At 55.2% G+C, this 922,746-nt stretch carries 863 protein-coding genes, 19 tRNA genes, 3 rRNA genes, 1 other RNA gene, 7 pseudogenes, 2 riboswitches and 1 other annotated feature (2 of these 896 running past the window's edge); of the genes and pseudogenes, 372 read left to right on the top strand and 521 right to left on the bottom strand.

Annotated features, from left to right (window positions below):
* Positions 1-848 carry the 3' portion of a ribonuclease E gene (gene rne, locus ACYAC5_RS07830; RefSeq protein WP_192413666.1) on the top strand. It extends 2,416 nt beyond the left edge of the window, so 848 of the gene's 3,264 nt are visible here — the last part of the coding sequence; its start codon lies beyond the left edge, outside the window; its stop codon occupies positions 846-848.
* Between the two features lie 170 nt (positions 849-1,018).
* On the opposite strand, the gene flgL is transcribed toward rne, so the two are convergent.
* From flgL to flgB, 11 genes are all read right to left on the bottom strand, one after another.
* Positions 1,019-1,987, bottom strand: coding sequence for a flagellar hook-associated protein FlgL (gene flgL, locus ACYAC5_RS07825; RefSeq protein ID WP_137385556.1), 969 nt, complete (start codon positions 1,985-1,987; stop codon positions 1,019-1,021).
* Positions 1,988-2,005: 18 nt separating this feature from the next.
* Entirely contained in the window at positions 2,006-3,649 is a 1,644-nt protein-coding gene (gene flgK / locus ACYAC5_RS07820) for a flagellar hook-associated protein FlgK (protein ID WP_110865920.1), read from the bottom strand.
* 118 nt (positions 3,650-3,767) lie between these two features.
* Positions 3,768-4,709, bottom strand: coding sequence for a flagellar assembly peptidoglycan hydrolase FlgJ (flgJ, locus tag ACYAC5_RS07815; RefSeq protein WP_192413667.1), 942 nt, complete (start codon positions 4,707-4,709; stop codon positions 3,768-3,770).
* The gene (locus ACYAC5_RS07810) at positions 4,709-5,815 is read right to left on the bottom strand and encodes a flagellar basal body P-ring protein FlgI (RefSeq protein WP_101760846.1); all 1,107 of its coding nucleotides are present in this window, start codon (positions 5,813-5,815) and stop codon (positions 4,709-4,711) included. Before ACYAC5_RS07810 ends, flgJ begins: the two co-directional genes overlap by 1 nt.
* 12 nt (positions 5,816-5,827) lie before the next feature.
* Entirely contained in the window at positions 5,828-6,538 is a 711-nt protein-coding gene (locus ACYAC5_RS07805; RefSeq protein WP_097094260.1) for a flagellar basal body L-ring protein FlgH, read from the bottom strand.
* 60 nt (positions 6,539-6,598) lie between these two features.
* Positions 6,599-7,381, bottom strand: a complete 783-nt coding sequence (gene flgG / locus ACYAC5_RS07800) for a flagellar basal-body rod protein FlgG (protein ID WP_007885801.1) — start codon at positions 7,379-7,381, stop codon at positions 6,599-6,601.
* Between the two features lie 17 nt (positions 7,382-7,398).
* Complete coding sequence (locus ACYAC5_RS07795) at positions 7,399-8,157, bottom strand: flagellar basal body rod protein FlgF (protein WP_101760847.1); 759 nt, start codon at positions 8,155-8,157, stop codon at positions 7,399-7,401.
* 20 nt (positions 8,158-8,177) lie between these two features.
* On the bottom strand, positions 8,178-9,467 hold the full coding sequence (gene flgE, locus ACYAC5_RS07790; RefSeq protein ID WP_217546982.1) for a flagellar hook protein FlgE: 1,290 nt from the start codon (positions 9,465-9,467) through the stop codon (positions 8,178-8,180).
* Between the two features lie 25 nt (positions 9,468-9,492).
* A complete protein-coding gene (gene flgD / locus ACYAC5_RS07785; protein ID WP_110865917.1) occupies positions 9,493-10,164 on the bottom strand; it encodes a flagellar hook assembly protein FlgD in 672 nt (223 codons plus the stop codon).
* 12 nt (positions 10,165-10,176) lie between these two features.
* A complete protein-coding gene (gene flgC / locus ACYAC5_RS07780) occupies positions 10,177-10,581 on the bottom strand; it encodes a flagellar basal body rod protein FlgC (RefSeq protein ID WP_064740862.1) in 405 nt (134 codons plus the stop codon).
* A gap of 2 nt (positions 10,582-10,583) precedes the next feature.
* The gene (gene flgB / locus ACYAC5_RS07775) at positions 10,584-10,997 is read right to left on the bottom strand and encodes a flagellar basal body rod protein FlgB (protein WP_008103091.1); all 414 of its coding nucleotides are present in this window, start codon (positions 10,995-10,997) and stop codon (positions 10,584-10,586) included.
* Positions 10,998-11,150: 153 nt separating this feature from the next.
* On the opposite strand from flgB, the gene flgA reads away from it, so the two are divergent.
* The 3 genes from flgA to flgN all read left to right on the top strand — a co-directional run bounded on the left by flgA (position 11,151) and on the right by flgN (position 12,658).
* Positions 11,151-11,810, top strand: a complete 660-nt coding sequence (flgA, locus tag ACYAC5_RS07770; RefSeq protein ID WP_101760850.1) for a flagellar basal body P-ring formation chaperone FlgA — start codon at positions 11,151-11,153, stop codon at positions 11,808-11,810.
* 105 nt (positions 11,811-11,915) lie between these two features.
* The gene (flgM, locus tag ACYAC5_RS07765; RefSeq protein WP_101760851.1) at positions 11,916-12,221 is read left to right on the top strand and encodes a flagellar biosynthesis anti-sigma factor FlgM; all 306 of its coding nucleotides are present in this window, start codon (positions 11,916-11,918) and stop codon (positions 12,219-12,221) included.
* Positions 12,222-12,226: 5 nt separating this feature from the next.
* Positions 12,227-12,658: a flagellar export chaperone FlgN gene (gene flgN, locus ACYAC5_RS07760; protein ID WP_101760852.1), complete on the top strand. Its 432-nt coding sequence runs from the start codon at positions 12,227-12,229 to the stop codon at positions 12,656-12,658.
* Positions 12,659-12,942: 284 nt separating this feature from the next.
* Here flgN and murJ read toward each other — a convergent pair whose 3' ends face one another.
* The 4 genes from murJ to rimJ form a co-directional block, all read right to left on the bottom strand.
* Positions 12,943-14,481 (bottom strand): murein biosynthesis integral membrane protein MurJ, encoded by a 1,539-nt coding sequence (murJ, locus tag ACYAC5_RS07755; RefSeq protein WP_101760853.1) that lies wholly within the window; start codon positions 14,479-14,481, stop codon positions 12,943-12,945.
* Positions 14,482-14,602: 121 nt separating this feature from the next.
* Entirely contained in the window at positions 14,603-15,523 is a 921-nt protein-coding gene (locus tag ACYAC5_RS07750) for a Gfo/Idh/MocA family protein (protein ID WP_192413669.1), read from the bottom strand.
* Position 15,524: 1 nt separating this feature from the next.
* The gene (locus tag ACYAC5_RS07745) at positions 15,525-16,166 is read right to left on the bottom strand and encodes a DUF480 domain-containing protein (RefSeq protein WP_101760855.1); all 642 of its coding nucleotides are present in this window, start codon (positions 16,164-16,166) and stop codon (positions 15,525-15,527) included.
* A 15-nt stretch (positions 16,167-16,181) separates the two neighbouring features.
* Positions 16,182-16,775: a ribosomal protein S5-alanine N-acetyltransferase gene (rimJ, locus tag ACYAC5_RS07740; RefSeq protein ID WP_101760856.1), complete on the bottom strand. Its 594-nt coding sequence runs from the start codon at positions 16,773-16,775 to the stop codon at positions 16,182-16,184.
* 245 nt (positions 16,776-17,020) lie between these two features.
* On the opposite strand from rimJ, the gene mdtH reads away from it, so the two are divergent.
* From mdtH to ACYAC5_RS07690, 10 genes are all read left to right on the top strand, one after another.
* A complete protein-coding gene (gene mdtH, locus ACYAC5_RS07735; RefSeq protein ID WP_192234313.1) occupies positions 17,021-18,223 on the top strand; it encodes a multidrug efflux MFS transporter MdtH in 1,203 nt (400 codons plus the stop codon).
* Positions 18,224-18,312: 89 nt separating this feature from the next.
* Complete coding sequence (grxB, locus tag ACYAC5_RS07730) at positions 18,313-18,960, top strand: glutaredoxin 2 (RefSeq protein WP_101760858.1); 648 nt, start codon at positions 18,313-18,315, stop codon at positions 18,958-18,960.
* Between the two features lie 111 nt (positions 18,961-19,071).
* Positions 19,072-19,635, top strand: a complete 564-nt coding sequence (locus tag ACYAC5_RS07725) for a lipoprotein (protein ID WP_101760859.1) — start codon at positions 19,072-19,074, stop codon at positions 19,633-19,635.
* 135 nt (positions 19,636-19,770) lie between these two features.
* Positions 19,771-20,817 carry a dihydroorotase gene (pyrC, locus tag ACYAC5_RS07720; protein ID WP_462062757.1) on the top strand — a complete coding sequence of 349 codons (1,047 nt, stop codon included), beginning with the start codon at positions 19,771-19,773 and terminating at the stop codon, positions 20,815-20,817.
* Positions 20,818-20,885: 68 nt separating this feature from the next.
* The gene (gene dinI / locus ACYAC5_RS07715; protein ID WP_101760861.1) at positions 20,886-21,131 is read left to right on the top strand and encodes a DNA damage-inducible protein I; all 246 of its coding nucleotides are present in this window, start codon (positions 20,886-20,888) and stop codon (positions 21,129-21,131) included.
* 143 nt (positions 21,132-21,274) lie between these two features.
* Complete coding sequence (locus ACYAC5_RS07710; protein ID WP_101760862.1) at positions 21,275-21,544, top strand: hypothetical protein; 270 nt, start codon at positions 21,275-21,277, stop codon at positions 21,542-21,544.
* Positions 21,545-21,822: 278 nt separating this feature from the next.
* The gene (gene bssS, locus ACYAC5_RS07705) at positions 21,823-22,077 is read left to right on the top strand and encodes a biofilm formation regulator BssS (RefSeq protein WP_008103119.1); all 255 of its coding nucleotides are present in this window, start codon (positions 21,823-21,825) and stop codon (positions 22,075-22,077) included.
* A 106-nt stretch (positions 22,078-22,183) separates the two neighbouring features.
* Positions 22,184-23,299 carry an N-methyl-L-tryptophan oxidase gene (gene solA / locus ACYAC5_RS07700; RefSeq protein WP_222210593.1) on the top strand — a complete coding sequence of 372 codons (1,116 nt, stop codon included), beginning with the start codon at positions 22,184-22,186 and terminating at the stop codon, positions 23,297-23,299.
* Between the two features lie 292 nt (positions 23,300-23,591).
* Positions 23,592-24,164 (top strand): cytochrome b, encoded by a 573-nt coding sequence (locus ACYAC5_RS07695; protein ID WP_110865908.1) that lies wholly within the window; start codon positions 23,592-23,594, stop codon positions 24,162-24,164.
* 1 nt (position 24,165) lies between these two features.
* Positions 24,166-24,741 (top strand): YceI family protein, encoded by a 576-nt coding sequence (locus tag ACYAC5_RS07690; protein WP_101760864.1) that lies wholly within the window; start codon positions 24,166-24,168, stop codon positions 24,739-24,741.
* A gap of 44 nt (positions 24,742-24,785) precedes the next feature.
* On the opposite strand, the gene trhO is transcribed toward ACYAC5_RS07690, so the two are convergent.
* Positions 24,786-25,841 (bottom strand): oxygen-dependent tRNA uridine(34) hydroxylase TrhO, encoded by a 1,056-nt coding sequence (trhO, locus tag ACYAC5_RS07685; protein WP_101760865.1) that lies wholly within the window; start codon positions 25,839-25,841, stop codon positions 24,786-24,788.
* 267 nt (positions 25,842-26,108) lie between these two features.
* On the opposite strand from trhO, the gene ACYAC5_RS07680 reads away from it, so the two are divergent.
* The 3 genes from ACYAC5_RS07680 (at position 26,109) to ACYAC5_RS07670 (ending at position 28,372) form a co-directional block, all read left to right on the top strand.
* Positions 26,109-27,032, top strand: coding sequence for a Kdo(2)-lipid IV(A) acyltransferase (locus tag ACYAC5_RS07680; RefSeq protein ID WP_210080535.1), 924 nt, complete (start codon positions 26,109-26,111; stop codon positions 27,030-27,032).
* A gap of 558 nt (positions 27,033-27,590) precedes the next feature.
* A complete protein-coding gene (locus ACYAC5_RS07675) occupies positions 27,591-27,857 on the top strand; it encodes a hypothetical protein (protein ID WP_008103132.1) in 267 nt (88 codons plus the stop codon).
* Positions 27,858-27,976: 119 nt separating this feature from the next.
* Complete coding sequence (locus ACYAC5_RS07670) at positions 27,977-28,372, top strand: MysB family protein (RefSeq protein WP_101760867.1); 396 nt, start codon at positions 27,977-27,979, stop codon at positions 28,370-28,372.
* 6 nt (positions 28,373-28,378) lie between these two features.
* Here ACYAC5_RS07670 and ACYAC5_RS07665 read toward each other — a convergent pair whose 3' ends face one another.
* From ACYAC5_RS07665 to ACYAC5_RS07655, 3 genes are all read right to left on the bottom strand, one after another.
* The gene (locus ACYAC5_RS07665; RefSeq protein ID WP_462062754.1) at positions 28,379-28,618 is read right to left on the bottom strand and encodes a YceK/YidQ family lipoprotein; all 240 of its coding nucleotides are present in this window, start codon (positions 28,616-28,618) and stop codon (positions 28,379-28,381) included.
* Positions 28,619-28,753: 135 nt separating this feature from the next.
* Positions 28,754-31,303 carry a glucans biosynthesis glucosyltransferase MdoH gene (mdoH, locus tag ACYAC5_RS07660; RefSeq protein ID WP_101760869.1) on the bottom strand — a complete coding sequence of 850 codons (2,550 nt, stop codon included), beginning with the start codon at positions 31,301-31,303 and terminating at the stop codon, positions 28,754-28,756.
* Positions 31,296-32,831: a glucan biosynthesis protein G gene (locus ACYAC5_RS07655; protein ID WP_192234533.1), complete on the bottom strand. Its 1,536-nt coding sequence runs from the start codon at positions 32,829-32,831 to the stop codon at positions 31,296-31,298. The genes mdoH and ACYAC5_RS07655 overlap by 8 nt, the downstream gene beginning before the upstream one ends.
* Before the next feature lie 278 nt (positions 32,832-33,109).
* Between ACYAC5_RS07655 and mdoC the strand changes: the two genes are divergently transcribed.
* Positions 33,110-34,234 carry a glucans biosynthesis protein MdoC gene (mdoC, locus tag ACYAC5_RS07650; RefSeq protein WP_101760871.1) on the top strand — a complete coding sequence of 375 codons (1,125 nt, stop codon included), beginning with the start codon at positions 33,110-33,112 and terminating at the stop codon, positions 34,232-34,234.
* A 31-nt stretch (positions 34,235-34,265) separates the two neighbouring features.
* On the opposite strand, the gene ACYAC5_RS07645 is transcribed toward mdoC, so the two are convergent.
* A complete protein-coding gene (locus ACYAC5_RS07645) occupies positions 34,266-35,729 on the bottom strand; it encodes a phospholipase D-like domain-containing protein (RefSeq protein ID WP_101760872.1) in 1,464 nt (487 codons plus the stop codon).
* A gap of 160 nt (positions 35,730-35,889) precedes the next feature.
* Between ACYAC5_RS07645 and ACYAC5_RS07640 the strand changes: the two genes are divergently transcribed.
* The gene (locus ACYAC5_RS07640) at positions 35,890-37,038 is read left to right on the top strand and encodes a glycoside hydrolase family 1 protein (RefSeq protein ID WP_462062751.1); all 1,149 of its coding nucleotides are present in this window, start codon (positions 35,890-35,892) and stop codon (positions 37,036-37,038) included.
* On the opposite strand, the gene ACYAC5_RS07635 is transcribed toward ACYAC5_RS07640, so the two are convergent.
* The 23 genes from ACYAC5_RS07635 to ACYAC5_RS07525 all read right to left on the bottom strand — a co-directional run bounded on the left by ACYAC5_RS07635 (position 37,035) and on the right by ACYAC5_RS07525 (position 59,027).
* Positions 37,035-37,208 (bottom strand): hypothetical protein, encoded by a 174-nt coding sequence (locus tag ACYAC5_RS07635; RefSeq protein WP_167391168.1) that lies wholly within the window; start codon positions 37,206-37,208, stop codon positions 37,035-37,037. The genes ACYAC5_RS07640 and ACYAC5_RS07635 overlap by 4 nt on opposite strands.
* 314 nt (positions 37,209-37,522) lie before the next feature.
* The gene (locus ACYAC5_RS07630) at positions 37,523-39,724 is read right to left on the bottom strand and encodes a TonB-dependent receptor (protein ID WP_192413683.1); all 2,202 of its coding nucleotides are present in this window, start codon (positions 39,722-39,724) and stop codon (positions 37,523-37,525) included.
* 522 nt (positions 39,725-40,246) lie between these two features.
* Complete coding sequence (locus ACYAC5_RS07625; protein ID WP_271459940.1) at positions 40,247-41,482, bottom strand: beta-ketoacyl-ACP synthase; 1,236 nt, start codon at positions 41,480-41,482, stop codon at positions 40,247-40,249.
* Complete coding sequence (locus ACYAC5_RS07620; protein ID WP_176970799.1) at positions 41,479-42,210, bottom strand: 3-ketoacyl-ACP reductase FabG2; 732 nt, start codon at positions 42,208-42,210, stop codon at positions 41,479-41,481. Before ACYAC5_RS07620 ends, ACYAC5_RS07625 begins: the two co-directional genes overlap by 4 nt.
* The gene (locus ACYAC5_RS07615; protein WP_462062749.1) at positions 42,207-42,680 is read right to left on the bottom strand and encodes an ApeP family dehydratase; all 474 of its coding nucleotides are present in this window, start codon (positions 42,678-42,680) and stop codon (positions 42,207-42,209) included. Before ACYAC5_RS07615 ends, ACYAC5_RS07620 begins: the two co-directional genes overlap by 4 nt.
* Entirely contained in the window at positions 42,673-43,830 is a 1,158-nt protein-coding gene (locus ACYAC5_RS07610; RefSeq protein ID WP_462062747.1) for a beta-ketoacyl-[acyl-carrier-protein] synthase family protein, read from the bottom strand. The genes ACYAC5_RS07615 and ACYAC5_RS07610 overlap by 8 nt, the downstream gene beginning before the upstream one ends.
* Positions 43,827-44,399, bottom strand: coding sequence for a DUF3261 domain-containing protein (locus ACYAC5_RS07605; RefSeq protein WP_101760878.1), 573 nt, complete (start codon positions 44,397-44,399; stop codon positions 43,827-43,829). Before ACYAC5_RS07605 ends, ACYAC5_RS07610 begins: the two co-directional genes overlap by 4 nt.
* Positions 44,396-46,717, bottom strand: a complete 2,322-nt coding sequence (locus ACYAC5_RS07600; protein WP_462062745.1) for an MMPL family transporter — start codon at positions 46,715-46,717, stop codon at positions 44,396-44,398. Before ACYAC5_RS07600 ends, ACYAC5_RS07605 begins: the two co-directional genes overlap by 4 nt.
* Positions 46,683-47,294: an outer membrane lipoprotein carrier protein LolA gene (locus ACYAC5_RS07595; RefSeq protein WP_277974728.1), complete on the bottom strand. Its 612-nt coding sequence runs from the start codon at positions 47,292-47,294 to the stop codon at positions 46,683-46,685. The genes ACYAC5_RS07600 and ACYAC5_RS07595 overlap by 35 nt, the downstream gene beginning before the upstream one ends.
* Positions 47,291-47,707 carry an acyl-CoA thioesterase gene (locus tag ACYAC5_RS07590; RefSeq protein ID WP_101760881.1) on the bottom strand — a complete coding sequence of 139 codons (417 nt, stop codon included), beginning with the start codon at positions 47,705-47,707 and terminating at the stop codon, positions 47,291-47,293. The genes ACYAC5_RS07595 and ACYAC5_RS07590 overlap by 4 nt, the downstream gene beginning before the upstream one ends.
* The gene (locus tag ACYAC5_RS07585) at positions 47,700-49,394 is read right to left on the bottom strand and encodes a glycosyltransferase family 2 protein (protein ID WP_462062743.1); all 1,695 of its coding nucleotides are present in this window, start codon (positions 49,392-49,394) and stop codon (positions 47,700-47,702) included. The genes ACYAC5_RS07590 and ACYAC5_RS07585 overlap by 8 nt, the downstream gene beginning before the upstream one ends.
* Entirely contained in the window at positions 49,388-49,735 is a 348-nt protein-coding gene (locus ACYAC5_RS07580; protein WP_110865895.1) for an ApeI family dehydratase, read from the bottom strand. Before ACYAC5_RS07580 ends, ACYAC5_RS07585 begins: the two co-directional genes overlap by 7 nt.
* Positions 49,722-51,050 (bottom strand): AMP-binding protein, encoded by a 1,329-nt coding sequence (locus ACYAC5_RS07575; RefSeq protein WP_462062742.1) that lies wholly within the window; start codon positions 51,048-51,050, stop codon positions 49,722-49,724. Before ACYAC5_RS07575 ends, ACYAC5_RS07580 begins: the two co-directional genes overlap by 14 nt.
* Positions 51,047-51,601 (bottom strand): COG4648 family protein, encoded by a 555-nt coding sequence (locus ACYAC5_RS07570; RefSeq protein ID WP_110865893.1) that lies wholly within the window; start codon positions 51,599-51,601, stop codon positions 51,047-51,049. Before ACYAC5_RS07570 ends, ACYAC5_RS07575 begins: the two co-directional genes overlap by 4 nt.
* Before the next feature lie 4 nt (positions 51,602-51,605).
* Entirely contained in the window at positions 51,606-51,860 is a 255-nt protein-coding gene (locus tag ACYAC5_RS07565; RefSeq protein WP_462062741.1) for an acyl carrier protein, read from the bottom strand.
* An 11-nt stretch (positions 51,861-51,871) separates the two neighbouring features.
* A complete protein-coding gene (locus ACYAC5_RS07560; RefSeq protein ID WP_007887282.1) occupies positions 51,872-52,129 on the bottom strand; it encodes a phosphopantetheine-binding protein in 258 nt (85 codons plus the stop codon).
* Positions 52,130-52,132: 3 nt separating this feature from the next.
* Positions 52,133-52,930 carry a lysophospholipid acyltransferase family protein gene (locus ACYAC5_RS07555; RefSeq protein WP_110865892.1) on the bottom strand — a complete coding sequence of 266 codons (798 nt, stop codon included), beginning with the start codon at positions 52,928-52,930 and terminating at the stop codon, positions 52,133-52,135.
* Positions 52,920-53,657, bottom strand: coding sequence for a beta-ketoacyl synthase chain length factor (locus tag ACYAC5_RS07550; RefSeq protein ID WP_137385538.1), 738 nt, complete (start codon positions 53,655-53,657; stop codon positions 52,920-52,922). Before ACYAC5_RS07550 ends, ACYAC5_RS07555 begins: the two co-directional genes overlap by 11 nt.
* A 189-nt stretch (positions 53,658-53,846) precedes the next feature.
* Positions 53,847-54,236, bottom strand: a complete 390-nt coding sequence (locus ACYAC5_RS07545; protein ID WP_167391170.1) for a hypothetical protein — start codon at positions 54,234-54,236, stop codon at positions 53,847-53,849.
* Positions 54,237-54,470: 234 nt separating this feature from the next.
* Positions 54,471-55,841 carry an efflux transporter outer membrane subunit gene (locus ACYAC5_RS07540; RefSeq protein ID WP_192413706.1) on the bottom strand — a complete coding sequence of 457 codons (1,371 nt, stop codon included), beginning with the start codon at positions 55,839-55,841 and terminating at the stop codon, positions 54,471-54,473.
* The gene (locus ACYAC5_RS07535; protein WP_110865890.1) at positions 55,838-56,929 is read right to left on the bottom strand and encodes an HlyD family secretion protein; all 1,092 of its coding nucleotides are present in this window, start codon (positions 56,927-56,929) and stop codon (positions 55,838-55,840) included. The genes ACYAC5_RS07540 and ACYAC5_RS07535 overlap by 4 nt, the downstream gene beginning before the upstream one ends.
* Positions 56,926-58,593 carry an MFS transporter gene (locus tag ACYAC5_RS07530; protein WP_101760892.1) on the bottom strand — a complete coding sequence of 556 codons (1,668 nt, stop codon included), beginning with the start codon at positions 58,591-58,593 and terminating at the stop codon, positions 56,926-56,928. Before ACYAC5_RS07530 ends, ACYAC5_RS07535 begins: the two co-directional genes overlap by 4 nt.
* Before the next feature lie 2 nt (positions 58,594-58,595).
* Positions 58,596-59,027: a MarR family winged helix-turn-helix transcriptional regulator gene (locus ACYAC5_RS07525; protein ID WP_101760893.1), complete on the bottom strand. Its 432-nt coding sequence runs from the start codon at positions 59,025-59,027 to the stop codon at positions 58,596-58,598.
* A gap of 485 nt (positions 59,028-59,512) precedes the next feature.
* Here ACYAC5_RS07525 and ACYAC5_RS07520 point away from each other — a divergent pair, with 485 nt between their 5' ends.
* The 3 genes from ACYAC5_RS07520 to ACYAC5_RS07510 all read left to right on the top strand — a co-directional run bounded on the left by ACYAC5_RS07520 (position 59,513) and on the right by ACYAC5_RS07510 (position 61,758).
* Positions 59,513-59,770 (top strand): biofilm/acid-resistance regulator YmgB/AriR, encoded by a 258-nt coding sequence (locus ACYAC5_RS07520; protein WP_008102310.1) that lies wholly within the window; start codon positions 59,513-59,515, stop codon positions 59,768-59,770.
* 152 nt (positions 59,771-59,922) lie between these two features.
* Positions 59,923-61,422, top strand: a complete 1,500-nt coding sequence (locus tag ACYAC5_RS07515; RefSeq protein WP_271459953.1) for a SulP family inorganic anion transporter — start codon at positions 59,923-59,925, stop codon at positions 61,420-61,422.
* Positions 61,423-61,587: 165 nt separating this feature from the next.
* Positions 61,588-61,758 carry a hypothetical protein gene (locus tag ACYAC5_RS07510; RefSeq protein WP_167391169.1) on the top strand — a complete coding sequence of 57 codons (171 nt, stop codon included), beginning with the start codon at positions 61,588-61,590 and terminating at the stop codon, positions 61,756-61,758.
* A 1,080-nt stretch (positions 61,759-62,838) separates the two neighbouring features.
* Here the strand turns inward: ACYAC5_RS07510 and ACYAC5_RS07505 are convergent.
* The 24 genes from ACYAC5_RS07505 to ACYAC5_RS07390 form a co-directional block, all read right to left on the bottom strand.
* On the bottom strand, positions 62,839-64,518 hold the full coding sequence (locus ACYAC5_RS07505) for a hypothetical protein (RefSeq protein ID WP_462062740.1): 1,680 nt from the start codon (positions 64,516-64,518) through the stop codon (positions 62,839-62,841).
* Positions 64,519-64,526: 8 nt separating this feature from the next.
* Complete coding sequence (locus ACYAC5_RS07500) at positions 64,527-65,060, bottom strand: baseplate complex protein (RefSeq protein ID WP_462062738.1); 534 nt, start codon at positions 65,058-65,060, stop codon at positions 64,527-64,529.
* Positions 65,053-65,787, bottom strand: coding sequence for a hypothetical protein (locus ACYAC5_RS07495; protein WP_462062736.1), 735 nt, complete (start codon positions 65,785-65,787; stop codon positions 65,053-65,055). The genes ACYAC5_RS07500 and ACYAC5_RS07495 overlap by 8 nt, the downstream gene beginning before the upstream one ends.
* Positions 65,747-66,334: a tail fiber assembly protein gene (locus ACYAC5_RS07490; protein WP_462062734.1), complete on the bottom strand. Its 588-nt coding sequence runs from the start codon at positions 66,332-66,334 to the stop codon at positions 65,747-65,749. The genes ACYAC5_RS07495 and ACYAC5_RS07490 overlap by 41 nt, the downstream gene beginning before the upstream one ends.
* Position 66,335: 1 nt before the next feature.
* Positions 66,336-67,991, bottom strand: a complete 1,656-nt coding sequence (locus tag ACYAC5_RS07485; protein ID WP_462062733.1) for a phage tail-collar fiber domain-containing protein — start codon at positions 67,989-67,991, stop codon at positions 66,336-66,338.
* Positions 67,992-67,995: 4 nt separating this feature from the next.
* Positions 67,996-68,592 (bottom strand): phage tail protein, encoded by a 597-nt coding sequence (locus ACYAC5_RS07480; protein ID WP_462062732.1) that lies wholly within the window; start codon positions 68,590-68,592, stop codon positions 67,996-67,998.
* Entirely contained in the window at positions 68,585-69,769 is a 1,185-nt protein-coding gene (locus ACYAC5_RS07475) for a baseplate J/gp47 family protein (RefSeq protein WP_462062730.1), read from the bottom strand. The genes ACYAC5_RS07480 and ACYAC5_RS07475 overlap by 8 nt, the downstream gene beginning before the upstream one ends.
* Positions 69,762-70,097 carry a DUF2590 family protein gene (locus tag ACYAC5_RS07470; RefSeq protein WP_462062728.1) on the bottom strand — a complete coding sequence of 112 codons (336 nt, stop codon included), beginning with the start codon at positions 70,095-70,097 and terminating at the stop codon, positions 69,762-69,764. The genes ACYAC5_RS07475 and ACYAC5_RS07470 overlap by 8 nt, the downstream gene beginning before the upstream one ends.
* Positions 70,094-72,166: a phage tail tape measure protein gene (locus ACYAC5_RS07465; RefSeq protein WP_462062727.1), complete on the bottom strand. Its 2,073-nt coding sequence runs from the start codon at positions 72,164-72,166 to the stop codon at positions 70,094-70,096. Before ACYAC5_RS07465 ends, ACYAC5_RS07470 begins: the two co-directional genes overlap by 4 nt.
* A 1-nt stretch (position 72,167) precedes the next feature.
* On the bottom strand, positions 72,168-72,308 hold the full coding sequence (locus ACYAC5_RS07460) for a DUF6890 family protein (RefSeq protein WP_462062726.1): 141 nt from the start codon (positions 72,306-72,308) through the stop codon (positions 72,168-72,170).
* Positions 72,309-72,355: 47 nt separating this feature from the next.
* Positions 72,356-72,631: a putative phage tail assembly chaperone gene (locus ACYAC5_RS07455; protein WP_462062725.1), complete on the bottom strand. Its 276-nt coding sequence runs from the start codon at positions 72,629-72,631 to the stop codon at positions 72,356-72,358.
* 15 nt (positions 72,632-72,646) lie between these two features.
* Positions 72,647-72,883 carry a hypothetical protein gene (locus ACYAC5_RS07450; RefSeq protein WP_462062724.1) on the bottom strand — a complete coding sequence of 79 codons (237 nt, stop codon included), beginning with the start codon at positions 72,881-72,883 and terminating at the stop codon, positions 72,647-72,649.
* Positions 72,880-73,776 (bottom strand): hypothetical protein, encoded by an 897-nt coding sequence (locus tag ACYAC5_RS07445; RefSeq protein WP_462062722.1) that lies wholly within the window; start codon positions 73,774-73,776, stop codon positions 72,880-72,882. The genes ACYAC5_RS07450 and ACYAC5_RS07445 overlap by 4 nt, the downstream gene beginning before the upstream one ends.
* A 108-nt stretch (positions 73,777-73,884) precedes the next feature.
* Positions 73,885-74,274 carry a hypothetical protein gene (locus ACYAC5_RS07440; RefSeq protein ID WP_462062720.1) on the bottom strand — a complete coding sequence of 130 codons (390 nt, stop codon included), beginning with the start codon at positions 74,272-74,274 and terminating at the stop codon, positions 73,885-73,887.
* A gap of 2 nt (positions 74,275-74,276) precedes the next feature.
* Positions 74,277-74,618 (bottom strand): M15 family metallopeptidase, encoded by a 342-nt coding sequence (locus tag ACYAC5_RS07435; protein ID WP_462062719.1) that lies wholly within the window; start codon positions 74,616-74,618, stop codon positions 74,277-74,279.
* Positions 74,605-74,901 (bottom strand): phage holin family protein, encoded by a 297-nt coding sequence (locus ACYAC5_RS07430; RefSeq protein WP_462062718.1) that lies wholly within the window; start codon positions 74,899-74,901, stop codon positions 74,605-74,607. The genes ACYAC5_RS07435 and ACYAC5_RS07430 overlap by 14 nt, the downstream gene beginning before the upstream one ends.
* Before the next feature lie 2 nt (positions 74,902-74,903).
* Positions 74,904-75,359, bottom strand: coding sequence for a phage protein (locus tag ACYAC5_RS07425; RefSeq protein WP_462062717.1), 456 nt, complete (start codon positions 75,357-75,359; stop codon positions 74,904-74,906).
* Complete coding sequence (locus ACYAC5_RS07420) at positions 75,356-76,507, bottom strand: DUF2586 domain-containing protein (RefSeq protein WP_462062716.1); 1,152 nt, start codon at positions 76,505-76,507, stop codon at positions 75,356-75,358. Before ACYAC5_RS07420 ends, ACYAC5_RS07425 begins: the two co-directional genes overlap by 4 nt.
* Before the next feature lie 25 nt (positions 76,508-76,532).
* Positions 76,533-77,204 (bottom strand): hypothetical protein, encoded by a 672-nt coding sequence (locus ACYAC5_RS07415; protein WP_462062715.1) that lies wholly within the window; start codon positions 77,202-77,204, stop codon positions 76,533-76,535.
* Positions 77,201-77,677, bottom strand: coding sequence for a phage tail protein (locus ACYAC5_RS07410; protein ID WP_462062714.1), 477 nt, complete (start codon positions 77,675-77,677; stop codon positions 77,201-77,203). The genes ACYAC5_RS07415 and ACYAC5_RS07410 overlap by 4 nt, the downstream gene beginning before the upstream one ends.
* Positions 77,674-78,147, bottom strand: coding sequence for a head completion/stabilization protein (locus ACYAC5_RS07405; RefSeq protein WP_462062713.1), 474 nt, complete (start codon positions 78,145-78,147; stop codon positions 77,674-77,676). Before ACYAC5_RS07405 ends, ACYAC5_RS07410 begins: the two co-directional genes overlap by 4 nt.
* A 101-nt stretch (positions 78,148-78,248) precedes the next feature.
* Positions 78,249-78,953 (bottom strand): phage terminase small subunit, encoded by a 705-nt coding sequence (gene gpM, locus ACYAC5_RS07400; RefSeq protein WP_462062712.1) that lies wholly within the window; start codon positions 78,951-78,953, stop codon positions 78,249-78,251.
* A gap of 2 nt (positions 78,954-78,955) precedes the next feature.
* On the bottom strand, positions 78,956-79,975 hold the full coding sequence (locus ACYAC5_RS07395; protein ID WP_462062710.1) for a phage major capsid protein, P2 family: 1,020 nt from the start codon (positions 79,973-79,975) through the stop codon (positions 78,956-78,958).
* Positions 79,976-80,017: 42 nt separating this feature from the next.
* A complete protein-coding gene (locus tag ACYAC5_RS07390) occupies positions 80,018-81,079 on the bottom strand; it encodes a GPO family capsid scaffolding protein (RefSeq protein ID WP_462062709.1) in 1,062 nt (353 codons plus the stop codon).
* Between the two features lie 177 nt (positions 81,080-81,256).
* Between ACYAC5_RS07390 and ACYAC5_RS07385 the strand changes: the two genes are divergently transcribed.
* The 3 genes from ACYAC5_RS07385 to ACYAC5_RS07375 are packed head-to-tail and all read left to right on the top strand — an operon-like array spanning position 81,257 to position 84,431.
* Positions 81,257-83,068: a terminase large subunit domain-containing protein gene (locus tag ACYAC5_RS07385; RefSeq protein ID WP_462062707.1), complete on the top strand. Its 1,812-nt coding sequence runs from the start codon at positions 81,257-81,259 to the stop codon at positions 83,066-83,068.
* Positions 83,065-84,117 (top strand): phage portal protein, encoded by a 1,053-nt coding sequence (locus tag ACYAC5_RS07380; RefSeq protein ID WP_462062706.1) that lies wholly within the window; start codon positions 83,065-83,067, stop codon positions 84,115-84,117. The genes ACYAC5_RS07385 and ACYAC5_RS07380 overlap by 4 nt, the downstream gene beginning before the upstream one ends.
* Positions 84,114-84,431: an Ogr/Delta-like zinc finger protein gene (locus ACYAC5_RS07375; protein WP_462062705.1), complete on the top strand. Its 318-nt coding sequence runs from the start codon at positions 84,114-84,116 to the stop codon at positions 84,429-84,431. The genes ACYAC5_RS07380 and ACYAC5_RS07375 overlap by 4 nt, the downstream gene beginning before the upstream one ends.
* An 87-nt stretch (positions 84,432-84,518) precedes the next feature.
* Here ACYAC5_RS07375 and ACYAC5_RS07370 read toward each other — a convergent pair whose 3' ends face one another.
* From ACYAC5_RS07370 to ACYAC5_RS07320, 11 genes are all read right to left on the bottom strand, one after another.
* Positions 84,519-85,229 (bottom strand): hypothetical protein, encoded by a 711-nt coding sequence (locus ACYAC5_RS07370; RefSeq protein ID WP_462062704.1) that lies wholly within the window; start codon positions 85,227-85,229, stop codon positions 84,519-84,521.
* Between the two features lie 314 nt (positions 85,230-85,543).
* Positions 85,544-87,778, bottom strand: coding sequence for a replication endonuclease (locus ACYAC5_RS07365; RefSeq protein ID WP_462062703.1), 2,235 nt, complete (start codon positions 87,776-87,778; stop codon positions 85,544-85,546).
* Positions 87,778-88,032, bottom strand: a complete 255-nt coding sequence (locus ACYAC5_RS07360) for a hypothetical protein (protein WP_462062702.1) — start codon at positions 88,030-88,032, stop codon at positions 87,778-87,780. The genes ACYAC5_RS07365 and ACYAC5_RS07360 overlap by 1 nt, the downstream gene beginning before the upstream one ends.
* On the bottom strand, positions 88,029-88,268 hold the full coding sequence (locus ACYAC5_RS07355) for a hypothetical protein (RefSeq protein WP_462062701.1): 240 nt from the start codon (positions 88,266-88,268) through the stop codon (positions 88,029-88,031). The genes ACYAC5_RS07360 and ACYAC5_RS07355 overlap by 4 nt, the downstream gene beginning before the upstream one ends.
* Complete coding sequence (locus ACYAC5_RS07350) at positions 88,258-89,196, bottom strand: DNA adenine methylase (RefSeq protein WP_462062700.1); 939 nt, start codon at positions 89,194-89,196, stop codon at positions 88,258-88,260. The genes ACYAC5_RS07355 and ACYAC5_RS07350 overlap by 11 nt, the downstream gene beginning before the upstream one ends.
* Positions 89,189-89,572, bottom strand: coding sequence for a hypothetical protein (locus tag ACYAC5_RS07345; RefSeq protein WP_462062699.1), 384 nt, complete (start codon positions 89,570-89,572; stop codon positions 89,189-89,191). The genes ACYAC5_RS07350 and ACYAC5_RS07345 overlap by 8 nt, the downstream gene beginning before the upstream one ends.
* A gap of 77 nt (positions 89,573-89,649) precedes the next feature.
* Complete coding sequence (locus ACYAC5_RS07340) at positions 89,650-89,958, bottom strand: hypothetical protein (protein ID WP_462062697.1); 309 nt, start codon at positions 89,956-89,958, stop codon at positions 89,650-89,652.
* A gap of 18 nt (positions 89,959-89,976) precedes the next feature.
* The gene (locus ACYAC5_RS07335) at positions 89,977-90,195 is read right to left on the bottom strand and encodes a phage filamentation protein Fil family protein (protein ID WP_462062696.1); all 219 of its coding nucleotides are present in this window, start codon (positions 90,193-90,195) and stop codon (positions 89,977-89,979) included.
* Positions 90,192-90,449, bottom strand: a complete 258-nt coding sequence (locus tag ACYAC5_RS07330) for a hypothetical protein (protein ID WP_462062694.1) — start codon at positions 90,447-90,449, stop codon at positions 90,192-90,194. Before ACYAC5_RS07330 ends, ACYAC5_RS07335 begins: the two co-directional genes overlap by 4 nt.
* Entirely contained in the window at positions 90,442-90,648 is a 207-nt protein-coding gene (locus tag ACYAC5_RS07325; RefSeq protein WP_462062693.1) for a hypothetical protein, read from the bottom strand. The genes ACYAC5_RS07330 and ACYAC5_RS07325 overlap by 8 nt, the downstream gene beginning before the upstream one ends.
* 9 nt (positions 90,649-90,657) lie before the next feature.
* The gene (locus ACYAC5_RS07320) at positions 90,658-90,861 is read right to left on the bottom strand and encodes a DNA-binding protein (protein ID WP_462062691.1); all 204 of its coding nucleotides are present in this window, start codon (positions 90,859-90,861) and stop codon (positions 90,658-90,660) included.
* A 341-nt stretch (positions 90,862-91,202) separates the two neighbouring features.
* Here ACYAC5_RS07320 and ACYAC5_RS07315 point away from each other — a divergent pair, with 341 nt between their 5' ends.
* From ACYAC5_RS07315 to ACYAC5_RS07300, 4 genes are all read left to right on the top strand, one after another.
* A complete protein-coding gene (locus ACYAC5_RS07315) occupies positions 91,203-91,586 on the top strand; it encodes a helix-turn-helix domain-containing protein (RefSeq protein WP_462062689.1) in 384 nt (127 codons plus the stop codon).
* Positions 91,587-91,595: 9 nt separating this feature from the next.
* Positions 91,596-92,225 (top strand): hypothetical protein, encoded by a 630-nt coding sequence (locus ACYAC5_RS07310; RefSeq protein WP_462062687.1) that lies wholly within the window; start codon positions 91,596-91,598, stop codon positions 92,223-92,225.
* A gap of 63 nt (positions 92,226-92,288) precedes the next feature.
* Entirely contained in the window at positions 92,289-92,849 is a 561-nt protein-coding gene (locus tag ACYAC5_RS07305; RefSeq protein ID WP_462062685.1) for a BRCT domain-containing protein, read from the top strand.
* On the top strand, positions 92,839-93,858 hold the full coding sequence (locus ACYAC5_RS07300; protein ID WP_462062956.1) for a phage integrase: 1,020 nt from the start codon (positions 92,839-92,841) through the stop codon (positions 93,856-93,858). The genes ACYAC5_RS07305 and ACYAC5_RS07300 overlap by 11 nt, the downstream gene beginning before the upstream one ends.
* A 123-nt stretch (positions 93,859-93,981) precedes the next feature.
* On the opposite strand, the gene ACYAC5_RS07295 is transcribed toward ACYAC5_RS07300, so the two are convergent.
* The 6 genes from ACYAC5_RS07295 to uvrY form a co-directional block, all read right to left on the bottom strand.
* A tRNA-Leu gene (locus tag ACYAC5_RS07295) sits at positions 93,982-94,067 on the bottom strand.
* Between the two features lie 10 nt (positions 94,068-94,077).
* Positions 94,078-94,151, bottom strand: a tRNA-Cys gene (locus tag ACYAC5_RS07290).
* Between the two features lie 42 nt (positions 94,152-94,193).
* Positions 94,194-94,269, bottom strand: a tRNA-Gly gene (locus ACYAC5_RS07285).
* A gap of 270 nt (positions 94,270-94,539) precedes the next feature.
* Positions 94,540-95,088: a CDP-diacylglycerol--glycerol-3-phosphate 3-phosphatidyltransferase gene (gene pgsA, locus ACYAC5_RS07280; protein WP_008102316.1), complete on the bottom strand. Its 549-nt coding sequence runs from the start codon at positions 95,086-95,088 to the stop codon at positions 94,540-94,542.
* 68 nt (positions 95,089-95,156) lie between these two features.
* Positions 95,157-96,989 carry an excinuclease ABC subunit UvrC gene (gene uvrC, locus ACYAC5_RS07275; RefSeq protein WP_462062682.1) on the bottom strand — a complete coding sequence of 611 codons (1,833 nt, stop codon included), beginning with the start codon at positions 96,987-96,989 and terminating at the stop codon, positions 95,157-95,159.
* The gene (uvrY, locus tag ACYAC5_RS07270; RefSeq protein WP_008102320.1) at positions 96,982-97,641 is read right to left on the bottom strand and encodes a UvrY/SirA/GacA family response regulator transcription factor; all 660 of its coding nucleotides are present in this window, start codon (positions 97,639-97,641) and stop codon (positions 96,982-96,984) included. The genes uvrC and uvrY overlap by 8 nt, the downstream gene beginning before the upstream one ends.
* A gap of 429 nt (positions 97,642-98,070) precedes the next feature.
* On the opposite strand from uvrY, the gene ACYAC5_RS07265 reads away from it, so the two are divergent.
* Positions 98,071-98,298 carry a DUF2594 family protein gene (locus ACYAC5_RS07265; RefSeq protein WP_007887303.1) on the top strand — a complete coding sequence of 76 codons (228 nt, stop codon included), beginning with the start codon at positions 98,071-98,073 and terminating at the stop codon, positions 98,296-98,298.
* Between the two features lie 32 nt (positions 98,299-98,330).
* Here ACYAC5_RS07265 and ACYAC5_RS07260 read toward each other — a convergent pair whose 3' ends face one another.
* Together ACYAC5_RS07260 and sdiA are read right to left on the bottom strand one after the other, a co-directional pair.
* The gene (locus ACYAC5_RS07260; RefSeq protein WP_192413974.1) at positions 98,331-98,942 is read right to left on the bottom strand and encodes an acyl-homoserine-lactone synthase; all 612 of its coding nucleotides are present in this window, start codon (positions 98,940-98,942) and stop codon (positions 98,331-98,333) included.
* A gap of 121 nt (positions 98,943-99,063) precedes the next feature.
* Positions 99,064-99,786 carry a transcriptional regulator SdiA gene (sdiA, locus tag ACYAC5_RS07255; RefSeq protein WP_101760898.1) on the bottom strand — a complete coding sequence of 241 codons (723 nt, stop codon included), beginning with the start codon at positions 99,784-99,786 and terminating at the stop codon, positions 99,064-99,066.
* Positions 99,787-100,339: 553 nt separating this feature from the next.
* Here sdiA and ACYAC5_RS07250 point away from each other — a divergent pair.
* Positions 100,340-101,014 (top strand): DUF4396 domain-containing protein, encoded by a 675-nt coding sequence (locus ACYAC5_RS07250; RefSeq protein ID WP_222233230.1) that lies wholly within the window; start codon positions 100,340-100,342, stop codon positions 101,012-101,014.
* Here ACYAC5_RS07250 and ACYAC5_RS07245 read toward each other — a convergent pair whose 3' ends face one another.
* Positions 101,015-101,713 carry an extensin-like domain-containing protein gene (locus ACYAC5_RS07245; protein WP_101760900.1) on the bottom strand — a complete coding sequence of 233 codons (699 nt, stop codon included), beginning with the start codon at positions 101,711-101,713 and terminating at the stop codon, positions 101,015-101,017.
* A 408-nt stretch (positions 101,714-102,121) separates the two neighbouring features.
* Here ACYAC5_RS07245 and cycA point away from each other — a divergent pair, with 408 nt between their 5' ends.
* Complete coding sequence (gene cycA / locus ACYAC5_RS07240) at positions 102,122-103,513, top strand: D-serine/D-alanine/glycine transporter (RefSeq protein WP_101760901.1); 1,392 nt, start codon at positions 102,122-102,124, stop codon at positions 103,511-103,513.
* Between the two features lie 101 nt (positions 103,514-103,614).
* Here cycA and ACYAC5_RS07235 read toward each other — a convergent pair whose 3' ends face one another.
* Together ACYAC5_RS07235 and rutR are read right to left on the bottom strand one after the other, a co-directional pair.
* On the bottom strand, positions 103,615-104,589 hold the full coding sequence (locus ACYAC5_RS07235) for a metal-dependent hydrolase (RefSeq protein WP_462062677.1): 975 nt from the start codon (positions 104,587-104,589) through the stop codon (positions 103,615-103,617).
* A gap of 23 nt (positions 104,590-104,612) precedes the next feature.
* A complete protein-coding gene (rutR, locus tag ACYAC5_RS07230) occupies positions 104,613-105,248 on the bottom strand; it encodes an HTH-type transcriptional regulator RutR (RefSeq protein WP_110865882.1) in 636 nt (211 codons plus the stop codon).
* 307 nt (positions 105,249-105,555) lie between these two features.
* Between rutR and rutA the strand changes: the two genes are divergently transcribed.
* From rutA to rutG, 6 genes and pseudogenes are all read left to right on the top strand, one after another.
* Positions 105,556-106,647 (top strand): pyrimidine utilization protein A, encoded by a 1,092-nt coding sequence (gene rutA / locus ACYAC5_RS07225; protein WP_462062675.1) that lies wholly within the window; start codon positions 105,556-105,558, stop codon positions 106,645-106,647.
* Positions 106,647-107,357 carry a pyrimidine utilization protein B gene (rutB, locus tag ACYAC5_RS07220; RefSeq protein ID WP_110865881.1) on the top strand — a complete coding sequence of 237 codons (711 nt, stop codon included), beginning with the start codon at positions 106,647-106,649 and terminating at the stop codon, positions 107,355-107,357. Before rutA ends, rutB begins: the two co-directional genes overlap by 1 nt.
* Positions 107,358-107,399: 42 nt before the next feature.
* On the top strand, positions 107,400-107,795 hold the full coding sequence (gene rutC / locus ACYAC5_RS07215) for a pyrimidine utilization protein C (protein WP_110865880.1): 396 nt from the start codon (positions 107,400-107,402) through the stop codon (positions 107,793-107,795).
* On the top strand, positions 107,795-108,598 hold the full coding sequence (gene rutD / locus ACYAC5_RS07210) for a pyrimidine utilization protein D (RefSeq protein WP_462062674.1): 804 nt from the start codon (positions 107,795-107,797) through the stop codon (positions 108,596-108,598). Before rutC ends, rutD begins: the two co-directional genes overlap by 1 nt.
* A gap of 15 nt (positions 108,599-108,613) precedes the next feature.
* Positions 108,614-109,135 carry an NADH-dependent FMN reductase RutF gene (rutF, locus tag ACYAC5_RS07205; protein WP_110865878.1) on the top strand — a complete coding sequence of 174 codons (522 nt, stop codon included), beginning with the start codon at positions 108,614-108,616 and terminating at the stop codon, positions 109,133-109,135.
* 45 nt (positions 109,136-109,180) lie between these two features.
* A pseudogene (rutG, locus tag ACYAC5_RS07200) lies at positions 109,181-110,505 on the top strand (pyrimidine utilization transport protein G).
* Here rutG and ACYAC5_RS07195 read toward each other — a convergent pair.
* Entirely contained in the window at positions 110,502-111,416 is a 915-nt protein-coding gene (locus ACYAC5_RS07195; protein WP_217547026.1) for a DMT family transporter, read from the bottom strand. The pseudogene rutG and the gene ACYAC5_RS07195 sit on opposite strands and share 4 nt — an antisense overlap.
* Positions 111,417-111,525: 109 nt before the next feature.
* Entirely contained in the window at positions 111,526-111,690 is a 165-nt protein-coding gene (locus ACYAC5_RS07190) for a con-10 family general stress protein (RefSeq protein WP_061717065.1), read from the bottom strand.
* 297 nt (positions 111,691-111,987) lie between these two features.
* Here ACYAC5_RS07190 and wrbA point away from each other — a divergent pair, with 297 nt between their 5' ends.
* The 3 genes from wrbA to ACYAC5_RS07175 are packed head-to-tail and all read left to right on the top strand — an operon-like array spanning position 111,988 to position 114,269.
* Complete coding sequence (wrbA, locus tag ACYAC5_RS07185; protein WP_101760909.1) at positions 111,988-112,587, top strand: NAD(P)H:quinone oxidoreductase; 600 nt, start codon at positions 111,988-111,990, stop codon at positions 112,585-112,587.
* Positions 112,588-112,608: 21 nt separating this feature from the next.
* Entirely contained in the window at positions 112,609-112,839 is a 231-nt protein-coding gene (locus ACYAC5_RS07180; RefSeq protein ID WP_007887329.1) for a YccJ family protein, read from the top strand.
* 56 nt (positions 112,840-112,895) lie between these two features.
* On the top strand, positions 112,896-114,269 hold the full coding sequence (locus ACYAC5_RS07175) for an NAD-dependent succinate-semialdehyde dehydrogenase (protein WP_462062671.1): 1,374 nt from the start codon (positions 112,896-112,898) through the stop codon (positions 114,267-114,269).
* Between the two features lie 48 nt (positions 114,270-114,317).
* On the opposite strand, the gene agp is transcribed toward ACYAC5_RS07175, so the two are convergent.
* The 3 genes from agp to ACYAC5_RS07160 form a co-directional block, all read right to left on the bottom strand.
* A complete protein-coding gene (gene agp, locus ACYAC5_RS07170) occupies positions 114,318-115,934 on the bottom strand; it encodes a bifunctional glucose-1-phosphatase/inositol phosphatase (protein ID WP_462062670.1) in 1,617 nt (538 codons plus the stop codon).
* 257 nt (positions 115,935-116,191) lie between these two features.
* Positions 116,192-116,279 (bottom strand) — tRNA-Ser (locus ACYAC5_RS07165).
* Positions 116,280-116,315: 36 nt separating this feature from the next.
* Positions 116,316-116,403 (bottom strand) — tRNA-Ser (locus tag ACYAC5_RS07160).
* Positions 116,404-116,625: 222 nt separating this feature from the next.
* Here ACYAC5_RS07160 and yccA point away from each other — a divergent pair.
* Both yccA and tusE read left to right on the top strand, forming a co-directional pair.
* Positions 116,626-117,279 carry an FtsH protease modulator YccA gene (gene yccA / locus ACYAC5_RS07155; RefSeq protein WP_007887332.1) on the top strand — a complete coding sequence of 218 codons (654 nt, stop codon included), beginning with the start codon at positions 116,626-116,628 and terminating at the stop codon, positions 117,277-117,279.
* A 98-nt stretch (positions 117,280-117,377) separates the two neighbouring features.
* Positions 117,378-117,704 carry a sulfurtransferase TusE gene (tusE, locus tag ACYAC5_RS07150; protein ID WP_101761038.1) on the top strand — a complete coding sequence of 109 codons (327 nt, stop codon included), beginning with the start codon at positions 117,378-117,380 and terminating at the stop codon, positions 117,702-117,704.
* Here tusE and yccX read toward each other — a convergent pair whose 3' ends face one another.
* Positions 117,705-117,983, bottom strand: coding sequence for an acylphosphatase (yccX, locus tag ACYAC5_RS07145; protein ID WP_192413821.1), 279 nt, complete (start codon positions 117,981-117,983; stop codon positions 117,705-117,707).
* An 85-nt stretch (positions 117,984-118,068) separates the two neighbouring features.
* Here yccX and rlmI point away from each other — a divergent pair, with 85 nt between their 5' ends.
* Together rlmI and hspQ are read left to right on the top strand one after the other, a co-directional pair.
* Complete coding sequence (gene rlmI, locus ACYAC5_RS07140) at positions 118,069-119,259, top strand: 23S rRNA (cytosine(1962)-C(5))-methyltransferase RlmI (protein ID WP_192413823.1); 1,191 nt, start codon at positions 118,069-118,071, stop codon at positions 119,257-119,259.
* Positions 119,260-119,318: 59 nt separating this feature from the next.
* Entirely contained in the window at positions 119,319-119,636 is a 318-nt protein-coding gene (gene hspQ / locus ACYAC5_RS07135; RefSeq protein WP_008101422.1) for a heat shock protein HspQ, read from the top strand.
* Positions 119,637-119,667: 31 nt separating this feature from the next.
* Here the strand turns inward: hspQ and ACYAC5_RS07130 are convergent, their stop codons facing one another.
* Positions 119,668-120,081 (bottom strand): CoA-binding protein, encoded by a 414-nt coding sequence (locus tag ACYAC5_RS07130; RefSeq protein ID WP_101760915.1) that lies wholly within the window; start codon positions 120,079-120,081, stop codon positions 119,668-119,670.
* A gap of 177 nt (positions 120,082-120,258) precedes the next feature.
* Between ACYAC5_RS07130 and ACYAC5_RS07125 the strand changes: the two genes are divergently transcribed.
* Both ACYAC5_RS07125 and ACYAC5_RS07120 read left to right on the top strand, forming a co-directional pair.
* On the top strand, positions 120,259-120,885 hold the full coding sequence (locus ACYAC5_RS07125; RefSeq protein WP_192234368.1) for a YccT family protein: 627 nt from the start codon (positions 120,259-120,261) through the stop codon (positions 120,883-120,885).
* A gap of 68 nt (positions 120,886-120,953) precedes the next feature.
* Positions 120,954-121,415, top strand: coding sequence for a methylglyoxal synthase (locus ACYAC5_RS07120; RefSeq protein ID WP_101760917.1), 462 nt, complete (start codon positions 120,954-120,956; stop codon positions 121,413-121,415).
* Positions 121,416-121,418: 3 nt separating this feature from the next.
* Here the strand turns inward: ACYAC5_RS07120 and helD are convergent, their stop codons facing one another.
* A complete protein-coding gene (helD, locus tag ACYAC5_RS07115; RefSeq protein WP_462062666.1) occupies positions 121,419-123,473 on the bottom strand; it encodes a DNA helicase IV in 2,055 nt (684 codons plus the stop codon).
* A gap of 123 nt (positions 123,474-123,596) precedes the next feature.
* Between helD and ACYAC5_RS07110 the strand changes: the two genes are divergently transcribed.
* Positions 123,597-124,040, top strand: coding sequence for a YccF domain-containing protein (locus ACYAC5_RS07110; RefSeq protein ID WP_008101434.1), 444 nt, complete (start codon positions 123,597-123,599; stop codon positions 124,038-124,040).
* 9 nt (positions 124,041-124,049) lie between these two features.
* Positions 124,050-126,188: a YccS family putative transporter gene (gene yccS / locus ACYAC5_RS07105; RefSeq protein WP_462062665.1), complete on the top strand. Its 2,139-nt coding sequence runs from the start codon at positions 124,050-124,052 to the stop codon at positions 126,186-126,188.
* Here the strand turns inward: yccS and ACYAC5_RS07100 are convergent.
* Positions 126,185-126,814: a TfoX/Sxy family DNA transformation protein gene (locus ACYAC5_RS07100; protein ID WP_101760920.1), complete on the bottom strand. Its 630-nt coding sequence runs from the start codon at positions 126,812-126,814 to the stop codon at positions 126,185-126,187. The two genes, yccS and ACYAC5_RS07100, sit on opposite strands and share 4 nt — an antisense overlap.
* Positions 126,815-127,036: 222 nt before the next feature.
* Between ACYAC5_RS07100 and sulA the strand changes: the two genes are divergently transcribed.
* A complete protein-coding gene (gene sulA, locus ACYAC5_RS07095) occupies positions 127,037-127,528 on the top strand; it encodes an SOS-induced cell division inhibitor SulA (RefSeq protein WP_350261767.1) in 492 nt (163 codons plus the stop codon).
* 349 nt (positions 127,529-127,877) lie between these two features.
* Positions 127,878-128,948: a porin OmpA gene (ompA, locus tag ACYAC5_RS07090; protein ID WP_101760922.1), complete on the top strand. Its 1,071-nt coding sequence runs from the start codon at positions 127,878-127,880 to the stop codon at positions 128,946-128,948.
* Positions 128,949-129,021: 73 nt separating this feature from the next.
* Here the strand turns inward: ompA and matP are convergent, their stop codons facing one another.
* Positions 129,022-129,489 carry a macrodomain Ter protein MatP gene (gene matP, locus ACYAC5_RS07085; protein WP_008101445.1) on the bottom strand — a complete coding sequence of 156 codons (468 nt, stop codon included), beginning with the start codon at positions 129,487-129,489 and terminating at the stop codon, positions 129,022-129,024.
* 53 nt (positions 129,490-129,542) lie between these two features.
* On the opposite strand from matP, the gene ACYAC5_RS07080 reads away from it, so the two are divergent.
* Complete coding sequence (locus ACYAC5_RS07080) at positions 129,543-131,408, top strand: AAA family ATPase (protein WP_462062664.1); 1,866 nt, start codon at positions 129,543-129,545, stop codon at positions 131,406-131,408.
* A 64-nt stretch (positions 131,409-131,472) separates the two neighbouring features.
* Positions 131,473-131,991, top strand: a complete 519-nt coding sequence (fabA, locus tag ACYAC5_RS07075) for a bifunctional 3-hydroxydecanoyl-ACP dehydratase/trans-2-decenoyl-ACP isomerase (RefSeq protein WP_101760924.1) — start codon at positions 131,473-131,475, stop codon at positions 131,989-131,991.
* A 66-nt stretch (positions 131,992-132,057) separates the two neighbouring features.
* Here fabA and rmf read toward each other — a convergent pair whose 3' ends face one another.
* The 6 genes from rmf to rlmKL all read right to left on the bottom strand — a co-directional run bounded on the left by rmf (position 132,058) and on the right by rlmKL (position 140,005).
* Positions 132,058-132,225 carry a ribosome modulation factor gene (rmf, locus tag ACYAC5_RS07070; protein WP_071531634.1) on the bottom strand — a complete coding sequence of 56 codons (168 nt, stop codon included), beginning with the start codon at positions 132,223-132,225 and terminating at the stop codon, positions 132,058-132,060.
* A gap of 269 nt (positions 132,226-132,494) precedes the next feature.
* Positions 132,495-133,061 carry a membrane integrity-associated transporter subunit PqiC gene (pqiC, locus tag ACYAC5_RS07065; RefSeq protein ID WP_101760925.1) on the bottom strand — a complete coding sequence of 189 codons (567 nt, stop codon included), beginning with the start codon at positions 133,059-133,061 and terminating at the stop codon, positions 132,495-132,497.
* A complete protein-coding gene (gene pqiB / locus ACYAC5_RS07060) occupies positions 133,058-134,701 on the bottom strand; it encodes an intermembrane transport protein PqiB (protein WP_101760926.1) in 1,644 nt (547 codons plus the stop codon). Before pqiB ends, pqiC begins: the two co-directional genes overlap by 4 nt.
* Positions 134,673-135,956: a membrane integrity-associated transporter subunit PqiA gene (pqiA, locus tag ACYAC5_RS07055; protein ID WP_192413834.1), complete on the bottom strand. Its 1,284-nt coding sequence runs from the start codon at positions 135,954-135,956 to the stop codon at positions 134,673-134,675. The genes pqiB and pqiA overlap by 29 nt, the downstream gene beginning before the upstream one ends.
* A gap of 15 nt (positions 135,957-135,971) precedes the next feature.
* Positions 135,972-137,882, bottom strand: coding sequence for an ABC transporter ATP-binding protein (locus tag ACYAC5_RS07050; RefSeq protein WP_137385513.1), 1,911 nt, complete (start codon positions 137,880-137,882; stop codon positions 135,972-135,974).
* Positions 137,883-137,887: 5 nt separating this feature from the next.
* Entirely contained in the window at positions 137,888-140,005 is a 2,118-nt protein-coding gene (gene rlmKL / locus ACYAC5_RS07045; protein WP_192234381.1) for a bifunctional 23S rRNA (guanine(2069)-N(7))-methyltransferase RlmK/23S rRNA (guanine(2445)-N(2))-methyltransferase RlmL, read from the bottom strand.
* A 107-nt stretch (positions 140,006-140,112) separates the two neighbouring features.
* Here rlmKL and ACYAC5_RS07040 point away from each other — a divergent pair, with 107 nt between their 5' ends.
* Positions 140,113-141,222: a YcbX family protein gene (locus tag ACYAC5_RS07040; protein WP_192413836.1), complete on the top strand. Its 1,110-nt coding sequence runs from the start codon at positions 140,113-140,115 to the stop codon at positions 141,220-141,222.
* A gap of 5 nt (positions 141,223-141,227) precedes the next feature.
* Here ACYAC5_RS07040 and ACYAC5_RS07035 read toward each other — a convergent pair whose 3' ends face one another.
* The 5 genes from ACYAC5_RS07035 to ACYAC5_RS07015 form a co-directional block, all read right to left on the bottom strand.
* A complete protein-coding gene (locus tag ACYAC5_RS07035; RefSeq protein WP_101760931.1) occupies positions 141,228-141,770 on the bottom strand; it encodes a cell division protein ZapC in 543 nt (180 codons plus the stop codon).
* Between the two features lie 148 nt (positions 141,771-141,918).
* Positions 141,919-142,929 (bottom strand): quinone-dependent dihydroorotate dehydrogenase, encoded by a 1,011-nt coding sequence (pyrD, locus tag ACYAC5_RS07030; RefSeq protein WP_192413838.1) that lies wholly within the window; start codon positions 142,927-142,929, stop codon positions 141,919-141,921.
* Positions 142,930-143,048: 119 nt separating this feature from the next.
* The gene (locus ACYAC5_RS07025; protein WP_225614528.1) at positions 143,049-144,050 is read right to left on the bottom strand and encodes a glycosyltransferase family 2 protein; all 1,002 of its coding nucleotides are present in this window, start codon (positions 144,048-144,050) and stop codon (positions 143,049-143,051) included.
* 2 nt (positions 144,051-144,052) lie between these two features.
* Positions 144,053-145,570, bottom strand: a complete 1,518-nt coding sequence (locus ACYAC5_RS07020; RefSeq protein ID WP_462062662.1) for a lipopolysaccharide biosynthesis protein — start codon at positions 145,568-145,570, stop codon at positions 144,053-144,055.
* 97 nt (positions 145,571-145,667) lie between these two features.
* Positions 145,668-146,495 carry a hypothetical protein gene (locus ACYAC5_RS07015; RefSeq protein WP_192413842.1) on the bottom strand — a complete coding sequence of 276 codons (828 nt, stop codon included), beginning with the start codon at positions 146,493-146,495 and terminating at the stop codon, positions 145,668-145,670.
* 755 nt (positions 146,496-147,250) lie between these two features.
* Here ACYAC5_RS07015 and ssuE point away from each other — a divergent pair.
* Genes ssuE through ssuB form a run of 5 tightly spaced genes read left to right on the top strand, consistent with a single transcriptional unit; the run spans position 147,251 to position 151,517 of the window.
* Entirely contained in the window at positions 147,251-147,802 is a 552-nt protein-coding gene (gene ssuE, locus ACYAC5_RS07010; protein WP_101760936.1) for an NADPH-dependent FMN reductase, read from the top strand.
* Between the two features lie 10 nt (positions 147,803-147,812).
* Positions 147,813-148,781: a sulfonate ABC transporter substrate-binding protein gene (locus tag ACYAC5_RS07005; RefSeq protein WP_137385505.1), complete on the top strand. Its 969-nt coding sequence runs from the start codon at positions 147,813-147,815 to the stop codon at positions 148,779-148,781.
* A gap of 2 nt (positions 148,782-148,783) precedes the next feature.
* The gene (gene ssuD / locus ACYAC5_RS07000) at positions 148,784-149,929 is read left to right on the top strand and encodes an FMNH2-dependent alkanesulfonate monooxygenase (RefSeq protein ID WP_192413844.1); all 1,146 of its coding nucleotides are present in this window, start codon (positions 148,784-148,786) and stop codon (positions 149,927-149,929) included.
* An 11-nt stretch (positions 149,930-149,940) separates the two neighbouring features.
* Complete coding sequence (ssuC, locus tag ACYAC5_RS06995) at positions 149,941-150,729, top strand: aliphatic sulfonate ABC transporter permease SsuC (protein ID WP_101760938.1); 789 nt, start codon at positions 149,941-149,943, stop codon at positions 150,727-150,729.
* The gene (ssuB, locus tag ACYAC5_RS06990) at positions 150,726-151,517 is read left to right on the top strand and encodes an aliphatic sulfonates ABC transporter ATP-binding protein (protein ID WP_462062660.1); all 792 of its coding nucleotides are present in this window, start codon (positions 150,726-150,728) and stop codon (positions 151,515-151,517) included. The genes ssuC and ssuB overlap by 4 nt, the downstream gene beginning before the upstream one ends.
* 79 nt (positions 151,518-151,596) lie before the next feature.
* Here ssuB and pepN read toward each other — a convergent pair whose 3' ends face one another.
* The gene (pepN, locus tag ACYAC5_RS06985; RefSeq protein WP_462062658.1) at positions 151,597-154,212 is read right to left on the bottom strand and encodes an aminopeptidase N; all 2,616 of its coding nucleotides are present in this window, start codon (positions 154,210-154,212) and stop codon (positions 151,597-151,599) included.
* Positions 154,213-154,450: 238 nt separating this feature from the next.
* Here pepN and pncB point away from each other — a divergent pair, with 238 nt between their 5' ends.
* From pncB to ACYAC5_RS06965, 4 genes are all read left to right on the top strand, one after another.
* On the top strand, positions 154,451-155,671 hold the full coding sequence (gene pncB / locus ACYAC5_RS06980; protein ID WP_254633439.1) for a nicotinate phosphoribosyltransferase: 1,221 nt from the start codon (positions 154,451-154,453) through the stop codon (positions 155,669-155,671).
* A 152-nt stretch (positions 155,672-155,823) separates the two neighbouring features.
* On the top strand, positions 155,824-157,224 hold the full coding sequence (gene asnS / locus ACYAC5_RS06975) for an asparagine--tRNA ligase (protein WP_462062656.1): 1,401 nt from the start codon (positions 155,824-155,826) through the stop codon (positions 157,222-157,224).
* Positions 157,225-157,523: 299 nt separating this feature from the next.
* Positions 157,524-158,630: a porin OmpC gene (ompC, locus tag ACYAC5_RS06970; protein WP_110865853.1), complete on the top strand. Its 1,107-nt coding sequence runs from the start codon at positions 157,524-157,526 to the stop codon at positions 158,628-158,630.
* 199 nt (positions 158,631-158,829) lie between these two features.
* A complete protein-coding gene (locus tag ACYAC5_RS06965; protein WP_192413848.1) occupies positions 158,830-160,020 on the top strand; it encodes an amino acid aminotransferase in 1,191 nt (396 codons plus the stop codon).
* A gap of 45 nt (positions 160,021-160,065) precedes the next feature.
* Here ACYAC5_RS06965 and ACYAC5_RS06960 read toward each other — a convergent pair whose 3' ends face one another.
* From ACYAC5_RS06960 to cmoM, 7 genes are all read right to left on the bottom strand, one after another.
* Positions 160,066-160,698, bottom strand: a complete 633-nt coding sequence (locus tag ACYAC5_RS06960) for an MBL fold metallo-hydrolase (protein ID WP_192413850.1) — start codon at positions 160,696-160,698, stop codon at positions 160,066-160,068.
* A gap of 36 nt (positions 160,699-160,734) precedes the next feature.
* Entirely contained in the window at positions 160,735-161,286 is a 552-nt protein-coding gene (locus ACYAC5_RS06955) for a YcbK family protein (RefSeq protein WP_101760946.1), read from the bottom strand.
* A gap of 187 nt (positions 161,287-161,473) precedes the next feature.
* Complete coding sequence (gene ldtD, locus ACYAC5_RS06950; RefSeq protein WP_101760947.1) at positions 161,474-163,303, bottom strand: L,D-transpeptidase; 1,830 nt, start codon at positions 163,301-163,303, stop codon at positions 161,474-161,476.
* A gap of 156 nt (positions 163,304-163,459) precedes the next feature.
* Positions 163,460-167,926 carry a chromosome partition protein MukB gene (gene mukB / locus ACYAC5_RS06945; RefSeq protein ID WP_462062653.1) on the bottom strand — a complete coding sequence of 1,489 codons (4,467 nt, stop codon included), beginning with the start codon at positions 167,924-167,926 and terminating at the stop codon, positions 163,460-163,462.
* Positions 167,923-168,657, bottom strand: a complete 735-nt coding sequence (mukE, locus tag ACYAC5_RS06940) for a chromosome partition protein MukE (protein WP_101760949.1) — start codon at positions 168,655-168,657, stop codon at positions 167,923-167,925. Before mukE ends, mukB begins: the two co-directional genes overlap by 4 nt.
* Positions 168,638-169,960, bottom strand: coding sequence for a chromosome partition protein MukF (mukF, locus tag ACYAC5_RS06935; RefSeq protein ID WP_192413854.1), 1,323 nt, complete (start codon positions 169,958-169,960; stop codon positions 168,638-168,640). Before mukF ends, mukE begins: the two co-directional genes overlap by 20 nt.
* On the bottom strand, positions 169,957-170,742 hold the full coding sequence (gene cmoM, locus ACYAC5_RS06930; RefSeq protein ID WP_277974706.1) for a tRNA uridine 5-oxyacetic acid(34) methyltransferase CmoM: 786 nt from the start codon (positions 170,740-170,742) through the stop codon (positions 169,957-169,959). The genes mukF and cmoM overlap by 4 nt, the downstream gene beginning before the upstream one ends.
* A gap of 124 nt (positions 170,743-170,866) precedes the next feature.
* Here cmoM and elyC point away from each other — a divergent pair, with 124 nt between their 5' ends.
* Positions 170,867-171,652 (top strand): envelope biogenesis factor ElyC, encoded by a 786-nt coding sequence (gene elyC, locus ACYAC5_RS06925; RefSeq protein WP_462062651.1) that lies wholly within the window; start codon positions 170,867-170,869, stop codon positions 171,650-171,652.
* On the opposite strand, the gene ACYAC5_RS06920 is transcribed toward elyC, so the two are convergent.
* The 12 genes from ACYAC5_RS06920 to serC all read right to left on the bottom strand — a co-directional run bounded on the left by ACYAC5_RS06920 (position 171,632) and on the right by serC (position 185,641).
* The gene (locus ACYAC5_RS06920; protein WP_101760952.1) at positions 171,632-172,525 is read right to left on the bottom strand and encodes a YcbJ family phosphotransferase; all 894 of its coding nucleotides are present in this window, start codon (positions 172,523-172,525) and stop codon (positions 171,632-171,634) included. The two genes, elyC and ACYAC5_RS06920, sit on opposite strands and share 21 nt — an antisense overlap.
* 110 nt (positions 172,526-172,635) lie before the next feature.
* Positions 172,636-173,385 carry a 3-deoxy-manno-octulosonate cytidylyltransferase gene (gene kdsB / locus ACYAC5_RS06915; RefSeq protein WP_049851021.1) on the bottom strand — a complete coding sequence of 250 codons (750 nt, stop codon included), beginning with the start codon at positions 173,383-173,385 and terminating at the stop codon, positions 172,636-172,638.
* The gene (locus ACYAC5_RS06910) at positions 173,382-173,564 is read right to left on the bottom strand and encodes a Trm112 family protein (RefSeq protein WP_007887424.1); all 183 of its coding nucleotides are present in this window, start codon (positions 173,562-173,564) and stop codon (positions 173,382-173,384) included. The genes kdsB and ACYAC5_RS06910 overlap by 4 nt, the downstream gene beginning before the upstream one ends.
* A 90-nt stretch (positions 173,565-173,654) precedes the next feature.
* Positions 173,655-174,872 (bottom strand): winged helix-turn-helix domain-containing protein, encoded by a 1,218-nt coding sequence (locus tag ACYAC5_RS06905; protein ID WP_192234409.1) that lies wholly within the window; start codon positions 174,870-174,872, stop codon positions 173,655-173,657.
* Between the two features lie 22 nt (positions 174,873-174,894).
* Positions 174,895-175,896 (bottom strand): tetraacyldisaccharide 4'-kinase, encoded by a 1,002-nt coding sequence (gene lpxK, locus ACYAC5_RS06900; RefSeq protein WP_101760955.1) that lies wholly within the window; start codon positions 175,894-175,896, stop codon positions 174,895-174,897.
* Positions 175,893-177,641: a lipid A ABC transporter ATP-binding protein/permease MsbA gene (gene msbA, locus ACYAC5_RS06895; protein ID WP_101760956.1), complete on the bottom strand. Its 1,749-nt coding sequence runs from the start codon at positions 177,639-177,641 to the stop codon at positions 175,893-175,895. The genes lpxK and msbA overlap by 4 nt, the downstream gene beginning before the upstream one ends.
* 34 nt (positions 177,642-177,675) lie before the next feature.
* Complete coding sequence (locus ACYAC5_RS06890; protein ID WP_462062955.1) at positions 177,676-179,934, bottom strand: DNA internalization-related competence protein ComEC/Rec2; 2,259 nt, start codon at positions 179,932-179,934, stop codon at positions 177,676-177,678.
* A gap of 206 nt (positions 179,935-180,140) precedes the next feature.
* Positions 180,141-180,425, bottom strand: coding sequence for an integration host factor subunit beta (gene ihfB / locus ACYAC5_RS06885; protein WP_003849360.1), 285 nt, complete (start codon positions 180,423-180,425; stop codon positions 180,141-180,143).
* Positions 180,426-180,511: 86 nt separating this feature from the next.
* The gene (gene rpsA, locus ACYAC5_RS06880; protein ID WP_052025984.1) at positions 180,512-182,188 is read right to left on the bottom strand and encodes a 30S ribosomal protein S1; all 1,677 of its coding nucleotides are present in this window, start codon (positions 182,186-182,188) and stop codon (positions 180,512-180,514) included.
* A gap of 121 nt (positions 182,189-182,309) precedes the next feature.
* Positions 182,310-182,990, bottom strand: a complete 681-nt coding sequence (gene cmk / locus ACYAC5_RS06875; protein WP_222210655.1) for a (d)CMP kinase — start codon at positions 182,988-182,990, stop codon at positions 182,310-182,312.
* A gap of 198 nt (positions 182,991-183,188) precedes the next feature.
* Positions 183,189-184,475 (bottom strand): 3-phosphoshikimate 1-carboxyvinyltransferase, encoded by a 1,287-nt coding sequence (aroA, locus tag ACYAC5_RS06870; protein WP_277974704.1) that lies wholly within the window; start codon positions 184,473-184,475, stop codon positions 183,189-183,191.
* Positions 184,476-184,555: 80 nt separating this feature from the next.
* Positions 184,556-185,641 (bottom strand): 3-phosphoserine/phosphohydroxythreonine transaminase, encoded by a 1,086-nt coding sequence (gene serC / locus ACYAC5_RS06865; protein WP_101760959.1) that lies wholly within the window; start codon positions 185,639-185,641, stop codon positions 184,556-184,558.
* A 310-nt stretch (positions 185,642-185,951) separates the two neighbouring features.
* On the opposite strand from serC, the gene ycaO reads away from it, so the two are divergent.
* The 4 genes from ycaO (at position 185,952) to pflA (ending at position 192,189) form a co-directional block, all read left to right on the top strand.
* A complete protein-coding gene (ycaO, locus tag ACYAC5_RS06860) occupies positions 185,952-187,715 on the top strand; it encodes a 30S ribosomal protein S12 methylthiotransferase accessory factor YcaO (RefSeq protein WP_462062649.1) in 1,764 nt (587 codons plus the stop codon).
* Between the two features lie 356 nt (positions 187,716-188,071).
* On the top strand, positions 188,072-188,932 hold the full coding sequence (gene focA / locus ACYAC5_RS06855) for a formate transporter FocA (RefSeq protein WP_101760961.1): 861 nt from the start codon (positions 188,072-188,074) through the stop codon (positions 188,930-188,932).
* Positions 188,933-189,001: 69 nt separating this feature from the next.
* Positions 189,002-191,284: a formate C-acetyltransferase gene (gene pflB / locus ACYAC5_RS06850; protein WP_101760962.1), complete on the top strand. Its 2,283-nt coding sequence runs from the start codon at positions 189,002-189,004 to the stop codon at positions 191,282-191,284.
* Between the two features lie 164 nt (positions 191,285-191,448).
* Positions 191,449-192,189 (top strand): pyruvate formate lyase 1-activating protein, encoded by a 741-nt coding sequence (gene pflA / locus ACYAC5_RS06845; RefSeq protein ID WP_101760963.1) that lies wholly within the window; start codon positions 191,449-191,451, stop codon positions 192,187-192,189.
* Positions 192,190-192,244: 55 nt separating this feature from the next.
* Here the strand turns inward: pflA and ACYAC5_RS06840 are convergent, their stop codons facing one another.
* The 6 genes from ACYAC5_RS06840 to lrp all read right to left on the bottom strand — a co-directional run bounded on the left by ACYAC5_RS06840 (position 192,245) and on the right by lrp (position 201,279).
* Positions 192,245-193,396 (bottom strand): MFS transporter, encoded by a 1,152-nt coding sequence (locus ACYAC5_RS06840; protein ID WP_110865841.1) that lies wholly within the window; start codon positions 193,394-193,396, stop codon positions 192,245-192,247.
* A gap of 313 nt (positions 193,397-193,709) precedes the next feature.
* A complete protein-coding gene (gene serS / locus ACYAC5_RS06835; RefSeq protein ID WP_101760965.1) occupies positions 193,710-195,002 on the bottom strand; it encodes a serine--tRNA ligase in 1,293 nt (430 codons plus the stop codon).
* Positions 195,003-195,101: 99 nt separating this feature from the next.
* A complete protein-coding gene (locus tag ACYAC5_RS06830; protein ID WP_110865839.1) occupies positions 195,102-196,448 on the bottom strand; it encodes a replication-associated recombination protein A in 1,347 nt (448 codons plus the stop codon).
* A gap of 7 nt (positions 196,449-196,455) precedes the next feature.
* Positions 196,456-197,067, bottom strand: coding sequence for an outer membrane lipoprotein periplasmic chaperone LolA (gene lolA, locus ACYAC5_RS06825; protein ID WP_008102417.1), 612 nt, complete (start codon positions 197,065-197,067; stop codon positions 196,456-196,458).
* 175 nt (positions 197,068-197,242) lie between these two features.
* Positions 197,243-200,665: a DNA translocase FtsK 4TM domain-containing protein gene (locus ACYAC5_RS06820; RefSeq protein WP_277974703.1), complete on the bottom strand. Its 3,423-nt coding sequence runs from the start codon at positions 200,663-200,665 to the stop codon at positions 197,243-197,245.
* 119 nt (positions 200,666-200,784) lie between these two features.
* Positions 200,785-201,279, bottom strand: a complete 495-nt coding sequence (gene lrp, locus ACYAC5_RS06815; protein ID WP_006118610.1) for a leucine-responsive transcriptional regulator Lrp — start codon at positions 201,277-201,279, stop codon at positions 200,785-200,787.
* Positions 201,280-201,800: 521 nt separating this feature from the next.
* On the opposite strand from lrp, the gene trxB reads away from it, so the two are divergent.
* The 5 genes from trxB to infA all read left to right on the top strand — a co-directional run bounded on the left by trxB (position 201,801) and on the right by infA (position 207,702).
* Positions 201,801-202,766, top strand: coding sequence for a thioredoxin-disulfide reductase (gene trxB / locus ACYAC5_RS06810; RefSeq protein WP_061717155.1), 966 nt, complete (start codon positions 201,801-201,803; stop codon positions 202,764-202,766).
* A 145-nt stretch (positions 202,767-202,911) separates the two neighbouring features.
* Positions 202,912-204,681, top strand: a complete 1,770-nt coding sequence (gene cydD / locus ACYAC5_RS06805; RefSeq protein ID WP_462062646.1) for a heme ABC transporter permease/ATP-binding protein CydD — start codon at positions 202,912-202,914, stop codon at positions 204,679-204,681.
* The gene (gene cydC, locus ACYAC5_RS06800; RefSeq protein ID WP_277974701.1) at positions 204,681-206,411 is read left to right on the top strand and encodes a heme ABC transporter ATP-binding protein/permease CydC; all 1,731 of its coding nucleotides are present in this window, start codon (positions 204,681-204,683) and stop codon (positions 206,409-206,411) included. Before cydD ends, cydC begins: the two co-directional genes overlap by 1 nt.
* 33 nt (positions 206,412-206,444) lie before the next feature.
* Positions 206,445-207,137 carry a leucyl/phenylalanyl-tRNA--protein transferase gene (aat, locus tag ACYAC5_RS06795; protein WP_101760971.1) on the top strand — a complete coding sequence of 231 codons (693 nt, stop codon included), beginning with the start codon at positions 206,445-206,447 and terminating at the stop codon, positions 207,135-207,137.
* 346 nt (positions 207,138-207,483) lie between these two features.
* Positions 207,484-207,702, top strand: a complete 219-nt coding sequence (gene infA / locus ACYAC5_RS06790; RefSeq protein WP_002211347.1) for a translation initiation factor IF-1 — start codon at positions 207,484-207,486, stop codon at positions 207,700-207,702.
* A 90-nt stretch (positions 207,703-207,792) separates the two neighbouring features.
* Here the strand turns inward: infA and clpA are convergent, their stop codons facing one another.
* Both clpA and clpS read right to left on the bottom strand, forming a co-directional pair.
* On the bottom strand, positions 207,793-210,072 hold the full coding sequence (clpA, locus tag ACYAC5_RS06785) for an ATP-dependent Clp protease ATP-binding subunit ClpA (protein ID WP_064740732.1): 2,280 nt from the start codon (positions 210,070-210,072) through the stop codon (positions 207,793-207,795).
* Between the two features lie 55 nt (positions 210,073-210,127).
* Positions 210,128-210,448, bottom strand: coding sequence for an ATP-dependent Clp protease adapter ClpS (clpS, locus tag ACYAC5_RS06780; RefSeq protein WP_462062641.1), 321 nt, complete (start codon positions 210,446-210,448; stop codon positions 210,128-210,130).
* Positions 210,449-210,771: 323 nt separating this feature from the next.
* On the opposite strand from clpS, the gene cspD reads away from it, so the two are divergent.
* Positions 210,772-210,999: a cold shock-like protein CspD gene (cspD, locus tag ACYAC5_RS06775; protein WP_007887624.1), complete on the top strand. Its 228-nt coding sequence runs from the start codon at positions 210,772-210,774 to the stop codon at positions 210,997-210,999.
* A 92-nt stretch (positions 211,000-211,091) separates the two neighbouring features.
* Here cspD and ACYAC5_RS06770 read toward each other — a convergent pair whose 3' ends face one another.
* Positions 211,092-212,732 carry an ATP-dependent nuclease gene (locus ACYAC5_RS06770; protein WP_277974912.1) on the bottom strand — a complete coding sequence of 547 codons (1,641 nt, stop codon included), beginning with the start codon at positions 212,730-212,732 and terminating at the stop codon, positions 211,092-211,094.
* A 137-nt stretch (positions 212,733-212,869) separates the two neighbouring features.
* Here ACYAC5_RS06770 and ACYAC5_RS06765 point away from each other — a divergent pair, with 137 nt between their 5' ends.
* The 3 genes from ACYAC5_RS06765 (at position 212,870) to ltaE (ending at position 216,660) form a co-directional block, all read left to right on the top strand.
* Positions 212,870-213,766: a LysO family transporter gene (locus tag ACYAC5_RS06765; protein ID WP_101760973.1), complete on the top strand. Its 897-nt coding sequence runs from the start codon at positions 212,870-212,872 to the stop codon at positions 213,764-213,766.
* A gap of 103 nt (positions 213,767-213,869) precedes the next feature.
* Positions 213,870-215,591 carry a ubiquinone-dependent pyruvate dehydrogenase gene (poxB, locus tag ACYAC5_RS06760; protein WP_462062639.1) on the top strand — a complete coding sequence of 574 codons (1,722 nt, stop codon included), beginning with the start codon at positions 213,870-213,872 and terminating at the stop codon, positions 215,589-215,591.
* Between the two features lie 67 nt (positions 215,592-215,658).
* A complete protein-coding gene (gene ltaE / locus ACYAC5_RS06755) occupies positions 215,659-216,660 on the top strand; it encodes a low-specificity L-threonine aldolase (RefSeq protein ID WP_137385478.1) in 1,002 nt (333 codons plus the stop codon).
* 37 nt (positions 216,661-216,697) lie between these two features.
* Here ltaE and ACYAC5_RS06750 read toward each other — a convergent pair whose 3' ends face one another.
* Both ACYAC5_RS06750 and ACYAC5_RS06745 read right to left on the bottom strand, forming a co-directional pair.
* Complete coding sequence (locus ACYAC5_RS06750) at positions 216,698-217,522, bottom strand: N-acetylmuramoyl-L-alanine amidase (RefSeq protein WP_462062637.1); 825 nt, start codon at positions 217,520-217,522, stop codon at positions 216,698-216,700.
* On the bottom strand, positions 217,522-217,842 hold the full coding sequence (locus tag ACYAC5_RS06745) for a heavy metal-binding domain-containing protein (protein ID WP_007887640.1): 321 nt from the start codon (positions 217,840-217,842) through the stop codon (positions 217,522-217,524). Before ACYAC5_RS06745 ends, ACYAC5_RS06750 begins: the two co-directional genes overlap by 1 nt.
* A 98-nt stretch (positions 217,843-217,940) precedes the next feature.
* On the opposite strand from ACYAC5_RS06745, the gene ACYAC5_RS06740 reads away from it, so the two are divergent.
* The 6 genes from ACYAC5_RS06740 to artJ (ACYAC5_RS06715) all read left to right on the top strand — a co-directional run bounded on the left by ACYAC5_RS06740 (position 217,941) and on the right by artJ (ACYAC5_RS06715) (position 222,452).
* Positions 217,941-218,480: a lipoprotein gene (locus ACYAC5_RS06740; protein WP_217547102.1), complete on the top strand. Its 540-nt coding sequence runs from the start codon at positions 217,941-217,943 to the stop codon at positions 218,478-218,480.
* Between the two features lie 239 nt (positions 218,481-218,719).
* Positions 218,720-219,448 (top strand): arginine ABC transporter ATP-binding protein ArtP, encoded by a 729-nt coding sequence (gene artP, locus ACYAC5_RS06735; protein ID WP_101760978.1) that lies wholly within the window; start codon positions 218,720-218,722, stop codon positions 219,446-219,448.
* 15 nt (positions 219,449-219,463) lie between these two features.
* Positions 219,464-220,195: an arginine ABC transporter substrate-binding protein gene (artJ, locus tag ACYAC5_RS06730; protein WP_008102446.1), complete on the top strand. Its 732-nt coding sequence runs from the start codon at positions 219,464-219,466 to the stop codon at positions 220,193-220,195.
* A gap of 6 nt (positions 220,196-220,201) precedes the next feature.
* On the top strand, positions 220,202-220,915 hold the full coding sequence (artQ, locus tag ACYAC5_RS06725) for an arginine ABC transporter permease ArtQ (protein ID WP_462062635.1): 714 nt from the start codon (positions 220,202-220,204) through the stop codon (positions 220,913-220,915).
* A 2-nt stretch (positions 220,916-220,917) separates the two neighbouring features.
* Positions 220,918-221,586, top strand: a complete 669-nt coding sequence (gene artM / locus ACYAC5_RS06720; RefSeq protein WP_008102451.1) for an arginine ABC transporter permease ArtM — start codon at positions 220,918-220,920, stop codon at positions 221,584-221,586.
* A 134-nt stretch (positions 221,587-221,720) separates the two neighbouring features.
* Complete coding sequence (gene artJ, locus ACYAC5_RS06715; RefSeq protein ID WP_097094391.1) at positions 221,721-222,452, top strand: arginine ABC transporter substrate-binding protein; 732 nt, start codon at positions 221,721-221,723, stop codon at positions 222,450-222,452.
* A 63-nt stretch (positions 222,453-222,515) separates the two neighbouring features.
* Here the strand turns inward: artJ (ACYAC5_RS06715) and rlmC are convergent, their stop codons facing one another.
* The 10 genes from rlmC to ACYAC5_RS06665 all read right to left on the bottom strand — a co-directional run bounded on the left by rlmC (position 222,516) and on the right by ACYAC5_RS06665 (position 231,258).
* On the bottom strand, positions 222,516-223,652 hold the full coding sequence (rlmC, locus tag ACYAC5_RS06710) for a 23S rRNA (uracil(747)-C(5))-methyltransferase RlmC (protein ID WP_110865828.1): 1,137 nt from the start codon (positions 223,650-223,652) through the stop codon (positions 222,516-222,518).
* A gap of 48 nt (positions 223,653-223,700) precedes the next feature.
* Positions 223,701-224,168: a YbjO family protein gene (locus ACYAC5_RS06705; RefSeq protein WP_101760982.1), complete on the bottom strand. Its 468-nt coding sequence runs from the start codon at positions 224,166-224,168 to the stop codon at positions 223,701-223,703.
* 74 nt (positions 224,169-224,242) lie between these two features.
* On the bottom strand, positions 224,243-225,088 hold the full coding sequence (gene potI, locus ACYAC5_RS06700; RefSeq protein ID WP_101760983.1) for a putrescine ABC transporter permease PotI: 846 nt from the start codon (positions 225,086-225,088) through the stop codon (positions 224,243-224,245).
* Positions 225,085-226,041 carry a putrescine ABC transporter permease PotH gene (gene potH / locus ACYAC5_RS06695; RefSeq protein ID WP_192413896.1) on the bottom strand — a complete coding sequence of 319 codons (957 nt, stop codon included), beginning with the start codon at positions 226,039-226,041 and terminating at the stop codon, positions 225,085-225,087. The genes potI and potH overlap by 4 nt, the downstream gene beginning before the upstream one ends.
* A gap of 9 nt (positions 226,042-226,050) precedes the next feature.
* On the bottom strand, positions 226,051-227,184 hold the full coding sequence (gene potG / locus ACYAC5_RS06690) for a putrescine ABC transporter ATP-binding subunit PotG (RefSeq protein WP_158238594.1): 1,134 nt from the start codon (positions 227,182-227,184) through the stop codon (positions 226,051-226,053).
* 114 nt (positions 227,185-227,298) lie between these two features.
* The gene (potF, locus tag ACYAC5_RS06685) at positions 227,299-228,408 is read right to left on the bottom strand and encodes a spermidine/putrescine ABC transporter substrate-binding protein PotF (RefSeq protein ID WP_101760986.1); all 1,110 of its coding nucleotides are present in this window, start codon (positions 228,406-228,408) and stop codon (positions 227,299-227,301) included.
* Between the two features lie 372 nt (positions 228,409-228,780).
* Complete coding sequence (locus tag ACYAC5_RS06680; protein WP_008102469.1) at positions 228,781-229,260, bottom strand: type III secretion system chaperone family protein; 480 nt, start codon at positions 229,258-229,260, stop codon at positions 228,781-228,783.
* 87 nt (positions 229,261-229,347) lie between these two features.
* Entirely contained in the window at positions 229,348-230,250 is a 903-nt protein-coding gene (gene rimK, locus ACYAC5_RS06675) for a 30S ribosomal protein S6--L-glutamate ligase (RefSeq protein ID WP_192413900.1), read from the bottom strand.
* Positions 230,251-230,267: 17 nt separating this feature from the next.
* A complete protein-coding gene (gene nfsA / locus ACYAC5_RS06670; protein WP_101760988.1) occupies positions 230,268-230,990 on the bottom strand; it encodes an oxygen-insensitive NADPH nitroreductase in 723 nt (240 codons plus the stop codon).
* Positions 230,991-231,006: 16 nt separating this feature from the next.
* On the bottom strand, positions 231,007-231,258 hold the full coding sequence (locus ACYAC5_RS06665; RefSeq protein WP_101760989.1) for a DUF1418 family protein: 252 nt from the start codon (positions 231,256-231,258) through the stop codon (positions 231,007-231,009).
* A gap of 181 nt (positions 231,259-231,439) precedes the next feature.
* Between ACYAC5_RS06665 and ACYAC5_RS06660 the strand changes: the two genes are divergently transcribed.
* Positions 231,440-231,703, top strand: a complete 264-nt coding sequence (locus ACYAC5_RS06660) for a GrxA family glutaredoxin (RefSeq protein WP_007887673.1) — start codon at positions 231,440-231,442, stop codon at positions 231,701-231,703.
* 33 nt (positions 231,704-231,736) lie between these two features.
* Here the strand turns inward: ACYAC5_RS06660 and ybjM are convergent, their stop codons facing one another.
* On the bottom strand, positions 231,737-232,108 hold the full coding sequence (gene ybjM, locus ACYAC5_RS06655; RefSeq protein ID WP_192413902.1) for an inner membrane protein YbjM: 372 nt from the start codon (positions 232,106-232,108) through the stop codon (positions 231,737-231,739).
* 254 nt (positions 232,109-232,362) lie between these two features.
* Here ybjM and ACYAC5_RS06650 point away from each other — a divergent pair, with 254 nt between their 5' ends.
* Both ACYAC5_RS06650 and ybjG read left to right on the top strand, forming a co-directional pair.
* Positions 232,363-234,051, top strand: a complete 1,689-nt coding sequence (locus ACYAC5_RS06650; protein WP_462062632.1) for an aspartate:alanine antiporter — start codon at positions 232,363-232,365, stop codon at positions 234,049-234,051.
* Between the two features lie 361 nt (positions 234,052-234,412).
* On the top strand, positions 234,413-235,018 hold the full coding sequence (ybjG, locus tag ACYAC5_RS06645) for an undecaprenyl-diphosphate phosphatase (RefSeq protein ID WP_101760992.1): 606 nt from the start codon (positions 234,413-234,415) through the stop codon (positions 235,016-235,018).
* A 66-nt stretch (positions 235,019-235,084) separates the two neighbouring features.
* On the opposite strand, the gene ACYAC5_RS06640 is transcribed toward ybjG, so the two are convergent.
* Positions 235,085-236,290, bottom strand: a complete 1,206-nt coding sequence (locus ACYAC5_RS06640) for a serine hydrolase (RefSeq protein ID WP_101760993.1) — start codon at positions 236,288-236,290, stop codon at positions 235,085-235,087.
* A 275-nt stretch (positions 236,291-236,565) separates the two neighbouring features.
* On the opposite strand from ACYAC5_RS06640, the gene ACYAC5_RS06635 reads away from it, so the two are divergent.
* Positions 236,566-237,222 carry an HAD family hydrolase gene (locus tag ACYAC5_RS06635; RefSeq protein WP_101760994.1) on the top strand — a complete coding sequence of 219 codons (657 nt, stop codon included), beginning with the start codon at positions 236,566-236,568 and terminating at the stop codon, positions 237,220-237,222.
* Between the two features lies 1 nt (position 237,223).
* On the opposite strand, the gene ACYAC5_RS06630 is transcribed toward ACYAC5_RS06635, so the two are convergent.
* The 3 genes from ACYAC5_RS06630 to ACYAC5_RS06620 form a co-directional block, all read right to left on the bottom strand.
* Positions 237,224-238,357, bottom strand: a complete 1,134-nt coding sequence (locus ACYAC5_RS06630; protein WP_462062630.1) for a PQQ-dependent sugar dehydrogenase — start codon at positions 238,355-238,357, stop codon at positions 237,224-237,226.
* 104 nt (positions 238,358-238,461) lie between these two features.
* On the bottom strand, positions 238,462-239,118 hold the full coding sequence (locus ACYAC5_RS06625; RefSeq protein WP_462062629.1) for a DUF3313 domain-containing protein: 657 nt from the start codon (positions 239,116-239,118) through the stop codon (positions 238,462-238,464).
* 117 nt (positions 239,119-239,235) lie between these two features.
* On the bottom strand, positions 239,236-239,871 hold the full coding sequence (locus tag ACYAC5_RS06620; RefSeq protein ID WP_101760997.1) for a carbonic anhydrase: 636 nt from the start codon (positions 239,869-239,871) through the stop codon (positions 239,236-239,238).
* A gap of 315 nt (positions 239,872-240,186) precedes the next feature.
* Here ACYAC5_RS06620 and rimO point away from each other — a divergent pair, with 315 nt between their 5' ends.
* Positions 240,187-241,512 (top strand): 30S ribosomal protein S12 methylthiotransferase RimO, encoded by a 1,326-nt coding sequence (gene rimO / locus ACYAC5_RS06615; RefSeq protein WP_110865820.1) that lies wholly within the window; start codon positions 240,187-240,189, stop codon positions 241,510-241,512.
* Here the strand turns inward: rimO and ACYAC5_RS06610 are convergent.
* Positions 241,509-241,958, bottom strand: a complete 450-nt coding sequence (locus ACYAC5_RS06610; RefSeq protein WP_101760999.1) for a DUF4385 domain-containing protein — start codon at positions 241,956-241,958, stop codon at positions 241,509-241,511. The genes rimO and ACYAC5_RS06610 overlap by 4 nt on opposite strands.
* Before the next feature lie 114 nt (positions 241,959-242,072).
* Here ACYAC5_RS06610 and ACYAC5_RS06605 point away from each other — a divergent pair, with 114 nt between their 5' ends.
* Entirely contained in the window at positions 242,073-243,734 is a 1,662-nt protein-coding gene (locus ACYAC5_RS06605; RefSeq protein WP_462062628.1) for a methyl-accepting chemotaxis protein, read from the top strand.
* 56 nt (positions 243,735-243,790) lie between these two features.
* Here the strand turns inward: ACYAC5_RS06605 and gsiD are convergent, their stop codons facing one another.
* The 5 genes from gsiD to ACYAC5_RS06580 form a co-directional block, all read right to left on the bottom strand.
* Positions 243,791-244,696: a glutathione ABC transporter permease GsiD gene (gsiD, locus tag ACYAC5_RS06600; RefSeq protein WP_192236551.1), complete on the bottom strand. Its 906-nt coding sequence runs from the start codon at positions 244,694-244,696 to the stop codon at positions 243,791-243,793.
* Positions 244,697-244,706: 10 nt separating this feature from the next.
* Positions 244,707-245,627 (bottom strand): glutathione ABC transporter permease GsiC, encoded by a 921-nt coding sequence (gene gsiC / locus ACYAC5_RS06595; protein ID WP_217547126.1) that lies wholly within the window; start codon positions 245,625-245,627, stop codon positions 244,707-244,709.
* Between the two features lie 49 nt (positions 245,628-245,676).
* On the bottom strand, positions 245,677-247,212 hold the full coding sequence (gene gsiB / locus ACYAC5_RS06590; protein WP_192413917.1) for a glutathione ABC transporter substrate-binding protein GsiB: 1,536 nt from the start codon (positions 247,210-247,212) through the stop codon (positions 245,677-245,679).
* Positions 247,213-247,275: 63 nt separating this feature from the next.
* Positions 247,276-249,132 carry a glutathione ABC transporter ATP-binding protein GsiA gene (gene gsiA, locus ACYAC5_RS06585; RefSeq protein WP_217547131.1) on the bottom strand — a complete coding sequence of 619 codons (1,857 nt, stop codon included), beginning with the start codon at positions 249,130-249,132 and terminating at the stop codon, positions 247,276-247,278.
* 9 nt (positions 249,133-249,141) lie between these two features.
* The gene (locus ACYAC5_RS06580) at positions 249,142-250,107 is read right to left on the bottom strand and encodes an isoaspartyl peptidase/L-asparaginase family protein (protein ID WP_101761004.1); all 966 of its coding nucleotides are present in this window, start codon (positions 250,105-250,107) and stop codon (positions 249,142-249,144) included.
* A gap of 359 nt (positions 250,108-250,466) precedes the next feature.
* Between ACYAC5_RS06580 and moeA the strand changes: the two genes are divergently transcribed.
* Both moeA and moeB read left to right on the top strand, forming a co-directional pair.
* Positions 250,467-251,702, top strand: coding sequence for a molybdopterin molybdotransferase MoeA (moeA, locus tag ACYAC5_RS06575; protein WP_462062627.1), 1,236 nt, complete (start codon positions 250,467-250,469; stop codon positions 251,700-251,702).
* Positions 251,702-252,469: a molybdopterin-synthase adenylyltransferase MoeB gene (gene moeB / locus ACYAC5_RS06570; RefSeq protein ID WP_462062625.1), complete on the top strand. Its 768-nt coding sequence runs from the start codon at positions 251,702-251,704 to the stop codon at positions 252,467-252,469. The genes moeA and moeB overlap by 1 nt, the downstream gene beginning before the upstream one ends.
* Positions 252,470-252,645: 176 nt before the next feature.
* Here moeB and ACYAC5_RS06565 read toward each other — a convergent pair whose 3' ends face one another.
* The 7 genes from ACYAC5_RS06565 to mntR all read right to left on the bottom strand — a co-directional run bounded on the left by ACYAC5_RS06565 (position 252,646) and on the right by mntR (position 261,177).
* A complete protein-coding gene (locus ACYAC5_RS06565; RefSeq protein ID WP_064741202.1) occupies positions 252,646-254,238 on the bottom strand; it encodes an ABC-F family ATPase in 1,593 nt (530 codons plus the stop codon).
* Between the two features lie 192 nt (positions 254,239-254,430).
* The gene (locus ACYAC5_RS06560; RefSeq protein ID WP_101761007.1) at positions 254,431-254,832 is read right to left on the bottom strand and encodes an H-NS family histone-like protein; all 402 of its coding nucleotides are present in this window, start codon (positions 254,830-254,832) and stop codon (positions 254,431-254,433) included.
* Between the two features lie 417 nt (positions 254,833-255,249).
* Complete coding sequence (locus ACYAC5_RS06555; RefSeq protein WP_101761008.1) at positions 255,250-256,779, bottom strand: efflux transporter outer membrane subunit; 1,530 nt, start codon at positions 256,777-256,779, stop codon at positions 255,250-255,252.
* A gap of 1 nt (position 256,780) precedes the next feature.
* A complete protein-coding gene (locus tag ACYAC5_RS06550) occupies positions 256,781-258,349 on the bottom strand; it encodes a DHA2 family efflux MFS transporter permease subunit (RefSeq protein WP_101761009.1) in 1,569 nt (522 codons plus the stop codon).
* Positions 258,346-259,473: an HlyD family secretion protein gene (locus tag ACYAC5_RS06545; protein ID WP_176970930.1), complete on the bottom strand. Its 1,128-nt coding sequence runs from the start codon at positions 259,471-259,473 to the stop codon at positions 258,346-258,348. Before ACYAC5_RS06545 ends, ACYAC5_RS06550 begins: the two co-directional genes overlap by 4 nt.
* A gap of 115 nt (positions 259,474-259,588) precedes the next feature.
* On the bottom strand, positions 259,589-260,698 hold the full coding sequence (locus ACYAC5_RS06540; RefSeq protein ID WP_137385455.1) for an SLC13 family permease: 1,110 nt from the start codon (positions 260,696-260,698) through the stop codon (positions 259,589-259,591).
* 20 nt (positions 260,699-260,718) lie between these two features.
* On the bottom strand, positions 260,719-261,177 hold the full coding sequence (mntR, locus tag ACYAC5_RS06535; protein ID WP_101761012.1) for a manganese-binding transcriptional regulator MntR: 459 nt from the start codon (positions 261,175-261,177) through the stop codon (positions 260,719-260,721).
* Between the two features lie 201 nt (positions 261,178-261,378).
* Between mntR and ACYAC5_RS06530 the strand changes: the two genes are divergently transcribed.
* On the top strand, positions 261,379-261,573 hold the full coding sequence (locus ACYAC5_RS06530; protein ID WP_462062623.1) for a hypothetical protein: 195 nt from the start codon (positions 261,379-261,381) through the stop codon (positions 261,571-261,573).
* 141 nt (positions 261,574-261,714) lie between these two features.
* Here the strand turns inward: ACYAC5_RS06530 and ompX are convergent, their stop codons facing one another.
* A complete protein-coding gene (gene ompX, locus ACYAC5_RS06525; RefSeq protein WP_101761014.1) occupies positions 261,715-262,227 on the bottom strand; it encodes an outer membrane protein OmpX in 513 nt (170 codons plus the stop codon).
* Between the two features lie 379 nt (positions 262,228-262,606).
* Here ompX and rhtA point away from each other — a divergent pair, with 379 nt between their 5' ends.
* The 6 genes from rhtA to ybiO all read left to right on the top strand — a co-directional run bounded on the left by rhtA (position 262,607) and on the right by ybiO (position 269,311).
* Positions 262,607-263,515 carry a threonine/homoserine exporter RhtA gene (rhtA, locus tag ACYAC5_RS06520; RefSeq protein WP_462062620.1) on the top strand — a complete coding sequence of 303 codons (909 nt, stop codon included), beginning with the start codon at positions 262,607-262,609 and terminating at the stop codon, positions 263,513-263,515.
* A 297-nt stretch (positions 263,516-263,812) separates the two neighbouring features.
* On the top strand, positions 263,813-264,316 hold the full coding sequence (gene dps / locus ACYAC5_RS06515; RefSeq protein ID WP_036620516.1) for a DNA starvation/stationary phase protection protein Dps: 504 nt from the start codon (positions 263,813-263,815) through the stop codon (positions 264,314-264,316).
* Positions 264,317-264,638: 322 nt separating this feature from the next.
* On the top strand, positions 264,639-265,385 hold the full coding sequence (gene glnH, locus ACYAC5_RS06510; RefSeq protein WP_036647919.1) for a glutamine ABC transporter substrate-binding protein GlnH: 747 nt from the start codon (positions 264,639-264,641) through the stop codon (positions 265,383-265,385).
* Between the two features lie 85 nt (positions 265,386-265,470).
* Positions 265,471-266,130 carry a glutamine ABC transporter permease GlnP gene (gene glnP / locus ACYAC5_RS06505; RefSeq protein ID WP_007887744.1) on the top strand — a complete coding sequence of 220 codons (660 nt, stop codon included), beginning with the start codon at positions 265,471-265,473 and terminating at the stop codon, positions 266,128-266,130.
* Positions 266,127-266,849 carry a glutamine ABC transporter ATP-binding protein GlnQ gene (gene glnQ, locus ACYAC5_RS06500; protein ID WP_110865810.1) on the top strand — a complete coding sequence of 241 codons (723 nt, stop codon included), beginning with the start codon at positions 266,127-266,129 and terminating at the stop codon, positions 266,847-266,849. Before glnP ends, glnQ begins: the two co-directional genes overlap by 4 nt.
* A 185-nt stretch (positions 266,850-267,034) precedes the next feature.
* Positions 267,035-269,311, top strand: coding sequence for a mechanosensitive channel protein (gene ybiO / locus ACYAC5_RS06495; RefSeq protein ID WP_462062618.1), 2,277 nt, complete (start codon positions 267,035-267,037; stop codon positions 269,309-269,311).
* 2 nt (positions 269,312-269,313) lie between these two features.
* On the opposite strand, the gene rlmF is transcribed toward ybiO, so the two are convergent.
* On the bottom strand, positions 269,314-270,240 hold the full coding sequence (gene rlmF, locus ACYAC5_RS06490) for a 23S rRNA (adenine(1618)-N(6))-methyltransferase RlmF (protein WP_137385453.1): 927 nt from the start codon (positions 270,238-270,240) through the stop codon (positions 269,314-269,316).
* 127 nt (positions 270,241-270,367) lie between these two features.
* Between rlmF and ACYAC5_RS06485 the strand changes: the two genes are divergently transcribed.
* Positions 270,368-270,997 (top strand): flavin reductase family protein, encoded by a 630-nt coding sequence (locus tag ACYAC5_RS06485; protein WP_137385452.1) that lies wholly within the window; start codon positions 270,368-270,370, stop codon positions 270,995-270,997.
* Between the two features lie 33 nt (positions 270,998-271,030).
* Here ACYAC5_RS06485 and ACYAC5_RS06480 read toward each other — a convergent pair whose 3' ends face one another.
* From ACYAC5_RS06480 to hutI, 7 genes are all read right to left on the bottom strand, one after another.
* Positions 271,031-272,512: an HAL/PAL/TAL family ammonia-lyase gene (locus tag ACYAC5_RS06480; protein ID WP_110865806.1), complete on the bottom strand. Its 1,482-nt coding sequence runs from the start codon at positions 272,510-272,512 to the stop codon at positions 271,031-271,033.
* The gene (locus tag ACYAC5_RS06475; RefSeq protein WP_192236563.1) at positions 272,509-273,303 is read right to left on the bottom strand and encodes an ABC transporter ATP-binding protein; all 795 of its coding nucleotides are present in this window, start codon (positions 273,301-273,303) and stop codon (positions 272,509-272,511) included. The genes ACYAC5_RS06480 and ACYAC5_RS06475 overlap by 4 nt, the downstream gene beginning before the upstream one ends.
* A gap of 1 nt (position 273,304) precedes the next feature.
* Complete coding sequence (locus tag ACYAC5_RS06470; RefSeq protein ID WP_280172622.1) at positions 273,305-274,033, bottom strand: ABC transporter permease; 729 nt, start codon at positions 274,031-274,033, stop codon at positions 273,305-273,307.
* An 11-nt stretch (positions 274,034-274,044) separates the two neighbouring features.
* Positions 274,045-274,764, bottom strand: coding sequence for an ABC transporter permease (locus ACYAC5_RS06465; RefSeq protein ID WP_101761023.1), 720 nt, complete (start codon positions 274,762-274,764; stop codon positions 274,045-274,047).
* A 12-nt stretch (positions 274,765-274,776) separates the two neighbouring features.
* Positions 274,777-275,628: a transporter substrate-binding domain-containing protein gene (locus tag ACYAC5_RS06460; RefSeq protein WP_192236565.1), complete on the bottom strand. Its 852-nt coding sequence runs from the start codon at positions 275,626-275,628 to the stop codon at positions 274,777-274,779.
* A 392-nt stretch (positions 275,629-276,020) separates the two neighbouring features.
* Positions 276,021-276,812 carry an N-formylglutamate deformylase gene (gene hutG, locus ACYAC5_RS06455; protein WP_462062613.1) on the bottom strand — a complete coding sequence of 264 codons (792 nt, stop codon included), beginning with the start codon at positions 276,810-276,812 and terminating at the stop codon, positions 276,021-276,023.
* Positions 276,809-278,026 carry an imidazolonepropionase gene (hutI, locus tag ACYAC5_RS06450; protein WP_192413938.1) on the bottom strand — a complete coding sequence of 406 codons (1,218 nt, stop codon included), beginning with the start codon at positions 278,024-278,026 and terminating at the stop codon, positions 276,809-276,811. The genes hutG and hutI overlap by 4 nt, the downstream gene beginning before the upstream one ends.
* A gap of 85 nt (positions 278,027-278,111) precedes the next feature.
* On the opposite strand from hutI, the gene ACYAC5_RS06445 reads away from it, so the two are divergent.
* Positions 278,112-279,467, top strand: a complete 1,356-nt coding sequence (locus tag ACYAC5_RS06445) for a formimidoylglutamate deiminase (protein ID WP_192413939.1) — start codon at positions 278,112-278,114, stop codon at positions 279,465-279,467.
* Positions 279,464-280,003 (top strand): HutD/Ves family protein, encoded by a 540-nt coding sequence (locus ACYAC5_RS06440; protein ID WP_192413940.1) that lies wholly within the window; start codon positions 279,464-279,466, stop codon positions 280,001-280,003. Before ACYAC5_RS06445 ends, ACYAC5_RS06440 begins: the two co-directional genes overlap by 4 nt.
* A 105-nt stretch (positions 280,004-280,108) precedes the next feature.
* Here the strand turns inward: ACYAC5_RS06440 and hutC are convergent, their stop codons facing one another.
* Positions 280,109-280,864, bottom strand: coding sequence for a histidine utilization repressor (gene hutC / locus ACYAC5_RS06435; RefSeq protein ID WP_008102577.1), 756 nt, complete (start codon positions 280,862-280,864; stop codon positions 280,109-280,111).
* 319 nt (positions 280,865-281,183) lie between these two features.
* On the opposite strand from hutC, the gene hutH reads away from it, so the two are divergent.
* The 3 genes from hutH to ACYAC5_RS06420 all read left to right on the top strand — a co-directional run bounded on the left by hutH (position 281,184) and on the right by ACYAC5_RS06420 (position 285,866).
* Positions 281,184-282,737: a histidine ammonia-lyase gene (gene hutH / locus ACYAC5_RS06430; protein WP_462062610.1), complete on the top strand. Its 1,554-nt coding sequence runs from the start codon at positions 281,184-281,186 to the stop codon at positions 282,735-282,737.
* Positions 282,738-282,747: 10 nt separating this feature from the next.
* The gene (hutU, locus tag ACYAC5_RS06425; RefSeq protein WP_192413984.1) at positions 282,748-284,433 is read left to right on the top strand and encodes a urocanate hydratase; all 1,686 of its coding nucleotides are present in this window, start codon (positions 282,748-282,750) and stop codon (positions 284,431-284,433) included.
* Between the two features lie 275 nt (positions 284,434-284,708).
* Positions 284,709-285,866: a M20 aminoacylase family protein gene (locus tag ACYAC5_RS06420; protein ID WP_309835394.1), complete on the top strand. Its 1,158-nt coding sequence runs from the start codon at positions 284,709-284,711 to the stop codon at positions 285,864-285,866.
* 163 nt (positions 285,867-286,029) lie between these two features.
* Here ACYAC5_RS06420 and ybiB read toward each other — a convergent pair whose 3' ends face one another.
* From ybiB to ACYAC5_RS06405, 3 genes are read right to left on the bottom strand one after another with little or no spacing between them, the layout of a single operon-like run.
* Positions 286,030-286,998 carry a DNA-binding protein YbiB gene (gene ybiB, locus ACYAC5_RS06415; protein ID WP_309835397.1) on the bottom strand — a complete coding sequence of 323 codons (969 nt, stop codon included), beginning with the start codon at positions 286,996-286,998 and terminating at the stop codon, positions 286,030-286,032.
* 52 nt (positions 286,999-287,050) lie between these two features.
* On the bottom strand, positions 287,051-289,195 hold the full coding sequence (gene dinG, locus ACYAC5_RS06410) for an ATP-dependent DNA helicase DinG (protein ID WP_101763133.1): 2,145 nt from the start codon (positions 289,193-289,195) through the stop codon (positions 287,051-287,053).
* A 54-nt stretch (positions 289,196-289,249) separates the two neighbouring features.
* Positions 289,250-290,146: a LysR family transcriptional regulator gene (locus tag ACYAC5_RS06405; protein ID WP_101763134.1), complete on the bottom strand. Its 897-nt coding sequence runs from the start codon at positions 290,144-290,146 to the stop codon at positions 289,250-289,252.
* Between the two features lie 124 nt (positions 290,147-290,270).
* Here ACYAC5_RS06405 and speB point away from each other — a divergent pair, with 124 nt between their 5' ends.
* Positions 290,271-291,227: an agmatinase gene (gene speB / locus ACYAC5_RS06400; RefSeq protein ID WP_462062607.1), complete on the top strand. Its 957-nt coding sequence runs from the start codon at positions 290,271-290,273 to the stop codon at positions 291,225-291,227.
* The gene (locus ACYAC5_RS06395) at positions 291,227-292,312 is read left to right on the top strand and encodes an iron-containing alcohol dehydrogenase family protein (RefSeq protein WP_277974677.1); all 1,086 of its coding nucleotides are present in this window, start codon (positions 291,227-291,229) and stop codon (positions 292,310-292,312) included. Before speB ends, ACYAC5_RS06395 begins: the two co-directional genes overlap by 1 nt.
* A 239-nt stretch (positions 292,313-292,551) precedes the next feature.
* Here the strand turns inward: ACYAC5_RS06395 and ACYAC5_RS06390 are convergent, their stop codons facing one another.
* From ACYAC5_RS06390 to argH, 7 genes are read right to left on the bottom strand one after another with little or no spacing between them, the layout of a single operon-like run.
* Positions 292,552-293,913 (bottom strand): MmgE/PrpD family protein, encoded by a 1,362-nt coding sequence (locus ACYAC5_RS06390; protein ID WP_192413946.1) that lies wholly within the window; start codon positions 293,911-293,913, stop codon positions 292,552-292,554.
* The gene (locus ACYAC5_RS06385) at positions 293,897-294,784 is read right to left on the bottom strand and encodes a polysaccharide deacetylase family protein (RefSeq protein ID WP_277974676.1); all 888 of its coding nucleotides are present in this window, start codon (positions 294,782-294,784) and stop codon (positions 293,897-293,899) included. Before ACYAC5_RS06385 ends, ACYAC5_RS06390 begins: the two co-directional genes overlap by 17 nt.
* On the bottom strand, positions 294,777-295,622 hold the full coding sequence (locus ACYAC5_RS06380; RefSeq protein WP_101763139.1) for a polysaccharide deacetylase family protein: 846 nt from the start codon (positions 295,620-295,622) through the stop codon (positions 294,777-294,779). Before ACYAC5_RS06380 ends, ACYAC5_RS06385 begins: the two co-directional genes overlap by 8 nt.
* A gap of 11 nt (positions 295,623-295,633) precedes the next feature.
* Positions 295,634-296,455, bottom strand: coding sequence for an ABC transporter substrate-binding protein (locus ACYAC5_RS06375; RefSeq protein WP_137385435.1), 822 nt, complete (start codon positions 296,453-296,455; stop codon positions 295,634-295,636).
* A 17-nt stretch (positions 296,456-296,472) separates the two neighbouring features.
* Entirely contained in the window at positions 296,473-297,237 is a 765-nt protein-coding gene (locus ACYAC5_RS06370) for an amino acid ABC transporter ATP-binding protein (RefSeq protein WP_008102604.1), read from the bottom strand.
* 13 nt (positions 297,238-297,250) lie between these two features.
* Positions 297,251-298,129: an amino acid ABC transporter permease gene (locus ACYAC5_RS06365; protein WP_101763141.1), complete on the bottom strand. Its 879-nt coding sequence runs from the start codon at positions 298,127-298,129 to the stop codon at positions 297,251-297,253.
* Between the two features lie 9 nt (positions 298,130-298,138).
* Positions 298,139-299,566 (bottom strand): argininosuccinate lyase, encoded by a 1,428-nt coding sequence (gene argH, locus ACYAC5_RS06360; protein WP_192413951.1) that lies wholly within the window; start codon positions 299,564-299,566, stop codon positions 298,139-298,141.
* 157 nt (positions 299,567-299,723) lie between these two features.
* On the opposite strand from argH, the gene ACYAC5_RS06355 reads away from it, so the two are divergent.
* Positions 299,724-300,695 (top strand): LysR family transcriptional regulator, encoded by a 972-nt coding sequence (locus ACYAC5_RS06355; RefSeq protein ID WP_192236582.1) that lies wholly within the window; start codon positions 299,724-299,726, stop codon positions 300,693-300,695.
* A 218-nt stretch (positions 300,696-300,913) separates the two neighbouring features.
* Here the strand turns inward: ACYAC5_RS06355 and ACYAC5_RS06350 are convergent, their stop codons facing one another.
* Both ACYAC5_RS06350 and ACYAC5_RS06345 read right to left on the bottom strand, forming a co-directional pair.
* Positions 300,914-301,432 (bottom strand): GNAT family N-acetyltransferase, encoded by a 519-nt coding sequence (locus ACYAC5_RS06350; protein ID WP_277974674.1) that lies wholly within the window; start codon positions 301,430-301,432, stop codon positions 300,914-300,916.
* Positions 301,429-301,992, bottom strand: a complete 564-nt coding sequence (locus tag ACYAC5_RS06345; protein WP_277974673.1) for a helix-turn-helix domain-containing protein — start codon at positions 301,990-301,992, stop codon at positions 301,429-301,431. Before ACYAC5_RS06345 ends, ACYAC5_RS06350 begins: the two co-directional genes overlap by 4 nt.
* A 151-nt stretch (positions 301,993-302,143) precedes the next feature.
* Here ACYAC5_RS06345 and ACYAC5_RS06340 point away from each other — a divergent pair, with 151 nt between their 5' ends.
* Complete coding sequence (locus tag ACYAC5_RS06340) at positions 302,144-302,878, top strand: MerR family transcriptional regulator (RefSeq protein WP_101763312.1); 735 nt, start codon at positions 302,144-302,146, stop codon at positions 302,876-302,878.
* 169 nt (positions 302,879-303,047) lie between these two features.
* Here ACYAC5_RS06340 and ACYAC5_RS06335 read toward each other — a convergent pair whose 3' ends face one another.
* The 4 genes from ACYAC5_RS06335 to osmF are packed head-to-tail and all read right to left on the bottom strand — an operon-like array spanning position 303,048 to position 306,785.
* Positions 303,048-303,779 (bottom strand): ABC transporter permease, encoded by a 732-nt coding sequence (locus tag ACYAC5_RS06335; protein ID WP_462062603.1) that lies wholly within the window; start codon positions 303,777-303,779, stop codon positions 303,048-303,050.
* The gene (locus ACYAC5_RS06330; RefSeq protein ID WP_277974671.1) at positions 303,779-304,714 is read right to left on the bottom strand and encodes an ABC transporter ATP-binding protein; all 936 of its coding nucleotides are present in this window, start codon (positions 304,712-304,714) and stop codon (positions 303,779-303,781) included. Before ACYAC5_RS06330 ends, ACYAC5_RS06335 begins: the two co-directional genes overlap by 1 nt.
* Positions 304,707-305,873, bottom strand: a complete 1,167-nt coding sequence (locus ACYAC5_RS06325; RefSeq protein WP_101763147.1) for an ABC transporter permease — start codon at positions 305,871-305,873, stop codon at positions 304,707-304,709. Before ACYAC5_RS06325 ends, ACYAC5_RS06330 begins: the two co-directional genes overlap by 8 nt.
* Positions 305,874-305,876: 3 nt before the next feature.
* On the bottom strand, positions 305,877-306,785 hold the full coding sequence (osmF, locus tag ACYAC5_RS06320) for a glycine betaine ABC transporter substrate-binding protein OsmF (RefSeq protein ID WP_101763148.1): 909 nt from the start codon (positions 306,783-306,785) through the stop codon (positions 305,877-305,879).
* Positions 306,786-307,000: 215 nt separating this feature from the next.
* Between osmF and ACYAC5_RS06315 the strand changes: the two genes are divergently transcribed.
* On the top strand, positions 307,001-308,467 hold the full coding sequence (locus ACYAC5_RS06315; protein ID WP_271460017.1) for an MFS transporter: 1,467 nt from the start codon (positions 307,001-307,003) through the stop codon (positions 308,465-308,467).
* 39 nt (positions 308,468-308,506) lie between these two features.
* Here the strand turns inward: ACYAC5_RS06315 and idi are convergent, their stop codons facing one another.
* The 3 genes from idi to ACYAC5_RS06300 form a co-directional block, all read right to left on the bottom strand.
* Positions 308,507-309,040 (bottom strand): isopentenyl-diphosphate Delta-isomerase, encoded by a 534-nt coding sequence (idi, locus tag ACYAC5_RS06310; protein WP_101763150.1) that lies wholly within the window; start codon positions 309,038-309,040, stop codon positions 308,507-308,509.
* A gap of 211 nt (positions 309,041-309,251) precedes the next feature.
* The gene (locus ACYAC5_RS06305; protein ID WP_192236589.1) at positions 309,252-311,147 is read right to left on the bottom strand and encodes a methyl-accepting chemotaxis protein; all 1,896 of its coding nucleotides are present in this window, start codon (positions 311,145-311,147) and stop codon (positions 309,252-309,254) included.
* A gap of 152 nt (positions 311,148-311,299) precedes the next feature.
* Positions 311,300-312,412 carry a suppressor of fused domain protein gene (locus ACYAC5_RS06300; RefSeq protein WP_008102641.1) on the bottom strand — a complete coding sequence of 371 codons (1,113 nt, stop codon included), beginning with the start codon at positions 312,410-312,412 and terminating at the stop codon, positions 311,300-311,302.
* A gap of 225 nt (positions 312,413-312,637) precedes the next feature.
* On the opposite strand from ACYAC5_RS06300, the gene ACYAC5_RS06295 reads away from it, so the two are divergent.
* Positions 312,638-312,931: a hypothetical protein gene (locus ACYAC5_RS06295; protein ID WP_192414237.1), complete on the top strand. Its 294-nt coding sequence runs from the start codon at positions 312,638-312,640 to the stop codon at positions 312,929-312,931.
* Between the two features lie 3 nt (positions 312,932-312,934).
* Here the strand turns inward: ACYAC5_RS06295 and ACYAC5_RS06290 are convergent, their stop codons facing one another.
* Together ACYAC5_RS06290 and bglX are read right to left on the bottom strand one after the other, a co-directional pair.
* Positions 312,935-313,798, bottom strand: coding sequence for an oxygenase MpaB family protein (locus tag ACYAC5_RS06290; RefSeq protein WP_192414235.1), 864 nt, complete (start codon positions 313,796-313,798; stop codon positions 312,935-312,937).
* 145 nt (positions 313,799-313,943) lie between these two features.
* Complete coding sequence (gene bglX, locus ACYAC5_RS06285) at positions 313,944-316,241, bottom strand: beta-glucosidase BglX (RefSeq protein ID WP_462062599.1); 2,298 nt, start codon at positions 316,239-316,241, stop codon at positions 313,944-313,946.
* A gap of 154 nt (positions 316,242-316,395) precedes the next feature.
* Here bglX and dld point away from each other — a divergent pair, with 154 nt between their 5' ends.
* Complete coding sequence (dld, locus tag ACYAC5_RS06280) at positions 316,396-318,105, top strand: D-lactate dehydrogenase (RefSeq protein WP_192414231.1); 1,710 nt, start codon at positions 316,396-316,398, stop codon at positions 318,103-318,105.
* Positions 318,106-318,418: 313 nt separating this feature from the next.
* On the opposite strand, the gene ACYAC5_RS06275 is transcribed toward dld, so the two are convergent.
* The 3 genes from ACYAC5_RS06275 to ACYAC5_RS06265 all read right to left on the bottom strand — a co-directional run bounded on the left by ACYAC5_RS06275 (position 318,419) and on the right by ACYAC5_RS06265 (position 322,854).
* Positions 318,419-320,860, bottom strand: a complete 2,442-nt coding sequence (locus tag ACYAC5_RS06275; RefSeq protein ID WP_101763157.1) for a DUF3772 domain-containing protein — start codon at positions 320,858-320,860, stop codon at positions 318,419-318,421.
* 254 nt (positions 320,861-321,114) lie between these two features.
* Positions 321,115-322,044, bottom strand: coding sequence for a D-alanyl-D-alanine endopeptidase (gene pbpG / locus ACYAC5_RS06270; RefSeq protein WP_137385419.1), 930 nt, complete (start codon positions 322,042-322,044; stop codon positions 321,115-321,117).
* 222 nt (positions 322,045-322,266) lie between these two features.
* Positions 322,267-322,854, bottom strand: a complete 588-nt coding sequence (locus tag ACYAC5_RS06265) for a Yip1 family protein (protein WP_101763159.1) — start codon at positions 322,852-322,854, stop codon at positions 322,267-322,269.
* Between the two features lie 166 nt (positions 322,855-323,020).
* Between ACYAC5_RS06265 and ACYAC5_RS06260 the strand changes: the two genes are divergently transcribed.
* The gene (locus ACYAC5_RS06260) at positions 323,021-323,596 is read left to right on the top strand and encodes a DedA family protein (RefSeq protein ID WP_110865775.1); all 576 of its coding nucleotides are present in this window, start codon (positions 323,021-323,023) and stop codon (positions 323,594-323,596) included.
* On the opposite strand, the gene ACYAC5_RS06255 is transcribed toward ACYAC5_RS06260, so the two are convergent.
* The gene (locus tag ACYAC5_RS06255; RefSeq protein WP_462062597.1) at positions 323,597-324,373 is read right to left on the bottom strand and encodes an SDR family oxidoreductase; all 777 of its coding nucleotides are present in this window, start codon (positions 324,371-324,373) and stop codon (positions 323,597-323,599) included.
* 117 nt (positions 324,374-324,490) lie between these two features.
* On the opposite strand from ACYAC5_RS06255, the gene ACYAC5_RS06250 reads away from it, so the two are divergent.
* Both ACYAC5_RS06250 and ACYAC5_RS06245 read left to right on the top strand, forming a co-directional pair.
* Complete coding sequence (locus tag ACYAC5_RS06250) at positions 324,491-326,305, top strand: glycoside hydrolase family 15 protein (RefSeq protein ID WP_137385417.1); 1,815 nt, start codon at positions 324,491-324,493, stop codon at positions 326,303-326,305.
* A gap of 196 nt (positions 326,306-326,501) precedes the next feature.
* Positions 326,502-327,554 (top strand): L,D-transpeptidase family protein, encoded by a 1,053-nt coding sequence (locus ACYAC5_RS06245; RefSeq protein WP_101763163.1) that lies wholly within the window; start codon positions 326,502-326,504, stop codon positions 327,552-327,554.
* Positions 327,555-327,637: 83 nt separating this feature from the next.
* On the opposite strand, the gene ACYAC5_RS06240 is transcribed toward ACYAC5_RS06245, so the two are convergent.
* On the bottom strand, positions 327,638-328,663 hold the full coding sequence (locus tag ACYAC5_RS06240) for a transporter (protein ID WP_280172606.1): 1,026 nt from the start codon (positions 328,661-328,663) through the stop codon (positions 327,638-327,640).
* Between the two features lie 162 nt (positions 328,664-328,825).
* Between ACYAC5_RS06240 and ACYAC5_RS06235 the strand changes: the two genes are divergently transcribed.
* Positions 328,826-330,436: an inorganic phosphate transporter gene (locus tag ACYAC5_RS06235; protein ID WP_462062595.1), complete on the top strand. Its 1,611-nt coding sequence runs from the start codon at positions 328,826-328,828 to the stop codon at positions 330,434-330,436.
* 44 nt (positions 330,437-330,480) lie between these two features.
* Here ACYAC5_RS06235 and ACYAC5_RS06230 read toward each other — a convergent pair whose 3' ends face one another.
* The 4 genes from ACYAC5_RS06230 to ACYAC5_RS06215 all read right to left on the bottom strand — a co-directional run bounded on the left by ACYAC5_RS06230 (position 330,481) and on the right by ACYAC5_RS06215 (position 334,818).
* Positions 330,481-331,689 (bottom strand): MFS transporter, encoded by a 1,209-nt coding sequence (locus ACYAC5_RS06230; protein ID WP_101763166.1) that lies wholly within the window; start codon positions 331,687-331,689, stop codon positions 330,481-330,483.
* 177 nt (positions 331,690-331,866) lie between these two features.
* Complete coding sequence (gene dusC, locus ACYAC5_RS06225; RefSeq protein WP_309835435.1) at positions 331,867-332,817, bottom strand: tRNA dihydrouridine(16) synthase DusC; 951 nt, start codon at positions 332,815-332,817, stop codon at positions 331,867-331,869.
* 4 nt (positions 332,818-332,821) lie between these two features.
* Positions 332,822-334,210: an ATP-dependent RNA helicase RhlE gene (gene rhlE / locus ACYAC5_RS06220; RefSeq protein ID WP_008102680.1), complete on the bottom strand. Its 1,389-nt coding sequence runs from the start codon at positions 334,208-334,210 to the stop codon at positions 332,822-332,824.
* Between the two features lie 215 nt (positions 334,211-334,425).
* Entirely contained in the window at positions 334,426-334,818 is a 393-nt protein-coding gene (locus ACYAC5_RS06215; RefSeq protein WP_101763168.1) for a YbhQ family protein, read from the bottom strand.
* A 177-nt stretch (positions 334,819-334,995) separates the two neighbouring features.
* Here ACYAC5_RS06215 and ACYAC5_RS06210 point away from each other — a divergent pair, with 177 nt between their 5' ends.
* Genes ACYAC5_RS06210 through ACYAC5_RS06200 form a run of 3 tightly spaced genes read left to right on the top strand, consistent with a single transcriptional unit; the run spans position 334,996 to position 337,972 of the window.
* Entirely contained in the window at positions 334,996-335,757 is a 762-nt protein-coding gene (locus ACYAC5_RS06210; protein WP_101763169.1) for an endonuclease/exonuclease/phosphatase family protein, read from the top strand.
* On the top strand, positions 335,754-336,998 hold the full coding sequence (gene clsB / locus ACYAC5_RS06205) for a cardiolipin synthase ClsB (RefSeq protein ID WP_137385413.1): 1,245 nt from the start codon (positions 335,754-335,756) through the stop codon (positions 336,996-336,998). Before ACYAC5_RS06210 ends, clsB begins: the two co-directional genes overlap by 4 nt.
* Complete coding sequence (locus tag ACYAC5_RS06200; RefSeq protein WP_101763171.1) at positions 336,998-337,972, top strand: lysylphosphatidylglycerol synthase domain-containing protein; 975 nt, start codon at positions 336,998-337,000, stop codon at positions 337,970-337,972. The genes clsB and ACYAC5_RS06200 overlap by 1 nt, the downstream gene beginning before the upstream one ends.
* Before the next feature lie 57 nt (positions 337,973-338,029).
* On the opposite strand, the gene ACYAC5_RS06195 is transcribed toward ACYAC5_RS06200, so the two are convergent.
* The 7 genes from ACYAC5_RS06195 to moaA all read right to left on the bottom strand — a co-directional run bounded on the left by ACYAC5_RS06195 (position 338,030) and on the right by moaA (position 342,677).
* Positions 338,030-338,737, bottom strand: a complete 708-nt coding sequence (locus ACYAC5_RS06195) for a Bax inhibitor-1/YccA family protein (RefSeq protein WP_101763172.1) — start codon at positions 338,735-338,737, stop codon at positions 338,030-338,032.
* 63 nt (positions 338,738-338,800) lie between these two features.
* Positions 338,801-339,895, bottom strand: coding sequence for a DUF1615 domain-containing protein (locus ACYAC5_RS06190; protein ID WP_101763173.1), 1,095 nt, complete (start codon positions 339,893-339,895; stop codon positions 338,801-338,803).
* Positions 339,896-339,976: 81 nt separating this feature from the next.
* Positions 339,977-340,429, bottom strand: coding sequence for a molybdopterin synthase catalytic subunit MoaE (gene moaE / locus ACYAC5_RS06185; RefSeq protein ID WP_192414258.1), 453 nt, complete (start codon positions 340,427-340,429; stop codon positions 339,977-339,979).
* Between the two features lie 2 nt (positions 340,430-340,431).
* Positions 340,432-340,677 (bottom strand): molybdopterin synthase sulfur carrier subunit, encoded by a 246-nt coding sequence (moaD, locus tag ACYAC5_RS06180; protein WP_101763175.1) that lies wholly within the window; start codon positions 340,675-340,677, stop codon positions 340,432-340,434.
* Positions 340,670-341,155, bottom strand: coding sequence for a cyclic pyranopterin monophosphate synthase MoaC (gene moaC / locus ACYAC5_RS06175; protein WP_192414225.1), 486 nt, complete (start codon positions 341,153-341,155; stop codon positions 340,670-340,672). The genes moaD and moaC overlap by 8 nt, the downstream gene beginning before the upstream one ends.
* Before the next feature lie 2 nt (positions 341,156-341,157).
* Positions 341,158-341,673, bottom strand: a complete 516-nt coding sequence (gene moaB / locus ACYAC5_RS06170; RefSeq protein ID WP_101763177.1) for a molybdenum cofactor biosynthesis protein B — start codon at positions 341,671-341,673, stop codon at positions 341,158-341,160.
* Between the two features lie 17 nt (positions 341,674-341,690).
* Positions 341,691-342,677 carry a GTP 3',8-cyclase MoaA gene (gene moaA / locus ACYAC5_RS06165; RefSeq protein ID WP_110865767.1) on the bottom strand — a complete coding sequence of 329 codons (987 nt, stop codon included), beginning with the start codon at positions 342,675-342,677 and terminating at the stop codon, positions 341,691-341,693.
* Positions 342,666-342,802, bottom strand: a riboswitch (molybdenum cofactor riboswitch). (Overlaps the previous gene by 12 nt.)
* Before the next feature lie 195 nt (positions 342,803-342,997).
* Here moaA and ACYAC5_RS06160 point away from each other — a divergent pair.
* The gene (locus ACYAC5_RS06160) at positions 342,998-343,900 is read left to right on the top strand and encodes a gluconeogenesis factor YvcK family protein (RefSeq protein WP_110865766.1); all 903 of its coding nucleotides are present in this window, start codon (positions 342,998-343,000) and stop codon (positions 343,898-343,900) included.
* 86 nt (positions 343,901-343,986) lie between these two features.
* Here the strand turns inward: ACYAC5_RS06160 and uvrB are convergent, their stop codons facing one another.
* Entirely contained in the window at positions 343,987-346,008 is a 2,022-nt protein-coding gene (gene uvrB / locus ACYAC5_RS06155; protein ID WP_192236602.1) for an excinuclease ABC subunit UvrB, read from the bottom strand.
* A gap of 901 nt (positions 346,009-346,909) precedes the next feature.
* Between uvrB and ACYAC5_RS06150 the strand changes: the two genes are divergently transcribed.
* A complete protein-coding gene (locus ACYAC5_RS06150) occupies positions 346,910-347,626 on the top strand; it encodes an ABC transporter ATP-binding protein (protein WP_110865765.1) in 717 nt (238 codons plus the stop codon).
* Positions 347,627-347,664: 38 nt separating this feature from the next.
* Here ACYAC5_RS06150 and bioD read toward each other — a convergent pair whose 3' ends face one another.
* The 4 genes from bioD to bioB are packed head-to-tail and all read right to left on the bottom strand — an operon-like array spanning position 347,665 to position 351,255.
* The gene (bioD, locus tag ACYAC5_RS06145) at positions 347,665-348,336 is read right to left on the bottom strand and encodes a dethiobiotin synthase (protein WP_462062591.1); all 672 of its coding nucleotides are present in this window, start codon (positions 348,334-348,336) and stop codon (positions 347,665-347,667) included.
* Complete coding sequence (gene bioC / locus ACYAC5_RS06140; RefSeq protein WP_462062590.1) at positions 348,333-349,088, bottom strand: malonyl-ACP O-methyltransferase BioC; 756 nt, start codon at positions 349,086-349,088, stop codon at positions 348,333-348,335. Before bioC ends, bioD begins: the two co-directional genes overlap by 4 nt.
* Positions 349,072-350,223, bottom strand: coding sequence for an 8-amino-7-oxononanoate synthase (bioF, locus tag ACYAC5_RS06135; RefSeq protein ID WP_462062589.1), 1,152 nt, complete (start codon positions 350,221-350,223; stop codon positions 349,072-349,074). Before bioF ends, bioC begins: the two co-directional genes overlap by 17 nt.
* Positions 350,224-351,255, bottom strand: coding sequence for a biotin synthase BioB (gene bioB, locus ACYAC5_RS06130; protein WP_192236606.1), 1,032 nt, complete (start codon positions 351,253-351,255; stop codon positions 350,224-350,226).
* An 88-nt stretch (positions 351,256-351,343) separates the two neighbouring features.
* On the opposite strand from bioB, the gene bioA reads away from it, so the two are divergent.
* Together bioA and ACYAC5_RS06120 are read left to right on the top strand one after the other, a co-directional pair.
* Positions 351,344-352,639: an adenosylmethionine--8-amino-7-oxononanoate transaminase gene (gene bioA, locus ACYAC5_RS06125; RefSeq protein WP_462062588.1), complete on the top strand. Its 1,296-nt coding sequence runs from the start codon at positions 351,344-351,346 to the stop codon at positions 352,637-352,639.
* A gap of 30 nt (positions 352,640-352,669) precedes the next feature.
* Complete coding sequence (locus ACYAC5_RS06120) at positions 352,670-353,146, top strand: kinase inhibitor (protein ID WP_280172596.1); 477 nt, start codon at positions 352,670-352,672, stop codon at positions 353,144-353,146.
* A gap of 60 nt (positions 353,147-353,206) precedes the next feature.
* On the opposite strand, the gene pgl is transcribed toward ACYAC5_RS06120, so the two are convergent.
* A complete protein-coding gene (gene pgl / locus ACYAC5_RS06115) occupies positions 353,207-354,202 on the bottom strand; it encodes a 6-phosphogluconolactonase (RefSeq protein ID WP_137385402.1) in 996 nt (331 codons plus the stop codon).
* A 148-nt stretch (positions 354,203-354,350) separates the two neighbouring features.
* On the opposite strand from pgl, the gene ACYAC5_RS06110 reads away from it, so the two are divergent.
* Positions 354,351-355,169 (top strand): pyridoxal phosphatase, encoded by an 819-nt coding sequence (locus ACYAC5_RS06110; RefSeq protein WP_222181662.1) that lies wholly within the window; start codon positions 354,351-354,353, stop codon positions 355,167-355,169.
* A gap of 62 nt (positions 355,170-355,231) precedes the next feature.
* On the opposite strand, the gene modC is transcribed toward ACYAC5_RS06110, so the two are convergent.
* The 4 genes from modC to ACYAC5_RS06090 form a co-directional block, all read right to left on the bottom strand.
* Entirely contained in the window at positions 355,232-356,290 is a 1,059-nt protein-coding gene (modC, locus tag ACYAC5_RS06105) for a molybdenum ABC transporter ATP-binding protein ModC (protein ID WP_280172594.1), read from the bottom strand.
* Positions 356,290-356,982, bottom strand: a complete 693-nt coding sequence (gene modB / locus ACYAC5_RS06100; RefSeq protein ID WP_192236612.1) for a molybdate ABC transporter permease subunit — start codon at positions 356,980-356,982, stop codon at positions 356,290-356,292. Before modB ends, modC begins: the two co-directional genes overlap by 1 nt.
* On the bottom strand, positions 356,979-357,752 hold the full coding sequence (gene modA, locus ACYAC5_RS06095) for a molybdate ABC transporter substrate-binding protein (protein ID WP_312464877.1): 774 nt from the start codon (positions 357,750-357,752) through the stop codon (positions 356,979-356,981). The genes modB and modA overlap by 4 nt, the downstream gene beginning before the upstream one ends.
* 128 nt (positions 357,753-357,880) lie before the next feature.
* Positions 357,881-358,039 (bottom strand): AcrZ family multidrug efflux pump-associated protein, encoded by a 159-nt coding sequence (locus ACYAC5_RS06090; protein ID WP_007890616.1) that lies wholly within the window; start codon positions 358,037-358,039, stop codon positions 357,881-357,883.
* Between the two features lie 118 nt (positions 358,040-358,157).
* Here ACYAC5_RS06090 and modE point away from each other — a divergent pair, with 118 nt between their 5' ends.
* Positions 358,158-358,940, top strand: a complete 783-nt coding sequence (gene modE, locus ACYAC5_RS06085; RefSeq protein WP_462062586.1) for a molybdenum-dependent transcriptional regulator — start codon at positions 358,158-358,160, stop codon at positions 358,938-358,940.
* Between the two features lie 76 nt (positions 358,941-359,016).
* A complete protein-coding gene (modF, locus tag ACYAC5_RS06080; RefSeq protein WP_312464875.1) occupies positions 359,017-360,489 on the top strand; it encodes a molybdate ABC transporter ATP-binding protein ModF in 1,473 nt (490 codons plus the stop codon).
* On the opposite strand, the gene ACYAC5_RS06075 is transcribed toward modF, so the two are convergent.
* A complete protein-coding gene (locus ACYAC5_RS06075; RefSeq protein ID WP_309835468.1) occupies positions 360,490-360,690 on the bottom strand; it encodes a hypothetical protein in 201 nt (66 codons plus the stop codon).
* 90 nt (positions 360,691-360,780) lie between these two features.
* Between ACYAC5_RS06075 and galT the strand changes: the two genes are divergently transcribed.
* The 4 genes from galT (at position 360,781) to gpmA (ending at position 364,904) form a co-directional block, all read left to right on the top strand.
* On the top strand, positions 360,781-361,824 hold the full coding sequence (gene galT / locus ACYAC5_RS06070) for a galactose-1-phosphate uridylyltransferase (protein WP_222233149.1): 1,044 nt from the start codon (positions 360,781-360,783) through the stop codon (positions 361,822-361,824).
* Positions 361,825-362,973, top strand: coding sequence for a galactokinase (galK, locus tag ACYAC5_RS06065; RefSeq protein ID WP_462062584.1), 1,149 nt, complete (start codon positions 361,825-361,827; stop codon positions 362,971-362,973).
* A complete protein-coding gene (gene galM / locus ACYAC5_RS06060) occupies positions 362,967-364,001 on the top strand; it encodes a galactose-1-epimerase (protein WP_462062583.1) in 1,035 nt (344 codons plus the stop codon). Before galK ends, galM begins: the two co-directional genes overlap by 7 nt.
* Positions 364,002-364,151: 150 nt before the next feature.
* A complete protein-coding gene (gpmA, locus tag ACYAC5_RS06055; protein ID WP_008109047.1) occupies positions 364,152-364,904 on the top strand; it encodes a 2,3-diphosphoglycerate-dependent phosphoglycerate mutase in 753 nt (250 codons plus the stop codon).
* Positions 364,905-364,964: 60 nt separating this feature from the next.
* Here gpmA and aroG read toward each other — a convergent pair whose 3' ends face one another.
* Positions 364,965-366,017, bottom strand: a complete 1,053-nt coding sequence (gene aroG / locus ACYAC5_RS06050) for a 3-deoxy-7-phosphoheptulonate synthase AroG (RefSeq protein ID WP_110865751.1) — start codon at positions 366,015-366,017, stop codon at positions 364,965-364,967.
* A 299-nt stretch (positions 366,018-366,316) separates the two neighbouring features.
* Here aroG and ACYAC5_RS06045 point away from each other — a divergent pair, with 299 nt between their 5' ends.
* The 4 genes from ACYAC5_RS06045 (at position 366,317) to zitB (ending at position 371,363) form a co-directional block, all read left to right on the top strand.
* The gene (locus ACYAC5_RS06045) at positions 366,317-366,673 is read left to right on the top strand and encodes a YbgS-like family protein (protein ID WP_192236776.1); all 357 of its coding nucleotides are present in this window, start codon (positions 366,317-366,319) and stop codon (positions 366,671-366,673) included.
* A gap of 103 nt (positions 366,674-366,776) precedes the next feature.
* The gene (locus ACYAC5_RS06040; protein WP_110865750.1) at positions 366,777-367,361 is read left to right on the top strand and encodes a response regulator transcription factor; all 585 of its coding nucleotides are present in this window, start codon (positions 366,777-366,779) and stop codon (positions 367,359-367,361) included.
* Complete coding sequence (locus tag ACYAC5_RS06035; protein WP_462062581.1) at positions 367,343-370,429, top strand: ATP-binding protein; 3,087 nt, start codon at positions 367,343-367,345, stop codon at positions 370,427-370,429. Before ACYAC5_RS06040 ends, ACYAC5_RS06035 begins: the two co-directional genes overlap by 19 nt.
* Complete coding sequence (gene zitB, locus ACYAC5_RS06030) at positions 370,398-371,363, top strand: CDF family zinc transporter ZitB (RefSeq protein ID WP_462062580.1); 966 nt, start codon at positions 370,398-370,400, stop codon at positions 371,361-371,363. The genes ACYAC5_RS06035 and zitB overlap by 32 nt, the downstream gene beginning before the upstream one ends.
* Here the strand turns inward: zitB and pnuC are convergent.
* The 3 genes from pnuC to ACYAC5_RS06015 all read right to left on the bottom strand — a co-directional run bounded on the left by pnuC (position 371,357) and on the right by ACYAC5_RS06015 (position 373,810).
* Entirely contained in the window at positions 371,357-372,079 is a 723-nt protein-coding gene (gene pnuC / locus ACYAC5_RS06025) for a nicotinamide riboside transporter PnuC (RefSeq protein ID WP_277974655.1), read from the bottom strand. The two genes, zitB and pnuC, sit on opposite strands and share 7 nt — an antisense overlap.
* Before the next feature lie 27 nt (positions 372,080-372,106).
* Positions 372,107-373,168: a quinolinate synthase NadA gene (gene nadA, locus ACYAC5_RS06020; RefSeq protein WP_101763203.1), complete on the bottom strand. Its 1,062-nt coding sequence runs from the start codon at positions 373,166-373,168 to the stop codon at positions 372,107-372,109.
* A 135-nt stretch (positions 373,169-373,303) separates the two neighbouring features.
* The gene (locus tag ACYAC5_RS06015; protein WP_110865747.1) at positions 373,304-373,810 is read right to left on the bottom strand and encodes a methylated-DNA--[protein]-cysteine S-methyltransferase; all 507 of its coding nucleotides are present in this window, start codon (positions 373,808-373,810) and stop codon (positions 373,304-373,306) included.
* Between the two features lie 158 nt (positions 373,811-373,968).
* Here ACYAC5_RS06015 and ACYAC5_RS06010 point away from each other — a divergent pair, with 158 nt between their 5' ends.
* Positions 373,969-375,435, top strand: a complete 1,467-nt coding sequence (locus ACYAC5_RS06010; RefSeq protein ID WP_312464859.1) for an AlkA N-terminal domain-containing protein — start codon at positions 373,969-373,971, stop codon at positions 375,433-375,435.
* A gap of 440 nt (positions 375,436-375,875) precedes the next feature.
* Here the strand turns inward: ACYAC5_RS06010 and ACYAC5_RS06005 are convergent.
* The 22 genes from ACYAC5_RS06005 to sdhC form a co-directional block, all read right to left on the bottom strand.
* Positions 375,876-375,951, bottom strand: a tRNA-Lys gene (locus ACYAC5_RS06005).
* Positions 375,952-375,978: 27 nt separating this feature from the next.
* Positions 375,979-376,054 (bottom strand) — tRNA-Lys (locus tag ACYAC5_RS06000).
* Positions 376,055-376,107: 53 nt separating this feature from the next.
* Positions 376,108-376,183 (bottom strand) — tRNA-Lys (locus tag ACYAC5_RS05995).
* A gap of 166 nt (positions 376,184-376,349) precedes the next feature.
* Entirely contained in the window at positions 376,350-377,144 is a 795-nt protein-coding gene (gene cpoB, locus ACYAC5_RS05990; RefSeq protein WP_110865745.1) for a cell division protein CpoB, read from the bottom strand.
* A gap of 9 nt (positions 377,145-377,153) precedes the next feature.
* On the bottom strand, positions 377,154-377,672 hold the full coding sequence (gene pal / locus ACYAC5_RS05985) for a peptidoglycan-associated lipoprotein Pal (RefSeq protein ID WP_101763207.1): 519 nt from the start codon (positions 377,670-377,672) through the stop codon (positions 377,154-377,156).
* Between the two features lie 64 nt (positions 377,673-377,736).
* Positions 377,737-379,032 carry a Tol-Pal system beta propeller repeat protein TolB gene (gene tolB, locus ACYAC5_RS05980; protein ID WP_101763208.1) on the bottom strand — a complete coding sequence of 432 codons (1,296 nt, stop codon included), beginning with the start codon at positions 379,030-379,032 and terminating at the stop codon, positions 377,737-377,739.
* Positions 379,033-379,148: 116 nt separating this feature from the next.
* Positions 379,149-380,426 (bottom strand): cell envelope integrity protein TolA, encoded by a 1,278-nt coding sequence (tolA, locus tag ACYAC5_RS05975; RefSeq protein ID WP_462062579.1) that lies wholly within the window; start codon positions 380,424-380,426, stop codon positions 379,149-379,151.
* 26 nt (positions 380,427-380,452) lie between these two features.
* Positions 380,453-380,881: a colicin uptake protein TolR gene (gene tolR / locus ACYAC5_RS05970; protein ID WP_008107389.1), complete on the bottom strand. Its 429-nt coding sequence runs from the start codon at positions 380,879-380,881 to the stop codon at positions 380,453-380,455.
* Positions 380,882-380,894: 13 nt separating this feature from the next.
* Entirely contained in the window at positions 380,895-381,581 is a 687-nt protein-coding gene (gene tolQ, locus ACYAC5_RS05965; protein WP_101763210.1) for a Tol-Pal system protein TolQ, read from the bottom strand.
* Positions 381,578-381,982: a tol-pal system-associated acyl-CoA thioesterase gene (gene ybgC, locus ACYAC5_RS05960; RefSeq protein WP_008107385.1), complete on the bottom strand. Its 405-nt coding sequence runs from the start codon at positions 381,980-381,982 to the stop codon at positions 381,578-381,580. The genes tolQ and ybgC overlap by 4 nt, the downstream gene beginning before the upstream one ends.
* A 199-nt stretch (positions 381,983-382,181) precedes the next feature.
* Complete coding sequence (ybgE, locus tag ACYAC5_RS05955; RefSeq protein ID WP_192414186.1) at positions 382,182-382,475, bottom strand: cyd operon protein YbgE; 294 nt, start codon at positions 382,473-382,475, stop codon at positions 382,182-382,184.
* Entirely contained in the window at positions 382,475-382,588 is a 114-nt protein-coding gene (cydX, locus tag ACYAC5_RS05950) for a cytochrome bd-I oxidase subunit CydX (protein ID WP_007890642.1), read from the bottom strand. Before cydX ends, ybgE begins: the two co-directional genes overlap by 1 nt.
* A 15-nt stretch (positions 382,589-382,603) precedes the next feature.
* Complete coding sequence (cydB, locus tag ACYAC5_RS05945; RefSeq protein WP_192236625.1) at positions 382,604-383,743, bottom strand: cytochrome d ubiquinol oxidase subunit II; 1,140 nt, start codon at positions 383,741-383,743, stop codon at positions 382,604-382,606.
* 11 nt (positions 383,744-383,754) lie between these two features.
* Complete coding sequence (gene cydA, locus ACYAC5_RS05940; RefSeq protein WP_101763213.1) at positions 383,755-385,326, bottom strand: cytochrome ubiquinol oxidase subunit I; 1,572 nt, start codon at positions 385,324-385,326, stop codon at positions 383,755-383,757.
* A gap of 662 nt (positions 385,327-385,988) precedes the next feature.
* On the bottom strand, positions 385,989-386,864 hold the full coding sequence (gene sucD / locus ACYAC5_RS05935; protein ID WP_110865742.1) for a succinate--CoA ligase subunit alpha: 876 nt from the start codon (positions 386,862-386,864) through the stop codon (positions 385,989-385,991).
* Positions 386,864-388,030 carry an ADP-forming succinate--CoA ligase subunit beta gene (gene sucC, locus ACYAC5_RS05930; RefSeq protein WP_007890646.1) on the bottom strand — a complete coding sequence of 389 codons (1,167 nt, stop codon included), beginning with the start codon at positions 388,028-388,030 and terminating at the stop codon, positions 386,864-386,866. Before sucC ends, sucD begins: the two co-directional genes overlap by 1 nt.
* Positions 388,031-388,090: 60 nt before the next feature.
* The gene (gene odhB / locus ACYAC5_RS05925; protein ID WP_101763215.1) at positions 388,091-389,317 is read right to left on the bottom strand and encodes a 2-oxoglutarate dehydrogenase complex dihydrolipoyllysine-residue succinyltransferase; all 1,227 of its coding nucleotides are present in this window, start codon (positions 389,315-389,317) and stop codon (positions 388,091-388,093) included.
* A 15-nt stretch (positions 389,318-389,332) separates the two neighbouring features.
* Positions 389,333-392,140, bottom strand: coding sequence for a 2-oxoglutarate dehydrogenase E1 component (sucA, locus tag ACYAC5_RS05920; RefSeq protein ID WP_110865741.1), 2,808 nt, complete (start codon positions 392,138-392,140; stop codon positions 389,333-389,335).
* Positions 392,141-392,347: 207 nt separating this feature from the next.
* Positions 392,348-393,064 (bottom strand): succinate dehydrogenase iron-sulfur subunit, encoded by a 717-nt coding sequence (locus ACYAC5_RS05915; protein ID WP_007890649.1) that lies wholly within the window; start codon positions 393,062-393,064, stop codon positions 392,348-392,350.
* A gap of 14 nt (positions 393,065-393,078) precedes the next feature.
* Positions 393,079-394,845 carry a succinate dehydrogenase flavoprotein subunit gene (sdhA, locus tag ACYAC5_RS05910; RefSeq protein ID WP_101763217.1) on the bottom strand — a complete coding sequence of 589 codons (1,767 nt, stop codon included), beginning with the start codon at positions 394,843-394,845 and terminating at the stop codon, positions 393,079-393,081.
* Positions 394,846-395,193, bottom strand: a complete 348-nt coding sequence (gene sdhD, locus ACYAC5_RS05905) for a succinate dehydrogenase membrane anchor subunit (protein ID WP_049850912.1) — start codon at positions 395,191-395,193, stop codon at positions 394,846-394,848.
* The gene (gene sdhC, locus ACYAC5_RS05900; RefSeq protein ID WP_168197448.1) at positions 395,187-395,618 is read right to left on the bottom strand and encodes a succinate dehydrogenase cytochrome b556 subunit; all 432 of its coding nucleotides are present in this window, start codon (positions 395,616-395,618) and stop codon (positions 395,187-395,189) included. Before sdhC ends, sdhD begins: the two co-directional genes overlap by 7 nt.
* 594 nt (positions 395,619-396,212) lie before the next feature.
* Between sdhC and ACYAC5_RS05895 the strand changes: the two genes are divergently transcribed.
* Positions 396,213-397,496 carry a citrate synthase gene (locus ACYAC5_RS05895; protein WP_008107361.1) on the top strand — a complete coding sequence of 428 codons (1,284 nt, stop codon included), beginning with the start codon at positions 396,213-396,215 and terminating at the stop codon, positions 397,494-397,496.
* Positions 397,497-397,532: 36 nt separating this feature from the next.
* On the opposite strand, the gene nei is transcribed toward ACYAC5_RS05895, so the two are convergent.
* The 11 genes from nei to ACYAC5_RS05840 form a co-directional block, all read right to left on the bottom strand.
* Positions 397,533-398,321: an endonuclease VIII gene (gene nei / locus ACYAC5_RS05890; RefSeq protein ID WP_101763219.1), complete on the bottom strand. Its 789-nt coding sequence runs from the start codon at positions 398,319-398,321 to the stop codon at positions 397,533-397,535.
* Positions 398,322-398,332: 11 nt separating this feature from the next.
* Positions 398,333-398,980, bottom strand: a complete 648-nt coding sequence (gene pcp, locus ACYAC5_RS05885) for a pyroglutamyl-peptidase I (RefSeq protein WP_101763220.1) — start codon at positions 398,978-398,980, stop codon at positions 398,333-398,335.
* Between the two features lie 7 nt (positions 398,981-398,987).
* The gene (locus tag ACYAC5_RS05880) at positions 398,988-400,004 is read right to left on the bottom strand and encodes a DUF979 domain-containing protein (RefSeq protein ID WP_101763221.1); all 1,017 of its coding nucleotides are present in this window, start codon (positions 400,002-400,004) and stop codon (positions 398,988-398,990) included.
* Positions 400,004-400,732, bottom strand: a complete 729-nt coding sequence (locus tag ACYAC5_RS05875) for a DUF969 domain-containing protein (protein WP_137385379.1) — start codon at positions 400,730-400,732, stop codon at positions 400,004-400,006. The genes ACYAC5_RS05880 and ACYAC5_RS05875 overlap by 1 nt, the downstream gene beginning before the upstream one ends.
* 59 nt (positions 400,733-400,791) lie before the next feature.
* A complete protein-coding gene (gene pxpA / locus ACYAC5_RS05870) occupies positions 400,792-401,529 on the bottom strand; it encodes a 5-oxoprolinase subunit PxpA (protein ID WP_277974652.1) in 738 nt (245 codons plus the stop codon).
* Entirely contained in the window at positions 401,519-402,451 is a 933-nt protein-coding gene (pxpC, locus tag ACYAC5_RS05865) for a 5-oxoprolinase subunit PxpC (RefSeq protein WP_101763224.1), read from the bottom strand. Before pxpC ends, pxpA begins: the two co-directional genes overlap by 11 nt.
* Positions 402,445-403,101: a 5-oxoprolinase subunit PxpB gene (pxpB, locus tag ACYAC5_RS05860; protein ID WP_222233139.1), complete on the bottom strand. Its 657-nt coding sequence runs from the start codon at positions 403,099-403,101 to the stop codon at positions 402,445-402,447. Before pxpB ends, pxpC begins: the two co-directional genes overlap by 7 nt.
* Before the next feature lie 174 nt (positions 403,102-403,275).
* The gene (locus tag ACYAC5_RS05855; RefSeq protein ID WP_110865734.1) at positions 403,276-404,019 is read right to left on the bottom strand and encodes a type 2 GTP cyclohydrolase I; all 744 of its coding nucleotides are present in this window, start codon (positions 404,017-404,019) and stop codon (positions 403,276-403,278) included.
* Positions 404,020-404,037: 18 nt separating this feature from the next.
* Positions 404,038-405,465 (bottom strand): deoxyribodipyrimidine photo-lyase, encoded by a 1,428-nt coding sequence (gene phrB, locus ACYAC5_RS05850; RefSeq protein WP_462062574.1) that lies wholly within the window; start codon positions 405,463-405,465, stop codon positions 404,038-404,040.
* A 12-nt stretch (positions 405,466-405,477) separates the two neighbouring features.
* The gene (locus ACYAC5_RS05845) at positions 405,478-406,434 is read right to left on the bottom strand and encodes a YbgA family protein (RefSeq protein ID WP_101763228.1); all 957 of its coding nucleotides are present in this window, start codon (positions 406,432-406,434) and stop codon (positions 405,478-405,480) included.
* Positions 406,435-406,586: 152 nt separating this feature from the next.
* Positions 406,587-406,787: a YbfA family protein gene (locus ACYAC5_RS05840; protein ID WP_008107019.1), complete on the bottom strand. Its 201-nt coding sequence runs from the start codon at positions 406,785-406,787 to the stop codon at positions 406,587-406,589.
* 246 nt (positions 406,788-407,033) lie between these two features.
* Between ACYAC5_RS05840 and kdpE the strand changes: the two genes are divergently transcribed.
* A complete protein-coding gene (gene kdpE / locus ACYAC5_RS05835; protein ID WP_101763229.1) occupies positions 407,034-407,708 on the top strand; it encodes a two-component system response regulator KdpE in 675 nt (224 codons plus the stop codon).
* Positions 407,709-407,747: 39 nt separating this feature from the next.
* Here kdpE and pgm read toward each other — a convergent pair whose 3' ends face one another.
* Both pgm and seqA read right to left on the bottom strand, forming a co-directional pair.
* Positions 407,748-409,388: a phosphoglucomutase (alpha-D-glucose-1,6-bisphosphate-dependent) gene (gene pgm / locus ACYAC5_RS05830; protein WP_101763230.1), complete on the bottom strand. Its 1,641-nt coding sequence runs from the start codon at positions 409,386-409,388 to the stop codon at positions 407,748-407,750.
* A gap of 24 nt (positions 409,389-409,412) precedes the next feature.
* The gene (seqA, locus tag ACYAC5_RS05825; protein WP_101763231.1) at positions 409,413-409,952 is read right to left on the bottom strand and encodes a replication initiation negative regulator SeqA; all 540 of its coding nucleotides are present in this window, start codon (positions 409,950-409,952) and stop codon (positions 409,413-409,415) included.
* 248 nt (positions 409,953-410,200) lie between these two features.
* On the opposite strand from seqA, the gene ybfF reads away from it, so the two are divergent.
* The 4 genes from ybfF to fur all read left to right on the top strand — a co-directional run bounded on the left by ybfF (position 410,201) and on the right by fur (position 412,880).
* A complete protein-coding gene (gene ybfF / locus ACYAC5_RS05820) occupies positions 410,201-410,965 on the top strand; it encodes an esterase (RefSeq protein ID WP_192414178.1) in 765 nt (254 codons plus the stop codon).
* Positions 410,966-411,132: 167 nt separating this feature from the next.
* Complete coding sequence (ybfE, locus tag ACYAC5_RS05815) at positions 411,133-411,408, top strand: LexA regulated protein (RefSeq protein ID WP_007890670.1); 276 nt, start codon at positions 411,133-411,135, stop codon at positions 411,406-411,408.
* A gap of 137 nt (positions 411,409-411,545) precedes the next feature.
* Entirely contained in the window at positions 411,546-412,076 is a 531-nt protein-coding gene (gene fldA / locus ACYAC5_RS05810; RefSeq protein WP_110865727.1) for a flavodoxin FldA, read from the top strand.
* Positions 412,077-412,430: 354 nt separating this feature from the next.
* Positions 412,431-412,880, top strand: coding sequence for a ferric iron uptake transcriptional regulator (gene fur / locus ACYAC5_RS05805; protein WP_007890672.1), 450 nt, complete (start codon positions 412,431-412,433; stop codon positions 412,878-412,880).
* A 61-nt stretch (positions 412,881-412,941) separates the two neighbouring features.
* Here the strand turns inward: fur and ACYAC5_RS05800 are convergent, their stop codons facing one another.
* The 3 genes from ACYAC5_RS05800 to nagE form a co-directional block, all read right to left on the bottom strand.
* The gene (locus ACYAC5_RS05800; RefSeq protein ID WP_101763235.1) at positions 412,942-413,337 is read right to left on the bottom strand and encodes a hypothetical protein; all 396 of its coding nucleotides are present in this window, start codon (positions 413,335-413,337) and stop codon (positions 412,942-412,944) included.
* A gap of 235 nt (positions 413,338-413,572) precedes the next feature.
* On the bottom strand, positions 413,573-415,240 hold the full coding sequence (gene glnS / locus ACYAC5_RS05795) for a glutamine--tRNA ligase (protein WP_192414176.1): 1,668 nt from the start codon (positions 415,238-415,240) through the stop codon (positions 413,573-413,575).
* A gap of 152 nt (positions 415,241-415,392) precedes the next feature.
* A complete protein-coding gene (gene nagE, locus ACYAC5_RS05790; RefSeq protein ID WP_462062952.1) occupies positions 415,393-417,420 on the bottom strand; it encodes an N-acetylglucosamine-specific PTS transporter subunit IIBC in 2,028 nt (675 codons plus the stop codon).
* Positions 417,421-417,762: 342 nt separating this feature from the next.
* Between nagE and nagB the strand changes: the two genes are divergently transcribed.
* The 12 genes from nagB to ACYAC5_RS05730 all read left to right on the top strand — a co-directional run bounded on the left by nagB (position 417,763) and on the right by ACYAC5_RS05730 (position 424,656).
* Positions 417,763-418,563, top strand: a complete 801-nt coding sequence (gene nagB / locus ACYAC5_RS05785) for a glucosamine-6-phosphate deaminase (protein WP_110865725.1) — start codon at positions 417,763-417,765, stop codon at positions 418,561-418,563.
* A 61-nt stretch (positions 418,564-418,624) separates the two neighbouring features.
* Positions 418,625-419,773 carry an N-acetylglucosamine-6-phosphate deacetylase gene (gene nagA, locus ACYAC5_RS05780; RefSeq protein ID WP_137385371.1) on the top strand — a complete coding sequence of 383 codons (1,149 nt, stop codon included), beginning with the start codon at positions 418,625-418,627 and terminating at the stop codon, positions 419,771-419,773.
* 7 nt (positions 419,774-419,780) lie between these two features.
* Positions 419,781-421,001: a DNA-binding transcriptional regulator NagC gene (gene nagC / locus ACYAC5_RS05775; RefSeq protein WP_137385370.1), complete on the top strand. Its 1,221-nt coding sequence runs from the start codon at positions 419,781-419,783 to the stop codon at positions 420,999-421,001.
* A 41-nt stretch (positions 421,002-421,042) separates the two neighbouring features.
* Positions 421,043-421,795, top strand: a complete 753-nt coding sequence (locus ACYAC5_RS05770; RefSeq protein ID WP_036649098.1) for an HAD-IIA family hydrolase — start codon at positions 421,043-421,045, stop codon at positions 421,793-421,795.
* 317 nt (positions 421,796-422,112) lie between these two features.
* Positions 422,113-423,780 carry an asparagine synthase B gene (gene asnB / locus ACYAC5_RS05765; protein WP_277974647.1) on the top strand — a complete coding sequence of 556 codons (1,668 nt, stop codon included), beginning with the start codon at positions 422,113-422,115 and terminating at the stop codon, positions 423,778-423,780.
* Positions 423,781-423,995: 215 nt separating this feature from the next.
* Positions 423,996-424,072 (top strand) — tRNA-Met (locus tag ACYAC5_RS05760).
* A gap of 7 nt (positions 424,073-424,079) precedes the next feature.
* Positions 424,080-424,164, top strand: a tRNA-Leu gene (locus ACYAC5_RS05755).
* 21 nt (positions 424,165-424,185) lie between these two features.
* Positions 424,186-424,260 (top strand) — tRNA-Gln (locus ACYAC5_RS05750).
* A gap of 34 nt (positions 424,261-424,294) precedes the next feature.
* Positions 424,295-424,369, top strand: a tRNA-Gln gene (locus ACYAC5_RS05745).
* Positions 424,370-424,395: 26 nt separating this feature from the next.
* Positions 424,396-424,472: transfer RNA gene (locus tag ACYAC5_RS05740), tRNA-Met, on the top strand.
* 6 nt (positions 424,473-424,478) lie between these two features.
* Positions 424,479-424,553: transfer RNA gene (locus ACYAC5_RS05735), tRNA-Gln, on the top strand.
* Positions 424,554-424,581: 28 nt separating this feature from the next.
* Positions 424,582-424,656, top strand: a tRNA-Gln gene (locus ACYAC5_RS05730).
* A gap of 103 nt (positions 424,657-424,759) precedes the next feature.
* Here the strand turns inward: ACYAC5_RS05730 and ubiF are convergent.
* Complete coding sequence (gene ubiF, locus ACYAC5_RS05725) at positions 424,760-425,932, bottom strand: 3-demethoxyubiquinol 3-hydroxylase (protein ID WP_192414172.1); 1,173 nt, start codon at positions 425,930-425,932, stop codon at positions 424,760-424,762.
* A gap of 169 nt (positions 425,933-426,101) precedes the next feature.
* Here ubiF and miaB point away from each other — a divergent pair, with 169 nt between their 5' ends.
* The 9 genes from miaB (at position 426,102) to ACYAC5_RS05680 (ending at position 435,408) form a co-directional block, all read left to right on the top strand.
* Entirely contained in the window at positions 426,102-427,526 is a 1,425-nt protein-coding gene (miaB, locus tag ACYAC5_RS05720; protein WP_101763242.1) for a tRNA (N6-isopentenyl adenosine(37)-C2)-methylthiotransferase MiaB, read from the top strand.
* 207 nt (positions 427,527-427,733) lie between these two features.
* Entirely contained in the window at positions 427,734-428,807 is a 1,074-nt protein-coding gene (locus tag ACYAC5_RS05715) for a PhoH family protein (RefSeq protein WP_101763243.1), read from the top strand.
* Positions 428,804-429,277: an rRNA maturation RNase YbeY gene (ybeY, locus tag ACYAC5_RS05710; protein ID WP_008103651.1), complete on the top strand. Its 474-nt coding sequence runs from the start codon at positions 428,804-428,806 to the stop codon at positions 429,275-429,277. The genes ACYAC5_RS05715 and ybeY overlap by 4 nt, the downstream gene beginning before the upstream one ends.
* A gap of 82 nt (positions 429,278-429,359) precedes the next feature.
* Positions 429,360-430,241 carry a CNNM family magnesium/cobalt transport protein CorC gene (corC, locus tag ACYAC5_RS05705; RefSeq protein WP_101763244.1) on the top strand — a complete coding sequence of 294 codons (882 nt, stop codon included), beginning with the start codon at positions 429,360-429,362 and terminating at the stop codon, positions 430,239-430,241.
* Between the two features lie 4 nt (positions 430,242-430,245).
* A complete protein-coding gene (gene lnt / locus ACYAC5_RS05700; RefSeq protein WP_309835518.1) occupies positions 430,246-431,772 on the top strand; it encodes an apolipoprotein N-acyltransferase in 1,527 nt (508 codons plus the stop codon).
* A gap of 437 nt (positions 431,773-432,209) precedes the next feature.
* Complete coding sequence (locus tag ACYAC5_RS05695; RefSeq protein WP_101763246.1) at positions 432,210-433,103, top strand: glutamate/aspartate ABC transporter substrate-binding protein; 894 nt, start codon at positions 432,210-432,212, stop codon at positions 433,101-433,103.
* A 161-nt stretch (positions 433,104-433,264) separates the two neighbouring features.
* Positions 433,265-434,005: an amino acid ABC transporter permease gene (locus ACYAC5_RS05690; RefSeq protein ID WP_061717388.1), complete on the top strand. Its 741-nt coding sequence runs from the start codon at positions 433,265-433,267 to the stop codon at positions 434,003-434,005.
* Positions 434,005-434,682: a glutamate/aspartate ABC transporter permease GltK gene (gene gltK, locus ACYAC5_RS05685; RefSeq protein ID WP_101763247.1), complete on the top strand. Its 678-nt coding sequence runs from the start codon at positions 434,005-434,007 to the stop codon at positions 434,680-434,682. The genes ACYAC5_RS05690 and gltK overlap by 1 nt, the downstream gene beginning before the upstream one ends.
* Positions 434,683-435,408, top strand: coding sequence for an amino acid ABC transporter ATP-binding protein (locus ACYAC5_RS05680; RefSeq protein ID WP_008103661.1), 726 nt, complete (start codon positions 434,683-434,685; stop codon positions 435,406-435,408).
* Positions 435,409-435,492: 84 nt separating this feature from the next.
* Here the strand turns inward: ACYAC5_RS05680 and ACYAC5_RS05675 are convergent, their stop codons facing one another.
* A complete protein-coding gene (locus tag ACYAC5_RS05675) occupies positions 435,493-435,975 on the bottom strand; it encodes a zinc ribbon-containing protein (RefSeq protein WP_007890691.1) in 483 nt (160 codons plus the stop codon).
* Positions 435,976-436,197: 222 nt separating this feature from the next.
* On the opposite strand from ACYAC5_RS05675, the gene leuS reads away from it, so the two are divergent.
* The 14 genes from leuS (at position 436,198) to ACYAC5_RS05605 (ending at position 450,832) form a co-directional block, all read left to right on the top strand.
* On the top strand, positions 436,198-438,780 hold the full coding sequence (leuS, locus tag ACYAC5_RS05670; protein ID WP_137385363.1) for a leucine--tRNA ligase: 2,583 nt from the start codon (positions 436,198-436,200) through the stop codon (positions 438,778-438,780).
* A 14-nt stretch (positions 438,781-438,794) separates the two neighbouring features.
* Positions 438,795-439,394 (top strand): LPS assembly lipoprotein LptE, encoded by a 600-nt coding sequence (gene lptE / locus ACYAC5_RS05665; protein ID WP_110865718.1) that lies wholly within the window; start codon positions 438,795-438,797, stop codon positions 439,392-439,394.
* Positions 439,391-440,422, top strand: coding sequence for a DNA polymerase III subunit delta (holA, locus tag ACYAC5_RS05660; protein ID WP_110865717.1), 1,032 nt, complete (start codon positions 439,391-439,393; stop codon positions 440,420-440,422). Before lptE ends, holA begins: the two co-directional genes overlap by 4 nt.
* Complete coding sequence (nadD, locus tag ACYAC5_RS05655) at positions 440,415-441,059, top strand: nicotinate-nucleotide adenylyltransferase (protein ID WP_277974643.1); 645 nt, start codon at positions 440,415-440,417, stop codon at positions 441,057-441,059. Before holA ends, nadD begins: the two co-directional genes overlap by 8 nt.
* 91 nt (positions 441,060-441,150) lie before the next feature.
* Positions 441,151-441,468, top strand: a complete 318-nt coding sequence (rsfS, locus tag ACYAC5_RS05650; protein ID WP_008103673.1) for a ribosome silencing factor — start codon at positions 441,151-441,153, stop codon at positions 441,466-441,468.
* Positions 441,469-441,471: 3 nt separating this feature from the next.
* Positions 441,472-441,942 (top strand): 23S rRNA (pseudouridine(1915)-N(3))-methyltransferase RlmH, encoded by a 471-nt coding sequence (gene rlmH / locus ACYAC5_RS05645; RefSeq protein ID WP_008103678.1) that lies wholly within the window; start codon positions 441,472-441,474, stop codon positions 441,940-441,942.
* A 33-nt stretch (positions 441,943-441,975) separates the two neighbouring features.
* Positions 441,976-443,880 (top strand): peptidoglycan DD-transpeptidase MrdA, encoded by a 1,905-nt coding sequence (gene mrdA, locus ACYAC5_RS05640; protein ID WP_101763251.1) that lies wholly within the window; start codon positions 441,976-441,978, stop codon positions 443,878-443,880.
* Positions 443,881-443,888: 8 nt separating this feature from the next.
* Positions 443,889-445,001 carry a peptidoglycan glycosyltransferase MrdB gene (gene mrdB / locus ACYAC5_RS05635; protein ID WP_101763316.1) on the top strand — a complete coding sequence of 371 codons (1,113 nt, stop codon included), beginning with the start codon at positions 443,889-443,891 and terminating at the stop codon, positions 444,999-445,001.
* A gap of 10 nt (positions 445,002-445,011) precedes the next feature.
* A complete protein-coding gene (rlpA, locus tag ACYAC5_RS05630) occupies positions 445,012-446,106 on the top strand; it encodes an endolytic peptidoglycan transglycosylase RlpA (protein ID WP_309835532.1) in 1,095 nt (364 codons plus the stop codon).
* A gap of 117 nt (positions 446,107-446,223) precedes the next feature.
* Positions 446,224-447,435, top strand: a complete 1,212-nt coding sequence (gene dacA, locus ACYAC5_RS05625) for a D-alanyl-D-alanine carboxypeptidase DacA (RefSeq protein WP_101763253.1) — start codon at positions 446,224-446,226, stop codon at positions 447,433-447,435.
* A 96-nt stretch (positions 447,436-447,531) separates the two neighbouring features.
* Positions 447,532-447,795 (top strand): DUF493 family protein YbeD, encoded by a 264-nt coding sequence (ybeD, locus tag ACYAC5_RS05620; RefSeq protein WP_008103691.1) that lies wholly within the window; start codon positions 447,532-447,534, stop codon positions 447,793-447,795.
* Between the two features lie 69 nt (positions 447,796-447,864).
* The gene (gene lipB / locus ACYAC5_RS05615) at positions 447,865-448,515 is read left to right on the top strand and encodes a lipoyl(octanoyl) transferase LipB (RefSeq protein WP_309835535.1); all 651 of its coding nucleotides are present in this window, start codon (positions 447,865-447,867) and stop codon (positions 448,513-448,515) included.
* A 176-nt stretch (positions 448,516-448,691) separates the two neighbouring features.
* A complete protein-coding gene (lipA, locus tag ACYAC5_RS05610; RefSeq protein WP_462062568.1) occupies positions 448,692-449,657 on the top strand; it encodes a lipoyl synthase in 966 nt (321 codons plus the stop codon).
* A gap of 146 nt (positions 449,658-449,803) precedes the next feature.
* Positions 449,804-450,832, top strand: a complete 1,029-nt coding sequence (locus tag ACYAC5_RS05605) for a hypothetical protein (RefSeq protein ID WP_462062567.1) — start codon at positions 449,804-449,806, stop codon at positions 450,830-450,832.
* Positions 450,833-450,920: 88 nt separating this feature from the next.
* Here ACYAC5_RS05605 and tatE read toward each other — a convergent pair whose 3' ends face one another.
* The 6 genes from tatE to ACYAC5_RS05575 form a co-directional block, all read right to left on the bottom strand.
* The gene (gene tatE, locus ACYAC5_RS05600) at positions 450,921-451,124 is read right to left on the bottom strand and encodes a twin-arginine translocase subunit TatE (protein ID WP_064740541.1); all 204 of its coding nucleotides are present in this window, start codon (positions 451,122-451,124) and stop codon (positions 450,921-450,923) included.
* Positions 451,125-451,222: 98 nt separating this feature from the next.
* Complete coding sequence (locus tag ACYAC5_RS05595; RefSeq protein ID WP_101763257.1) at positions 451,223-451,993, bottom strand: amino acid ABC transporter ATP-binding protein; 771 nt, start codon at positions 451,991-451,993, stop codon at positions 451,223-451,225.
* Positions 451,990-452,949 (bottom strand): amino acid ABC transporter permease, encoded by a 960-nt coding sequence (locus tag ACYAC5_RS05590; protein ID WP_462062566.1) that lies wholly within the window; start codon positions 452,947-452,949, stop codon positions 451,990-451,992. Before ACYAC5_RS05590 ends, ACYAC5_RS05595 begins: the two co-directional genes overlap by 4 nt.
* Positions 452,946-453,833, bottom strand: a complete 888-nt coding sequence (locus tag ACYAC5_RS05585) for an ABC transporter substrate-binding protein (protein ID WP_462062564.1) — start codon at positions 453,831-453,833, stop codon at positions 452,946-452,948. Before ACYAC5_RS05585 ends, ACYAC5_RS05590 begins: the two co-directional genes overlap by 4 nt.
* 19 nt (positions 453,834-453,852) lie before the next feature.
* Positions 453,853-454,647: a deaminated glutathione amidase gene (locus tag ACYAC5_RS05580; RefSeq protein WP_462062562.1), complete on the bottom strand. Its 795-nt coding sequence runs from the start codon at positions 454,645-454,647 to the stop codon at positions 453,853-453,855.
* A gap of 2 nt (positions 454,648-454,649) precedes the next feature.
* Positions 454,650-455,609 carry an ABC transporter substrate-binding protein gene (locus ACYAC5_RS05575; protein ID WP_101763261.1) on the bottom strand — a complete coding sequence of 320 codons (960 nt, stop codon included), beginning with the start codon at positions 455,607-455,609 and terminating at the stop codon, positions 454,650-454,652.
* 137 nt (positions 455,610-455,746) lie between these two features.
* Here ACYAC5_RS05575 and ACYAC5_RS05570 point away from each other — a divergent pair, with 137 nt between their 5' ends.
* Positions 455,747-457,102 carry an aminotransferase-like domain-containing protein gene (locus tag ACYAC5_RS05570; protein WP_462062561.1) on the top strand — a complete coding sequence of 452 codons (1,356 nt, stop codon included), beginning with the start codon at positions 455,747-455,749 and terminating at the stop codon, positions 457,100-457,102.
* Here the strand turns inward: ACYAC5_RS05570 and ACYAC5_RS05565 are convergent.
* The 4 genes from ACYAC5_RS05565 to ACYAC5_RS05550 form a co-directional block, all read right to left on the bottom strand.
* Complete coding sequence (locus tag ACYAC5_RS05565) at positions 457,086-457,511, bottom strand: GNAT family N-acetyltransferase (protein WP_462062559.1); 426 nt, start codon at positions 457,509-457,511, stop codon at positions 457,086-457,088. The genes ACYAC5_RS05570 and ACYAC5_RS05565 overlap by 17 nt on opposite strands.
* A gap of 356 nt (positions 457,512-457,867) precedes the next feature.
* Complete coding sequence (gene cspE / locus ACYAC5_RS05560; protein ID WP_007890714.1) at positions 457,868-458,077, bottom strand: transcription antiterminator/RNA stability regulator CspE; 210 nt, start codon at positions 458,075-458,077, stop codon at positions 457,868-457,870.
* Between the two features lie 150 nt (positions 458,078-458,227).
* The gene (pagP, locus tag ACYAC5_RS05555) at positions 458,228-458,800 is read right to left on the bottom strand and encodes a lipid IV(A) palmitoyltransferase PagP (RefSeq protein ID WP_101763264.1); all 573 of its coding nucleotides are present in this window, start codon (positions 458,798-458,800) and stop codon (positions 458,228-458,230) included.
* A 604-nt stretch (positions 458,801-459,404) separates the two neighbouring features.
* Positions 459,405-459,488, bottom strand: a complete 84-nt coding sequence (locus ACYAC5_RS05550) for a small membrane protein YohP (protein ID WP_085982494.1) — start codon at positions 459,486-459,488, stop codon at positions 459,405-459,407.
* Between the two features lie 259 nt (positions 459,489-459,747).
* Between ACYAC5_RS05550 and ACYAC5_RS05545 the strand changes: the two genes are divergently transcribed.
* Together ACYAC5_RS05545 and ACYAC5_RS05540 are read left to right on the top strand one after the other, a co-directional pair.
* Positions 459,748-459,993, top strand: a complete 246-nt coding sequence (locus tag ACYAC5_RS05545; RefSeq protein ID WP_101763266.1) for a hypothetical protein — start codon at positions 459,748-459,750, stop codon at positions 459,991-459,993.
* 106 nt (positions 459,994-460,099) lie between these two features.
* Positions 460,100-461,182, top strand: a complete 1,083-nt coding sequence (locus ACYAC5_RS05540) for a malate/lactate/ureidoglycolate dehydrogenase (protein WP_462062558.1) — start codon at positions 460,100-460,102, stop codon at positions 461,180-461,182.
* 39 nt (positions 461,183-461,221) lie between these two features.
* Here the strand turns inward: ACYAC5_RS05540 and gntT are convergent, their stop codons facing one another.
* A complete protein-coding gene (gntT, locus tag ACYAC5_RS05535) occupies positions 461,222-462,538 on the bottom strand; it encodes a gluconate transporter (RefSeq protein ID WP_101763267.1) in 1,317 nt (438 codons plus the stop codon).
* Between the two features lie 283 nt (positions 462,539-462,821).
* Here gntT and ACYAC5_RS05530 point away from each other — a divergent pair, with 283 nt between their 5' ends.
* Positions 462,822-463,973, top strand: a complete 1,152-nt coding sequence (locus ACYAC5_RS05530; protein WP_370581462.1) for an iron-containing alcohol dehydrogenase — start codon at positions 462,822-462,824, stop codon at positions 463,971-463,973.
* A 31-nt stretch (positions 463,974-464,004) separates the two neighbouring features.
* On the opposite strand, the gene ACYAC5_RS05525 is transcribed toward ACYAC5_RS05530, so the two are convergent.
* The 4 genes from ACYAC5_RS05525 to ACYAC5_RS05510 form a co-directional block, all read right to left on the bottom strand.
* Positions 464,005-465,933 (bottom strand): methyl-accepting chemotaxis protein, encoded by a 1,929-nt coding sequence (locus ACYAC5_RS05525; RefSeq protein ID WP_192414139.1) that lies wholly within the window; start codon positions 465,931-465,933, stop codon positions 464,005-464,007.
* 125 nt (positions 465,934-466,058) lie between these two features.
* Positions 466,059-466,886 (bottom strand): Cof-type HAD-IIB family hydrolase, encoded by an 828-nt coding sequence (locus ACYAC5_RS05520; protein ID WP_192414245.1) that lies wholly within the window; start codon positions 466,884-466,886, stop codon positions 466,059-466,061.
* A gap of 108 nt (positions 466,887-466,994) precedes the next feature.
* Positions 466,995-467,480: an RcnB family protein gene (locus ACYAC5_RS05515; protein WP_192414138.1), complete on the bottom strand. Its 486-nt coding sequence runs from the start codon at positions 467,478-467,480 to the stop codon at positions 466,995-466,997.
* 798 nt (positions 467,481-468,278) lie between these two features.
* Complete coding sequence (locus ACYAC5_RS05510; protein ID WP_192414137.1) at positions 468,279-468,509, bottom strand: DUF1272 domain-containing protein; 231 nt, start codon at positions 468,507-468,509, stop codon at positions 468,279-468,281.
* A 204-nt stretch (positions 468,510-468,713) separates the two neighbouring features.
* On the opposite strand from ACYAC5_RS05510, the gene ACYAC5_RS05505 reads away from it, so the two are divergent.
* Positions 468,714-469,838, top strand: a complete 1,125-nt coding sequence (locus ACYAC5_RS05505) for an AI-2E family transporter (protein WP_101763272.1) — start codon at positions 468,714-468,716, stop codon at positions 469,836-469,838.
* A gap of 111 nt (positions 469,839-469,949) precedes the next feature.
* Positions 469,950-470,630 carry an HAD family hydrolase gene (locus tag ACYAC5_RS05500; RefSeq protein WP_101763273.1) on the top strand — a complete coding sequence of 227 codons (681 nt, stop codon included), beginning with the start codon at positions 469,950-469,952 and terminating at the stop codon, positions 470,628-470,630.
* A gap of 125 nt (positions 470,631-470,755) precedes the next feature.
* On the opposite strand, the gene ACYAC5_RS05495 is transcribed toward ACYAC5_RS05500, so the two are convergent.
* Genes ACYAC5_RS05495 through ACYAC5_RS05470 form a run of 6 tightly spaced genes read right to left on the bottom strand, consistent with a single transcriptional unit; the run spans position 470,756 to position 475,321 of the window.
* Positions 470,756-471,331 (bottom strand): TerD family protein, encoded by a 576-nt coding sequence (locus tag ACYAC5_RS05495; RefSeq protein ID WP_101763275.1) that lies wholly within the window; start codon positions 471,329-471,331, stop codon positions 470,756-470,758.
* A gap of 57 nt (positions 471,332-471,388) precedes the next feature.
* Positions 471,389-471,967: a TerD family protein gene (locus tag ACYAC5_RS05490; RefSeq protein ID WP_008103744.1), complete on the bottom strand. Its 579-nt coding sequence runs from the start codon at positions 471,965-471,967 to the stop codon at positions 471,389-471,391.
* 50 nt (positions 471,968-472,017) lie between these two features.
* Positions 472,018-473,055: a TerC/Alx family metal homeostasis membrane protein gene (locus ACYAC5_RS05485; RefSeq protein WP_008103746.1), complete on the bottom strand. Its 1,038-nt coding sequence runs from the start codon at positions 473,053-473,055 to the stop codon at positions 472,018-472,020.
* 24 nt (positions 473,056-473,079) lie between these two features.
* Positions 473,080-473,535, bottom strand: a complete 456-nt coding sequence (locus ACYAC5_RS05480; RefSeq protein ID WP_462062557.1) for a tellurite resistance TerB family protein — start codon at positions 473,533-473,535, stop codon at positions 473,080-473,082.
* A 20-nt stretch (positions 473,536-473,555) separates the two neighbouring features.
* A complete protein-coding gene (locus ACYAC5_RS05475; RefSeq protein WP_350261658.1) occupies positions 473,556-474,737 on the bottom strand; it encodes a TerD family protein in 1,182 nt (393 codons plus the stop codon).
* Positions 474,737-475,321, bottom strand: coding sequence for a TerD family protein (locus ACYAC5_RS05470; protein ID WP_101763278.1), 585 nt, complete (start codon positions 475,319-475,321; stop codon positions 474,737-474,739). Before ACYAC5_RS05470 ends, ACYAC5_RS05475 begins: the two co-directional genes overlap by 1 nt.
* Before the next feature lie 320 nt (positions 475,322-475,641).
* Between ACYAC5_RS05470 and ACYAC5_RS05465 the strand changes: the two genes are divergently transcribed.
* The 24 genes from ACYAC5_RS05465 to tssG all read left to right on the top strand — a co-directional run bounded on the left by ACYAC5_RS05465 (position 475,642) and on the right by tssG (position 502,968).
* The gene (locus tag ACYAC5_RS05465) at positions 475,642-476,700 is read left to right on the top strand and encodes an ATP-grasp domain-containing protein (protein WP_462062556.1); all 1,059 of its coding nucleotides are present in this window, start codon (positions 475,642-475,644) and stop codon (positions 476,698-476,700) included.
* A 10-nt stretch (positions 476,701-476,710) separates the two neighbouring features.
* Positions 476,711-477,838, top strand: coding sequence for a phosphoribosyltransferase domain-containing protein (locus ACYAC5_RS05460; protein ID WP_462062555.1), 1,128 nt, complete (start codon positions 476,711-476,713; stop codon positions 477,836-477,838).
* Positions 477,831-478,616 (top strand): HAD family hydrolase, encoded by a 786-nt coding sequence (locus ACYAC5_RS05455; RefSeq protein WP_462062554.1) that lies wholly within the window; start codon positions 477,831-477,833, stop codon positions 478,614-478,616. The genes ACYAC5_RS05460 and ACYAC5_RS05455 overlap by 8 nt, the downstream gene beginning before the upstream one ends.
* The gene (locus ACYAC5_RS05450; RefSeq protein ID WP_271460071.1) at positions 478,606-479,685 is read left to right on the top strand and encodes a cysteine protease StiP family protein; all 1,080 of its coding nucleotides are present in this window, start codon (positions 478,606-478,608) and stop codon (positions 479,683-479,685) included. Before ACYAC5_RS05455 ends, ACYAC5_RS05450 begins: the two co-directional genes overlap by 11 nt.
* A complete protein-coding gene (locus ACYAC5_RS05445) occupies positions 479,685-480,629 on the top strand; it encodes an HpcH/HpaI aldolase/citrate lyase family protein (RefSeq protein ID WP_280172561.1) in 945 nt (314 codons plus the stop codon). The genes ACYAC5_RS05450 and ACYAC5_RS05445 overlap by 1 nt, the downstream gene beginning before the upstream one ends.
* A gap of 175 nt (positions 480,630-480,804) precedes the next feature.
* A complete protein-coding gene (locus ACYAC5_RS05440) occupies positions 480,805-481,287 on the top strand; it encodes a tellurium resistance protein TerW (RefSeq protein ID WP_192236659.1) in 483 nt (160 codons plus the stop codon).
* Between the two features lie 556 nt (positions 481,288-481,843).
* A complete protein-coding gene (gene tssL / locus ACYAC5_RS05435) occupies positions 481,844-482,500 on the top strand; it encodes a type VI secretion system protein TssL, short form (protein WP_101763284.1) in 657 nt (218 codons plus the stop codon).
* A 36-nt stretch (positions 482,501-482,536) separates the two neighbouring features.
* The gene (locus ACYAC5_RS05430; RefSeq protein ID WP_462062552.1) at positions 482,537-484,921 is read left to right on the top strand and encodes a type VI secretion system Vgr family protein; all 2,385 of its coding nucleotides are present in this window, start codon (positions 482,537-482,539) and stop codon (positions 484,919-484,921) included.
* Between the two features lie 2 nt (positions 484,922-484,923).
* Positions 484,924-485,661 carry a DUF4123 domain-containing protein gene (locus ACYAC5_RS05425; RefSeq protein ID WP_336767296.1) on the top strand — a complete coding sequence of 246 codons (738 nt, stop codon included), beginning with the start codon at positions 484,924-484,926 and terminating at the stop codon, positions 485,659-485,661.
* A 5-nt stretch (positions 485,662-485,666) separates the two neighbouring features.
* On the top strand, positions 485,667-486,452 hold the full coding sequence (locus tag ACYAC5_RS05420) for a YceK/YidQ family lipoprotein (RefSeq protein WP_462062549.1): 786 nt from the start codon (positions 485,667-485,669) through the stop codon (positions 486,450-486,452).
* Positions 486,449-486,976 (top strand): DUF3304 domain-containing protein, encoded by a 528-nt coding sequence (locus ACYAC5_RS05415; protein WP_312462489.1) that lies wholly within the window; start codon positions 486,449-486,451, stop codon positions 486,974-486,976. The genes ACYAC5_RS05420 and ACYAC5_RS05415 overlap by 4 nt, the downstream gene beginning before the upstream one ends.
* Complete coding sequence (locus tag ACYAC5_RS05410; protein ID WP_462062547.1) at positions 486,961-489,270, top strand: T6SS phospholipase effector Tle1-like catalytic domain-containing protein; 2,310 nt, start codon at positions 486,961-486,963, stop codon at positions 489,268-489,270. The genes ACYAC5_RS05415 and ACYAC5_RS05410 overlap by 16 nt, the downstream gene beginning before the upstream one ends.
* Positions 489,267-489,530, top strand: a complete 264-nt coding sequence (locus ACYAC5_RS05405; protein WP_462062546.1) for a PAAR domain-containing protein — start codon at positions 489,267-489,269, stop codon at positions 489,528-489,530. Before ACYAC5_RS05410 ends, ACYAC5_RS05405 begins: the two co-directional genes overlap by 4 nt.
* Entirely contained in the window at positions 489,527-490,663 is a 1,137-nt protein-coding gene (locus tag ACYAC5_RS05400; RefSeq protein ID WP_462062544.1) for a hypothetical protein, read from the top strand. Before ACYAC5_RS05405 ends, ACYAC5_RS05400 begins: the two co-directional genes overlap by 4 nt.
* Positions 490,644-493,979, top strand: coding sequence for an ImcF-related family protein (locus ACYAC5_RS05395; RefSeq protein WP_462062543.1), 3,336 nt, complete (start codon positions 490,644-490,646; stop codon positions 493,977-493,979). The genes ACYAC5_RS05400 and ACYAC5_RS05395 overlap by 20 nt, the downstream gene beginning before the upstream one ends.
* Positions 493,976-494,497: a type VI secretion system lipoprotein TssJ gene (gene tssJ / locus ACYAC5_RS05390; protein ID WP_192414107.1), complete on the top strand. Its 522-nt coding sequence runs from the start codon at positions 493,976-493,978 to the stop codon at positions 494,495-494,497. The genes ACYAC5_RS05395 and tssJ overlap by 4 nt, the downstream gene beginning before the upstream one ends.
* 29 nt (positions 494,498-494,526) lie before the next feature.
* On the top strand, positions 494,527-495,129 hold the full coding sequence (locus tag ACYAC5_RS05385) for a CDP-alcohol phosphatidyltransferase family protein (RefSeq protein WP_192414105.1): 603 nt from the start codon (positions 494,527-494,529) through the stop codon (positions 495,127-495,129).
* On the top strand, positions 495,122-496,051 hold the full coding sequence (locus tag ACYAC5_RS05380) for a phosphatidate cytidylyltransferase (RefSeq protein WP_192236670.1): 930 nt from the start codon (positions 495,122-495,124) through the stop codon (positions 496,049-496,051). Before ACYAC5_RS05385 ends, ACYAC5_RS05380 begins: the two co-directional genes overlap by 8 nt.
* A gap of 9 nt (positions 496,052-496,060) precedes the next feature.
* Positions 496,061-496,693, top strand: a complete 633-nt coding sequence (locus ACYAC5_RS05375) for a lysophospholipid acyltransferase family protein (RefSeq protein WP_192414103.1) — start codon at positions 496,061-496,063, stop codon at positions 496,691-496,693.
* Positions 496,690-498,444, top strand: a complete 1,755-nt coding sequence (locus tag ACYAC5_RS05370) for a bifunctional alpha/beta hydrolase/class I SAM-dependent methyltransferase (protein WP_192414101.1) — start codon at positions 496,690-496,692, stop codon at positions 498,442-498,444. Before ACYAC5_RS05375 ends, ACYAC5_RS05370 begins: the two co-directional genes overlap by 4 nt.
* 1 nt (position 498,445) lies before the next feature.
* Positions 498,446-499,765, top strand: coding sequence for a phosphatase PAP2/dual specificity phosphatase family protein (locus ACYAC5_RS05365; RefSeq protein WP_192414099.1), 1,320 nt, complete (start codon positions 498,446-498,448; stop codon positions 499,763-499,765).
* Positions 499,750-500,151, top strand: a complete 402-nt coding sequence (locus ACYAC5_RS05360; protein WP_462062539.1) for a hypothetical protein — start codon at positions 499,750-499,752, stop codon at positions 500,149-500,151. The genes ACYAC5_RS05365 and ACYAC5_RS05360 overlap by 16 nt, the downstream gene beginning before the upstream one ends.
* Positions 500,152-500,158: 7 nt before the next feature.
* A complete protein-coding gene (gene tssF, locus ACYAC5_RS05355) occupies positions 500,159-501,943 on the top strand; it encodes a type VI secretion system baseplate subunit TssF (RefSeq protein WP_462062538.1) in 1,785 nt (594 codons plus the stop codon).
* Entirely contained in the window at positions 501,940-502,968 is a 1,029-nt protein-coding gene (gene tssG / locus ACYAC5_RS05350) for a type VI secretion system baseplate subunit TssG (RefSeq protein WP_192414093.1), read from the top strand. Before tssF ends, tssG begins: the two co-directional genes overlap by 4 nt.
* A 744-nt stretch (positions 502,969-503,712) precedes the next feature.
* Here tssG and ACYAC5_RS05345 read toward each other — a convergent pair.
* The 5 genes from ACYAC5_RS05345 to hxsD are packed head-to-tail and all read right to left on the bottom strand — an operon-like array spanning position 503,713 to position 508,746.
* Complete coding sequence (locus ACYAC5_RS05345; RefSeq protein ID WP_192414085.1) at positions 503,713-505,323, bottom strand: TIGR04141 family sporadically distributed protein; 1,611 nt, start codon at positions 505,321-505,323, stop codon at positions 503,713-503,715.
* A gap of 19 nt (positions 505,324-505,342) precedes the next feature.
* Positions 505,343-505,978: a His-Xaa-Ser repeat protein HxsA gene (gene hxsA / locus ACYAC5_RS05340; RefSeq protein WP_192414084.1), complete on the bottom strand. Its 636-nt coding sequence runs from the start codon at positions 505,976-505,978 to the stop codon at positions 505,343-505,345.
* On the bottom strand, positions 505,975-507,087 hold the full coding sequence (hxsC, locus tag ACYAC5_RS05335) for a His-Xaa-Ser system radical SAM maturase HxsC (protein ID WP_192414083.1): 1,113 nt from the start codon (positions 507,085-507,087) through the stop codon (positions 505,975-505,977). The genes hxsA and hxsC overlap by 4 nt, the downstream gene beginning before the upstream one ends.
* Positions 507,080-508,474, bottom strand: a complete 1,395-nt coding sequence (gene hxsB, locus ACYAC5_RS05330; RefSeq protein ID WP_192414082.1) for a His-Xaa-Ser system radical SAM maturase HxsB — start codon at positions 508,472-508,474, stop codon at positions 507,080-507,082. Before hxsB ends, hxsC begins: the two co-directional genes overlap by 8 nt.
* Entirely contained in the window at positions 508,471-508,746 is a 276-nt protein-coding gene (hxsD, locus tag ACYAC5_RS05325; RefSeq protein ID WP_280172545.1) for a His-Xaa-Ser system protein HxsD, read from the bottom strand. The genes hxsB and hxsD overlap by 4 nt, the downstream gene beginning before the upstream one ends.
* Before the next feature lie 1,337 nt (positions 508,747-510,083).
* On the opposite strand from hxsD, the gene ACYAC5_RS05320 reads away from it, so the two are divergent.
* Positions 510,084-510,320 (top strand): hypothetical protein, encoded by a 237-nt coding sequence (locus ACYAC5_RS05320; protein WP_192414080.1) that lies wholly within the window; start codon positions 510,084-510,086, stop codon positions 510,318-510,320.
* A 430-nt stretch (positions 510,321-510,750) separates the two neighbouring features.
* Here the strand turns inward: ACYAC5_RS05320 and ACYAC5_RS05315 are convergent.
* Positions 510,751-510,827, bottom strand: a tRNA-Arg gene (locus tag ACYAC5_RS05315).
* Positions 510,828-510,922: 95 nt separating this feature from the next.
* Positions 510,923-511,426 carry a DUF1198 family protein gene (locus ACYAC5_RS05310; RefSeq protein WP_192414078.1) on the bottom strand — a complete coding sequence of 168 codons (504 nt, stop codon included), beginning with the start codon at positions 511,424-511,426 and terminating at the stop codon, positions 510,923-510,925.
* 175 nt (positions 511,427-511,601) lie between these two features.
* On the opposite strand from ACYAC5_RS05310, the gene folD reads away from it, so the two are divergent.
* Together folD and ybcJ are read left to right on the top strand one after the other, a co-directional pair.
* Complete coding sequence (gene folD, locus ACYAC5_RS05305; protein ID WP_036648219.1) at positions 511,602-512,468, top strand: bifunctional methylenetetrahydrofolate dehydrogenase/methenyltetrahydrofolate cyclohydrolase FolD; 867 nt, start codon at positions 511,602-511,604, stop codon at positions 512,466-512,468.
* The gene (ybcJ, locus tag ACYAC5_RS05300) at positions 512,468-512,680 is read left to right on the top strand and encodes a ribosome-associated protein YbcJ (RefSeq protein ID WP_007890771.1); all 213 of its coding nucleotides are present in this window, start codon (positions 512,468-512,470) and stop codon (positions 512,678-512,680) included. The genes folD and ybcJ overlap by 1 nt, the downstream gene beginning before the upstream one ends.
* 25 nt (positions 512,681-512,705) lie before the next feature.
* Here the strand turns inward: ybcJ and ACYAC5_RS05295 are convergent, their stop codons facing one another.
* Complete coding sequence (locus tag ACYAC5_RS05295) at positions 512,706-513,812, bottom strand: AAA family ATPase (RefSeq protein WP_462062534.1); 1,107 nt, start codon at positions 513,810-513,812, stop codon at positions 512,706-512,708.
* Between the two features lie 33 nt (positions 513,813-513,845).
* Positions 513,846-515,231, bottom strand: a complete 1,386-nt coding sequence (cysS, locus tag ACYAC5_RS05290; protein WP_462062532.1) for a cysteine--tRNA ligase — start codon at positions 515,229-515,231, stop codon at positions 513,846-513,848.
* Positions 515,232-515,449: 218 nt separating this feature from the next.
* Between cysS and ppiB the strand changes: the two genes are divergently transcribed.
* From ppiB to purK, 4 genes are all read left to right on the top strand, one after another.
* On the top strand, positions 515,450-515,944 hold the full coding sequence (ppiB, locus tag ACYAC5_RS05285) for a peptidylprolyl isomerase B (RefSeq protein WP_008103818.1): 495 nt from the start codon (positions 515,450-515,452) through the stop codon (positions 515,942-515,944).
* Positions 515,944-516,660, top strand: coding sequence for a UDP-2,3-diacylglucosamine diphosphatase (locus ACYAC5_RS05280; protein WP_462062531.1), 717 nt, complete (start codon positions 515,944-515,946; stop codon positions 516,658-516,660). Before ppiB ends, ACYAC5_RS05280 begins: the two co-directional genes overlap by 1 nt.
* A 131-nt stretch (positions 516,661-516,791) precedes the next feature.
* Positions 516,792-517,301 carry a 5-(carboxyamino)imidazole ribonucleotide mutase gene (gene purE / locus ACYAC5_RS05275; protein ID WP_192236684.1) on the top strand — a complete coding sequence of 170 codons (510 nt, stop codon included), beginning with the start codon at positions 516,792-516,794 and terminating at the stop codon, positions 517,299-517,301.
* Positions 517,298-518,362, top strand: a complete 1,065-nt coding sequence (purK, locus tag ACYAC5_RS05270; protein WP_462062530.1) for a 5-(carboxyamino)imidazole ribonucleotide synthase — start codon at positions 517,298-517,300, stop codon at positions 518,360-518,362. Before purE ends, purK begins: the two co-directional genes overlap by 4 nt.
* 116 nt (positions 518,363-518,478) lie before the next feature.
* On the opposite strand, the pseudogene ACYAC5_RS05265 reads toward purK, so the two are convergent.
* The 3 genes and pseudogenes from ACYAC5_RS05265 to ybbA all read right to left on the bottom strand — a co-directional run.
* A pseudogene (locus ACYAC5_RS05265) lies at positions 518,479-518,673 on the bottom strand (methyltransferase domain-containing protein); the annotation flags it as partial.
* A 109-nt stretch (positions 518,674-518,782) separates the two neighbouring features.
* Complete coding sequence (ybbP, locus tag ACYAC5_RS05260) at positions 518,783-521,200, bottom strand: putative ABC transporter permease subunit YbbP (RefSeq protein ID WP_462062529.1); 2,418 nt, start codon at positions 521,198-521,200, stop codon at positions 518,783-518,785.
* Positions 521,197-521,883, bottom strand: coding sequence for a putative ABC transporter ATP-binding protein YbbA (ybbA, locus tag ACYAC5_RS05255; RefSeq protein WP_101762379.1), 687 nt, complete (start codon positions 521,881-521,883; stop codon positions 521,197-521,199). Before ybbA ends, ybbP begins: the two co-directional genes overlap by 4 nt.
* Between ybbA and tesA the strand changes: the two genes are divergently transcribed.
* The 5 genes from tesA (at position 521,851) to ACYAC5_RS05230 (ending at position 525,652) form a co-directional block, all read left to right on the top strand.
* Positions 521,851-522,477, top strand: a complete 627-nt coding sequence (gene tesA, locus ACYAC5_RS05250; protein ID WP_176971305.1) for a multifunctional acyl-CoA thioesterase I/protease I/lysophospholipase L1 — start codon at positions 521,851-521,853, stop codon at positions 522,475-522,477. The genes ybbA and tesA overlap by 33 nt on opposite strands.
* A gap of 31 nt (positions 522,478-522,508) precedes the next feature.
* Positions 522,509-523,282: an SDR family oxidoreductase gene (locus tag ACYAC5_RS05245; RefSeq protein WP_137385302.1), complete on the top strand. Its 774-nt coding sequence runs from the start codon at positions 522,509-522,511 to the stop codon at positions 523,280-523,282.
* A 79-nt stretch (positions 523,283-523,361) separates the two neighbouring features.
* Positions 523,362-524,216, top strand: coding sequence for a co-chaperone YbbN (locus tag ACYAC5_RS05240; protein ID WP_101762382.1), 855 nt, complete (start codon positions 523,362-523,364; stop codon positions 524,214-524,216).
* A 63-nt stretch (positions 524,217-524,279) separates the two neighbouring features.
* Positions 524,280-525,194, top strand: a complete 915-nt coding sequence (locus ACYAC5_RS05235; RefSeq protein WP_101762383.1) for an SPFH domain-containing protein — start codon at positions 524,280-524,282, stop codon at positions 525,192-525,194.
* Positions 525,191-525,652 (top strand): NfeD family protein, encoded by a 462-nt coding sequence (locus tag ACYAC5_RS05230; RefSeq protein WP_462062527.1) that lies wholly within the window; start codon positions 525,191-525,193, stop codon positions 525,650-525,652. Before ACYAC5_RS05235 ends, ACYAC5_RS05230 begins: the two co-directional genes overlap by 4 nt.
* Here ACYAC5_RS05230 and cueR read toward each other — a convergent pair.
* A complete protein-coding gene (cueR, locus tag ACYAC5_RS05225) occupies positions 525,628-526,044 on the bottom strand; it encodes a Cu(I)-responsive transcriptional regulator (RefSeq protein ID WP_101762384.1) in 417 nt (138 codons plus the stop codon). The two genes, ACYAC5_RS05230 and cueR, sit on opposite strands and share 25 nt — an antisense overlap.
* Before the next feature lie 96 nt (positions 526,045-526,140).
* Between cueR and copA the strand changes: the two genes are divergently transcribed.
* The 3 genes from copA (at position 526,141) to ybaK (ending at position 530,270) form a co-directional block, all read left to right on the top strand.
* Positions 526,141-528,660, top strand: a complete 2,520-nt coding sequence (gene copA, locus ACYAC5_RS05220; RefSeq protein ID WP_462062526.1) for a copper-exporting P-type ATPase CopA — start codon at positions 526,141-526,143, stop codon at positions 528,658-528,660.
* A 68-nt stretch (positions 528,661-528,728) separates the two neighbouring features.
* A complete protein-coding gene (locus ACYAC5_RS05215) occupies positions 528,729-529,529 on the top strand; it encodes a TraB/GumN family protein (RefSeq protein WP_192414064.1) in 801 nt (266 codons plus the stop codon).
* Between the two features lie 261 nt (positions 529,530-529,790).
* On the top strand, positions 529,791-530,270 hold the full coding sequence (gene ybaK / locus ACYAC5_RS05210) for a Cys-tRNA(Pro)/Cys-tRNA(Cys) deacylase YbaK (protein WP_137385298.1): 480 nt from the start codon (positions 529,791-529,793) through the stop codon (positions 530,268-530,270).
* Here the strand turns inward: ybaK and ACYAC5_RS05205 are convergent.
* A complete protein-coding gene (locus tag ACYAC5_RS05205; RefSeq protein ID WP_462062525.1) occupies positions 530,267-531,136 on the bottom strand; it encodes a LysR family transcriptional regulator in 870 nt (289 codons plus the stop codon). The two genes, ybaK and ACYAC5_RS05205, sit on opposite strands and share 4 nt — an antisense overlap.
* A gap of 90 nt (positions 531,137-531,226) precedes the next feature.
* On the opposite strand from ACYAC5_RS05205, the gene ACYAC5_RS05200 reads away from it, so the two are divergent.
* Entirely contained in the window at positions 531,227-531,658 is a 432-nt protein-coding gene (locus ACYAC5_RS05200; protein WP_110865657.1) for a multidrug/biocide efflux PACE transporter, read from the top strand.
* Between the two features lie 50 nt (positions 531,659-531,708).
* Here ACYAC5_RS05200 and ushA read toward each other — a convergent pair whose 3' ends face one another.
* Positions 531,709-533,460 carry a bifunctional UDP-sugar hydrolase/5'-nucleotidase UshA gene (gene ushA / locus ACYAC5_RS05195; protein ID WP_192414062.1) on the bottom strand — a complete coding sequence of 584 codons (1,752 nt, stop codon included), beginning with the start codon at positions 533,458-533,460 and terminating at the stop codon, positions 531,709-531,711.
* Positions 533,461-533,919: 459 nt separating this feature from the next.
* Between ushA and ybaL the strand changes: the two genes are divergently transcribed.
* Positions 533,920-535,608, top strand: coding sequence for a YbaL family putative K(+) efflux transporter (gene ybaL / locus ACYAC5_RS05190; RefSeq protein WP_101762391.1), 1,689 nt, complete (start codon positions 533,920-533,922; stop codon positions 535,606-535,608).
* 47 nt (positions 535,609-535,655) lie between these two features.
* Here ybaL and ACYAC5_RS05185 read toward each other — a convergent pair whose 3' ends face one another.
* The 4 genes from ACYAC5_RS05185 to ACYAC5_RS05170 form a co-directional block, all read right to left on the bottom strand.
* The gene (locus ACYAC5_RS05185; protein WP_101762392.1) at positions 535,656-536,957 is read right to left on the bottom strand and encodes an inosine/guanosine kinase; all 1,302 of its coding nucleotides are present in this window, start codon (positions 536,955-536,957) and stop codon (positions 535,656-535,658) included.
* Positions 536,958-537,015: 58 nt separating this feature from the next.
* Positions 537,016-537,975 (bottom strand): ferrochelatase, encoded by a 960-nt coding sequence (gene hemH / locus ACYAC5_RS05180; protein WP_137385293.1) that lies wholly within the window; start codon positions 537,973-537,975, stop codon positions 537,016-537,018.
* Positions 537,976-538,096: 121 nt separating this feature from the next.
* Positions 538,097-538,741 carry an adenylate kinase gene (adk, locus tag ACYAC5_RS05175; protein ID WP_008103865.1) on the bottom strand — a complete coding sequence of 215 codons (645 nt, stop codon included), beginning with the start codon at positions 538,739-538,741 and terminating at the stop codon, positions 538,097-538,099.
* A 151-nt stretch (positions 538,742-538,892) separates the two neighbouring features.
* On the bottom strand, positions 538,893-539,723 hold the full coding sequence (locus tag ACYAC5_RS05170; RefSeq protein ID WP_462062523.1) for a DUF6024 family protein: 831 nt from the start codon (positions 539,721-539,723) through the stop codon (positions 538,893-538,895).
* Between the two features lie 188 nt (positions 539,724-539,911).
* Between ACYAC5_RS05170 and ACYAC5_RS05165 the strand changes: the two genes are divergently transcribed.
* On the top strand, positions 539,912-540,781 hold the full coding sequence (locus tag ACYAC5_RS05165) for a LysR substrate-binding domain-containing protein (RefSeq protein ID WP_222181566.1): 870 nt from the start codon (positions 539,912-539,914) through the stop codon (positions 540,779-540,781).
* Positions 540,782-540,834: 53 nt separating this feature from the next.
* Here ACYAC5_RS05165 and htpG read toward each other — a convergent pair whose 3' ends face one another.
* From htpG to ACYAC5_RS05135, 6 genes are all read right to left on the bottom strand, one after another.
* A complete protein-coding gene (gene htpG, locus ACYAC5_RS05160; protein ID WP_462062520.1) occupies positions 540,835-542,709 on the bottom strand; it encodes a molecular chaperone HtpG in 1,875 nt (624 codons plus the stop codon).
* Between the two features lie 99 nt (positions 542,710-542,808).
* Positions 542,809-543,414: a recombination mediator RecR gene (gene recR, locus ACYAC5_RS05155; RefSeq protein WP_008103873.1), complete on the bottom strand. Its 606-nt coding sequence runs from the start codon at positions 543,412-543,414 to the stop codon at positions 542,809-542,811.
* Positions 543,414-543,743, bottom strand: a complete 330-nt coding sequence (locus ACYAC5_RS05150; protein WP_008103874.1) for a YbaB/EbfC family nucleoid-associated protein — start codon at positions 543,741-543,743, stop codon at positions 543,414-543,416. Before ACYAC5_RS05150 ends, recR begins: the two co-directional genes overlap by 1 nt.
* Positions 543,744-543,793: 50 nt before the next feature.
* Complete coding sequence (gene dnaX / locus ACYAC5_RS05145) at positions 543,794-545,773, bottom strand: DNA polymerase III subunit gamma/tau (RefSeq protein WP_462062518.1); 1,980 nt, start codon at positions 545,771-545,773, stop codon at positions 543,794-543,796.
* Positions 544,391-544,452 (bottom strand) — a sequence feature (DnaX frameshifting element). Its footprint overlaps the gene before it by 62 nt.
* A 151-nt stretch (positions 545,774-545,924) precedes the next feature.
* Complete coding sequence (gene apt / locus ACYAC5_RS05140; RefSeq protein WP_101762398.1) at positions 545,925-546,476, bottom strand: adenine phosphoribosyltransferase; 552 nt, start codon at positions 546,474-546,476, stop codon at positions 545,925-545,927.
* Positions 546,477-546,625: 149 nt separating this feature from the next.
* Complete coding sequence (locus ACYAC5_RS05135; protein ID WP_101762399.1) at positions 546,626-547,009, bottom strand: DUF454 family protein; 384 nt, start codon at positions 547,007-547,009, stop codon at positions 546,626-546,628.
* A gap of 58 nt (positions 547,010-547,067) precedes the next feature.
* On the opposite strand from ACYAC5_RS05135, the gene priC reads away from it, so the two are divergent.
* The 3 genes from priC to rsmS are packed head-to-tail and all read left to right on the top strand — an operon-like array spanning position 547,068 to position 548,045.
* On the top strand, positions 547,068-547,580 hold the full coding sequence (gene priC / locus ACYAC5_RS05130) for a primosomal replication protein PriC (RefSeq protein WP_101762400.1): 513 nt from the start codon (positions 547,068-547,070) through the stop codon (positions 547,578-547,580).
* 52 nt (positions 547,581-547,632) lie between these two features.
* Positions 547,633-547,878, top strand: a complete 246-nt coding sequence (locus ACYAC5_RS05125) for a GlsB/YeaQ/YmgE family stress response membrane protein (RefSeq protein ID WP_137385287.1) — start codon at positions 547,633-547,635, stop codon at positions 547,876-547,878.
* Positions 547,879-547,886: 8 nt separating this feature from the next.
* Entirely contained in the window at positions 547,887-548,045 is a 159-nt protein-coding gene (rsmS, locus tag ACYAC5_RS05120; protein ID WP_192414050.1) for a pleiotropic regulatory protein RsmS, read from the top strand.
* Here rsmS and acrR read toward each other — a convergent pair.
* Complete coding sequence (gene acrR / locus ACYAC5_RS05115) at positions 548,032-548,670, bottom strand: multidrug efflux transporter transcriptional repressor AcrR (RefSeq protein WP_101762403.1); 639 nt, start codon at positions 548,668-548,670, stop codon at positions 548,032-548,034. The two genes, rsmS and acrR, sit on opposite strands and share 14 nt — an antisense overlap.
* 142 nt (positions 548,671-548,812) lie before the next feature.
* Here acrR and ACYAC5_RS05110 point away from each other — a divergent pair, with 142 nt between their 5' ends.
* The 4 genes from ACYAC5_RS05110 to ykgO all read left to right on the top strand — a co-directional run bounded on the left by ACYAC5_RS05110 (position 548,813) and on the right by ykgO (position 553,732).
* Complete coding sequence (locus tag ACYAC5_RS05110) at positions 548,813-550,003, top strand: efflux RND transporter periplasmic adaptor subunit (RefSeq protein ID WP_101762404.1); 1,191 nt, start codon at positions 548,813-548,815, stop codon at positions 550,001-550,003.
* Between the two features lie 16 nt (positions 550,004-550,019).
* Positions 550,020-553,169, top strand: coding sequence for a multidrug efflux RND transporter permease subunit AcrB (locus tag ACYAC5_RS05105; RefSeq protein ID WP_101762405.1), 3,150 nt, complete (start codon positions 550,020-550,022; stop codon positions 553,167-553,169).
* A gap of 149 nt (positions 553,170-553,318) precedes the next feature.
* Entirely contained in the window at positions 553,319-553,576 is a 258-nt protein-coding gene (locus ACYAC5_RS05100; RefSeq protein ID WP_101762406.1) for a type B 50S ribosomal protein L31, read from the top strand.
* A 15-nt stretch (positions 553,577-553,591) separates the two neighbouring features.
* On the top strand, positions 553,592-553,732 hold the full coding sequence (gene ykgO / locus ACYAC5_RS05095; RefSeq protein ID WP_192414044.1) for a type B 50S ribosomal protein L36: 141 nt from the start codon (positions 553,592-553,594) through the stop codon (positions 553,730-553,732).
* A gap of 44 nt (positions 553,733-553,776) precedes the next feature.
* Here ykgO and ACYAC5_RS05090 read toward each other — a convergent pair whose 3' ends face one another.
* Genes ACYAC5_RS05090 through ACYAC5_RS05080 form a run of 3 tightly spaced genes read right to left on the bottom strand, consistent with a single transcriptional unit; the run spans position 553,777 to position 556,170 of the window.
* Positions 553,777-554,655 carry a metal ABC transporter substrate-binding protein gene (locus ACYAC5_RS05090; protein ID WP_110867733.1) on the bottom strand — a complete coding sequence of 293 codons (879 nt, stop codon included), beginning with the start codon at positions 554,653-554,655 and terminating at the stop codon, positions 553,777-553,779.
* A 22-nt stretch (positions 554,656-554,677) separates the two neighbouring features.
* The gene (locus tag ACYAC5_RS05085) at positions 554,678-555,517 is read right to left on the bottom strand and encodes a metal ABC transporter permease (protein WP_101762408.1); all 840 of its coding nucleotides are present in this window, start codon (positions 555,515-555,517) and stop codon (positions 554,678-554,680) included.
* Positions 555,514-556,170, bottom strand: a complete 657-nt coding sequence (locus ACYAC5_RS05080; protein ID WP_192414043.1) for a metal ABC transporter ATP-binding protein — start codon at positions 556,168-556,170, stop codon at positions 555,514-555,516. Before ACYAC5_RS05080 ends, ACYAC5_RS05085 begins: the two co-directional genes overlap by 4 nt.
* Before the next feature lie 340 nt (positions 556,171-556,510).
* On the opposite strand from ACYAC5_RS05080, the gene ACYAC5_RS05075 reads away from it, so the two are divergent.
* From ACYAC5_RS05075 to ACYAC5_RS05065, 3 genes are all read left to right on the top strand, one after another.
* Positions 556,511-556,864, top strand: a complete 354-nt coding sequence (locus ACYAC5_RS05075; protein WP_101762410.1) for a hypothetical protein — start codon at positions 556,511-556,513, stop codon at positions 556,862-556,864.
* Positions 556,865-557,011: 147 nt separating this feature from the next.
* The gene (gene tomB, locus ACYAC5_RS05070) at positions 557,012-557,389 is read left to right on the top strand and encodes an Hha toxicity modulator TomB (RefSeq protein WP_007886936.1); all 378 of its coding nucleotides are present in this window, start codon (positions 557,012-557,014) and stop codon (positions 557,387-557,389) included.
* Positions 557,390-557,413: 24 nt separating this feature from the next.
* Positions 557,414-557,632 carry an HHA domain-containing protein gene (locus tag ACYAC5_RS05065; protein WP_007886938.1) on the top strand — a complete coding sequence of 73 codons (219 nt, stop codon included), beginning with the start codon at positions 557,414-557,416 and terminating at the stop codon, positions 557,630-557,632.
* Positions 557,633-557,761: 129 nt separating this feature from the next.
* On the opposite strand, the gene ffs is transcribed toward ACYAC5_RS05065, so the two are convergent.
* An RNA gene (ffs, locus tag ACYAC5_RS05060) (signal recognition particle sRNA small type) lies at positions 557,762-557,858 on the bottom strand.
* Positions 557,859-558,035: 177 nt separating this feature from the next.
* On the opposite strand from ffs, the gene ACYAC5_RS05055 reads away from it, so the two are divergent.
* Positions 558,036-558,347 carry an MGMT family protein gene (locus tag ACYAC5_RS05055; RefSeq protein WP_008103902.1) on the top strand — a complete coding sequence of 104 codons (312 nt, stop codon included), beginning with the start codon at positions 558,036-558,038 and terminating at the stop codon, positions 558,345-558,347.
* 173 nt (positions 558,348-558,520) lie between these two features.
* On the opposite strand, the gene ACYAC5_RS05050 is transcribed toward ACYAC5_RS05055, so the two are convergent.
* Positions 558,521-559,078 (bottom strand): YbaY family lipoprotein, encoded by a 558-nt coding sequence (locus ACYAC5_RS05050; RefSeq protein ID WP_110867736.1) that lies wholly within the window; start codon positions 559,076-559,078, stop codon positions 558,521-558,523.
* Between the two features lie 205 nt (positions 559,079-559,283).
* On the opposite strand from ACYAC5_RS05050, the gene tesB reads away from it, so the two are divergent.
* Positions 559,284-560,147, top strand: coding sequence for an acyl-CoA thioesterase II (gene tesB, locus ACYAC5_RS05045; RefSeq protein ID WP_309835682.1), 864 nt, complete (start codon positions 559,284-559,286; stop codon positions 560,145-560,147).
* A 71-nt stretch (positions 560,148-560,218) separates the two neighbouring features.
* Here tesB and amtB read toward each other — a convergent pair whose 3' ends face one another.
* The 5 genes from amtB to ACYAC5_RS05020 all read right to left on the bottom strand — a co-directional run bounded on the left by amtB (position 560,219) and on the right by ACYAC5_RS05020 (position 566,162).
* Entirely contained in the window at positions 560,219-561,508 is a 1,290-nt protein-coding gene (gene amtB, locus ACYAC5_RS05040) for an ammonium transporter AmtB (protein ID WP_064740463.1), read from the bottom strand.
* A 33-nt stretch (positions 561,509-561,541) separates the two neighbouring features.
* Entirely contained in the window at positions 561,542-561,880 is a 339-nt protein-coding gene (gene glnK, locus ACYAC5_RS05035) for a P-II family nitrogen regulator (protein WP_007886947.1), read from the bottom strand.
* Between the two features lie 259 nt (positions 561,881-562,139).
* The gene (locus tag ACYAC5_RS05030) at positions 562,140-563,915 is read right to left on the bottom strand and encodes a SmdB family multidrug efflux ABC transporter permease/ATP-binding protein (protein WP_309835684.1); all 1,776 of its coding nucleotides are present in this window, start codon (positions 563,913-563,915) and stop codon (positions 562,140-562,142) included.
* The gene (locus ACYAC5_RS05025) at positions 563,908-565,677 is read right to left on the bottom strand and encodes a SmdA family multidrug ABC transporter permease/ATP-binding protein (RefSeq protein ID WP_277974597.1); all 1,770 of its coding nucleotides are present in this window, start codon (positions 565,675-565,677) and stop codon (positions 563,908-563,910) included. The genes ACYAC5_RS05030 and ACYAC5_RS05025 overlap by 8 nt, the downstream gene beginning before the upstream one ends.
* Positions 565,678-565,700: 23 nt before the next feature.
* The gene (locus tag ACYAC5_RS05020; protein WP_137385279.1) at positions 565,701-566,162 is read right to left on the bottom strand and encodes an Lrp/AsnC family transcriptional regulator; all 462 of its coding nucleotides are present in this window, start codon (positions 566,160-566,162) and stop codon (positions 565,701-565,703) included.
* 115 nt (positions 566,163-566,277) lie between these two features.
* Here ACYAC5_RS05020 and ACYAC5_RS05015 point away from each other — a divergent pair, with 115 nt between their 5' ends.
* Entirely contained in the window at positions 566,278-567,312 is a 1,035-nt protein-coding gene (locus ACYAC5_RS05015; RefSeq protein WP_217547376.1) for a PLP-dependent cysteine synthase family protein, read from the top strand.
* 34 nt (positions 567,313-567,346) lie between these two features.
* Here ACYAC5_RS05015 and cof read toward each other — a convergent pair whose 3' ends face one another.
* Positions 567,347-568,168: an HMP-PP phosphatase gene (gene cof / locus ACYAC5_RS05010; RefSeq protein WP_462062506.1), complete on the bottom strand. Its 822-nt coding sequence runs from the start codon at positions 568,166-568,168 to the stop codon at positions 567,347-567,349.
* A gap of 93 nt (positions 568,169-568,261) precedes the next feature.
* On the opposite strand from cof, the gene ACYAC5_RS05005 reads away from it, so the two are divergent.
* Positions 568,262-569,977: an SgrR family transcriptional regulator gene (locus tag ACYAC5_RS05005; protein ID WP_192236705.1), complete on the top strand. Its 1,716-nt coding sequence runs from the start codon at positions 568,262-568,264 to the stop codon at positions 569,975-569,977.
* A gap of 26 nt (positions 569,978-570,003) precedes the next feature.
* Entirely contained in the window at positions 570,004-570,699 is a 696-nt protein-coding gene (gene queC / locus ACYAC5_RS05000; protein WP_101762419.1) for a 7-cyano-7-deazaguanine synthase QueC, read from the top strand.
* 37 nt (positions 570,700-570,736) lie between these two features.
* Here queC and ACYAC5_RS04995 read toward each other — a convergent pair whose 3' ends face one another.
* The 9 genes from ACYAC5_RS04995 to bolA form a co-directional block, all read right to left on the bottom strand.
* Positions 570,737-571,144, bottom strand: a complete 408-nt coding sequence (locus tag ACYAC5_RS04995; protein WP_101762420.1) for an acyl-CoA thioesterase — start codon at positions 571,142-571,144, stop codon at positions 570,737-570,739.
* 102 nt (positions 571,145-571,246) lie between these two features.
* A complete protein-coding gene (locus ACYAC5_RS04990) occupies positions 571,247-571,570 on the bottom strand; it encodes a ComEA family DNA-binding protein (protein WP_101762421.1) in 324 nt (107 codons plus the stop codon).
* A gap of 140 nt (positions 571,571-571,710) precedes the next feature.
* Positions 571,711-573,579, bottom strand: coding sequence for a peptidylprolyl isomerase (gene ppiD / locus ACYAC5_RS04985; RefSeq protein ID WP_110867834.1), 1,869 nt, complete (start codon positions 573,577-573,579; stop codon positions 571,711-571,713).
* A gap of 237 nt (positions 573,580-573,816) precedes the next feature.
* Positions 573,817-574,089 (bottom strand): nucleoid-associated protein HU-beta, encoded by a 273-nt coding sequence (gene hupB, locus ACYAC5_RS04980; protein ID WP_036648244.1) that lies wholly within the window; start codon positions 574,087-574,089, stop codon positions 573,817-573,819.
* Positions 574,090-574,302: 213 nt separating this feature from the next.
* Positions 574,303-576,657: an endopeptidase La gene (gene lon, locus ACYAC5_RS04975; protein ID WP_462062503.1), complete on the bottom strand. Its 2,355-nt coding sequence runs from the start codon at positions 576,655-576,657 to the stop codon at positions 574,303-574,305.
* 188 nt (positions 576,658-576,845) lie between these two features.
* Positions 576,846-578,117, bottom strand: coding sequence for an ATP-dependent protease ATP-binding subunit ClpX (gene clpX / locus ACYAC5_RS04970; protein ID WP_008103932.1), 1,272 nt, complete (start codon positions 578,115-578,117; stop codon positions 576,846-576,848).
* Between the two features lie 129 nt (positions 578,118-578,246).
* Positions 578,247-578,870 carry an ATP-dependent Clp endopeptidase proteolytic subunit ClpP gene (gene clpP / locus ACYAC5_RS04965; RefSeq protein ID WP_007886971.1) on the bottom strand — a complete coding sequence of 208 codons (624 nt, stop codon included), beginning with the start codon at positions 578,868-578,870 and terminating at the stop codon, positions 578,247-578,249.
* 335 nt (positions 578,871-579,205) lie between these two features.
* Positions 579,206-580,510 (bottom strand): trigger factor, encoded by a 1,305-nt coding sequence (gene tig / locus ACYAC5_RS04960; RefSeq protein WP_008103935.1) that lies wholly within the window; start codon positions 580,508-580,510, stop codon positions 579,206-579,208.
* Positions 580,511-580,812: 302 nt separating this feature from the next.
* A complete protein-coding gene (gene bolA / locus ACYAC5_RS04955; RefSeq protein WP_008103937.1) occupies positions 580,813-581,127 on the bottom strand; it encodes a transcriptional regulator BolA in 315 nt (104 codons plus the stop codon).
* Positions 581,128-581,394: 267 nt separating this feature from the next.
* Here bolA and ACYAC5_RS04950 point away from each other — a divergent pair, with 267 nt between their 5' ends.
* The 8 genes from ACYAC5_RS04950 to ACYAC5_RS04915 all read left to right on the top strand — a co-directional run bounded on the left by ACYAC5_RS04950 (position 581,395) and on the right by ACYAC5_RS04915 (position 590,199).
* Entirely contained in the window at positions 581,395-581,973 is a 579-nt protein-coding gene (locus tag ACYAC5_RS04950; protein ID WP_007886975.1) for a lipoprotein, read from the top strand.
* Positions 581,974-582,027: 54 nt separating this feature from the next.
* Positions 582,028-583,515: a muropeptide MFS transporter AmpG gene (gene ampG / locus ACYAC5_RS04945; protein WP_280172524.1), complete on the top strand. Its 1,488-nt coding sequence runs from the start codon at positions 582,028-582,030 to the stop codon at positions 583,513-583,515.
* A gap of 433 nt (positions 583,516-583,948) precedes the next feature.
* Positions 583,949-584,875 carry a cytochrome o ubiquinol oxidase subunit II gene (gene cyoA / locus ACYAC5_RS04940; protein WP_101762426.1) on the top strand — a complete coding sequence of 309 codons (927 nt, stop codon included), beginning with the start codon at positions 583,949-583,951 and terminating at the stop codon, positions 584,873-584,875.
* A gap of 4 nt (positions 584,876-584,879) precedes the next feature.
* A complete protein-coding gene (gene cyoB, locus ACYAC5_RS04935; RefSeq protein WP_101762427.1) occupies positions 584,880-586,862 on the top strand; it encodes a cytochrome o ubiquinol oxidase subunit I in 1,983 nt (660 codons plus the stop codon).
* Complete coding sequence (locus ACYAC5_RS04930; RefSeq protein ID WP_007886985.1) at positions 586,862-587,476, top strand: cytochrome o ubiquinol oxidase subunit III; 615 nt, start codon at positions 586,862-586,864, stop codon at positions 587,474-587,476. The genes cyoB and ACYAC5_RS04930 overlap by 1 nt, the downstream gene beginning before the upstream one ends.
* The gene (locus ACYAC5_RS04925) at positions 587,476-587,805 is read left to right on the top strand and encodes a cytochrome o ubiquinol oxidase subunit IV (protein ID WP_007886986.1); all 330 of its coding nucleotides are present in this window, start codon (positions 587,476-587,478) and stop codon (positions 587,803-587,805) included. The genes ACYAC5_RS04930 and ACYAC5_RS04925 overlap by 1 nt, the downstream gene beginning before the upstream one ends.
* An 11-nt stretch (positions 587,806-587,816) precedes the next feature.
* Positions 587,817-588,704: a heme o synthase gene (gene cyoE / locus ACYAC5_RS04920; protein WP_008103945.1), complete on the top strand. Its 888-nt coding sequence runs from the start codon at positions 587,817-587,819 to the stop codon at positions 588,702-588,704.
* Positions 588,705-588,834: 130 nt separating this feature from the next.
* Positions 588,835-590,199, top strand: coding sequence for an MFS transporter (locus tag ACYAC5_RS04915; RefSeq protein WP_192236709.1), 1,365 nt, complete (start codon positions 588,835-588,837; stop codon positions 590,197-590,199).
* Positions 590,200-590,232: 33 nt separating this feature from the next.
* On the opposite strand, the gene adhP is transcribed toward ACYAC5_RS04915, so the two are convergent.
* Complete coding sequence (adhP, locus tag ACYAC5_RS04910; RefSeq protein ID WP_137385269.1) at positions 590,233-591,273, bottom strand: alcohol dehydrogenase AdhP; 1,041 nt, start codon at positions 591,271-591,273, stop codon at positions 590,233-590,235.
* A gap of 30 nt (positions 591,274-591,303) precedes the next feature.
* A complete protein-coding gene (exaC, locus tag ACYAC5_RS04905; RefSeq protein ID WP_110867746.1) occupies positions 591,304-592,824 on the bottom strand; it encodes an acetaldehyde dehydrogenase ExaC in 1,521 nt (506 codons plus the stop codon).
* Positions 592,825-593,098: 274 nt separating this feature from the next.
* Here exaC and ACYAC5_RS04900 point away from each other — a divergent pair, with 274 nt between their 5' ends.
* The gene (locus ACYAC5_RS04900) at positions 593,099-594,871 is read left to right on the top strand and encodes a sigma-54-dependent Fis family transcriptional regulator (protein WP_462062496.1); all 1,773 of its coding nucleotides are present in this window, start codon (positions 593,099-593,101) and stop codon (positions 594,869-594,871) included.
* Here the strand turns inward: ACYAC5_RS04900 and ACYAC5_RS04895 are convergent.
* Entirely contained in the window at positions 594,868-595,359 is a 492-nt protein-coding gene (locus tag ACYAC5_RS04895) for a YajQ family cyclic di-GMP-binding protein (protein ID WP_101762432.1), read from the bottom strand. The two genes, ACYAC5_RS04900 and ACYAC5_RS04895, sit on opposite strands and share 4 nt — an antisense overlap.
* Positions 595,360-595,484: 125 nt before the next feature.
* Here ACYAC5_RS04895 and panE point away from each other — a divergent pair, with 125 nt between their 5' ends.
* A complete protein-coding gene (gene panE / locus ACYAC5_RS04890; protein WP_222210813.1) occupies positions 595,485-596,405 on the top strand; it encodes a 2-dehydropantoate 2-reductase in 921 nt (306 codons plus the stop codon).
* Positions 596,359-596,967, top strand: coding sequence for a protein deglycase YajL (gene yajL / locus ACYAC5_RS04885; RefSeq protein WP_137385266.1), 609 nt, complete (start codon positions 596,359-596,361; stop codon positions 596,965-596,967). The genes panE and yajL overlap by 47 nt, the downstream gene beginning before the upstream one ends.
* Positions 596,968-597,081: 114 nt before the next feature.
* Here yajL and thiI read toward each other — a convergent pair whose 3' ends face one another.
* Positions 597,082-598,530, bottom strand: coding sequence for a tRNA uracil 4-sulfurtransferase ThiI (gene thiI / locus ACYAC5_RS04880; RefSeq protein ID WP_110867750.1), 1,449 nt, complete (start codon positions 598,528-598,530; stop codon positions 597,082-597,084).
* Positions 598,531-598,767: 237 nt separating this feature from the next.
* Between thiI and xseB the strand changes: the two genes are divergently transcribed.
* The 4 genes from xseB (at position 598,768) to ACYAC5_RS04860 (ending at position 602,860) form a co-directional block, all read left to right on the top strand.
* Positions 598,768-599,010, top strand: coding sequence for an exodeoxyribonuclease VII small subunit (xseB, locus tag ACYAC5_RS04875; protein ID WP_101762436.1), 243 nt, complete (start codon positions 598,768-598,770; stop codon positions 599,008-599,010).
* Positions 599,010-599,909: a (2E,6E)-farnesyl diphosphate synthase gene (gene ispA, locus ACYAC5_RS04870; protein WP_192414019.1), complete on the top strand. Its 900-nt coding sequence runs from the start codon at positions 599,010-599,012 to the stop codon at positions 599,907-599,909. Before xseB ends, ispA begins: the two co-directional genes overlap by 1 nt.
* A gap of 19 nt (positions 599,910-599,928) precedes the next feature.
* Positions 599,929-601,794: a 1-deoxy-D-xylulose-5-phosphate synthase gene (gene dxs, locus ACYAC5_RS04865; protein WP_101762438.1), complete on the top strand. Its 1,866-nt coding sequence runs from the start codon at positions 599,929-599,931 to the stop codon at positions 601,792-601,794.
* Between the two features lie 91 nt (positions 601,795-601,885).
* Positions 601,886-602,860: an aldo/keto reductase gene (locus ACYAC5_RS04860; protein WP_192414018.1), complete on the top strand. Its 975-nt coding sequence runs from the start codon at positions 601,886-601,888 to the stop codon at positions 602,858-602,860.
* Between the two features lie 166 nt (positions 602,861-603,026).
* Here the strand turns inward: ACYAC5_RS04860 and thiL are convergent, their stop codons facing one another.
* From thiL to nrdR, 5 genes are all read right to left on the bottom strand, one after another.
* Complete coding sequence (gene thiL, locus ACYAC5_RS04855) at positions 603,027-604,004, bottom strand: thiamine-phosphate kinase (protein WP_101762440.1); 978 nt, start codon at positions 604,002-604,004, stop codon at positions 603,027-603,029.
* Positions 604,005-604,050: 46 nt separating this feature from the next.
* Positions 604,051-604,470, bottom strand: a complete 420-nt coding sequence (gene nusB, locus ACYAC5_RS04850; RefSeq protein ID WP_007887007.1) for a transcription antitermination factor NusB — start codon at positions 604,468-604,470, stop codon at positions 604,051-604,053.
* A gap of 19 nt (positions 604,471-604,489) precedes the next feature.
* Positions 604,490-604,960: a 6,7-dimethyl-8-ribityllumazine synthase gene (ribH, locus tag ACYAC5_RS04845; RefSeq protein WP_007887008.1), complete on the bottom strand. Its 471-nt coding sequence runs from the start codon at positions 604,958-604,960 to the stop codon at positions 604,490-604,492.
* A 90-nt stretch (positions 604,961-605,050) separates the two neighbouring features.
* On the bottom strand, positions 605,051-606,154 hold the full coding sequence (gene ribD / locus ACYAC5_RS04840) for a bifunctional diaminohydroxyphosphoribosylaminopyrimidine deaminase/5-amino-6-(5-phosphoribosylamino)uracil reductase RibD (RefSeq protein WP_192414017.1): 1,104 nt from the start codon (positions 606,152-606,154) through the stop codon (positions 605,051-605,053).
* A 3-nt stretch (positions 606,155-606,157) separates the two neighbouring features.
* Positions 606,158-606,607, bottom strand: a complete 450-nt coding sequence (gene nrdR / locus ACYAC5_RS04835; RefSeq protein ID WP_008103978.1) for a transcriptional regulator NrdR — start codon at positions 606,605-606,607, stop codon at positions 606,158-606,160.
* A 205-nt stretch (positions 606,608-606,812) separates the two neighbouring features.
* Here nrdR and lysM point away from each other — a divergent pair, with 205 nt between their 5' ends.
* Positions 606,813-607,253, top strand: a complete 441-nt coding sequence (lysM, locus tag ACYAC5_RS04830) for a peptidoglycan-binding protein LysM (RefSeq protein WP_101762442.1) — start codon at positions 606,813-606,815, stop codon at positions 607,251-607,253.
* A 14-nt stretch (positions 607,254-607,267) separates the two neighbouring features.
* Complete coding sequence (locus ACYAC5_RS04825; RefSeq protein WP_462062491.1) at positions 607,268-607,828, top strand: SadB/YajI family lipoprotein; 561 nt, start codon at positions 607,268-607,270, stop codon at positions 607,826-607,828.
* Positions 607,829-607,886: 58 nt separating this feature from the next.
* Here ACYAC5_RS04825 and secF read toward each other — a convergent pair whose 3' ends face one another.
* From secF to queA, 5 genes are read right to left on the bottom strand one after another with little or no spacing between them, the layout of a single operon-like run.
* Positions 607,887-608,855, bottom strand: a complete 969-nt coding sequence (gene secF / locus ACYAC5_RS04820) for a protein translocase subunit SecF (protein ID WP_101762444.1) — start codon at positions 608,853-608,855, stop codon at positions 607,887-607,889.
* Positions 608,856-608,865: 10 nt separating this feature from the next.
* Entirely contained in the window at positions 608,866-610,713 is a 1,848-nt protein-coding gene (secD, locus tag ACYAC5_RS04815; RefSeq protein WP_101762445.1) for a protein translocase subunit SecD, read from the bottom strand.
* 25 nt (positions 610,714-610,738) lie between these two features.
* The gene (gene yajC / locus ACYAC5_RS04810; protein WP_008103990.1) at positions 610,739-611,071 is read right to left on the bottom strand and encodes a preprotein translocase subunit YajC; all 333 of its coding nucleotides are present in this window, start codon (positions 611,069-611,071) and stop codon (positions 610,739-610,741) included.
* A 24-nt stretch (positions 611,072-611,095) separates the two neighbouring features.
* The gene (tgt, locus tag ACYAC5_RS04805) at positions 611,096-612,220 is read right to left on the bottom strand and encodes a tRNA guanosine(34) transglycosylase Tgt (protein WP_061717469.1); all 1,125 of its coding nucleotides are present in this window, start codon (positions 612,218-612,220) and stop codon (positions 611,096-611,098) included.
* Between the two features lie 34 nt (positions 612,221-612,254).
* Positions 612,255-613,325, bottom strand: a complete 1,071-nt coding sequence (gene queA / locus ACYAC5_RS04800; RefSeq protein WP_192414012.1) for a tRNA preQ1(34) S-adenosylmethionine ribosyltransferase-isomerase QueA — start codon at positions 613,323-613,325, stop codon at positions 612,255-612,257.
* A 183-nt stretch (positions 613,326-613,508) separates the two neighbouring features.
* Between queA and ACYAC5_RS04795 the strand changes: the two genes are divergently transcribed.
* From ACYAC5_RS04795 to ACYAC5_RS04785, 3 genes are all read left to right on the top strand, one after another.
* Positions 613,509-614,090 (top strand): ACP phosphodiesterase, encoded by a 582-nt coding sequence (locus ACYAC5_RS04795; protein WP_192414010.1) that lies wholly within the window; start codon positions 613,509-613,511, stop codon positions 614,088-614,090.
* Between the two features lie 92 nt (positions 614,091-614,182).
* Positions 614,183-615,433 carry a mechanosensitive ion channel family protein gene (locus tag ACYAC5_RS04790; protein WP_192236718.1) on the top strand — a complete coding sequence of 417 codons (1,251 nt, stop codon included), beginning with the start codon at positions 614,183-614,185 and terminating at the stop codon, positions 615,431-615,433.
* 190 nt (positions 615,434-615,623) lie between these two features.
* A complete protein-coding gene (locus ACYAC5_RS04785) occupies positions 615,624-616,433 on the top strand; it encodes an inositol monophosphatase family protein (protein ID WP_277974589.1) in 810 nt (269 codons plus the stop codon).
* Between the two features lie 334 nt (positions 616,434-616,767).
* On the opposite strand, the gene proY is transcribed toward ACYAC5_RS04785, so the two are convergent.
* The 6 genes from proY to phoB all read right to left on the bottom strand — a co-directional run bounded on the left by proY (position 616,768) and on the right by phoB (position 624,787).
* The gene (proY, locus tag ACYAC5_RS04780; RefSeq protein WP_101762450.1) at positions 616,768-618,123 is read right to left on the bottom strand and encodes a proline-specific permease ProY; all 1,356 of its coding nucleotides are present in this window, start codon (positions 618,121-618,123) and stop codon (positions 616,768-616,770) included.
* Positions 618,124-618,190: 67 nt separating this feature from the next.
* Positions 618,191-619,510, bottom strand: coding sequence for a branched-chain amino acid transporter carrier protein BrnQ (brnQ, locus tag ACYAC5_RS04775; protein WP_101762451.1), 1,320 nt, complete (start codon positions 619,508-619,510; stop codon positions 618,191-618,193).
* A gap of 402 nt (positions 619,511-619,912) precedes the next feature.
* Complete coding sequence (locus ACYAC5_RS04770) at positions 619,913-621,016, bottom strand: cobalamin-independent methionine synthase II family protein (RefSeq protein WP_192414007.1); 1,104 nt, start codon at positions 621,014-621,016, stop codon at positions 619,913-619,915.
* Positions 621,017-621,182: 166 nt separating this feature from the next.
* Positions 621,183-622,109, bottom strand: coding sequence for a PstS family phosphate ABC transporter substrate-binding protein (locus ACYAC5_RS04765; RefSeq protein ID WP_462062485.1), 927 nt, complete (start codon positions 622,107-622,109; stop codon positions 621,183-621,185).
* Positions 622,110-622,766: 657 nt separating this feature from the next.
* A complete protein-coding gene (gene phoR / locus ACYAC5_RS04760; protein ID WP_137385254.1) occupies positions 622,767-624,077 on the bottom strand; it encodes a phosphate regulon sensor histidine kinase PhoR in 1,311 nt (436 codons plus the stop codon).
* Between the two features lie 20 nt (positions 624,078-624,097).
* Positions 624,098-624,787 (bottom strand): phosphate response regulator transcription factor PhoB, encoded by a 690-nt coding sequence (phoB, locus tag ACYAC5_RS04755; protein ID WP_007887040.1) that lies wholly within the window; start codon positions 624,785-624,787, stop codon positions 624,098-624,100.
* Between the two features lie 197 nt (positions 624,788-624,984).
* On the opposite strand from phoB, the gene sbcD reads away from it, so the two are divergent.
* Complete coding sequence (gene sbcD / locus ACYAC5_RS04750) at positions 624,985-626,202, top strand: exonuclease subunit SbcD (protein ID WP_462062482.1); 1,218 nt, start codon at positions 624,985-624,987, stop codon at positions 626,200-626,202.
* Positions 626,199-629,882: an AAA family ATPase gene (locus ACYAC5_RS04745; protein WP_462062481.1), complete on the top strand. Its 3,684-nt coding sequence runs from the start codon at positions 626,199-626,201 to the stop codon at positions 629,880-629,882. The genes sbcD and ACYAC5_RS04745 overlap by 4 nt, the downstream gene beginning before the upstream one ends.
* A gap of 57 nt (positions 629,883-629,939) precedes the next feature.
* Here the strand turns inward: ACYAC5_RS04745 and ACYAC5_RS04740 are convergent, their stop codons facing one another.
* The 3 genes from ACYAC5_RS04740 to ACYAC5_RS04730 are packed head-to-tail and all read right to left on the bottom strand — an operon-like array spanning position 629,940 to position 631,638.
* Positions 629,940-630,593, bottom strand: coding sequence for a DUF799 domain-containing protein (locus ACYAC5_RS04740; RefSeq protein ID WP_101762457.1), 654 nt, complete (start codon positions 630,591-630,593; stop codon positions 629,940-629,942).
* Positions 630,590-630,949, bottom strand: a complete 360-nt coding sequence (locus ACYAC5_RS04735; protein ID WP_277974584.1) for a DUF4810 domain-containing protein — start codon at positions 630,947-630,949, stop codon at positions 630,590-630,592. Before ACYAC5_RS04735 ends, ACYAC5_RS04740 begins: the two co-directional genes overlap by 4 nt.
* 11 nt (positions 630,950-630,960) lie before the next feature.
* On the bottom strand, positions 630,961-631,638 hold the full coding sequence (locus ACYAC5_RS04730; protein WP_222233075.1) for a CsgG/HfaB family protein: 678 nt from the start codon (positions 631,636-631,638) through the stop codon (positions 630,961-630,963).
* A 154-nt stretch (positions 631,639-631,792) separates the two neighbouring features.
* Here ACYAC5_RS04730 and ACYAC5_RS04725 point away from each other — a divergent pair, with 154 nt between their 5' ends.
* Positions 631,793-632,212: a cell envelope integrity TolA C-terminal domain-containing protein gene (locus ACYAC5_RS04725; RefSeq protein ID WP_192414000.1), complete on the top strand. Its 420-nt coding sequence runs from the start codon at positions 631,793-631,795 to the stop codon at positions 632,210-632,212.
* On the opposite strand, the gene qhpR is transcribed toward ACYAC5_RS04725, so the two are convergent.
* Together qhpR and ACYAC5_RS04715 are read right to left on the bottom strand one after the other, a co-directional pair.
* A complete protein-coding gene (gene qhpR / locus ACYAC5_RS04720; RefSeq protein ID WP_210081256.1) occupies positions 632,142-633,233 on the bottom strand; it encodes an AraC-like transcriptional regulator QhpR in 1,092 nt (363 codons plus the stop codon). The two genes, ACYAC5_RS04725 and qhpR, sit on opposite strands and share 71 nt — an antisense overlap.
* Positions 633,234-633,384: 151 nt before the next feature.
* On the bottom strand, positions 633,385-634,389 hold the full coding sequence (locus tag ACYAC5_RS04715) for a phosphotransferase enzyme family protein (protein ID WP_192236726.1): 1,005 nt from the start codon (positions 634,387-634,389) through the stop codon (positions 633,385-633,387).
* Positions 634,390-634,648: 259 nt separating this feature from the next.
* Between ACYAC5_RS04715 and eat the strand changes: the two genes are divergently transcribed.
* Positions 634,649-636,013 carry an ethanolamine permease gene (eat, locus tag ACYAC5_RS04710; RefSeq protein WP_061717487.1) on the top strand — a complete coding sequence of 455 codons (1,365 nt, stop codon included), beginning with the start codon at positions 634,649-634,651 and terminating at the stop codon, positions 636,011-636,013.
* 246 nt (positions 636,014-636,259) lie between these two features.
* On the opposite strand, the gene mak is transcribed toward eat, so the two are convergent.
* Positions 636,260-637,171, bottom strand: a complete 912-nt coding sequence (gene mak, locus ACYAC5_RS04705) for a fructokinase (RefSeq protein ID WP_110867766.1) — start codon at positions 637,169-637,171, stop codon at positions 636,260-636,262.
* Positions 637,172-637,316: 145 nt separating this feature from the next.
* Between mak and rdgC the strand changes: the two genes are divergently transcribed.
* On the top strand, positions 637,317-638,228 hold the full coding sequence (gene rdgC, locus ACYAC5_RS04700) for a recombination-associated protein RdgC (RefSeq protein WP_008106069.1): 912 nt from the start codon (positions 637,317-637,319) through the stop codon (positions 638,226-638,228).
* Between the two features lie 127 nt (positions 638,229-638,355).
* Here the strand turns inward: rdgC and ppnP are convergent, their stop codons facing one another.
* The 7 genes from ppnP to aroL all read right to left on the bottom strand — a co-directional run bounded on the left by ppnP (position 638,356) and on the right by aroL (position 644,056).
* Positions 638,356-638,640 (bottom strand): pyrimidine/purine nucleoside phosphorylase, encoded by a 285-nt coding sequence (ppnP, locus tag ACYAC5_RS04695; protein WP_101762466.1) that lies wholly within the window; start codon positions 638,638-638,640, stop codon positions 638,356-638,358.
* Between the two features lie 104 nt (positions 638,641-638,744).
* Positions 638,745-639,422, bottom strand: coding sequence for an AroM family protein (locus ACYAC5_RS04690; protein WP_101762467.1), 678 nt, complete (start codon positions 639,420-639,422; stop codon positions 638,745-638,747).
* 2 nt (positions 639,423-639,424) lie between these two features.
* Positions 639,425-640,357 (bottom strand): DUF1177 domain-containing protein, encoded by a 933-nt coding sequence (locus tag ACYAC5_RS04685; protein WP_462062951.1) that lies wholly within the window; start codon positions 640,355-640,357, stop codon positions 639,425-639,427.
* A 15-nt stretch (positions 640,358-640,372) separates the two neighbouring features.
* Entirely contained in the window at positions 640,373-641,932 is a 1,560-nt protein-coding gene (locus ACYAC5_RS04680) for an OPT/YSL family transporter (protein WP_110867769.1), read from the bottom strand.
* A gap of 189 nt (positions 641,933-642,121) precedes the next feature.
* Positions 642,122-642,874 (bottom strand): IclR family transcriptional regulator, encoded by a 753-nt coding sequence (locus ACYAC5_RS04675; protein ID WP_192413994.1) that lies wholly within the window; start codon positions 642,872-642,874, stop codon positions 642,122-642,124.
* Between the two features lie 357 nt (positions 642,875-643,231).
* Positions 643,232-643,423, bottom strand: a complete 192-nt coding sequence (locus ACYAC5_RS04670; RefSeq protein ID WP_101762471.1) for a YaiA family protein — start codon at positions 643,421-643,423, stop codon at positions 643,232-643,234.
* A 108-nt stretch (positions 643,424-643,531) separates the two neighbouring features.
* Entirely contained in the window at positions 643,532-644,056 is a 525-nt protein-coding gene (gene aroL / locus ACYAC5_RS04665) for a shikimate kinase AroL (RefSeq protein WP_110867770.1), read from the bottom strand.
* Positions 644,057-644,339: 283 nt separating this feature from the next.
* On the opposite strand from aroL, the gene ACYAC5_RS04660 reads away from it, so the two are divergent.
* Positions 644,340-645,032 carry a DUF2076 domain-containing protein gene (locus tag ACYAC5_RS04660; RefSeq protein ID WP_217547419.1) on the top strand — a complete coding sequence of 231 codons (693 nt, stop codon included), beginning with the start codon at positions 644,340-644,342 and terminating at the stop codon, positions 645,030-645,032.
* Here ACYAC5_RS04660 and ACYAC5_RS04655 read toward each other — a convergent pair whose 3' ends face one another.
* Positions 645,033-645,476 (bottom strand): YaiI/YqxD family protein, encoded by a 444-nt coding sequence (locus ACYAC5_RS04655; RefSeq protein WP_008106050.1) that lies wholly within the window; start codon positions 645,474-645,476, stop codon positions 645,033-645,035. It abuts the gene before it with no gap.
* 147 nt (positions 645,477-645,623) lie between these two features.
* On the opposite strand from ACYAC5_RS04655, the gene proC reads away from it, so the two are divergent.
* Entirely contained in the window at positions 645,624-646,436 is an 813-nt protein-coding gene (gene proC, locus ACYAC5_RS04650) for a pyrroline-5-carboxylate reductase (protein ID WP_110867772.1), read from the top strand.
* A 141-nt stretch (positions 646,437-646,577) separates the two neighbouring features.
* On the opposite strand, the gene ACYAC5_RS04645 is transcribed toward proC, so the two are convergent.
* From ACYAC5_RS04645 to ACYAC5_RS04615, 7 genes are all read right to left on the bottom strand, one after another.
* Positions 646,578-648,107, bottom strand: a complete 1,530-nt coding sequence (locus ACYAC5_RS04645; protein WP_462062479.1) for an FAD-dependent oxidoreductase — start codon at positions 648,105-648,107, stop codon at positions 646,578-646,580.
* A gap of 125 nt (positions 648,108-648,232) precedes the next feature.
* Positions 648,233-649,402, bottom strand: coding sequence for an N-acetylglucosamine-6-phosphate deacetylase (locus ACYAC5_RS04640; RefSeq protein WP_277974580.1), 1,170 nt, complete (start codon positions 649,400-649,402; stop codon positions 648,233-648,235).
* Positions 649,395-650,168 (bottom strand): 6-phosphogluconolactonase, encoded by a 774-nt coding sequence (locus ACYAC5_RS04635; protein ID WP_277974579.1) that lies wholly within the window; start codon positions 650,166-650,168, stop codon positions 649,395-649,397. Before ACYAC5_RS04635 ends, ACYAC5_RS04640 begins: the two co-directional genes overlap by 8 nt.
* A 1-nt stretch (position 650,169) precedes the next feature.
* A complete protein-coding gene (locus ACYAC5_RS04630; RefSeq protein WP_101762478.1) occupies positions 650,170-651,693 on the bottom strand; it encodes a sodium:solute symporter family protein in 1,524 nt (507 codons plus the stop codon).
* 286 nt (positions 651,694-651,979) lie between these two features.
* Positions 651,980-652,282: a PsiF family protein gene (locus tag ACYAC5_RS04625; protein ID WP_101762479.1), complete on the bottom strand. Its 303-nt coding sequence runs from the start codon at positions 652,280-652,282 to the stop codon at positions 651,980-651,982.
* Between the two features lie 102 nt (positions 652,283-652,384).
* Entirely contained in the window at positions 652,385-652,639 is a 255-nt protein-coding gene (gene iraP, locus ACYAC5_RS04620; RefSeq protein ID WP_277974578.1) for an anti-adapter protein IraP, read from the bottom strand.
* A 313-nt stretch (positions 652,640-652,952) separates the two neighbouring features.
* Entirely contained in the window at positions 652,953-653,093 is a 141-nt protein-coding gene (locus tag ACYAC5_RS04615; RefSeq protein WP_167391187.1) for a hypothetical protein, read from the bottom strand.
* Positions 653,094-653,346: 253 nt separating this feature from the next.
* On the opposite strand from ACYAC5_RS04615, the gene ACYAC5_RS04610 reads away from it, so the two are divergent.
* The gene (locus tag ACYAC5_RS04610; RefSeq protein WP_277974577.1) at positions 653,347-656,427 is read left to right on the top strand and encodes a beta-galactosidase; all 3,081 of its coding nucleotides are present in this window, start codon (positions 653,347-653,349) and stop codon (positions 656,425-656,427) included.
* Here the strand turns inward: ACYAC5_RS04610 and ACYAC5_RS04605 are convergent.
* The gene (locus ACYAC5_RS04605) at positions 656,366-657,670 is read right to left on the bottom strand and encodes a multidrug efflux MFS transporter (RefSeq protein ID WP_277974576.1); all 1,305 of its coding nucleotides are present in this window, start codon (positions 657,668-657,670) and stop codon (positions 656,366-656,368) included. The genes ACYAC5_RS04610 and ACYAC5_RS04605 overlap by 62 nt on opposite strands.
* A 392-nt stretch (positions 657,671-658,062) precedes the next feature.
* On the opposite strand from ACYAC5_RS04605, the gene ACYAC5_RS04600 reads away from it, so the two are divergent.
* Positions 658,063-658,314 (top strand): biofilm development regulator YmgB/AriR family protein, encoded by a 252-nt coding sequence (locus ACYAC5_RS04600; protein ID WP_101762483.1) that lies wholly within the window; start codon positions 658,063-658,065, stop codon positions 658,312-658,314.
* A gap of 12 nt (positions 658,315-658,326) precedes the next feature.
* On the opposite strand, the gene ACYAC5_RS04595 is transcribed toward ACYAC5_RS04600, so the two are convergent.
* The 3 genes from ACYAC5_RS04595 to ACYAC5_RS04585 all read right to left on the bottom strand — a co-directional run bounded on the left by ACYAC5_RS04595 (position 658,327) and on the right by ACYAC5_RS04585 (position 662,051).
* Complete coding sequence (locus tag ACYAC5_RS04595; protein ID WP_462062950.1) at positions 658,327-658,644, bottom strand: hypothetical protein; 318 nt, start codon at positions 658,642-658,644, stop codon at positions 658,327-658,329.
* 171 nt (positions 658,645-658,815) lie between these two features.
* Positions 658,816-659,115: an I78 family peptidase inhibitor gene (locus ACYAC5_RS04590; RefSeq protein WP_101762485.1), complete on the bottom strand. Its 300-nt coding sequence runs from the start codon at positions 659,113-659,115 to the stop codon at positions 658,816-658,818.
* Between the two features lie 347 nt (positions 659,116-659,462).
* Positions 659,463-662,051: a bifunctional diguanylate cyclase/phosphodiesterase gene (locus tag ACYAC5_RS04585; protein WP_462062477.1), complete on the bottom strand. Its 2,589-nt coding sequence runs from the start codon at positions 662,049-662,051 to the stop codon at positions 659,463-659,465.
* Between the two features lie 218 nt (positions 662,052-662,269).
* Here ACYAC5_RS04585 and ACYAC5_RS04580 point away from each other — a divergent pair, with 218 nt between their 5' ends.
* Positions 662,270-662,917, top strand: coding sequence for a CPBP family intramembrane glutamic endopeptidase (locus tag ACYAC5_RS04580; protein WP_110867779.1), 648 nt, complete (start codon positions 662,270-662,272; stop codon positions 662,915-662,917).
* 41 nt (positions 662,918-662,958) lie between these two features.
* On the opposite strand, the gene ACYAC5_RS04575 is transcribed toward ACYAC5_RS04580, so the two are convergent.
* On the bottom strand, positions 662,959-663,690 hold the full coding sequence (locus ACYAC5_RS04575; RefSeq protein WP_137385239.1) for an SDR family NAD(P)-dependent oxidoreductase: 732 nt from the start codon (positions 663,688-663,690) through the stop codon (positions 662,959-662,961).
* Positions 663,691-663,789: 99 nt separating this feature from the next.
* Between ACYAC5_RS04575 and ACYAC5_RS04570 the strand changes: the two genes are divergently transcribed.
* A complete protein-coding gene (locus ACYAC5_RS04570) occupies positions 663,790-664,170 on the top strand; it encodes a winged helix-turn-helix transcriptional regulator (protein WP_192415363.1) in 381 nt (126 codons plus the stop codon).
* A gap of 37 nt (positions 664,171-664,207) precedes the next feature.
* Here ACYAC5_RS04570 and ACYAC5_RS04565 read toward each other — a convergent pair whose 3' ends face one another.
* Positions 664,208-664,375, bottom strand: a complete 168-nt coding sequence (locus tag ACYAC5_RS04565) for a hypothetical protein (protein WP_168197444.1) — start codon at positions 664,373-664,375, stop codon at positions 664,208-664,210.
* A gap of 212 nt (positions 664,376-664,587) precedes the next feature.
* Here ACYAC5_RS04565 and ACYAC5_RS04560 point away from each other — a divergent pair, with 212 nt between their 5' ends.
* Both ACYAC5_RS04560 and ACYAC5_RS04555 read left to right on the top strand, forming a co-directional pair.
* Entirely contained in the window at positions 664,588-664,758 is a 171-nt protein-coding gene (locus ACYAC5_RS04560; RefSeq protein WP_007887091.1) for a hypothetical protein, read from the top strand.
* A 111-nt stretch (positions 664,759-664,869) separates the two neighbouring features.
* Complete coding sequence (locus tag ACYAC5_RS04555) at positions 664,870-665,103, top strand: hypothetical protein (protein WP_110867781.1); 234 nt, start codon at positions 664,870-664,872, stop codon at positions 665,101-665,103.
* A 114-nt stretch (positions 665,104-665,217) separates the two neighbouring features.
* Here ACYAC5_RS04555 and yniD read toward each other — a convergent pair whose 3' ends face one another.
* From yniD to ACYAC5_RS04530, 5 genes are all read right to left on the bottom strand, one after another.
* Positions 665,218-665,325, bottom strand: a complete 108-nt coding sequence (gene yniD / locus ACYAC5_RS04550) for a small membrane protein YniD (protein ID WP_021507251.1) — start codon at positions 665,323-665,325, stop codon at positions 665,218-665,220.
* 79 nt (positions 665,326-665,404) lie between these two features.
* The gene (locus ACYAC5_RS04545; protein WP_101762490.1) at positions 665,405-665,833 is read right to left on the bottom strand and encodes an OsmC family protein; all 429 of its coding nucleotides are present in this window, start codon (positions 665,831-665,833) and stop codon (positions 665,405-665,407) included.
* A gap of 62 nt (positions 665,834-665,895) precedes the next feature.
* Positions 665,896-667,086, bottom strand: a complete 1,191-nt coding sequence (gene lldD, locus ACYAC5_RS04540; protein WP_192415365.1) for an FMN-dependent L-lactate dehydrogenase LldD — start codon at positions 667,084-667,086, stop codon at positions 665,896-665,898.
* Positions 667,083-667,850: a transcriptional regulator LldR gene (gene lldR, locus ACYAC5_RS04535; RefSeq protein WP_101762492.1), complete on the bottom strand. Its 768-nt coding sequence runs from the start codon at positions 667,848-667,850 to the stop codon at positions 667,083-667,085. Before lldR ends, lldD begins: the two co-directional genes overlap by 4 nt.
* Before the next feature lie 176 nt (positions 667,851-668,026).
* Entirely contained in the window at positions 668,027-669,199 is a 1,173-nt protein-coding gene (locus ACYAC5_RS04530; protein WP_462062475.1) for a cyanate transporter, read from the bottom strand.
* Positions 669,200-669,286: 87 nt separating this feature from the next.
* Here ACYAC5_RS04530 and ACYAC5_RS04525 point away from each other — a divergent pair, with 87 nt between their 5' ends.
* A complete protein-coding gene (locus ACYAC5_RS04525) occupies positions 669,287-670,147 on the top strand; it encodes a LysR family transcriptional regulator (RefSeq protein WP_462062473.1) in 861 nt (286 codons plus the stop codon).
* 88 nt (positions 670,148-670,235) lie between these two features.
* Complete coding sequence (locus tag ACYAC5_RS04520; protein ID WP_462062471.1) at positions 670,236-671,597, top strand: amidohydrolase family protein; 1,362 nt, start codon at positions 670,236-670,238, stop codon at positions 671,595-671,597.
* Positions 671,598-671,804: 207 nt separating this feature from the next.
* Here the strand turns inward: ACYAC5_RS04520 and ACYAC5_RS04515 are convergent, their stop codons facing one another.
* Positions 671,805-672,002, bottom strand: coding sequence for a hypothetical protein (locus tag ACYAC5_RS04515; RefSeq protein WP_039333073.1), 198 nt, complete (start codon positions 672,000-672,002; stop codon positions 671,805-671,807).
* Positions 672,003-672,404: 402 nt separating this feature from the next.
* On the opposite strand from ACYAC5_RS04515, the gene dbpA reads away from it, so the two are divergent.
* The 3 genes from dbpA (at position 672,405) to ACYAC5_RS04500 (ending at position 676,886) form a co-directional block, all read left to right on the top strand.
* On the top strand, positions 672,405-673,784 hold the full coding sequence (gene dbpA, locus ACYAC5_RS04510) for an ATP-dependent RNA helicase DbpA (RefSeq protein WP_101762496.1): 1,380 nt from the start codon (positions 672,405-672,407) through the stop codon (positions 673,782-673,784).
* 141 nt (positions 673,785-673,925) lie between these two features.
* Entirely contained in the window at positions 673,926-674,888 is a 963-nt protein-coding gene (locus ACYAC5_RS04505; RefSeq protein ID WP_008105989.1) for a chemotaxis protein, read from the top strand.
* Positions 674,889-675,329: 441 nt separating this feature from the next.
* A complete protein-coding gene (locus tag ACYAC5_RS04500; RefSeq protein WP_110867787.1) occupies positions 675,330-676,886 on the top strand; it encodes a methyl-accepting chemotaxis protein in 1,557 nt (518 codons plus the stop codon).
* Between the two features lie 45 nt (positions 676,887-676,931).
* Here the strand turns inward: ACYAC5_RS04500 and ACYAC5_RS04495 are convergent, their stop codons facing one another.
* From ACYAC5_RS04495 to ACYAC5_RS04480, 4 genes are all read right to left on the bottom strand, one after another.
* Positions 676,932-678,221 carry an HAAAP family serine/threonine permease gene (locus ACYAC5_RS04495; RefSeq protein ID WP_280172506.1) on the bottom strand — a complete coding sequence of 430 codons (1,290 nt, stop codon included), beginning with the start codon at positions 678,219-678,221 and terminating at the stop codon, positions 676,932-676,934.
* Between the two features lie 380 nt (positions 678,222-678,601).
* Positions 678,602-679,597, bottom strand: a complete 996-nt coding sequence (locus tag ACYAC5_RS04490) for a glycosyltransferase family 2 protein (RefSeq protein WP_101762499.1) — start codon at positions 679,595-679,597, stop codon at positions 678,602-678,604.
* Positions 679,594-680,901 carry an oligosaccharide flippase family protein gene (locus tag ACYAC5_RS04485; RefSeq protein WP_192415371.1) on the bottom strand — a complete coding sequence of 436 codons (1,308 nt, stop codon included), beginning with the start codon at positions 680,899-680,901 and terminating at the stop codon, positions 679,594-679,596. Before ACYAC5_RS04485 ends, ACYAC5_RS04490 begins: the two co-directional genes overlap by 4 nt.
* A gap of 16 nt (positions 680,902-680,917) precedes the next feature.
* On the bottom strand, positions 680,918-681,895 hold the full coding sequence (locus ACYAC5_RS04480) for a glycosyltransferase family 2 protein (RefSeq protein WP_222233056.1): 978 nt from the start codon (positions 681,893-681,895) through the stop codon (positions 680,918-680,920).
* Positions 681,896-682,919: 1,024 nt separating this feature from the next.
* Between ACYAC5_RS04480 and ACYAC5_RS04475 the strand changes: the two genes are divergently transcribed.
* The 6 genes from ACYAC5_RS04475 (at position 682,920) to ACYAC5_RS04450 (ending at position 693,099) form a co-directional block, all read left to right on the top strand.
* Complete coding sequence (locus tag ACYAC5_RS04475; RefSeq protein ID WP_462062466.1) at positions 682,920-684,560, top strand: ATP-binding protein; 1,641 nt, start codon at positions 682,920-682,922, stop codon at positions 684,558-684,560.
* On the top strand, positions 684,553-685,245 hold the full coding sequence (locus tag ACYAC5_RS04470; RefSeq protein ID WP_110867792.1) for a response regulator: 693 nt from the start codon (positions 684,553-684,555) through the stop codon (positions 685,243-685,245). Before ACYAC5_RS04475 ends, ACYAC5_RS04470 begins: the two co-directional genes overlap by 8 nt.
* Positions 685,246-685,415: 170 nt before the next feature.
* Positions 685,416-686,504, top strand: a complete 1,089-nt coding sequence (locus ACYAC5_RS04465; RefSeq protein ID WP_137385230.1) for an ABC transporter substrate-binding protein — start codon at positions 685,416-685,418, stop codon at positions 686,502-686,504.
* Between the two features lie 73 nt (positions 686,505-686,577).
* Positions 686,578-688,347 (top strand): ABC transporter permease, encoded by a 1,770-nt coding sequence (locus ACYAC5_RS04460; protein WP_101762505.1) that lies wholly within the window; start codon positions 686,578-686,580, stop codon positions 688,345-688,347.
* Positions 688,340-689,410: an ABC transporter ATP-binding protein gene (locus ACYAC5_RS04455; RefSeq protein ID WP_217547452.1), complete on the top strand. Its 1,071-nt coding sequence runs from the start codon at positions 688,340-688,342 to the stop codon at positions 689,408-689,410. The genes ACYAC5_RS04460 and ACYAC5_RS04455 overlap by 8 nt, the downstream gene beginning before the upstream one ends.
* A 287-nt stretch (positions 689,411-689,697) precedes the next feature.
* Positions 689,698-693,099: an autotransporter outer membrane beta-barrel domain-containing protein gene (locus ACYAC5_RS04450; protein ID WP_462062463.1), complete on the top strand. Its 3,402-nt coding sequence runs from the start codon at positions 689,698-689,700 to the stop codon at positions 693,097-693,099.
* On the opposite strand, the gene ACYAC5_RS04445 is transcribed toward ACYAC5_RS04450, so the two are convergent.
* Complete coding sequence (locus tag ACYAC5_RS04445; RefSeq protein WP_309836765.1) at positions 693,003-693,311, bottom strand: hypothetical protein; 309 nt, start codon at positions 693,309-693,311, stop codon at positions 693,003-693,005. The two genes, ACYAC5_RS04450 and ACYAC5_RS04445, sit on opposite strands and share 97 nt — an antisense overlap.
* Before the next feature lie 219 nt (positions 693,312-693,530).
* Here ACYAC5_RS04445 and ACYAC5_RS04440 point away from each other — a divergent pair.
* A pseudogene (locus ACYAC5_RS04440) lies at positions 693,531-693,782 on the top strand (ESPR domain-containing protein); the annotation flags it as partial.
* Positions 693,783-694,972: 1,190 nt separating this feature from the next.
* Here ACYAC5_RS04440 and ACYAC5_RS04435 read toward each other — a convergent pair.
* Complete coding sequence (locus ACYAC5_RS04435) at positions 694,973-695,197, bottom strand: hypothetical protein (protein WP_225614606.1); 225 nt, start codon at positions 695,195-695,197, stop codon at positions 694,973-694,975.
* Positions 695,198-695,291: 94 nt separating this feature from the next.
* Here ACYAC5_RS04435 and ACYAC5_RS04430 point away from each other — a divergent pair, with 94 nt between their 5' ends.
* On the top strand, positions 695,292-697,064 hold the full coding sequence (locus ACYAC5_RS04430; RefSeq protein WP_462062949.1) for an autotransporter outer membrane beta-barrel domain-containing protein: 1,773 nt from the start codon (positions 695,292-695,294) through the stop codon (positions 697,062-697,064).
* 125 nt (positions 697,065-697,189) lie between these two features.
* Here ACYAC5_RS04430 and ACYAC5_RS04425 read toward each other — a convergent pair whose 3' ends face one another.
* Positions 697,190-698,935 carry a glycosyl hydrolase family 28-related protein gene (locus ACYAC5_RS04425; protein ID WP_192236783.1) on the bottom strand — a complete coding sequence of 582 codons (1,746 nt, stop codon included), beginning with the start codon at positions 698,933-698,935 and terminating at the stop codon, positions 697,190-697,192.
* A 39-nt stretch (positions 698,936-698,974) separates the two neighbouring features.
* Between ACYAC5_RS04425 and ACYAC5_RS04420 the strand changes: the two genes are divergently transcribed.
* Positions 698,975-699,118, top strand: coding sequence for a hypothetical protein (locus ACYAC5_RS04420; protein ID WP_158527638.1), 144 nt, complete (start codon positions 698,975-698,977; stop codon positions 699,116-699,118).
* Positions 699,119-699,137: 19 nt separating this feature from the next.
* Here ACYAC5_RS04420 and ACYAC5_RS04415 read toward each other — a convergent pair whose 3' ends face one another.
* From ACYAC5_RS04415 to proB, 7 genes are all read right to left on the bottom strand, one after another.
* Positions 699,138-699,431, bottom strand: a complete 294-nt coding sequence (locus ACYAC5_RS04415; protein ID WP_101762509.1) for a hypothetical protein — start codon at positions 699,429-699,431, stop codon at positions 699,138-699,140.
* Positions 699,428-699,778, bottom strand: coding sequence for a DUF7940 domain-containing protein (locus ACYAC5_RS04410; RefSeq protein WP_462062462.1), 351 nt, complete (start codon positions 699,776-699,778; stop codon positions 699,428-699,430). Before ACYAC5_RS04410 ends, ACYAC5_RS04415 begins: the two co-directional genes overlap by 4 nt.
* Positions 699,775-700,242 carry a hypothetical protein gene (locus ACYAC5_RS04405; RefSeq protein WP_462062460.1) on the bottom strand — a complete coding sequence of 156 codons (468 nt, stop codon included), beginning with the start codon at positions 700,240-700,242 and terminating at the stop codon, positions 699,775-699,777. The genes ACYAC5_RS04410 and ACYAC5_RS04405 overlap by 4 nt, the downstream gene beginning before the upstream one ends.
* Before the next feature lie 183 nt (positions 700,243-700,425).
* Entirely contained in the window at positions 700,426-700,701 is a 276-nt protein-coding gene (locus ACYAC5_RS04400; protein WP_110867800.1) for a transcriptional antitermination N peptide, read from the bottom strand.
* 415 nt (positions 700,702-701,116) lie between these two features.
* Positions 701,117-701,848 carry a S24 family peptidase gene (locus tag ACYAC5_RS04395; protein WP_309835797.1) on the bottom strand — a complete coding sequence of 244 codons (732 nt, stop codon included), beginning with the start codon at positions 701,846-701,848 and terminating at the stop codon, positions 701,117-701,119.
* A gap of 353 nt (positions 701,849-702,201) precedes the next feature.
* The gene (proA, locus tag ACYAC5_RS04390; protein ID WP_101762514.1) at positions 702,202-703,455 is read right to left on the bottom strand and encodes a glutamate-5-semialdehyde dehydrogenase; all 1,254 of its coding nucleotides are present in this window, start codon (positions 703,453-703,455) and stop codon (positions 702,202-702,204) included.
* 10 nt (positions 703,456-703,465) lie between these two features.
* Positions 703,466-704,569, bottom strand: a complete 1,104-nt coding sequence (gene proB / locus ACYAC5_RS04385) for a glutamate 5-kinase (RefSeq protein WP_101762515.1) — start codon at positions 704,567-704,569, stop codon at positions 703,466-703,468.
* Positions 704,570-704,814: 245 nt separating this feature from the next.
* Here proB and ompC (ACYAC5_RS04380) point away from each other — a divergent pair, with 245 nt between their 5' ends.
* Positions 704,815-705,906 carry a porin OmpC gene (gene ompC / locus ACYAC5_RS04380; RefSeq protein ID WP_101762516.1) on the top strand — a complete coding sequence of 364 codons (1,092 nt, stop codon included), beginning with the start codon at positions 704,815-704,817 and terminating at the stop codon, positions 705,904-705,906.
* Positions 705,907-705,987: 81 nt separating this feature from the next.
* On the opposite strand, the gene crl is transcribed toward ompC (ACYAC5_RS04380), so the two are convergent.
* The 3 genes from crl to gpt form a co-directional block, all read right to left on the bottom strand.
* Positions 705,988-706,389 (bottom strand): sigma factor-binding protein Crl, encoded by a 402-nt coding sequence (gene crl / locus ACYAC5_RS04375; protein WP_008108946.1) that lies wholly within the window; start codon positions 706,387-706,389, stop codon positions 705,988-705,990.
* A gap of 102 nt (positions 706,390-706,491) precedes the next feature.
* Complete coding sequence (frsA, locus tag ACYAC5_RS04370; protein ID WP_192236751.1) at positions 706,492-707,739, bottom strand: esterase FrsA; 1,248 nt, start codon at positions 707,737-707,739, stop codon at positions 706,492-706,494.
* A 121-nt stretch (positions 707,740-707,860) separates the two neighbouring features.
* The gene (gene gpt / locus ACYAC5_RS04365; protein ID WP_007887137.1) at positions 707,861-708,319 is read right to left on the bottom strand and encodes a xanthine phosphoribosyltransferase; all 459 of its coding nucleotides are present in this window, start codon (positions 708,317-708,319) and stop codon (positions 707,861-707,863) included.
* Positions 708,320-708,574: 255 nt separating this feature from the next.
* Between gpt and pepD the strand changes: the two genes are divergently transcribed.
* The 4 genes from pepD (at position 708,575) to ACYAC5_RS04345 (ending at position 713,987) form a co-directional block, all read left to right on the top strand.
* A complete protein-coding gene (gene pepD / locus ACYAC5_RS04360) occupies positions 708,575-710,035 on the top strand; it encodes a beta-Ala-His dipeptidase (protein WP_280172872.1) in 1,461 nt (486 codons plus the stop codon).
* A gap of 359 nt (positions 710,036-710,394) precedes the next feature.
* The gene (locus ACYAC5_RS04355; RefSeq protein ID WP_192415393.1) at positions 710,395-711,900 is read left to right on the top strand and encodes a sugar ABC transporter ATP-binding protein; all 1,506 of its coding nucleotides are present in this window, start codon (positions 710,395-710,397) and stop codon (positions 711,898-711,900) included.
* The gene (locus ACYAC5_RS04350) at positions 711,897-712,895 is read left to right on the top strand and encodes an ABC transporter permease (RefSeq protein WP_101762520.1); all 999 of its coding nucleotides are present in this window, start codon (positions 711,897-711,899) and stop codon (positions 712,893-712,895) included. The genes ACYAC5_RS04355 and ACYAC5_RS04350 overlap by 4 nt, the downstream gene beginning before the upstream one ends.
* Before the next feature lie 27 nt (positions 712,896-712,922).
* Positions 712,923-713,987 carry a sugar ABC transporter substrate-binding protein gene (locus tag ACYAC5_RS04345; RefSeq protein ID WP_192415395.1) on the top strand — a complete coding sequence of 355 codons (1,065 nt, stop codon included), beginning with the start codon at positions 712,923-712,925 and terminating at the stop codon, positions 713,985-713,987.
* A 161-nt stretch (positions 713,988-714,148) separates the two neighbouring features.
* Here the strand turns inward: ACYAC5_RS04345 and dinB are convergent, their stop codons facing one another.
* A complete protein-coding gene (dinB, locus tag ACYAC5_RS04340) occupies positions 714,149-715,204 on the bottom strand; it encodes a DNA polymerase IV (RefSeq protein WP_192236754.1) in 1,056 nt (351 codons plus the stop codon).
* A gap of 244 nt (positions 715,205-715,448) precedes the next feature.
* On the opposite strand from dinB, the gene dpaA reads away from it, so the two are divergent.
* Positions 715,449-716,192, top strand: coding sequence for a peptidoglycan meso-diaminopimelic acid protein amidase (dpaA, locus tag ACYAC5_RS04335; protein ID WP_101762523.1), 744 nt, complete (start codon positions 715,449-715,451; stop codon positions 716,190-716,192).
* On the opposite strand, the gene ACYAC5_RS04330 is transcribed toward dpaA, so the two are convergent.
* Positions 716,163-716,930, bottom strand: a complete 768-nt coding sequence (locus ACYAC5_RS04330; protein ID WP_008108933.1) for a class II glutamine amidotransferase — start codon at positions 716,928-716,930, stop codon at positions 716,163-716,165. The genes dpaA and ACYAC5_RS04330 overlap by 30 nt on opposite strands.
* 48 nt (positions 716,931-716,978) lie before the next feature.
* Positions 716,979-717,560, bottom strand: coding sequence for a D-sedoheptulose 7-phosphate isomerase (lpcA, locus tag ACYAC5_RS04325; RefSeq protein WP_064740353.1), 582 nt, complete (start codon positions 717,558-717,560; stop codon positions 716,979-716,981).
* A gap of 243 nt (positions 717,561-717,803) precedes the next feature.
* Here lpcA and fadE point away from each other — a divergent pair, with 243 nt between their 5' ends.
* Complete coding sequence (fadE, locus tag ACYAC5_RS04320) at positions 717,804-720,248, top strand: acyl-CoA dehydrogenase FadE (RefSeq protein WP_271460144.1); 2,445 nt, start codon at positions 717,804-717,806, stop codon at positions 720,246-720,248.
* A gap of 35 nt (positions 720,249-720,283) precedes the next feature.
* Here fadE and ACYAC5_RS04315 read toward each other — a convergent pair.
* Positions 720,284-720,457: pseudogene (locus ACYAC5_RS04315) on the bottom strand (hypothetical protein); the annotation flags it as partial.
* Complete coding sequence (locus ACYAC5_RS04310; RefSeq protein ID WP_192415402.1) at positions 720,409-720,549, bottom strand: hypothetical protein; 141 nt, start codon at positions 720,547-720,549, stop codon at positions 720,409-720,411. The pseudogene ACYAC5_RS04315 and the gene ACYAC5_RS04310, both read right to left, overlap by 49 nt.
* A 213-nt stretch (positions 720,550-720,762) precedes the next feature.
* Here ACYAC5_RS04310 and ACYAC5_RS04305 point away from each other — a divergent pair, with 213 nt between their 5' ends.
* The 3 genes from ACYAC5_RS04305 to ACYAC5_RS04295 are packed head-to-tail and all read left to right on the top strand — an operon-like array spanning position 720,763 to position 722,023.
* Positions 720,763-721,284 carry a DUF2778 domain-containing protein gene (locus ACYAC5_RS04305; RefSeq protein ID WP_192415404.1) on the top strand — a complete coding sequence of 174 codons (522 nt, stop codon included), beginning with the start codon at positions 720,763-720,765 and terminating at the stop codon, positions 721,282-721,284.
* On the top strand, positions 721,259-721,531 hold the full coding sequence (locus ACYAC5_RS04300) for a hypothetical protein (protein ID WP_277974563.1): 273 nt from the start codon (positions 721,259-721,261) through the stop codon (positions 721,529-721,531). The genes ACYAC5_RS04305 and ACYAC5_RS04300 overlap by 26 nt, the downstream gene beginning before the upstream one ends.
* Positions 721,532-722,023, top strand: a complete 492-nt coding sequence (locus ACYAC5_RS04295) for an Hcp family type VI secretion system effector (protein ID WP_101762526.1) — start codon at positions 721,532-721,534, stop codon at positions 722,021-722,023.
* 315 nt (positions 722,024-722,338) lie between these two features.
* Here ACYAC5_RS04295 and ACYAC5_RS04290 read toward each other — a convergent pair.
* Both ACYAC5_RS04290 and mtnK read right to left on the bottom strand, forming a co-directional pair.
* Positions 722,339-722,425: pseudogene (locus ACYAC5_RS04290) on the bottom strand (hypothetical protein); the annotation flags it as partial.
* Positions 722,426-722,508: 83 nt separating this feature from the next.
* Positions 722,509-723,708 (bottom strand): S-methyl-5-thioribose kinase, encoded by a 1,200-nt coding sequence (gene mtnK, locus ACYAC5_RS04285; RefSeq protein WP_192415406.1) that lies wholly within the window; start codon positions 723,706-723,708, stop codon positions 722,509-722,511.
* A gap of 105 nt (positions 723,709-723,813) precedes the next feature.
* On the opposite strand from mtnK, the gene mtnA reads away from it, so the two are divergent.
* The gene (gene mtnA / locus ACYAC5_RS04280) at positions 723,814-724,833 is read left to right on the top strand and encodes an S-methyl-5-thioribose-1-phosphate isomerase (protein WP_192415408.1); all 1,020 of its coding nucleotides are present in this window, start codon (positions 723,814-723,816) and stop codon (positions 724,831-724,833) included.
* 128 nt (positions 724,834-724,961) lie between these two features.
* On the opposite strand, the gene ACYAC5_RS04275 is transcribed toward mtnA, so the two are convergent.
* From ACYAC5_RS04275 to ACYAC5_RS04265, 3 genes are read right to left on the bottom strand one after another with little or no spacing between them, the layout of a single operon-like run.
* Entirely contained in the window at positions 724,962-725,504 is a 543-nt protein-coding gene (locus ACYAC5_RS04275) for a 1,2-dihydroxy-3-keto-5-methylthiopentene dioxygenase (RefSeq protein ID WP_101762530.1), read from the bottom strand.
* 1 nt (position 725,505) lies between these two features.
* Positions 725,506-726,189, bottom strand: a complete 684-nt coding sequence (mtnC, locus tag ACYAC5_RS04270) for an acireductone synthase (protein ID WP_192415410.1) — start codon at positions 726,187-726,189, stop codon at positions 725,506-725,508.
* Positions 726,186-726,800, bottom strand: a complete 615-nt coding sequence (locus ACYAC5_RS04265) for a methylthioribulose 1-phosphate dehydratase (RefSeq protein WP_101762532.1) — start codon at positions 726,798-726,800, stop codon at positions 726,186-726,188. The genes mtnC and ACYAC5_RS04265 overlap by 4 nt, the downstream gene beginning before the upstream one ends.
* A 131-nt stretch (positions 726,801-726,931) precedes the next feature.
* On the opposite strand from ACYAC5_RS04265, the gene ACYAC5_RS04260 reads away from it, so the two are divergent.
* The 4 genes from ACYAC5_RS04260 (at position 726,932) to ACYAC5_RS04245 (ending at position 729,707) form a co-directional block, all read left to right on the top strand.
* Positions 726,932-728,092, top strand: a complete 1,161-nt coding sequence (locus ACYAC5_RS04260; protein WP_462062455.1) for a pyridoxal phosphate-dependent aminotransferase — start codon at positions 726,932-726,934, stop codon at positions 728,090-728,092.
* On the top strand, positions 728,080-728,850 hold the full coding sequence (locus ACYAC5_RS04255; RefSeq protein WP_110867813.1) for an amidohydrolase: 771 nt from the start codon (positions 728,080-728,082) through the stop codon (positions 728,848-728,850). Before ACYAC5_RS04260 ends, ACYAC5_RS04255 begins: the two co-directional genes overlap by 13 nt.
* A gap of 132 nt (positions 728,851-728,982) precedes the next feature.
* The gene (locus ACYAC5_RS04250; protein WP_312464612.1) at positions 728,983-729,294 is read left to right on the top strand and encodes a type II toxin-antitoxin system HigB family toxin; all 312 of its coding nucleotides are present in this window, start codon (positions 728,983-728,985) and stop codon (positions 729,292-729,294) included.
* Positions 729,291-729,707, top strand: coding sequence for a helix-turn-helix domain-containing protein (locus ACYAC5_RS04245; RefSeq protein ID WP_137386846.1), 417 nt, complete (start codon positions 729,291-729,293; stop codon positions 729,705-729,707). The genes ACYAC5_RS04250 and ACYAC5_RS04245 overlap by 4 nt, the downstream gene beginning before the upstream one ends.
* 43 nt (positions 729,708-729,750) lie before the next feature.
* Here the strand turns inward: ACYAC5_RS04245 and katG are convergent, their stop codons facing one another.
* The 10 genes from katG to hpxU form a co-directional block, all read right to left on the bottom strand.
* Positions 729,751-731,949 carry a catalase/peroxidase HPI gene (gene katG, locus ACYAC5_RS04240; RefSeq protein WP_110867814.1) on the bottom strand — a complete coding sequence of 733 codons (2,199 nt, stop codon included), beginning with the start codon at positions 731,947-731,949 and terminating at the stop codon, positions 729,751-729,753.
* 142 nt (positions 731,950-732,091) lie between these two features.
* A complete protein-coding gene (uraH, locus tag ACYAC5_RS04235) occupies positions 732,092-732,427 on the bottom strand; it encodes a hydroxyisourate hydrolase (RefSeq protein ID WP_101762537.1) in 336 nt (111 codons plus the stop codon).
* Positions 732,424-732,918, bottom strand: coding sequence for a 2-oxo-4-hydroxy-4-carboxy-5-ureidoimidazoline decarboxylase (uraD, locus tag ACYAC5_RS04230; RefSeq protein WP_462062453.1), 495 nt, complete (start codon positions 732,916-732,918; stop codon positions 732,424-732,426). The genes uraH and uraD overlap by 4 nt, the downstream gene beginning before the upstream one ends.
* 2 nt (positions 732,919-732,920) lie before the next feature.
* Positions 732,921-734,186 carry an allantoate amidohydrolase gene (gene hpxK / locus ACYAC5_RS04225; RefSeq protein ID WP_462062452.1) on the bottom strand — a complete coding sequence of 422 codons (1,266 nt, stop codon included), beginning with the start codon at positions 734,184-734,186 and terminating at the stop codon, positions 732,921-732,923.
* On the bottom strand, positions 734,183-735,418 hold the full coding sequence (locus ACYAC5_RS04220) for a pyridoxal-phosphate-dependent aminotransferase family protein (RefSeq protein ID WP_462062451.1): 1,236 nt from the start codon (positions 735,416-735,418) through the stop codon (positions 734,183-734,185). Before ACYAC5_RS04220 ends, hpxK begins: the two co-directional genes overlap by 4 nt.
* A 21-nt stretch (positions 735,419-735,439) precedes the next feature.
* Positions 735,440-736,171, bottom strand: coding sequence for an amino acid ABC transporter ATP-binding protein (locus ACYAC5_RS04215; RefSeq protein ID WP_101762541.1), 732 nt, complete (start codon positions 736,169-736,171; stop codon positions 735,440-735,442).
* Complete coding sequence (locus tag ACYAC5_RS04210; protein WP_097097590.1) at positions 736,152-736,808, bottom strand: amino acid ABC transporter permease; 657 nt, start codon at positions 736,806-736,808, stop codon at positions 736,152-736,154. The genes ACYAC5_RS04215 and ACYAC5_RS04210 overlap by 20 nt, the downstream gene beginning before the upstream one ends.
* The gene (locus ACYAC5_RS04205; protein WP_061717544.1) at positions 736,808-737,473 is read right to left on the bottom strand and encodes an amino acid ABC transporter permease; all 666 of its coding nucleotides are present in this window, start codon (positions 737,471-737,473) and stop codon (positions 736,808-736,810) included. The genes ACYAC5_RS04210 and ACYAC5_RS04205 overlap by 1 nt, the downstream gene beginning before the upstream one ends.
* A gap of 3 nt (positions 737,474-737,476) precedes the next feature.
* Complete coding sequence (locus ACYAC5_RS04200; protein ID WP_097094836.1) at positions 737,477-738,262, bottom strand: transporter substrate-binding domain-containing protein; 786 nt, start codon at positions 738,260-738,262, stop codon at positions 737,477-737,479.
* Positions 738,263-738,454: 192 nt separating this feature from the next.
* The gene (gene hpxU, locus ACYAC5_RS04195) at positions 738,455-739,294 is read right to left on the bottom strand and encodes a MurR/RpiR family transcriptional regulator HpxU (RefSeq protein ID WP_462062948.1); all 840 of its coding nucleotides are present in this window, start codon (positions 739,292-739,294) and stop codon (positions 738,455-738,457) included.
* Between the two features lie 121 nt (positions 739,295-739,415).
* On the opposite strand from hpxU, the gene ACYAC5_RS04190 reads away from it, so the two are divergent.
* Genes ACYAC5_RS04190 through hpxZ form a run of 4 tightly spaced genes read left to right on the top strand, consistent with a single transcriptional unit; the run spans position 739,416 to position 742,977 of the window.
* Positions 739,416-741,002 carry a gamma-glutamyltransferase family protein gene (locus ACYAC5_RS04190; protein ID WP_462062449.1) on the top strand — a complete coding sequence of 529 codons (1,587 nt, stop codon included), beginning with the start codon at positions 739,416-739,418 and terminating at the stop codon, positions 741,000-741,002.
* A 12-nt stretch (positions 741,003-741,014) separates the two neighbouring features.
* Positions 741,015-741,200: an oxalurate catabolism protein HpxX gene (gene hpxX, locus ACYAC5_RS04185; protein ID WP_061723592.1), complete on the top strand. Its 186-nt coding sequence runs from the start codon at positions 741,015-741,017 to the stop codon at positions 741,198-741,200.
* The gene (locus tag ACYAC5_RS04180; protein ID WP_271460154.1) at positions 741,197-742,591 is read left to right on the top strand and encodes an AtzE family amidohydrolase; all 1,395 of its coding nucleotides are present in this window, start codon (positions 741,197-741,199) and stop codon (positions 742,589-742,591) included. The genes hpxX and ACYAC5_RS04180 overlap by 4 nt, the downstream gene beginning before the upstream one ends.
* Positions 742,592-742,593: 2 nt before the next feature.
* Entirely contained in the window at positions 742,594-742,977 is a 384-nt protein-coding gene (hpxZ, locus tag ACYAC5_RS04175; protein WP_137385210.1) for an oxalurate catabolism protein HpxZ, read from the top strand.
* A 161-nt stretch (positions 742,978-743,138) separates the two neighbouring features.
* Here the strand turns inward: hpxZ and puuE are convergent, their stop codons facing one another.
* From puuE to ACYAC5_RS04160, 3 genes are read right to left on the bottom strand one after another with little or no spacing between them, the layout of a single operon-like run.
* Complete coding sequence (gene puuE / locus ACYAC5_RS04170; RefSeq protein ID WP_271460156.1) at positions 743,139-744,098, bottom strand: allantoinase PuuE; 960 nt, start codon at positions 744,096-744,098, stop codon at positions 743,139-743,141.
* Positions 744,099-744,127: 29 nt separating this feature from the next.
* On the bottom strand, positions 744,128-744,859 hold the full coding sequence (hpxA, locus tag ACYAC5_RS04165) for an allantoin racemase (RefSeq protein ID WP_110867823.1): 732 nt from the start codon (positions 744,857-744,859) through the stop codon (positions 744,128-744,130).
* Positions 744,856-745,578 carry a GntR family transcriptional regulator gene (locus tag ACYAC5_RS04160; RefSeq protein ID WP_101762549.1) on the bottom strand — a complete coding sequence of 241 codons (723 nt, stop codon included), beginning with the start codon at positions 745,576-745,578 and terminating at the stop codon, positions 744,856-744,858. The genes hpxA and ACYAC5_RS04160 overlap by 4 nt, the downstream gene beginning before the upstream one ends.
* A gap of 145 nt (positions 745,579-745,723) precedes the next feature.
* On the opposite strand from ACYAC5_RS04160, the gene ACYAC5_RS04155 reads away from it, so the two are divergent.
* The gene (locus tag ACYAC5_RS04155; protein WP_192236769.1) at positions 745,724-747,217 is read left to right on the top strand and encodes an NCS1 family nucleobase:cation symporter-1; all 1,494 of its coding nucleotides are present in this window, start codon (positions 745,724-745,726) and stop codon (positions 747,215-747,217) included.
* 194 nt (positions 747,218-747,411) lie between these two features.
* Here ACYAC5_RS04155 and ACYAC5_RS04150 read toward each other — a convergent pair.
* Positions 747,412-747,488 (bottom strand) — tRNA-Asp (locus tag ACYAC5_RS04150).
* A 134-nt stretch (positions 747,489-747,622) separates the two neighbouring features.
* Positions 747,623-748,354, bottom strand: a complete 732-nt coding sequence (dnaQ, locus tag ACYAC5_RS04145; RefSeq protein ID WP_110867826.1) for a DNA polymerase III subunit epsilon — start codon at positions 748,352-748,354, stop codon at positions 747,623-747,625.
* Between dnaQ and rnhA the strand changes: the two are divergent.
* A pseudogene (gene rnhA, locus ACYAC5_RS04140) lies at positions 748,308-748,875 on the top strand (ribonuclease HI). The gene dnaQ and the pseudogene rnhA sit on opposite strands and share 47 nt — an antisense overlap.
* On the opposite strand, the gene ACYAC5_RS04135 reads toward rnhA, so the two are convergent.
* Complete coding sequence (locus ACYAC5_RS04135) at positions 748,860-749,594, bottom strand: class I SAM-dependent methyltransferase (protein WP_061723590.1); 735 nt, start codon at positions 749,592-749,594, stop codon at positions 748,860-748,862. The pseudogene rnhA and the gene ACYAC5_RS04135 sit on opposite strands and share 16 nt — an antisense overlap.
* A gap of 40 nt (positions 749,595-749,634) precedes the next feature.
* Here ACYAC5_RS04135 and gloB point away from each other — a divergent pair, with 40 nt between their 5' ends.
* Entirely contained in the window at positions 749,635-750,390 is a 756-nt protein-coding gene (gloB, locus tag ACYAC5_RS04130) for a hydroxyacylglutathione hydrolase (protein WP_277974557.1), read from the top strand.
* 71 nt (positions 750,391-750,461) lie between these two features.
* On the top strand, positions 750,462-751,835 hold the full coding sequence (gene mltD / locus ACYAC5_RS04125; protein ID WP_192415429.1) for a murein transglycosylase D: 1,374 nt from the start codon (positions 750,462-750,464) through the stop codon (positions 751,833-751,835).
* A 150-nt stretch (positions 751,836-751,985) separates the two neighbouring features.
* On the opposite strand, the gene ACYAC5_RS04120 is transcribed toward mltD, so the two are convergent.
* Both ACYAC5_RS04120 and ACYAC5_RS04115 read right to left on the bottom strand, forming a co-directional pair.
* Positions 751,986-752,789 carry an endonuclease/exonuclease/phosphatase family protein gene (locus tag ACYAC5_RS04120; protein WP_008105211.1) on the bottom strand — a complete coding sequence of 268 codons (804 nt, stop codon included), beginning with the start codon at positions 752,787-752,789 and terminating at the stop codon, positions 751,986-751,988.
* 290 nt (positions 752,790-753,079) lie between these two features.
* Positions 753,080-753,199, bottom strand: a pseudogene (locus ACYAC5_RS04115) (MFS transporter); the annotation flags it as partial.
* Positions 753,200-753,299: 100 nt separating this feature from the next.
* Here ACYAC5_RS04115 and yafC point away from each other — a divergent pair.
* Positions 753,300-754,208, top strand: coding sequence for a DNA-binding transcriptional regulator YafC (gene yafC / locus ACYAC5_RS04110; RefSeq protein WP_277974556.1), 909 nt, complete (start codon positions 753,300-753,302; stop codon positions 754,206-754,208).
* Positions 754,209-754,223: 15 nt separating this feature from the next.
* On the opposite strand, the gene dkgB is transcribed toward yafC, so the two are convergent.
* The 7 genes from dkgB to gmhB all read right to left on the bottom strand — a co-directional run bounded on the left by dkgB (position 754,224) and on the right by gmhB (position 761,491).
* The gene (gene dkgB / locus ACYAC5_RS04105; protein ID WP_277974555.1) at positions 754,224-755,027 is read right to left on the bottom strand and encodes a 2,5-didehydrogluconate reductase DkgB; all 804 of its coding nucleotides are present in this window, start codon (positions 755,025-755,027) and stop codon (positions 754,224-754,226) included.
* A 169-nt stretch (positions 755,028-755,196) separates the two neighbouring features.
* Positions 755,197-755,273, bottom strand: a tRNA-Asp gene (locus ACYAC5_RS04100).
* Between the two features lie 102 nt (positions 755,274-755,375).
* Positions 755,376-755,491 (bottom strand): 5S ribosomal RNA (rrf, locus tag ACYAC5_RS04095).
* Positions 755,492-755,698: 207 nt separating this feature from the next.
* Positions 755,699-758,603, bottom strand: a 23S ribosomal RNA gene (locus ACYAC5_RS04090).
* Between the two features lie 215 nt (positions 758,604-758,818).
* Positions 758,819-758,893 (bottom strand) — tRNA-Glu (locus ACYAC5_RS04085).
* A gap of 88 nt (positions 758,894-758,981) precedes the next feature.
* Positions 758,982-760,521: ribosomal RNA gene (locus ACYAC5_RS04080) — 16S ribosomal RNA — on the bottom strand.
* The 16S, 23S and 5S rRNA genes sit together here with 2 tRNA genes alongside, the layout of an rRNA operon.
* Positions 760,522-760,930: 409 nt before the next feature.
* Positions 760,931-761,491 carry a D-glycero-beta-D-manno-heptose 1,7-bisphosphate 7-phosphatase gene (gene gmhB / locus ACYAC5_RS04075; protein ID WP_192412323.1) on the bottom strand — a complete coding sequence of 187 codons (561 nt, stop codon included), beginning with the start codon at positions 761,489-761,491 and terminating at the stop codon, positions 760,931-760,933.
* A 187-nt stretch (positions 761,492-761,678) separates the two neighbouring features.
* Between gmhB and metN the strand changes: the two genes are divergently transcribed.
* From metN to proS, 6 genes are all read left to right on the top strand, one after another.
* Complete coding sequence (metN, locus tag ACYAC5_RS04070) at positions 761,679-762,710, top strand: methionine ABC transporter ATP-binding protein MetN (RefSeq protein WP_101762027.1); 1,032 nt, start codon at positions 761,679-761,681, stop codon at positions 762,708-762,710.
* Positions 762,703-763,356, top strand: coding sequence for a methionine ABC transporter permease MetI (locus tag ACYAC5_RS04065; RefSeq protein ID WP_101762028.1), 654 nt, complete (start codon positions 762,703-762,705; stop codon positions 763,354-763,356). The genes metN and ACYAC5_RS04065 overlap by 8 nt, the downstream gene beginning before the upstream one ends.
* Before the next feature lie 37 nt (positions 763,357-763,393).
* Positions 763,394-764,209: a MetQ/NlpA family lipoprotein gene (locus ACYAC5_RS04060; protein WP_277974554.1), complete on the top strand. Its 816-nt coding sequence runs from the start codon at positions 763,394-763,396 to the stop codon at positions 764,207-764,209.
* A 129-nt stretch (positions 764,210-764,338) separates the two neighbouring features.
* Positions 764,339-764,740 (top strand): Rcs stress response system protein RcsF, encoded by a 402-nt coding sequence (gene rcsF, locus ACYAC5_RS04055; protein WP_101762030.1) that lies wholly within the window; start codon positions 764,339-764,341, stop codon positions 764,738-764,740.
* The gene (tsaA, locus tag ACYAC5_RS04050; protein ID WP_277974553.1) at positions 764,737-765,444 is read left to right on the top strand and encodes a tRNA (N6-threonylcarbamoyladenosine(37)-N6)-methyltransferase TrmO; all 708 of its coding nucleotides are present in this window, start codon (positions 764,737-764,739) and stop codon (positions 765,442-765,444) included. Before rcsF ends, tsaA begins: the two co-directional genes overlap by 4 nt.
* Positions 765,445-765,533: 89 nt before the next feature.
* Positions 765,534-767,252 carry a proline--tRNA ligase gene (gene proS, locus ACYAC5_RS04045; protein ID WP_277974552.1) on the top strand — a complete coding sequence of 573 codons (1,719 nt, stop codon included), beginning with the start codon at positions 765,534-765,536 and terminating at the stop codon, positions 767,250-767,252.
* A 30-nt stretch (positions 767,253-767,282) separates the two neighbouring features.
* Here the strand turns inward: proS and arfB are convergent, their stop codons facing one another.
* Positions 767,283-767,693, bottom strand: coding sequence for an alternative ribosome rescue aminoacyl-tRNA hydrolase ArfB (arfB, locus tag ACYAC5_RS04040; protein WP_101762033.1), 411 nt, complete (start codon positions 767,691-767,693; stop codon positions 767,283-767,285).
* 214 nt (positions 767,694-767,907) lie between these two features.
* Between arfB and ACYAC5_RS04035 the strand changes: the two genes are divergently transcribed.
* Both ACYAC5_RS04035 and rof read left to right on the top strand, forming a co-directional pair.
* The gene (locus ACYAC5_RS04035; protein ID WP_036622231.1) at positions 767,908-768,108 is read left to right on the top strand and encodes a YaeP family protein; all 201 of its coding nucleotides are present in this window, start codon (positions 767,908-767,910) and stop codon (positions 768,106-768,108) included.
* Positions 768,095-768,358 carry a Rho-binding antiterminator gene (rof, locus tag ACYAC5_RS04030; protein ID WP_101762034.1) on the top strand — a complete coding sequence of 88 codons (264 nt, stop codon included), beginning with the start codon at positions 768,095-768,097 and terminating at the stop codon, positions 768,356-768,358. The genes ACYAC5_RS04035 and rof overlap by 14 nt, the downstream gene beginning before the upstream one ends.
* Before the next feature lie 39 nt (positions 768,359-768,397).
* Here rof and ACYAC5_RS04025 read toward each other — a convergent pair whose 3' ends face one another.
* From ACYAC5_RS04025 to rpsB, 21 genes are all read right to left on the bottom strand, one after another.
* Positions 768,398-768,706, bottom strand: a complete 309-nt coding sequence (locus ACYAC5_RS04025; RefSeq protein WP_309836736.1) for a c-type cytochrome — start codon at positions 768,704-768,706, stop codon at positions 768,398-768,400.
* Positions 768,707-768,720: 14 nt separating this feature from the next.
* A complete protein-coding gene (gene tilS / locus ACYAC5_RS04020) occupies positions 768,721-770,022 on the bottom strand; it encodes a tRNA lysidine(34) synthetase TilS (protein WP_309835844.1) in 1,302 nt (433 codons plus the stop codon).
* A gap of 54 nt (positions 770,023-770,076) precedes the next feature.
* Entirely contained in the window at positions 770,077-770,466 is a 390-nt protein-coding gene (locus tag ACYAC5_RS04015; protein WP_462062444.1) for a VOC family protein, read from the bottom strand.
* Between the two features lie 75 nt (positions 770,467-770,541).
* On the bottom strand, positions 770,542-772,692 hold the full coding sequence (locus ACYAC5_RS04010; protein WP_462062443.1) for a lysine decarboxylase LdcC: 2,151 nt from the start codon (positions 772,690-772,692) through the stop codon (positions 770,542-770,544).
* 375 nt (positions 772,693-773,067) lie between these two features.
* Positions 773,068-774,027 carry an acetyl-CoA carboxylase carboxyl transferase subunit alpha gene (accA, locus tag ACYAC5_RS04005; protein WP_280172481.1) on the bottom strand — a complete coding sequence of 320 codons (960 nt, stop codon included), beginning with the start codon at positions 774,025-774,027 and terminating at the stop codon, positions 773,068-773,070.
* Between the two features lie 12 nt (positions 774,028-774,039).
* Positions 774,040-777,522 carry a DNA polymerase III subunit alpha gene (gene dnaE, locus ACYAC5_RS04000; RefSeq protein ID WP_101762039.1) on the bottom strand — a complete coding sequence of 1,161 codons (3,483 nt, stop codon included), beginning with the start codon at positions 777,520-777,522 and terminating at the stop codon, positions 774,040-774,042.
* A 31-nt stretch (positions 777,523-777,553) separates the two neighbouring features.
* On the bottom strand, positions 777,554-778,180 hold the full coding sequence (gene rnhB / locus ACYAC5_RS03995; RefSeq protein ID WP_309835852.1) for a ribonuclease HII: 627 nt from the start codon (positions 778,178-778,180) through the stop codon (positions 777,554-777,556).
* On the bottom strand, positions 778,173-779,321 hold the full coding sequence (gene lpxB, locus ACYAC5_RS03990; RefSeq protein ID WP_101762041.1) for a lipid-A-disaccharide synthase: 1,149 nt from the start codon (positions 779,319-779,321) through the stop codon (positions 778,173-778,175). Before lpxB ends, rnhB begins: the two co-directional genes overlap by 8 nt.
* Before the next feature lie 3 nt (positions 779,322-779,324).
* On the bottom strand, positions 779,325-780,113 hold the full coding sequence (gene lpxA, locus ACYAC5_RS03985) for an acyl-ACP--UDP-N-acetylglucosamine O-acyltransferase (RefSeq protein WP_101762042.1): 789 nt from the start codon (positions 780,111-780,113) through the stop codon (positions 779,325-779,327).
* Between the two features lie 3 nt (positions 780,114-780,116).
* Entirely contained in the window at positions 780,117-780,572 is a 456-nt protein-coding gene (fabZ, locus tag ACYAC5_RS03980; RefSeq protein ID WP_007893924.1) for a 3-hydroxyacyl-ACP dehydratase FabZ, read from the bottom strand.
* 189 nt (positions 780,573-780,761) lie between these two features.
* Complete coding sequence (gene lpxD, locus ACYAC5_RS03975; protein ID WP_137385193.1) at positions 780,762-781,787, bottom strand: UDP-3-O-(3-hydroxymyristoyl)glucosamine N-acyltransferase; 1,026 nt, start codon at positions 781,785-781,787, stop codon at positions 780,762-780,764.
* A 3-nt stretch (positions 781,788-781,790) separates the two neighbouring features.
* A complete protein-coding gene (locus ACYAC5_RS03970) occupies positions 781,791-782,291 on the bottom strand; it encodes an OmpH family outer membrane protein (protein ID WP_007893920.1) in 501 nt (166 codons plus the stop codon).
* 95 nt (positions 782,292-782,386) lie between these two features.
* Entirely contained in the window at positions 782,387-784,798 is a 2,412-nt protein-coding gene (gene bamA, locus ACYAC5_RS03965) for an outer membrane protein assembly factor BamA (RefSeq protein ID WP_137386845.1), read from the bottom strand.
* A gap of 51 nt (positions 784,799-784,849) precedes the next feature.
* Positions 784,850-786,199 (bottom strand): sigma E protease regulator RseP, encoded by a 1,350-nt coding sequence (gene rseP, locus ACYAC5_RS03960; protein ID WP_462062441.1) that lies wholly within the window; start codon positions 786,197-786,199, stop codon positions 784,850-784,852.
* A 12-nt stretch (positions 786,200-786,211) separates the two neighbouring features.
* Positions 786,212-787,069 carry a phosphatidate cytidylyltransferase gene (gene cdsA, locus ACYAC5_RS03955; RefSeq protein WP_101762046.1) on the bottom strand — a complete coding sequence of 286 codons (858 nt, stop codon included), beginning with the start codon at positions 787,067-787,069 and terminating at the stop codon, positions 786,212-786,214.
* Positions 787,070-787,087: 18 nt separating this feature from the next.
* Positions 787,088-787,840 carry a (2E,6E)-farnesyl-diphosphate-specific ditrans,polycis-undecaprenyl-diphosphate synthase gene (gene ispU / locus ACYAC5_RS03950; RefSeq protein WP_007893909.1) on the bottom strand — a complete coding sequence of 251 codons (753 nt, stop codon included), beginning with the start codon at positions 787,838-787,840 and terminating at the stop codon, positions 787,088-787,090.
* 165 nt (positions 787,841-788,005) lie between these two features.
* Positions 788,006-789,208 carry a 1-deoxy-D-xylulose-5-phosphate reductoisomerase gene (gene ispC, locus ACYAC5_RS03945; protein WP_192412747.1) on the bottom strand — a complete coding sequence of 401 codons (1,203 nt, stop codon included), beginning with the start codon at positions 789,206-789,208 and terminating at the stop codon, positions 788,006-788,008.
* Positions 789,209-789,322: 114 nt separating this feature from the next.
* Positions 789,323-789,880, bottom strand: a complete 558-nt coding sequence (gene frr, locus ACYAC5_RS03940) for a ribosome recycling factor (protein WP_036649587.1) — start codon at positions 789,878-789,880, stop codon at positions 789,323-789,325.
* Between the two features lie 142 nt (positions 789,881-790,022).
* The gene (pyrH, locus tag ACYAC5_RS03935) at positions 790,023-790,748 is read right to left on the bottom strand and encodes a UMP kinase (protein WP_007893903.1); all 726 of its coding nucleotides are present in this window, start codon (positions 790,746-790,748) and stop codon (positions 790,023-790,025) included.
* Positions 790,749-790,902: 154 nt separating this feature from the next.
* Positions 790,903-791,754, bottom strand: coding sequence for a translation elongation factor Ts (gene tsf, locus ACYAC5_RS03930; protein WP_309835868.1), 852 nt, complete (start codon positions 791,752-791,754; stop codon positions 790,903-790,905).
* A gap of 182 nt (positions 791,755-791,936) precedes the next feature.
* Positions 791,937-792,656 carry a 30S ribosomal protein S2 gene (rpsB, locus tag ACYAC5_RS03925; protein WP_007893898.1) on the bottom strand — a complete coding sequence of 240 codons (720 nt, stop codon included), beginning with the start codon at positions 792,654-792,656 and terminating at the stop codon, positions 791,937-791,939.
* Between the two features lie 318 nt (positions 792,657-792,974).
* Here rpsB and map point away from each other — a divergent pair, with 318 nt between their 5' ends.
* The 4 genes from map (at position 792,975) to ACYAC5_RS03905 (ending at position 798,081) form a co-directional block, all read left to right on the top strand.
* Complete coding sequence (gene map / locus ACYAC5_RS03920) at positions 792,975-793,769, top strand: type I methionyl aminopeptidase (protein ID WP_008108487.1); 795 nt, start codon at positions 792,975-792,977, stop codon at positions 793,767-793,769.
* Positions 793,770-793,839: 70 nt separating this feature from the next.
* On the top strand, positions 793,840-796,494 hold the full coding sequence (gene glnD / locus ACYAC5_RS03915; RefSeq protein WP_110867586.1) for a bifunctional uridylyltransferase/uridylyl-removing protein GlnD: 2,655 nt from the start codon (positions 793,840-793,842) through the stop codon (positions 796,492-796,494).
* A gap of 76 nt (positions 796,495-796,570) precedes the next feature.
* Complete coding sequence (gene dapD / locus ACYAC5_RS03910) at positions 796,571-797,395, top strand: 2,3,4,5-tetrahydropyridine-2,6-dicarboxylate N-succinyltransferase (RefSeq protein ID WP_008108489.1); 825 nt, start codon at positions 796,571-796,573, stop codon at positions 797,393-797,395.
* A 293-nt stretch (positions 797,396-797,688) separates the two neighbouring features.
* Entirely contained in the window at positions 797,689-798,081 is a 393-nt protein-coding gene (locus ACYAC5_RS03905; RefSeq protein WP_007893894.1) for a DUF3461 family protein, read from the top strand.
* A gap of 42 nt (positions 798,082-798,123) precedes the next feature.
* Here ACYAC5_RS03905 and ACYAC5_RS03900 read toward each other — a convergent pair whose 3' ends face one another.
* The 4 genes from ACYAC5_RS03900 to dgt all read right to left on the bottom strand — a co-directional run bounded on the left by ACYAC5_RS03900 (position 798,124) and on the right by dgt (position 803,764).
* Complete coding sequence (locus ACYAC5_RS03900) at positions 798,124-799,350, bottom strand: alginate lyase family protein (protein ID WP_277974546.1); 1,227 nt, start codon at positions 799,348-799,350, stop codon at positions 798,124-798,126.
* Entirely contained in the window at positions 799,350-800,507 is a 1,158-nt protein-coding gene (locus tag ACYAC5_RS03895; protein ID WP_110867567.1) for a CdaR family transcriptional regulator, read from the bottom strand. The genes ACYAC5_RS03900 and ACYAC5_RS03895 overlap by 1 nt, the downstream gene beginning before the upstream one ends.
* A 184-nt stretch (positions 800,508-800,691) precedes the next feature.
* The gene (gene degP, locus ACYAC5_RS03890) at positions 800,692-802,134 is read right to left on the bottom strand and encodes a serine endoprotease DegP (RefSeq protein ID WP_192235655.1); all 1,443 of its coding nucleotides are present in this window, start codon (positions 802,132-802,134) and stop codon (positions 800,692-800,694) included.
* Positions 802,135-802,270: 136 nt separating this feature from the next.
* Positions 802,271-803,764 carry a dGTPase gene (dgt, locus tag ACYAC5_RS03885; protein WP_101762053.1) on the bottom strand — a complete coding sequence of 498 codons (1,494 nt, stop codon included), beginning with the start codon at positions 803,762-803,764 and terminating at the stop codon, positions 802,271-802,273.
* A 97-nt stretch (positions 803,765-803,861) separates the two neighbouring features.
* Between dgt and mtnN the strand changes: the two genes are divergently transcribed.
* From mtnN to ACYAC5_RS03870, 3 genes are all read left to right on the top strand, one after another.
* Positions 803,862-804,560, top strand: a complete 699-nt coding sequence (gene mtnN, locus ACYAC5_RS03880) for a 5'-methylthioadenosine/S-adenosylhomocysteine nucleosidase (RefSeq protein WP_280172476.1) — start codon at positions 803,862-803,864, stop codon at positions 804,558-804,560.
* On the top strand, positions 804,553-805,362 hold the full coding sequence (btuF, locus tag ACYAC5_RS03875; RefSeq protein ID WP_280172475.1) for a vitamin B12 ABC transporter substrate-binding protein BtuF: 810 nt from the start codon (positions 804,553-804,555) through the stop codon (positions 805,360-805,362). Before mtnN ends, btuF begins: the two co-directional genes overlap by 8 nt.
* A gap of 108 nt (positions 805,363-805,470) precedes the next feature.
* Positions 805,471-805,722 carry a hypothetical protein gene (locus ACYAC5_RS03870; protein ID WP_101762055.1) on the top strand — a complete coding sequence of 84 codons (252 nt, stop codon included), beginning with the start codon at positions 805,471-805,473 and terminating at the stop codon, positions 805,720-805,722.
* A 35-nt stretch (positions 805,723-805,757) separates the two neighbouring features.
* On the opposite strand, the gene erpA is transcribed toward ACYAC5_RS03870, so the two are convergent.
* On the bottom strand, positions 805,758-806,105 hold the full coding sequence (gene erpA, locus ACYAC5_RS03865) for an iron-sulfur cluster insertion protein ErpA (protein WP_280172474.1): 348 nt from the start codon (positions 806,103-806,105) through the stop codon (positions 805,758-805,760).
* A 200-nt stretch (positions 806,106-806,305) separates the two neighbouring features.
* Between erpA and hemL the strand changes: the two genes are divergently transcribed.
* On the top strand, positions 806,306-807,586 hold the full coding sequence (hemL, locus tag ACYAC5_RS03860) for a glutamate-1-semialdehyde 2,1-aminomutase (RefSeq protein ID WP_192412339.1): 1,281 nt from the start codon (positions 806,306-806,308) through the stop codon (positions 807,584-807,586).
* A 59-nt stretch (positions 807,587-807,645) separates the two neighbouring features.
* Here hemL and fhuB read toward each other — a convergent pair whose 3' ends face one another.
* The 4 genes from fhuB to fhuA are packed head-to-tail and all read right to left on the bottom strand — an operon-like array spanning position 807,646 to position 813,557.
* On the bottom strand, positions 807,646-809,622 hold the full coding sequence (fhuB, locus tag ACYAC5_RS03855; RefSeq protein WP_280172473.1) for a Fe(3+)-hydroxamate ABC transporter permease FhuB: 1,977 nt from the start codon (positions 809,620-809,622) through the stop codon (positions 807,646-807,648).
* Positions 809,622-810,500 (bottom strand): Fe(3+)-hydroxamate ABC transporter substrate-binding protein FhuD, encoded by an 879-nt coding sequence (gene fhuD / locus ACYAC5_RS03850; RefSeq protein WP_222234368.1) that lies wholly within the window; start codon positions 810,498-810,500, stop codon positions 809,622-809,624. The genes fhuB and fhuD overlap by 1 nt, the downstream gene beginning before the upstream one ends.
* 9 nt (positions 810,501-810,509) lie before the next feature.
* Complete coding sequence (gene fhuC, locus ACYAC5_RS03845; RefSeq protein WP_007888799.1) at positions 810,510-811,304, bottom strand: Fe3+-hydroxamate ABC transporter ATP-binding protein FhuC; 795 nt, start codon at positions 811,302-811,304, stop codon at positions 810,510-810,512.
* 54 nt (positions 811,305-811,358) lie between these two features.
* Complete coding sequence (gene fhuA / locus ACYAC5_RS03840) at positions 811,359-813,557, bottom strand: ferrichrome porin FhuA (RefSeq protein WP_462062433.1); 2,199 nt, start codon at positions 813,555-813,557, stop codon at positions 811,359-811,361.
* Positions 813,558-813,892: 335 nt separating this feature from the next.
* Here fhuA and ACYAC5_RS03835 point away from each other — a divergent pair, with 335 nt between their 5' ends.
* Positions 813,893-815,719: a glycosyltransferase family 25 protein gene (locus tag ACYAC5_RS03835; RefSeq protein WP_462062431.1), complete on the top strand. Its 1,827-nt coding sequence runs from the start codon at positions 813,893-813,895 to the stop codon at positions 815,717-815,719.
* Positions 815,720-815,762: 43 nt separating this feature from the next.
* On the opposite strand, the gene mrcB is transcribed toward ACYAC5_RS03835, so the two are convergent.
* Both mrcB and hrpB read right to left on the bottom strand, forming a co-directional pair.
* Positions 815,763-818,306, bottom strand: coding sequence for a bifunctional glycosyl transferase/transpeptidase (gene mrcB, locus ACYAC5_RS03830; protein ID WP_309835888.1), 2,544 nt, complete (start codon positions 818,304-818,306; stop codon positions 815,763-815,765).
* Positions 818,307-818,415: 109 nt separating this feature from the next.
* The gene (gene hrpB, locus ACYAC5_RS03825; RefSeq protein ID WP_462062429.1) at positions 818,416-820,890 is read right to left on the bottom strand and encodes an ATP-dependent helicase HrpB; all 2,475 of its coding nucleotides are present in this window, start codon (positions 820,888-820,890) and stop codon (positions 818,416-818,418) included.
* Positions 820,891-820,926: 36 nt separating this feature from the next.
* On the opposite strand from hrpB, the gene thpR reads away from it, so the two are divergent.
* The 9 genes from thpR to panD all read left to right on the top strand — a co-directional run bounded on the left by thpR (position 820,927) and on the right by panD (position 827,936).
* Positions 820,927-821,466 (top strand): RNA 2',3'-cyclic phosphodiesterase, encoded by a 540-nt coding sequence (gene thpR, locus ACYAC5_RS03820; protein WP_312465159.1) that lies wholly within the window; start codon positions 820,927-820,929, stop codon positions 821,464-821,466.
* On the top strand, positions 821,467-822,171 hold the full coding sequence (sfsA, locus tag ACYAC5_RS03815; RefSeq protein ID WP_277974537.1) for a DNA/RNA nuclease SfsA: 705 nt from the start codon (positions 821,467-821,469) through the stop codon (positions 822,169-822,171). It abuts the gene before it with no gap.
* Between the two features lie 247 nt (positions 822,172-822,418).
* A complete protein-coding gene (gene dksA, locus ACYAC5_RS03810; protein WP_007888770.1) occupies positions 822,419-822,874 on the top strand; it encodes an RNA polymerase-binding protein DksA in 456 nt (151 codons plus the stop codon).
* Positions 822,875-822,944: 70 nt separating this feature from the next.
* On the top strand, positions 822,945-823,874 hold the full coding sequence (gene gluQRS, locus ACYAC5_RS03805; RefSeq protein ID WP_101762066.1) for a tRNA glutamyl-Q(34) synthetase GluQRS: 930 nt from the start codon (positions 822,945-822,947) through the stop codon (positions 823,872-823,874).
* Positions 823,875-823,912: 38 nt separating this feature from the next.
* On the top strand, positions 823,913-825,325 hold the full coding sequence (gene pcnB / locus ACYAC5_RS03800) for a polynucleotide adenylyltransferase PcnB (protein WP_206098210.1): 1,413 nt from the start codon (positions 823,913-823,915) through the stop codon (positions 825,323-825,325).
* Positions 825,322-825,807, top strand: a complete 486-nt coding sequence (folK, locus tag ACYAC5_RS03795) for a 2-amino-4-hydroxy-6-hydroxymethyldihydropteridine diphosphokinase (RefSeq protein ID WP_192235679.1) — start codon at positions 825,322-825,324, stop codon at positions 825,805-825,807. The genes pcnB and folK overlap by 4 nt, the downstream gene beginning before the upstream one ends.
* A 42-nt stretch (positions 825,808-825,849) precedes the next feature.
* On the top strand, positions 825,850-826,644 hold the full coding sequence (panB, locus tag ACYAC5_RS03790) for a 3-methyl-2-oxobutanoate hydroxymethyltransferase (RefSeq protein WP_462062425.1): 795 nt from the start codon (positions 825,850-825,852) through the stop codon (positions 826,642-826,644).
* Between the two features lie 15 nt (positions 826,645-826,659).
* Positions 826,660-827,514, top strand: a complete 855-nt coding sequence (panC, locus tag ACYAC5_RS03785) for a pantoate--beta-alanine ligase (protein ID WP_192412372.1) — start codon at positions 826,660-826,662, stop codon at positions 827,512-827,514.
* A gap of 41 nt (positions 827,515-827,555) precedes the next feature.
* A complete protein-coding gene (panD, locus tag ACYAC5_RS03780) occupies positions 827,556-827,936 on the top strand; it encodes an aspartate 1-decarboxylase (RefSeq protein WP_007888760.1) in 381 nt (126 codons plus the stop codon).
* An 82-nt stretch (positions 827,937-828,018) separates the two neighbouring features.
* Here panD and ACYAC5_RS03775 read toward each other — a convergent pair whose 3' ends face one another.
* From ACYAC5_RS03775 to hpt, 3 genes are all read right to left on the bottom strand, one after another.
* Positions 828,019-828,789, bottom strand: coding sequence for an ABC transporter permease (locus ACYAC5_RS03775; protein ID WP_101762076.1), 771 nt, complete (start codon positions 828,787-828,789; stop codon positions 828,019-828,021).
* Complete coding sequence (locus ACYAC5_RS03770; RefSeq protein WP_101762077.1) at positions 828,786-829,712, bottom strand: ABC transporter ATP-binding protein; 927 nt, start codon at positions 829,710-829,712, stop codon at positions 828,786-828,788. Before ACYAC5_RS03770 ends, ACYAC5_RS03775 begins: the two co-directional genes overlap by 4 nt.
* A gap of 192 nt (positions 829,713-829,904) precedes the next feature.
* A complete protein-coding gene (hpt, locus tag ACYAC5_RS03765) occupies positions 829,905-830,441 on the bottom strand; it encodes a hypoxanthine phosphoribosyltransferase (protein ID WP_192235688.1) in 537 nt (178 codons plus the stop codon).
* 165 nt (positions 830,442-830,606) lie between these two features.
* On the opposite strand from hpt, the gene ACYAC5_RS03760 reads away from it, so the two are divergent.
* Positions 830,607-831,896: a cystathionine gamma-synthase family protein gene (locus tag ACYAC5_RS03760; RefSeq protein WP_176970672.1), complete on the top strand. Its 1,290-nt coding sequence runs from the start codon at positions 830,607-830,609 to the stop codon at positions 831,894-831,896.
* On the opposite strand, the gene cueO is transcribed toward ACYAC5_RS03760, so the two are convergent.
* Positions 831,889-833,478, bottom strand: coding sequence for a multicopper oxidase CueO (gene cueO, locus ACYAC5_RS03755; protein WP_462062421.1), 1,590 nt, complete (start codon positions 833,476-833,478; stop codon positions 831,889-831,891). The genes ACYAC5_RS03760 and cueO overlap by 8 nt on opposite strands.
* Positions 833,479-833,655: 177 nt before the next feature.
* Here cueO and ACYAC5_RS03750 point away from each other — a divergent pair, with 177 nt between their 5' ends.
* A complete protein-coding gene (locus ACYAC5_RS03750; protein WP_007888732.1) occupies positions 833,656-834,003 on the top strand; it encodes a YacC family pilotin-like protein in 348 nt (115 codons plus the stop codon).
* Between the two features lie 275 nt (positions 834,004-834,278).
* On the opposite strand, the gene ACYAC5_RS03745 is transcribed toward ACYAC5_RS03750, so the two are convergent.
* The 3 genes from ACYAC5_RS03745 to dtnK are packed head-to-tail and all read right to left on the bottom strand — an operon-like array spanning position 834,279 to position 837,291.
* On the bottom strand, positions 834,279-835,040 hold the full coding sequence (locus ACYAC5_RS03745) for a DeoR/GlpR family DNA-binding transcription regulator (RefSeq protein ID WP_101762081.1): 762 nt from the start codon (positions 835,038-835,040) through the stop codon (positions 834,279-834,281).
* Positions 835,041-835,046: 6 nt separating this feature from the next.
* Positions 835,047-836,027: a D-threonate 4-phosphate dehydrogenase gene (locus ACYAC5_RS03740; RefSeq protein ID WP_101762082.1), complete on the bottom strand. Its 981-nt coding sequence runs from the start codon at positions 836,025-836,027 to the stop codon at positions 835,047-835,049.
* A complete protein-coding gene (gene dtnK / locus ACYAC5_RS03735; RefSeq protein ID WP_192412376.1) occupies positions 836,020-837,291 on the bottom strand; it encodes a D-threonate kinase in 1,272 nt (423 codons plus the stop codon). The genes ACYAC5_RS03740 and dtnK overlap by 8 nt, the downstream gene beginning before the upstream one ends.
* Before the next feature lie 181 nt (positions 837,292-837,472).
* Here dtnK and ACYAC5_RS03730 point away from each other — a divergent pair, with 181 nt between their 5' ends.
* From ACYAC5_RS03730 to ACYAC5_RS03715, 4 genes are all read left to right on the top strand, one after another.
* Positions 837,473-838,621 (top strand): iron-containing alcohol dehydrogenase, encoded by a 1,149-nt coding sequence (locus ACYAC5_RS03730; protein WP_192235696.1) that lies wholly within the window; start codon positions 837,473-837,475, stop codon positions 838,619-838,621.
* Between the two features lie 17 nt (positions 838,622-838,638).
* On the top strand, positions 838,639-839,523 hold the full coding sequence (locus ACYAC5_RS03725; RefSeq protein WP_192235698.1) for a dihydrodipicolinate synthase family protein: 885 nt from the start codon (positions 838,639-838,641) through the stop codon (positions 839,521-839,523).
* Positions 839,524-839,666: 143 nt separating this feature from the next.
* The gene (locus ACYAC5_RS03720) at positions 839,667-840,620 is read left to right on the top strand and encodes a phosphoglycerate dehydrogenase (RefSeq protein ID WP_192412378.1); all 954 of its coding nucleotides are present in this window, start codon (positions 839,667-839,669) and stop codon (positions 840,618-840,620) included.
* A gap of 43 nt (positions 840,621-840,663) precedes the next feature.
* The gene (locus ACYAC5_RS03715; protein WP_101762087.1) at positions 840,664-841,989 is read left to right on the top strand and encodes an MFS transporter; all 1,326 of its coding nucleotides are present in this window, start codon (positions 840,664-840,666) and stop codon (positions 841,987-841,989) included.
* A gap of 38 nt (positions 841,990-842,027) precedes the next feature.
* Here the strand turns inward: ACYAC5_RS03715 and yacL are convergent, their stop codons facing one another.
* From yacL to ACYAC5_RS03700, 3 genes are all read right to left on the bottom strand, one after another.
* Positions 842,028-842,390, bottom strand: a complete 363-nt coding sequence (yacL, locus tag ACYAC5_RS03710; protein WP_101762088.1) for a protein YacL — start codon at positions 842,388-842,390, stop codon at positions 842,028-842,030.
* A 170-nt stretch (positions 842,391-842,560) separates the two neighbouring features.
* Positions 842,561-845,158: a bifunctional aconitate hydratase 2/2-methylisocitrate dehydratase gene (gene acnB, locus ACYAC5_RS03705; protein WP_101762089.1), complete on the bottom strand. Its 2,598-nt coding sequence runs from the start codon at positions 845,156-845,158 to the stop codon at positions 842,561-842,563.
* A gap of 238 nt (positions 845,159-845,396) precedes the next feature.
* Entirely contained in the window at positions 845,397-845,654 is a 258-nt protein-coding gene (locus ACYAC5_RS03700; RefSeq protein WP_312464137.1) for an aldo/keto reductase, read from the bottom strand.
* 12 nt (positions 845,655-845,666) lie between these two features.
* On the opposite strand from ACYAC5_RS03700, the gene ACYAC5_RS03695 reads away from it, so the two are divergent.
* Positions 845,667-845,909, top strand: a complete 243-nt coding sequence (locus ACYAC5_RS03695; protein WP_225614462.1) for a LysR substrate-binding domain-containing protein — start codon at positions 845,667-845,669, stop codon at positions 845,907-845,909.
* A 280-nt stretch (positions 845,910-846,189) separates the two neighbouring features.
* Positions 846,190-846,336 carry a Hok/Gef family protein gene (locus ACYAC5_RS03690; RefSeq protein ID WP_137385164.1) on the top strand — a complete coding sequence of 49 codons (147 nt, stop codon included), beginning with the start codon at positions 846,190-846,192 and terminating at the stop codon, positions 846,334-846,336.
* A gap of 144 nt (positions 846,337-846,480) precedes the next feature.
* Here ACYAC5_RS03690 and lpdA read toward each other — a convergent pair whose 3' ends face one another.
* The 4 genes from lpdA to pdhR form a co-directional block, all read right to left on the bottom strand.
* Complete coding sequence (lpdA, locus tag ACYAC5_RS03685) at positions 846,481-847,905, bottom strand: dihydrolipoyl dehydrogenase (RefSeq protein ID WP_008108560.1); 1,425 nt, start codon at positions 847,903-847,905, stop codon at positions 846,481-846,483.
* Between the two features lie 173 nt (positions 847,906-848,078).
* Positions 848,079-849,965 (bottom strand): pyruvate dehydrogenase complex dihydrolipoyllysine-residue acetyltransferase, encoded by a 1,887-nt coding sequence (aceF, locus tag ACYAC5_RS03680; protein WP_462062420.1) that lies wholly within the window; start codon positions 849,963-849,965, stop codon positions 848,079-848,081.
* Positions 849,966-849,979: 14 nt separating this feature from the next.
* Complete coding sequence (aceE, locus tag ACYAC5_RS03675) at positions 849,980-852,646, bottom strand: pyruvate dehydrogenase (acetyl-transferring), homodimeric type (protein WP_101762093.1); 2,667 nt, start codon at positions 852,644-852,646, stop codon at positions 849,980-849,982.
* 127 nt (positions 852,647-852,773) lie between these two features.
* Positions 852,774-853,538 carry a pyruvate dehydrogenase complex transcriptional repressor PdhR gene (gene pdhR / locus ACYAC5_RS03670; protein ID WP_008108566.1) on the bottom strand — a complete coding sequence of 255 codons (765 nt, stop codon included), beginning with the start codon at positions 853,536-853,538 and terminating at the stop codon, positions 852,774-852,776.
* A gap of 513 nt (positions 853,539-854,051) precedes the next feature.
* On the opposite strand from pdhR, the gene aroP reads away from it, so the two are divergent.
* The 3 genes from aroP to ACYAC5_RS03655 all read left to right on the top strand — a co-directional run bounded on the left by aroP (position 854,052) and on the right by ACYAC5_RS03655 (position 857,926).
* Positions 854,052-855,407 carry an aromatic amino acid transporter AroP gene (gene aroP, locus ACYAC5_RS03665; RefSeq protein ID WP_110867537.1) on the top strand — a complete coding sequence of 452 codons (1,356 nt, stop codon included), beginning with the start codon at positions 854,052-854,054 and terminating at the stop codon, positions 855,405-855,407.
* Between the two features lie 162 nt (positions 855,408-855,569).
* Positions 855,570-856,976 carry a glycoside-pentoside-hexuronide (GPH):cation symporter gene (locus ACYAC5_RS03660; RefSeq protein WP_192412382.1) on the top strand — a complete coding sequence of 469 codons (1,407 nt, stop codon included), beginning with the start codon at positions 855,570-855,572 and terminating at the stop codon, positions 856,974-856,976.
* On the top strand, positions 856,973-857,926 hold the full coding sequence (locus ACYAC5_RS03655) for a glycoside hydrolase family 43 protein (RefSeq protein ID WP_101762097.1): 954 nt from the start codon (positions 856,973-856,975) through the stop codon (positions 857,924-857,926). Before ACYAC5_RS03660 ends, ACYAC5_RS03655 begins: the two co-directional genes overlap by 4 nt.
* Here ACYAC5_RS03655 and ampE read toward each other — a convergent pair.
* Together ampE and ampD are read right to left on the bottom strand one after the other, a co-directional pair.
* Positions 857,908-858,762 (bottom strand): beta-lactamase regulator AmpE, encoded by an 855-nt coding sequence (gene ampE, locus ACYAC5_RS03650; RefSeq protein ID WP_192235712.1) that lies wholly within the window; start codon positions 858,760-858,762, stop codon positions 857,908-857,910. The two genes, ACYAC5_RS03655 and ampE, sit on opposite strands and share 19 nt — an antisense overlap.
* Positions 858,763-858,778: 16 nt before the next feature.
* Complete coding sequence (gene ampD, locus ACYAC5_RS03645; RefSeq protein ID WP_192412383.1) at positions 858,779-859,330, bottom strand: 1,6-anhydro-N-acetylmuramyl-L-alanine amidase AmpD; 552 nt, start codon at positions 859,328-859,330, stop codon at positions 858,779-858,781.
* A 181-nt stretch (positions 859,331-859,511) separates the two neighbouring features.
* Here ampD and nadC point away from each other — a divergent pair, with 181 nt between their 5' ends.
* From nadC to hofC, 4 genes are all read left to right on the top strand, one after another.
* Positions 859,512-860,408 (top strand): carboxylating nicotinate-nucleotide diphosphorylase, encoded by an 897-nt coding sequence (nadC, locus tag ACYAC5_RS03640; protein ID WP_192412385.1) that lies wholly within the window; start codon positions 859,512-859,514, stop codon positions 860,406-860,408.
* A 177-nt stretch (positions 860,409-860,585) separates the two neighbouring features.
* Entirely contained in the window at positions 860,586-861,029 is a 444-nt protein-coding gene (ppdD, locus tag ACYAC5_RS03635; RefSeq protein ID WP_101762101.1) for a prepilin peptidase-dependent pilin, read from the top strand.
* On the top strand, positions 861,029-862,417 hold the full coding sequence (gene gspE / locus ACYAC5_RS03630; RefSeq protein ID WP_192412387.1) for a type II secretion system protein GspE: 1,389 nt from the start codon (positions 861,029-861,031) through the stop codon (positions 862,415-862,417). Before ppdD ends, gspE begins: the two co-directional genes overlap by 1 nt.
* Complete coding sequence (gene hofC / locus ACYAC5_RS03625) at positions 862,410-863,609, top strand: protein transport protein HofC (RefSeq protein WP_277974523.1); 1,200 nt, start codon at positions 862,410-862,412, stop codon at positions 863,607-863,609. Before gspE ends, hofC begins: the two co-directional genes overlap by 8 nt.
* A gap of 33 nt (positions 863,610-863,642) precedes the next feature.
* On the opposite strand, the gene ACYAC5_RS03620 is transcribed toward hofC, so the two are convergent.
* Positions 863,643-864,683: a GMP reductase gene (locus ACYAC5_RS03620; RefSeq protein WP_110867529.1), complete on the bottom strand. Its 1,041-nt coding sequence runs from the start codon at positions 864,681-864,683 to the stop codon at positions 863,643-863,645.
* Positions 864,684-864,901: 218 nt separating this feature from the next.
* On the opposite strand from ACYAC5_RS03620, the gene coaE reads away from it, so the two are divergent.
* From coaE to yacG, 3 genes are read left to right on the top strand one after another with little or no spacing between them, the layout of a single operon-like run.
* Positions 864,902-865,510, top strand: coding sequence for a dephospho-CoA kinase (gene coaE / locus ACYAC5_RS03615; RefSeq protein WP_101762105.1), 609 nt, complete (start codon positions 864,902-864,904; stop codon positions 865,508-865,510).
* Positions 865,511-865,514: 4 nt separating this feature from the next.
* Positions 865,515-866,258 (top strand): cell division protein ZapD, encoded by a 744-nt coding sequence (zapD, locus tag ACYAC5_RS03610; RefSeq protein ID WP_101762106.1) that lies wholly within the window; start codon positions 865,515-865,517, stop codon positions 866,256-866,258.
* A gap of 8 nt (positions 866,259-866,266) precedes the next feature.
* Entirely contained in the window at positions 866,267-866,464 is a 198-nt protein-coding gene (gene yacG, locus ACYAC5_RS03605; protein ID WP_061718119.1) for a DNA gyrase inhibitor YacG, read from the top strand.
* A 27-nt stretch (positions 866,465-866,491) separates the two neighbouring features.
* Here yacG and mutT read toward each other — a convergent pair whose 3' ends face one another.
* A complete protein-coding gene (mutT, locus tag ACYAC5_RS03600; RefSeq protein WP_101762107.1) occupies positions 866,492-866,887 on the bottom strand; it encodes an 8-oxo-dGTP diphosphatase MutT in 396 nt (131 codons plus the stop codon).
* Between the two features lie 188 nt (positions 866,888-867,075).
* On the opposite strand from mutT, the gene ACYAC5_RS03595 reads away from it, so the two are divergent.
* Positions 867,076-867,462 carry a winged helix-turn-helix domain-containing protein gene (locus ACYAC5_RS03595; RefSeq protein ID WP_110867527.1) on the top strand — a complete coding sequence of 129 codons (387 nt, stop codon included), beginning with the start codon at positions 867,076-867,078 and terminating at the stop codon, positions 867,460-867,462.
* A 41-nt stretch (positions 867,463-867,503) separates the two neighbouring features.
* On the opposite strand, the gene secA is transcribed toward ACYAC5_RS03595, so the two are convergent.
* From secA to ilvI, 21 genes are all read right to left on the bottom strand, one after another.
* Complete coding sequence (secA, locus tag ACYAC5_RS03590) at positions 867,504-870,209, bottom strand: preprotein translocase subunit SecA (protein WP_101762109.1); 2,706 nt, start codon at positions 870,207-870,209, stop codon at positions 867,504-867,506.
* A gap of 76 nt (positions 870,210-870,285) precedes the next feature.
* Positions 870,286-870,786 carry a secA translation cis-regulator SecM gene (gene secM / locus ACYAC5_RS03585; protein ID WP_338064763.1) on the bottom strand — a complete coding sequence of 167 codons (501 nt, stop codon included), beginning with the start codon at positions 870,784-870,786 and terminating at the stop codon, positions 870,286-870,288.
* A gap of 274 nt (positions 870,787-871,060) precedes the next feature.
* A complete protein-coding gene (gene lpxC, locus ACYAC5_RS03580; RefSeq protein ID WP_312464515.1) occupies positions 871,061-871,978 on the bottom strand; it encodes a UDP-3-O-acyl-N-acetylglucosamine deacetylase in 918 nt (305 codons plus the stop codon).
* Between the two features lie 101 nt (positions 871,979-872,079).
* Positions 872,080-873,234, bottom strand: coding sequence for a cell division protein FtsZ (ftsZ, locus tag ACYAC5_RS03575; RefSeq protein WP_008108602.1), 1,155 nt, complete (start codon positions 873,232-873,234; stop codon positions 872,080-872,082).
* Between the two features lie 71 nt (positions 873,235-873,305).
* Positions 873,306-874,562 (bottom strand): cell division protein FtsA, encoded by a 1,257-nt coding sequence (gene ftsA / locus ACYAC5_RS03570; protein WP_007888634.1) that lies wholly within the window; start codon positions 874,560-874,562, stop codon positions 873,306-873,308.
* The gene (gene ftsQ / locus ACYAC5_RS03565; protein WP_101762111.1) at positions 874,559-875,398 is read right to left on the bottom strand and encodes a cell division protein FtsQ; all 840 of its coding nucleotides are present in this window, start codon (positions 875,396-875,398) and stop codon (positions 874,559-874,561) included. The genes ftsA and ftsQ overlap by 4 nt, the downstream gene beginning before the upstream one ends.
* Before the next feature lies 1 nt (position 875,399).
* Entirely contained in the window at positions 875,400-876,320 is a 921-nt protein-coding gene (locus ACYAC5_RS03560) for a D-alanine--D-alanine ligase (protein ID WP_137385156.1), read from the bottom strand.
* Positions 876,313-877,788 (bottom strand): UDP-N-acetylmuramate--L-alanine ligase, encoded by a 1,476-nt coding sequence (gene murC, locus ACYAC5_RS03555; protein ID WP_462062416.1) that lies wholly within the window; start codon positions 877,786-877,788, stop codon positions 876,313-876,315. Before murC ends, ACYAC5_RS03560 begins: the two co-directional genes overlap by 8 nt.
* Positions 877,789-877,858: 70 nt before the next feature.
* Positions 877,859-878,917 (bottom strand): undecaprenyldiphospho-muramoylpentapeptide beta-N-acetylglucosaminyltransferase, encoded by a 1,059-nt coding sequence (murG, locus tag ACYAC5_RS03550; RefSeq protein ID WP_137385155.1) that lies wholly within the window; start codon positions 878,915-878,917, stop codon positions 877,859-877,861.
* Positions 878,914-880,128, bottom strand: a complete 1,215-nt coding sequence (ftsW, locus tag ACYAC5_RS03545; RefSeq protein ID WP_462062415.1) for a cell division protein FtsW — start codon at positions 880,126-880,128, stop codon at positions 878,914-878,916. The genes murG and ftsW overlap by 4 nt, the downstream gene beginning before the upstream one ends.
* Complete coding sequence (gene murD / locus ACYAC5_RS03540) at positions 880,128-881,444, bottom strand: UDP-N-acetylmuramoyl-L-alanine--D-glutamate ligase (RefSeq protein WP_462062413.1); 1,317 nt, start codon at positions 881,442-881,444, stop codon at positions 880,128-880,130. Before murD ends, ftsW begins: the two co-directional genes overlap by 1 nt.
* A gap of 2 nt (positions 881,445-881,446) precedes the next feature.
* On the bottom strand, positions 881,447-882,529 hold the full coding sequence (gene mraY, locus ACYAC5_RS03535) for a phospho-N-acetylmuramoyl-pentapeptide-transferase (protein ID WP_007888613.1): 1,083 nt from the start codon (positions 882,527-882,529) through the stop codon (positions 881,447-881,449).
* Complete coding sequence (gene murF / locus ACYAC5_RS03530) at positions 882,523-883,884, bottom strand: UDP-N-acetylmuramoyl-tripeptide--D-alanyl-D-alanine ligase (protein ID WP_462062411.1); 1,362 nt, start codon at positions 883,882-883,884, stop codon at positions 882,523-882,525. Before murF ends, mraY begins: the two co-directional genes overlap by 7 nt.
* Positions 883,881-885,368: a UDP-N-acetylmuramoyl-L-alanyl-D-glutamate--2,6-diaminopimelate ligase gene (murE, locus tag ACYAC5_RS03525; protein WP_137385152.1), complete on the bottom strand. Its 1,488-nt coding sequence runs from the start codon at positions 885,366-885,368 to the stop codon at positions 883,881-883,883. Before murE ends, murF begins: the two co-directional genes overlap by 4 nt.
* Positions 885,355-887,121, bottom strand: coding sequence for a peptidoglycan glycosyltransferase FtsI (locus ACYAC5_RS03520; protein WP_008108616.1), 1,767 nt, complete (start codon positions 887,119-887,121; stop codon positions 885,355-885,357). Before ACYAC5_RS03520 ends, murE begins: the two co-directional genes overlap by 14 nt.
* Positions 887,122-887,137: 16 nt before the next feature.
* Entirely contained in the window at positions 887,138-887,458 is a 321-nt protein-coding gene (gene ftsL, locus ACYAC5_RS03515) for a cell division protein FtsL (protein WP_101762119.1), read from the bottom strand.
* Positions 887,455-888,396, bottom strand: a complete 942-nt coding sequence (rsmH, locus tag ACYAC5_RS03510; RefSeq protein ID WP_101762120.1) for a 16S rRNA (cytosine(1402)-N(4))-methyltransferase RsmH — start codon at positions 888,394-888,396, stop codon at positions 887,455-887,457. Before rsmH ends, ftsL begins: the two co-directional genes overlap by 4 nt.
* Positions 888,397-888,398: 2 nt before the next feature.
* A complete protein-coding gene (gene mraZ / locus ACYAC5_RS03505) occupies positions 888,399-888,857 on the bottom strand; it encodes a division/cell wall cluster transcriptional repressor MraZ (RefSeq protein ID WP_007885013.1) in 459 nt (152 codons plus the stop codon).
* Between the two features lie 489 nt (positions 888,858-889,346).
* Complete coding sequence (cra, locus tag ACYAC5_RS03500; RefSeq protein WP_101762121.1) at positions 889,347-890,357, bottom strand: catabolite repressor/activator; 1,011 nt, start codon at positions 890,355-890,357, stop codon at positions 889,347-889,349.
* Between the two features lie 197 nt (positions 890,358-890,554).
* Positions 890,555-891,046 carry an acetolactate synthase small subunit gene (gene ilvN, locus ACYAC5_RS03495; RefSeq protein ID WP_007885011.1) on the bottom strand — a complete coding sequence of 164 codons (492 nt, stop codon included), beginning with the start codon at positions 891,044-891,046 and terminating at the stop codon, positions 890,555-890,557.
* A gap of 2 nt (positions 891,047-891,048) precedes the next feature.
* Positions 891,049-892,773, bottom strand: a complete 1,725-nt coding sequence (gene ilvI, locus ACYAC5_RS03490; protein ID WP_137385150.1) for an acetolactate synthase 3 large subunit — start codon at positions 892,771-892,773, stop codon at positions 891,049-891,051.
* Positions 892,774-893,505: 732 nt separating this feature from the next.
* On the opposite strand from ilvI, the gene leuL reads away from it, so the two are divergent.
* The 5 genes from leuL to leuD all read left to right on the top strand — a co-directional run bounded on the left by leuL (position 893,506) and on the right by leuD (position 898,359).
* Entirely contained in the window at positions 893,506-893,589 is an 84-nt protein-coding gene (leuL, locus tag ACYAC5_RS03485) for a leu operon leader peptide (RefSeq protein ID WP_099686952.1), read from the top strand.
* Positions 893,590-893,682: 93 nt separating this feature from the next.
* Positions 893,683-895,245 (top strand): 2-isopropylmalate synthase, encoded by a 1,563-nt coding sequence (gene leuA, locus ACYAC5_RS03480; RefSeq protein ID WP_462062409.1) that lies wholly within the window; start codon positions 893,683-893,685, stop codon positions 895,243-895,245.
* Positions 895,246-895,247: 2 nt separating this feature from the next.
* Complete coding sequence (gene leuB, locus ACYAC5_RS03475; RefSeq protein WP_101762124.1) at positions 895,248-896,339, top strand: 3-isopropylmalate dehydrogenase; 1,092 nt, start codon at positions 895,248-895,250, stop codon at positions 896,337-896,339.
* Between the two features lie 4 nt (positions 896,340-896,343).
* Positions 896,344-897,750 carry a 3-isopropylmalate dehydratase large subunit gene (gene leuC, locus ACYAC5_RS03470; protein ID WP_101762125.1) on the top strand — a complete coding sequence of 469 codons (1,407 nt, stop codon included), beginning with the start codon at positions 896,344-896,346 and terminating at the stop codon, positions 897,748-897,750.
* Positions 897,751-897,753: 3 nt separating this feature from the next.
* Entirely contained in the window at positions 897,754-898,359 is a 606-nt protein-coding gene (leuD, locus tag ACYAC5_RS03465) for a 3-isopropylmalate dehydratase small subunit (protein WP_101762126.1), read from the top strand.
* A 36-nt stretch (positions 898,360-898,395) separates the two neighbouring features.
* Here the strand turns inward: leuD and ACYAC5_RS03460 are convergent, their stop codons facing one another.
* Positions 898,396-899,583 carry an MFS transporter gene (locus ACYAC5_RS03460; RefSeq protein ID WP_312463741.1) on the bottom strand — a complete coding sequence of 396 codons (1,188 nt, stop codon included), beginning with the start codon at positions 899,581-899,583 and terminating at the stop codon, positions 898,396-898,398.
* Between the two features lie 254 nt (positions 899,584-899,837).
* On the opposite strand from ACYAC5_RS03460, the gene sgrR reads away from it, so the two are divergent.
* From sgrR to thiQ, 4 genes are all read left to right on the top strand, one after another.
* On the top strand, positions 899,838-901,499 hold the full coding sequence (gene sgrR / locus ACYAC5_RS03455; protein ID WP_137385147.1) for an HTH-type transcriptional regulator SgrR: 1,662 nt from the start codon (positions 899,838-899,840) through the stop codon (positions 901,497-901,499).
* A 35-nt stretch (positions 901,500-901,534) separates the two neighbouring features.
* Positions 901,535-901,630, top strand: a riboswitch (TPP riboswitch).
* Positions 901,631-901,676: 46 nt separating this feature from the next.
* Entirely contained in the window at positions 901,677-902,663 is a 987-nt protein-coding gene (gene thiB / locus ACYAC5_RS03450) for a thiamine ABC transporter substrate binding subunit (RefSeq protein ID WP_192235735.1), read from the top strand.
* The gene (thiP, locus tag ACYAC5_RS03445) at positions 902,663-904,249 is read left to right on the top strand and encodes a thiamine/thiamine pyrophosphate ABC transporter permease ThiP (protein ID WP_192412404.1); all 1,587 of its coding nucleotides are present in this window, start codon (positions 902,663-902,665) and stop codon (positions 904,247-904,249) included. The genes thiB and thiP overlap by 1 nt, the downstream gene beginning before the upstream one ends.
* Positions 904,233-904,934 carry a thiamine ABC transporter ATP-binding protein ThiQ gene (gene thiQ / locus ACYAC5_RS03440; protein ID WP_101762131.1) on the top strand — a complete coding sequence of 234 codons (702 nt, stop codon included), beginning with the start codon at positions 904,233-904,235 and terminating at the stop codon, positions 904,932-904,934. The genes thiP and thiQ overlap by 17 nt, the downstream gene beginning before the upstream one ends.
* On the opposite strand, the gene ACYAC5_RS03435 is transcribed toward thiQ, so the two are convergent.
* Entirely contained in the window at positions 904,931-905,695 is a 765-nt protein-coding gene (locus tag ACYAC5_RS03435) for a DedA family protein (RefSeq protein WP_277974511.1), read from the bottom strand. The genes thiQ and ACYAC5_RS03435 overlap by 4 nt on opposite strands.
* 164 nt (positions 905,696-905,859) lie before the next feature.
* Between ACYAC5_RS03435 and polB the strand changes: the two genes are divergently transcribed.
* The 3 genes from polB to rluA all read left to right on the top strand — a co-directional run bounded on the left by polB (position 905,860) and on the right by rluA (position 911,958).
* Entirely contained in the window at positions 905,860-908,220 is a 2,361-nt protein-coding gene (gene polB, locus ACYAC5_RS03430) for a DNA polymerase II (protein WP_192412408.1), read from the top strand.
* Between the two features lie 152 nt (positions 908,221-908,372).
* Positions 908,373-911,279 carry an RNA polymerase-associated protein RapA gene (rapA, locus tag ACYAC5_RS03425; protein WP_101762134.1) on the top strand — a complete coding sequence of 969 codons (2,907 nt, stop codon included), beginning with the start codon at positions 908,373-908,375 and terminating at the stop codon, positions 911,277-911,279.
* A 19-nt stretch (positions 911,280-911,298) separates the two neighbouring features.
* Positions 911,299-911,958, top strand: coding sequence for a bifunctional tRNA pseudouridine(32) synthase/23S rRNA pseudouridine(746) synthase RluA (rluA, locus tag ACYAC5_RS03420; protein ID WP_137385141.1), 660 nt, complete (start codon positions 911,299-911,301; stop codon positions 911,956-911,958).
* A 220-nt stretch (positions 911,959-912,178) separates the two neighbouring features.
* Here rluA and djlA read toward each other — a convergent pair whose 3' ends face one another.
* Positions 912,179-912,991 carry a co-chaperone DjlA gene (djlA, locus tag ACYAC5_RS03415; protein WP_462062407.1) on the bottom strand — a complete coding sequence of 271 codons (813 nt, stop codon included), beginning with the start codon at positions 912,989-912,991 and terminating at the stop codon, positions 912,179-912,181.
* Between the two features lie 182 nt (positions 912,992-913,173).
* Here djlA and lptD point away from each other — a divergent pair, with 182 nt between their 5' ends.
* Genes lptD through apaH form a run of 6 tightly spaced genes read left to right on the top strand, consistent with a single transcriptional unit; the run spans position 913,174 to position 919,993 of the window.
* Entirely contained in the window at positions 913,174-915,543 is a 2,370-nt protein-coding gene (lptD, locus tag ACYAC5_RS03410) for an LPS assembly protein LptD (RefSeq protein WP_225614463.1), read from the top strand.
* A gap of 54 nt (positions 915,544-915,597) precedes the next feature.
* Positions 915,598-916,893 carry a peptidylprolyl isomerase SurA gene (gene surA, locus ACYAC5_RS03405; protein ID WP_101762137.1) on the top strand — a complete coding sequence of 432 codons (1,296 nt, stop codon included), beginning with the start codon at positions 915,598-915,600 and terminating at the stop codon, positions 916,891-916,893.
* The gene (pdxA, locus tag ACYAC5_RS03400) at positions 916,883-917,875 is read left to right on the top strand and encodes a 4-hydroxythreonine-4-phosphate dehydrogenase PdxA (protein WP_462062404.1); all 993 of its coding nucleotides are present in this window, start codon (positions 916,883-916,885) and stop codon (positions 917,873-917,875) included. Before surA ends, pdxA begins: the two co-directional genes overlap by 11 nt.
* Positions 917,868-918,692, top strand: a complete 825-nt coding sequence (rsmA, locus tag ACYAC5_RS03395; RefSeq protein ID WP_008108647.1) for a 16S rRNA (adenine(1518)-N(6)/adenine(1519)-N(6))-dimethyltransferase RsmA — start codon at positions 917,868-917,870, stop codon at positions 918,690-918,692. Before pdxA ends, rsmA begins: the two co-directional genes overlap by 8 nt.
* A 4-nt stretch (positions 918,693-918,696) precedes the next feature.
* A complete protein-coding gene (gene apaG / locus ACYAC5_RS03390; protein WP_101762139.1) occupies positions 918,697-919,074 on the top strand; it encodes a Co2+/Mg2+ efflux protein ApaG in 378 nt (125 codons plus the stop codon).
* A 49-nt stretch (positions 919,075-919,123) separates the two neighbouring features.
* A complete protein-coding gene (gene apaH / locus ACYAC5_RS03385) occupies positions 919,124-919,993 on the top strand; it encodes a bis(5'-nucleosyl)-tetraphosphatase (symmetrical) ApaH (RefSeq protein WP_110867508.1) in 870 nt (289 codons plus the stop codon).
* A gap of 53 nt (positions 919,994-920,046) precedes the next feature.
* Here apaH and folA read toward each other — a convergent pair whose 3' ends face one another.
* From folA to carB, 3 genes are all read right to left on the bottom strand, one after another.
* Positions 920,047-920,529 carry a type 3 dihydrofolate reductase gene (folA, locus tag ACYAC5_RS03380; protein ID WP_101762141.1) on the bottom strand — a complete coding sequence of 161 codons (483 nt, stop codon included), beginning with the start codon at positions 920,527-920,529 and terminating at the stop codon, positions 920,047-920,049.
* A 285-nt stretch (positions 920,530-920,814) separates the two neighbouring features.
* Positions 920,815-921,957: a porin gene (locus tag ACYAC5_RS03375; protein ID WP_101762142.1), complete on the bottom strand. Its 1,143-nt coding sequence runs from the start codon at positions 921,955-921,957 to the stop codon at positions 920,815-920,817.
* Between the two features lie 237 nt (positions 921,958-922,194).
* Positions 922,195-922,746 carry the 3' end of a carbamoyl-phosphate synthase large subunit gene (gene carB / locus ACYAC5_RS03370; protein ID WP_101762143.1) on the bottom strand. 2,673 nt of this gene lie beyond the right edge of the window, so the window shows 552 of its 3,225 coding nt (coding positions 2,674-3,225); its start codon lies off the right edge, out of view; it ends in the stop codon at positions 922,195-922,197.

Below are 922,746 nucleotides of genomic sequence, written 5' to 3'. Positions count from 1 at the left end.
TGCCGCGCCGTTCACGTCGTTCACCGCGTCATCTGCGCGTAAGCGGTCAGCGTCGTCGTCGCTATCGTGACGAGCGTTACCCAACGCAGTCTGCAATGCCGCTGGAATCTGCTGCTGCTTCACCAGAAATGGCGTCAGGCAAAGTGTGGATCTCTTACCCGGTTGCGCAAGCGCAGGAAGAGTACAGCACGCAAGATGCGATGCATGAAGTGTCGGATTACGGTTACCAGCAAACACCGGATGCCGAGACTCAACCCGCTGACGCTGTTGAACCGGCCGTTGAGCAGGTTGCCGCTGAAGAAGCCGTACATCAGGTTGAACCGCAGGCGCACACCGATGTGCCCGTGGTGAATACGGATGACGTCACGCCGATTGCCGTACCCGTTAACGAAGAGCCATCAGTGATCTCTGCTGCTGACGAACAGGTTGCCCAGGAAACCGCGGCTGAAGCGGAACCGGCTGCCGTGGCTGAAGAAGCGAAGCCTGAAGTAAGCGAAGTGGCTGCAGTTGTTGAACAGGCGCCGATCGATGTATCGCCAGCCGTTGAAGCTCAGGTTGAAGACGTGCTGGCTGCGCCAGTCGCCGCTGAAGCCGAAGTCACGCCAGTCACTGAACCTCATGCGCCGGTTGCGGCACGTGATACCGCAGTAACCACGGTTGAGACGCGCTTCAAGCATCACGCTACCGCACCGATGACCAAAGCACCGGCACCGGCGTGGGAACCTGAACCGGTTCGCAACAGCGACTGGGTACGTCCAGCCTTTGGCTTCGAGGGCCGCGGCTCAGCCGGTGGTCACAGCGCGACGCATCAGGCAACCGCACCGGCAACCCGTCCGGAAAGCGCGTAACCTCTAGCAAGTCAGTCAACATCAAACCCCGGCCAGTCCGGGGTTTTTTATTGCCTGCAGGCGGCATTTATGGCGACCTGAATAACAGGCAAAAAAAATCCCACAGCCCCGAAAGGCGGTGGGAGAAACTAAGCGCACCCGGTTAAAGTACGCTCAAAGGTTCAGGTCAATTACGAATTAAGCTGGAACAGTGACAGCTTCGACATATCGGTGAAGGTCTTATACGAAGCTTGCAAGGCGGTTTGTTGCATGGTGTAGCTTGAAATGGCTTGGGTGTAATCAACCTGCACCAGATCCGTCATTTGCGATGCCATAATGGTGTCACGGTCATCACCCTGAGCGTCCAGCGTATCGAGTTCAGCCAGCTGTGAACCCACGGCTGAACGCACTGCCAGCACGTTGTTCAATGAGTTGCTTAAGCCACGGTTGGTTTTATCCATTGCATCCTGGAAAACCTGCTTGGTTGCGTCATCAGCATCATCCTGCGGCGTTTTTAACGCTGCAATTGCGCTATCGAGCATGTTAAACAGATTGGTCTCGCTGGCACTGCCGTCCGGCTCGGCTTTCGCGTTGCTGGTTATCGACATAAACACTGACGATCCTGTGCTACTCACCGCCATCGTGCGACCATCATCGACTTTCTGCGTAATGGCATCCGCGCCACCTACATAAGTGACACCGGCCGGCGCACCGGCATCGCTGAAAGGTGCGACATCGGTTTGATAGCCCGCAAAAATGTATCGTCCGTTACCATCACGGCTATTGGCCTGGTTAAGTAATTGCGAGCGAATGCCTTCTAATTTGGTGGCAATGGAAGCACGGTCATCGTCGCTCAGCGTACCGGTAGAACCATACACAATCATGGTTTGCGCATCCTGGATGCTGCTGGTTACGCTGGAGAGTGCGTTCTCTTCCATCGACAAGCTCTGATCGGCAAAGCTGCGTGCCGTGGCATATTGGGTACTTTTCGCCTGCGATTGCGAAAGCACGACGGCACGTGAGGCGGCGATAGGATCATCTGAAGGATTGCTGACGCGCAGTCCGCTAGAGAGTTGCTCACCCACTTTTAACCAGGAGGCTTGCGAATCGGTGATCCCGCGCACCTGCTGGTTGAAAATCATATTGGTACTAAGACGCATGGTTTTTATCCTCTATGCTTAGCCGCGGATGCCCATCAGCGCATTAAAAATGGTACTCGCTGTTTGCAGCACTTGCGCGTTCGCCATATAGAACTGCTGATACTTAGTCAGATTCGAATACTCTTCATCAAGGTTGACCCCGGATACTGACTGCTGGCGATCGCTGAGCTGTGTCACCACGTTCTCCTGGGTGGTGCTGGCGGTTTTTAATGTACTGGTTTTATTACCGACGGTGCTGACAATGCTGGCGTAAGCCTGGGCGATGGTCGCATTACCATTCACCAGCTTGCTATCCTGCAGATCCAACAATTTCTGCGCGTTACGGTTATCGCTTTCACCGCTGGTTGCGCTGGATGCCGCAGCAATTTGCGACTCATCGGTGATCGCGACCGACATGCCCGCAATGACGTTCTGGACCGGTTTGACCAGGAAACTGTCTTTCGCGTTAGGCGCGGGTGAGGTGCTCACCGTCAGTTTCAGGCCATCAAAGTTGAGGGTGCCGTCGGTCGCATCTGGCGTAACGCTAAACTTCACGTTGTCAGACATGCGGGTCACCGACCAGTTGCTGCCATCATAACTTACGGTGTAGTTAGAGGCTTTCATCGCGCTGGTGTCTGACCAGGCCGCCGTAACGGTAGCCGCTGAAGTATTTTTGCTGTTACCCACCACGGTTGGCGAACCGATATTAAAGAAGTTGCCACCCTGGTCGCCGTTGCTGTCATAACCTTCGCTGTGCACGGTATTAAAGCTGGTGGTGAACGCTGCCGCTAACTGGCCGAGCTGATTTTGCGCGGTATCCAGATCCTGGGTGCGGAACGCCAGCAAACCGCCGAGTGAACCGGTGGTTAGCGTCTTCTCAGGGATCTCAACGTTACCCGCCTGCTTATCGACATAACCGACAGTGGTACGTGTTGAATCGCTGCTGGACGGCATCGCCACTAAGCTGGTGGAGTTTTTACCATTCACCAACGTCACACTGCCCATCGAGACAATATAGCTGCCGTCCTGCTGGGATACGTTCACGCCCACCACATTGTTCAGGCTATTCACCAACTGATCGCGCTGATCCAGCAAATTGTTCGGCGCCGCGCCACCGCCGGTGGTCAGCTTGGCGATCTGGCTGTTCAGGTCGGCAATCTGGCTGGTGAAGGTGTTGATCTGATCGACGTTCGAGGCAATATCCGTGTTAACGCTATTCTGCATATTGTTGAGATACTGCGCGGTGGTCTGGAATTGGTTCACTAGGCCTTGGGCGTAGCTCAGCATTGACTGACGCGCCGACGGGTCGTTGGCGTTACTCACCACGTTCTGCACGTTGGTGAAGAAGCTTTGGATTGAGGTCGACAAGCTGGTGGTCGACGTCGACAGCAGATCGTCAATGTTGGAAATTTGGTTGTATTGCGTGTTCACTGCGCTGTAGTTGGCGCTGGAGCCACGCAATTGCGCAGTAATGAACTCATCGTATTCACGCTGTACGCCTGAAAGCGTCACACCGTTGCCGTAATAGCTGTTGCCCTGCAAGGTGCTGTTCGACTGCGACAAAATCGCCGTCTGACGCGAATAGCCCGCTACCGTGTAATTACTGATGTTGTTACTGGTGGTGCTTAATGCAGCCTGTGCGGCGCTCAGCCCACTCATCGCTGAGTTAATTATGCTGGACATCTCGGTTCCTTAATTTCCCGTTAACCGGGCTGGCAGTCATCAGTGCGATTGCGCGGACGAGGACGCCCGCGGCATGTGATTGTTATCGGCGTGCTTAAGTGAAACTTGAGAGCAAAAATCAGAACAAATCGGTGATGTCGTTGCTGTACGCCTTCACCACTTTTTCGCCCATGTTTTTGAATTGCTGGATCATTCCCACCAGTTTCTGCGCATACTTTGGATCGGTAGCGTAACCGGCGGCCTGCAAGGCACGCGCGCCCTGCTCGGCACTCGGTGCGTTGGCAACGGCGGCATAACGAGGATTATTGGACAGCAGTTTGACGTAATCGCTGAGCGCTTCCATATAGGAACCATACACACGGAAACTGGCGCGCACTTTCTTCGCTGCCCCGCCTTCGTATTCGGTGGTCATGATATCGGTGGTTTCGCCCTTCCAGTCGCCGCTCGCCTTAATGCCAAACACGTTGTAACTCGGCTTGCCGTCGCGCGTCAGAATCTGTCGCTGGCCCCAGCCGGATTCCAGTGCGGCCTGCGCCAGAATCAGGTGATGCGGAATACCGCTCTGCTGGCTGGCGACCTGCGCCGGCTGCGCCAGCTGCGCGATAAAGTCGTTGCTGTCGCTCGGCAAACTGCTGGGCGAGACCGGCAAACGCGGCACCGCCTTACGCACCATCTGCTCCAGCTGATTCGACGGCAGGTTGCTATAGATGAAGCTGTTATCCAGCTTCATCGGCACCGTACCGGCGGTTTCGTCCGGCTCCTGAGCGGGCTGCATCTGCTTAACGATGATATCGGCCATGCCGAGACCACGTTTGCCTATGTCCTGTGCAATCTGCTGATCGTACATCGAGGTGAAAAGCCGCGTCTGATCGTTGCTCAGCAGGCCATCCTGCGGCAGCGCTGCACGCATGCTTTTCATCATCATCTGCACGAACATCCCTTCCACCTGTTTGGCCACCTGCATCGCCTTCCCTTTCGGGTCGGCGGCGGCTTCGCGTTTCAGGTCGTTCAGCGAGCGGCTGTCGTACGCCGCATTCACCAGCGATTGCGTATCGTTCATCAGATAATTTCCAGTTTGGCGCGCAAGCAGCCTGCGCTTTCCATCGATTGCAAAATCGACATCAGCTCAATCGGTGACGCACCCAGCGCATTCAGCGCACGCACCACGTTATTGAGGTTGGCGCTGGCGTTAACCCGTTGCAGCGCGCCGCCACTCTGACGCAGATCGATCTGGGTATTGTTGGTGGTCACAGTCTGCCCACCCGCCAACGGCGTATCCGGCTGACTGACGTTCTGCTGCTGATTGACGGTAACCGACAGATTGCCCTGCGCCACCGCACAGGTGTTCAGCGTCACTTCGCGGTTCATCACCACCGAACCGGTACGTGAGTTGATAATCACCTTGGCATCTTCGAGCGGCACCGCAACATCAAGGTTCTGAATTTCGGCCAGCAGACGCACCTGAGAACTGTTATTAGGCGAGACGCGAATCTGCACGGTACGGGCATCCAGCGGCTGCGCCGAACCAATCCCACGGCTGTTGATGGCGTCGGCAATGCGCTGCGCCATGCTGAAGTCTTCGTTATTCAGCTGCAGGTTAATGGTGTTCTGGCTACCAAAGTTGCTCTGCAGTTCACGCTCTACCGTGGCACCGCCGGTAATGCGGCCACCGTTCAGCTGGTTAACCTGCACGCTGCTGCCACCGGCAGAAGCGCCGGCACCGCCGACCAGAATGTTACCCTGCGCCAGCGCATAAACCTGGTTATCGACGCCTTTCATCGGCGTCATCAGCAGCGTACCGCCGCGCAAACTCTTGGCGTTACCCAGCGAAGAAACCACCACATCAACGGTTTGCCCCTGACGCGCAAAGGTTGGCAGCTTAGCGGTCACCATCACGGCCGCCACGTTTTTCAGCTGCATATTGGTGCCAGCCGGCACAGTAATGCCGAGCTGGGAGAGCATATTGCTCACGGTTTGGGTGGTGAACGGCGTTTGCGTGGTCTGGTCACCGGTACCATCAAGGCCCACCACCAAACCGTAACCGATCAGCTGGTTGTCGCGCACGCCCTGCACGGAGGTTAGATCGCGGATGCGGTCAGCATGCGCCAGTAAGCTGAAACCGAGCAGCATGCCAAGGCTCAGGCGGAGCAGAGTCGTCATATTCATTGTTACTACCTCTTACATCGGCGAGACGTTCAGGAAGAAACGCTGGAACCAGCCCATCGTCTGCGCTTCATTGATATAACCATTTCCGACGTACTCAATACGTGCATCGGCCACCTGCGTTGACAGCACCGCGTTGCTGGCGCTGATGGTGCGTGGGTTAACCACGCCCGAGAACCGGATAAATTCGGTGCCCTGGTTAATTTCGATCTGTTTCTCACCCACCACGCGCAGGTTGCCGTTCGACAACACCTGATTGACGGTGACGGTGATGGTGCCCGTAAAGGTGTTGTTGGCTGTCGCGCCACCTTTACCAGCGAAGTCATTTTTGCCATTGGCATCCAGCGTGGCTTTTTCGCCACCGGCACCCACCAGACCGCTCAGGCCGGTTGGTACACCCGTCACACCAAAACTGTTGCTGCCATCGCGGCTGGCATTGGCCGAAGAACTTTTGCTGGCGCTGACGTTTTCCTGCAAGGTGATCGTCAATGTATCGCCAATGTTGCGTGGACGACGATCCTCAAACAGCGGCTGATAGCCGTAGTTCAGCGGTGCGACGCCCTGAAAAATGGAACCGTTCACCACCGGCGGTGCGGATGGCGTCGGCTCTGCCGTAGTCGATCCCTGTACCAGTGGTGTGCGCGGAACCAGCGCACAACCGTTAAGCGTGAGTAGCAGCGTGGCTACCAACCAATGACCAGGCTTGAGAATCACTTGCTTCGCCACTTTTTGACCTTCTTCATGTTGCTTAATCAGGCCAGCAGAGCTGGCCCAACGACACCAGCATTACAGCTGGGTTAACTTCGCCAGCATCTGATCGGAGGTGCTGATCGCTTTACTGTTGATCTCGTAGGCACGCTGCGTCTGAATCATGGTGACCAGCTCTTCCGCCACGTTGACGTTCGAGGTTTCGACATAACCCTGATACAGCAGACCCGCGCCGTTCTGGCCTGGCGTACTCTGCGTCGCCGCACCGGATGCCTGTGTCTCCTGATAGAGGTTTTCACCCTGGCTGTTCAGACCCGCATCGTTCATAAAGGTGCTCAGCGTCAGCTGACCGACCTGCGCCGGGTTGGTCTGGCCCTGCTGCGTTACGCTCACCACGCCATCGCGCGAGATCGTGATGCTGGTGGCGTTGGCCGGAATAGTGATGCCTGGCTGTACCGGATAGCCGGCGTTAGTCACCAGCTGACCGTTCTGGTCAACCTGGAATGAACCATCACGGGTATACGCCGAGGTGCCGTCCGGCATCTGCACTTCGAAATAACCCTGGCCGTTAATCGCCACGTCTTTCGAGTTGCTGGTCTGCGACAGGTTACCCTGCTGATGCAGACGTTCAGTGGTGACAGGACGCACACCGGTACCGATCTGCAAACCAGACGGCAGCGTGGTTTGCTCTGACGACTGGGTGCCCGGCTGACGCAGGGTTTGGTACATCAAATCTTCGAATACCGCGCGCGAACGTTTAAAGCCGTTGGTACTTACGTTCGCGAGGTTGTTGGAGATGACGTCCATGTTGGTTTGCTGAGCGTCAAGACCGGTTTTGGCGATCCATAAAGAACGAATCATGGTGTTTTCCTTACGCCTTAGCTGCTCATGTTGAGCAAGCTGTTAGCTTTTTGTTCGTTTTCATCGACGTTGGAGATCACTTTCATCTGCATCTCAAAACGTCGGGCGTTGGCGATCATATCGACCATGGTTTCCACCGGCTTGACGTTACTGCCCTCCAGCACGCCGGGCATCACCGTCATGGTGGCATCATTTGCCAGCGCAGCGCCGCGCGTCGCCTGGGTTTGCTGATTAGGACGGAACATGCCGTCATCACCGCGCTGCATCTCTTTACCGGTGGCGCGCACCAGCTTCAGACGACCAATCTGCACCGTGGCATTGGGTGCATCACCGGCGTTACGCGAGGTGATGGTCCCGTCTGCCGCGATGGTCAATTCAGCGCCTTGCGGGATGGCGATCGGACCCCCATCGCCCATTACGGGATTGCCCTGAATAGTCAAAATACCGGTCGCGCTGATCTGCATGTTGCCGTTGCGGGTATAAGCTTCGGTACCGTCAGCGGCACGCACCGCCAACCAGCCGTCCTGCGCAACGCCCACATCCAGCGTGCGGCCGGTGTTGTCCATCGAGCCCGGTGACATATCGGCGCCCGGCGTGGAAGCGGCAACCAGCGTACGCGTCGGCAGCGACCAGCCGCTGACCGGCACCGCGCGCAACGCGTTGAGCTGAGCACGAAAGCCCGGCGTTGAGGCGTTGGCGAGGTTGCTGGCCGTTACCGACTGCTGATCCAACGTCTGACTGGCCGCGCCCATGGCGGTATATATTGCGTGATCCATAAAGCAATCCCGTTAGCGAATTAACGTAAGTTAACCAGGGTGTTAAGAATCTGGTCCTGAGTTTTAATGGTCTGGCTGTTGGCCTGATAGTTACGCTGCGCAACGATCATGTTTACCAGCTCTTTGCTCATATCGACGTTGGACGCTTCCAGCGCACCTGAAGTCAGGTTGCCGTAAGTACCGGTGCCTGCCAGACCAGTGGCGGCCTGACCTGATGAGCTGGTGGCAGACCAGACGTTGTCACCTTCAGACTTCAGACCTTCCGGATTAGAGAAACTCGACAAGACAATTTGTCCCAGAAGTTGGGTTTTCTGGTTGGAGTAAGTGCCGGTAATGGTGCCGTCATCATTGATGGTGTAGCTGGTCAGATCGCCAGGCTGATAACCGTCTTGCGTTGGGTTACCAAAAGTGGTCGCACCGGTATTTTGCTGCAGGCTACCCAACATGCTCAGGCTGATGTTCATGCCATTCGCCCCGTTGGTGCCGTCCACAACCAGGTTTGCCAGGGAAGCGCTGGTGGTCGTGGTATCCGGAATCGCAGTGCCTGGATTGGCCGGATCGTCAATCATTTTTGATACGCCGGTCAGTTTACCGTTGGCATCAAACTTCATCTGGTAGCCCAGGTTGTCACCGCCCGCAGTATTACCAACTTCATTACCGGTGGTGGAGTCAACCATATGCACGGTCCAGGTGTTATCCGCCGTTTTGATGTAGTACATGTCTAACTGGTGATCGTTACCCTGCGTGTCGTACACCGTCATGGTGGTTTTCGCGTTGTAGCTATCAACGTTGGACTTATCAAACGGGGTGACGGTCGGGGTGGTGCTGGTGGAGTTCAGGTTGGCAACCTGGGTAGCAGTTGTTGTTGCACGTGCCCCCATCTGCGTGGTTGGAATACTCAGCGCCACTGGGTTGGCACCGGTCTGAATGGTTGGCGGTGTGCCGCTGGCCGGATAGCCGGTGACGTTCAGACCCTGGGTGTTCACCAGGTTACGGTTGGCATCCAGCGTGAACTGGCCGTTACGGGAATAGAACACGCCGCCGCTGGCGTCGGTCATGCGGAAGAAACCGTTGCCGCTCAGTGCCACATCCAGTCCACGACTGGTTGACGTTGTACTTCCATCACCAAAGTCCTGAATGACGGCGGCAACTTTGGTACCCAAACCCACGTTAGAGCCGGCAAACATATCGGCAAAAGCAATGGTGCTGGATTTAAAACCGGCTGTGGCGGAGTTGGCGATGTTGTTACCAATCACATCCAGATTGCTGGAGGCAGCATTGAGGCCGCTCACCGCTTGTGAAAAAGACATGTAATCTCTCCTGCTAAAAGGTTAATCAGAGAATCTGACGAATTTCATCGAGGGTTGCGGAGCCCATGGTGCCGAGATCCAGTTTTGTGGTGCCATCAGTGGTGCTGACGCCATTGACGTAGGCATAGTTCAGCGGCTGCGCCACCAGTTGCGTGCTGCCATTGCTGGCGGCCAGCGAAACAGAATATTTGCCATCCGCTGCGGTAGAACCGTCATCCAGCTTGCCGTCCCACGAGAAGGTGTGGACGCCAGAGCTCAGTTTGCCGAGGTCAATGGTGCGGACCGTGGCGCCGTTACTGTCTTTAATCGTGACACTGGTGGCCGTGGACGCTGTCGCCAGCTCAATGCCAAACGGCGTAGTCGTACCGCTGCCCACCAATACCTGCGAACCATTGACCATCACACCGTGACCAATCAGCGTTGAACTCTGCAGCGACTGGCTGGTAGTGATCTGGCCGGAGATAGATCCCAGCGTGGTATTCAGCTTTTCAATACCGCTCAGGGTGTTGATCTGTGCCAACTGCGTGGTGAGCTGGCTGTTATCCATAGGATTAGTGGGATCCTGGTTTTTCAGCTGCGCCACCAGCATGTTCAGGAACTGATTCTGCAGGTCGGCGGAAGAGTTACCGCTCGAAGCGCTACTGGAGGTCAGGACCGTTGGGTCCAGACTGTCTTTAATTCCTACTGCTACGCTCATATTCGTTCTCCGTTACTGACCGATAGTGAGAGTTTTCATCATCATTGACTTCACCGTGTTCAGCACTTCAACGTTGGCCTGGTAGCTGCGCGACGCGGACATGGTGTTGACGGTTTCGGACACCACATCAACGTTTGGCATCTTGACGTAGCCCTTCTGATCCGCCAGCGGATTGCCCGGGTCGTACACCAATTTTGCCGGGGTAGGATCGTTCACCACGCCAGCGACCTTCACGCCGCCGGTGGCTGCACCTTGTGCGGCGTCGGTCTGGAAAATCACCTGCTTCGCCACGTAAGGCTGGCCATCTGGGCCGGTCACGCTGTCGGCGTTGGCCAGGTTACTGGCACTGACGTTGAGGCGCTGTGATTGCGCTGTCATCGCAGAACCGGCGATATCAAAGATATTCAGCAATGCCATGCTTATTGCCCCTGCAGAACGCTCATCATGCCTTTGATCTGGCTACTGATGAGGGTGAGATCGGTTTGGTATTTCAGGCTGTTATCAGCAAACTGCGTACGTTCGCGATCCATATCCACGGTGTTGCCATCCGCGGCGGGTTGATCGGGAATGCGGTACAGCAGATCCAGTGACGGCTGAGAGTTGGTTTGCGCTTCAATGTGGCGTGAGGACGTCACATTCAGCGCCAGACTGCTGCCTTCGGCGCGACCGTTTTGCATCACCTTGCTCAGCTGGCTGGCAAAGTCGATATCCCGCGCCTGGTAGCCCGGGGTATCGGCGTTGGCAATGTTTGACGCCAGGATTTCCTGACGCTGAGCACGTAGGTTTAACGCTTCAGTACCAAATCGCAGCGCGGCATCGAGTTTGTCGAGCATGCTTCCTCCGCGAATGAGAATTTCGAGCTGACAGCTTAAGTGGACAAATGCAAGGGTGATCGTCTGAATAGCAGCAAAAATGACGGCTATTTTTGACATTGATTTTTTTGCGCGAGGCGTAGACTCAGTGCCATCTTCTCGTCAGGAGGCGTTATGCGGAGATATTCCACGTTGCTAGCCACACTTTTGCTGGCACTGGCGCTACCCAGTTCTGCTGCGGACCTTACCGCGCAGTTGACCCAATTTTTTAAAGCGCGCGACCCACAACATGCCGCCGGCATGACGGTGGTGGTGCGTACGCCACAGGCGCAGTGGCCAAACTGCGAAACCCCTGAACTGCAGCTGCCGGGCAATAGCCGTCAGTGGGGCAACATCAGCATCGCTGCTAACTGCGATCAAAATCGTCGTTTCCTGCAGGTTCAGGTGCAGGTCACCGGGCAATATCTGGTGGCGAGCCGTCAGGTGGCGCGCGGCAGTAATCTCAGCCCGACGGACGTGCGTCTGGCAACCGGACGCCTCGATGAACTGCCAGCACGCGCATTGATGGATAGCAGCGGCGTCATCGATGCGATCGCGCTACGCGATATCCCGCCAGGACAGCCGGTCACCGCCACCATGGTACGTCAGCCGTGGCGCGTAAAAGCCGGTCAAAATGTGATGGTAGTCGCCAGTGGAAACGGGTTTAATGCCAGCAGCGAAGGACGTGCGCTGAACAACGCCAGCGCGGCACAAATGGTGCGCGTAAGGATGGGAAATGGTCAGGTTGTCAGTGGTCGCGTCGACGCGGATGGGAATATTCTGATATCGCTATAAAGCGTTAAAGAACCCTGTTGTTCTGCCGATAGAGATATCAACAAAGACATTACCCTATGCTGACTCAGTTGGCTGACCCCCAACTGACCTTACAGGAGCCTTACCATGAGCATCGACAGAACGCAGCCTACGAATCCGGTTAGCACTGTTCAAACACGCGACAATAACGATAACAGCAGCAAAGTGCGTCAGAGCGCGACGCCAGCAGCCAGCACCACCAGCGAAAGCGGTGCGGAAGTGAAGTTGAGTACCGCGCAGGCGCAACTGATGCAGCCTGGCAGCAAAGATATTAATACAGCGCGCGTTGAGCAGCTGAAGACGGCCATTCGTAATGGCGAATTGAAAATGGATACCGGTAAGATCGCCGACGCGCTGATCGCCGATACCAAGGCGTATTTAGAGGGTAACTAATCCCAATGGACCATCTGCTGATCACCTTAGACAAAATGCAGGACGTGCTGACATCCCTTGCGGTGGTAATGGATGAAGAACAACAGCAACTTTCTGCCGGCCAGATCAATGGCAACCTGCTGCAGCGTATTTCTGAAGATAAAAGCGCGCTGCTGACGACGTTGAATTATCTGGACGAGATGCGCCGCACCACCGAGAAAACGCTCGGCACGCAGGCGCCCTATGGTGATCACAGCGATCGCGAAAGCCGCTGGATGCGTATTCAGCAGCACACGCGCCGCTTGCGCGATGCCAATACGCATAACGGGATTTTGTTGCAGCATCAAATTGGCTACACCAATGAAGCATTGGCCGTGTTGCGACCCCACCAAACCCAGGCGTTTTATGGCCCGGATGGTTTGGGTAAAGGTCAGGCGACGCTGAGTCGTAAAGGGTAGAAAAAAGTGGGTTTGAAGAGGCTGCTATCTTTTGGGATGGCGGCCTTTTTGTTGTGTGCGGGACCTACAGCATCTGCCGCTGCCGGGCGGTCCTCGCGCCGCTTACGCGGTACCTTCAGCTTCAACGTTGTGCCGACGGACCGTTCGGGATCGGGCTTCCTGCCCGGCCCGAACTGAGCCCCGCATCCATGCGGGTCTCTCCTGGCCCACCGTTTACGCTTCAGCGCTGCGGATTGCCCTTACGCAGCGGCAGACGCTGCATGTCCATTAAGAGAGTGCGGCCTTTAAACCAGCGTGCGGCGCGCGAAGTCGCGCGGGCGGAAGCCGAGCAGACCAAGCATCACAAAGTATGCGCCGCCGCCAATGGCGCAGACCGCCGCCAGACGAATCAAGCGCCACCACATCTGCCCCTCTTCCCATGCCGGCATCACCTGCAGAATGCCAAATAGCGCTGCGGCCATTACCACTACGGCAATCAGCAAACGGGTCAGGAAACTGAACCAGCCGGGCTGCGGCTGGAAGATATCCTGCTTACGCAGTTGCCAGTACAGCAGCGCCGCATTCAGGCAAGCGGCCAGACCGATCGACAGCGACAAACCGGCATGTTTGAGCGGGCCGATAAACGCCAGGTTCATCAGCTGCGTCACAATCAGCGTCACGATGGCAATTTTCACCGGAGTTTTGATGTCCTGACGAGAATAGAAGCCGGGTGCGAGCACTTTCACCACGATCAGCCCCATCAAACCCACTGAATAGGCAATCAGTGCGCGCTGCGTCATCAGGGCATCAAACGCGGTGAACTTGCCGTACTGGAACAGCGCGACCGTCAGCGGCCCGGACAAAATGCCCAACGCCACCGCGCTCGGCAGCGCCAGCAGGAAGCAGAGGCGCAGGCCCCAATCCATCAACCGTGAATACTCTTCCTGATTACCGCTGGCAAAACTCTTCGCCAGCGAGGGCAGCAAAATGGTGCCCAGCGCCACGCCCAGCACGCCGGAAGGAAACTCCATCAGGCGATCGGCGTAGTACATCCACGAAACCGAACCTGAGACCAGAAAGGAGGCGAATATGGTGTTGATGATCAGTGAAATCTGGCTCACCGAAACGCCGAGGATCGCCGGCCCCATTTGACGCATTACGCGCCATACGCCCGCATCGCGCAGATTCAGGCGCGGCAAAACCAGCATGCCAATCTTTTTCAGGTGCGGCAGCTGATAAAACAGCTGCAACACGCCGCCGACCACCACGGCCCACGCCAGCGCCATCACCGGCGGATTAAAATGCGGCGCAGCGAAGACAGCAAAACCAATCATGCTGATGTTCAGCAGCGTCGGCGCAAACGCCGGCACGGAAAAACGGTTCCAGGTATTGAGGATCGCGCCCGCCAGCGAGGCCAGCGAGATCAGCAGAATATAGGGAAAGGTGACGCGCAGCAGTGCGCTGGTTAAGGCAAATTTATCGGCGGTATCGGCAAAGCCTGGCGCCGTCACCACAATCACCCAGGGCGCAGCGATCATCCCTAACACGGTTACCACCGCCAGCACTAGCGTCAGTAATCCGGAGACGTAAGCGACAAACACGCGCGTGGCATCTTCGCCCTGCTTGCTTTTATATTCCGCCAGAATCGGCACAAACGCCTGAGAAAACGCGCCTTCAGCGAAGATACGGCGCAGCAGGTTCGGCAGTTTGAAGGCAACAAAGAAGGCATCGGTTGCCATTCCGGCGCCGAAAACGCGCGCCACAATGGCATCGCGGGCAAAGCCCAGTACGCGGGAAAACAAGGTCATCGAACTGACCGCAGCCAGCGATTTCAACAAATTCATATTGAGTGGCGCATCCTGAAAAGTGTCGGAGAAATGAGCGACTTAGCGCGGACATCCCGTGATGTCCGGCGATAGTCTACTGCCACGGCGGGAAATGACCAGCATTGAGTGTTACAAGTAATTATTCACGTTCGGCATCGCGCCACAATTTTTCCACCAGACGCTGCGCCGCCAGCGCCTGTTCGCCACTGGTTTCAGGCATCGTCTGATTTTCAACGCACTGTATGAAATGGTGCGCTGCGCCGCTGAAACCGCGCTGAGTAAGGTGGCTTTGCCACGCGGGCGGCACATCACGCACCATGCCGCCGCGGTTTTCCTGCTGCCAGTCGCGCATCTCGTTAATTTCGATGTAATCACCGTCGCAGGTGGCGCTGACGACTTCGCGTTGCGTCCCGGCGCGACGATGCATGCTGGTGGTGATTTGCAGCGATCCGGCGGAGAAATGGTGTTCGGCGTACAGCATCGCGCCATCATCATTGGTCTCGATATGCCCTAACTCGCGCGTCAGGCTGCCGCCCGCCAGCCACAGCGCGGTGTCCACCACGTGCAGATAATCGTCCAGCAGGGTAAAACGCAAATCCTGTGGACCCACGCTATCCGCGCGGTGCTTTTCAATGCGCAGCGAGGCGGCGCGTGGCATGTCACTTTTCAACTGCTGATAACGCGGCGCAAAGCGGCGGTTAAATGCCACCATCAGCTTGCGCTTCTGCTTGTCCGCCAGCGCCACCAGCGCTTCGGCCTGTTGCAGCGTTTCGGCTAACGGTTTATCGACGCACACATCTTTGCCCGCCAGCAACAGCGCTTTAACCACTTCGTAATGGCTGGCGGTGCTGCTGTGAACAAACACCGCATCACTGGCGGCAGCCAGCGCATCCAGTTGACCAAAATAAGGTATGCGATAGCTATCGCAGATCGGTTGCGCCTTTGCCTGATTGGGCGAAAACGCACCCGCTAATTGCCAGCCGCTGGCTTGCGATAACACCGGCAGCCACGCTTTCTGCGCGATACCGCCCAATCCTACAATGCCAATACGCAGCGTCATATTAGTGCTCCTTTTGCAGCAGCTGTTGCAGTTGCGACTGCAACTCAGCAACCGTTTCTTCAAGTTGCGCGACACGCGCGGTTAAATCGCCGTTGTCACTGACGCTTTCTGCGCTGGCCGCGTCTTCCTCTACTTCGCCACCAAAAAGATGCATATAGCGGCTTTCACGTTTGCCCGGTTCGCGCGCCAGTCGCACCACCATTGGGCCATCCTCGCGCGTGCTTAAACCGATAAGCGTCTGCTCGACTTCATTCATATCGCTGAATTCATGCAGACGACCGCTGCGGGTGCGCAGTTCGCCCGGCGTCTGTGCACCGCGCAGGAACAGCAGCGTCAGCACGGCGACTTCAGCGCTATTCAACTGCAGATTGCCGAAAGCGGAATTGCAGAAGCGCTGTTCATACTTGCTGACGCGTTGACCGAAGCCGTTATTGGCGGTCACCAGATGCTTTTTCACCAGCTCATCAAGCTGCGCTTGCACCTCCATCTCACTGAGATTGAGCACCGGTTCGCGGTTAGATTTCTGATTACAGGCGGTGACAACGCCATTAAGGGAGAGCGGATATTGATCCGGCGTGGTGACCTGCTTCTCCAGCAGGCATCCAATCACGCGCAATGCCTGCGCGGATAAGGCCATTTTCATTGAGGTGATCCTTTATTATTGTCCACGACGATCCGGGGTCCACTCCCGGCAGGTCAACGCGGTGAGTACATGATCCTGCCAGCGCCCATCGATCAACAAGTAATCTTTGGCGTAACCCTCTTTTTCAAATCCAAGACGCGCCAGCAGATCGCCACTGCGCTGATTGTGCGGCATATAATTAGCCATAATGCGGTGAATACGTTGCTGGCGTTGCATATAGCGAAGGGTGGTAGTGAGCGCTTCAAACATCAGTCCCTGACCTTGCCACTTCTCGCCCAGTGAATAGCCGAGATAGCAGGCGTGAAACGATCCGCGCAGCACGTTGCTGTAATTCGCCACACCACGCACTTCGGTCTCTTCCGGGTCCATCAGCACAAAATAGTAGGCTGAGCCCTGTTTATGCATGTCGGCGATCAGTCCGAGGCGCGCTTGCCAGCCCGAAGGATAACAATGGCTCTCGTCGCGCACCGGTTCCCACGGCTTGAGAAACGCACGATTTTCAGCGTAATAATCCGCTAATCGCCAGGCATCGCGTTCGTGTACTAAACGCACCACTAAGCGATCGGTAGTGAGGCGCACGCGTGGGCCAGCAGAACGATAGCCAAACATCATGACTCCTGAAATCCATAACTTAAGAAAGATGTACGCCAGCGGCGATACTTCTCACTATAACCGTCACCCCGCTTGCGGTAAAACCCTTGAACGCGTTCCTCAGGATTCATCCTGATTTAGGATTAATATTTCTGTGGAATCGATGAAAAAATATCATCCTGAGAAAGCTGTTTTTCGCCGCTGAGCAGGCGGAAGATAGACCAATTGGTCTCTTATCTCCTCTCATTTGCTCAGGAATTGGCATGTCTCGGGTTGCGCAGGCACGACGCCTCGGTAAAACATTTCTTTTAGTGGATAACATGCTGGTTGTGATGGGCTTTTTCGTGGTGTTTCCCCTCATTTCCATCCATTTTGTCGAACAGCTGGGCTGGGCCGCGTTGATGGTCGGTATTGCGCTTGGCTTGCGCCAGTTCGTCCAGCAGGGATTCGGCATCTTCGGCGGTGCGATTGCCGACCGTTTTGGTGCGCGTCCGCTGATCGTCACTGGTATGCTGATGCGCGCGGCGGGTTTTGCCTGCATGGCGCTGGCTCATGAACCCTGGCTGCTGTGGTTTGCCTGTTTGCTTTCCGGCCTTGGCGGCACGCTGTTTGACCCGCCACGCAGCGCGCTGGTGATGAAACTGGTGCGCGCACGCGATCGCGGCCGCTTCTTCTCCCTGCTGATGATGCAGGACAGCGCTGGTGCGGTGCTGGGCGCGCTGATTGGTAGCTGGCTGCTGGCGTGGGATTTCCGTCTGGTGTGCTGGGTTGGCGCGGCGGTGTTTGTCACTGCTGCGCTGTTTAACGCCGTTTGGTTACCGGCGTGGCGCATCTCGACCGAACGCATTGCGATGCGTGAAGGGATGCAACGCGTCTGGCAGGACAAGCGTTTTCGCCTGTACGTGCTGACATTGACCGGCTACTACATTCTCGCCGTGCAGGTGATGTTAATGCTGCCGGTGATGGTGAATCAGGTAGCCGGGGCGCCTGCTGCGGTGAAGTGGATGTACGCGATTGAAGCGCTGCTGTCATTAAGCCTGCTCTATCCGCTGGCGCGCTGGAGCGAAAAACGCTTCCGCCTCGAAACGCGTTTGATGGCCGGCTTGTTCCTGATGACGTTCAGCCTGCTGCCGGTTGGCATGACCGATTCGCTGCCGTCGCTGTTTATGCTGATCGCCCTCTTTTATCTGGGCTCAATCATCGCGGAACCGGCGCGAGAAACGCTCAGCGCTTCGCTGGCCAGTTCACGTGCGCGCGGCAGCTATATGGGCTTCAGCCGACTCGGCCTCGCGATTGGCGGCTTGATCGGCTACTCCGGCGGCGGCTGGATGTTCGATATGGGCCAGCAATGGGCGCTGCCGGAACTGCCGTGGATGCTGCTGAGCAGCGTTGGCATGATCACCCTTTTGGCGCTTTGGTGGCAGTTCCAGCCGCGTTCGGTGGCACCAGCGATTTTCAGCAGCTAATTTGCCCCCGCCAAAGATCTCTTCCATACTTCCCGCACGTCCGGAAAAAGGGTGACCTCTGTCACCCTTAGAACCACAGGAGAAACGGGATGAAACTCTACATCTACGATCACTGCCCTTTCTGCGTCAAAGCACGCATGATTTTCGGCTTAAAAAATCTGCCATTAGAACTCATCGTTATGCTGAATGACGACGAGCAAACGCCGAAAAAATTGATCGGCCAGAAAATGGCGCCGATTCTGCAACAGGCCGACGGCAGCGCTGTACCGGAAAGTATGGATATTGTGCGCCTGGTAGATAAATACGATCACCAACCGCTGCTCAATGGCAAAAGCAATCCTGCGATCAGCGACTGGCTGCGCCACGTGAATGGCTACGTCAATAAGCTGCTGCTGCCGCGCATCGCCGATGCCTCCTTCGCCGAATTCGCTACGCCGGAAGCGCGTAGCTACTTCAGCGAGAAGAAGCAGGCCAGCGTGGGCGATTTCAGCGAGTTGCGTAAACACGCGCCGGGCTTAATCAAAAACATCAGCGACGATTTGCGTCAGCTCGACAAGCTGATCGTCAAACCCAATGCGGTAAATGGCGAACTGTCGGAAGATGATATTCATCTGTTCCCGCTGCTGCGCTCCTTAACGCTGGTCAACGGCATTGAATGGCCAAGCCGCGTTGCCGATTATCGCGACAACATGGCGAAACAAACCCAGGTTAATCTGCTCTCCTCCATCGCCGCATAATCTTCATCCCTGAGAGGCGCTGCGGCGCTTCTCATCTCTCTCCTGGTGACACATGCCGCTGATTCAGGCAGGCTATGGCTGTTTTGCCGTTTCGATCAGGATGAGGACAATATGAAAAAGGCGCTTACCGGGCTTTTCGCTCTGCTTTTTGCCGTGCTACTCAGCGGCTGTAACCAATTGACGCAATACACCATCAGCGAACAGGAAGTGAATCAGGCGCTGCAAAAGCGCAATAACTTCGAAAAAGATATCGGCGTTTCCGGGCTGGTGAATGCGCACATTGTGCTGAGCGATCTCAACAGCCAGATTGGCCGTGAAGAACCCGGCAAAATAACGCTCTCGGGTAAAGCCAATATCAATGTCAGCTCGCTGTTTGGTCCGCAGCAGGCCGAAATGCTGCTGAAAATGAAGGCGCAGCCGGTTTACAACGCACAGGAAGGCGCGATTTATCTGCATGACATGGAGATTGTCGATGCGCAGGTGCAGCCGGAGAAAATGGCATCGATCATGAAAACCCTCACGCCATATCTCAATGAGTCGCTGAAGCGCTACTTTAACGAGAGACCTGCTTATGTGCTGAGTGCCGATCGCAGCAAAGGCGAAGCGTTGGCGAAGAAACTTGCTAAAGGAATTGAAGTGAAACCGGGCCAATTGGTGATTCCGTTTACAGATTAATCCGCGCAACCGCACCTTCCGGTGCGGTTTTTGTTTGTCACAATAAAATCCCGTGCAAACGGTTGCCCACATCCTTATGATTACTCCCCGGCCTAAACGTGCCTCTCGTTTTCTTCTCAGCCGGAGTCTTTTTGAATGACAGCCCAACCTCAGCACATTACCATCCGCCGCCCTGACGACTGGCACATCCATCTGCGCGATGGCGCGATGCTTAACGCCGTACTGCCTTATACCAGCGCAGTAAATGGTCGTGCGATTGTCATGCCAAACCTGGTTCCACCGATTATCAGCGTGGCCGCTGCCGTGGCGTATCGCGAGCGCATCATGGCTGCGTTACCTGCTGAGCACGCTTTTACTCCGCTGATGACCTGCTATCTCACCGATTCACTTGATCCCGATGAGATCGAGCGCGGCTTCCGTGACGGCACTTTTACCGCCGCCAAACTCTATCCTGCGCACGCCACCACCAACTCCAGCCACGGCGTGACCAACATCGCCGCCATCGCTAAGGTGCTGGATCGCATGCAGCAGATCGGCATGCCAATGCTGGTGCACGGCGAAGTGACCGATTCTCACATCGATATTTTTGATCGCGAAGCGCGCTTTATTGAAACCGTGTTGGAACCGCTGCGTAAACAGTTCCCGGCGCTGAAAGTGGTGATGGAGCACATCACCACGAAAGAAGCGGCGGAGTATCTGGCAGCCGGTAATGATCTGCTGGGCGCCACCATTACGCCACAGCACCTGATGTTCAACCGTAACCACATGCTGGTGGGCGGCGTGCGTCCGCATCTTTACTGCCTGCCGATTCTGAAGCGCAATATCCATCAGGAAGCGCTGCGCAAGCTGGTTGCCAGCGGGAATCGTCGCGTATTCCTCGGTACCGATACCGCGCCACATCTGCGTCACCTCAAGGAAGCCAGCTGTGGCTGCGCCGGCGTGTTTAATGCGCCGACCTCATTGCCGGCGTACGCCACCGTGTTTGAGGAGCTGAATGCGCTGGAACATTTCGAAGCCTTCTGCTCGGAGAACGGCGCGAACTTCTACGGTCTGCCGCTGAATGAAGGCACGCTGACGCTGGTGCGAGAATCCTGGCAGGTTGAAGAGAGCATTGCGCTGGCAGATGACACGCTGGTGCCTTTCCTTGCTGGTGAAACGCTGAACTGGCGCATCAAAGAATAATGATCTGCTGCTTGCCTTCGGGAAATTTATACTGTACAAATAAACAGTATATTATTCCGGAGGCTTCTATGCGTGTTGAAATTACCGTAGCAAAAACTTCGCCCCTTCCCGCGGGTGCACTGGATGCACTCAGCGTCGAACTGGTTCGTCGCATTACGCAGGATTTCCCCGACGATGATCATCACGTCAAAGTGCGTTATGCCGGCGGCAACCAACTCAGCGTGTTTGGTGGCTGTAAAGAGTCACGCGAACGCATCAGCGAACTGTTACAAGAAACCTGGGAAAGCGCTGACGACTGGTTCAATAACGATTAACTGCCACTGTGCCGTTTTTGCCGGGTATCGCTATCCGGCTTTTTTGTTTTTATTTCCCTCTCGCCAGAAAAACTTCCTGCATCTAGACTCATGTTAAACGATCCCCTATTCTTGCCTCGTCATGCTTACAGGAGGTGTTTTACATGACTACTGAAAAACCAGAAGAGGCGATGACCTTCGGAGAATTGCTGGCATTTATTGCTGAGCAACAGCGCCGCTTAACCGTATTAGAAAATGCGTTTGCCACCTTGACCTTCTGTCTCGACGATCGCGCCAATCAGTTGCTGGTCCACAATCTGACGCTGGAAGCGCAAAACCAGAACCATGACGAGCAGTTACAGCAGCATTTTACCCGGCTGGCGGAAGAGATTCAGAAACGTCACGGCCTGCTGCCGGTCGAGCCACACTCATAAACGTGCCCCCTTTTTCGGCCTAAAGTTTTCCCTTATAAAAGCCGATAACTTCGTCAGTGTTGCCAGTAATAATTCCAATAAAATGCCTGACGCTGCGGGCATTTTATTATTCGATTAAACGGCAATGTTAACCGCGTTTATTTTTACTCTGTTTAGGTTCGTCATACCTTTTAACTATTGTACCCGCTATTTCATGTTATAATTGTTTCGCTAGTGCACGATACAGCCGCATTGAACCTCAAGAAGCACTTCGTTTAACGAGTAATACGGAGGTTATAATGGACAGAAATAAAGACGTCATCCAGACTCATCCGTTGGTAGGATGGGACATCAGCACCGTAGACAGTTATGACGCCATGATGATTCGCCTGCACTCGCTCTCCTCGCAGGGGCAGAAAGAAGAAGAAGCTGACGTGGGTCCGACCTACTGGCTGACTACCGACGTAGCCAGACAGTTCATCTCTCTACTCGAAGCTGGCATTGCAAAAATAGAGTCTACCGAGCAGTACCTACGCGACAATCAAAAGCATTAATTTCTACTATCGCGTGAAAGGGCACCCAACAGGGTGCCTTTTTCATGGGCGCTCTCTTTTGATATGCTGTTGAAAAATTTCGCTGTTTTGCTGGAGTGATGTCGTTATGGTTTATGATCTGATTGTGGTGGGAAGCGGTTCGGTCGGCGCAGCAGCAGGGTTTTACGCCACGCAGGCTGGCTTATCGGTGCTGATGATTGATAGCGCCCATCCGCCGCACAGCCAGGGCACACATCATGGGGAAACCCGCCTGATTCGCCATGCGTATGGTGAAGGTGAACGCTACGTGCCGCTGGTGCTACGCGCACAGACACTCTGGGATGAGCTGGAACGCCAGAGCGGCGAGCGCATCATGCATCGCAGCGGCATCCTCAACTTAGCGCCCATCACCTCCTCCTTTATTCAAAATGTTATCGATAGCGCGAAAGCGTGGCAGCTGGATGTGAAAATCCTGCAAGCCGATGAAGTGCGCGCGCGCTGGCCGCAGTTCACAGTGCCGGATGGCTACATCGGCGTGTACGAACCCAACTCCGGCTTCCTCAAATGTGAGCAAGCGGTGCGCAGCTGGGTGCAGCTGGCGGAACAGGCCGGTTGCGCGCAGCTGTTTAACTGTCCGGTGACAGAGATAGGTCGTGACGGCGATCTGCAGCAAGTCACCACCAGCGATGGCATTTTCCGCGCGCGTAAACTGTTGGTCAGCGCCGGTACCTGGGTGAGCCAGTTGGTCGCCGATCTGCCGGTTGCGCCCGTGCGCAAAGTTTTCGCCTGGTATCAGGCAGATGGTCGCTACAGCGAGAACAATAAATTCCCCGGCTTTACCGTGGAGATGAGCGATGGCAGCCACTTTTACGGCTTCCCGGCGGATAACAACGCGCTGAAAGTGGGACGTCACGATGGCGGACAGCTGATGCAAACGCCGGCCGATCGCAAACCTTTTGGCAGCATCGCGGTAGACGGCAACGAATCTTTTAACTTCCTGCGTAAATTCCTGCCGGGCGTGGGCGTCTGTTTGCATGGTGAAGCCTGCAGCTACGACAATACGCCGGACGAAGATTTCATTATCGATACGCTGCCGGGCGAGCCTAATCGTCTGATCATCACCGGCTTAAGCGGACACGGTTTCAAATTCGCCAGCGTGCTGGGTGAACTTGCCAGTGAATTTGCGCAGAACAAACCGTTCTCTTTCGATATTGCGCCTTTCTCCCTCGCGCGATTTAACTAAACCATACTTGCCGGTACTAATCCTGTGCCGGCGAAATTGACACAAACTGACAGTTAATTACCTATATCAACATTCAGCGCAGCGCTATGCCGCATTTGGTGTAGTGAATATGCAATACTTCGCAATAAGCCCCGCCTTTTAAGCTATCCCTTCAATTATTCTGACTGAGTTTTAATTAAATCCTCATTTATTCCGAAGATGATTTTCAACTTTATAGAAAAGTAAGGTTAATTGATCTTTCATTGCAAAATGTAGATGCTCATTACCACTTATTTCATTCCAGGTGATTTTAATGTGGCGTAATTCCACACAGCATTTCGGCGCTGTCTCGATTTTATTGCATTGGCTTATGGCGCTGGTTATTTACGGCATGTTCGCGCTGGGTTTGTGGATGGTCGGATTGGGTTATTACGATGGCTGGTATCACGATGCGCCCGAAATTCATAAAGGCATCGGCATTCTGCTGTTCGCTGCGCTGCTGCTGCGCCTCGGCTGGCGTTTTATTTCACCGCCGCCCAAACCGTTGGCGAGTTATTCGCCCGCCGTACGACGCAGCGCTACCGCCGCGCACTGGCTGTTATACGGCTTACTGTTGGTGCTGCTGTTCACCGGTTATCTCATCTCCACCGCCGATGGCAAACCGATCTCCGTATTTGGCTGGTTCGCGGTTCCCGCCCTGTTCAGCGGTGCCGCGCAACAAGCGGATCTGGCGGGTGACATTCATCTTTGGCTGGCGTGGGGTTTGGTGCTGATCTCAGCACTGCACGCGCTGGCAGCCCTGAAACACCATTTTATCGACCGTGATGTGACACTGAAAAGGATGTTGGGTTACCGCATCCCGTTAATCTCTGAAAAGGAAAAGTAACATGCTAAAGAAGACATTATTGGCAGTAGCAGCGGCCGGATTATTGAGCGCCAGCCTGACGGCCAGCGCGGCTGATTACAAATTTGATAAGGAAGGCCAGCACGCGTTTGTGCAGTTCCGCATTCAGCACCTGGGCTACAGCTGGTTGTACGGCACCTTTAAAGACTTTGATGGCAGCTTCACGTTTGATGAAGCCAATCCTGCGGCAGATAAAGTCAACGTGACCATCAACACCAACAGCCTCGATACCAACCATGCTGAGCGTGATAAACACCTGCGCAGCGCGGATTTCCTCAACACCGGTAAGTTCCCGCAGGCAACCTTTGCTTCTACCGCCGTGAAGAAAGAGGGTAAAGATTACAAGATCACCGGTGACCTGACGCTGAATGGCGTGACCAAGCCCGTCACGCTGGATGCTAAATTGATCGGTGAAGGCAAAGATCCATGGGGCGGCTACCGTGCAGGATTTGAAGCCAGCGGTGAGATCGTGCTGAAAGAGTTCAACATCAGCAAAGATCTTGGCCCGGCATCGCAGAAAGCTGAACTGATTATTTCAGTGGAAGGCGTGCGTAAGTAAACGAAATACAGCCTGAAGTCCGCTGACCTCAGGCTGTTTGACGCTTATTTTTTATCTGGCGCCGGAATCGCCATCGTCATGTTCAGCAAACCACGTGATTTGTTGAACACTTTGTTGCCATTTTCACGGCCCGCACGGCGTGCGCGCTGCTCCTCGGGCGACAACGTTGACTCTTCCATGCAGATTGGGCTGCAGCAGTTGTTGTACTTTTCAGCGCAGCTTGGGCACTGAATAAACAGCAAATGACAGCCATCATTGATGCAGTTGGTGTGGCTATCGCAAGGCGTGCCGCACTGATGACAGCTGGAAAGAATATCGTCGGAAATACGCTCGCCCATGCGCTCGTCAAAGACAAAGTTTTTGCCCTTGAAACGCACCGGTAAGCCCTGTTCACGCGCCCGACGGGTGTATTCAATAATCCCGCCTTCGATGTGATAAACATCTTTGAAGCCGTTGTGTTTCATCCAGGCGCTGGCCTTTTCACAACGAATGCCACCGGTACAGTACATAACAATCTTTTTGTCTTTCTGATCCTGCAGCATATCAACGGCCATCGGCAGTTGATCGCGGAAGGTATCGGCCGGCACTTCCATGGCGTTATCGAAGCGCCCCACTTCATATTCGTAGTGGTTACGCATATCCACAAACAGCGCATCCGGATCGTCGAGCATTGCATTAACGTCCGCGGCTTTCAGGTAAGCACCCACATCGCTGGCATCAAAGCTATTGTCTTCAATCCCATCCGCTACAATGCGTTCACGCACTTTCAGGCGCAGCACCCAAAAAGATTTACCGTCATCATCCAGCGCAATGTTCATGCGCAAGTTATTTAGCGCCGCATCAAAGGCATACAAAGCGGCCTTCATCTTTTCGTAGCGGCTGGCGGGCACACTGATTTGTGCGTTGATGCCTTCGTGCGCAACATAGACGCGACCAAACACCTTGAGTTTGGTTAACTCAACGTAGAGGGCATCACGGAAGGCTTTAGGATCGGCAATCTGGAAGTATTTATAAAAAGAGACTGTGGTACGTGGTTCGGTTTCCGCCAACATACGTTCCTTCAGCTCTTTATTGGAAACAAGGTTATGTAACACTGGCATGGTGTTCGTCCTGTTAGCAATCAGAGAAATTTAGCGCGCGTATGATACCCGAATTCTGCCTGATACAAAAATTTTGGTTTGATAAGCCTGCCGGCTGAAATTACACACGCATTTGTGCGCCACAATTGCGTTTTCGTGCGCATCCCTGCTGTAGGAAAGCCGTCCTCGGTCTATGCTTGATTTCAGCCAGAATGAAAAAATGGCATAATGACAAAAAATTACAGAAACCGGACTCTCTGGCATAAGACGCAGGATACTGACATTTCCATGACTCAACTTCCCCAACTCACCCGTGAACTCTTCTATCCACGCTATTGGCTGACCTGGCTCGGCATTGGCTTTCTTTATCTGCTGGTGCTGTTGCCCTATCCGGTACTGCATGCAATTGGCTGCGGATTGGGTCGCGTTGCCATGCGCTTTATGAAGCGGCGCGTTGAAGTGGCGCAGCGTAATCTTGAAGTGTGCTTCCCCACTATGCCGACCAATGAACGTGACGCGATGGTAAAGCACAACTTCGAATCGGTTGGCATGGGGCTGATTGAAACCGGGATGGCGTGGTTCTGGCCGGACTGGCGTATTCGTAAATGGGTCACCACCAGCGGGCTGGAGCACGTGACTAACGCGCTGGCAGAGAAGCGCGGCATATTATTAATTGGTATGCACTTTCTGACTCTGGAGTTGGGAGCGCGGGTATTTGGTATGCACAACCCAGGCATTGGCGTGTATCGTCCCAACGACAACAAGTTGATCGACTGGCTACAAACCTGGGGCCGGATGCGCTCCAATAAAAGCATGCTGGACCGCAAAGATCTGAAAGGCATGATTCGCGCCATGAAGAACAACGACATTATCTGGTATGCACCGGATCATGATTATGGCCCGCGCAGCAGCGTGTTTGCGCCATTCTTCGCGGTTCAGGACGCGGCGACAACCACCGGCACCCATATGCTGATTCGTCTGGCAAACCCAAGCGTGGTGCCGTTCCTGGCGCGACGTCTGCCGAACGCGCGCGGCTATGAGCTGAAAATGATGCCAGATATCCGCGACAAATTTTCGTTGGAATCTGAACTTGATACCGCTGTGGTGATGAACAAAGTGGTGGAAGAGACGGTGCTGCTGGCTCCAGAGCAATACATGTGGCTGCATCGCCGCTTTAAAACGCGTCCGCAAGGCGAACCATCGGTTTATTAATATCGGACGGGGCACCCTGTGTGCTCCACGGTTTATATGCACTAATTTGCCTTTTGGCGCGATCATATGCGGTAATTTATTAGTGAGCCGTGCCAGCCTGAACTTAGGCTGATAGTTGGCTTAGCGCCGCATTTAATCAGACATCACTTTTCTTCAGCACGCAATGTTGACGTAAAATTAACCTTTCCTTGCGCCATAGCAGCCAAATTCTGCGTTGATGCAGGATTACCGGAATTGTCACTCATTAATATTTATTCACCAAAGTTTAGCGTTTCGGACCTGATTTCTACAACTTCCAGGGCTATTCCTATTTAATATTGCTAAATCCTTCGGCATCACTTATCAATGTAGTAAAATTAACTTACTAAACAAGGTATTGTCTGATTAAAAAACCCCATATTCCTTTTCGTTAAAATAATCGCTTCGCTTATAACTTTATGGAATTGGTTCGTAAAATCGAATCCAGTTAATTTCGATTGCAGCACTTAGCTTCACCCGTTCACTTTTAAAAAATATAAAAAGATTACACACAGCAAATATATCTCAGGACAATATAATATGAATAAAGGTATCTACTACTACGTGACGATCAGTACCGATCAGGAAGGTTATCATCTTCTGCATCGGAAAGAGTGCAAACGCTTACCTGTAAAGGAGGATATGGTATTTATTGGCACTCTATATAATTTAAATCAGGCATTATCAACCGCGCGTATTAATTTTAAAAAGGTTAAGCCCTGTATTAAATGTTGTATTCGTTACTCTGCTCCAATTATTCACGAATCAGTACGCCCGGTATTGCATTTCCCGCAGAAAATAGCCTGACCGGTTGGGCGGTTGAATTTCACGCAACCGCCCAACTGATATTTCCTCTCCGCCCTGCACGTCACGATTTTTCGTCTATCCTTCTGTGAAATCCCTTTTTTACAGACATGGAGTTGATGATGAGCCTGTTTACCACCCTTGAAGAAGCCATTGAAGCCGCTCGTGAAGAGTTCCTCGCCAGCCAACCAGAGATCGCTGAAGAAGATGCCAGCGTGAGCCAGTTCGCCCTGCAGAAGTACGTGATGCAGGATGGCGACATTATGTGGCAGGCCGAATTTTTCGCTGAAGAGGATGGTCAGGGTGAATGCCTGCCGATCTCCAGTGGAGACGCCGCACAAGCCATCTTTGATGGCGATTTTGATGAAGTCGAACTGCGTCAGGAGTGGCAGGCGGAAAATACGCTGCACGAATGGGATGACGGCGAGTTCCAGCTGGAACCACCGCGTGACCTTGAAGAGGGCGAAGCGGCGGCACAAGAGTGGGAAGACGACAACAGCCCTTCTGACAATCTGTAATAACGTTTATTCGTACGGACCGTGACTGGCATCGACGGGCAGTAACAGCGTGTCCATCACCAGCGACAGCGGCAAATCGATAATGGTTAGCACACGCCACGGTCCGTCACGAACGTCCCACTGCACGCCGGGATAATATTGGTTGCCGTGACCTTGTCCGGGAAAGGTGCGGCTGATGATACTGCCACAACCGGTGAGCAGAAGAATGGCGGCGCCAAGCGCGGTTATTTTCAGGAAATAATTCACAACATTTACTCACAATGAACTGGCGTTAGTTTAACCATCTCGCAGGGACGATGACCACTCCTTAACACGTAAAGATTGCGTCATATTTCTGGCGAAAAAAAAGCGGCATCTCTGCCGCTTTTTACTTTCTCATCCTCAGCGCTGTGGCAGCGCCTCTGGATTGAGCTTCAGCTTCTGATAGCTTTCCACCCACTGATGATATTTGTCCGCGCTTTCCCACAGGCGTGAGTGTACACGAGCCAGCACCACCGGATCGCTAATCAGCTGCAAACGCTGCTCGCGATTCAGTTTCTCTGGCGCATCGCTCAGTGCCTGATCGACACGACGGTCACGCGCATGATCCAGTAAATCGCTCTGCTTGTGACGCGATGTTGCCATCGCCGTCGCCAGCGCGTTAAACGCCGGGTTAAACAGTGCATGCATAAAGCCATTTTTCAGCGCGCGTTGACGATTGATCTGCAGATAGTGATCGGTATCAACCAGCTCTTTAGGTGGCTCATACTCTTCCGGGATCAGGAACAGTTTGGCGTTCTTGCTCTTCTGCCCTACCGTTGCACGGCTCGACATCACCGATACAAACGGCGACAGGATCAGCGAGACGACGATCGGCGACAGCCACCACAGAAAGTTCAGATCGAGGAAGCCCATACCGCCCGCCCACACCAGACCCAACAGCATCTGTGAACCATGACGACGGAAAGCTTCGCTCCATGGCGTAGCATCATCATCACGCTGCGGCGAGTTCCACACCACTTCCCAGCCAAGGAACGCGCTGACCACGAATACGGTGTGGAACAGCATACGTACCGGCGCCAGCAACACTGAGAACAGCATCTCCAGAATCAGCGAGAAGAACAAGCGGATGGCGCCACCATAAGGTTTCGCTCCCTTGAACCAAATCAGCACCACGCTCAACAGTTTCGGCAGGAACAGCAGCACCAGCGTAGTTGAGAACAAGGCTATCGCCAAGTCGGGACGCCACTGCGGCCACACCGGGAACAGCTGGCGTGGTTGCAGGAAGTAGGTCGGTTCCATCAGCGTGTGCACCACCTGCAAGGCAGTAGAAAGCGCGAGGAACATGAACCACAACGGCGCGGAGAGATAGGACATTACGCCCGTCAGGAACACCGCACGGTGAACCGGATGCATCCCTTTTACCAGGAACAAACGGAAGTTCATCAGGTTACCGTGGCACCAGCGACGGTCACGCTTCAGCTCATCCAGCAGGTTCGGCGGCAGTTCTTCATAGGAGCCTGGCAGATCGTAGGCGATCCACACCCCCCAACCGGCACGACGCATCAGCGCGGCTTCAACGAAGTCATGCGACAGGATCGAACCCGCGAAGGAACCTTCACCCGGCAGCGGTGCCAGCGCACAGTGTTCGATAAACGGTTGCACACGAATGATGGCGTTATGGCCCCAATAGTGTGATTCACCCAACTGCCAGAAGTGCAAACCAGCGGTGAACAGCGGACCGTACACACGGGTAGCAAACTGCTGGCAACGCGCATACAGCGTATCCATGCCTGACGCTTTCGGCGAAGACTGGATAATACCGGCGTTCGGGTTAGCATCCATCATGCGCACTAAACCGGTAAGACACTCACCGCTCATTACGCTGTCGGCGTCCAGCACCACCATGTAGCTGTAGTTGCTGCCCCAGCGACGGCAGAAGTCATCGATGTTGCCGCTTTTACGCTTCACACGACGACGACGACGACGATAGAAAATCTTGCCGGCGCCACCGACATCACGCACCAGCTCCATCCAGGCTTTCTGCTCGGCGATGGCGATATCGGCATCATAGCTGTCGCTCAGAATGTAGACGTCGAAGTGTTCTGCATTGCCAGTACGTTTGACCGATTCCCAGGTCGCACGCAGGCCAGCAAACACGCGTTCTACATCTTCATTACAGATCGGCATGATCAGCGCAGTACGGTGTTCCGGATTCAGCGGCTCATCGCCGGTGGTCGAATACGAAATGCTGTATTTATCGCGACCGATCAGCAGCTGCAGGAAGCCCATTAGCGCGGTCCAGAAACCGGCTGAAACCCAGCAGAACAGGATGGCGAACAGGAACAGAATCCCGGTCTGCAGGATGTACGGCAGGATCAGCTCAACCGACTGCAGCCAGTTCTGGTTGAACATCTCGATAGGATCGATCAGCGTCCAGCCCTGATACGGCAGAATGGTTTTCATGTACCAGGTTGCCACCACGGTCTGCAGAATCGTCAGAATCAGCAGTACGTAACGACGCATGGAGCCAACGTGGCGCCACTTGTCCTCGTTTTTCTGCTCTTCAACGGTGGCATAGCGTGGAGTGGATTTCTGGCCGCGCAGGGAATCCCAGGCGCGCGCAATCGGGTTGGTGCGCCAGATCTCCGGGAACATCAGCGAACGCTTCACTTTCGGCATCGCCTTCAGTGTGGTGCGATCAAGATAATCCTTGCTGAGCTGCTGACCATCCGCCAGTGAGTCCGGCCAGGCCATTTGCACACGGGATGACACCGATTTCAGCGGTGCATCATCCGGGCGCTCGCTGGCGGCGTTATCTTGCCCCAGCGACGTATGAATAGCGTGGAACGCCTGCGCATTCTGCAGCGAATCGCTGAGACGGGCGCGCCCTGCCGCATCAAGCGGCAGAGCCTCCACGTAAGATTGAGGTAGAAATATCGATTTATTCATTGGCAGGTAGCTGATAGCTCCAGGTTTCCGTCAATGTCTTGTCGCCGCTCACCAGCGCCGCACGCATCTCAGTCGGCTGCTTGTTATCTTTCACACGCAGACGCAACACCAGACGCCAGCCTTTGGTCACCGGGTTGTAGCGCACACTCTGCTCAACCACGTCAGCGTTGTTACCCACGCTCACCTGCGGCGCCACTTGCGTATCTTCCGGCAGCTTGCTCATCGCTTTGCCAACGAAATCCACGGTGAAGGCGATAGAACCATCCGGCTGACGCACCAGATTCGACTGCTTCACATCACCGGCAGAGCGCAGCGTGTCTTTTACCCAGGCGATGTCGTCTGAGTGCAGCTGATTCTCGTCACGGGTGAAGTGCAGACGATACTGGAAGTTCATCTCTTTGCCCGGCTCTGGCAGTTTTTCCGGCGTCCAGAACGCAACGATGTTGTCGTTGGTTTCATCGGCAGTTGGAATCTCTACCAGTTCAACACGGCCTTTACCCCAATCACCCTGCGGCTCAACCCAGCCACTTGGGCGCAGGTCATAGCGATCGTCGAGATCCTGGAAACGGCTGAAATCACGCGTGCGCTGCAGCAGACCAAAACCTTTCGGGTTCTCAACGGTAAAAGTGCTAACCGCAAGATGTTTCGGGTTATTTAGCGGACGCCAAATCCACTCACCGTTACCGGCATGAATCGAAAGACCATTCGAATCGTGCAGCTCAGAACGGAAGTTGGTCACTGGCGAAGGCTGGTTTGCACCAAACAGGAACATACTGGTCAGTGGCGCAACGCCCAGTTTGCCGACGTTATCACGCAGGTAAACTTTGGATTGCACATCAACCGTCGATTCTTTGCCCGGTTTGATGATGAAACGATAGGCACCGGACGCGCGTGGCGAATCCAGCAGCGCATAGATCACCAGCTGTTTGTCCTGCGGTTTTGGACGCTCAATCCAGAACTCTTTAAAGCGCGGGAACTCTTCGCCCGACGGCAAGGCGGTATCAATCGCCAGTCCACGTGCCGAAAGACCGTACACCTGGCCTTCGCCAATCACACGGAAATAGCTGGCGCCGAGGAAGCTGGTGATCTCGTCGTCTTTGCCCTTTTTATTTAATGGATACAACACCTTAAACCCAGCAAAGCCAAGGTTTTTGACTGCATCAGCATCGTGTTTTACGTTGCCGAAATTGAAGTAGTCAGGGTTATATTTAATTTCACGTACTGAAGACGCCGTCACTTCGTTGATTTTCACCGGCGTATCGAAATACATGCCCTGATGATAGAACTCAAGCTTAAACGGCGTGCGCAGTTTGCCCCAATAAGCTTTGTCGTGGTTAAACTGGATCTGCTGATAGTCAGCAAACTTCATTTCACGAAACTGAGAGGGTAAATTGCTTTTTGGCGCTTCGAAACTTTTCCCTGCCAACGCCTTGGCTTGTTTTGCAACATCATCAATGTTAAACGCCCAACTATTGTTGGCATACATAGCCAGCAGAACTGCCGCGCCTACCCAGCGCATCTTTACCAGTCCCACTTTATTATTCACATTATTCAGCACATCCCCCCCTTTCGTGTGCTTAGATCAAACCCGATTATCTTAAAGGATTATTCGGTTTTCCGACAGCGTATGTAATAGATTGTTCCGCTGATTTGTAAGCTGAAAATGTGCTTTTAGGATAATTAAACCCCGCAAAATCACATACAGATTCACCTGATAGTATACCCTGTTTACAGCCGGTAGAATTTTCCTTCGGCATAATCCGGTTTCAGGGCGAAACCGGCAAGTAAACTGACTATTGGAAGATTATGAGTTCAGCTAAACCCGAACGTGAATATTTCCTCGATTCGATTCGCGCGTATTTAATGTTATTAGGCGTGCCTTTTCACGTCTCTCTGATTTACTCCACGCAGAAATGGGCCGTGAACAGCCATGACGCCTCAATGTGGTTGACGGTGCTAAACGACTTTATTCACGCCTTCCGCATGCAGGTGTTCTTTGTTATTTCAGGCTATTTTTCCTACATGCTCTACTTACGCTACCAGCCGCAGCGCTGGTTGAAAGTGCGTCTGGAGCGTGTCGGCATCCCGATGTTGACTGCCGTGCCGCTGATTACCTTGCCGCAGTTTTTCATCACCAAAAATCTCACCGATAAAATCGGCGACTGGAACAGTTTCTCGCTGTACGACAAGTACAACACGCTGGCGTGGGAGCTGATATCTCATCTGTGGTTTTTATTGGTACTGGTGATTCTGACCACGTTCGGTATGGTGGCGTTTCGCTGGCTGAATAAGCAGCAGCGCAGCATCGATTATCAGCAAATTGGCTGGGGTAAATTGACGCTGGCACTACTGACTTATGCCTTAATTTGGTGTGCGTTCCGCCGCGTGCTGTTTTATTTCGTTCCGGCCGTGTTTGCCGATGGCCTGTTCAGCATTGCCGTGATGCAAACGCTGATGTTCCTGCCGTTCTTTATGCTGGGTGCGTTGAGCTGGAAGCATCAGGCGCTGAAAGCGTTGTTTGTGCGCTTTAATCCGGTGATGTGCTTTGGCGCTATCGCGGTATTCATCGCCTATAGCCTGAATCAGCGTTACAGCAGCGGTGAAGGTTGGCTGTATGAAATCGATATGATCATTTCGACGCTGATGGGGTTGTGCATGCTAAACGTCTGTTTTAGCTTCGGCCATAAGCTGCTGAACAGCCATTCGCCGCGCATCATGTATCTGGTGAATGCCTCGCTGTTTATCTATCTGGTACACCATCCGCTGACCATTTTGTACGGCATCTACATCACGCCGCACATCGGCAACAACACGCTCGGCTTCTTCGTCGGCTTACTGATGGTATTTGGCGTGGCGTTTACGCTGTATGAAATCCATCTGCGCATTCCGCTGCTGCGCTTCCTGTTCTCCGGTAAGCCGCAACGCAAATGAAAAAAGGGCCCGCTACGCTGGCCCTTTTTATCTAAAGCAGCCACTCAACCGGCAAGCGCCACACCAGTCGCACCAGCAAGCGCTGCAGCAGCGTGCATTGCGGTTCATGTTTGTGCACCACTTCGCCCTGCTCGTTAGCAAACTCGACCCAATTGACGCGTCCCCACTTATCCAGACGTAGCGTCCAGGCGCGATCGCGCATCCCGGCAATAAAGCGCTGATGCGTTTGCTGCGCCAGGGCTTCACTCTCAATCACCAACCCCATTTCGGTGTTCAGCATGGCGGAACGCGGATCGAAATTGAACGAGCCGATAAATACTTTGCGATTGTCCACGGTGAAGGTTTTGGCATGCAAACTGGAACCTGAATTACCGGTGATACCGCGATCGTGTGGCGCGGTTTGCGGATTGTCCTGCGGCTTCAGTTCATACAGCGCGATGCCGTGGCGCAGCAGTTTTTTGCGCCAGCGCGCATAACCGGCGTGCACCACCGTGACGTCATTGGCCGCCAGCGAATTGGTAAGGATGGCTATCTTCACCCCGCGCCGCTTCAATGCCAGCAGCTGCGCCACGCCAGATCGTGTCGGGACAAAATAGGCCGAGATAATATCGAACTGCTGCTGCGGCGTGCCGATGACCTCTAGCATGCGCTGCGGCAGTAAACTGCGGCGTTTTGCTTTGCCGAGCCCTTTACGCGGATCATCACTCAGCAGCCGCGATTCCGCCCACGTCATCTCCAGCTCGCCCTGCTCCATCTGGCTAATAAACGACGAGTGCTCCAACCGTGCCAGATAGCGCTCCACCGCTTCACTCTGCTGCCACTCTTGTGGCAAGCGCACCGCCTGATGCGCATCGCCGCTCACATCAACCACCTTGCGCAGCGGCGATACCGCTTTACTGCGCCAGTAGCGTTCGAAATCCTGCGTCACTTCGTCGACCACCGGACCAATCGCCAGGACATCGAGATCGGTAAACAGTGGTTCATCGCCGGTGCCAAAATATTCGTCGCCGATATTGCGCCCGCCCACCAGCGTCGCCGCGCCATCCACCGTCAGGCTCTTATTGTGCATACGTCGATTGAGGCGGGAAAAATCGGTGAGATAACCGAGCGCGCGCAGCGTGCGGAACGAGAACGGATTAAACAAGCGCACGGCGATATTGGCGTGGCGATCGAGTTCCGCCAGCGTCTCATCCAAACCCGGCGTGTTGTTGTCATCCAGCAGCAATCGCACTTTTACCCCGCGCTCGGCGGCGTCCAGCAGCGCGCTGAACAGCAAGCGGCCGGACATATCGTTGTGCCAAATGTAGTACTGCACATCAATGGTGTGCTGCGCCATGCTCATCAACTGATAGCGCGCAGCAAAAGCGTCCAATCCATCGTTGAGCGGATGAATGCCGCTCATGCCCGGATGTCGTGCGCAACGCGCCTCAACACTCGGTTTCAGCCGGTTGCCCGAATGTTCCTCAGGCGGCAAAGAGGTTGCTGCTTCACTCATAGTGAATCCCTGAAAGCTGTGGACCTATTATTGTTGGTATCAATGCGCGAAGAAGCAATCGGAGGCTTCCTTTTCTGCCCAATGGCGCACCGTCAATTTAGTCTAGACTTAGCCAGGCGTTCTGCATTCTGCATCCGGCGCTCAATGTGAGGAGAGGATTATGACTCAGCAATCCCTGCGCCATCACCCTCAGCTGTTCCGCAGTTTCTTTCAGGGCAGTTTTCCCTGTTCAACCGCCCGTCGCGCAGGCGGACGTCGGCTCGATATGGTGATCAGCAGCGGCCACGACATGCTGCTGGAGAAAGATTATGCCGCACTGGCGCAGGAAGGTTTGCACACCGCGCGCGATGGCGCTCGCTGGCATCTGATTGAAGCCGTGCCCAATGAATATGACTGGCGCACCTTTCTGCCGATGGTGCACGCCGCGGCGCGTCACGATATGCAGATTATCTGGGAGCTGGCGCACTTTGGCTATCCCGATCACCTGGATATCTGGAAAGCCAGCTTTATCGATCACTTTGAACGCTTCGCCCGCGCCATGGCGCAACTGATGCGCGATGAAGGCATCGAAAAGCCCTTTTTCACGCCGATCAATCAGATCTCATTCTGGTCGTGGGCCGGCGCGGATGTTTCCTGGCTCGATCCCTACGCCAGCGATCGCGGTCGTGAGCTGAAGCGCCAATTAGTGCGCGCCTCGCTGGCGGCGATGCACGCCATTCGCGAGGTTTATCCCGATGCCCGCTTTGTGCTGACCGATCCGCTGGTGCAGGTGGCGACGCATCCCGATAATCCTGACAGCAAACCCTACGCTGACGCGCAGCATCAGGCGCAGTTTGAAGCCTGGGATTGGCTTGGCGGACGCGATGCGCCGGAACTGGGTGGCCGCGCGGATTTCCTCGATATTCTGGGTCTTAATTACTATCCCGACAATCACTGGTTTTTCTCAGGCGAAACCATGCAAATCGACCATCCGACGCGCCAACCGCTGCACCGTTTGTTAATGCAGTGCTGGCAACGTTATCAGCGCCCGATGATTCTGGCCGAAACCGGAGCCGAAGGTGATGCGCGAGCGCCCTGGCTGCGGCAGATCAGTGAAGAAGCGCGTCTGGCGCTGGATCACGGCGTGGCGTTGGAAGGGATTTCACTCTATCCGGTGGTGGAGTATCCGGCGTGGGCCGACGATCGGCGTTCACCGGGTGCGCTGTTTGGCCTCGGCGATCCCAATGGCAATCGCACCCTGCATGAGGCGCTGGCGCTGGAGTTGCGCAGTCAACAGATTAAGTGGCAGAACTGGCAGACAAAAAGCTAGGACTGTTGCGTAGTGGCGGGTTTTTGCGGGCAGGTTTGCACATCGAGTGAAGGATCCGCGGGGTGACGCACGTCGGTGAGCCAGGTCATGGTGAAGAGAAACACCACGCCAATTAAACAGGCGGAGAGCAGGCCAATTATGGCGATCAGTTTGTCATCGCTGGATTCCATCGACATCTCCTTACAGGCTTCCTTTTCCCGGTGCTGACCTTAACTCATCCACAGCGTAATCATCAGGACGAAGATTATAAGCGTAACCGAAGTGACTGCAAGCACCACAATGGCGAAGAGCGCGTCGTCGAGCGGCTGCCGATAAGGTTCGTCGTGGTCGTCTGGTGGTGCAGGTGAACTCATGATGACTCAAAAATAAAGGCGAGTTTTCGCGCAGGATTGCCGCACAGAGTGTAATGCAATGCGCCCTAAGTTACAGGAAAATTTCTGGCGGAGAAATAATGGGGCGCAGGCGCGCCCCATTCGAGAGCAGATTAGAAATCGTAGCTGAGTGAAACCTTCACCGTGCGTGGTTCACCCTGCGACAAATAGGTGCCGCTGTCATCAACATTGGCCCAATATTTCTCATTCGTGACGTTATCCACGCCCACGCGCCACACCATATCGTTCTGGTTAACCTTCATGCGGTAACGCAGACCCAAATCCAGCGTGGTGTAATCATCCAGCTTCATGTTGTTTGCCAGGTCGGCATATTGTGAACCGGTGTAGTTCAGCAATGCTGTGGCGGTCAAACCGTCCACCGGCTTGATGTCATACTCCGCACCCAGCGCCGCAGTGAAGCGCGGTACGCCGATGGCGTTTTTGCCATCCTGATCGCTGTCACCGGTTTTGGTCATATCCGGATCGATCCAGGTGGCGCTGCTGTTAAGACGCAGGCCCAGCACCGGCTCACCGAATATGTTCAGCTCCACGCCACGGTTGCGCTGCTCGCCATTCAGCTGGTAGACCGAATTGTTCAGCACGCCAACCGGCTGTTTGATTTCAAACAGCGCCAGCGATCCGCCGACGCGACCAAAGTCCGCTTTGACACCCACTTCGTTCTGCTTCGCATGCACGATGCCGGTCACGCTACCGTAGTTGGTGGCGGTAAACGGCGCGGCGGTGCCCGGCGTCAGCGATTCAGTATGGTTGGCATACAGCGAGATATTTTGCGTGGCTTTATACAGCAAACCGTACGCCGGCAACCAACGGCTGCTGTCGAAACGTGTCGCGGTATCTTCAACGCCGTCATAACCGTAGTTACGCACCACCACTTTTTGATGACGCGCGCCGACGGTTGCCAGCAAGGTGTCATCAAAGAAGCCCAGCGTATCGCTCAGCAGGTAGCCTTGCGAACGTGAACGGTAAGTGGTCAGCGGATCGCTGAACTTAGCGCCACCGGCGAACACGCTATCCGGTTCAGCCACATCCTGCGGGTGATAAATATTTACGTTGGCATCGTTGCCCGACGACATGCGATAGCTGTTTTTCGCATTCGTGGTCATCGCCGAATAACCGAAATTCACTTTATGCGTCACCGGACCGGTAGTGAAATCACCACGCAGGCCAACCATGCCGCTCATGTTGTCCTGCACGCGATTGGTGCGGAAGCGACCAATGGTGGCGTTGCCGGCGCTGTCGAGGATCTTCGGAATGCCGTAGTTGCCCACTTCATGTGTGTGCTGCGCGCCGAGGCCCGCATAGGCGGTCCAATGATCGGTCAGATCGTATTCGGCTTTCGCCAGACCAAACTCCGACTCGATATCGCTGAACACCCACTTCTGGCTGTAGTTTTTCGCGTTGGACGGCACATCAGGAATGAAATCGATGCCGCTGATGTTGACGCCGTTACGCGCATCGTGGAAGGTCTTTTTCTGGTAGCCAACGTCGAGCGACGTACGCAGACGATCGCCACGATAATCCAGGCCGAGTGACGCAGCGGTGGTGCGTTTTTTCTCGCCATCTACCTCGGTGCCGCCTTCGCGGTTAACCGCATTCAGCCGCACGCCAAATTGGTTGTTGTCGCCAAAACGACGACCAATATCGGCGGTGCCGCCCACCTGGGAACCGGACGTGTAATCCACCCCGATGCGCGTCAGCGGCGTATCATCAGCGTGCTTCGGCTCGAGGTTAATCATGCCGCCGACGCCGCTCTCCGCCGAACCGTTCAGCAAGGCGTTAGCCCCTTTGAAGATCTCCACGCGATCAATCAGCGAGGCATCCATCACCTGACGCGGCACGATACCCGCCAGGCCGCCGTAGGTCATGGCATCGCCGTCCAGCTTGAAGCCACGAATGCGATAGCTCTCGGCAAAGTTGCCGTAGCCTTTCAGATTCTGCACGCCAGCATCGTTGCGCACCACGTCACCGATGGTTTGCGCCTGCTGATCCTGAATCATTTTCGAGGTAAAACCAATGACGTTAAACGGCACGTCCATGGCGTTTTGCTCACCCAGCATGCCAAGGCGGCCGCCGTGTGCAACCTGGCCATCGAGGAAAGCCGGTACCAGATCGTTGCCGCCTGGTTTAAAATCGGTTTGCGGTGTCGCGGTCACGGTCAGCGTCTGCTGCTCGTTTTTCGCGTCAGTGGAGGTTGTGGTGTTGGTGGTAGCAGCCATCACTGGCAAACAACCGGCGCTGACCATTACGGCCAACAGTGTCGGTTTCAGTCCGGGATTGAAAGGCATAGCGCGCATGGGATCCCCTAATGCAAACGAAGTGATAATCATTATTATTGCGGTTTGCGATTATGCGCAGTCGTTGTGCGAAAGCAAGAAAAATCCCACTTTTTACGTTCATATCATGGAGGAGTGGTGCAATAGGTACCCTGCCCGGTCTTGTAGGGTCGCCATTCATTCATGGCGACCAATGCTTATCACTGAAGAAAGGGTTTTGCTTTGACTAGGTAGCGGGCTCTGACACATCTGCTGCGTCACGGGCCGTCCTCGCGCCGCTAGCGCGGTGCCTTCGGCTTCCACGTCGTGCCAACGGACCGTTCGCGGATCGGCCTTCCCTGGCCGACCCCGAACTGCCTCACGCATCCATGCGTGAGGCTCCTGGCCCAACGTAAAAGCCTCAGCGCTGCGAATAGCCCTTTTGCCGCAGCAGACGCGCCAGCGCCTCTGGCAACTGTGCCCTTTTCAACAACATGTACCGAAGCAGCCGGCATGCGTTCGTCGCGGACTTAACTAACAAGCGCCATTCATGGCGACCTGCTATCAGCCTTCGCGCCAGCGTTTAAACACCAGCGAAGTGTTAATCCCGCCAAAGGCGAAGTTATTGGATTGGATGTAATCTGTCTCAATCTGGCGCGCTTCACCGATGATGTAATCAAGTTCACCGCATTCAGCGGCCGGTTGTGACAAATTCAACGTCGGCGCAAACCAGCCTTCACGCATCATCTCAATGCTCATCCAGGCTTCCAGCGCCCCGCACGCGCCCAGCGTATGGCCAAAGTAGCTTTTTAGCGAAGAGATTGGCGTGCTGTTGCCATAAATCGCTGCGGTGGCCTGACTCTCGGCGATATCGCCGCGATCGGTGGCGGTGCCGTGGGCATTGATATAGCCAATCTGCTCCGCCGTGACACCGGCGGTTTTCAGCGCGCGCTCGATACAAATCTGCATGGTTTCACGCTGCGGCTGGGTGATATGCGCGGCATCGCAGTTAGTGTGGAAACCCACCAGCTCGGCATAAATGGTGGCTCCGCGCGCCTGCGCATGTTCCAGCGATTCGAGGATCAAGGTGCCTGCACCTTCGCCAATCACTAATCCGTCGCGCTGCTGGTCGAACGGCGCGGGCGACGTGTGCGGCGCGTCGTTACGCTGGCTGGTGGCGAACAGCGTGTCAAACACCGCCGCTTCGGATGGACACAGCTCTTCCGCCCCACCCGCCACCATCACGGTTTGATAACCGTGACGAATCGCTTCCCAGGCATAGCCGATCGCCTGGCTGCCCGACGTACAGGCGCTGGACGTCGGGATTACCCGGCCGCGCAGGCCAAAGAACAGGCCCGCGTTAACGGCGGTGGTGTGCGGCATCATCTGCACGTAAGTGGTGCCGGTAATGTTGTTGGTGTGCTTTTCCGTGAGCATAGTGGCGAATTCACTCACCGGTCCGGTGCTGCCGGTGGAGGAGCCATAAGCAATGCCGGTTTCACCGCTGGTCAGCACCGGATGATCGATCAAACCGGCCTGCTCCAGCGCGAGTTCGGTGGCGCGCGTCGCCATCAGTGAGACGCGCCCCATCGAACGAATGCGTTTGCGCGTGTAATGCGCTGGCGGCGTAAAGTCGTCCACCGGCGCGCCGAGCAGCGTGTGCAAGCCGTCGTACACTTGCCATTCCGGCATATGGCGCACCGCATTTTTGCCCTGTTTGATCCGCTCAGCCACCGCGCTCCAGCGCTCACCAAAAGCGCTTACGCCGCCCATGCCGGTTACCACTACGCGCTGAATCACAGCATACCTCCATTGATTGAAATCACCTGACGCGTGACGTAGCCCGCGATGTCCGACATTAAGTAGCTGGCCAGTCCGGCGACTTCATCCGCCGCGCCCATGCGCTTCATTGGGATCAGCTTCATCGCCTCATCAATCACCAGCGGCTCAAGATCGGTCATGCCGGTATCAATCAAGCCGGGTGCGATGCAGTTAACGGTGATTTTGCGTTTCGCCAGCTCAATCGCCAGCGCTTTGGTGGCACCGATAATGCCGGCTTTGGCCGCGCTGTAGTTGACCTGGCCGCGATTGCCCATGATCCCCGATACCGAGGAGAGCGTAATAATGCGTCCGCCCTTGCGCAGGCCAATCATTGGCATCACGCACGGATGAATCACGTTGTAGAAGCTGTCGAGATTGGTGTGGATCACGCTGTCCCACTCGTCATCAGTCAGCGCCGGGAACGCCGCATCGCGCGTGATGCCCGCATTGCTCACCACGCCGTAATAGGCGCCGTGCGCGGCGATATCCTGTTCCAGTGCGCTGCGTGTGGCATCGCGCTGCGCCACGTCAAACTGCAAGGTGCGTCCACATCCGCCCGCCGCCTCAATCTCAGCCAGCGTCTGCGCGGCACCGGCGCTGTCGCGATGATAATGCACCACCATTTCAAAGCCATCCTGCGCCAGACGCAGTGCGATGGCGCGGCCAATACCTTTACTCGCGCCGGTCACTAATACGCTGCGTGTCATGGCTGAACTCCTTGTTGCAATTGAATTAATTCGTGTTCATTGGGCTGATAGGTATTCAGCCGCCCGCTGGCGACGATCGCCTCGCCGCAGCGGATCTCCCCTTCGAAGCTGCCCAATCGGTCGTCACGCATCAGCAGACGCATTTCAACGCGCAGCGTGCTGTTGGCGGCGAAAGCGGCGCTGCTGGCACGATAACCGCGTCCGCCAAGCAGCATGCCGGGACGAATCTCACTGTCGCCGCGCAGACGCGCATGAAAGCCCGACCAGACGCCAACGGTCTGCGCCATGATTTCCACGCCGTACCACGCCGGCAAATCGCCCTGCGGGGTGAGAAAAGGGGCCAGCACGCCCGTAGCGTTGATACTGACTTCGCAGGTCACGCTGTCGTCGGTGACCTGGATGACGCGATCCAGCAGCAGCATCGGCGCGCGATGCGGCAGATAAGCATCAACCGGCAGAAAATCACTCATGAGGCTTTCCTACAATCAGGCAGGTATTGTTCCCGCCAAAAGCAAACGAATTTGAGGCAATCACCGGGCGCGCCAAAGGCTGTGGTGCGGTGATCAAACCGCACTCCGGCAGCGAGGTATCGCGTGCCGCCAGCGAGAAATCCTGCGGCGGCAGCGGCAGATGCTGCTGCAAAATCAGTGCAGCTAAAGCCGCTTCGGTGGCGCCCGCCGCGCCCAGCGTGTGGCCGGTAAGGTGTTTGGTTGAGCTGCACGGCACGCGATCGCCAAAAAGGCGATGGATCACCGCAGATTCCACCTGATCGTTCAGCGGCGTGGCGGTACCGTGCAGGTTGATGTAACCAACATCCTGCGGCTGTAAACCCGCCTGTTGCAGCGCCATCAGCATAGCGCGCTCGGCGCCGACGCCTTCAGGATGCGGTGCCGACATGTGCCACGCGTCCGACGATTCACCGCAGCCGAGCAGCGCCAGCGGCTGCTTTTCGCGCGTCAGCAGCAGCAGCGCGGCAGCTTCACCAATCGAAATGCCGTCGCGATCGGCGCTAAACGGCGCGCAGTGACGTTCAGAAAGCGAATCCAGGCTGGCGAAACCGTTAATCGGCATACGACTTAGCGAATCCGCGCCGCCCACCAGCGCCACGTCCGCTAAACCAGCATCAATCAAACGTTGGCCGCTAATTATGGCGCGCGCACTGGATGAGCAGGCAGTCGAAATGGTGTAAGCCGGACCGTCCAGCGCTAAAAAATGCGCCAGGAAGCGTGATGGATCGCCAAGCTCCTGCATGCGGTAATCGTAGCCCGACAAGGCGTCATCCACCTGACGATCGCCTTCATCAACGCCGGAGGTGCTGGTGCCAAGCACAATCGCCACGCGATCGCGCCCATATTGCGCGATCGCCGCATCCACTGCCGGGCGTATCTGCGCCAGCGCGGCCAGCAGCAGCTGATTGTTGCGGGTGTTATGCGCCGCCAGCGCGGCAGGAATCAGCGGCAATGCGCCCTGCACTTCACCCAGCCAGCAGCGTTTGCCGTCTTGCAGCCAGCCGTCGCGCGGTTGCATGCCGGGCGCGTGGCCCGCTTGCAACTGCGCGGCAATTTGCGCCAGGTTGTTGCCCAGCGCATTCACCATGCCAAAGGCGGAGATGTAAATCATGATGAGGCATCCAGATGTTGGATTTGAATCTGATAACCAAACGCACGTTGATCGATGCTGATCGGCTCACGCAACTCGCCGCGCTGCAGATAGCGAATCAGCGTTACCACCTTGCCAGCGGGATCGCGCAGCTCGCGGCGATCGTCGATGTCGGTCAGCGTCCAGCCGCGCGGCAGCTGCGGCTGCCACGCGCTGATCGGCCAGTGGCTCAGCATCACATCCGCCAACACCTGACTGGCGGGCGGCATTTCCGGCAGCGCCATCATCTGCTGCGTGTGAATGCCGTTTTTATCATAGGTGACGCGGAACAGGCGAATGCCAAGCGATGACAAACCGGCGAGGCTCAGCTGCTGTGAATCCGCGCTCAGCAGCACCAGCAGCGACTGGGTTTTGCCTTTGGCGTGGCCGGTCAGCAACTGCTGCTGCTGAAACGCGGGCGAGATGCCCGGCGCCGGCAGCGTGACGCGCACGCCCGGTTTCAGCCACGCGGTTGGCCGGTTGAGGTCGCTCTGATGCTGCGCACAGCCGCTTACCAGCAGGCTTAACAGCAGCAAAATGCCCATTTTCATCGTTGCTTCCTTTTCCCCGGAGCCAGCGCCAGCGGCGCCAGCAAGAATGCACAAAAAATCCCGCTGCACAGCACGGTGCCAAAACCGCTGATGGCGGCGGTGCTGCTGAACACCAGCATGCCGAGCGTTAACAGTGTGGTCATCATCGCCAGCGTCACCGCCAGCATGGAGGTTAACGGCGTGCCGCGCGGATTGCTGAAGAACAGCGTGTAGTTGATGCCGATGCCCAGCACCAGAATCAGCGCCAGCAAGGCAAACAGATTGAGGCTCGCGCCGATCCAGCCCAGCGTCGCCAGCGCCGCCGCCAGCGACAGCCACGACGGCAGCGCGCTGCGCATCCCGGCTTTCACGCCCAGTCGTAGCATATAGCTGCCGGTAATCAGCAATAATGCCAACGCCAGCAATCCGCTCAGCAGCGTGCGCCAGAAGCGGAACAGTTCATCATAGCTGGCCTTGCGATCAACCCAACTGACACCCGCCTGCTGGGATGCCAGCTGCTGCAACGCGGCGCTGTTTTTAACGCCGCCGATCGGCACCAGCACGCTGCTGCGTCCGTCCGGCAGCGACAGCCACAGCAGCCGCCAGCCTTCACTCAGCGGGCTCGCCAGCCAGTCGGCGGCGGTCACCGGCATGGCGCTGAGATTAGCATTCGCTACAGTAATGCCCGCCTGCTTCAATCGATCCAGAATGGTTGGTGCAGCCTGCTGTAGCAGCGCTACATCCTGCTGCTGCTGCGCCAGCGAACTGAGCGGCAGCACGCGATAACTTTTGAACCAGCCTTGCTGCTGCGCCTGTTGCAGCTTGGGTGCCAGCGCGCTCAGCCGTTGCAGTGCTTGCTGTTCATCATCGCCCCACACCACAAACCAGGTTTGATCGGCCTGCTGACCGGTGAGTTGCGCCAGCTGACGATCCTGCGCTAACAGCTGCGCCGGGGCGCTTTGCAGATGGGCAATATCATCATCGACCTTGAGTTGTAGCATGCCGCTCAGCGCATAGATCGCCACCAGCGCCGGTAAGCCGCGCTTCAGCCCGTTATTGCGCCGCCACGCGGCCAGCCAGCGCGCCAGCCATACCATCGCCGGAATCGGCCGCACCGGTAAACCGCGTACCAGCCACGGATAAAAACAGATCACCGTCAGGCAGGAAGCACTTAATCCGCTGGCGGCAAATACCGCCAGCTGGCGCAAGCCGGGGAACGGTGCCAGCAGCATCAACAGCCAGGCAATCGCCGTGGTGCCGAGCGCCAGCAACAGCGTGCCGCGCACCTTATGCAAACTTTGCCACGGCGTGGCTTGCTCGCCGTGCACCATGCGTTCCGTCAGATAGTAGAGCGTATAATCGGCCGAAATACCGACAATGCTGAGGCTCATCACTAAGGTGGTGAGATGCAGCTCACCAAAACAGAGCAACGTCAGCACCGTGCCCGCCATCGCGCCCATCGCCACCGACAATGCGCACAGCGCCAGCGGCCGCAACGAACGGAAAACTAGCCACACCAGCAGCAACAATCCCGCTAACGTTGCGCTGCCGAGGGTTTCGACATCATGCTGCGCGCGCTGGCTGGCATCGTCGCTAAACAGCACCGTGCCACGCGTCAGCAGTTGCGCATCCGGCCAGCGGGTTTTCAGCTGTTGCTCCAGCTGATTGAGCGCGGTCACAAGTTGATGGCTCTCTTTGATACTGAAAGCATTGCTCGCCAGCTCGCCGTGCAGGAAATACCAGCGGCGCTGCTGCGCATCCTTGACCGTCAGCCAGCCGTTATGCAGCAGCATTTTATTGGCGTTCTGCTGCATCGTCAGCTGTGCGCCGCGCACCAGCAGCAGCGGATCGTGGCCGATCTCTTTGCTACCGACGCCCGCGAAAGCCGAGAACAGCTGCGCCAGAATCCAGTCGGCCTGCGCGTTACCACCGTTCTGCAGGCGCGCGCGCGTGGCCGCATCGATCAAGCCGTTGCGATGTTGAAACGCATAGGCGCCCCAGCGCTGCATCTGATCGTCATCCAGCGCTCCGCTCACCTGTTTCAGCATCGGCAAGGCTTGCAGCTGCGCTTGCCACCAGGCCGCAACCGCATCGCCGTCGTGATCGTTGGCACTTACCAGCCACACCAGCTGACGATCGAGGCGCTGCATAAAGCCGTGCTGGATCTCCGCTGGCGCCTGGCCGAGGTTTTGCTGCGGCAATAACGCCAGCACGCTGCTATTCAGCTGGCTGCGCGGCAGCAAAACCGCCAGCGCCACCGCTAACGTCAGGCACACCGCCAGCCACAGCAGCGCAACGGTTTTTTCACTGCGCTGGGGCAAAACGGGCTCGCTCTTCATCGGTTAACTGTTTCGGTTCGGTGCGGGTAGCGCTAAGGGTGATCTCGGTTTTATCGCCCTGCTTATCATCCAGCGTGATGCGATTAAGAAACGCCTCGCCTTGCAGATCGATACGGTTAAAGATCTTATTCAGCAGCGCGGCTTTCGGCGTCAAACCAAGTTGCCAGCGGTTGTTGCCCAGATCGTGGAAATCGAGCGCAAAATTCTCACGCAGCACCTTTTCATCTGCCTGGAACAGCGCGCGCAACAAATGGTTGAACTGGAACATCTGCGGATTGCTGTCGGCGGTGATCACCTGCGGCGGCTGGCCGCTCATGCTCTGCACCATGCGCTTATCATCAAGGATCAGCATCAGTGGGAACGGCGTGGCTTGCTGCCACCACAAACCCTGCTGCTGGGCGATCAGCAGCTGACCGCGTGACACCAGCGGCTGCGCCATCCCGGCAATGGTGCGCACCTGAACAAAATTGGCGCGGATCACCGGTTGGCTGGCGAAGCGCTGTTGCAACTGCTCGAGCGTGACCGCGCTGGCGTTGGCGCAGATCACCAGCAGCAGCAGACAAAGGGTTCTGATCACGGTTTCACTCCCAGGCGTTCAAACAGAATATCGGGCGAGACAAAACACATCTCTTGCGTCGCTGCATTGACTGCCACCTGCAGCGTGTGGGCTTTGGTGGTCACCTGCCCCGCCGCGTTGCGGATCACATAATCAATGCGTAAACGGTTTTCGTATTCGCTGATACTGGCGACGACGCGGACCACCTCTTCGCAGCGCAGCGGCTGGCGGTATTTCACATGGGTATCGACCACCGGCCAGACGTAGCCGCTGGCGGCCATTTCGCCGTAGCTGTAATTGACGCTGCGCAGCAAGGCTTCGCGCGCCACTTCAAAAAAGCGGAAATAGTTGCCGTGCCACACCACGCCCATCGGATCGCAGTCGTGAAACGACACGGTAATGTCCACCTCAGCGCGGTAGTTGCTTTCACTCATCGCGGCTTTTCTCCTCGGGCAACGTCCAGAAATCGTAAAAGTTAAACCAATCCAGCGGCGCCATCAGCGCGTGCTGTTGTAACCGTTCGGCGTAGCGATCGACGGTGGCCTGTAACGCCTGCTGGCGCTGGGCGCGCGGCAGCGAGAGCGGATCGGCAAAGGCTTCGCAGTGCACCCGCAATCGCCCCTGTTCGCGCAGGGCGAACATCAGCAGCACTGGACAGCGCAACGCCGCCGCCAGCACAAACGGTCCCTGGGGAAACGGTGCAGGATGGCCCATAAATTCACTCCACACCACGCGACGCTCGCCGCCGCGCTGGCGATGCACGGCGGTACGATCGCCAACAATCGCCACCCATTCACCGGCATCGAGTTTTTGCTGCAGCAGAATGGCGGTATCCGGACCGATGTCGGTGACCGGCAGCAGATTGACGCCCGCCTGCGGTGCAATGCTCTCCAGCACCTCGCGGAAGCGTTGCGCATTGTCTGTAAACACCAGCGCATTAATCACCAATCCGCTGACCTGTTTGGCCATCGCGCGGCAGGCTTCGATATCACCGAGATGCGAGGCCAGAATCAGATGGCCTTTGCCCTCGGCGGCGCGAATGGTGGCTTCCGCACCTGGCGCGAAATCAATGTCGCGCCCCCATTGCAGATCACCGCGCCAGCTAGCGACTTTATCCAGCATGCTGTAGCCGAAACGCAGAAAGTGACGATAGCTGCTGAGCGGCGCAGGCAGCGCGATGTTCTGCCGCTGCGCCATCGCCCGCACTCGCGTCAGCCACTGCTGCGAGGCGGCGCGCGCGGTGCGTCCGGTTAGCCAGTAAACCGCCACCACCGGCCACAGCAGCAAGATAAAAGGCAAGCGTCCGGCGCGGCGATAGAGCCACAGCATAAAGCGCAAACCGCTCTGCCCGCGTCGTTCCGGCGTTGCAGACCAGTGTTGCGCATCACTACGCTGACGCAGCAACTGCGGGATGCGTGGCAACATGCCGAAGAACAGCCGCGTGTGCATCCATGAGATGCGCAGGTTGTCACGCAGCGTATCAAAGTGCGATACGCCGCTGGCTGGATAGGTCACGCGCGTGGTGATAAAACGGCTCGGCGTGCCCTGCCAATAGAGGCGCACCATGATTTCGGTGTCGAAATCCATGCGCTGACCAATGGGATGGCGATCGCACAACGCCAGCGATGGCGCGAGCGGATAGACGCGGAAGCCGCACATGCTGTCTTTCAGCGAGAACGACAGCGTTTCCACCCACACCCAGAAATGGGTGATGTAGCGGCCATAGAGGCGCGATTTGGGAATCGAGGCGTCGTAAAGCGGCTGACCGGAGATCAGACAGTGCGGATAACGCTGCGCTTCGGCCAGCATACGCGGCGTGTCTTCCACCTGATGCTGGCCATCGGCATCGAGTTGCAGCGCGTGGCTGTAACCTGCCGCCGCCGCCGCGCGCATCCCGGCAATCACCGCCGCGCCTTTGCCCTGATTGTGGGGTAGCGTCAGCACCTGCAACTGTGGTGCCTCCAGCGCCGCAATCTGCTGTTTGGTGGTGGCATCGCTGCCGTCATCCACCAGAATCACCGGCAAGTTGAACGGTGCCAGCCGCGCCAGCACCGACGCCAGCATCGCGCCGTGGTTATAGCAGGGAATCAGCACACAAGGCGTGAAGTGAGAACTCAACACAGGCGGATCTTCCCGCTGCTGGCCACCGTCGCCACATCGCCGTTGATCAGGCTGTAGCTGAAACTGAGCAGCGATTTTTCTGCCTGCCACTGCAGCTGTAAGGCCAGCTCGGCATCCGGCGGCACCGGCTGCTGGAACTTGATATTGTCAATCGCGGCGAAAGATTTACCGATGGCTAAACGCGTCAGACCGTAATGCAGCGCCCAGTCGAGCTGCGCCACGCCGGGCAGGATTGGCAGCGTCGGGAAATGGCCGCGAAACCAAAAGAGGTCGGCAACAACGTGCAGGCGCAATGTCAGTGCATCGCCCTGCTGTTCGGCATGCAGTTCAACCGGCAGCATCAAATAACTCCTCAATTTGTGGCCAGGCGCGTTTACTTTGTGCGGTGACAGGAATCGACGTCACCACGCGCCAATAGCGCGGAATCGCCACCGGCTCCAGCCAGGGTTGCAGCGCGCGTTTCCACTCAATTTTTAGCTGATGCAGCGTCGCCGCATCCAGCATCTCAGGCAGCGCCAGCACCACGCCAATCGCGTGACGACCGTGACGCTGAATCGCCAGCGCGGCGGCATCTTCCACGCCGGGCAACGCCAGCAGGCGGCGTTCAATTTCACTCAGCGATACGCGTTTATCTTCGATCTTCACCACGCGATCCTGACGTCCCGCCAGCTGAAACTGGCCGGACGGCTGCTGCACGATACGATCGTCGAGCGTGCAACCGGCGTCGGTTTCCAGCAAGGCGGAAAATACCCGCCAGCGTCCGGCGTCCTGCTCACGCAGGGTAATCTGCGGGAAACAGTGCCACAGCGCGTTCTCCTCACGTGCAGAGCGCCAGCCAATCACGCCGGTTTCGGTGCTGCCATAGATTTCATCAACCGTACAGCTCAGCGCCTGTTGCGCATGCTGCGCCGCCGTCCACGGCAACGCGCCACCGGCGGACACGATCAGTTCGCAGCGCGGCCCGGCCAATGCAGGATCGAGACGCCGCAGAAACGCTGGGCTGCTGATAAACGCGTAGCGACGATCGGGTGAATGATCGGCCAGCTGTTCACTGTAGAAAATTTGCTGCGCGGCAAAGGGTAAACCCAACGCCATCGGCAGCACGATGCGAAAACTCAGGCCATACAGATGTTGATGGCTGACGGAGGCAATCACATGGCAATCATGTAAGCGTGCGCCCCACAAGCTGGAGAGCCAGCGGGCTTCAAGATCCAGCGCGCGCAGCGATTTCACTACGCGACGCGGCGTGCCGGTCGAACCAGAGGTGAACAACACCAGCGTGGCGTCGGCGGCGATTGGCGGTAACGCACCGCTCGCCAGTGCGTCGTCCCAGCGCAGTTGCGGCAGCGCGACTGCCAGCGGCATATCGCTGATCACGCCATCCAGGCTGTCGGCCATCTCTTCCAGCTGGGCCGCGCGACAGTGTCCGGGGATCACCGGCGTTTTACCGGCGTGCCACAGCGCCAGCAGCGCGGCGGTAAACGCATAGCTGTTATCAAAGCACAGCGCCCAATATTGGCCGGGCTGGTTTTGCAGCCGATCGGCCAGCGCCCGTACCTGCTGACGCAAGGTATGCAGCGTATGTTGCTGTTGGCCGTGCCAGGCCACCATGCGATCCGGCGCGCTGAACCAGTCGCGGAGGCTATGTAAGTTCATGCCTGTTTCCTTATGCGCTGACGCAGCAGCCATTCGCCGCCCATCAGCGTGCCCATCAACAGATAGCTGATGCACCCATTCCAGAGTGTCCAGAGCGTGACATCATTGAGCAGGCAGGTGAGCAGCGCCACGCTGCCGTTGAAGATGAAAAAGCCGCACCACACTTGCGTCACGCGGCGGGTATAACGCACCGCGCGCGGTGGCAGATCCGGTTCGCGCAGCCGTGCCAACCGCTCTACCAGCGGCATGGGGCTCCACAGCGACGCGCCAAACAGCAGCAGCATCGATGCATTGACCACCAGCGGATACCACAGCAGCAGATGTTGCGATCGCAGCAGCAGGCTGGCGAGGCATAACGCGCTGCCCACCAGCGCCAGCAGTAGCATCACACGCGCCATCGGCCCGGCGGCGCGGCGCAGCGTCCAGACGCGCAGCACAAACAGCAGCGCCAGCAGGCCCGTCACGCCGCGCCACTGTGGCTGGGTGAGGGTTAACCACACCAGAAACGGCCACGCCAGCAGCGCCGCTCCGTTTAGCAGCCGCAGCAGCATGCGATCAGGCTTCGTCGCGCATCAGTTGTTCGACGGCATCCACCACATCCTGCACGGTACGCACCGCGCGGAAGGTTTCCGGTTTGATCTTACGGCCAGTACGCTTTTGCAGATGCACCACCATATCGACCGCATCGATGCTATCCAGCTCGAGGTCTTCATACAGGCGGGCGTCCGGACGAATATCATCCGGCTCAATTTCAAACAGCGAGGTGAGCAGCGAAGCCACTTCCTGGTAAATTTCGTTTTTGTTCATCATGTTGACTGCTCTCAGGCTTGCTGTTGTTCAACAAACGCGGCCAGTGTAGCCACGGAAAAAAAGTGCGCGCGCAGCGTTTCACTCTCGGCGGAGAGCTGTACGCCGAAGCGATTTTTCACCGCCAGTCCCAGCTCCAGCGCATCGATTGAATCGAGGCCCAGCCCCTCGCCAAACAGCGGTGCGTCGGTTTCGATGTCGTCAGGGCTGATATCTTCCAGATTCAGCGTGTCGATAATCATCTGTTTGATGTCGTTAATCAGTACTTGCATAACTTAGTTGGTCTCTTCAGGCACCAGCGCCTGTTGCAGATGACGCGTCAGACGACGTGCGGCCAGCGGCTGCGAATCCTCTTCGGCCTCACTAAAGGCGTGGCTGGCAATACGCGATTGTACGCGTACAGTAAAAATCGGTTTAACCAGCGGAATCTGATACCAGCGGCTTTGCTTATCGAGCATGCGCTCGGTGCAGCTGATGTGCACCACACGCAGATCGCAGCCCGCGCGCACCGCAATGTTGGCGGCACCGCGCTGCAGCTTCAGCGGCTCGCCATAACGTGTGCGCGTGCCTTCCGGGAAAATCAGAATGGTATCGCCGCGCGCCAGCCGCTGCTGGCTGTCTGGCAGCAGCGTATCGGCTTCGCTGTTAATCAGGTAATCGGCGGCGCGAATCACGCCACGGAAGAAAATGTTGTGCTGCAGCTCGGCTTTCACCAGGCAATCCATCTCCGGCAGCACCGACGCGATCATCACGTAATCGATCAGTGACGGATGGTTGGCGACGATCAGGCAGCCGCGATCCTGGCGCAGCTGTTCTGCGCCGATGATTTGGTAATCGTAAACCCCGACAAAGCGGCAGAAACGCAGGAAGCAGCGGAAGCTCCAGGCGATGCTGCTGCGGGCGATATGGCGACGGCGCAGGCCATCACGCTGCACCAGTAACAGCAGATTGAACCAAATCAGCGACAGTAGCAGGCCGCCCACGCTGAACAGCGTAAAGCTGACGGCGGTCATCACCAGCCGCCAGTAATAGTTGAAACCGGGACGCGCCTCGGTCAGCGAATTATCCACCATGCAGACGCTCCCAGTGCCACTGATGGCGCTCGCCGGCCACGCTAAAACGTGGCGTGTTGTGCAGCATCGCCGCCAGAAATTGCAGACTTTGCGGCAGAGGGTTGTGCAGCTCAGCGGGTTTGCCGGCCTGCGCTTCGCAACGCCATGCCTCGCCTGCGCGTAGCAGCAGCGCTACCGCGTACGGCGCATTAAAGCGATCGATTTCCGGTAGCCATGGACGGTAGTAATCCGGCACCACGCCGTCAAAATCCACCAGCAGCACCTGCGCGTAACCCGCCTGATGCAGCGCCGCCACTTCTATCAATCCTTGCTGGAAGCTATCAATACCGGCCGAAACCGAGGATGAAACCAACGGCTGACGCGCGGCGATGGTCAAACTGCCCACCGCTGAGTTGTGGACCGACATGGCGAAATCGGTGGGCGACAGCGCTTGCTGTTCCGCCAGCGCGGTGAGAATGCGCAGATTACGCTCCAGTTCGCCGTGGCGACTGGTGAAGACGATGGCGTCCACGCTGTGCCGCGCCAATAACGCCAGCCCGCACTCAACCGCAGCACGGCTGCCGGCGCTGAGACGACGCGCGGTCATCATCGGCAAAAATTGGGGTTTCGCGATAGGTTGCGTGGCATCTAACGCCGGTGCCTGTTGCGCCCAACGTTGCCACTCTTCTGCGGTGCTGTTGCCCGGCGCGATGGCGTGCCAGTCAACAAGGGAGTAAGCGAGTTTCATACCTGTATTCTTTCTTCAGCCTCAGGGATGGTCCGGTTTTCGCTGCGCGGCATCCCTTCCTTGCTCTCTATACCCGTCATCCCATGCGGATGTCGCCGATTAACAAGGCGGGCACGTGGCCCGCCTGTTTCTATTTCGGCAGCGTTACGGCTAACTTTACAACATTATGTCAGCAATCACGCTTCGCGCTTATTTAGCGGCTTCGACCGCCAGTCGCGTCTGGATGCCCTGGCTCAGGTTCTGAATCCAGCGGTTATAGTTGCGGTGAATCTGACCGCTGCCTGCTTTCAGATTCTGGCTGCTGACATACTGAATTTGATAACTGTTCGCGGTGTAGTTCACGCGAATATCCGCGGTATGTCCGCGCTCGGCCAGGTGACCATTCATCACGCCCGGACCCGCTGGCGTCATCACCCAATGGTTAGCGGCGCCCGCCTGGACGATAGCTTGCTTCATTTGCTCATCCGAGTAGCTCTGACCCACGGTCTGGCTAACATTCTGGATCGGCGCGGTACGCGGCGCACAGCCGGTTAACAGGACCGCAGTAACTAACAACGCAAAACCGATTTTTTTATTCATCATTTCCTTTTCTTCCCCTGTCTTTGCATGCCGCTTAAGTGAGCGACCGCGCTGGTAAACTTACCAACACTGTTCCGTTCAGACTGTGTAAAGCGGGCGGATAATAACATTATTTGTAAAGACAAGTAAAAAGAAGCATGAATGACTTTAGAATCGTTTACTGCCGATTTAAAACCAGACGCAGGCCGTTTTACGGCGGAATTTCTACCGAAAAATGGCCTTGCGACATGATGTTTAACCCTGCCAGCCGCCGCCGAGCGAACGATATAGATCGATTTGCGCTAACAGCAGCGTATTTTTTACTGACACGATATTCAGCTGAGTGCTGAACAGCGTGCGCTGGGCGTCCAGCTCATCCAGATAAGAGGCGTAACCATTTTGGTAACGGTTGTGGGCAATGCGATACGCTTCCGCCACATAACTCTCCTGTTTCTGCAACTCCGCCAGCTGCTCCTCGCTACGGCGAATGGCATCCAGCGCGTTATCCACGTCGGAGAAGGCGTTACGCACCACTTTTTCATAACCGTACAGCGCCTGATTACGCGTCGCCATCGCCACATCCACCTGAGCAGTTAGCGCTTCGCGATTCAGCAGCGGAGCCAGAATGCTGCCGCCAATGCTCCACAGACGGAACGGATTATCCAGCAGCTGATGCAGTTCGCTGCTTTGCAAGGTGCCGCTGGCGGTGAGATTGAGCGACGGCAACAGTTTGGCCTGGGTTGAAGCCAGTGACGCGTCGGCGGCCAGCAGCTGGCGCTGCGCCTGCACAATATCGGGACGGCGATTCAGCAGCTGTGAAGGCAGCAGCGATGGCAAGGTTTGCGGCTTGATGTGGTCGAACTGGCTGCTGCGCGCGATTTGGCGCGGGTTCATGCCCACCAGCACGCTAAGCGCGTTCTCCTGCTGCTCGATCTGATGCTGCAACTGCGGGATCTGCGCTTTGGCGGTTTGATATTCCGAGGCGGCCTGCATCCATTCAAGGCGCGAGGTGTAGCCGGTTTCAAACTGGCGCTGCGCCAGGTTGAGCGAGTTTTTGCGTGTCGCCAGCGTTGCCTGGGTTACGCGCAGCTGTTCATCCAGCGCGCACAGGCTGAGGTAGCCCGATGCCACCGAACTGGCGACGGTGAGCTCAGCGGCAGAAGCGGCAGCACGCTGCGCATCCAGCGAAGCTTCTGCGGCGCGAATGCTGTTGCTGCGGCTGCCCCATAAATCCACCTCGTAGTTGGCCTGCAGCAATCCCTGAAATACCGCGTTTTCATACGGCTGACCGGTGGCCGCCGACAGCGCACGCTGATGCGTAGCCGCCACGCCCGCCGACAGCGTTGGAAAATTATCGCCCTGCGCGGCACGCAACTCGGCACGGTATTGATCCACGCGTGAACGCGCGGTGAGGACATCGCTGTTGTGCTGCAGCGCCTGCGTGACAAGGCGATTAAGATTGGCATCGCCAAAGTTCTGCCACCATTGCGCCTCCGGCAGCGCATGCGGGCCCACCTGCTGACGCCAGCTCTCAGGAATCGGCAACGATGACGGCGCTTTTTCTACTTCCGTCGCACAGCCGCCCACCATTAATGCCATGCACGCGGCTAACAGTAAGCGCCTCATGGCGCATCCTTGTGCGGCTCTGCGGCGGTATCAATGCTCACTTCCACTGACATGCCCGGACGCAGTGCTTGCAGATCGTCATTCAAAATTTTGATGCGCACCGGAATGCGCTGGGCAATTTTCACAAAGTTGCCGGTGGCGTTATCCGGCGAGATAGCACTGAATTCGGAACCGGCGGCAGGCGAAATAAACTCGACGCGGCCATCGTAGTGCTTACCGTCCAGCGCATCGACGCGGATATTCACCGGTAAACCGGGACGCACGCGCGCCAATTGAGTTTCCTTGAAATTCGCGATGATCCATTTGTTTTCTGGCACCACCGATGTCAAACGCGTGCCGGCGGTCACATAGCTGCCTTTGCGCACCGACAGCTGACCGAGCTGGCCGCTGTCTGGCGCGATGATGCGCGTATTCGCCAGGTCGATATTTGCCAACTCCAGCGCCGCCTGCGCACTGGCAACATCGCCCTGCAGTGACGCGCGATTCACCACCACGGTTTGCAGATTCTGTTGTGAAACGGCCACCTGCGCATCCGCCTGACGCAACTGTGCCTGCGCCTGGGCATTTGCCGCGCGCGCGGCGTCGCGCTCACGTACCGACAGCGAGCCATCAGCCGCCAGATTCTCAACGCGCTTGAGATCGAGGCTGCTTTTCAGCGCCTGCGCTTTGGCATTTTCCAGCGCCGCTTTATTGCTGAGAATATTGGCTTCGGCACTTTTACGTTGCTGCTGGTTGTTGTTCTGCGCGGCGATTTTCATATCCAGCTGCGCCTGCGCCTGATGCACGCGCTGACGATAGATACGATCGTCGATGGTCATCAGCAGTTGGCCTTTGGTCACTGGCTGCAAATCCACCACGTTCACTTCAGTCAGATAGCCATTCACCTGCGGGCTGATAAAGGTTACCTGGCCACGCACGTAGGCGTTTTCCGTGGACTGAACGGTGCTGGTGAACGGCCACAGCTGCCAGGCATAGAGGATCACCAGCACGCCGACGATGACAATGCCGCTGCCAGCGGCGATAGAAAGAATGCGTCGGCGGTTGGTGCGCTCGCGCTCCGCCGCCTGAATGTCGTCCTGTTGGCTCATGAATTCTCCGTCGGGGTTACTGGTTGTGCCGCATTCATTTTAGTCTGACGCCAGTTGATATAGCGTAAGCGCGTCAGGCGATACAGCACCCAGATTAAGGTGATGAAAGCCAGCGCGGCGGTAAGAAGATAAGTATCGTTATAGGCCAGCACGTTGGCTTGCAGCGTCGCCACCGTTTGCAGCTGGCTGCTGCTTTGCGCGCTGAGCAGCACGCTATCCGGCAACTGGCTGCTAAACAGCGAGCTGTACTGGCTAAGGCGTTCGGTCACGTTGGGATCCAGCTGCGACAGCTGATCGCCCAGCAGGCTGGAGTGGTATTTTTCGCGCCACGTCTGGAACGTGCCGAGAATGGCCGCGCCGATCAGGCCGCCTAAGTTCTGGCTCATACCGAACAGCACCGAGAAGCTGACCAGGTTTTTCGGTTGCGTCACCACGCCGCCAATCCCCAGCAGCATGGCAGGCCCGAGGAAGAAGGCGCTGCCGAAACCGAGCAGAAACTGGCTAAAGTAGAGATTGTGGGCACGCGTCAGCGGGTTGGATTGCGCATCCATCAGCGAGGCGACGATCATTACCACCAGCGACACGACAATTGGCCAGCTCAGATGCGTGGGTTTGATGGTTAATGCGCTGGCGATCATGCCGCAAATCACCCCGGCAATGATCGCTAACGCCAGACCGCGCATCTGATCGTTGAGTAAGCCAAGCTGCTGCAGGAAACCCACCGCGCCAGTGTTTTGCTCGGCCAATAGAATACGCATCATGATCATCACAATGCCCAGCCGCACAATCGTGCCGTTGCTGAGCCAGCGGGTATTCAGCAACGGATTCTTACGGTTGTGCTCGACGACAATCGCCGCCACGATCAACACCAGCGCCAGCGCTAATGCCACACCGAGCCACGGCGTGCTGAACCACCATTCGATGCGGCCCAGCGACAGCACCGCGCACAGCAGCGCCATGCCCGGCGCCATCAGCATAAAGGTGAGGAAATCCATCTTTTCAAAGGCTTTGATGCGGTCGCCGGGCGGCAGTTTCACCACCAGCACGCAGCCCAGCGAGATCATCGCCAGACCGAGTTCAAACAGGTATAAACCGCGCCACTCTTGCAGCTGCAGCAGTTCGGTGGAGAACAATCGTGCCAGCGGAATCGCCAGCTGCGATGCGGTGATGCCAATCACCAGGGCTTTAAGCCGATGCTTCGCCGGCCAGGCCTGAATCTGGTAATAGATGCCGAGCGAACTGAGCGCCGCGCCGACCATGCCGTGCGCGGTGCGGACAATGATCGCCGAGCTGAGATCGTTAGCCAGCAGGTGGAAAAATGCCACGATCACATATAGCACCAGAAACGCTTCGGTGAACAGCCGCAGACCAAACTGCTGGCGGAACTTCACCAGCAGCAGGTTGATGGAGATGTTGCCCATCACATATACCGCGGGCAACCAGGCGATCTCATTGCTGTAAGCGCCGAAGGTGCCTTGCAGATTGGTGAGGTTGGCAGAGACCAGCGCGTTACTCAGCGCGCCGGTAATCGAGATCAATAAGCCAATGATGCCAAATGCGATGCGCTTCGAAGGCGAATGCAGCGGCGTTGAGGGCGAGCCCGGCAGCATCGGCTTCTCATGCGGCAGCCATTCGCGCGGAGCATAAGGATTACGTTTTGCCACCGTTAAACGCTTCCCAGACGCGCGAGCAGCTGTTGCAGCACCTGTTCCGTTATCGCCAGCGATGCAGGATCGATATCCGCCAGCAACTGTGCACGTAGCGCATCGGCCTGCGTTTTCACTTCGGCAAAAGCCACGCTGCCCTGTTCAGTCAGAATCAGCAGGCGTTTGCGGCGATCTTCCGGCGGCTGCACGCGCGCCAATAGCTGCTGCTTCACCAGACGATCCACCAGCGGCACGACGCTGGCCTCTTCCAGACCAAGCAACTGCGCCAGCGCTTTTTGCGTTGGCGGCTCGGCGGCGGTTGCAACGCTGGCAATCGCCATCCAGCTGCTCATGCTCAATCCGCTCTCTTTGAGGCGACGATCAACAGCCAAACGCCACGCGTGCGCGGTGAGATGCAGCAAACGAGAAAAGGGTTGGGGATAGTCGCTCAAAACGTAGTGGCCTAATGGTTAGGTATCTAACTAAACGGGAGCGTTATTATAAGGTAAGCCGCTCGCCAATGAAAATTTTGCTTACACCTGCAAACGTAGTTGGCAGCACAAAAAATCTCCAGCTTTCTTTATCAGTTGTACAACTCACTGAAAATTTGGCGGTTTGGGCTTATTCTTGTATAGCTTTTAGAAAACATTACAAATCATAAGTAACTGTTAAATAAGGACTAGCACAAATTGCTTAAAATACAGGTTGTACAAGTTGCGCCGGATTGTATAAGTTTACGTCCCGTGAGCCAGCTGACGGCTCCGTAACGAATGATGCACTTTGCGTCGCCTCTGAAGGTGTTGTGGATTTCCACCTTCAGAGGTGTCTTTTTGCGTTGGTTGATGAGTTGGGTGTTGCGCGCCTGTCCGCGTGCAAATTTTTTTCATCATGGAGCTGAAGGCACATTGCCATCAGGCCGATCTTAAGGGCTTCACATATGCAAAACGCCGCAAACAGTAGCGCTGCCATCGCTGACTATTTCAAACTGGCCGGTAATAGCGACAGTAGTGAAATGGAAGTTTTCGGGCAGATCATCGCCGAAATCCTGCAAGCCGGTATGCCGGTTTCTAATAAAGCGATTATTGCTTCTCTGATTAACCGTCTTGAGATGGAAAGCGATGTGATTCAGCTGGATATTTATCGCCATCTGCTTGAATTGGTTGTGAATAAAACACCTGACGATCTCGCGGTCTAAAGCCGGATTCCAGGGATGGAATCACCCTCACCTGCCCCAACGCGCTAGCGTCTCACCTTATTGCCCGGTAACATCCCTTCTCGGAAAATCCTAACTGGTTACTGCCGTACCGCGACGGTATGCGCACAATAATAAAAGAGCCTGCACAATCTATGAGTCAACCAACTGAGCGCACCACTGCGGTGGAGAGCGATATCACCGTGGGGCGCGTTTTACGTTCGCCTGCCCTGCTAACCCGCGAGTGTCTGGCCGGCATTATTACCGCGCTGGCGCTGATCCCGGAAGTTATCTCCTTCTCCGTGATTGCCGGTGTCGATCCTAAAGTCAGCCTTGTGGCCTCGGTGGTGCTGTGCCTGACGCTGTCGATTCTGGGCGGTCGTCCGGCGATGGTCACCGCAGCGGCCGGTTCGGTGGCGCTGGTGATCGGCCCAATGGTGCATGCGCACGGCGTTGAATACATCCTGCCGGCGGTGATTATGGGCGGCATTATCCAGATTATCTTTGGGCTCGCTGGGTTGTCGCGCATGATGCGCTATATCCCACGTTCGGTGATGATCGGCTTCGTTAACGCCCTCGGCATCCTGATCTTCTTTGCGCAGGTCCCGCACGTTTGGGGACAATCCGCGTTGGTGTGGGTGCTATTCGCCGTTACGCTGGCCATCGTGCTGCTGCTACCGAAAGTGCTGAAAAGCGTCCCTTCACCGCTGGTGGCGATTGTGGTGGTGACGGCGGTGGCGTTGCTGCTTGGCTATCGCGTACCGAACGTGGGCGACGAAGGGCCAATGACCGCCGGTCTGCCAGGCTTCACTACGCTGCTGGTCCCAATCAATCTGCACACGCTGCAAATCATCTGGCCCACCGCCTTGAGCATCGCCTTTGTGGGTTTGATGGAATCGTTGCTGACCGCCAAACTGGTGGATGACATCACCGATACGCCTTCCGCTAAACGCCGCGAATCCTGGGCGCTGGGCGTCGGCAATATTCTTGCGGGCTTCTATGGCGGCATCGCCGGTTGCGCGATGATTGGCCAAACCATCGTTAACGTCGAGCTGGGCAAAGCACGTACGCGTGTTTCTACGGTCGCGGCGGGTATCGTGCTGCTGTTATTAGTGACCGGACTGAGCCAGATTATGGCACAGATCCCGATGGTAGTACTGGCGGGCATTATGATGGTGGTAGCGGTGAAAACCGTGAACTGGCACAGCCTGCAGCCGGCTACGCTGAAACGCATGCCGTGGTCGGAAACCTTTGTGATGGTGCTGACGGTTGCTGTCACCGTGTGGACCGGCAACCTGGCGATTGGCGTGCTGGTTGGTGTGATTCTGGCGATGATGCTGTTCGCACGCCGCATCGCTCACGTCATTCACGCTGAACGCCAGCTGAGCGAGGATGGCCAACAGGTCAATTACACCGTGCGCGGCCCGCTGTTCTTTGGTAGCAGCAATGATTTGTTTGAACACTTCAATTACGGCCACGATCCAAAAACTGTCACCATCGATTTGACGCATGCGCAAATTTGGGACGCTTCCAGCGTGGCGGCCCTTGATGCTATCGAATATCGCTATCAGCGCCATGGAGCGAACGTCACCTTTATCGGGCTGGATAACCGCAGCAGCGATTTCCGCGAGCGGCTGAGTGGCAATCTGGGATAGAAATATTAGGATTGAGACGAAAAACGCCGGAAATCCGGCGTTTTTTATGGTTACTGCCGCGCTTCGCTTGCGTAATTTGCTGTCACTGACTTTGCTTAGCTCATGGTCAATCCTTTGATCTCTTTGGGATTGGTTACTCAATCGCTTAATTATAAGGAGCAGCAGATGAACGTTTTAGCAAAAGCAGCATTGGTGACGTTAACCTTGGTATCGCTGGCGGGTTGTATGCACAAGAGTGATGCGGTCGGCAACGATGGGCGCCCACATGCGCCAAGTAACCAACCGGTGCCGGGTGCCAGCGAAGGTGCAGGTCCGGTGGGACAACCGCAATCGTAATGACTTGCCCGGCTTTGCCGGGTTTTTTATTGGCGATGAGGTAAGGACAAAAACAAAAAAACCGCCCTTAGGCGGTTACGACATTACTGCTTATTGCTTTATTTTATTCGTTTTATCTACTGCGAATATGGTGCCCGGGGCGGGACTTGAACCCGCACAGCCATAAGCCGAGGGATTTTAAAAAATCCAGGCATCTTTTGAAAATCATAAGGTTATGTTTGATAAGCACTTTAGTTTTGCGCATGGCTGCTTATCGCTGCGCATGGCTCGTATTCATCGCCATTAAAAAACCCGCTAAAGCGGGCTTAGTTCCAATTATATAAACCGTACTGCTTCATTTTGCGTCTCAGGTATCGAACCTCAATAGCGAGGCCCACCACAGCCACAATTAAAATAATATCTATCACTGTGCCTATCATTCTATTTATCTTCCTTGTCTAAAAAATCCTCACATAATGTAAGCCATAGCGAGATAGCAATCTATTCCGTAATTTCTATTAAATTTGGCTTATCTATTGGCCCTGATGATCTTTGCGAGATCCACGCGCAACAAATTGCAATGGCGGCGATTGCGGCAAATCACGCCGCAAGCCTTGCTACATCTGGCTTGCCGAAAATCATCATTGATTTTAATCGCTGACTTAAGACGCCAAATGATCCACACGGAAAGCAAATTGATCCTTTGTAAAACATTAACTTATCCAATCAGTTAGAGCGGCGGCACATACGGTTTATTGCAATCTTTTGCAATTACTGGCGATGAGTGCAAAGCCGGAAAGTAGCCACAACCCCAGCAGCCGCGCGGCCTGAGCTATCATTTTGCGCACTCCATTCATTGCAAAATTTTTATGACCCAAAACGCGCAGGCGTGTGTGGTGTAGCGCAGTTTCCGTCTGGTACGCGCTTCCGTACGTGCGTTTCTGCTGCGCCAGCGGGGCGGATTTAAACGAACGTAAACCACGCCTGCGCGTGGATAGGTTTAAAATCAGCGTTGATTGTGGGGCGTCTGAGGGCGATTGGTGCGATGGGATGATTTAGATGTGTATCGAGCACAGCCAGAACTGACTGTGCATGCCGGTATTAAGTCTCAATCAGCGGGCTGTACTTCGCGTGCAGCTGGCGCGTTTTCGTTGCGGTCGCGGTGAAATGCGCGGCCTGCCCGCTGGCACCAACATTCGGATGAGTATGACTGGCGGCGACTGTTGCCAGCTCGTTGACAACATCGAGCGTATCCGTCAGCAACGTGAGCAGGTTTACCGTTTCGTTGCCAATCGTAAACGCTGGCCCGATGAACTGATGCGCAGCGGCAATACTGCGCCTGATGCCGGTGATTTTTTCGGTCAGCGTCTGGCCTACCTCAAGATCGAGCTTCTGGCCAACATAGACAGCGCTGTCTTTACTGCAGCGGATATTCACATTAGCGCCGGTCGCTATGCTGTAATCGCCCTCGCTGATGTGCACGACAGCACCGGCCATAAGCTTGCACGTTCCCAACACCGTCAGCGAGTCAGTTGCCTGCACCGACGTTTCACGCGCCACAACGCGGCGCACCTCATCATCTGCGCTGATTTCACGCTTCATGGATTTTTCAGTGATCGCCTGGTCTGTCTGGCGCACCCAGTCACCCGCCACCGTGACGCGCTGTGATACGCCTTCGCGCTGCTGCTGTAACTGCTCACCCGGCTTCACAGACGGAAGGTTTTGCCCCTGCGGCATGCTTTGTCGCACAAAGGGCTTATCAGGCCGGCCGTCAGTGAATCCGATTTCAACCAGCGTGCCGGGCGGCGGAAAATGAAACATGCCTGACTCACTGCCGGCCATCGGAACCGGCAGCGGCACGGCGGGATAAACCGGCGTATCTGCTGCCGGTTTACCGTCTGCATCCAGCAACTGGAGATCCACGGCGTAACGCGGGCGGAAGGGATCGGCGATGTCACCGCTGGTCACGTCCTCACTGGGTGACTCAACGCGGGCAAATTTCGGCAGGTGCAAGCCTGATGCCAGCTCAGGAAAGGCGCTCTCAATCTGGCGCTGTACCGGCGTTTTTTGCAGTGGCTGACCTGTCATTTTGTTTCGTGGCGTCCATTTGATTTCAATATTGTCATTGCAAAGGCGTACGTGCGTCAGGCGTTGCCCGTTGACCTCCGAACCGGGGCGCAGGCTCTGAATGAGCGGCAGCGTCATGCTGTTACCCGCTGCTGTGCCCTGGCTGAACTCCGCATCAATTTCTACCGGCTTACCGGCGAACATGCCGTGCACGGAAGCGCCAGCAAACACTGAGCCATCTGGCAGCTGATACCACTGGTAATCGGCAATTGAAAATGCGCGGCCCAGTGCTGCAAGCAGCTGATAGCCGGTGCCGTTATGCGTGAAATGCGGGATCGGACGACTGGCATAATCGGCGTCTGGTGACGTGCTGAACGTCAGGCCGCTTTCCTCCGTCAGCCACGCAAGGACATCGCGCAGCGTGGGATGCTGAAACGAGCACGGCATAAGCTTGTCAAAAACGCCGATCAGCTCGCGCACAAACAGACGTTGAAAGCCGTTATCAGACGGCTGCGAGCGCTCAACGAAACCCGTAAACCAGCGCAGCACAAGCCCATCATAGCCAACGTCCAGCCGCACCAGTTTGCCGGTGTAGTCTTCATCCGTCTGCGCGGTAATAAATCCGCGCCCGCAGGCGTTCATTTCCAGCAAGATATTAACGTCTGCCAAATGCACCGTGTCAGTGGAAAGGTACAGGCGCTTAATGGTTTTCATGCGGTCAGTTACCCCAGCTTGTCATTAATTGGCTTAAGCACTTTTTTTTCAAACCATGTCATTTCGGTGTCATCCTCTTGCGCCGCTCCACCTGTGCCGCTGCCGTTCTGCTTCGTCGCGCCGGTTTGGTTGCCTTTCCGCGCCTCTCGCTTCTCTGGCACACTGACCTTTTCACGCAGCGTGAAGCTAACCTGCCACACCAATAAATCAGTCTGTGGAATGGCGGCAACCTCCCCGGTGAACGTTCCTTCACGGAATTTGATGATCGTCGCAGTCGGGTGCGCAACCCGGTACGTTTTCAGTTTTCCGCTCTTGTCGGTAGCGACTGCCATTTCAAAAATGCTTTGAAGGTGCTCTTCATTGTCAAAGGCAATCTGCCCGGTCACGCGCAATGTTTTTGCCTTAATGCCCTGTTCTGAATTGACAGTGCTGGACGTCTGCCCCGACTGGTCTTGCTCTTTAAACTGCATGGAAGGAGATACCAGCAGCTGATCCATCCAGACGCCCTTCCCATCAAGCGCAAATAACGTAGTGTCAGGCATGCAGCATTCCCTCAAGCGCAGAAAGGTCTTCACCGGTAAACATCATCGCCGCCGTGAGCACTGCAGTTGATTGCGGAATGTCTTTAACCATCTCAGCCGCCGCAGTGCCGTAAAGCCCTTTAAAACTAAATGCATAAACGCGCGCGGCGCCCGTCTTCAGGTCTTCCAGTTCTTTACTGATAGCGGCCAGCATGCTCGCGCGGGCCTGCGTAAATGCCAGCAGCTGCGCCGCCAGTTCAATGGGATTGCTGCCGGTCGCAGCCTCCGCTTGCGCAGCGGCGATGCGCTGAGCGCTGAGCGCAATACGGCTGGTTGGCACGGAAAGCGCGACAGCAGCGGGTAAACCGCCCGCCCGTTTTCCCGGCAATTGCATTTTTACTGCGTCCAGGTGAGATGCCGCAGCAGCAAAGCGGGCCATCTGGGTGAAGGCGGGCGCGGGGAAAACAGCAGCTAAATCATCCAGCGCCTGAATAAATTCTTCATAGGTCGCGTTGCAGACCATCAGCACAATCACTTCGCCCTCACCGCCAGATCCCGCCAGCTTACCGGCCAGATATTCGACGGCATTGACCGGGCTCAGATACGCGCCGTTATCGGTTCCATGTCCGAGCCCATACACCCAAGGATGCGCGGGCACTATTGAGCACTCAAGCGGCCTGAGCTCGTCCGAGATTTTTAACAGGGCATCACGCCACATTTTGAGGAGCCGCAGGCCAGACAATTTCATCCGGGGAATTCACATTCACGCGGTTTAGCAACACGGTGTATTTCTCCCACTCAGCAAGCAGCTGCTGCTCATTCTCTGTGGCGATATAATGTTTCACCGCGTTCTGTAGCGGGGCCATTAATCGCGCTGCTTCCTGAAAAAGCGCATTCTTTTTCTGCTCGCCTTCATACTGCGCAGCCTGTAGCGCGGCAGCTTCATCTTTTACCCAGCCTGCCCCCGTCCATTTACTGAATGCACCCTCGGGAGCGGTGAACGTAAAATTATCCGGTAGCGGCCCCAGCGCAGAAACCACATAAGCAAATGAGGTTGTCTTGTCGTACACGGTTTTGCTGCGATGGTCTTCGGCATAGTCCCAGCTTTGAGAATCAACATTAAACACCCGCGCAGTGTTCTTTTTTTCGCGCGGCGGTTTAACCAAAGTGCAGTGCGCCGGCAGGCCGGTCATCGGTGGAACAAGCACCTGCCCTTCACCAACAAACTCACCCGTCAGGTGATCGAGGTGAATCACCGTTAACGTTCTTTCCTGGTTAATCATTTCAAATTGCATTTTAAGCAAGCCTCACTATGTAGTTGAATGCGATGTTTTTAACGCGGGTTTCGCTCTCACCCTCTTCACCCGCTGATGCTGCGTGTCCGTGGGCGCCAATTCCGACAGTATGGTTATGTGCGCCAATGCCAACGGCGTGACCGTGTGCTCCGCTGCCTTCAATGCCAACGTTGTGACCGTGCAGCCCCGCATCGCCTATCAGATAATCAGCCGAGCCCTGCCCGGTTGTGTAGGTGTAGCCGTACGCGTTGCCCCATGATGCACGCGGGCCAGTACCACCGTTCAGCGCTGTATTTGAGCCGGAGTATTTACCCGGATGGCTGTGCTGCCCCTGTGCATCCGTCCAGGCGTTATGCCCGTGATGGCCCTGAGCATCAGTCCCCTTTGTGCCGTAATCAAAGGTAGATACGGTTTTAGTTCCGAGATCGGTGCTTTGCACGGTGATAGGGTGCGAATGTCGTTTATTGGCATCCTGCTCTATAGACAAAACAGAACGCCCGGACGCGGGCTTTCCTTTTGCTGTCATGCCACGCATATCAGGGATAACACCGGCTGGATATGCTTTAGCCAGCTCAGAGTATTTCGCTTTATCGAAGGTCTGGCCCTGCATAAGCGCATGATTAGCGGGCGGCGTATCAGTGGGCCACGGCAAAGGCACACCAACAGGGCAGAGATCGCCATAAGCAACCGTCTCGCCTGTGTATCCCATGCTTCGCGTAGCGGCCTCACCTAGCTTCAGATTTCCGCGCGCTTTTGCCACATCCGCCAAATCAGACAAATTCTGGTCTTTACGCACAAATTCACGCGAAGCCTGATCGGACAGCGAGCCTTTAGGCCGCAAATCCGTCACCGCGCCAGCAGCGTCAATAGCCGCCACTGCAAATACATAGTGCGGCCTGCCGTCTGCGACATAATCCGCTAATTCGTCATTCACTGTAATCAGGGTTTTCACATCCCACACGCTGACAAGCGAGCCCGTCCAGACCACATCTACCCAGACTTTGCAGGGCTTTGCAGGTGCAGTAAGTGAAAGCGGCTCATCCAGCACAGTGCGAAGGCCAGCAACGTAACCCGCGCCCGCCGCTATGCTGTATCGGGTACTGTTACGCGTGACCAGAAAACCATCACCGAAGAATGCAGCAGCACCGTAAATATCGATATTTTCCAGACGCTGACGCTCATCCATACCGGCCAGGCGAGCAGTAAAATCAATCTGCCACGTCTCAGCCGGTACGCTGATTTCCGTTTCACTCTGCGCATTGCTGAATTCCATCAGGATGGAGCGCGTCAGCACGTTGCCCTGCTGGCCTTCACTGTTCTTAATTTTGCGCTGCTCTGGCGCATGGATGATTGCCGCCACCGTGCCGGATGCCTTATTCAGCAGGCCAATCCAGTTGAAATCAAAATCACCCACTTCAGCGCCCAGCGTGACCGAATAGACCACGGCGTTGAGGTTGACCGTTCCGGCCTTGCTCACTGCCTGCCGGTGAACAATCCGGCTAATGTCCGGGAGCCCGTCTGTATCTGGGATCGGAAGCGTGACATCAAGTTCCGGCACGTTCGCGAACACGAATTCATCCAGCACCACCGGCTTATTGTCGATAGCCTGCTGCGCTTTCCATTCAACAAATGCGCGGGTAATAACTGACTGAGACATAAATTTATCCTTTTAAACTCGCGCTAAACGTCACGTTTAGCGCGTCCGGGATGTCGCGCAGGCTGACCGGGTAGCAAATGTATTCACCCTGAAACCAGCCAATCCGCACCGGCATACTCATCGGCGTGGTGACTTTGTACTGATAACGGCGGCAGGTGCGGCCATATTTGCGGATGATTTCAAGCAGCAACTCGCTGTTATCAGAAATCTGGTTATCGGTGACTTGCAAGACGATCACGTCCCAGTCGATGTCGGGCTGACGCTCCTGCACCTCGACATAGCCAATCCCCAGCCGCTCAAATATCGCGATAAACCCTGCTACCTCTCCCGCATCACGCGCGTTAACAAATGCAAAGTTGACGCGCTTGCGGTAGAGATCGAGCGGCTCACCCTTGAAACGCGTTATGTCGCGCTCCCACGCCAGCAGGTTCAGCAGCGGTTCGGCGCAGGTCAGCGGATCAAACTGTTTCTGCGGCCACTGCACCCACTCATAAACCCAGCGCCAGAACTTCACGCAGGCCCGCAGCAGCTTCGCGGGCTCGCCCTGATCCATCCACGACGGCAACCGCAGGCTTTTCAGCAGGCTGTTAAAATCAGGCATCTTCAACCCCCACCGTCAGGCTGCTGAGGCGCGGCACAGAGAGTTCGCTGATGATGTCGCTCAGTGAGAACTGAAGGGAATCAATGCCGGGAAACTGCTTGTGAATCTCGCGCCCGAGATTCGAAAACGAGAAACGCCCATACGGCCACGTTTTTTTGACCTCATAGGTTGAGTTTTCCCGGAAGGCGCAGCGGATCATGTTGCTCACGTCCCGTTTGAGTTCAGTCAGCTCCTCCGCCGTCATGTTCGCGGTACTGGGCACAAATACCGTGACGGCCAGATCGTGCTGAGTTTCCGGCATGGCGTAACACTGCAGATCGTCACCGTGTCCGTGGTGCCCCTGCGTGTTGATGTAGTCATTTACCGCATCAATAAACGGCTGCGATATCTCGCCACTGTCCAGCAGCAGATAGGCATTAGCTGTTCCCGGCCCGCGCGGCGCGTCATGCTTAAAGAAAACCCGGTCAACGCTCAGCGCCGTCACGCCAGCAATCATGCTGCGGTAAGCTGCATCGGTGTGATAGTTGCCAACCAGGTTGAACTGATTGCGCACGCGGGCGCGTAATTCGTCGTCAGACTCCTCATCTGCGCCGGGGCTGACCAGCCAGTCATCCTCATTCACCGCGCTCGCAATGCCCGCCACGGCGACCGGGAAAATGCGGAAATAGCCCGGCGCAAGGTTATGCCCGCTGCCCGCAACAGTTGCGATCACCGGGACGAGGCCACTGCTTTCACCTGCCGGGATAGTCGTATCTTCTGTCACCTTCAGGGCATAGATCACGCCGTTAATACGCTCGGTCTGTATCACCGTTCCGGCGCTGACTGTCACCACGCTGTCGGCGGCGGTCTTCACAAACCGCAATACGCCCCGCGCCGCGCTGGCCGGTTTGGCTTCAATGTTTACCGCCCACGCCAGCAGGCGCAGCATTTTGCCGCCAGCAGTGGCAACGAACATATTGCGCAGCACTACATCAGCAAGCGCTGCGATAATCCACTGCACCGGCTTAGTGATCAGCGCGGTGATCAGCCGCCAGAAAGGCGACATTCTGGAGGTGTTCGTGATCAGATTTTCATCACACACTACCTGCTGAAACTTTTCCTGAATCTCTGCTTCTGTCGTCGGCATGCCGCTGTCGCGCAGCACCTCATTAAAATCAACGTCCGGCTTATCAGTCATAATTCACCCCGACACTGAGAGGGCCAAAATCATAGGTTTCGGCGGTAACGTAGAGCCGTGACAGAGTTTCTTCGGTGATTTCAATCGTGCCAGGCACAAGACGTTCATCACTCTCAATCAGCAGAATTAACGCGGTAATCGCATCACCGCGCATCGTTTTGCTGCGCTCAGCAAGCAGGCGAGCAGTAATGCCGCTTTCAATAATCATGTGCACAACGTCCTGCCCGATGCTCTCCCTGTTGTTGCAGATTTGCGGCTCGTTGCCGCTGTTCAGGGTAAAGCTCCGGTCAGTGATCAGCAGATCGAGGTACAACAGTTCTTCATTCATCCGGCTTCCATCTCCTGCCATTCCGCGAGCTGCGCGGGCGTCATGCCGTTCGGCATCACAAAATTGACCGTGTCGATTCTGGAACTCCTGTCTATCGTGGTTTTGCTCTCTTTATTGACCTGGCTCATCAGACCGCCGCGCGGGATGCTGCTGCCAACCCGATCACCAGTTAGCAGTGACGGGCCAGCAGCGCCAGCTGACACAGATGGCGCTGACGATTTTGTTTTCAGATCGATATCGATGCCGGGAATCTTATTAAGCTTCTCAACTATCCAGCTATAAGCGCTGGCAAAGGTGCTTTTCAGCATGTCGAAAAGACTGCTGAACACGCCTTTGATGGTGCTGGCAAAGCCCTCAAACGCGGCGACCGGCGAAAGCCCGCTAAAGAAATTGACCACCATTTCCCAGCCGAGCGTGATGCTCTCCCAGACGTTGCCGAAGAACTGCCCGACCTCACCGGCCATCTGCATCACCCACTTAAATGCGGCGCTGTCCATCAGTGAGGCTTTGAGCTGATCCCAGTGGGTGACGACATACCAGACGCCGCCCGCCAGCGCGGCGAGACCGAGAATGATCAGCGTGATGGGGCTTGTCAGCAGCTTCATCGCCACGCCCGCAAACATTGTCGCTGCAGCATAGATACGCATGGCGATGGCCCCGACTCTAAGCGCGGCATTCCACGCAATCAGCGCGACACGGCACACGCCAGTCCACAGCGCCAGCAGCTTCGACTGAATCCACAGGCCAGCCAGCCCGATCCGGGTTGCCAGCAGTGAAGGGCGCAGCAGATTGAACGTCCACAGCAGCGCCTTAAATCCGCCCGTCAGCACGGCGGTGATGCCCTTCAGCCCCATCATCGTGAAGCCGAAGACGCCCATCGCGATGTTAGCCAGTGCACCGGCAGCGCCGAGTGACAAAATCCCCAGCGTGACATAACCCACCCATCGCGCGATGTTTGGGAACATGTCGAGCCAGCGCGTCAGCGTTTTGCCGCCTTCGGTCAGGCAGTCAATCAGTGGGTTAATGACCGGCAGAAGCGTATTACCAATCGCAACGCGCATGCTGTACCACAGCGCGGTAAGCCGTTCCCACGGATCGGCCATGCGCTCAGCCATCTCCTGCGCCTGCTTCATGCCGTCATTGCGGCCCAGCTCAGCAATGCTTTTGTTAAGCTGGCCCTGACGGTCAATCAGCTTTTTGATAACGTCCGAGCCGCCGCCGAATGCCTCATCAAGCTTTTGCTGTGCCTTGACGTTTCCGGCGATATTGGTGCCGAACTTGTCCTGAATTTTCTGGAGGATGTCGCCCATCGGCAGCAGCTTGCCGGTTGCATCGACAAAGCTCATCCCCAGCTTTTGCGCAGCAGCTGGCGCACTGCGCAGGAACTGTTCATACATGCCGCTGGACTCAGTGCCCATCGTGCGCGACAGCTCACCCAGCACGGCAAACTGCTCGTTGAGGCTTACGCCAAAGTCAGCGCCCGCGTTTTTGGTGCCCTCGATCAGCCCCTGCATGGTCTGCATGTTGACGCCAAAGTTTTTCACCATGTACGCGGTTTTACCGGCAAGCTGCTCAGCAAATTCAACATGGCCGAGGCTGTCCAGCTCTGAGCGGAAACGCGCGGCCATTGCGCCCATATACGCGCCCGCCTCCTCGCCGCTGGCCCTGACGCCCGCCGCCAGCGTATTCGCCGCCACCGTCACGCGCGGCAAGTCCTGATCGGCAAGCCCGCCCATCGCGCCCTTAATGGCGTAGCTTGACCGCACAATGTCTGTGGCGCTTTTGCCGTACTGCACGCTGAGTTTGAGCGCTTCACTCGACAGCTTTTTCAGCGTATTTTCCGCCACGCCCAGCGAACCAACTTCACCCAGTGCCGCGTCCATTTCGTAGGCCGGCCCCAGCACACTCTGAATCGACTGCGCTATGCCCCACATCGCCGCCGCGCCCGTACCTATCTGCATGAAAGAGGTCTTTGAGCTTTCAGCGAAGCCAGACAGCGAGGCTTTTGCCTGCCGCAGCGGCCTGCTGATTCGGTCGATCATGGCTAAGGTGAAATCAAGTTGACGCATATCAGGTTCCGTTAAACGCTATGCCAATCCCGGCAGCGACTTTTCTTGCGAGCGTGTTAGAAAAATATTCATCCAGCCACAGCGCCCGCGCGATGTTCTCTTCAGTATCTTCTGCGTGCGGCAGGTAATGGCTCAGCAGCACCGAATACTGCTCCAAGTGATTGGCGCGGATGGCCTCAAGCCTGGCGGTTATGGCTTTACGGTGATGGCAATTTCCGGCGAATAAATCTTGTTAACCGCATCCGCAAGCTGGAGCTCAATGCCTGGGTGATTCTCAATCAGCTGATTCAGTGCCTCTTTCGATTCCGGCTGAACGATGCGGCCCAGATATGTCACCGTAGGTGCAATCTTGTTCGTCATGCTCATTTCATTAATCAGGCCGTTGTAGGCGGTGCGGTTAGGTGCAAACACCAGATCGACGCCTGCTGCGGTTAAACTGATGGTGTTGTTTTTTTTATCGCTCATGCTGTTACCTGTTGATTAATTACGGTTGATTACAAACAGTGCGCCCTTGCGCGAGTTCTTCGCGGCACGCAGCCATACTTTGCCGCTTACGCGGTATTGCAAAACTTCTGTGACCGGGAAGCCGATCAGGGTTGGCGCGGGCTGCGCATCGCTTTGCGTCAGCTCCCCCTCACTGAACCGGCAGCAGATCACGCTATCGGTGCCCGCGTCATATTCCTGCCAGTCAGCACCGGCCATAACGTTAACGGTCATCTAACTAACTCCAGTTGAGTGATGTAGCGCTCTCCCCAATGACGTGACGCCACTGGCAGCTGAAAACTGTTTCCTGTCACTGCGTGCTGCTCCGCTTCTCCCGCGCTGAAATGCACGCGCAGCGCGGAAAAGCCGCCGCTTGTATCGATGCTTACCGACGCTGCCGCGCGATTCTCTGCCACGCCCGCCCCGGTGATAATGGGCGAGGTTGCCAACACACCGCTTTCAACCTGGATAAGGCTCACGCCAATTCGCAGATCGGTATCGCGGCAGTTGAAGAACGAGGCGACCCCTGAACCAGCGGGAACCGCCCGGCTCAGCGCGTAGCAATAGTTACCGGCATTCAGTCGGGCTATGTACGTGCGCAGCTGCGATTCAGCGCGGGAAACAAAGGGGATCAGACGGCGAATGAACGTTGATTCCGATGCTTCCGGGTATTCCGGTACAAGCCAGCTTGCCTCTGCATTGCTGTAAATTGCCGCTTTGTCCCAGTTGTTGTTAAACGTCGCAACCGGAAAACCGGTAGGCCCGGACATATCGCCAACTATCATCCCCACAGTGCCGACATAATCAGCGCCATCTACCGTCGCCAGCAGGCTAGCGCCCTGAAAGTTGGTTGCAGCCGGTTCGGGCTCATGGCGCCCGATTGCCACGCCGTTGCGGTACTCCAGCGGCCAGAGGTTTTCTGGCGACATATCAAACCGGTTTTCTTCTGACCAGTAGATATGCGCCGGGCCAGCGTACGTAACGCGCGGATCAAGCGGCTCAGCACGCAGGTTAATCACAACGCTCTGATTTCCTGCCTGCCGCATATCCATGCAGTTCAGCGGCTGGATACCTGCGACCGGCGTTTCAGCGCGGCGCAGATCGATGCAGCGATTTGTGACTATCACCTGACGGCCTCCCGCTTCCTGATTTCATCCACTAACTGGTTATGCCGCGCAGCGCATGCGCCGTACATGTCGAGGTAACGCAGCAGCGCATCACCCGCGCTTTTGCCGTCACTGCCCGCCAGCAGCGGCAGTGCCAGCGGGCAGTTTGTCAGCAGACTTTCCTGAAAGGGCACGAAAGGCCTTTTCGGCGGCGGCGTTGTACATGCTGACAAACTCGTCAGACATACAGCGATTGGTAAAAACCGGCTTAACCAGTTCGGTGCGTATCTCTTTTGGCGGTGCATTCCTTATAGCCTCCAGCTTTTCATCCAGATCGCGAGCTGACGCGCTGGCAATACTCTGCAACTGCTCACCGGCTTTGTTGCCTGCGGCACTGGCCGCACGCTCAACAACCAGATCCAGACTGTCGCGCTGCCAGCTTTTCGCCTGCCACCCTGCGACGAATGCCAGTACCAGCGCCACGGCCACACAGGCGGCGGACATAATCAGATATTTCATGATCAGCGCACGCCATTGTGTTCAAGGCTAAAGTGATTGCCATCAGGGCGGGATTTGAAACGCCCACCCCATGAGCCGCCCTGGCTTTCCCAGTACTCGCCCAGCGGCAAATACGCCTCGCTTTTTTCCTGATATACGCCGTTGATAAACAGGTTCAGATCAACAGCCAGGCGCTGCGTGTGCAGGCTGTTGGCGATACCTTTGCCGCTGCCAGCATTAAGCCTTGCCTGCTCTGGCGTGCGATATGCTTCGCCAAAGGTCACGCGCAAGCCTTTGTCACTCGCCCACAGAATCAGGTTGGCGATCATCACCGCGAACAGCTGCTGCTTTTCACTGAGCGTCATGGCCGCGCCCCTTTCTCTTAACCCAGCGCCTTGCGGCCGCTTCAATTGCCGTGTGCCCAGCAATGCCCAGCAGTGACGCTAATCCAATGATTGCCAGCTCAGGCAGCTCACCGAGCTTGATCAGCACTACGCCGGACATTAACGCCACGGGCACACCCAGCAGGATGCGACCGATAAAGAGCCGGGGCGTGATTTTTTCCTGACTTACGAGAATCTGACCGGTCGCAATCATTGCCCCGAGGAAAATCAGTTTCGCTAGTAACGTTGTTTCACCGTTTGGCATGACTATCCCTTTAAGTCTCGCGTGTCGCGCTCATCCAGATACGACACGCCATCAATGCGAATGAAGTCAGGACTGGTGATCATCATCTTGACCTTTTTGGTCGTTTTGCTGGCTTCATTCGGGTTAAGGCTGAGCAGATCAGAAAGCAGCGGCTTACAGCCAAATACCTCTATTTTTTCTTCCTGCTCGCCGGTATTGGCATAAAAAAGAATGTCCTTAACCGGGATGGCACGCCATGACCCCGCCGCGCGTGCAACTGCGCCAAACTTCTTGAAGTTGGCGGCGTCCACCTCAATCTCCAGGTCTGCGGAAACCGAGCCCTTTACAAAACCATTCGGCACGCCACGCAGCTGCGTGGCGGTACTGTTATCCGTGATAGACAGGGTTGCGCTTTCGACGTGGATCATCACGCCGTCGTAGTTCACATCGAATGCAGCGCTGCTGATATGCTCGCTCATTGGCCGTTCTCCAGTGTGGTATCCAGTTCGATACTGACGCCGATTTCTTTCGGGCTCTCATAAGGACGGACAACCATAAAAATGTTCACTTTGATGCTGGTCAGCCAGGTGATCGTGATATCGCCATCTTTTGGCGGCTTCACCTCTCCGGGGAACTCCACGCCGTTGATAGAGCTGGAAATCGACATTTCACGCAGTGGCTTACCGAAGTAGGTTTCATGCGCGGCAATGCTGCCCGGCGTGCTATTGAGGGTACGATCGGCAATTTTGGGAATAGCTCGCAAGCGCACTTTACGCGCGGCTTTATCCACAATTCGCACGTTCTCGATCACCTGATAGTCACCGCCCTCAACGTCCAGCGTGCGACCGTCACACCAGTAAAAACCATCAAAATCGTGGTACCACATCGGCACGCTGTAGCGCAGTAACTCCAGCCCCTGAAGCACCCCGAGATCAATCTCTACACCTTCGCCATCTACCGGCAGCACATCGCTGCCCATCGACAGCAGCGGCCCGGTTGCAACGCGTGCGGGGCTGTCGGCAATCGTGACGCTGCGATCACATAAGCGGCCAGCCAGCACGCCCGGTTCATTGCCCCAGAGGCGGGGAACCAGTTGCACGCCATAGGCTGCTACACCTTCCTGAAGCGTTTTGAGCCGAAGCGCGTAATCAGCCCAGCTTTCATCTTCATCAGGCGGGCCGACGCACAGCGTGAACCACACCCAGCGCCCATAACTTGCTGTCAGGTTTGCACGCAGCTCAGTAGCGCGATTGATTGTTGCCTTCTCTACAACATCAATGGCGATCACCACGCCTTCAACTGACGCCACGCTTTGCGCAGCTAAAACAGCATCAATCCACACCTGATCGTCTTCAGCAGCAGCCGGTGCATCACCAGACGCAGCTGGCAATACATGCACATACGCAAACCAGTTCTGACCTGCGTTTGTACGTGCAGCACTGACAAGACTCTTTAACAGCGAGCTTTCAGCACCAAGCGCTTTATCTAAATCCGTGCCGGTGTTTACTGCCTGCGTTTTATTGGTGTTAGTGACTCCATAGCCCACGAACAGCACTACACGCTCAACCTCTTTGGTTGTACCGTTAAAGCGGTTTCGCTGGCTCACGGTTACATTAGGAAAGGTCATTCTTACCCCCGGTTATCCTGCGCGTTTATTCCGTTCCGAAGCCGATGGCCTGGAGCTGACGCGCAAGAATCTTGTTAAATTCTTCATCATTTACGCCGAGGAACACGCGCCCCGGCAGGTCAATCGTCCAGGTGCGTTTGGCTGGCGTGCCCTTTAGCTTTCTGATCAGCAGACCCGCCTGCGCCATGCTCATATTGGCGATAATGTGTTTACTGGTTGGCTTCACCCAGCCTTTACCCTTCCTGACCTTGTACCCCAGCGCCCTGAGCCTTTTAGCCTGTCGTGGCAGCGCGGGCTTGTTTGCCTGCTGCTTGCGAGGAGCATTGCTGGCGGTCATGCTGATTTTTGCGCCTTCCTGCTGCACCGCACCGACCAGACCCGCCGCAATCGGCCTGGCGCCGTTGCGGTAGTTACCGCCGCGCAGATAAATTCTGACGCCCTGAATCTCCGGCATTTCACGCACGGCCAGCAGCTTCGGCAGGCCTCGCAGCATCTTGCCTTTGCCCCGCTTGCGCGGTGCCCACGGCGTGCCATCCGGCGCGGTCTGGTTTCGCTGGTTGCGCTTTGCTGCCACCACGATCCCAAGCTTTGCAATTCGCCACAGCAGGCGCTGGCGCTTTTTGGCCGGCAGGTCAATCGCCGCCAGCGAGTTACGCAGCTGCGCGAGCTGCCGCTGATTGAGTTCGCCCCGGATCACTGGCTTTTGCCCCGCTGCGGGATGACTTCTGCCTCTTCTGCCGTCCAGATTTCGGCGTATACCACGTCCCAGCGCTTGCCCGCCTGCGGGATGGCGCCCTTATCGGACACCCGCAGAATGATGGGATCAGCGACCGGCACGGCGATTTGCACCATCGCGGTTTGTTCGTCGATAAACTCAGGATCAACCGTTGGCGGCGTCAGCTTTAGCTCGTCGTAAAGGTCATTGCTGTAATCGGCAATCCACGCCAGCACCAGCGCATAGAGCTGGACAGGTGAGCATGCGCGATACGGGTAATCGTCCCACGACAGCACAACGCTATAGCGCATATAGCCGATGCGCTTCTGCTCCATCCCCATCGCTTTCGGCGAGGGCGTCAGCTCACAGTCATCCATCGAGCTTTGAAACTGAGTCATGGCGCGAGGCGGCATGTTTGCCGTGATGAAGTCCGTCAGGCTCTCAAGCTGCGTCATATCAGATGCACCCCAACGCGCGGCAATTGCAGCATGCTGCGCATGACATAGGCCGCTTCAGCAAGCAACGACTCGCGGGAATCATTGCTTTCCTGACCGGGATGGGAATCACGCCGCCCAACCGTGGCAAACTCACCCATCAGATCGGCTTTTGCGCGGGCGTAAACCGCTTTTTTGTACTGCGCCGTAAGCGTATTTTCGTCCTGCATCCGCGCCCCCGGCGCGTCTGCCGCCCTCTCAGTGCCGCGCTCCGTCCAGTGCTTAACAACCGGTGCGAGCGTGCTGTTAACCTCTCCGATTGCCGCCAGCACCGCGCGGCCTGCCGTATCGGCTGGCGTGTCTGCCGGTATGGTGCGCGAACGCTGGAACTCACCAAGATTGAGATCAGGCCAGAAAGCATCACCGTTAGTGATGGGCACGTCCTGATAATCAATCCGGCGCCCACTGATACCAAATGAAGGGCCATTCATGACGCTCCTCCTGAGTTAAGTGGCGGGCTTACGGTTTCCACGGCCAACAGCCTGACGGCTGATGCCTCCACCGGGCCCGCCCCCGGCTTGCGGGAGTCGTTTTACTGTTCCGTCAGGAAGCGAATGCGGGCGGTAATCCTGTCCCGCATCGTTTTCACCCCGGCGTTACGGTTAAATTTTTCGGCCTGCGCCAGCAGCTGATCGGCCTGGTCAAGGATTTGCACATCCTCAACCGCCGTGGCGCGTGGCTTGCCGTTCTCATCGCGCAGCATGTACAGCCCTGCAAACTTGAACCATTTGGCTTTAATGTCTTCGTGCAGGCGCCACTTATCGCGCACGTTGTTAAACGTGCGTGTGAAATACGGTTCAATGCTATGACCGGCTGCGGCCTCGTTGTAAGCCCACTCCATGACGTTATCCGCGATGAAGGCGGGAAACGTACTCTTGAAGTTTTCCGGCGTGCGCTGGCCCTGTTCGATGGCGATATCAGCCCAGTCCAGCGCCCTTTCCATCTCGCCGGTATCCATCAGCCAGACAACGCAGTACGCAAAGACTGGATTATCAAAAGCCCTGTCACCCGCTAAATACGTTTCCACCGAAGGCAACCAGCGCGGCAGCAACTCATCGCGCTTCATGTCCACGCGATCAGCCGTCGCGGGCAGGTTGCGCAGGCGCTCAACATCACGTTTCAGCTCATTCAGCTGAAGATGAAAGCTGACCGGGGAACACGTCAGCGCTTCGCGGCGATCAAGTGCTCTGGAAGCGTTGATGCGTGCGCGATGACGCTGTGCAGGTGACAGGGCCATGATTATTCGCCTCCGTCTGCGACAGGCTCTACCGGCTCAGCGGCTTCAACCTTGTCAAACGCGGCGTACAGCTCATCGTGCTCAACGGCATAGCCTTCCATACGCAGGTAGTTGTTTTCGAAGCGCTTGCGATCATCACTCCACTCTGCGCGGCGCTTGCGGGTGCCGCTCTGGGTGTAGATATGCAGGTTATCCAGCGTAGTGACGACCAGGCGACCAGCAGGCATAAACGGCGGCGAATAGGCCTGACGCCCGGCAATCTGGCGGTTGATGAGCTGCGCGGCGACCTTTTCAGTCGGGCGATCAACCATATTCATCATGGTTGTTGCGTCATGCCCAATCAGGTCAGCAGAGACCAGCACAACCAGACTCGGATCAGAACGGTACTGCTCAAGAATGCAGCTATGAATCAGATCCGTAACAACCGCATCAAGTGAAATAAAATCTCCACCCTTACCCAGCGTCACGGTGTCCGTGACAATCTGTGCAGGACTGCGGGTTTTAACAATCTGGTGCCAACCAATGTTGACGTCCTCACCATTCGGATTTGCATCCGGATCGGTGTTTGGCGCAGTGCTGACACCATTGAAGCCGATGCGCAGCATATCCAGCGCGAAAGATTCATTACTGAACGCCTGGATTCGCTGGAAGAACTCATCTTCACTGCCTGAGTTCGCCCACGCGGTCAGCGTGTTGTAAGCCAGAAAAGAGCCTGAATCAGTCTCAGCTAATTTATATTCGTTGCCGTCCACGCCCAGAGGACGATAAAAGCGGCTGTCCTGCTTACGCCCGGTATAAATCCCAGGCTTGCCGGTTGTTACGACCTGCCCATTTACCTGATCAACGTCCATCACGTTAATCATGCCGAGGAACTCAGACGACTGGATCAGCGCGTTACGTAAACGCGTTTCGACCATGGGAGTCAGTGCGAAAAATCGGGCGGTAGATTCCACCCCGTTGGCTTTTGCCAGACCTGCCGCAAACTTGCGCAGCATGCCTTCAGCTTTTGGTGTTAATTGCATAGTGTTTTTCCCTGATGCAGCGGTTAATGGTCGCCGCGAGGCTTAAGTAAACTCGTGCGGTTTTTTGGAGCCATCTGGCGCATTATTTGGGCGCTGCGTGAGTTCAGTCGCGGAAAGCGTGGTAAGCGCATTCGTGAGCTGCGTTGTCAGCGCGGTGAGTTCGGCATTAACACCTTTGCTATCCCCCTTGCTGGACTTATCGCGGCGGCGTGCTGAGAACTCACGTCGGCGAGACCGGCGCGGCGCTGGCTTAACCGCGGTGAAGCGTTTCATTGCAGTCATCAGGCTAGCTTTTGCGGCGCTGAACTTTTCGGCTTTCACCTCGTCTTCAGGATTTGCTGCAACTTCATCAGCCAGCTCTGCCACCTCTTCAGCCGCTGCCGCGATTTCGTCAGCGATTTCCGCGACCTCTTCAGCAGCAACCTCCGGCGTTTCAGCCGCTGGATTTTCTGCCTCAGTCGTTTCCTGTGCCTTGTTAAGCAATTCAACAAGCTGCTGAATCAGCGTTTTTAATTCATCCATCTTTAAATCCTCACCCGGTGCGGGCTCTGTTTCTGGCGTTGGCGTGTTTTCACTCTGAGCAGAGAACACCCGCGACCAGAATGATTTTTTTGCTGGCTTATTCAGTGAGCCAAGGCTGAACGCTTCCATATTTCCGCGCTCTGCTGCTTTCTGCTCACCCGCCAGATTAAAAGTGATTTTTTCTGTTCCCAGACTGGCCGGAATATCAGTCACAGCCAGACCAAATAAATATTCACGACCGCTTCCCGCAAAATCAGACACAAATTCCGCTGAGGTAAATAACTTTTGCCCCATGCGATTGGCATCAATTAAAAATTGATTAGGGATAATTTTTGCGAATAGCTTTATTTTATCGCCGTCAACTTCATATTTCAGCGCGTCAACCTCACCCATGTTGCAGGTAAATTCGCGCTCAGCGATTTCATACTGCGGGTGATGCGGCCAGACCATAGCGGTGTATGTGCCACGGCTATACGTTTCTGCGGCATCAATCAGCCATTGCGGTTCAATGATGCGACCGTCAACTGCCTGCCCGGATGATGAGATACACAGCCAGTCAGTTACTTGTGTTGGTGTTGGCATAATCAGCCCTGAAATAATGAAATTAAATAATAGTGTCGTGCTGTGAATGGCAGTATTACGGAAAGATAAAAGCATCGCACCCGAGTTAATTATTTTATATTCGGATATAAGCCTTTAACCGAGCGCATCAGATATTTAATTATCATCCTGCTGGATTATCCCCTTCATAATGGCAGCATGAGCAGATATTCCGATGAAATTAAAACAGCCGCCCGCACATTATTTCTAAAGCGCTGGACGCCAAAAGAAATAGCGCAGGAACTGAACGTGCCACCGCGCACTATTTACCACTGGGCTGATAAAGAGCAGTGGTCAAATCACTTGCCGCTTGAATCCGTGGAAGAGGCGATCACGCGCCGCATTAACCTGCTTTCCAACCGCGAGAAAAAAACCGCGCTGGAACTGGAAGAGATGCGAGACCTGATCGCGCAGCACGTCAAGGTGATGGCTCAGCGTAATAAACACGCTGAGAAGATGGCGGAGATCAAAGCCCGCAGTGCACCGGCCAGTCACAACGATGACGGCGGCACGTTTCATCTGTCAGGCGAAGGCGGCGAGCGTAAGCGGAAGTACAAGAAAAATGACGTATCAGGCATTACACCCGAAATGCTGGACGAATTCGCGCGCGGCCATCTTTTTGACTACCAGCTGCATTGCAGGGAGCACACTGCTGAAGAGTGGCGCTTTATCCTGAAAAGCCGCCAGGTGGGTATGACCTACTATTTTGCGTGGGAAGCGTTTGAAGACGCAGTGATCAGCGGCGATAACCAGATATTTTTCTCTGCCTCGCGGGCACAGTCTGAAATCTTCCGTGAATACATCGTGCAGATTGCACAACGGCACTTCAACGTGACGCTGACGGGAAAAAACATCCGCCTGAGTAACGGCGCAATTCTGCGCTTTCTTTCCACCAACGCCAGCACCGCGCAGGGCTTCAACGGCCATCTTTACGGTGATGAGGTGTTCTGGATACCCAAATTTACGCGACTGCATGAAGTTGCCAGCGCGATGGCAACGCATGACAAGTTCCGCACAACCTACTTTTCAACGCCCAGCGCCAAAACACATCAGGCTTATCCGGTCTGGACGGGTGATGAATGGCGCGGTGACGATAAAAAACGCAAAGCCGCTACGTTCCCGAAAGACAGCGAAATGCGAAAAGGTGGTGTTAAATGCCCGGACGGGATCTGGCGCTACATCATCACGATGGAAGATGCGATCAGCGGCGGGCTCGGTGCGCTGGTTGATATCGAACGCCTGCGCAACAAGTACAACGAAACCGCGTTTAACATGCTCTATATGTGCGTTTTCGTTGACAGCAAAGACGCCGTGTTCAAGTTTGCGACCCTCACCGCCTGCGAGGTTGATGGCGCTATCTGGCAGGACTACGACCCTACAGCCGCCCGCCCGTTCGGCAACCGTGAAGTGTGGGCCGGTTTTGACCCTTCACGATCAGGCGACAACTCCACCTTTGTGATTGTTGCGCCGCCGCTTGACGCTGGCGAGCCGTTCCGCGTGCTCGCCATTTATCAATGGCTGGGGCTTAACTTCAACTGGCAGGCTGAACAGATCAAGCAGCTGATGCGCCGCTTCAATATCACGTATATCGGCATTGATACCACCGGCATCGGGCGCGGTGTGTATGACCTTGTCACGCGCTTCGCCATCCGTGAAGCAACGCCCATCCTTTACAGCGTCGAAAGCAAAACCCGCCTGGTGCTGAAGATGATCGACGTTGTAGAGCGCAAGCGCATCCAGTGGGTTAAAGATGCCCAGGACGAAAGCAACAAGGAGCGGGCCGAAATCGCCGCCAGCTTCATGGCTATTCGCCGCACCACCACCGCCAGCGGCAACGCTCTGACCTTCGTGGCGGAGCGCTCAGAGGCCACCGGGCACGCTGACGTATTTTTTGCCATCGCTCACGCGGTTATTAACGAGCCGCTTGATTATGAATATGACCGTAAATCGACCTGGAGTTTTGCAAGTTGAGAAAGAACAAGAAAAAGGCCAGCCAGCAGGCGCCAGAAGAGGTGAAAACCTTCTCACCGAGTCGAAACAGCGTTGTAACGTTTGGCGAACCTGAGCCAATACTCACGACCGGCACGGATTATCAAAATATCTGGTATGACAGCGACTTTGATCACTGGCAACTGCCGATTGACCGTCTGGCGCTGTCACAACTGCCCAATCTGAACGGCCAGCACGGCGGCGTGCTCTACGCGCGGCGCAACATGGTGGCAAGTGGCTACATTGGCGGCGGCCTGACGGCTGATGATATTGAGCAGATGGCGTTCGATTACCTGTTATTCGGTGACGTGCCGGTGTTGAAGGTGCGCAACGTGTTCGGAGTGGTGATCGCGCTCCAGCCTCTGCCCTCGCTTTATATGCGCAGGCGCAAAGATGGCTGCTTTGTGATTCTTCAGGAAGGTGAGCCGCTGGTATATTTGCCGCGAGATATCGTGTTTTACAAAATGTATGACCCGCGCCAGCAGGTTTACGGCCTGCCGGACTATATCGGCGGGATTCACTCCGTTTTACTCAACAGTGAGGCCACTATTTTCCGCCGCCGCTACTATCACAACGGCGCACATATGGGGTTCATCCTTTACGCCAACGATCCAAACATCAGCGTAGAAGTCGAATCAGAAATTAAGGAAAAAATTGAGCAATCCAGAGGCGTGGGCAACTTCCGTAACATGTTTATCAGTATTCCGAAGGGCGACCCTGACGGAATCAAGCTGATACCCATCGGCGAAGTGTCGGCGAAAGATGAATTTGTGAATGTGAAAAGCATTACCGCGCAAGACGTTCTGACAGCGCACCGCTTCCCGTCAGGTCTGGCCGGTATTATTCCGACTAACGGCGCGGTTATGGGCAACCCTGAAACAGCACGCGCGACATATCGCAAAGATGAGGTAATACCGCTGCAACGCAAATTTATGGCCGGTATTAATAACGATCCCGAGATACCCGCGCACCTTCATCTGCATTTTGATGTGACTAAGCCAGTCAAAGACACAGGAAACAGCGATTCATGAGACGAAATAGGCTAAAATTCTCGCAATGCTCATCTCTGGCGTGCGGAGTCGAGAATATGCGAGTTTTCAAAATTAAATGCCCCGAGTGCGAATCACCGGCCATCATTCGTAAATCGGAATGGAAAGACAAAAAGGTCGCAGATTTATACTGCGCCTGCCAGCGGGTTGAATGCGGTCATACATTTGTATTCAACGCGACATACTCCCATTCCCTGAGCCCCAGCGGGCTGACGGGTAACAATCTGGTGAAAGCATTGCTTGAGCGGCTAAGACCGGATGAACGTCAGTTCGCGCTGGAGCTGCTTCAAAACTGAATAAATAACCCCGCGATGCGGGGTTTTTTATTTGCTGCCTTATTGATTATCAACCTTCTGATAATCTCACTATCAACTGAATCATCCTTAAAAGAATGGTGTTTCATCTAACTCTGAAGGACTAACCCTTGCCGTCACTGAATATTTTTTGTTTATTTCATTAACTAATCCCCTAAACCACTCAGGTGCTTTGGGCGAAATAAAAACATCTTCAATCAGCAAGTTTAAATCACAACTTAAGGACAATCCATTCCGTTCAAAACTTTGATCTTCATATTTTATAGCTCGAACTTCCCTCTCGTGCTCGAAAGACTTTCTCTTTCTCCAAAAGGCTTCATTTATTCCTGCGTAATTCTTTCTAAGATCAATATATTCCACTCTGCCAATTGAGATTGAATAATCCGAACCTAAGGCCTTATACAAGCTTCCATAGCTCGTTTTGATTGCTATGGCGTTATCCCAAACTTTAGAATACAAACGCCACATCGCTTCTGACTCATGCTCATTTTCATGCCAGCAACTAATAAATGTTCTCTTCCTAGCACGCAATGAACCTTCATTCATTTCATTAAAAATTTTATTTGCTTGGGATTCAATTTCATCCGTGGAAAGCGTTGACTTAACACCATCTGGCAAATTGGTTACTACGCCACGAAAAAAGTTAAGATAATAACTATCCCATTTACCCTTGTTCTTTTCATAACCTTTAGCACCTTCAAATACATCCTCGAAAGTATCAGAACGCGCAAAGTAGAGTGCTGAAGATGAAATTAAACTGACATATTTTGTGAAATCCATATATCGCCATAATTTCGTGTTCTTCTCGGGCGTTTTAAACGGACGATACTCGAAATATGTGCGCCTAGAAGTTTCGATCAATTTATATGAACAATTATCACAAACATGTAATGGCTTGTCATTAACTCCGAATCCGGAGTGTTTAGTATCACCCTTTACAAATTTATAATTACACTCACTGCAACAGTCAAAACTCTCGTAATACAGTCGAGTTAATTCATCCGTTTCTCTATTAGTCATCTGTTGCATTCTAGCATCCATATATTGTTACGGCACGGGCCTCCCCATCATAGTTCATCAACGATTTCGAAATTTCAACCCAAATAAATTAAGCTTCCATTACTCAATCTGAAGGCGTAGCCGTCACCGAAATTGATCTCACCACCACCAATCAGCGCACTCAACTCCCATGAATCCGGATAAATGCCAATTTTTCGGAGCTGCTCAGCCACCTGACCAGCCAATCCTGTTGGCTGTTCGTGTACTGAAGGCAATGAGTCATCCGGCGGACGATTCTTTTTAGCTTTTTTACTCATCTTTTTGAGCCTTGCGGCCACTTGTTGGCATTCCTGCCGCGTCATAGCTCCAATATCTAGCCAGCTGGCACAGTCATCATATATAGACTGACGCTCTTTTCCCGGTTCGCTGAATCCGGGGCGCGTACAGTTATTGACAGAACTCCAAGGGGGCGCGTCTGCGCCCTTAAGGTCAACGGCCAAAGCCTCAACCTGTTCCGGCTTTAGCTTTGGCACGATTTTGTAAGTTGTGGTGCGTGTATAAATGACGGAATCGCTGCCGGTTGCAGGCGCGTAAACGCCGGTTACTCTGCTGACGTCATCACCAAAATCATTGCCGTTTTCGGTAATGTCATATGCCAGGCGCACGCGAATATTGCGGCGCTCAACTAACGCGCCACCCTGTGCCGCTGTGTATTCAGCCCACCGGCCACTGTCTGCCGCTGCGTGAACCGGCGAAACTTCGGGATGAAGCCACAGATCACGGTTAGGCATCCTGCGCAATTCGCGATACACCGAAACCGGCGCACCGCCGATTTGCTGGAACTGGCGAATACGCCAGCGAGACGCCCACGCATTAACACGCTTTGCCATTTCTTTAAGCGGCTCGCCTGTCTCATTGTCTGTGTCGCCGTCCAGCGCATAGCCATCAATGTTTTTACTAATGTATTTCGCGATGTAGCCTGTTGCCGAACCTACTGCCTGATCGATTGGCTTAGCCGTAAAACGGTGCTCCTGAGCGCCTGGCTCATGACCGTCTTCCTGTAGGGCATATTTGCGGAAAATCTCGCGGGCCTGCTCAACATATTCAGGAGGCATGAATAGCAGCAGATGCCAGTGCGGTGTAGCGTCCTGATGCGGTTCGGCAACGCGAAAGCCAAACACACGAATCCCTTTCCTGCGCCATGCGGCGCGGGTACGGGCCCAAACCTTGCAGAGATAACGCTGAGTGTTACGAGGGGAATATGCGCACTTCGTCCACTTGTCATTCCGCGAACCACTGGTGTGCATACTGTGATAGCGCGATGGTGCGGTGAGCGTATAAAACTCACCGGCCAGCCCATCGGCTTTGGCTAATTCTTCAAAACCACTGACGCGCGTCATCAGCTCACGGCGGCGATTTTCAGGGTTTGCAGTGCTTTTCAGAACCTTATCGGCCAATGACGTGCGCTCGCCGGTTTCAATATCTTCAAGCTCCATCGCCTTCAGATATTCGATGTTTGATTTACGCTGCGCCTGCCACTCCTTCAACGTCATATCGCTGCAATAGGGCGCATTCTTTTTCGACACATAACAGGCGGCGATCATCAGATGTTCGCGCCATTCGTTACGCATACGCGTCAAACGTTTAAGCCACCATGATGGCGACTCAATACGCCCCATAGCACGCAGCGCATCGACATAGGTTAATTCTTCCTGACAATACGCACTCCAGCCGGGTGCGATCATATTGAGGTGCATAACCAGCCATGCCGCGCGACCATACGCATAAACAACGGCAAACGAATTATCACCGGTAGCACCTTGTTGGTGCTCAAACATGGTCATGAATTCATTGGTTATACAATCTGCAAGCCGGTGCGCCAGCCGCTTCAGTTCACGCTTGCCACTCCACGGGATACACGCAAAATCATCGCCGAACGGCAATAACAGGCCGGGCAAAATCCCAAGACGGTAACGGTCATTAACATTGTCAATGCGCGGCAATATGTACTTTTCGAACGTGTTAACTAAATACTTATTGGCGCGCTCTGCCCCTTGTTGCTCAGTCAGCTTGTCAACGTGTTGCGAGTAAAAACGGCGGATAAAATGCGGCAATGAATCCATGCGGCGGCGGGCGCGGCGAGAAGGCACAGCCGGTTCATTTTTCTGACAAAGGCCGAACGCCCAATCATCGATCGGAGGCGTACAGGCATCAGTTGAAATTGCAGCGCGTGGCTGATTCCATGCATAAACCCCGGTAAACGCTTCTGCGTTTCCGGGGAATGGTGGCGGCGGTGATGGGGCGATGCGCCCGCGTTGGTTCACTTCCATCAGAATCGAAGCCCATCATCAAAACCAGAGGGGTTTTTAACCCATGTAACAGGACGCCCCAGCTTGAATTTGTATGCTTCTCGCGCAGTATAAAAAATAAACTCATGATGGACAGAAACATCTTCGTAAAGATCGAGAGCTTCAAACTCAACAATCCAAAAATCGCCAATCTTATGGCGACTCACAATGCGCTCAACCACCGCGAAAACTATTACTTCAGCAGACTTAGCCGTGCCGAGATCAAAGCCGGTCATTTATCGACTCCCGACACAATCCGCTCATACAAACTTCCATAGGCCCAGCAGACGAAACACAAAAGCAGATAGCAGGGAATTAACGGCCAATAAATTGACACCATTGAAACAACGGCTAAACCTTTACGCTTTGATGGCTCTAATCCCTTTTCATAAAAAGCCATTGCAACAAACGCCATAAATGAAAGAAGGAAATACACAACAATAGCGATGACCGCGGCGAGTTCATTCCTCATCAAACACCCCCGCATCAGCCGTCGCTTTATAAGTTGCATCACCCATCGCAGGCCCACAGTCAGGGCAGCAGCCACCACCGGCACCGCCGCAATCTTCACAGATTTTCAAAGTGCCAATAACTTCAGCAGTGTTTCCGCGCTTTGCTGAATTGGCGCTGACAGAGCGATGCACATTCACGGACTTGAGATCAAAAGAACTGTAAATGCGGCGCGTCTCTTCTGTATCGCTACCAGAGATCACCGCCTTCACGCCGTGACGCCGCTGAGCATCAATTAACGCAGCAACCAGCTCTTGATGCTGATTGGCACCAAATGGCGCAGCGTTGTACTGTGAAAAATTGGAAGTCTTACTAACTGGCAGATATGGTGGATCGCAATAAATAACCGCATTTGCGGTTGCGTGCTGTTGAATGGTTTTTTTGAAATCACCTTCAATTAATAAAGTATTTGTATTGCGTACTTTTTCAGCAAAGAGAATAATTTCATTTTCTGGAAAATAGACAGATTTGAACTTGCCATAAGGTGCATTAAATTCGCCTTTTTGGTTATAGCGACACAACCCGTTATAACAATGCCGATTTAAATATAAAAAGTATGTTGCCTGCATCAGTGAATTATCAGCCATCCTCTCAGACTTTTGATTGAAATAATCTCTAGCAGCATAAAAAGACTTTTCATCCGTCCAATCTTCAAAAATCTTTTTAGCCATACAAATTAGCTCGGCCGTGTCAGCAACCGCAACCTTATAGAGATTCATAAGGTCAATGTTACTGTCAGCAAGTACATAACCTTTATAATTGGTATTCATGAAAACAGAAGCACTACCCGCAAAAGGCTCGATTAAAAAATCACTTTTGGGCAACTGCGTTAGCAATTCAGGCATGAGACGGGATTTGCTCCCCGCCCATTTTAGAATATTTTTATTCATGCTCTGGCTCCTGCTCCATGCTACCGAATGGAATTTCATCTAGTATTTGATACTCACGCAGCTTGAGACGCATGGACTCAATAACCTTTAATGCTTCATCAATTGAGATAGCGAGAACGGGACGATCATCCGCCATGCCGGATTCTCGCGCCTCATCAGTTGCCAGCAACGCAAACAAAAGTCGGTCATAATTTTTTACCGCCTCATCCAGATCATTATTTAATTCAGTAATTTCTTTTGCGTTGTTTAGCAGCTCACGCTCTACAGCCGCCACTCCTATTAATGCCGCAGTTAGTTCGTTTTTCTTCAGTATTCTTTTCAAATCACCAACTGCTTTCAATGCTCCACACATCTCACACTGTTTTGAATTAATCATTACTAACCTCCAGAATTTAGACAGCAAGAAACCCGTCCACATGTAAATGAGCCAACTCTTTACTACTTAGTTAAATATCAGACAATATTAATGTCTTTATCCGGTAACACGGCAGGTACTGTTTTTATAAAGTCTCGCAACTCTCTTAATCCATTTATTACCTTTCGGCGGTCATTCGCCGTCAACTGCTCGAATTTAAGGTTATTATTTTCATGATGAACGCCTGAAAATGAATAAATATAAATCCGATAACGGGAGCCCAAACCATTTATATAAATCTTGGTTTGATTCCGCTTACTCTTCGACTCTGCAATCATGTCCTGACATTTTCGAACCTGAATAATGCTGCGCAGGCGCTGTTGCTCACTATCGGTTTGTTTTTGCATGGTCAAGCCTGCCATCAGTTACGCGAAGATACCCATTAACCGCGCGAACCAGCGGCGGCGGGGTTTCAGTTTGGAAATAAACGGCAGATTGCGACCTTTGATGAACTGTACTTCGCTGGCCTTCGGTTGGTAAAAGCGACCGTCTGGCGTTTCAAGCCAGCCGCGACCGTGGGCGTGATGTGAAACTAAATGGCCTTTAGTCAGCATGGAGGCCAGTGACGGGCATTGATTTGTCATGATGCTGCACCTTCTGTTGATGGCAGGAAGTTAACAGGGCGAACGCCAGAGCGACGCCATTCGTTAGCAATTTCATTGATGACCACTGATTCCGCGTTTGCGGTGTAAGCAGCAACACCTGCGAGAGTTATCAGCATCTCAGAGCCCCAATGAATTTCGCTTGCTGAGTGTGGCTCTACAGTTTTGCTGTTAGCCTGACGGCGGTCATACATTGCCAGCACCAGATCGGCAGCGACTAAAAATGGCTCATGCATGATCGGCACCTCGCTGACGGTAGAGTGAATCGACATAGCTTGTCGCTTCTGCTTGCGCGTCGAATTTTCCAAACGAGTGATCACCGCGCCAAAGGTGATAGCGGGTTATCGGCTGTACTGCTTTGCGCGGCAATCTGATGATCGTGAATCCGCGGTATTCGCTGCTATGCGTGCTGATTGGTTGAATTGCATGGATCATAGTTTTCCTTCAGCTATTTGCGATGGCGTCTTTAAGCATTGCCACCATATTAACTTCCACCTTATCGCCTGATAATTTCTTGGGCCGGATAATTATTCGTCCATCCCTTACCATTCCCCTGCATGTATCGAAAGGAATTCCAGTTACCTTTGAGTATTCCTGCAATGACAAATAAGGGGACATCACATTTAAATTAATAGTGATACCTGACATATCTCACCTCTCGGCAAAAATATTAATTCCATGGTTTTTGAGAACTCAGATTAATTACCTGATTCTTTTTGATTAGCTGGCTTCATAGCTTCAAGCCCACGCAAGAAAACGATACGAATCATGTTTGATGCTGAGCGGCATTCAACTTCTGCCATAGCTTCAATTGTTGAACGCTCTTCAGGAGAGAGGCGAAGCGGTAGGGTTCCGCCAGCCACACTGTTCTTAGGGGTACGTGATCGGTGCCCATGATGTACTTGTGTCATAGTGGTATAGTGTGATCTGCTAAGTGTCTGTGATGCATATATTGGTATTCATATGAATACCTGTCAAGGGATTTTTCTATGCAGTTGAATATCGGCGAGAGAGTTAAAGAAGAGCGTGAGCGAATTGGTTTGAGTCAGATGGCTTTCGGAGAGATGGGTGGCGTCAAAAAACTGGCTCAACTCAAGTATGAGAAAGGTGAACGTGCCCCTGACATTTTGTATTTGAATGCCATCGCGAAAATTGGTGTTGATGTTCAATATATCGTGACAGGAGTTCGGTCCACAGCAGCACTTACAACAGATGAAGAAGAATTACTCAATAGCTATCGAGAGGCTCCTCTTGCACTAAAAGCTGCTGCTCTTGCGGCTTTGACTGCTGGTAACACAGCATCAAACAACATAACCGTATCAGGTCAAGGCAACCGCGTTGCCGGAAGGGATTATAAAGAAACCAAAAAGTAAGGATGCTCTATGACATTAAACACTTCAGGTGATAGAAATCGAGTTGCTGGACGAGATTTCAATGAGAACACCGTTCAGGTTGATCAACTTATTGGCCGTGATGTTGTAAATATCTCTATCCCAAACTCTCATAAGGTTGAGACCCGGCTGCTTGTTCCAGCGCAGAGAAAGCAGCTCAATCAATTAGTAAAAGAAATTACTGAAGCCAGTAACGATGAAGGGTTTGTAATTTGGCAACGTGTTCATGCTGAGATCAGTGTAACCAGCATCGAAGAAATTACTGTTGATCAATACCCTCTCGCTCTTAACTTTTTGCAATCAGCTTTAGACAGGCTGCGGGATGCAAGTGATTGCAAATCATTAATGCACCAACTTCTTAAAAAAACGCCTGATAACCGCCAGCGACAGCGCCTTTATGAGTATTGCGACATTTCATTTGGGACACGCCACCTATCCGACTTAGCAAAATCACAGCTTCAGCAGGCTCTTGGCTGGCTTTGCAATGAGTTGATTGAAACTGCAAAAGCATTACCACCCCAACCATCACGGATGAGTTGGCAAGAATTATTTCGAACATACCCCTTAATTATATCTACGACTTTTCTTTGCGGAATCATTCTAGGGATCATCATTTTCTAATGATGCTCGTATGCATGATCATATTTCTCAGAGAACAACTTTAATCTATAACGGTGATAGCTAATGGAAGAAGCTCATTTCGTCTACGTAACAGCTAAAAATAAAATATCTGCATATACATTAACCACACCATTCACCGACAGTGAAGAGGTTTATTTACATGGCTTTTGCAGATCACGCGGTCATTACAGAACTTTCAAGTGCGAACGCGTTATAGATTTCTTTGATTCTTTTGAAGATGCGGAATCATTTGTTACTGAAATCCTAATAAATAACCCCTTAGAGTTTAATCTCAGTGTTGCAAAACAACATACGCGAGGAAAAAACTACAGCCGTTATTGCTCGCCGGGGATGTATCAGCCTTTGGATTTTAGCGGCCCTCTCCAAATATGTTTTACCGGATTCAAAAAAGAAGACAAAGAACGCCTAGCGAAACTTGCCAAAGATAAAGGGATGATAGTCCGTTCAGATGTCACGGTAAATTTGCACCTGCTTTGTGGTGGCTACAACGCAGGGCCAAAAAAATTAGAAGTTGCTCAGAAAAAAGGCACGATGATTCTACATGAAGCTGAGTTCCTCTCACTTTTGGAAACCGGGGAGCTGCCAGACGATTATGACAGTTAGAAAACTTCCGTCAGGTAAATGGCTTTGTGAATGCTACCCACATGGGGCAAATGGCAAACGCACAAGAAAGCAGTTTTCTACTAAGGGTGAGGCGCTCTCGCATGAGCGCCGCCTAATGAACAATGCTTCAAGCCAACCCATTAACGATAATGCGATCACCCTCTCCGCTTTCGTTAAGAGATGGTACGAAATGCACGGCAAAACACTGTCGTCAGGTGAGGAACGTCAAACAAAGCTGCTCGCTGTTTGTGATCGGTTAGGTGATCCACTCGCTAACGAGTTCGATAAAAATATGTTTGCCTCTTATCGTCAGCGACGGCTCGATGGTGAATGGAACCCAAAAGGCAAAGCAAAGCTGAGCGAAGCAACCGTTAATCGCGAGCAATCATACCTGCACGCAGTGTTTTCTGAGTTAAAGCGTATGGGTGAATGGGAAGGTGATAACCCACTAGACGGTGTGAGGCAGTTCAAAGAGGGCGAGCAGGAATTATCATTCCTGTATCCAGAGGAGATCGCGAGGCTGCTCGCCGCCTGCGATGAATCGGCAAATAAAGATTTAGGGGTGATTGTGCGCATATGCCTGGCAACCGGTGCGCGTTGGAGTGAAGCGCAAGACCTGCGTCAATCGCAGATACTGCCGAACCGCATCACCTTCACCCAGACCAAAAGCAAAAAGAATCGCACAGTGCCAATTTCTGAAAACTTACAGAAATTATTGCCAAAGGTGCGCGGCTCCCTTTTCTCTCCAGCTTATGAATCATTCAATCACGCATTGAAAAGAGCACAAATTGAATTGCCCCAAGGCCAACGCACTCACGTTCTGCGACACACCTTCGCCAGTCACTTCATGATGCGCGGCGGCAATATTTTAGTTCTGCAACAAATCCTCGGTCATAGCACCATCCTGATGACGATGCGATACGCACACTTTGCACCTGATCATCTTGATGCGGCCATTGCGCTCAACCCGTTTGACAGCCACGTCAATGACACCAAGAAGACAGCCTAAAAACGGCTGTCGCCAAGTCATCGCCATTTCATCGCCATTTGCCAAATTGCAGACACAAAAAAACCGCCCTTGGGCGGTTACGACATTGCTTATATAGCTTTGTTTTAATTGACGTTTTGAATATGGTGCCCGGGGCGGGACTTGAACCCGCACAGCCATAAGCCGAGGGATTTTAAATCCCTTGTGTCTACCGATTTCACCACCCGGGCAGGGTGTAATTGGAGGCGCGTCCCGGAGTCGAACCGAGGTAGACGGATTTGCAATCCGTTGCATGGCCACTCTGCCAACGCGCCTTTAATCTGATATGTAATCCGTTGAATACGAACCACTAAATTTGGAGCGGGAAACGAGACTCGAACTCGCGACCCCGACCTTGGCAAGGTCGTGCTCTACCAACTGAGCTATTCCCGCATAATCTTCGTCTTTCAATTTGTTGCTGCGTTAGCTTCCTTCACTCACACAGGTCACTTACTGAAGTAAGCTCTCTGTGATTCGTTCAGTTGCTGCCTTGCTACAAATTGAAATACTCGATTCTGTATTTCTTCATCGAACTTGCTGATTTTATTCAGCTTCTTGCAGACTCGCTGCCGTTCGATGCGATGCATTCTACTTATCTGACGCAGTGAGTCAACAGAATTATCCACACACTGCGTCCGTTTGCTGCTTTTTAAATCGCATCGATCAGCTATCGAGCAAATCGCCGCGCGCTGCGCTTAAATACTGGAACATTGACCAGAACGTCAGCACGGCTGCGATGTACAGTGCGACCACACCCACGCCAACCACCGTGGCTTCTGGACGCCACAGCAAGGCAAACAGCGAGAACATCTGCGCGGTGGTTTTCACCTTGCCGATCCACGACACCGCCACGCTGCTGCGTTTGCCGATCTCCGCCATCCACTCACGCAGCGCAGAGATAATGATTTCACGCGCGATCATCGTTGCCGCAGGCAGCGTAATCCACCACGCGTGGAAATGCTCCGCCACCAGCACCAGCGCAATCGCCACCAGCACTTTATCCGCAACCGGATCGAGGAACGCGCCAAAACGCGTGGTCTGCTTCCAGCGACGCGCTAAAAAACCATCAAACCAGTCAGTAACCGCAGCAATCACAAAGATCAGTGCAGTAGCAAAGGGAGCCCATTGAAATGGCAGATAAAACGCCAGGACAAAAAAGGGAATAAGTACGACTCGAAACAGGGTAAGACACGTCGGAATGTTAAATTGCATATGCCAGTAACTGTCTGGTGTGAGTAGGGTTTCATGTATGTTGCTACATTGCCCCCCCTCTTTCAACGTTAGTGTTTCAGTGAGTAGTAGATTTTTTCCGCCAGCGCGGTGGAAATTCCCGGCACTTTAGCAATCTCGTCGACGCTGGCATTCATCAGCGGTTGCAGGCCACCCATATACTTGAGCAGCTGCTGGCGCCGTTTGGGCCCCACGCCTTCAATACTTTCCAACGCGCTGGTGTTCTTCACTTTGGCGCGTTTTTTCCGGTGACCTGAAATCGCATGATTGTGAGAGTCATCACGAATATGCTGAATCACATGCAGCGTAGGCGAGTCCGGCGGTAAGGAAACGCCCTCACCTTCCGCTTCAAAGAACAGCGTTTCCAGCCCGGCTTTACGATCGCTACCCTTCGCCACGCCGAGTAAAATCGGACGATCTTTATCCCAGGGTACATTCAGCTCGGCGAACACCTGTTTCGCCTGCGCTAACTGACCTTTACCGCCGTCGATGATGATCACGTCGGGGATTTTGTCCTCTTCCAGCGCTTTGCCGTAACGACGGCGCAGCACCTGATTCATCGCCGCGTAATCATCGCCCGGTGTGATGCCCTCAATGTTGTAGCGACGGTAATCCGAACGCAGCGGACCATCACGGTTGAACACCACGCACGACGCAATGGTCTGCTCGCCCATGGTGTGACTGATGTCAAAGCACTCCATGCGATGAATGGTGTCGAGCTCAAGGAACGTCGCCAGCGCCGCCAGACGCTGCTGAATGGTCGAATGCTGCGACAGCTTGGTAGTCAGTGCCGTTGCCGCATTGGTGCGCGCCAGTTTCAGGTAGCGTGCACGGTCACCACGCGGCTTACTTTGAATATTCACTTTACGTCCCGCCAGCGCGCTCAGCGATTCCGCCAGCAGCTCACGTTCCGGTAGAGTAAAGTCCAGCAGAATTTCCGCCGGCAAAGTGCGCGCTTCACTGCCTTGCAGATAGAACTGTCCGACAAAGGTTTGTACCACTTCGGTCAGTTCGGTATCGGCAGGTACTTTCGGGAAGTAGCTGCGGCTGCCGAGCACTTTGCCCTGACGGATAAACAGCACGTGCAAGCAAGCCATGCCAGCATCAAAGGCCACGCCCATCACATCCAGGTCTTCACCCTGATTGGAGACAAACTGCCGCTCGGTTACGCGCCTTACCGCTTGAATCTGGTCGCGTAAAATCCCGGCCTCTTCAAAACGCAGTTCCTCACTGGCATTTTCCATGCGCTTGACCAGCTGATTGATCACCTGATCATCTTTTCCCGCGAGGAACAAACGCACGTAATCGGTTTGCTGCGCATACTCCTCTTCGCTAACCAAGCCGGAAACGCAGGGTCCAAGGCAGCGGCCAATTTGATACTGCAAACACGGGCGCGAGCGGTTGCGATACACGCTGTTTTCACACTGGCGAATCGGGAATACCTTTTGCAGCAGCGCGAGGGTTTCACGTACCGCATAGCCGTTCGGAAACGGGCCAAAGTATTCGCCTTTGGCGTGCTTCGCGCCACGGTGCATCGCCAGACGCGGATGGCTATCGCCACTGAGGAAAATGTAAGGATAGGATTTGTCATCGCGCAGCAGCACGTTATAGCGCGGCTGGTAGAGCTTGATGTAGTTATGCTCCAGCAGCAGCGCTTCCGTTTCGGTGTGCGTCACGGTGACGTCGATGTTCTGGATGTTGCTGACCAGCACTTCAGTTTTGCGACTGCCCACCTGCGTACGGAAGTAGCTGGTCAGGCGCTTTTTAAGGTCTTTGGCTTTACCAACATAGATCACCGTACCGGCCGCATCGTACATACGGTAGACGCCGGGTTGGCTGGTCACGGTGCTGAGAAAGGCTTTGGAATCGAAAACGTCACTCACTACTGATTAATGGCTCCGCATTGAACAAGCCATGTCGAATGGCCAAATGCGTTAACTCGACGTCGCCACTGATATTCAGCTTACTGAACATACGATAGCGGTAACTGTTAACGGTTTTCGGGCTGAGACTGAGTTGTTCGGAAATCTCCGTCACTTTCTGCCCGCGTGTGATCATCAGCATAATCTGCAATTCCCTTTCCGACAAACAGCTGAAGGGGGATTCGGCTTTTTGCGGTTCGATCTGGCTGAGTGCCATTTGCTGGGCAATATCCGAGGCGATATAGCGTTGCCCTGAATGCACCGAGCGAATCGCACTCACCACTTCCTGCGGCGCGGCGCCTTTACTGAGATAACCCGCTGCGCCCGCCTGCATTACCTTCGCCGGCAGTGGATTTTCAGTATGAATGGTGAGCATGATGATGCGGATATCCGGGTTAAAGCGCACAATTTTGCGTGTCGCTTCCAGGCCGCCAATACCGGGCATGTTCATGTCCATCAGCACTACGTCAACCGGATTGCTGCGGCACCATTTCACAGCGTCTTCACCGCACGCCGCTTCACCCGCAATAACGAGGCCTTTCATATCTTCCAGAATGCGGCGAATACCGGCGCGTACCAGTTCATGGTCATCAACAAGAAGCAGGCTGATCAACGGGACGTACTCCGCAGGTTAAGAAAGGGAAATATATTTCAGAACGGTCATCTTACCGGTTTTCAGGTGGAAAAAACATCTACAGTCACAGATAAATCTCAAATGAACTGATGCAAATCAATAACATTTCTTTGATCCAGCTTTTACTGCACAGGGCAATAACATGCAAAATGAGATAAGTTAAATTGTTAATAATATCATTAAGTTATAATTTATAGCTCGATTTTATTGTCGCATTCCGATCGCCTGGTAAATAACAGCTAAACGCCAATTCTGGTTGCTGACAAATAGCGCAATGCGCAATTAAAAAGCGGTCTGACTTTTACCGCTTCGCTTCATTAAAATTCATCTGAAAACCCTATGATATACTCTCTTTCTTACGCACAGGAAGAATGTGTCAACATTGAGTAATACCCCAAGGAGTCAATTATGAGTGATGAAGATTTCGCAACTTCACGAGACACGCAGGCGCTGGCCGACGAAGTCGCCTGTCTGAAAATGATGGTGACGCTGATTCTGAAAGGAATGGGTCAAGCCGATGCCGGTAAGGTGATCATCAACATGGAGCGTTATGTGCAAGCTTCGTTAGGCGATAAGCCGCAGGCGGAAGTGTTTAATAATACAATTCGTCAGATCAAAACCGCTTACCGTCAATAAGCGATGTGCCCCGCGCGAAATGCGCGGGGTATTTAGGTGTGTGATTGCCAGTTTACTGAAACACCCAGCGACGGCAGCACCTCTTCCGGGCTAAAGCGTCGTGTACCCCGATATTTCTCCGCCAGCGCCGGTTGATCAACCGGAATGCGAATGGCAAACAGATTGTCTTCAGATTGGATCAAGCCCGGTGAGAGCGGCTCGTAGACTACCTGATGCTGTTCGAACATCTTCTCAAGCATTGGCGTCGCCGAACTGATCAAATACTCCATGCCGCTCAGTTCTGCTAATTGCACCGAGTGCCACAAAATACTCAGCGGCAGCTCCGCGTCCACCTCAAGGCGCGCCGAGAAGCGCGACATTTCCCATACCTTTTCCTGATCGAAAGGCAGAATAAAACCTTCCGGCACCTCAGGTTCATGCCACGGCAACAGACGTGCGCAGCCGCAAATACCCTGACGAGCGTTCCAGGCAATCAACCAGGTGACATCCGAACGATCAAAACGATCGTACTCTTGCCCTGGCGTACTCAATCGCGGTGGAATCGACCACCCTTCGCCGCGCGCAAACACGCTATAGCGATACGTTCCCAGTTCTGCCAACAGTGAGGACGGCATATCCTTAAGCTGTGTTTGAATTACTTTCATCATGCGCCTCTGACATCCCCATGTATGCAATGATTTCTTTGAGCCAGCCTGGCAACGTTGCGCGCAGGGTAGACAACTGACACGGGAGAAGGAACTACTAAAATTAGTAGTTGCTTTTTCGCTATATCAGGCCAACCGCAGCGGCATAACAGGCAATCTGCGTTTTATTGGAAACATTAAAACGCTTTTGCATATTCTTTTGGTGAAAATTCACCGTATGTTCAGATATGGCTAAAATAAGTGAAATTTCCGCCGACGTTTTTCCTTCCGCCGTCCATTTTAAGATTTCTAATTCACGCTGACTAAAATCGTTAGATAAAACGACCATAGAATCGTCATTCAAACGCTCCAACACGCGCAAACTCAGTTCCGCCAGAAGATGCAGTTTCACCTCAAGCTCTATGCGCAAGTGTTGGGTCTTACTGTGAAGTGTCGATGCAATAGATAATATACCAATGGTACGATTTGGTGCCATTGCTGAGCAGGAAAAGCCGCTCATTAATCCCGCAGCGTTGGCTTCTGCCCACAAATTACCCGCACCGGTAAATAAATCGCGCGTCCATTCAACACCCCGTCCCGGCCGCTGACAGAGTAATAGCACCGGATCGACCTTATAATAGTTCTCGCTTTCGTAGCGTTTTACCCAGCCTTCCGGGTATGTACTGAACAAAAACAAGCGCGGCCGGGTAAAGGGCACCGGATGCTGAACCAAAAAAGCGAAGTAATCGAAACCCAGCTTTTCAATCTGCTGTTGCAACAGGGATTTCAATTGCGTCACTTGCGTTAGCGCCAGAAATTCATTTTCCATTTCGCCTCGCCAGACGAAATAATTATCGGTCGTCATTATTGCCTTAGCGCTGTTTCACGCTTTTACATTCTGAAATTAGTTCGTGTTAACGCAAAAAATAAATTAGCCAGACAAAAAATATTGATTGAAAAAGGAGCAAATTTGCCAGCAGCTAGCATAACTCTTCTACTGTCAATGCGTTAACGTAATGAAAATGTGTAAGTTCACGTTAATTGTTAACAGGTTCACAAGTTTAATTCCTCAGCAGATTAGAATAGGATTTTTCTGAAGTAGTTTCAATCACCCAGTTGATTGAAAATGATCGTTAGATTGATAAATTTTTAGCATCGTCATTAACTAAAATTATTGATGCAAAAAGCAGATTGTTTTGCTGTGAAAGGGGTTTGTACGGTAAATGAGTTTTGACTTAATGTTAATCCCACCTATTTCTGCGGTTAAGATAATACATTAAGTAATGATGTGATTTCTCTCACGCTGATTAACGGCTACGCTTAATGCTAGCGGAGTGAAAAGATGCATTGGAAGACAGTGCTGCAGTAAGGCTCAGGCGCATTGTCGCATGTAGGTGGGAAACTTAGCGGAACTGACTATGTTGAACCAGTTTGCATTACCTTTCCTTGTTCTGGGCGTCTGCACTGCCCTGATGATTTTAAAAGATCTTTTTCGCCATCCACATCCGGTGGCGGTGATGAATATCATTTGGCCATTAACCGGTTTGTATATGCCTTTTATTGGCTGGATCGTCTGGTGGTACTTAGGCCGTAAACCATCACAACAGCAAAAACTTGCGCTGTTGGTTTCACAAAAAATACGCAGTAACGCCAGCTGGCAAACTATATTTATTTCCACGTCATTATCCGCAGCGGCTTGTATATTTGGCGATATAATGACAATCCCGATAGTCACTTTACTAAAACAATTTGCCATTAATCCGACGATAGGCATGCAGGCGCTTATTTGCGTTATCGCTTCATTGTTTATGGGATTACTTTTTCAATTTCTGGCGATTCGCCAACGTGAAAAACATTCATTTGGCAGCGCATTATTATTGGCGTTAAAAACCGAAATTTTCCCCCTGCTGATTTTTCAATTAGGTATTTTTATCTTTATGGCGTTGGCCCTAAAGTTTGTGCTGAACGAGCAGGTCAACCCGCTGGTGGCGGCATTCTGGTTTATGCTGCAACTGGCCATAATGACTGGCTTTATTTTCTCCTGGCCGGCTAATCATTTCCTGATAAAACGTGGGCTTAATCCTGCGGTATAGCTAACGGCAGTAACCCGAACCGCGCATGCCAAGATGAAAATGGCTGGCATGCGCGGCGTTATAATCGGGCCCCAGCGCATTACCGAACGTCGCACAGCCGTTACGCCACAGCGCATGCAGTCCAGCCGCCGCATCCTCTGGCTGTTGCCAGTTTTTTCCTACCTGCAACCAACGCCCATTTGCCAGCTGAAATCCGGTAATATCCCAGGCATCGGCGCTGGCGTGCTCACTCAAACGCCCTTCCTGACGATGATAAATATTGCGACAGGCGTAGCTGCCAACATGGGCAATGCGTTTCAGCGGACTGTTAAAACCGGCCTGACGTAATGCGCTGTCGCTGTTAATCACAAACATGGTGCTGGCCACCGCCATCGGACAGCTGGCGAGAAAACTGCTGCTCAGCGTGACGTCACCGTAGCCGCTGATGCGTAGCGGCTGCTCAATCGGGCAATTCCCTTGCATTGGCGGCACGGCACGAAACTGCACCAGCCGCTGTTCACTGGCTTGCCGCATCACCGCCAGGCAGGCAGCCGGATCGCCACTCAGCTTTTTTAGCTTGTAACGCGTCATCCAACCGGGCGGATCGGTAACGTTGAGCGGTGTAAAGGGGTTCCACTGAGGCGGCAGATGCGTTTTCAACCACGGCAAACTAAACCAGCCGCATACAGCCAGCAACGCGACGGCGAACAGAGCGCGCACAATGCCTCACTTTTCCTGATGAAATGAACTAACAAGTGTAGAAGTCATGTGCGCGGAAAGTGACGTAAATCGCTTAATTGTTGAAGATTTACGCAAAATGACTGCGCTTTAAACTCTGTAAATAATTACTGACAGAGCAAAGCACGCAAAAGGTCACAAAGGGGGAAAAACCATTACCGAAACGGGTTGGCTTTCCACTATCTTATGCCACTTGCCTGGACAAAGGCTCATAACGAATGCCCTAAATAATGTGAGCCGCAGGAAGGCGGCAAGAGTGTGAATCATGGGGAGCTTAATTGAGTCAGTTCCTGGGGTGAACACGCGTAGCCAACGCATCTGCGGCTTAAAGTATGACGGGCAAAACAGCCAATAGAGCTGACACAACATCTCGACAGGAAAGAAAAATTTATGGTTGATCAATCAAAAGAGGCGCTCGCTACGGCCGAACAGCCGGATAAACTCCAGCGTAACCTGCATAATCGTCACATTCAGTTAATTGCTATCGGTGGCGCCATCGGCACCGGGTTGTTTATGGGTTCGGGTAAAACCATCAGCCTCGCGGGCCCGTCGATCATTTTCGTCTACATGATCATTGGCTTTATGCTGTTCTTCGTCATGCGCGCCATGGGCGAACTGCTGTTGTCCAACCTCGAATACAAATCCTTTAGCGATTTCGCTGCCGATTTACTCGGTCCGTGGGCGGGCTATTTTACCGGCTGGACGTACTGGTTCTGTTGGGTGGTGACCGGCATTGCCGACGTGGTGGCCATCAGCGCCTATTTCCAGCTGTGGTTCCCGGACTTCTCCATCTGGATGAGCGCCCTGCTGTGCGTCTTTGTCTTCCTGGCATTGAATATCGCTACGGTGAAGCTGTTTGGTGAGATGGAGTTCTGGTTCGCGATTATCAAAATCGTCGCCATTGTGGCGCTGATCATCACCGGCATTGTGCTGGTGAGCATGCATTATCCGTCGCCGAACGGTGGCACCGCGTCCCTGAGCAACATCTGGGATCACGGCGGCATGTTCCCGAAAGGCTTGAGCGGCTTCTTTGCTGGCTTCCAGATTGCGGTTTTCGCCTTTGTCGGCATTGAGCTGGTCGGCACCGCGGCAGCAGAAACCAAAGATCCGCACAAAGTTTTGCCGCGTGCAATTAACGCCATTCCGCTGCGCATTATTATGTTTTACGTGCTGGCGCTGATGGTGATCATGGCGGTGACGCCGTGGAATCAGGTGCTGGCGAATCGCAGCCCGTTCGTTGAGATGTTTGTGTTGATCGGCTTGCCTGCCGCCGCCAGCATCGTCAACTTCGTGGTGCTGACCTCCGCCGCCTCGTCCGCCAATAGCGGCATCTTCTCCACCAGCCGCATGTTGTTCGGCCTGGCGGAACAAGGCGTAGCGCATAAAGCCTTTGGTCGCCTCTCGGCGCGTGCGGTGCCAACCACCGGCCTGTTCTTCTCTTGTCTGTGTCTGCTGGCGGGCGTGGCGCTGATCTACCTGATTCCGGATGTGATGACGGTATTCACCATGGTTACTACGGTGTCGGCAATTCTGTTTATGTTCGTCTGGACTATCATCCTTTGCAGCTATCTGGCGTATCGTAAACAGCATCCACAGCGTCATGCCGAATCGAAGTTCAAAATGCCGCTGGGCAAGTTTATGTGCTGGGTATGCATGGCGTTCTTCGCCTTTGTGCTGGTGCTGCTGACGCTGCAGGAAGATACCCGTCAGGCGCTGATGGTCACGCCGCTGTGGTTTGTGATGCTGACCATGGGCTGGTTGTTACGTCGTCGTAAAGCCTGATTTATCACAGCTACGTTAAGGCTGCCTTTTGAAAGAAAGTGCAGCCTTTTTCTTTTTTGACAGAAAGCGCACCTCATCAGCAAACGCGCTTCACCACGAAGTCACAATCTCTCCCGCAGCTTACGCCACGCCTCACCCAATGCAGGACGCACCGAAGGTTCACGCTGCGGTGCTAGCTCCGGCGACTGCGGCGATCCCAGATTGAAGGTAAAGGTGTAATCCGGCTCTTCCCCCATCCGCAAATCGCTGATCAACGTGCGATCGCCCTCCTGCTTCATTGCGTAAAACCCATGACTAAACCACGCTACACGCTCGGCGTGCCATTGCCCTTTGAACGGCGCAAACAGCGCGGGTTGACGATCGTACCAGCTTATCTGCAGCGAACGCCCCGGTGACAACAGCGACCAATAGGCTTCGCCGTAACGCTCTGGCGTCATAATCACCGTGCGCCATACCAGCGTATTAAACGCGGTCGGCGTCACCAGTAGTTGCTCCGGCTGCACTGATTGCTGCGCCAGCGCTTGCTCAATGTGTTGCGTCGCCATGCTCTGTGCCACCATGCTCCAGCCGAGATAAAGCGTACTCACCAATAATCCCGCCTGATTCCAGCGCAAGCCCACAGCATCGCGTCGCCACAGGGCGACGAGCAGCGCAATCAGCAACGGCAAGGTATACAACGGATCGATGATGTACATGCTGCCAATGGCATAAGGGAAATCGGTGAGCGGCAGGCCCAGCTGCGTACCGTAAACGGTGGTGAGATCCAGCAGCGGATGCGTCACCAGCGCCAGCCACATCGCCAGCGTCCAGCCGCGCCAGTGCGCGCGACTGCGTGTCGCACCGGCCACCAGCCAGCCGAGCAGCGGTGCAATTAAGGTGAGGATTATCAGCGCATGACTTTCGGTACGATGCAGCGTCATATTGCGGATGGCATCGCCGTGATCGATAAACACGTCGAGATCCGGCAAGGTGCCCGCCACCGCGCCCACCAGCGCCGCTTGCCACAGCGGGACGCGCTTGCCCATCACCGCAACGGTGACCGCCGCGCCTAACGTCAGTTGTGATAACGAATCCATGCACTCTCCTTGAAAACGCGGGATCAGCGCACGCGGATCCCTTCAATTATCATGCGCTGCACGTTTTCCAGCGTCTGTTCAAAAAACGCCGCATCGTTCAACGTCTGGCCGGTAATCGCTTCCACCTGTGAGGCGAAATCCGCATAGTGCTGCGTAGTCGCCCATAGCAGGAAAAACAGGTGCTGCGGCTGCACACCCGCCAACCGACCTTCGGCGATCCACTGTTCGATAATCGCCGCTTTCTCATCCACCAGCGCTTTTAAATCACCGGCCAGTTCACCTTTCAGCAGCGGCGCGCCCTGCAACATCTCAAGGCAGAACAACCGTGAAGCTTGCGGATGATCGCGCGAGACTTCCAGCTTAAGGCGAATGTATTGACGTATCGCGGTCAGCGGATCGTGATCGTGCTGCAGCGCGCGCAGCGGCGCCAGCCACACATCAAGAATCTCTTTTAAAACCGCCACATACAGCACTTCTTTCGACGGATAGTAATACAGCAAATTGGTTTTGGAGACGTCGGCGCGCTCCGCCACTTTATCCAGGCTGGTGCCGTGAATACCGTATTGCGAGAAGAAGGTTAACGCCGCTTCCAGAATGGCTGCCCGCTTTGCGGCGACCGCTCGCGAACGGCGTCCCGGTTTTTTTTCATCGCTTTTCACACTGTTACCTCTTCCGTCCTGCATCAACGCATCATAACAAAGGCCTTCTTTCCTGCCTAATCGCCCGCCTGCACCTTTTTTGACCACGCGGCGCATGAAAAACGTGCAGAACGTTTTGACCAAACGGTCTGAAATGGACCAATTACTCCAGTTTAGAACAGGCGATACTTTTAACGCATTGTTATTTATCTCTTTTAAAAATGTGGCACAGCCTTTGCAATTTTGTGATGGAGCGCCGCCCGCAGGATGCGTGTAGGAAGCAGCGCAGCGCGTGAAGCAGTCCCCGTCTAATGCAGAGAGGTTTCACATGAAAATTGGCGTCTTTATCCCGATTGGTAATAACGGCTGGCTGATCTCCACCCATGCGCCGCAGTACAAACCGACTTTTGAACTGAACAAAGAGATTGTGCTGAAAGCAGAGCATTATCATTTCGACTTTGCCCTTTCGATGATCAAACTGCGCGGCTTTGGCGGCAAAACCGAGTTTTGGGATCACAACCTCGAATCCTTCACGCTGATGGCGGGACTCGCGGCGGTGACCTCACGCATCGAAATCTACGCCACCGCCGCCACGCTAACCTTGCCGCCCGCGATTGTGGCGCGTATGGCCTCCACCATTGATTCCATCTCGAATGGCCGCTTCGGCGTCAACCTCGTTACCGGCTGGCAGAAACCCGAGTACGAGCAGATGGGCTTGTGGCCGGGCGATGCTTACTTCTCCAGCCGCTACCAATATCTGACCGAATACGTCACCGTGCTGCGCGATTTGTGGGGCACCGGCCGGAGCGACTTCAAGGGCGAGTTCTTTACCATGAACGATTGCCGCGTCAGCCCGCAGCCGCAGAAACCGATGAAAGTGATTTGCGCCGGTCAGAGCGATGCGGGCATGGCGTTCTCGGCGCAGCACGCCGATTACAACTTCTGCTTTGGCAAAGGCGTCAACACGCCAACTGCCTTCGCGCCAACTGCCGCGCGTATGAAGCAAGCTGCCGATAAAGCGGGGCGCGACGTCGGTTCCTATGTGCTGTTTATGATCATCGCCGCCGAGAGCGACGAAGCCGCACGCGCCAAATGGGAACACTACAAAGCCGGCGCCGATAAAGAGGCGCTCGCCTGGCTCACCACGCAAAGTCAGCAGGACACCAAATCTGGCAGCGACACCAACGTGCGCCAGATGGCCGATCCAACCTCCGCTGTCAACATCAACATGGGCACGCTGGTGGGTTCTTATGCCAATGTGGCACGAATGTTGGATGAGGTTGCTTTAGTCGATGGCACGCAAGGCGTGTTGCTCACCTTTGATGACTTCCTGCAAGGCATCGAAGATTTCGGTGAACGTATCCAGCCCTTAATGCAGTGTCGCCACGATTTAATCGCATCCCAGCAGGAGGTTGCCTGATGAGTACCGTTGTTTGCGCCCATACCTCAAGTTTACCGAACGTCACCTTGCCGGCGCGCCCGGAAGCCATCGCGCTGCCGCCCGCGCAAAGTGCGCTGATTGTGGTGGATATGCAGAACGCCTACGCCACGCAAGGCGGCTATCTCGATCTGGCGGGCTTTGATGTCTCCGCTACCAAGCCGGTGATTGCCAAAATCCATCAGGCGGTCACCGCAGCGCGGGCCGCCGGGATGCAGATCATCTGGTTTCAGAACGGTTGGGACGACCAATACGTTGAAGCCGGTGATGCCGGATCCCCCAACTTCCACAAATCTAATGCGCTGAAAACCATGCGCAAGCGCCCGGAACTGCAAGGCACGCTGCTGTCAAAAGGCGGCTGGGATTATGCACTGGTCGATGAACTGGTGCCGCAGGCCGGCGATATCGTATTGCCGAAACCGCGCTACAGCGGCTTCTTCAATACCTCGCTCGACAGCATGCTGCGCAGCCGTGGCATCCGCCATCTGGTGTTTACCGGCATCGCCACCAACGTCTGCGTGGAATCGACGCTGCGTGACGGCTTCTTCCTGGAATATTTCGGCGTGGTGCTGGAAGACGCGACCTATCAGGCGGGCCCGGCGTTTGCCCAGCAGGCGGCCATTTTCAATATCGAAACGTTTTTTGGCTGGGTCAGCGATACCGACACTTTCTGCGAAACGCTGAAAAGCTAACGCCTCGATTCACCTGCAAACCGATAAGAAGAGGATTTCGCCATGCCTAAAAGTGTGATTATTCCGCCCGGCACCGGTACGCCCATTGCGCCATTCGTGCCCGGCACCTTAGCTGACGGCGTTGTCTACGTCTCCGGCACCTTGCCGTTCGATGCCAACAACAACGTGGTGCACGTCGGTGATGCCGCCGCGCAAACGCGTCACGTGCTGGAGACCATTAAAAAGGTGATCGAAACTGCCGGCGGCACCATGGACGACGTGACCTTCAACTCGATTTTTCTCACCGACTGGAGCAACTACGCAGCGATTAATCAGATCTACGCCGAATACTTCCCCGGTGATAAACCGGCGCGCTTCTGCATTCAGTGCGGCTTAGTGAAACCGGATGCGCTGATCGAAATCGCCACCGTTGCGCATATCGGCAAACAGGAGGCCTGATGCATCTGGAGATCCAGGGTTCAACCGCTGAAGATGCGCCGACGCTGGTGCTCGCTTCCGGTTTAGGCGGCGTCGCCGGTTTCTGGCAACCGCAGCTGGCGGCGCTGACGCCGCATTATCGCGTGGTGACGTACGATCAGCGCGGTACCGGCCGCAGCGCAGATACGCTGCCGGACGGCTACAGCATGACGATGATGGCGGCGGAACTGGCAGAAACGCTGGAACAGCACGGCATTCAACATTACGACATTATCGGCCATGCGCTGGGCGGCTTAATCGGCCTGCAGCTGGCGCTAGACTTCCCGCAGCGCGTGGGCCGCGTGGTGGTGATCAACGGCTGGCTTTCGCTGGATGCGCACACGCAGCGCTGCTTCCAGGTGCGTCAGGATCTGCTGATGAACGTCGGCGTCGAAGCCTTTGTGCGTGCGCAGCCGCTGTTCCTCTATCCCGCGGAATGGCTGGCGCGCAATCAGGAGCACATTAACGCTGAAGATGCGCACCATGTCGCCCATTTCCAGGGCATGGAAAACCTGCTGCGTCGCTTGCATGCATTGAAAAGCGCGGATTTCCGCGCACATGTGGCGCGCATCTCCCAGCCAGTGTTAGCGATTTGCAGCCAGGACGATCTGCTGGTGCCGTGGAGCTGCTCACCGCAGCTGGCGCAGGCGTTGCCCAACGGCAGCCTGATTGAGATGGCCTGGGGCGGACACGCGATGAGCGTCACCGATGCCGACAACTTTAATGCGCTGCTGCTGCGCTGGCTGGCCGATACGGCTGCGCCTGCCCAGCGAGCGGCCAGCTAATCACAGGAGCCGCCAATGAGCGTGCATGAACTGCCAATTTTACCCGGTGTAGAACGCGATGCATTTCGTAACGCGATGGCGTGCTTAGGCGCGGCGGTGAATATCATCACCACCGACGGTCCCGCTGGACGCGCCGGATTTACCGCCTCGGCGGTGTGCAGCGTTACTGATACGCCGCCCACGCTGCTGGTTTGTCTTAATCGCTCAGCGTCGGTGTGGCCGATTTTTCGCGACAACGGTTATCTGTGCGTTAACACCCTGGCCGCCGGGCATGAAGATCTCTCGACGCTATTTGGCGGCAAAACGCCGATGGCGGAACGCTTTGCCGCCGCTGACTGGCACACGCTGGCCAGCGGTTCACCGCTATTAGACGGCGCGCTGGTGTCGTTTGACTGCAAAGTGGCACAAGTGGTCAGCGTGGGCACGCACGACATTCTGTTTTGCGAAGTGCAGGCGCTGGTACGCAATGATGAAACGCACGGTCTGGCATGGTTTGACCGTGGCTATCATCACCTTTTACGGCAGGACGCCCGCTAACGCCGCCTTGTGCGGCCCGCTTTCACTGACACCCTGGAGATGACGATGGCGAGTTCCTGGTTCCCCCGCTGGCAGAAAAGTCAGCCATGACCGATGATGGGCTGATTGCGCCGGACGAAACGCTGCCGTTTGCGCAGACGGTCGTGCTAGGCCTGCAGCATGCTGTGGCAATGTTTGGCGCAACGGTGCTGATGCCGTTGCTGATGGGACTGGACCCCAATCTGGCGATTCTGGTTTCGGGCATCGGTACGCTGCTGTTCTTCCTGGTCACCGGCGGGCGCGTACCCAGTTATCTCGGATCCAGCGCGGCGTTTGTCGGCGTAATCATCGCGGTAACCGGCTTTAACGGTCAGGGACTCAACCCCAACCTGGCGCTGGCGCTGGGCGGCGTGATTGCCTGCGGCGCGCTCTATACGCTGATTGGCCTGATCGTGATGAAGGTCGGCACCGGCTGGATCGAGCGTCTGATGCCGCCGGTGGTCACGGGCGCGGTGGTGATGGCGATTGGTCTGAACCTGGCGCCAATTGCGGTGCATGGTGTGTCCGGCTCGATGTTTGACAGCTGGATGGCAGTGATGACGGTGCTGTGCATTGGTCTGGTGGCGGTATTCACGCGCGGGATGATCCAGCGCCTGCTGATTCTGGTCGGCCTGATTGTCGCGTGGGCCATCTATGCACTGCTAACCAACGTGATGGGCTTCGGCAAACCGGTGGATTTCAGCGGCCTTGCCAACGCACCGTGGTTTGGCCTGCCGCACACCACCGCACCGATCTTTGATATGCAGGCCATCGTGATGATCGCGCCTGTGGCGATCATTCTGGTAGCGGAAAACCTCGGGCACATTAAAGCCGTGGCGGGCATGACCGGGCGCAATCTCGATCCCTGGATGGGCCGCGCCTTTGTCGGTGACGGTCTGGCAACCATGCTGTCGGGCTCAATCGGCGGCAGCGGTGTCACCACCTACGCGGAAAATATCGGTGTGATGGCGGTGACCAAAGTCTATTCAACTCTGGCCTTTGTGGCCGCCGCGGCGATCGCTTTGGTGCTTGGCTTCTCACCGAAATTTGGCGCGCTAATCCACACCATTCCCGGTCCGGTGATTGGTGGCGCATCGATTGTAGTATTTGGTTTGATTGCGGTGGCAGGCGCACGCATTTGGGTGCAGAACCATGTGGATTTTAATCAGAATGGCAATTTGATCATGGTGGCGACCACGCTGGTGCTGGGCGCCGGTGATTTTGCGCTGAAGATTGGCAGCTTCACCCTTGGCGGCATCGGCACCGCCACCTTTGGTGCCATCATCCTGAACGCGATTTTACAACGTCGCGGCGCCGCGCTGGCGAACGAGGCGGCACGGCAACATCCTTAAGGCTCGAGCGGTGCCTGATCGGGCACCGCTTTCTTGCGGCGTATACGCAGTTCGCTGACGATCACCCCACAAACAATCAGTGCCGCGCCCAGCAGCGCAGCAGCAGGTAGACGCTCGCCCGCCAAACGCCCTACCACGCCCGCCCACACCGGTTCACCGGCGTAAATCACCGTGGCACGCGTCGGTGAAACGCTGCGTTGCGCCCAGTTCATCGTCACCTGAATTAAGGCGCTGGCCGCGCCCAGACCCAACGCGCTCAGCAGCAACGGCGTTGACATGGCAGGAACCAATTCGCCATTCGGGATCATCAGAACAAAGGCGCAGGCTGATGCCACCATCAGCTGAATCAGCGTGACGCGGCGCACATCGACCTGTCCGGCATAACGGCTGATCAGGATGATCTCCGCCGCGATTGCCAGCGTGCTCAGTAAGGTGGCGATTTCACCGGCATTCAGCGTCAAACTGCCATCCTGCGGACCCGCCACCAGCACTAAACCGGTAAACGCCAGCAAAATGCCCAGCCACGCCATCAATCCCGGCGGACGGCGCAGGAATAACCATTGCAGCAGCGGCACCACCGGCACGTAGAGCGCGGTGATAAACGCCGACTGACTGCTGGAAATGGTTTGCATGCCCCAGGTTTGCAGACCGTAGCCGCCGGCAATCGACAGGCCAATCAGCGCGCCGGCTTTGATTTCCAGCCAGGTAACTTGCTTGAGATAACGACGGAAGAAAAAGGCCAGCAGCAGCGATGCCGTAGCAAAACGTAATCCCACAAAAAAGAACGGACCGGAATGGGCCATCGCCCGGTGTACCACCAAAAAAGTGCCACCCCAAACCATGGTAATAAATATGAGCACCAACTCCTGACGCGAAATACGCAGGCTGAGACGAGAAGAAGAAGCGGACATAACGCACCAGAATAATCAGTTGGCGGTCAGTTTGCTCAGAGAGCGGGGAAATTGCAATGCCTGTCACCGCCGGGCGAACCCGGCGGCCGGGGATTAACGGTCAGTCGCGCTATTTCTTGCCGCGGCTGCGTCCCCCTTTTTCACCGGCTACAGACGCGCGCTGTGGGTCGTTTCTAAAATTACCCCCGCTGTTTTTGCCGCCTTTGCGACCCGCTTCTGCGGCCCTTTCACGGTCCTCTGCGAAATTGCCTGATCCTCCACGATGTTCGGCCATCATTTCCTCCACGGATTGAGCATCCAGATTAGGGGCTTGTCACGATGCTGCCGTGAAAAGCCTGGCGGCGGATATTCCGCACACCTGATTAAATAATAGACAACGCAGCGGTGAGATCGGCCTGATATTCACAATTTGAAACAGATAATTCACTCATTTCACTGCGAAAAAGCAAATTTACCGCCGCGTTACAAGCAGTTAGCCGACACTTATTGGCACCTGCTTAACCTCTGTACAGCAGCCTGCGCAGGCTCTTCTATACTTTTGGTTACTCACCACCCTCGCAGGATGAAAACCATGGCAAAGATTTTGGTGCTCTATTATTCGATGTACGGACATATTGAAACCATGGCGCAAGCCGTGGCCGACGGTGCAAAGAGCGTGAGCGGCGCGGAAGTTACAATATTGCGCGTGCCGGAAAGCATGGATGCCGAGCGTTTCGCCCAGGTTGGCGGCAAAGTGGATCAGGCTGCGCCTGAAGCGAAACCGGAAGATTTGCCGCAGTATGATGCCATCATCGTTGGCACACCCACACGCTTCGGCAACATGGCGGGGCAGATGCGTAACTTCTGGGATCGCACCGGCGGCCTGTGGGCTTCGGGCGCGCTGTACGGCAAAATCGCCAGCGTCTTTGCCTCCACCGGCACCGGCGGCGGCCAGGAGCAGACCATCACTTCCGTCTGGACCACCCTCGCCCATCACGGCATGGTGATTGTTCCCATCGGTTATGGCACTAAAGAACTCTTCGACATCTCCCACGTACGCGGCGGAACGCCCTACGGCGCCACCACGCTGGCGGGCGGAGATGGATCACGTCAACCTTCGGCGGAAGAACTGGATATTGCCCGTTTTCAGGGCCAACACGTCGCCGGACTGGCGGTAAAGCTACAGGGATAAAATCCACAACAGGAGACCTTCATGACAACAGAACAGTCGAAAGAGCATCACGTAGGCGAATGGGCATCACTGCGCCACACTTCACGCGAAATCGCTGAAGCCATTTTTGAGGTAGCCAACTACGACGAACGTTTAGCCGAGCAGATCTGGAGCCAGCAAGGCAGCGATGAAGTGCTGATTCGCGCCTTTAAAAAGACCGACCAGGATGTTCTGACCTGGGACGATAAAACGGTCGAGCGCAAAAACGTTTGAATTGCAGGCGGGCATTGTCCCGCCTTTGTTACCTTTACATCACCAAGGAGCCTTGTATGTCAGCCTATCAAAGTATCAATCCAGCCAATAACCAACTGCTAAAAGCGTGGAACGAGCACGATGATGCTTATGCACAACAGGCGCTGGAAACCGCAGATGCGCTTTATCATTCCGCGTGGAGTAAAGGCGATATTCAACCGCGTCTGCAGGTGCTGCACCGTTTAGCCGATTTGATTGACCAACGGGCCGAAGAGCTGGCGACTATTGCCAGTAAAGAGATGGGCAAACTGATTGGCCAGAGCCGTGGTGAAGTGAAAATCTGTTCGCAGATCGCCCGCTACTACGCTGAACATGCTGCGACATTTTTACAGCCGCAACCCTACGCCAGCGATGTGGGCGATGCCTGGCTTGAGTACCATCCGATTGGCGTGATCGTCGCGGTTGAGCCGTGGAACTTCCCTTACTATCAGCTGATGCGCGTGCTGGCGCCAAACCTGGCGCTCGGCAATCCGGTGCTGGCGAAACACGCCAACATCGTGCCGCACTGCGCCGATGTGTTTGAAAAGCTGGTAGAAGAAGCCGGTGCGCCAAAAGGCGCATGGACCAACCTGTTTATCTCCACCGATCAAGTCGCGGATTTGATTGCCGATCCGCGCGTGCAAGGCGTGGCGCTGACGGGTTCCGAACGCGCCGGTAGTGCCGTGGCGGAACAGGCCGGTAAACACTTGAAGAAATCGACGCTGGAGCTGGGCGGTAACGATGTGTTTGTGGTGCTGGACGATGCCGATATCGATGAAGCGGTACGTCAGGGTGCGCAAGCTCGCCTCAGTAACTGCGGCCAGGTCTGTACCGCCGCCAAGCGCTTTATTTTGCATGAGAAAATTGCCGATACGTTTATGGCCAAATTTAGCGCGGCTATGCAATCGGCCACGCCGGGCGATCCGCTTGATGAGAAAACCACGCTTGGTCCGCTCTCTTCAAAAGATGCGCGCGATCGTTTAGTGAAGCAGGTTGAGGAAGCGGTGCAAAATGGCGCGCGCGTGGAGTTTGGTGGACGCGCCATTGATGGCGTCGGCTGCTATTACCAGCCAACGGTGCTCACTGGTCTGACGCCAGACAATCCTGCTTACTATCAGGAGTTCTTTGGCCCAGTAGCACAGGTGTATGTGGTGGCGGACGATCGTGCCGCTGTGGCACTGGCGAATGATTCAAATTACGGCCTGGGCGGTTCAGTCTGGACCAAAGACATTCCGCGCGGCCGTAAGATGGCGTCGCAGATTGAAACCGGCATGGTGTTTATCAATTCGCAGAGCGATACCTCTGCAGAGCTGCCGTTTGGTGGCGTGAAACGTTCCGGATACGGACGTGAGTTATCGGATCTGGGGATTAAAGAGTTTGCCAACCAAAAATTAGTGGTCGTCGCCGGTTAACTGGCACAAAAAACCCCGCCGCGGCGGGGTTTTCTTTGAGCAGCAAACTCAGTTACTGGTCGCTGCTTTGGCTGGCTCTTCTGATTTGGCCGGCGTTGCATCGGCTTGCGCTTTCTGTGCCGCTGCCGCATCAGCCTTGGCTTTGTCATCCGCTGCTTTCTGGGCAGTGGCTTTCTCCGCTTTGGCTTTCTCGTCTGCCGCTTTCTGCGCGGCCGCTTTATCCGCCTTCACTTTCTCTTCAGCCGCTTTCGCGTCTGCAGCCTTCTGTGCTGCGGCTTTATCCGCTGCTGCTTTGTCTGCGGCTGCTTTATCCGCAGCAGCCTGATCGGCTTTCTGCTTAGCGTCATCTGCGGCTGGTGCTGCGGCCGCAGGTGCTGGCTGTTCTGCCGCAGCCGGTGCTGCAGCAGGCTGCAGTGGCGTTCCTTGCAGAGCGCCATTCAATGCGCCGATGAATTGATCCCAGCTGCAGTAGCCGTTGGCATCCGTTTCACAGCCCGCCAGTTGCAGCGTGACGCGCTTCGGTGGATTTTTCAGGCTCAGCACATCGGCATCGCGCAGTTGATCGGCCGTTTGATAGACGTACTCAATTTTCAGCAGATCTTTGTTGTTCTTCACATCGTGCCAGCGTTCGAATACTACCTGGCCGCCAATCGGTGTTTTCTCGTCGTTGCCCGGCAGTTCATAAGGCTTAACCTGCAGTGCGCTGAGTAAGGAGGCGATGTTGGAATCATGACCAACCATCAGCGTCACTTTTGGCGCGTTGGCTTTATCCTGATCGACTAACTGGCTGCGGATGTAATCCACCAGCGGTGCGGCCACTTCGCGCGCCACTTCAGGAGAGGCGAACAGCGCATCCTGATAACCGTTTTTGATCGACGCCAGCTCTTTCCACTGTTCAGGCGTTTTGATCTGGCCCCAGGCAACCTGATCGGCCGGGAAACCTTCGTAATATTGCAGCGTAAACGCATCCACCAGCGAGTTGCCGATTTTCAGCGGACCGCTTACGTTCGGCTCTTTACCGTTATCCGCGCTGAAAGTGTTATCGCCGCTGCTCAAATCACACTGCTTTTTGCCGTTACAGGCCGGGGCAGATTTGTAATCGACGATTTTTTCCAGATGCTGGAAGGCAGGCTTCAGTGCCAGCTTTTCATTGGCGGCGGTCATAGCAGCCAAGGCTTTCTTGTTGAATTCATCGCTGCCGTCGGTGACGACCGGATTGAAGATCGGATCCATGGTGCCCATCGCATCCTGATGCGTGACCGCGATATCACAGCCAGGGAAGGCGCCAGTGATAAAGTACTGCGCGGTCGCCACGGTGCGCTGCAGGCTGTTGGCGTAGACAAAGATGTTGCTGCTGTCCGGGCAAGTCCCGTTCTGGACTAAGCCCTGCTGTGCCAGCCACTGACGGGTATAATTCCCCATGTAGACTTCCAGCACGCCACCTTTGGTGGTGAGCTCACCGCCCGCGACATCCCACTGCGGCCAGCTCTTCCTGGTGGATTGTTCCAGTACGCTGCCATTGTTGGCGAGCGGCGCACGCAGGTTATGACGGCTTAACATCAGCACCTGCTGGAGTTGCATATCTCCATCCGCAGCATAGGCGGACATGCCCATCGGGAGCGCAGCGATGACTGACAACGCGCAAAGACTCAGTTTCTTGATCATTGTGCCTATTCCATAATTCATCAGTGAAACACTCTGGCTTTCAAACGATTAGCCCGCCAAAGAGCGAATTACCGCACAGTGTAACTCAGCTTGCATCGGAAAATCGCCAGATGTTTGCAAAAAACCGTGCATGGAATATAGCAGTTAACGCGCGTGGCGTCGGGGAACGGCAGCAGATGGAAAAGCAACGCGATGTTTTTCGGAATTTATGAACGCAGAAAAGCAAAAAGCCCGCATTTCTGCGGGCTTCTTTAATATGGCGGAGGAACAGAGATTCGAACTCTGGGATGGTTTCCCATCGACGGTTTTCAAGACCGTTGCCTTAAGCCACTCGGCCATCCCTCCGGGGATTTTTTTGTTGCGTCACTCTGCAAGAGTGAATGGCGGAGGAGGAGAGATTCGAACTCTCGGATGGTTTCCCATCGACGGTTTTCAAGACCGTTGCCTTAAGCCACTCGGCCACCCCTCCGCAATGAGGCGCACTATAAACATCCCCCATAACGATGTAAAGCCTGCAATGAATCGTTCGGCTGAAAAACAGCCAAATTCTATTTTTTCGGCGTCAATTTCGCCATTCTGCTCAGCGAAACAGCAATTTATCGCGTAAAGATGGGTAAAACGCCTTTTCTGTCTTTCAGGCGCTGCGTATCCTCGAGCCATATTTGGTGTTTCTCTCTTTAAGGAGCGCATGATGGAAAGAATTTTTAGCTCGTCGCAGCAATCGTTAGTCAGCACCCACAAGGTGCTGCGCAATACTTATCTGTTACTCGGCTTTACGCTGGCCTTCTCGGCCGTCACAGCCACACTCAGCACCGTGTTTGCCTTGCCTTCACCGGGCCTGATTCTGATGCTGGTCGGCTTTTATGGCTTGATGTTCCTGACGCATAAACTGGCTAACAGCCCGGCAGGTATTCTGGCGGCCTTCGCTTTCACCGGCTTCCTCGGTTACTGCCTTGGTCCAATCCTGAGCTCGTTCCTCACTGCAGGCATGGGTGATGTGATCGCTATGGCGCTGGGCGGCACCGCGCTGGTGTTCTTCGGTTGCTCGGCCTACGTATTGACCACGCGCCGCGATATGTCATTCCTGAGTGGCATGATGATGGCCGGCTTTGTCGTGCTGCTGGTGGCGGTGGTTGCTAATATCTTCCTGCAACTGCCTGCGCTGCATCTGGCGATTAGCGCCCTGTTCATCCTTTTCTCTGCCGGTGCCATCCTGTGGGAAACCAGCAACATTATTCACGGTGGTGAAACCAACTACATTCGCGCTACCGTAAGCCTGTACGTTTCGCTGTATAACATTTTTGTTAGCCTGTTAAGCCTGCTGGGCTTCGCTAACCGCGATTAAGCTGCTGCAATAGTTATTACACCCCGCTTCGGCGGGGTTTTTGCTTTTTATGGCCGGGCGAATTTACAATGTGTCGATTAACGCCATGAGGAATGACTGTGAATTTTGCTGGTAAAGAGATTGCCACCGATGCGGAAGGCTATCTGAAAAATAGCGCGGACTGGAGCGAGCCGCTGGCTGCTGCCATCGCGGAGCAAGAAGCGATCGTGATGAGTGACGCGCACTGGGAAGTGGTGCACTTTGTGCGCAACTTTTACCAGGAATTTAATACCTCGCCGGCGGTGCGCATGCTGGTGAAAGCCATGGCGCAAAAGTATGGCGAGGAGAAAGGCAACAGCCGCTATCTGTTCCGTCTGTTCCCGGAAGGCCCGGCAAAGCAGGCGACCAAAATTGCCGGATTGCCAAAACCGGCGAAATGCTTGTAATCAGCCGGTGGTGAATCGGGTCGGCATTTCCCTGGGCTGATGCGGCTCCACCAGCACTTTATCCACCCGCGCGCTGCGCGGCCCACCCGCTTTGAGCCAACTGATCAATGCATCGACCTGCTGCGCCTCACCGGACGCCAGCACTTCAACGCTGCCGTCCGCCAGATTGTGCGCATAACCGTTAAGATTCAATTCTCTGGCCTGCGCTTGGGTGTGGTAGCGAAACCCCACGCCCTGCACGATGCCGTGCACCCAAATTTTACAGCATGCGGTAGCCATTGCGTTCTCCCATCACCTTGCGTTGCAATTTGCCGCCATCCGCCGGAAAATGGCGCCTCATTTTTTCAGGTAAGCATAGCAAACTATGACCGTTCGATTGATTCTCACAAAGGGACGTGAAAAATCCCTGCTCCGCCGCCATCCGTGGGTGTTCTCTGGTGCCGTTGCACGTATGGAAGGTAAAGCCCAGTCTGGTGAAACCATTGATATCTGTGACAGCAATGGCAAATGGCTGGCTCGCGCCGCGTATTCTCCGCAATCACAAATTCGCGCACGCGTCTGGAGTTGGCAACAGGATGAGTCAATCGACATCACCTTCTTCGTGCGCCGCTTTAAGCAAGCCCAGCTGTGGCGTGACTGGCTGGCGAAACGTGATGGGCTGGACAGCTATCGTCTGATTGCCGGTGAGTCTGATGGCATGCCGGGCGTAACCATCGATCGCTTCGGCAACTTCCTGGTGATGCAGCTGTTATCTGCGGGTGCTGAGTATCAGCGTCCGGCCATCGTCTCCGCCTTACAGCAGTGTTTCCCGGATTGCGCTATTTACGATCGCTCAGACGTGGCGGTGCGTAAAAAAGAGGGACTGGAGCTGGCGCAAGGGCCGGTTTCGGGTGAACTGCCGCCACCGCTGCTGCCGATTACTGAACACGGCATGAAGCTGCTGGTGGATATTCAGGGCGGTCATAAAACCGGCTATTACCTTGATCAGCGTGACAGCCGTTTTGCCACGCGTGGCTACTCAGATAATGCACGCGTGCTGAACTGCTTCTCTTACACCGGTGGTTTTGCGGTTTCTGCCTTGATGGGCGGCTGTTGTGAAGTGATTAGCGTTGATACTTCGCAAGACGCACTCGACGTGGCGAAACAGAACGTTGAACTCAATGGTCTGGATGTGTCGCGTGCCCAGTTTGTGCGTGACGATGTGTTCAAACTGCTGCGTCGTTATCGCGACAGCGGCGAAAAGTTCGACCTGATCGTCATGGATCCACCGAAATTCGTTGAAAATAAAAATCAGTTGATGGGCGCGTGTCGCGGCTATAAAGATATCAATATGCTGGCCATTCAGCTGTTGAATCCCGGTGGCGTATTGCTGACCTTCTCCTGTTCTGGCCTGATGCCAACCGATTTGTTCCAGAAAATCATCGCTGATGCCGCCGTTGATGCCGGTCGTGATGTACAATTTATAGAGCAGTTCCGTCAGGCAGCCGACCATCCAGTGATCGCCAGCTATCCTGAAGGGCTTTATCTGAAAGGTTTTGCCTGCCGCGTGCTGTGACTTGAAAACGCTGTCCCTGCCTCCATATTGGTTACAGGGCAGTCTTTTGGGAGGTCACAATGATTACGACTAAATTTGGAATTGGACAGCAGGTCCGACATCGTCTCTCCGGGGTGCTCGGCGTTATCGTGGATGTCGATCCGGAGTTTTCGCTTGATGAGCCAGAAGTTGATGATGTCGCTGCCAGCGAAACGCTGCGCGCCGCGCCCTGGTATCATGTGGTGATGGAAGATGAAGAAGGCGATCAGGTGCATACCTATGTCGCTGAAGTTCAGCTGGCGGGGGAAACCTCCTTCGAACATCCCGAACAACCTTCAATGGATGAGCTGGCCGCGTCAATTCGGCAACAGCTGCAGGCACCCAGCCTGAGACATTAATCAAACGGCGACTCAGGTCGCCGTTTCTGTTTTAGTGCCTAATCCCCAGCCGAGGAATTTCAATTTTTGGACAGCGATCCATTATTACGGTCATACCCGCGTCTTGCGCCAGCACCGCCGCCTGCTCATTAATCACGCCCAGCTGTAACCACAGCGTATCCGCTCCAATGGCGATCGCTTCCTGCGCTACGCCCCATGCCGCTTCGGCATTGCGAAACACATCTACCATATCCACTTTTCCGGGTACATCCGCCAGCGTGGCATAGGCGGTTTGACCAAGAAGTTGCTGTCCCGCCAATTTAGGACTCACCGGAATCACCTCGTATCCCTGATCAAGTAAATATTTCATCACGCCATAGCTCGGGCGATCGGGGCGGTCGCTGGCGCCCACTAACGCGATACGTTTGGTTTTAGTCAGCACATCGCGAATCGTTTGATCATTCATCTTTTTTCTCCTGGTTCATTCGCTTAAGTGTAGATGGCATTGCGCATCAGGCTGCAACTGTTGGTCACCAGAACTTTGCGCAGCAGCACGAATAAATATGTAAAAATGTAAATTTACTGCCATAATGTAATACTTTGCTACACATAATCGATTTACCCCCTTCTGCCGGGAGTTGAAATGAAGCTGTCTTTAACTGCTACGGGTTTACTGCTGTTGCTCGTATCAGCCTCATGCCAGGCCATCACTCTCAAGCTCGATCCCGAGATCGAACTGCTGGTGCTGGACGGGCGTAAAATTTCTGGTTCGCTGTTGAAAGGCGCAGGCAGCCTTGAGCTGGATCGTGGGCAGCATCAGTTTCTGTTTCGTGTGGAAAAACCGGGCACTGACGCCGCGCACTTTCAATCCGTGCCGATGATTGTCACTTTCAGCGCCAATGCCCATTCGGTGGCAATTCGCTTGCCTGCGCTCACTAATCGTCGTGAACGTACCACCTTCGACAAAACCCTCAACTTTCAACTGATTGATGAACGCGGCATAGAAATCACCAGCCTGCGCGACCATTTGCCGAAGCCAGGTGATAACGATTTCGAAAAGGCGATGGTGAATTATAATCGTGATGCCCACGCCGCTTCGGTTCCGCGTTTTGCCTTACATTCGCTGAGCGCCAGCGAGGCGCAGTTGAATCTGGATTACGCCTGGCAAGACGTTAGCGATCTTCCCTCTTTGCATGGCTGGTTCAAGCGTTTTGATGCCGCCACACGTCTGCGTTTTATTAGCTGGATGAAAACCTTACGCGCAAGTTGATAGTGATGAAACGCCAGGGGTAAACTCCTGCATTAACACATAATGCATGAGAAGAAACAGGAAGCCCTATGGAGCAGACCGTTCGTACCCTTCAGGTTCAGAAACATATCGCCCTCGTTGCACACGATCACTGTAAAGCCTCGCTGCTGGAGTGGGTGCAAACCAACCAAAGCACGCTGCAACAGCATGTGTTGTACGCTACCGGCACCACCGGCAATCTGATTAATCGTCATACCGGATTGGATGTTAACGCCATGCTAAGCGGCCCGATGGGCGGCGATCAGCAAGTGGGTGCGTTGATTTCGGAAGGTAAAATTGATGTGCTGATTTTCTTCTGGGATCCGCTGAATGCGGTGCCGCACGATCCAGATGTCAAAGCGCTGCTGCGCCTCGCCACGGTGTGGAATATCCCGGTGGCCAATAACCGCACCACCGCAGATTTTATTATCCAGTCACCGAAGTTTGCCCAACAGATTGAGATTCAGATTCCAGACTATCAGCGTTATCTCGCCGAACGCCTGAAACCCTAATCATCAGGCCTTACGGCTTTGTGGCACACCTAATTCGCGCAGGTGCTCGACAAATACCGAAGGCCGATCTTTATCGAACATCAGCCACACCTGCTGGCGCGCACGCGTCATCGCCACATACGCCAGCCGTCGCTCCTCCGCATCCGGGAAATCTTCCGGCTGCGGCAGCAAACCCTCTTCCATGATGGATTCCCGCGCTTGTGCCGGGAAACCGTCGCGTCCCTGATGCAGCCCCAATACAATAACAAAATCCGCCTGTTGTCCTTTGCTGGCATGGATCGTCATGAAATCCAGCTTTAACTTTGGCCAGCGCGTTTTAGCTTTATCGAGGATTGCCGGCCGCAAATGGTGGTAACGCGCTAGCAGCAGTACGCGCTCTTCGGGTTTGGCATAACCGCTCAGTTTATCGAACAGCGCTTCCAGTTGATCCTGCGGCAGCAAAGTCACCGATTTTTTATTACCTTTGCACAAGCTGTTCAACGGCTTGCGCAGCTGATGCGGGTTCTGTTGTACAAAGCGATTGGCTATCTCACCAATACGATCGTTAAAGCGATAGGTGGTATCCAGCACGCAGCGATCGCCATCGCCGAAATAGTGATGGAACGCGGTGGTCAAACTCATTTCGGCACCGCTAAAGCGATAGATTGCCTGCCAGTCATCGCCCACCGCGTACAGGCTGGTTCGCTTGTTTTGCTGACGCAGCGCCGTCAGCAGTGCGGCTCGCTGCGGTGAGATGTCCTGAAACTCATCGACCAGAATATGCTTCCACGGGCTGATAAAACGCCCTTTCTCCAGAATGGCAATCGCCTGATGAATCAGCCCGGAGAAATCGACCGCGCCCTCCTCTTTCAGCGCGCTTTTCCATGCCTTTAACAGTGGCGCCATCAGTTTGACACGCTTGCTGAAATTATCGCGCTGCGCTTCTGCCACATCCGCGATCATTGCCGCCTGCGCGCCGCCGTGCATGCGCATCAAGCCCAGCCAGCGCTCCATGCGCGATGCGATGCGCTGCGCCAGTTTGTCATCTTGCCAAAAGGGACCTTCGGGAATCTCCCACTCCAGCTCATCCTGCAACCACTGACGCCAGCCGCTGGCCTGCGCTTTTTTGCTGTTGCACTGCTCGCGCCAGGTCTCTATCAGCAACTGTCGCCGCGCCTTGCTGTCGCTTTCCAGCTTGCTAATCACCGGTTGTTTGTTACTGCCTTCGCGGATGATATGCAGCGCCAACGCATGGAAGGTACGCGCCTGAATCGCGCTTTCACCAAGGCGCGTTTGAATACGGTCATTCATCTCTTCTGCCGCCTGACGACCAAACGCCAGCAACAGAATTTGATCCGCTTGCGCCAGCTTGCGTTTCAGTAGCCAACCCGCGCGCGCCACCAGCACCGAGGTTTTGCCACTGCCCGCCCCCGCCAGCACCAGCAGCGCGTCTTCGCCATTCACTACAGCTTCGCATTGCGATGGATTGAGCGGCGTAGTTTCAACGGTGGAGAAGAATTCGTGATAGTCGCTGAGGATCTTGCTGGTCCATTGGCGATTGCGTTGGCGGATCGCCGCTTCACCTTGCTCCAGCCATTGCTGGCAGAATTCCCAGCGCTCACGACAGTTGTCAAACTCGGCAATGCGCGCGAGAGGCAACGGCAAGGCAGAAAACTGGCGCGTAATGCTCTCTTTTACCGCACTCAGCTCACTGCGTTTCAACCAGCGATCCTGCTGGGTGAAGGCGAGGATTTCCTGCTCCAGCGCGACCAACACCTCCGCGCTCACCTCGCTCATCTCCTTACTCCACTGCTGCCAGGCGTGCTGCAAGTAGTGGAAAAAGCGCTGCGTTTCCTGCCATTCGGTACCATGCAGGCGCACCACTTTCTCATCTGGCAGCAGAAACTCCAGTTCGCCCCACACCATGCCGCGTTTACAGGCAATGTTGAGCAACTGGTTAAACGGAATCAGATATTCATGGCGATCGCCACTGACTTCCACGCCGGCGGCCAGCAAGCGCACCCGATTATAGGGATGCTGTGCCAGACGTTTACCCATTGATGTTGCTTTCAGTTCCATGTCCGCACCGTCATGTGGAATTCGATATCGCGCAGTTTACCTGTCAGACTCTTGGCGCTCCAGCCTTAAAACAGGCTAAACTTGGCGCCACATATTGCGGATTGCAAAAGGAAAAACACGTTTATGCGTACCGTACTTAACATTCTTAATTTCATTCTCGGCGGCTTTTTCACCACCCTCAGCTGGCTGTTTGCCACCCTGGTGAGCATCGTGCTGATTTTTACGCTGCCGTTGACGCGCTCCTGCTGGGAAATTACCAAACTGTCTCTGCTTCCCTTTGGCAACGAAGCGGTGCATGTCGATGTGCTGCGTCCCGACAGTAAAAGCCATGTGATGAATACCGGCGGCACCTTCCTTAACATTTTCTGGCTGATACTGTTTGGCTGGTGGTTGTGTCTGGCGCATATCTCGGCCGGTATCGTGCAGTGTCTGACCATCATCGGCATTCCTGTTGGCATCGCCAACTTCAAAATTGCCGCGATTGCGCTGTGGCCGGTCGGCCGTCGCGTGGTCTCCGTTGAAGAAGCGCAGGCCGCGCGTGAAGCCAATGCGCGTCGCCGCTACTGAGGCCGTTCAATGATTCATGACGCCTTGCCAGGCTGGCGACGTTATCTGTTTAACAGCAGCCTGCGCTATTTGCTGCGCATCTTCTTTGCTTTGACCGGATGCGCGGCGGTGCCGTGGTGGCTGCACCAAATCGAGTGGACCATTCCGCTGACGCTGGGTGTAGTCGCCGCGGCGCTGGCGGATCTCGACGATCGCTGGATTGGGCGCGTGCGCAACCTGTTGATCACGCTGGTCTGTTTCTGTATTGCTTCGGTATCGGTGGAACTGCTGTTCCCCCATCCGTGGGCGTTTGCTCTGGGTCTGGCGCTTTCCAGCTGGGGCTTTATTTTGCTCGGTGCGCTGGGACAGCGTTATGCCACCATCGCCTTTGGTGCGCTGCTGATTGCGGTTTATACCATGCTGGGCATCGGCTTGTTCCCGCAGTGGTGGATGCAGCCAGCGCTGCTGTTGATCGGTGCCCTTTGGTACAACTTGCTGACCTTTGTTGGTCATTTGATGTTTCCGGTGCGCCCGGTGCAGGAACAGCTGGCAGGCAGTTTTTCCCAGCTGGCGCGCTATCTTGAAGCCAAAGCAAACCTGTTTGATCCTGACGGCGGCGATCAGGATGACGCTACGCTGGTTGCCACGGCGATGGTCAACAGCCAGTTGGTGGCCCAGCTCAATCTCACTAAAAGCACCATTCAAAGTCGTTTGCGTGGCGACCGCGGTTCACGCAGCACGCGTCGCAGCCTGCACTACTATTTTGTCGCGCAGGATATCCATGAACGCGCCAGCTCCTCGCATCTGCAATATCATTTGCTGCGTGATAACTGGCGTTACAACGAAGTGCTGTTCCGTTTCCAGCGCCTGATGAACATGCAAGCGCGCGCGTGTCGGCAACTGGCGGAGACCATTTTGCTGCGTCAGCCGTGGCATCACGACAGCCATTTTGAACGCACCTTTGAACGGCTGGAAACCGCGCTGCAACGCCTTCAGCAGAACGAGCCGCAGGATCCACACATTCACGCACTGTTCTGGCTGCTGCGTAATCTGCGTGCCATTGATGCGCAACTGGCATCGATTGAGTCAGAGCAGATGCTGGCCGAACCGTCCCCGCAGAGCGATCACCATCTGTCACGGGAAGGGCTCAGCGGCTGGGCGGATATCCGCTTACGCCTGAGTCGCCATCTCAGCCCACAATCGGCCCTGTTCCGCCATGCAGTGCGTATGTCGCTAGTGCTGTGTGTTGGCTACGCCTTTATTCAAATCACCGGCGTCGATCGCGGTTACTGGATCTTGCTGACCAGCCTGTTCGTCTGCCAGCCCAATTACAACGCCACCCGACGACGCCTCGCCTTGCGTATTGGCGGTACCTTAGCCGGCATCGCCATCGGCCTGCCGGTCTTGTGGCTGGTGCCCTCGATTGAAGGTCAGCTGGTGCTGATCGTGCTGAGCGGCGTGCTGTTCTTCGCATTCCGCCAGGTTCAATATGCGCAAGCCACGTTGTTTATCACCTTGCTGGTTCTGCTGTGCTTCAATTTGCTCGGCGAAGGCTTTGAAGTGGCGCTACCGCGCGTGGTGGATACCTTGCTTGGCTGTGGCCTGGCATGGCTAGCCGTGGCATTTGTCTGGCCCGACTGGCGTTTTCGCAAAATCACCGCCGTTGCCGATCGAACATTGGAAGCCAACTGCCGCTATCTGGATGCGATTATGGAGCAATACCATCAAGGCAAGGACAATCGTCTGGCTTATCGCGTGGCACGTCGCGATGCGCATAACGCCGATGCTGAGCTAGCGTCAGTGGTGTCAAACATCAGTGGTGAACTTAAGCTACAACAACCGCTACGTGAGAATGCGTTTCGACTGCTGTGTCTGAACCACTCCTTCCTCAGCTATATCTCGGCGCTTGGAGCGCATCGCGAACAGCTGGCAGATAGTACCTTGCTGACCTTACTGGATGACGCGGTCTGCTTCATAGAAGATGTGCTGCAGATTGATCGGGTTACGGATGCGCAAGCCACAGAGATGCAGCAGGCGCTAATGCAGCGCATGGGCGAGATGAAAAACAGCCCGGATACACGCGCACCATTAGTGATTCAGCAATTAGGATTGTTGGTCGCGCTGCTGCCCGAAATTGCCCGTCTACGCCGCACCCTCGTCAACGATTAAGGCTGCTGATGCTCCGCCGCCGCATGCTGGCGGAGCATTTTTAGATACCAGGCGTAGAGCTCTTGCCTGATGGCGCTGGGTAACGCCGCCTCATGATGTCCTGATATTGCACCTTCCAGCGCCAACAGCGTTTTTAACCCAATGTGCTTATTGACCGCGCGTAGTTTCAGCCAGCTTTGTCGCGATCCTGTTTCACACAGCAACCGCACCGAACTGATCCCCACCTTATGCAGCATCAGCTCCAGTCGCAGGCTTAAATTCGGCAGATCTTTCAATCGCAGCGAGACAAGTCTGGTAGCCGCTTCCTCCTGTGCGGCGCGCAATGAGCTAGCCGATAACTGCAATAATTGTTCGGGGTTTTGCCATAACTGTGTATCTACTTTGAAGTAGCTTAAGGTCACCGGCACGCCACGCTTGCGGTAAATCAGCGGTTCGAGTGAACGCTGTGCGTTATAGACGTGAAGCGCCTCGCTGGCTCGGAGATAAAGCGCATCTTCATTGATATAAGCAAAAATCACCTTCTCAATAGTTAGCGCATACCCCCCAAATTGCGTACGTGATTCAATTTTACCTAATGCCGCCAACTGCGCTTTCGATTGCTCAACTACCGGGTTATATCTCTTCATAACGCCCCCTCCAATGGATTCCATGCGCGGGAAATTTCCTATAAAAGCTCGCAGATTCATCTGGTTAGAAGATAAAAAAAACGATTTAGCTGTTCAATGAATAAAAGCAGGAGTGCGGGATCTTGTGCAGAAATTGCGAGGCGTTTTCAGAAATTGAGGTTGATCTTTATCCAGGAAGCCATTACTGTACATCCATACAGTTCATTACTGAGTGATTAAATTATGCGTACTCATTTCTCTGGCCCTGCTGATCGTTCACATCGTTTCGCTTCACCTGGCTTAGCGCAACCTTCGCTGGGTGGAATCACTGAACTGCGCTCCAGCGAACAACCTGAAATGATGCAACTTATGCTGCTTCCGGTACTAAAACAGTTGAGCGAGCAATCGCGCTGGCAGCTGTGGCTCACTCCGGCTCATAAGCTAAATCGTAGCTGGATGCAGCAGTCGGGATTACCGTTAGAAAAGAGTATGCATATCACCGAATCTGAGCGTTTTAACACCGTTGAAAGTATGGTGAAGGCATTACGTACAGGTAACTACAGCGTCGTGCTTGCCTGGATTCCGTACGAATTGAGTGATGAAGAGCGTTTAGAATTGGAACAAGCAGCGGCGGAAGGTGAAGCACTCGGTCTGATTTTGCGTCCACAGGGACGTAAATATGCTCATTCCAGACAACCCAATGCGTCAAAAATTCCCTCAGATTTGTTTCATTAAGTAAATCCAGGAATTTTCTCAGCATTTTTTTTGCAAAAGTTGCATCTAAGCTACTGATTCTTTTCCCGCCAGCTATGACAATGGCTTAGACGCTTTTTTGTTTTCTAATACCGAAGATTTAGCCATATGATTTGTTAAAATGTGTGTATAAATCGCTGTTTTTTTGCTGCCCGGCGTCACATCATACTTGTAAGTTTCCAATCTCGTTGTAGACTTTAGCTCGCCAGGGTGCTCAATAACCTCCGTTTTTTCGGTAGAGTCAAAAGCGAGCGTTTAGACCCGGCGAAGGATTAACACAAAGAGCAACCTTTTTGCTCATTGCCTATTTGGATGATAACGAGGCGCAAAAATGAAAAAGACAGCTATCGCAATTGCAGTGGCACTGGCTGGCTTCGCTACCGTAGCGCAGGCCGCACCTAAAGATAACACCTGGTACACCGGTGCTAAACTGGGCTGGTCTCAGTATCACGATACTGGTTACTACGGTAACGGTTATGAGAACAACAACGGTCCAACTCATGAATCTCAGCTGGGTGCTGGTGCATTCCTGGGTTATCAGGCGAACCCGTACCTGGGCTTCGAGCTGGGCTACGACTGGTTGGGCCGTATGCCTAACAAAGGCACCGTGACCAATGGCGCATTCAAAGCACAAGGCGTTCAGCTGGCTGCTAAACTGAGCTACCCAATTACCGAAGACTTCGATGTCTACACCCGTCTGGGTGGTATGGTATGGCGTGCTGACTCTACTCAGACCAACCCAACTACTGGCCGCATCAGCGACCACGACACCGGCGTTTCTCCGCTGGCTGCTGTTGGTGTTGAATACGCACTGACCAAAAACTGGGCAACTCGCCTGGACTACCAGTGGGTTAACAACATCGGTGACGCAGGTACCGTTGGTGCACGTCCAGACAACAGCATGCTGAGCGTAGGCGTTTCTTACCGTTTCGGTCAGGATGAAGATGCAGCGCCAGTTGTAGCTCCGGCTCCAGCTCCAGCGCCAGTTGTTGAAACCAAGCGTTTCACCCTGAAGTCTGACGTTCTGTTCACCTTCAACAAATCTACTCTGAAGCCAGAAGGTCAGCAGGCTCTTGATCAGCTGTACAGCCAGCTGAGCTCAATGGATCCGAAAGACGGCTCTGTTGTAGTACTGGGCTTCACCGATCGCATCGGTTCAGAGCAGTACAACCAGAAACTGTCTGAGAAGCGCGCGCAATCTGTAGTTGATTACCTGGTATCTAAAGGTATCCCTTCTAACAAGATCTCTGCACGCGGTATGGGCGAATCCAACCCAGTTACTGGCAACACCTGTGACAGCGTGAAAGGCCGCAATGCCCTGATCGACTGCCTGGCGCCAGACCGTCGCGTTGAAATCGACGTGAAAGGTATCAAAGACGTTGTAACTCAGCCACAGGCTTAAGTTATCACGCAGTAAAAAACCCCGCTGAGGCGGGGTTTTTTTATGGCTGAATGTAATGAGAACGAAAAGGATTCTACTCTTTTTCCGAGCCACCATTTCCGAGGATCGCCTGCAGATCTTGCTTCAGCGTAGACATCTGGCTGGCGTACTTCTCTTTGCGTTCAGCATCTTCAATTAACTGAACTATGGTTTCTGACAGCGTATTACTGCGACGCTGCGCCAATCCTGCCAGACGCTGCCACACCAGATATTCCAGATCGATCGATTTCTTACGCGTGTGCTGATGCTCAGCATTAAAGTGACGTTTACGACGTGCACGTATCGTCTGCTTGAGACGATTCTCCAAATCTGGATGAATGTGCTGGGCGATCCACTCGTTAACCTCAACCGGGCTGTTTTCCATCGACAACAACGTATCGACCGCAGCTTGCGCCGCACTAAGCTCAAGATGACGGGTGATCAGTTCACCCTCCCGATGCTTTTTCACCAGGTATTTCCACTTCCATCCACTTTCAAGATTTTCGAGTTGCTGGTATTTCATCGGAATCTCATCGTGATCACGTAACAAACTAAGAATAACAGCTTTTTTCCTGGATGCAGCAAGGAAAAACATGTTGCAGCCGTCACAATCCGGGCCGGAACTCCGCCGTGATTAACCAAATTGATTCCTGTATAATCGCGCTTTTCCTAAATCAGACTAATGCGAATATTTTGACCAGCACTCAAATTACGTGGCAAGCCCTGCAGCCGGATAGCGACCGCTACCAATCCATTTTCTCGAACGTCTCACTGGAAGATTGCGATAGTCTTGCCGCGGTTCAGCCGCGTCTGCTGAATGCGCTGGCGCATTTGCATCATCAAACCCTGGGTTTTCCGCTGCTGCTGTTACGCAGTCAGGAAAACAGCGATTACCTGGCCTGCATCGCCGATGCGGCGCAACGTTTCCAGCCGGATGAGATTTCTCTTTACGGTGGCGACTATCATGTGATGGGCGATACCGTCAGTCTTCTACCGCCAACCGATATCAATCGCCCCTTCACCAGCCAGGGCGGCGTGCATTTCGCCGACTGGATTGAAGCTGAACAGTTGTTCGGTTGCGTACGTCAATATAAAGACCGTGTGCAGCCTGAACCGGGCTTACTGCATCGCGCCAATGGCGGTACGTTAATTCTTGCGGTCAACACTTTACTGGCTCAGCCGCTACTGTGGCTGCGTTTGCGTAAGTGTATTGAGCAAGGTCGCTTCGATTGGTATTCACAGGATGAGCGTCAACCATTGCCTGTCGCCATTCCCCCGCTACCGTTGCAACTGCGTCTGGTACTGTGTGGCGACCGTGATGCACTGGCCGCCTTCCAGGAAATGGACGTCGAAGTTCATGAGATGGCGCTGTATAGCGAATTCGAAGAGAGCTTACAAATTCTCGACGAAGATGACATGACGTCATGGTGCCAGTGGACGCTAACGCAAGCCGAACAAGCCGGATTAGCGCAGCCTGAAGCCGATTTCTGGCCATTGTTGATCACCGAAGCAGCACGCATGACCGGTGATCAAGACACGTTGCCGCTTTGCCCGCGCTGGCTGCGTCGCCAGCTGCAAGAAGCGGCGCTGCATGGCGACAGCATCAATGGCGAAGCATTGAAAGAAGCGCTGGAAGCGCGCCAATGGCGTGAAGGCTTCCTCGCCGATCGCATGCGTGATGAAATTCTGCTTAATCAGATCATGATTGAAACCGAAGGCGAAGTGGTTGGGCAAATCAACGGCCTTTCGGTGGTTGAGTTCCCAGGCCATCCGCGTCCATGGGGAGAACCTTCGCGCATTACCTGTGTGGTACACCCGGGCGATGGCGAGTTCACCGATGTGGAGCGCAAAGCCGAATTAGGTGGCAACATCCATGCGAAAGGCATGATGATTATGCAAGCCTACCTGATTGCCGAGCTGGAGCTGGAGCAACAGCTGCCCTTCTCCGCTTCACTGGTGTTTGAACAATCCTACTCCGAAGTGGATGGCGACAGCGCCTCGCTGGCCGAGCTCTGTGCGTTAATCAGTGCGCTGGCTAATCAGCCGGTTAACCAGCAGATTGCGGTGACCGGCTCAGTTGATCAGTTTGGTAACGTGCAGCCCGTCGGCGGCCTGAACGAAAAAATTGAAGGCTTCTTCCAAATCTGTCATTCACGTGAATTGACCGGCAAGCAAGGTGTCATTTTCCCTGCCAGTAACGCGCGCCATCTCAGTCTGAATCAGGATGTTGTGGAAGCGGTTAAGGCCGGACAATTCCATCTTTGGGCCATTGAGAGCGTAGATGAAGCGTTGCCGCTGCTGACCGGCATTGCCTGGCAGAGTGAAAGCGGCGAATCTCTGCTTAGCACCATTCAGGAACGTATTACCCAGCTGAACCAGCAGGAAGCTCGCCTGCGTCCGTGGCCACTGCGTTGGCTCAACTGGTTCAACCACAGCCGATAACATTGCTCAGCGTACAACTGTTCGCTAATATTCGGGCTTCACTAAAAGAAGGCATATTGAGAACATGGTAGATAAACGCGAATCCTATAGTAAAGAAGACCTGATTGCCTCGGGTCGCGGCGAACTGTTTGGCGAAAATGGACCGCCGCTTCCATCCAACAACATGTTGATGATGGACCGCGTGGTCAAAATGACCGAAGACGGCGGTAAATTCGATAAAGGTTTCGTCGAAGCCGAACTGGATATCCGCCCTGACCTGTGGTTCTTTGACTGCCACTTCATTGGCGATCCGGTAATGCCGGGTTGCCTCGGCCTCGATGCGATGTGGCAGCTGGTGGGTTTCTACCTCGGCTGGCTGGGCGCAGAAGGTAAAGGCCGCGCGTTGGGCGTGGGTGAAGTGAAGTTCACTGGACAAGTCCTGCCTACCGCCAAAAAAGTGACCTATAAAATTCACTTCAAACGTGTGATTAACCGTAAACTGGTGATGGGCGTGGCAGATGGCGAAGTCTTTGTTGACGGGAACCTGATTTACTCTGCGACCGATTTGAAAGTGGGTCTGTTCAAAGACACCTCAGCTTTCTAATCCTTCCAAATGAAAACCTCCGCACGCAGCGGAGGTTTCTTCCATAATGTTAGACATCCAGCAGTGCTAGGCCACCGCTGACCTGTCCTCCATGGCTTGACGCCAACCTCCCAACCAGTGAGACCGTGCATCGATCAATTGATAAGGGCATATCTCTTTCGAGCGGCCCGTAATACCGGCTTGGTAGCCTCGTGAATGTGCTCGTTCCAGGCGGTCTCTCTTCTGTCTCTTCATGCCTCGTTTCCCTCATTTCAGGTCTGGTGGAATCTGGGTGGAAAGAAAGAGTGGCGATATAATGTTCAACCACAGTAATGTTCTAACCCGATGCCGAAGAAAGGTCAATGCGCAAAATTCACGCCAATGTCATGTTTTTGACGTTAAAGTGCCATGTAGAGTTGTCAGTTGATTGTCTATCTGGCTGATTAGGCAATAAAAAAAGCCCCTGATTTGACTGCGATCACACTACAGTAAATCAAGGACTTAGCATAAGCATCGAACAAATCTTAATTTAGCGAAACGACACTATTTGCGATTTGTTGTGCGGTTTGCTGCCAGCCGAGAGCCAGAGTACGTACCAGCGCATCGTAGCCATCTTCGGTTTGCGGCAGCGTCAGATTAAAGCCATGTTTGATTAGGCGTCCTTGATGCTGCAGTAACCATTCGCCACTCACCACCACTTGTCCATCGTAGCGTCCCTGGAAACCGGTAACGTTTACCGACAGCGTATCGTGCGTGTCGCCCAGCGGCGCACCGGCAACCAGGCGGCCAGGTAGCGCTTTACTGAGATTACTGATCAACGTTTGCTGCAGCTGTTGATCGAGCGGACTGGCCCACAGGTTATTGGCTGCAATCACGTACTTCACATCGCTGGTCTGATAGACCAGGCCATTGCCCGCCATGTAATCCGGTACCGTTACTTGCTCAACCCAAATCATCGGTTGGCCAGTGCCCGCGGCACTTTCAACGCGCGCCACATTGCTGCCCGCAGGCAGCTGATAATAGGTATTTTCAATGGTGCTGCTGCAGCCTGCCAGCAGCAACAGCGCCCCGATAATTAGCCCTTTTTTCACTGTTTCGCCCTCTTTGGCTGTGGATCCTGGCCCGGCTTGGCCTCAAACACCAGCGCGTTACTTTTGCTATTCAGCGTTTTCAGCACCGGCTGCAGTTCTCGCAGTACCTGATCAAGCCGCTGCATATCGCCCACCAGCTTGCTGTAAGCCGGTGAACCTGGCTGCAGCCCTTTCATGCTGCGGTTCAGTTCGCGCAGGGTTTGCTGCATGTCTGAAGGCAGGGTTTTCATCGCCGGATTCGCCGTGACCTGATTAAGGTTATCCAGCGTTTTCTGCAACCGCTGCAGGGTGCGCTGGCTCTCTTTCAAGGTACCTGTGGCTTCATTCAGTACTGGATTAAGTGGCAAGCCGTTGATCTTATCCAGCGCCGCCATCAGTTTCTGCTGAATCTGCGCCAGGCCGCCGCTGACGGTTGGAATCACTTCCAGGCCAGCCACCTGATTCGGGCCTTGATACGCCGGTGCGTTATCGTAGAAATCGAGGTCGATAAATAGCGCGCCAGACAGCAGGTTGCCGGTTTTCAGCGTCGCACGCAGACCGCGTTTTTTGCCATCCTGCAGATGCTGCTCAAGATTGAAATCTCCGCCCAGGCGATTAACAAACCGATCCGGCTCAATGCGAATCAGCACCGGCACACGATAATCAGTATTCAGCGCCTGATTCACGCCCGGAATCATATAAGGCACTTGTGACACCGTACCCAAACGAATGCCGCGGAACTCAACCGGTGCGCCAACCTGCAAGCCGCGAATCGAATCGGTGAAGAACAGCAGGAAATCGGTATGAGCACTGTAGAGCGAATCCTGGATGCTGCGCTGATCGTCGTACAGATGGTATTCCGCCTTGTTCTCCGCCGCCCGGCCCAGCTCAGCGCCGTCCGGCACATCAAAGCTGACGCCGCCGCTGAATAGCGTAGTGAGCGATCCCATCTCTACGCGCATGCCTGATGCAGACATATCGACGGCAATACCGCTGTCTTTCCAGAAACGCACGTTGGTGGTGATCAGGCGATCATAAGGCGCCGAGATAAACAGCTGATAAGTCATCATGCGTTTATCGGTATCAAAGTTGCTGGTTTCCACTGAACCTACGCGATAACCGCGGAACAGCACCGGATCGCCCGCATTAAGCTGACCGGCTTTTTTGCTGTCGAGCGTTATGCGAATGCCTTTGGCATCCGGCGGCGCCAGCGGCGGTGCATCCAGCAGTTGATAACGTTCCGGCTTATCGCCCTTAGCGCCCGGCTGCAGCTCGATATAGGCACCGGAAAGCAGCGTGCCCAATCCGGTAATGCCTTCGCGACCAATTTGCGGTTTCACCACCCAAAATGCGCTGTCGCCCTGTAGCAACTTTTCCATGCCCGAATTAAGACGCGCTTTAATCTCTACATGGTGCAAATCGTCGGTCAGAACCGCGCTTTCCACCACACCGACGTTGACGCTGCGGCTCTTAATGGTGGTTTTACCGGCTTCGATGCCTTCCGCATTCTCGGTAATCAGCGTCACTTCCGGGCCCTGATGGCTGAAGTGATAAAAAAGAATCCATCCGCCGATTAACAGCGTGACGATAGGTACAATCCAGACCGGCGACCAGCGTTTAATCTGGTCGACCTTAGCAGTCCCGTGATGGTTGTCCGTCAAGACGCGGCTCCTTACGTTCAGTTTCTCGTTGTCGATCCCACAGCAGGCGCGGATCAAAGGTCATTGCGGCAAACATGGTGAGGATGACCACCATGGCAAACAGCAGCGCGCCTGGCGCAGGATACACGCTCATCAGCCGACCCATCCGCACCAGCGCAGAGAGAACGGCGATTACAAACACATCAATCATTGACCAACGGCCAACGAATTCAACCACCTCATAAACCACGTGCATCTTTTCATCATCGCGCCCACCGCGTCCGCTGCCGTGCCAGCACAGCCAGGCAATCGCCAGCATTTTCAGCGAAGGCACCATGATACTGGCGATGAAGATCACCAGCGCCACCGGCCACGAACCGTCGCTCCATAGCAAAATTACTCCGGCCATGATGTTCGAAGGATATTGCGAACCGAGCGTTTCGGTCACCATGATCGGCATGATATTTGAGGGAATGTAGAGCATCACCGAGGTGATCAGCAGCGCCAGCGTCCATTGCAAACTGTGCTTGCGGCGCGCATGCGCCTTCACACCACAACGCGGGCACGCCAGTTGGTCAGCGGGCAGAATCGCGGTACAACACGGACAGCTACGCAAACCTTGCTTGAGGCCGCTAACACCGGCCAGCGGCGTTTTCGGCAACGGCGGTAACGGATTGATGCGGTGCCACACCCAACGGCGATCAACACATTGAAAAGCGCGCAATTGCAACACGCAGAACAGACACCACGGCCAAAAACTGCTGCCGAGGCCAATCTCACCATACGCCATCAGCTTAACGAAACTGACCAGCACGCCGGCCATAAAAATTTCCGCCATGCCCCAGCTACGCAGCTGAAACAGCACGCGCGCCAACCCAAGCCGCAGGCTGTGCGGCATGCGGACGTTATTGACCAGCAGAATAATGGTGATCATGCAGAAGGCAGGAATGCCCTGCACAAACAGCAGAAACAGCGTTGCCAGGCTGCGGTAATCTTCGCGATCCATCACCTGGGGGATTTCGAGCAGCGATATCTGGCTGCTCAATCCCGCGACGTGCATATTGATGAAAGGAAACAGATTGGCCAGCACCAGCATGAACAGGGCCGAAAAGGCGTAGCCGGTCGGACGTCGACGCGGCTCCTGCCAGTTGGCTTGCAGCGTGGTGTGACAACGCGGGCAACGCGCACGGCTGCCAACCGGTACAGCGGGCAGCTTTACTGTTAAATCACACTGTGGACAAAGACTCCACTGATGCGCTTGATCCGCTGCACACATGCTGACTCCTTCCGATTACGCGCCGTTTTTCAGTGCTTCCAGCTCTTCCCAGCGTTCGAACGCCACTTCCAGCTCCTGCTCGGTTTGCGCTAACGCATCCAGAACCGGCTGGGTTTTATCGTGTGGCTGGCTGAAGAAATCTGGATGACTCATTTTAGCCTGCAACTCACCGATGCGGGTTTCCAGCTGCTCGAGTTTTTGTGGCAGCTGTTCCAGCTCACGTGCCAGGTTATAGCTTAGCTTGTTGGCCGGACGTTTGGCGGCGTCGCTTTTCTCAGCGGTTTTCACCGGTGTAGCCGGTTTAGCCTGCGAGGCTTTGCCCTGCTTATAGGCTGCGCGCTGCTGCTGAGCATCGTGATAGCCACCGACAAAGGTGCCGATTTCGCCGTTGCCTTCAAAGATCCAGCACTCGGTCACGGTGTTGTCGACGAATTGACGGTCGTGGCTCACCAGCATCACGGTGCCCTGATAACCATCCACCAGCTCTTCCAGCAATTCCAGCGTTTCGACGTCAAGGTCGTTGGTCGGTTCATCGAGAATCAGCAGGTTGCTTGGCTTGAGGAACAGACGCGCCAGCAGCAGGCGGTTACGCTCACCGCCGGACAAGGCGCGCACCGGCGTCATGGCGCGTTTCGGATGGAACAGGAAGTCCTGCAGATAACCGAGCACGTGGCGCGGTTTGCCGTTAACCATCACTTCCTGTTTACCTTCAGCGAGGTTATCCATCACGGTACGATCCGGATCCAGCTCAGCGCGGTGCTGATCGAAGTAAGCGATTTCCAGCTTGGTACCGCAATGCACGCGGCCGCTGTCGGCTTTCAGCTGATCCAGCATCAAACGCAGCAAGGTGGTTTTACCGCAACCGTTCGGGCCAATCAGGGCGATTTTGTCGCCGCGCTGCACCTGAGTAGAGAAGTCTTTCACCAGGGTTTTGCCACCCACGCTGTAATTGACATCTTCCATCTCAAACACGATTTTGCCTGAACGTGCCGCTTCGCCGACTTGCATATTGGCTTTGCCCATCACTTCACGACGTGCAGAGCGCTCGTTACGCAGCGCTTTCAAGGCACGTACACGGCCTTCGTTACGCGTGCGGCGCGCTTTGATGCCCTGACGGATCCACACTTCTTCCTGCGCCAGCTTGCGGTCAAACTCGGCGTTCTGCATCTCTTCGACACGCAGCGCTTCTTCTTTGCCGGTCAGGAACAGATCGTAGTTCCCCGGCCAGGAAACCAGCTTGCCGCGATCAAGATCGACAATGCGCGTCGCCATGTTGCGAATAAACGAACGGTCATGCGAAATGAAGATGATGCTGCCGGTGAATGTCTTGAGGAACGTTTCCAGCCAATCAATGGTTTCGATATCAAGGTGGTTGGTCGGTTCGTCGAGCATCAGTACGCGCGGGTTGCTCACCAGCGCGCGGCCCAACGCCGCTTTACGCAGCCAGCCGCCAGACAGCGAAGACAACTCGGTATCCGCATCCAGACCAATCTGCTGCAGCACATCGTTGATGCGGCTATCCAGCTGCCACAGATTCTGATGGTCAAGGATGGTTTGCAAACGACCCATCTCGTTCAGGTTCTTCTCGCTCGGATCTTCCATCACCAGATGGGAAATCGCGTGATAAGCCTTGAGATGCTCCGCCTGCTCGGCCACGCCTTCGGCAACGAAGTCATAAACAGAACCGGTAATGTTGCGTGGCGGATCCTGTTGCAGACGCGCCACCACCAAATCCTGCTCATAAATGATGCGGCCGTCATCCAGCGGCTGTTCGCCGTTGATGATTTTCATCAGCGTCGATTTACCGGCGCCGTTACGGCCAACCAGACAGACGCGTTCGCCCTCTTCGATATGCAGTTCGGTGTTATCCAACAGCGGCGCATCGCTGAACGAGAGGTAAGCGCCATGGATACTGATCAGTGACATAAAACTTATTCCTTACCGGCGTGGCTAACCAGCCAGCAGTTGTGAATTTGACGGTTGCGCGCGAAATCCTGCGACAGCGTTTTTTGGGTAATTTCCTGCGCCTGCAGACCCAGACGTTCTAAGCCGTCGAGATCCATTTTGAAGCCGCGCTTGTTGTTGGAGAACATAATGGTGCCACCGCGACGCAGCAAACGTTTCAGGTTCTGCATCAGCATCATGTGATCGCGCTGCACGTCGAAATCGTCTTCCATGCGCTTAGAGTTAGAGAACGTCGGCGGATCGATAAAGATCAAATCAAACTGTTCGTCACTCTCACGCAACCAGCTCAGGCAATCGGCGTGCATCAGGCGATGATTACGGCCGGTTAAACCGTTAAGGCGCAGGTTGCGCTCGGCCCACTCCAGATAAGTACGCGACATATCCACGGTGGTGGTGGTTTTCGCGCCACCTAAACCGGCGTGTACGCTGGCGGTACCGGTATACGCAAACAGATTGAGGAAATCTTTGCCTGCGCTCATTTTGCCCAGCATCTGGCGCGCGATACGGTGATCGAGGAACAAACCAGTATCCAGATAATCGGTGAGATTCACCAGCAGACGCGCATCAAATTCCTGCACTTCGAAGAAATCGCCCTTCTCGCCCAGCTTTTGATACTGGCTTTTGCCTTTTTGGCGCTCGCGGGTCTTCATTACCAGACGATTGGCCGGGATCTCCAGCACGCTCAGCGTAGCGCTGATCACATCGAACAGACGCTGACGCGCTTTGTTCGCGTCCACGGTTTTCGGCGGCGCATACTCCTGAATCACCACCCAATCAGCGTAACGATCGACCGCTACGTTGTACTCAGGCAGATCGGCGTCATACAGACGATAGCAATCGATATTCGACTGACGCGCCCATTTATCCAGCTTCTTCAGGTTCTTGCGCAGACGGTTAGCAAAATCTTCGGCGATCTGCGCGCCGCCTTCTGCGCTGGTCGCAGCCAGCTGATAGTTTTTCTGCACGCACTCCAGCGGGCCATTTTTGGCTTTGAACTGGCGATCGGCACGCAGTTGCAAGCAGCTCAGCAGCTCTGGCGAAGCGCTGAACAGCGACAGATTCCAGCCGCCGAAGTGCTGCTTCATGATGCGGCCCAGCTGGCTGTGCAGCGCAATCAGCGCCGGTTCGCTTTCCAGACGCTCACCGTACGGCGGGTTGCTCAATACCGTGCCGGTAATCTCTTTGCCCGCCAGCGGATTCTTCAGCTTAATCACATCCTGCTGCGCAAAGGTGAACAGCTCGAACACGCCTGCACGACGGGCGTTGGCGCGCGCCGATTCCAGCACGCGGCTGTCATTATCGTAGCCAAAGAAACGGGCGGTCGCAGCGGCGGTACCCACGCGCGCGCGCTCTTTTGCGGCAGCATGAACTTCCTGCCATGCAGCCTGATTATGTTTCTTCCAGCGATTGAAGCCCCAATGGGTACGCAGCAGGCCAGGCGCGCGATCGCAGGCGATCAACGCCGCTTCCAGCAGCAGCGTACCGGAACCACACATCGGATCGACCAACGGCGTGCTGCTCTGCCAACCGGAACGCATCACGATGGCTGCCGCTAAGGTTTCTTTTAGCGGCGCTGCGCCGGTTTGCTGGCGATAGCCGCGCTGATGCAGTGAATCACCGCTTAGATCCAGCGCGATGCTGACGCGATCTTTGTTCAGCCACGCATTGATGCGGATGCCCGGTTGTTCACGATCAACGTTCGGGCGCTCCAGATTCTGGCGGGTAAAGCTATCGACGATGGCATCTTTAATGCGCAGCGCACCGAACTGGCTGTTGCGGATCACCTCGTTGGTGCCGCTAAAATGGATGGCAAAACTGGTGTTGCTGTCGAACATCTCGGTCCACGGGATACTTTGCGCCCCCACGTAAAGATCGAGATCGCTCCAGACGCCAAATTCTCCCAGCGGCAGCAAAATGCGCGAAGCCAGACGGCTCCACAGCAGGCTTTGGTACATTACATGGTCGTCGGCCTGAAAGTGGACGCCGCCCTGCACCACCTGCAAATCCTGCGCACCCAGCGCGTCTAGCTCACTTTTCAACAGCTCTTCGAGCCCACGCGCCGTACTGGCAAACAGAGAATTCATATCGTCACTTTTTACTCTTGCTTAAATTGCTGCGCATTATAGCGAATCAGCGTGCTATGTCATAAAGTTAGCTTCTTTAAAACTTATGACCCTTTTTTGGAGTGGTGATGATTACGCTTTCACGCCTTTACATCCATCCCGTTAAATCTATGCGCGGTCTGCAACTGTCACATGCGCAGGTGCTGGAAAGCGGTCTGGGCTTTGATCGCATTTTTATGGTGACCGAACGGGACGGCACGTTCGTGACCGCCCGCCAGTTTCCGGAAATGGTGCGCTTTACTCCGGCGCTGCTGCCGGACGGGCTGTTTCTGCAGGCAGCGGATGGTTCGCAGGCGCTGATCCGCTTCGCTGATTTCACTGCTGAGCAGTCACCCACCGAAGTCTGGGGCAACCATTTCACCGCGCATATTGCACCTGACGCGATCAACAGCTGGTTAAGCACCTTCTTCCCGCGTCCGGTGCAGCTGCGCTGGACCGGCGTGCAACCGACGCGCCGCGTGAAGCGTTTTGATCATGTGCCACTGAGTTTCGCCGACGGTTTTCCTTACCTGCTGGTGAATATGGCCTCGTTGCAGGATCTGCAACAGCGCTGTCCGGCCAGCGTGCGCGTTGAGCAGTTCCGTCCCAATCTGGTGGTGAGCGGCGCGGCCGCCTGGGAAGAAGATAGCTGGAAACGCCTGCAAATTGGCGAGATCACCTTTGAGATGCCGAAGCCGTGCAGCCGCTGCGTGTTTACTACCGTCGGTACCGAAAGCGGCCGTAAACATCCTGATGGCGAACCGCTCTCGACCTTGCAGGGTTTTCGCAGCGCGCAGGATGGCAGCGGCGATATCGATTTCGGCCTGAATTTGATCGCCCTTAATAGCGGCATTATTCGCGTCGGCGATGCGGTGACCATTATCGAGAAGCAAACCCCACGCGCTTACGGTGCGGGCGCCGTGGTCGAAACGCTGGCGCCAGCCGCCAGCAGCCACAGTGCGGTGAGCATCGATTATCAGGGGACGAGCTTTAGCGGCGACAATCAGCAAGTGCTGCTAGAACAGTTGGAAATGCAGGGTTTCCGCATTCCCTACTCGTGCCGCGCCGGGATTTGTGGCAGCTGCAAAGTGACGTTGGTGGCGGGTGAAGTGAAGGCACTGAAGAAAAGCGCGGTGCGCGCGGATGGTACCATCTTAAGCTGCAGCTGTATTCCGGCAGGCGATATCGAACTGGCGTAAGCCGATTACACCGCCCGCGCAAAGTGGGCGGTTTGTTCCTGCTGCTGTGGACGCAGACGATCGTTCATGATCTTTATCGCATCACCCAACTGCATACCTTTACCCGCCACGGTTAGCGCGTTTTGCGCTAATAAGCACAGCGCGGCATTTTCACCGCTTTCAACCACAAACAGTTGTGCCTGTTCGCCGCTATCAGCCAGCGTCACCGCCACCATATCGCCCGCTGCTGGCTGCCAGCTGTGCGCATGATTCGTGAAGTGCCAGCTTTTTGGCATCAGGGGTTTGAGAAAACGACTGGCCACCAGCGCGTTTAACACTAATTCCGCACGCTGATCGCCTTTTAATCCACTCTGACGGCAACGTTCTTCAAAGCTAAAATAGAGCGCGGCGTCATCAACGCAAAAACCGCTGACATTAAAGGCATCAGGCGTCAGCATTTTGCGCGAGAAGCGCGAGCGAAATAACATGCCGTCGGCTAAATCCAGCATCATGCGGTCATGATCAGCGTCGAAATACCAACGCCAGTTGTCATCAGGTTTGATTTTCATGATCTGCCCTGTGGTTTATCGCTGCGCTAAACGGCGCTTAATTAAAAAAATAAATCTGAGAAAAAGCTGAAAAATGCATCAGCAGGACAAAATATAAACGAGCCGAAGGGATAAATAAACCCCTCGGCGCAGTAAAGTGGGAAATGTCTTAGAGGTAGGTCACGATATCTTTAATTAAGCTTGGGCCTTTATAAATAAATCCAGAGTATATCTGCACTAATGTTGCGCCCGCGGTAATTTTCTCACGCGCAGAAACCAGCGAATCAATACCACCGACGCCGATAATAGGTAAGCGGCCCTGCAGCTCTTGCGCCAGGCGGCGAATCACTTCGGTGCTGCGTGACTGCACCGGACGACCACTTAATCCGCCCATTTCTTCGGCGTATTTAAGGCCGGTGACCAGCGAACGATCAAGCGTGGTATTGGTGGCAATCACACCATCAATATTGTGGCGCACCAAACTGTCGGCAACCTGGATCAATTCTTCTTCAGTCAGATCCGGCGCGATCTTTACCGCCACCGGCACATATTTAAGGTGCCTTTGTTGTAGTTCTTGCTGTTTTAATTTGATGGCAGAAAGAAGATCGTCCAACGCTTCGCCATATTGCAGCGTGCGTAATCCTGGCGTGTTGGGTGACGAAATATTGATGGCGATATAACCGGCGTGGGCATATACCTTTTCCATGCAGATCAGATAATCGTCTTTGCCTTTCTCGACCGGCGTATCTTTATTTTTGCCAATATTGATGCCGAGAATGCCCTTAAAGCGCGACTTTTTAACGTTGGCAATCAGATGATCAACGCCGAGATTATTAAACCCCATGCGGTTAATAATCCCTTCGGCAGGCACTAAGCGGAACATACGCGGTTTATCATTTCCCGGTTGTGCCAGCGGCGTTACCGTTCCCACTTCGACAAAACCAAAGCCCATCGCGCCGAAGGCATCAATGCACTCGGCATTCTTATCGAGACCGGCCGCTAAGCCGAGCGCGTTCGGGAAGGTTAATCCCATGCAGGTTACCGGACGTGATGGCAGCGACTGGCGAATCAGCCCTTCCAGCGGAGTGCCGCTAATAAAACGCAGTTGTTGAAAGGTGAGTTCGTGCGCACGCTCAGGATCAAGCTTAAACAGCGCTGGCCGGACGATAGGATATAACATGCACTCTCCTCAATGACGGAAACCAGGGAAGTCGGGGTGCACGGGAAAATGTGCGCCAGAATGGTAAGGTGCGCTGGCGCAAAAGTAAATTGTTCTACTGCATCACAATTTGATCGTTATCAGCGTCGTGCAGAATAGCGGCCAAGCTGTTCGCGACAAGCCTGCAAGCCACTGTAAATCGTCGGGCAATACCACATTAGCTTCAGACGCGCGCTATGCTGCAACACATTGCGCACCAGCTGATTCACCTGCGGTTGCCAATCCGTTGGGATCACCATGTGATTTTTGCGCATCTGCGCCAGGCAGCTGTGCATCACCGTTTGGTAATAGCTATCCAGCAACGCCGCATCCACCGGCAGTTGCCGATCGCGCAGGAACTGTTCGCTGCTTTCACGCGCAATAAAGTAATTTTTCACATAGGAAAAATCGCGCGTACTTTGCGACAGCGACGTCAGCATAAAGCGTTTGTAGTAGTAGCTTTGGCTGGTGCAATAAATGTTACGCGCCTGCAGATAGAGCGCAAACATGTAAGGCGCATCTTCATGGTTTTGAATCGGCAGAAACTGCAGCGCCAGTTGATCAATCAAGCGACGCGAAATGATGCTGCTCCACACGACGCGATGCGCCGACTGATGCTGCATCAGCGTACGTAAACTGGTGCTGCCGCCGGGCAGCAATCCACTGACATGACGCTGGTGAATGGTTTGATAGTGGCGCTGCGCGGCAGGCACATCAAAAAACATTTTCGCGCCAAAGCAGAACAGATCGATATCTTCATGGCGCGCCTGCACGCGACGGAAGTCGGCGAACAAGTCGGTGGAGACAAAATCATCGGCATCCATGAAGTAAACAAAATCACCGGTTGCGACAGAGAGCCCTTTCATACGCGCGGCGCTGACGCCGCCGCGCTCACCGCTTAGCAGGATTACCTGCGGATGCTGAGCCGCAAACGCCGTGAGCCAGGCTACGCTGCTGTCACTGGAACCATCGTCGATAACAATGATCTGTTCCGGCGGCGATGACTGACGCAGCAATGAACCCATCGCTTCTGGCAGCCAGGGCGCGCAATTCCAGTTCGGTATGATGACCGAAACCGTAGGGATACGGTGAGATGACATCATGCTCATCCTCTTTCCTCAACGTTAAACAACGGAATTCTGAGACGCTTCAACACCACACTGTGCAGCAGACAGCAGACGCCGAGATTGAACGCGCCAATCAAGCCAAGCCACACCAGGTTGAGCCAGCGATTTTGGTTCCACTCGATCGGCAGCAAGGTGCTCAGCCAGGCGACAGCCGCAGAAACCGCCCAAATCAGCATCACGTCGCGGGTTAACCAGGTGAAATGAATGCCCGGCGCAAAGCGGCGATGCACCAGCCACGCCCAGCCCACCAGATAGAAGATGTTTTGGCCCAGCCACAGCCAACCGGTGCCCAGTGCGCCGTAGTGAATGGCACACCAGATGTTGAGCGGCACCAGCAGCACGGCAAAGCAGGTGAAGCCTTTCATGTGCAGCTTGAGGTTGCCGTTGATGTATTGCAGGTGATAGAGCAAACCGCAGATCGCCTGAATGCCACTGCCTAATGCGTACAGGCTAAGGACAAATGACATCTCATCAACAATCTGACTTTTCTGCGTCCACGCCCACAGCAGCGGGCCGGCGTAACAGGCGATGGTGATACTGAGCGGCGCCATAAAGATCGCCACCGCCTGCGTGGTGTAGCGGTAAAGTTTCAAGGACTCCGCATCGCCCTCTTTGCGGGTTTTCATGCCGGTCATGCGTGGCACGATAGCCTGCATGATCGGGCTGCTGAGCAGTAGAATGCCAGTTGCGGCAGTCGCCACCACGGTAAACGAACCGTATTCGCTCAGCGGCAGCGTCTTGGAGAGCACCAGTCGGTCGATTTGCGAAATAAAGGTCCACACCGCACTGGAAAATGCCGCGCTGAGCGCAAAACGAATAAAGGGTTTCAGCACCTCTTTCAGATCGCCGCGCTTCTCTTTGCGCGCCGCTTTGGGGATCAGCTGACAGGATTTGTAGATACAGCAGGCCGCTTCGGCAATCGACACCAACAACTGCCAGACAAAGAACGCCAATACCGCATTAGAGAAGAATTGAATCACCAGCACCGCGCCAAAGGTGCGCAAGGTGGTGATAATCAGGTTGACGCCGTTCAGCCACACCTGATGTTCGAAGCCCACAATCACGCTGCGATACGGACTGGTGCGCCAGCGTATCGCCGCAGTGATCACCATAATCGCCACGGCAATCACCACATCGCCCGCCGGAAGATGACGCGCATCCAGCCAGTGCGTGGCAATCCACGGCGTCGCCAGCCAACCCAACACCACCAGCACAATCGTGGAGAACAAGAAGAATTTGGTCAGCGTGGCAAACAGCGCCGGGAACCAGACAAATTCCTCCTGATTAGCACGATAGCGCGCCGCTTCCCGCATCAAGGTGGTCGAAACACCGGCATCGAGTAATTGCAGCCAGGTTAATAAAATCGAAAAGAAGCCCACTAAACCGTAGGCTTCCATACCTAAGTGTTGAATATAAAGTGGTACAACCAAAATACCTGACAGCGTCAGATAGATTTGACCAACATAGTTGGCAATCGCGTTACGTTTTATAGACATAGGTGTTTTGGCATCTGGGGATTATCTCAGTGGCCTTAAGCGTGACATAAAAGTATTCACGCGCACACCGGAGTTATTCTTAAAATTAACGTTGGTGCTAAGCGCCCAGCTTTTTTCTCATTTTCATCATGGAGAAATAGATGTCAGGTTGTTTCAACATGAGTTTTTCCATTGCACCTTTGGCCGGGAAGTTTTCCGCAAAGTAGGTTAATGCATGGCGGGTATTATCTGAGAATTTATCGGCACCACTTAACTCGTGCTGGACTAATTGTAATAAGCCGCTGCGTAAATAACTTTCCCGATAGCGGTTTCGCTCCGGAATATAGTGTGACAATCGCGTGAGTTTTTCATAATCGGTAATAAATTGCTGATAGGTTAAGCGCGGCGAGGCTTCTACCTGAGTGGTCAGCGACGCTTCACTGGCGTAATCGAGCACCCACGCCGTTTGCGTATGCAGTAATCCGGCCAGCATCACATCCTGAATACGCGTCAGCGGCCCACCCGCGCGGGCCAGTCCAGCACGCAAGATCACCACAAAGCCGCCCTGCTGCCACCAGCGCTGCGCATGCAGTTGCTGAAACAGCTGCAGAGAAGAGTGTAAACCGTTCGCCAGCTCGCGCTTCGCCAGTGAGACCACAAAACAGTTTAGCTCGGGACGCTGGTCACTGAGCTTTGCCACGTCCTGCAGCAGGTTGGCCGGCAAGGCGCTGCGTTCCGCGCTGAACAGCAGGAAATCATCTTCAGCCGGCGTGCTGTGCGGAAAGGTCGGCAGCAATGAAGAGGTGAGATGCGATCCCGCAGCATCGGGTTGCAGCCAGTAACATACCAGCTCCTCTGCAGCGTTAGGCGAGGGTGAGATGCGATTGAAGGTGGCAGGCGCGACCCGCTGCTCAGTTAAATCCTGAGCAAATGAAGAACTACCCATATATATCTCCCTAAAAATAAATTGGTTTGCCGCAACGGCAGTTCACGCCACAAAACGCGGGCGTAAATAAATAAGTGAAATATCGTTATCGTGTTCTAGCGGAAATTAGCTCAACCGATTATAAACAGGCCTGGAATTGTAATTCCAACCGCGATTAGCATTAACATGTAACTTACGAAATTAATTGTTCAGCGCAGCTGCATGAAGTGTGATGTTGATCGGCGAAAATTTGCATGACTTGTAACAAGGGGATTGAATAGTGCGTATTTTATTAACCTTTATTCGCGTTTAGACATAAATTTCGTGAAATAAAAACCACGGTAAATTAGGAAATAAACAACTGTTGCTCAGTTTTATCCGATTCATGAGGGAGTGAATAGTGGAGAATTGTTTATCTTTTTCCATAACTTTCAATATCAAGCACTGCATGCAATCGGTAACTGCGCGGTCTGTATAAATATATTTCTCTGGTTACTACTCTGTTTTACCCATGCATCACGCCCTTTAATCATTAACGTCATTCACTGAGGCCGCAGGATTTATATAACTGCACCCTTGCAGCCTCGCTTTTCAGATTATACCTAAGCGCCTGAAACCTGCGTTTTCATCCCCTCTTTATATGTCACTGGCTATCCCATTTTGCGACTTAGGATTACCAGATAAATCATTTAAGCCTCGCTGCCTGCTCTGACAGTATTGAGCACATCAGTTCTGAATATCAGATAATCAATAACTTTCAGTTATAAGGAGTGACCATGCGGGTTATTACGCTGGCGGGCAGCCCTCGCTTCCCTTCACGCTCTACTGCGCTGCTGAGCCTGTGCCAGCACGCGCTGGAAGCACGCGGTGTCGAAGTGATTCCATGGAATATTCACAACTTCCAGCCTGAAGATTTGCTCTATGCACGCTTCGATTCTCCCGCATTGGCCGCGTTGAAAGCCGATTTGGCGCTGGCGGATGGCGTAATTGTCGCCACGCCTATATATAAGGCTTCGTTTTCCGGCGCACTGAAAACCCTGCTGGATCTACTGCCCGAGCGCGCGCTGGAACACAAAGTGGTGTTGCCACTGGCCAGCGGCGGCAGCGCTTCACATCTGCTGGCGGTGGATTACGCGCTGAAGCCGGTACTCAACGCGCTAAAGGCACAGGAAGTGTTGCACGGCGTGTTCGCCACTGACGGCCAGGTTACCGATTACGACCGCCAGCCGCTGCTCGATCCGCTGCTGTCGCAACGCATTGATGAAGCGCTGGATACCTTCTGGCACGCGCTACATCGTCGCCACCCACCTTACGCACAAGCGGTATAAAGGAAGAGAGATGAAAAGGATATTGACGGGTTTACTCATGCCAGCCGTCGCGGCGCTGCTCACCTTGAGCGTGAGCGCACAGGCCGCCGACGCACCAGAACAGTTGCGCATCGGTTACCAGAAAGGTTCGGTGAGCATGGTATTGGCGAAAACCCACAAGCTGCTGGAGCAGCGCTTCCCGCACACCAATATAAAGTGGGTGGAATTCCCGGCGGGCCCGCAGATGCTCGAGGCGCTTAACGTCGATAGCATCGATTTGGGCAGCACCGGCGACATCCCGCCGCTGTTTGCGCAGGCCGCAGGTGCCGATCTGCTGTATGTCGGCTCGGAGCCACCCAAGCCGCAAGCCGAAGTGATTTTAGTGCCGAAAGACAGCCCGATTCACAGCGTGGCCGAACTGAAAGGCCATAAAGTGGCGTTCCAGAAAGGCTCCAGCTCGCACAACCTGCTGCTGCGTGCGCTGGAACAGGCCGGGCTGAGTTTTAAAGATATCCAGCCAACCTATCTGACGCCTGCCGATGCGCGCGCCGCGTTTCAGCAAGGTGATGTTGATGCCTGGGCAATTTGGGATCCTTATTACTCTGCCGCGCTGCTGCAAGGCAACGTGCGCGTGCTGGCCGACGGCAGCAAACTCAATCAAACCGGCTCCTTCTATTTAGCCACGCGCAAATACACCGAGGCGAACGGCGCCTTTGTGCAGCAGGTCCTGAATACCTTCAGCGAAGCCGATGCGTTAACGCGCAGCCAGCGCGACCAGAGTATCGATCTGCTGGCGAATGCGATGGGCTTACCGAAACCGGTGATTGCCAGCTATCTCGACCATCGTCCACCGACCACCATTACGCCGGTCAGCGCCCATACCGCGCAGGCCCAACAGCAAACGGCCGATCTGTTTTATGCCAATCATCTGATGCCGGTAAAAGTGAATATTGCTGACCGCATCTGGCATCCACAATCCGCCCAGCCTAAAGGAAATTAATCATGAGCGTATCCGTATTTTGGTTTCTCCCGACGCACGGCGATGGTCACTATCTCGGCACCGCGGAAGGTTCGCGCCCGGTTGATCATGGTTATCTGCAACAGATTGCGCAGGCAGCGGATCGCCTTGGCTTCGGCGGCGTGCTGATCCCCACCGGTCGCTCCTGTGAAGATGCCTGGCTGGTGGCGGCGTCATTGATTCCGGTTACGCAGCGTCTGCGTTTCCTCGTCGCACTGCGTCCGGGCGTGATTTCACCGACGCAGGCGGCGCGTCAGGCCGCCACGCTGGATCGTCTGTCGAATGGTCGCGCGCTGTTTAATCTGGTCACCGGCGGCGATCCGGAAGAGTTAGCCGGCGATGGCGTGTTCCTCGATCACCGTGAGCGCTATGAAGAGTCCGCTGAGTTTACCCGCGTCTGGCGGCGGGTGAGCGAAGGCGAAACCGTCGATTACGAAGGCAAGCATGTGAAGGTGCGCGGTGCGCGTCTGATGTTTAAAGCGGTGCAGGAACCGCGTCCGCCGCTGTGGTTTGGCGGATCATCAGATGCCGCGCAGGATCTGGCCGCTGAACAGGTCGATGTCTATCTCACCTGGGGCGAACCGCCGGCGTTAGTTAAAGAGAAGATTGAGCAAGTGCGCGCCAAAGCGGTGGCACAAGGCCGCACCGTGCGCTTCGGGATTCGTCTGCACGTGATTGTGCGCGAAACCAATGAAGAAGCGTGGCAAGCGGCGGATCGCCTGATTGCCCATCTCGACGATGCCACCATTGCCAAAGCGCAGGCCGCGTTTGCGCGCACCGATTCGGTGGGCCAGCAGCGCATGGCCGCACTGCACGGTGGACGTCGCGACAAGCTGGAGATCAGTCCGAATCTGTGGGCCGGTGTCGGCCTGGTGCGCGGCGGCGCAGGTACCGCGTTAGTGGGCGATGGCCCAACCGTGGCGGCGCGCATGCAGGAGTATCAGGATCTCGGCATCGAGACCTTTATTCTCTCCGGCTATCCGCATCTGGAAGAGGCTTATCGCGTTGGCGAGTTGCTGTTCCCGCACCTCGATTTGGCGATTCCGGAAGTGCCGAAGCCGCGCGTGGTGCAAGCGCACGGTGAAGCGGTGGCCAACGATTTCACGCCGCAAAAAGTGTCGCAGAGCTAAAGGAGCAGATGATGGCGAACGTTAAAACCAGGCTGACCAATGCTGTATTGCCGTGGGTGTTGCCGGTGGTGCTGATTGCGCTGTGGCAACTGGCATCGCAAGTGGGTTGGCTGTCGACGCGCATTTTGCCGTCGCCGGAAAACATCCTCATCACCTTCTGGAAGCTGACGGTGAGCGGAGAACTGTGGCAAAACCTGGCGATCAGCAGCTGGCGTGCTGCCATCGGTTTCTCTATTGGTGGCTCGATTGGTTTGATTCTGGGTTTGATTACCGGCACCTCGCGCGTCGGCGAACGCTTGCTGGATACCTCGGTGCAGATGTTGCGTAACGTGCCGCATCTGGCGCTGATTCCGCTGGTGATTTTATGGTTCGGCATCGACGAATCCGCCAAGATTTTCCTCGTGGCGCTGGGCACGCTGTTCCCGATTTACCTGAATACTTATCACGGCATTCGTAATATTGATCGGGGTTTGGTCGAGATGGCGCGCAGCTACGGCTTGTCTGGCTGGAGCCTGTTCATTCAGGTGATTCTGCCTGGTGCGCTGCCTTCGATTATGGTTGGCGTACGTTTTGCCCTTGGCCTGATGTGGCTGACGCTGATTGTCGCCGAAACCATTTCCGCTAACTCTGGCATTGGTTATCTGGCGATGAACGCCCGTGAATTCCTGCAAACCGACGTGGTGGTGGTGGCCATCATTCTCTATGCCCTGCTCGGCAAACTCGCCGACGTCGCGGCACAACTGCTGGAGCGCGTCTGGCTGCGCTGGCATCCGGCCTACCAAGTGAAGGAGAACGCATGAGCAACGCAACCCTAAATCCGGCGCGCTTAAATCGCGGTACGCCGGTTGGTGTGAATGGCGTCAGCAAGCAATATGGCGATCGCACCATCCTGAATAATATCGATCTGCATATTCCCTCTGGGCAGTTCGTCGCCGTGGTCGGCCGTAGCGGCTGCGGGAAAAGTACCTTGCTGCGCCTGCTGGCGGGTCTGGAATCCACCACGCGCGGGGCGTTGCTGGCGGGCAATGCGCCGTTATCCGAGGCACGCGAAGATACGCGTTTGATGTTCCAGGATTCACGCTTACTGCCGTGGAAAAAGGTGATTGATAACGTAGGGCTGGGACTGAAAGGCCGCGAATGGCGCGCCGCCGCGCTGGAAGCGCTCGAAGCGGTGGGATTGGCGGATCGCGCCAATGAATGGCCTGCCGCGTTATCCGGCGGACAGAAACAGCGTGTGGCGTTGGCGCGTGCGCTGATTCACCGCCCAGGTTTGCTGCTGCTCGACGAGCCGCTCGGGGCGCTGGATGCGTTGACGCGTATCGAAATGCAGGGATTGATTGAGTCGCTGTGGGAGCAGCATAACTTCACCGTGCTGCTGGTGACGCACGATGTCAGCGAAGCGGTAGCTATTGCCGATCGCGTATTGTTGATTGAGGAAGGCCAGATTGGCCTGGATTTGATCGTCGATTTACCGCGCCCACGCCGTCGCGGATCGGCACGTCTGGCAGAGCTGGAAGCGGAAGTGCTGGATCGGGTGATGAAGCGCGGCTCGTCAGAGCAGCCGTTGAAGTTTGCGCAGCAGAGTTAATTGAAGACGCGCGATAAATCGCGCCGCTACGGATGTGTGCATTTATTCGTAGCGGCGCAATTTATTGCGCATGGTTTTCTTACGCGTTTAACGCCTTGGTGATTTTCTCATACAGATCGCCCGACAGCTTATCCAGCCCTTGCAACGTTTCCAGCGCTTTACGCATCAGCGCCTGACGATCGGCATCGTAGCGTTTCAGGCGAATCAGCGGCTCAATCATGCGTGCAGCCACTTGCGGGTTGCGCGTGTTGAGATCGGTCAACATCTCCACCAGGAACTGATAACCGCTGCCATCTTTAGCGTGGAACGCCGCGGGATTACCAGACGCGAACGCACCAATCAGTGAACGGATGCGGTTCGGGTTGCCCATGGTGAACGAACGGTGATTCAGCAGCTCACGCACGTTGCTCAGCACGTCCGCCGCTGGGCTGGTGGCTTGCAGCACAAACCATTTATCCATCACCAGACCATCCTGATGCCAGCGCTCATCATAGGCCGCCAGCAGCGTATCGCGGCACGGCAGGTTCGCCGCCACCGCTGCAGACAGCGCCGCTAACGCATCGGTCATGTTGTTTGCCTGCTGATATTGCGCCTGCACCAGCTTGTCCGCCTGTGCCGCATCGGCGAAGGCCAGGTAACCGAGGCAGACATTTTTCAGCGTGCGCTTGCCAATCTCCGCGTGCTCAATTTTGTATTCGCTGCTTTGGTTGGCCAGATAGAGCGCAAAGAATTCGTCACTCAGCTCTTTAGCCAGCGTACGCACCAGCGCATCGCGCACCGCTGAGATCGCCAGCGGATCGATGACATCAAACAGCTCGGCGATTTCATTCTCAGACGGCAGCGAGAGAATCAACGCTTTCAGCGCCGGATCGCCCTGCTCATCCAGCAGCACCGCGCGGAACGCATCTGCCACATGCAGCGGCAGCGATAGCGGCTGGCCCTGCTGATGACGTGCGACGTTGAGGCGAATGTAGGTTGCCAGCAGGCTTTGCGCCGCATCCCAGCGCGCAAAGTCATTACGCGCGTGGCGCATCAGGAAGGTGAGTTGCGCATCGCTCCATTTGTAGTCGAGCTTCACGGGCGCAGAGAATTCACGCAGCAGCGATGGCACCGGCTGGAAGTAAACGTTATCGAAAATAAAGGTCTGGAACTCTTCGGTGACGTTCAGCACGTGATGCACCGGATGCCCGTTATGCTGCAGCGGGATCACCTTGCCTTCGTTATCGTACAGTTCGATATCCAGCGGAATGTGCAGCGGCAGCTTCTCTTTCTGCTCGGCGGTGGCCGGCGTGCGCTGGGTGACGTGCAGCGTATACTGTTCCAGCTCTGGATTGTAGTCATCGCGCACCGTCAGGATTGGCGTGCCCGCCTGGCTGTACCAGCGGCGGAACTGCGACAGATCGACGTTCGAGGCATCTTCCATCGCCTGCACGAAATCATCGCAGGTGGCGGCGCTGCCATCGTGACGCTCGAAATAGAGTTGCATGCCTTTCTGGAAATTCTCTTCGCCCAGCAAGGTGTGCATCATGCGGATCACTTCTGACCCTTTCTCATACACCGTTAAGGTGTAGAAGTTGTTCATTTCGATCACCTGATCCGGACGGATCGGATGCGCCATTGGGCTGGCGTCTTCCGCGAACTGCGCACCGCGCATCACACGTACGTTATCGATACGGTTCACCGCGCGCGAACCGAGATCGGAGCTGAACTCCTGATCGCGGAATACTGTCAGCCCCTCTTTCAGGCTGAGCTGGAACCAGTCGCGGCAGGTCACGCGGTTGCCGGTCCAGTTGTGGAAATATTCGTGACCGATCACCGCTTCAATGCCGAGGTAATCTTTGTCGGTGGCAGTTTCGGCTTTCGCCAGCACATATTTGGAGTTGAAGACGTTAAGGCCTTTGTTCTCCATCGCCCCCATATTGAAGAAATCCACCGCGACGATCATAAAGATGTCGAGGTCGTACTCAAGGTTAAAGCGCTCTTCATCCCACTTCATGCTGGCTTTCAGCGAGGTCATCGCCCAATCAGCACGATCAAGGTTGCCGCGATCGACAAAGATCTCCAGCGCCACATCGCGGCCTGAACGCGTGGTAAAGCTATCACGTAATACGTCGAAATCACCCGCCACCAGCGCAAACAGGTAGCACGGTTTCGGGAACGGATCTTGCCACTTCACCCAATGGCGGCCATCTTCATGGCGACCGCTCTCCAGCTTGTTACCGTTGGAGAGTAAATAAGGATAACGCGCGGCATCGGCAATAATGGTGGTGGTGAAGCGCGCCAGCACGTCTGGGCGATCGAGATACCACGTAATATGGCGGAAACCTTCGGCTTCACATTGGGTACAGAGCGCATCGCCGGATTGGTATAACCCTTCCAGCGCGGTGTTTTTATCCGGATGAATGTCATTAATGATGGTCAGAGTGAAGTTGTCCGGCAACTGGTTGATGAACAACGCGCCCTCTTCTTCGCGGTAATGCGGCCACGGATTGCCATCCACCGCCAGCGATACCAGCGTGAGGTCTTCGCCATCCAGACGCAGTTCCGCATCGGTAGCGCCCAAACGCTTCACCTGACTGACCGCCGTGACACGCGTCGAAGCCGCATCCAGATCAAAAGTCAGGTCGATATCGGTAATGGTGTAGTCCGGCGCACGGTAATCGTGGCGATATTTAATTTGCGGCTGTTGCGTCATGAGTCCTTCTCGCATCGTTAAATCGTTAATATGTTGACCCGTCAAAGTCTAAGCGGGTTGTGCCTCTGTTGCCACGGTCAATGCGTGCGTTCGTTGAAAAGGCTACAATTCATTAACAATGGCACAAATGACCCTCGACCTGCCACCCGCAATTATGGTGTGATCGCGGTCATTACTGTTTTATACTCCTGCGTCTTTATGACTTTGTTGAACACCGGGCTCTGCTCCGCGGAAGAGGATGCTGAAACGCACCATGACTGGACATGCTTCCCCGATTTTGACCACGCTGCTTGATACCGATGCGTATAAGCTTCACATGCAGCAGGCCGTCTATCATCGCTATTATGATGTCCCGGTTACGGCGGAATTTCGCTGCCGTGGCGACGAACTGCTCGGTATTTATGCGGACGAGATCCGCGCACAAATTGAAACCCTGCAAACGCTCGCCCTGAGCGACGATGAGTATCACTACCTCAGCGGGCTGCCTTTCTTCCAACGCGATTACCTTGACTGGCTACGCCAGTTCCGCCTCGATCCCTCACAAGTCAACGTACGTAACAACAACGGCCATCTGACCATTCAGATCAGCGGGCCGTGGCGTGAAGTGATTTTGTGGGAAGTGCCGTTGCTGGCGCTGATCAGTGAGGTGGTGCATCGCCATCGCACGCCGCAGATGGGGGTGGATCAGGCGGTTGCGCACTTGCAGCACAAGCTTACGAATTTCCGTCAGCAGGTCGGCGATTGGGATATGTCGCGCTTCCAGCTAATGGATTTCGGCACCCGTCGCCGCTACTCCAAAGCGGTACAGGAAGCGATCGTCGCTACGCTTAAAGCGGAGTTTCCGTGGCTGGTGGGCACCAGCAACTACGATTTGGCACGTCGCCTGCAGCTTAATCCGGTGGGTACACAAGCGCATGAATGGTTCCAGGCGCACCAGCAAATCAGCCCGGTATTGGCGAACAGCCAACGTGCGGCGCTGCAATCCTGGCTGGATGAGTATGACGATCAGTTAGGTATTGCTTTAACCGACTGCATTACCATGGATGCTTTCCTGCGCGATTTTGGCCCGGGCTTTGCGCATCGTTATCAAGGTCTGCGCCATGACTCAGGCGATCCGCTGGAATGGGGTGAAAAAGCCATTGCGCACTATCAGCGGCTGGATATCGATCCCAAAAGCAAAACGCTGGTGTTCTCGGATAACCTCAATCTGGACAAAGCGCTGGCGCTCTATCGTCACTTCGGCCAACGTGCCAACGTGGTGTTCGGTATCGGAACGCGCTTGTCCTGCGATATTCCGGGCGTTACGCCGCTGAATATCGTGATCAAACTGGTGAGCTGCAATGGCAAACCGGTGGCAAAACTCTCCGACAGCCCCGGCAAAACCATTTGCCAGGATAAAGCCTTCGTGCGCGCCTTGCGCAAAGCCTTCGATCTGCCGCTGGTTAAAAGAGCCAGCTGATTCTTATAGCAGGGCGCTTGCGCCCTGCTCTCACGCAACAAATCTCCTGTTTACCCGGCAATTTTGCTTGTTTCCTGTGGGCTCGCAAGTAACATAGCAAAACCCTGAAAAAGGGCTTTTATCCACCTTCTTTTATATATAGAGAGAACTTTATGAGCGTTGTGCCTGTAGCGGATGTACTGCACGGCCGTGTCGCGGTTGACAGTGAAGTCACCGTACGTGGTTGGGTGCGTACCCGAAGAGATTCCAAAGCTGGTCTTTCCTTTATCGCCGTTTACGACGGTTCCTGCTTTAATCCCGTTCAGGCCGTCGTCAATAATTCTCTGAATAATTATCAGGATGAAGTGCTGCGTCTGACCACCGGCTGTTCGGTAATCATTACCGGTAAAGTGGTCGAATCGCCGGGCGAAGGCCAGGCTTTCGAGCTGCAGGCGACTAAGGTTGAAGTTACTGGCTGGGTTGACGATCCGGATACCTATCCGATGGCGGCGAAACGTCACAGTATCGAATACCTGCGAGAAGTGGCGCATCTGCGTCCACGTACCAACCTGGTGGGCGCTGTGGCGCGCGTGCGTCATACGCTGGCGCAGGCGCTGCATCGCTTCTTCCACGAAAACGGCTATTTCTGGGTTTCGACTCCGCTGATCACCGCTTCGGATACCGAAGGTGCCGGCGAGATGTTCCGCGTTTCGACGCTGGACCTGGAAAACCTGCCGCGCGATCCGCAGGGCAAAATCGATTTCGATAAAGACTTCTTCGGTAAAGAAGCGTTCCTGACCGTATCGGGTCAGCTCAACGCCGAAACTTACGCCTGTGCGCTGTCTAAGGTGTATACCTTTGGTCCGACTTTCCGCGCCGAAAACTCCAACACCAGCCGTCACCTGGCGGAATTCTGGATGCTGGAGCCGGAAGTGGCGTTCGCGACGCTGGATGATGCGGCCGCATTGGCAGAATCCATGCTGAAATATGTGTTCCAGGCTGTGCTGAACGAGCGCGCCGACGACATGGCGTTCTTTGCTGAGCGTGTAGACAAGGATGCGGTTGCGCGTCTGGAGCGTTTCGTACAGACCGACTTTGCTCAGGTGGATTACACCGATGCGGTTGAAATCCTGCTGAAAAGCGGCCAGAGCTTCGAGAACCCGGTCTCCTGGGGCGTGGATCTCTCATCCGAACACGAGCGTTATCTCGCCGAGCAGCACTTCAAAGCGCCGGTGGTAGTGAAAAACTACCCGAAAGACATTAAAGCCTTCTATATGCGCATGAACGAAGATGGCAAAACCGTAGCGGCGATGGATGTTCTCGCGCCGGGCATCGGCGAAATCATCGGGGGTTCACAGCGTGAAGAGCGTCTGGATGTGCTGGATGCACGTCTGGCAGAAATGGGCCTCAATAAAGAAGATTATTGGTGGTATCGTGACCTGCGCCGTTACGGCACCGTGCCACATGCCGGCTTTGGATTAGGTTTCGAACGATTAATCGCCTATGTCACCGGCGTACAAAATGTAAGGGATGTTATCCCCTTCCCGCGTACCCCTCGCAACGCGAATTTCTAAATTTAGCGATTAATTATAAGTAATTCATATATATAAAGAGGTCGGCCTAGCCGGCCTTTTTTTATTTTTGTAAATTTAGAGTTCTCTCACAAAGTTCCCGAATTTTTACAAATTGTCATACAATTTTTCCTTTTGATACTTAATTGCGAGATTTGAATCATCTTCGGGCTAGAATTAGCAACCCTGTGATGGAAAGATGCGTGCAGACACAGGAGACATCAAACTTCTTTCAAGGTTCTGTAAAGATTTCTTGGCAGCAGTGGCAGATGTCCAAATAACTCCAATGAGGGTAATAAAAAATGATGAAGCGCAACATTCTTGCAGTGGTTATCCCTGCTCTGTTAGCTGCCGGCGCAGCAAACGCAGCAGAAATCTATAATAAAGACGGCAACAAGCTGGACCTGTACGGTAAAGTCGATGCACGTCACTCTTTCTCTGATAACGCTAGCGATGATGGCGACAAAACTTATGTTCGCTTCGGTTTCAAAGGTGAAACTCAGATCACTGACCAACTGACCGGTTACGGCCAGTGGGAATACAACATTCAGGCTAACAACACCGAAGGCGGCGACGCTCAGGATGGCAACAAAACCCGTCTGGGCTTTGCAGGTCTGAAATTTGGTGATGCAGGTTCATTCGACTACGGTCGTAACTACGGCGTTATTTATGACGCAATGTCCTACACTGACCAATTGCCAGTATTCGGTGACGATACTCTGTATCAAGACAACGACAACTTCATGATTGGTCGTTCAAGCGGTCTGGCGACTTACCGTAACAGCAACTTCTTCGGTCTGGTCCAAGGTCTGAGCTTCGCAGCGCAGTACCAGGGCAAAAACGAAGGTTCTCGTGATCCACTGGCTCAGAACGGTGACGGCTGGGGTACTTCTGTAGCGTATGACACCGGTATGGGTGTTAGCGCAGTAGGTTCTTACTTCTCTTCTGACCGTACTAACGCTCAGATTGCAGATGGTAACGGCGACAAAGCTGACGCATACGGTTTCGGTCTGAAATATGACGCGAACAACGTATACCTGGCAGCATTCTACGGTGAATCACGTAACACCACTGCTTACGGTAGCACCGCTCGTCAGGTTGCTAACAAAACTCAGAACTTCGAAGTGGTTGCACAGTACCAGTTCGACTTCGGTCTGCGTCCATCCATCGCTTACCTGCAGTCTAAAGGCAAGCAGCTGAATGGTAACACCGCTAACGGTGCAACCTTCGCGGGTGGCGATGCTGACCTGGTTAAATACATCGAAGTGGGTACCTACTACTACTTCAACAAAAACATGTCTACCTATGTTGACTACAAAATCAACCTGCTGGATGACAACGATTACACCCGCGCTCAGGGCGTGAGCACCGACGACGTAGTTGGCGTTGGCCTGGTTTACCAGTTCTAATCAACCGATTAGCATTGCGTAATACCTAAAAACGGAGCCCTTGGGCTCCGTTTTGCATTTCAGTGATCGGCTTCGCAATTAGCTTTTCTACTTTATCTCACCGACATATTTCTTTTTTATATCAGCGGTTGGCAAGCGTGCCGACTGACGTTAACCTGATAGCTCATTTCGCTAAAGTTCACCCAAACGGAACTGACTCATGTTTGAATCGATCTCTGCCGCACCCGCCGATCCTATTCTGGGACTGGCTGACCTTTTTCGTGCCGATGACCGGCCGAATAAAATCAATCTTGGCATTGGTGTTTATAAAGATGAAACCGGTAAAACGCCGGTCCTCACCAGTGTTAAAAAAGCTGAGCAGTATTTGCTGGAAAATGAAACCACCAAGAACTACCTGAGCATTGATGGTCTGGCGGATTTCGCACGATGCACGCAGGAGTTGCTGTTCGGCAAAGAGAGCGCGCTGATTTCTGCGGGTCGCGCATGTACCGCACAAACGCCAGGCGGCACCGGCGCCCTGCGCGTAGCGGCAGATTTTCTGGCAAACCAGACCAGCGTCAAGCGCGTTTGGGTGAGCAACCCAAGCTGGCCGAACCATAACAATGTCTTCAACGCTGCTGGCCTTGAAGTGTGTGATTACGATTATTACGATGCCGCAAGCCACAGCCTGGATTTCGACGCCATGGTGGCATCGCTGCAGGAAGCCAAAGCAGGCGATGTAGTGCTGTTCCACGGCTGCTGCCACAACCCAACTGGCGTTGATCCGTCTGCAGAGCAATGGCAACAGCTGGCGCAACTGTCGCTAGAGAAAGGATGGTTGCCGCTGTTTGATTTCGCCTATCAGGGCTTTGCTCGCGGTCTGGATGAAGATGCGCAAGGGCTGCGTATTTTTGCCGCTTCACATCAGGAACTGATTGTTGCCAGCTCTTACTCGAAGAACTTCGGTTTGTATAATGAGCGTGTAGGTGCATTAACGCTGGTTGCAGCGAGCAGCGACGTGGCGAAAACTGCGTTTAGCCAGGTGAAATACACCATTCGCGCCAACTACTCTAACCCGCCGTCACACGGCGCGGCGGTCGTCGCCACCATCCTCAGCAATGACGCGCTGCGCACCATCTGGATTCAGGAGCTGGCCGATATGCGTCAGCGCATCCAGCGCATGCGTCAGCTGTTTGTGAACACACTGGCGGAGAAAGGCGCTAATCAAGACTTTAGCTTCATCATCAAGCAGAACGGCATGTTCTCATTCAGCGGCCTGACCAAAGATCAGGTAGTGCGCCTGCGTGAGGAGTTTGGCGTGTATGCGGTGAACTCGGGTCGCGTTAACGTGGCAGGCATGACGCCAGATAATATGTCGGCGCTGTGTGAGGCGATTGTCGCAGTTTTATAAATCAGGCGGTAAATAACGACAAATGGGCCAAAAGGGCCCATTTTTTTATTCTTGCAGGAACGGATTGCTGATGCGTTCGCGGCCTAGCGTTGAGATAGGCCCGTGACCCGGCACGAAAGTCACATCATCGCCTAGCGGCAACAGCTTGGTTTCAATCGCATCGATCAGGTCGCTGTGGCTGCCCTGCGGGAAATCGGTGCGTCCAACGCCACCGTTGAAAATCACATCTCCCGAAATCAGAAGACGCCCAACGCGATCGAAGAACACAATATGTCCCGGCGTATGGCCCGGACAAAGCAGCACTTCCAGCGTGACATTGCCAACCTGCACAGTTTCACCCTCTTCCAGCCAGCGATCGGGCGTGAGCGGCGCGCACTCGGGCAAACCGAACATGCGGCTTTGTGTGGGCAGATTATCTAACCAGAAAGCATCGAGCGGATGCGGACCGACAATGGGCACCTGATAATGTGCCGCTAGCTCGGCAGCGGCACCAACATGATCAAGATGTCCATGCGTGAGCAGGATCTGAGATGGCGATAAACCACGTTCTGCCAGCACGGCTTTGATGGTTTCCGCATCGCCGCCGGGATCGACCAGTGCGGCTTGTTGGGTTTCGTCATCCCATATAACTGAACAGTTTTGGGAAAAAGCCGTAACCGGAATAATTTGGTAGTTCATAGCGCTCCATGACCGACACACGCAGCGCTGCCGGTATCAGGACCAGTGCCTTGCGGGCCCGGTATCTATGTGTACGAAGTTGCTGCGCGGGTAATATCCTACACCACCGGCGCGCATAGATAACGCCGCTTTGCGAACATTGCTCAACGAAATTCCCTCAATGTGGAAATCCATCGCTTGTCCTTTAGTGTGATAGCTTTTTTTCGCCACGCCCGGGCCCGATTCACGCAGCATGGTGTTGGTGGCTAAGGTGCGGTAACCCGAGATCAACTGCACCGGCTTACGCGTATCCAGCAATGTTTGCAGGCGGTAAAGCTGGTCAAAAAGATGGGGATCGATGGTCTTCACCTGATTGGCGCGGTAATCACGGAAGAAGTGATTTAAGCGGGCTAACTCATCCTTGTCATAACGCTTACCGTTAAAAAACTCTGTTTTAAGGGTTTCACCGGTGTGAAGGTTACTAAGCGTCAATACTCGTGGGCGGGCGGTGGAAAGCGAAGCCAGAGCGGAGCCAGGAAGCAGTGATAATCCTGCTGCTGCGCCTCCAATCAAGAGTAATCGACGACGTTGAGAATCAATATTAGCCATGAAGCGAGGTTACCTAATCTAAAGCGGATAAAATATGTGCGAAAAGTACACAAGGCCGAACATTAACGTCCGCCTAAGACTCAGTCAACCCAGAATATGTTGCAGAAGACCAAAACCAGCTCAAAATCAAATTTTCGAGACTGGTCTTGGTTAAATTCATGTGAAGAGAAAACAGCCAAATCAATTACTAGAGTAACAACTGACCGGCTTTGTGCAGTACCTGACTACCGGAACGGGCGGGATTATCATAATTGTAAATATCTGTACGATATTGCGGCTGGCCGTCATCTGCGACCCATGCGGTTAAATAGTAAAGGTTCACAGGAATACGATGGCGAATCGGCACGTAACGGGTATTTCCCTCTTTCAAGGTGTCTGAGATACGGCCGTCGTTCCAGCCCACATCCTGCAACAGCAGATCGGCCAGTTCTGAGGCTTTATTCACGCGCACACAGCCCGAACTGAGCGCACGAATATCGCGCTGGAACAGGTTATGGTTCGGCGTATCGTGCAGATAAATCGCATCCGAACTCGGCATGTTGAATTTGTAGCGACCCAGTGAGTTGGTTGCGCCCGGCGCCTGTCGAATGCGATACGGGAAGCTCGCGGCCGACACCATACGCCAGTCAATCATCGAAGGATCGATCACTTCCGCATCCGCACTCCAGCCCGACAACAGCGTATAACCGTGCTTATACAGATAAGTCGGATCCTGTTTCACCTTCGGCACAATATCCTGGCGCACCAGCGTGGTTGGCACGTTCCACGGTGGATTGAGCACCACATTATTCAGCGCGCTACGCATCAGCGGCGTTTTGCGGTCAGGACGACCCACAATCACGCGTGATGACAAAATGGTGGCGCCGTTGTTGTAGTAGGTCAGCGAATAGTTGGGAATGTTCACCATGATGCCGTTATGCATATCATCCGGCAGCAGACGCAGGCGCTGTATGTTGAGCGCCAGCAGCGAAGCACGCATCTGCGGCGGCACATTCAGCCATTCACGGGTACGTGGACCAATCGCGCCGTCATCGGCCAATCCCTGCCAGTGCTGGAAGCGTTTAACGCCCTCCACCAGCGCAGCGTCATACACGTTGGGTCCGGTTGCTGTAGGATTGGCAGCCACATTATTGGCCACTTCAGGCGTCGCAGCGAGTGCCGGAGCCGCATCAATATCATCAAAGTTTGCCGCAGACGGGCTCACCGCCACCGGCTGATTGCTTTGGCTCACCGGAACCGGCGCAGTTGGCACCGCGTCTTCCGCCGGCGTTGGCGTAGTACTATGGCTGGCGGTCAACATGCCGGTGCGTTGCAGAATCTCACGCAGCGCAGGCACATCATTACTGATCTGCCCTGGGCGTAGCGTAACGGTATCACGCAGCTGTGGCCACGGGCGATCGTCGGTGAGTAGCGTTTTCAGCGCATTATGCATCGGCGCATATTGCGGATGCTGCGGTTGCAACGAGACCACAAAAGTCCGGCTGCCGCCGCCGTTCACCGCATTTTGCCATTGATTGATGGCCGCCAGAGATGGCATGGTCAGCTTGTAAGGCACATTGCTGTAGAGCCAGGTTTCGCCCTGTGTCGGCACATTGGCAACAAACTGCAGATAGCCAAGCATCGCATCACTGAGCACGATGTCGCGCGCCAGGCCTTTGATGTTCGGATTGGTCAGACGCTCAACCCAGCGGGTGAATTGCGGCTGCACGCCAGAGAGCGCCACTTCCGCCAATTGCTGCTGGAAAGCCTGCACCGCTTGCGGGTCTTGCCACAGCGGAGCCATATCGCGCGACGCATAAATACCGGCTAAACCGGGCAAATAGAAAGGTTGTTCAGTGGCGCTGAACGCCTGCTGAATCTGCTGCTGGCTGGCAGCAACCGACATCGAACTGTGGTGCGTTGAATTGGGTAGCGTGGAGGTGATGGCCGCATGGCTCACAGCCAGCGGCGATAGTACCAGTGACAAACCGAGTGCTACTGCAGCACGACTCATTTTGCTCTTATTGTTTAGCAACATCCCTGCCCCCTTCTCACCAATGACATAGCGCCCTGTGATCGCCATGTACAGCCATACTCATAATGTTGAGTATACGAATAAAAAACGGCATCTGCCTCTCAGTGCAGATGCCGCATACAGATTAAACGTAGTGCTGTTTTTTAACCAGATTAAGCGCTATGAATTCTCATATTCAAGACCGACCTTAGGACTTTGATCCTTGCTCGGTGCAGGATCTGCCGAGAAGCCGCGCAGCCCAACCACATGCACATGTTCGGTGTTATTGAACATTTTACGCACCAGTTTGTAGGTGGTGCCTTTTTCCGGGCTGATGTTCTCTGGCGCCGCGATGATCAGCTGCATCTCCAGACGTTCGCACAGCTCAAACAGTGTGGCGATCGAACGCGCATCAAGACGTGCCGCTTCATCGAGGAACAGCAGACGACACGGCGAAATATCTTTGCCACGCAGACGACGTGATTCCTCTTCCCAGCTCTGTACCACCATCACCAGAATCGACATCCCGGTACCGATCGCTTCACCGGTAGAGAGCGCCCCACTTTCTGCACGCAGCCAGCCGTCAGTGCCACGGTTCACTTCCACTTCCATCTCAAGATAGTTGCGGTAGTCGAGCAGTTCTTCACCGATGGTTTGCGGCGTGCGCTGGCCCATATCGATCTGCGGATTCAGGCGCTGATAAAGTTTCGCCAGCGCTTCCGAGAAGGTTAATCGGTTGCTGGTAAACAGATCCTGATGCTGTTCATGCTCTTCCGACAGCGTATCCAGCAGCGTTGAGTGCGCTTCACGCACGTTCACGTTGAGGCGCACGCTGCGCACCTGACCAAAGCTTACCGCCTGCAACCCCTGGTTCAGCTGGCGAATACGGTTTTGCTCGCGCTGGATGGTTTTACGAATGATGTTCGCCGCACTGCGTGAGCTGATTGCCAGCGTCTGTTCACGCGCCGTCAGCTCTTCGGTCAGACGATTCAGCTCAATCTCCATCTGCTCGATGGCTTCAACCGGATCGTCGGTACGAATGATGTCCTGGCGAATACGTTCGCGCAGATGCTGATACACCGCGATAAAGAACTGAATCTTACGTTCCGGACGTTTCGGATCTTCAGACATACGCAGCACATCGCGCAGATGTTCGTTATCCGCCACCGCCAGACGCAGCGCACCCAGCGCCTTATCCGACATCGAACGCAGCTCATCGCCGCTGAGATAGGCCAGCTCGCGACGATGCAGACGACGCTCAACGCCATTCTCTTTCACCAGACGCAATACCGTGCACCAGCCCGCTTTCGCGCTGACCACCTGCTCCCGAATCTGATGATAATCGCGTTCCAGCTTGCGCAGTTTTTTCTGCAGGCTGTCCATTTCGGCTTCACAGAAGGTGATCTGTTTTTCCAGCTGGTTGCGACGCGCACGGTTGTGGCTTAGCGCGCTATACAGCTCATCACGACGAATGCGCGCCCGCTCTTCTGCACTGGCATCGGCATGCACGCCGATATCCTGCATCTCTTGCTGCAACTCTTTCAGCATGTCGCGTTTGGCATCGTATGAACTTTTTAGCGATGCCAGCACCTGCGAATACTGCGTCAGCTGCGCCTGATGCCCACGCAGACGTTCGCGTGCGCGGCTGCGCTCGCCTTCCGCCTGCTCCAGACGCTGACGCAACTGCTCGTTGAGATCGCTGTTGCCACCCAACATGCCAGCCGAACTTTCATAGCTGAAGTGCGCGCGGCGCTGCACCACTTCGGTCAGCGCAAAGGCTTGCTGACGCGCATCACGCTGCTGCTGCTGTGCCTGCTGATAGTCGCGCTGCAGCTGATCGTGCTGCTGCGGATCGCTTTGCAGAACCGCAATCAGCGGCTCCAGCTTGCTGAGTTTGCTGCCGTGCTGATGCAGGAAGCGCGCGGCTTCCTGTGCTTCTTCAACGCGCTCACGAATCTCCTCACAGCGATCGCCAAGCGTGTCGTCGAGCAGCAGATTTACGCGCGGCAACAGGCGGTTCAGCTGGCTGACGCCCTCTTTTGCCTGTTCAAACTGCGCGCGCTGCTGCTGATTGTCATTTTCATGCTGCGCCAGCGCCCGCTCCAGCTCGCCACGACGGCTGTTAAGCTGACGAATCTGCGCTTCCGGATCTTCATCAAACGCCACCGCTAAATGGCTACCGATGAAGCGGCTGAAGGATTGATGCAGACGCTGGGTTTTCTGTACATCAAACGACAACGTGGCATAACGCTCAGCCAGCTGTTCACGTTCGTTGTTCAGCAACTCAAGCTGGTTTTCACGCGCCGCGCGACCAAACAGCGGCACTTTCGGAAAGCGGGAGTAGCGCCACTGACGCTCAGCCACTTTCACCACCACCGCTTTTTCCAGCTCTTCGACGCTAAATACGCTGTCGTCAAAGGCTTGCGGATCGCCTTCAATCAGATAGAGATCTTCCGGGCACTCGTCTAAACCGTCGAGCAGGTCGCGCACCAGCGACAGATCTGGCACTACGATGGCGTGGCGCGATGGACCGTATAGCGCCGAGAAGTACGGTGCGTCATCCAGCGTAACGTCATCATAAATTTCCGACAGCAGCACGCCGCCAAAACGTTCCGCCAGCTGCGTCAGGCGCGCATCTTCCGCACCGCCAGGTTGGCTCAGACGTTCAATCTGCTGTTCAACTTCGCGCTTACGCGCGGCCAGCTCGTCGCGCTCAACCGTGGTTTCACGCTCGCGCTCCAGCAGTTGCTGCATAAATTCGGTGATTTGCTGGCTGCTGCTCAGCTCCTGACCGGTTTGCTCGCTCAGCTGCGTCAGGATTTCCTGCGCCGCCAGCCAGTGTGGCGCACGCGCGGTCAGCGCAGTGATGCGTTCACGCAGCTGCTCCAGCTCCTGACGCATCAACATGCGGCGTTCACCGGCATCGGCAACGCTGCTATTCAGTTGCTCAATCTGCGCTTCGAGTTCACGCTGCAAGCCGTCCAGCGCATCCGCATCGTATTGCTGGCCCTGACGTTTGCAGAAATCCGCCAGCAAACGCTCAGCATCATGCTGCTCACGCAGACGGGTTTCTAATTCATTGAGGCGCAGACGCAGCGAGGAAAGCTGTTCGGCCTGGTGGCGCTGATTGCCAGCGTCGCGCAGTAATTCGCGCCCCACTTGCCACGCATCCTGACGACTGACGTCACCGGCGATGCTGGTAACTAACGCTAACGCTTGCTCAAACTGGCTGTGTGCCGCTTCGGCGACGCTCAGTTTCTGTTCCAGACGCAGCAGGCGCTCGGTGGCTTCTTCTTCACGCGCCTGGAAGGTTTCCTGCCATTCGGCCGCGTTATCGATAGTTAAATCAGGCAGCTGACACTGCGTACGCGCCTTTTCCAACGCCTGCAAGGCTTGCTGATACTGGATTGCCCGCGTCTGTTGCACGTCGAGAGCCTGCTGGAAATCGGCGAGTTGGCTTTTTAGCTCATCGACTTCCACTTCAGCCGCTTCGGCGCGTGCTTCATTCTCTTCCTGCACTTCGCGCGCTTCGGCAACCACTTCGTTCTGCTCTTCGAGGCGATAGGTCAGCTCTTCCAGATCGGCATCGTAACGCTCGATTTTTTCCTGCTGGCGCATGGCGGTTTGCACCAGATTCAGATGGTCGCTAGCGCCCTGATAATCGCTTTCCAGATCGCTCTCAGCACCGCTGTGCTCGGACAACTCGCGCGCCATTTCAATGTGGCGATACTGCTCAGAAATCAGCTGGTTGCGGCTGGTAAACAGCTCATTACGCAGCTGCAGCGCACCGTCGAGGTGAATGCGGCGCTCGTTGGCGTGGCGCATGTAGTCGGCGGAAACGTAGTTGGTGGCTTCCGAGATCAGATGCTTAAACAGGTCGCGATCGGATTGGGTGACGCGAATCGCTTCCAGCGTCATGCGGTTTTCCCGCAGCGCGGCTTCCATATCCTGGAAGGCTTTACGCACACCGCCGTTTTCTGGCAGCAGGTAATCGCGCAGTGAACGGGTGATAGCGCTGGAGATACCGCCGTACAGCGAAGCTTCAATCAGGCGATAAAACTTACTGCGATCGCTGGCGTTACGCAGACGACGCGGCACCACGCCGAGCTCGAACAGCACCGCATGGTAATCGGTGACCGAGTTGTACTGTTTGAATTGCACGCCTTCCTGCGCTTCCACACGCTCCTTCACTTCCGTCAGCGGCAACACGCGCGCCTGACGGTTATTAAGGATTTCGGTCAGCATATCGGTCGCCTGTGAATCGCTCGGCAAGCCGTGAATACTGAATGGTTTGATATCGACCTTTTTATCGCGTCCCGCCACCTGCTGCAGACGTACACCAACGATCACGCGCTGATGGCGTGAGTTGACCACATCCAGCACCGAATAACAGACGCCGGCGCGTAGCTTGCCGTGCAGGCCTTTATCGCGCGAACCCGATGTCGCACCGGCTTCGGTGGTGTTACGGAAGTGCAGCAAGGTTAAGTCAGGGATCATCGCCGTCACGAAGGCGGCCATGGTGGTGGATTTACCCGCACCGTTACCGCCCGAAAGCGTGGTGACCAGTTCATCAAGATCAAAAGCACGGGCAAAGAAGCCGTTCCAGTTGATCAGCGTTAGCGAACGAAATTTACCGCGTTCAATCATGCTTGTTCATCCTCCGCGTTATCACTCGCGTCGCTTTCAGCGTCAATATCGTTATCTGCTTCATCGTTCTCAGTCGCAGCCGGCGCACTTTCCAGCGTCATCGCTTCACCGTCACGTATCAGGCGCAGCTGCGCTTCACGCGCATCGTCACCGCTGCGCACGTCGGCGCCAAAGCGGAACACTGATTCGGTGATGCGGAATTTGCTGCTGTCGTTGCCCATAAACCACACCATGCCGAGACGGCGCAGGCGACTCAGCGACGCGCGCATTTTTTCCTGCAGCTTGGCGCGGTCAAGATCGGAACCGGTGGAACGCTGATTGACCAGCTTGAGCAGTTTGCTCTCATCGGCCAGCGACAGCAGTTCGTCGTACAGCTCTTGCTGGGTAAAAATCCCCTCATTCGCCAGACGTTCCGGGCTGAGATAGAGATAGCAAAGAATTTTGCCCACCATCATATCCAGCTCGGACAACACCGAGCGCGGAATCAAAGTGGTTGAACGCGGACGCAGATAGAAGAAGCCTTCCGGCGCGCGGATCAGCTCAACGTTGTAGCGCGCGTAAAACTCTTCGAGATATTCCTGGTAATCCATCAGGAAGGCGTGATTATCCAGCTCTTCAATGCCAATGTGGCGACCCGCGCGTAACTGGCTATCGAGCGCCGGGAAAATCGGGTTTGCCAGAGCCAATGCCAGTTTGACTGGCATCACTTGTTCAATATTTGTCGATGACATGTGCCTGCACCTTGGCTCCGTAATCATTAATGGCCTGCCATTGCGCAGGCAGACCGGCTAAATCAGCTTCGGCCACGCCGAGTCGCACCGCTTGATCGATGACGATACGCGCCAGATCAAAGTGGCGCGCGCGCGGATACTGCGACAGATAGTCGCGCATCACCGTGGCCAGATGGAGCGGCTTCTGCTCCTGCTTATAAATCTGCAGCGCCTCTTCGATCATCGCGGCCAGCTGCTCGCGAATCTCATTAAACTCTTCGTATTCCATTTCCGGCGGCAGCTCGCCCATCACCTCGTCATTACGCAGCGTCATCTCTTCATCGCGCATATCGTAAAGACGATCGGCATTGGCGTAGGTCAGCGCCCACGGCTGATCGAAATAGTTTTGCACCGACAGGCGTAAACGCTGCGCAAACACGCGGTTCTTATCCATGTCGATGGCGGTACGAATAAACTTGTGTACGTGGCGGTCGTAGCCGATCCACAGATCGATAGCCTGCTGGCCCCAGCTGATGATGCGATCGAGCTTGTTTTGCAGGTCAAACACCAGCTTATCGACAAAGCCCAGATCCGGGCTGCTCAGCGTCGCATCCTGGATGCGCAGCAGGTTGGCCTGCAGCTTATCGCCCGCCGCCTCCAGCGTATCCTGCAGTTCACGCAGCGTACCGGACGTTTCCGACAGCAACATTTCACAGCTGGAGATCGCCGCGCGCCAGTCTTTGTTAAGCAGATCGGCAATATCGGTTTTCACCGCTTGCTGCTGCTCATCCATCAGACGCTGCGTCATGTCGATGCTATCGAAGATTTCCGCCACCGAATATTTCAGCGGCGCAAACACGTTACGATGCCAGTGGAATTCATCACCGTCCTCTTCGGCGGCATCCGCGGCGCGTTTCAACTCCTGCGCCACAATCGACAGCTGCATCGACAGGCGCAGCGTGGAGAACTCGCGCTGGCGGATGTAATAGTCGGTAATGCCGATGGCGAGTGGCGTCAGGCGATAGATGGCGTGCCCTTCCGTCAGCTCGCTGGTAAAGCGGTTCAGCAAGCGCTGACGCACCATGTCATTGATGGCGTTATTGGCACGGACATGCACAGTTTCGTGGGTTTGTTCGAATGCTTTGCTAACGTGACGAAACGCGTCAATCAGCTCGCCTTCACTCATCTCGCCGTCCATGCGCTCACCGTTTAAGGTGGCGATGGCCAGCAAAAAGGCCAGACGTTCTACCGGCAGCGCAAGCGAAAAATCGTTCTTGCGCGCCCATGCCACCAATTCGGGGACCGTCTGGGAAAATTCGCTCATAGTTGATCCTTCTGGCTGGGTTTGCGCGCGGTCACGTGGATATAGCGCCCTAAGCTTAAAAAGGGCTCCTGGCGACAGAAACGCCGTTCCATCTCAATGATTTCCTCAACGCTCTTCCCTGCGCCGGGTTGCGGCTTCATGTAATCACAGAAGACGCGAATGCCCGCACGCCGTTCAATTTCAAATCCGCAGTTTGTCAGCCAACGCGTCACATCATCCGGATCGCGCGGGAAATCGGGCGACAGCGTGCGCTTTTTACGTTTGCTCATATTGGCGCGCATATAGCCGAAGTTGCCAAGCGTCAGGGTGCGGAAGGTTAAGCCGTGCGCGTTGTAAAACATCAACGACAGCACGCCGCCGGGCTTGAGCGTGTGCCACAGCGCCTGCAGCACCTCTTCCGGATGCGCGACCCATTCCAACACCGCGTGAAACAATACCAGATCAACCTGCGTATCCAAATGTTCGCCCACCTGCTGGGCGCTAATTTGTTTGAATTGCATGTTGTGGCTCACACCCGCGGCAAGCGCATGGGCTTCCGCCAGCTTCAGCATCTCAGCAGAGAGATCGCACAGCACAACCTGATGACCGCGCGCCGCCAGCCCGCTTGAGACTTGTCCCACGCCGCCGCCGGCATCCAGCACCTTCAAGGATCCGGCAGGCAATGTCGGTAACAGAGCTTCCAGTTCGTCCCAGACAATCGCCTGGCGCACTAGCCCTTTGCGCGTGCCATAAATGTTCTGTGAGAATTTGTCCGCCAGATCGTCAAAGTTACGATCCTGCATGATGATGGCTCCGCTTTGCTGCATTCAACTTGTGCTATTTTGTCACAGGCTCAACAAGAATGAACCTTTCATGCCGCAGTAACCGTCTGGCAGCTGTTTTTTTGGACAAAAGAGGCCATATTCGATGTTTTTCGCATTTAAAAAAGTCATTGGCGGGATGTTGCTTCCCTTGCCGCTGCTGTTATTACTGATGGCGGCAGGACTTTTGCTGCTCTGGTTCAGCCGCTGGCAAAAAAGCGGCAAAATCCTCATCTCTTGCAGCTGGCTGCTGCTGCTGATTTTGAGCCTGCAGCCGGTTGCCGATCGCCTGCTGTCACCGCTGGAAAATCATTATCCCACCTGGAACGGTAACGAGCCGGTCGATTATATCGTGGTGCTCGGCGGCGGCTATACCTTCAATCCGAATTGGGCACCGAGTTCCAACTTGATTAATAACAGTCTGCCGCGCGTGGCCGAAGGCGTGCGTCAGTGGCGGCGCTATCCGCAGGCCAAAATGATCTTTACGGGCGCAGCAGCCGGCGAAAACCCACGCAGCAGCGCCAGCGTGGCGGCCGAAGTGGCGGAAAGTCTGGGCGTGCCATCAGCAGCGATTATTCAGTTGGATCAACCAAGAGATACGATTGGCGAAGCTCGCGCGGTGAAACAGACGATTGGTGAACACCCGTTCTTACTGGTGACTTCCGCCAACCATCTGCCGCGTGCCATGCATTTCTTTCAAAGTGCCGGCATGAATCCGCTGGCCGCACCGGCAAATCAGTTGGCGGTGACCTCGCCGCTAAACTGGTGGGAACGCGCTATTCCGTCACCGCTGTGGCTGGCACACAGTGAGCGTGCGATCTATGAAACGCTGGGACAAACCTGGCAGAAGCTGCGCGGTGACTATCTCACCTCAACCCAGCCAGGGGAGTAATTGCGCGCGGGCGTGATCGAAGCGCGGACGGTCAAACTGTCCGCTGCTGACCAACGTGTCGACGCAATCCCACAGCTGATACAACCAGCGCCGCCAGAGAAAACCTTCCGCCACGGGCGCGCGCTGCAGATAGTGCTGCAGCAGTGACGCTTCTGCGCCGCTATCCGCCAGGCGCATCAGATCGTATTCGCGCGGTGCCCAGAGAATGTTGCCTGGCTGCATCATGGCAATAAGCTGATCGCTGTGCGCATCTTTTAACATACTGGCTAAGCGCAGGTTGCCGTGCATCAATACGCAGGGATCGTCAAATCCGTTGAACAGACGCGGTAATAGCTGACGGCTGCGAAACAGAATCTGACGATCTTCCAGTGTAAAAAACGGCGGTGACAAATAACCCAGCGTTGACCACAACACATCCACTCGCTGGCGATACCATGCGGGCCAGTTATTTTCCTGCACGCTGTCCACGCTGCCGACTAAGCCATGGCTGTCGATACGATGCCACGCCAGCACGCCTTCGACGATCTGTTCGCACAGCTGTTCCCAGCGTGCTGCGCTGCGGGCCGGAGCTTCCGCAGAAACACCGTTAAAGCGTGCCATCAGCAACATTTCATGTACCGGCTTTTGCTGGCTAAGCACCAGACCAAACACGGCAGGCACGGCGATCAAGCCATCATGGCCGAGCATGGTCAGTTTTTTAGCTTCCAGCGCAGCGCGTCCCTGATGACGAAAATACTTTGCCACCAGCGGCATCGGTTTACCGGCGTTATCGTATAGCGCATACAGCCGCGTGTGCGCCTGCTCGCTAATGGTTTCGAGACGACTGATGCTTTCACCAAGCACCAACGCGAGTTCTGAACGGAGCTGTTCCATGCAATATCCTCCGACGTCAAAGGGCTGGAATATGCTGGAGGTGATGGCGGCGCAAAGCTTAGCGCCAGATCAAACTTTCAGGCCAGCGAGAGCCGCTGGCCGGTCGGAGATTAACCCTGCATAGCGAGACGAACCCGCTCAAGGTCTTCCGGCGTATCCACCCCAACACTTGGGATAGTTTTTGCCACCGCGACGTGAATCTTTTCACCGTACCACAGCACGCGCAGCTGTTCGAGCAACTCAATGTGCTCCAGCGGGCAAGGTTCCCACGCAATGTAGCGACGGATGAAACCGGCGCGATAGGCGTAGATGCCAATGTGGCGGAGCAGCGTGTCGCCAATCTGCTCGCGCGAACGCGCATAACGCTCGCGATCCCAGGGAATGGTGGCGCGTGAGAAGTAGAGCGCATAACCTTTGGCGTCCATCACCACTTTCACCGCGTTCGGGTTAAAGGCTTCTTCTGCATCGGTGATCGGCACCGCCAGCGTCGCCATCCCGGCTTCAGATTGCGCCAGATTACCTGCTACCTGACGTACAATCTCCGCCGGGATCATCGGCTCGTCGCCCTGCACGTTAACGATGATCGTGTCGTCGGCAAACTGATACTTTTCGATCACTTCGGCCAAACGCTCAGTGCCGGACTGATGATCGACCCGCGTCATGCACACTTCGCCGCCGGCCGCCGTTACCGCCGCTGCCACATCCGGATGATCGGTGGCGACAATCACGCGATCGGCACCCGATTCACGGGCGCGTTCCATAACGTGCAGCACCATCGGTTTACCCTGAATATCCACCAGCGGTTTGCCGGGCAGACGCGTTGAAGCGTAACGCGCAGGAATAATGGCAACAAAACTCATGGATGAATCTCTTCAACAGACAGCGTACGCGCTTCCACTTCCAGCAGCACTGGAATACCGTCACGTACCGGGTAAGCCAGGCCATCCGGTTTACAGATCAGCTCTTGCTGCTCTTTGTTGAAATAGAGTTTTCCGTTGCATACCGGGCAAGCAACGATTTCGAGTAAACGGTGATCCATAATCTTCTCCATTCAGGACCGATTCAGACGGGTAGCATAGCATAATAGCGTGCGCGTGAATGATGCACTCAAGCCGGACAAATGGCAGCTTTATTCACCAATCGACCAGCGAGTTGACCAGGCAGCCAGCAGTTCTGCCGGCGCATTTTCGATAATCACTTGGTTGGCGCCTTGCCACGCGGCGAAGCGATTAATGGCTTTTTGGACGTCATTAAGGAAAGCGTTACTGATGCGTGTGCCCTCTTCCAGCCAGAATGCACGAACCACTAATTGCTGCGCCTGACGCTCCATTTTGGCATCAATGCGCGCTTTCAATAATCCGCGATGCAGGACCGGCAGGACAAAATAACCATATTTGCGCTTTTCCGCAGGCGTATAGCACTCAATGCGGTAATCAAAATTAAACAGCTCCAGCGCGCGACGACGATCCCAAACCACTGGATCAAAGGGTGACAACAGCGCGGTATGTGTGGCAGAGAGTGGCTTTTCCAGCAGCGGCAATAATGCGTGGTGTAACCACATTTCGCCCAGTTGCTCGACCTCAACACGCACAATTTCTCCGCGCGCAGCCGCATCCTCAAGCCATGACTTGAGCGGTGCGCGTTTGAGCCGGTAATAATCGGCTAACCAACTGCCACGGAAAATGCCGAGACTGCATGCGCTGTGACTCAGCATCTGTAACACCGCTTCGTCTTCACTTAACGCATGCTGTTCATCAATCCAGTCCGGCATCACGCGGCTGTGCAGATCGTAAACCCGCTGGAAGTTGCGCCGCTCCACCACCATCAACTGACCCGCACTGAACAAATTCTCCAGATGACGCTTATGCGGCTTCCACGCCCACCAGCCCGGTTTGGTCTGTTTATCATTACTGAAATCGGCTGCTCGCACTGGGCCGTTGACGGAGATGTGTTGCAGTAGGTCAGTGATTTCCTGTTGATGTTCCTCAACCCATCGTTGGTTGTACTTCCAGCCCAGTCGCTGCGGTTCCAGCATGCGGTGGCGCAGCAACGGGTAATCTTCGAAAGGAATAAAACAGGCTTCATGAGCCCAATATTCAAATAATGCGCCCGAGGCCAGCGCCTCTTCCAGCCAGTTGGTCTGATACGCGCCAAGGCGGCTAAACAGCACCAGATAAGGACTGCGTGCCACCACATTGATGGTATCAATTTGCAGCAAAGACATCTGACGCACAGTCGCGTGTATATCAGCAAAGCGCGCACGTCGGCCTAAAGGACGTAACAGTCCCTGAGCAGCCAGATGCAGATGACGAGCAGTTTGCAACGAGAGGGAAGCGACGAGGTTCATAACTCCATTCCCTTTTTGGTGGTTAGCGCGAACGGGCGTCTCGCGCGGTAGTGCAGAGATGGGTGATATCGTCTAACAAGGTTGTCACCGCCGCGCCTTGCAGATGCGCATCAACCGGCAAATACCACCAGTTTGGGCGAGCAAAACTACGGCATTTTACCGCATCTTTTTCCGTCATCAGCAAGCACTGATCTGCCTGAGTCAGACGCCGCAATTCGTCTTCGCTGTAAGCATGGTGATCGGCGAAGGCAATTTCAGCCACTGGCTTGATGCCTTGCTGCTTAAGCGTGTTGAAGAAGCGCGGCGGATGACCTATGCCGGCCATCGCGACAATTTCCGGCAATTGCGCTAACGCCACGCTTGCACCGTTGATCAGGTTGACCGCCAGACCGGGCTGCAATGACATCGCAATTTCGCCCGCCTGCGCATCGCCGCCGTTAACGATCACCGCATTTACGGTGCTAAGTCGTGAGGCGCGTTCACGCATCGGCCCAGCCGGTAACCACCAGCCATTGCCAAAACGACGCATCCCATCCACCACCACGATTTCGCGATCGCGCTGCAGCGCGTAATGCTGCAGGCCATCATCGGTGATAATCACATCCAGATCGTGCGCAGCGAGCAAGCCTTCTACCGCCAGACGCCGCCGTGGCGCAACGGCGACCGGCACTTGCGTGCGTTGAGCGATCAGCACAGGTTCATCGCCGGCCTGCGCCGTGGGCGTTTCAGCGGTAACCAGCAGCGGATAACGTTCAGCTTTTCCGCCGTAACCCCGCGACACCACGCCAGCACGTACTCCACGTTGTTGCAGCGCCTGCACCAACCAAATCACTACAGGCGTTTTACCATTCCCACCTGCGGTGAGGTTCCCCACCACAATCACAGGGCAAGGCGCGCGCCAACTTTTTCGCCAACCGCGCTGGAAGCTGAGGCGAATCAATAGGGTGATCGCCCCATAAAGCAGACTCAGCGGCCATAGCAGCAGCCATAACGGCGAACGCCCGCTCCAGATGCGTTCAATCATTGACCGAACTGCAGTTTGTGAAGCTGCGCATAGGCGCCCTTCTGTTCAAGCAGCACGCTGTGAGTACCGCGTTCGACAATGCGACCATCTTCAACTACGACGATCTCATCGGCTTTCTCAATGGTCGACAGACGGTGCGCAATCACCAGTGAGGTGCGATTTTTCTGCAGCTCATCAAGTGCGGCCTGAATCGCCCGCTCAGATTCGGTATCGAGCGCTGATGTGGCTTCATCGAGAATCAAAATCGGGCAGTCGCGCAGTAACGCACGCGCAATCGCAATACGCTGACGCTGACCACCGGAAAGCAGCACGCCATTCTCACCAATAACGGTATCAAGGCCATTATCCATCTTCTGGATGAAGTCCATTGCATGCGCCATGGTCGCAGCCTGCTCGATTTGCTCGCGCGTGTATTGACCATTACGGGCATAAGAAATGTTGTTGGCGACGGTGTCGTTGAAGAGATGAACGTTCTGGGAAACCAATGCCACTTGATTACGCAGTGAACGCAGGGTGTATTCGCGCAGATCGTGGCCATCCAGCAGAATTTCACCGCTATCAATGTCGTAGAAGCGCGTCAGCAAGCTGGCCATAGTGGATTTACCAGAGCCAGAACGGCCGACCAGTGCAACGGTTTTACCGGCAGGCAGCGACAGGTTGATATCACGCAGCGCAGGAATTTCACGGCCTGGATAGGTAAAGGTCACGTTGCGGAATTCCACATCACCCTTAGCACGATCCATTTCACGCTTGCCGTTATCCACTTCCTGCTCACTGTCAAGAATCGAGAACAGCGTCTGACAAGCCGCCATACCGCGCTGGAACTGTGCATTCACGTTGGTCAGTGACTTGAGCGGACGCATCAGGGCGATCATTGATGAGAAGACCACGGTGATGGTACCGGCTGTCAGCGTTTCCATCACGCTTGGGAAACTGGCGGCATAAAGTACAAATGCCAGTGCCAGCGAGGCAATCAACTGGATTACCGGATCAGAGATTGAAGATGCTGACACCAGTTTCATGCCTTGTTGGCGCATCCTGTTACTGACCTGAGAAAAACGCTTGGCTTCCACTTCCTGGCCACCAAAGATCAGCACTTCTTTATGCCCTTTTAGCATCTGTTCGGCGCTGGTGGTGACCTGTCCCATGGTGTTCTGCATGTTCTTACTGATGCTGCGGAAACGTTTGGAAACAGTACGAATAGCAAAGGAGACGATCGGTGCCAGCACAATGAGAATCAAAGACAGCTGCCAGCTGTAATAGAACATCATGATGAACAGGCCAATGATTGAGGCCCCTTCACGCACCACCGTAACCAGTGCACTGGAAGAGGAAGAGGCCACCTGTTCAGAATCGTAGGTGATGCGTGACAGCAGCGTCCCCGTTGATTGCTGATCAAAGAAGGTTACCGGCATGCCCATCATATGGCCGAACAGGCGGCGACGCATATTCATGACCACGTTGCCGGACACCCATGAGATGCAGTAACTGGAGATATAGCTGGTCACGCCACGTACCAGCATCAGGCCAATTACCACTAGCGGCATCCACAGCATTACGGATCTGTCTGCTTTACCGAAGCCATCATCCAGTAAAGGTTTCAACAGAGAGAGCATCAGGGTATCGCCTGCCGCATTGAGTATCAGCGCCACCGCTGACACATACAGGCCAGCCTTGTGGGGCGCAATCATCGGCCAGAGTCGACGGAATGTCTGCCACGTTGAGAGATCTTTATCTTGATGCATTATTTATTCACGCTGTTTGAAATAGCCGCTCATTCTACCTGGAATCGCGTTTGACGCCAAACCACTGATGGTACCATCGAGGCATTATTTGCTCTCTTAAGCCCTTAATTTGCCAATGACCTTGTCTGATACCCACATGAATCTGACCCGATTGTGCCGTGTCGTACCACATATAGCCTTGCTGACGATAGCGTTGCACCACGGCTGGCGCAGGCATACGCCAGGCGTTATACCGCGCCACCGAAGCAAATGCTGCTTTCCCAGCAACATTACGTAACAGTAATGCGCCTGATGAAGTCCGACTACCATGGTGCGGAACCTGCAAAATTGTCGCGTTCAGAGCCTCTTTTTCCAGCGCGACAATTTTTCTCTCGGCTTCTAACTCAATATCCCCGGTGAGTAACACGCTAAAGAGCCCGTCATCGACTCGCACCACACAGGAATCGTTATTTTGTCCCTGGGTCTGATTCTCCGGCGGCCACAAAGCGGTAAATTGCAATTTGCCCCACTGCCACCGCTGACCACGGAAGCATGGCAGGTGTCCGTCTTCCGCCAGGGCACTACGAATTGCTACCGCTGGATTAACTTTGAGCAATGAGTGTAGCCCACCACGGTGATCAAGATGCTTGTGGCTTAGTATCAAAGAATGGAGGCTTCTACCGTGATACTGCAACCATGGCAGAATGACGCGCGATCCGGCATCATCCTGTTTCCAACCCGGTCCAACGTCATATAACACCACTTCATTGCCCTGTGTAATGGCAATCGCCAGGCCATGCCCCACATCAATCATGTCGATTTGCCAGTCATCACGCTGTGCAGTGCTGCGCCAGAGGATGATTACGAGTATCAGGCTAAAACACGGCATCACACTGCGATAAATCAGCTTGCTGCGCCAGAGAACTAATCCTACCCACAGCAGCACGACAGCAGGTAACGTATCGCTCCATGCCCACCAGCCAGCGGGTAACCACTGCAGCAGGAGCATGACCTGGCTTATGGAAAGATCCGCCAGAGACCATAATCCCGTTGAAATCAGCGGCACTGGCAATAGCATTGCCAGCAATATTAGTGGCACCGTGACAAAAGACACAACCGGCACCGCGATCAGATTTGCTAATAACGCACTCAGGCTTATTCCCTGAAACAGGAAGATTTGTAGTGGAGCCATGAGGATCATCATTCCTAACTGCAGATGTAGCAATTGCAATAACAGCCATCGACGCTTTGCGCGAAAGCGATGTGTTAATGGAAACCATTGATACCAGGTAATCAGCATCGCGACCGCCAGTGCCGACAACCAAAAGCTTTCTGACAGCACAGTTAATGGATCCAGTACCAGCAAAGCGCCGATACATAACGTCCAGACTTGCCAGCCACTGAGCTGCCAACCGGCGCTGCGCATCCCTATCCATAATATGAGCGCGATCATCGCGCGCTGGGCCGGTGCATGACTGCCAGAAACCCACGTGTAAGTCGCTGCGGTCATAACACTAACCAGCAGCGGAAATAAATGACCAATCAAATGACCCGGCAAAATTACCTGGATAGCACGCGCCAACAGCCATCCAACGCTGGCAGCTAATGCAATATGCATTCCCGAGATTGCCATCAAGTGGGCAGTACCTGTTTCCCGCAGCAACTGTCGCTGCTCTTCAGTCATGTTGGTACGTATACCAAACGCTAAAGCCTGCATAATTGCCGGTTGTTTGAGCGTATCGAATGCGGGTAGATGATGATTAATTAAACGCGTCCGCCAGTTGCAAGTTAGCGATTCCACCTGCTGACTGATGATGCGCCCTTGCAGCGGCGTGTGATTAGACAAGGCAAAGCGCTGCAGATCGAACTCGCCTTCATTTAATCTGCCGTGGACGGCACGCAGTCGCAGTTTCATCTGCCAGCGCTGACCGGCACAGTACGGCTGCTCCATCGAATCATTATTGAGCGTGACAAAGAGAGGTGGAAACTGATAACGCTGACCGACACGCAAGATTTGCACGGTTAATTGCTGCTTCTGTTCACGAACTTCAGTCACCCGTACAGTGGCTTCAATTGAGGCGGCAGTCAGATCCCCAATGGCATTGACCATCTGGCGGGCTTCAGTCAATGTCCAGGCCACCATTAAGAGAGCAATCCCTGCAAGCCGTAGCAACGTGATTGGCATCAACCCAAGCGCCACAGCGAATACAACCATGATGACTATTCCGTTGGCTGCGGGTATGTGCGGCAATATGCCCAACGACAATGCCGAGGCAATCATCAATCTGGCCAGAACAATCCAGTTCATATGCATCATTACTCTCCCTCATTGGCGGAAGAGTGTGCCGAGAAAAGCAGGGATTTACTTCATTGAAAAGAGAGTGTGTCGCGATGGATTCCGAGACTTTTGCAGAAATTACATTGATGAGACTTCATTTTGGAAAGCAGGTCTCAATTCCGCATACTTTAAACAAAAAAAAACGACACCCTAAAGTGTCGTTTTTATCGTTCGGTAACGGCTTAGCCGTAGATGTTCGCACGGTCACGCAATTCTTTGCCCGGCTTAAAGTGGGGAACGTATTTACCTTCCAGATCCACTTTGTCGCCCGTTTTCGGGTTACGACCCGTACGCGGTGCACGGTAATGCAAAGAAAAGCTGCCGAATCCCCGGATTTCAATGCGCTCGCCCTGGGCCAACGTAGTGGCCATGTGCTCAAGCATCTCTTTGACCGCATCCTCAACGACTTTCGCCGGAATATGAGTATGCTGGCCAGCAAGTCTCTCAATTAGTTCTGACTTGGTCATGTAACCTCCGGTTAATCCTTATTTGGAAAGGTATGACAGCTTTTACCGAAACCGGACGATTTTCATCGTCCGGTGCCTTAGGTCGATTACTCGCCTTTAGCCGCTTTGAACGCTTCAGCCATCGCGCTAGAGAAGTTGCTGCCTTCATCCTGTTTGGTGTTAACAGTGTTGATAGCTTCTTTCTCATCAGCCTGGTCTTTAGCACGAACAGACAGGCTCACAACGCGGTTCTTACGGTCAACGCCGGTGAATTTAGCTTCAACGTCGTCGCCAACACTCAGAACCAGAGTTGCGTCTTCGATGCGGTCCAGAGAAGCTTCAGAAGCGCGCAGGTAACCCTCTACGCCGTCAGCTAATTCTACTGTAGCACCTTTCGCGTCAACTGCAGTGACTTTACCAGTCACGATAGCGCCTTTCTTGTTGAGGGTGATGTAGTTGTTGAATGGATCTTCAGCCAACTGCTTCACGCCCAGAGAGATGCGCTCGCGCTCTGCATCAACCTGCAGTACAACGGCAGCGATTTCGTCGCCTTTTTTGTACTCACGAACGGCTTCTTCGCCAGTCGCGTTCCAGGAGATGTCAGACAGGTGAACCAGACCGTCGATGCCACCGTCCAGGCCGATGAAGATACCGAAGTCAGTGATTGACTTGATTTTACCTTCAACGCGATCGCCTTTGTTGTGGGTCTCAGCGAACAGCTGCCATGGGTTAGATTTGCACTGCTTCAGACCCAGGGAGATACGACGACGCTCTTCATCGATGTCCAGAACCATTACTTCAACCACATCGCCTACGTTTACAACTTTAGACGGATGGATGTTTTTGTTGGTCCAGTCCATTTCTGAAACGTGTACCAGACCTTCAACGCCTTCTTCGATTTCTACGAAGCAGCCGTAATCAGTCAGGTTGGTTACACGACCAGTCAGGCGGGTGCCTTCTGGATAGCGCTTAGCGATAGCAACCCAAGGATCTTCGCCCAGCTGTTTCAGGCCCAGAGATACACGGGTACGCTCGCGGTCGAACTTCAGCACTTTAACAGTGATTTCGTCGCCCACGTTGACGATTTCGCTCGGATGCTTAACGCGTTTCCAAGCCATATCGGTAATGTGCAGCAGGCCGTCAACGCCGCCCAGATCCACGAATGCACCGTAGTCAGTGAGGTTCTTAACGATACCTTTAACTTCCATGCCTTCCTGCAGGTTTTCCAGCAGCTGATCGCGCTCAGCGCTGTTCTCAGATTCGATAACTGCACGGCGTGAAACCACGACGTTGTTACGTTTCTGATCAAGCTTGATTACTTTGAATTCAAGCTCTTTGCCTTCCAGGTGCAGAGTATCGCGAACCGGACGAACGTCTACCAGTGAACCTGGCAGGAACGCACGAATACCGTTCAGCTCAACTGTGAAGCCACCTTTAACTTTGCCGTTGATAACACCGGTAACAGTTTCAGCGTCTTCGTAAGCTTTTTCCAGCGTGATCCAAGCTTCGTGACGTTTAGCTTTCTCACGGGACAGCAGGGTTTCACCGAAGCCGTCTTCTACTGCGTCCAGCGCAACGTCAACTTCGTCGCCTACCTGGATTTCCAGTTCGCCGGCTGCGTTCTTGAACTGCTCTGCAGGAATTGCAGATTCAGATTTCAGACCCGCATCAACCAGAACTACGTCTTTGTCGATAGAGACAACAACGCCACGAACGATAGAACCCGGACGGGTTTCGATTTCTTTCAGGGACTCTTCAAAGAGTTGAGCAAAAGATTCAGTCATATTGATAATCTTAGGATTCTTCAATTTAACGTCCACCTGACTTCATTGTCGGATGGGGTTGTTTCACATGCCCTGCACCGGGTCCTTGGTACAGGGTTACAGCAATTCGGTTGCCGAAAGATTAAATGCCCAACTTACGCTTAGCATAATCAAGCGCCTTTTCAATCACTTGCTCAATCGACATACTGGTTGAATCCAGTACCAGAGCATCTGTGGCAGGCACTAAAGGGGCGATGGCACGATTACGATCGCGGTCGTCGCGTTCCCTTATCTCGGATAAAAGGCGATCAAAGTTAACATTAAAGCCTTTATCCTGCAACTGTAGCATACGGCGATGCGCACGCTCTTCTGAGCTGGCGTCGAGGAATATTTTCACTGGCGCATCAGGGAAAACCACGGTTCCCATATCGCGTCCATCGGCGATTAAACCGGGCTCTTCGCGGAATGCACGTTGGCGTCGAAGCAATGCCTCACGCACCCGCGGAAAAGCGGCAACGCGCGATGCGGTGTTGCTGACTTCTTGCGTGCGGATTTCACCGGTGACATCTTCACCTTCAAGAACCACCTGCATTTCACCGTCAACCGATAGAAAACGCACATCAAGATGCGCAGCCATCGGTACTAATGCTTCCTCGGACTCAATATCCACCTGATGGTGAAGTGCGGCCAATGCTAAAACGCGATAAATAGCGCCAGAATCCAGTAAGTGCCACTGCAACGACTCCGCCATCGCTTTACATAAAGTCCCTTTACCCGCGCCACTTGGCCCATCGATGGTAATAACCGGGGCGATTGCCGTCATTGTTCTCTCCTGTTGCTGCGTGCTTATTGTCAGCCCTTCCAGGCCGCCTGGATTGCGCGGCATTATACGCTGCCTGCGTCGGGTTAGTTACCCTTTAGCGTAGACAGCGCTAGAAATATAGACAGATTCAGAAGAATTTCCGCCTGATAAGGCCAGAAGAGAGCAAAGAAACCCGGCGCTGTGCACCGGGTTAGACGATCAGGAAGTATGACTGATTTTCGCCAACTGCTGGAAATAGCTCGGGAAGGTTTTCGCAGTGCAGCCTGGATCAAGGATGGTTACCGGCGTATCGGAAAGAGCCACCAGAGCGAAGCACATTGCCATACGGTGATCGTTATAAGTACCGATGTCCGCATGTTGCAACTGAGCCGGGGGTGTAACACGAATAAAGTCGTGTCCTTCTTCTACTTCCGCCCCCACTTTGCGTAACTCAGTCGCCATCGCAGCAAGACGGTCGGTCTCTTTTACGCGCCAGTTATAGATGTTGCGCATCAACGTGGTGCCTTGAGCGAAAAGGGCAGTAGTTGCAATTGTCATTGCCGCATCGGGAATATGGTTCATATCCATATCGATTGCCGTCAGCGATCCGCGTGTGCAAGAGATATAGTCATCTCCCCACTCAATCACTGCGCCCATCTTTTCCAGCACATCAGCAAAACGGATATCGCCCTGCACGCTATTGCGGCCAATACCGGTTACACGTACGGTACCCCCTTTAATGGCAGCGGCAGCGAGGAAATATGATGCAGAAGACGCGTCACCTTCCACCAGATAATCGCCCGGAGACTGGTACTGTTGCTGCCCTTTAACCACAAAACGCTGATAGTCCTGATTATCAACATCCACACCAAAGCAGCGCATCAGGTGCAAGGTGATATCAATGTAAGGCTTAGAAACCAGATCGCCTTTTATGGTGATGATGGTGTCTTGCTGCGCCAGTGGCGCGGTCATTAGCAATGCCGTGAGGAACTGGCTGGATACACTGCCATCGACGCTGACTTCCCCACCAACAAAACCACCATTAAGACGCACTGGCGGGTAATCGGTCTGTTCGAGATAGTCAATCTTTGCTCCGCCCTGACGCAGTGCATCAACCAGATGACCAATCGGACGCTCTTTCATGCGTGGCTCGCCAGTCAGAACGATTGACTGCTCGCCCAAACAGAGCGCGGCAGCCAAAGGTCGCATCGCTGTACCTGCGTTACCGAGAAACAGCTCAAGCGGTTTTTCAGCATGTAAAGGGCCCGCGTTACCTACTACTTCGCATACGGTGCGATCGTCTGAGAGCGTATAGCTGACACCCAGCGCTTTGAGGGCATTCAGCATGTGCTTAACGTCATCGCTATCAAGCAAGTTAGTCAGGCGGGTGGTGCCCTTTGCCAGCGCGGCCAGCAAGAGTGCGCGGTTCGAGACGCTTTTTGAACCCGGTAAGTTTACCGTGCCGTCAACGCGAGCAATCGGTTGTAGAGTCAGGGAGTCCTGCATGTGAAACCAAATCTCCAGAAAATACGAGACCCCATCGAGTGACGGGGTCTGATACCAGACAAGCTGGCATGAAAAAGCAATTAGCCGTGGCGACGTTCGAAGTCGACCATGAACTCAGTCAGCGTTTTAACCCCTTCCAGCGGCATCGCATTGTAGATCGATGCACGCATACCGCCAACCACGCGATGACCTTTCAACGCGTGCAGCCCAGCCTTGAGAGACTCTTCCAGGAACACTTTGTCCAATGAGGAATCGGCTAACTGGAATGGCACGTTCATACGTGAACGGTTTTCGCTTGCGACATCGTTACGATAAAATGCGCTGTTATCAATCACACCGTAAAGTAAGTCGGCTTTTGCCTGATTCAGCTTGTCCATCTCGGCCACGCCGCCCTTCTCTTTCAGCCATTTGAATACCAGGCCAGAGAGATACCATGCGAAAGTCGGCGGAGTGTTAAACATCGATTCGTTTTCGGCCAGCACCTTATAATCAAGGATAGAAGGCACATAACGTTGTGCTTTGCCTAGCAGATCTTCGCGCACAACCACTAAGGTTAAGCCCGCCGGGCCGATATTTTTTTGCGCGCCAGCGTAGATCACGCCATAGCGACTCACATCGATTGGACGAGACAGAATAGTAGAAGAGAGATCGGCAACTACGACTTTATCGCCAAAATCCGGCTCTTCATCGATAGCAATACCATCAATCGTTTCGTTCGGGCAGAAATGGACATAAGCCGCATCATCATTTAACTGCCATTCACGCATTGGTAATAAAGCACGCTTACCATCACGCGTAGTTTTGATATCAATGGTATTTGGCGAGCAGAATTTCTCAGCTTCTTTAATTGCGCTGTGAGCCCAGTAACCGCCGTCAATATAATCCGCGGTTTTTGCATCACCCAGCAAGTTGCCGGGAATGGCCGCGAACTGCGCACGCGCACCGCCATGGCAGAATAAAACTTTGTAGTTGGCTGGGATCTTCAGCAGATCGCGAAAATCTTGTTCTGCCGCTTCTGCAACAGCAATAAACTCTTTACTGCGGTGACTGATCTCCATCACCGAGGTGCCTAATCCGTGCCAGTTTGTCAGTTCTTGTTCTGCGCGACGGAGCACTTCTACCGGCAGCATAGCCGGGCCAGAGCTAAAATTATAAACCTGAGTCATTTCCCCTCACCACTGTCATATCGAACGGTTATGAATACCCAACCGGTTTTATCATTGCCTCCAGATGGCTGCAATCATTAATCCGGCAGCGATCACATTTCCAGAGCCAGCTTCACCGCAGCTTATGTCATAAATGCATTAAGCCATGGAATTTTGTGAGGTTGTTCCAGAAAGAAAAATCGGCAAGCGGAATGGCGTAACAACCTTAACCAGTCTGAGATAAATTTGGCTGACTGAATAGCGAAGCACGCATAAAACCCGTATTATTGCGCGCTTTACGCCCACCCCATTGACTTAAGAGAGCGCCACCATGACGCAAACGTTTATCCCCGGAAAAGACGCCGCACTGGAAGATTCCATTGCTCGCTTTCAGCAGAAACTGCAAGACCTTGGTTTCAACATTGAAGAAGCTTCCTGGCTGAATCCGGTGCCACACGTCTGGTCAGTACACATTCGCGATCGCGACTGCCCGCTGTGCTTTACAAATGGCAAAGGTGCTAGCAAAAAAGCCGCTCTGGCTTCAGCGCTGGGCGAATATTTTGAGCGCCTCTCTACTAACTATTTCTTCGCCGATTTCTGGTTGGGTGAATCCATCGCTAATGGCGATTTTGTTCACTATCCAAATGAAAAATGGTTCCCGCTCACCGAGGACGACAGCCTGCCAGAAGGCATTTTGGATGCGCGCCTGCGCAAGTTCTATGATCCTGATGAGAGCCTGGGTGCTTCTGAGCTGATTGATCTGCAATCCGGCAATGACGAGCGTGGAATTTGTGGCCTGCCATTTACCCGTCAATCTGACCAGCAAACAGTGTATATCCCGATGAACATCATCGGTAATCTGTACGTTTCGAATGGTATGTCTGCCGGTAACACTGCGAACGAAGCGCGTGTGCAGGGTCTTTCTGAAGTGTTTGAGCGTCATATTAAGAATCGCATCATCGCCGAATCCATCAGCCTGCCAGAAATTCCAGCAGAGGTGATGCAGCGTTATCCTGGCGTAATTGAAGCAATTGAACGTCTGGAAGCAGAAGGTTTCCCAATCTTCTCATACGATGCGTCACTCGGCGGCAAATACCCGGTTATCTGCGTTGTGCTGTTCAATCCAGCAAATGGTACCTGCTTCGCTTCGTTTGGCGCACATCCGGACTTTGGCGTCGCACTTGAGCGAACCGTTACTGAACTGCTGCAGGGCCGTGGTCTGAAAGATCTCGACGTGTTCACACCGCCGACGTTCGATGATGAAGAGGTAGCGGAACACGCTAACCTGGAAACGCATTTCATCGATTCAAGCGGTCTGATTTCATGGGATATGTTTAAAGACGATGCCGATTATCCTTTCGTCGACTGGAGCTTTGCGGGTACCACTCACGAAGAGTTTGATACGCTAATGGCGATCTTCCGTGCGGAAGATAAAGAAGTCTATATCGCTGACTATGAACATCTGAGTGTTTACGCTTGCCGCATTATCGTGCCGGGCATGTCTGATATTTATCCAGCAGAAGATCTGCTGCTGGCAAATAACAGCATGGGCGCACCACTGCGCAAAACCCTGCTGGCGCTGCAAGACAGCCAATGGGAACCCGAAGCCTATCTCGAGCTGATTGTGCAACTGGATGAGGAAGGTCATGATGACTTTACTCGCGTGCGCGAGCTGCTGGGTCTGGCATCAGGCAAAGACAATGGCTGGTACACGCTACGTATTGGCGAGCTGAAAGCCATGCTGGCGCTGGCCGGCGGCGACCTGGATCAGGCTCTGATCTGGACTGAATGGACGATGGAGTTTAATCAGTCCATCTTTAGTGAAGAGCGCGCAAACTACTACCGCTGTCTGCAAACCTTGCTGCTGCTGGCAATGGAAGAGGAACGCGATCCGCTACAATATCATCGCGCCTTTATTCGTATGTACGGCCAGGCTGCTGTTGAGGCTGCTTCAGCGGCAATCAGTGGCGAAGCGCCCTTCTATGGATTGCAAGCGGTCGATTTGGATTTGAAAGCTTTCCCTGCGCATCAATCATTACTCGCTGCCTATGAAAAGCTGCAGACAGCTAAACGTCGTTATTGGTCACAAAAATAGTCTTAACGCTTAAATTTCCATTTATTGAAATTAGGGTATTGGTCAATGGCACTGAAAACAATCAGTGCCATTTTTTTATATTGATCATACAAAGAGATTTAAGTGCATTATTAAATAACAATTCAGCTTTAATCGTTAATGATATTTAACAAAATCTAGTCTTGCCACAGCCACCTTCAACTTATTTTGCATAAATTAAAAATTATTTATTACAATAAATTCAATAATTTAAGCAGCACTCAGCCGCATTTACGCTTCGCTTATCAACGACCTTCCGGTCAAATATGATCCACATCAATTTCTGACCTATACTCCTTTGTTAATATCTTTACAGGCAATTTTTGGAGAGCGTTAGTGTGAAAGCTGACAACCCTTTTAATTCATTATTACCGGCGGCAATGGCGAAAGTTGCAGAAGAAGCCGGCATATATAAAGCTACTAAACGTCCTTTAACCACCTTCTTCCTTGCCATCACTGCTGGCGTATTTATCTCAATCGCATTTGTCTTCTATATCACTGCGACCACCGGAAGTGGAGCAATGCCCTACGGCATAGCAAAACTGATCGGCGGTATCTGTTTCTCGCTCGGTTTAATGTTAGTCGTGGTGTGCGGTGCTGACCTGTTCACCTCAACTGTTTTGATCGTGGTAGCAAAAGCCAGCGGCCGTATCACTTGGCTGCAACTCGGTCGACACTGGTTGACGGTCTATATCGGTAACCTGTTTGGTGCGCTGTTCTTTGTCGCGCTGATCTGGTTAGCCGGTGAACACATGGTGGCGAATGGTGCCTGGGGTTTGAATGTCCTGCAAACCGCTGACCATAAAATGCATCACACCTTTATTGAAGCAGTGAGTCTCGGCACGCTCGCCAACCTGATGGTTTGCCTGGCGGTATGGATGAGTTATTCCGGCCGCAGTCTGATGGACAAAATGTTTGCGATGATCCTACCGGTGGCGATGTTTGTTGCCTGCGGTTTTGAACATAGTATTGCCAACATGTTCCTTATCCCGATGGCCATCGTTATCCGTGATTTTTCCAGCCCGGAATTCTGGCAAATGGCTGGTGCAAGCGCAGCACAGTTCCCATCACTAAGCGTTAGTGACTTTATTGTTAACAACCTGATTCCCGTGACCATCGGCAACATTATTGGCGGCGGATTATTAGTCGGTTTGACCTACTGGGTAATCTATCTGCGTGGCGATGAGCCGGTGCATTAATGAATTGGTACGGGCGTGCTGAGTCAGCGCGCCATACGTCAAAGTCTCCCTAAATAAGGCAGGTATATCATGTCCGAACTGAATGAAAAAATGGCGTCAGCCTGGGAAGGATTTAGCGCCGGCGAATGGCAGAACAGCGTCAACGTCCGTGACTTTATCCAGAAAAACTACACACCGTATGAAGGCGACGAATCCTTCCTCGCTGGCGCGACGCCGGCCACAACTAAGCTGTGGGACAGCGTACTTGAAGGCATCAAAATCGAGAACCGCACCCACGCGCCGGTAGATTTTGACACCGATCTGGCTTCAACCATCACCTCTCACGATGCCGGCTACATCAGCAAATCGCTGGAAAAAATCGTTGGTCTGCAAACTGAAGCACCTTTGAAACGTGCCATCATCCCGTTTGGCGGCATCAAAATGGTTGAGGGTTCTTGCAAGGTTTATGGCCGCGAACTTGATCCCGCGCTGAAAAAAGTCTTCACTGATTACCGCAAAACCCATAACCAGGGCGTGTTCGATGTTTACACCCCTGACATCATGCGCTGCCGTAAATCAGGCGTGTTGACGGGTTTACCGGATGCCTATGGCCGCGGTCGTATCATCGGTGACTATCGCCGCGTTGCGCTGTACGGCATCGATTTTCTGATGAAAGACAAAGTTGCGCAGTTCAATTCTCTGCAGAGCGATATGGAGAATGGCGTTGACCTCGAAGCCACCATTCGCCTGCGTGAAGAGATCTCTGAACAGCACCGCGCACTGGGTCAGATCAAAGAGATGGCTGCGAAGTATGGTTCAGATATCTCGCTGCCCGCTACCAATGCTCAAGAAGCCGTTCAGTGGACTTACTATGGCTATCTCGCGGCGGTGAAATCTCAGAACGGTGCGGCAATGTCCTTTGGTCGCGTATCCACCTTCCTTGATGTGTATATCGAGCGCGATATTCAGGCCGGAAAACTGACTGAAGAAGAAGCACAGGAACTGATTGACCATCTGGTGATGAAACTGCGTATGGTGCGCTTCCTGCGTACGCCTGAATACGATGAGCTGTTCTCCGGTGACCCAATCTGGGCAACAGAATCACTGGCGGGTATGGGCGTCGATGGTCGTACTCTGGTGACTAAAAGCACCTTCCGTTTCCTGAATACGCTTTACACCATGGGGCCATCTCCGGAGCCAAATATGACCATCCTGTGGTCAGAAAAACTGCCGGTTAACTTTAAGAAATACGCCGCAAAAGTGTCTATCGATACATCCTCATTGCAGTATGAGAATGATGACCTGATGCGTCCTGACTTCGACAACGATGACTATGCTATCGCCTGCTGCGTTAGCCCAATGATTGTCGGTAAGCAGATGCAGTTCTTCGGTGCGCGTGCCAACCTGGCAAAAACCCTGCTGTACGCAATCAACGGTGGCGTTGATGAAAAACTGAAAATGCAGGTGGGTCCGAAAGAAGCACCAATCACTGACGAGATTCTTGATTACGACATCGTGATGGAGCGCCTGGATCACTTCATGGATTGGCTGGCTAAGCAGTACGTCACCTCCCTGAATATCATTCACTACATGCACGATAAGTACAGCTACGAAGCTTCACTGATGGCGCTGCACGATCGTGACGTTTATCGCACCATGGCCTGTGGTATCGCGGGTCTGTCTGTTGCGGCTGACTCACTTTCTGCCATCAAATACGCCAAAGTGAAAACCATCCGTGATGAAGATGGTCTCGCAGTAGACTTTGAAATTGAAGGCGAATATCCGCAGTTTGGTAACAACGACTCTCGCGTTGATGACATGGCGTGCGATTTGGTTGAACGTTTCATGAAGAAAATTCAGAAACTGCAAACCTACCGTAACGCGGTGCCAACGCAGTCAGTGCTGACCATCACTTCTAACGTGGTTTACGGTAAGAAAACCGGTAATACGCCAGACGGACGTCGTGCGGGTGCGCCATTCGGTCCGGGTGCTAACCCAATGCACGGCCGTGATCAGAAAGGTGCGGTGGCTTCACTGACCTCCGTCGCGAAACTGCCCTTTGCTTACGCGAAAGACGGCATCTCTTATACTTTCTCCATCGTGCCAAATGCGCTGGGTAAAGATGATAACGTGCGTAAAACCAATCTTGCTGGCCTGATGGATGGATATTTCCACCATGAAGCCAATATTGAGGGCGGTCAGCATCTGAACGTTAACGTGATGAACCGTGAGATGTTGCTGGATGCGATGGAACATCCTGAGAAGTATCCGCAGCTGACCATTCGCGTATCCGGTTATGCTGTGCGCTTCAACTCGCTCACCAAAGAGCAGCAGAAAGATGTAATTACCCGTACGTTCACTCAGTCGCTGTAATCGTAGTTCACTGAGATTGAAAGGCTCCTGCGGGAGCCTTTTCTCCACAAGTCCGTTTTGCCAGTTTGCTGGTGCTGGCGACCTGGCAAAATCGACTTTCACTTTTAGAGCACAACATAGATTGTGTTGCCTGATATTCAGGCTCACCTGGAGAACTCATCGCAATGTCAACCATCGGTCGTATCCACTCCTTTGAATCCTGCGGCACCGTTGACGGCCCAGGCATCCGCTTCATTACCTTTTTTCAGGGCTGCCTCATGCGCTGCTTGTATTGCCATAACCGCGATACGTGGGACACGCATGGCGGTAAAGAAGTTACCGTTGAAGAGTTGATGAAGGATGCGCTCTCATATCGTCACTTCATGAATGCATCTGGCGGCGGCGTGACGGCGTCGGGTGGCGAAGCGATCTTACAAGCGGAGTTCGTGCGTGACTGGTTCCGCGCTTGCCAGGCAGAAGGCATTCATACCTGTCTCGACACCAACGGCTTTGTTCGTCGCTACGATCCGGTGATCGATGAATTGCTTGATGCCACTGATTTGGTAATGCTCGATTTGAAACAGATTAACGATGATGTGCATCAGATTCTGGTGGGCGTTTCCAATCATCGTACGCTGGACTTTGCGCGCTATCTGCAGAAGAGAGGCAAACGCACCTGGATCCGCTTTGTAGTGGTGCCTGGCTACTCCGATGATGATGACTCCGTTCATCGCTTGGGTGAGTTCACCAAAGATATGGATAACATAGAGAAGATCGAATTGCTGCCTTACCACGAGTTAGGCAAACACAAATGGATCGCCATGGGCGAAGAGTACAAGCTGGATGGTGTTAAGCCGCCGAGCAAGGAAACCATGGAGCGAGTGAAGAATATCCTCGCCAGCTATGGCCATGAAGTGATGTATTAACCGCAAACAAAAGGGGAGCCGCCGGCTCCCCTTTTTACTATTTCATGGGAATGCGTTAAGCATGTGCGACCGGCGTAGCCTGATGATCGGCTTTGCGCAGTAACATCACCAGATAAACCAGTGCAACTGCAGCAATCATCACAAACAGCAGGCGGTCAGAGTAATTCTGCATCAGCATTGACGTCATTCCCGGCCCCACCAAACTGCCCACGGTATAGCTAAACAGTAACGCCTGATTCATTGCCACTAACTCATGATGCGCGACGGTTTCGCACGCCCAGGACATCGCCACCGGATAAAGTGTAAAACCCGCAAGACCCAGCACAAACAGCGCTGGTGCCATCGCAGTATCACCTAACATAGCAATCGCACCCAGGATAACCACAAACACTTGCACACGCAGTACCATCAGGCGACCAAAGCGATCGGCTAAACGTCCTACCGGCCACTGACCGACAATGCCGGAGCTGACCAGTAACGCCATCCAGTATCCGACGTTTGCATCACTCATGCCCTGATGTGACAGATACAATGGCATCAAGCCATAAAGTGAGCCGAGAACGATACCGGAAATAATGCAGCCATTGATGCCAAGACGAGAACTACGACGACGCAACATAACCCAAAGGCGCCCCGTTGAAGCTTCTTCTGTCGCAGCGCTGGAATTGACATGCACAAATACTACCGGCAATACCGCACAGATAATCAGTGCAGTCACCCATGGAATCACGTGGAGCAGCTCGGTTGACACGCGGCTCACCAGCAACTGGCCTGCAACAGTGCCGAGGTAATAGATGATCATATAAGCCGCCAGCAACTGACCGCGATTACGCACGGTACCGCTGCATAACAAGGCACTCTCAACCACCACCCAAATCAGTGCACAACCGACACCTGCGGTAAAGCGCAGTAATGTCCAGCTATAGAAACCATCCAGTATCACCATGCCCATGGTCGCTACGGCAAAAAGCACGCTGGCGAGGTAAAAACAGCGATTAAAACCATAACGAGTAATCAACCAGCCCGCGAGCAAGGTGCCCAGCAAGTTTCCGGTGTAATACGATGAGCTAGCCATTCCCACTTGCCAGGTTGGCAATTGATCATGGGTAAGCCAGAGCGGTACCAGCGTATTAAGCACAGCGATAGACACCGTCATAAGCATTAAGCCGCAAAGCAGCAAAACGACGGGGCGCGACCAGGTTGACATAGGGAATAAAACCAAAAGAAATGACGATAATTGCGCGCAGTTTGCCATCGGCTATCGTAAAGTCAATGTGCAAAAATTCGTCGCCGCACGATTTGCTGCGGAACAATTTATTTTTTTTATCTTCAGAGGGTTAGAAGCATGATGAGGGGTACAAGTCTGGCATCTATCTATTTGAATTTACGATTTTTAATGGTTAATAGTCATTTCTTGTCGATAACGTTTATTTCTTATTAATTCCGACTAAAAAATAATTATTTTGCCGCTTAAGAAACAAAAAACCCGGCATTGCCGGGCTTATATAATTGCGCGTTGATTAGCCAACGAATTCCAGTCCGCCCATATAAGGACGCAGTACTTCTGGCACTTCAATGCGGCCATCTGCTTGCTGATAGTTTTCAAGCACAGCCACCAGAGTACGACCCACTGCCAGACCAGAACCGTTCAGCGTGTGCACCAAACGCGGTTTCTTGTCGGTTTTGCTACGGCAGCGCGCCTGCATACGACGAGCCTGGAAATCACCCATGTTGGAGCAAGAGGAGATTTCACGATAGGTATCCTGTGCTGGCAGCCAAACTTCCAGGTCGTAGGTCTTGGAAGAGCCAAAGCCCATATCGCCGGTACAAAGCAGCACTTTACGGTATGGCAGATTGAGCAACTGAAGCACTTTCTCTGCATGGCCCACCAACTCTTCCAGTGCATCCATGGAGGTTTCAGGCGCCACAATCTGCACCATTTCCACTTTATCGAACTGGTGCATACGGATTAAACCACGCGTATCGCGCCCGTACGAACCGGCTTCAGAACGGAAGCATGGCGTATGCGCAGCAAGTTTGAGCGGCAGAGATTCTTCTTCAACGATCTCATCACGCACCAGATTGGTCAGCGGCACTTCAGCGGTAGGGATCAGCGCATAGTTGCTGCTACCCGCTTCTTCGCCCAGCGGCTTGGTATGGAACAAATCTTCACCAAACTTCGGCAGCTGTCCGGTGCCATACAACGTTTCCTGATTCACCAGATAAGGAACATAGGTTTCAAGATAACCGTGCTGCTGCGTGTGCAGGTCAAGCATAAACTGGCTAAGCGCACGGTGCAGACGCGCAATCTGGCCCTGCATCACAATGAAACGTGAACCCGTCAATTTCACCGCGGCGGCAAAGTCCAGACCTTTGGCGGCTTCACCCAGCTCAACATGATCTTTCACCGGGAAATCGAACTGGCGCGGCTGGCCCCAGCGGCTGACTTCCTGGTTCTCGCTGTCATCTTTACCCAACGGGACTTCGTCAACCGGGAGGTTTGGCAATGCGAGGGCAAAGTCACGAATTTCGTTCTGCAGGGCATCCAGTTCTGCTTTAGCCGCATCCAGGCGTTCGCCCAGCGCGTTCACTTCCTGACGCAGCGGCTCGATGTCTTCCCCACGTGCTTTGGCCTGACCGATGGATTTGGATCGGGAATTACGCTCAGCCTGCAGATTTTCAGTTTCTACCTGCAAGACTTTACGACGCTCTTCAAGCGAACGTAAGGTTTCCACATCCAGTTTAAATCCTCGGCGTGCCAGTTTTTCTGCGACTGCGTCTGGCTCGTTACGCAGCAGGTTGGGATCGAGCATGCTAATCCTGTGTAATAAAAGGTTGATTGAACGAATGGCGGGACTTGCATCCCTATGGAATGCAATGAAATCCTTGCTCACCTTACCGTAAGGTGTTTATCAGCGGTAGCGTTTTATCGGGCTATTTTGATCCTGCTCAGCCAGCCAGGCGAGTTTTTCGCCAATTTTCCCTTCGAGCCCGCGATTAGTCGGTTGATAGTAGCGCGTCTGCGCCATTTCAGGCGGGAAATAGACTTCGCCAGCGGCATAGGCGTTAGTCTCGTCGTGCGCATAACGATACTCTTTGCCCAGCCCCATCTCTTTCATCAATTTGGTTGGGGCGTTGCGTAAATGTTCCGGCACATCGTAGTCAGGAAATTCGCGCGCATCGCGCATCGCGGCTTTGAAAGCGGTGTAAACGGCATTACTTTTGGGTGCACTAGCAAGGTAAACAATCGCCTGCGCAATCGCCCTTTCGCCTTCGGCTGGACCGACGCGCGTAAAGCAATCCCAGGCCGCTAGCGCAACCTGCATGCCGCGCGGATCGGCGTTACCCACATCTTCCGAGGCGATAGCCAGCAAACGGCGTGCGACATACAGCGGATCGCCGCCGGCGGTGATGATTCTTGCATACCAGTAAAGTGCCGCATCAGGTGCTGAACCGCGAACAGACTTGTGCAGAGCGGAGATCAGATCGTAGAAACGATCGCCTTTGTTATCAAAACGCGCCGCTCTTTCACCGGAAACTTCGTTGAGTAATTGTGGCGTTAATTCACGCTGGCCTTCGGCATTGCTTTCAGCCATATCCGCCATCATTTCCAGCGTATTCAATGCCCGACGCGCATCACCGTTAACCAGTTCCGCTATCATACGGCGCGTATTATCCGGCAGCACAATATCGCTTTTGCCATAACCGCGTTCGTCATCCTGCATCGCCTGCAGCAGAACCTGTTCAATATCAGCAGTGGTAAGAGACTTGAGTAAATATACGCGGGCACGGGATAGCAGCGCGGAATTGAGTTCAAACGAGGGATTTTCAGTGGTGGCACCAATAAACGTAATGGTGCCATCTTCAATATGCGGCAGGAAAGCATCCTGCTGACTTTTGTTAAAGCGATGGACTTCGTCGACAAACAGGATGGTGCGTCGACCCACCTGACGATTTTGTCGGGCACGCTCGATCGCTTCACGAATCTCTTTCACGCCAGAAGTGACAGCAGAAATGCGCTCAACATCAGCTTTACCGTAATGGGCGATAATCTCGGCTAATGTCGTTTTACCTGTCCCAGGCGGTCCCCACAAAATCATCGAATGCAGATGCCCGGCCTCAATGGCGCGCGGCAGCGGTTTACCGGGCGCCAGCAAATGCTGTTGCCCAATGTAGTGTTGCAGCGTCGCCGGCCGCATACGCGCGGCCAGCGGCTGAAACTCATTCGATGGAGCGAAATCCAGAGACAGGTTACTCACCGTGACCTCACTGACGTTGATCGTCCACCGTTACCCCTTTTGGCGGCGTAAAGGTGAATTTGTCTGGGCTAATAGCGCCGTTGTTTTGGCTCTTCAGCTGATAATCGCTGTGCTGACCATCTTGCTCAATCGCGCTGAACTTATTGATGGTGCCAGACGATGTCACATTGATGGTGAACTGCTTGAGGTTGCCATCACTGCTCTTTGGCGTTAGCTCGAAGTTATCGCCCTGCTGCTTGATGTTGTACTGTTTCCAGTCGCTTGGCTGATTACGCGCAATCAGCATAAACGGCGTATTACTGGCTGCATTTTGCAACAGGCTAACGCTGGCTTGTTCAACGAAGGGATTGTAGAACCACAGATTTTTGCCATCAGAAATAATTACGCTTTCATCCGGCGCGGTCATGTGCCAGTTAAACAAGCTTGGGCGCTTCACCCACAGCTCGCCTTCACCATCCTGCACGTTGGCACCGCTGCCATCGGTCACTTTCTGACTGAAGCTGGCATGGAAGCTGTTCACTTTATTAAGACGCTGTTGCAGATCGCTGGACGCATCCGCCAATACTGATGCGGAAACAAAACTGGCCAACAGGCCACAGGCAATAACGCGTAATTTCATCTGATTCGATTCCTTATTCATTGTTTCCCGACACTTACAGCATTAAACGTAGTTGCCATCCTATCTCTTCGACAGGAGAAAAAGCCGAAAGCTCCCGAAGATATGGGGATCGACCAACAGATAAACAATGGGCCAGTGTTAACTGGCCCATAAGCAGACAACTGCACGCGATAAATTACATCTCGTGTGGCGGCGGCGAAAGCACTTCGCGGTTGCCGTTATGTCCCGGTTCAGAAACGATGCCCTGCGCTTCCATCTGCTCGATGATACGTGCGGCACGGTTATATCCGATACGGAACTGGCGTTGAACCCCAGAAATGGAGGCACGACGTTTTTCCACTACGAAAGAGACCGCCTGATCAAACAGCGGATCCAGCTCTTCATCGCCCATCATTCCGCCAGCTGCGCTCTCACTCTCTTCACCAGCAGTAATGCTTTCGATGTATTGCGGACGACCGCGTGCTTTCCAGTCCTGAACCACCGCATGCACTTCCTGATCGCGCACGAATGCACCATGCACACGTACAGGCATTGAGGAGTTTGGCGGCATGTACAGCATGTCACCCATCCCCAGCAGCGATTCTGCACCGCCCTGATCGAGGATGGTACGAGAGTCGATCTTGCTGGAAACGGTGAAGGCGATACGCGTCGGGATGTTGGCTTTGATCAGGCCGGTAATCACATCAACCGACGGACGCTGTGTCGCCAGCACCAAGTGAATACCCGCCGCTCGCGCTTTCTGTGCCAGACGAGCAATCAACTCTTCGACTTTCTTACCGACCGCCATCATCAGATCGGCAAATTCATCGACCAGCACCACGATATAAGGCAGTTTTTCCAGCACCGGCGGTGTGGTGTCCATGCTATCGCCCGGTTTCCAGAACGGATCCGGAATCGGTCGACCCATCGCGGCAGCCTGCTCAATCTTCTCGTTATAGCCGGCCAGATTACGCACGCCCAGCGCAGACATCAGTTTATAGCGACGCTCCATTTCACCAACACTCCAGCGCAGCGCATTGGCCGCATCTTTCATGTCTGTAACCACTTCGGTCAGCAAGTGAGGGATGCCTTCGTAGACTGACAGCTCGAGCATTTTCGGGTCGATCATGATAAAGCGCACTTCTTCCGGCGTGGCTTTATACAGCATGCTAATGATCATGGTGTTAACGCCCACTGATTTACCGGAACCGGTGGTACCGGCAACCAGCAAGTGCGGCATTTTCGCCAAATCAGCCACCACCGGCTGGCCAGCAATGTCTTTACCCAACACCACTGCAAGCGGTGACGGGTTTTCACGAAATTTAGGGCAATCCAGTACTTCGCGCAGATAAACGGTTTGACGATGTTTATTTGGCAGTTCAAGCCCGACGTAAGGCTTGCCTGGAATCACTTCCACCACGCGCACGGCAACCGCAGACAGAGAACGCGCCAGGTCACGCGACAAGTTAGAAATACGGGAAGCTTTAACGCCTGGCGCTAAATCGAGCTCGAAGCGGGTAATGACCGGACCAGGTGAAATACCTACAACCTCCGCCTTCACTCGATAATCAGCCAGGCGTGCTTCAACCAGCCGCGCGGTTTGCTCCAGCGCAAACATATCCACCGGCTCTTCTTCTGCCGGTGGTGACGTGAGCAGATCCAGCGTGGGCAGCGGCGTAGAAGGTTTTTCCAGCGGCTGTTCATGGCGAACCAGGAACGGATGGAACAAGCTGTCCTGCACCGGCGCAGCAGGTTTCACTGGTGCAGGCGGCGCAGAATAAGCTTCCTGTTCCGGCGACGACCATGGGCTGGATTCAGCACTCAACGACGGCATTGCCGCTGGCTCCGGCGCAGCAGGTTGTTGCCACGGCGCGGGCTCTTCCGGCTCTGGCGATGCAGAAATAGTGAACAGTGGCTCGCTCGGGCTATCGTCGACCAAATCTTTCATTGGTGAAAAATCAAAAGCAGACGACGTATCCAGATTAAATACCGGTGCTTCCTTCACTTCAGGTTCGGTATAGCGTTGCTGCTGCTGATCGGCGAACTGGCGTGCAAGTTGAGCCTGCTGCAATGCATCCTCATCATCAGGCTCAGACGCTTCCTGCCAGCTTTCACCGTAACGATTCTGCTGCTGCGACGCGAAGGCTTCACGCAACTGCGCCTCTTGCAGCTCAACATCCTGTTCCTGTGGAGGAACGCTGTAAGACGCAGTGACTTCTGGCTGTTGCTGCTCAGCATCTTTAGCCTGCTCTTCCGCCATACGCTGCGAAGGCAACTTAATGCCGTACGAAGCTAACTCACGTCGTGTTGGCAACTTAACTTTGTTTGGACGCGGCAACTCTGGACCAATGCCCTGCTTCACCTGCGGGTTATAATCACGCTCGGGTACGATATCGAAGGCAGGTGAATAAGCAGCAGGTGATGTCGCTGCTTTGACTGCTCCAGCGGCAAGTGAAGCGGCGGCGAGACTGTTTAAAGGTGCAGAAGATGAAGCGGCATCCTGCCAGTTGCCCATGCTCGGGCCCTCATCATCATCAGCCGGCGAAAACGGTGAAGGTGCTGCTTCACCTGGCATCTCGAAACGATAGAGCGGAGCAGAAGGCTGCGCGATTGGTTGTTGCGCTGCAGCAACAGGCTGAGGAGCCGGAGTCGACTGAGCCGTGGCTTCGGCAACGCGTGGCATTGCGTCGGGTTCGGCAGATGCGGCTGGAGCAGGCTGCATAGCAGCTGGAGTTTGCTGTGCAGCTGGAGTTTGCTGTGCAGCTGGAGTTTGCTGTGCAGCTTGCGTAGTAACCGCAATTGCAGCGGCAGTTGCCGCACTCGCCTTCGCCAGCAGCGGATCGTCGCCCAACTCCGCAGCAACCGGTTCGCTCACCTTGCGCGGTTTAGCTAACAAGACATCATCGTCGTCATTAACGGACTGTGCAGCATGCATCGGAGGCGACACCTCATCAGCAAGCTCTTCGTCGTCGTATTCTTCTTCCTGCCAGGGTTCGTCATGTCGTGAACGGTTGCTGGCAAAGGTCAGAACACCCATCACCACGCCGCCGATCTTCTCGGCAATCGTCAGCCATGACCATCCGGTGTAAAGCGTGATGCCGGCAGCCCAGACGCACAGCAGCGTCAAGGTGCCGCCAGCCGAACTGAACCACGGCGCCATCGCATTGCTGACCAGGCTGCCGATTACGCCGCCGGAAGCAAAATACCAGATGTCATCTACGTTGAGCGCCGCCAGACCACAGGTCGTTACCACCAAGGCCAGCACGCCAATCAGGCGTAAACCAACGGCAAAGTAGTCGATGTAATCCTGACGATCGCGTTGGCGGAAGGTGATCCAACACAGACCAATAATGACGGGAGGAATGGCGTAGGCCATCACGCCAAAGATGAACAATAGCGTATCGGCCAGCCATGCGCCGACGCTACCACCCAGATTATGGATAGGTTCGTGCCATGCGGTTTGTGACCAGCTTGGATCTGACGGGTTAAAACTAACCAGCGACACCATCAAATAGATGGCGAACAAGGCCACAAGAATGAGCAACGCTTCCAGCAGACGACGTCCACTGCTCAGCGGTTGTAACGAAACATCTTTATCTTCTGTATATTCCTGGCTCAAGAGAACTCTCCAGGTGCCTGTAAATTAAGAAGGCAACAACGTCGGGCATGCCCGACGCTGGTCCTGTATGAATTCACAGGAGTGTACCGAAATCCTGCAAGCTTTGCACCTGCCCTGCACTACCGGGTTTTGATCACCAGACGATTGCTCTGTTTGACCTCTTCCATCACCACGTAAGTTCGGGTGTCGTTTACGCCCGGCAGACGCAGCAAGGTCTCACCCAGCAATTTACGATAAGCGGACATATCCGGTACGCGGGTTTTCAGCAGGTAGTCAAAATCACCGGAAACGAGGTGACATTCTTGAGTTTCCTCAAGTTTTTGAACGGCGGCGTTAAATTGTTCAAACACATCTGGCGCACCACGATTCAGAGTAATCTCAACGAAAACCAGCAGTGAAGCATCCAGATAATGCGGGTTGAGCTGCGCGGTGTAGCCCAGAATGAAGCCTTGACGCTCGAGGCGGCGCACGCGCTCAAGACATGGAGTTGGCGATAATCCAACACGTTTGGAAAGCTCGACATTAGAAATTCGACCGTCTTTCTGCAGTTCATTCAGAATATTTCTGTCGATACGATCTAAATCTTTTCCGGGGCGTTTCTTATTGTCTACCATTATTATTGTCTCTCTTAATTCCTTCCCTTTACCTGCCACACCCTGAAAACGCTCATTGTTCAGGGCCTTACTGAAGTGAAGACCATAAGCCTGTGCAGTAACGCGTCCATCCGTATGACGCATGTTGTCTGTCCACATCATGCGTCACTACCAATGTCAGGCTGAGTTTATTCGGCTAAAAAGCCCAAAACAGAAATGAAATTCTGTTTTGAATCGCTAAATATTCTCTGCTTCTCCCAATGTTTTCGCAAAAGCGCAGGCGATTGTCAAAGTAAAACATCCAAATTCAGTACAAGATGCCAGATAGAGTTCTGGGTTGCTGTTTTTAAATGAGAATTTTTATGCTGCTGCACCACTAATTGCCGAGCATTGCCCCCTTTTGGCGCAACGCGCGTGCAAAACTTGCACTCATCGTCTACGCCGCTCGCAGTGATTGTTAACAAAATTGCTGGAGCCTTTTTTTGCGGCGTTAATTTCCCTACAATCAAAAACTATGTTGTCAGAAAAAAATTGAGGAACGCATGAGTACGGCCAAACACAGTAAGCTGCTCATTCTGGGCTCCGGCCCTGCCGGTTATACTGCTGCGGTATATGCAGCGCGCGCTAACCTGAATCCGGTGTTAATTACCGGACTGGAGAAAGGAGGTCAGCTCACCACCACCACCGAAGTGGAGAACTGGCCAGGCGATGCAAACGATCTGACCGGTCCAGCGTTGATGGAGCGCATGCAGGAGCATGCCGAGAAATTCAACACCGAGATCATTTTTGACCACATTCATACCGTCGATTTGCAGAACCGTCCGTTCCGTCTGGTCGGCGACAGCGGTGAATACACTGCTGATGCGTTGATCATCGCCACTGGCGCATCGGCACGTTATCTCGGATTGCCATCAGAAGAAGCGTTCAAAGGCAAAGGCGTCTCTGCTTGTGCGACCTGCGACGGCTTCTTCTACCGCAATCAGAAAGTTGCCGTCATTGGTGGCGGTAACACTGCCGTTGAAGAAGCGCTTTATCTGGCTAACATTGCTGCAGAAGTGCATCTGATTCACCGTCGCGACAGTTTCCGCGCTGAGAAAATCCTTATTGACCGTCTGATGGAAAAAGTGCGCAATGGCAACATCGTGCTGCACACCGACCGCACGCTGGATGAAGTGGTTGGCGATCAAATGGGCGTGACGGGCTTGAAACTGCTGTCTACCAAAGGTGAAGCGGCTGAATCACTGGACGTCGCTGGTTTGTTTGTCGCCATCGGCCACAGTCCAAATACCGCAATTTTTGATGGTCAGCTGGATTTGGAAAATGGCTACATCAAAGTGCAGTCTGGTCTGCACGGCAACGCCACGCAAACCAGCATCCCAGGCGTGTTCGCTGCCGGCGATGTGATGGATCATATTTATCGCCAGGCAATTACCTCTGCCGGTACCGGCTGTATGGCGGCGTTGGATGCGGAACGCTTCCTCGATGGACTGGTTAAAAACGATAAGTAAGTTGTTAATAACCTGATCATAATCGCTAAAAGGCGGCCAGTTTTGGTCGCCTTTTTTGTTACCTGCGTGCTACAGTTCACGCGCCCGATATTGCTGGGTTTTCATCCGGGATTTACATCTCTTTTGAGTTACCAAACGGCATCGCATGAACAAATCACGGCAACAAGAACTTCTCCGCTGGCTCCGTCAGCAACGTCATCACGGTGCGCGCAACTTACGTGCGGCTTCGCTGCTGGGTTTTGCTGGCACATTGGTCATTATCGCCCAAGCCTGGTTACTGGCTTCGCTGCTGCAAAATCTGCTTGTCGCACAGCAACCGCGCGCATCACTGCTCACCGATTTTCTGTTGCTGCTGCTGTGCTTTGTTTTGCGCGCCGGATTGCATTACGCCCGCGAAATGGCAGGACATCGCGCCGGCGTTGCCATTCGCCGTGCGCTGCGTCAGCAGGTTCTGGATCGACTCAATGTGCTCGGTCCCGCCTGGATTCAAGGTAAGCCAGCAGGCAGTTGGGCTACGCTGCTGCTCGAACAAATCGAAGAGATGCAGGAATACTACGCGCGGTATCTGCCTCAGATGTCGCTGGCACTCTTTATTCCGTTAGCCATATTGATCGCCATTTTTCCAATTAACTGGGCGGCGGGATTGATTCTGCTGGTCACCGCGCCACTGATTCCCCTATTTATGGCGATGGTTGGCATGGGCGCTGCAGATGCCAATCGCCGCAACTTTGTTGCTCTCGCCCGGCTAAGTGGTGATTTTTACGATCGTCTGCGTGGACGTGAAACGCTGCGCCTGTTCTATCGCGCTGCGGCAGAGCAAGAAGCAATTGCCGCCAGCACCACCGATTTTCGGCAACGCACTATGGAAGTGTTGCGCCTGGCGTTTCTCTCATCTGCCGTGCTGGAATTTTTTGCCTCACTGGCGATTGCTGTCGTCGCGGTCTATTTCGGTTTCTCTTATCTCGGCGAACTGAATTTTGGTCATTACAGCACCGGTGTAACGCTGTTTGCTGGTTTCCTGGCACTTATTCTGGCGCCTGAATTTTTCCAGCCGTTGCGCGACTTAGGCACCTTTTATCACGCCAAAGCGCAAGCGATTGGCGGAGCTGATGCGCTGGACCAGTTTCTACGCGAAAGTCCCGATCCACACGAAGAGCACGCTTCTCGCGAGCTTTCTCTCACTACACCGCTGCATATTCAGGCTCAGAATTTGGTGGTCATGACTGCTGGCGGTGAAGCGCTCTCTCAATCGCTCAATTTCACTCTCGATACTGGTAGTCGTGTGGCGCTGGTAGGACAAAGCGGTGCAGGCAAAACCGCGCTGATGAACGTCTTGCTGGGTTTCCTGCCTTATCAAGGTTCACTGCAGGTTAATGGGCAGGAGCTGCGTGATATCAACCGCGATAGCTGGCAACAATATATTGCCTGGGTTGGCCAAAATCCGCATTTACCCGCGCAAACGCTACGCGAAAACCTGCTGCTTAATAGCCCCATTAATGACGCGACGCTCATGTCGGTTCTGCAGCGCGCGGGCGTTGACGAGTTTTTAGATCGTCTGCCAAACGGATTAGATACTCTTTTAGGCGATGGCGGCGTGGGGCTTTCCGTCGGTCAGGCGCAGCGTATTGCCGTGGCGCGTGCGCTGCTTAAACCGGCACAACTGCTATTGCTTGATGAGCCCGGTTCTGGGCTGGATAGCCAAAGTGAGCAACATGTTATCCGCGCACTGCAGCAGGCGGCCACCCAGCAAACCACGCTAATGATCACGCATCAACTCAACGAGCTCGCTAGCTGGGATGAAGTGTGGGTGATGCAGGCCGGGCAACTGGTGCAACAAGGTCCCTGGCAGCAGCTGATTGAACAAGATGGACCTTTGCGTGAAATGGCGCAGCATCGTCGGAAGGAGATCGCATAATGAATAATTTATTGCCTTTCCTGCGTCTGTTTAGCCGTCATCCATGGCGTTTGGGACTTGGCATCATTCTCGCCATTATCACTTTGCTTGCCAGTATCGGATTGCTGACTTTATCCGGCTGGTTCCTTGCCGCCTCTTCGCTGGCGGGCGTAGCGGGACTTTATACGTTCAACTATATGTTGCCCGCTGCCGGCGTGCGAGGCGCGGCGATCACGCGCACGGCTGCACGTTATTTTGAGCGCCTCGTGAGCCACGATGCCACCTTCCGCGTGCTGCAACATTTGCGCGTATTCACCTTCAGCAAAGTCATCGCCCTATCGCCGGAACAGCTGGCTCGTTTTCGTCATGGCGAATTGCTCAACCGTTTTGTCAGCGACGTGGATACACTCGATCATCTTTACCTGCGTGTGATCTCGCCGTTAATCGGTGCAGCGGTGGTAATTGTGGTGGTCACCTGCGGTTTGGCGCTGCTGGATGTACCGTTAGCTTTGCTGCTCGGCGGTATGATGCTTTTGACGCTGCTGCTCATGCCGCCGCTGTTCTGGCGGCTTGGCACCTCAGCCGGACACCAAATCGCCCAGCATCAGGCCAGTTGGCGCGTGCAGTTGACGCACTGGATTACTGGCCTGTCTGAGCTGAAAATTTATGGTGCAGCACAACAGTGGCGCGACCAACTTGATAGCGATGAACAGAAGTGGCAACAGGCGCAACGCAGACAACATTGCCTGCAGGCACTGGCGCAAAGTCTGTTGCTGGTCATCAGCGGCGCGACGGTTACGCTGTTGCTATGGATTTCCGCGAATGGCGTGGGTGGAAACAGTTCGCCGGGCGCATTGATCGCGCTGTTTGTGTTCTGCGGACTGGCGGCGTTTGAAGCGCTGGCCCCGGTTGCCGGAGCGTTTCTGCCGCTGTCGCAGGTGACCAGCGCCGCTAAGCGGGTACAGGAAATCATTGAACAGCCCGCCGCGATCCGTTTTCCCAGCGCAAAAATCAGTAGCCCATCAGGTATCAGCCTGAAAATGGAAAACATCCGCTTCAGCTATCCGCAGCGCCCCGAACCGGTGTTGCAGCATTTTTCCCTATCGTTAAATGCAGGTGAGCATTTGGCGCTGCTCGGTCCAACCGGCTGCGGCAAATCCAGTCTGCTGGCGCTGATTACCCGCGGTTGGGAAGCGCAGCAAGGTTCAATTAGCCTCAACGATAGCGATCTCGCCGCCTGGGATGAAGCTTCGTTGCGTCGCCGCATTAGCGTGGTAACACAGCGCGTGCATCTGTTCAGCCAAACGCTGCGCGACAATCTCCTGCTGGCAAAACCCGATGCCAGCGATGAGCAACTGGTTGATACGTTGAACAAGGTGGGTCTGGCCCATCTCGCCGAACACAGCGAAGGATTGAATGCGTGGATGGGCGACGGCGGTCGACCGTTGTCCGGCGGCGAACTGCGTCGTCTGGCGATAGCACGCGCCCTGCTGCATGATGGCGATTTGTGGCTGCTGGATGAACCCACCGAAGGTTTGGATGCCAACACCGAGCAGCAAATTCTGGCGTTATTGCAACACGTCACCCGCGGCAAGACGCTGATTATGGTGACGCATCGCTTAAGTGGTTTAGACGCCATGGACCGCATTTGCGTTATGGATCAGGGACAAATTATCGAATCCGGTTCGCACGCCGAATTAATCTCAAAAGCAGGCCGCTACTGGCGTTTCCATCAGCGCTTTACGCTATAGTCTTAGCCAACAGCCCTGAGTGTGATTGATGCAATGAGACTGATACAGCTTTCACGAGATTCATTAAATTTCCCACCACCGGAAATGGCGCTGCGCGAGCCCAATGGATTATTGGCGATGGGCGGCGATCTCTCCCCTGCCCGCCTGATGAATGCTTATCAGCGAGGCATTTTTCCGTGGTTTTCTCCTGGCGATCCGATTCTCTGGTGGTCGCCGGATCCCCGCGCGGTCATGCTGCCAGAATCTTTCCATCTCAGCCGCAGTATGGCGCGCTTCCATAAGCGCTCACCGTATCGCGTCACCATGAATCATGCGTTTCCGCAGGTGCTGGAAGGCTGCGCCAGCGGCCGTCAGGAAGGGACATGGATCACTTTCGAAGTGAAACGTGCGTGGTTGCGGTTGTACGAACTGGGCCATGCACATTCGATTGAAGTCTGGTGCGAGCAGCAACTGGTCGGCGGGATGTATGGCCTGGCGCTGGGGCAAATTTTTTGCGGTGAATCGATGTTCAGCCGTCAGGAAAATGCCTCGAAAACCGCGCTCTGGGTGTTCGCACAACATTTTCTGGCGCATCAGGGCCGGCTGATTGATTGTCAGGTGCTGAATCCGCATACCGCGTCCCTCGGTGCGGTGGAAATTCCTCGCGTTGATTATCTGCAGTACGTGCAAACGCTGGCGTGGCAACCGGTTTCCGAGAGTTGCTGGCACACACAAACCCTTTTTTGACATCGGTCACCGATGTTTTGCACACAATTCCCGACAAAAGTGATACAATAAGCGAGTTTGGTATGTCGTCCGCGCTTCGCTGTGGCGAGCCGGAATTGCCAGGTTGGGAATCTCACACATTTCCCGAAGCTGTTTTGATTGTGCAACTGATGCCGATTGCTACAGATTCTTAGCCCGCTAATCCCCCGCAGACGTCAAAAAACACCCTAATTTATCCGTACTGCACGCGCAACGGCGCGACGCACGGCGAAGCGTTGGCAAAATCATCAACGGTTCTTTACATAAATCATGGAATTCGGCATTATCTTGCCGGTTCAACAGTTTGGTAGTACACCCAGAGGATTCGATGGCCAAAGAAGACAATATTGAAATGCAAGGTACCGTACTGGATACGTTACCGAACACCATGTTCCGCGTAGAGCTTGAAAACGGGCACGTGGTTACCGCTCATATCTCCGGTAAAATGCGCAAAAACTATATCCGCATCCTGACGGGCGACAAAGTGACTGTCGAGTTGACCCCGTACGACCTGAGCAAAGGCCGCATTGTCTTCCGTAGTCGCTAAGTAGATATTTCTATCTCGCGCTGATGGCACAAACTTAGCGCAAAAAAAAGGCCGGATTCGCATCCGGCCTTTTTCATATCTGCAAAACGCTTAGTGTACTGTACCTTCGGTTTTACGTTTTTCCGCACTCAGGAAGTGGTATGTAAGCTGGTTTTTATCTTTATCCAGCGCTACTGATACCGATCCACCATCAACCAGCGAACCAAACAGCAGTTCATTCGCCAACGGTTTCTTCAGATTTTCCTGTACGGCACGTGCCATCGGACGCGCACCCATCGCTTTATCGTAGCCTTTATCAGCCAGCCAATCGCGCGCATCATCGCTCACTTCCAGCGATACGCCCTTCGCATCCAGCTGAGCCTGCAACTCGACGATAAACTTATCCACTACCTGATGAATCACTTCCTGAGACAGGTGACGGAACCAGATAATGTTGTCGAGACGGTTACGGAACTCTGGGGTGAAGATCTTTTTGATCTCTTCCATTGCGTCTGTGCTGTTGTCCTGATGAATCAGGCCAATCGACTTACGTTCAGTCTCACGCACACCGGCGTTGGTGGTCATCACCAGCACCACATTGCGGAAATCTGCTTTACGGCCGTTGTTATCGGTCAGCATACCGTTGTCCATTACCTGCAGCAGCAAGTTGAAGACATCCGGGTGCGCTTTCTCGATCTCATCCAGCAGCACCACAGCGTGCGGATGTTTAATTACCGCATCCGTCAGCAAACCGCCCTGATCGAAGCCAACGTAGCCCGGAGGCGCACCAATCAAACGGCTGACGGTGTGACGTTCCATATACTCGGACATATCAAAACGCAGCAGCTCGATACCCAGCGCTTTTGCCAATTGGACGGTAACCTCTGTTTTACCGACACCGGTTGGGCCCGCAAACAGGAAGGAACCGACCGGTTTACGATCCTGGCCCAAACCTGCACGGCTCATTTTGATCGCTTCAGTCAGTGCTTCAATCGCATTATCCTGACCAAACACCAGCATCTTCAGACGATCGCCGAGATTTTTCAGCGTATCACGATCGGTTTGTGACACGCTCTGCTCAGGAATACGCGCAATACGTGCCACCACCGTTTCAATATCCGAAACGTTAACGGTTTTCTTACGCTTGCTGACGGGCACCAGACGCGCACGCGCACCGGCTTCGTCAATCACGTCAATCGCTTTATCCGGCAGATGACGATCGTTGATGTACTTCACCGCCAGCTCCACCGCCGCACGCACCGCTTTGGCGGTATAACGCACGTCATGGTGCGCTTCGTACTTCGGTTTCAAGCCGTTAAGAATTTGCACGGTCTCTTCCACAGAAGGCTCGGTGATATCGATCTTCTGGAAACGACGCGCCAGCGCACGATCCTTCTCAAAAATGTTGCTGAATTCCTGATAGGTCGTTGAACCCATCACGCGAATTTTGCCGCTGGAGAGCAACGGTTTGATCAGGTTCGCCGCATCCACCTGGCCACCCGATGCCGCACCGGCACCGATAATGGTATGAATTTCATCAATAAACAGGATGCTGTTACTGTCCTGCTCCAGCTGTTTCAGCAGCGCTTTGAAGCGTTTTTCAAAATCACCACGGTATTTGGTACCCGCCAGCAGCGAACCGATGTCGAGTGAATAGATGGTGCACTCTTTCATCACTTCCGGTACGTCGCCCTGCACAATGCGCCAGGCAAGCCCTTCGGCAATCGCGGTTTTACCCACGCCCGATTCCCCCACCAGCAGCGGGTTATTCTTACGACGACGGCATAACACCTGAACAGTACGTTCCAGCTCTTTATCGCGGCCGATCAGCGGATCGATTCCGCCGACACGAGCAAGCTGATTAAGATTGGTGGTGAAGTTTTCCATACGATCCTCCCCGCCTGCTTGCTCTTCGTTAACCGGATTCTCCGCATTGTTCTGCGGCTGGCCGGGTTCGTCTTTACGCGTACCATGGGAGATGAAGTTCACCACATCGAGACGGCTCACTTCGTGTTTGCGCAGCAGATAAGCCGCTTGCGACTCCTGCTCGCTGAAAATCGCGACCAGCACGTTCGCGCCTGCGACTTCACTGCGACCGGAGGACTGGACGTGGAATACCGCGCGCTGCAGCACACGCTGGAAGCTGAGCGTAGGTTGGGTATCGCGCTCCTCTTCACTGGCAGGCAGCACCGGCGTGGTTTGTTCGATGAAGGCTTCGAGTTCCTGACGCAGAGCCACGATATCCACCGAACAGGCTTCCAGTGCCTCTCTGGCCGACGGGTTACTGAGCAATGCCAGCAACAGATGCTCGACGGTCATAAACTCATGACGGTGCTCGCGCGCTCTGGCGAAAGCCATATTTAAACTGAGTTCCAGTTCTTGATTGAGCATTTGGCACCTCCCCCAATTATCGCTCTGACAACCTATCTCCTATATGGAGATGGCTTCAGGCTTTTTCTAGCGTACACAGCAACGGATGTTCATTATCTCGCGCGTAGTTGTTCACCTGGGCTACTTTGGTCTCCGCCACTTCTGCAGTGAATACACCACAGATTGCTTTTCCATGGTAGTGAACTTTCAACATCAGCTGCGTTGCACGTTCAATATCATAAGAAAAGAACTTTTGCAGAACGTCAATAACAAATTCCATAGGTGTATAATCGTCATTATTCAGAATGACTTTATACATTGAAGGCGGCTTTAACCCTTCGCGTACTTTATCTTCGGCTAGATGTTCAAAATTAATCCAGTCGTTTGTGTTTGCCATAATGTTCCGTCGAAATTCTGCGTTACGGTTGTGCACATCTCTGCGCCCATTCCTAAAGTTTAACATGCCTGTCAAGCCGGTTTTCAGTTGATAAAAACTGGCCCTAAAAGCACATGCGCGACCTGTATCACAAAATTTGCAATAGCGTTAACTGCCTCAAATTTTGATGAATTTATCCCCGTCCGCCAGGGCCGTTTGCTTGACGGTAAGGTCCGTTTCTCTACATTCTACTAACACAAGCTGATTGAGTTTTAAACAAACTCGACTCACAGCTTCGATGACCTCACCTACTTATCAAAATGTCTTGCGAGGGAAGTAAAAGCATGGAGACGGGTACAGTAAAATGGTTCAATAACGCCAAAGGCTTCGGGTTTATCTGTCCGATTAGCGGCGGCGACGATATCTTCGCACACTACTCCACGATTCAGATGGAGGGATACAGAACGCTGAAAGCTGGCCAGCAGGTTCAGTTTGATGTCCATGAAGGACCAAAAGGCAATCATGCCAGCCTGATCGTGCCCTGTGAAGCCACGCAAGCCGCGGTCGCTTAACGCGCATGCTGTTTCACGTATTCTGACCACTCCCGAAAAAAAATGCCAGCCGCAGACGCTGGCATTTTTATTTGGCGCATCTCACCCTTTCCTCAATCCGCCCGGCCGCGAGCCAACCACATCACGCGCGCAAACAGCTGATCCAGCAACGGCGGAATCGCCTGTGGCCCGCGTTCAGCCGCAGCCATCGCGACGGCAATCGCCAGCTCAGGTTTCGAGCTGTGCTGAATGGCTTTACTAATAATACGCCGCGTGTTCATCGGCGCGTTTAACGGCAGATGCGCCGTCTGGTAATAAATATCGCTGAAACCCTGCTTATAGAGAAAATGTTCAATATCCGGTGCCGGAAACTGCGTGAGATGATCGCTTTCCCGTGCCGCCGACGGCAGCTGGCTGCGGGCAGTCGCCGCATATTTGCTGCCCGCCTGGTCGCCGTCGGTCAGCACATGCCAGGCGATGCCCATGCGTTGGGCGAACTTCAGCAGCGGTTTCAAGCCCGATTGCGCAAACTCAATGACTTTCACTCCTTCCGCCGCGAAGTGATAGCCACGCTGCCGCGCCAGTTCATTGATAATCCACACTTCGGTCTCGCCTTCCACCAGCAGCCAGCAGCGGGCAAACAGCGCCGAAGGACGATTCACGCGGATGTGGAAACCGATACGGCGACTCTCTTCAGCGCTTAAACCTTCTGGCCCAATGCGCCATGCCGCCACCCGCGCGGGTTCACGCACCAGCCGACACATATTTTCCAGCGGCACCTGCGATAGCAGTTCACCCGAGTTGGTGGTGGCGATTTTTTGTAGCGGCATCAGTTCCAGTAAATTCCACGCCACCGACAGCATAATGGGATGCAGCCGCGTCTCCGGATCTTCCACCAGCAGCAGCGGATGCGCACCCGCCGGCAGCGGCTCGTTGCCGTGCGCCTGAATCAACAGCGAGAACATGCGCAGCAGAATCACCTGACGACTGCGTGATTCAGTGCCGGCAATCAGGTGATTAAGTTTATCCAGCGATCGCCAGCCTTCGCTGCCATCGCGAACTTCCGGTGCCACGCGCGGCGCGCTGCTGCCTGACTGCTGCACCAGAAAATAGTGTTCCAGCAGCTGCTGCATAGTATGCAATCCCTGACGCAGCAGATCGTCGCTGAGCGTTTGCGGACGCACCACCAAATCGCGCGTCAGCTTTTCCACTTCCTGCGCCAATGCCGTCAGCGTCGTCGCGCGCCGCTCCGCATCGCTGTCAGCATGGCGGTTACGACGGCCAAAACGCGCATCGCGTAAACGCAATACCGGATAATAAGCGCGCAGATGTGCCAACGCTGCGTCAGTGCCTGCCGCTGGCAACACATCGTTATGCTGATCGATGAAACGCCAGCTGGTTTTTACACCCTGATCCTGACGTTTAGCACGCGTGCTGAAACGGATATAGCGGCCATGCTCATCGTGCTGCCAGAAAGGCTGAAACAACGCACTCTCATCATCGCTCTGGGCACGAAAACGAAATACCAGCTGCAACTGGCGCATGCGGGCATCAATATCGCCGGGCGGGAAGTGAAAGTCGTGTTCGGTAAACTGATAAGGCTCGGCGGCGGGCGCCAGCAACAGCGTCAATGCATCGAGCAGGCTCGATTTACCCCAGGCATTTTCCCCAATCAATACATTGGTGTTGGTCAACGGCAATGACAGCCGATTAATACCGCGAAAACCGTGAATATCGATATGTTCCAGAATCATCATACATTCCATCTGCTACTTTGCCTGAGCATGGTCCGCCACGCTGCGTTGGTCAAGTCAGCGCCAGGGGAAAAGGTTTACACTTCAACCGTTTTTCGCTAGCGTGGCAGCCCGCAAATCATGGATAGAAACCTCACATGTACGGATTGATTATCATCCTTTTGCCGCTGATTTTCGGCTATCTGCTGCCGCTGCGCCACACCACGCTTTTACAGGCGGTTGCCCGCACGCTGAGCGCGCTGGTCTACATCATTCTGTTCTTTATGGGCACCAGCCTGGCATTTCTCGATAACCTGAGCAGCAATTTGCTGGCCATTTTCCACATCGCGCTGGTGAGCATGCTGAGCATTCTTGCCTGCTCGCTACTGGCGCTGTGGCTGCTGGAGCGACGCTGGCCTTGGCGTCATCAGCACAAGCCACAAGCGCTGCCGTCGCGTCTGCATATGGCGCTGGAGTCGCTCAAGCTGTGCGGTTCGGTGCTGGCGGGCTTTCTGCTCGGTTTGAGTCAATGGGCGCCGCTGCGTCACGCCTCGACCATCAGTGAATACGCCTTGATGCTGATGCTATTGCTGGTCGGTATTCAGCTGCGCAGCAGCGGCATGACGCTACGTCAAATCACCATCAACCGGCGCGGCATGCTGGTGGCGCTGGTATCGCTGTGCAGCGCGCTGGTGGGCGGCGTAATGGCCGCGCTGCTGCTGGATCTGCCGATCAAAACCGGCCTGGCGTTAGCCAGCGGTTTCGGCTGGTATTCGCTCTCCGGCATTCTGATGAGCGAATCGTTCGGCCCGGTGATAGGCAGCGCCGCCTTCTTCAACGACCTGCTGCGTGAGCTGATCACCATTATGCTGATTCCGCTGCTGATCACGCGTCAACGCAGCATGACGCTGGGCTTGAGCGGCGCGACCTCGATGGATTTCACGCTGCCAATCCTGCAACGCACCGGCGGCATGGAGATCGTGCCCGCTGCGATTGTGCACGGTTTTATTATGAGTTTGCTGGCGCCAATCCTTATCGCCCTGTTCTCGGCATAACGCATTTTTTCACGCCTGCACGCCAGCTTCATCGTCTACGCTTTCTGACTGACACGTTTTCGCCATCGGCATGGATGGCTCAACACCAGAAAGGAGCATAACGATGAAGCAAACTGTGGCGGCAATGCTGGCAAAAACTTTGGAAAACGCCGGCGTGAAACGCATTTGGGGCGTCACCGGTGACTCTCTCAACGGGCTGAGCGACAGCCTGAATCGCATGGGCACCATCGAATGGATGCCGACGCGCCATGAAGAAGTGGCAGCCTTCGCGGCCGGCGCTGAAGCACAAATCAGCGGTGAATTGGCGGTATGCGCCGGTTCCTGTGGACCGGGCAACCTGCATCTCATCAACGGCTTGTTTGATTGCCACCGCAATCACGTTCCGGTTTTGGCCATCGCCGCCCACATTCTTTCCAGCGAAATTGGTAGCGGCTATTTTCAGGAAACCCACCCACAAGAATTATTCCGCGAATGCAGCCACTATTGCGAGCTAGTTTCCAATCCGGAGCAGCTGCCGCAGGTGCTAGGCATTGCGATGCGTAAAGCGATTCTCAATCGTGGCGTATCAGTGATTGTGATCCCCGGCGACGTGGCATTGCAGCCGGCCCCGGAAAGCGCACGCAGCGAATGGTATCCGCCGCAGTTGCCGCACGTGGTGCCAACCGCCCGCGAAGTGGCCGCCTTAGCTGAAACGTTGAATGCAGCGAAAAATATCACCCTGCTGTGCGGCAGCGGTTGCGCTGGCGCGCATGACGAAGTGGTGAAGCTGGCAGAAACGCTAAAAGCGCCGATTGTGCACGCGATGCGCGGTAAAGAGCACATCGAATACGATAACCCTTACGATGTCGGCATGACCGGATTGATTGGCTTCTCCTCTGGTTTCCACGCCATGATGAATGCCGATACCTTAGTGCTGCTGGGGACGCAATTCCCCTATCGCGCCTTCTATCCGGCCGATGCCAAAATCATTCAGATCGACATCAATCCGGGCAGCCTTGGCTCACACAGCCATGTGGATATGGCGCTGGTGGGTGACATCAAAACTACCTTGCATGCGCTGCAGCCGCAGCTCACCAGCAAAACCGATCGTCAGCATCTGGATAAAGCACTGGAGCATTATGTCGATGCGCGTAAAGGGCTGGACGAACTGGCCACCGCTAACGATAAGCTGGCGATTCACCCGCAATATCTGGCCCAGCAAATCAGCGAATACGCCGATGACGACGCCATCTTTACCTGCGACGTCGGCACGCCAACCGTGTGGGCAGCGCGCTATCTGAAGATGAACGGCAAACGTCGTTTGATCGGCTCGTTCAATCACGGTTCGATGGCCAACGCCATGCCGCAGGCGTTGGGCGCGCAGTCGCTGGACAAGCAGCGTCAGGTGGTGGCGCTGTGTGGCGACGGCGGTTTTAGCATGTTGATGGGCGATTTCATTTCGGTGGCGCAGCTCAAGCTGCCGGTGAAACTGGTGATCTTCAATAACAGCGTGCTGGGCTTTGTGGCGATGGAGATGAAAGCCGGTGGCTATCTGACCGACGGCACCGACCTCGAAAACCCTGATTTCGCCGCCATCGCCGCCGCCTGCGGCATCAAAGGCATTCGCGTCGAGAAAGCCTCCGATCTTAACGGCGCGCTGCAGGAAGCCTTTGCGCACGATGGCCCGGTGTTGCTTGACGTGATTACCGCCAAAGAAGAGTTGTCGATGCCGCCGCAGATTAAAGCCGAGCAGGCCAAAGGTTTCAGCCTCTACATGATGCGTGCCATTCTGAATGGACGCGGTGATGAGATCGTGGAGCTGGCGAAAACCAACTGGCTGAGGTAAAACAATTCAGGCCAGACATGATGATAACGCGGGCACTTCGCCCGCTTTTTTATTTCAGGAGAGCGACGTGATCGATCTACGCAGTGATACCGTAACCCGCCCAAGTGCTGCCATGCTCGATGCCATGATGGCAGCCGAAACCGGCGATGATGTCTACCGCGATGACCCCACCGTATACGCACTGGAAGTTGAAGCCGCACGCTTGAGCGGCAAAGCCGCCGCTCTGTTCTTCCCCACCGGCACGCAAGCTAATCTGGTAGCGCTGCTGTGTCACTGCCAGCGCGGCGATGAATATATCGTGGGTCAGCAGGCGCACAACTACAAATATGAAGCCGGCGGCGCAGCGGTGCTTGGCAGCATTCAGCCACAGCCAATTCTGCATGCGGAAGATGGTTCCCTGCCGCTGGCGGAGGTGGCCGCCGCCATCAAACCCGACGATTTCCACTTCGCCCGCACCCGTCTGTTAAGCCTGGAAAACACCCATCACGGTAAAGTGCTGCCGCTGAGCTATCTGGAGCAAGCGTGGAGTTTCACCCGCGAGCATAAGCTGGCGCTGCACATTGATGGCGCACGTATTTTTAACGCCGTGGTGGCACAGAATGTGGAGCTGGAAGCGATTGCGCGTTACTGCGACACCTTAACCATCTGCCTGTCAAAAGGCCTTGGCACGCCGATTGGTTCGCTGCTGTGTGGCGATGAAGCCTACATTGAGCAAGCGCGTCGCTGGCGCAAAATGACCGGCGGCGGCATGCGCCAGTCGGGCATTCTGGCCGCGGCGGGGTTGTATGCGTTGAAGCACAATGTCGCGCGTCTCAAAGAGGATCATGATAATGCGGCATGGTTAGGCGAGCAGCTCAGCGCCATCGGTGTTGAAGTGCTCAATCAGCACACCAACATGCTGTTTGTGAAGGTGCCAACAGAGAAAGTTGACGCGCTGAAAAGCTGGATGCAGTCGGGCGATGTGCTAATCAGCGTTGGGCCCGTAACGCGTATTGTCACGCATCTGGATGTCAGCCGTCAGGATCTGCAACGGCTGGTGGCGCACTGGCAGGCATTCCTGCAGCAGTAAACAAAGGGCCGCCATTTATGGCGACCAATGCCGCGTATCACTGCGCCGCGCCGTACTTCGCTAATAACGCGCGGGCGATCGCCAGGGTTTCTGCATCGGCGATGCCGCGATAATCACGCGGGCGGAAATGCATTTGAAACGCCGCAATCAGCTTGCGCTGCATCTGCGGCGTGGTCGCCGCCGCCACGTCGTAGCCATAGCGCTGCAGCGCATCCAGCAGTTCTGCCTGATCCACGCCTTCATCCGCCGCGCGTCCGTTAAGATAGCGCTGCACCGTTGCCTGCTCGGGCCAAGCGCCTAAACCGTGCTCTGCCAGCTGCTGCCAGGGAAACAGCGGACCGGGATCCTGCTTACGCTGCGGCGCGATATCGCTGTGCCCGACCACATTTTCCGGCGCGATGCCGTAGCGCTGAGTGATATCTTTGACCAGCGCCATCAGCGCGCTGATCTGCTGCGGCGTAAAGGGCTGCCACTGCAAACCCGTTAAGGTTCGACGATAACCACTGTTGACGATTTCAATGCCAATCGAAGTGTCATTAATGCGCGTTGCGCCGCGCCAGAAACTCGGGCCTGCGTGCCACGCGAGTTGGCTTTCCGGCACCAATTGCCACACCACGCCCTTGCCGTTTTTATGCGGCGGATTCTGCGGAATCAGGTAGTGCGCGCTAACTTCCCGATCGGTCAGCGTCGCCAGCGAATTGGAGAAATCCTCAGCGGTGTAATGAATCACCACCACCTTAATACGCGGCCGCGCGCCCTGCGCCGGATGCGCGGTATCAACCCAGTAACCGTGGCGCGCTTCAATCGATGACTGACAAGCGCTAAGTAACAGCGCCACCGCCAGCAGGACAACCACGCGCATTAGCGAATAATCACGGCGGTGCCGGTGACGCTCACCATCAACATGCTGCCCTCTTTGCCGACAGTTTCGTAGTCGATATCGATGCCCACCACCGCGTTGGCGCCGAGCGCTTTCGCCTGCTCTTCCAGCTCTTTAAAGGCGATCTGGCGCGCTTTGCGTAACTCTTTTTCGTAGGCGCCAGAGCGGCCACCGACGATATCGCGGATACCGGCGAAAAAATCGCGGAAAATATTGGCGCCGAGAATCGCTTCACCGGCGACCACGCCGCAATATTCACTGATGCTGTGTCCTTCCAGCGTGGGCGTTGTAGAAAATTTCATGGTGTTCTCCTTTTCTGAATCAGCTCGTAGCGCTTAAAAGCAAGGCTATACTCTATGCTAAAAATGGCGCTTTGCCAGTGAACAATAAGGAAATCGAGATGAGAAACAATGCCTTTGCGCTGCTTATTCCTGCAGCGTTGCTGCTAAGTGCTTGTACCACCGTTGAGCCAGTGATTAAGGATAATGGCCCGCGCACCGCTGCCTGCGTTGACGGGGGTCCGGACGGCGTGGCGCAACAGTTCTACGATTTACGCGTCAGCCAGCCGACGCAAGGTTTGCCAGACAGCAACACACTGGCGAAATATCGCCCTTACCTGAGCGATCGCCTGTATCAAAAGCTGCTGAGTGCCAGCAGCCAGAATCCGAAACCAGCGGCGTGGACCCGCGGCGATCTCTTTTCCAGCCTGGCGCAAGGCCCAACTTCAGCGGACGTGGCCAGCGCATCCACCATTCCTAACCGCGACGCGCGCAATATTCCGCTGCGGGTTGAGCTGAGCCGCGACAGCAAAACCTGGCAAGATGAAGTGCTGATGATCCACGAAGGCACCTGCTGGGTGGTTGATGATGTGCGTTATGTCGGCCAGGTGCCCCACGCTGGCGGCGGTTCGCTGACGCAGCTGCTGGAAGCGAAAAAGTAACCGTTCACTTTTCCCGCCGTTAATACCATTGATTAGTGCGCCGCATCCTTGCGGCGCTTTTTGTTGATATTTTGTGAACAAAATAGGGCTTGCCAGCCCTCATCCACCTTGAGTTGCGCGATTTTGTGCTACGCTTTGGAGGTTTCACTGCTCTTTAATAAATATTAACCCACCACAATTGCATAACTATTCTGGTGACGTTAAAATCCGCGACACTAATTACTATTCATTTTTTGCGCATGAGTATTCAACTAAACGCCATAAACTGTTTTTACGGTACCCATCAGGCCCTGTTCGATATCAACCTGGCTTGTCCGCAGGGTGAAACGCTGGTGTTGCTCGGCCCGAGTGGCGCGGGTAAAAGTTCGCTCCTGCGCGTCCTCAACTTGCTGGAGCAACCGCGCTCCGGCAGCCTGCAGATTGCCGGCAACCAGTTTGATTTCACCAAAGCCCCTTCCGACAGCGCGATTCGCGAGCTGCGGCAGAACGTGGGCATGGTATTCCAGCAATATAATCTGTGGCCGCACCTGAGCGTGCTGCAAAACCTGATTGAAGCGCCGTGCCGCGTGCTCGGCCTCAGCAAGGACGCCGCGCGTGCGCGTGCTGAAAAGCTGCTGGACCGTCTGCGCCTGACGCCTTACGCCGATCGCTTCCCGCTGCATCTTTCCGGCGGCCAGCAGCAGCGCGTAGCGATTGCCCGTGCGCTGATGATGGAGCCGCAGGTGCTGCTGTTTGATGAACCGACCGCTGCGCTCGATCCCGAAATCACCGCCCAGATCGTCAGCATTATTCGTGAGCTGGCACAAACCAACATCACACAAGTGATCGTGACGCACGAAGTGGAAGTGGCGCGTAAAACCGCCAGCCGCGTGGTGTATATGGAAAACGGTCACATTGTTGAGCAAGGCGATGCCAGCCACTTTACACAGCCGCAAACCGACGCGTTTGCTAATTATCTTTCGCATTAAGTCAGGATGCTTCTAATGAAAAAAGTTGTAATTGCTGCCCTCCTTGCTGGCCTGAGCCTGAGCGCTTCAGCGGCACAGACATTGCGTTTTGCTACCGAGGCTTCTTATCCTCCGTTTGAATTCGTCGACTCTGATAACAAAATTCAGGGCTTTGATGTCGATCTGGCTAACGCGCTGTGTAAAGAGATGGATGCGACCTGCACCTTCACTAATCAGGCGTTCGATAGCCTGATCCCCAGCCTGAAGTTCCGTCGTTTTGACGCGGTGATGGCAGGCATGGACATCACGCCAGATCGTGAGAAGCAAGTGCTGTTCTCCAAGCCGTACTACGACAACTCTGCCATCTTCATCGCGCAGAAAGGCAAAATGGCTGACGTGGCCGCGCTGAAAGGCAAACGTGTAGGCGTGCAGAACGGCACCACGCACCAGAAATACCTCTCTGACAAACACAGCGACATCACCGTTGTGCCTTACGACAGCTACCAGAACGCGGTGCTGGATCTGAAAAACGGTCGTATCGATGCGGTATTCGGTGACACCGCCGTGGTCAACGAGTGGCTGAAGCAGAACGCCAACCTCGCGCCGCTGGGTGAGAAAGTGACGGACAAAGATTACTTCGGTACCGGTTTAGGTATTGCTGTGCGTCAGGGCAACAGCGAGCTGCAGGGCAAGTTCAATGCGGCGCTGGAGAAGATCAAAGCTGACGGCACCTACAAAACCATCTACAGCAAATGGTTCCAGCAGTAATTTCTGATGAATGAAATGATTCCACTCGCAAGCGCCGCCGGTATGACCGTCGGCCTTGCCGTTTGTGCACTGATCGCCGGCCTTGTGCTGGCGATGATTTTTGCTGGCTGGGAATCGCTGCGCTGGAAACCACTGGCGTGGCTCGGTACCGCGCTGGTCACACTGATTCGCGGCCTGCCGGAAATTCTGGTGGTGCTGTTTATCTATTTCGGCGCCTCACAGCTGCTGCTAACGTTCTCCGATGGCTTCCACATCAATCTCGGCCTGTTCGCTATTCCGGTGCAGGTGCAAATTGAAAACTTCGACGTCAGTCCCTTTCTGTGTGGTGTGATTGCGCTGGCGATGCTCTATTCCGCCTATGCATCACAAACCCTGCGCGGCGCGCTGAAAGCGGTGCCGGTGGGTCAATGGGAATCGGGCCAGGCGCTGGGGATGAAGAAGTCGGCGATTTTCCTGCGCCTGATCATGCCGCAGATGTGGCGTCACGCGCTGCCCGGTTTGGGTAACCAATGGCTGGTGCTGCTGAAGGATACTGCGCTGGTATCGCTGATCAGCGTGAATGACCTGATGCTGCAAACCAAAAGTATCGCTACGCGCACGCAAGAGCCGTTTACCTGGTATCTGGTGGCGGCGGCGATCTATCTGATTATCACGCTGTTCAGTCAGTTCGTGCTGCGCCGCATTGAATTGCGCACCACGCGTTTCGAGCGAGGGGCTTAAGCATGCTGGATTACTTACCCGAGCTGCTGAAAGGGCTACACACCAGCCTGACGCTGACCGTGGCATCGCTGATTGCGGCATTGGTGCTCTCTGTACTTTGCACCATCGTGCTGGCGCTCAAAGTGCCGGTGCTCAATTGGCTGGTGAAAGGCTATATCACGCTGTTCACCGGCACGCCGCTGCTGGTGCAGATCTTCCTGATCTATTACGGTCCCGGCCAGTTCCCCAGCATCCAGAACATTCCCTGGTTGTGGCATCTGTTATCGCAGCCGTGGCTGTGTGCGCTACTGGCGCTGTCGCTCAACAGTGCGGCTTATACCACGCAGCTGTTTTACGGTGCGGTGCGCGCCATTCCGTCCGGTCAATGGCAATCCTGCGCGGCGCTCGGCATGAACCGCAAAGATACGCTGCGCATTCTGCTGCCGTACGCCTTCAAGCGCGCCTTGTCGTCCTACTCCAACGAAGTGGTGCTGGTATTTAAAAGTACCTCGCTGGCCTACACCATTACGTTGATGGAAGTAATGGGCCACGGACAACTGCTGTATGGCCGCACTTACGATATCTCGGTATACGCTGCCGCTGGCCTGATCTATCTGGTGGTTAACGGCTTGCTGACGCTGATGATGCGTCTGGTCGAGAAGCGTGCGCTGGCATTTGAGCGTCGTAACTGATTTATTCCCTGCGGGCGCACTAAAAAAGCGCCCGCTGTTCGTTTAAATTAATAAGCAAAAATATTGCATATAAATTCATTAACTGGCATCGTGTAACCCGTTCCGTCTCTGGCATGGTTTACAGGAGTTACATAATGAAAAAATGGATCGTTGCTGCTGCGCTGGCAACTCTGGCAATGAATGCTTATGCGGCGGAAAAAATCCGCTTCGCCTCTTCCGCCACTTATCCCCCGTTCGAATCCCTTGATCACGACAACCAAATCGTGGGCTTCGATATCGATCTGGCAAAAGCACTGTGTCAGCAGATGAAAGCGGATTGCACCTTCACCAACAACGCCTTCGATAGCCTGATTCCGTCGCTGAAATTCCGTCGCTATGACGCAGTGATTTCCGGCATGGATATCACCGCCGATCGCAGCAAGCAGGTCGATTTCACCCAACCTTACTACGCTAACTCGGCGATTGTGATTGCGCATAAAGGCCAGTTCACCGACTTCAGCCAGCTGAAAGGCAAACGTGTTGGCGTTGAGAACGGCACCACACATCAGAAATACCTGCTGGAGAAACATCCGGAGGTGATTGCGGTGGCGTATGACAGCTATCAGAACGCGATTCTCGACCTGAAAAACGGTCGCCTGAACGGCGTGTTTGGTGATACGGCGGTGGTGAATCAGTGGCTCAAGGCCAATGACGATCTTAGCGCGGTAGGCGAGCACATCACCGATACCGACTTCTTCGGCACCGGTTTAGGTATAGCGGTACGCAAAGGCAATGAGCCGCTGCTGAACGAGCTGAACAGCGCGTTAGTGGCATTGAAGGCCAACGGCACCTGGCAGCAAATCAATCAGAAGTGGTTCCCGGAATAAGCATTATGGGATGGCGGAGCGTGCTGCCTGCCAGGTTCTGCACGTCCTCCGTGCAGGTGAACGTTACGCCGTCCCACCCTTCTTGCTCAGCAAGCACAGCACTTCAAAATGCGCGGTATGCGGGAACATGTCGAACAGCTGTACGCGGCTCACGTCATAATTGGCCAGACGCGCGATATCCTGCGCCATGCTGCTGGGATTGCAGCTGGAATAGAGAAGGTAATCCGGCGCCATCTCACTGAGATAAGCACACAACTCTGCGCCAATACCGCGACGTGGCGGATTCACTAATACCAGCTGCGGCACCGCTTCCCGTGAAGTGGCGAACTGCGTGGAATCCAGCGCGGCAAAACTCACTTTTTCTAATCCCAGCTGCTGCGCCGACTGCTGCGCACAGGCGATGGCTTCAGCATTGATTTCGATGCCGGTCAGCTGCATTTCGGGCGTTGCGCAGTGCAGGCCAAATCCCCCGACGCCACAAAACAGATCCCACATGCTGCTCACCGGCAACTGCGCGACCCAATCGCGCGCGGTGGCATAGAGATTGGCTGCAACCTGTGGATTGGTCTGAAAGAAGCTTTGCGGGCGAATATAGAGCGGAACCTGATTAAAGCGCTCCGCTAGCGCCTGATCCGGCGTCAGCGCAATCTCTTCGTCGCCTTCAAGAATCGCCATATGCACCGGCTGAATATTGGCGGAAATCACCTTCAGCTGCGGCAGTTGCTGTTGCAGCCACGGCAAGGCGTCGCGCAGCTGCTGCAGCTTGCTGGTGGAACGCAGCACAAAACGCAGCATCATGCCGCCCTGCGTACTCTCCGTCAGCAGCAGAAATTTCAGCTCACCGCGTTTACGCGCCACGTTGTAGGGCGTTAAACCGGCGCGGGCGATAAAAGGTTTGAGCTGCGCGAACACCGCACTGAAGCTGTCGGGATAGAGCGGGCAAGCGCAGAGATCGACCGGTTCACCGTCGCGCGCCACCATGCCTAAAATCGGCCGCTCTACGCTCCCGCTGACTACCATTTTGGCCTTATTGCGAAACCCTTGCTGCGCGGATTGCACCGGCGGCAGCCATTCGCCCACCGGCTTTTCAGCCAGCAGTTGTTCAAGCAGCGACTGCTTATCGTTGAGCTGTTGCGGATAGGGTTTTTCCAGCCACTGACACGAACGACAGCGACCGGCATCATAAAGCGCGCAATGCATGCAAATGCCTGTATTCAAAATCGGGAGAAAAAATCGGGGGCGATTGTATCACCGGCGCCGGAAAAAAGCGCGACTGCTGGCGGGCACAAACAGCAGCCCTAATACCAACACATCCGGGAGCTTTTGCAGCAGCGTGTGATGAATGATCTGCGCATTACTTTCACCAGGAATGCTAAAAATTTCCGGGTAGATCCAGCCCACTGATGCCATCAACATGTAGATCAGCACAATGATTTGCGTCGCGACATAGCCCCAGCGCCCACGATTGTTACCGCGCATCAAAATAAAGGCGCAGCGCAGTTCAAACAGGAAGATCAGCTGGCTAGCGATAAAGATCAGGGTGGAATCCCAGGCTTGCGCGCTGCGATGCACGAAGTTGGCGAGTTCGTCGTAACCCAGTTCGTTGGCCAGCATCAACACGCTGAGGCAACGCGTAATGATGATAGCGCTGCCCGCCACCATCACGGGCACCGGTGTAGCGTTAATCATTGAACCGTGTTTCAGGGTTTCCGACATGGTGTCGCTCCGTAACCATAATAAAACGGGCCGATAAAATCAGCCCGTTCTTATAGTGACAAATGTTACGGCTTTCAGCCACGTTTTGCTTTCTGAATATCGCGTAAACGCTGCTTTTCTTCGTGCGCCATAAAGCGCCAGGCGATAAAACCAACTAAACCGACGACAAACAGAATCAGCGAGGCTAAAGCGTTGATCTCCGGATTGACGCCACGACGCACGGTGGCGAAAATCGCCATCGGCAAGGTGGTCGCGCCTGGGCCGGTCACGAAGCTGGCAATCACTAAATCGTCCAGCGACAAGGTAAACGCCAGCAGCCAGCCGGTAACGATCGCCGGCGCGATCATCGGTACGGTGATCACAAAGAACACTTTCACCGGCGTTGCGCCGAGATCCATCGCCGCCTCTTCAATTGAGCGATCCAGTTCACGCAGACGCGAATTGATCACCACCGCCACGTAAGCAGTACAGAAGGTCACGTGCGCCAGCCAGATGGTCAGCATGCCGCGATCGCTCGGCCAGCCAAGAGTATTGCCCATCGCCACAAACAGCAGCAGCAAGGACAAACCGGTGATCACATCAGGCATCACCAGCGGCGCCGTCAGCATAAAGGCGAAGCCGTTGTGTCCACGGAAGCGGCCAAAGCGCACAATCACCACCGCCGCCATGGTGCCGAGCACCACCGCCATGGTGGCTGAGAGCGCGGCGATGGTCAGGCTGAGTCCCACCGCATCCAGCATCGCCTGATCCTGGAACAATACGTTGTACCAGTGGAACGAGAAGCTCTCCCATACCGTGACCAGCGGCGAACTGTTGAAGGAATAAACCACCAGCAGCAGCATCGGCGCGTAGAGGAACATAAAGCACAGCAGCAGAATCACAGTGCGCCACGGAGAGCGAATAGTTGGTAACTGGCTCATTCTTTCTCTCCCACTTCACGGTTCTGATGTTTGTGGAACCAGATAATCGGCAATATCAGAATCAAGAGGATGATCACCGCCAGCGCGGACGCTACCGGCCAGTCACGGTTGTTAAAGAACTCCTGCCACAAAATACGCCCAATCATGATGCTGTCCGGACCGCCGAGCAGTTCCGGAATCACGTACTCGCCGACCGCCGGAATAAACACCAGCATCGAACCGGCAATAATCCCGCCTTTGGTCAGCGGCACAATCACGCTGAAAAAGGTCTTCAGCGGACGTGCACCGAGATCCAGCGAGGCTTCCACCAGCGAATAATCAATACGCGTCAGCGCGGTATAAATTGGCAGCACCATAAACGGCAGATAGCAGTAAACGATCCCGATATACACCGCCGTGTTGGTGTAGAGGATCACCAGCGGATGATCGATAAAGCCGAGCCACATCAGGAAGCGGTTGAGAATGCCGTTGTTGTTGAGCAGGCCCATCCACGCGTAAACGCGCACCAGGAACGAGGTCCACGATGGCAGGATCACCAGCAGCAGCAAAATAGTGCGCATTGACGGTTTGCTGTGCGCCACCGCCCACGCCAGCGGATATCCGATCATCAGGCAGATAATGGTGGAGATGCCCGCCACTTTCAGCGATGTCAGGTACGCATCGGCATACAGCGGATCGTCAGTCAGCGTGAAGTAATTACCGAGATTGAGTACCAGATTGAGCTGACCATCGGCCCAGGTGACCAAATCGGTGTACGGCGGAATAGCGCGCGCAATATCGGCAAAGCTGATCTTCAGCACGATCAGGAACGGCAGCAGGAACAGCAGGATCAGCCACAGATACGGCATGGCAATCACCAGCTTGCGGCCGTGCTGCATCTTGATGCGCGTCGCCCAGCGCTGCAGCGGCGTGCCCACCACTTCGGGCTCGCTGCGTTGAGAAATCTGGCTCATATCGCCCCCTTAAACCGTCAGAACCACACAGCTGTCGGCGTCCCAGCAGAGACGCACTTCATCGCCCCACGTTGGCGCGCCTTTGCGGTAGCGATGGGCGTTTTGCAACTGTGCGCTGATCATCTGGCCGCTGCGCAGGCGCACGTGATAAATCGACAGGTCGCCGAGATAGGCGATATGCACCACTTCACCTACGGCAAAGTTACAGCCATCGGCAGGCACCTCTTCGCACAGCATCACTTTTTCCGGACGCAGCGCCACATGGACCGGCACGTTATCGACGACAGAAACATCGGTCTGCACTTTCAGCGGATGCACTAAGCCCGGCGCATCAATGATCAGCGCGTCTTCACCGCGTTCGCGCAGCAAGCCTTCGAACACGTTCACCGAACCGATGAACTCGGCGCTGTAGCGGCTGGTGGGATGCTCGTAGATCTCTTCCGGCTCACCAATCTGCACGAATTTACCGCGGTTCATGATGGCGATGCGGCCCGCCATGGTCATCGCTTCTTCCTGATCGTGCGTCACCATCACGCAGGTGGCACCGACACGCTCGAGAATATCGACCACTTCGTGCTGCATGCGGTCACGCAGCTTTTTATCCAGTGCGCCCATCGGCTCGTCGAGCAGCAGCAGTTTGGGCCGCTTCGCCAGGCTACGCGCCAGCGCCACCCGCTGACGCTGACCACCAGAGAGCTGATGCGGCTTACGCTTCGCGAACTCCTGCATATGTACCAGCGACAGCATCTCTTCAACGCGGCTGCTGATTTCGCCTTTCGGCAGTTTGTCCTGCTTCAGACCAAAGGCGATGTTCTGCTCCACCGTCATGTGCGGGAACAGTGCGTAGGACTGGAACATCATGTTGATCGGGCGCTGATACGGCGGAACATGGGAGAGATCCTGCCCATCCAGCACAATCTGGCCGCTGGTGGGCGGTTCAAATCCCGCCAGCATGCGCAGCAAGGTCGATTTACCACAGCCGGATGCGCCCAGTAGCGCAAAAATCTCACCTTTGTAAATGGTCAGACTGACATCATCAACGGCGTGCTGGCCGTCAAACGATTTAGTCAGGTTGCGAATTTCCAGCAGCGGCGTCATCGCCTTAGCCGTTTTATTTGGGGGGCGGGGAATCGCGTCGTTCACTAACATTTCTCCGGCGCTAAAATCGCGCGGCACAGCCAGCCGCTAGAAATGGCACAACAGAGGCCATCACTGCGCCTCTGCTGTCGTCTTCAGGCAATAATCGTTCAGAACGAATTACTTACCACTTTTTACTTTAGTCCATGCACGGGTGCGCACACGATCCAGTTTCGGATCCTGGACCTTGAGCACAAACAGTTTGGCCATTGCATCCGGTGTTGGGAAAATGCCCGGATTGTTGCGCACGTCCGCATTGATCAGCGGCAGCGAGGCTTTGTTACCGTTGGCGTAGTTCATGTTGTTGGAAACGTCAGCGATGACTTTGGGATCCATCATGTAATTAAGGAATTGGTAGGCGCCTTCCACATTTTTCGCGTCTTTTGGAATCGCGAACATGTCAAAGAATGCCAGAGCGCCCTGCTTCGGCACGATATAGCCGACATGCACGCCGTTGTTGGCTTTATCCGCACGATCTTTCGCCTGCAGAATATCGCCTGACCAGCCAATCGCCACGCAGATGTTGCCGTTCGCCAGGTCGTTGATGTACTGCGACGAGTGGAAGTAACGGATGTTCGGACGCAGTTTCAGCAGCAAATCAGTCGCTGCGCCAGAGTAATCTTTCGCGTCAGAGCTGTTGGGATCTTTGCCAAGGTAGTTCAGCACAGTAGCGAAAATCTCTTCCGGCGCATCAAGGAAGGAAACCCCGCAGCCTTTCAGTTTTTCCAGGTTTTCCGGTTTCAGCACCAAATCCCAGCTATCCAGCGGCACATCTTTGCCCAGTGCGGCTTTCACTTTATCGACGTTATAGCCGATGCCGGTGGTGCCCCACAGATAAGGAATCGCAAATTTGTTACCCGGATCGTGCTGCTCCAGTTTCTTCATCAGATCGGGATCAAGGTTTTTGTAGTTCGGCAGCTTGCTCTTATCCAGCTCCTGGAATACGCCGGATTGCAGCTGACGCGCGAGGAAGCTGGACGACGGCACCACCACGTCGTAGCCGGTACTGCCCGCCATTAATTTGCCTTCCAACACTTCGTTAGAATCAAAGACGTCATACACCACTTTATCGCCGGTCTGCTTTTCGAAGTTCGGCACGGTATCCGCCGCGATATAATCGGACCAGTTATACACATGTACCGTACTGCCTTCGGCCTGCACACCGCCGGCCGCAGCCATCAATGCACCAGCAACCACACCTGACAACCATTTTTGACGTTGGTTGAACATGTTTTACTTCCTCCTGAGCGGGTCATCACAACGCTGCATACACGGCGATCCGGACGTTGCGTTTTCTGTTAAATCACAGGCACACAATGAATCAATATTCAGCGGGAGTTTAATAGCAAAAACCTATACCTGCGCTGAGGTTGCACGTCTCAAGCAGCCCCGCAAGAATAGCCCCCCCGCACCACCTTCACCAGATCCCAGCTTAAAAAACGCCTTTTTGCGATGAGTTATGCATGTTTCTGCTATGGGGTTTGGCACTAGTGGCATAAAGCACGACTAATATCTGGCAATAAAGGGCAAAGTGCAGAATAAAAAGTGGTGGGGCAAAAATGAAAACTGCCGCAAAAAGCGGCAGTTAGCGAGGCGGGGAACTCAGTGCAGCATCGCGTGGCTGCTGGAGCTCGGCTGTCGCTCCTCTTCTTCTTCAACCACCAGCAGGTGGTTAGCAAAGGCTTCCATGATTACCATAGAAACGCCCTCTTCACTCTGCTTCATAAAGTGGGAGAACTGCCCGAAGGTTAATCCGGCGCTGGTACTGATAGACTGGCAGACAATCAGCTTCGGCAGATTGTCGTCCTGAATATCAACAAAGGCTTTAATCGTTAGCGAACTGGCATTGATCTGCGAGAGATCGCCCACCAGCGGAATCAGCGCCGTAGGTTTTACTTCTGCCAGCGCGGAGAAGAGGATAACGTTATCCACCAGGTCAATTTTTGCATCAAACACCCCGTCAAAATTCTGCATGTGCGGCAGGTGCAGTGCCTGACAGGCATCGCATTCGAACCAGGTGATATTTTGTTGATCCAGCCAGCGACGCAGTACGTCAATGTCCGGAACGACCAGTGAATCCATCGTAATATCCTGTGGGGTGAAGAAATAAGCGCCTTAGCTTACGGAAAAACCGATCTGGATGCCACGAAAACCGCTGAAAAGCGCCGGTTAGCCGCCGGTTTTAGGACGATAGCCGGGGCAAGCGTGCTGCTCAATCCACGTGATCATCATGGTGGCGATATCTAAACCGGTAATGCCCTCAATCCCTTCCAGTCCCGGTGAGGCGTTTACCTCCATAACCAGCGGACCACGCAGGGCGCGCAGGATATCCACACCAGCCACTTCCAGCCCCAGCGTGCTGGCGGCTTTCACCGCGATTTTGCGCTCCTGTTCAGTGATCTCCACCGCACGCGCTTTGCCGCCGCGATGCAGATTGGAACGAAAATCGCCCTCTTTCGCCTCGCGCTCAATCGCCGCCACCACTTCATTGCCAATCACCAGGCAGCGAATATCGCGCCCTTGCGCTTCCTTGATGAACTCCTGCACCAGAATATGGGCATTGAGGCCACGAAAGGCGTCAATCACGCTCTCCGCTGCCTGCCGCGTTTCCGCCAGCACCACACCGATGCCCTGTGTGCCCTCCACCAGTTTCACCACCAGCGGCGCACCGCCCACCATCGCGATCAAATCATCAGTATCATCCGGCGAAGAAGCAAAACCGGTGATCGGCATATCAATGCCCTCACGCGCCAGCAGCTGCAGCGAACGCAGTTTGTCGCGCGCGCGGGTAATCGCCACCGATTCATTGAGTGGATAGCTGCCGCGCACCTCAAACTGGCGCAGCACCGCGGTGCCGTAAAAGGTGGTGGCGGTGCCGATGCGCGGGATCACCGCATCAAAATGCCCCAGCGCCTCGCCGCGATAGTGCACCGCAGGCGAATCGGAATTGATGTTCATGTAGCAGGAGAGCGGATCGATCATCTGCACTTGATGGCCACGCTCCTCCGCGGCGTCGCGCAGACGCTTACACGAATAGATCGAGCCATCGCGAGTGAGAATGGCCATTTTCATTGCAGAGTTCCTTGTGCTTAGCGCGTCGCCCAGCCCTGCTGATGCAGGTAATCCAGTATGAAGGGACGCGTTTCTTTGATAATCAGACGCTGAATCAGCTGACTCCAGGTTTCGGAACGCTGGTTGCTATCACGCTGCTGATAATAGGCGGTAATTTGCTCATCGTATTGCGCCAACAGATTTTTATCGACTGCATGATAGCGGTTTTCATGTACCAGCATCGCGTGCGGCATGCGGGGTTTAACATCGGGTGTATCAGCCGGATGACCGATGCAGAAGCCGAACAGCGGCAGCACAAACTTCGGCAGTTCAAGCAGCTCGGTCACTTCAGCGATGCTGTTGCGAATCCCGCCAATAAATACGCCGCCAAGGCCCAGCGATTCCGCCGCCACCATGGCATTTTGCGCCATCAGCGCGGTATCAACGCAACCGAGCAGCAGCTGTTCAGCACGCCCCAGTTGCGCATCCGGGCAGATCTGTTGATGACGATTGAAATCCGCGCAGAACACCCAAAACTCCGCCGCTGCGCTGACCCAAGGCTGGCCGCCGGTCAGCTGGACCAGCTGCTCGCGCTTAGCGGGATCGGTGATACGAATAATTGAGGAGCACTGTAAAAAGCTGGAGGTCGAAGCCGCTTGTGCCGCTGCAATGATGGCGCTGCGTTGCGCCTCGTCAATGCCCTGTTCGGTAAAAGCGCGAATGGAACGGTGGCTGCACAGTAAATCGATAGTCGGCGTCATAAATTCTCTCCGGTGGTTACTTCTTTTTGTTGGAATGATTGAACAATTGCGGGGCCATCGCCTTCGCCGTGCGCCACATCATCATCCATGCGGCAGGCAGCATCAGCGCGATACCAAGAAAAAACAGCAGCGTCGCCAGCGGCTTTTTGGCGATGAAATCAGGTGCGCTCACCCAATCGTTGGTAAGCAACAAGGCGCCAATCACGGCAAGCACGCCGAGCACTTCGAGTAGCAACACGGGTTTGGGTAATGTGGCGAGATTACGCATGCGATGGTTCCTTGATTGTTCTTTCAGCGTTAGCCGCATTTTACCCAATGTATAGGCGGTAAGTATTAGAGTAACAGGTATATTCTTCTTCCTTTAAGCAGGATGGGCGGGCATGATGTGACGCATTATTCACGCTGTGATGTGATTCTAGTCACAAAACAGCAGCGGAAGGAGAGAAGCAATGATTGCAGTGATTTTTGGCCGTTCTAGCTGCCCTTACTGCGTACGTGCGAAAGAGTTGGCGGCTAAGCTGACCAGCGAGCGCGACGACTTTAACTATCAATACGTGGATATTCAGGCCACCGGCATTACTAAAGCCGATCTGGAAGCCCGTGCCGGCAAGCCGGTTACGACCGTGCCGCAGATTTTCCTCGACGATCAGCACATTGGTGGCTACACCGAATTCGCTGCCTGGACCAAAGAAAACCTGGGTATCGAAGCCTAAGAGAACGGGCCTGCGGGCCCGTTTTTGCAGGTACTATTCGGCTCGCATCGCCAGCATAATCCGCAGCAAGCGCACCAGCAGCGCACCACAGCCCGCCCAAAACAGCGCACTCAAACTCCAGGCCACAATCAACAAGCCGCTGTGCGTCATTGGCACCGCCAGCATTAACCACATCATACCCAGCAGCGTACCGCCTAGCGCGACCCACAAGGTGCTGATAAGCGGACTTTGCGGCTGCAGTAGCGCCATCACACATCCCGGCAGTAAAAACAGCAGTAATTCTGGCTGTCCGCGTACGGCTTGTTCACTGGCGGCGGCCCAGAAATGATGTGCATAAATAAACACCAGCGTATAAAGCATCACGCCCAGAATGGATGCTGGCCAGCGATTATTGCGCTGCAACATAATTATCCTCAACTTTGACGTTAACAATTATGAAACTTTTACTGCCCTGATGCGCACGACTGGAAATAAAAAGAAACAGCTGGAGGCGAAAGGAATGAAAACTGCCGATAGCTGAGGGTGTTAATTATGATTAGAATGACGCCGCTTTAGATTTCGGCTTGAACGCTTTTGTTGCAAGAACCTTAACGTTCGGCACAAGATAGCGAAAAAAGCCCCTCTCATCAACTGGTTACAGGTTAATAAGAAGTTAAACCGTGAACATTAACGTCGCAGAATTGTTAAGCAGAAATGACGTTCTGTTATTATTTGTCGTTTTAGCCCTCGGACTCTGCTTAGGTAAATTACGCCTCGGTTCGGTCCAACTCGGTAATTCCATTGGAGTCCTGGTTGTTTCGTTGATTTTAGGTCAACAGCATTTCGCCATTAATACTGACGCATTAAGTCTTGGCTTTATGTTGTTTATTTTTTGTGTTGGCGTGGAAGCCGGGCCTAACTTTTTCTCGATATTTTTCCGCGACGGTAAAAACTACTTCTTTCTGGCGATTGTCATGGTGGTCAGCGCGCTGTTAATCGCCCTGACGCTCGGCAAAGTATTCGGCTGGGATATTGGTTTAACCGCGGGCATGTTGGCCGGTTCAATGACCTCAACGCCGGTGCTGGTGGGTGCTGGCGATACGTTGCGGCAAAGCATCAGCGACAGCCATCAGCTCACCTTGATGCAGGACAACCTCAGCCTCGGATATGCCCTCACCTATCTGGTAGGTTTAGTCAGCCTGATTTTTGGCGCGCGCTATCTGCCGCGCCTGCAGCATCAGGATCTGCCGACTTGCGCGCAGCAAATCGCGCGCGAGCGCGGCCTCGACGCTGATAGCCAGCGCAAAGTGTTTCTACCGGTGATCCGCGCGTATCGCGTGGGTCCGGAACTGGTGGAGTGGAGCGGCGGTAAAAACCTGCGCGAGCTGGGCATTCATCGCCAGACCGGCTGCTACATCGAGCGTTTGCGCCGTAACGGTATTCTCGCCAGCCCGGACGGTGACGCGATGCTGCAGCTGGGCGACGATATCTCGCTGGTGGGCTATCCCGATGCGCACGCGCGTCTTGATCCCAGTTTCCGTAACGGCAAAGAGGTGTTCGACCGTGATTTGCTGGATATGCGCATCGTCACCGAAGAGATCGTGGTGAAAAATCACAATGCGGTGAACAAGCGCCTGAGTCATCTCAAACTGACCGATCACGGCTGCTTCCTTAACCGGGTGATTCGCAGCCAAATCGAAATGCCGATCGATGACAGCATTATGCTGAACAAAGGCGATGTGCTGCAGGTAAGCGGCGAAGCGCGTCGCGTGAAAAGCCTGGCCGATCGCATTGGCTTTATCGCCATTCACAGCCAAATCACCGATCTGCTGGCCTTCTGCGCCTTCTTTATCGTCGGCTTGATGGTCGGGATGATCACCTTCCAGTTCAGCAATTTCAGCTTCGGCATCGGTAACGCCGCTGGATTGTTGTTCGCAGGCATCATGCTGGGCTTTATGCGCGCTAACCATCCTACATTTGGCTACATCCCGCAGGGTGCGCTAACGATGGTGAAAGAGTTTGGCCTGATGGTGTTTATGGCGGGCGTTGGTCTGAGCGCGGGCAGCGGCTTGCAGCACGGATTCGGCAGCGCCGGCGCGTTGATGCTGCTAAGTGGCTTGCTGGTGAGTTTGCTGCCGGTGGTGATTTGCTATCTGTTCGGCGCTTACGTGCTGCGTATGAACCGCGCGCTGCTGTTTGGTGCCATCATGGGCGCGCGCACCTGTGCGCCAGCGATGGAGATCATCAGCGATACCGCGCGCAGCAGCATCCCAGCCTTGGGCTATGCAGGAACATATGCGATCGCGAATGTTTTGCTGACGCTGGCCGGTACCCTGATCGTGATAATCTGGCCGCTTTTGCCTTTATAAAAATATTTTTGCGCTGTCCAGAACTTTCTTCTGGGGTCGCAGTCTGAATAAGTGCCACTGCTTTTCTTTGAAATCCCCAAATTGTGGAGCCCGCCGGTCACTGACTTGCGGGTTTTTTTATGGCTGCCATTCTGCCGCTTAAGGTTCTCCTCAAATAAAGATTCCATCCTGCCACTCTGATGTCGATTTTTTAAATCTTCATGCAACTTTCATCAAAGTTAAACACTCCAACAACCCGCGATAAGATTAAGAGCGCGACTATTTATTACTGGTTCGGACGCTTCTAGGCTATCAGCTTTATTTTGCAGACAATTTTGCTCTGCTGTTTTTCGGGTAAACAAGACGAGGACAAGGAATCGTGATGGAAGCATTGAACCACACGCTCTTTTTATGGATTAACGCTACAGAGGATTCACCGCAGTGGCTGATCACTCTGGCGACTTTTATCGCCAAAGATGTGATCGCCATCGTACCACTGCTGATTGTGGCGCTGTGGCTGTGGGGACCGCGCGATCAGGTGCAGTCTCAACGCGAGCTGGTGCTAAAAACCGGCATGGCGCTGCTGTATGCGCTGAGCATTTCGTGGTGCGTCGGCCAGTTGCTGCCGCATCCGCGTCCGTTCGCTATTGGTTTTGGCCATCAGTTACTGTCACACCGACCTGATGATTCCTATCCGAGCGATCACGGCACCACCATTTTCACCTTTGCGCTGGCATTTATCTTCTGGCATCGCCTTTGGTCAGGTGTGGTGTTGCTGGTGATAGGCAGCGCCATCGCCTGGTCACGCGTCTATCTTGGCGTGCACTGGCCGCTGGATATGCTGGGCGGATTCCTGGTTGGCTTGCTGGGTTGTCTGGCGTCGCACATGGCGTGGCAGCTGTATGGCGAACGCATGCTGGCGTTTACGCATCAGGTGTATCGCGCGCTGTTCGCCATGCCGATTAAGAAAGGGTGGATTCGTGAGTAAGCGATGGGGTCGCCATTAATGACGAGCCTGTAAAAAACGGTGCGCATCAAGCGCACCGTTTTTGTCTCAACTAAACCACTTCCCGAACCAGCCGTGGAATTTCATCATGATGAAATCCCAAATGCGGCCAACAAAGCCACCTTCCGGCACCGCTTCCATCGTCACCAGCGGACGTTGCTCAATGGTTTTGCCATCCAGCTGGAAATCGATAGTGCCCACCACCTGATTCTTCTCCAGCGGCGCTTCCAGCTGCGGTGAATTCAGGGTAAAGCTGGCCTTGAGGTTTTTCATCTGCCCTTTTGGTACGGTGATCGCGGCGTCTTTTGCGACGCCAAGATTGACCTGGCTGCGATCGCCAAACCAAACGCGCTGCTGCGCAAACGGTTTATCGGCCTTAATCGGCGTCACGGTTTCATAGAAGCGGAAGCCCCACGTCAGCAACTTCTCACTTTCGCGGAAACGCGTGGCATCGGTCGCCGCACCGAGCACCACGGAAATCAGCCGCATATCGCCTTCGGTTGCCGACGCCACCAGATTGTTACCCGCGCCGGAGGTGTGACCGGTTTTAATGCCATCCACCTTGAGATTGGTGCTCCACAGCAGACGGTTGCGGTTCATCTGCTTAATCTTATTGAAGGTGAACTCTTTTTCGCTGTTGATCGCATACTCTTCCGGTACATCGCTAATCAGGCGCTGGCCGATAATCGCCATATCACGCGCGGTGCTGTACTGCCCTTCGGCGTCCAGGCCGTGTACCGTCATAAAGTGGGTGTTTTGCAGGCCAAAGGCCTTGACGTAGTTGTTCATCAACCCGATAAACGAATCCTGGCTGCCCGCGACATAATCAGCCAGCGCGATACAGGCATCGTTGCCGGATTGAATCACCACACCTTTATTCAGCTCAGAGACCGGAATGCGATCGCCGGGCTTAAGGAACATTAGCGATGAGCCGCGCAGCTTGGGATTGCCGGTTGCCCACGCATCCTGGCCGATGGTAACCATGTCATCGTTGTGAATCTTGCCCGATTTCAGCGCCTGGCCGACCACATAGCTGGTCATCATTTTGGTCAAACTGGCGGGATCGAGGCGTTGATCGGCATTAGATTCCGCCAACACTTTGCCGCTGTTGTAATCCATTAAAATCCAGGCTTTGGCGTCAATTTGCGGTGCCGCAGGTGCCTGTTCAGCCAGGGTGGCTGCGGGGATAAAGAGTAACAGAAGTGAAGACGCAGCCAACGGCCGCCAGACAGAAGCGAAGGTGTTTTTTCTCATGAGCGTGACCAGATTGTCCTTGTTAAATCTCGGTTTTCTTGCAGGCAAGACATGTCTTGCCCCACGCTAACGGTTCAGGCCAGCGAAAAAAACCGCTCAATCGTAAAGTTTTATAGAGTTTATTAGAGTAACCCTGGCACCAACCGCGCAGCGCCGCCACTTTTGCCCATCTGACTTCCGAAAAAATTTGCGTGTAATTCCGATTTTTCGCAGAACGGTTAAGCCAGTCACAAATTTCCGCTAACCTGAACTCAGTCAGCCTGAGGAGAGCCGCGATGGACTTAGCCATTTTCGATTTGGACGAAACCCTGATTTGTGAAGACAGCACCAGCCTCTGGCTGCGCTGGTTGGTTTCACAGGGCTTTGCCCCCGAAGAGATCATCCAGCAGGAGAAAATCCTGATGGAGCAATATCACACCGGTACGTTATCCATTGAAGAGTATATGAACACCACGCTGGCGCCACTCGCCGGCATGGCAACGATGACCGTTGAAGGCTGGGTACGCCGCTTTATCCATCGCGACATCATGCCGCGCGTGTTCCCTGCCGCCCGCGAGCGTATTGCGTGGCACCAGCAGCGCGGCGACACGGTAATGATCATCACCGCCAGCGGCGATCATCTTGCGGTGCCCATCGCCGAACGCCTTGGTGTACACGGCGCGCTGGCGATTGGCGTGGAAGTGGTGGATGAACGCTACAGCGGACAAACCTACGGCACCATGACCTATCGTGAAGGTAAAGTGACACGCCTCAGTGACTGGAAAGCGTTACAGCAAGATCAACGCTTTGAACGCACCTGGGCTTACAGCGATTCGATGAATGATTTACCGCTGCTGGCACATGCCGATCATGCGTGGGTGGTCAATCCCAATCCGCTGCTGCTGCAGGAAGCACAACAGCGCGGATGGGAAGTGTGTAACTGGGCTCGCTAATTTAACCGCGTGGGGCGCTGGCTGTGTCTGGCAGCCCCACTTTCAGCAGCTTGCCGTTGGATTCATCGGTTAGCACGTACAGATAACCATCCGGGCCTTGACGCACATCTCGAATACGTTCGCCACGATTTTCCAGCAATCTCTGCTCCTCCACCACTTTCTCGCCGTTGACCTGCAAGCGAATCAAACTCTTCTCTTTCAGCGCACCAATAAACAGGGAATTTTTCCACTGCGGGAAACGCGCGCTGTTGTAGAACGCCATGCCGCTGATGGCCGGCGAGACTTTCCAGAAATGCAGCGGTTGCTCAGTGCCTTCCACTTCACTGCCCTTTGCTTCCGGCACTTTCTGCCCGCTGTAATCAATGCCGTGCGTCGCCAGCGGCCAGCCGTAATTCTTGCCTTTCTCGGGGATGTTGACCTCATCACCACCGCGCGGGCCGTGTTCGCTTTCCCACATTTGCTGCGTCCACGGATTGAGCGCCAGCCCTTGCGGATTGCGCATGCCGTAGGACCAGATTTCCGCGCGCGCGCCTTGACGATCAACAAACGGATTGTCCGGCGGGATTTCACCGTCTTTGGTCAGACGCACGATTTTACCGGAGAGCTTATCCAGCTGTTGCGCGCTGCTGCTGGCGAAGTTGTCACCGAAGGCGATATAGAGAAAGCCCTGGCGATCAAATGCCAGTCGCGTGCCGATATTGGCGCCGCCCGACAGCTTCGGCGTTTGCTCCAGCACCACTTTAAAGTCACTCAGCTGACGGTTGTCATCGCTCAGGCGACCATAACCCACCACGCCACCTGCCCGACCGCTGGCATCGGCGGTGGTGTAGCTGAGCCACACGCGGCGGCTTTCGGCGAAGTCCGGTGCCAGCACCACATCCAGCAAGCCACCCTGACGATTCGCCCACACCTTCGGCACCCCGCCGATCGGTAGCGACAAGCCTTTACCCGGCTGCCAGCTGCGCAGCTGGCCGGATCGTTCAGTGATTAACAGCGTTTGATTATCGGGTAGAAAAGACACGGACCACGGATGGTCGAGCTTGTCCTGAAGCACCTGAACCTGCACATCGGCAGCGAATAACGGTAAGGACGTGCTTAAAGCGCCAAACAGCAGCGCGGCGGGCAGTAAACGCATGGCATTCTCCTTTATCGCGGTCTGCCGTAAAGCGTAGTCAGCGCGTGACAAAGGATGTGCAGGATTTACAAAACATTAAGCCCGGCACGCCGCCGGGCGAGAATTTACTGTGCGGGGAAGGTCAGCGCATCGCGGACCATCTCGTCGATGCCCGGACGCAGATCGTTAAGTGTGATTGGCGCACTGTTGTTCGGCAGATTTTTACCAAATGCCTTGCGTACCACCTTGATCAGCGGCTTGCCAGTCTGCGCATCCAGCGCTTCCATTTCGAGGAACAGCGCGCTGTTTTGCGTGCGATGTCCAGTCGCTGCCATGGTGCTGGCAACAACAGCGGCAATTGGCACCACTTCATAGAACTGCACGCCTTCATTTTCGGCAGAAACGGCGGTGATAGCGGTTTTAACTACCAGCGTGTGAGGGCCTTTTTGCGTCACCAGCGGTTTACGCTGGGAAATCGCGTGCTTGAGTTGCGTATCGGTATAGCTGCGGATCGCATCCAATGTTTGCTGATCGATACGTGCCGTGGGGTGTGCCGCCGGATAATAGACCACTGGCGTATACACCACGCCTTTATAATCAGCATCATGGTAATCGGGTGAAATCCAGCGCAAGGTCGGTTTACCGCTGGGCGACTCAGTGGCCTTCAACTCACTGTAATCGCCGAGAAATCCTGAATATTGTTGTTGATTAGTCACATGGGAAGTACAGCCCACCGCCAGTATTGCCAGCGTTAAAACAGAAGCATAAAGGGGAAATCGCATGAGAAAGCCCTTATCAGAGGTAATTGCTTCTCAAGTGTAGGAGGTCGTCAAAAACGTGGCGGGAAATATTAACGAAATGCGAGGATAACCACCTGCAATGCAGGTGGTTAGGCGGAATTACTCGAAGCAGGTTTCCGGGTTTTCCGACAGCGAAATAAAGGATTCACCGCCTTTGGTCAGGGCAATGATTCCGCCACTCTCAATATCATAAACCCATCCATGCAGGCGAATTTTGCCTTTACGCAGCGCTACCGCTACGGAAGGGTGTGTTTTGATATTGTTCAGCTGCGCAATCACGTTCTCTTTCACCATTTCGTTGAGACGCTTCTCAACGGAATCGTAGTTACGCTCTTCCACCACCGCTTTAGCGGCGTTGGCGTAGTGCAACCAGTGATCGACCGCGGGCATGGTTTCGAGATCGGCATTGGAAGCAATGGCGTTCATGGCACCGCAGTTAGAGTGACCACAAATAATAATTTCGGTCACGCCCAAAGCGACAACCGCGTACTCAATGGTTGCGGACACGCCGCCCGGCTCTGGACCAAACGGTGGCACGATATTACCGGCGTTTCGGATCACGAACAGCTGACCCGGCTCCGACTGCGTCACCAGCTCTGGCACCAGACGGCTGTCTGAGCAGGAGATAAACAGGGCTTTGGGATTTTGGTTGGACGCCAAACTTTTGAAAAGATCCTTCCTTTCAGGGAACACATTCTGTTGAAAATTCAGAAAACCTTTGACGATCTCTTGCATATGTCTGCTCTCACATTATCCACTTCTGCCCTGGCAGTGAGGATTCACTATCAGTGCGATTTGAAATTTTCAGTGAAGATAACAACTTACCTTCACCGACCCAACATTTAAGCAAAAGGCGCCAGCTTACACAACTCGGATCGCCACAGAGGGCCATTGCGCCAGCGAGTGAGCCGCACCGCCAACAGAGTTAAGCACAATCATCATGCATTAGTTACCCCATAAGGAGATTCTTACACAGCCTATACATTTTCCCCGGCAACCTCTGTACAATCGCCCCCCTATCCACACTAATTATGATGAATTTTTATCCTTATGAGCCATGTCAAAAATCCACCGCGCGTGGGGTTCGTCTCCCTCGGCTGTCCGAAAAACCTTGTCGACTCTGAACGCATCCTGACGGAGCTGCGTACTGAAGGCTATGACGTGGTGCCACGCTACGATGATGCGGAGATCGTCATCGTTAACACCTGTGGATTTATTGACAGCGCCGTACAGGAATCTCTGGAAGCGATTGGTGAAGCGCTGAACGAGAACGGCAAAGTGATCGTCACCGGTTGCCTCGGTGCCAAAGTGGATCAGATCCGCGAAGTGCATCCGAAAGTGCTGGAGATCACTGGCCCGCACAGCTACGAGCAGGTGCTGTCGCATGTGCACACTTATGTGCCGAAACCAGAACACAATCCGTTCCTGAGTTTAGTGCCAGAGCAAGGTGTCAAACTGACGCCGCGTCATTACGCCTACCTGAAAATTTCCGAAGGCTGCAACCATCGCTGCACCTTCTGCATCATTCCATCAATGCGTGGCGATCTTGATAGCCGCCCAATCGGTTCGGTGCTCGACGAAGCTAAACGTCTGGTCGAAGCGGGCGTGAAAGAGCTGCTGGTAATCTCACAAGACACCTCCGCTTACGGCGTGGATGTTAAACATCGCACCGGTTTCTGGAACGGATCGCCGGTGAAAACCAGCATGGTGAGCCTGTGCGAGCAGTTAGCCAAACTCGGCGTGTGGGTGCGTCTGCACTACGTTTATCCTTATCCGCATGTGGATGATGTGATCCCGCTGATGGCCGAAGGCAAGATTCTGCCGTACCTCGATATTCCGCTGCAGCACGCCAGCCCGCGCATCCTCAAGCTGATGAAGCGTCCCGGCGCGGTAGAGCGTACGCTGGAGCGCATTAAGCGCTGGCGTGAAATCTGTCCGGAGCTGACGCTGCGTTCAACCTTTATCGTCGGTTTCCCCGGTGAAACCGAAGAAGATTTCCAGATGCTGCTCGACTTCCTGCGGGAAGCGCGCCTAGATCGCGTTGGCTGCTTCCAGTACAGCCCGGTAGATGGCGCAACTGCTAACCAGCTGCCGGATCAGGTACCGGACGACGTGAAGCAGGATCGTTTTGATCGCTTCATGCAGCTGCAGCAGAAGATCTCCAGCGAACGGCTGCAGGAGAAAATCGGCCGCGAAGTGCTGGTGCTGATTGATGAAGTGGACGAAGAAGGCGCGGTGGGACGCAGCATGGCTGACGCCCCGGAAATCGATGGCGCGGTTTATCTGAACGGCGATCGTCAGGTGAAAGTCGGCGACGTGGTCCGCGTTAAAGTGGAACACGCCGATGAATACGATCTGTGGGGCACGCGCGTTTAACCATACTTCTGCTGGTGCGCACGCTTGCGCGCCAGATAGTCAGTATCCGCGCGCAGTTTATCCCAGCACGCTTTGAAAACGGCCGCCGCAGCGGCCTTTTCTTTTTCTGTGGTACGCGGCAGTTCGTTGCCCGCCTCGTCATATTTACGCCCGCCCTGATGATTACTGTAGCGGCGTGCACGCGTATAACCCATCTGAATATATTTGCGCGCCATATCCATACCGACAAAATCGTCCTGCGCGCGATATGCCTCAAACAGCTGCATGATCTGCTGTGAAGATTCTTTTGCCAGCTCGACGGTGCGAAAACGCCAGTGCGGCAGAATCTCACTTTTATAGGGCTCGACCATCAGCACGCCCTGCTCGCCGCGCCCCACCTGATACAGCTCTGGCTGCTGGCGAAAATTGATGTGCTTGAAATCCTGCTCGTAGTTAAACGCTTTCATCTGTTTTTCCCGCCTCTCATCGTCCCGTGACGTAATTATTTCCTGCTCGCACTTAAGCGATTTGCTTTTATACCGATAACCTGGATATCAGCCTACTTCCTCAGAGACGCACCTATGTTTAAACGAATGAAAATTGTGACAGCCATCATGATGATATTGGTGGTTTTCACCGCGATGCAGGCGATTTCCGGCTCGCTGTTTTTATCATCACTGATTACCGGACAGCATAATTTCACCACCAGTAATCAGCTGTCACATCAGCAGCGTGAGCTGGCCGACGGTTGGCAAACGCTGGTGAAAACGCGCGTGATCATTAACCGCGTCGCCATTCGTATCCTAAAAAAACAAACGGATGAAGCGTCCGTCGCCGCCATCAACAAACTGCTGATCAGCGCAGGTGCATCACTGGATGAAGCAAAGCAACATTATGACCTCTACCAGAACATGCCGCGCATTGCCGGACAAAGCGCTGATTCAGCCAGTGTAGTCGACGCTAAATTTGCTGCCTTCGCAGAATTGCTGAAACAGTCGGCAGCGTTCCTGAAAGCCAATGATTACGCCGCCTATGGCAACCTTGACGCCCAGCAGGCGCAGGACGATCTGGAAGTCGCGTACAAGCAATGGCGCGAGCAAAACGTGCAGCTGCTGGCCGAGCGCAATGCGGAATATGATAATAACTATCAGCACATGCTGGTGTTGGTCGCCGTGATGGCGATAGTTGTGGTGCTGTTGCTGGCTGCGGTGTGGATTCTGGTGCGTCGCATCCTGCTGGCACCGATGAAGCAGGTACAGCAGCAGATGGAGCGCTTCGCCGACGGCGATCTCTCCGCCCGTTTGCAGGTGGAAGGCCGCAGTGAAATGGCATCGATTGCCGCCAGCCTCAACCATATGCAGCAGTCGCTGCTCAGCACCATCAACAATGTGCGTGATAGCGCGGATGCGATTTTTGGCAGCGCCAGCGAAATTGCCAGCGGCAATAACGATCTCTCTTCACGCACCGAGCAACAAGCGGCATCGCTGGAAGAGACCGCCGCCAGCATGGAACAGCTTACCGCCACGGTGAAACAGAATGCCGATAACGCGCGTCAGGCCACGCAGCTGGCGAAAACCGCCTCGGAAACCGCCGATAAAGGCGGCAACGTGGTGGATGGTGTGGTGAAAACCATGCGCGATATCGCCGACAGCTCGAAGAAAATCGCCGATATCACCAGCGTGATTGATGGCATCGCCTTCCAGACCAACATCCTCGCGCTCAACGCGGCAGTTGAAGCGGCGCGCGCCGGTGAACAAGGACGCGGTTTTGCCGTGGTAGCGGGTGAAGTGCGCAATCTGGCACAGCGCAGCGCTCAGGCGGCGAAAGAGATCAAACTGCTGATTGAGAATTCCGTGCAGCGTGTCAACACCGGTTCGCAGCTGGTGAGCAGCGCCGGTGAAACCATGCAGGAAATCGTCAGCGCTGTTACCCGCGTCACCGATATCATGGGCGAGATTGCTTCAGCGTCCGATGAGCAGAGCCGCGGCATCGACCAGATTGGTCAGGCGGTGAACGAGATGGATCGCGTCACGCAGCAGAACGCCACGCTGGTGCAGGAATCGGCTAACGCCTCAGCGTCGCTGGAGCAGCAGGCCAGCAGCCTCTCTTCTGCGGTAGCCCGCTTCAAAACCGGCACGCGCCAGGCGACTGCAACGGTGGCGAAAGTGGTGAAACCGGTGATAACACCAACCCGCGCGCAGCCTGCCGCCGCGCACAGTAATGACAATTGGGAAACGTTCTAAGACCGGAGTAGTGCGGTTATTAAAGAGGTCGCCATAAATGGCGACCGGACTCACCATCAGGTCTTCAATTTCGGATCCAGCGCATCACGCAAACCATCACCCAGCAGGTTAAACGCCAGCACGGTGAGGAAAATCGCCAGGCTCGGGAAGATGGCGACATGCGGCGCAATTACCATATCGGCGCGCGCTTCATTGAGCATCGCGCCCCACTCCGGCGTGGGCGGCTGCGCGCCGAGGCCGAGAAAGGACAAACTCGCCGCCGTGATAATCGAGGTACCGATACGCATGGTGAAATAGACCACAATCGACGACACCGTGCCGGGCAGGATGTGACGCATAATAATGGTCCAGTCCGACGCGCCAATACTGCGTGCCGACTCAATATAGGTTTGATGTTTCAGCACCAGCGTATTGCCGCGCACCAAACGGGCAAACGCCGGAATGCTGAAGATCGCCACCGCGACAATCACGTTGCTCATGCCGCTGCCCATAATCGCCACCACCGCAATCGCCAGCAGAATGCCGGGGAAAGCGAACAGCACATCGCAGATACGCATGGTGATGCGATCCCACCAGCCTTCGTAATAGCCCGCCAGCAGGCCTAAAACGGTGCCGATCAGCGCGCCAATCGCCACCGAGAAGAAACCGGCTATCAGCGAAATACGTGTGCCCACCAGCACACGGCTGAAGATATCGCGCCCCAACGAGTCAACGCCAAACCAGTGCATCAGCGACGGCCCTTCGTTTAGCCGGTCATAATCGAAATAGTTTTCCGCATCAAACGGCGCAATCAGCGGCGCGATAAACGCCACCACGATCAGCAGCAGCACAAACACTCCGGCCAGCAGCGCCACATGCTGACGGCGAAAGCGTCGCCAGAATTCGCGCCACGGCGTGCGTACCCGGTTTTCCGTGATAGTCGGCAGGGTTTTCAATGCCGCGGCTCGTCGCCAGTTCTTCAATTGCAACTCCTTACTTGTAGCGAATTGCCGGGTTGATTGCCGCGTACAGCACATCGACAATCAGGTTAATCAGGATGAACTCCAGCGAGAACAGCAGCACTTCGGCCTGAATCACCGGGTAATCGCGCATCTCGACCGAATCCACCAGCAAGCGGCCCAGGCCTGGCCAGTTGAACACCACTTCCACCACAATCGAGCCGCCGAGCAGGAAACCAAACTGCAGGCCCATCATGGTGACCACCGGGATCATCGCGTTGCGCAGGCCGTGTTTCACCACCACCAGCGATTCGCGCACCCCTTTGGCGCGCGCGGTGCGCATGTAATCTTCCTGCATCACCTCCACAAACGACGCGCGGGTGAAGCGTGCCATCACCGCCGCCACCGCAGCACCCAAGGTGATCGATGGCAAAATGTAGTGTTTCCAGCTATCCGCGCCAACGGTCGGCAACCAGCCGAGCTCGACGGAAAACACCTGCATCAGCAGCATGCCGAGCGCAAACGCCGGGAACGAGATGCCTGACACCGCCAGCGTCATGCCGATGCGATCCGGCCAGCGATTGCGCCACACCGCCGAGGTGATGCCAATCGCCATACCGAATATCACCGCCCACACCATGCTGCTGAGTGTCAGCCACAGCGTCGGGAAAAAGCGCGCGGCAATTTCGTCAATTACCGGACGTTTCGAGACCAGCGAATGGCCGAAATCGCCCTGCACCGCATTGATCATAAAGTGCCAGAACTGCTTGAGCAGCGGCTGATCGAGGCCGAGATCCTGACGCACCAGCGCCACCACTGAGGCATCCGCTTCCGGGCCGGCAATCAGGCGCGCCGGATCGCCTGGCAGCAAATGGACGAAGAGGAACACCAGCACCGCCACAATCAGCAGCGTGGGAATCAGTCCCAGTAATCGTTTGAGAAAATAGTTGAGCATGCGAAGTCCTGCGCAGCATCGGCCAGCCCGCTAAGGCTGGCCGCGTCTGTTACTTCAGATCGGCCTCATCAAAATTGAATGAGGTATCGGGCATGACATAAAAACCGCTGAGGTTTTTATTGTTGGCTGACAGCAGTTGTTCCACCACCAGCGGGATCCACGGATGATCGTTCCAGATGCGATCCTGCGCGTCTTTGTACAGCTTAGCTTTCTGGTCGCGATCGGTGGTTTTCAGCGCATCGGCGAGATCTTTATCCACCTGCGGATTGCTGTAGAAGGCGGTGTTGAAGATGGCTGGCGGCCATGAAGTGGTGGCGAACAGCGGCGTCAGCGCCCAATCAGCTTCACCGGTCGAGGCGGACCAGCCGGTGTAGAACATGCGTACACCGCTCTCTTTCTGCCCTTTGCTCTCTACTTCAGCGGCACGCTGACCGGCATCCATCGCCGTCACTTTCACCTTCACGCCCACCTGTGCCAGCTGCTGCTGGGTGAACTGCAGCACTTTCTGCGCGGTGCTGTGGTTGTGCGAAGACCACAACGTGGTTTCGAAACCGTTCGGGAAGCCCGCTTCTTTCAGCAGTTCGCGCGCTTTGGCCGGATCATATTTGATTGCCGGATAGCTCTGCGCAAAGTCGATGCTCGGCGGCACGATGCCGGTGGCTGGCGTGGCGTAACCGGCAAAGGCGACTTTTGCCAGTGCCTGACGGTTGATGGCGTACTCCAGCGCTTCACGCACTTTCGGATTATCAAACGGCTTTTGCGTCACGTTGAGGCTGATGTAGCGCTGCATGATTGACGGCGTGGTGACCACATCGAGCTTGCTGTTGCCTTCCAGCAGTTTGGCCTGCTCGAACGGCACCGGGAACGCAAAGCTCGCTTCGCCAGTTTGCAGCATCGCCGCGCGGGTGTTGTTATCCACCACCGGACGCCAGGTAATGCTATCCAGCTTCGGATAGCCTTTTTTCCAGTAGCCGTCCCACTTCTTCACTTTCACGAAGTCGGTCTGGTTCCAGGTATCAAAGGCAAACGGGCCGGTTCCTACCGGATGGAAGCCGATCTCTTTGCCATATTTCTTCAGCGCGGTCGGGGAAATCATCACCGCCGCCGGATGCGCGAGATTATTAATGAAGGCCGAGAACGGCTGCTTCAGGGTGATTTTCACTGTGCTCGGATCGACCACTTCGGTGGTGGCGATATATTTGAACAGGTTATAGCGTTTGAGATGGTTATCCGGATTGCTGGCGCGATCGAGGTTCACCTTCACCGCTTCGGCATTAAAGTCAGTGCCATCCTGGAATTTCACGCCGGCGCGCAGCTTAATGGTGTAGGTCAGGCCGTCGCTGCTCGCCTGATAACTTTCCGCCAGCACGTTGGTCAGCTTCATGTCTTTATCGAAGCCGAACAAGCCCTGATAGAAGGACTTCGCCACCGCCTGCGACAGCGTATCGTTAGCGTCATACGGATCGAGCGTGGTAAAAGTCGAGGCCACCGCAATCACCGCATCTTTCGCCGCCCACGCGGGCAGCGCCAGCGCCGAACTCAACAAACCGGCAGTGATAACCCCTTTTCGCATAATATGGTGCATCGTTATCGTTCTCCTGTAATCCCTGTCATGCGCGACATCCAAAGATGTGCGGTTGTTTGCTGCTCAGGCGCCGCTAATTGCGTGCCGGGCGACAAAATGGCCCGGTGCCACTTCCAGTAAAGGCGCCACTTCTGGCTCATCGCCCAGCGGGCGAATCGGGCTGGGGATCTCATCCACCATCAGCGCCCGCTCACGATGCCGATGGGCCGGATCGGCCACCGGCACCGCGGCCATCAGTTTTTTTGTGTAGGGATGGCGCGGCTGCTCAAATACCGCCTGACGCGGCCCCATTTCCACAATTTGTCCGAGATACATCACCGCCACGCGATGGCTGATGCGTTCCACCACCGCCATATCGTGCGAGATAAATAAGAAAGCGATACCAAATTCACGCTGTAAATCGAGCATCAGGTTGATGATTTGCGCCTGAATCGACACATCCAGCGCCGACACCGATTCATCGGCGATCACCACTTTGGGATTGAGCGCCAGCGCGCGCGCAATGCAGATGCGCTGGCGCTGGCCGCCGGAAAATTCGTGCGGATAACGCTGCGCATGTTCCGGCAGCAGGCCGACACGCTCCAGCAGCCAGGCAACGCGCTTCTCTGCCTGACGACGATCCAGCGTTTTGTGCACCAGCAGCGGTTCCATGATCGAAAAACCCACGGTCAAACGCGGATCGAGCGAGGCGTAAGGATCCTGGAAGATAAACTGGATATCGCGACGCAGCGACGCCAGCGCATTGCCCTGCAGCGCATCGATGCGTTGGCCGTCAAAAGTAATGGTACCGCCCTGGCTGGCTACCAGCCGCAGCAGCGAACGCCCGGTAGTGGATTTTCCGCAGCCGGATTCCCCCACCAGCGCCAGCGTTTCACCGGCATGGAGATCGAAACTGACTTTCTCGACCGCGTGCACGCGGCGTTTAACGCGATTGAGTAAACCGCCGCGAATATCAAAGCGCGTGACTAAATCGCGCACCTGCAAAATCGGCGGTCGATCGTGACGCACCGTGTCCTGCGGTGCGGCCAGTTCTTCACGTCCGTTGCTATGCAATAAGGGAAATTTAGCCGGTAGCGGCTGGCCGTGCATCGCCCCCAGTTTGGGCACCGCCGCCAGCAACGCGCGGGTATAGGGCTGCTGCGGGTCGGCAAACAGCTGCTGCACCGACGCGCGCTCTACCACATCGCCGCGATACATCACCTGCACGCGATCGGCCATCTCCGCCACTACGCCCATATCATGGGTGATGAAAATCACCCCCATCTGCATCTCTTTTTGCAGCACGCGGATCAACTGCAGAATTTGCGCCTGAATAGTGACGTCGAGTGCGGTGGTAGGTTCGTCGGCAATCAGCAGCGCCGGTTTGCACGACAGCGCCATGGCAATCATTACGCGCTGTCGCATGCCGCCCGAGAGTTGATGCGGATAGCGTGATAACACATTTTGCGCTTCGGGAATGCGCACCAGATCGAGCATGCGCCGCGCTTCCGCCAGCGCCTGCTGGTGACTTTTTCCCTGATGCAGACGGATGGATTCCGCAATCTGCTCGCCAACGGTAAACACCGGGTTGAGCGAGGTCATCGGCTCCTGAAAGATCATCGCCATATCGGCGCCGCGCACTTTGCGCATCTGACCGTTCGACGCGCGCATCACATCCAGCACCTCGCCATTGCGACGCCGCAGCTGGATATCTCCGCTCACTTCGCCGCCGGCCTGCTGAATCAAGCGCATCAGCGCCAGCGAGGTGACGGATTTGCCCGAGCCCGATTCGCCCACCAGCGCCAGAGTTTCACCGCGATGCAGGTCGAGCGACAGGTTGCGTACCGCTTCGGTAATGCGCCCTTCATGCTCAAAGCGCACGTTAAGATCGCGCACCGCCAGAACCTGCTCCGGCGCAAACTGCAGCTGTTGGTCCGTCATGCCTGCTCCTTAGCTGTCGCGGTAAATCGCTACCTCAACATCACCATTCACATAGGCGAATCCGCGATACATGCCTTCGCTGTTAAACGGCAGCGCCACATTGCCTGCGGCGTCAATGGCAATCAGCCCGCCGCTGCCTTCCAGCTCCTGCACTTTGTCATGAATGACGTTGGCGGTGGCCTGTTGCAGCGAGCGTCCGGCGTAATGCATCTGCGCCGCCACGTCGTAAGCGGCGAGCGTGCGGATAAACACTTCGCCGGTACCGGTACAGGAGACCGCTACGGTGTCGTTGCTGGCGTAGCAGCCTGCGCCGACTAAAGGCGAATCGCCCACGCGACCGGCCTGTTTGTTGGTCATGCCGCCGGTTGAGGTGGCGGCCGCCAGATTACCCTGAAGATCGAGCGCGACCGCACCGACGGTGCCGAATTTGCGATCCGGGTCCAGCGGATCGTCGCTGTGACTGTTTGCTTCGCCATCGTGATCCAGCACCATCTGCTGGCTGTGCAGCGCGCGCTGCAGCTGCTCCCAGCGCTCCGGCGTGGAGAAGAAATCGGCGTCGACCGGCGCTAAACCTTGCTCAGCGGCGAAAGCTTCTGCGCCCGCACCGATAAACAGTACGTGCGGGCTATTCTCCAGCACCTTACGCGCCGCCAGAATCGGATTGCGGATGTGGCTGACGCCCGCGACCGCGCCGACGTCCAGCGTGCGGCCATCCATAATGCTGGCATCGAGTTCATGCGTGCCCTGATGAGTGAACACCGCGCCCTTGCCCGCGTTAAACAGCGGACACTCTTCCAGCAGGCGTACGGCTTCGGTAACGGCATCTAACGCGCTGCCGCCCGCCGCAAGAATTTGCTGGCCTGCGGTAACGATTGCGGTGAGTTGCTGACGATAGTGCTGCTCTTTTTCGGCGCTCATTGCCGCACGCGTAATCGCGCCTGCACCGCCGTGAATTGCGATAACTGCTTTAGCCATAACCGGTACCCTGTTAAGGAATCAGAACCAAAAACACTGATTTAGAATGGTTTTCATCTTTTTTTGGCAATTTTCGACTATAGAAAGGCACCCTCATCTTGTAAAGCAGAAACTGCCTGCGCGGTCATAACCTTTTATTGTGGATTATGCTTTTTTGGTTGTGATGTGCTTAGCGGATGCGCACCTGTAAAACAGGAAAACCATTTTTACCATTCGCACATTCCGTAGCGGCGCGATTTATCGCGCGATAAATTGCGCCGCCACGAAATGTGCAGTGATTGAGTAAAGTGCACTCTCGCTTAACGGCCACGCATTACCCATAATAGACCGCATCTGAAATTAACCAGACAGAGATGGACATGGAACCTTTTACCGCAGGATTAATCTCCCTCGAAGACGCGCAGCAAAAGATGCTGCAACAGTTGACGCCGATTAGCGATTCGATCAACGTCTCGCTGTTTGAGGCCGCCGGACGTATCACCGCCAGGCCGATCAACTCGCCGCTCGATGTGCCCTCGTTTGATAACTCGGCGATGGATGGTTACGCGCTGCGTCTGGCCGACATCGCACCCGATCGCGTGTTCCCGGTGGCCGGTAAAGCCTTCGCCGGTGCGCCGTTTAACGGTGCGTGGCCCGCGGGCAGCGTGATCCGCATCATGACCGGCGCGCCAATTCCCGCCGGTTGTGATGCCGTGGTGATGCAGGAGCAAACGGAGCAACGCGACGGCGGCATTGTCATTACCGCGCCGGTGCAGGCTGCGCAAAATATTCGTCGCATCGGTGAAGACATTCAGGCGGGCAAACAGGTGCTGGACGCCGGTGTGCGCCTCGGTGCGGCCGAACTGCCGCTGCTGGCGTCGCTGGGGATTGCTGAAGTCAGCGTGCTGCGCAAACTGCGCGTGGCAATCTTCTCCACCGGCGATGAACTGCAGGCGGTCGGCCAGCCGCTGGCGGAAGGTCAGATTTACGATACCAACCGCTTTACCGTGGCGTTAATGCTTAACAAGCTGGGCTGCGAAGTGATCGATCTCGGCGTGATTGCCGACGATCAGGCGGCGCTGCGTACCGCCTTTACCGAAGCCGATCGCCAGGCCGATGTGGTGATCAGCACCGGCGGCGTGTCGGTTGGCGAAGCCGATTTCACCCGTGCGATACTGGAAGAGCTCGGCGCTATCACCTTCTGGAAACTGGCGATCAAACCGGGCAAACCCTTTGCTTTTGGTCGCCTGGCCAACAGCTGGTTCTGCGGTTTACCGGGCAATCCGGTTTCTGCGGCGGTAACCTTCTATCAATTAGTTCAGCCGCTGCTGGCCACCTTAACCGGCCAAACCACGCGCATCATGCCGCTACGCCAACGTGCGCGCGCCACCCAGCGTTTGAAGAAATCGCCGGGTCGTCTCGACTTCCAACGTGCGATTCTCAGCCGCGGTGACGATGGCGTGCTGGAAGTGCGCAGCACCGGTGCGCAAGGTTCGCACGTGTTCAGCTCGTTCGCGCTGGCCAACTGCTTTATGGTGCTGGAGCGCGAGCGCGGCGATGTGGAACCGGGCGAATGGGTGGAGATCGAAGCCTTTAATAGCCTGCTGGAGGGCTAATGAGCGTTGAGTTGAGCGATAAAGAGATGCTGCGCTATAACCGTCAGATTGTCCTGCGCGGTTTTGATTTTGATGGCCAGGAAAAGCTAAAGGCGGCACAGGTGTTGGTGATCGGCCTCGGCGGACTCGGCTGTGCGGCGGCGCCCTATCTGGCCTCGGCGGGTGTGGGACATCTCACGTTGCTCGATTTCGACAGCGTTAGCCTCAGTAATCTCCAGCGCCAGATCCTGCACAGTGATGCGAAAATTGGCGTAGCGAAAGTCGCCTCGGCGCAGCAGCAGTTGGCGGCAATTAATCCGCATTGCCAGCTGGAGCCGATTGATGCGCAGCTGGATGACGCGCAGCTCAGCACGTTAATTGCGCGCCATGATGCGGTGGTGGATTGCACCGATAACGTCGATACCCGCGAGCAGATCAACCGCCTCTGTTTTCAGCACAAGGTGCCGCTGATTTCCGGCGCAGCGATTCGCATGGAAGGCCAGCTCAGCGTGTTTACCTGGCAGCCCGGCGAGCCGTGTTATCGCTGCATCAGCCGTTTGTTTGGCGATCAGGTGTTAAGTTGCGTGGAAGCTGGCGTGATGGCGCCGTTGGTGGGTGTGGTCGGTGCTATGCAGGCGATGGAAACCTTAAAAGTGCTGACGGCTTTCGGTCAACCCGCTAGCGCACGCTTATTGATGTACGACGCGATGAGCGCGGAGTTCCGCAGCATGAAGGTGGAGCAGGATGCGCATTGTGAAGTGTGCGGTGAATCAGGTCGCCATGAATGACGACCTTGCGCGAGGTATAACGCTGGCAGCTGACGTGCATAAAGGCGTGTATGCCGGGTCCGGAGTAAAGCCTCCGCCGCAGGGATGCGGCGGCCGAGGTTACAGGGAAATATTTACACCGTCGTTACGCAGCGACCCGGCATTTTCGCCTGATCGGCGCCGAAACCTCACAAGCCTTAAACAATGCCCTGACTGCGCAGGTAATCTTCGTAATTACCCGTGAAGTCGATAATACGATCGGCTTTCATCTCCATCACGCGGGTAGCCAGCGAGCTCACAAACTCACGGTCGTGCGAGACGAAAATCAGGGTGCCTTCGTACATCTCCAGCGCCATGTTGAGCGATTCGATCGATTCCATATCCAGGTGGTTAGTCGGTTCATCCATGATCAGGATGTTTGGCTTTTGCATCATCAGCTTGCCAAATAGCATGCGACCCTTTTCACCACCGGACAGCACCTTAGCGGGCTTGTTGATCTCGTCGTGACCAAACAGCAGACGACCAAGAATACTGCGCACCGCCTGCTCGTCATCGCCTTCCTGCTTCCACTGGCTCATCCAGTCGAATACCGTCAGATCGTCAGCGAAGTCTTCCGCGTGATCCTGGCCGTAATAACCAATGCGCGCATTCTCAGACCATTTCACTGTGCCGCTATCCGGCGTATGTTCACCGACCAGCGTTTTCAGCAGCGTAGTTTTACCGATACCATTGGCACCGAGAATCGCCAATTTCTCGCCGACTTCTAACATCAGGTTGAGTTTGTTAAACAGCGGACCGTTATCAAAACCTTTGGTCAGCGCTTCAACTTCCAGCGCATTACGGAACAGCTTCTTATCCTGATCAAAACGGATAAACGGGTTTTGACGGCTGGAGGCTTTAACTTCTTCCAGCTTAATTTTATCAATCTGTTTAGCACGCGAAGTCGCCTGACGCGATTTAGAGGCGTTGGCGCTAAAACGGCTAACAAACGATTGCAGATCGGCAATTTGCGCTTTCTTCTTGGCGTTATCCGATAATAAACGTTCGCGTGACTGGGTAGCCGCGGTCATATATTCGTCATAATTACCCGGATAAACGCGCAGTTCGCCGTAATCCAGATCCGCCATGTGCGTGCACACCATATTCAGGAAGTGACGGTCATGCGAAATGATGATCATGGTGCTGTTACGTTCGTTGAGCACTTGCTCCAACCAACGAATGGTATCGATATCCAGGTTGTTGGTCGGTTCATCGAGCAACAAAATATCAGGATTGGCAAATAATGCCTGCGCTAAAAGGACACGCAATTTCCAGCCCGGCGCAATTTCGCTCATCGGACCGTAATGCTGCTCCACAGGAATGCCAACGCCCAGTAATAATTCACCGGCACGTGATTCTGAACTGTAACCGTCCATCTCGCCATATTCGACTTCAAGGTCGGCCACTTTATAGCCTTCCTCTTCGCTCATTTCTGGCAATGCATATATACGGTCACGCTCTTGCTTCACTGCCCACAATTCATTGTGGCCCATGATCACGGTGTCCAGCACACTATATTGCTCGAAGGCAAATTGGTCCTGACGTAACTTACCGATACGCTCATTTGGGTCGAGGGAAACATTTCCACCCGTTGGCGCCAAATCGCCGCCCAGTATTTTCATAAAGGTAGATTTACCGCTGCCGTTCGCACCGATTAAACCGTAACGATTACCGCCGCCAAATTTAACGGAGATATTTTCGAACAGCGGCTTACTGCCGAACTGCATGGTGATATTGCTGGAAACTAACACGGCATTGACCTTTGTTACGCAGTGGAGGAAAAAACAGCGGGCATTATGCCAGAAGCGGGCACCCGGACGCCACCTCTGCGCCAGAGGCAGACGTTACGTTGGGCTAAAGGTGTTGTTGCTCATAAAGAAATAAAAACAACAAAAAAGCCGGGGGCATTTGCCCCCGGCTCCCACTTACAAGGATTGTGCGGATTATTTGATCAGGAAAGTGTCGAGGCTTTTACCTGAATCCAGCGCTTTTTTAATCGCTGCTGGTGTACGGCCCTGACCGGTCCATGATTTTACTTCACCGTTTTCGTCGGTGTAGGAATATTTTGCCGGGCGTGGTGCACGCTTAGCGCGTTTTTTACCAACTTCCAGAGCGCCCAGTAATTCGTTCGGGTCAATACCATCAGCCAGCAGCATTTCGCGATATTTAGACAGCTTCTCTTCTTTTTCGCGGTTCTGCGCTTCTTCAGCGTTTACTTCGTCACGACGTTCAGTCACGACAACCGTTAATTTTTCCAGAATTTCTTCCAGATCGCTCAATGGCAGTTCACGAGCCTGCGCACGTAATGTGCGAATGTTGTTCAGAACTTTAAATGCGTCACTCATCACAATGTCCTTGCTTAAGGGGGTTAAATAAACTGTAGTGGCAAGATTACCTAATTCAAATAAAAAAATAAATTAATTTTATTGCCCGGATTAATCTGAAGTTGCTTACATATTTCTTACGTTAGGGTTTAAAACGCGGATAACCGCTTTAATTAACCCTGAATTAACAAGCGTAATGTGTTCCATATGTAGCAACTGGAATCGATTTCAAAGCAATATTCCCAGGTAATAAACAATCATTTAGCGGCTATTACGCGCTGCAGCATTAGTGAGCATAATGGTAAGCAAGGATTAATGGTGTAACGTAAAACCTGTTTTCATCACGGATTATTATATTGCCCGGGATGAGAGAAGAATCTCATTTTTTCATATCGTGCCGATAAAAAAAGCCGGTGTTTAACCGGCTGCTAAGGGAAATTAATGCACTTCCGTTGCGGGACCAAACACAGAATAGTCCGGCAAATTGACGTTTTGATAAGGTTCCCAGCCACCGCCCAGCGCTTTATATAACGCCACTAAATCAAGTGCACTTTGCATCCGCGCCTGTGTCGATTGCGCTTTAGCTTGCGCCAGTTGTCGCTGCGCATCTAATACATCGAGGAAGGTGGAAATACCCTGACGATAACTGTCGCTGGCCAAATCAAATGCACGCTGCAGTGCGCCGGTGGTTTCATCCAGCGCTATAACCTGCTGCTGATCGGCGCGATAACTGACCAACGCGTTCTCCACATCCTGCAGCGCAGTTAATACCGTTTGCCGATAATCGAGCGCCGCGCTGGCTTGCTGCGCGCGCGCCAGTTTTACGCTGGAGACTAAACGGCCGCCCTGAAAAATTGGAATCGACAGCGACGGACCAACGCTAAAGAAGTGGCTGCTCCAGTCATCCAGATAGCTGGCATCGGTATTTCGCACGCCCAGTTGCCCGGTGAGCGACAAGCTGGGGAACAGCTCGGCAACGGATACGCCAATATTCGCGGTCTGCGCATGCAGCGTGGCTTCAGCCTGACGAATATCCGGACGTCGCCGCGCCAGCGTGGACGGAATGCCCACTGGCACCAATTTCGGCAAATCAGGCAGCGGTTTTTTGTTCATCAGTTCGTTATCCAGTGCGCCCGGTGTTTTACCCAGCAGCACCGCCAAACCGTTCATCGCCTGTAACTGCTGCGCCTGATATTGCGGCAGCTGCGCATTCAGCGAGGCTAATTGCGCGCGCGCATTTTCCACATCCGTGGTCGGCGCTAAGCCGTTTTGCTGCTGGCTTTTTGTCAGTTCCCAGGTTTGCTGCGCGACCTCAATTTGCTGCTGCAAGGTCGCCAACACCGCCTGCGAACCGCGCAATTGCAGATAGGCGCGCGCCACTTCGGCTTCCAGCGAGACCAGCGCATCGTTGCGTTGTTCTATGGCCGCCTGCTGCTGCGCATCCGCAGCTTCCATCTGGCGGCGTACTTTGCCCCACAGATCCAGCTCCCAGCTGGCGTCAAAGCTGCCCTGATAAAGGGTGACAGAATGGTCTAAACCGTTCAGCTGGCTGGCGACATCGCTATCAACCTGGTCATAAACGCCGTTGGATTTCAGCAAGCCTTTTAAACCGAGCTGCTGACGGGTCACTTTTGCCGAGCCGTTAAGCGAAGGGAATAACCCACCGCGCGCCTGCGCCAGCTGCTCACGCGCCCCGGCAATACGCAGCACCGATTGTTGCAGCGTTAAGTTGCCGGCAATAGCGCGCTCAATCAGGCTATCAAGCTGCGGATCGTTAAAGCTTTTCCACCACAGCGGATTGGTTGCTGCCGCCAGCGGCTTAGACGCTTGCTGTGAAGGTAAATCATGGTAACCGCCAGGTGTGTGCGCCTGCGGCGGCTGATAATCAGGTCCTACGGCGCATCCGGCCAGCAACAGTGACAGCGCCAGCAACGTCAGTGACGGCGTAGAGCGCGAAAACTTACTCATTTTAATGTGCTCCTGCACTGCCTTCGCTCTTGATCGGCGAAAGCAACCAACAAAATGGAATCAATAGCAAAGCCACGATACTCAGGCCCGTAAATACGTCGATGTACGCCAGAATGCGGGCCTGCGCGATCATCTCCTGGTAGAGCTGCCCGCTCGCCAGCACCAGCGGATCGCCCACTGCGGTAGTGAAATTACGGATCGAATCAGCCCAATGCTGCAGCGTGAGATTGTAAGGCTCATTGAGCGGCGACATGTTGTGCACCATGTTGGCCGATCGTGTCTGCATGCGTTCGGTAATGCCCGCCGTCGACAGCGAAATTCCGATCGAACCCGCGACGTTACGGAACATGGTGAACAGCGCCGACGCATCGGCGTTTAATCGCTGCGGCACGGTGATGAACGCAATGGTGGTCAGCGGCACAAACAGGAAGCCAAGGCCAATCGACTGCGCGCTGCGCATTAACACCAGCGTGGTGAAGTCAACGTTGGGCGTAAGCCGGGTGGAATAGAAGAAGGCGCTGGCAAGGCAGGTGAAGCCGAACGCGATGATGTAGCGCGTTTGCACAATCGGCATCAGCTTCAGCACGATGGGTATCGTTAGCACAATCAATATTGCGCCGGGCGACAGCACCAGCCCCGACCAAGTTGCGGTGTAACCGAGATCCTGCTGCGCCAGTTGGGGAAGTACCACCGAACTGCCGTACAAAATCATCGCCATGCCCGCCATCAGCAAGCCCGCCACCCAGAAGTTACGATCCTTCATTACGCTAAGATCGACCACCGGTTTGCGTGCATACAGCAGCCAATAAATGGCGCCGATAATGCCGATTACCGCCAGCATGGCAAACAGGCGAATGAAGTGCGAGGCAAACCAATCTTCATCTTCGCCACGATCGAGGAATACCTGCAAACAGCCAAGTCCCAGCGTGATCAGGCTGATGCCAATGTAGTCGATCTTCAGGCGGCCTTTATCCCACTTGCGCTCCCACGGCGGATCTTCCAACAGCTGATAAATTGCCATCACCGTCAAAATACCGACTGGAATATTAATGAAGAACACCCAGCGCCAGCTGTAGTTGTCGGTGATCCAGCCGCCGAGCGTCGGACCAATCACCGGCGCGACGATAATCGCTATCGACGATAGACCAAAGGCTTTGCCGCGATCTTCCGCTTTGAAGTAATCGAGCAGCACCGATTGCTGTACCGGCTGCAATCCGCCGCCAAAAAAGCCCTGCAGGATGCGGAACAGAATGATCTGCCACAGCTCCGTCGCGATGCCGCACAGGAAGGAGCAGATGGTGAACATCACGATGCAAATCAGGAAGAACTGCTTGCGGCCAAACAGGCGGCTGAAGAACGCCGAAATGGGCAACACGATGCCGTTCGCCACCAGATAAGAGGTTAAAACCCAGGTCGATTCGTCGTAGCTGGAGGAGAGCGAACCGGCAATGTGTGGCAGCGCGACGTTGACGATGGTGGTGTCGAGGATCTCCATAAACACCGCCAGCGTCACCGTAATGGCGACCAGCCACGGATTGCTGGCCGGACGCCAGCTTTCGCTCGCACTCATTCCACTGTGACCTTCGGCTCAACCGACAAGCCCAGCGGCAGCGGATGATTGGGATCCAATCCTTTATCGATAACGATTTTCACCGGCACGCGCTGCACGATTTTCACGTAGTTGCCGGTGGCGTTTTCCGCCGGGAAGGTGGAGAAGCGGGAACCGGATCCCATCTGCACGCTATCAACATGCCCTTCCAGCTTCATATCCGGCCAGGCATCAACACTGATTTCCACTTTATTACCCGGCTTCATGCGCGCCAGCTGTGACTCTTTGAAATTGGCATTAATCCAGATTTCAGGCGAAACCAGCGAGAACAGCGCGCTGCCAGCCTGCACCAGTGTGCCGAGTTGCACGTTACGCTTGGTGACAAAGCCATCGTAAGGTGCGCGAACCTGGGTATAAGAGAGATTCAATTCGGCGGTGTTGAGCTGCGCCTGCGCCTGCTCAACCTGCTGCTCACGCGCTTCCACATTGGTTTCCTGCTGGCGGATTTGCAGCTTCACCTGAGAAGCCACTTCAACCTGCGCCTTAGCGCTTTGCAGTTGCGCTTCAGCCGAACGCAATTGCGCGGCGGCGGTATCAATATTGCGCTGTGAAGTGGCACGGGGATCAACACCGCGCTGGCGACGATAATCGGCCTGGGCGTTGAGCAAATTGGCCTGCGCTTTGGCCTGATCGGCGAGAGCTTGATCGCGCTGTGCCGGATACTGCACGCGGGACAAGGCTAACTGCGCCTGCGCCTGATGCAGCTGCGCCTGGGCCAGACCAAGCTGGGCTTTAGCCTGATCGCGCTGCGCTTCACTGTCGCGCGCATCGATCTCCACCAGCAAATCGCCCTGCTTCACGCGCTGGTTATCGCGCACCAGCAGCTTGACCACATATCCGGCCGCTTTCGGCGCGATGGTCACCGCATTGCCTTCGGTAAAGGCATCATCCGTGCTTTCGATATTGCGCGTGGTGAGCCAAAACCATAATCCCACCACGATCATAATCACCACCACAATGGCGAGAAAAATCAGTGGCTTCTTTCCAGGACGTTTACGTTCTGGTTCGTTGTTATCTTGATGGGTATTGGCGGTTTTTTGCGGATCCTGCTGATCGCGTTCAGACGGTTGATTCTGGTTTTCCATAATTTTTCATCGTAGGCAGTTGTCCCGATTCCCGGGCAAAAACGGTCAACATAACCTTAGATGGGAAATTGACAAATGCCAATGCAACTTTACATAAGCCGACATTGGCACGGTGCTAACGCATGAGGTGTAACAGCAGCCATCCGCCTAACATCGACCAGGCCAGCATCGGGATAGAAAACAAGTGGAAACGCCACCAAACGCGCGCGTCCTGCGCCATCCGCAAGGCAATCAGGTTGGCGAGCGAACCCGGCAATAAGCCAAATCCGCCGATATTCACCGCCCACGCCAGCACCTCCGACGGTGGCACTTTCTGCAAAAGCAGAATGGTGGCGGGAACGTTACTAATGAATTGCGACAAGCCAATCGCCAGCAAATAGATTCCGCCCTCGCCTAGCTGACCAATAGCGGCAAAGTGCGGCTGCAGCCAGGACAAATGCATCAACAGGAAGACATCGATAAACATCGCCACGAACACCAGCAGCAAACTCCAGTCGATGCTGATCAACACGCTGCGCGCCATGATCAGGAAACAGGCCGCCACCAGCAGCAGCGCCCAGCCGGTCATTTTCAGCTCGAGCGCGACGATAAATACGATATACAGCAGCACGCTAATCGTGAACAACGGTTTGCGCCACGCCTGAGTTTCACTCTGCTCATGCTTTTGGATCGCGCGCGCCGGGAAACTCCACCAGGTTAACGCCATCAGCGAAAGCAGTAAAAATGCCGCCAGCGGCGCCATCTGCGCAATGAAACCGGGCACGCTAAGCGTGCCGTGACTCCACAGCAGAATGTTTTGCGGGTTACCAACCGGCGTCAGTAAGGAACCCGCGTTCACTGCCAGCGCTTCGAAAATGATCAGGCGCGAAATGGGCAGCCGCGAGAATTTACGCAGCGTCAGCGTGAGCGGCACCAGAATAAACAGCGCAACATCGTTGGTGAGAAAAGTTGAGAGCAACGCGGCGGCGCACACCATGAATAACGCCAATGCGCGTTCATGCTGGAAACGCTGAATCAGACGTGCGCCGAGCACATCAAAATAGCCGCTGTTTTCCAGCCCTTTGGTCAGCATCAGTAAGCCGGTAAGCGTCATGATGGTATGCCAGTCCACAGCGGAAGGCAGTTGCGACCAGCGGAAATTCGCCAGCGGCAACATGATCACACCCAACAGCAACAACAAATGCAAAATACGATCGCGCATAAAAGAACGAAGCAGATTGGGCATGATGGCGGAAGGCCTTGTAGTTAGCGATTCTCGTAGAATTTCTGGAACACGGCCAGAGTTTCATCACTGACGTGATGCTCAAGGCCTTCTGAGTCACGGCGCGCGGTTTCCGGGCTAACGCCCAGCGCCAACAGGAAAGTTTCAACAATATGGTGGCGGACGCGGCTCGCTTCAGCCAGCTTCTCGCCTTCGGCGGTGAGGAATACACCGCGATACGGCACTTGCTCAACCAAACCGGTGGTGCCAAGACGCTTTAACATTTTCGCCACGGTCGGCTGGGAAACCCCCAAACGTGCAGCCATATCCACCTGACGCGCTTCGCCAAATTCACGAATCAAATCAGAGATTAATTCAACGTAGTCATCGATCAGCTCACGACGATGCGCCTCGCGCACCTGACGAAATCCTTCGACATGCTCCTCTATCTCTTTTAGCGGGCCCTGGGGCATGTTGGTGGCGATTTTTGCACGACGACTCATCTAACTTCCTCTTTATTATCTGCCGCACTTTACCTGCGGTGCGGGCTGGCTGCGCCCATTGTAAACCAGGCACAAATAAGCACAAATTTTTCCTAAATAGTGTTGGCTAAAGAGTATAGCCAGTGCTATCTTTGTTGATAATGTAAGCGAATAGCTTATAAAGGCTACAAAGAAATGTCGTCATTCACTCGGGAGGTGAACATGACTACCATGAAAAACTGCCTCGACTGTGGCAAATGTTTCCAGGCTGAACAGAGCAAACCGGCTTTTGAGCTGAGATCGCTGCTCTGCCTGTTGACCCGCTCGCCGTTTGCGCTGCGCTTGATGCTGATTGAAAAGCTCACCGGCAAACAGCTGGTTGAACGTCCGTGCCCAAAACTGATCTGGCGTGGCTAACGTTCCTGACGCATACAAATTCCAATAAAGCCCGCTCATGTAGCGGGCTTTGTGTTTCTGGCGGCAGGCAAATCGTTAATCGCGCCCATAAAAAAACGGTCCCGAAGGACCGTTTGTCGTGCAACTGGTCTAAGCAAGAACTTAGAAGCTGTAACCTACGCCAGCAATCCAGGTGCCAACGTCAACGTTGCGGATACGGCTCTGCTCGTAACCCACGTCAACAGCGATGTTTTCGATTGGGTTAAACTGCATGCCCGCACCGTAAGAGAAACCGTAGTCGCTTGAATCAGACTTAGAACGTACTGAATTGTCGTTCTGCTGGTATTTACCGTAACCCACACCAACAACACCGTAGATGCTCGCCCAGTCGTTCAGACGGTAAGCAGGACCACCGGTGATGCCGTAGTACTGAGCTTTGTTATAAGCGCCAGCATCAGTACGATCTTTTTCGGTATAGGTGAAAGAACCGATCCAACCCAGTGGGTTAGTACCGTCTTCATAACGATATTTCAGGTTGAAGCCGTTTGCTTTGTTAGCAACGCCTTGATAATCGCTCTGAGCGTAACCACCGGTAACGGTGCTTTGTGCCATGGCAGAACCTGCAGAAACTGCAAGTACACAAGCCAATGCTGAAAGACATGCAATTTTTTTCATAACCACCTCAAATGTGAATATACTTCTCTCCTGACAACGCTCTAAATATAACAAAAAACAGCAAGAAACTCTGCCCGCATTTTGTTGTCTAACAGATTGTTTGGTGTAACAGAAAGTTAATGAAGTTTCCTATGTCATTCATTTTACTTATAAAAAGCATCATATCCCTGCAACATAAATAACGATCACAAAAAATGCCTTTAAGTAAATTCCTAAACTAACCTGACGTTTCTTTACGGAAATGGCACTAAAAATGGCCAAATTCTGACCTGTCAGCGCGTCTTATTTCCCCGATTCGCGTCTCCTTATTTGCCTGAGATTCCATTACACTGAGCGCTTGTTGCTCTGCTGTTAATAAATAAAAGGAATGGATTACAGGATGTCTGCGCCTCTGACGACCAAAAATATGGCCCCGGTGTTGTTCCCTATTGCTGTGCTGCTGATTGCCATGCTCTCGCTACAGGGCGGCGCTTCACTGGCAAAATCGATGTTTTCCACCGTTGGCGCCACCGGCATTACCGCGCTGCGTCTTGGTCTTGGCACCCTGATTCTCTGCATTATCTTTAAACCCTGGCGTTTGCGCTTCACGCGCGAGCAGCGCAAACCGCTGCTGATGTACGGCTTAGCGCTGGGCTGCATGAACTATCTCTTCTATTTAGCGATTCGCACCGTGCCGCTAGGCGTTGCCGTCGGATTGGAGTTTTTGGGTCCGCTGACTTTGGCGTTGATCGGCGCGCGTCGTCCGCTTGATTTTCTTTGGGTGCTGCTGGCGGTGGCGGGTTTGTGGTTCCTGTTGCCCATCGGTGAAGGGATGAGTCATATCGATCCGCTCGGTGCGTTGCTGGCGGTAGGTGCGGGTGCCTGCTGGGCGGTGTATATCCTTGCAGGACAGCGTGCCGGCGCGGAGCATGGTCCGGCGACGGTGGCGATGGGTTCGCTGATTGCCTCGGTGATTTTTGTGCCGCTCGGCCTGACCTTTGCCGCGCCGGGCATCTGGCATTGGGAAGTATTGCCGCTGGCACTGCTTATCGCCCTGCTCTCCAGCGCCATTCCCTATTCTTTAGAGATGATGGCGCTGACACGACTGCCGGCACGCATTTTTGGTACCTTAATGAGTCTGGAACCGGCGATGGCGGCGTTATCAGGCATGTTATTCCTGGGCGAGCTATTGACGATGAAGCAGTGGATTGCGCTGCTGGCGATCATCATCGCCTCGGCCGGTTCAACGCTCACCATGAAACAAAAAAGCGCAAAAATAAGCGAAGTCGACATTACGCATCCGCAATAAATATTCAATAATTCAGCCTGCTGCGCGGCAGGCTAAATATAGAAGCATTCTCATTATCATTTTTAACGCGGTATTAAGATTTTTCCGTTATTATTTTGCAACACGTTTAATAAATAATTAACATGCCTCACAAGCATCTGTTTTAACTGAAATAATCATCAAGATGCACAATCCCTGAGCAATATTAAGGTTTATCTATTCCTGTCATTGATTTAATCAACCCTGCAAGTTAAAAAACTGCTGCTATACTTATTTCCGTGCTTGATTAGGACAACCATCAATAAGAGGACATTAATGATGAGTACCGCAAAACTGGTTAAAACTAAATCGTCTGATCTGATTTACACCCGTAATGACGTCGCTGACAGCGATAAAAAAGCGACCATCGAGGTGCTCAACCGTCTGGTAGTGGAGTTTATTGACCTGTCGCTGATCACCAAGCAGGCGCACTGGAACATGCGTGGCGCCAACTTTATTGGCGTACATGAGATGCTGGATGGTTTCCGTACCGCCATTACCGATCACCAGGACACTATCGCTGAACGTGTAGTTCAGTTAGGCGGCGTGGCGCTGGGTACCACTCAGATCGTTAACGATAAAACACCACTGAAAAGCTATCCGTTGAACATTCATAGCGTGCAGGATCACCTGAAAGCGCTGGCCGATCGCTATGCGATTGTGGCGAACGACACGCGTAAAGCTATCACTGAAGTCAGCGATGAAGATACCGCTGATATCTTCACTGCGGCATCGCGCGATCTGGATAAATTCCTGTGGTTTATCGAATCGAATATTGAATAAATTTCAGTGTTATAACGAAGGCGGGTTATCCCGCCTTTTTTTACGTCTGTAACATTGTGGTGCTTTTTTTGACGTTGTTAACATTTCCTTAATCCCTTCTTTCGCTCTCCCCGCCCTTGGTGCACACTGTGCCTGCACCACAACAGCACCACGCACCAAAATGAAGCACCAATAAGGTGCAAAACTTTTCCTCTGCGCAAAATCGTGTCAGCAAGTGCTTAAAACTACTGATTTCGAGCAAAATGAAAAGTTGGCATAATTTTTTCATATGATAGGCCGTACATCGGGCCACCAGGCCTGAGGGGTAATAAGGAAAAAAATGATGAAGTCATTGATTAAAGTCTCCGTGGCCGCGCTGGCGCTGGCCTTCTCGCTTTCCTCCACCGCAGCAGACAAAAAACTGATCGTCGCAACCGACACCGCATTTGTTCCCTTTGAGTTCAAACAAGGCGATAAATACGTCGGTTTTGACATCGATCTGTGGGATGCCATCGCGAAAGAACTGAAACTCGATTACGCCTTCAAGCCAATGGATTTCAGCGGCATCATTCCTGCGCTGCAAACCAAAAACATTGACCTGGCGCTGGCGGGTATCACCATCACCGAAGAACGTAAAAAAGCCATCGAGTTCTCTGACGGCTACTACAAAAGCGGCCTGCTGGTGATGGTGCGCGAGAATGAAAAAGACGTTAAGAGCATTGACGATCTGAACGGCAAAGTGGTGGCGGTGAAGAGCGGCACCGGTTCGGTGGATTACGCCAAAGCGCACATCAAATCGAAAGATCTGCGCCAGTTCCCTAACATCGACAACGCGTACATGGAGTTAGGCACTAACCGTGCTGACGCCGTGCTGCACGATACGCCGAACATCCTGTACTTCATCAACACCGCCGGTAAAGGCCGCTTCAAAGCGGTAGGCGAGTCAATTGAAGCGCAGCAGTATGGCATCGCGTTCCCGAAAGGCAGCGACGACCTGCGTGAAAAAGTGAACGGCGCCCTGAAAACTCTGCGCGACAACGGCACTTACAACACCATCTATAAAAAATGGTTCGGTACTGAACCAAAATAATTGCGGCCTGAGCCGATTTTTCCAGCAGGGAGCCTGACACTCCCTGCTTTTTACATTTCCACGCAACAGATTTTGGAGTCACACCATGGAGTTTGACTGGAGCGTCATTTGGCCTGCCCTGCCGATTTTAATCGAAGGCGCCAAAATGACCCTGCTGATCTCGGTCCTCGGCCTGGTCGGCGGTTTAATTATCGGTTTAGTTGCCGGTTTTGCCCGCGCCTACGGCGGCTGGATCACCAACAACATCGCCTTAGTCTTCATCGAACTGATTCGCGGTACGCCAATCGTGGTTCAGGTGATGTTTATCTACTTCGCCCTGCCGATGGCGTTCCCGGATCTGCGTATCGATCCGTTCAGCGCGGCGGTGGTCACCATCATGATCAACTCCGGCGCTTATATCGCGGAAATCACGCGCGGTGCGGTACTGTCGATTAATAAAGGCTTCCGTGAAGCGGGTCTGGCGCTGGGTCTGTCGCGCCGCGAGACCCTGCGTTATGTGATCATGCCGCTGGCCCTGCGCCGTATGCTGCCACCGCTGGGTAATCAGTGGATTGTCAGCATCAAAGATACGTCGCTGTTTATCGTGATTGGCGTGGCCGAACTGACGCGTCAGGGTCAGGAGATCATTGCCGGTAACTTCCGCGCGCTGGAGATCTGGAGCGCCGTTGCCATTATCTATTTGGTTATTACGTTGGTGTTGAGCTTTGTGCTGCGCCGTATTGAGAAAAGGATGAAAATTCTGTGATTGAATTTAAAAACGTCTCGAAGAATTTCGGCCAGACTCAGGTTCTGCACAACATCAACCTGAAGATTAATCAAGGCGAAGTAGTGGTGATTATCGGACCGTCCGGTTCCGGTAAATCCACACTGCTGCGCTGCATCAACAAGCTGGAAGAGATCACCACCGGCGAGCTGGTTGTCGATGGCATGAAGGTCAATGATCCGAAAGTGGATGAGCGACTGATTCGTCAGGAAGCGGGCATGGTGTTCCAGCAGTTCCATCTGTTCCCACAGATGAGCGCGCTGGATAACGTCGCCTTTGGTCCGATTCGCGTGCGTGGTACGAAGAAAGAGGAAGCGCATAAGCTGGCGCGTGAGCTGCTGGGTAAAGTGGGCCTCGCCGAGCGTGCACACCACTTCCCGTCTGAGCTTTCCGGTGGTCAGCAGCAGCGCGTGGCGATTGCGCGTGCGTTGGCGGTGAAACCGAAGATGATGCTGTTTGATGAGCCAACCTCAGCGCTGGATCCCGAGCTGCGTCACGAAGTACTGAAAGTGATGCAGGATCTGGCGGAAGAAGGCATGACGATGGTCATCGTGACGCACGAAGTCGGTTTCGCCCAAAAAGTGGCTTCGCGTCTGATCTTTATCGACAAAGGCACCATCGCAGAAGATGGCAACCCGGACGATCTGATCACCAACCCGCCGAGCGACCGTCTGCGCGAGTTCCTGCAGCACGTATCCTAAGCTCTGCCATTAAACCGTCGCCCATTTTCGGCGGCGGTTTTTTACATGCACCATTTGTAGCGGCGCGATTTATCGCGCCACTACGGCAGGTACCACGATTCAATTTTCCTTTTCAAAATCTTCACCTTCCATCACTGACTATACTTCTCTCTTGTGCCGCTGCGCGAAGCTAAAGGAGAAAAGCGATGTCGTCTGCCAGCCCACCATGGCGTTCAGCCGTGTGGTTACTCTTCAGTTTGTTCACTCTATTTCTCATTCCCCCGGCGCAGGCCGTTAATCTGCCGCAGGCGGCCGTCGCAGCACAGCAGTCGCAAACCCCGGCAGCGGATGATAAAGCCGAAGGCGAACCCAGCTTAGACGAGAAAAAAGCCGCCTATGCCGCGCTGGCGAATATTCTGGATAACAATGCCTCGCGTCAGGAGCTGATCGATCAGTTACGTCAGGCTGCCAACAGCCAATCCACCAGCGACCAACCGGTGCTGGCGCCGCCGCAGGCCAATCAGGACGATCTCACGGTACTGGAGAGCGTCACCAGCGTAACGCGTGAATATGGCGGCGCGGTGGCCGCGCAGTTTGTGCAACTGCATGACAACATCACCAATGCGCCACACAAATCCTTTAACCAGCAAACCTTCTTCAACGCGCTGAAATACTTCGCTGCGCTCTCCGCCGCGGTGTTTGCATTTTACTGGCTGACACGCCGCCTGATGTGGCCGGTGTGGCGCCGCATGGGCCGCTGGGGACGCGATCAAAACCTTGAGCGCACCAAGTGGCTGCACTTGCCCGCCACTATCTTGATGGCCTTTGTGCTCGATATTGTGCTGCTAGCGCTGACGCTGTTTGTCGGTCAGATCATCAGCGACAACTATCACAACAACAACCGCACCATCGCCTATCAGCAAGGCCTTTTCCTTAACGCTTTCGCGCTGATTGAGTTCTTTAAAGCGGTGCTGCGGCTGATATTCTGCCCGCGTTTCCCTTCGCTGCGCTTCTTCCACTTAACCGATGCGCGCGCCAGCTACTGGAACACACGTTTGAGCTGGCTAAGCGGCATCATCGGTTACGGTTTACTGGTGGTGGTGCCGATTGTCTCCAATCAGGTGAATATTCAGGTGGCGGCGCTGGTCAACATGCTGATTATGGGGATCATGACCGGCTGGGCGCTGTGGCTGATTTTCCGCAACAAAAGCAACATCCATCATGAACTGTCGCGTCTTGCCGATCGCAGCTTGAGCTTCTTTGCGCTGTTCATCCGCGCCTTTGGCATGGTGTGGCACTGGCTGGCCAGCGCCTACTTTATCGCGCTGTTCCTGTTCTCGATCTTCAATCCCGGCGACAGCCTGAAGTTTATGATGTCCGCCACGGTGCGCAGCCTGGCGATCGTGGTTATCGCCGCGCTGATTTCCGGCATGCTGACGCGCTGGATTGGCAAAACCGTCACGCTGTCGCCCGACATGCGCCGCAACTATCCCGAGCTGCAAAAGCGCGTGAACGATTGGGTGAAAGCGCTGCTGAAACTGGCGCGCGTGGTCACGGTGTTTGCCACGCTGTTGCTGCTACTCAACGCATGGAATCTGTTTGATCTCTGGCACTGGCTCACGCTTGGCGCCGGCCAAAAAATGGTGGATGTGCTGATTCGTATCGTGATCATTGTGCTGCTGTCGGCAGTCGGCTGGACGCTGCTGGCAAGCCTGATCGAAAGTCGCCTCGCCTCGGATTCGCACGGCCGCCCCATGCCGAGCGCACGCACCCGTACGCTGCTGACGCTGTTTCGTAACGCGCTGGCGGTCGTAATAAGCACCATCACCATTATGATTTTGCTGTCGGAAGTGGGCGTGAATATTGCGCCGCTGCTGGCTGGTGCCGGTGCGCTCGGTCTGGCGGTATCATTCGGTTCGCAAACGCTGGTGAAAGACATCATCACCGGCATCTTTATCCAGTTTGAGAACGGCATGAACACCGGTGATCTAGTCACCATTGGCCCGATCACCGGCACCGTAGAGCGCATGTCGATTCGCTCGGTGGGCGTGCGTCAGGATACTGGCGCGTATCACATTATTCCGTGGTCATCGATCACCACCTTCGCCAACTTTGTGCGCGGCATCGGCTCGTTCGTGGCGAACTACGATGTGGATCGCAGTGAAGATACCGAACGCGTTAACCAAACGCTGCAGGGCGCGGTGAAAGAGCTGCTGGAGAACCCGGAGATTCGCGGCATGGTGATTGGCGAGCCGAGTTTTGCCGGATTAGTGGGATTAACCAACCAATCCTTTACCGTGCGCGTGTCATTCACCACCCAGCCGCTGAAGCAGTGGACGGTACGTTTTGCGCTGGATGATAAGGTGAAGAAGCATTTTGATGCGGCCGGCATTAAAGCGCCGCATCAAACGGTAGCAGTGATGCAAACCGGCAGCGATATTACCACCGCTGCCAGCTTACCGGCGTTGCCGCCGGCGCAATGAGGTTAGCGTTTCAGCCGTTTGGCGCGCGTCGCCGGCGGCTGGAACGTCCAGGCGATAAAGCGGCTCTGCTTCTGCCCTTGCGCCATTTCGATGATGCGCACTTCGTAAGCATCGAGATCGCGCAGTTGGTCGCGCAGCGCCGGTAAATTCTCTTTGCGCGAGACCAGCGAGGTGAACCAAATAATGGCGTCTGAGTGCGTCACGCTTTCAGCGATCATTTGACCAACGAACTTGCGCTCGCCGCCGTCACACCACAATTCGTTGTGATGGCCACCAAAATTAAGCGGCGCATTTTTGCCTAAGCCAAGGTTGCGCGTTTTGCGCTGACCCACGCTGGCCGCCTCTTCCGCAGATGAATGGAAAGGCGGATTGCACAGCACCGCATGATAGCGTTCGTTCTTATGCACCACGCCGGCGAAAATCGCCGAGGCCTCTTTTTGCCGACGCAGACGCACGCCGCGCTGCAAGCCCGGATTACTCGCCACAATCTGCCCGGCCACGGTAATCGCTTCGGCGGTGATATCGGTGCCGGTGAAGCGCCAGCCATATTCGGCGTTGCCAATCAGCGGATAGATGCAGTTCGCGCCGCAGCCGATATCCATTACATCCAGATCGCGTGGAACCACGCCGCCGTTGTCGCTCGCCAGCAGATCGGCCAGCGCATGCACGTAATCGGCACGGCCCGGCACCGGCGGCGTCAGATAACCTGCAGGTAGCTGCCAGTTGAGGTTATAGAACAGCTTCAGCAGCGCCTGATTCAGCAGCATCACCGCTTCAGGATCGGCGAAATCCACCGACAACTCGCCGTAGCCGTTGGGACGCACTTTCACCGCCAGCGGCGGATGGGCTGCGGTCAGAGCAGCAAAATCATAACGGCCCTGGTGGCGGTTACGCGGATGGAAAGGTGACGTGGCGGCTGGCTTGTTCATAGTTTCTCCGGAAAATAGCGCGGGCGTAAGATACTCTGGCTAGCGGCATCGCACAATGCGCTTAATCGAATTCACCGTATTAGATGAGATTAGTGCACCACACTCAGGTTCTCTTATAAGGATGGTTATGACTCGTCAGCGTTACTCTTATCAGCCCCGCGCGGGACACGGTTTGCCGCACGATCCGTTGAACGCCATCGTCGGCCCTCGCCCAATCGGCTGGGTCAGCTCGCAAAGCGCCAGCGGGGTTCGCAATTTAGCGCCCTACAGCTTCTTTAACTGCTTTAACTATCATCCGCCGATTATTGGTTTTGCCAGCAGCGGCTGGAAAGACAGCGTACAAAATATCTCAGAGACCAAAGAGTTTGTCTGGAATCTGGCCACGCGTCCGCTGGCCGAGGCGATGAATGAGAGCTCCGCATCGGTGCCGTCCGAACAGGATGAGTTTGCGCTGGCGGGATTAACGCCGCTTGCAGCGTCACACGTCAATGTCAGCATGGTGGCGGAAAGCCCGGTGAATTTTGAGTGTAAGTTGACGCAGTTGATTCAGTTGCAGGATGCCCAGGGCCAGCCGATTGATAGCTGGCTGGTGCTGGGCGAAGCGGTCGCCATTCATATTGATGAAGCCCTGCTGGAAGAGGGTATTTATCAAACGGCCAAAGCGCAGCCGATCCTGCGTGCCGGAGGCCCGTCGGCCTATTACGGCATCAGCGAAGAACTGCGTTTCGATTTGGTACGGCCGGACGCTCGCCGCTGATTCTTGGTCAGGTCGCCGTAAATGGCGACCATGTTACAAACCGCTCTTCAACACCTCTACCGCCCGCGCGATCTCCGGTGCCAGCCAGCGGTCTTCCTGCCAGTTGGCAACCACCGCGCGCAGGCGTCGCAATGCCTGCGCCGTTCCCTGCGCCAGCTGCTCTTCGCCGTGGAAATCCAGCGCCTGCGCCGCCAGCAGATACTCGATCGCCAGAATCTGCCACACGTTGCCCACCAGCTTCAGCAGCTTCAGCGCCGCGCCGGTGCCGAGGCTGAGATGATCCTCCTGCAAACCCGAGGTCACATAGTTATCCAGCACCGCCGGCTGCGCCAGCTGGCGATTCTCCGCACAGAGTGACGCCGCCACATACTGCGCAATCATCATGCCGGAGTTAACGCCCGGCTGCGCCACCAGAAACGCCGGCAAGCCGCTCACCAGCGGATTAACCAAACGATCAAGCCGCCGCTCGGCGATGCTGCCGATTTCCGCCATGGCAATCGCCAGCAGATCCGCCGCCATCGCCACCGATTCGCCGTGCGGGTTAGCCTGCGACACTACGCGCCAGTTATCCGCCGTGCCGAGCACCAGCGGATTATCGGTGCAGGCATTGAGTTCGGTTTCAATCTGGCGCGCCGCGTGATCGAACTGATCGCGGCTGGCGCCATGTACCTGCGGCATGGATCGCAAGCTGAGCGCATCCTGAGTGCGAATGCCAACGCTGGTCGCCAGCAGCGGGCTATCACTCAGCAATGCGCGTAAGCGCTGACCGCTCAGCTGCATGCCCGGACTGGCTTTCAGCGCGATCACTTCGGCATCAAAGGCCACCCGCTGTCCACGCAGCGCCTCAAAACTCATCGCACCGGTGACATCGGCCCAATCCAGCAAACGCGCCGCATCATCCAGCGCCAGGCAGGACAAGCCGGTCATGCACGGCGTGCCGTTGACCAGGCTCAAACCCTCTTTGGCCCCCGGACGATAAGGCTGTAATCCCGCCAGCGTTAACGCCTGCGCCGCGGGCATGATCTGGTTTTGATACTCCACGTCGCCGACACCAATCAGCGCCAGACCGATATGCGCCATATGGCTGAGGTAGCCGACTGAACCCTGCGACGGCACCTGCGGCGTTATCTGCTGATTGAGCAGCGCCAGCAGATGCTGCACCAGCGCCACCGACACGCCCGATTTGCCGTGGCTGTAATTGGCAATCGCCGCGCACAGAATGGCGCGCGCCTGCTCACGCGTCAGCAGCGGACCCACGCCACAGGCGTGACTCAGCAGCGTATTGCGCGACAGCTGGCTGAGCTGATCTTCCGGCAGCGTGATGTTGCACAGCGCGCCGAGGCCGGTATTGATGCCGTAAGCTATCTGGCCGCTGGCGACAATCTCATCGACAATCGCGCGCCCCTGCGCAATGCGCTGCCAGGCGCTGACGCTCAAACTGAGTTCCGCGTTGTGCCGCGCCACCTGCACCAGCTCTTGCCAGGTTAATGAGCTGTCGCCCCATACGATGGTCATGCTGGCTGCTCCGCGCCGTGATGGCTGGAGATAAACTGCTTAAAGCGCTGCGATCCCTGCTCGCCAAACATCTCTTCCGGCGCGCCCTGACAATCAATGGTGCCCTGATGCATAAACACCACGCGGTTGGAGACGTTGCGCGCAAAGCCCATTTCGTGCGTCACCACCAGCATGGTGCGCCCCTCTTCCGCCAGGCTGCGCATCACTTTCAGCACTTCGCCCACCAGTTCTGGATCGAGCGCCGAAGTCGGTTCATCAAACAGCATCACTTCCGGATCCATCGCCAGCGCGCGGGCAATCGCCACGCGCTGCTGCTGGCCGCCCGAGAGCTGCGCCGGGTAGAAATCTTTGCGATTGAGTAAGCCAACGCGATCCAGCAATTGCTCTGCCTGGGCGATGCAGCTTTTCTTGTCGCGCTTCAGCACATAGTGCGGCCCTTCAATGACGTTTTGCAGCACCGTCATGTGCGACCAAAGATTAAAGCTCTGGAACACCATGCCAAGGCGTGAACGCAAACGCTCAATCTGTTTCGGATTGGCCGCCAGCTGATGGCCGCGCGCATGGCGTTTCATCTCAATGGTTTCGCCGCCGACACTCACCACGCCAGCATCCGGCGTTTCCAGCAGGTTGATGCAGCGCAGCAAGGTACTTTTGCCCGAGCCGCTGGCACCAAGAATCGAGATGACATCGCCTTGATGCGCCTGTAGCGAAATGCCTTTCAGAACTTCCATCGCGCCAAAGGATTTATGGATATCAGTGGCGGATAAGGTAACGGGTGATGTGGAATGCATATTACTCTCCGGCAAGCGGTTTAACGGCGGGCATCGGCTTTTTTGCGACACGATGCGCCGGGGTCAGACGGCGCTCTAACAGCGCGTATAGCTGGACGATAATAAAGTTGAGGATCAGGTAGATCGCCGCCGCACAGACAAACACCTCCATGGTGCGATAGGTACGCTGAATGATCTGCTGCGCCACGCCAGTCACGTCCCACACGGTGACGAGGCTGGCGAGTGCGGTGGACTTCACCAGCAAAATCGCTTCGGTGGAATACGCCGGCAGCGCATAGCGCAGCATGATCGGCGCGATAATGCGGCGCAGCAGCAGCCAGCGTGACATGCCGCAGGCGAGACCGGCTTCCACTTGTCCAGCCGGCACGGCGAGCAGCGCTCCACGCAAAATCTCAGCGGTGTAAGCTGCCGTACAGAGTGACAGCGCCAGTACCGCGCAGATAAATGGCTCGCGCAGGAACGGCCAGACGAAGCTGTGGCGGATGACGCCAAACTGGCCAAGACCGTAATAGATGAGAAACAGCTGAATCATCAGCGGCGAGCCGCGAAACACCAGAATGTAGCCGCGTGCGAAGCCGCTCAGCACCCGCCAGCGGCTCATGCGCAGTGACAAAATGCCAATCGCCAATATGCCGCCGCAGAGAAAGGCGCTGATAAACAGGCCAAGCGTCACCGGCAGCGCGGCGCTCAGTTTGAGGAAGGTATACGAGAGAAAAGCGAAGTCGATCATGCTGCTGCTCCTTAATGCTGCGCCGCAGTGCGACTTTGCCACGCGCGACCAAGGCGCGACTCTGCCCGACGAAACGCATGATTAGACACCAGCGTCAGCACCAGATAACAGGCAGCGCCAACCAGATAAAACGTGAAGTAATCGCGCGTGGATCCCGCCGCAACCTGGCTGGCGCGCATCAGCTCGACGATGCCGGTGACCGACACCAGCGCCGAGTCTTTCAGGCTCATCTGCCACACGTTCGACATGCCCGGCAGCGCGTAACGCACCACCTGCGGCAGCAGAATGCGTTGCGCGATGCGCCAGCGCGGCATGCCAATCGCCACCGCCGCTTCCACTTCGCCTTTGGCCAGCGCCAGACGCGCCGCGCGATACACTTCACCCTGATACGAACCCGAGATGAGCCCGATGGCCAGCGCCCCAATCAGGAACGGCGGCGCTTCGATAAAGCCATCTGCGCCGAACATCTGCCCAACCAGCGTAATCAGGCCGGATCCACCAAAATAGAACAGGTAGATCACCAGCAGTTCCGGGATGCCGCGAAACACCACCGAATAGCCTTCACCCAACCAGCGCAGCCAGCGCTGAGGCGATAATTTGGCGGCCGCCACACCGGAACCGACCACCGCACCAATCATCAGCGCCACCAGCGACAGCAGCAGCGTGGTACAGGCGGCGCTCAGGATCAGGCGGCCCCAACCATCAGCACCAAAACTCAGCAGGCTCATCATCTTTCACCTCACTTACGGAGTTACGTCAGTTTTAAACCACTTCTCACTGAGCTTTTTCACCGTGCCGTCAGCCAGCGCGGCATGGATCGCCTCATCCAGCCTGGCTTTCAGATCGTTATCCGCCATGCGCACGCCCATTGCTTCGCCCTCGCCCCAAATTGGACCGCCGAGCTGTGGGCCGCTGAAGACCAGATTGTTGTTCTCTTTGCGCGCCAGCATCGATTGCGCAAAGGTCACGTCATCGAACACCGCATCGATACGACCGGATTGCAGATCGAGCATCGCATCCGCCGAAGAGGTGTATTCGCGTACCTCGGTATCGCCTTTGAAGTACTTGTCGATAAAGGGCGTGTAAACCGTGCCGGAGGCGATACCAATGGTTTTGCCCTTCAGCGCCGCTTTCAGTGGGGCAATTGCCGCGTTGATCGCTTTCTCGTCGTCATGCAGCTTGATGATGTTGTGATCGGCCGGCAGCAGCGGATTGTCTTTAGTGGTAATAAAGGTGGCGGGCGTTGAAGCGTATGGCGTGGTGAAGTTAACCACTTTTTTGCGCTCTGGCGTGATGACAATCGCATCCATGATCACGTCATATTTTCCGGCGTTGAGGCCGGCGATCATGCCGTCCCAGTTCTGCACCACCAGCTTGCACTGAATGCCCATGCGCTTGCACAGGTCTTCCATCAGTTCCGGTTCAAAGCCGCCCAACTTGCCGCCCGGCAGCGTCAGGTTCCAGGGTTCATAGCTGCCTTCGGTAGCGATGGTGATCGATTTCCACTCTTTCGCCTGGACGGCAATGCCGCTGATCATCAGGCTGGCAAACAGGGTCGTGAGGCAAAAACGGCGAATCGGGGCGCGGTGCGTCATGCGGCTTCTCCTGGCTATTAATCGAATTTGGCAGTCTCTGCTTGTGCAATATTTGCAGATGACCTTTCATGTATATACAAGTTAGCGTGCGGCAGATCATTGTCGGCATAAGCTTTTTGTGAGCCAGCCAGTATAAAAATTCATAATCGCTGCGCGGTCTTTACTTGTACATACAACCTAGCAAGCACTATGCCAAATCGGCAAAGCCGCAAATTCAGGGAGATGGTCACGCGATGGACGTAATATTGCACCGCGAGGAGGCAAGGTGTGCATTGTGGTGGTGCAGGAACATGAATCGTAGCGGCGCGATTAATCGCGCGTATGAATGGCGACCACATTGCCAATCTGAATAACGTGCAATAAATTGCGCCGCTACGAATAGGTGCGGGGATTTACTTAGGTTTACCGGCGTCTAAAAACGCCTGCATCAGCGGTATCAGCACCTTATGCAGCTGCGCTGCGCGATCCTGCTGCCAGGCAAACGGCGGAGTTTCATCCATATAATTGAGCTGCGCCAGCTCCAGCTGCACCGCCTGCACGCCTTGATCCGGCTGGCCGTAGGCGCGGGTAATATAGCCGCCTTTAAAGCGTCCGTTCGCGATCCAGCTGTAATCGTTTTGCGCATTACACACCTGTTTGATCGCGTTGATCACCGCCGTTGAACAGCTGGCGCCATCATTGGTACCGATGTTGAGATCCGGTAAACGCCCCTCAAACAGCCGCGGGATCACCGAGGCGATCGAGTGCGCATCAAACAGCAGCGCGTAACCATGTTCAGCTTTCAGGCGTGCCAGCTCCTGCTGCAGCTGTTGATGATAAGGCTGCCAAATCGTGTCCAGATAACCCTGGCGTACCTCGGCGCTCGGCGTTTTACCCGGTGCAAAGGTGGGGCTGCCGTCGAACAAAGTTTCCGGATACAAGCCGGTGGTCGCCGTGGTGTAGAGCGGCTGATTATCCGCCGGGCGATTAAGGTCAATGACAAAACGTGAATAGTGACCAATTAACACGCTGGCGCCGAGATCGCGCACAAAATCGTACAGCAGCGGCAAGTGCCAATCGGTATCCGGCAGGCCGCGCGCTGCGTCGCTCAGGCCGGCGTCCACTTCCGGCGTTAACTGCGTGCCGGCGTGAGGAATGCTGACCAGCAGCGGAATCTTACCGGCGGTGAAATGAAAAGGTGTCATTGCGCTTCTCCACGATAAATAACCTGGCACGGCAATTCGCCGCCCAGCCAGTAAACCAGCTCAGCCGGACGCGCCAGCGGCCAGTGAACAAAATTCGCCACCTTGCCCGCTTCCAGCGAACCGTGCGAGTGCTGTAATCCCAGCGCTTTGGCGCCCCACAAGGTCACGCCCGCTAACGCCTCTTCCGGCGTCAAACCAAACAGCGTGCAGCCCATGTTCAACATCAGTCGCAGCGAAAGCGCCGGTGAGGTGCCCGGATTGGCATCGCTGGCCAGCGCCATCGGTACGCCGTGTTCACGGAACAGTGCAACCGGCGGACGCTGGGTTTCACGCAACAGATAAAACGCGCCCGGCAGCAACACCGCCACGGTGCCGTGCTGCGCCATCGCTTGCGCATCCGCTGCGGTGGCGTACTCCAGATGATCGGCGGAGAGCGCACCGTAACTGGCCGCCAGCGCCGCGCCGCCCAGCGCCGAAAGCTGCTCGGCGTGGAGTTTCACCGGCATGCCCAATGCTTTGGCGGCATCAAAGACCGTGCGAACTTGCTCAGGAGAAAAGGCCAAATGCTCGCAAAACGCATCCACCGCATCCGCCAACCCTTCTGCTTTCACCTGCGGTAACAGCCGCTGGCAGATGATATCGATCCAGCCTTGCGGATTGTCTTTAAACTCCGGCGGGAAACCGTGCGCGGCTAAGCAAGTGGCCTGCACATCGGCAGGCACCGTTTCCGCCAACTCACGAATGGCGCGCAGCATGGTCAGTTCGCTGGCTTCATCGAGACCGTAACCGGATTTGATCTCTACCGTGGTGACGCCTTCCGCCAGCAGACGATCCAGCCGCCAGCGCGCACTTGCCACCAGCTCTTGCTGCGAGGCCGCGCGGGTGGCGCGCACCGTGGAGAGAATGCCGCCGCCCTGTGCAGCGATTTCTGCATAGCTCACACCATTAAGGCGCTGCTCAAACTCCTGGCTGCGATCGCCGCCAAACACCAGATGCGTATGGCAATCCACCAGACCGGGCGTGATGATGCCGCCGGAAAATTGGTGCTGTTCGCGCGCGGCAAAAGCCGGGCATTCACTGCGTGGCCCCACCCAAATCAGTTTTCCCTGATCGACCGCCAGCGCGCCGTCGGCAATCAGATTGTAGTGCCCGTCACGCATCGTAACGATGTCGGCCCCCAGCCACAGGCTGTCGATCTGCTCTGTTTCTGCCATCCCACTCCCCTTCGCGTTCGGCGATTTACACTGCGCTTCAAAGTATGTATATGTATATACAACTTTCCGCCATGCAGGATCAACCATGACAACCTATTTTGCCCCACGCGCACTGCTGGCCGACGGCTGGCATGAGCGCGTGCTGATGACCACCAACGCAGCCGGACAGATCACCCAACTCGCGCCCAACAGCGAGCCCGGCGATGCCACGCGTCTTGCCGGACCGGTGATTCCGGCGATAGCGAATCTGCATTCACACGCCTTCCAGCGCGCGATGGCGGGATTGGCTGAAGTGGCGGGCGATCCGCAGGACAGCTTCTGGACATGGCGCGATCTGATGTATCGCATGGTGCAGCGCCTGTCGCCCGAGCAGGTTGGCGCTATCGCCACGCATCTCTACATCGACATGCTAAAAGGCGGCTACAGCCAGGTGGCGGAATTCCACTATTTGCACCACGATGCGCACGGCAAACCCTACGCCGATGATGCCATGCAGCTGGCACTGATGGCGGCGGCGGAGACCGCCGGCATCGGTCAAACCTTGCTGCCGGTGCTCTACAGCTACAGCGGTTTTGGTTCGCAACCGGCCAGCGACGGCCAGCGCCGTTTCATTCAGCAAACCGACGCCTATCTGCAACAGCAGCAGCGCGTGGCGAGCTGGAGCGCGGATAAGCCGCTGCTTAATCATGGCATCTGCTTCCATTCACTGCGCGCGGTAAATGAAGCACAGATGCACGAAGTATTAGCCGCCTGCCCGCAGGATGTGCCGGTGCACATTCACGTTGCCGAGCAGGAGAAAGAGGTTAACGACAGCCTGGCGTGGAGCGGTGAACGTCCGGTGGCGTGGCTGCTCAATCGCTTCGCGGTCGATCAGCGCTGGTGCTTGATTCACGCCACTCATCTTGATGACGACGAAATTCAGCGCCTGGCGGCAAGCGGCGCGGTGGCGGGATTGTGTCCGACCACGGAAGCCAACCTCGGCGACGGCATTTTCCCAGCGGTGGAGTACATCGCGCGCGGCGGCCGCTGGGGCATTGGCTCCGACAGCCACGTGTCGCTTAGCGCATTGGAAGAGCTGCGCTGGCTGGAGTACGGCCAGCGACTGCGCGATCGTCGTCGCAACCGCATCACCTTGCCCAATCAACCTTCCGTAGGCGATCTGCTGTGGCAGCAAGCCGCACAGGGTGGCGCGCAGGCGTGTGGTTTGCCGGCAGGTGAACTGGCGATAGGCAAACGTGCTGACTGGCTGGTGCTGGCAGAAGACGCGTTCCTCAGCAGCGTTAGCTGCACATCGCTGTTGAACCGCTGGCTGTTTGGCGGCCAGCGCGAACAGATCCGCGACGTGTTCGTGGCGGGCAAGCAGGCGATCAGCGAAGGCCATCATGCGGCAGAAGAGCACGCCGCGACCCACTTTGCCGAGGCGATGAGGGCGTTGCAATGAGAACCCGTTTTGCCTATGACCAGCTTACGGTGAGCCGCTGGCGCAACGGAGGTGGTGAAACACGAGAAATCGTCAGCTATCCGCCGGGCGACGCGCAGTTTGCCTGGCGCGCCAGCATCGCTACCATCTCCGCCGACGGGCCGTTTTCGCCTTTTCCCGGCATCGATCGCGTGATTACCTTGCTGCACGGCGACAGCGTGCTGTTGCGCGGCGATCATGGGGAACACGTTTTACAGCCGCATCAACCTTGGGCGTTTCCCGGTGAATGGGCGATTAAGGCCCGCATTCGCGGCAGCTGTGAGGATTTTAATATCATGACGCGCCGCGACAGCTGGCATTCTCAGGTTACCGTTGAGCAAAAAACGGCCAGCAGTGAAAACGGCGTGGCGTGGGTGTTGGCGGGAGAATGGCAAACATCGGCGGGGGAAAAACTAGCCGTCAATCAAGGTGTGTGGTGGATGGATGAACTTACGCAGCTTGAACCGTTAACCTCAGATGCCAGCCTGCTGTTTGTGATGCTCAGTCGGGTTGAATAAGTGCCGCGTTCCCCTCATCCCAGCCTTCTCCCGCACGCGGGAGAAGGCGCAATTAGTCCCCCTGTCCCGCCTGCGGGAGAGGGTTAGGGTGAGGGAAATCTTTGCTCAACCATGTCCTCTAAAGCGCCCCAGCAACTTATAGCGCGATCCCGGATACAACAGGCGCGCGTAGGTCACAATCTTGTTGTCGCTCCACGTCTGACGACGAATCAGCAGGCACGGCTCATGTTCATCCAGCGCCAGATGCTTACGCTGACGCAGATCCGGCAGCACCGCTTCCACAATATGCTCACCGGCGGTCAGCGGCGCAACGCGCATCAAATAGGTGTACGGCGTCAGCTGATGATAATCCTGGCTGAGATAATCCGGCGCCACCAGCGGATTGACCAAGCGATCCTCCAGCTGTACCGGCAGATCGTTTTCGTAATGCACAATCAGCGAATGGAACAGCGTTTGCCCGGTGGATAATCCCAGCACCGCCGCCTGTTCCGGATCGGCCTTCATCTGCCCAATCGACAAAATCTTGCAGCTGTGACGATGGCCGCGCTGCGCGATCTCATCGGCGATGTTGTGCACTTCCAGCATCGCGGTGTAGCCCTTCATCTCCGCGACAAAGGTGCCCACGCCTTGCATGCGCACCAGAAAACCCTCGCTGGTGAGTTCACGCAGCGCGCGGTTAATGGTCATACGACTGACGCCCAGCTCGTTCACCAGTTCACTCTCAGACGGCACGCGCTGGTTGGCTTTCCAGTGACCTTCGCGGATTTGGCTGACGATCGCCTGCTTCACCCGCTGGTAAATCGGCGCAGGCTCATCGCCCATCGCCGCAGCCAGCTGTGCTACTGCTGTTTGCTCCGCCATTTCCTGTTCCTTTAAAGAATAATGCCCAAAGTTTACTGTCTCAGCCCGTAAATGTATATACATCTAATTGTGCAAGGTGCCCAGCATTGGTGCAGCTTTCGCCCTGCTCCGGTGCAATCCCGCTGCGTTTACACCGCATAACGCGCATTGCGTCGTATTTCACAGAACGTGAACAATCTGGCATAGCGCTTGCTACTTGTATAGACAAGATTAGACACTTATGCTTCACTCATCGCAATCCACGGCAAATCGGACAGCCACATCGCAAAATATCGGCGTCCCATTCATGCCAGATCACTTGTATAGACAGGAGTAGACTATGTCAGGTTCGGTTCAGGAAATTCGCCTCGTTCCCGGTGAAGTGGACCTCGCTACCTTGCGCACCATCTATCAAAGCAAGGTAACGCTCACGTTGGCCGATGATGCGCGCGCAGCGATTGCGCGTGCCCATGAAACCGTCGATGCCATCGTCGCATCCGGCAACGTGGTGTACGGCATCAACACCGGTTTCGGCAAGCTGGCGCAGACGCAGATCCCTTCGGCGCGGCTGGCCGAGCTGCAGCGCAATCTGGTGCTGTCGCACAGCGTTGGCCTCGGCGATTTGCTGCCGGACAACGTGGCGCGTCTGGTGGTCGCGACCAAAATTATCAGCCTGGCGCGCGGTCACTCTGGCGTGCGTATCGAACTGATTGAAGCGCTGCTGGCGCTGTTCAACGCCGGCGTGATGCCTTGCATCCCGGAGAAAGGTTCGGTGGGCGCGTCAGGCGATCTGGCCCCGCTGGCACATCTTTCCCTGATGCTGCTGGGCGAAGGTCAGGTACACGTCGATGGCGAGTTAATCCCCGCGACCGCAGGTTTAGCGCGCGTTGGCCTGCAGCCGATTGTGCTGGGCCCCAAAGAAGGTCTGGCGCTGCTCAACGGCACGCAGGTTTCGAATGCGCTGGCGCTGCGCGGGTTGTTCGAAGCGGAAAACCTGTTCGCGGCGGGCCTGATGGCCGGAGTACTGTCGCTGGAAGCGATTAAAGGCTCGGTGAAACCTTACGATGCGCGGATCCACGAAGCGCGCGGCCAGGTGGGACAGATCAACGTTGCCGCTGCCGTCTCCTCTTTATTAGCTGGCAGTGAAATCCTCGGCTCACACACCCACTGCGGCCGCGTGCAGGATCCCTACTCGATTCGCTGCGTGCCACAGGTGATGGGCGCCTGCCTCGATAACCTGTCGCACGCCGCGCGCGTGTTGCAGATTGAAGCCAACGCCGCCTCCGATAATCCACTGGTGTTCAGCGACAGTGGCGATGTGATTTCCGGCGGTAACTTCCACGCCGAGCCGGTGGCCTTCGCCGCTGATATTCTGGCGCTGGCGATTGCCGAAATCGGCGCGATCTCCGAGCGTCGTCTGGCGCTGCTGCTGGATACCGGCCTTTCCGGTTTACCGCCGTTCCTCGTCAATGATGGCGGCGTTAACTCCGGCTTTATGATTGCGCAGGTCACTGCTGCAGCGCTGGCGTCTGAGAACAAATCGCTGGCGCATCCGGGCAGCGTTGACAGCCTGCCAACCTCCGCTAACCAGGAAGATCACGTCTCGATGGCGACCTACGCGGCCCGCCGCCTCGGCAGCATGTGCTTCAACACCGCCGCTGTGGTCGGCATTGAGGCGATGGCTGCGGCACAAGGCATTGATTTCCATCGTCCGCTGCAGAGTTCGCCGACGCTGGAGCAAGAGATGAGCCGCATTCGCGAGAAGGTGGCCTTCCTCGATCACGACCGTTTACTGGCGCCGGATATCGAATCCATGCGTCTGTGGGCCAGCGCACCTGCATGGCCTGAATCTCTTACCGCGCTGCTGCCAAGCCAGCGTAAGACTGTTAATTAAGGAATCGATGATGAGCGAAACTTTGACTCAGGCTGTAGCCCGTGAAATCCGTGCGCCGCGCGGTAATGAATTGCACTGCGCCAACTGGTTGATTGAAGCGGCTTACCGCATGATCCAGAACAACCTCGATCCTGACGTGGCAGAACGCCCGGAAGATCTGGTGGTGTACGGCGGCATCGGTAAAGCCGCGCGTAACTGGGAGTGCTTTGAGCAGATCCTGCGTTCGCTGCGCGCCCTGCAGCCGGAAGAGACGCTGCTCATCCAGTCCGGTAAACCGGTGGGCGTGTTCCGTACGCATGCCGATGCGCCGCGCGTGCTGCTGGCTAACTCGAATCTGGTGCCGCATTGGGCCAACTGGGATCACTTCCACGAACTGGATCAAAAAGGCCTGATGATGTACGGCCAGATGACCGCCGGTTCGTGGATCTACATCGGTGCGCAGGGCATCGTGCAAGGTACCTTCGAAACCTTCGCTGAAGCGGGTCGTCAGCATTACGACAGCAATCTCAGCGGCCGCTGGATCCTCACCGCCGGTTTAGGCGGCATGGGCGGCGCACAACCGCTGGCGGGTGTGTTGGCCGGTGCCAGCGTGCTGGCGATTGAGTGCCAGGAATCACGTATCGATTTCCGTATCCGCACCCGCTACGTCGACCACAAAGCTTATACGCTGGACGAAGCACTGGCGCTGATTGATCAGGCCAACAAAGAGAAGCGTGCCATTTCTGTTGGTCTGCTGGGCAACGCCGCTGAAATCGTGCCGGAGTTGGTGAAACGTGCCAAAGCGGGCGGCATGAAGCCGGACATCGTCACCGATCAGACCTCAGCACACGATCCGATTAACGGGTATCTGCCGGTCGGTTGGGATCTGGCGCGCTGGGAAGCCGAGCGTGTCAGCAACCCGAAAGCGGTGGAGAAAGCCGCGCGCGCCTCAATGGCGGTACATGTGCAGGCGATGCTGGATTTCCATCACATGGGCGTGCCGACCGTGGATTACGGCAATAACATCCGTCAGGTGGCGCTGGATGAGGGCGTGAAAAATGCCTTCGATTTCCCGGGTTTTGTGCCGGCCTATATTCGTCCGCTGTTCTGCGAAGGCAAAGGCCCGTTCCGCTGGGTGGCGCTGTCAGGTGATGCGGAAGATATCTACAAAACCGATGCCAAGCTGAAAGAGCTGTTCCCGGATCACCAGAATCTGCACCGCTGGCTCGACATGGCGCAGGAGCGTATCGCCTTCCAGGGCTTACCGGCGCGTATCTGCTGGCTGGGTCTCGGCGAGCGCCACAAAGCGGCGCTGGCGTTCAACGAAATGGTGCGTAACGGCGAGCTGAAAGCGCCGATCGTCATCGGTCGCGACCATCTGGATTGCGGTTCCGTGGCGTCACCGAACCGTGAAACCGAAGCGATGAAAGACGGCTCGGATGCGGTATCCGATTGGCCGCTGCTCAATGCCCTGCTGAACACCGCAGGCGGCGCGACCTGGGTGAGTCTGCATCATGGCGGCGGCGTCGGCATGGGCTTCTCGCAGCACTCCGGCGTGGTGATTGTGTGTGACGGCAGCAAAGAAGCCGATGCGCGTCTGGGCCGCGTGCTGTGGAACGATCCGGCCACCGGCGTAATGCGTCACGCGGATGCGGGTTACGAATTAGCGCAAAGCTGCGCGCAGGAGCACGGTCTCAACCTGCCGATGCAGAAATAACGTCCAACCCGCGCACGCCGCCAATCCCCTCTCTCGCCTGCGGGAGAGGGTTAGGGTGAGGGACAGCGCGCACCTTTCAACATTGTGCAGCATTCCCCTGATCCCAGCCTTCTCCCGCAAGCGGGGGAAGGAACTTACAAGCCCGTTTGCTATATTCCATTCCGCTATACCCTATAGCCAAATTATTCCGTTCCGCGATAGACGCCGCCATACGCTTGCCACTACAGTAAATACATTATTTTGCAGCTCACGCTGCTAATGGAGAGCCTTACCTTATGAGCCTGCCTGCTGCACTGCTGGAAAACGCCCTCAACTGGCGTCGTCAGTTACACCAACATCCTGAGCTGGGTTACCAGGAGCAGCAGACCAGCGAGCTCGTCGCACAGGTCCTCACCGAGGCCGGATTACAGGTGTTTCGTGGCTTAGCGGGCACCGGCGTAATCGGCACATTAGAGAACGGTCCCGGACCGGTTATTGGTCTGCGCGCCGATATGGATGCGCTGCCGATCACCGAAAAAGGCGCGCCGCAGTGGAAGTCGCAAACAGCCGGCGTCATGCACGCCTGCGGCCATGATGGTCACACTTCTATTCTGCTGGCGGCGGCTTGTCAGCTGGCGGCTACGCGTAACTTCAGCGGCACCATTCACTTCATCTTCCAGCCCGCCGAAGAGAATCTGGGTGGCGCGCGCAAAATGGTGGAAGAAGGCCTGTTCCAGCGCTTCCCGATGGATGCGGTTTACGCCATGCACAACTGGCCGGGCATGCCGGTGGGCACGCTGGCGGTGAATCCGGATGCGATGATGGCGTCACTCGACTCGTTCGAAATTACGCTGCACGGTAAAAGCTGCCATGCGGCGATGCCGGAAAGCGGAGCCGATCCAATGGTGGTCGCCGCCGAACTGATTCTGGCGCTGCAAACCATTCCGTCGCGTCGTCTGTCGCCACTGGCTTCGGCGGTGGTGAGCGTGACGCAGATTCACGGCGGCGAAGCGATTAACGTCATTCCTGAACAGATTGTGTTGCGCGGCACGGTGCGATGTTTGCAGACCGACGTGCGCAATCGCGTGCGCGGTCTGATTGAGGATTTTGTCACGACGTTGCCGCGCCCGTTTGGCGTCAGCGGCGAGATTCACTGGTATCCCGGTTATCCGGTCACCGCCAACCATGCAAATCAAGCCGAACAGGTGCGTGCGGTGGCGGTTGATGTGCTTGGCGAGGCGCAGGTTCACTGGCAGGTGAACCCTTCAATGGCTTCGGAAGATTTTGCCTGCATGCTGCAAGCCTGCCCCGGTGCCTATTTCTGGCTGGGTGCCGATGGCGCAACGCCGTCCGCACCGCTGCATAACGCCAATTACGACTTTAATGATGAGCTGCTGCCGATTGGTATTACCTTCTGGCAGCAGTTGGTAGAGCGCGTGCTGGCGAAAGCGTAAGGGCGGTCGCCAGCAATGGCGGATGCTTGCTCGTGCCGTCGCGGCGCAATTTATTGCGCAATCGCGGGATGGCGACATTGCCGCCATTGAACAGCGCGATTAATCGCGCCGCTACAGCTTGTGTGCGCTGTAAATGAGGCGCTTAATTCAATGGCTTTATTCTTCACATCCCCGCCAACTGTAACTTCACTTCTGCATCCGCCAGGCTAGCCGATTCACCGGTCGCCATCAAACAACACGCCAGCTGCAAACGCAGCGCCTGCGGCACCGCGCGTTCCCCGGCTAATACCTGATTGATCCACGCGGCGGTGTCCTGTGCGCTTTTGCTTTCCGGCAGTTCCACACTGACTTCCGGCTGGCGCTCAACCCACACTTCCGCTTCTGCACCCGCGCCACGAATGTAGTTAATCGCCGGGCAGCGCTGCGGATTGGCATACACCTCGCCTTCGGTACCGTTGAGCAGAATCGCCGGTGCATCAATATCCTGGAAGAATTTCCCCACGCGCGGCACATATTCCGGATGCGAGACGCTGGCCAGGCGCAGCGCAGCACGTTCGGCAAACGGCGTCGCCAGTTTCGCCAGCGTATGCGCACTGTTACGCACGCCCATGCGCCAGCGCAGCGACAGCTGTTGCGCCATTGGCGCACACAGATGGTCGATGGTGATAAACGCCAGTTCGCCGTTATCCAGCTTCGCCTGCGCCTGTGCGGCGGAGGTGACAGGCGCGATGTCCAGCGCTGCCAGCACCGCTTCGGTGGTGATGCGCGTAGGATCGTCGCTGACGCCGTGCAGCAGCACCGGAAAGCCCAGCTTCACCAGCAGCAGCGCCAGCAGCGGCGTCAGATTGCCCTGACGGCGCGCGCCGTTGTAACTGGGAATGACAATCGGCATCGGACGGTTAGCGGGTGCCTGCAACGGCATCATCTGCTGCTGCATCGCGTGATAAAAACCGCGCATCTCCTCTTCGCCTTCGCCCTTGATGCGCAGCGCAATCAGCACGCCACCCAGCTCCAGCTCCGGCACGTCACCGGCCAGCATCGCGCTGTAGAGCGCCTGCGCGGTGGCGAAATCGATATCGCGCGCGTGATTTTTACCGCGCCCAATCTCTTTAATAATTTTATTCAGTTCCATCAGGCATTCCCGCTTCCAGGGCGCGCCGCCGTGCGGCTGCCAAAATTGATCGTTAGATTTTCTTACTGCGACGTTTTTTCGTCTTGTCACTGCTGGCTTCCGGCATCGGCGGTTGCTCAATCGGGAACACCGGTAGCGCGGCCAGCAGTCGGCTGCCATAGGCTTTGTTGAGCAGGCGGCGATCGTAAATCACGATTTCGCCAAAGCAGCTGTGGCTGCGAATCAAACGTCCTACCTGCTGAATCAAGGTAAAGGAGGCGCTCGGCAAGCTCTGCACTTCGAACGGATAGCGTTTCAGGCTCTTCAGCCATTCGCCCTCGGTCAAAATTACCGGACTGTCCACCGGTGGAAAAGCGATTTTATGGATATGCACCTGCGACAGCAGATCGCCTTTCAAATCCAGCCCTTCGGCGAACGATTGCAGCCCGACCAGAATACTGATTTTACCGGCTTCGACGCGTTCCCGATGCAACGCCACCAGGCGCGAACGCGGCTGATCGCCCTGCACCAGCATCGACAGGCGCAGATCAGGAATATGTGCGACAAACTGCTGCATCGCGCGGCCGCTGGCGAACAGCACCAGCACCCCTTTGTGCTTCTCTTCGGCGATCTGCTGGCGGAAAAAGCGCGCCATCTCGGCAATGTGCTCCGCTTCCTGCGCCATCTGCGGCTCAAACTGCATCTGCGGAATCACCAGCTTGCCCTGGTCGATATGGTTAAACGGTGAATCCAACGCCACAAAGCGGTCGCCGGCTTTCTCGCTCAGGCCGGACATCTCCTGCAAACGGTTGAAGCTGTTGAGCGATCGCAAGGTGGCTGACGTCACCACCACATGCGGGATTTTGCGCCACAGGATTTTTTCCAGCTGATCGCTCACGCGAATGCCCGCGCAGTGGAACAGCAGATGCGCCTGGCCTTCACGAATCTCACGCGTAATCCACTTCGACACCGGCGCATTGGAAGCTTTCTCCATCGCCGCCAGCCGCCACAATTTGCTAATCGACTCGAACCAGCCGAAGTGGCGATTGAGCTGAATGATAGCTTTATGCAGCCGCATGATATCGGCTTTCCCGGTTTGCTCGCCCAACTCGTTGAGCAGGCCTTCGCTTAAGCCGCGCAGCGCGTCACTCAGCTTGAACAGCCGCGCGCACAGGCTCAACAGCTCTTCCGGCAATTCACCCAGTACAAAGCGGAACTCGCCCGGCTGATTATGGCCCGGCAGCAGCGGATTGAGCGCATCGCACAGGATCTGCAGCAGCTCGCGCATTTCATCGCAGTGACCTTTCAGGCGCTCCGGGTTGGTGAGCGGCGGCGGCGATTTTGGGCGGAACTGCGCCATGATGGTTTCCACCAGCCGCACAAACAGATCGAGCTGCAAACTGCTCCAGCCGGGCGTGATCTCCGCGCTCATCTCCAGCGCATCGCGCGCCACTTCCGGCAGATGATGGCCTTCGTCCAGCACCAGCATCAGGTTTTTCGCCGGTGGCAGCACCGATTCATTCTCCATCGCCGCCATCACCAACGCATGGTTGGCGACCACCACATCCGCCTGCTCAATTTCGCGACGCGCGACAAAGAACGGGCATTCACGATACCAGCGGCAGTGATGGCCAAGGCAGTTGGCTTTGTCGGTGGAGAGGCGTTGCCACAAGCTGTCCTCGATGTTGACATCGGTGTGATCGCGCAAGCCATCCCAGCGGTAGCTACTGAGCTGCTTCTCTAGCTTGGCGCAGAATTTCTGCTCCTCTTTCGAGCCGGTGACCGCCTCTTCATCCAGATAGAGCAGCAAATCGCCCTGCTGATCTTCGGTCGCCGCCAGCGCCGCAAGGTTGCGCGGACAAACATAGCGTCCACGGCCAAAGGCGGCGGTAAAGGTGAGATCGGGGATGATTTTCTTCAGCAGCGGCAGATCCTTGCTGAAGATCTGGTCCTGCAACGCCACGTTGGCGGTGCTGATCACCAGCCGCTTCTCCTCGGCGCGGCTCACCGCAATGCCGGGAATCAAATAAGAGAGAGTTTTGCCGACGCCGGTGGGCGCTTCAATCGCCAGATGACGACCTTCGTCACCGGCCAGACTTTTCGCCACTTCGGCAATCATCTGGCGCTGCGGCGCGCGCGGGATAAAGTCAGGAACCTGCTGCTGCAGCGCCTTATACCATTGCGCAATCTGGCTTTTTATCGCTGCTGTCAGGGCCATTTTCGTTACTGTTTGCTGAATTGGCCTGTATTTTTACACAGTATTGGCGCAGCGTCAGCTTTCGCTGCTATTTTTTCGCGCTGGATTCAGAATTTCACGCATCGCGCGGATTAAGGTTTCACGCGCGCGCCCACGGCGGAACGCAAAAGAGAAAGGCGCGCGGAAGTGGAAATGGTGCGGCAGCAGGCGACGCAGCGTGCCCTGCAGTTCCCCGCTGCGCGCGTAGTGTTCGGGCAAATAGCCAATGAAGCGGCCAGAGAGAATCAACGTCAGCTGCGCTTCGATGCTCTCCACCGACGCATTGCTCTGGCGGAAGCCGCGCTTGTTCAGCTCCTGCTGATTCCAGTAACGCCGCGTCACCATGCCGGTTTGCTGCACGGTGCGCACATCCGGATGACCCTCAGCCAGCGGATGTTGCGGGCTGCAATAGAGCCAATGCTGTTCTTCGTAAAGCGGAATGGTCACCAGATTGCTGGCGCGCAGCGGAAAGTGCCCAATCGCCAAATCGAGCCGATCCTCCAGCAACTGCTGCTGCAACTCATTGGGATCGCGCACGCTCAGATTAAAGAATACCGCCGGAAAGCGCTGGTTAAAGCGGGCGATAGCGGCAGGCAGATCCAGCGTGCTATCGGTGACGGTGGCGTCCACCACGCCAAGCGAGAAAGTGCCGCCCTGCGCGCTTTTCAGCGTCTCTACCTGCTCCTGCCAACCCGCCAGCGTCGCCAGCATCTCCTGACTGTAGCGATAGAACTGCTCGCCTTTGCTGGTCAGGGTAAAGCCGCCGCGCCCGCGCTGACAGAGGATAAAACCGAGCTGGCTCTCGAGCTCGCTCATGTAGGCGCTGATGGCCGGCGTGGTCATGTTCAGCGCCTGCTGCGCGCGCGAATAGCCCTGATTTTCCACCACGCTGGCGAACACCTGCAGCAGTTTAAGATTGGGAAGCGTCTGCACCGATTTTCCTTCAGAGATTGCTGACTAAAGTTAAGTAATCTCTGAAGTGATTATCGGCTGTCAAGGATTTTTCCGGCGCGCGGGCTGGGTAATGATGGGTTTCACCTGACTGAAGGAGTGCGTGATGACCGATTTCCCCCAGCCGCAAGGCGGCAACGAAATGCCCCGTTTCGCCGGACGCGGCACCATGATGCGTTTACCCGCCGCTGAATCACCAGCCGATTTGGATGTGGCGTTCGTCGGCATTCCGCTGGATATCGGCACCTCGCAGCGCAGCGGTACGCGCTATGGCCCACGCGCCATCCGCGCCGATTCAGTCATGATCCGACCCTACAACATGGCCACCGGCGCCGCGCCCTTTGATTCGCTGCGCGTCGGCGATCTCGGTGATGTGCCGATCAACACTTACAGCCTGCTGAAATCAGTCGATATCATTGAAAACTATTATACCGAGCTGAATAACTGGCCGATTATCCCGTTAACGCTGGGCGGCGATCACACGCTGACGCTGCCGATTTTGCGCGCGCTGGCGAAGAAGCATGGGCCGATGGGGCTGATTCACATTGATGCCCACACCGACACTAACGACGAGATGTTTGGCGAGAAGATCGCGCATGGCACCACGTTCCGCCGCGCGGTGGAAGAGGGCCTGCTCGACTGCCAGCGCGTGGTGCAAATCGGGCAACGTGCGCAAGGTTACGCCGCCGATGATTTTCAGTGGGGCGTCGATCAGGGCTTCCATCTGGTGCGCGCCGAGCAGTGCTGGTATCGCTCCATGACGCCGCTGATGGCCGAGGTGCGCGCGCGTATCGGCGACGGCCCGGTGTATCTCTCTTACGACATCGACAGTTTCGATCCCGCGTGGGCACCCGGCACCGGCACGCCGGAAGTGGGCGGTTTAACCTCGATGCAAGGGCTGGAGATCGTGCGCGGCTGTCGTGGACTCAATCTGGTGGGCGGCGATCTGGTGGAAGTCTCGCCGCCGTACGACATCAGCGGTATGACCTCGCAGCTGGCGGCCAATATCCTTTATGAGATGCTGTGCGTGTTGCCCGGCGTCCGTTACACAGAGAACAAGTGATGACACAACAGAATCTGATTTTCCCGGCGCGCGTACTGCGCGGTGCGGGCGTGATCAACCAATTAGGCGCGATCTGCGCCGGACTGGGCCAGCGTGCGCTGCTGATTGGCGGCCATCAGGCGTTGCAGGCGGTAGAAGCGCAGGTTCACGCGCAGATGCTGGCGGCCAACGTCACGCTGCTGGCGCAGGAGTGGTTTGGCGGTGAAACCTCGATCAATCAGATCAACCGTCTGGCGGCGATGGCCAGCGAGCTGCACGCTGAGGTGCTGATTGGCGTGGGCGGCGGTAAATCGCTGGATACGGTGAAAGCGGTAGGCGCACAGATTGGCGTGCCGGTGATCACGCTGCCCACCATCGCCGCCACCTGTTCCGCGGTGACGCCGCTGAGTATTCGCTATGACGATAACGGCAATTTCTTCGACATCTTCCCGCTGCCGCAGGCACCGGCGGCGGTGATCATTGACAGCGAGCTGCTGGCTAAAGCGCCCGCCCGCTGGCTGGCCGCCGGGCTGGGCGATACGCTGGCGAAGTGGTACGAGTTCCGCGCGGTCAGCGCACGTCATCCGGCACGCGAGGGCAATGCGCTCTCGTCACTGGCGCACAGCCAGATCTGTTATGACGTGATTGGTGAACATGGACCGGCAGCCTATGCCGCAGTGCTGCGTGGTGAGAGCAGCGCGTCGCTCGATCAGGTGCTGGATGCGATCTTCACCTGGGCAGGATTAACCTCGCTAATGAGCAATGGCGCACACGCGGCGGCTTCGCATGCGATTTATGAAGGCTTTACCTTCTGCGATAAAACCCGCGAGTTTGGGCACGGCTTGCTGGTCGGCTTTGGCAATCTCTGTTTGCTGGCGCTGGAGAACCGCACCGATGAGGAAGTGCTGGATGAGATGCGCCTGGCGCGCGATTGCGGCGTGCCGCTGACGCTGAGCGAGATTGCCGCGCTGGATGAAAGTGAGCTGGCACTGATTGTGCGCGAATCGGTGCATGCGCCGGATATGGAGAACATGGCCGAAGCAGTGACCGAAGCGCGCTTGCTGGCAGCGATAGCGCGGATTGAGGGGTTAGCGGGCAGGGTTTAGTTTGTGCTCGCTGTGGCTTGAATGTGCTCGCTGTGGTTTGAATGTGCACGCTGTGGTTTGAATGTGCTCGCTGTGGTTTGAATGTGCTCGCTGTCCCCCTCCTCGGTCCTCCCCCATAAATGGGGGAGGAAGATGCTGCCACATATTCGTTCTGAAGCTGCATGTGGCAGCGTCTCCTTCCCCCATTTATGGGGGAAGGCCGGGATGGGGGACAGCGAGCACACGCCAAAAGGGGAAAATCACCCAATCCCCAACAACCCCACCACTTCCCGCACATCCGCCACTTCATCCAGCTCCAGACACACCGCCTCGAGCCGTTCGACCTGCTCCAGCGGCAATACGCGCGCGGCCAAACTGCGGTATTTCGCCAGCAAGGCATCCAGCGTGAGCGGATTGGTTGGCGCGCCTGACGGCACCGGCACATGCTGCTGCCACTGCGCGCCCTGCCCGGTTTCCAGCCGCACCCACGGCTCGTCGTCGCGGCTCTGCTGCTCATCGATCACCAGCTCAATACGTGCCAGCAACGCTTCCACATCGGGATGCAGGCGTTTGGCGTCGTCATAACTGGCCAGCTCCGCCGAGCCGTACAGCGCGCGCGCCGCCAGCGCATACGGCAGGCTCATCTGCGCCGCCGCCAGGCTGTGTAACTCGCGTCCGCCGCACATCTCCAGCAGGAACGGATTAACGCCCACCACGATGCGCGCAATCTGCTCTACCCGCACATCATGCTGTTGCAGCAGGATTCCCAGCGCATCAATAGCCGCGTGGGTGCCACGGCACGAAGCGTAGGGTTTGATTGAGCAGCGCGCCAGTTTCCATACCTCACCGAGATCGGCCGTCAAGGCCTGCGGCTGCTGGGTTTCCGCCGCTAAGGTTTGCAGGAAGCCGCCCCAGCGCGGTTCAAACACCGCTGAAGGGCCGTTGATACCGCTTTGTGCCAGCAGCGCGGCCTGCACGCCGCCTTCTGCTGCGCGCGCGGCATGCAGTTTTTTGGTGTGCGATCCGTCGTGAATAAAGCCCCACAAACCGCCGCTGAAGCTGGCGGCAATGCCCAGCGCAGACGCACACTGCGCGCGGTCGAGCTGCAGCAGCGAACACACCGCCGCCACCGCACCAAACACCCCGCAGCTGGCGGTAGAGTGCCAGCCTGCGCCGTTGTGCGCCGAGTAACCGCCGCAGGCTTCTAACACGCGGCGGCCGACGTCATAGCCGATCACCATCGCCACCAGCAGCGCTTGCCCGTCCACCGGCTGCGTCGCCAGCGGCAAAGCCGCCAGCAGCGCCGGGATCACCACCGCACCGGAGTGATCGCAGCCGCCGGTATCGTCGAGTTCATACATGTGCGCCGCCACACCGTTCAGCCACGCCGCCTGACGCGGACTGGCCTGCTGCGCGCTACCCCAAATCTGCGCCTGTTCGCGGCCACCTTCGGCCTGCACCAGCGCCAGACACTCGCGCCAGATCGGGCTGTCGCAGCCCGCCAGCGAAGCACCGAGCGTATCGAGCAGATGGCGTTTCGCCTGCTCCACCAGCGGTTCAGGCAGTTGTGCAAAACGCGTCCCGGCGATAAAGGCCGCCAGTTGATCAAGCGAGTTCGCCATGCGCACCTCCAGTGATGCGGGTAAACACCTCCGCCGGATGGCAGACATCGTTATCCGGCTGCGTCTGCCAGTGCGCCGCCGCCTGCTCAGCGGTGGCAATCCACACATTGTGCTGTTGCAGCATGTCGAGCAGCGCCCGCAGCAGGCCAATACGTCCGGCGGTGCCGATGATTTCCGGATGCAGGCGCAGCAAGTAGCACAGGCCAAAGCGGTGGAAGCCGTGGAAATCCTGCGTCATATTCGCCAGGGTTTCGCCATACGGCGCGATGCGCGATTGTCCCGGCGGAATAGCCGGGCTGAGGTTAAAGGCGAAGTACGGCTCATCTTCCAGCGTGTAGTGCATCGGCAATTCCACCAAACGCGTACCGGGATGGAAATACGGCATATCGTCGCCGCGCCAGCTCGATGACCATTGAATGCCGCGTGCGATCAACGCCTGCGCCAGTCCCGGTTTCCACTGCCCGGCGGGCGTGCGGAACCCCGTGATTTTGCGTCCGGTTATCTGCGCCAGCTTGTCGCAGCCGCGCGTCACGCTGGCGATCTGCTGCTCCAGCGTCAACAGCGAGAAATCTTCGTGGCTATCGCCGCTGCAGGCGATTTCATGGCCGCCGGTCACGATGCGCTGCACCAGTTCCGGCTGCTGTTCGGCGACAATCGCGGGCATACACCAGCTGGCTTTGAGCTGCTTTTCTGCCAGCAGCGCCAGCAGGCGATCGACGCCGCGCAGTGTGCCGTAGCGCCACACCGACAGCGTTTTATCGCGCCCCGCCACTGCCGGAGCCTGAGTGAGAATGCCGTGAATATCGTTGAAATCGATGGTGAGGATCGCCGCCGACTGGAAACCCAGCGGCCAGCGTGAAGGTTCAGTCATGCTGTTGCTCCTGCAAATACCACTGCGCCACCGCGTCGCAGCGCGCAAACCAAACGTCATCGCGCGCCGTCATATGTGCAAACAGCTGTTCCAGCAGCAGCAAGCGTCCCGGCTGGCCGGAGATTTTCGGGTGGAACAGCGTGGTGAGGCACAAGCCTTCATCCATCGCGCCATCGAACTCGCGCTGCCAGTTATCACGCGTGTGCGCATAGCTGGCGATGCGGTCGCCGCCTTTGGGGAAGTCGGGCTGGCGCGTGTAGGCCAGCGAGGCGTAATCATCCATCTCCCACTTACCGGGGATCTCCACCAGCGGCGTATGGCCCGCCACCGGAATGCTGTAGGGGCGATCGTCGCCGCGCATGCTGCTGGAGTAGATCACGCCCGCGTCACGCAGGATTTGTGGCGTTTCCGCATGCCAGTCGCCCGACGGCGTACGAAAACCGCAGGCGGTGATGCCCAGATGCTGGTGAAAGACTTCAGCGGATTTCGCCATGACTGCGCGCTGTTCATCCGGTGAAATCGCCCAAAAGGATTCGTGGCGATAGCCGTGATAGGCCACTTCGTGGCCCTGTTCGATAATCGCCTGACACTGCTGCGGCCACTGCTCCACCACCCACGCCGGCACAAAGAAGGTGGCGGGAAGGTGGAAGGCGCGCAGCAGGTCAAGCAGACGCCCGAGCGCGCGGTACGGCCCGTAAGCCCCAAAGGTAAAATATTCTGGCGTTGACCACAGGCTGCCATTCAGCATGGCATCGCCGGTGGGACCGTCGAGGTCAAACGCCAGCGCCATACAGCCGCGTTTACCCTGCGGCCAGCGCACTGCGCCCGGTTGTTGCATCTGCGCGCTCCTTAGCCCTGGTTGACGGTCGCCTTCGCCACGCCGTTGTCTGCCAGACCCCATTTGCCGAGGATTTTCTGGTAAGAGCCATCAGCAATCATCGCGTCGATCGCCGCCTGAATCGCGGTGGTCAGCTCGCCCGCATCTTTACCAATCGCCATGCCGGTGTACTGGAAGGAGAAGGCTTTATCCAGCGCCTTATATTTGCCCTTTTCCAGATCCATGATGTACGGCAGCGTTTCACTGCCCTGCACCACGCCATCCAGACGGTTCTGACGCAGCTGGGTGCGCGCATCGGCGGTGCCTTCAGCACCTACCACAATGATCGCCGGCTTACCGGCCGCTTCACAGTGCGCTTTTGACCAGTTGGCAATCTCCTGCGGGAAGGTGGTGCGACGGCTGGTACCGACTTTCTTACCGCACAGATCCATCGCGCTGTTGATGTCGCTGCGCGCGGATTGGGTGTAGAACTGCGGGCCGGTTTTGAAGTAATCGATAAAGTTCACCACCTGCTGACGCTCTTTGGTGTCCGTCATGCCAGACATCACCAGATCGACGCGCCTGGTCACCACCGCGTTCACCATCTGTTCGAAGGCGATCTCCTGCCAGTTGATCTTCACGCCGAGTTTTTCACCAATCGCCTGGCCGAGGTCGTAATCCACGCCGGTCAGCTGGTTGGTCGCCGGATCTTTAAAATCCATTGGCGGATAGTTCGGCATGATCGCTACCGTCAGCCCTTTCTCTTTGATCGCCGCGGGTACGGCGATGTCTGCCCAGGCAGAGGATTGCAGCAATACGGCGGCACTGATGGCACTCAATAACAGCTTTTTCATATTCACCCCGGTAATGTTTAAAGAAGAATCGCGTTAATAAAGTTTTTCATCCGTGGATTTTGCGGGTTCAGCAGAATGTCTTCCGGTGCGCCCTGCTCGATAATCCGTCCCTCGTCCATAAACACCACCTGATTGGCCACCTCACGGGCAAAGCCCATTTCGTGGGTGACCACCAGCATGGTGGTGCCCTCTTTTGCCAGCTGACGCATCACCGCCAGCACTTCGCCCACCATCTCCGGATCCAGCGCCGAGGTGGGTTCGTCAAACAGCATCAGTTTGGGTTTCATCGCCAGCGCACGAGCAATCGCCACGCGCTGCTGCTGGCCGCCGGAGAGCGACTGCGGATAGTCGTGCGCTTTGTGCGCCAGACCAACGCGATCGAGCAGCGCCATCGCCTCTTCGCTGGCTTCGCGCCTTGGGCGCAGCAGCACGCGACACGGCCCTTCGATGATGTTCTCCAGCGCGGTTTTGTGTGGGAACAGGTTAAAACGCTGGAATACCATGCCGGTTTGCAGGCGCTGGCGCGCAATCTGCTTGTCGCTTAGCGCATGCAGCTTGTTACCGGCGATGCGATAGCCCGCCAGCTCGTTGTCGACCCAAATTCCGCCTTTATCGACCTTCTCCAGCTGGTTAATGCAGCGCAAAAAGGTGCTTTTGCCGGAACCGGATGGGCCGAGGATGCACATCACCTCGCCGTAGTTCACTTCGAGGCTGACATCCTTCAGGGCGTGGAACTGGTCGAAATATTTGTTCACCTTAACGGCGCGCACGATGTTTCTCATGTTGGGCTCCTGATTACTGACGCTGACGATGGCCGCGTGAGAAATAACGTTCCAGTCGGCTCTGTCCAAACGACAACACCGTGACCACAATCAGGTACCAAATGCCTGCCACGAACAGTAGTTCCATGACGCGCGCGTTGGCGAAGTAGATGGTTTGCGTGTTGTAGAGCAGTTCGGAGTACTGAATCATGCTGGCGAGGCTGGTGGTTTTGATCATGCTAATAAATTCGTTGCCGACCGGCGGCAGAATCACGCGCATCGCCTGCGGCAGAATGATGCGCTGCAGCGCCTGCAGACGCGGCATGCCGATGGCTTTCGCCGCTTCGTATTGCCCGGTATCCACCGACAGCAGGCCCGCGCGCACCACTTCCGAGGTGTACGCGCCCTGATTGATGCTCAAACCGAGCAGCGCGGCGAGAAACGGCGTCATGATGGTGACGGTTTGCACGCTGAACACGCCGGGAATGCTGATGGTGGGAAACACCAGCGCGAGGTTAAACCACAGCAGCAGCTGCAGAATCAGCGGCGTGCCGCGAAAAATCCACGCGTAGCCCACGGCGATGTAGTGCAGCACCGGATTCGGCGACATGTACATGATGGCGGTGATGACGCCAAACAGTACGCCGAGCCCCATCGCCAGCACCGACATGATCAGCGTGTTGACCACGCCGTTAAGAATCGCCTGGGCGGTAAAGAACTGGCCGACAAACGACCATTCGATATTGCCGTGCGCAAAGGCGTTTACCAGCAGCGCCAGCAGCAGCAGAATCACCGCCGACGCGGTGATACGGCCGTAGTAACGGCGCGGCACCACTTGGTAACGATCGAGATCGTAATGCGTCTGCTCGCGGCTGTTGTTCAAACCCGGCTCAATCGGCGTTGATTGCGACATAAGTTCTCCTCAGGCGCGTGGGCCAGCGTAATCGTCGGTCCAGCGCTGCTGGTCCTGCATCAGGGTTTGCAGACGTGCCAGCTGCTCACGTACGCGTGCCGGTGCGGTACCGCCGTAGCCGCTACGAGCCGCCAGCGCGGCTTCCAGCGTCAGCGCACTGCGCACCTCCGGCGTTAAGCGGACATCCACCGCCTGCAGTTGCGCATCGCTGAGATCCGACAGACCGCAGTTTTCGCGCTCGCACAGCTGCACCAGCTGGCCGGTGATCTCATGCGCCTCGCGGAACGGCACACCGCGCATCGCCAGCCAGTCGGCCACTTCGGTCGCCAGCGTGAAGCCGTCCGGTGCCTGCTGGCGCATCACGTCGGTGTTGAATTTCAGCGTCGCCATCATGCCTGCCATCGCCGGTAGCACCAGCAGCAGCGTATCCACCGCATCAATCACGTTGCGTTTGTCGTCGCTGAGATCGCGGTTGTAGGAGAGCGGCATCGCTTTCATGGTGGTGAGCAGCGCCATCAGATTGCCGACCAGGCGGCCAGCGCGGCCGCGCGTCAGTTCGGCGATGTCCGGGTTTTTCTTCTGCGGCATGATGGAGCTGCCGGTGGCGTAGCTGTCATGCAGCTCGACCCAGCGGAACTGGCGCGATGCCCACATGCACACTTCTTCGCACAGGCGTGACAGGTTGATGCCGATCATGCTGGTTACAAACAGGAATTCAGCGGCATAGTCGCGGCTGGCAACGGCATCAATGGAGTTTTCGCACGGCGCGAGATAGGAAAGATCGGCGGCGGCCTGCTCCGGCTGGCGCGCAATGGCGGAACCGGCCATCGCAGCGGCACCGAGCGGACAGCGTGCGCTGCGGCGATCCCAATCCTGCATACGTTCAATATCGCGGGCAAAGGATTGCGCGTGAGCCAAAAGTTGATGACCAAAAACAATCGGCTGCGCCTGCTGCAGATGCGTGAAACCAGGCGCGACGCTTTCGGTGTGCTGTGCCGCCTGCTCGACCAGCGCCTGCTGCAAGGCCAGCAACGCGCTCACCACCTTGCGACCGTTGTCGCGCAGGTAAAGACGCAGGTCGTTAACGGTTTGATCGTTACGCGAACGCCCGGCGCGCAGCTTGCCGCCCAGCGGACCTAAACGCTCGGTCAGCGCGCGTTCGATAAAGGTGTGCACATCTTCGTCGGCGGCAATCGGATGCAGCTGATCGGCGCGATAATCGGCGTCTAACGCGTCAATGGCCGCCAGCATGGTGCTGAGCTCTTCGGCGCTCAGCAGCTCGCCGCGCGCCAGTTCACGGGCATGCGCCCGGCAGCCCGCCAGATCGTAAGGTGCCAATGCAAAGTAATAATCCGGGCTACGAGACAGCGCGGTTAAACTCGCCGCCGGTGCCGCTTTAAAACGCGCGCCCCATAACAGTTCGGCATTATCAGACATGCTATTTCCCCTTACAGATAATCATCAGCGATATGAAAAAGATATGGATGAGCCAGTTGAAATAATAAAAACTTATTTTATGGCTACACTGGTAAATAGGGCCTATTTCAGGTTCACTGTACTTTCACCGCAATTATTCCGGAGTTGAATAGCAAAAATGGAAAGTAAAGTTTCCCAGTCCGGAAACAATGCAAATAATCGCAGCGATAATGCGGTTCTGGCACTGAGTAATATCGATTTAAAATTACTGCGGGTATTTAAATGCGTGGTAGAAGCGGGCGGATTAACTGCTGCCAGCCACGAATTGAATATTGGTCTGGCGGCGATCAGTAAACAGGTTTCCGATCTGGAAATTCGTCTCGGCATGACGTTATGCAGCCGCGGACGCGAAGGTTTTGAGCTGACGCAGTACGGCATCAACGTCTACCAGGCCACGCTGGAGCTGTTCGTCTCGCTGAATCTGTTTCGCGAGCGGCTGCACAACAGCCGCAACGAACTGCTGGGCGACATTGCCATTTGCGTGGTGGATAACACCATCTCCGACCCGCAATCTCCGGTCACCGCAGCGGTGCAACAGCTGCACCAGAAAGCGCCAAAGGTACAAATTCGACTGCAAACCGCGCAATTAGATGATATTGAGCGCGGCATCAGTGAAGGCCGTTTTCATTGTGGTATTGCACCGGTTTATGAAATGAAAAGTGATTTTGATTACTTCCCGCTTTATAAGGAATATTCAAAATTATATTGCTCTATGTCACATCCTTTATATTCTGGATCGTGCGATAAAAATATATCGCTGGACATATTACGTGAGCAGAAAATTATTAATCATTTATATGTGACGCCGCGCGACGATCGTCGCATCATTCCCTTACAGGACAGCGGCGTGCAGGCGGTTCAGGTTGAATCTGTCGCCATGCTGATTTTAACCGGCCATTTTATTGGTTATTTACCGGAACATTATGCCGCCGCGTTTATTGCGCGTGGGCAGCTGTGTGAGTTGGGTGATGATTCGACTCGCCGTGAAAACCCGTTTTGTTTGATGATGAAGAAGGGCCGCAAAATAAACCCGATTATCCGGCTGTTTATGCAGGCGCTGGGGATTGGCGAGGCGGAAGGACCGCACTGAGTTGGTGCATTTTGGAATTGTGCTTGCTGTGCCTGGTCTGTGCTCGCTGTGCCTGGTCTGTGCTCGCTGTCCCCCATCCCGGCCTTCCCCCGCAAGCGGGGGAAGGAGACGCTGCCACATGCAGCTTCAACACTGACATATGGCAGCATCTTCCTCCCCCATTTATGGGGGAGGACCGAGGAGGGGGACAGCGAGCACAATCACAATCACATTCACAATCACCCCAACACCTTATACATCACCGTAGTCGAATCCAGCACACCTTCGGTTGACTCGGCATACAGCGGAATCGACCCAGCAATCTGCCAATCCATCGACAAATACAATGTGGTTGCCACGTCGCCGCTGCGCGTATCCAGCACCAGCAGGGTTTTCCCCTGCTGTGCCGCCAGCTGTTCCGCCTGCTGCATCAGGCGGCGCGCGATGCCCTGACGTCTGGCGCGGGGATGCACCAGCAGCTTACTGATCTCCGCCCGATGGCGACCGTTCGGCATTGCGCTGAATCCCACCATCACCGTCGCCACAATCACGCCCTGCTGATACGCCACCAGCAACTGATTGTCGCCGCTCGCCAGGCTGTAAATTTTGTCCTGCCAGAAGCGCTCAATGGCCGCGCGATCGTCTGCATCAATAAAGCCCACGCTGGCGCCATCGGCGACGCAGCCCTGCAGCACATCACATAATGCCGCCAGCAGCGGCTGCGCCTGGGTGGCGCTGAGAGGTTCGATGTCAATCATGGTTTGCATACCACCAAAATGTAGCGCGCGCCGCCTTCGGCATGGGCGGCAAACGCGGATTTGCCGGTGAGATGAAAGCGCAGACAGTCGCCTGCCTGCAGCGTCCAGTGCTGATCGTTCATGCTGATGGTCAGCTCGCCTGATTGCAGCCAGATGTGCTGCTCCAGTCCCTGAATCGGCGGCGCATCGTAATCAATGCGCGCGCCAGGACGCAGCACACCTTCCACCACTTCCGCTTTAAAGTGGCTGGCGGGCGGTGATACGTTGCGGCGCTGGAAGCCGCTGGCGTCATCGCGCCATACCGGCTGTTGCGCCGCTTTCAGCAGCAGCGCGGCCTCCTCTTCCACCTCGCTCAGCAGGCGCGACATGGTCAAGCCGTAGGCCACGCAAAGGCGGTTAAGCAAAGCGGCTGTGGGGCTCGTTTCGGCGCGTTCAATGCGCGACAATGACGCCCGACTGATGCCGGTCGCCATCGCCAATTCATCTAATGACCAACCGCGTTGTACGCGTAATTCAGCCAGTCGCGCCGCCAGTCGATCGTCGGTATCCGAAGCAGACATCTTCACCTCTCATATACGGGAAATAAATCTCACATATGAGATATGACCTTAAATAAATAAAGCGGTCAAGTTGTACAATTAAAAAATCATTGTACAACCCAGTCGTGGGGGTTAAGGTGTTGTTATGCAGGTCAGAATTTTTGAGGACTTTATGGCCTTATACAGTATCGGGGATGTGGCCGAACGCTGTGGAATCAACCCGGTAACGCTTCGCGCCTGGCAGCGACGTTACGGTCTGTTAAAACCCCAGCGTACCGAAGGTGGTCATCGGCAGTTTGATGATGAAGATGTTCAGCGTATCGAAGAGATAAAACGCTGGATAGAGAGCGGCGTGCCCGTTGGCAAAGTGAAAGCGTTGCTGGAAGGCGCGACGGTCAATGTGGATGACGGTTGGTCGGCGCTGCAGGAAGAGTTGATGAGCGTACTGCGCCACGTTCGCCCGGCGAAATTGCGCGTTAAAATTGCCAATATTGGCCGGGAACATCCGGTGGATGCGTTAATCGATCACGTGTTCGTGCCGGTTCGCCAGCGTCTTGGTTTAGATCAGAACACCGCGCGCACCATGTGCAGTCTGCTTGATGGCGCGCTGATTGATTATGTGGCGTTTTGTCTGGCCTGTGGACGTAAAAAAGCCGGTAAAGATGCCTTGATGCTGGGTTGGGCGGTGGAAGATCGTACCCGCATCTGGCTGGAAGCCTGGCGTTTGTCACAGCAAGGCTGGCGCATGGATGTGCTGGCGGAGCCGCTGGACATGCCGCGCCCTGAGTTATTCCCCGGACAAAACCTGTTTATCTGGACCGGCAAAAAGCCGACGCGTCGTCAGGTCGAGCAGTTTGAACACTGGCAGGCGCAGGGTTTTGCCATTCACCTGCACGATCCCGCATAAGTAAAATCGCACACACGGCCTTTGCCTGGCGTGGTGTGCGCGTTATCATGCCGCCCTAAATTTCTTTTCTCAGGTCTCCTCATGAACTGGAATAAACTCCTTATCGGTTCCCTGTTTGCCATCATGGCGCTTGGCGGCATGGGCGGCATGATGCTGGTCGGCTACAGCCTCATTGTGCATACCCACTAAGTTTGCGCTGCACGCGCTCTAGCAGGCGATCGCAAATCAACGCCAGCAGCGCCACCAGCAGCGCGCCCTGAATCACATAGGCGGTGTTAAAGCCGCTAAGACCGATTATCACCGGCGATCCCAGACTCTCCGCGCCCACCGTAGAGGCGATAGTTGCCGTGCCGATGTTGATCATCACCGAGGTTCGCACGCCCGCCATGATCACCGGTGCCGCCAGCGCCAGCTCAATCTGCCACAAGCGTCGCCACGGCCCCATGCCGAGGCCGACCGCGATTTCACGATTGCTGGCCGGTACGCTATCTAAACCTGCCAGCGTGCCCTGCAAAATCGGCAGCAAGCCGTAGATAAACAGCGCCATCACCGCGGGCGTGGCACCAAACCCCATCACTGGCACCGCAATCGCTAACACCGCAACCGGCGGAAAGGTTTGCCCGGCCGCCGCCACGGTTTCCAGCAGCGGACGAAAGGCGCGCCCGGCGTGACGTGTAGCAAACACCGCACAGCCAACGCCGACCAGCAACGCCAGCAGGCTGCCGCTGACCACCAACGCCAGATGCGCCAGCGCCAGCCGCCAGAAACTCTCCTGCTGATACAGCGGACGCTCGAGCTGTGGAAACCAGTGAGCAAACAGCGGACCGCTGTGCGGCAAGCCCCACAGCAGCAGCAGAAAGTCCGCCAGCAGCCAGTAGAGCGGATCGCGTAACAGCCGCATCAGCTCGCCTCCCGCTGGCGCAGCAGATCGCTGAAGTGCAGCACGCCCAGCGGCTGTTGCTGCTGATCGATCACCGGCAATTTATCGGTACGGCGCGCAATAAATTGCGACAGCGCTTCACGCAGCGTCAGCGATTCGGCAATCGGTTCGGCGTCCAGCCATTCACCGCGTCGCGCCGCGCTGCCCGCACGTCCCAGCGCCAGCAAACGCACGCCGAGCTCGCTGCGACCAAAGAACTCGCGGGCAAAGTCGTTCACCGGCTGCGTCAGCAGATCGATTGGCCTGCCCTGCTGCACGATTTCGCCGCCGTCCATCAGCACCAGCTGATCGGCCAGCGTCAGCGCTTCGTCGATGTCGTGCGTCACCAGCACCACGGTGCGACCGGACATTTTCTGAATGCGCAGCATCTCGTGTTGCAGCGCCAGACGGTTAACCGGATCGAGCGCACCGAAAGGTTCATCCATCAGCAGCAACTCGGGATCGGCCGCCAGCGCACGCGCCACGCCGACGCGCTGCTGCTGTCCGCCCGACAGCTGATGCGGCATGCGCGTCGCCAGATGGCTGTCGAGATTGAGCAGCACCAGCAGCTCCTCGACGCGTTGTTTGATCTTCGCCTGCGGCCAACCGAGCAGCGAGGGCACGGTGCCGATGTTCTTCGCTACGTTCCAGTGCGGAAACAGGCCAATCGACTGAATGGCATAACCGATGCGGCGGCGCAACGCGCGCGCATCCATGGTTTCGATGGCTTCTCCGGCAAAACGGATTTCGCCGCTGTCGTGCTCCACCAGCCGGTTGATCATCTTCAGCGTGGTCGATTTGCCCGAACCTGAGGTGCCAATCAGCACGGTAAAACTGCCCTTCTCAATCTTCAGCGACAGGTTACGTATCGCCTCTTTGCCAGCGAACACTTTGCTCACCTGGTGAAATTCAATCATGACGTCTCTCCAGCAGTGCCGACAGTAAACGCAGCAGCGCATCAAAAATCACCGCCAGCGCCACCACCGGAATCACGCCCAGCAGCACCAGATCCAGCGCGCTGCTCAGCAATCCCTGAAAAACAATGGCGCCGAATCCGCCCGCCCCAATCAGCGCCGCGACCACCGCCAGGCCCACGGTTTGCACCACTACCACGCGCAGCCCGGAGAGCCACACCGGCAGCGCCAGCGGCAGTTCGGCGTGCCAGAACTGTTGCCACGCGCTCATGCCCATGCCGCGCGCGGTTTCACGCACTTCCTGCGGCACCTGCTGCAAACCGGCCACCACGCTGCGCACCAGCGGCAGCAGCGCGTAGAGCACCAGCGCAATCAAGGCCGGTGCAATACCGATGCCGCTGATGCCCCAACGGGCCAGCAGCGGAAAATGCGCCACCAATCCCGCCAGCGGCGCAATCAGTAAACCGAACAGCGCCACCGACGGCACCGTTTGAATCAGGTTAAGCACGCTAAATGCGGCATTCTGCCAGCGCGGACGCCGCGCAATCGCCAGCCCGAGCGGCAATCCGATGATTACCGTCGGCAGCAGCGTGCCGCCCAGCAGCCACAAATGCTGCGTGAAGGCCGCATCAAACACCGCCGTGCGGTTGGCGTACTCTTTCAAAAGCGAGAGACGATCAAGATGACCGCTGAGTAACAGCGCCAACGGCAGCAGCCAGATTTGCAGGTTGAGCACAATGCGCCACGGGGTACTGCGAGTGATTTGCCGGACCGCTTCCGCCGCCAGCAGCAGCGCCAGCGCCGCCGCACACCACAAGCCGCTGCCAAACGCGGTGCGCGCCAGCGGGCTCCCGCTGTTCGCCAGTTGCGTGGCCTGTTGTCCGGCCAGCCAGATGAGTAAGGCCAGCAGCACTTCCGCCGCCAGCAGCACCGATATCGCGTGAATGCGGCGCGGCGGCCACCACAAGCTCTGCCACAGCCACAGCAACGGGATGAACAGCAGTATGCTGTTGGTCACCTGCCATAACGTCAGCGGCTGGCCAGAGACCAGCCGATTGGCGGCAAAGCTCAATAGCGGCAAGGCAAACAGCGCCAGCGTGATAAGCGCGATTAACACCAGCAGCACCGGCTGCTGGCGCGGTCGGAATAACAACGACGACACTGCTTACAGCAACTTATTGGTCTGTAGCCACTGTTTCGCGACCTGGCTGGCATCCTGACCATCCACCGCGATCTGCGCATTCAGCTGCTGCAGGGTTTTCTCATCCAGCTTGCTGAAGACCGGCTGCAGCCAATTGCCGATGTCCGGATATTGTTTGAGCACGCTTTCGCGGATCACCGGCGCAGGGGCATAAATCGGCTGCACGCCTTTCGGATCGCTCAGCGTCTGCAGGCCCAGCGCCGCTACCGGACCGTCGGTGCCGTACGCCATCGCCGCGTTCACGCCAGAGGTTTGCTGCGCCGCCGCTTTGATGGTCACGGCGGTGTCGCCACCGGCCAGCGACAGCAGCTGCGCCTGCTCCAGTTTGAAGTTGTAAGCTTTTTCAAACGCCGGTAAGGCATCGCTGCGTTCGATAAATTCCGCCGAGGCAGCCAGTTTGAAAGTGCCGCCTTTTTTCAGGTAAGCGCTGAGATCGTCCAGCGTGTTGAGGTTGTTCTTCTGCGCCACGTCGCCGCGCACCGCAATCGTCCAGGTATTGTTAGCTGGCGCGGGCGTCAGCCATACCAGATGATTTTTCTCGGCGTCGAGTTTTTTCACCTTCTCGTAGCCCTGCTGGGCGTTCTTCCACGCCGTGTCTTTCTCATCGTTGAAGAAAAATGCGCCGTTGCCGGTGTATTCCGGGTAGATATCCAGCTCACCGGCGGTGATCGCGCCGCGCACCACTTGCGTGGTACCGAGCTGGATTTTATTGACGGTTTTTACCCCATGTTTGTCCAGCACCTGCAGAATAATGTTGCCGAGTAGCGAGCCTTCGGTATCAATTTTGGAACCAACTTTCACCGGATCCGCCGCCTGCGCTGCACCCATGCTCATTGCCAATGCCATCATTCCCAATAAACCCTGCTTTATCATCCCGCTTCCCTCATTTGTTTTCATTGTGTGACTATCAAGCGTAGCCTGGCGAAAGGGGATAGGCGCGGTCAAGCGGCTTACTTCGTGCTTTTTTTGCTATCAATTGCCTATCGGTTATAACCAAAACGCAGCACATATAACCAATTGGAATTTTCGATGTTAAGACGGCGGCTTATGCTCACAGTCCCGCTCATTACAATAAATTACAAAACATCATGACCGACTTAGCTTCTCCGGCGCACGTCGCGCAGGCAGGGAATGTCCCCACCGGTGAGACCAAATGGATCCGCAGCGCGGCCGATGTCTCCGGGCTGGTGAACAACAGCAACGAATCACGCAGCAACGCGCGCATCGTCATCGCGATTGCGCTGGGCGGCGTGTTCCTTGACGCCTATGATCTCGGTGCATTGGCGTTTGGCATCAAAGACGTGACGCGCGAGTTCCAGCTGACGCCCGCAGGCACCGGCATGGTGGCATCGGCGATTACCTTCGGTGCTATTGTTGGGGCGCTGATTGGCGGCTACCTCACCGACAAAATCGGCCGCTATCGCGTGTTTATGGCCGACATGTTCTTCTTCGTGGTGGCAGCGTTAGCCTGTGCGTTTGCGCCAAACGAATATGTGCTGGCCGGTGCGCGCTTTGTGATGGGCCTCGGCGTCGGGATCGACTTACCGGTGGCGATGGCGTTTCTCGCCGAGTTTTCGAAGCTGCGCGGGCAAGGCAATAAGGCCGCCAGCGTGGCGATGTGGTGTCCGACATGGTACGCGGCGATCAGTATTTCCTACCTGCTGGTCCTGCTGCTGTATGCGGTGTTGCCCGAAAGCCACACCGATTGGCTGTGGCGTTTGATTCTGGGTTTTGGTGCGGTGCCTGCGCTGCTGATCATCGCTATTCGCAGCCGTTACATGAGTGAGTCGCCGATTTGGGCAGCCAATCAGGGCAACCTCACAGGCGCGGCGGAGATTCTGCGCAACTCTTACAACATCAACGCGCAGGTGGCGGATGACGCCGATCTGACGCCGCAGAAAGCGGTACGTAAAGCCAGCTGGCGCAACTACGGCGCGCTGCTGCAGGGCGTCTATCGTCGTCGTACCATTCTGGCAACCGTCACCTCCATCGCCTCGTCGTTTGCCTATAACGCGGTGGCGTTTGGCCTGCCGGTGATTATCTCCAGCTTCTTTGCGCAATCGATGCTGACCACCATTCTGGTATCGCTGGCGCTGAATCTGCTGTTTGCCTTTGTCGGCGGCTTGCTGGCGGTGCGGCTGGTGCCGCGTCTCGGCGCGTGGAAGATGTCGGTGGCCGGTTACGCTTGTCAGTGCGTGGCGCTGCTGGGATTGGCGTTGATTGGTCGTCCGGAAGGCGGCGAACAGGCGGCGGTGGCGATTGCCATGCTGGCGCTGTTCCTGTTTGGTCAGGGCTTTGGTCCCGGCTCGCACACCATGACGTTTGCTTCGCTGAGCTATCCGGCTTCGCTGCGCGGCGTGGGCGTTGGCTTCAACCAGACGCTGATGCGCGGCAGTTCCACCGTGTCGCTGTTTGCCTTCCCGCTGCTGGTGGCGGCGTTTGGTACTGGCGTGTTCTGGGTGATTTTCCTTGCGCCGCTGATTGGCTTACTGGCGCTACTGGCGATTCGCTGGGAGCCGTCGGGTTACGACGTGGATGCGGAAGATTTTCAGTGATGGATTAACAGAGGTCGCCATAAATGGCGACCTTCGTCTTTAAGCCGTCAGGCGAAACTCGCCCAGCGTATTGGGAATGCGCGGGAAGGTATGCAAAAACCACGGCGTGAACTGCGCCGGATTCTCCTGCATCTCCTGCTGAATCTGCGCAATCGAGCGATAGCACCATGCATCCGCCTCTTCCGGGTTGAGGACCGGCTGCTCATCGCTGATGGCGAAGAACACGTGGCCATATTCATGCTCGGTCAAGCCGTTACTCAGCGGCAGGTTGTAGCTCAGCTCAAACACCGGCGTTAACGCAACATTCATGCCCATCTCTTCACGCAAACGGCGCTCGGCGGCATCGCGCGTGGATTCCTGCGGATAGGGATGACTGCAGCAGGTGTTACTCCACAATCCACCACAGTGATATTTAGTGCTGGCACGGCGTTGCAGCAGCACTTCATGGCGCGAATTGAACACGTAAACCGTCACCGCGCGATGCAGCAATCCTTTTTCATGCACTTCCAGCTTTTCCATTTTGCCGATAGGGCGATCAAGGTGGTCAACGAGAATAACTTCAATGGCGGGCATGACAACTCCTTCGGAAAATTCGCAGCTATTGTACACAACCTCCAAAGGGTTGATGGAGGAAATAGCGCACATTCCGTGCGTTAACGTGGGCACATTAAAGCGTAGCAGCCTGCGGAGAATTCAGCATAAAAAAGCGGGGAATGGCGTTAATAGAGAAGATGTGTGCGGTGTGTGAGAAGGCCGCCATGCATGGCGACCTTCTCCACAAAACTTACAGCTTAAAGCTTTGCACCACCTGCTCCAGCTGCACGCTTTGCTGCTGCATCGACTGCGCGGCGGCTGAAACCTGCTCGACGAGCGCGGCGTTCTGCTGAGTGCTGCCGTCCAGCTGGGTAATCGCCACGTTAACCTGATCGATGCCCATGCTCTGCTCGCGGCTCGCTGACATGATTTCGCTCATCAGCGTGGTCACGCTGCTGACGCCCTGCATCAGCTCATCCATGGTTTGCCCGGCCTGCTCTACCAGTTGGCTGCCGGTATCGATATTCGCTACCGACTCCTCAATCAGCTTCTTAATTTCACGCGCCGAGTTAGCCGAGCGCTGTGCCAGGTTGCGCACTTCTGATGCCACCACGGCAAAACCGCGCCCCTGTTCACCGGCGCGCGCCGCCTCTACTGCGGCGTTCAGCGCCAGGATGTTGGTCTGGAAGGCGATGCTGTCGATGACGCTGATGATATCAACCACTTTGCGCGAAGAGTGATTAATCGCGCCCATGGTGGTGACCACCTGACGCACCACTTCGGTACCGCGTGCCGCAACCTGCGACGCGCCATCCGCCAGCTGATTCGCATGCGTGGCGTTATCGGCGTTCTGACGTACCGTGCCGGTCAGCTCTTCCATCGATGCTGCCGTTTCAACAATCGAACTGGCCTGCGATTCGGTACGCGCCGAGAGATCGGCGTTGCCGCTGGCGATTTCACGCGAAGCCGCTGTAATCGCCAGCGCGCTGTCGCCCACCTGACGCATCAGGCCTTGCAGATAGGCGATGAATTGGTTGAAGCTCTGCGCCACGGCGTTGAATTCCGGGCTATTACTGGCGGGCAGACGCTGCGTCAAATCGGCACCGCCGGTCGATAAGGCTTCAATGTTGCTGTTCAGCACCGCGAGGCGTTTCATCATGGCGCGCACAAAGCCCAGCAGCACCAGCAGCAGGATCACCGCCAGCGGAATCTGCACCAGACCCAGACGCGTCAACATGCTGTGAGTTTGTGCATCCAGCAAGCTCGACGGCACATCGCTGGCGAGATACCACGGGCTGCCGGCAATCGCCTGCACGAACAGCGTGTGTTCGCCATCTTCACCTGCAAAGGTGGTTTGCGCGGGCTGGCTGCCCGCCTGCGCTAACAGACCTTTTAACGCGGACGCCATCGGCAGCTGGGTATCGGCGAGGTTTTCCAGCTTCGGCGCACCATCCACCAGCGCGGCGTTACCGACCACTTTGCCGTCGGCTTCAACGATCAGTACGCGGCCCTGAATCGCCTCACCCATCTGTTTTGCCAGTTGGTTGAAGAAGCCGAGCGTCACGTCGATGGTCGCTACGCCCCATACGGTGCCATCGCGATAGATCGCCATCGCGCAGTTGGTACGTGGCTGCGGGCTGGCAGCATCCTGATAGGCTTTTGCCCATGCGCACTGGCCCTTCGGCGCGCTCAAACCATCTTTGTACCAGGATTGCTCCCAGTATTTGTCTGCGGCGTCCGAGTTCCAGTAGGTGTTGACCTGCAGCTGGTTACTGGCGTTGCGCGCAAAGAACGAACTGTCTTTCTCTTTGGCCGGATCGCGACGGTTCGGTAACGGCCAGATGCCACCGCCGAACACGTTGCTGTCCTGATATTGGTTAACTAAGGCGGGCAGCAAGGTATCGATGGCTGCGCTGTCCATCACGCCTGCGGCTTCGGTAATGGCGCGCTGCTGCGCCTGGACGCGGTTCATCTGCTCGACGATGCGTCCGGCCAGGCCGTCCACTTCGTAACGTACCAGACGACTTTCATTTTCGGAGAGTTGCGGCGCGATAAACTGATTAATTACCAGCACGGTAACCAGCATCAGACCGGCAAAAAAGGCGACCAGCGTCGCGGTGAAACGGGATTGTGTTGTTTTGAACATTATGTGTGCCCTTACCCTGGTTGGCGAGTTGCCTGATCGAGGTTAACGGCGTGTTAATGGGGAACTTGAGGTGAGCACGATCACAAAGCAGTGAAATAGTTGATTTGGGTGATAATTTAAAATCGTAGGGTCGGCATCGATGCCGACCTGATTTACGGAGCGGGAGTTTCAACCACTTCCTGGCGCGGCCGGAACACATGATTATTGCCGTCCGCCAGCAAACGTTGCAGCAGCTGCTGCCCACCGCGATCGTCAGCCTGCGCAAACTGGCGTTCGGCTTCGGTAATTGGCGTGGACCAGAGCAGATTCACGCGGTCGCCATCGCGTTTCGGCAGGCGGAATTGCGCCGCTTCGGGAGCGAGATCGTTGGCCAGCAGGAAGCTTTCAAAGCCAACCGGCGCCACTTCCGACGCCAGCGTATGCCCTTCGCCAATCCAGGTCAGGCGCGCCCACGGCAGATGGGCAAACTCAGCCAGCGCGCTCGCCATCTGCACTGCATTGGCTTCGGTCATCACTTCACCGTCTACCGCCATCGCCAGCTCGACGCGGCGATACTGCGGCGCCAGCTCGTCAAACAGGTGATCCACCTGCGGCATCGGACGGATCCCCATGCCCAGCGTCAGGAAATACCAAACGCCATTGTGCAAATGCTGCGAAATCGCCATTGGCGGCCAGTTGCCTTGATCGATGGAGTAATATTTTACCGATTCGCCAAATTGCGCCTGATAACACTGCATCAGCTCGCGCTGCACCACATCCCACAAGTGTCCGTCGTGCCAGTCACGCCAGAAGTGACGCTGCTGTTCAGCGCGCGCGTAGTAATCGTTGGTGGAGGCCGATCCCAGCGGTGCGGTCAGGCGATTCTCTTTGATGCAGGCAGCAGAAAAACTCACCTGCTTATCCTGATACAGGCTCCAGCCAGGGATCACCGCCAGCAGCTGGCCGTAATACCACAGCGCGGCGCCGTCGTCGCTGGGCTCCCACAGCACCTGTAAGCCGGCGGGATCGAGCATCGGCTCGGCTTCCAGCGTGCGGCAATACTCGGCACTCAGCAGTGGCGCGATGCCCTGCTCCATCGCTTCACGATCTTCCTGCGCGGGCGCAGGCAGCAGGTTACGCAGCCAGCAGCCGCGCACCGCGTATTGGCTGCGAAACAGGTCATTCGGCCAGATATAAAAATAGGCCGTACGCGCATCCTGCTCGACGATCGCGGTTAGTGTGTGTTGCTGATTCGGCACCTCAGCAATCAGAGGTTGGTGGGTCATAACGCCTCGATATTACCTGGAGGAATCCATTTTCCCCGAGAATAGAGCAGGATCGGCACTCGTGCCATGTGACACAAGGGTAAAACTCTCAAAGTGCCAGAAGGGAAAGATGAGTGCGGCTTATCAATTGCCGCTTAACACGCTGACAAGCTTCAGATTAATTTGCGATTCTTTTACAATTTCGCGTGATATGGTTTGCGCATTCACCTCTTTGGAGCTGCCATCATGGTGCTGCAAAACCTCGATCTGAACCTGCGTGACGTGGTTATTTTCGCGATGTTGGTGTGGCTGTTTATCCGTTATACATGGGTGATGACGTCGCTGACGCTATTGCTGGGCGGCGTGGCGTTGCTGGTGTTATTACCGCTTGATATCTATTACAGCCTGCTGCCGCTGGCGCTGATGGGCCTCGGACTTGGCATGATGCTGCACCATTATCAGCAACGTCAGCAGGCACTAAAACGTGAAGCGCGCACACCGCGCACCTACACGCAGAAAGAGGATGAGCTGCATTTGTAACGCTTAGCGGCCCATGCGCTGCATGGCGCGGGTATAAGCGCCGCGCTGAATCGACCAGCGCAGCAGCCCCGCAATCACCGCCATTTCCCGATCCACACGCCACTGCGTTAGCGGCCCAACTGGCTGCTGAATCTGCTGTTGTGCCCAGTCAGGCAACAATCCCATTCCCGCTTTCAGCATCACGCGCATTGCCGGTTTCGCCTGCCAGCTAGGTGCAGGCGCGTTAATCAGCAATTGCATCACCTCCAGCGTGCGCGCATCACAGAGCAACTCGGGCCGCATCATCTGTAGATACGCCTCAACCGCCTGCACGCTTTTCGGCACCCGCTGTGCGCCAAGCGCCTCGGCAACTAATGCCGCTTCTTGATAGTAACGATCCTGATCGGCCAGGCTGAGCTGCGGATTTTTGTAGCGCAGATGCGCCGCCAGAAAACGGCTGGTTTCCGCGACGTGTACCCAGGTGAGCAGATGCGGATCGCTGGCGGCATACGGCTTGCCCGCGTTATCGACACCGGTGACGCGCAGGTGAATCCGTTTGACGCGGTCGATAAGGATGTTGGCATCGGCGGTATTACCGAAGGTGGTGACGGCGATAAACTGGCTGGTGCGCCGCAGGCGGCCCATCATGTCCTGCCGGAAATTGGAGTGATCCCACACGCCCGCCAGCGCCGCCGGATGCAGCATCTGCAGCATTAAGGCGCTGATGCCGCCGCACAGCATGGAGGGGAAGTCGCCATGGACGCGCCAGATAACGTGGTCCGGGCCAAATAAACCGGGATCGCCAGGCGGTTGCGAGATGTCGAATTCGTTGAGTGACAGGCCGTTGAGGCGGAAGACTTGCTGTTGGATGCGTTCGCGGATGTTCATGGGTTTGTGCTTGTGCGGTTGTTGCCCTCACCCCGGCCCTCTCCCGCACGCGGGAGAGGGAGAGGATCGAGCCGGGATTGAATACCGCACCCATCGGTTCCCTCTCCCGCGTGCGGGAGAGGGTTAGGGTGAGGGGCATCAGCGATTACAGATAATCAAACTGCGCATCCTGCGTGCGCACCGAATCCAGTCCAATCATCACGTTGATTTTGCCTGGCTCGGCAACCTGCTGCATCTTCTGGTTCCAGAATTTCAGCGCATCAACGTCGATCTTAAACTTCACGGTCTGCGATTCACCGGCTTTCAGCATGATGCGCTGGAAGCCGCGCAGCTCCTGCACCGGACGGCTAATGCTGGCGACCGGATCGTTGAGATAGAGCTGCACCACGGTTGCACCATCGCGTTTACCGCTATTGGTCACGGTCACTGACGCTTCCACCGAGCCGTTACGCAGCATAGTGCGTGACGACATCTTCACTGGCGACACCGTGAAGCTGGTGTAGCTCAGGCCGTAACCAAACGGATAAAGCGGACCGTTCACCGCATCGTAGTAGTGCGAGGTGTACTTGTTCGGCCTGGCGAAGTTGTAGGGACGACCGGTTGGCAAGTGGTTGTAATAAATCGGAATCTGGCCCACCGAACGCGGGAAGGAGACCGGCAGCTTGCCCGACGGGTTGTAATCGCCGAACAGCACATCGGCGATCGCGTTGCCGCCTTCAGTACCGCTAAACCAGGTTTCCAGCATCGCATCGGCTTGCTGATCTTCCTTCACCACCGTCAGCGGACGGCCGTTCATCAGCACGATCACCAGCGGTTTGCCGGTGGCCTTCAGTGCGGCCAGCAGCTTCTGCTGACTTTCCGGGATCACCAAATCGCTGCGGCTGGAGGCTTCATGCGCCATGCCCTGCGCTTCACCCACGGCAGCCACCACCACATCAGCTTTTTTCGCCTGCGCTACCGCTTCGTCAATCAGCTCCTGCGGTGAACGCTTGTCCACGCTGACCGCCTGCTCATACAGATTGAGGAAGTCCTGAATGCCTTTGTTGTCGGTGATGTTAGCGCCTTTGGCGTACAGCACCGTACCTTTGCCCGCCATCGCATTGCGCACGCCTTGCAGCAGCGGAATCGACTGTTTCGCCACGCCGGCGGCCGACCAGCTGCCCATGATGTCGCGCTGGCTATCCGCTAGCGGACCCACCAACGCAATGGTGGCGTCTTTCTTCAGCGGCAGCGTTTCGCGCCAGTTTTTCAGCAGCACAATGCTTTTACGCGCCACGTCACGCGCTTCGGCGCGATGTAAACGGCTTTCCGCATTGGTGTCCTGCGGATCACTCTCTTTCGGCCCTAAATGGCTGTAAGGATCGTTAAACAAGCCCATGTCATATTTGACGTTCAGCACATGGCGCGCGGCATCGTCCACTTCCGCCATGCTCACCGCGCCGCTCTTCACCAGGCCCGGCAGATATTTGCTGTAGTACTCGTCGCTCATGCTCATGTCGATGCCTGATTTCATCGCAATGCGCACCGCATCCTGTGGATCTCTGGCCACGCCGTGTTTAATCAGTTCTTTAATCGCACCGTGATCGCTAATGGTGATGCCTTTGAACTTCCAGTCGCCGCGCAGGATGTCTTTCAGCAGCCAACTGTCTGCCGTAGCCGGCGTGCCATTCAATGAGTTAAGCGCCACCATTACGCCACCGCTGCCCGCATCCAATGAAGCTTTATACGGCGGCAGATAATCCTGGAACAGGCGCTGCGGGCTCATGTCGACGGTGTTGTAATCTCGTCCACCTTCCACTGCGCCGTAGGCCGCGAAGTGCTTCACGCTGGTCATGATCGAGTAGCGATCCGCCGCGCTTTTGCCCTGCATGGCTTTCACCATGCTGCTGCCCATTTGCGCGCTGAGGAAGGTGTCTTCACCAAAGCCTTCCGAGCCGCGTCCCCAACGAGGTTCGCGGGACACATCAACCATCGGCGCCCACGTCATGTTGAGGCCGTCATCCGCGGCTTCATAAGCAGAGACGCGTCCCATCTCGGCGATGGCATCCAGATCCCAGCTTGCCGCCAGGCCAAGTGGAATCGGGAAAATGGTGCGCTGACCGTGCACCACGTCATAGGCGAAGAACAGCGGAATTTTCAGGCGACTGAGCTGCATCACCTGATCCTGCATGGCGCGAATATCCTGACGCGTCACGGTGTTAAAAATTGCCCCGACCTGACCGTGCTGAATCATGTCGCGAATCGCCGATTTTGGCGTATCCGGTCCTACGCTGATCAAACGCATCTGCCCGATTTTTTCATCAAGGGTCATTTTGCTGAGCAGCTGATTCACAAAGGCGTCGCGCGCCTGTTCAGTCATCGGATGTGGGCCAAACAGATCGTCCGCGAAAGCGGGTTGCATGGCTAAGGAGACAGCGAGGCTAACAGAGTAAATCCATTTCATCAGGTCGGGTTCTCTTAAGTGACTGCGCAATATCGAAATAACCGGGGCAGTTTGCCACAAGATGAGGATAGCAGGTAGCCGCCATGTCACACCGCGCTCCTGTCGCTGGCGCATGCTACAGTAAAAGCGCCATGTTAAAGACAAGGATAGGCCAATGAATAACAACACTTCGCACCCTACTCTGCTCACCGAACTGCGTCGTCTGGTCGGATCGTCGAACCTGTTAACCGACGCGGAACAGACCGCGCGCTACCGTAAAGGTTTTCGCTCGGGCGAAGGCGAAGCGCTGGCGGTGATTTTCCCCGGATCGCTGCTTGAGCTGTGGCGTGCGTTGCAGGCGCTGGTGAGCGCCGATGCGATCATTTTGATGCAGGCCGCCAACACCGGCCTGACCGAAGGTTCCACGCCAAACGGCAACGATTACGATCGTCCAGTGGTGGTCATCAGCACCTTGCGTCTGGATAAGTTGCAGCTGATCGACAACGGCAAACAGATCCTCGCCTTCCCCGGCAGCACGCTGTATCAGCTGGAAAAAGCGCTGAAGCCGCTTGGCCGCGAGCCGCATTCGGTGATCGGTTCCTCCTGCATTGGCGCCTCGGTGATGGGCGGGATTTGTAATAACTCGGGCGGATCGCTGATCAAACGCGGTCCGGCCTACAGCGAAATGGCGCTGTTTGCGCAGATTGATGCCAGCGGCAAACTCAAGCTGGTGAACCATCTCGGCATCGATCTCGGCCATTCGCCGGAAGAGATGTTGGGTCGGCTGGATGACGATCGCTGGCAGCAGAGCGATGTGCGCTGGGATGAACGCCACGCCTCGGATCATGAATACGCCGAACGCGTGCGCGATATCCATGCAGAGACGCCAGCGCGCTTTAACGCCGATGAGCGTCGCCTGTTTGAAGCCTCCGGCTGCGCCGGTAAGCTGGCGGTGTTTGCCGTGCGTCTGGATACTTTCCCCACCGAACCGCAGCAGCAGGTGTTCTACATCGGCACCAATAATCCGGCGGAATTGGGCGATATTCGCCGCCATATACTGGCGGAATTTACCCATCTGCCGGTGGCGGGCGAATATATGCACCGTGACATTTTCGACATCGCCGAGGTGTACGGCAAAGATACTTTCGTAATGATTGATAAACTCGGCACCGACAAAATGCCGCTGTTTTTCACCCTGAAAGGCCGCGTGGATGCCTGGCTGGGCAAGCTGAACTGGGTTAAACCACATCTCACCGATCGTTTATTACAGCGCATCAGCAGCTGGCTACCGGCGCATCTGCCTAAACGCCTGAAGCAGTATCGCGACAAATATGAGCATCACCTGATGCTGAAGATGTCCGGCGACGGCGTCGCCGAAGCGCAGGCCTATCTGACCGAATATTTCCGCGAAGGCGGCGGCGCGTTCTTCGCCTGTGACGCCAAAGAGGGCGCGCACGCGTTCCTGCATCGCTTTGCCGCCGCCGGAGCTGCGGTGCGCTATCACGCGGTGCATGCCGATGAAGTGGAAGACATTCTGGCGCTGGATATCGCGCTGCGTCGTAATGATGAAGCGTGGTTTGAACGCCTGCCGCCCGAGTTCGATAACGATCTGATCCACCGTCTCTACTACGGCCACTTCTTCTGCCACGTCTTCCATCAGGATTACATCGTGAAAAAAGGCGTGGATGCGCATGCGTTAAAAGAGAAGATGCTGGCGATTTTAGCCGCGCGCGGCGCCGAGTATCCGGCCGAGCATAACGTGGGCCATCTGTATCAGGCGAAACCGCAGCTGCAGGCGTTTTATCAGCAGCTCGATCCCACCAACAGTTTTAATCCAGGAATTGGGAAAACCAGTAAGCAGAAGGGTTGGGCGGTGAAAGTTTGAGACCGGGCGGTGGCGGTAAAGGTGCCCTTTTTAGCAGCACTCACTGAAGCTTCGGAGCAGGCCGGGGACGCTTTTGGGCCGGCAATCCGCAGCGCTGAACGAAGCGAGGAAGCCAGGAGAGCCCGCAGGACGCGGGCGAAAGGCGGAGCCGGGACAGGGACGTCCCGTCTCCGCCGGTCCGTCAGGCAAACGAGCGAAGTGAAGGTACCGCGCAAGCGGCGCGAGGACCGCCGGACCAAAAATGGCCCCGGCCTGCGCACTCGTCGTCGGCTTAACTGACGAGCATTAGGCCATAAATGGCCACCCTACGCATTTATGGCAACGGATCGCTTTGCTGATCTTGTGCTGCGGCCACGGCGCGGCGCTCGATGATCATGGTCTGCGGCGTCGAAAGCATAATGCCCTCTTTACGCAGACGCGTCAGAATATCGAACAGCAGATCGCTCTTGGCACCGGAAATCTGGCGTTGACCGGCAACGTTGCCGGTGACGCTCAACACGATACCCGCCGGCGTCAAATCTTTGAACGACACGGACGGCTCCGGCGTCTCCAGAATACGTTCGTTCTCCTGATACACTTCCAGCAGAATTTCACGCACCCGCACCGGATCGATATCCAGCGGGAACGTCAGCAAGATGGTGACCACGCCCTGCGCGTTACCCATGGTGGCGTTACGCACGTTCTGCGAAATAAACTGCGAGTTCGGCACAATCACCGTCGATTTGTCGCCGAGCTGAATTTCGGTGGCGCGCACGTTAATACGACGGATATCCCCTTCAATGCCGCTGATGCTCACCAGATCGCCCACTTTCACCGGACGCTCGGTCAACAGAATCAGGCCGGAAATAAAGTTCTTCACGATCTCCTGTAAGCCGAAACCGATACCGACCGACAAGGCGCTCACAATCCACGCCAGTTTGTTCCACTGCAGGCCCATAATCGAGAGCGTCAGCAGGATAATCAGCACGTAACCGATATTGCTGAACAGCGTCACCAGCGACACGCGCATGCCGACGTCCATGGTGGTTTTGGGCAGGAAATCTTTATCCAGCCAGCGACGCACCGAACGCAGCACGTAAATGCCCACCACCAGACAGAGAATCGCGTTGACCATGTGCGCCGGCACAATGTTCAGTGACTCCAGCCCTTTGCCGCCCCAGAACTCAATCACCTTCTGGATCAGCTCAATTGGCGTTGATGAGGCAAAGGTGCCGTTCAGCAGTGCCAGCGCCAGAATGGCAATCAGCACGGTTTTACCCAGCGCGCTGAGCAGCGTCGCCGCCTGTTGCAGGTAACGCTCATCAATATTCAGCGTGGTTTGCAGGCGCTTGCCGGTGGCATTGCTGGTGGAGAACAGGCTTTCGCAGCCGTCATTCACCAGATGGCTGAGGAAGTAGAACGAACCAAACAAAATGCCGCACCAAATCACTTCATAGCTAAGGAAGCGCGCCAGCGTGACGTAACCGATGATCAGTGAAATCAGGATGCCGAGCGCCGTCAGCATCAGCGCCAGCTGCACCAATCCCACCAGCGTTGAACGCGCTTCAGGCTGCTGACCTTCCTGCACCATGCGACGGCGTACGCGGTTGATGCGCATGCCGATCGCCAGTCCAGTGCTGCCAATCAGCAGCGCGGTCAAGCCGTTAGCAAAAATGGTGGTATTCAGGCTGGTGCCGACACTGTAGTTGAAGGCTTCCACCGTCTGGAAAATAAACACCAGCGCCGCAGTGAACGGCGGGAACGGCTTCAGAGCTTGCGCGACTTCGTTGGAGATGGCCGGCAAACGCCAGCTTGGGCGACGTGTGGAGAGGAACGCGCGGCCTAAGCCGGCAATCAAGCCGCAATAGACGCTGAGCTGCACCAGGCGATCAACAAAATCCTGCACATCACCCGAGACTTCATCACGGCGCGTAAAGGCCAGCGCGATGAAGTTAAAGGTGATCACCACCGCGGCCAGCGTGGTGAGCGCGGTGGTGGCGGCGAGGAAGCTGCGACGTAAGCGCCCTTCCGGCATCTTATGAATGCTGACCCAGGCAAAGAACTCTTCGCTGTAGCGACGGCCCAGCGTCATCACCAGCATTGCGGCAAACAGCCAGGCCACGGTGCCGAAACGCCAGCCAGATTCCCACGACAGCGCGGCGGTGTCCTGCAATTCAGTAATGAACTCGCTGATCTTCTCGCCATCAAGATCCTGACTGCTAACCAGCGGCGCCCAGAAGCGCGGGCCAAGGATACTGCCAGAGTTCAGCGCCAGCTGGCTTTTCAGCTGGTCACGACGCAGGTTGACGATCTGCGATGACAGCACCAGCGCACCGTTTTTGATGCCATCGGCTTGTTTGATCTGATCGTCCAGCTTGGCTTTCTGGCTCTCCAGCGCCGCACGTTTGCGCGTCACTTCAGGCGTCTCTTTCACGCCGCTATCGGCTTTCGGTGCCGGGCCAAGAACCGCCAATTGTGCATCCAATTGCTGGCCCTGCGGGATCAACGCCTGGCCGAGGGTTTCGGCATTACCGGAAAGCTCCAGCGCCATCTCATTAAGCTGGTTGAGCTGGCTTTCATTGGTATCGCCCGAGACCTGGCCTTTAATTTTGTCGAGAATTTTCTGCATCTTAGGCAGCTCGACCGAGGCATTCACCTTGGGTGCGGCGTCCTCTGCCTGATCGTTGGGCGGCGTATCTGCGGCCACGCTCAGCGTGGGAGCTAACAGCACAAGCAGCAGTAAAAACGGGGTAAACAGATGACGAAACTTGAACATATGAATGAGATTCCAGCGTAATAACAGCCGATAAACGCAAGTGCGATCGTGAATGGCGGCTAGTTTAAGACGTTGCCGACACTGAAACTATAGGAATGAAGGTGTAAAACTTTGGCGCTAACGATAAGCGTTTTTGCAGATGAGCTTAACAACACAACGCACAATCTGTAGCGGCGTAATCTATTGCGCATCCTGCAGAATCTGCAATGGGCAATAGATTGCGCCGCTACGGTATGTGCGTGCTTTAAATCCAGTTATTCATTATTCGCGGTCAAACCTGATTTCTGCTTCTTATACGCCAGCGCAGCGGCCGGAACCGGTGCGGCTTTGCCGGTTTCCAGCCAGTCGCGCAGGCGGTTGGCATCGGCGAAATGGGTATATTTACCAAAGGCATCCAGCACCACCAGCGCCACCGGACGGTTGTTGATCACCGTGCGCATCACCAGACAGTGCCCGGCTTCATCGGTATAACCGGTTTTGGTCAGCTGGATGCGCCAGTCGTTTTTGTACACCAGATGATTGGTGTTACGGAACGGCAGCGCGTAGCTCGGATGTTTGAATACGGCGGTGTCTTCTTTGGTGGTGCTCAGTTCGCCAATCAGCGGGTACTGTCGCGTGGCTTTCAACAGCTTGACCAGATCTTCCGCGCTGGAAACGTTCTGAATCGACAGGCCCGTTGGCTCGACATAGCGCGTGTGCGTCATGCCAAGTGAGCGTGCTTTGGCGTTCATGGCGCGAATAAACGCATCGTAACCGCCCGGATAGTGATGCGCCAGGCTGGCGGCAGCGCGGTTTTCCGAGGACATCAGCGCCAGTAGCAGCATGTTGCGGCGGCTAATTTCGCTGTTCAGTTTGACGCGGGAGAACACGCCGCGCATCTCAGCGGTATGGCTGATATCCACCGACAGCATTTCATCCATCGGCAGTTTGGCATCCAACACCACCATCGCCGTCATCACTTTGGTGAGTGAGGCGATCGGACGTACGCGGTTAGGATGGCTGGAAAACAGCACTTTGTTGTTTTCCAGATCGACAATCATGGCACTGCCGGAGGCGATTTGCGGTTGGGCAATCGGCGCCAGGTTTGCGAGTGCCGCCGGCGCAGCGAGCGCGGGCGTTATAGCGGCTGGCGCGGCGACAAACAGCGCCAGCGACAGCAAGGAAATACGCATTTTTGCAGACATCGTGTCAAAAAAATCCGGTCAGGAGTTTTGCGCTGTGTTGAGACACAGGCCGCCCGCAACAATCCAGACGGGATGCGGGCTGGCAGCAGTATCATACGCACTTACCTGAGAAATTTCTTATTGAGATTGTTTCCGGGCGTTAAAAAGGTCGCCATGAATGACGACCTTATGAGATAGGTGCGTGTTGCGGGAAGGTCGCCATTGATGCCGACCAGGCTTTCCTCAGAACAATCGTGGCCCGTAACCCCACAGAACCACTGTCAGCGCCAGCAGCACTTCAAACACCAGCACACCAATCGCCAATGTCGATCCGGAGAAGCGCAAGCTCTCATCACGGTCGATGCTCAGGAACACCGGGATGCCGACGTAAAGCAGATAACCGGTGTAAACCAGCGCCATCGCGCCCACCAGCACGCACAGCCACACCAGCGGATAGAGCGCCACCAGCCCGCTGAGGAACAGCGGCGTGGCCACATAGCCGGCAAACACCGTACAGCGCTGCAAGCTGGGACGCTGCGGATAGTTACGCGCCATCCAGTGGATCACGCGGCCCATTACCGCCACGCCGCCGAGGATAATCAGATAGAACAGAATGCCGAGACCGATACCGGTCAGTAGATTGAGTTGTACGAACTGCCCTTCGCCCAGATTCCAGCCCAGCTGCGTGGTACCGATAAAGGCGCAGATCACCGGGATCGCCGCCATTAGCAGAACATGATGGGTGTAATGGTGCGAAACGCTCTCATTTTCCTGTTTAATATCGCGCATTTCCTGACCTGGATGCGCCAGTAAACCCCAGACATGATTCATACATTTACTCCTTTGCTGCGATGGGCTGCCCTTACAGCCAACGGCCTGATCAACGGAGGCAGCGTTAGCTCAAGTATAATCGTCGTCGCCGTTTTTGCGGGGCGCCACACAAATTAAGCCGCTGGTATACACTAATAGCGATTTCACACTTTGCAGGGAGGATAATTTGCATCTCGATATCAATGGATTAATTACCCAATACGGTTATCTGGCGCTGCTGATTGGTTGTATTGCCGAAGGGGAAACGTTCACGTTGTTAGGCGGTGTGGCGGCGCATGAAGGCTTATTGCACTTCAGCGGCGTGGTGCTGGCGGCGATGATCGGCGGCATTATTGGCGATCAGCTGCTGTTCTGGCTGGGACGCCGTTATGGCACGCGCATTTTGCGCCGTTTCAGTAAACATCAGGAAACAATTGGCAAGGCTAAGCGGCTAATTCAAAAACACCCGAGCCTGTTCGTGATTGGCGTGCGCTTTATGTACGGCTTCCGCATTGTCGGGCCGATCATTATTGGCACCAGCCGCCTCAAGCCGCTGCGTTTCTTCATTCTGAACGTGATTGGTGCGGCGCTGTGGGCGCTGATCTTTGTCTCGCTTGGCTACTTTGCCGGACAGATTGTCGCGCCGTGGCTGCACAAGATCGATCAGCACCTCAAGCCGCTGTTGTGGCTGGCGGCGGCGGTGATTTTTGGCATCGTCTTGCGTTACATCATTCGCCACTGGAATCACCGCCGCGCCGGTTGATTACGCGTGGTACCCCTTAAACTGCGGATTGGCCAACATAAAACCACCGTCGACAATAAACGATTGTCCGGTGGTATAAGTTGCCCACTCCGAACAGAGCCATGCCACTAAACTCGCCACTTCACGCGTATCGCCGGGACGCCCAATCGGGATTTCCGGCATACGTCGTCCTTGCTGGTCATCTTTCATATCGTTCATCGCCGTGGCAATTGCGCCCGGTGCGACCGCGTTCACCAGAATATGGTGCGGTAAGAGACTCAGCGCCATCGATTTGGTCAAGCCGCCGAGCGCATGTTTGGCAGCGGTATAGGCGGTGGCATCCGGCAGCGGCGTGTGTTCATGCACCGACGTAATATTGATGATGCGTCCGCCGTCGCCCTGGTCAACCATATGGCGCGCGGCAATCTGCCCGCAAAGAAACGCGCCATCGACATCCACGTTGAACACTTTGCGCCAATCCTCAAAGGTGACATCGAGAAAGTCGGCTTTGGTCATCACGCCGGCATTACACACCAATACGTCAATGCGCCCCAGCGAGTTGATCAGCTGCGTCAGTTGCTGTGCGCCGGCTTGCGGATCGGAGAGATCAACCTGCCGCACCTGCGCCTGCTGTCCACGACTTTCCACCATGCGCGCGGTTTCCTGGGCGCCCTCTTCATCCGAACTCCAGGTGATGCCCAGCGTATAACCCGCTTCGGCCAGTATCACCGCACAGCTGCGACCAATGCCTGAACTGGATCCGGTAACCACAGCGACTTTCTGTTTTCCTAAGCTCATAACATTCTCCTGATTGAGGGTGTCTTTACAGTATAGAAGTTATCCTTCTGTGCCTCGGGGCCGCCGAATCTGCCGTTTCGTCTATAGTTAACAATTACCTACGGCAAAGGGGGCACGATGAGCGAGATTAAACGCAGAATAGACGACCATGGCGTGATTGGTGATTTACGCACCTGCGCACTGATTGCTAACGATGGCACCATCGATTATCTCTGCTGGCCGGCGCTTGATAGCCCGTCAATTTTCGCCGCGCTACTGGACAGCGATGAGGCCGGCCTGTTCTCCCTCGCGCCGGACTGGAAAAATGCCCGCCAGCAACAGCTCTATTTACCGGATACCAATATTCTGCAAACCCGCTGGCTGGATGACGCTGGCGTGGCAGAGATCACCGATTACATGCCGATCTGCGATGAGCAGAGCAAAGTGCCGCGTATCGTGCGCCGCGTAAAGATGGTACGCGGCACCGCCACCTTTCATCTTCTGTGTGCGCCACGCCACGACTACGCGCGCGCCGAAACCACCACCGAACTGCGGCCCGGCGGTATCGCCTTCCTTGCGTCGGGACAACCGGCGTTGCGCCTCAGCGCTTCGGTGGTGATGACGCGCGAGAATCACAGCGCGGTGGCGGAATTCACTCTGAAAGCCGGGGAAACCGCTGAGTTTGTCTTTGGTAACGATGACGATCCTAACGTGGCCACCATCGCCACCGAGCACTGTTTCCACGACACGCTGGAGTACTGGCGACGCTGGAGCAGCCACAGTTCCTATCGCGGCCGCTGGCAGGAGATGGTGACGCGTTCAGCGCTGGCACTGAAGTTACTCACTTCGCATCAGCACGGTTCCATCGCCGCCGCCGCCACCTTCGGCTTACCCGAAGAGTTGGGCGGCGAGCGCAACTGGGATTATCGCGCCTCGTGGATCCGCGATGCCTCATTCAGCATGTACGCGCTGATGCGCCTCGGCTACACCGAAGAAGCGCGCGACTTTACCAAATGGGTCGGCCGCTGCGTCGAGCACAGCCACGACGACACGCCGCATCTGCAAGTGATGTATCGTCTCGACAGCGGCACCGAGCTACACGAAACCGAGCTGCTCAATCTTTCCGGCTACGCCAATTCACGTCCGGTGCGCATCGGCAATGATGCCTGGCGCCAGACGCAGCTCGATATTTACGGCGAGCTGATGGATGCCATCTACCTCGCCAATAAATATGGCGAGGCAATTTCGCACCGCGGCTGGAAGTATGTGTCCGATATGATCGATTACGTCTGCGTGAACTGGAATCAGCCCGATGCCGGGATCTGGGAGATGCGCGGCGAGCCGGAACATTTCCTGCATTCACGCCTGATGTGTTGGGTCGCGCTCGATCGCGCACTGCGCCTTGGCCTGAAACGTTCGCTGCCGATGCCGTACGACCGCTGGGATAAGGTGCGCAGCGAGATCCGCGACGATATCTGGCAGAACTTCTGGAACCCGGAGCTGGGCCATTTCACCGCGACGCGCGGCGGTAATTTCCTGGATGCTTCGATGCTGCTGATGCCGCTGGTGCGCTTTGTCAGCTCCACCGATCCCGACTGGATTTCGACGCTGGACGCGATTAAAACGCATCTGGTGAGCGACGGTTTAGTCCGACGCTATAACATTCACGAGACGCCTGCCGATGCTTTAACCGGCGGAGAAGGATCTTTCGGTGCCTGCTCATTCTGGTATGTGGAGTGTCTGGCGCGAGCCGGTCGCGTACATGAGGCGCATTTTGAGTTTGAAAAGCTGCTGAGTTACGCCAATCCGCTTGGTTTGTACGCCGAAGAGTTCACTTCACACGGCGAAGCGTTGGGTAACATGCCGCAGGCGTTGACGCATCTGGCGTTAATCAGTGCCGCTTTTTTCCTCAATCGCAAACTGAGTAATGAAGTGACGCTGTGGCAGCCGTGAAAATTCACATTTTGGGCTGCGGATCGAAGGGAATTGTCGGGTAAAGACAAGGAATTGCGTAAAGTATATGCAGCCAGTAAAAATCCTGATTTCCATCAATGCGCCAATGCACATATAATGCGCAGCGGGTCATACTGACCACGATGGATTCGACACACTGACAAGCCTGAAACATGGCCATAACGACTTGAAAAACATGAAAATGAGCATTCGCGCGTTCGCTTCACTCGCCCTCGCACTGGCGGCGTTCAGCCAGTCGGCATTTGCAGTAGTCTATCCGCTGCCGCCGGCTAACAGCCGTCTGATCGGCGAAAACATTGAAATCACTGTCCCTGATGACAGCAAACTTCCGCTGGAAGCCTTTGCTGCACAGTATCAGATGGGCCTCAGCAATATGCTGGAAGCCAATCCGGGCGTTGACGTTTATCTGCCAAAAGCTGGCACTAAAATGATCATCCCACAGCAGCTGATTCTGCCTGACGCGCCGCGTGAAGGCATCGTGATCAACAGCGCTGAGATGCGTCTTTACTACTACCCGAAAGGCACCAAGACCGTGGTCGTGCTGCCAATCGGTATCGGCGAGCTGGGTAAAGATACGCCGGTCAACTGGACGACCAAGGTTGAGCGTAAGAAAGATGGCCCAACCTGGACGCCAACCAAAGCGATGCACGCAGAATATGCGGCACGCGGCGAGAGCATTCCTGCGGTGTTCCCGGCGGGTCCGGATAACCCGATGGGCCTGCACGCGCTCTATATCGGCCGCCTGTATGCGATTCACGGCACCAACGCCAACTTCGGTATCGGCCTGCGCGTAAGCCACGGCTGTGTGCGTCTGCGTGCTGACGACATCAAATGGCTGTTCGACAACGTGCCGGTTGGTACGCGCGTACAGTTCATCGATCAGCCGGTGAAAGCCACCGTTGAGCCAGATGGTTCGCGCTACGTGGAAGTACACAATCCGCTGTCGACCACCGAAGAGCAGTTCAATTCACGCGAAGTGGTGCCGATCAATCTGACTTCCGCTGTGACCAAAGTGATTGCCGATGCCAGCACCAACCAGGATGCGGTCAACAACGCTATCCAGGCGCGTAACGGTATGCCGATCAAAATCAACGGTCCAGCTGGCGAAGTGCAGCCAGCACCGGTGCCGGTTCAGGAGTCTTCTGACGCATTGCCGAAAGAAGAGCCAATGACACCGCAAGGTATCAATGGCGCAGCGCCAGCAGCGCAGCCGGCCACCAGCCTGTAATCGCGCGTTAAGACGCGCAATAAATTGCGCCGCTACAGATATATGCACCTACCGTAGCGGCGCGATTCATCGCGCAACGTCAATCAATCACGCGGTCGTCGAAACGCCAGCCAACCCGCCACCAGGGTAAACGCCAGTACTACTAACACCAGCAGCAAAAAGCCGTGCGGATTATTCGCCAGCGGAATCCCGCCCACGTTCATGCCAAAAAATCCCGCCACGATATTGATCGGCAGCGCCAGCACGGTGATCACTGTCAGCAAAAACAGCGTGCGGTTGCTCTGCTCCATCAATCGTGCGGCAATCTCTTCCTGTAGCAAACGAATCCGCTCCATCAAACTCGCCAAATCATTCAGCGCCACGCTGAACTCTTCGGTGAAAATTCGCAGCTCGCCCAGGGGTTCACGCTTTAGCCATTTGGGCGGACGATTCAGCAAGCGGAACAGCGCCGCCGGTTCCGGTGCCAGCAAACGCTGCACGCGCAGCAGCATACGACGCAGTTGTCCCAGCTCGCGGCGATTGGTTTTGATCGCCGCACTCAGTAAGCGCTCTTCAATCGCATCCACCGCCTGACTGGAACGCCGCACCACTTGCTCCAGCTGCGCTTCCTGCTCGCCAAGCAGCCACAGCAGCATCGCATCCGGCTCGGCGAACTTCAGTTCATTCATCTGCTGATGCATGCGTTCGATCATGCCAACCGGGCGAAAACGCGCGGTGACCACCACACGCGGGCAGCACCACATCCACAACGTGGCGTTCTGCGTGCTGCGCTCCTCTTTACTGAAGGTGACGTCATTGAGTACCGCCAGCAGCGCATCGTTTTGCTGGGCTAAACGGGTGCGCGGCGAAGCAGAATGTATCTCGTCGAAAAAATCGTGGTCTACGCCAAAGTGGTCCTGAACCCAGCGTTCAGCACGCGCGTGATTAAGGTTGATGTGCAGCCAGATAAAGGTCGACTGCGGCAGCTGCTGCTGCGATAGCTGGGCCGCTTCGCGTGCATTGAGCCGCTGTGGCAGCGACGCGGGCGTAAACAGATAACCATGAATCAGTCCGGCGACGTCGTTATTGAAGTCCGGCAGCGAGGCGAGCGGTAGTACGGGCTGGAGCATTAGCAGGTCATTCCCGAGCGGTCAGATCCACAGCGTGCGACAGGGATGTTGCAGCAAGATGACACCGGGCGTGCGCCATCATCATTCTGTCATACAAACCACGTATCACACTGCCATTAACGGGTGCCGTTCAAGCATCGTGATTTAACACTGAGGTGTTTTATGGCTGAAAACAGTTTACCTGCATCGACCTCCTCGTCCCACACCGGACGCCCGAACCTTAACCGCGGCAACGGCCCTGCCTCACGTCTGATCTTTGTACTGTTGCTGATCGCTGGCCTGCTGTATGCCGGCATCAACCTGTTTAATGACGTTGAAGAGACCGGTGCGCCGGTCACCAGCTACATACCGTTCCTGCTGCTCGGCGTGGCGCTGATCATTGCGCTCGGTTTTGAATTTGTGAACGGTTTCCACGATACCGCCAACGCCGTCGCCACGGTGATCTACACCCATTCGCTGTCGCCGGGCGTGGCGGTGATGTGGTCCGGTTTCTGTAACTTTTTGGGCGTGCTGCTCTCCAGCGGCGTGGTGGCGTTCGGCATCATCTCGCTGCTGCCGGTGGAGTTAATTCTGCAAGCGGGCAGCGGCCACGGCTTTGCCATGGTCTATGCGCTGCTGTTCTCGGCGATTATCTGGAACCTCGGCACCTGGTATTTTGGTTTACCGGCCTCCTCTTCGCATACGCTGATCGGTTCGATTATCGGCGTTGGCGTGGCGAACGCCTTGCTGCATGGCCGCAGCGGCACCAGCGGCGTGGATTGGGATCAGGCAATTAAAGTCGGGTATGCGCTGCTGCTGTCGCCGATTGTCGGCTTCGTCTGCGCCGCGCTGCTGCTGCTGGCGATGAAAGCCTTCATCCGCAATCGCCAGCTGTATGAAGCGCCGAAGGGCAACCAGCCGCCGCCGGTGTGGATTCGCGGCTTGCTGATCCTCACCTGCACCGGCGTATCGTTCGCGCACGGCTCGAATGACGGGCAGAAAGGCATGGGCCTAATCATGCTGATTCTGGTCGGCACCATGCCGATTGCCTACGCGTTGAACCGCTCGCTGCCGCCGGAGCAGATTCCGCGCGTCGCCGCCTTGACCCAGGTGACGGAACAGCAGCTGCTGACGCTGCAACAGGCGCCCGCCGCCATGCCCGCGCCGCGCGAGGTGCTGACCGAATTCGTGCGCACCAGCCAGACTCGTCCACAGGTGTTGCCGGCGCTCGGCATGATGCTGGGCGATATCGGCGATCAGATTCGTCGCTACGGCGCAGTGGAGAATATCCCGGCGCAGGCGGTGACCAACACGCGAAACGACATGTATCTGGCCTCCGAAACCATTAAGCATCTGCAAAGCGCCAAAGTAGCGCTGCCGGAAGAGACCGCGCGCAACCTGGCGGCGGTGAAGAAAGAGCTGGATGCCGCCACGCGCTTTATCCCGATGTGGGTGAAAGTGGTGGTGGCGATAGCGCTGGGTCTCGGCACCCTGGTTGGCTGGCGTCGCATTGTGGTGACGGTGGGCGAACGCATAGGCAAAACCCATCTGACCTACGCGCAAGGTGCCAGCGCTGAGCTGGTAGCGATGGCGACCATCGGCGCGGCCGACGCGTTTGGCCTGCCGGTTTCTACTACCCATGTGCTCTCATCCGGCGTCGCCGGTACGATGGCCGCCAACCGTTCAGGTCTGCAACTCGCCACCATCCGCAATCTGGCGATGGCGTGGGTGCTGACGCTGCCGGTATCCGTGTTACTTTCGGGGTTGCTTTACGCCCTGTTTATCCACTTTTAACTGCGGTAAACAACGGCGGCGCACGGGGGTTTGCCGGTGAAGCGTTATTCGCTCAGCGCTTGCGCAGCCGTCTGGCGGCCGTGTTGCTGGTGCAGACGCAGCGTGATGGCAAATGCGCCCAGCACCATCAGCGCCGCCGCCAGATAGACCGATTGCATGCCCCAATGCCCAATCAGCAAGCCCGCCACCGGACCGGTTAATCCCAGGCCTAAATCGAGAAACGCCGAATAGGTGCCGAGTGCCGAACCCTGATCCTGCTGCTGTACACGCTTCACCGCTTCCACGCCCAGCGCCGGGAACACCAGCGAGAAACCGCCGCCGGTGAGAAACGCGCCCAAATCCACCAGCCAGATGCTGTCGGCCTGCCAAATCAGCAGCAGTCCGGCACACTCCAGCACAAATGACACCAGCGACACTTTCAGGCCACCGAAACGCGTGATGTAGCGACCAAAACCGAGGCGCACAATCACAAAGCCGAGGCTGAACAGCGTCAGCGCGAACGCCGCACCGCTCCAGTCGCGGCTGGCGAAATAGAGCGTGATAAAGGTGGAAATTACGCCGAAACCGATGGTGCCAAAGCCAAGCGCCAGCCCAAACATCCACACGCGGCTGACCACGCGATGAAACGGAATGCGCACGCCGGCGGAGACGCTGACGCCCGCTTTGCGACTCGCCATCCAGAATCCGGCAACGCCCATGATCGCCACCAAACCAGCAAAGCCGCTGATGCCAAACCACTGATTCAGCAGCACGCCGAGCGGTGCACCAATCGCCATGGCGAAATAGGTGGCTACGCCGTTCCACGAGATCACCCGCGCGGTTTGCAGCGGACCGACAATGTTCATGCCCCACAGCGTCGATCCGGTGCTACTGAAGCTTTCACCTACGCCGAGGAACAAGCGCCCCGCCGCCAGCAGCGCCAGGCTCAGCAGCGGCATGTCGCTGCACAGCGCGGCGATAATCGATAACACGCCGCTCATGCCGCAGAACACCAATCCCATCATCACCACGCGCTTCGGACCAAAGCGATCCGCCAGACGACCGGAGTGCGGGCGGCTTAATAGCGTAGCGAAATATTGCAGGCTGATGATTAATCCGGCGATGAACGAGCTGAATCCAAGCTGGTTATGTACGAATCCCGGCAGCACCGCGAGCGGCAAACCCACCGAAAGGTAGCAAAAGAAGGTGAAAACAATGACGGAGAGAATACGTTTATTTAACTGAGCGTTACTCAGTACAGCGGCGTCAGACATGGAAAGTGGCGTCGGGAACGGTGATGAAAATGGACAATAACTATAACCTTAGCCTGCTAAGAGATCGCGACTTTTTTAGTTATAAAGTACTAACAGATTGGAGGAAATAATGAGCACACATCCGGTCTTTCATATGGCGCAATAAATCGCGCTGCTACGAAATGTGCGTATTGGTGATTATGCGATGATACGTGTGGCATGTCGGTCAATTGCATCAGCAATATCGGCGGAAACGCGCAAGGTGCGCACTTCGCTGAACAAGCCGTCGGCTTGGTGATACGCCTTGCGCAGGTAGCCAAGCCACTGCTTGATGCGCGCCACGTGATACATGCCGGTATCGCCCTGCTTTTCCAGCTGAGTGTACTTAAGCAACAAGGCAACCACGTCGGGCCACGCCATCGGCGCTTCGTTGTATTTCACCACGCGCGCCAGATTCGGCACGTTGAGCGCACCGCGCCCTATCATCACCGCATCGCAGCCGGTAATGCGCATGCAATCCTGCGCGTCCTGCCAGTTCCAGATCTCACCGTTGGCGATCACCGGAATGCGCAGACGCTGGCGAATTTCGCCAATCGCCTGCCAGTTAATGTTTTCGGCGCGATAACCGTCTTCTTTAGTACGACCGTGCACCACCAGCTCGCTGGCACCGGCTTGTTGCACCGCATCGGCGATCTCAAAACGACGATCGCCGGAATCCCAGCCAAGGCGCACTTTCACCGTCACCGGCAGATGATCCGGCACCGCTTCACGCATCGCTTTCGCGCCGCGATAAATCAGTTCGGGATCTTTCAGCAAGGTGGCACCGCCGCCGCTGCCGTTGACCAGCTTCGACGGACAGCCGCAGTTGAGATCAACGCCCCAGGAACCGAGTTCCACCGCGCGCGCGGCGTTCTCGGCCAGCCACTCGGGGTATTGCCCGAGCAGCTGCATGCGAACGCGCGTGCCTGACGGCGTGCGGCTGTGATTATGCAGCTCAGGACACAAACGATAGAAGGATTTTACCGGCAGCAGCTGATCGACCACGCGCAAAAACTCGGTCACGCACAAGTCATAATCATTCACCCCGGAGAGCAGCTCACGCACCAGCGAATCAAGCACGCCCTCCATCGGCGCCAGCAACACCCTCATGACGTTAGGCGTTCCCGGTTTTCTTCGGTGCCGGACGACGACGACCGCTGTTGGCGGCTGGCGCAGCCTGGCTTGCGCCCTGCGCTGGACGACGCGCGGAACGCGCTTCACCCTGCGGACGTGGCGCATTGCCGCTGTGCGGGCGAGAAACGTTGCCGCCCTGACCGCGACCCTGGCCTTGACCACGTCCACCTTGACCGCGACCGCCGCCCTGCTGCTGACGACCGTTCTGGATTGGCTCGGCTTTGATGCTGGGATCGACTTCGAAACCAGGCAGCTCGATGCGCGGGATTTCACGCTTCAGCAGACGCTCAATGTCACGCAGCAGTTTGTGTTCATCAACACACACCAGCGACAGTGCCGCGCCGGTAGCAGCCGCACGGCCGGTACGACCGATACGGTGCACGTAATCTTCCGCCACGTTTGGCAGCTCGTAGTTCACCACGTGTGGCAGCTCTTCGATATCCAGACCACGCGCCGCGATGTCGGTCGCGACCAGCACGCGAATGCCGCCGGATTTGAAGTCAGCCAATGCACGGGTACGCGCGCCCTGGCTCTTGTTGCCGTGGATCGCGGCGGCGGTGATGCCGTCTTTGTTCAGCTGCTCAGCCAGATGATTGGCGCCGTGTTTGGTACGGGTGAACACCAGCACTTGCTGCCAGTTATCACGACCAATCATCAGCGACAGCAGTTCCCGCTTGCGCTTCTTATCCACGAAATGCACTTGCTGTGAAACTTGCTCAGAGGCGGTGTTACGACGCGCAACTTCAACCTGTTCTGGGTTGGTAAGTAGTTTTTCCGCCAGGGTTTTGATCTCGTCAGAGAAGGTGGCAGAGAACAGCAGGTTCTGACGCTTAGCAGGCAGACGCGCCAGCACGCGACGGATGTCGTGGATGAAGCCCATGTCGAGCATACGATCCGCTTCATCCAGCACGAGGATTTCAACCTGTGACAGATCAACCGCGTTCTGGTGCGCCAGATCGAGCAGACGGCCCGGTGTCGCCACCAGCACGTCAACGCCGCCGCGCAGTTTCATCATCTGCGGGTTGATGCTCACGCCGCCAAATACCACCAGCGAACGGATATCGAGATATTGGCTGTACTCACGCACGTTCTCGCCAACCTGAGCCGCCAGTTCGCGGGTCGGGGTCAGGATCAACGCACGCACCGGACGGCGGCCACGCGCCGTGGACGGTTTTGCAGTCAGACGCTGCAGCAACGGCAGCGTAAAGCCGGCGGTTTTACCGGTGCCGGTTTGGGCGCTCGCCAGCAGGTCACGACCAGCCAGCACCACAGGAATGGCCTGACGCTGAATCGGCGTCGGCTCTTGGTAGCCTTGTTCTGCTACCGCACGCAAAATATCGGCACTTAAGCCGAGAGAGTCAAATGACATGCAGGTGTATTACTCCGAACCGTCCTGACCGCCGTAGGCGATGTAGTTTTCAGGAGGGATATGACGCAAGCGCGGGGCTCACGTGTGAAAAGGGCACAAACTACCATGCGTAAGGGCGCGAGTTTAGCAGCTTTCCGCGCAGACAGCATCCATAAAAAAAGGAGCCGCATTGGGCTCCTTTTGGTCAGGTCCGCAGGGTTGCGGTCCCTAATCGATCAACTGCGCTTCTTCTCGATGCGCTGAACCGGCTCTTTCGCCAGCAGTGAAACCAGCGCCGGTCCCACCAACATCACCACGCCGAGGAGACCAATCAGCAGGTTGTTATGGATAAAGCGGGAGATCAGGAACAGCGTTAACATCGCTGCGCCAAAGTAGTAAGTGGTGGTCACCTCTTCGAGGGAATCACCCATTCTACGTAAACGGGCACTACGCTGCATGACCAGCATGGTAATGAATACCACCGCATAAGCTGCCACCAGGGTACTGCTCACTTCAACCAGCGCCCTATGTTTCCAGCCCCAAACCAGTGCGGCAATCACCAGCAGGTGCATTGCAATGTGCAAACAAGTTTGTCCGGTAACAATCTGAACACGATTAGACCATTTCATTCTCTTCTCCTGGCAGACCCAACAGGTCGCCCAAGTGTATCTGGCTGGAGGCCAGACGAACGTCCTCAATGTAAAGCAAATTTCGGATTACGCCCTAATTTTCTGCCCTTAACACCATCCATTTGTGACAAAGACTACACTTTGTGCTGTTGATGATGAAAAGGAGCGCGTCGAAGTATGCCACAAAATACGCAAGGATTTTCATTTAAAGTCCTGACGATCAATACCCACAAGGGTTTCACCAGCTTTAATCGCCGCTTTATCCTGCCGGAATTGCGTGATGCTGTTCGCGCCACATCGGCGGATATCGTCTTCCTGCAAGAGGTAATGGGTACCCACGCCATCCATTCGCTGCACATTGAAAACTGGCCGGAAACCTCCCATTACGAATTTCTGGCCGATACCATGTGGAACGATTTTGCCTATGGCCGCAACGCGGTTTATCCCGAGGGACATCACGGGAACGCGATATTGTCACGCTTTCCCATCGTTGAATATGAAAACCGCGATATTTCCGTCGCCGGAAGTGAAAAACGCGGCATGTTGCACTGCCAAATCCGCCTGCCGGATCGGGCGGAACCGCTGCATGTGTTCTGCGTACATCTCGGTCTGAAGGAGAAACATCGCCAGGCGCAGATGAAGATGATGTGCGACTTTATCGATACGCTGCCGCCCGATGCGCCTTTGGTGGTGGCCGGTGATTTTAATGACTGGCAGGTCAGCGCCAATCGCTTTCTCAAACGCGCGGTGGGCTTAGAGGAAGTGTTCAGCATCAAAACCGGCCGCCCTGCCCGCACCTTCCCGGCGCGTTTTCCGCTGTTACGGCTAGATCGTATCTACATCCGCAACGCTACGGTGAGTAAGCCGTGGGCGCTGCCGGTTAAACCCTGGTCTCACCTGTCCGATCATGCGCCGTTAGCGGTGGAGATTTTCCTATGAGTTTCAATTGGCGCGACGGTAATCAGCTCCGTCTGTTAGAAAATGGTGACCAGTTTTTCCCGCGCGTATCAGGCGCGATCCAACGCGCCGAGCGCACGCTGCTGCTGGAAACCTTCATCCTGTTTGAGGACGAAGTCGGCAACGATCTGCACGAACAGCTGCTCAAGGCGGCGCAGCGCGGGGTCAAAGTCGAGGTGATGGTCGATGGCTACGGCTCGCCAGACCTCTCCGACCGATTTGTTGATAGCCTGACGGCCGCGGGCGTGCGCTTTATCTATTACGATCCGCGTCCGCTGGTGCTCGGCATGCGCACCAATGTGTTTCGTCGCCTGCACCGCAAGATCGTGGTGATCGATGAACAGATCGCCTTTGTCGGCGGCATCAACTTCTCCGCTGAACATAACATCGATTTCGGTGCAGAGGCCAAACAGGATTATGCCGTGGAGGTGAAAGGCCCGGTGGTGCTGGATATTGCCCAATACGTGCAGCAACAAATGGGCAGCGAACAGCACACGCGGCGCTGGTGGGGTGCGCGCTCCCATCGCCCGGCGGTAAACGCCATGCCCGGTGAAGCGCAGGTACTGTTTGTCTATCGCGATAACGACGAACACCGCGACGACATCGAACAGCACTATCTCGCCATGCTGCGCAAGGCACAGAAGGATGTGATCATCGCCAACGCCTACTTCTTCCCCGGCTATCGTCTGCTGCGCGAAATGCGCAGCGCGGCTCAGCGCGGCGTGCGCGTCAGGCTGATTGTTCAGGGCGAGCCCGATATGCCGATCGTCAAAGTCGGTGCCGAGCTGCTGTACAACTACCTGGTCGATGGCGGTGTGGAAGTGTATGAATATTGCCGCCGCCCGCTGCACGGCAAAATAGCGGTACAGGATCAGCAGTGGTCCACCGTCGGCTCCAGCAACCTCGATCCGCTGAGTTTATCACTCAATCTGGAAGCCAATTTGATGGTGCACGATCGCGCTTTCAACCAGACGCTGCGCGACAATCTGGAACTGCTGATTCAGCAGGACTGCGTGCGCGTGGAGGATGACAAGCTGCCGCCGCGCAACTGGTGGCAGCTCACCAAGGGCGTAATTGTGTTCCACTTTTTACGTCACTTCCCGGCTATTGCCGGATGGTTGCCTGCGCACACGCCACACTTGTCGCAAGTTGCTCCCCCCGTACAACCCGAAATGGAAACTCAGGATCGGGTTGAAGCCGATAATTCAGGAGCAAAATCCTAATGTCGAAAAAGAATCCGCGCTGGCAACTGGCGAAGAAAATCCTCACCTGGCTGTTTTTTATTGCGGTGATTGTGCTGCTGGTGGTGTATGCGCGCAAGGTGAACTGGGAAGACGTCTATACGGTGATCGTCGGCTATAACCGCTATGTGGTGCTAAGCGCTGCTGCACTGGTGGTGGTGAGTTATCTGACCTATGGCTTGTACGACCTGATTGGACGAGCCTACTGCGGCCATAAGCTGGCGAAGCGCCAGGTGATGCTGGTGTCGTTTATCTGTTATGCCTTCAACCTGACGCTCAGCACCTGGGTTGGCGGCGTGGCGATGCGCTATCGGCTCTACTCAAGACTCGGTTTGCCGGGCAATACCATTACGCGCATTTTCTCGCTGAGCATCGCCACCAACTGGCTAGGCTATATTCTGCTGGCCGGCGTGGTGTTTGCGGCGGGCATGGTGCCGATTCCCTCCGGTTGGTTCATTGGTGAAACCACGCTGCGCATCATTGGCGCGGTGCTGCTGGTGATGGTGGCGGTCTACTTGTGGGCTTGCGCCTTCGCGAAGAAGCGCCGCTGGACGGTTAAAGGCCAGCATCTGCAGCTGCCTTCACTGCGCATGGCGCTGTTCCAGTTTGCGGTCTCCTGCGCCAACTGGATGGTGATGGGCATGATTATCTGGCTACTGCTGGCGCGTCAGGTGGATTATCCGATTGTGTTAGGCGTGTTGCTGATCAGCAGTATCGCCGGTGTGATCATTCACATCCCGGCCGGGATTGGCGTGCTGGAAGCGGTATTTTTGGCGCTGCTCAGTGGGCAACACGCCTCGCACGGCACCATTATTGCAGCGCTGCTGGCTTATCGCGTGCTCTATTTTATTCTGCCGCTGTTGGTGGCGCTGGTGCTCTATTTGTGGCTGGAGAGCCGCGCGAAGCATTTACGGCAGAAGAATGAGCAGAAGATGGAGAAATCGGTATCGCGGTGAGTTTGTGCGGAGTTCCCCTCTCCCGCAGGCGGGAAAGGGGACAGTTTGGTGCGTGGTTTAGCGGCGGTTGCCGAAGATGCGCAGCAGCATCAGGAACAGGTTGATGAAGTCGAGATACAGCGTTAACGCACCCATGATTGAGGCGCGACGCAGGTTCTCTTTGTCATTGACGTTGATGTTCTCGCCAATCGCCTTCAGCCTCTGCGTGTCATAGGCGGTTAAGCCAACAAACACCACCACGCCGATATAGGTAATCGCCCACATCAGCGCCGGGCTTTTCAGCCAGAAGTTCACCAGTGACGCCAGCAAAATACCGATCAGCGCCATAAACAGCAGGCTGCCAAAACGGCTCAGGTCGCGCTTAGTGGTGTAACCGTAGAAGCTCATGGCACCGAACATCCCGGCCGTCACGAAGAAGGTGCTGGCGATGGATGAGTAGGTGTAAACGAGGAAAATACTCGCCATGGTTAATCCGGTTAGCGCCGAATAGAGCATAAACAGTGCGGTGGCGACCGCGCCGCTCAGGCGATGCACCATGCCAGACAACACAAACACCAGCGCTAACTGCGCGATGATCAAACCGAAGAAAGTGATGCGGTTAGCAAACACCAGTTCCATTACTGCAGGTGTGCGGGCAGCAAACCACGAAACAAACGCGGTCAGCAGCAAGCCGCAGGTCATCCAGCCATACACCTGCGCCATGTAGGTCTGCAGCGAGGTGGATGCCTGCTGCACGATTGAATCATTACGTGGATATCGATCCATGAAGCGCCTCATTAGCGGTTACGTTAACAAACTCTGTAAGTGTGGAGTGTACACCCGTTTGCGTCAACGGCGCGTCAAGCACTGTTGATAGCGGCCATTTACGCGCTGAGCAAACCACGCGGTGGTGAGATTGCGGGTGATTTTCGGGCTCTCCAGCTTGATGCCCGGCAGCATTTCGCGCGGCAGACGTTTTCCGGCCATCTTATCGGCGAGGATAAAGGTCTGCTTCCACAGCGTGCTGTTAGCAAAATCTTCGCTGTCGCCCTTCTCCAGATCGCGGCGGATTTCGCGATTGCTCATATCCAGCTGCTTGCTCAGGCTGCGCACCGCCAGTTCGGTGGAACCGGCCTGATCGCTGCCATAGACGATCAGGTCGCCATCCAGTGCCAGCTTGATGCCGCTGGCGCGTGCGATGGCCGCCTGAAATGCGGCGTTGCGGCTGGCGTACCAACCGGCGTTGAAGTCGGCGAAGCGATACAGCGGCTGGCTGTAATCGGCCGGGTAGCCAAGCAGATGCAGCGTGCCGAAGTAGATACCACCGCGACGAGTGAAGACTTCACGACGAATCGAGCCGTCAACCGCATACGGATAGCCTTTGGCGTGCGCTTCCGCAAACGCAATGCTGACCTGCATCGGCCCGCCGGTATGAATTGGGTTGAGGTTGCCAAACAGCTTTTGCCCCATCGGCACCATATCGATGAAATCATCAAAAATGGCGCTCAGCTCTTTCTCGCTGCGCACCTTATCCAGACGCGCAGCATAGCTTTCGCCATTTGGTGATTTGATCAGCAGAGCGGTGCGCACCAGAAATGCCGGCACATGCACTTTGGCGGCGCGGCGATCAATCTCGCCCCAGGCGATTTTCGGTAAGCCCGGCACCACCGCATCGGCGCTGAAGTTAGACTCCTGATCGGTAACGGCAATCACCGCGCAGAGGTTGCTGACGCTGGCATCAATTTGCTGCACGCGGAACGCGGTATAGATATCGTCGGCCCAGGCGGATTTCTGTTTCACGTCGCTGGGCAACAACTGCTGGATTTGGCTTTTCACATCGGCGGGCTGACGCGCGGGCGCCTGCGGCTCTTTTTTCGTGCTACATCCGGCCAGCACCAGCGCAGCCAGCAAAGCTGCGCCTTTCATCATCTTGCTCGTGTTCATCCTGCTCCCTGACGCCAATAAAAAACCGTACCTTAACGTTTTCAGTGGCCTGCCGCTATCGGAGCGGGAGGATTTTGCGCGCTAGCTCCAGCGCTCAGCGGCCTGATGATCGCTATCACGGGCATCAACCCAGCGGTCGCCTGCGGCGGTGGCTTCACGCTTCCAGAACGGCGCGCGGGTTTTCAGGTAATCCATGATGAATTCGGTGGCGGCGAATGCGCTGCCGCGATGCGCGCTGCTGACGCCAACAAACACGATCTCATCGCCAGGAAACAGTTCGCCAACGCGATGGATCACCGTGACCTGCTGCAGAGCCCAGCGCTGACGCGCGTCTTCCACGATCTCCGCCAGCGCTTTTTCCGTCATGCCGGGATAGTGCTCCAGCGTCAAGGCCGCCACGCTGGCACCGAGATTGTGATTGCGCACTTTGCCGGTGAAGGTGACGACCGCGCCATCGCTGTCATGGGTGGCGAGTTTTTCGTACTCTTCGCCGACGTTGAACGGCTCTGAACCCACACGAATCCGCGTTTCCATCATCAGCCTCCGGTGACCGGCGGGAAAAAGGCCACTTCATCACCCGCACGCAGCGGATGACTCATCGGCACCAGCGTTTGATTTACAGCCGCCAGCAGCTTGCCGGATTCCAGCGCCAGCGCCCAGCGATCGCCCTTCTCTGCTAACGCCGCGCGCAGCGTGGCGACATCGGCATAGTCAGGCTGCAAATCCAGTGAAGCGGTGCCGGTTAATTCCCGCACCTGAGCAAAAAACAGCACCTTAATCATGGCTCACCGCCTTGAAGTCGCCGGATTTGCCGCCGGTTTTAGTCAGCAAACGCAGCTGGTCGATGACGATGTCTTTTTGCACCGCTTTGCACATGTCATAGATGGTCAGCGCTGCAACGGACGCCGCCGTTAACGCTTCCATCTCAACGCCGGTTTTACCGGTGAGACGACAGAGCGAGGTGACACGCACGCGATTGTGCTGCGGTTCCGCCAGCAAGGTAACCTCCACTTTGCTCAGCATCAGCGGATGACAGAGCGGAATCAGTTCCCAGGTGCGTTTTGCCGCCTGAATACCGGCGATGCGCGCGGTGGCGAACACGTCACCTTTGTGATGGCTGCCGTCAATAATCATCTGCAGCGTTTCGGCGCTCATCAGCACCAGCGCTTCGGCCTGCGCTTCGCGCACCGTTTCGGTTTTGCCAGAGACATCCACCATGTGGGCTTCGCCAGCGGCATTGATATGAGTTAACGATGACATGCTTACAACTTCTTCAAATGTGAGACGAAATTACACGGACGCGTACGCGCATCCAGCTGATCTTCGATAATGCGTTCCCAGGCGCTGCGGCAGGCGTTGGTTGATCCCGGCACGGCAAAAATCAGCGTCTGATTGGCTAATCCAGCCACCGCGCGCGACTGCAGCGTCGAGCTGCCGATCTCTTCATAGGAGATCATGCGGAACAGCTCGCCAAAGCCTTCGATTTCGCGGTCCAGCAGCGGCAGCAACGCTTCTGGCGTGCTGTTTTTGCTATTGAAACCGGTGCCGCCGTTAACGATCACCACTTGCACATCGTCGCTGGCAATCCAGCGCGATACCGTGGCGCGAATGCGATAGCGGTTATCTGGCACAATCGCGCGATCAACCACCTGATGCCCGGCTTCAGCCAGCGCTTCACGCAGATAATCGCCCGATGTGTCATTGCTGGCATCGCGGCTATCCGAGACGGTCATCACCGCCACATTTAAGGCGACAAATTCGCCGGAAGGTTTACCCATGGCCGTAACTCCTGTGTTTAGCCACCAATAAAGGAGAGATTTTGCGTGATGCCGGTGTTGCCCTGATGCAGGAAATGCGTCTGCTTTTTCTGCCCAAGGCTGTGCGCAATGCGCGCCTGCAACTCGTCTTGCTGATCGTCAGAGGCCAGCAGATCGCGCAGCGACACGCCGCCGTCACCAAACAGGCACAGATGCAGATTGCCCAGCGCCGAGACGCGCAGGCGGTTGCAGCTGGCACAGAAATCTTTCTCGTACGGCATGATCAGGCCGACTTCGCCCTGATAATCGGGATGACGGAACACCTGCGCCGGACCGTCGCTGCGGCCGCGCGGCTGGCGTTGCCAGCCTTGCAGGATCAGCTGGTCGCGGATCACTTCACCGGAGATGTGATGACGGCGGAACAGATCGCTGCCTTCGCCGGTTTCCATTAGTTCGATAAAGCGCAGTTGAATCGGTCGCAGGCGCAGCCACTCAAGGAAGGTGCTGAGGCTGTGGCTGTTCACATCGCGCATCAGCACGCTGTTGACTTTCACTTTCTCGAAACCGGCATCAAAGGCGGCGTCGATTCCCGCCATCACCTCGGCAAATTTGTCCTGGCCAGTAATGGCGTGAAACTGGCGTGCGTCGAGGCTATCGACGCTGACGTTGATATGGGTGAGACCGGCAGCGCGCCAGGCATGTACGTCACGCGCCATGCGATAACCGTTGGTGGTCATCGCGATCTGGCGAATGGCGGCGTTTTCACGCACTGCAGCGATGATGTCGGTAAAATCACGCCGCATGGAGGGTTCGCCGCCCGTCAGGCGCACTTTTTCCGTGCCCGCCGCCGCAAAGGCACGCGTCACGCGACGAATCTCATCCAGCGAGAGAAAACTTTTATTGTGCGTACCGTTCGGCTTATAGCCGTTCGGCAAACAGTAGGTACAACGGAAGTTACACACATCCGTGACCGACAGGCGCAGATAGTAAAAGCTGCGCGCATAGGCATCTGTAAATTGTGGCACCTGAACACCTTTCCAAAGTCGGGAGATGCAGTCATTTCTTTCTGCACCCTGGCAGCTCAAGGCTGCGGCCTGGCTTCCATATCGATAACGACTTAGGAAACCAGGCTTGGGAGTTTGTTGTCATTATGGACAACACGGTTAAAACGAATGGTAGCGCGATTAACGGTTAGCATCCATGAGTGATTTTCGCTATATATCTTGATGCATAACGTTTTTTCACCGCATTTTCGCGACAGGATACGGTAAAATGCACCACAGATATTGATGCACATCAGTTCAACTACGCCTCAACGCGAGGACGTCAGTGACAAAGGAGAAACATGAATCGAACCCTGGCAGATTTGGATCGCGTAGTGGCATTAGGTGGCGGACACGGTTTGGGCCGCGTGATGTCGGCGCTGGCACCGTTAGGTTCGCGCCTGACCGGCATCGTCACCACCACCGACAACGGCGGATCCACCGGCCGCATTCGCCGCTCGGAAGGCGGCATTGCGTGGGGCGATATGCGTAACTGCATCAATCAGTTGATCACCGAACCGAGCGTCGCCACCGCGATGTTTGAGTATCGCTTCACCGGCAATGGCGAGCTGGCCGGGCATAATCTGGGCAACCTGATGCTGAAGGCGCTTGATCATCTCAGCGTGCGCCCGCTGGAAGCCATCAACATCATCCGCAATCTGCTCAAGGTCGATGCGTTTCTGATCCCGATGTCGGAACAGCCGGTCGATCTGGTGGCGCAGGATGGCGAAGGCAATATGGTGTACGGCGAAACGGCAATTGATGAGATGAAGCAGCCGCCCCAAGAGTTGATGTTACATCCGAATGTATTGCCAACCCGTGAAGCCATCGAGGCGATTGGCGAAGCGGATTTGATTCTGATTGGCCCAGGCAGCTTCTACACCAGCCTGATGCCGATTCTGCTGATGGAAGAGATGGCGCGCGCGCTGCGCCGTACGCCTGCCACCATGGTGTTTATCGGCAATCTGGGCCGCGAACTGAGCCCAGCGGCGGCTAGCCTGAATGTGGCCGACAAGTTGGCGATTATGGAGAAAGCGATTGGCAAGCGGGTGATTGATGCGGTGGTGGTGAGTCCGGCCGCCGATATTCGCGGCGTGGAAGAGCGTTTAATTATTCGCGAACCGCTGGAGGCCGCCGACATCAAATATCGCCATGACCGCCAGCTGCTGCGCATCGCGCTGGAACACGCGATTCAGGCCGTTTAATTTCCAGGCGCGCATGAATGCGCACCCTACGAAAACCACGCTGAATTCCTGTAGGGTCGTCATTCATGGCGACCTGGATACCACGATCACGAAGCCGCAATAAACAGCTCGCGCAATTGATGCAACTGATCGCGCACGCTGGCAGCCTCTTCAAACTCCAGATTCTGCGCGTGCTGCTGCATCTGCCCTTCCAGCTCGTGAATCTTCTTCTGCATCGCCTGCGGCGTAAGCGCCATATAGTTGGCTTCCGCTTCTGCTGCGGTACGTGAGGCGGTTTTGCCTTTACCACGCGTTTTCACTACGTTTTTGCCGAGCTCAAGAATATCGGTGATTTTCTTGTTGAGCCCTTGCGGCGTAATGCCATTCTCTTCGTTGTATTTTTGCTGCTTCTCACGACGACGCTCGGTTTCGCCCATCGCGCGCTCCATCGACGGCGTGATTTTATCGGCGTAGAGAATCGCCCGGCCATTGATGTTACGCGCGGCGCGACCAATGGTCTGTATCAGCGAACGCTCCGAACGCAGGAAGCCCTCTTTATCAGCATCGAGAATCGCCACCAGCGACACTTCCGGCATATCCAGACCTTCTCGCAGCAAGTTGATGCCAACCAGCACATCAAATTCGCCAAGACGTAAATCGCGGATGATTTCCATACGTTCCACAGTATCGATATCCGAGTGCAGATAGCGCACCTTCTCGCCGTGCTCCACCAGGTATTCGGTAAGATCTTCCGCCATACGCTTGGTCAGCACAGTCACCAGCACGCGCTCGTTAATCTCAACACGCTTGCGGATTTCCGACAGCAAATCGTCGACCTGCGTCGCCACCGGCCGTACTTCCAGAATCGGATCCAGCAGGCCGGTTGGACGCACCAGCTGATCGATCACTTCGCCACCCGATTTTTCCAGCTCGTAATTGCCCGGTGTGGCCGACACGTAAATGGTTTGCGGAGCGGCTGCTTCAAACTCTTCAAACTTCATCGGACGGTTATCCAGCGCCGACGGCAGGCGGAAACCGTACTCCACCAGCGTCTCTTTACGCGCGCGGTCACCACGATACATGCCGCCAATCTGCGGAATGGTGACGTGCGATTCGTCGACCACCAGCAAGCCATCCGCCGGTAAATAGTCGAACAAGGTCGGCGGCGGCTCGCCCGGTCCGCGCCCGGAGAGATAGCGCGAGTAGTTTTCGATGCCGGAGCAGTAACCCAACTCGTTCATCATCTCGAGATCGAACTGCGTACGCTGGGAAATACGCTGCTCTTCCAGCAGCTTATTGTTCTCCAGCAGCACTTTGCGGCGCACCACCAGCTCATCTTTGATCTCTTCCATCGCCTTAAGAATGCGCTCACGCGGCGTCACATAGTGCGTTTTCGGATAGACGGTAAAGCGCGGGATCACCGAATCAATCTGGCCGGTGAGCGGATCAAACAGCGACAGCCGCTCAACTTCTTCATCAAACAGCTCAATACGCAGCGCAATATCGTCCGATTCCGCCGGGAACACATCGATCACTTCGCCGCGCACGCGGAAGGTGCCGCGCTGGAAGGCCTGATCGTTGCGAGTGTATTGCAGCTCCGCCAGACGACGCAGAATGCTGCGCTGATCGATAATCATGCCGCGCGTCAGATGCAGCATCATTTTCAGGTAGAGATCGGGATCGCCCAAACCGTAGATCGCCGAAACCGAGGCCACGACGATGACATCACGGCGCTCCAGCAGCGCTTTGGTCGCCGACAGACGCATCTGCTCAATGTGCTCATTCACCGAGGCATCTTTCTCGATAAAGGTGTCAGAACTCGGCACATAGGCTTCAGGCTGATAGTAATCGTAATATGAGACGAAAAACTCCACCGCGTTATCCGGGAAGAACTCCTTCATCTCCCCGTAGAGCTGCGCCGCCAGGGTTTTATTTGGCGCCAGCACCATCGTCGGGCGGTTGAGGTCGGCAATCACATTCGCCACGGTAAAGGTTTTACCTGAGCCGGTCACGCCCAACAGCGTTTGATGCGCGAGTCCATCTTCCAGTCCCTCTTCGAGACGGCGAATCGCCTCAGGTTGATCCCCTGAAGGCTTGAAAGCGGAGTTGAGTTTAAAGACTTTGCTCATGTTTTAGCGGTTCCAGCAGATGAAGTCGGCGGGCAGGCTGCTAATTCTACTCTGCTATGGCGAATTTGCCAGAAAAAAATACTGGACATAATCACAGTAACCTTGCACGATAATGGCACCTGACGGCGATTCTCTTCAGTGCAATTTAAGCGGCAGGCGGCAAGTTGTTGTTGCGCAATGTTATCCCCAGACGGAGGATGCTTTTAACATTTGTCAATAGAGTGTCATTAAATTGCAGTCCGATGACAAGGCAGATAATTCGCATGCTTGATTTTAACTAACCTGCTGTTTTAATTCACTTTGACTCAAAAGCCCAGTTTCTCATCATAATGTAGGAAGGCCGCGAATTTACTCGCTTCCACACGGTTTTCAGTCGCTAATGCACAAGGTTATCCACAGTAATGGTGGATAAGTGAATCCAGCCCCGAGCCCATCAGCTGTGTATAATTTTCTCCCGCCCATTCTTAAGCGTGAAAAAAAAATTTTTCGCATTTATTTTTCCCGCCGTGCGTGTCGCATTACCCCCCTTTTTCCGGCTTTACCTTCCCGTGCCCGGCGAAAAGTCAGGCGTTAAGGCCATTTATTTCTCCGGTTATTGCCTTACGAACGATCAAATGCACCAGAAACGTTAAGCAGTCAGCACCGTCAAAGTGCAGTCGGTTTATCACCGCTGGCAATTGTTAAGCTTCTCTCAACTTTTAGCCGCTGATTTGTCAGGTTTCCGCCGCAGTTGCGCCTGAATTCCCAACCTGGCCTGGGAATTGCAGTATTAGCACTATGGAGTGACGAGTCCATATCGGCGCTTGCCGACGACAGCGGTGTCCATCAATCGTGCACGACTGTATGCCAGACGACACAGAGCGGGAGCATTCAGGCTAATAATCTGGAAGGAGTATGTCAGATGCTGAGTTTACGTTCGGTGAATCAGTTTTACGGTCAAAATCACATTCTGTGGGATGTCGATCTCGATCTGCCGCCGGGCACCTGTACCGGCGTGCTGGGCAGTCCCGGCATGGGCAAAACCACGTTGGTGAACTGCATTATGGGCCGCCTGCCAATTAACAGTGGCTCAATGACCTGGCAGGAAGATGGCGCGCCGCCGGAAGATTTACTGTTGCAACCGGCCGAACTGCGCGCGCGCACCGGCATTGGTTATGTGCCGCAAGGACGGCATATTTTCTCGCAAATGAGCGTGGAGGATAACCTGCTGATCGCCCTGATGGCGGCACAGGACGATCGTAGCCGTGCCATTCCGGAAATGGTGTTTGACCTGTTCCCGGCACTTTATTCATTGCGCCATCAGCGCAGCGGCGAGTTGCCAATGGAACAGCAGCAACATTTGGCCCTGGCGCGTGCGCTGGTGCTGCAACCCAAGCTGGTGATTTTGGATGAGCCGACAGAAGGGATGTCGCCGTGGCTGGAAGAGGAGATGGGCAATCTGATTCGTCGGTTAAACCGTGAGTATGGTTTAACCATTCTGCTGCTTGAGCAGCACGTCTCGTTTGTCCGCCGCGTCGCCGATTATTTCCTGCTGCTGCATCGCGGACGCAATGTGGCGCACGGCAAAGTGGCGCAGCTGGATGATTTGACGGTGAATAAGTGGCTGACCGCAAGGTGAAGATTTAGCCAGGTCGCCGTAATGGCGACCCGGGTTATTTATTGCGGCAACGTCAAATAACGCCCGCACTCGGCCTGCTGCGCCTGGTCGCGTAGGTGCGGAATCTCACCGAGGAACGGCGCATCAATGCGCTGACGCAGCGTATCCATATACTCCTGATGACGTTTGCCGGGCGGCTGAATATCATTGGCAATCCAGCCCGCAAGGCGTAATCCGCGCGCTTTAATCGCTTCGGCGGTGAGCATGGCATGATTGATGCAGCCTAACTTCACACCCACCACCAGAATCACCGGCAGCTGCTCGGCTTCCACCCAATCGGCGTAAGTTTGCGTCTCCGACAGCGGCGTAAACCACCCGCCTGCGCCTTCGACTAACACCCATTCTGCCTGCTGCTCCAGCGCGCGCAAGCCCGCTGACAGCGTGGTAAAGCTAATCGGCCTGCCCTCTTCCGCGCTAATGATATGCGGCGAGGTCGGCTCGACAAACGCCAGCGGGTTCACCTGCTCGTAGCTTAACGACAAGGTGCTGTAGCGCTGCAACGCCAGCGCGTCGCTGTTGCGAATGCCTTGCGGCGTGATTTCGCAGCCGGATGCCACCGGCTTATAGCCTGCGGTGCGTAAACCGGCGGCGCTTGCCGCCTGCAGCAGCGCGCCGCTGGCCACGGTTTTGCCCACTTCGGTATCGGTTCCGGTAATAAACCAGCGTGTCATTTGCTTAAAACTCCATACATCAGGTGATAACTCAGGCGATAACCGGACTCGTCCTGCGGCCAGCGTTGCTCAAGCTGTGCCAGTTGGGAACGCGTCAGCACGCTGGCGCCGCGACCATCGTGCAGGTGCGTGGCCCCAATGCCTTTCAGCGATCGCATAGCGCTGAGCGCACTGGGAAAATGCAGCGTGATAACCTGCTGCTGCACGGCGATCGGCAGCGTCGCGGTGGCCGCATGAAACTGGGCAGCGCTGAGGAAACGGTTGGCGTGTCGGCGACCATCCAGCTGTGCCCACGCGTGATGCACTTCGTGCAGCGAACCGTCGAGCAGCGTGGAAAACAGCACCGTGCCGCCCGGCCGCGTGACGCGCAAAAACTGCAGCAGCGCAGTATGCAAGTCGCTGCTCCACTGCACCGCCAGATTGCTCCACACGCCGTCAACACTGGCGTCCGGCAGCGGCACCGCATCGATATCGCCCAACAGATAGTGCTGCGCCGATTGCTGATCGCGCGCGGTTTGCAGCATGTTGGGCGACAGATCGAGCGCCGTCAGCGTACGCCCGCGATCGCGCCAGTAGCGGCTATACCAGCCGGTACCGCACCCGGCATCCAGCAGATGCGGACCAAACCCAGCGGGCGCCAGCGCCAGCAGCGCATCGCCGCTCAGCCGCTGTAACTGCGCGTGCTGCTCGTAATGCGCAGCCGCACGACCAAATGCCTGCGCCACGGCCTGTTTGTTAACCTGCAGCGTCATACAGCGCCTCCAGCAGACGATCAATGTCATCGGTGTGATGTGCAGCGGTAAGCGTGATGCGTAGCCGAGCGGTGCCCGGCGGCACGGTTGGTGGCCGAATCGCACTGACCCAATAGCCGGCCTGCGCCAGCCGCTGCGATAACGCCATAGCCGCGCTGTTTTCGCCAACAATCAGCGGCTGGATGGCGCTCGCAGAATCGACCAGCTGCCACGGCAAATCCGCCGCAGCGGCGCGGAAACGCGCAATGTGGCTGTGCAGTTTTTCGCGCAGCGCATCACCTTGTTGAATCTGCCGCAATGCCGCCAGCAGCGCATAGCACTGCGCCGGTGGCATCGCGGTGGAGTAGATCAGATGGCGGGAAAACTGCTCGACGTAATCAGCGGTGGCGTCATCGCACAGCAGCGCCGCGCCGCTGACGCCAAACCCTTTGCCGAAGGTGACGATCAGCAGTTCCGGTTTGACCTGCTGCTGCCAGCAGCTGCCGCGCCCTTGCGCGCCAGTCACGCCGATACCGTGCGCATCATCCACCAGCAGCCAGCCGTTGCCGCGCCGCGTCTCTGCAGCGATCTGTGTTAGCGGAGCGCTGTCGCCGTCCATGCTGAACACGCCTTCGGTCACCACCAGCGTGCCGCCTTCCGACTGCGTTGCCAGCAGCTTCGCCAGGCTTTCCGGCTGATTGTGGGCAAAACGGCGCAGGCTCGCCGGGCTGTGGCTGGCGGCATCCAGCAGTGAAGCGTGCGCCAGCTTATCGGCAAAGATGCGATCCTGCTTTTCCGCCAGCAGATGGATCACCGCCTGGTTGGCGGCAAACCCCGAAATGAACAGCAGCGCGCGCGAATAGCCCAGCCAGTCAGCCAGCTCTTCTTCCAGCTGCGCATGGTGGCGGCTGTAGCCGGTCACATGCCCGGATGCGCCCGCGCCGGCACCCGTCTCGGCCGCGCCCTGCTGCCACGCGGCAATCACCGCCGGATGCTGGCTCAAGCCAAGATAGTCGTTGCTGGAGAAGTGACGGTAACGCTGACCCTCCAGCGTAATTTCCCGCACGCTGTTGTGCTCAACGCGACGCCGTAAACGCCAGCCATCCGCGGCACGCCGCGCCGTCAGCGCCTCGTCGATACGTTGTGACCAGCCCATTTACACCGCCGCGTTGTAGAACTGCTCGGTATCCGCGTGCAGCAGCTGCTCGCTGAGCTGATGCTGCTGCTCATTGTCACCCGCCGTTGTCGCGGTGTGCTCCGGATTCAGGCCCAGTTTGCGGAACAGAATCAGATCCTTGTCCTCTTCCGGATTTGGCGTGGTAAGCAGTTTGCAGCCGTAGAAGATGGAGTTAGCGCCGGCCATAAAGCACATCGCCTGCGTTTGCTCGCTCATCTGCTCGCGTCCGGCAGAAAGACGCACATGCGACGAGGGCATCATGATGCGCGCCACCGCGATGGTGCGAATAAAGTCGAAGGGTTCAACATCGTCGTTATCGGCCAGCGGCGTGCCTTTGACCTTCACCAACATGTTGATCGGTACGCTTTCGGGCGGCGTCGGCAGATTCGCCAGCTGCACCAGCAAGCCCGCACGATCTTTCACCGTTTCACCCAGACCCACAATGCCGCCGGAACACACCTTGATGCCCGCGCCGCGCACTTTATCCAGCGTATCCAGACGTTCCTGATAGCTGCGCGTGGTGATGATGTTGCCGTAAAACTCTGGCGAGGTGTCGAGGTTGTGGTTGTAGAAATCCAGTCCCGCTTCGGCGAGGCGCTGCGCCTGGTCGCCATCCAGCGTGCCAAGCGTCATGCAGGTTTCCATGCCCATCGCTTTCACGCCTTGCACCATCTGCTGAAGGTAAGGCATGTCGCGCTCGTGCGGGTTTTTCCACGCGGCGCCCATACAGAAACGGCTCGATCCCGCCGCTTTGGCTTTGCGCGCCGACTCCAGCACCGCGTCCACTTCCATCAGACGTTCCGATTCCAGCCCGGTTTTGTAGCGCGCGCTCTGCGGACAGTATTTACAGTCTTCCGGACAGGCGCCGGTTTTGATTGATAGCAGCGTGCTGACCTGCACCTGGCGTGGATCGAAGTGTTGACGATGCACTTGCTGCGCTTCAAACATCAACTCAAGGAAAGGTTTATCGAAAAGTGCCTGAGCTTGTGTCAGTGTCCAGCGGTTTGCCATTGCTTACTCCAGAAAAAGGGGGTTCATCCCGACGATTAACGTGGTTATACTTGTAAACTAAATCTTTTTAAAATGGTTTACAACTCACATGTTCACTCAGGACGACCTCAACTTTGACCGCCAGCATATCTGGCATCCCTACACGTCGATGCGCGATCCCCTGCCCTGTTATCCGATTGTGGCGGCGCACGGCTGCCAGCTGCAGTTGGCCGACGGACGTGAACTGGTGGACGGCATGTCGTCGTGGTGGGCGGCAATCCACGGCTACAACCATCCGCGTCTCAATCAGGCGCTGCAGCAGCAAATGACGCAGATGTCGCATGTGATGTTTGGCGGCATCACCCATCCGGCGGCGGTGGAACTGAGCCGCCAGCTGGTTGCCATGACGCCTGAGGCGCTGGAGTGCGTGTTCCTCGCCGATTCGGGTTCAATCGCTGTCGAAGTGTCGATGAAAATGGCGCTGCAATACTGGCTGGGACGCAACCAAACGCGACAGAAATTCCTCACGCTGAAGCGCGGCTATCACGGTGATACCTTTGCCGCGATGTCGGTGTGCGATCCGGAAAATTCGATGCACAGCCTGTGGCGCGGCTATCTGCCGGAACATCTGTTCGCTAACGCGCCGCAGTGCGCTTTCGATGACGCGTGGAACGAGGCCGATTTCGCCGATTTTGCGCAGCTGGTGGAAATCCACCATCGGGAGATTGCGGCGGTGATTCTGGAGCCGATTGTGCAAGGCGCTGGCGGGATGCGTTTCTACCATCCGCGCTATCTGCAGCAGGTGCGCGAGCTGTGCGATCGCTACGGTTTGCTGCTGATTGCCGATGAGATCGCCACCGGATTTGGCCGCAGCGGCAAGCTATTTGCCTGCGACCATGCGGGTATCACGCCGGACATTCTCTGCCTGGGCAAAGCGCTGACCGGCGGCACCATGACGCTCTCCGCCACGCTGACCACGCGTGAAGTCGCCGACACCATTAGCCGCAGCGCAGCGGGCTGCTTTATGCACGGCCCTACTTTTATGGGCAATCCGCTGGCCTGCGCGGTGGCGGTGGAAAGTCTGAAGATGATCAATGAAGGCGGCTGGATAACGCAGGTGGCGCGCATCCAACAGCAGCTGCGCACCGAGCTGCTGCCGCTGCGCCGTCATCATGCAGTGGCCGATGCGCGCGTGCTGGGTGCGATTGGCGTGATCGAAACCCATCAGGCCGTGAACATGGCGGCGCTGCAGCACTTCTTCGTTGAACGCGGCGTGTGGATTCGTCCGTTTGGGCGCTTGATCTACCTGATGCCACCTTATCTGATTTCTGCCGCCGAACTGACGAAACTGACGCAAGCGGTCGGTGCGGCACTGGATGTTGCGGCGCATTTCCACCATGATTGAGGGTTCTGCACAACCATAAAAGGAGCGATCATGCGCGTAGTTAGCCAGGATTTTAACGACGGCGATAAGATGCCAGAGCGACACGTTTTCAATGGCATGGGTTACCAGGGCGACAATCTGTCACCGCATCTGGCGTGGGATGATGTACCGGCAGGCACCAAAAGCTTTGTTGTCACCTGCTACGATCCTGACGCGCCTACCGGTTCCGGCTGGTGGCATTGGGTGGTAGCGAACATTCCGGCTGACGTTACCGTGTTGCCGCAGGGTGCCGGTTCCGGCGTGGCGGACTTGCCGGAGAGCGCCATTCAGACGCGTACCGATTTTGGCCAAACCGGCTACGGCGGCGCAGCGCCACCGCAGGGCGAATCCCATCACTACATCTTTACGGTGCATGCGCTGGATACGGATAAAATTGACGTGGATGAGGGCGCGAGCGGCGCGATGGTTGGCTTTAATGTGCATTTCCATGCGCTGGCCAGTGCGTCGATTACGGTGAAGTACGCGTAACAGCACAGAATCGCGCTGTTAGAAAATATGCCTGCCTGTTTGATCAGGCAGGCATTTTATTTATCCCAACGGGTGGATAACCACCCACATTGGGCCTTGTCCTACCGCGTAACGCGCCAGCGGATTAAGCAGACCGCGTTCCTGAATCTTATACACTTCGATGTGGTGCGATTTCTGTCCCGCCGCTACCAGATATTGACCGCTGTGATCAATATTGAAGCCGCGCGGCTGGGTTTCAGTTGGCTGGTAGCCTTCAATCGCCAGCACCGAGCCATCTTCACTGATGCTGAACACCGTAATGGTGCTGCTGGTACGGTCGCAGGCATAGAGGAAACGGCCATCCGGCGTGATGTGGATGTCCGCCGCCCAGCGCGTGTCGCTGAAATCTTTCGGCATCATATCAAGGCTCTGCACGCGCTCAACCTGGCCGTGCACATTGTTCAGCGCCCAGACATCCACCGTGCTATCCAGCTCGTTCACTACGTAGCCATATGCGCCATTCGGATGGAAGGCCATGTGACGCGGACCGGCACCTTCAACGGTGGTGACCTGCGCTTGTTCACGCGGAGCCAGAGTGCCGTCTGCGTTCAACTGATACAGGCAGATGCGGTCCTGCTTCAGTGCCGGTACAAACAGCGTTTGGTTATTAAGATCGATATTGGCGGAGTGGCAACCGTCTAACCCGCTGATCACCTGAACTGGCGCTTGCGGCAAACCATCGCTGCCAATCGGGCTGATGCTGACGCAGGCATCGTTATACGAGCCGCAGAACAGATAATTGCCCTGACGATCGGTGGAGATGTGGGTTGGGCTACCCGGCAGCGGTGCTTCACCGGCGAGGCTCAGCGTACCGTCGGCCGCAATGCGAAACGCCAGCACGCGAAAATTCGGACGCACACCGACATAGAGAAAATCTTTCTTCGGGCTCACCACCATCGGCTGCACCTGGCCGGCAACATCTGTTACCTGCAATAACGTCAGTGCGCCATCTTCCTGCAACTGCCAGGCATGAATCTGCTGGCTCTCGGGACTGGCGGTATACACGACTTGTTTCATGCGTTTTCCTTATTCGCTGCCTGATGAAAGGGATAACTGTAGCGCGTTTCATTTTGTCGCGCTGGATTCATTTGTGCCCTGTTTTTTGTCTCAGGGCCGCTGCCGGGTGTAGACTCAATGCTTTGCCAACTCCCGGACGGAAAGTGTAATGAGCTACCGCGTAATCGCCCTTGACCTCGACGGCACCCTGCTGACCCCGAACAAAACCATCTTGCCTGAATCCATCGAAGCGCTGGCCCGCGCGCAACAGGCGGGCGTGAAAGTGTTGATCGTTACCGGTCGCCACCACTGCGCTATCCACCCTTTTTATCAGGCACTTAAGCTGGATACACCCGCAATTTGCTGTAATGGTACCTATTTGTATGATTATCCCGCGAAACAGGTGCTGGCCGCCGATCCGCTGGATAAAAGCCGAGCCGCACGTGTGATTGAGATGCTGGATGAAGAGAACATCCACGGTCTGCTGTATGTCGATGATGCGATGCTGTACCAAACGCCAACCGGCCATGTGACGCGTACGCTTAACTGGGCGCAATCGTTGCCGGAAGCGCAGCGTCCGCTGTTCCTGCAGGTGCCAAGCCTGGCGCAGGCGGCGATTGAGGCTGATTCGATCTGGAAATTCGCGCTGTCGCATCCCGACACGCGCGCGCTACAGCAGTTTGCCGAACGCACCGAAGCCGAACTCGGTCTGGCGTGTGAATGGTCGTGGCACGATCAGGTGGATATCGCCAAAGGCGGCAACAGCAAAGGCAAGCGTCTGGCGCAGTGGGTTGAGAGTCAGGGCTTTAGCATGCAAGACGTGCTGGCGTTTGGCGACAACTACAACGATCTCAGCATGCTGGAACAGGTGGGGTTGGGCGTGGCGATGGGCAATGCCGATGACGCCATCAAAGCGCGCGCCAAAAAGGTGATTGGCACCAATCTGGAGCCGGGCATCGCCGAAGTGATCTATCAAGAGGTTCTGTAACCGTAAGATGTAGCGGCGCAATTCATGGCGCGGATTTTTCTCACACCGCGCAATGAATCCATTTACGCTGCTATCGACACGCTCTTGATCTGCGCATACAGCCACTGATCCGGTCGGATGCCCAGCTCATCGCGCGCCCACGGCGAAATGCGCGCCCACAGTTCGCTGATGCCAATGCGCAGCTTCACTTCCACCTGATCGTCAATCTCCAGCAGTTCAACCACCTGCGCCGGCAATATATTGCGGATCGAGGTGTTATGCGGCGGCTGCAATGCCAGCGACACATCGGCTGAGGCGATGCGAATACGCAGCGGCGTTTTCAGCGGCTGATTCACCCGGCTCACCCAAATATGCTGATCGCCAAGCGACAGCGCGGTCATTGGGTAATCAGGATGCTGCTCCAGCACCTGCACGCGCAGCACGCTGGTGCGCTCGGCGAGCGGCAGCCACGGACGCATCGCCGAACTGCTCCACACTTTTTCCAGCGGGCCAAAGGCTTTCACCTGGCCCGCATCCAGCACCAGCACGTTATCCGCTAACTGCAGGATTTCATCGAGGCTGTGCGATACGTAAAGAATGGGAATATCGACCTGCTTCGCCAGCTTTTGCAGATAGGGCATCAGCTCACGTTTGCGCGGCAGATCAAGCGACGCCAGCGGCTCATCCATCAGCAGAATATCGGGCGCCGTCAGCAACGCGCGGCCTATCGCCACGCGCTGTTTTTCACCGCCCGAAAGCGACGCAGGAAAACGCGTCAGCAGCGATTCTAAACCCAGCAGCGCCACCAGCGCGTTGAACTGCGGCTTCATTGAGGCCGCCATGCCGTATTGCAGATTGCCGCGCACGCGATAATGTGGAAACAGCCGCGCGTCCTGAAACACATAGCCGATACGGCGCTTTTCCGGCGGCAAATTCACGCGCGTGGCCGAATCGAACAGCAGGCGATCGTTTAACTCAATACGCCCGCTCTGCGGCTGGGTTAATCCGCCAATCGCGTTAATCAACGAGGTTTTGCCCGCACCCGACACGCCGAAAATGGCGGTAATGCCGCTGGCGGGAATATTGACGTTAACGTCGAGCAGGTGCTCGCCCAACTGCTGAGAAAGTTGCAGATTGAGCATTATGCCGCTCCCAGCCGTTTACGGCCCCAGCGCGCCAGCATTTCCGATGCCACTAACGACATCAGCGCCAGCGCAATCGCCACCGCACAGAGGCGCGCGGCGGTGCCTTCCGCGCCCGGCGTTTCAATCAGGGTAAACATCGCCGACGGAATGGTGCGCGTCTCGCCGGGAATGTTGGAAACAAACGTGATGGTGGCACCAAATTCGCCCAGCGAACGGGCAAAGGCCAGCACCGTGCCAACAATAATGCCCGGCAAGGTGAGCGGAAGCGTGATGGTGAAAAATACGCGCCAGCGCCCGGCACCCAGCGTGCGTGCGGCCAGCTCCAGTTTGGTATCCACCGCTTCCAGCGCAAGACGAATTGCACGCACCATCAGCGGAAACGCCATCACCGCCGAAGCGATCACCGCGCCGCGCCAGCTAAAGGCAAAGGTGAAACCGAACCAGTCATACAGCCATTCGCCAATAAAACCGCGCCGGCCTAAGGCGATCAGCAGCAGATAACCGACCACCACCGGCGGCAGCACCAGCGGCAAGTGAACAATACTATCCAGCAGGGTTTTGCCCGGAAAGCGGCAGCGCGCCAGAATCCAGGCCATCAGGATGCCAAACGGCAAGCTGCATATCACAGCTACACAGGACACTTTCAGGCTGAGAAAAACGGCCTGCCATTCGGGATCGCTCAATATCATTTCTTCGGCGTGAATCCATACTGTTTAAACACGGCAGCGGCATCCGGCCCCTGCAAATAGTTGTAGAAGGCTTCCACCGTTGCGTTCTGATGTTCTTTGACAATCGCCATCGGATATTCCACTGGCTTGTGGCTATCTTCCGGGAATCGTCCTACGACCTGCACTTTTTGACTGGCCACCGCGTCCGAACCATACACGATGCCGTACGGCGTTTCGTTACGCTCAACCAATGCCAGCGCGGCGCGCACGTTGTTGGCTGGCGCCAGCTGCGGGGATAAAGCGTCCCACGCGCCGAGTTTTTGTAATGCTTCTTTGCCATAAATGCCGGCAGGCACGTGATCCGGATCGCCCACCGCCAGACGCTCGCCTTTCAGCAGGCGTTTCCAGTCGGTTTTGCTATCAATGGTGACCGCTTTAGCCGCGTCGCTTTTCGGTGCAATCAGCACTAAATCATTGCCAAGCAGCGTATAGCGCGTGCTGCTCACTACGCTGTTTTTTGCCACCACATCGTCCATCCACTGCTGATCGGCAGAGATGAACAGATCGGCCGGTGCGCCCTGATCAATCTGGCGCGCCAGCACCGAAGAAGAGGCAAAAGAGGATACCACTTCTACACCGCTTTTCTTCTGGTACTGCGTCGCAATGTCCTGCAGCGCATTGGTCAGCGATGCCGCTGCAAACACGGTGATTTTCTCTGCGGCCGCGGCATGACTGGCCAATGAAACGCTTAAAACGGTTGCAGCAGCCCAACGGTACTTGATGGTTCGCATTTGTTGCTCCTTGTTACGTTATATATTTGATAATACAACGTACGCGCAAATGCGTCATGAGCTTTATATCGGCAGGATTTTACGGAAGTTCAGAAACAAAACGCCCGCAGGAAGCGGGCGTTGAGAAATTAGTGTTGTGAGCTGTTGGCAGGACGATCGTCGCGGCGGCCAAATTTTGAGATGACGTTGAAAACTTCACCCAGGCCGTAAATCAAACCGAGCATAATCGCCATCACAATCGGCACCATGATGATAGCCACAGCCAGGCTTTTTAACAGTTCCAGCATGGAAACCTCACGCAGAAAATAAAAAAGTGATTGTAACGGTTAGCGAAAAAAACGCACTGCCCTTTTCGTGCTTTTACTTTTAAGCAGTAAACTGAGCGGATTAACCTAAGGAGCTGACATGCAGGCAGAACTTTCTCTCCATATTCGTCTTCAGCAAAAGCTGTTTGCCGATCCGCGTCGCATCGAATTACTGAAACGCGTGCAGCAAACCGGCTCCATCAGCCAGGGCGCGAAACTGGCGGGCATCAGTTATAAAAGTGCCTGGGATGCGATCAATGAGATGAATCAGCTGGCCGACAAAACGCTGGTGGATCGCGCCACCGGCGGTAAAGGCGGCGGCGGCGCGCAGCTGACGCGTTATGGCGAGCGGCTGATTCAGCTGTTCCAGTTGACGGAGCAGATTCAACAAAAGGCCTTCGATGTGCTGCAAAACGACAGCTTGCCGCTCGACAGTTTGCTGGCGGCGATTGCGCGTTTCTCGCTGCAAACCAGCGCGCGCAATCAGCTGTTTGGTACGGTGCTGGCCAGCGATCATCAGCAGGTGCAGCAGCACATTGAGGTGCTGCTCGCCGATGGCGTAACGCGCCTGCAGGTGGCGATCACCGCACGCAGTGCCGAACGCTTGCAGCTCGACAGCGGCAAAGAGGTGCTGGTGCTGATTAAAGCACCGTGGATTCACGTCAGTCACGCCGCCGTCAGCAGCGACAATCAACTGGCTGCGCAGATCAGCGCAATTGAGCCCGGCGATCAGCTTAGCGAAGTATTGATGGCGTTGCCGAGTGGCGAAACGCTGTGCGCGACCGTCACCAATGAGGCGGTGAAACAGCAGAATCTGCAGGTTGGTGCCAGCGTCACCGCCAGTTTTAATGCCGAACACGCCATCATCGCCACACTGCTCTGAAATCCACGCCATGATTTGACTTCGTCTGCATCGCTGGCTAAAACTGGACGACACGATGCATAAAACGGAATAGATTATGGCTTCATTGCAAATTTCGCAAGGTACGTTTCACCTTAGCGACACCCGAGCACTGTCCCTTAACGATTTAACCCTCAACAGCGGCGAAAGCTGGGCGTTTGTCGGCGCCAACGGCAGCGGCAAGTCATCGCTGGCTCGCGCCCTTTCCGGCGAGTTGCAGCCCGGTAAAGGCAGCGTGCAGCAGGATTTTCAGCGTCGTACGCGCCTGTCGCTGGAGCAGTTACAGAAACTGGTCAGCGATGAGTGGGAACGTAATAACACCGATCTACTGAGTGAAGGCGAAGACGATACCGGTCGCACCGCCGCACAGATCATTCAGGATGAAGTGCAAGATGCGACGCGTTGTCAGGCGCTGGCGCAGCAGTTTGGCATCACTTATCTGCTCGATCGCCGGTTCAAATATCTCTCCACCGGCGAGACGCGCAAAACGCTGTTGTGTCAGGCGCTAATGGCGCAGCCGGATCTGCTGATCCTTGATGAACCTTTCGATGGGCTGGATGTGGCGTCGCGCGCCAGCCTGGCGCAAACCCTCAACGATCTGCATCGAAGCGGTTTTAGCGTAGTGCTGGTGCTCAATCGCTTTGATGATATTCCCGATTTTGTCGAGAAGGTCGGCGTGTTGGCCGAATGCACGTTAACCCACGTGGGCGAACGGCGCGCGATTCTGGCCGAAGCGCTGGTGGCGCAGCTGGCGCACAGCGAGAAGCTTGCTGGCATGGCACTGCCGCAGGCGGATCAACCCGATCAACTGCCGCAGCTGGCCGAAGATGCGCCGCGCGTGATACTGCGCAACGGCGTGGTGTCGTACAACGACAAAGCGGTGATTGATGGCCTGAACTGGCAGGTTAATCCCGGTGAACACTGGCAGATTGTGGGGCCGAACGGCGCGGGTAAATCCACCCTGCTCAGTTTGGTAACCGGCGATCATCCGCAGGGTTACAGCAACGATTTGACGCTGTTTGGCATCCGACGCGGCAGCGGTGAAACCATCTGGGACATCAAGCAGCACATCGGTTACGTCAGCAGCAGCCTGCACCTCGATTATCGCGTCAGCTGTAATGTGCGCACCGTGGTGCTCTCCGGCTTCTTCGATTCGATTGGTCTGTATCAGGCGGTGTCCGATCGGCAAAAAGCGCTGGCGCGTCAGTGGCTGGCGCTGCTCGGTATGGATAATCAGCTGGCGGATGCGCCGTTCCATAGTTTGTCGTGGGGCCAGCAGCGGCTGGTGCTGATTGCGCGCGCGCTGGTGAAACATCCCACGCTACTCATTCTCGATGAACCGTTGCAGGGGCTGGATCCGATTAACCGCCAGTTGGTGCGCCGCTTTGTTGATGTGCTGATTGGCGAAGGCCGTACGCAACTGCTGTTTGTCTCCCACCACGCCGAAGATGCGCCGCAGTGCATCACCCATCGCCTGAGTTTTGTCGCCCAGGAACAGGGTTACGGTTTCCTGCAAGAGTCGCTGCGTTAATTAGCGGTTGCCATAAGTGGCAATCCTACAAACATCTAACGTGCATAGCGCCATTGCCAAAATAATTCGAGCTGCGGCAAGCAGCAGCAGTTCGGAGTATGAAGGCAATGTAAGCGTTACCATTTCATCGCCTGGTAATTCAACAAACACACGCAACAACCCCACAAAATGAGAATCGTCACCTTGTGTAAACGATACCATTTATCCAGACTGGATCACGCTTTCACGCTGGTCTTTGTGCTACTTTGATCAAAATCATTTTTATCTGTTTGCTGTTTACCAGGACTCATCATGGAAAAATTTAACCCGGTCGATCACCCGCATCGCCGTTATAACCCATTGATCGATCAATGGGTGCTGGTCTCACCGCATCGCGCTAAGCGCCCGTGGCAAGGTGCGCAGGAAACCCCGGCACTGGAGCAACTGCCAGCGCACGATCCTGACTGCTTCCTTTGTGCTGGAAACACCCGCATTACCGGTGACAAAAACCCCAACTATAAAAGCACTTACGTGTTCACCAATGACTTTGCCGCGCTGATGACTAACACGCCAGACGCACCTCAAAGCGACGATCTGTTGATGCGCTGCGAAAGCGCGCGCGGTACCAGCCGGGTGATCTGCTTCTCGCCGGATCACAGCAAAACGCTGCCGGAACTGCCGCTGAGCGGGCTGGAAGATATCGTGCGGACCTGGCAGGAACAGACTGCCGATCTCGGCCAGCACTATCCTTGGGTGCAGGTGTTTGAAAACAAAGGCGCGGCGATGGGCTGCTCCAACCCGCATCCGCATGGCCAGATTTGGGCCAACAGCTTCCTGCCGAACGAAGCGCAGAAAGAAGATGACAACCAACGTCACTATTTTGCCGAGAAAGGCACGCCGCTGCTGGTCGATTACGCTGCGCGCGAGTTGAGCGATGGCAGCCGTACGGTGGTGGAAACCGAACACTGGCTGGCCGTGGTGCCGTGGTGGGCGGCGTGGCCGTTTGAAACCTTGCTGCTGCCGAAAGCCCATGTGAAACGTATCACCGATCTCTCCGAGCCGCAGCGCACCGATCTGGCGCTGGCGCTTAAGCAGCTCACCAGCCGCTACGACAACCTGTTCCAGTGCTCTTTCCCCTATTCGATGGGCTGGCACGGCGCGCCGTTCAACGGCGAAGCCAACGATCACTGGCAGCTGCACGCACACTTCTATCCGCCGCTGCTGCGTTCAGCCACGGTACGCAAATTTATGGTTGGCTATGAAATGCTGGCCGAAACCCAACGTGATTTAACGGCGGAACAGGCAGCTGAACGTCTGCGTTCTGTCAGCGATGTCCATTTCCGCGAGGCGCAATAAATGTCATTAAAATCCATTACTCAACAGGTTTTCGCTGACACTTTCGGCTATCAGGCGACACACAGCATTCAGGCACCGGGCCGCGTCAATCTGATTGGCGAACACACCGACTACAACGATGGCTTTGTGCTGCCGTGCGCCATCGATTATCAAACCGTGATTGCCTGCGCCAAACGCGACGATCGCCAGGTGCGCGTGATTGCCGTCGATTACGACAATCAGCAGGACAGCTTCTCGCTGGATGCGCCGATTGAGCCGCTAAAAGAGCCAATGTGGGCCAACTACGTGCGCGGCGTGGTGAAACATCTGCAGAAACGCGATGCCAGCTTTGGCGGCGTCGATATGGTGATCAGCGGCAACGTGCCACAAGGCGCGGGCCTGAGTTCTTCGGCGTCGCTGGAAGTGGCGGTCGGTACCGTATTCCAGCAGCTGTATGCATTAAACCTCGATGGCGCAGCGATTGCGGTGAACGGTCAGGAAGCGGAAAACCAGTTTGTCGGCTGCAACTGCGGCATCATGGATCAGCTGATCTCCGCGCTCGGTCAGCCGGATCACGCCATGCTGCTGGATTGCCGTACGCTCGGCACGCGCGCAGTATCAATGCCGGAAGATGTTGCGGTGGTGATCATCAACTCCAACTTCCGTCGTAGCCTGGTGGGCAGCGAATACAATACGCGTCGTGAACAGTGTGAAACTGGCGCACGCTTCTTCAATAAACCGGCGCTGCGCGATGTGACGCTGGAAGAGTTTGAAGCCTCTGCTGGTGAGCTGGATGCGTTGGTGGCAAAACGCGTGCGTCACGTGATTAGCGAAAATGCGCGCACGCTGGAAGCAGCCGATGCGTTAAGCGCGGGCGATCTGAAACGCATGGGCGAACTGATGGCCGAATCGCACGCCTCGATGCGTGACGATTTCGAAATCACCGTACCGCAAATCGATCAGCTGGTTGAGATTGTGAAAGCAGAAATCGGCCCGCGCGGCGGCGTGCGTATGACCGGCGGCGGTTTCGGTGGCTGCATCGTGGCGCTGATGCCAATCGATCTGGTCGATGCGGTGAAAGCGGTGGTCGCCGAGAAGTATGAAGCGCAAACCGGCATCAAAGAGACCTTCTACGTGTGCAAAGCGTCCGCGGGAGCAGGCCAATGGTAAGTGATGTGAATTCACACGCGCCAGACGGGCAACCGTGGCGCATCACTGTGCTGCGCAATCGCAACGGCATGGTGGCTACTTTTATGGATTGGGGCGCGACCTGGCTGTCAGCGCGCGTGCCAATGTTGGATCACAGCGTGCGTGAAGCGCTGCTCGGCTGTGCCACGCCGTCCGATTATCTGCATCAGGATGCTTATCTTGGCGCGACGATTGGCCGCTACGCGAACCGCATCGCCTCGGCCGAACTGAAGCCGCTTAACCTGCTGCTGGCAGCGAATCAGGGCGCACATCAGCTGCACGGCGGGCCGGAAGGTTTCGATAAACGTCGCTGGCAGATTCTCAGTCAGAGCGAAAGCGAGGTGCACTATCGCCTCGATTCGCCGGATGGCGATCAGGGTTATCCCGGCAATGTGATCGCCAATGTCATCTATCAACTTGATGACGATAATTGCTTGTCGATTCGCTATGAAGCGCAAACCGACAAGCCTTGCCCGGTCAATCTCACCAACCATGCTTACTTTAATCTTGATGCGCATCATGGTGATGCGCGCCAGCATCGCTTACAACTGCACGCCGATCGTTACCTGCCGGTGGACAGCGAAGGCATTCCTAACGCGCCGCTGAAAGAGGTGGCGGGAAACAGTTTTGATTTCCGCCAGCCGAAGCGCGTCGCCGATGAGTTCCTTGCCGATGACGATCAAAAAGCGGTGAAAGGCTATGACCACGCCTTTTTGCTTAACACCGCTGGCGACAGCAGCCAGCCCGCCGCCCATTTATGGTCTGCCGATGGCAAGCTGGAGCTGAGCGTGTTTACTGCCGCTCCGGCGCTGCAGTTCTACACCGGCAACTATCTGGCGGGAACACGCGCCCGTGAGCAGGACAGCTATACTGCTTTCCAGGGCATCGCTCTGGAGAGCGAATTTTTACCGGATTCGCCTAACCATGCAGAGTGGCCGCAGCCCAATTGCTGGCTACAACCCGGCGACAGCTGGCAGTCCGTGACGCGTTATCGCTTCACGCCGCACTGAGCCACCGGATGAAAAACGCGCACTGCGCTGCCGACAGGCTTACGCCGTGCGTTGTTTTCCGCTATGGTATGGCGCTATTAGTGAGCCGCTTCTCAGTGGCCGCAGCCGGTTTCAATACTAATCGTAAATCGAGCATTAAGGAGTAAAGCTATGGCCGTAACTAAGCTGGTACTGGTGCGACACGGCGAAAGCCAGTGGAACCAGGAAAACCGCTTCACCGGATGGTACGACGTTGACCTGTCTGACAAAGGTCGCACTGAAGCCAAAGCAGCCGGTCAGCTGCTGAAGAAAGAAGGTTTCGTGTTTGATTTCGCTTACACCTCAGTGCTGAAGCGCGCTATCCATACCCTGTGGAACGTGCTGGATGAGTTGGATCAGGCTTGGCTGCCGGTTGAAAAAACCTGGCGTCTGAACGAGCGTCACTACGGTGCGCTGCAAGGTCTGGATAAAGCAGAAACCGCCGCTAAATACGGTGACGAGCAAGTGAAACAGTGGCGTCGTGGCTTTGCTATCACGCCACCCGAACTGGATCGCGCTGATGAGCGTTTCCCTGGCCACGATCCGCGTTACGCTTCACTGACTGACGCGCAGCTGCCAACCACCGAAAGCCTGGCGCTGACCATCGAACGCGTGATTCCTTACTGGAACGAAAGCATTCTGCCGCGCATTAAGAGCGGTGAGAAAGTGATCGTTGCTGCACACGGCAACTCACTGCGTGCGCTGGTTAAATACCTCGACAACCTGAGCGAAGACGAGATCCTCGAACTGAACATCCCAACTGGCGTGCCGTTGGTGTATGAGTTCGATGAGAACTTCAAGCCACTCAAACGTTACTATCTGGGTGATGCTGATGAGATTGCTGCGAAAGCCGCAGCCGTAGCAAACCAGGGTAAAGCGAAGTAAACGAACGCTGAAACGCAAAAAGGCCAGACGCAAGTCTGGCCTTTTTTATTGCCGAATGGCTTAGCTGCGGCGCTGTTTGACCGCCTGAGCCAGCTGACGCAACGCCTTCTCGGTGTCTTCCCAGCCGATACAGGCATCGGTCACGCTCTGGCCGTACACCAGCGGTTTGCCGCTTTCGAGGCTCTGATTACCTTCCACCAGATGACTCTCAATCATCACGCCAGTAATCGCCTGCTCACCACCGGCAATTTGCTGTGCCACGTCGTCGGCAACCACCATCTGACGCTGGAACTGCTTGCTGCTATTAGCATGGCTGAAGTCGATCATCACTTGCGGACGCAAGCCTGCTTTCTCCAGACCGGTTTTCACGGCCGCCACGTGTTCGGCGCTGTAGTTCGGCTCTTTGCCGCCGCGCAGGATGATGTGGCAGTCTTCGTTACCGCTGGTTTCGACAATCGCCGAGTGACCATATTTGGTGACTGACAGGAAGCAGTGTGGCGCGCTGGCCGCACCGATGGCGTCAATCGCCACTTTGATGGTGCCGTCGGTACCGTTTTTGAAGCCCACCGGGCAAGAGAGGCCGGAAGAGAGTTCGCGATGCACCTGCGATTCGGTGGTACGTGCACCAATCGCGCCCCAGCTCATCAGATCGGCCATATATTGTGGCGTGATCATATCGAGGAACTCACCGGCGGCTGGCAACCCGATATCGTTGATATCCACCAGCAGCTTGCGCGCCAGGCGCAGGCCGTCGTTGATCTGGAAGCTGCCATCCATAAACGGATCGTTGATCAGCCCTTTCCAGCCCACCGTGGTGCGCGGTTTTTCAAAGTAAACGCGCATCACCACTTCGAGATCGTCTTTCAGCTCATCACGCAGTGCCAGCAGGCGCGTCGCATACTCTTGCGCAGCCTGGGTATCGTGAATTGAGCACGGACCAATCACCACCAGCAGACGATCGTCTTCGCCATGAAGAATGCGGTGAATCGCCTGACGTGACTGCGCTACGGTTGCAGCCGCTTTATCGGTGGCGGGGAATTTTTCAAGCAAAGCAACAGGAGGCAGTAACTCTTTGATCTCTCTGATGCGTAAATCATCGTTCTGGTAATCCATACACAATTCCATTCAAATTTCTGGCCCAACGTCCGTCGGGCGCAACCCGCCCACTTTAGCCCTTCACGCGGTGGGTGTAAATTACGCACCGCGCTTAAAATGTACATCTCAAATTTGCATTTATATATCCATGCACTAAGCTTTTTAAATGTAAGCACTAAGGAATGATGTGTTTGCAAAATTAAATTTTTAAGTGAAGCGTATAAGGTGGATTTTATTCCATCGCGGCACGCTATTTTCGTCACTCAACACCAGCGGGTGTTAGACGGCAACTATCCATTAATTACTGGAGCATAATGATGAATAAGTTTGCAATGATCTTTCTGACAGCAGCGATGACCATGGGTAGCGGTGCTGTAATGGCTGCGGATAACAACAATGGTGCGGCCAACGCTTCAGCTGAAGCCGGTGCAGCAGCTGGCGGTGCAAAACAAAATCTGCCACCTAATAATGTTGATAACAGCAAAATTAACAGCGGTAGCACCAATACCAACAGCGCAGCAACGTCAGGCACTGACTCAAGCAATATGTCAGCCAACCAGGTGCACAAAAACAGCATGTGCAAAGACGGCAAATGCCCGGACATGAATAAAAAAGTCGACACTAAAGAGGGTGGCGGCCACGTGAAACATAAAACAGACGGTACTTCGCAATAAGTTTCCTTCTGTTTGATCAAGGGAGAGCTTCGGCTCTCCCTTTTATTTTGCCCCCCGCCCTTTTCCGCTATGCTGAAGCAATGAAATTCACAGGAACTATTTCATGGCTTCATTGCTGCTTATTGATGATCACCCGTTAGTTGCCGTCGCACTGGAAGCGGCTTGCGTTAACGCTCCTATCACGTTGAACATTCACGCCGCTGGCGACGAAGCGCAGGCGCGCCAACTGCTTCAACAACATCCCATCGATTTAATTGTGCTGGATATCGGTTTACCCGATTGCGACGGACTCGAACTGCTGCGCCGGTTGCGCATGCGTAATCAGCACTGCCCGGTGTTGATCTATTCCGCGCAGCAGAGCCGCCACACGCTGCTCAGCGCCGTGTCGCTTGGCGCTGCTGGTTACGTGGTGAAAAGCCAAAGCATGGCGCAACTGCTGAGCGCGATTCTGGCGGTGCTAGGCGGCCAGCAGGCTTTTCCGCCGCTGCCGGAACGTATCGAACTGCCGTTAACCGAGAAAGAGCAGCAGATTGTAGCGTTGCTGGTGCGCGGCCTCTCGAATCTGCAGATTGGCGAACAGCTGCATATCAGCAATAAAACCGTTAGCACCCACAAGAAGAACATCCTGGAGAAAACCGGCGTACAGTCGGTGGTTGAGCTGGCTGAGCTGTGGAAAGCGCAGCAGTGAGGATCTGTTTGCTGCTGTGTACGCTGCTGCTGAGTGTGATGGCGAAAGCCGATCTGCAACCCGCCAGCAGCGTGATGTTACCTGCGATGATGCCAGCCCCACACGCCGAGCCGTGGCCTGGCGCAACGTTGCGCGTCGCGGTGCCGGCACAAAACAGCGCACCCTGGGCGATGCGCATTGGCGATCACCTCTGGGGCATCGACGCCGACTATCTCAGCGCCCTAAGCCAGTTGACCGGTACGCATTTCACGCTGCAAAGCTATGCCGATCGCGCGCAGCAACTGGCAGCCTTGCAGCGCGGCGAGGTGGATTTGGTGTTGAGTAATCAACATGCCCAGCTCCCATCCGATGTGCTGCTCAGCGACAGCTGGTACAGCAGCCCGATTCGCATTTATCGTAACCGGGATAATCAGCGCGCGGTGATGTTCAATAGCGAAACCGCGCAGCTCACCATTGCCGAAGCGACGCTGGCGCAGTTGCCCACTGAATTTGTGCAGCAGCATCGCTGGCACACCTTGCCGGGCGATCTGCAGGCGCTGTATGCGCTGCTCAATCAGCAAAGCGATTATCTGGTCGCCGATGAAGCCAGCGCCGGTTTCTTGCTGGGCCAGCTGCAGCAAGGACAAATTTACCAAATCACTGCCGATCCTGGCGCGGGCGAATTAACGCTACGCGCAATGACGCGCAATGCCGCGCTGATCCACTGGCTTAACAGCCAGCTGCGTCTGCTGCCCGCCGAGTTCAGCAGTCGCGTCCAGCAGCGCTGGAGCCCGCCGCTGCTGCGTTATCAGGACACGCAAACCCTGATGCTGTCGGCCAGCGAAAAACAGTGGCTGGCGCAACATACTGAGATTCCGTATGCGGTTGAAGCGGATAACGCGCCCTGGAGCTATCGCGACAGCAGCGGCAACGCGCGCGGCTTCGGCATCGACATGCTGAACGCGCTGAGCCAAAGTACCGGCCTGCGTTTTACCCCGCGCTGGGTCAACAATCCGCAGCAGGCCGCCACGCTACTGCAGCAACAGCAGGTGATGTTCAACCTGTTGCAGCCGCTGTATGGCGACGATCCCGGCAGCAATACTTTGCCGGTATGGCGCGCCATTTGGGGCATTTACACGCTTGCCACGCATCAGCCAATGAACTGGCAATCGCTACAAGGCCAGCGCGTGGGCGTATTACGCGACGATCTCGCCATACGTTTGCTGCCGTCAGGTATTACGCCGCAGCCGTTCGACGATCGGACGCAGCTGTGGCAAGCGCTGAATAACGGTCAGATCGATGCGCTGGTAGATAACGTGCTCTCTGCCCGCTGGCGTATGGCGAGTCACGAAGATAATCGTGTGCATCTGGCGTTTGCTGCCAGCGATATCGCCTGGCCGCTGGCGCCGCAGGTCAGTGCTGAACAGCCTGAGCTGCGCGCCCTGCTCGACCATGCATTGCAGCAAATCCCGCCTGATACGCTCAACCAGATGCGCGTCAGCTGGTCACAGCCGCCGCAGCCCGGCACGACGATGGCGATGCGCAATATTCCGCTGATGATTTTGCTTGCGGCAGGCGTAATTATTCTGTTGCTGTTGGGCTTGCTGGCGCGTCGTTACTGGCAGCAGCGTCGTGACCGATTGCAGCGTGAGCAGGCCGAACGCGCCAATGCCGCCAAAAGCCAGTTTCTTGCCACTGCCAGCCACGAACTGCGCACGCCGATGCAGGCGATACTCGGTTTGCTGGAGCTGGAACAGCAGCAGCATCCGAGTGAACGGCTGGCGCTGATGCACAGCAGCGCGCGGTCGCTGATGGCGCTATTGAACGACTTGCAGGATCACGCGCGTATTGAGAGCCAGAGCTTCCGTCTGGCACCGCGCCCGCTCAATCTGACGCTCTGGCTGCAGCAACAGCAGCAGTTTTATCATCCCTTAATGCGCGATGCCGGGCCGAACCTGATTGCCGAAGCGCTAACGCCGCTGCCTGCCAGCGTGTTGCTGGATGGCGATCGCCTGCAGCAGGTAGTGAATAATCTGGTGGCCAACGCCCTTAAGTTTACCCGCGAAGGCGAAGTGCGCCTGTCGCTGGCGGTCAGTGAGCACATCCAGCTTACGGTCACCGACACCGGCAGCGGCATCCCGCTTAACGAGCAGGCAAAACTGTTTGAGCCGTGGTATCAGGCGCCGTCCGGCAAAAGCCATGCGGTGCAAGGCAGCGGCTTAGGTTTGTTTATCTGTCGCGAGATTGTGCAACGAATGGGCGGTACGCTAACGCTCACTTCAGCACCGGGCAGCGGCACCACGGTCAGCGTGCAGTTGCCATTAGTGGTGAGCGAAGAGCCGTTAACCGAGCGCACAGCCAGCTGGCCTGTTTACCCGCAGCTGCGCGTGGCGATTGTGGACGATCACCCGACCAATCTTTTGGTGATGCAGCAGCAGCTGGCGATGTTTGGCGTTGAGGCGCAGGTATTTGAAGAGGGCCGAGCGCTGCTGCGCGCCGATGCTCAGCGCGCCTTCGATATTCTGTTTATCGACCAGATGATGCCGCGCCCGGATGGTTTAACGCTGCTGCGTATTCTGCGCCGTCGTCAGCGCCAGCGCGGCAGCACCTCGCTGCGCGTGCTCTGCTCTGCGGATGTTCAGTTGCTGAAAATCGCCTTGCTGGATGACGAAGCTCTGCTGCTCAAACCCATTGAACTCGATCATCTGGCACCGCTGCTGGCGCGCGCAGTAAAAGATCCATTGGATGTCTTGCCAAACAGCTTACTGATTCTGGCGCAGGATAATCAGGCATTTATTCCGCGCATCTGTCAAACCTTGCAGCGCACGCTGCAACAGGATCGGGATTTGCTGTTGAACGCGCGCGATACACAAAATTGGACGGCGCTGGAACAGGCTGCACACCGCATGAAGGGCAGCTGGTTGATGCTGGGCATTGATGAGGTAGCCGAGCGCTGTCAGCAGTTGATTGAGCAGGTTAAACAGCAGCAGTTGCCGCTTGATGATCTCAATTTACTGATATCATTAACAAACAGGTTACTTAAACAACTGGATAATTATGGCACACACGCATTCTCACGGGACCGCTAACGGCAACCACAAACGACTGGCCGCGGCGTTTGGCGTAACGGCGCTGTTTATGGTGGCCGAAGTGATCGGCGGGCTGGTTTCTGGCTCGCTGGCGCTGCTGGCCGATGCCGGACATATGTTGACCGATGCCGCCGCGCTGCTGATGGCGTTACTCGCGGTGCAGTTTGCTCAGCGCAAGCCTAACGCGCGCCATACCTTCGGCTTGCTGCGTCTCACCACCTTAGCGGCGTTCGTCAATGCCATTGCGCTGCTGGTGATTACGGTGCTGATTGTCTGGGAAGCGCTGCGTCGCTTCTATGAACCCCAGCCGATTGCCGGCGGATTGATGCTCGGCATCGCCATTGCCGGTTTGCTGGCCAATCTGCTGTCGTTCTGGCTGCTGCATCGCGGCAGCGAAGAGAAGAATCTCAACGTGCGTGCGGCGGCATTGCATGTGCTGGGCGATTTGCTGGGTTCGGTTGGTGCGATTGTCGCGGCGGTGATCATTATGCTGACCGGCTGGACGCCGATCGATCCGATTCTGTCGCTGCTGGTGTCATTGCTGGTGGTACGCAGCGCCTGGTCGCTGCTGCGCGAGAGTCTGCATGAATTGCTGGAAGGTGCGCCGGGCCATATCAACGCGGATAAACTGTCACGCGAGCTGACGCGCAATATCGATGAAGTACGTAACGTGCATCACGTTCATTTGTGGCAAGTGGGTGAAAAACCGGTGCTGACGCTGCATGTGCAGGTGATTCCGCCATACGATCACGACGGCCTGCTTAAGCGCATTCACCACTATTTGCATGAGCACTATCAGATTGCCCACGCCACGGTGCAGATGGAATATCAGCCGTGCAGCGGGCCGGACTGCGAGTTGGGTTTAGATAACAACGCCGCGCAGCACGATCACCACGATCATGCTGCGCTTGAAGGTCACGCTCATCATCACTGATGGGACAGCGCGCGCGAGCCATGTTCGCGTGCGCTTTGCATCCACAGGCGCGAACCGTTGAGCGCAATCAGCGTCAGAATCGCGTACTCCAGTGACATGGCATAAACGCCCTGACGCGCAAAGATCATCACGCTGATAACGTTGATCACCACCCAAAGCAGCCAGTTCTCAACGTATTTACGCGTCATAAAAATCATCGCCACAATCGACAGCACCATCATGCACGAATCCCAGAACGGGAACGCGTCAGGCTGCAGTTGCGGCATCGCCACGTTAAGCCCCAGACTCTGCATAATGCCGACCGCTGTTTTGGTCAGGAAAGCAAAGACCGGATCGATGTACACCGTCATCAGCGCAATCGCCACCACGCACGCCGCGCCCCAGCCCAATGCTTTCGGCAGCGGCAGCCAGCGAATTCTCAGCTCCGTTTCGTTGTTAGAGGTTTGCCGACTCCACGCGTACCAGCCGTAAACGTTGGCGACGAAGAAGAACAGTTGCAGCAACAAGCTGGCGTAGAGCTGAATCTGGAAGAAAATCACCGCGAACAGCGTGACGTTTATCAGCCCGAAAAAGTAGTTGATGATTTTCTCAAGGCTGGCGAGCCAGATGCACAGCAGGCCCGCAAGGGTGCCAACGGCTTCGATCCATGAGAGATCGTAGCCGCCAACGCCGAGCGGAATGTGAACCAGAATATTTTGCGTGCTAAAGAAGTCCATATAAGGTGCCTGTGTAACGGGAGCCCGTCATGCATTCCCTTTGATTTTAAGTTTGAGATCTGCAGCAAAGGATAGCATGCGGTTGAGCGGTAGCAACGCGGCCTCACGCAACGCGCTATCCACATGGATCTCATGCGCGCTGCCGCCACGCTCCAGTCCTTCGGCAATCGCTTTCAGGCCGTTCATCGCCATCCAAGGACAGTGCGCACAGCTGCGGCAGGTGGCGCCCTCGCCTGCGGTGGGCGCTTCCAGCAACTCTTTGTTCGGCACCGCCTGCTGCATTTTGTAGAAGATGCCGCGATCGGTGGCGACGATCATCTGCGGATGCGGCAAACTTTGCGCCGCCTGAATCAGCTGACTGGTGGATCCCACCGCATCAGCCAGATCGACAATCGCCTGCGGTGATTCAGGATGCACCAGCACAGCCGCATGCGGATAGAGCGCCTTCATGCGTTGCAAAGCCTGTGTTTTGAATTCGTCATGCACAATACAGGCGCCCTGCCAGCACAGCACATCCGCGCCGGATTTTTGCGTGACGTAGCGGCCGAGATGGCGATCCGGTGCCCAGATGATTTTCTCGCCGAGGCTGTCAAGATGCTCAATCAGCTCAACCGCGATGCTCGAGGTGACGACCCAATCCGCACGCGCTTTAACCGCCGCCGAGGTGTTGGCATACACCACCACAGTGCGATCGGGATGCTGATCGCAGAAGCGGTTAAACTCTTCAATTGGGCAACCGAGATCGAGCGAGCATTCCGCCTGCAAGGTGGGCATCAGCACGGTTTTTTCCGGGCTAAGGATTTTTGCGGTTTCACCCATAAAACGCACGCCCGCCACCAGCAAGGTTTTAGCGGGATGAGTACTGCCGAAACGGGCCATTTCCAGTGAGTCCGATACGCAGCCGCCGGTCTCTTCCGCCAGCGCCTGAATTTCGGGATCGGTGTAGTAATGCGCCACCATCACCGCATCGCGTTCTTTCAGCAAGCGTTTTATTTTGTTTTTGTAGTGGGCTTTTTCATCGTCGCTGAGACGTGCCGGTTTCGGCGGGAAAGGATAGATCGCGCTTTCAGGATCGAACATCAGGCTCATGACACGGCTCTCGTTTTCTCAATTTAACAAAATTGCCTGTTACGGCAATGATTCGGCATCAAAACCGCTATCGTGTTTTATATGCTAAACACGATAGCGGAATTGCGCGAGAGTGTCGTCTCTTTTTTGCGCGCTCTACAGCAACAAAGCGCTGCTCAACGTTTTCTGCGGACTTTCCAGCTCCAGCAGGAAGGCTTTAACGGTGAGTCCGCCTGCAAAACCGGTGAGTTTGCCGTTGCTGCCAATCACGCGATGGCACGGCGCCATAATCGACAGCGGATTTTTACCGTTCGCTGCGCCCACGGCGCGCACCGCTTTCGGATTGCCGATCTGCTCGGCGATTTGCTGGTAGCTGCGCGTTTCTCCAAACGGGATGGTGAGCAGCGCCTGCCACACTTTTTTCTGGAACTCGGTGCCGACGGTGTCGTACGGCATATCAAACTGCTGACGCTCACCGGCGAAATATTCGCGCAGCTGGCGTTCGGCCTCACACAGAATCGGATGCTGATCGTTACGGCTGATCGGCTTCAGCGGCACGCGCTGCGCCCCTTCGTTTTCCCACAGAATCGCCGACAATCCTTTATCGGTGGCAACAAGCGTGAGCTCACCAACGGGCGTCGCGATGATTTTGGCATGATACATGGTGCACCTCCGGCATATTCTCTGCTGGCGATTATCGCATTTCCGCCGCAGGAAACTGGCTGTTTTCGGTCATCAGCATAAACTGGTTAGCTGTCCGAAAGCAGCGAGTTTTCCTGTTCAGCTTGCGCGACTATGCCGTTTATTTGCCGGAGACGATGATGTTTGATGCTGAAATTGCGTACCAGGCGCTGACGTCGCGCGATAGCCGCTTCGACGGGCTGTTTTTTGTTGGCGTGACATCCACCGGCATCTATTGCCGCCCCATTTGTCCAGTGAAAGCGCCGATGCAGAAGAACTGCCTGTTTTTTAGCAGCGCAGAGGCCGCCGAGAAAGCGCACTTCCGCCCGTGTTTACGCTGCCGTCCGGAACTGGCGCCCGGCTCTGCGCCGGTGGATAGCCATCACCGCATTGCCGATCGTTTAATTCGCCGCATCGAAGAGGGCTTGCTGGAAGAGCAGGAGACGCTGGCAGACATCGCTGGCGAGTTTGACCTCAGTGAACGTCAATTGCGTCGCGTGGTGCAGCAGGAGCTCGGCGTATCGCCTTTAGAGCTGCGTCAGACACGTCGTATGCTGCTAGCCAAGCAACTTCTGACAGAAACCTCTCTGCCGGTCACGGAAATTGCTTACGCCAGCGGCTTCCGCAGTTTGAGGCGCTTTAACGATGTGTTCCAGGCGCGCTATCGCATGACGCCCTCCCGCCTGCGCAAGCAGAATCAACCCGACGCCGTGAAAACCACGCAGGAGAGCGCCGAACTGCGCCTGAGTTATCGGCCGCCTTACGATTGGGATGCGATGCTCGATTTCCTGCAACAGCGCGTGATGAAGGAAGTGGAATGGGTGAACGAGGGCATGTATCACCGCACCGTGGCGCTGGGCAACTGTCGCGGCTGGGTGCGCGTGAGCCATGTTGCGGGTAAACAGTCGCTGAAGGTGCAATTCACAACGTCGCTGACGCCAGTGCTGCCCGCTTTGCTGCGTCGGCTACGCGATCTATTTGATTTGGATGCGCAGCCACAGCGCATAGCTGAGCATCTAAGCCACGATCCGCTTTTAGCCGAGAGCTTATCGCGCTTTCCCGGCTTACGCGTTCCTGGTGCGTTTGACGGCTTTGAGTTGGGTGTGCGCGCGATACTCGGGCAGCAGGTTACCGTGAAAGCCGCAACCACGCTAAGCAGCCGAATGGCACAGCGCTTTGGTGAACCGCTGGTAACGCCGTGGTCAGAACTTTCGCGTTTGCCGCCAAATGCGGAGTCGCTAGCGGCGGCGAGCATCGATGATATTGCCAGCCTGGGAATCGTCAGTGCGCGTTCACATGCCATTCAGGCGTTGGCGCAGGCCTGTGCTTCCGGCGCATTACGCTTTAACGGTGCGGTGAATCCAGACGTGGTTCAGCAGCAGTTACTGGCGCTAAAAGGCATTGGGCCGTGGACGGCAAGTTATATCGCCATGCGCGCGCTGCGCTGGCCTGATGCGTTTCCCAAAGAGGATATTGCGATTCGTAATAATCTCGGCGGCGTGAGTGCCAAAGTAGCGGAGCAGTTATCGCAGGTTTGGCGGCCATGGCGCAGCTATGCGGTGCTGCATATCTGGAAAAGTCTGACGCCGGTTAAGTTTAAAAAATAGATTTAGCTTAAAAGCTTGCCAACCAGCCGGAAGGACCGGGCGGTTCCGTAAAGTCGCCGTGGATACATCCCTGTAGGCTCTGCCGGCGCATCCATGCGCCGGAAGCTTTACTCCACCGCCCGGTCCTTTCGTCTTCGTTCAGTATGCGTGTGATTATTTCAAGCAACGACAAAGCATAAGGGCCAGAAAAGGCGGGAGCAGGAGGAGCGAAGCGTCCGAGCCATGGACAAAAACGCCGGGAGCGTTTTTGCACAACGCGAAGCGTTGCCCGCTTGCGGGCGAGCCTCATGGATGAGGCGAGGACTTGCGAGGCCGATCCACAGGGATGTGAGGTTTCTTCGCGATCCGCCCCGCCTTATCTGGCCGGTGCACCATCTCAAAGCAAATCCACCTAGCGTAGAAAAGCAAAAAGGCGCCTTTAGGGCGCCTTTCTACATAACTGGTGGGTCGTGCAGGATTCGAACCTGCGACCAATTGATTAAAAGTCAACTGCTCTACCAACTGAGCTAACGACCCGCTGTGGGGCTTACAACCTTTACTTGATGGTGGGTCGTGCAGGATTCGAACCTGCGACCAATTGATTAAAAGTCAACTGCTCTACCAACTGAGCTAACGACCCATCAAGGTTGTGAAGCTTACTGAAGAAATCATCTCACTAACAACGGGTTGAGATGGTGGGTCGTGCAGGATTCGAACCTGCGACCAATTGATTAAAAGTCAACTGCTCTACCAACTGAGCTAACGACCCATCTTCAGTGCTGCCGATACTTGTTAAGATATGTCCCGGCAACGGCGGCATATATTACTGATTTAGCGGGAGGGCGCAACCCTTATTTTCCACTAAATGTCTCAATTGCTTACCTTTCATGCTGTAAGACCAGAAATCACACGAAATCCGGTCTTTTAGGCACAAATTACAACCCGGCAAGGCGTTTTTGCGCCTGCTTGGCAGAATCACTATTTGGGAATTGTTTGATCACTTGCTGGAAGACAGCCTTGGCTTTCGCCGTGTCGTTCTTCTCTTGCATGATCACACCAACCTTAAACAGCGCTTCCGGGGCTTTTGGCGATTTCGCGTAATTTTTTACCACAGTGGCAAAATAATAGGCCGAATCGTCTTTTTTGCCCTTGTTGTAAAACAGCTGACCCAGCCAGTAATTGGCATTCGGCTGATAGGTAGAATCAGGATACTTCTTCACCCAAGCCTGCAGGGCAGTGATCGCCTGATCGTACTGCTTCTTCTCCAGAATCAGCGCAACCGCAGCATTGTAATCCGTGTTGGCATCGCCGGTTTGCGCTGGCGCGGCCGAACTGGCGCTGCTACCGCTATCCGCAGAAGCCGCAGCGCCCGCTGCAGCGGCATCAGCACCACCGCTCGCCTGCGCACCGTTACTGCCGGAGCTAAGGCTGTCGATTTGCTGATAGAGCTGCTTCTGGCGCTCAATCACCTGATTAAGCTGATAGCTGTTTTGCTGGATTTGCCCGCGCAGCGAATCGATATCGCTTTGGTTGTCGCTCATCTGCTGCTGCAATTGCTGCAAAAGCTGAGCCTGGGCATTAGAGATACGTTCAAGAGTGGTGACGCGGTCTTCGACCGAGCCTGAGCCAACGCTACTGATTGACGCCTGGGCATTAGCGGCCCCCAAAGGAGCCGCTAAACCAACCAGTAACGACAGACTCAATAGATGAAGTCTGAAGTTACTCATCATGATATTTTCTTAGTAAACCAGTACGGCACGACGGTTTTTAGCGTAAGCCGCTTCGTCATGACCCAGTACAGCTGGTTTTTCTTTACCGTAAGAAACGATAGACATCTGGTCAGCAGAAACGCCTTTGCCTTGCAGATACATCTTAACGGCGCTTGCACGACGTTCGCCCAAGGCGATGTTGTATTCTGGGGTACCGCGCTCATCCGCATGACCTTCGATGGTCACTTTGTAAGACGGGTTGCCACGCAGGAATGCAGCGTGCTGATCCAGCATCTGAGCGTAGTCAGAAGCCACGTCATATTTGTCCAGACCGAAGTAAACGATGTTGTTCTGCTGCAGCTGCTGCATCTGCAGGCGCGCTTGTTCATCAGAAGACATGTTACCGCCGTTCTGACCAGCACCATAAGCACCGTCGTTAGCGCCCATGCCAGTCTGATCGTTGTTGTTGTTTTTGTGTGAGCTACATGCAGCTACTGCGATAACCGGCAGAGCCAGCATCAAACCCTTCAGCACTTTGTTCAGTTGCATTTCTTTATCCTATTATTTTGTTTGCCATACATTTTAATCCCCCGCCGTGCAGGGGACCTATGCATCACAGATACGGCGACCAGGCAGGGAATTTGACCTGTCCATCAGTTGCCGGAAGACGCGCTTTGAAACGCCCGTCGGTTGAGACCAACTGCAACACGGAACCCATCCCCTGAGTAGAGCTATAGATTACCATTGTGCCGTTTGGCGCCAGACTCGGCGTTTCATCCAGGAACGTGTCCGTTATTGTTTGAACGGCTCCCGTTACCAGATCCTGTTTGGCGACGTGCTGAGCGCCACCGGCGCTGCTGATCATCACCATAGTTTTGCCGTCGGTTGACACATCCGCATCCTGGTTTTGCGCACCTTCCCAGGTAATACGTTGTGGCGCACCGCCGTTGATACCAACTTTATAAATCTGGGGCGCACCGGCCTGATCCGAGGTGTAAGCCAGTGTCTGGCTGTCCGGGAACCACGTTGGTTCAGTGCTGTTGTAGCGACCATCGGTCACCTGACGCGTCTGACCAGAAGCCAGATCCATCACATACAGGTTCAGGCTACCGGTTTTCGACAGCGCGAAGGCCAGTTTAGAACCGTCAGGTGAGAAGGCTGGCGCACCGTTATGACGCGGATAAGAAGCCACCTGACGGATTGCACCGTTAGACAGCGTCTGAACCACCAGCGCAGATTTGCCGCTTTCGAAGGTCACGTAAGCCACTTTGCTGCCATCTGGCGACCAGGCCGGAGACATTAATGGCTGCGGTGAACGGTGAACCACAAACTGGTTGTAGCCATCGTAATCCGACACGCGCAACTCATACGGGAACTGACCGCCATTGGTCTGCACCACATAGGCAATGCGGGTACGGAATGCGCCTTTGATGCCGGTCAGCTTTTCGAACACTTCGTCACTGGCGGTGTGCGCTGCGTAACGCAGCCACTGCTTAGTCACTTTATAAGAGTTCTGCGCCAGCACGGTGCCTGGCGCGCCGCCGGTGTCCACCAGCTGATAGGCAACTTGATAGCTGCCGTCAGCGTTAGGCGTTACCTGACCAACTACGACCGCATCAATACCCAATGCGCTCCATGCGGCAGGTTGAACTTCCTGCGCGCTGGCTGGCTGTTGTGGCAGACGAGAACGATCGAGCGGATTAAATTTACCGCTGTTACGTAAGTCAGCAGAGACGATCCCGCCGATGTCTTCTGGTGCCGCGCCTGGGCCAGCCCACTGGAACGGAACCACACCAATAGGACGTGCGGTGTTAACGCCCTGCGTAATTTCAATACGGACTTCTGCATGAAGCATTGCTGCCCACAGCAGTACAAAAAAACCTAAGGTTACACGAAGTGCCTGCTTCATTTTTTCTCCCTTACCTGAACCAGAGGTTCATGATAATTCGCACAGTTCCTGAAAAACACGAGTACTCATAGAGTATGGCAAGCTAACCTTAGTTCAACCTGCCGTACGTTACTGCATTATTCTGGTTTGAAACGCATCGGTGCGTTTTTAAACACTTCATACACCGCCTGCGAAGGCGGCTTCGGAATCCGCGCCTGCTTCGCGGCAGCAATTGCCGCCTGACACAAGGCGGGGTCGCCACCTTCCGATTTAACGTCAATCAGCAAACCATCCGGTGCCAGTTTAATACGCAGGTTACACTCTTTACCTTTGTACAAATCTGCATCGTAGAAACGGCTCTGAATCGCCCCGACCACTTGCCCCAGATAATTATTGATTTCTGCGCCTGATGCGCCCGCTTTTTTCTGATTGCCCTGCCCTGCAGCGCCACCCGATGCGGTGCCGCTTTTCGGTGCATTCTTACCAGAAGACAAACCACCTAACAGGTCATCAACCGCATTTTCATTCTTCGCAGCTTCCGCAGCGGCTTTTTTGGCATCCGCAGCCGCTTTCGCTTTTGCATCCGCTTTGGCCTTAGCAGCCGCATCGGCCTTGGCTTTCGCCTCGGCAGCAGCCTTCTCTTTCGCTTCTGTTGCGGCTTTTTCTTTTGCCTCAGCAGCCGCTTGCTCTTTAGCCTCTTGGGCTTCCTGAGCCGCTTTCGCCTTGGCATCGGCAGCAGCCTGCGCTTTGGCTTCAGCATCCGCTTTGGCTTTCGATTCTGCGGCCGCTTTTGCCTGCTGCGCCGCTTTCTCTTTCGCTGCTTCAGCGGCAGCGGCTTTCGCCTGCTCTTCTGCTTTCTTCTTCGCGTCAGCTGCGGCTTGCTTGGCTTCTTCTAGCACTTTGGCTTTGGCGTCAGCCGCTGCTTTTGCCTGCGCATCGGCTTGCGCTTTGGCATCAGCCTTGGCTTTCGCTGCGGCGGCTTCGGCAGTTTTCTGCTGTTCCTGGGCTTGCTTAGCGGCGGCTTCAGCGGCTTTCTGCTGCTCGGCCTGCTGCTTCGCCTGCTCTTTGGCTTCCTGCTGGGCCTGCAAGCGCTCTTTTTCCATCTCTTTCAGGCGCTGCTGCTCAGCAGCTTGTTTCTGCTGTAACTCTTCGGCCTGCTGCTGCGACTGCTTCTGACGCTGCTGCTCGGCGCGCTGACTGTCTCGTTGCTGATTCTGCTGGCGGTTATACTGCTCAACCACGGCGCCGGAATCGACCATCACTGCGTCAATATCACTGCCACCGCCACCGCCGCTGGATTCGATTTTTTCGTTAAACGAGCTCCAAATCAGTAGGGCGATCAGCACGATGTGCAGAATCACCGAAACGATTATCGCGCGCTTTAACTTGTCGTTCTGCTCGGTTGCCTTCGACACACTCGGTTCCCAAAAAACGGTTCGCTTTAAATCGGCTGCGTCATCAAACCGACAGATTTCACGCCTGCCTGATGTAACAGGTTCAGCGCCTTGATGATTTCGTCGTAAGGGACGTCTTTCGCACCGCCGATCAGGAAGACCGTTTTCGGATTGGCTTCAATCCGGCGCTGCGCTTCGCTCACCACCTGCTCCGGCGGTAACTGCGTCATACGATCGTGATCCACCACCAGGCTGTACTGGCCAACACCAGACACTTCAACAATCACCGGTGGATTATCATCAGTTGAGACGGTTTTTGAATCTGTCGCATCCGGCAGATCCACTTCCACGCTCTGGGTAATAATCGGCGCGGTTGCCATAAAGATGAGCAGCAACACCAACAGCACGTCCAGCAGTGGAACAATGTTGATTTCCGACTTAAGGTCGCGTTTACCGCGACCACGGGTTCTGGCCATCGTAAACCTCGACTTACTTCGTGTTGTCGGTGGAGAAAGCCTGACGATGCAGGATAGCCGTGAACTCTTCCATGAAGTTATCGTAGCCCTGTTCCAGCTTGTTAACGCGCTGGTTCAGACGGTTGTACGCCATAACGGCAGGAATGGCCGCAAACAGACCGATTGCGGTCGCGATCAACGCTTCGGCAATACCCGGTGCAACCATCTGCAGCGTGGCCTGTTTTACCGCACCGAGGGCGATAAAGGCGTGCATGATCCCCCACACCGTACCAAACAGACCGATATACGGACTGATGGAGCCAACGGTGCCAAGGAAAGGAATGTGAGTTTCCAGCGTTTCCAGTTCACGATTGAAGGAGATACGCATCGCACGGCTCGCGCCCTCAACAACCGCTTCAGGCGCATGGTTGTTAGCACGATGCAAACGCGCAAACTCTTTGAAACCCGAATAGAAAATTTGCTCAGATCCGCTCAGTTCATCGCGGCGTCCCTGGCTTTCCTGATACAGGCGTGACAGCTCGATACCCGACCAGAACTTATCTTCAAACGCTTCGGCTTCGCGCCCCGCCGCATTCAAAATGCGCGTACGCTGAATAATGATCGCCCATGAGGCAATAGAAAAGCCGATCAAAATCAACATGATAAGTTTGACCAGAAGGCTCGCCTTCAGGAACAAATCAAGAACATTCATGTCAGTCACTGCTTGAACTCCGCGACAATAGACTTGGGAAGCGCAATTGGCTTCATTAGATGTGGGTTGATGCAGGCAATCAGGACTTCTGCTTCATTTAGCACTTTGCCTTCTGCATTCACGATACGCTGCGAGAACGTCATCGTTGCACGCGTCATTGAGGTCACTTCTGTTTGAATTTCCAAAAGATCGTCCAGACGTGCAGCCGCAACAAAATCGATCGTCATGCGTCGTACCACAAAAGCCACCTGCTCTTCCAACAGGACCTGCTGATTGAAATGGTGCTGGCGCAACATTTCGGTACGTGCTCGTTCATAGAAAGCAAGATAACTGGCGTGGTAAACCACACCACCGGCATCGGTGTCTTCGTAATAGACACGAACCGGCCAGCGAAACAGCGTTGTACTCACTCTACATCCCGGTCTCATTTTAAACGTTGCTACTATACGCAAGAGAGATCGGCTTGGGAATGGTCCGCTGACGCCGCGAGAAAATAATTATCACAGGTTAACAACTGGAAGGATTTATAGGATGTTTCTTGACCGGACGCTGACAAAACCTCACGTCAGCGTCTGAAATTGCGGCGTTTTTTAAGTCCAGAGCCTGGACTTAATAGTAGAACCAGAAAATTCCTGCTACTAAAACTATCATCGCGGGCAACGGCGAGAAGAGCGCTTGCCAGCGCAGGCGCTGAGGGCGAAATCCAGTGCCGTGAATCACGCCGGTACAAACGGCCCAAATCAGCAGCATTCCATGCCATATCGCTAAATCACTGGTACGCGCGGCAAAGCGTGAAGGCTGCCAAATGACACAGCCCGCCAGCCACAGCGCGAGGATTAGCGAAAGGGCCCGAAGCGGGCCCTTGTCCATCAGACGATAAAGCGTCTGAATCAGTGCGCGCATCAGACTTGCTCGTCCTTCGCGCTGCTCTCTTCAACGTGCTCCAGCGCCAGCGCCGTAATCACACCGAACGCACAGGCCAGCAAGGTGCCAAGAATCCAGGCAAAATACCACATGCTCAATCTCCTTAATCAGTACAGGGAGTGCGTATTGCTCTCAATGTGTTCTTTGGTGATACGGCCAAACATCTTGTAATAACACCACGCGGTGTACGCCAGGATAATCGGTACAAAGATGATGGCGGCAATGGTCATCACTTTCAGCGTCAGCAGGCTAGACGTGGCATCCCACATGGTCAGGCTGATGCCCGGCACGGTGCTGGATGGCATGATGAAGGGGAACATCGCAATCCCGGCCGTCATGATCACGCAAGCTAAGGTCAATGAAGACGAGATAAACGCCAGAGCGCCCTTCTCGATACGCGAGCAGAGAACGGTCAGCAGCGGCAACACCACGCCCAACAGCGGGAACAGCCACAGCACTGGCATCTGCTCGAAGTTCACCATCCACGCACCGGCTTCACGCACCACATCTTTACCCAACGGGTTGGATGCCGCGTGATGATCGATAACGCTTTTCAGCACATAACCGTCAATGCCGTATTTCACCCACACGCCCGCGAGAATGAAGCACACCATCATTACCAGCGCCGAGATTTGCGCGGTGCTGCGGCTGCGGACGTGCAGTTCACCAGCAGTCCGCATCTGCAGATAGGTTGCGCCCTGCGTCAGGATCATCGCCACACTCACCACACCCGCCAGCAAGCCAAAAGGATTCAGCAGTTGGAAGAAATTGCCGGTATAGAAGAGACGCAGATATTCGTCAGCGTGGAACGGCACCCCTTGCAGCAGGTTGCCGAACGCCACACCAATCACCAGCGGCGGAACAAAGCTGCCGATGAAAATGCCCCAATCCCACATGCCGCGCCAGCGCATATCTTCAATCTTTGAACGGTAATCAAATCCAACCGGACGGAAGAACAGTGAAGCCAGCACCAGAATCATCGCCACGTAGAATCCTGAGAACGCCGCGGCATATACCATTGGCCAGGCGGCAAACAGCGCGCCACCGGCGGTGATCAGCCAAACCTGGTTTCCGTCCCAGTGCGGCGCAATGGTATTAATCATGATGCGACGTTCGGTATCAGTACGACCCAGAATGCGCGTCAGCATACCAACGCCCATATCAAAGCCATCGGTGACCGCGAAACCGATCAGCAACACGCCAATCAGCAGCCACCAGACAAAGCGCAATACTTCGTAATCAAACATGGTCGCTCTCCTTATCCACGCGCTGGCTGAGATGATGTCTTCAGCGTTTCATGATGATAGCGGCCGGTTTTCAGGCTGCTTGGACCGAGGCGCGCGAACTTGAACATCAGGTACATTTCCGCCACGAGGAACAAGGTGTAGAGACCGCAAATCAGCGTCATTGAGAACAGCAGATCGCCAACGGTCAATGAGGAGTTAGCGACCGCGGTTGGCAGCACCTCACCAATTGCCCACGGCTGGCGACCATACTCGGCAACGAACCAACCCGCTTCAATCGCAATCCACGGTAACGGAATGCCGTACAACGCGGCTTTCAGTAACCAGCGAGACTTACCGATACGGTTACGAATCACGCTCCAGAAGGAGAGCGCAATAATGCCCAGCATCAGCACACCGCCCAGCACCATGATGCGGAAGGCGAAGTACAGTGGCGCAACGCGTGGGATCGAATCCTGTGTCGCTTTCTGAATCTGCTCTTCGCTGGCGTTAGCCACATCCGGCGTATAGCGCTTCAGCAGCAGGCCATAACCGAGATCCTGTTTGCTGGCTTCAAACTGGCTGCGCACCTCAGGATCTTTACTGCCACCACGCAGTTCGTTCAGCAGCGCGTAGGCTTTCATGCCGTTACGAATACGCACTTCATGTTGTGCCAGCAGTTCTTTCAAACCGGTGACCGGCGTATCCACTGAACGCGTGGCGATCAGGCCGAGCAGATACGGAATCTGAATCGCATATTTGTTCTCCTGCGTCTCCTGATCCGGAATACCAAACAGCGTAAATGCAGCCGGAGCCGGTTGGGTTTCCCATTCCGCTTCAATTGCCGCCAGTTTGGTTTTCTGCACGTCACCGATTTCATAACCGGATTCGTCACCCAGTACGATCACTGACAGAATCGCCGCCATACCGAAACTGGCTGCGATGGCGAAAGAGCGTTTAGCGAAAGCAATGTCGCGCCCTTTCAGCAGATACCATGCGCTGATACCAAGGATGAACATCGCGCCCGTGGTGTAACCGGCGGCCACGGTATGGACAAACTTCACCTGCGCAACCGGGTTCAGCACCAGCTCGGAGAAACTCAACATCTCCATACGCATGGTTTCGAAATTGAATTCCGATGCAATGGGGTTTTGCATCCAGCCGTTCGCCACCAGAATCCACAGCGCGGACATGTTCGAACCGAGCGCCACCAGCCAGGTCACCGCAAGGTGTTGCACCTTACCGAGGCGATCCCAGCCGAAGAAGAACAGGCCAACAAAGGTGGATTCGAGGAAGAACGCCATTAAACCTTCGATGGCGAGCGGCGCACCGAAGATATCGCCGACATAGTGTGAATAATATGACCAGTTGGTACCGAACTGGAATTCCATGGTCAGGCCGGTAGCCACGCCGAGTGCAAAGTTAATACCAAACAACTTGCCCCAGAACTTGGTCATATCTTTATAAATTTGTTTCCCCGTCAGGACATATACCGTTTCCATGATCGCCAATAAAAACGCCATACCCAGCGTTAATGGCACGAACAGGAAATGGTACATCGCCGTCAGGGCAAACTGTAAACGCGACAGCTCGACAATATCTAACATGATGACTCCTTGCTCCTCGCATGAACTTACCCTGCGGATGACAACGGCAAACAACAGACATTGACGCGCAGAACAAGATTCAGGAACGACTGATTATTGATTCCAGTTTTGTTACTGATAGAACAGAGAAAGCTGTTGCCCGAAGAGAGCGAGTAACAGTGATAAAATTCCCTTAAAAACCGATCTTTTCAGTCAATTTAAAGCAGGAGTAACACGAGGAGGCGGCAGAATTGATATAACAACGCCTGGCACAAACTCCTGATAAATTATGACGAAGACTGAATTGATGCAGCGCAATTTATACCGGTTAGTCGGCCTTTTGCTAGCGGTAAAGTTTCCTATAAGTCGCCAATTATTGATCTAGATTAAGACAATAAATTTCCAGATATGTAGTGTTACAGTGGTTGTTAATTAGATGTCACAACATCATCATATTATTAAGAATATAATTACCTTTTCCGCAATTATTTAACCTCATTTTGGAAAGCCGCACGCCAATTGCTTGACAAAAATCCAGCGCCTTTTCCCTTCTTTACCTTGATGACAGAGTAAGCATAGCCGCAATTTTTTGAAGCCGTTGCGCTTTTTCCCTCTCTTTCAGGCGGGTTATTACCAAAAAAAAGCCACCCGAAGGTGGCTTTTCATTGTCAGTCTGTATTGGCTTATTTGAGTGGTAAAACCGCTTTAACCGCGTCACCAATGTCTGCCAGGCTGCGTACGGTTTTCACACCGGCCGCTTCCAGCGCAGCAAATTTCTCATCAGCGGTACCTTTACCACCGGCAATGATGGCGCCTGCGTGGCCCATACGTTTGCCTTTCGGTGCAGTCACACCGGCGATGTAGCCGACAACCGGCTTGGTCACGTGTGCTTTGATGTAAGCTGCTGCTTCTTCTTCCGCGCTACCACCGATCTCACCGATCATCACGATCGCTTCGGTCTGTGGATCTTCCTGGAATAATTTCAGGATATCGATGAAGTTAGAGCCAGGGATCGGGTCACCACCGATACCTACGCAGGTTGACTGGCCGTAGCCGATGTCAGTGGTCTGCTTAACGGCTTCATAAGTCAGCGTACCTGAACGCGATACGATACCGACGCGGCCTGGCTGGTGAATGTGGCCTGGCATGATACCGATCTTACATTCGCCTGGCGTGATCACGCCTGGGCAGTTCGGGCCGATCATGCGCACGCCAGCTTCATCCAGCTTCACTTTCACGGTCAGCATATCCAGCGTTGGGATACCTTCGGTGATGGTGATGATCAGTTTAATGCCCGCATCGATCGCTTCCAGGATACCGTCTTTGCAGAACGGCGCTGGAACGTAGATCACGGTGGCGGTTGCGCCGGTGGCTTCTACTGCTTCACGTACGGTGTTGAACACCGGCAGGCCGAGATGCGTGGTGCCGCCTTTGCCTGGCGTTACACCGCCAACCAGCTGCGTACCGTAAGCCAGCGCCTGCTCAGAGTGGAACGTCCCTTGACCACCGGTGAACCCCTGGCAAATGACTTTGGTGTTTTTGTCGATCAAAATGGACATTATTTACCCTCCGCTGCAGCTACAACACGCTGTGCAGCGTCTGTCAGGCTGGTTGCTGCAATGATGTTCAGACCGCTGTCCGCCAATTTCTTAGCGCCCAGCTCGGCGTTGTTACCTTCCAGACGTACCACAACCGGCACGTTGACACCCACTTCTGCCACGGCACCGATGATGCCGTCTGCGATCAGATCGCAACGCACAATGCCGCCGAAGATGTTAACGAACACAGCTTTCACCGCATCGTCAGACAGGATGATTTTGAAGGCTTCGGTGACGCGCTCTTTGGTTGCGCCGCCGCCAACGTCCAGGAAGTTTGCTGGCTCACCACCGTGGTGTTTCACGATGTCCATGGTGCCCATAGCCAGACCGGCGCCGTTCACCATACAGCCGATGTTGCCATCCAGCGCAACGTAGTTCAGTTCCCACTGCGTTGCGTGGGCTTCACGTGGATCTTCCTGGCTCGGATCGCGCATTTCACGCAGTTCCGGCTGACGGAACAGTGCGTTACCGTCCGCGCCCAGTTTGCCGTCGAGGCAGATCAGATCGCCCTGCTTGGTGATCACCAGCGGGTTGATCTCAACCATCGCCAGATCGCGCTCAAGGAACATGGTCGCCAGGCCCATGAAGATTTTGGTGAACTGGCTAACTTGCTTGCCGGTCAGGCCGAGTTTGAACGCCAACTCGCGGCCCTGATACGGCTGTGGACCCGCTAATGGATCGAGCGCCATCTTGTGGATCAAGTGTGGCGTTTCTTCTGCCACTTTCTCAATCTCAACGCCGCCTTCTGTCGAAGCCATGAAGATGACACGACGGGTAGCACGGTCAACAACCGCACCCAGATACAGCTCCTGATCGATATCCGTCGCGGCTTCAACCAGAATCTGGTTTACCGGCTGACCGTGCGCATCAGTTTGATAGGTCACCAGACGTTTGCCCAGCCAGTGTTCAGCAAAAGCACGAATGTCTTCTTTGCTGTTCACCACTTTCACGCCGCCCGCTTTACCGCGGCCACCGGCATGAACCTGACATTTCACTACCCACGGACCTGCGCCAATTTTAGACGCGGCTTCTTCAGCTTCACGTGGCGTGGTGCAGGCGTAGCCTGTCGGTGCTGGCATGCCATAGCGTGCAAACAGCTGCTTCGCCTGGTATTCATGTAAATTCATGATGTTCTATCCATTCAGGTATGAGTTTGGGCGCGCCTTCATACCGCGCGCCCGGCGAAATTAGACGTCCAGCAGCAGGCGAGCTGGATCTTCCAGCATCTCTTTCACCGCCACCAGATAGCCAACGGATTCACGACCATCAATCAAACGGTGATCGTAAGAGAGCGCCAGATACATCATTGGCAGAATCACAACCTGACCATTAACCGCCATTGGGCGATCTTTGATGGCGTGCATGCCGAGAATCGCGCTCTGCGGCGGGTTGATGATTGGCGTAGACATCAGCGAACCAAACACACCACCGTTGGTGATGGTGAAGTTACCGCCGGTCAGCTCTTCAACCGTCAACTTGCCGTCACGGCCTTTCACCGCCAGCTCTTTAATTTTCTTCTCAATGTCGGCCATGCTCAGTGCATCAACATCTTTCAGCACCGGCGTAACCAGACCACGCGGGGTAGAAACCGCAATGCTCACATCGAAATAGTTGTGGTAAACCACATCTTCGCCATCAATAGACGCGTTCACTTCCGGGAAGCGTTTCAGCGCTTCCACTACCGCTTTGATGTAGAAGGACATGAAGCCCAGACGCACGCCGTGGCGTTTCTCGAACGCGTCGCCGTACTGCTTGCGCAGATCCATGATTGGCTTCATGTTGATTTCGTTGAACGTGGTCAACATCGCGGTGCTGTTTTTCGCTTCCAGCAGACGCTCGGCAACACGCTTACGCAGACGCGTCATCGGTACGCGTTTTTCGCTGCGGTTAGCCACAGCGGCCTGCGGTGCAGCAGCGGCTGGCGCTGCAGCCGGTGCAGCTTTGCCACCATCAGCTTTCTTCGCCAGATGTTTTTCCACATCTTCACGCGTCAGACGGCCACCAACGCCGGTGCCTTTGATCTGGCTGGCATCGAGGTTGTTTTCAGCAATCAGCCGGCGTACCGCTGGGCTGAGCGCATCGTTGCTCTCTTCTTCCAGCGAAGCGGTCTGGCGCTGTGCCGGTGTAGATTCATTGCTTTCCGCTTTGGCCGCAGTCTCTTTCCCGCCGCTGTTGCCCTCTTTCAGACGGCCCAGAATCTGACGAGAAGTGACGGTAGCGCCTTCCTCTTCCAGCACGGCTTCCAGGATGCCATCCGCTGAAGCAGGCACTTCCAGAACCACTTTGTCAGTTTCAATCTCTACCAGTACTTCATCGCGGCTCACAGAGTCGCCAGGTTTTTTGTGCCAGGTTGCAACCGTTGCGTCCGCTACGGATTCAGGCAAATCGGGAACGAGAATTTCTACGCTACTCATTTTCTTTCCTTTTTATTAACCAAGGTTCAGCGCGTCATTAACCAGGTCTTGCTGCTGTTTTTGATGTACGGACATGTAGCCCACGGCCGGTGAAGCAGAAGCCGGACGGCCTGCATAACGCAGTGACGCACCAAATGGAACCACTTCGCGGAAATGATGCTGACTGCAATACCATGCGCCCTGATTCAGCGGCTCTTCCTGACACCACACGAAATCCTGCACATGAGCATAGTTTTTCAATACGTCCTGCACGACTTTGTGCGGGAACGGATAGAGTTGTTCGATACGCACGATGGCCACGTCGGTCTGCTCGTTTTTACGACGCTGCTCCAGCAGATCGTAATAAACCTTGCCCGAACACAGCACCACGCGTTTTACCTGTTGTGGATCGAGATCGTCGATCTCACCAATCGCTGGCTGGAAGCTGCCTGTGGCCAACTCTTCCAGGCTGGAAATCGCCAGCGGATGACGCAGCAGTGATTTCGGTGACATGACGATCAGCGGACGGCGCATACCGCGCAGCGCCTGACGACGCAGCATGTGGTAAACCTGCGCTGGCGTAGAAGGCACGCACACCTGCATGTTCTGTTCAGCACAGAGTTGCAGATAACGCTCCAGACGCGCTGAGGAGTGCTCAGGACCCTGACCTTCATAACCGTGCGGTAGCAACATGACCAGGCCACACATACGGCCCCATTTCTGTTCGCCGGAGCTGATGAACTGGTCGATCACGACCTGCGCGCCATTGGCGAAATCGCCGAACTGCGCTTCCCAGATGGTCAGCACGCGCGGTTCTGCGGTGGCATAACCGTATTCGAAAGCCAGTACCGCTTCTTCAGACAGCACGGAATCCCACACTTTGAACTGACCCTGGCCGTTATGGACATGGTGCAGCGGCGTGTAGGTTGAGCCGTTGGTCTGGTTGTGGATTACCGCATGACGGTGGAAGAAGGTCCCGCGACCGGTATCTTCACCGGAAAGACGCACCGGAATCCCCTCGTCAACCAGCGTGGCATAGGCGAGGTTTTCTGCACCGCCCCAGTCGAACGCTTTGTTGCCTTCGGCCATCTCTTTGCGATCGTTGTAGATCTTGGCAACGCGAGACTGCACTTCTACCGATTCCGGTACGCTGCTGATGCGGCGCGCCAGTTCCTGCAGGCGTTTCAGTTCCACGGTCGCCGGGTAGCTTTCGTCCCACTCGTGGTTCAGATACGGCGACCAGGTGAATGAGTGCAGGCTCATCGGACGCCACTCTGGCACCACGCATTCGCCTTCATCCAGCGCGTCGCGATAGAGATTGACCATCTCAGTGGCATCTTCGCTGGTCGCTACGCCTTCGCTTTCCAGCTGATCGGCATAGAGTTTACGCGGCGTCGGATGCTTTTTGATTTTCTGGTACATCAACGGCTGCGTTGCACTTGGCTCGTCGGCTTCGTTGTGGCCGTGACGGCGATAGCATACCAGGTCGATGAAGACATCACGTTTAAAGGTGTTGCGATAATCCAGCGCCAGGCGAGTCACAAAGGCGACTGCTTCTGGATCGTCCGCGTTAACGTGGAAAATCGGTGCCAGCACCATCTTGCCGATATCCGTACAGTACGGCGTAGAGCGCGCATCTTTCGGGTTGGAGGTGGTGAAACCAACCTGGTTGTTGATCACGATGCGAACGGTACCGCCCACTTCGTAGCCACGCGCCTGCGACATGTTCAGGGTTTCCTGCACCACGCCCTGACCAATAACAGCGGCATCACCGTGAATGGTGATAGGCAGAACTTTGTTGCTGCTTGGCTCAGCCAGACGATCCAGACGCGCACGCACCGAACCCATCACTACCGGGCTTACGATTTCCAGATGCGACGGGTTGAACGCCAGCGCCAGGTGCACTAAGCCGCCTTCGGTTTCCACGTCAGACGAGAAGCCCATGTGGTACTTCACGTCGCCGGTGCCGAGGTGTTCTTTGTGCTTGCCGGAGAATTCGTCGAACAGATCCTGCGGCTTCTTACCTAATACGTTGATCAGTACGTTGAGACGACCGCGGTGCGCCATACCCAGCACCACTTCGCGCGTACCGCTCTTGCCCGCGTGACGAATCATCTCGCGCAGCATGGGCACCAGTGCATCGCCGCCTTCCAGCGAGAAGCGCTTCGCACCCGGGAATTTTGCACCCAGATATTTTTCCAGGCCTTCTGCCGCGGTCAGCTCTTTCAGGAAACCTTTTTTCTCGTCACTGCTGAAAGACGCGTGGCCCACCACCGATTCCAGACGCTGCTGAATCCAGCGCTTCTCGTCGGTGTTGTTGATGTGCATGTACTCAGCACCAATCGAGCCACAGTAAGTCTGCTGCAGCGCCGCAAACAGATCGGCCAGCTTCATGGTCTCTTTGCCGATAGCAAAAGAGCCTACGTTAAAGCTTTCCTGAAAATCGGCGTCGGTCAGATCGTGATAAGCCGGATCGAGGTCGGCTACCGTGTCCTGTTTCCACAGGCCAAGCGGATCGAGGTTGGCATGCTGATGGCCGCGGAAGCGGAACGCATTAATCAGCTGCAGCACTTTTACCTGTTTGGAGTTGGTTGCCGGATCGGTCACGGTTGATGTGTAACGCGTGGCGTCTTTAGCCAGGCGGCGGAAGTAGTCACGCGTGGTGGAGTGAAATTGCTCAGGTTTCACGCCAGTGCCCGGCAGCTGTTGGAACAGCTCGCGCCACATGTCATCAACTGAGTCAGGATCGGTCAGGAAATCCTCATAGAGCTGCTCTATGTAAGATTGGTTCGCGCCGGCCAGCCAGGAGGAGTCCAGCCAGGGTTTCATCGCGCTGTTCTGCATTGTGATCCCTTAAGCATTAATCTGCTTTTTATGAGGTTTCATTTTTTACCGCTTACGCGGCTTGCCGTAGTGAGTTCAGCGATACGAACCTGTGCGCTACCGGCGCCTGGCTCGTAAGGGAACCTTTATAAGCGTGGTCAGCACCGCGCTTATAGAGGCTTCCGTAAACATCCGGGAACCCAGGTTCCCGGAGAGTGACTTTTTCTGTTAGGCCCCGCGTTGCAGCAGCATCGACTTAATATGGCCGATGGCGCGCGTTGGGTTTAGGCCTTTCGGGCACACGCTCACACAGTTCATGATGCTGTGACAGCGGAAAACACTGAAAGCATCGTTGAGATTGTCGAGACGCGCATTGGTTTCCGTGTCGCGGCTGTCGATCAGGAAACGGTAAGCGGCCAGCAGGCCAGCCGGACCGACAAACTTGTCCGGATTCCACCAGAACGACGGGCACGACGTTGAGCAACAGGCGCAGAGAATACACTCATACAAACCGTCCAGATGCTCACGCTCGGCTGGGCTCTGTAAATGCTCGCGCGCCGGTGGATTTTCCCCATTATTCAACAGGAAAGGCTTAATCTTCTCATACTGTGCATAGAATTGTCCCATGTCTACCACGAGGTCGCGGATCACCGGCAAACCTGGCAGTGGACGGATAACAATTTTCTTCGAACCGTTGCCCAGCGCAGAGATCGGCGTGATACACGCCAGACCATTTTTACCGTTCATGTTCAGACCATCTGAACCGCACACGCCTTCACGGCAAGAGCGACGAAAAGCCAGCGTAGGGTCTTTCTCTTTCAAACGGATCAGCGCATCCAACAGCATCATGTCGCGACCATCTTCCGACTCCAGGGTGTACTCCTGCATGCGCGGCTTGGCATCGACTTCCGGGTTGTAACGATAGATTGAAAATTCGAGTCTCATGATGATCTCCGCAATTAGTAGGTACGCGCTTTCGGCGGGAAGGCCGCACGCAGTTTCGGTTGCATGTTCACCTCACGGCGCGTCATGCTTTCCGTCTGCGGAACATAGAGACTGTGGCACAGCCAGTTTTCATCATCGCGGTCCGGGAAGTCGAAGCGGCTATGTGCGCCACGGCTTTCGGTACGGAAGTTGGCGGCAACAGCGGTGGCGTAAGCGGTTTCCATCAGGTTATCCAGCTCAAGGCACTCGATACGCTGGGTGTTGAAGTCTGGCGAACGGTCATCAAGACGCGCTGATTTCAGACGCTCACGAATCACTTTCAGCTCTTCCAGACCTTCACGCATCGCATCGCCATCGCGGAACACCGAGAAGTTGTTCTGCATGCAGCGCTGCAGCGCTTTACGGATTTCGACAGGATCTTCACCGGTGGTGTTATTTTCCCAGCGGTTGAAGCGCGCCATCGCTGCATCGATATTTTCCGGCGTGGCTTCACGCAGTTCGCCCTGCTCTTCAATACACTCCAGCAGATGCACACCAGCTGCGCGACCGAACACCACCAGATCGAGCAGCGAGTTGCCGCCGAGGCGGTTAGCGCCATGAACCGATACGCAGGCGATTTCACCGACGGCGAACAGACCCGGAATCACCTCATCCTGGCCCTGCTCATTCACACGCAGCGCCTGGCCGGTCACTTTGGTCGGCACGCCGCCCATCATGTAGTGGCAGGTCGGGATCACCGGAATCGGTTCTTTAATTGGGTCGACGTGGGCAAAGGTACGCGACAGCTCAAGGATGCCCGGCAGACGCGACTCCAGCACTTCGGCACCGAGATGGTCGAGTTTCAGTTTAATGTGCGGACCCCAGGGGCCATCGCAACCGCGACCTTCACGGATTTCCACCATCATCGAACGCGCAACCACATCACGACCCGCCAGATCTTTGGCGTTCGGCGCATAACGTTCCATGAAGCGTTCACCGTGCTTATTCAGCAGGTAACCACCTTCACCACGGCAACCTTCAGTAACCAGCACGCCCGCACCGGCAATACCGGTTGGGTGGAACTGCCACATTTCCATATCCTGCACCGGCACGCCGGCGCGCAGCGCCATGCCAACGCCATCACCGGTGTTGATGTGGGCATTAGTGGTGGACTGGTAAATACGGCCCGCGCCGCCGGTCGCCAGAATAGTTGCCTTGGCTTTGAAATAGACGGTTTCGCCGGTTTCCATGCAGATAGCCGTACAGCCGACAATCGCGCCGTCTTCGTTTTTCACCAGATCCAGCGCATACCATTCGGAGAAGATGGTGGTTTTGTTTTTCAGGTTCTGCTGATACAGCGTATGCAGCAAGGCGTGGCCGGTACGGTCGGCCGCAGCTGCGGTACGCGCCGCCTGCTCACCGCCGAAATTCTTCGACTGACCACCAAACGGACGCTGATAGACGCGGCCATCATCCAGACGGGAGAACGGCAATCCCATGTGTTCCAGTTCCAGAATCGCTTCCGGACCGACATGACACATATATTCGATCGCGTCCTGGTCGCCGATAAAGTCGGAACCTTTGACGGTGTCGTACATGTGCCATTCCCAGTTATCGTCATGGGTGTTACCCAGCGCAACGGTAATACCGCCCTGCGCCGATACGGTATGGGAACGGGTTGGGAATACTTTGGATAACAGGGCACAAGTCTGGCCCGATTGGGAGATTTGCAGAGCGGCGCGCATTCCTGCGCCACCCGCGCCGATCACCACGGCATCAAATTCTCTGACTGGCAAACTCATTTACACACCCCACACAACAACGGTTCCATAAATCGCATATGACAACAGCGCAACCACAATCACAAACTGCAGCAACAAACGGGTTGCAACAGGTTTCACGTAGTCAGTCAGCACCTGCCACATTCCAATCCAGCCGTGGATCAGAATCGAGAACAGCGTCAACATGGTGAACACTTTCGTGAAGGCGGACGAGAAGAAGCCATGCCAGACGTCATACGTCAGCGTGCCTGTCATCACGACAAAACCGAGGATGTAGAGAATATAGAGCGTAATTAAGATTGCAGCAGCACGCAGTAACAGCCAGTCATGGATACCGTTGCGTCCTAATGCAGAAGCATTGCTTACCATACGAGGACTCCAGCCAAAATTGAGAGCACGACAGTGATAACAAAAGCCGCTTGCGCGGAACGGGTTCCCACCTGCAGGGTTTCTGCTGTTACACCAAAATCAGCCAACATATGGCGAATACCGCTCACAGCGTGATACGCCAGCGCAGTTAAAATGCCCCACATGATGAATTTGGCGAAGAAGCTATCCATGATGGATGCCGCTTGCTGGAAACCTTCTGGAGAGGAGAGAGAGAGACCCAGTAACCAGAGCAGAATTCCGAGAGCGACAAAGGTGATCACGCCGGAGACGCGGTGGAGAATGGACGATATTGCAGTAACGGGAAACCGGATCGTCGAGAGATCCAAGTTAACAGGTCTTTGTTTTTTCACGGTTTTGCCCACACAGCTCTTTTTTATTTTGCTTCCTCCGGTCCTGAGTTGCATCAGAGACACAGCGTGTGTTCAGACTGCAACCGCCACCAAAATAGCAACATCCAGTGTTAAATAAAGCGGGTAAAACGCTGGGTGGCTCCTGGTGTCAGGGTGTTCCGGAGACCTGGCCGCAGTATAGGAGGATCACATTCTGATTACAATTCCCCTACAATCTCTTTGGTCACATTTAGGCTGAACAGTGATCACCTTCACGATTTTCACAATTTATACATTTTTAATTATCTGATTTGACAAAGAATCAACATTTCAGTTACAAACAATCGCATTAAAGTCCTATGATGCACAAAAGTTATGGGGATACACTTTCCCCTAAGCTCAAGTTATGTAACATTGCCAATACAAGTAACACAAAGCATCAGGTTATTGGTTACCAAGAAGTTATGTCGTGACAGGAACTTTAACATCCTCGATGTGCAGCATGTCATGCCCCGACGCCACCGAATGGCCCAGTTCAGCATTTACTCTGTAACCCTGCACGACCAACGTTACCGCAGAGTGATGCTGTGAAGATTGTGGTTTTACGTAACAACATGGCTATTCTGGTGTCTAAGATCCTTACCTTAAAGGCGCTATGGAGACGAAATAATGACAGATAAAAAAGTGACGCTAACCCTACAAGATAATACTTCTGTTGAACTGGACGTGATGCAAGGCACGCTGGGACAAGATGTAGTTGATGTCCGCGCCCTTGGCTCACAAGGCCTGTTCACCTTCGATCCCGGCTTCACCTCTACGGCGTCCTGCGAATCTAAAATCACCTTTATTGATGGTGACGAAGGTATTCTGTTACACCGCGGTTTCCCGATTGATCAGCTGGCAACCCACTCTAACTATCTTGAAGTGTGTTACATCCTGTTAAATGGCGAAGCCCCGACCCAAGCCCAGTTTGAAGAGTTCCGCACCACCGTTACCCGCCACACCATGATTCACGAGCAAATCACCCGACTGTTCCACGGCTTCCGCCGCGATTCGCATCCAATGGCAGTAATGTGTGGTGTGACCGGTGCGCTGGCAGCGTTTTATCACGACTCTTTAGACGTCAACATTGAGCGTCACCGTGAAATCGCTGCGTTCCGCCTGCTGTCGAAAATGCCGACCATGGCAGCGATGTGCTACAAGTACTCGATTGGCCAGCCGTTTGTCTATCCGCGCAACGACCTCTCTTATGCCGGTAACTTCCTGCACATGATGTTCGCCACGCCGTGCGAAGAGTACAAAGTGAATCCAGTGCTGGAACGCGCGATGGACCGTATTCTGATTCTGCACGCCGACCATGAGCAGAACGCTTCTACCTCTACCGTGCGTACCGCAGGCTCTTCAGGCGCGAACCCGTTTGCCTGTATCGCCGCCGGTATCGCTTCTCTGTGGGGACCAGCACACGGCGGTGCCAACGAAGCGACACTGCGCATGCTGGAAGAGATCAGCACCGTTGATCACATCCCTGAGTTTGTTAAACGAGCGAAAGATAAGAACGATTCGTTCCGTCTGATGGGCTTCGGCCACCGCGTGTACAAAAACTACGATCCACGTGCCACCGTGATGCGCGATACCTGTCACGAAGTGCTGAACGAACTGGGCATGAAAGATGATCTGCTGGAAGTGGCGATGGAGCTGGAACACATCGCGCTGAACGACCCGTACTTCATCGAGCGTAAACTCTATCCAAACGTCGATTTCTATTCAGGCATCATCCTGAAAGCAATGGGCATTCCGTCTTCCATGTTTACCGTTATCTTCGCCATGGCGCGCACCGTGGGCTGGATTGCACACTGGAAAGAGATGCACGACGAAGGCATGAAAATCGCCCGTCCGCGTCAGCTGTATACCGGTTACACCGAGCGTCCATTCACCTCGGCGCTGGATAAATAAGAGAAAGGCGGCCATCTGGCCGCCTTTTTTATAGCGCTACAACTGGCATCCCGGGCACCAGTAAAACGGCCGCGATGACAGCACGCCCTTCTCAATCACCGCGCCGCACCGCCGACACTTTTTACCCTGCCGATGAAATACCTCGAAGCGAAACGCTGCTTCTTCATGATACTTCTTCATGCTGCCACGCATCTCGTATGACAAACGCGGCACCGCCAGCATCGCCTCACTTAACGCCGTCAGCTGCTGTTCGCTGAGGTCCTGCGCCCGATGCGACGCCAGCAATCCGGCATGCCACAAAATCTCCACGCGCAGATAATTGCCGAGGCCGGCTAAAAAGGCCTGATCAAGCAGCAAGCCGCTGAACTGGCGACGACGAAAACGCGGCGACAGCAAACGCTCGCGCACCTCTTCCACCGTTAAGCTGGCATCCAGCACATCCGGGCCCACGCGCTGCAAAAACGGATGCGCAGCTAAGGTATCAGCGTTGAGCAGCTCAATATCCGAGGCGCTATACAGCAAAATGGTTTTATCCGCCGTTGCGAGCCGAACGCGCAGCTGACGTGTGGTATTCGGTTGCGTACCGGTTGGCACCACGCGCCACACGCCGTACAGCTGATTGTGGCTGTAGAGCGTCAAACCATTGGAGAAGTGGGTGAGCAGCGCTTTACCGCGCGTTTCGAAGGCGTTGATGGTGGCATCCATCAGCGCAGGTTCGTAGGTTTTCAGCTGTGGAAAGGCAAACCACACATCGGTAAGGGGTTTGCCGACCATTGCCTCTGCCAGCTGATCCGCCGCGCGGCGGATCTCCGGTCCCTCAGGCATAACAACTCCTTTTAATGCGTAGCGCCACCGACGACGCGGATATCATTTTCGGTACTCAGGATCACCTGCAGCGAGGTTTCCAGCGCCTGAATCACGCTTGCAGTCGCCATGCTGGCCACGCCGGGATGGTGCACCGCTTGTTCCGGCATATACGGGATATGAACAAAACCGCCGCGCGCCTTGCTGTTGGTGGTGTGGATCCAGTGCAGCAGGCTGTACATCACGTGGTTACAGGTGAAGGTGCCGGCGGTTTGCGATACCGAGGCCGGCACACCCACTTCACGCAGCGCGGCAACCATCGCTTTGATCGGCAGCGTGGAGAAATAAGCCGCCGGGCCATCCGCCTCGATGGGCTGATCGATCGGTTGCTGCTGGTTGTTATCCGGTATGCGCGCGTCATCCACGTTGATCGCAACGCGTTCAACGGTAATATCGGCGCGGCCGCCGGCTTGCCCGACGCACAACACGCGGTCGGGTTGAATCTCCTCCAGCGCGCGCGTCAGCACTTCACCGCAAGTGGCAAATACCACCGGCAGCTGGCGTACCACAATGCGTGCACCGGCGATCTCTTTGCCGTCGAAGGTGCGCACCGCTTCCCACGAAGGGTTGATGTTTTCGCCACCAAAAGGCTCAAACGCCGTCATTAACACCGTTTTCATTGCAACCTCACAAGAACATCAGGAAGTAGAGCAGGAAAATATTCACTACCAACAGTAGCACACCGGTTGGCACCTGAGCCTTGATCACCGCGTTGCGGTCCGGCAGCTCCAGCAGGCGCGCCGGCACGATGTTGAAGTTGGCCGCCATTGGCGTCATCAACGTGCCGCAATAGCCGGAGAACATCCCAATCGCCGCCATTACCGCTGGATTGCCGCCGTGCTGCAGTACCAGAATCGGAATACCAATGCCGGCGGTGACAATCGGGAAGGCAGCAAACGCATTGCCCATCACCATGGTCAGCAATGCCATGCCACCCGCATACACCGCGACGGCAATCAGGCGATTATCTACCGCCAGATACTGTTCGGTGAGATGCGAAATTGCCGTGCCGACACCGGCGCTGGTGAACAGCAGGCCAAGCGTGGCCAGAATCTGCGGCAGAATAAACGCCCAACCGACCGCATCCAGCAGGCGACGGGTTTCCTGCATCGACTGCAGCGGCTTTTCATGGGTGATTTTCAACGCAATCAGCCAGCCCAGCAGGCAGCCAATCATCATGGAGAACAGCGTCACCAGCGTGGCGTGATTGCCGGGACCAAACACCGTATCCTGCAAACCGGGAATATGGTTAAACGCCAGCACGCCAATCACCGTCACCAGTGGAATCGCCAGCGCTGGCAGGAACAGTTTGTTGTGCAGACGTTTAGCACTTTCCTGTTTCTGCTCATCGCTGCGCTGATGATAACGCCCCAGACGCACGCCGCCGAAACCGGCAATCAACGCCATCAACACCACGGCAACACCCACGCCGATATGCAACCCGCGGCGGCCCAGTTCCGCATCGCCCGCCCATTGTCCCATTAGCTGATAAGCACCGTCGCCAATCAGGAAAATCAGGCCATACAGTGCCCAGAACAGACCGGTGGTAAAACGGCGCGGGTTAGCGCTGTCACGCCATGAAAGCACGGCAACCACCAGCAGGATCACCCCTGCCAGCCACATCAAATATTGTTGCTGGAACATTACTTCGCTCCTTTGGCGTTCAGCGCCTGCTGGTTTAACGCGCCCAATTCACGCGACAGCTGGCGATCGAGACGCACCAGACGAGCTGAATGAATGAGGAAAGCACAGAGCGCGGTAGGAATGCCCCACAGCGCGATATGCAGCGGTTCGGTGCTGATACCGGCAGATTCCTGCATAAAATTATGCATGAAGATAATCGCGCCAAAGGCAACGAAGATATCCTCGCCAAAGAACAGGCCAACGTTATCGGTCGCCGCAGACATGGCGCGCAGACGATGGCGCACCTCTGGCGGGACATCACCGTAGCGGTTTTCTGTGGCACCTTCGGCCATCGGCGCCAGCAGCGGACGCACCATCTGCGGATGCCCGCCCAGGCTGGTTAAGCCCAGCGCGGCGGTGGCTTCACGCACAAACAGGTAGACGATCAGCAAGCGGCCGGCGGTGGCGGTTTTGATCTGCGCAATCCAGCTTTGCGCCCGCTCTTTCAGGCCATGACGCTCCAGCAAACCGATAACAGCCAGCGGCAGCAGCAGAATCAGCGGCAGATTACGCGTATTGAGGAAGCCAGAGCCGAGCTTTTCCAGAATGTCTGCCAGCGGCAGATGCGCTGCCAGCCCGGTGACGAAGCCCGCCACAATCACCACCAGCACCGGGTTAAAGCGCAGCACAAAACCCAGAATGATGGCGGCAATGCCCAGCAGCGGCCAGAGGTTTACCACGTTATCCATGTTGTTCCCTTATGTGAAAAGACAAAGCCCGGCGTGATGCCGGGCAATGAGTAAAAACGTTATGCGCTGGTGACCGCAATCTGACTGGTCGCAAATGCCGCGCGCAGCGTGCGGGCGAACTGCAGCGCATGTGCGCCATCACCGTGTAAACAGACGGTTTCGGCGTTAACCTTGACCCATTCTCCGCTGATGCTCTGCACCTGACGCTGCTGCACCATCGCCAGCGTTTGCGCCAGCGCCTGTTCGGCATCTTCAATCATCGCTTGCGGCTGGCTGCGTGGCACTAACGTCCCGCTCGCCAGATAGCCGCGATCGGCAAACACCTCTTCGCGGGTGCGCAGACCATGATGCGCCGCCGCCGCAATCGACGCGCTGCCCGCCAATCCGACCAGAATCAATCCGCTATCCACGGCTTTTACCGCGCGCGCGATGGCATCCGCCAGTTGCGGATCGCCCGCCGCCTGGTTGTACAGCATGCCGTGCGGCTTGACGTGTACCAGCCGTTCGCCTTCGCTCTCGGCAATGCTCTTCAGCGCACCAATCTGGTAGATCATCTGCGCATACACCGTTTCCGGCGGCAGCTGCATGGCGGTACGGCCAAAGTTTTCCCGATCGGGGAAACTTGGATGCGCGCCAATCGCCACGCCAGACGCTTTCGCCCAGCGCACCGATTGCAGCATGGTTTGCGCATCACCAGCGTGGAAGCCGCAGGCGATATTGGCTGAACTCACCAGCGTCAGCAGCTCCCGATCGCTGGCGCTGCCTTCGCCGAGATCGGCGTTAAGATCAATCTTCATGGGCCAATCCCCAGGCTATTTGGTCGAAGGAACGCTGTTGATGCTGTTTGGCGTGAATCGCGTCTTCCAGCGTGCAGTGGATAAAGTGAATCGGTTCGCCGAGACGAATTTGCGCCAGATGATAAAGATCGGCTTCGATGATGCAGGCAATGCGCGGATAGCCGCCGGTGGTTTGTGCATCCGCCATCAACACAATTGGCTGGCCATTGGGCGGCACCTGTACCACGCCGGGCACTAAACCGTGCGACAGCAAATCGCGCGTCGCATCGCGATGCAGTTGACGTCCCTGCAGGCGATAACCCATGCGGTTACTTTGCGGACTGAGCTTCCACGGGCTGCGCCAGAAACCCTGCTGCGCCTCACGCGAGAACTCGTTATATTCCGGGCCCGCTAAGGCGCGGATGCGGTTGCCCCACAGCAGTTGACGCACGCCGGCTTTATCTTTGAAGTCGCGCGTCGGTTTACCCAACGGCAGCTCGTCGCCATCCTGCAATTTACGTCCCTGCCAGCCGCCAAACGCTGCCTTGAGATCGGTACTGACCGAACCGAGCATGTCCGGCACGGCAAAACCACCGTTGACCGCCAGATAACTGCGCATGCCGCGCGTTGGCGTTGCCAGCGTCAGCACCTGCCCTTTTTTCACCGGCAGACGCCAGCCGGTCCAGACCGGTTTGCCATCCAGATCGGCATTGCAGCCCGCGCCCGTCAATGCAAACCAGCCATCGCGCGTAAACTGCGTTTTAAATTGTCCCAGCACGATTTCCAGCACCGCGCTCTGCTCGGGGTTGCCCACCAGCATATTGGCGGTGCGCATTGCCGGTTGATCGAGCGCGCCGCCCACGCTGATGCCATATTGGCGGAAGCCGGTGCGGCCGTGGTCTTGCAGCGAGGTCATCATGCCCGCGCGGAGAATTTTCAACATACGCCCTCCTGCTGCGGCACAAAACGCACGCTATCGCCGGGGCGTAACAGTGTCGGTGGATGCTGAAGCGGGTCGAACAGGCTGAGCGGCGTATGACCAATCAGTTGCCAGCCGCCGGGCGCGGCTAATGGATAGATGCCGGTTTGGCTGCCGCCGATGCCCACCGAGCCGCTCGGCACCAGCACGCGCGGTTCAGCGCGGCGCGGCGTGTGTAAACGCTCATCCAGGCCGCCGAGATAAGGGAAACCAGGCTGGAAGCCGATGAAATAGACCACGTAATCGATGCTGCTGTGCAGTTCTACCGCTTGCCTGGGCGTCATGTTGGCGCGCTCCGCCACCTCCTGCAGATCCGGCCCGCCTGCGCCGCCGTACACAACTGGAATCTCGACGCGGCGCGATTCCGGCAGCTGCGCTTCGCTCTCTTCCCACCAACGCTGCAAACGCTCAATCGCGTCCAATGCATTGCGTTGCGGATCGCGCAGCAGCAACGTCAGGTTGTTCATGCCAGGAATCACTTCCTCAACCTGCTCGTTTTTCTGCAGTCGCTGACACAATCCCCAGATGCGCTGCTGGCTGGTCAACGAAACCGGTGGCTCCAGTTCCAGCACCACCGCGCGCTCACCTAGCAGATAACAACGTGCTCGTTGCAAAAACAACCTCCTGGTAAAAGTCTTACATGTCGCAGAACGAATGTTGCAGGATCGCCATTCATAGCGAACGAACTTCTCGTTTATGCGTAAAGGCCATAAGTTATGCGAAAGTGACAGAGATGTGTCAACAGATTTGCGCCCTTAACGCAGGTTAAGGGCGTGAGAGGGGAGAAATCAGGCCGGATTGTCGATGTCGATAAAGGTCACATCAAGGCCATGATGGGCAGCTAACCATTCGCCCAGCGCCTTGATGCCGCCGCGTTCGGTCGCGTGATGTCCGGCGGCAAAGAAGTGCAAACCTTGTTCGCGCGCGCTGTGGATGGTTTGCTCGGAGACTTCGCCGGTGATAAAGGCATCGACGCCAAAGGCTGCCGCGCTATCGATAAAGCCCTGACCGCCGCCGCTGCACCAGGCAACGCGCTTGATCAATGCCGGCGCGTTATCGCCACAGTGCAGCGGTGTGCGACCTAAACGTTGGGCAATTTTTTCCGCCAGCGCCGCGCCACTCAGTGGTTGTGCCAGCTCGCCCCACGGCACCAGTGGCTGAATCTCGCCTTTCACTGCAATATCAAACAGACGCGCCAGCTGCGCGTTATTACCCAACTCGGGATGCGCATCCAGCGGCAGATGCCAGCCATACAAATTGATATCATTGGCCAGCAGCGTGCGCAAACGCTGGCGCTTCATGCCTTTAATCACCGGCGCTTCGCTTTTCCAAAAGTAACCGTGATGCACCAGCACCGCATCGGCGTTGCGCTTCACCGCCTCGTCCAGCAGCGCCTGACACGCGGTTACGCCAGTGATGATGGTTTTCACCTCGGCGCGCCCTTCCACCTGCAAACCGTTCGGCGCGTAATCGCTGAAGGCGCTGTTATTCAGCTGCTGGTTAACGATCTGTTCTAACTCGACATTATTCATTACGGCTCCCTGACCGCCTCAAGCCGCGCTGCGAGCGCGCTCAAAGGCGTCTAGTGTCTTTTTACGTGCGTCCTTATGTTCCACGATTGGCGCGGGATAATCGAGTTTCTTGTTATTTTTCTGCGCCCACACTTGCGGCTGATGGATATCGCTGTCGGGCACGTCGCTGAGTTCCGGCAGCCACTGACGAATAAACTCGCCCTGTTTATCGAAGCGCTCGCCCTGCGTGGTGGGATTGAAGATACGAAAATAGGGCGCGGCATCGGTGCCAGTTGACGCGGCCCACTGCCAGCCGCCATTGTTGGCGGCCAGATCGCCATCGATCAGCTGCTGCATGAAATAACGCTCACCTTCACGCCAGTCGATCAGCAGATCCTTCACCAGGAAACTGGCGGTAATCATGCGCAAGCGATTATGCATCCAGCCGAACGTGTTGAGCTGGCGCATCGCCGCATCAACAATCGGATAGCCGGTTTTGCCCTGTTGCCAGGCTTTGAGATGCCCGTCGTTTTGCTGCCAATCCACGTTGCGCGTCCAGTCGACAAACGGCTGATGTTTGCACAGCGCCGGAAACGCCACCATCAGATGACGATAGAATTCGCGCCAGATCAGTTCGTTCAGCCAGGTAAAGGCCTTGCCCTCGTTGAGAGCATCGGGATGCTCTTTGAGCACGCGATGAAGACATTGGCGCGGCGACAGCACGCCAGTGGTTAGATAAACCGATAAGCGGCTGGTGCCGTCAATGGCCGGTAAATCACGCTGATCCGGATAATGCTGCACCGCCTGTTTAGCGAAGTGGCGCAGCTGTTTTAACGCCGCCTCTTCTCCCGCCGGGAACAGGCTTTCATCAAAGGCTTCACAAGGATAATCAAAAGCGGGAATCTTCTTTTCGATACTGATGGGCGCACCATCACGCGCTTTCGGTGCCTGATGGCACTCCGGTAAGCCCTGATGTAAACGACGAACAAAGGCTTTGCTGAACGGCGTGAACACTTTGAACATGGTGTTGCTGCCGGTTTGCACGCTGCCCGGCGGCAACAGCAAGCTGTCATCGAATCCCTGACATATTACGCCCTGCGCATCCAGACGTTTCTCCGCCTGCGCATCGCGTTCACGCTCGTTGATTTCATACTGGTAATTGTAGAACAGCGCATCAACCCGCTGCTGCTGGCAAAATTTCGCCAGATATTCAATCGAAGCGGCAAAGTCATCACACTGATGGAAATGCAGAGGAATGCCGCGTTCAGCCAGTGACTTCTGCAACAAGCTGAGATTTTGCTGGATGAACGCCGCCTGCTTTGGCGCCATATGGTGTTGCTGCCACTGCTGTGGTGTAGCGATAAACAGCGCAATCACTTTGGCCTGGCTATCGCGGCAGGCAGCGGCCAGCGCCATGTTGTCATTGATGCGCAGATCGTTGCGCAGCCAAACTAAATGGGTGGTCATAAAGCCCCGAAATTATTGGCCGTAGCGCAAACGCAGCGCTTCCGGATAAGGATCAAAATAGCGCTGCTGTGCCAGCCACGGATGCGGGTATTCCGCCATGTAATGTTTCAGCATGGTGATCGGAGCTAACAGCGGCTGTACGCCCTGACGATAACGATCAATCAGTTGCGCCAGCTCCTGACGCTGCGGCGAACTCAACTGCGGACGGAAGTAGCCTTGTACATGCATCAGCACGTTAGTGTGATTGCGTCGTGATGCCTGATGTGACATCAGGTGCATCAGACGACTGCGGTACTCAAAGGCGTAATCCTCCAGCGAATCCCACTGGTCCATCGCCGCGACAAAGCGGCCCATCTCGCGGTATTCGTCCTGCGCATGAGATAGCAGCAGCAATTTGTAGCGACTATGGAAGGCCATCAGCTTGTGGCGCGATAATCCGCTGCGCCACATTTCGTTGAATTCGTGCAGCGCATAGACGCGGCCGATAAAGTTTTCGCGGATAGCGTCATCATGCAGACGACCATCCTCTTCCAGCGGCAGCCACGGCATCTCTTTCTGTAAAAATGCGGTAAACATGCCGGTGCCCGCTTTACGATTGTTGTTGGTTTCAGGCTCGTAAACGCGGACACGTTCCAGCCCACAGCTAGGGGATTTGGCACAGAGGATGTAGCCGCACAGATGATGTAGCGACTTCACGCGCTCGGCGGACCAGCGCTGCATCTTTTCCGTCACCTCTTCGCCGCCATCTTTGCTGAAACAGAGATGGATGTTTTCATCGCTCTCTTTTACCAGGCGCAAAGCCGGACGCGGCGTCGGTAGGCCAATCGCCATTTCGGGACATACAGGTTCAAAGCGCACAAATGGCACGAGTTCGTCCGTGGCGAAAGCAAAACGTTTATGGCCACCATCAAATCGGACGTTATCCCCGAGCAGGCAGGCGCTGATACCAACAGGAATTTTCTCGCTCATACTTGTACAACCTCATAAATCTTGTAGAGGTTTTAAGTGTAGCTGAAATGCGCGGAGATAACAGCGGGAACGCGCGGTGGGCGTGAAAATTATCGATAAAAAAACCCGGCGCTTCACGTGAAGTCGCCGGGTTAATACTGCGCTAGAATCGCTTACCAGTGAATGCCGGCAGCCGCTTCAGACTGCGCCAGCCAGACGGGTTTCGTGCTGGTTTTGCACCACATACGATGCAGGTAACTGTACAAACGTGCGCGATCTGAGCGGAATAACATCACTGGCAGCGCCAGCAAACCGATTGCTACCACCAGCACGCGGCGCAGTACGATTTTATACAGTGGATATGCGCGATCCATCTTTGGCCCCCTTGTGGTAAACATTACGTTGAAATGTGATCTGGTTCAGATATTACCCGTTGTTGTGTAATTTTACTACTCATCCGACCACTATATTTGCGCTTTTTTTCAGCAATTTGTGTGGTGATGAAAGTTAGTTACAAGATTGTGAATTAAACGATGCTTTTAAGTTAAAAACTTCGTGACGGACGCCGGGCCGCTTTATTGCTAAAGTGATGCGTTAACTTTTTTGCCGCTGGAGGCAGCGTGACGACCATCTTGATAGTGGAAGATGAAAAAGAGATTCGCCGTTTCGTGCGCCTTGCGCTGGAGAGCGAAGGCCTGAAGATTGTGGAAGCGGAGCAACTGCAGCGCGGCCTGATTGAAGCGGCGACGCGTAAGCCGGATCTGGTGATCCTCGATCTCGGCTTGCCGGATGGTGATGGCAATGACTTTATCCGTGAAGTACGCCAGTGGAGCAGCATGCCGGTGATTGTGCTGTCGGCACGGAGCGATGAGCAGGATAAGATTGATGCGCTGGACGCGGGTGCGGATGATTATCTCACTAAGCCGTTTGGCATAGGTGAGCTGCTGGCGCGTGTGCGCGTGGCGCTGCGTCGCCATCAAAGCAACCAGCCAGAACCGATTGTGAAATTTGGCGAAGTCAGCGTCGATTTGGCGGCGCGCCGTGTACTGCGCAACCAACAGGAAGTGCATCTGACACCGACTGAATTCCGTCTGCTGAGTTTGCTGGTGAACAACGCCGGAAAAGTGTTGACCCAGCGTCAATTACTGAATCAGGTTTGGGGGCCCAATGCAGTGGAGCACAGCCATTATTTGCGCATCTATATGGGGCACTTGCGACAGAAGCTGGAAGCGAATCCCACGCAGCCCAGCCATTTGCTGACCGAAACCGGTATCGGCTATCGATTTATGCCATAAAAAAAGGCCGCTAAGCGGCCTTTTTTCTTCACTGCCCAATCAGGCGTTTTTCAGTACTTCGCTAACAATCTCAACCGCTTCTTTCTCGATTTGCTGACGATGTTCAGCACCCAGGAAGCTTTCGCAGTAGATTTTGTACGCGTCTTCTGTACCTGATGGACGCGCGGCGAACCAGCCGTTTTCCGTCATTACTTTCAGACCGCCGATTGACGCACCGTTACCCGGCGCGGCAGTCAGGCGTGCGGTGATCGGATCACCCGCCAGCGTATCTGCGCTCACCATTTCAGGTGACAGCTTAGACAGCGCGGCTTTCTGTGCAGAAGTCGCCGGAGCCTGCAGACGGTTATAGCTTGGCGCACCAAAACGTTCGGCCAGCTCGTCATAGTGCTGCTGCGGGTTCTTGCCAGTTACCGCCGTGATTTCAGCAGCCAGCAGGCACAGAATGATGCCGTCTTTATCGGTTGACCAGGCTGAGCCATCGAAACGCAGGAAGGATGCGCCCGCGCTCTCTTCACCGCCGAAACCGAAGCTTCCATCGAACAGACCATCAACGAACCATTTGAAACCAACCGGCACTTCCACCAGCTTACGTCCAATGTCGTTGACCACGCGGTCGATCATCGCGCTGGAAACCAGGGTTTTCCCTACAGCAACGTCTTTGCCCCACTGCGGGCGATGCTGGAACAGGTAGTTGATCGCCACCGCCAGATAGTGGTTCGGATTCATCAGACCCGCAGGCGTGACGATACCGTGACGGTCATAATCAGGATCGTTACCAAAGGCCAGGTCGAATTTGTCTTTGTACGCCAGCAACCCGGCCATCGCGCACTCGGATGAGCAGTCCATACGCACCACGCCATCTTTATCCAGATGCATGAAGCGGAAAGTCTGATCGATCGCATCGTTCACGATGGTCAGATCCAGTTTGTAGTGCTCAGCAATGCGCTGCCAGTAAGCAATACCGGAACCGCCTAACGGATCGACGCCAATTTTCAGGCCGGCGTTCTGGATGGCGGCGAAGTCAATCACCTGCGCCAGACCTTCAACGTATGGCTGGATCAGATCCTGCTCAACGATGTGGCCGCTCGCCCATGCCTGATCCAGCGGCAGACGTTTCACGTCTTTCAGCTCGCCTTTGATCAGCTGGTTAGCGCGATCTTCCACCACTTTGGTAACGTTGGTATCAGCCGGGCCACCGTTTGGCGGATTGTATTTGATACCGCCATCTTCCGGTGGGTTATGCGAAGGCGTGATAACGATGCCGTCCGCCTGCGCGCCGCCGCGTTTGTTGTGCTCAAGAATCGCGTTAGAGATTGCAGGCGTTGGCGTGTAGCCATTGTCCTGCTGAACAATCACGTCCACGCCGTTAGCGGCCAGCACTTCCAGCACCGATAGAATCGCCGGCTCAGACAGCGCATGCGTGTCTTTACCGACGTAGCACGGACCGGTGATGCCATTCTTTTTGCGCTCTTCAGCAATCGCCTGCGCGATCGCCAAAATGTGCTGTTCGTTGAAGCTTTGGCGTCCCGCGCTGCCGCGGTGGCCTGAAGTGCCAAATTTCACCGCATGATCCGGATTCGCCACATCGGGCTTCAGGACGTAATACTGCGAGGTTAATTGTGCAACGTTAATCAAATCGCTCTGCTGGGCAGGCTGCCCGGCACGGGGGTGATTGGCCATTGGCGCTTCTCCCTGACGCTTCAGTTAAATGGTGCCGCGAACTTTCTCTGTCAGTTCCTGTGGGAACTGCATAGCCAGCATGATGTGTTCCACCATGCTGCATTTGCGACCTGTATTGGTGTTCGTGATCACCCAGTACGGTGTGCCGGGAACGTGCTTCGGCTTGGTATGGGTGCCATTTTGCAGCAGCGTGTGCTCGTCGCCCGCAAAGTAGACGCGGGTACGGCCCTGCAGCGAGGCAGTAGCTTCAGCAAACGCAGCCGGATCAAGACGATAGAGCGTTGACAGTACCAACATGAAGCGGTTAACCGCCTTATTCTGCTCGGCATATTCATCGGAAAGTAGCAGCTCACGTACCGCCCGGACGCGATCCTGAGGACGCGCTTCACGGCTGGCAGGTTGCGCTTCTTTGATTGATGCACCAGCGGCGGGCGCAGCGGGTGCGCTCTGTCCAGCGGTGAACTTCAACATGCGGCGCAAAATATCTGAGGCGCTTTCACCAATGTGCTGCGTGTGGCTGGCAATATAACGGTAGAGTTCTTCGTCAACTTCAATCGTTTTCATCTTTTTCCGTACGATTCTGGCAAATGACAGAACCACGCATTCTTGCAACGTCCTTAGCAAAATCCAGTCGTGCAAAACGTGAGCGGGTTCTAACATAAGGATTATAAAGTTAAATCCGTGGCAGCCGATAGCGTTGGCAACGTTTACGGGCAAAAGTCGGAATATGCCCTAATGCCCACCGGCCTGACTGCTGGACAGGTGAATCCATGATAACCTAAGCCAAGGTCACAACCGTAAGAACTTTAGCCATGATTTTGAACGCCCGTCTGCAAACTGAACAATCTGCCCCCAATGCCACGCCGATTCTGTTGATCCATGGTCTTTTTGGCAGCCTTGATAACCTTGGCGTGCTGGCGCGTGGGGTGCGTGATGCACGTCCGACGCTGCAAGTTGACGTGCGCAATCACGGCTTGTCGGCGCGTAGTGATGAGATGAATTATCACGTGATGGCGCAGGACATTGTCGAAACGCTGGATGCGCACCATATCGATCGCGCGGGTGTGATTGGCCACTCAATGGGCGGCAAAATCGCCATGGCACTGAGTGCCATCGCGCCGGAACGTATCGATAAAATGGTGATGATCGATATCGCGCCCGTTGATTACCAAACGCGCCGCCATGACGAAATTTTTGCCGCTATTCGGGCCGTGAGCGCCGCGGGCGTCACGCGCCGCAGCGAAGCCGCTGAAGTAATGCGTCAGCATATTGATGAAGAAGGCGTGATCCAGTTCATCCTCAAATCTTTCGCAGAGGGCGAATGGCGCTTTAATGTGCAGGTGCTGTGGGATAATTACAGCATTATTTCCGGCTGGGAAGAGATTCCTGCGTGGCCGCATCCGGCGCTGTTTATCCGCGGCGGCGACTCGCCTTATCTGGATAATCAGCATCGCGATGCGCTGCTGCGTCAGTTCCCGCAGGCACATGCACATGTGATCAGCGGTGCTGGACACTGGGTGCACGCCGAGAAACCCGATGCGGTGTTACGCGCCGTTCGGCGTTTTTTTAACCTGTAAAAGCAAAAGCTTGCCGCTTGCGCTTTAGGGTTGGCGTCAGGGAAGGCGCTGGAGTATGATGTCGCGCTAAAAATTTGCCACGGATATTTTTTCGCCGTGGTCGGGCCGATAATGTTTTAATCGCGCAGCGCCTTTCCGCCGTTCGCGCCCACTCAGTTTTACAAACCATGGCAAAAGAACAGACAGACCGCACTACGCTTGATCTCTTCGCAGACGAGCGGCGTCCTGGTCGCCCGAAAACCAGCCCGCTGACGCGTGATGAACAGTTACGCATCAACAAACGCAATCAGCTCAAGCGCGATAAAGTGCGTGGGCTGCGTCGTGTTGAGCTGAAGATGTCGAGCGAGGCGGTTGACGCCCTCAGCACGCTAGCCGATCAGCAAAACATCAGTCGCAGCGAATTGATTGAACAAATGCTGCTGGCACAGCTCAAACTGTCGTAACGCGCGAAGACCGCACGCTGGAACACAAAGTCACGGTTTTATACGTTCCGCACTTTTTACCGGTCTGCTATTATTCGCATAACTGTGCAGTCAACTGACTTACTTTCACAATCAGGATTTAAGAGGTTACCTAACCCATGGCAATCGTAGGCATTTTCTTCGGCAGCGATACCGGCAACACTGAAAACATTGCAAAGATGATCCAGAAACAACTGGGTAAAGATGTCGCCGAAGTGCATGACATTGCTAAGAGCACCAAAGAAGATCTCGAAGCGTTCGACATCCTGCTGCTGGGTATCCCAACCTGGTATTACGGCGAAGCGCAGTGTGACTGGGACGATTTCTTCCCGACGCTGGAAGAGATTGATTTCAATGGTAAGCTGGTAGCGCTGTTTGGTTGTGGCGATCAGGAAGATTACGCCGAGTACTTCTGTGATGCGATGGGCACTATCCGTGACATCATTGAGCCGAATGGTGCGGTGATCGTCGGTCACTGGCCAACCGAAGGCTATCACTTCGAAGCCTCTAAAGGCCTGGCCGATGACAAAAACTTCCTTGGTTTGGCCATTGACGAAGACCGTCAGCCGGAATTGACCAACGAACGCGTTGAGAAGTGGGTGAAGCAGATCTTTGATGAGCTGCAGCTGAAAGAGATTATTGAAGCTTAATTCCCTGCTCTGCCCGATGTGCGCACTGCCTCACATCGGGTAACGGAATTTCCTATAAAAATAATAGCTACGGTTTTTTAACTTTTCCCCGCAAATCTGTAGAATACCCGCAATGGTCATCCGCTTATTCCTCTGGCAGTAGAATGAGGCTGAGTGAAATGGAATCCAAAACCCAAGCGTCTTGAAGACGTTAGTGACGATATCCTTACAAACTTTGGTGATTAAGGACGTTGCCTTGGTTTTCATTTCACTGCTTGAGTTCTATAATGAGACGCAAATGAGAATGCGCGTTGACCTAAACATTCAAGGCCCCTGCGCCGCAAGTGACTAGCAAAGTAACAGGACAATATCCGCATGACTGACAACAACTCCGCATTGAAGAAGGCTGGCCTGAAAGTCACGCTACCCAGACTGAAAATTCTGGAAGTGCTTCAGGGACCCGGCCCAGAGTCCCATCACGTCAGTGCGGAAGATTTGTATAAGCGCCTGATTGATATGGGCGAAGAGATTGGTCTGGCAACGGTGTATCGCGTTCTTAACCAGTTTGACGACGCGGGCATCGTAACCCGTCACAACTTTGAAGGCGGCAAATCTGTCTTCGAACTGACTCAGCAGCATCACCACGATCACTTGATCTGCCTGGATTGTGGCAAAGTTATAGAATTCAGCGATGAATCAATCGAAACGCGTCAGCGTGAAATTGCCACTCGCCACGGCATTAAGCTCAGCAACCACAGCCTGTACCTGTACGGTCATTGTGCTTTGGGAGACTGCCGCGAAGACGATACGCTCCACGATAAGTAATTGAGTGTGCTATGCAGTATAAAAAAAACCGGCGCTTGAGCCGGTTTTTTTATGCCTGTAATCAGGCGACAAGCGTTTCCTGCAGGTAGCGCCAGCGCGGAATGGCGGTGCTGCAATCCAATACCGCCAGTGAAATGCGGCTCTGATTGATGCCGTTCATCATCTGTAATTCACGATACTGAATCGTCACTTCCTCGCTTTGCTGCGAGATGATGGCGTGCTCACTGGTGGCAATGCGCATGCCTTCACGCTGCCCCTGTAACTGGCGAAACAGCACTTCCATTTCATTGAGGTCCAATCGTTTGCCTTGCGGCGTGACCATTTTGAACTCGGGATGAAAGTGCGATAAAAACAGATCAATGCTGTCGTCACTGCCTTCCGCCTGATTGAAAATACGTTCAATAAGCTGATGTAAAACCACCACGCTATGCCTGGCTTCCTGGGCGAGAGTTGTCATTTTTTTTCCTTAGATAAGCCGCAGAGCACCGTCTGAGAGCGCATAGCCTACCTGAAAAAAAGTTTTTCACACTGCCAAATGGGTTAATTTTTCTAAAGTCAGAATAGTCGCAAATAGGGAATTAAAGGCGAATTGAGGCGTGCAGCATAAAAGGTCGTATCTGGCCAAATTGAGATAATAAAAAAGGGCGATTGCTCGCCCTTTCATGATCTTATCGTGCTCGCGACTAAAACTATTAATCGCCGATTTTTGCCCAGGTATCACGCAAACCTACGGTGCGGTTAAACACCAGCCTGGAGGGCTGTGAATAGACGCTATCAGCACAGAAATAGCCTTCACGTTCGAACTGGTACGGTGCCATCGAATCGGCAGCACGTAAACCAGGCTCAACGAAGCCCTGTTTGATTTCCAGTGAGTTTGGGTTGATGGTGGTGAGGAAATCCTCAGCCGCGCCCGGATTTGGCACACTGAACAGACGATCGTACAGGCGGAATTCCGCTGGCAGCGCGTGGATTGCAGAAACCCAATGGATAACACCTTTCACTTTACGGCCATCGGCCGGATCTTTGCTCAGCGTATCAACGTCGCAAGTACAATAGATGCAGGTAATATTGCCTTCAGCATCCTTCGCCACACGTTCGGCACGGATCACGTAAGCATTACGCAGACGCACTTCTTTACCCAGCACCAAACGCTTATACTGCTTGTTGGCTTCTTCACGGAAGTCAGCGCGATCGATCCACACTTCACGGCTGAATGGCACTTCACGCGTGCCCATCTCCGGTTTGTTCGGATGATTCGGCATAGTGATGATCTCATCGTGACCTGCAGGCAGGTTCTCGATCACCACTTTCAACGGATCCATTACCGCCATCGCACGCGGTGCGTTTTCATTGAGATCGTCACGAATGCACGATTCCAGTGAAGCCATCTCCACGATATTGTCCTGTTTGGTCACACCAATACGGCGGCAGAACTCACGGATAGAAGCGGCGCTATAACCACGACGACGTAGACCCGAAACGGTTAGCATGCGCGGATCGTCCCAGCCTTCTACCACCTTCTCGCTCACCAGCTGAGTCAGTTTACGCTTCGACATCACCGCATATTCCAGATTTAGGCGTGAGAACTCGTACTGACGCGGATGAACCGGAATGGTGATGTTATCCAGCACCCAATCGTACAGACGACGGTTATCCTGGAACTCCAACGTGCAGAGAGAGTGCGTAATGCCTTCGATCGCATCCGAAATGCAATGAGTGAAGTCGTACATCGGGTAGATGCACCACTTGCTGCCGGTCTGATGGTGATCGGCAAACTTAATGCGGTACAGCACCGGATCGCGCATCACGATAAAGCTGGACGCCATGTCGATTTTGGCACGCAAACAGGCTTTGCCCTCTTCGAAACCGCCATCGCGCATCTTCTCGAACAGCGCCAGGTTTTCTTCCACGCTGCGATCGCGATATGGGCTGTTTTTACCCGGCGCCGTCAGTGAACCGCGATACTCACGGATCTCATCCGCCGACAGTTCATCAACGTAAGCCAGACCTTTGTTGATCAGCTCAACCGCATAGTTGAACAGTTGGTCGAAGTAGTCTGAGGAGTAACGAATGTTGCCGCTCCACTCAAAGCCCAGCCATTGCACGTCACGCTTAATGGATTCGACAAACTCCAGATCTTCTTTAACTGGGTTAGTGTCGTCGAAACGCAGATTGCACTGACCTTGATAGTCTCGCGCGATACCAAAGTTCAGGCAGATAGATTTCGCATGGCCAATATGCAGATAACCATTGGGCTCAGGCGGGAAACGGGTATGCACACTGTTGTGCTTACCGCTCGCCAAATCTTCGTCGATGATCTGACGAATAAAGTTCGTTGGGCGGGCTTCAGCCTCACTCATCTCAAAATCCTCAAAAACTATAACGGGTGATTTGTACCACGAAGTAACGGAGTATGATCCACAAAGCGCAGGAGGGAAACAACCGTTTGTTGGTCGTTTTAAAACAAAAAAGGCAGGAATCGCTTCCTGCCTTCTGGCTCAATCACAAGGACTTAGCCTTTAACCTCGTACAGCGGGGTTTGGCCTGCAACCACTGAACCGGTTGCCAGTAAATTCAGACCAGCGAAATCATCGCTATTGCTGACCACAACCGGACTGATCATCGAGCGGGCGTTGGCATTGAGGAAGTCCAGATCCATTTCCAGGATTGGCTGACCTGCAGTGACCGTTGCGCCCTCTTCAACCAGACGCGTGAAGCCTTTACCTTCCAGCGCTACTGTATCCAGCCCCATATGTACCACGATCTCGACGCCGTTTTCCGCCTCAAGGCAGAACGCATGGTTGGTATTGAAGATCTTCACCACGGTTCCGGCGGTTGGCGCAACCACGGTTTTGCCGGTTGGCTTGATGGCCAGACCATCACCGACTGCCTTGCTGGCGAATGCTTCGTCAGGCACATTTTCCAGCGCAACGATGTCACCGGTTACTGGCGCCAGCAGCGTAGCAATCACGGCTTTTTCGCTGTTCAGCACCGCCTGCGGTTTTACAGCAGCAACAGGAGCAGCCGTTGACGCCGCGGCAGATGCCGCAACTGGACCTTTGCTCAGTACGGTTTTCATTGCTGTTGCAATGCTTTCCGCCTGCGTACCGACAATAACCTGTACGCTCTGCTTGTTCAGACGAATCACACCTGAAGCACCGAGACGTTTAGCGACACCTTCATTAACCTGCGCGGAATCTTTAACGTTCAGACGTAGACGTGTGATACAGGCATCGATGTTGGTCAGGTTTTCTGAGCCACCTACCGCCGCAATATAACGACGCGCCAGAGATTCAGTTTGGCTTTCACCGTTGCCGCTGTTATCGACATTGACGTCATAACCATCGGTTTCATCGCCCGCAGAGAGTTCGCGGCCCGGCGTCATCAGGTTGAATTTCTGGATGGTGAAGCGGAATACCACGTAGTAGATAACGAAGAACACCAGACCTTGTGGGATCAGCATCCACCAGTGCACCGCCAGCGGGTTGCGCGTTGACAGCACCATATCCACCAGACCCGCACTGAAGCCGAAACCGGCAATCCACTGCATGCTCGCGGCGATGAAAACTGAAAGACCGGTCAGTGCCGCGTGAATCACATACAGCACCGGCGCCACGAACATGAAGGAGAATTCCAGCGGTTCAGTGATACCCGTAAAGAAGGCGGCAAAGGCCGCCGCCAGCATAATGCCGCCGACTTTAGCGCGGTTTTCCGGGCGTGCGCAGTGGTAAATTGCCAGCGCTGCACCTGGAAGACCAAACATCATGATTGGGAAGAAGCCCGCCTGATAACGACCGGTGATGCCAGGGATACCTGTACCTTCAGCGATAGACTGCGCGCCGCCAAGGAATTTAGGAATATCGTTGATACCGGCAACATCGAACCAGAATACCGAGTTCAATGCGTGGTGTAAGCCAACAGGAATCAGCAGACGGTTAAAGAAAGCGTAGATGCCCGCACCGACGGAACCCAGCTTCTGAATATGCTCACCAAAACTTACCAGTCCACCGAAAATGATCGGCCAGATATACATCAGAATGAACGCAACCAGGATCATCAGGAACGATACAAGGATCGGCACCAGACGGCGACCGCTAAAGAAGGACAACGCTTTTGGCAGTTCAACATGACTAAAGCGGTTATAGACTTCAGCAGAAAGAATCCCGACAAGAATGCCAACAAACTGGTTATTAATTTTACCGAAGGCAGCGGGAACTTGCTCCACCGGCATCTTCTGAATCATTGCCACCGCTGCCGGAGAACAGAGTGTGGTCACAACAAGAAAGCCGACAAAACCGGTTAACGCTGCAGCGCCGTCTTTATCTTTTGACATACCGTATGCCACACCAATGGCAAACAGCACTGGCATATTGTCGATGATTGCCGAACCCGATTTGATCAACAGTGCTGCCAGCGCATTGCCTGCGCCCCAGCTATCTGGATCGATCCAGTATCCAACGCCCATCAAGATTGCCGCTGCCGGCAAAGTCGCTACCGGCACCATAAGCGCGCGGCCGACCTTTTGCAGATATCCTAAAATACTCACCTTATTCTCCCCCTATGAGACTGGCGTTTTGCCGTGGCGCAGGTTGATTTTATTATCCCGTCGCCCGGTACCTTGAAGACACTTTTCACCACGAGGCGCAGTGTAAAGATAAATTAATTCGCCTCGCAAATTAAAACCACTACAACTGTGACTTTAATCACCAAAATGGTGGTTTGATAATGCGAAATGCTAGCCAGCACCACAAACTTATTTTATGATAAAAAATATCGAGTCGCACTTATCCCTGGTGGCTACGCTTAAACGCATTACGCTTAAGGGCAAAAACTGTCAGAGAAACGGCAACTCCACATTTCCAATCTTAATTGAGGTGAAGACATGAGACTGATCCCTTTGGCCACACCGACCCAAGTGGGTAAATGGGCTGCACGCCACATTGTTAACCGCATTAATGCGTTTAAGCCTAGCGCAGAACGTCCCTTCGTGCTGGGTCTGCCAACCGGTGGAACACCGCTGGAAGCTTACAAGCACCTGATCGATATGCACAAAGCGGGCCAGGTTAGTTTCAAGCACGTTGTCACCTTCAACATGGATGAGTACGTTGGCCTGCCAAAAGAGCATCCGGAAAGTTACCACAGTTTCATGTACCGTAACTTTTTCGATCATGTTGATATTCAACAGCAAAATATCAATCTTCTGAATGGTAATGCCGAAGATATTGACGCAGAATGTCGCCAATACGAAGAGAAGATCCGCGCTTACGGCAAAATTAACCTGTTTATGGGCGGCGTGGGCAACGATGGTCACATCGCCTTTAACGAACCGGCTTCTTCCCTCTCCTCACGTACCCGCATCAAAACCCTGACGCACGATACGCGTATTGCAAACTCACGCTTCTTTAATGGTGATGTGGATCAGGTGCCGAAATACGCCCTGACGGTTGGTGTCGGTACGCTGCTGGATGCTGAAGAAGTGATGATTCTGGTTACCGGCCACCTGAAAGCGCAAGCGCTGCAGGCTGCGGTTGAAGGTAACGTCAACCACATGTGGACCATCAGCTGCCTGCAGCTGCATGCCAAATCTGTCGTGGTATGTGACGAGCCAGCCACCATGGAACTGAAAGTGAAAACCGTGAAATATTTCCGCGAAATGGAAGCGGAAAATATGAAAGGTGTGTGAAAACACGTTGTAACAAAACCTGCTGCTTTCAGGCAGCAGGCTTAGCCGGGAGAGAGAAACGATGTACGCATTAGTGAACGGCCGGATTTTTACTGGTCATGAAATTCTGGACAATCATGCAGTTGTGATTGCAGATGGCCTGATTGAGCGCGTGTGTCCGCGTGATGCCCTGGACGCGGCAATTGCACAGCAGGATGTGGCTGGTGCGTTTATCGCTCCTGGTTTTATTGATTTGCAGCTTAACGGCTGTGGCGGCGTGCAGTTCAATGATGACATCAATGCGTTAAGCGTTGAAACGCTTGAGATCATGCAGCGCGCCAACGAGAAATCAGGCTGCACCAGCTATTTGCCAACACTGATTACCAGCACCGATGCGCTGATGAGACGCGCAGTCGAAACCATGCGCGCTTACCTGGCCAAGCATCAGAATCAGGCAATCGGCCTGCATCTGGAAGGTCCGTGGCTGAATAAAGCTAAAAAAGGTACACACAATCCTGAATTGATTCGCCTGCCGGATGCCGAGCTGGTGGATTTCCTCTGCGCCAATGCCGACGTCATCACTAAAGTCACGCTGGCACCTGAAAATGCGGGCAGCGAGGTGATTCGTCAGCTGCGCGATGCCGGCATCATCGTGTCAGCGGGTCACTCCAACGCGACCTATGAAGAAGCAAAAATTGGCTTCAGCGCGGGCGTCAGCTTTGCTACGCATCTCTACAATGCCATGCCAACCTTCGCTGGACGTGAGCCAGGTCTGATCGGTGCGCTGTTTGATTCGCCTGATGTATACTGCGGCATCATTGCGGATGGTTTACATGTCCATTACGCTAATGTGCGCAATGCAAAACGCATTAAAGGCGACAAGCTGGTGTTAGTGACGGATGCCACAGCACCGGCGGGCGCATCGATTGATCAATTTATTTTTGCAGGCAAAACAATATACTATCGCGATGGCCTGTGCGTTGACGAGAACGGTACGCTCAGCGGTTCTGCCTTGACCATGATTGAAGCGGTGCAGAACAGCGTTGAACATTGCGGTATCGCTCTTGATGAAGCGCTGCGTATGGCGACGCTCTATCCAGCGCAGGCGATGGGTGTGGAGAAGCAGTTAGGCACGGTCGAAGCAGGAAAAGTCGCCAACCTGACTGTCTTTACCCGCGATTATCAAATCACTAAGACGTTCGTCAACGGAGACAACGTCCTCAGCGAGTAAGCATTGAATGACCACTGGCGGCCAGTCTCAAATAGGAAATGTTGATCTTGTTAAACAACTCAATAGTGCAGCCGTTTATCGGCTAATCGATCAGCAGGGGCCAATTTCGCGCATTCAGATTGCCGAACACAGTCAGCTTGCGCCCGCCAGTGTCACCAAAATTACCCGCCAGCTCATTGAGCGCGGCCTCATCAAAGAGGTGGAGCAACAAGCCTCCACCGGTGGGCGTCGCGCGATCTCCATCATTACTGAAACCCGTCATTTTCATACTATCGGCGTGCGCTTAGGGCGTAATGACGCGACCTTGACGCTGTTTGATCTGAGCGGGAAATCGCTGGCGCAGGAAGATTATCCGCTGCCCGAGCGCACGCAGGAAACGCTGGAGAACGCGCTGTTCAATGCCATCAGCGCCTTTATGGCCGCGCATCAGCGTAAGATTCATGAACTGATTGCTATCTCGGTGATTCTGCCCGGATTGGTCGATCCCATTAACGGCATCATTCGCTACATGCCGCACATCGCGGTAAGTCATTGGCCGCTGGTTTCCAGCCTGAAAAAACGCTTCAACGTCACCAGCTTTGTTGGTCATGACATCCGTAGCCTGGCGCTGGCCGAGCACTACTTCGGTGCAAGTCGCGATTGCGCAGACTCCATTCTGGTGCGTTTGCATCGCGGCACCGGTGCCGGAATCATCGCCAACGGCCACATTTTCCTCGGCAGTAACGGCAACGTGGGCGAGATTGGCCATATTCAGGTTGATCCGCTGGGTGAACGCTGCCACTGCGGTAACTTTGGCTGTCTGGAAACCATTGCGGCTAATGGCGCGATTGAAAACCGCGTACGTCATCTACTGAATCAAGGGTATCCCAGTTCACTAACGTTAAATGATTGCCTGATGCCGCAGATTTGTCGCGCCGCTAATCATGGCGACGCGCTGGCGTGCGAAGTGATTGAATATGTCGGCCGCTATTTAGGCAAGGCGATTGCTATCGCCATCAACCTGTTCAATCCGCAAAAAGTGGTGTTGGCCGGTGAAATCACTGAAGCCGATAAAGTGCTGTTTCCTGCCATTGAAGGGTGTATCAATACGCAGACGCTGCCTGCCTTCCGTAAAAATCTGCCGGTGGTGCGTTCCGAGCTCGATCATCGCTCGGCGATTGGCGCCTTTGCGTTGGCAAAACGCGCAATGCTGAATGGCATTTTGCTGCAACATCTGCTGGAAGAGTAATCACCAGCCTGCTGTCAAGCAGGCCCGACCGGATGCAATCTATGACGATTAAAAGCGTAATCTGTGACATCGACGGCGTGTTGATGCATGACAATACCGCCGTTCCCGGCGCGAACGAATTTCTGCAGCGCATTCTGGCGAAGGATATGCCGTTGGTGGTGTTGACCAACTATCCTTCGCAAACCGCGCTGGATCTGGCGAACCGCTTTGCCAACGCCGGCATTGACGTACCGGATTCGGTGTTTTACACCTCGGCGATGGCCACCGCCGATTTCCTGCGCCGTCAGGAAGGGAAAAAAGCCTACGTAATTGGCGAAGGTGCGCTGATTCATGAGCTGTATAAAGCTGGCTTCACCATCACCGACGTTAATCCAGATTTCGTTATCGTCGGCGAAACCCGCTCCTTCAACTGGGAAATGATGCATAAAGCCGCTTTCTTCGTGGCAAATGGCGCCCGCTTTATCGCCACTAATCCCGATACACATGCACGCGGCTTTGTTCCTGCCTGCGGAGCACTCTGCGCCGGTATCGAAACCATCTCCGGTCGTAAACCGTTTTACGTCGGCAAACCGAGTCCGTACATCATGCGCGCGGCGTTAAACAAAATGCATGCGCATTCGGAAGAGACGGTCATTGTCGGCGATAACCTGCGGACAGACATTCTGGCAGGCTTCCAGGCGGGTCTGGAAACCATTCTGGTGCTCTCTGGCGTTTCCACACTGAGTGATATTGATGCGATGCCTTTCCGCCCGGATTGGATTTATCCATCGGTCGCCGATATCGACCTGTTCTGATCCCAACCATTACCTCTCCTTATGGCCCTGCTTATGCAGGGCTTTTGTTTTTTCTGTGGTTATGCCTTTCTTTACCGCTCGCCACATGCCTACAAAACGAACGATAATGCAGTTTCATTAGATGACATCTAAAATAAACACGTAATAATTGAATAATATTCAATATTAATTGCCCATGAACATTCTTTTTATCAAAGAATCGCAATTTTACTTGCACTAACACCGCCATTTAGCGCATTTTCTTATACATCACGCAGCCAAGGCTGCCGGACAAACGTAGAAATAACTTCGCCACAAGGTGAGATCAGGAGTCAGTTATGTGTTCAATTTTTGGTGTGCTGGATCTGAAAAGCGATCCTATTGAGCTGCGCAAGAAAGCGCTGGAATCTTCTCGTCTGATGCGTCACCGCGGCCCGGATTGGTCAGGTGTTTATGCGGATGATAAAGCCATTCTGGTGCATGAGCGTCTGTCGATTGTTGACGTTAACAACGGCGCACAGCCGCTGTATAACGCTGACCACACCCACGTACTGGCTGTTAACGGCGAAATTTACAACCATCAGGCGCTGCGTGCTGAGTTGAGCGATCGTTACGCTTTCCAGACCGGTTCTGACTGTGAAGTGATCCTCGCGCTGTATCAGGAAAAAGGCGTCGATTTCCTCGACGAGCTGCAAGGCATGTTCGCCTTCATTCTGTGGGACAGCGTGAAGCAACAATATCTGATTGGTCGCGACCATATCGGCATTATCCCGCTGTATATGGGCAACGACGAGCACGGCAACCTGTATGTCGCTTCCGAGATGAAAGCGCTGGTGCCGGTGTGCCGCAGCATCAAAGAGTTCCCGCCGGGAAGCTACATGTCGAGCGCCGATGGTGAAATCCGTCGTTACTGGCAGCGTGACTGGATGGAATATTCCGCTGTTGAGCACAACACCACGGATGCCGCCGAGCTGAAACATGCGCTGGAAGAGTCAGTAAAAAGTCACCTGATGTCTGACGTGCCTTACGGCGTTCTGCTGTCTGGCGGCCTGGACTCATCCATCATCTCTGCCGTGACCAAACGCTTTGCTGCGAAACGTGTTGAAGATGCGGATAAGAGCGATGCATGGTGGCCGCAGCTGCACTCCTTCGCGGTTGGCCTGGAAGGTTCTCCAGACCTGAAAGCAGCGAAATCAGTCGCAGAACACCTCGGTACCGTGCACCACGAAATCCATTTCACCGTGCAGGAAGGCCTGGATGCGATCCGTGACGTGATTTACCACATCGAAACCTATGATGTGACCACCATTCGCGCCTCTACGCCGATGTATTTAATGTCGCGTAAGATCAAAGCGATGGGCATCAAAATGGTGTTGTCCGGTGAAGGTGCGGATGAAGTCTTTGGCGGCTACCTCTATTTCCATAAGGCGCCGAACGCCAAAGAATTCCATGAAGAGAACGTGCGTAAACTGCTGGCTCTGCACATGTTTGACTGTGCTCGCGCCAACAAAGCGATGTCCGCCTGGGGCGTGGAAGCGCGTGTGCCGTTCCTCGACAAGAAATTCCTCGACGTGGCGATGCGCATCAACCCGGCAGACAAACTGTGCGGCAGCAACGGCAAGATGGAAAAACATATCCTGCGCGAATGCTTCTCTTCTTACCTGCCGGAGAGCGTGGCGTGGCGTCAGAAAGAGCAGTTCTCTGATGGTGTGGGCTACAGCTGGATCGATACGCTGAAAGAAGTGGCGGCGAAGCAAATCAGCGACCAACAGTTGTCGACTGCGCACTTCCGCTTCCCGTACAACACGCCGAATTCGAAAGAAGCGTATCTGTATCGCGAAATCTTTGAGGAATTGTTCCCGATCGCCAGCGCCGCAGAGTGTGTGCCAGGCGGTCCATCAGTGGCCTGTTCTTCGGCTAAAGCGATCGAGTGGGATGAAGCCTTTAAATCCATGGATGACCCTTCTGGTCGCGCCGTTGGTGTGCATCAGTCCGCGTATAAATAAGGTTTTTACTCAACAAGATATGGGGCTCATTCGAGCCCCTTTTTTATGCAATCTATCGTACAACCTTTGAAATTTGCCGAATAAATCACCAGCCTGGTTACAAGCCAGACAAACAGGCGTTTTAAGGCGAAAAACGGCAAAAAAATTGTTGACGCTACAAGACTCAATACGCATAATGCGCCCCGCAACGCCGATGAAGGTTACGCGAAAAAGATGGCTACGTAGCTCAGCTGGTTAGAGCACATCACTCATAATGATGGGGTCACAGGTTCAAATCCCGTCGTAGCCACCATCTTTTTGCGGGAGTGGCGAAATTGGTAGACGCACTAGATTTAGGTTCTAGCGCCGCAAGGTGTGCGAGTTCAAGTCTCGCCTCCCGCACCATTTCAGTCTTCGGCAGCCGGATGGGGTATCGCCAAGCGGTAAGGCACTGGTTTTTGATACCAGCATTCCCAGGTTCGAATCCTGGTACCCCAGCCAATCCGGATTATGTTGTGGATACAAAGTCGACGAATGGGATATCGCCAAGCGGTAAGGCACCGGTTTTTGATACCGGCATTCCCTGGTTCGAATCCAGGTATCCCAGCCATCGTCGGACGCAGTAAGCAGTACAAAGGCTACGTAGCTCAGCTGGTTAGAGCACATCACTCATAATGATGGGGTCACAGGTTCAAATCCCGTCGTAGCCACCAAATTATTGGGGTGTCGCCAAGCGGTAAGGCTCTGGTTTCTGATACCAGCATTCCGGGGTTCGAATCCCTGCACCCCAGCCATAAAAAGACAATTTGATCAAACACCTATTGGGGTGTCGCCAAGCGGTAAGGCACTGGTTTCTGATACCAGCATTCCGGGGTTCGAATCCCTGCACCCCAGCCAAATTGCACAATAAAGCCCGCTTATGCGGGCTTTATTGTTTTCTGCGTTTGGCAAAGAGGTGAGCACACTTTTAACCAGGAGCGCGTCAATGCGCTCCCTACAATCACAAACCTAATGCGTAACGCAGCACCTTGCGTTTCAAGGCTCCGGCATTCTCCGCCGCAATCAGCGCCAGGTTTCGCGCAAAACGCAGCGGCGGCAGTTTATTGCTAAACGCGAAGTAGAACAGATCCATACCGCCCTGCATCAGTAAATTATCTTTGTAACGCTGACGATGATAACGCTGCAGCACAGCATCCGATGACCAGAGCTCCGCCTGGTTGCGCGCCTCGACCAGCGTCGTGATCAACGCATCCACATCCCTATAGCCCAAATTAACGCCCTGTCCGGCCAGCGGATTGATGGTGTGCGCCGCATCCCCCACCAGCGCCAATCCCGGCATCACATAACGTGTTGCATGACGTCGCACCAGCGGGAAAGAGGCCGCAGTTTTGACCTGAATACGGCCAACGCGTGCCGGGAAGTGAGCATAAATCTCTTTCTCCAGTTGCGGGAGCGGCAAACTTTGCAGCTGACGAATTCGTGCTGGCGCGTCGTACCACACCAGCGAAGCACGACGATCAAACAGCGGCAGGAAAGCGCGCGGCCCTTGCGGCGTAAACTGCTGCCAGGTGGCATCGCCCGCCTCCTGCTCGCACTCCACGCTTATCAGCATGCAGGATTGCGCATAGTTCCAGCCGCGCACGCCAATACCCGCTAACTGACGCACACGCGAGTTAGCACCATCTGCGCCGACCACTAAACGCGCATCCAGCGTTTGGCCGTTATCGAGTTGCACCTGCCAGCCAGCGCTGTGCGGCTGCAAACCCTGCAAGCTCGCCGGGCAGATCAGTGTGATGCCCTCTTGCTGCATTTTTTCCCACAGCGCACGCTGCAGCACGCTGTTTTCCACCATAAAGCCCAGCTCGGGCAACCCAAGCGAGGCCGCATCAAACTTCACATGCGCGTTTTGCCACTCCCAGGTTTCCAGCTGGCGATAGGGCGCACAGCGCATCGCCTGCACACGCTGCCAGACATCCAGTTGCTGCAGCAGCGCAACCGACGACGCACCGATGGCGGAGATACGCACATCTGGCTCGCTGCCGGCATCAAAGCTTGCCGGTTCCGCCCGTTCAATGACCGCTACGCGAAACTGCTGCTGCGCCAGGCCACACGCCAGCGCCGCACCAACCATGCCACCGCCCACGATCACCACATCAAAATGTGAATCCTGCATCGACTCTAATCCTTCTTTTTGCCGTGAAACCTTCCAGCATCACGTTGATAGCTAAAGTGTACCGGAAATTAGCAGCGCGATGCGATGCAGATGCGTGAAGCCTGGTAACAACAGCGTCGAAGCATTACAATACGCGCCCTGCACTTCGCTTGAATCAATGGCTAGTTCGATGACCAAAAAACTGCACATCAAAACCTGGGGCTGTCAGATGAATGAATACGATTCATCGAAGATGGCCGATCTGCTGAACAGTACGCACGGCTACACCCTTACCGAGGAAGCTGAAGAGGCGGACGTTCTGCTGCTCAACACCTGCTCCATCCGTGAAAAGGCGCAGGAGAAGGTTTTTGCTCTGTTAGGCCGTTGGAAAAAGCTGAAAGCGAGCAATCCCGATCTGATCATCGGCGTGGGTGGCTGCGTGGCCTCACAAGAAGGTGAACGTCTGCGCCAGCGCGCCAGTTACGTCGATATCGTCTTTGGCCCGCAGACCTTGCATCGTCTGCCGGAGATGATTAACACCGTGCGCGGCAGTAAAAGCCCGGTTGTTGACATCAGCTTCCCTGAAATTGAGAAGTTTGATCGCCTGCCAGAACCGCGCGCCGATGGCCCAACCGCCTTTGTGTCGATCATGGAAGGCTGCAACAAATATTGTACTTTCTGCGTGGTGCCTTACACGCGCGGTGAGGAAGTTAGCCGTCCGAGCGACGATATTCTGCTGGAAATCGCCCAGCTTGCCGCTCAGGGCGTACGTGAAGTCAACCTGCTGGGCCAGAACGTCAACGCCTATCGCGGCGCCACCTTTGATGGCGATATCTGCACCTTTGCTGAGTTGCTGCGCTTAGTGGCGGCGATCGACGGCATTGACCGTATTCGCTTCACCACCAGCCATCCTATTGAATTTACCGATGACATCATCGAGGTTTACCGCGATACGCCCGAGCTGGCGAGCTTCCTGCATCTGCCGGTTCAGAGCGGATCAGATCGCATCCTGACGCTGATGAAGCGCGCGCACACCGCACTCGAGTACAAAGCGATTATCCGCAAGCTGAAAGCCGCACGTCCGGATATCCAGCTGAGCTCTGATTTCATCATCGGTTTCCCCGGCGAAACGCAGCAGGATTTTGAGCAGACCATGAAGCTGGTCGGTGAAGTGAATTTCGATGTCAGCTTCAGCTTTATCTACTCCATGCGCCCAGGCACGCCGGCCGCCGATCTGCCCGACGATGTGACAGAAGAGGAGAAAAAGCAGCGTCTTTTCATCCTGCAGGACCGCATCAATCAGCAGGTGATGGCGTGGAGCCGCCGCATGCTGGGCACCACGCAGCGCGTGCTGGTGGAAGGCATTTCGCGTAAAAATGTGATGGAACTGACCGGCCGCACCGATAATAACCGCGTGGTGAACTTCGAAGCACCGGTTGAAATGATCGGGAAGTTTGTTGATGTCGAAATTGTTGATGTCTATGCCAGCTCCCTGCGCGGCGTGCTGGTGCGCACCGAAGATCAAATGGCGCTCCGTGTGGCCGAAAGCCCGGCGTCAGTGATTGCGCGTACCCGCAAAGAGAACGACATCGGCGTCGGACTGTTCCAGCCTTGAAACCTCGAACGTTGAGCGATAGCGCACAAAGCGCTGTCGCCTGTTTCATCCCCAGGCCCTTGCTTTCCACAAGTGCTGCCCAAATATCGACTCTGAAGCTTGCGCCAGTGCGCAGCGCCATAAATAATTTCATAAAGATGTGGAGAGATTGCTCTTCGACATCCGGCACACCTTTTCAACTGGCCCTGAGTGACCTTAAGGATTCATTTGAATATCGAAACGCGTGAAATCGCCCTTGAACCGGCAGATAACCAACGACTGATGAGCTTGTGCGGTCCGATGGATGACAATGTGAAACAGCTGGAGCGCCGTTTGGGCCTTGAAATCAAACGCCGTGACAACCAATTCACGCTTACCGGCCGCTCGCTCTGTGTGGACGCTGCCGTCAATATCCTGCGCACGCTGTATGTTGATACCGCCCCAATGCGCGGTCAGATCAAAGATATCGAACCGGACCAGATTCACCTGGCAATCAAAGAGAGCGGCGTTCTGGAACAGAGCGCTGAGAGCGTGCCGGAATTCGGCAAAGCGGTGAACATCAAAACCAAGCGTGGCGTAATCAAACCGCGTACGCCTAACCAGGCGCAATACATCGCCAATATCTTCTCGCACGACATTACCTTTGGTATCGGCCCGGCCGGTACCGGTAAAACCTATCTGGCGGTCGCTGCCGCAGTGGATGCGCTGGAGCGTCAGGAGATTCGCCGTATTCTGCTGACGCGTCCGGCGGTTGAAGCGGGTGAGAAACTCGGCTTCCTGCCCGGCGATCTCAGCCAGAAGGTCGATCCCTACCTGCGCCCGCTGTACGACGCGCTGTTCGAAATGCTCGGCTTTGAGCGCGTAGAGAAACTGATTGAGCGCAACGTGATTGAAGTGGCTCCGCTGGCCTACATGCGCGGACGCACGCTGAACGACGCCTTTGTGATTCTCGATGAGAGCCAGAACACCACTATCGAACAGATGAAGATGTTCCTGACGCGTATCGGCTTTAATTCCAAAGCGGTCATTACCGGCGATATCACGCAGATTGACTTGCCGCGCAGCACCAAATCCGGCCTGCGCCACGCCATTGAAGTGCTGGCAGAAGTCGATGAGATTAGCTTTAACTTTTTCCACAGCGAAGACGTGGTGCGTCATCCGGTTGTCGCGCGCATCGTGAATGCTTATGAAGCCTGGGAAACCGCCGACCAGAAACGCCGTGATCAACAGGCAGAAGAGCGCAAACGCGAAGCTATCGCGGCTCAGCTTGCCAGCCAAACAAGCCCGCAGGAGCGTTCATGAGCGCGGTGATTCTTGATTTACAACTGGCCTGCGCCGATGAAAACCATCTGCCAGCGGAGAGTGATTTTCAACGCTGGCTGGAAGCGGCGGTAACGCCGTTTCAACCGGAAAGCGAAGTCACGATTCGTCTGGTGGATGAAGCCGAGAGTAATGAGCTTAATCTGACTTATCGCGGAAAAGATAAGCCGACCAACGTGCTGTCATTCCCGTTTGAAGCACCGCCGGGAATTGAACTGCCACTGCTCGGCGATCTGATTATTTGCCGTCAGGTTGTCGAGCAAGAGGCTGCTGAACAAGGCAAAACCGTCGAAGCCCACTGGGCGCATATGGTGGTGCACGGTACGCTGCATCTGCTGGGTTACGACCATATCGAAGATGAAGAAGCCGAAGAGATGGAGGCGCTGGAGACCGAGATAATGCTTGCTCTTGGTTATCCTGATCCGTACATTTCGGAGAAAGAAGACGCCTGAGCCGCTGGTTCAGGTTATTGCGCTGCTGGCGCGGATGCCAGCAGCCCCAATCCCTCATTAGAGAGAACGAAATAAAAACGCCATGAGCGACGACCATTCTCAAAACAGCGACGCACCCAGTAGTAAAAAGGGATTTTTCTCCCTGTTAATCAACCAACTGTTTCACGGTGAACCCAAAAACCGTGATGAACTGCTGGGGTTAATCCGCGATTCTGAGCAAAAAGAGCTGATTGATCAGGACACCCGCGACATGCTCGAAGGGGTGCTGGACATTGCCGAACAGCGCGTGCGCGACATCATGATCCCTCGCTCGCAAATGATCACCCTGAAACGCAACCAAACGCTGGAAGAGTGCCTTGCGGTGATTATTGAATCCGCCCACTCACGCTTCCCGGTGATCAGCGAAGACAAAGACCACGTCGAAGGCATTTTGATGGCCAAAGACCTGCTGCCGTTTATGGCCAGCGCGTCTGAGCCGTTCAGTATGGAAAAAGTGCTGCGCACCGCCGTGGTGGTTCCTGAAAGCAAGCGCGTCGATCGCATGCTGAAGGAGTTCCGCTCGCAGCGTTATCACATGGCGATTGTCATTGATGAATTTGGTGGCGTCTCTGGTCTGGTGACCATTGAAGATATTCTTGAGCTGATTGTTGGCGAAATTGAAGATGAGTATGACGATGAAGAAGATCGTGATATCCGCCAGCTCAATCGTTACACCTACACCATGCGCGCCTTAACGCCAATTGAAGATTTTAATGAGGTCTTTGGCACCGATTTCAGCGATGACGAAGTCGATACCATTGGCGGATTGGTCATGCAGGGATTCGGCCACCTTCCCGCTCGCGGCGAAAGTATTGTCATTGATGGCTATCAGTTCAAAGTCGCCATGGCTGACAGCCGCCGTATCATCCAGGTGCATGTAAAAATTCCGGAAGACTCACCACAACCGCAACTGGAAGACGAATAACGTTATGGCTTTAGCCTCTCTTTACTCGCAGCAGCGGGTTCGCCTGCTGCTGGCGTTAGTTACGGGTGCCATTGGCACCCTTTCCTTTTCCCCCTACGATTTCTGGCCTGCGGCGATAATTTCGCTGTTTGGTCTGCAACTGTTGCTGCTGGAACGTCGCACTGCGCAGGCTGCGGCAATCGGCTTCGTTTGGGGCTTTGGACTGTTTGGCAGCGGCATCAATTGGGTTTACGTCAGCATCGCCACCTTTGGCGGCATGCCCGGCCCGGTAAACATCTTGCTGGTGATTCTGCTGGCGGCTTATCTGTCGCTCTATCCGATGCTGTTTGCCATCCTGCTCAACCGTTTCTGGCCGCGCGCCACGCTGTGGCGTTTGGCTTTAGCGGCACCCGCGCTGTGGCAGATTAGCGAATTCCTGCGCGGTTGGGTGCTCACCGGCTTTCCGTGGCTGCAGTTTGGCTACAGCCAGATTGACGGTCCGCTAAAAGGCCTCGCGCCGCTCGCAGGCGTTGAAACCATTACCTTCCTGTTGATGGTGATCGCCGGCTTGCTGGTGCACGCGCTGCATCATCGTACCGTGAAAAGCTTGATAGCCGCCGCGCTCCTGCTGTTACTGCCGTGGCCGCTGCGCATGATGCAGTGGTATCAGCCGCTGCCGGAACGCAGCGTTGATGTTGCGATGGTGCAAGGCAATATTCCGCAGTCGATGAAGTGGGATCCGCAGCAACTGCTGAACACGCTGCGCGTTTACACCTCCTATAGCCAGCCTTTTATCGGCAAAGCACCGATCATTATCTGGCCCGAATCAGCGATTACCGATCTGGAAAGCAACCAGCAGCCGTTCCTGCGGGCGCTGGATGCTGACCTGCGCGCGCGCGGCAGCTCACTGATTACCGGTATCGTGGATTCTCGCGTGGAAGGCGATAATCGCTATCACGACTATAACTCGGTAATTGTGCTGGGTGGCGAGCAGCCTTACAGCTATCAAAGCCAGAACCGCTATCAGAAGAATCATCTGGTGCCATTTGGTGAGTTTGTGCCGCTGGAAGCGTTGCTGCGTCCGCTGGCGCCGTTCTTCGATTTGCCGATGTCCTCCTTCAGCCGTGGCGCCTATGTCCAGCCGCAGCTGAAAGTGTCGGGTTATAACCTGACCAGCGCTATCTGCTATGAGATCGTGCTGGGCGAACAAGTGCGCGCCAACTTCCGTCCCGATACCAACTTCCTGCTGACCGTCTCCAACGATGCCTGGTTCGGTCACTCCATCGGACCGTGGCAGCATTTCCAGATGGCGCGCATGCGTGCGCTGGAGCTGGGACGTCCGTTACTGCGCTCCACCAATAACGGTGTTACCGCAGTAGTGAATGCCAATGGTGAGGTGGAGAAAGCGTTGCCGCAGTTCACACGCAATGTGCTGGAAGCCAAAGTCACGCCAACCAAGGGTGAAACGCCGTATGCGAAAGCGGGCATCTGGCCAGTGTGGCTAGTGACGTTGATTAGCATTGTGTTGGCCATTCTGCGCCGTCGCCATTAGTTCAGGCAGCTATGCAAACAGGCGAAGTGAATACTTCGCCTTTTTTATGCGCTGTTTTCTCTTCCTTCCGTGGTGCTTTCCCCGATTCTCTGCTGGCTTTTTACACTTCTTCATCGTGCTGGCACGATCATTGCTATTTATTTCAGTGATTTTCGCAAACATCGGCTTTTGTCAGCGTAGTGCAACCTTTACGCGCTAATTTATGGCAATGATGCGCACTCTATTAGCGCATCGGGGAATTTTTGCCTTTTATTGGTGCGGAGCGGCTCGCAAAAAAGAAACTTTTTTGTTTCATTGCGTTAACAATTCGCTATGTTAATCACTATCCTGCGTGCGGTTGCGCTATGGGATAACAAAAAAAGCAGCACGAAATACACACAATATCACAATCTGCGCAGTTTATGTTCTGCGCGACATCCATACGAAGGAGTTGGAACATGCAGATACGCAAAGTGGCATTATCTCTTTTGCTGTTGGGAGCAGCAGCGGGAGCGGCCCAGGCGGAAGATCTCACCGGTACCCTGAAAAAAATCAATGATAGCGGCGTGATCGTCGTTGGGCATCGTGAATCATCAGTTCCCTTTTCTTACTATGACAACCAGCAAAAAGTGGTTGGCTATTCACAGGATTATTCAAACGCCATCATCGCGGCTATTAAAGCCAAACTGAATAAGCCTGATTTGCAGATCAAAATGCTGCCGATTACTTCGCAGAACCGTATTCCTCTGTTGCAGAACGGAACTTACGATTTTGAGTGCGGTTCTACCACCAACAACCTGGAGCGTCAGAAGCAAGCGGCATTCTCTGACACCGTGTTCATCATCGGTACGCGTCTGCTGGTGAAAAAAGGCGGCGACATCAAAGATTTCCCTGATCTGAAGGGTAAAACCGTTGTCGTGACCTCCGGTACCACTTCAGAAGTTCTGCTGCACAAACTGAACGACGAGCAAAAAATGGATATGCGCATCATCAGCGCGAAAGACCATGGCGATTCTTTCCGTACGCTGGAAACCGGTCGTGCTGTGGCCTTCATGATGGATGACGCGCTGCTGGCAGGTGAACGTGCCAAAGCCAAGAAGCCAGACAACTGGGACATCGTGGGTACACCGCAGTCGAAAGAAGCTTACGGCTGCATGCTGCGTAATCAGGATCCACAGTTCAAACAGCTGATGGATGAAACCATTGCTAAAGCGCAAACCTCTGGCGAAGCCTCAAAATGGTTTGAAACCTGGTTCAAAAAACCGATTCCACCGAAGAATCTGAACCTAAACTTCGAACTCTCAAGCGATATGCAGGCCCTGTTCAAAGCACCGAACGACAAAGCACTCTGAATTAACAACGACAACAAGGGCAGCCCCGCTGCCCTCTCGATTGCTGAACATGCGGTGCGGACAGACAGACTGTAACAGGCCGTTCCCCTGAAGCAGGATGCAAGACACCGCTCAACAATCTTATGGGTAGCCTCGCTACCCTTTTTTTACCGGAGCTCGTTATGGGTATCGATTGGAACTGGGGCATTTTTCTTGAACAGGCCCCGTTCGGCAATACGACTTACCTCGGCTGGCTGTGGTCCGGTTTTCAGGTCACCATTGCGGTGTCCTGCTGCGCCTGGATTATCGCCTTCCTGGTAGGTTCCTTATTTGGCATTCTGCGTACCGTGCCCAACCGCCTGTTGGCGGCAATTGGCACCTGCTACGTGGAGCTATTCCGTAATATCCCGCTGATTGTGCAGTTCTTCTTCTGGTATCTGGTTGCGCCAGAACTGGTGGGCGAAAAGCTGGGCATGTGGTTTAAGTCGGAATTGGATCCCAATATTCAGTTCTTCGTCTCCTCGACGATTTGCCTTGGTTTGTTCACCGCAGCGCGCGTCTGTGAACAGGTACGCGCGGCGATTCAGTCGCTGCCACGCGGTCAGAAAAATGCCGGCCTGGCGATGGGCCTGACGCTGCCGCAAACCTATCGCTATGTGCTGCTGCCGAATGCCTATCGCGTGATTGTGCCGCCGATGACGTCGGAAATGCTTAATCTGGTGAAGAACTCGGCGATCGCCTCAACCATCGGACTGGTGGATATGGCGGCGCAGGCCGGCAAGCTGCTGGATTACTCCGCGCATGCCTATGAATCCTTTACCGCCATCACTCTGGCGTACGTCGGCATTAACCTGGTCATCATGCTGATTATGAGTGTGGTAGAACGCAAAATTCGCCTGCCTGGCAATATGGGAGGCAAATAATGTACGAGTTTGACTGGAGTTCAATTGTTCCCAGCCTGCCTTACTTGTGGAATGGGTTGATCATTACCTTCAAGATCACCGCGATTGCCGTGGTGTTTGGCATTATCTGGGGCACGATTTTGGCGGTGATGCGCTTGTCGCCGATTGCGCCGATACGCTGGTTTGCCAAGCTGTACGTCAACCTGTTCCGCTCCGTACCCTTGGTGATGGTGCTGCTGTGGTTCTATTTGGTGGTGCCCGCCTTCCTGCAACAGGTGCTGGGCTTATCGCCTAAATCAGATATCCGCCTGATTTCTGCCATGGTGGCATTTGCGCTCTTTGAGGCCGCGTACTACTCGGAAATCATCCGCGCCGGTATTCAGAGCATCTCACGCGGGCAGTCCAATGCCGCGCTGGCGCTCGGCATGACGCACTGGCAATCGATGAAACTGATCGTATTGCCGCAGGCGTTCCGCGCCATGGTGCCGCTGCTGCTGACGCAGGGCATCGTGCTGTTCCAGGATACGTCGCTGGTGTATGTACTGAGCCTGGCCGATTTCTTCCGCACCGCTTCAACCATAGGTGAGCGTGACGGAACCCAGGTTGAAATGATTTTGTTTGCTGGTCTGGTCTACTTTGTGATCAGCCTGAGCGCTTCGCTGTTGGTTACCTATCTGAAAAGAAAGAGGACGGTTTAAATGATTAGCCTGAAAAATGTTTCAAAGTGGTATGGGCACTTTCAGGTGCTGACCGACTGCTCCACCGAAGTGAAAAAAGGTGAAGTGGTAGTGGTCTGCGGTCCGTCTGGCTCAGGTAAATCAACGCTGATTAAAACCGTGAACGGCCTGGAGCCGATTCAAAAGGGCAGCATTCAGGTGACCGGCACCGAAGTGAACAACAAAAAAACCAACCTCGCTCAATTGCGTAGCAAAGTGGGCATGGTGTTCCAGCATTTCGAGCTGTTCCCTCATCTCAGCATCATCGAGAACCTGACGCTGGCGCAGGTCAAAGTGCTGAAGCGTGATAAAGCGGCCTCACGTGAGAAAGCGCAGGGCTTGCTAAAACGCGTTGGGCTCTCTGCGCACGCGGATAAGTTTCCCGGCCAGCTTTCCGGCGGCCAGCAGCAGCGCGTGGCAATCGCGCGTGCGTTGTGCATGGATCCGGTGGCGATGCTGTTTGATGAGCCGACGTCAGCGCTTGATCCTGAAATGATCAACGAAGTGTTGGACGTGATGGTTGAGCTGGCGAATGAAGGCATGACCATGATGGTGGTGACGCATGAAATGGGCTTTGCGCGCAAAGTCGCTAACCGCGTGATCTTTATGGATGAAGGGAAAATTATCGAAGACACCAATAAGGATGACTTCTTTAACAATCCGCAATCCGATCGTGCGAAAGACTTCCTGGCGAAGATCCTGCACTGATTAGCGCAATAAATTGCGCCGCTACGATAAGTGCTCGTACCCGTAGCGGCGCGATTCATCGCGCGGGGTTATTCATTCATAAAATCAGGGTTCAAACGGCTGGCGCTGGAACTGATCGTGCCCGCACTCCGGGCAGCGCGTTAAGCTCTCTGGCGTATAAATCGCCCGTGTGAAGCCGCACTTCTCACAGACTAAATTCCCCAGCCCCACCACTTCACCGCTCTGGTAGACGCCGTGATGGCGCAAATCCTGAAACACTTCACGCCACTCGAGCTGACTTTTATCGGTGATATCCGCCAGCTCTTTCCACAGGCTTTCACGAATCACGCGCAAAAACACTGAATCGCCGACCACATCAGAAGACTCCTGATAGCTCAGCGCAAACTCGTGTAAATCGCGCCGCACGGCGCGCATCACTTCATTGACCTCGGCGGGTGACAGCGTTTTTTTCGCCAGCAAACTTTGCCGCGCCTCGGCCACCAGCGCATCAACATCGCGCTCGCCATGATCCAATCGTTGGGATAATGCTTCAATCGTTGCACGGTATTCCTGCGCCACATTATTCATTTTATTCTCCTTTCCGCTGCGGATACTGCTGTTAAGTTTAGCGGTTTTGTCACAATTGCATCGGCAGCAACCTAAGAAATCACAAAAGGGTGAAAGCGGCGGCGCATTCGGCAGAAATCCGGCCGGCGAGGGCGTGAAAAGTTGTTGATGCGCAGCCTTATGGGTATGCTATGTGGATCTAAAAGTATGCTTAGCGATTTTCACAAAGGACCACAGGCAGCCATGCAAGAGCAATACCGCCCGGAAGAGATAGAATCCCGCGTCCAACAACACTGGGACGAAAACGAAACCTTTAAAGTGACCGAGCAGGAAGGCAAAGAGAAATATTATTGCCTTTCGATGCTGCCCTATCCTTCTGGCCGCCTGCACATGGGGCACGTGCGTAATTACACCATTGGCGATGTGATTGCACGTTACCAGCGTATGCTCGGCAAAAACGTTCTGCAGCCAATTGGCTGGGATGCGTTTGGTCTGCCAGCCGAAGGCGCTGCGGTGAAAAACAACACCGCGCCGGCGCCGTGGACGTACGACAATATCGCTTACATGAAGAACCAGCTGAAATTACTGGGTTTTGGCTATGACTGGAGCCGCGAACTGGCGACCTGCCAGCCAGAATACTATCGCTGGGAACAGTGGTTCTTTACTAAGCTATATGAAAAAGACATGGTCTATAAAAAGACCTCGGCGGTGAACTGGTGCCCTAACGATCAGACCGTGCTGGCCAACGAACAGGTTATCGACGGCTGCTGCTGGCGCTGTGATACCAAAGTTGAGCGCAAAGAGATCCCACAGTGGTTCGTCAAAATCACCGCCTATGCGGAAGAGCTGCTCAACGATCTCGATAAGCTGGAAGATTGGCCGGAGCAGGTCAAAACCATGCAGCGCAACTGGATTGGCCGCTCTGAAGGCGTGGAAATCACCTTTGACGTTGCCAACAGCGCTGAGAAGCTGACCGTTTACACCACCCGTCCAGACACCTTTATGGGTGCAACCTATGTGGCGGTTGCCGCAGGTCACCCACTGGCGCAGCAAGCAGCTGCCACTAATCCTGCGCTGGCTGAATTTATCGACGAATGCCGTACCACCAAAGTCGCCGAAGCCGATATGGCAACGATGGAGAAGAAAGGCGTGGCCACCGGCCTGTTCGCTATCCATCCGCTGACCGGTGAAGAAATTCCGGTGTGGGTCGCTAACTTCGTGCTGATGGAATACGGCACCGGCGCGGTAATGGCTGTTCCAGGCCACGATCAGCGTGACTGGGAGTTCGCTACCAAGTACAACCTGAACATTAAGCCGGTGATCCTGAATCTCGACGGTTCTGAACCGGACCTGAGTGCTGCCGCGATGACCGAAAAAGGCGCGCTGTTCAACTCGGGTGAATACAACGGTCTGGATCATCAGGCGGGCTTTAACGCCATCGCCGATGCGCTGGCTGCCAAAGGCGTGGGCGTGCGTAAAGTCAATTACCGTCTGCGCGACTGGGGCGTTTCCCGTCAACGTTACTGGGGCGCGCCAATTCCAATGGTGACGTTGGAAGATGGCACCGTGATGCCAACGCCAGAAGATCAGTTGCCGGTCATCCTGCCAGAAGACGTGGTGATGGATGGTATCACCAGCCCAATCAAAGCCGATCCTGAGTGGGCCAAAACCACCGTTAATGGCCAGCCTGCGCTGCGTGAAACCGACACCTTTGACACCTTTATGGAGTCATCCTGGTATTACGCGCGTTATACCTGCGCCAACTATCATGAAGGCATGCTGGATCCGGCGGCGGCGAACTACTGGCTACCGGTCGATCAGTATGTTGGCGGTATCGAACACGCCATCATGCACCTGATGTATTTCCGCTTCTATCACAAGCTGCTGCGTGATGCTGGCCTGGTGAACTCTGATGAGCCGGCCAAACGCCTGCTGTGTCAGGGCATGGTGCTGGCTGATGCGTTCTACTACCTCGGCGTGAACGGCGAGCGTAACTGGGTTTCTCCGGTTGACGTGACCGTAGAACGCGACGAGAAAGGCCGCATTATCAAAGCCACCGACAACGAAGGTCGTGAAGTGATTTACGCCGGCATGAGCAAAATGTCGAAGTCGAAAAACAACGGCATCGATCCCCAGCTGATGGTTGAGCGTTACGGTGCAGATACCGTTCGTCTGTTCATGATGTTTGCTTCGCCAGCAGAGATGACGCTGGAGTGGCAGGAATCGGGCGTTGAAGGTGCTAACCGCTTCCTGAAACGCGTATGGAAACTGGCTTACGAGCACATTGCGAAAGGCGCGACCGTGGCGCTGGACGTCAATAACCTGAATGACGACCAGAAAGCGTTGCGTCGCGATCTGCACAAAACCATCGCCAAAGTGGCCGATGATGTGGGTCGTCGTCAGACGTTCAACACCGCCATCGCTGCCATTATGGAGCTGATGAACAAACTGATCCGTGCCCCGCAGGAGAGCGAGCAAGATCGCGCGCTGCTGCAGGAAGCGCTGGTCGCAGTGACGCGTCTGCTCTATCCATTCACTCCGCACGCCAGCTATGTATTGTGGCAAGCGCTGGGCGGCGAAGGCAGCATCGACGAAGCCAGCTGGCCGGTAGCCGATGAAGCGGCCATGGTGGAAGATTCGCTGCTGGTGGTGGTGCAGGTGAATGGCAAAGTGCGCGGCAAGATTACCGTTGCGCCGGATGCCACGCAGGAGCAGGTGCAGGCGCGTGCTGCGCAGGAGCATTTGGTGGCGAAATATCTGGATGGCGTCACCATTCGTAAAGTGATTTATGTCCCTGGCAAACTGCTTAACCTGGTCGTAGGTTAAGTTCAGGAGGAACTGTGCGACAACTGATTATCAGGCTGTTTGTCCTGCTTGCGGTAGTGATTACCGCAGGCTGTGGTTTCCACCCCCGCGGCACCACCTCGGTGCCGAGTGAGATGAAAACCCTTATCGTCCAGAGCGGCGATCCCTATGGCCCACTGGCGCGTGCCGTGCGCCAGCAGCTGCGCATCAACAATGTCACCATCATTGAAGACAGCAAAGCGGCCAGCGCCAAATACCCAACGCTGCGTCTGGGTGCTGAAGGCCAGGGACGTGATACCGCATCGGTGTTTATCAGCGGTACCACCGCGGAATACTCGCTGGTGATGACGGTCACCGCACAGGTTCTGCTGCCGGGTAAAGGTATCTACCCGATCAGCACCACCGTGTATCGTTCTTTCTTCGACAACCCGAACGCCGCACTGGCGAAGGATGCCGAGCAAGATATGATCGTGCAGGAGATGCGTCAGCGCGCGTCCGAGCAGTTAGTACGTAAACTGCTGACCGTGCATGCCGCGCAGGAAAGCAACAAAGATACTTTGCCGCAGCCTGAGACGATTGCACCGGGACAGAACTCACCGGAAGTGTCCTCTTCGTCAGCTACCAGTCTGCAATGATCAGGATTTATCCTGAACAACTGAGCGCGCAGCTTCGAGAGGGGCTGCGCGCCTGTTATTTTCTCACCGGTAATGAACCTCTGCTGATTCAGGAAAGCGCGGATGCAATCCGTGCTACCGCTAGCGCACAGGGATTTGAAGAGCACTTCAGCGTCACCATTGATGCGCAAACCGATTGGGATGCGATCTTCGTTAGCTGTCAATCGCTCAGCCTGTTTACCCAACGCCAAACCCTGACGCTGCAACTGCCCGAAAACGGCCCCAATGCCGCTATCGCCGAGCAGTTAGTGAAACTCTCCACGCTGCTGCACAGCGATATTTTGCTGGTGCTGCGCCTGGCGAAACTGACCAAAGCGCAGGAGAACAGCGCCTGGTTCAAAGCGCTGAGTACGCAGGCGGTAATGGTTCCGTGCCAGACGCCTGAACAGGCACAGCTGCCGCGCTGGGTGGCGAGTCGCGCCAAAGCGATGAAACTCAGCGTAGATGATGCGGCGATCCAGCTGCTTTGCTACTGCTACGAAGGGAATCTGCTGGCGCTGTCGCAGGCGCTGGAACGCTTATCGCTGCTGTGGCCGGATGGCAAATTAACGCTGCCGCGCGTGGAAGCCGCCGTCAACGATGCTGCGCACTTTACCCCGTTCCATTGGGTGGATGCATTGCTGGCAGGGAAAAGTAAACGCGCCCTGCACATCCTGCATCAGCTGGAGAAAGAGGACAGCGAAGCGGTGATTCTACTGCGCACGCTGCAACGCGATTTACTCACGCTGCTGCACCTGCAGCGGAATCAGGCGAAACAAGCGCTGCGCACGCTGATGGATCAGCAACGTATCTGGCAAAACCGTCGCGCGCTGTTTACCGAAGCTTTGCAGCGCCTTGATGCTCAGCGTTTACAGCGCGCGGTGCATTTGCTGGCAGAGCTGGAACTCAGCATGAAGCAGGATTACGGACAAAACCTGTGGCCGCAGCTGGAAACACTGTCGCTGCTGCTGTGTCACCGCGATTTCCCATTGAGCTTTACTGATGTCTAAACTCTACGCTCTGTTTGGCGGCACCTTCGATCCGATTCACTACGGCCATTTGCGCTCGGTAGAAGCGCTGGCACAGCAAGTGGGATTAAAAAAGGTCACGCTGCTGCCGAACAACGTGCCGCCGCATCGCCCGCAGCCGGAAGCCAGTGCGCAACAGCGCGTTGAGATGCTGCGCTGTGCTATTGCCGATCGCCCGCTGTTTGATATCGATACGCGTGAACTGGCGCGTGCAACGCCGTCCTGGACAGTTGCCACGCTGGAAGCACTGCGTGCGGAACGCGGCCCAGAACAGCCCCTCGGGTTTATCATTGGTCAGGATTCTCTGCTAACGTTAGCCAAATGGCATCGCTGGCAGGATCTATTGTCGCTGTGCCATTTGCTGGTGTGTAAGCGTCCAGGTTACGCCGCGCAGATGGAGACGCCAGAGATGCAGCAGTGGCTTGATGAGCATCTCGCCGATGAGGTGCAGCAACTCCATCACGCACCGGCGGGACACATCTGGCTGGCGGATACGCCGCTGTTCGACATTTCCGCCACCGAAATCCGTCAGCGCCGCCATGCAGGCATCTCCTGCGCGGATTTACTGCCAGATGCAGTGATCGGCTACATCGATAGCGTTGGCTTATATCGCAGCTAAAGGCAGCATGCTATACTGCGCCGCTTCATTTTCGGCTACCTTTCTCGCATCGTTAGCCCGTCCGTAATCACCTGTTTTTAAGGGGAACCTTTTGCAAGGTAAAGCACTCCAAGAGTTCGTTATTGATAAGATTGATGATCTCAAAGGCCAGGACATCATTGCTATTGATGTTCAGGGCAAATCCAGCATCACCGATTGCATGATCATTTGCACCGGCACTTCAACACGTCACGTCGCTTCTATCGCCGATCATGTGGTGCAGGAATCGCGCACTGCGGGCCTTAAGCCGCTGGGTGTAGACAGTAAAACCGCCTCCGATTGGGTGGTCGTTGACCTGGGTGACGTGATTGTGCACGTGATGGAAGCAGAGAGCCGCCAGCTGTACGAGCTGGAAAAACTCTGGAGCTAAGACGTGAAACTGCAGCTTGTGGCCGTCGGCACCAAAATGCCCGACTGGGTTCAGACCGGTTTCATGGAGTATCTGCGCCGCTTCCCGAAAGATATGCCGTTTGAACTGATCGAAGTAACTGCCGGCAAACGCGGCAAGAACGCTGACATCAAACGCATTCTGGAAAAAGAAGGTGAAGCGATGCTGGCCGCCGTGGGTAAAGGCAATCGTATTGTCACGCTGGATATTCCCGGACAGCCGTGGGAAACCCCACAGCTGGCGCAGCAGCTTGAACGCTGGAAACTGGATGGCCGCGATGTCAGCCTGTTAATCGGTGGTCCGGAAGGACTGGCGCCCGCGTGCAAAGCCGCTGCTGAACAAAGCTGGTCACTGTCAGCGCTCACGTTGCCACATCCGCTGGTGCGTGTGCTGGTAGCGGAAAGCCTGTATCGTGCGTGGAGCATCACCACGAATCATCCTTATCATCGTGAATAAACGCCTGACAACCCCAGACAATAAATGTAGCGGATGAAATTACAGAGCAACGCCTTTCGCGATTACACTGCCGAACAGAAACTTTTTGTCCGCCGAGCATTGGTGGCTTTTGTTGGCATTCTGCTGCTCTCCAGCATTCTGGTGGTCAACATGTACCACCTGCAAATTCTGCGCTTTGACGACTACAGCACCCGTTCAAATGAAAACCGCATTAAGCTGGTGCCGGTGGCACCGAGCCGCGGCATTATTTTCGATCGCACCGGCGTCCCGCTGGCAGTAAACCGCACGATTTATCAGGCCGAACTGATGCCGGAAAAGGTCGACAATCTGAAGCAGACCTTACAGGATCTGCGTCCGGTACTGGATCTGACCGACGACGATCTCGATGCGTTTGACAAAGAGCGCAAACGCTCGCGCCGCTTTACCTCGATTCCGGTCAAAATCGGTTTAAACGAAGTGCAAGTGGCGCGTTTCGCCGTCAATCAATACCGTTTTCCTGGCGTGGAAGTAAAAGGCTATCAGCGCCGCTACTATCCGTATGGCCAGACGCTGACGCACGTAGTGGGCTACGTCTCCAAAATCAACGATCGCGACGTTACACGCCTCGATCAGGAAGGCAAATGGCCGAACTATGCGGCTACGCATGATATCGGCAAGCTCGGCATCGAAAATTATTACGAAGATGTGCTGCACGGTAAAACCGGTTATGAAGAGGTTGAAGTTAACAACCGTGGCCGCGTCATTCGACAGCTGCACGAGCAATCTCCGCAGGCCGGACGCGATATCTACCTGACGGTTGACCTCAAACTGCAGCAGTACATCGAAACCTTGTTGACCGGCAGCCGCGCGGCAGTGGTGGTGAGCGATCCACGCACCGGCGAAATTCTTGCACTGGTTTCTACCCCCAGTTACGACCCGAACCTGTTTGTCGACGGTATCTCGAGCAAAGATTATAAAGCGCTATTAAGCGACGAAAATCGTCCGCTGTATAACCGTGCGCTGCAGGCCTCCTATCCCCCAGCGTCAACGGTGAAACCTTACGTTGCCGTGTCGGCGCTGAGCGCAGGCGTGATCAACCGCAATACCAGCCTATTCGATCCCGGCTGGTGGCAACTGCCCGGCTCGGAAAAGCGCTATCGTGACTGGAAAAAATGGGGCCACGGTCGCCTGAACGTCACTAAATCGCTGGAAGAATCGGCGGATACCTTCTTCTATCAGGTTGCCTACGATATGGGCATCGATCGCCTGTCAGAGTGGATGACCAAGTTTGGTTACGGCCATCGCACCGGCATTGATCTGCCGCAGGAGAGCGCGGGCAACATGCCCACGCGCGAATGGAAGCTGAAGCGCTTTAAGAAGCCGTGGTATCAAGGTGACACCATTCCGGTTGGTATCGGCCAGGGTTACTGGACCGCGACGCCCATTCAGATGAACAAAGCGATGATGATCCTGATCAATGACGGTGTGATCAAAGTGCCGCACTTACTGCGCGCCACGCGTGAAGGCCAGGTGATGGTGCCCTATCGCCAGGTTCCGGATGCACCGATTGGCGATATTCATTCAGGTTACTGGGAAATTGCCAAAGACGGCATGTATGGCGTAGCCAACCGCGCTAACGGTACCGCGCACAAGAGCTTTGCCGATGCGCCCTACAAAATCGCTGCCAAATCCGGTACCGCGCAGGTTTACGGACTGAAAGAAAATGAAGTCTATAACGCGCACAAGATTGCCGAACGTCTGCGTGACCATAAATTAATGACTGCCTATGCGCCTTACGATAAACCGCGCGTGGCCGTCACCATGATTCTGGAAAACGGCGGCGCAGGCCCGGCTGTCGGCACCGTTATGCGCCAGATTCTCGACCACATTATGTTAGGCGACAACAATACCGTGCTGCCAGAAGCCGCACCGACACCGCCCGGCTACGAAGGTGAATGACAATGTCCATGAACGATAGTCCGCAGAAAAGATCGATCTGGACGCGCATCCATATCGACCCCCTGTTTATGCTGATCATTCTCAGCTTGCTGACCTACAGCGCCATCGTCATCTGGAGCGCAAGCGGACAGGATCCAGGCATGACCGAGCGTAAGTTCGGGCAGATTGCCATGGGCATCATCGTTATGCTGGTGCTGGCGCAGGTGCCGCCGCGCGTCTATGAAAGCTGGGCGCCCTATCTCTATATTGTCTGCGTGATATTGCTGATAGCGGTGGACGCGTTTGGTCACATCAGTAAAGGCGCACAGCGCTGGCTCGATCTTGGTTTTGTGCGTTTTCAGCCCTCGGAGATTGCCAAGATTGCCGTGCCGCTGATGGTGGCGCGCTTTATTAACCGCGATGTCTGCCCGCCGACGCTGAAAAACACCGGCATCGCGTTGATTCTGATTTTCATGCCGACGCTGCTGGTGGCGGCACAACCCGATCTCGGCACCTCGATTCTGATCGCCGCTTCCGGCCTGTTTGTACTGTTCTTATCCGGCATGAGCTGGAAGCTGATTGGTATCGCGGTATTGCTGGTCGCCGCCTTTATCCCGATTTTGTGGTTCTTCCTGATGCACGATTACCAGCGCGCCCGCGTGATGATGCTGCTGGACCCGGAAAGCGATCCGCTCGGCGCCGGTTATCACATCATTCAGTCGAAGATTGCTATCGGTTCCGGTGGCCTGCGCGGCAAAGGCTGGCTGCACGGCACCCAATCGCAGCTGGAATTCCTGCCTGAACGCCATACCGACTTTATTTTTGCCGTTTTAGCGGAAGAACTTGGTCTGGTTGGCGTGTTGTTACTGCTGGTACTCTATTTGCTGCTGATCATGCGCGGACTGATTATCGCGGCGCGTGCGCAAACCACCTTTGGTCGCGTGATGGCGGGCGGTTTGATGCTGATTTTATTCGTTTATGTTTTCGTTAACATTGGCATGGTAAGTGGTATCTTACCGGTGGTTGGCGTACCGCTGCCGCTGGTGAGCTACGGCGGATCGGCATTGATTGTGTTAATGGCTGGATTTGGCATCGTGATGTCGATCCATACTCATCGAAAAATGTTATCTAAAAGCGTTTAAGAGGCTGCACATGCGTAAGGACTGGCTTGGGGTTGCACTGGCATCATTGGTACTGGCTGCCTGTTCCACACCGGAACAGCAGAATAATACTGCGCCACCGCAACCGGCCTATAACGGCCCGGTAGTGGAAATTCCTGGCGTGGAACCACGTTATGAACCGATCAATCCTTCCACCAGCCAGGATTACAGCGTCAACGGTAAAAACTACCGCGTGATCAAAGATCCTTCGAACTACAGCGAAGTGGGTTTAGCCACCTGGTACGGTGACGAAGCGCAGGGGAATCGCACCGCTATCGGTGAATCTTACGATCCGGAAGGCATGACCGCCGCGCATCCAACGCTGCCGCTGCCGAGCTATGTGCGTGTCACTAACCTCGCCAACGGCCGCCAAATTGTGGTACGCGTCAACGATCGTGGCCCTTACACGCCAGGCCGCATTATCGACTTGTCGCGTGCGGCGGGCGATCGCCTGAATATCTCTAACAACACCCGCGTGCGCGTTGATTACATTAAAGTGGCGCCGGATGGTTCCGTTTCCGGTCCCGGCACCATCGGTACCACCGTCGCCAAACAGAGTTATGCCCTGCCCGCGCGTCCCGATCTCGGCGGCGGCATGGTGATGATGGGCGGCAGCGCCAATGCTGCGCCAGCGCCTGCACCGCAGGATGTGCGCGCTGTCGATAACAGCACCTTGCAAAGCAGTGACAGCATGGGTGCGCCCGTCCAGAGCAGTGGTTTTCTCGGCGCACCACAGCCGTTAGCTACGGGCGTGCTGGAAGGCAACGAGCCGGTTGCCGCCCCAGCCCCAGCAACGTCTTCGGCGCCAGCCGCTGCCGCCGCACCAGCTACCAGCCAGAATGCCCATGCCGGCAGCGGTTATGTGGTTCAGGTTGGCGCGATTAACGATCCGGCGCGTGCACGTCAGTTGGCCGAAAGCCTGGGTAAACGCTTTGGCGTGCCGGGCGCGGTTGAAGCCAATGGCAACGTCTATCGCATTCAGTTAGGTGGCTATAAAAGCCGTGCCGAAGCCGCTGCCTTGCAGCAGCGTCTGAACACTGAAGCGCAAATGAGCTCATTTATTACCACTGCCCGTCCATCGATGTAACGGACAGTGACATTTCCTGCTGAAACTGATTTGCAAAGCAAGATGTCGCCCGATCGGACGTTTGCTATAGTTAGGCACTTTTTTCACTCTAAACCCACGGATGTTGTAGTCCTGAACATGAATACGCTGAAACCTTCTCGTTTTCTGAAACGCCTGACAGTGGGATCACTGGTCGCCCTTTCTCTCAGCCATGCCGCATTTGCGGACGATGTTAATCTTAAGACTATGATTCCGGGTGTACCGGACATTGATGCTGAAGCTTATGTGCTGATCGACTATAACTCCGGCAAAGTGCTGGCCGAAAAGAACGCGGATGCACGCCGCGATCCGGCAAGCCTGACCAAAATGATGACCAGCTACGTGATTGGTCAGGCGGTCAAAGCGGGAAAAATCCATAACGATGACATCGTGACCGTGGGTAAAGATGCCTGGGCAACCGGTAATCCGGTATTCAAAGGTTCATCACTGATGTTCCTCAAGCCTGGCGATCGTGTGCCGGTTTCTCAGCTGACGCGCGGTATCGTGCTGCAATCAGGTAACGACGCTTGTGTAGCGATGGCGGATTACGTTGCTGGCAGCCAGGACGCATTCGTCAACCTGATGAACAACTACGTTGGCGCGCTGGGTCTGAAAAACACCCACTTCCAGACCGTGCACGGTTTGGATGCCGAAGGCCAATACAGCTCGCCGCGCGATATGGCGTTGATCGGCCAGGCGCTGATCCGTGACGTACCCGATGAGTACGCGGTTTACCGTGAAAAAGATTTCACCTTTAATAACATCAAGCAGACCAACCGTAACGGTTTGCTGTGGGATACCAGCCTGAACGTCGATGGCATTAAAACCGGCCACACAGACGCAGCGGGTTACAACCTGGTCGCCTCGGCAACAGAAGGCCAGATGCGTTTGATCTCCGCGGTGATGGGCGGTCGTACCTTTAAAGGCCGTGAAACCGAGAGCAAGAAGTTGCTGACGTGGGGCTTCCGCTTCTTTGAAACCGTCGCACCGCTGAAAGCGGGCAAAGAGTTTGCCTCTGAGCCTGTGTGGTTCGGTGACAGCGATCGTGTCCAGCTGGGCGTGGAGAAAGATGCCTATCTGACCATTCCGCGTGGCCGCATGAAAGATCTCAAAGCCAGCTATGTGCTGAACAACACTGAACTGCATGCGCCGCTGCAGAAAAATCAGGTAGTGGGCAGCATCAACTTCCAGCTCGACGGCAAAACTGTGGAACAGCGTCCGCTGGTGGTGCTGAATGAAGTGAAAGAAGGTGGTTTCTTCGGCCGCATCATCGATTACATCAAACTGATGTTCCACCACTGGTTCGGCTAAGGCGCGCTTGAAAAAACGCCAATTTGCCCCCAATTAAGTTACTATCTTTGCTCCCGCCTCGGCGGGAGCCTGTTTTTTAAGCACCGGAGTCAATGTATGAAAACCAAATTGAATGAACTGCTCGAATTCCCTACGCCTTTCACTTACAAAGTGATGGGTTTGGCGCAACCGGAGCTGGTTGATCAAGTGGTTGAAGTGGTGCAGCGCCACGCGCCAGGCGATTACAAACCGGACGTTAAGCCAAGCAGCAAAGGCAACTATCACTCTGTTTCCATTACCATCATCGCCACCCACATTGAGCAGGTTGAAACCCTGTATGAAGAGCTGGGCAACATCGAAATCGTGCGCATGGTGCTGTAATTCTGGCGCTGGCAAAGTCCGCTTTGCCAGCGTTATACTCTGCCTTCCACTCTTTACCGGATCTCTGCTTTGTCAGCTAATACGCTTCTTGTTCGTCAACTCGGCCAGCGCGATTGGCAACCCATCTCCGATGCCATGCATCACTTTACCGATCAACGCGACAGCAGCACTGCCGATGAAATCTGGCTGGTGGAACATCATCCGGTGTTTACCCAGGGCCAGGCAGGGAAAGCTGAACATCTGCTGATGCCGGGCGATATTCCGGTGGTACAAAGCGATCGCGGCGGCCAGGTAACCTATCACGGCCCCGGCCAACAGGTAATGTATGTGCTGATTGACGTGAAACGTCGCAAGATGGGCGTGCGCGAGTTAGTGACGGCGTTAGAAGAAACGGTGATCGCCACGCTGGCCGACTATGACATCAGCGCGCGGGCGCGACCGGATGCGCCGGGCGTGTACGTTGGCGATGACAAGATTTGTTCGCTGGGACTGCGTATTCGTAAAGGCTGCTCGTTTCACGGCCTGGCACTGAATGTGGCGATGGATTTAACGCCGTTCCTGCGCATCAATCCGTGCGGATATGCCGGGATGCAAATGACGCAGCTTAGCCAGCTGCAGCCGGGCGTCACGCCGGCAGATGTGCAGCCGCGTCTGGTGCAGCATTTCGCCCGTTTAACCGGATTTACCCAACTGGAATGGCAAAGTGATGCCGCGGTCTGACCTTGACTGTACGTGCCTATTTACAAAATTGTAACTTTTGCACCGGCGAATCGGCTGCTTATGGGTAGACGAGATGATATAATTTTTGCCATATTTTCAAAAAAAGTTGAAAGCCTGGTTCTCAGTTTGAGTGAGGAAGCTTTCAAATCGCAATCCCGACCGGAACCTGCAGATTTATGAGTAAACCAATTCAGATGGAACGTGGCGTCAAGTATCGCGATGCCGACAAAATGGCGCTAATCCCGGTGAAAACCGTGATGGTTGAGCGTGAAGAAATTCTGCGTAAGCCGGAATGGATGAAGATCAAACTGCCTGCGGACTCCAGCCGCATTCAGGGCATCAAGGCCGCGATGCGTAAAAACGGTCTGCACTCGGTGTGTGAAGAAGCCTCCTGCCCTAACCTCGCAGAGTGTTTCAACCACGGTACCGCGACATTTATGATCCTCGGCGCGATCTGTACCCGTCGCTGCCCATTCTGCGACGTGGCGCACGGCCGTCCGAATATGCCTGATGCTAACGAACCGCTGAAACTGGCACAAACCATTGCCGATATGGCGCTGCGTTATGTGGTCATCACTTCTGTGGACCGTGATGACCTGCGCGACGGCGGTGCCCAGCACTTTGCTGACTGCATCCGCGCGATTCGCGAAAAAAGCCCAACCATCAAAATTGAAACATTGGTGCCGGACTTCCGTGGTCGTATGGATCGCGCGCTGGAAATCCTCACCGCGACGCCACCGGATGTGTTTAACCACAATCTGGAAAACGTGCCGCGCGTGTACCGTCAGGTCCGTCCTGGCGCCAACTACGATTGGTCACTGAAATTGCTGGAGCGTTTCAAAGAAGCGCATCCGGATATCCCGACTAAATCGGGTTTGATGGTCGGCCTTGGCGAAACCAATGCTGAAATCATTGAAGTGATGCGCGATCTGCGTCGCCACGGCGTCACCATGCTGACGCTGGGACAGTATTTGCAGCCGAGCCGTCACCACTTGCCGGTGCAGCGCTACGTTAGCCCGGCCGAGTTTGACGAAATGAAAGAAGAAGCAATGGCGATGGGCTTCACCCATGCCGCCTGCGGCCCGTTTGTGCGCTCCTCTTATCATGCTGATATGCAGGCCAAAGGTCTGGAAGTTAAGTAATATGCTTCGCGATTGCGCTCTTACCAGGGCGCAATCGCAAATATCCCCTTAAAAGTCTTAATCCCTGTCTCAAATCTGTCGCTTTAATCGCTGAGGCCATAAGAGCCTATTTCTCTTTTCTCAGTGTTTATTTTGAAGGTCAGATAATGCAAACATCCTCTCACTTAAAGGGGCTCGATTTTCTCCGGGAACCCGATTTGTCAGGTCAAATACCCGATGTGCGGCTCAACAGTGCATCCGGAGAGAGTTTGGATGCGCTTAAAGCGCGCACCACGCCCATAGATAACACCAATCCCTATACTTCATCTCACGCCTCATGTGCCAATGCATTTATCGCTACCGCTATCAGTATTGAGCATCGATACGATGAAATTCATTTAGAGTTGCCACTAAAGGGTCATGAAACTGTCGCTGTGATGCCCGAAGTGGTGCGACACATCATGCCTTATGCTGAAGACATCGCTTTTCAAACTTCTCAGGAGAATGTACTCCCTGTGATTAATGAAGAGCCTGAACCTGAATGGAATTTTGATTTGCTGGAAGCGAAATTCAATGCTCCTCAGCCACTACTATGGCAACCGACTATCGGCATGCACCACGAGAGTGTGGAAATTGCCACGCTACCTGAACGCGAGAGTGCCAAACCTCAACTTTTAGTACAGGTACAGTCAAAGGTTATCACTGAAAATGAGGTCATTATTGATGATCTGAATGAGGATGAAGGGTCTTTCAGCGGTAATGCGCCAGTTGGTACGACGTTATACTTTTATCTTGATGATGTGTGGGTCGGCAGCTCTGAAATTGATAGCCAAGGCCGTTGGCAGTTTGAACTGCCCACCGAGATTTCTGTCGCTCAGCATGTTTTTAGTGCAGTCCCCATTAATCCGCAAGGCGTAATGGGTGGCAAAATTGATTATCCGTTTTTGACTAAGCCTAAAATAGGCGAAATCATTATGCCAATTGATGAGAGTGAATCAGACAAAATTGAAATAGCACTCATTGATGTTATTACAGCCGAGGAAGAAGAAACAATATCGTTGATACCATTAATTTTAACTGATGATATGTTGCAGGGCTGGCATACCCAGGATGGGTTGAGCGACTTTGATGGCTTATATGGCTCAACAATATTTGATGTGGATGAGCAGGAAATCATTTACGCCAATTGGCACTAAGACGCAAAAAACAAAAACCAGGCTGGCGACAGTCTGGTTTTTTATCAACGTAATAAATATTTACACTTATTGACGTTCGGCGCAGAGATTACTCTTTGTGGCTGACACGTTCAGCAGGCACTTCTTCAGCGCTGCTTTTGGATGCGCCGGATTCATCATCTTTCATGGCTTTTTTGAAGCCTTTGATTGCGGAACCCAGATCGCCACCCAGTGAACGTAACTTATTGGTGCCAAAAAGCAGTACGATGAGCGCACCGATGATCAGCAGTTTGGCAATACTGATACCTTCCATAATTTACCTTTCAACCAATGTGAAAAACGGACCTGACTATTAACGCGCAGTTTATAAACGGCCTCAACTGCAATCTGTAACAGAGTGAGACCGCCTGCTCAGATAAAGCGGCTGAGAAATGCCTGCGTGCGCGGATGTTGCGGGTTACCAATCACCTGCTCCGGACTGCCCTGCTCCACTACCACGCCGCCATCCATAAACACCACGCGATCGGCCGCCTCACGCGCGAAACCAATTTCATGGGTCACGACAATCATGGTTAGCCCTTGATCGGCTAAGGTGCGCATGGTGGCCAGCACTTCGCCAACTAATTCCGGATCGAGTGCCGAAGTGGGTTCATCGAACAGCATCAGCGCCGGTTTAATCGCCAGCGCACGCGCAATCGCCACGCGCTGCTGCTGACCACCGGATAGATGACGCGGCCAGGCGTCGGCTTTGTCACTCAATCCCACGGTCGCCAGCAGTTCACGCGCATGCTTGAGTGCATCCTGCCGTGTAAACTTGTGCACACCTATCGGCGCTTCAATGATGTTTTGCAGCACCGTCATGTGCGGATAGAGGTTGAACTGCTGAAACACCATGCCGATTTTCTGGCGCTGATGAGCAATTTTACGCGCCGACAGACGATGCAAAATACCGCGCTTCAGTTCATAACCGATCTGATCGTCACCGACCACAATCGAACCGGCATTCATGTCTTCCAGATGGTTAATACAGCGTAAAAAGGTGGATTTACCCGAACCTGATGGCCCGAGAATCACCACCACTTCACCGGGAAACACATCGAGATCGATGCCTTTCAGCACTTCATTATCGCCATAACTCTTCTGCACATTACGCGCACGCACCAGTGGCTGAACTTCACTCATACATCCTCCTTCAGACGGTGCGCGACGGCTGGCGCGGCTTCGTTAGTGGCAACGCGACGTTTGTTCACCACCGTGCGGGTGGTGCCGCGTGCGTAGTAACGCTCGATGGCGGACTGACCAAGGTTGAGAATCGAGGTGATAAACAGATACCAGATCACTGCGACCATCAGCATCGGGATAATTTCAAAGGTGCGGTTATAAACGGCCTGCACTGAGTACAACAGATCGCCCATAGCGATCACACTTACCAGCGAGGTCGCTTTGATCATGCTGATCAACTGGTTGCCGGTAGGCGGAATAATTGAACGCATCGCCTGTGGAATGATCACGCGGCGCAGCGCACGACTGCGACTCATGCCAAACGCCTGGGTGGTTTTGACCTGACCGTTATCCACTGACAGCAGGCCGGCGCGAATGATCTCGGCCATATAAGCCGCTTCATTGAGCGCCAGTCCGGCAATGGCGGCAGTCAGTGGCGTGATCAGATCGTTGGTGTTCCAGCTGGCAAAAGTGATATCCGTCCACGGAAGAGTGATTGCGATGGTGGGAAACAGCGTCGACAGGTTGTACCAAAAGATCAGCTGTACCAGCAGCGGCGTACCCCGGAAAAACCAGATGTAGAGCGACGATAAGCCGCTCAGCAATTTGTTTTCCGAGAGACGCCACACGCCCAACAGCAGCCCGAGCAGCGTGCCGAGAATCATCGACACCACCGTCAAGCCGAGCGTGACCTGCAGGCCTTTCATCACCGAACCTTCGGTGAACCACTGCAGCACCACGTTCCACTCGAAATTGGGGTTGGTCGCCACCAGCCAGAGGAAGTTCGCGGCAATAACCAGCACCAAAATCCATGAGATCCAGCGCCCATAAGTGGGCGCACTGCGGGCAAAAGCCACATCGCGCTGCTGCACGTCGGCCTTATCCCTGGCTCGCGAATTGTTGGTGACCGGACTCATTTTGCTACCCCTTGCGCCAGGTTACGTCCCGGTTGCTGCAACACGTTGCCGTCTAATTTCCATTTCTTCATGATGGCCGCGTAAGTGCCGTTATTGAACAGCTCTTTGTACGCATCCAGCACCACGTTGCCGAGTTCAGAACCCTTGGGTACCACGGTGCCCTGGAAAATGTCGCCAAAGCCGTTTTTCTTGCCTTTGCCCGACAGCTCCAGCTGGCCATTGGCCTGTTCGATGAAGTAAGTCAGCGGCGCCTGCGAGGAGAAGAAAGCATCGGAACGTTTTGAGCGCACGGCTAAAATCGATGATGGCTGGTCGGTGAAGGATTGCACCACCACCGCCGGTTTACCCGTCGCGACACAGGCATCGGACTGCTTGCGAATCACCTGCTCTGCTGAACCGGCCGCCATTACCGCAATGCGTTTACCGCAGGTATCTTCCAGACCGTTAATCTTCGAGGGATTGCCTTTCTGCACGCCAAACACCACGAACTCCTGCACGAAGTCGATAAAATCAACCTTTTGCTGACGATCCGGATAATCGCCAATCGGCCCAATCGCCATCTGGTAGCGGCCGGAATTAATGCCGGTGAGCACGCCCGATAAACCGCTGACGGTGGCATGTTCAATCTTCACGCCCAGCAATTGTGCCAGCGCTTCGGTGAGATCGGCGGAAGCGCCGTCCATTGAGTGCGGACCGTTAACGATCTCATACGGAGGAAAAGATCCGTTGTTCACCGAGATCATTTTACCGCTGCTTTTGATCTCTGCTGGCAGACGATCGTGCAGCGCCTGATCCACTTTTTGCGCAGGAATCACGTCGGCGGCCTGAGCGAAACAGGCCGTGAGGCCCAATGACAGCGCGATGGCGGTAGCAAGAATTTTCATCAGTCAGATTCCCCAGCGATCAAAGTGGTTTAAGTTCGGGACGCGCAAAACAGCGATTTTCCAGCACCGGCAGTACGCTGCGAGCGTAGGCGATGCGCTGTGGATCGAGATCGGCAAACACCAGCGCGGCCGATTCCGGCGCTTTGGCAATCGCCACGCCCAACGGATCGATTACCAGACTGTTGCCGATATTGCGTGGCCCACATTCGCCCACCGCCACCATGTAGCAGGTGTTTTCCAGCGCACGCGCGGTGGTCAGCAACTCCCAGTGCATCTCTTTCAGCGGGCCTTTCACCCACGCTGCCGGCAGCACCAGCACATCCGCGCCGTCAAGCACTAAGCGACGCGCCAGCTCTGGAAAGCGCACGTCGTAGCAGGTCATCAACCCGACTTTCATGCCCGCCACGTCAACCAGCGGCGGAATTTCGCGCCCCGGATTCACGTGCTGCGACTCCTGCATGGCGAAGGCATCGTAAAGGTGCAGTTTCACGTACTCGGCGATGATTTCGCCGTTGCGAATGGCGATCAGTACATTGAGCGCCTTCTGCCCTTCTGTCGGTACGTGCACGCTCATCATGGTGGTCAGGTTGTTGCCTTTGCTAATCGCCAGCAGCTGCGTGACGAAAGGACCATCAAGTGGCTGCGCCGCTTTCAATACCAGATCAGGATCGGCGATATCACGCGCCAGCACGCCTTCCGGCAGCACCAGCAGATCAGCACCGCCCGCCAATGCCTGGTTCATCAATCCGATGCAGATATCGGTGTTTTCCTGCCATTCGCGGCTGACGGCAAATTGTCCCATTGCTACTTTCATGGTTATTCTCCTTGCGCCGCAGCCGGGAAAATCGCTTCCGGCGTCAGCAATGTTTGGGTTAGGCCTTGCTGGAACAGCTCATTCGCAAAGTCGGCAATCATCTTTTTGTTAACGGAAAATCCGTTCTGATTCCAGTTGGCCGGTAATTCCTGCGCGGTGCGCCGCAAATCGTCCAGCAGCCACGGCGTAGTGTCGGCGTATTTCTCGCGCTTCTTCATCCACATCTGGTACGAACGATCGATGATGTCGCTCAGCGCCTGAGGCAGCCACGGATGCGCCTCCGCTAAGGCGGGCTTCAGAGCCAGTAAGTGAATGCCAGGCACATAACCGACGCGATTAAAGTAGTCGCGCTCGGCAGCAGCAAAATCCACCTGCAGCTGGCGCAAACCCGAATCGGCAAGGAAAAAACCTTCCGGCATAAAAGGGGTAAACACAGCATCCAGCTCACCGGCTTTCAGCAACGCGATCAGTGGACGCTCACCTGGCGCCGGTTCAATACGCCCCGGACGACCAAAACCGGCCAGACGATCAACAATCGGGTGATCCTCAGTCAAACGCCCGGCAAACCAGTACGCATCATCAATCTCCACTCCCGCTTCACGCAGCACGGTGCGCGTCCAGGTGTTGCCCGAATCCTGCCAGCCGGTGACGCCGATCTTTTTACCTTTCAGCTGCGCTGGCGAGGTAATCGGGCTGTCGCTGCGCGTAATGATGCAGCGCTGACGGAAACCGCGCATCAGAAAGTGTGGCAGGCCCAACAGTGAAGTGTCACCTTTTGCCCGAGCCTGAGCAAAGCGGCTAAACGACACTTCACCGGCATCGTATTTATCGCTGGTGGCGAGGTTATCCACCAGCGTGCCAACACGATCGATCTCCAGCGTGAAACCTTCCGGCTTGATATCGCCAAGTGCCAGCGGTGTGAAGTAATCCCAGTCACGTACCGCCAGTCTGATGGTTACCATAGTTTTGCCTTCCCCGTCTGTTCTGCCAGCCCTGCGGCTGTGATTATTTATGCAGCAAATAGTGCTTGAATTTGAGTCTAAATCGCGAATACTAATCTGAACAATCTATTATTTGTTACTGAACAAAGGATTTTCTTATGACGCAAAGTGTGGATTTGGAGTGGCTCAGCCAGCAGATCACGGATGCTTCGGTGAAAGGCATCACGCATGCGGCATCCACGCTAATACGCGATGGGCAGATTGCGGTGGGCATGCAGATGCCGGCAGTACGGGAATTGGCTGAGCGATTAGGCGTGAGCCCGGCAACCGTTTCGGCTGCCTGGGCGCAACTGAAGAAGCAGAAAGTGCTGGCGGGTAAAGGTCGCAGCGGCGTGTGGGTGAGCGGTAACAGCGTGATGCCGCGTCCGATTCGCTTCGAGAAGATCGGCAATTACGGCGAGAATGTTCAGGCGTCACTGGCGATGGCCTCACCGGATCCAACGTTATTGCCGGATCTGCGTCGGGCGATGCTGGCGGGCATTGCGTCGCCGCAACTGAATAGTTATCAGCGTGAGGCGATTTCACCGCAATTGCAGGATGCCGTAACGCCACGTTGGCCCTATCCCGCCGAAGCCTGGTTGGCAACCGATGGCGGCTTCGATGCCATGAACCTGATCGTGCAGACATTGCTGTCACCGGGCGATCGTGTGGTGATCGAAGATCCTACTGCCACGCGATTACTGGATATTTTAGACAACATGGGGGCTGAAATTCTGCCGCTGCCCTGCGATGAGCAAGGTCCCATTCCCTCGACGCTGACCACGCTGATGCAGAAATCTCCGGCGATGTTTATCTATCAACCGCGCACCCATTCCGCTACCGGAAACAGCGTGAGCCAGCGTCGCAGTGCAGAGTTGGCGCGCGTGCTGGCAAACAGCAGCACCGTCATTGTCGAAGATGACGGCATTGGCGATCTGTCGCGCTGCCCGGTGTTTAGCCTCGGCTTCCACTATCCCGAACGCGTGCTGCACGTGCACTCGTTTTCCAAAGCTTATGGGCCGGATTTGCGGCTGGCAGTGTTATCAGGCACCGCCGAAATGGTGAAGCGCCTGCAAGCGTGGCGCAACTTTGGCGTGAGCTGGACCAGCCGTATTTTGCAGGATGCCGTGGCGTGGATGCTCAATGATGAAGAGACTCAGCAGCGTATTCAGCAGGCCAAAGCCACCTATGCGCAGCGTCGCCAGCAGTTACTGGCCGCGCTGGCGAAACGCGGTCTGGTGCTGGAAGAGCGTGATGGATTGAGCGTGTGGATTCCGGTGGAATCGGAGCAGTACGCGATGATCACGCTAGCCGCGCGCGGTATCGCCGTGCTGCCCGGGGAACGCTGTAGCATTAGCAGCCGGCAGTTCATTCGCGTCAGCGCCGCGCTGCTGCCTGTGGCACAACTCGACAGCATCGCCGATGCCATCGTGATAGCCAGCGGACGCGAGCTCAATCTTAACCCAGAACTTTAATGTGATAGCGCGGTGATTCCACATAGCCTTCACGCGCATAGAACTGGTTGGCTTTGAGGCGCGATGAATCGCAGTGCACTTCCATACGGTCGCAACCGCGTGACCGCGCCAGCTGTTCGGCGTGGTTTAATAACTGCTGCCCGCTGCCTTTGCTGCGCTCGCCTTCGGCAATACAAAAGTAGCTGATGCGGGCAAAATCGCCGGCCAATGCCAGCTGCGGAATAAAGTGCAACGAGAGAAAGCCCAGCACCTGATTGCCGTGTTCCGCGACCAACAACATTTCATCGGGATGATGAATAAGCTGCGCCAAACGCGTATCGATAAATCCTTCCGTCGCGCTATAACCTAATTCGGTTAGCAACGCGCTCAATGCAAAACTGTCTTTTGCCTGTGCCTGACGTATGTTCATCCTGCCTCCTCATTTTCCCTGAGCAGTTATATAGCGTTGCCGGACAAAAATCTGCAAGTAAGCATTGTTGTGGCTATGTTACGGAAGTTATCTGTGAGATGTGCCGCAGAATCTGCCTTGTCACGAGAATGTCATAACGGCTTAAGGCTGGCTTAATCTGGCATTGGCATGCTGAGGGAAATCTCTTTCTGAGGCAGGCGAAATGAAAAACCTTATTCCACGCACTTTCGATGAGTTAATGGCACTGAGCATCAGCATGCTTGCCTTAGCGAGCTGGATGATTATTTGGTGGCGAGCCTAAAAATGAATAAAAAAAACCCGCCAGAAGGCGGGTTTTCAGAATTCGAACTGTTAAATTACAGTGCGATAACGTTAGCAGCTGATGGGCCTTTAGCGCCGTCAGTGATTTCGAACTCAACGCGTTGACCTTCAGCCAGAGTTTTGAAACCGTTGCTGTTGATTGCAGAGAAGTGTACGAATACATCTTTGCTGCCATCTTCTGGAGTAATGAAACCGAAGCCTTTCGACTCATTAAACCACTTTACGTTACCTTTGATCTTAGACATCTATATTACCTTTACATGAAAAAAGGACACTAAACTGTGTCGACGTCTAGTACAGCAATTGCGGTGACATTTGTCCAGTGCGATTTGATGAAAAAGTGATAAATATTGATTTTTTGCATGCCGATCACACTTTATGCGTGCCGCCAGCGCTTAAAACTCAAATCTCAGCCACGCAAAGTAAACGTTGCCGTTATTGTAAGTGCCGGGAATATAAGTCATTTGGAAAGTGGCTGGACCATATCCAATTGATGCCAAAGGCAATATCAGCGGAACCGGGATGTAGCGCCAGTTATCCCGCGCCGTTACACCCGCCGTGTATCCGGCGCCCAAATGAAAGTTCTGATCGCTAAGCGGTCGCCAGGTCGCTTCCCAACCGTAACCGCCAATCGGCTCCCATTTGTTGAAGGAGTCCTTGAACGCCATCAGGTACAAACCGTGCCAGTTACCTTTCTCATCCCAGCGCGAAACGCCCGCACCTGCGCCCCACGGGCGCTCGTTGTATTTATCGATGTGTTCATCGTCGTAAGTCCAACGGTTGTGCCAGGTAATCGCCGGCAGATAAAAATCATAATTCTGCGGTTGCGACCAGGTTTGCGACACGTTATCGCTAAAGGTGTTCCAGCCTGATTTGATGGCTTGTGAAGTTGTTACCGCTGATGCCGAAAATGAGACCGATGAGGTCAAAATGCAGCCTAACAAAACTGCAGAAAAGTGCCGATTCACAACGTAATTTCCTGTTAATTCGTGCTGAAAAAATGCACTACCCTGAGGTAAATTTTTCAGATTCTTGTACGACGCATTCCTAAGTAATCGCCAAAAGGATATTAAAAAACAGGCTTAATATCTCCAGGCTAATTCTCGGTTGACGGCGAATTTTACCTCATGCGGAACGTGAAATTGAAACGCCGGATAAACGGAAAGGTATTACTGAGGGATGTACACAAAGTGCAATCATGTTGTGAGGATGACGGCAAGCAATAAGATAGCTTTCAGTGACTTAGTGTCAACTATTCACGCATGGAATAAATTAACAAAATTTATCAATTGAACTCGCCCGACGAATAAGATAAATCTCGATACTCCAGGACGGAGATGGGGAAAAAACTGACATGACTATTCGTTGTAGCCGCTGCGGTTGCACTAAATTTTTTTACACCTTAACGGACTGCAAACAGGTCGATGCAATAAATCATCATGGTGCCTGCTGCGCACAATGTCAGAAACCGTTGACGCTGGGCGATCTCATCCTGCCGATTGCGTCTTTTAATGACAGCGAAAAATCCTATGCTGAATAAAAAATTCAGGCACCCGCAGGTGCCTGTTGTTGTCAGAAAATCAGTTTAAAGACGCCTGTTAGTGTCAGTAACCCAACGATGAAGATGATGGCGATGACCCACAGAATTATTTTCATTGTTCGCTCCTTCAAGTATGAAAAATAACGTGTCTGCTAACCAGTATAGATGATCATTCTGCTTTCGCTGGGCGCTGCGAGAGTGGTCACAACCCTTAGCTATCGTTTCGCTTAATGCCGATTTAATTCTGCGAGACGGGTCGCAGCCTGCGATTTTCCCTCTCCTTGATTCCGCACTCAGCGCCTGTCCGCAGTCTAAACTTATAGCGCCTGAAGAGGCCTCGATTGTTATCAATGCCGACGTAACAAGGAGATTCTTATGAGCACGATTAATACCAGCATGGGGCGTTATAGCCTTAAGGCAAAGGATTACGGCAACCACATCAGCGGCAGTATTGCGATTAATGATGAAGGTGGCACGCAACTCACCCTGCAGGAATTTGAAGAGCACTATCTTGACGATGTCGTCAACAATGTCATTTATCCGATCACTGGCGGAAACCGTGAAATTACCCGCGCGCTGCGCGATCAGATGGTCAAAGCGGGCTTTGAACAGCCGCACTGAGTTTTTGGGCCACACGTTGTGGCCCTTTACTTCTTATCATTGACTTGCAGTTATTACTGGTTTCGGCACAGGATGCATGATTGTTCATGATAAGGAGATTGACCGTATGAGTACTCTGCATCTTATTCCCCCTTCTCGCCTTCATCAGTTTGTTCAAGCCATTTGGTTACATGCTGGCAGTAGCGCCGAAGAAGCGCGCCTGGTCGCCGACCATTTGGTGGCCGCGAATCTGGCGGGTCACGATTCACACGGCGTTGGCATGATTCCGAGCTACATGAAATCGCTGGCACAGGGCTTTTTGCAACTCAACCAACATGCCAGCATTGCAAAAGACGCCGGCGCGGTGCTGACGCTGCACGGGCACAACGGTTTTGGTCAGGTGGCGGCCTTTGAGGCGATGCAACTCGGTATTGAGCGCGCAGCCAGGTTAGGTATTGCGGCGGTTGGTTTACACCATTCGCACCACATTGGTCGCATCGGCCATTGGGCGGAGCAGTGTGCGGCCGCCGGTTTTGTCTCCTTCCACTTCGTTAACGTGATGGGCGATCCGATGGTCGCGCCGTTTAACGGTAGCGATCGTCGCTTTGGCACCAATCCTTTCTGCGCCATTTTCCCGCGCCGCAATGCCAGACCGCTGCTGCTCGATTTCGCCACCAGCGGCATCGCCTTTGGTAAAACGCGAGTGGCGTGGAATAAAGAGCAGCAGGTCGCGCCAGGTTATCTGATTGATCATCAAGGCCAGCCGACCACCGAGCCAGGCGTGATGCACCAGGCGCCGTATGGTTCACTGATGCCGTTTGGTCTGCACAAAGGCTATGCGCTGGCAACCATGTGTGAAATTCTCGGCGGCGCGCTGTCCGGCGGACGCACCACACATGATGAGACGCTGATCACCAGCCACGATGCCATTTTCAACTGCATGACCACCATCATCGTGAATCCGGATGCGTTTGATGCGCCTGCGATGCAGGAAGAAGCGAAATCATTCCTGGATTGGGTGAAACAGTCGCCGCAAAGTGGCGAAGCACCGATTCAGGTGCCCGGCGAGTGGGAAGAGCAAAACCGCGTGGAACGTGAACGCGATGGCATTCCACTCGACAGCAACAGCTGGGAGCAAATCTGTGACGCGGCGTTACAAGCGGGAATGCCGCAAAAGGAACTCGCGGCGTTCCGCGCCTTAACACAGTAAACCGCAAGCGGCTGAGGCGCAGTGCCTCAGCCTTGATGCTTAGATGACGTTGGCGAGCAGTAAGCAACCCAGCAAACCGCACACCGAAATAATGGTTTCCAGCGCCGACCATGAGCGGAAAGTTTCGCCGATGGTCAGGTTGAAATACTCCTTAAACAGCCAGAAGCCCGGATCGTTAACGTGAGAGAAAATCACGCTGCCGGAGCCGACCGCAATCACCATCAGTTCCGGACTGGCGCCGCTGGTGATGATCAACGGTGCGACAATCCCGCCTGCCGTAATCGCCGCCACGGTAGCGGAACCCAGCGCAATACGCAGCACCGCAGCAATCGACCACGCCATGAAGATCGGCGACAGATTGGTTTCATGCATCATGCTGGCGATATATTTATCGACGCCGCTGTCCACCAGCACCTGTTTGAACGCCCCGCCACCACCAATCACTAACAGCATCATCGCGATGATCTTGATCGAATCGGTGATGGTGCCCATCACGTCATCCATGCTGCGGCCACGGTTGAGACCAAAGGTGAAGATGGCGATCAGCACGGCAATCAAGGTTGCCATAATGGGGTCACCAAAGAACTCGGCATACGGCAACAACACGTGACCTTTCGGCAGCAACATCTCCGCTACTGCGCGCAACGCCATCAGCACCACCGGCACCAACGCCGTCCAGACGCTGACGCCAAAGCCAGGCATCTCCGCTTCGGTAAAGGTTTTCGGGTTCCACAAGCCTTCCGGGATCGGCTTATCAATGCCTTTCAGGAAGCGCGCATAAACCGGACCGGCGAGAATAACGGTTGGAATCCCCAGCAGCGTTCCGTACAGCAGCGTTTTACCCATATCGGCGTTAAACAGCGTGGCGATCGCAGTTGGGCCCGGATGCGGTGGCAGGAAACCGTGTGTGACCGAGAGCGCGGCCGCCATCGGCACACCCACGTAAAGCAGCGGCACGCGCGCGGAGGCGGCGATGCTGAACACCAACGGCAGCATCAGCACAAAGCCCACTTCGTAGAACAGCGCAAAGCCGACGGTGAAGCCGGTCAGCACCAGCGCCCACTGAATATGCTTCTCACCAAATTTAGCGATTAACGTGGTGGCGATTCGCTGCGCCCCGCCGCAATCCGCCAGCAGTTTACCCAGCATCGCGCCGAAGCCCATGATCAGCGCGAGGCTGCCCAACGTGCCGCCGACGCCGGTTTTAATCGAAACGATAACTTTGTTGACCGGCATGCCCTGCATCATGCCAACGGCCAGCGCCACCAGAATCAGCGCAATAAATCCGTTCAATTTGAAACGAATCATCAGCAACAGCAGTAACGCTACGCCAATCGCCACATAGAGTAATGGCATAATTTTTCTCCACTTTTGCGCACGGTAAGTTACCGGCAGCGGTTTATTTTGGTTATCCCAGAGGACATGAGAATCAACAACGTGCACCACAGTAAACATCCTGCTGAGCAATGTTACGGGTATCATGTTAAGGGTAACATTGCGTACAAAGCACCTGGCGTCGCAGCGGAATTTCTGTTTTGCGAAGGTGATCAACTTTTTGCCAGCGGGTTATCAGAATGTTTGCAGCGGGAGTGTCACGGCTTTTGGTTACACTTAGGTCTTTGAGCCAAACAAGAAGGACGTGCAGGTGAGTGAGAATCTGATCGAGTTGTACAGTAATCAACAAACCCTGTTTGGGCGCGGCAGCATTGACCAACTGATTCCGCTGCTGGCGGCCAATACCCAGCCGACGCTGCTGTTTTGCGGCCGCTCATTCCTGAATGGTCCGGCCTGGACGCGCTTAGGTGCCGCGCTCAACGATCACATCATCGGTTACGAGATTGTCAGCCATGAAGCCTCGCCAGATGAGATTGATGGCTGGGTGCGACGCTGGCGCGGCCATGTTGATCGCGTGGTGGCGATTGGCGGCGGCAGCGTGCTGGATGCGGCTAAAGCCTTTAGCGCGATGATGCAGCACCCTCTGAATACCGCGCGCTATCTGGAGAAAGTCGGTGATACGCCAGTGCAAGCGGTGACCTTGCCGCTGATCGCCATTCCCACCACGGCCGGCACCGGCAGCGAAGCCACGCAGAACGCAGTGGTGACCGATCAGCAGCATATTCAGGTCAAAGCGTCGCTACGCCATCCGGTGTTTGTGCCGCAGGTCGCAATTCTCGATCCTGATCTGCTAAAAGGCGCGCCCGACAGCGTGCTGGCAACCTGCGCCATCGATGCCTTCACCCATCTTTTCGAAGCCTATCTGTCGCGCAAAGGCAATTTGTTCACCCAGCAAACTGCGCTTAATGGGCTGCGACTGTTCTTCCAGGCCTGGCCAGATTTAAACCGTGACGACGAGCGCGGAGGTGCCGCGCGCGAAGCGATGATGATGGCGTCATGGTTGGGTGGCGTGTGTCTGAGCAGCGCCGGATTGGGCGTGATCCATGGCATTGCCGGTGAGTTGGGGGCAATCAAGCCGTTCCATCACGGCGAAGTGTGCGGACGTTTACTGTTCCCGTTCCTCGAGGTGCTGGCAGAAACCGAGCATGCTGAACAGCAACGTTTGATGGCGCAGTTCGGCCAACAGCTGCTGCCGGACGATCCCGCGCCGCCCGCGCTGGCGTTGAAAGCCTGGATCCAGCAGCAGGCGATCGTGCCGTTCTGGTTAGAAGGCCCAACGCTGTCAGCCACCGACGTTGACTGGATTGTGTCGCGCGCCAACAGCAAAAACGGCTGGGTCAGCTACGATGCACCGACGTTAACCGAGATGATTGCCGCCGCCTGGCGCATCGTCTAAATGATAACTGGCAGCCGACGCTGCCCGATTTTTACTGCTCAGCCACTTTAAACATCGCCATCTCTTGCGCCAGCTGCGCCGCTTCATCACGCAGCGCCTGGGTATTTTCGGCGGTTTGCGTCACCAGCATCAGGTTTTGCTGAATACCGCGCTCCATTTGCGATACGGCCAGCGTCACTTCCGCGATACCTTTGCTCTGCTCATCACCGGCCACGCGCATCTCGCTGACTACCTGCTTCACTTTATGCACGTCGGAAACCAGCTGCGAAAGCTGCTGCCCCGCGCCTTCCACCAGTTTACTGCCGGCCAGCACGTTGCTGTCGGAATCGGCAATCAGCGCTTTGATCTCCTGCGCCGCCGTGGCGCTGCGCTGGGCTAAGGCGCGCACTTCCGATGCCACCACCGCAAAACCACGCCCTTGCTCACCGGCGCGTGCCGCTTCCACCGCCGCATTCAGGGCAAGGATGTTGGTTTGAAACGCGATGCTGTCAATCACCGTCAGAATCTCCGCCACGCGGCGCGACGAGGATTGAATAGCGCCCATGGTGCTCACCACTTCGCCCATCACTTCGCTGCTGCTGCGGGCAATCTGCGCGGTCTGTTCGGCGGCAGCATCGGCCAGTCGGGTATTTTCAGCGTTTTGCTGCACGGTGGCGTTAAGCTGCTCCATCGCCGCCGCACTCTGCTCAAGCGCCGCAGCCTGCTCAGCGATTTTCTCCGACAGCGCGGTGTTGCTGTGCGCTAATCCCGATGCGTTGGCCGCCACCGTTTCGCCGCTGCCCTGCACGCGGGTAATCACGCCAGCGATCTTATCGACAAAGCTGTTGAACGCACCGGCAATATCCGCCAGCTCATCGCGCCCACTTTTGGTCAGACGGCGGGTTAAATCGCCATCGCCATTGGCAATCTCATCCAGCGCCGCGTGCGTCGCCTTCAGACGTTGGCCAATGCGTTGGGTAAACGCCCAGGTTAACAGCAGCAGCACGATCATCGCCGGAATCAGGAAAGTGAAGATGTCGCGCATCATGGTACGCGCCAGGCCGCTGACGGCACTTTCCGGCGTTACCAGGCCAATCACCCAACCGGTGCCGGGCATGCGGAACAGCGTCACCTGCGCGCTGTTGTGCAAGTAGCCGTCTGCAAAATCCGACAGTTGTAATACATCGCCATCGCCCTTCAACTGGGTGATACGGGCGGCCAGCGGCGCCAGCCAGCTGGATTTTTCCGCCAGGCTGCTCAAGGTGGTGAGCGATTTCATATCCTGGCCTGGGTAATAGAGCAGGTTGCCCGCGCTATCGAGCGCAAAGGCATAACCGCCCGTCACCTGCCCTTTCTGCTGCATAAAGCCCGCAAGATTATCCAGCTGCACATCCAGCGTTGCGACACCGGCAAACCGATCGCCCGCCGCATACGGCACGCTGCAGGTCACCATTTTCACACCGGATACCGGATCCTGATAAACCTCCGACCAACCGCAACGATCGCGCGGTCCGTTACGCACCGCGCTGTACCAGCTTTCCTGTTGATAGCCGTTGCCCGCAGGCAGGTTGTAGTCATCGGAATAGGCCAGCTCGCCATCACCCTGTCGCGCCCAGAAGAAGCTACGACGTTGCACACCGGCGCTAAACGCATCGGGTTCCGGCCACACGCCGCCGCCGGCAATGGTTTTATTGCCGCTGCTGTTGATGATTTGTGGGAAGCTTTGCTGCCACAGCGTGGCATCGTGCGGCAACACTTCAGCAAGGCGCGCCATGCTGACGGCCTCGCCTTCAATGCGCACCAGCTGCTGATTTAATTGGCTGACCAGATTGCTACCGGCCTGCTCAATCAGCGTATGGCTGGCTTCGATGACGCGCGGCTGACCGCGCAACAACAGAACGGAAAATACGACTGCGGTGGTGACGCACAGTAATAGCAGGCCACCCAGCGTCATGCGGGCAGCCAAACGGGTTGGCAACATAATTTATCCTTTCTAACCGACTGCATTAACGATTGAGATAAGAAGTGCCGCTCAGCGGCGAATTGTGCGTTCCGTCACAATCGAATATCGGCAAAGCAAAGAATAAATTCAGCTATAAATGACGATCAGATGACAAACGGCGGTTTGCCGGCCAGCATCTGCTCAATCACCTGTAAAACGCCCTCGTCGTTATTACCCGGCGCTTCAAAGCGGGCCGCATCTTTGACCTTCTGCGGTGCGTTCGCCATGGCAAAGCTGAAGCCCGACTGCTGCAGCATTTCGAGATCGTTACCGCCGTCGCCAAACACCAGAATTTCACTGCGTTCGATGCCCCAGCGTTTGCCCAACAGATCGAGGCCGTGACCTTTATGGTTGCCCGGCACGATCAAATCCACCGATCCATGACCGCTGGACGTGGCGGCAGCCGCCCCCTGATGCAGACGCTCAATGTCCGCCATCAGCGGTTCCACGTAATCATCAGACAGATTCAGCGCAAACTTGAACAGCTTATCGCCCGCCACGTCATCGAGGCTGCGAATCGCCTTCAGGCGGTGGCAATAGTGACGCATTTTCACCAGCCACTTTTCATCAAGGCCTTCGAAGTAGTACGCGCTGTCGCGTCCGCACAGGATGTAACGCAGTTCGGGATAGTTACCGTTGTGCAACGTATCCAGCACCGCATCAATATCCGGACGAGAAAACTCGCCGCAGAATAACTCTTCATCACAATCGATAATCCACGCGCCGTTCTCCGCCACAAAGGCAATTTCGTGGGCGATCTCAGGGAAGAAGGATTTGAGTTGGTAATACTGGTTGCCGCTGGCTACCACAAACTTGATGCCGCGCTGCTTCATTTCCTGATAGCAGGCGTTAAAACGCGCGCGATTGTACTGTTTATTGTCGTCGAGAAAGGTGCCGTCTTTATCCACCGCCACCATTTTTGCCACGGTCATCATCACTCCTTAACGTATCGAAAGGAAAAACGGGTCGTAGAGAGAATAACCTGGTGAGCGGATAAAGCGCAGAGAAACACGGATGGCCGTAGCCATCCGCCGGGGAGATTAGTTGAACGCGCCGTTGAGCAGAATCGCGGTAATGATGCCGGTTGCTGCGGCCACCAGCACGTAATTACCGTCGATGTAAGCCCAATGCTCACCGCGCGGTGGTTCATACAGACCACGGTCACGCCAGTCATCTACGCGATAATGCGGACCACGAAACTCCGGCGGTGCCGGATAGCCGCGACGGAAGTCATGTCCGCCCCAGGCGAAGCGGTCGCCGTCACGATGCCCTTCCGGCATACGATGGTCAGCATAACGGTCATGACGATCCGGGCCGGGGCCGCGATCGTGACCACGGTCATGATGATTGCCGCGATCCGGTCCGCGGTCGCCGCCACGATCCGGGCCACGTCCGTGGTCTTGATGCTGGTCGCCGCCGTGCGGCTGCCAGCGCTGGTCACCTGGGCCGTCTGCCCACGAGACGCTAGAAAACAGTGTGCTGCATGCAATAAATGACGCAATAAGAGTTAATGTTGTTTTTTTCATGGTGTTGCCTCCAATGATAACGGCGGTTGCTGTGCCGTTAAGCATTACTATTGATTAACTGGAGACAGAAAAGCATTTCCAAAACTCTTAAAAACCGCATACTTACAGGAAATTACGTCAACTTATCACTTTCTTAACGATTGTGTATTTTCTGACATTAACGGGATCGAAGAGACGCATCAGCGTTTATTGCGGCGAGAGCGGGAAATATAAAGAAAAACCCGATCGCAAGGATCGGGAGGATAATTCAATTTCCATAAATTGCATAAAGGGGTAAACCCTGCAAAAGTGAGGGTAAAACTGAAGCACACAACGCCACATCACTAGCATTGCCAGCAAACAATACCATTTAAAATTGAAAAATTCTTTTGAAAAGGGCTATTTTTCAGAAAAATACGCAAAAACTAAATGATAGAAAGAAATATTATTTTAGGAACGCTGTTTCAGGATAAATAAGGTCTGTGCTCTGACCAGATTCAGCAAAGACACAACAATAAGGCATTCAAGCAGCTAATCCATGCTATCAAGAATGGTTAATATCCCTTTAAAAACAACACTATTTGCTTTTTAAACCTTTATAATCTCAGCACGCCGCACGCGCAACCTGATGAGTATTTAACAATTACTGCTACTTATTAGGCGCGGATTGTTTATCACCAACATTAATACACGGCGGTGATTACTATCGTGCTCAAAATTACCCTGCTTGCGTAACGTTTAAATATCACGAGGCAGCCTGATAAACTATTTAGGGTAAACGTTTACATGAGCAGAATATTGGTTTGCACGCTCACTATCTCATGAAGAAGATAAATGGCGCGTTGAGGACGCCGGATGACGTGCTAACGCTGCAGCAGGACGAATCGGTCGACGCACCAGTTCACCGCTGCAATTCGGGCAACGCTGCGCCAGGATACCTTCCGCGCACGCCACACAGAACGTGCATTCAAATGAACAGATGCGCGCCTCAAGCGACGCCGGCGGCAGATCTCTATCGCAGCATTCGCAGTTAGGACGTAGTTCCAGCATGATTTCCTCCGGTGAGTTTCAGCCACCATCATCACCGTAATAGTGCTGCCGCGCCAGCCAGTGAACAGACATCAGGCGGACAAATCGGGACATCCTATGTCTGCTCTCTTCACGAGCTTGAGCGAACCATCGATCCTAAAAACATTACTTTCCCCGTTAAGCGTTCTATAGTTCATTCGCCCTATCTACTGACGAGACTATGTAATGCGTATTAAAGGACTTAATTTAGGCTTCTTTATCGTTATTTTGGCGATCGTCACCTTCGCCTTTTTTGATGTGCTGACACCCTATTTTTCTGCCATTTTCTGGGCCGCGATTCTGGCGGTGATCTTCCATCCACTGAAGTCGCTGCTGCGCCGTAAAATGGGCGATCGCAACGGCCTGGCTTCGTTCGCTACGTTGCTGATTATCTGCCTGATGGTGTTCACGCCGTTGGCGCTGATCACCTCTTCAATGGTGGTTGAAGTTAACACCGTCTACACCAAGCTGCAGAACAACTCCGCGCAGTTCCCTGCGGTGTTTGCCGATCTGCTGCAGCATCTGCCTTCCTGGGCACGCAACTATCTCGCCGATAACAACCTGAACAACGCGCAGGAGATTCAGCAGAAGCTCTCTGGCTTTGCGCTGAAAGGCGGCCAATACATGGCGGGCAGCGTGTTCCTGATCGGTAAAGGGACGTTCACCTTTACCGTTGGCTTTGGCGTGATGCTCTATCTGCTGTTCTTCCTGTTGAAAGATGGCGCCTGGCTGGTGAATTTGATTCTGGAAGCGCTGCCGCTTTCAACCTACGTGAAACATCACCTGCTGATGAAGTTCGCAGCGGTATCGCGTGCCACGGTCAAAGGCACGGTGGTGGTTGCGGTGGTACAAGGTGTGCTGGGCGGCATCGCCTTCTGGATCACCGGCATTGATGGCAGCTTGCTGTGGGGCACCTTGATGGCGTTCCTGTCACTGATTCCGGCGGTCGGTTCCGCCATTGTTTGGGTACCGGCAACCATCTTCTTCTTCGCCACCAGCGCCATCTGGAAAGCGCTGTTCCTGATTGGCTTCTTCGTGGTGGTGGTTGGCCTGGTGGATAATATTCTGCGTCCGCTGCTGGTCGGTAAAGACACCAAAATGCCGGACTATCTGATCCTGATCTCCACGCTAGGCGGCATGGAAGTGTACGGCATCAACGGCTTTGTCATTGGTCCGCTGATCGCCGCGCTGTTTATTGCCTGCTGGAATCTGCTTTCTGGTCGCGATAACCGTGAGAACTCTGAAGAGATTGACGAAGAGTTTATCGAAGAGGGTAAAACCCGCGAGGAAGAGGGCAAAATCCGCGAGTAAGCGTTTCAAACGGCTACCGTTTATCGGTAGCCGCATTCACGCATGAGAATATCGGCCAGCCATTTGCTATCATCGTGGCATTGATTACGGCTTGCGACAAAAGAGAACAACATGTCCATGGAATCCTCCTTAGCGCGTGAAAATCAGGTTCTGTCAGTCTTCGATTTTGACGGCACGCTGACCATTCACGACAGCTTCATCCCCTTTCTGCGCTTCAGCTTTGGCAAACGCGCGTTCGCTCGCAAAATTGCCAAACTGGCATTCCCAACGCTGCGCTGCATGCGGAAAAAGCTAACGCGTGATGAGTTGAAAGAAGTGTTGATTCACACCTTTTTAACCGGCGTTGAGGAGCAATGGATTCGTCAGCAGGCGCAACTTTTCTGCGCGGCAAACTGGAATAAGCTAATGCGCCCAGCCGGGCTGTTAGCGGTTGCCGCCGAAGTGAACTCCAGCGCCGAAGTGACCATCTGTTCCGCCTCGCCGGCGATGGTATTGGAACCGTTCGCCGAGCGACTGGGCATCAATCTGATCGGTACCCAATTAGAAGTGGTAGACGGCATTCTCACCGGAAAAATTACCGGTCATAACTGCCGCTGCGGGCAAAAGGTCAAACGACTGGAAAGCGTTTACGGCCCGCTGCATAACTATCACCTGCGCGCATGGGGTGATACGCGCGGTGATTTTGAGTTACTGGCTGCCGCGCAGGATCCACACTGGCGTCATTTCCATCCAACGTGGAAAAAACGCCGCGTGCCAATGGAAAAACTGCGCATGCTGCGTCTGGATCCTTAGGCGCACCATTCATGGCGACCGATTGACACTTCGTCGCTACGCAATAAGCACTTAGTCGTTTTGATCCATTATTGAGACAGTAAAAAGCCCCGGACCAGCCGGGGCTTTGTTAGCAATGCTTTGAATCAGACGCTCACGCCGTGCTGCGAAGCCAGCGCTGACAGGCCGCCTGCGAAGCCCTGACCAACGGCTTTGAATTTCCACTCGGCACCATTGCGATACAGCTCACCAAACACCATCGCGGTTTCGGTAGACGCATCTTCAGACAGGTCAAAACGGGCGATTTCAGCACCGCTGTCATTATTGAAGATACGCATGAAGCTGTTGCTCACCATGCCGAAGTTCTGCTTACGCGCTTCGGCATCATAAATGGTCACCGCGAAGACCAGCTTCTTCACCTCAGCCGGTACTTTAGACAGGGTAATTTTAACCTGCTCGTCATCGCCATCGCCAGCACCGGTGCGGTTATCGCCCTGATGCTCAACGGAACCACAAGCGCTCTGCTTGTTGTTGAAGAAGATGAAGCTGGCATCGCTCAGCACTTTACCGTCGTCACCGACCATAAATACTGACGCGTCGAGGTCGAAATCCTGACCATCTGTTACACGTGCATCCCAACCCAGACCCGCCATGGCAACATTCATGGTTGGTGCTTCTTTAGTCAGGGAAACGTTACCGCCTTTTACCAGAGAAACTGCCATTTTAAAGCTCCTGCTTTTAATTGGATGATGCGGGCAGCGCGAAGCTGCCCGTGATAATTAAGACGCGTTGATACCGTACTGAGCACATACCGAAGCGAGGCCGCCGGCATAACCCTGGCCTACCGCGCGGAATTTCCACTCGGCGCCGTTACGGTACAGCTCACCAAACAGCATCGCGGTTTCGGTGGAGGCATCTTCGGTCAAATCGTAACGCGCCACTTCACTGCGATCGTCATCGTTGACCAGGCGGATAAACGCGCCGGAAACCTGGCCAAAGCTCTGACGACGGGTCTGCGCATCGTGGATGGTGACCACAAACACAATCTTGTCGACGTCAGCCGGAATCAAATCCAGTTTGATTTTCAGCGATTCATCATCGCCATCGCCTGCACCAGTACGGTTGTCACCGGTGTGGGAAACGGAACCGTCGGAAGAGACCAGATTGTTGTAGAAAATAAAGTCAGCATCGCCGCGGACTTTGCCGCTGGCGGACAGCAAGAACGCTGACGCATCAAGGTCAAAGTCCTGACCATCGGTGGAACGTGCATCCCAGCCAAGGCCAACGAGGACGTTTTTCATGGTTGGTGCCGCTTTGCTCAGCGAAACGTTACCGCCTTTAGAAAGAGAAACGCTCATTGTAATTACCTCTTGGTTAATGATTTTTCAGACTCATTGCTGGCAGAAGATCAGCTCTCTTCTTTTTCCTCGGGCTTACCGGGGAACATCACGCTGAGTACGATACCGACCGCTAACACGCCGAGTACCACAAACAAGCTGGCGCTAGCAGAGATGCTGTAGCCGTGATGCCAGATATGATCGGTAGCATTCAGACCCAGTTTCACCGCGATGAAGAACAGCAGCACGATGACGGCTTTCTCGAGGTGAACCAGATACTGCTTCAATGCTTCAAGTACGAAGTACAGTGTACGCAAGCCGAGGATGGCGAACATCATGGCGCTATAAACGATCAGCGGTTCACGGCTTACTGCGATAATCGCCGGCACGGAGTCAAAGGCGAACATCACGTCAGAGAGTTCAACCACCGCCACACACAGCATCAACGGCGTGGCATACAGTGCCGCTTTCTTGCCGCGACCAATCGCTACGTCTTTGTTTTCTGGCTTCTGCAGCTCTTCATCAACTTCCTTCTGATTCAGCAGGAAGGCGTTACCGCGCATTTTTGGCCAGATTGGGAAGAAGCGCTTCACCATGCGATAAGCAAGGTGCTGCGAGTAATCTTCGATCTCGTCGCTGTCATCGCCGCTTTTCAGCATCATTACCGCCGTCCACGCGACGATCAGCGCAAACACGATTTCGACATACGGACCAAGGCTCAGCAAGCCGGTACCGATCGCCACGAAGATGCCACGGAAAACGATGGCACCGATGATGCCCCAGTAAAGCACGCGGTGACGATAGCGGTCCGGAACGGCAAACCACGAGAAGATCGCCATCATCACGAACAGGTTATCGACGGAGAGTACTTTCTCCAGCGCATAACCGGTCACGAACAGGCTGGCAACTTCAGCGCCGTGATGGATATAGAGGAAGCCGGCGAAACCCATCGCCACCGCCACCCAGAACACTGACCACAGCGCCGCGCTTTTCAGCGAAATCGGCTTGTCGCCGCGGTGCATGAACAGGTCGATAAAAATAGCGCCCACCGACAGCGCGATGAAAACCGCGACTGTTTCAGTTGGGAAGCCAATGTGCGTAGACACCATGATGAACCCTTAAAAGATAAAAAATTACAGACCAAATATTGCTGGATCAAAGCCCAAAGCGACGGCGATTTCGCGCACCGCTTTCTGCTCGTCAGCATCAAAATCACCATCACTCTTACCGACAGCAATACCTACGCGGATCGCCAACTGTGCGGCTTCCGGCTGATCTTTCAACGCCATGATGTACTTCATGGTTTCGCCCTTGCCGATTTCCAGATCGAAATCAAAGCTGCTCACCAGTTTGTTGAAGAACTCAATCACTTCATTGGTATCAAAGACTTTCAACTCTTCGGAGGCGCGCAGAAAACCGATCATCTTCTGCTTCTCTTCCGCGCTCACGCCGCCGTCTGCCACCGCAATGCGTGCGCACACCGCGACGGTTCCTTGCATAAATTTCTTGTTCTTAAAGCGGCTAACCTGTTTGGTTAATTCATCGCGGCCGGAATTAAATGCCCCTTTGACCTTGTTGAGAAAGCTCATAGTGAATCCTCTGTCTGTTATTATTTGGAACCGGCTCGCCAGTTGAATCCCCAACCGAAAGCTTTGTCCATATCGGAATGCCCGTTAAAGAACTGATTGATACGCTCGACGCGGATACTGCCGTTCTCATTGACCAGGCGAGCAATCGCACACATGTTGCGGCGGTTCTCCCCTTCAGTCATACGCGTTTCAATCGGAGGCTGGTCTGGAATGTGCAGCGTGACTACGCCATCCGTTTTGTCCCAGCTCGCCGCACCTTGATAGATGAAGGCGAAAATTAATACCTCGCGAATCTGACTCCATTCGCGACCGTTAATGTGCAGCCATTCGCCGTCGGTCACTTCCCCGGTGCGATCGTCGCCCTGCAAGTGTACGAAAGGTTTGGCATGCATAGCGCCAAAATTGCCGCCCAGCGCCTGGATCACACCGCGCGAGCCGTCTTGCAGCTCAACGAAGGCGCCGAGATCGAGATCCACGCCTTTGTTGCCGCCGAACAATCCGCGCAATCCGCCGCCACCGCTGCTGGTTTCACGGTGCCAGTTCAGATTGATGCGGATCTCACCGAAGTTATCGCGCTTGGTCAGGCTGATAGCTGGCTTCTCTTTGGTAAGAGACACTTTGCTCAGATTGATTTTTGCCGGCGCGGGTGTCGGTGCTGGAGCCGGTGCCGTCTGCGGTGCAGGCGCAGGCGTTGGGGCAGGCGCGGGTTCAGCCACATCCACACCGAAATGTTCCGCCAGCGGCTTTAAGCCGCCGTTGAAACCCTGCGCAATAAAGCGGAATTTCCACTCATTATTGCGGCGGTAAAGTTCGCCGAGGATCAACGCTGCTTCCTGACGTCCTACCAGCTCCACGCTGCCATTCAGTAACACTTCACCGCTCTGCTCCACCTGAATCGCCAGACGTTGCAAACCCGACACGTTGCGGCCGCCGTCACAGGTAACGGTAAAGGCCACTTTCTGCACGTCAGGACGCAGGCGGGTGAGATCGACAGAGAAGGCGGAGTTGTGCCCTTCGCTTTTCAGGCTGATGGTGCGGTCATCGTTATCCGGCTGACCGTAGAACACCATATCGGCATCGCCATTGACTTTGCCGCTGGCGAACAGACGAAAGGCCGAAGCATCAACGGCGGCGCCAGCGAGTACGCGCACCGTCAGCAGATTAGCGGGAACGGGAGCATTGCTCCCCGGCGTCATATTCATTAGCGCACCACTGCGGCAACGATGTCGTTTTGCATCGCGTCAATGGTACGGCCGGCACTCGCGCGGCCATGCGCCGTGAAGTCCCACAGACCGCCGTTGCGGTGCAGCGAAGCAATCACGATGCCGGTATGGCTGCCTTGCTCAGTCAGCTCATAGCGCGCCAGCTCTTTGCCGTTTTGATCCACCACGCGGCAGAAGGCATTTTCCACTTCATTGAAGGTTTGGCCCTGGAAGCTGTTCACGGTGAACGCCAGATACTCAACGTTAGCTGGCAGACGTGACAACTCAACGATGATCACTTCATCGTCGCCATCGCCTTCGCCGGTACGGTTATCGCCGCTGTGTTTCACCGCACCACATTTGGAGGTTAATGCGCGGAACCAGATGGTATCAATGGCATGACCGGATTGATCCAGTAATACGCAGCTGGCATCCAGATCGATGGAATCGCTGCCACCACCAAAAAGCTTGCCCATGAAGCCTTTCTTTTTAATGGGATCCCAGCCTAAGCCGAAATGTAATTTATTCAGCGAAGCGGTTTGTTTGCTGAGTGAAACCGTCTGATTCTTGCTTAATGAAACCATGTCATAATTCCTTCAAACAGGTTTGAAAAGGGTTTTATATTTGCAACAAATTCCATGAGGGCAAAATCATAACATGAGGATATTCATGTTCAGCATTAATTTTCACAGCAATTTTATGAAACACAATAAAGCCTTGCAGAAGAACAACTTAAAAGAATCCCACCCGAACCAGCAACGCACTAAACATGACAATTCTTTACATTAAAATTCATAAGGTTACGTTAGGGTAAAAAATCATATTATGATTGACTCATTTCGAAGTGAGAAATAAACTCGCAAACCATAATCCAGCCACCAGCCTCTTGCGGAAATAATTAGAAATGTCTCACAAAATTTGGCTAATGGAAGGTTTATCCTCCCAGCGCGATATAATTAATGGCATAACATCTGCAGCTAAAAAACATAACTACAACGTGTCGATTTATGCATCACATCGCCAATCGCGTAATGAAATACTTTCGCTGGCGGATCATGCATTAATTGAACCTGATGATATTAATCAGCGCCTCGAATTTATTCTTTACACCGTAGAAAAATATGCCATTCAGGCGATCCATACCGGTCGACATGCTCATTGGTTTGAAGCCCATCGCGCCGCTATCGAAGCCAGCGGTGCGCGCTTAACCACCGGCGCACGCGATGTTGCGATGCTGGATCTGGCCGATGACAAAATCGCGTTTGCCCACCATATGAAAAGCCTGAATTTGCCGGTGGTGCCTTCACTGCGCATTGATTCGCCCGTACAGTTGCGTGAGCTGATCGCCGGTAAACCCTTTGGCGATCTGCCGCTGTGCGTAAAACCGGTTACCGGTATTTATGGCATGGGATTCTGGCAGTTTGATGAAAGCGTCTCGCCGATGGCGCCGTTTACCCATCCCGACGCACGCCGGGTGAAAGCCGAATATTACTTACAGGCGCTGGAGGCCGCCGACAGCATGGAGCCGCTGGTTCTGATGCCGTATCTGCCAGGCCCGGAATATTCGGTTGATATGCTGGCGGAAAACGGCAAGGTGCTGGCCGCCGTGGCGCGCCGCAAAGAAGGGGCGCTGCAGTATCTGGAAAACCGCGGCGAAGCCTTTGAGCTGGCGCTAGCCTGTGCCGCTGCGATGGGCGCGGATGGATTGATCAACGTGCAGACGCGCAATGACGCCAGCGGCAAACCGCTATTACTGGAGATCAATATGCGCCCTTCCGGCGGCATTGGTTACACCCGTTTCAGCGGCGTCAATCTTCCCGGCTTGTTTGCCCTGCGCCAGCTAGGCTTGATCAGTCAGCAGCAGGTGATCGACAACGCCCGCCGCGACTTCACGCCAGCCACCGTCCGCGCGCTGAGCGACGTGGTGGCGTACAACCCCGTCCTGTCCAACCAGGTTCAATAAGGAACAATCCATGACCACACTTTGGAGCAGGACGCTGTCATGCGGCACGCTGAGCGTTACGCCAACCGGCGGCATCAGCGCCATCGACGATCTGTTCGAGATCGCCGAGCGCCGCAATCCCAAGCGCGCTTTTTTGTTCGTCAGTAAAGTGCTTGGCCGCCACATTCCGGTGGCGCCGGAGAAAATGCGCGCCGTGTATCGCCAGCTGGCGGAGCAGTTTCCGCCGCTTTCTGACGGCCCGGTGCTGTTTATCGGCATGGCGGAAACCGCCGTTGGCCTCGGCGCAGGCGTGTTTGATGAAGTGCGCCAGCGTGTGAGCGAACCGGTGTATCTCACCTCGACGCGCCATCCGCAGCAGGCGGATTTGCTGTGCGAGTTTAAAGAAAATCACAGCCACGCCACCGATCATCTGATCTACCTGCCCGATGATGCGCAGCTGCGCCAGCGCGTGCTCAACGCTCGCACGCTGGTAATGATTGATGACGAAGCCACCACCGGCAACACCTTTATTAACCTGCTCGAAGCGCTGCGCAACGACGGCGGCTTAACGCAGATCGAGCAGGTTATCGCTGTCACGCTCACCGACTGGAGCGGCGATGCGTTACCCGCGCGCTGTCCGGTGCCGGTGCGCAGCGTGTCGCTGGTGCAAGGCGACTGGCACTGGCAGCAGGATCCCGACGCCGCACTGCCACCGATGCCAGCGATGGTGCTTAACGATGCCGCCACCGTGCCCATCACCGGCAAACAGCGCTGGGGCCGACTTGGTATGGCAGCGCCAGCGGGCGATTTAGGCCGCGCGATTCAGGCGCAGCCGGGAGAGAAAATTCTCGTGCTCGGCAGCAGCGAATTTGTCTGGGAACCTTTCTTGCTGGCTGAACGTCTGGCGGCACAAGGCGCAGAGGTGAAATACAGCTCCACCACGCGCTCGCCAATCGCTACCGGATTTGCCATCGAATCAGCTATCGCCTTCGGTGATAACTACGGTCTCGGCATCGCCAACTTCGTTTATAACTTGGCGCATCAGCAATTTGACCGCATTTTGCTGTGCATCGAAACGCCGGTCGACAGCGTGGATCCGCTGTTAACAACGGCACTGGCCCAGGTTGCGCCACAGGTGGAGGTGATCAGCTATGAATAAACCGGTGATTTTTTCCGACCTTGACGACACGCTATTTCAAACGCGCCGCAAAATGGTGGACGAGCTGGATCTTGAGCCGTTCCGTACTGGCGCGCTCGATCTCAGCCTGCAGCCGCGCAGCTTTATGACGGAAGAGCAGTCGATGCTGGTTGACTGGATGATCGAGCAGGCCGATTTGATCCCGGTCACCGCGCGCGGCACCGAAGAGATCGCCCGCGTGCAGATCCCTTTCCGATCGTGGGCGGTGACCACGCACGGCGCGGTGATCCTCAATCCGCAAGGCGAGGAAGATGCCGAATGGCGCGCGCACATGCTGGAAAAACTGACGCCGTACGGCCCGGCGCTGCTCTCGATGCAGCAGGCGATCACCGACCTGATGGCAGAGCGCGATATCAACGGCTGGGCGCGCATCAACTATGAATATGGCGTCACGCCGATCTATCTGGTGATGAAGCACCGCGACAGCACGCGCCTCGAAGAGCTTTACGCCATCGCCGATGAAATCGAGCAACGCTTCCCCACCGCCGGCTACTACATCCATCGCAACAGCAACAACGTCGCCTGGCTACCGAACGTGGTGGAAAAAGGTTTAGCCGTCAGCTACCTGCTGGAAAAACTGCGTGACGAGCGCGGCGTTTTCCCGGTGATTGGCCTTGGCGACAGCCTCAGCGATCACCGCTTTATGAAGCTGTGCAGCTGGTACGTCATTCCGCGTCAGAGCCAGTTTGCCGAACGCATCAACCAGGCAATATTCGGAGAACAAACAGATGGTGAATAACTTGCCTTTCTCTGGATCGTACCGAGCCGGCGACGTCGAATTTCTGCTTAAGCCGGTCGAGATCGACATGACGCCGGTGGAGCAAAAAGAGCAGCTGATCCAATCCGGTGCGCGTCACTATTCCGAGATGTTGAGCCAGGAACCGGAACCGACGCGCTGGCACCTTGAGCTGTTTTCCCGCGCGCTTGACGCAGGTGCCGGACGCCTGGCGCAAGAAGTCACCATGCTGGCGCGGACGCTGGCACACCAGTTTGGCGACACGCCGATTGTGCTCGCCAGCCTGGTACGCGCGGGTGTGCCGCTCGGCGTGATGCTGCAACAGGCGCTGCGCGCGATGGGCCGCGAATCGTACCATTACGGCATCAGCATCATCCGCGATCGCGGGATTGATGAGGCTGCGCTGGAGATCATCGAAGCGCGCCACGGCACCGCAGGCATTGTGTTCGTCGATGGTTGGACCGGCAAAGGCGCCATCACCGGCGAGCTGATCCGCAGCCTCGAACATCGTCCCGGCTATCCGGCACAGCCGCGCTTGGTGGTGCTGGCCGATCCGTGCGGTCGGGCGTGGCTTTCGGCCAGCGATGATGACTGGCTGATCCCGTTTGGCATTATGGGCGCGCCGGTTTCAGGGTTGATCTCGCGATCATTGTGGTCTGAAGCGGGCTTGCACGGCTGCGTACAATGCGACCATCTGGCGCAATACGATTGCAGCCAGCAGCTGGTGAACACCGTGGCGGAATATGCGCGATCGCTGGATGTCAGCGCCCTGCCCGCGTGCCAGCAGGATCCACAACATCAGCAGCAGCTGGTGGCGCAAAGTGAAGCGGTGATCGCCATGCTGGCGGCGCGTTATCAGGTGAACAGCATCAACCGCATTAAGCCGGGCATCGCCGAAGCCACGCGCGCCGTGCTGCGTCGCGTGCCGGATCAGGTGCTGGTACGTTCGGTGAACGATCCCGACGTGGCGCTGCTGGTCTATCTTGCCCAACAAAAAGGGCTGACCATCACAGAAGCGGGTGCCGATCTTGGGCAATACCGCGCCGTGACGATAATCAAAAAGGTGCTGTGATGAACGGCCGTCTCTCTCCATGGCGATTGGGCGCAACGCTGTATATGCCGGCGGTGCGCAGCGATATCGTCGATGCCATTCTGCACAATAAAATCAGTGGCCTGCGCTCGCTGGTGATCTGCCTGGAAGATGCGGTCAGTGATGCGGATTTGCCGCAGGCGCTGCACAATCTCCAGCAAATCTTAAATGTGTTGAACGCCGAACAGCGTGCCAATGGCAACGCGCAGTGGCCGTTGGTGTTTATCCGTCCGCGCAACAGCGAGATGGGCGCGTGGCTGGTGGAAAACCTCAACCTCAGCGCGATAGACGGTTTTGTGCTGCCGAAATTCACCGCCGACTCCTTGCCGATGTGGTGGCAGATTCTCGAACCGAGCCATCTGTGCATGATGCCGACGCTGGAAACCGAAGAGGTGTTCGATGTGGTGGCGATGCGCGAGCTGGCCCTCACGCTGCAAAACCATGCCTGCCGCGAGCGCGTGATCGCCCTGCGCATCGGCGGTAACGATTTGATGAATGTGCTGTCGCTGCGCCGTTCGCGCCACTTCACGCTGTATGACAGCCCGATGGGTTACACCATCAAAATGCTGGTGGCGGTATTCGCGTCGCGCGATTTTGCGCTGACCGCGCCGGTGTGCGAGCACATCGACGATCAGCAGATTATGGATCAGGAACTGGCGCTGGATATCGCGCACGGTTTGGTGGGCAAAACCGCCATTCACCCGAGCCAAATCGGCAAGATTCAGGAGATGTTGATGGTTTCCGCCAGCGATCAAGCGGATGCCTTCCGCATCCTTAATTCAAGCCAGGCGGTATTCAAATCGCAGGGCGCGATGTGCGAACCGGCGACGCATCGCCGCTGGGCCGCCGCCATCCTGGCGCGCGCGCAGGAATATGGCATCGCACCCGATACCCGCTCAGACGGCGCCTTGATGCTGGTAACCTGACAACCCCCGCAGGGTGGGCATTCCTGCCCACCGCGTTACCACTGAATCACAAACCGGACGTAGGAATTTTCGGGCCCTATTTACCTGATATTTAAATACCCTCTGATACTGTCGAAAACCATTTGCCAGGAGGGCGATACCGACCATTGACCACTAACGCAGGCCTCAATCGACCATGCAACTCAGTACCCGACAGACACGCGTATTCATGCTCGCCTCACTGCTCAGCAGCGGCAAACCGGTTGCATCCAGCCGTATTCTCGCCTCGCTAGACTGCTCCGAACCCACGCTGACGCGCGCGCTAAAAGAGCTGCGTGAATCCTGGTCTGCGGAGATCAAATACAGCCGCCTCACCCACTGCTACCAACTCACTGAACCCGGCAAACTCGATAAGAAAAGCCTGCGCCATATTAATGAAGCGCTCAAACTTAATGCCGAACTGCAACAGAGCGAAACCGTCAGCCGGGTATTTCTGGATAAAGAGAAAAAGAAAGCGGTGTCGCTGTCGTTGAGGATGTCTGTTTTAAGGAAGATCGACCAGGTTGTGCGATTGAGTGAAACGACACGGAGTGATGCGGTGGAGATGCTGGTCGAGAGCGGGCTGGATGAGTTGATTGAAAAGTTAGTGCTTAAAAAGAACGAGTTAAAACGGCAGTAATATTTCAGCAGTGGTTTAACAACATTGAGTAGTGGGATGTATTGCCGACGCACTTCAGCGATACCAATCTACCTCAGGCCCTTAAATTTTTGCTGGACCTTATAGACCTTGCCAATGTCCCCTAACCTGCCAAAACTGTTAACGTAATCACGTTTCATCGATCGTTATTTTCATCCTCAACATTCACATCTTCGCACCACATGTTTACTCACGCAGAACAGCCTTCCCCTTTATTAAATTATCAAAAATCGTTCAAAATCAGAATGTAAAATAAAAAACCGCAGTTACTGAATCGCATTAGGATTACTAGTAATGTCGAGGGTAAATCCTTGCTGAAAATTGGAATCCTGTTTCACAAACTCAAATTGTTAGTTTGATCAACTATCACTCCTTGTAATATCCTCAGGGCCGTTGGTAGGTGGAGATCGCCCTTTCAGGGCAGCGAGTCCACCTTTGCTCGGCTAAGTAAGCAGCGTGAGCAACAGCCATTTCTCGATTGAAATCGGTAATTGGATTAATGGATTAACAATGTTCAGGCGTTACCAGGAAGGTGCCCATGACGTTTTCACAACACAACATCACAGCGAATACTCTCGATGAGCTGATGCAGGATACCTGGCTATTGGCGCTCGCGATCCGTAATGGGCAATCCATCACGGTTGATGATGCACTCTACCAGCGCTGCTTCAATACGATTCAACAGGTTCAGCATCACCTCACGACAGCGGGAGCATCAGCTTCTCTCTGCGAAGAAATCAAATTTGCGCACTGCGTCTTTCTCGACGAACTGATCATGACCATTCCGCAAGCTGATATCTCTGCCTGGTGGAAACGCACACCTTTGCAGGGGCACTTTCTCGGGCACCTCATTGGTGGTGAGCAATTCTTTGACCGCGTCAAAAATCTGCTTCGTGAACCTGCAACAGCTCAAGCCGCCATTAGCTGCTACTACAGAATGTTGCATTTGGGTTATGCCGGAAAATACCGAACGGAAGACGATGAGGAGCGCCAGTTGCTGATGCAGCAGCTAAAAGCGCTATTGCCGAAGCAGATTGGATCTGCCGACTCAGCAATAATTATCCAGCGCTCGAAACATAAAACATCTTTCTGGCAACGTTCTCCGTGGCTTATTCGCAGCAGTGTGCTGGTTGCCATTATTCTCGCCACTTTCATCATGAACGGTCATCTGCAATATCTGTTAGTCAAAGGGTAGGCTTCAGGCAAACAAATTTCAGGAAGGAATCTGTAAATGGGCAAGAAGGATTTTGTGATTACGGCTGGCAAGACGCCGATATACAGCCACTATCAATTGAGCATCCAGACGCTGAAAAATCAGCGTCCCGATATTCTTTTGTCGGTGCTGCGTTTTAGCGGTGAAGAGGCATTAAATTCGCCGTGGAAGTACAGTATTGAACTCACCAGCGCTACACGCGATATTCCCGCCGATATTCTGATTAACAGCACGGCCCAGCTATTGTTTTATCCTGACGGCCAACCCTGGCAGTCAGTGGAACCCCGCATTTTGCGCGGTGTAGTTACCGCTTTCCAGCAGTGCGAATCCTCTGCTGACCAAACACGTTATGTGGTCACGCTGGAATCGCGCCTTGCGCTGCTAAAAAACAGCCTGACCTATGCCGTTTACCAGCATAAAAGTGTACCGGGTGCGGTAGAGGATATCCTTAAACGCTGGGAATACTCCTCGCTGGATTATCACTTTCGCCTGAATACTCAATATCCTATTCGCGATTTCTATATCTCATATGCGGAGAGCGATCTCGCCTTTATAGAGCGTCATCTGTCGCGCATTGGTATCTTTTATTACTTCACCTGGGATGAAGAAAACCACCGAGATGTGCTGGTACTGGGTGACAGCGCGCAGGCCTATGGTGCTGAGCAAAGCATCGTCTTTCGCCATCCGTCAGGGTTATTTGATGGCGGCCTGGAATCTCTCTGGGATATTTCCGTTAATCGCCAATCCGTTGCCGCCAGCACACGACTCAATGATGAGTATTACCGCAACGCGCAAAATGACATGCAGGCGCAAGCGGAAACCGATCCTGATAAGCCTGCGCTTACGGGAGAGCTGTATCGCTATGGTGAAAACTATCAGTTGCTGGGCAAGGAGTACCAGGCTCTACCGGAACAGGGACAGTGGTTTGTCAGACGTCGCCAGGAACGCCTGATCACCGAGCAGGTCACTTTCGACGGTATGAGCAACGGCATGGATATCCGTCCGGGCATGGTGATCTCGCCACAAGGTAAAGAGTGGCCAGACGCGCCGGATGGCCTGCTGGTAGTGTCTACCTCATCAACCCGTATTTCGCGCGATACCGCCTATGTTATCCGCTTTACCGCTGTGCCCGTTCGGCCGCAAAGCACTTATCGTCCACCGTTGAAAAGCTGGCCGCACATTGCAGGCACGCTGCTGGCTCGCGTCACCAGCCCGGTAGAAAATGCGCAATATGCAGAACTTGATGAACATGGCCGCTATCGGGTGCGTTTTCAGTTCGATCTAAACGAATCCTGGCAGTCTGGTTTTGAAAGTGTACCGGTGCGGCTGGCGAAGCCCTATGCAGGCAATGTCTACGGCTGGCATTTTCCACTGATAGCTGGAACGCAGGTGATGATTGCCTTCACCAACGGCGATCCTGACAGACCTTACATTCTCTGCGCGGTGCATGATTCTCGCCATGAAGATCATGTCAATCTCTATAACTATCAACGCAATGTGCTGAGGACGCCGGCGAACAACAAACTCCGCTTTGAGGATCGCCGTGGATATGAACATGTCAAACTGTCGACGGAATTTGGCGGTAAGAGCCAACTTTCACTCGGACATATCGTCGACAGTTCACGTAGCAAGCGCGGCGAAGGGTTTGAGCTGCGTACAGACAGCACCGGTACGCTGCGAGCCGGCAAGGGCCTTTTCCTGACAGCTGATAAGCAGACCACGGCTACCGGGCCGGTGCTGGAAATGACATCGGCAATAAGCCTGGTCAAAGGTGCGATCAGCCAGATGAGCGACTGGCAATCGATCACTCAGTCGCACCATAATCTCCAGCCTGATGTCACGCATCTCAGGGCTTATCTGGCCGCTGTCGACCAGCTCAAATCCCCTGCCATGTTGCTGAGTGCGCCAGAAGGCATTGGCGTTGTCAGCCCCAAAAGCATTCTGCTCAACTCAGGCAGCACTCTGCATCTGCAAAGCCAGATGGAAACCAGCATTGCCAGTGGCAAACGCATTCAGGTCAACGCCAGCCAGGCGATTTCCCTGCTGTCGCAGCAGGAAGGGATTCGCATGGTGTCGGGCCAGGGTCCGCTGACGGTGGAATCGCACGGCGATACCCTCGGACTGACGGCGATGAAAGATATCAGCGTCCAGACCGTTCAGGGTGAACTGCGCCTGACCGCGAAAAACGGCATTGTGCTGGGATGTGGCGGCGCAACCATCAGGATTACGCCGCAGGGTGATATCCAAATTCATTCGCCGGGTAAAACCAGCATCCGTGGCGTTCATGTCTGGAATTCTCCTGCCAGCGAAGAAACAACGCTGCCTGATCTGCCTAAATCCGTGTGCAAAGAGTGCCTGAAAAAAGCACAGGAAGCCGCGCTGGCTTTCGCGCCAAGGGGATAGCGATGACGGACATGAATAATGGATGGTTGAAACAGGCTAACGCGCTTTGCACTGCTGCCGGACAGGATTATCTCGATGTGCTGGTTGATCAGGCGGGCACAGCACAGCCGCTGCAACAGGCGCTGAACCAAATTAACCCGCCGTTACGCTGGTTCGAGCTGTTTGCGAACACGCCTGAAGCGGCAACGCCAGAGTATTCACCGCTGGTGATGCGATTGCATTTTAGCATCAGCAGCCACCAGCGCTGGCTTGAACAGCTGGTGGAACACTTCTCCACGACGCCGCGATTGACGTTGCTGATATCGCCACTGGCATTCGACCTGCTGAGTAGCCATTTGCAGGCACTGTCACAGGTTCACTGGGAAGAGCAAACCGGTTTACTGCGCTATTACGACAATCGCGTATTTCCCTCGCTACTTGAGCACGTTCTGACGCCAGAGCAGCAGGCGGCTTTCACCGATATTGCGCTGTTCTGGGGCTGGCGAGATCGTGATGACGAGGTGGTGTGGAAAATAGGTACCTGGAACCCGGGTCGACAACTTGCTGATGCCCCGGAAATGAGCCGAATTAGCGATGCGCAGGTTGAACTGATGGGATGTATTAGTGATGCCGAGATGTTGATGAAGGAGCAAGCAACTTTGGTTCCCTCACGAGAGGAACACTTTGCGCAATGCCTGGAAATAGCTATTAAAGCAAGCCGGGCGGGATATATAGGCGATCTACTGGACTATAAGGAATAAAGCGAATGAAAAAATGGATATTTAGTACGCTGAGCAAACAGTTAATCTGCGCAATTTTGTTTGTGCAGCTAGCTGGATGCGGGACATTGATGCGCGGAGAAAGTAGCGAAAAAGTTTATCGCGGAGTTGATACCGATATACGCATTACCACTAATGCATTCATGTGGTTATTTACTGGTGGAATTTTACCCGTGTTCTCAATTATTTCGATACCCTTTGATGCAGTGATCGATACACTTTTATTGCCTGTCGATCTAGCCATCAGCAATTCGCCTAAAGTTTATAAACAACCCGCGGAAAATTATGTCCCAGTTTTTGCCGTCAATATGACGGGTCAACCAGACGTTGATTATACTATTCGCAAAAAAAGCACTGGAGAAATACTTACTCAATCCCGAACTAGAATTATCCCTCAGGCTGGTAGCGCATCAGGAAAACTTAATAAAGCATCCCTGATGACAAAGGAGAATCCATCTATTCCTCCAGAATCTGTGACGATTAGCTGGGATGCTGGAACAAGGCTTCTACAAGCAGAGACGACGGATATCAGCGACTTCACTGAATCATATACTCCCGATGAATCTCTGCTTAAAGCCGCAAGTATCATCGCAATATTTATGCCTTGCAATCGAGTCATGCTGGTTAATTATGAAGATGAATATTACAACTACGATTTCATTCATAAGCAAGCCATACAGGATGTTTTTCAGCAATTACAGTCATTGTCCGAGCGTTCTCAGTGTTCTGCTTCAGGACAGATAACGTTAATGATGGAAGGAGCCTGGAAATGAAAAAGAAAACATCCGATTGGTTGAATAAAAGATTGTTTTTTATCGTTGCTTCGATACTTTCAGGTTGCTCGCAGGCAAGCGTTGATGACGGCTATACCGCTGGCGATCTTCGTGCAGTCAACCATGTCGAGGGACAGGGTATAAATGGTTTTTCAGTGAATGGATACCACGTTCCAGGTTTAGGCGGGGGATATTGCTGCATCATGCTTCCTGAAAAGTGGACGCCTGATTTGAAAGCTCGGGTTGAATGGGAAGTCGATCCTCATACTGCACCGCCATTTCCTGGATATAAAGATAGAGAAAAATTTAATGCGTGGAAAAAATCCATCGAAAGCAGTTTTAAACAGTATAGCGCTATCGTGAATATCCCGCAGTATGGCGAGGAGCGCTGTGGTTTAACTGTGCACTTCCTACCTTGTAATCAGGTGAAAGTCACAACGGTTTGTTCCGGATATGGCACCGAGAACTATCCAATCAAGGAACCACTTAATATGAAGGAGCCTGCGACATGTCCCGTGAAATGAATTTAGCGCTTCCATGTTTTGCACCACCACAATTTCTCGATAGCGGTCGCTTGCCGCTTAGTGAAACACAGGTTAATGCCAATTATAAGAGGCAGATTCGGGAAGAAATTGATTACCGAATCAGTTTGGCCGAAAACACAGGTAAGAAAGGCGTCGTTCCTTGCAGCAGAAGCCTACATATCAGCTTATTTTTTGATGGGACGGGAAATAACGAAGAGAATGATACGCGTATTGCTAAACCATCGCATCCGACTAATATCGCGAAGTTGTTTCATGCGACATATCAAAATGCTGATGATGAAGGCTATTTTCGCTATTACATTCCGGGTGTTGGCACCCCCTTCCCTAAAATTGGCGAAATGGATTACAGCAATGATGGTCTGGCTTTCGCCGCTGGCGGAGAGGATCGAATTAACTGGGCGTTGCTGAGATTAGTGGATGCTTTGACTTATGCCATCACCAAAGGAGCCAAACGCCTTGGTGATGGCGTAGCGAAGGGAATGCTACCCAGCATGCAAGCTCGCGGATCTTTTTCAGGCGAAGTGAACCGACGTAATGTTATTAACCCTTTGTTAATAGCATTAGAAAGTCAGGCAGCGCAAACCCAGCAGCCCCATATTCTGGGTATTAAGTTGTTTATCTACGGATTTTCTCGCGGGGCTGCCGAAGCGCGGACTTTTGTGAACTGGTTAACCCAGTTACCCGACACCAAATTAAAAACCGATCATCTGCAACTTGCTGGTTTACCGGTCAGTATTGAGTTTCTGGGATTACTGGATACGGTGGCGTCTGTTGGCGCTGCTCACATGATGCCGGGTGCCGCAGGCCATATGGGCTGGGCGGATAATAGCCAGCAATTGCCTGATGAACGTAAATTCCCAGGATTGATTAAGTGTTGCCGGCATTTTGTTGCCGCACACGAACAGCGCTTATGTTTTCCTCTTGACTCCGTTCGTCGCCCTGATGGCAGTTACCCGGCTAACACTCAGGAGGTTATTTATCCTGGAATGCACTCGGATGTTGGTGGCGGTTATCCCCCGGGAGATCAGGGAAAATCCTGTGATGGTGCAAATGAAATTCTGTCTCAAATCGCCTTACATGATATGTACCTGGCAGCGTTTGAAGCGGGAGCACCCCTCACCATCCAGCCGCCATCAGTGACTCAGCTTATTAAAGATGTGTCACCAACCAGAGTAATGGATGGCAACACATTATTGGAATTTGATGTTGACCCCAAATTAACCAAACGCTTCAACATCTGGCGTCAAACCCTGCTCAACACCACTCTGCAAGGCAGCGAAGAGCCGGGAGATACATCAGAAGGTTATCGCGCCTATCAGCTTTCTCAGACACTTGAAAGTGCGCTGATCGATCAGATTGGCTGGATCACTGCCTGGCGCATTGGCCGCTACGCTCACGGCAGTATGCTTCCTCAGGGCGATAAGTTTGCCCACAGTTTCTTTAACAAAGCACCCCAGCTAACTCCTGAAGGACTTAAAAAAGAAGCGGATGATCATAAAGCAGCGGTAAAAGCGCTTAACTTACGACGAGAAGAGGCCAAAAAGAGCCGCTTGCCGCTGGACGAAAGTTTACAGGGCAAACCCGATCTGGATCCCACCAATTCACAATATCAGCTTCGCGAAGCTGCGCGTGAATTCCAGCATGACTATAAATTGTGGCGACGAGACATCAATGGTGGCTTGATAGATAAAACTGCACAGATCGTTCTGGATGTGATCCCCAAGCACGCCATCTTCCTGATCAACGGTGACGATGAAGATGCGGAATACGCGCAGATGAAAGCCGATGGCGATCGTCGTTATCCGCAGCTGTTTATCGACAAGCTGGGCACCGGCATTCGTACTCAACCGCGTGCTGACTTGTTAGCCCTTTACGATGAACAAATTCACGATTCCCGCGCCTGGTTTATGCAAAGTGCATTGGGGGGACGTGAACCCTGGGGCGGTTATTTCCGCTATCGCATGATTTACTGCGGCAACCAGACCAATAAAAACCTTCGCCTGATTTCCGTCGAAGGCAAAGTAATTAACGCCGCGCCAACCTCCAATAACGTCATCTATTTTATCGAGCCGAAAACCGCTTATAACAATGTGACTTATAAAGTGAAGGATATGGCGACAGGTATCGTTCAGACACTTACTCCACCAGAGGTAACCACCCAACCAGGCACCGCAGTTGCCCTGGCTCGCACCAGTGTGGTGAGCGAACAGTACCAGGCCATGATGACCTCTGCCGTCGATATGCTGAAATCATCGGGAGCGCGAGTGGTATGAAACTTAAAAAACTGGTGCGCGTTGGCGATAAGCTCAAACCTTACGGTGGTGAAGTGCTCAGCGGGAGCTTTGACGCATTTGGCAAGCCGGTGGCCTGCGTCAATGACAAAGCGAAATGCAACGAGCACGGCATGACCACCATTATTCAGGGAGCAACCAACAGCACCGTAAACGGTAAAGCGGTGGCGCTCGATGGGCATAAATGCGCCTGTGGTTGCACGCTGGTCAGTTCCCTGCCGGACATGGATGTCTGCGGATGAACCAACCGCCGGTTTATGCCGATTACGCCACCATTTACCCGGCCCGCTGGCGGCGCTGGTGGGTGGCATTGCCCGTGCTGCTGTTTATATCTGCGATGACCACCATGCTGTTGTGGCCGGTGGGAAAGCCGACCCGTTCACCGCTTTTCTGGTTCTGCGCGCTGGTCTTGCCGCTGCTGTGCTGGTTGCTGGCGGTGACGCTGCGCTGGCTGGTCTGGCTGCAATCTACCGATAACCGCCGCACGCATTATGCAGAAATCTCGCTGGCGCTAGATGCGTGGTGGCGAAAGCGCAGCCAGGCCTTGCCAGTTGAAGCCGTGTTGCTGGTGACGCCAGCCGGAGAAGACGCATCCGAACATCTGGCGCTGTTGTCACACCCAGCAGATGCCCCACAACCGGGCATCACTGCGCAAGGTTATGCTGCGTTGCGTTGCCCACGGGTGCTAAACAGCGCCCGTAGTCGTCCTGTGATGCTGGCGGCTTATCTCGCCAATCGCCTGGTGACGCATCTTCGTCAGTCAGGTGATGCACGCCCAATCACCCATCTCTGTTGGCTGGGTGATGACCAAAGTCTGATCGCCTTTCGCGAAACGCTACTGGCAGCGGGCATGACGTTGCCAGAGGAAACCCTTCGACTCATTGCGATTGATGGCGCAGATACCGTTATCGATCTCTTCGCCACTACTGCTCCGATTTTGCTGCTGTGTGCCGGAAGTGGCGAAGGATTGGCTGATTGCACCCCGGTTGCCGGGGAAGCGGCCTTTGCCTGGCTCTGCTCGGCGCAGGGGACTGCGCTGATGCATCGCTCGGAGTGCTGGCAACCGGCGTTGGGTGAAACAGCCACTCTGGCAGTCGCACAGCTTTCCCGTTATGCCGGATTAAGTGATACGCCGGATACGGTGATCGCGGCAGATGCCGCCGCCATGGAAGCATTGCTGGAGGGCGGCTGGTCCGCGCTGGATCACGTACTTGCCTCATGGCTCGGCCATGCCGGGCAAATCACACCGTTTACGTTACGGTCGCTGGCGCTGCTCTCGGCGCTCAACGGCCAGTCCTGCGGCTGGATCGCCGCAGAAATGGAATCTCAATACATTACAGGAGTTTGTATTCCCCGTGGAAACCTCCCGCACTAATATCCGGCACTCGTTGTTCTGGCTGGTCTGTGGCTATTTGCTAGCCGTAACCCTGCTGGTGCTGACTGGCGCAGGGCTCTATTACTTCGCAGGCAGCAGCATTGATCTGCCGGAAGCTCTGCCGCGCCAGATTGCTTTCTGGTCATTGATGGTCTGGCTGGCGCTGGTGTGGTTCTGTCCACTGTTTATTCTCGCCTGGCGCGGACTGGTACGACTCAACGCGCGTGAAGCAACAGGCGCAGCTGATTCGCAGAAACAGCGCCCTGCCGAGAATCAGTGGATGCAGGAGATCATTACCCAGATGCGCTACCAGTATCGGTGGCGCTGGCGCAGCCGGGTACGCATTCTGCTGGTGGTCGGCGATGAGCATCTGGTTGAACGGAGTATTCCCGGCCTGACAACTCAACACTGGCTTGAGGGGCATCATACCTTGCTGCTCTGGCACGGCAGTCCGCAGGAAGATCCGCTACCCGCGCAGCTGCGGACGTTACGCAAAATTCGCCGCCATCTGGCCGATGCGGTGGTGTGGGTAGTGAACGCAGAGGCGGAAATGACTCAGGATGTGCTGGATACCACGGCTCGCCAGATGCAGAAGCGCTACAACCTGTTGGGCCAGGATATCCCACTATGGCTGTGGGAGATTCACGCGCCCTCTCTGCATAATGCCCCCGCGCAGGGGATCGGATTTACCATTGCGCAAAGTGATAGTGCGGACGATTACCGTCAGTCACTGGATGATCTTGAGCACCAGTTGGTTGAGCGCGGCATGCAGCAAATTGAGCGTAATCGCCAGCACAGTTTTTTACTGGAACTGGCGCACGTGCTGCGCAGCGGTGGCGCGGATCGCCTGACCCGAACCTTGTCGCAGCTCTCCGCAGGCGCAAGAGCGCTGCCGCTGGCGGGAGTCGTGCTCAGCCAGCCGGAGATCACCGGAAGCGCTTCATTGCGAAATGCCTGGCAGCCGGGAAAAGCCTGGCGGGATTTACTGGCGCTACGCTGGCGCAGGCCGCTAACTAACGGTGCCTCATGGCGGAAAACGGTGCTGACGCTCTGCTCCTGCCTGCTGGTGATGTGGATGGCCTGCCTGGTGTTTTCCTGGATTGCCAATATGCGTCTTATACAGGCAGATCAGCAGCTTGCCGCCGCCGCAACAGATTTCCGTCAGCCGCTGCAGCAGCAACTTTCAGCCTTGCGCGAGTTGCAGAGAGAGATCGAGCGTCTGCAGCATCGTCAGCAATATGGTGCGCCCTGGTATATGCGTTTTGGCCTCAGCCAGAATGACACACTGTTGGATTCGCTGTGGCAACAATGGCAGCAGGCGGCCATGCCGCTGCTGCGTGATGCCTCCGTCAAGCGCCTGGCTACGCTGATGAGCGGCTGGCGTAACCTGCCGCCCGATAGCCCGCTGCGGGCCGATGAGGCCAAAAGCATGTATGACCTGCTGAAAGCGTACCTGATGCTGGCGCATCCCGAACAATCCGATCCGGCGTTTTTCAGCGCCACGGTAATGAAGGTCTGGCAACGGCGTGATGGCATTCCGGACGCAAGCTGGCGCAACAATGGCGGCGCTATGCTGGCCTTTATGATGACGAATCTGCCTGAGCACCCAGAGTGGCAGTTACAACCGGATATGCGACTGGTCAGCAGTATGCGCTCAGCGCTGCTGCGTCAGATTGGTGCCAGCAATGCGGAGACCTCGCGCTATCAGCAGCTCATTGAGCAGGTGTCCCGTGATTATGCTGATATGACGCTCAGTGAGATGGTCAGCGGCACCGACAGCAGCAGGTTATTCAATACCGATGAAACCGTGCCCGGCGTCTTTACCCGTAAAGCGTGGGAAGAGGCAGTACAGCCTGCGATTGAGCAAGCGGCGAAAGTGCGTCGCGATGAAATTGACTGGGTGCTGAGCGATAACAAAACGGCCAGCAATAATGATGTCTCTGCGGAAACGCTGCAAGCGCGGCTGACAGATCGCTATTTCTCCGATTACGCCGGAGCCTGGCTTAAATTCCTCAATAGCCTGCAATGGCAGCGGGCGGAGAGCCTGTCAGAATCGATTGAACAGTTAACCCTGCTGGCCGACATACGCCAGTCACCTCTGATTGCACTGATGAACACGCTGAATGTGCAAGGCCGGACGGGGCAAACTGGCGGTAATCTTACCGATTCGCTGGTGAGCTCTGCAAAGAATTTGCTCAGCAGTGACAAAACCCAGGCCATCGCCAGACCACAAGGTGCACGTGGCCCAATGGATGACTCTTTTGGACCCTTGCTGGCGCTGACCGATACCGGCGCAGCGGCTAAAGATAGCCTCAGCCTGCCAACCTTCCTGACGCGTATCACCCGCGTTCGTCTGCGGCTGCAGCAGGTCACCAACGCGCCGGATCCACAGGCCATGATGCAGTCGTTAGCATTGACGGTGTTTCAGGGCAAAGCCGTTGATCTGACTGACACCCGAGATTACGGCAGTCTGATTGCTGCCAGCCTCGGACAGGAGTGGAGCGGGTTTGGTCAGGCGATATTTGTCGAGCCGATGGTGCAGGCGTGGGAGCAAGTGCTCAGCCCCACCGCTGAAAGCATTAACAGTCAATGGCAGAACGATATTGTAACGCCGTGGGATCAATCGTTTGCCGACCGCTATCCGTTTGCTAACCGACAAAGCGACGTCTCCTTACCGCATTTGGCGCAGTTTATGCGTACCGACACCGGACGTATCGCGCAGTTCGTTAACAGTCGCCTCGCTGGCCTGTTGCGGCTCGAAGGCGATCGCTGGGTGCCGGATGCCATGAACAGCCAGGGACTGACGTTTGATCCTGCTTTTCTGAATGCGCTGAATAAACTGACGCACATCGCGAACACCGCATTTGTCCGGGGAGATGTGGAACTGCATTTTCAGATGATGGCAAAACCTTCCCGCGACGTGGTGGAATCAGAGCTGACGGTGGATCGCCAGAAGCTGCAATATTTTAACCAGGAAGAGAGTTGGCAAACGCTGAACTGGCCTGACAACCGCTGGCAACCGCAAACCACGCTGACCTGGCGCAGCACCCATACCGGAACCCGCATTTATGCCGATCACCCTGGAAGCTGGGGCCTGATCCGCCTGCTGGATAAAGCCCGCATCACCAATCTGGGGAACAACATCTATCGTGTTGCCTGGCCGACGCCAGACGGGCTGGCACTCAACTATCAGATACGTACGGAGCTCGGCAGTGGCCCGCTGGCGCTACTCGAATTGCGCGGCTTCCGCATGCCTGCGCGGATATTTATTTCCGCTACGCAAAATGAAGATGCGTATCAGGGAGGTGAACAATGAAAGTTCGCTTCGCTCATATGTTGCTGATTTTGCTGTCGCCAACGTTGCTGAGCAGTTGTGGAGCGTGGCAAAAAACCAAACAGGGAACAGCAAGCATTGCCGATGCCGTGTTTTATCGTCAGGTCAATATCCTGCACCTGACCTTCACTGCGCGTACGGCGATCAATCAGGACGACGCCCAGCAGTCGATGCCTTTACGCCTGAATATTTTACAGCTCAGCACGCGTCAACATCTCGATAACGCTGAATACAGCAGCCTGCTGACACAGCCAGATTGGGTGCTGAAAGAGAGCCTGGTGGCGCAGCGGCAGCTCAGCGTCATGCCGGGACAAAGCGTCAGCCTCGATATGCCAATGGAGAAGCAGGCGCAGTTTGTCGCAGTCGTGGGCTTGTTCCGCCAACCGGACCGGGAGCGCGGTACATGGAAAAGGGTGCTGAGCCGTGAGGAGCTTGATGCGGATTCACCACGCACGATTGAAGTAAGGGATAACACCCTGAATTTGGAATTATTGAAGTAACTATTCAATTTAACGGCAGGAGCCACAAAGTGACGCTATACGATATAAAACCGAAGTTTCAGCATTTATTAATACCGCTGGTCGTCAGGGTACATGCACAGGGTATCAACGCGAACCAGGTAACCTTGTTTGCCATGCTCACCTCTGTAGTACTGGGCGCATTGTTGATGCGTTTCCCCGATCCACGCTTTTTTATCACCCTGCCCGTTTTCCTGTTTTTCCGCATGGCGTTAAACGCCATTGATGGCATGTTAGCCCGCGAATTCCATCAGCAATCCACCCTCGGGGCAATCCTCAATGAGGTGGGTGACATCATCTCCGACGCGGCACTCTACCTCGCTTTTGCTTTTGTTACTGGCATCTCTGCCTGGTGGGTTGTGCTGGTCGTGCTGCTTTCCTGGCTGAGCGAATTTTGCGGTGTGATGTGCCAGACGCTGAACGGCATCCGTAGCTACCGTGGCCCGTTAGGCAAAAGTGACCGCGCATTTATCTTTGGTGCTCTTGGCCTGGTGATTGCGCTGTGGCCGCAGTCTATCGGCTACGCTAACGCAGTGTTTGTCCTTGCCACCCTGTTGCTGTGCTGGACCTGCCTGAATCGCTGCCGCAATGCGATGGAGGCGAAAAATGGCTGATTCCAGTCAAGTGCTTTATTACTGCCTGGGCGGTATCTTCGGCGTTCTCATTCTGGCGACGCTGATTATTTTTGTGCTGAGAAAGTGCCGCCCACAACGCAACTGGCTGGAATTGCAGCAGCGCGTTAATAGCTGGTGGGTGATTATCTGCCTGTTCTCGTTAGCAATGCTGTCGCCGAAGTGGCTGGCGCTAACCTTTTTCGGCTTTATCAGCTTCCTGTCGTTAAAAGAGTATCTGACGCTAGCACCCACGCGGCGTTCTGACAGTATGCCGCTGCTGTGGATGTATGCCGCTATCCCGGTGCAATATCTCTGGACCGGCATGGCCTGGTACGGCATGTTCATCATTTTTATCCCGGTTTATGTCTTCCTATTCCTGCCCGCTCGCATGGTGATTGCCGGTGATACCAAAGGTTTTCTGCACTCTGCGTCGGTAATGCACTGGGGCATGATGACCACCGTGTTCGCTCTGAGCCACGTTGCCTACCTGATGACTTTACCCGGTGCCGACGCCAGCGCCGGTGCGCTGCTGGTGTTCTTCCTCGTTGCGCTGACTGAGTTGAATGATATTGCCCAATATCTGTGGGGAAAATCGCTGGGCAGGATTCGCGTGACGCCCAACGTCAGCCCGAATAAGACGCTGGCCGGTTTGCTGGGTGGCATCTTTACCACCATGTTGCTGGCTGCGATTCTTGGCCCACTGCTGACACCGATGAGTTATCTCCACTCGCTGGGTGCTGGGTTGATTATTGGTGCAAGCGGCTTTTGCGGCGATGTGGTGATGTCGGCGATCAAGCGCGATTTTGGTGTGAAGGATTCCGGCAAATTGCTGCCCGGACACGGTGGCATTTTGGATCGACTCGATTCACTCATCTACACCGCGCCGCTGTTCTTCCACTTCTATTACTACTTCTACGTGTAGGAGGCGCACATGAACCGCATGCTGCGCTGGATCTTTACCCTTTGCATCGCTTATCCGGTGGTGTGGATCTGGCTGGGTGTCGCCGTGGCCAACCGCAAGAAGCTACCGAAAACAGGCCCGGCGATCATTGTGGCAAACCACAACAGCCATCTTGATGTGCTGACGCTGTTCACCTTGTTCCCCCTCTCGACATTAGTGGACGTACAGCCGGTGGCTGCGGCTGATTACTTCCTGAAAAACAAAGTGGTGGGTTGGTTTGCCCTCAAGGTGATTGGCATCATCCCGGTATATCGAGGAGCACATCAGGCTAATCCATTGCAGGCCTGCGTCGATGCACTGGCGGAAAAGAAAATCGTGATTATTTTCCCGGAAGGCACGCGCGGCGAGCCGGGGAAACTGTCAGAAATTAAATCTGGCCTGTGGCATCTCAGCCAGCAGTGCCCGGATGTGCCCATCATTCCGGTCTATATGCACGGGCTGGATCGCTCAATGGGTAAAGGTCAGAAAATACCGGTGCCGTTCTTTATCGATATTTATATCGACGATCCGCTGCGTTATCAGGACAACAAGGCCGAATTTAAAAGCGCGTTATTAAATCGTTTTGTCCAATTACAACAGCAAGCCATAAGGAAATCATCATGAGCCAGGAAGCACGTTTATTTCAGGAAGGATCTTTTTCAACCAGCGACGGTGAATCTCTCTATTTTCGCCACTGGCCCGCGCAGGATGCGCAGAGCAAAAAAGTGATTGTGCTATTTCATCGCGGGCATGAGCACTCCGGACGTTTGCAGCATGTTGTCGATGAGTTACTTATGCCGGATGCCCATTTTTACGCATGGGATGCGCGTGGACACGGACATTCGCCGGGAGAGCGAGGTTATAGCCCAAGCCTGGCTCGCTCAGTGCAGGACGTCGATGAATTTGTTCGCTTTGTCGCTGAACAAGCCACGGTGAGCATTGAAGATATTGTTGTGATTGCGCAAAGCGTCGGTGCGGTGCTGGTCGCTACCTGGGTGCATGATTACGCACCTAAAATTCGCGGTATGGTGCTGGCCTCTCCAGCGTTCAAGGTGAAGCTGTATGTGCCTTTCGCACGCACGGGATTGGCTATGCTGCAACGTATTCGCGGTCTGTTTTACGTGAACTCTTACGTCAAAGGGAAATTTCTCAGCCACGACCCCGAGCGCATTCGCAGCTTTGAGCAGGATAAATTCATCACCCGTCAGATTGCCGTGAATATTCTGCTGGATCTGTATAAAACGGCGGAGCGTATTGTTGCTGACTCTGCCGCCATCACCGTGCCAACACAGCTGCTGATTTCCGGCGATGATTTTGTGGTGCACACCAAACCGCAGAAAAAATTCTATCAGGGGCTGCGTAGCGCCATCAAAGAGCAGCATATTCTGCCCGGTTTTTATCACGACACGCTGGGAGAAAAGGATCGCCAGCTTGCCTTCGATAAAATGAAGCCGTTTATCGAACAGCTTTACCACGCTGCACCTTACACCTTCGATTACAGCCATGAAGATCAGTGGAGTCCGGGCGCTGATGCGTACCGTGAGTTGCAGGCGCCACCTAAGCGCTGCTCACTACAAGGCGTGTCTTACGCTTCATTAAGTTTTGGCATGAAAACCCTTGGCAGGCTGTCTAAAGGCATGCGCCTGGGATATCAAACCGGCTTTGACTCTGGCAGCACGCTGGATTATGTCTACCGCAACACGGCTGAAGGCACCGGCATTATTGGCCGTATCATCGACAGGCAGTACCTCAACAGCATTGGCTGGCGCGGCATTCGCATGCGTAAAGAGAATATCCAGCAGGTGATTGCGCAGGCTGTAGCAAAACTGCAAGAGCACAATTTGCCGGTTCGCGTGGTCGATATTGCCGCCGGACATGGCCGCTACGTTCTCGATGCGCTGGAGAAAAAGCCGGGAATTGAAAGCATCTTGTTGCGAGATTACAGCGATCTGAATGTGGAAAAAGGCCAGGCGATGATTGAAGCGCGTCAATTAGGCCATCTCGCGCAGTTCAAAAAAGGCAATGCCTTCGATTATGACTCGCTCGCCACACTCGCGCCTGCGCCGACGCTGGGCATTGTCTCCGGCCTCTATGAACTGTTCTCGAGCAACCAATTAATTAAAACTTCGTTGGCCGGGTTGGCAGCAGCCATTCCGCCGGGCGGCGTGCTGGTTTATACCGGGCAACCGTGGCATCCGCAGTTGAAAACCATCGCATGGACCTTAACCAGCCATCAGAACGGTATTCCCTGGTTGATGCGCGTACGCAGCCAGAAAGAGATGGATACGCTGGTCGAAGAAGCTGGATTTGAGAAATGCCACCAGCTGATCGATGAGTTTGGCATCTTTACCGTGTCGCTGGCGGTAAGAAAATAGCATGACTGAATCGTTGCTGACACAACGCCCTTTTCGCCCCTGGAAACAGGGGCTTTGCTGGCTGATGTTGCTGGGACCACTGTTTTTCCTCAGCTACGGGCAGGTGAATACCTACACCGCGACCCGCAATGATGTGGAAAGCCTGGTGTTTGCCTGGGAACGTTCGATTCCATTTGTTCCCTGGACTATCGTGCCTTACTGGAGCATCGACCTGCTTTACGGTATTTCACTGTTCACCTGCACATCAAGACAGGAGCTGACGCGTCACGGCTATCGCCTGCTTGCAGCATCGCTGGTGGCGTGTGCAGCGTTTTTACTTTTCCCGCTGAAGTTTACCTTCACGCGCCCGGAAACCCAGGGTGCCTTCGGCTGGTTGTTCCGCCAGCTTGAACAGTTTGATTTACCCTATAACCAGGCCCCTTCGTTGCACATTATTCTGACCTGGCTGCTCTGGCTGCGCTTTCGCCAGCATCTGAATCGCAATGCAAGAATCTTTGCGGGCGGTTGGTTCCTGCTGATTGCTGTCTCGGTACTGACCACCTGGCAGCACCATGTTATCGATGTCATTAGCGGGATTGGGGTCGCGGTCATCATCAGCTACCTGATTCCGATTAGAGGAGAATGGCGCTGGCAGCGGCCAACTCTGCACGCGCAACGTCTCGCAAGCAAATACGGCCTGGGTGGAATGCTGTTTTTACTGGCGGGGATAGCGATTCCCTGTGGTCATTTGCTGTTGTGGCCTGCCATAGCGCTGCTGGCGGTGGCTGCGGGCTATGCCGGGTTGGGCGTGACGGTGTTCCAAAAAAACAGTTGCGGCAACTTATCCCTCTCCGCACGCCTGGTGCTTTTACCCTATCTGACAGGCGTGAGGATTTCCCGCCGCTGGTTTTCCCGACATAGCGCGCAAAGTAATGAGATTGCCGCTGGCGTAGCGCTGGGCAGGTTTCCGGACAAGGCGCAGCAAGATTTTGCCGTTTTTGATCTGACCGCAGAATTTCACAAAGGCAACCGGAGCGCACAGCGATGGCAGGCCTATCCGCTAATGGATCTGCTGGTGCCCGACATTGCGCATTTGCGCACTGCAGTAAGACAGCTCCAGCAACTGCACCGGGAAAGTGACAAGGTGTTGGTTTGCTGCGCGCTGGGTTTATCGCGCAGTGCCACAGTGATTGCGGCGTGGCTGCTGGCGGAAGGACATGCAGCTTCTGTCACTCAGGCCGTTGAACTCATTAAGTCCCGACGCCCGCAGATTGTTCTCACCCCTGCACACATTGCAATCCTCGAAGCCTTTAGCAAGGAACAGCTATGTCAGACATCATGATGACCAAACGAATTGTGCAAATTCATCTGGCAAGCTGGCGCTACTTTGCCGCGCTGACACTGCCGCCACTGGCGCTGATACTCAGCCTTTTCTACTCCGCGCTGAGCCTGCCGTTAATGGTGTTGTTCTTCATCACACACTACTACTGCTGGCGTTTATGGCTCGATGAACGGCTCTTCGCATTGCTCAACAACGAAGACGACCTTGCTGAGTTTGACCGAGGCATGGCGCAGCTATGGCCGAAAAAATTTGCCCGCCCGCGTTCTATGGCTGATCGCCTGCACGGAACAAGAGTCATGTTTTACCGGGCAATGATCTCACTGCTGGTGCTGTGGTTGGCTTCACTCTGCTCAGTGAGTTATCTGGCACTCACGCTGGTTGAGTAGGTGAACCATGAACAACCATGATTTTCTGAAATATTTCGACAGCGAAATGCGTTATCTGAAAGCGGCTGCGCAGGAGTTTGCGGAGCAGTATCCGGAGGCGGGACGGCGACTTGGCGTCGACGGTAAATCTCTGAAGATGGATGACTCGGTCGAGCAACTGTTTCAGGGCTTCTCGCTGATGATGGCGCAGATGCGTCGCAAGATTGATGACGATATTCCGGAGCTGACGGAGCCGCTGCTCGGGCATCTGCTGCCCGTGGTGAACCGCACGCTGCCATCAATGTCTGTGGTGGAATTTACGCCCGATAGCGTCGCTCAGGTACGTGATGCGGTGCTGCCGGAAGGCACGACGCTGCTGACCCGACCGATGGATATCACTGGCCTGCGCTGCCCTTATCGCACGACCGATGCGTTGAAATTGCATCCGCTGGCGCTGGGCGAGATAACGACGCCCTTCCATCCCGATGGACACCAGATGATCTCCCTGCGGTTTACACTCAGCCCTCAGGCCGATACGAGCCAAATCGATCTCAGCGATATCCCGCTCTACATCCACGGAGATCGCCCAGTGCAGTCGCTGCTATACCATGCGCTGACCCGTCATCTGAGCAACATCACTTTACGCCTGCCGCAGAGTGAAAACCACGATCCGCAGCCATTTAGTGGCGACATCCGTGCCCGCTGGCAGCAGCACTGGCGTCCGGTCTGGCCGGAAAGCGACAGTCCTGCACTCTGTGGTGAAGTGCGCCCGCTACTGGAATATTTTAGTTTTCCGGCTCGCTACGCCTTCTTTACTCTTTCGGGGCTCAACACGCTTCCCTTCAATGAAAGCTGCCGGGAAGTGATGCTCGATATTCACCTTAGTCAGCCGCTTCCGCATGATATTTCCCTGCCGGCAGACGCGCTGCGCATTCACTGCGTGCCGGTGATTAACTTGTTTACGCTGAATGCAGAACCGCTGAAGGTAAAACCTGCGGTGCTCGATTATCGTCTGCGTCCCCACCGCCTGCGCGATCGGCACACTGAGATTTACAGTGTTGATGAAGTTGCCGCCAGCGAAACACTGGATAAGCGCCGCTATGTGCCGTATCGGCACTTCCGACAAAAAGGGGGCATGTTGCAACGCAAAGAGTCCTGGCCGGAGCGATATTTCCATACGCGCATCTGGCGTGGTGTCAGCGGTCTTTATGAAACCTTGCTGATGCTGGGCGGCGATGAAAGCGAGACCGATCGGGGCGAGGATGATGCCACACTGTTTATGAACATCACCTGCACCAATGGTAACCATCCGCGCATGGCGCTGGAGAAAGCCGTGTTTGATGGAAGCGCGGTAACCGGCAACCTGACATTGCAGTGCATAACGCGTCATCCCCCTTCTATGCCTTATTACCCGCCAGCCACGCAGTTGTATCAGTGGCATGTGATGTCGCTGCTGCATCCGCGCGCGCTGAGCCAGATGATTAGCGATGCTAAAAACCTTCGAGCCGTGCTGGCGCTGTTTGACTGGAGCAATGACGATAACAACCGCCGTCGCATCAGCGGTATTCGTCACGTCAGCTGGCGTCAGGACTATAACTCCTCGTATCACTGGCACGGGGTGCGTATTCGCGTGGCGCTCGATGAAATCCGGTTCAGCGGCACCGGCGATGCCCGCCTGTTCTGCGAGCTGCTGGAGCAGTTCCTGACGCAGTACGCCAGTGTTGTGCGCTTTACCCAACTGACGGTGCTGCTGACCGCGTCGGGCACCGAGTGGGCCTGGCCGGAGCGGCGCATTGACAGGGTGCTGATGTGAGCGAAGAAAACAAAAAGCCGTTCTGGCTAGACGATAACGGCAATGACCAGACCGCGCAGTACAACTTCTACCGCTTCTGCCAGTTGCTTGAGCAAACGACCGGCAGCCGCCTCGGCACGGGCCGCACGCCAGAAAGTGACCCAGTGCGTTTTCGTCCCAATCCGCATCTGGGCTTTCCCGCCGGGGAGCTAAAACGCACGGAAATTGACGCCGATAACCCTGATGCGATACCAACGGTCCGAACCAACTTCTTCGGCCTGTACGGCGTGGATTCGCCGCTGCCCACCAGCATCATTAATGACATCAACCAGGGACGTGACGGCGCTGATGCGATGGCCGCGTTTCTGGATATCTTCAATCATCGGCTGATGACGCAGTTTTACCGCATCTGGCGCAAGTACAGCTATCCGGCAACCTTTGAGCCAGGCGGTACCGATACGGTTTCGCAAAGCCTGATGGCGCTAACCGGCATTACCCACGGCGGCGATCAGCCGTCATCACGCCTGCTGGCGATACTTAAACCGCTGCTGCATACCACGCACACTGCTGAAGGTATTGCAGCGGTGATCAACAGCCAGGCACCGAACACCAAAGTTGAGGTTTTCGCACAACATCCGGTGACGATGCCGGTGGCGAAACGCGCCCGACTTTCAATGCTCAGCGGCATGACGCTCGATCAGAATCCGATTTTGGGTGATGAAACTTGCGTAGTCGGTTACTGCTCACGGGTCGAGCTTTCAACAGACGATCCTGATGAGGCAAAGGGCTGGATGCCTGACGGACAGCTCAGACAGGATGTGATGGCGCTACTGCGTACGTATCTGGGCTGTGACTACGATTTGCGGTTTTGGCTGACGATTCCCACCCGATTGCTGCCAATGCCGCGGCTGGGCGATGCCGGGTTGTTCAATGGATGCAATATGATGCTGGGGCTGAGGGAGGAGAATCAGAGTGCGATGCCGGAAACGGTGCGCATCCGAATAGGACGTTTGCGTGAGGGAGATCGAGAGATTACGCGAGCTTGACTTCTGCTTATCTTTTAGGTTGCTAATGCTACGATTTTCGGGCTGGATGACCCCATCCGAATTTGCCGAAACGTCTGCCGGTTGCCAGAATAAGCAACCAACCTGAAGCCGGTTATTCCTGATTATGCCTGTATCATATTCGGGGTCAGGGTCAGATGAAGAGATGACTAACATCGGGGTTTATTAATCAACCGAGAGCAGGTCAAAAAGAAGCTGTAAGAGTAGGAGTTCCTGTTGAAATGCTTTGTACAGCATTGAATATAATTGTTGAGCCTCTGAAATCGAGCCTGTCAGTTTTAAAAGACATATCCCCGAAAGTGATAGAGTTGATTAATGATAAAGATCTCCCGACCTATACTTTTAGACCCTTGAAGAAAATGGTTCCTTTGAGACAAATAGAGTGTGCCAACTTAATTATTAAGCTTGAAAAACATCCAGCGCTATTTTGGCATATCTATATCACAATTTATCTTCAGAGTATCTTATAAAGCAACATGGAAAGAAAGCAGATTATAAATCTGATAATAAAAAAGACAGAGAGACTCGAAAAATAAATAGCCCATATTCATTTTAATACTCAAAATATTAAATAAATTTACAGCTCGAACATTTTTTAAATCTCACGATTATTACTTCTCACATTAAGAAAATGCTTGAGAATCCGAAAGTGTTTCATTGACTCCTCAGGGATTAAAGCGATTACCTCAATTAACTGACAGAAAACTCTGATATCAAATAATCAACTTAAAGCTTGTTCTTTTGAGGCCTACATAATTTCTTTTTGTAAATTTTAGGATCTACATCTATTTTGCAAATCCTGACTTCGTAACCAAAATTGCTGATACTCTTGTAAAAGTTCTTTAAATTTATTTTTGAAAACAAAGGTAGATCTTCAGGGAGTTGTTTATTCGTAGCTATGGCGAAAACTAATTTATAATTTTTGGCATCAGGTCGTGCTATATGATCAGCTAATTTTATATGGTCAGGAAGCTTCTCATTAAGCTTCGCGCGAAACTCTGAATCGCTTATAAAAAGCTCAGAACCGACAAATCCTTGTGAGAAAAGATGGCTCATACTTTGTGAACCACTATAATATTTCAAATGAATAAAATCTGAAGCGTCTTTTATAAGATCGCAAAATTCAATTTTACTTTTACCCCCACCGTAATGAATAAACTTTTGATCCATATGTATAAATGATTTATCATATAGGCACACGTTTTTATTGTAATCTTCTTCTCTTTTATAGGAGTATACCGGGAACTTATCTGACTCCTCATATTTTAATATTTTTTTTACTTCATCATCAATGTTCGTTACGAACTTTCTATCTACAACATACCATATGGAATCTCGCAGAATATAGTTCTGATCTCCTTCCTTTATTTCAGCATAAATACATCTATACAAAGACCATTTTTTTATGGCTTCGTAATCGGCATTCAACACATGCAAACAACTTCTTTTAAGTTCATCAACAGTTATATCAGCATTTTTCCCATCAAAATACTCACATATATGATTTACTGATAAGCTTTCATAAATAACACTTCTTTGTTTCCTCTCGAAACAATAGCCTATTTGGTTTTCCCAATCCACAATTTCTGGCTCACCTAACCAAATATCACTGAAGTCCCTTTCTTTCATTAAATCGATCAAAATTGAATCCAATATCTCAATTTCAGCTTCATCAGCTTCTTTGATATTATTAACCCATTCGAATTCTTCGGGAAGAGGTAACAGATAAATTGAGTCTATTTTAGTTAATAATCCAGGGATTGATTTTATGTCTACATCAGGCACAATTATAAACGCATCTTTTCCTGTTATTTTATTTCCTAATACATCTTCAGTGGAAGTGCCTGTGAGTGTCGTGAGAATATCCATCTCAGAATCTATTTTAAGATTGTATATATCAACTTCTTTACTGCTCTGACTACGAGTTAGCAAATTTGTTTCGTTATGACTGCCTTTATCCAAGCTACGAATTTTTTTATGCTCAATACAGTTCAAGGTTGTTTTAAGTCCAAAACCTTTGACGATACGATCATCATTAATTAAGTGATGGCCAGTTCCGAACGGAATAAGATACCTTGTATTATCAACCTCAACAACTAATACTGCACCAGTGCTACTATTCATACCGAAGAAATCGGGTTCTAAGTCCGTACTTTGGCTTGTGAATAAAGTTGTCCATTCAGGTTGTGTTGGATCCACCACTTGCTTTGCATAAAGGTACACTCGGGCATTCTCCACCTCGAATTCGACAGGCCTTTTGACTCTTTCTAGATTCAAAACTTGATCAATGTCATCTGTAAATCTTTTTGTTTTATAAATTGACAGTTTTATCTTCATTCTTTTTATCCCCAATATTTTATCGGGCCAATATATTTAAAGAGTTCAATAATTGAGTATCTAATGTTTCTCTTGCTTGAGTAGGCAATCCATTTGCAACTCTATAATTCTTTATTGCTGTCCTTGTTGCAGGACCCATGCTCCCGTCAATATTACCGCTATAGAAACCTTTATCGAGTAAAGCGAACTGCACTCTCATAATTAATCGCTTACGTTTTTCTGTATCCGAAGTCAGCCCACTACTTGCACGATTGGCACCTGTTGTTCCTGCTGAATTTGTTGTGGTTGAGGTATCAGAGTCATTTGAACGAAGTGAACGGACAGAAGATGAAGATGATGACGAACGAGTTCCTAAATTGGACGAGTCGGAAGTACTAGGTGAGCTGTATGTTTTGGGATAGTAAGGAGTGCTTCCACCATAGTAACCACCGCCTGATGAGGAACGGTGTGAGCTGTGGCTACGATGAGAACTGTGACTTCTGTGTCCGGCGATGTAAAACGGCACTTCGGTGTTGAGCGGAGCTATCACTAAATCATGTTCATTCAGGGTCATACCAGGTAAGTCACTGGCACCAGTAGACGAATCACTCGCCCAGACAGAATTGTTAAGAGCCAAAAATCCCGGAAGCAGAGCAGCGAAATTAAACTTTTTCATATTATTGGTCTCGGAGGTTGATGAAAACGGCCTTTTGATGAACTGAAATAACCAGCACAAGAAGACTTCTGAGTGCATTCATCACATTCTTTGGGATAGTAATTTTTCCAGTCAGAGATCGACTGAGTTGCAAAATTCCATGCCCTTTCAGGAAGGTGGCACAACGGGTAATTGAAGATGGTAAAAGGGATACCTGATCTGTGTGCAGTGTCTACAGCAGAAAGGATTCGTTCACTATAGTTGTCGTGCTCTATGAAGATTGATGACCAGTTATTACGGGCCCATCCAATTGACTCTAACCCCATCAGAGATATCTGGTTAATGTTGGAGAAGACACGACCAGCTAACTCTACGATGTCATCAAGCTCTGTATAGTTTGCCTGAGTAGGGATGACCCTCAATTCGATGTTGATTCCTGAGTTACCTGCATTGATCAGTCCCCTGACTGTTTCATTAAATGCTCCCTCGCTTCCGACCAAGTAGTCATGCACTGTTGCTCTTGAAGAATAAAGTGGAATGCCAAAAGTGATTTTGATTTTTTCACTTCGTTCTTTCATTTGCTGGGTAAAGCTGACATCCGCAAACTTCCGTCCATTGGTTAGTACATGCAGTGCTGTGTCAGGGGCATTTTCGATGATGAAATCGAGGAAGTGCAGAAAGTCTTCTCCATAGAGTAGAGGCTCTCCCCCACTTACCCCTACTACTCCATTCAGGGAAAAAGAAGCGATAGCGAGAGCTGACTGGTTGAGAAGCCAGTCATCGTTACCTGTCTTAGGAGGCTGAGAACAAAACAGGCAACTGTTGTTGCACCTTTCCGTGATAAGGACAGTGTTATGGTTTGCTCTTCGGGACAGAACCACCCGGAGCATATTTCCGTTGTTGACGATCCCAATATCGCCATCTTCTATCGAATCGAAAAGGTATTTGCTTGCTACGGAATCAGCAAAATATGCAGGCAGTCTTGAATGAAACTTAGTTTTAGTAATCAGCAAATTTGGCAGATAAAACTGAGGATTTTCGGGCTTTGATTTACACAGGCGATAAAAGCCCTGTTGAACTGGTAAGTCTGATGAAAACCTGAAAATATCGTTTCTCAGCACCTCAGACATAAGCCCACCTTTTGAGCATCTCAGCCATTGGCCCATCCTGAGAAATTTCGTTCAGAAGGAAGCGGAACATCCCTTTATGATACTGACAGAAAGTGGAACGACTCTTGTCTCCAACAGGTTCACCATGAACACTTATGTTCTGACAAGGATCTGCACCACAGAAAGGCTGATAGGCACATGTATCACAGCCGGGCATGGCAAAGTTAAATGAAGAGGAAAGGACGGAACGGTAGTATTCGTTGCTACTGAATGAGAGTGAAGCAAATTCTCCAGCACTGAAATCTGCTTCGGGGTTTACTTTCTGAAGCATACGGCTTTCGTCGCTACCGTAGACTTTACCGTCATAGTTAAAGAGGATGCAGTTCAGCACTACTCCGCTTGGTGATTTCAGATCTGCATAACCACTGAAGCCTGGATTGAAAATTCTCTTGAGGTGGATTGAGGCTGAGTGCTCAACGACGGGTATGCCCTTCTGGTTCTGAAGCAATACTTCCTGCATTAACTTCTTATAAAACTCAAAATATTCAAGCATTGAAAAAGTGAAGCTCTGCTTCTGAGCAAAACCATAGGGACTTACTGGACGGATAAACATGTCAGTGAGGCCAAGGCACAGATGAGCATCCACTATGGAAGCTGGCTCTTTTGTTAACTCTTTTGTAACTGTAGTTACAGTAGCTATCCGGTTTGCTCCCAGTTCTTCAGTGATTTTTCTAATGCCCGTAACAGCTTTAGTGTGAGCCCGAGAGTTGGTGAGGATACGGTTTTTATTGTGGACGGCTTCATTACCATCAAGAGAGACAGAAAAGGTGATATTCCGTTCTTTAACCCAAGATAGGATGCTTTCATCGAGTATTGAAAGACTCGTGGCAATAACCATTTCGAAAGCATCACTACCTAACGAACTCACACACTCTTCATAAATTGCCTGGACGAGATCGAACCTGAGAAGCGGTTCTCCGCCCTGCACTTCTATCTTGTAAGGTGAAGTGCCCAGCTTCTTAATGGTGCTGACGATTTGCGGTATCAGTTCTGGGTTTAGGTCATAACCATCAGCGGTGACCGATGCTCTGCTGACCTGGCAATACCTGCATGTATGATCGCACCTGAGAGTAGGCACAATCATGAAGATTGGTCTGACGGCCAGCTCGTTCATCAGTCGTTTGGCAAAAGCAGAACTCAGGGAGGCTATTGAAACTGCTTGAGTAGCATCGTCTGCAATGAACAATCTGCTTTCAAGCAGTCGGGAAGTGGTTTGCTCTGGAGAAAAGTTGTTTTCAGCAAGAAGGTTCAGTTCTTCGTTATCGACGAAGCTGTGAAAGCCAGCAAGGTTACTGATGAAGACTTTGCCGTTGCTAAGGCGGTCAAAGTTGAATGGCATCGTATTCATTCGGCAAGTCTCGAATCGATGCTTCGTAGAACACTGTCGATGATCGAAGTTCTGGCATGACCGGTTTGTACCTGAAGCTTCTCTCGAAGTTTGTAGTCGTTCAGCAACCGTTGAAATTCGAATTTAACTTCATCGTTGAAAGACTCAAACGATACGATCCAGTTCAGCTCGTCTTCATCCAGCTTCCAGCGAGTTACAGCACTCATCCAGTAGAGGCTATTTCTAAGCACCCACTCAGAATTTGTTGTTTTTGCGAAATTTTTCTCGATCACATTACCATCCAGAATGTCATTAAAAGAAAAATTAAAAATTTTATTTACAAGTACAAAACCGTATTGACTCATAACTAATTTGACTTAAAAAATTAAGCTATTGTTTTTTAACGATTTTATTAAAAAAATAACAGAAAATTCTTATTTCATAATGCTAACCATTACGATTGAGAATGTAAATTTGTTTTGAAAAATTTTTGTCCCGTGCCAGTATCATTACACACGCTAATGATTTAGGGTGCATTTTAAGCACCTAGCATTCACCTAGCCTGATTTAGAATATAATGAAGAGGTTGATTTTATGTCTGAAATGCAGCATGAAGATGTATGTGTTACATGTCAAAACTCACTTCATGATTCTATGGTCATTGAAAAAAATGGCGAGATGTTTAAAAGCTGCCCGTCATGCTCCAGCAAAGCTAGATTACATATTTTCTACAAGTATAATGATTTTGGTATGAGAAATATGGGTGATGGTCGATTTATCGTACAGTCTTGGTGCCGTGGATGCCGATTACAGGATGGTGCACATCCACACAAAGAATTTACATGTTAATCTTTATCTATTTTAACCATCACGCTTAATAGTTCCGTAATGCTTAGAGATCTTTCGGCATACTGATATTTCCGTAAAGGAGATCACCCCACATCAGGATCATCGACCAAGGAGCGTACAGTCCAGTCTGTGAAAACCGTGGCGATTCAGTTCTGATTTTAGTGCCTTTATAACACGGATTCGCTCCGTATATAAAAGGCTGCTTTTTTGCTCCTGAATACAAAGCAAGATAATAACCCAGAAAGTTGTATTCTTAAATAGCTGAAATAATACTAATATTGATTATAAGCAATAAGATACTGGCATATCAGTAAGTAGAACACGGACTGTGCTTGCCAGTATTTTACATATGAAAAGGAGTTTATATGAATAATGCGAATAACGTTTTAGATGATGATTTCCCTTCCAGTTTAACAGAGCGATCTCTATCAAAGATAATACGCCCTTACAAAATCTCATAGTACATTGTTCCAGCGTGCGCCTAATGCTCTTGAGTTACTGCAACTGAATAATTATCGTGGTGATCATACTAAAGGTTAATGGCTTAGAAAATCAGCACTGCAACAGCTTCCCGAAGTAATACCTAAAGTGAATAAAGATGCGTGGAACAAACTTGCTATCACTGTTATTGGAATCAGTAATCTCACTGTATATATTCAGCAAAAGAAAAATAATACTGAGCTACTTGAATATGAGCTGAATGCTATTTAAGCAAAAATAAACAGACTGAGAAATGCCTTAACAGGATTAGACCAAAATTAAGCCTGATTTCATGAAAGACATGGATCGTATTCGCAAGGGCAAAAGCTTCTCTGGTGTGCAGTCGTATGCATTAAAGCCAGCGCCTCACCACCTTCAGGTTCCGGTCGTTATCGGTGGTAATGCATCCGGTGTCACCTTTGACGAACTGGTGGTCGAATTCAGGAGAACAAGCCAGCTCCGTCAGGAAGTGGCAAAACCCGTCTGGCACAATTATCTTCGTCTGCCACACGGAGAAACCTTATCCCACAAGAAGTGAGCAGAGATCGATTACGATTACATGAAAAAAAATGGGTTCAGCTCAACCCACATGCGAACCTGCAAACTCCATGAGGATGCGGCCGATCAGCACATTCAAATATCGCTAGCAGGATCGCTATCGTTGGTGGAAAACTCTACCTGGGCTGAAACGTAAATTTGATCAGCACCCGTATTATCGGGGAGCTGGAGCGAGAAAACCAACTCATCCGAACCAAAAGTCCGGCCCCCATTAACAAGTTGGTACCAGCCAGACGCGAGAAAATTTCCCGTAATGAACAGCAAATGGAGGAACGACAGGATAAACCATCCCCCTGGTCAGTCCTTCAGTCAGAATTGGAAAGGAACCTCACCAACAGACCTTGCGTCAGGTAAAAATACTGATTTTAAAGGGATTTATAGAATTTAACAGATGAGAATAGCCGAAAAAATGGTACGCCCTACAGGATTCGAACCTGTGACCTACGGCTTAGAAGGCCGGTGCTCTATCCAACTGAGCTAAGGGCGCATAGTGATTGGGTCGGATTATACGTCCAGCGGCTCGCGCGTCAACGTTTTTGCCCTTGAACAGAAGCGGAGTGCTGCCAGATTAACCAAAACCCCTTAATGCCGCTTGCGCCATTCGCTCATCGACACCAGATTCCCGCCCTGCTCGGTTTCGCCTTCCAGCTCAATCCCTTGCTGCGTGAAATGCGCATTGTACTGGTCGCGCAGCGCATGCAGTTCCTGGCTGTCCGGCTCCAGCTGGCGCAAGAACCCCAACGCCAGCAACAGCTGCTGCCGTGAAATCAACGCAGAAAATCCCGCCCGACTCAAAATGCCATGCCAGCGCTGCATATTCTCGTCGCTGCCATCGACAATCATCACCTGCCAAATCAGCAGCACCGCCGCGCCGTTGTGCAGATGCATGTCGTTATCGCCCGCGATGTAGTCGGTAAACTCTTTTGCCGCCTCTTTGCCCATCAGCGACAACATCGATTCGATATGCACCGGCGGCAGCTGTAACCGTTTATTGAGCGCCTGCACCGCATGGCGCGAACTGGCCGTCAGCAGCTGAAAACCTACCACGAACACCACCGCCAGCGTGGCGAGAATTAACCAAATCATCACGTCATCCATCTCATTCACTGCCGGGCATCATAAGCGCTAACGCGGGCGGGCGCCACGGCGAAAAATCGGGAAAGCAGCGTTGATGGCGAATCTCTACCTGACAGCCGCGCACGCTTCTGACAGAATAGGCGCCATCCCCGATCTAACCCTCTACAGATGGATTTCCTCTCTGATGGCAGCAAAAATTATTGACGGTAAAACGATTGCGCAGCAGGTGCGCCTTGAGGTTGCCGAAAAAGTACAGCAGCGTCTGGCTGCCGGTAAACGTGCGCCCGGTTTAGCAGTTGTGCTGGTAGGTGAAAACCCGGCTTCGCAGATCTATGTCGCCAGCAAACGTCGTGCTTGTGATGAAGTGGGCTTCATCTCCCGCTCCTACGATCTGCCCGCCACCACCAGCGAAGCCGAGCTGCTGGAGCTGATTGATACGCTCAACAACGACAACGACATCGACGGCATTCTGGTGCAGCTGCCGCTGCCAGCCGGCATCGATAACGTTAAAGTGCTGGAGCGCATCGTGCCGGACAAAGACGTGGATGGATTCCATCCGTACAACGTCGGTCGTCTGTGCCAGCGCGCGCCGAAGCTGCGTCCGTGTACGCCGCGCGGCATCGTTACTTTGCTGGAGCGCTACAATATCGATACTTACGGCCTGAACGCCGTGGTGGTTGGCGCATCGAATATCGTTGGCCGTCCGATGAGCATGGAGCTGCTGCTCGCCGGTTGTACCACCACCGTGACGCACCGTTTCACCAAAGATCTGCGTCATCACGTTGAGCACGCCGATCTGCTGGTGGTGGCGGTCGGCAAGCCGGGCTTTATTCCGGGCGACTGGATCAAGCCGGGCGCGGTAGTCATTGATGTGGGTATCAACCGTCTCGACAGCGGCAAAGTGGTGGGCGATGTCGAGTTCGAAGCCGCTGCTGAGCGCGCCTCGTACATCACGCCGGTTCCAGGCGGCGTCGGTCCAATGACGGTCGCGACACTGATCCAAAACACGCTGACGGCGTGTGAAGAATTTCACGACATTGAGGAGGCATAATGGCCAGTTTTTCTCTCGGTAAACATGCCCACGTAGATTTGTGCGACCTGCTGAAACTCGAAGGTTGGGTGCAAAGCGGTGCGCAGGCGAAAGCGGTGATTGCGGAAGGCGAAGTGCGCGTCGATGGCGCAGTTGAAACGCGTAAGCGCTGCAAGATTGTTGAAGGCCAGAAGGTCGAGTTTGCGGGCTTTAAGATTACGGTTGTTGCCTGACCTTTAGGCGTCCCAATCGGGACGCCTAAATCCGCTCTTCCCCCACCACCCGAGTTTCCCCTTCAATTTGCTCAAGCTCGATATGATTCACCGCCGTATGCTGCGCAATCAGCGTCGCCAGTTTCGGTGAATGGCTGGTGATCCACAGTTGGCTAAACTGGCTGGCTTCGGCGATCAGTCGCGCTAATGCAGGCAACAAGTCTTCATGCAAACTGTTTTCCGGTTCATTTAGCGCCATAAACGCCGGCGGACGCGGGCTGAGCAGCGCCACGACTAAGCAGAGAAAGCGCAGCGTGCCATCCGAGAACTCGGCGCTCTCCAGCGGACGCAAAATCCCCCGCCGTGACATCAGCATCTGAAAACGCCCGTTCTGCACGTCAACGTGAAATTCCGTGTCCGGGAAGGCTTCGGCCATCACCTCAAGCAGTAATTCGGAATGACCGCGTTCAACAATCGTAGCCCAGGCTGCGGCCAAATTGCTGCCATCGTGGCTCAGTACCGGCGCGCGCACGCCAATCTGCGGCGCACGAATCGGCGAACCGGGCCACACCGCAAACTCATGATAGAAACGCCACTTACGCAGCCTTTCACGTACCTGCGAAAGCTCGGGATAAAGGTGCGGCTCGCCAAGCTGCCCAAACAGCGACTCTTCCGGATGCAGCACCGCAGGATAAGCAACGCGTTCGCCCTCAACGTTGTGCAGGAAAGCGGTTTGATTTTGCCGCTGCAGGATGCAGGAGGAAGGACGCCGACGCTGGCCGCTCATCCATATACGCTCCTCTTTCACCAGCGGATCGAGGTTAAACATGCTGGTGGCTAACGGCTCAGGAAAACCGATATCAAGCTGATAATCCATATCATCCATCACCACCGCGAGCGCCAGACGTTTAGGATCGTGGCGACGATCGCCGCGCCGTAATCCGCCCGCCCACATCGCTTTCTGGATGCCGCCCTCTTCCGCCAGCGCCAGCGCTAAACGTCCGCTCGCCGCTTCGTGCAGCAATCGCACCGCTTTATACAGGTTGGATTTGCCGCAGCCGTTCGGGCCGCTCACCACGTTGAGCTGCTGCAGCGGTAGCGTCAGGTCGCGCACCGAGCGGAAGCCGTGAATATGAATCTGTTCAATCGCCATCAATAAAAAAGGGCGATTTCTCGCCCTCTCCGGTTATTTGCGTCGCCAGCTGGAACCTTGCGGCCCATCCTCAACGATCACGCCCAACTCATTGAGCTTATCGCGCGCCACATCCGCCTGCGCCCAATCTTTGGCTGCACGCGCATCGGAACGGGCTTTTACCCAATGCTCGATTTCCGCCACTTCATCGTCATTCACCTGCGCACCGCTTTGCAGGAACTGCTCGGGATCCTGCTGCAGAATGCCGAGCACGTTAGCGATCTGACGCAGTTTCGCTGCCAGCGCATCAGCGGAGGCTTTGTCTTCGGTCTTCAGGCGATTCACTTCACGCGCCATATCAAACAACACCGAATAGGCTTCCGGCGTGTTGAAGTCGTCATCCATCGCGGTACGGAATCGCGCTTCAAACTCTTCGCCCCCCGCCGCCGTGGCATTGGCATCGGTATGACGCAGCGCGGTGTACAAGCGCTCGAGCGCCGCACGCGCCTGGTTGAGGTTGTCTTCGCCGTAGTTGAGCTGGCTGCGATAGTGTCCCGACATCAGGAAGTAACGCACGGTTTCGGCATCGTAGTGCTGCAACACATCGCGCACGGTGAAGAAGTTATCCAGCGATTTTGACATCTTCTCGCGATCAACCATCACCATGCCGGAGTGCATCCAGTAATTTACATACGGGCCATCATGCGCACAGGTGGATTGCGCCACTTCGTTTTCATGGTGCGGGAACATCAGGTCCGAACCGCCGCCGTGAATGTCGAAATGGGTGCCGAGCTGTTTGCAGTTCATCGCCGAACACTCGATGTGCCAGCCTGGACGGCCGTTGCCCCACGGCGAGTTCCACGCCGGTTCGTCGGCTTTGGACATCTTCCACAGCACGAAGTCCATCGGATTGCGCTTCACATCCGCCACTTCAACACGCGCACCGGCCTGCAGCTGCTCCAGATCCTGACGCGACAGCACACCGTAATCTTTGTCGCTCATCACGTCGAACATCACGTCGCCGTTGTCCGCCACGTACGCGTGCTTACGTTCAATCAGCCTGCAGACCAGCTCGATAATCTCGTCGATGTGGCGGGTGGCGCGCGGCTCCAGATCCGGCGGCAGAATGCCGAGCGCGGCGAAATCGTTGTGCATCTCGGCGATCATGCGGTTGGTCAGCGTTTCGATGCTTTCCCCGTTTTGATTGGCACGTTTGATGATTTTGTCATCGATATCGGTGATGTTACGCACATACTTCAGCTGATAGCCCACGTAACGCAGATAACGCGCCACCACGTCGAATGCCACAAATGTACGCCCATGGCCGATATGACAGAGGTCGTAAACCGTGATACCACACACGTACATACCGATTTCACCGGCGTGGATAGGTTTAAATTCCTCTTTCTGTCGACTCAGGGTGTTATAGATCTTCAACATTGAATGGTTCCGTTAGTGACGTTTGCGGGATACGCCCTTGCAGCGTAGCCGGTTATTGTGCCGTATTTTTCTGACTTGTGCATCGCTCGGTTGCCAACTGCCGTCCGGTTACTGACGCGTTATTGGAAATTGTGATATAAGAAGCGTCTACAAAAATGCCCCGCCGCCTTACAGGCGTGGCAGTTGATACTGACGACAACCTTGACAGGAAGAAAATAATGGTCACTTTCCAGACGAACCATGGCGATATCGTAATCAAAACTTTCGATGACAAAGCGCCGGCTACCGTGAAGAACTTCCTGGAATACTGCGCGGAAGGTTTTTACGATAACACTATCTTCCATCGCGTAATCAACGGTTTCATGATTCAGGGCGGCGGTTTTGAGCCTGGCATGAAGCAGAAAGATACCAAAGCAGACATCCGCAACGAAGCGAACAACGGCCTGAAAAACACCAAAGGCACCCTGGCGATGGCGCGTACTCAGGCGCCACACTCTGCAACGGCCCAGTTCTTCATCAACGTGGCAGACAACGACTTCCTGAACTTCCGTGACGAAAGCCTGCAAGGCTGGGGTTACTGCGTGTTTGCTGAAGTGGTTGAAGGCATGGACGTGGTTGAGAAAATCAAAGCGGTGAAAACCGGCCGCAGCGGCATGCATCAGGACGTTCCGGTTGAAGATGTTGTCATCCAGAAAGTGACTGTTAGCGAGTAATGTCGCGCACGCTGTTTATCGCAGATCTGCATCTGTGTCATGAAGAACCGGCAATTACTGCCGGTTTTCTGCATTTTTTGCAGGGTGAAGCGCGCACGTGCGATGCGCTTTATATCCTCGGCGATCTGTTTGAAGCCTGGATCGGCGACGACGATCCTAACCCGCTGCATCAGCAAATCGCTGCGGCGCTCAAGGCGCTGCCGGTGCCGAAGTTCTTTATTCACGGTAATCGCGACTTCCTGCTCGGCCAGCGTTTTGCGCGTGCCAGCGGCATGACGCTGCTGCCGGAAGAGAAGGTGCTCGATCGCTACGGACATCGTGTGTTGATCATGCACGGCGATACCTTGTGCACCGACGATGAAGGCTATCAGCGCTTCCGCGCCAAAGTGCATCAGCGCTGGTTGCAGCGTCTGTTCCTCACGTTGCCGCTGCGTCTGCGCATGCGCATTGCCGCGCGCATGCGCAATGGCAGCAAGCAGGCGAATCAGCATAAATCGGTCAGCATCATGGACGTCAATCAGTCCGCGGTGGAAGCCGCGATGACGCGTCAAGAGGTGCCGATTCTGATTCACGGCCACACGCATCGTCCCGCCATTCACGCCTTCCCGCTGCACGGCAAAAACGCCGAGCGCGCGGTGCTGGGTGCCTGGCATGAGAACGGATCGATGATTCAGCTTGATGCCAGCGGCGTCAGCCTGATCGAATTCCCCTTCTGAAATCCGGGCATCAATGCCCGTTTTCCGCCTACGCAACCGTTTTCCTTGCTGCCATCTCATGCTATTCTCTGTGCCCTTCTTCGCCTGCCCGCCCGGCCAGGTTCGTTTGCATATTCACAGGAGTTGACCGCATGTCATCCAACGCCGCCCCGGCCCGTATCGCCATTGTCATGGGTTCCAAAAGTGACTGGGCTACCATGCAGTTCGCCGAGGAAATTCTTAACAGCCTGGATGTTCCCTTCCACGTTGAAGTGGTCTCAGCTCACCGTACGCCCGACAAACTGTTCAGCTTCGCGGAAACCGCCGCCGACAACGGTTTTCAGGTGATCATCGCCGGTGCCGGCGGTGCTGCCCATTTGCCGGGCATGCTGGCCGCGAAAACGCTGGTGCCGGTGCTGGGCGTGCCCGTGCAAAGCGCGGCGCTGAGCGGCGTCGATAGCCTCTACTCCATCGTGCAGATGCCGCGCGGCATTCCGGTGGGTACGCTGGCAATTGGTAAAGCCGGTGCTGCCAACGCCGCCCTGCTGGCGGCACAGATTCTGGCGATCCACGACAGCGCGCTGTCAACGCGCATCGCCCACTGGCGTCAAACGCAAACTGATGAAGTGCTGAACAACCCGGATCCGCGGGAGGACGCATGAAGCCGGTTTGCGTATTAGGAAATGGTCAGTTAGGCCGCATGCTGCGCCAGGCCGGAGAACCGCTGGGCATCGCGGTCTATCCGGTGGGCTTAGATGCAGAACCTTCTGCGCTGCCGATCGCCGAAAGCGTGATCACCGCTGAGATCGAGCGCTGGCCGGAAACCGCGTTAACGCGCGAACTGGCGAGCCATCCGGCCTTTGTGAATCGCGATATTTTCCCGCGTCTGGCCGATCGCCTGACGCAAAAACAGCTGCTCGATCAGCTGAACCTCGCTACCGCGCCGTGGCAGCTGCTGGCCGATAAAGCCGAGTGGCCAAATGTGTTCAACTCGCTTGGCGAACTGGCGATTGTAAAGCGTCGTACCGGCGGCTATGACGGCCGTGGCCAATGGCGTTTGCGCGCCAATGAAACCGATGCGCTGCCGGATGAGTGCTACGGCGAATGCATCGTTGAGCAGGGCATTAATTTCAGCGGCGAAGTGTCGCTGGTCGGCGCGCGTGGACACGATGGCAGCACGGTATTTTATCCGCTGACGCACAACCTGCATCAGGACGGCATTCTGCGTACCAGCGTGGCGTTCCCGCAGGCCGATGCCGCACAGCAACAGCAGGCGGAAGCGATGCTCAGCGCCATCATGCATGAGCTGAAGTATGTTGGTGTGATGGCGATGGAGTGTTTCATTACGCCAGAAGGTTTGCTGATCAACGAGTTAGCACCGCGCGTGCACAATAGCGGCCACTGGACGCAGAATGGCGCGTCAATCAGCCAGTTCGAGCTGCATCTGCGTGCGGTTTTGGGCCTGGCGCTGCCAAAGCCGGTGGTATTTGCGCCGTCGGTGATGGTGAATCTGATTGGTACTGAGATGAATCTGGCGTGGCTGCAGCAGCCGCTGGTGCATCTGCATTGGTATGACAAAGAGGTGCGTGAAGGCCGCAAGGTTGGGCATCTTAATCTCACCGATAGCGATCACGCGCGTCTGGCGTCAGCCTTGAATGCGCTGGTGCCGCTGCTGCCGGAAGCGTATGCAAGCGGGATTGCGTGGGCGGTTGAGAAGCTGTAGTTCAGCTGTTTTTCCCTCACCCTAGCCCTCTCCCACTGGGAGAGGGAACCAATCGAGCTAACATCTCCCTCTGGGAGAGGGCCGGGGTGAGGGCATCAGCCCGCTCAGAACTCCCCTTATCCCACCATCTTCATCGCTACATGGCTCCAGCGATTCAGATGCGTAATCTGGAAACCATGCGCCTTAAACAGCGCATCGAGCGACGCTCCCGAATGAATCGTGATATGCCCATTACGCGGCGCGATATACCAGTCATTCATTCCCAAATGGCTCACTTCATCCGTGGTGCCGGTACTAAAGAAAAACACCCCGCCATCTTTTTGCCGTGATAGCGTTTATTTAGCCTTAAATAAGTCTGATCTGCTTTCAGGAGTCGACTCACGCAGACCAGAACTTAAATTTAAGACAAAACCGTTTTGCTTATCCGGCACTGAAGCTTCTGAACAGCGCCTTCTGTTTTAATAGTCGAATACCCAACCAGGCTCCACACAGCGAGAGCAGCAGCGCGCCGCCGATCGGCAAGGCGATCCATAACGTCCAGTCTGGCTGCCACGGAAAATCGAAGATCTTGCGCTGCAAGCCCCACAGCGCCGCTTCCGCGCCCAGCGCTGCCGCAATCCCCGACACCACGCCAAGCAGCGCAAACTCACACCATAAGGTGCCGCGCAGCAGGCGTTTACTGGCACCCAACGTGCGATAGACCACCAACTCCTGCCGACGCTGACGCATGCCAACCTGGATCTGCGCCAGCAACAGCAGCACGCCGCACACCGTTACCAGCACCACCATCACTTCCAGCGCCTGACTGACCTGCGTCAGCACCTGACCAATCTGGCGCATCATGCTGCCGATATCCAGCAGGCTCAGCGTCGGGAATGCACGATTAAGCTGCGCCAGCAGCGCCGGATTGCTCTCCATACGGAAGCTGGTCAGCCAGGTTTGTGGCTGCTGATCGAGTGCGCCCGGCGGGAAGATAAAGAAGAAATTCGGCCGCAGACTTTCCCAATCCACCTTGCGCAAGCTGGTGATTTTGGCGCTGAACTGCTGGGTATCGCCGCTGAAGGTTAAGCTATCGCCGAGCTTCACGCCCAGACGATCCGCCAGCTCCACCTCCATCGACACTTCACCGGGCTGCGGCGGCCAGTTACCGGAAATCAGCGGATTGTGATCCGGACGCTCCGCTTGCCACGTCAGATTGAGTTCGCGATTCAGCGCGTTATCCAGCTGGGGATCGGCCTCTTTGCCGTTCAGCTCGGTCAGGCGCGCACGCACAATTGGGTAGAAGGTTTCCGGCTTAAGCTGATGCTCGATCAGGAAGTCGCGTACCTGCGGCACCTGCTCTTTGGTGATGTTCAGCAGGAAATAGTTCGGACTGTCCGGCGGCAGTTGCTGTTGCCAGCGATCCAGCAGATCGCCGCGCATCACCAGCAGCAGCGCCAGCAGCATAAATGACAGCGAAAATGCCGCCAGCTGGCTGAGCGTCATCGCCGGTTGACGCAGCAGACGGTTGATCGCCAGGCGCAGCGCCAGATTGCGCACCACCAGCCGACGCAGCAGCAGCAAGGTGCCCCAGCCGAGTAACGCCAGCAGCAGCGCCAGCATCACCACGCCCGCCAGCAGCGCCCACAGCATTTTGCTGCCGCCCATCAGCAGCGCTAGCAAGCCAATCACCACCAGCGCCATTGCCGGCAGATAGAATCGCAGCGGCCAGACGTTCGCCACCGCATCCCGCCGCAGTACGCGCAGCGGTTGCGTCGCCATCAGCAAACGATACGGACGCAAACCCACCAGCAGCGAAATCACAAACATCGCGCCGATCGCCCACAGCCACGGCCAGAAACTCGCCCCAGGCAGCGCGCCCGGCAGCACCGGTTTCAGCATCAGCAGCAGAATCACTTCAATGCCCTGCCCCAGGGCGCTCCCGACAATCGCCGCCAGCAACAGCACCGCCAACCATTGACCGATAATCAGCCGCTGCAGTGCCTTGCGCGTTGCGCCCAGCGTTTTCAGCACTGCCACCAAATCGTAGCGGCTGCGGCAGTAATGACTCATCGCCACCGCCACCGCAGCAATCGCCAGCATCAGCGTCAGCAAGGCGGAAAGCAGTAAAAACTGCTGCGCACGCTGCATTGAGCGGCCCAGCGCATCTTCCGAATTCTCCACGCTGATCCAGCGCTGATCGGCTTTTAGCTGCGGCGCGATCCAGCTGTCATAGCGCGCCAGGGGTGCCGGATCGCCGGAGAATTTATAGCGCCAGCTCAGACGACTGCCCGGCTGCACCGCACCGGTTTTCTCTACGTCGGCCAGATTCATCAGCAGACGCGGCGCGGTCTGGAACGGATTGAAGCCGCCATCCGGCTCCTGAATCACTTCCCCGGCAATGCGCAGCGTGGTGTCGCCGACATCCACGCTGTCGCCCACTTTCAGATTCAGCAGCGCCAGCAAACGCGGCGCAGCTAACACCGTGCCCGCTTGTGGACGTAAGCCCGGCGGATTGGTTTGCAGCGTGCCGAACATCGGATAGGCGTTATCCACCGCCTTCACGTCCGCCAGCTGCGGCGTCTCTTGCGCGAAAGTCATGGTCATAAAGTGCAGCTGGCTGCTGACCGACAGCCCTTCGTCACGCGCTTTGTTAAGCCACGCTTCCGGCGCGGGCGCGGTGGTGCGCAGCGTGCGATCGCCGGCCATAAAGTCGCGGCTCTGCTGGCTTAAGCCTTTTTCCATGCGATCGCTGATCGAGCCCAGCGCTAGCACGCAGGCCACGGCTAAAGTGAGCGCCAGCCAGACAATCAGCAGCGAGGGCGAACGCCACTCGCGCCAGAACCAGCGCCAAATCATGACTCCTCCCACAACTTGCCGTCGCGCAGCCGTAAGCGACGGTCGCAGCGCGCCGCCAGTTGTTCATCGTGCGTCACCAGAATCAGCGTGGTGGCAAAATCGCGGTTGAGGGAGAACAGCAGATCGGCGATACGATCGCCGGTTTTACGATCGAGGTTGCCGGTGGGTTCATCAGCAAACAGCAGGCCGGGGCGACCACTAAAGGCACGCGCCAGCGCCACACGCTGCTGCTCGCCGCCCGAAAGTTGCGCCGGCAGATGGTGCAGACGATCTTTCAAACCCAGCACCGTCAGCAGTTCCACCGCCTGGCGGCGACTTTCGCGATCGCTGTCGCCACGCAGCAGCGCCGGCAGCTGCACGTTTTCCAGCGCATTCAGCGTCGGCACCAGCATAAAGGATTGAAACACAAACCCCACTTCACGCGCACGCAGCGCCGCTCGCTGCTCTTCATTCATGCTGTGTAGCGGCTGGCCAAGCAGATGCACTTCGCCGCTGCTGCCGTCGTCCAGTCCGGCCAGAATGCCCAGCAGCGTGGATTTGCCCGAGCCGGACTCGCCAATCAGGGCGATGGTCTCAGCTGGTTTGACAACCAGCTCAACTCCGGTAAGGATGGTCAGCTGATGCTCTCCCTGACCGACGGACTTAGTAAGATGATGAACTGCAACAATGTTTTCCGCTGGCATTATCCCTTCCTGTTGTTATTGCTTCTGCTGGTGTCCCGACTCGCCGCCGCCGATACCTTGCTGGTGTTGGGCGACAGCCTGAGCGCCGGGTATCGCATGTCCGCCACCGCGGCCTGGCCCAGCCTGCTGAATAAAGAGTGGCAACAGCAGCCCAAAGTGGTCAACGCCAGCATCAGCGGAGATACCGCAGGACAAGGGCTGGCGCGTTTACCGGGCCTATTAAAACAGCATCAACCCCGCTGGGTGTTAATCGAATTGGGCGGTAACGATGGCCTGCGTGGTTTCCCGCCGCAGAATATCGCCGCGGACCTGACCAAAGTGATCGACGAAGTGAAAGCCGCTAAAGCGCAGCCGCTGCTGATGCAGATTCGTCTGCCGGCTAATTATGGACGTCGTTATACGGAAGCGTTTAGCGCGATCTATCCGCGCCTGGCACAGCAGTACGACATTCCTCTGGTGCCCTTCTTTATGGAGCAGGTCTACCTGAAGCCGGAGTGGATGCAGCAGGATGGAATTCACCCCAATCCGGATGCTCAGCCGTTTATCGCCAACCTGATGGCGACCGAACTGGCTCCGCTAGTAAAGCATGATTAATGCAGGCGTGTGATTTTTAACGGGTAAAGAAATGCAAAAAACAATTCTCATCACCGGCTGCTCGAGCGGCATTGGTTTGGTCGCCGCAAATGACCTTTTATCGCGCGGCTATCGCGTGCTGGCCGCCTGTCGCCGCGCCGACGATGTGGCGCGCATGGAAGCATTGGGATTTATTGGCGTGCAGCTCGATCTCGATGATGCCGCCAGCGTCGATGCCGCCGCCGATCGCGTGCTGGAACTCACCGATCATCGCCTGCACGCGCTGTTTAACAACGGCGGTTTTGGTCAATATGGGCCGCTCAGCAGCGTTTCGCGTCAGCAATTAGAGAAGCAATTTTCCACCAATCTGTTTGGCACTCATCAACTGACCATGCGCCTGCTGCCCGCGCTGCAAGCCAGCGGCAACGGACGCATCGTCAATACCAGTTCGGTACTGGGACTGATCTCGACGCCGGGGCGCGGCGCCTATGCCGCCAGCAAATGGGCGCTGGAAGCCTGGAGCGATGCGCTGCGTCTTGAAGTGCGCGACTCTGGCGTGCGCGTTAGCCTGATTGAACCCGGCCCGATAAGCACGCGTTTCACCGATAACGTGCATCAGGGCCAGCAGGATAAACCGGTACAAAATCCGGGCATCGCCGCGCGTTTCACGCTGCCGCCGGAAGCGATTTTGCCGAAGCTGCGCCACGCGTTAGAGAGCAAACATCCGCGCCTGCGCTATCCGGTAACGCTGGTGGCCTGGGCGATGAGCCTGCTGAAACGCCTGCTGCCAGGTTGGATACTGGATCGCATTTTGCGCAGCAACTAAGCTGCAACGCAGAATCAAACTTGAACCGGGGCAGCTTGCCCCCATATCCTCAACACACTTTCTGACAAGAGACGTATTCATGTCACACGCTTTGATTATCGACATCAACGAATCCAACCTGCAGCAGACCTTAGAACAGTCGATGCAGCTGCCGGTGCTGTTCTATTTCTGGTCCGAACGCAGTCAGCACTGTCTGGAACTGACGCCGGTGCTGGATCGCCTGGCGCAGGAGTATGCGGGTCAGTTTATTTTGGCGAAGCTGGATTGCGATAAAGAGCAAATGGTGGCATCGCAGTTTGGCCTGCGCTCGATCCCAACCGTTTATCTGTTCCAGAACGGTCAACCGGTTGACGGCTTCCAGGGACCGCAGCCGGAAGAGGCAATTCGCGCTCTGCTGCAAAAAGTGTTGCCGCGTGAAGAAGAAGTTAAAGCGCAGCAGGCGATGCAATTGATGCACGAAGGCAAACCGCTGGAAGCGCTGCCGCTGCTGAAAGACGCCTGGCAGCTGAGCAACAAAAACAGCGAAATTGGCTTCCTGCTGGCAGAAGTGTTGATCACCCTGAACCGCAGCGACGAAGCAGAAACCGTGCTGGATGCGGTGCCGCTGCAGGATCAGGACACGCGCTATCAGAGCCTGATTTCGCAAATCGACCTGTTAAAGCAGGCCGCCGATACGCCAGAAATTCAGCTGTTGCAGGAGCAGTTAGCCAGCGATCCGACCAATGCCGAGCTGGCTGCTAAACTGTCGTTACAGCTGCATCAGGTTGGCCGCAACGAGGAAGCGCTGGAGTTGTTGTTCAGCTTCCTGAAAAGCGATCTCAGCGTCGGTGACGGCCAGGTGCGTAAAATGTTCCAGGAAATTTTGGCCGCACTCGGCACCGGCGACACGCTCGCCACGCGCTATCGCCGCCAGCTTTACTCGCTGCTGTACTGATCGGTACCGCGCGTTAAACGGGCCGAACGACTCGGCCCGACAATCTGACAGCCAGGAGGTTATATGTTAACGGTCATTCCCGTCATCATTGTGCTCGCACTCGTTACCGTGTGGGCCGGTGTAAAAATTGTTCCACAAGGTTACCAGTGGACGGTAGAGCGCTTTGGCCGCTACACCAAAACCCTGGCGCCAGGCCTCAATTTGCTTGTGCCGTTCATGGATCGTATTGGTCGCAAAATCAATATGATGGAACAGGTACTCGATATCCCTTCGCAGGAAATCATCTCTAAAGACAACGCCAACGTCACCATTGATGCAGTCTGCTTTATTCAGGTTGTCGATCCGGCGCGCGCCGCCTACGAAGTCAGCAATCTTGAACTCTCGATCCTGAATTTGACCATGACCAATATCCGCACCGTGCTTGGCAGCATGGAGCTGGATGAGATGCTGTCGCAGCGCGACAACATCAACACGCGTCTGCTGCATATCGTTGATGAAGCCACCAATCCGTGGGGCGTGAAAATTACCCGTATCGAAATTCGTGACGTGCGCCCGCCGCAGGAATTGATCGCCGCGATGAACGCGCAGATGAAGGCGGAACGTACCAAACGCGCCGATATCCTTGCCGCCGAAGGCGTACGTCAGGCGGCGATTTTGCGCGCAGAAGGGGACAAGCAGTCGCAGATCCTCAAAGCAGAAGGCGAACGCACCTCGGCCTTCCTGCAAGCTGAAGCGCGCGAGCGTCAGGCAGAAGCGGAAGCCACGGCGACGCGCATGGTCTCCGAGGCGATAGCCGCCGGTGATATTCAGGCGGTGAACTACTTTGTGGCCCAGAAATACACCGACGCGCTGCAAAAAATCGGCGAAGCCAACAACAGCAAAGTGGTGATGATGCCTCTGGACGCCAGCAGCCTGCTCGGTTCAATTGCCGGTATCAGTGAATTGCTGAAGGAGAACCGGACGGAGCGCAGACCATGATCCTGATGGAGCTGATTGCGCATCCACACTGGTTCTGGCTGACGCTGGGCGGCCTGCTGTTGGCCGCCGAAATGCTCGGCACCAGCGGTTATCTGCTGTGGAGTGGCTTAGCCGCCGTCGCGGTGGCGGTGATTGAGTGGCTGTTTCCCATCTCATGGACCAGTCAGGGCATTGTGTTTGCGGTGATGACGTTGTTCAGCGCATTCTTCTGGCATCGCTGGATGCGCTATCGCGAATCGTCGCAGGTCGCCAACACGCTTAACCAGCGCGGCAACCAGTTAATGGGCATGCAGTTGACGCTGGATAACGCACTGAAAAACGGCCTTGGACACGTACGCATTGGCGACAGCAGCTGGCGCGTGCAGGCAGATAGCGACCTGCCGGCGGGCACGCCGGTGATTGTCACTGGCGTGGTCGGCATTACGTTGATGATTCAGCCGCGCTTTCCATCGGCGTGATGGCAGCAACCGGCCAGATGATTGATGATCGGGCACTCTGCGCTGTCATCGCCGGGGCAAGCCTCCGCCAGTTCCAGCAAGCGCGCACGCATTGCATGTAACTCTTCGATGTGCGCAGCAATCTCGTCGGCTTTCTGCAAAGTGCGCGCTTTAACATCGGCGCTGTGGCGCGCGGGATCGTTGAACAGCGTCACCAGTTCACGGCACTCTTCCAGCGTAAAACCCACCTGACGCGCCTGGCGCAGCAGATTCAGCTCATCAATATGATGCGCCGCGTAATGGCGATAGCCATTGTCACCGCGCGACGGCGGCGTCACCACGCCCTTCTCTTCGTAGAAGCGAATCGCTTTGCTGGTGAGTCCGGTTTTTTTTGCCACATCGCTGATGTTCATTTTTCCCCCTTGACCTTCCATTCAGGGGAAGGTTTAGGCTGTAGTTCTAATGCAAATTTTGCATGTAGTCAAAATCATTAGCCTGAGGAGTACACCATGTCACATACCCAACTGCTGGCGCTGGACGGCTTGTCCTGTGGCCACTGTGTAAAACGCGTCAAAGAAGCGCTGGAGCAGCGCAGCGATGTTGAACAGGCGGACGTCACGCAGCAAGAAGCGCGCGTGACCGGTGCGGCGAGCGCCAGCGATCTGATCGCTACGGTTGAACAAGCCGGTTATCACGCGGTGCTAAAAGAAGGCGCAGCCAGCCCAAAGCCTGATCCGTTGACAGCTACAGAGCCGCCGCCGGAGGCGCTGACAACGGAGTCGCAACCGGCACAATCCACTGAAGCTGAGCTTGCTGTGCATCATTTACTGATTGGCGGCATGAGCTGCGCCAGCTGCGTAAGCCGCGTGGAACAGGCGCTGCAAAAAGTGCCGGGCGTCAGCCAGGCACGCGTCAATCTCGGTGAGCGCAGCGCGCTGATCATGGGTGATGCAAGCGCCGAAGCGCTGGTGAGCGCGGTCGATCAGGCTGGGTATTCCGCCGAAGTGATCGAGGATGAACAAACCCGCCGCGAACGCCAGCAGGTTAGCGCGCAGCACGCTATGCGCCGTTTTAGCTGGCAATCGGCGCTGGCGTTGCTGCTCGGCGTGCCGATGATGATTTGGGGCATGCTCGGCGACAACATGATGCTGAGCGCAGATAACCAAACGCTGTGGCGCACGCTCGGCGTGATAACCTTGCTGGTGATGGTGATGGCCGGCGGCCACTTCTATCGCAGCGCGTGGCGCAGTTTGCGTCACGGCACAGCCACCATGGACACGCTGGTGGCGCTGGGAACCGGCGCGGCGTGGCTCTATTCGATGAGCGTCGCCCTTTGGCCCGAATTCTTCCCGCATCAGGCGCGTCATCTCTATTTTGAAGCCAGCGTGATGATCGTTGGCCTGATCAATCTCGGCCACGCGCTGGAGCAGCGCGCACGCCAGCGTGCCTCGCAGGCGCTGGAACGATTACTGGATTTAACTCCGGCGCAGGCGCGGGTCATCAGCGATCAGGGTGAAACACTGCTGCCGCTCAGCGAGGTTAAGTCCGGCATGACGCTGAAGCTGGTCACTGGCGATCGCGTACCGGTGGACGGTGACGTCGCCAGCGGTGAAGCCTGGCTGGATGAAGCGATGCTGACAGGCGAGGCAGTGCCGCAGGCCAAACAGCCGGGAGATAAAATCTTTGCCGGTACGCTGGTACAAGACGGCACGCTGCACTTTGTGGCGCGCGCCATCGGCAGCCACACCACGTTGGCGCGCATTATCAATCTGGTGCGTCAGGCGCAAAGCAGCAAACCGGATATTGGCCGACTGGCGGATCGCATCTCCGCGGTATTTGTGCCGGTGGTGGTGGCGATTGCGCTGCTGAGCGGGGTTATTTGGTATCTGGCGGGTCCGCAGCCGCAACTGGCTTACACGCTGGTAATTGTCACCACGGTGCTGATCATCGCCTGCCCTTGCGCTTTGGGTTTAGCCACGCCGATGTCAGTGATTGCTGGCGTCGGACGCGCCGCAGAGCTGGGCGTGCTGGTGCGTGACGCCGATGCGCTGCAGCGAGCCAGCGAAGTCGATACTATCGTGTTTGATAAAACCGGCACCCTGACGCGCGGCACGCCGCAGGTCAGCGATGTGGTGCTGTATGGCGACTGGAATCGCGAGCAGGTGCTCAGCGCGGCGGCGCAGATGGAGCAAGGCTCCAGCCATCCGCTCGCCAAAGCGATTCTTGAGGCTGCGCCTGCGGTGAACGCCGAAGCGGTTAAGCAATTTCGTACAATACGCGGCAAAGGCATCAGCGCTACAGTGGCAAACAGAACGCTGCTGCTGGGGAATCAGGCGCTGCTGGATGAGCAGCAGGTTGATTACCGCGCCGCGCAGGACGATATCGCGCGCTTCGCCGCACAAGGCGCAACGCCGGTGCTGCTGGCCGACAATCAGCAGCTGCTGGGATTGATCGCGCTGCGTGACAGCTTGCGTCCCGAGAGTAAAGCGGCGCTGCAGCGTCTGCATCAGCAAGGTTATCGCCTGATTATGCTGACCGGCGATCACCAGAAAACCGCGCAGGCCATTGCCGCCGAAGCGGGTATTGATGAAGTGATTGCCGGCGTGTTGCCGGATGGTAAAGCGCAGGCGATTAAGCAGCTACAGCAGCAAGGCCGCAAAGTGGTGATGGTCGGCGACGGCATTAATGATGCGCCCGCGCTGGCGCAGGCCGATGTCGGCATTGCGATGGGCGGCGGCAGCGATGTGGCGGTAGAAACCGCCGCCATGACGCTGATGCGCAACGATCTGCACTGCGTCGCCGATGCGCTGTCAATCTCCAGCGCTACGCTGCGCAATATGCGGCAAAATCTGTTGGGCGCCTTTATCTACAACAGCCTTGGGATCCCCATTGCGGCCGGCGTGCTCTATCCGTTTACCGGCATGCTGCTGAGCCCGATTGTCGCAGGCGCGGCGATGGCGCTGTCATCCATTACCGTGGTGAGCAACGCTAACCGTTTGTTGCGCTTCAAGCCCGCGCAACGTCAATAGCCATTCCAGCCCTGTTTTTCATGAGATGAAATCGCTAGCATGGTTTTTTGCCTTATAAAGGACAGGGAATGAGACACGGTCTGTGGCACAGCATCCAACAACGGATCGCGACCCTTTTTCCGGCCAGTTACAGCTGGCCGGCCATGGATATTCAGCTGGGCGATCGTCGTTTGCATTTAGCGGGCAGCATTCACATGGGCACGCGCGATATGCAGCCGCTGCCTGCCGGGCTATTGCGCCAGCTGCATAAAGCCGACGCGCTGATTGTCGAAGCCGATATCACTCAAGGCGAATCGCCGTTCAGCAATGATGATGAACATCCGCCGCTGGCAATGCGACTCGACGACGACGTGCTGCAGCGCTTGCAGGCCTTGTGCGATGAGCTTTCGCTGTCACTGAGCCTGTTCGATACGCTGCCGTTCTGGCAGATCGCGCTGATGTTGCAGGCGCAACAGGCGCAGCGGCTGGGATTGCGTCCGCAGTTTGGTATCGATTATCAGCTGTTGCAGGCGGCCAAAGCGGCCAACAAACGCATTATCGAGCTGGAAGGTCCGGAAACGCAGATCGCCCTGCTGAAATCGCTGCCGCAGGATGGTTTGCCGCTGTTGCTGGATACGCTGGAACACTGGCACACCAACGCGCGCCTGCTGCAAACCATGATCAGCTGGTGGCTGGATGCGCCGCCCACCCAACAACCGGTGGCGTTGCCGACCACCTTTAGCAGCGAGCTGAACGACACGTTGATGCGCAACCGCAACCAGCACTGGCGCGAGCTGCTGCTGGCGTTACCGAAAGGGCGTTATGTGGTGGCGGTAGGCGCACTGCATCTGTATGGCGATGATAATTTGCCGGGACTGCTGAAGAGCTGATTCGTGCACATTTCGTAGCGGCGCAAGTTATTGCGCGATAAATCGCGCCGCTACGGGCTTGTGCGGTTGATTACTTTTGCGTTCGGCGGAAAAAAAGAAGGCCAATAATAATATTGGCCCGTCAAAGAGGAATTTGTTTATGATTTTGGTTATCACCAACAATCTCTTGCTGGCGCGGGCCAATTCTCGCGCAAAGTTCAGAATTTCGCCACTGTTTTTCCATCAAAACTGAAATAAGAATTTTCCTAACAAGGACCGATCATGACGCCCGCGGTAAAACTTCTGGAAAAACAAAAAGTCACCTTTACCCTGCATCCCTACGACCACGATAGCCACGAAACCAATTTTGGCGACGAAGCGGTGCGTAAGCTTAATCTGGATGCGCGCCAGGTGTTCAAAACCTTGCTGGTATCGCTCAACGGCGATGCTAAAGCGCTGGCGGTTGCGGTGACGCCGGTCTCAACCCAATTGGATCTAAAAAAGGTCGCCAAAGCGCTTGGCGCCAAGAAAGCGGATATGGCCGATCCGCAGCTGGCACAGCGCGTGACCGGTTATCTGGTAGGCGGCATTAGCCCGCTGGGACAGAAAAAACGTCTGCCAACGGTGATCGATCGGCAGGCAGCGGAGTTTGCCACCATCTTTATCTCCGGCGGCAAACGCGGGCTGGATATCGAGCTGGCCGCGCAAGATTTGTCTCGCCTGCTGGATGCGCCGCTGGCCGACGTCGCACGGCGCGATTAGTCGGGCTGCTGGGCGCAGAGTTGATCGATCATCCAGCGCCCGGCCGGTCCCGGCGGATTACGCCGCGACCACACCACATCAACCGCGATATGCTGCGGCCAGCCCGGCACCGGCAACTCCTTCAGCACCTGATGACCAAACTGCTCCACCAGCCAGCGCGGTAATATACTCCAGCCAAACCCCTGCTCCGCCATCTCTAACAGCAATAAATAAGATGGCGCCGACCACACGCGTCCGGCGGGCAAGGGATCGCGATTTTGTACCCAGGTATTGAGTCGCAGATGCCGCAACTCACCTAAATGCCCTTCACTCACCTGCTGAGCCTGCGACAGCGCATGATCCTGATGAAGGTAAATCGCCATCTGCGCCCCCACTTGCAAGCGTGCCACCGCCAAATCCGGTGGCAATTGTGGCTGCGCCCGCACCACGCCAAGGTGCACGCGCCCGGCTTGTATCAAATCTAATGCATCAGCATCCTCGGCGATCATGCACTCAAAATCGATATCTGGATAACGCACCTCAAACCGGTTAAGCAGATTTTCATGGTGATCCGCTTGCCAAAAATCGGAGATCGCCAGGCTAAGGCGCGGTTCTACGCCCTGCGATAAGCGCACTGCCAGCTCATCCAGCCGCTGGCTGGCGGCCAGAATCTGCTGCACCTGCGCAAACGCGCGCTGGCCATGCTCGGTCAATACCGGGTTACGTCCGCTGCGATCAAACAGCGTGAAACCCAGATCGTCTTCCAGATTAGCGATCGCGTTACTGATGGTGGACTGGCTTTTAGACAACGCGCGCGCCGCCGCCGAAAAGGATCCGCTGGCCACGGTTTGCACAAACGCCTCAAGGGATTCCGGGGAATATTTCATGTTGAACCATCGCTTTTATCGATAGGTGATCATTTTATCTTAGCATCACCCAGTGCGAAAATAGGGGTTATCACCAATAAGGAGGTTTATATGCGTACCCGTTCGCTGAAAGAACGTTTTTGTCATGCCGCAGGCTTTGAAGGGTTAGCACTTATCACTGTTGCGCCGCTGGCTGCCTGGATCATGGAGAAACCGCTGTTTCAGATGGGCGCGCTGGCGATTATGCTGTCAACCGTCGCCATGCTGTGGAACATGATCTATAACACCGGCTTTGACCGCATCTGGCCGCCGCAGGTGAAACGCGGATTCGGTTTACGCGCCATGCATGCGCTGGGCTTTGAAGGCGGTTTTATCCTGATTGGCTTGCCGATTGCCGCCTGGATGCTGAATATTTCACTGCTGGAAGCCTTTGTGCTAGAAGTGGCGTTCTTCCTGTTCTTCCTGCCCTATACCATGGTTTACAACTGGATGTGGGATAAGTTGCGCCACCGTTGGGTGACGCAGAAATCGTGTCAGGCGTGATGTGCATTTGAAAAGAGGTCGCCATGAATGGCGACCTACGAGCGCAGAGTTCAATGTTGTGCGGCGCGCGGCCAGATCCACGCCAGAATCATTTGCGGGTAGCTTGGTTTGCGTTGCTTCTCCAGCGCTTTGTTGCGCTCTTCAATTTGCGCTGCCGTCAGATGCACGATGCCGGTCGGTTGATAATCCGCTACCTTCAGCGGTGAATGCTGGCTGACATACTCACGCAGCACATCCGCATCGCGCTGCCCGCTGTTGCTGAAGCCAGCATGGGTTTCAATGTTCGGATAACCGTCGCCGCCGCTGGCGTTAAAGCTGTTAGTCGCCATGCGGTAGGTTTTATCCTTTTGCAGCGGTTCGCCATTAATCTTCACGTCGCTGACGCCTTTACCATCCGCCACCAGGCTGATGTTGCTGAACTGCGCGAAGCCGCCGGAGTCCACTTTAATATTGGCAACCGTCGCCAGATAATTCAGCACTTCATTACCCTTCAGCGTCACCGACACCACCTGATTGCCAAACGGCTGCACCTGCAACAAATCGCGCCAGCTGAGATTACCCTGCGCCAGCGAAGTGCGAATGCCACCGCCGCTCATCACCGCAAAGTCCGCTTTGGTCGCCGCCATTTGGGCGCGCAAAATTAGCTGCCCAAGATTGGTCTGCTCAAAGCGTACCTTGTCGCGCTCACCGACAAACACGCCGTCGCTGCTGCCGACGTTAACATCCAGTTTCTTGCCAGCACGCAGTTGATACGGCGTTAACAGCTTCATCATCGCGCTGTTTTTCGGGATCTCTTCCTGCCAGGTAAGCCAGGATTCGCTGCCATCAAGATTCTTTACTTTATGCTTGAGGTTGACCGGGATCAGCTGGTAATTCTCCAGCGTCAGCTCACCATTGCGGAAGGTGAAGTCGCCGCGCCCAACAAATTTGCCCCACTCTTTTGCCTGCATGATCCACACGCCGTTTTGCCGATCCGGCTGGCAGGGCTGGCCTGGCTGATAATCTTTTACGCTGACGTTCTCTTTCTCCATGCACACCGCATCCTGCGAATGGCCGCCAATGATCACGTTGATGGTGCCCGGCGGCAGGCTGCGCGCCAGCTCCACGTCGCCCGGCGCATTGCTGCCGTGCTGACCGTCGTCGTAGTGGCCCATGTGTGTCAGCGCGATGATGACATCAGGCTTTTCGCTGGCGCGTAGTTCCGCCACCGCTTTTTCGGTCTCTTTCACCGGATCGCGAATATCAATCGTCGCAATGTTTTCCGGATTGGCGATGCGCAGCGTGTCGGTGGTGGTCAGGCCGATCACCGCAATCTTCAGCCCCATGCGGTTAAAGGTTGCCCACGGCTTAAATAAGCGCGTGTCGGTGCCTTTTTGATAGATGTTGGCCGAAAGGAACGGAAATTTGGCCCACTTCTGCTGCTGTTGCAGCACGCTAAGCGGTTTGTCGAATTCGTGGTTGCCCAACGCCATGGCGTCATAGCCCACCAGGTTCATGCCGCGAATGTCGGGTTCAGCATCCAGCATGTCTGACTCTGGCACGCCGGTGTTCACATCGCCCGCTGACAGGATCAGCGCGCCACCACCTTTGGCCTGCACATCGTAGCGCTGTTGATCCATCAGCGTTTTCTGTGCCGCAAGGCCATATTCGCCTTGTGCGTTCGGCCAGTAACGACCGTGATGATCGTTGGTGTGCAGAATGCTGAAACGATAACTGCGATCCGTTTGCCACGCCTGCGCCAGCATCGGCAGCAGTAACACTGTCAGCGCCAGCCAGCGCCCTTTTCGCGGTGATAAAAACAAAGTCGATCTCCTTATTCTGCGTTTTTCCACTTAGCGGTGGACTTAATGTGCGTTATCGCCCTTCTGTGTCGCACAGATGGCTGGCTAACTCAAGATGAAACACGCATTGCATCATGGCACAGCGTGACGACCAGCATTTTTAAATTCGCTTCTCGCTGGGAATGACAACCCAATTCTACACCTGGCGGTGACTTTATCGACTTAGGACCGCTTTAACCGTAACAACCCCTGCTGCGAAGCCAATTTCCCACTGCAACTATTTTTTCCGCGTCACCCGTCATTCTGCGTATTTCCAGTCGATATCGTGAGATAACTGACGAAAATGGAGCTTCAGCTGCGTTTTAGTCTCATTTTTTCAATTTAGTGGGCTTTAACCGCTCAAATGTTTAAACGCGGTGAGTGATTGTGCATTACACTAGGTTGTTACAAGCGGATACATTTGCACACAAGGAGACAGGCATGCATCACACCACACCGTTGATCACTACCATTGTCGGGGGACTGGTCCTCGCATTTCTCCTTGGTATGCTGGCAAACCGCCTGCGCATCTCACCGCTGGTCGGTTATCTTCTGGCTGGCGTCCTGGCCGGCCCTTTCACGCCAGGCTTTGTCGCGGATACCAACCTTGCCCCTGAACTGGCTGAACTCGGCGTTATTCTGCTGATGTTCGGCGTCGGTTTGCACTTCTCGCTGAAGGATTTGATGTCGGTAAAGTCCATCGCCATTCCTGGCGCCATCGCGCAAATCGCCGTGGCGACGCTGCTGGGAATGGGACTTTCATGGACAATGGGCTGGTCGTGGATGACCGGTTTGGTATTTGGTTTGTGTCTTTCCACCGCCAGTACCGTGGTGCTGCTGCGTGCGCTGGAAGAGCGTCAGCTGATTGATAGCCAGCGCGGGCAAATCGCCATTGGCTGGTTGATCGTGGAAGATTTGGTGATGGTGCTGACGCTGGTGCTGCTGCCAGCCATCGCCGGCATGCTGGAACAGGGCAACGCCAGCCCAACGCTGCTGTTGTGGGATCTGCTGCTGACCATCGGTAAAGTCGTCGCCTTTATGGTGCTGATGATGGTGGTAGGCCGTCGCGTAGTGCCGTGGATTCTGGCAAAAAGTGCCGCGACCGGCTCGCGTGAGCTATTTACCCTTGCGGTGTTAGCGCTGGCGCTCGGTATCGCCTTTGGCGCCGTCGAATTCTTTGATGTCTCCTTCGCCCTCGGCGCCTTCTTTGCCGGCATGGTGCTGAACGAATCTGAACTTAGCCACCGCGCGGCGCACGATACCTTGCCGCTGCGTGATGCGTTCGCCGTCCTGTTCTTTGTGTCCGTCGGCATGCTGTTTGACCCGATGATCCTGATTGAGCAGCCGCTGGCGGTGCTTGGCGCGCTGGCGATTATCGTGCTGGGCAAATCCATTGCCGCCTGGCTGCTGGTAACGCTGCTGGGTCATTCACGTCGCACCGCGATGACCATTTCGGTGAGCCTGGCGCAGATTGGTGAATTCGCCTTTATTCTCGCCGGCCTCGGCATCTCGCTCGGCATGCTGAGCGAGGAAGGCCGCAATCTGGTGCTGGCGGCGGCGATTCTCTCCATCATGCTTAACCCGATTCTGTTTAGCGTGCTGGAACGCTACCTCGACAAAACCGAGACCATCGAAGAGCAGACGCTGGAAGAAGCGATCGAAGAAGAGAAGCAGATTCCGGTGGATATCTGCAATCACGCGGTTTTAGTAGGTTATGGCCGCGTCGGCAGCCTGCTGGGGCAAAAGCTGATGGAAGCGGATGTGCCGCTGGTGGTGGTGGAGAACTCCCGTCCGCGCGTTGAAGCGCTGCGCGAGCAAGGGATCAAAGCGGTGCTGGGCAATGCGGCACGCGTGGATACCATGGAACTGGCGCGCCTCGACTGCGCCCGCTGGCTGCTGCTGACCATTCCGAATGGCTACGAAGCCGGTGAAGTCGTGACGGCAGCGCGCGAAAAGCGTCCGGACATTGAGATTATTGCCCGTGCGCATTATGACGATGAAGTGACCTACATAATGGAGCGTGGCGCGAATCGCGTGGTGATGGGAGAGCGTGAGATCGCCAACAGCATGCTGCATGTGCTGGAAGAAGAGATTGCGCAGAACCCGATTGTACGTGAGTGCCCGATTTAAGTGAGTGCGGTCTTTAGCAAGGTCGCCATGAACGGCGACCTTGCGTTTTATCTGTCCCAATACGACTCTTCTAAGCTGTCTTCCCGCTCCGGGAGGCCGCGCGTCAGGCGCGGTGAATGCTGGTTCAGCACCTGATAACTTACCCGGTTCGCGTATTTACACACCTGTGCCAGCGACGAATAGGTCAGGTAGGCGCGGCCGTGTTTGCTGGAGTTAGGCACTTTTTGGCGGTGGAAGTTGTTGGCGGTGATGTCGTGCAGCAGCGCCGCCAGCGCACCATCGCCCGCGCCGTTGGTGTTCATGATCTTCTCTGGGCCGCCCATATATGGCGCGATATGCGAGAAGATGCGCAGCGGCTGATCGCAATCCTTGTGGCGCATCGCGCGGCTGAATTCATATTGGTTGAACTCAGCCAGCGCGCCCGGCAGCAGCGGATGGTTGGTTTTGCGCTTGTACTCTTCTTCAGTGAAACCGGCCATGTACAAACCGGTTGGCCCGGCGGTACACAGCACCAAATCCACCCAATCCAGCGCCATATTCGACGCCAGCAGCGGATCCTGCTCGCCGGTCAGCGCAAAGGCCTCTTCTTCGTTCATCGCCACAATTGAGACGTGATCGCGCAGGAAATCGCGCCAGAACTGCGGATTATCCTGAATCACGTATTTGGTGCCGAGCGTCAATACCACCGGCACGTTGTGTTTTTTGGCGTAGTCGATGGCGCGTAAAGTGGCTTCCGGCATCGGTTCGCCCGGCTGGCAGCGCACCAGATAGGACGTCAGCACCAGCGCCGACGCGCCTGCAATGACCTCTTCCGGAATACTGTTGGCCTGCAGCTGGTTCATCAAGCCGGGACTGATGGCAAAGGTACGCTCGCCCTGCTCGCCAATCAGCGTAAAGCAGCGGCCAATCGCGCCATCGACGCCCTGCAGGAAGTTAAGATCCATGCGGCTGGAGGTGTTGCACAGGTAGCGATAGGCGTAGCCGCCGATCTGGATGTTATTGCACATCACGCCGAGCAGCACCGAGCGGTCATCCGCCAGCACCGAGTAGTTATGCAGGGTATTTCCGATGGTGCCACCGGCAAATTGATGGCTGATGAGCGCTTCGCGCATCAGTTCGTTGTAGAGCGCCTCGGCGGTGGCATCGTCGATCACCAGCGAGTGACCGGCGCTTAAACCGTAACGCTGCAGAAAGTCGTCGTCGACTTTGGCTTCAATATCCACCAGCGTCTGGTCGATACCCACCACCCAACTGCCCTCTTCCTGCTCTTGCTGCGTGGCTTGCAGCAGCGGATCGCGCGCGTTGACGGGGAAATAGTGTTTGGATTTGCGTTTGCCGGGAAATTTCATCGAGAGTGCCGTCAGGGAAAATCAGGCAGAGAATGATATCACACTCTCTGCCACACCCTTAACGGCGCGCGTTGACCAGCTGCACCATCATTTCAATGTGCTCCGCATCGGCGTTGAGCGCAGGAATGTACTCGAACTTTTCGCCGCCGGCATGCAGGAAGATCTCGCAGTTCTCACCGCTGATCTCCTCCAGCGTTTCAAGGCAATCCGCCGCAAAGCCCGGACTCATCACCTGCACGTGCTTGATGCCTTTGGCCGGCAAACTTTTCATGGTTTCGTCGGTGTACGGCGTCAGCCACGGCTCGCGACCAAAGCGCGACTGGAAGGTCATCATGATTTTGTGCGGCGCAATGCCCAACGCCGCGGCCAGCGCATCGGTGGTGTCTTTGCAACGCAGCGGATAATCATCGCCTTCATTGGCAAAACGCTGCGGAATGCCGTGATAGGACAGCACCAGCAGATCCGGTTCGCCATGCAGCGCAAACGAGCGCTCAACCGAGGCTTTGAGCGCAGCGATGTAAGCCGGATGCTCCGCGTAATCGCGGATAAACGCCACTTCCGGCAGCGAGCGCAGTGGTTTAAAGCTGGTGGCTAAGCCGTCCCATACTGCGGCAACCGTCGAGCAGGAGAACTGCGGATAGAGCGGCAGCACGATGAGTTTGGTCACGCCCTGATCCAGCAAGCGTTTCAGCGCGCTGTCGAGGCTTGGCTGGCCGTAGCTCATGCCCAGTTCAACCGGCATATCGAGGCGCTGCGCCAATGCGTCACGCTGACGCTTGCTGAACACCATCAGCGGTGAACCTTCATCCATCCATACGGAAGCATACAGTTTCGATACGCGTGGCGAGCGAAAAGGCACGATGATGAAATTGAGAATCGGCCACCACAATAAGCGCGGTGTATCAACCACTCGTGGATCGCCGAGGAATTGTTTCAGATAGCGTTTAACCGCAGGTGTTGTGGGTGCGTCTGGTGTGCCTAAGTTAACCAGCAAAACCCCGGGCTTTTCTTGCCTCATGGTATTTCCTTGATGTCGAAACGAATGGGTCGAATGCAAAATCAGGGGGAAATTGTAGCGGAAATTGAAGGAGGGGAAAGCAATTGCTGCAAAAGGGCCGGACAACCGGCCCCTCAACGCATTAACCGAGAATCGTGGCCAATTGCGTGCTCACTTCGGCGACAGGACGTGTGCCGTCGATTTTGTGATATTCGGTGTTGCCGTCTTGCGCTTCTTTGCCGTAGTAGGCAATCAGCGGTGCAGTCAGTTGATGGTATTCCACCAGACGCTTACGCACGGTCTCTTCCTGGTCATCTTTACGCGTGGTCAGCTCTTCGCCGGTCAGGTCATCTTTACCTTCCACTTTCGGTGGATTGTAAGTGACGTGATAAACGCGGCCCGATGGCGTGTGTACGCGACGGCCAACAATACGATCCACAATTAGCTCGTCCGGTACAGCGAACTCCAGCACGTAGTCAACCTTGATGCCCGCTTCTTTCATCGCGTCAGCCTGCGGGATAGTGCGTGGGAAGCCATCGAGCAGGAAACCGTTTTTGCAGTCTTCCTGCGCGATACGCTCTTTAACCAGCGCAATCACCAGCTCGTCAGTCACCAGTTTACCGGCATCCATGATCGCTTTTGCCTGTTGGCCCAGTTCCGTACCTGCTTTTACTGCCGCACGTAACATGTCACCGGTGGAGATTTGCGGAATACCGTATTTCTCCATGATGAATTGAGCCTGAGTGCCTTTACCTGCGCCCGGAGCTCCGAGCAGAATAATACGCATTGCGTAATTCCCCTTGCGAATCGCATTGTTCAATCTGAGAAGGCGAAGAACATACCATTATGGCCCGCGCACCACAAGGAAACGGGCGCGCTCGCCACGAAAGGTCTACTTTGACCTGCTTTGTCAGCAAATACCAGCAGAGTGCCCGTTTTTAGGAATCGCGGCTAAGCATGAGCACGTCTTTGAGGCGTTTTTTCAGTGCGGGTGTGACGTTCAGCTGTTTGTTGACCCCGCCGCGCACGTCGGCGCACAAGCGTAATTGCGCCTGTTCGGGCAGCACCTGAATATCCTGCGGCAATTCACTGGCATTGAGGCCGTTCGGCAGCGGAAAAAGCGCAAAGGGTAATCCCGGTTGCTGAATGGAGTGCAGGATGAATGGCGAGTCGAGCGCGATTTTTTCCACCATCGCAATATTGTACGGACGCCATTCGCTCTCCTTCATCATTGCCAGCGCCTGTTCTGGCGCGCCACCGAGCGCTAATCCTTGCTCAAACAGCCGCAGCTCGCTGCGCACCAATGTGCTGAAATCGGCGGTGCGCAATGCGATTAACACCAGATCGCCGCATAACGCCGAATGGCGATCAAGGCGGGCGACAAACAGTCGCGCATCGCTTACCAGCCGTTTGTGTAGCTGCGTGGCAAACGACTCCGATGCATCGGTGACGCCGTGGCTTTGACATTCGCTCAACGCACGCACGCGACCTTGCTGCATATCAACATGATCCACCAGCGCAATGTTGCCCGCAGTCATCGGCAAAGTGGGCAGCACGCTCAGTTCGCTAACCGGATAGTGCGAGGCATAGCGCGTGTGATTACGTGATTGCTCCTGACGGAGAAACAGCTGGGAAAGCAGCACTCGCGAGATATGCAAAGAGGGAGCGAAGAAGAGATCGAAATTTTCAAGCCGGTAATAACGGGAAAGCGAGCCGCGAAGCTTATCGCGCGCCGCCGCCGCCCTGGCAGAAGCAAGTTGTGGAGCCATCGCGTGGTATGTCTCTGGTTATTATGCTGTGTGTGGGAGGTGAAACCTGCGGTGATAGTCGGCGTAAAACACAGAGAGCCGTAGCCGTCAACCTGCCAGAATCTGGTGGAAAGGTTAGGCCAATGCGGCTGGACATTAAAATGATATAAACTGACAATCCCTGTTAGGTTTTTACACAGGGGACGAGTATGACCGTGCTTCCATCGTTACGTGCACTGCACTATTTCCACCAGGCGGCACTGTTCAGCAGTTTTAGCGTAGCGGCCGAACGTCTGCATGTCACCCATAGCGCCATTAGCCATCAGGTTCGACAGCTGGAGAGCTGGATGGGGAAGCCGCTGTTTGTGCGTACCAATGGACGCGTCAAATTAACCTCACACGGTGAACGTTTGCTGGTGAGTTGTCAGAAAGCCTTTAGCGAGCTCTCCACCACCTGCGAAAGCATTCGTACCGGCATGCGCCATCATATCAGCGTCTCCTGCGCGCCCAGCTTTCTCTCGCAATGGCTGATTCCGCGCATCGCCAGCTTCTATCAGCGCTATCCCGATATTGAAGTGCAGTTTCAGCCGCTGGTGGAGATTGACCAGTTGCGCAGCGAGCACACCGATGTGCTGATTCTCAGCGCCGAGCAGTCGCCGGATGACGATATTGATGCCACCTTGATCAGCGATGATTACATCGGTCCGCTGTGCGCCCCGCAGTTTGCCGCCCGCTTTCAAAGCGAGCAGGATCTCGCCGCGCTGCCGCTGCTGCACGCCGATACGCGGCTGCATGCGTGGGCCGAATGGGCGAAAACCAGCGGCGTACGCGGCAATTACTGGATCGGCAAGCATTTCGATAATTTGACGTTAGCCATTCAGGCGGCGAGAAACGGATTGGGCGTGATTATGGCGCCACGCTTGCTGGTGCGTCAGGAGTTGAGTGACGGCACCTTGATCGCACCGCTGGGCTTTGTGCGCGTCGATCGCGCCACGTTGATGATGACCAAGACTTCGCGTCAGCACGATGCGGAGATTACGTTGTTTCGCGATTGGTTGCGGGATCAGGCGCAGATTTAACAGCAGATATAAAAAAGGTCGCCATGAATGGCGACCTTTCGGGTTTGGTGCGATTACGCCGTCAGCAACTGGTTCATGCGACGGATAAACTGGTTTGGATCGTCAAGCGTACCGCGCTCGGCGAGCAGCGCCTGATCCAGCAGCAGCTCAACCCACTCGGCAAAGCGCGTCTCGTCCTGGGTATCAGCCACGCGTTTCACCAGCGTATGATCCGGATTGATCTCGAAAATGTACTTCACGTCCGGCACGTCCTGACCGGCCGCGGCAAACAGCTTCGCCATCTGCGTGGTCATTTCGTTAGCATCGGTGGTGACGATCGCTGGCGTGTCGGTGAGACGATGCGTCAGACGCACCTCTTTCACACGCTCGCCCAGCAGCGTTTTCACGCGCTCAACAAACGGCTCCAGCGCCTTCTCCGCTTCTTTCTGCTCTTCGGTCTCTTCATCGGCCAGTTTGCTCAGCGAATCATCCGCTTTGCTGACTGACTGGAAGGTTTTGCCGTCGAACTCGGTGAGGTAGCTCATCATCCATTCGTCGATACGATCGGAGAGCAGCAGCACCTCGATGCCTTTCTTGCGGAACAGTTCCAGATGCGGGCTGCTCTTCGCTGCGGCATAGCTGTCGGCGGTGATGTAGTAAATCTTGTCCTGACCTTCCACCATGCGCGTCACGTAATCGTCGAGCGAAACGGTCTGCTCAGCGCTTTCGCTCTGGCTGGTGGCAAAGCGCAGCAGTTTGGCAATCTGTTGCTGGTTAGCGTTGTCTTCGGCTGGACCTTCTTTCAGTACCAGACCGAACTCTTTCCAGAACTGCTGATATTTTTCCGCGTCGTCTTTCGCCAGCTTCTCTAACATCTGCAGGCTACGCTTGGTCAGCGCGCCACGCAGGCTCTGGGTCACACGGCTGTCCTGCAGGATTTCACGCGAAACGTTGAGCGGCAGATCGTTGGAATCTATCAAACCACGCACGAAGCGCAGGTAGTTCGGCATGAACTGCTCGGCATCGTCCATGATGAACACGCGCTGTACGTAGAGTTTCAGGCCGTGCTTGCTGTCGCGGCTCCACATGTCGAACGGCGCACGCGCCGGGATATACAGCAGGCTGGTGTATTCCTGCTTACCTTCCACGCGGTTATGGCTCCAGATCGCCGGATCGCTGAAATCGTGGGCGATGTGTTTGTAGAACTCGTTGTACTCGTCGTCGCTGATCTCAGACTTGTTGCGCGTCCACAGCGCCTGGGCTTTGTTGATCTTTTCCCAGGTGGTGGTGTCGCTCTCTTCGTCTTTGCTTTCAATCTCAACCGGCAGCGCGATGTGATCGGAGTATTTGCTGATCACGTTACGCACGCGCCACGCATCGAGGAAATCATCTTCGCCTTCACGGAAGTGCAGCGTAATTTCGGTACCGCGATCGGCTTTCTCAATCTCTGCCAGCGTATATTCGCCTTCGCCAGCAGATTCCCAGAACACCGCTTCATCGGCTTTCGCGCCGGCGGCGCGGGTGCGCACGGTGACTTTATCCGCCACAATGAACGCAGAGTAGAAGCCCACGCCGAACTGGCCGATCAGCTGGCTGTCTTTCGCCTGGTCGGAGCCCATGGATTCGAGGAAGGATTTGGTGCCGGATTTAGCGATGGTGCCGAGGTTCTCAATCACCTCATCACGGCGCATACCGATGCCGTTATCGCTGAGCGTCAGCGTGCGATTTTCCGGATTGACCGAGATACGTACGCGCAGGTCGCCGTCGCCTTCATACAGATCGGGCGTCGACAGCGCGCGGAAGCGCAGTTTGTCGGCGGCATCTGAAGCGTTGGAAATCAGCTCGCGCAGGAAAATCTCTTTATTTGAATAGAGTGAATGGATCATCAGGTGCAGAAGTTGTTTTACCTCTGACTGGAAGCCACGCGTCTCTTGTCCTTTCATGGTCATTGCTACCTCAACTGAATCGGGGTTGATGATACGTTGAGAGAGAAATGGGGATGAAGGAGAGGATTTCAAGCCGATGTCTGTGAAGACATCGGCAAGTGATTAGAAATTAATCTTGTGGCGTCCGGCGAGCGAGTGCGACAGCGTGGTGCCATCGACCATTTCCAGCTCACCACCGACCGGCACACCGTGTGCAATGCGGCTGGCATCAACGCCATATTGTCCGCACAACTCGGCGATGTAGTTGGCCGTGGCTTCCCCTTCCACCGTGGGATTGGTGGCGAGGATCACTTCGGTTAAGGTTTCGCGCTCGAGACGCTGCTCCAGCCGATCCAGGCCGATATCCTGTGGCCCAATGCCATCCAGCGGTGACAAGTGCCCCATCAGCACAAAGTAGCGGCCGCCAAACTGGCCGGTCTGCTCAATGGCGTGGATATCTGCCGGGCTCTCCACCACACAAATCTGGCCGTTTTGCTGACGACGCGGATTCGCGCAGATGGTGCAGATTTCCTGTTCGGTGAAGGTACGGCAATCGGCGCAGTGACCGATTTCCGACATGGCGCGGGTCAATGCCTGCGCCAGACGCATGCCACCGCTACGATCGCGCTGCAATAGCTGAAAAGCCATACGCTGCGCCGACTTCGGGCCAACGCCCGGCAGGCAGCGCAACGACTCCATCAAAGATTCAAGCAGTGGACTGGTTTGCATCAGAACGGCATCTTGAAGCCAGGCGGCAGCTGCATACCTGAAGAGACCGCAGCCATCTTCTCTTTCTGCGTTTCGTCAATACGGCGTGCCGCATCGTTGAAGGCCGCGGCAATCAGATCTTCCAGCATGTCTTTGTCATCTTCCAGCAAGCTAGGATCGACTTCGACACGACGGCAGTTGTGCGCACCGTTGATGGTTACTTTAACCAAGCCAGCGCCTGATTCACCGGTCACTTCGATCGCGGCGATCTCTTCCTGCACTTTGGCCATTTTGTCTTGCATCTGCTGGGCCTGTTTCATCAGGTTGCCCAATCCGCCTTTACCAAACATAGTTTTCTCTCTCTGCTGGGGCTGCGCGCAGTTGACGCGCGGCAGCATGTTCACACCGGTCGAATACTCTCTTCATCCAAATCGGCATCGAAGAATCGACGCAATGTCTGAATATGGGTATCGCTTTCGATCGACTGTCGCGCCTGCGACAGCTTCTCTTCATAAATGGCCTGGCGCCACTCCAGTGGCGTCAATACCGTAGGATTATCGTCTTCAATAATCGTCAATTCAACCGGCTGACCGGCAGACTGACTTAGCGCTTCCGCCAGCGCCTGCCTGGCAGAAGCTGAATTCAGATGGCGCTGACTGCTGCGCAGATGCAGCGTAACACCGGCTTCGCCCACCTCTTTCCACGCATTGAGCGCCACTTGCTGCACCAGTTTTGGCAGCGTCAGCGCGGCGATTTCAGCAGCCCACGCATCGCGCTGCTGGGCTTCTTCCGCCAGACGCAGCGCCAGCTCAGGGGTTTTCTCATGCTCCAGTGCCGAACGCAAGGCTTTTGGCGTCGCCACCGGCTCCGCTTTAACCTCCACCGGCAGCTGCGTTTTCCAGCGATAGGCTTCCGGTTTGGCCGGGGCTTTTACCGTGGGTTCAGACGCACGTTGTTGCACACGTTCAGTGACGCTAGCGAGACGTTCCAGCGCCGGATTCGCCGGCCGCGCGGAACGCGCTGCCGGCTCACTCTTTTTTGCTTTGCCGGCTCCCTGACGCAGCAACTGCGTTCGCGCCTGTAACAACTGGCTGGTGGAGTCAGGTAACGGATCGGGCGCGGGCTGCATGTCTGGATAATCATCCGACACCGGCGGCGCGTCAGGGTTCGGCGGTGCCATCTGCGGCTGCGCAGCCGGTGCGGGCGCGGCTTTCGCTGCGGCTTGTGGCGCAGCAACCTGCGGAGCAGCTTGTGGCGTCAAGGTGGGACGCGCCACCGGCTCCGCAATCGTTGCCTGCGGATGGAACGCCAGCGCCCGCAGCAGCGTCATCTCTACGCCTAAGCGCCGATCCGGTGCCAGCGGCAGATCTTTACGTCCCATCAACAACGTTTGGTAATAGAGCTGCACGTCAGCCGGTGGCAACACGCGGGCTAACTCGCGCAGGCGATCGGCCTGGCTGAGATCGTCCTCGCTGAGCGAGCCTGGCAGCAGCTGCACCATCGCAATGCGGTGCAGTAAACGCAGCATCTCGACCAGCAGCGCTTCCCACTCAACCCCACGCGACGCGGCCTGATTCAGCAGCGCCATCACCTGTTCGCCCTGGCCATCCACCAGCGCTTCAATCAGCGCCAGCGGCTGTTCATCGTCGAGCGTGCCGAGCATTTGTGCCACGGTGTCACGCGTTACGCTGCCCTGCCCCATGGCAATCGCCTGGTCGGTCAGGCTCAGCGCATCGCGCATGCTGCCGTCAGCGGCGCGTGCCAGCAGATGCAGCGCACGCGGTTCGGCAGCAATCTGCTCCTGCTGCAACACATGCACCAGCTGCTGCTGGATTTGCTCCACGTCCAGCGCTTTGAGATGGAATTGCAGGCAGCGGGACAAAATCGTCACCGGCAGCTTCTGCGGATCGGTGGTCGCCAGCAGGAATTTCACGTGCGATGGCGGCTCTTCCAGCGTTTTCAGCAGCGCGTTGAAGCTGTGGCGCGACAGCATGTGCACTTCATCGATCAGATAGACCTTGAAGCGGCCGCGTGCCGGCGCGTACTGCACGTTATCGAGCAGATCGCGCGTATCTTCAACTTTGGTGCGTGACGCGGCATCGATCTCAATCAGATCGACAAAACGGCCCTGCTCGATTTCGCGGCAGTTATCGCATTGCCCGCACGGCGTTGACGTGATGCCGGTTTCACAGTTAAGCCCCTTCGCCAGCAGACGGGCGATCGAGGTTTTCCCGACGCCGCGTGTGCCAGAAAAGAGATAAGCATGATGGATTCGTCCCAGTGACAACCCGTTGGCCAGCGCAGTCAGCACATGTTCCTGACCGACTACGTCAGCGAAGGCCTGGGGACGCCATTTTCGCGCAAGTACCTGATAGCTCATGTGGATTCAATCACTGGAATTTAGGGAGAAGGGAGAAAATGCAGCTTCGCAAACCCTGTTTATTTTGGCAGTAGTTTAACAGCCACCAGCGGATCAGCAACCACTAACTTTGCAGAGGTGGCGCCCCGCCGTGCAGCGGAGCGCGCAGGCCTTAGTGGCCGGGGAAATTCACCAGGCTGAAGCACTCGACGCCCATGGCAGTCAGGCGGGCTTCACCGGTCAGGTCAAACAGATTAATCACGAATGCGGCGTCTTTCACTTCTCCACCGGCGCGGCGGATCAGCTTCACCGTTGCTTCCAGCGTGCCGCCAGTCGCCAGCAGATCGTCCACCACCAGCACCACATCGCCTGGTTTAATGGCATCTTTGTGCAGTTCCAGCGCATCGGTGCCGTACTCCAGCTCGTAGCTTTCGCTGAAGGTGTCACGCGGCAGTTTGCCCGGCTTACGCACCGGCACAAAACCCACGCCCAAACCCAGCGCCACCGGTGCGCCAAACAGGAAGCCACGCGCTTCCGTTCCCACCACCTTGGTGATGCCTTTGTTACGATAACGCTCCACCAGAATGGCGATCGACGCGGCATACGCCTGCGGATCTTCCATCAGACTGGTCACGTCACGGAACAGAATGCCCGGCTTCGGATAGTCAGGAATGCTTTTAATGCTGTTTTTGATGAGTTCAAGCTGCTGCGCAGTTGCGGTCATAAATGTTACGCCTGGAGAAAATATCTAATACGCGCAGCTTCTCTAGCGCCAAACCCCGGAAACCGGGTTAAGCGAAGTCGTTTATAAGGGAAGCCACGCACGAAGATGCCCAAATCTATGCAAATACCCGGCTAAATGCAACCCTCACGCTACTGTTGTGGCGGGTTGGCATCCTCGGTTACAACCGGAATGCGCCACATAAAAAGCAGCAGCAGGCACAGCATCGCGCCTAACAGGATGCGCACCCACAGCAGGTTTACTAAATAAAGGGACACCGAAAAGGTAATCACAATCAGCAACATGGCGCGCCCTTTGGCGCCGGGCGGCATGGCACGATGCTGCTGCCAGTGGCGAATAAAGCGACCAAACGGCGACTTCCACAGCAACCAATGATGGAAACGCGGCGACGAGCGGGCAAAACACCAGGCCGCCAGCAACACAAATGGCGTCGTCGGTAATAAAGGTAATACAATGCCCAGCGTACCTAGCACAATCGCCAGCCAGCCAAGGCTCAGTAGTAAAATGCGCTGCATGCCTGATGCCTGAATAAGTCAAAAACAGCGTTACGTTAACACAGTCGGAAACAGAGTGATGCCCCAACCGCCCGCCCAGCAACGTCTCCATGCCATGTTAGAGTTACTGCGCCAGCAGATTGCGCAGCAGCCGGATGGTGCCTGTCGTCAGCCCCGTTTTGATTCTCACCTGTTTCGCACCAGCGGCACGCGTCTGGCGGATTATCTGCGCGAGCTGGAAGGCAATGTGACGCAGTTAACCGCTGCTGACACTGATGTGGCGCGCCGTCAATGGCTGGCAGAGAAAGTGCTGGATCAAATTGCCGCATTACAGCGCGAATGCCAGAGTCAGCAGTTGCGCGTCAAGCGCGAGCGGCCACGTGTCGATGCACGCCAGGCCAAGCGTGAAGAGTATCAAGGCTACGAAAAACGCTTACTGGCGATGATTGCTCAGCGCGAGCAGCATCTGGCGCGCGCTGAAACGCTGAGCGTTCAGCAGCAGTTAATTCGTGAAGTCGATCAGCTGCAAGAACGTTTGGCACGCTGCCGCGCCGCTATCTACAAACTGGAGTTGCCGCCTATGCCGCGCTGAACGCGGCGCTTTTTCCTCTATACTCATTGCGGTGAGAAAAAGGAGTAAAATCATGACGCTGGTATTATGGATTGTGATCGGTTTAGCGGCAGGCTGGCTCAAACGGGTGATTTTTCCCGGTCGTCCGGGAGGATTTGTGCCGACGTTGGTACTGGCGGTGATTGGCGCGCTGATTGGCGGCTATATCGCCACCTACTTCACCACCGGCGATCTGGCCGTCCTGCATCCAGCCGGTTTCGCCAGCGCACTGCTGGGCGCACTGTTAATGCTGCTGGTCGCGGCGAAATTACGTATTTAGGAGAAAAAATGTCACTGGACAGCGCACCCGACGAAATCAAACTTGCCGTCGATCTGATTCAACTGCTTGAAGAGAATAATGTCCCTACCGCCACCGTGCTGGCCGCGTTGGCGATTGTTCAGCGGGATTATGAGCAGAAACAAGCGGCGGAAATCAAGGCCGACTAAGCAGCGTTGGACTCAGGCGCAACATATCAAGAAACGCATCCACCAGCTGAGGCGCATCGGCTGCCAAATCAAAACTTTGCGGGTTGAACAGCCAGCTTTCCATCATGCCATTAATATAGCCGCGCATCAGTAGCGCCGCCTGACGCGTATTCAGGTTCTCAGGCAATTGGCTGGCATCAATACAAAGACGTAGTACAGTTTCAATTCGATCGTAACACGCTTGCAGTAAGCTCTGCTGCATATCCTGTAACGTCGACATTTCGCCAACAAACTCACATTTGTGAAAGATAATCTCCATTAATGCGCGTCTTTGCGGATCCTTTGCTGTGGCGTCAAGGATATAGATCAACATAGAACGAACAACAGAAAGTGGATCGCCCGGGTATTTTGTCTGATACTCAAGTTCCACATCGTCCAGCCCAGCGTCACAACGCAGCCAGATTTCCTGTAAGAGATCGGCTTTATTTTTGAAATGCCAGTAGATAGCCCCGCGCGTGACGCCGGCCGCTGTTGCGATATCCGCCAGAGACGTGGCGGCCACACCATGTTCGGAAAAGTGTGCTAATGCGGCGTCAAGAATTTGATGCCGTGTTTCAAGAGCTTGCGCTTTGGTTTTTCGTGCCATGCTGGGCTTTTTTTACAAACTTGTAAGTTTACATACATTTGTGAATGTATGTACCATAGCATGACCCGTGTTTTAACGCAGCAATGGGTTTATCGGTTTGTGATCCATTGATCATTTGATATCGGACACTAGAGGTTTATTTATGAATAAAAACAGAGGATTAGCGCCTCTGGCGGCCGTCCTGATGCTATCAGGCAGCTTTGTGTTAACAGGATGTGATGATAATAAATCCCAGCAAGCCGCCCAGCAGCAGCCCCCAGAAGTGGGTGTTGTAACGTTAAAAAACGAACCCTTGAAAATTACCACCGAGCTGCCGGGCCGTACCTCGGCTTTCCGCGTTGCGGAAGTTCGCCCTCAGGTGTCAGGAATTATCCTCAAGCGTAATTTTGTTGAAGGTAGTGATGTAAAAGCCGGTCAGTCGCTGTATCAGATTGATCCCGCCACCTATCAGGCGGCCTACGACAGCGCTAAAGCGGATCTCGCCCAGGCTGAAGCCAATGCGCGTGTTGCGCAGTTAACCATTACTCGCTATAAGCCGCTGCTGGGTACCAAGTACATCAGTCAGCAGGACTATGACACCGCCGCAGGCACCGCAGCCCAGACTGCTGCAGCCGCCCAGGCTGCGCGTGCCAACGTCGAAACTGCGCGCATCAATCTGGCGTATACCAAAGTGACGTCACCCATCAGCGGTCGTATTGGTAAATCGTCGGTAACCGAAGGTGCGCTGGTTTCCAACGGGCAAACCACTGCCCTGGCGACCGTGCAACAGCTCGATCCTATGTATGTCGATGTGACCCAATCCAGTGATGATTTCCTGCGTCTGCGCGCAGAGCTGGAATCCGGTCAGCTGAAACAGAACGACGGTAAGGCCAACGTCACCCTGCTGATGCAAAACGGTAACGCATACCCGCAGACAGGCACATTGGAATTCTCTGATGTGAGCGTGGATGAAACCACCGGCTCGATCACGCTGCGCGCCATCTTCCCGAACCCGGACAATCGCCTGCTGCCAGGCATGTTTGTTCGTGCGCGTCTGGATGAGGGCACCAATCCCACCGCACTGCTGGTGCCGCAACAGGGCGTAACACGCACCCCAACCGGTCAGGCAACCGCAATGGTGGTTGGCGCAGATAATAAAGTGGAATCGCGTAACATCACCGCTAATCAGGCATTTGGCGACAAATGGCTGGTGACGGAAGGTCTAAAAGAAGGCGATCGGGTGATCACCACCGGTATCCAGCGTGCCAAACCGGGTGCGCAGGTGACGCCAAAAGAAGTCTCCGATGATGCCAAAGCTGCACCAGAATCACCGTCTGCTAAATCATCGTCATAACAGGAGCCACTGATACATGGCTAAGTTCTTTATTGATCGCCCCATTTTTGCGTGGGTGCTCGCCATCATCATCATGTTGGCTGGTGTGCTATCGATTATCAGCCTGCCGATTGAGCAATATCCCAATGTTGCACCGCCGGCGGTTGAAATCCAGGCCACCTATCCGGGTGCTGATGCGAAAACGCTGCAAGATTCGGTGACGCAGGTCATCGAGCAAAACATGAACGGTATCGATGGACTGATGTATATGTCCTCGAGCAGTGACTCGTCGGGTACATTGACGCTGACGCTGACCTTCCAATCCGGTACTGATGCCGATATCGCGCAGGTTCAGGTGCAGAACAAACTGCAGCTGGCCACGCCGTTACTGCCACAGGAAGTACAGCAACAGGGTATTCAGGTTAAGAAATCCTCTAGCAGCTTCCTGATGGTAGCGGGTTTTGTCAGTGATGACGGCACCATGACGCAGAATGATATTTCTGACTATGTTGCTTCAAACATCAAAGATCCGGTCAGCCGTATGCCGGGTGTCGGTGATACTCAGGTGTTTGGTGCGCAGTATGCGATGCGCATCTGGCTGGACCCACACAAGCTGAACAACTATTCACTGACACCAGTGGATGTGATCAACGCGCTGAAAGTCCAGAACACCCAGATCGCCGCGGGTCAGTTGGGCGGTACGCCACCTGTACCGGGCCAACAGCTGAATGCCTCGATCATTGCGCAAACCCGTCTGACATCGACAGATGAGTTCGGCAATATTCTGCTGAAGGTGAATCAGGATGGTTCGCAGGTACGTCTGCGTGACGTGGCGAAGATTGAACTCGGTGGTGAAAACTACGAGATCATCGCGCGTTATAACGGCAAACCGGCTTCCGGTATCGGTATCAAACTGGCCACCGGCGCTAATGCACTGGACACCGCCGATGCGGTGAAAGCTGAACTGGCGAAACTGGAGCCGTTCTTCCCGGCAGGCATGAAAACGGTTTATCCGTACGACACCACACCGTTCGTGAAAATTTCGATTTTCGAAGTGGTGAAAACGCTGTTCGAAGCAATCGTGCTGGTGTTCCTGGTGATGTATCTGTTCCTGCAAAACTTCCGTGCGACGCTGATTCCAACCATCGCCGTTCCTGTTGTGTTGCTCGGAACCTTTGCGATCATCAGTGCCTTTGGCTACTCGATAAACACCCTGACGATGTTCGGGATGGTGCTCGCCATCGGCCTGCTGGTGGACGACGCCATCGTGGTGGTAGAGAACGTCGAACGTGTAATGGCGGAAGAAGGCTTACCGCCGAAAGAAGCGACCAAACGTTCGATGGAGCAGATTCAGGGCGCATTGGTCGGTATTGCCTTGGTGCTGTCAGCGGTATTTATTCCAATGGCGTTCTTCGGTGGTTCAACCGGCGTCATTTATCGCCAGTTCTCCATCACCATTGTTTCGGCGATGGCGCTGTCGGTGCTGGTGGCGTTGATCCTGACGCCTGCGCTTTGTGCCACCATGCTGAAGCCGGTGGAGAAAGGCGCTCACGGCAAAACCACCGGTTTCTTCGGCTGGTTTAACCGCCTGTTTGATAAGAGCACCAACCACTACGTTGACAGTGTTGGTCATATCATTCGCAGCACCGGCCGTTACCTGCTTATTTATCTGGTGATCGTGGTCGGCATGGCGTACCTGTTCCTGAAACTGCCTACCTCATTCCTGCCGGAAGAGGATCAGGGTTTGTTACTGGCGCAGGCGCAATTGCCAGCCGGTGCTACCCAGGAACGTACCCAGAAAGTATTGGATCAGGTGACGGATTACTTCCTGACCAAAGAGAAAGACAGCGTTAACTCCGTGTTTACCGTTAACGGCTTCGGCTTCGCCGGTCGTGGACAGAACACCGGTATTGCGTTCGTCAGCCTCAAGCCGTGGGATGAGCGTGGCGATGCCAACCTGAAAGTGCCTGCGATTGCCGGTCGTGCCATGCAGGCGCTCGGTCAAATCAAAGATGCGATGGTGTTCCCGTTCAACCTGCCAGCGATTATCGAACTGGGTAACGCCACCGGCTTCGACTTCATGCTGACCGATCAGGGCAACCTGGGTCACGAGAAGCTGACCGCCGCGCGTAACCAGCTGTTTGGCATGATCGCCCAGCATTCGGATACGCTGGTGGGTGTGCGTCCAAACGGCATGGAAGATACGCCGCAGTACAAACTGATCATCGATCAGGAGAAAGCGCAGGCGCTGGGTGTGTCGCTGTCCGACATCAATACCACGCTGGCTTCAGCATGGGGCGGTTCTTACGTCAACGACTTCATCGACCGCGGTCGCGTGAAGAAGGTGTACGTTATGGGCAAGGCCGATTCACGTATGTTGCCGGACGATATCAGTAAATGGTACGTGCGCAACAGCGGCGGCACCATGGTACCGTTCTCCGCCTTCTCTTCGGCGAAGTGGCAGTACGGTTCACCGCGTCTGGAACGTTACAACGGCTTGCCATCGATGGAGATTCTGGGCCAGGCTGCGCCAGGCAAGAGCTCCGGTGATGCCATGAACCTGATGGAAGAGTTGGCAGGAAAACTGCCGGCGGGTATTGGTTACGACTGGACCGGCATGTCCTATCAGGAACGCTTGTCAGGTAACCAGGCTCCGGCGCTGTATGCTATCTCACTGATTGTGGTGTTCCTGTGTCTGGCCGCGCTGTATGAGAGCTGGTCGATTCCGTTCTCGGTCATGTTGGTGGTACCGCTGGGTGTTGTCGGCGCACTGATCTTCACCACGCTGCGCGGCTTAAGTAACGACGTCTACTTTGTGGTGGGCTTGTTGACTACCATAGGATTGTCGGCGAAGAACGCCATCCTGATTGTCGAATTCGCCAAGGATTTGATGGAGAAGGAAGGTAAAGGGTTGGTGGAATCCACGCTGGAAGCATCCCGTATGCGTCTGCGTCCGATTCTGATGACCTCACTCGCCTTTATCCTCGGCGTAATGCCGCTGGCGATCAGCACCGGTGCGGGTTCTGGCGCACAAAATGCGGTAGGTACCGGCGTAATGGGCGGGATGGTAACAGCGACCGCGCTGGCTATCTTCTTCGTTCCGGTGTTCTTCGTGGTGGTACGTCGCCGCTTCAGTAAGAACAAAGGTGACCTGGAACACGGTCATCCGGTTGAGCACAAACACTAAGTTTTACTCTTCCCTAAAAGGCCGCTGATGCGGCCTTTTTTATTGCTGTTCCCCTGCCCCGCCAAAATCCCTGCGTTTTTCACGGTTGCAATCAGCCATGTTCGGGCTCATACTATTGTTATAGTATAACATTACATAGCGAGGTTACTATGAAACCGAATATCCATCCTCTTTATCGCCCAGTGGTGTTCCACGACACCTCGGCCAACGAATACTTTAAAGTCGGCTCCACCATCAAAACCGAGCGCACCATTGAGTATGAAGGTGAAGTGCTGCCGTATGTCACGCTGGATGTCTCGTCAAAATCTCACGTGTTCTACACCGGTAAGCAGAAAGACTTTGCTAAAGAAGGCAGCACCGCGCGCTTCAACCAGCGTTTCGGCAGCTTCCTGTCGCGCAACAAGTAACGCTGGAGAGAACAGATGCAGGTATTGAGTTCATTGCGCGCTGCAAAGACGCGCCATAAGGATTGCAAAGTCGTGCGTCGTAAAGGTCGCATCTATGTGATTTGCAAAACTAACCCGCGCTTTAAGGCGGTTCAGGGAAGAAAGAAAAAAAGGTAGGAAAGTGTCGTGATAGTTGGCCGGGATGCTCCCCGGCCTTTTTTTTACTTCATGCTATGCAAAATGGCGTCAACATTGTGTTTGAACGCGGCGACATAGGTCGCTGCTGGGCCATTCGCTTCCGACAGCGCCTCAGGATAAAGTTCCCCGCCCGGCTGCGCGCCGGTTTCGCTGGCAATCTGTTTTACCAGTCGAGGATCGGTTTGATTCTCCATAAAGTAGGTTTTGATGTGCTCGGCCTTCAGTTGTTGGATGATCGAGGCCACGTCGCTGGCGCTGGCTTCCGCTTCGGTAGAGAAGCCCACCGGCGCCAGGAAACTGACGCCATAACGTTGGCCAAAGTAGCCAAAGGCATCATGGCTGGTCAGCACTTTACGCTTGCTCTTCGGCACTTCTGCAAAGGCATTTTTCGCCCAGCTATCCAGCTTCTGCAGCTGCTGAATGTAACTTTCACCGCTTTTACGAATATCCGCCGCATCTTCTGGATCGGCTTTGATCAGCGCATTCATCACATTAGTGGCGTAGATCACACCGTTTTGCATGCTGTTCCACGCGTGCGGATCGGTGACGCTTTTACCGTCCTCTTCCATCTTGCGCGTGTTGACACCGTTCGATGCCACTACGATGGTGCCTTTATAGCCTGACGCGCTGATCAGGCGATCCATCCAGCCTTCCATGCCCAAACCGCTCACGAATACCACATCCGCCTTCGACAGCGCCTGGCTATCCTGCGGCGTCGGTTCGAAGGTGTGCGGATCGCCATTCGGCCCGACCAGCGATTTCACGTTAACGTGATCGCCACCAACCTGTTTAACGATATCCGCCAGCACGGTAAAGCTCGCCACAACATCAACGCTTTTCGCCAGCGACAGCGGGCTTGCCAGCATGGCGCCAATCGCCAGACTCAGCGGTAACTTTTTCATTCCTATCCCCTTATTGGTTTGGTTATCGACGGCGCAACAGGCCGCCACATGGTCCTGTCAAAACAGAAAGCAGAAACAGCACCGCAGCACTGAGCACCACCGCCGGTCCAGCCGGCAGCGAGAAATGCCACGAAAGAATCAGGCCGATAAATGCTGAGACGATCGCCAGCAGCATGGCGATGCCGAGCATGTAAGCCAGATGGCGGCTCCAGAAGCGTGCGCTGGTGGCCGGCAACATCATCAATCCCACCGACATCAGCGTGCCCAGCACCTGAAAGCCCGCCACCAGATTGAGCACCACCAGCATCAGAAACAGACCGTGCACCAGCGGTGCGCTCCATTTGCCCTGAGCGCGCAGGAAATCGGGATCGAAGGCATCGATCACCAGCGGACGGAAGATCACCGCCAGCAGCAGCAAGGTCGTAGCCGCAATGCCGCCAACCAGCAGAATCGCCGCGTTATCCACCGCCAGCAGCGATCCAAATAACACGTGCAGCAGATCGACGCTGGAGCCGCGCAGCGACACCAGTGTGACGCCGAGTGCGAGAGAGCCGAGGTAAAAGCCGGAAAAACTGGCATCCTCTTTGAGATGCGTATAACGGCTGACCGCTCCCGAGAGCAGCGCCACCGCCAACCCGGCAATCAGGCCGCCGATACCCATCGCCACCAGCGATAATCCCGATACCAGATAACCAATCGCCGCGCCGGGTAACACAGCATGTGATAAGGCATCGCCGACCAGACTCATGCGGCGCAGGGAAAGGAAAACGCCCAGCGGCGTGGCGCTGATCGCTAATGCAACGCAGGCCACCAGCGCACGGCGCATAAAACCAAATTCGATAAAGGGTTGGAGTAATGTCACGACGCCACCCTATGCAACGTTGGCGTTTGTGCGGCATCAGCGTCATCGAGCGATAGCACATCCTGAAAATAGCGCGCCACCAGCGGACGATCGTGTAGCACGACTAATAACGTGGTGCCCGCCTGCTGCTGCTGTTCGAGGATCGACATTAGCAAGGTGACGGTTTGGCTATCAATGCCGTTGAAGGGTTCATCCAGCAGCCACAGCTGGCTGCGCTGCAGCATTAAGCGCGCGAACAGCACGCGCTGCAGTTGCCCGCCAGATAACGTCGATGGTTGCGCATCGGCGAACTCACGCATTTGTACCGCATCCAGCGCGGCATCGATTTCCAGGCGCAAGGCGCGATTGATACCACCAAACCAGCCGCAGCGTGGCCAGCAGCCCATCGCCACCAGTTCATAGGCAGTAAGAGGAAAGCGGGTTTCAAGTTCACTGCGTTGCGGTAACCAGCCCAGGGCTTTGCGTGGGATGTGCAATTCGCAGTTGCCGGAAATTGGCGGTAGTAAGCCGGCAATGGTTTTTAGTAATGTCGATTTGCCGGTGCCGTTAGCGCCAATCAGCGCCGTCATGCTGCCCGTTGCCAGCTCACCGTTAACGACCGGCGTCACCGCACGGCCTTGATAACCGGCTTGTAAGCGTTTGAAATGTATCATTTCTGCATGCCCCAATCTAAGGCCAGCGCTAGCAAGGCAATCAGCATCAGCGCAACCAGCAAACGGCCGCCAAGGGAAAGAAGTAAACCGCTGTGATTCATACTCAACAACCAATAATGTTATAACATAACAATTATCATACCCGACTCATCCTCAATTGCGCCCAGGCAAAAGTGTTTCAAAAGTTGATCGATCATAAAGATAGCCGCGCTAATTCGCCGTTTCGCCATGATTGTGTTATGAAACCCATCACAACGATTACTCTTTCTGTTTATTAGCGACTTGCAATGTCACTCAATAAGCTCAATGATAGAAACATCATTCTTTTACTGGATACAAAATGCCGTCTATTATTCATTGTGATATTGCTGTGGATGAGGACGATTGCGAAAAGTTGGTTAGAATTATCCAGGGGAATATTCTCAAAATAGCCGAGGCATTAGCCGGTGATTTACAGTGGTATTCTCAAAACGCGCAATTAGTTCCCGATAGCTTCCAGATTATTTCTATTCAACCAACCGACAATAATCGATTTAAAATGCTTTACGATTTCAGCTGGAATTTATTTAATCCTTGCCTGGATTTAAATGAAACGTTTACGCGTCGTGAAGAAGTGTTGTTTCAGGTAAAGCCCGGCGCGCTGGTGTTTGACGTGATTGACAATGAGCGCCCCTCTCCCGCCGATGAATTGTAATATTTGGTAATTGAGGTGAGCAAAGCTAATGATTGTGGATTACATTTAAGGAGTCGCTGAATTCAATTTTATTCGATATCGCTTCCTGGTAGCTTTTCTTAATCTCGCCGCGCTGCGGTAACTGTGCTAGCTATGGAGGGGAAAAAGATGGACGAATACTCACCGAAACGGCATGATATTGCCCAGCTTAAATACCTGTGTGAGAACCTGTTCGACGAAAGTATGGCGACATTGACCGACAGCCATCATGGTTGGGTTAATGATCCTACTTCGGAAAGCAATTTACAGCTCAACGATTTGATTGAGCATATCGCTTCTTTCACGATGAATTACAAAATTAAGCACGTTGAAGATGAAGCCCTGATTACGCAAATCGATGAATATCTTGACGATACCTTTATGCTGTTCAGCAGCTATGGAATCAATACTCAGGATCTACAACGGTGGCAGCGTTCAGCAAAACGCTTATTTAATCTGTTTGCCGAAGAGTGCGCTTATCTCCAACAACCTAGCCATTCCTTTTAGCACCAGACTGAGACCGGTTTATTTATGAGCAACCAAGCCTTAACTAAAACAGATTATTTGATGCGACTGCGCCGCTGTCGCTCAATCGATACCCTCGAACGGGTTATCGAAAAAAACAAGTATGAATTACCTGATAATGAACTCGCGGTATTCTATTCGGCAGCCGATCATCGTCTGGCTGAACTGACCATGAATAAGCTTTACGATAAAGTACCGGTTTCTGTCTGGAAGTTCGTCCGCTAAGTTTTTCCCCTAACAGCCGATCTGCACCATCATCGTTTTGATCAAGGATTGAATCACCGGCAAAGGATTGCCAGATTTTTCTGTGCGTAAAATTCTGTGGAGTATGAGGCGGGTACAAATTGGTGGGGGCCCTGCCAGCTACATCCCGGCACACGCGTCGCCTGCTGCGGCTGCTTCCTTCCGGATCTGACCGAGTTCACAAGTTAGCATTGCGGGAGAACCAACAGGGCCCCCATTGACAAGCCCTCATTTCGAGAGCGCAGGCATTATCAAGTATGCCCCCGGCAATTGCAAGCGCAGGCCCGACAACCGTTGGTTTCTTGCGCAAGCACACAGCAATGCGCTGATGTCTACCCTTCTGCATGCTAAAGTTTGCCCTTTCCAGATAAAAATAGGTGCGCATATGAGCGACCAAAACAATTTCTCTGAGCGCGTCTGGCAGATCATCGCGGCCATTCCGCCAGGAAAGGTCACTACTTACGGGGATGTTGCGCAATTAGCGGGTTCGCCGCGCGCGGCACGCCAGGTGGGTGGCGTATTACGCCGTTTGCCGGAAGGCAGTAAATTACCCTGGTTTCGCGTTATCAATCGCCATGGCCGCATTTCACTGCAGGGTGACGACTTGTTTCGTCAGCGCGATGCGCTGGAAGCGGAAGGGATTGAAGTGAGCGACGCTGGGGAGATCGAGTTAGAGAAATATCGGTGGGAAATTTAGCGGTGCGATATGTCGCGCACAAGCCCGCAGCCAACCCGTCGTACGCTGGAAGGCATCGTCGTGGAGTAAAGCGTCACACGGCATTGATGGCGTGTGCCGAGCGTTCAGGGACGAGACAGCGACTTTACGGAACAACGATGCCTTCCGGCGCTCTCCCGTCCCATCAATCGAAATTACAGACTTGTCGGTGCCGGCACCGAAGCAGATGGCGTCACCTGCGTAGGTGAAGTCGAAGGCACTGTTGTTGCTGCTCCCGGCTGGGTTTGCATCGCGACGTTAGTCACTGGCACCAACAGCAGTTCGGCTTTTGTTCCGCCCTGATTAATCACCGGTTTCACTGTATCGGTGATAAATGCCAGCTTGCCATCAATCGAAATCGCCGCACTCAACAGAATGCGCGCGTTCGGCTGGATGTCAGCCGGATTAAACGGCAAGACAAACTGGAACGGCGACTGTTTCCCTTCCGTACGCACCACGCGCTGCGACAGCACTTTCGAAGGCGCATCGGCCAGCGATGCATCTGATAGCGTAACGGTCAGCACAGAATCCGGCGGCAGCGCAATGCGCTGGCGGATATACACCGAACCACTGACATTAGGCTGCGCAATCGCGGCCTGCTGCCCCGCTACCGCTGAGCCGAGTGTAGGTGTGGCTACCGGCTTGCTGTGGTCCGCACAACCGGTAATCGCCGCAGCCAGGGTCATACCGCTAATAACTTGCCAGAGTTTCATCGATGTCGTCTCCTTATGAACACTATGATTGTCGGCGGTAAATTTATTGCTTAGCTTTTCAGCCGCCGAATGACCTTAATTCTGGCACAAATATCGGCATTGCGCCTAAACCCTCCGCCAGCCCGCTGAAATCGCGGCAAAATCATTGACGGAAACTGGTCGGATCTTTCACACTGACGCGATAAGTCACGCTGAGGAATCCGCTATGAGCCAGGCACTGCACAACCTGCTTAATTTATTAAATCTGGAAAAACTGGAAGAAGGCCTGTTTCGTGGTCAGAGCGAAGATCTGGGCTTGCGCCAGGTGTTTGGTGGCCAGGTAGTCGGCCAGGCGCTGTATGCCGCGAAACAAACGGTGCCGGAAGAGCGCATCATTCACTCCTTCCACAGCTACTTTCTACGTCCGGGCGATAGCCAAAAAGCCATCATTTATGATGTCGAAACGCTGCGTGACGGCAAAAGCTTCAGCGCACGCCGCGTTAGCGCGGTACAGAATGGTCAGCCGATCTTCTACATGACGGCTTCGTTCCAGGCACCTGAAAGCGGCTTCGAGCATCAGAATGAAATGCCGCAGGTGCCGGGCCCGGATAATCTGCCATCGGAACAGGATTTGGCGAAGAAGCTGGCCGCGCATCTGCCACTCAAGCTGAAAGAAAAATTCCTCGCCGAGCGTCCGCTGGATATTCGTCCGGTGCAAATTCATAACCCGCTGAAAGGCCACGTCGATAAGCCGCTGCGTCAGGTGTGGATTCGTGCCAACGGCGAGTTACCGGCCGATCGTCGTATCCATCAATACCTGCTGGGCTATGCCTCGGATCTCAACTTCCTGCCGGTGGCGCTGCAACCGCACGGTAAAGGCTTCCTCGAAGCCGATATGCAGGTTGCAACCATCGATCACTCAATGTGGTTCCATCGTCCGTTCGACTTGTCTGAATGGCTGCTGTACAGCGTAGTGAGCACTTCCGCCTCCGGCGCGCGCGGTTTTGTGCGTGGCGAGTTTTATACGCAGGATGGCCGACTGGTGGCGACCACGGTGCAAGAGGGCGTGATGCGTCAACGCGACGCATAAAAAAAGGGGCGATATTATCGCCCCTCTGTTTTTTTATAATTTTAGCGCACTGCTCTTCTTCAGCCCGGCTGTTACTGGTTGTAAGCGTTCTCGCCGTGGCTGTTCACATCCAGACCTTCACGTTCCTGATCTTCCGGAACGCGCAGGCCAACAATCATATCCGCCAGTTTGAAGCCGATGAAGGCCACAACCGCAGTCCAGACGATGGTCACACCTACGCTGAACAGCTGAATCCAAACCTGATGGCCCATGGTCACGCCTTCTGCGTAGCCTACGCCACCCAGTGAAGAGGATGCGAACACGCCGGTCAGGATACAACCGAGGATGCCACACACGCCGTGCACACCGAACACATCACATGGGTCATCAACGCGCAGCCATTTCTTCAGGGTTGTTACGCCCCACAGACCGGCTAAACCACCCGCCAGACCGATAATCAGCGCGCCGCCGACACCGACATAACCACAAGCTGGGGTAATCGCCACCAGACCAGCGATGAAGCCAGAGCAAGCACCGAGCAGAGAAGGTTTACCGCGTACCGCCCACTCGCCAAACACCCACGACAGCACCGCACCCGCTGTAGCCACCACGGTATTCAGGAACGCCAGCGCAGCGATTTCGTTAGCTGAGGAAGCAGAACCCGCGTTGAAGCCGAACCAGCCCACATACAGAATCGCGGTACCGAGGAACACCATCGGCAGGTTGTGTGGTTTGAAGGCTTCTTTGCCGAAACCAGCACGTTTGCCCACCAGGTAAGCACCCACCAGGCCAGCAACCGCGGCGTTGATGTGAACCACGGTACCGCCCGCGAAGTCGAGCGCGCCGTCTTGCGCCAGCAAGCCACCCGCCCACACCATGTGTGCGATTGGCAGATACGCCAGCGTCAGCCATACCACCACAAAGATCAGAACCGCAGAGAAGCGAATACGTTCAGCCAGCGCACCGACAATCAGGCCGACGGTGATACAGGCGAAGGAAGCCTGGAACGCAACGTGAATGTACTGATAGAAGCTGCCCATCAGCGCTTTCAGCTCAATATTTTTCAGCATCGCCCACTGGAAGCTACCGAAGAAGGAGTTGCCTTCACTGAACGCCAGTGAGTAGCCGTAAATCACCCACAGCACGCAAACCAGTGAGAAGGTCACCGCAACCTGCGTCAGCATCGACAGCACGTTCTTGCCGCGAATCAAACCGCCGTAGAACAGCGCAATGCCGGGAATCGACATAAACAGTACCAAGGCGGTACAGATCATCATAAAGGCGTTATCGGCTTTATCCGCTACTGCAGGGGCTGCCGCCATCGCCAGAGAAGGTAACAGCGCAAGGCTGGTGAGGCCCAACTTCGTTATCAGTTTATTCATTTCTTTCCATCCCATCACAATTCAGAGCCCCAGTTACAGTGCTGCTTCGTCGGTCTCGCCGGTACGAATACGAATGACGCGCTGCAGTTCTGCGACGAAAATCTTGCCGTCGCCAATTTTGCCGGTATACGCGGCTTTGCTGATGACATCGACCACTTCATCAAGTTGGTCGTCCGCAATAGCGATATCAATTTTTACTTTTGGCAGGAAGTTAACGCTGTACTCGGCACCGCGATAAAGCTCTGCGTGACCTTTCTGGCGACCAAAACCTTTAACCTCGGTAACGGTCAGTCCCTGAATGCCAATAGAGGATAAGGCTTCACGCACGTCCTCCAGCTTAAATGGTTTGATTACCACGGTAACCAGCTTCATACGTTCCCCTCCGGATAAGAAATTGAGTGAGTCTTCGCGGACACGTAGGGATATAAGCAAAGGCTGTGCCATAAATAAAAAAAGGGGAATGTCAGTAGCATAGGCGCGCTGTATCACGCTTCGTTATGTGAAGCACAGCGCAGTTTGCTTAGGGGGTAGAGGAAAGGTGTTGCAATATTGCACTTCTTTGGTGCTTCAAGCCTCAAAGAAGTGCATCAATACAGAACATTCCGATAAAACTGTGCAAAAAAGGTGCAATTCACCCTTCGGCTTGTACGGGGATGCCCGCCGCGAGTTCATCGCCGGCCTGCTGCAGCTGATACATCTGCCAGTAACGGCCCTGCTCGGTCAGCAGCTCAGCATGCGTACCGCGTTCCACCACCTGACCGCGATGCAGCACTAAGATCTGATCGGCTTCGGTAATGGTGGAAAGGCGATGCGCAATCACCACCAGCGTGCTGTGCTGGCGTAGTGCACGTAACGCCTGCTGAATCGCCTGTTCCGTGCCGGAATCGATATTGGCCGTGGCTTCGTCGAGGATCAGGATTTGCGGTAATGACACCAGCACGCGCGCCAGCGCCAGCAACTGTTTCTGCCCAACCGACAGATTATTGCCCTGCTCGCCTAAACGCGTATGGATGCCGTCCGCCATGCTGCGCGCCAGCGGTGCCAGCTGCACCGTCTCCAGCGCCTGCCACACCTGATCTTCCGGGATATCGCGCCCCAAACGCACGTTGGCCAGCAGCGAATCCGCCAGCACCACCGGATCCTGTTGCACCATCGCAACGCTTTGACGTAAAGCGGCGTGCGACAGCTGCGGCAGCGGGCGACCATCCAGTTCGATACTGCCGCGTGTCACCGGGTAATAGCCCATCAGCAGATTCGCCAGCGTACTTTTCCCGCTGCCGGTGTGCCCCACCAGCGCAACAAAATGACGCGCCGGCACTTCGAGATTGATGTGGCTGAGCACATCGCGATTATCGCGATAGGCAAAGCTCACATCCCGCAGCGAGATGCTGCCGGAGGCCAGCGGCAGACTATCGCTGCCGTAACCTTGCTGTTCTGCATCCATCAGTTCAAAGATACGCTCGCCGGACACCACCGCCTGTTGCAGCATCGACTGCTGCGTGGTGAGTTCAATCAGCGGTTCATTGAGGCGGCCAAGATAGGTAATAAAGGCATACAGCACACCGACTTCAAACACGCCCGGCGTGGCGAAGCTGAACAGCATCAGCAAACCGCACAGAATCATCGCCGAAAACAGACTCAGCAACGGGCGCAATAAAAAGCCATCCAGCCGCAGCGTTTCCATACGCGCCAGATAGTGTGAACGGCTGGCTTCGCCCATGCGTTCACCAAAGCGCGCCTGCTGGCGGAACTGCTGGATCACGCTCATGCCGTTGATCACTTCATTGAAGCCGTTGTTGATGTCCGCCAGATAGCTGCGCACGCGACGCGCAATCGGCGTGCTAAAGCGCTGATAAATCAGCATCACCGTTAGCACCAGCGGGAAAATCACGATCGCTACCAACGCCATGCGCCAGTCGAGGGAGAACATCGCCACCAGCATCGCGCCAATCAACGCGGCGGCGCGCAACACTGTGGCCACCACGGTAACGTAGAGATCTTTGATCACTTCGGTGTCATTGGTGACGCGCGAGATGATTTGGCCGACCGGCTGCGTATCGAAGGCGCTGAGCGGCTGGCGCAACGCCGCGTTCATCACGTCCACGCGCAATTGCTGCACCACGCCAATCGCCGCGCGGTTAAACAGCAACGCCTGAAAATAGTGCAAACCGGCGGCCAGCAATTGCAGCAGGACAAAGCCAACCAGCAGGCCCGCGACGATGCCCCACGGCATCTGATGTTTCGCCACCAGATTATCGATGAAGTAGCTTACCAGCACCGGTCCGGTCACTTCGGCTGCCGCCGCAATCCACAGCATGCCGACCGCCAGCCACAGCGATTTACGCCACGGTTTGCCATACGCCAGCAGTCGTTTCAGCGTCGGCCATAAACGTTGTGATTTAGCCACGGCTTGCTCCTTCTGCCACTTCATCGTCATCCAGTGCGGCTTCCAGCTGCTGATAACGGTACATATCGCGATACCAGCCTTCTTTGGCCGCCAGGGTGTCATGATCGCCACGCTGCGTCACGGCGCCGTGCTGCAGCACCAGAATTTCGCTGGCCTCGGTAAGCGCCGACAGACGATGCGCGCTAATAATCAAGGTGCGCCCTTTGCCCCACTGACGCAGGTTATGCAGGATGTCATGTTCAGTGCGGCCATCAACCGCCGACAGCGCATCATCCAGAATCAGGATTTCGGCATTCAGCAGCAGCGCGCGTGCAATCGCGATGCGCTGCTTCTGTCCGCCCGATAACATCACGCCGCGTTCGCCCACTTCGGTCTCATAACCTTGTGGCAGGCGCAGAATATCATCGTGCACGCAGGCCATGGTTGCCACACGCTCCAGCTCTTGCTGCGTCGCATTCGGGCGACCCAGCGCCAGATTGGCGGCAATGGTGTCAGAGAACAGGAAAGGCGTCTGGCTGACGACCGCCAGCCGGCTGCGCCAGCTATCGAGCCGCAACTGCGGCAGCGGTGTATTGTGGTAGCGAATATCGCCTTGATCGATGTCGAAGTGGCGCTGAATCAAGCTTAGGAGCGTGCTCTTGCCGCAGCCGGTTGGCCCACATAATCCCAGCATTTGGCCCGGTTTTAACTGGAAATTAAGATGGCTCAGCACCGGGCCAGAGCTGGCCGGATAGCGGAACTCACGAATAGCGACCTGCAGGATGCCAGGTTCGGGCGGTAACACTTTCTGTCCATCTTCAACCGCTGGCGCTTCCGCCAGCAATGAACGGATACGGCTCCACGCCGCACTGCCGCGCTCAACGATGTTGATCATCCACGCCAGCGCCAGCATGGGCCAAATCATCAGACCGAGGTACATCACAAAGCTGGTGAGCTGCCCAAGCGTCAAACTGCCGTTCCACACCATCCAGCCGCCACCGGCAATTGCCAGCAGGTTAGAGAAGCCGACGGCGATATAAATGATCGGATCGAATCGCGCATCCACGCGCGCCACATGCAGGTTTTTCTTGCCGGTATCAGCAGCGATGCCGGCAAACTGCTGCGACTGGTGATCTTCGAGGCCAAATGCTTTGATCATACGGATGCTGGTCAGGCTTTCCTGGGTTTGATCGTTCAGGCTTGAAAACGCCGCCTGCGCCACTTTAAAACGTTGATGCAAGCGGGCACCGTCTTTCTGGATGGCGAAAGCCATAATTGGCATCGGGATCAGCGCCAGTAACGTCAGTTGCCAGCTAATTTGGGTACTCATCACAATCAGCACCACCAATCCCATCACCAGCGAATCCACCAGCGTCAGCACGCCTTCACCGGCGGCAAACACCACGCGATCCACATCATTGGTGGCGCGGGCGATCAGATCGCCCGTGCGATGGCGCAGATAAAATGCCGGATGCTGGCGGCTGAGCTGGCGATAGAAATCTTCACGTAGCTCAACGGCTAATTGATAGGATGCGCCAAACAACAGCACGCGCCAGACGTAGCGCAGCAGATAGACAATCACCGCCGTCACCAGCATCACGCCGATCCACATTAAGATCTGCCCGGCGCTTAAATTATGCTGGGTGACGCCGTCGACAATCACGCCAACCACGTGCGGTGGCAGCAATTGCAGTAAGGCAATAACGATCAGCAAGCTGACGGCGCCCAGATATCGCCGCCACTCGCGCAGGAAATACCAACTTAACTGGCTGAATAATTGCACAAGCGTGTCTCTTTCTGTGCCCGTTAGGGCGCTACCGGCAAGGCGGTGGTGTATTTAATCTCTTCCATGGCAAAACTGGAGGTCACATCTATCAGTCCCGGTACGCCGTTCACCAGGCGCTTATAAAAGCTGTCGTAACTCTTCATGTCCGCGACCTGAATGCGCAGCAAATAATCGTACTCGCCCGCCATGCGGTAAAACGCCATCACTTCCGGCATTTGCTGCACCACGGCGACAAATTGCTTAAACCACTCGCTGCTGTGCTGCTGAGTTTTGACAAACATAAAAGCGGTAAGTGACAGACCGATTTTTTCGCCGTCCACCAGCGCCACACGCGCACGAATAATGCCATCATCTTCCAGTTTTTTCAGGCGTTTCCAGCACGGCGTGGTTGTGAGGTTCACCGCATCGGCCAACGTCTGCAGCGACAACGTGCAATCCTGCTGCAGCATTGCCAGCAAAGCGCGGTCAGTTTTATCTAACATTTGCCACTCCCGGAGAAAAATTTTCTCTAAGCGCACCATTATACCGTGATTAAAGCAACCTCTTTTTCCTGCCAGTGCCTTACACTGTGCGCAATAATGATTACGGAAATGCCACATGCAAACGCCCTGGGTTCGCCACGCCATCAATGAAATTAACGCCGATTTTCAGCGCTCTGCGGATACGCATCTGATCCGCTTTAAGCTGGATGATTATCCCGGCATTCACTTCTATCTCAAGGATGAAAGCACGCATCCCAGCGGCAGCTTAAAACATCGACTGGCGCGTTCCCTGTTTCTCTATGGCCTGGCGAATGGCTGGATCCACGAAAATACGCCGATCATTGAAGCCTCATCCGGCAGTACTGCGGTATCGGAAGCTTACTTCGCGCGTTTGCTCGGTTTGCCCTTTATCGCTGTGATGCCCGCCAGCACCGCGAAACGCAAAATCGAGATGATTGGTTTTTACGGTGGCGAGTGCCATTTCGTCGCCGATCCCTGCCAGCTGTACAGCGAATCCGAGCGTTTAGCGCGTGAACTGAATGGCCACTTTATGGACCAGTTCACCTATGCCGAGCGCGCCACCGACTGGCGCGGCAACAACAATATTGCCGAAAGCATTTTCCGCCAGATGTCGCACGAACCCTTCCCGGTGCCGCATACGGTGATCATGAGCGCCGGTACCGGCGGCACCTCGGCAACGCTGGGCCGCTATATCCGCTATCAGGGCCATGACACGCGCCTGCTGGTGGTCGATCCGCAGCATTCAGTGTTCTTTGATTACTGGCAGAGCCGCGACAAAACGCTGCGCAGCGAACGCGGTAGCCTGATTGAAGGCATTGGTCGTCCGCGCGTGGAACCGTCGTTTTTACCCGACGTGATTGACGAGATGATGAAAGTGCCGGATGGCGCGACTATCGCCGCAATGCTGCAGCTGGAAAAGGTGCTGGGACGTCGCCCTGGCGCTTCAACCGGTACCAACTTCTGGGGCATGATGCAGGTGGCAAAACGCATGCGGGAAAACGGCGAGCAGGGTTCTCTGGTGACGTTGCTGTGTGACAGCGGTGAGCGCTATCCCGACACCTATTACAATGCGCAGTGGGTAGAGCAGAATATCGGCGACATTGCGCCGTGGGTGCGTGAGCTGCAATAAAAAACCGGACATCCTGTCCGGTTCACTGTAAGCCTCAGCATTCGGGGGAATAATCGAGGTGTGGTGTGGTCATCCAGTGATTAAGGTAGTGAGACACCGCCTGTGTCTCGTAATGTCCGATAATCGGTAAATGGGGCAACGACGCTTTCAGTTGATGCATGGCGTTGCCCATAATGAAACCGCTGCCAACACGTTCCAGCATTTCGCGATCGTTCATGGCATCGCCAAACGCCATACAATCCGCCAGCGACAGCGAAAGATGCTGGCACAAACGTCCCAACGCCGCGCCTTTATGGCAATCGACCGGCAACACCTCCAGACAATCCCACGCAGAGAAGCAAATGTTGGCCCGCTCGCCCAACGCGGCCTGCAATTCGCTTTTTAACGCCTGCAACATTTCATGTGGCGCAATAAAACAGATTTTCGTGACTTCATGCGCTGACATCTGACGCAAATCGCGCAGCTGATAATGGAAGCCACTCATCGCATGCGCTTCCAGCGCGCCGAGCAGCGGCTTATCGGTAAACCAGCCCTCATCGTTGAAAACATGAATCGAGGCAGGCGTTTGCCAATGCGTATGAATCACCTCTTCCGCCACTGATGGCGATAAATCGCAGCCGTAAAGTTGGTTGCCTTCCAAATCGTGAATGCGCGTACCGTTACCGGTAATCAGCCACGCAGGCAAGGTGATTTGTTCGCGTATTCGCTGCATATCCATGAGATGACGCCCGGTGGCAAACGCCAACGTGACGCCGCGTTGATGCAACGCATGCAGGCTTGCCAGCGTTTCATTACCTAACCGGTGCGAAGGCAGCAACAGCGTGCCGTCCATATCAAATGCCGCGAGGCGAGCCATGCGAATTCTCCTGTCTGTGTGAGGCAGCTACTATCGCCTGGTAATTACGGAACTAATAGTGAATACTTTTTAAAAACTGTTCCGGGTTTAGCTATGCGTGAACTTCATCGGGTCAATCAATTTCAGCGCCTGTGGCAACTCAGCCACGGCGAAACGCAACGCCTTAGCGTCGCTGCGATGGCGCAACACTGCTTTTGCAGCGAGCGCCATCTGCGCACGCTGCTGCGTCAGTGGCAGGATGCCGGCTGGCTGCAGTGGCGCGGTGAATCCGGGCGTGGCAAACAGGGTGAGCTAACTTTCCTGGTGTCGCCGGAACAGCTGCGCCAGCAGTTGTTAACGCAGCAACTCGACGCCGGCGAGGCGGTACAGGCGCTGCAGGTGCTCGATCTGCATCCCGAGCGATTAGTAAAATTGCTGCGACCACTGATGGGCGGTCAGTGGCAGAAGCAATCGCCGGTGCTGCGCATTCCTTACTACCGCGCGATGGAGCCGTTGCGTCCGCTGCAGCTGACCGGACGTGCCGAGCAACATCTGGCGCGCCAGGTTTTCTCCGGGTTAACGCGCTTTCGCGATAACGATGTTGAAGGCGATCTCGCTCACCATTGGCAGCATGATGCCAGCGGCCGTGACTGGTATTTCTGGCTGCGCCCACAGCTCAGCTGGCACAACGATGAACCGGTGCAGGCGGCACAGTTGGTTGAGCAGCTGCAACAGATCAGGCATTCGCCACGCGGTGCGCGGCTGCTGGCGGCGATTGAACAGATTGAAGCGCCGCATCCGCTAGCGATACATATTCAACTGCGTGAAAGCGATTACTGGCTGCCGCAGCGGCTGGCGCATCAGTTCTGTCTGTTACCGCATCCTGAATTTGCCGATATCGGTAGCGGGCCGTGGAAACTCACGCATTTCACCGCAGAGATGGTGCGGCTGGAGAGCCATGCGCGCTGGCATTTGCAGCGCCCGCTGATCCAGCGGATGGAATACTGGATCACACCGCAGCTGTTTGATCGTGATCTCGGCACCAGCTGCAGCCATCCGGTGCAAATCGCCATTGGCGATCCTGACGAACTCGGCTCGCTACGTCCGGTTGATCGCAGTATCAGCCTGGGATTTTGCTATCTGGCGCCACGCATCTCGGCAAACTTCAGTGCCGAACAGGCCCAATCGCTGATTGCCCTGATTCAGCGCAGCGGTGTGATTCAGCAACTGCCGCTGGATGAGGGTTTAATCACACCGAGCCATGAGCTGCTGCCTGGCTGGCCAGTACCGCGCGCCGAAAGAGAGACGATTGCACTGCCACCCACATTAACGCTGCATTACCACTTGCCGGTCGAACTGCATGTGATGGCACAGGCGTTGATTCCACTGCTGGCGCAACACGGCTGCGCCCTCACCTGCATCTTCCATGACGTAAAAAGCTGGCGTGACGATAGCGATCTCAGTGAGGCCGATGTGGTGATGGGCGATCGACTGATTGGCGATGCACCGCTGTTTACGCTGGTGAACTGGCTGGAGAACGATCCGGTCTGGCAGCCGCTGCGCGAACAGGTTCTGCAAACGCCACTGAGCGCGATTGCCCAACAACCTGATGCACTGCAGCGCAGTGAATTGACTCAGCAACTGTTTCAGCAGCTGATGTGCGATGGCCACTTACTGCCGCTGTTTAACTATCGCTATCAGGTTTTTGCGCCGCCCGGCGTGGAGGGCATCCAGCTTAATAGTTTGGGATGGTTTGATTTCACCCGCGCCTGGATTCCGCCGCCAACCACAGCTAGCGCTGTTCAGCCTGCGTCCGAGCCAGTACCATAAGCGCACTGATTTTTGGGGAAGAAAAAATGAAACGAGCCGTTGTGGTATTCAGTGGCGGACAAGACTCCACCACCTGTTTAATTCAGGCGCTGCAACACTATGATGAAGTGCATTGCGTTACTTTTGATTACGGCCAACGCCATCGTGAAGAGATCGAGGTTGCGGCTGAGCTGTCGCACAAGCTGGGCGCGCGCGCGCACAAAGTGCTGGACGTTACGCTGCTCAACGAGTTAGCCGTCAGCAGCCTGACGCGCGACAACATTCCGGTGCCAACCTATGATCCCAATGCCAGCGGTTTGCCGAGTACCTTTGTACCGGGCCGCAATATCCTGTTCCTGACGCTGGCATCGATTTATGCCTATCAGGTCGAAGCCGAAGCGGTGATCACCGGCGTGTGCGAAACCGATTTCTCCGGCTACCCGGATTGCCGTGATGAGTTTGTTAAAGCACTGAATAACGCCGTCAGCCTCGGCATGGCGCGCAATATTCGCTTTGAGACGCCGCTGATGTGGCTGAATAAAGCGGAAACCTGGGCGCTGGCCGATTACTGGCAGCAGCTGCCGCTGGTACGCGCTGAAACGCTTACCTGCTACAACGGCGTAAAAGGTGATGGCTGTGGCGAATGCGCGGCCTGCCATTTACGCGCCCGTGGCCTGGCAGATTATCAGGCGAACGCGCCGGCGGTGATGGCAGCGATGAAACAAAAAAGCGGCCTCAACTGATTCAGGCCGCAGGGTAAACTGGCGTCATCGGCGCCAGTTATTCATTTTCCACCATCAATGACATCAGACGCTCGCGCAACTCCCCTTCCATCGGCACCGCTTTTTGCGTGCGCAAATCGATACAGACAAAGGTCAGCGCGGCATCGGCCACCACCGAATTATCACTGGCCAGCAAGACACGCTGCGCAATGATGCCACTTTTACCGCTGAGCTGTGACACTTCACTTTCAATATTCAGTACGTCGCCCAATACCGCCGGACGACGATAGTTGATGTTGATATTCACCACCACAAACGCCAGTTGCTGCTCCATCAGCCAATGAAACGCATCGACATCCTCCAGCCACTGCCAGCGCGCCTCTTCCAGAAATTCCAGATAGCGCGCGTTATTCACGTGCTGATAAACATCCAGATGATAACCGCGCACTTTAATTGTGGTTTGCATTGTTGCTCCTTGTTCAGGCTGAGAATGACAACTGGTAAGACCTGCTGAGCATAGCACAGCCTGAATCCGGGCTTTTTCAATCCTTCAAAGTCGCGAGACGCTTCACAGTTTAAGCCGGGCGCTGTTGCGCTCAATCAGGGCGCTACCAATGCCCGGCACCTCCTTGAGCTGTTCAATGGCGGTAAAGGGCCCGTATTGTTCGCGATAACTGACAATCGCCTGCGCCTTCTTCAGCCCGATACCGTTCATACCCGCCGCCAGTTGTTCGGCGGTGGCTGAATTGATGCTGACCTGTCCTTCCTGTGGCGTGGAGACTTGCGTCGCCTGCGTTTCACTGGGACTTTCGGCAGCCGCCAGTCCGGTGGTATAAACTGCGCCGCCCAGCGCCAGCGTAATGCATAGGGCTTGAAACGTTGATTTAACCATGCTGTGTTTCTCCTTGTGTTTGACAGCAACAGCAGGGTGTCACAGCTCAATTCAACGCTCAAAAGGGCAATTACAGAAATGGAAAAGGCCGCATAAGCGGCCTTTCGGGTATTGCAGTGATTTAACTTTTTTTGTGAGGCTTACTGGTTTTGTGCTGCGGCGCCGTACTTAATCTTCGCCTCTTTACGCAGGTTTTCCAGCAGCGCTTCAAAGGCGATTTGCGCGTTATTCTGCGTTACGCCTTTTACCATCTCATCGATCTGCGCCTGCGGCATGTTGCCCGCGCTGACTTTATCCAGCGCGATCAGCACCACATTGCCCTGCATATCTTCGCTCACGCCCCACGACGGTTTATTGTCGGCAGGTTGTGGCAGATTGAAGGCCGACTGAGCAACAGGATCCTGCGCGTTGCGATCGAACGATTTGCTGGCGCTGAGCGTCAGGCCTGCAGCCTTCAGTGCATCCGCTTTACCGGCTTTCAAATCGGCCAGCAGCTTATCTGCTTGTGCTTTCGCCTGCTGCGTCGCTTTATCATGCTTCAGCGAGTCTACGATCTGTGCTTTTACCTGATCCAGCGGCTTCACCGCTTCCGGTTTGTGCTCACTGATACGCAGGACAAAGGCACGATCGCCATCCACAGAGATGATGTCGGAGTTGTTACCCGGCGCACCATTCTGGCCTACCAGACCACCGTTGAAGATCGCCTGTTTAACCTGATCGAAATTCAACTCGTCTGGCAGATTATCGCGGGTGATCCAATTGGTTTCTACCACTTTCAAGCCGGAAGCCTGCGCGGCGCCCGCCAACGATTCGTTGTCGTTGCTGGCTGCTTCGCTGACTTTCTGCTGAATTTTGTAGAAGGCATCAACCGCTTTCTCTTGTTTTACTTTATCGGCAACGATGTCATGAACATCGGCCAACGGCTTAACCTGCTCCGGCTGGATATCATCCAGACGCACCACCAGGAAGCCAACCGACGATTTGATAGCGCCGGAAAGCTGACCTTTCTGCGTCAGATTGGCGTTTTTCAGCTCGTCTGGCGTAGTGCTCGGCTCAAGCCAACCCATGTCACCGCCTTTGCGGGCTGAGATTGGGTCGATGGATTTGCTTTTTGCCAGCGCAGCGAAATCTTCGCCTTTCTTCAGCGCGTCAACCACGGCATTAGCGTCAGCTTCCGTCCTGGTCTGGATCACGCTGTAGCGATTACGCTGTGGCTGTGAATAATCCGCTTTATGTTGATCGTACCAGCTCTGAATGTCCGCTTCGCTGGCCGTTTCCTGCATACTAGCGGCATCCATTTTGATGTAGCTCACGCGGAACTGTTCAGGCGCCATGAAGCTATTCTGATGCTGCTGGTAATATTGGCTGACTTCGTCGTCGCTGACCGTCTGCTTAGCCGCCAGCGCGTTGACATCAATCACCGCCTGACGCACTTCACGCTGCTGAGACACCAGATCCACCAGTTTGCTGGTTTCGCCTTTTAACATGAAATCGGTGTTAGCAATTGCGTTAATCAGCTGCTGCGTCGCCAGCTGCTTGCGCAGCGCTTCGGCATACTGATCGGCAGTGAAGCCCATGCTGGTGATCAGGCCGCTGTATTTGGCGTTGTCGAATTTACCGTTGGTCTGGAAAGCTTTCTGATTGAAGATCGCCTGTTTCACCTGATCATCGCTGATGCCGATGTGCAGATCTTTGATGTACTGATCAAGTAACGCCTGATCGATCAACTGCGACAGCGCCTGCTGGCGCATCTGCTGCATGTAGCCTTCGTTGCTGGCTAACTGCGAGAACTGATCGCCCAGCATCTGCTGCTGACGATTGCGCTCGTTGTTATAACCCTGCTCCAGCTCTGCACGGCTGATCTCGTGGCCGTTAACTTTGGCAGCATAATCACCGCCGCCACCGATCAGGTAGTTGCCCACCCCGGTGAGTACGAAAGACAGGATGATCAATCCCAGAATAATCTTGAGCACGACATGATTCGACGCCGCGCGTAAATTGTCCATCATGGTATGACAACACTCCGCTGTAGTGTGAATGTAAAGCTCTAACACGATGTCATCATCGTGCAACTGCTGTTCAGGCTGGCAGTTGGCAACCATGCGGAGACAACAACCAAAGGCTATCGCCGCGCATCAAGAATAAAAAAGGCACATCAAAAATGATGTGCCCGTATGTTACATGAGAACGGCTTTTGCGTCCTCAATCCACGGAAGAAAATGCTTCAATGGATGTATCAGCGGTCATTAATTGACGGAATCTTTCAGTGCTTTACCAGCACGGAAGCCCGGAACTTTACCAGCCGGAATGGTCAGCTCTTTACCCGTTTGTGGGTTACGGCCTGTACGAGCTGCACGCTCACGTACAGAGAAAGTACCGAAACCAACCAGTGCTACTTCATCACCGCCCTTCAGAGCTTCGGTAACGGAGTCCATGAATGCATCTAAAACACGTCCCGCTGCCGCTTTAGAAATGTCAGCATCTGCAGCAATTTTGTCGATCAACTGTGACTTATTCACTCTCTTCATCCCCTCTTTTATTATTCACATCGCACCCGTGCTTCCCGCCCGGTGCGAACGCGCAGCCAGTTATATCAAGCCTGTGGAGCTGAAACAACGGTATTCATCTTAATCGTTGATCCAGCAGCCCACTAAGTTAGCGGCACAAAAAAAAGCTGGCAAGCACCATTTTGCCTGCCAGCTTCGCTTTTTAGCGGTTTATGCCGCTAATCACTATTTTGCGGTCGCAACCTGCATGCCGTAAGGCGCATTTTCCAGTGCCAGGTTCAGCACTTCTTCAATACGCTTCACCGGATGAATCTCGAGATCGGCAATCACGTTCTGGGGAATATCCTCCAGATCGCGCTTGTTTTCGTCTGGGATCAGCACGGTTTTGATGCCGCCACGGTGTGCCGCCAGCAACTTCTCTTTCAGGCCACCAATCGGCAGAACCAGACCACGCAGGGTGATTTCACCGGTCATTGCGACATCAGAACGCACCGGGTTACCGGTTAAGCAAGACACCAGCGCGGTGCACATAGCGATACCGGCGCTCGGGCCATCTTTCGGCGTCGCACCTTCTGGTACGTGCACGTGGATGTCGCGTTTCTCGTAGAAATCACCGTTGATGCCCAGTTTCTCTGCGCGCGCGCGCACCACAGTCAGCGCTGCCTGAATCGATTCCTGCATCACTTCGCCCAGCGAACCGGTGTACATCAGCTTGCCTTTACCTGGTACGCAGGCGGTTTCAATGGTCAGCAGATCGCCGCCCACTTCCGTCCACGCCAGTCCGGTCACCTGACCCACACGGCTTTCGCTCTCTGCGCGACCATAATCAAAGCGCTGCACGCCAAGGAAATCCTTGAGATTATCGCCATTGATCACGATGTGCTTTTTCGACTTATCCATCAGCAGCGCCTTCACTGCTTTACGGCACAGCTTGGAGAGTTCGCGCTCCAGACTACGCACGCCCGCTTCACGCGTGTAGTAGCGGATGATGCCAACAATCGCGCTGTCGTCGACGGTGATCTCTTTCTCTTTCAGCGCATTACGTTCAATCTGCTTCGGCAGCAAATGTTGCTTCGCGATGTTCAGCTTTTCATCTTCGGTGTAACCGGAGAGACGAATCACTTCCATACGGTCAAGCAACGGTGCTGGGATGTTCATGGAGTTTGAGGTCGCCACGAACATAACGTCAGAGAGATCGTAATCCACTTCCAGATAGTGATCGTTAAACGCGATGTTCTGCTCAGGATCCAGCACCTCAAGCAGCGCTGAAGCCGGATCGCCACGCATGTCAGAAGACATTTTGTCGATCTCATCCAGCAGGAACAGCGGGTTTTTGACGCCCACTTTCGCCATTTTCTGGATCAACTTGCCAGGCATAGAACCGATGTAGGTACGACGATGTCCGCGGATTTCCGCTTCATCACGCACGCCACCCAGCGCCATACGCACGTATTTACGTCCGGTGGCCTTAGCAATCGACTGTCCCAGCGAGGTTTTACCCACGCCCGGCGGTCCAACGAGGCACAGAATTGGGCCTTTGATTTTGCTAACGCGACTCTGCACCGCAAGATACTCAAGGATGCGATCTTTGACGCGCTCCAGACCGTAATGATCGATATCCAGCGTTTCCTGCGCTTTACGCAGGTCTTTTTTCACCTTGCTGCGCGCCACCCACGGAACCTGAACCATCCAGTCGATGTAGCCACGCACCACGGTCGCTTCTGCAGACATCGGCGACATCATCTTCAGCTTCTGCAGCTCAGCTTCGGCTTTTTCACGCGCTTCGGCCGGCATTTTGGCCGCTTCAATCTTACGTTTCAGCGCCTCGTACTCATCCGGCGCATCATCCATTTCGCCCAGCTCTTTCTGAATGGCTTTCATTTGCTCATTCAGATAGTACTCACGCTGGCTTTTTTCCATCTGCTTTTTAACGCGGTTGCGAATGCGCTTCTCAACCTGCAGCAGATCGATTTCTGATTCCATCATCGCCATCAGATATTCCAGACGTTCATTGACGTCGGACATCTCCAGCACGGACTGTTTATCAGCCAGTTTCAGCGGCATATGCGCTGCGACGGTATCGGCCAGACGGGCCGCATCGTCGATGCTGTTGAGGGAGGTTAAGACCTCAGGTGGGATTTTTTTATTGAGCTTGATGTAGCCTTCGAACTGGTTGATGGCCGTGCGCACCAGCACTTCCTGCTCGCGCTCTTCAATTTCTGGCGAGACAAGGTATTCGGCCTGGGCAACAAAATGGTCGCCATTATCAGCCAGCGTGGTGATGTGCGCGCGCTGTAAACCTTCGACCAGCACTTTTACCGTGCCGTCTGGAAGTTTCAGCATCTGCAATACAGAAGCGACGGTCCCTACTGAGAAGAGATCGTTAATGCCAGGTTCATCCGTTGAAGCCTCTTTCTGTGCAACCAGCATGATCTTTTTATCATGATCCATCGCGGCTTCGAGGCACCGAATCGATTTTTCCCGGCCAACAAACAACGGAATTACCATGTGCGGATAAACCACCACGTCGCGCAACGGCAACACGGGGATTTCAATGCGTTCAGAACGCTCAGGATTCATAGAGCTCTCTCTTAGTTTAATGTCCGCCAGGTGATGGGTACCGCGCAATAGAGGTTTTGCAGTTAAACCCACAGGATATTGAGTATATGGGGATGCTTGTACGACATTCAATGTCACTGGCGAGAGAAAAACAAAAGGGGAAAGATTTTTCCCCTTTTTTAAGATAACAACGTGGTGCAATTGTTTATTTATTCACCAGAAGCCTGGGCTTCATGCTTTCCATAAATCAACATCGGCTCGGATTGACCTTCAATGACTGATTCATCAATCACCACTTTTTCAACGTCATCCATCGAAGGCAGGTCGTACATAGTTTCAAGTAACGCACCTTCAACGATAGAACGCAGACCACGCGCACCGGTTTTACGTGACATCGCTTTTTTAGCGATTGCCGTTAAGGCTTCGTCGCGGAATTCCAGTTCTACGCCTTCCAGATTGAACAGCGCCTGATACTGTTTGGTCAGCGCATTCTTCGGCTCACGCAGGATCTGAATCAGCGCTTCTTCACTCAGTTCGCTCAGCGTTGCCACAACCGGCAAACGACCGATGAACTCAGGAATCAGGCCAAACTTGATCAAATCTTCTGGCTCAACCTGCGACAGCAATTCGCCTTCACTCGCCTTCTGGGATTTGCCCTTCACGGTTGCGCCGAAGCCGATGCCGGACCCGGTTTCAACACGCTGGGAAATCACCTTATCGAGACCGGCGAATGCGCCACCACAGATAAACAGAATCTTGGAGGTATCAACCTGCAAAAACTCCTGCTGCGGATGTTTACGTCCGCCCTGCGGCGGTACGGCAGCCACGGTGCCTTCAATCAGTTTCAACAGCGCTTGCTGTACGCCTTCGCCCGAGACGTCACGGGTGATAGACGGGTTGTCAGACTTACGAGAAATCTTGTCGATTTCATCAATATAGACAATGCCGCGCTGCGCTTTCTGCACGTCGTAATCACACTTCTGCAGCAGCTTCTGGATGATGTTTTCAACGTCTTCACCCACATAACCCGCTTCGGTCAGCGTGGTGGCATCCGCCATCGTGAAGGGCACATCCAGCAAGCGCGCCAGCGTTTCTGCCAACAATGTTTTACCGCTACCGGTTGGACCGATAAGCAAAATGTTACTTTTGCCCAGTTCAATACCGTTGCTGGTATCGCCATTGCGCAGGCGTTTGTAGTGGTTATACACCGCTACTGCCAGCACTTTCTTCGCCCTTTCCTGACCAATAACATAGTCATCAAGGTGATGGCGGATTTCATGCGGCGTCGGCAGTGAGCTACGCTCGCGGTGCGGCGCAACTTCCTTAATCTCTTCGCGAATGATGTCGTTGCAAAGATCAACGCACTCATCACAAATGTACACTGACGGCCCGGCAATTAGCTTACGGACTTCATGCTGGCTTTTGCCGCAGAAAGAGCAGTACAGCAACTTACCTGAACCGTCTTTGCGCTTATCTGTCATCAGCTAACCTCTTTTCTTTCTCAGACCAAATTTGTTGTACGGCGCTGGCCGTACATCAACGGCCGATATGCATTCAACCCATCTGCCTGCTACCCGTTAACTATAGCGTAAGGGGCAGACAGATGTGTCTTATTGGCGATGCGTCAGGATTGAGTCAACCAAACCGTACTCAACCGCTTCGCCCGCAGAGAGGAAACGATCGCGCTCAGTGTCGCGTTCAATCTCTTCCAGCGATTTGCCAGTGTGCTCAGCCATCAGCTCATTCATGCGCTGCTTCACTTTCAGGATTTCGCGCGCATGGATTTCGATATCCGTCGCCTGGCCCTGATAGCCGCCCAACGGCTGATGAATCATCACACGTGAATTAGGCAGGCAGAAACGTTTGCCTTTGGTGCCTGCTGTCAGCAGGAACGCACCCATTGAACAAGCCTGACCCATACAGATGGTGCTGACATCCGGCTTGATAAACTTCATTGTGTCATAAATCGACATCCCAGCAGTAATCACGCCGCCTGGCGAGTTAATGTAGAGGTAAATGTCTTTTTCAGGATTCTCAGCTTCCAGAAACAGCATCTGCGCCACGATCAGGTTAGCCATATGATCTTCAACCTGACCAGTCAGGAAGATCACACGCTCTTTGAGCAGGCGAGAGTAGATGTCGTAAGAACGCTCGCCGCGCGAGGTTTGTTCGACCACCATTGGCACCAGCGCCATGTGCGGTGCAGTAAATTCACGATCGCCACTGTATGACATTACCGTCTCCTGATAAATTTCATTGGCAACATTCTGTACCGATTTTACGTGAGGCGCGCCGGGAAAACTATGCGCTGCAGTCTCACTCCGCAGTAACAAGACGGTTAATCAGTCATTCTCACTGTTTTCATGCATTCTCCCTATATCTGGGGATGCTGCCCAGTTGTTTCAAGCATAACAACCTTTTGCCCATTCGCTAACACGGAAAAAGAGCTTAGCGAATAATTTGCCGATTAATTAAGCAAATAGAGAGCAAATCGGTGTATTTGGCGCCAGAAACGAAAAAGCCCGCGACTTTTCAGTCACGGGCTTAGCACTAACGGTTAACGAATGAATCAGGCCGCAGAGGTCTGGTTCATCAGTTCCTGGAAGTTAGTGGCTTTATCGGTCACTTTCGCTTTCGCCAGTACCGCTTCAACCGCTTGCTCTTCCAGAGCCACGTTGCGCATGTTGTTCATCAGCTCGCTATTCTTGCTGTAGAACTCGATCACTTCCTGCGGATCTTCGTACGCAGAAGCCATCTCTTCGATCAGCGTTTTAACGCGATCTTCGTCAGCCTGCAGTTCGTTGATACGAATCACTTCGCCCAACAGCAGACCCACAACGACGCGACGTTTAGCCTGCTCTTCGAACAGTTCGCGTGGCAGTTCCAGCGCTTGCTTCTCGTTGCCACCAAAACGCTGTGCAGCCTGACGACGCAGAACGTCAATTTCGCTGTCGATCAGCGCAACCGGGACGTCGATGTCGTTGGCGTTAACCAGACCGTCGATTGCCTGCGTCTTGACGCGGTTACGGATAGCACCTTTCAGCTCGCGATCCATGTTCTTACGCACTTCAGCACGCAGACCGGCAACTGAACCATCTTCCACGCCAAAGCGCTTGATGAACTCTTCAGTCAGCTCTGGCAGTTCGCGAGTTTCAACTTTCTTCAGCACGATTTCGAACTTCGCATCTTTCCCTTTCAGGTTTTCTGCATGGTAATCGTCTGGGAATTTCACGTCGATAGTGAAGGTTTCGCCGGCTTTGTGGCCAACAACGCCCTCTTCGAAGCCTGGGATCATACGGCCCTGGCCCATTGCCAGCACGAAGTCAGAGGCTTTGCCGCCTTCAAACTCTTCGCCGTCAACAGAACCGCTGAAGTCGATGGTCGCGCGATCTTCAGCTGTCGCTGCGGCATCGCTCTCTTTCCAGGTCGCCTGCTGCTTCTGCAGGGTTTCCAGCATGGTATCAACGTCAGCGTCAGTCACTTCTACCACTGGCTTCTCAACTTCGATTGCATCCAGGCCTTTCAGCTCAACTTCTGGATACACTTCGAACTCAACCGCGTAGGTGAAGTCTTCGCCTTCTTTATATTCGCCCGGCACATAGTTTGGTGCGCCAGCCGGATTGATTTTCTCTTTGATGATGGCGTCAACGAAGTTGCGCGTCATCAGCTCGCCCAGCACGTCCTGGCGAACAGAAGCACCGTAGCGCTGAGAAATGATGTGTGCCGGCACTTTGCCTTTACGGAAACCGTCGATACGGACTTTCTTAGCCACTTCCACCAGTTCTTTCTTCACTGCGCTTTCGATGCTGTCAGCTGCAACAGTAATCGAAATGCGACGGCCCAGACCCTGAGTGGTTTCTACTGAAACTGTCATCTTGTTACCTCAAAAAATCACGTGCTCGGTCAACTTCAGACACCACACATAAAATGCGCCGTATCCAACAACCGGGACGGCCTCTGCAGGCAGAACCAAATCCCTGTCACCAGAAGCGTCCCGAAGACATTCCGGAAAAATAGACGCAGCATTATAGCGGCATCGCTGGAATGAGTCGAGGCTGCAAACTCACCACTTTTTAGCGGTTTTGCTGCTTTTTTGCGCCGTAGATCGCGTTTGAGTGTAATAAATGAAAAGAAAACGGCCCGCAGGCCGTTTTTAAGGATGAGTAAAAAGGGAATTCAGGCGAGCGTTCCCGCGCCGCGACAATTCGGCGAGGCCAAAACCGTATCCTGTAATCCATCCCACTCTTTTTGCGTGTAGGTATGCAGTGCCAGCGCGTGTACGCTGCCCGCTAATTCGGTTGCCAGTTCGCCATAAATAGCGCGATGACGTTGCAGAAAGCGCTGACCGGTAAATCGATCGCTGACAATCACCACTTTAAAGTGACTTTCAGAACCGGCGGGCACGTTATGACGGTAGCTTTCATCATGCACTTCAAGATGTGCAGGCTCGAAAGCGTTACGCAACTTTTCTTCTATTTGTTCGCGAATCATGATTAACACTCCTTTCCGGCGAGCGCTGTGCCCATCTGTTTAAATATTAGTAGGTTTTTCACCGCTTCCGCAGGTTGGCCGTAAATAAATCCGCCAGCGCTGCGCATAGTAACTTGCTTATCTCTCAGGTCAACTGGCTGGCGTTTCATCCTGTCCGAAAAAAGCCTTTACAATCAATTTCCATTGGCCCGGGGCTTTTTTCACCGCTGCGCAATGCTATGATGGCCGCAGTTTTGCAAACCAACCCATATGCTAACGAGAATGAGTATGTTGAAAAAACTGTTATTCCCTCTGCTGGCTGCTTTTATTTTGGCCGGCTGTGCCAGCAACAACACCACATTGGATATTCAGCCGAAGATTCAATTACCGCAGCAAGATCCAAGCCTGATGGGCGTCACCATCAGCGTTAACGGTGCCGATCAACGTTCCGATCAGGCGCTGGCCAAAGTAAACCGCGACGGTCAGTTGATCACGCTGACACCATCACGCGATCTGCGCTTCCTGCTGCAGGAAGTGTTAGAGAAGCAGATGACGTCACGCGGCTATATGATCGGCCCAAGCGGTGCCGTTGATCTGCAGATCGTGGTGAATGGTCTGTATGCGGATGTGACTCAAGGCAACGTACGCTACAGCATTACCACCAAGGCGGATATCTCCATCATCGCCACCGCGAAAAACGGTAACAAGCAGGTGAAAAACTATCGCCAGACTTACAGCGTAGAAGGCGCGTTTACCGCCACCAACGCGAAGATCACCAACGCGGTTAACTCAACCCTGAGTGACGTGATTGCTGATATGGCGCAGGACACCAGCGTTCACAACTTCATTAAGCAGAACGCCCGCTAATTTCCGCAGTATTTTGCCCGGCGACTCTCAGCCGGGCTTCATTTCAGGTTGGCTATGACATCTCACTATCTGCGAATTTTTACCCAACGTAATGCGGCGGTATTGCTGCTGCTGGGTTTTGCCTCAGGCTTACCGCTGGCGTTAACCGCCGGGACGTTACAAGCGTGGATGACGGTAGAGAATGTTGACCTGAAAACCATCGGTTTCTTCTCCCTTGTCGGTCAGGCTTACGTGTTTAAGTTCCTGTGGTCGCCGATGATGGATCGCTATACGCCACCGTTTCTTGGCCGCCGTCGCGGCTGGCTGCTGGTCACGCAGCTGGCGCTAATTGGCGGCATTATTGCCATGGGCTTTATGCAGCCTTCGCGTGACTTAACGCTGCTGGCCGCGCTGGCGGTGCTGGTTGCCTTCTGTTCGGCTTCACAGGATATCGTGTTTGATGCCTGGAAAACCGATGTGCTGCCGCCGGAGGAGCGCGGCAGCGGCGCGGCAATCACCGTGCTGGGCTATCGTCTGGCGATGTTGATTTCAGGCGGACTGGCGCTGTGGATTGCGGATCGCTATCTCGGCTGGCAAGCCACTTACTGGCTAATGGCGTTGCTGATGGTGCCGGGCCTGATCGCCACGTTGCTGGCGAAAGAACCGGTGGCGCCGGCGCGCGAACCGCACTCGCTACGCCAGGCCGTGACATTCCCGCTGAAAGACTTCTTCCAGCGCAATAATGCCTGGCTGCTGATCACGCTGATTATCCTTTACAAGCTTGGCGATGCATTTGCCGCCTCGCTCACCACCACCTTCCTGATTCGCGGCGTCGGCTTTAGCGCGGGCGATGTCGGTCTGGTGAACAAAACGCTGGGTTTGTTGGCCACCATTATTGGTGCGCTGTATGGCGGCGTGCTGATGCAGCGCCTGAGTTTGTTCCGCGCCCTGATGATTTTTGGCGTGCTGCAAGCGGTGTCGAATTTTGCTTACTGGTTGCTGGCGGTAACGCCACCGCACTTGTGGAGCATGGCCAGCGCGGTCTTCATTGAAAACCTGTGCGGCGGCATGGGCACCGCGGCCTTTGTCGCGTTGCTGATGACATTGTGCAACAAATCCTTCTCTGCGACGCAGTTCGCACTGCTCTCTGCCCTCTCCGCCGTGGGCCGCGTTTACGTCGGTCCCGCCGCCGGTTGGCTGGTTGAAATGTGGGGCTGGCCGACCTTCTATGCTTTCACCGTGTTTGCTGGCGTACCGGGATTACTGCTGTTATGGCTGTGTCGCGGCACTTTGCATAGCATGCAGCAAAGCGGGGAGTTTGTGATGCGCAGCTTGTGGCCGCAAGGTTACCGCTGGACGGTGCGTCTGTTTAGCATCGGCTGCGGCTTGCTGGCCTTGTGGTTGCTGGCCTTAGCCCTTAACGCCAGCGGCGTTGTGCAGATTGATGCGCTACTTACGCCACTGTTTGAAGCCGGCATGGCATTTGCGCTGTTGGCGGTCGCACTCGGGGTTATTTTGGATAGTTTGGCATTAAAAAAAGCGGCGCGGGAAAATCTGGTTTGAGTAAGCCAATTTCATAACGAAATAATGGGCTAAAAATATCAGTTGCTCATTTTCCCAATAGCATTTTTTTTAAAGCGAATTAGAAACATTAAATTAACAACTGCGAGCGAATATTTAAATCCGGTGCGCAATTACTTTGTATAAAAGTCATCGCCGAAATGATGCAGAAATGTTAAATAAATGAGTATTAAGAGTACGGTTTATACTTTCCCTGATTTTTCTGCGGTTTCTACCATTGGTTTTTGTTATATTGATGCCAACTGCTTGTCGCAGTTAATAATTTGTCACCCTGCGTAACATCTGTGACACCCTTAGCAAAAGGTGTCAACAGCCTTCTGACACATCCTTAAGCTGGTTTACACTGCATAAACCTTCCCGTAAAATGCGCGCACACTTAAACGACAATAGAGCCCTTTGTCATTGAGGTCGTTAAATGAGACTCAGTAAATACAATAAAAGTTTGGGGATTTTGTCATTAATTGCAGGCGCTGTATTACTCAGTGGCTGCGATAGTGCGTTGTTAAATCCCAAAGGACAGATTGCACTGGAGCAACGTTCGTTGATTCTGACAGCTTTCGGCTTGATGATGATCGTAGTTATCCCGGCAGTCTTCATGGCAGTATTCTTTGCCTGGAAATATCGGGCAACCAATACTAACGCAACTTATAGCCCTAACTGGTCACACTCAAACAAAGTGGAAGCCGTGGTCTGGACCATTCCGATCCTGATCATTATCTTCCTCGGCGTTTTGACCTGGAAATCAACCCACGCGCTGGAGCCGAGCAAACCGCTGGTTTCTGACGTTAAACCGGTTGAGATCGACGTAGTGGCACTGGACTGGAAATGGCTGTTCATTTACCCGGAACAGGGTATTGCAACCGTCAACCAGATTGCCTTCCCGGCAAACACTCCGGTGAACTTCAAGATCACCTCCAACTCCGTGATGAACTCCTTCTTTATTCCTACTCTCGGCAGCCAGATCTATGCGATGGCCGGTATGCAGACCAAACTGCATCTGATCGCCAACGAGCCAGGAACATTTGACGGTATCTCTGCGAACTTCAGTGGTCGTGGTTTCTCTGGCATGAAGTTCAAAGCCATTGCAACTAAAGACGATGCGGAATTCCAGCAGTGGGTTGCCAAAGTTAAAGCGGCACCTAACGCGCTGAACACCATGGATGATTTCGAGAAACTGGCTACGCCAAGCGAAAATCACCCGGTGGAATATTTCTCAACGGCAAATCCAGAACTGTTCAAGCAAGTGATTGATAAGTTCATGATGAGCCACGGGAAGATGGACATGCCAGAACATAAAGGCATGGACATGAGTCACGCCGCTTCCGCGGGAGCCGAGGAATAATACGATGTTCGGAAAATTAACACTGGATGCAGTGCCATACCACGAACCCATTATCGTGGTTACGGTCGCCGCTATCATCTTAGGTGGTCTGGCGCTGGTTGCTGCGATTACCTACTTTGGTAAGTGGCAGTACCTGTGGTCAGAATGGTTCACCTCCATTGACCACAAAAAACTGGGTATCATGTACATCATCATGGCTTTCGTCATGTTGCTGCGCGGCTTTGCCGATGCGGTAATGATGCGTACCCAACAAGTGATGGCTTCCGCTGGGGAAGCCGGCATACTACCGCCGCACCACTACGACCAGATCTTCACCGCTCACGGCGTGATCATGATCTTCTTCGTGGCGATGCCGTTCGTGGTAGGTCTGATGAACATCGCGGTACCGCTGCAAATCGGTGCTCGTGACGTTGCCTTCCCGTTCCTGAACAACCTGAGCTTCTGGTTTACCGCGATCGGTGTGATCCTGGTGAACATCTCTCTGGGTGTGGGCGAGTTCGCACAGACCGGCTGGTTGGCTTATCCGCCGCTTTCGGGTGCGGAGTACAGTCCTGGCGTCGGGGTCGATTACTGGATCTGGAGTCTCCAGCTGTCCGGTATCGGTACGACACTGACCGGTATCAACTTCTTCGTTACCATTCTGAAGATGCGTGCGCCGGGCATGGACCTGTTCAAAATGCCGGTATTCACCTGGGCATCACTGTGTACTAACGTCCTGATCATCGCTGCGTTCCCGGTACTGACCGTTACGCTGGCACTGTTGACGCTTGACCGTTACCTTGGCTTCCATTTCTTCACCAATGAAATGGGCGGTAACATGATGATGTACGTCAACCTGATTTGGGTCTGGGGTCACCCGGAAGTGTACATCCTGGTTCTGCCGGTGTTTGGTGTCTTCGCTGAAGTCACGGCGACCTTCTCTAAAAAGCGTCTGTTCGGTTATACCTCTCTGGTGTGGGCGACCATCGCGATTACCGTTCTGTCGTTCATCGTTTGGCTGCACCACTTCTTCACCATGGGTGCGGGCGCGAACGTAAACGCCTTCTTCGGTATCATGACGATGATCATCGCTATCCCGACCGGCGTGAAAATCTTCAACTGGCTGTTCACCATGTATCAGGGTCGCGTTGAGTTCCACTCAGCGATGCTGTGGACCATCGGCTTCCTGGTTACCTTCTCTATTGGTGGTATGACAGGTGTTCTGCTGGCGGTTCCAGGTGCGGACTTCATTCTGCACAACAGCCTGTTCCTGATCGCCCACTTCCATAACGTGATTATCGGTGGTGTGGTGTTCGGTTGTATGGCTGGCGTGACCTACTGGTTCCCGAAAGCGTTCGGCTTCACGCTGAACGAAAAATGGGGTATCCGCGCGTTCTGGTTCTGGATCATCGGCTTCTTCGTGGCATTCATGCCGCTGTATGCGCTGGGCTTCATGGGCATGACGCGTCGTATCAGCCAGGACATCGATCCTCAGTTCCACTCACTGCTGGTGGTTGCAGCAGGCGGTGCGGCGCTGATCGCTTGCGGTATCCTGTGCCAGGTTACCCAGTTCTATGTTTCTGTACGTGATCGCGACCAGAACCGTGATCTGACCGGTGACCCGTGGGGTGGACGTACGCTGGAGTGGGCAACCTCTTCACCGCCGCCGTTCTACAACTTTGCTGTTATCCCGCATATCCATGAGCGCGATGCGTTCTGGGAAATGAAAGAGAAAGGCGAAGCGTACAAGCAGCCAGAAAAATATGAAGAAATTCATATGCCGAAAAACAGTGGCGCAGCTGTTGTTATCGCGGCTCTGATGACTGTGTTCGGTTTCGCCATGATCTGGCATATCTGGTGGCTGGCTGGCCTCACCTTCGTGGGCACCATCATCACCTGGATTGTGAAGAGCTTCGATGAAGACGTGGATTACTACGTACCGGTTGCTGAAGTCGAGCAGATCGAGAAGAAGCACTTTGACGAAATCAGCAAAGCAGGTCTGAAATAATGTCAACTGAAACTGCAAAACACCACCACGACGCCCATGCGGAGCATGGGCATCACGATGCAGGAGCCAATAAAGTCTTTGGCTTCTGGATCTACCTGATGAGTGACTGCATTATCTTCGCAACCCTGTTTGCGACCTATGCAGTTATGGTCAATAACACTGCCGGTGGCCCGGCAGGTAAAGACATCTTCGAACTGCCGTTCGTTCTGGTCGAAACCGCGCTGCTGCTGCTCAGCTCCATTACCTATGGTATGGCAGTGATTGCGATGAACAACCAGAACAAGGGCTCGGTCATCAGCTGGTTAGCGTTGACCTTCCTGTTCGGTGCTGGCTTTATCGGCATGGAAATCTATGAATTCCATCACCTGATCAAAGAAGGCTTCGGTCCTGATCGCAGCGGCTTCCTGTCAGCGTTCTTTACGCTGGTCGGCACGCACGGTCTGCACGTGACCTCTGGCCTGATCTGGATGGCAGTGATGATGTTCCAGATTTCTAAACGTGGTCTGACTGCAACCAACCGCACCCGTATCATGTGCCTGAGCTTGTTCTGGCACTTCCTGGATGTGGTTTGGATCTGCGTATTCACCGTTGTCTACCTGATGGGAGCCATGTAATGAGTCATTCTGTTAACGAACATGGCGCTTCTCACGGTAGCGTGAAGTCTTACATGATCGGCTTCGTCCTCTCTATCATCCTGACCGGTATTCCGTTCTGGATGGTCATGGATGGCGGCGCTTCACACGGCACTATTCTGGGTGTGGTTCTGGTGTGTGCGGTAGTTCAGGTGCTGGTTCACCTGGTCTACTTCCTGCACTTAGACAGCAAATCAGAAGGTGGCTGGAACATGGTGGCCATTGTCTTCTCAGCACTCATCATCTTGATTGTTGTCGTAGGCTCACTGTGGATTATGTGGAACCTCAACTACAACATGATGGCCCACTAAAGAGTCGCGTAATGATTAAGCAATACCTGCAAGTAACAAAACCAGGAATTATTTTCGGCAATTTAATTTCTGTGATCGGTGGATTCCTGCTGGCTTCGAAAGGCAGCATTGATTACACCCTGTTTCTCGCCTCGCTGGTTGGCGTATCGCTGGTTGTCGCATCAGGTTGTGTTTTCAACAACGTGATTGACCGCGATATCGACATCAAAATGGAGAGAACGCGGAACCGTGTTCTGGTCAAAGGCCTGATCTCGGCGAAAGTAAGCCTGGTTTATGCAACCGCATTGGGTATTGCTGGCTTTGCGTTGCTGTATTTCGGCGCTAACCCGCTGGCCATGTGGCTGGCGGTGATGGGCTTCGTGGTTTACGTAGGCGTTTATAGCCTCTATATGAAGCGTAACTCTGTCTACGGCACGCTGATTGGTAGTCTCTCTGGCGCTGCGCCGCCGGTGATTGGCTACTGCGCAGTGACCAACCAGTTTGATGCTGGCGCGTTGATTTTACTGGCTATCTTTAGCCTGTGGCAGATGCCGCACTCCTATGCGATTGCCATCTTCCGCTTTAAAGATTACCAGGCTGCCAACATCCCGGTTCTGCCAGTGGTGAAAGGCATCTCGGTGGCAAAAAATCATATTACGCTGTATATACTGGCGTTCATGATTGCCACGCTGATGCTGACCCTTGGCGGTTACGCGGGCTACAAATATCTGGTGGTGGCTGCGGCCGTTAGCGTGTGGTGGCTCGGGATGGCGCTTTCAGGTTACAAAACCTCAAACGATAAAGTTTGGGCGCGTAAACTGTTTGTGTTCTCGATTGTCGCTATCACCGCTCTGAGCGTGATGATGTCCGTTGATTTCATGACGCCAGCGTCGAAAGATTTACTGACTTACGTCTGGTAATTCAGCTCCGCAAAACCAGAAAGGGCGCGAATTTCGCGCCCTTTCTTTTTGTTACCACTGCTTAAGAACAAATGTTTTACCCGCCCTGCCCTGCTGCCTAAAATGGGCGCAGTATAATTTTGAGGTAAACATGAACGACAATAAAATGACGCCAGTAGAGCTTCGTGCTACATGGGGTTTAGGTACCGTTTTTTCCCTGCGCATGTTGGGAATGTTTATGGTCTTGCCGGTACTCACCACGTACGGCATGGCGTTACAGGGCGCCAGTGAAACACTGATTGGGTTCGCAATCGGTATCTATGGTTTGGCACAAGCCATCTTCCAGATTCCTTTTGGTCTGCTCTCCGATCGCGTCGGCCGAAAGCCGCTGATCGTTGGCGGGCTGCTGCTGTTCGTTTTCGGCAGCGTGATCGCCGCCACCTCCGACACCATTTGGGGCGTGATTTTAGGCCGCGCGTTACAAGGCTCCGGCGCGATTGCCGCTGCGGTAATGGCGTTGCTGTCAGATTTAACCCGTGAACAAAACCGCACCAAGGCGATGGCGTTTATCGGCATCAGCTTTGGCGTCACTTTTGCTATTGCGATGGTAGTTGGCCCGATTGTCACCCACGCACTCGGCTTGCACGCGCTGTTCTGGATGATCGCCATCCTCGCGACGCTGGGCATCGTCATCACCTTATTAGTTGTGCCGAACGCACCAAACCACGTATTGAACCGCGAATCCGGCATGGTGAAAGGCAGTATCCGCGCGGTGTTGACCAATCCAAAACTGTTAAAACTGAATATCGGCATTCTCTGCCTGCACATTCTGCTGATGTCGAGCTTCGTGGCGCTACCGGGACAGTTTGAACAAGCCGGTTTACCGGCGGCCGAGCACTGGAAAGTCTATCTGGTGACGATGCTGGTGGCCTTTGTTGCCGTGGTGCCTTTCATTATCTATGCCGAAGTGAAGCGCCGCATGAAGCGCGTGTTTGTCGGCTGCGTGGCGATCATCATCATTGCAGAAATCGTATTGTGGGGCGCGGCAGGCCACTTCTGGACGCTGGTGATTGGTGTGCAGCTGTTCTTCCTCGCCTTCAACCTGATGGAAGCGATTCTGCCATCACTGATCAGTAAAGAGTCGCCGCCGGGCTACAAAGGCACCGCGATGGGCATCTACTCCACCAGCCAGTTCATTGGTGTGGCGATTGGCGGCAGCATGGGCGGATGGATCTATGGTCATGTTGATGCCCAAACCGTGTTCCTGGTCGGTGCGATTGTCGCAGCTGCCTGGCTGTTTGTGGCGATGTCGATGCAGGAACCGCCTTACGTCAGCAGCCTGCGCATTATGCTCAGCGATGCGGTGCTGGCGGTGCCGAATCTGGAGAAGCGTTTGAAAGCGCAGCCCGGCGTGGCGTCGGTGTTTATCGTGCCAGAAGAGAAAAGTGCTTACATCAAAATCGACAGTAAAGTGACGAGCCGCGTCGAACTCGAAGCGCTGCTCGCCAGTTGCTAAATGACCAGCCCGACCATCGCGTCGGGCTTTTTGTTACAGCGACATATCCACCACGATGCGCCCTTCAATCTTGCCAGCGTGCATCCGCGCGAAGATATCGTTGATGTTAGTCAGCGGTTCTACCGCTACGGTGGCTTTCACCTTGTGACGACCGGCGAAATCCAGCGCTTCCTGCAGATCTTTGCGCGTCCCGACGATGGAACCGCGCACCGTAATGCCGTCCAACACCATATCGAAAATCGACAGATCGAATTTGCCCGGCGGCAAACCGTTCAGCACCATGGTGCCGCCACGACGCAGCGTACCAATCGCCTGTTCGAACGCTTTTGGTGAAACCGCCGTGACCAGCACGCCATGCGCACCGCCAAAACTCTCCTGGAACACCTTGGCCGGATCGACATTTTTCGCATTCGCCACCACGCTGGCACCGAGACGTTTAGCGAACGCCAGTTTCTCATCATCAATATCCACCGCCGCCACGTTCAGACCCATGGCAACCGCGTACTGCACCGCCATATGCCCTAAACCGCCAATACCGGAAATCACCACCCAATCGCCGGGTTTGGTGTCGGTCATTTTCAGCCCTTTATACACGGTGACGCCGGCACAGAGGATCGGCGCGATTTCGTTGTAATCGACGTTATCTGGAATGATGCCGACATAGTTGGCATCGGCGAGGCAGTATTCCGCGAAGCTGCCATTCACTGAGTAACCGGCATTTTGCTGCGACAGACACAGCGTTTCCCAGCTATCGAGACAGTGTTCGCAGTGACCGCACGCCGAATAGAGCCACGGCACACCGACGCGATCGCCCATTTTCAGGTGCTTAACGCCCTCGCCGAGCGCCACAACCTGGCCCACACCTTCGTGGCCCGGAATAAACGGCGGATTGGGTTTAATCGGCCAGTCGCCTTCGGCCGCGTGAAGATCGGTATGGCACACGCCGGTAGCCGCAATTTTCACTAAAATCTGCCCCGGCCCGACCTGCGGCACCGGCACCTGCTCAATCACTAACGGTTCACCAAAAGCCTTCACAACCGCGGCTTTCATGGTGGTTTTGATTTGCATATTCATCTTTCACTCTCCATTTGATCGGATGCGGACTTAGAACAGGCCCAAAGGCGCGGTGCCATAGCTAACCAGCAGATTTTTGGTTTGTTGATAGGCGCTGAGCGCCATTTTGTGCGTCTCACGGCCTACACCCGACTGCTTGTAACCGCCGAATGCCGCGTGAGCGGGATAGATGTGATAACAGTTGGTCCAGACGCGCCCGGCTTTGATGCCGCGTCCCATGCGATAAGCCAGATTGGTATCGCGCGTCCACACGCCCGCACCAAGACCGAACTGGGTTTCGTTGGCGATGGCGAGCGCTTCTGCCTCATCCTTAAAGGTGGTAACACCAATCACCGGCCCAAAAATCTCCTCCTGGAAACAGCGCATCTGGTTGGTTCCTTTGATTAAGGTCGGCTGAATGTAGAATCCATCATTCAGCTCGGTGGCCATGCTGGCGCGATCGCCACCGGTGAGAATCTGCCCGCCTTCGTCGCGTGCGATGTTGATATACGACAGGATTTTATCGAATTGCTGGCGTGAAGCCTGTGCACCAATCATGGTGTCGCTATCGAGCGGATCGCCGCGACGGATGTTCGCCACCTTGGCCATCACGCGATCCATAAAGGGTTGATAGATCGATTCATGAATCAAGGCGCGCGATGGACAGGTACAGACTTCACCCTGATTGAAGAAACCGAGTACTAAACCTTCCACCGCCTTCTCAATAAACTCGTCCTCACCATCCATCACATCAGCGAAGTAGATATTCGGCGACTTGCCGCCCAGCTCGACGGTGCAGGGAATGATGTTTTCAGCAGCGCAGGCCATAATGTGGCGCCCCACCGGCGTTGAACCGGTAAAGGCGATTTTGGCGATGCGTTTGCTGGTCGCCAGCGCTTCACCCGCTTCACGACCAAAACCCTGCACCACATTCAACACGCCAGCCGGGAACAGATCGCCAATCACCTCCATCAGCAGCGTAATACCGAGCGGCGTCTGTTCCGCCGGTTTCAGCACCACACAGTTGCCCGCCGCCAGCGCTGGCGCCAGTTTCCACGCCGCCATTAACAGCGGGAAGTTCCACGGAATGATTTGCCCAACCACGCCGAGCGGTTCATGAAAGTGATATGCCACGGTGGTTTCATCGATCTCCGCGGTGCTGCCCTCTTGCGCACGCAGGCAACCGGCGAAGTAACGGAAGTGATCCACCGCCAGCGGAAGATCGGCGTTCAGGGTTTCGCGAATCGGTTTACCATTATCCCAGCTCTCCGCTACCGCCAGTTTTTCGAGATTGGCCTCAATGCGATCCGCCACCTGCAACAGGATGTTGGCGCGATGCTGCACGCTGGTTTTTCCCCAGGCATCGGCCGCCTGATGCGCCGCATCCAACGCTAAATCGATATCGCGCGCATCCGAACGCGGGAACTGCGCGATATCGCTGCCATTCACTGGCGAGGTGTTAGTGAAGTATTGGCCGCTGAGCGGCTCGACGAATTTGCCCGCAATGTAGTTGCCGTAAATCGCCTGGAATGAAACCAAAGCGCCGGGCGTACCGGGATGTGCATAACGCATCGCAAACTCCTTTATGTAGGGTCAGATATTCTGAAGGCTCAGTCGCCTTCCAGAAAACGTGCTGTCAGAGGAGCTATTGCAGCGAGCGTGCCAGCTTTTTCATCAGACGATATTTCATTAAAAAACCAATATCATCATTAAGTTAAGAGCCGCCGCACAACATAACCTGGCTATGTTGTGCAGAAAAGTTCACCATCTGTGTTGCGTATCGCAACAGTACAGAAACCGACCCGCTACAATGTCGCAACACTTTCGCTTGGGCATGAGGTCATCAATGCAGGGAAATCCATCCGCGTCTGCCGTTAACGCCAATCCGCTGTTAAGCGACTCCTGGTTCCGTAGCCAGCTGTATGGCCTCGATCGCACCGCCGATGATTTTCCGCGTGTTCGCCAGGGTGAACTGGCCGATGTGCTTGCCAGCAATGCCGGGCTGCAGCAGTTCGCGCAGCCGGTGATCAAACAGCTGGCGCAGAAACTGGCCGAGAAGCAATCGGTGGTGATTCTGTCGGATGCCACCGGTTTGGTACTCAATACCTTTGGCGATATGCCTTCGATGGAAAAAGCCCAACGTTATGCGCTGGCGCCAGGCAATTTGTGGAGTGAATGCGGGCGCGGCACCAATGCGATTGGCACCGCGCTGGCGATTGATGATGGCTGCGAGATTCAAGGTCATCAGCACTTCCTGACGCTCAATCAAGGTTTGTACTGTGCGGCGATGCCGCTGCAAATGCCCAACGGTCAGATTGCTGGCGTGCTGGATATTTCCGGCCCGGCGCACTTCCCGCATCCGCAGACCTTTAGCTGGGTGAAAGCGGCGGCGAAACAGATCGAATATCTGTGGGTGAAGCAGAGCCTGCATCCGCAGCAATGGTTGATGAGCCTGCATCTGCAGCCGCAGGGCATCGATACCAGCGATGAACTGCTGCTGGTGTTCTCGGATAACGTCCTGACCGCCGCCAATCGTCTGGCGATGCGCGAGCTGGCGCTGAGCGTCGGGCAACTCGGCAGCGTGACCTTTCAACAACTGTTCCCGCAACAGCAGCAGCACGCCAACAGCATTCCCGCTCCGCTCGATTACGCTACGCAGCGCTACTATTTTCGCCTGCGAGCACCGCAGCGCAGCCATTTTGCCACGCCGAGCGAACCCGCCAGCGAGCTGCCTTTCTCGCTGGGGCGCGATGGCGAGAAGATGGTGCGACTGCTCAATGCCGGCGTTTCACTGTGCATTCACGGCGAAACCGGCAGCGGCAAAGAGTATGTCAGCCGCGCACTGCATCAGCAAAGCCGCTGGCGCGAAGGCAAATTCGTTGCCATTAACTGCGCGGCCATCCCCGAAGCGCTGATTGAATCTGAGCTGTTTGGCTATCAACCCGGCGCGTTCACCGGCGCGAGCAAGAATGGTTACATCGGCAAAATTCGTGAAGCGGATGGCGGCGTGCTGTTCCTTGATGAAATTGGCGATATGCCGCTGTCACTGCAAACCCGCTTGCTACGCGTGTTGCAGGAGAAAGAGGTGGCGCCGCTCGGATCCAGCCGCAGCTGGCCGGTGAATTTCGCGGTGATCAGCGCCACACACCGCGATTTGGCACAGCGCGTGGCCGAAGGTGAATTCCGCGAAGATTTACTCTATCGCCTGCAGGAATTCTCGATGACCATTCCGCCGCTGCGCGCCTGGCCGGATGTGGAAGGTTTTATCCGTCGATTATGGCTGGAGCTGGGCGGCGCGGATCGCGATATTCAGCTCTCACCTGCGCTGTTGACGGCTCTGGCGCAGCTGCCGTGGCCGGGCAACGTGCGGCAATTGCGCAGCTTGTTACGCGTGCTGTTGGCACTGGCGGATGAAGGTGAAGAAGTGACAGAGGTCCATTTACCGGCTGAGTATCGGCGTGCGGCGGTGCAGCCACAGTCCAATCGGCAGAGTCATGATAGGCGGTTGATCAGCGAAACGCTGCAGCGCTTCAATGGTAATATCAGTAAAACGGCGGAAGCCTTAGGCGTCGCGCGCAGCACGCTTTATCGTCGTGCGGCGCGCGACAAACGCGATTAGTCGCGGAAGTTTTTGAACTGGAAAGGCTGTCCGAGGTTGCCACCGCGCACCAGCGCCATCGCACCTTGCAGGTCGTCGCGTGACTTACCGGTTACGCGCAGTTCTTCACCCTGAATCTGCGTCTGCACTTTCAGCTTGCTGTCTTTAATCAGCTTCACCAGCTTTTTCGCGATATCGCTTTCGATACCTTTCTTCAGCTTGGCTTCCACCGACCAGCTTTTACCGCTGTGCACGATCTCTTCTGGCACTTCAATCGCCGCGCCTTCAATGCCACGCTTCAGCAGCTTTTCGCGCAGAATATCCACCAGCTGTTTGACCTGGAAATCAGATTCGCTGCTGAGTTTGATGGTCTCGTTCTTTTCGTTGAGCTCAATGGTTGCACTCACGTTACGGAAATCGAAACGGGTTGAGATCTCGCGGTTCGCATTCTCCACGGCATTTCGCACTTCCGACAATTCGACTTCGGAAACGATATCGAAAGATGGCATCTTTTCTTCTCCTGATACTAAAGTGACATGCATAATACGCGTCTTGTGGCGCTAATAAAACACGATACGCGGAAAGCTATACTTACCCGTAACGTGAAAACAGGAACCCGCCCACGGGGGGCAAAATGAAAATTACCGTGTTGGGGTGTGGCGCCTTAGGTCAAATTTGGCTCGCCGCTCTCGCCCGTCAGGGACATGAGGTGCAGGGCTGGTTACGTGTACCGCAGCCCTATTGCTCAGCCAACGTAGTCGATCCGCAAGGCGAGGTGAGCAATCACACCTTTATTGCCAATGATCCGCTGTTCCTCGCCGAAAGCCAGCTGTTACTGGTGACGCTCAAAGCGCCCCAGGTTTCACCTGCGGTGAAAAATCTGCAAAGCGTGCTGCCGACGCACGCGCCAATTCTGCTGCTGCATAACGGCATGGGAACGCTGGAAGAGCTGAAAGATTTGCGTCAGCCGCTGTTGCGCGGCATCACCACGCACGCGGCAATGCGCGACGGCACGGTGATTAAGCATATTGCGCACGGCATCACCCATATCGGCCCTGCTAATCGTGAGAGCGCCGCACAGAGCGATATCGCTGATATTCTGCATCAGGCGCTGCCGGATGTGGCCTGGCATGACAACATCGCCGCCGCCAGCTGGCGCAAGCTGGCAATTAACTGCGTGATCAATCCGATGACCGTCGAGCACGATTGCCAAAACGGGGCGCTGCGCGCCTGGCCGGAACAAGTCGCGCTGCTGTGCGAAGAGATCGCCTGGGTGATGGAGCGCGAAGGCCAGCACATGGCGGTGGATAATCTGCGCGACATCATTTACGACGTGATCGATAGCACCGCCGCAAATACCTCATCAATGTTGCAGGATGTGCGCGCGCAGCGTCTGACCGAAATTGATTACATCACCGGCTACCTGTTGCGTCGCGCCCGCGCGCAGGGCATTTCACTGCCGGAAAACACCCGTTTGTACGATCTGATTAAACGTAAGGAGTCCCACTATGAGCGCGAACGCATCGGTTCTGGTTTGCCTGGCACATGGAAGTGAAGAGACCGAAGCGGTCACCACTATCGATTTGCTGGTACGCGGCGGATTAAGCGTCACCACCGCCAGCGTGGAGAGCGATGGCACGCGTGAGATCGTTTGTTCGCGCGGCGTGCGGCTGCTGGCGGATGCGCCTTTGGTTGAGGTGGCAGATAACGACTACGATGCGATTGTGCTGCCCGGCGGTTTAAAAGGCGCGCAGACCTTCCGCGACAGCCCGCTGCTGGTGGAAACCGTGCGCCAGTTCCATCTCTCCAGCAAGATTGTGGCGGCGATTTGTGCCGCGCCGGGCACGGTTTTGGTCGCGCACGATCTGTTTCCCGTCGGCAATATGACCGGTTTTCCCGGCCTGCGTGACACCATCCCCGACAGCAAATGGATGGAGCGCCGCGTGGTGTGGGATCCGCGCGTTAATCTGCTGACCAGCCAGGGACCGGGCACCGCAATGGATTTTGCGTTGAAGCTGATTGATTTGCTGGTGGATAAAGAGACCGCGCGTGAAGTGGCTTCACAGCTGGTGTTGGCAGCAGGGATTTATAATTATCAGGAGTTTGAAGAGCGGTAACGTTGTTACAGCACACTGCACATGATTGTAGCGGCGTGATTAATTGCGCATTTCACTGCAACACTGATGCCGCATGAAATACGCGTGATTCATCGCGCCGCTACGGTTTATCGCTTATGGACGATAAACCTTCACGTTTTTGAAGCCCTGCTCATGCAGATAGAGCGCCTGCAGACGACTCATCACACCGCGATCGCAATACAGCAGCCAGGTTTTACTCTGGTCAAGGTCGCCAAACTGGGTGCTGAGTTTGTAGAACGCCAGAGTTTTCACTTCAACGCCTTCGACGATCAGCGGATTCGCCTCCTGCTCATCGGCCGAACGGATATCCAGCACCACGTCGTTGCTGATGAAGGAGTCAACGGTTTCAACTTCCACCACTTCTTCTTCCGTCTGCTCGGCGATTTCACGGATATCGACGTTGCTGGCTTCCTGCACCACGCGATGAAGGATCTCGAAATCGAAGTTTTGCTCTTCCGCTTCGATCTTGCCCTTCACCGCTTTAACGGTTGGGCTTTTCGAAATCACGCCGCAATATTCTGGCATGGTGCGGGCAAAATCTTCGGTGCCGATCTTACGTGCCACATCAATGATGTGCTCTTTGTCATGGGAGATCAGCGGACGCAGAATCAGCGTATCGGAGGCGTTATCGATCAAACGCAGGTTGGTCAGCGTCTGGCTGGAAACCTGGCCCAGCGCTTCGCCGGTCACCAGCGCCTGCACGCCGTAACGTTCCGCCACCATTGACGCCGCACGCACCATCATACGCTTCAGCACCACGCCCATTTGGCCGTCGTCCACTTTCTCAAGAATCTCACCGACTACCGGCTCGAAGTTGATCGCTACGAAGCGTACGCGGTGTGAGCGACCAAAGCGCTGCCACAGGTAATGTGCAACCTGGCGCACGCCAATCTCGTGTGCCGCACCGCCAAGGTTGAAGAAGCAGTAATGCACGCGGCAGCCGCGACGCATCAGCATGTAGCTCGACACGCCAGAATCAAAACCGCCGGAAATCAGTGACAGAACATCTTCCTGGGTACCAATCGGGAATCCGCCTAAGCCTTCATAGCGTGCGGTGATCAGCAACAGACGATCGTCGTCGATCTCCAGATTCACCGTTTCTTCCGGACGATTGAGCTGCACGCGCGCGCTGGCGATGTGTTGGTTAAGGCCGCCGCCAACGTAGCGTTCCACGTCCTGCGAGCTGAAGCTGTGCTTGCCGCGACGCTTGACGCGCACGCAGAAGCTTTTGCCTTCCAGACGCTCGCGGTTCAGCACCAGCGTCTGCTCGAAAATGTCGTGCATATCGGTGTAGGCGCGATCTTCCACCGCCAGCACATGGTGAATGCCCGGAATGCGCGTCAGTTCGGTGACAAGGGTCTCGCGCAGCGACTCATTCTTAGAACGCACTTCAATGTGGTCCCAATGGCGCACGACTTTGATCTCTTCATCCACGGTGCGCAGAATATTACGAATGCTACTGGAGAGAATTTTGATAAAGCGCAGACGCACCGACTGACTTTTGATGGTGATTTCTGGAAACAGCTTGACGATAAACTTCATGGCGACAGGGGTTCGTTTGGACAAATAAGTGCTAAAAGCATCGGCACTTAACTGTTAAAATCATATAATTGCGGGTTAATTCAGGAGCCCCCGCATCCGAGGCGCAAAAGTATATCACCTTTGCCGGGTGACTGCTTTAAGCAACCTTCATCACATTCATTATTTTGCTAATTAATCCTCGTCAGCTACCATGACCGATTGCAAGATGATCTCCTAACCTGTGAGTCGACACTGATTATGCCGAAAAAAGCCGAAGCGCCTGCCAGTTTTGAAAGCGCATTAGAGCAGCTGGAACAGATTGTTAGCCGCCTGGAAAGTGGCGAGCTGCCGTTAGAGCAGGCGCTGAACGAATTTGAACGCGGCGTACAATTGGCACGTACCGGTCAGCAAACCCTGCAGCAGGCAGAGCAGCGTGTGCAAATTCTGCTTAGCGATGAGAAAGATGCCGCCCTCGCCCCTTTTACCCCGGAAAATGAGTAATGGATTTTGCTAAACTGCTGAGCGCTTACCATCAACGCGTTAATCAGGCATTGACGCGCTTAATAGATCCACTTCCTTTTCAGAGTTCTCCTCTGGTGAATGCCATGGAGTATGGGGCATTATTAGGCGGTAAGCGTCTGCGTCCCTTTCTGGTGTACGCAACAGGCGAAATGCTAAAGGCCGATGCCGCCAGCCTCGATGTGCCGGCTGCGGCCGTGGAATGCATCCATGCTTATTCCCTGATTCATGACGATCTGCCGGCGATGGACGACGATGCGTTACGCCGCGGGCAGCCAACCTGCCATATTAAATATGGTGAAGACACGGCGATTCTCGCCGGCGATGCTCTGCAAACTTTGGCCTTTTCGATTCTGGCCGATCAGCCGATGCCCGGCGTCAGCGCCGACGCGCGTATTGCGATGATTTCCGAACTGGCGCAGGCCAGCGGCGTGGCAGGCATGTGCGGCGGTCAGGCACTGGATTTGGCGGCGGAAGGCAAAAGCATCGATCTGGCGCAGCTGGAACAGATTCACCGCCATAAAACCGGCGCGTTAATTCGCGTCGCGGTACGTCTTGGCGCATTAGCCGCCGGCGATCGTGGTCGCGCCGCGATGCCGCTACTGGATACCTACGCCAATGCCATCGGACTGGCGTTTCAGGTGCAGGATGACATCCTCGATGTGGTCGGCGATACCGCCGTATTAGGAAAAACACAGGGCGCGGATCAGGCATTGGGTAAAAGCACCTATCCTTCATTGATGGGGCTGGAAAATGCCCGCAGTAAAGCCTGGGATCTTTATCAAGAGGCGCTCGGCGCGCTCGATATTCTGGCGGCACAGTCTTACAACACACTCGCCTTACAAGCGCTGGCAAGCTTCATAATTGAACGCGATAAATAACTTTCATAATGAGTCTCTGATGAGTTTTGATATTGCAAAATACCCGACACTGGCGTTAGCCAACACGGTTCAGGAATTACGTTTATTACCGAAAGAAAAACTTCCGGAGCTGTGTGACGAACTGCGTCAGTATCTGCTGGATAGCGTGAGCCGATCTTCCGGCCACTTTGCATCGGGTCTGGGCGTCGTCGAGCTAACAGTGGCGCTGCATTATGTTTATAACACCCCCTTTGATCATCTGGTGTGGGACGTAGGCCATCAGGCCTATCCGCATAAAATCCTGACCGGACGCCGCGATCGTATCGGCACCATCCGCCAGAAAAATGGCCTGCATCCGTTCCCGTGGCGCGGTGAGAGTGAGTACGACGTGCTGAGCGTAGGTCACTCCTCCACCTCGATCAGCGCCGGGCTTGGCATGGCGGTTGCCGCCGAACGTGAAGGCAAAGGCCGTCGCACCGCCTGTATTATTGGCGATGGCGCGATCACCGCCGGCATGGCGTTTGAAGCCATGAACCACGCCGGTGACATCAAGCCGGACATGCTGGTGATCCTCAACGACAACGAGATGTCGATCTCCGAGAACGTGGGCGCACTCAACAATCGTCTGGCACAGATTCTCTCCGGGAAAACCTATTCACGCCTGCGCGAAGGCGGCAAGCGTGTATTGGGCGGTTTGCCGCCGATTAAAGAGCTGGTGAAGCGCACAGAAGAGCACCTGAAAGGCATGGTGGTGCCGGGTACGCTGTTTGAAGAGCTGGGCTTTAACTACATCGGCCCGGTAGATGGTCACGACGTGCTGACGCTGGTGAGCACGCTGAAGAACATGCGCGATCTGAAAGGTCCGCAGTTCCTGCACATCATGACCAAAAAGGGCAAAGGTTATGCCCCTGCGGAAGAAGATCCGATTACCTGGCATGCGGTACCGAAGTTCGATCCCGCCAGCCTGGCGCTGCCGAAAAGCGTGCCGGGCTTACCAAGCTACTCGAAGATTTTCGGCAACTGGCTGAGCGAAATGGCGGCTGACGATCCGCGCCTGATGGCGGTCACGCCAGCGATGCGCGAAGGCTCGGGCATGGTGAGCTACTCACGCGACTATCCGCAGCAATATTTTGATGTGGCGATTGCCGAGCAGCACGCGGTAACGTTCGCGGCGGGTATGGCGATTGGTGGTTACAAACCGGTTGTGGCGATCTACTCGACCTTCCTGCAGCGCGCCTACGATCAGCTGATCCACGATGTCGCCATCCAGAAATTGCCGGTGCTGTTTGCTATCGATCGCGGCGGTATTGTCGGCGCGGATGGTCAAACTCATCAGGGCGCATTTGATATCGCGTTCTTACGCTGCGTGCCAGAGATGGTGATCATGACGCCAAGCGATGAAAACGAATGTCGTCTGATGCTTTACACCGGATATCACTATCAGGATGGCCCAAGTGCGGTGCGTTACCCGCGCGGTACCGGCACCGGCGCAACGCTGGAACCGCTGGCTAGCTTGCCGCTGGGCAAAGGTATCGTGAAGCGTCGCGGCGAAAAGCTGGCGATCCTTAACTTCGGTACTTTGCTGCCAGAAGCCGCTGCCGCTGCGGAAGCGCTAAATGCCACGCTGGTAGATATGCGTTTTGTGAAGCCACTCGATGAAGCACTGATTGCCGAGCTGGCGGCCAGCCACGATTCGCTGGTTACGCTGGAAGAAGGCGCCATCAAAGGCGGCGCCGGCAGCGGCGTCAATGAGTACGTGATGGCAAAACGCCTGCGCGTGCCGGTGCTCAACCTCGGCCTGCCGGATGAGTTCATCCCACAAGGCACGCAGGAAGAAGTACGTCAGGATTATCAGCTGGATGCCGCCGGTATTCAGCAGCAAATCACTGACTGGCTCGCCCAGTAATCTGCCCGACTCGCTCACCGCCCGGTGAGCGAGCCTGCTGCTATGCTTAGGGAACGATTTCCCTCAAGCATAAGAGCAGGAGCCCAAATAGATGAAAACCATTCCCCTAGGCCAAACCGACTTACAGGTTTCACGTCTCTGTTTAGGCTGCATGACTTACGGCGATCCCACGCGCGGCAATCACGCGTGGACGCTGCCTGAAGAGAGCAGCCGACCGTTGATCAAGCAGGCGCTGGAAGCCGGCATCAACTTCTTCGATACCGCTAACAGCTATTCCGATGGCAGCAGCGAAGAGATTGTGGGCCGGGCGCTGAAAGATTTTGCCCGCCGCGATCAGGTTGTGGTCGCCACCAAGGTCTATTTTCCGCTGAGTAATCTGTCACAAGGCTTGTCGCGCCAGAATATCTTGCAATCGATTGATGACAGCCTGACGCGCCTTGGTATGGAGTATGTCGATCTGCTGCAGATTCACCGCTGGGATTACGCCACGCCGATTGAAGAGACGCTGGAAGCGCTGCATGAAGTGGTGAAATCCGGCAAGGCGCGTTACATCGGCGCATCATCAATGCACGCATCGCAGTTTGCTCAGGCGCTGGAACTGCAAAAGCAAAATAACTGGGCGCGCTTTGTCAGCATGCAGGATCAGTACAACCTGATTCAGCGTGAGGAAGAGAATGACATGCATCCGCTGTGTCAGCGCGAAGGGATCGCGGTGCTGCCGTGGAGCCCGCTGGCGCGCGGTAAACTCACGCGTCCATGGGGCGAAACCACCGCACGTTCGGTATCGGATAATGTGATGGAGAAGCTGTATACCGGCACCGAAGAGAACGATGCGGCAATTGCCGAGCGTCTGGCTAATGTAGCCGCCGATAAAGGCGTGACGCGCGCGCAGGTGGCGCTGGCGTGGCTATTACATAAACCGGCGGTCACCGCGCCGATCATTGGCGCTTCGCGCGAGCAACAGTTCGCCGAGTTGGTGAAAGCGGTGGATGTTGAATTGAGTGAGAATGAGATTGCCGAGCTGGAAACGGTATATCAACCGCATCCGATGGTGGGGTTTGAGTAAGGTAGACCATTCCCCTCACCCCAGCCCTCTCCCGCAAGCGGGCGAGGGAGCAGTATCTGCAGTACCCACCTAATCGTTCCTTCTCCCACTTGTTGGAGCAGAACGAGCAGTCCCTACCTAATTGTCCCCTCTCCCACTTGTGGGAGAGGGTTAGGGTGAGGGCAATTTACTTCGCGCCGAAGTGATCAAACCCTTTCACATCTACACTGCGCGGCTTGCCGTTCTCCAGCAAACTCAGCCCTTCCGATTCGGGTGCAATCTGCCCAATACAGGTATAAGGCACACCAAAATGGCCGAGCGCCACGTCAATCGCGCCACGGTTCACTTCTGGCACGGTAAAGCACAGCTCGTAATCTTCGCCGCCGCTCAACGCCCATTTCAGCACCAGTTCAGGCTCGAAGTGATCGCGCAGGGCCGCTGAAAGCGGTAACGCGTCGAGATTGATGCGAGCGCCAACGCGGCTGGCGGTCAGCACATGGCCGAGATCGGAAATCAGGCCATCAGAGATATCGATCGCCGAGGTTGCCAGACCGCGCAGCGCCTGGCCTTGCAGCACGCGCGGCATTGGACGCAGATGGCGTTTGATCAACGCTTCGTGCACCGCCGGATCGTTCAGGCGATGGCGATGCTGCAGCAGCGATAAACCGGCCGCGCTGTCACCCAGGGTGCCGGTGACGAAAATCCAGTCGCCTGGCTTCGCGCCCGAACGTTTCAGCGCCCTTCCCACTGGCACTAAACCGTGAATGCCGAGCGTCATGCTCAGCGGTCCGCGCGTGGTATCGCCACCAATCAGCTGCATATCGTAATAATCCAGCAGCTCAAACAGGCTGTCGCTAAAGGCCGCCACCCACGGTTCATCAATTTCAGGCAGCGTTAATGCCAGCGTCAGCCAGGCCGGATCGGCGCCCATGGCGGCTAAATCGCTGAGATTAACGGCGACGGCTTTGTAGCCGAGATCGGCGGGATGGATATCACGTAAGAAGTGGACGCCTGCAACCAGCGTGTCGGTGCTGATGGCAAGTGTCTGTTTTTCTGGCACGTTAAGTAACGCGCAGTCGTCACCAATTCCTTTCTCCACATCGCGGCGGGAGCTGGTGACGCGGTTAAAGTAACGTGCAATCAGTTCGAATTCACCACAAGACATAAGTCAGGTCTCAATGAGAAAAAGGCCGGATAACCGGCCTTTAACGCTATTTTTTGTTTGGTCGAATTTGCGGGGCAGCTTTGTCGAGCACACCGTTGACGAATTTGTGGCTGTCTTCAGCACCAAACACTTTTGCCAACTCGATGCCTTCGTTGATGGCCACTTTATAAGGCACATCAGAACGCTTGCTCAGCTCATACAGCGAAATACGCAGGATGGCTTTTTCTACCTGGCCCAGCTCTTCCAGCTGACGCGACAGGTAAGGCTTCATCAGACCGTCCAGGTACGCGCTGTTAGTCGCCACACCGGCCAGCAATTCGCGGAAATAGCTAATATCGACGTCTTTGACGTCTTGTTCCGCCAGAAACTGGTATTCCACATCGGCAATGTCGTTCTTAGACAGCTGCCAGGAGTAAAGCGCCTGGACAGCGCACTCACGGGCGCGACGACGAGCAGCAGGTTTCACAAAATTCCCCTTACAAAAATCAGGCTTTGATGGCTTTCAATACGTTGATCATTTCGAGTGCAGTCAGGGCCGCTTCGGCACCTTTATTACCTGCTTTCGTGCCGGCGCGTTCAATCGCCTGCTCGATATTTTCAGTGGTCAACACGCCGAAGGTCACCGGGATTTCGCTGGTCATCGCGACGTGCGCAATGCCCGAGCTGGCTTCACCGGCCACATATTCGAAATGTGCGGTGCCGCCACGGATGACAGTGCCCAACGCAACAATGGCGTCGTGCTTACCGGCTTTCGCCAGTGCGCGTGCTGCCAGCGGCAGTTCGTATGCACCTGGAACCCAGACAACGGTGATGTTATCTGCTTTCACCTGGCCGATGCGCTTAAGTGCGTCAATCGCGCCGTCCAGCAGGCTGTCATTAATGAAGTTGTTAAAACGCGCAATTACGATGGCAATGTTTGCATCAGGCGTGGCAACAGGAGCTTCGATAACTTTCATACATATCCTTTGGGTTGTTTTATGGCCCCGCAGAAGGGGGCGGATTCTATCATACTCTTTGGCGACGCGCTCAGGCTTTTCCGCGCGCTTTCAGCGCGGCGTCAGCGTCAGGCGCAGGTCCTCGCCAACCAGGCGCACATCGCTAAAATTCAGGGCCGGCGCATCGGCCAGCTGTTCCAGTCCGGGCAGCGTGCACAGGCCGCGTGCGGCATTCCCTAACAGCTTTGGCGCCATGTAAACAATCAGCTCATCCACCAGGCCCGCTTGCAGCAAAGCACCCGCTAATCCGGCACCCGCTTCCACCCACACGCTGTTGATCTGGCGCTGGCCGAGCAACATCATCATCGCGACCAAATCAAGCTGTTCACCACGCTGGGGCACCGCAATCTGGGTCACGCTGGCAGGCCACGCGTGTTGATCGGGCTCGCTGCGCATCAGCCAGGTTTCGCCTGGCTGGTCAATCAGTCGGTGCTGCGGCGTGACGCGCTGTTGGCTATCAATCACCACGCGCACCGGCTGGCGCAGCTGGCTTTCTTCGAGCTGCGCACGCACCTCTTCATTCAATTCACTCCAGCGTACCGTGAGCGACGGATTGTCCGCCAACACCGTGGCGCTGGTGCTAAGAATAGCTGAACTCTGGGCGCGTAAACGTTGCACATCGCGCCTTGCGGCCGCGGAGGTGATCCACTGACTTTCGCCACTCGCCATGGCGGTGCGGCCATCAAGGGATGCGCCGAGCTTCAGCTGGATCCACGGGAATCCGGTCCGCATACGTTTGAGAAAACCCCGGTTCAGCGCTTCCGCTTCGTTCATCATCAGGCCATGACTGACGTCGATGCCCGCCTGCTGTAAACGGTAGAGTCCACGTCCTGCCACCTGCGGATTGGGATCCTGCATCGCGGCGACCACGCGCGTCACGCCTGCGGCAATCAGCGCATCGCAGCACGGCGGCGTGCGTCCATGGTGGCTACAAGGTTCCAGCGTGACATACGCGGTTGCGCCAGCAGCTCGTTCGCCCGCCATACGCAGCGCATGCACTTCGGCATGCGGTTCGCCGGCGCGCTGATGCCAGCCTTCGCCGACAATCTCGCCCTCGCGCACAATCACGCAGCCGACGTTGGGGTTAGGTGTGGTGGTAAAGCGTCCGCGCCGCGCCAGTTCCAGCGCGCGCGCCATATAGCGTTCGTCAGTCATGGATTAGTCCTGTAGACGGGCGATCTCTTCACCAAAATCGCGAATATCTTCGAAGCTGCGATAGACCGAGGCAAAGCGAATGTAGGCCACTTTATCGAGCTTTTTCAGCTCATCCATCACCAGATTGCCGATCAGTGCGCTTGGCACTTCACGTTCACCGGTGGCACGCAGCTGAGTTTTAATATGATTGACCGCGCTTTCAACCGCATCGGCGCTGACGGGGCGTTTTTCCAGCGCCTTAATCATGCCGCTGCTGAGCTTGTCTTCATTGAAGGGTTCACGCACATCGTTGCTTTTTACCACGCGCGGCATCACCAACTCTGCCACTTCAAAGGTGGTAAAACGCTCATGACACACCAGACACTGACGACGGCGACGCACCGACGATCCTTCACTAACCAGACGAGAATCAATCACTTTGGTGTCCACAGCGGAGCAGAATGGGCAATGCATGAGGCTTCCTGATGCGAGATAAATAGGCCACACAGTGTAGCGCGATCGCGCCACAAAATGTATGTGTGTGGCACATAATGTGTGAATCCCCGTTTGTGACGTTAAGCCAAATGCAAGACATCACCTACATGACCTCAGGCAAAAAACCACTACGCTTAAAGAGCCGCCAGCAAGGCGGCCAACATCATAAAAATCTGGAGGATGTATGGGTCTGTTTGATTTCGTGAAAGATGCTGGAGAAAAACTGTGGGATGCCGTCAGTGGCGGCGGCGACGATGCCAGCAAGAAATTGCAGGATCACATCAACAAACTCGGTTTGCCCGACAGCGATAAGGTCAAGGTGGATGTCAAAGGCGATACCGTTACTGTGACTGGTGATGGCATCTCTCAGGAGTTGAAAGAGAAGATTCTGGTGGCCGCCGGTAACGTCGCGGGCATCACCAAGGTGGATGACAAGGTCACCGCCAGCGATGCCGCTACGCCCGCGAAATTCTATACCGTGAAAAAAGGCGATACCTTGAGTGCGGTATCGAAAGAGGTCTACGGAAATCCTAATGAATACAACAAGATTTTCGAAGCGAACAAGCCAATGCTGACGCATCCTGATAAGATCTACCCTGGCCAGGTTTTACGAATTCCCGAATAAAGAAAGGACATTGCATGACGATCAGGACGTTTTGGGCTCCGGCAGCACTCTCTTTGCTGGTTCTCAGTGGTTGCAGTTCAACGCCGGTTTCACCGCAGGTCAAAGATTTGCATCAGGAGGTGAGTCAGCTTAATCAGCAGATGCGCAAGCTGACCAATCAGGCAGCGGCGCTGGAGATTCAGGGACAGCTGAACAGCCAATCCACCCAGGGCGCGTGGCTGTTGCCGCAAGCCAATACGCCGGTGGAGTTACAGACGCAGCTAGGTAAATTGCGTTTGTCACTCTCGCAGGTGGCGGGTGAAGCCAGCGGCAGTCGCGCCAATCTGAATATCCGCTCGACCGATGATCAGCCGATTCCGGCACTGCGCGCGACCGTGGTATGGGGCGAAATGGATCCGGCCAGCGGCAAACCGCTTAACGCGGGCAGCCTGAGCCAGACCATCGAGGTTCCTGCACAGTTAATGCCGCGCAGTTCCGTTAGCGTACCGCTGCGACTCAGCGGGTTAACCCCGGAGCAACTCGGCTACGTGCGCGTGCACGATGTTGAGCCTCCAGCGACGAAAACCACGCCCTGATCGACAGGCATAAAAAAACGGGCTGCCAATGGCAGCCCGTTTACTTTCTGACTCCGCGTTACGGCAGAATCGAAGGCTGATCTGCGCCCTCTTTTTCCACTTTCTGTACCAGCATATGTTCACGCTTCATGCCGAGTTTCAGCGCCAGCGCTGAAGAGACATAAATCGATGAAATGGTACCAATGGTGACACCGATCAGCATGGTCAGTGAGAAACCTTTCAGCAACGCACCACCAAACACGAACAGGATCATGATCATCGCCAGCGTAGTGATGGAGGTGATCAAAGTACGGCTCAGCGTCTGGGTCAGCGACACGTTAGTGATGTCGTAAGAAGAACCGCGGCGAATCTTGCGGAAGTTCTCACGAATACGGTCGGAGACCACGATCTTATCGTTAAGCGAGTAACCAATGACCGACATCAATGAAGCGACAATCGTCAGGTCGATTTCGACGTGCGCCAGCGACAAAATACCACAGGTGATGATCACATCGTGCGCCAGCGCCAGAACGGTGCCGAGCGCTAAACGCCACTCAAAGCGGAAGCCGATGTAGATCAAAATCGCAATCAGCGCAGACAGCAGCGCCATCGCACCGGCCTGCGCCAGATCGCTACCCACGCTTGGGCCAACGAACTCGATACGTTTCACGGTAGCGTTCTGCTGCGTGGTCTGGCTAATGGAAGCCAGCACTTTATTGCCCAGTTCGGTGCCGGCATTGCCGGTGGCCGGAGGCATACGCACCATCACATCACGGCTGCTACCAAAGTTCTGCACCAGCGGCTCTTCAAAGCCCGCTTTCACCAAACCTTCACGCAGCGCGTCGAGATCCGCCGGTTTTTCCAGGTTAATCTCAATCACCGTTCCGCCGGTAAAGTCGAGGCCCCAGTTGAAGCCTCGCACACCGACAATGACAATAGATGCCACAATCAGCAGACCGGAGATGATGAAAGCCAGCTTATCCCAGCGCATAAAGTCGACGACTTTACGCCCGTGGTTTAGCTGCTCAATACTATATTCCTGTGCCACAACGCACTCCTCAGATAGACAGCTTGTTGATGCGTTTGCCGCCGTACACCAGGTTAACGATGGCACGGGTGCCGACGATAGCGGTAAACATTGAAGTTGCGATACCGATAGCCGTAGTAATCGCAAAGCCTTTGATTGAACCGGTACCGACCGCATAAAGAATGATCACTTTGATAAGCGTAGTGACGTTGGCGTCGACGATACTGGAGAAGGCGCCTTTATAGCCTTCATGAATCGCCTGCTGTACCGATCGTCCGTTACGCAACTCTTCTTTAATACGTTCGTTAATCAACACGTTAGCATCGACCGCAACCGCCAGCGTCAGCACGATACCGGCAATACCCGGCATGGTGAGCGTCGCGCCTGGCAGCAGTGACATGATGCCGACAATCAGCACCAGGTTACACAGCAGCGCGCTGGTAGCGATAAGACCAAACTTCTTGTAGAACACCACCATGAACAGGATCGACGCAATCAAACCCCACAGGCAGGCTTCGAGGCCTTGTGTGATGTTCTGCTGACCCATGGTTGGGCCGATAGTACGCTCTTCTACAATCTGGATTGGCGCAATCAACGCACCCGCGCGCAGCAGCAGCGACAGCTGACGTGCTTCGTTTGCATTATTGATACCAGTGATACGGAAGCTGTTACCGAGGCGCGACTGAATGTTCGCCACGTTAATCACTTCTTCCTGTTTCACCAGAATCGACCGGCCGTTGGCATCTTTCTTACCGCTGTCTTTGTACTCCACAAACAGGGTCGCCATCGGCTTACCGATGTTGTCCTTGGTGAAGTTGGACATCATGTTGCCGCCCGCGCCATCCAGTGAAATGTTCACCTGCGGCTGGTTGTACTCATCCATGCTCGACGTGGAGTCGGTGATGTGATCACCGGTCAGAATCACACGCTTGTACAGCACCACTGGCTGCCCGTCGCGGGTTTTCTTCACTTCCGAATCGCCGGGCACACGGCCGCTGGCCGCTGCGGTTGGATCCACGCTGGTGTTCACCAGACGGAATTCCAGCGTGGCGGTAGCGCCCAGAATCTCTTTGGCGCGCGCGGTGTCCTGAATACCCGGCAGTTCCACCACGATGCGGTCAGAACCCTGACGCTGCACCAGCGGTTCGGCAACGCCGAGCTGGTTCACACGGTTACGCAGAATGGTGATGTTTTGCTGCACCGCATATTCACGCGCTTCGCTCAGACGCGCATCACTCATCACCGCACGCAGCGCATCGCTGCCCTGGCTTGAGATCACCAGATCGCGGTGGCGAGTAGACAAGTAGCTGATTGCCGCGTCACGGCTGGCGCCGTCACGGAAACGCACTTCTACGCCATAGTTCGCGATTTTATTAACGGTGGTATACGGAATGCTTTTGTCGCGCAGATCGCTGCGCAGGCTGTCGGCGTTCTGCTCTTGCAGTTTGCCCAGAGCCGTATCCATATCCACTTCCATCAGGAAGTGAACGCCGCCGCGCAGATCAAGACCGAGTTTCATCGGTTCCGCGGACAGCATGCTCAGCCAGCGAGGCGTTGCCGGCGCAAGGTTAAGGGCCACAATGTAGTCTTCGCCCAGCGCGCTGGTGAGTGCATCACGCGCGCGCAGCTGTCCATCCTGCGTTGCAAAGCGGGCCAGAATGGCACCATTTTCCAGAGCGAGGGATTTGCTCTCGATATTGTCTTGTTTTAATACGGTCTGGATCTGATCCAACGTTTGCTCACTGGCGGCGCCACCGCGCGCACCAGTGATCTGAACGGCCGGATCCTCACCATAAAGGTTAGGAAGCGCATAGAGCAGGCCGACGAGAATCACGACGACCAGCATGATGTACTTCCACAAAGGATAACGGTTTAACACGGCAGTTCCCTTCGGGAAGAAAAAATTACAGCGCCTTCAAAGTACCTTTCGGCAGAACGGCGGCCACGAAATCACGTTTAACAACTACTTCAGTGGTGTCGTTCAGGGCAATAGAAACATAGCCAGTTTCTGCCACTTTGGTCACACGGCCAACTAAACCACCGCTGGTCAGCACTTCATCACCTTTAGAGATGGAATCCATCAGTTTCTTGTGATCTTTAGTACGCTTCTGCTGCGGACGCAGAATCATGAAGTAGAAGATCAGACCAAAGACCACCAGCATGATCACCAGAGAATACGGACTTCCCTGAGACGGTGCGCCTGCTGCGGCTACGGCGTCAGAAATGAAAAAGCTCATTAAATTTCCCTCATTGATGAATTATCAGACGTTCAGCGGAGGAACCGCCTTCCCCGTCCGTTGGTAGAACTCGCTAACAAAGTGCTCTAATTTACCCTCTTCGATAGCCTTACGTAAACCGGCCATCAAACGCTGGTAATAGCGCAGATTGTGAATGGTATTCAGGCGTGCGCCCAGTATTTCGTTACAGCGATCAAGATGATGCAAGTAGGCGCGGCTATAATTGCGACAGGTGTAACAATCACACTCTGCATCCAGCGTTGCGGTGTCATCTTTATACCGGGCATTACGAATTTTCACCACGCCATCGGTAACAAACAGATGACCATTGCGCGCATTGCGCGTTGGCATAACGCAGTCAAACATATCGATACCGCGGCGAACGCCTTCCACCAGATCTTCTGGCTTGCCGACGCCCATCAAATAACGCGGTTTGTCTTGCGGAATTTGCGGACAGACGTGCTCCAGGATTCGGTGCATGTCCTCTTTAGGTTCACCCACCGCCAGGCCGCCCACAGCGTACCCATCAAAGCCAATCTCTACCAGACCTTTAACCGAGACATCTCGTAAATCTTCGTAAACACCGCCCTGAATAATGCCGAATAATGCATTTTTATTGCCGAGTGAATCGAAGCGATCGCGGCTGCGTTGTGCCCAGCGCAACGACATCTCCATCGAACGTTTGGCGTAATCCCAATCCGCCGGATACGGCGTACATTCGTCGAAGATCATCACCACGTCAGAACCGAGATCGAACTGAATCTCCATCGACTTTTCCGGATCGAGGAAAATCGGATCGCCGTTGATCGGGTTACGGAAGTGCACGCCCGCTTCGGTGATCTTACGGATATCGCCAAGGCTGAACACCTGGAAGCCGCCGGAATCGGTAAGGATCGGTCCTTGCCAGTTCATGAAATCGTGCAGGTCGCCGTGCAGTTTCATGATCTCCTGACCTGGGCGCAGCCACAGGTGGAAGGTGTTGCCGAGCAGGATTTGCGCGCCGGTCTCTTTCACTTCTTCCGGCGTCATGCCTTTCACCGTGCCGTAAGTGCCCACGGGCATAAATGCTGGGGTTTCAACAACGCCACGATCAAAGACCAGACGGCCACGGCGCGCGCGCCCGTCGGTAGTATCTAATTCAAATTTCACATTAACCTCTGATCAGAGAAACAGTCTGATTCAATTATGCGCCGACGCTTTCGTCAGGCGCTTGTGGATTACGGGTGATGTACATCGCATCCCCGTAGCTAAAGAAACGGTACTGCTCTGCCACCGCGCTGTGATAAGCCGCCATGGTGTGCTGATAACCAGCAAAGGCCGAAACCAGCATAATCAGGGTCGATTCCGGCAGATGGAAGTTGGTGATCAGCGCATCGATCACCTGATAGTGATAGCCGGGATAGATGAAAATTTGGGTGTCATCGAAGAAGGGTGCGATCAGCGCGTCCTGGCTGGCCTTCGCGGCGCTCTCCAGCGAACGTACTGAGGTGGTGCCCACGGCGACCACTTTGTTGCCGCGTGCTTTACACGCCAGCACCGCATCCACCACATCCTGCGGCACTTCCGCGTATTCGGCATGCATGATGTGATCCTCGATGGTTTCAACGCGCACCGGCTGGAAAGTCCCGGCACCGACGTGCAGCGTGACAAACGCCATCTCGACGCCTTTAGCTTTCAGCGCTTCCAGCAGCGGCTCGTCAAAGTGCAAACCGGCGGTCGGTGCGGCGACGGCGCCGGGACGCACGCCGTACACGGTCTGGTACAGCTCACGGTCAGCATCTTCATCCGGACGATCAATATACGGCGGCAGCGGCATATGGCCGACGCTGTTGAGAATATCCAGCACCGCGCGATCGTCTTCGAAGGCGATCTCAAACAGTGTGTCATGGCGCGCCACCATCGTGGCTTTGACACTTTCGTCATCGCCCAGCAGCAGCGCTGCGCCCGGCTTGGGCGCTTTGGAGGCGCGCACGTGCGCCAGCACGCGCTTATCGTCCAGCATGCGCTCAACCAGCATCTCGATTTTGCCGCCGCTGGCTTTACGCCCAAAGACGCGCGCCGGAATCACGCGGGTGTTGTTGAACACCAGCAGATCGCCCGGATTGAGCTTATCCATCACGTCTGTAAATACGCCGTGGCTTAACGCGCCGCTTGGACCATCCAGCGACAGCAAGCGGCAACCGCTTCGCTGCGCCTGCGGATAGTGGGCGATTAAGGAATCTGGCAACTCAAAGGTAAAATCGGCTACGCGCATGCTTCACTTCTTCAGGACTTAAAATCAGGCGGCATAGTCTAGCGGAAAAGCGGCAAATTCTGAACAACTGGCTGCGCTTCTGTGATTCTGCGAATACACAAAATAATTCGAGGTGCAGGCAGGCTGCAAACGAGAGCAGCTCACGCACCTGTAACTTGAAGTATGACGTGTATATAATGCGCCATGAACTTTCTCGCTCACCTTCACCTGGCGCAGCTGGCTAACAGCTCTCTGCTGGGCAATCTCATGGCCGATTTCGTGCGCGGCAACGTGCAATCACAATGGCCTGCACCGGTGGTGGATGGCATTGCCATGCATCGTCGCCTCGACGTCCTGACCGATAACCTGCCCGAAGTGCGGATTGCGCGTGCGCTGTTTCGTCCGGAAACGCGCCGCGTGGCCCCCATCACGCTCGACGTGATTTGGGACCACTTCCTCGCGCTACACTGGGATAAATTCCACCCAACGCAGTCGCTGGTGGCATTTACCGCGGCGGCTGAACAAAACATCGTGCCGCAGCTGGCGGGCACGCCGGAAGGTTTCGTCGAGCTGAACGCCGTGATGTGGCGCGAACGCTGGTTTGAGCACTATGCCGAACCAACGCGGCTGGCACGCGTGCTCAACGGCATGGCGCATCGCCGTCCGCGCTTAGCCGCGCTGCGCGACTCCTATCAGGATTTTGTTGATCACTACGAGCAACTTGAGCCGCTGTTCTTCCAGTTTTATCCGCGCTTAATGGCCGCCGCGCGCGCGCAGGAATTGTAATATTAGGTAATTCAAGACCCGTCTGTTGGACGGGAAATTTCCCATCACCTACCCTGCGTGACCTTAATCTTCGTCACACTCAGGGAAATCTCATGCAGCATCTTATTGCCAACCGGCTCGCAGAAGCCGGTCTTAGCTACACGCACATCCTGGCGTTGGGGATAGTGATTGCCATAATCTTTGCCATCTCACTGCTTACTCACGCCATTCTGCACCGCGCTATCTTGCCGCTGCTGCGTCGCTACACCGAGAAAAGTAGCCGTCAGTGGCCAAAAGCGCTGATTAACAGTCGCCTGTTTAGCCGCAGCGTCTGGCTGATGCAAGGTGTGCTATTCAAATTACAGACTGAACTCTTCCTGCACGACAGTGCTCAGATCTATGCAGCGCTGCTGATTTTCGCCCAGCTGTGGATGATGATCTTCGCCCTGCTGATGTTGTTCTCCTTGCTGGATTTACTGCAGCAGCTCAGCGCGAATAGCATGCTAGCGCAGCAATTGCCGCTGCGCGGTATTATCCAGAGCGTGAAATTAATCGCCGCCATTTTAATGGTAATCATGATTATTTCGCTGCTGTTGGGTAAATCGCCTGGCGTATTGATCACCGGACTCGGTGCCATGACCGCGGTGCTGATGCTGGTATTTAAAGATCCAATTCTGGGTCTCGTGGCCGGTATTCAGTTGGCGGCCAATAATATGCTGAAAATGAATGACTGGCTGGAAATGCCGAAATATGGTGCGGACGGTGCGGTCATCGATATTTCTTTAACCACGGTAAAAGTGCGCAACTGGGATAACACCATTGTTACCATTCCCGCTTACGCCTTAATTTCCGACTCCTTTAAAAACTGGCGCGGTATGTCGGAATCCGGTGGGCGTCGCATTAAGCGCAGCATTCATATTGATACCACCAGTATTGGCTTCCTTGATGATGCCATGATGCAGCAGCTGAAAAGTGCGCATCTGCTGGCACCGTATCTGGATAGCAAAAGCGAAGAAGTGGCCGCATGGAATGCGCAACTGGGCTGTGATTTAGATTCGCCACTCAACGGTCGCCGCCTGACGAATATCGGTACCTTCCGCGTCTGGCTGCAGAGCTGGCTGGAGCAGCATCCGCGTATTCATCAAGAGATGACGTTAATGGTGCGGCAGTTAGCACCAGGTGAAAACGGTTTGCCGCTGGAAGTGTATGTGTTCACCAACACCACGGTGTGGAAAGAGTACGAGAATATTCAAGCGGATATCTTTGACCATATTTACGCGGTGCTACCTACTTTCGGTCTGCGCGTCCATCAATCGCCAACCGGTAATGACATGCGTCAAATTGGCGTAAGAACCCGCCATTAAGGCTTCATCCCGTATTACCCGCCAGTAAGAAGAAAAATTTCACTGGCGGGCTTTTCCCCCTCTTGTCACGCGCAGCCATCTGCGGCTTAATGAAGCCTTTCTTAACTTTTGTTAACTTCGTCACACAGCCAATACGCCATTTTTGGCGTCTGTTGTTGCTTCGCCAGCCTGAAAATCATAAGAGGGAAAGATGTCATCAGCTTCGCTTACCGAACTCGACGCACGTTATCATTTCGCCTGTGATGTTGCCAAAACCGCCGCCAGCCGGGCTCTATCCTGGTATCAGCAACGTCATCAATTAGTAGTTGAGCATAAGAAAGATCTGCAGGATGTGGTCAGCGAAGCCGATCGCAACGTTGAGGCATTGGTCAAGCATCTGATCCACGAACGCTTTCCTGACGATGCGGTGTTGGGTGAAGAGAGCGGCGGCAATACTGCTGGCGCACGCTTTATCTGGGTGCTCGATCCGATTGATGGCACCAGCAGCTTTCTTAACGGCTTGCACAACTGGTGCGTATCGCTGGCGATCGTTTGTGAAAACGAAGCGGTGATTGGCGTGGTGTGCGATCCCAATCATCATGAAACCTTTCACGCCTGCCGCGGCAAAGGTGCATGGGTTAATGATAAGCGCATCCAGGCGCACAGCGCGCAGCAGCTTGATCAGGGATTGCTTGGTCTGAGCAGCTCCAACAGCCAACCGATTGAACCGCTGACCACTTTTATCAGCGCATTATTGGCGCAGGGCGGCATGTTTATCCGCAATGGCTCGGGGGCGTTGATGAGCGCATGGGCGGCGGCCGGTCGCTTAATTGGTTACTACGAAGCGCATATGAATCCGTGGGATGGCTTGCCGGGCATTGTGCTGATGCGCGAAGCGGGCGGCATTACCAACGATTATCTGGCTAATCACGGCTTGCAGAACGGCAATCCGGTGTTGCTGGCTAATGCGGTGATTTATCCGCAGCTGAGAGCGCTGCTGCCTGGGCATTTATCGTTATAATTTCCGTAATCGGTTAAGTTCGTTAATTTATGCGAACTTAACCTTCATGCAAAATTACTTAAGCGCGCTGTAAGTAATATTCTATTCCGAAGTGAGAATTTTCTCTTTTTTTCTTAAACATCCCGGCATCAATAAAAATACGATATGCTGCGCAAGTCAAACATCCCTTAGTAATACTTATTTTCTCCTTTTTTGTTGTTCTTTTTCGGCGCCAGGATGCGCCGAGATATTTTTTGGCATTTTATTATTTAGGGATAGCGTGATTATTTTTTTATATTATGTTTAATCGTCATCGATAAAAAAGGTCGCCATCAATGGCGACCTTACAATATCATCAGCTTTTACGCTTTTTCACTAGCGGCCACGCCAGTAATAGCAGCGCAATCCACGCAAAACCAACGTACAGCGACACGCGCGTATCCGGGAAGTAACCAATCAGCCCAATAATGAAGGCCAGGAACAGCACGCCGAACCATGCGGTAGCGCTACCGCCCGGCATGGCAAAATCAAGCTTACCGGCTTGCTCTTTGCCAATCTTGCGGCGGAAGGCGATCTGCGACAGCAGAATCATGATCCACACCCAAACGGTAGCAAAGGTCGCCAGCGAGGCGATCACCAGGAACACTTTCTCTGGCATCAGGTAGTTGAGATACACCGCAATCAGCATCGCCAGCATCATCACCAAAACGGTCACCCACGGAATTCCGCGATTCGAAACCTTCTGGAATACCTTCGGTGCGTGGCCCTGTTGCGCCATGCCGTGCAGCATACGCCCCACGCCAAACACATCGCTGTTAATCGCCGACAGCGACGCCGTCAGCACCACGAAGTTAAGAATTGATGCCGCCGCCGCAATACCCAAATGCTGGAAGGTCAGCACGAACGGACTGCCAGAAGTGCCCACCTGATTCCATGGATAAATCGACATGATGACGAACAGCGTACCAACGTAGAATACCAGAATACGCATCGGTACGGAGTTGATGGCGCGTGGAATCGAGGTCTTCGGATCTTCCGCTTCACCGGCAGTAATCCCGATAATCTCAATGCCGCCGTAGGCAAACATCACCATCTGCAGTGACAGCAGCATGCCGACAATGCCGTGCGCGAAGAAACCGCCGTTGGTCCACAGATTGTGAATGCCGGTCGGCTGGCCGCCGTTGCCGATGCCCCAGAAAATCATGCCGAAGCCGGCGAGAATCATGATGATGATGGTGGCGACTTTGAAAAAGGAGAACCAGAACTCCACTTCGCCAAAGACTTTCACGCTCATCAGGTTGATGGCGCCGATAATCAGCACCACGCTCAGCACCCAAATCCAGTGCGGCACATCGGGGAACCACACGCCCATGTAGATACCAAAAGCCGTTACGTCGGCAATCGCCACAATCAGGATTTCAAAACAGTAGGTCCAGCCGGTGATGTATCCGGCCAGCGGGCCGAGATAATCCTGCGCATAGCGCGAGAATGAGCTGGCCTGCGGATTGTTGACCGACATTTCCCCCAACGCACGCATGATGATGTACGCCACCGCACCGCCGATGATGTACGCCAGCAGCACGCTTGGGCCCGCCATTTTGATGGCATCTGCCGAGCCGTAAAACAGCCCGGTGCCAATCGCCGATCCCAGCGCCATAAAGCGAATGTGGCGCGTGCTCAGTCCGCGTTTGAGCTTATTGGTTTCTTGCATAACACTCAGTACCTTGAAAATGAAAAACCACGGGCAAGCCCGTGGTTGGAATTAACAGCAATGTCGCTTACTGATGAACCGCGACCTGCTCACGTCCTTTTGCCCGATCAACTACCGCGGCAATCACCAGCATCGCCAGCGATGGCGGCAACCAGGAAAGTCCCTGATCGGCCAGCGGCAGATGCTGACTGAACAGCGGCAACACATCTTTGAAGCTGGTGGTTTTGATGGCATCAACGATACCGAACAGCAGGCTTACCAGCATGGTCGGCGCGATAATACGCGAACTTTTGTTCCAGAACTTCAGCGTGAAGCTCAGCACCACCAGTACGATGCATGGCGGATAAATCGCCGTCAGCACCGGAATCGAAATCTGAATCAGATGGCTCAGACCGAGATTCGACACCACCATCGAGAACAGGCCCAGAATAAATACCAGCGTTTTATACGACAGCGGAACATATTGCGCAAAGAATTCTGCACAGGCGCAGGTCAGGCCCACCGCCGTTACCATGCAGGCGACGAAGATCAGTGCCGCAAGGAAGAAGCTGCCCATGCCGCCGAAGGTCTGCTGCACGTAAGCATGCAGAATCTCAGCACCGTTCGCGCTTTGCGCCACCAATGCGCCGCTATCGTTACCGAGTTTGAACAGCGTCAGGTAAATCAGCGTCAAACCGATACCGGCGATGATGCCCGCCAGCATGGTGTAGCGCGTCAGCAGTTTGGCATCTTCAACACCGCGTGAGCGCGCCGCATTGACGATGACGATACCGAACACCAGCGCTCCCAGCGTATCCATGGTCAGATAACCATTAACGAAACCGCTGGAGAAGGCGGCACGCTGATACTCTTCGGTGCCCGGCGAAACGCCACCGGCCGGCCAGATCAGCACGGCAACGCCGAGCACAATCAGCGCCAGAATTTTCAGCGGAGCGAGGAAGTGGCCGACGGTATCCAGCAGTTTGCCCGGATACAGTGAGATGCCAATCACCAGCGCGAAGTAAATCAGGCTGTAAATGAACAGCGGCAGCGTGCCGTCGCCGGTCAGCGGTGCAATACCCACGGCAAAGGAAACGGTGGCGGTACGCGGCGTGGCAAACAGCGGGCCAACAGCCAGGTAACACACGGTCGCCAGCAGCAAGCCTGCGGCTTTACCAATCGGCGAGCTTAGCGCATCAATGCCGCCGCCCACACGCGCCAGCGCGATGACGGTGATCACCGGTAAGCCAACAGCCGTAATCAGGAAGCCGAAAGCCGCAATCCAAACGTGTTCGCCAGACTGAATCCCCACCATCGGTGGGAAGATGATATTTCCTGCGCCAACGAACAGGGCAAACGTCATGAAGCCCAGCGCCAGGATATCCTTGGAGGTTAAACGATGTGTCATAAACTTCTGTACTGCCTGTAGCTGATGTTGCGGTGGAAGTTGAGTTCGTGTTGTCCTCTGGATGCGCTAAAACAAGGGCTTATCAGGCAAGACCAGCGTGTTATGCGGGACTAATCGTTAAAGCGCAGGTGATTTAATCTACTTTTCTTCTGTTCGCAGAGGGATAAATCGACAACGGCGCAAATTAGAACGTTTATAGCGAAGAAAGGCAATACAGGATCGAAAAACCAGAAGGATATAACAAGATAGTGGAAGAAAGCAGTGAATCACGGTGGAATAGCGGCAAAACACCTCAGATGATTTGCTAAATGTTTCCTCGATGCGAGAGATCTCTTTGCATAAATCAGCCTGCAGATGCACAAAAGGCGCGATTTACGCGCCTGTTTGGCTAACTTTACAGCATTACCAGACTGTTCTTGCTATATCGACCACCAGACGAATCTTCTGCCACTGCTGCTCTTCGCTCAGGCTGTTGCCCTCTTCGGTTGAGGCAAAGCCACACTGCGGGCTGAGGCAGATTTGATCAAGGCTCACGAACTGTGACGCTTCCTGCAAACGCGCTTTCACCTGCTGCGCATCCTCCAGCTCGCCGGTTTTGGTGGTGATCAAACCCAGCACCACTTGCTGATGACCCGGCTTGAGGAAGCGCAGCGGCTCAAAACCACCTGAACGTTCGTTGTCATACTCAAGGTAGAAAGCATCGATATTCACGCCGCCAAACAGCACTTCGGCGACCGGCTCATAGCCACCTTCGGAAATCCAGGTTGAGCGGAAGTTGCCGCGACAAACATGCAGCCCAACGGTCAGATCCTCTGGCTTACCTTCCAGTGCAGCATTCAGCACTTCAGCATAGATGCGCGCCAGTTCCTGTGGATCTTCACCACGCTCGCGGATCTGCTGCTGCTGTTCGGTAGAGCACAGATAGGCCCACACCGTGTCATCCAGCTGCAGATAACGGCAGCCAGCCGCATAAAACGCTTTGATGGCGTCTTTGTAGGTCTGCGCCAGATCGGCGAAGTACTCTTTCAGATCGGGATACACCGTGGCATCGATCACCTTACGGCCACCGCGGAAGTGCAGCACGCTTGGGCTGGGAATGGTCATCTTGGCAACCGCATCGCCCGCCACGCTTTGCAGGAAGCGGAAGTGCTCCAGCATCGGGTGTTGAGGATTAAAGGCCACTTTACCGGTGACTTTCACGCCGTGCGCTTTGGTCTGCACGCCGTTGAACTGAATGCCCTGCTCCGCTTCGAACAGCTCGACGCCGTGCAAATCGCCAAAGAAATCGAAGTGCCACCAAGCGCGACGGAATTCACCATCGGTAACGATCTGCAGGCCGTTGGCACGCTGCTGCTCCACAACATGGCGGATTTCGCGATCTTCAACCTGACGCAGTTGATCAGCGTTGATTTCGCCATTGGCAAACTGCACACGCGCCTGCTTGATGGCTGCGGGACGCAGAAAACTGCCGACGGTATCGGCGCGGAACGGGTTATGACGTGGCATTTTATCTCCTGGCTGAGCGCATAGTTGCGTCAGGGTATAATTTCGCTGGGTTATTTCAGCCATCTGGACGGCTATATGTCCACGAAGAATGCCACGCTGTTACCCTTTCGGCAACGGAAGAAAATTCAGCTTACATGAAACTATTTCATGTTCAGATGCACGTTCTTCAATTTCCCTCAATTGCCGCTCGCGCTTGCGCCATCTGGCTATCTGATAATGGCAGATAACCCGCTTCGCTCACCCGACGCTGACCTTGTGGCGATAACACCTGATGCAGAAAGGCATTCACCAGCGGCGGCAGCGGTTTGCCGGGTGCTTTGTTGACGTAGATATAAAGCGGGCGCGACCACGGATAGCGGCCGTTGCGAATCGATTCGGCATCCGGCATCACGCTGTCGCCGTTCGCCGTGACCACCGGTAGCATTTTCACGCCGCTGAGATGAAAGCCAAAACTGGCATAACCGATGCTGTTGGGCGTGGCGGCAACGGCTTGTACCACCGCCGCAGAGCCGGGGAATTCAGCGACATCAGCACGGAAATCACCTTTGCACAGCGCCTGCTGCTTAAAGAAGCCCCACGTTCCCGACGCCGAGTTGCGGCCATAGCGCTGGATGCTGCGCGTGGCCCACTGGCCTTCGCTCAGGCCGAGATCGCCCCAGCGCTGCGGCACCTGTTGCCCGCCGCACAGACGCGTGATGGAGAACAGCGCATCGAGTTGTTGCGGCGCGATGCGCGACAGCGGATTGTCCTGATTAACCACTACCACCAGCGCATCCATCGCCACCGGCACCGCCAGCGGCGGATAGCCGTAGCGCGCGGTAAAAAGTTGACGTTCGTCGATCTGCATCGGCCGGCTCATCGCGCCCAGCTGGGCAGCACCTGCCGCCAGCGCCGTCGGCGCAGTAGAAGATCCCGCCGCCTGCACCTGAACGTTGACGCCCGGCGACTGGCGGCTGAAATCCTCGCCCCATAATGTCATCAGATAACCCAGCGTATCCGATCCAACGCTGCTCAGATTGCCGGTTAGCATGGTTTGTTGGCCGTGTGCCAAAGCAGAGCAAAGCAGCAAGAGGGAGATCAACAGCGATTTCATTGGCGATTCCGCAATTCAGTAAGACGCCTATTCTGGAGCGGTGCGATTTATCACGCAATACATTGCGTATGGGTTGTTAATGAGGCGGGAATTGGTCTCCATGAATGGCGTAATGCTTGTCAGTTAAACCAACGACGAGTGCGCAGGCCGGTGTCACTTTTGGTCCGGCGGTCCTCGCGCCGCTTACGCGGTACCTTCACTTCGCTCGTCTGCCTGACGGACCGGCGGAGACGGGACTTCCTTGTCCCGGCTCCGCCTTTCGCCCGCGTCCTGCGGGCTCTCCTGGCTTCCTCGCTTCGTTCAGCGCTGCGGATTGCCAGGCCAAAAGTGCCCCCGGCCTGCTCATAAGCTTCAGTGCGTGTTGTTGAAAAGGACTCATTCGCTTCAGGCGCTGGCGCGTCTGCTGCGGCAAAAGGGCCATTCGCAGCGCTGAGGCTTTTACGTTGGGCCAGGAGCCTCGCGCATGGATGCGCGAGGCAGTTCGGGGTCGGCCAGGGAAGGCCGATCCGCGAACGGTCCGTCGGCACAACGTGGAAGCCGAAGGTACCGCGCTAGCGGCGCGAGGACGGCCCGTGACGCAGCAGATGTGTCAGCGCCCGCACCAAAAAGGCTTTATTAACTGATAAGTATGGCGCCATGAATAGCGATCCTACGACCTTAATTAACCCGCTCTTGCATCACGTTAGCCACAATCAAGCGTGGCGGCAGCAGGAAGCTGAAACAGGTTTCCTGATGCGGCACGCTGGTGATCTCCAGCCGCGCGTTGTGATGTCCCAACGCATGCTTCACGATCGCCAGCCCCAATCCGCTGCCGCCGGTGGCGCGCGAACGCGCTTTATCCACGCGATAGAAACGCTCGGTGAGGCGCGGCAGATGCTGCTCGCTAATGCCCGGCCCGTCATCGCACACCTTAAACTGCGCGCCTTGTTTAGTGCGCAGCCAACTGATGTCGATGCGCGTGCCATCGGGCGTGTGATTCACCGCGTTGTAGACCAGATTGGAAATGGCGCTACGTAGCTGCTCATCATTGCCGAACACTTTCAGATGCGGATCGGTATGGAAATGGATGGTGTGACGTCCCTGACTCAGCGTTTCCGCTTCACGCTGCAACAGCATCAGCATGCCCGGCACATCCACCGTCTCTTTGAGATCGATGGCCGGCGCCGCTTCGATACGCGACAAGGTCAACAACTGCTTCACCAGGCTGTCCATGCGGCGCGTCTGCTCTTGCATGGTATGCAACGCCTTGCTGCGCGTGCGCTCGTTCATCACCGAGTCGTCCATCATTTCCAGATAACCCTGCAATACCGTTAACGGCGTGCGCAGTTCATGACTGACGTTAGCAAAAAAGTTGCGTCGCGCGCCTTCCAACTGGTGCATCTGGGTGACATCACGCGCCACCATCAGCCACTGACCTTCGCTGTAAGGCATCACGCGGAATTCCATATGATGCTGATTATTGAGGATCTGCGTCAGCGGCATGTCGAACTTGCGCTGGCGGATATAGCGGGAAAATTCAGGATAACGCAGCAAATTGAGGATGTTCTGGCCGTTATCTTCCGGCCAGCGCAAGCCAAGGTGCTGCTGCGCCAGGCCGTTGCACCAGAAAATAGTGCCCTCTTCGGTGGTCAGCACCACCGCATCCGGCAGCGATTCTGCTCCGCTGCGGAAACGTTTGATCAGATTGCCCAGCTCGCGCCGCCGCCGCCGGTTGCGCAATTGCATCTGGTACAGGCCATAAAACAGCGGTTCCCAGCTGCCGCGTCCGGTGGGCGGCGTCATTGAACGATCGACCCACAGCCAGTGCGACAGACGCATCAGATTTCTGAAGTGCCAGAACATCACGCCGGTCACCGCAATCAGCAGCAGCCACGGCAGATATCCGAACAACAGACCCAACACCAGCGCAGGTAAACAGACCAGCGCCAGCTCGGTCAACAATCTCTTCCAGGAGAGTCGTTCCAGCACGGTAAACACTCCGTTTACGTTTAATAGCGGGCAGAGAAACGATACCCTGTTCCGCGCACGGTTTGAACCATGCGATCGTGGCCGGTTAATTCCAGTGCTTTACGTAAACGGCGAATATGCACATCGACGGTGCGATCTTCGACATACACATTGGTGCCCCAAACATGGTTCAGCAGCTGTTCGCGGCTGTACACGCGTTCCGGGTGGGTCATAAAGAAGTGCAGCAATTTATACTCGGTCGGCCCCATCTCCAGCGGCGTGGTTTCCGACATCACACGATGTGAGGAAGGATCAAGGCTCAGGCCCTGCATCTCAATCACCTCTTCCACCGCCATCGGTGAAATACGGCGCATCACCGCTTTGATACGCGCCATCAGCTCTTTCGGTGAGAATGGCTTGGTGATGTAATCATCCGCGCCCACTTCCAGACCGCGCACGCGATCTTCCTCTTCACCGCGCGCCGTCAGCATCATCACCGGAATGTCGCGCGTCATGGCTTCGCGCTTCAAATGCTTAATAAACTGAATCCCGCTGCCGCCGGGCAACATCCAGTCCAGCAGAATCAAATCAGGCCAGGGTTCGATCAGCTTACCAATCGCGCTGTCATAATCTTCCGCCTCAATAGGCTGGTAATCATTCTGTTCCAGCACGAAACATAACATTTCACGGATGGGAGCTTCGTCTTCCACAACCAAAATGCGCTTAGCCATTGTAACTCCTGCTAGTGTGACACCGTGTCACTGGGATTTGCGGCGCCATTATGCGTCAGTTTTGTGACACTTTTATGAAAACACCGCCCTAAGATAGATAGATAAAAAACAGAAATGTCACAATAAAATTCTGCTTTTTTTCTTTGTGATCTTAAGTGGTTATAATTCGTCTTCGCTAAATAGAGCACGGAGCAAACATGCGCATCATTCACACCGCTGACTGGCATCTCGGTCAGTTCTTTTACAGCAAAAGTCGCGCGCGGGAACATCAGGCGTTTCTCGACTGGCTGCTGGATCAGATTGTGCAGCATCAGGTGGATGCGCTGATTATCGCCGGCGACCTGTTTGATACCGGTTCGCCGCCGAGCTACGCGCGTGAAATGTTTAACCGTTTTGTGGTGGCGCTGCAGCCAAGCGGCTGTCAATTGGTGGTGCTGGCGGGCAATCACGACTCGGTGGCGACGCTGAATGAATCGCGCGAGCTGCTGGCCTGCCTGAATACGCAGGTGATAACCAGCGCCACGCCGCAGGGCGAACAGCAGGTATTAACCCTGAAGCAGCGCGACGGCGCGCCGGGCGCGCTGCTGTGCGCCATTCCTTATCTGCGTCCGCGCGACATTCTGCGTAGCCAGGCTGGCCAATCCGGCCGCGAGAAGCAGATCTCGCTGCTGGAGGCGATCGAGCAGCATTATCAGCACTGCTTTGCTGCCGCGCAGGCGCAGTGCGATGCGCAGGACGTTACGCTGCCGATCATCGCCACCGGTCATCTCACCACTGTTGGCGTGACTAAAAGCGATTCGGTGCGCGACATCTATATCGGTACGCTGGATGCCTTCCCGGCGCAGGCGTTTCCGCACGCCGATTACATCGCGCTCGGTCACATCCATCGCGCCCAGCGCATCGCCAACAGCGAGCACATTCGTTACAGCGGTTCGCCGATTCCGCTCAGTTTTGATGAGCTTGGCCGCGAGAAAAGCGTCTTCCTGCTGGAATTCAGCACCACGCTCGATACCGTTACGCCGCTAACCATCCCGCACTTCCAGCCGATGCAGATGCTGAAAGGCTCGATGGCGGAGATTGAACATCAGCTGGCGCAGTTCAGCGCGAGCGCCAGCGAACAGCCAGTCTGGCTGGATATTGAGATCACCACGCAGGAATATCTCAGCGATCTGCAACGTCGCATTGAAGCGCTCACCGAAAATCTGCCGGTCGAAGTGCTGCTGGTGCGCCGCAGCCGCGAACAGCGGCAGCGCAGCCTCGAACGGCTGGAGAACGAAACCCTGAGCGAACTAAAAGTGGAAGACGTGTTTGCTCGCCGACTGGCGCAGGAAGATCAGCTGGATGCCGGGCAGGCCGAGCAGTTAACGCAGCTGTTCCGCACCCAGCTTGCCGCGCTGGAGAATCCATCCGCATGAAAATTTTGACGCTACGTTTTAAGAACCTCAATGCGCTGCGCGGCGAATGGTTTATCGATTTCCGTCGTGAGCCCTTTGCCAGCAACGGCTTGTTTGCCATTACCGGCGCCACTGGCGCGGGCAAAACCACCTTACTCGATGCGATTTGCCTGGCGCTCTATCATCAGACGCCGCGCCTCGGCACGCTGTCGCAAACCCAGAACGAGCTGATCACCCGCGACACCGCCGAGTGTCTGGCGGAAGTGGAGTTTGAGATCAAAGGCGAAGCCTGGCGCGCCTTCTGGAGCCAGAACCGCGCGCGCGGCCAAGCCGACGGTAAGCTGCAGGCACCGCGCGTCGAGCTGGCGCGCGTCGCTGATAATCAGATCATCGCCGATAAAGTTGGCGACAAGCTAAAAGCGATTGAGACCCTGTCGGGGCTCGATTTCGCCCGCTTTACCCGCTCAATGATGCTGTCGCAAGGCCAGTTTGCCGCCTTCCTGAATGCCAAACCCGGCGAACGCGCCGAGCTGCTGGAAGAGCTGACCGGCACCGAAATCTACGGACAAATCTCGGTGCAGATCTATGAACGCTGGCGCACCGCGCGCAGCGAGCTGGATACGCTGCGCGCCCGCGCCGGTGGCATGTCGCTGCTGGATGAAGCACGCCGGGCAGAATTGACGCAGCAGTTGGCAGAACTTGGTGCGCAGGAGAAAATTCTCAGCGAACAGCTAACGCTGGCGCAGCATCAGCAGCAATGGCTGGTGCAGCAGCAACAGCTAACCCAAGAGCAGCAGCAGGCCGAACAGACGCTGCTTGCCGCGCAACAGGCCTGGCAGCAGGCGGATGGCGATCGTCAGCGGCTGGCGCGCGCCGAACCGGCAGAAAAACTGCGCGAGAAATTGCAGCAGCGCGAACAGTTGCAGGGCGATCTGCGCGCGCTGAAACAGCAATCGCAGCAGCTGCAGGCGCAACGGCAGCAAGCCAAAACCGCGCTGCAACAGGGCGAAAACCATTATCAGGCCGCGCAGCAGGCGCGCGAACAGGCGTTACAGCATCAGCAGCAGCTTGAAACGCTGCTCACCGAGCAGGTTATCCCGCTCGATCAACGCATCACCACCCTCGCGCAGCAGCTGGATGAACAGCAGCGATTGCATCTGCAGCAACAACAGGCGCTGCAATCCAGCCAAACCGCACTCAGCCAGCAACAGCAGGTAAGTGAACGTTTACAACAACAGCTGGCGCAGCAGCAGGAATTTCGTGCCCGCGAAGCCGCTGTCGCCCATTGGGGCGTGGAATTAACGCGCTGGCAGGCGGAGATTGCCCGACTGGATGAGCGCGAGCAGACGCTGACGCAGCTGATCGCACAGCACCAACAGCAGCGCAGCCAGCTGGAGCAGCATCAACAGGCGCAGGCTCAGCGTGAACAGGCGGCGCAACCGTTGCAGCAAGCCGAAGCCCAGGCCGCGCAGCAGCGTCTGCAAGCGGAGCAAGCACTGACTTCACTTGAGGCGGAGATCGGCAGCGCGCAACTGCGCGACGCCCTGACGCAGCATCAAACCCAACGCCCTGCGCGCCAGCAGCTTAACCTGCTCGCCGCGCAGTGGCGCACGCTGCAACCGCAGCGGTTACAGCGTCAGCAGAAACTGGCGCAGCTCCAGCAGCAGCATCAGGACGCGGAACAGACGTTGCAGGCGCTGCGCGAGGAGTACAAACGGGAACATCAGGCGCTGCTCGATGTGCGCAAAATCTGCGAGCTGGAGCGCACCATCGCCCAGTTGGCCGACGAGCGCGCTAAACTGCAGCCGGATCAGCCCTGCCCGCTGTGCGGCTCGTGCCAGCATCCGGCGATTGCGCAATATCAGCAGCTTGAGCCCGGTGCCAATCAGCAGCGTTTAACCGCGCTGGAAACGCGCGTGGCGCAGCTAAAAGAGTCCGGCACCGCCAAAGGCGAGCAGCAGAAACTGTCGCTGCAACAGCAGCAGGCGTTGCAGCAGGAGATCAGCGATTACGATCAGCAACTGGCGACGGTGAACACCCAATGGCAAGCGCTGAGCGGTGAGCTGGCACTTACCTGCACGCTGGAGCAGCAGGACGATTTTGCGCAGTGGCAACAGCAGCAGGATGCGCAGGAACAGCTGCAGCAACAGCAGCTGCAGACGCGGGAAAACGCCACGCGTGCACTGCAGCAGGCGAAGGATGCGCATCTGCATCAGCAGCAGCTGTGGCAGCAGCATCAGAATCAGCAGCAGCTGGCGCAGCAGCAGATCGCCAGCACGCAGCAGACGCTGGATGAAATCAGCCAGCGCGAGGCCAGCGAACGCAGCGCCATGCAGCAACTGGCGCAGCAGCTGGAACAGCAGCTGACGCAGCATCAACTCGTCCTGCCAGATGTCGCTGAGCGGGAAAGCTGGCTGCGCACCCTACAACAACGCTGGATCGCATGGCAGGAAAATGAACGGTTACACGGCGAGTTGCAGCCACAGCTGGCGAAAGCCGAAAGCGAGCGCAGCAGCCTGCAGCAGAATCTGGCGCGTGAACAGCAGCGGCTGGATGAGCTGCAGCAGACGCTCAGCGCTTTGCAGCAGCAGCGCCAGCAGCAGCAACAACAGCGTCAACAGCTGTTTGGCGATCGTCAGGTGGCAGAAGCCCGGCAGCAGCAGCATGTTGCGCTGCAACAGTGTGAACAGGCGCTGGCGCAGCAGCTTCAGCAGTGGCAACAGGCGCAAAGCTTGCTGCACGGCCTGAATGGCCAGTGCGAGCAGATCGCGGCGCAGCAAAACACCTTACGTGAGCGCGCTGCCGCCGCAGAAAGCGCCTTCCTCGCCGCGCTGCAGCAGAGTGATTTTGCGGATGAAAGCGCGCTACGTGCCGCTCTGCTGGAGGAGCGCGAGGTGCAGCAGCTGCGCCAGCAGTTGCAGACGCTCGATCAACAGCGCCAGCAGCAGCTCACCCTCAGCGAACAGCTTATGCAGCGCTGGACGGCGCATCAGCAGCAGCGGCCTTTGGAACTTAGCGACGAGATCGCCGCCACGATTCAGCAGCAGCTGGAACAGCTGCGCGTGACGTTACGTGACAATGCCCGTCAACAGGGCGAAGCGCAGCAGCAGTTACACAGCGATGCACAACAGCGTTTGCAGCAGCAATCGTTGCTGACGCAAATCGCCACCGATGAAGTGGAACTGGCGCAGCTGGGGCGTCTGAACGATCTGGTGGGTTCGGCCAAAGGCGATAAATTCCGCCGCTTCGCACAAGGTCTGACGCTCGACCATCTGGTGTGGCTGGCGAACCGTCAGCTCGATCGCCTGCACGGTCGCTATCTGCTGCAGCGCCGCATCAGTGAAGAACTAGAGCTGGAAGTGGTTGATACCTGGCAAGCTGACGCCACGCGCGATACGCGCACGCTATCGGGCGGCGAGAGTTTTCTCGTCAGCCTGGCGCTGGCGTTAGCGCTGTCAGATTTGGTGAGTCATAAAACGCGCATCGAATCGCTGTTCCTCGATGAAGGCTTCGGCACGCTGGATGCCGAGACGCTGGATACCGCGCTGGATGCGCTCGATGCCCTCAACGCCAGCGGCAAAACCATCGGCGTGATCAGCCATGTCGAAGCGATGAAGGAGCGTATTCCGGTGCAGATCCGTGTCCGCAAGATGAATGGCCTGGGTTACAGCAAGCTGGAGCTGCCGGGCGATCTCGCTTAAAAACGCACAATTGGTAGCGGCGCGATAATTCGCGCCGCTACGATTCACTGCGTTCTTTTATCGCGTACTCACCAACTTATAACGAGGGCCGGCCAGCAAACCGCCCTGCTCGTTCTGCGCCAGCAGACGGGCGCTGGTCACACCGGCGATGGTGTGTGCCTTATCCGATACATTGCTGGCGATCTGCTTAATCGCAGCAGAGACCAACATGCCAATGATACCGCCATTATTGTTGTTGCCATCTTCCGCGTCGCTGGCGGTGGCAATGCCTTGCCACAGCTCTTTACCGCTGCGCAAATCCACCAGACGCGCCGTCGCCGACACCCTGGTCACGCTCTGGATCACCTGATAGCTGCTGCCGTAATCGGTCACTGAAATGTACAGCGCGCTGTCGGCGTGGAAGATGTCATGCAGACGCTGCGGGCTGACAGCCTGAATTTCATGGCCGTTGGTCAATCCGTTCTGCTGGAAGGTTTCATCCACCACCGCCACCGGGAACACGTAATAGCCCGCTTCCGCCAGCGGACGCGTCACCAGCGAGGTGAAGCTGTTCGCCGCGTTCACATCCGGCGCGCGGTTATCCGCAGGCAGCACCAGAATTGAGGCCGGCTTGCTGGCGCGGAAGGCGCTGTAATCGTACGGTTTTTTGTGCGCGCAGCCGGTCAATAGCAGCGTGGCCAGCACGCCTAAAGACACAATCAGCTTGTTCACTGGGCAACTCCTTGTTTTTTCTTCATCAGAAAGTCCATATAGGGCGCCGATTCCGGGAACAGCTGCTTCTCGGTGGCAAACTGGCCGAAGGCTTTATCGGTAGCACCGGTTTTGGCGTACAGCAGGCCGAGCTGCGCGTGCAGGCCCGGCGCGACCGGTTTGTTGACCGATTTGGCTTTTTCAATATCCAGATTCAACGCTTCGATCTGCTTCTGCGGATCGCTATCTTTTTGGTAATAGCTATAGATCTGCTGCTGGTAATCGCCCCAGTAATAGATCGGTTCCGGCCCTTTTGGCGCACAGCCAGCCAGCACACCCGCAGCGATCAGCGCCGCACTCAGTTGCAACCCTTTCATGCTCAATATCCTTATTTCGCCGGACGCCATGCGCCACTGTTAATGCCATCCACTAAATGATCTACCGCTTCACGAATCGCCAGATCCATCACTTTGCCGTTGAGAGTGGAGTCATAGCTGGTGGTGCCGCCGAAACCGACGATCTCACGCGCTGACAGCTTGAATTCACCCGCGCCCTGCGCGCTGTACACCACTTCTGAGGTGGTGACATCCACCACATTCAGGTTGACTTTGGCATAGGCAATCTGGTTCTTACCGCGCCCCAAAATGCCCCACAGCTGCTGATCGCCCACTTCTTTGCGACCAAATTCGGTGATATCGCCGGTGATGATGTAAGTCGCACCTTTGATGTTCTGCTCGCTCTTCTTAAAGCCGGCTTCCTGCTGCAACTCTTTCAGGTTGCTGCGATCCAGCACGTTGAAGCGATTGGTCTGCTGCAGGTGCGTGACCAAAATGGTTTTCGACTGATTGCCAAGACGATCCACGCCATCAGAGAAGATGCCGTTCATGTACGAGGAGCGATTATCAAACTGGCCAACCGCAATCGGGCTGCGCACGCCCTGATACGCGGGCTGGCTGGCCGCACGTACCTGTGGCGCTTCAATGGCGCGTGACGATTCGGTCGCGCAGCCGCTGAGCAGCGTGGCGCTTAACAAGGAGAGTGCCGCAAGGGCATATTTTTTCTGCATTTCTAATCCATGAATCAAAAGGAGATAAAGCCGCAAGGCTGCGGCAAATTCTGGTTCTGCCGACAGTCAGAGTAATGCCATAGCATTGGTTGAGTCGGTCTGTAGACTGTCGGCAGTGAGAGAGAGGAACTTTAGTGAAAGTACAGGCATATTAATGAATTTAATTAATCGAATGGCGGGATTATTGGGCGGGTTAATGATTGTTGTGGGCCTCAGCGCTTGTCAGCATTCTGAGCCAAAGCAACAGGATAGCATCGCCAATCTGTGTCAGCCGCAGAGCGCGCCGGGCAGCGCATCCTGCAAGTGGGCTGATGAGATGCAGCATCAGCTCAACCAGCATTTCCGCGATGCGCGCCGTTATGCCGGTCAGCAATGTCTGGTGCGGCTTGAGTGGCAAAACAGCGGGCGCTACGCGGTGACGCAGACGCAAGGCGACGAAACGCTGTGCCTGCGCGCCTGGCAGTTGATTGGTCAAAGCAAAGATTTACCGCCGCCACCGGACGCTAGCCAGCCAGCGTGGTTCGGTTTTGCCCCGGCAACGCCGAGCCATCCTGGCGCCACTGGCGCGGGCTGATGCCAAACCAGCGGCGGAAGGCGCGGGAGAAGGCGCTGACTTCGGAATAGCCGAGCAGCAGCGCCATCTCTGAGATTGGCAGCTGCTTCTGTTGCAGATAGTGCGTCGCCATCTCGCAGCGTACCTTGTCCACCAGCGCCGTGAAACTGATGCCCTCTTCACGCAGCCGCCGTTGCAGCGACCAGCTCGACAGGCCCATTTTTTCGGCAATATCTTCCAGCACCGGTTCGCCCTGCATCAGTGACAGATTGACCTGCGATCGCGCCTGCTCCACCACGCTTTGCAGGCTGGCACAACTGTTCAGGCGGCGGATAGCATCCTGCATCACCATCAGCAACATCGGATCTTGTTCCGGCATGCTGCGCAGCAGATCGCGTTTCGGAATCAGTAATGAGTTGAACGGTTGATCAAACCACACCGGCGCATCAAACACTTTGCAGTGCTCGTGCCACTGCTCCGGGCGCGGATGCTCGAAGTGCACTTCACGCGGTGCCCAGTTTTTGCCGGCAACGTGGCGGATCAAGTTGAGGAACATGCCGAGCGTCAGCTCCGCATCCTGGCGTCTGGAGAGGATCGCGCCGTGGCGCACCTGATAATCGAGCCGCCAGCACTCGCCTTTATCCACCAGCCGCGTCAGCGTGTCGTGCTGATGCCACGGAAAGGCGTTCACCACGTTGTGCAGCGCCTGCTCCAGCGTGGGCGAACAGAGGCCGATATACCCAATCAAGCCTAATGACTGCGGTTTGAACTGCTTGCCGTAATGCAAACCGAAGTTATCAAAACCGGAATGACGCGCTGCCTCTTCCATCACGCGGCAGTAGTTCACCAAACCCAGGCTTAGCGTGGGGCTCGCCAGCAGTTCGGAGTTGATGCCGCTGATGCCAAAAATACGATCGACATCGCCGCCTTTGTCAGTGATAAACCCGCTCAGTCCGGTGGCCGCCGCCGCCAAAACGCCGCGGTTGCTGGCGCTGACGGACAAGGCGCTAAAGGCTTCAGTGGGTGTTATGAGTGATTGCATCGGAACCTCTGCGTGTGGCGCGAGTGAAACAGGTTGAGGATTCCAGCAATATTCGTACCAGGCGGATGATTTGCGGATTTTGTCGCAGGGTCGCCATGAATGGCGACCTTTGCTGCGCCGCGACAGCGCAAAGCTGCTCACTGCTGGTGCATCAAACGCCAACCGGCAGCTGATTGGTTTCCAGATAACGTCGGCAGAGGCGCACCGAGTGATCGGCCCAGCGCGGCCCAAGGCTCAGTGCCATTTCCGTTTCCGCGTGTGATCCCATCCACGCCGTCATCTGAATGCGGCGCTGGATCAGCAGCGTCGGCACCAGCGCCATCTCGTCATCACTGATATGCGCCACTTTTTCGTAACCGAGGATCCAGTTATCCACCCATTCGGCGGCGCGCGGATGGTGCTCAACAAAACTGATCGCCGCCGCCAGATCGTGCAGATACCAGCCGAGTCCGCAGTCATCAAAGTCGATCACCCGCGTTTCGCCTTTATGCAGCAGCAGGTTGGTCAGACGCAGATCGGCGTGGATCAAACCATAACGATCCGCCCCTTTGCCAAAGCCCTGTAGCTCCTGCCCGACGCGCGCTACCGCTTCGGCGACGATGCCGTGATCGGCCGGATTGAGGTTCGGCGCATCCTGCCAGCGTCCCCAATGGCTATGATCGCTGACCATGGTGTGATGATCCCAGATGATGCGCTGAAAACCCGCCGGTTTCTGCCAGCTGCGGCTGTGCTGATGCAAGCGCGCGGTGATGTGCCCCAGCTGCTGAAACGCTTTGGGATCGACATCGGTGGTGGGCATGTCACCCTCAATCCAGTGGAACAACACGGCGTATCGCTCGTCGCCGTTTGCCATCAGCAGCGTCAGCACGGTCTCACCCTCACTGGCCGGGATCGCCTGCGGCACCATGATGCCAATGTCACGCAGCGCATCCAGCCACAGCAGCTCGCTCTGAATGTCCGCTTTGCTGTGATAGTTAGGACGATGCAGACGCAGCGCGTAGCGTTTGCCCGCCGCCTGCAACAGGAAGGTGGCATTTTCCGACCGGCACAGCAGCTTGAGTTCGCCGCGCAGTGCCGCGGGATAACGGGCCAGCGCCTGATGCGCCAGCAGGGTGATTTCAGTATCGGTTAAGGTATCGGACTGTTCGGCACTCATTCATCAATCTCCAGCATCAAGCAAGTGGTATCAGCATGGGATGACGTCGTCCTGACTGCTTGACCGCAGACAACCCAAAGTTGACCGCAGCGTGCATCTGGCACTTTTCTTGCCTCAGAGTTGACCGTGGAGGACAAAACTCACTGCGCCCGCGTCAAGTTTTCCCGCGCCAGGCAGCGGCATTATCACTTCACTGTAGCGCAAAGATAAAAAAGCGCGGTGAAGCTGCCGCACCAACAATGACGACGGGGAGAAGACGATGACGAATAAGCTCAAACCCACGCTGGGCACCCTGCATTTGTGGGGCATTGCGGTTGGACTGGTGATTTCCGGGGAATATTTTGGCTGGAGTTACGGCTGGGGCGTGGCGGGCACGCTGGGATTTCTGATCACCACCGCGATGATCGCCACCATGTATACCTGCTTCATTTTCAGCTTTACCGAACTAACCACCGCGATTCCGCATGCAGGCGGCCCGTTTGCCTATAGCCGCCGCGCGTTCGGTGAAACCGGCGGCTTGATCGCGGGCCTCGCCACGCTGATTGAGTTCGTGTTCGCACCGCCGGCGATTGCCATGGCGATTGGCGCTTACCTCAACGTGCAATATCCCGATCTCAATCCGAAAACCGCCGCGGTCGGCGCCTATATCGTCTTCATGACGCTGAACATTCTCGGCGTCAAGCTGGCGGCGATGTTCGAATTGGTGGTCACGGTGCTGGCGGTTCTGGAGCTGCTGGTGTTTATGGGCGTGGTTTCGCCGGGCTTCAGCATCGCCAACTTTGCCGCTAACGGCTGGGCGGGTAGCGATCACTTCGGCATGCCGGCGATGTCTGGCATCTTCGCCGCGATTCCGTTCGCCATCTGGTTCTTCCTGGCGATTGAAGGCGCGGCGATGGCGGCCGAAGAAGCCAAAGATCCGAAGCGCACCATTCCCAAAGCCTATATCACCGGCATTTTGACGCTGGTGGTGCTGGCGATTGGCGTGATGCTGCTGGCCGGTGGCGCTGGCGACTGGCGCAAGCTGTCGGACATCAACGATCCGCTGCCGCAGGCAATGAAGATGATTGTCGGTGAAAATTCCAACTGGATGCACATGCTGGTGTGGATCGGTCTGTTTGGCCTGATTGCCAGCTTCCACGGCATTATTCTCGGCTATTCGCGCCAGTTCTTCGCCCTCGCCCGCGCCGGTTATCTGCCGCAGAGTCTGGCGAAGCTGTCGCGCTTCCAGACGCCGCACCGCGCGATTATCGCCGGGGGTTTAATCGGGATCGCCGCGATCTACAGCGATGGTTTCATTAATCTGCAAGGCATGACGCTGACCGCTGCGATGATCACCATGGCGGTGTTCGGCGCGATTGTGATGTATCTAATGAGTATGCTGAGCCTGTTTAAACTGCGTCGCACTGCGCCGGAGATGGAACGCAGCTTCCGTGCGCCTGGCTATCCGATTGTGCCGGGCATTGCGCTGGTGCTGTCGCTGGTGTGTCTGGTGGCGATGCTGTGGTTTAACCCGGTGATTGGCGGCTTGTTTGTGGCGATTATGGCGGTGGGATATGTCTACTTCCTGGCGACTAAAGCCCAGCGCGATAACGCGCCGCAGGATTCGATGTTAGTGGGTGAGTGAGTGGGTTAGTGCTGGCTGTCCCCCATCCCGGCCTTCCCCCGTAAACGGGGGAAGGAGATGTGCACGCTGTCCCCCATCCCGGCCTTCCCCCGCAAGCGGGGGAAGGAGACGCTGCCACATGCAGCTTCCTCACTGACATGTGGCAGCATCTTCCTCCCCCATTTATGGGGGAGGACCGAGGAGGGGGAAAGCGAGTACAAACCGAGGAGGGGGAAAGCGAGCACATACAGAGGTGCGTAACAGAAACTACCCTTTCAACGGCCACAACCACGCCGCCCCGCGCACGCCGCTTGAATCGCCATGTACCGCCTTCAGCACTGGCGTTTCACACTCGCGGCCAAACACCCACTGCTTCATCAGCGCCGGCACGGTTTGGTACAGGCGATCGTTGTTACTCATGCCGCCGCCCAACACAATCACATCGGGATCCAGCAGATTCACGACCTGCGCCAGTGATTTCGCCAGACGCATTTCGTAGCGATTCATCGCCAGTTCCGCCACCGGATCCTGCTGCTCAATCAGCTTGATGATCTCCGCGCCTTTCAGCGCTTTACCGCTCAGACGCTGATAATCGATAGCGAAGCCGGTACCCGATACAAAGGTCTCAATGCAGCCCTGCAATCCACAATAACAGGGCACTTCCGCACGATGGCGCAATTCATCCTCATCCATCCACGGCAGCGGATTGTGGCCCCACTCACCGGCATTGCCGTTACCGCCAATGCGCGACTCACCGCCAATCGCTACGCCCGCGCCCGATCCGGTGCCAATAATCACCGCAAACACCAGCGGCTGACCCGCGCCCGCGCCATCTACCGCTTCGGAAACCGCCAGACAATTCGCGTCGTTGGCAATACGCACGTCACGATTCAGCGCCTGCGCTAAATCCTTATCCAGCGGCTGACCGTTCAGCCAGGTGGAGTTGGCATTCTTCACCCGTTGCGTGTAGGGCGAAATCGTGCCGGGAATGCCGATGCCGACCGTGCCCTGCTGGCCGGTTTTCTCCTCCGCCAGCAGCACTAAATCGACAATCGCCTGAACCGTGGCAGCGTAGTCGTCACGCGGCGTGTTAACGCGATGACGGAACAGTTCCTGACCCTGATCAGACAGTGCAATCACTTCAATTTTGGTCCCGCCTAAATCAATCCCGATGCGCACGATTTATTCCTCATTATTCGTTCTGGTGACCAATACAGTAGAAGGCTGAATCGGGAAAGGCAATGAAACCAATCCGATGTTTCGCTATCATGCGCGCTGACTTTGAGACTTGTGCGCCCGATCGCACCCACGGTAAGGAATCCCGATGTTGTGGTTTAAAAATATGATGGTTTATCGTCTGAATCGTGACATTCCGCTGTCCGCAGACGATCTGGAAAAACAGCTCGACGCCTTTACCTTTTCGCCATGCGGCAGCCAGGATATGGCGAAAACCGGCTGGGTTTCACCGATGGGCAACCGCAGCGAAGCGCTGACGCACGAAATCAACGGTCAGATGGTGATTTGTGCACGCACCGAGCAGAAGATTCTGCCGTCGCCGGTGGTGAAGCAGGCGCTGGAAGCCAAAATCGACAAGCTGGAAGCAGAACAGAGCCGCAAGCTGAAGAAGACCGAGAAAGATTCGCTGAAAGATGAAGTACTGCACAGCTTGCTGCCACGCGCGTTTAGCCGTTTCAGCCAGACGTATATGTGGATCGACACCGTTAACAATCTGATCATCGTCGACTGTGCCAGCGCCAAAAAAGCCGAAGACACGCTGGCGCTGCTGCGTAAAAGCCTCGGTTCGCTGCCGGTGGTACCGCTGACGCTGGAGAATCCGATCGAGCTGACGCTGACCGAATGGGTGCGCTCAGGTGAGCTGCCAGCCGGTTTTGCCCTGATGGATGAAGCCGAGCTGAAAGCCATGCTGGAAGATGGCGGCGTGATCCGCTGTAAGAAGCAGGATCTGATTTCCGACGAAATCGCTACACACATTGAAGCCGGCAAAGTGGTCACTAAGCTAGCGCTTGACTGGCAGGAACGCATTCAGTTCGTTATCGCCGATGATGCTTCAGTGAAGCGTTTGAAGTTCAGCGACACGCTGCGTGAGCAGAATGATGACATCGACCGCGATGATTTCGCCCAGCGTTTCGATGCCGATTTCATTCTGATGACCAGCGAACTGGCCGCACTGATCAGCAATCTGGTCGAAGCGTTAGGCGGCGAAGCGAAGCGTTAATCCTCTCGATCCTGGTCGCCATTAAGGGTGACCCTACGACAAACCAGCAGGATTTTCGTGGGGTGAGCAATAAAAAAACCTGCGCTTCAACAGAAGTCGCAGGTTTAAGATGTTCTAAAGCTTGAGTTTAGAGGTAGCGGCACAGATAAGAAGAAGGCTCTGCCACCTGCAGATGGAATTCGCTTTGGCCTGGCACGTTGAAGCTGGTGCCGGCTTCGTACCATTTCCACTCGGTTTCGCCCGGCAGCAGCACTTTCAGCGCGCCGCTCACCACCGTCATCTCTTCCGGTTGATTGGTGCCGAAGGTGTATTCACCTTCCGCCATCACGCCAACGCTGGCACGGCCAATGGTCACGCTGTCGAAACCAATGGATTTCACTTTTCCGTCGAAATACTCACTTGTATTGAGCATATTACTTCCTCACAGCACATTATCGTGACTGGCAGATTACTAAGGAACTCGCTGATCTGTCACGCGAATTAGCGCCACAGATCGCAACTTGTGATCTCCCTGCGTTAGACGATCAATTCTGCCGCCAGCTTGGCCACCAGCACGTTCGACAGCAGTACCGGAATGCCCAGCATTTTCTGCAGGAAATCGCGGTGCTGCTGGTGATAGCCGATGCAATCCAGCACCACCACATCCGCGCCCTGCTCCTGCAGCGACAATCCCGCTTCCACCAAATCGGCCTGCTCCGCCAGATACGGGCTGGCAACGGCAAAACATGGTGGAGTGATCAAGTTGCGCCACTTGTTGGCCTGCTCGGCAATCTGCTCTTCCACCGGCACCACAATCCCGACTTTATGATCTTGCACAATCGCGCGTACCAGCGGTGGGATGATGCGATCGGGCTCCAGCAGCAAAGCGGATTGGGTTTTCAGCGCGCCAAACTCGCCGGTGCACAGCAGCAAAATGGTGTCATAGCCCTGCTGCTCCAGCGCGTTAATCTTACGTTGCAGTCCCAGCTCCACTTTTGCTACGGACAGGCGCACCTGCTCGCCGCTGGTCATACGCGATACCAGCACCTTGTCACCCGGCGCGGGCGCATACTGCAGCTCAACTTCGGCTAGCGTCAGGCCGTCGAGTAAACCGGCATGCGCCACCTGATCGGCGGGCAGATGTTCCAGCAGCAGCGGCAGAATGTCGCTACGCGGTGATTGACCAATCGTCAGTGTGACCAGGGAGATGTTCATCATCAGGCTTTCCGGGTGCGCAGATGGCTGAGACTACCATACAAAGAGAGCAGCAGCGCGTACTCTTGTGGGTCGTAGAAGTGACAGGTTTCACGCCCGAACTCTTTCGCCACTTCGACCGCAAACTTCACGGCTAAAGCGATATCCACTTCGTGGCTGGCGCCGGTGCCGCAGCCCGGCACCACCGATTCGGCACAGATCGCCACGCCGACCACCGGCACATCCGTCGCGGTGGAAGGTTGCAAAATACTGTTGAGGTGATAAACCCCGTTGCAGTATGGCGTGATGTCCTGCGTGGTGATCGGGAAGGTAACCGCCGGTTTGCCGCTGGTCATCTCCATGATGCGTAACAGATCTTCTGACACGCGCAGGATGTAGCCCTCTTTCACCGTCGGCGACAGCGCGTAGCCTTTGTGATTGAGAATGCGGTTACCTTTGGTGGTATCGATCGACAGAATCGCATCAACGCCAGCGATCACTTCATTGTCATTCATGGTGATGTCGTCGCACGGCGAATCCATGAAATCGACTGGCTCGTGCGGACGGGTTGGCGCATCCGGGCAGATGTGGGTGGTGATAATCACATCACCGGCCAGCACGTCGCCTTTGGTCTGCATCTGCGCCAGCTTCAACGCACTGCTCACCGCCGCGACGGCGCCATCGGCATCCGATACCATACCAATGCGCGTTGGACGCGCACCAATACCGCCGAGACGGCCAATGATGCCGAGTGTTGGCGCACTGCCGCCGTTGCTTTTGCCCTGCGCACCGGGGATATCGATGCGGACGAAATCGGTCCGCCCTTTTGGGCCGCTAACGCGTTTCGTGCTGGCGGTGACGCCCGGATAGGCCGCGAACAGATCGACCACCTGTTGACCATCAATGTAAGCGCTATCGAGTAACTCAAAGACCTGCAGTGTCTGCTGTAAACTCATCATGAATTTCCTGGATTATTTTTTGCTGCCGCTGGCAAAAAGTGAATGGAAGAAGCTGTAGAGCGCATCGCCCGCGATAAATCCGGCGGCCATCACCTCCATCGGTGAACGTCCACGCTCGCCCCACACGCGCAGGATGATAATGCGCAGCGCGATGCCCACCATCACCGCCCAACCTGCCGCGGCGTTGTTGATTAACAAGCCGGTCGCCAGCAGGACGCCAAGCTGACGCTTCGGTCCGCCGATCAACTGAATAATCGCGCCCGGAATCGCCCACATCAGCAGGTTGCCGGCAATCCCCGGCTCCGCACCGGCCTGAATAGTTTTGGCATAGACGCGCGCCACCGGCGGCAGCAGATTCTCGGCAAAGAAAATGGTGTGCGCGTACCACACCACGGGAATACAGATCACAAAGGCAATCATCGCGGCGATCAGCTGGATACGGCGACCCCACAGCTCTTGCTGCACATCGGCACCGTTACCGCGCAGGATAAAGCCGGCTTTCAGGTCATAACCCATATCGGCAAACGCCGGACCGGTAGCGGCGGTAAAACCACACAGCAGGCACAACGCCAACGGCGGGAAGCCGAGCAGAATACCGAGAATCAGGGTAATCAGCGCCACCGCAAAGGCCGGGAACCAGCCAGAGTGCATGGCGGCGATACCAACAATCAATTCATGCACGAAGGCAGCAAAGGCGGCGTAAAGGATAAACAGCACCAGCATCGGCAGGCCCATCTGGCTCCACAGACCGCCCGCCAGCGCCAGCAGCGTGGAGATGACGATGTAACCGACGGTGCCGAAACCCAGCGAACGTTTGACTTCGCTGTCGCTACGGCTGACGTTGACCTGATCATTGCGGCGGCTGCGAATCACCTGCACCACCTGAATTAACGCCACCAAACCGGCACCGACCATCACGCCGTGCGGAATATAGAGTGCGTTGATATCAATGCCAGCAACCGGTTGCGCGTAGGCGCGTAGCAGGAAACCCATACCTAGCATGCTGAGCGCCCAGATATTACCGATAAACGCGGTACCAAATGCCGACATCGGGATCTTCAGCATCGAACCCACGATGCCGCCAACAATCCCCACCACCAGCAGCCAAGCCTGACGACCGCCTTTGTCACCGGCTTTGATCGCTTCGGCTGCCGCCACGCCCGGCGGCCACGCATTGCTGGCCGGGAAGACGCGGGTATCAAATAGACGATAGAGTAAATAAGCATCGAGCAGCATCGCCGCGCTGACGCCAACAAACAGCGGCAGCACCAGCTGCGGCTCACCCAGCGCCCACGGCACCGCAATCGGCATTAACAGGCTGTTGGCCGCACCGAAGGTGGCCGAGGAGATGGCGGTTTGCGCGAGGTTTTGTACTTCAATGGAGCGATAGCGACGAAACCATTGCAGCGGAATACGCGCCAGCAGCATGGCAAAAAGTGCGCCGATAATAGAGGTATTGGGTGTTACCCCAATGGTGGTAATAAGCTGAACCCCAATGATGGCGCCGGCAACGGACAGCAGAACCAGCATTAAGGCAACGCCAACGCTTTTTATTGGATTATTTTGACGCATGAGATCCCCGTATTTTCACCCTGTAGAAAACGCTTTAATTCGAAGTGCCCGACACGCGGGACATCAACGTTTTTATATTAATCGTTCCCTGATTATTGAAATAAGCAGGTCCGAAGACCTGCTATTTCCCTGGTGTGGCGCGAATAAACGCCTTCAAAACTAAAATAGGGTTTCCTGTTTTGGACAGGATTATGCGCCGTATTTTTCGGCCATCAGTGCAGCCGTTGCGCGTAGTTCGCTGAGCAGCCTCTCCGGATATCCGGGCGCCGCTTCTTGCGATAAAAACGAGAGACAGAGCGCGGCACTTTCACCGCGATGTTTATTGGTTACCGCGACCGCCAGCGAACTGATGCCCGGCAGCGTCTCATTGCGCGCCAGTGCCCAGCCTTGCTGGCGAATTACCGCTAACTCTTTGCATAACGCATCGACGCTCAGCGGCGAGTTCATCGAAGCCGCCTGCCAGTTGCTGGCAAAACGTTCGCGAACCTCGTCATCACTGAGCTGTGCCAGCAGCACGCGTCCGGTCGAAGTGCCGGTCAATGAAACGCGCGTGCCCGGCGGCGTCACCAGCTGGGTGAAGAAGCGGCCGTGATACATGCGCATCACCAGCACATCGTCGCCATCCAGCACCGAGATATAACCCATGCAACCGCTGCTGGCCGCCAGGCGCGCCATCGGCGCCGACGCGCTATCCACCAGCGGCGTCGACAGATAGTGACCCGCCACCGACAGCAGCACGCGACCAATCTGGAAGCAGCGACTTTCAGTGTCACGCTCAAGTAAGCCTTCACTCTCCATGGTCGCTAACAGGCGCGAGACCGTGCTTTTCGGCATGCCTAACGCATCCACCACCTCGGTAAAGGTCAAGCCGGGATGGCCCTGCGTCACGCCAAAGCGCTGAAAGAGCTTCAGTACAGCGGAGGCATTTTCGAGTGTGGTCATGGCGTTGGTTTCACTATATGGAACACAGTTCCTCTTTCAATAACCAGAAAGTAAAGCGCGACGCTTTGACGGTCAAGCGCAAATTTTAAGCCGGACGTTTCTGAGGGAATTTAAGGCAGAATAAAATACGGCGTGAAGTGGGAAATAAATGACGTAATCAGGTGAGTTAAATATTCCGCAGGAAAGTGTGTAACTTTTTTGGAATATTGCAGTTTTTCGGCTGAATTATTTACCCTATAGAGTTCAAGTTGCAGGGAGGCGGCAAATGGGTGAATCCCCCAGGAGCTTACTTAGGTAAGTGACTGGGGTGAACACATGCAGCCAACGCACCTGCAGCTTGAAATATGACGGGTAAACTTAATCTTTTTCAGCGTCTTCGTAGCGCTCTTTGGCATCTTGCGCTTCGGTTTCGCTTTTGTGTTCGCTTATTAATGTATCGGGTTTGGGATGGTCGGCACGTAATTCATACCAGGTGACGGTTTGATCCGCCGAACCTTTTTCAACGGCGACAATACGCGCGACGCGCGGATAGGGTGGTTTCGTTGGCATTGTTTTCCCTCTTCTATCAGTTGTCCACAGACAGCGGTGATCCTCTGCCTAACGCTAAGTATAGACAACTGAGGATCGCTGCAAAGAAACAGAGAGAAATCTGAGGGTTTAGCTGGCGCGCGCTAAAGAGAGCGATTGCAGAATTTGCTCTACTACGCGATCGGGCGATTGCATCGCGTTGACTTCATGATGCGCAGTTTGGCGATACAAATGAGCACGCTCACGCAAAATATCGCCCATCTCTTCGGCAATCGGGCGGCCGGTTAAGGTGGGACGCTGCGCGGCTTCCGGCTGATGTTCCAGACGATCGGCCAGCACGTCTGAAGGCGCGTTCAGCCAAATCACCTGGCCGTGTTCGCGCATAAAGCGACAATTCACTTCCGCCAGCACCATGCCGCCGCCGGTGGCGATGACCGTATTCGGAGCGGTGACTGCGCGCAGCGATTCCGTTTCGCGGGCGCGGAAGCTATCCCACCCTTCAGATGCGACAATCTCCGCCACGCTGCGTTGCGTAGTGAGTTGCAAATAGTGATCGGTATCGTTGAAGGCATAGCCCAGCGCTTGCGACAGCGCCTGGCCAACCGTGGTTTTACCGCAACCGCGTGCGCCGATCAGATAGATGGGTAATGACATCCGGGCTCATCCTCCGCCGTAATGTGCCGCACGGGCAACGTCATCAGGTCAATAATGCGTCGCATAATACCTGGATTTTATTTTATCAGCCACCCGCGAGGCACGATTTACGCGTATTTCAGTCACATCCTAAGCTAGTCTTTTGATTAAGCTGCAAAAAACAATGCATGAATCGTGCATCGGGCCAAATGTAACAGCGGCCAACATTTCCTTACCAGGCCGCTGATTTACTTTCTCTGGTCGCGCCCTCATATATGAGGCATACCTTAACGGAGGGTTCCCCATGCAAAGCGAAGAACAACAACTTATTGAAAACCTGTTCAGCCGACTGAAACAGGCTGAGACGCAAAGCGGCCCGCGTGATGCTGGCGCAGAGCAGTTAATCAAACAGCATTTACAGAATCAGCCCGGCGCGCCTTACTACATGTCACAGGCGATCCTGATTCAGGAAGCGGCGCTGAAAAAGCTTAATGCGCAGGTTACGGATCTGGAAAATCGTCTGGCGCAGGCGCAGCAGCAACAGGCACCGCAGCAGAGCAGCGGCGGTTTTCTTTCCAGCCTGTTTGGTGGCGGATCGCGCCCGGCGGCGCAACATCAGCAAGCGTGGGGGAATCCACCGCCGCAGCCACAACAGCAATATGCGCCACCACAGCAGCAATCTGCTGCGCCTGCGGCACGCGGCACCGGCTTCCTCGGCGGCGCATTGCAGACGGCCGTTGGCGTGGCGGGCGGCGTGGTGATGGCGGATATGCTGACCAGCATGTTCCACCATTCGCAGCCGGAAGAGATCGTTAACATCATCAACGAACCGGCGCTGCCGCAGGTCGATAACAGCCTCGACACCTTTAACGGCAACGACAGCAACAATGCGTTCCTGAATGATAACTCGGGCTGGGATAACAACCTGGCGGACAACAATGATTTCGGTGACTTTGGCAGCGGCGGCGACTTTGACGACGATGATAGCTTCGTCTGATCAGCGCTGACGTAACCACTTATCTAATTCATTGGCGAACAGTTGGCGGTCGCGTTGGCTTAAGGTCGACGGGCCGCCACTCTGAATCCCGCTGGCGCGCATCGTTTCCATAAAGTCACGCATGGTTAAGCGCTGACGAATGGTGTCTGTCGAATAACGCTCTCCGCGCGGATTCAGCGCCGCAGCGCCCTTCTCCAGTACTTCTGCCGCCAGCGGAATATCGCCGGTGATCACCAGCTCGCCGGGCTGCACCCGTTTCACAATCTCGTTATCCGCCACGTCAAACCCGGCAGCAACCTGCAGCGTTTTCAGCCACGGCGACGGCGGCACGCGCAGCGGTTGGTTGGCGACAAAGGTCACGGTAACTTTGGTGCGCTCAGCCGCGCGGTACAGCACTTCTTTGATGACATTGGGACAGGCATCGGCATCAACCCAAATCGACATGATGACTCCTTTTTCACAGACAATGAGGCTGATCTTGCCGTGCTGCGGCAGAATGGCAACTGTTTTTGCTGGCCGCCCGCCTTGTTATTAATCCTCGCTGACGTAAGCTTACCCCCACAGAAAATGAACCACTTAGAGGATAAAGCGATGCTGGATAAAAAAATCGGGTTTGTCGGCTGCGGCAATATGGCGAAAGCCATCATTAGCGGACTGGTCAACAGCGGGCAGATCGCCCCCGCCAATATCTGGGTATTCGACCGTAAGCCCGCCACCAATCAAGCGATGGCGCAGCAATATGGCGTCACCGCCGCAGACAGCGTGGAAAGTCTGGCGCGCGAAGTGGATATTCTGTTTGGCGCGGTGAAACCCAATGTGATTCTCAAAGTGCTGAAAGATCTTGCCGGCCAGCTGAAGAAAGATGTGCTGGTGGTCTCGATTGCCGCAGGCGTGACGCTGGATTCTCTGGCATCGGTGCTCGGCCACGATCGCAAAATCATCCGCGTGATGCCCAATACGCCATCACTGGTTAACGAAGGTATGACCTCGGTGACGCCAAACGTGCTAGTGGAAGCGCATGAAGTGGATGAAGTGGTGGGGATTTTCGAAAGCTTCGGCAAAGCGGCGGTGGTAAATGAATACCTGATTCACGCGGTGGTTGGCGTGAGCGGCTCAGCGCCAGCCTATGTGTTTATGTTTATCGAAGCGATGGCCGATGCGGCGGTGCTCGGCGGCATGCCGCGTGCGCAGGCATATCAGTTTGCGGCGCAGGCGGTCAAAGGTTCGGCGCAGATGGTGCTGGAAACCGGCAAGCATCCCGGCGAGCTGAAAGATATGGTGTGCTCGCCAGGCGGCACCACCATCGAAGCGGTGAAAGTGCTGGAAGAGAAAGGCTTCCGCGCCGCGGTGATTAATGCGATGCAGCAGTGTATGGCGAAGTCTGAGGCGTTGAGTAAGCAGTGATCGGTGCGCTTTGCCCCTCACGCTACCCCTCTCCCGCAAGCGGGAGAGGGGTCCGATCGGGCATGTGGCAAACTCGCGCATGCGGGAGAGGGGTCCGATCGGGCATGTGGCTGCGTCTCCCTCTTCCTGTGGGAGAGGGCATCAGGCCGCTGCGTACGCCTCATACAGCGCAATACCCTGCGCCAGCGTCATGGGCTGCTGCATCTCCTGCACCAGCGCTGCTGTCAGCGTATATAACCCGGCAGAACACACCGCCGTAATCATCCCCTCCTGACAATAGAAAGCGATAAACTGCTTATTCTGCAGCGATCCCAGCAGCCGGTAATCGTCCCACTCTTCCGCATGCCCCAGATACTCATAGCGGGTACCGTAATGCGCGGTCCAGAAAAACGGCACGCGGTCATACAGGATCTGTTTCCCTAACATATTCAGCGCCGCGATGCGCCCTTGCTGGTGCGCCACGCGATAGTGCTCAATGCGTTGTGGGCCCTGCACTGACGGATAACTGGCGATATCACCGGCCACCCAGATGTTATCGGCCACGCGCAGCTGGCTGTCGGTAAGCAAGCTGCCATCTTCTTCCAGCGGCAGGTCGTGGATGAATGAGGTCGCCGGCACCACGCCCGTGCCAAACAGCACCAGGCTGGCATCGACTTTTTTGCCACTCTTCAGGCGCACGGCAGTGACTTTGCCCTCGCCTTCCAGCGCCACGGGATCGCCTTCGACAAACTTCACGCCGTTGCTGCGATGCAGATCGTAAAAGTGGCGGCCAATCTCTTCGCCAAACTGTTTAGCAAACGGCAGCGGCTGGCGCGCAATCACCGTGACATCAACATCACGATTACGCAGCGAACCTGCCATCTCCATGCCGATAAAGCTGTTGCCGATAATCACCAGCTGCTCGGTTTTATCCACCTCTTTGAGTAACTCATCGGCTTGATTAAGCGATCGCAGCAGATGCACGCCGTCGAGATCTTTACCCGGTATATCGAGCGGTTGCGGCACGCCGCCGCTGGCAATGAGCAGTTGGTCAAACTTCACTTGCTGACCGCCTTTGAGGATCAGCGTTTGCTCAAGCGCTTTGAGCTGCTCGACATCGCCCTCAATCCGCTCCACCGTGCCCAGCACATCCTGCTGCAGCAGCTTAGGTACATCCTCAATCGCCATTTTGCCGGACGGCACGAATTTGCTCAGTGCGGTGCGATCGTAAGGTGCGGCCGATTCCCGCTCGATCAACACAATATGCCCTTTAAAACCTTCATCGCGCAGCGTCCAGATCGCCGCACTCCCCGCCGCGCCCGAACCGAGAATCACGCATACCAGCGACTCACCTTGTGCGGAGGGCGCACTGGCGGGCGACATCGCCTGCGGGCTGACCAGCACTTTGCCTTGTTCGATGCGCACCGGATAACGCTTGAGATTCGCCAGCGCCAGCGGCTCGCACATCTGCCCATCCTGTAGCTGAAACACCGCTTTGTGCCACGGACAGATCAGCTTGTCGCCACACACCGCGCCCTGCTCTAACGGCGCCCCGGCGTGCGGGCATTTGGCCTGAAACGCCTGCACCCGCTCATCGTCACGAATCAGTACCACATCGGTGTCGCCGACGGTAAATTTAGTGGGTTTGCGCTGTGCCAGCGACTTGAGTTCCACGACAGTTTGATAGCTCACGTTAGGCCTCCTTTCTTGTGGTTTTTGAGGTATTCAGCAAATCCCTACAAAGAGTAAGCCTGGCAAAGCATGGTGATTTGTCCGCATCAACAACGCGCTGAGGTAGGTAAGTTATTGTTTATTCGCTAAAGATAATCTTCACCATCCCGCCACACGACAGCGCCTTGCTTCACACAGCCGCGTAAAGCCACGCCGCCGTCCGCCTGAGCAGCCAGCAGCAGCACATCGGCGGGTGCGCCGCAGGCCAAACCTTGCTGCTGTGGCAGATTGAGCTGCCGCGCCGGACGAACAGACGCCATCTCAATCGCCTGCGCCAGCGTCGCCAGCTGGTGGCGCAGCAGGAAGTTCACGCCCTCCAGCAAACCACGCGCCGATCCCGCCAGCAGCTGCGGCGCATCGGCGATGCTCAGGCGTCCGCTAGCGCTAAGCTGCACGCGGCCGCCAATCGCGGTGTCGTAGATGCCCGGCGGCTGCCCAGCGAACGAGGTGACGTCACTGACCAGCAGCGCCTGCTCGCCTTTGGCACGCAGGAACACTTTCAACACGTCCGCCGGCAGGTGATCGCCATCGGCAATCAACGTGGCCGTCAGCGCATCTTCCGCCAGCTGCTGCCAGATGTAATTGGGATGACGCGGCAGTTGCAGATGCGCGCCGTTGCCGAGATGGGTGGAGAGCGTCGCGCCCGCGTCAACCGCCGCGTGAATTTGCGCTGGCGTGGCGGACGTATGCCCAATGGCGACGCGCACCTGCTGCGCCACACAATGTTTGATCAGCGCATCGCTGTGCGGCCATTCCGGCGACAGCGTGAGCAGGCGAATATGCTGCTGCGCGGCTTGCTGCCAGCTGTCGAACAGCGCAATATCCGGTGCGCGAATCGCCTCGCGCGGATGCGCACCGCGCGGCCCATCTTCAGGCGACAAAAAAGGTCCTTCCAGATGAAACCCCGGAACGGCGCGTGCCACGTCAGGATGATGCTGGCGGGCGCTGGCGAGTCGCTGCATCGCCTGCGCAATTTCCTCCGGCATGGCGGTGATCACCGTTGGCAGAAAGCTGGTGACGCCCTGCTGCCACAGCGCGCACGTGGCGTTTAGCACATCCTCTTCGCTAAAAGGAAAGTGGTTGAAATCGACGCCCTGAAAGCCGTTGACCTGCAGATCGACCAAGCCCGGCGCGAGGATGATCTCCTCTTCCAGTTTATTCAGCGCGCGCACATCACTAATGGTGCCGTGCTCAATCTCCAGCTCAATCGGTTGCAGCGTGCGGTAATCGCGACCGCGCAAAATGAGGTTAGTCAAAGGTCACCTCCGGGCAGGCATCGCTGTCGGTATAGAGCGTACAATCGGCATGCTGGCGCAGACACGTCGCCGGACACGCGGTGGAGATCGCATCCTCAAGCGTTGCGCGCACCGCCGCGCGTTTGCTCGCACCCGGCACCATGCAGAACAGCCGCGCACCGCTCATCAAGGCGGGAATCGTTAGCGTCACGGCATGCGTCGGTACCGCCTCGAAACTGGCGAAACAGCCATCGTTAACCTGCTGCTGGCGGCAGGTATTATCCAGTTGCACCACCTTAACGGTGATAGGATCGTTGAAGTCGGCCACTGGCGGATCGTTGAAGGCTAAATGGCCGTTCTCGCCAATCCCCAGACACACCGCATCAATCGGTGCAGCGGTAAGTTTTGCCGCGTAATCCGCACAGATCGCGGCAGGATCGCCGCAAGATGGGATCAAGTGAACTTCGCCAGGCTGCACCACATCAAACAGCTTCTGGCGTAAAAAGTGGCTGAAACGCTGCGGCGCATCCGTCTCCAGCCCGATGTACTCGTCCATATGGAAGGCATGAATGCGCGACCAGTCGATATCCGCGGCCGCAACCAGCGCGCCGAGAAACTCGTTTTGCGAGGGCGCGGCGGCAAACACCATGCGCACCACATGCTGTTCACTCAGCCGTTGACGCAGAAACGCGGCCACATCCTGCGCCGCAGCAGCACCTAATGCCGCGCGGCTGGCGAAGCGTTTGATCCGTAAGCGATCTCGGGTTCCCTGTTGTAAGAGCGTCATGTTATCCCTCCTGAGAGACGTTACTTTTATGCGCCCAGCGCTGTGCGGCTGGCGCATCCTGATCCTGATTGAGTGCGTTCAGCAGCTGATCTACTTCCGGGCGCACCGGCGCGCGGCGTAACCAGCCCATCACCACAAACAGCACCAGCGAGGACATCACCGGCGCAGCCACCACGGTGGCGGTGCTGACATCGGTAAAGACAAATTTCACGCAGAAGAAAGTGCCGACGCCGATCGCCCAACTCACCAGCGCGGCGGCGCTGCCGCTGCGACGAAATGCCGGCAGCAAACCCAGCAGCATGGGAATGGAGATCGGGCCGACTAAGCCGCCAAACCAGATGATCAGCAGCGACAGCACGCCGCCGAAGTGGCTGGCGTTCATGGCAATAACCAGCGTGGTGATAATGAAGATAAAAGCGGTGAGCCGCGCCACCAGCAGCGAGCTTTTACCGCGCTGAAAGTGTTTCGGCAGCATGCCGGGCAGGATATCGCGCGTCACCACCGCCGTAATGGCGTTGGCATCCGACGAGGTCATCGACAGCGTGTGAGTAAACATCGCCACCAGCACCAAACCCACTAAACCATTCGGCAGCAGCTCCATCGCCATCATCGAATAAGAGCGCGAGGGATCGCTAAGATTGGGAAACAGCAGCGGCGCAGCCCACATCGGCCAGAACAGAATCAGCGGCCAGATGAGATAGAGCGCGGCGGAGAGGCGCGCCGCTTTGCGTGCATCGCGGCCGGCGGGCGCGGCTATAAAGCGCTGCGCCAGATTCCAGGTGCCGCCGTTATAGCTCAGCGTGTAGATGACGAAATAGGCGAGAATAAAGCCGATGCTGTACGGCTCCTGAATGATCTGGGTGTGGGTTGGCGGCAAACGCTGCCAGATGGTGAACAGCTCAGCAAAGCCGCCGAGATGCACCGCCACCGCCACCACCATCACAATCGCGGCCACAAACTGCACCACGAACTGGCCGAAGTCGTTGCAGGCATCCGCCCACAATCCGCCCATCACGGTGTAAAACAAACTCAGCGCGCCAGATACACAGATGCCAATCAGCGGATCGAGTCCGGTGAAGACGTTGATGATCACCGCAATTGCCGCCCACTTCGCGCCGACGTCAAAGGTTTTCAGCAGCACCCCGCTCCACGCCAGCACCATTTGCGTTGGCAAGTTGTAGCGCGTGGCGAGATATTCCATCGGCGATTCGATGTTCATATAGATGCGCAAGCGCGCCCAGCGCGGCGCAAACAGGCGTGAACCTATCAACACCGCGATCGCGATGGGAAACGCCCACCAAAAATAGATGGTGATGCCCATGTTGTAAGCCACCGCCGCATAGGCGACAAAAACCGCCGCGCTGTATCCTGACATATGATGCGACACGCCCGACAGCCACCACGGCATTTTGCCGCCAGCCGCAAAGAAATCACGCGTGCTGCCCACCTTGCGCATCGCCCACAAGGTTATAGCCACAATCATCAGCGCATAAAGCGCCATCACAGCATAATCAAGCACATTCATAGCAGACTCCACAGGTAAAGGCTGCCCAACGAACGCTCTGGCTTCGCGGGGATTGAGCGGATGAAATAATTAGTCATCATTTAGGACTAAAGCATCCTGGCAGCGTTATCGGTGCGGTTTTGTGATGAGGATCCTGATATGAGTTTTTCCTCTGACGTGATAAGTAAAATTGAATATGTCTGCGCCGCAGCTTACAGCAATAAAAAAGGGTTCACGCTAAACATGAACCCTTATTCCTTTTCACGCATGAGTGATTTAAAAACGGCGACGATTATCGCTAATTAAATCAGCTTTTCTTCAGGCACGAACTCATAAACGTTTTACGTGCATCGCCGGTGAGCTTTTTATCGCTCGCATCAGCATTACAGGTTTTCATCTTCATTTGTTGCGGCGTCATACTGCCTATTTTGCTGTCTTTTTTCAGACAGTCACTCATAAAGCTTTTACGCGCATCGCCTTTCAGATTTTGTGTACCGGCGCTCTGGTTACACTGGGTCATTTTTTCCTGCTGTGCGGTTTTCTCTGCCGCACTCGCTCCGCCTGCAATCAGCAAGCCTGCTGTCATTATTGCCAAAAGACACGATTTCATTACCGGATTCTCCGTAGCATTATTGCTCTCTAAGCATGGCACGGAATAAGCAAATACGAGAAATCGATAATGACAATTGCCTGCAAAAACAGGCGATAGCCATTATACGCGCGGATGATGCAGCAACTTCTCTACGTAATTACGCAGCATGGTGGTATCGGGCGTTTCAGCCGCGGGGGCGACGGGCGGCATGGCTAATTTAATAGCGGCCTCAATGTCGTGGAATTGATCAGGATCCAGTTTGCGCAACATCGCGGTTAACACGATTTCTAATGCCTCAACCTGAGCCACTAATTCTTTAGACTCTTCTTCTTTTTCAGCCAGCTTTAGAAGGAGTTCCGCAATCAGGTTTTTCATGCGACAAGCTCAATGAGAGAAGAAAAACAGACGTTAGCATTGCGCTGAATAAAACAACAAGGATTTTTAAGCCGTTTTAGAGAAAAAACAGCCAAACGGCAGAATAAAAAAACCGGCTAGATTTCAATAGTTAATAGCGAAACGTTTCACTGGACGTTCAAAGATTTATTGAAACGTTTCGCTCACCTATGCCCTGAATAATTCGAGGTGCAGGAAGGCGGCAAGTGCAATCATCCTCAGGAGCTTACTTCAGTAAGTGACTGAAGGTGAATGCACGCAGCCAACGCACCTGCAGCCTGAATTATGATGGGTATTAATGCGGCCCCATAAATCCTCGTCCCGGACCGCCACCATGGCCGCCGCCCCAACCGCCGCCACCCGGAGGTGGGAAAATACAACCGCTCAGCGCGGTGACCAATGCCACAACTGCGGCCATTTTAATCATACGGACCATAATTACCTCGAAATGGTGAAATCGGGCTGAGTGTATGAGGCCGCATCGGGCACGACAATACAGAATCCTCCGCAACCCGGCGCTATTCATCTCTGCTCACCACGCTTAACAATTTACTGGCACTAAAGCGGCAAAAGCATTGCACGGGTGGCATAGATTGCTGCCAACGCGCTGCGCAAAATCGTGGTTGATCGCTTTACAGCCGGTGCGATTTCACGCAATGTGAGCGCATTACAATAAATGAGATCTCATCATGAGCTTATCTGCTGTCTCCCTGAGTGAAATTCTGGCGCGCCGTGACTGGGAAAATCCGGTGATCACCAGCCTTAATCGACTGGATGCGCATCCGCCGTTTGCCAGCTGGCGCGACGAAATCAGCGCGCGCGATGACCGCCCTTCGCCTTCGCGCCAGCTATTGAACGGCCAATGGAGCTTCAGCTACTTCACGCAGCCGGAAGCGGTACCGCAAAGCTGGCTGCTGCAGGATTTGCCTGGCGCCGATGCGCTGCCGGTGCCCGCAAACTGGCAGCTGCACGGCTTTGACGCGCCAATTTATACCAACGTGCAGTATCCGATTCCGGTCACGCCACCTTTGGTGCCGCAACAGAATCCTACTGGATGCTACTCGCTCACATTCAAAGTGGATGCTAGCTGGCTACAACAGGGCCAGACGCGCATTATCTTCGACGGCGTAAATTCGGCCTTTTTCCTGTGGTGTAACGGCCAGTGGATCGGCTATTCGCAGGATAGCCGCCTGCCCGCCGAGTTTGATCTTACTCACGCCTTGCAGCCCGGCCAGAACCGCTTAGCCGTGATGGTTCTGCGCTGGTGCGATGGCAGCTATCTGGAAGATCAGGATATGTGGCGCATGAGCGGCATCTTCCGTGATGTCAGCTTGCTGCATAAGCCGGAGACGCAGTTGGCCGATGTGCAGATTGAAACCGCGCTGAGCCCGGAATACCTGCGCGGCGATCTGCGTGTCAGCGTCAAGATCCACGCCGGCGATCGTCAGCCCGCGCAGTGCCGATTGCGCGTCAGTTTGTGGCGCGGCGACAGCTGCATTGGTGAGCAGGAACAGGCACCCGGCAGTGCGATTATCGACGAGCGCGGTCATTATCCCGAACGCGCCCTGCTGATTTTGCCGGTCAACCAGCCGCAACTGTGGAGCGCCGAAACGCCGCATCTCTATCGCGCGGTGGTGACGCTGCTGGATGAAAACGGTGCCGTGCTCGAAGCCGAAGCTTACGACGTCGGTTTCCGCCGCGTCAGCATTGAACAGGGCCAATTGTGCCTCAACGGCAAGCCGCTGCTGATTCGTGGTGTGAACCGCCATGAACATCACCCGGAACACGGTCAGGTGGCGGATGAAGCCAGCATGCGCCGCGATATCGAGCTGATGAAGCGCCACAACTTCAACGCGGTACGCTGCGCGCACTATCCCAATCATCCGCTGTGGTATCGCCTGTGCGATCAATACGGTTTGTATGTGGTGGATGAGGCGAATATCGAAACGCACGGTATGCAGCCCATGAATCGCCTCTCCAGCGATCCGCGCTGGTTCGCCGCCTACAGCGAGCGCGTCACGCGCATGGTGCAGCGCGACCGCAATCATGCCTGCATTATTATCTGGTCGCTGGGCAACGAATCAGGTCACGGCAGCACGCACGATGCGCTCTATCACTGGGTGAAAAGCAGCGATCCGACGCGTCCGGTGCAGTACGAAGGCGGCGGCGCCAACACCGCCGCCACCGATATCGTCTGCCCGATGTACGCGCGCGTCGATCAGGATCAGCCTTTTCCGGCGGTGCCAAAGTGGTCGCTGAAAAAGTGGATTGGTTTGCCGGGCGAGACGCGGCCATTGATTCTGTGTGAATACGCCCACGCGATGGGCAACAGCTTTGGCGGTTTCGCGAAATACTGGCAAGCCTTCCGCCAGTTCCCGCGCTTGCAGGGCGGCTTCGTCTGGGATTGGGTCGATCAAAGCCTGACGCGCTACGACGACAACGGTGAAGCCTGGCAAGCCTACGGCGGAGATTTTGGCGATACGCCGAACGATCGCCAGTTCTGCATGAACGGGCTGGTTTTTGCCGACCGCTCACCGCATCCGGCGCTGTTTGAAGCCCAGCGCGCGCAGCAGTTCTTCCAGTTTCAGCGGGACGCTAACGAGCCGTATCGCTTTACCGTCAGCAGCGAATATCTGTTCCGCCGCAGCGATAACGAAGTGCTGCGCTGGTCAATCGAGCAGGATGGCGTTGCCATCGCCAGCGGTGAATTGCCGCTCGATCTCGCCGCTCAAGGCAGCCAGACCTTTACGCTGCCCGCCAGTGAAGATTTGCAGGGCAACGCGTGGCTGAATCTGGCGGTGCATCAAATCAACGCCACGCCGTGGTCCGAAGCGGATGCGCGCGTCGCCTGGGATCAGTGGCCGCTGCCCGCTGCGCTGCCGGTGCGCGTCGTAGAGCTCGGTGCCACCGCGCCGGAACTGATCGCCAATCACGATTTGGTGGCGGTGGTTGTGCCGCAGCAGCGCTGGCACTTCTCGCGCCGCAGTGGCGAGCTGGTGCAATGGTTTGTTGATGATGAAGAAACGCTGATCACGCCGCTGCAGGAGTGCTTTATTCGTGCGCCGATTGATAACGATATCGGCACCAGCGAAGCTGCCAATGTTGATCCCAATGCGTGGGTCGAGCGCTGGAAACGTGCGGGCTACGATGAGTTGCAAGCGGTGCTGGTGGATATGCAGGTCGATAGCCTGAAACACAGCGTGCTGATTGAAACCTGGCATCAGTGGCTGGCCAACGGTCAGCTGGCTTTCACCAGCCACAAACGCTATCAAATTAATGCTAACGGTGAGTTGTCCATTAGCGTCAATGTGGAACAGGCGCCCGGTCTGCCGGCGCCGGCACGCATCGGGCTGCGCTGCCAACTGGCGAAGTCGCCGCAGCAGGTGAGCTGGCTCGGTTTGGGCCCGCACGAGAACTATCCGGATCGCCAACTGGCGGCGCAGTTCTCGCGCTGGCAGCTGCCACTGGCAGCGCTCAGCACCGCGTATGTGTTCCCCGGTGAAAATGGTTTGCGCTGTGGCACGCGTCAGTTACAGAGCAATGGCTTGCAGGTGAGCGGCGACTTCGCCTTTTCGCTCAGTCGCTTCAGCCTTGAACAGCTGCGTGCCACCTCGCATCGCCACTTATTGCAGCAAGAGGATGGGTGCTGGCTGCACCTCGATGGCTTCCACATGGGCGTCGGCGGTGATGATTCATGGAGCCCAAGCGTTAGCCCGGAGTTTTTGCTTTCTCAGCAGCGCTGGCACTACGCGCTGACGTTGCGTCAGTAGGTTTTTCTGCGGTTTCACGCTGGCTCAAAGGTGGAGTCAGCGTGGTTTTCGGCCGACGATAGAAGCGGCGCAGGAAGATCACGTTAACCATCACCACCATCGCCGTGGCGAAGAACACCCAGCGATAGCCGGTTGCCGCCGATACCGCCGCGCCCAGCAGCGGACCCGCCACGTTACCCAAGTACATAAACGATTGGTTGTAGCCGAAAATGCGCCCGGTGACGTTATCGCGTGAATGCCGCACCAGCAGCGTTTGCACCGCCGGCATCATGGCACCATCGGCAAACCCCAACAGGAAACGCAGCACGCCCAACTGCGTCGCGCTGGTGACGAACGACATCGCCACCAGCAGCAATAATGACACCATCATGGTGGCGAGCAGAATACGTTGCGTGCCAATACGATCGCCGAGTTTACCCAGCCGTGGCGCGGAGATCAGCGCCGATACGCCCGGCAACGCGGCGATCACCCCGCTGAGAAACGCAATGTTCTGCGCATTCGGTGCCAGCTCGCGCACGAACAGCGTCAGGATGGGGTTCACCGAGCCGTTGCACATCTGAATCACCATGGTGGTGAAGAACAGGCAGATCATTAAACGCGGATTATCGAGGGTGAGAAACACGTCGCGCCCGCTCAGCTTGTCCTGCTTGCTAACCGGCGTATAACCGGTCTCTTTTATCAGAAATAAGGTGACGAGAAAGCTCACCATCAGCAGCACGGCGGTGACGATAAACACCATGCGTAAACCGAGCCAGTCCGCCAGCAAACCGCCAATCATCGGCCCGAGAATGACGCCGCTGATCTGCCCGGTGGAAACACAGCTGAGCGCCCAGCCGCTGCGCTCGCGCGGCACCTGCGCCGCCACCAGCGCCATCGCATTGGGAATGTAGCCGGACGTAAGGCCCATCAGCGCGCGCAGCAGCAACAGCTGCCACGCCTGAGTGACAAACGCCTGCAGCAGAATCACCGCGCCCATGCCGAAAGAGGCGCGCAGCAGCATTAGCTTGCGCCCTTTACGGTCAGCAAGGCTGCCCCACAACGGCGCGACGGCGGCAGAAACAATGAAGGTGACGCTGAAAGTGAGCCCAGACCAAATGCTGAGCGCGTTACCGCCACGAATCCCGAGTTCTTCCACATACAGCGGCAGGAAGGGAATGATCTGACTGATAGCAAGGCCGGTAAAAAAGCAGCCGAACCAAACGGATATCAGATTAACTTTCCAGGACTCGATGGAGCGTAACATGGGCGTGGGCATCAGCAGAATGAAACGAGAGTTCAGTCTAACAATCTCATAACATTACCGGACGGCAAAACATGGCATGGGCGAAAAAACGCAGTTTTACACTGTCGAGCGTGATTTTGCTCACAGCAAATCATGTCTGAAAGCCGTTTTTTAGTGTCTTTATGTGCTGAAACCCAGCCTGCCGCAAGATAAGCGCATCGCAATGGCAGGCAAACGTGAAAAAATATGTCTACACGTTACTGACAATATTCCACACCGCATCTATGTTTAAAAAACCACCAGTTATCACTGGCGACGCGCTGTCTGTTCTGGGCAGTCCGCATGATTAAACCCAATTTCCCCATGCTGCCATTATCCGGCGGTGGGCATCGTTGTCTCTGCGGAGGTCAGCTATGAGAACCCAGCCAAACAGCGCCAGTCGGGCGATTACCGACTACTTCAATAGCCCAGCCTGGCATGCACCGCATGAGAGCGACATGCTAGCGGCGATCATGCGCGAACTGATGGATGACGGACAGCCTGCCACCAGCAAAGCGATTATTGCGCGCGTGATTGATAAGCTGGAATTTGAAGGGGATGAACAGCAGCTGCAGAGCTACCGCAACTTACTGGCAAAACTGCTGGAATCGGGGCCGCAGAAATAGCGGCCCACGCCACTATTTTACCGCACGCAGATGGTCGGCTTCGCTGACAAATGCCTTGCCGCTTTGACGCTGGTACAGGCAGAGTTCGCGTCCGACCTGATTTTTCATGTGCTTTTGCGGATAGCGACCCTCCAGCAGCAGCGCATCAAAGCCCACGCTGTCATCATACTTAATCGGCTTACCCACCACTTTCACTGTCTTCAGGCCGCTGGCCTTGAGACAGCTTTGCTGCATATTTTTGTCGTTCTGCTGCCATGCGGCTTCGCTCGACGCCTGCGCCAGCGGACTCAACAACAGCGTTAACAGCAGCAATTTTCCACGCGTTCTCATCATCACTCCTCCATCAGCCTTGCAGGCCGAAAGATAAAAAAATTCCCGCCGCAGCGGGAAGAAATAAGACGAACATTGCATATTCGAGAGTGACGAGGAAATCTCCGTAGTGCGCAGTTATCCTCGCCCGGCGCTGTGACAGCCAGATGACAATGCAATGTCGTTTTTTTGTTATCCGCAGTACACCCGGGAAATTTTACCGCTTTGATCCGCCGCGAAATTTATCCGACGCAGATTGAAATCCATCGTTACCGCTGAATTCCACGGAATAGCACGCACGGGCACCGCGAAGCGTTTGTTGTCGAGCGTCGATAATGGCTGACCAACGTAGTTTTGGTATTGCGATGCGCCGCACTGATCGGTTTCCGGATCGTGGCTGGCAGCCGCGCTGGCGTCAGGTTTGCTGGCTGACTGGCACGCGGTCAGGGCAAAAAAGGCCGTTACCAGTAGCGCTTTTCCATAATGGGTCACAAGTTTCTCCTCCTGGATAAATAGACAACCGGTTTTTGAGAGTAGCAAAGCGTGACCGTGAAACGGAAATTTTTACAGCAGATTGGTCGCACTAATCAGCTCAAAAGGGCGATCTTCCTCTCAAAAGTTAGGATTAATCGCACGCACTGTCTAAAAATCAATCCGCCAGCCACTACAATTAACTAAGAATTTTCTTAGCGAGGAGGCAATGATGGAACTGGTGATTTTTGTTGGCTTCGCCGCTCTGATGACGTTTGTTGCGATCAGAGTGCGTTAAAAAGCCGCACACATTTCGTAGCGGCGCGATTTTTCACGCAATGAATTGCGCCGCTACAATGTGTGCAAAATCAATTCACGGTTTCCTCTTCCTGTAACCGCGCATTGAAGGCGGCCAGCGACATGGGTCGGCCAAGGACATATCCCTGCCCTTCTTCACACGACAGCGCTTTCAGCGCCTTTAGCTGTGCTTCGGTTTCAATCCCTTCTGCGGTAATGGTCAGCGCAAACGCGCGCGCCAGGCCGACAATCCCCGCCACCACCGATTGCGCCTGCTGCGATTCCGGGAACTCCTTCATCCATGAACGATCAATCTTCAAGCCGTTGAATGGGAAGGTTTTCAGATAGCCCAACGCCGCATAGCCGGTACCAAAATCATCCACCGTCAGCCGCACGCCGAGCGCGCGCAGGCCTTGCATGATCTCCAATGCGCGATCCGGATTCTCAAAAGTGACGTTTTCGGTGATCTCCAGCTCCAGCCGTGTGGCCGGTAATCCACTCACCTCCAGCGCATGCGCCACGCGCTGCACCAGATCGTTATTACGAAACTCCACCGGCGAAATATTCACAGAAACATAGCGCTGTTCGCCCCAATCGCGGGCGTCCACGCATGCGCGCATCAGCACCCAATCGCTGATCGCAGCGATCAGGCCGTTCTCTTCCGCTAACGGAATAAAGCGATCGGGTGTGATCCATTGGTCGTCGGCTATCTGCCAGCGAATCAGCGCTTCAGCGCCAGCCAGCTGCCCGCTTTGCAGCTGATAGCGCGGCTGGTAATGCAGCGTGAAGGCGTGATTGTGCAGCGCGCCCTCAATCGCCTGCACCATGTCGCGTTTTGACTGCAGATGGTTCGCCATATCGGTGGAGTACCAAACCCACCGATCGCGTCCGGCACTGCGCGCCTGAGCCAGCGCAATATCGGCCAGGCGTAACAGCGCTTCCGGCTGAGCCGCATCCTGCGGTGCTGATACGATGCCCATGCTGGCGGTGAGGCTGATTTGATGCGATCCGCTGATGATCGGTTGATGCACCATGCGCTGCAGCGCACGACAGCGATATTCCACACCCGCCCGCGTGCTTTCGCGCAGCAGCAAAATAAAGGCATCGCCGCCGAGCCGGGCCGCCAGTTCATTCGGCGCCAGCAAGCTTTTCAGCCGTGTCGAGATCTCATTCAGAACGTCATCACCGACCGCGTGGCCCCACGTATCGTTGATCGGTTTGAACTGATCGAGATCGAAACTGATGACAAACAGCGGATCATCCGCGCTGACGCACTCCAGATACGCGGTTAAATACTCCTGCAGCTGCATGCGGTTCGCGAGGCCGGTCAGCATGTCATGACGTGACAGAAACTGAATGCGCGCTTCGGCGTCCACTTCATGAGTGATATCCGACACCGTGCCGCGAAAACCCGAGCGCAAGCCGTTACGCCGAATGGCTTTCGCCATTAACTGCCCAATGCGGCGCTCGCCGTTGGCCGACATAAACTGGCAGCGCAGCGGCACATGTTTCACCTCTTCGCCTTGACGCATCAGCCAGGAGACCAGCGAATGGCTGGGATGGCTCAGCAGTTGATCGAGCGGACGTCCAATCCAGCTTTTCACTTCATGGCCGGTCACCGCAGCAAAGCGCGACGAGAGATAACAGAGGCGGCCCTGTGCGTCGACTTCCCAAATCCAGTCCGACGCGGCTTCCGCCAGATCGCGAAAACGCTCTTCGCTGTTGGCCAACTCACGCTGACTGATCGCCAGCATTTCAAAGCGACGATCGGAGATCACCGCGTTGTGCAGTGCATGCCGCAGCACGCGACGCGTCACCAGCGCCACCGCCAGCGCGGTGAACAGCAGCAGCGGCATCATCAGCCACATCACGCCGAAGCCGGGATTTTTCGGCTGCCAGCGCAGCACCAGGGGTTCGCCCTGCAGCACCGGCTCCACCAGCCGTGGCTCAAACAGCGCATCGTTTAGATCGCTGGCGATGCGCGGTTCAATCACATTCAGGGATGTGCCCAGCGTTTGCAGTTTTTGTGGCGTGAAAATGTTAACGAACACCATGACCGAAGCGGGGCCGGGCATCGTCGGCAAATCCTGTCCTTTGCCCGGCGTAATCGGTGCGGCCACGACGATCGCCGGGTTACTCTCCACCAGCGCATTGCCTGCAACGGCGTCATGCCGTGAGCGCGCCGCGCTTAGCAGTACGTTGCTTTGTGCGCCTAACAAGCTCTCAATCGAAGCATCTGATAATTCACCGTTAATCACCGCATAGCGGGTTTTCCCATTGCCATCGACCACGAACACGCCGTCGTAGTGATACTCCTTGTAAAGCCCCGGACCAAAGTTCTCTTCATCCCACGCCCAAACCTTATTGACCGTCAGATGCAGGTTTTTCCAGCCTTCGCCCCAGTTAGCATAATCGCGCGCATCGACGAGCATCTGTTGCTGCTGTTGCTGCCACGCCTGACGCATCAGATTGGCATCCTGCTGGATTGAGTCGATGTTTTGTCGATGGGCGATAACCAGCACCATCACCACAGAGAGAAGTAGCACGCCAAACAGCAGCGAGGATAAGGTGCGCAGAATGCGCCGCGTCAGCCTTACCGTATGTGCTTCCATATTGGTCCTGGCGGCCAGTGCCGTGTGCCGGTGAAACTCAGAATTCATGCGCATTGCTCGTAGAATACAGGCAGCAAAAAAAGGCGGATGACAACGCAGACTGCGCACATCTCCACCCTGTAGGGTTTGATCGGTTATCGGCCCCGAGCGCCGCAGATTTAGTCTTGTTGGTGGAATATTTGAGCAGCGCAAATGTGCAGCACGCCACCTCGACAGGGATGATCGGCGTTGCTACTATGCGCTCTCCTCTGCTCGCTGAGTCGCCTATGGACACCCAATCCGACAAAGTTACGTTAACGCTGTTCTACGTGGGTAGCTTTGTGGTCTATTACCTTGTGACCATGCTGGTTACGCTGTTTCCCAATTACGGGATGCTGCGTACCAACGGCTTGCTGATGCCGGTGCTATGCCTGGTGGAGTTTGCGGTGATCTATCCGCTGTACCGTTTTTACTGTCAGCGTCGCAGCGACATTCCGCTGGGCTTTGTGCGGCCGATGCAGGCGCTGCTGTTTATCGGTTTACTGTTTGCTTTGATGGTGGCGCAGACGCAATTTCTGCAACCCGAAGGCTGGCTGATTGCGCAATCGCAGCAGGGACGCAGCTCGATGTTGATTCTGCTGCTCACCGCCGTGCTGCTGGCGCCGGTGTTTGAAGAAGTGCTGTTCCGGGGATTTTTACTGCAAGGTTTTCTGTTGTGGGCGCCGAGAAGCCGTTTGGCCTGCATGCTGCTCACCTCCCTGCTGTTCGCCGCGATGCATACCCAATATGTGCACTGGGAAACGCTGGTTGCCTTAACGCTGTTTTCCATGCTGCTGTGCTACGCGCGCCTGCGCAGCAACAGCCTGGCGCTACCGATTTTCCTGCACACGCTGAACAATTTAATCGCTATCCTGCCCGCCTGGTATTTCGCCTGACCAAAGCAAAACAGCCATCCTGAGATGGCTATGTATGATGCTTACACCTGTGTCAAACCGCCATCCACACAGATTTCTGCGCCCGCGATGTAACTGCTCTCGTCACTGGCGAGGAACAGCGCGACGTTGGCCACCTCTTCGGGCTTGCCCATTCTGCTGAGCGGAATAGTGCTGGTGATGCCGTTGCGCACCTCTTCAGAAGCCGCCCGCATCATATCGGTATCGATCGGGCCAGGCGCCACCACGTTAATGCGGATGCCGCGCGCAGAGAGCTCACGCGTCCAGGTACGGGCAAAGGATCGCAGCGCGGCTTTACTGGCGCTGTAAACGCCGTATCCTTCGGTGCCAATCACATCGGCAATCGAACCAATCAATACCACGCTGGCGCCGGGCTTCAGCAGCGGCAACGCGGCCTGCAGGGCAAACACCGGCGAGCGCACATTGAGGCCGAAGATGTGATCAAAATGCTCAGCGCTAATCTCATCAATGGTGGCGTACTCCGCCATCCCCGCGTTGATCACCAACACATCCAGCTGGCCGGATTCACGCGTGATCGTTTCAATAATGCGCGTCAATTCACTCTGCTGGCTCACATCGGCACGCAGCGGATGCGCGTTGCCGCTGATGCTGCTGCTAGCGGTCTGTAACTCCTCGTCACGGCGCGAGGTAAACCAGGTGGTAGCGCCCTCACTGGCAAAACGCTGGCTGATTGCCAGACCAATTCCTTTTGCGCCGCCCAGTACCACTGCCACTTTGTTATCCAGTCTGCTCATCTGCTCTCTCCTGTTTGGGTAGAAAGCTGATGGTATATATTTTATACTTAATAACAATTACGCACTTTGTTTATACCAGATATCGCGGAGTATATCGCCATGGCAGAGATCGACGGTAACAGCTTGAGAGATGTAGGAAAAACCCGGCCGGTGCTGGAGCACATCACCAATAAATGGTCGATTTTAATTCTCACCGTGCTTTGTACTAAGCCGTCGCGTTTTAACGAGATTCGTCGTCGGCTGGATGGCATCACTCACAAAGCGTTGGCGGATGCGTTAAAGCGGCTGGAGCGTAATGGGCTTGTGAATCGCGAAGTGCTGAACACCGCGCCGATCGGTGTGGAATACAGCCTGACGCCGCTGGCACAGACGCTGCAACAACCGTTTGTCGCGTTGTATGACTGGGCGCTGGAGCACGGTCCATCACTGGAACGCGCGCAGGAAGAGTACGACCGCACCCACACGGATGAGATCGCATAGGGCCGCCATTCATTCATGGCGACCGCTGGCAAAAAAATTACTCTTTTTCCGCTTCGAAATGGGTTTTGAACTGTTCGTAGATAGAAATCATGTTGGAAGCATCACCGTGCAGCGGGCTCAGTTTTCCCGCGCGCACCAGTTCAATCACCAGTTGCAAGGCAGCTTGTTTTGGGCTGCTGGCTGGTTGGGCAATTTCGTTCGACATGTTAACTCACTCATCGTTTTTATCAGGGCCGCATAGTTTAGCCCAGATTGAGCTACGGTTGCGCACTGCGATGCGTATAATCTTGCGAGCCGGACAAGAAAGCCGCTCAGGGTGATAATTGACTCTCAACGCGTTTAGCTATACTGGATCAAAAAAGGGAACGACCAGCCACACATTCCGTACCAGCGAGAAGGTGTTAAAGGAGTCTGATTATGCTGATTGGTTTTGTTTTATTAGTGAGCGCATGTGGGCATGATGCCTGTGATGCCTTACCGGTTTCGGAGCGTATCTATCCGACCAAAGTGGCCTGTGAGCAGATGGCCGATCGCATCCATAAAGTGCGGCCAAATGTGGTCTTACTTTGTGGCGAAGTGCACCGTTAATTCGGTGCCAGCTTGATTAAAGTTGCGCAAATAGTAGCCAAACGGCATTGCAAGAATGGGTTGTAGCGTTCAAAATATAAGCTGCTTTTCACTATCATCGTTGTGAATCCAATGAAAACATCTCGCCCCCGTCGTCCAAACGGACGCTGGGTTTATTACATTTTGTATGATGGCATTCTCTGGCCCTGCCCCGTACGTTGGGAATGGGAAAGCGGCTTCGGCGGCTGGCTGCCATTCTATTTCTCGCCCACGTTTGAGTTCGTGGCGGGCGATCCACGCAAGGCGTATCGCATTGCGCGCAGCAGTGCGCGTAACGTACGCCAGACAGACGGTGAGTACGCCTGATTGATTAGCCAATCTGCCATGGGAACCATGACGCCGTGAGCAGGTAGTGCAGTAACTCCAGCACCAAAATCACCATCACCAACACGCCAAGCTTGTGGCTGCTGATCCACTCTTTCATCCCCATATCATCGCTGCCCAGCGAATCAGCATCAGCGCCCCGCAGATGCACAACAGCACCACGATCATTTTCCAGTGTTTGGTTGCAGCCAGTTTTTTTGCCACGCATCCTCCAGACGACAGAAAGCAACGGTGCGCCCTAAGGCGCACCGTTGATTCTAACGCTGGTCACCCATTTGGGCGATTATTTATTCAGCGTGTAGTCGAGCGTGATTTCAGCATTCAGTACCTGAGAAACCGGGCAGCCCGCTTTGGCTTTCTGGATGATCTCATCAAACTTCGCGTCATCAATGCCCGGTAAGACGATGGCGCTGGTCAGCGCGATTTTGGTGATGGCAAAACCGTCGCCCTTTTTATCCAGCGACACATCCGCGGTGGTATCAATGCTTGTTGGCGGATGCCCTTCATTGCCCAACATCAATGACAACGCCATTGAGAAACAAGCGGCGTGCGCAGCACCAATCAGCTCTTCCGGGTTAGTGCCCTTCTGGCCTTCAAAACGGGTATTGAAACCGTACGGTTGATTGCTCAACACGCCGCTTTCGGTACTTACCGTACCTTTGCCTTTAATGTCGCCTTCCCAATGGGCCGATCCTTTCTTATGAATGGTCATGTCATTCCTCCTGTTGTGTTCGACAGCTATTGAGTATAGACAACATGACTCATTCTGCTGGATTAGCTCACGGCGCGTGGACGCGCGGGACTCAAGCCCGCCTCGCTCAACAGCGCGTTAGCCTGCACCAGCGAAGCCTGCGTAATCTCTTTGATCGATTTCGCGCCGGTCAGCGTCATCGCCACTTTCATCTCTTTCTCAATCAGGTTGAGCAGATTTTCAACGCCGCGCTGACCGTGCGTTGCCAGCGCATAGACAAATGCGCGTCCCAGCAGCACGCTGTCGGCACCGAGGGCGATCATCCGCACCACATCCAACCCGCTGCGAATCCCGCTGTCGGCGAGAAGGGTAATATCACCTTTCACCGCATCGGCAATGGCCGGCAACGCGCGCGCCGACGACAGCACGCCGTCCAGCTGACGCCCGCCGTGATTCGACACCACAATGCCATCGGCACCAAATCGCACCGCATCGCGCGCATCTTCCGCGTCGAGAATGCCTTTAATCACCATCGGGCCATCCCAGAATTCACGAATCCACTCCAGATCTTTCCAGGAAATCGACGGATCGAAATTGTTCGCCAGCCAGCCGATGTAATCTTCCAGCCCGGTCGGTTTGCCGAGATAGGTAGAGATATTGCCGAGATCGTGCGGACGGCCATGTAAACCAACGTCCCACGCCCATTGCGGATGGGTTGCCGCCTGCCAGTATCGACGCAGCGGCGCATTGGGGCCGCTCATGCCGGAGTGCACATCACGATAGCGTGCGCCCGGCGTCGGCATATCGACAGTGAACACCAGCGTGGTACAGCCGGCGGCTTTGGCGCGCTCCAGCGCGTTGCGCATAAAGCCGCGATCGCGCAGCACATAGAGCTGGAACCACATCGGACGATTAATGGCCGGCGCCACTTCTTCGATGGGGCAAACCGACACGGTTGAGAGCGTAAACGGAATCCCTTTCAGCGCCGCCGCGCGCGCCGCCTGCACTTCACCGCGGCGCGCATACATGCCACACAAGCCGACCGGCGCCAGCGCCACCGGCATCGACAGGGTTTCGTTGAACAGCTTGGTTTCGAGGCTCAACTCCGACATGTTTTTCAGCACGCGCTGGCGCAGCGCCACGTCGGAGAGATCGGCGACATTGCGCTTCAGCGTGTGCTCGGCGTAAGCGCCGCCATCCAGATAGTGAAACAAGAACGGTGGCAAGATGCGTTGCGCCGCGGCGCGATAGTCACTGGCAGCAGAAATGATCATCCGTTATTTTCCTTGTGCTGAGGTTGGTGGCCCGGCAGACGCGTAATACGCGCCTGGCGCGCCTCATCTTCATGCAGGGTTTTCATAGTGGTGTGAACAAAGCCGAGATGATCCATCGCCGCCTGGCGCGCCGTTTCCGCATCACCGGCCATCACCGCATCAAACATCGCCTGATGCTGTTCGTTAAGACGATTAAAAATCACCGGATGGGTATACATGCGCTGACGGCTGTGCAGCACCGAGGATTGCAACAGATCGAAAAAGCCGCGCATGGTCTGCAGCAGCACCACATTGTGCGAGGCTTCGGCGATGGCGAGATGAAAACGCAGATCGGCCTGCGCCGCGAGATCGGCATCGTCGCTCTGCTTAATCTTCAGCAGCGCATCAAAGGCGTAAGCCAGCCGCTCTTTATCGGCTTCGGTGGCGCGCAACGCCGCATGCCACGCGGTGCTGGCCTCTATTGCGTGACGCGCTTCAAGGATGTCGTAGCGATAATCGGGATCCTCAGCCAGCAGTTGGCGAATCGGCTCTACGATGCGCTGTTCCGACCACGGTTGCTGCGGCTGACGTAGCCAGGTGCCGCCACCGCGTTTACTGATCAACACGCCGCTGCTGATCAGTTGCTGGATCGCCTCGCGCAGTGACGATCGCGATGAACCGAACTCGGCCGCCAGCGCGCGTTCGGACGGCAGCCGCATCCCCGGCTCCAGCTGATGCTCGGTAATCCAGGCGCAGAGCCGCGCCCGCAGCGTATTTTCGGTCATCGCATTATCCTGAGAAAGGCTCCCCCGCCATGCTGCATTGGTAGGACCAAAATGCAGCGTGGCGGGCTTGATGGAGGAGAATGGTTAATGCTTTGTTATTTCGATGCAACGAAACAGGCGGGATTTTTCATGTTATGTGACGACGCGGCCACATTTGAATCTTTTGGTAGGACCAATTACGCCGCAGTCCGGCCAAAGGCCCGACCATAACTGCGCGGATGAAAGCGCAGGTTCAGCAAAATCAGCCCGACCGTCACCGCCGCCTGCATCAGCCAGACGCTGGAAAAACTGTGGGTTAATGCCTGCAGCTGACCGGCGATAAACGGCATGCAGCCGGCGATGATAAAGCCCGCGCCCTGCATAAACGCCACCAGCCGCGCACCGGCCTGCGGATGCGGCAGGTGATCAAGCGCCAGCACCATCGCCAGCGGGAACGCCGCGCCCAGACCAAATCCGGCAATCGCCGCCCACAGCCACGGCGCGAACAGCGGGGCAAACAGAAAGCCGCTCATGCCGATCAGCTGACAAACCAGGCTGATAATCAGCTGCGGACGCCGATCCGCCATACGCGCCAGCAGCGGCATCAATAGCGCGCCCGCAACCTGACAGAGAATCATTGCGCCGAGCAGCGATCCGCCGGCTTGCGCCGACCAGCCAAGATGATGATAGGCATCCGGTAGCCAGGCAACGCAGGTAGCGTAACCACCGTTCACCAGGCCAAAACTGATTGCCAGCGTCCAGGCGCGCGGCGTGCGCCACAGCGACGGCAGCGCAACGTTTTCCGTACTGGCGGCGGTTGGCACCCGCACATATAACCACAATCCAATCGCCAGCAGCACCGGCAGCGCCCAGCCGCTCAGCGCCAGCGGCTCGCCCAAATGATCGCTGAGCCACGGCGATAACGCCGCCCCCAAACCGCCGCCGCCCATCAGCGCACCGGCCCACAATCCGGTGACCGGCGCGCTGCGCTGCGCAAAGCGCTGACGAATCAGGCCCGGCATCGCCATCTGTACCACGCCCACGCCAAGGCCGCCAAACAGCGCGCTGACCACCAGCCAACTGCCGTCGTGGATCACGCCACGCGCCGCCAGCGCCAGCAGCAGCAGCGTCAATCCGGCCAGCAGCAAGCGTTGCAGCAGCACGCGCTGCATCAGCGAAGCGCTCAGTAGCGCGACCGCGCCCATCATCACCATCGGTACCGCAGGCAGCAGCGAAGCCGCCAGTGAAGAGAGTCCCATCGTCTGCCGAAGCTGGCCGAGTAATGGACTAAGAGAAGTGAGTAACGGTCGCATATTCAGCCCAGCCAATACCAAAGCGGCGAGCGTTAATCCGTTGAAATGTCGATTCATACACAATCCAGCTGCAAAGAGGTTGTCAGCATCGCAGCAGTTGTTACTATTTGGAAATGAAATAACACCATAGTGATCAGTGGAAAAATGAATCGTCAGCCGATGTTCACCCCGCAGCAACTGCTGAGTTTTGTCGCGGTGTGCGAAACCGCCAGCTTCACCCGCGCCGCCGATCGCGTGCATCTGTCGCAATCCACCGTCAGCCAGCAGGTGCGTCGGCTGGAAGAGATGATCGGTAAACCGCTGCTACAGCGCACATCGCATCAGGTGACGCTCACCGAAGAGGGCGAGAAGCTGCTGGGCTATGCGCGCCGCATCATCGCGCTAAACGGCGAAGCGCACGACGTGCTGAGCGATAAATGGCGCGACGGCGTGCTGCGCCTTGGCGTGCCGGAAGATTTCGCCGCGCCGACCGCCGGTTTGCTGGCGGAGTTCAGCCGCGATCATCCGCAACTGCGCCTTGATGTGATGAGCGGCATGTATGTCGATTTGCATCGCGCCTGGCAGCGTGAGGAGCTGGATATCATGCTGATCAAACAGCCGGGCGGTGAACGTCCGCTGGCTGCGCGCCCCGAGCCGCTGCTGTGGCTGGACAGCGCCGCACATCCCTGCTTTGAGCAAACGCCGGTGCCGCTGGTGGTGTTCCCGCAGCTCGGTTTATATCGCGAGGAGATGGCGCAGACGCTGGATAGCCTCGGCCGCAGCTGGCGCATCAGCTACAGCAGCGCCAGTTTGGTGGCGCTCGCCAGCGCCAGCGCCGCCGGATTGGGCTTAACGCTGCTGCCCGCCAGCTGCCGCTTGCCTGAGCATCGCGTATTAGGGGAAGCCGATGGTTTACCCACCATCAACCATTTTGAACTGGCGCTATTTTGCCGTGCGCCGCAGAACGAACTGCAGCAGGCGCTGGCCGCCGCGCTGGTGACCTTTTGTCAGCTGCAGTGGCAGTGATTTTTCCACTGCTAACCAGTGGCAAATATCGCAGCGCGCTGCGTTGAGTTTTGCCAGATTAAGCGTTTCTCGTTTGATGGAACCTCTGATGCAACTGACCTCTCCCAGCCGTCGTGAATTTCTCAGTCTGACCGCCGCCGGAAGCCTGCTGGCCGCCGGCATCAGCTACGCTGCACCCGCTTCACCGCTGCTCGCTAACAGCACACAGCCGCACACGCCGCCACCGCGCGTTGCGCACTACCAGCTGCTCAATGTCCGCCTCGAAGAGGGCTTTGAGCGCGACGGTAAAGAGGTGATCGCCACGCGCACCGCGCTGTACGACATCACCATCAAAGACGGCACTTTCGCGGCGATTGATGCCGCAGGCAAAGCGCGCAACACCAATCTGCCTCAGTGGGATGCCAACGGCGCCCTGCTGCTGCCGCGCACCCGCGATATGCATATCCATCTCGACAAAACCTTTTACGGTGGTCCGTGGGAAGCGCCGCGTCCACGTCAGGGCAAAACCATCATGGATATGATTGCGCGCGAACAGGTGCTGATCCCGCAACTGCTGCCGACGTCGCAGGCGCGTGCCGAAGCGATCATTGGTTTGCTGCACAGCAAAGGCACCACCGAAGCGCGCAGCCACTGCAATATCGATCCGGTTAGCGGCCTGAAAAGCCTTGAGCATCTCAAGCTGGCGCTAGCGAATCATGCGGAATTCCCGTGTGAAATCGTTGCCTTCCCGCAGCACGGTTTGCTGCACTCGAAGGTTGATGGCTTGATGCGTGAAGCGATGCAGATGGGCGTGCAGTTTGTCGGCGGGCTCGATCCCACCAACGTGGATGGCGCGATGCAGGCGTCGCTGGATGCGATGTTCCAGATCGCCCTCGATTTCCAGCGCGGCGTGGATATCCATCTGCACGAAACCTCGCCATCCGGCGTGGCGGCCATTCAGTACATGATCGACACCATCGCGAAAAACCCGCAGCTGAAGGGCAAAGTGACGCTGAGCCACGGTTTTGCGCTCGGCACGCTGGAAGGCAAAGCGCTGGATCAGATGATTGCGGGCATGGCCGAGCAGCAGATGAGCGTGGCGTCGACCATTCCGATTGGCAAACTGACCATGCCGCTGCCGCAGCTGCAGGAGGCGGGCATCACGGTGATGACCGGCACGGACAGCGTGATCGATCACTGGTCACCGTTTGGCACCGGCAGCATGCTGGAGAAAGCCAATTTGTACGCGCAGCTGTATCGCGGTTCCGATGAGTTCGGTTTGAGCCGCGCGCTGCATATCGCCACCGGCGGGATTTTGCCGCTGTCGAATCAGGGCGAACGTCAGTGGCCGAAGGTCGACGATGAAGCCAGCATGATGCTGGTCGAGGCCAGCTGCTCCGCCGAAGCCGTTGCCCGCATCTCCCCGGTCCGCGCCACCTTCCACCGCGGATTGCCAGTGTTCAGTGCGTAAGCCCAAAAATCGCACATTCCCGTAGCGGCGCGATTTATCGCGCGTATTAATGGCGGCACCGCGCCCTTCACGACATAGCGCAATAAATTGCGCAGCTACAATGGTATGCAGCTTGTGGCTGAAGGCACCCAACAAAAAAGCCTCCGCAAGGAGGCTTTACGTACGACATAAACAGGCAGCATGCGCACACCCGGTGAGTGCTGGATTTTACGAAAGCATCTGAATCGCCAGCGCATACAGCCGCTGGTTTTCATCGTCGCTGACAGGCTCTTCTTCCGCGTAACAGGCAATCATAGAGCTGACTTTATCCGAAGATAAGGTTTCTCCATGCAGATGCAGCGTTAACACGGCGCGGCCGACGATTTTCAGAATGTCTTCGTTTTGTCCCTGGACATAATGACTCAATGAAATGACCTCTGAAATATTATGGGTATTTACTGATTAGCCAAACGGCGGGGTAAATATAAAGCAAATCGGCTATTCGTTTTAATCAGAATTTTACCTAAGCGAAGCCATTCATTAGCACAATACTTATAAGTAAGCATTAACAAACCCTGATAATGCTTGTTTAATAACGCTAATTCTCCTTTTTCGTTGAATATGTCGAGGTTTAGCGCCTTCATTCCAGAATAAAATCAACCATAAAAGCATTAGAACTTCGCAACAGTATGCGTATAAAAACGAGACCAGCCTGCAATAACACTAACGGTTTTCAGGCAGGCAGCAGAAGCGCTTTTGCCATTGCCGATGACGCCCCTTTCTGCCAGACTGACCGCCGCCATCCTACCCGCAATTAGAGACTTTCCCGTGACTGCTTTTTCTACCCTGACGCAACTGCCCGCCAGCCAACTCGATAACCTGCGCGAGATGGGTTTCGACGCCATGACGCCGATTCAGGCCGCTTCCCTGCCCGCGATTCTGGAAGGGCGCGACGTGCGTGCGCAGGCGAAAACCGGCAGTGGCAAAACCGCCGCCTTTGGCGTGGGTTTGCTGAACCGCATCGATAACAGCCAGTTCCACACCCAGGCGCTGATTCTGTGCCCGACGCGTGAACTGGCCGATCAGGTCAGCAACGTGCTGCGTCAGCTGGCGCGTTTTACCCGCAACATCAAAATTCTGACGCTGTGCGGCGGCCAGCCGATGAGCGCGCAACGTGATTCTTTAGTGCATGCGCCACATATCGTGGTCGGCACGCCGGGCCGTTTGCTCGATCACCTGAAGCGCGACAACCTTGATCTCAGCCAGCTGCAAACGCTGGTGCTGGATGAAGCCGATCGCATGCTGGAGATGGGCTTCCGCGACGATATGGAAGCGATCATCGGCTTTACGCCGGAAACGCGCCAGACGCTGCTGTTTTCTGCCACCTGGCCGGATACCATCGCCAGTCTCAGCCAGCGTTTTCAGCGCGATGCGCTGGCAGTCGCCACCGAAGATAAAACCGAGTTACCGACCATCGAGCAGCAGTTTATTGAAGCCAGCGCCAAAGAGCGCCACAGCCTGCTCGGCGCGCTGCTCAGCCAGCAACAACCGGCCTCCTGCGTGGTGTTCTGTAACACCAAGCGCGAGTGTGACGACGTTGCTGCCGCGCTGAACGAGCGTGATATCAGTGCGTTAGCGCTGCATGGCGATCTGGAGCAGCGCGATCGTGAGCGCGTGCTGATTCGCTTCGCCAACGGCAGCATCCGCGTATTGATCGCCACCGACGTCGCTGCACGCGGTCTGGATATTAAATCGCTGGCGCTGGTGGTGAATTTCCAGCTGGCGTGGGATCCGGAAGTGCACATTCATCGCATCGGCCGTACCGGTCGCGCCGGTGAGAAAGGGTTGGCGGTAAGCTTTGTTGCCCCCGACGAAATGGTGCGCGCCAATGCGCTGGAAGAGTATCTGCAGCAGAAGCTCAATTGGGTCTCCTCCAGCTCGCTGAAAGGCACCAGCGCCAAATCGCTGCCGGCGACCAAAATGACGCTGTGCATTGATGGCGGCCGCAAAGCCAAAATCCGTCCGGGCGATATTCTCGGCGCGCTGACCGGTGAAGCCGGATTCAGCGGCGACCAGATCGGCAAGATCGATATGACCGCCACCCACGCCTATGTTGCCATCGACGCCGCTCAGGCGAAGAAAGCGCTGATCAAGCTGAAAGAGGGCAAGATCAAAGGCAAAAGCGTACGCGCCATTCTGCTGAAGTAAAGGGTACCCGCGTGAGGGCGATCGCTCTCACGCTAAAATTTCCGTTATCTCCCCCTTCATTTTTTTTCTCTTCTGCCGATAAGTTAATCATGGCGATATTGCCCTGCCCTTTACTCAGCCCAGATCTGCTCCGAGGCCATGATGGATAATTTTCAGAAAGAGATCGATGAACGCGCCAACCTTGCGCTTTCCAATAAATTCGAACTGCTGTTGTTCCGACTGGGTTCCGATCAGCTGAAAGGCAAATCTGAGCTGTACGGCATCAACGTATTTAAACTGCGTGAAATCGTGCCGATGCCCACCATCACCCGCGCCGCTGGCATGCAATCGCCGCTGCTTGGCATGGCGAGTATTCGCGGCCAGTTTATTCCGGTTATCGATCTGCCCGCCGTCACCGGCTGCAAACCAGAAACCGGCCTTAACCTGCTGCTGGTGACCGAGTATGCGCGCAGCACTCAGGCGTTTGCGGTGGAATCGGTGGAGAACATTGTGCGTCTCGACTGGAGCCAGGTGCACACGGCGGAAGCGGGCATCGGTAGCCGCAACATCACCAGCATCGCCTGTCTGGATACCGACGGCCAAAGCAATAATCTGGCGATGGTGCTGGACGTTGAGCAGATTCTGTATGACATCATTCCTTCAGTGCGCGGCGTTGAGCCAAGCGCAGAGACCGCCAAAGACTTCAATCTGAAGCCGGGCCAGGTGGCGATTGTGGCGGAAGATTCCAAAGTGGCGCGTCAGCTGCTGGAGCAAGGCCTGAAAAGCATGGGCATCCCGGCGATTATGCACAACACCGGTCTGGAAGCCTGGATCAAAATTAACGAGATGCAGAAAGAAGCGGCTGCAAACGGTGAGTCGATCCACGACAAGATCGCGCTGGTGCTGACCGATCTCGAGATGCCGGAGATGGATGGCTTTACCTTAACGCGCAACATCAAACGCGATAACAACCTGCGCCAGATTCCGGTGGTGATCCACTCTTCACTCTCCGGCAGCGCCAACGAAGATCACGTGCGTAAAGTCGGTGCCGATGGTTACGTGGCGAAGTTCGAAATCAACGAGCTGTCGAATGTGATCCACGGCGTGCTGAAAAAGCCGCGTTAATTATTGTAACGCCACCGTTCATAGCGTAATGCTTGTCAGTTAAGACCTGAAAACCCTTAATTACCAGAGCACACCTTGTAGCGGCGCAATTCATTGCGCGATAAATCGCGCCGCTACGGAATGTGCGGTGATTTGATAAGGTGCTTAACTGATCGGCATTACGCCATTCCTGGCGCCCCTTCAACCAGGATCCTCCCGCCTAACTTTCCCATCTAGTCAAAAATCAAGGTTAACGTCATTAACCAAACCGTGACGCATCTCTAAAAAATTAAAGTTAAAACATTAACAACCGATAACAGATAGCGCTTGCGCGGGTGCTGCCATACCAGATTTGTCACGCTGCGTAACCATTTTTACCTTAGAAAACATCAACCTGATGCGGGCACCTTGCCTGCTTTTCCGTCTTGAAAACATCAATTTTTGGCATTACGGGGAGAACCAATGTTGAGCTTAAAGAATATGAAGGTCGGCGTCCGTTTGGGCATCGCCTTTGGTTTAGTGGTGGCACTGTTAGTCATTGTCGGCATCACGTCGATTACCAAAATTAACAACATCAAAACCGGTATTACGTCGATTGTGGAAGACCGTTACGTAAAAGTGCGTCTCGGTTTTGACGTCCGTGACGGTGTTAACGATCAAATTAAATATCTGCGTGGCATCGTGATTGATACCACGCGTCCGGAAAATAACGTTAAACGTTACCAGCAACTTGCCGAAGCCACTGAGCATACCAACAACGCGATGAATAAAATCAAAGCGATACAGGTTACCGAAGTGGGTAAAAAGAAAATCGCCGGGCTGCTGGCGGCCAGTGACAAATTCGAGGCCGAGAAACATCAGCTGATTGAGCTGGTACGCGCTGGCGATGCAGACGCCGCCAGCACCTATGTACTGAAATCCATTACCGATACGCAAAACGCTTTCCTGGCAAGCGCGGTGGCGTTTGCCGATTCGCAATCGCAGCAGTTACAGCAAGAAGGCGCGAAGATTATTGATAACGGCTCATCCGCTATTGAGATGACGCTAATCTTCTCCGCTCTCGCCATTGCAGCCTCCATCGTATTAGGCTTTATGCTAACGCGTTCAATTGTGCGTCCGCTGAATGAAGCGGTGGAAATCGCCGGGAAAGTCGCGGCAGGCGATCTCAGTTCGCACATTGAAATCAGCGGTAAAGATGAAACCGCCGTGCTGATGCAGGCGCTGCAGGCGATGAACGACAATCTGCTCACTATCGTTTCCGATGTGCGCGCCGGTTCCGATACCATCGCTGTCGCCTCGAATCAAATCTCCAGCGGTAACATCGATCTCTCATCACGCACTGAACAGCAGGCCAGCTCGCTGGAAGAGACCGCATCGGCGATGGAACAGATGACCGCCACCGTCAAGCACAACGCCGAAAACGCGCGGGAAGCTAATCAGCTGGTGGCCAACACCTCCAACGTGGCGAAGCAAGGCGGCGTGGTGATGGAACAGGTGATCGAGAAGATGGAAGCCATTACGCTCTCTTCGAAGAAGATTGTCGATATTATCAGCGTGATCGACTCCATCGCCTTCCAGACCAACATACTTTCCCTTAACGCCGCGGTCGAAGCCGCACGCGCCGGTGAGCAAGGCCGTGGTTTCGCCGTGGTAGCCACCGAAGTACGTAATCTGGCGGCACGTTCGGCATCTGCCGCGAAAGAGATCAAGGTGTTGATTGAGGATTCGGTCGCGCAGGTGGATGAAGGTAGCCGTCTGGTGACGCACGCCGGTTCAACGATTGGTGAAGTGGTCAACAGCGTGAAGAGCGTGGCGGATATTATGAGCGAAATCACCATTGCCAGCAGCGAGCAAAGTAGCGGGATTAGCGAGATCAACTCAGCGATTACGCAGATGGAGGCGGTGACGCAGCAGAATGCCGCGTTGGTGCAGGAAGCCTCAGCGGCGTCGCAGGCGTTGCAGGAACAGGCGGATCGCCTGGCGCAGTCGATGAGTGTGTTTAAAACGGCTGCGGTGTAATGATGACAAGGTCGCCATGCCTGGCGACCTTTCTGATATATATGCTTAGCTGACCAGCGAATAAGCAATCGACGAAATCGCCAGCACGCCAACGATCACCACAAACACGTTACTGATTTTTCCGCTGTACTGACGCATCGCCGGCACTTTCTGAATGGCATACATCGGCATCAGGAACAGAATCATCGCAATAATCGGCCCACCCAGCGTTTCAATCATGCCCAGAATACTGGGGTCCAGCGTCGCCACCAGCCAGGTGGTCAGCAGCATAAATGCGGTGGTCAGGCGATTCAGACGCTGCGGCGTGACGGTTTTACCGCGGCTGCGCAGCGACTTCACCACCATGCCGTTAAACCCTTCACGCGCCCCCAGATAATGCCCGAGAAATGACTTCGTGATCGCCACCATCGCCACAATCGGCCCCATCCACGCAATCATCGGTACATTAAAGTGGTTGGCTAAATAGGACAGAATGGTGATGTTCTGATCTTTCGCCGCCTGTAGATCGGCTGGCGACAGGCTCAGCACGCAGCTGAACACAAAGAACATCACCGTCACGACCATAAGCAGATGGGCGTTCGCCAGGATGCGCGAACATTTCTTCTCCGCGCCTGCGCCGTACTCATCGCGCTTGGCAACAGCAAAAGAGGAGATAATCGGCGAATGATTAAAGGAGAACACCATCACCGGAATCGCCAGCCACAGCGTCATCAGAATGCCGTGGCCGCTTACATTCGCATCTAACGACAACGTTTCCAGCGCTGCACCATGCCAGTGCGGTACCAGATAAGCCGCCAGCAGCATCAGCACCGCCACAAACGGGAATACCAGTATGCTCATCGCTTTCACAATCATCTGCTCGCCAAAGCGCACCACCGTCATCATGCCGATGATCAGAATCAGCGACAGCAGCGCACGCGGCGGCGAAACCAGCCCCAGCTGATGCACGATAAAGCTATCAACGGTGTTGGTGATCGCCACGCTGTACATCAGCAGGATCGGATAGATAGCAAAGAAGTAGAGCAAGGTGATGATCTTGCCCGCGCCCACGCCAAAGTGCTCTTCCACCACTTCGGTAATGTCTTCGCCGGGATTTTTACCGGAGAGCACAAAGCGCGTTAACGCGCGGTGCGCGTAATAGGTCATCGGGAAGGCAAGAATCGCCATGATAATCAGCGGAATCAGCCCGCCTGCACCGGCGTTAATCGGCAGGAAAAGCACGCCCGCACCAATCGCCGTACCGTACAGACCCAGCATCCACACGGTATCACTCTTACGCCAGCCCTTAGCCGCCGTTTCTACGGTGCCAAGCGTACCGGTTTGTGAGTTGTCCATCTGTCTCTCCAGAATTTCAAGCTTTATCAACATGCAGCCACAAAGATGGCTACCAATCATGGCGTGGGCTGCTCCGCCCGGCCGGAACGCAAAGGATGACGCTTCATGAGATGAAATTCACGCATCCTGATGTTTTGCGCCGCAGTAAATGCACGAAACATGCGCGCAATCGATTGCATGGGGCGCTATTTGACATGAGACGCGGAATGAGTGCAAGAAGGAGTAACGGGGAGTCAGCAGAAAGGCGTGAGGAAAGTGGAAAGGTGTGGCAACGCTGGGCTGTTACCACGGGTAGTGCAGATGACATAAAGAGCAACTACCCCGGCCACTAGCCTCTGATACAGCAAATGCGTCCAGAGGCTAACGCCGGGAGAATTTAATTAGAATGCGCGCATTCTGTAGAGTGCATAAAGAAAATAGTACGCTGTGAGTGTATTCAAATTCATAATCATGTACTTCAATTTTTCATTTTTATTCAGCAGGATGAAAATACCTTTTGAGTATTTACCCCGCTTTATTTGATCAATTTCCTGGGCAATATCCGCAGGTGAAAACGATGAGTGATACATTGCGGTCACGATTTGCATATCCAGCGCCAGCACACGTTTGGAGATGCCTTTAAGGAAATAGTCGAGATCGCTGGCCTGATATTTACTGATGATCGAATCATACAGTGCGGTGAGAAACTGTTTACGTACTTTCAGTTCACTGTATTGCACTTTACGCTTCGATAATGAACCCGCCACGTCTTCATAATGATAAGCCGCACCCGGCGTGACCAGAAAATTGCTAATGCAGCTGAAGAATTTAAGGTTAAATAGCAAATCTTCGCTCATGGAGATACCTTCCAAAAAGCGCAGGTTCAACTCCTCAATAATCTGACGGCGATAACATTTGTTATGCAGATAACCGATGTTATCACTCATCTCCAACTCACCGAGCACATAAGGAATGTCCTCCTGACTGAAGAAGCCCGCCTGCGACACTTTGCCCACGCGGTTGTCGTTGAGGTTGCCCACCATCAAATCGACAGATTCCGCTGGCCAGGCATCGAGATTCTGTTTGAAGATCATCAGGAAGTTATCATCCACCCAATCATCCGCATCGAGGAATAACACATATTCACCGCTGGCTTGCTGCATTCCGCTATTTCGAGCGGCGCTGACACCGGCATTAATTTGGTGAATTACCGTGACCTGCGAATAAGCACTAAACTCCTGCAGAATATTCGCGGTTGAATCGCTGCTGCCATCATTAACCACAATCACTTCGTAACTGCTGAACGTCTGTTTAAGCACGCTCAGTAAAGTACGTTTAATGGTTTTTTGTGAGTTATAGACGGGAATGATAAGACTAAATAGGGGTTTTTCATTCATGATAAACTCTCTTTACTGTCTGAGGTTTTGATATTGTTAAATAACAGCCATAGTTTCCTGGGATTGATAAAAATTTGATGAATACGCATTACGGGTTGAGCAGGGAAAAAGTAATTAAGCAGGGAGAAAGATAAAAACTCGGTTAATACCACGCTCATGGCCGCGCCATTTAAACCGAAATAAGGAACCAACAATAAAGAGGAGGCCACGCAAATTAATAACACCACGAAGGTTTTCTTCACTAAATAGCGATATCCGTTGTACTTAATAATGAAACGATCCATCACGCTGCTTAGCACCGCGCACATCGCACCCACGCTGAGTAACAGCGTTGGCGCTACCGCATCGAGATACTCCGCACCGTAAAAGTCACGGATAAACCATCCGGACAATAACCAAATCGCCAGAATCACCAGCGACGAGACACCAATCACCAGCAGATGTAATTTCTGTGCTTTGATAATCGATTGCCGATCGTCACGTTCGGCAAAGAACGCCGGAAAAAAGGAAGCCAGCAAGGCATTGGGTAAAAATACCCACGCGGTGGCGAGCGTCAGCGCGACAGAGAAAATCCCCGCCTCTTTCACACCAAGGAAATACGACACGCTGATTTGGTTAACGCGGGTATAAATCGCCACCGCAATCACGGAAAACACCAGAGAAATACCGGACGCCACCATATAGCGGGAATATTTCTTCATCTGGCGCAGTGCCGGAATCGGTACCTGACGATGGTATTTCAGGAATATCGTCAGTTTGATGGCAAAAGGAATAAAGGTCGCCAGTACGATCGGAATCGACAACAGTTGCGGATCCAAACCGTAATACGAAATAAAGAAGCGCACGGTTAAACTGATCGCCAGCCCCGCCAGATTGGCGATGACATTCAGGCGCGCATTAAGCATCGCCTCGTTGTAGATATTGACCAGATCGAGCGAAGAAAACAGACAGGCAATCGCCGCTGCGCAGACAAATACCCGCGCTTCAGCACTCCACTCTTCGCCCATAATCAGCATGCCGCTGGCTGCCAGAATGCCGTAAATCACTAACACCAGCAGAAAGGTCGCCATCATTAAGCGCATGCCGGAGTGATGATTTTGCGATAAGCGTTTCAGCAGAATCACATCGCTGCCCATCAGCGCGATGCTTTGGATGAACTGAAAAACCAGCATCGAAATCGAGATAATGCCAAAGGTGGTGGGCCCCACATATTTCGCCACATAAGAGGTGACAAATATCAGGCCGAACACCGCAATCAGCTTTTCAGCGATCATCCACATAGAATTTTTTAATTTATCTTTCACAACTCAACCTCAGCGTTTATTTCTGTGCCAGGCGGCGCAGACGCGATACCAGTCGTGGACTGACAAAAAACAGCGCAAAGTACAGGCTCCACGGATTGAGCATCAATCCTGATGTGAAATAGGACTTGAAGCTGCGACGGTAGAGCGAAATATATTCATCAATAAAGGCGCGGCTGAATCCGTCGCTGTGCAGCGCTTTATAGATATAAGACGAGGTCACTTTTAAATAGAGATGGTAATAACAGCGGCTATGCTGCGCGGATAAAAACGCCTGCATGCCATTAAACGAACGCGCAAAGGAGAAATGCTTTTCGCGTAACGCCGATCGCGTGGCGGAGTTGGTGGATTCCACATAGTAATAAACCACCTGCTGGGTGAAGATCACCTGACGATCCTGTTGCAGGTGCAGGTAATTGACCACAAACAGCAGATCTTCGAAGTTATAAATCTCCTCGTTGAAGGTGAGCTGATGCTGACGAATCACATCACCACGAAACACCTTGTCGCAGATGCCGTGACGCGGATTGAAATAGAGCAGATCGTTGATCGCCGCCGAAGCGGTCAACTGGCGCACGTCACTGCTGTTGGCCGGGAAATCGAGCGGATCGCCTTGCGGCGTGAAGTGCTGCGATTCCCCACCCACCATGGCGATGTTGTTTTGCATCAGCCGCACATAGGTGGCAAATGCGCTGGCTGGCAGAAAATCATCGGCGTCTAAAAAGCACAGCAGTTTGCCGCGCGAGGCGCGAATGCCTTGATTGCGCGCCGACGAAACGCCGCCGTTGGTTTTGTCGATAATGTGAAAATGTGGGTAATGGGCGTAATTCTGTAATATCGCGAGCGAGTTATCGCTGGAGCCGTCATTAATAAAGATCGCTTCAAAACGGCTTTCTTCCTGCTGTAGCAGGCTGTCAATGCATCGCTCCAGATACGCCGCGGCGTTATACACCGGCACGATGACGCTGATCAAAACGTCGTTAACGGGATTTTGCATATAACCTCTGGACTCTGTCGGAGTAAAAAGTTGCGGGCAGAAAAATATTTGCTGAACATTGCAGTGATTAACAGTGCACGTTGCTTGCGCCCGGCTTAACATTTATTGCCTGTCTATTTCAGAGTTTCCTCAGGTCAAATAAAACTGGCCTTTAATTCTCTGTAAAAAGATCGCTAAATAAGATAATCGCCAAATAAACCGTGCAGATTTATTCTGCTTTCAGCAGGTAAAACAGGCAGGCTACCGCCCCAGGCTTGCAGCTACCTGTTTACTGACTACGCATAAACCCATTTTTCAGGCATAAAAAGGCTGCGCTGCGCTCGTAAGAGTTCAGTTAATTTTCAGCCAGTTACGTTTTATCTTGCGGTGATTTGGCTTAATAGCGTCACCACGTCATTCACGGCGAACCTAAATTAAATTTTTATCTGTCTGGTAATGAGCGTAAAAAAACGCTGGCGTTTTTATCGCGCTCATCACCAAAAACAAGAAATGCCGACCGGGGCTGAGTAGGTGCATCAACAGACGGGCCTTCTCAACGAACGTCACGACATTAACGATATTTGCTGTGTGCCCTGCACTTTTATTACTTCGGCGCGTCTTTTGCGTTCCGATGAGTGCAAGTGGCGTTAATTCAGTGCGGCGCTTGCGGTCGCACTGCAACGGGCTTAATGCCCAAAATTTGCGATCTAATTCAAAACTTTTCCCGGCATTCTCACCACTCCGGGTTATAAGGTCAATGGTTGCCAGGCCAAACCGGAATTTACTCAGAGAAAGGCTGGATTAAATAACGGCGCATAGATTAGCCGTGGTGAATTGATTTTTTGCCGATTGATTAGCGCCACAGCAGGCGAATACCAGGAATAAGATGGGAATATCGCTGACATGGTGCCAACAGTAACCAGCGCCTAAGCCGCGCCGGGATTGAAGCCAGCTCACAACTCTGAAGATAGCGTGTCACGGCACGCATTTTCGCGTGCTAGTCTCCAGCCACGCCTCTCTCCAGTTTCTCTTTACTGCAGGTTGTATGAAACGCAGATTATCTTTCCAGGTAAAACTCTTTCTGTCGCTGGTGCTGTTTTCCTGCCTGCTACTCGCCTTGCTGGGCACTATTCTGTTTCATTTTATCGATCGCCAGCTGCATCACGATTTGGGACAGCGCGCACGGGTGCAAGCCAGTGAAATTGCGCTGATGCCCGGCCTGGCAGAGAAAGTAGCGCGCCGCGATTTCGCTGGCATCGCCGCGCTGATTCAGCCGCTGCGCAACCAAAGCGATGCCAGCTATATCGTGATTGGCGACACGCAAGAACACCATCTCTACCACTCGGAATCACCGGAGCGCCTCAATTTACCGATGATTGGCGGTGACAATGCCGAGGTGCTGCAGGGCAAAACCATTATTTCGGTGCGCAAAGGCGGCATCGGCGTGTCGCTGCGCAGCAAGGCGCCAATCTTAAATGCCCAGCATCAGGTGATTGGCATTGTCTCGGTGGGTTATCTCACTTCCTATATTGCCAATATCAACGTTAGCCTGCTGTGGCAGGCCAGTTTGTATGGCGTGGCGCTGCTGTTGCTGCTGTTTATTTTTTCCTGGATGTTTAGTCGCAACCTGAAAAAACAGATGTTCTGGCTGGAGCCGAAGGATATCGCCCTGCTGGTGCTGCAACAAAAAGCGCTGCTGGAAGCGATGTATGAAGGCGTGTTTGCGGTCAACGCGGAGCGGCAGTTGATTCTCATCAACCGCGCCGCACGCGAGTTGCTGGATATTCAGCAGAGTGAGAGTGAACTGCTGGGAAAACCGCTGGATGCAGTGTTGCAGATTCCTGCGGCTTTTTTGCGCCAGCATGAGGTGAAAACTCACGATCACGTTACCGTGCTCAATCAGCGTCAGGTGATCGTTAACCGGGTGGCGATCGAGCTGGAACCCGGCGAGCCTGGCGGCTGGGTATGCAGCTTCCGCGATAAAAACGACATCAATACGCTGAGCAGCCAGCTGAGCCAGGTGAAACGCTATGCGGATAATTTACGCATCATGCGTCATGAACAGCTGAACTGGACCGCCACGCTGGTCGGCCTGTTACAGATGCAGCGTTACGACGACGCGATGCGCTACATCCACGCGCAATCAGCTGGCGCGCAGCAGGTGCTGGATTTTGTCTCGGCGCGCTTCACCTCACCCGCGCTCTGTGGGCTGCTGCTGGGGAAATATGTCAGTGCGCGGGAAAAAGGCGTGGAGCTGAAATTTGATCCGGCCTGCCAGCTGAGCCGCATTCCTGCCGCGCTGAGTGAAACGGCGTTGATGTCGGTGATTGGTAATCTGCTGGATAACGCCGTCGACGCCACGCTCAATGCCACAACGCCCGCCGCCCCGATAGAATTGTATATTTCTGGCCGTAATCAGGAGCTGTTAATCGAAGTGGCCGATCAGGGTTGCGGCATCGATGACAGCATTAAACCGCATCTGTTTGAGCAAGGCGTCACCAGCAAGCCGTCCAGCGAAGACGATATGTTCGGTGCAGAGCATGGCATCGGCCTCTATCTGGCGGCAGGTTATGTACAGCAGGCGGGCGGCAGCATTGAGATCAGCGACAACTCACCGCAGGGAACCATCTTCTCGGTGTTTATTCCGTTCCAGCCCGCCGCATTAACAGGACTTTCCCATGAATAATGCTAAGCCGCTTGATGTGGTGATTGTGGAAGATGAGCCGCATCTGGCCGATCTGCATCGTGAATATATTGAGCAGAACTTTCATCTGCGTGTGGTCGGCATTGCCGCGACGCTGGCGCAGGCGCGCGCGCTGATTGCTGCGCATCAGCCACGCCTGCTGCTGCTCGACAACTATTTACCGGATGGTCAGGGCGTAACCTTGATTGATGACCCGCTGCTGAAGCGTTTTGAGTGTTCGGTGATTTTCATCACCGCCGCCAGCGACATGCAAACCTGTAGCCACGCGATGCGCAGCGGCGCCTTTGACTACCTGCTGAAACCGGTGTTTTTCCATCGCCTGCGCGCGTCGCTGGAGCGCTTCATGCTGCTGGTGCAGACCCTGCGCCAGATGAAGAATGTCGATCAACAGGCGCTGGATAAGCTGTTCAACCTGCCAGCCAGTGACGCGCCTGCCGCGCCATCCACCAAAGGCATTGAGTCGATTACGCTGGAACGGGTGAAAGGCTTTTTTAACGCAGCACCGCACAGCAGCTGGTCGGTTGAACAGGTGGTAGAAAACATCGGCATCAGCAAAACCACCGGCCGCCGCTACCTCGAATATTGCGTAGAGATCGGATTTATTGGCGTCGAGATGCAGTACGGCAATATCGGCCACCCGCGACGGCTGTACCGCAAAATCCTGTGATCACGCGCAAATTCCGCGCGCGGCCACTTGTGGTTTTTATGGTGTTAATTGCCTAAACGACGCCAACAATCACACTTCGTGAAGATAACAATCCGTCACCTCTTGTGTGGAAAAGGCGATCGGCTATGTTGACCTTTAGTTCCTCAAATGTAACTAAAAGGTTAATTATAATGTCGAACACTTTTCCTCTGTCTCTGATTGCCGCCACTGTGTTTGTTTCAATGTCAGCCGTAGCGGCTCCGCCGCAAGGTTACCCTTCGGACTACCAAAGCGTGATTGATGCCGCCACCAAAGAGGGCAAAGTGGTGGTCTACTCCACCACCGACATCAAAGCCGCCGGGCCGCTGGTCAAAGGCTTTGAGGCCACTTATCCCGGCATCAAAGTTGAATATAACGATATGAACAGCACCGAGCTGTACAACCGTTTTATCAGTGAACAAGCTTCGGGTGGCACCAGCGGCGATGTGGTGTGGAGCTCCTCAATGGATACCGGCCTGAAGCTGGCGACCGACTACGCGCAGGAGTACAAATCCCCTGAACTGGCGCAGCTGCCGAAGTGGGCGGTGTGGAATAACAAGGCGTACGGCACCACCTACGAACCGGTGGTCTTTATCTACAACAAGCGCATGATCCCGGCCGGTGACGTGCCCGATTCGCACGCTGCGTTAGCCAAGCTGATCGCCAGCCAGACCGACAAATTCAAGAGCAAAGTCACCACCTACGATATTGAGAAATCGGGCCTCGGCTTCATGCTCTCAGTACAGGATGCCAAAGCCGACCCCAACTACTTCAAAACCCTGGCCGACGTGGCGAAAGGCGGTTTAGCCGTGCAGTCTTCCACCGGCACCATGATGGAAAGGGTTTCATCCGGCGAAAACCTGATTGGCTTTAACATTTTGGGTTCTTACGCCGAAGCGCGCGCCAAAACCGATCCATCGCTGGGCATCGCTTATCCGAAGGATTACACGCTGGTGCTGTCACGCGTCTCGTTCATCAGCCAGCAAGCGCAACACAGCCATGCGGCTAAGCTGTGGCTCGATTACGTGCTGTCTGAAAAAGGGCAAAGCATTCTGGCCAATCAGGCCGACATCCCTTCCCTGCGCAACGATATTGAAGGCAAAAATGACATTGATGGTTTGACCAAAATGTTAGGTAACGCGCTGAAACCGATCCCGGTTGATGAAAGCCTGCTGGAATATCTGCAACCGAAAAAACGTCTGGATTACATCAAACAGTGGCGCACAGCCGCCGGTAAATAACGGCAGTACCGAAGCGCGGCCGCTGCGTCGCGCTTCTCTTTCTGTTATCTGATTCGCCATTCAGGGTCTCAATATGCGTGCATTGCAGAGAAAGTGGCAAAGCCTGCCGCGCGGCGTTGTGGTGCTGATAACCGCGCTGGTTATCTACGTTCCGCTGTCGTTTATCGTGATACAAAGTTTCTTGTCCGCCCCGTTCTTTTCGCCGTCGAAAGCGTGGAGCCTTGAGTCGTTTGAATTTATTTTCACCGATCCCGACTTCTATAAAGCGCTGCGCAGCGGATTTATTCTCGCCTTCGGGCTGGTGATCATCGCCATTCCGCTGGGCGGTATTCTGGCGTTTCTGATGGTGCGCACCGATCTGCCCGGCCGACGCATCATTGAGCCGCTGATCCTCGTGCCAATTTTTGTCTCGCCGATGGTACTCGGCTTTGGTTACGTGGTGGCGGCGGGCCCGGTGGGATTCTTCTCGCTGTGGGCGCAATCGCTGTTCGGTTTTGTGCCGTGGAATATCTACGACATGTCGAGCATTGTGGTGATCGCCGGGCTAACGCACGTCCCGCACGCCTATCTGTATATCTCTTCTGCACTGCGCAGCGTGGGATCGGATGTTGAAGAAGCGGCGCGTATTGCGGGTGCGACACCGCTGCAGGTGATGACGGCGGTGAGCTTGCCGATGGTGCGTCCTTCGATGCTATATGCCACCGTGCTGCTGTTCTTCCTCGGGCTGGAGGTGTTCGGCCTGATGCTGGTGCTGGGCGATCCCGAAGGCAACATGGTGTTGGCCACCTATCTCTACCAACTGACTAATAAACTCGGCACGCCTTCTTATCATCTGATGGCTGCCGTGGCGGTGGTGCTGATCTGTATCACCATCCCGCTGGTGATGCTGCAACGCCGCCTGATGCGCACCGCCAATCGCTTTGTCACCGTAAAAGGCAAAGCCTCGCAGGCGCGTGCGCTGCCGCTGGGCAAATGGCGCTGGGTGGCGGGCGCGGTTGTCGCCTTCTGGCTGACGGTGACCATTGGCGTGCCGCTGCTGGGCGTGGTGCTGCGTGCGTTTATCTCAAACTGGGGCGTTGGCGTCTCAATCTGGGATGAGCTGTCGATCAAAACTTTCCAGACCATCTGGGCGCAGCCTAACCTGCTGCGCGCCATCGTCAACTCGATGGCGATTGGGGTAATTGGCGGCGCGCTGGCGGTGGTGTGTTACCTGTTTATCGGCATCGCCATGCACCGCAAACCCGATAACACCACGCGCTTTCTCGACTACAGCGTGCTGGTACCGCGTGCGGTGCCGGGCTTGCTGGCAGGCCTGGCGTTTCTCTGGGTGTTCCTGTTCCTGCCGATGTGGCTGGATAACTCGCTCAAATCGGGCTGGCTGTCTGATTTCGTCTGGTCGCAGTGGCTGCGCGATAACCTGATCGTCTGGCTGCGGTCACTGCGCAGCACCATCTTCAGCGTCTGGCTGGCGTATACCGTGGTGTGGATGGCGTATGGCCTGCGTCTGATCTCGTCCACGCTGCTGCAGGTCGGGCCGGAACTGGAAGAGGCGGCGCGCAGCACCGGCGCCACGCGCGGACAGATCACGCGTCACGTCACCATTCCGTTATCCCGTTACGGCCTGATTGGCTCATGGCTGCTGATGTTCCTGATTTTCGAGCGCGAATATTCCACCGGCGTGTACCTGCTTTCGCCCGGCACGGAAACCATCGGCTCCATGCTGGTTTCCCTGTGGGCGGCGGGCGCGATAGATATCGTCGCCGCACTCTCGTTTATTAACATCCTGCTGGTCGTGGTCGGTTTGGGTATTGCCTTGCGATTTGGAGTCAAATTACATGATTGAATTATCGGTCGAGAACCTGCACTTAACTTACGGCGACAATCCGGTGCTGAAAGGCGTGTCGATGAATTTGCAGCGCGGCGAAGTGGTTTCTCTGCTTGGTCCGTCCGGCAGCGGCAAAACCACGCTGCTGCGTGCGGTCGCCGGGCTGGAGAAGCCAACGCAAGGCACGATTGTGATTGGCAACAACACGGTTTACGCCGGCACGCCGCGCAGTGAGATCCCAGCGGAAGAACGTAATCTGGGGTTGGTGTTCCAGTCCTACGCCTTGTGGCCGCACAAAACCGTGTTCGAGAACGTGGCGTATCCGTTAAAGCTGCGCAAAGTGGCGGCAGCGGAGATCACCCAACGCGTGCAGGATGTGTTGGTGCAGTTGGGGTTAGGCCACCTTGGTAAACGCCATCCGCACCAGCTTTCTGGCGGTCAGCAGCAGCGCGTGGCAATTGGTCGTGCGCTGGTCTACAACCCGCCGGTGATCCTGCTGGATGAGCCGTTGTCGAATCTGGATGCCAAGCTGCGCGAAGAGGCGCGCGTGTTCCTGCGTGAGCTGATCATCAAACTGGGCTTGTCGGCGCTGATGGTGACACACGACCAGAATGAGGCGATGGCGATTTCCGACCGTATTTTGCTGCTCAATAACGGCAAAATCGAACAGCAAGGCACGCCGCAGGAGATGTACGGCTCGCCAAAAACCCTGTTCACCGCCGAGTTTATGGGCAGCAACAACCGGCTGCACGGCAAAATCACCGAGCTGCGCGACGGCAAAGCGCGCATCGAGGGCAAAGGCTGGGCGTTGTGGGGATTGGCGGGCGCAGGCGTGCAAAACGGCCAGGAAGCCACGGCGGTGATCCGCGTCGAGCGGGTGAAACTGGTCGAGGGGCCGGGCGAAAATCAGCTGGAACTGCCGCTGCTCACCAGCATGTATCTGGGCGATCGCTGGGAATATTTGTTCCGCACCCAGGGCGATGATTTTGTCATTCGCGCTTATGGCAGCGAGGTGCGCGATCCGCAGCATTGCCATCTGGCTTTGCCGGAAAACCATGTGTGGATTTTCCCGAAATCCTGATGTTTAAGGGGGCGGCCAGCCGCCTCCTTTCTTCACTGATAATCCTCATTAAAAATATTTTTTTTAAAATAGAATAAACAGCGACACATCACCTCCTGCTATTAAATACGCCGCTCAATAATTAAATTCTTTCTGTACTTATTTTATTCAAGACATGTCTTAGCCGGTTTTTTACCGCATCTTTCATATTCTCTCTGCCATCAAGTTATATCCATCCCTCAATCATCCCGCGCGCGAATCAACGTTTTATTTCGGCGTGAGATATTTTTTACAGGCAGAGAGTCAAAATGAATAAAAACTATCGGGTTATCTGGAACCACAGCCAGGGTAATTATGTTGTCACCTCCGAACTGGCACGCGGTAAAGTAAAATCATCCCGCTCCAGCACAGCACGTCGCCTCACCGCAGGCTGCGTGGCGACGGCCTTCATGGCGGTTGCCAGCGTCGGAATTATCCAGCCCGCGCTGGCCGACCCCGCCTACGGCGAATATGCTTCTGGCGCGGGCAATATTATTAATATTCAGGATAAGGACGTGGCTACCAGCGATGACAGCGCACACGCCTTATTTGTTGAAAAAGGCGCCACCGCGCACAGCAATAATATGAACTTCACGACCAGCGGTAAAAAAGCGTTCGGGGTTAATGTTGATGGTGCGGGATCGAATATTGATATAACCGGCGGTACGATTACCACTACAGGTGCACAGGGATATGGTTTAGTGGCTGGCAATGGCGGCAAGTTAATGGCTAGCGATATTACCTTGAATACTTCCAGCGTGGGCATTTACGCCGATAAATCCAAAATTCTGGCCAAGAACCTGAGCGTACAGGCCAACGCCTATGGCGTTTACGGTTTGGGTAAAGGTACTGAGCTTGTCATTGCCGACAGCAACGTAAACGTGAACGGTAATAGTGCCTACGTGCTGCTGGCTGAAAATGGCGCTAAAGTCACCAGTACCAACAGCCATTACACCACGTCAGGCAGTAACGTTGATGGCGGATGGGTGAACAATGACTCAGAACTCAATATTTTTGGCGGCAGCATTACAAATACCGGTAAAGGTAGCAAAGGCATTCTTGCTAAAAGCGGCGGCATTGTGAATGTTGATGGGGTGACCGTGGTATCTACTGCCCAGGGAATCAATAGCTATAGCGCAAACACGGTAGCCAATGTGGCTAACAGTCATGTCACCGTTACAGATAATGGTGCATATGGATTACTGGCTGAAAATGGCGGAAAAACCACAAGTCATAACAGCCATTACGTCGCGACGGGTGATAATGCCTTCGGTGCGTGGGTAAATATCGGTTCGGAACTGAATATTTTTGGTGGGAGCATCACTACGACGGGAAAAAACAGCACCGGCATGCTTGCTAAAAAAGGTGGCGTCCTGAATGCTGAAAATATACAGATTGATGCAAGAGGACGTGGCGTCGTGGCACAAAGTGAGGGTACCCGCGCAAATATAAATAATAGCAAAATTTCTTCTGGGGCTTATTTTGGCGGCGCAGTTACTGCCAGTAATAAAGGGTTAGCCACCGTTCGAGATAGTAAATTAATTGCCGTGGATAGAAAGTCTGCTGGTATTTACGCCGATTTTTCAGGACAAGTCGATGCAGAAAATGTAGATATTGAGATCATCGGTGCCGGGTTTGGTGCAGCCTCAAGTTTTAATGGAAGGGCAAACATAATTAACTCAAGAATAAAAAGCCAAAGAGGTGGCACTGCTTTCCATGCTGAAAGTGGCTCCGTATTAACAGCTGACAATGTTTTTGCTGAAATAGATAATATTAGCAATCCTGAAAAGTTCGCTAATGCGATTAATGTTAAAACTGAATCCACACTTTATAATGGCCCGACCGTTAACATTAATAATTCATTTTTACACATTAAAGGAAATAACGCCGCAGGAATTTTGACTGACAGTACTGAAGGCCAGGCCAACCTTAATAACACCGTCTTGACAGTGGATAACGGGCCAGCAATCATCGCTTATAATAATGCCCTTTCAACAGTGAATCTTGATAACAGCCTGTTGTCCGGCACAACACTGCTCGAAACCGGGTTAGACCCGTACGGCGAAGATGCAGGAGCGGACGTGCGCGGTATTACGGTTAACGCCAGCAATCATTCTCAACTGCAGGGTGATGCCAACATTGATCGCAGCAAAACGCAGGCCAGCAGCGTCAGTCTGGATTCCGGTTCGCGCTGGCAGGGTGCCGCGCATGATTTACAGGATTTGAGCTTAGCGGGCAGCAGCGAGTGGAATATGACCGGCAGCTCCACCGTCGACAACCTGACGGCCAAAGACAGCACCATCATCTTCGATCACGGTGCAGGCGATTTCCACACCTTAACCGTTAAGGGCGACTACCACGCTGACAACGCCAAACTGGTGATGAACCTTGCGCTGGCGGGTGACGATACGGCTAGCGATAAACTGCATATCGCCGGCAACGCCAGCGGCACCACCAAAGTTCAGGTGCACAATGCGGGCGGTAAAGGTGCTGCCACGCTGGAGGGCATTGAGTTGATTCGCGTTGAGGGCACGCAAAACGGTGAGTTCCTGCAGGATGGCCGCATTGTCGGCGGCGCGTGGGATTATGCGCTGGTGCAGGATAAAAACGGTAAGTGGCGCCTGGTTAGCGATCCAATTCCCGTTGATCCAACGCCTGTCGATCCCATTAAAGACGAGGGCGGCGATACGGGCACCGTCATTGCACCAGACGTGCCGCAACCGAAACGTACACCGCGCGCCCGTCCGGAAGTCGGCAGCTATATTGCTAACCTTGCGGCGGCCAGCAAGCTGTTTACCCTGAGCGCAGCCGATCGTCCGGGCGTGACAGAATACCGTGATGCGCTGACCGGCAAAGTGGAAAAAACCACGCTGTGGCTGCGCAACGAAGGCGCGCACGGACGCTTCAGTGACAGCACCGCGCAGCTGAAAAGCACCACCAACAGCTACATGACGCAGCTGGGTGGCGACATCGCACAATGGAGTTTGAATGGCAGCGACCGTTTCAGCCTCGGCGTGATGGCGGGTTACGGCAATGCCAAAAGCAATACGCTGTCGAAAACCACCGGCTACAGCGCCAAAGGCCAGGTTAACGGCTACAGCGCCGGTATCTATGCCGGCTGGCAGCAGGACAGCCAGACGCGCAGCGGCGCCTTTGTCGACAGCTGGCTGGCCTACAACACCTTCAGTAACAGCGTGAAAGGTGAAGGTCTCGGTCAGGAAAGCTACAAGTCGAAGGGGATGACAGCGTCACTGGAAGGCGGCTACAGCTTCGCCTTCGGCGAGCAGCAGCAGTATCGCCTGCAGCCGAAAGCGCAGGCGGTGTGGATGGGCGTAAAAACCGGCGATTACACCGAGCAGAACGGCACCCGCGTCAGCGCCACCGGCAAAAATAACGTGCAAACCCGCACCGGCGTTCGGGCAACCATGCACACCGCCACCGCGCAGCCTTACGCTGAAGTGAACTGGCTGCATAATACGCAGCGCTTCGGCAGTAAACTGGATGGCGTGAAGATTGAGCAGGCGGGTGCGCGCAATATCGGCGAAGTGAAACTGGGTCTGGAAGTGAATCCGAGTCAGCACGTCGGCATCTGGGGCGGCATCGCGCAACAGGTTGGCGGCAAAGGCTTCAGCGATTCCAGCGCCGCGCTGGGTATTAAGGTACATTTCTGATCAATGCGCCGGGCGCCATTCAGGCTGAGTTTCGCGCCGGATTGCAGGTTAAGCTGACGGATCACCACGCGCGCATTGTTGAGATTCAACTGAGAACCGCAATCTGCAATGTTCAGCGTATCCACCGTCCAGCCACCGTCGGAGAGATCGCCCGGATTACGCGTGTGCTCAATGCAGACGTTGCGAATAACCCTGGCGATCGCTGGGAACATTTGTTCCGCAGCATTGCCATCTGGCGCTGCCGGAAAACCATGTGTGGATTTTCCCGAAATCCTGATGTTAAGGGGGGCGGCCAGCCGCCTCCTTTCTTCACTGATAATCCTCATTAAAAATATTTTTTTTAAAACAGAATACACAGCGACACATCACCTCCTGCGATTAAATACGCCGCTCAATAATTAAATTCTTTCTGCACTTATCTTATTCAAGACATGTCTTACCCGGCTTTTTACCGCATCTTTCATATTCTCTCTGCCATCAAGTTATATCCATCCCTTAATCATCCCGCGCGCGAATCATTGTGTTATTGCGGCGTGAGATACTTTCACAGGCAGAGAGTCAAAATGAATAAAAACTATCGGGTTATCTGGAATCACAGCCAGGGTAATTATGTTGTCACCTCCGAACTGGCACGCGGTAAAGTAAAATCATCCCGCTCCAGCACAGCACGTCGCCTCACCGCAGGCTGCGTGGCGAAGGCCTTTATGGCGCTTGCCAGCGTCTGGATTATCCAGCCCGCGCTGGCCGCCCCCGCCTACGGTGAATATGCTTCTGGCGCGGGAAATATTATTAATATTCAGGATAAGGACGTGGCTACCAGCGATGACAGCGCACACGCCTTATTTGTTGAAAAAGGCGCCACCGCGCACAGCAATAATGTGAACTTCACGACCGACGGTAAAAAAGCGTACGGCGTTTATGTTAATGGTGCGGGCTCGAATATTGATATAACCGGCGGTAGTGTCAATACAGCGGGAGCATTCAGTCACGGAGTTATTGCTGGTAACGGTGGCCGCATTAAAGCCGCCGATGTGGTCATTAATAGCGCCGGATTTGGCTTATATGCAGATAAGGCCACTATCAACGGTAAAAATTTAACCGTCAACTCTCAGGAATATGGCGCAAATGCTATAGGCTCGGGTGCAGTTATCGACGTTTCAGATAGCCGTTTCACTGTTGCAGGGGCAAATAGTTACGCGGTACTTGCTGAAAATGGCGGTAAAACCACCAGTATTAATAGTCACTATGTCACTACGGGAAAAAATTCCTCCGGCGGCTGGGTTAACGGTAAATCCGTATTAACTATTTTTGGTGGCAGCATTACCAATACAGGCGGCGGCAGCACCGGCATTCTTGCTAAAAACGGTGGCGTGTTGAATGTCGACGGGACGACCGTAGAATCTACAGCCCAGGGCATTAACGGTTATGGTGTGAATACCGTGGCAAATATCGCCAACAGTCATGTCACCGTATCGGCTAATGGCGCATTTGGATTACTGGCTGAAAATGGTGGAAAAACTACAAGTCATAATAGTCATTATGTCGCGACCGGTGATAATGCCTTCGGAGCGTGGGTCAACACCGGTTCGGAACTGAATGTTTTTGGTGGCAGCATCAGCACTACAGGAAAAAACAGTACCGGCATGCTTGCGAAAAACGGTGGCGTTCTGAATGCTGAAAATATACAGATTGATGCAAGAGGAGATGGTGCCTTGGCCAAAGGTGAGGGTTCCCGGGTAAATATCACTGACAGCATAATTTCTTCTGGAGCTTATTATGGCGGCGCAGTTACTGCCTATGATAAGGGGTTTGCCACCGTTCGCAATAGTAAATTAATTGCCGTGGATAATAATTCTGCTGGTATTTATGCCGATTATTCAGGACAAGTTGATGCAGAAAATGTAGATATTGAGATCACAGGTGCCGGGTATGGCGTAGGTTCAAGTTTTAATGGAAGAACAAATATAACAAACTCAAAAATAATAAGCCAAAGCGGTGGCACTGCTTTCAATGTTGAAAGCGGTTCAGTGTTAACCGCTGACAATGTTTTTGCTGAAATGGATAACAATAAAAATCCTGGGGAATTAACTAATGCCATAACTGCCACAAGCGGTGAGCCAGATCTTAAAAGTTTAACTATTAATATTAGCAATTCACTTTTACATATAAAAGGAAATAACGCCGCTGGAATTGTGGCTCGAAAAACCGAAGGTCATATCAACCTTAATAATACAGTTTTAACGGTGGATAACGGGCCAGCAATCATCGCTTATAACCATGCCTTAACAACAGTGAATCTTGATAACAGCCTGTTGTCCGGCACAACACTGCTCGAAACCGGGTTAGACCCGTACGGCGAAGATGCAGGAGCGGACGTGCGCGGTATTACGGTTGACGCCAGCAATCATTCTCAGCTTCAGGGCGATGTCAATATTGATCGCAGCAAAACGCAGGCCAGCAGCGTCAGCCTGGATTCCGGTTCGCGCTGGCAGGGTGCCGCGCATGATTTACAGGATCTGAGCTTAGCGGGCAGCAGCCAGTGGAATATGACCGGCAGCTCCACCGTCGACAACCTGACGGCCAAAGACAGCACTATCACCTTCGATCACGGTGCTGGCGATTTCCACACCTTAACCGTTAAGGGCGACTATCACGCTGACAACGCCAAACTGGTGATGAACCTTGCGCTGGCGGGTGACGATACGGCTAGCGATAAACTGCATATCGCCGGCAACGCCAGCGGCACCACCAAAGTTCAGGTGCACAATGCGGGCGGTAAAGGTGCTGCCACGCTGGAAGGCATTGAGTTGATTCGCGTTGAGGGCACGCAAAACGGTGAGTTCCTGCAGGATGGTCGCATTGTCGGCGGCGCGTGGGATTATGCGCTGGTGCAGGATAAAAACGGCAAGTGGCGCCTGGTTAGCGATCCGATTCCCGTTGATCCAACGCCTGTCGATCCCATTAAAGACGAGGGCGGCGATACGGGCACCGTCATTATACCGGAGGTGCCGCAACCGAAACGTACCCCGCGCGCCCGTCCGGAAGTCGGCAGCTATATTGCCAACCTTGCGGCGGCCAGCAAGCTGTTTACCCTGAGCGCAGCCGACCGTCCGGGCGTGAAAGAATACCGTGATGCGCTGACCGGCAAAGTGGAAAAAACCACGCTGTGGCTGCGCAACGAAGGCGCGCACGGGCGCTTCAGTGACAGCACCGCGCAGCTGAAAAGCACCACCAACAGCTACATGACGCAGCTGGGTGGCGACATCGCACAATGGAGTTTGAATGGCAGCGACCGTTTCAGCCTCGGCGTGATGGCGGGTTACGGCAACGCCAAAAGCAATACGCTGTCGAAAACCACCGGCTACAGCGCCAAAGGCCAGGTTAACGGCTACAGCGGCGGTATCTATGCCGGCTGGCAGCAGGACAGCCAGACGCGCAGCGGCGCCTTTGTCGACAGCTGGCTGGCCTACAACACCTTCAGTAACAGCGTGAAAGGCGAAGGTCTCGGTCAGGAAAGCTACAAGTCGAAGGGGATGACCGCGTCACTGGAAGGCGGCTACAGCTTCGCCTTCGGCGAGCAGCAGCAGTATCGCCTGCAGCCGAAAGCGCAGGCGGTGTGGATGGGCGTAAAAACCGGCGATTACACCGAGCAGAACGGCACCCGCGTCAGCGCCACCGGCAACCATAACGTGCAAACCCGCACCGGCGTTCGGGCAACCATGTACACCGCCACCGCGCAGCCTTACGCTGAAGTGAACTGGCTGCATAATACGCAGCGCTTCGGCAGTAAACTGGATGGCGTGAAGATTGAGCAGGCGGGTGCGCGTAACATCGGCGAAGTGAAACTGGGTCTGGAAGTGAATCCGAGTCAGCACGTCGGCATCTGGGGCGGTATCGCGCAACAGGTTGGCGGCAAAGGCTTCAGCGATTCCAGCGCCTCTCTGGGCGTCAAAGTCAGTTTTTGATAGCGCAATCGGCCTCTTTTGATCAGAGCATCGCTGGAAACAGCGGTGCTTTTTTTATGGCCAGTGCGCTTTCCCCACAAACAAAAAAAGGCGAGGCCGAAGCCTCGCCAAACAGGTGCTGGACCTCAATCGTAATAAGGAAGTTTACGATCGACACCGTTAATGTTGACCAGCACAAAGCCCGTAGGCGCGGTTTTGTTGGTCGGCGTACCGGCCGCCGTCGCGACGGTCAGCACCCCTTTCTCGTTCGCGCCAATACCGGCCAAACCGTTATGCAGCCCGAAACGCGCCGCCGGTTTGAAACCGCCCAGTTTGGTGGTATCGGTCACGACCGAGAAGTCCTGCTGGAACAGCGAGCAGGAACCGGTATCGAAACGCGTAGGGCCGGTGCATTTCAGGTTCATCATGGTGTCACCGCTGTTGGCGCGCAGTTTTACCCACACCGCCGCATAGGTGGTGCCGACGCGGCTGTAGCGGATATCCAGCACCGCAGGTTGTCCCATGTGATAGGCATCAGCCCACACCGTTTCCAGACGCTGCAGATTGACCCAGGTTTTGCCGGTCGCCGCCACGTTGACCGGTGAACCGGCAGTGCCCGTTGGCTGAGTGGCATCCGCTTTACCAATAAACTCCATTACCCACTGCTGGTTAGCGTTCGGGAAGAACAGCTGCCCAACGCGATACCAGTTATCGGTATCGGTGTTATTAGTAATTTTGTAGCCGCTGAAGTAGCCCGCGCGCAGCGATCCGGTCATAAAGGTGCCGTAGTTCTCGTCACGACGATAGCCATACTCAAAGGTGGATAACCAACGTCCGGCCACCGCATCCAGGCTGAGTTTTGCGCCGGATTGCAGATTGAGCTGACGAATCACCACGCGCGCATTGTTGAGATTCAACGGCGTACCGCAATCCTCAATGTTCAGCGTATCCACCGTCCAGCCGCCGTCGGAAAGATCGCCCGGATTACGCGTGTGCTCAATCCACACGTTGCGAATAATCCCCTGCGTTACGCGCGGCATGTAAAGCGTGGCGTCGCCATAACCGGTCTGAAAGTTACAGTTACACAGCTCAATCGCCGTGGAGTGATCCCACGCGCCTTTGGGCGAGTTTGACCAGCCGACATCAAACACGCGTCCGTAGGTATACAGGGTGTAAATCTGGTCGAATTTACTGTCGAGGGTATCCAGCACTTTGATCACCGTACCGCCGTTATTCTGCGCGCGGAAACAGTAGATATTGACGGTGGTGCCTTCGATACAGGTGTTTTCGAAGAACGGCTGCACGTTGCTGCACATATCGGCAGTGATGGTGCTTTTGTTGGTGGTGATATCGGCGGATGCCTGGCCGTTCCACGCAATACCGCGGATTGAGGTACGACGCGCCTTCACCTTAAACACCGTGTTGGCGCTTTTGTCGGAAATGATGGTGGTGCGCGGCAGCGAACCCAGCTCGACATCATCCCCCTGCAAGCCGAAGAAGGCGCGCTCGGTACCGCTGATGTCGATGGGGCTAATCAGGAATCGACCGCCAGGAAAACGCACCGGTAATGCGGTGATGTTGCCTGAGTAGCTTTGCGTCCACGCCAGCATACGGTTAAACGCCTCGGTATCGTTGGCGTAACCGTCGCCTTTGGCACCGAAGTGATAAACGTTGATTTCGGTGGGATCGTTAATCACGCGTTTCCAGTAAAAACCGTTACCGATCACCAGCGTACCGCCATCTTCTACCGCCGTGGTGGTGCCGATAAAACCGGTAAAATCACCGCCACCGTGGAAGGTGGAGTCCGCGTTGTAACGACGTAAGAATGCCAAATCGCCGTTTTTGGCCGGTACAGTGGTGCGCAGTTCTGCATAAGAGTTAACTTCGATCATCATAGCCTCCTCGGCTTTTCGGGTAGGGAATGCAAATGCATGAGAGCAACGTTACTGAGCCGGTTGGCCGCAGTGCTGATCCCAAAGATCGTTGTGGTTGTTGATGGCGCGCACGGTGCGAACGTCCATGCGCTCGGCGTCATTGCCGTGGGTGTAAATCGGGGAAAACAGGGTGCAGGCTGAGTCGATGACGACGGGAGATTCAGGGCTGGTGGTACTTCGATTGCTGCAACTTGTCACGAGCAGCAGCGTCATCAAGATTAAGGTTGCTGGCTTCCACACGTTTGGCCTCCTCGCGCAGCAGTTGCTGCTGTTGGTTAACCGCTACCGCTTGCGCCGCGGCTTTATCGGCGCGCTCGACGGCGGCCTGGGATGCTTGCTGCACCTTGCCGATTTTCTTGCCACCGAAGTAGCTGGCAACCAGCGCAGCGATGACGCCCGCCAGCGCGGCAACCCAGTGCCAGCTGGCGCCGAATAATGTCATGAGCAATGTCATACTTTTTCCTCCATCGCATTTTTCTGCTGGTTGAGGCCTTTCTGGCGGATGAATTGGGCAATCACGCCCATCGCCACCATAAAGGCGCCAATCAGCCCCAAATAGTTGTGCGGCAGAATCGCTTTCACGTCGGGCGGCATGCTGTTCCAGGCATCAAGCGCAGCGGTGGGAAATGATTGCACCCACGCGCTGAGCATCGAACCGAGCGACGCCAGCCATACCGACCAGGTTTTGAATAACAGCCGCGCATGTTTCACGAACTCCAGCGTGGTGAAGCGCTGCATCACCAACACCACCACAATCACTGCCAGCACCGCGATGACAAAAATCAGCAGTTTCAGATTCATAGCAGCCCCCGATAGATGTCGTAGGTGCCGCTGCGCATCACTTCGGCATGGCGCCGTGCGCGACCCGACGTTTGTCTTGCCCACAGGCTGTCGAGCATGGCGTTGGCCGCGCTGTTGAAATCGCCCTGCGTAATGGCGGTGAGCATGCCGCGAAACATCGCCAGCCCATCCACCCCCAGCTGATATCCCATACTGATCAGTACATCGCTGCGCGCCTCATTGCATTTGGCCAGCGCCTGATGCACCAGCGCACGCTGATGCATCTGCTGCACCTTGCCCTCGACAATGCACTGCTTCCACACATCGCCGACGAGACGCGGCACCTGGAAGATGTAGTTGCTAAGCGATGCCCCTTTGGGGCCGATGCGAATGCCGCCAGCGACCGTGGGGAAACCCAGCGAGTCGAGGTAAGGCGCTTCGCGATAACCCTCTTCGAAATTCAGGATGGCAATAATCTGGCTCATAGAAATTCCTCTTTGACGGGGCGCAACAGCCTGAAAATGGCTGCGCAAAACGGCAAAAAACATAAATCCTGCTGATCGTTTACGACATTGAGCGCGTTTTCATATAAGCGAAACGCTCAAGAATGGTTAAACAGTGAGCAACAATGGAACGTTCCGTTTAAAACTGGGGAAAGTGATGCAGGGTTAACGCACGGCATACAAATAGACGTGGGGCAGACAGCAGTTATCAAAGCTGGGTTGTGCCTGCTGAACACGAACGGGCGCTAGCACGGCGCTGTCAACGCGCGACAGCGTCTGGCGCTGGCAGATGCGTTCAGCAGTGCGCAAGGTGACGTTTTCGTATTCGATGCCGAGTGCGCTATCGATGCTGCGCTTAAGGCTGAGGGACTGGCGTCGCCGATGGCGGCGCGTGCGTGCATTACCTGAAAATACTGACTTCCCGTACTGGATAATCGCCATAACTCCTCCTGTTAATGAGTCTTTGGCGATGGGGTGGCAGGCACGGCAATTCGGCTGAGGCCGACGCGTTCGTTATTCCTCTGGAAAATACCCGACGTCAACTCGCCCGGCTGCTTTCGCGGCCAGGGTGAAGTAGAGGAGAGTGAAAATCAGAGGGCAACTGACAACGCTGCAAAGTGCGTATCCACCCCATCCCAAAGTTCACTAACTTTGGATGGTATGTATCGCGCTTGTGCAGCGCCTCAATTGTTTAAGAGCGGGCTCATCCGTGAGCAGGTATGTTGTCCATCCATGCTCAAATTATTAACAGGTTCTAATGCATTGGCAAACACCAATGGTTAATTTTTTATTTACCGTCAGTTAAATTAATGATTTCAGCCAAAATATTTTTTTGCCGCAATCTGACGTTTTGTGATCAGCCCAGGATTTGATAATCCCGCGCCTGGCTCATGATCACCCGCGCCACCACTTGCAGCGTCCTGGCTTCTTCCAGCGTGAGGTACCAGGTTTCATAGCGCTTGTTATCGGAGATCACCGCGACCTTTTTGTGCTGAAGTTGCAGGCGTTTGAGATAGAGCTGATCGTCAAGCGTGAACAGGTAAATGCCATCGCCATCGAAGCGATGCACGCTGATATCGACAAACAGCTGGTCGCGCGGCGCAAAAGTGCCGGCCATCGAATCGCTGTTCAGCGCGATAAGGCGAATATTTTCTGCCGGGCGGCCGTTAAACAGCACCCGCGCCTCTTCCAGCCCATATTCAATGGCTTGAATGGTTTCCACCAGTTCATCGCGCGAAGAGCCGCTGTGCACACCGTGCTGGCCGATATCCAGACTCTCCACGCGAAACAGATGTTTTGGGTTCACCAGACTGCGCTGCGTCAGCAAGGCGGCCGGTTTTTCCATGCCAAATTGCAGCCACTCCACGCGCACGTCGAGTAACTGGCTGAGCGCCAGTAAATTATTATCATCGGGGATCGATTGCCCGTTAAACCATTTCCACACCCCCGGCGTTGAGATCTTGCATCCCCTCTCTTGCAGAGCAAGCGCAACCTGTTTATTCCGTCCATGTCCGACAATTCCCGCGCTTTCGCATGCGGCAATCAGCCTGGCAGTGAATGCTTGTCTCGTACTTTCTTTTTTAACCATCAGTTAATAATCTGCCTTCAGTAAAAGACTGAATGTTATTTTCATTTTTGCTACCAGTTCATTTTATATTACCGGCAGTTTACTACCCAACCGCTTTTATCAATGAAGCTGGACAATCATTATCCCCTTCGGTTAGGGCGAAACCAGTGTTCAGTGCCATATCGCTTGTTCTGACAGGGGTTTTCAGGATTGTTCTGTAGCAATAAGACCAGCATCTAAAGGAAAAAATGGGTGAAAAGCCGCGAGCCCGCCATAGATGACAGAAATAAATCAAAAAGCTCTTGGAATAACTGGATCGAAAACGAAAAAAATGGGCACCGTTTTCGGTGCCCATTGTCATGCAGGAGCGAACATTAGCGACGTAGCGTATCGTCGCCCCACCCTATCCATTTGTAGGTGGTCAGCGCTTCAAGTCCCATTGGACCACGCGCATGCAGCTTCTGCGTACTGACCGCCACTTCGGCACCGAGGCCAAACTGGCCGCCGTCAGTGAAGCGTGTGCTGGCATTAACGTATACCGCCGATGAGTCAACCTGGTTGACGAAGCGATTGGCATTGCCAATGCTGCGCGTCAGAATGCCATCAGAGTGCTGCGTGCCGTGCTCACGGATATGCGCGATGGCTTCATCAATATCCGACACCAGCTTGACGTTCAGATCGTTGGACAACCATTCGTCATCATAATTTTCCGCTTGCACCGCCACCACCTCGGCAGCACCGTTTTGCAGCAGCGCCAGCACATTTTCGTCGGCGTGCAGCGCAATCTTCTCTTGCGCCATACGTTGCAGGAATGCCGGAATGAAGGTGTCCGCCTGATCGCGATGGATCAGCAGCGTTTCCAGCGAGTTGCAGGCGCTTGGCCGCTGCTTCTTGGCATTGACGATCACCTCCAGCGCGGCCTCGGTCTCCATGGTTTCATCGAGATAGAGATGGCACACGCCGATGCCGCCGGTGATCACCGGAATGGTGGAGTTTTCACGGCACAGCTTGTGCAAACCTGCACCGCCGCGCGGGATCAGCATATCGACGTAGCGATCGAGCTTCAGCAGCTGATTCACCAGTTCACGATCCGGGTTTTCAATCGCCTGCACCGCGCCCGCCGGTAAACCGTGCTGGGTCAGCGCATTTTGGATCACGCGCACGGTGGCGGCGTTGGTGCGATAAGTCTCTTTGCCGCCACGCAGAATCGCCGCGTTGCCGGTTTTCAGGCACAGCGATGCCACATCAACAGTGACATTAGGACGCGCTTCATAAATCACGCCAACCACACCCAGCGGCACGCGACGACGTTCAATGCGCAGGCCGCTATCAAGCTGGCCGCCATCCATCAATTGCCCCACCGGATCGGCCAGGCGACACACCTGACGCACATCATCGGCAATGCCTTTCAGACGCTGCGGGTTGAGCGTCAGGCGATCGAGCAGCGCTTCGCTCATGCCATTTTGGCGTGCATCCGCCAAATCCTGCTCGTTCGCCGCCAGGATGTCCGCGCTTTCCGCTTCCAGACGATCGGCGATGGTGAGCAGCACCTGATTTTTTTGTTCGGTGGAGAGTTCTGCCAGTTTGTACGACGCAGCGCGCGCCGCTTTACCCATCTCTTCTAACATTATCTGCTCCTTAACTGACGATCATATCGTCGCGGTGCACCGCTACCGGGCCATATTCGTAACCGAGGATCTCGCCGATTTCCTGGCTGTGATGACCGGCAATCATGCGCATGGCATCGCTGTTATAGCGCGTGACGCCGTGGGCGATATCGCGCCCTTGCAGGTTGCGAATGCGGATCACTTCACCGCGCGAGAAGTTGCCCTGCACGTCACGGATGCCTTTTGGCAGCAGCGAACTGCCGCGCTCCAGCATCGCGGCCAGCGCACCATCATCGATGGTGATTTCGCCCGCCGGCGGTGCGCCGAAGATCCAGCGCTTGCGGTTTTCCAGTGGCGACTGCTGCGCGTGGAAACGCGTACCGACCGGTTTGCCATACAGCACATCGCTAATCACATCCGGACGACTGCCGGCGGCGATGATCACATCGATCCCCGCGCGACAAGCGACGTCCGCCGCCTGCAGCTTGGTCGCCATGCCGCCGGTTCCCAGGCCCGACACGCTGCCGCCCGCGAGGGTGCGTAACGCATCATCGATCTGGTGCACGTCGCTGATCAACTCCGCTTCCGGATTGGTACGCGGATCGGCGGTGAACAAACCTTGCTGATCGGTCAGCAGCAGCAGTTTATCCGCGCCGCCCAGCATCGCCGCCAGCGCCGACAGATTGTCGTTGTCGCCCACTTTAATTTCAGCGGTGGCCACCGCATCGTTCTCGTTAATCACCGGCACGATGTGGTTGTCGAGCAGCGCGCGCAGCATGTCACGCGCATAAAGGAAACGTTCACGGTCTTCCATATCAGCGCGCGTCAGCAGCATCTGCCCGATGTGAATGCCATAAATCGAAAACAGTTGTTCCCACAGCTGGATCAAACGGCTCTGCCCCACCGCAGCCAACAGCTGCTTTGAGGCGATGGTAGGCGGCAGTTCGGGGTAACCAAGGTGTTCGCGTCCGGCGGCAATGGCGCCAGAGGTAACGATAACAATGCGATGGCCCGCGGCGTGCAACTGCGCACACTGACGAACCAACTCCACCATGTGCGCCCGATTCAACCGACGTGAACCGCCGGTGAGGACGCTAGTACCCAACTTGACCACAAGGGTCTGACTGCCACTCATGTTTTTCCTGCCATGTAAGAAAAAAATCTGCGAAGGGACGTTTTATCAGGAGTGAGCAAGGAAGCCAACAACAGCAAGGGGAAAAGCACAAAAATCCCCTGACAATGCGGTAGACCAAAAGTTCGCGATTAACAAGAAAGCCGAAAAACTGTCATAAAACGTTCATCACCAACCGGTAAAAAGTCGGTGTTTTACAAAACCTTTCACGGGTACAACAAATTTTACTCATTGGGATTGATAGCAAAATGAAGAAGAGCACACTGGCATTAGTTGTATCAGCGCTGGCACTGGCTTCCACCGCAAACGCCGCAGAAGTGTATAACAAAGACGGTAATAAACTGGACTTCTACGGCCGTGTTAAAGCTGAACACTACTTCAGCGATAACGCGTCAAGCGACGGTGACAAATCTTACGTGCGTATCGGTTTCAAAGGCCAGACGCAGATTAATGACCTGATGACCGGTTACGGTCAGTGGGAATATCAGTACAACGCGAATAATTCTGAAGGTTCTGATGCCAACGCAGGCAACAAAACCCGTCTGGGCTTTGCTGGTCTGAAATTCGGCCAATACGGTTCATTCGACTACGGTCGTAACTATGGCGTGTTGTATGACGTCGAGGCCTGGACTGACGTATTCCCAGAGTTCGGCGGTGACGGTACCGCGCGTACCGATAACTTCATGACTGCGCGTGCAACTGGCGTAGCCACTTACCGCAACAGCAACTTCTTTGGCCTGGTTGATGGCCTGCGCTTCGCGCTGCAATATCAGGGCAAAAACGACGCCACCAGCGCTAACGCCCGTGGCAGCATCACCGATACTTCTCGTCAGAACGGCGACGGTTACGGTGCGTCACTGGGTTACACCATTGCTGACACCGGTATCAGCCTGATGTCGGCCATCACCTCTTCAGACCGTACTAACCAGCAGCAGCTGCAGGCGCTGGGAAGCGGTGATAAAGCGGAATCATGGGGCGCCGGTATCAAGTATGATGCGAACAGCATCTACCTGGCTTCAATCTACACCGAAACCCGCAACATGACGCCAATCGGCACCCGCGGTTTTGCTAACAAAGCGCAGAACTTCGAAGTGGTAGCGCAGTATCAGTTCGACTTCGGCCTGCGTCCGTCCCTCGGCTATATCCAGACCAAAGGCAAAGACATTGAAGGGATCGGTGACGAGGATCTGGTTAAATACATCGATGTGGGCATGACTTACTACTTCAACAAAAACATGTCGACCTTTGTGGATTACAAAATCAACCAGTTGGATGACAACAACAAGCTGAACCTGAACAACGATGACGTTGTGGCCGTTGGCTTAACTTACCAATTCTGATTGAGCTGTACCCTCGTTGTGTCTATAAAAAAAGAGCCGGCTCATCACCGGCTCTTTCCTTTTTAAACCCTTAAAAGTCTATCAGGCGCTCAGTTTCACTGGCTCTTCTTTAAAGCCTTCCGCCGGGCGCAGATCGAGTTTCTGTTCCAGCAGCATCGCTTTCAGACGCTCATGGAAATTACGCAGCGTGCTTTCCACTTTGGCATTGTTCTCTTTGCCTTTGATGGTCGCAGCGCCCCAGTCACCCGCTTTATCAAACAGGCCAAAATGATATTCGTATGTGAAGTGATCTTCATAGGCTTCCAGCGTCATCCACCAGCCCCAAAACTCACGCAGCTCAGGTGCAGGCTTGACGTTGACACACGCTGCCAGGCAATCGAAGAAGAAGCGTGTCTCTTCACATTTGCCTTCACGGATATACGGCCCCAATTCGGTGAAGCGCTTAAGCAGGCGACTACGGGGGTGACCACTCGGTAATGTCATCTCTTTTCCCTTAACCCTTTAAATTGCACTTCCAGCTTTCCATTAACATAAAAATGGAAAATCCCGGATATAAGTAGTAGCAGAGTTCAGAGATTTCGCCAGTTAGCCTTTCAACTGTTTTTCCAGCCAGTCACAAATTTGATTGAGCGCTTTGTCAAAACTGGCAAAAACCGGCTTGGCGGGAATCGCCAGCGTCTTGCCCTGCGACGAGGAGTTGGCGATCAACTGCGCGTCTGTTTCCGGACCGAAAATATCATCCGGCCAGTAAGCCGCCAGCATCGGCGTTGGCGTGCGGCGGCCAAGTAAGCCTTGCACCTTCAACGAGTAGCGGTTGAGTTCAGTACGCAGATTGCTGTCGGAAGTTGAGGACATACCGAGACGGCTTGCCAGCATATCCATGTACATATCCGGTAGCTGTTGCTGCTGTTGCGCATCCACAAACACGCTGTGCACCATGGCTCCCAGCGTCGCTACCGCGCGTACTCGCGGCACTTCCAGATAGGCCAGACGCGTCGCCACGTTGGCACCGAAGCGGTAGCCCAGCAGCGCCACGCGTGTGTGATCGATCCACGGCACGTTGCTCAGTTCACGCAGCACCTGCTGATGCACCTGGCTGGTGTCCTGATTAAGCAGCCATTTGCTGCTGAAGCCTACCGATGGCATATCCAGCGTCAGCATGGCGATGCCGCGCGGCGCGAGATAGTCGTGGAACAGGCGATAGTGATCGCTCTGCAGCGAATCAAGGCCGCCGCACAGCAGCACGGTGGGATACGGCGCTTCAGCCTGCGCCGGCATATGCAGGAACCCCGTCACCGGACTGCCGCCGCTCATCGGGAAAGTCAGGGATTTTAGTTCGCCCGGCAGACGCTGCGTGGCCTCTTCGTAGGCGCGATTGGCCAGCACCTGCGCCTGATCGGCCAACTCATCGCCTTTGATGTAAGGATAAGCCGCGAGGCTGAACAGATTGGCGGCATGCAGCCAATGCTGACCGGCATCGTCATGGTTTTCGCTCTCTAACGCGCGCTGCTGCCAGATCGCCGCCTGCTTCGACCACTCGTAATTCCAGTTGCCGCCGCGATAACCAATCACGGTATCGAGCAAGGCTTCATTGGTGCGTTCGAACTCGCTCACCGCGATACGCGCCAGCACTTCGCTGATCTCCTGCGGCGACAGACCGCGCCACGTCCACAGCAGCTTGTTCAGCATGCGATACCAGCCGCGCTGCGTATCCCCTTCGAGGGCGTTATGCACCTGCACGGCGGCGTGATGCTGGCGGTGCACTAATGAGGAGGTTTCCGGGTGTTTAAAACGCGGTTTGAACAGTTCTTCGCTCAGGTTTTTATCAGACATCTCAGCTATTCTCCTGCCAACAACGTGGCGATGGCTAAGAGTGTACTGCACCCGCCATACGCGCGCGAGGCGCAGAAAGCACAACGCCCGGCATAACCGGGCGTTGTTTGCGATGCATCAATTAGCTTTTGACGATTGGCGGGATGTAGACCACGCCCATGTCCCAGGGCTGCTCGATCCAGGTGTTCTGCGGGATATCGACAATGTAATCGTCCACCAGCGCACGGCCAGCTGGCTTAGCGAAGATGGTGCAGAATCGCGCTTTAGGATACATGTCGCGGATCGCCTGCGCGGTGCCGCCGGTATCCACCAGGTCATCAATCACGATGAAGCCTTCACCGTCGCCTTCGGCACGCTTCAGCACTTTCATTTCGCGCTGATGATCGTGATCGTAGCTGGAGATGCACACGGTATCGACGTAGCGAATACCGAGTTCACGCGCCAGCAGCGATGCCGGAACCAGACCACCACGGCTCACCGCGATGATACCTTTCCACTGTTCCACAGGAAGCAGGCGCTGGGCCAGTTTACGGGCATGGATTTGCAACATGTCCCAGGTTACGACGTATTTTTCGCTCATATAAAGGAATCCCGGCCAAGAAACTTGGCTTAAAAAATATGCAAGGGGGAAAAGGTTGCGCGAGATTATAAGGATCTGACGCCTTAAAAACCAGCATCTGTCTTACTGGTTGCAGGTTTTTAGCGCGGCTGATTACGCACCCGGCGAGAAACAGTGATATTCTCAGGCCCATCACGTCAGATCTTCTGACGACGATTTTTACTGGAAACCCGCGTGCGTGCGGTATGTCCGCCACGCTGACACAGGAGATGCATGGTGTCTGAATTGTCGCAACTTTCACCCCAACCGCTGTGGGATATTTTTGCCAAAATCTGTTCCATTCCGCACCCTTCTTACCACGAAGAAGCACTGGCCGAACACGTTGTCGGCTGGGCAAAAGAGCAAGGTTTTTGGGTTGAGCGCGATCAGGTTGGCAACATCCTGATTCGTAAACCCGCTACCGCCGGTATGGAAAAACGCACGCCGGTGGCGCTGCAGGCGCACCTCGATATGGTGCCGCAGAAGAACAATGACACGGTGCACGACTTCACTAAAGATCCGATTCAGCCGTATGTTGATGGCGAATGGGTGAAAGCGCGCGGCACCACGCTGGGCGCGGATAACGGCATTGGTATGGCGTCTGCGCTGGCGGTGCTGGCTGACAACAGCCTGATTCACGGTCCGCTGGAAGTGCTGCTGACCATGACCGAAGAGTCCGGTATGGACGGCGCCTTTGGTTTACAGCCGAACTGGCTGCAGGCCGACATTCTGATCAACACCGACTCGGAAGAGGAAGGTGAGATCTACATGGGTTGCGCTGGTGGTATCGACTTCATCACCACCCTGCCGCTGACGCGTGAAGCGATTCCTGCAGGCTATGAAACCCTGAAGCTGACGCTGAAAGGCCTGAAAGGCGGTCACTCCGGTGCCGACATTCATCATGGTCTCGGCAACGCCAACAAACTGCTGGCACGCTTTCTGGCGCTGCACGCGCGTGAACTCGATGTTCGTCTGATCGAATTCACCGGCGGTACGCTGCGTAACGCCATCCCGCGTGAAGCTTTTGCTACGCTGGCGATCGACAGCCATAAGGTTGATGCACTGAAATCTGCTGCGGCACATTTCCAGGCGACGCTGCTAAACGAGTTGGGCATTAAAGAGAAGAACATCGCCGTGGTCACCGAGTCGCTGGCGCATCAAGGCCAGGCGCTGAACGCTGACAGCCGCGATCGTTTCCTTAATTTGCTGAACGCTACGCCAAACGGCGTGATTCGTAACTCTGACGTGGCGAAAGGCGTGGTGGAAACCTCGCTGAACGTCGGCGTGGTGACCATGGATCAGGACAATGCCGAAATCATCTGCCTGATTCGTTCACTGATCGATACCGGTAAAGATTGGGTGGTTGAAGTGCTGACCTCGCTGGCCGATCTGGCCGGGGCGAAAAGCGCACCTAAAGGCGGCTATCCGGGCTGGCAGCCTGATGCCGATTCACCGGTGATGGCGCTAACGCGCAAAACTTATGAAGCGCTGTTTGGTAAAACGCCGAACATTCAGGTGATTCACGCCGGTCTGGAGTGTGGTCTGTTCAAGAAGCCGTATCCAAATATGGATATGGTGTCGATTGGCCCAACCATAACCGGCCCGCATTCGCCGGATGAGCAGGTTCACATCGAAAGCGTGGGTCTGTACTGGAAACTGCTGACCGCGCTGCTCAGCGTGGTGCCAGAAAAAGCGTAAGATTGCGCTTTCGCGATGAACCCGACTTCGGTCGGGTTTTTTTATGCCTGCGAAGGATTGCGCAATAAATTGCGCCGCTACAAAAGTGACGTGTGAAAGGTGTGGAAATAAAACGCTGTAAATACCGTAGCGGCGCAATTTATTGCACAAATCTACAAACAGCACATCCCGCTGAATAAATACGATTACACCTCTCGGTTAACCCAAATCTTTCCATCAAACCAGATTTAGCCGCCATAACGTCCAGATGTCTGGATGGCTAATAAGATTTCGTGCTAGCTTATGCCCTTTCGTTCGTTGCCGAGAGTGATGGTTCAGGAAAAAATGCCCCCAACTCAACTAATTAAAGGCCCGGTTCAATGAGTGCGATCAACCGCCTGGAGATGCGTAATATCTCCATTGCCTTTGGCGGTTTCGCCGCGCTCGCGCAGGTGGATTTTCTGACTGAAGGCGGCTCGGTGCATGCGTTGACGGGCGCTAACGGCGCCGGAAAATCTACGCTGATGGCGGTGCTGGCTGGCGCACACGATCATTACAGCGGTGAGATTCTGCTGGATGATGTGCCGGTCACTATTCGCTCACCGCGCGATGCCAAAAAGCTCGGCATTCATCTGGTGCAGCAGGAAGTGGATGTGGCGCTGGTGCCACAGCTCAGCGTGGCCGAAAACATTCTGCTCGATCGTTTAGCCGAACCGGGTCACGTCTACAGCTGGCGTGAGATTCGCCGCCAGGCGCGTACGTTACTGGCGCAGCTGGAAGTGAACATCGACGTCAACCGTTTGGTGGAGCGCTGCTCGCTGGCAGAGAAGCAGCAAATCCTGCTGGCGCGCGCCCTGTCCCATCACTGCCGCTTTCTGATCCTGGATGAACCCACCGCCCCGCTCGATCAGCATGAGAGCGAGCGCCTGTTTACCGTGGTGCGCCGCTTGCAGTCCAGCGGCATTGGCGTGGTGTTTATCTCGCACCGCATTCACGAACTGAAAGCGATTTGCGACCGCTTAACGGTGCTGCGCGATGGTCGTCTGATTGAAAGCAGCCCGATGGCGGCGCTGAGTGGCGAGCAGATCGTGGAAAAAATGCTCGGACATCGGCTGGATGATGTTTTTCCGCCGCGTCGCGCCCGTGCGACTCAGCCGCTGCTGCTGTCGGTGGAAGGCTTACACGACGATCGGCTACTGCAGGATATTTCGCTGCGTCTGCACAAAGGGGAGATTCTGGGCATTGCTGGTCTGGCGGGTGCCGGTAAAACCGAGCTGTGTAAAGCGCTGTTTGGTGCCAGCAAAAGCCGCGTGACAAAGGGCGAACTGCACGGCAAACCGTGGCGACCGCGTTCACCACATGATTCAGTAGAAAACCGCATGGCGCTGGTGCCGGAAGAGCGCCGCAAAGAGGGCATTTTCATCGATGAACCGGTGAGCATGAATCTGAGCATCAGCGCCGATAACAGCTTCTCGCGCTGGAGCCTGTTTGGTCATCGCCAGGCGTGGCGTTGGGCGGAAGCGGTGATTCAGCGCCTGAATGTGCGCACCACCGGACCGGGGCAAATCCTGCGTCGTTTGTCGGGCGGCAACCAGCAGAAAGTGGCGATTGGCAAGTGGCTGCGCAACAACGCCGATGTGCTGATTTTTGATGAGCCGACGAAAGGCGTCGATATCAAAGCCAAAACCGATCTGTTCACGCTGATCGATGGCTTAGCGCGTGAGGGCAAAGGCATCATTTATGCCTCGGGCGAGTTTTCTGAATTGGTCGGTCTGTGCGACCGCATTTGTGTGCTCTGGGATGGGCGCATTGTGGCAGAGATGGAGGGCAACACCGCCACAGAAGAGGCACTTTTGCTTTATTCCACCGGAGGAACACCTGCGTGAGCAGCAAAGAACTATCCCTAAACTCGCAGCCTTCTCTGCGCCATCAGCTGTTTGATTTCCTTTATAAGTGGGGCATGTTGCTGACCGTGGTGATTTTGATTGCCGCATTTGGTCTCGCTTCGGACAGCTTCCTCGAACCGACCAACATCATTAACATCCTGCGCTCGATTGCCATCGTCACGGTGATTGCGATTGGCGTGTCGATTTCGCTGACCATTGGCGGCTTTGACCTGTCGGTGGGATCCACCGCCTCGCTGGCCAATGCGCTGGTGATTTCGCTATTCGTCTGGCACGGCTTTGGCACCACCGAAGCCATCATTATTACGCTGCTGCTGTGTACGCTGGTTGGCTTGTTCAACAGCTTCCTGATTGTGGTGCTACGTATTCCCGACATGCTCGCCACCCTCGCCACGCTGTTTGTGATTCAGGGCGTGGCGATGACCTACAGCTTTGGCGGTTCCATCACCGAGAATATGGTGCTGCCGAGCGGCGACATGGCCGAAGGCACCATTCCTGCCGCCTTTGGTCTGCTCGGCCAGGTGCCGACTATCGTGATTATCATGCTGGTGGTCACCATTGTGGCGCAGCTGGCGCTGTCGCTGACCAAGCATGGCCGTCGTATGTATGCGCTGGGCGGCAATCCTGAAGCGGCGCGTCTCTCCGGTATTCGTACCACGCGCTATCGCGTGCTGGCGTATGTGCTGGCCTCGCTGCTGGCTGGCTTGGGCGGCATTTTGCTGGCATCACGCATCGGCTCTTCGCAGGTGAATGCCGGCGGCGGTTATCTGATGGATGCCGTTGCCGCAGCGTGGATCGGCTTCTCGCTGGCCGGTTCGGGCAAACCGAATGCGCTGGGTACCTTGGTGGGCGCCATCATTCTTGGTGTGTTGCAGAACGGGCTGGTGATGTTATCGGTGCCCTATTACGCGATGGACATTATTAAAGGTCTGGTACTGGCGCTGGCGCTGGCGATGACTTACATCCAGCGCCGTTAAGGCGCGTTTAATCAGAAAGAGATCATAATGAAAAAAATTACCCTTTCGCTGCTGGCGGTTAGCCTGCTCAACGCCAGCGCCGCCTTCGCCGATGCCGCAGTGCCTGAGGTTATCGCTAACCATGAAGGCCCGCTACGCATCGCCATCATCCGCAACCTGGGTTCGGACGATAACACCACGCAGTTTGTCGCCGGTGCGATTCAGCAAGGCCGCCAGCTTGGCTTTAAGGTCAGCACTTTCCTCAGCAATGGCGACGATGCGCGCTTCCAGGATTTCGTTAACCAGGCGATTAGCCAGAAATATGACGGCATTATCCTGTCGCACGGTAAAGATCCCTACTCCACGGCGCTGGTGCAGCGTATTGCCGCAGCGGGCATCAAGCTGTCGGTGTTTGATACGCCGGTTAATACGCCGGTAGAGGGCGTCACCGTGACGGCGCAGAATGATGCTTCGCTGGCGCAGGAATCACTCGGCAGCTTAATCAAAGACTTCAACGGCAAGGCGAATATCGTCAAGCTGTGGGTGGCCGGTTTCCCGGCGATGGATCGTCGTCAGGTGGTGTATGAGAAGCTGCTGAAAGAGAATCCGGGCATTCATCAGCTGGAGTCGATTGGCGCGGTTTCATCTGATGTACAGGGCGATACCGCCAACAAGATTGGCGCGATTCTGGCGAAATACCCGAAAGGCAAGATCGATGCGATCTGGGGTTCGTGGGATGCTTTCAGCCAGGGCGCGTATAAAGCCCTGCAGGAGAATGGTCGTACCGAGATCAAACTGTATAGCATCGACGTATCCAATCAGGATCTGCAGTTGATGCATGAAAAGAACAGTCCTTGGGTACAAACCGTAGCGGTGGATCCAAAAACCATTGGCGCAGTGAATATGCGTTTGGTGGCGAACAAGATTGCAGGCGAAACCACACCGGCGACTTACGAGTTTAAAGCGTCATCGATTTCTCAGCAGCAGTTGAACAGCCAGCAAGGCGCGGTCAACGTGGCGTCGCTGAATAAGATCATTCCAGGCTGGGGCGAGAATAACGATTTCATCACGCCGTGGTTTGCAACGCTGGAAGCGAAGTACGGTAAGAAGTAGTTTCCCTCACCCTAACCCTCTCCCACGAGTGGGAGAGGGAACCGATCGGCGTTGTCTTCTCGCTTTCATGCTGGCGGGAGAGGGAACCGATCGGCGCGGTTTGTTTTACTCCTTCTCCCGCTGGCGGGAGAAGGCCGGGATGAGGGGCAGCGCGCACAATCTCACAACCCCAACACCAACTGCCGCTCCAGCTGCGGATCCACCATCGTGACATGCAATCCCACCAGCCGCACGCCGCGCCCTGCTCTGCGTTCATCCCACGCCTGACGCGCCACCGCGATCATGTCGTCTTTATTCAGCACCGGCCAAACGTGCTCCTGCGTGGTTTGCTGGAAATCATTGAACTTCAGTTTCACGCCTTGTCGGGCGATCTGCCTATCCGGCTTGATGGCGGTTAAGCGGCGATCCAACTCCGCATAGAGAAAATCAATAATCTCCAGACACTGCTCCCAGCTGTGAATATCTTCCATCAGGGTACGTTCAACGCCGAGCGATTTGCGTTCGCGCTCAACCACCACATTGCGCTCATCCACGCCGTTGCTGCGTTCCCACAAAATACGGCCAAACTTGCCAAAGCGTTTAAGCAGCAGCGCCAAATCGGCGCGCTGCACATCCGCGCAGGTGCGCAAGCCCATCTCTTCCAGCTTTTTAGTCGCCACTTTACCCACGCCAGGAATTTTACTGAGCGGCAGCGTCAGTAGAAAATCGGACATCGCGTCCGGCGTAATCACATATTGCCCGTTGGGTTTGTTGAGATCGGAAGCGATCTTGGCGAGAAACTTGATCGGCGCGATGCCGGCGGAAGCGGTCAACCCGGTTTCACGCAGGATATCGGCGCGAATCGCCTGCGCCATTAATGTCGCCGAGCCATGGCAGTGCAGGCTGTCGGTCACATCCAGATAGGCTTCATCCAGCGACAGCGGTTCAATCAGCGAGGTGTAACGTGAGAAGATGTCGCGGATCTGGCGGGAGGCTTCTTTATAGGCATCAAAGCGGCCAGGCAGCAGCCGCAGATGCGGGCAGAGTTTCAGCGCCATGCCGGTCGGCATCGCGCTGCGCACGCCATATTTACGTGCCGGATAGTTCGCGGTGCTGATCACGCCACGTTGCACGCGGCTGCCGCCAATGGCGATAGGAATATCACGTAAAGAGGGATCGTCGCGCATCTCAACCGCTGCATAAAAGCAGTCCATATCGACATGAATAATTTTGCGCATACGCCCTCCCAGATACTGGATAAGTATACAGCAGCGAAAAATATCGGCAATATTTGTTGAGAGCGAGATTAAAGTTTACAAATTAGTGGTCGTATTCCTTTTAGGAACGCGCCATTTTCTCGGACACTGGCTTGATTAAAAGCCAGACAATGTTAATGTTGCGCTGCGATAGCGGATATTTCCGATAATGCAATACCCGGACGCACAGCGTCATCGTCTCTCTCCACATCAAGGTATCTACAGAATGGGCAGAATCGCATTAACGCTTGCGATGATTCTTATGCCGCTCCTTAGCTGGGCAATGAACCCCGAGCCTACGCAACCGCTGGCTCCGGTGAGCAAAGAGTTAAAGAAACAACTAATTGGCACCCCCGTTTTTATCCAGATTTTCAAGGAAGAGCGTACGCTGGAACTGTACGGCAAAATCGGGAATGAATATCGTCTGCTGGACAGCTATCGCATCTGTAATTTCTCTGGCGGTTTAGGACCTAAACGTCGTCAGGGCGATTTCAAAAGTCCGGAAGGCTTTTACAACGTTAAGCTGAACCAGTTAAAACCGGATAGCCGTTTTTATCGCGCTATTAATACCGGTTTTCCCAATCAGTACGATCGCGCTAAAGGCTATAACGGTAACTATTTAATGATTCACGGCGATTGCGTGTCCGTGGGCTGCTACGCAATGACGGATGCATCGATGGATGAGATCTTCGCCTACACCAACGCCGCGCTGCGTAATGGTCAGCAGGAGATTCAGGTCAATATCTATCCGTTCCGCATGACAGACAGCAATATGCAGCGCCATAAATACTCGACGTACATTAACTTCTGGCGTGAACTGCAGCCGGGCTATGCGTACTTCGCTAAGTACCGTGTGCCGCCTACCGTGAACGTGACGGCCACCGGCCAATATGCGGTGAACAGCACGCCGGTGATCGCTACACCGGATGCTGCCTCGAAATCATTCCTGGCGCTCACCCAGGCAAAATAATGCCCACTCGCCTGGCACTATCCGGTGCCAGGTTTCATTGCCCGTCAGCGGTTGCGTAGCAATCACCGTTACCACATCTTGCGGCGTCGTCTGCTGCTGAAAATCAATTTCCACATCCTGATCGAGCAACGTCGCTTTGCCAAACGGCGCACGGCGCGTAATCCAGTAGAGATTGGTCGAACAGAACGCCATCAGATAGCGCCCATCCGATAACAGCATGTTGAACACGCCCTTCTCACGCATTTCTGCTGCCAGCTCGGCAATGTAGCGGAACACCGCTGGCCAGTTGCCCGGCGTGCGTGGATAGCGCTCGGTCAGTTTGTGCAGCATCCAGCAAAATGCTTTCTCGCTGTCGGTTTCACCAATCGGACGAAATGGCCCGGTATCCAGCTGACGATAACCTTTGAGCTGACCATTGTGTGCGTAGGTCCAATTGCGGCCCCACAGCTCACGCGTGAACGGATGGGTATTTTCCAGCGACACTTCACCGCGATTCGCCTGGCGGATATGCGCCACCACCGAATGCGATTTGATCGGGTATTCCTGCACCAAACGGGCTATCGGCGAGTTAAAGCTCGGCTGCGGATCTTTGAAGGTGCGGCACCCTTTTCCTTCATAGAACGTGATGCCCCAACCGTCTTTGTGCGGCCCGGTTCCACCGCCACGCTGCACCAGACCGGTAAAACTGAAACAGATGTCCGTGGGGACATTGGCGCTCATCCCGAGCAATTCGCACATAGCAACCGCCTTAAGTTAGATCCTCTCGCGCGCGGCGAGAGGAACGCATCATGACTTAACCATCTCTTTTTCAATCAACAGCATCAGAATATGGATCACTTTGATGTGGATCTCCTGAATGCGGTCGGCATAGCCAAAGTGCGGCACACGAATTTCGATATCCGCCGAACCTGCCATCTTGCCGCCATCTTTGCCGGTCAGAGTAATCACTTTCATGCCTTTCGCGCGCGCAGCTTCCACTGCTTTAATGATGTTGGCAGAGTTACCGGACGTAGAAAGACCCAGCAGCACATCGCCTTCACGGCCTACCGCTTCGATATAGCGTGAGAACACATAGTCATAACCAAAATCGTTACTGACGCACGAGAGATGGCTGACATCAGAAATGGCAATCGCCGGGTAGCCAGGACGGTTTTCACGGTAGCGTCCAGTCAGCTCTTCAGCAAAATGCATCGCATCGCAGTGCGAGCCGCCGTTACCGCAGGAGAGCACCTTGCCGCCCGCTTTAAAGCTATCGGCCAGCAGAACTGCGGCGCGCTGAATGGCGTGAATGTTGGCTTCGTCACTCAGGAACGTGTTGAGCGTATCGGCTGCTTCATTGAGTTCTGAGCGAATAATGTCCTGATACATTGAGATGTCCTTTAGAGGAAAGATTGACCCGGCAAGTTTAACGGAATGGGGCTAAGCCGCAAAGCGCCTGCCATAAGGAAAAGCGCGGCGTCTCGAGCAAGTTTGGCAGTTGTTGCGTATCCTGCAACGAATTTGTGAGATGTGTTGTAATTGCGATGTAAACAGATTGATAAATTTTGCCCCATATTCTAAACCTACATCCATAACAGGTCAGACCTCTTACTACTTATGGAGTGGTTCATTATGTTGGTTGCCTCAATCGTTGCGACGCTAATCCTGCTTAGCGTGTTGTTCTACCACCAAATTTCGCTTCAGCTGAGCAGCGTAATTCTGCTGCTGTGGACCGGCGCGCTGGCGGCCGCTGACCTATGGACGCCATGGATGCTGCTGCCGCTGGCGATTATTCTGCTGCCATTTAACCTGCCGGTGATGCGTCGTAGCCTGTTCTCGAAACCGGCGCTGCATAGCTTCCAGAAAGTGATGCCGCCGATGTCGCGCACCGAAAAAGAGGCGATCGACGCTGGCACCACATGGTGGGAAGGCGACCTGTTCCGCGGCAAACCGGACTGGCAGAAGCTGCACAACTATCCGCAGCCGCGCCTGACCGAAGAGGAGCAGGCCTTTATCGATGGTCCGGTCGAAGAAGCGTGCCGCATGGCGAACGATTTCGAAATCACCCATGAAATGGCCGATCTGCCGCCGGAGTTGTGGGCGTATCTGAAACAGCATCGCTTCTTCGCCATGATCATTAAGAAAGAGTATGGCGGCCTGGAATTCTCCGCCTATGCGCAGGCGCGCGTGCTGCAGAAACTGGCGGGCGTCTCCGGCATTCTGGCGATCACCGTTGGCGTACCGAACTCACTCGGCCCCGGCGAACTGCTGCAACATTACGGTACCGATGAGCAGAAAGATCATTACTTGCCGCGTCTGGCGCGCGGTGATGAGATCCCGTGCTTTGCACTGACCAGCCCGGAAGCGGGTTCGGATGCCGGCGCGATTCCCGATACCGGCGTGGTGTGCATGGGCGAGTGGCAAGGTCAGCAAGTGCTGGGCATGCGTCTTACCTGGAACAAGCGCTATATCACACTGGCACCAATTGCCACCGTGTTGGGCCTGGCGTTTAAACTCTCCGATCCGGAGCACCTGCTGGGCGAGACTACAGAGCTTGGCATCACTTGCGCACTGATCCCAACGCACACGCCTGGCGTAGAGATCGGCCAACGTCACTTCCCGCTTAACGTGCCGTTCCAGAACGGTCCGACGCGCGGTAAAGACATTTTCGTACCCATCGACTACATCATCGGCGGCCCATCCATGGCCGGTCAGGGCTGGCGCATGCTGGTGGAGTGTCTTTCAGTCGGTCGCGGCATCACGCTGCCTTCAAACTCAACCGGCAGTCTGAAAAGCATTGCGCTGGCGACCGGTGCCTATGCGCACATCCGCCGTCAGTTCAAAGTCTCTATCGGCAAGATGGAAGGGATCGAAGAGCCGCTGGCACGCATTGCTGGTAACGCCTACGTGATGGATGCTGCCGCAACGCTAATCACTAGCGGCATTATGCTCGGTGAAAAACCGGCGGTGCTATCGGCGATTGTGAAGTATCACTGCACCCATCGCGGTCAGCGCGCGATTATCGACGCGATGGATATCGCTGGCGGTAAAGGCATTATGCTGGGCGAAAACAACTTCCTGGCGCGGGCTTATCAGGGCGCACCGATCGCCATCACCGTAGAAGGTGCTAACATCCTGACGCGCAGCATGATCATCTTCGGCCAGGGCGCGATCCGCTGCCATCCGTGGGTGCTGGAAGAGATGAACGCCGCAGCGAAAAACGATTTGGTGACCTTTGACCGCGCGCTATTCAGCCATATTGGCCACGTAGGCAGTAATAAAGTACGCAGCCTGTGGCTGGGCTTAACCGGCGGCCGCACTAGCGCCACACCAACCCGCGACGCCACGCGCCGCTACTATCAACACCTTAACCGTTTGAGCGCCAACCTCGCGCTGCTGTCAGATGTATCGATGGCGGTGCTGGGCGGCAGCCTGAAACGTCGTGAACGTATCTCGGCGCGTCTCGGCGATGTGCTGAGCCAGATGTATCTGGCCTCCGCCACCCTGAAGCGCTATGACGATGAAGGCCGCAACGAAGCCGATTTGCCGCTGGTACATTGGGGCGTGCAGGATGCGCTGCATCAGGCCGAAGTGGCGATGGATGATTTGCTGCGTAACTTCCCGAACCGCATGGTGGCCGGTGCGCTGCGACTGGTGATTTTCGCCGGTGGTCATCACTGCCCGGCACCGTCAGATAAACTGGACCACAAGCTGGCGAAACTGCTGCAGCTGCCTTCTGCGACCCGTACCCGTTTGGGCCGCGGCCAATATCTGGCACCAAGCGCACATAATCCTGCAGGTCAGCTGGAGCAGGCGCTGCAGGATGTGATGGCCGCCGAAGTGATTCACGATCGTTTATGCAAGCAGCAGAAAAAGCATCTGTCATTTACCCGACTGGATGCGCTGGCACAAGAGGGCCTGAAAGCGGGCTGGATTGATGAGAGCGAAGCGCAGGTCTTGATCCGTGCGGAAGCCAGCCGTTTGAAAGCGATTAACGTCGATGATTTCGCGCCGGAAGCGCTGGCGGTGCCAAAGCCGCAGACGAAATCCAACCCGCGGGCCAGTGAAGCCGCTTAAAACACAAAAGCTCCGCATGGAGTAATGCCAGTCAGTTAAGCCTGACTGGCATTTTTTCTTTTGGCTGTCGGGTACTTCCAGGGCCTCTCTTTCTCCACTCTCGGCAATGACCTCTCCCGTCGCCCCGCAGTTTGACTATCTGGTTTTTTGCTGCGCAGCGTCAGCCGGTCATTCTGCAGCCCCTGCTTGATTTCCCGATACCGGAGCTCTCTACTTCGGCGACGGCGCGCACGGCGGCTTCACTGCAGCTGAGTTTGGTGGCGGCGTTCTTAAAATCCTGATCGGTCAGCGTCTGCGACATAACGAATATCCTGTTTGTGTCGCACGTCTTGCGCGAAAGGGGGATTGTTCGTTGAGATTCTCTATCTCTCGTTGTTGTTTTAACAACGCCAATAGCAAAGCGTGATCGTAAAAGCTTTATTGATCACCAACTCTAATTATTTCTGGTCCTGACAATCTGAGGGATGTAACGTAAACATCAGTTACTACATGGATTAAAGGTTAGGGATTAACGATGCCAATTATTGGTAAGATGATTTTGAACGGCGCAGATTTCGTGCCGTTGAATCTGTATGGCGTGGGCGTCTTCATGGCGTTTTCCGGAAAAGGTGCCTACAGAAATATTCCTGCATGTATGGCCGTCCCAAACGTTGGGCCTATCCCACCGGGTAAATACTGGATTGTTGAGCGTGGGAGGGGTGGCCTGCTTTCATGGGCTAAGGCAAAGTCACAGGATTTATATAACCGCGTTTTTAACGGTGCTGAATTTGATCGCGACGAATGGTTTGCTTTATATCGTGACGATCTGAGCATTGATGATGAAACGTGGATTAATGACGTCAAACGCGGATTATTTCGCCTTCATCCCGGCCGCGTATCTGAAGGATGTATAACTCTCCACCTTAATTCAGACTATGCACTAATTCGTAATGCCCTTCTGATAACAGCGCCGATCCCGGTTCCTTGCATGAAAAATTTAATGGCGCGCGGATACATTGAGGTGGTTGCCGGTGGTTATTCAAACACTTGCCCGTAGAGCGGCCAAAGTCGCTTTTTTTCTCGCGCTGATGCTCGTTGTCGCCCGTACTCTGGGCCCGCCAGAGTTATGGTTTAACGAACAATTAGCCTTGAAAATCGGCCAAATGATCTACGGGAATGAAGAGATTGGAGCGGATCGTTTTTACGACATCTATTTCTACATGTCCGTATGCACAGTGATTCCCATCACGGTTGTTATTTACATTTTAACAATGAAGTTAATCAAAAAAATAAGGAGCAAATAAATGCCAATTCCTCCGTATATGTGGCTTAAAGACGATGGTGGCGCGGATATTAGAGGTTCTGTCGATGTTCACGAACGTGAAGGCAGCATTGAAATTATCGGCCTGAGCCACGGTATTAACCTGCCGGTAGACACCGCTAACGGCAAAATAACCGGCACGCGCCAGCATTCATCAATGATGATCGAGAAAGAGGTGGATAGCTCAACGCCTTATCTCTATAAAGCAGCGGCCACCGGCCAGACGCTGAAAAGCGCCGAAATTCGTTTCTACAACATCAGCGATGCGGGCCAAGAGGTGTGCTATTACACCGTGCTGATGGAAAACGTGAAAGTCACCGGCGTTAACTGCGGCGTGGCCAACACAAAACTGTCGGGCAATGACAAGCTGAACCACACGGAAAGCGTCAGCCTGCAGTATGAAAAAATCACCTGGCGTATTGTGGATGGTAATATCCAGTACACGGACGCATGGAACGAACGTCCTTCTGCGTAATCCGTTAGTAATTAACTTTCACTCAGCAAATAAAGCTTTTCCAAAGAACTTCGAAGAATTTTAAGCCTTGCCACAGTCTGAACGTGACAAAATGATCGCAAGCGCTGATGTTTTTAGCATCGACTTAAACGTTCACACCGATAAGATTGTGCGTGGCCGCCTGGATGACATCAACGCAGGAAAATTACTGTCATTGAATCGTCCCTTCAGCTGTTACCGAATGAGCCGGGTGTTGAACACATCGTTATGAAGCTAAAAAATCCAGCTTAAACGTGAAATAAAAAAAGCCCCGGAAACGGGGCTAATGCCAGTCAGTTAAGCCTGACTGGCATTTTTTCTTTTGGCTGTCGGGTACTTCCAGGGCCTCTCTTTCTCCACTCTCGGGAACGACCTCTCCCGTCGCCCCGCAGTTTAACTATCTGTTTTTTTGCTGCGCAGCGTCAGCCGGTTATTCTGCAGCCCTGCTTGATTTCCCGACGCCAGCATTAACCCGCCTGACGAATCCGCGCAATCAGCGCATCCACATCAGCAACATGATCGGCAGCCAGAATCAGCGTGCGTCCCAGCGTGATACAGCTGCGAATACACTCGGTGCGCATGGTCTGATCTTCAATCTGTTTGAAATCCGCAACGTGAGACATTCCCACCGTGCGGCGGATCAACTCGGTACCGCAATAACCCAAGGTATCGCGCCACACTTTGCGCAGGAAAGATTCGGCGTAACCGGGATAGGCCAGCGCCACATCGCGGGTTTTCTCTTTCGCCAATTCCAGGAAGCGGCTGGCAAACTGATTACAGATATCCTGCACGTCATTCAGACGACGTTCACGCCCTTCTGCCGCCTCACGCGGTGCCAGCAAGCCCGGCAGGCAGCAGTAGTTGATCAGCAAGTTGCCTATCGCGCTGCCGACATCAAAACCTATCGGCCCAAAGTAACCAAACTCCGCATCAATCACTTTCAGGCTGCCATCGGCGACAAAGATGGAACCGCTGTGTACATCGCCATGCAGCAAGGCTTCCGCATCGGCGAAGAAACGGTGTTTGAGACCGGCCACGGCGATTTTTAGCGCATCGTCGCTGCGCAGGCTGACCACCAGCGATTCCAGCGCCGCAGGATATTTGTTGCGCTCATGGTCAATAAACGGATCGTTGAAGAATAAGTCTTCGGTGATTTCGCACATTTCCGGATTAATGAAACGCGCCACTTCGGCTTTTTTCTTATGCGGATGCAGGAAGAAATCGGAGGTATGGAACAGCGTCTGCGCCAGATATTCGCCAACCTGACGACCGGCCTGCGGATAATACGCACCCTTCACCAATTCGCTCCGCCAGATACGATGACTGGAGAGATCCTCCATCACCATCACCGCCAATTCGGCATCGTAATGAGTGACGTTGACGGTGTGCTGCGGGCAATGTTTGTAGTGCTCAATCAACGTCTGCGCTTCGAGACGCGCACGATCCAGCGTGAGTGGCCAGGATTCACCGACACAACGTACATAGGGCAGCGCCTGTTTTACCACCACGCGGCTGCGGCCTTGATTATCGAAAATTTTAAACACCAGGTTGAGATTGCCATCCCCGATCTCCTCGGCGCTCACCAGCGCTGACGGATCGTCCACGCCGCCAAATTGTTGAGCATATTCCACAGCATCGGCAGCATTGAACGTACGGTATTGCGACATTGCCTGTTCCTCGATTATCGATAGTAATAAGCCGTTCAGACGTCTATACATCCGCTACGCATGTTGGCACAATAGCCAGCATTAACGCAACAGGGATTTCACACCATGCAAACACTTCGTACCACCAGCCTTGAGGTTCGCGATAATCAACTGTGGATCCTTGACCAGCAGGCGCTGCCACAACAACAAAACTGGCTACCCGCGCACAGCGTTACAGAGTTGGTCGAGCACATTCATGCCTTGCGCGTGCGCGGTGCGCCGCTGATTGGCCTCTCAGCCAGTTTGCTGCTGGCGCTGCTGGGTGAGCAAGGCGCAGCGCGCGCAGAATTAGTGACGGCGCTTGAGGTGCTGCGCGCGGCGCGCCCAACGGCGGTGAACCTGATGAATAACCTTGATCGCATGAAAACTGCGTTGGCCGAAAGTGATTTCGTCACGGCGCTGAGCCGCGAAGCACTGCGTCTGGTGGCCGAAGATAAGCAACTGTGTGACAACATCGCCCGCGCCGGCAGCACGCTGGTAAAACCGGGCAGCCAGCTGCTGACGCACTGCAATACCGGCGGGCTGGCGACTGCGGGCGTCGGCACGGCGCTCGGCGTTATCGCTTATGCCCACCAGCAAGGTTTGGTAAAAAATGTCTGGGTGGATGAGACGCGGCCGCTGCTACAAGGTGGCCGTTTAACCGCGTGGGAGCTGGGTGAGCTAAACATTCCTTATCAGCTGATTACCGACTCGATGGCCGCCAGTCTAATGGCGCGCGGCGTGGTCGATGCTATTTGGGTCGGCGCGGATCGTATCGCAGCGAATGGTGATGTCGCGAACAAGATTGGCACCTATAGCCTGGCCGTGCTGGCGCACTATCACGGTATTCCGTTCTACGTCGCCGCACCGCACACCACGCTAGATAGTCAATGTCCAAACGGCGACGCCATCCCTATCGAGCAGCGCGCCGCCAGCGAAGTGACCGGAGTTGCAGGCAGTTTTGGTAGCGTGCAGTGGGCACCGGAAAGTGCGGCAGTCTATAACCCGGCCTTTGATGTGACGCCAGCGGCGTTGATTAGCGGTTGGGTGCTGGATACCGGTGTGGTAACGCCTGCGCAGGTAGAGGAAGGGATATTTTTGCCGTAAATAGGCGCAATTTTCCCCTCACCCCGGCCCTCTCCCGCAAGCGGGCGAGGGGGAAAACCATACTTGCCTGTTTGCACGATCGGTTCCCTCTCCCACTTGTGGGAGAGGGTTAGGATGAGGGCAAAAAATCACGCCAAACGCGGATACGCATCAGCAATCTTATCGCCGGTGAAATTCGCGACCCAGCCTTCCTGATTATCGAAAATGCGGATCGCGGTAAAGTGCGGCTCAGAACCCATATCAAACCAGTGCGCCGTGCCAGCGGGCACCGAGATCAGATCATTCTTCTCACACAAAATCTGATACACCTCGCCCTCCAGATGCAGACAGAACAGCCCTGAACCTTCAACAAAGAAGCGTACTTCATCTTCGCTATGCGTATGTTCGTTAAGGAACTTGGTGCGCAGCACCTCTTTCTGCGGATTATCCGCACGCATGCTCAGCACATCCCAGCTCTGATAGCCCTTCTCGGCCACCAGACGATCAATCGCATGTTGATAGGCGTTAATCACCGTCTCTGCATCAGGATCCGCCCCCAAATCGCGATCGGCTTCCCAGCGTTCAAAGCGCACGTTTTTCGCGTTAAGACGCTCGCGAATCGCCTCGGCATCGGTGCTGTGCCACACCGGTTGCTGGGCTTCGGTATCGGTAAAAATGGTCAATGCACTCATGTTAAATCGACTCCGGTTTAATCTGGGAAAAATCGTTGACCTGGTGATGACGACTGGCGTTATCCGCCGCGCCACGAATTAACTGCACGGTATGCCAGCCCGCATCCGCTGCCGCATCCAGCTCCTGATGAATATCCGACAGGAACAGCAATGACGCAGGCGCAAGGCCGATTTTTTCGGCGATATTGCGATACGATTGCGCTTCACGTTTCGCGCCGACGCCGGTATCAAAATAGCCGCTGAACAGCGAGGTTAAATCACCTTCATCGCTGTAGCCAAATAACAGTTTTTGCGCGGCGACCGATCCCGAGGAATAAACATACAGGCCAATCCCCTGCTGCTGCCAGCGCGCAAAAGCCGGCAGCACGTCGGGATAGAGGTGGCCGGTGAACTGGCCTTCAACGTAGCCGGCGCGCCAAATCATGCCCTGCAGGGCTTTGAGGCCCGGTGACTTGCGATCCTCATCGATATAATTCGTGAGTGTGGTAATCAGCTCCTCCAGCGTGGCCTGAGGCGCAGCGGACTCTGCACGCACCGCGTTGAGTGCGGCGGCGACGTTTTCATCGGTATGATTTTCCCGCACGTACGCCGCTAAATGCTGACGCGCATAAGGGAACAATACCTGATGCACAAACTGGATATCGCTGGTGGTGCCTTCAATATCGGTAACAATGGCGCGGATCATTTGGCCTCCAGCAGGCGACGTTGCAGTTCACATTCAAACAGAAATTCCAGACCTTCCAGATGGCGACGCGCTTCGTTCACGTCCTTGCCCCAGCAGGTCAAACCGTGGCCGCGCAGCAGAAAACCATATTGCAGCGGCGTAGCGGCGGCAAAAGCTTCAATGCGCTGCGCCAGCGCCGTCATGTCCTGATCGTTATCGAACAAGGGAATGGCGATGGTGTTCAGATGCGTCTGCTGCCCGGCCAGCGTTTTCTGCATCTCATAACCACTGAGCAGCAGCGCATCGCCCTTCTCCACCCGCGACAGCACCGTCGAGTTGACCGTGTGCGTATGCAGCACCGCACCCGCCTGCGGAAACAGGCGATAAATCAAGGTATGCAGGCCGGTTTCCGCCGAAGGCGTGCGGCCCGATGGCACGGCGTTGGTAGCGATTTCAACCTGGATAAAATCATCGCGCGTCAGGCTGCCTTTATCTTTGCCGGACGCACTCAGCAGACAATACTCCGCGTCCTGCCGCACCGACATATTACCGCCGGTCGCAGGTGCCCAGCCTTTGCCACCAATCCAGTGGCAGGCGGCCACTAAATGTTCCAGTGGAAGAAAATCCGTCATAGCGATATACCGACTCCGCAGGTTAGTTTAGACGTCTAAGCGTCTCGATTGCCAAATGTTAACATCCTGTTTATAGTGGCAGCAACACAGGGTTTCTCCGCAACGACATTCGCGCTTAAGGCCACAAAACAATGACGCAGCACAACCTGATCCCCGAGAGCAAATTACCGGCGCTCGGCACCACCATCTTTACGCAAATGAGTGCGTTAGCGCAGCAGCACAACGCCATCAACCTGTCGCAAGGCTTCCCCGATTTTGACGGTCCGCGCTATTTGCAGGAGCGCCTGGCGCATCACGTGAGTCAGGGCGCCAACCAATATGCACCGATGATCGGCGTACTGCCACTGCGTGAGGCGATTGTTGAGAAAACCGCTGCGCTTTACGGCCACACGCCTGACGTCAACAGCGATATCACCGTGACGACGGGCGCGACAGAAGCGTTGTACGCGGCGATCACCGCGCTGGTGCGTCAAGGTGATGAAGTGATCTGCTTTGACCCAAGCTACGACAGCTACGCGCCTGCGGTGCAACTGGCGGGCGGCGTGTTAAAACGCATCGCCCTGCAGCCGCCGGGTTTCCGCGTTGACTGGCGCGAATTCCGCGGCCTGCTGAGCAGCAAAACCCGCTTAGTGATCCTGAACACGCCGCATAATCCGTCCGCCACCGTGTGGCGCAAAAGCGATTATGCCGAGCTGTGGCAGGCGATTGCGGAGCAGGAAATCTATGTGCTGAGCGACGAAGTGTATGAGCACATCTGTTTCACTGAAGAGGGCCACGCCAGCGTGTTAGCGCATGCTGAACTACGTCAGCGAGCCATCGCGGTGTCATCTTTTGGTAAAACCTTCCACATGACCGGCTGGAAAGTGGGTTACTGCATTGCCCCGGCGGCGATCAGCGCTGAAATCCGCAAGGTGCATCAATATCTGACCTTCTCGGTGAATACGCCGGCACAACTGGCGATTGCCGACATGCTGCGTCAGGCGCCTGAGCACTATCGCGAACTGCCAGAGTTCTACCGCGCGCGCCGCGATCGCTTTATCCAGGCGCTCTCCGCCAGCCGTTTCAAGCTGCTGCCGTGCGAAGGCACTTACTTCCTGCTGGTCGATTACAGCGCCATTTCCGATCTGGATGACGTGAGCTTCTGCCAGCTGCTGACCAAAGAAGTCGGCGTGGCGGCGATTCCGCTGTCGGTGTTCTGCGCCGAACCTTTCCCGCACAAGCTGATTCGCCTGTGCTTTGCCAAACAGGAAGCAACGCTCGACGCCGCTGCGGAGCGCTTATGTCAGCTTTGAAAATTACCGTTCTGCAGGAAACCCTGAGCTGGATGGATGGCGCGGCTAACCTGCGTCATTTCGACGGTGTGCTGAAAGGCATTACAGGCCGCGACATCATTCTGCTGCCGGAAATGTTCACTACCGGTTTTGCTATGGAAGCTGCCGAAAGTTCGCTGCCGCAGGATGACGTCGTGGCGTGGCTGCACGCGCACGCGCAAACCAGCAATGCGTTAGTCGGCGGCAGCGCCGCAATCCAGACGGAAAAAGGCGCGGTGAACCGCTTCTTGCTGGTCGAGCCAGACGGCACGTTGCATCAGTACGACAAACGTCACTTGTTCCGCATGGCCAATGAACATCAGCACTATGTGGCGGGTGAAACACGTGAAGTATTTGAGTGGCGCGGCTGGCGGATTCTGCCGCAAATTTGCTACGACCTGCGCTTCCCGGTTTTTTCGCGTAACCACAACGATTACGATTTGGCGCTGTATGTCGCCAACTGGCCGGCACCGCGTGCGCTGCACTGGCAATCGCTGCTGTTAGCCCGTGCAATTGAAAACCAGGCTTATATCGCCGGTTGTAACCGCGTCGGCAGCGATGGCAATCAGCATCAATACAGTGGTGACAGCAGGATTATTTCGCCGCTGGGTGAGATTCTGGCGAGTGGAGAGCCCTTTGCGCGTGCGCGTCTTGATGCGGAACTTTCGCTGGAGGAGCTGCAAGCCTACCGCGAACGCTTCCCGGCATGGCGCGATGCGGATGGGTATACGCTGAAGTAGCCTCTTTGCCGCGTGGACGCTGCGCAGCACATTTTCCCCTCTCTTAAAAACCCGCTAAAATTTTGTTTCCTGCTTGGAAACATGGCATTGTTGCGCTACCATGTTTCCATGTTGGAACATGTCGAGGGAATGATGCACGTTATCTCAAGGAAAGTGTTTACAGAAGCGACACGGAGTTTTCCAAATGATGCAGCAGCATTGGATGCCACTTATCGAACTTTAAATGGCAACGATTTTGCCGATCCAGATGCGCTCAGAGCCTTTTTTCCAAGTCTTGACCGAATGAAATACCGGGCGAAATGGTGGGTGATTAACATAGGCGGAAATAATCTCAGAGTGATGTTTTTTGCTGATTTTATAGCCCAACGAATCTTCATTAAACACGTTGTAACGCATGCCGAGTATGACAAATGGGTAAAGCATTATCGGGAGAACAAAGAATGATTGCCGAAGCCATCCAGGCCAGCAACAATCTGATTAAAGCCGTCCCGCTGCTGGGCGGAAGTAACGCGAAAGCTGATTATGAGCAGGCGTTAGAACTGGTGGAGTATCTGATTGAACATCAACCTGATCATCCGCTGATTGAAATGCTCACCGATAAAGTGGCGAAATATGAAGATAGTGCGCCGGAATTTGCCGCGTTCAACGCGCGTGTCACTGCATTACCTGGCGGTGTCGCGTTACTGCGGGTGTTGATGGATCAACATAATCTCAATCAGTCATCCTTCGTGAATGAAATTGGTCAGCGTTCTTATGTAAACCGAATTTTGAAAGGAGAACGTTCGTTGACAGACAAACACAAAGCCGCGCTGGCTAAACGTTTTAACCTGCCTTTCGAAGCGTTTCGCGAAGATTAAAAGAGGAAGCCGCAGCAGAGAAATCCGCTGCGGCTTTTTAAGCTTACAGCTCGAAGCGATCCAGATTCATCACTTTGGTCCAGGCGGCAACGAAGTCGGTCACGAACTTCTGCTTCGCATCGCTGCTGGCGTAAACCTCGGCCAGCGCGCGCAAGATAGCGTTCGATCCAAACACTAAGTCGGCACGTGTCGCAGTGAACTTCACTTCGCCGCTCAGACGATCGCGACCTTCAAACAGCTCTTCGCTCTCATCGGTGGCTTTCCACGCGGTGCGCATGTCGAGCAGATTAACAAAGAAATCATTGCTCAGTACGCCAACGCGATCGGTGAATACGCCGTGCTGGCCGCCGTCGAAGTTGGTGCCCAATACGCGCAGGCCACCGAGCAACACCGTCAATTCTGGCGCGCTCAGCGTCAGCTGTTGGGCTTTATCCAGCAGCAGCGTTTCGGTTGAAGAACCTTTGGCGCTGCGGCGATAGTTACGGAAACCATCGGCCAACGGCTGCAGGAAGTTGAACGACTCAACGTCGGTTTGATCCTGACGCGCATCCACACGGCCCGGCGTAAACGGCACTTGCGTTGCCACGCCAGCGGCTGAAGCGGCCAGTTCGATACCCACGCTACCTGCCAGTACAATGACATCGGCCAACGATGCTTTGCCTGATTCCTGCTGAATCTTTTGCAGGATTGGCAGCACATCATTGATTACGCTGGCATTCACCGCCCAATCTTTCTGCGGCGCTAACGCCAGACGCGCACCGTTGGCTCCGCCACGTTTGTCACCGCCACGGAAGGTGGAGGCTGAAGCCCAGGCCACTGAAACCAGCTGGCTGACGCTCAGACCTGAAGCCGCAATGCGCGCTTTAATCTCGCTGATATCAGCCGGCGTTGGCTGATGAATCGCCTGCGGTAATGGATCCTGCCACAGCAGATCTTCCTTCGGCACTTCCGGGCCGATGTAACGCGCTTTTGGTCCCATATCGCGGTGCGTCAGTTTGAACCAGGCGCGGGCAAAGGCTTCGTTGAACGCCTGCGGATCGTTGAGGAAGCGGCGCGAAATCTTGCCGAACTCTTCATCGAAACGCAGCGTCAGATCGGTCACCAGCATAGTTGGTTTACGTTTTTTCTCTGGATCAAACGGATCCGGGATAATCGCTTCGGCATCAACCGCTTCGAACTGGATGGCGCCTGCTGGGCTGCGTGTCTGTACCCATTCGTATTTGAACAGGTTCTCGAAGAAGTAGTTGCTCCACTGCGTGGGAGTTTGCGTCCACACCACTTCCAGACCTGAAGTGATGGCATCTTTACCCACGCCGCTGCCATAGCTGCTGGTCCAGCCAAGGCCCTGCGCTTCAATCGGTGACTCTTCAGGATCAACGCCCACGTGGCTGGCTTCTGCCGCGCCGTGGGTTTTACCCAAAGTATGACCGCCAGCAATCAGCGCCACGATCTCTTCGTCGTTCATGCCCATGTTGCCGAAGGTGGCACGAATCGCCGGCGCCGCTGATTTTGGATCGCCGCTGGCTTCCGGTCCTTCCGGGTTGACGTAGATCAGGCCCATTTCGGTAGCGCCCAGCGGTGCATTGGCCAGCGCTTCTGGATGGCGATGCGCCAGCCATTCGGTTTCGTGGCCCCAATCCACATCCATATCCGGTTCCCACACGTCTTCACGACCGGCACCAAAGCCGAAGGTGCGGAAGCCGGCGTTTTCCAGCGAGACGTTACCCGCCAGGATGTAGAGATCGGCCCAGGAAATTTTTTGACCATATTTCTGTTTTACCGGCCACAACAGGCGACGCGCTTTATCGAGGCTGACGTTATCCGGCCATGAGTTCAGCGGCGCAAAACGTTGCTGACCGCGACCTGAACCGCCACGACCATCAATGGTGCGATAAGTACCCGCGCTGTGCCACGCCATGCGAATGAACAGCCCAATGTAGCTGCCCCAGTCGGCTGGCCACCAGGATTGCGAATCGGTGAGAAGTGCGCGGATATCGGCTTTTAACGCGGAGTAATCCAGTTTGCTGAATTCGTCGCGGTAGTTGAAGGTGTCACTAAGCGGGTTGGAACGGTTGGAGTGCTGGTTTAACAGATCGACGCGTAACATATTAGGCCACCAGTCGCGGTTGGATGTCCCGCCACCGGCGCCGCGCGCCAGAACACTCTTCTCTTCAGACGCCCCGTGATGAAAGGGGCACTTGCCTGCGGCTGCTGCATTATCGTTATTGTCGTGCGTGCTCATGTTTATCGGCTCCATTGGCTTCATATTGCTTTCTAATATGCGACTAAGATTAGCCGCACTTTCGCCAGGAATATATTTGGATGAACCGAAGGTTTTGATAGTTACTGGCTTTCAAGCGCAGCGCGTGAAGTGGCGCACATTATCAGCTGCCGCGATAAGTCGACCACGACCACGGCGAGATGAGAAACGGCAGATGATAATGGCTGCCTGTGGCGCCAATCACGAAATCAATCTGCGCACTCACGTAGAGCGCATCGCGCCCTTCGGCAGCAAAGTAGTCGCCAATTTCCGCCGTCAAACGGTAATGACCTGGCGCCAGCGGTTCGGGCGTCAAATCTTTAATGCGTCCGTCACTGTCGGTGTTGCCTTCCACCAGCGGCAGCCAGCCTTCCGGGCTATTTTGCTCGAGCGAAACCGCCACGCCAATCGCCGGTTTGCCCAGCGCGGTATCGAGAATATGCGTCGTAATGGTGCTCATGTGATGCTCTCCTTTAGCCGCAACAGGGTAATTTCACGCAGCTGCGCCAGCGCTTCACGCTGTTCACTCGCTGCATCATTGTTAAGCCGACGCTGCAATTCTGCCAGCATCTCTTCGCCGCTGCGCCCTTTGGCACGAATCAGAAACACCCGGCCAAAGCGCTGCTCATAGGTTTGATTGCCCGCCAGCATCGCCAATTGCAGCGCGCCGTCCGCCTGCTGCATCGCCGACTGCTCACTGCGCGACAGCGTGGCCTCTTTGTCCGCGCCCGCCAAGTTGTCGCCAATGCGTGGATGGGCACTCAGCGCCTGCTCAAGATCAGCGGCTTGCCACAACTGCGCCAAACGATCGGCTTCGGCCTGTAAAGCCGCAACGTCGGCAAAAGGTCGCGCCGCCACCAGCGCCTGCTGCCAGGCGGGAATCGCCACGCAGTGCGCAATCGCCGCCTGCGCAGCTTGAGGTGAAAGCTGATTAAAGTTGACCAAATCCATCTTTATTCCTTAGCGCGCGCAATATCGCAAACCGCTTGCAGATAGGCCTGCACGCCCAGTGCCACATCAGCGGTTTGTACCGATTCCGCCGGATGATGGCTGATGCCGCGATGGTTGCGCACAAACAGCATGCCCACCGGCCAGCGCTCGGCGATAGCAATTGCATCATGTCCCGCGCCGCTCGGCAGCGACAGGCTGCGCCCTTGCACGGTTTCTACCGCGTGGCTCAGCGCCTGCTGCAACCGCGCATCACAGGCGGTAGCGGCAATGTGGTAATACTCGTTGGCGCTGAAGGTTAAGCCGCGACGCAGCGCAATGGCCTGCGCCTGGGTGAGCAGCGTGGAGAGTAAACGCTCCAGTGGCTCATCCTGCGGACCGCGCACGTCGAGCGACAGCTGCACTTCACCGGGGATGACGTTGACCGCGCCCGGCAAGCAGCTCAGCGTGCCGACGGTCGCCACCAGCTGCGGATCGTGCTCTTGCGTGGTGTGCTCAATAAACACCATCCATTCAGCGGCAGCGGCCAGCGCATCTTTGCGATGCGTCATCGGCACGGTGCCCGCGTGACCCGCTTCACCGATAAAACTGCAGTTCAGACGACGCGCACCGTTGATCGCCGTGACCACGCCAAGCGCCAAATCTTCCTGCTCAAGACACGGACCTTGCTCGATATGCAGTTCCAGATAGGCGGCGATGTCATTGACCTCACGCGCCGCGTCGTGAATCTTCGCCGCATCGAAACCGACATCCTGCATCGCTTCCGCCACGGTGATGCCGTTGCCATCCGGGTGCGTCACCCAGCTTTCCGGCCAGCTGCCGGTTATGCCACGGCTGCCGAGCAGCGTAATGCCGAAGCGGGTGCCCTCTTCGTCGCCGAAGCCGACAATCTCAATCGCCAGCGGCAAACGCTGCTGCCGATCGTGCAGCCACTGCACGGTTTCAATGGCGCTTAACACGCCGAGCATGCCGTCGTAGCGACCGGCATTGCGCACCGTATCCAGGTGCGAACCGAGCAGCAGCGCCTGCGCGCCCGCCTGCGCCGCTTCGTAGCGACCGCAAATGTTGCCCACCGCGTCCTGCCACGTCGTCATGCCCGCAGCCTGCATCCATTCGCCAACGCGCGCGTTGGCACGCAGCTGCTCCGGCGACAGATAAACGCGCGTCAGGCCATCTTCGCTTTCGCTGATCTCAGCCAGCGCATCACAGCGCGCCATGACGCGAGCGGCGGCGATCTGCGCCTCGCTGGCGGTCATCAGGCTTTTATTCATGCGCGGCTCCCGTAAAGATCCCACGCCGCCTGCATCCCCGCGCCTTGCGTGGTGCGGAAGCCAACATGATTCAGCACCGCTTCCAGCGCGCTCAGGGTTTGCATCACGCAATCTTTACGCGCGTTGTAGCCCATGGTGCCGATGCGCCACACTTTGCCATGCAGTGGACCAAACGAAGTGCCGATTTCGATACCGAAATCTTCCAGCACCAGCTTGCGCACCTGATCGCCATTCACGCCCTGCGGGATCACCACGCCGAGCACGTTATTCATTTTGTGTTTTAAATCGCCAAAGGTTTCGAGGCCCATGCCCTGAATGCCTTTCAGCAGCGCATCGCCGTGCAGCTTGTGGCGCGCGATGCCGTTATCTAATCCCTCTTCCATTATCAGACGCGCACATTCACGCGCGCCAAACAACGCGGTGGTGGCTTCGGTGTGATGATTGAGGCGCTCCGGGCCCCAGTAATCCATGATCATGCCGAGATCGAAATAATTGGAGTAGATCATCTCGTCGTCACCATCCTGATGATCGGCGGTGCGGATGCCCTCTTCCACGCATTTGCGCTTGCGGATCACCGCTTCCATCTGCGGGCTCAGCGTGATTGGCGACGTACCGGATGGACCGCCAAGGCACTTCTGCATCCCGGCGGAGACCGCATCCAGGCCCCACGCATCGGTTTCCAGCGCATTACCGCCGAGCGACGCGGTGGCATCGGTGTAGAACAGCACGCCATACTTCCGGCAAATCGCGCCCAGCGCTTCCAGCGGCTGCAGCATGGTGGTGGACGTATCGCCCTGCACCGTCAGCAGCAGGCGCGGCTGCACTTTTTTGATCGCGTCTTCAATCTGGTCCGGCGTAAACACTTCACCCCACGGCACTTCAATGGTGTGCACCTCCGCGCGGCAGCGGCGGGCAATTTCACACAGCAGATGACCGAAACGGCCAAACACCGGCACCAGCACTTTGTCGCCCGGACGGATCGCCGACAGCAGGATCGCTTCGATACCGGCGCGTGACGTGCCGTCGATCAGCATCGTCCAGCGGTTTTCAGTGCGGAATACACCACGGTACAGCGCCATCACTTCGTTCATGTAGTGCGTCATCGCCGGATCGTACTGGCCGATCAGCTGGCTCGACATGGCGCGCAGCACGCGCGGATCGGCATTGATCGGGCCCGGTCCCATCAACAGACGCTGTGGCGGATTGATTTGCGAAAATTGGCTGATATCCATGTTGTATTCCTTAATGAAAGCTTAGAGGCGCACGGTAGAGATAAACTGCTTCAGCTCCGCGGTTTGCGGATTGGCGAACAGCGTTTTGCTGTCGCCCTGCTCCCAGACGCGCCCCTGATGCATAAAGACCACGCGATCGCCCACGTCGCGGGCGAAGTTCATTTCATGGGTGACAAGAATCAACGTCATGCCTTCGGCGGCCAGCTGCTCCAGCACTTTCAGCACTTCGCCCACCAGTTCGGGATCGAGCGCGGAGGTGATCTCATCACAGAGTAAAACTTTGGGCTGCATCGCCAGCGCACGGGCAATCGCCACGCGCTGCTGCTGACCGCCCGACAAATTGGCCGGATAGTAATTGATGCGCTCACCGAGGCCGACTTTCTCCAGCATCTGCGTTGCCAGCGCACGGCATTCGGCTTCACTTTTCTTCAGCACGCGGCGCGGCGCCAGCATCACGTTTTCCAGCGCCGTCATGTGCGGGAACAGGTTGAAGTTCTGGAACACCATGCCGACCGAACGGCTGATTTCACGCGCCTGCGATTCGCGGTCGGTAATTGTCATACCGCCGAGTTTGATGCTGCCTTCCTGATAACCTTCCAGCCCGTTCATGCAGCGCAGCAGGGTACTTTTACCCGATCCGCTGCGGCCGATAATCGAGATCACTTCGCCGTGATCGACATCGAGATCGACACCTTTCAAGACGTGGTTGTCGCCGTAGTACTTCTGTACCTGATTAATGGTGATGAGCGGCATTGAATTTTTTCTCCAGGTACTGGCTGTAACGCGACAGCGGATAACACATCAGGAAGTAACCGAGCGCTACCAGGCCAAACACCTTGAACGGCTCATACGTCACGTTATTCAAAATGGTGCCGGCTTTGGTCAGCTCGACGAAACCGATAATCGAGGCCAGCGCGGTGCCTTTAATCACCTGCACGGCAAACCCAACCGTAGGCGCGATGGCGATACGAATCGCCTGCGGCGCGACCACGCGAAACAGCGTTTGACCAAAGGTCAGGCCGAGACAGCGCGACGCTTCCCACTGCCCTTTTGGCAGGGCACGAATGCTGCCGTACCAGATATCCACCAGAAACGCGCTGGTGTAGAGCGTTAAGGCCAGCGAGGCGGCGGTCCATGGCGCCACGTCGATGCCGAACAAGCCGACGCCGAAGAAGGCGAGGAACAGCTGCATCAGCAGCGGCGTGCCCTGAAACAGCTCGGTGTAGGCGCGCACCAGGCGCATCGGCCATTTACGCTTCAGCAGGCGCATAAACAGCAGCGGCAAGGTCACCAGCGTGCCGCCAAAAAACGCCACCAGCGAAAGTAAAATTGTCCAGCGCGCTGCCAGCAGCAGGTTGCGCAGGATGTCCCAGTCGGTAAATTGCGTCATCATGCCGGCTGCGCTCCCAACCATTTACGTCCCAGCGCCAGCAGCAGTTGGCGCATGGCAATCGACAACGCCAGATAGATCAGCGTGGTCACGAAATAGACTTCAAAACTCAAAAAGGTGCGCGACTGAATCAGGTTGGCGGCGAAGGTCAACTCTTCGTACGACACCTGCGACACCACCGACGAGCCGAGCATCACAATGATGCATTGGCTGACCAGCGCCGGATAAATACGCTGCAGCGACGGCGGCAACACCACGCGGATAAAGGTTTGCGTGCGGGTCAATCCCAGCACGCGCCCCGCTTCCCACTGACCGCGCGGCGTCACCTGAATGCCGGCGCGAATAATTTCGGTGCTGTACGCGCCAAGGTTAATCAACATCGCCAGCAGCGCGGCTTCGCCCGCCGTCAGTTTCAGACCCAGATTGGGCAACCCAAAGACGATGAAAAACAGCTGGACCACAAACGGCGTATTACGAATCAGCTCGACGTACAGGCCCCAGATGCGGCTCGCCCAGCTCGGTTTGCCGCTGCGCAGCGCCGCGCCGAGAATACCGAGGCTGACACCGCCCACGGTGGCGAGCACGGTGATCTGAATCGTGACCCACAGTCCGGCCAGCAACTCTGGCCAGTGCGGCCAGAGATCGGCGAAGTTAAGTTGCGCCATACTTTATGCGCCGAGGTTCGCTGGCAGCGGCGCTTTCAGCCACTCTTCCGACAACTTGTTCAGCGTGCCGTCTTTGATGCCCTGCTCAATCAGCGCATTCACTTTCTCTTTCAGCGCCGGCTCATCTTTTTTCAGGCCGATGTAGCACGGTGAATCTTTCAGCATAAACTGGGCAACCGGCGCTTTTTCGGCGTTCTGGCGCGCAATCGCCGCCACTACCAGGTTGCCCGTCGCAACGTACTGCACTTGTCCGGAAAGGTAGGCCGACAGCGTGGTGTTGTTATCTTCATAACGCTTCACCTGCGCCTCTTTCGGGGCGATATCGCTTAACACCATATCTTCCACTGCACCGCGCGTGACGCCGATCGATTTGCCGCTCAGCGCTGCCGCATCTTTCAGCGTTTCGCCTTTCGGACCAAATACGCCGAGGAAAAACGGCGCGTAAGCGCGGGTGAAATCGATCACTTTTTCACGCTCGGCGTTTTTACCCATGCTGGAGATCACCAGATCGACTTTATCGGTCTGCAGATACGGCACGCGGTTGGCACTGGAAACGGGCACCAGCTGCAACTTCAGTTTCATCTGTTTGGCGAGATACTTCGCCATGTCGATATCGTAGCCCTGCGGCTGCAGGTCAGTACCCACGGAACCGAACGGCGGGAAGTCTTGCGGAACCGCCACGCGGATCACGCCGCGCTTTTGGATATCCTGCAGCTGATCGGCCATCGCACTCCCGACCTGCGCCATCAGCAATGCCGCGCCCGCTACCGCTAATAATACTTTTTTCATTATGCACCCCGGTGAGTTTACGTGAAACAAAAGATTCTTGATGAATCATTCTGCAACTAATGTGCCAACCGCAGTGCCGGGAGAAGAAAGGGGAAAAAACGGGGTTTTACCGCGTTGAAGGCAGCAAAAACGGGCATCGCGCCCGTTGGAATTAACGATCAAAAACAGTGCAATGCACCACAATGGCGCCCGTTAACGGTGTTCCAGCTCGTCAAGATGCTGATAAAGATCGGCAATTTGATGGATACGCTGACGGCCCTGCGACAACATTTCGTGCAGTAACGCATTTGCCAACAGGTTAATCAGGCTCATGGCGGAGGCGTAGCTATCAAAAGCGGAAACGCTGTCGAGCGGCGCACAAAGCTGCCAGCGCGCCAGCGTAATAATCCCCTGCGCCTGCGGCTCACACAGCGCCAGCACCGGAATGTTGCTCTGCTGCAGCTGCTGCATCAGCGGGCGAATGATGCGTGGACGGCGGCGAAACGCCATCACCACCACGATATCGTCGGGCGTGATATCCACCAGCTCTTCGCCCAACGTCTGGCCCGGCTGCGGCAGCACATGCACCTGCGGACGCGCCTGCATCAGCTGCTGACGCAGGTGCAGCGCCACCGGATAGGCGTTACGCATGCCGATGATAAATACCCGTTTTGCCGCGCCCAGCGCGCTAATCACCTCGCCAAACTGCTGCGGATCGATGCTGTTGACCCACTGCGTCAGGTTGGCCATCTCCTGCTTATAGTGGCGTGACAGCAAGGTGTTGCCCTGCACCGCATCGCGGTTGTCGGTGAGCGGCATGCCGCTCTGGCGCAGGATGCGCAGCTCGTCGCGCATGTCCTTATATTTCTCGTAACCGAGACGCTTGAATAAACGGCTGACCGTGGCCTTCGACACACCGCTCAGCCGCGCCAGCTCGGCGCTGTTGTAGCTGATCAGGTCATCAAAATGGTCAAACACGAAGTCGGCAATGCGCTGCTCCTGCGGCGACAGTTGCGGATATTGACTACGAAGGCGTTCATCAAGTTGTTTCATCATCGGTCCTGTAACTTTCGTTTCATCACAAGCTAGCATAAATCGATCCAGATTGATGTCCGTTCAAAACTGGAACAGCTCTTGCTTCCCATTAACCACGTACCCAGAAAAAGAGTTCTTTATGATACAGAGCAACATGGCGCCGTTAGGCATGGCCGTTACGCCGCACCATCTCGCCAGCGAAAGCGCCTTAGCCGTACTGCGCGAAGGCGGCAATGCGCTGGAAGCGATGGTGGCCGCCGCTGCCACCATCGCCGTGGTTTACCCGCACATGAACGGTTTGGGCGGCGACGGCTTCTGGCTGGTGGTGCCGCCAAACGGCGATCCCATCGCCATTGACGCCAGCGGCGCAGCCGGTTCGCTGGCACATCTTGATTTCTACCATGGCGAAACGCAGATTCCGCATCGCGGCCCCAAAGCCGCCTTAACCGTGGCGGGTACCGTCAGCGGCTGGCAGGAAGCGTTGACGCTGGCGCAGGAACTTGGCGCGACGCCGCTGCCGTTAACCCGTCTGCTGCGCGATGCAATTCGCTATGCCGCCGACGGCATTCCGGTCACCGCCTCGCAAGCCGCCGCCACCGCCGCCAAACAGCACGAGTTGCAGCATCAACCTGGTTTTGCCGCCACCTTTTTACCGGATGGCAGCGTGCCGCTTGCCGGCAGTCGCTTCACCCAGTCGGCGCTGGCGAATACGCTGAGCATGCTGTGCGATCACGGGCTGGAAAGTTTCTATCGCGGTGAACTGGCGCACCATCTGGCGCGCGAAATGACTGCGCTGGGGATGCCGATCACGCTGGAGGATTTGCAGACGCACCAAGCCCGGCGCTGCACGCCGCTGCATTTGGCACACAGTGAAGGCGATATCTGGAACATGACGCCGCCGACGCAGGGTTTGGTGTCGCTGGCGATCCTCGGCATTACCGATCGGCTGAATATGGCTGACGCAGATGAAGCGCAAACCGTGCACCGCATCGTCGAAGCCACTAAAAAAGCCTTTGCGCTGCGTGACAAGCACATCACCGATCCGCGCCACATCGACATTGATGTGCAGCGTCTGCTGGATGAGGAACACCTCAGCACGCTGGCGGCGCAGGTGGACGATCAACAAGCCGCTGCGTGGGGCACCGGGCGCGGGCCGGGCGATACCGTGTGGATGGGCGTGATGGACAGCAGCGGATTAGCCGTTTCGTTTATCCAGAGCGTTTATCACGAATTCGGCAGCGGCGTGGTGCTGCCCGGCACCGGCATCACCTGGCAAAACCGGGGTGCCGCCTTCAGCCTGCAACCCGAACATCTGCTGGCGCTGCAGCCGGGCAAACAGCCGTTCCACACCCTCAATCCCGCTGCCGCGCGTCTCAAAGATGGCCGCACCATGGTGTACGGTTCGATGGGCGGCGACGGCCAACCGCAAACCCAGGCGGCGATTTTCACCCGTCACGTGATTCAGGGACATCCGCTACAGCAGGCGGTGAGCGCGCCGCGCTGGCTGCTGGGTCGTACGTGGGGACAATCATCCGATTCGCTCAAGCTCGAAGCGCGCATCGCGCCGGAAACGGTGCAGCAGCTGCGTGCGCTCGGCCATGAGGTTGAACTGCTACCCGATTTCAGTGAAGTAGTCGGCCATGCGGGCGCGATCGTCAGACACAACAACGGCATGCTGGAAGGCGCGTTCGATCCGCGCAGCAACGGCAGCGCCGCCGGTTTCTAACGGAGATTATTGATGAGTTCACAACCGGACTGGGCCACCTATATCGCCCAAATGGAGCAGATTCTGGCGCTGGAGCTGGATGATGCGCGCCGCGCCGAGCTGCTGACGCAGTTCAACCGCATCGCCGCCATGGCCGAGCCGCTGATGGCGCTGCCGCTCGACGATCGCCTGGAAGTGGCGGGAGTGTTTCATCCATGAAACTGTCGTCATTATCGATTAATGCCCTGCAGCAGGCGCTGAGTCAGGGCGAGATCAGCGCCCGCGATATCGCGCAAAACACGCTGGCGGCGATTGAACAGCATAAGGCGATCAACGCCTGGACCGAAGTCACCGGCCAGCGCATGCTGCGCGAAGCCGATCAGATCGATCAGCTGCGCCAGCGCGGTGAAGCCTTGCCGCCGTTAGCCGGCATTCCTTACGCGGTGAAAAACCTGTTTGATGTCGCCGGACACAGCACCTTAGCCGGTGCCAGCCTGTTCAGCGCACGCGCGGCGGCGCGCGAGGATGCGTGGGCGGTGAGCAAACTGCGTCAGTCTGGCGCGCTGCTCTCCGGCATGCTGAATATGGATGCCTATGCTTATGGTTTTACCACGGAAAACACCCATTACGGCGCAACGCGCAACCCGCGCGATTTAACCCGCGTGGCGGGCGGATCGTCCGGCGGTTCAGCGGCGGCGGTGGCTGCGGGTTTGGTGCACTTCTCGCTCGGTACCGACACTAACGGCTCGATCCGCGTGCCCGCTTCACTGTGCGGCATCTTTGGCCTGAAGCCGACCTTCGGCCGCCTGTCGCGCAGCGGCAGCCATCCGTTTGTCGCCAGCCTCGATCACATCGGCCCGTTTGCCCGTTCGGTTGAAGATTTGAGCCTGGTGTACGACACCTTGCAAGGTGCCGATGCCAGCGATGCCTTCCAGGCCGCGCAGCCCGTCTCGCCAGCTAGCGCAGGGCTCAGCAAGGGCGCAGAAGGCGTGCGCAGCGCGGTACTCGGCGGGTTCTTCTCAACCTGGTGCAGCGATGAAGCGCGTGCCGCCGTGGCGGTGGCAGCTAAAGCGCTGCAGGCAATCGACGAAGTGACCTTGCCGAATGCGGAGATCGCACGCTCGGCGGCCTTTATCATGACCGCCGCAGAAGGCGGCAATCACTACCTGCCGATGCTGCGCACGCAGCCGGAGCAGTTCGAGCCCAACTCGCGTGAGCGCCTGCTGGCCGGTGCGATGCTGCCTTCGGCGTGGTACGTGCAGGCCCAGCGTTTCCGCCGCCACTTCCAGCAGCAGGTGCTGCCGCTGTTTGAGCAGTTTGACGTGCTGATTGCGCCCGCCACGCCCTGCACCGCCACCACCATCGGCCAGGAAACCATTCATATCAACGGCCAGCATTTGCCGACGCGCGCCAGCATGGGCATGCTAACCCAGCCGATTTCGTTCCTCGGCTTACCGGTCTGTACCGTGCCGCTGCAAACCGCCAGCGGCTTGCCGATAGGCTTGCAGCTGATCGCTGCGCCGTTTAAAGAACATCTGGCACTGCGCGCTGCCTGGGCGCTGCAACAGCAAGGGCTGACGCTGCCACAAACCACCTTAATGGACGCCTGAAAATGACACCTGAACATATCGATCGCCCGGCAATTCTCGCCGAAGTCACCGCCGCCTTTTACCGCTATGAGCAAGCGCTGATCGGCAATGATGTTGAGGTGCTGGATGAGCTTTTCTGGCACGACAAACGTACCGTGCGTTTGGGCGCGGGTGAGAATTTGTATGGCATTGATGAGATCCGCGCTTTTCGCGCGGCGCGGCCGTCAAAAGGGTTGGAACGCGAGTTACGTAATACGGTGATCACCACTTTTGGCGATGACTATGCGGTGTGCAGTACGGAGTTTACGCGTGAAGGTGTAGAGAAGATCGGACGCCAGCAGCAGACGTGGGTGCGATTACCGTGCGGTTGGCGGATTGTCGCGGCGCAGGTGAGTTTGATGAGTTGAGTTGGGTGGTTTTTCCCTCACCCTAACCCTCTCCCGCACGCGGGAGAGGGAATGATTGGGCTACCGCACGCGAGAGAGGGAATGATTGGGTGGAGTGATTTGCTAAACCGGGGCCGGATCGGCGCCTTCTCCCGCTGGCGGGAGAAGGTTGGGATGAGGGGCTAAGCGCTCGGTGCCGGATGCGTCACGATCCAGTGATCGGCGATTTGCTGCCGCGTACACACCCACACATCCTCATGCTGCTGAATGTGATCGAGGAAGCGCTGCAAGCCACGGAATTTCCCCGGACGTCCCAGTAAACGACAGTGCATGCCAATCGACATCATCTTCGGTGCCGTTTCGCCCTCTTCGTACAGCACATCAAAGGTGTCGCGCAAATAGGTAAAGAACTGCTCCGCCGTGTTGAAGCCCTGCGGCGAGGCGAAGCGCATATCGTTGCACTCCAGCGTGTAAGGGATGACCAGATGCGGTTTAACCGTGCCGTCCTGACAGGTGACCTGCGTCCAGAACGGTAAATCGTCGCCGTAATAGTCGCTGTCATAGCTAAAGCCGCCCTGCTCGACCACCAGGCGTCGGGTGTTGGGGCTGTCGCGGCCGGTGTACCAGCCGGTTGGCGCTTTGCCAAACAGGTCGGTTAACACGTCCACCGCCTGCTGCATGTGCTGGCGCTCGGTTTTGGCATCCATTGCCTGATAGTGAATCCAGCGCCAGCCGTGGCTCACCACGTCGTAATCCGCCGCTTTGATCGCCTCAACGATGTCCGGATGACGCGCCAGCGCCATCGCCACGCCAAACACCGTCAGCGGCAAACCGCGCTTTTGAAACTCATTGTGGATGCGCCAGAAACCGGCGCGCGATCCGTATTCATACAGCGAATCCATCGACATATGGCGATCGGCGTAGCTGGCCGCGCCGATGATATCGGAAAGAAACTGCTCGGAACCGGCGTCGCCATGCAACACGTTGTTCTCGGCGCCCTCTTCGTAATTAAGGACAAACTGCACCGCGACGCGCGCTTTGCCCGGCCACTGCGCATGCGGCGGGTTGCCAGCATAGCCGATCAAATCGCGGGGATAGTTTTTGTTGAAGCTGTACTCTTTCTTGCCAGATACATCATTCATTCTGTAAGTTCCTGTCGCTCAACCAGTGGTTAGTTTAGGTGCTGAAAGGCTCCGCTGAGCGGTTTTTCGAGTGGATAATCGAGATCGCCGTGCTTGCTGGTACCAAAGCCTAGCGCCACCAGCGACTCCACCATTTTTACCGCAGCGCTGACCCCGTCGATTACCGGCATGCCCAGTTCTTTGGTGAGATCCTGCGCCAGCGTAGCCATACCGCCACAGCCCAGCACAATCGCGCCGCTGCCATCTTCGCGTTTGGCCTGCATGCAGCGCTGACGCACTTTCTCCTGCGCCACGCCGCTGCCGTCTTCCAGCGCCAGCACCGGCAGATCGATGGCGTGCAGCGCGGCACAATGGTGTGTGAAGCCATATTGCTGCAGCAGATGGCGCGCAATCACCAGCGTGCGCGGCAAGGTGGTGACAATCGAAAAGCGCGTCGCCACCAGCGTGGCGGTGTGCATGGCCGCTTCCGCAATGCCAATTACCGGGCCGCTTGCCAGTTCACGCGCCGCCAGCAATCCCGGATCGCCGAAGCAGGCAATGATATGGCCGCTCACGCCCTGCTCTTTGCCGCGTTTCACCTGCTCCAGCACACCAATCGCCGCGATGGCCTCATCAAAATGACCTTCAATCGACTCGACGCCGTGAGTCGGGCACACCGCCAGAATCTCGGTGCCCGGCGCGGCGACGGCGCGCGCGGCAGTACCCATGGTTTCCGTCATCGCTAAGCTGGTGTTGGGATTGATGACCTGAATCAGGCTCATGATGCCGCTCCTTTGTTACCGGCAAATAACCGGGTGAAATCAGGCAAGGTTTCGCCGCTGCGCTCAAAGTGCAGGCTGGCAACAATGTGTTCGAAGTGATGCTGCAGCGCCGCCGTCAACCCCGGCAGATCTTTTTGCCGCAGCAGATCCACCAGCCGATCGTGATGATCGCATCGGCAGCCGCGCTGCCACGGTGCACCGTAAGCGGCAATCACCAGCGACGAACGCTGCGTCAGGCGCGTCACCATATCGGTGAGCACTGCGTTACCGGAGATCGCCTGCAGCTGAATATGGAACGCGGCGGAGAGACGAATCGCCGCGGCACCATCATGCTGATCATGTGCCTGCTGCTCTTCTTCAATCAGCACGCCGAGTGCCGCTAAGTGCGGTGCCTGCACGTGGCTCAGCACCGCCGGCAGATTGGCGCACTCTAATAAACTGCGGGTGGCGAAGATGTCGCGGGCTTCATCCACGCCCGGCGTCGCCACCTGTGCACCACGCCTGGGCGACAAAGTGATCATTTGCACCGCGGCGAGGCGTTGCAGCACCTTACGAATGCCGGTGCGACTCACGCCGAAGACATCCGATAAGGCTTCTTCCGGCAATTTACTGCCCGGCGGCAGTTGATGCTCAACGATGGCGGTAAGCAGCGCCTGATAGATAGGTTCATCGCGATCGTTCAGATCGGCAGCCGTTTTCTGGCCTGTTTCACTTTTCATTACCTGCTCCGGTAAGTGACTGTGTGCTGCACATCGTATACGTGAAATTAATTTTTTGTATACAAGAAATCATTTCTGGCCTGGATCCTGCAATACCGTTTCACGCTGTGATTATTTTTCCATGATGTTGAGAGGAGCAGGTTTCATGCCAAATCATTCTGAAGTGACCTCGCGGGTGGCCTCTGAAGCCAACGCACAATACAGTCCACGTCTGTGTAATGACGATCTGGCGCCGACGCGCGACCAGAACTGGTCGTGGTACAACATCTTTTCGTTCTGGATGTCGGACGTGCACAGCATGGGCGGCTACGTGGTGGCCGCCAGCTTCTTTACCCTCGGGCTGGCGAGCTGGCAGGTGCTGCTGTGCTTGCTGGTGGGCATCTGCATTGTGCAGCTGTGCGCCAATCTGGTGGCCAAACCGAGCCAGATGGCAGGCGTACCGTACGCGGTGATTTCGCGTCAGGCGTTTGGCGTGTTCGGCGCTAACATCCCGGCGATTATTCGCGGGCTGATCGCTTTTGCGTGGTACGGCATCCAGACTTATCTGGCGGCTAACGCGCTAATGCTGGTGCTGCTGAAGTTCTTCCCCACCCTGAGCAGCATGACGCAAAGTAGCTGGCTCGGCTTATCTCAGCTGGGCTGGTGTTGTTTCGGTGTGATGTGGTTACTGCAGGCGATGGTGTTCTGGCACGGCATGAACGCGATTAAACGCTTTATTGATGTCGCCGGTCCGGCGGTGTACGTGGTGATGGTGGCGCTGGCGGGCTGGATTGTATACAAAACCGGTTTCGATGGTATCTCCTTTACGCTGGCCAGCAAGCAGTTGAGCACCGGCGAGCAAACCTGGCAGATGATTACCGCCACCGCGCTGGTGGTCTCCTACTTCTCCGGTCCGCTGCTGAATTTTGGTGACTTCTCGCGTTACGGCAAAAGCATGGGCGAAATTCGTCGCGGCAACCGCTGGGGCTTACCGTTCAACTTCCTGCTGTTCTCGATTGTCACCGTGGTGATTGTCTCCGGTACGCAATCGCTGTTCGGCAGAATGATCACCGATCCGATTGAAACTGTCAGCATGGTGGGTAACGACGTGGCGGTGGCGATTGGCCTGCTGACCATGATTATCGCTACCATCGGCATTAATATCGTGGCGAACTTTGTTTCGCCGGCATTCGACTTCTCGAACTGCTCACCGCAGAAAATCAGCTTCCGCACCGGTGGCATGATTGCCGCAGTCGGTTCGGTGTTACTGACGCCGTGGAACCTGTTCCAGTCGCCAGAACTGATTCACTACACGCTGGATGTGCTGGGCTCGTTTATTGGGCCGCTGTTTGGCATCCTGGTGGCCGATTTCTATCTGATCAAACGCAGCAAAGTCTACGTGGATGACCTGTTTGATGACACGCCGAAAGGACGTTACTGGTATCGCGGCGGCTTCAACCCGAAAGCGATTGCCGCGCTGCTGCCGTCGGTGGGCATTTGTCTGGTGATCAGCTTTATTCCTTCACTGCATGCGGTGGCGAACTTTAGCTGGTTTATCGGCGTGGCGTTGGGTGCGGGCTGCTATCGCTGGCTGGCGCGCGCTGACCGCGAAGAGTCGGTGGCGGCGTATCGCGCGACGGTGGCGGTACAGAAGGATTAAGTTGCGTGCGCGCTGGCCCTCATCCCAACCTTCTCCCGCTAGCGGGAGAAGGGGCAGCTCGCTGCGAGGGTTAACATCGAGCGCGATCAGCGCCTTCGCCCAGTTGCGTGAGAAGGCGGGGGATGAGGGAAAATGACACCATTTAGAAAAAGCAAAAAGCCGATGCATTTCTGCATCGGCTTCTTTAAATAGATTGGCGGAACGGACGGGGCTCGAACCCGCGACCCCCTGCGTGACAGGCAGGTATTCTAACCAACTGAACTACCGCTCCGCGCTTTGTTCCCCGTCGAGAACGAGGCGCATATTAATAGCAGCTTTCACACCCGTCAACGCTTTTTCTGTGGGAATGTTTCGTTTGACGTTTTTTTCAGCTTAACGTCGATTTTGCACGCAAAATCAGCCGTTTTACACGCGCCACAAGCAGCTACCACCCTTCTTCTGCACCAAATCCAGACGACCTTCGTGCGCAGCAATCTCTTCATCGCTGGCGCTGACCACGCGCAGACCTGAACTCGGACGCACAATGCGCTGAATGTTCTCCGCGCCGCCCTGATTGTTCTGCTCACCGTCCAGAGAAAATGCCAGCGAGGTTTGACCGCCGGTCATCATCAGGAATACTTCGGCCAGAATCTCGGCATCGAGCAGTGCGCCGTGCAGCGTACGCTTGCTGTTGTCGATTTCATAACGGTTGCACAATGCATCGAGGCTGTTGCGCTTGCCGGGATACATCTTACGCGCCATCGCCAGGCTATCGGTGATCTGGCAGAAGGTTTCGGTTTTGCCGATATCCCGCTTCAGCATGCCGAATTCATAATCCATAAAGCCGATATCGAACGATGCGTTATGGATCACCAGCTCTGCGCCACGGATGTAATCAAGGAATTCGTCGGCGATATCCGCAAACATCGGCTTATCAGCGAGGAATTCATCGGCGATACCGTGAACGCCGAACGCTTCCGGATCCACCAGCCGATCGGGCTTCAGATACATATGGAAGTTGTTGCCGGTCAGGCGACGGTTGATCACCTCAACCGCACCAATTTCAATGATGCGATGTCCTTCATAATGTACACCGATCATGTTCATGCCGGTGGTTTCAGTATCGAGGACGATCTGGCGGTTATTTGCAGTGCTCATAGGACTCGTTTTATGTCAGACTTGGCGTTTTGTCAGAAGGAAGTCTACCAGAGATGCGCAAACAGGTAGAAATATTCACCGATGGATCTTGCCTGGGCAATCCCGGTCCCGGCGGTTATGGCGCCATTTTACGTTATGGCGCGCATGAAAAAGAGTTCAGTACAGGTTATCGCCTCACCACTAACAATCGCATGGAAATGATGGCGGCTATCGTGGCGCTCGAAGCGTTGAAACAGCCGTGTGAGGTGGTGATCAGCACCGACAGCCAATATGTTCGTCAGGGTATCACCAGCTGGATCCACAACTGGAAGAAGCGCGGCTGGAAAACCGCCGATAAAAAACCGGTGAAAAATGTCGATCTGTGGAAACGCCTCGATGTGGCGCTCAGCAACCATGAAATTAAGTGGGAATGGGTAAAAGGCCACGCGGGGCATCCGGAGAACGAACGCTGCGACGAACTGGCACGCAGCGCGGCGGGAAAGCCCACTCAGGATGATATCGGTTATCAGGTTGAATCCTGATCCTTCACTTCACGAAACTGGCGCGTGACATTAACCGTTTGCCGTAGCTGGCTTTGACTCAGATTCTTCTTCATTTTGGTGGGCGTTAGCGGGAACGTACGTTTACGTGCCACCACAATGTTCAAACAACCGAGCGCCGGTAAATGCGCGCTGATCACCCTGCCGCCCTGCCGATGCCACGGCACCACCTGGAAACGGGTGCGGTAAACCACCTCATAATTCAGCAGGCCCAGCCAGTCGAGCAATCGTACCTGGCTGAACATCCGTCCACTCCACGGCGCGCGCGAGTGCAAACCCGGAATGCCTTTGCTAATCCCTAATAAACTGAAAGGGTTGAAGCCGCTGATGATCATCCATCCATCATCGATCAATACCCGATCCACTTCACGCAGTACGCGGTGCGGATCCTGACTCCACGCCAACGTGTGCGCAAGTAAACAGGCATCAACGGATTTAGATTCAAAGGGTAATTGCGTGTTATTGGCGATAACCTGTAATTCATCGCCCTCAATGCCCACATTCACCTGATGCGATATGGCACACTGGCTGGTGTTGATTTCTGCGCTGAGGCTGCCAATTTTAAGCATATGAAAGCCATATAGCTTGCCGAGATAAGGCTGCAGTTGCTGAGTGAGCGCGTCGCGAAAATAGTCTCCCATTGGCATATCGCGCCAGGAGCGCGGTGCAGTCAGGATTTGGCGTGTTTTAGCCGGCTTCATGCTCTACCATTTTCCTTTTTCTACGACCTGAGAGGTGTTTATGAATCTTACCAGCATTCCCGCATTGCAGGATAACTACATCTGGACACTGACGGACGATGACAACAGGTGTTTGATAGTCGATCCCGGCGAAGCACAGCCGGTGCTGGATAAAATCAGGGCCAATCATTGGCAACCCGTGGCGATTTTGCTGACACATCATCATCACGATCACGTCGGCGGTGTGGATGAGCTGTTGCAGCACTATCCCGATGTGGCGGTTTTCGGTCCACAGGAAACGGCAGATAAAGGGGCGAAGCGTATTGTGGCCGAAGGTGATGAATTTACCCTGCTTGGGCTGAATTTCCGTGTCATCGCAACACCCGGTCACACTTTAGGACATATCTCATATTTCAGCTCCCCTTATCTTTTCTGTGGTGACACGATGTTTTCTGGCGGCTGCGGGCGATTATTTGAAGGCACTGCAGAGCAAATGTTCGAATCATTTCAAAAACTTAATCAGCTCCCTGAAGATACTCTCGTTTGCTGCGCGCATGAGTACACTTTATCCAATATGAAGTTTGCTGCGGCTATTCTGCCCCACGACCCTAAAATTTTGGCAAGGTATCAGCAAATTAAGGACTTACGCGCAGAAAACCGCATCACTTTACCAACAAAACTGGCCTTAGAGCGGGAAATAAATTTATTTTTACGCACGCAAGAGGCTGATTTACAACAGGCTTTAGGCACTAATGTCTCATCATCAGCGTTATGGCAAACTTTCGCCGATCTACGCGAGAAGAAAGACCGCTTTTGATATTTGAGGTTGTGTTGTGGTGGACCGTCACGTATAGTTGCTCGTCTTTTAAGCGAACTATTGACACACACATGAAGGCTAAAGCGATCTTACTCGCCTCGGTCTTGCTGGTAGGATGTCAGGCATCAAGGAATGACGCCAATATCCCCGTACAGCATGCCCAGAGTCTGTCTTCAGCTGGTCAAGGTGAAAATGGAAAGTACGGAGATCGATTGTTGTCGCCGCGATGGCAGGATGATGGAACAAGCCTCGCAGAAGATACTGATCTCTGGAATCACATTAGTGACGAGTTGAAGATGGGGATTCCGGAAAACAGCCGGATCCGCGAACAAAAAACAAAATTTTTAAAAAATAAGAGCTATCTCCACGATGTAACATTACGGGCAGAGCCGTACATGTACTGGATTGTCGAGCAGATACAGAAACGTAAAATGCCGATGGAACTGGTACTGCTACCCATAGTGGAGAGCGCTTTTGACCCACACGCAACATCTTCTGCGAATGCCGCCGGCATCTGGCAGATTGTTGCACAAACGGGCAAAAACTATGGTTTGAAACAGAACCAATGGTACGACGGACGCCGCGATGTGGTGGCCTCGACCAAAGTAGCGCTGGATATGATGCAGCGTCTGAACGGTATGTTTGACGGCGACTGGTTACTGACCATCGCCGCCTATAACAGCGGTGAAGGACGTGTGCTGAAGGCGATGAAACAGAATAAGGCGCGCGGTAAGCCGACTGACTTCTGGAGTTTATCGCTGCCCCGCGAGACCACGGTTTACGTACCTAAAATGTTGGCCTTGAGTGAGATTCTCAAGAACAACAAGCGTTACGGTATCAAACTGCCGACCCCGAACGAGAGCCGTGCTTTAGCTCGCGTAGAGGTGGGACAGCAGATTGAACTGACGCAGGCCGCCGATATGGCCGGTATGTCTCTCAGCAAGCTGAAGACATTTAATGCCGGTTATAAAAACGGTGCCACTGCGCCAAATGGACCGCACTACATTATGGTGCCTAAGTCCAACGTTGCTAAGTTGCGCGATTCACTGGCTTCCGGTGATATCGCTTCCGTGCAGCCTACCGAGATGGCGAAAGTCAGTGCGGCAGGAAACAGCTATACGGTACGCAAAGGTGACACCTTGTCTGGCATTGCCAACAAGCTTGGCGTAAGCGTCAGTGCACTGAAACAGCAGAACAATCTGCGCAGCGCTTCAGTTCGTACCGGTCAGACTCTGACCGTGAACGGCAAAGCGAGCACGCAATTGGCTGATAACGGCAACAGCATCACCTACCGTGTACGTAAGGGTGATTCTTTTGCCAGTATTGCTAAACGCCACGGTGTGAACACCAAAGACGTTATGCGCTGGAACAGTGACGCTAAAGACATTCAGCCGGGCGACAAGCTCACGCTGTTTGTGAATAATAGCGCAACACCTGATACCTAATGCCCCGAAAAGGCTGGCTTTTGTCAGCCTTTTTCATTTTCTGCTTCTGCTAAATTCTGCATATCGCCTGTTCAGGCTCTGACTCGCCCTTCCCTGCATTATTTCAGCTGAACATTAACTGTTGCGAGGCGTGAGTTCGAGCGTATTAGCTTAACGCTCGATACCGTAGAGAGAGTTGAACTCAACCAGCAGCGGATTGTGATCTGATGCGCGCGTCACCAGCACAGAAGCTTCACTGACCTTCATATCGCGGTAGAAGACGAAATCCAGTGGGCGCCCAAAGGCTTTTCGGCGATGGTCATCGGTGAAGTTCACCTCACGCAAAGACATCTCCCGCGCAAAGCGATATAGCGCATTCATGCGCTGGCGGCTCCAGGCGTTAAAATCTCCCGCCATGATCACCGGCCCACGATGATGTTGAATCTGTTCGCCAATCGGCCCCAACTGTTTGCTGTAGACATCGACACCGAGACTGAAATTGACCGCGTGGATATTCACCACCATCAGCATTTCGCCCGTGGGTAATGGATACGCCGTGACCAGCGCAGATTTGGCCAAACGCAGCAGCGGCTCACGTTCCCTTAGTGGGCAACAGTACACAGGGTGCGCAGACGCCAACGTCATGACGCCGGAAGGATGTTGCGGTAAGACAAAGGCCGGCACCTGATCGGCCGCAAGATAGTTACTGGTGGCGAATTTGACCAGTTCAGGCGTGGCCTGCGCCTCCTGCAGCAGAACAAGGTGGGCATCTTTGCCAAAACCCTGGAGCACAGACATCCAGTCTGCACGCTGTTGCTTAAAGATATTCCAGACTAAAACTCGCAGTGTGGGATCAGCTGGCAAAGGTGCGCCAGGCGGTAATGCCTGCCCAAGATGCAGCATTGCCCCCGGCGGAAAAATCCGTTCTGCTGGTTGACCGGCTACATAACGCATTGAATAAGTTTTTTTCCGCACTTTCCCGCCCAACTGGTTTACGACTCGTACTTCACCTGACTGTTATAGGGATTTTAGCGCGGGGTTTCAATTGGTGTTCTTGATTGTCGGAATTCGCCTCACAGCTTACCAATGTAAAAGCCTGCCAGCTGGCAGGCTTTTGTGCATGTCATTCCATCGCTATCGCAGTCTGAGTTTTATCGGGTTGGCCACTCAATCGCCCTAGCAGCAGCGCGCCAGGTACAATTACGGTGCCGATCCACGGGGTTTACGCCAATCCATAATGTTCAACAATGCAGAATCACGCTCACTGCGGCAGGCAGAGTAATACGGAGTTGTTCAGCGATGGTTGGGCTCAGAACGACGATAACAAATTCTGTCGTTCCGATCGCACAGGCACTGATCGTCAGCGCCCAAAGTGCAATTGGCATGATTAACTCCCATTAAGGTTTTAATGGGCATTAGTGTTGCCGCATGCTTTAATGACAAAAAGATGCAAAGTGCGAATAGACTTTTGCTTTTGGAGGGATAATGAAAGCATCGTCAGATGAGCTTAAGGTGTTTATCGCTGTAGTGGAGAGCGGCAGCTTTAGTCGCGCTGCAGAACAGTTGCAGATGGCCAATTCAGCGGTGAGTCGCACGGTTAAAAAACTGGAGAATAAGCTGGGTGTCGCGCTCTTAACGCGTACTACGCGTCAGCTAGCGCTCACTCATGAGGGCGAGCATTATTTTCGCCGCGTGCAAAAGTTGATGCACGAGATGTCAACCGCCGAGAGCGAGTTGATTGAGCGTCAGATGGCGCCTCAGGGCGTACTGCGTATTGATGCTGCTACACCCGTAATTCTGCATCTGTTGCTACCGATGATTAAACCCTTTCGTGAGCGCTATCCCAATGTCACACTATCGCTCATATCTTCAGAGAGCTTTATTAACCTCATCGAACGTAAAGTCGATGTGGCGATTCGCGCTGGCAATTTGACGGATTCTACACTGCGCGCTCGTTTGCTCTTTATAAGCTATCGCAAATTAGTGGCGACGCCGGCTTATCTGGCGAAATATGGTGTCCCTGCATCAACAGCTGATTTGGCTCAGCATGAATGCCTTGGCTTCGTTGAAACGCCACGCTTAAATCGCTGGCCAGTCGCAGATGAAGGTGGCGATCTTTATGACATCACGCCAGGAATGTCATCTAACAGCGGCGAAACGCTTAAACAGCTAGTGCTAGGCGACCAAGGTATCGCGTGTTTATCAGATTTTATGGTAGATAAAGAGATAGCCGATGGTACTTTTATTGAACTGCTTGCTGAACAGCGTATCCCAGTTGAGATGCCTTTTAATGCAGTCTATTACAGTGACTTAGGAGTTAGCCAACGCGTTAGGGCGTTTATCGATTTTCTGAGTGAATGGGTTAAAGCTCAGCCCTGGCGAGTGCAGGGCTGAAAAGGGATGCAGCGATTAATCCCAGTCTGGCGCCAAACCTTCTGGACCCACTAAGCGCTGATGACGATCCAGCGCGGCAATATTTGCCATATCTTGATCGTCTAGCTGCAGATCAACCGCTGTCATGTTGCTCGCCAGGTTTTCACGTTTGGTTGATGACGGGATCACCGCGTAACCTAACTTCATCGCCCATGCCAAAACAACCTGTGCCGGAGTAGCTTTGTGCTTCTGTGCAATGGTATTAATTACCTCATCCTTCAGCGCTTCTCCATAAGCTAACGTCATGTAAGAAGTGATGTGAAGACCATTCTTTTTAGCAAAATCAACCACCTGCCGATTCTGCAGAAAGGGATGCAGCTCAATCTGGTTAGTCGCTATATTTTCCACGCCAACCGCGTCAATCGCCTCTTTCATCAAAGCAATTGGGAAGTTTGAGATACCAATTTGCCGCGTCAGGCCTGCTTCTTTTGCTGCCATCAATGCCAACATGCTCTCTTTTACCGATACCGCCGATCCGGGAGAAGGCCAGTGGATTAAAGTGAGATCGACATAATCGGTGCGCAGTTTCGCCAGACTTTCTTTCAAGCTGGGAATCAACTTCTCAGCCGAAAGATTCTCAATCCAGATTTTGGTGGTAATAAACAAGTCGCCGCGTACTACACCACTCTCAGCGATCGCCTGCCCCACAGCCGCTTCATTTTCATAGATTTGCGCAGTATCAATTGTGCGATAGCCAAGTTCCAACGCAGTTTTAACTGAATGGATTACAACGTCATCTTGCAGGCGGAAAGTACCTAAACCAAAGGCGGGGATCGTCATGATTTCCTCATCGTATAGCGTTATGTTTCGATGGGAACTATTGTGGCAAGTTTATTGTTGCTGAAAAATCCGTTTATAAGCAAAAAAATTTTGATTTTTTATCAACAATAATGACGAAATTGCAGATATGAAAAAGCCCTGACTTTTCAGTCAGGGCTTATCAATTAAGTGGCGGAACGGACGGGGCTCGAACCCGCGACCCCCTGCGTGACAGGCAGGTATTCTAACCAACTGAACTACCGCTCCACCGATTCTGTACTGATATCAGACAATCGTTCTGATTTCAGGTGTTTCGCCCTTCCCGCGTCACGGGGAAGGTCACGACCCGGTGACGGGTCTTAAATTGATGCCTGGCAGTTCCCTACTCTCGCATGGGGAGGCCCCACACTACCATCGGCGCTACGGCGTTTCACTTCTGAGTTCGGCATGGGGTCAGGTGGGACCACCGCGCTAAAGCCGCCAGGCAAATTCTTGCTGCACGAAACGAATATTTTTCACTGATGCCGCGTTGCTCTCCCTCGCGTAACTCAGTCACATACTTCAGTATGCTCCCTCGCTCCGTCTCGGTCGGCGCCTCGCCTCAGCGTAAAATCTTCGCTTCCGCTAATTCTTTATCCGGTAAAACAAGCTGAAAATATCGGTCTCTCAGACCAAAACGCCTCTGGCGTTGTAAGGTTAAGCCTCACGGGTCATTAGTACCGGTTAGCTCAACGCATCGCTGCGCTTACACATCCGGCCTATCAACGTCGTAGTCTTCAACGTCCCTTCAGGACTCTCAAGGAGTCAGGGAGAACTCATCTCGGGGCAAGTTTCGTGCTTAGATGCTTTCAGCACTTATCTTTTCCGCACTTAGCTACCGGGCAGTGCCATTGGCATGACAACCCGAACACCAGTGGTGCGTTCACTCCGGTCCTCTCGTACTAGGAGCAACCCCCCTCAATTCTCCAGCGCCCACGGCAGATAGGGACCGAACTGTCTCACGACGTTCTAAACCCAGCTCGCGTACCACTTTAAACGGCGAACAGCCGTACCCTTGGGACCTACTTCAGCCCCAGGATGTGATGAGCCGACATCGAGGTGCCAAACACCGCCGTCGATATGAACTCTTGGGCGGTATCAGCCTGTTATCCCCGGAGTACCTTTTATCCGTTGAGCGATGGCCCTTCCATTCAGAACCACCGGATCACTATGACCTGCTTTCGCACCTGCTCGAGCCGTCACTCTCGCAGTCAAGCTGGCTTATGCCATTGCACTAACCTCCTGATGTCCGACCAGGATTAGCCAACCTTCGTGCTCCTCCGTTACTCTTTGGGAGGAGACCGCCCCAGTCAAACTACCCACCAGACACTGTCCGCAGCCCGGATTACGGGCCTACGTTAGAACATCAAACATTAAAGGGTGGTATTTCAAGGTTGGCTCCACGCAGACTGGCGTCCACGCTTCAAAGCCTCCCACCTATCCTACACATCAAGGCTCAATGTTCAGTGTCAAGCTATAGTAAAGGTTCACGGGGTCTTTCCGTCTTGCCGCGGGTACACTGCATCTTCACAGCGATTTCAATTTCACTGAGTCTCGGGTGGAGACAGCCTGGCCATCATTACGCCATTCGTGCAGGTCGGAACTTACCCGACAAGGAATTTCGCTACCTTAGGACCGTTATAGTTACGGCCGCCGTTTACCGGGGCTTCGATCAAGAGCTTCTCCTTGCGGATAACCCCATCAATTAACCTTCCGGCACCGGGCAGGCGTCACACCGTATACGTCCACTTTCGTGTTTGCACAGTGCTGTGTTTTTAATAAACAGTTGCAGCCAGCTGGTATCTTCGACTGCCTTCAGCTCCATCCGCGAGGGACTTCACCTGATGACAGCGTGCCTTCTCCCGAAGTTACGGCACCATTTTGCCTAGTTCCTTCACCCGAGTTCTCTCAAGCGCCTTGGTATTCTCTACCTGACCACCTGTGTCGGTTTGGGGTACGATTTCGTGTTACCTGGAGCTTAGAGGCTTTTCCTGGAAGCAGGGCATCAGTTACTTCACCACCGTGGTGGCTCGTCGTCACGCCTCAGCCTTAAGATACCCCGGATTTACCAAAGGTATCAGCCTACACGCTTAAACCGGGACAACCGTCGCCCGGATAACCTAGCCTTCTCCGTCCCCCCTTCGCAGTAACACCAAGTGCAGGAATATTAACCTGCTTCCCATCGACTACGCTTTTCAGCCTCGCCTTAGGGGTCGACTCACCCTGCTCCGATTAACGTTGAACAGGAACCCTTGGTCTTCCGGCGAGCGGGCTTTTCACCCGCTTTATCGTTACTTATGTCAGCATTCGCACTTCTGATACCTCCAGCATGCCTCACAGCACACCTTCAACGGCTTACAGAACGCTCCCCTACCCAACAACACATAGTGTCGCTGCCGCAGCTTCGGTGCATGGTTTAGCCCCGTTACATCTTCCGCGCAGGCCGACTCGACCAGTGAGCTATTACGCTTTCTTTAAATGATGGCTGCTTCTAAGCCAACATCCTGGCTGTCTGTGCCTTCCCACATCGTTTCCCACTTAACCATGACTTTGGGACCTTAGCTGGCGGTCTGGGTTGTTTCCCTCTTCACGACGGACGTTAGCACCCGCCGTGTGTCTCCCGTGATAACATTCTCCGGTATTCGCAGTTTGCATCGGGTTGGTAAGCCGGGATGGCCCCCTAGCCGAAACAGTGCTCTACCCCCGGAGATGAGTTCACGAGGCGCTACCTAAATAGCTTTCGGGGAGAACCAGCTATCTCCCGGTTTGATTGGCCTTTCACCCCCAGCCACAAGTCATCCGCTAATTTTTCAACATTAGTCGGTTCGGTCCTCCAGTTAGTGTTACCCAACCTTCAACCTGCCCATGGCTAGATCACCGGGTTTCGGGTCTATACCCTGCAACTTAACGCCCAGTTAAGACTCGGTTTCCCTGCGGCTCCCCTATACGGTTAACCTTGCTACAGAATATAAGTCGCTGACCCATTATACAAAAGGTACGCAGTCACCCCATTAAAGAGGCTCCCACTGCTTGTACGTACACGGTTTCAGGTTCTGTTTCACTCCCCTCGCCGGGGTTCTTTTCGCCTTTCCCTCACGGTACTGGTTCACTATCGGTCAGTCAGGAGTATTTAGCCTTGGAGGATGGTCCCCCCATATTCAGACAGGATACCACGTGTCCCGCCCTACTCTTCGAACTCACAATCTGTGCACTTTCGTGTACGGGACTATCACCCGGTATCGTGCGACTTTCCAGACGCTTCCACTAACGCACAAACTGATTCAGGTTCTGGGCTGTTCCCCGTTCGCTCGCCGCTACTGGGGGAATCTCGGTTGATTTCTTTTCCTCCGGGTACTTAGATGTTTCAGTTCCCCGGGTTCGCCTCGCAACACTATGTATTCATGTTGCGATGATGCACTGGGTGCACCGGGTTTCCCCATTCGGACATCGTCGGCTGTAGCGGTTCATATCACCTTACCGACGCTTTACGCAGATTAGCACGTCCTTCATCGCCTCTGACTGCCAGGGCATCCACCGTGTACGCTTAGTCGCTTAACCTCACAACCCACAGGCGTTTTGCAACGCGCGCAGACTGCAAGCATTTGAGAGACTCGAACATATCGCCGCTTCATTCTTATTACGGAGAATGAAGACGATACGTCGTTTCAATTTTCAGCTTGTTCCGGATTGTTAAAGAGCAGTATCTCAGACGCAGCTCGTAAGCTTCGTTTGAGATACGTCGTGGAGACACCTTTCACCTGTCACCAAGCAAGTGGCGTCCCCTAGGGGATTCGAACCCCTGTTGCCGCCGTGAAAGGGCGGAGTCCTAACCGCTAGACGAAGGGGACACGATAGTGTCACGACTTCGCAGCCGTCTTGCTCATTACTTTCTATCAGACAATCTGTGTGAGCACTTCGCGGGAAGGTATCTTCAGGTAAGGAGGTGATCCAACCGCAGGTTCCCCTACGGTTACCTTGTTACGACTTCACCCCAGTCATGAATCACAAAGTGGTAAGCGCCCTCCCGAAGGTTAAGCTACCTACTTCTTTTGCAACCCACTCCCATGGTGTGACGGGCGGTGTGTACAAGGCCCGGGAACGTATTCACCGTAGCATTCTGATCTACGATTACTAGCGATTCCGACTTCACGGAGTCGAGTTGCAGACTCCGATCCGGACTACGACGCACTTTATGAGGTCCGCTTGCTCTCGCGAGGTCGCTTCTCTTTGTATGCGCCATTGTAGCACGTGTGTAGCCCTACTCGTAAGGGCCATGATGACTTGACGTCATCCCCACCTTCCTCCAGTTTATCACTGGCAGTCTCCTTTGAGTTCCCGGCCGAACCGCTGGCAACAAAGGATAAGGGTTGCGCTCGTTGCGGGACTTAACCCAACATTTCACAACACGAGCTGACGACAGCCATGCAGCACCTGTCTCAGAGTTCCCGAAGGCACCAAAGCATCTCTGCTAAGTTCTCTGGATGTCAAGAGTAGGTAAGGTTCTTCGCGTTGCATCGAATTAAACCACATGCTCCACCGCTTGTGCGGGCCCCCGTCAATTCATTTGAGTTTTAACCTTGCGGCCGTACTCCCCAGGCGGTCGACTTAACGCGTTAGCTCCGGAAGCCACTCCTCAAGGGAACAACCTCCAAGTCGACATCGTTTACGGCGTGGACTACCAGGGTATCTAATCCTGTTTGCTCCCCACGCTTTCGCACCTGAGCGTCAGTCTTTGTCCAGGGGGCCGCCTTCGCCACCGGTATTCCTCCAGATCTCTACGCATTTCACCGCTACACCTGGAATTCTACCCCCCTCTACAAGACTCCAGCCTGCCAGTTTCGAATGCAGTTCCCAGGTTAAGCCCGGGGATTTCACATCCGACTTGACAGACCGCCTGCGTGCGCTTTACGCCCAGTAATTCCGATTAACGCTTGCACCCTCCGTATTACCGCGGCTGCTGGCACGGAGTTAGCCGGTGCTTCTTCTGCGGGTAACGTCAATCGGTGAAGTTATTAACTCCACCGCCTTCCTCCCCGCTGAAAGTACTTTACAACCCGAAGGCCTTCTTCATACACGCGGCATGGCTGCATCAGGCTTGCGCCCATTGTGCAATATTCCCCACTGCTGCCTCCCGTAGGAGTCTGGACCGTGTCTCAGTTCCAGTGTGGCTGGTCATCCTCTCAGACCAGCTAGGGATCGTCGCCTAGGTGAGCCATTACCCCACCTACTAGCTAATCCCATCTGGGCACATCCGATGGTGTGAGGCCCGAAGGTCCCCCACTTTGGTCTTGCGACGTTATGCGGTATTAGCTACCGTTTCCAGTAGTTATCCCCCTCCATCGGGCAGTTTCCCAGACATTACTCACCCGTCCGCCACTCGTCACCCGAGAGCAAGCTCTCTGTGCTACCGTTCGACTTGCATGTGTTAGGCCTGCCGCCAGCGTTCAATCTGAGCCATGATCAAACTCTTCAATTTAAGTTTGATTTGCTGAAACCAGTTCAGCGGTGCTCATCTGTAAAACGTCATAATGAATTTCATTATGTGTTCACTCGTGAGGCTTTGATATTTTTTTGCGTCCGGAGACGCGGATATCAATCCTGCGAGTGCCCACACAGATTGTCTGATAAATTGTTAAAGAGCGTTGCGAACAGCGGCTGAACCGCCTGTCGCGAGGTGGCGTATACTACGCTACTCTCCTTCGGAGTCAAACACTTTTTTCAGCGTCTTCATCCGGCGGGATGAATTTCTTCACTCCCTGCCGAGCCGTCTGCGTTGCCGCTTTGCCGTCTCAGTGGTGGCGCATTATAGGGAGTTATTCGGAGCTGACAAGTGCAAATTTCAAGTTTTTTGCTGTTCGCTTGAAATTTGCGCAAAAGGCCCGTTTTCAAGCCTTTTTGATACGTGCTGGCAGCTCTGCCAGACTATTAATCACCCAATCCGCCACTGCTTCCCCTTCTGCCGTTACCGGCTTGCCACTACGCACCAGCACTTTGGTACCCACACCCGCTGCTAACGCCGCCTGCATATCTTCTATTTTGTCGCCTACCATATAAGAAGAAGCCATATCGATATCCAGATGCTGCTGCGCGGAGAGCAACATGCCCGGCTGCGGCTTACGGCAATCACACTGCTGGCGATACGCTTCTACCGTTGCATCTGGCAAATGCGGACAGAAATAGATGCCATCCAAATCAACATCACGATCGGCCAGCGACCAATCCATCCATTCTGTGAGTTGCATAAACTGGTCTTCGGTAAACATGCCACGCGCAATGCCCGACTGGTTAGTCACCAGTACCAGCGCATAGCCCATCTTCTTTAACGCCTGTAGCGCTTCGATGGTGCCATCAATGAATTCGAAATTATCGATTTCATGAACATAGCCGTGATCAACATTCAATGTGCCATCACGATCAAGAAAAATAGCCGGGACTTTGTTCGCCACGTAGAAACTCCTGCTGAAAATGTGTCGCTAAGTATCGCATGATTGCGTATAGCGAGAGAATGGCAGTTTGAATGACTTCCATTGATTTAGCCGTCTGGATGCCTTAACATCCATCCAAATTTCGCACAGCCCTGCTGAGTGAAGCCCGATACACCACGGACTATGCAACACGATAATAAATAAACTAATGATTAAACTCGAAAATATCACCAAAGTGTTCCAGCAAGGCTCACGCACCATTCAGGCGCTGTCCAACGTCAGCCTGCACGTGCCTGCTGGACAGATCTATGGCGTCATCGGTTCCTCTGGTGCCGGTAAAAGTACCCTGATTCGCTGCGTCAATCTGCTGGAGCGCCCAACCTCCGGACGCGTGCTGGTTGATGGCCAGGAATTAACCACCCTTTCTTCTGGTCAATTGACGCTGGCGCGCCGCCAGATTGGCATGATTTTCCAGCACTTCAATCTGATGAACTCCCGCACCGTCTCCGGTAACGTGGCGCTGCCATTAGAGTTAGGCAATCTTTCGCGCGAACAGATAAAGAAGCGCGTTAGCGAATTACTCGATCTGGTGGGATTATCAGACAAGCATGATAGCTGGCCAGCGAATCTCTCTGGCGGACAAAAGCAGCGTGTTGCGATTGCCCGCGCACTGGCGAGCAATCCTAAGGTGCTGCTGTGTGATGAAGCCACCAGCGCACTGGATCCTGCAACCACGCGTTCGATTCTGGAGCTGCTTAAGGACATTAACCGTCGTCTAGGCATTACCATTCTATTGATCACCCATGAAATGGATGTGGTGAAACGCATCTGCGATCAGGTTGCGGTGATCAGCAATGGTGAGTTAATTGAAAAAGACAGCGTGAGCGAAGTGTTTTCGCATCCGAAAACGCCGCTGGCGCAACAATTCATTCAATCGACGCTGCATCTGGATATCCCCGACGACTACCAGCAACGCATGGCGCCACAGCCAACAGCTGATAGCGTGCCGCTGCTGCGTCTCGAGTTCACCGGCAAATCGGTGGATGCTCCGCTACTGTCAGAATCGGCTCGCCGCTTTAACGTTAATAACAACATCATCAGTGCGCAGATGGATTACGCCGGCGGCGTGAAGTTCGGCATCATGCTGGCTGAGATGGATGGCAGTGAAACAGATACACAAGCCGCGATTGCCTGGCTGAAAGAAAATCATGTGAAAGTAGAGGTGTTGGGTTATGTCTGAAGCGATGATGTGGTTACTGACGCGTGGCGTCTGGGAAACGCTGATGATGACCTTCGTCTCTGGTTTCTTTGGTTTTGTCCTCGGTCTTCCGATTGGCGTGCTGCTGTATGTGACGCGTCCCGGCCAGATTCTGGCCAACAACGCGCTTTATCGCGTGCTGTCCGCGCTGGTGAATATCTTCCGTTCTATTCCGTTCATTATCCTGCTGGTATGGATGATTCCGTTCACCCGCGCCATAGTCGGCACCTCGATTGGCCTGCAAGCCGCGATTGTGCCACTAACCGTCGGCGCCGCGCCGTTTATTGCACGTATGGTGGAAAACGCCCTGCTGGAACTGCCAACCGGATTGATCGAAGCGTCTCGCGCCATGGGCGCCACCCCGCTGCAGATCGTGCGTAAAGTCCTGCTGCCAGAAGCGCTGCCAGGTCTGGTGAATGCCGCTACAATTACCCTGATTACGCTGGTTGGCTACTCCGCAATGGGCGGAGCGGTTGGCGCAGGCGGTTTGGGCCAGATTGGCTATCAATACGGTTACATTGGCTATAACGCCACCGTAATGAACACCGTGCTGGTTTTGCTGGTTGTGCTGGTCTATTTAATCCAATTCTGTGGCGACCGCATTGTACGTGCTGTGTCCCATAAGTAAGCAAGCAACATCAATAGTCCTCTATTAAGGAAAGGATATGTCTTTTACATTTAAAAAGATTGCCGCTGTGGGTGCTCTGATTGGCGCAATTGCGCTGGCAGGATGCGATCAGAAAGCAAAAGATCCAAACCACATTAAAGTGGGTGTGATTGTCGGCGCTGAACAGCAGGTTGCTGAAACTGCAGTTAAAGTGGCGAAAGAGAAATATGGCCTCGATGTTGAGCTAGTGACCTTTAACGATTACGTGCTGCCAAACGAAGCACTGAGCAAAGGTGATATTGACGTTAACGCCTTCCAGCACAAGCCGTACCTGGATCAGCAGATCAAAGATCGCGGTTACAAGCTGGCCTTCGTAGCGAACACCTTCGTTTACCCAATCGCCGGATACTCGAAGAAAATCAAATCACTGGATGAACTGCAGGACGGTTCACAGGTTGCTATCCCGAACGATCCAACCAACCTGGGACGTTCACTGCTGCTGCTGCAGAAAGTCGGCCTGATCAAACTGAAAGATGGCGTTGGCCTGCTGCCAACCTCACTGGATATCACTGAGAACCCGAAAAAGCTGAAGATTGTTGAGCTGGAAGCGCCGCAGCTGCCACGTTCACTTGACGATCAGCAGATCGCACTGGCGGTGATCAACACCACGTACGCCAGCCAGATTGGTCTGACGCCAGCGAAAGATGGCATCTTCGTGGAAGACAAAGATTCACCTTACGTGAACCTGATTGTTAGCCGTGAAGATAATAAAGACGCGGAGAACGTGAAGAAGTTTGTGCAGGCTTACCAATCAGACGAAGTGTCTGAAGCGGCCAACAAGATCTTTAACGGTGGCGCAGTGAAAGGCTGGTAATGTTCACCTTTCATGCCTTGCAGGGCGGCTTCGGCCGCCCTTTCTTTTGCCATAAATTGCACCTGACTTGTTATTTATTGTCGTCCTTGTTTCAATAACGCCACTTTTTTATTACTTGAGGATGTTGCCATGCGTTTTTTACCGCTCTGCTTGTTAGCATTGATGCTGACCGGGTGTGTGCGTGAATATCACCCGATAAGCAGTGCTCCTTCTCGTCCGCAACAAGCATCCAGCGAACCACAACGTAAACCGACTCCACGTCCCGCGCCGGTGAAGATCTACACCGATGCGACCGATCTGGTCAGCAACCCGTTCCGCGATTTGGGCGAAGTCTCTGCTGAAGATTGCCAGAGCAGCAGCCAGGATTCGCCTCCTAACATCAACACCGCGCGCAAGCGCCTGCAGATTCGCGCAGCCGGCATGAAAGCCAACGCCGTCCTGCTGCATAAGTGCGAAATTGTCACCAGCACGCCGGGATGCTATCGCCAGGCCATTTGCCAGGGCTCCGCACTGAAAGTATCAAATCAATGAGTGAGTTTGCCTTTGCGCAAATCGGCGTGATTCGTTCGCCGTGGAAAGAGAAGTTTGCCGTCCCGCGCCAGCCCGGTCTGGTGCAGGATGGCTGCGGCGAGCTGCATCTGCTACCACCTTACAATCAGCCGGAAGCCGTGCGCGGGCTGGAAGCGTTTAGTCATTTGTGGGTGCTGTTTGTATTCCATCAAACCATTGAAGGAGGCTGGCGTCCGACCGTGCGTCCCCCGCGCCTCGGTGGCAATGCGCGTATGGGCGTGTTCGCCACCCGTTCAACCTTCCGCCCCAATCCTATCGGCATGTCGCTGGTTGAGTTAAAAGGCATTCGCTGCGAGAAGCAGCAGGTGATCTTGCAGCTCGGCAGCCTCGATTTAGTCGATGGCACGCCTGTGGTGGATATCAAACCTTATCTGCCGTTTGCCGAAGCGCTGCCTGATGCGCGCGCCGGGTTTGCGCAGGCGGCGCCTGATGCCACCATGCCGGTGCGCTTTTCGCCGCTGGCGCAGAGCCAGCTTCAGCTGCAGCAGAAAACCCATCCGCAGCTAGCGCGTTTCATTAGCGAAGTGCTGGCACAGGATCCGCGCCCGGCTTACCGTAAAGGTGAGACGGAAGATCGTGAATATGCCGCCTGGCTACTCGACTTTAACGTGCGCTGGCGCATTGATGAGGCAGGAACCGAGGTGATCGCCCTCGATCCCCGTTAAAACCCGCTTTTGAGTGATTGATCTCGCTGGTACACTAGCCGCCAGAAAAATTTTGTCAGTTTCCTTCCGTATAACTGGAATCGTAATCAATGCGTACTACTCAATATCTGCTCTCCACTCTGAAGGAGACACCTTCCGATGCAGAAGTGATCAGCCACCAGCTGATGCTGCGCGCCGGCATGATCCGCAAACTGGCTTCCGGTCTCTACACCTGGTTGCCGACCGGGATTCGCGTGCTGCGAAAAGTTGAAAACATCGTGCGTGAAGAGATGAACAACGCCGGTGCGATTGAGATCTCCATGCCGGTGGTTCAGCCTGCCGATCTGTGGGAAGAGAGCGGCCGTTGGGAGCAATACGGCCCGGAACTGCTGCGCATTAAAGATCGTCACGAACGTCCCTTCGTGCTGGGTCCAACCCACGAAGAAGTGGTCACCGATTTGATCCGCAACGAGCTGAGCTCTTATAAGCAGCTGCCGCTCAATCTGTATCAGATCCAGACCAAATTCCGCGATGAAGTGCGCCCGCGTTTTGGTGTGATGCGTTCACGCGAGTTCATCATGAAAGATGCTTACTCGTTCCACACCACGCAGGAATCGCTGCAGGAAACCTACGACGCGATGTACCGCGCCTACAGCCAGAGCTTCAGCCGTATGGGCCTTGATTTCCGCGCCGTACAAGCTGACACCGGTTCTATCGGCGGCAGCGCATCACATGAATTCCAGGTGCTGGCACTGAGCGGTGAAGATGACGTGATCTTCTCCAGCGAATCCGATTACGCGGCCAACATTGAGAAAGCCGAAGCCTTAGCGCCGGCTGGCGAGCGTCCGCACGCCACAGAAGCCATGACGCAGTTCGATACGCCAAACGCCAAGACTATCGCCGAGCTGGTTGAGCAACATCAGTTGCCGATTGAGAAAACCGTTAAGACGCTGTTCGTCAAAGCCACCGAAGAGAGCGGCCACACGCTGGTTGCCCTGCTGCTGCGCGGCGATCATCAGCTGAACGAAATTAAAGCGGAGAAGCTGGATATCGTCGCTGAACCGCTGGAGATGGCGAGCGAAGAACAGATTCGCGCGCTGCTGGGTGCCGGTCCAGGCTCGCTCGGCCCGGTCGGTTTGACCATGCCAGTGATCGCCGATCGTACCGTGGCAAAAACAGCTGACTTCTGCGCGGGTGCCAACATTGATGGCAAACACCTGAGCGGCATCAACTGGGGCCGCGATCTGCCAGAACCGCGCGTGGAAGATATCCGTAACGTGGTGGAAGGCGATCCAAGCCCAGACGGCAAAGGTACGCTGCTGATTAAACGCGGTATCGAAGTGGGCCACATCTTCCAGCTGGGTACCAAGTACTCCGAAGCGATGAAAGCAGCGGTTCAGGGCGAAGATGGTCGTAACCAGGTGATGACCATGGGCTGTTACGGCATCGGTATTACGCGCGTTGTGGCGGCGGCAATTGAGCAGAACAACGACGAACGTGGCATCATCTGGCCTGCGGCATTGGCACCGTTTGAAGTGGCCATTCTGCCAATGAATATGCACAAATCTTTCCGTGTGCAGCAGTTGGCTGAAGAGCTGTACAACACGCTGCGTGCCAAAGGCATTGACGTGATTCTGGATGACCGTAAAGAGCGTCCAGGCGTGATGTTCGCGGATATGGAGCTGATTGGCGTGCCGCACACCATCGTAATTGGCGATCGTAATCTCGATAACGAAGAGATTGAGTACAAGGCGCGTACCGCCAGCGAGAAACAGATGATTAAGCAACATGACATCGTCGACTTCCTGGTGAAAGCACTCAACAAGTAACGCTTAAACGCCTCCAGCCGGAGGCGTTTTTTATTGCACCTTTCCGCGCATCGCCTTCACGTTACTGCGCCGCGTTTTACCTTCCAGCCGCCTCACTTTAGAGCCGTGCGTCGGTTTGGTCGCACGCCGCACTTTTTCCACCGTGGTTAACTCCCGAATCAGATTTATCAGCCGCTGCACGGCCGCTTCCCGATTCATTTCCTGGCTGCGATGTTCCTGTGCTTTGATGATCACCACGCCTTCCGCGGTAATCAAATGATGGCTCGCCGCCAGCAGTCGCTCTTTGTAAAACGGCGGCAGCGATGAGGCATGAATATCAAATCGCAGGTGAATCGCCGTCGACGTTTTATTCACATGCTGGCCACCGGCACCTTGCGCACGGATGGCACTGAGTTCCACTTCATTATCTGCAAGTGAAAGCGATCGAGACAGCACAATCATCTGTCACCTACCGTTTGGCTCGACGTTGCGTCGCGTAATAACCTGTTCATCAACTTAACCTTTTGTGCGCACGCTGAATGCATAAGACCAGCGCGAAATGTCACTTTTGCCCATTTGCTTGCATCATTCCCGTGACGACCGGGCTGATTTCGATGAAATTCCTGTGATATAGTCGCCTATCATCCAGAGTATCAACTCTGCTGAGGAGGTGTATGTGCAAAAGTATTGTGAGTTAGTTCGCCAGAAGTATGCCGAAATTGGTAGCGGCGACCTTGGGTATGTGCCAGACGCCATAGGTTGTGCGTTGAAGGCTCTCAACGATATTGCCGCTGATTCTGCGCTAAACTCTTCTCTCAGGGAACAAGCAGCGTATGCCGCTGCAAACTTATTGGTGAGCGACTATGTTGACGAATGAAGCCTACAAACCCATCAACTGCGATGATTACGACAACCTTGAACTCGCCTGCCAAAAACACTGGACGCTGTCGTTAGAGTTAAAAAACGGCGATCAGCTCAAGGCCAAAGCCGTGGACATGGTCTCACGTAAAAACGTCGAGTACCTTGCCGTCGATCTCTCAGGCGAGACCCGCGAAGTGCGGCTCGACCACATCGCCAGCTTCACACATCCTGAGCTGGGCACCGTCGTCGTCAGCGAAGACGAGTAAAACCTCTCTCGGGCGGGAATCACATCCCGCCCACCTCGCTTAAGGTTTTAACGAACTGTAATACGCCGATAAATCTGCCATATCCTGATCGCTCAATCCCGTGACAAACGCTTTCATCACTTCCGCCTGGCCGCCGCTCCGCTCGCCTTTTTTATAGGCTTGCAGTGAATGCAGCAGATAAGGCGCATGTTGCCCGGCCAGATTGGGATAAAGCGGCACGGCGCTTTTGCCCTCCGCACCGTGACACGCCACACAGCTTGCCGCTTTTTGCGCGCCCGCATTCACATCGCCGTCGGCCAACGCCGGCAGCGCCGCAGCGAATAACGCCGCGGCCATCCAAAGTTTCATCATTGCTCTCCATTTTATTGTTGTGGTGACCAGATCGCCTGCCAGCCTTGCTCGTTGCTGGCTGCGCCTTCGCGGGTAATAAACAGCCCCGGCGCGCTAATTAACGTCTGGTTAAAATAAATCAACGGAATACGTTCGCGCTGCCAGGGCGCAACGCCCAGCTCTTGCCACAGCTTCTTCATCTCGCGGCCACCTGCGCGCCCCTGTATATGATAATAACCCTGCGCCTGGAAGCGGATCGTGATCGCTTCATCCGCTGCAGGCTGGCGCAGCTCGGCAATCCACGCATTCGCGTGCAGCGAACCTAAACCAGCGGGTAAATTAAGCGGCTGCGTGCGGTCTTGCCAGGTTAGCAAGTGCTGACTAAGTGAAGGCTGCGGCGGTAACCAATAGAGTTGCTGGCGATAGCGGCGCAGCTCAAAAGCGCCGAAACGCAAACAAGGTTTGGCATCTTCACGGCTGTTGATGACTTCATCGGTGATGCGTTTCAATGCCTCGCGCGAAGGCATCGCGCCGCCCTGTTGAGCAATCCAGCGGCGTAACAGCGCATGACGCCGCGCTTCGCTCATGTTCATTAACGGCGGGAAGTGCAGCGCGCCCTGCGCATCGCTAAGCTGCGCCAGCTGTTCCGCCATCAACTCGTCGAGCAGTTGCTCCTGCTCGCCACAGAGCGCGGCGCTGCGTGCACTGGCGGCACTGAAGTGCGGCCAGCGCGCCTGCAGCTGCGGCAGAATCTGCTGACGCAGGAAGTTGCGGTCATAGCGGCTATCGGCGTTGCTTTCATCTTCAATCCAGCGCAGTTGATGCTCGGTAGCATAGTTTTCCAGCTGCTGACGGCTAACGTCGAGCAACGGACGCAGATGCCGATGTTCACCCACGCTGCGCTGCAGCGGCATCGCGGCCAAACCCGCCGGTCCGCTGCCGCGTTTTAACGCCAGCAGCAGCGTTTCCGCCTGATCGTCAAGGTGCTGAGCGGTAAGTAAGTGTTCACCGGGTTGCAGATGCTGAAACAGCGCCTGATAGCGTGCTTCGCGGGCAGCCGCTTCAATGCCGTTGGCGCGGCCATCAACCTGCACATGCAGCACTTCACAGGGAATCTGCCACTGCTGGCAAACTTGCTGGCAATGCAGCGCCCAGCTATCGGCATTCGGGCTGAGACCATGATGGACGTGTAACGCGCGCACGTGTAGCGCTGGCTGCTGACGTTGCCAGCAGACCAATTGATGCAGCAGCACGGTGGAATCAAGTCCGCCGCTGAACGCCAGCACATAGCCAGCGTCGGGTGTCAGCAGCGAAGCAAGATGAGATAAAGACATGAGCGCGTTCCGTCCGGGCGAGCCACCGAATTGCGGCTCGCGGCGGACGCTAGTTTACGCCTGATACAGCTCCAGCGGCAAACCATCCGGATCGGGGAAGAAGGTGCAGGCTTTACCGGTTAACGCATCGATACGAATCGGCTCGCACGTCACGCCCTTCTCCGCCAGCGCCGCTATGGACTGTTCAACATCCTCAACGCAAAACGCCAGATGACGCAGGCCGCAGGCTTCCGGTCCACTAACGCGTGGCGGCGGCGAGGGGAAAGAGAACAGTTCGATGGTATAAACCCCGTTCAGGCCAAGATCGCCTTTCCACGAGTCACGCTCGGCGCGGTAATATTCACCCAACAATTCAAAGCCCAGCACATCACAATAAAACGCCTTACTGCACTGATAATCGGTGGCAATAATGGCGATGTGATGGATCTGTTTAATCTGCAGCATAGCGACTCCGGTTTTCACATAAGCCGCTTACCCTACGTGGCAAATGCGACGATGAAAAGAGGTGATTGTCCTAAGTTAGCCTTCATCATCTTCACGCAATACGCGCACCAGATAACGCCCATCGTCCGTCAACGTCGCACCGTGAATATCGGTCTCGAAACCGGGATAGTGTCGGCCGATGGTGCATAGCATCAGCAGAAAATCGAGTACGGAACGGCTCTCTTCGGTGATCATCTCGCCCGGCATCACCACCGGCACGCCAGGCGGATACGGCAGAATCATGTTGGCGGAAATGCGCCCCACCAGCTCGCGAATATCCACCGTTTCCACCTGACCTTTTACCTGGCGCTGAAACGCCTGATGCGGCGTCATTTTCATCTCCGGCAGCACGTCGAACGCTTTCAACATCAGGCGCGGCAGATCATGTTGCAGGATCAATTGATGAATGCCCTGCGCCAGCGTTTGAATGCGCATGTTGCGGTAGAAGTCGGGATCTTCAGCGTAGAGATCCGGCAGCATGTTTTTCACGCGCAGGTTGAGATCGTATGCACGCTTAAACTCCGTCAGCCCACGCAGCACGCTCATCGCTTTGGTTTTATCGATGCCGATGCTGAACAGGAACAGCAGATTGTACGGCCCGGTTTTCTCCACCACGATGCCGCGCTGATCGAGGAACTTCGCCACCAGCGCGGCTGGAATGCCCTCTTCCGCCATGTTACCCAGCTCGCTCATGCCCGGCGTCAGAATGGTGACTTTGATCGGATCGAGATACATATGATCGCGATCGGCATGGGTGAAACCGTGCCAATCCTCCTCGCCCGGCTGGATCGGCCAGCATTCGGCTTGATCGACCTGCTCCGGCTGCCAGATATCAAAGAACCAGCCGTCAGACTCTTCGCGCAAGCGTTGAATCTCACGACGGAAATGCAGCGCACGTTCAACCGAGCGGTTGATCAGTCGCTTACCCGGATTGCCGCGCAGCATCGCCGCCGCGGTTTCAATCGACGAGACAATCGCGTAGCTCGGCGAGGTGGTGGTGTGCATCATGTAGGCTTCGTTGAAGGTGTGCTCGTCGTAATCGCCTTTGATGTGAATCAGCGAAGCCTGCGAGAACGCCGCTAACAGTTTGTGCGTCGATTGCGTTTCATAAATCACTTTGCCGGGAATACGATCGCCGCTCATGCCGCTTTTACCGGCATAGATCGGATGGAAATTGGTGTACGGCACCCACGCAGAATCAAAGTGGATCGATGGCACATCCAGCGTCTGTTTGATGAACTGCGTGTTGTACAGCAGGCCATCGTAGGTTGAGTTGGTGATCACCGCATGCACCGGCCAGCTAGCGCGCGGCGTGGCGTTGACCTTTTGCTGGATGTTGTCACGCGTAAACTCGCGCTGCGGAATGCCGCCCAGAATGCCCAGCGCGTTGCGCGTCGGTTTGAGCCAGATTGGGATGATGTCGCTCATCATCAGCAAATGGGTCAGCGATTTATGGCAGTTGCGGTCAATCAGCACCGTGCTACCCACAGGCGCCGCATACATGCCGACGATTTTATTCGAGGTCGAGGTGCCGTTGGTCACCATGTAGCTTTGCTCAGCGCCAAAGGTGCGCGCAACGTACTCCTCCGCTTCCAGATGCGGGCCGGTGTGATCGAGCAATGAACCCAATTCCGTGACCGAGATCGAGACATCCGCTTTTAAGGTGTTCGAGCCAAAGAAGTCATAAAACAGGCTGCCCACCGGGCTTTTCTGGAAGGCGCTGCCGCCCATGTGACCCGGCGTGCAGAAGGTGTATTTGCCCTCTTTGACGTAGGTGAACAACGCTTTAGTTAGCGGCGGCGTGATGTTATCGATGTACTCATCGGTGTACTGACGAATATGCAGCGCGATGTCATCGGCAGCGCTCAGGGCATACTCGAAGAAGTGCAGCGCCATGCGCATCTCGTTGATGCTGACATCCATCTGCGAATGGGTGTTGATGAAGGCATAGAGCGGCAGATATTCATTAAGCTGATTGATGTCGCTACACAGCGCCAGACTGTAATCGTCCCAGTCAAAAATCACACCGCAGATACGCGGATTGTGTTCAATCAACTTCAGCAGGTCGCTGGCATTATTGGGGTAAACGGTTTGGAAGCCTTGCAGCTTGAGGGCAGCATCCAGTTCGCGAATAGGCTCATCTTTGTAGAAAGCGCCGTGCGGTCCCATGATCGCAATAATATTCAATGCTCACCTCCTGTGGTGTTGTGGCACTGAATAAGGATAGCGAAAACCGCGCGCGGATAAACCTGGAATGCTCTGCTGTTGAGTGATTGCAACCGAATGCTAATGCACCAGAAAAGCCACGATCAAGCCAAAGGGGACAGGAAAGATCAGCCCGAAGAGCAAAGCATCCGAGCCATGGATGGCGAGGCCGATCTGCATGGATGCAGTGATTCTTTGCGATCGGGCTGGTCTTTTCTGGACCTTGCACCGAAGTCACAGCGAAATCGTCGAACCAGGTAGCCATGGATGGCTACCCTACGGATGGCTGATCAGAATGGTATTCGTTCGACATAAAAAAAGCGGACCGGGGTCCGCTTCTTGCTTAGCTCTGATGTATCAAGCGTAGCCGTAGTTCATCAGGCGCTGATAGCGACGGTTGAGCAACTCTTCGGTGCTCAGAACATCGAGATCGGCCAGATCGGCCAGCAGTTGCTGCTTAAGCGAAGCCGCCATATCTACCGGTTGACGATGCGCGCCGCCCAGCGGCTCAGGAATGATGGAATCGATCAGCTTCAGCTCTTTCAGACGCTCAGCTGTGATACCCATCGCTTCCGCAGCCAGCGGAGCTTTATCGGCGCTTTTCCACAGGATCGACGCACAACCTTCCGGTGAAATCACCGAATAGGTGCTGTATTGCAGCATATTGACTTTGTCGCCCACGCCGATTGCCAGCGCACCACCGGAACCGCCTTCGCCGATTACGGTACAAATCACCGGAATTTTCAGGCCAGACATTTCACGCAGGTTGCGTGCGATCGCTTCTGACTGACCGCGCTCTTCTGCACCCACGCCCGGATAAGCTCCCGGCGTATCGATGAAGGTGATCAGCGGCATCTTAAAGCGTTCAGCCATTTCCATCAGACGCAGCGCTTTGCGATAGCCTTCTGGTGCCGGCATACCGAAGTTACGACGAATTTTCTCTTTGGTCTCGCGACCTTTCTGATGACCAATGATCATCACTGGACGATCGTCAAGACGGGCAATACCGCCGACAATCGCTTTATCATCGGCATAAGCACGATCGCCAGCCAGTTCGTCGAAATCATCAAACGCGTTGCGGATATAGTCCAGTGTATAAGGACGCAGCGGATGACGCGCGAGTTGCGCCACTTGCCATGCGCCTAAATCGGAGAAGATTTTACGGGTCAGCTCAACGCTTTTTTCGCGTAAACGCTGCACTTCCTCATCCAAATTAATATCGTGTTTCTCATCCGAACGGCCAATCGATTTTAACGAGTCGATTTTCGCTTCAAGCTCTGCGATTGGCTGTTCAAAATCCAGGTAATTAAGACTCATAATGTTCCTGTTTTAGTCAAACTCCAGTTCCACCTGCTCCGATCCTACTAACGACCGCAAATCGTTGAGTAAACGATCGCTGGGCGAAATACGCCACGCTGCACCAAAGCGTAGCTTCGCTCGCGCATCGGCTCTCTGATAGTAGAGATGCACCGGAATGGTCCCGGAACGATGAGGCTCCAGAGACTGGCGGAGACGGTTTAAAAGCTGGTCATCAATTTGCCTGTCCGTCAGCGAGATAGCAAGTCCGCGCGCGTATTTTTCCCGCGCTTCGTCGATGTCCATCACTTCTCGAGCGGTCATTTTAAGGCCACCGCTAAAGTCATCAAAGCTGACCTGTCCACTGACGATCAGGATACGGTCCTTCTCCAGCAACTGCTGGTATTTATCTAACGCATCGGTAAATAACATCACTTCAAGACGACCAGAACGATCGTCAATGGTACAAATACCAATTCGGTTGCCGCGTTTAGTGACCATCACACGGGCGGCAATCACCAGCCCCGCCGCGACGGTTACTTTACCACGATCTGTCGGATGCATGTCTTTCAGCCGCATGCCGCCGACGTAACGCTCAATTTCTTTCAAATACTGGTTAATCGGATGTCCGGTAAGATAGAGACCCAAAGTCTCTCGTTCGCCATCCAGTTGAATTTGTTCCGGCCACGGCGTGATGCTGGCGTAGGATTTCTCTACCTGCTCTGGCTCTTCGGCCAGCACGCCAAACATATCGGCCTGGCCGATGGCTTCGGCTTTAGCATGCTGATCGGCCGCTTTTAATGCATCGCCGAGTGCACTCATCAAAGCCGCGCGATGCGGGCCGAGACGATCGAATGCGCCCGACATGATCAGTTTTTCCATTACGCGACGGTTGATCTTTTTGGTGTCGGTGCGCGCACAGAGATCAAACAACTCTTTGAAGTAGCCGCCTTCATTACGCGCATCAATGATCGCTTCGATCGGGCCCTCACCCACGCCTTTGATCGCGCCGATGCCGTAAACGATCTCGCCTTCGTCATTGACGTGGAACGGATACAAACCGGAGTTGATGTCTGGCGGCAGCACTTTGAGGCCCATGCGCCAGCATTCGTCGACCAGGCCAACCACTTTCTCGGTGTTATCCATATCAGCGGTCATTACGGCCGCCATAAATTCTGCCGGATAGTGCGCTTTCAGCCACAGCGTTTGATAAGAAACCAGCGCGTAAGCGGCGGAGTGCGACTTGTTAAAGCCATAACCGGCAAATTTTTCTACCAGATCGAAGATTTTCATCGACAGCTCACCGTCGACGCCCATCTTCTCCGCACCGTCCCGGAACACCGAACGCTGCTTCGCCATCTCTTCGGGTTTCTTTTTACCCATCGCACGACGCAGCATGTCCGCGCCGCCCAGCGTATAGCCAGACAGCACCTGCGCAATCTGCATCACCTGTTCCTGATACAGAATGATGCCGTAGGTCGGCTCCAGCACCGGCTTCAGGGTTTCGTGCTGCCACTGAATATCCGGATAAGAGATCTCTTCGCGACCGTGCTTACGGTCAATGAAGTTATCTACCATGCCCGATTGCAGCGGTCCCGGACGGAACAGCGCCACCAGTGCGATCATATCTTCGAAGCAGTCAGGCTTCAGACGTTTGATCAGATCTTTCATGCCGCGCGATTCAAGCTGGAACACCGCCGTGGTTTCCGAGCGCTGCAGCATATCAAAGCTTTTCTTGTCATCCAGCGGAATGGCGGCGATATCAATCGGTGGCAAACCCTGCTTTTCACGGCGCGGGTTAATCATCTTCAGCGCCCAGTCGATGATGGTAAGCGTACGCAGGCCAAGGAAGTCAAACTTCACCAGCCCGGCATATTCCACGTCATTCTTATCAAACTGGGTAACCGGGAATTGCCCGTTTTCATCGCAGTACAGCGGCGCAAAATCGGTGATTTTGGTCGGCGAAATCACCACACCACCGGCGTGTTTACCGGCGTTACGCGTGACACCTTCCAGTTTGCGCGCCATGTCGATCAGCGCTTTCACCTCTTCATCAGCCTCGTAGATCTCCGGTAGCTGCGGTTCAGCCAGGAAGGCTTTCTCCAGCGTCATGCCCGGATCCGGCGGGATCAGTTTCGAGATACGATCAACAAAACCGTACGGATGACCGAGTACGCGTCCCACATCGCGGATGACCGCTTTCGCCGCCATGGTACCGAAGGTGATGATCTGCGATACCGCATCGCGTCCATACATATCGGCCACGTGATCGATCACCTGATCGCGCTTCTCCATGCAGAAGTCAACGTCAAAGTCAGGCATCGACACACGTTCCGGGTTCAGGAAACGTTCGAACAGCAGGTCAAACTCCAGCGGATCGATATCGGTGATTTTCAGCGCATACGCCACCAATGAACCGGCACCCGAACCGCGGCCTGGGCCGACGGGAATGCCGTTGTCCTTCGACCACTGAATAAACTCCATCACGATCAGGAAGTAGCCCGGGAAGCCCATCTGGTTGATAACAGTGAGTTCAATCTCCAGACGTTCATCATATTCCACGCGTTTTTCTGCGCGCACCGCCGGATCCGGGAAGAGGAATTCCATACGCTCTTCCAGGCCTTCACGTGACTTCGCCACGAGGAAGTCTTCAGTGCTCATGTCACCGGTGGGGAACTGCGGCAGGAAATATTCGCCGAGGCGCACCGTCACGTTACAGCGCTTAGCAATCTCTACGCTATTTTCCAGCGCTTCCGGAATGTCCGAGAACAGCTCGCACATCTCCTCTTCACTACGCATATATTGCTGAGGACTGTAGTTGCGTGGACGCTTGGGATCGTCCAGCGTATAGCCGTCATGAATTGCGACGCGGATTTCATGCGCATCAAAATCTTCTTCATTCAGGAAGCACACTTCGTTGGTGGCAACGACGGGAATGCCTTCGGCCACCGCCAGCTCGACGGCGGCATGCAGATACGCTTCTTCATCGGCGCGACCGGTGCGCATCAATTCCAGGTAATAACGATTCGGGAAGTGTTCCTGATAAAAGCTCAAACACTGCGCTACCATCGCGCTATTGCCGCGCAGCAGACTGCGGCCCACGTCGCCGCGACGTCCGCCAGACAGCAGAATCAGGCCTTCGCCCAGCTCCAGCAGCCAGTCGCGATCGATGATTGGGCCCGCAATGCCGTAACCGCGCTGATATGCACGTGAAATCAGCAAGGTCAGGTTTTGATAACCGGTGTTATTGGCCGCCAGCAGCGTTAACTGTGTCAGCTCATCGCCCATCAATTCGCTGGCAACCTGGAAGTCAGCACCAATAATCGGCTTGATCCCCGCGCCGTGTGCGCTACCGTAAAAACGCACCAGCCCGCACAGGTTGATGTAATCGGTAATAGCAATCGCCGGCATGCCCAGCGCAGCCGCCTTCTTGACTAAGGGTCCGGTTTTCGCCAGACCATCAACCATGGAGTAATCACTGTGGACGCGCAGATGTATAAAACGAGGTTCAGCCATATCAGTTTCCGGTTAAAACAGCGTCAGGCTATTAAAGCGTAGTTGGCTGGCGGGCTGCCAGCACATCGGCATCAATCAAGGCGTTACGCACCGGCGCAAAGCTGCGACGATGATGAGGTGTGGCGCCGTGCTGCGTCAGCTTTTCCATGTGCAGCGCGGTTGGATAGCCTTTGTGTTGCGCAAAGCCATATTGCGGGAACAGCAGATCCAGTTCGGCCATTTCACGATCGCGCGTGACTTTGGCGATGATCGAGGCGGCACTGATCGCTTGCACCAGGCTATCACCCTTCACCACCGCCTGCGAGGGCATCGGCAGCGCCGGGCAACGGTTGCCATCGATCAGTACGAAGTCCGGTGCAATGTGCAAACCCGCGACCGCGCGCTGCATCGCCAGCATGGTGGCGTGCAGAATATTGAGCTGATCGATCTCCTCTGGCTCGGCACGACCAAGGCTCCAGGCCAGCGCCTTCTCTGTGATCTCGTCATACAGCGCCAGACGACGCTTCTCGGAGAGCTTTTTCGAGTCGGCCAGTCCGGCAATCGGGTTGGCGGGATCGAGGATCACCGCCGCCGTGACCACGGCGCCAACCAGCGGGCCGCGCCCTACTTCATCAACGCCAGCAATCCGCTGCGCGTTGGGATAGATAAATTCAGCCATTGATAATCTCCAGTACCGCATCCGCCGCCTGCTCATCGGCATTCCAGCGAATCTGTTGATGCAGTTCGGTGAAGGTTTTCAGTAGCGCTTCGCGCTCCGGGCCAGCGTGCAGTAACGGCTCCAGCGCCGCGGCGAGCGCGTCGGGCTGGCATTCGTCCTGCAGCAACTCTTTCACCAGCTCGCGACCGGCCAGCAGATTTGGCAGGGAAACGTACGGCGTTTTTACCAGACGTTTTGCCAGCCAAAAAGTAGACGGCTTCATGCGATAACCGACCACCATCGGGCATTTCGCCAGCATGCACTCCAGCGCGGCGGTGCCAGACGCAAGAATAGCGGCATCGCTGGCCAGCATCGCCTGACGGCCTTTGCCATCCAGCAAATGCATCGGCAGTTCTGGCGCAACTTGCGCTTTGATCTGCTCAAACTGCGCGCGGCGTTTGGCGTTCACCAGCGGCACCACGATTTCCAGCGTGGGATAGCGCTGACGCAGCAGCTGCGCGGCGCGCAGGAAATCGGCGCTGAGCATTTCCACTTCGGCACCGCGACTGCCCGGCAACAAGCCAAGGCAAATCGCCTCGTCAGCAATGCCTAACTCGCGGCGCGCCGCCAGCTTATCGGGCTGCAGCGGCATCGCATCAGCCATGGTGTGGCCGATAAAGCGGCACGGCACGTTAAAGCGATCGTAAAACGCTTTTTCAAACGGCAGGAATGCCAGCACCAGATTGGTGTTGCGGCCGATTTTGAAAACGCGCTTTTGACGCCATGCCCAAACGGAAGGGCTGACGTAATGAATAGTGCGAATACCCGCGCGCTTGAGACGGCCTTCCAACGTGATGTTGAAATCCGGCGCATCAATGCCCACGAACACATCCGGCTTGAGTTCGGTGAAGCGCTGCGTCAGGTCACGACGAATTTTCAGCAGACGCCGCAGGCGTCCCAGCACTTCGACGATGCCCATCACCGCCAGCTCTTCCATCTCATACCAGGCTTCGCAGCCTTCGGCCTGCATCAGCGGACCGGCCACGCCAACAAAGCGCGCATCAGGATGGCGCGCTTTTAACGCACGGATGAGACCTGCACCAAGAATATCGCCGGAGGTTTCTCCGGCGACCAGGGCAATCGTTAGGGGACGCGCTGACATGGATTAACGAATCAATCCACGCGTTGAACGGGCAAAGAAGTCATAGAAAGGCTGCACTTCACTGTGTTGTTTCGCCAGCTCTTCAATCTCTGGTTTCACTTCATCCAGCGTTTTGCCGCTGCGGTACAGCAGTTTGTACGCGTTGCGAATGGCATGCAGCGCTTCTTTGCTAAAGCCGCGACGCTTCAGACCTTCGATGTTGATACCGTATGGCGTTGCGTGGTTGCCCTGCGCAATAACATATGGCGGCACATCCTGCGCGACGCCTGAACAACCGCCAACCATCACGTGAGCACCAATGGTGCACCACTGATGTACCGCCGTCATGCCGCCGATAATCGCAAAATCATCAACGGTGACGTGACCGCCCAGCGTGGCATTGTTAGCAAAGATGCAGCGATTGCCGATCACGCAGTCATGCGCAATGTGAGCATTCACCATCAGCAGGTTATCGCTGCCGACCTTGGTCACATTGCCGCCCTGCGTGGTGCCACGATGAATGGTGACGCTCTCGCGGATGCGGTTGCGATCGCCAATTTCAACGCGCGTCGGTTCGCCCGCATATTTCAGGTCCTGATTCACTTCACCGATGGAAGCGAACTGGTAGATCTGATTGTCTTTGCCTATACGCGTGTGGCCGTTCACCACCACGTGCGATTTGAGTACGGTTCCTTCACCAATTTCCACATTAGCGCCGATAAAGCAAAACGGGCCGATGTGAACATTGGCGCCGATGACGGCACCCTCTTCAATGACAGAACTGGGATGGATATTGGCGGTTGAATCAATCACTTATTATGCCTCCCGGCTACGGGCACACATCATGGTCGCTTCACAGACAATTTTGCCGTCCACGGTCGCCACGCCTTTAAAGCGCGTCAGACCACGACGGGTTTTCTCGAAGGTCACTTCCATGATCATCTGATCGCCCGGCACAACCGGACGTTTGAAACGGGCTTCATCGATACCAGCGAAGTAATAGAGTTCGCCTGGTTCCAGTTTCCCAACGCTTTTGAACGCCAGAATACCGGTCGCTTGCGCCATCGCTTCCAGGATCAGAACGCCTGGGAAAATCGGCTTACCAGGGAAATGTCCCTGGAAAAACGGTTCGTTAACAGAAACGTTCTTCACCGCGCGCAGATATTTATGCTCTTCAAAATCCAGCACGCGATCAACCAGCAAGAAAGGATAGCGGTGTGGCAGCAGTTCTAAAATCTCTTCAATTTTCAGAGTATGCGTTTCAGTAGTCAAAATACTCTTCCTGTCCTAAAAATCTGATGGCATCAATAACACGGCCTGCACCGATCAAAATGATCTTCCGCAGGCCGCAAATTAGTTCGGGGCGTTTCGCTTTCTTACGATACCTGCTGCCATTCTCGGGTTACCGAAGGTGGAAGAAAGTACACTTCTTGTTATGAAAGCAAGTAGCGTGGGATGCGTTTAGTCGTCTTTACCGACCTTACGTTCGATGGCTTTTAAGCGTTTGCTTATTTCATCGATGTTCATCACCAGCGCTGCTGTTTTACGCCAGGTTTTGTTGGGTTGCAGTGGAATACCCGACGAATATACGCCTGGCTCTGTGATCGGGCGCATTACCATGCCCATGCCCGTTACGGTCACTTTGTCACAGATTTCCATATGGCCGTTAATGACGCTGGCGCCGCCAATCATACAGTAACGTCCAATCTTCAGACTACCCGCCATGATCACACCACCCGCAACAGCGGTGTTATCACCAATCACGACGTTGTGCGCAATCTGACACTGGTTATCTATGATAACACCATTGCCGATCAGAGTGTTATCCAGCGCGCCGCGATCGATGGTAGTACAGGCACCAATTTCAACCCGATCACCAATCACGACGGTACCCAGCTGCGGGATTTTCACCCAATTGCCGCGATCGTTAGCATACCCGAAACCATCAGCACCAATGACGGTGCCGGACTGAATCAGACAATCCTGACCAATCTGAATTTCGTGATAAATCGTGACATTAGCCCACAAACGTGAGCCGCGACCGATACGCGTCTGCTTACCAACAAAACATCCTGCGCCAATAACGACGTCGTCACCCAGCTCTACGCCAGACTCGATCACCGCATTTGCGCCTACCGAAACGTTGTTACCCAGCTTAGCCGTTACATCGATCACCGCGCTGGGCGCGATATTCTGCGCGGGCTGCGGCGTGGTGTCCAGCAGTTGTGCCATGCGGGCATAAGTCAGGTAAGGATTTTTCACCACCAGGGCGGCCGTTTTACACCACTCCAGATCCGCTTCCGTCAGCACCACGGCTGAAGCCTGGATAGTAGCGAGCTGCTCGCGGTAGCGGCTGTTTGCAAGAAAAGTGATTTGGCCAGTTGTGGCGGATTGCATAGAAGCAATGCCGGAGATGACGATATCGCCATCTCCGTGCAATTCTGCATCCAACTGCTGGGCTAAATCAGCCAGTCGAATTGATGACATCAATTATTTAACCTGTTTTACAACGTCAGCAGTGATGTCTTTAGCATCAGAAGAAGAGTACAGCACGGCCTGAGAGTCCAGAACCAGATCGTAACCTTCGCTTTTCGCTACAGACTGAACAGCGGTCTGGATTTTAGCCAGCAGCTTGTTACGCTCCTGCATCTGACGAGTTTGGTTGTCTTTGTCAAAAGCCTGTGCTTTTTGTTCAAAGGCAGCACGCTCAGAAGAGATTTGCTTCTCTTTCTTGGTGCGGTCGCTCGCTTTCATGGTCGATGCATTACGCTGCAGATCCTGAATTTCTTGCTGGATCTTCTGCTGCTGAGACTGGAGGTCAGAGGCGCGGCTCTGGAATTCACCTTCAAGCTGTTTAGCAACAGCGGCACGCTGCGGAGACTGCTGGAAAACCTGGCTCAGGTTTACGACGGCAACTTTATCAGCCGCTTGGGCACCCGCAGAAGCAGCTAATGCAACACCCAGAGCAGCAGCACAGAACAACTTTTTCACTATAAACTCCTTACCTCAACGTGTGTTTTTGCAGCGTGCCGCATTATCAGGCAGCACGCGTGCAAGACGGTATTTTCACTTCCCTGCTCAGAGCCTTACCAGGTTTTACCAATGTTAAACTGGAATTGCTCTGACTTGTCTCCCTCGACTTTCTTCATCGGCTGGGCGTATGAGAAGACCAGCGGTCCTAACGGTGACATCCACTGCAGTGCCACACCGGCAGAGACGCGAATGTTATTAGGATCGCTGTAATCTGGCACACCCGCCGCGCGTGTTTCTGCAGTGTTCTGCCATTTGGTATCCCAAACGGTACCGGCATCCATAAACACCGAGGTACGCACGGAATTCGCATACTTCTCGCTCAGGAACGGCGTTGGTGTAATCAGCTCCAGGCTGGCAATCGCCATGGCGTTACCACCAACCGCATCGTCCGACTTACAGACGCCGTTTGGATCAGAGATCTTACAGTTTGACGAGCCATCGTTCAGGTACGCAGCTTTAGGACCAATGGTGTTGGACTGGAAGCCACGAACCGTGCTCGAGCCACCGCCGTAGAAGTTCTCATAGAACGGCATCTCTTTTCCATTAAGTCCGTCACCATATCCTACACGGCCACGGCCTAACACCACCCACGTACCATCGCGGTTCAGCGGCACATATTGCTGGCTATCCAATGTCGCTTTATAGAACGCATTATCAGAGCCTGGAATCGTCACTTTACCGTTCAGGTTGGTACGGTTACCGCGCGTAGGGAAGAAGCCGCGGTCTAAAGTGTTATAGGTCCAACCGTAGTTGAAGGTGAAATCATCTGCAGAGAAATCACCATCATCGTTCAAGCCCTGATGGCGACCGACCGAATCCAGATAACGCCACATCGCAACCTGAGGACGCATGTTGGACAGGTCGTTATGCACATAACCTAAACCAACACGCAGCGTATTATTTTCATTGACCGGGAAGCCCAGCGTACCGTCGAGACCATAACTTTTGTTGGTATAGTCAGACAGATCGGCGTTATCAGCTTTAAAGTCGTTATAGAACAAACGACCGCCAAGGCTCACGCCGTCGACCGTGAAGTATGGGTCGGTCAGTGAGAACTCAGCATAGGTCTGGTAATCGTTTTTGGTACCGCTGATGCCAACAGTGTTACCGGTGCCGAGCCAGTTTTCCTGGGTCACGCCCACCTGGAAGCTGACGCCACTTTCAGTACCGTAACCGACACCAAAGTTGAAAGTACCGGTGTTACGCTCTTTCACCTTGTAGACCACATCAACCTGATCCGGCGCACCCGGAACACGTTGCGTATCCACATCCACGGTTTCGAAGTAACCGGTACGATTCAGACGCTCTTTACCCTGATCGACGAGGTCGCTGCCCAACCAGGCACCCTCCATCTGACGCATTTCACGGCGCAGTACGGAATCTTTTGAGGTGTCGTTACCTTCAAAGCGCACTTTACGCACGTAGTAACGGTTGCCCGCATCCACGTTGATGTGCAGCTTGACGGTTTTGTCAGCATCGTTGATTTCTGGCTGCGTCATTACGCGCGGATAGGCGTAACCGTAGCGACCCAGCAATTTCTTGATGTCATCTTCCATCTGGGTGACTTTAGTGCCGTTATACAGCTCACCCGCTGGAATCCTGGTCATCTTTTCGATTTCAGCAGAATGGCCCGCCATGCTGCCGTTCACGATCACGCCGGCAATCTTGTACTGATCGCCTTCGTTGATGTTCACGGTGATGTAGATGCCTTTCTTATCTGGCGTCAGGCTCACCTGCGTGGAATCGATGTTGAAACGCGCATAACCGCGATCCAGATAGAAGCTGCGCAGGGTTTCGAGATCGCCCGCTAACTTCTGTTTCTGGTATTTACGATCGCCCACCACGTTCCACCATGGCACTTCGTCACGCAGTGAGAAGCGCGAGATCAGTTCATCAGAGGTAAATGCTTTATTACCGACGATGTTGATCTGCTGGATCTGCGCTGAAACGCCTTCCTGGAAGACGAATTTCAGATCCACACGGTTGCGCGGCAGCGGCGTAGCAATCGCTTTGACGCTGGCGGTGTATTTACCGACGCTGTAGTAGAAGTCTTCCAGACCCTTCTCGATTGAAGAGAGCGTGGTGCGGTCCAGCGCTTCGCCAACGCGCACGCCAGACGCTTCGAGGTTCTGTTTCAGCTGATCTTCTTTCACCGCTTTGTTGCCGGAGAAAGTGATGTTGGCAATGGTTGGACGCTCTTTCACCTGAACAATCAGGGTTGTACCGTCACGCAGAACCTGCACATCTTCAAAGTTACCGGTGGCGAACAGTGAGCGAATGGTGTTTCTGACATCATCGTCATTCACCGTATCACCGACACGTACCGGCATGCTGAGCAGAGCCGCGCCGACGGCGACTCGCTGGAGACCTTCGAAATGAATGTCCTTCACTACGAAATCGTCTGCACCGTAAACGGTGGCGCTGCTAAACAGCAGCGACGCTATGAGCAACTTTTTCATCGCCATCGTTGTTATGCGTTTTCCTAACACATCCCGCGCCTGTATGCGTTCCAGCTATTACAGACGTGAGAAATCATTGAAAAGTGCAAGCCCCATTAACAGCACTAGCAAGATTGAGCCAATGCGATAACTAAAGTCCTGAACTCGCTCGGACACCGGTCCACCTTTGATCTTTTCGATCGCCAGAAAGAGCAGGTGACCACCATCTAAAACCGGCAGAGGGAACAGGTTAATGATGCCCAGGTTGACGCTGATCAGCGCCAGGAACATCAGGTAATAAATCACCCCGTACTCTGCTGATAACCCGGCACCCTGCGCGATCGAAATCGGCCCGCTCAGGTTATTCAGCTTCACATCCCCGATTATCAACTTGCCCAGCATGGAGACTGTTAGCTTCATCAACTGCCAGGTTTTTACACTGGCTTCGCCGATCGCCGCAAAAGGTCCATACTGCCTTACCGTTTTGTACTCATCAGGCAGCGGAATCACACGCGGGATGACACCCGCGAAGCCTTCCGCTTCATTGCCCGGTTTCGCTTCCGGCGTTAACGTCAACGCCACAGGTTCGCCGTTGCGCTCGATATCTAGCGCCATGTTTTTATCCGGATTATCCCGCACCTGTGCCGCAAAAGCCTGCCACTGTGACAATGGCTGACCATCGACTTTAACGATCCTATCGCCCGCTTGCAAACCAGCATTGCTTGCCGGTGAGTTTGCCTGAACTTCGGCTAAGGTCGTTTCAATCTGCGGCCCACGTGGACGAATACCTAAAGCGACCACCGGATCCTGTTTATCAGGCTCAAATTGCCAATCGCGCAAATTTAATTGCTTTTGCTGCGTGGCTTCTTCGCCAAATTGCGAGACGGTAAGCGTGGCATCGCTGTCGCCGATTTTACCGATCAGCGCCATACGCACAGCATCCCAATCAGGCGTTTCGATACCATCTACCGCTTTAAGTTCCATGCCGGAAGTAATTTGCGCTTCGGCAGCGACGGAACCGTTCAGAATTTCACCAACCACAGGACGCACACCTGGCACGCCGTGAATAAACACTACCCAGTAAGCAAAGATGGCGAAGATGAAGTTGGCGATAGGACCGGCTGCGATAATCGAAGCACGCTGCAGCACGGTTTTATTGTTGAAGGCTTGATGACGCAGCTCGGCGGGAACGCTTTCAACGCGTTCGTCGAGCATTTTGACGTAGCCGCCAAGAGGGATCAGCGCGATGACATATTCGGTGCCCTGACGATCGCTGCGACGCCACAGCGCTTTACCAAAGCCAATCGAGAAACGTTCAACTTTAACACCGCAGCGGCGCGCCACCCAGAAATGGCCAAACTCGTGCACGGTAATTAGCACGCCAAGGGCCACGATAAAGGCGGCAAAACTCCAGAGTATACTCAACATCGCCAGCTATCCTCAGAGGGTGCGAAACACCAACAGCAGCAGGCAGGCAAACACCGGCACCGCAGCAGTCAGGCTATCAATACGATCGAGAATACCACCGTGCCCCGGAATCAAGTTACCGCTGTCTTTAATGCCCGCTTCACGCTTGAACATACTTTCTGTCAGGTCGCCCAATACCGATGCCAGCGTCGCAATCACCGCACAGATAATGAGCGTGCCCGGCGCCACCGAAAGCGGTGCCAGCAGAGCAAACAGCCAGGCGATGATGGCAGATGACAATAGCCCACCGAAGAAACCTTCCCAGGTTTTACCCGGAGAGACTTTCGGTGCCAGCTTGTGTTTGCCAAACAGGCGACCAAACATGTAAGCACCGGAATCTGCGCCCCAGACAAGGAACATTACGAACAGCAGCCACCATGCGCCGGCGAAATGGTCAGTATCATAATGATACTGACGCAGCGCCATCATGCCCCAGAAGAACGGAATCAAGGTGAGCACGCCAAACAGCAGGCGCAGCGTACGTGAGTGACGCCACAACGCGGCAGAAGCGGGATAGAACAGTACTAAGATGAGCGCGACAATCCACCACAACAGCGATGCCCAGAGCGAGCCTTCCATCTGGAATTGGTGCAGATTGCGTTGATAGGGTTCAAGGGTAAAGAGCATCGCGGACAGCAAAAGGCCGCAAAGCACGGCCAGCCAGATACGTTGCTGACGCGTTTTCATGCCGGCAAACTGCCCCCATTCCCAGGCGGCAAGCATGCAAATGATGATAGTGATAATCGCAAAACCGGACAGGGGTAACCAGAACAGTGCAGCGATCACCAGCGGAATCAAAATTAACGCGGTAATCAGACGAGACTTCAGCAAAGGTTACCCCCAAATTGCTTAGGCGCCGCCTGGTGCAGTACCGCCATAGCGTCGCTCCCGCGTAGAGAATGCATTCAGTGCACCTTCAAAAACGTTTTCATCAAAATCAGGCCAAAGAACATCGGTAAACCAAAACTCAGCATAGGCGATTTGCCACAGCAGGAAGTTGCTAATCCGATGCTCTCCCCCGGTCCTTATCACTAAATCCACTGGCGCCAGCTCCTGCATACACAGATACGGAGCCAGGCTTTCTTCGGTAATCTGGTCAGGACGCAGTAAACCTTCCTGAACCTGTTCGGCCAATTTTCTGGCACCCTGGATAATATCCCAACGACCGCCATAGTTGGCAGCAATGTTTAGGGTCAGTCCATTATTTTGCTGAGTCAGTTCCTCGGCGCGGCGAATGCGTTCCTGAATTCGGTTATTGAAACGACTGATATCGCCAATAATGCGCAGACGCACATTGTGTTTGTGCAGGCTTTTAACTTCACTGTCGAGCGCCCAGACAAACAACTCCATTAACGCTGTCACTTCCTGAATCGGACGGCTCCAGTTTTCACTGCTGAACGCATAAAGCGTGAGCGCTTCCAGTTTATGGCTAACCGCAAAGCTGACAGCCCGGCGTACTGATTTTACCCCGGCTTTGTGGCCTGAAATACGCAGTTTGCCCTGATTTTTTGCCCAGCGACCATTACCATCCATAATGATGGCCACGTGACGTGGCGTACAGTACGACTCGTCATCGATTGTGTTGTGATTGTTGGACGACATAACGCGTAATAATTCCTTTCATCAGAAATGCTGTGGTTTCTGAATACATTGCGCCTGCAGCAAACTCCGGCAAACACGCCAGATGACATCGAAACAATGTCGGCTGTGAAACGCGAGCGAGCGACTATACCATTTTCACCCAGAGCGAACAAATAGCGGGAACTATCAACCTGCTAAACGAAAGCGCGGTAACAATTCATTGGCACGCACGCGCGCTAACCGATCGATCTCCATCACCTCGTCAATGCTGCCCGGCTCCTGACAACTCAGGGACGCCAGCACTTCGCTGTTGATGGCGGCGATATCGGTAAAGCGAATCTGGTGCTGCAGAAAAGCTGCCACCGCCACTTCATTCGCTGCATTCAGCGATGTCGTCGCGGCCTGACCTGTGGCACAGGCATCAATCGCAAGCTTCAGGCAAGGATAGCGCTCGTAGTCCGGCTCGGAAAACGTCAACGACTTCATGCGCGTGAAGTCGAGCGGCGTTACGCCCGCAGAAATACGTGCTGGCCATGCCATGCTGTGCGCAATAGGCGTCCGCATATCCGGAGAGCCCAGTTGCGCCAGCACGCTGCCGTCGCAATAACGCACCATCGAATGGATAACCGACTGCGGATGCAGGATCACCTCCATCTGCGCGTCAGTCGCATTAAACAGCCAGCGGGCTTCAATGTATTCAAGACCTTTATTCATCATGGTGGCCGAGTCAACGGAGATTTTACGCCCCATTGACCAGTTCGGATGCGCACAAGCCTGATCCGGCGACATACCGGCTAAATCCGCTAATGGCGTGTCACGAAAAGGACCACCCGATCCCGTAAGGAGAATCGACTCGATGCCGTTTCCCCGCAGATCAGCGTACCCCAACTGATGCTGTATGGAAGCGGGTAAACTCTGAAAAATGGCGTTGTGCTCGCTATCGACCGGCAGCAATTGCACCTGATGTTGGCGTACCGCCTCCATAAACAGACGGCCGCATGTGACAAGCGACTCTTTGTTGGCCAGCAGCACGGTTTTACCGGCGCGAATCGCCGCCATGGTGGGCTGTAAACCTGAGGCGCCAACAATCGCCGCCATCACCTGATCCACGTCATCCAGCGCGGCCAATTCGCAGGCTGCCTGAACGCCGGAGAGCACTTCGGTATTAACGTTGAGTGCTTTCAGTCGCTCACGCAACGCTTGTGCGGAAGTCTCGTCGGACATCGCGGCATAGCGCGGTTGGAATTGCAGGCATTGTTCAGCCATCAACGCCACATTCTGGCCAGCCACCAGCGCGGTCACCTGATAAAGTTCAGGATTTGCGGCAATCACCGCCAGCGTGCTGGTACCAATGGAGCCGGTCGATCCCAGCAGAGTTAATCGCTTCATCATGCTATCCCTGTGAAGTCGTGGAGAGTGTCCGCAACAGCGCCGAACACAATGTAAAACGCCGCCAGAGTCGAACACGTCTCTGAACGGCGTTTTGAAAAGCAGTTGATGGAATTAGAAGTCCATCAGTTCCTTTTCTTTATCGGCCAATGCGGCATCAACACTCTTGATGTGCGCATCGGTCATTTTCTGGATCTCGTCCTGCGTACGACGTTCGTCGTCTTCGCTGATCTCTTTGTCTTTCAGCAGCGCTTTGATCTTATCGTTGGCGTCACGGCGGACGTTACGCACGGAAACACGGCCCTGCTCTGCTTCGCCACGTACGATCTTGATCAGGTCTTTACGACGCTCTTCGGTCAGCGCTGGCAGCGGCACACGAATATCGCTACCGGCTGAGCTTGGGTTCAGACCCAAATCAGACGTCATAATCGCTTTCTCAACCGCAGCGCTCAGCGAGCGATCAAATACGTTGATTTTCAACGTACGTGAATCCTCAACCGTCACGCTAGCCAGCTGGCGCAGCGGCGTTGGTGTACCGTAATAAGGAACCACAATGCCGTCGAGCAGTGAAGGCGAAGCACGACCGGTGCGGATTTTGCTGATGTTGTTTTTAAATGCATCCACACATTTTTCCATGCGCGTGTCTGCATCTTTTTTAATGTCGTTAATCACGTTGAAACCCTTGAATTCGGTTGACCTGGCCATTTCCGGGCTAACCGGAAGCGGTATCGATAAACATCGATCATCCTAATTGCTGCACGATGTCAGAGCATCGCGGCAAAAGAATATACCTTATTTTAACGTGCGTCGGGTATTAATGCGTAATCAGGGTGCCTTCTTTTTCACCCATCACGACGCGACGCAATGCGCCAGGCTTGTTCATGTTGAAGACGCGGATAGGCAGCTTGTGGTCACGCGCCAGCGTAAAGGCGGCGAGATCCATTACTTTAAGCTCTTTATCCAACACTTCTGCATAGCTCAGTTGGTCATACAGCGTGGCATCCGGGTTTTTCACCGGATCTTCAGAGTAGACGCCGTCTACTTTGGTGGCTTTCAGTACCACGTCGGCTTCGATTTCGATGCCGCGCAGGCAGGCTGCAGAGTCAGTGGTAAAGAACGGGTTGCCGGTACCGGCCGCGAAGATCACGACGCGGTTATTACGCAGCAGGCTGATCGCTTCTGCCCAGCTGTAGTTATCACACACGCCGTTCAGCGGAATCGCTGACATCAAGCGCGCATTGACATACGCACGGTGCAGCGCGTCACGCATTGCCAGGCCATTCATCACTGTTGCCAGCATGCCCATATGGTCGCCGACCACACGGTTCATGCCCGCCTGGGCCAGTCCTGCGCCGCGGAACAGGTTACCGCCACCAATAACCACACCCACCTGAATGCCCAGCTCAACCAGCTCTTTCACCTCTTGCGCCATGCGGTCAAGCACGCTCGCGTCGATGCCAAAACCTTCGGCACCTTGCAGTGCTTCGCCACTCAGTTTTAGCAGGATACGTTGATATACAGGTTTTGCGTTGGTCGCCATGGTCAGTTCTTCCTGGAAGATATGATGAAAAGGAGAAGTAAAATCTGGTCGATCATCCGCAAAGCCCGCGAGAAAAGCTATTGGGATGAGACTGAAAGTGCTGCACTAAATCGCAGACAAAAAAGAACCGCCTTGTGGCGGTTCTTTCGGACCATTAAGACTGTTTGGACATTGCAGCAACTTCTGCTGCGAAGTCAGCTTCAACTTTCTCAATGCCTTCGCCCACTTCGAAGCGGATGAAGTTGATGACGTCAGCGTTTTTCTCTTTCAACGCCTGGCCAACGGTTTTGCTTGGGTCGATAACGAAAGCCTGACCGGTCAGAGAAACTTCGCCGGTGAATTTCTTCATGCGGCCTTCAACCATTTTCTCTGCGATTTCTTTTGGCTTGCCAGACTGCATGGCGATATCCAGCTGAACCTGGTACTCTTTCTCAACCACGTCTGCAGACACGTCTTCTGGCTTGACGAATTCTGGCTTGCTTGCAGCGATGTGCATAGCAACTTGCTTGCCCAGTTCTTCGTCAGCACCGGTGGTAGAAACAACCACACCGATACGTGCGCCATGCTGATAGCTGTTCAGCTCAGCGCCTTCCAGAATAGCAATACGACGGATGTTGATGTTCTCACCGATTTTCGTAACCAGCGCTACGCGTTCTTCTTCGAACTGCGCTTTCAGAACTTCCACATCGGTAACTTTGCCAGCGACAGCTGCATCCAGAACCTTGTCAGCAAACGCCTGGAAACCGCCATCTTTTGCAACGAAGTCGGTCTGGCAGTTTACTTCCAGGATCGCCGCGAAGCCGTCAGCGATTTTGGTTTTGATCACGCCATCAGCAGCAACGTTGCCTGCTTTCTTAGCCGCTTTGATTGCGCCAGATTTGCGCATGTTCTCAATCGCCAGCTCGATGTCGCCGTTCGCTTCGGTCAGCGCTTTTTTGCAGTCCATCATGCCTGCGCCAGTACGCTCACGCAGTTCTTTTACCAATGCAGCGGTAATATCAGCCATTCCAGAATCCTCGATTCGTCTCTGTGTGCTCACACACTGTCAGAAACTTGTTGCGGAAAATTTACTCTGCCCCGCTCGCTCTGTAGTGAGCGTGACAGACTTAGATAAAATAAAGGGGCCTGAACGGCCCCCTTAACAGATAACATCTGATGTCTAAGGGCTCTTAGAAAGAGCGAACCTTATTAAGCTTCAGCAGCTTCTTCAGCCTGCTCAGCCAGATCCTGTGAACGGCCTTCGCGCACGGTAGTGGCAACGGCAGTCAGGTACAGGCTTACAGCACGGATCGCATCGTCGTTACCTGGGATAACGAAGTCAACGCCGTCTGGATCAGAGTTGGTATCAACGATAGCAAATACTGGGATACCCAGGTTGTTTGCTTCTTTGATAGCGATGTGCTCGTGATCAGCGTCAACAACGAACAGTGCATCCGGCAGACCGCCCATATCTTTGATACCGCCCAGGCTGTTTTCCAGCTTGGCCAGTTCGCGAGTGCGCATCAGCGCTTCTTTCTTGGTCAGTTTGTCGAAAGTACCGTCCTGAGACTGAGACTCAAGATCTTTCAGGCGTTTGATTGACTGACGAACGGTTTTCCAGTTAGTCAGCATGCCACCCAACCAGCGGTGGTTTACGAAGAACTGGTCGCAGCTCAGAGCTGACTCTTTTACCGCTTCGGCAGCAGCGCGCTTAGTACCAACGATCAGGATCTTACCTTTACGGGAAGAGATCTTTTTCAACTCAGCCAGAGCGTCGTTGAACATTGGCACAGTCTGCTCGAGGTTGATGATGTGAACCTTGTTACGTGCGCCGAAGATGAATGGCTTCATTTTCGGGTTCCAGTAACGGGTCTGGTGACCAAAGTGAACACCAGCCTTGAGCATGTCGCGCATTGAAACAGTTGCCATGATTACCTCTAAAGTTTGATTTGGGGTTGGGCCTCCATGTATCCCATACGACCGACCTCTTTCAAGGCACCCCGGCGTATGTGTCGATACATGTGTGTTTTAGTACACATAATGAGTTTTATGCGTTTCCTGCCAGCCAAACGTCGGTGACAGAGAATCGTCGGCGCGCTTTATACCACAATGCGCAGGAATACGCCAATAGTAGTTGAGCGCCGCAGGCGCAGACAATCGCCATTTGGCAGCCCTTTTGCTGGCTGCTAACATGACTGCCACAGAACTCATTATTGTCGAAAATTTCGACGATTGCGGATTAATTTAATGGCTATTTCAATTAAAACCCCTGAAGAAATCGAAAAAATGCGCGTGGCGGGCCGCCTTGCCGCTGAAGTGCTGGAGATGATTGCCCCGCACGTGGTGCCTGGCGTCACCACCGGTGAACTGGATCGTCTCTGCCACGAACACATCACGCAGAAGCAGCAGGCGATTTCCGCCTGCCTCGGCTATCACGGCTTCCCGAAATCAGTGTGTATTTCGGTGAATGAAGTGGTATGTCACGGTATTCCGAGCGACGATCGCGTGCTGAAGGATGGCGACGTAGTTAACGTCGATGTCACAGTGATCAAAGATGAGTATCACGGCGATACCTCAAAAATGTTCATCGTCGGTAAAGCCACCATTCAGGGCGAGCGCCTGTGTCGCGTTACTCAGGAAAGTCTCTATATCGCGCTGCGTCTGGTGAAACCGGGTATTCGTCTGCGTGAACTGGGCCGCGCGATTCAGCAGTATGTTGAAGCACAGGATTTTTCGGTGGTGCGCGAGTATTGCGGTCACGGCATCGGCAAAGGCTTCCACGAAGAGCCGCAGGTACTGCATTACGACGCGGATGATAGCGGCGTGGTGTTGCAAGCAGGCATGACCTTCACCATCGAACCGATGGTCAATGCCGGTGATTACCGCATCCGCACCATGAAGGATGGCTGGACCGTGAAAACCAAAGATCGCAGCTTGTCCGCGCAGTATGAGCATACTATTGTGGTGACAGAAAACGGCTGTGAGATTCTGACGCTGCGTGAAGACGACACCATTCCAGCGGTGCTCGAAAACGTCGCGTAATCATCTCGCTAACAGTACCAGGCCGGCTTATCGCTGGCCTTTTTTATGTGCGTAATGAAGAGGCATGTTGATGAGTGGTAGCGTGACCGAAGCAGTACACAAAGGCCTGACCGATTCCCCCGCCAGCTGGCCGGATGACGCCCTGACGCGCGACAAGCTCAAACACTATCTTGAGCAATTCCAGCAGCACCTGGGCATTGCATTTGATGCGGGCACCGATATTGAATCTCTGATTGATGCCCGCACGCTGTTTATCGACCGCTTACTGCGTCGCCTGTGGCGCTTCTTTGGTTTCGACCAGATGAAGGAGATCGCACTGGTTGCCGTTGGCGGTTATGGTCGCGGCGAACTGCATCCGCTCTCCGATATTGATGTGCTGATCCTCAGCCGCCAGCCGCTGGACGACACAGCCGCGCAGCGCGCCAGCGAGCTGCTAACGCTGATGTGGGATTTGAAGCTGGAAGTTGGTCACAGCGTACGTACGCTGGAAGAGTGCCTGCTGGAAGGCTTATCCGATCTTACGGTCGCCACCAACCTGATCGAATCGCGCATGCTCACTGGCGATGTGGCGCTGTTTCTCGAACTGCAAAAGAACATCTTCAGCGATGGTTTCTGGCCGTCGTCGCGCTTCTTCGCCGCCAAAATTGAAGAGCAGCAGGAGCGCCATCAGCGCTATCACGGCACCAGCTATAACCTCGAACCGGATATCAAAAGCAGCCCCGGCGGCCTGCGCGACATACACACGCTGCAATGGGTGGCGCGTCGTCACTTTGGCGCCACCACCATGGATGAGATGGTTGGTTTCGGCTTTATCACCGAAGCGGAACGCAATGAAATCAACGAGTGTCAGGAATTTTTGTGGCGCATTCGCTTTGCGCTGCACTTAACGCTGCCACGCTATGACAATCGTCTGCTGTTCGATCGCCAACTCACCGTCGCTCAACGCCTCAACTATCTTGGCGAAGTCAACGAGCCGGTTGAGCGCATGATGAAGGACTTCTATCGCGTCACGCGTCGCATCGGCGAACTCAATCAAATGCTGCTGCAGCTGTTCGATGAAGCGATTCTGGCGCTGTCGACCACTGAAAAACCGCGCAACATTGATGACGATTTCCAGATTCGCGGTGATCTCATCGACCTGCGCGATCTCACGCTGTTTGAGCGTGAGCCGCAAGCCATCTTGCGTATGTTCTACGTGATGGTGCGTAACGAAAACATCAAAGGTATTTACTCCACCACGCTGCGGCAGCTGCGCTATGCGCGCCGCCATTTGAAGCAGCCGCTGTGTCAAATTCCTGAAGCGCGTGAAACCTTTATGGCGATTCTGCGTCATCCTGGCGCGGTTAAGCGTGCGCTGGTGCCGATGCATCGTCACAGCGTGTTATGGGCCTATACGCCGCTGTGGGGCAACATCGTTGGCCAGATGCAGTTCGATCTGTTCCACGCTTACACGGTGGATGAGCACACCATCCGCGTGCTGCAGAAGCTGGAGAGTTTTGCCGACGAAGCCACGCGCCCGATGCATCCGCTGTGCGTTGAACTCTGGCCGCGCCTGCCACAGCCGGAACTGTTGCTGATGGCTGCGCTGCTGCACGATATCGCCAAAGGCCGCAACGGCGATCACTCCATTCTCGGCGCGCAGGATGCACTCGACTTTGCCGAATTACACGGACTGAACTCCCGCGAAACGCAGCTGGTTGCCTGGCTGGTACGCCATCATTTATTGATGTCAGTCACCGCGCAGCGCCGCGATATTCAGGATCCCACCGTGATTCAGCAATTCGCCGAAGTGATGCAGAACGAAAACCGCTTGCGCTATCTGGCGTGCCTGACGGTTTCCGATATCTGCGCCACCAATGAAAGCTTGTGGAACAGCTGGAAGCAGAGCCTGTTGCGCGAGCTGTTCTTCGCGACCGAAAAACAGCTGCGCCGCGGCATGGAAAACAGCCCGGATCTGCGCGAGCGCGTGCGCCATCATCGTCTGCAAGCGCTGGCGCTGCTGCGGATGGAAAACCTCGACGAAGAGCGTTTGCACCATATCTGGAGCCGCTGCCGCGCCGACTATTTTCTGCGCCACACACCGAATCAGCTCGCCTGGCATGCGCGTCATTTAATTCATCACGATCTCAACAAACCGCTGGTGCTGGTCAGCCCGCAGGCCACGCGCGGCGGTACCGAGATCTTTATCTGGAGCCCGGATCGTCCGCACCTGTTTGCGGCGGTGGCCGGCGAGTTGGATCGCCGCAATCTCAGCGTGCATGATGCGCAGATCTTTACCAGTCGCGATGGCATGGCAATGGACACTTTTATTGTGCTGGAGCCGGATGGCAGCCCGCTGGCCGCCGATCGTCATCCGCTGATCATTCAGGCGCTGGAACAAGCCATCACGCAAAACGAATGGGTTCCGCCGCGTACGCGTCGCCAGTCTGCGCGCCTCAAGCATTTCAGTGTCGATACCGAAGTCAATTTCCTGCCAACGCACACCGACCGCCGCAGTTATCTGGAATTGGTCGCGCTCGATCAGCCCGGCTTGCTGGCGCGCGTGGGTGAAGTGTTCGCCGATTTGGGCGTGTCGCTGCACGGCGCACGCATCAGTACGATTGGTGAACGGGTTGAGGATCTTTTCATCCTCGCCGATAGCGAGCGGCGTGCGCTTGGGGTGGAAATGCGCAATGTGTTGCAACAGAGGTTGACAGAGGCCCTTAATCCAAACGATAAAGTGTGACCGCAATCGATTAATCAAATTTATTTACCGTGCCAGTGCGATGATGGCACCCGTATTACAGACTTAGGAAATCATTATGCAACAGTTACAGAGCGTTATCGAATCTGCCTTTGAGCGCCGCGCCGACATCACGCCATCTAGCGTAGACAGCGCGACCCGCGATGCTATCACCCAGGTTATTGGCCTGCTGGATAGCGGTGAACTGCGCGTGTCTGAAAAGATCAACGGTGAGTGGGTAACGCATCAGTGGCTGAAGAAAGCAGTGCTGTTGTCGTTCCGCATCAACGACAATCAGGTCATGGAAGGGTCGGAAACCCGCTTCTACGACAAAGTGCCAATGAAGTTTGCTGGCTGGGATGAAGCGCGTTTTAAAAACGCCGGTTTCCGCGTTGTGCCACCTGCTGCCGTGCGTCAGGGCGCATTCATCGCACGTAATACCGTGCTGATGCCTTCCTACGTCAACATCGGCGCTTACGTTGATGAAGGCACCATGGTTGATACCTGGGCGACTGTGGGTTCTTGCGCGCAGATCGGTAAAAACGTCCACCTGTCAGGCGGCGTGGGCATCGGTGGCGTGCTGGAGCCGCTGCAGGCTAACCCAACCATCATCGAAGATAACTGCTTCATTGGCGCACGTTCAGAAATCGTTGAAGGCGTGATCGTCGAAGAAGGTTCCGTGATCTCCATGGGCGTTTACATCGGCCAGAGCACCAAAATCTTTGACCGCGAAACCGGCGAAGTGCATTACGGCCGCGTACCTGCGGGTTCCGTGGTGGTTTCCGGTAATCTGCCGTCTAAAGATGGTAGCTACAGCCTGTACTGCGCGGTAATCGTGAAGAAAGTTGACGCTAAAACGCTCAGCAAAACAGGCATTAACGAACTGTTGCGCAGCATCGACTGAGCTTCTCCTGCCTGAAGATCTTCCCGACGGGCCTGCCTACAGGCCCGTAATTATTTGTTTACACTCCCGCCAGAATTACCTGTTTCGCGCCGCGAATTAACACGTGCGTTTATTTTTCAAACAGTTCATAATCCGCGCCAAGTTAACTCCGGTCGCGCACTGTTCATCCCGGTTTTTGTGTCTACAGTTGATTTAGTATGCCGTAAGCGTTCCGGTTGCCGCGTTTCTGCTGCATCCCGAATGATGATGATAGTCCTGCGCGCTCACCCACTCTTAGATGGAATATAAACGCTATGTACGACAACCTGAAAAGCTTAGGTATCAGCAACCCTGACGACATCGACCGTTACAGCCTGCGTCAGGAAGCTAACAACGACATTCTTAAAATCTACTTCCGCAAAGACAAAGGTGAATTCTTTGCTAAAAGCGTGAAATTCAAATATCCACGTCAGCGCAAAACCGTTGTCGCCGATCACACCAGCCAGGGTTACAAAGAAGTGCAGGAAATCAGCCCGAACCTGCGTTATGTGATCGATGAGCTGGACCAGATTTGCCAGCGCGACCAGGTTGAAGTGGATCTGAAGCGCAAAATTCTGGCGGATCTGCGCCATCTGGAAAGCGTGGTCTCGAACAAGATCGCTGAAATCGAATCAGACCTTGATCAGCTGACCCGCAACAACCGTTAATTTCGCGCTTTAGATAACAGGCCAGCCGATGCTGGCCTTTTTTTATGGCTGCTGATAAGGCAGCGAAAGCAGCCAGGTATCACGCTGTGCCTGCCTCACCGCCGCACTCTTTTGATCTTTCCATTGCGTCTGCATGATCCACTGTTGATAACGCGGCTGCTGCAGACTGTTATCGGCCATTGAAAGCAGCGGAATGATGCGCTGGCTCACGCGATCGCGGTTTTTCCACGGCCAGACTTTAGCGGCATCGCTGTACGGCGCCATCATGTCGAGCGCTGCCAGCAACGATCCGCCTGGCTGCTGGCTATGCCATAAATCGCCTAACCCTGCTTTACCGGCTAGCTGCGCCAATGCGCTAAGCGCCTGCAGATTGAAGTAGCTGTAATGGAAGGATCGCGTGCGCGCTAACTCTGCGGGCTGGCTGCCATCGGCACGAATTTGCAGCGCAATTTTATTGCGCGCCAACTCTACCATCGCTGTGACTGTCTCACGATCGCCCAGATACCACGCGATTCCCGCCACCTGCGTGCAATACCAACTGCCATGATTATTCACCGCCGCCGCTTCTTGCAGTGCTAGCGGATTGTGCCGCAGCCAGTGCAGATACTCGCTAAACCATAAATGCATCGCTTGCTGATCGGCAGGCTGCCAACCGGGCGCATTGCGTAGCAAAGTCAGCGCATCCACCACGCGCGTGGCAAAGTAGCGCCCATCGAGCACGCCATCATGGCGGCCCGCGGATCGGCCCGGAATGCCTTGAGCAAAGTTAAGATTAGGGTGCATACGGCTGGTGGGATTGATAAACCAGTGACGCATCATCGCCAGCGCTTTATCGGCATAACGTTGATTGCCAGTGAAGTACCACGCCAGCGTCAGGGCCTGAAAATCGGCGGTAAAGCGCGCCAGCCGCACGCCATCACTTTGATCATTCTTACTGGCAGGATTCACTTCGCCATCACGACGCTGCCACGGCAGGCCGTCGGCGCTGCTGGCGTCCGGCCACCAATAGGCGCTCAGGCTTAAATAATCCTGCTTCGAGCCGCTCAGCGGCATCATACCTTTATCGGTGACGCTGGGATTGGGGTGTTGTAGCGCGTTATCCGCTTGCTGTTTAAGCTGATGCCAGGCGTCGAGCGTTGGCGGCGCGGCCTGATGATGTGCCAGCTGCTGCTTAACTTTCTGCAGATCGTTTAATGAGAGAAAGGCCGGATCGTTAGCCAAACTTAGCGCGCTATACAGCCACAGCAACGCAATCCACAGGTTTCTCATTAACTTTGCTCATCCAGTTGAAGCGCCACGTACAGCAGCAAGCGATCGTCAAAATTGCCCAGATCGAGCCCAGTGAGCTCGGAAATACGGTTGAGGCGATACTCCAGCGTGTTGCGATGAATGAACAGCGCGCGTGCCGTGGCGCTGGGTTGCACGTTGTGGCTGAACCACGCCACCAGCGTGCGTCGCAGCAAGCCATTGTTATCCATGCTTTTCAGCTTTGCCAGCGGGCGCGCCAGTTCGTTGGCCTGCCAGCCGCCGCGTAAACTGTCGAGCAGCACCGGCAGCACCAGATCCTGATAAAAATAGCTGCGCTGTTCCGGCATGCGCTGTTTGCCCACCATCATGGTGGTACGCGCGGTGCGGTACGAACGTGCGATGCTGCCGGGACCGGTAAAGTAGTTGCCGAGCGCGATGCGCATTCGCACCTGGCCGCTCTCCTTCATGCGTTGCAGCAGTTGATCCACGCGACGACGATGATCGTCCTGATCGTAGCGGCCATGTACATTCAGTGCCGGTTTCAGCACCACCATTTCGGTGAGTGAAACAATCGCAATCAGGTTGTCGCGCTCTGGCGTGGTCAGCAGCGTTTGCAGCTGTTGCAGCTCGGACATGGCGCTATCAACGCCGAGCTGGCCGCTGTCCACTTCCACCACCGCCACCACGCGCGGTTGATTGAGATCGATGCCGAGCCGCTGCGCCCATTCGCTGAGCGCTGGCGATAAGGTTTCGCTGCGCACCAGATTCAGCACCAGCTCTTCTCGCAAGCGGCTATCTTGCGCCAGCATGTGTAGCAAACGCGCCTGTTCCAGCATCATTTCGGCGGTCATACACACCAATTCGCCGTAGTGACGCAGCGTTGCCGGTTGGCCGGTCAAACCGATCACGCCGACGATATCGCCATCAATACGCAGCGGCAAATTGATGCCAGGACGCACGCCGTGCAGATGTTTTGCCACCGCTTCGTCGATGTCTACCACGCGCCCTTGTGACAGCACCAAAAGCGCGCCTTCGTGCAATTCGCCAATGCGTTCACGATCGCCACTGCCGATGATGCGACCACGCGCATCCATCACGTTGACATTGCTGTCAATAATTTGCATGGTGCGGGCAACAATATCCTGAGCCAGTCGCGCATCGAGATGATAGGTGGCCATCAAACACTCCGGAGATAAGGACGAACAGACAGAATACGCATCCGTTACGGCGCTGACATTGTGCAACTGCACATAGCCAGCGGGATTATGCGGGATTTGCGGTAAGCGTCACATTCAGTACCGGACATTTGCACAGACACAAAAAAGGCGAGCCAAAGCTCGCCTGTTATCAACAACCTGAAACTTACTGCATCAGCAGATACAGGCTGCTGTCACCGCGCTGTACGTTCAGTGCCAGCACCGAAGGTTTGGTGTCGAGCACTTTACGCAGCTCGCCAAGATTAGCCACGGCTTGCTGGTTGACACCCAGAATCACGTCACCTTTCTTCAAGCCAATACGCGCCGCTGCGCTGCCAGGCTTGACGCTATCGACGCGCACGCCTTTCTGGCCGTTGGTATCAATATTGCTGAGATCGGCACCTTCAATACCGGTGTAAATGGTGGCGGACTGCACTTTATCCTGCGAGCTCTGCTGCAGTTCAACGGTGACGTTCACCGGTTTGCCTTCGCGCAGCAGACCCAGCTGCAGCTTGGTACCGACCGGCAGCGAGCCGACTTCGGCACGCAGCGCTGCAAAGCTGGTCAGCGCTTTACCGTTCATCGACACCACCACGTCACCCGCTTTCACGCCGGCTTTCGCCGCAGCAGAGTTCGGCAATACCTGGCTAACAAAGGCGCCACGCTGCGCATCGACTTTCATCGCTTTCGCCAGCTCTGAGTTCAGCTCGGTGCCCATAATGCCCAGCTCGCCGCGTTTCACCTGACCGTACTCCACCATCTGCGCGGTAAGGTTTTTCACCATTGAACTTGGAATGGCAAAGCCGATACCGATGTTGCCGCCGTCCGGCGCCAGAATCGCGGTGTTAATCCCGATCAGCTCGCCGTTAAGGTTTACCAATGCGCCACCGGAGTTACCACGGTTAATCGCCGCATCGGTCTGGATGAAGTTTTCGTAATTTTCAACGTTCAGGCCGCTGCGGCCCAGCGCCGAAACAATCCCCGAAGTCACCGTTTCGCCAAGGCCGTACGGGTTACCAATCGCCACGGTGTAATCACCGACGCGCAGGTTGTCGGAGTCGGCAATCTTAATTGCGGTGAGGTTTTTCGCATCCTGCAGCTGAATCAGCGCGATATCTGATTGTGGATCTTTACCGATCACTTTGGCGTCGTAACGACGTCCATCGCTGAGCTGCACCTGGATTTTGGTCGCGTTATCCACCACGTGGTTGTTGGTCACCACATAGCCTTTATCCGCGTTAATTACCACGCCGGAACCCAGCGCACGGAACTGCTGTTTCTGCGCGTTAGCACCGCCATCCGCGCCGCCGTCACCACCGCCGTTTTGACACATGGGTGAGCTTTGGAACGGTGAACCGTCCTGGCAGAACGGAGAATTATCACCAAAGAATTGCTGGAACTGCTGCGGCATACGCGGCGTTTTAACCGTCGTCGAGCCTTCCACACTAATACTCACCACGGAAGGCATGACTTTTTCCAGCATGGGTGCCAGGCTTGGCAATTGCTGGCTGGAAGAAGAAGCGGTCTCTGCGGCAAATGCACTCACAGGGCTCAACGTCGCCGCGCCGAAACTCAGCGCCAACGCCAGCATAATTGTGTTTTTTTTCATTTATCTGTGTCTCTCTAAGAATTACGGCCAGACCATTGCTGTGGTCGTGATGGTGAGATTAAGTTTTTAGCGCGAAGTTCCTAATAAAGTTTTAGGTAAAGGTAAAAAATTGTTCTTCATCTTTACAATTGTGCGCTTATTCAACCGCCATTAAACGACGATATTCATCCCAGGCATAATTGTCCGTCATCCCACTAATGTAGTCCTGAATCAGACGCGCACGATAATAACGTTCCCACAACAAGCGCTGATATTTATGCTCAACAATTAATGAGCGCATGTGTTGTTGATAGGCCTTTCGATGTTTGCCAGAAAGCTTATGAAACAAGCGGGTTTCAATCGGATGCTTTGCCAGAAAATCCTCGTTCATCAAGGTGGTAAATTGCTCGTAATCCAGCAACAGCAGTGACTGATATATTTCGAGCAAACCTTTAATTACCCGATAACCCTGCAATTCCAGTTGTTCAACTTCCGGATGATTAAACACCTGCTGACGCGCAACCGTTTTAAATAGTTTTAGCAAGCGACCTTCTTCACCATCATCTTCCAGTAAAGCGTGATTAAAATCACCTTCGAAAATAGCCGGTAAGTTGTCGATGAAACGCTTAACCGCATGGCTAACCAGCACGTTTTGCACGTTAACCCGCAATGACATAAAGAATTGATCGCTGATACTGCGGCGTTTTTTCTGATTAGCCTCTTTCCAGGCATCACCGATAGTGCGGCTGAAAACATCGCCGTTTTTTACCGCGCCCCAGGCATCCAATAAATGCTTATACAACGTTTCAACGTGGAAGATGTCTTTTTCAACGGCGTCATCCAAATCGGCAATGCAATAAGAGATATCGTCGGCGGCTTCCATTATCCAGGTAAGCGGGAAACGATGGTGCTGTTTAATATTGGTCGCTTCACGCAACTCAGCCACATATTCTCGCTCAGATAAATAGAAGCCCGGCTTTTTCATTAATACGCTAAATTCGGCCGGTTTATCGCCTTGCCACCATGCGGGCGCGGTATATTTCAAAATACAGGCGACCTGCGCATAGCTGAGATTGAGTTGCAGCAGCGTATGCACCAGGCGAATCGCCTGCGCGTTACCCTCGAAATGGCATAAATCTTGACGAATCATTGCATTCAACTGGTCAAAAGCGGCGCGCTCAGCCTCATCGGCAACGCCCGCCACCAGCGGATCGACCAGCTCGGCAGGCAGATTTTCGTCGAACCAGTCATTGATCGCCGCCTCGCCAAAATGACCAAACGGCGGATTGCCGACATCGTGCAGTAAACAGGCCATCTCAATCAGGCTTTCGAAGGCACCTTCAAACTCATCCAGCCCATAATTCGCCAGCCCGCCGCCCTGGGTTTTCAGCGCTTGCAGAATCTCTTTGGTGATATATCGCCCGGTTTGCTGCACTTCCAGCGAGTGCGTTAGACGCGAACGCACCGCCGCATTGCGCTCGAGCGGGAATACCTGGGTTTTCTGTTGCAGACGACGAATGGCGGCGGAGTTAATAATACGTCCGCGATCGCTTTCAAAGTGGCGGGTAATAAAGTATTCCCCTTCGGGATCTTTGCGGCTGGTATAAGGGCGGGTGAAACTGATCTTCTTCCTGAAATTGATCGTCGCCATAATTACCCCTTATTTTTTCGTGAATTCTTCCTCAATCAGCCATGTTAGACTATGCCTCACTTTTGCGGGTTACATCCATTAAATTAGCGAGATTCTTATGAAAGTAGGCATTATTGGCGCGATGGAGCAGGAAGTTACACTGCTGCGTGACAAAATCGAAAACCGCCAGACACTGACGCTGGCCGGCTGCGAATTTTACACCGGCACGCTGAATGGTGTTGAGGTGGCGCTGCTGAAATCAGGCATCGGCAAAGTGGCCGCCGCGCTCGGTACCACCTTGCTGCTTCAGCTGTGCAAGCCGGATGTGGTAATCAACACCGGTTCTGCCGGCGGATTGGCGCCAACGCTGAAAGTGGGCGATATCGTGGTGTCGGATGAAGTGCGCTATCACGATGCCGACGTCACCGCCTTCGGTTACGAGCCAGGCCAGATGGCCAGCTGCCCCGCCGCTTTCGTGGCGGATGACAAACTGATTGCCGCCGCTGAAAGGGTTATCAAGCAGCTCGACCTCAACGCGGTACGCGGTTTGGTAGTGAGCGGCGATGCGTTTATCAACGGCGCTGCACCGCTGGAACGCATCCGCACCACCTTCCCGCAGGCGATTGCGGTGGAGATGGAAGCGACCGCAATTGGTCACGTTTGCCATCAGTTCAAGGTGCCATTTGTGGTGGTGCGCGCCATTTCTGACGTTGCCGATCAGGAATCACACCTCAGCTTCGATGAGTTCCTCAGTGTTGCGGCAAAACAATCTTCACTGATGGTTGAAAACCTGTTGGTTCAGCTGGCGCGTGGCTAAAATCCTGCTGCTTGGGCTGTTGCTGCTGTGCAACAGCCTGTTCGCCGCCGCGCCGCGCGTCATCACCCTTTCGCCCCATCTGACGGAACTGGCCTTCGCCGCAGGCATTACGCCGCTCGCCGTCAGCGCCTTCTCCGATTATCCCGCGCAGGCCAACGCGCTGGAACAAGTGGCGAACTGGCAAGGCATTAAAGTGGAACGCATTCTGCAACTGAAGCCGGATGTGGTACTGGCGTGGCGCGGCGGTAATCCACAGCGGCAAATTGAACAGCTGCAGCGTTTCGGGGTCAAGGTTGAGTGGATCGATCCGCAAACCATTGACCAAATGATCGATGCGCTGGCGGCGTTACAGCGCTGGAGTCCGCAGCCGCAGCAAGCCATCGATGCGGCGCAGGCATTACGCGCGCAGGAAGCGGAGCTGCGCAAGCAGTATCAGCAAAGTACGCCGCTGCCGCTGTTTTTGCAGTTTGGTCAGCAGCCGCTGTTTACGGCTTCGCGTAACACCATGCAAAACCAGGTCATTGAGCTGTGCGGCGGCAGGAATATTTTTGCCGATAGCAGCGTTAGCTGGCCGCAGGTGAGCCGCGAACAGGTGCTGATGCGCCATCCGCAGGCGATTGTGATCGGGGGTGATGCCGCTCGGGCCGCCAGCATCGCGCAATATTGGCAGCCGCAATTGGATGTGCCGGTGATCGCCATCAATGACGACTGGCTGAGCCGTCCGGGGCCTCGCATGCTGCTGGCAGCGAAACAGCTGTGTGCAGATTTACATCCGACGAAAAAAAGCACTAATAAAGATTAAAGATTCGGCATAAATTGTCGTAAATCATAATACAAGGCACAGCGGCCACGTATGCTCTGTGCCCATTTTTAGCGCTAAGCGCAATTTTGTCTTCACCAGGAACTATTCATGACCAGAGCACTGCTGCTGGCCATAGGGCTCGTGATCGCTGCACCTCTGAGTGCGGCCACGTCGACCGGCTCTATCGCCGCTACCTTAACGTTATTCTCGCGTTGCGATATCTCACGCCAGAGTGAACACTCTCTGCCAAAAGTAGATTGTGGACGTCACTTTAGCGCGCAGCCGCGCATTACCGAACGAGTATTAAAACGCGATGCTAAACGCCGTGAATCTGCGCGTTTAGTGACTATTGAATGGTAGGAATCTGGCTACCAGAACGGCAGCCAGAAGCAGCATTAGATGCTGAAGGAAGAACCACAACCGCAGGTGGTTTTGGCATTCGGGTTGGTCACGATAAAACGTGAACCTTCCAGGCCTTCGGTGTAATCCACGGAACCGCCCACCAGATATTGCAGGCTCATCGGATCCACCACCAGCGCCACGCCTTGTTTCTCGATGGTCATGTCACCGTCATTCATTTGATCGTCAAACGTGAAGCCGTACTGGAAACCGCTGCAACCGCCGCCGGTAATATAAACGCGCAATTTCAGCGCGGGATTCTCTTCATCAGAAATCAGGTTTTTTACTTTTTTTGCTGCTGCATCAGTGAATTGCAAAGGCAGCGCTGTTAAGTCGTCACTCATCTTTTACTCCAGGTAAACGTCGAGGTCAGAAAACGACCTTAATCTCGCTATTATCTGCCAGCCGTCCAGTGCAATCAAGTCTCACGCTTGACACTGCGTGCCGCCGCATGCGCAGGAAAGTATATACCCTAAACTTTAGCGCAAGCCGTTATTCCCGTAGAATGGCGCCAGATTTTTTCCCGAACAGCAGGAGCAGAACAATGAGTAAGTCAGAAAACCTGTATGCCGCAGCGCAACGCCTGATCCCCGGCGGTGTGAACTCCCCGGTACGTGCATTTACCGGTGTGGGCGGTGTGCCGCTGTTCATCGAACGCGCTGACGGTGCGTATCTGTATGACGCCGACGGCAAAGGCTATATCGATTATGTCGGTTCGTGGGGCCCGATGGTGCTGGGTCATAACAACGCCAACATCCGTAACGCGGTGGTTGAAGCGGCTGCGCGCGGTCTGAGCTTCGGCGCGCCAACCGAGATGGAAGTGAAAATGGCCGAGCTGGTGTGCGAGCTGGTGCCCAGCATGGACATGGTGCGCATGGTTAACTCCGGCACCGAAGCCACCATGAGCGCCATTCGCCTGGCGCGCGGCTTCACCCATCGCGACAAAATCATCAAATTCGAAGGTTGCTATCACGGCCACGCCGACTGCCTCCTGGTGAAAGCCGGCTCCGGCGCGCTGACGCTCGGCCAGCCAAACTCGCCGGGCGTACCGGCCGATTTCGCTAAGCACACGCTGACCTGCACCTATAACGATCTCAGCACCGTGCGTGCGGCTTTCGAACAGTATCCTGAGGATATTGCCTGCATCATCGTTGAGCCGGTAGCGGGCAACATGAACTGCATTCCACCGCAGCCAGACTTCCTGCCAGGCCTGCGTACGCTGTGTGACGAATTCGGTGCGCTGCTGATTATCGACGAAGTGATGACCGGCTTCCGTGTTGCATTAGGCGGTGCTCAGGCCTATTACGACGTGACGCCAGACCTGACCTGTCTCGGTAAAATCATCGGCGGCGGCATGCCGGTCGGTGCCTTTGGTGGTCGTCGTGATGTGATGGATGCGCTGGCACCAACCGGTCCGGTTTATCAGGCCGGTACCTTGTCCGGTAACCCGATTGCCATGGCGGCGGGCTTCGCGTGTCTGTCGCAAATTGCGCAGCCAGGCACCCACAGCACGTTGACCGATCTGACCACGCAGTTAGCACAAGGCCTGCTGGCCGCAGCGAAAGCCGAAAATATTCCGCTGGTGATCAACCACGTGGGCGGTATGTTCGGGATTTTCTTCACTGATGCCGATGAAGTGACCTGCTATCAAGACGTCACTCAGTGTGACGTTGAGCGCTTTAAGCGTTTCTTCCACCTGATGCTGGAAGAAGGCGTTTACCTTGCGCCATCTGCTTTTGAAGCAGGCTTTATGTCGCTGGCGCACAGTAAAGAAGATATCCAACGCACCATCGATGCGGCACGCCGCAGCTTCGCGAAACTTTAAAACCGCCTGAATGGCGCACTCTACCGTCGTTGTGGAGTCGCCATTCCGGGTTACCCTGATTACGCCCGCCGCAACAGCCAGATAAAATACGGCGCACCAAAGAAGGTCGCCATCAACCCGGCTGGAATTTGATCCGGAAACGCCAGCATCCTGCCGCACCAGTCGGCGAAAATCATCAAGCCGCCGCCCAACAAACCGGCCATCAACACCTGTGGTAATGCACGGCGGAACCCGAGCATGCGCACGATATGCGGCGCCATCAGCCCGATAAAGCTCAGCGGCCCGATGGTCAAGGTTGCCGTGGCGGTTAATGCCGCCGCCAGCAGCAGCAGGCTGAGGCGCGAGGTAGTGAGCGCCATGCCCGCTGAACGCGCGGTAGCGCTGCCGAGTGGCAATAGCGTCAACCAGCGACTTGCCAGCGGCGCCAGCGAAATCAGCACCACACCCACCACCGCGCTTTGCACGGCCTGCTGCATATTGATGTTGTAGGTTGAACCGGAGATCCAGCTCAGCAAGCCCGCCATGCGCGGATCGCCGCTGGCCAGCAGCACCATCAAAAGCGTGACAAACGCGCTGTTAAGCGCCATGCCCGCCAGCAACATGCGTTCTGGCGAAAAGCCGCCGCGACTCGCCACCAGCATAATAATCATAAGCGTCAACGCCGCACCCAGCGCACCGGCAGGCAACAGCCACGCCACCGCATCGCCCGGCACGAAGAACATCATCACCACCACGCCGCACGCTGCACCCGAGCTAATGCCCAACACTTCCGGGCTCGCCATCGGATTACCGGTAAGCCGCTGAATCAGCGCACCCGCCACGCCGAGCATCATGCCCACCATCAGCGCGGCCAATACGCGCGGTGCGCGCCACGGCAGCAGCTGCTGCAGCATATCGCCGCCCACCCACGCAAAGCCGTGCGCATCGCGGCCAAAGGTAATACCAACCCAACTCAATACGCCCAGAATCAGCAATCCGATCAAACACCAGCGTAAGACCTTCTGCCGCTCAGCCGGCACGCTATCGCCCTGATTTAGCGCTGGCGGTACCGATCCGGTACGCAGGCGCGGCAGCAACCAAAGCAGAATCGGCACGCCGATTAGCGCGGTCGCCGTGCCGGTAGACACTTCACGCCAGTGGCTGGTCAGCCATAGCACGCACTGATCGGCCAGCCACAGCAGCAGCGCACCGATCAGCGGCGCCAACATCATGCGGCTCATCAGGCGACGCCCGCCGAGCATCTTCGCCAGCAGCGGCGCGAACAGGCCGATAAAGCCGATGATGCCTGCAACATTGACCAGTTGCGCGCTAAGTAAAATCGCCAGCGCCAGCGCAGCAATACGTGCCGCCGACAGCGCCAGACCGAGGTTTTTTGCTACGCCATCGTCGAGCCCCATCAGCGTCAGCGGACGCAGCAGCGCCAGCGCCACCACAAACGCCAGCAGCAGACGCGGCCACAGCTGCGCCACATTGTGTCCATCCAGCTGGTTGAGCGCGCCGGTGCTCCACAGGAACATGTTCTGCAACTGATCGTGATTGAAGATCGCGAAGATTTGATTCACCGAACCGGCGTACAAACTCAGCACCAGCCCAGCCAGAATCAGTGTCACCGGCGACAGACGTTTGCCCCAGGCCACGCCGAATACCAGAATACCGACAATTACCGCGCCGCCCATCGCCGCAAACTGCTGCGTGAACTCGCCGCCCGGCAAATGCCATAACGTCGCGACGGTAATCCCCAGTTGAGCGCCCGACGACACGCCAAGCGTGGTGGGTTCCGCCAGCGGATTGCGCAGCACCTGCTGAAACAGCAAACCGGCGAGGCCAAGGCCCGCGCCAACCAGCAGCGACAGCGCCAGTCGCGACAGCAAACTGTGATGAAACACCACTTGCTGGATGTTGTTGACGTCAGGCGCAAAAAACGCCTGCGACCATTGATCGATAGGCAGCGCCTGGCGCAGATTGATCACGGTTAAGGCCAGCGCCAGCAGAAACACCGTACTCAATAGCGCGACGGGAAAAAGACGATTGCGCATCAGTGCGACTCCAGCGCGTGTTCCAGCACGCGGACAAATTTCAGCGCCGAAGAGGTCGCGCCGTAATACCATACCGCCGGCACGCGCTGGAAACGCTGCGCGCGCACAAACGGCAGCGCCTGCCACAGCGCGGTGGCCATCACCTGCTGCATATCGCGATCGTTATCGTGATCGAAGCAGATCACCTGCACATCACCCACTTCCGCCAGCCGCTCCAGCCCAACGACTGCACTGCCCCAGAAGTTGGTTTCGCCCTGCCAGGCATTGCTCAAGCCAAGGATCTCCATTACCTCAAGGAACAAACTGTTTTTACCGAAGGTAATCGCGTGGCGGCTGTCCATCAGCGACATCAGCAGCACCGGACGATCGGCCCACGGCCTGAGGCGTTCACGCGCCGCCGCCAGCTGCTCATCCACATACTGCAGATGCTGCACGGCCTGCGCTTCACGGCCAAGACGCGCGCCGAGCGCCTGTAATGAGTGACGCGCGGTGCTGAGCGGTTTGCCGTCGCCGCTGTTGAGGTCAAAACCCATGGTTGGCGCGATGCGCTGCAGCTTATCCAGCGCCGGACCATAACCATTGGAGTGCAGGATGAGTGAAGGTTCGAGCTGCGTCATCAGCTCCAGATTGGGTTCGGTGCGTAAGCCAAGATCGATAACGCTGGACGGCAGCTGCGGATCGCCAACCCAAATGTTGTAGTTGTGCATGTCGGCCACCCCGAGTGGCGTCACGCCGAGCGCCATCAGCAGCTCCACCGGCAGCCACTCCAGCGCCAGAATGCGCTGCGCATCCGGTATGGCGGCACGCAGCGGCAACGCGGACATCAACGGGGAAAGTGCCAGCGCCGTCAGCAGGCGGCGGCGAGAAATGTCGAACATGGCGAGGCCTTAATAAACGAAACTGACGGGCGCGCCGCCAAGCGGATGCGGCAAAATGCCCATCGGAATACCGTAAATGTTGCCCAGCACATCGGCCTGCATGATCACCTCGGGGCCTCCTTCGGCAATCACTTCGCCACCGCGCAATGCCACCAGACGATCGCAATAGCGTGCTGCCATGTTGAGATCGTGCAGCACCGCAATCACCGTCAGCCCACGTTCGCGGCTGAGACGCTGAATCAGCGCCAGCACATCAACCTGATGGGCGATATCCAGCGCCGAGGTCGGTTCATCCAGCAACAGGCAGCGACTGTTCTGCGCCACCAGCATCGCCAGCCAGGCACGCTGGCGCTCGCCGCCAGAAAGGCTATCCACCAGACGCCCGGCAAAAGGCTTTAATCCCACCAGCGTAATCGCCTCTTCCACCCGATCGCGATCTTCCTGACCATAGCGGCCCAGCGCGCCGTGCCACGGATAGCGGCCAATCGCCACCAGCTCGCGCACCGTCATGCCTTCCGCCGCGGGCAGTTGCTGCGGCAGATACGCCACCTGACGCGCAAAATCTTTGCTGCCCCAGTTATCTACCGCGTCCTCATTCAGCAACACGCGCCCTTCACTCGCCGCATGGTGACGACCGAGCATTTTCAGCAGCGTGGATTTGCCAGAACCATTGTGACCAATCAGCGCGGTGACTTTGCCCGGTGCAAAGGTAAGAGACAGCGGATGCAGAAGCGTGCGGCCTGGCACACGAAAACTGACGTTATCCAGCCTGAAGGTGGTTTCTGCGTGGTGCGGATGCTGCATGATAATCCCTGGTTAATCTGTAGGTCGCCATTGATGGCGACCTGCGTAACACGATTAGAAACGGAAAGTCGCAGTACCGACAATCTGACGCTCAGCGCCCCAGTAGCAGGCGTAGTCGCGGTAGCAGCTGGCGACGTATTCACGATCAAAGAGGTTATTGACGTTAACGCCGATGGTGGAGCCCGGCATGCCAAAGCGTGCGAGGTCGTATTTCAGCGCGGCATCAACGGTGGTGTAACCGGCTACGTCGAAGTTTTGGTTCACATCGTCGCCGCTGGCGTACAACCCTTTGCTCTCGCCGACATAACGTACACCTGCACCTACGGTCACGCCCGACAGCGCCGTTTCATGGAAGGTGTAATCACTCCACAGCGATGCCATATGCTTCGGCACCTGCACCGGCGTTTTGCCTTTCAGGTTAGTGTCTTCGGTGTATTCCGCATCAGTGTAGGTATAAGACGCGGTCATATTGATGTTGGCATTCAGCGCGGCTTTGGCTTCCAGCTCCACGCCACGCGAGCGGATTTCACCACTCTGAATGCTGGCATTTGGGTGGTTAAGGGTATCCGGATCGGCCGTCAGGTTTTTGGTTTTGGTCAGCTGATACACCGCCGCCGTCAACACCACCGGACGATCTTTAGGAACGTATTTCACACCGGCTTCATACTGCTTCGCGCGGGAAGGATCAAAGGCTTGACCATCATAAGTTGAACCTGAGTTCGGAATGAAGGCTTCGCTGTAGCTGAAGTAAGGTGCGATACCGTTATCAAACACATAGTTCAGCCCGCCACGCCAGGTGAAAGCCTGATCGTTCTGGCGATCAACGCTATTGGCTACGCGATCATAGACCGAGTTCATCGCGTAATCATAACGACCGCCGAGGGTTAACACCCAGCGGTTCCACTCCATCTGATCCTGCGCGTATAAACCGGTTTGGCGCTGCTTATTGAGGTGCTGATAAGGATTAGGGAACGGCGTCACGCTGTCGTCGCCATATTGTGGATTAAAGGCATTCAGCGGTGATGCGGTACCAAATTGCGCATCAATATCATTACGCGTGCGCTGGAAATCGACACCCAGCAACAGTGTGTGATCAATTTGACTGGTGGTGAATTTGGCCTGCGCCTGGTTATCGACTGCAAACTGGTTGAGCTTTTCATCAGAAACCGCTGAACCGCGGGTGATTTGCTGTGTTGCGGCATTAAAACCATTGCCATAAATGCTGCGATAATCCGTTCTCAGATCCGCATAGCGCAAATTCTGCCGCACCGTCCAGGTGTCGTTGAAACTGTGCTCGAAGTTGTAGCCCACCATCCTCGTGTTGCGCGAAATCTTGTTGCTGTCTTCGCCTTCATCAAAGTTAGTTGGCAGCTTGTAACTGCTGCCGTCAGGACGCGTGATGCCCACCACGGTGCCCTGACGCGGCAACCAGCCGTAATAGCCGGTTTCCGGTTCGTTCTGGAAGTAGGTTAGCAAATCGAAACGCGTATTCTCATCCGGACGCCAGCTGAATGATGGCGCAATGGTGTAGCGCTTCTCTTTGTTCATATCCTGCTGCGCATCGGCGCTACGCGCGAGACCGGTCAGGCGATAGCTGTAAACGCCGTCATCATCCAGCGAGCCGCCGAAATCGAAACCCGTGGAGAACTGATTGTTTGTGCCCATCTGGAACTGCACTTCACGCAGCGTCTCCTGCGTCGGACGCTTACTCACCAGCGACACCACGCCGCCCGGATTGCTCTTGCCGTACAGCACCGAAACCGGACCGCGCAACAGTTCGGCGCGTTCAAGGAAATAAGGATCGATAGCAAACTCAGAGTAGTTATCACCCTGCAGTTTCAGGCCATCAAGATATTGGTTGGTGTTGGTTTCGCTGAAGCCGCGAATAGAGAGCGCATCGATGACATTGGAGCTACCGCGGTTACCGGTCAACACGCCTGGCGTGTAGTTGAAAGCCCCTTTCACGCTGGTGACGTTTTTCATCGCCATCTCTTCCTGCGTGACTACCGAGATTGACTGCGGGTTCTTCTCAATCGGCGTATCGGTTTTGGTGCCGGTGGCGCTGCGTTTGGCCGCAATGGTTGGCGACGGGCCCCACGCTTTCTCTTGTTCGACACCGCTGCCGCCATCGGCGCTAACCACCACGGTATCTTCTGCCAACGCCTGCACGCTGAACGTACCCATAGTCAGTGAAATAAACCAAGCCAGCGAACGCGGGCGTAAGAAACAAGGATTGGTGTTTCGCGTATTCATAAGTGAGGTCTCTCGAAAAAAGTCGATGCAGGCGAATACAAACGAGAATGATTATTATGACGCACGGATTTTAGGCGAAATAGCGCCATATTCGCAACGATTAATGCCTGTAAGCGCGGCGTTTACAGCCAGATCGCGCATATTCATGATCGCAAATAATAAATCAGCAATAAAAGGAGCGGAGGCCGCCAATCGGGAAATTGCATTGCCGCACAGAGGAAGTTTATTTCATCCCGACAGAGCATCAAACCTACGATAACCATTAAAATCATAAAGTTAAAAAAATGGCCCGCTAATTGCTTATGTCCTGCATTCTCCTTCCTGCAGACACAGTCATGACCGCTATAAACTGGAACATTGTTGATCGCGTTATCTTTATCAATTTGAAGAAACGCAAAGACCGATTAACCCGCATCACTAAACAACTTAAAAAGCTGGGTTTAACCGCTGAAAAAATCGTTCGCCTGGACGCGATCAAGCATGAAAAGGGCTACATCGGCTGCACACAATCGCATATCGCCGCGCTGGAGATGGCACGCGATAACGGCTGGGAGCGCGTGCTGATTCTGGAGGATGACTTTAGCTTCAATGAAAACCAGAAGAACTACGACAATCTCAACCGCTACTTTGCCGCCCTGCCGCAAATCAACTGGCAAGTGGCTTTTCTGGCGGCCAATTATCGCCGCGTCACGCCGTTAAAAAGTGTGGACTATATCGTGCGCGCTAACTTCGCGTGGTGCGCATGCGCCTATATCGTGAATCACCGCTATTACACCACGCTGATTGAAAACTATCGCGAGGCGCTGCAGGCGCAACTGCAAGGTGGTGCGCAGGCACAATATGCCCTTGATGTGCACTGGAATAGCCTGATACAGCAGGATCTTTGGCTGGGCGTATTCCCCAACGCCGGTGCACAACGGCTCGATAAAAGCGATATCGAAAATCGAACGGTAGATTACCGCGCACTCTTCAGAAAACCGTTGAGTCAAATCGTTGCGCCCGCCAAATTCACACCCTCCACTTCAGGCCCCATTAAAGTCGACTTTTACTTCCAGTGGCCACCGGGTTGGACGAACTTTGAATCGGTGATTGAGGCGATGCAGGCCAATCCCGCGTTCGATTGCCGCATCGTGGTGGTGCCTTACCTGAACTGGAAGGCGAGCGATGTTAATGGCGATATTCAGCGTGAGATTCTGCGTGAAAGAGGGCTGGATTACACAGGATTTGAAGACTATCAGTTGGAGCAGCGTCAGCCCGATGTGGTGTTCTTGCAAAACCCTTACGACGAAGCACGCCCCGAAGCCTTTCGCAGCGACTACCTGCATGAGCGCGGCGTGAAAATTGCTTACATCCCTTATGCGCTCGATAGCGGCATCAGTGAAGAGGTCCAACTCTATCAATTTAATTTGCTGTGCCAAAATCTGGCGACGTGGATTTTTTCTCGCTCGGAGCGACATAAAGCGGAGTTTGGTATTCAGTGCGACGCGGGCAACAACCACGTCTATGTTACGGGTCACCCCAAGTTTGACCACTATCAGCGCCGCTTTCATCTGCCCGACGAAAAGCCACCCACAAAGATCAAAACGTTGCTTTGGACGCCGCATTTTGTGCTGCCTGACGGTCGCAAAATGTCTACCACTTTTACGCTCTACGGCGCCGCTTTTTTAAAGCTGATTGAGCGTGCGGATATCCATTTGATCATTCGCCCTCACCCGCTACTGAGTCAGTGGATAGGGGAAGCCAGCGCAACCGCGCGCAGCCTGTATCAGCAACTGTTTGATGCCGCAAAACATCGTTCAAATGTGGAGTGGGATAGCGGACATGATTACAAACAGACGTTTGCTCGTTCGGATGCGCTGCTCGCTGACGCGGGTTCATTCTTATTCGAATATTTGCCGTCGAAAAAACCGATTCTCTACCTGACTCATGAAAGCTGTTATGGCCTGAATCGCACCGCTGACTTCATCTATAACGCCTACGACGTGGCCTGGCAGGAAGAGGATATTTTTACTTTTGTCGACAATATCGTCGCCGGACGCGATCCGATGAAAGCCACTCGGGAACGGGTTCTGAGGGAAGAACTGCAAATTGAGGAGAGAACAGCAGGCGAAAAAATCGCTGAAATTATTTGTGCCTCGCTAAGACCCCTCAACCAATCCTAAGCATGAAAAAGGGCGCCGCAGCGCCCTGTGTTTTCTCAGCAACTTATTTGCTGCCGAACATATCTTTAATCCAACCCGCCACGCCGTCAGAATCTTTCTGCTCATTCTGTGGCTGCTGCTGCTGCTGTTGTTGCTGCTGTTGCTGCTCTTGTTGCTGCTGCAACTGCTGCTGTTGTTGCTGAACCTGCTCTTGCTGCTGCTGACACAGCGCGTTCGGATCCAGCGACCACACCGGCAGCGAACGCCATGTGCTGCTGCCCGTACCGCAGATAAAGTTACCGGCAGAATCGATATTCATCTGCGTGATATCTTCCGGCGGCGTCAGCACCAGCGGCATTGGCGCCTGGTTGTCGAGATAGCGACGATAAAGCTGCATTGCACCGCTGGCACCGTACAGCTTCGAGGTTTGGTTGTTATCGCGGCCAACCCAGGTAATCGCCACTTCTTTGCCATCAATACCGGCGAACCAGCTATCGATCAGGTCATTGGTGGTACCGGTTTTGCCTGCCAGATGCGCTTTAGGATAACGCGCACCCAGCGCACGCGCGGTACCGTGATCGGCGACCTGCTGCATAGTGTAGAGCGTCAGATACGCCGCCTGCGCCGGTTCAACACGCTGCGCCTGCGGATAGCTCTGATACAGCACCGTGCCATCTTCCGCAATCACCGAACGCACCGCCGACAGCTCAGCGCGGTTACCGCCGCTGGCAATCGACTGGAACGCCTGCGCCACTTCAATCGGCGTCAGGTTCAGCGCACCGAGCAGCATTGACGGCACCGGATGCAGCTGATCTTTCGGCACGCCGAGCTTGTTCCAGGTATCGACCACCGCATCCAGTCCCAGCGTCATACCGAGGTTGACGGTTGGCACGTTCATCGAGTTGGTCAGCGCATCCACCAGCATCACTTTGCCGCTGAAACGACGATCGTCATTCATCGGTTTCCAGATGGTGCCATTCGGCTGTTTCAGCGCAATCGGTTCATCGGCGATCCAGCTGTTGAGGCGATAGCTGTTCGGCTGGCTCAGCGCGGTGAGATAGGTGGCCGGTTTTGCCAGCGAGCCAATCGAACGACGTGCCTGCAGCGCGCGGTTGTAACCGGCAAACTGTGGATCGGCACCGCCGACCATGGCGCGCACTTCACCGCTGAAGCGATCCACCACCACCATTGCGGTTTCCAGATCTTTTAGGCCACGCTGTTTTTTCAGCGTTGGAATGCCTTCAATCACCGCTTTCTCTGCGGCATCCTGCGAAATCGCATCCAGCGTGGTGAAAATCTTCACGCCGGAGAGATCTTTCATTTTGTCGCCGAGCTTAGCCTGCAGCTCGTTACGCACCATCTGCATAAATGCCGGCTGAGGCGTGATCACGCCGCCTTTTGGCTGCACGCCAAGCGGACGCGCCGACAGCATGTCATACAGTTCCTGATCGATGACGTTCTGCTGCTGCAACAAACGCAGCACCAGATTACGTCGCTCCAGCGCCAGTTTCGGGTTACGCCACGGATTGTACAGCGACGCGCCTTTCACCATGCCGACCAGCATCGCCTGCTGATCGAGGCTCAGCTCATCCACCGGACGACCGAAGTAGTAAAGGCTCGCCAGCGGGAAACCGCGGATCTGGTCATTACCGGTCTGGCCGAGATACACCTCGTTGAGATACAGCTCGAGGATGCGATCTTTGCTGTAGCGCGCATCCATGATCACCGCCATATAGGCTTCACGCGCTTTACGCCACAGCGAACGCTCGTTGGTGAGGAACAGGTTTTTCACCAGCTGCTGCGTCAGCGTACTACCGCCCTGCACCGCTTTACCGGCGGTGATGTTGGCGAGGAACGCACGACCAATCGAATACGGGCTAATGCCGTCGTGCTCGTAGAAGTGGCGGTCTTCAGTGGCGATCAAGGTGCTCACCAGCAGATCCGGAAAACCGGCGCGCGGCACGAACAGACGCTGTTCACCGTTCGGCGACTGCAACATGGTGATCAGGCGCGGATCGAGGCGGAAGAAGCCAAAATCGCGGCCGGTATCGAGGTTTTTAATCTCGCTCAGCTCATTGTTGCTAAAGGTCAGGCGCGCGTTGATCTGCCCCTCTTTGCTGTCCGGGAAATCAAACGGACGGCGCAGCAGATCAATGGTGTTGCCTTTGACGCTAAACTCGCCCGGACGGGTAATGCGCGACACTTCGCGATACTGCGTGCCTTCCAGCAGCGCAATCATCTCTTTTTTGTCGTACGACATGCCCGGTTCGAGGCTGACCATGCGGCCATAAACGGCAGCAGGCAGTTGCCACACTTTACCGTCGATGCGGCTGCGGATTTCCGAGTCGAGATAGACGCCCCAGGCAGCCATCACCACCACAAAGACCAGGAAGAGTTTAATCAACCAGCCTAACCAGCGACGTTTGCCGCGTGGCGGACGTTTTTTACTTTTTGGTGGCACCGGTCCACTCTCCTCATCTTCTTCGTCAAAATCGTCCTGATCGATATCATCATCAAGTTCCCTGCGGCGACCCCGACGCGCAGTGCTGCGCGGCGGCTTTGGCGCTTTTCCTTTGCGCCCAATAGGTTCGCGATCGTTCCCAGACATGCTTTTATTCTCCAGGTATTGCTACGGCGGCGGCCGTTACTCTATTTAGTCTACAACTGCTTACTCGTGCTACGCATGGCAGAACCCTCTGAATTCGGTCCACTGCGTTTCACGATGAAAATTTCTTGGTCCGCCTTGTGGGTAAGGCGTTGGCCGGATCGTCCGGCCACGGATGCTTTGGATAGCGCCCTTTCATCTCTTTCTGCACTTCGGGATACGCACCACGCCAGAACGCCGCGAGGTCACGGGTGATCTGCAGCGGACGGTGCGCGGGCGAGAGCAGCTCTAACACCAGCGGTACGCGGCCATCGGCCACCGCTGGGTTCTGTGCTTCGCCAAACATCTCCTGAATCCGCACCGCCAGCGCGGGTGGCTTCTCTGCATCGTAGCGGATCGGCAGGCGGCTTCCGGTCGGCACAGTGTAATGAGTTGGCAGCACAGTATCCAGCCGCTGACGTTGTGACCATGTCAGCAAATGTAATAATGCGCTGACAAGGTTGATGCTCTGCAATCCTTTCAGATCGCGTACCGCGCTCATCTCCGGCAGCAGCCAGCTTTCAAGCGTATCGAGCAGGCTTTCATCGTCCAGCGCCGGCCACGCCTCTTCCGGCAGCCACTGCGCGGCACAGTGCACCCGCAAGCGTAGCTGTTCGGCGTCTTCTTTCCAGCCCAGCACCGACAATCCTTTTTCGCGGATCCAGCGCAGCATCGCCGGATGCAATATTTCCGCCTCCGGGCGTGCCTGCGGCTGCGCTTTTAGGACCAGCGCGCCGATCAGTTCGCGTTTCCACGCGCGCAAAGTGCCTTTATCTTCATCCCACTCCACGTCGGTACGCTGCTCAATTAAGGTGGGGCATTCGCGGCGCAGCGCGTCGATATCCACCGGCAGCGCCAGTAACATGCGCGCTTCGGCGGCGCTGGCGCCCTGCAGCAGCATCGGTGCAATCAGCCACTCGTAGCGGCGCAAACCATCCTGCTCGTTGATCATCGCGCCAATGCCGTTCGCCAGCTGATAGCGCGCGCTGTCGCCACGACGCTGCGCCAGACGATCGGCAAAACCGGCGACCAGCAGCTGCGGGAAAAGATCGGGATTGATGGTGCCGCCGCTGGTGTTGAGCCGCCTCTGCCACTGACGCGCGCGGCGCTGCCAGTGCGGCTGCGGATGATTGAGTGCATCACGCAGATCGACGCTGCCGCTGCGTGGCGGATCTTCCAGAATCGCCACCAGCAGCGCGGCGCTGGCGATGGCATCGTTGTTTTGCCCGGCAGCCACCAGAATCGCGCTCAGGCGCGGATCGCTGCCCAACGCGGCCATTTTTCGACCGCGCGCGTTGAGCTGGTGATTCTCCAGCGCGCCTAGCTGGGTTAACCGCTCGCACGCTGCACGCACGTTGCGCGGCGGCGGCGCGTCAAGCCACATAAGCTGCGACGCATTCTGACAACCCCATTGCAGCAGATCGATCTGCAGCGAGGTCAAATCGCTATTGAGAATTTCCGGTTCACTCTGCGCTGCCGCACGCAGCGCCTGCTCTTGTGGCAGTAAGTGCAGGCAGATGCCAGGTTCCAGACGACCAGCACGACCAGCGCGCTGCGTCATCGACGCCTGGCTGATACGCTGCGTTTGCAGCCGCGTCACGCCGCTGCGCACGTCAAACTGCGCCGAGCGCTCCAGCGCGCTATCGACCACTAAGCGGATACCTTCGATGGTCAAGCTGGTTTCGGCGATGTTGGTCGCCAGCACCACTTTTCGGCGGCCCGCCGGAGACGGCAGGATGGCGCGGCGTTGCGCCTCCAGCGACAGCGCGCCATATAAAGGAGAAAGATCCACCTCGTCACTGACCCGCGCTTCCAGCTCGCGCTTAACCCGTTCGATCTCCGCCACGCCGGGCAGGAACAGCAGCAGCGATCCTGACTCTTCGCGCAGCAGTTGCGCCACCTCGCGCGCTACCGCTTCTTCAAAACGTTGCTGACTGTTGAGTGAGGCATAGCGGCGCGTGACCGGGAAGCTGCGGCCCTCTGAGACCACAAAGGGCGCATCCGGCAGCAGCTGACGTAAACGCTGATTATCGAGCGTGGCCGACATCAGCAGGATTTTCAGATCGTCGCGTAATCCTTGCTGCACATCGAGCAGCAGCGCCAGCGCGAGATCGGCCTGCAGGCTGCGTTCATGGAATTCATCGAGGATCACCAGCGAGACGCCTTCCAGCATCGGATCGCGCTGCAACATGCGCGTCAAAATGCCTTCGGTGACCACTTCGAGGCGCGTGTTGGCACCGCAGCAGTTTTCACCGCGCATGCGATAGCCAACGATGCCGCCCGGCTGCTCGCCAAGCTGTTCTGCCAGACGCTGCGCCACGTTGCGTGCCGCCAGTCGGCGCGGCTCCAGCATGATGATGCGGCCGGGCAATGGGGCGTGTTGCAGCAGTTGTAATGGCAGCCAGGTCGATTTACCTGCGCCGGTCGGCGCCGCCAGCAACACCTGCGGCGACTGCGCCAGCGCGTCCAGCAACGCAGTCAGCACCTCGCTTACCGGTAACTCACTCAAACTCAACTCCCAAAATGCCTGTGCTAAGATGGCGCGCATTGTAGCACTCTGAGGCGCGGATTACCGGAGGCCAACCTGGCAACGCAACGTCTGTTTTTTGCTCTTGAACTGCCCGCTCCGCTCCAGCAACAGTTGGTGCAGTGGCGCGCGGATAATTTTGCTGCCGAAGCCGGGAAACCGGTGGCGGCGGCTAACCTGCACCTGACGCTGGCGTTTCTCGGCGAGGTCAGCGATGAGACGTCTCGCAAGCTGCAGCGGCTGGCCTCACGCATCGAACAGCCCGGTTTTGCCCTCGATTTGGATGACGCCGGTCACTGGCCGCGTCCCGGCGTGGTGTGGCTCGGTTGTCAGCGGGCGCCGCGCGGATTACTGCAGCTCGCCAGCCTGCTGCGCGCACAAGCCGCACGTCATGGCTGCGCACAGAGCCCGCAGCCGTTTCATCCGCACGTCACGCTGTTGCGCCAAGCAGCGTCACAGATCGCGCTGCCGCCGCGCGGTTTTCACTGGCGCACCGATATCCGCCTTTTTGCGCTGTTCGCTTCGAACGTGACGCGCGGCCGCACACGTTATCAGGCGCTGGCCCGCTGGCCGCTACTATCATCCGCAGGAGAGTAAATGGAATTCGATCCGCCGCTTAAACCCGCCCGTTTGATCGCCCGTTACAAACGCTTTTTAGCCGATGTGGTTACGCCAGAAGGTGAAACGCTGACCATTCACTGCGCCAATACCGGCGCGATGACCGGCTGCGCCACGCCGGGCGATACCGTGTGGTATTCGACATCCAGCAGTGCCACGCGGAAATATCCGCACAGTTGGGAACTCACCGAGACCCAACAAGGCCACTGGATCTGCGTGAATACGCTGCGCGCCAATCAGCTGGTGCGCGAGGCGCTGACGCTCGACACGATTCCGGAATTATCCGCTTACAGCCGCTGCCAGCCTGAAGTGAAATACGGCACGGAAAAAAGCCGAATTGACTTCCTGCTGCAAGCGGATGGCCGATCCAACTGCTATATTGAAGTCAAGTCCGTCACCCTTTTACAAGCAGGTAAAGGCTATTTTCCGGATGCGGTGACGGCTCGTGGACAGAAACATCTGCGCGAATTGAGCACCATCGTGGCAGAAGGTCATCGAGCCGTTTTGTTGTTCGCAGTTCTGCATACAGGGATTGAGGACGTTTCCCCGGCACGCCATATCGACGTGCACTACGCAGAACTACTGGAACAGGCGCAGCGTGATGGTGTGGAAGTTTTGGCGTATCAAGCTCAAATTTCACCGTTAAAGATATTACTTACGCAACCGATTAACGTAGCGTTGTAATATTTAAGGCAATTTGGTGTGATAGGAATGTTCTGGGCGAGGCGCTGAATACGCGATTGTTCAGAGGCTTGTCAAGTAGTGGTCAGGAATAATTGCCAACCTTGATTGCTTCTGCTATTTATAGCGGCCTGTTTTTTTCCCTTTATGGGAATCGATAAGCCCTAAATCGTTTAGGTTGCAGGCACACAGTCAACACACATGCAACTTGACGTATCTAGGGAAGTGCGTGTTATCCAGGAGAAACAACATGCAAGAAGGGCAAAACCGTAAAACATCGTCCCTGAGTATCCTCGCCATCGCTGGAGTGGAGCCGTATCAGGTGAAACCGGGCGAAGAGTATATGAACGACGCCCAGCTAGGCCATTTCCGTAAGATTCTGGAAGCCTGGCGCAACCAACTTCGGGATGAAGTAGATCGCACTGTGTCACATATGCAGGACGAAGCTGCCAACTTCCCGGATCCGGTCGACCGTGCTGCGCAGGAAGAAGAGTTCAGCCTGGAATTGCGTAACCGCGATCGTGAGCGCAAACTCATTAAAAAGATCGAGAAAACGCTCAAGAAAGTGGATGACGACGATTTCGGTTACTGCGACTCCTGCGGTGTAGAAATTGGTATTCGCCGCCTTGAAGCGCGTCCGACTGCCGATCTCTGCATTGACTGCAAAACGCTGGCAGAAATCCGCGAGAAGCAGATGGCTGGCTAATGGCCGTAAGCAAATTGCTACCGCACAGCCGGGAAAATCCCTGTTTTCCCGACGTGCGGTACACTTCGTTATGAATCCTTCAAACTGCATTGGGCGTTTCGCTCCCTCCCCTTCTGGTGACCTCCATTTTGGTTCGCTGATTGCTGCGTTAGGCAGTTACCTGAGTGCGCGCGCGCAACAGGGACGCTGGCTGGTGCGCATCGAAGATATCGATCCCCCGCGTGAAGTTCCCGGTGCCGCAACGCGTATTTTGCAGCAGCTGGAACATTATGGTCTTTACTGGGATGGCGACGTTTTATGGCAGTCACAGCGCCACGATGCCTATCGCGCCGCGCTAAGCTGGCTGCAAACGCATCGACAAAGTTACTTCTGCACCTGCACGCGTAGCCGTATCCAGCAGCTGGGCGGTTTTTACGATGGTCACTGCCGCGATTTGCAGCTGCCGCCGGACAACGCCGCGCTGCGCCTGCGTCAGCATGCGCCGGTTAGCGGCTTTGACGATCGCCTGCGTGGCCATTTACAGGCTGAAGCGCAGCTGGCGCAGGAAGATTTTATTATCCATCGCCGTGATGGGCTGTTTGCCTACAATCTCGCGGTGGTGGTTGATGACCATTTTCAGGGCGTAACGGAAATCGTGCGCGGCGCGGATTTGATTGAGCCCACGGTGCGCCAGATTGCGCTGTATCAGCAGTTTGCCTGGCCAGTGCCGGATTATCTGCATTTGCCGCTGGCGGTCAATCGCGATGGCAACAAGCTTTCCAAGCAGAATCATGCGCCCGCGCTGCCCGCTGGCGATGCGCGGCCGCTGCTGGTGCAGGCTTTACGCTTTCTTGGTCAGCCGGTTTCGGCTGGCTGGCAGGATGAATCGCTGGAAAGCCTGTTGAAACAGGCCGTCGCGCAGTGGAATATCCGCCTGATTCCGTTGCAGAACGGTCTTAAAGAGGATGAAACGACATCACCATTCCTAAATGGTTCTCAACAGGCTATGATTAGCCGCTGATTTTATTAACACCCTTTTTCTCACTGTCGAGGTGTCCCATTTTTACCCGAGTCGCTAATTTTTGCCGGAGAGTCCTCAAGCGTGATGAGGAGGCGCCTGAAGAGGTGGAAGCTGAAAGTCCTGGTCAGATGACTGTCATTCCACGAGAAAGCCACAACATCTCACGCAAAGATATCAGCGAAAACGCCCTCAAAGTGCTCTATCGCCTGAACAAAGCCGGATTCGAAGCCTACCTGGTTGGCGGCGGCGTTCGCGATTTGCTGCTCGGCAGCAAGCCGAAAGACTTTGATATCACCACCAACGCCACGCCTGAACAGATGCGCAAGCTGTTCCGCAACTGCCGTTTGGTCGGTCGTCGTTTTCGTCTGGCACATGTGATGTTCGGTCCGGAAGTGATCGAAGTCGCCACCTTCCGTGGTCATCATCATGAAGAGAGCGAAGAAGATCGCAACAGCTCGCAGCGCGGCCAGAACGGCATGCTGCTGCGCGACAACATTTTCGGCAGCATTGAAGACGATGCCCAACGCCGCGATCTCACCATCAACAGCCTCTATTACAGCGTGGCCGATTTCACCGTACGTGATTACGTCGGTGGCTTGCACGATCTGCACGAAGGCATCATTCGCATGATTGGCGATCCGGAAACGCGCTACCGCGAAGATCCGGTGCGCATGCTGCGTGTGGTGCGCTTCGCCGCCAAGCTGCAGATGCGTATCGCGGCAGAAACGGCCGAGCCGATTCCGCGTCTGGCAACGCTGCTGAATGACATCCCGCCGGCGCGCATGTTTGAAGAGTCGCTCAAGCTGCTGCAAGCCGGTTACGGCTACCGCACCTATCAGATGATGCGTGAATATCAGCTGTTCCAGCCGCTGTTCCCGATGCTGACGCGCGGTTTCACCGCCGAAAGCGACAGCCTGATGGAGCGTATGCTGGCGCAGGTTCTGAAAAACACAGATACCCGCCTGCAAAATGATATGCGCGTCAATCCGGCCTTCCTGTTTGCCGCAATGTTCTGGTATCCGCAGCTGGAATCCGCCGAACGCATTGCGCAGGAAAGCGGCCTGACCTATTACGATGCTTTCGCCCTGTCGATGAACGAAACGCTGGATGAAGCCTGCCGCGCGCTGGCGATTCCCAAGCGTATCACCACGCTGATTCGTGATATCTGGCAGCTGCAGCTGCGCATGTCGCGTCGTCACGGCAAACGTGCGTGGAAGCTGATGGAGCATCCTAAGTTCCGTGCCGCTTACGATTTGATGGCGCTGCGTGCCGACGTGGAAAACAATCCTGAGCTGCAAAAGCTGACGCATTGGTGGGGCGAGTTCCAGGCGGCGGCACCGGTGCAGCAGAAAACCATGATGACCACGCTGGGCGACGATCCGGCCCCGCGCCGTAAACCGCGCCGTCCGCGTCGCCGTCCAACCGGGCCTCGCACAAACAGTCCGCAATGACCCGCGTTTACCTCGCTTTAGGCAGTAATCTGGCCGATCCGCTGCATCAGGTTGATGCAGCGTTGGCCGCGCTCGATGCCATTCCGCATACCTCGCGCATCGCCACATCTTCCCTGTATCGCACGCCGCCGTACGGCCCGCCGGATCAACCTGATTACCTCAATGCGGTGGTGGCGCTGGAAACCGCGCTGGACGCTGAGGCGCTGCTCGATCATACCCAGCGTATTGAGCTGGAACAGGGTCGCGTGCGCAAAGCTGAACGCTGGGGACCGCGCACGCTGGATCTCGATATCATGCTGTTTGGCAACCAGACCATTAACACGCCGCGCCTGACCGTGCCGCACTACGACATGCACAATCGCGCTTTTATGCTGGTACCGCTGCTGGAAATTGCCCCGCAATTGTCGCTGCCGAATGGACAAGCCTTATCTGTGATTCTTGCCACCCTGGATCGCAGCGCTATCCGTTTGTGGTCTGAGTAAGCCGTAGTACACTGCGCGCATCAGAAAACTCTGGAGCGTGTGATGAAACCAACAACCCTCTCCCATTTACGCCAACTCAAAACCAGCGGGCGCAAATTTGCCACGCTGACGGCGTACGACTTCAGTTTTGCCCGCCTGTTTGCCGATGAAGGCATTCAGGTAATGCTGATTGGCGATTCGCTCGGCATGACCGTGCAGGGCCACGAATCGACCTTGCCGGTCACCGTGGACGATATCGCCTATCATACCGCCGCCGTGCGCCGTGGCGCGCCGCTGGCGCTGCTGATGGCCGATCTGCCGTTTATGAGTTACGCCACGCCAGAACAGACGTTTACTAACGCCGCACAGCTGATGCGCGCCGGCGCCAATATGGTGAAGCTGGAAGGCGGCGAGTGGCTGGCGGAAACCGTGCGTATGCTAACCGAGCGCGCTGTCCCGGTGTGCGGCCATTTGGGCCTGACGCCGCAGTCGGTGAACATCTTCGGTGGCTATAAAGTACAGGGCCGCGATGAAGCCGCCGCTGAACGTCTGCTGGCCGATGCGCTGGCGCTGGAAGCCGCCGGTATGCAGCTGCTGGTATTGGAGTGCGTGCCGGTGGCGCTGGCGGAACGCATCACTAAAGCGCTGTCGGTGCCGGTGATCGGCATCGGCGCGGGCAACGTCACTGACGGCCAGATTCTGGTGATGCACGACGCCTTTGGCATTACCGGCGGTCACGTTCCCAAATTTGCCAAAAATTTCCTCACAGAAACCGGCGACATTCGTGCAGCGATTCGCCAATATATCGCCGACGTTGAAGCGGGCCTTTATCCAGCCGCTGAACACAGTTTCCAGTAAATCAGGAGATTTGCAGTGCTGATCATTGAAACACTGCCGATGCTGCGTCGTGAGATTCGTCGCTGGCGTCAGGCAGGTAAACGTATCGCGCTGGTGCCCACCATGGGCAACCTGCACGACGGTCATCTAACGTTGGTCGATGAAGCGCGCGAGCGCGCTGATGTTGTGGTGGTCTCAATTTTCGTCAATCCGATGCAGTTTGATCGTCCCGACGATTTAGCGCGCTATCCGCGCACGCTGCAGGACGACTGCGAGAAGCTGAATCGTCATAGCGTGGATCTGGTGTTTGCGCCCGCGCCCGCCGATGTCTATCCCAAAGGCCTGGATAGCCAAACCTTCGTGGAAGTGCCGGGTTTATCATCGCTGCTGGAAGGCGCCAGCCGTCCGGGACACTTCCGCGGCGTCTCCACCATCGTCAGCAAACTGTTTAATCTGGTGCAGCCAGACATCGCCTGCTTCGGCGAGAAGGATTTCCAGCAGCTGGCGATTATCCGCAAGATGGTGGCGGATATGGGCTTCGATATCGAGATTGTGGGCGTGCCAACGGTACGCGCAAAAGATGGTCTGGCGCTGAGTTCGCGCAATGGCTATCTCACCGCCGACGAGCGTAACATCGCGTCCGGTCTTAGCCAGGTGATGAACAGCATGGCCGAACGTCTGAGCAACGGCGAGCGCCATGTTGAAGAGATTATCGAGCAAGCGGAAGTGGCGTTGCGTGAGAAGGGTTTCCGTCCGGATGGACTGGCGATTTGCGATGCCGAAACCTTACAAGCGCTGAACGTGGACAGCCAGCGCGCGGTGATTTTGATGGCCGCATGGCTTGGCAATGCACGTCTGATTGATAATCAGCAAGTGGATCTGACGGAGTAGTTTTCCGTTGTTTATTGGCAGCTTAACAAGGTTAGACAGTTATGATTCGCACCGTACTTCAAGGCAAACTGCATCGCGTTAAAGTCACTCAGGCAGATTTGCATTACGAAGGTTCCTGCGCCATTGACCAGGATTTCCTCGACGCCTCCGGCATTCTGCAATACGAAGCCATCGATATTTACAACGTCACCAACGGCCAGCGTTTTTCCACCTACGCAATTGCCGCTGAACGTGGCTCGAAGATCATCTCAGTCAACGGTGCCGCCGCACGCTGCGCCTGCGCTGGTGACATCATGATCATCTGCTCTTACGTGCAGGTCGAAGATGAAGTCGCACGCAGCTGGCAGCCGAAAGTTGCCTACTTCGAAGGCGATAACGAAATGAAGCGCCTCGCTAAGGCGTTGCCGGTTCAGGTCGCCTGATACAACAAGGGCGCGATTTTTACACCGCGCCCTTTTCTTTGGTTGCCATGAATGGCGATCTTTTTGAAGATCACTCCCAAATCTACGTACGTAACCCGCGCCCACGCTGAATCAGCGAATACACCAGCACATAAAACACCACGATAAAGGCGATCAGCACCGACAGCGTGAACACCAGCGGCACATCGTTGATGCCGAGGAAACCGTAACGGAAGCCGCTGATCATATACACCACCGGATTCAGCTTCGACACCGCTTGCCAGAACGGCGGCAGCAGCGTCAGCGAGTAGAATACGCCGCCGAGATAGGTTAACGGCGTCAGCACGAAGGTGGGAATCAGGCTGATATCGTCAAAAGTGCGCGCGAATACCGCATTCAGCAGGCCCGCCAGTGAGAACAGAATCGCCGTCAGCAGCAGCGTCAGCGCCACCATCGACCACGAATGCACATGGAACGGCACGAAGAACAACGAAATCGCGGTAACCAAAATCCCCACGCACACGCCGCGCGCCACGCCGCCGCCGACATAACCGGCGATAATGATGTGCGTTGGCACCGGCGCCACCAGCAGCTCTTCAATGTTGCGCTGGAACTTGGCACTAAAGAACGACGATGCCACGTTGGCGTAAGCGTTAGTGATCACCGCCATCATGATCAGGCCCGGCACGATAAACTGCATGTAGCTGAAACCGTGCATATCGCCGATGCGTGAACCGATCAGATTGCCGAAGATGATGAAGTAGAGCGTCATGGTGATCACCGGCGGCACCAGCGTCTGAATCCAGATGCGGGCGAAGCGGTTGATCTCTTTGCTCCAGATGCTCTTGAGCGCCACCCAATACAAGTGCGTCATGCTTTCACTCCTGTTTTTCCCTGTGTCAGGCTGACGAACAGCTCCTCAAGGCGGTTAGCTTTGTTACGCATGCTCAGCACCTGCACGCCTTGCGTGCTCAGCTGGCTGAACACGCTGTTCAGACCTTGCTCACGCATCACTTCCACTTCCAGCGTCGAGGTATCGACCAGTCGGTACTGGAAGCCCTCCAGCTGCGGCAGCGGGCTACGCGGCGCCAGATCGAGAATAAAGGTTTCGGATTGTAGCTTGGAGAGCAAGCCTTTCATCGAGGTGTTCTCCACCAGCTCGCCGCTCTGAATAATACCGATATTGCGGCACAGCATTTCTGCTTCTTCCAGATAGTGCGTGGTGAGGATGATGGTGGTGCCTTTAATGTTCAGCTCTTTCAGGAAACTCCACATCGAACGGCGCAGTTCGATATCTACGCCGGCGGTCGGTTCATCGAGGATCAGCAGCTTCGGCTCATGCATCAGCGCACGCGCGATCATCAGGCGGCGCTTCATACCGCCCGAAAGCATGCGCGCACGTTCGTTGCGTTTGCCCCACAGGTCGAGCTGATTGAGGTATTTTTCCGCGCGCTTGTTAGCTTCAGCGCGTTCAACGCCGTAATAACCGGCTTGATTGACCACAATCTGCATTACGGTTTCAAACGGGTTGAAGTTGAACTCCTGCGGCACCAGCCCAAGCTGGCGCTTGGCGTTGACCACGTCTTTTTGCAGGTCGTAACCAAATACGCGCACGCTGCCGCCGGTTTTATTCACTAACGAGCTGATAATACCGATGGTGGTGGATTTACCGGCGCCGTTTGGCCCCAGCAAGGCGTAAAAGTCGCCCGCTTCCACGTTGAGATCGAGTCCTTTCAGCGCCTGTACGCCGCCGGGATAGGTTTTGGTCAGCCCGGAAATTTCCAGTGCATATGTCATTGCGAATCCATACCTTGTTGTAGAGACATCAAAGGCCTATGAAAATGGTAATGCGCACGAGCGATGTCGCGGTCATTAACATTAAGAAATCAATGGAGTTTAGCAGAGAGTCGAGCCAGCCCATAAACCGTTGGCTTACGGGCTGCGCAGTGTATCGCAGGCGGGGAAGTTTAGCCTTGGACGATTGTGCGGTTATTCACCGGTCGGGATAACTTTGCCGATATACGGCAGATGGCGATAGCGCTGGGCATAATCGATACCAAAGCCGACCACGAACTCATCGGGAATGGTAAAGCCAACAAATTCGACGGTGACGTCCACTTCACGACGCTCTGGCTTATCCAGCAAGGTACAAATCGCCAGTGACTTTGGCTCGCGCAGGCGCAGGATTTCACGCACTTTGCTCAGCGTATTGCCGGAATCGATGATGTCTTCCACGATCAGCACATCCTTGCCGCGAATATCTTCATCGAGATCTTTGAGGATTTTCACATCGCGGCTGCTCGACATGCCGCTGCCGTAGCTTGACGCCGTCATAAAGTCGACTTCATGCGGCACGTCGATGGCGCGGCACAGATCGGCCATAAACATAAAGGAGCCGCGCAGCAAACCCACCAGCACCATTTCGCTGCCGCTATTGCGGTAGTGCTCGTTGATCTGCTTGCCCAGTTCGGCAATTCGGGTTGCGATCTCTTGCTCGGAGATCATCACGTCGACGGTATGTTTCATTGCATGCGTCCAGTTACGGTTTTTGGAAAGCCACGAAGTCTATCATAGACGAGCCAGCGTCTAACGCCGCGCACAGAACGCAAACGATTCCGTGGCGAAATTTATCGCGCTGGCGTTAACTGTAGGAACACGTCCGCCCCTTTACCGCCGAGTTCTGGAGTTCCTATGACCGCTTCATCCAGTAAAAAAACCAAGATTGGTACGCGCGAGCTGCACCCGGAAACGCAGATGCTGAATTACGGTTACGATCCGCAGTTATCAGAAGGCGCGGTGAAACCGCCGGTGTTTCTCACCTCCACCTTTGTGTTTAACAGCGCCGAAGAGGGACAGGACTTTTTCGATTTCGTCGCCGGGCGCAAGCAGCCGCCGGAAGGCAAAAGTGGCGGGCTGGTCTATTCACGCTTCAATCATCCGAACAGCGAAATCGTTGAGGATCGGCTGGCGGTGTATGAAGGCGCGGAAAGTGCGGCGCTGTTCTCCTCCGGCATGTCGGCGATTGCCACCACGCTGCTGACGTTTGCGCGTCCGGGCGAAGTGATTCTGCATTCCCAGCCGCTGTACGGCGGCACCGAAACGCTGCTGAGCAAAACGCTGCACGATTTGGAGATCAAAGCGGTGGGTTTCAGCGATGGCACCGATGAAGATAAGGTGCATGAAGCGGCGAAGCTGGCGTGGCAGCGCGGACGCGTGGCGCTGATTTTGATTGAGACGCCCGCCAATCCCACCAACAGTTTGGTGGACATCCAGTTGATGCAGCAAGTGGCGGATGTGATTGCGCAGCAGCAAGGTTCACGGCCGATTCTCGCCTGCGATAACACGCTGCTCGGCCCAGTTTTTCAGCAGCCATTGCAGCATGGCGCAGATTTGTCGCTCTATTCACTGACCAAATATGTCGGCGGCCATTCGGATTTGATTGCCGGTGCGGTGCTGGGTAGCAAAGCGCTGGTCGGCAAAGTGCGCTCGCTGCGCAGCGCCATCGGTACGCAGCTGGATCCGCACTCCAGCTGGATGATTGGCCGCTCGCTGGAAACGCTGTCGCTGCGCATGGAGAAAGCCACCAGCAATGCCGAAAAAGTGGCGGCGTTTTTACGCGATCATCCGCAGGTGGAAAAACTGCATTGGCTGCCGTATCTGGCGGCTGAAAGTCCGGCGGGCAAAACGTATCAGCGCCAGTGCAGCGGCGCGGGTTCAACCTTCTCGTTTGATATTCGTGGCGGGCAAGCGGCGGCGTTCCGTTTCCTCAATACGCTTGAACTGTTCAAACTGGCGGTGAGCCTCGGCGGCACCGAATCCCTGGCCAGCCATCCTGCCAGCACCACCCATTCGGGCGTGCCGCAGGATGTACGGCAACGTATTGGCATCACCGATGCGACCGTGCGCTTGTCGATTGGTATCGAACATCCTGACGACCTGATCGAAGATATCCGCCTGGCGCTGGAGGCTGCGGTTAACTGACGCTAAAACCGAGCATCATGCCGGTATCTTCATGCTCCAGCAGATGGCAATGCGCCATGTACGCATTGTCGGCGTTGGCGACATAGTTGAAGCGCACCAGCACTTCGCTGCGCCAGCCGTTAACGCTGACGATGTCTTTCCAGCCTGCGCGATGTGGCGCAGGCGGCTTGCCGTTTTCGGACAGGATGCGGAACTGCGTGCCGTGAATGTGGAACGGATGCAGCATTTGATCGCCTTCACCGGAAATCGTCCACTTCTCCACTTTGCCCAATTCCACGTTGAACATCGGCTTGGTCATGTTAAATGCCTGGCCGTTGATCTTGTTGCCGTTATGGAAATCATAGGCGGCAGTTTTGCCGTGGCTGCCGTGATCCATCGCCATATCGCCATGATCCATCGTCTTCGCGCTATCACTCATCGCCATGTTGCCATGATCCATTTTCATGCCGCCCATGGCTTTATCGCCGTAACGATCCATCAGCGCCTGCATACCTTGCTGATCAAGCTGCGGATCCATCATCAGCTGCAGCCAGCGGCTTTGCAGGCCTTCGGTGGCGGGAATGGGCGGCAGATCCACCAGCTTGTCCGGCAGCGTACCGCTGGCCATCACGCGCAGCGGCAGAATGTTGACCAGCGGCAGCGGTTGGTCAAACGGCGCCAGCGTCATGCCCATCTGCGTCACCGGCAGCGTTACCACGTCGAAGGCTTTGCCATCTGACGTATCCACCAGCACTTCAAAACGCTCGCCCGGCAGCAGCGGCAAGCTATCCACTTTCACCGGCTCGGCCAGCAAACCGCCGTCGCTGCCAATCACATACAGCGGACGTTGATCGCTGGTGGCGATATGCAGCGAACGCGCGTTACAGCCGTTAAGCAAACGCAGACGCAGCCAGCCGCGTGGCACCGCATGCTGCGGATACTGCACGCCGTTGGTGAGCATCATGTCGCCAAACCAGCCGACGGCGGCACGCATGATATCGAGCTGATAATCGATTTGCGTTCCCGATTTATTCAGCTGCTTATCCTGGAAAATCAGCGGCACATCGTCTTCGCCCCACTGCATCGGCAGACGCAACTTGCCGGACGCTTCATCTTCCAGCAGCACCAAACCCGCCAGACCTTGCGCCACCTGATAACCGGTTTTGCCGTGGTGATGCGGATGGAACCAGCAGGTCGCGGCGGGTTGATCGGGGGTGAAACTGACCTGACGCGTCGCGCCGGGCGCAATAATCCCTTGCGGGCCGCCATCAACATCGCCGGGGATCTCCAGCCCGTGCCAGTGCAAGGTGGTGGCTTCCGGCAGTTGATTATGGATATTCACCGTGACGGCTTTTTCGCGTTGCAGACGCAGCGCGGGTCCGAGCAATCCACCGTTGTATCCCCAGGTAGGCACCGCTTTGCCATTCCATTGGCTGCTACCGGTCATGGCGGTCAAGGTGTATTGCCCGCGGGCATCAGGCTGCAAAATGGAGGGAATCGGTAATAATGGGCGCGTGGCGGCCATTAGTGAGCGGCTCCACAGCGGCAGCGCACCGGCGGCGCTGAGTGCGGCAGTCAACTTTAGAAAATGACGACGTTGCATATTCTTATCCTTGTCGTGAATAAGGGCACAGCGTAAACCTTTACCCTGCGGGAGGGTCAAGCCCTGAAACAGATTGCACTGATAAAAAGGGTGGGAATGGCCCGAAAGGGCAAATTTAGCGGAATAGCGGCAATAACTGTGCTAACGTCAATAAATTGTCCCTTGTTGAGAATGATTATGACGAAAAGCATCAAGATCCTGCTGCTGGCGGGACTCCTTGGCTTCTCCTCCACCAGTTTTGCCCTGAGCGAATCCGAAGCAGAAGATCTGGCCGACCTCACCGCCGTGTTCGTTTATCTCAAGAACGATTGTGGCTATCAGGATTTGCCGGACGCACAGATTCGTAAAGCGCTGGTGTTTTTCGCCCAACAGAACCGTTGGGATTTAAGCAACTACAGCAATTACAACATGAAGTCGCTGGGCGAAGAGAGCTACAAGGATTTGAGCGGTATCGCCATTACCAACGACAAGAAGTGTAAGTCGCTGGCGCGCGATTCGTTGAGTTTGCTGGCTTACGTTAAGTAATCATTGCCCGCAGTTTGGTGCTTGCTGTCCCCCTCCTCGGTTGGTGCTCGCTGTCCCCCTCCTCGGTTGGTGCTTGCTGTCCCCCTCCTCGGTTGGTGCTTGCTGTCCCCCTCCTCGGTTGGTGCTCGCTGTCCCCCTCCTCGGTCCTCCCCCACAAGTGGGGGAGGAAGATGCTGCAATATGTCAGTTCGAGAGTTGCATGTGGCAGCGTCTCCTTCCCCCGCTGGCGGGGGAAGGCCGGGATGGGGGACAGCCAGCACAATCTCAACCTAAATCTAAACCGTCAACTCCAATCCAATACCCCGCTCGCGCAGGTCGCGGCACACCGCTTCATCCAGACGTGCATCCGTCACCACATCAGTCAGGCTATCAATCGGCGCGGCGCAATACAGCGACCATGAACCGTATTTACTGCTGTCAGCCAGCAGAACGCGGCGGCGCGCGTTGGCCAGCAGATCCATCTTCAATCCGGCTTTCTCTTCGGTTGGCGTGGTAATCCCGCGTTCGATGCTCCACGAGTTGCAGCTGACAAAGGCAATATCAGGATTGATGCTGCGCAGCAAACGGCGACCGTGTTCGCCAATGCACGACTGGCTGGAATCGTCGATGCGTCCACCAATAATGGTGGTTTCGATTTGCTTAAACTCCGACAGAAACAGCGCGATATGCAGATCGGCGGTGATGACCCGCAGCTTGAGGTGCGTCAGCTGGCGCGCCAGCTCCAGCATGGTGGTGCCGGCATCCAGCACCACCGCATCACCCGACTGCACGTAACTGGCGGCAAACTGCGCGATGGCCTGCTTCTCGGCGAGATTACGCTGCATCTTCTCCAGCGTGGTCGGCTGATTGGGGATAAAGCGATTCAGCGTAACGCCGCCATGGCTGCGGCTGATAACGCCTTCTTTATCCAGCTTGATCAGATCGCGGCGGATCGTCGCTGGCGAGGCAGAAATCGCGCTCACCAGTTGTTCAACAGTGACCAAATTATGGCTCTTCAGATAATCCATAATCTGGTCGAGACGGCTTTGTCCCTTCATATTTCCCTATGCAAGCTGCATCGCGAGTTTAATGGAGATCGCCATGCTCGCAGAGTTCGCTTTACCTGTCCAGGCGATATCAAACGCGGTGCCGTGGTCCGCCGAGGTGCGGATAAACGGCAGGCCCGCAGTGATGTTAACACCATCATAAAAGCCTAGTAATTTCAGCGGGATATGGCCTTGATCGTGGTACATCGCTACCACCATATCGTACTGTCCTTCCTGACACTGCAGGAACACGGTATCGGGCGGACACGGGCCACTGACATCAATGCCCTGCGCTTTCATGGCGTTAATGGCAGGCGCGACGATGGTGATCTCTTCATCACCAAACAGACCGTTTTCACCGGCATGCGGATTAACGCCTGCCACCGCGATGCGCGGCTGGTCGAAACCGACGCGGCGCAGGAAGCTGTCGGCCATGCCGATCACCGTTTGAATGCGCTCGCCGTTTAAGGTATCGAGGAACTTACGCAGCGCGATATGCGTGGTGACGTGAATCACTTTCAGCTTATCGGTATAGAGCACCATGGCGTAATTTTTGGTGTTGGTCAGTTGCGCCAGCAGTTCGGTGTGGCCGGGATAGATATGCCCCGCTGAGTGCAGCGCCTCTTTATTTAACGGTGCGGTGGCGATCGCCTGCACGTCGCCAGCCAGCGCCAGTTCGGTGGCGCGTTTAACGCAACGCCAGGCCAAATCACCCGCTGCTTTCTGCACCACTCCAGGCTGCAGCGCGGCGGCATCCGCCAGCGGCTCATCAATTACGTTGATCATGCCGGGCGCGAAATGCGCGTCCTTGACCTGGTCGAGCACGCGCAGTTCAGCCTGCGGCGTGACATGTAAACCCATCACCCGACGCAGCGTGTTAGCACAACCGACCACGACGGCAGGCACGCCCGCTAACTCACCTTCTGCCAGCGCTTTAATGATGATCTCCGGGCCGATGCCCGCCGGATCGCCCATGGTAATCGCAATAATTTTACTCACTCGACTTCTCCTCAATAAAACGAATGGCTTCTACCAGGGTGTTTTCATCACCAAAGCCACCTGCTTTGGTCATCACCGGCAGGTGTAATTCACTGTTAAGCAAAACCCCGTGCGGCACGCAGCCCGCCACAAGGCCCTGAATCTGAAAACCGCGGGCACCTGATGCCTGTGCCACGGCAATCGCCACATCGCCGCCAGAGAGATAAAGCCCAGCAGGCTGCACCTCGCGGCACACGCGGCGGGTTAACTGCGCGAGAAACTGGCAGATGCGTTCGCCCAATAGCTGACGAGAAACCTGATGCTGTTGGCACAACTGCGCAATCTCATGACGCTGCCCGGCATGTTGGGTAGTGCGTACCACGCAATGCGCGCCGTCGTGCAGCGCCTGCTGCATCTCTTGCTGCCACCGTTCAGCCTGCGGCCAGGCCGGTTGGGCAAACAGCTGACGGATATCAATGTCGATAATGCGGATGTCACGCTGGCTAGCGAGGCGTGTAATCTGCTGCTGCGCAATGGCGCTCATCGAACCGACCACCGCCAGCACCGGACGCGACTGACGTGCCGCCAGCAACGCGCCGAGCGCATCGCTGAGCCCGGACGCTCCGGCCAACAACGGACGCGTCTCCAGCGTGGCTGCCGCGGCCATCAACAAGGCAATGTCGGCGTCCTGCTCGATATCCACCACCAGCAAACCTTGCTTGCTGGCCAGCACCTGCGCCAGTTGATCGCTGCGCAGCGTGGCGAGATCGAGGGTTTCACCCGGCAATGTGCTCTGCATCTGCAGACGCGTCAGCACATGGCCGCTGGTGACCGGCGTTTTGGGATCGCTGGCGAATTCGCTGTCGATCAAACGCTGCTGATGGATCCACACTTCACCCGCACGCGTGGTGCGTCCCAGCTTCGGCACTGCCGGCACCACTAAGGCTAATGTTTTACCGCTGGCCTGCATCGCGGCTTCGATCTCCGCGCCGGGATTGCCGCGCAGCGTGGAATCGATCTTCTTAAATAACCAACCGTCGTTAGCGATGGCCTGATGTTGCTCAATGGCAGCTCGCGTGCGCCGGGCCGCTTCTTGTGCGCTGGTTGCACGGCTATCGGTGCTGATCACCAGCACATCGGCAGCACCAGCGTCGTGTGGCGTGCTGCTCTCAAACAGCACATGCACACGCGCCCCGGCTTGTGCCAGCCCGCTGCCCGCGTCATTGGCGCCGGTAAAGTCATCGGCAATCACTAAGACTGGCGTTTTCCATGGCTGTGAAGTCATGCTCTCTCCTCTTCCGGCCGCTGCCGGGTCGCAATGATTATAATCAATCATGATTGATTATATGTGAGCAAGATCAAATTAATCGAAATCAATTTGCCCTATAAAATTAGGCACTGCAGTGATGGAACTCGCGCCGACTGAGCAAAATCAATCATTCCGCGCAAAAACGTAAGGGTAAGAGATGAATATCAACAGCACCGTGATCAGTGGCTTTCAGGCGCTTAATGACCTCAGCTATTTACTGCAAGGTAAAGACAAAGCGCTGCTGGTGACCGATAAGAATATTGAAGGCATTCCGGCGGTACAAAAGCTGATCGCCCAGCTCACGCAGCAGATTGTCAGCCTGAGCATCGTCAACACGGTGCCGCCAGAGCCTAGCCAGCACGATGTGGCGGCCATTGTCGCCGCGCTGCCGAGCACCGATGTGGATCTGGTGATTGGCATCGGCGGTGGCAGCGTACTGGATGTCGCTAAGCTGCTGTCGATTCTGTGTGTCGAAGATGCGCCGACACTGGAGGCGTTACTGGCTGGTGAGAAGCCGCACACGCGCACCACTTCGCTACTGATTCCGACCACCGCAGGTACTGGCTCGGAAGCCACGCCTAACGCGATTCTGGCGATTCCCGAGAAAGAGACCAAAGTCGGCATTATCACGCCGGTGATGCTGCCAGATTATGTCGCGCTGGTGCCAGAACTCACCACCAGCATGCCACCGCACATCGCTTCTTCCACCGGTATCGATGCGCTGTGCCATTTGATTGAGTGCTTTACCGCGACCGTGGCGAACCCGGTGAGCGATAACTATGCGCTGATCGGCATGAAAAAGCTGTTTGCCAGCCTCGAAACCACTATCGCCGAACCCGACAATCTCGAAGCGCGCCTGAATATGCTGTGGGCATCTTATTACGGTGGTGCATCGATTGCGCATGCCGGTACGCATCTGGTACATGCCATGTCTTATCCGCTGGGCGGCAAATATCACCTGCCGCACGGCGTCGCCAATGCCATTCTCCTCGCGCCCTGCATGCGCTTTGTACGACCGGCGGCGGTGAGCAAATTCGCTCAGGTTTACGATCTGCTGCCGGATGCCGACATCACGCTGGACGACGAAGCCAAATCCCACGCGCTGGTGGCGTATTTTGCCGCACTGGTGAAGCGCCTGAAGCTGCCCGCCAGCCTGGAAGAGCTGGGTATCGGCCCGGATCATCTGCCGTATCTGGTGGAAGCCGCGCTCGACGTGCAGCGCCTGATGAAGAATGTACCGATGAAAGTGGGCGCCGATGACGTACGAAACGTCTATCTGACGCTGTTTCCGGCTTTGAATTACTAAGGATTATTGAGGACACCATGAGTAAGAAAATTCAGGGCGTATTAACCGCCATCGTCACCACCTTCGATCGCGACGGCGCATTCAACCCAGCCGCCCAGCGCGAGCAGGTACAACGCCAGTTAAGCGCCGGCAACGGTATCTTCTGCGGCGGCACCAACGGCGAATTCTTCGTGCTGAACGAACAGGAGAAGCTGGCGGTGACGCAGACCTGCGTCGATGAAGTGAACGGCAGCGCGCCGGTGGTGGCGCACATTGGCGAGATCTCCACGCGTGAAACCATTCGCCTTGGGAAACAAGTGGCGAAGCTGGGCGTGGATGCGGTTTCGGTCATCACACCCTATTTCGTGCCGCTAAAGCAGGAAGAGCTGATTGCCCACTATCGCGCGGTGGCTGACGCCATCGACGTGCCGCTGTTCCTTTACAACATTCCGGCGCGCACCGGCAACACGCTGCAACCGGAAACCGTACGCACGCTGGCCGCACACCCGAACATCATCGGCATCAAAGACAGCGCCGGCAGCTATGAGAGCCTGAGCGGCTTTCTGCAAGCGGCTGCAGGCATCAACAGTTTTGATGTGCTGAACGGCCCGGATTCGCTGATCCATCAGGGCTTTGTCGACGGCTGTTCGGCCTGTATTTCTGGCCTTGCTAACGTGGCGCCTAAAGAGATCAACGCGATTTGGGCGCGCTTCCATGCCGGCGATATCGAAGGTTCGCGCCTGGCGCAAGAGAATGTGACCGGTCTGCGCACCGATCTGTATAGCGTCGGCTTCTCTCCCGCCGCAGTGAAAAAAGCAGTGACGCTGCTTGGTTTTGAGGTTGGTGACAGCCGCTACGCGGTGAGTTTCTCAGCCGAAGAAGAGCAGAAGATCCGCCAGATTGTGAATCAGTATTTGCAGTAATTAGAGTCATCACCATAGCAGCGTGAAGCCGATTTCAATCGCCGCACAAGCCGTAGCGGCGCGATTTTTCGCGCAATAAATTGCGCCGCTACGATGCATGCGATCCGCGGGAACGGTATTTATTTTCAACATCGGGAAGAATTATGAAAGTCATCTGTACCTCACCGTCGTTTGCAAAATATGACGCGACGCCGATAACCACGCTGCAACAGCACGGTTTTGAGCTGATTACGCTGCCCGCCGATGCGCCGCTGAGCGCACTCCAGCCGCATCTGGCTGACACCGTGGCGCTGATCGTGGCTTTTACCGACATCAATGAAGAGCTGCTGGCGTTAGCACCGCAGCTGAAAATCGTCTGTAAGCACGGCGTCGGTGTAGACAACATCAATCTGGATGCTACGCGTGCACGCGGGATTTACGTCACCAACGTGCCGGATGCCAATAAACATGCTGTCGCTGATTTCGCCTTTGCTTTGATCCTTAACAGCGCGCGTCAGATCACCCAAGCCGCCATCGAAACCCGAGCGGGCAGCTGGCCGCGTATTTTTGCCACCGACGTGTACGGTAAAACACTGGGCATCATCGGGCTGGGCAATATTGGCAAGCAGGTCGCGCTGCGCGCCAGAGGTTTCAACATGCGGGTGATCGCGTTTGATTTTTATCCTGATGAGCCGTTTGCTACTGAACACGGCATCGACTTCGTCACGCTGGATCAGCTGACCGAAACCAGCGATTTCATCACTCTGCACATGCCGCTTACCGACAAAACGCAGAATCTGTTTGATGCCGCGCGCCTCAAACGCATGAAGAAAAATGCCTTCCTGATTAATGCCTCACGCGGCGGCGTAGTGAATGAGCAGGATCTTTATCAGGCGCTGCTGGATGACGTGATCGCCGGAGCAGCGGCTGACGTGTTTGTGCAGGAACCGCTGACCGAGCATCCGCTGTTTACGCTCAGCAACTTCATTCCCACTTCGCACATTGCCGGTTACACCGACGGTGCGATCAGCGCGATTGGTGAACGCTGCGTGACGCAAATTGTGCAGTGCATACAACGGGGCGAACGCCCAATCAACGTGATGAACGGGCTGGAATAACACGCCACCTTTCTCTGTAACCTTTTTCGAGTGGATAATTACTATGACTAACTCTGCGCGCTCGAGTCGTATCCGTTGGTGGATTGCTGGCCTGATGTGGCTGGCCATCGCCATTAACTACATTGACCGCACCGTTCTCTCGGCAGCGGCTCCGCATCTGATCAAAGAACTCGATATCAATCCTGAAATGATGGGCTTCATCATGGCGGCGTTCTTCTGGTCTTATGCGCTGTTGCAGATCCCAGCGGGCTGGTTTGCCGATCGCTTCGGTCAGAAAAAAGGGCTTGGTATCGCCGTCGGCTGGTGGTCGATCGCCACCATGGCGATGGGACTGGCGACCGGCTTTAAATCGCTGCTGGCGCTGCGTTTAGCGCTCGGCGTCGGTGAAGCCGCCGCCTATCCCAGCAACGCGGGCATTACCGCGCGCTGGTTCCCGGATCGCGAACGCGCCACGGTTTCTGGCCTGTTCGACAGTGCCTCCAAATTTGGTGGTGCGGTGGCCATGCCGCTGATCGTCTTTATGATCGCCCTGTTCGACTGGCGTCTGACCTTCCTCGCAATAGGTGCGCTGGGCTTGTTCTGGGTGATTGCCTGGTACTTTATCTACGCTGAAAATCCGGAAGATCATAAGTCGATAAGCCAGCAAGAAGTGCGCTTCATCCGTAATGGCCAGACGCAAAAGCACGGCGACAAAAGCGTGCGGCCGATGAAGTGGTACAAGCTGCTGCGCTACCGCAATATCTGGGCAATGTGCATTGGCTTTTTCACCATCAACTACACCTCCTATTTCTTTATTACCTGGTTGCCGACCTATCTGGTGAAAGATAAAGGCATGGATTTCCTCAAAATGGGGATGGTGGCTGCGCTGCCGCTGATCTGTGGCATGGTGATTGAAGTGCTGGCGGGTTGGGCATCGGATCGCATGGTGCATAACAAAGTGCTGTCGCTGACCGCTACACGAAAACTGTTTCTCACCATCGGCCTGCTGATGGCGCTGTGTATCGGATTTGCCCCGTTCACCGATTCGGTGTTTATGACCGTGCTGCTGCTGTGTATCGCCAAATCCGGCACCACCGTGGCGGCATCACAAGTGTGGGCCTTGCCGGGCGATGTGGCACCGCAAAACAGCGTGTCGATTGTGGCGGGGCTGCAGAATACCGTTTCAAACATGGGCGGCGCGGTGGGGCCGATCATTACCGGCGCGATTGTTGGCGCAACCGGCCACTTTACCTGGGCGCTGGTGTTCTCGGCGGTGCTGGTGGTAATTGGCATTCTTAACTATCTGTTCCTGATGGGTAAAGTTGAACCTATCGTCGATGAGGAACAGGTGACGCATGCGCATTCCGTGGCAAGTGGCGCGGCGCGGTAATCGTCTGGGTCGCCATCAATGGCGACCTTACTGTTTAGTTATTTACCGGCAATAAACAGCCGATAAGCGGCAATCACTGCGAGAAAATCGTCGACGCCACAGAAAGAGAGGCTCTCTTCGTCGTAATAAGTCATGCCCTCTTCCATGCCGTCATCTTCCAGCGCCAGCTGGTTGGCACGAATCATCACCTCTTCATCATCCAGCCACAGCGTGTATTCATGCCCGACACGCTGCCACTGATTGATGGTGCCTTTCACCTGTTGGGCGGCGGCCTCAACTTCATCCAGCAACGGCAGATTGTCTTTGACCTCTTCGTTGAACCAGTGCCCCACCGCTTCGTGGTCCATCGACATACGCACTTTGACCTGACCGGTCAAATCACGCAGAAATTCATATTCCATGATTGCCTCATACTGATGACGCGCTGTGCAGCACAGTGTTAGTGCATTTTGTGCGCAGCACGCTGAATAAAGTGGGATCGCGCTCGCATTATGCCTGGAGATGTCAGCGGAAAAAAGGGCATAAAAAAAGGGACGATTTTCATCGTCCCCTTGTTCATCCCGATAACCGATTAAACGGCAGTCTGGAAGATCACTGTGTCGGCTTTGTCAGTGTATTGTCCCAGCTGATCAAAGTTGAGGTAGCGATACGTGTCAGCCGCGGTCTTATCAACCTGCAGCATGAACTGCTGATACTCGTCCGGCGTTGGCAGCTTGCCAAGCAGCGAAGCGACCGCCGCCAGCTCTGCTGACGCCAGGAAGACGTTCGCGCCGGTACCCAGACGGTTCGGGAAGTTACGGGTTGAGGTGGAAACCACCGTCGCGCCGTCAGCCACACGCGCCTGGTTACCCATGCACAGTGAACAGCCCGGAATCTCGATACGCGCACCGCTCTTACCAAAGACGCTGTAATAGCCCTCTTCGGTCAGCTGGGCGGCGTCCATTTTGGTTGGCGGCGCAACCCACAGACGGGTTGGCAGCTGGCCTTTATGGGCATCCAGCAGCTTACCGGCCGCGCGGAAGTGACCGATGTTGGTCATGCACGAACCGATGAACACTTCGTCAATCTTCTCGCCCTGCACGTCAGACAACCAACGCGCGTCGTCTGGATCGTTCGGTGCGCACAGAATTGGCTCTTTGATCTCGGCCAGATCGATATCGATCACCGCCGCGTACTCAGCATCCGCATCGCCTTCCAGCAGTTGCGGATCGGCCAGCCATTTCTGCATGCCTTCAATGCGGCGCTCCAGCGTACGACGATCGCCGTAGCCTTCCGAGATCATCCACTTCAGCAGCACGATGTTCGAGTTGAGATACTCGATGATCGGCTCTTTATCCAGCTTGATGGTACAGCCGGCAGCAGAACGCTCAGCCGAGGCATCGGTCAGCTCAAATGCCTGCTCAACTTTCAGTTTCGGCAGACCTTCGATTTCCAGCACGCGGCCAGAGAAGATGTTTTTCTTCCCTTTCTTCTCAACGGTCAGCAGGCCAGCTTTAATCGCATACAGCGGAATGGCGTGTACCAGATCGCGCAGGGTGATACCCGGCTGCATTTCGCCTTTGAAGCGCACCAGCACCGATTCCGGCATATCCAGCGGCATCACACCGGTCGCAGCAGCAAACGCCACCAGACCAGAACCTGCCGGGAAGGAAATACCGATTGGGAAACGGGTGTGTGAGTCACCGCCGGTACCAACGGTATCTGGCAGCAGCATACGGTTCAGCCAGCTATGGATAACGCCATCGCCCGGACGCAGCGACACGCCGCCACGGTTCATGATGAAGTCTGGCAGCGTATGGTGCGTGGTCACGTCGACCGGCTTCGGATAGGCGGCGGTATGGCAGAATGACTGCATCACCAGGTCAGCCGAGAAGCCGAGGCACGCCAGGTCTTTCAGTTCATCACGGGTCATTGGACCGGTGGTGTCCTGAGAACCGACAGAGGTCATTTTTGGTTCGCAGTATGAGCCCGGACGGACACCCTCTACGCCGCACGCGCGGCCGACCATTTTCTGCGCCAGCGAGTAACCGCGGGTGCTAACAGCCACATCTTTGGCTTGTACGAACACATCGCTATGCGGCAGACCCAGCGATTCGCGCGCTTTGGTGGTCAGGCCGCGACCGATGATCAGCGGAATACGACCGCCAGCACGGACTTCGTCCAGCAGCACGTCGGTTTTCAGCTCAAAGGTCGCCAACAATTCGTCGGTTTCGTGATTGCGCACTTCGCCTTTGTACGGGTAAACGTCAATGACATCGCCCATGTTCAGACGATCAACGTCGAGCTCGATCGGCAAGGCGCCCGCATCTTCCATGGTGTTGAAGAAGATAGGAGCGATTTTACCGCCGAGGCACAGACCGCCGCCCTTTTTGTTCGGCACGTAAGGAATATCGTCGCCCATAAACCACAGCACCGAGTTGGTGGCGGATTTACGCGAAGAACCGGTACCGACCACGTCACCGACGTAGGTTAGCGGGAAGCCTTTAGTCTGCAGTGCTTCGATCTGTTTGATCGGGCCAATGTTACCCGCATCGTCGGGTTCGATGCCTTCACGGGCGTTCTTCAGCATTGCCAGCGCGTGCAGTGGAATATCCGGACGTGACCATGCATCCGGCGCCGGAGAGAGGTCGTCGGTGTTGGTTTCGCCGGTCACTTTGAACACGGTGGTGGTAATTTTTTCAGCCAGTTTTGGACGCTTCAGGAACCATTCGGCATCGGCCCAGGACTGGATAATTTTTTTCGCGTGTGGGTTACCCGCTTTGGCTTTCTCTTCGACATCGTAGAAGTTATCGAACATCAGCAGCGTGTGAGACAGGGCTTCGGCAGCAATCGGCGCTAAGGCTTCATCTTCTAACGCTTCAATCAGCGCATGGATGTTATAACCGCCCTGCATGGTGCCCAGCAGCTCAACGGCTTTTTCGCGAGTAACCAGAGGAGAGTGGGCTTCGCCCTTAGTGACAGCTGCCAGGAAACCGGCTTTTACGTACGCCGCTTCATCAACACCTGGTGGGACACGGTTGACCAACAGGTCGGTCAGGAATTCTTCTTCACCCGCTGGCGGGTTTTTCAGCAGTTCAACCAGCGCGGCCATTTGGGAAGCATCTAACGGCTTAGGTACGATTCCCTGGGCAGCACGCTCGGCAACGTGCTTACGGTATTCTTCTAGCACGACGTTCTCCTCGCTCTCATTGTATAGCTTTCCGGTGCACCCCTTGATGCTGTCGAACAGTAGGGTGAGGTGCCCGGTTCCGCGTGGGGCAGCATAGCAGCATTTCGCCTGATTGTTAATCTGTTTACAAAAAAGCAACATTCGTGCGTTTTTTAGCAGCTTCATCTGCAAATTGAGCGGGATCACATAAAAAAGCAGGCTATGAAAGCCTGCTTGTTCTCATGTACGCAGAAGAGTGTTAACGATCAACCAGCACGAATTCGCTGTCGTTATAGCGTTCGCCCAGAATATTTTTCTCGCTAAACCACTCGTCCAGCGTGGCGACATCCGCATGACGTAATGCTAAATCGGCGGCGGCGCAGTTCTGTTCCAGATGGGCGATTTTGCTGGCGCCGGGAATCGGCACAATAAACTCGCCTTTTGCCAGCACCCACGCTAACGCTAGCTGAGCGGCTGTTGCATCATAACCTCCAGCCATCTCGGTAAGTTGATTCACTAACTTCTGGTTATGAGCCTGCGCATTCTGCAGGGTAGTAATGAGCGGATATTACAGGCAGCCCGTGCGGGCGTAGGCATTGCCTTTCTGCATGAAGCTACGGTGCGGGAAGTTTTAATTCGCGTTGAGTTAGTGGAAATACTGGCGAACTTCACTCAGGTAAAAGAAGGATTCTGGCTCTACTATCCGAGCCGGAAATATCTGCCCGTGCCACCAAGTCATTTTATTGATCGGCTTACAGAAATTAATTTTTAATTAAAAACATCCATTACGCGATCTATTTAAATGATTAGATAATATAAAAATCCATTAATTATAAATAATTTAAAATATTAGATGAAATAAAAGAAGTTTGGCGTAGACTGCCTGCGGGCGCTTGAGGCAACTTGCTTCAAGCTGAAAAGATTGGGGTAGGTTGTGGAGCGTAAAACCGTGCAGTTAACTTTCATTAACCGCACGGGCAAGCATCATACCCTAACACCTGAGAAATGTCAGGGTAGTCGCTTGCTCGTGCTAAATCAAGAGGAACGTGACTATGAAGTCTATATTCAGCAAGCTGATTATCAGCGGGCTCATTCTATTAGGATTGTGTCTGGTTAATCGCAGTTCACTCTGTGAATTACGATTACGGATATTCACTGCTGAATTATCGGCTGTTATGGCTTACGAAGCGCAACAGTAAAAATTCACTAGCGGGAGTCCGCTCCCGCTATTCCGGCATTGCGCATGTGTTAGCTCTTGCGCCTTTTTTATTTGTTTATTTAAATAGAACCACTAATAAAAAACGGCTCCTTAAAGGAGCCGTTAATTTATTCAAAGCGCGAACTTATTTCTTTTTCGCTTTCGGGTTCGGCAGGTCAGTGATGCTACCTTCGAACACTTCGGCAGCCAGGCCAACTGATTCATGCAGCGTTGGGTGCGCGTGAATGGTCAGAGCGATATCTTCGGCATCACAGCCCATTTCAATCGCCAGACCGATTTCACCCAGCAGCTCGCCGCCGTTGGTGCCGACAATCGCACCACCGATAACACGGTGAGTCTCTTTGTCGAAGATCAGTTTAGTCATGCCGTCTGCACAATCAGACGCAATAGCACGGCCTGAAGCGGCCCACGGGAAGGTGGACACTTCGTAGCTGATGCCTTTCTCTTTGGCTTCTTTCTCGGTCAGACCAACCCAGGCAACTTCTGGCTCGGTGTAAGCAATGGATGGGATCACTTTCGGGTCGAAGTAGTGCTTCAGACCCGAGATCACTTCCGCCGCTACGTGGCCTTCATGCACACCTTTGTGCGCCAGCATTGGCTGACCCACGATGTCACCGATAGCGTAGATGTGCGGTACGTTGGTGCGCATCTGCTTGTCGACACGGATAAAGCCGCGATCGTCCACTTCCACGCCTGCTTTACCCGCATCAAGGCCTTTACCGTTCGGTACGCGACCAATCGCCACCAGCACCGCATCATAACGCTGTGCGTCAGCTGGCGCTTTTTTACCTTCCATCGATACGTAGATACCGTCGTCTTTCGCTTCAACAGCGGTCACTTTGGTTTCCAGCATCAGGTTGAATTTCTTGCTGATACGCTTGGTAAAGACTTTCACTACGTCTTTATCAGCAGCCGGGATCACCTGGTCGAACATCTCAACCACGTCGATCTCTGAACCCAGCGCTTTATAAACGGTGGCCATTTCCAGACCGATGATGCCGCCGCCCATAACCAGCAGACGCTTCGGCACTTCTTTCAGTTCCAGCGCATCGGTTGAGTCCCACACGCGCGGATCATTGTGCGGAATGAATGGCAGTTCGATTGGACGAGAACCGGCCGCGATGATCGCGTTATCGAAGTTAATGGTGGTTGCGCCACCTTCACCTTCGACCACCAGCGTGTTAGCACCGGTGAATTTGCCGAGGCCAGTCACCACTTTCACTTTACGACCTTTCGCCATACCCGCGAGGCCGCCAGTGAGCTGGTTGATCACCTTCTCTTTCCACGAACGAATTTTGTCGATGTCAGTTTGCGGCTGGCCAAACACGATACCGTGCTCTTCCAGGGCTTTTGCTTCGTCGATCACTTTGGCGACGTGCAGCAGCGCTTTTGACGGGATACAGCCTACGTTCAGACAAACACCGCCGAGGGTGCTGTAACGCTCAACGATTACGGTTTCCAGACCTAAATCAGCGCAACGGAAGGCTGCAGAGTAACCTGCAGGACCTGCCCCAAGTACCACGACTTGAGTTTTAATCTCTGTACTCATCATGACCTCTTGTTTGATTACCGGCAGTCAGGAAAAAGCTTTTCCCAAGCTCTAATGCCCTATATCCGCCGGGACATTTCACCGCGAGAGTTTACAGAATTGTTAACAAACTGCCAACCGCGGCAACATTGAATGCTTACAACAAGGCCGGCTTTCGCCGGCCTTGATTAACTTCACATCACCAGACGGCGAATGTCGGACAGTGTGTTGTTGATGATGGTGATAAAGCGCGCACCATCAGCACCGTCGATCACGCGGTGGTCGAAGGAGAGTGAGATCGGCATCATCAGACGCGGCTCAAACTCTTTACCGTTCCACACCGGTTCCATCGCTGACTTGGAAACACCAAGGATAGCCACTTCCGGCGCGTTGACGATTGGCGCGAAGTGCGTGGTGCCCAGGCCGCCAAGGCTGGAGATAGTGAAGCAACCGCCCTGCATGTCGCCGGCGGTCAGCTTGCCATCACGCGCTTTCTTGGAAATCGCCATCAGCTCGCGGGACAGTTCAGTGATGCCTTTCTTGTTCACATCTTTGAACACCGGAACCACCAGACCGTTTGGCGTATCAACCGCCACACCGATGTTGATGTATTTCTTCAGCGTCAGTTTCTGTGCATCTTCAGACAGTGAACTGTTGAAGCGTGGCATCTGCTCAAGAGCAGCGGCAACGGCTTTCATGATGAACACCACTGGCGTGAATTTCACATCCAGTTTGCGTTTCTCTGCTTCGGCATTCTGCTGTTTGCGGAACGCTTCCAGATCGGTGATATCGGTTTTGTCGAAGTGTGTAACGTGCGGGATCACCACCCAGTTACGGCTCAGGTTGGCACCGGAGATTTTCTGGATACGGCCCAGTTCAACTTCTTCGATTTCGCCGAACTTGCTGAAGTCCACTTTCGGCCAAGGCAACAGACCTGGCAGGCTTCCGCCGCTGGCTGCTGCAGCCGGAGCCGCTTCAGCGCGTTTCACCGCGTCTTTGACGTAAGTCTGCACGTCTTCTTTCAGGATGCGACCTTTACGGCCGGTGCCTTTGACTTTCGCCAGGTTAACGCCGAACTCGCGCGCCAGACGACGAATCACCGGCGTCGCGTGTACGTAAGCATCGTTCTCAGCGAACTCGCCTTTCGCATCCGCTTTCGCTGCTGCTGGGGCCGCTGCCGGTTTCGCGGCTTCTGCCGCTGGAGCCGCTTCCTGCTTAGCCGCAGGCGCCGCAGCCGGTGCCGCGCCTTCCACTTCGAACACCATGATCAGTTTACCGGTGCTGACTTTATCGCCAGTCGCCACTTTCAACTCTTTCACGGTACCGGCGAACGGTGCAGGCACTTCCATTGAGGCTTTGTCGCCTTCAACCACGATCAGGGATTGCTCAGCAGCGACTTTGTCGCCCACTTTCACCAGGATCTCGGTGACTTCAACTTCGTCGCCACCAATGTCCGGCACGTTGACGTCTTTAGCGCCAGAAGCCGCAGGTGCTGCTGCTGGAGCCGCTTCCTGTTTAACTGCTGGAGCAGCCGCCGGCGCTGCGCCTTCTGCTTCGAACACCATGATCAGTGAACCGGTGTTCACTTTGTCGCCGGTGGAGATTTTGATCTCTTTCACCACGCCCGCGAACGGTGCCGGGACTTCCATTGAGGCTTTGTCGCCTTCAACGGTGATCAGCGACTGCTCAGCCGTTACGGTGTCGCCCACTTTGACCAGTATCTCAGTGACTTCAACTTCGTCGCCGCCGATGTCCGGTACGTTGACTTCTTTGCTGACCGCAGCAGCGGCAGCAGGAGCGGCTTCCGCTTTCTTCTCTTCGGCTGGCGCTGGCGCCGCTTCTGCGGCACCTTCTGCGTCAAAAATCATAATCAGCGAGCCGGTTTCGACTTTGTCGCCGGTCGAGATTTTGATCTCTTTAACCACGCCCGCCTGCGGCGAAGGCACTTCCATGGAGGCTTTATCGCCTTCCACGGTGATCAGCGACTGTTCAGCTTCAACTTTGTCGCCCACCTTTACCAGGATTTCGGTGACTTCAACTTCGTCTGCCCCGATGTCCGGTACGTTAATTTCGATAGCCATTACTCTCTTACCTCTTATGCCAGACGCGGGTTAACTTTATCGGCGTCGATATTGAATTTGGTGATGGCTTCAGCCACCACTTTCTTATCGATTTCACCGCGTTTAGCCAGCTCACCCAGCGCAGCCACAACCACATACGATGCATCCACTTCGAAGTGGTGACGCAGGTTTTCACGGCTGTCAGAACGACCGAAGCCATCGGTACCCAACACGCGATAATCGCTGGAAGGCACGTAGCTGCGAACCTGTTCTGCGAACAGCTTCATGTAGTCGGTCGATGCGACGGCCGGTGCTTCGTTCATCACTTGCGCGATGTAAGGTACGCGCGGCTCATCGGTTGGGTGCAGCATGTTCCAGCGCTCACAATCCTGACCATCACGCGCCAGCTCGGTGAACGAGGTTACGCTGTAGACGTCAGAAGCGATGCCGTAATCTTTCGCCAGGATCTGCGCGGCTTCACGCACGTGACGCAGAATTGAACCTGAACCCAGCAGCTGCACTTTGCCTTTGCTACCTTCTACGGTTTCCAGCTTGTAGATACCCTTACGGATACCCTCTTCCGCACCCTGCGGCATCGCAGGCATGTGGTAGTTTTCGTTCAGCGTGGTGATGTAGTAGTAGATGTTTTCCTGCGCTTCGCCGTACATACGCACCAGGCCATCTTGCATGATGACCGCGATTTCGTACGCGTAAGACGGATCGTAAGAGATACAGTTCGGGATAGTCAGCGACTGAATGTGGCTGTGACCATCTTCGTGCTGCAAGCCTTCGCCGTTCAGCGTAGTACGACCTGAAGTACCGCCCACCAGGAAGCCGCGTGCCTGCATATCGCCGGCCAGCCACATCAGATCGCCGATGCGCTGGAAGCCGAACATCGAGTAATAGATGTAGAACGGAATCATCGGCAGGTTGTTGGTGCTGTAAGAGGTAGCCGCCGCCAGCCAGGATGAACCTGCGCCCAGCTCGTTGATCCCTTCCTGCAGAATCTGGCCTTTCTCGTCTTCTTTATAGTACGCAACCTGCTCGCGGTCCTGCGGGGTGTACTGCTGACCGTTCGGGCTGTAGATACCAATCTGACGGAACAGACCTTCCATACCGAAGGTACGGGCTTCGTCGGCAAGGATTGGAACCAGACGATCTTTGATCGACTTGTTCTTCAGCATCACGTTCAATGCACGCACGAAGGCGATGGTGGTGGAGATCTCTTTATTCTGCTCTTCCAGCAGTGGACGGAACTCTTCCAGCGTTGGCATTTCCAGCTTCTCGCTGAACTCCGCCTGACGCGTTGGCAGGTAGCCGCCCAACTTCTCACGCTGACCGTGCAGATAGTTGTACTCTTCAGAGCCTTTTTCGAAGGTGACGTATGGCAGCTCTTCGATTTTGTCATCGGCAACCGGCACATTGAAGCGATCGCGGATGTAGCGAACGCCATCCATGTTCATCTTCTTAACCTGGTGCGCGATGTTTTTACCTTCAGCAGTGTCACCCATGCCATAACCTTTGATGGTATGGGCCAGAATCAGCGTTGGCTGACCTTTGGTTTCCTGCGCTTTTTTCAGTGCAGCGTAGACTTTCTTCGGATCGTGGCCGCCGCGGTTCAGCGCGAAGATCTCTTCGTCTGACCAGTCTTTCACCAGAGCTGCGGTTTCCGGATATTTACCGAAGAAGTGCTCACGTACGTACGCGCCGTTACGGGATTTGAAGGTCTGATAATCGCCATCAACGGTTTCGTTCATCAGCTGAATCAGCTTGCCGCTGGTGTCCTGACGCAGCAGTTCATCCCAACGACCGCCCCAAATCACTTTGATCACGTTCCAGCCAGCACCGGCAAAGATGCCTTCCAACTCGTTGATGATCTTACCGTTACCGGTGACCGGGCCGTCCAGACGCTGCAGGTTACAGTTGATGATGAACACCAGGTTGTCCAGCTTCTCGCGGGTGGCGATGGTGATCGCACCTTTGGATTCCGGCTCATCCATCTCGCCATCACCGAGGAAGGCGTAAACGGTTTGTGCTGAGGTGTCTTTCAGACCGCGGTGTTCCAGATACTTCAGGAATTTCGCCTGATAGATCGCGTTCAACGGACCCAAGCCCATTGATACGGTTGGGAACTGCCAGAAGTCCGGCATCAGTTTCGGGTGCGGGTAAGAAGAGAGACCTTTGCCCTGCACTTCCTGACGGAAGTTATTCATTTGGTCTTCGCTCAGACGACCTTCAAGGAAGGCGCGGGCGTAGATACCTGGAGAAATGTGACCCTGGAAGAAAACCAGATCGCCGCCGTCTTTGTCGCTACGCGCGCGGAAGAAGTGGTTAAAGCACACTTCATAAATGGTCGCGGAAGACTGGAAGGAGGACATATGGCCACCCAACTCCAGATCTTTCTTCGACGCACGCAGCACCGACATGATGGCGTTCCAACGAATTGCGGAACGGATACGACGTTCAAGAGAGGTGTTGCCCGGATAGTCCGGCTCATCTTCAACAGCAATAGAGTTAATGTAGTTGCTGATTGCAGAGGAACCTGCGGCAACTTTCACGCCACCTTTGCGTGCTGCACTCATTACCTGATCAATCAGATACTGCGCGCGCTCAACACCTTCTTCACGGATGACCGATTCGATCGCTTGTAGCCAATCACGAGTTTCGATCGGATCCACGTCATTCTGTAAACGTTCTGACATGGGGTGTATTCCTTATCTGTGTCTAATACGTTGAAATTATCAGGAGCCTGTCTTCTTGTGCTTTGCTTCTGGTTCACAGCACAAGAAGACAGGCCCGTCGTGTTTTCCGCACGTTCGTTGCCGTGCGTTATTCCTTACGTTGCTGTAAACGACGCAGGGAGCGTTCACGACGACTCTGCTCCCGACTTCTATCCAGCAAGATTTCCTCAATGAACGCCAGGTGACGATGAGATGCCTCGCGTGCTTGTTCTGGCTCACGAGCCACAATCGCCTCGTAGATACTGGCGCGGTGACCGCTCACTTTCGCCAGCATTTCCCGACGAGCGTAGAGCAATTCAAAATTCTGACGGACGTTTTGTTCCAGCATAGGGCCCATGGAACGCAGCAGATGCAGCAACACCACATTGTGGGCGGCTTCTGTGACAGCGATCTGATACTTCATCACTGCATCCGCTTCGGCGTCGAGATCGCCGCTGTCCTGTGCCTGCTGAATATGAACATGGCAGTCGCGGATGCGCTGCAAATCTTCATCGGTGCCACGCAGTGCCGCGTAATAGGCAGCCACGCCTTCCAGCGCATGGCGGGTTTCCAGCAGGTCAAACTGAGATTCTGGATGTTCGGCAAGCAGACCGACCAGCGGGTCGCTCAGGCTTTGCCAGAGATTTTTTTGGACGAAGGTGCCGCCGCCCTGACGACGTAGCAGCAGGCCTTTAGCTTCCAGGCTCTGAATCGCTTCGCGCAAGGATGGACGTGAGACATCAAACTGTTTCGCCAGTTCACGCTCGGGGAGCAGTTTTTCACCCGGCTGGAGCGTCCCTTCCATAATGAGGGATTCCAGCTGTTGCTCAATCGCATCGGAGAGCTTGGGTTGGCGAATTTTACTGTAGGCCATCTTCCCTTCTTATCAGCCAAACGTCCGGAGTAAATTGGTAATACCAATTGAAAAATGGTGCCGGTAAAGTAACAAAGTATTCACCTTGTGTCTATATGGGTGCGGTCACACTTCAGGGGAGGATCGTAGCGCTGGTGCGCTAACCTACCGGCATCAAGCGAGAAATCACCCGCACGCAGCAAATGTTAATGAATTGCACTTTTACCTAACCTTACACTGAGTTAGCGCCCAGAAAACGGCCCAACCATAAGGGAAACCTATTCGTGTTCACCCTTTTTTCATGGCAGAAATACTGCGACGGGCGCGCAGAGGATGCTGCTGCTTTTTCAGTCATCTCTCAGCACAAAAAGCAAAAGCAGGTGCAAACTGACGCGCTTATCACTATTCTGAACGCCGTGGTAGCTCATGCATGCACACAGCACGCCAGATACCGTAAAGAAAAGAATACATTAAGGTAAACAGCCTTACAGTGCGCGCACTGCAGGTGCACAATAACAACATCACGAGGTTTGTATGGAACAACAGCATGGCGACACGCTGCACCGCGGCTTAAAGAATCGCCATATTCAGCTGATTGCGCTGGGCGGAGCCGTAGGTACTGGCCTGTTTCTGGGTAGCGCATCAGTGATTCAATCGGCCGGTCCGGCCGTGATTCTGGGATATGCGATTGCCGGTTTTATTGCCTTTCTGATCATGCGCCAACTCGGCGAGATGGTGGTTGAAGAGCCGGTTGCCGGCAGCTTCAGTCACTTCGCCTACAAATATTGGGGCAACTTCGCCGGTTTCGCCTCGGGCTGGAACTATTGGGTGCTGTATGTGCTGGTTGCCATGGCCGAACTCACCGCTGTGGGCAAGTACGTACAATTTTGGTGGCCGGATTTTCCTACCTGGGCCACCGCCGCCATCTTCTTTGTATTGATCAACGCCATTAACCTGACCAACGTCAAAGTGTTCGGTGAGATGGAGTTCTGGTTCGCGATTATCAAAGTGGTCGCGGTCATCGGCATGATTCTGTTCGGTGGCTGGTTGCTGTTTAGCGGCAACGGAGGCCCGCAGGCGAGCGTCAGCAACCTGTGGGATCAGGGCGGCTTCCTGCCGCACGGCATGACCGGATTGGTGATGATGATGGCAATCATTATGTTCTCGTTTGGTGGTCTGGAGCTGGTGGGCATCACTGCCGCAGAAGCCGACAATCCACAAGAGAGCATCCCGAAAGCCACCAATCAGGTGTTGTGGCGTATTCTGATTTTCTATATTGGCTCACTGGCGGTGCTGCTTTCGCTGCTGCCGTGGACGCGCGTGACGGCGGATACCAGCCCGTTCGTGCTGATTTTTCATGAGCTGGGCGATGCCTTTGTGGCCAACGCGCTGAACGTGGTAATCCTGACGGCGGCGCTGTCGGTCTACAACAGCTGCGTTTACTGCAACAGCCGCATGCTGTTCGGCCTGGCGCAACAGGGTAACGCGCCGAAAGCATTGCTGAAAGTGGACAGTCGCGGCGTGCCGGTCGCCACCATTCTGGTCTCAGCCGTGGCGACCCTGCTGTGTGTACTGATCAACTACCTGATGCCAGGCGAAGCCTTTGGCCTGCTGATGGCGCTGGTGGTTTCCGCACTGGTGATCAACTGGGCGATGATCAGCCTCGCGCATCTGAAATTCCGTAAAAAGAAAGATCAGCAAGGTGTCACCACGCGCTTCAAAGCGGTGCTCTATCCGCTGGGTAACTGGATTTGCCTGGTGTTCCTCGCCGGTGTGTTGGTCATTATGCTGATGACGCCAGGCATGGCGATATCGGTATGGTTGATTCCGGTATGGCTGGTGATTCTGGCTATCGGTTACACCATCAAGAACAAACTACAGAAAGCGTAATGTTGTTCCCTGCCCGGCACGCTGATGCCGGGCAGCACTTCTGATCTGGCTCACACTTTTCCCCGCCCGCGCGTTTTGTCCATCTACCCGACCATTTGCTCCCCAGCAGATTACTGATTTTGCACAGATAATTCCTGCTCATCATATCGCTGGAGACGATCAATGAAAGGAGCAGCCCTCTCGTTCAGAGAGAAACTGGGATATGGCATGGGCGATGCCGGATGCAACATGATTGGCGGTGCCATCATGCTGTTCCTCAATTATTTCTACACTGATGTGTTTGGTTTAGCCCCGGCGCTGGTCGGTACGCTATTACTGTCGGTACGCGTACTTGATGCGGTAACCGATCCGATCATGGGCGCCATTGCCGATCGTACGCAAAGTCGCTGGGGCCGCTTCCGTCCGTGGCTGCTGTGGGTTTCCGTGCCTTACGTGCTGTTTAGCGTGCTGATGTTCACCACGCCGGAGTGGAGCTACGACAACAAGGTTATCTGGGCGTTTGTCACTTACTTCCTGATGTCACTCACTTACACCGCCATCAACATCCCTTACTGCTCGCTGGGCGGTGTGATCACCAACGATCCGGGTGAGCGCGTGTCATGTCAGTCCTATCGCTTTGTGATGGTGGGCATTGCCACGCTGATCCTCTCACTTTCGCTGTTGCCGATGGCCGAATGGTTTGGCGGCGACAACAAAGCGCGCGGTTATCAAATGGCCATGGGCGTGCTGGCGCTGATCGGTTTGGCGATGTTCCTGTTCTGTTTTGCCAATGTGCGTGAACGCATTCGCCCGGCCACGCCAAGCAACGATGATTTGAAACAAGACTTGCGCGACGTGTGGAAAAACGATCAGTGGGTGCGCATTCTGCTGCTGACCTTCTGCAACGTCTGCCCCGGTTTTATCCGCATGGCCGCCACCATGTACTACGTCACTTGGGTGATGGGGCAATCAACGCACTTTGCCACGCTGTTTATCAGCCTGGGCGTCATCGGCATGATGTTCGGCAGCACACTGGCAAAAATCCTCACCGATCGCTGGTGCAAGCTCAAGGTGTTCTTCTGGACCAACATCGCGCTGGCGCTGTTCTCCTGCGGCTTCTACTGGATTGATCCGCACGCCACCGTCGCGGTGGTCATCGCCTACTTCCTGCTGAATATCCTGCACCAGATTCCCTCGCCGCTGCACTGGTCGCTGATGGCCGACGTGGATGATTACGGCGAATGGAAAACCGGCAAACGCATCACTGGTATGAGCTTCTCCGGCAACCTGTTCTTCCTCAAAGTGGGGCTGGCGGTGGCGGGGGCGATGGTCGGTTTCCTGCTGTCGATTTATGGCTACGATGCCGGCGCAAAACAGCAGACCCCCAACGCGATTAACGGCATCATGCTGCTGTTCACGGTCATTCCGGGCGTGGGATATCTGATCACCGCCGGCGTGGTGCGTTTAATGAAAGTGGATCGCAACTTAATGCGTACGATTCAGGCCGATCTGGCGCTGCGCCGTGCCCATTCACACCACGAATCCCCTATCGCGTCCTCTGCGACTGCGCAACCCGGAGAGATCAAATGAGCTGGCCCAATCCTTTTATTACGCAACGCGCCGATCCTTTTATTCTGCGCCATGCCGATGGCTACTATTTTATCGCCTCGGTGCCGGAATATGACCGACTGGAGATTCGCTATGCCTCAACGCTGGCTGGCCTGATTGAGGCAGAAGCGGTAACGGTGTGGCACAAACCGGATACCGGCCCCTTTAGCGCGCTGATCTGGGCGCCAGAACTGCATCACATCAACGGGCAATGGGTGATCTATTTCGCTGCCGCACCGACGCGGGCGATAAAAGATGGCCTGTTCCAGCACCGCATGTATGCGCTGGTGTGTAATGATGCCGATCCGCTGAGCGGTAACTGGCAGCCCTGCCGCCGCGTACATACGCCCATCGACTCCTTCTCACTGGACGCCACCTACTTCCACCATCAAGGTAAACACTGGTATCTGTGGGCGCAAAAAGATCCGGCGATTCCCGGAAACTCTAACCTGTATCTCGCCGAGTTGCTCAATCCGTGGACGCTAAAAAGCGCCCCGCTGATGCTGAGCCGACCGGAGTATGAATGGGAGTGCGCGGGATTCAGCGTCAACGAAGGACCGGCGGTGATTCAGCATGGCGACCAGCTGTTTGTCACCTATTCCGCCAGCGCGACCGATGAAAATTACTGTCTGGGGATATTAAGCATTGATGTGTTAGCCGATCCGCTCAACATCAACGCCTGGCGTAAATCCGCGCGGCCGGTATTTGCCACCAGCTGGGATAATCAGCAATACGGACCGGGACACAACAGCTTTACGGTGGATGAAGCGGGAAGAGCGGTGCTGGTGTATCACGCGCGCAATTACACCGAAATTGAGGGCGATCCGCTGTGGGATCCGAATCGCCATACGCGCTTGAAATATTTCGACTGGCGTGAAGACGGCACACCGGATTTTGGCGTGCCGCCAGCCGATCACACCAGCGTGCCGTAGATCGTCAACAGCGCGACCACCACCACCAGCACCAGAGAAATACGTTTCGCCAACGCCACTGCAACACGTGGCGTTTCGACTTTATCCATGTGCGGATCGCGCGCCAGCGAGAACTGCGCCAGGCTGGTCAGCACCTGATATTGCGGGCGATGCAGATCGCCCAGCGCGGCAAACCACGCTGGCAGCGCACGTTCGCCGTGGCCGAGCAGCGCGTAAGCCACGCCGGCCAAACGCACGGGGATCCAGTCCAAAACGTGCAGCAGACGATCAACGCCAGACTGCGAGCGCGCCAGCGGCGTCTGATGCTTCGCCAGCCAGCTCTGCCAGGCGCGCAGAAACGCATAACCCACCAGCAGCACCGGGCCGTAAGGTCCACCGACCACAAACCAGAACAGCGGTGCAAGATAGAAGCGGAAGTTAATCCAAATCAGCGCGTTCTGCAGTTCACGCAGGAACTCGCGCTCGCTGCACTCAACCGGCACGCCGTGAATCAGCGTCAGTTCAGCCGCCATCGCCTGATGCGCCGCTTCATCGTCATGGCTCGCGGCTTTGAGATAGCTGTGATAGTGCAGTCGCACCGAACCCGCGCCAATACACAGCAATCCCACCAAAATCCAGAACAGCAGTTGCGCCACGCCAAACAAGATGCCTTTCAGGCTCCACACCACCAGCCAGACGATCAGCATCGCTATCACTGTCATCATCAGCGTGCGCAGCAGGGAAAAACGCTGGCGGCCACGAAACAGCGGCTCCAGCCGATGGTCCAGTTGCCAATGCTCACCCAACTTAAACAGGCGTTCCCAACCTAAAACTAATAACAAGCTAAACAACGTCATACCCGCTCCTGCTGTCTCAGGGATTCTCCTGCCTGATGGATTCTTTATAGCGCAACCAGTCAAAAGAGGAACCGGGATCGGTTTTCCGCTCTGGTGCGATATCGCTATGGCCGGTGATGCGCGCAGGCGTCAACGGATAGTGCTGCAGCAGGAGTTGAGTCACCTGCTGCAAAGTCACGTACTGGGCATCGGTATAGGGCAGCGTATCAGTGCCTTCCAGTTCAATGCCCATGGAAAAATCGTTGCAGCTTTCACGTCCTTCAAACTGCGACACGCCGGCGTGCCAGGCGCGCTGATCGAAAGAGACGTATTGCACCAGCTCGCCGTCGCGACGGATTAAACAATGCGCCGCCACGCGTAAATGGGCGATGTCCGCAAAATAGGGATGCGCATCGGCAGGCAACGTGCCGGTAAATAAGCGATCGATCCACGGCCCGCCAAACTCACCGGGCGGTAAACTGATGTTGTGAATCACCAACAGCGAGGGCACTTCATCATTTGGACGCTGATTGAAGTGTGGTGAAGGTACTTTACGCGCGCTGGTAATCCAGCCCTCTTCCAGTTTCATGCTGTTAAATCCTAAGCAAAATCAGGCTGAGAATAACATGTTTCATCCAGCAGACTTGCGACTTAATGCGCCGACGCAGCCGAGTTCAGGATACTAAACATTTCACCGCCAGCAACTGGCAATGGTCGATAGATCAGGCTAAGGTGAGCGCACGAAATTCGTCTTGTGGAGGGGCAAAACCATGGCAACGCGTCGTTACGATCCCGATCATCGCCGTCAGGAACTGATTAAACGTATAGAACAGGATATCCCGGAAGCCGTTGCCCGGGCGCTTCAGGAGGATTTAGGTGGCGAAGTGGATGCGGATCGCGATATCACCGCGTTGCTGCTGCCAGCAGAAAAGCAGGCGGTGGCAAAAGTCATCACCCGTGAAGCCGGTGTTTTTTGTGGTAAACGCTGGGTAGAGGAAGTCTTTATCCAGCTCGGTAATAAAGTCACTCTTAACTGGCATGTAGAAGATGGACAAGCGCTGGTTGCCGATCAGCTGCTGTTCGAGCTTACCGGCCCGGCGCGCCTGCTGTTAACCGCAGAACGCACCGCACTCAACTTCGTGCAGACGCTCTCTGGCGTGGCCACCGAGGTTAGCCGTTATGTCGCCCTGCTGGCGGGCAGCGAAACCCAGTTGCTTGATACACGCAAGACCTTGCCAGGCCTGCGTACCGCGCTGAAATATGCGGTGTTGTGCGGTGGCGGTAATAACCACCGTTTAGGCCTTTCGGATGCTTTCCTGATAAAAGAAAACCACATTATCGCCAGCGGCTCGGTGCGTAACGCCGTAGAAAAAGCGCTGTGGCTGTCGCCGGATGTGCCGGTAGAAGTTGAAGTTGAATCGCTGACGGAACTGCAGGATGCCATCGATGCCGGAGCGGACATCATCATGCTCGACAACTTTAGCCTTGAGATGATGCATGCAGCGGTTGCGCTAACCCACAAACGCGCGCTGCTGGAAGTCTCTGGCAACGTAACCGAAACCACGCTGCCACAAATTGCCCAGACCGGCGTTGATTATGTCTCTGTCGGCGCGCTGACCAAACATGTGCGCGCGCTGGATCTGTCGATGCGTTTCCGCGAGCTTTAATGCCCCGTTCTGCCGCGTGTTAGTGCGGCAGATATGCGAGCTGGCTTCCAAAATGCTGTTATCTCCGCTGTAAATCTGACGATTCTCTGCGCGATGCTTTCCAGCCTCGCGCAGCCATGACTTCCGCTTTCCCTCGCCCTTTTCTACCGTAGCGGCTCCACAACAAGGAGCCTCACTATGGACAGACAACGCGGTTTTACCCTTATCGAATTAATGATTGTGATTGGCATCGTCGCCATTCTCAGCGCCATCGGTTTACCGGCTTATCAAAACTACCTGCAACGCGCAGCGCTCACCGACATGCTGCAAACCATGGTGCCGTACAAAACAGCAGTAGAACTCTGTGCCATTGAGCGCGGCGGACCGGCGCAGTGTCAGGCAGGAGAACGCGGCATTCCGGTGGCCAAAGGTTCGCGCTATGTGGCAACGCTGAGCGTGGTCAACGGAACCATCAACCTGACCGGCCAGGAAAGTCTCAGCGGATTAACGGTTGAAATGCTGCCGATTTGGAGCGCAACGGATGGCACGTTGAGCTGGCAACGCACTTGTACCAGCGATAACAGCAGCCTGCGCGATAGCTGCCTCGAGCAGTTTCGCTTTGCCGACAAGGATGCCAACTGATGGACAAACCTAATAGTGCGCTGCACACGTTGTGCGCCCGTTATCAGGCGGTGATTCTGCACCATGACGCCACGCTACTGCGCGTAGCGGTAGCCGACACACCCGATCCGCTGCTGCTGGAAGCGCTACAGTTCGCCAGCCAGTGCAAGGTGGAGGTCGAGTGCTGGCCTGCGGCACGGCTTGAGCAGTTGCTGCACGAGCCGGATGTCGCTGCAGCACCACGTGAACAGGCCAGCGCTGAGTCAGCGATTAACGCGGTCGATCAGATTTTGCGCCAGGCCATTCAGCGGCGCGCCTCAGATGTGCATTTTGAACCGCAGCGCCATGGACTGCGGGTGCGTCTGCGCATCGATGGCGTGTTGCACAAACTACCGCAGCCTTCTGAAGCACAACCCGCTGCGATTCTGGCGCGCCTGAAAATTCTCGGAGGATTGGATATCGCCGAACGGCGTCTGCCGCAGGACGGACAGTTTACGCTGGAAATAGAGGACAAACTGGCGGCGTTTCGTCTCTCAACGCTACCGGTAAGCCAGGGCGAAAAAGCCGTGGTGCGGCTGCTACAAAGTGAAAACAGCGCCATCACCCTCGATAAACTCGGCATGCCTGCAGCACAGCTGCGTTTACTGAAAAACGCGCTAGCGAAACCGCAGGGTTTGATTCTGGTCACCGGACCGACCGGCAGCGGTAAAACCTTCACGCTCTATAGCGGGTTAAGCGCGCTTAATGTGCCAGAGAAGAACGTTTGTAGCGTGGAAGATCCGGTTGAGATCCCGCTGGATGGTATTAATCAAACGCAGATCCAGCCGCGTAGCGGGCTCGATTTCAATCGTGTGCTGCGCGCACTACTGCGCCAGGATCCCGATGTGATTATGGTGGGGGAAATCCGTGATGCCGAAACGGCCAGCATCGCCGTTAAAGCAGCACAGACCGGCCATCTGGTGCTTTCCACACTGCATACTAACTCGACTGCTGAAACCCTGACGCGCCTGCGCCAGATGGATATTCCCGGTTATCTGCTGGGCCCCGCTTTGCAGTTGGTGGTGGCGCAGCGTCTGGTCAGACGCTTGTGCGTGCATTGCCGTCAGCCGGGACAAGCTATTGCCCATCTGCCGGGCGAACTCTGGCCGGGCACGCTGCAAACCTGGCGAGCGCCGGGCTGTGATCACTGCTTCTCCGGCTATTACGGGCGGCTGGCGCTGTTTGAAGTCTTGCCGCTAACCAGCAAATTGCAGAATGCTATCTCGGCAGATATGCCGCTGGAACATCTGTTAATGCTGGCAAATGAACAGGGAATGAAAACATTGCTAGCTGCGGGGCTGGAAGCAGTAAGTCGCGGCGATACTTCTTTCGAAGAGATGCAGCGCGTGGTGGGACTGGGCGATGGCTAATCTCTATCATTTCCGCTGGCAGGCTCTTGATACCATGGGCGTGCTGCAGGAGGGCGAATCACTTAATGCCAGCCAGGATGCGTTGCTCAATCAACTCTCCGATCGCGGCATGCTGCCAGTAAACTGGCAGCGTGGAAAATGCTGGCGTTCGCGCGACTGGAAGTGGCAGCAAAAAATCGATTTGGTGCGGCAACTGGCGACGCTGCTGAAGGCCGGCTTACCTCTGGCGGAAAGTCTGATTCTGCTGGCAGAAGGCCATCCTCATGCCGGTTGGAGGGTATTACTGAAAGGATTGCAGCGCCGCGTCATCGCCGGTGAGCCCTTCTCGCAAGCCTTGCAGGAGTGGCCGCAAATCTTTCCCCCGCTGTTTCCCGCTTTGATGCAAGTGGGTGAATTAACCGGCCAACTAGACGAGTGCTGTCGCCAACTGGCGCAGCAGCAAAGCAAGCAGCAATACTTACGGCAAAAAGTGGTGAAGGCGCTGCGCTATCCCCTGTTTATCTTGCTGGTAGCGCTCGCGGTCAGTGCTGGCATGCTGCTGTTTGTTTTGCCAGAATTTGTCTCTGTCTATGCCAGTTTTGATGCGCCGCTGCCCGCTTTTACTGCTGCAGTGATGTCGCTGTCAGAACTGCTGCAGAAGGCCGCGCTGCCGCTGTCGCTGGTAGGTGCCGTATTACTGATGATTGTGCAGCAGACTTATCGACGTTCGGTACCGTGGCAAAAGCGCGTACATCAATGGTTACTGCGCATGCCACTGTTATCTTCGCTGTGGCGCGGCGGGCAGCTCAGCCAGATATACGCCATCCTGCAACTTACACAACAATCCGGTTTGACCTTGTTGCAAAGCCTGCAGGCGGTTGAAGTGACCTTGGTATCGCGATTGTGGCGCGATGCCATCGTTCAGTTGCAGCAACACATTGCTGCGGGTGCGCCGCTGCATCAGGCGCTGCAACAGCATCTGCTGTTTACACCTCTTTGTGCCCAACTCATCCGAGTGGGTGAAGAAGCGGGTGCATTAGATGTGATGCTGGCACGGCTGGCGGAGTGGCATGAGGCGCAAACATTAGCGCGCGCTGATGCTCTGGCGGCATCGCTGGAACCGATGATGATGGTGGTAATCGGCGGGATAGTTGGCACTTTAGTGATTGCAATGTATCTGCCGGTATTTGGTCTTGGTGATGCCATTCGATGACGGGCACGCTCGATGCGCGCCCGTTGGCAGAGATCAGCGAGTGAACACGCGGTTCTCTTGTTCAGCGACGCGGATAAAGGTAGTGCGTTTCGTCAGCTCTTTCAATCGTTCAGCACCGACGTAGGTACAGGCCGAACGTAAACCGCCGAGGATATCTTTAACCGTCTCCTCAACCGGGCCGCGCACAGGCAACCGCACGGTTTTGCCTTCCGCCGCACGGTATTGCGCAACACCGCCAACGTGGCGTTTCATCGCCGATTCGGAGCTCATGCCGTAGAACAGCATAAATTTCTCACCCTGTTCTTCGACGATGGTTCCTTCACACTCGTCATGTGCCGCAAGCATGCCGCCGAGCATGGTGAAATCTGCACCGCCCCCGAAAGCTTTGGCAATGTCACCTGGAACCGAGCAGCCGCCGTCGCTGACGATCTGTCCGCCTAAACCGTGTGCCGCATCTGCGCACTCGATAACGGCAGAAAGCTGAGGATAACCAACGCCGGTCTTCACGCGTGTAGTGCACACTGAGCCGGGGCCAATACCCACTTTGACGATATCTGCGCCAGACAAAATCAGCTCTTCCACCATTTCACCGGTAACCACGTTGCCTGCGCAGATGGTTTTACCTGGGAAGCTTTCACGCACGCGCAGCAGGAACTGAACGAAGTGCTCAGAGTAGCCGTTAGCAACGTCGATGCAGATAAAGTTGAGCTGCGATGATAACGCCAGAATGGCGGATAACTTCGTGAAATCTGATTCTGATGTACCAGATGAGACCATCACATGACTCAGCACCGCCGCTGGCACGCGTTGTACAAATGCCTGCCACTCTTGCACGCTGTAATGTTTATGCACTGCGGTCAGTACGTTAAAACTCGCCAGGGCTTCAGCCATCGTGAAAGTACCGACGGTATCCATGTTGGCGGCAATAATCGGTATGCCACTCCAGTTCAAGCCTGAGTGTTTAAAGGTGAAGGTGCGTTCCAGCTCAACCTCGGAACGGCTTTTCAAAGTGGAACGTTTTGGGCGGATCAAAACATCTTTAAAGCCCAGTTTTAGATCTTCTTCAATGCGCATAGCTGATTATCCTGGTTAGTGACGACGAACCGCGGTTCGGGTAGCGCTCACGGCTCCAGTGTCGTTATCATACGCGCCATTCGTTCCGCGACAAGACTGCGAATTTCACTTTATTTAGGCTACAATCCCTTAAATTTAGCTGAGAAAATTGATTGTGATCATGCTCTCATCTTGCTGTGGTTAATCGCCGCTCACGATATAAATTTTGCGAGAACGCTATGCCTTATACCGTTGCGCTCACCGGCGGCATTGGCAGTGGTAAAACCACTATTGCCAACGCTTTCGCAGCGCTAGGCGTTGATATTATTGACGCTGACGTCATTGCCAGAGAAGTTGTTGAGCCCGGAACGCCTGCCCTAAAGGCGATTGCTCAGCGTCATGGAGATACCATTTTGACGGCAGAAGGCACGCTCTATCGTGCGCGGCTTCGTGAAATTATTTTCCAACAGCCACAAGAGAAAAACTGGCTCAATCAGCTGCTTCATCCACTCATCAACGCCCGCACGCAACAATTAAAATTATTGGCCACCTCACCTTATGTGCTTTGGGTGGTGCCGCTGTTGGTCGAAAACGGCTTACAGCATCAGGCCGATCGCGTGTTGGTCGTGGATGTGGATACCGCCACGCAGTTGCAACGCACCCAACAGCGAGATGGTATTTCGCTAAGTCAGGCGAAAAATATTCTTGCCGCACAGGCTAGTCGCGAACAGCGTCGGGCCTGTGCGGATGACATCATTGATAACAGTGGTACGCCTGAACAGGTGCTACCGCGCGTTGCTGAGCTTCACCAGCGCTATCTACGCCTGGCAGCAACCGGAAAGGATTAACATCATGAGCACAATTGTTCTGTTTGAACACCCATTGAATGAGAAGATGCGCACCTGGCTGCGCGTCGAATATCTGATTGATCAGCTGCATGAAACGGTGCCGGTTAACGGTTCGGTATCAGCACTCGGCGTTTTCCGTATTCTTAGCGATTTACTGGATATTTTTGAGCGCGGAGATATGCGCACTGAATTGTTAAAAGAACTGGAGCGCCAGCAACAAAAATTACGCGCCTGGCTGGATGTGCCAGGCATTGATGAACTGCGCGTGAATGATCTGCGTCAGCAGCTGAAGCAATGCTCAAGCGAACTCATGGCGGCACCGCGCATGGGCCAACAGTTACGTGAAGATCGCCTGGTTGCTCTGGTACGTCAGCGTTTGAGCATTCCCGGCGGCTGCTGCAGTTTCGATCTACCCAGCCTGCACATCTGGCTGCATCAGGAGCAAGCAGTGCGAGATGTTCAGGTGAATGGCTGGCTGGCATCACTAAATCCGCTGCGTAATAGTTTGACGATGATCCTCGATTTGGTGCGCCAGTCTGGCATATTTCGTCATCAAACCAGCCTCAACGGTTTTTATCAGGATAACGCCGAAGGATCCGATTTACTGCGCCTGCAATTAACGCTGGAAGACGCGCTGTACCCACAGGTCTCGGGTCACAAAAGCCGTTATGCGATTCGTTTCCTGCCATTAGACAGCGAACGCGGAGAAGTACCAGCCCGACTGAATTTTGAATTAGCTTGTTGTTAGAGGAAGTTATGCCGGAAGAGATAATTACCGTACCTTGCCCCAATTGTCGTCGCGATGTGATTTGGGATGAGTTGAGCCCGTGGCGGCCATTCTGCAGCAAACGTTGCCAGCTGATTGATTTAGGTGAATGGGCAGCAGAAGAGAAACGTATTCCCAGCAGCGGTGACCAGATGGACAGCGATGACTGGAGCGAAGAACAGCAGTAAAAAGTAAGGGGCTTAGCGCCCCTTCACTTAAATCTCGCCAGCCACTAATCGGCTGATCAATTCATGGTTCGCAGGCGGAAATTCATCCGCGACCAAATCCTGCTGTTCGACCCAACGCTGTGGCTGACCTTCACGACCATAAGGTTCGCCGTTCCAGCCTTCAACCAGGAAGAAATGCAGCGTAACGCGCAGATCTTCATAACTGTGATCGGCCTGACCAATCGCGCTTGCCGACGTGACTTCAATACCGGTTTCTTCCATCAGCTCACGCTTGAGCGCCTGCTCGGCAGATTCATCTTGTTCAATTTTTCCGCCGGGAAACTCCCACTTATTCGCCATATAGGAGCTTGCCGCACGCTGGGCAAGGAAGATTTGACGTTCTGTATTGCGAATGATGCCCACCGCAACCTGCAGGTGTTTCATAAGCTGGATTCCGCTTTTTTAATAAAATGAGCGCTGAGTGTAAATCAGACATCGAGTGATGTTAACCGTTGAGCGGAAAGTGACGTCCCACGCCCTACAAAAGCCAGTGATTAAGACATGTCGTAAGGATCGCAACCGGGAATGTTGGGAATACTCGCAGCACTTTCTTCTGTTAAACCCGACTACCTATGGAATTCAAAGAAACAACGTTTCTGGCGCAAAATACGCCGGAACAATTACATGCCCTACGCCATCTGGTATTTCATGACATCCTGACGTTAGACAGCGCAAAGAACACCTTAACATGGTGGCCTGAACACAAAGTTATTTCGTTGAATGAAGCGCAAAAACGATTCTTCTCCTGTCTGTTGCTGCGGATTACCTCGAAGCGACAGATTATTGCCACCGTTTGGAATGAGAGCTATCCGAGCATAAGCGATAACAATTACCATCAGCTACTGTTCCAAAGCCGGGCGCTGTTGAAGCGAGCTGGCTTACCGGATGGTTTACTGGTCACGCTGCCGTATCATGGCGTGCGCCTAAACGAAGAGAAACTCATGGCGATAACACGCTAAATCGTTAACAAAAAAAAGGAGCCCGAAGGCTCCTTTTTTTATCAGGCCAGACGGCCGTGGCACTGCTTGTATTTTTTGCCGGAACCACATGGGCAGAGATCATTACGGCCCACTTTACGCTCCCCGCCTTGTGCGGCTAACGCTTCGGCTGCTGCGGTGGCATCATCAACATGGCTCAGCTGCTGCTGTTGCGCTAAACGCTCCGCTTCTTCACGGCGCTGCTGCTCCATCGCTTCCACTTCTTCTGGCATGCGTACCTGAACTTTGCTTAGGGTGCTAATCACTTCGTACTTCAGTGATTCAAGCATCGCCGCAAACATAGAGAAGGATTCACGCTTGTATTCCTGCTTCGGATCTTTCTGGGCATAACCGCGCAGGTGGATGCCCTGACGCAGGTAATCCATCGCTGCCAGATGCTCTTTCCACAACGAATCCAGCGTTTGCAGCATCACGCCTTTCTCAAAGTTGCGCATCATCTCTTCGCCAACCACTTCTTCTTTAGCAGCATAGCTTTCCGCGGCGTGGGTCATGATACGTTCGCGCAGCGTCTCTTCGTGAAGATCGGGCTCTTTATCCAACCACTCAGCAATAGGCAAGTTCAGATCGAAGTCGTTACGCAGACGCTCTTCCAGGCCGGCAACATCCCACATCTCTTCCAGTGACTGCGGCGGAATGTAGGTATCAATGGTAGTTTTGTAGACATCTTCACGGATGCTATTGATGGTTTCAGACACATCAGACACATCCAGCAGTTCGTTACGCTGGCTGTAGATGGCGCGACGCTGATCGTTGGCAACGTCATCGTATTCCAGCAGCTGTTTACGAATATCGAAGTTGCGGCTCTCCACTTTACGCTGCGCGTTGGCAATCGCTTTAGTCACCCATGGATGCTCGATTGCTTCGCCTGGCTTCATGCCCAGTTTACGCATCATGTTCGATACGCGATCTGAAGCGAAGATACGCATCAATGCATCTTCCATCGAGAGGTAGAAGCGTGAAGAACCGGCATCACCCTGACGACCCGCACGACCACGCAGCTGGTTATCGATACGGCGAGATTCGTGACGCTCAGTACCAATAATGTGCAGACCGCCTGCAGCCAGCACCGCATCGTGACGCAGTTTCCACGCTTCTTTCATCGCCTGAATCTGCTCTTCGGTTGGCTCGTCCATTGCGGCGAGTTCAGCCTGCCAGCTCCCGCCCAGCACGATATCGGTACCACGACCGGCCATGTTGGTTGCGATAGTAACCGCTGCAGGCTGACCCGCCTGAGCAACGATATCCGCTTCGCTGGCATGGAATTTGGCATTCAGTACGCTGTGTTTAATGCCCGCGCGCGTCAGTTCATTGGAAACGACTTCAGATTTCTCAATCGAAATTGTACCCACTAACACCGGCTGCCCTTTAGCAGTGCAGGCACGGATGTCTTCGATAATGGCGTCAATCTTCTCTTTCTCGGTCATGTAGACCAGATCGGCCATATCTTTACGCACCATCGGACGGTTGGTTGGCACCACGATCGTGTCGAGTTTATAGATGGAGCTGAATTCGAATGCTTCGGTATCTGCGGTACCGGTCATACCGGCCAGTTTCTCGTAGATACGGAAGTAGTTCTGGAAGGTAATGGAAGCCAGCGTCTGGTTTTCATTCTGGATTTCCACACCTTCTTTCGCTTCAACCGCCTGATGCAGACCATCTGACCAGCGGCGACCTTGCATGGTACGGCCGGTGTGTTCATCAACGATGACCACTTCGCCATCTTTAACGATGTAATCAACATCGCGGGTGAAGAGTGCATGAGCACGCAGCGCCGCAGTAACGTGGTGCATCAGCATGATGTTGGTCGGGGAGTAGAGTGACTCGCCCTCTACCATGATGTTTTGGCTAACCAGCAGCTCTTCAACTTTTACCAGGCCGCGCTCGCTCATGTGTGCCTGGCGCGCTTTTTCATCAACCCAGAAATCGCCTTCGCCCTGGAAGGTTTCAGAGTCTTCTTTTTCCTGACGCACCAGATGCGGGATGATCTTGTTAACTTTGGTATAAAGCTCAGAACTGTCTTCCGCCGGACCAGAGATGATCAGTGGCGTACGTGCTTCATCGATCAGGATTGAGTCGACTTCATCCACCAATGCGTAATGCAATTTACGCTGCACGCGCTCTTCCGGACTGAACGCCATGTTGTCGCGCAGGTAGTCGAAGCCGTATTCGTTGTTGGTGCCGTAGGTGATGTCAGCGGCATAAGCTGCACGCTTCGCCACGGCTGGCATGTTTGGCAGGTTAATGCCGATGGTCAGGCCAAGGAATTCAAACAGTGCACGGTTATTTTCGGCATCACGCTGCGCCAGATAGTCATTGACGGTAACAACGTGCACGCCTTTGCCGCTCAGCGCGTTCAGGTAAGCGGGCAGGGTCGCGGTCAGGGTTTTACCTTCACCGGTGCGCATCTCTGCGATGCAACGTTCGTTGAGCACCATGCCGCCAATCAGCTGCACATCAAAGTGACGCATACCGAAGACACGCTTACTTGCTTCACGTACGGTGGCAAAGGCCTCAGGAATCAGGCTTTCAAGGCTTTCGCCTTTTTTCAGGCGCTCACGGAACAGGTCAGTTTTCGCTTTCAGTTCATCGTCAGAGAGCTTTACGAAATCCGGCTCCATCTTATTGATGACGTCGACGATTTTGCGCATACGGCGCAGAGTGCGATCATTGCTGCTGCCGAATACTTTAGTTAATAATTTGATTAACATGATAAATTTTTCTCAATTCAGCCGTGATTTCACGGGCTGCAAAATCTGATTCAGGATGTGGAAAAAACGTTAGCAGTTAAGCAATAAAAGGCCCGGCGCGGATGCCATGAATAGCAGCCTGCCAATCAGCAGAGGAAAGGATTTGTGGTTCGTTGTGACGCAGGTTTTGTTGCGGCTCAACCACAGTCAGCGATTGCGCCGGAGAAGTCAGCAACGCCTGAAGCGAACCTATCAACGCCAGCTTTTGTGCCGCCAGCGGCACAGCTTGATCGGCTTCCGCCTGAGCGGGCGGCGTCATACTAAAGGAAAGGTGGCGAATAACGGTGCGAATCGCATGCTGGTGCCAGTAGTCAACGTTGAAATTCGGTCGACGCGCGCTTTCCTGCAGACGAATCAGATGGTCAAAGTGGACAACATTGCCGACAAACAGGCTGCTTATCGGTGAATCATTTGCTTTCGGCTCAGAACTTTGCGCACAGGCAGGCAAACCTAAACTGGCCGCCACCATCCCCAACAGGAGATGTGGCCAGAAATAGCGTCTGCCTAATTGTCGCCAGCGTGAGAAAATCCCGATCACAATCCGTCCACAATGCATTGAATAAAGTAATAAAGCGGTAGCAAAAATCTGCGTTACCCAGCTTATGTGAGCGCCAGATGATAGCACTTATGTGGGGCTTCGACACCAGTGATTAAAGGGGCTTCGGCGGAATTCACGTTTTTTTGTACAGGGTTTCGCCAGTTGCTACAGCGAATTGAGATCGGCTTGGCAGGAATAAAAATGAGGCAATAAAAAACGGCAGGTTCAACTGACCGGAGAGGGTGTCAGCGAAACCTGCCGTTTAATGTCTGACTTACGCCAGAACTAAATTTGGTGCTTTGAATGCCAGTGGCAGTTCAGCTTCATCTTCGAAGGTCGCCCATTCCCAGGCTTCCTGCTTAGCCAGAACCGCTTGTAGCAACTTGTTGTTCAACGCATGGCCCGATTTAAAGGCGGTAAACGCGCCAATAACATTATGGCCGCACATGAACAGGTCGCCGATCGCATCGAGCATTTTATGACGAACAAATTCGTCTTCAAAGCGCAGACCGTCTTCGTTTAATACGCGGAAATCATCAAGGCCAATCGCACAATCTAAACTACCGCCCAGGCACAGGCCTTTAGACTGCAGATATTCGATTTCACGCATAAAGCCAAAGGTGCGCGCACGGCTGATTTGGCGAACAAAGTTCTCAGCCGAGAAGTTGAGCTGGTAACGCTGCGAGCTTGAGTCGATTGCTGGATGTTTGAAGTCGATAGTAAAGTCGAGTGAGAAACCGTTATACGGCTTGATCTCGGCCCACTTATCGCCATCTTCCACACGCACCGTTTGCTTAACGAGTACGAATTTCTTCGCGCTGCTTAGCTCTTCGATGCCAGCGTCCATCAGCAAATAGACAAAAGGCGCGGCACTGCCATCCATGATCGGGATTTCCGGTGCATCAACTTCAACAATAATGTTGTCGATGCCCAAGCCCGCCAATGCGGCGTTCAGGTGTTCAACGGTTGAAATACGCACGCCTTCATCGTTCACCAGGCAAGTACTCAGCATGGTGTCGCGCACATATTTTGCATCAGCCGGGAAATCTACCGGTGGATTCAAGTCAGTGCGACGATAGATGACCCCGGTGTTAGCCGACGCAGGGCGTAACGTCAGTGTGACTTTCTTGCCGGTATGTAAACCGACACCAGTCGCCTGAACAATACGTTTTAATGTCCTTTGTTTGATCATCGCTTTATCTCGCAATATTACCTGTCCGACCGCCAGTATAAATTACCAGCGGGCGAATACTTTAGCACAAAGAGCGGAGAATCCCAATTCTCGGGATATTCTTAATCAGCCTGCTTACGCAAGAAGGCTGGAATATCAAGGTAATCGGGTTCTTTGCTGGATGCCGCCGGTTGGTCATTCACCACTTTCGCAGCCGGTTTCTGCTCCTGCGGCAGCGGCGCCATGCCGTGCTGCTGGTAGCGATGATCCATCACTGGCTGAGTGGCCGGCTTGTTGGTCACCAGCGTGATTTCCGGACGCTTATCCATGCCGATGCCGGTTGCAACTACGGTAACACGCAGTTCGTCGTTCATCTCTGGATCCAGAGAAGTACCGATAACCACGGTTGCGTTGTCAGAAGCGAAGGCGCGGATGGTGTTACCCACGGTTTCAAACTCATCAAGACGCAGGTCGAAGCCCGCAGTAATGTTGACCAGTACGCCGCGCGCGCCGGACAGATCGATGTCTTCCAACAGCGGAGAAGAGATAGCCATCTCTGCCGCTTCTTCCGCACGATCTTCACCACATGCCACGCCTGAACCCATCATGGCGTAACCCATTTCTGACATCACGGTACGCACGTCCGCAAAGTCAACGTTCATCAGGCCAGGACGGGTAATCAGTTCAGCGATACCCTGTACAGCGCCTTTCAATACGTCGTTGGCTGCGCCGAACGCATCCAACAGAGAAATACCGCGACCCAGAACTTTCAGCAGCTTGTCGTTTGGAATAGTAATCAGTGAATCGACATGCTTAGACAGTTCAGCGATACCTTGCTCAGCAAAAGCCATACGCTTTTTGCCTTCAAAGTTGAACGGTTTAGTTACCACCGCAACGGTCAGGATACCCAAATCTTTTGCCACTTCAGCCACAACTGGCGCTGCACCAGTACCGGTACCGCCGCCCATGCCAGCTGCGATGAACACCATGTCTGCACCATCCAGCGCAGCACGCAGTGCTTCGCGATCCTCTTCTGCAGAGTTACGGCCCACTTCTGGGTTCGCACCTGCACCAAGACCTTTGGTAATATTGGTCCCGATCTGGATCGTCTGGCCGACCGCTGTCTTACGCAACGCTTGCGCGTCGGTGTTCACAGCGAAGAATTCCACACCTTCGATACGCTCGCGTACCATGTGCTCTACGGCGTTGCCACCGCCACCGCCGACGCCGATGACTTTAATCACCGCGTCATTGGTTAATTCCATAGGTTCAAACATGATTTCTCTCCGTTATGTGCCTGTCGCCTGGAGATCATAAACATTGCCAGCATGATCTCCTTTTTCAAAAATTAAAACTCTTTCTTCAGCCAGCTGTTGATTCGCTTGAACCAGTTGCCCACTGAAGCACGTTTTTCCGTTTCTGCGTCACCGTTCATGTGTGACTCTTTGCCGTAATGCAGCAGACCAACCGCCGTAGAGTAATACGGCTCCTGCGCATAGTCCGTCAGGCCGGTGATGTTAAGCGGCTGTCCGATGCGCACTTGCGTGTGAAACACGCGCTGTGCGCAAGCTGCCAAACCTTCAATCTGCGCCGCACCACCGGTCAGCACGATACCGGCCGCCAGATGGTGTTTCACGCCTTGCTGGCGCAGCTGCTCCTGTAATTGCAGAATCTCGTCGTTGACCAGATTCAACAGTTCGGTGTAACGCGGCTCGATGACTTCAGCCAGCGTTTGACGCTGCAGGCTACGTGGTGGACGTCCACCTACGCTCGGCACTTCAACATTTTCGTCTTTGCCGACAATCGAGCCCAATGCACAACCGTGACGCACTTTAATCGCTTCTGCGTCGGTGGGCGGTGTACCAAAAGCGTAAGCGATATCGCTGGTTACCACGTTCCCGGCATACGGAATCACTTTGGTGTGACGCAGTGCACCGCCAGTATAGACAGCGATATCCATTGTACCGCCACCGATATCAACAACACAGACGCCCAGCTCACGTTCATCTTCCGTCAGTACGGAGAAACTGGATGCCAACCCGGCAAAAATCAGTTGGTCAACTTTCAGGCCGCAACGTTCAACGGCTTTGACAATATTTTTTGCCATATCGTTGTGGCACGTGATCAAATGTACTTTCGCCTGCATACGTACGCCAGAAAGTCCCACTGGATTCTTAATGCCTTCCTGATAATCGATGGCATATTCCTGCGGGATAACATGCAGAATACGATGCTCATCACGTACGCGAACGGATTTCGCCGTATGCACCACGTTCTCTACATCATCCTGAGTCACTTCCTCTTCCGAAATCGGAACCATCCCGATTTCGTTCTGGCAACTGATATGTTTGCCCGATAAAGCAAGGTAGACCGAGGAAATCTGGCAGTCCGCCATCAATTCAGCCTGATCGATGGCGCGCTGTACGCATTTCACCACCGATTCCAGATCGTTTACGCCGCCTTTATCCATGCCGCGAGACGGGCAACTGCCCACCCCAATAATATTGACCATACCATCGGGCAGAATTTCCCCAACCAGGGCGGACACCTTCGCGGTGCCAATTTCGAGTCCTACTACCAGTTTTCTGTCCGTTGCCTTGATCATTGTGGTTTAGCCTGTGCCTGGTTCTGTTGCTGATTACTGTCCTGTGGCTCTATCGGTGCAGCGGCCCAACCGACTGCGGCGCCCGAGTCGTAGCGCAAATCAACGTACGTGATGCGCTGGTTCTGACTCTGGCCCTGCTGCTGCAAATCCGGATAAAGCTCAATAAAACGGTTCAGACGCTTCATGGTATCGCTACGACCTAATTCGATGCGCACATCGTCACTGGTCACTAATTGCCACGAGCGCCGCGCCGTCATCGACGCGACCTTCAGGGTAAACTTGTTAGCCTTTAATACATCACTCATGGTGTGATAGCCGGCTAACACCTCGTTTTCACTGCCTTCCGGACCGTACAACATCGGCAACGTTTCTTTGCCAACGTGACTGGCCGGAACGCTGAAGGAGACGCCAGCGGCGTCCACCATATGTGAGTCATTCCAGCGTGCAACCGGAACATACTCCACCAGATTTATCTTCAGCTCATCAGGCCACTGCTTGCGCACACTGACCTGCTTAATCCAGGGTAAACGCTCAATCTGCTGCTGGATGATATCCACATTCTGCGACATGAAGGTTCCCGGCGCGCCAAGCGATAAAATGGCCTGACGAATATCATCATGCGTGGTGTAGTGGGTTTGCCCGGTCACCACCAGCTTCGATAACGGCAAGCGTGACGCGTCATTCATCCACTTCAGCACTACGAGGCCACCCGCCACCATAATGCCCAACACAATCAGCAGGAACACCATGCCAAACAGTCGCGCACCGTTGCTGCGCCCGGAGCGTGTCCGCTCCTGAGGTTCGCGATTGCGTACTCGTATCGCTGCCTGAGACATATCAGTCAGCCAGCTCCAGAATACGCGCCACCAGCTGCGGGAAGCTGTATCCCGCTTGCTTCGCGGCCATCGGCACTAAACTGTGGCTGGTCATGCCGGGCGAAGTATTCACTTCCAGCAGCTGGAAGTTGCCCTCACCGTCGGCCATTACGTCCACGCGACCCCAGCCGCTGCAACCCAATGCGCGCCAGGCTGACCACACCAACGTCTGCAATTCTGCTTCCTGCTCGGCGCTTAATCCGCTCGGGCAGAAGTATTCAGTATCGTCAGAAATGTATTTAGCTTCATAGTCATAGAACTCGCTGGCGGTTTTAATTCTGATAGAAGGCAGAATTTGCTCACCCACGATGCCCACGGTATATTCCGCGCCGCTCAGAAAAGCTTCGATCAGCACGTCATCATCATGACGAAAGGCTTCTTCAAGCGCTGCGGGTAATGCATCCGCATGGTTCACGCGGCTGATACCGACGCTAGAACCTTCGCAGCTTGGCTTGACAAATAGCGGTAAACCCAGCGCCTCAATGGCTTTGGTAGTATCCGCGTTTAAACCTTGTTCATGCTGCTGACGCGTCAGCCAAACAAATTTGCCTGAGGGTAATCCCCTGCCCTGCCACAGCAATTTGCTGCGCAGCTTATCCATGGTGATGGCGGAAGCCATCACACCGCTGCCGGTATAGGGCAGTTGCAGAAACTCCAGCACCGCTTGCAGCGTGCCGTCTTCACCACCACGACCGTGCAAAGCAATAAACGCTTTAGCGAAACCTTGCTGTTTCAGGTCAAGCACCGACACATCACGCGTATCGACTGCATGCGCATCAATGCCCATTTCACGCAGTCCGGCCAGCACTGCCGCACCGGACATCAGCGACACATCACGCTCGGCCGAGGTGCCGCCCATCAAGACTGCAACCTTCTCAGTCATAGCGCGCCTCCGACTTAACGGCAGGCTGTAATTCGTTTTCGGCCAGCTTGCGGGCAATCTTGCCGATGTTGCCTGCGCCCTGCACGATCACCAGATCGTCGCCCGACAGCAACGGTGCCAGCGCATCTGGCAGCGCGTCATGCTCAGAGACCAGAATCGGATCAACTTTGCCACGGTTACGAATCGCGCGGCACAGCGAGCGGCTATCAGCGCCAGGAATCGCCGCTTCACCCGCCGGATAGACATCCAGCATCAGCAACACATCTACCTGCGACAGCACATTAGCGAAATCATCAAACAGGTCACGCGTACGCGTGTAGCGATGTGGCTGGAATACCATCACTAGCTTCTTGTCAGGCCAGCCCGCACGTGCGGCTTTGATGGTGACATCCACTTCGGTGGGATGATGTCCATAATCGTCGACCAGCATCGCACTGCCTGAATTACCGTTGACGGCGGCGGTATCGAACTCGCCCAGCACGTCAAAGCGTCGTCCGGTGCCCTGGAAGCTCTCCAGCGCGGCCAGAATCGCGTTATCTTCAATCCCCTCTTCGCTGGCAACAGCTACCGCGGCGGCCGCGTTCAGCGCGTTATGACGGCCCGGCGCATTCAGCGTCACTTTCAGCACCGGCTTATCCTGACGAATAATGGTGAAGTGGCCTTGTGCGCCACGCTGCTCGTAATTCTCAATACGCACATCCGCGTCATCGCTAAAGCCGTAGGTGGTTACCTGGCGGCCTACGCGCGGGATCAGGTCACGAATCACTGCATCATCCACGCACATTACCGCGCGTCCATAGAATGGCAGGTTGTGCAGGAAGTTAATGAACGTCTGCTTCAGGTTCTCGAAATCGCCCTGATAAGTGTCCATGTGATCCGCTTCGATGTTGGTGACAATTGCCACCATCGGTTGCAGATGCAGGAAGGACGCATCACTTTCATCTGCTTCAGCAATCAGATAACGGCTGCTGCCCAGGCGCGCATGCGTGCCTGCGGCTTTAACCAAGCCACCGTTAACGAAGGTGGGATCCAGTCCGCCTTCCGCGTAAATGCTGGTCACCATCGCGGTGGTGGTGGTTTTACCGTGCGTGCCCGCAACCGCAATGCCGTGACGGAAACGCATCAGTTCAGCCAACATCTCAGCACGACGAATCACGGGAATACGCTGCTCACGGGCGGCAACCAGTTCAGGGTTATCCTGCGCTACGGCCGTCGACACCACGACAACGCTGGCATCGGTGACGTTTTCCGGACGATGGTTGAAATAAATCGTCGCACCCAGCGCAGCCAGATGCTGTGTCACCGCGTTCGGCGCCAAATCAGAACCGCTGATGTGATAGCCTTCGTTCGCCAACACCTCGGCAATACCGCCCATGCCAGCACCACCGATGCCGACAAAGTGAATGTGCCGGACGCGACGCATCTCGGGCACAATAGAACGCAGTTTTGCCAATTGTTGTGTATTCATCTGTTTCAATTACCTGTTTTTCCCGTTTGTACCTGCTGAAGGTACGGGCCAAATCAACTGGCCGATTAATTTACTTCGCGACGCGCGCCACTTCATTTGCAACCCGCTCGGTTGCATCGGGAATCGCGACCTGACGGGCTTTTTCTGCCATCGCCAGCAATGTGGTGCGATCCCAGTGACGCAGCGTGTCCGCTACCACAGCCGCGGTGAACTGCGGCTGCTCGAAAATTTTGGCTGCGCCCGCTTTTTCCAGCGGCAACGCATTCCAGTACTGCTGACGATCTTTGTGCTGAAACGGTACGAAAATTGCCGGTAAACCTGCGGCCGCCACTTCACTTACCGTCAATGCGCCCGAACGGCACACTACGACATCGGCCCAGGCGTAAGCTTCGGCCATGTCATCGATAAACTCGGTGACTTTGTGCTGCGGCTGGCCCGCTGCGCGGTAAGCCTGCTGCACGGTTTCCAGTCCGCCTTTACCGGTTTGATGCCAAACCGTAATGGCTTCGCCCAACGCTGCGGCCACTTGCGGCACGGTCTGGTTGAGGATGCGCGCGCCCTGGCTGCCGCCAACCACCAGCACGCGAATCGGGCCGAAACGTGCGCTCAGTCGCTCTGCCGGTAACGGCAGCGCTAACACATCGGTACGCACCGGATTGCCAACCACTTCAGCATTTGGAAACGCCCCCGGAAACGCCTGCATCACTTTGGTGGCGATCTTCGCCAGCCACTTGTTGGTCAGTCCGGCAATGCCGTTCTGCTCATGCAGCACCACCGGAATACCGCAGCTCCACGCCGCTAAGCCGCCAGGGCCCGAAACGTAGCCACCCATTCCCAGCACTACATCCGGCTGCCAGCTCTTCATGATGCGACGCGCCTGGCGCCATGCATTGAAGATGCGTACCGGTGCCAGCAACTGCGCTTTTACACCTTTACCGCGTAAACCGCTGATGCGGATAAAATCAATTTCAATGCCGTGTTTCGGCACCAAATCCGCTTCCATTCGGTCAGCGGTTCCCAGCCAGCGCACCTGCCAGCCTTGTTCCATCAGGTGATGGGCAACGGCCAGACCCGGGAACACATGTCCGCCAGTACCGCCTGCCATGACCATCAACCGTTTGCCACTCATCGTGCACCTCGGGTAAACGCCTGCGCTTTTGCCAGACGCGTTTCATAATCTATGCGTAATAAAAACACGATGGCGGTCGACATGATGATCAGACTCGAACCACCGTAACTGATCAGCGGCAGCGTCAGACCTTTCGTCGGCAGCATGCCAGCAGCTGCACCCACGTTAACCAGCGCCTGGAAGCTAAACCACACGCCAATTGAGCAAGCGAGGAAGCCTGAGAAGCGCTGATCGATCTCCAGAGCACGGCGACCAATCGACATCGCGCGAAAAGCGACGAAGAATACCATCAACAGCGCTAAAACCACACCGACATAACCCAACTCTTCACCGATGATGGAGAAGATGAAGTCAGTATGTGCTTCCGGCAGATATTCCAGTTTCTGCACCGAGTTGCCTAAGCCCTGCCCCCAGAACTCACCGCGCCCAAACGCCATCAACGATTGCGTCAGCTGGTAGCCGCTGCCGAAGGGATCTTCCCACGGGTTCCAGAAGGAGGTCACACGGCGCATGCGGTACGGTTCGGCGATGATCAGCAGCACCACGGCGAAAATGCCGGAGCCGATGATCGCCAGGAACTGCCACATTTTCGCCCCGGCGAGGAACAGCATCGCCAGCGTGGTAACAAACAGCACAACGACGGTACCGAGATCCGGCTGCGCCAGCAGTAGCACGGCCAGCACCACCATCACGCCCATCGGCTTACAGAAACCCCAGAAGTTGTTACGCACCTCTTCGACTTTGCGCACCAGATAGCTGGCGAGATAGCAGAACAGCGTCAACTTCGAAAGCTCGGCCGGCTGAATACGCAGCGGGCCAAGAGCAATCCAGCGCGATGCACCGTTCACCGAGCTACCGACGACCAGAACGATCAGCAACATCACCACGGACACCATCAGCATCACGTTGCTGTAGCGCTGCCAGAAATCCATCGGGATGCGCAAGGTCACCAGCGCCATACCAAACGCCAAAGCGATATAAAACGCATCACGCTTGGCAAAGTAGAACGGATCTTCATTCAGACGTTGACCAACCGGCATCGACGCCGACGTCACCATCACAAAACCGATCAGCGCCAGCCCAAAGGTCAGCCACAGCAGCGTGCGGTCGTACAGCACCATCGGCGCATCATCACTGTCGCGCGCGCCCATCACCCATTCACGCAGGCGCAACGACAGATAGTTGGCGATACCGGCTCCAGGAATGCGCATCAGCTCAACTCCTTCGCCAGTTGCGCGAACTGATCGCCGCGCTGTTCAAAATTACGGAACTGGTCAAGGCTGGCGCAGGCCGGTGATAACAGCACCATATCGCCGGCTTTAACCTGGGCGGCAATCTGCGTCATCGCCTGCTGCATGGATTCAGTGCGCGTGGCGATCTCCGGACGCAATGCCGCTAACGCATCACCATCTCGACCAAAACAGAACAGCTTCACGTTGTCGCCCTGCAGATAGCGCGCCAGCGGGCTGAAATCAGCCGACTTGCCGTCGCCGCCCAGCAGCAGCCACAAGGTACCTTTCACCTGCAAGCCATTCAGCGCCGCTTCGGTGCTGCCAACATTGGTGGCTTTGGAATCGTTAATCCAGCGCACACCGTGGGCTTCATGCACCAATTGGAAGCGATGCGCCAGGCCGGTAAAGGTGGTTAATGCTTTCAGGCTGGAAGCGCGTGGAATATTCACCGCGTCGGCCAATGCTAGCGCTGCCAGCGCGTTGGTATAATTGTGTTGGCCCACCAGCGTCATCTCATCGGTGTTCAGGACTTTCTCGCCCTTCGCCCGCAGCCAGGTGCTGCCCTGCTGCTGATTAAGATGATAATCGCCGAGGTTGATGCCGAAGCTTACGCAGCGCTGATCAACACCGCGCACCGGCATGGTCATGCCATCGTCAGCATTCACCACGCAGACGCTGGCGTTTTCGTAAATGCGCAGCTTGGCGGCACGATACTGCTGCATGCCGAGCGGATAGCGATCCATGTGATCCTCGGTGAGATTGAGGATCGTCGCCGCCGCCGCTTTCAGGCTATGCGTGGTTTCCAGCTGGAAGCTGGAGAGTTCGAGTACATAAAGCTGTGCTGGCGATTTCAACAGCGTCAGCGCTGGCAAACCGATGTTACCGCCCACGCCTACCTGCCAACCTGCTGCGCGCGCCATTTCACCCACCAGCGTCGTCACGGTGCTTTTACCATTCGAACCGGTGATCGCCACAATCGGAGCCTGCGCTTCACGGCAGAACAGCTCAATATCGCCGATGATTTCAATCCCGGCATCGGCTGCTTCGCTCAATGCAGGATGCGCCAGCGCGATCCCGGGGCTGGCGATAATCAGATCGGAGGCCAGCAGCCAATCACTATTAATACCGCCAACATAGCGCTCCACCGAAGCTGGCAGTTTGTCCAGCCCCGGCGGCGAGACACGGGTATCCATCACGCGTGGCGTTACGCCTTGCGCGAGGAAGAAATCAACACAGGAGAGGCCAGTAATGCCTAATCCAATGATGACGACTTTTCTGCCCCGATAGTCAGCCATGATTAACGTACCTTCAGCGTTGCCAGGCCAATCAGCACCAGCATCAGCGAAATAATCCAGAAGCGCACGATGACGCGCGGCTCCGGCCAGCCTTTCAATTCATAGTGATGGTGAATCGGTGCCATGCGGAAAATGCGTTGACCGCGCAGCTTGAACGATCCCACCTGCAGAATCACCGAGAGCGTTTCGACCACAAACACGCCGCCCATGATTAACAGCAAGAATTCCTGACGCAGCAGCACGGCGATGGTGCCGAGCGCGCCACCCAGCGCCAATGAGCCGACATCGCCCATGAACACTTGCGCTGGATAGGTGTTGAACCACAAAAATCCGAGTCCGGCTCCGACAATCGCGGTGCAGACAATCACTAATTCGCCCGCGTGCCGTAAATAAGGAATGTGCAGATATTCGGCAAACTTAACGTTACCGGTCGCCCACGCCACCAGCGCAAAGCCTGCGGCCACGAACACCGTTGGCATAATGGCTAAGCCATCAAGACCATCCGTTAAGTTAACCGCGTTGCCGGTACCGACAATCACGAAGTAGGCCAGCACCACGTAGAACAGGCCCAGCTGCGGCATCACGTCTTTAAAGAACGGCACCACCAGCTGCGTTGCAGGCGTATCTTTACCGGCGATAAACAGCGCGAACGCAACCGCCAGCGAAATTACTGACATCCAGAAATATTTCCAGCGCGCGATCAGGCCTTTGGTGTCCTTGCGCACCACCTTACGATAGTCATCCACAAAGCCGATGATGCCAAAACCGACCAGCACCACCAGTACGCACCAGACGTATGGATTAGACGGATAGGCCCACATCAGCACCGAAATGGTGATTGAGGTGAGGATCATCACGCCGCCCATGGTTGGTGTGCCGCGTTTGCTGAAGTGTGACTCTGGACCGTCGTTACGCACCACCTGGCCGATCTGCAGCTTCTGCAGCCAGGCAATCAGGCGCGGGCCCATCCACAGAGAAATGAACAAGGCGGTCAGCAGGCTGACAATGGCGCGAAACGTCAGATACGAGAAGACGTTAAAGCCGGAATAAAATGCGACCAGATGTTCGGCCAGCCAGACTAGCATGTTCCTTTCTCCTGTAAGCTCTGTACTACCTGCTCCATGGCGGCACTACGTGAACCTTTAACCAAAATAGTGATGTCCTGATGTTCGGACAGCAATGTGCGTAAACGTTCAGTTAGCGCGGTTTTTGTGGCGAAATGCTCGCCTTTACCGCTGTTTTCGCCAATCAGCTGGCTCAGAGTCCCAATGCTCAGCACGCGATCGACACCGGCCGCTTTGGCCGCATCGCCGACCTGGCGATGACACAGTTCGGCTTCATCACCCAATTCAGCCATATCGCCTACTACCATCACGCGGTAGCCCGGCATATCGCCTAGCACCTGTGCGGCGGCAGTCATAGAACCAACATTGGCGTTGTAGCTGTCATCCAGCAGCAGTTGATTGGCCGCCAGGCGAATCGGGAACAGTCGACCAGGAACAGCCTGCAAGGTTTTAAGGCCAGCTTGAATCGCCGACAGCGGCGCATCTACTGACAATGCCAGCGCTGCAGCGGCTAACGCATTCGAGATGTTATGACGGCCCGGCAGCGGCAGCTCCACGGCGATATCACCGCGTGGCGTATGCAGCGTGAACAGCGTGGCATCGGCTCGCAGCACGATTTCGCTGGCGCGGAACTCTGCATCAGCCATCGGCTGCGGCGAGAAGCGCCACAAGGTTTTATCTGCAAACTGTGATTGCCAGTTGACCAGATCGTTGCTGTCAGCGTTGACGATCGCGGTGCCGTGTACCGGCAAGCCGCCAAAAATTTCGCCTTTGGCTTTCGCCACGCCCGCCAGCGAGCCAAAGCCTTCCAGATGGGCGGCAGCAAGGTTATTCACCAGCGCAGTTTCCGGACGCACCAGATCGGTGGTGTAGGCAATTTCACCCTGATGGTTGGCACCTAACTCGATCACCGCGTAAGCATGCTCTTTGGTGAGACGCAGCAGTGTCATTGGTACGCCGAAGTCGTTGTTCAGGTTGCCAGCCGTGTAAAGCGTTTCGCCACACTGACGCAAAATCGCGGCGGTCATCTCTTTGACCGAGGTTTTGCCGGATGAACCGGTCAACGCAACCACGCGAGCATTCGCCTGTTGGCGTACCCACGCGGCGAGTTGCCCAAAAGCAATCCGCGTATCAGCCACAACCACTTGCGGTACAGAAAACGGCAGCAGTTGACTGACCAGCAGCGCCTGCGCGCCGTTAGCAATAGCATCGTTAGCGAAATCGTGAGCATCAAAACGTTCACCCACCAGCGCCACAAACAGGCTGCCGGCGGTGACTTTGCGGGTATCGGTGGTGACATCGGTAAGGGTTAAATCCGCGCCGTGCAGTTGACCGCCGCTGATTTCGGCCAGCGTATTGAGAGAAACGGGAATCATGCCATCACCCCCAACAAACGGGCGACGGTGTCGCGATCGGAGTAATCCAAACGGCGGTTGCCAATGATTTGATAATCTTCGTGGCCTTTTCCGGCCACCAACACGATGTCATCGGCGCCGGCTTGCATCACGGCATTGGTGACCGCCTGCGCACGACCGGAAACCACGCGTGCGCGACCCGGATCGAGTAAGCCGGTGAGAATGTCATTCACAATCGCCATCGGCTCTTCGCTGCGCGGATTATCGTCGGTAATCACGACGATGTCGGAGAATTGCTCAGCAATCGCGCCCATCAGCGGACGTTTGCCTTTGTCACGATCGCCACCGCAGCCAAACACGCACCACAGCTGGCCTTTACAGTGCAGACGCGCCGCTTCCAGCGCTTTTTCCAGCGCATCCGGCGTGTGAGCGTAATCGACAACCACCGTAGGTTTGTCTGGTGCAGTGAATACTTCCATGCGACCACACACCGGCTGCAGCTGCGGTGCAGTGGCAACCAGCGCATCAAGCGGGTAATCCAGCGCCAGCAGCGTACCCAGCGCTAGCAACAGGTTGCTCACGTTGAAAGCGCCCATCAGCCGGCTATCAAACTCGCCGTTGCCCCAGCTGGAGCTGAACTGAATATGCGCACCGCCGTCGTGATAATCCACCGCCGTGGCTTTCAGCCAGCGGCCATGACAGCCCGATTGCAGATTGTCTTCCATGGTGACCGCTACCGCATCCGGCAATTTCGCCAGCCAGCGACGCCCCACTTCATCATCCGCATTGATGATGGCTTCAGCGACCTGATGCTCAGAGAACAGTAACCATTTAGCGGATTCATAACTCTGCATATCACCGTGATAATCGAGGTGATCGCGGCTCAGGTTAGTAAATACCGCGGCCGCAAACGGCAAGGCGGCAACGCGATGCTGCACCAAGCCGTGTGAGGAGACTTCCATTGCCGTCAGGGTTGCGCCCTGCCCGACTAAATCATTCAGCACATGCTGCACATCCACCGCAGAACCGGTGGTGTTTTCGGTTGCCACCAGTTGACCGTAAAGGCCATTGCCTACCGTGCCCATCACTGCGCCGGTTTCACCGAGCAGATTGGCCCACTGCGCCATCAGTTGCGTGGTGGTGGTTTTGCCGTTAGTGCCAGTAACACCAATCAATTTCAGTTTGCTTGCAGGCTGCTGATAAAAGCGTCCGGCCAGTGCAGAGAGACGCTGCTGCAACTGCGCCAGATAGATAACCGGGACGCCATGCATCTCGCGGATATCTCCATCGCTGGCTTCGCCTTCGGCTTCGGCAATCACTGCCGCTACGCCTTGTGCAATAGCCTGCGGAATAAAACGACGTCCATCAGCATGATGACCCGCCACGGCGATAAACAGATCGCCAGAAGCCGCCGCGCGGCTATCTAGTGTCATGTCACGGAGTGGACGCGCCGGCGCACCCGGCACCCACGGGGCCAGTAAGTCGCGCAGGTTACGATCTGTCACTTGATTCCTCACTTCTATTCTTCACCAACTCGTTCTTATCAACTGTTGGCAGCGCATCAGGTTCGATATTCATGGTACGCAATACGCCGCCCATGATGGCGCCAAACACCGGTGCTGAAACCGCACCACCATAATATTTACCGGCCTGGGGATCGTTGATCACCACCACCAGCGCAAAACGAGGACGGCTGGCAGGCGCAACGCCTGCGGTATAAGCAATGTATTTGTTGACGTAACGTCCATCCGGTCCAACTTTCTTGGCGGTACCGGTTTTGATGGCAATGCGATAGCCCTTGATGGCGGCTTTAACCCCACCACCGCCAGGCAACGCAACGCTTTCCATCATGTGCATCACCGTTTTCACCAGGTCTTCCTGGAAAACGCGTTCACCCGCCACTGGCGGGTCAACTTTGGTGATCGACAGCGGGCGATTGATGCCGTAGCTGCCAATGGTTGCGTAGACTCGCGCTAACTGTAACGGCGTTACCATTAGCCCGTAGCCGAAAGAGAAGGTGGCCCTCTCTATGTCAGACCACCGTTGTTTTTGAGGGTATAAGCCACTACTTTCCCCGACCAGCCCCAAATTGGTCGGTTTACCCAGTCCAAAGCGCGCGTAAGTATCTACAAGTGCTGAGGAGGGCATCGCTAACGCCAAACGTGAAACCCCGACGTTACTCGACTTCTGTAAAACCCCGGTAAGGGTCAATTCGTTGTAGCGCGCCACGTCTTTGATCTCATGACCATTGACGCGGTACGGCACGGTATTCAGTACGCTGTTCTCTTTCACCACACCGCGCTGCAAAGCCGTCATCACCACCATCGGTTTCACGGTGGAACCTGGCTCGAAGATGTCGGTAATAGCGCGGTTACGCATCACGTCTTTCGGCGTGTTGCTGAGATTATTCGGGTTGTAAGCGGGGCTGTTCGCCATCGCCAGCACTTCGCCGGTGTTTACATCCACCAGCACCGCGGTGCCTGATTCGGCTTTGTTGAACGCCACGGCATTATTCAGTTCGCGGTACACCAGCGCCTGCAGACGTTCATCAATGCTCAGCGTCAGGTTGTGCGCGGCGCGGCTATCTACCGAGGAGATATCTTCAATGACGCGGCCGTTGCGGTCTTTACGCACCGTACGTTCACCCGGTGCGCCGGTCAGCCATTTATCGAAGCTTTTTTCGATGCCTTCAATGCCCTGGCCATCAATGTTGGTGAAACCAATCAGGTGCGCGGTCACCTGGCCCGCCGGATAGTAGCGGCGCGACTCTTCACGCAGATAGATGCCCGGCAGCTTAAGCTTTTTCACATACTCGCCAATCGCTGGATTCACCTGGCGCGCCAGATAGACAAAGCGCCCTTTCGGGTTGGCATTGATACGTGCAGCAAGCTGATCGAGCGGGATCGATAACGCATCCGACAGCGCTTTCCAGCGACTATCCAGCGAGACGCCGCCGTGTTCGGTCAGCTCTTTCGGATCGGCCCAGATCGCATTCACCGGCACGCTCACCGCCAGCGGACGACCGGCACGATCGCTGATCATACCACGCGCAGTTGGCACCGATTGCACGCGCAGCGAACGCAAATCGCCCTCTTTCACCAGCTTGTCAGGGTTGATCACCTGCAGCCACGCTACGCGCGACAGCAGTCCGCCCAGCGCCAGTAAAATGCACCCGCACAGTAACGCAAAGCGCCAGCTTACAAAGCTGGCCTTATCTTCTTGTTTTTTTAACTTCAGCGTTTTGCCTGCGCCACTCATTGAGTTCTGCGATTCCTTATTTCTGCACCACAATATTTTCCTGCGAAGGATCAACATGCTGCATTTGCAGTTTATCGGTTGCTATCCGCTCTACGCGGCTGTGATCGCCCAGTGCGTTCTCTTCAAGAATCAGGTTGCGCCATTCGATATCGAGCGCATCACGCTCCAGCACCAGCTGTTCACGCTGCGCCGTTAACAGGCGCGTCTTATGCGTGGTGGTCACCACCATTACCGAGGACACCAGCACCGCGATCAACAGCAACAGCGGGATCTTGCCAAATCGCAGCAAGTCCCCACCAATGACACCGGGTAAGCTGTGGCGCTCGTTGCCAATCATGAGGCCGTTCGCTCCGCGATACGCAATACCGAACTGCGCGCACGTGGGTTTTCGTTCACTTCGGCTTCGCCAGGAATCAATTTGCCCAGCGTTTTCAGCTCACGACCGCCTAAGGCTTTAAGCTGCGACTCCGTCATCGGAATGCCTGCTGGCACCTGCGGACCGCGGCTCTGATCGCGCATAAAACGCTTCACTAAGCGATCTTCCAGTGAGTGGAAGCTGATAATCGACAACCTGCCGCCTGGCGCGAGCACCGACAAGGCCCCTTTCAGCGCGGTATCGATCTCTTCCAGCTCACTGTTGATCCAGATGCGAATCGCCTGGAAAGTACGCGTTGCCGGGTGCTTAAATTTGTCTTTGACGGGCATTGCGGCGGCAATCACCGTCGCCAGCTCTTTGGTGCGCGTCATCGGCTGGTCGCGGTTACGCTCTACAATGGCGCGCGCAATACGTTTACCGAAACGCTCTTCACCGTAGGTCTTGATCACGAAAGCGATATCCGCCTCCTCTGCGCTCATCAGCCATTCGGCGGCCGATTGCCCGCGTGTTGGATCCATACGCATATCCAGTGGCCCATCACGCATAAAGGAGAAGCCACGTTCGGCATCATCCAGTTGCGGAGAAGAGACGCCCAGATCGAGGAGAACGCCATCGATCTTGCCGGTCAATCCACGCTCTTCGACGTATTCCGCCAAAGCCGAAAACGGCCCGTGGACGATCGAGAAGCGCGGATCGTTTATCTCAGCGGCTGCGGCTATCGCTTGCGGATCGCGATCAATCGCTATCAGTTGCCCTTTCTCACCAAGCTGCGAAAGGATTAAGCGCGAGTGACCGCCGCGACCAAAAGTGCCATCAATATAAATGCCGTCTTCCCTGATATTGAGGCCGTTTACCGCCTCATCCAGCAGCACTGTGGTGTGTTTGAAATTTTCCTGCATAGCTATAGCGACAAGTCCTGCAACCGCTCAGATAAAGGCTCCTGAGCCGACTGTTCTGTGTCAATATCATCCTTAACTTGTTGATACCAGGTCTGTTCATCCCACAGCTCAAACTTATTGAACTGTCCAACCAGCATCACTTCTTTGGTCAGGCCGGCATGTTGACGTAACGTGTTCGCCAACAACAAACGACCCGCATTATCCATCTGGCATTCACTGGCATGTCCCAACAGCAGTCGCTGTACGCGACGCTCGGCAGGATTCATGCTGGATAAGCGAGACAGCTTTTTCTCAATGATTTCCCATTCGGGCAGGGTATAAAGCAACAGGCATGGCTGGTGGAGGTCAATGGTGCATACCATTTGCCCCTGAGACTCTGCGACAAGCAATTCACGATAGCGCGTTGGTACTGCTAATCGTCCTTTGCTGTCGAGATTGACCAACGTTGCTCCACGGAACATGCCAGCCTTACCCCTCAATCACCCGTTTTCACCACTTTATCCCACTTTTTACCACGAAACGAGTTTACGGAGCCGATGAAATCCTTGTCAAGCCGCAACGGCAAGTGAATATCACTATTTACATCGGGTGAAATTAATCAATGAGGGAATTAATCGACATGGATTCGTAAAATAAAAAATTAACCTGATGAATAATTGAATAAAAATTTCTGCACGAGGATAAATGGCGAAAAATAAAGCGCTCCGGCGCAAAAATATAATTGCCCCGCAATCTGCGACAGCGGCGGCATTTTAGGGGATTTCTGAAAGGAAGCCCAGCATCATCGCGCCAGCGCTGCCACGCCTCACTGGTGAACATGTAAACAATTAAGAAAAGTCAGCAAGGTTAAATTGTTAGCTGGAGTGGCGATTATTTACGCTTATTTACGCCCTAAGGTTTCAAAATATCGACAGGATTAATAAATGCTGGGCAGCGAACTGCCCAGCATTTCATTTAGAGCGGCGACTTAATTGTCCGCGGCGGAATAAATTGCGACGAATACGGGTTAAACCCGGCTTGGGTTTACGTGGTTCATCTAGCGAGGCTAACACCAGTTCCAGCACGCGCTCAGCCACGTCGCGGTGACGTTGCCCCACCGCCAGCACCGGGCACTCGAGGAAATCCAGCAATTCATGGTCGCCAAAGGTGGCGATCGCCAAATCTGTCGGCAGGCGACCATCACGCTTCAGCGTAATGTCCATTACGCCCTGCAGCAGCCCAAACGACGTGGTGAACAGTGCCTCCGGCATCGGATGATCTTCGAGGTACTTCTCAAACAGCGCCGCAGCGGCGGCCCGATCAAAACTGTTGCAGTAGATGTAATCAATTGGCCGCTCATCATCTTTCCACGCATCGCGGAAACCTAACTCACGCAGGAAGCTGACCGACAACTCAGGCAGCGCGCCGAGGAACAGCACATTTTTCACCGGTAGCTGACGCAATTCAGCCGCCAGCGCCTGCGCATCATCCTGATCGGCACCCACTACGCTGGTAAAGTGTTCACGATCCAGCGCACGGTCCAGCGCGATAATCGGTAGCGGATCGTTGATCCAACGCTGATAGAACGGATGCTCTGGTGGCAGTGAAGTTGAAACAATGATGGCATCAACCTGGCGCTGCAACAGATGCTCGATGCAGCGCATTTCGTTGTCTGGCTGATCCTCTGAGCAGGCAATCAGCAGCTGATAGCCGCGCTGACGCGCCTGACGCTCCAGATAATTCGCAATGCGCGTGTAACTGGTGTTTTCCAGATCGGGGATCACCAGGCCAATTGAACGTGTGCGCCCGGCGCGCAGCCCAGCCGCGACGGCATTGGGGTGATAGTTGTGTTCACGCACCACCGCCATCACTTTTTCGACGGTTTTTTCGCTGACACGATACTGCCGCGCTTTGCCATTAATTACATAGCTGGCCGTGGTGCGCGACACGCCTGCCAGGCGCGCAATTTCATCCAGTTTCACGGTGACACCTTAATTCTGATAAGCCAGCGCTGACGAAAATATCCGCAGAGTAGCTATGGGTAAAACATTTGTAACATCTAACCGCAGAACACTACGCCGAGCAACCGCTTTTCTCTCGCATCCTGGTTAAGCGCATAAAATAAAAAAACCCGGCATTTCGCCGGGTTAGAATCAGATGAAATCGTTACTTTGGGTGATTAACGCATCACGCGATCGCCGCGCGACACACCCACAATTCCTGAGCGCGCCACTTCGACAATTTCTGCCACGTCACGCACGGTGTTGAGAAACGCATCGAGTTTATCGCTGGTGCCTGCCAGCTGAACCGTGTAAAGCGTTGGCGTGACATCGATAATCTGCCCACGGAAAATTTCCGCGCTGCGCTTCACTTCTTCACGGCCGTAACCGCTGGCCTGGATTTTCACCAGCATGATCTCACGCTCAACGTAAGCGCCCTGACCCAGCTCGCTGACACGTAACACGTCCACCAGCTTGTGCAGCTGCTTCTCAATCTGCTCCAGCACTTTCGCATCGCCGACCGTTTGAATGGTCATGCGTGACAAGGTGGGATCATCGGTCGGTGCCACAGTCAGGCTTTCGATGTTATAGCCACGTTGAGAGAACAGCCCCACTACGCGGGACAATGCGCCGGATTCGTTTTCCAGCAGAACCGATAAAATACGACGCATAATTAAGTCCTCTCCGTTTTGCTCAGCCACATCTCATCCATCGAACCACCACGAATTTGCATCGGGTAAACGTGCTCGCTGCCGTCAATGTTTACATCGACAAACACCAGACGGCCTTTCGCCAGCGTATCCAGTGCCAGCTGCAGCTTCTCTTCCAGCTCCGCCGGATGCGCAATGGAAATGCCCACATGCCCATACGCTTCGGCCAGACGCACGAAGTCAGGCAGCGATTGCATGTAGGACTGCGAGTGGCGGCCCGAGTAAATCATGTCCTGCCACTGCTTAACCATGCCGAGGAAGCCGTTGTTGAGGTTTAATACCAGCACCGGTAAATCGTACTGCAGTGCGGTCGACAGCTCCTGAATGTTCATCTGGATACTGCCATCGCCGGTCACGCAGATAACCGTCTCATCCGGCAGCGCCATCTTCACACCTAACGCTGCAGGCAAGCCGAAGCCCATGGTGCCTAAGCCGCCGGAGTTGATCCAGCGACGCGGCTTGTCGAACTGGTAGTAAAGTGCGGCAAACATCTGATGCTGACCAACGTCAGACGTCACGTAAGCTTCGCCTTTGGTCAAACGACAGATGGTCTCGATGACTGCCTGCGGTTTGATTTTGTCGCTGGTACGATCGAATTCCAGGCACTTGCGACCGCGCCAGCCTTCAATGGTCTGCCACCAGTCGCGCAGGCTATCAAGTTCCTGCTTCGCATCGCTTTGCGCCAGCAGCTCTAACATCTGTGCCAGCGTCTGCTTCGCATCGCCAACGATTGGAATGTCGGCGCTGACCGTTTTGGAGATCGACGTCGGATCGACATCGATATGCATGATGGTGGCGTTCGGGCAGTACTTCGCCAGATTGTTGGTGGTGCGGTCGTCGAAGCGCACGCCAATACCGAAAATCAGATCGGCATTGTGCATGGTCATGTTGGCTTCGTAAGTGCCGTGCATCCCCAGCATGCCGACACACTGACGATGTGTGCCAGGGAACACGCCCAAGCCCATCAGCGAGGTCGTTACCGGAATATTCAGTTGCTCTGCCAGCTGCAGCAGCTCGGCTTCGCAGCCCGACATAATCGCGCCGCCGCCGGCGTAAATCACCGGCTTGTGTGCTGCCAGTAACGTTTGCAGCGCGCGCTTAATCTGTCCTTTGTGGCCCTGAATGGTCGGATTGTATGAGCGCATGCTCACTGTTTCCGGCCAGACGTACGGCAGCTTGTTGGCGGGGTTCAGAATATCTTTTGGCAGATCGATCACCACCGGTCCCGGGCGACCGCTTGCTGCCAGCCAGAAGGCCTTTTTCAGCACGGTTGGGATCTCTTCGGCGTTTTTCACCAGGAAGCTGTGCTTCACCACCGGGCGGGAGATGCCGACCATGTCGCACTCCTGGAACGCATCGTAACCAATCAGTGACGAAGGCACCTGACCCGACAGAATTACCATTGGGATCGAATCCATATAGGCGGTTGCAATACCGGTAATCGCGTTGGTGGCGCCCGGACCGGAAGTCACTAACACCACGCCCACTTCACCGGTCGCACGCGCAAGGCCATCGGCCATATGCACCGCGCCTTGTTCATGACGGACCAATACGTGGTCAATACCACCGACCGTTTGCAGCGCATCGTAAATATCGAGCACCGCTCCGCCCGGATAACCGAATACCTGCTTAACGCCCTGATCGATTAACGAACGGACGACCATTTCGGCTCCTGACAACATCTCCATTTTCTGCCTCCAGGCTTGAGGGACTGAATCCACTGACGTTCGCGTTTCCCGCACGCCACTGATATCCGGCCCCCGATCGCCAATTAAGATCAAAACCTTATGTTTATGCTCAGAAGGCGGCGTTCTGTCCGCCTTCCAGGTACAGGGAATCTACTTGAGTTAATTATTTGAGAGTAGGTCGATTACCATAACCGCAGACAACCCGCCCTGCAAACGCCAGGACGCCACGTCGCGCCCGATCCGGCAATAAAGGCACTGATGCGTGATTATTGCCTGCGAGGATTAAACTAATGCTTCGTCATAACCACAGAGGAAAATGCTGGTTTATAGATTATTTGCAGCGTGTTCTAAGAAATATGATTTTCATATTGCCTGACCACTCAGTCCACAATCTTTTGTGATAATTACTTTCTGGCGTGATTATCTATAAAACGGCCCGATCACATCATATTCCTCTTAACAACAAGCCTAATCTTGTTTTATCAGCAATGCGCATTAGCAACTTAAAATGTTAATTATCAACAACTTAAAATAAATTCTATTTTCTAAACGATTTTTTAAGTGGATGGATTCACTTATTCTGTTGCTAATTAATGTCATTGCTCTGCGCAGCCGAAAAATCACAGCACATCGCCCTTATGACTTCATGGAAATACCCTTGCACTTAAGGTTGACTTCACACGTCAATTCCAGTACCAATATGTGCAGCACTCAATTTACGAGGTTTGAATCATGTTTCATTCTTTCCGCCTACTCGGTCTACTACTAAACGCATCCAGTTTGCGCGGTAGACTCGTGGGCGGAATCAACAACTGATTCGAACCTGCAGAAGTTTAAGAAACCCGCGCCAATGCGCGGGTTTTTTTATGCTCGTAGCACCGGCAAAGTTAATGCATAAGGAAGATTACGATGAGCCAGCAAGTTATTATTTTCGATACCACTCTGCGTGATGGCGAACAGGCTTTACAGGCCAGCCTGAGTGTTAAAGAAAAACTGCAAATCGCTCTGGCGTTGGAACGTATGGGCGTGGATGTAATGGAAGTGGGCTTCCCCGTTTCCTCTCCAGGCGATTTTGAATCCGTACAAACCATCGCTCGTACCATTAAAAATAGCCGCGTCTGCGGACTGGCACGCTGCGTTGAGAAGGACATTGACGCCGCATACGAATCACTGCGTGTGGCTGAAGCGTTCCGTATTCACACCTTCATCGCGACTTCGCCGATGCACATCGCTACCAAACTGCGCAGCACGCTGCCAGAAGTGATTGAACGCGCGGTGCACATGATCAAACGCGCCCGCAGCTACACTGACGATGTTGAGTTTTCCTGTGAAGATGGCGGGCGTACGCCAATCGACGATTTGTGCCGCATGGTTGAAGCCGCGATTAATGCCGGTGCAACCACCATCAACATTCCGGACACCGTCGGCTACACCTTGCCAGGCGAATACGCCAACATCATTGGCCAATTGGTGGCACGCGTTCCAAATATCGATAAAGCCATCTTGTCGGTTCACACCCACGACGATTTGGGTATGGCGACTGGCAACGCCATCGCTGCGGTATTGGCCGGTGCGCGTCAGGTTGAAGGTACGCTGAACGGTTTAGGCGAGCGCGCCGGTAACTGTGCGCTGGAAGAAGTGATTATGGCGATCAAAACCCGCCAGCAGATCATGAACGTCCACACCAACATCAATCATCAGGAAATCTACCGCACCAGCCAAACCGTGAGCCAAATCTGCAACATGCCGATTCCAGCCAACAAAGCGGTGGTCGGTTCTAACGCCTTCGCCCACTCTTCCGGTATTCACCAGGACGGCGTGCTGAAGAATCGCGAAAACTACGAAATTCTGACGCCAGAATCTATCGGCCTGCACAAAATCCAGCTGAACCTGACTTCCCGTTCTGGCCGCGCTGCGGTGAAACACCGCATGGAAGAGATGGGTTACAAAGAGTCCGATTACAACCTCGACACGTTGTACGACGCCTTCCTGAAGCTGGCCGACAAGAAAGGTCAGGTGTTCGATTACGACCTGGAAGCGTTGGCCTTTATCAACAAGCAGAACGAAGAGCCAGAATATTTCGAGCTCAACGAATTCAACGTGCAGACCGGCTCCAGCGTAACCGCAACGGCCTCCGTGCAGTTGGGCTGCGGTGAAGAGACCAAAGCCGACGCCGCAACCGGTAACGGTCCGGTTGATGCGGTCTATCAGGCGATCAACCGTATTACCGGCTTTGAAGCCGAGCTGATTAACTACAAGCTGACGGCGAAAGGCCACGGCGAGAACGCGCTGGGTCAGGTCGATATTGTGGTCAATTACAACGGTCGTAAATTCCACGGCGTTGGCCTGGCGACCGATATCGTCGAATCATCGGCGAAAGCGATGGTGAACGCGTTGAACAATATTTGGCGTGCTAAGCAGGTGGAAAAAGAACTGCAGCGTAAATTTAAAGATCAGAAGGAAACGGTGTAATTATGTCTAAGTCTTCTCATATCGCGGTATTGCCAGGCGACGGAATTGGTCCGGAAGTGATGGCGCAGGCCATGAAAGTTCTCGATGCAATTCGTACGCGTTTCGACATGCGTATCACCACCAGCGAATATGATGTTGGCGGTATCGCCATCGATCGTCATGGTGAACCGCTGCCACCGGCTACCGTTGCTGGCGCAGAGCAGGCAGATGCAATTCTGTTTGGCTCCGTAGGTGGCCCGAAATGGGAACATCTGCCACCCGCGCAGCAACCCGAGCGCGGTGCGCTGTTGCCGCTGCGTAAGCACTTCAAGCTGTTCAGCAACCTGCGCCCTGCTGCGCTGTATAAAGGCCTGGAAGCGTTCTGCCCGCTGCGTAGCGATATCGCCGGACGCGGTTTCGACATCCTGTGCGTGCGTGAACTGACCGGCGGCATCTACTTCGGTCAGCCGAAAGGCCGCGAAGGCAGCGGCCCGCACGAGCGCGCTTTCGATACTGAGGTTTATCACCGTTTCGAAATCGAGCGCATCGCGCGTATCGCGTTTGAATCCGCGCGTAAGCGCCGCAACATCGTCACCTCAATTGACAAAGCCAACGTTTTGCAGACTTCCGTCATGTGGCGCGAAATTGTGAACGAAGTGGCAAAAGATTATCCGGATGTGCAGTTGAGCCACATGTACATCGATAACGCCACCATGCAGCTGATTAAAGATCCATCACAGTTTGACGTGCTGCTGTGTTCTAACCTGTTTGGCGACATCCTGTCAGATGAATGCGCGATGATTACCGGTTCAATGGGCTTGCTGCCTTCCGCCAGCCTGAATGAAGAAGGTTTTGGCCTGTTTGAGCCAGCGGGCGGTTCCGCACCGGATATCGCCGGTCAGAACATCGCTAACCCGATTGCGCAGATTCTGTCGCTGTCACTGCTGTTGCGTTACAGCCTGAATGCGGATGAAGCCGCCGCAAGCATTGAACGCGCCGTGAGCCGTGCGCTGGAAGCGGGTTATCGCACCCGTGATTTGGCCGGTGACGGCAAAGCCGTGAGCACAGATGAGATGGGCAGCATCATTGCCGGTTTCATCGCCGAGGAAAAATAATAAAATGAAAAGCTTATATCAGAAGTTATTTGATGCACATGTCGTTAACGAAACCCCGAACGAAACGCCGTTACTCTATATCGATCGCCATCTGATCCATGAAGTGACGTCGCCGCAGGCCTTTGATGGTCTGCGTGCGCACGGGCGCAAAGTGCGTCAGCCGTCGAAAACCTTCGCCACCATGGATCACAACGTTTCGACGCAGACCAAAGACATCAATGCGTCTGGCGAGATGGCGCGTATTCAGATGCAAGAGCTGATGAAAAACTGTGCTGAGTTCGGCATTCAGCTGTATGACCTGAATCACCCGTTCCAGGGCATCGTGCACGTCATTGGGCCAGAGCAAGGTATGACGTTGCCGGGCATGACCATCGTCTGCGGTGATTCCCACACCGCCACGCACGGCGCGTTTGGTTCGCTGGCATTCGGTATCGGTACTTCCGAAGTTGAGCACGTGTTTGCCACGCAAACCCTGAAACAGGGCCGCGCGAAAACCATGAAGATTGAAGTGCTGGGCGAAGCGGCGCCAGGCATTACCGCCAAAGACATTGTGTTGGCCATTATCGGTAAAACCGGCAGCGCTGGCGGTACCGGTCACGTTGTCGAATTCTGTGGCCCAGCGATCGAAGCGCTGAGCATGGAAGGCCGCATGACGCTGTGTAACATGGCGATTGAAATGGGCGCCAAAGCGGGCCTGGTCGCGCCGGACGACACCACTTTCAATTATCTGAAAGACAAGCAGTTCTCGCCGAAGGGCGAGCAGTGGGAACAAGCGGTCGCTTACTGGCGCACGCTGAAGTCTGACAGCGATGCCAAATTCGACAGCATCGTCACGCTGCACGCGGAAGATATCGCTCCGCAAGTGACCTGGGGCACCAATCCAGGCCAGGTAATGGCGGTAGATCAAGCGATTCCGAATCCACAATCCTTTGCCGATCCGGTTGAGCGCGCCTCAGCAGAGAAAGCGCTGGCTTACATGGATCTGCAGCCCGGCATCAAACTGACTGACGTGGCGATCGATAAAGTGTTTATCGGTTCCTGCACCAACTCACGTATTGAAGATTTGCGCGCCGCTGCTGCGATTGCCAAAGGCCGTAAAGTGGCGCCGGGCGTGGTGGCGATGGTGGTGCCAGGTTCGGGTCCGGTAAAAGCACAAGCTGAAGCCGAAGGTCTGGACAAAATCTTCCTCGAAGCCGGTTTTGAATGGCGTTTACCGGGTTGCTCCATGTGTCTGGCCATGAACAACGACCGCCTCAATCCAGGCGAACGTTGCGCATCAACCAGCAACCGTAACTTTGAAGGTCGTCAGGGCCGCGGTGGACGTACTCACCTGGTGAGCCCGGCAATGGCTGCTGCGGCTGCCGTAACCGGTCGCTTTGCCGACATTCGTGAATTGACTCAGGGAGCGTAAGCCATGGCGAACAAATTTACTCAACACACCGGCATTGTGGCGCCATTGGATGCGGCCAACGTCGATACTGATGCCATTATTCCAAAGCAGTTCCTGCAGAAAGTGACGCGCACCGGTTTTGGCGCGCATCTGTTCCACGACTGGCGTTTTGAAGATGATGCGGGCACCGTGCCAACCGCCAGCTTTGTCCTGAACAAACCGGAGTTCAAAGGCACCAGCATTTTGCTGGCGCGTGAGAACTTTGGCTGTGGTTCATCGCGTGAGCACGCGCCGTGGGCGCTGACCGACTTCGGCTTCCATGTGGTGATTGCGCCAAGCTTCGCCGACATTTTCTACGGCAACAGCTTTAACAACCAGCTGCTGCCGGTGAAGCTGAGCGATGAAGAAGTGGATGAGATGTTCAAACTGGTTGCCGCGCAGCCGGGCATCACCTTCACCGTGGATCTGGAAGCGCAAACTGTAACCGCAGGCGATAAGACTTATAGCTTCGAAATCGACAGCTTCCGCCGTCACTGCATGATCAACGGCCTCGACAGCATTGGCCTGACGCTGCAACACGAAGCGTCTATCTCCAGCTACGAGACCAATCAGCCCGCGTTCTTACGCTGAGGCAACAAGGGCGACATCCTGTCGCCCTTCTCTTTGCTAGCTATCAACCACATCCCGCACGCGCGACGCCAATCCCAACGCCAGCACCGCCAGCCCCAACGCCAGCCAGTAAACCGACTCATGACCAAAGCGTTCACTCATGGTGCCCTGAATGATGCCAGCGATAATCATGCCGGTGGAAATTGAGGTGGTGAACAGCGTCGTCGCCGCACCTGCGCGGCCCGGCATTAAATCCTGGAACCACAACATGCCAATCCCGGCGATGATGCCAACAAACGCGGCATTAAACAGTTGTAGTACCATCAACGCTGTCCGCGACTGGAACATCACCAATCCGAGATAAAACACCATTGCCGCCACCAGCGCCAGCAGCATCAGGTTGCGTTTGCCGGTGCGCCGCGCGTAATGGCCAGCCAGCAGCATGATCGGAATCTCCAGCCCGGCGGCGGTGCCCATCAGCAATCCCGCCAGCTTCTCCGGCAGGCCAAGCGTGGTACTGATATACAGCGGCATATCAATGATATACATGGTGTTGCACGCCCACATGGTGACGGAGGCGATAAACAGCAACCGCACCTGACTGTCTTTCCACGGGCTCAGCTGCGTCAGCACCTCTTCAGGCGAGACCACCACGCGCGGTACCGAGGGCAAGGTGCGCCAGATCAGCAGCATGCTTAGCAGGAAAATCCCCGCCGCCACGCAAAACAGCGTCACAAAACCGTAATTAAGCGCCAGCGCAAACGACAGCGGTGGCCCGATCACCCATGCCAACGACAGCTGCGCACGCATCACCGAGCTGAACATCACCACTTCACGCGCCGACTGATCGGCATATTCCCGCGCGAGGGCGAACACCTGCGGAATCGACACGCTGGCCAGCGCCGACAAAAACACGCCCAGCGTCACCAGCGTTAAATAGTGGCGATTGAAGGCAAACAGCAGCGCATTCAGCGTGGCCATCAGGCAGCAAAACAGAATCAGGTTGCGGCGATCGCCCTGATTATCGGAGCGTTTCGCCATCAGTAGGCTGACCACAATCCCCGCGATCGCATTGATGGTAAAGAACAAGCCGACCCAGAACGGACTTACCTGCACTTCGCGCGTCAGAAACAGGCTCAGCGTCGGCGCCTGCAGCGCACCGGCCACGCCGGTCATAAACGACACCGCCATAAACGAGAGGTAGACCGGATTGATGCGACGTTGACGCGTTAACAGCGATTTCATGCAGAAATCCCTTTGCGAATAAAAAAGGTAGAGAAATGAGGGTAGAAGATTCTACAGCAAAACGAAAAAAGCCAGCAGATAAAGCGCTGCTGGCGGTGAAAATGCACCCTACTCAGAAAGGGGTTCCACGTCGGCGGAACCGCTGGCAGAGCGCCATTCATTACTGAATGCCTCCCGCTCTTCCATTGCCGGGCAGTATGCCTCTAATATGAGGCAGGAAAAACTGAGCGATTCTGACAAGGAGTTCCCCTTTTATGTCCTCTTCACGTCTGCAGCAGCAATTTATCCGCCTATGGCAAAGCTGTCAGGGGCAGGATCAGGAAACCACGCTCAGCGAGCTGGCCGATCTGCTGCACTGCTCGCGTCGCCATATGCGTAACCTGCTCAACGCCATGCAAAGCGAAGGCTGGCTGATTTGGCAGGCAGAAGCGGGACGCGGCAAGCGCTCAATGCTGAGTTTTTGCTACACCGGCCTGGCGCTCCAGCAGCAGCGCGCCGAGGATCTGCTGGAACAAGATCGCATCGAACAGTTAGTGCAGCTGGTGGGCGATAAAAACCAGGTGCGCCAGATGATTGCGGCGCATTTAGGCCGCAGCTTCCGCCAGGGCAAACACATCCTGCGCGTGCTCTATTATCGCCCGCTGCCCAATTTGCTGCCCGGTTCGCCGCTGCGCCGCTCGGAAACCCATCTGGCACGACAAATTTTCAACGGCCTGATGCGCATAAATGAGGAAAAGGGGGAAATCGAACCCGATATCGCCCATCACTGGCAGCAAACCTCGCCGCTGCAGTGGCGTTTCTTCCTGCGCCCGGCGATTCGTTTTCATCATGGCCGTGAACTGGAAATGGCGGATGTGATTGCTTCGCTGGAGCGCGTGCGCAGCCAGCCGCTGTTTTCTCACATCAGTAAACTGGATTCGCCCGCGCCCTGGACGCTGGATATCCATCTGAGCCAGCCGGACGATTGGTTGCCGTGGCTGCTGGCCAGCGTCAGCGCGATGATCCTGCCGCGCGAATGGCCCACGTTACGCCAGTTTGCCCGCCAGCCGCTTGGCACCGGTCCGTACAGCGTGGTGCGCAATCAGCAAACGCAGCTGAAGATCGCCGCCTTTGATGATTACTTTGGCTATCGCGCGCTGATTGACGATGTGTCGATTTGGGTGCTGCCGGAGATCAGCGACGAGCTGGTGTATGCCGGAGTCAAGTTGCAGGGCGAAACCGCCGATGAAAAATCGGAAGAGAGTCGTCTGGAAGAAGGCTGCTACTTCCTGCTGTACGATCAGCGCTCCGAGTTGGGTCGCGATGCGCATTTCCGCCGCTGGGTAAGCTATCTGTTTAATCCCATCGCCTTACTGAATCATGCTGGCGTCGGCTATCAGCGTTACTGGTTCCCGGCTTATGGCTTGCTGCCGCGCTGGCACCATCGCCGCGATCTCACCTCCGCCGATAAACCGGCAGGCTTAACTCAGCTGACGCTGAGCTGGTACAGCCATCACGTTGAGCATGAAGGTATTGCTAACGCGCTGCGACCGCTGCTGGCGCAGCAAGGTGTTGAGCTAATTACTCGTGTCGTGAGCTACGAAGCGTGGTTCGAGGGCGAAGGTGAAAGTGATATCTGGCTTGGCAGCGTCAACTTTACCCTGCCGCTGGAGTACGCGCTGTTCGCGCAACTATTCGAGTTGCCGTTGATGCATCACTGCATCCCGATTGACTGGCAAGCCGATGCCGCGCGCTGGCGGCAGAAAGCGTTACCGCTGGCGGAATGGAGCAAACAGCTGATCGACCGCGACTATCTGCATCCGCTGTTCCATCACTGGCTGCTACTGGAAGGGCAACGCAGTATGCGCGGCGTGCGGCTGAATACGCTCGGCTGGTTTGACTTCAAATCAGCCTGGTTTGCACCACCGGAGCTGTGATCCTTTCGCGCTGTCATATAAATGTCTAGAATGAGCCGTTCTCAACGGGGTGCCTTGATATCAGGGCTGAGAGAAACCCGTCGAACCTGATCCGGCTAATACCGGCGTAGGGATTTGAGATGCCTCACGCCTCAGATCCTTTGCGACTCAACATCTCTTCTCCTCAAGGAGCGCAAAGTGTTAAACAAAGTTCTGCCTATGTTGCTGCTGGTTACGGCTCCGGCTTTCGCTGCTAAACCGGTTCTGACCGTCTACACCTACGATTCGTTCTCTGCCGATTGGGGCCCCGGTCCGGCGGTAAAAAAAGCCTTTGAAGCGCAGTGCGACTGCGAATTGAAGTATGTGGCGCTGGAAGATGGTGTATCGCTGCTCAATCGCGTGCGCATGGAAGGCAAAAACAGCAAAGCCGATGTAGTGCTGGGGCTGGATAACAATCTGGTGCAGGCAGCGGAGAAAACCGGCTTGTTTGCCAACAGCAGCGTCGATACCCGCAGCCTAAAACTGCCGGATGGCTGGAACAATCAAACCTTTATCCCGTTCGATTATGGCTACTTCGCTTTCGTCTACGATAAAAACAAACTGAAGAACCCGCCGAAAAGCCTGAAAGAGCTGGTCGAAAGCCCGGAAAAATGGCGCGTGATTTATGAAGATCCGCGTACCAGCACGCCGGGTCTTGGCCTGCTGCTGTGGATGCAAAAAGTGTATGGCGATAACGCAGCTGATGCGTGGCAGAAGCTGGCGCAAAAAACCGTTACCGTCACTAAAGGCTGGAGCGAAGCTTACGGCCTGTTCCTGAAAGGCGAAGGCGATCTGGTGTTGAGCTACACCACGTCTCCGGCTTATCACATTATCGAAGAGAAGAAAGAGAACTACGCCGCAGCCGAATTCAGTGAAGGCCACTATTTACAGGTGGAAGTCGCCGCGCAGCTCGCCAGCAGTAAACAGCCCAAGCTGGCGCAGCAGTTCATGCAGTTTATGGTTTCTCCGGCCTTCCAGCAGACCATTCCCACCGGCAACTGGATGTATCCGGTGATCAAAAGCGATCTGCCAGCCGGTTATCAAGCGCTGCAGGTGCCCGCGAAGGCGTTGCAATTCACGTCAGCCGAAGTCGCCGACCATCGCGCCGCGTGGATCAGCGCATGGCAACGCGCCGTTAGCCGTTAATGCCCGGCTGGTTGATTCCCGGTAGCGCCATCGCGCTGTTGCTGTGCGCGGTGGCGCTGCTGGCGTTTGGTGCATTGGTGGTGGTCGCTCCGGCCACCGACTGGCGCGCGCTACTCGACGACAGCTATTTGCATCATGTGCTGCTGTTCTCGTTTGAGCAGGCGCTGCTGTCGGCGCTGCTGTCGGTGTTGCCCGCGATCCTGCTGGCGCGCGCGCTCTACCGCCGCCGTTTTCCGGGACGCAATCTGTTGCTACGTCTGTGCGCCATGACGCTGGTGCTGCCGGTGCTGGTGGCGGTGTTTGGCTTGCTCAGCGTGTACGGTCGCAGCGGCTGGCTGGCACAACTGTGCGCGACCATCGGCTTTGACTACCACTTTTCGCCGTATGGCCTGCAGGGCATTCTGCTGGCGCACGTCTTCTTTAACCTGCCGCTGGCGACGCGCCTGCTGTTACAGGCATTGGAGAGCATTCCCGGCGAGCAGCGGCAAGTCGCCGCCCAGCTTGGCCTGCGCGGCTGGAATCTGTTTCGCCTGCTGGAGTGGCCGTGGCTGCGCCGTCAGATTCTGCCGACGGCGGCGCTGATCTTTATGCTCTGTTTCGCCAGCTTCGCCACGGTGCTGGCGCTGGGCGGCGGACCACAAGCGACCACGCTGGAACTGGCGATCTATCAGGCGCTAAATTTCGATTACGATCCGGGCCGCGCGGCGCTGCTGGCGCTGTTACAGCTCGCTTGCTGTTTGCTGCTGGTAATGCTGAGCCAGCGCTTTAGCAAAGCCATTCCCACCGGCAGCCAGAGCATTCGCGGCTGGCGCGATCCGCAGGATTCATGGCAGGCGCGCATCAGCGATACGTTGCTGATTGGCCTGGCGCTGCTGCTGCTGTTACCGCCGCTGGCGGCAGTAATCGTCGATGGTTTGCGCGGCGGCGTTGCCGGTGCGCTGCAACAAGCGGCGCTGTGGCAAGCCACCTTTACCTCGCTGCGTATTGCCGTGGGCGCCGGCGTGCTCTGCGTGGTGCTGACCATGATGCTGCTGTGGAGCAGCCGCGAACTGCGGCAGCGCCAGAACAGAGTCGCCGCGCAGGCGATGGAGATGAGCGGCATGCTGATTCTGGCGATGCCGGGCATTGTACTGGCGAGCGGTTTCTTTCTGCTGTTCAACGCCACCGTGGGGTTGCCGCAGCGCGCCGATGGTTTGGTGATCTTTACTAACGCCCTGATCGCCATTCCTTATGCGATGAAAGTGCTGGAGAATCCGATGCGCGATATCAGCGCCCGTTACAGCCAGCTCTGCGCTTCACTCGGCATCTCCGGTTTCAACCGCTTGCGGCTGATTGAGCTGCGCGCGCTGAAACGCCCGATTGCTCAGGCGCTGGCGTTTGCCTGCGTGCTGTCGATTGGCGATTTCGGCGTGGTCGCGCTGTTTGGCAGCGCCGATTTCCGCACGCTGCCCTTCTATCTGTTCCAACAGATTGGCGCCTATCGCGGTGCGGACGGTGCCGTCACCGCACTCCTGCTGCTGCTGCTCTGCTTACTACTTTTTACTCTGATGGAAAAATTACCGGGTCGCCATGCTGACACTGAATAACCTTACTTACCTTTATCAGCATCTGCCGATGCGCTTCAGTTTTGCGGCGCAGGCGGGTGAACGTCTGGCGATCCTCGGTCCGAGCGGCGCGGGGAAAAGTACTTTACTGAGTCTGATTGGCGGCTTTTTGCCGATCAATCAAGGCGCGCTGGTGATGAACGGCGTAGATCATACCCACAGCGTGCCGTCGGCGCGCCCGGTTTCTATGCTGTTCCAGGAGAACAATCTGTTTCCGCATCTCACGGTGCAGCAAAACATGGCGTTGGGCTTACATCCGGGCCTGAAATTGACGCGCGAACAGCAGCAGCAAGTGGTGGATATCGCCGAGCAAACCGGCTTGCAGGCGATGCTCACGCGTTTGCCTGGTCAGCTTTCCGGTGGACAGCGTCAGCGCGTGGCATTGGCGCGCTGCCTGCTGCGCAATCAACCGATTTTGCTGCTGGATGAACCCTTCTCAGCGCTGGATCCGGCGCTGCGCAACGAGATGCTGCAGCTGGTACGTTCGGTATGCGAAAACCGCAACATCACCTTGTTGATGGTGTCGCACAGCCTGGAAGATGCTCAGCAGATTGCGCCGCGCAGTTTGGTGATTGTCGACGGGCGCATCTATTGGGATGGCAGTACAGAGAGTTTGGTGCGCGGTGAAAGTGCCGCGGCCGCCATCCTTGGCGTGACAGCGCGTTAAGCGAAGAAAACTTTCCACAGCAGGTGGCGGAAGATTGGCATCATCGGATGGAACTGGATTGCGATAAACGCGCCCAGGCCAATCGCCGCCATCAGCGGTGCCAGCCAGCGCAGACGCGATGCAGGCAGATACTTAGTCGCCCAATCCACCGTTTTACCGCTGCGCGACCAGCGCCACAGCAACCAGCCACCGACCCACAGCAGCAGCGCCACCAGCAACAGCAGCCATTTAAAACTGCCGCCCTGCGCGGCCTGCGGTACATCAATCGCCACGCCCGCCAGAATGCCCGGCATCAAATACGCGGGCGGCCAGAGGATGCAGCCAATCAGGTTAGGCGGCAGGAATTTGCGCACCGGCAACTCCAGCATGCCCGCTGCCAGCGGAATCAGCGGACGCGTCGGGCCGACAAATCGCCCCACCAGAATGGTGAACATGCTGTGTTGATGCAGCGCATGCTCGGTTTTATCCAGCAAACCCTTGTACTTTTTCAGATATTTCCAGCGATGCAGCGGCCCCTGAAACTTCCAGCCGATGCCGTAGGAAACCCAATCGCCGATTAAACAACCAACGAATCCGGCCGCCCACGCAGGGTAAAGACCAATTTGTCCGCTTCCTACCAGCGCCCCAAGGCTGGCCATTAATACCGTGCCCGGCAACAGCAATCCCACGAAGGCCAGCGACTCAAGAAAGGTCACCAGCGCCACAGCGATCAGCGCGTACTCCAGCGATTGCGAAAACAGGTGTTGAATCCAGGCTTCCATAAATATCCTCTGCGGAATATAGAGGCTGGATTGTCCAGAGCATGCAGGTAGCCGTCAAGGCAAGAATTGTAGAACGATGTTGACAAAGTGGTGACAATTTCGCCTGCAGGACACTGTATAAACATCCATGTTATACTCAATGCAATTCATTCTCTGGAGTTCACGTGACCGATCCGCGCGCAGGTTTTCTGCTTACCCGACATTGGCGAGATACGCCGACCGGCAGCGAAGTGGTGCTGTGGCTGGCCACCGACAGCGGCCCGCAGCGGCTGGTGTTGCCTGCCCAGGAATCCGTGGCGTTTGTGCCCGAGGAGTTTCGCACGCCAACCGAAGCGCTGATCCGCGACGAACGTCATACGCGCCTGCAAACGCTGGAGCTGAAGGATTTTCGCCGCCGCCCGGTGTTTGGCCTCTATTGCCGCAGCAATCGCCAGCTGCAAAATCTGGAAAAGCGCCTGCGTGAAAACGGCATACCGGTGTATGAAGCGGATATTCGTCCACCCGAACGCTATTTGATGGAGCGCTTTATCACCGCGCCGGTGTGGTTTAGCGGTGAAACACGCGGTGACAGCGTGGTCAACGCGCGCCTGAAGCCGCATCCTGATTACCGTCCGCAGCTGAAATGGGTATCGCTGGATATCGAAACCACGCAGCACGGTGAGCTCTACTGCATCGGGCTGGAAGGCTGCGGTCAGCGCCAGGTTTACATGCTCGGTCCGCCCAACGGCGATGCCAGCACGCTCGATTTTGAACTGATCTATGTTGATAGCCGCCCGCAGCTGCTTGAGCAGCTCAACGCATGGTTCGAGCGGCATGAACCGGATGTGATTATTGGCTGGAATGTAGTGCAGTTCGATCTGCGCGTACTGCAGAAACACGCCGATCGCTACGGCATTCCGCTGCGTTTAGGCCGTCAGAAGCAGGCGCTGGAGTGGCGCGAGCACGGCTTCAAACCTGGTGTGTTCTTCGCGCAGGCAACGGGCCGCTTAATTATTGATGGTATCGACGCGCTCAAATCCGCGTTTTGGGATTTCCCGTCGTTCAGCCTCGAAGCGGTCTCGCGCCAGCTGCTCGGTGAAGGCAAGGCCATCAATAATCCGTGGGATCGCATGGAAGAGATCAACTGGCGCTTTGCCAACGATAAGCCAGCGCTGGCGAAATATAATCTTAAGGATTGTGAGCTGGTGACGCGCATTTTCCAGCACACCGCCATCATGCCGTTCCTGCTGGAACGCGCCACGGTAAATGGTTTAGCGGTGGATCGTCACGGCGGTTCGGTGGCGGCCTTTGGTCATCTCTATATCCCGCGCATGCACCGCGCCGGTTTCGTGGCGCCGAATCTCGGCGAAGTGGCGCCGGAAGCCAGCCCCGGCGGCTACGTGATGGATTCGCGGCCCGGCTTGTACGATTCAGTGCTGGTGCTGGATTACAAAAGCCTCTATCCCTCAATTATTCGCACCTTCCTTATCGATCCGGTGGGTTTGGTGGAAGGCCTGGCGCACCCGGATGACGCCGATTCCGTGCCCGGCTTCCGCAATGCGCGCTTTTCCCGTGAAACCCACTGTTTACCGGCGATTGTCGAGCAGATTTGGCAAGGGCGTGAAGCCGCCAAGCGCGACAGCAACAAACCGCTGTCGCAGGCGCTGAAAATCATCATGAATGCTTTTTATGGCGTGCTCGGCACCAGCGCCTGCCGCTTCTTCGATCCGCGCCTCGCGTCATCCATCACCCTGCGCGGCCACGCCATCATGCAGCAAACGCGCGAGCTGATTGAAGCGGAAGGCTTTGATGTGATTTACGGCGATACCGATTCCACCTTCGTCTGGCTGAAAGGCGCGCACAGTGAAGCGGAGGCGACGGCGATTGGTCGTCATCTCGCTGAACAGGTTAACGGCTGGTGGCGGCAGCATCTGCAATCGACCTATGGGCTGGAGAGCGCGCTGGAGCTGGAGTATGAAACGCACTTCAGCCGTTTCCTGATGCCCACCATTCGCGGCGCCGAACAGGGCAGCAAAAAGCGCTATGCCGGCATGATTCTCAGCGAGGGCGGCGAGCGGCTGGTGTTTAAAGGCCTCGAATCAGTGCGCACCGACTGGACGCCGCTGGCGCAGCAGTTCCAGCAAAATCTGTATGGCCGTATTTTCCGTGGCGAGCCGTGGCAGGATTACATACGCGAAACGGTGGCGCAGCTGCTGAACGGTGAACTCGACGATCAGCTGGTGTATAAAAAACGCCTGCGGCGCGCGCTGAAGGATTACGAGCGCAATGTGCCGCCACATGTGCGCGCTGCGCGTCTCGCCGATGAGCAAAACCGCAAGCTGCAGCGCCCGCTGCAGTATCAAAACGGTGGCTCGATCCGCTACGTGATGGCCACGGCCGGACCGGAACCGCTTGAGGCGCGCAATACGCCCCTCGACTACGATCATTACGTCACCAAACAGCTGCAACCGGTGGCTGACGGCATTTTGCCGTTCGTCGGTGACGACTTTGCTACACTCATTACTGGGCAGCTGGGGCTTTTTTGACAGGTGACGAATGCCTTGCCATCCAGTACCATAGCGCCCTTCCTGATTCTCACCGCACTCACAATCTGACCAAACACCCGTTTGGCGGTTGGGTATTGCCTGAGTACAGGTGAACTTCTTTATGGCATGTCAGAGAGTCGAGCAAAAAATATATGGTTTTTACACTGGGTCAGCGCTGGATTAGTGATACGGAAAGTGAACTGGGATTGGGCACGGTGGTTGCGCTCGATACGCGCATGATCACCATGCTTTTTCCGGCAACCGGCGAAAACCGCCTGTATGCCCGAAACGATTCTCCGGTCACTCGTGTGATTTTCAATCCGGGTGACACCATCACCAGCCACGAAGGCTGGCAGATGACCGTCGATGAAGTCCGCAACGAAAACGATTTAATGACTTACATCGGCACACGTCTCGACACCGAAGAAGCGGGCGTCGTCATGCGCGAAGTGATGCTGGACAGCAAACTGGTGTTCAGCAAGCCGCAGGATCGCCTGTTCGCCGGTCAGCTCGACCGCATGGACCGCTTTGCGCTGCGTTTCCGCGCACGCAAATACCACAGCGAGCAATACCGCCTGCCGATCAGCGGCCTGCGCGGGATGCGCACCAATTTGATTCCGCATCAGCTGCACATCGCTCACGATGTCGGCCGTCGCCACGCGCCGCGCGTGCTGCTGGCAGATGAAGTGGGCTTGGGTAAAACCATTGAAGCCGGGATGATCATCCAGCAACAGCTGCTGGCCGGTCGTGCCGAGCGCGTGCTGATTGTGGTGCCGGAAACGCTGCAACATCAGTGGCTGGTGGAAATGCTGCGTCGCTTTAACCTGCGCTTTGCGCTGTTTGATGACGATCGCTACACCGAAGCGCAGCACGACAGCGACAATGCCTTTGAAACCGAGCAGCTGATTATCTGTTCGCTCGATTTTGTGCGCCGTAACAAGCAGCGTCTTGAGCTGCTGGCCGATGCCGAGTGGGATCTGCTGGTGGTTGATGAAGCGCACCATCTGGCATGGAGCGAAGACGCACCGAGCCGCGAATATCAGGTTATTGAGCAGCTGGCAGAGAAAACCGCTGGCGTACTGCTGCTGACTGCCACGCCAGAACAGCTGGGCTTAGAGAGCCACTTTGCGCGTCTGCGCCTGCTCGACCCGAATCGTTTCCACGATTTCGGCCAGTTTGTCGAAGAGCAGCAGCATTATCGTCCAGTAGCCGATGCGGTGAGCTCGCTGCTGGCCGACCACGCCATCAGCAAAGATGAGATGAACCTGATTAACGATCTGATCGGTGAACAGGATATCGAGCCGCTGCTGCAAGTGGCGAACAGCGATCGCGATGGCAAAGAAGACGCGCGTAAAGAGCTGGTCTCGATGCTGATGGATCGCCACGGCACCAGCCGCGTGCTGTTCCGTAACACCCGTAACGGCGTGAAAGGCTTCCCGAAACGCGAGCTGCACCAGATTCGTCTGCCGCTGCCGGCGCAGTATCAAACCGCGATTAAAGTCTCCGGCATCATGGGCACGCGCAAAAGCGCAGAAGAGCGCGCGCGTGACATGCTGTATCCCGAGCAGATTTATCAGGAATTTGAAGGCGATAGCGGCACATGGTGGAATTTCGATCCGCGCGTTGAGTGGCTGATGGGGTACCTCACCAGCAACCGCAAAGAGAAAGTGCTGGTGATCTGCGCCAAAGCCGCCACCGCGCTGCAGCTGGAGCAGGTGCTGCGTGAGCGCGAAGGCATCCGTGCCGCCGTGTTCCACGAAGGCTTGTCGATTATCGAACGCGACCGCGCAGCGGCCTTCTTCGCCTCCGAAGAGGATGGCGCGCAGGTGTTGCTGTGTTCCGAAATCGGTTCTGAAGGCCGTAACTTCCAGTTCGCCAGCCGTTTGGTGATGTTCGATCTGCCGTTCAACCCGGATCTGCTGGAGCAGCGTATCGGTCGTCTCGATCGTATCGGCCAGATGCATGACATCCAGATTCTGGTGCCGTGGCTGGAAAAAACCGCGCAGGCGGTGCTGCTGCGCTGGTATCACGAAGGGTTGGATGCGTTCGAACACACCTGCCCAACTGGCCGCGCCATTTATGACAACGAGTACAATCAGCTGATTGAATATCTTGCCGCGCCGGAAAATCCGCAGGGACTCGATGAGTTCATCAGCGCAAGCCGCAAGCAGCACGATGCGCTGAAATCACAGCTGGAACAGGGACGCGATCGCTTACTGGAACTGAACTCCAACGGCGGTGAAGCCGCTCAGGAGCTGGCAAATGCCATCGGCGAGCAGGACAACGATACCGATCTGGTTAACTTTGCGCTGAACCTGTTCGATATCGTCGGCATCAATCAGGAAGACCGCAGCGATAGCCTGATCGTACTGACGCCGTCCGATCACATGCTGGTGCCTGATTTCCCTGGCCTGCCGGAAGAGGGTTGCACCGTGACCTTTAACCGCAACCAGGCGCTGTCGCGCGAAGATACCCAGTTTATTACCTGGGAACATCCGCTGATCCTCAACGGCCTCGACCTGATCCTTTCGGGCGATACCGGTAGCTGTGCGCTGTCACTGCTGAAGAACAAGGCGCTGCCGGTCGGGACGCTGCTGGTCGAGATGATCTATGTGGTTGAAGCGCAAGCGCCGAAAAGCCTGCAGCTCACCCGCTTCCTGCCGCCAACGCCGGTGCGTTTGCTGATGGATCGTGCCGGGAACAATCTGGCAGGCAAAGTGGAGTTCGAAAGCTTTAACCGTCAGTTGAATGCGGTGAATCGCCATACCGGCAGCAAGCTGGTGAATGCGGTGCAGCAAGACGTGCACGAGATTCTGACCCAGGCCGAAAAAGCGATCGTTCCCGAAGCGCAGGCGATTATCGCGGCAGCGAAAGTGGAAGCCGAAGAGAAACTCGGTGCTGAGCTGTCACGTCTCGAAGCGCTGCGCGCGGTTAACCCCAACATCCGTGATGACGAGGTTGAAGCGCTGGAAAGCAATCGCGAACAGGTATTGGAAAGCCTGGGCGATGCAGGCTGGCGTCTCGATGCGCTGCGTCTGATCGTGGTCACGCACCAATAATGTTCAGGACCGCGACATCATGCTGATGGAAGCTTACAACCCGCCGCTCGAACCCTGGCTGCATATTCTGTATCAGGACGAGCACATTATGGTGGTGAATAAACCGAGCGGGTTGCTGTCGGTGCCGGGCCGTCTCGAAGAGCACAAGGATAGCGTGATGACGCGCATCCAGCGTGATTTCCCGCAGGCGGAATCGGTGCACCGTCTCGATATGGCTACCAGCGGCGTGATCGTCGTGGCCCTGAATAAAGCGGCTGAGCGTGAGCTCAAGCGCCAGTTCCGTGAGCGCGAGCCTTCTAAATACTATGTGGCGCGCGTGTGGGGCCATCCGGCGGCAGAAGAGGGTTTGATCGATCTGCCGCTGATTTGCGACTGGCCGAATCGGCCGAAGCAGATGGTGTGTTTCGAAAACGGTAAAGCGGCGCAGACCGAGTATCAGGTGCTGGAGTATGAAGCCACGAACAGTGCGCGCGTCAAGCTTAAGCCAATTACCGGACGCTCACACCAGCTGCGTGTGCATCTGCTGGCGCTGGGGCATCCGATTCTTGGCGACCGCTTTTATGCACATGATGAGGCGCTAGCGATGGCGCCGCGTTTGCAGTTGCATGCGGAGTCGCTGACGATCACCCATCCGGCGTTTGGCAATAGCATGACGTTCAGGCAGCCGGCGGGATTTTAGTGTTGGAGATGCTGCCCCTCCTCGGTCCGTGCTTGCAGTCCCCCTCCTCGTTCCGTGCTTGCTGCCCCCCACCTCGGTCCGTGCTTGCAGTCCCCCTCCTCGGTCCTCCCCCATGGATGGGGGAGGAAGATGCTGCCACATTTCAGTAATGAAGCTGCATGGGGCAGTATCTCCTTCCCCCGTTTGCGGGGGAAGGCCGGGATGGGGGACAGCAATAAAATTATTTAAACCCCTTCTCCTTACGAATCAGATCGTAAGCCGCCTGAATCTCCTGCGCTTTCTGCTTCGCCATCTCCATCATTTCCGGCGGTAAACCTTTCGCCACCAGCTTGTCTGGATGATGTTCACTCATCAGCTTACGGTAGGCGCGCTTGATGGTGGTGCCATCATCGCTGCTTTTCACGCCCAGCACGCTGCAGGCATCTTCCAGCGTAGGACCGCGTTGCGCCTGCTGATAGGCGCCGCCGCGGGAAGAACCGCCGCCACCAAACTGCTGACCGCCTTCCATCATGCGCAGGAACTGAGCGAACTGTGCGCGTGAAATACCCAGCTCTTCGGCAATCACATACAGCACCTGACGTTCGTTGGGATGCAGTGAACCATCGGCGAAGGCAGCCTGGATTTGGATTTCCAGAAACATCCGAATCAGATCAAACCGGCCAAAGCAGGCGCTGCGCAGCTCGCGCAGTTTACTGCGCAGCGGATAGTCGCTCTGTTTACCTTCACGGAACGCACGCTGCGCGGCAGTGCGCGCATCGCCATGCAGCTGCATGCGATCCATAAATAAGGAAGCAATCTGGATATCCGCTTCGGTGACGCGCCCTTTTGATTTGGTCAAATGGCCCATCACCTGGAATGTGGTACTGAAAAACAGCGTCTGACGCGCCTGGTTATTGGCGAAATAGCCCTGTCCTTTTACGCTGCGCACTTTGTCAAACATGTGACCAATGATCAGACCCAGTACAATGCCCCAAAAGCCTGCCCCGGAAAATATCCCGAGCGCCAGACCAATTACTTTTCCCCAGTAGCGCATAAACTCCTCAATTCGCCATGCTTGCGGCTGAAAATTGCATTATCATACCTGTCATTTATCTCAGCGCCTAACGGCAACGCGGACAGACAAGGATTAACACTGGCGCAACGCCGGGCAGTAAGTTAGTCTCTGACCGGATTGTCGGCATGATGCCAGTTTTCATGGAATTATCGAAACCGCGTATGAAAAAACGTATACCTACCTTGCTGGCTACCATGATTGGTGCAGCGCTTTATAGCCAGTCATCACTCGCCGACGATCTGATGTCGCAGTGCATGCTGGGCGTGCCGAGTTACAACCGCCCGCTGGTCAATGGCGACACCAACTCGCTGCCGGTCACCATCCATTCTGATTCCGCCAAAGGCAACTATCCGGATGATGCGGTGTTCACCGGTAACGTCGATGTGCAGCAAGGCAATAGCCGCCTGCGTTCCGACGAAGTGCAGCTGCATCAACGTCAGCAGGAAGGCCAAACCACGCCGGTTCGTACCGTGGATGCGCTGGGTAATGTGCACTATGACGACAATCAGGTCATCCTCAAAGGTCCGAAAGCCTGGTCAAATCTGAACACCAAAGACACCAACGTGTGGAACGGTGATTATCAGATGGTTGGCCGTCAGGGCCGCGGCGATGCCGATCAGATGAAACTGCGCGGTAACAATCGCTACACCATTCTGGAAAACGGCAGCTTTACCTCTTGTTTGCCGGGTTCCAACAGCTGGAGCGTGGTCGGTTCCGAAGTGATTCAGGACCGCGAAGAAGAAGTCGCGGAAATCTGGAACGCCCGCTTTAAGCTCGGCAATGTGCCGGTCTTTTATAGCCCTTATTTACAGCTACCGATTGGCGATCGCCGCCGCTCCGGTTTCCTGATCCCGAATGCGAAATACGGCAGTAATAACGGCTTCGAATTCATGCTGCCGTATTACTGGAACATCGCGCCGCAGGCCGATGCCACCATCACGCCGCACTATATGGAAAAACGCGGTCTGCAGCTGCAGAACGAATTCCGCTATTTGACGGTGTTTGGCGCAGGCTTGATGGAGCTGGATTATCTGCAGTCAGATAAGCAGTACGACAATGACAAAGCAGTGCGTGGTATCGCGCAGGACGATAGCTCCGATCGCTGGCTGTTCTACTGGCGCCATTCGGGTGTATACGACCAGCACTGGCGCTTCAACGCTGACTACACCAAAGTAAGCGATCCCTATTACTTCAACGATCTTGAGTCGAAGTACTACAGCTCCACCGATGGTTACGCCACGCAGAAATTCAGCCTTGGCTACGCGGATACCAACTGGGACGCGACGCTGTCGACCAAAGACTTCCAGGTGTTTGGTAACACCAGCAACAGCAACGTCTATCGTGCGATGCCGCAGCTCGATCTGAACTTCTATCAGAACGATATGGGACCGTTTGATGGTCGAATCTTTGCGCAGGCGGTGAAATTTACCAACGTCAATAGCCAGATGCCTGAAACCACGCGTCTGCATGTTGAGCCAACGTTGAATTTGCCGCTGTCTAACGGCTGGGCGAGTCTCGATACCGAAGCGAAATTCCTGGCAACCCATTATCAGCAGGATGACGTTGAGTATTACAACACCTCGGTTAATACCGCTCGTGATAATCAGCTGGAAAACTCGGTCAACCGCACGCTGCCCCAGTTCAAAGTGGATGGCCGCCTGGTGTTTGACCGCGATATGGACTGGGAACCAGGCTATACGCAAACGCTGGAACCGCGTGTTCAGTACCTTTACGTCCCCTATCGTAACCAGAGCAATATCTATCCGTACGACTCGACGTTGCTGCAAACCGACTACACCGGCCTGTTCCGCGATCGTACCTATAGCGGCCTGGATCGCATCGCTTCAGCAAATGAAGTGGCGACCGGCGTAACCACGCGTATTTATGATAACGATCTGGTTGAACGTTTTAACGTTTCTGTGGGTCAAATCTACTCGTTTACCCCGTCTCGTACCGGCGTAAACCAGACGAACCAGGAAGATGACACCGGCAGCCTCGTTTGGGCCGGCGACACGTACTGGAAAATCAGCGATCGCTGGGGGGCGCGTGGCGGTCTGCAATATGACACCCGCCTCGATAACGTCGCGCAGGGCAATGCGGTAGTTGAGTATCGTCAGGATGCCGATCGTATGGTGCAGCTGAGCTATCGCTACAGCAGCCCGGAATATGTGGCGCAGGCGCTGAATAACTCAAGCCTGGTGACTAACCCGATCTACAAAAACGGGATTTCACAGGTGGGCGGCACTGCCAGCTGGCCGATTGCGGATGCCTGGTCACTGGTGGGCGGTTATTACTACGATACCCGCAACAGTCGTCCGGCTGAACAGCTGGTCGGCCTGCAGTACAGCTCGTGCTGCTATGCCATTCGTCTGGGTTACGAACGCAAGATCAACGGTTGGGAAAACAACGACAGTAAGTATGACAACCAAATCTCATTCAACATTGAGCTGCGTGGTCTGAGTTCTAACTATGGCTTAGGCACCAACGAAATGCTGCGTCAGGGCATCATCCCTTACCAGCGCGCTTTCTGATGTTGTGATGTTTGACAGGCTCTCCCGCAGTGCGGAAACAACAATGGATAAAGTATGAAGAACTGGAGAATGCTGATTCTTGGTGTAGCGATTACCGCTAACACTGCGTTCGCAGCCCCACAAGTGGTTGATAAAGTTGCCGCAGTCGTGAACAACGGCGTGGTACTGGAAAGTGACGTTGATAACATGATGCGCACCGTGAAATCACAGGCGCAGCAGGCAAACCAGCAACTCCCTGATGACAAAACCTTGCGTCATCAGATCCTTGAACGCCAGGTCATGGATGCCATCATTCTGCAAATGGGTGAAAGAGCGGGCGTGCAGATTACCGATCAGCAGCTGGATCAGGCAATTCAGAACATTGCCGCCCAAAACCGCATGAGCCTCGATCAGCTGCGTAGCCGTCTGGCCTACGACGGCATGAACTACAACGATTACCGTGCGCAGATCCGCAAAGAGATGCTGATTTCAGAAGTGCGTAACAACGAAGTGCGTCGCCGCGTCACTATCCTGCCGCAGGAAGTGGATACGCTGGCTACGCAGGTGGGTGCGCAGAACACGCAAGGTACTGAGCTGAATATCAGCCAGATTCTGCTGCCGCTGTCAGAAAACCCGACGCAGCAGCAGGTTGACGATCAGGAAACGCTGGCGCGCCAACTGGTTGCTCAGCTGAAAGGCGGTGCCGACTTCGGCAAGCTGGCCGTGACTTACTCAGCCGATCCGCAGGCGCTGAAAGGCGGCAACATGGGTTGGGGCAAAATCGAAGAGCTGCCAACGCTGTTCTCGCAGGCGCTGAGCACCGCGAAGAAAGGCGATATCGTCGGTCCAATCCGTTCAGGTGTTGGTTTCCACATCCTGAAGGTGAACGACCTGCGTGGCGAAAGCAAAAGCATCTCTGTGACTGAGGTGCATGCGCGTCACATTCTGCTGAAGCCTTCACCGATCCTGACCGACGCTCAGGCGCAGGCCAAAATCGAACAGATTGCAGCGGATATTAAAAGCGGTAAAACCACCTTCGCCGCAGCGGCCAAACAGTTCTCCGACGATCCGGGTTCGGCTAACCAGGGCGGCGATCTCGGCTGGGCATCTCCAGAGATTTACGATCCGGCATTCCGCGATGCATTGCTGAAGTTGCAGAAAGGCCAGGTCAGCCAGCCGGTTCACTCCTCATTTGGCTGGCACTTGATTCAGTTGCTGGATACGCGTCAGGTTGATAAGACCGATGCCGCGCAGAAAGAGCGCGCCTATCGCATGCTGTTCAACCGTAAATTCGCGGAAGAAGCGCAAACCTGGATGCAGGAACAGCGCGCCAGTGCTTACGTGAAAATTCTGGATAACAATGGTCAGTAATTATCGTGTGGTGATCACGCCCGGCGAACCCGCCGGGATTGGTCCCGACCTCACCCTGCAACTGGCGCAGCAAAACTGGCCGGTTGAATTGGTGGTCTGCTGCGACGGCGAGCTTTTGCGCCGTCGCGCTGCTTTATTGGGTTTGCCGCTAACGCTGCGTGACTATCAACCTGGCGTTGCGGCACAACCGCAGCAGGCCGGCACGCTTACGCTGCTGCAGGTCGATACCGCTCAGCCAGTGACCGCCGGAGAACTCTGCGTCGCAAACAGTCACTACGTGCTGGAAACCCTGATGCGCGCCTGTGACGGTTGTCTGAACGGCGAATTTGCCGCGCTGATTACCGGTCCGGTGCACAAAGGCGTGATCAACGATGCGGGCATTCCGTTTACCGGTCATACCGAATTTTTTGCCGATCGCGCCGGTGGCGATGTAGTGGTGATGATGCTGGCAACAGAAGAGTTGCGTGTGGCATTGGCTACCACACATCTGCCGCTGAAAGATGTTTCTGCCGCAATTACCCGCGACACGCTGCATGAAGTGATCACCATTCTGCATCGGGATCTGCTACAGAAGTTTGGTTTACCGCATCCTCATATTTTCGTCTGCGGCCTTAATCCGCATGCCGGCGAGAGCGGCCATATGGGCCGCGAAGAGATTGATACTATCATTCCGGCCCTCAACGAACTGCGCCAGCAAGGCATCCAACTTACCGGACCTCTGCCAGCCGATACGCTGTTCCAGCCGAAATACCTGCAACATGCCGATGCGGTTCTGGCGATGTATCACGACCAGGGCTTGCCGGTGCTAAAATTTCAGGGGTTTGGCCGCGCGGTGAATATCACACTTGGCCTGCCCTTTATCCGGACTTCTGTCGATCACGGCACCGCGCTTGAATTAGCCGGTCTCGGTCAGGCAGAACCGGGCAGCTTTATCACGGCGCTTAATCTCGCCATCACTATGATCAAGAGCAGTAATGAATAATCGCGTCCATCAGGGGCATTACGCCCGTAAACGTTTCGGGCAGAACTTCCTGAACGATCAGTACATTATCGATAGCATTGTCTCCGCCATTCACCCGCAAAAAGGTGAAGCTATCGTGGAAATCGGCCCCGGCTTGGGTGCATTAACCGAGCCGGTAGGCGAACGTCTGGATGAGCTGACCGTGGTCGAGCTGGACCGCGACCTTGCTGCGCGTCTGCAAACGCACCCGTTCCTCGGTCCTAAGCTGACCATTTTCCAGCAGGATGCGATGACCTTTGATTTCTCTGCGCTGGCGCAAGAGAAAGGCCAGCCGCTGCGCGTGTTCGGCAACCTGCCGTACAACATCTCGACGCCGCTGATGTTCCACCTTTTCAGCTATACTGGTTCGATTAAAGATATGCACTTCATGCTGCAGAAAGAAGTGGTGAATCGTTTAGTCGCCGGTCCGGGCAGCAAAGCTTACGGTCGTTTGAGCGTGATGGCGCAGTACTATTGCCAGGTTATTCCTGTGCTCGAAGTGCCACCAGAATCCTTCACGCCGGCACCGAAAGTGGAATCGGCCGTGGTGCGTTTAGTGCCGTACATGCAGCCACAGTATCCGGTCAGCGATATTCGTCTGCTGAGCCGTATCACCACGGAAGCCTTTGGTAAACGCCGTAAAACGCTGCGCAACAGCCTTGCTCATATGTTTGCGGCTGGTGCGCTGGATCAATTAGAAATCGATGCCTCGCTGCGTGCAGAGAACGTCTCTGTGGCGCAATATTGCCAACTGGCAAACTGGTTGAGCAAGCATCAGGCTGAAACTCCGGAGAGTTGAGTGCATGAGTGATTTGGCCCGCGTCTGTATCCATGTGCATAGTCAGTATGTGGAGTCGCAATCCTTGCCCGACGAGGATCGCTACGTGTTTGCCTACACCATCACCATTCGCAATTTGGGGCGCAGCAACGTCCAGCTGCGTAGCCGCTATTGGCTGATCACCAACGGCAACGGTCGCGAGACTGAAGTGCAAGGTGAAGGCGTGGTCGGCGAACAGCCGCACATTGCGGCCGGCGGCGAGTATCAGTACACCAGCGGCGCGATTCTGGAGACGCCGATGGGCACCATGCAAGGCCACTATGTGATGATCGACGATGCGGGCGAAGAGTTCCACGTCGAGATTCCGGTGTTCCGACTCGCGGTGCAAACCCACATTCACTAATCCTCCTCCGCCCGGCCCGTCCGGGCGGCGCGTTTTAATCGGACTGACAATGAGTACATACCTGATTGGCGATGTTCATGGCTGTTATGACGAGCTTCGTGCGCTGCTGGCGCAGGTTGACTTCGATCCGCAGCAGGACACCTTATGGCTTACCGGCGATTTGGTGGCGCGCGGCCCCGGTTCGCTCGATGTGCTGCGCTATGTAAAATCGCTGGGAAATTGCGTGCGCCTGGTGCTGGGTAATCACGACCTGCATTTACTGGCGGTGTATGCCGGTATCAGCCGTAACAAGCCGAAAGATCGCCTGACGCCGCTGCTGGAAGCCGATGATGCCGATGAGTTGATTAACTGGTTACGTCGTCAGCCACTGTTGCAGGTAGATGAAGAGAAGAAGCTGTTGATGGCGCATGCGGGCATTACGCCGCAATGGGATTTAGAGACGGCGCAGCTGTGCGCGCGTGAAGTGGAAGCGGTGCTCTCCAGCGACAGCTATCCGCTGTTTCTGGATGCGATGTATGGCGACATGCCAAACAACTGGACGCCGGAGCTCAGCGGCCTGGCGCGACTGCGCTTTAGCACCAATGCGCTGACGCGCATGCGCTTCTGCTTCCCGAATGGCCAGCTGGATATGATCTGCAAAGAGTCGCCTGAATCAGCGCCGCCGCCGCTCAAACCGTGGTTTAAGGTGCCGGGCAAAATCGACAGCGACTATACGCAGATCTTTGGTCACTGGGCATCGCTGGAAGGTAAAGGCACACCGGAACATGTGATTGGTCTGGATACCGGCTGCTGCTGGGGTGGAACATTGACGCTGCTGCATTGGGAAACCAAACAGTATTACGTACAGGCATCCAATCGCGAACAGGCAATGGCCGAAAGCGCGGTGAGTGCGCATCCACCGTTAAGTGATACGCCGTAAATAAAAAACCCCGCATAAGCGGGATTTTTTATGGGTCGCCATCACTGGCAACGTTACTTGCGGCGATCCAGGATCTCGAAGCAGTAGCTGTGCGAGTTCTGCTCATCGGCGTCATGGAATTCGCTGAAGGTTGACTGCCACTCGTCCGGTTCGTAATCCGGGAACTGCGTATCCCCTTCCACTTCCGCATCGATATGGGTCAGGTAGAGGCGATCCGCGCGAGCCAGCATCTGCTCGTAAACGCGTCCACCACCAATCACCATCATCTCTTCGACATCACCCGCCGCTTTTACCGCCTCTTCCAGCGATGTCACCCAGGTAACGCCTTCGTGGTTGCCCGGCTGGCTGCTGACCACAATGTTCAGGCGTCCAGGAAGCGGGCGGCCAATCGATTCAAAGGTCAGACGACCCATAATCACCGGCTTATTCAAGGTATTACGTTTGAACCATGCCAAATCTGCTGGCAGGTTCCATGGCATGGCGTTTTCCATACCAATAATGCGATCCGCTGCCAGTGCCGCGATCAGACTAATCATGTTAAAAGACCTACTGGAAAAAATTGGCGCCATCATACGTAAAGGCGAAACTTTCGTCGATAGGCCGCCCCCGCTATTTGCGTAAAGCTCCGATGCCACCGCACTTTTGTTATTGGACAGAGTTTTACACCGACTTTCCCGGCAATTGCGGGGCGAGGAGCCAGAAATTGCTGACGAGGCGGCACAACTCGGCGCGAAACGTCGCGTTATTGGTATCGCAGTGTAAAGAAAAGCGCACTCTGTGCAAAAAAAGAAAACGGCTCCCGCTGGAGCCGTTGAAACGCTTTAGAAATCGTAGCGTAGACGCACCAGGTTCACGTTGCCCAGTGACTTGTCGGTGCTGGAGGTGATGACATATTCGTAGTCGACACGGAAGCCGTAATCCAGCTGAGCACTCACGCCAACGCCGTTATCAATACGTTTGTAGTCACGTCCGTTGACGAACTCCAGACGGTCGCCCATGAAGTAAGGCTGAATAGATTTCACCGCATACTGGCCAATTGGGAATTTGTAGCCGGCAAAGTATTCGATGCCCCACGCGTCATCCGCGAAGTAATTGTTAACGGTATTACGTTTGGTTGGGGAGAAGTTCTCATACCAACCCGCTCCGGCTGACAGCGTCCAGTTATCCGGCGTCCAGCTCAGAGCGGTACCGTAGATATTCTGGTCATAGCGTTTGCTGTCGCCATTGCCTGGATTGCGGATATCGGCGCGGGTGTAGTTCCACGCGGTTCCCCACGCCAGGTCTTTGGTGATGTGGTAGTTCACACCCAGCGAGCCGCCGCCTTTACGCTTGTAACGCAGGCCGTTGCCTGGCAGGAACTCATTATCTTCAAACAGGTACGACGCATACACATCCGCATCGCCGAAGGTATTTTTGTACTTCAGCATTTTGCGCGAACGGTAAGACCCATCGTAATCACCATTGATGCCGTTGCCCGGCGCCTGCGCCAGCATATCGTAATCCCAGATATCGGTCTTCGCTCCTACGACATCGTAGTAAACGCTGTTCTGCTGACCAAAGTAGAGCTCACCCAAGGTGGCGCTTTTGAAGCCAGTATAAAGTTGGCGGCGCGAGGTGTTATTCGCACCATCTGCATGATGATTGTCCCAACCCCACCAGGCCGGGAAGTTAACGCCCAGCTCGTAGTAACCGACCCAGCTTACGTCGTCAAACAGGTAATAATTGGCGCTGAAGCGAAAGCGTGAGCCACCGTCGTAGCCATTACGTTTGTACGATTTGTCGTTCACGCCATTCTGATGTTGGAACTGCGGACGAATACTGCCGCCCACTTTGAAGTCGAGACGGCTTAGCGCATCGCCCGCCTGTGGATCCTGCTTGAGTAAAGTAATTTCCGCCTGGCTGGCGAGTGGCGCCGCTGCGAGTAACGCAGCAATAGCGCTGAGAGTGAAAGCACGCATTTGCATTTTTTATATCCCAGTTAAGGTGAGCGCTCTATTGGTGAGCGAGCGAAATAGTACGGTGCGCTAACTGGGATCTTATTTATAATTTTGTGCGGATATTCCGAGGTGTAACGCTTTCCGCATCAACTGATAAAACATATGTCAAATCAATAGGATTTTTACAGATAAGGAAATGCGGGCATTGGTAAAAGGATAAAAAAACGGCCCCCGCAGGAGCCGTTAATGGGTAGCCAATTGGAATCAGCCTTTAATTTGCGCGTGCATTTCCTGCACCGAAATTACCTGCTCTGTCGGATCCGCGTTCAGCGCCATCGCTGTGGCAAAACCGCCGTTCAGCGTGGTGTCGTAATGCACTTTGTACTGCAGCGCGCTACGACGAATCAGCTTGGAGTCTTCAATCGCCTGACGTCCCGCCGTGGTGTTGACGATGTAGGTATATTCGCCATTCTTCAGGCGATCCTGAATGTGCGGACGACCTTCATGCACCTTGTTTACCAGACGTGGATTGATGCCCGCTTCGCCCAGCACCACTGCGGTACCGTGTGTCGCATCCAGCTCGAAACCAAACTTCTGCAGTTTTGCCGCCAGGTCGACGATACGTTTCTTATCGCCTTCACGCACTGACAGCAACGCGCGACCGGTTTTCTTCATGTTGCTCTGGGCACCCAGCATCGCTTTGGCGAAGGCTTCAGCGAAGGTGCGACCGACGCCCATCACTTCACCGGTAGAGCGCATCTCTGGGCCGAGAATCGGGTCAACGCCTGGGAACTTGTTGAACGGCAGCACCACTTC

The sequence above is a fragment of the Pantoea sp. y20 genome, assembly GCF_054903455.1.
This window is presented reverse-complemented; position numbering and strand designations above follow the sequence as displayed.

Bases quoted from the DNA above. Each gene is read 5' to 3' on its own strand.
- flgL (WP_137385556.1), bottom strand. From the start codon at position 1,987: ATGCGTCTTAGTACCAATATGATTTTCAACCAGCAGGTGCGCGGGATC.
- flgK (WP_110865920.1), bottom strand. From the start codon at position 3,649: ATGTCCAGCATAATTAACTCAGCGATGAGTGGGCTGAGCGCCGCACAG.
- flgJ (WP_192413667.1), bottom strand. From the start codon at position 4,709: ATGAACGATACGCAATCGCTGGTGAATGCGGCGTACGACAGCCGCTCG.
- ACYAC5_RS07810 (WP_101760846.1), bottom strand. From the start codon at position 5,815: ATGAATATGACGACTCTGCTCCGCCTGAGCCTTGGCATGCTGCTCGGT.
- flgG (WP_007885801.1), bottom strand. From the start codon at position 7,381: ATGATTCGTTCTTTATGGATCGCCAAAACCGGTCTTGACGCTCAGCAA.
- ACYAC5_RS07795 (WP_101760847.1), bottom strand. From the start codon at position 8,157: ATGGATCACGCAATATATACCGCCATGGGCGCGGCCAGTCAGACGTTG.
- flgE (WP_217546982.1), bottom strand. From the start codon at position 9,467: ATGTCTTTTTCACAAGCGGTGAGCGGCCTCAATGCTGCCTCCAGCAAT.
- flgD (WP_110865917.1), bottom strand. From the start codon at position 10,164: ATGAGCGTAGCAGTAGGAATTAAAGACAGTCTGGACCCAACGGTCCTG.
- flgC (WP_064740862.1), bottom strand. From the start codon at position 10,581: ATGGCATTGCTGAATATCTTTGATATCGCCGGTTCTGCGATGACAGCG.
- flgB (WP_008103091.1), bottom strand. From the start codon at position 10,997: ATGCTCGACAAACTCGATGCCGCGCTGCGATTTGGTACTGAAGCGTTA.
- flgA (WP_101760850.1), top strand. From the start codon at position 11,151: ATGCGGAGATATTCCACGTTGCTAGCCACACTTTTGCTGGCACTGGCG.
- flgM (WP_101760851.1), top strand. From the start codon at position 11,916: ATGAGCATCGACAGAACGCAGCCTACGAATCCGGTTAGCACTGTTCAA.
- flgN (WP_101760852.1), top strand. From the start codon at position 12,227: ATGGACCATCTGCTGATCACCTTAGACAAAATGCAGGACGTGCTGACA.
- murJ (WP_101760853.1), bottom strand. From the start codon at position 14,481: ATGAATTTGTTGAAATCGCTGGCTGCGGTCAGTTCGATGACCTTGTTT.
- ACYAC5_RS07750 (WP_192413669.1), bottom strand. From the start codon at position 15,523: ATGACGCTGCGTATTGGCATTGTAGGATTGGGCGGTATCGCGCAGAAA.
- ACYAC5_RS07745 (WP_101760855.1), bottom strand. From the start codon at position 16,166: ATGAAAATGGCCTTATCCGCGCAGGCATTGCGCGTGATTGGATGCCTG.
- rimJ (WP_101760856.1), bottom strand. From the start codon at position 16,775: ATGTTTGGCTATCGTTCTGCTGGCCCACGCGTGCGCCTCACTACCGAT.
- mdtH (WP_192234313.1), top strand. From the start codon at position 17,021: ATGTCTCGGGTTGCGCAGGCACGACGCCTCGGTAAAACATTTCTTTTA.
- grxB (WP_101760858.1), top strand. From the start codon at position 18,313: ATGAAACTCTACATCTACGATCACTGCCCTTTCTGCGTCAAAGCACGC.
- ACYAC5_RS07725 (WP_101760859.1), top strand. From the start codon at position 19,072: ATGAAAAAGGCGCTTACCGGGCTTTTCGCTCTGCTTTTTGCCGTGCTA.
- pyrC (WP_462062757.1), top strand. From the start codon at position 19,771: ATGACAGCCCAACCTCAGCACATTACCATCCGCCGCCCTGACGACTGG.
- dinI (WP_101760861.1), top strand. From the start codon at position 20,886: ATGCGTGTTGAAATTACCGTAGCAAAAACTTCGCCCCTTCCCGCGGGT.
- ACYAC5_RS07710 (WP_101760862.1), top strand. From the start codon at position 21,275: ATGACTACTGAAAAACCAGAAGAGGCGATGACCTTCGGAGAATTGCTG.
- bssS (WP_008103119.1), top strand. From the start codon at position 21,823: ATGGACAGAAATAAAGACGTCATCCAGACTCATCCGTTGGTAGGATGG.
- solA (WP_222210593.1), top strand. From the start codon at position 22,184: ATGGTTTATGATCTGATTGTGGTGGGAAGCGGTTCGGTCGGCGCAGCA.
- ACYAC5_RS07695 (WP_110865908.1), top strand. From the start codon at position 23,592: ATGTGGCGTAATTCCACACAGCATTTCGGCGCTGTCTCGATTTTATTG.
- ACYAC5_RS07690 (WP_101760864.1), top strand. From the start codon at position 24,166: ATGCTAAAGAAGACATTATTGGCAGTAGCAGCGGCCGGATTATTGAGC.
- trhO (WP_101760865.1), bottom strand. From the start codon at position 25,841: ATGCCAGTGTTACATAACCTTGTTTCCAATAAAGAGCTGAAGGAACGT.
- ACYAC5_RS07680 (WP_210080535.1), top strand. From the start codon at position 26,109: ATGACTCAACTTCCCCAACTCACCCGTGAACTCTTCTATCCACGCTAT.
- ACYAC5_RS07675 (WP_008103132.1), top strand. From the start codon at position 27,591: ATGAATAAAGGTATCTACTACTACGTGACGATCAGTACCGATCAGGAA.
- ACYAC5_RS07670 (WP_101760867.1), top strand. From the start codon at position 27,977: ATGAGCCTGTTTACCACCCTTGAAGAAGCCATTGAAGCCGCTCGTGAA.
- mdoH (WP_101760869.1), bottom strand. From the start codon at position 31,303: ATGAATAAATCGATATTTCTACCTCAATCTTACGTGGAGGCTCTGCCG.
- mdoC (WP_101760871.1), top strand. From the start codon at position 33,110: ATGAGTTCAGCTAAACCCGAACGTGAATATTTCCTCGATTCGATTCGC.
- ACYAC5_RS07645 (WP_101760872.1), bottom strand. From the start codon at position 35,729: ATGAGTGAAGCAGCAACCTCTTTGCCGCCTGAGGAACATTCGGGCAAC.
- ACYAC5_RS07640 (WP_462062751.1), top strand. From the start codon at position 35,890: ATGACTCAGCAATCCCTGCGCCATCACCCTCAGCTGTTCCGCAGTTTC.
- ACYAC5_RS07635 (WP_167391168.1), bottom strand. From the start codon at position 37,208: ATGGAATCCAGCGATGACAAACTGATCGCCATAATTGGCCTGCTCTCC.
- ACYAC5_RS07630 (WP_192413683.1), bottom strand. From the start codon at position 39,724: ATGCGCGCTATGCCTTTCAATCCCGGACTGAAACCGACACTGTTGGCC.
- ACYAC5_RS07620 (WP_176970799.1), bottom strand. From the start codon at position 42,210: ATGACACGCAGCGTATTAGTGACCGGCGCGAGTAAAGGTATTGGCCGC.
- ACYAC5_RS07615 (WP_462062749.1), bottom strand. From the start codon at position 42,680: ATGAGTGATTTTCTGCCGGTTGATGCTTATCTGCCGCATCGCGCGCCG.
- ACYAC5_RS07610 (WP_462062747.1), bottom strand. From the start codon at position 43,830: ATGATTTACATCTCCGCCTTTGGCATGGTGAATGCGCTGGGCAACAAC.
- ACYAC5_RS07605 (WP_101760878.1), bottom strand. From the start codon at position 44,399: ATGAAAATGGGCATTTTGCTGCTGTTAAGCCTGCTGGTAAGCGGCTGT.
- ACYAC5_RS07600 (WP_462062745.1), bottom strand. From the start codon at position 46,717: ATGAAGAGCGAGCCCGTTTTGCCCCAGCGCAGTGAAAAAACCGTTGCG.
- ACYAC5_RS07590 (WP_101760881.1), bottom strand. From the start codon at position 47,707: ATGAGTGAAAGCAACTACCGCGCTGAGGTGGACATTACCGTGTCGTTT.
- ACYAC5_RS07580 (WP_110865895.1), bottom strand. From the start codon at position 49,735: ATGCTGCCGGTTGAACTGCATGCCGAACAGCAGGGCGATGCACTGACA.
- ACYAC5_RS07575 (WP_462062742.1), bottom strand. From the start codon at position 51,050: ATGAACTTACATAGCCTCCGCGACTGGTTCAGCGCGCCGGATCGCATG.
- ACYAC5_RS07570 (WP_110865893.1), bottom strand. From the start codon at position 51,601: ATGCTGCTGCGGCTGCTAAACGGAGCGGCGCTGCTGGCGTGGCCGTTT.
- ACYAC5_RS07565 (WP_462062741.1), bottom strand. From the start codon at position 51,860: ATGATGAACAAAAACGAAATTTACCAGGAAGTGGCTTCGCTGCTCACC.
- ACYAC5_RS07560 (WP_007887282.1), bottom strand. From the start codon at position 52,129: ATGCAAGTACTGATTAACGACATCAAACAGATGATTATCGACACGCTG.
- ACYAC5_RS07555 (WP_110865892.1), bottom strand. From the start codon at position 52,930: ATGGTGGATAATTCGCTGACCGAGGCGCGTCCCGGTTTCAACTATTAC.
- ACYAC5_RS07550 (WP_137385538.1), bottom strand. From the start codon at position 53,657: ATGAAACTCGCTTACTCCCTTGTTGACTGGCACGCCATCGCGCCGGGC.
- ACYAC5_RS07545 (WP_167391170.1), bottom strand. From the start codon at position 54,236: ATGAATAAAAAAATCGGTTTTGCGTTGTTAGTTACTGCGGTCCTGTTA.
- ACYAC5_RS07540 (WP_192413706.1), bottom strand. From the start codon at position 55,841: ATGAGGCGCTTACTGTTAGCCGCGTGCATGGCATTAATGGTGGGCGGC.
- ACYAC5_RS07535 (WP_110865890.1), bottom strand. From the start codon at position 56,929: ATGAGCCAACAGGACGACATTCAGGCGGCGGAGCGCGAGCGCACCAAC.
- ACYAC5_RS07520 (WP_008102310.1), top strand. From the start codon at position 59,513: ATGCAAAACGCCGCAAACAGTAGCGCTGCCATCGCTGACTATTTCAAA.
- ACYAC5_RS07515 (WP_271459953.1), top strand. From the start codon at position 59,923: ATGAGTCAACCAACTGAGCGCACCACTGCGGTGGAGAGCGATATCACC.
- ACYAC5_RS07510 (WP_167391169.1), top strand. From the start codon at position 61,588: ATGAACGTTTTAGCAAAAGCAGCATTGGTGACGTTAACCTTGGTATCG.
- ACYAC5_RS07505 (WP_462062740.1), bottom strand. From the start codon at position 64,518: ATGAAAACCATTAAGCGCCTGTACCTTTCCACTGACACGGTGCATTTG.
- ACYAC5_RS07500 (WP_462062738.1), bottom strand. From the start codon at position 65,060: ATGCCTGACACTACGTTATTTGCGCTTGATGGGAAGGGCGTCTGGATG.
- ACYAC5_RS07495 (WP_462062736.1), bottom strand. From the start codon at position 65,787: ATGAAATTGTCTGGCCTGCGGCTCCTCAAAATGTGGCGTGATGCCCTG.
- ACYAC5_RS07490 (WP_462062734.1), bottom strand. From the start codon at position 66,334: ATGCAATTTGAAATGATTAACCAGGAAAGAACGTTAACGGTGATTCAC.
- ACYAC5_RS07485 (WP_462062733.1), bottom strand. From the start codon at position 67,991: ATGTCTCAGTCAGTTATTACCCGCGCATTTGTTGAATGGAAAGCGCAG.
- ACYAC5_RS07480 (WP_462062732.1), bottom strand. From the start codon at position 68,592: ATGCCTGATTTTAACAGCCTGCTGAAAAGCCTGCGGTTGCCGTCGTGG.
- ACYAC5_RS07475 (WP_462062730.1), bottom strand. From the start codon at position 69,769: ATGACTGATAAGCCGGACGTTGATTTTAATGAGGTGCTGCGCGACAGC.
- ACYAC5_RS07470 (WP_462062728.1), bottom strand. From the start codon at position 70,097: ATGAATGAAGAACTGTTGTACCTCGATCTGCTGATCACTGACCGGAGC.
- ACYAC5_RS07465 (WP_462062727.1), bottom strand. From the start codon at position 72,166: ATGCGTCAACTTGATTTCACCTTAGCCATGATCGACCGAATCAGCAGG.
- ACYAC5_RS07455 (WP_462062725.1), bottom strand. From the start codon at position 72,631: ATGAGCGATAAAAAAAACAACACCATCAGTTTAACCGCAGCAGGCGTC.
- ACYAC5_RS07450 (WP_462062724.1), bottom strand. From the start codon at position 72,883: ATGACCGTTAACGTTATGGCCGGTGCTGACTGGCAGGAATATGACGCG.
- ACYAC5_RS07440 (WP_462062720.1), bottom strand. From the start codon at position 74,274: ATGAAATATCTGATTATGTCCGCCGCCTGTGTGGCCGTGGCGCTGGTA.
- ACYAC5_RS07435 (WP_462062719.1), bottom strand. From the start codon at position 74,618: ATGACGCTCAGTGAAAAGCAGCAGCTGTTCGCGGTGATGATCGCCAAC.
- ACYAC5_RS07430 (WP_462062718.1), bottom strand. From the start codon at position 74,901: ATGCCAAACGGTGAAACAACGTTACTAGCGAAACTGATTTTCCTCGGG.
- ACYAC5_RS07425 (WP_462062717.1), bottom strand. From the start codon at position 75,359: ATGAGCGAGCATATCAGCAGCGCTGCATTCGATGTGAACTACGACGGC.
- ACYAC5_RS07420 (WP_462062716.1), bottom strand. From the start codon at position 76,507: ATGACCTTTCCTAATGTAACCGTGAGCCAGCGAAACCGCTTTAACGGT.
- ACYAC5_RS07410 (WP_462062714.1), bottom strand. From the start codon at position 77,677: ATGACGCAGCTTGAGAGCCTGACGGACTTCATCACGGCAAACATGCCG.
- ACYAC5_RS07405 (WP_462062713.1), bottom strand. From the start codon at position 78,147: ATGAATGGCCCTTCATTTGGTATCAGTGGGCGCCGGATTGATTATCAG.
- gpM (WP_462062712.1), bottom strand. From the start codon at position 78,953: ATGGCCCTGTCACCTGCACAGCGTCATCGCGCACGCATCAACGCTTCC.
- ACYAC5_RS07395 (WP_462062710.1), bottom strand. From the start codon at position 79,975: ATGCAATTAACACCAAAAGCTGAAGGCATGCTGCGCAAGTTTGCGGCA.
- ACYAC5_RS07390 (WP_462062709.1), bottom strand. From the start codon at position 81,079: ATGCCAACACCAACACAAGTAACTGACTGGCTGTGTATCTCATCATCC.
- ACYAC5_RS07385 (WP_462062707.1), top strand. From the start codon at position 81,257: ATGAGCAGATATTCCGATGAAATTAAAACAGCCGCCCGCACATTATTT.
- ACYAC5_RS07375 (WP_462062705.1), top strand. From the start codon at position 84,114: ATGAGACGAAATAGGCTAAAATTCTCGCAATGCTCATCTCTGGCGTGC.
- ACYAC5_RS07370 (WP_462062704.1), bottom strand. From the start codon at position 85,229: ATGGATTTCACAAAATATGTCAGTTTAATTTCATCTTCAGCACTCTAC.
- ACYAC5_RS07365 (WP_462062703.1), bottom strand. From the start codon at position 87,778: ATGGAAGTGAACCAACGCGGGCGCATCGCCCCATCACCGCCGCCACCA.
- ACYAC5_RS07360 (WP_462062702.1), bottom strand. From the start codon at position 88,032: ATGACCGGCTTTGATCTCGGCACGGCTAAGTCTGCTGAAGTAATAGTT.
- ACYAC5_RS07355 (WP_462062701.1), bottom strand. From the start codon at position 88,268: ATGAGGAATGAACTCGCCGCGGTCATCGCTATTGTTGTGTATTTCCTT.
- ACYAC5_RS07350 (WP_462062700.1), bottom strand. From the start codon at position 89,196: ATGAATAAAAATATTCTAAAATGGGCGGGGAGCAAATCCCGTCTCATG.
- ACYAC5_RS07345 (WP_462062699.1), bottom strand. From the start codon at position 89,572: ATGATTAATTCAAAACAGTGTGAGATGTGTGGAGCATTGAAAGCAGTT.
- ACYAC5_RS07340 (WP_462062697.1), bottom strand. From the start codon at position 89,958: ATGCAAAAACAAACCGATAGTGAGCAACAGCGCCTGCGCAGCATTATT.
- ACYAC5_RS07335 (WP_462062696.1), bottom strand. From the start codon at position 90,195: ATGACAAATCAATGCCCGTCACTGGCCTCCATGCTGACTAAAGGCCAT.
- ACYAC5_RS07330 (WP_462062694.1), bottom strand. From the start codon at position 90,449: ATGCATGAGCCATTTTTAGTCGCTGCCGATCTGGTGCTGGCAATGTAT.
- ACYAC5_RS07325 (WP_462062693.1), bottom strand. From the start codon at position 90,648: ATGATCCATGCAATTCAACCAATCAGCACGCATAGCAGCGAATACCGC.
- ACYAC5_RS07320 (WP_462062691.1), bottom strand. From the start codon at position 90,861: ATGTCAGGTATCACTATTAATTTAAATGTGATGTCCCCTTATTTGTCA.
- ACYAC5_RS07315 (WP_462062689.1), top strand. From the start codon at position 91,203: ATGCAGTTGAATATCGGCGAGAGAGTTAAAGAAGAGCGTGAGCGAATT.
- ACYAC5_RS07310 (WP_462062687.1), top strand. From the start codon at position 91,596: ATGACATTAAACACTTCAGGTGATAGAAATCGAGTTGCTGGACGAGAT.
- ACYAC5_RS07305 (WP_462062685.1), top strand. From the start codon at position 92,289: ATGGAAGAAGCTCATTTCGTCTACGTAACAGCTAAAAATAAAATATCT.
- ACYAC5_RS07300 (WP_462062956.1), top strand. From the start codon at position 92,839: ATGACAGTTAGAAAACTTCCGTCAGGTAAATGGCTTTGTGAATGCTAC.
- pgsA (WP_008102316.1), bottom strand. From the start codon at position 95,088: ATGCAATTTAACATTCCGACGTGTCTTACCCTGTTTCGAGTCGTACTT.
- ACYAC5_RS07265 (WP_007887303.1), top strand. From the start codon at position 98,071: ATGAGTGATGAAGATTTCGCAACTTCACGAGACACGCAGGCGCTGGCC.
- ACYAC5_RS07260 (WP_192413974.1), bottom strand. From the start codon at position 98,942: ATGAAAGTAATTCAAACACAGCTTAAGGATATGCCGTCCTCACTGTTG.
- sdiA (WP_101760898.1), bottom strand. From the start codon at position 99,786: ATGACGACCGATAATTATTTCGTCTGGCGAGGCGAAATGGAAAATGAA.
- ACYAC5_RS07250 (WP_222233230.1), top strand. From the start codon at position 100,340: ATGTTGAACCAGTTTGCATTACCTTTCCTTGTTCTGGGCGTCTGCACT.
- cycA (WP_101760901.1), top strand. From the start codon at position 102,122: ATGGTTGATCAATCAAAAGAGGCGCTCGCTACGGCCGAACAGCCGGAT.
- ACYAC5_RS07235 (WP_462062677.1), bottom strand. From the start codon at position 104,589: ATGGATTCGTTATCACAACTGACGTTAGGCGCGGCGGTCACCGTTGCG.
- rutA (WP_462062675.1), top strand. From the start codon at position 105,556: ATGAAAATTGGCGTCTTTATCCCGATTGGTAATAACGGCTGGCTGATC.
- rutB (WP_110865881.1), top strand. From the start codon at position 106,647: ATGAGTACCGTTGTTTGCGCCCATACCTCAAGTTTACCGAACGTCACC.
- rutC (WP_110865880.1), top strand. From the start codon at position 107,400: ATGCCTAAAAGTGTGATTATTCCGCCCGGCACCGGTACGCCCATTGCG.
- rutD (WP_462062674.1), top strand. From the start codon at position 107,795: ATGCATCTGGAGATCCAGGGTTCAACCGCTGAAGATGCGCCGACGCTG.
- rutF (WP_110865878.1), top strand. From the start codon at position 108,614: ATGAGCGTGCATGAACTGCCAATTTTACCCGGTGTAGAACGCGATGCA.
- ACYAC5_RS07195 (WP_217547026.1), bottom strand. From the start codon at position 111,416: ATGTCCGCTTCTTCTTCTCGTCTCAGCCTGCGTATTTCGCGTCAGGAG.
- ACYAC5_RS07190 (WP_061717065.1), bottom strand. From the start codon at position 111,690: ATGGCCGAACATCGTGGAGGATCAGGCAATTTCGCAGAGGACCGTGAA.
- wrbA (WP_101760909.1), top strand. From the start codon at position 111,988: ATGGCAAAGATTTTGGTGCTCTATTATTCGATGTACGGACATATTGAA.
- ACYAC5_RS07180 (WP_007887329.1), top strand. From the start codon at position 112,609: ATGACAACAGAACAGTCGAAAGAGCATCACGTAGGCGAATGGGCATCA.
- ACYAC5_RS07175 (WP_462062671.1), top strand. From the start codon at position 112,896: ATGTCAGCCTATCAAAGTATCAATCCAGCCAATAACCAACTGCTAAAA.
- agp (WP_462062670.1), bottom strand. From the start codon at position 115,934: ATGATCAAGAAACTGAGTCTTTGCGCGTTGTCAGTCATCGCTGCGCTC.
- yccA (WP_007887332.1), top strand. From the start codon at position 116,626: ATGGAAAGAATTTTTAGCTCGTCGCAGCAATCGTTAGTCAGCACCCAC.
- yccX (WP_192413821.1), bottom strand. From the start codon at position 117,983: ATGGCTACCGCATGCTGTAAAATTTGGGTGCACGGCATCGTGCAGGGC.
- rlmI (WP_192413823.1), top strand. From the start codon at position 118,069: ATGACCGTTCGATTGATTCTCACAAAGGGACGTGAAAAATCCCTGCTC.
- hspQ (WP_008101422.1), top strand. From the start codon at position 119,319: ATGATTACGACTAAATTTGGAATTGGACAGCAGGTCCGACATCGTCTC.
- ACYAC5_RS07130 (WP_101760915.1), bottom strand. From the start codon at position 120,081: ATGAATGATCAAACGATTCGCGATGTGCTGACTAAAACCAAACGTATC.
- ACYAC5_RS07125 (WP_192234368.1), top strand. From the start codon at position 120,259: ATGAAGCTGTCTTTAACTGCTACGGGTTTACTGCTGTTGCTCGTATCA.
- ACYAC5_RS07120 (WP_101760917.1), top strand. From the start codon at position 120,954: ATGGAGCAGACCGTTCGTACCCTTCAGGTTCAGAAACATATCGCCCTC.
- helD (WP_462062666.1), bottom strand. From the start codon at position 123,473: ATGGAACTGAAAGCAACATCAATGGGTAAACGTCTGGCACAGCATCCC.
- ACYAC5_RS07110 (WP_008101434.1), top strand. From the start codon at position 123,597: ATGCGTACCGTACTTAACATTCTTAATTTCATTCTCGGCGGCTTTTTC.
- yccS (WP_462062665.1), top strand. From the start codon at position 124,050: ATGATTCATGACGCCTTGCCAGGCTGGCGACGTTATCTGTTTAACAGC.
- ACYAC5_RS07100 (WP_101760920.1), bottom strand. From the start codon at position 126,814: ATGAAGAGATATAACCCGGTAGTTGAGCAATCGAAAGCGCAGTTGGCG.
- sulA (WP_350261767.1), top strand. From the start codon at position 127,037: ATGCGTACTCATTTCTCTGGCCCTGCTGATCGTTCACATCGTTTCGCT.
- ompA (WP_101760922.1), top strand. From the start codon at position 127,878: ATGAAAAAGACAGCTATCGCAATTGCAGTGGCACTGGCTGGCTTCGCT.
- matP (WP_008101445.1), bottom strand. From the start codon at position 129,489: ATGAAATACCAGCAACTCGAAAATCTTGAAAGTGGATGGAAGTGGAAA.
- ACYAC5_RS07080 (WP_462062664.1), top strand. From the start codon at position 129,543: ATGCAGCAAGGAAAAACATGTTGCAGCCGTCACAATCCGGGCCGGAAC.
- fabA (WP_101760924.1), top strand. From the start codon at position 131,473: ATGGTAGATAAACGCGAATCCTATAGTAAAGAAGACCTGATTGCCTCG.
- rmf (WP_071531634.1), bottom strand. From the start codon at position 132,225: ATGAAGAGACAGAAGAGAGACCGCCTGGAACGAGCACATTCACGAGGC.
- pqiA (WP_192413834.1), bottom strand. From the start codon at position 135,956: ATGTGTGCAGCGGATCAAGCGCATCAGTGGAGTCTTTGTCCACAGTGT.
- ACYAC5_RS07050 (WP_137385513.1), bottom strand. From the start codon at position 137,882: ATGTCACTGATCAGTATCCATGGCGCTTACCTCTCGTTCAGCGATGCG.
- rlmKL (WP_192234381.1), bottom strand. From the start codon at position 140,005: ATGAATTCTCTGTTTGCCAGTACGGCGCGTGGGCTCGAAGAGCTGTTG.
- ACYAC5_RS07040 (WP_192413836.1), top strand. From the start codon at position 140,113: ATGATTACGCTTTCACGCCTTTACATCCATCCCGTTAAATCTATGCGC.
- ACYAC5_RS07035 (WP_101760931.1), bottom strand. From the start codon at position 141,770: ATGAAAATCAAACCTGATGACAACTGGCGTTGGTATTTCGACGCTGAT.
- pyrD (WP_192413838.1), bottom strand. From the start codon at position 142,929: ATGTTATATCCTATCGTCCGGCCAGCGCTGTTTAAGCTTGATCCTGAG.
- ACYAC5_RS07025 (WP_225614528.1), bottom strand. From the start codon at position 144,050: ATGATGTCATCTCACCGTATCCCTACGGTTTCGGTCATCATACCGAAC.
- ACYAC5_RS07020 (WP_462062662.1), bottom strand. From the start codon at position 145,570: ATGTCTATAAAACGTAACGCGATTGCCAACTATGTTGGTCAAATCTAT.
- ACYAC5_RS07015 (WP_192413842.1), bottom strand. From the start codon at position 146,495: ATGGGTAGTTCTTCATTTGCTCAGGATTTAACTGAGCAGCGGGTCGCG.
- ssuE (WP_101760936.1), top strand. From the start codon at position 147,251: ATGCGGGTTATTACGCTGGCGGGCAGCCCTCGCTTCCCTTCACGCTCT.
- ACYAC5_RS07005 (WP_137385505.1), top strand. From the start codon at position 147,813: ATGAAAAGGATATTGACGGGTTTACTCATGCCAGCCGTCGCGGCGCTG.
- ssuD (WP_192413844.1), top strand. From the start codon at position 148,784: ATGAGCGTATCCGTATTTTGGTTTCTCCCGACGCACGGCGATGGTCAC.
- ssuC (WP_101760938.1), top strand. From the start codon at position 149,941: ATGGCGAACGTTAAAACCAGGCTGACCAATGCTGTATTGCCGTGGGTG.
- ssuB (WP_462062660.1), top strand. From the start codon at position 150,726: ATGAGCAACGCAACCCTAAATCCGGCGCGCTTAAATCGCGGTACGCCG.
- pepN (WP_462062658.1), bottom strand. From the start codon at position 154,212: ATGACGCAACAGCCGCAAATTAAATATCGCCACGATTACCGTGCGCCG.
- pncB (WP_254633439.1), top strand. From the start codon at position 154,451: ATGCTGAAACGCACCATGACTGGACATGCTTCCCCGATTTTGACCACG.
- asnS (WP_462062656.1), top strand. From the start codon at position 155,824: ATGAGCGTTGTGCCTGTAGCGGATGTACTGCACGGCCGTGTCGCGGTT.
- ompC (WP_110865853.1), top strand. From the start codon at position 157,524: ATGATGAAGCGCAACATTCTTGCAGTGGTTATCCCTGCTCTGTTAGCT.
- ACYAC5_RS06965 (WP_192413848.1), top strand. From the start codon at position 158,830: ATGTTTGAATCGATCTCTGCCGCACCCGCCGATCCTATTCTGGGACTG.
- ACYAC5_RS06960 (WP_192413850.1), bottom strand. From the start codon at position 160,698: ATGAACTACCAAATTATTCCGGTTACGGCTTTTTCCCAAAACTGTTCA.
- ACYAC5_RS06955 (WP_101760946.1), bottom strand. From the start codon at position 161,286: ATGGCTAATATTGATTCTCAACGTCGTCGATTACTCTTGATTGGAGGC.
- ldtD (WP_101760947.1), bottom strand. From the start codon at position 163,303: ATGTTGCTAAACAATAAGAGCAAAATGAGTCGTGCTGCAGTAGCACTC.
- mukB (WP_462062653.1), bottom strand. From the start codon at position 167,926: ATGATTGAACGCGGTAAATTTCGTTCGCTAACGCTGATCAACTGGAAC.
- mukE (WP_101760949.1), bottom strand. From the start codon at position 168,657: ATGTCATCGACAAATATTGAACAAGTGATGCCAGTCAAACTGGCATTG.
- mukF (WP_192413854.1), bottom strand. From the start codon at position 169,960: ATGAGCGAATTTTCCCAGACGGTCCCCGAATTGGTGGCATGGGCGCGC.
- cmoM (WP_277974706.1), bottom strand. From the start codon at position 170,742: ATGCAGGATCGTAACTTTGACGATCTGGCGGACAAATTCTCACAGAAC.
- elyC (WP_462062651.1), top strand. From the start codon at position 170,867: ATGTTTTTCGCATTTAAAAAAGTCATTGGCGGGATGTTGCTTCCCTTG.
- ACYAC5_RS06920 (WP_101760952.1), bottom strand. From the start codon at position 172,525: ATGGAACAGCTCCGTTCAGAACTCGCGTTGGTGCTTGGTGAAAGCATC.
- kdsB (WP_049851021.1), bottom strand. From the start codon at position 173,385: ATGAGTTTTGTTGCCATTATTCCTGCGCGTTACGCTTCAACGCGTCTG.
- ACYAC5_RS06910 (WP_007887424.1), bottom strand. From the start codon at position 173,564: ATGGATCACCGTTTACTCGAAATCGTTGCTTGCCCGGTATGCAACGGA.
- ACYAC5_RS06905 (WP_192234409.1), bottom strand. From the start codon at position 174,872: ATGAACCTCGTCGCTTCCCTCTCGTTGCAAACTGCTCGTCATCTGCAT.
- lpxK (WP_101760955.1), bottom strand. From the start codon at position 175,896: ATGATTGAACGCATCTGGAGCGGGCGTTCGCCGTTATGGCTGCTGCTA.
- msbA (WP_101760956.1), bottom strand. From the start codon at position 177,641: ATGCATCAAGATAAAGATCTCTCAACGTGGCAGACATTCCGTCGACTC.
- ACYAC5_RS06890 (WP_462062955.1), bottom strand. From the start codon at position 179,934: ATGCATATGAACTGGATTGTTCTGGCCAGATTGATGATTGCCTCGGCA.
- ihfB (WP_003849360.1), bottom strand. From the start codon at position 180,425: ATGACCAAGTCAGAACTAATTGAGAGACTTGCTGGCCAGCATACTCAT.
- rpsA (WP_052025984.1), bottom strand. From the start codon at position 182,188: ATGACTGAATCTTTTGCTCAACTCTTTGAAGAGTCCCTGAAAGAAATC.
- cmk (WP_222210655.1), bottom strand. From the start codon at position 182,990: ATGACGGCAATCGCCCCGGTTATTACCATCGATGGGCCAAGTGGCGCG.
- aroA (WP_277974704.1), bottom strand. From the start codon at position 184,475: ATGCAGGACTCCCTGACTCTACAACCGATTGCTCGCGTTGACGGCACG.
- serC (WP_101760959.1), bottom strand. From the start codon at position 185,641: ATGACTCAGGTTTATAATTTTAGCTCTGGCCCGGCTATGCTGCCGGTA.
- ycaO (WP_462062649.1), top strand. From the start codon at position 185,952: ATGACGCAAACGTTTATCCCCGGAAAAGACGCCGCACTGGAAGATTCC.
- pflB (WP_101760962.1), top strand. From the start codon at position 189,002: ATGTCCGAACTGAATGAAAAAATGGCGTCAGCCTGGGAAGGATTTAGC.
- pflA (WP_101760963.1), top strand. From the start codon at position 191,449: ATGTCAACCATCGGTCGTATCCACTCCTTTGAATCCTGCGGCACCGTT.
- ACYAC5_RS06840 (WP_110865841.1), bottom strand. From the start codon at position 193,396: ATGTCAACCTGGTCGCGCCCCGTCGTTTTGCTGCTTTGCGGCTTAATG.
- serS (WP_101760965.1), bottom strand. From the start codon at position 195,002: ATGCTCGATCCCAACCTGCTGCGTAACGAGCCAGACGCAGTCGCAGAA.
- lolA (WP_008102417.1), bottom strand. From the start codon at position 197,067: ATGAAATTACGCGTTATTGCCTGTGGCCTGTTGGCCAGTTTTGTTTCC.
- lrp (WP_006118610.1), bottom strand. From the start codon at position 201,279: ATGGTAGACAATAAGAAACGCCCCGGAAAAGATTTAGATCGTATCGAC.
- trxB (WP_061717155.1), top strand. From the start codon at position 201,801: ATGAGTACGGCCAAACACAGTAAGCTGCTCATTCTGGGCTCCGGCCCT.
- cydD (WP_462062646.1), top strand. From the start codon at position 202,912: ATGAACAAATCACGGCAACAAGAACTTCTCCGCTGGCTCCGTCAGCAA.
- cydC (WP_277974701.1), top strand. From the start codon at position 204,681: ATGAATAATTTATTGCCTTTCCTGCGTCTGTTTAGCCGTCATCCATGG.
- aat (WP_101760971.1), top strand. From the start codon at position 206,445: ATGAGACTGATACAGCTTTCACGAGATTCATTAAATTTCCCACCACCG.
- infA (WP_002211347.1), top strand. From the start codon at position 207,484: ATGGCCAAAGAAGACAATATTGAAATGCAAGGTACCGTACTGGATACG.
- clpA (WP_064740732.1), bottom strand. From the start codon at position 210,072: ATGCTCAATCAAGAACTGGAACTCAGTTTAAATATGGCTTTCGCCAGA.
- clpS (WP_462062641.1), bottom strand. From the start codon at position 210,448: ATGGCAAACACAAACGACTGGATTAATTTTGAACATCTAGCCGAAGAT.
- cspD (WP_007887624.1), top strand. From the start codon at position 210,772: ATGGAGACGGGTACAGTAAAATGGTTCAATAACGCCAAAGGCTTCGGG.
- ACYAC5_RS06770 (WP_277974912.1), bottom strand. From the start codon at position 212,732: ATGATTCTGGAACATATCGATATTCACGGTTTTCGCGGTATTAATCGG.
- ACYAC5_RS06765 (WP_101760973.1), top strand. From the start codon at position 212,870: ATGTACGGATTGATTATCATCCTTTTGCCGCTGATTTTCGGCTATCTG.
- poxB (WP_462062639.1), top strand. From the start codon at position 213,870: ATGAAGCAAACTGTGGCGGCAATGCTGGCAAAAACTTTGGAAAACGCC.
- ACYAC5_RS06750 (WP_462062637.1), bottom strand. From the start codon at position 217,522: ATGCGCGTGGTTGTCCTGCTGGCGGTGGCGCTGTTACTTAGCGCTTGT.
- ACYAC5_RS06745 (WP_007887640.1), bottom strand. From the start codon at position 217,842: ATGAAATTTTCTACAACGCCCACGCTGGAAGGACACAGCATCAGTGAA.
- ACYAC5_RS06740 (WP_217547102.1), top strand. From the start codon at position 217,941: ATGAGAAACAATGCCTTTGCGCTGCTTATTCCTGCAGCGTTGCTGCTA.
- artP (WP_101760978.1), top strand. From the start codon at position 218,720: ATGAGTATTCAACTAAACGCCATAAACTGTTTTTACGGTACCCATCAG.
- artJ (WP_008102446.1), top strand. From the start codon at position 219,464: ATGAAAAAAGTTGTAATTGCTGCCCTCCTTGCTGGCCTGAGCCTGAGC.
- artQ (WP_462062635.1), top strand. From the start codon at position 220,202: ATGAATGAAATGATTCCACTCGCAAGCGCCGCCGGTATGACCGTCGGC.
- artM (WP_008102451.1), top strand. From the start codon at position 220,918: ATGCTGGATTACTTACCCGAGCTGCTGAAAGGGCTACACACCAGCCTG.
- artJ (WP_097094391.1), top strand. From the start codon at position 221,721: ATGAAAAAATGGATCGTTGCTGCTGCGCTGGCAACTCTGGCAATGAAT.
- rlmC (WP_110865828.1), bottom strand. From the start codon at position 223,652: ATGCATTGCGCGCTTTATGATGCCGGTCGCTGTCGTTCGTGTCAGTGG.
- ACYAC5_RS06705 (WP_101760982.1), bottom strand. From the start codon at position 224,168: ATGTCGGAAACCCTGAAACACGGTTCAATGATTAACGCTACACCGGTG.
- potI (WP_101760983.1), bottom strand. From the start codon at position 225,088: ATGAGCCAGTTACCAACTATTCGCTCTCCGTGGCGCACTGTGATTCTG.
- potH (WP_192413896.1), bottom strand. From the start codon at position 226,041: ATGAGCCAGATTTCTCAACGCAGCGAGCCCGAAGTGGTGGGCACGCCG.
- potF (WP_101760986.1), bottom strand. From the start codon at position 228,408: ATGTTCAACCAACGTCAAAAATGGTTGTCAGGTGTGGTTGCTGGTGCA.
- ACYAC5_RS06680 (WP_008102469.1), bottom strand. From the start codon at position 229,260: ATGGATTCACTGGTCGTTCCGGACATTGACGTACTGCGTCGCTGGCTG.
- rimK (WP_192413900.1), bottom strand. From the start codon at position 230,250: ATGAAAATGGCCATTCTCACTCGCGATGGCTCGATCTATTCGTGTAAG.
- nfsA (WP_101760988.1), bottom strand. From the start codon at position 230,990: ATGACGCCGACTATCGATTTACTGTGCAGCCACCGTTCCATTCGCGCT.
- ACYAC5_RS06665 (WP_101760989.1), bottom strand. From the start codon at position 231,258: ATGCGTAATCTCGCCACATTACCCAAACCCGTGTTGCTACTCGAAGTG.
- ACYAC5_RS06660 (WP_007887673.1), top strand. From the start codon at position 231,440: ATGATTGCAGTGATTTTTGGCCGTTCTAGCTGCCCTTACTGCGTACGT.
- ybjM (WP_192413902.1), bottom strand. From the start codon at position 232,108: ATGTTGCAGCGCAATAATCGCTGGCCAGCATCCATTCTGGGCGTGATG.
- ybjG (WP_101760992.1), top strand. From the start codon at position 234,413: ATGGAAGCATTGAACCACACGCTCTTTTTATGGATTAACGCTACAGAG.
- ACYAC5_RS06640 (WP_101760993.1), bottom strand. From the start codon at position 236,290: ATGAGAAAAAACACCTTCGCTTCTGTCTGGCGGCCGTTGGCTGCGTCT.
- ACYAC5_RS06635 (WP_101760994.1), top strand. From the start codon at position 236,566: ATGGACTTAGCCATTTTCGATTTGGACGAAACCCTGATTTGTGAAGAC.
- ACYAC5_RS06630 (WP_462062630.1), bottom strand. From the start codon at position 238,357: ATGCGTTTACTGCCCGCCGCGCTGCTGTTTGGCGCTTTAAGCACGTCC.
- ACYAC5_RS06625 (WP_462062629.1), bottom strand. From the start codon at position 239,118: ATGCGATTTCCCCTTTATGCTTCTGTTTTAACGCTGGCAATACTGGCG.
- ACYAC5_RS06620 (WP_101760997.1), bottom strand. From the start codon at position 239,871: ATGCAAGAGATCGTCAAAGGTTTTCTGAATTTTCAACAGAATGTGTTC.
- rimO (WP_110865820.1), top strand. From the start codon at position 240,187: ATGAGCCATGTCAAAAATCCACCGCGCGTGGGGTTCGTCTCCCTCGGC.
- ACYAC5_RS06610 (WP_101760999.1), bottom strand. From the start codon at position 241,958: ATGAAAGCGTTTAACTACGAGCAGGATTTCAAGCACATCAATTTTCGC.
- ACYAC5_RS06605 (WP_462062628.1), top strand. From the start codon at position 242,073: ATGTTTAAACGAATGAAAATTGTGACAGCCATCATGATGATATTGGTG.
- gsiC (WP_217547126.1), bottom strand. From the start codon at position 245,627: ATGCTCAACTATTTTCTCAAACGATTACTGGGACTGATTCCCACGCTG.
- gsiB (WP_192413917.1), bottom strand. From the start codon at position 247,212: ATGCACCATATTATGCGAAAAGGGGTTATCACTGCCGGTTTGTTGAGT.
- gsiA (WP_217547131.1), bottom strand. From the start codon at position 249,132: ATGACGGACCAACAGCTGCAGTTTGCGCCGGAGCAGGTTCTGGCGGTG.
- ACYAC5_RS06580 (WP_101761004.1), bottom strand. From the start codon at position 250,107: ATGGCTAAAGCAGTTATCGCAATTCACGGCGGTGCAGGCGCGATTACG.
- moeA (WP_462062627.1), top strand. From the start codon at position 250,467: ATGGAACCTTTTACCGCAGGATTAATCTCCCTCGAAGACGCGCAGCAA.
- moeB (WP_462062625.1), top strand. From the start codon at position 251,702: ATGAGCGTTGAGTTGAGCGATAAAGAGATGCTGCGCTATAACCGTCAG.
- ACYAC5_RS06560 (WP_101761007.1), bottom strand. From the start codon at position 254,832: ATGAGTGACGCATTTAAAGTTCTGAACAACATTCGCACATTACGTGCG.
- ACYAC5_RS06555 (WP_101761008.1), bottom strand. From the start codon at position 256,779: ATGAGTAAGTTTTCGCGCTCTACGCCGTCACTGACGTTGCTGGCGCTG.
- ACYAC5_RS06550 (WP_101761009.1), bottom strand. From the start codon at position 258,349: ATGAGTGCGAGCGAAAGCTGGCGTCCGGCCAGCAATCCGTGGCTGGTC.
- ACYAC5_RS06545 (WP_176970930.1), bottom strand. From the start codon at position 259,473: ATGGAAAACCAGAATCAACCGTCTGAACGCGATCAGCAGGATCCGCAA.
- ACYAC5_RS06540 (WP_137385455.1), bottom strand. From the start codon at position 260,698: ATGCCCAATCTGCTTCGTTCTTTTATGCGCGATCGTATTTTGCATTTG.
- mntR (WP_101761012.1), bottom strand. From the start codon at position 261,177: ATGAGTCGTCGTGCAAAAATCGCCACCAACATGCCCCAGGGCCCGCTA.
- ACYAC5_RS06530 (WP_462062623.1), top strand. From the start codon at position 261,379: ATGACTACCATGAAAAACTGCCTCGACTGTGGCAAATGTTTCCAGGCT.
- ompX (WP_101761014.1), bottom strand. From the start codon at position 262,227: ATGAAAAAAATTGCATGTCTTTCAGCATTGGCTTGTGTACTTGCAGTT.
- rhtA (WP_462062620.1), top strand. From the start codon at position 262,607: ATGTCTGCGCCTCTGACGACCAAAAATATGGCCCCGGTGTTGTTCCCT.
- dps (WP_036620516.1), top strand. From the start codon at position 263,813: ATGAGTACCGCAAAACTGGTTAAAACTAAATCGTCTGATCTGATTTAC.
- glnH (WP_036647919.1), top strand. From the start codon at position 264,639: ATGAAGTCATTGATTAAAGTCTCCGTGGCCGCGCTGGCGCTGGCCTTC.
- glnP (WP_007887744.1), top strand. From the start codon at position 265,471: ATGGAGTTTGACTGGAGCGTCATTTGGCCTGCCCTGCCGATTTTAATC.
- ybiO (WP_462062618.1), top strand. From the start codon at position 267,035: ATGTCGTCTGCCAGCCCACCATGGCGTTCAGCCGTGTGGTTACTCTTC.
- rlmF (WP_137385453.1), bottom strand. From the start codon at position 270,240: ATGAACAAGCCAGCCGCCACGTCACCTTTCCATCCGCGTAACCGCCAC.
- ACYAC5_RS06485 (WP_137385452.1), top strand. From the start codon at position 270,368: ATGACTCGTCAGCGTTACTCTTATCAGCCCCGCGCGGGACACGGTTTG.
- ACYAC5_RS06480 (WP_110865806.1), bottom strand. From the start codon at position 272,512: ATGACCATCGTATGGGGCGACAGCTCATTAACCTGGCAAGAGCTGGTG.
- ACYAC5_RS06475 (WP_192236563.1), bottom strand. From the start codon at position 273,303: ATGCATTCCACATCACCCGTTACCTTATCCGCCACTGATATCCATAAA.
- ACYAC5_RS06470 (WP_280172622.1), bottom strand. From the start codon at position 274,033: ATGATCGACTTCGCTTTTCTCTCGTATACCTTCCTCAAACTGAGCGCC.
- ACYAC5_RS06465 (WP_101761023.1), bottom strand. From the start codon at position 274,764: ATGATGAGCCTGCTGAGTTTTGGTGCTGATGGTTGGGGCCGCCTGATC.
- ACYAC5_RS06460 (WP_192236565.1), bottom strand. From the start codon at position 275,628: ATGACGCACCGCGCCCCGATTCGCCGTTTTTGCCTCACGACCCTGTTT.
- hutG (WP_462062613.1), bottom strand. From the start codon at position 276,812: ATGACACCTTTTCATTTCACCGCCGGTAAGATTCCGCTGCTGGTCAGC.
- hutI (WP_192413938.1), bottom strand. From the start codon at position 278,026: ATGGCAGAAACAGAGCAGATCGACAGCCTGTGGCTGGGGGCCGACATC.
- ACYAC5_RS06445 (WP_192413939.1), top strand. From the start codon at position 278,112: ATGACAACCTATTTTGCCCCACGCGCACTGCTGGCCGACGGCTGGCAT.
- ACYAC5_RS06440 (WP_192413940.1), top strand. From the start codon at position 279,464: ATGAGAACCCGTTTTGCCTATGACCAGCTTACGGTGAGCCGCTGGCGC.
- hutC (WP_008102577.1), bottom strand. From the start codon at position 280,864: ATGGCGGAGCAAACAGCAGTAGCACAGCTGGCTGCGGCGATGGGCGAT.
- hutH (WP_462062610.1), top strand. From the start codon at position 281,184: ATGTCAGGTTCGGTTCAGGAAATTCGCCTCGTTCCCGGTGAAGTGGAC.
- hutU (WP_192413984.1), top strand. From the start codon at position 282,748: ATGAGCGAAACTTTGACTCAGGCTGTAGCCCGTGAAATCCGTGCGCCG.
- ACYAC5_RS06420 (WP_309835394.1), top strand. From the start codon at position 284,709: ATGAGCCTGCCTGCTGCACTGCTGGAAAACGCCCTCAACTGGCGTCGT.
- ybiB (WP_309835397.1), bottom strand. From the start codon at position 286,998: ATGGAACTGAATAAAATTATTAAAGAGATTGGGCGCGGTAAAAATCAC.
- dinG (WP_101763133.1), bottom strand. From the start codon at position 289,195: ATGGCCCTGACAGCAGCGATAAAAAGCCAGATTGCGCAATGGTATAAG.
- speB (WP_462062607.1), top strand. From the start codon at position 290,271: ATGACCGATTTCCCCCAGCCGCAAGGCGGCAACGAAATGCCCCGTTTC.
- ACYAC5_RS06395 (WP_277974677.1), top strand. From the start codon at position 291,227: ATGACACAACAGAATCTGATTTTCCCGGCGCGCGTACTGCGCGGTGCG.
- ACYAC5_RS06390 (WP_192413946.1), bottom strand. From the start codon at position 293,913: ATGGCGAACTCGCTTGATCAACTGGCGGCCTTTATCGCCGGGACGCGT.
- ACYAC5_RS06385 (WP_277974676.1), bottom strand. From the start codon at position 294,784: ATGACTGAACCTTCACGCTGGCCGCTGGGTTTCCAGTCGGCGGCGATC.
- ACYAC5_RS06380 (WP_101763139.1), bottom strand. From the start codon at position 295,622: ATGCAACAACCGGGCGCAGTGCGCTGGCCGCAGGGTAAACGCGGCTGT.
- ACYAC5_RS06375 (WP_137385435.1), bottom strand. From the start codon at position 296,455: ATGAAAAAGCTGTTATTGAGTGCCATCAGTGCCGCCGTATTGCTGCAA.
- ACYAC5_RS06370 (WP_008102604.1), bottom strand. From the start codon at position 297,237: ATGAGAAACATCGTGCGCGCCGTTAAGGTGAACAAATATTTCGACCAG.
- ACYAC5_RS06365 (WP_101763141.1), bottom strand. From the start codon at position 298,129: ATGTCGCAATCAACGCCGATTGAGCCGGGTTTGAACAACAGCCGCGAG.
- argH (WP_192413951.1), bottom strand. From the start codon at position 299,566: ATGTCTGATAATGCCGAACTGTTATGGGGCGCGCGTTTTAAAGCGGCA.
- ACYAC5_RS06355 (WP_192236582.1), top strand. From the start codon at position 299,724: ATGGAAAGTAAAGTTTCCCAGTCCGGAAACAATGCAAATAATCGCAGC.
- ACYAC5_RS06350 (WP_277974674.1), bottom strand. From the start codon at position 301,432: ATGATTGACATCGAACCTCTCAGCGCCACCCAGGCGCAGCCGCTGCTG.
- ACYAC5_RS06345 (WP_277974673.1), bottom strand. From the start codon at position 301,992: ATGTCTGCTTCGGATACCGACGATCGACTGGCGGCGCGACTGGCTGAA.
- ACYAC5_RS06340 (WP_101763312.1), top strand. From the start codon at position 302,144: ATGGCCTTATACAGTATCGGGGATGTGGCCGAACGCTGTGGAATCAAC.
- ACYAC5_RS06335 (WP_462062603.1), bottom strand. From the start codon at position 303,779: ATGCGGCTGTTACGCGATCCGCTCTACTGGCTGCTGGCGGACTTTCTG.
- ACYAC5_RS06330 (WP_277974671.1), bottom strand. From the start codon at position 304,714: ATGATTGAATTTCACCAGGTGAGCAAAGTGTTCGCTGGCAAAGAGGCG.
- osmF (WP_101763148.1), bottom strand. From the start codon at position 306,785: ATGATAAAGCAGGGTTTATTGGGAATGATGGCATTGGCAATGAGCATG.
- ACYAC5_RS06315 (WP_271460017.1), top strand. From the start codon at position 307,001: ATGACCGACTTAGCTTCTCCGGCGCACGTCGCGCAGGCAGGGAATGTC.
- idi (WP_101763150.1), bottom strand. From the start codon at position 309,040: ATGCCCGCCATTGAAGTTATTCTCGTTGACCACCTTGATCGCCCTATC.
- ACYAC5_RS06305 (WP_192236589.1), bottom strand. From the start codon at position 311,147: ATGTTCAAAACAACACAATCCCGTTTCACCGCGACGCTGGTCGCCTTT.
- ACYAC5_RS06300 (WP_008102641.1), bottom strand. From the start codon at position 312,412: ATGACCCACCAACCTCTGATTGCTGAGGTGCCGAATCAGCAACACACA.
- ACYAC5_RS06295 (WP_192414237.1), top strand. From the start codon at position 312,638: ATGGTGCTGCAAAACCTCGATCTGAACCTGCGTGACGTGGTTATTTTC.
- ACYAC5_RS06290 (WP_192414235.1), bottom strand. From the start codon at position 313,798: ATGAACATCCGCGAACGCATCCAACAGCAAGTCTTCCGCCTCAACGGC.
- bglX (WP_462062599.1), bottom strand. From the start codon at position 316,241: ATGAAATGGATTTACTCTGTTAGCCTCGCTGTCTCCTTAGCCATGCAA.
- dld (WP_192414231.1), top strand. From the start codon at position 316,396: ATGAATAACAACACTTCGCACCCTACTCTGCTCACCGAACTGCGTCGT.
- ACYAC5_RS06275 (WP_101763157.1), bottom strand. From the start codon at position 320,860: ATGTTCAAGTTTCGTCATCTGTTTACCCCGTTTTTACTGCTGCTTGTG.
- pbpG (WP_137385419.1), bottom strand. From the start codon at position 322,044: ATGTCTGCAAAAATGCGTATTTCCTTGCTGTCGCTGGCGCTGTTTGTC.
- ACYAC5_RS06265 (WP_101763159.1), bottom strand. From the start codon at position 322,854: ATGAATCATGTCTGGGGTTTACTGGCGCATCCAGGTCAGGAAATGCGC.
- ACYAC5_RS06255 (WP_462062597.1), bottom strand. From the start codon at position 324,373: ATGAGCTTAGGAAAACAGAAAGTCGCTGTGGTTACCGGATCCAGTTCA.
- ACYAC5_RS06250 (WP_137385417.1), top strand. From the start codon at position 324,491: ATGAGCGAGATTAAACGCAGAATAGACGACCATGGCGTGATTGGTGAT.
- ACYAC5_RS06245 (WP_101763163.1), top strand. From the start codon at position 326,502: ATGAAAATGAGCATTCGCGCGTTCGCTTCACTCGCCCTCGCACTGGCG.
- ACYAC5_RS06240 (WP_280172606.1), bottom strand. From the start codon at position 328,663: ATGCTCCAGCCCGTACTACCGCTCGCCTCGCTGCCGGACTTCAATAAC.
- ACYAC5_RS06235 (WP_462062595.1), top strand. From the start codon at position 328,826: ATGGCTGAAAACAGTTTACCTGCATCGACCTCCTCGTCCCACACCGGA.
- ACYAC5_RS06230 (WP_101763166.1), bottom strand. From the start codon at position 331,689: ATGTCTGACGCCGCTGTACTGAGTAACGCTCAGTTAAATAAACGTATT.
- dusC (WP_309835435.1), bottom strand. From the start codon at position 332,817: ATGAGGGTGTTGCTGGCGCCGATGGAGGGCGTGCTTGATTCGCTGGTG.
- rhlE (WP_008102680.1), bottom strand. From the start codon at position 334,210: ATGTCATTTGACTCTCTCGGCTTAAGTGCCGATATTTTGCGTGCGGTA.
- ACYAC5_RS06215 (WP_101763168.1), bottom strand. From the start codon at position 334,818: ATGAAATGGTCTAATCGTGTTCAGATTGTTACCGGACAAACTTGTTTG.
- ACYAC5_RS06210 (WP_101763169.1), top strand. From the start codon at position 334,996: ATGCCACAAAATACGCAAGGATTTTCATTTAAAGTCCTGACGATCAAT.
- clsB (WP_137385413.1), top strand. From the start codon at position 335,754: ATGAGTTTCAATTGGCGCGACGGTAATCAGCTCCGTCTGTTAGAAAAT.
- ACYAC5_RS06200 (WP_101763171.1), top strand. From the start codon at position 336,998: ATGTCGAAAAAGAATCCGCGCTGGCAACTGGCGAAGAAAATCCTCACC.
- ACYAC5_RS06195 (WP_101763172.1), bottom strand. From the start codon at position 338,737: ATGGATCGATATCCACGTAATGATTCAATCGTGCAGCAGGCATCCACC.
- ACYAC5_RS06190 (WP_101763173.1), bottom strand. From the start codon at position 339,895: ATGAACACGAGCAAGATGATGAAAGGCGCAGCTTTGCTGGCTGCGCTG.
- moaE (WP_192414258.1), bottom strand. From the start codon at position 340,429: ATGGAAACGCGGATTCGTGTGGGTTCAGAGCCGTTCAACGTCGGCGAA.
- moaD (WP_101763175.1), bottom strand. From the start codon at position 340,677: ATGATTAAGGTGCTGTTTTTTGCTCAGGTGCGGGAATTAACCGGCACC.
- moaC (WP_192414225.1), bottom strand. From the start codon at position 341,155: ATGTCATCGTTAACTCATATCAATGCCGCTGGCGAAGCCCACATGGTG.
- moaB (WP_101763177.1), bottom strand. From the start codon at position 341,673: ATGGGTAAACCTTCCGGCGAATTTGTCGCCTTAAATGTGGCGGTGATG.
- ACYAC5_RS06160 (WP_110865766.1), top strand. From the start codon at position 342,998: ATGAATCGAACCCTGGCAGATTTGGATCGCGTAGTGGCATTAGGTGGC.
- uvrB (WP_192236602.1), bottom strand. From the start codon at position 346,008: ATGAGCAAAGTCTTTAAACTCAACTCCGCTTTCAAGCCTTCAGGGGAT.
- ACYAC5_RS06150 (WP_110865765.1), top strand. From the start codon at position 346,910: ATGCTGAGTTTACGTTCGGTGAATCAGTTTTACGGTCAAAATCACATT.
- bioD (WP_462062591.1), bottom strand. From the start codon at position 348,336: ATGACACGCTGGTTTATTACCGGAACCGATACCGAAGTGGGCAAAACC.
- bioC (WP_462062590.1), bottom strand. From the start codon at position 349,088: ATGACGCTGCAGGTTAACAAACAGGCCGTGGCGCAGGCATTTGGTCGT.
- bioF (WP_462062589.1), bottom strand. From the start codon at position 350,223: ATGGGCTGGTCACAACGTATCGACGAGGCGCTGACGGCGCGGCGTGCC.
- bioB (WP_192236606.1), bottom strand. From the start codon at position 351,255: ATGGCAAACCGCTGGACACTGACACAAGCTCAGGCACTTTTCGATAAA.
- bioA (WP_462062588.1), top strand. From the start codon at position 351,344: ATGTTCACTCAGGACGACCTCAACTTTGACCGCCAGCATATCTGGCAT.
- ACYAC5_RS06120 (WP_280172596.1), top strand. From the start codon at position 352,670: ATGCGCGTAGTTAGCCAGGATTTTAACGACGGCGATAAGATGCCAGAG.
- pgl (WP_137385402.1), bottom strand. From the start codon at position 354,202: ATGAAACAAGTCGTGTATACCGCCAGTCCCGAGAGCCAGCAGATTCAT.
- ACYAC5_RS06110 (WP_222181662.1), top strand. From the start codon at position 354,351: ATGAGCTACCGCGTAATCGCCCTTGACCTCGACGGCACCCTGCTGACC.
- modC (WP_280172594.1), bottom strand. From the start codon at position 356,290: ATGCTCAATCTGCAACTTTCTCAGCAGTTGGGCGAGCACCTGCTCGAC.
- modB (WP_192236612.1), bottom strand. From the start codon at position 356,982: ATGATATTGAGCGATCCCGAATGGCAGGCCGTTTTTCTCAGCCTGAAA.
- modA (WP_312464877.1), bottom strand. From the start codon at position 357,752: ATGCGAACCATCAAGTACCGTTGGGCTGCTGCAACCGTTTTAAGCGTT.
- ACYAC5_RS06090 (WP_007890616.1), bottom strand. From the start codon at position 358,039: ATGCTGGAACTGTTAAAAAGCCTGGCTGTGGCTATCATCATGGTGCCG.
- modE (WP_462062586.1), top strand. From the start codon at position 358,158: ATGCAGGCAGAACTTTCTCTCCATATTCGTCTTCAGCAAAAGCTGTTT.
- modF (WP_312464875.1), top strand. From the start codon at position 359,017: ATGGCTTCATTGCAAATTTCGCAAGGTACGTTTCACCTTAGCGACACC.
- ACYAC5_RS06075 (WP_309835468.1), bottom strand. From the start codon at position 360,690: ATGGTATCGTTTACACAAGGTGACGATTCTCATTTTGTGGGGTTGTTG.
- galT (WP_222233149.1), top strand. From the start codon at position 360,781: ATGGAAAAATTTAACCCGGTCGATCACCCGCATCGCCGTTATAACCCA.
- galK (WP_462062584.1), top strand. From the start codon at position 361,825: ATGTCATTAAAATCCATTACTCAACAGGTTTTCGCTGACACTTTCGGC.
- galM (WP_462062583.1), top strand. From the start codon at position 362,967: ATGGTAAGTGATGTGAATTCACACGCGCCAGACGGGCAACCGTGGCGC.
- gpmA (WP_008109047.1), top strand. From the start codon at position 364,152: ATGGCCGTAACTAAGCTGGTACTGGTGCGACACGGCGAAAGCCAGTGG.
- aroG (WP_110865751.1), bottom strand. From the start codon at position 366,017: ATGGATTACCAGAACGATGATTTACGCATCAGAGAGATCAAAGAGTTA.
- ACYAC5_RS06045 (WP_192236776.1), top strand. From the start codon at position 366,317: ATGAATAAGTTTGCAATGATCTTTCTGACAGCAGCGATGACCATGGGT.
- ACYAC5_RS06040 (WP_110865750.1), top strand. From the start codon at position 366,777: ATGGCTTCATTGCTGCTTATTGATGATCACCCGTTAGTTGCCGTCGCA.
- zitB (WP_462062580.1), top strand. From the start codon at position 370,398: ATGGCACACACGCATTCTCACGGGACCGCTAACGGCAACCACAAACGA.
- pnuC (WP_277974655.1), bottom strand. From the start codon at position 372,079: ATGGACTTCTTTAGCACGCAAAATATTCTGGTTCACATTCCGCTCGGC.
- nadA (WP_101763203.1), bottom strand. From the start codon at position 373,168: ATGAGCCTGATGTTCGATCCTGAAAGCGCGATCTATCCTTTCCCGCCG.
- ACYAC5_RS06015 (WP_110865747.1), bottom strand. From the start codon at position 373,810: ATGTATCATGCCAAAATCATCGCGACGCCCGTTGGTGAGCTCACGCTT.
- ACYAC5_RS06010 (WP_312464859.1), top strand. From the start codon at position 373,969: ATGTTTGATGCTGAAATTGCGTACCAGGCGCTGACGTCGCGCGATAGC.
- cpoB (WP_110865745.1), bottom strand. From the start codon at position 377,144: ATGATGAGTAACTTCAGACTTCATCTATTGAGTCTGTCGTTACTGGTT.
- pal (WP_101763207.1), bottom strand. From the start codon at position 377,672: ATGCAACTGAACAAAGTGCTGAAGGGTTTGATGCTGGCTCTGCCGGTT.
- tolB (WP_101763208.1), bottom strand. From the start codon at position 379,032: ATGAAGCAGGCACTTCGTGTAACCTTAGGTTTTTTTGTACTGCTGTGG.
- tolR (WP_008107389.1), bottom strand. From the start codon at position 380,881: ATGGCCAGAACCCGTGGTCGCGGTAAACGCGACCTTAAGTCGGAAATC.
- ybgE (WP_192414186.1), bottom strand. From the start codon at position 382,475: ATGCGCGCACTGATTCAGACGCTTTATCGTCTGATGGACAAGGGCCCG.
- cydX (WP_007890642.1), bottom strand. From the start codon at position 382,588: ATGTGGTATTTTGCCTGGATTCTTGGCACCTTGCTGGCCTGTGCGTTC.
- cydB (WP_192236625.1), bottom strand. From the start codon at position 383,743: ATGTTTGATTACGAAGTATTGCGCTTTGTCTGGTGGCTGCTGATTGGC.
- cydA (WP_101763213.1), bottom strand. From the start codon at position 385,326: ATGTTAGATATTGTCGAGCTGTCGCGTTTACAGTTTGCCCTGACGGCG.
- sucD (WP_110865742.1), bottom strand. From the start codon at position 386,864: ATGTCCATTTTGATCGACAAAAACACCAAAGTCATTTGCCAGGGGTTC.
- sucC (WP_007890646.1), bottom strand. From the start codon at position 388,030: ATGAATTTACATGAATACCAGGCGAAGCAGCTGTTTGCACGCTATGGC.
- odhB (WP_101763215.1), bottom strand. From the start codon at position 389,317: ATGAGTAGCGTAGAAATTCTCGTTCCCGATTTGCCTGAATCCGTAGCG.
- sucA (WP_110865741.1), bottom strand. From the start codon at position 392,140: ATGCAGAACAGCGCGATGAAACCCTGGCTGGACTCCTCCTGGCTGGCC.
- ACYAC5_RS05915 (WP_007890649.1), bottom strand. From the start codon at position 393,064: ATGAGACTCGAATTTTCAATCTATCGTTACAACCCGGAAGTCGATGCC.
- sdhA (WP_101763217.1), bottom strand. From the start codon at position 394,845: ATGAGTTTGCCAGTCAGAGAATTTGATGCCGTGGTGATCGGCGCGGGT.
- sdhD (WP_049850912.1), bottom strand. From the start codon at position 395,193: ATGGTAAGCAATGCTTCTGCATTAGGACGCAACGGTATCCATGACTGG.
- sdhC (WP_168197448.1), bottom strand. From the start codon at position 395,618: ATGCAACTCAGGACCGGAGGAAGCAAAATAAAAAAGAGCTGTGTGGGC.
- ACYAC5_RS05895 (WP_008107361.1), top strand. From the start codon at position 396,213: ATGACAGATAAAAAAGTGACGCTAACCCTACAAGATAATACTTCTGTT.
- nei (WP_101763219.1), bottom strand. From the start codon at position 398,321: ATGCCTGAGGGACCGGAGATCCGCCGCGCGGCGGATCAGCTGGCAGAG.
- pcp (WP_101763220.1), bottom strand. From the start codon at position 398,980: ATGAAAACGGTGTTAATGACGGCGTTTGAGCCTTTTGGTGGCGAAAAC.
- ACYAC5_RS05880 (WP_101763221.1), bottom strand. From the start codon at position 400,004: ATGTTCCAGCAACAATATTTGATGTGGCTGGCAGGGGTGATCCTGCTG.
- ACYAC5_RS05875 (WP_137385379.1), bottom strand. From the start codon at position 400,732: ATGGATAACGTGGTAAACCTCTGGCCGCTGCTGGGCATTGCCGCCATC.
- pxpA (WP_277974652.1), bottom strand. From the start codon at position 401,529: ATGAAGATTGATCTTAACGCCGATCTCGGCGAAGGCAGCGCCAGCGAT.
- pxpC (WP_101763224.1), bottom strand. From the start codon at position 402,451: ATGTTGAAAATTCTCCGCGCGGGCATGATGACCTCGCTGCAAGACCAC.
- ACYAC5_RS05855 (WP_110865734.1), bottom strand. From the start codon at position 404,019: ATGAATAATGTCGAGTTAGAACAGATCGTTAACCAGCAGCTGAATAAC.
- phrB (WP_462062574.1), bottom strand. From the start codon at position 405,465: ATGACCACCCATTTAGTTTGGCTGCGCAACGATCTGCGCATCAATGAC.
- ACYAC5_RS05845 (WP_101763228.1), bottom strand. From the start codon at position 406,434: ATGAGCGAGAAAATTCCTGTTGGTATCAGCGCCTGCCTGCTCGGGGAT.
- ACYAC5_RS05840 (WP_008107019.1), bottom strand. From the start codon at position 406,787: ATGGATCGCGCATATCCACTGTATAAAATCGTACTGCGCCGCGTGCTG.
- pgm (WP_101763230.1), bottom strand. From the start codon at position 409,388: ATGGCCAATCACCCCCGTGCCGGGCAGCCTGCCCAGCAGAGCGATTTG.
- seqA (WP_101763231.1), bottom strand. From the start codon at position 409,952: ATGAAAACGATTGAAGTTGACGAAGAACTCTACCGTTATATTGCCAGC.
- ybfF (WP_192414178.1), top strand. From the start codon at position 410,201: ATGATTTTGAACGCCCGTCTGCAAACTGAACAATCTGCCCCCAATGCC.
- ybfE (WP_007890670.1), top strand. From the start codon at position 411,133: ATGGCAAAAGAACAGACAGACCGCACTACGCTTGATCTCTTCGCAGAC.
- fldA (WP_110865727.1), top strand. From the start codon at position 411,546: ATGGCAATCGTAGGCATTTTCTTCGGCAGCGATACCGGCAACACTGAA.
- fur (WP_007890672.1), top strand. From the start codon at position 412,431: ATGACTGACAACAACTCCGCATTGAAGAAGGCTGGCCTGAAAGTCACG.
- ACYAC5_RS05800 (WP_101763235.1), bottom strand. From the start codon at position 413,337: ATGACAACTCTCGCCCAGGAAGCCAGGCATAGCGTGGTGGTTTTACAT.
- glnS (WP_192414176.1), bottom strand. From the start codon at position 415,240: ATGAGTGAGGCTGAAGCCCGCCCAACGAACTTTATTCGTCAGATCATC.
- nagB (WP_110865725.1), top strand. From the start codon at position 417,763: ATGAGACTGATCCCTTTGGCCACACCGACCCAAGTGGGTAAATGGGCT.
- nagA (WP_137385371.1), top strand. From the start codon at position 418,625: ATGTACGCATTAGTGAACGGCCGGATTTTTACTGGTCATGAAATTCTG.
- nagC (WP_137385370.1), top strand. From the start codon at position 419,781: ATGACCACTGGCGGCCAGTCTCAAATAGGAAATGTTGATCTTGTTAAA.
- ACYAC5_RS05770 (WP_036649098.1), top strand. From the start codon at position 421,043: ATGACGATTAAAAGCGTAATCTGTGACATCGACGGCGTGTTGATGCAT.
- asnB (WP_277974647.1), top strand. From the start codon at position 422,113: ATGTGTTCAATTTTTGGTGTGCTGGATCTGAAAAGCGATCCTATTGAG.
- ubiF (WP_192414172.1), bottom strand. From the start codon at position 425,932: ATGCAGGATTCACATTTTGATGTGGTGATCGTGGGCGGTGGCATGGTT.
- miaB (WP_101763242.1), top strand. From the start codon at position 426,102: ATGACCAAAAAACTGCACATCAAAACCTGGGGCTGTCAGATGAATGAA.
- ybeY (WP_008103651.1), top strand. From the start codon at position 428,804: ATGAGCGCGGTGATTCTTGATTTACAACTGGCCTGCGCCGATGAAAAC.
- corC (WP_101763244.1), top strand. From the start codon at position 429,360: ATGAGCGACGACCATTCTCAAAACAGCGACGCACCCAGTAGTAAAAAG.
- lnt (WP_309835518.1), top strand. From the start codon at position 430,246: ATGGCTTTAGCCTCTCTTTACTCGCAGCAGCGGGTTCGCCTGCTGCTG.
- ACYAC5_RS05695 (WP_101763246.1), top strand. From the start codon at position 432,210: ATGCAGATACGCAAAGTGGCATTATCTCTTTTGCTGTTGGGAGCAGCA.
- ACYAC5_RS05690 (WP_061717388.1), top strand. From the start codon at position 433,265: ATGGGTATCGATTGGAACTGGGGCATTTTTCTTGAACAGGCCCCGTTC.
- gltK (WP_101763247.1), top strand. From the start codon at position 434,005: ATGTACGAGTTTGACTGGAGTTCAATTGTTCCCAGCCTGCCTTACTTG.
- ACYAC5_RS05680 (WP_008103661.1), top strand. From the start codon at position 434,683: ATGATTAGCCTGAAAAATGTTTCAAAGTGGTATGGGCACTTTCAGGTG.
- ACYAC5_RS05675 (WP_007890691.1), bottom strand. From the start codon at position 435,975: ATGAATAATGTGGCGCAGGAATACCGTGCAACGATTGAAGCATTATCC.
- leuS (WP_137385363.1), top strand. From the start codon at position 436,198: ATGCAAGAGCAATACCGCCCGGAAGAGATAGAATCCCGCGTCCAACAA.
- holA (WP_110865717.1), top strand. From the start codon at position 439,391: ATGATCAGGATTTATCCTGAACAACTGAGCGCGCAGCTTCGAGAGGGG.
- nadD (WP_277974643.1), top strand. From the start codon at position 440,415: ATGTCTAAACTCTACGCTCTGTTTGGCGGCACCTTCGATCCGATTCAC.
- mrdA (WP_101763251.1), top strand. From the start codon at position 441,976: ATGAAATTACAGAGCAACGCCTTTCGCGATTACACTGCCGAACAGAAA.
- mrdB (WP_101763316.1), top strand. From the start codon at position 443,889: ATGAACGATAGTCCGCAGAAAAGATCGATCTGGACGCGCATCCATATC.
- rlpA (WP_309835532.1), top strand. From the start codon at position 445,012: ATGCGTAAGGACTGGCTTGGGGTTGCACTGGCATCATTGGTACTGGCT.
- dacA (WP_101763253.1), top strand. From the start codon at position 446,224: ATGAATACGCTGAAACCTTCTCGTTTTCTGAAACGCCTGACAGTGGGA.
- ybeD (WP_008103691.1), top strand. From the start codon at position 447,532: ATGAAAACCAAATTGAATGAACTGCTCGAATTCCCTACGCCTTTCACT.
- lipA (WP_462062568.1), top strand. From the start codon at position 448,692: ATGAGTAAACCAATTCAGATGGAACGTGGCGTCAAGTATCGCGATGCC.
- ACYAC5_RS05605 (WP_462062567.1), top strand. From the start codon at position 449,804: ATGCAAACATCCTCTCACTTAAAGGGGCTCGATTTTCTCCGGGAACCC.
- tatE (WP_064740541.1), bottom strand. From the start codon at position 451,124: ATGGAAGGTATCAGTATTGCCAAACTGCTGATCATCGGTGCGCTCATC.
- ACYAC5_RS05595 (WP_101763257.1), bottom strand. From the start codon at position 451,993: ATGAGTGAAGTTCAGCCACTGGTGCGTGCGCGTAATGTGCAGAAGAGT.
- ACYAC5_RS05590 (WP_462062566.1), bottom strand. From the start codon at position 452,949: ATGAGTCCGGTCACCAACAATTCGCGAGCCAGGGATAAGGCCGACGTG.
- ACYAC5_RS05585 (WP_462062564.1), bottom strand. From the start codon at position 453,833: ATGAAAATTCTTGCTACCGCCATCGCGCTGTCATTGGGCCTCACGGCC.
- ACYAC5_RS05580 (WP_462062562.1), bottom strand. From the start codon at position 454,647: ATGAAAGTAGCAATGGGACAATTTGCCGTCAGCCGCGAATGGCAGGAA.
- ACYAC5_RS05575 (WP_101763261.1), bottom strand. From the start codon at position 455,609: ATGGTAACCATCAGACTGGCGGTACGTGACTGGGATTACTTCACACCG.
- ACYAC5_RS05570 (WP_462062561.1), top strand. From the start codon at position 455,747: ATGACGCAAAGTGTGGATTTGGAGTGGCTCAGCCAGCAGATCACGGAT.
- ACYAC5_RS05565 (WP_462062559.1), bottom strand. From the start codon at position 457,511: ATGAACATACGTCAGGCACAGGCAAAAGACAGTTTTGCATTGAGCGCG.
- cspE (WP_007890714.1), bottom strand. From the start codon at position 458,077: ATGTCTAAGATCAAAGGTAACGTAAAGTGGTTTAATGAGTCGAAAGGC.
- ACYAC5_RS05550 (WP_085982494.1), bottom strand. From the start codon at position 459,488: ATGAAAATAATTCTGTGGGTCATCGCCATCATCTTCATCGTTGGGTTA.
- ACYAC5_RS05545 (WP_101763266.1), top strand. From the start codon at position 459,748: ATGAGCACGATTAATACCAGCATGGGGCGTTATAGCCTTAAGGCAAAG.
- ACYAC5_RS05540 (WP_462062558.1), top strand. From the start codon at position 460,100: ATGAGTACTCTGCATCTTATTCCCCCTTCTCGCCTTCATCAGTTTGTT.
- gntT (WP_101763267.1), bottom strand. From the start codon at position 462,538: ATGCCATTACTCTATGTGGCGATTGGCGTAGCGTTACTGCTGTTGCTG.
- ACYAC5_RS05525 (WP_192414139.1), bottom strand. From the start codon at position 465,933: ATGTTGCCAACCCGTTTGGCTGCCCGCATGACGCTGGGTGGCCTGCTA.
- ACYAC5_RS05520 (WP_192414245.1), bottom strand. From the start codon at position 466,886: ATGACCGTGGCAAAAATGGTGGCGGTGGATAAAGACGGCACCTTTCTC.
- ACYAC5_RS05515 (WP_192414138.1), bottom strand. From the start codon at position 467,480: ATGAAAAAAACAACATTAACTCTTATTGCGTCATTTATTGCATGCAGC.
- ACYAC5_RS05510 (WP_192414137.1), bottom strand. From the start codon at position 468,509: ATGCTGGAACTACGTCCTAACTGCGAATGCTGCGATAGAGATCTGCCG.
- ACYAC5_RS05505 (WP_101763272.1), top strand. From the start codon at position 468,714: ATGCGTATTAAAGGACTTAATTTAGGCTTCTTTATCGTTATTTTGGCG.
- ACYAC5_RS05500 (WP_101763273.1), top strand. From the start codon at position 469,950: ATGTCCATGGAATCCTCCTTAGCGCGTGAAAATCAGGTTCTGTCAGTC.
- ACYAC5_RS05495 (WP_101763275.1), bottom strand. From the start codon at position 471,331: ATGGCAGTTTCTCTGGTAAAAGGCGGTAACGTTTCCCTGACTAAAGAA.
- ACYAC5_RS05490 (WP_008103744.1), bottom strand. From the start codon at position 471,967: ATGAGCGTTTCTCTTTCTAAAGGCGGTAACGTTTCGCTGAGCAAAGCG.
- ACYAC5_RS05485 (WP_008103746.1), bottom strand. From the start codon at position 473,055: ATGGTGTCTACGCACATTGGCTTCCCAACTGAAACAGTCGCGGTTTTC.
- ACYAC5_RS05480 (WP_462062557.1), bottom strand. From the start codon at position 473,535: ATGAGCTTTCTCAACAAGGTCAAAGGGGCATTTAATTCCGGCCGCGAT.
- ACYAC5_RS05475 (WP_350261658.1), bottom strand. From the start codon at position 474,737: ATGAATATGACGCCGGGGAGCAATGCTCCCGTTCCCGCTAATCTGCTG.
- ACYAC5_RS05470 (WP_101763278.1), bottom strand. From the start codon at position 475,321: ATGGTTTCATTAAGCAAGAATCAGACGGTTTCACTCAGCAAACAAACC.
- ACYAC5_RS05465 (WP_462062556.1), top strand. From the start codon at position 475,642: ATGTCTCACAAAATTTGGCTAATGGAAGGTTTATCCTCCCAGCGCGAT.
- ACYAC5_RS05460 (WP_462062555.1), top strand. From the start codon at position 476,711: ATGACCACACTTTGGAGCAGGACGCTGTCATGCGGCACGCTGAGCGTT.
- ACYAC5_RS05455 (WP_462062554.1), top strand. From the start codon at position 477,831: ATGAATAAACCGGTGATTTTTTCCGACCTTGACGACACGCTATTTCAA.
- ACYAC5_RS05450 (WP_271460071.1), top strand. From the start codon at position 478,606: ATGGTGAATAACTTGCCTTTCTCTGGATCGTACCGAGCCGGCGACGTC.
- ACYAC5_RS05445 (WP_280172561.1), top strand. From the start codon at position 479,685: ATGAACGGCCGTCTCTCTCCATGGCGATTGGGCGCAACGCTGTATATG.
- ACYAC5_RS05440 (WP_192236659.1), top strand. From the start codon at position 480,805: ATGCAACTCAGTACCCGACAGACACGCGTATTCATGCTCGCCTCACTG.
- tssL (WP_101763284.1), top strand. From the start codon at position 481,844: ATGACGTTTTCACAACACAACATCACAGCGAATACTCTCGATGAGCTG.
- ACYAC5_RS05430 (WP_462062552.1), top strand. From the start codon at position 482,537: ATGGGCAAGAAGGATTTTGTGATTACGGCTGGCAAGACGCCGATATAC.
- ACYAC5_RS05425 (WP_336767296.1), top strand. From the start codon at position 484,924: ATGACGGACATGAATAATGGATGGTTGAAACAGGCTAACGCGCTTTGC.
- ACYAC5_RS05420 (WP_462062549.1), top strand. From the start codon at position 485,667: ATGAAAAAATGGATATTTAGTACGCTGAGCAAACAGTTAATCTGCGCA.
- ACYAC5_RS05415 (WP_312462489.1), top strand. From the start codon at position 486,449: ATGAAAAAGAAAACATCCGATTGGTTGAATAAAAGATTGTTTTTTATC.
- ACYAC5_RS05410 (WP_462062547.1), top strand. From the start codon at position 486,961: ATGTCCCGTGAAATGAATTTAGCGCTTCCATGTTTTGCACCACCACAA.
- ACYAC5_RS05405 (WP_462062546.1), top strand. From the start codon at position 489,267: ATGAAACTTAAAAAACTGGTGCGCGTTGGCGATAAGCTCAAACCTTAC.
- ACYAC5_RS05400 (WP_462062544.1), top strand. From the start codon at position 489,527: ATGAACCAACCGCCGGTTTATGCCGATTACGCCACCATTTACCCGGCC.
- tssJ (WP_192414107.1), top strand. From the start codon at position 493,976: ATGAAAGTTCGCTTCGCTCATATGTTGCTGATTTTGCTGTCGCCAACG.
- ACYAC5_RS05380 (WP_192236670.1), top strand. From the start codon at position 495,122: ATGGCTGATTCCAGTCAAGTGCTTTATTACTGCCTGGGCGGTATCTTC.
- ACYAC5_RS05375 (WP_192414103.1), top strand. From the start codon at position 496,061: ATGAACCGCATGCTGCGCTGGATCTTTACCCTTTGCATCGCTTATCCG.
- ACYAC5_RS05370 (WP_192414101.1), top strand. From the start codon at position 496,690: ATGAGCCAGGAAGCACGTTTATTTCAGGAAGGATCTTTTTCAACCAGC.
- ACYAC5_RS05365 (WP_192414099.1), top strand. From the start codon at position 498,446: ATGACTGAATCGTTGCTGACACAACGCCCTTTTCGCCCCTGGAAACAG.
- ACYAC5_RS05360 (WP_462062539.1), top strand. From the start codon at position 499,750: ATGTCAGACATCATGATGACCAAACGAATTGTGCAAATTCATCTGGCA.
- tssF (WP_462062538.1), top strand. From the start codon at position 500,159: ATGAACAACCATGATTTTCTGAAATATTTCGACAGCGAAATGCGTTAT.
- ACYAC5_RS05345 (WP_192414085.1), bottom strand. From the start codon at position 505,323: ATGAAGATAAAACTGTCAATTTATAAAACAAAAAGATTTACAGATGAC.
- hxsA (WP_192414084.1), bottom strand. From the start codon at position 505,978: ATGAAAAAGTTTAATTTCGCTGCTCTGCTTCCGGGATTTTTGGCTCTT.
- hxsC (WP_192414083.1), bottom strand. From the start codon at position 507,087: ATGTCTGAGGTGCTGAGAAACGATATTTTCAGGTTTTCATCAGACTTA.
- hxsB (WP_192414082.1), bottom strand. From the start codon at position 508,474: ATGAATACGATGCCATTCAACTTTGACCGCCTTAGCAACGGCAAAGTC.
- ACYAC5_RS05320 (WP_192414080.1), top strand. From the start codon at position 510,084: ATGGATCGTATTCGCAAGGGCAAAAGCTTCTCTGGTGTGCAGTCGTAT.
- ACYAC5_RS05310 (WP_192414078.1), bottom strand. From the start codon at position 511,426: ATGATTTGGTTAATTCTCGCCACGCTGGCGGTGGTGTTCGTGGTAGGT.
- folD (WP_036648219.1), top strand. From the start codon at position 511,602: ATGGCAGCAAAAATTATTGACGGTAAAACGATTGCGCAGCAGGTGCGC.
- ybcJ (WP_007890771.1), top strand. From the start codon at position 512,468: ATGGCCAGTTTTTCTCTCGGTAAACATGCCCACGTAGATTTGTGCGAC.
- ACYAC5_RS05295 (WP_462062534.1), bottom strand. From the start codon at position 513,812: ATGGCGATTGAACAGATTCATATTCACGGCTTCCGCTCGGTGCGCGAC.
- cysS (WP_462062532.1), bottom strand. From the start codon at position 515,231: ATGTTGAAGATCTATAACACCCTGAGTCGACAGAAAGAGGAATTTAAA.
- ppiB (WP_008103818.1), top strand. From the start codon at position 515,450: ATGGTCACTTTCCAGACGAACCATGGCGATATCGTAATCAAAACTTTC.
- ACYAC5_RS05280 (WP_462062531.1), top strand. From the start codon at position 515,944: ATGTCGCGCACGCTGTTTATCGCAGATCTGCATCTGTGTCATGAAGAA.
- purE (WP_192236684.1), top strand. From the start codon at position 516,792: ATGTCATCCAACGCCGCCCCGGCCCGTATCGCCATTGTCATGGGTTCC.
- purK (WP_462062530.1), top strand. From the start codon at position 517,298: ATGAAGCCGGTTTGCGTATTAGGAAATGGTCAGTTAGGCCGCATGCTG.
- ybbP (WP_462062529.1), bottom strand. From the start codon at position 521,200: ATGATTTGGCGCTGGTTCTGGCGCGAGTGGCGTTCGCCCTCGCTGCTG.
- tesA (WP_176971305.1), top strand. From the start codon at position 521,851: ATGATGAACTGCAACAATGTTTTCCGCTGGCATTATCCCTTCCTGTTG.
- ybbA (WP_101762379.1), bottom strand. From the start codon at position 521,883: ATGCCAGCGGAAAACATTGTTGCAGTTCATCATCTTACTAAGTCCGTC.
- ACYAC5_RS05245 (WP_137385302.1), top strand. From the start codon at position 522,509: ATGCAAAAAACAATTCTCATCACCGGCTGCTCGAGCGGCATTGGTTTG.
- ACYAC5_RS05240 (WP_101762382.1), top strand. From the start codon at position 523,362: ATGTCACACGCTTTGATTATCGACATCAACGAATCCAACCTGCAGCAG.
- ACYAC5_RS05235 (WP_101762383.1), top strand. From the start codon at position 524,280: ATGTTAACGGTCATTCCCGTCATCATTGTGCTCGCACTCGTTACCGTG.
- ACYAC5_RS05230 (WP_462062527.1), top strand. From the start codon at position 525,191: ATGATCCTGATGGAGCTGATTGCGCATCCACACTGGTTCTGGCTGACG.
- cueR (WP_101762384.1), bottom strand. From the start codon at position 526,044: ATGAACATCAGCGATGTGGCAAAAAAAACCGGACTCACCAGCAAAGCG.
- copA (WP_462062526.1), top strand. From the start codon at position 526,141: ATGTCACATACCCAACTGCTGGCGCTGGACGGCTTGTCCTGTGGCCAC.
- ACYAC5_RS05215 (WP_192414064.1), top strand. From the start codon at position 528,729: ATGAGACACGGTCTGTGGCACAGCATCCAACAACGGATCGCGACCCTT.
- ybaK (WP_137385298.1), top strand. From the start codon at position 529,791: ATGACGCCCGCGGTAAAACTTCTGGAAAAACAAAAAGTCACCTTTACC.
- ACYAC5_RS05205 (WP_462062525.1), bottom strand. From the start codon at position 531,136: ATGAAATATTCCCCGGAATCCCTTGAGGCGTTTGTGCAAACCGTGGCC.
- ACYAC5_RS05200 (WP_110865657.1), top strand. From the start codon at position 531,227: ATGCGTACCCGTTCGCTGAAAGAACGTTTTTGTCATGCCGCAGGCTTT.
- ybaL (WP_101762391.1), top strand. From the start codon at position 533,920: ATGCATCACACCACACCGTTGATCACTACCATTGTCGGGGGACTGGTC.
- ACYAC5_RS05185 (WP_101762392.1), bottom strand. From the start codon at position 536,957: ATGAAATTTCCCGGCAAACGCAAATCCAAACACTATTTCCCCGTCAAC.
- hemH (WP_137385293.1), bottom strand. From the start codon at position 537,975: ATGAGGCAAGAAAAGCCCGGGGTTTTGCTGGTTAACTTAGGCACACCA.
- adk (WP_008103865.1), bottom strand. From the start codon at position 538,741: ATGCGTATTATTCTGCTCGGAGCTCCGGGCGCAGGTAAAGGCACTCAG.
- ACYAC5_RS05170 (WP_462062523.1), bottom strand. From the start codon at position 539,723: ATGGCTCCACAACTTGCTTCTGCCAGGGCGGCGGCGGCGCGCGATAAG.
- ACYAC5_RS05165 (WP_222181566.1), top strand. From the start codon at position 539,912: ATGACCGTGCTTCCATCGTTACGTGCACTGCACTATTTCCACCAGGCG.
- htpG (WP_462062520.1), bottom strand. From the start codon at position 542,709: ATGACCATGAAAGGACAAGAGACGCGTGGCTTCCAGTCAGAGGTAAAA.
- recR (WP_008103873.1), bottom strand. From the start codon at position 543,414: ATGCAAACCAGTCCACTGCTTGAATCTTTGATGGAGTCGTTGCGCTGC.
- ACYAC5_RS05150 (WP_008103874.1), bottom strand. From the start codon at position 543,743: ATGTTTGGTAAAGGCGGATTGGGCAACCTGATGAAACAGGCCCAGCAG.
- dnaX (WP_462062518.1), bottom strand. From the start codon at position 545,773: ATGAGCTATCAGGTACTTGCGCGAAAATGGCGTCCCCAGGCCTTCGCT.
- apt (WP_101762398.1), bottom strand. From the start codon at position 546,476: ATGACCGCAACTGCGCAGCAGCTTGAACTCATCAAAAACAGCATTAAA.
- ACYAC5_RS05135 (WP_101762399.1), bottom strand. From the start codon at position 547,009: ATGCAGCGCATTTTACTACTGAGCCTTGGCTGGCTGGCGATTGTGCTA.
- priC (WP_101762400.1), top strand. From the start codon at position 547,068: ATGCCCCAACCGCCCGCCCAGCAACGTCTCCATGCCATGTTAGAGTTA.
- ACYAC5_RS05125 (WP_137385287.1), top strand. From the start codon at position 547,633: ATGACGCTGGTATTATGGATTGTGATCGGTTTAGCGGCAGGCTGGCTC.
- rsmS (WP_192414050.1), top strand. From the start codon at position 547,887: ATGTCACTGGACAGCGCACCCGACGAAATCAAACTTGCCGTCGATCTG.
- acrR (WP_101762403.1), bottom strand. From the start codon at position 548,670: ATGGCACGAAAAACCAAAGCGCAAGCTCTTGAAACACGGCATCAAATT.
- ACYAC5_RS05110 (WP_101762404.1), top strand. From the start codon at position 548,813: ATGAATAAAAACAGAGGATTAGCGCCTCTGGCGGCCGTCCTGATGCTA.
- ACYAC5_RS05105 (WP_101762405.1), top strand. From the start codon at position 550,020: ATGGCTAAGTTCTTTATTGATCGCCCCATTTTTGCGTGGGTGCTCGCC.
- ACYAC5_RS05100 (WP_101762406.1), top strand. From the start codon at position 553,319: ATGAAACCGAATATCCATCCTCTTTATCGCCCAGTGGTGTTCCACGAC.
- ykgO (WP_192414044.1), top strand. From the start codon at position 553,592: ATGCAGGTATTGAGTTCATTGCGCGCTGCAAAGACGCGCCATAAGGAT.
- ACYAC5_RS05090 (WP_110867733.1), bottom strand. From the start codon at position 554,655: ATGAAAAAGTTACCGCTGAGTCTGGCGATTGGCGCCATGCTGGCAAGC.
- ACYAC5_RS05080 (WP_192414043.1), bottom strand. From the start codon at position 556,170: ATGATACATTTCAAACGCTTACAAGCCGGTTATCAAGGCCGTGCGGTG.
- ACYAC5_RS05075 (WP_101762410.1), top strand. From the start codon at position 556,511: ATGCCGTCTATTATTCATTGTGATATTGCTGTGGATGAGGACGATTGC.
- tomB (WP_007886936.1), top strand. From the start codon at position 557,012: ATGGACGAATACTCACCGAAACGGCATGATATTGCCCAGCTTAAATAC.
- ACYAC5_RS05065 (WP_007886938.1), top strand. From the start codon at position 557,414: ATGAGCAACCAAGCCTTAACTAAAACAGATTATTTGATGCGACTGCGC.
- ACYAC5_RS05055 (WP_008103902.1), top strand. From the start codon at position 558,036: ATGAGCGACCAAAACAATTTCTCTGAGCGCGTCTGGCAGATCATCGCG.
- ACYAC5_RS05050 (WP_110867736.1), bottom strand. From the start codon at position 559,078: ATGAAACTCTGGCAAGTTATTAGCGGTATGACCCTGGCTGCGGCGATT.
- tesB (WP_309835682.1), top strand. From the start codon at position 559,284: ATGAGCCAGGCACTGCACAACCTGCTTAATTTATTAAATCTGGAAAAA.
- amtB (WP_064740463.1), bottom strand. From the start codon at position 561,508: ATGAATAAACTGATAACGAAGTTGGGCCTCACCAGCCTTGCGCTGTTA.
- glnK (WP_007886947.1), bottom strand. From the start codon at position 561,880: ATGAAGCTGGTTACCGTGGTAATCAAACCATTTAAGCTGGAGGACGTG.
- ACYAC5_RS05020 (WP_137385279.1), bottom strand. From the start codon at position 566,162: ATGTTAGATAAAACTGACCGCGCTTTGCTGGCAATGCTGCAGCAGGAT.
- ACYAC5_RS05015 (WP_217547376.1), top strand. From the start codon at position 566,278: ATGCAAACGCCCTGGGTTCGCCACGCCATCAATGAAATTAACGCCGAT.
- cof (WP_462062506.1), bottom strand. From the start codon at position 568,168: ATGGCTCGCCTCGCGGCATTTGATATGGACGGCACGCTGTTGCTGCCT.
- ACYAC5_RS05005 (WP_192236705.1), top strand. From the start codon at position 568,262: ATGCGTGAACTTCATCGGGTCAATCAATTTCAGCGCCTGTGGCAACTC.
- queC (WP_101762419.1), top strand. From the start codon at position 570,004: ATGAAACGAGCCGTTGTGGTATTCAGTGGCGGACAAGACTCCACCACC.
- ACYAC5_RS04995 (WP_101762420.1), bottom strand. From the start codon at position 571,144: ATGCAAACCACAATTAAAGTGCGCGGTTATCATCTGGATGTTTATCAG.
- ACYAC5_RS04990 (WP_101762421.1), bottom strand. From the start codon at position 571,570: ATGGTTAAATCAACGTTTCAAGCCCTATGCATTACGCTGGCGCTGGGC.
- ppiD (WP_110867834.1), bottom strand. From the start codon at position 573,579: ATGATGGACAATTTACGCGCGGCGTCGAATCATGTCGTGCTCAAGATT.
- lon (WP_462062503.1), bottom strand. From the start codon at position 576,657: ATGAATCCTGAGCGTTCTGAACGCATTGAAATCCCCGTGTTGCCGTTG.
- clpX (WP_008103932.1), bottom strand. From the start codon at position 578,117: ATGACAGATAAGCGCAAAGACGGTTCAGGTAAGTTGCTGTACTGCTCT.
- clpP (WP_007886971.1), bottom strand. From the start codon at position 578,870: ATGTCATACAGTGGCGATCGTGAATTTACTGCACCGCACATGGCGCTG.
- tig (WP_008103935.1), bottom strand. From the start codon at position 580,510: ATGACAGTTTCAGTAGAAACCACTCAGGGTCTGGGCCGTCGCATTTCG.
- bolA (WP_008103937.1), bottom strand. From the start codon at position 581,127: ATGATTCGCGAACAAATAGAAGAAAAGTTGCGTAACGCTTTCGAGCCT.
- ACYAC5_RS04950 (WP_007886975.1), top strand. From the start codon at position 581,395: ATGTTGAAAAAACTGTTATTCCCTCTGCTGGCTGCTTTTATTTTGGCC.
- ampG (WP_280172524.1), top strand. From the start codon at position 582,028: ATGACATCTCACTATCTGCGAATTTTTACCCAACGTAATGCGGCGGTA.
- cyoA (WP_101762426.1), top strand. From the start codon at position 583,949: ATGAGACTCAGTAAATACAATAAAAGTTTGGGGATTTTGTCATTAATT.
- cyoB (WP_101762427.1), top strand. From the start codon at position 584,880: ATGTTCGGAAAATTAACACTGGATGCAGTGCCATACCACGAACCCATT.
- ACYAC5_RS04930 (WP_007886985.1), top strand. From the start codon at position 586,862: ATGTCAACTGAAACTGCAAAACACCACCACGACGCCCATGCGGAGCAT.
- ACYAC5_RS04925 (WP_007886986.1), top strand. From the start codon at position 587,476: ATGAGTCATTCTGTTAACGAACATGGCGCTTCTCACGGTAGCGTGAAG.
- cyoE (WP_008103945.1), top strand. From the start codon at position 587,817: ATGATTAAGCAATACCTGCAAGTAACAAAACCAGGAATTATTTTCGGC.
- ACYAC5_RS04915 (WP_192236709.1), top strand. From the start codon at position 588,835: ATGAACGACAATAAAATGACGCCAGTAGAGCTTCGTGCTACATGGGGT.
- adhP (WP_137385269.1), bottom strand. From the start codon at position 591,273: ATGAATATGCAAATCAAAACCACCATGAAAGCCGCGGTTGTGAAGGCT.
- exaC (WP_110867746.1), bottom strand. From the start codon at position 592,824: ATGCGTTATGCACATCCCGGTACGCCCGGCGCTTTGGTTTCATTCCAG.
- ACYAC5_RS04900 (WP_462062496.1), top strand. From the start codon at position 593,099: ATGCAGGGAAATCCATCCGCGTCTGCCGTTAACGCCAATCCGCTGTTA.
- ACYAC5_RS04895 (WP_101762432.1), bottom strand. From the start codon at position 595,359: ATGCCATCTTTCGATATCGTTTCCGAAGTCGAATTGTCGGAAGTGCGA.
- panE (WP_222210813.1), top strand. From the start codon at position 595,485: ATGAAAATTACCGTGTTGGGGTGTGGCGCCTTAGGTCAAATTTGGCTC.
- yajL (WP_137385266.1), top strand. From the start codon at position 596,359: ATGAGCGCGAACGCATCGGTTCTGGTTTGCCTGGCACATGGAAGTGAA.
- thiI (WP_110867750.1), bottom strand. From the start codon at position 598,530: ATGAAGTTTATCGTCAAGCTGTTTCCAGAAATCACCATCAAAAGTCAG.
- xseB (WP_101762436.1), top strand. From the start codon at position 598,768: ATGCCGAAAAAAGCCGAAGCGCCTGCCAGTTTTGAAAGCGCATTAGAG.
- ispA (WP_192414019.1), top strand. From the start codon at position 599,010: ATGGATTTTGCTAAACTGCTGAGCGCTTACCATCAACGCGTTAATCAG.
- dxs (WP_101762438.1), top strand. From the start codon at position 599,929: ATGAGTTTTGATATTGCAAAATACCCGACACTGGCGTTAGCCAACACG.
- ACYAC5_RS04860 (WP_192414018.1), top strand. From the start codon at position 601,886: ATGAAAACCATTCCCCTAGGCCAAACCGACTTACAGGTTTCACGTCTC.
- thiL (WP_101762440.1), bottom strand. From the start codon at position 604,004: ATGTCTTGTGGTGAATTCGAACTGATTGCACGTTACTTTAACCGCGTC.
- ribH (WP_007887008.1), bottom strand. From the start codon at position 604,960: ATGAAAGTTATCGAAGCTCCTGTTGCCACGCCTGATGCAAACATTGCC.
- ribD (WP_192414017.1), bottom strand. From the start codon at position 606,154: ATGACTGACGAACGCTATATGGCGCGCGCGCTGGAACTGGCGCGGCGC.
- nrdR (WP_008103978.1), bottom strand. From the start codon at position 606,607: ATGCATTGCCCATTCTGCTCCGCTGTGGACACCAAAGTGATTGATTCT.
- lysM (WP_101762442.1), top strand. From the start codon at position 606,813: ATGGGTCTGTTTGATTTCGTGAAAGATGCTGGAGAAAAACTGTGGGAT.
- ACYAC5_RS04825 (WP_462062491.1), top strand. From the start codon at position 607,268: ATGACGATCAGGACGTTTTGGGCTCCGGCAGCACTCTCTTTGCTGGTT.
- yajC (WP_008103990.1), bottom strand. From the start codon at position 611,071: ATGAGCTTTTTCATTTCTGACGCCGTAGCCGCAGCAGGCGCACCGTCT.
- queA (WP_192414012.1), bottom strand. From the start codon at position 613,325: ATGCGCGTAGCCGATTTTACCTTTGAGTTGCCAGATTCCTTAATCGCC.
- ACYAC5_RS04795 (WP_192414010.1), top strand. From the start codon at position 613,509: ATGAACTTTCTCGCTCACCTTCACCTGGCGCAGCTGGCTAACAGCTCT.
- ACYAC5_RS04790 (WP_192236718.1), top strand. From the start codon at position 614,183: ATGCAGCATCTTATTGCCAACCGGCTCGCAGAAGCCGGTCTTAGCTAC.
- ACYAC5_RS04785 (WP_277974589.1), top strand. From the start codon at position 615,624: ATGTCATCAGCTTCGCTTACCGAACTCGACGCACGTTATCATTTCGCC.
- proY (WP_101762450.1), bottom strand. From the start codon at position 618,123: ATGCAAGAAACCAATAAGCTCAAACGCGGACTGAGCACGCGCCACATT.
- brnQ (WP_101762451.1), bottom strand. From the start codon at position 619,510: ATGACACATCGTTTAACCTCCAAGGATATCCTGGCGCTGGGCTTCATG.
- ACYAC5_RS04770 (WP_192414007.1), bottom strand. From the start codon at position 621,016: ATGCCACGTCATAACCCGTTCCGCGCCGATACCGTCGGCAGTTTTCTG.
- ACYAC5_RS04765 (WP_462062485.1), bottom strand. From the start codon at position 622,109: ATGAAATCGCTGTTGATCTCCCTCTTGCTGCTTTGCTCTGCTTTGGCA.
- phoB (WP_007887040.1), bottom strand. From the start codon at position 624,787: ATGGCTAAGCGCATTTTGGTTGTGGAAGACGAAGCTCCCATCCGTGAA.
- sbcD (WP_462062482.1), top strand. From the start codon at position 624,985: ATGCGCATCATTCACACCGCTGACTGGCATCTCGGTCAGTTCTTTTAC.
- ACYAC5_RS04745 (WP_462062481.1), top strand. From the start codon at position 626,199: ATGAAAATTTTGACGCTACGTTTTAAGAACCTCAATGCGCTGCGCGGC.
- ACYAC5_RS04735 (WP_277974584.1), bottom strand. From the start codon at position 630,949: ATGAAAGGGTTGCAACTGAGTGCGGCGCTGATCGCTGCGGGTGTGCTG.
- ACYAC5_RS04730 (WP_222233075.1), bottom strand. From the start codon at position 631,638: ATGCAGAAAAAATATGCCCTTGCGGCACTCTCCTTGTTAAGCGCCACG.
- ACYAC5_RS04725 (WP_192414000.1), top strand. From the start codon at position 631,793: ATGAATTTAATTAATCGAATGGCGGGATTATTGGGCGGGTTAATGATT.
- qhpR (WP_210081256.1), bottom strand. From the start codon at position 633,233: ATGCAATCACTCATAACACCCACTGAAGCCTTTAGCGCCTTGTCCGTC.
- ACYAC5_RS04715 (WP_192236726.1), bottom strand. From the start codon at position 634,389: ATGAGTGCCGAACAGTCCGATACCTTAACCGATACTGAAATCACCCTG.
- eat (WP_061717487.1), top strand. From the start codon at position 634,649: ATGACGAATAAGCTCAAACCCACGCTGGGCACCCTGCATTTGTGGGGC.
- rdgC (WP_008106069.1), top strand. From the start codon at position 637,317: ATGTTGTGGTTTAAAAATATGATGGTTTATCGTCTGAATCGTGACATT.
- ppnP (WP_101762466.1), bottom strand. From the start codon at position 638,640: ATGCTCAATACAAGTGAGTATTTCGACGGAAAAGTGAAATCCATTGGT.
- ACYAC5_RS04690 (WP_101762467.1), bottom strand. From the start codon at position 639,422: ATGAACATCTCCCTGGTCACACTGACGATTGGTCAATCACCGCGTAGC.
- ACYAC5_RS04685 (WP_462062951.1), bottom strand. From the start codon at position 640,357: ATGAGTTTACAGCAGACACTGCAGGTCTTTGAGTTACTCGATAGCGCT.
- ACYAC5_RS04680 (WP_110867769.1), bottom strand. From the start codon at position 641,932: ATGCGTCAAAATAATCCAATAAAAAGCGTTGGCGTTGCCTTAATGCTG.
- ACYAC5_RS04675 (WP_192413994.1), bottom strand. From the start codon at position 642,874: ATGACCACACTCGAAAATGCCTCCGCTGTACTGAAGCTCTTTCAGCGC.
- ACYAC5_RS04670 (WP_101762471.1), bottom strand. From the start codon at position 643,423: ATGCCAACGAAACCACCCTATCCGCGCGTCGCGCGTATTGTCGCCGTT.
- aroL (WP_110867770.1), bottom strand. From the start codon at position 644,056: ATGTCATTACCCATCTATCTGATCGGCGCACGCGGTTGCGGTAAAACC.
- ACYAC5_RS04660 (WP_217547419.1), top strand. From the start codon at position 644,340: ATGCAAAGCGAAGAACAACAACTTATTGAAAACCTGTTCAGCCGACTG.
- ACYAC5_RS04655 (WP_008106050.1), bottom strand. From the start codon at position 645,476: ATGTCGATTTGGGTTGATGCCGATGCCTGTCCCAATGTCATCAAAGAA.
- proC (WP_110867772.1), top strand. From the start codon at position 645,624: ATGCTGGATAAAAAAATCGGGTTTGTCGGCTGCGGCAATATGGCGAAA.
- ACYAC5_RS04635 (WP_277974579.1), bottom strand. From the start codon at position 650,168: ATGACGCTCTTACAACAGGGAACCCGAGATCGCTTACGGATCAAACGC.
- ACYAC5_RS04630 (WP_101762478.1), bottom strand. From the start codon at position 651,693: ATGAATGTGCTTGATTATGCTGTGATGGCGCTTTATGCGCTGATGATT.
- ACYAC5_RS04625 (WP_101762479.1), bottom strand. From the start codon at position 652,282: ATGAAATCGTGTCTTTTGGCAATAATGACAGCAGGCTTGCTGATTGCA.
- iraP (WP_277974578.1), bottom strand. From the start codon at position 652,639: ATGAAAAACCTGATTGCGGAACTCCTTCTAAAGCTGGCTGAAAAAGAA.
- ACYAC5_RS04615 (WP_167391187.1), bottom strand. From the start codon at position 653,093: ATGGTCCGTATGATTAAAATGGCCGCAGTTGTGGCATTGGTCACCGCG.
- ACYAC5_RS04610 (WP_277974577.1), top strand. From the start codon at position 653,347: ATGAGCTTATCTGCTGTCTCCCTGAGTGAAATTCTGGCGCGCCGTGAC.
- ACYAC5_RS04605 (WP_277974576.1), bottom strand. From the start codon at position 657,670: ATGTTACGCTCCATCGAGTCCTGGAAAGTTAATCTGATATCCGTTTGG.
- ACYAC5_RS04600 (WP_101762483.1), top strand. From the start codon at position 658,063: ATGAGAACCCAGCCAAACAGCGCCAGTCGGGCGATTACCGACTACTTC.
- ACYAC5_RS04595 (WP_462062950.1), bottom strand. From the start codon at position 658,644: ATGAGAACGCGTGGAAAATTGCTGCTGTTAACGCTGTTGTTGAGTCCG.
- ACYAC5_RS04585 (WP_462062477.1), bottom strand. From the start codon at position 662,051: ATGAATTCTGAGTTTCACCGGCACACGGCACTGGCCGCCAGGACCAAT.
- ACYAC5_RS04580 (WP_110867779.1), top strand. From the start codon at position 662,270: ATGGACACCCAATCCGACAAAGTTACGTTAACGCTGTTCTACGTGGGT.
- ACYAC5_RS04575 (WP_137385239.1), bottom strand. From the start codon at position 663,690: ATGAGCAGACTGGATAACAAAGTGGCAGTGGTACTGGGCGGCGCAAAA.
- ACYAC5_RS04570 (WP_192415363.1), top strand. From the start codon at position 663,790: ATGGCAGAGATCGACGGTAACAGCTTGAGAGATGTAGGAAAAACCCGG.
- ACYAC5_RS04565 (WP_168197444.1), bottom strand. From the start codon at position 664,375: ATGTCGAACGAAATTGCCCAACCAGCCAGCAGCCCAAAACAAGCTGCC.
- ACYAC5_RS04560 (WP_007887091.1), top strand. From the start codon at position 664,588: ATGCTGATTGGTTTTGTTTTATTAGTGAGCGCATGTGGGCATGATGCC.
- ACYAC5_RS04555 (WP_110867781.1), top strand. From the start codon at position 664,870: ATGAAAACATCTCGCCCCCGTCGTCCAAACGGACGCTGGGTTTATTAC.
- ACYAC5_RS04545 (WP_101762490.1), bottom strand. From the start codon at position 665,833: ATGACCATTCATAAGAAAGGATCGGCCCATTGGGAAGGCGACATTAAA.
- lldD (WP_192415365.1), bottom strand. From the start codon at position 667,086: ATGATCATTTCTGCTGCCAGTGACTATCGCGCCGCGGCGCAACGCATC.
- lldR (WP_101762492.1), bottom strand. From the start codon at position 667,850: ATGACCGAAAATACGCTGCGGGCGCGGCTCTGCGCCTGGATTACCGAG.
- ACYAC5_RS04530 (WP_462062475.1), bottom strand. From the start codon at position 669,199: ATGAATCGACATTTCAACGGATTAACGCTCGCCGCTTTGGTATTGGCT.
- ACYAC5_RS04525 (WP_462062473.1), top strand. From the start codon at position 669,287: ATGAATCGTCAGCCGATGTTCACCCCGCAGCAACTGCTGAGTTTTGTC.
- ACYAC5_RS04520 (WP_462062471.1), top strand. From the start codon at position 670,236: ATGCAACTGACCTCTCCCAGCCGTCGTGAATTTCTCAGTCTGACCGCC.
- ACYAC5_RS04505 (WP_008105989.1), top strand. From the start codon at position 673,926: ATGGATAATTTTCAGAAAGAGATCGATGAACGCGCCAACCTTGCGCTT.
- ACYAC5_RS04500 (WP_110867787.1), top strand. From the start codon at position 675,330: ATGTTGAGCTTAAAGAATATGAAGGTCGGCGTCCGTTTGGGCATCGCC.
- ACYAC5_RS04495 (WP_280172506.1), bottom strand. From the start codon at position 678,221: ATGGACAACTCACAAACCGGTACGCTTGGCACCGTAGAAACGGCGGCT.
- ACYAC5_RS04490 (WP_101762499.1), bottom strand. From the start codon at position 679,597: ATGAATGAAAAACCCCTATTTAGTCTTATCATTCCCGTCTATAACTCA.
- ACYAC5_RS04480 (WP_222233056.1), bottom strand. From the start codon at position 681,895: ATGCAAAATCCCGTTAACGACGTTTTGATCAGCGTCATCGTGCCGGTG.
- ACYAC5_RS04475 (WP_462062466.1), top strand. From the start codon at position 682,920: ATGAAACGCAGATTATCTTTCCAGGTAAAACTCTTTCTGTCGCTGGTG.
- ACYAC5_RS04470 (WP_110867792.1), top strand. From the start codon at position 684,553: ATGAATAATGCTAAGCCGCTTGATGTGGTGATTGTGGAAGATGAGCCG.
- ACYAC5_RS04465 (WP_137385230.1), top strand. From the start codon at position 685,416: ATGTCGAACACTTTTCCTCTGTCTCTGATTGCCGCCACTGTGTTTGTT.
- ACYAC5_RS04460 (WP_101762505.1), top strand. From the start codon at position 686,578: ATGCGTGCATTGCAGAGAAAGTGGCAAAGCCTGCCGCGCGGCGTTGTG.
- ACYAC5_RS04455 (WP_217547452.1), top strand. From the start codon at position 688,340: ATGATTGAATTATCGGTCGAGAACCTGCACTTAACTTACGGCGACAAT.
- ACYAC5_RS04450 (WP_462062463.1), top strand. From the start codon at position 689,698: ATGAATAAAAACTATCGGGTTATCTGGAACCACAGCCAGGGTAATTAT.
- ACYAC5_RS04445 (WP_309836765.1), bottom strand. From the start codon at position 693,311: ATGTTCCCAGCGATCGCCAGGGTTATTCGCAACGTCTGCATTGAGCAC.
- ACYAC5_RS04435 (WP_225614606.1), bottom strand. From the start codon at position 695,197: ATGGCATTAGTTAATTCCCCAGGATTTTTATTGTTATCCATTTCAGCA.
- ACYAC5_RS04425 (WP_192236783.1), bottom strand. From the start codon at position 698,935: ATGATCGAAGTTAACTCTTATGCAGAACTGCGCACCACTGTACCGGCC.
- ACYAC5_RS04420 (WP_158527638.1), top strand. From the start codon at position 698,975: ATGAGAGCAACGTTACTGAGCCGGTTGGCCGCAGTGCTGATCCCAAAG.
- ACYAC5_RS04415 (WP_101762509.1), bottom strand. From the start codon at position 699,431: ATGACATTGCTCATGACATTATTCGGCGCCAGCTGGCACTGGGTTGCC.
- ACYAC5_RS04410 (WP_462062462.1), bottom strand. From the start codon at position 699,778: ATGAATCTGAAACTGCTGATTTTTGTCATCGCGGTGCTGGCAGTGATT.
- ACYAC5_RS04405 (WP_462062460.1), bottom strand. From the start codon at position 700,242: ATGAGCCAGATTATTGCCATCCTGAATTTCGAAGAGGGTTATCGCGAA.
- ACYAC5_RS04400 (WP_110867800.1), bottom strand. From the start codon at position 700,701: ATGGCGATTATCCAGTACGGGAAGTCAGTATTTTCAGGTAATGCACGC.
- ACYAC5_RS04395 (WP_309835797.1), bottom strand. From the start codon at position 701,848: ATGGTTAAAAAAGAAAGTACGAGACAAGCATTCACTGCCAGGCTGATT.
- proA (WP_101762514.1), bottom strand. From the start codon at position 703,455: ATGTTAGAAGAGATGGGTAAAGCGGCGCGCGCTGCGTCGTACAAACTG.
- proB (WP_101762515.1), bottom strand. From the start codon at position 704,569: ATGAGTGGCAGTCAGACCCTTGTGGTCAAGTTGGGTACTAGCGTCCTC.
- ompC (WP_101762516.1), top strand. From the start codon at position 704,815: ATGAAGAAGAGCACACTGGCATTAGTTGTATCAGCGCTGGCACTGGCT.
- crl (WP_008108946.1), bottom strand. From the start codon at position 706,389: ATGACATTACCGAGTGGTCACCCCCGTAGTCGCCTGCTTAAGCGCTTC.
- frsA (WP_192236751.1), bottom strand. From the start codon at position 707,739: ATGTCTGATAAAAACCTGAGCGAAGAACTGTTCAAACCGCGTTTTAAA.
- gpt (WP_007887137.1), bottom strand. From the start codon at position 708,319: ATGAGCGAAAAATACGTCGTAACCTGGGACATGTTGCAAATCCATGCC.
- ACYAC5_RS04355 (WP_192415393.1), top strand. From the start codon at position 710,395: ATGAGTGCGATCAACCGCCTGGAGATGCGTAATATCTCCATTGCCTTT.
- ACYAC5_RS04345 (WP_192415395.1), top strand. From the start codon at position 712,923: ATGAAAAAAATTACCCTTTCGCTGCTGGCGGTTAGCCTGCTCAACGCC.
- dinB (WP_192236754.1), bottom strand. From the start codon at position 715,204: ATGCGCAAAATTATTCATGTCGATATGGACTGCTTTTATGCAGCGGTT.
- dpaA (WP_101762523.1), top strand. From the start codon at position 715,449: ATGGGCAGAATCGCATTAACGCTTGCGATGATTCTTATGCCGCTCCTT.
- ACYAC5_RS04330 (WP_008108933.1), bottom strand. From the start codon at position 716,930: ATGTGCGAATTGCTCGGGATGAGCGCCAATGTCCCCACGGACATCTGT.
- lpcA (WP_064740353.1), bottom strand. From the start codon at position 717,560: ATGTATCAGGACATTATTCGCTCAGAACTCAATGAAGCAGCCGATACG.
- fadE (WP_271460144.1), top strand. From the start codon at position 717,804: ATGTTGGTTGCCTCAATCGTTGCGACGCTAATCCTGCTTAGCGTGTTG.
- ACYAC5_RS04310 (WP_192415402.1), bottom strand. From the start codon at position 720,549: ATGTCGCAGACGCTGACCGATCAGGATTTTAAGAACGCCGCCACCAAA.
- ACYAC5_RS04305 (WP_192415404.1), top strand. From the start codon at position 720,763: ATGCCAATTATTGGTAAGATGATTTTGAACGGCGCAGATTTCGTGCCG.
- ACYAC5_RS04295 (WP_101762526.1), top strand. From the start codon at position 721,532: ATGCCAATTCCTCCGTATATGTGGCTTAAAGACGATGGTGGCGCGGAT.
- mtnK (WP_192415406.1), bottom strand. From the start codon at position 723,708: ATGTCGCAATACCGTACGTTCAATGCTGCCGATGCTGTGGAATATGCT.
- mtnA (WP_192415408.1), top strand. From the start codon at position 723,814: ATGCAAACACTTCGTACCACCAGCCTTGAGGTTCGCGATAATCAACTG.
- ACYAC5_RS04275 (WP_101762530.1), bottom strand. From the start codon at position 725,504: ATGAGTGCATTGACCATTTTTACCGATACCGAAGCCCAGCAACCGGTG.
- mtnC (WP_192415410.1), bottom strand. From the start codon at position 726,189: ATGATCCGCGCCATTGTTACCGATATTGAAGGCACCACCAGCGATATC.
- ACYAC5_RS04265 (WP_101762532.1), bottom strand. From the start codon at position 726,800: ATGACGGATTTTCTTCCACTGGAACATTTAGTGGCCGCCTGCCACTGG.
- ACYAC5_RS04260 (WP_462062455.1), top strand. From the start codon at position 726,932: ATGACGCAGCACAACCTGATCCCCGAGAGCAAATTACCGGCGCTCGGC.
- ACYAC5_RS04255 (WP_110867813.1), top strand. From the start codon at position 728,080: ATGTCAGCTTTGAAAATTACCGTTCTGCAGGAAACCCTGAGCTGGATG.
- ACYAC5_RS04250 (WP_312464612.1), top strand. From the start codon at position 728,983: ATGCACGTTATCTCAAGGAAAGTGTTTACAGAAGCGACACGGAGTTTT.
- ACYAC5_RS04245 (WP_137386846.1), top strand. From the start codon at position 729,291: ATGATTGCCGAAGCCATCCAGGCCAGCAACAATCTGATTAAAGCCGTC.
- katG (WP_110867814.1), bottom strand. From the start codon at position 731,949: ATGAGCACGCACGACAATAACGATAATGCAGCAGCCGCAGGCAAGTGC.
- uraH (WP_101762537.1), bottom strand. From the start codon at position 732,427: ATGAGCACCATTACGACGCATATTCTCGATACCGCGCTGGGCAAACCG.
- uraD (WP_462062453.1), bottom strand. From the start codon at position 732,918: ATGGATTTGGTCAACTTTAATCAGCTTTCACCTCAAGCTGCGCAGGCG.
- hpxK (WP_462062452.1), bottom strand. From the start codon at position 734,186: ATGAATAAAAGCCTGATGACCGCCAGCGAGGCGCAGATCGCCGCCGCT.
- ACYAC5_RS04220 (WP_462062451.1), bottom strand. From the start codon at position 735,418: ATGGATATCAGCCAATTTTCGCAAATCAATCCGCCACAGCGTCTGTTG.
- ACYAC5_RS04215 (WP_101762541.1), bottom strand. From the start codon at position 736,171: ATGCCGCTCATCACCATTAATCAGGTACAGAAGTACTACGGCGACAAC.
- ACYAC5_RS04210 (WP_097097590.1), bottom strand. From the start codon at position 736,808: ATGACGCAATTTACCGACTGGGACATCCTGCGCAACCTGCTGCTGGCA.
- ACYAC5_RS04205 (WP_061717544.1), bottom strand. From the start codon at position 737,473: ATGGCGCAACTTAACTTCGCCGATCTCTGGCCGCACTGGCCAGAGTTG.
- ACYAC5_RS04200 (WP_097094836.1), bottom strand. From the start codon at position 738,262: ATGAAAAAAGTATTATTAGCGGTAGCGGGCGCGGCATTGCTGATGGCG.
- hpxU (WP_462062948.1), bottom strand. From the start codon at position 739,294: ATGAAACAACTTGATGAACGCCTTCGTAGTCAATATCCGCAACTGTCG.
- ACYAC5_RS04190 (WP_462062449.1), top strand. From the start codon at position 739,416: ATGATACAGAGCAACATGGCGCCGTTAGGCATGGCCGTTACGCCGCAC.
- hpxX (WP_061723592.1), top strand. From the start codon at position 741,015: ATGAGTTCACAACCGGACTGGGCCACCTATATCGCCCAAATGGAGCAG.
- ACYAC5_RS04180 (WP_271460154.1), top strand. From the start codon at position 741,197: ATGAAACTGTCGTCATTATCGATTAATGCCCTGCAGCAGGCGCTGAGT.
- hpxZ (WP_137385210.1), top strand. From the start codon at position 742,594: ATGACACCTGAACATATCGATCGCCCGGCAATTCTCGCCGAAGTCACC.
- puuE (WP_271460156.1), bottom strand. From the start codon at position 744,098: ATGAATGATGTATCTGGCAAGAAAGAGTACAGCTTCAACAAAAACTAT.
- hpxA (WP_110867823.1), bottom strand. From the start codon at position 744,859: ATGAGCCTGATTCAGGTCATCAATCCCAACACCAGCTTAGCGATGACG.
- ACYAC5_RS04160 (WP_101762549.1), bottom strand. From the start codon at position 745,578: ATGAAAAGTGAAACAGGCCAGAAAACGGCTGCCGATCTGAACGATCGC.
- ACYAC5_RS04155 (WP_192236769.1), top strand. From the start codon at position 745,724: ATGCCAAATCATTCTGAAGTGACCTCGCGGGTGGCCTCTGAAGCCAAC.
- dnaQ (WP_110867826.1), bottom strand. From the start codon at position 748,354: ATGAGCACTGCAAATAACCGCCAGATCGTCCTCGATACTGAAACCACC.
- ACYAC5_RS04135 (WP_061723590.1), bottom strand. From the start codon at position 749,594: ATGAAGCCGGCTAAAACACGCCAAATCCTGACTGCACCGCGCTCCTGG.
- gloB (WP_277974557.1), top strand. From the start codon at position 749,635: ATGAATCTTACCAGCATTCCCGCATTGCAGGATAACTACATCTGGACA.
- mltD (WP_192415429.1), top strand. From the start codon at position 750,462: ATGAAGGCTAAAGCGATCTTACTCGCCTCGGTCTTGCTGGTAGGATGT.
- yafC (WP_277974556.1), top strand. From the start codon at position 753,300: ATGAAAGCATCGTCAGATGAGCTTAAGGTGTTTATCGCTGTAGTGGAG.
- dkgB (WP_277974555.1), bottom strand. From the start codon at position 755,027: ATGACGATCCCCGCCTTTGGTTTAGGTACTTTCCGCCTGCAAGATGAC.
- metN (WP_101762027.1), top strand. From the start codon at position 761,679: ATGATTAAACTCGAAAATATCACCAAAGTGTTCCAGCAAGGCTCACGC.
- ACYAC5_RS04065 (WP_101762028.1), top strand. From the start codon at position 762,703: ATGTCTGAAGCGATGATGTGGTTACTGACGCGTGGCGTCTGGGAAACG.
- ACYAC5_RS04060 (WP_277974554.1), top strand. From the start codon at position 763,394: ATGTCTTTTACATTTAAAAAGATTGCCGCTGTGGGTGCTCTGATTGGC.
- rcsF (WP_101762030.1), top strand. From the start codon at position 764,339: ATGCGTTTTTTACCGCTCTGCTTGTTAGCATTGATGCTGACCGGGTGT.
- tsaA (WP_277974553.1), top strand. From the start codon at position 764,737: ATGAGTGAGTTTGCCTTTGCGCAAATCGGCGTGATTCGTTCGCCGTGG.
- proS (WP_277974552.1), top strand. From the start codon at position 765,534: ATGCGTACTACTCAATATCTGCTCTCCACTCTGAAGGAGACACCTTCC.
- arfB (WP_101762033.1), bottom strand. From the start codon at position 767,693: ATGATTGTGCTGTCTCGATCGCTTTCACTTGCAGATAATGAAGTGGAA.
- rof (WP_101762034.1), top strand. From the start codon at position 768,095: ATGTTGACGAATGAAGCCTACAAACCCATCAACTGCGATGATTACGAC.
- ACYAC5_RS04025 (WP_309836736.1), bottom strand. From the start codon at position 768,706: ATGAAACTTTGGATGGCCGCGGCGTTATTCGCTGCGGCGCTGCCGGCG.
- tilS (WP_309835844.1), bottom strand. From the start codon at position 770,022: ATGTCTTTATCTCATCTTGCTTCGCTGCTGACACCCGACGCTGGCTAT.
- ACYAC5_RS04015 (WP_462062444.1), bottom strand. From the start codon at position 770,466: ATGCTGCAGATTAAACAGATCCATCACATCGCCATTATTGCCACCGAT.
- accA (WP_280172481.1), bottom strand. From the start codon at position 774,027: ATGAGTCTTAATTACCTGGATTTTGAACAGCCAATCGCAGAGCTTGAA.
- dnaE (WP_101762039.1), bottom strand. From the start codon at position 777,522: ATGGCTGAACCTCGTTTTATACATCTGCGCGTCCACAGTGATTACTCC.
- rnhB (WP_309835852.1), bottom strand. From the start codon at position 778,180: ATGGCTGAATTTATCTATCCCAACGCGCAGCGGATTGCTGGCGTTGAT.
- lpxB (WP_101762041.1), bottom strand. From the start codon at position 779,321: ATGTCAGCGCGTCCCCTAACGATTGCCCTGGTCGCCGGAGAAACCTCC.
- lpxD (WP_137385193.1), bottom strand. From the start codon at position 781,787: ATGTCATCAATTCGACTGGCTGATTTAGCCCAGCAGTTGGATGCAGAA.
- bamA (WP_137386845.1), bottom strand. From the start codon at position 784,798: ATGGCGATGAAAAAGTTGCTCATAGCGTCGCTGCTGTTTAGCAGCGCC.
- rseP (WP_462062441.1), bottom strand. From the start codon at position 786,199: ATGTTGAGTATACTCTGGAGTTTTGCCGCCTTTATCGTGGCCCTTGGC.
- ispU (WP_007893909.1), bottom strand. From the start codon at position 787,840: ATGTCGTCCAACAATCACAACACAATCGATGACGAGTCGTACTGTACG.
- ispC (WP_192412747.1), bottom strand. From the start codon at position 789,208: ATGAAGCGATTAACTCTGCTGGGATCGACCGGCTCCATTGGTACCAGC.
- pyrH (WP_007893903.1), bottom strand. From the start codon at position 790,748: ATGGCGACCAACGCAAAACCTGTATATCAACGTATCCTGCTAAAACTG.
- tsf (WP_309835868.1), bottom strand. From the start codon at position 791,754: ATGGCTGATATTACCGCTGCATTGGTAAAAGAACTGCGTGAGCGTACT.
- rpsB (WP_007893898.1), bottom strand. From the start codon at position 792,656: ATGGCAACTGTTTCAATGCGCGACATGCTCAAGGCTGGTGTTCACTTT.
- map (WP_008108487.1), top strand. From the start codon at position 792,975: ATGGCTATTTCAATTAAAACCCCTGAAGAAATCGAAAAAATGCGCGTG.
- glnD (WP_110867586.1), top strand. From the start codon at position 793,840: ATGAGTGGTAGCGTGACCGAAGCAGTACACAAAGGCCTGACCGATTCC.
- dapD (WP_008108489.1), top strand. From the start codon at position 796,571: ATGCAACAGTTACAGAGCGTTATCGAATCTGCCTTTGAGCGCCGCGCC.
- ACYAC5_RS03905 (WP_007893894.1), top strand. From the start codon at position 797,689: ATGTACGACAACCTGAAAAGCTTAGGTATCAGCAACCCTGACGACATC.
- ACYAC5_RS03900 (WP_277974546.1), bottom strand. From the start codon at position 799,350: ATGAGAAACCTGTGGATTGCGTTGCTGTGGCTGTATAGCGCGCTAAGT.
- ACYAC5_RS03895 (WP_110867567.1), bottom strand. From the start codon at position 800,507: ATGGCCACCTATCATCTCGATGCGCGACTGGCTCAGGATATTGTTGCC.
- degP (WP_192235655.1), bottom strand. From the start codon at position 802,134: ATGAAAAAAAACACAATTATGCTGGCGTTGGCGCTGAGTTTCGGCGCG.
- dgt (WP_101762053.1), bottom strand. From the start codon at position 803,764: ATGGCGACGATCAATTTCAGGAAGAAGATCAGTTTCACCCGCCCTTAT.
- mtnN (WP_280172476.1), top strand. From the start codon at position 803,862: ATGAAAGTAGGCATTATTGGCGCGATGGAGCAGGAAGTTACACTGCTG.
- ACYAC5_RS03870 (WP_101762055.1), top strand. From the start codon at position 805,471: ATGACCAGAGCACTGCTGCTGGCCATAGGGCTCGTGATCGCTGCACCT.
- erpA (WP_280172474.1), bottom strand. From the start codon at position 806,105: ATGAGTGACGACTTAACAGCGCTGCCTTTGCAATTCACTGATGCAGCA.
- hemL (WP_192412339.1), top strand. From the start codon at position 806,306: ATGAGTAAGTCAGAAAACCTGTATGCCGCAGCGCAACGCCTGATCCCC.
- fhuB (WP_280172473.1), bottom strand. From the start codon at position 809,622: ATGCGCAATCGTCTTTTTCCCGTCGCGCTATTGAGTACGGTGTTTCTG.
- fhuD (WP_222234368.1), bottom strand. From the start codon at position 810,500: ATGTTCGACATTTCTCGCCGCCGCCTGCTGACGGCGCTGGCACTTTCC.
- fhuC (WP_007888799.1), bottom strand. From the start codon at position 811,304: ATGCAGCATCCGCACCACGCAGAAACCACCTTCAGGCTGGATAACGTC.
- fhuA (WP_462062433.1), bottom strand. From the start codon at position 813,557: ATGAATACGCGAAACACCAATCCTTGTTTCTTACGCCCGCGTTCGCTG.
- ACYAC5_RS03835 (WP_462062431.1), top strand. From the start codon at position 813,893: ATGACCGCTATAAACTGGAACATTGTTGATCGCGTTATCTTTATCAAT.
- mrcB (WP_309835888.1), bottom strand. From the start codon at position 818,306: ATGTCTGGGAACGATCGCGAACCTATTGGGCGCAAAGGAAAAGCGCCA.
- hrpB (WP_462062429.1), bottom strand. From the start codon at position 820,890: ATGCGCGCCATCTTAGCACAGGCATTTTGGGAGTTGAGTTTGAGTGAG.
- sfsA (WP_277974537.1), top strand. From the start codon at position 821,467: ATGGAATTCGATCCGCCGCTTAAACCCGCCCGTTTGATCGCCCGTTAC.
- dksA (WP_007888770.1), top strand. From the start codon at position 822,419: ATGCAAGAAGGGCAAAACCGTAAAACATCGTCCCTGAGTATCCTCGCC.
- gluQRS (WP_101762066.1), top strand. From the start codon at position 822,945: ATGAATCCTTCAAACTGCATTGGGCGTTTCGCTCCCTCCCCTTCTGGT.
- folK (WP_192235679.1), top strand. From the start codon at position 825,322: ATGACCCGCGTTTACCTCGCTTTAGGCAGTAATCTGGCCGATCCGCTG.
- panB (WP_462062425.1), top strand. From the start codon at position 825,850: ATGAAACCAACAACCCTCTCCCATTTACGCCAACTCAAAACCAGCGGG.
- panD (WP_007888760.1), top strand. From the start codon at position 827,556: ATGATTCGCACCGTACTTCAAGGCAAACTGCATCGCGTTAAAGTCACT.
- ACYAC5_RS03775 (WP_101762076.1), bottom strand. From the start codon at position 828,789: ATGACGCACTTGTATTGGGTGGCGCTCAAGAGCATCTGGAGCAAAGAG.
- ACYAC5_RS03770 (WP_101762077.1), bottom strand. From the start codon at position 829,712: ATGACATATGCACTGGAAATTTCCGGGCTGACCAAAACCTATCCCGGC.
- hpt (WP_192235688.1), bottom strand. From the start codon at position 830,441: ATGAAACATACCGTCGACGTGATGATCTCCGAGCAAGAGATCGCAACC.
- ACYAC5_RS03760 (WP_176970672.1), top strand. From the start codon at position 830,607: ATGACCGCTTCATCCAGTAAAAAAACCAAGATTGGTACGCGCGAGCTG.
- cueO (WP_462062421.1), bottom strand. From the start codon at position 833,478: ATGCAACGTCGTCATTTTCTAAAGTTGACTGCCGCACTCAGCGCCGCC.
- ACYAC5_RS03750 (WP_007888732.1), top strand. From the start codon at position 833,656: ATGACGAAAAGCATCAAGATCCTGCTGCTGGCGGGACTCCTTGGCTTC.
- ACYAC5_RS03745 (WP_101762081.1), bottom strand. From the start codon at position 835,040: ATGAAGGGACAAAGCCGTCTCGACCAGATTATGGATTATCTGAAGAGC.
- dtnK (WP_192412376.1), bottom strand. From the start codon at position 837,291: ATGACTTCACAGCCATGGAAAACGCCAGTCTTAGTGATTGCCGATGAC.
- ACYAC5_RS03730 (WP_192235696.1), top strand. From the start codon at position 837,473: ATGAATATCAACAGCACCGTGATCAGTGGCTTTCAGGCGCTTAATGAC.
- ACYAC5_RS03725 (WP_192235698.1), top strand. From the start codon at position 838,639: ATGAGTAAGAAAATTCAGGGCGTATTAACCGCCATCGTCACCACCTTC.
- ACYAC5_RS03720 (WP_192412378.1), top strand. From the start codon at position 839,667: ATGAAAGTCATCTGTACCTCACCGTCGTTTGCAAAATATGACGCGACG.
- ACYAC5_RS03715 (WP_101762087.1), top strand. From the start codon at position 840,664: ATGACTAACTCTGCGCGCTCGAGTCGTATCCGTTGGTGGATTGCTGGC.
- yacL (WP_101762088.1), bottom strand. From the start codon at position 842,390: ATGGAATATGAATTTCTGCGTGATTTGACCGGTCAGGTCAAAGTGCGT.
- ACYAC5_RS03695 (WP_225614462.1), top strand. From the start codon at position 845,667: ATGAGCCTGCGCATTCTGCAGGGTAGTAATGAGCGGATATTACAGGCA.
- ACYAC5_RS03690 (WP_137385164.1), top strand. From the start codon at position 846,190: ATGAAGTCTATATTCAGCAAGCTGATTATCAGCGGGCTCATTCTATTA.
- lpdA (WP_008108560.1), bottom strand. From the start codon at position 847,905: ATGAGTACAGAGATTAAAACTCAAGTCGTGGTACTTGGGGCAGGTCCT.
- aceF (WP_462062420.1), bottom strand. From the start codon at position 849,965: ATGGCTATCGAAATTAACGTACCGGACATCGGGGCAGACGAAGTTGAA.
- aceE (WP_101762093.1), bottom strand. From the start codon at position 852,646: ATGTCAGAACGTTTACAGAATGACGTGGATCCGATCGAAACTCGTGAT.
- pdhR (WP_008108566.1), bottom strand. From the start codon at position 853,538: ATGGCCTACAGTAAAATTCGCCAACCCAAGCTCTCCGATGCGATTGAG.
- aroP (WP_110867537.1), top strand. From the start codon at position 854,052: ATGGAACAACAGCATGGCGACACGCTGCACCGCGGCTTAAAGAATCGC.
- ACYAC5_RS03660 (WP_192412382.1), top strand. From the start codon at position 855,570: ATGAAAGGAGCAGCCCTCTCGTTCAGAGAGAAACTGGGATATGGCATG.
- ACYAC5_RS03655 (WP_101762097.1), top strand. From the start codon at position 856,973: ATGAGCTGGCCCAATCCTTTTATTACGCAACGCGCCGATCCTTTTATT.
- ampE (WP_192235712.1), bottom strand. From the start codon at position 858,762: ATGACGTTGTTTAGCTTGTTATTAGTTTTAGGTTGGGAACGCCTGTTT.
- ampD (WP_192412383.1), bottom strand. From the start codon at position 859,330: ATGAAACTGGAAGAGGGCTGGATTACCAGCGCGCGTAAAGTACCTTCA.
- nadC (WP_192412385.1), top strand. From the start codon at position 859,512: ATGGCAACGCGTCGTTACGATCCCGATCATCGCCGTCAGGAACTGATT.
- ppdD (WP_101762101.1), top strand. From the start codon at position 860,586: ATGGACAGACAACGCGGTTTTACCCTTATCGAATTAATGATTGTGATT.
- gspE (WP_192412387.1), top strand. From the start codon at position 861,029: ATGGACAAACCTAATAGTGCGCTGCACACGTTGTGCGCCCGTTATCAG.
- hofC (WP_277974523.1), top strand. From the start codon at position 862,410: ATGGCTAATCTCTATCATTTCCGCTGGCAGGCTCTTGATACCATGGGC.
- ACYAC5_RS03620 (WP_110867529.1), bottom strand. From the start codon at position 864,683: ATGCGCATTGAAGAAGATCTAAAACTGGGCTTTAAAGATGTTTTGATC.
- coaE (WP_101762105.1), top strand. From the start codon at position 864,902: ATGCCTTATACCGTTGCGCTCACCGGCGGCATTGGCAGTGGTAAAACC.
- zapD (WP_101762106.1), top strand. From the start codon at position 865,515: ATGAGCACAATTGTTCTGTTTGAACACCCATTGAATGAGAAGATGCGC.
- yacG (WP_061718119.1), top strand. From the start codon at position 866,267: ATGCCGGAAGAGATAATTACCGTACCTTGCCCCAATTGTCGTCGCGAT.
- mutT (WP_101762107.1), bottom strand. From the start codon at position 866,887: ATGAAACACCTGCAGGTTGCGGTGGGCATCATTCGCAATACAGAACGT.
- ACYAC5_RS03595 (WP_110867527.1), top strand. From the start codon at position 867,076: ATGGAATTCAAAGAAACAACGTTTCTGGCGCAAAATACGCCGGAACAA.
- secA (WP_101762109.1), bottom strand. From the start codon at position 870,209: ATGTTAATCAAATTATTAACTAAAGTATTCGGCAGCAGCAATGATCGC.
- lpxC (WP_312464515.1), bottom strand. From the start codon at position 871,978: ATGATCAAACAAAGGACATTAAAACGTATTGTTCAGGCGACTGGTGTC.
- ftsZ (WP_008108602.1), bottom strand. From the start codon at position 873,234: ATGTTTGAACCTATGGAATTAACCAATGACGCGGTGATTAAAGTCATC.
- ftsA (WP_007888634.1), bottom strand. From the start codon at position 874,562: ATGATCAAGGCAACGGACAGAAAACTGGTAGTAGGACTCGAAATTGGC.
- ftsQ (WP_101762111.1), bottom strand. From the start codon at position 875,398: ATGTCTCAGGCAGCGATACGAGTACGCAATCGCGAACCTCAGGAGCGG.
- ACYAC5_RS03560 (WP_137385156.1), bottom strand. From the start codon at position 876,320: ATGACTGAGAAGGTTGCAGTCTTGATGGGCGGCACCTCGGCCGAGCGT.
- murC (WP_462062416.1), bottom strand. From the start codon at position 877,788: ATGAATACACAACAATTGGCAAAACTGCGTTCTATTGTGCCCGAGATG.
- murG (WP_137385155.1), bottom strand. From the start codon at position 878,917: ATGAGTGGCAAACGGTTGATGGTCATGGCAGGCGGTACTGGCGGACAT.
- ftsW (WP_462062415.1), bottom strand. From the start codon at position 880,128: ATGCGCATTCCTGGAGCCGGTATCGCCAACTATCTGTCGTTGCGCCTG.
- murD (WP_462062413.1), bottom strand. From the start codon at position 881,444: ATGGCTGACTATCGGGGCAGAAAAGTCGTCATCATTGGATTAGGCATT.
- mraY (WP_007888613.1), bottom strand. From the start codon at position 882,529: ATGCTAGTCTGGCTGGCCGAACATCTGGTCGCATTTTATTCCGGCTTT.
- murF (WP_462062411.1), bottom strand. From the start codon at position 883,884: ATGATTCCCGTTTCTCTCAATACGCTGGCCGAAATCAGCGGCGGTCAA.
- ACYAC5_RS03520 (WP_008108616.1), bottom strand. From the start codon at position 887,121: ATGAGTGGCGCAGGCAAAACGCTGAAGTTAAAAAAACAAGAAGATAAG.
- ftsL (WP_101762119.1), bottom strand. From the start codon at position 887,458: ATGATTGGCAACGAGCGCCACAGCTTACCCGGTGTCATTGGTGGGGAC.
- rsmH (WP_101762120.1), bottom strand. From the start codon at position 888,396: ATGCAGGAAAATTTCAAACACACCACAGTGCTGCTGGATGAGGCGGTA.
- mraZ (WP_007885013.1), bottom strand. From the start codon at position 888,857: ATGTTCCGTGGAGCAACGTTGGTCAATCTCGACAGCAAAGGACGATTA.
- ilvN (WP_007885011.1), bottom strand. From the start codon at position 891,046: ATGCGTCGTATTTTATCGGTTCTGCTGGAAAACGAATCCGGCGCATTG.
- ilvI (WP_137385150.1), bottom strand. From the start codon at position 892,773: ATGGAGATGTTGTCAGGAGCCGAAATGGTCGTCCGTTCGTTAATCGAT.
- leuL (WP_099686952.1), top strand. From the start codon at position 893,506: ATGTTTCATTCTTTCCGCCTACTCGGTCTACTACTAAACGCATCCAGT.
- leuA (WP_462062409.1), top strand. From the start codon at position 893,683: ATGAGCCAGCAAGTTATTATTTTCGATACCACTCTGCGTGATGGCGAA.
- leuB (WP_101762124.1), top strand. From the start codon at position 895,248: ATGTCTAAGTCTTCTCATATCGCGGTATTGCCAGGCGACGGAATTGGT.
- leuC (WP_101762125.1), top strand. From the start codon at position 896,344: ATGAAAAGCTTATATCAGAAGTTATTTGATGCACATGTCGTTAACGAA.
- leuD (WP_101762126.1), top strand. From the start codon at position 897,754: ATGGCGAACAAATTTACTCAACACACCGGCATTGTGGCGCCATTGGAT.
- ACYAC5_RS03460 (WP_312463741.1), bottom strand. From the start codon at position 899,583: ATGAAATCGCTGTTAACGCGTCAACGTCGCATCAATCCGGTCTACCTC.
- sgrR (WP_137385147.1), top strand. From the start codon at position 899,838: ATGTCCTCTTCACGTCTGCAGCAGCAATTTATCCGCCTATGGCAAAGC.
- thiP (WP_192412404.1), top strand. From the start codon at position 902,663: ATGCCCGGCTGGTTGATTCCCGGTAGCGCCATCGCGCTGTTGCTGTGC.
- thiQ (WP_101762131.1), top strand. From the start codon at position 904,233: ATGCTGACACTGAATAACCTTACTTACCTTTATCAGCATCTGCCGATG.
- ACYAC5_RS03435 (WP_277974511.1), bottom strand. From the start codon at position 905,695: ATGGAAGCCTGGATTCAACACCTGTTTTCGCAATCGCTGGAGTACGCG.
- rapA (WP_101762134.1), top strand. From the start codon at position 908,373: ATGGTTTTTACACTGGGTCAGCGCTGGATTAGTGATACGGAAAGTGAA.
- rluA (WP_137385141.1), top strand. From the start codon at position 911,299: ATGCTGATGGAAGCTTACAACCCGCCGCTCGAACCCTGGCTGCATATT.
- djlA (WP_462062407.1), bottom strand. From the start codon at position 912,991: ATGCGCTACTGGGGAAAAGTAATTGGTCTGGCGCTCGGGATATTTTCC.
- lptD (WP_225614463.1), top strand. From the start codon at position 913,174: ATGAAAAAACGTATACCTACCTTGCTGGCTACCATGATTGGTGCAGCG.
- surA (WP_101762137.1), top strand. From the start codon at position 915,598: ATGAAGAACTGGAGAATGCTGATTCTTGGTGTAGCGATTACCGCTAAC.
- pdxA (WP_462062404.1), top strand. From the start codon at position 916,883: ATGGTCAGTAATTATCGTGTGGTGATCACGCCCGGCGAACCCGCCGGG.
- rsmA (WP_008108647.1), top strand. From the start codon at position 917,868: ATGAATAATCGCGTCCATCAGGGGCATTACGCCCGTAAACGTTTCGGG.
- apaG (WP_101762139.1), top strand. From the start codon at position 918,697: ATGAGTGATTTGGCCCGCGTCTGTATCCATGTGCATAGTCAGTATGTG.
- apaH (WP_110867508.1), top strand. From the start codon at position 919,124: ATGAGTACATACCTGATTGGCGATGTTCATGGCTGTTATGACGAGCTT.
- folA (WP_101762141.1), bottom strand. From the start codon at position 920,529: ATGATTAGTCTGATCGCGGCACTGGCAGCGGATCGCATTATTGGTATG.
- ACYAC5_RS03375 (WP_101762142.1), bottom strand. From the start codon at position 921,957: ATGCAAATGCGTGCTTTCACTCTCAGCGCTATTGCTGCGTTACTCGCA.